This window comes from Nocardiopsis sp. iso_40, assembly GCF_056173285.1.
Window position 1 is genome coordinate 2,578,337 of the sequence record NZ_CM149666.1, and the last position, 909,607, is coordinate 3,487,943.

Consider the following 909,607-nt stretch of genomic DNA (forward strand, 5'->3'; position numbering starts at 1 on the left):
CGTCCTTGGCCGCCTGGCCCCTGACCAACGGGACCGCCGGAACACCCGCGTGCTCCAGCTCCGTCACCACCTGTTCCACGGACCGGTTGGACCGGGCCGCCACACCGATCTCCCCGGACAGCACCCCGGCCTCCGTCCACTCCCGGATGGTGCGCACCAGGTGCTCCGACTCCGCCTTCGCGGTGGTGAAGCCGGTCAGGACCGGTTCGGACCCGCGCATCTCCGAACGACAGTCCGCCACCGAGTCCAGGCCGCCGTCCATGTCGTCGACTGCCTGACCCCGCATCAAACCCAGGCCCCAGCCCAGGATCTGGGCGGTCGTGCGGTAGTTGATCCGCAGCTTGGTGGAGCGCCCCCGGATGTCCACTCCGACCTCGGCCAGACTCACCTGCGGACCGTAGATCCGTTGGTGGGTGTCCCCGGCGAGAAACAGGTCGTCGGGCCCCTGCGCGACGGCGGACCGCAGCAGCCGCCACTGACCGGGGTGCAGGTCCTGGGCCTCGTCCACCACCACGTGGTCGAAGGGTCGGGAGCCACGCTCACCGAGCAGCCGGGCGGACTCCTCCACGATCGTTTCGTAGGTCCACAGGCCCTGCTCGACCAGCAGTTCACGGAAGCCCGAGACCGCCTGCCAGACCTGGGCGCGGTGCAGGGCGTTCAGGCCGCGGCCCCGGCCGCGTCGTTTGGCGGACAGGTAGTCGGGGGCGGTCGCGACCCGGCGTGCCAGGACCACCTGACGCCACTCCTCGGCCAGGAACGAGGGGGACAGGTTCAGCTCCAACCCTTTCAGGACCTGTTCCCACAGCTGCCGTTCACGCTGGGGCTGCAGCAGGTTCGGCTGCCCGTGCTCCTCGCGGAAGATGCGGTTGGCCAGCCGGTCCACGTGCTCCACCCGCACTCTGGAGAGCACCTCTTCGGCGTCACCCGAGGCATCGTTTTCGGCGAGCAGGCGCAGGCTCGCTTCCAGGGAGTCGGCCAGGGTGGAGGTGAACGTGGTGAGCAGGACCCGGCCCCCGGCACGGGCCAGGCGGTGGGCGCGGTGGATGGCCACGACGGTCTTGCCCGTTCCGGGACCGCCGCTGACCCTCGCCGGCCCCCGGTAGGAAGCCTCCACCACCGCCCGCTGCACGGGGTGCAGGTAGATGCGCCACAGGTCGAATGGGTGCGCCAGCGCCGCCATCAGCTCTTCGGGGCCCTCGACGAGCAGTACCCGGTCGGAACTGCGCTGTACGGCCGCGTCCAGGTCGTGGGGGTCCACGTCCTCGACGATGGCCGGGCCCAGTTCCGCCCATACCTCCTCGGGGGTCATCCCGCTGGCCAGCCCGTACAGGACGTCCCACTGCACCGGCGGCAGCAGGCCGCGGGCGGCTTCCAACTGGAACGGCGCGGTGAGCACACGTGCCAGCGGTAGCGTGTGCTCGTCGATCCCCAGGCGTCGCAGCTCGGCGTCCTTGACGTTGTCGAAGAGCCGCTCGGGCGTGCTCTTGGCCATGCGTTCCATGTGCGGCAGGCTGGCGTCCAGTGCCGCCACGTCCCGGATCTCGACTCCGCCGGTGGCCATGTTCACCGAGGCCTTGCGGCGTTTGGCCCAGTCGTAGGCGTCGTCGTGCGCCATGACCCTGAGCAGGGTGTAGGTGTCGCCGCTCTCCGGAGCCAGCACCACGCCGCGCCAGAACTGGTCGATGCGGATGGTGCGGAAACGATCATCGCGGGCTCCGGTGATCTTCTCCAGGTGCAGTCCCGCGTGTGTGGCCTCCTCGAACTTGGCGAACACCTCGCCCACCCGTTCACGCACGGGCTTCTCGAGGTCGGGGAACTCCTTGAGCAGGTCCAGGTGGAGGGCGAGTCGAGCCACGAGATCGTCCTAGCGGATCAGGGTGTGCGGAACTGTGCGTACGACGGCGACCGGAGGCGGGCGGAGACCGGTGAGTGCGTGCGGGGGCGGGCCACCGGACGGTCGGTACGCCCGGGGCCGTCGGGCGCGGGTGGCTCGTCCTTGTCGGGGGATGGATGTCCGGGGCGGGAAGAGTGGTGGGGTGGCCGGGAACAGGTCCAACCTAACGCGTCGGTGCTCCGGTGGCCGAGAACACACTGCCCGGGTTGCCCACTCGTTACAGGCTTTGTCCGGCCTGGAGGCGCCGTCGGCTATGTCGAGAACACCCGCGACAGGGCCGCCCCGTACATGCGTTGGGGGCTGGGCAGCGACGGCGGGTGCAGGATCCCGGGGATCGGTTCCAGGTCCTCGGCGAACCCGATCAACCGCCCGTACACCTCCACCGCGTTGGCGGGACGGTTCTCGGGGCGCTTCTCCAGCAGCGCTCCCACCACCTCGGCCAGCGCGGCGGGGACGTCCGGGCGCCGGGCGCGTACCCCGGAGGGCGCCTCGCCCACCTGCTTGGAGGCGACGGCGAAGGAGGTCGAGGCGGTGAACACCCGCTCTCCGGTGAGCATTTCGTACAGGGTGCAGCCCAGCGAGTACAGGTCGCTCAGGGACGTGGTGTCCCCGGACAAGAGCTGCTCCGGAGCCATGTAGGCGGGGGTGCCCGGTGTGTGGCCGTCCTGTGTGATCTGCGACATGTCGGTGCGTCCGAGGGCCACGGCCAGCCCGAAGTCCAGGACCTTGACCGTCCCGTCCGGTTCCAGCATCAGGTTGCCCGGTTTCAGGTCGCGGTGCACCAGCGACGCCCGGTGCGCGACCGCCAGCACCGCGCAGGTCTGGGCGGCCACCCCGCTGGCCCAACCCACTGACAGGCGCTCCTGCTCGGCCAACAGGTCGGCCAGGCTCACCCCGTGCACACGCTGCATCACCAGGTAGGGCTGTTCCTCGCTTCCCGAACTCATGTCGAAGACCGAGGGGACCCCCGGGTGCTGCAGCTCGGCGGTGATCCGGGCTTCGCGGGTGAACCGTCGGATCAGCTCGGTGCGTTCGTCGGGGTCGGCGTCTCCGGGGAACCGGAGGAACTTGACCGCGACCTCCCGGTCCAGCCGGATGTCGCGGCCCTCCCAGACCTCGCCCATGCCGCCGCGGGCCAACGGCGCGGGGTTGAGCCTGTAGCGTCCGTCCAACACCCGCGCGCTCCGCGTCGCCCCGGCCATGCCTCGCCCTCTCCCGCCGCTGGTCCTCGCGCCACGACGCTATCGCAGTCCGACGCGGCCTCATCCGGGAATCCTCATCACACGGCCCTGGCTGGCCGTGTGCCAGGTCCCGACCAGTGGCCCAGGACCTCGAGAGCGTCCCTGCGCCTGAGCAGATCGTGCACGGTCTGGTTGCGGTAGGTGCGCAGACACCCGTAGCAGGAGGTCTCCGGTCCGCAGTCGCACTCGTTCACCCGTGCGAAGGCGGCCTGAAGAACCGTGTCGAAGTGCTGGGAGATTCTCTCGGCTCCTCCGGCGCCGCCGGGAACGGTGTCGAAGAGCACCAGGCTCTTGCCACGGTCCTTACCGTGGTGCACGGTGCCACCGATGTCGTCGCGGCTGATCTCCAGGGCGGAGGAGGCCCCCTCCAGAAGTGCGTAGAGCAGTGACTGGCGTACTCGCTCGGATGCCTTTCCCAGGTCGAAGGGGCCGTTGAAGCGGATCGACATCAGGTCCGTCTCGTAGAGGTGGCCCAGCGAACGGCGCTTCAACGGTCCGGTGCACATTTCACCGTTGGTGGGTCTCGGGTGCTTGGTAGGCACCTTCTTGTCGTACGAGACGGGTGCGCCCCAACCACACCAGTCACACAGGTAGAACCCCGAACCGTGACGCCCTTCCGAGACCGCGACCAGTTCGCCCCGGCTCCCGCTCAGGCAGCGGGCCGAGCCGCCGTCCGCGAGGGGCCACACCTCCTCCTTCGGGTCCTCCGCCAACCGGCGCACCTCGGTGAACCCGTTCCAGAAACGCTCGGGCGGGGTCTGGCCCACCTGTTGCGCCTTGTGCGCCGAGACGAAACCGAACTCCGGCACGCTGTACACGCCGCTCCGCCCCCCGACGGCCCCGCAGGACCCGCAACTCGGAGACAGCTTCCTGGTGATCTCCGAAGCCTGTTCGTAGTACCCGCAGGAATCGCAGAGCCGGTAGTGGTATTCCCGCAGTTCACAGTCGGGGCGGCGGTACACCCCGGCCGATCGCCACAGTTTTCCGCCAGCGACGACCTCCGAGCCCGGCGCGTACTCGTGGATGGCCGAGGTCAGGTCGCGCGTGAGTTCCAGTTGGCCACCGGTGTCGTCGGCGTGGACCGTGCGCAGCTCCACCGTGTCCACCGGGAACCCGTACTTGGGCAGCACATTGCGGGTGGCCAGGAAGCCGAGAAGATTTCGGTCCCGTACCGTCTTGACGGTTTTCTCGATCTGCTTGACCACGTGGCCCTTGTGCTGTTCGAAGGCTTCCCTGCGACGTTCCTCCAGCAACTCCAGGTCTCGGCCGATCTCGTTGCGGAGCACCTCCAGCATGGCCACGAGTTCTTCGGCCCAGGCCTGGCCCGGCAGGCCCAGGCGCTCGGCCACCTCGGCGGGCAGAATCCGTTCCAGTGCCCGGGTGATCTCCTCTGGTACCGGGTCCAGGAAGTGCGCGACCAGGTCCACCGGCTGTTCCTGGGCGACCTCCGCGGGCTGGAAGAAGTCACCCACCCGGTCCCAGGTCCTGCCGCTGCTCTGGTACCAGTGCCGGAAGAACGCGGACAGGGCCACCGAGTGGGCGTGCCTGCGGTCGATCCGCTCGTTCACCAGGGGGACGTAGGGGGTGCGCATCGTTCCGCTGATCATCTGCTCCGGCTGCTGGTAGCGGAACAGGTCGTGTGACCGGCGTAGGGCGTGGGTGACCGCCAACGCCTCCGAGTGGACGCGCCGCCCGGCGCGCCCCGCCCGCTGCACGTAGTTGGCGGTGGTCGGCGGCATGTTGCGCATGAACACGGCCTGGAGGTCACCCACGTCGACGCCGAGCTCGAACGTGGTCGAACACGACAGCGTGTTGACCTTTCCCTGGATGAAGTCCTGTTGGATCGTGCTCGCCTGGGAAGTGGTCCACTGGGCGGTGTGTTCCTGCGCCCGCAACGGAACGGGGTTCATGTTCAGGTACAGGTGGCGGTGGTGGTCGGTTCCCTCTTCCCACTGGGTCAGATCGAGGGGTAGGAGCGTTCCGTTGCAGTTCAGCGTTGGGCAGACCCCCCGTACGGAGACCGGATGGGTTTTCTTGCAGGAGTCGCACTCGTAGGGAGCGTTGCCCGGAGCTACCGGGCTGAGGCGTAGGAATTCGTGGTCGAGCTGGAAGACCGTCCCGAGCCCTTTGGAGTCGAACTTGCTCAGCCACCCCTGCGGGGTCTCACACAGGAACTTCCACGTCTTCGCCAGCGCGTCCCGTGGGTCCTGCGCGCGGCCGGTGCGGTGGAGCACCCGGGCGAGGTAGTTCAGGCGGCGGTTGTCCCCAGCGGTGGGCAACCAGCTCAGCACCTTGTGTTTGCGATCCGACCCGGTCACCCGCATGCGGATCGGGCCCAGGCGGGGAGCGAAGGCGGGGTCGTTGGACCTGACCCCGTCCGGCATGGTCACCACCCCTTGCAGGCGCATCGTGCGCACCAGTTCCCCCAGCAGGTCCCAGGTCTCCCGCTCGTCCAATCCGAGGAGTGGGGGCAACGCCTCGGACATCTCCGCGCGCTCGGGCCTGAGAAGCTCCACCCTGATCAGCCCGCGCCCCTCCAGTGACTGGCGTTCACTGGTGGAGACCAGCTCGCTCATCACCCACAGGGCTGCCCGGTTCATGCGTGTCGTGTGGGTGTCCACGTGTCGGAAGCACTGGGCCCGGTCCGCTGCCTCCATGGTCCGCTCGACGGTGTCGCGCACCGAGAGGCCGCCCGCCGGGTCGCCTGCGCCTCGGATCGCCTGAATGATCAGCCGTCGCTGTTGTAGGACCTGGTACGTGTGGTCCAGGTAGGGCGCGAAGTAGGCCGCTGCCTGGCGGCTGTCACTGAAGGTGAGCAGTTTGCGGCCGCCGCCGGGTTGTTGGGACCGGCTGGTGTCGGTGTCCTCTGGCAGTGCCTGGTAGAGCGCGGTGGCGATCACCCCGGCCGAGGAGTCCCCACCGCTCAGGAACCGCCGGATTGCGCCGATGCCGCGATATCCGCAGGTCAAGCAGTGGGATGTGCCTTTCTCCGAAGACCGGAAGAGCTGGACCTGTCGGACCGACCGCTCGGGGCAGGTGAGTGGACAGGGTGCGTCCGAATCGCTCGACAGGGTCGCGCATCCTGTGCACAGGTACCGCTCGCTCACCTTCGTGGCGCCGATCCGTTCCGCCAGGGTGTCGTCGTCCTCGTCCACCGCGCTGCCCGTCTCGCCCAGGTGGAGCCAGACAACCTTGTCCCGGACGGACTGTTGGGGCAGGAAACGGTCCGTCGGCCCCTGGCCCTGCTGGACCACTCCCACCAGGTAGGCGTCACCGCACCGCCGACAGGCGGCCAGTTCGAAGGCGGGCAGCCCGCACCCCTCCCGCGGGCAGGTCTCGTGCCTGGCCAGGGACACGTGCGGTTGGGTTCCGTGCACACACGCGAAGGCACCGTCGGTGGCTCTGGTGAACAGGTGGTACCGGGCGGACAGCATCGGACTGCCGTCGGTGCCAGTGACCCGGTTGCCCAGGGCCACCAGGGAGGTCAGTGCCCGAACCCGTTCCGCGGGAGTCAGTGGTTCAGGGTCGTCCTCGAACACGGTGTCCGCGAGTTCGGTCAGGGACCGCGGACCCGAGTTCAGGGCGTTGCGCAGCCGGTGCATGCGCCGCTCGGCCGAGAGCAGATCCGCAGGGGAGACGGAGGCGGTGGTGGGGACCGGGGGCCCGCCGTGGAAGGCGGCGAGCCCGTTCAGCGCCAGCCCCGGATCCTCGTCCGCGCTCAGGCCCGCGTAGGTCCTGGCAGGAAGCGGTCCCCACTCCGGCAACGCGGTGGTGCCCTTGGGTGCGGCCCTCACCAGGTCCTGGAGTTCGGGGTCGTCGTCGATCCATGCGAAGGGTGCGTCGAAGAACAGCCGTCGGGCGAAGGTCATGACCTCTTCGGGTGTGCCGCCAACGGTGGCGCTGGTGGCGATGCACTGGAGTTCACGGTCCGGTGCGACCCGGTCGCGCAGGCGGCGCAGCAGCATCGCGATCTCGGCCGCCTTGGCGCCGTCGTAGACGTGGGCCTCGTCCAGGGCGATGAACCTCCAGTGCCCCGCGTATTCGCCCTCGAACAGGTCCATGTCCTTGGGCCTTAGCAGGAGGTACTCCAGCATCGCGTAGTTGGTCAGGAGCAGGTGCGGTGGCTGCTTCTGCATCTCCTCCCGGCTCAGCAGCTCGTTGGGGAGGATCTCCGCGTCCGGATGCAGGGCGCGGAAGCTGCTCGCGGCGTCCCGGGCGGTCTTCTTGGTGTCTCCCGTGTAGCGGCCGAAGGTGATGTGCGGGCTGCTGGAGAGCAACTCGCGCAGGCGCTTGAGCTGATCGTTGGCGAGAGCGTTCATCGGGTACAGGAGGATGGCCCGTACCCCCGGGCCGAGGTCTCCCCGTGCGTGTTCCTCCTCCAGGGTGTTGAGGATCGGAACCAGAAAGCTCTCGGTCTTGCCCGAACCGGTACCGGTGGCCACCACCAGGTTGCGTCCCGCCTCGGCCTTGCGGATCGCCTGCTCCTGGTGCGAGTAGAGCGCTCGGTCCAGGGAGATGCGCGGCCCGGTAGGGGAGAGGAACCCGGTGGAGAGCACCCCCTCCGCGATCAGCTCGCGCGGCGTCGCCCCGGTGGCGTAGGGCGGAGTGACCTCCAGAAGCGGTCCCTTGCTCAGCAGGGGGCTCCGGTCGATCTCCTCGTTCAGGGCCAGGGACAGGGCCTGGTCGCGCAGGGGCAGGAGCGAGCGCAGATAGCGCCGGTAGCTCTCGCTGATCGCCGTGCCGACGGCCATCGGGTCGAGGTTCTCCGTGGCGGCGGTGCTCATACCCTGCTCCCTTCCTGGAGGCGAGCCCTTTCAGCACCCGCGATGGTGAGTTCGGCCAGGATGATGTCTAACGCGACCAGCTCCGGGGTGTTCTGGGCCAGGTACGCCCAGAACTTGTGGTGTGACTTGACGAGCTGTGTGCAGCCCTGGGGCGGGTGCGGCCTGGCGGCCCGCCGGCCGTTGACCGCCAGGGCGAGCGACAGCAGTGGGACCTTCACGGGGAAGGCCTTGCAGTCAGCCTGCCGTACGCTCAGTGCCCGGAGGAGGCAGACACGGACCTGGGTGTCCATCTCCGCGCAGTACTGGGACACCTTGAGCGGTACGTCCTTGCCGCCCTGGGCCAGATGTTTCAGGACCTCGGTGGGCAGTCGCAGGGACCGTTCCCGGGCCAGGCACAGGACCCGGGGGCCGAGAAGCCCGTCCTCGGGGGCGGACGCGGGGTTCAGTACCAGGTGTAGGAGTTCGGGGCCGTACCGGGAACCGATCTCCGGGCTCTGGGGGAACCCGAGCGGCTTCTGTGGGGTGCCGTTCAGGATCGGTTCGACGTCGGGACCGCAGCATCGCAGGATGGCCCCGAACAGGTCCGACTCCGGGTCGGGATCGTCACCCGGAGGGGCCGTGCGGATCAGGTCACGGGAGAAGAGTGAGGCGACCAGGGGGTTGTCCCGCCACGCGCGCACGAGCTCCCGTGCACTGGGCCGGAACCGCGGCGGCGAGCTCACGGTCCCGTTGAGAATGAGTTCTCGGGTACCCGCCGCCACCGGCGGCATCGAGTCCAGGAACTCCTCGAACGACAGGGCGTCGGGCCTCGTGTGGGAGGTGGCCGGTGAGGCCACCGGGCGACGTGCCCACCTGCGCGCGAGCAGGCCGATTCGGTTCTGGAGGGCTTCAGGCGCCTCCTCCACGAAGGAGGGGGCGATCCGGCGCGCTCGGGCCACGTTGTGCGCGGTCAGCACGTCGTCCACGGCACACACCGCTCCTCCCTCGGCCAGGAAGCGACACAACAGGTCCTCGTCCAAGTCGGCACTGTTCGGGCGGCCCGGCATGGCGCATTCCAGGAGCGTGCCGTCCCGGGCGTTGGGCCACCTCGGCCATTCCTGGCAGGTGGCTGACCACGGGTCCGACTCCCGAAGCAGGATGCGGAGCGGCCCACCGATCTCCGCGTGTGCCTCGGTGGAGACCTCTCCTTGCTCTCCGCCGTCTCCGAGCCTGTTCACCGGTAGGAGAACCGGGTATCGCCAGGGCGCGTGCCACGCGTACAGCGCTGCTTCGAGTTCGTGGTCGGCCCCGACCCCGTGGAAGCGGATGCTCTCGTTCTCGTAGGTCGCCTCCTGGGCCAGTTTCGGCGGATTGACCCGCGCGACACAGGTGGCATCACCGCGGAACAGGAGCATCAGCTCGGTCTGGACGTGCTCGGAAGCCGTCTCGCTGAGCTTCTGCACGGGAAAGGCGTGGGTGTTGCCCGCACTCCTGCCCTTGGGGGAGAGCTGCTGGAGGTCCGCGCGCTGCACGGAGGTGATCAACAGGAGGGGGCGCTCCAGTGCCGTCTTTTCATCAGAGATCCGGATGAACAGGTCACCGCCGTCTCTGAGATCCTCCGGGGTGAGGAGCAGCGGGGCCGCGCTCCACCCGTCGCCCCGGCTGCCCATGCGTACCTGCAGGTGGGGGATGCTCACTCGAATTCTCAGAGCATCGCCTGCGGGCGGCGACAGTTCGCTGTGGCACACGGTCCTGTCAGGGGAGAAGACCATGCTGGCCGGACGCGCGGTCAGCCCCTCGGGTAACCGGAAACAGGCCCGTCCCGGGTGCAGTCCGTGGTCCTTGAAGACACGGAGTTCCGGTAGGGAATCGAGTTCCACCTGCTCGGCCAGTGTGAACTGCCACCGTTCTCTGATCCCGGAGGGCGCGGTGGCCCGGACGGTGAACGCTCCGACGCGGGGTTCGGACAGGGCGGCCAGGGGTGAGACAGAGGTACCGGAACCGGTTTCGAAGGACAGCAGCAGATCGGAGTGCTCCTGCCCCCGGGCGTACACGTCCACGGTCCAGGTACACGTGGGCAGCGCCGGTAGGGAGAGTTCGGGTAGCGCTGTGTGGACGGGGTAGCCGTCCGAGTCCACCACCCCGCTCAGCGGTGCGGAGGCGTTGAGGCGGACCGAGCTTCGGTCCGCGTCCCCGACCCGGTGCACGGGCCCGGCGCCCACGCGGATCCAGGCCTGGGTGTCCAGTTCAAGTAGGGAGCAGTCCCACCCGGGCCAGCCCGATAGGGGCTCGGTGAACTTGGCCTGAACACCGGTAGAGGAGAGCAGCTGGTCACTGGGGTGCAGGGCCCACACGAACCCTTCCGGCAGGTCCCGCCGCGGTCTGATCCACGTGTGCGGGGCGGACTCGGAGAACAGCAGTAACCGGTCGCCGACGGGCATAAGCTCGACCAGGTGTTGAGAGCCCCCGTTGGGGCCGATGCGTAACACAGGTGTGGGGGAGGGCAACGGGTACACGGGGTGGCCGTCCTCCGCGGCCTGTACTTCGATCAGCTCGCCGTCGGCTGTGCAGACCCGCCAGTGGCAGTCGGTGGGAAGGTGCACCACGACCTGCTCCCTGACCCGGTCCAGTTGGAGACTGTGGTGGGGCCGCACCGCCCCGGCCTTCTCGGTGAACCTTCTGGCCAGAGCTCTCCGAGCCGGCTCCTCGAACCGTTGGGGCAGTTCCCCCTCACCCCAGGGGACGTCGATCTCGCCCCGTTCGAACAGGCTGATCAGGCGGTCGCTGTGTCGGATGGTCTCCAGGACGTGGTGCGCGTTCGTATCCAGGAACCGCCGGGCGGGTACGTCGAGGTCGGCCCTGCGGCCGCTGCTCTCGTTCACCCAGGTACGGAAGGCCTCCGGGTCGGTGAAGAGGGTCCGCTCACGGTAGTCGAGGAGCAGGTCGAAGAAGTCGCCCAGGCAGTAGGTGGGGATTCCGGAGTGGTGGAGGGCGGCGGCAACGTACTTGTTTCTCTTCCTGGTTCTCGGCGGTACGGAGTCCAGACCGAGCCGCCGCAGCGCGAGCAGGAAGCCCTCTCCCCAGGCCTTCGTTGCTGCCTGGCGCTGTTTGAGGAGAGATGTCTGGATTCCGGTGAAGTTCCAGAGGTTGTCCCAGAAATTTCCCTCGGCGTAGCAGTTCACTGCCGCCCCGGTCGTGACCAGGGCTGTGCAGGCTGGCCATCGCTGTATTCTCGGTGCCTCTCCGTTTGATATCTCCCAGGTGAAATGTCTCCCGAGTGCGTGGGAGAGCTTCAGGAGGTCCTGCGCGGTGACGGCCACCTGGTAGAGCAGGTGTACGCTTTCGGCCTGGGGGCGCCAGTGCGATTCCTGGGAGGCAAGGAATCCGGGAATATCCGCGTAGGGCATGGGATCGATGCTGGCTTGTCGATAATTTTCCATGTCCGCCTCCGGCCGCATCGGAGAGCCCTGGCTCCACGTCTAGGTTAAAACTGGGGTGCATGTGCGTCAAGCAATAGTTTAATTTGCTTTTCTGTGGTCCCCTCTTTCCTTTGTTGGTTTGGTCTTTCGTTCCGGGTTCCAGGTGTGTGCGTTGGTGGTCGTGGTTGGCTTGGTTCGTCACCTGGCTGGCTGGAGGGTGGTAAATTTGGTGCAAATGATGATGACAAGGGGTTTTGCGGGGTTCATAATTCGAAGTGAGGATCTAAATTTTGGGGGTTTTCATGCCTGCTCGTGATGGCTCTGGTGGCGATTCCTATCTTTCTGGCGTGCATCAGATCGGGGTTGTTGACCTATTCATTAATGAACTCCTTGGGGTGGGGGATGAACTCGTTCTTGAGATTTCGGATGTCGGTTTTGAAGTGGGTTCCTGTCGCGCGGAAGTAGCCCCGGACGGATGGATGGCGGTGGCGGGGAAGCGTAAGTTCAACTCTCCTGACAAGGCGGCTCGGGAAGTCATGCCGGACACCCATGTCGACGGTTGGACTTCCTGGGTGCGAAAGAGGGACGGAAAGACCCTTGACGAGCTTCGTCAGGAGCTCCTCGACCGGATGGCCAGCAGGACGAACAAGACGAAAAAGACGAAGAAGAGCGACCCGGACGATGGCCACCTCAGCCTCTCGCTGGAGCGGCACAAGAGGTTGAAGCAGGCGCGGATCCACGCGGACGAGCACATTCCGGAGAGTTTCCAGCTCCAGGAACTCATCGGCTTGTGGGGCGCCAAACGCAGGAGCCAGGAACTCAAGCAGCTGGTCGAGGTCGACCTGGCCAACCACGGCCTGACCGTGCGGCCTGGCCTGATGGAGGCACGACCGGCAGACTCGGTCAAGCTCGTGCACAGCGTGGAGGGGCACGAACGCCTGAGCCCCACGGTGGGCGCCCTGCCGAGCGCCGGAGCGGGGATCGAGGGAATCAAGGAGAACGCCGGCCTCCAGGCGGCTTTCACCCTCATGCTGCTCAAGGACTACTCCCAGGTCCCGGTTTTCAGCAAGAGCAAGAACCCTGTTCTGCGCGGAGCGGTCACCTGGAAGAGTCTGGCCCGTGCCATGAACTCGGATTCGAACTGCTCACTGCGACATGCGATCGAACCCTGTGACCCGGTGGAGTCCCATCGGGAACTACTGGAGGTCATCCCGGAGATCCAGGACAAGGGCTTCGTGTTCGTCAACGGAAGCGACGGCCAGGTCAGCGGGATCGTGACCACGACCGACGTGGCTCAGCGTTACAGCGACGCGGCCATCCCCTTCCTTCTCATCGGGGTCATCGACACTCTGCTCCGGCGTGCCATCGCGGAGAACATCCCGATGAGCCTGATCAACAAGCTGTGCTCGCCGGCCGAGGACCGGAAGGAGATGGAGTCGATCAACCAGATGACGATGGGCGGCTACAAGAGGGTTCTGGAGTGTCCGGAGGGGTGGGACCGGCTGGGCTGGCCCGTCGACCGCATGGCCTTCATCAAACAGCTCGGTGTCATCGTCAAGATCCGCAACGACATCATGCACTTCAACCCCGATCCCCTGCCGGAGAACTGCGTGATCCAGCTGAAGAGCATGATCTCCCTCCTGCGCGACCACAGCAGGGTCTGAGACGGGTTTGCTCCAGGAGTGATTGCTCCTGCTTCGTAACCTGCTTGTTCCTCTCTTGCGGACAACTGTGCCCAGAGCCCCTGCGTCACCCTTGTGGCGCCTGTAGCTTCTGGGTGCGGATGGCAACAACGAGAAACGGTGCGGATGGACAGCGAACCCCGGGAGATCAGGGCCGGACTCCGTGAGAGCCTCGAGGCCTGGCGCGAGGAGCTTCTTGCCCCCAGGGCGCCGAGGACTGCACGGGGACAAGATCATCACGGAAGCGGCAGACCGGCGGGCCGGTTCGGTACGCCGGTGCTCAGGAGACTGAGCGTGTGTCGGACTGAGGGCTCAAGCGTCCTCCTCCGGGGCCAGAGCCCCCGACGTCAGGCCCTCCCTGGCCAGCTGAGCCGCCTGGCCCGCCAGGACCGCCAGCTCCCGGGCCTGCTTCTCGAACTCGGCCAGGGCACGGAAGGCCGCGCCGTAACGGCGCTGCTCCTCGGGCTCCAGTTTCGGTACCCGGGCCGAACGGGCGTCGGTGCGGTAGGTTCCGCTGGCGCTGGTGGAGCGGCGTGTGTTGGCGGCCGCGGTGAGGAAGCCGGTGAGGAAGTCGGTGTCCAGCCGACCGTCCACCGCTCGGGGCCTCTCCCCGTCCAGGCGCACCATCCCGGCGTCCACCAGGTCTGCGATCCGTACCTGGCCGGGCCACTGTGCCGATCCCTGGGACAGGGCGGGCAGCAGCCCCTCCAGGCCGCGGGCGGTGCGGGACAGCTCCGCCCGGGCCTCGGCCAACGCCCGGGGCAGGTCCTCCAGATCCGGGGCCAGGTGCCGGGCCGGTGTCAGGTCCACCTCGTCGTCGAGCAGGTCGATCAGTTCCACCTCGGCCCCGGGTTCCTCGGGCAGTCGCCACGGCCCGTCCGGGTCGGTGCCGGTCAGGTCCCACATTCGGACGGTGGCGACCGTGTCCTCGCGGTCCACGGGGCGGCGCAGCAGCCACAGGTGGACCGGTTGCGCGTGGGCGGCGGCCAACCCCGGGGGCAGGGCGATCACGTCGGTCAGCAGTCCCAGCCGCACCAGTTCCGCGCGGATCCGCCGGCCGGTTCTTCGGTAGGCGCACGAGGTGGAGACCACCACCGCGGTCTGCCCGCCGGGAGCGGTGTGCGCGTAGGCGTGCTGCAGCCAGGCCAGTTCACCCTCGGCCTTGGGCGGTAGGGCCAGTTCCCAGCGGGGGTCCATGAGCAGTTCCTCGCGGCCCCAGTCGGTACTGGCCGGGGGCGGGTCGCACACCACCAGTTCGGCCCGGTGCCCGATCCACTGGTCATCGCGCAGGGAGTCCCCGGCCCGGACCTCGGTTCCGGTCCGTCCCTCCAGCCGGGCCCGTGCGGCGGCGAACCGCACCGCGTCGGGGTCGGCGTCCTGGCCGTCGCGCCGGGCGTCGGGCGCGCCCACGGCGAAGAGCAGCGCTCCGGTACCGCAGGCCGGGTCGAACACGCTCGCGGCGCCGGTGCGGGTGAGGGCGGCGAGTGCGGCGACCAGCCGGGTGGTCGAGGCCGATGCCGTTCCCGAGCGTTCGCTGGAGTTGAGGAAGCGCTCGGTCAGTGCGCGGGCCACCTCGGCGGGGGAGGTCTCCGCGCTCAGTTGGTCGGCCAGGTCGGTGGTGGCCGAACTCAGCCCGCCGGTCCCACGGGCGTCGAGGTACTCGGCCAGGTCGGCCAGCCCGGCGAGCATGTTCGTCGGGTGGTCTGCGCGCAGTGCGTGCCACAGACGTACCTCGGGGGACTCCTGGCCGCCCTTGTTCTGGCCGTCCAGCCAGGCCCGGACCTGGTCGAGGGGGAACAGGGGGCTGGAGGAGGTTCCGCCGCTGGGGGAGGGGAAGTCGTCGTGCCGCCTGCGCCAGTTGGACACGGCAGCGCGGGTGACCCCGGCCAGCCGTGCGATGTCGGCCGCGGTGATCTGCTGCTCGTCGGTGGTGGTCTGGGCGCGCGAGTCCATGGAGGTCACAGTACACGGATCATTGATGATCTCCCAGGTGGGTTTTGTTGGCTGTGTAAACACACTGTGACCTTGGTTGTTCGACCGTCGCTGAACCACCGGTCCGGTAGTTCCGGCAGGTGAGCGGCCTGGCCCGAGGGCCAAGGTCCCTGGCGTCGTTGCCGTCGGCTCGGGGAGACTGTGCTGCGGTTGGTCTTACTGGGATGCCGGTGGCACTGGTGCTGGTGTGGCGGGTCGCGGTTCGTCGGTGCCCTGTCATCCGCCGAGGCGCCTGGTGCGTCCTCTCGTGTCCGGGGCTTGCTGTCTCTGCGGCTTCTTCCGGGCGGGGGCGGCCCAAGGCCGTCGCGTACGGAATTTTCGCCTCTGCGGGTTGTCGAGCAACTAAGCCCCGTGTATGTTTGCTTTGTTAACAGCAAGCAATCGAAGTTAATGCGGTCCCGTGCACGGATGAGCGCGCGAGGGCGTCCCTGGGAGCATGGGGCCACGCACCTCGATGCGCGGGAGCGGATGTCATGGAGCGCGAGGGCAGGGCGATGGAACGGCAGTACGTGGCGGACCGGTTCCGGCTCCTGGAGGCCATCGGTACAGGCGGTTTCGGTGAGGTCTACCGTGCCGAGGACGAGCGGGCGCCCGGAGGTTCGCTCGATCGAGAGGTCGCTGTCAAACTCATCAAGCGCTCCAGGTCGGGGGCTTATGTCGATCCCCGTGAGAAGACCACCCGGCGCTTCCTGCGCGAGGTCGACATCATGCGCAGACTGGAACACCCCGGGATTCCCCGGCTCGTGGACGGCGGAGTGGATTCCGCTGACGGTGGTTATCTGCCTTATCTGGCCATGGAATTCGTGGACGGTGTTGATCTGGGCGACATGAGCTCGGAGGAGGCCCAGCTCCCCGTTCCCTGGGCGGCCGCCATCGGCACCCAGATCGCCGACGCCCTGTTCGCGGCACACTCGAACTCCATCGTGCATCGCGACCTCAAGCCGGGCAATGTGAAGATCGCGCGTGGAGGCCGCGTCAGCGTCCTCGACTTCGGCATGGGCAGGATCATCGACGACCCCGATCTCACCCAGCTGACGACCGCTGATTCCACCATGGGGACCGCCCGCTACATGGCTCCCGAGCAGTTCCAGGGATCCAACGTCACCGCTGCCGCGGACCTCTACGCGCTCGGGTGTGTCCTGTACGAGCTTCTCGCCGGTACGACGCCCTTCCACGGCACCAGCCCCGCCGTGCTGGGACCCAAGCACATGAATGACACCGTTCCGCTCATCACGCTGATGCGCAGCGACCTGCCCACGGGGATGGTCAGGCTCGTCGAGCAGCTGCTGGAGAAGGACCCCGCACGTCGGCCGGTGAGCGCCGCCGAGGTGAGGGACGCCCTCCTGCCTCTGGCACGTACTCGCGTCTCCCTCCCCGGCTGGGACGACCACGACCCGACGCTGTGCCTTCCAGCCACCAGCCCGGTGGTCCGGCAGGGGGACAGGAGCGCATCCGCGACGTCCTTCTCGCCCCCCAACGTCATGGATGTCTTCCGCCTCCACGACACCCTCATCAGCGACTACCGCGCTTTCACCGAAGGCGGCACCGTCCTGCGCGACGAGCGGATCACCGACCTCCTCCAGCAGGACATGGACGACAAGTCCCAGTGGCCGGATCCGTGGCTGTCCCTCAACCCCTTCTTCGACTCCGGGGGCACCATCCCCGAACTGGTACGCGAAGGACTGCTGCACCCCGAGTGCGCGAGCATCTTCCAGAGCAAGAAGAAGGAGGGCAGCACGGTCTGCGACGGCCATCCGCTCTCCTTGCACCGGCACCAGCGCGAGGCCGTGGAAGCCGCCCAGGGCGGGAAGTCCTACGTCCTGACCACGGGAACCGGCTCGGGTAAGTCCCTGGGCTACATCGTCCCCATCGTCGACCGGGTACTGCGCGAGCGCGAGCGGGAGAAGGAAGCAGGGGCCAAGCCGGCCAAGCGGGTGCGCGCCATCGTCGTCTACCCGATGAACGCCCTGGCCAACAGCCAGGTCAAGGAGCTGGAGAAGTTCCTCACCTTCGGCTACGGGGCCGGACGTGAGCCCGTCACCTTCGCCCGGTACACCGGCCAGGAGGGCGAGAACAAGCGCAAGAAGATCCGGGACGACCCCCCGGACATCCTGCTCACCAACTACGTGATGCTGGAGCTGATGCTCACCCGTCCCGGCGAGCGCGGCACCCTCGTCAAGATGGCGCGAGGGCTGGAGTTCCTGGTCTTCGACGAACTGCACACCTACCGGGGCCGCCAGGGTGCGGACGTGGCTCTGCTCATCCGCCGTGTCCGCCAGGCTTGCGAGGCCCCGAACGTCCAGTGTGTTGGCACCTCAGCCACCATGTCCTCCGAGGGCACCGCCGACGACCAGAAGCGCGTGGTGGCCGACGTGGCCACCACGGTCTTCGGGGACGAGGTCACTCCGGACCACGTCATCACCGAGACACTCGTCCGTGCCACCGCGGACGCCCCCGAGCGGGTGCCGCCCGAACTCCTGGCCCGGGAGGAGGTGCCCGTCACCTACAACGAGCTGTTCCGTGACCCCCTGGCACGGTGGATCGAGAGCACGTTCGGGTTGGACACCGACACCACCGGGCGCCTGGTGCGCCGAGAACCCACCACGGTCGAGGCCGCGGCGAAGGAACTGGCCGAATCCACCGGTGTTCCGGTCGAGCTGTGCGTCACGGCGATCCGGCGCACCCTGGAAGCCGGGGCCCAGGCGGTCAACCCGCTCAACCGCCGTCCCCTGTTCGCGTTCCGCCTACACCAGTTCCTGTCCAAGGGCGACACGGTCCACGCCACCCTGGAGCACCCGGACGAACGCCATATGACCCGGGAGTACCAGCTCGAACAGCCGGACTCCGGCGGGAAGATCCTCCTGCCGCTGGCGTTCTGCCGCGAGTGCGGCCAGGAGTACATGTCGGTCTGGCGTGCCGAGAAGGACAACGGCATCACCTACCAGCCGCGGCGCGGCACTCTCGAGACCGTCGACAAGGCGCAGGAGGGGTACCTGTTCGTCTCGCCGGACCGGCCCTGGCCGACCGCGCTCGACCAGGTGCTCCGGGAGCGACTCCTTCCGGAGTCCTGGTTGGAGGCCGACGAACACGATCAGGACCGCGTCCGGACCTCCTACCAGGGCCGCGTGCCGCGTTCGGTCACCGTCGACGTGCACGGGAGGGAGGGGCGGGGTGATCTGACCGCTGCGTTCATTCCCGCACCCTTCCTGTTCTGCCTGCACTGCGGGGTCAGCTACGAGCAGACCCGTGGCAGCGACTTCGCCAAGCTCGCCACCCTCGACCAGGAGGGCCGGTCCTCGGCGACGTCGCTGATCTCGGGATCCATCGTGCGGTCGTTGACGTCGGTCCCGGCGCAGGCACTGCCCAAGTGGGCGCGCAAGCTGTTGACCTTCGTCGACAACCGGCAGGACGCCTCGCTCCAGGCCGGGCACTTCAACGACTTCGTCCAGGTCACCCAGCTGCGCAGCGCCCTTTACCAGGCGCTGGAGGAGGCTGGCGAGGGCGGGCTGACCCACGAGCACCTGGCGGCACGCGTCACCGAGGTCATGGGTCTGGTGCCCGAGGACTACGCCAAGAATCCCGACCAGGCGCCCTTCCTCCTCCAGCAGGCGGCGTCCGCCCTGCGCGACATCATCGCCTTCCGCCTGTACCTGGACCTGGAACGGGGCTGGCGGGTCACCATGCCCAACCTGGAACAGACCGGTCTGCTGAACGTGGACTACGCCGGCCTGGACTGGCTGGCTGCCCAGGAGGACAGGTGGCAGGAGACCGATCCCCTCCTGCGGACACTCGACGTCGACCAGCGGGAGGAGGCCATGCGCGTCCTTCTGGACGAGCTGCGCCGCGGCCTGGCCATCGACGTCCAGTACTTCCGGGACGACTTCGACTCCTTCCGGCGCTCCAGTGAGGAACGGCTGCGCGACCCCTGGGTCCTCTCCGACAATGACAAGCCCAAGGTCGGAACGGCCTACCCCGGCTCCTCCCGGCCCGGGCTGAGCCGCTCGTCCCTGTTCCTGTCCGGCCGGGGCAAGTTCGGTCGCTTCCTGCGCCGCCGCTACTTCAACCACCTGGACAAGGCGGAAGTGAGCACTCCTGTCCTGCATGGCGTGATCGCCGACCTGTGCAAGGTCCTGGTCCGCGGAGGCCAGCTCACCGAGGTCGTGGACGCCCCTCCGCGGCGTGGTCCCCGCTTCCAGCGGCGTGACACCGAGGCCGTCACCGGCTACCGGGTCTCCGCGGCCTGCCTGGTGTGGAGGAGGGGCGAAGGCGTGTCCGGTGTGCACGACCCGCTCACCCGCACCTACGCGGCGGGGGAGGGGCCGCGCGTCAACGAGTTCTTCCGTGACCTGTACAAGGACACCGCACGCGCCCTGACCGGTGTGGTCGCCCGGGAGCACACCGCCCAGGTGGCGCCGGCGGAACGGGAGAGGAGGGAGGAGCAGTTCAGCGACGCCGACCTCAAGCTGCTGTACTGTTCGCCCACCCTGGAGCTGGGCGTGGACATCAAGGACCTGAACGCGGTCATGATGCGCAACGTTCCGCCCACTCCAGCCAACTACGCCCAGCGCAGCGGTCGCGCGGGCCGAAGCGGCCAGCCCGCACTGGTCACCACGTACTGCGCGACCGGCAACAGCCACGACCAGTACTACTTCCGTAACTCCGACAGGATGGTCTCCGGTGTGGTGCAGGCGCCCCGCCTGGACCTGGCCAACGAGGACCTGGTCCTGGCGCACCTGCAGGCGATCTGGCTCGCGGAGACCAAGCTGAAGCTCGGCCGGGCCGTCCCCGATGTCATCGACACCGCCTACGACACCTCCCAGCGCGTCCCCGATCCGGCGCTGCGGTTGCACGACGAGGTGCGCCACCAGATCCACGACACGCACGCCCAGCGTCGTACCGTCATCGCGGCCCGCGAGGTCTTCAGGGATGTCTTCCCGGAGTTGGAACGCCTGGTCTGGTGGGACGACTCCTGGTTGGAGCGCCGTGTGCGCAGCGCACCGGCGCGTTTCGACGAGGCGTTCGGACGCTGGCGGGAGCTGTTCACGGCGGCCCTGGTCGACCGGGAGGAACAGCACCGGCGCATCCGCGACACCAGCCTGAGCGAACGCGACAAGTCCCAGGCCCAACGCCGTCGTCGCGAGGCCGAGACCCAGCTCAACCTGTTGGAGAACAACAGCCAGGACAGCAAGTCCCTGCTGAGTGACTTCAACCCCTACCGGTACCTGGCCAGCGAGGGCTTCCTCCCCGGTTACTCCTTCCCGCGTCTGCCGCTGGCCGCCTACATCCCCGTCACCGGTCGCCGGTTCGCGGATGACGGCGACTTTCTGCAGCGCCCACGCTTCGTCGCCGTCCGGGAGTTCGGCCCCGGTGCCCTGATCTACCACGAGGGCTCCCGGTACCAGGTGACGCGTATCCAGATGCCGCCTGAGTCCACCGGCGAGCTGACGACCTCCAAGGCCTACCGTTGCGACCACTGCGGCTACCACCACGCCGAGGAACAGAACAGGGACCAGTGCGATCTGTGCGGTCAGAAACTGAGCGCCTCCTACGGGCTCCTTCAGATGCACACCGTCTACACCGTCAAGCGTGAACGGATCTCCTCCGACGAGGAGGAGCGCCGTCGTGCGGGGTTCCGCCTGGTGACCTCCTACCGGTTCGCCGACCACGGAGGTCGCCAGGGACGACAGGACGCGAAGGTCTCCGATCCCCGTGGCTCGCTGGCAACCCTGCACTACGGTGACTCGGCGACCGTGCGTGTCACCAACCTGGGCAGGCTGCGCGTCAAGGACCGGAACGAACCGGACGGCTTCTGGCTGGACCCCGCCACCGGTAAGTGGCTCAACGAGCAGGCCGCCAAGAAGGCGGTGGGCGATTCCACGGAGATGCCGCTGATCGAGGACGGCGAGGAGGAGCGCGGCCGCAAGAAGCGGGTCATCCCCTACGTCCAGGACCGCCGGAACATCGTCGTGCTGCACCTGGACACGGGGTTGCCGAAGGAGCAGGCGCTGACGCTGATGTACGCCCTCGAACGCGGCATCGAGACCGCCTTCGAACTGGAGGACTCCGAGCTCACCAGTGAGCTGCTGCCGCCGGACCAGGGACCCCGCGACCGAATCCTGTACACCGAGGCCGCCGAGGGCGGGGCCGGCGTGCTCCGCCAGATCCAGTCCATGCCCGGTCACCTGGCAAAGGCGGCTCGGACAGCTCTGGCTATCTGCCACATGGACGGCGACGGGGTCGACACCGAGAAGGCGTGTGCCCGGGGTTGTTACGACTGCCTGCTCACCTACGGCAACCAGGGTCACCACCAGCTCATCGACCGTCGCCTGATCCGCGACATGCTGCTGCGGCTGGCCGATTCCGAGACCCTGCCCACGGGACAGGGGGTCTCGCGCACCGAGCAGATGGAGACGTTGAAGAGCGGGTCCGAGACCGACCTCGAACGCCGGTTCGTGGCCTTCCTCAAGGAGCACGGCTACCGCATGCCCGACTCCACTCAAGTCCTCATCGAGGAGGCCTCCGCCAAACCCGACTTCGTCTACCGCCTCCCCGGCGCCCAGGTGGCGGTGTTCGTGGACGGCCCGGTGCACGATGACGCGCGGATCGCCCTGCGCGACGCCGAGGCCGAGGAGCGTCTGGAGGACGCCGGCTGGGAGATCGTCCGCGTTCGCCACGACGCGGACTGGAAGGTGATCATGGACCGCCACGAGTCCTACTTCGGCCCCGGCTCGCGCCGCTGACCCCTGACCTCCGTGATCTTGCTACCAGAGGCGAAATCGGCGCCGAAATTGCTTCTGGTAGCAAGATCGCGGAGGTGCTGACCGAATCCACCGTCCGGTCACCGCAGAACCCGCACGAGACGATGTGAGGACCTCCTACACATGACCACCACGTACGCACCCGGATCCCTGGTCTCGGCCCGGGGCCGCGAATGGGTGGTGCTCCCCGAGAGCGCCGCCGACATGCTGGTGCTGCGCCCCCTGGGCGGCAGCGACGACGACGTGGCAGCGCTTTTCCCCGCCTTCGAGCAGGTGGCTGCGGCTACCTTCGACCCGCCGAGACCTGATGACCTGGGCAACGCGGAGGCCGCCGGGCTGCTGCGTTCGGCCCTGCGCATCGGCTTCCGCTCTGGGGCGGGCCCCTTCCGCTCCCTGGCCGGGATCGCCGTGCAGCCCCGCGCCTACCAGCTGGTCCCGCTGCTCATGGCCCTGCGTCAGCAGACCGTGCGCATGCTCATCAGCGACGACGTCGGTATCGGCAAGACCATCGAGGCCGGGCTGGTCGCCTCCGAACTCCTCGCCCAGGGCGAGGCCAAGGGCTTGGCCGTGCTGTGCTCCCCGGCCCTGGCCGAGCAGTGGCAGGAGGAGCTGCGCACCAAGTTCAACATCGACGCCGAGCTGGTGCTGGCCTCCACGGTCTCCCGCCTGGAGCGCAACACGGACTACGGCGACTCCCTGTTCAAGAAGTACAAGCACGTCATCATCTCCACCGACTTCATCAAGTCCACCCGGCACCGCGACGACTTCGTCCGCCACTGCCCGGACCTGGTGATCGTGGACGAGGCGCACACCTGCGTGTCCGCCGACGATGCCAAGGCCAACCAGAGCCAGCTGCGCTACGAGCTGCTGCAGAAGGTCGCCAAGGACGAGAACCGCCACCTGCTGCTGGTCACCGCTACCCCGCACAGCGGCAAGGAGTCGGCCTTCCGCAACCTGCTCGGCCTGGTCAACCCCGAGCTGGCCACCGCCGACTTTGGGACGAAGATTGGGCGTGAACTACTGGCCCGCCACTTCGTTCAACGCACACGTGCTGATGTGCGGAAATACTTGACCAGCAGAGACGGTTTTCCTGACGATTCCCTCAAAGAAGAGACCGCATTCCCGTCCGACCGGGAATTCATTGAGAAGGACTACAAGCTCGCCTCCGAATACCGCTCCCTGCTTGAGGACACCATCACCTACGCCCGAGAGCGCGTAGAGCAGGCCGGGGCGCCGGGCGAGCGCAACTATCGGATCGCCTGGTGGTCGGCGATCGCGATGCTGCGTTCCCTGGTCTCCTCCCCGCGCGCTGCGGCCAAGACCCTCACCACCCGCTCCGCGGCCGCGGCGGCCAGGTCCGCCAAGGAGGCCGACGAGCTCGGCGCCCCGCTGGCCCGCGACGCCGTCGACTCCGACCAGTTGGAGGGCATCGACACCGCCCCCGGCGCCAAAGCCGACGAGGGGGAAGGCCAGGCCAAGCACCCGCTGCTGTTGTTGGCCGAGCGCGCCGAGCAGTTGGAGGGCCCCGCCAAGGACGCCAAGCTCAAGGCCCTGGTCAAGCACCTCAAGGACCTGCTGGCCGACGGCTACAACCCCATCGTCTTCTGCCACTACATCGACACCGCCGAGTACGTGGCCGAGCACCTGGACGGCAAGCTCAACGGGCGTGCCAAGGACGGCAAGCCCGGTTGGAAGACCACCGTCAAGTCGGTCACCGGCACCCTCTCCCCTCAGCAGCGCGTTCAGCGCATCGAGGAACTCGCCGAGGAGGCGGCGGCCGAGGCCGCTCGTGAGGCTGAGGGCGAGGACGGGGCTGGTGCGGGGACCGCTGCCCGCCGTGTGCTGGTTGCCACCGACTGCCTGTCCGAGGGTGTGAACCTCCAGCACTACTTCGACGCCGTCGTCCACTATGACCTGGCGTGGAACCCCACCCGCCATGACCAGCGCGAAGGCCGTGTTGACCGCTACGGGCAGAAACGCGATGTAGTGCGTGTCATTACCTTGTATGGGTCGGATAACGGTATCGACGGCAAGGTATTGGAGGTACTGATTCGTAAGTACCACCAGATCCGTGAAGATCTCGGCATTGCCGTGTCTGTTCCCGATGAATCTGCCGCCGGGGTCACCGACGCCATCGTTGACTGGCTGCTGGTGCGTTCGCATACCGGAGAGCAAGAGGCATTGTTCGGCACTGAGGAAATCAGCTCCAGAGCCAGCGAGATGGAAACTCAGTGGAAGTCGGCCGCCGCCAGAGAGAAACAGTCCCGTTCAAAGAATGCTCAGCGTGCCATCCACCCCGAGGAGGTGGCCCGCGAGGTCGCCTCGGTGCGGGCGGCCCTGGGCGGCACCGGCGAGGTGCGTGCGTTCGTGGAGACCTCGCTGCGGGAGCTGGAGGCGATCCTGCGCCCCAGGCCGGACGGCTTCACCGCCGACGTCTCCGGAACCCCGGTGGGGCTGCGCGACGCCTTCGCCCCGGTACTGGGCTCGGCGGCCGTGGAGGATGGCAAACCCTTCCCGTTCCGTGATACCGCCGCCGTCGCCCGGGGCGAGGCGGCCCTGGTGCGCACCGACCCCGTGGTGGGGGCCCTGGCCTCGCACGTGCTGGACGCCGCCCTGGACCCGGACACGGCCGGTCCCCGGCCCGCGCGCAGGTGCGGTGTGGTCCGCACCGCGGCCGTCGCCAAGCGCACCACATTGTTGCTGGTGAGGTACCGCTTCCATCTGACCCTGCCATCGAGGCACGGGACGAGGCAGTTGGTCGCCGAGGACGCCCGGCTGCTGGCCTTCCGAGGAGCGCCCGAGCGGGCCGAGTGGCTGGACGCGGATGAGGCGGTCGCGCTGCTCGACGCCCGCCCCGACGCCAACACCGACCCGGCCGCGGCTGAGAGCGCCATGACCAAGATCCTTGACGGCCTGCCCACGGTCTCCGACCGGCTGGTGGCCTACGGCCGTGAGTTGGCCGAGGAGCTCACCGAGTCCCACCGCCGGGTGCGTGGGGCTTCGGGCGAGATTCGCCGGGGCCTCAAGGTTGTGCCCCAGGAACCCGCCGACGTCCTCGGCGCCTACGTCTACCTGCCCGTCGCCAAGCCCGACGCCCCCGCTGCCGGAGGTACCGCCTGATGTCCGCCATCGCCAAGAACCAGGTGTTCACCGCCGTGCACACGGTCGGCGGCCTGCTGCCCGCCGACATGCTGGTGCGTATCGCCGAGGGCAAGGACGTACCCGGCTCCAAACCCGCCGACTACGGGGTCGTGGGCTCGCGGTCGGTGAGCGACGACGCCGAACGGCACTGGGAGTTCCTCAAGGGCGTGTGGAAGGACCTGCGCAAGCAGCTTCCCGCCGAGAAGGACGGCACCCCCGCCGGGGACCCGACCGGCCTGGCGCTGAGCCAGTGGGTGCTGCCGCTTTTCGATGAACTGGGCTTCGGGCGTCTGCCGGAGGTGGGCGCTACCGGGATCGCGGCCGATGACGATCCGGAGAAGGTCTTCCCGGTCAGCCACCGCTGGCAGCACGTTCCGGTCCACGTGCCGGTGTGGGGGACCGAGCTGGACAAGCGGCCCGGGGGAGCGGGGACTGTTCCGCCGCAGTCGCTCGTGCAGGAGGCGCTGAACCGGACCTCTGCGCACCTGTGGGCGGTGGTCACCAACGGGCGGCAGCTGCGATTGCTGCGTGACTCCAGTGCGCTGGCGACAGCGTCGTATGTCGAGTTCGACCTTGAGGCGATCTTCGACGGCGAGCTGTTCAGCGAGTTCGTGCTGCTGTACCGGCTGCTGCACGCCTCCCGCTTCGAGGTCAAGGACGGCGAGCCCCCGGCCACGTGCTGGTTGGAGAAGTGGCGCACCGACGCCATCACGTCGGGCACGCGGGCGCTGGAGCAGTTGCGCAAGGGTGTGCAGGAGGCCATCACCACGCTGGGGACCGGTTTCCTCAAGCACCCGGCCAACGGCCACCTGCGCGAGAACCTGGACGCCAAGGACCTTCACGCGGCGCTTCTGCGTATGGTCTACCGGTTGCTGTTCCTGTTCGTGGCGGAGGACCGCGAGGCCCTGCACCCGCCGGAGGCTTCGGAACAGGCCAAGGAGCGTTACGCGAAGTACTTCTCCTCGGAGCGGTTGCGTCGCCACGCCCGCCGCCGTCGCGGTACCGCACACGGGGACCAGTACCGGGCGCTGCGCATCGTGCTGGAGGCGCTGGGGCATGTGAACGGTCGTCCCGAACTCGCTCTTCCGGGGCTCGGTGGTCTGTTCACCGACACCGAGGTCGACGCTCCGCTGCGGGGCCTGGAGCTGTCCAACGAGGCACTGCTCGGGGCGGTCCGCCATCTGGCCCAGGTGCGGGACCCGGCTTTCAAACGGTGGCGTTCGGTGGACTACCGGAACCTGGATGCGGAAGAGCTGGGATCGGTCTACGAGTCGCTGCTGGAGCTGGTGCCCAGGCACAGTGCCGTCGAGCGCACCTTTGAGCTGGTGGAGATCGCGGGGAACGACCGCAAGACGACGGGTTCGTACTACACGCCTTCCTCGCTGATCGAGACGTTGCTGGACTCCTCTCTCGACCCGGTCATCAACGACGCCATCAAGCGGGGGGAAGTGGAGGCCAGCGCTGCGGGACAGGCGGACTCCGCGGAGGCGATCGTCGCTGAGTTGTTGAAGTTGACCGTCTGCGACCCGGCCTGCGGCTCCGGGCATTTCCTGGTTGCGGCGGCGAGGCGTATCGCCAAGAAGGTCGCGTCGGTGCGCGAGGGCAACCCGGAGCCGACCGTGGACGCGGTGCGGCACGCCATGCACGAGGTGGTGGCGCACTGCATCTACGGGGTGGACCTCAACCCGATGGCGGTGGAGCTCGCCAAGGTGTCGCTGTGGCTGGAGGCGTTGGAGCCGGGCAAGCCGTTGAGCTTCCTGGATGCACATGTCAAGCAGGGCAATGCGCTCATCGGTGCAACGCCGAAGCTGCTGCGTGACGGTATCCCCGATGTTGCCTTCATCGCGACCGAAGGTGATGACAAGAAGCACGCGAAGGCCTTCGAGAAGATCAACGCGAAGGAGCGCGGCGGCCAGGAAAGCCTCTTCGATCTTGACGAGGATGCTGTCAAGGTCAGCAACACGGACTTCGCCCGAGGCCTGCAGCGAATCACTTCGGTAACTGCTGACTCTCTGGCTGATGTGCTTCGCCAAGAGGAGGCATACCGCGAGTGGGGGAGGTCCGAGGAATACACCAGGGCGCAGCATGTCGCTGACGCTTGGTGTGCGGCTTTCATGTGGATCAAGACCCCGGAGTATCCGACGCCGATTACCCAGAACGTCTTCAAGGAACTGGAGAATCCGGAGGGTGCGGGCGGCTCGGTTGAGATCCATGACGAGATCGTTCGTCTGCGCGAGCAGTACCGGTTCTTCCATTGGTACCTGGAGTTTCCAGACGTCTTTGCGGTCCCCGAGCTGGATTCAGGTGCCAACGAGGGCACGGGCTGGAAGGGTGGGTTCGATTGTGTAGTTGGCAATCCGCCGTGGGACAGTGTGGAGCTCAAGGAACAGGAGTTCTTCTCTCAGCGTGATCCGGAGATCGCCACCATCGCTCGGGCTTCGGAACGTAAGAAGCTCATCGCAGCTTTGAAGGATAACCCGGAGAAGTCTGGCCTATACCAGGAATATGCGGAGGCCAAGAGGAAGGTCTATGCGGAAAGTCACTTCCTGCGCCGGTCCGGTCGCGTTCCGCTGACAGGTCAGGGAAATCTGAATGTTTATGCGGTCTTTGCCGAGACGGATCGAATCCTCCTCGCGCCCGAGGGCCGTTCGGGGCTGATCGTCCCGACGGGTATTGCTACCGACGCGCGAACACAATACTTCTTCAAGGACTTGGTTAAGACCGGTTCCATCGCTGCCCTCTACGACTTTGAGAATGCGGCTCCCCTGTTCCCCGGTGTGCATCGTTCGTTTAAGTTCTGCATCCTGTCGATGTCTGGTCGAGGCCTGAGTGAGTCAGCGGCTTCGTTCGCCTTCTTCCTGCATGACCCTGTTGAGCTTGATGAAGCAAACAAGGCGTTTTCTTTGACTCCAGAGGAAATTCAGCTCCTTAATCCGAACACCGGAACTTGTCCGATCTTCCGATCCCGGAGGGATGCTGAGATAACTTTGGGCATCTATCAGCGTGTTTCAGTCCTTCATCGCGAAGGTGGCCTCAAAGAAAATCCATGGAAGGCTACTTTTTCTCAAGGTCTTTTTAATATGTCCCATGATTCTGGGCTTTTTCGAAACCGAGAAGAGCTTGAAGATGAGGGGTGGAACTTAGAGGGGAATGTATTTGTCAAGGAGGGGGTTCGTATGCTTCCTCTGTATGAGGCAAAAATGCTGCACCATTACGAACACCGGTCGGTCACCTATGTTGATGGTCGGAATGTTCGAGATTTTGACCCGGAGGAGAGGAGGGATCCAAATTCGGTAGCATTTCCCAGATACTGGGTTTCAGAGGTTAAAATTGAAACAGGGGAAGTGGATGGTAACGGTGATTCGGTTTTTGCTTATGGCGTAAATGGAAGACTGGATGCTGCCGACTGGAGGCGCGGTTGGCTTTTTGGGTGGCGAGACATATCTAGAGCGACCGACGAGCGAACCTCGATTGCTGGCTTTTTTCCAAGGTCTGCCGTTGGCCATACTTTGTTGCTAGGAATGTTTGCAGACTCTGACCCACTTTCTTGTGTGGGGATGTGTGCGACTCTTTCCTCTTTTGTGCTTGACTATGTTTCGCGAATTAAGAATGGTGGGACGCACCTTTCCTTTTTTGTGGTAAAACAGTTTCCCGTGATTTCACCTGTGATTCTTTTGAGTCATGTTGGGTTCATTGCTTCACGTGTTTTGGAGCTCGCATACACCGCGCATGACATGGAGCCACTTGCTCGAGACTTGTCGGACACGGGAGGGCCTTTCGTGTGGAATGAGGGGCGCCGCACTGTTTTGCGGGCTGAGTTGGATGCCCTTTTCTTTCATCTCTATGGAATCGACCGTGATGATGTGGACTACATCATGGAGACCTTCCCGATCGTGAAACGGAAGGATGAGGTTACGTACGGCACCTACCGTACTAAGGAGCTCATCCTGGAGATCTACGACCGGATGGCAGAGGCCGGTGTCTCGCTCGACAACCCCCTGATAGACGGCGAGAACTTCACCTCCACCCTCACCCCGCCGCCTGGCCACGGCCCCCGACACGCTCCGGCTTGATTCGCCAAGCACGAGACCCCGCCTGCTAGCTCACAGTAGGCGGGGCCGAATGCGCTCTTAGGAGGTTCTAGCTAACGCAAGTTGTTCCGAGTGGTTCCAAGGAAGGACTGCCACTCGTCGGCGGCGAAGAAGAGCGCACCGAGGCCGCGGTTCTGGGTGTCCCGAACGCCAGTGATGGGGCCCTCGGAAACCTCAACGCAGGCGGCCTCGCTCTGTGAGTAGCTCGACTTGTGAAAGTTCAAGTGGTCGAGTGACGGAACCTGCGAGGTCTGCATGATCTAGTCCTTGTCGTGACTGTGTTCGTTAGTGATGCTGCGAAGAAGCTTCAGTGTCGGCTTGCCGTCATCAAGTGCGGAAGCGCGGAGCCGGTTAAACGTTCCGGAGTAATGCTCGATGTTCTCCTCGCTCGACATGAACATGTGAGATGACGGCCCTTGCAGGTAGACGGTCACTAGGCCGTGGTGGTCTACGCGCAGGACCGAGAAGGAGGCGAGTGTCAGGGCCGCGTGTGCTCCCGCGCTGTAGGGAAGCACCTGGAGGGTGACGTTGGGAAGCGCAGCCAACTCTGTGAGGTGGGCGAGCTGCTCGGCCATGAGTTTTCCACTGCCGATACGTTGCCTCAACGCTGCTTCGGCGATAATCATCCATACCTCGGGTGGGGGCTCCCTGGTCAGGCTCTCCTGGCGAGTCAGGCGCACCTGGACTTCGCGATCGATGTCGCTGTCGGGGCGCATCGTTGCCTCGATCACTGCCCGTGCATACTCTTCGGTCTGTGCCAGACCGGGAATGAGCTGGGACTGGTACATCTCGATCGATGTCGCCTGAGCCTCGATATTTGCGTAAGAGCGGTAACTGCGCTCAAGGTCATAGGGCTGCCACCGGTCGGGCTCGCGAGCTTGCTTGCGTAGCGCCAAGAGCCGGTCGAGCTCTTCAGGGACTTCGTAGAGGTTGAGCAGGCGCTCGATGGCTGCCGCTCCCGGAACAGCGCCCCCGTCTCCGGGCGTCTCCCATCGTGCCAGGCTGCTCGCGGCGGTTCTCATGGCCTTGACGACGTCCCCGAACTTCCGGTCGCCTCGAAGTCTGCGTAGGTCCTGCGCCAGTTGCCACTGCGCAAGTGTCGGGTTGTCTGCCATCCCTTGATGATGCCCTTCTTCGTACTTCGGGACAAACTTCGCTACTTTCAAGAGCTACTTGCAAATGCTCGTGGCGTTCAGTTTACTGGTGGTGAGGTTCCGAACATCCCAGGAGGGGTTATGGCAGGTAGGAAGCAGAAGCGCGCGACTCCATGCGACGAGGAACCGGCCGCTGTCTGGGAAGGATTCGGGGCACGAGTCTGGACAGCCCGCCGGGGGCTCTCCCTCTCACTCGACTACCTGGCCGCGCAGGTCTACGTCACCAGCGAGATGCTTCAGGAGATCGAGTCAGGTTCCCTTGACCCCGGGCGTCGGGTCGCTCAGGACCTGGACCGTGAACTCCACCTGGCCGGACGGCTCTGGGACGCCTGGGCCGCCGCCCACTTGGCCGCCCTCCTCCAGGGCAGCGCCACCATCACCGACGCGCTCCCCGAAGTCCTCCAGGTCCGCGCCTACGCGCCCCTCGTCCTCCCGGACCCCTACCTCACAGACGCCTACGCCACCGCCTTGCACCGGGCCGAGCGCCCGATGGAGTCCGCGCTCCTCGACGACGACCGCCCCCACGTCGGCCGTCTCCTGCCCACCTCCGGCGCCGCCCCCTACCACTGCCTGGTCATCGACGAAGGCGCGCTCACCCGCACCCTCGCGGGCCCCGACAGCACCCGTGCCCAGCTCCTCCACTTGCACCGACTGGCCCAGTCCGACCGCATCACCGTGCACGTCATCCCCACCGGAACCCCCTACCACCCCGGTCTGCGCGGCGCCTTCTGGACGCTGAACTACTCGCCCGCCCACACGCTCGTCTACACCCCGCAGCCCTGCGGCCCCGGTCACCTCACCAGCGAGGCCACCCACGTCAAGACCTACACGGACCTCTTCGCCACCCTCCAGGGGGTCGCCCTGTCCGCCGAGGACTCCCTGCACCGCATCACCGAGATCGCCGCCCGCGTTCCCACCCCCGAACGCCGCGCGCTGCGCTCCTGAAACCCCGGCTCCTGAGCCCCCGACCCCTGAACCCCGCCGTCCCGGCAGCCCGGGACCCCTGCAACCCGGGCCTCCTGGAACCCGGACGGCCCGACCCCAGAGCCCGCCCACGAAAAAGCTCTGGCGGGTGTTGGCGCACCCCCAGAGCAGGCCGATCCAAATTCCACGATTGCGAAACCTGAAAGAGAGACCGACATGGCCATTGTGCCGCACGCCCGTGCCCCGATCCACACGCCCACCCCGGCCTTCTCCGGACGCCGCTGGCCTTCCCGCCTCTACCCCGGCGACCTCGCACAGACCGCATGGGTGCGCTCCGACCTGGCCGCCGACCTCGCCCGCCTGGCTGACCTGCCCCAGGAGACCACCGAGAACATCGTGCTCTGCGCCAGCGAGATGTTCGCCAACGCCTGCGACCACTCCCGCTCCGGCCAGGACCCCGAGGGCCGGGTCATCCGCACCCTGCACATGCCCGACGCCGCCACCCTGCACCTCGCCGTCATCGACGACGGCACCCGCGCCGGCGCCTCCGCCACCCGACCCGAGATCCCGCGCCGGCGCAGCCTGGAGGAATGGGCCGAGGCCGAGCGCGGCCGGGGCCTGCTACTCATCCACCACCTCGCCAGCGCCTGGGGCACCCGCGCGGTGCTGGACTTCCCCTTCTGCGCCGGGTTGGGCACCGTCACCTGGGCCGAGTTCACCCTCCCTGGACCCACCACCCGCAAGGCCGCCCGGTGAACGCCCCCGCCCGTGCCACCACCGCCGAGATCCGCCGTGTCCTGGACACGCCCCGGGGCAGCCGCTTCTCCCACACCCGGACCGGCACCCGACCGCCCACCCGCGAGCAGCGCCTCCTGGGCCAGATGGCCGACAACCCCCGGGTCGCCTACCGCCAAGCCCACGGCGAGCTCCCGCACTGGATGAAGGTCGCCGCCCGGCAGCGCACCGAACACGAACGCACCGTCCGACAGCCCTCGGAGGAACCCCCGAACATCCCGCGCCCCCGTCCGGCCCCCGACGACGGACCGCGCCCCAAACCTCCGCTTCCGCCTCTGCCCCGGCGGCCACGGCCACGCCCCCACCGACCGCACAGCCACCGCAAACCCCGCTCCCGCAGCGGCTGGCGCCTGGTCGCCTACGCCCTGGCCGCCGCCACCGGAGCCCTCGCCCACCACCTGGCCACGGCCCTGCTGTAGCCACCCGCCACCGCTCCCACGCCAAGGCCGCGCCGGGACGCCCGTTCCGGCGCGGCCACCAGGGCACCGACACCAGTCGTCGGAGGTCGCGATAACGTCTCCGTCATGGACGGGACTGAGGACGACCGGGGGCGCTGGGTGGTGCACGACGAGCGCACCCTGTACGACAACCCCTGGGTGAAACTGGGCAAAGCCGACATCACCACCCCTTCGGGAAGCAGGTTCGAACACCACACCGTGACCCTGCCTTCGGCGGCGGTGATCGCGATCCTGGACCAGGCCGAAGAGCACGTCCTGATGAGCTACCGGCACCGGTTCGTGCCCGACGTGTGGGGATGGGAGCTGCCCGGAGGTCTCCTGGACCCCGAGGAGACGCCTGAGCAGACCGCTGCCCGGGAGGCGTTGGAGGAGACCGGGTACCGAATCGGTTCCGTGGAGCACGTGGCCACGTTCGAGCCGATGATCGGCACGGTCCGCAGCCCCCACCACGTCTTCATCGGACGGGACGCCGTACTGGCCGCGGATCCGACCGAGTTCGACGAAGGCGTCTATGAGTGGGTGCCCCTGGCCAAGGTTCGCGGCCTGATCTCAGAGGGGCGGGTGCAGAGTTCGGGCACACTCATCGCCCTACTCCACATTCTCCCCTCCTGACGGAGTCCTAGGTTCCAGGAGCTGGGCCAGGCGGGCGCGTTGGCGGACCGAACCGGAACGCTCGGATAGCTCGGTGGCGCGTTGTGCCTGTTGGCGGGCTTGGGTGAGGTCACCGTGAACGGAGTAGGCCACGGCCAGGTCGGTGTGTAGACCAGCCTCGGCGCGTCCCAGCCCCAAGGGCATGATGTCGTCCAAAGCACGGGTGAGGTCCTCGATCGCCTCGGACGCGCCCAGGCGCGCCAGGCAGTGCCCCCGCCATCGCAGCAGGTGGGTTTGGTCCAGCATGAGGAACGGCAGCGCTGGGTCGTCCGGCTGCTGAGGGAGAAGAGCGAAAGCCTGCTCCAAGGCTCTCTGGGATTCGGACTCCTGACCGAGGCAGGCGTGCACCTCTCCTTCGGCGGCCCACATCCACGAACGCAACAGCGCGGGCAGGGAACCACGACCGTTATCGTGCGCGGCTCCAAGCACAGTGAGCGCTTCTCGTGCTCGACCGCTGTCCAGGAGCACGTAGATCTGTTCGGCGCTCACGTGGGCCAGGATCACGGGATCCTCGCTCTCACGGGCCGCTGTCTTGGCGAGCTCGTAGCAACGCCAAGACGTGGCCACACGTCCCGCGTCGAGCGCCTGCCACCCGGTTCGTGAAGCCGCCTCGGCCAAGGCGCGGGCCAGGCCGCGCCGTACGGTTCCCGGGATCGAGTGGTGCAGCAACTCATCCATCTGTTGTACATGCGCCCGGCTCTGGGAGAGGAGGTAGTGAGCCCCCAGTTTGCGGTTGATCAAGCGCAGGTTCTGCGTCTGCTCCTCGAACAGTCCGACGAGCGCCTGGTCGATGGAGGCGACTTCCAAACGCTCCCGTACCTGGGCGCCGAGAACCGATGAGCTCATCGGAGCCACTGGAGCGGTGTTCTCACCGGTAACAGACTCCTCGGCGTTCGTTGAAGGCTGCCGAGGCGCCAGACCGAACAGGATCCGGGAGGGATCGGGCAGCCCGAGACCATCGGCGATCCGCTCGATCAACTGCAGCGAACTGACTGTGCGTCTTCCGCTCAGGATCTCACTCACACGTCCCTGAGCGATGCCGGTCGCTGACGCGATCCGCGTCTGACTCGCACCATGGGCCTGGGCCAAACGAAGCAGACCAGCGATGTCGCGCTCGCGCAGGACCCGCCGTGTCTCCTGGCGTTCCCACGCCCACGCCGGAATGGCGACCCGCTCCCAGGAACGACCGGGCATGGCTTTCTTTCACCTGCTTCGACGGATGGCGCGGACACGGCCTCGATTATCTCCGAATGGGATATCCGCCAGGGATGGGAGGAGCGGTACCCGCAACGGGATCGTCACCTGTGACCCAACCTCCCGCTCCACCGCGAGCGCAGTCACAGGAGCCTTTCCATGGACCATCCTCCTCCCCTGATGTCCGAAACCCCGCCGACGTACACCGACACCACCCTGCGGGTGAAAGTCCTTGACGCCTGCGGCATGACATGCACCTTCTGCCACAACGAGGGCACTCCTGTTGTGGTCGACAACCGCAACCATGAACCCGGGCCCTTCAACACTTCCGGTACCTCCGGGCGGACGTCGATCTACGCCGCCACCAACGGCGCCACCTTTCTGCCCGCCACCATCCACCATCCCGCCCGACGAAGACTTCGTCCACGTTCTTTCTGCCCGCTGCAGCGGCTGCGCGAGAGCATGGACTTCACCGAACTCCACCTCACCGGCGGTGAGCCGACCCTTCACCCGCGCCTGCCCGACCTGGTTCGCCTCGCTACCGCTCAAGGCTTCCGGACATGCATGACCTCCAACGGAGAAAACGGGGAACGGCACATCCCCGACTGCGCCGAAGCCGGACTCGACCGCGTCAATTTCTCCGTCTTCGGAACCACCCCGAACGAACTCGCCCAGGTCCAGCACGCCCGGTTCCGAGACCCGGCCAAGGCGGCCGCCAAGATCGAAGCCCTGCACGCCTCCATCCAGACCTGCGTCGATCATGGGGTACGGGCCAGCGCCAACATCGTCGTCCTCGGCCACACCCACATCGATCGCGTCCACCGGCTCCTGGACACCTACGCCCCGGAGCTGTCCGTGCGCCTGCTCAACTCTCTTGACCACGGCCAGGCATCCATCGACGCCATCAACGACGTTCTGGCCCAGCGTGGAGCAATTACCGAGGCCCACCACCTCACCGCTGGAGCTTCCGGAGCACGCACCGCGTACCGCATTGACGGCGGACGACGCCGCATACATGTCAAGTGGATCCGCCCGGTACGCCTTCCGAGCACTTGCCGGGGGTGCAGGTTCAACAACGACACCGACTGCCAGGAAGGCTTCTACGGCCTACGCCTGTACCGGGACCGCCGCCGGCGTTACCTGGTGGGGGTGTGCCTGCAGCGCATGGATCTGTGCCAGCCGATCGAGGACTTCCTTCGCGGCCCGGTGAGCGCCGAGATCCTTCGTTTCCGCGAGGCCGACCGTGACAGGCTGGAAGCTATCCACCGCACCCCCGCTTCTTCTCCCACTACGACATTCAGCGAGGAAGGGAACCCGACGCTATGAGCGTGATCGAGTACGAGGCCAAGGTCCTGGGCATTGACGTTGCCCGGGTGGCTCGGCGCATCCTCGACAAGGGCGGCACGGACCTGGGGGAAGTGCTTCAGCGCCGCTATGTCTACGACATCGAACCCGACGATATCTCCAGGTGGGTGCGCCTTCGCGACACCGGCAGTCAGGTGACGCTGACGGTCAAGGAGATCGACTCCGACGCCATCGGAGGCACCCGCGAGACCGAGACCACTGTGGGTGACTTCGAGATCGTGAATGCGCTTCTGGGAAAGCTCGGCTATGTGCCCAAGGCCTACCAGGAGAACCGTCGTCGCAGCTTCACCCTGGACGGCGCCCAGTTGGAGATCGACACCTGGCCGCGGATCCCCGCCTACCTGGAGATCGAGGCCGACAGCCACGCTGAGGTGGTGCGCGTCGCGGCCCTGCTCGGCTATGACGAGAGCGATCTGACGGGGGAGAACACCACCAAGGTCTACGCCCGTTACGGCATCGACCTGTCCGCCATCACCGACCTGCGCTTTGAGACCTCCTGATCACGGCGCTGTGTGCCCGCCGAACAGCGGGCACACAGCCAGCCCGAAGCGCTCTCACCCTCTCGGGGCATGCCGCCAGCATGGACGCCGTATGGCGCACGGCCCGACCACTTGAGGAGTGAATCAGCACATGAACAGAACCGAGTACTTCGACGACCCGAACGCCCCTGTGCCCAACAGTCTGGTGGTGGCGGCCAGCGCGGCCGTCGTCGATGGCGAGGACCGTCTGCTGTTGCAGCGGCGGGTGGACAACGGGCTGTAGGCGATGCCGGGCGGGGCGATGGAGATGACCGAGAGCCTGCCGGAGGCGGCCGTGCGTGAGGTGCGCGAGGAGACCGGTTACGAGATGGAGGTGACGGGGTTGGTCGGCGCCTACACCGACGCCCGGCACGTGATCGCCTACAGCAACGGGGAGGTACGCCGCCAGTTCAACGTGTGCTTCCGGGCCATGGTGACCGGGGGAGAGCTCGCGGTCGGCGACGAGTCGCACGAGGCGGGCTGGTTCACCGCCGAGGAGATCGCGGGGTTGGACATGCACCACACCCAGCGCCTGCGCGTGGAGCACGCCTTCAAGGGAGGCGCTGCCCACACAGGATGAACCGAGGGATCCGGTCCGTCCTCGAACCCGAGAGTGCATCGCAGCCGACAGCTGCCGGGGTGCTTCTGGACGCCTTGTGCGACGTGAGCGAGCGGCGTTAGGCCCTCATCTTCAGCCATAGCCCTTCTGATGGGGCTCGTGAGCCGCACCGTAGGAGCTAATGTCGCCTTATGGCGGACGAGGACGCTGACTACTTGGACAAGAGCCCGAACGCGGGGCGGATGGGTGCGGCGGCAGAGTACCTGATCGCGGCGACCTGCATTCTGGCTACCGGTGGCGAGCTCAACGTTTCGACTTCTCTGGTGGATGATGAGGGAGTCGACCTGGTCTTCCACCGACGCGGAACGTCTCGCACGCTGGCAGTCCAGGTCAAGGCGCGCATGTCCGACGGCAAGTCGGTCAGCGAGCAGCAGCAGTGTGTGGCGCTCGTCCGTTCTCAGACCTTTCGCCCCCGCCCCGACCTGGACCTGCTCTTCGCGGTGGTCGACCCCCGGGTGGGAGCTCTGCGGACCGTCTGGCTGATCCCCAGCCAGGAGTTCGCAGCCAAGGGGCCGTCCCTCGATTCCCATCGAAGACTCCGGTTCAGCGCTTCTATGAAACCCGGTTCCCAGGATCAGTGGGTACCGTTCCGTCTTTCCCCCGATCAGCTCGCCAACCGTATTCTTCAGCGCCTCGACCAGCTGGAGGAGCGGGAGCGGCCGGAGTAGGCCTCGGCTCGGCCCACTCCACGATGCGCATACGCACCACTCTAGCTCTGGGCCCGCACCGGGGGTTTCGTCTCTCCTCGGGGGCGCGGGCGGTGCCGGATGCGCCCCGATCCAGCCGCCAGCAGCGCCTGCTGCGCCAGATGGCCGGCAACCCCCGGGTCGCCTACCGCCAGGCGCACGGCGAGCCCCCGCACGGGATGAAGGTCGCCGCCCGGCAGCGCAGCGACCAGGCCGAACCTATGAAGCCCTCATACCCGCAACTTTCGCGCTTGCCCGAACCCCTGGTGCCGCGCCCGCGTCCGGCCCCTGACGACGGCCCGGTCCCGCCCCTCCGCCCCAACCCCACCGCTACCGCGCCGTCCGCGCAGTCACCGTGAACCCCGACGCGGGCTCCGCTGGATCCTGCTCGGGTACACCCTCGCCGCCGCCAGCCGGAGCCTCCGTCCGCCACCTCAATGCGGCTCTGTCGTAGCCACCGAGCCAGCGCACCGCCCCATGCGGATACTGCACCTAACCGGACTTACTTGACGAACCATGGCTGGTCTTCGGTCGACCACTGTGCGAACGAAGGTCGGTCAGCGCCGTGAAGGCTGAAAGACTGGACCCATGCAGGCCAACCAATTCTTGCTCACGCGTGTCCGGCTGAAGCACTACAGAAGCATCGCCAAGGCTGATGTCGAGCTGGGGCAACTGCTTTTCCTCGTCGGCCCCAACGGGTCGGGCAAGAGCAATTTCCTCGATGCGTTGAGGGTGCTGTCCGAAGCGCTCCAGACCTCTCTGGACCAGGCCATGCGCAGCCGGGGCGGAGCCTCCGAGGTGCGTCGCCGGTCAACGGGTCATCCCACTCACTTCGCGATCGATCTGGGATTCAGGAGTTCTTCCTACTCGGGTGCATACGGTTTCGAGGTCGCTGCGGTCAAGGGAGGCGGTTTCAAGATCTCCCGGGAGGAGTGCCGCGTCTATGGCACCGGGGATGGCGATGCCTGGCAGGGATACTTCAGGATCCGTGACGGCGCGTTGGTCGAGCAGTCCGAGGCCGTCATGCCCCCGGTCAGCGATCAGCGCCTGTACCTGGTGTCGGCGGCTGGTCTCGACGTCTTCCGTCCTGTCTTCGACGGGCTCTCCGGCATCAGCGTCTTCAGCCTGAACCCGGATGCCATGCGAGAGCCTCAGACGCCCGACTCCGGTGAGTTCCTACGCAGGGACGGGTCTAACGTCGCCAGCGTGTTGCACCGGCTCGAGCGCAGCGACAGGGGGATGAAGGACAAGGAGCGCATCGAGAACTACCTCCAACAGATCACCCCGGGAATGCATGGCGTGTCCCGAGCCGACCTGGGGAACTGGGAGACGCTCGAATTCACCCAGGACGTGCCAGGGGCCAGGAACCCGTGGCGCTTTCCGGCACAGTCGGTCTCGGATGGCACATTGCGTGCTCTGGGAGTGCTCGTGTCCCTTTTCGCCGATACGGGGCACACCTTCAGCACGGTCGGTATCGAGGAACCCGAAAGTGCCCTGCACCCAGCTGCGGCCGGTGTGCTGTTGGACGCTCTGCGGGACGCGAGCGAACGCCGACAGGTCATCGTCACCAGCCACAGCCCGGACCTGTTGGACCGTGAGGACTTCGAGCCCGAGGAGTTGCGCGCGGTCCGCTCCATGAAAGGGGAGACGAGGATCGGCCCCCTCGACGAGGCTGGAACCGTCGCCATGCGGGAGCAGCTCTACACTCCTGGCGAGCTCCTGCGTACCGACCAGTTGCTTCCCGAGCTCGCTCAGGACGAACTTCCGTTGGGGGAGGACTGATGTCCCACGTGACGATCGCCCCCATCGTGGAGGGACATGGCGAGGTCAAGGCTGTGCGGGACCTCATCAACCGGATCGCCGACGAATACGAGGGGATCTGGGTGGAGGTTGCGCAGCCCTTCCGGTTGGACTCGGCCAAGATGCGCAAACCCGATGAACTGGCCAAGGCGATCAGGGTCCAGTCGGCGCGCGTTCGCGCCCGGGGCGGGGTTCTGGTTCTCAGGGACGGTGACGACAAGGACGTGACCTGTCCTGTCGAACTGGCTGCCTCTCTGCGTGAGGCGGCCACGGGTTCGCGCTGCCCTGTGGAGATCGTGATCGCCCGACACGAATACGAGGCGTGGTTCCTCGCTGCGGCCGAGTCACTTCGCGGCCATTCCGCTGTCAGGGACGACGCCACCGCGCCGGAGGACCCAGAGGGCGCACGCAACGTCAAGAAGCAGCTACTCGACATCATGAACGAGTCGTACAAGGAAACCCTCCACCAGGCGAAGTTCTCCGCCCTTATGGACCTACGCTTGGCCGAGCGGCGCAGTCGATCCTTCCGGCGTATGGTGCACGCCGTTCAGGGGCTCATCCGGTAGGTGGGCGACCCGTAGGGCCGTGCCGAGAAACATCGGTGCGCCAAAACCTCACGTCGTCTCCGCTCGCGCCGTCGCAGTTGGTGGCCTCACCCGCCACCTCACTGCGGGCTTGTTCTGATGCCCGCGCCCCCACCACGGCCGCGCCGGCCCCAGCGGGCCTGGCGCAGCCGTGGTTCTTTTCGGCTGCGGCCTCGCGGGGCGAGTTGATCATGCGAATGTCGACGTGCCTTCCGCATGGCACTCCTGGTGCTGCAGAACCGCCTCATAGGCCGTGGAAGGGACTCGACACCGACCGCCCCGGGGAGAGTCACTCTTGTCGACGATGGTCGTTCCCCGGCAGAACGACTCGGCCCGGGTGTGGATCCGGTCATCGGCCATACGCGACGGAACCTGCCGTCCGCGCTGATGTGTTGGTCATCACATCCAGGCCCCCGGGTTGGTGTCATCACGGACTGTGGTCTGCGGCGACCCCTGGCCGCGAAGGCCTGCTCGCGTCAATGATCACGCCTCCTTCATTGCTCTGCTGTTGACATACATTTCATACACGACAACACTGTTCGCGTTGGCATTTGCTGGCGTGGGGTGTTTGTTGACGCGCGTGCACAGCGGACGTTCCACAGCCGACATCAGAACCCGAACCAGGAGCCCTTCATGACAACCCCCTTGGACATCGCCGGCGCAGCCGCGACCGCCGTCGTCGGCACCATGGCCACGGCTGCATGGACGCAGATCCGCGAGAAGTGCGCTGCCCTGTTCCAGCGTTACCTGGACGGCGAATCCCGGACCGCGGCCCTCACCCGCCTGGACACCCACGAGCAGACGATGAACGTGTCGGACCAGCAGGGACGGGAAGCCCTGCGTGGTGTCTTCACCGAAGCCACCACGCAGGACCTGGCCGAGATCCTGCGTCGTTCCCCGGAGGCCGCCGACCAGTTGAGCGCCCTGGCCCAGGCGGCACGGGACGCCGTCCCTGAGTCGTCCGTCTCCGCCAACGACGTCCGGGTCAGGGACGTACGAGCCAAGGGCGACGTCATCGTCGGTGGCGGCAACGTGAACGTCGGGGGTGACCGGTGACCGAGGCGAACGACAACCCCCAGCACGACCAGGAACCCAGCCCCGACCCCGCGCACTCGCGGTACGACGACGAGGCGTTGAAGGCGTTTCTCCGGCGCCCCCTTCCAGGATCGGCACCGGCCCCGCCTCCCGACCCTGGCACCGAGTACTCCCCGCAGCAGCCTGAGGGAGAAATCCCGCCGGATACCGGCGGGGGAGAGAGGTCCGGAAACCGGGTGTCCGCCTCGGGAATCAACAGCAACGGCGGCGGTGACGTGATCGTCGCCGGCAGGGACGCCACCAAGATCGTTCGCCAGTACATCAACACCCTGGCCGAGCTGCCGTCCCGGGCCATCCACAGCACCGAGATCGTCCCGAATCACCTGTTCGCGCCCGTCGGTGAACTCCCGCGTGCCGCCAGCGGGGTCTACGTCCTGGCCGGTGCTCCCGGCACCGGACGCCGGGCGGCCGCCCTTCGGCTCCTCGCAGCCCTGCCCGGACACGTCGAGTTGCGCGAGCTCCGCCCCGACTGGGAAGAGCCGGATGTGGCGCGCATCCCGATGGAGCCCCGCACCGGCTATCTGCTCGACCTGACCGGAACCATGGAGACGGTACCCGAGCAGCTCCGCGGCGACCTGGCCGGTTACGCGGCCCGAGCCAAGGAGGACGAGAACGGCAGCATGCTCGTCATCCTCGGTGACGAGCACGCTTGGGGAACCCGGAAGGTGCCCTGGGGCCACCACCGCATCGCGGCACGGGACCACCGGCGCCCCGACGCCGTCGAGGTCGCCCGGCTCCGGCTCCAGCACTCCCAGGACCCAGAGCGGGCGGCATGGATCGACCAGGAGGACAGCTCCTTCCACGACCTGCTCGTCCCGGAGGCTCCGCCCGCGCGCGGGGTCGAGCTCGCCGAGATCGTGCTGGAGGCCGATGCGGCGAAGGACGAGGACGCCAAGGACCGCTTCCTGGGCTGGCGGAACAAGATCCGGGAGTGGTTTGCGGGTGACATGCGGGAGACCGACGGAAAGGGGGTCGAGAAGCGCACCCTACGCATCGCGGCGGCCTTCCTGGACGGAGCGCCCGCGCAGGTCGTCCTCAACTCGGCGGACCTCCTCGTTCCGGAGGAAACCCGTAAGCGTTTCGAGGAACTGGGCGGTGCTCTGGCCGGCCCTGACGACGAGACCCGCTGCGACGACGCCGGTGTGACCCTTCGCGACGGCCGCGTCTACGTCACGGACAGCCGCAAGGGGCTCGACCTCGCCCTCATCCACTACCTGTGGGCCAAACGCGGGTCCCTCGCCAAGAAGCTCACCGACTGGCTGGCCGACATCAGTGCCCCTGACGGCCACGCGGAGGGAAGCCTGGAACGACTGTCCGACATCCTCACCGAGGTCGCCGTCGCCCAGGGAAAGGACGCGGTCCTTCCGCTCGTCCACGCCTGGTTGCAGCAGGGCAGTCAGCGCAGGACCGGATTCGCCGTCAAGGTCCTCGACCACCTCGCCGTCCACCCGGTCCTGGGCTCGCCCGTACGAGCGGAGTTGAGCAACTGGGCCAAGGGGGCCACGACACCCGACCGGCAGAGGGCCGTGATCGAGGTCGGCAAGCGCAAGTTCGGGGAGACCTATCCCAAGCAGGCCCTCACCCGACTCCGGTACGTCCTGGAGAAGACCCAGAACCCCGAGCTCTGGAACGCTGCCGTCGCTGCGGCCGCGCAGCTCCTCGCCCGGGAGAGCAGCCGCTTGGTCGTACTCAAGGTCCTGGTCGACTGGGTGGAGGACGGGCGGACCGCGGACGTCGCTGGCAAGCTCTTCCTGGCCCTGTTCCACGGGCGCGGCGAGGCGGGTGAAGAGGGTGCCACCGACCCGGCTCGGGGACTGCTCCACCTGGAAGGCAAGGAGGGCGACGCCGCCCAGGACCTGCTCCGCGACGCCTGGTGGGCCGTGTGGAAGAACGAACGACTTCGGGGGGAGGCCAGTCTCGCCCTCAACCGGTGGCAGGGGGCCACCTCGGACGGAATCCTGCCCGTCGACGCCACCTACAGGGTGGTCATCGCCGTCTGCAACGCCCGCAGTCTCGACCCGGACCTGGACCGGTTGGTGCAGGGCGATGACCCGGTCAGTGCCCGGTTGCGCCAGGACTTCTGGGCAAGGTCCGACGACGACCATCGGAACGGAGAGCCCGAGGGTGTTCCCGCGTAGGAGGAAGCGCGCCCCAGAAGAACGGTCGGAGCCCAAAGGCAGGTGTCTCGTGCGTGCGCCGAGTGCCGATCCCGGTCTCTACTTCGATGTGACCCTTACCTACCGGTGGCGGATCACCGACGGTGATCGGCAGGTCCTGCACCCCGACGAGGTGGCCCGCAGCCTCCTCGTCGGGGCCCTCGGCCCCGCGACGGCCGCCCACCCGGTACTGCACCTCCAGGAGGCCGGTTGGGCCGCCAACAGGGCACTGGCCGCAGAACTCGACGACGGCGGCCGCCTCAGCGTCTCGGGAAGCGCGCATGTCGCCGTCTCTACGGAGACCGAGGCGCGGGCCCGTGCCCGCGCCTCGGCGCGCGAACGTGTCCGTATGGAACAGGCCGAACACGTCGCGCGCCTGGAGGTGCTCCGGGAGACGGTGCTCACCCCAGGGCTGGGTCTGCTCTGGTGGCTCGAACGGCACGAGTCCCCCGGGGCGGGCACGGACCCCGAGGAGTGGACACGGCGGTTGATCGACTCCTACCGGGAGCTGGCGGCGGCTGTGCGGGAGGATCGGACCACCGCCGAGCCGGACGGGCTGACGGTCCTGCGAACGCGAGTGGAGGAAGCACTCGCGGCGGTGCAGGAACCGCAGGTCGCCCAACGGTTCGCCTACCATCTGGAGGACTACCTCACACGTGTGGCCGGCCGCTAGCGCAGGTCGTCAAGGAGGGCCCCGTCGCGTTCGCGGCGCCATTGCCGCCAGCCGTTGATCTCGTGCCCGCAGAGCGACCTCGCGGCGCTCGACGGAGTCCTGAACGGCGGGGCGTCGCTGCCGTCGACGCGTACACGGCCGCCAGCGGTCACCGTCGCGGTGAAGTGCTCCCCCCGGCGAGGGCGGCCCCAGACCAGTTTCTCGCCGGGGGAGAGCGTTCCCGCCTGGACCATGTCGAACAGCGCGCCGCGGTCGTGCTCGCTGTCCCAGACCACGGGGGCGTCCGCTCTTGCGGCGCCCCCGGTGTCCTCGGCGGAAGGTTCCGCGGTGGGAGTATTCAGCTCGAGGATGCGGCGGAGCACGTCGTTGGGGGTGTCCACGAAGGGCTGCGCGCGCCTCTGGAGATCGGCGTAGACCTCGTCGTCGATCCTGATCACGCGGGACATACGTTCTTCCTGTCCGTGTCGGCGGTCAGCTCCGGTCGAGTTCGGCGCGCAGCTCGTCCAGCCGGACACCGTCCCGTTCCCGGTGCCATGTCTTCCAGCCGTTGTGCTGGCCGCCGGCACAGAAGTTCGCTGCCGCGGAGAGGGTCAACGGCTTGTTCGAACCGTCAGGTGTCACGGATCCGTCCGCGTTGACGGTGGCGGAGTGCGTTTCGCCCCTGCGCGGGCGGTGCCAGAGCAGTCGCTCTCCCACCTTGAGTTTGCCAGCGTCGAGGAGTTTGCGGACCTCGGCTTCACTGCGCCGACCCCCGGGCCGATGGTCGGTCTGAGGGGGCTGGTGACAGGTCGTGATCGCAACGGTGACGACGCGAACGGTCTTCGTGGTGTGGGTGCCGGTACAGGTACTCATCTTCTCCTCACGAGCGGGATCGCTCAGACTCTTTCTTCTTTGAAAGTTACCGCGCGAGATCTTGGAGTGTGGGCGGATCTCCAAACTCCGCTGTGCGGATCTCGGGATCGGGCCGAGGTTTCCGGAACCTTCTGTGCGACGTGTGCGTCACAGTTAACGTACACAACTGTTAGCGTTGTATACCTACTGAACACGTTCTGGTGTGATCGGAGAAAGTGGTCATGTACCTCGAATCACTGCATTGCAAGGGCTTCAGATCGCTCGCCGACGAGACTGTCACCTTCCGCCCCGGGGTAACGGTGCTGGTGGGGGAGAACAACGCGGGCAAGTCCAACGTCATGGACGCCATCCGCCATCTGACCGCGCCCCTGGACGGTAGGCGAGACATCCACCTCCGGGCGGACGACCTCCACCGTGACGGTTGCCCCGACGGCCGCCACCACGACTCGTGCCGCACCGACATCGGACTCTCCGCCCGGTACACCTCGGAGGAACCCCATGATCTGGCCCTGTACGGTTCCGCTCTGGCCGAGGACGGGAAGGGCATCGTCTACCACCTGGTCTACACCCCGCCCGCTCCGGGGGCACAGCGCGGCAAGGTGACCTGGCAGGCGGGAGACGCCGTCACGACCGACCGCGACCCCGAACCCGCGGCCCGCGAGCGTATCCGGCACCTGTACCTGCCGCCGCTGAGGGACGCCCAGCGGGAACTGGCGTCCGCCTCCAGCCGCTACCTGCACGGGTTCATCGGTGGATTCCTGCTCGACCAGAAAGAGGTTGACTCGTTCCTGGGCGATGTGGGCAAACGGTTCGGACAGATCACCGAACTCGAACCGCTGACGCAGGCCGCTGGCTCCGTCCGCGAACGCCTGGTCGAACTCACCCAGGGCGCCCACACCCAGGACACGGGCTTCGGGTTCTCCCGACCGACCCTCCCGACGGTGGCGCGTTCGCTGCGGCTGCGCCTCGAAGAGGAGGGCATGGGCCTCCAGGAGATCTCCGAGAGCGGTCACGGATACGCGAACCTGCTGTTCATGGCCACGCTCTTCGCCCAGTTGCGCAACGCGGCCGAGGCCGACCTGACCCTGCTCCTGGTGGAAGAACCCGAGGCCCACCTGCACCCCCAGCTCCAGAGCATCCTCATGGACCACCTCCAGGAGGAGGCCAGGCGAAGCCAGCAGGCTGATACCAGCGGTCAGGAGTGGTTGGGGCGCATCCAGGTGGTGGTGACCACCCACGCACCCCACATCGCCACCTCGGTGCCCCCTGAGGACCTCGTCGTCCTCCAGCGGCGCACCGCCTCGCTGGCCCCTGCCACGGGGGAGAAGGCAACGGGTGCCTCCGTCCAGGAGAAGAAACACCACACCACGAGTGTCGCGGTGCGGAACCTGAACATGGATGCGCGTGAACTCGGCAAGGTACGGCAGTACCTGAACGCCACACGTAGCACCATGCTCTTCTCTCCCAGGGTGCTGTTGGTGGAGGGCATCGCTGAGGGCATCCTGGTGCCCGGGTTCGGGAAGCTGGTTCTCGACCCGGTCGCCCAGAGGCGCCTGCGCGGTACCGCCGTCGTCCCCATCGACGGGGTCGACTTCGAGCCCTACCTCAGGGTGCTGCTCAAGCGTGATGAGACCAGCGGTCAGCGGATCGGACAGCGCGTCGCCGTCATCACCGACGGGGACTTCTACGCGACCAGCGTCCACACTGTCCCCGACCGCCGAAAGAACCTGAACGCACTGCTCGAAGAACTCGCGGCCGGTGGAGACGTCGCACAGGTCTTCGACAACGAGACCACTCTGGAGCCAGAGCTGATGCGCGCGGACCAGGGCAACGTCGAGATCCTCAGGAAGGCCTGGGCCTGTCAGCGCCCCAGGGCGGGGGAGAAGGACTGGCGCGAACTCATGGAGCTACAGGACGTACAGCGGGACAGGAGGCTCGCCAAGATGTTCGGTGAGTACAAGGTGCGCAAGGGGGACTTCGCCCAGGACGTGCTGGCGGTATCGGCACAGGAGAACGTTCCCCTCGTCGTGCCCGAGTACTTCGAGCGTGCACTGAAGTGGATCACCGAGGGGGTCACTGGTGGTTGCTGAGTACACCCCCCTCACCATGGAGGACAACACCCCGGCCGACCAGGCGCACACGGCGCAGCGCGGCATCGTGGAGCGTGACCTGGCTCCGGGAGAGGCCCTGTGGGTCCAGGCCTGCCCCGGGGCCGGTAAGACACGGGTCATCGTCGAACGCCACCTGGAACGCCCCCTACCAGCGAGGCGAGGCCGCGCCATCGTCTCCTTCACCAGGGCCGCCGGCCGTGAACTGCGAGACCGGAGCCGGGAGCGCGGCAGGCCCGAACTCAGCGGACACCCGCACTTCATCGGCACGCTGGACGGTTTCATCTGGCGCTACCTGGTCCGCTCCTACCTGGGCACCTCGGCGGTGGACGAGGATGGCTGGAGCCGACTGGACAGCTGGGAGGACCACCCGGAGGCCCGTGTCGGGGGCCACGTGAGCCTGGACGACTTCAGGTACACGCCCTCTCCTGGGGGAGAGCCGCGAGCGCGTATGAAGTACTCGAAGAGTAAGAACTACACGGACGGGCAGGTGCGGCAGCTCGAACAGTGGGCTGCCCAGCGGAAGGCGCAACTCATCAGGCGCGGCTACCTGACTGGCGACGAACTGCGGGAGCGGGCGCTGCGCAACCTGGACGATCCGAGTACCGCTGCCGTAGTGGCGCGGATGCTCTCCGGCCGTTTCCACGAGCTGATTGTCGACGAGGCGCAGGACTGCTCGGTCAAGGACGACGCCGTACTCCGTAGGGTGAACAGGCTGGGGCTCCCGCTCATGCTCGTGGGTGACACCGGCCAGAGCATCTACGGGTTCCGTGACCGCGAGCAGGGCGCTGTACCGGCGCCAAGGCTGGTGGATGACCTTCCCCGTCTGGAACTCCGCCACAACTGGCGCAGCAGCCAGGTGATCTGCGATCTCACCGCCACCCTGAGCCCGGGAAGCGGAACCGACATCGCGGTGGGGTCGCACCGGGAGGACGGCACCCCGATCCTGCTCGTGCCGCGCGACGACGGCGACCGCGGGCCGCGTGCGGTGTTCCGGAGGGAAGCGGACCGGCGTGATATTTCCGAGGGCGAGCGCCTGGTCCTTGCCCGCCAGTGGGGCACGTTGCCCAAGGACCTCATCGGTACCCCTCATGCTCCCCTGGAGCCGTTGAACCGTCTCCTCTGGGCGGTCGGGGTGCTTCGGGCGTCGGCCTCGCCGCGCAGACGCCGGGAGAAGGCGTCACGGATTTTGCGTGAACACGTTCTCGACCTGTGGTGCCCGGAGGGCCGCCTTCCCGAGGAACAGCGGATCCGCCGGTCCGGTCTGCCCAGGGTCGGGGTGGACCGAGCGGAGGCCCTGGTCCTCGCCCACCTGCCCGAGCTCGACACACCCCTGTCCTCATGGGTGCTGGAAGCGGCGAAGGTGTTCCATACCTACGGGCCGAGCGTGAGGGGCGACCATCCGCCGGGCGTCCTCCACTGGGAGTCCGAAGACGCGGTCTCCGCCTTCGGCACCGCTGCGGAAATGGCCGGGGCTCCCACCCCGGGCGTGGACGGAGTGGGAACGGCCGGCAGCGTCCACCAGGCGAAGGGCGGCGAGGCCGACGCGGTTCTCATGCTCCTCACCCCGCGACAGGGGTACAAGCCCGGGACGATCGATCACTGGATCAACGGTCGGGAGGATGAAGCGGTACGCATCCTGTACGTGGCAGTCTCCCGAGCGCGTCGGCTGTTGACCCTTGGCGTTCCCCAAGGCGATCTCGACCGTGTGGCCCGCCACCTCGAACGCAATGAAGTCGCGTGTCGGGTGCTGGACGGCTGAGCCCTTGGTGACGGTGTGGTTCCTGCCCTCGCGCCGGTCGTCCCCTTCCCTTTCGATGTCCGGGTCGAGGTGACGGTCCCGGAGCGTGGCTACACGGGGACGGTTCAGTCGGCGGGCGGTGGCGGGGCGTCCTCTGGTAGGTCCGCAGAGGCAGGGTCCCACTGGGGTGGCCACAGAACTTTCACGGTTCCGGTTCGCTCGGCTTCTACCAGGCCCTGAGGGCGTAGGCCCCGTGCGTGCTCAGGGTTTGGGAACGTGATGGCGGTAAAATCCACCGTCCCCTTCCTGAGAGTCGGTGACCGAGGAAGGTTGAAGTGCAGTGTCGGCTCGTTAAGTGAGGCATGTCGGAAGTCGATCGTGCCCGAGTCGAGTGCGACTCCGGCGAAGTGCACCCTGCCCTGATACATGAGCGTCCGCTGGAAGGACACCTCGCCGGTGAGCCCACCCTGGTTGACGATGAATCCCGTTCCTTCATCGGTGAACCAGGCTTCATGGAGGTCAATCTTTCCCTGGAAGGTGCAGCGTAGGAAGAGCACCGGGGTGCCGGTGAACCTGGCTCGCCTGAAGGTTGTGGTGCCCTTGAGCGTGGAGTCACGGATCTCGATGCTGCCTGTTTTGAGCTGGGCACCATCGAAACTGGTCGAGTCGAGTGTGGCGCCATCGAAAATCTGTACCCGAGCGCCGTCGAAGACGGTGTCCTGGAAAGAACATCCGGTGAGTGTTCCTCGGTGAAACGAGATCGTACCGGGAAGCCCTTTTGCGGCGATGCCCCCGGTGAAGTGTGCACCGGTGAAGTCCACCTGGTCCAGGTGAGCGCCATCGAAGTACACGTTGCCGTGCTGGTTCGCGCGAAAGCGCGCCTGGCGGAACGACACACCGCGGGCACGGATGCGCGTGAAGTTGGCGCCGTCGAAGGCGACCCGGCTGAAATCGTAGGACAGTTCCTGCCAGCCGGGGTTTGTGCGCAGGCGGGCCGCGATGACGTCGATGATCGTGTGGCGCACCTCGCGGTACGCCTGCACGGCCTGCAGCTGATCTTGGTAGGAGACCTGTGGCTCCTCGCCTGCACCAGTTGGCCGTGTCGGCGGTTCCTGAGGAGAGGGCATGCGCAGGAAGGCGCACAGAACGTCGATCACCATCTGCCGCTCACTGATACTGGGCGCCTGGTCCGCGACGTGTGCCAAAGCATGGACCCCGGCGAGTTTGACCGCGGCTTCCTCGTGGCCGAATTGGCTGGAGGCGGAGGCGAAACGCTCGGTGAACAGCCGGCTGGTATCGCGTTGGGAGTCCTGCTCGGTGGTCTTCTGTCGACGGTAGGCAGTCACCAGCAAGGCCACTCCGCCGAGTCCAGCGACGACCGCGAAAGCGCGAGTGACCATGGATTCCACCATCTTCGACGTCAGCTCGGCAGGCGGGTTGTAGGGCGGATGGCCCAGAGCAAACCATGTAGCGGTAAGTATTCCTAGAATCAACCAGATGCTCATAATCCAGGCGATGAAGACCAGTCGGGTCAGACGTACCTTCTGCTGAGGTGCGTCGAGCGGTCGCCCAGGTGCTGGCTCGGGGTCGGGGTATAGGAAGGTCAGTGCGGTGGCGGCTGCCAGGAACCAGAGGATTGCGAGCACTGTAAGAGCGGCGTTCGCGGGTAGACCCAGAGATGCCAGCTGGTCCACCGCCAGACGCTTCGTCGACACACCAATGAGGACGAAGATGGGTGGAAGGCTCACGGCTGACCAGAAACGAACACGGCACCGTATGCGAGTGTGCTCGTCTCTGTCCGTGCCGGAAAGCTCAGGAAGGAAGTGCATGCCATTACCGTAGAACCTCGGGGCCCTTGGTGAGTACAAGTGGATCGGGGACTGCGCTGTCCTTCACAGTGCGGTCTTGTGCCCTAGCTAAGCGCCACCATGAACGAGTTCTACAAGGAGCCTTTTCCAAGCTGTTCCTTCAGGTTGGAAAAGACTCAGTCCTCCAGGTCGAATTCCTCTCGAAGTCGGGTCAGGGTTTCCGAGTTCCTGAAGCGGCAGGCGCTGTTCTGGTTGGCGAAGAACCCCGGCGACCAGACGGCGTCCTCCCGCGACCGTGTGCGCAGCCAACGCACCGCGACGATGTATTCGAGAAGGTCCTCATCCTCCTGTTCGCCCGTATGCGTGTAGGTGCCCGCCAGGTCCAGGTCGGTGAAACGCCGCCGTTCACCGTCCACCTCGAGGACGGCCTCGGTGTAGGGCACCGCTTCGTCGGTCACCTCGCCCACCCCCGCATACCCCGTCTTGGGCAGGTGGACGAAGATGCGCGCGCCCACCGGAAGGTTGGCGAGGGTGCGTGAATGCCAGGCGCCGGCACCCGCCGAGACGAAACCGAAGTGCAGGGCGTCGTCCCAGTTCCGGGAACCGCGCTGATCCCCGAAGGAGACGTACCAGTCGCGTTTGTTCCACGGCTCGCGGGTCCCGCCCGGACGAGGGCGGGTCGGTGCGGCCGAGGAAGTGTCGTCCACGATCGCGGTGCGGGCCAGGTAGCGGTTCTCCCCGTCGGTGAAGAAGGAGAAGAGCAGGATGTTGATGGGGACACCGTGGGCGGCCAGGTACTCGACGGTGCCCTCCACGGCCGCGCTGCTGCTGTGCGCCACCAGGGTGAGCCGGTGTTCGCTGTTCAGCTCGGCCGGAGTGTCTGTGCCGAAGGTGCGGGAGAAGGCGTCGTTGAACGTCCGGCCCGGATTCTCCCTCTGGTAGAGATCCACGATGTCGTGGTGGGTCAACCGGTTCGCCCAGGCCCCATAGCCGAGAAGCTGGGCGACGGAGTCGCGGGGGGTGCGGCCCCGCTTCAGTTCGATGACGTGAACCGTGCCGTCGTCACCCACCCCCAGTAGGTCGATTCTGCCGTCCAGGTCGGTGCGGACCTGGCGGCCGATCACGAGGACGCGCTCGCCCAGAATGCTCGGGTCCTTCTCGATGAGGTCCTCGAGTTGGGATTCCAGGGGGATGCCCTGCGATTCGACGCGGGAGAGGGAGTCCCCGTCCACCCGCCAGAGGGAAATGTCAGTGCCCATGTGAGCCATTGTCCTGCCAAACCGGTGTGCTCGCAGCGAGGTCCCCCAGGCCTGCCACCTGAGAGTGTGTTGACATCGCTTTCAATGTGAGATTAACTATTGTTGTGTTGTTAGTGGGCCTGGAATGCACTCCGTTGCTCCGGCCCAGGTTCGGTGCCGCGGTACCGGGAAAGCGGTGATCTGCCATGCCCGAGTCCGATGATGCTGTGCGTGCGGAGGACGGCGGATCCGATGTGGGGGAGGAAGCCGACCACAGAAGGCCGTCCCTGCCCTTGGTGCTGTTCGTGGTCGGGGCGCTGGGTGCGGGAACCCTTCTGGGCTGGTCGCTGCGAACCCCCGAGAATGCCCCGGTGTACCTGGAACTGTCCGAACAGCACGAGTCGACCGAGGCCGAGCTGGAACAGGCCCTGGTGAGAGAAACTGACCACGAGGACACCATCAGCGCTCTCCGGGAGGAGCTGGAGCAGCTCGAAGGCCCGATCCAGGAGCTGGACGAACGCGAAGAGGGATTGGACACCCGGGAGGGAGAACTCGACGACCGCGATGAGGAGCTGACCGAGTTCTCCGAGGAGCTCGACGAGCGGGAAGGCGATCTCGACACCCGTGAGGAAGAGGTCACCGGTCTGGAGACCGAAGCCGAGGAGAACAGTTTCCCCGGCACCGGGACCTTCCTCGTCGGCGACGAGATCTCACCCGGGACCTACCGTTCCGAAGGTGGTGCCAACTGCTACTGGGCCCGGCTGTCTGGTACCGACGGCACTCTGGACTCGATCATCGCCAACAACTTCGGCAGCGGCAGCCAGGTCGTAACGATCAGCGGCTCGGATACGGCGTTCGAGACCAGCGGATGTGGTGAGTGGTCGCGAATCTGAGTTTCGATTCACCCCGGTTTCCTCTGGGACTGGTGTTACGGCGTTTCTTCTCCGGGGCGATTGAAGCGAAAGAGGGTTTTTCCCAAAGCCGCTAAACGCGACCTTCGGTTCTTCCTTTTGCGTACGTGCGGGTGTTCCTGTGGATGCGGGTGCAAATGCACCTGCGATCGCGCCCCCTGCAAAAGGACGTGTCGATGCCTCCCCCAGCACTGCCCCCGTCCCTGTCCGCGGTCCGTAGCGCCGGTGGGATCCTGCCCGCGGACATGCTCTTACGGATCTTCGACGGTCGCGACATCGAAGGCGGACGGCCGGCCGACTACGGAATCATCGGTACGCGGTCGGTCGAGGACGAGGCCGAGCGCCTGTGGCACGAACTGCGCGGTGCCTGGTGGGTGCTGCGCCGGACCCTGCCCGGTCGAGACGGGGACGGGCGGCTGCCGGGGGACCCCACCGGTTCCGCGTTGCGGGGCTGGGTCGAACCACTGTTCGTCGCGCTGGGTTTCGGGCGACTGGCCGGTCTGCGGATCTCCGGGATCCCGGCCGACGACGACCCCGGCAGAGTCTTTCCGGTGACCCACCGGTACCAGCGGCTCCTGATCACGGTGGTGCCGTGGGACACCGAACTCGATGCGCGCGGCCGTGACGGATCCGCTTCCCCGCAGTCGCAGATGCAGGAAGCGCTGAACCGGACCAGCGCGCACCTCTGGGGGCTGGTGACCAACGGACGCGAACTGCGGATACTACGCGACTCCACCTCCCTGGCCGGGTCCGCCTATCTGTCCATCGATGTGGAAGCGGTGTTCGACGGGGAGCTGGTCCACGAGTTCATCGCCCTGTGGCGGCTCTTCCACGCCTCCAGGTTCGAGGTCCTCGAAGGAGAAGCACCGTCCACCTGCCTGATGGAGCGCTGGCGGGACGAGGCGCTGCGCTCGGGCGTCCAGGCCCTGGACGCGCTACGGCACAACGTCGAGGAAGCCCTGGCCATCCTCGGCACCGGCTTCCTGAGCCACCCGGACAACCACCACCTGCGACGATCGGCGAGGGTCGGCGAACTCCACGGGGCCCTGCTGCGCCTGGTCTTCAGAACCCTCTTCCTCGCCGTTGTGGAGGAACGCGACCTACTCCACCCGCCGCATACCGATCCGCTCACCCGCGGACGCTACGCCGACTACTTCTCCTTCGCCCGACTGCGCCGGGTGGCTGACCGGGGCGGCGGTGGCGGCCACCACCGGGACCTGCACACGACGCTGCGCATCGTCCTGGACTCCCTCGGGCTCGAGGACGGCCGCCCCGAACTCGGCCTGGTGGGCCTCGGTGGGCTCTTCACCCGTACGGAAGAGGACCGCTGCCTGGACGGGGCCTCCTTGAGCAACCAGGCCCTGCTGCGCGGGGTGCGCAGACTGTCACGGGTGCGCGACCCCGGAACCCGGCGCTGGCGGCCGGTCTCCTTCCGCGCGCTCTCCTCCCGCGAGCTGGGCGCGGTCTACGAGTCGCTCCTGGAGAGCCTGCCCGAGTACCGGCCCGACGACCACTCCTTCCACCTCGTCCACCGGGCGGGCAACGCGCGCAAGATGACGGGGTCGTACTACACCCCTTCCTCCCTCATCTCCCGCCTGCTGGACACCACCCTCGAACCCGTTCTCGACGAGGCGGTCAAACGAGGAGCGGACCAGGCCGCCAAGTACCCCGAACTCGACGAGGCGGACACCATCGCGGAGACGCTCCTCTCCGTCACGGTATGTGACCCGGCGTGCGGCTCCGGGCACTTCCTGGTGGCCGCGGGCCAACGCATCGCCAAGCGGGTCGCGGCTGTCCGGGAGGGCACCCCCGAACCGGGGGAGGAGGCGTACCGCCGCGCGCTGCACGCGGTGGTCGCCCGTTGCCTGTACGGGGTCGACATCAATCCCATGGCCTTGGACGTGGCGAAGATGTCGCTGTGGCTCGAAGGCATGACCCCGGGCCGACCACTCGACCTGCTCGACCCCCACCTCAAGTGTGGAAACGCCCTCATCGGTGCGACCCCAACGCAGCTACGCGGGGGAATCCCCGACGCCGCCTTCACCCCGGTGGAGGGAGACGACCGCAAGGCCGCGGCCGCGCTGGGCAGGGTCAACACCCTCGAGCGCGCCGGTCAGGCCGTGCTTTTCGACGCCGAACCTGACGCGGTCAAGGTGGACAACACCACCTACGCGGAAGGGCTCAACGCCCTCTTCGCCATCGAGGCGGGCAGCCTGCGGGACGTACGCGAACAGGAACAGGTCTACCGGGTCTGGCGCCGATCGGCCGACTACCGCAGGGACGTGCACATCGCCGACGCCTGGTGCGCCACCTTCCTGTGGGAGAAGACCGAGGACGCACCGCAACCGGTGACCGACGAGACCTTCCACCGGCTCTTCGACCCAGAGGACGCCGCCGCGACCGAGGCCACCCACACCGAGGTCAGGCGGCTCCGGGACCGGTACCGCTTCTTCCACTGGCACCTGGAGTTCCCCGACATCTTCCGGGTCTGCGACGACCAAGGGGGTGGTGGCAGCGGCGCTCCGGGCTGGCAGGGCGGGTTCGACTGCGTGCTTTCGAACCCGCCCTGGGACAAGCTCGACTTCGAGGACAAGAAGTACTTCAGCGTGGTCCAACCCTCGCTCGCGGGCATCGCCGGGTTGGCCCGCAGGGAGGCGATCGCCCAGTGGCAGCGTGACTTCCCCGAAGAAGCGGAGCGCTACCGGTCGGCACGGCGTCAGGTGAAGTCCACCCTGCACTTCGCCGGGCGTTCGGAGGGGTTCCCCGCGTGCGCCGAGGGACTGAGTGTCAAGGGGGTGAACACCCTCCAGGTGGACCACCTCTTCGTGGAGCTGTTCACCGGCCTGATCAAGCCGCAGGGCCGGATCGGCGCGATCGTGCCCACGTCCATCGCCACCGGAGCCGGGGCCCAGGAACTCTTCTCGACCCTGACCCGGAACCGGTCGATCGCCTCGCTGTACGACTTCGAGAACCTGAAACAGCTGTTTCCCGGCGTGCACTCCAGCTACCGCTTCTCCCTGCTGACCCTGCACGGTGCCGAGGCTCCCGTGCCCGTGGCCGACTACGCCTTCTTCCTCCACGAACCGGCCCATCTCGACGACGGCCGCCGGGCCTTCGAGCTCACCGCGGACGAAATCGCCCTGCTCAGCCCCAACACGGGCTCACTCCCGCTGTTCCGCTCCAGGCGCGACGCCGACCTCACCCTCTCGATCTACCGTCGTGTTCCGGTGCTGTGGGAGGAAGGACGCCGGGACGGCAACCCCTGGGCGGTCAGGTTCAAGGCGACGTTGTTCCACATGACCGATGACTCCGAACTCTTCCGAACCAGGACGGACCTGGAGGATGAGGGGTGGCAGCTGCGGGGGAACGTCTTCGAGCGCGCGGGACGACGAATGTGGCCGCTCTACGAGGCGAAGATGGCCCACCACTTCGACCATCGATGGAGCGGCTTCACGAAGGCCGGCGCCACGCGACAACCGGAGCAGTCCGAGAAAAGGGATCCCGAGTACGCGCCGTTACCCCGCTACTGGGTTCCCGAGGACGACGGCGCCAGGGAAGGCCTCACCACCCGGCTGTCCGGGGCTGGTTGGGACCGGGGATGGCTCTACGGCTGGCGTGACGTGACGAACATGACCAACGAGCGAACCGCGATCCCCGCCCTATTGCCACGTGCGGCGGTCGGCCACACCTTCCCCCTCATGTTCGTCCGAAAGAGCCCGAGCCTGGTAGCGGCCCTATGCGCGGTGCAGAGCTCACTCGTCTTCGACTTCGTCGCCCGCCAGAAGATCAACGGCGCGCACATGTCCCTCATGACCTGGAAGCAGCTTCCCGTGCCCAGACCCGAGCAGCTGGAACCCCACCTCGGCTTCCTGGTGCCCCGCGTGCTCGAACTCGTCTACACCACCAACGACATGGCCCCGCTCGCCCGCGACCTCGGTTACACCGGCCCGCCCTTCCCCTGGGGTGAGGAGCGCAGGGCGGCGCTGAGAGCGGAACTGGACGCCTTCTGCTTCCGCCTCTACGGGCTCGACCGGCAGGACACGAACTATGTTCTGGAGACCTTCCAGACGGAGAAGGGCGGGCTGAAGAACAATGAGATCGCCCGATTCGGAACCTACCGAACCAAGGCATTGGTTCTGGAGGCCTTCGATCGCCTGACGGACGTAACCAGCTGACGGGTGGGCTTCCGCGCGTGCGGTCTTCCCCGAAGGGTTTCGACCGCGTGGACCATGTCTCCATGAGGCTCCAGGGGGTCGATTGCCCCTGGGATTGATGAACTCCCCTGGAGGTGGCTTCCCAACGCACCCTCAGCGACGGAGTGGTGTTCGTTGACGGTGCCCTTGACCATGGACCTGTGCGGCTTCGGGCGCAGCTCACGCGAACCGGTGGACGCTCGCTGCGGCCCCGGTGGTCACGCCGACGACGTGCGCGCCCTGCTGGACGGACTCCCCTGGACCGGGCGCGCCTGGGCGTGCAGGCGGCGTGGTCGACGAAGATGACGGGTGGGGCCGTGGACGTCGTGTCCGCCTCGTGGCTGTTGCGCCCGGATGTGTGAGAGGAGTTCGGGGCGCATGTGGACGTGGAGCCGGTGACTCACCCTGGTGAGCTGGAGCAGGTCCTGCGACGCTCGTGCGACTCGCGGCCCGGCCCCTGGGCGGCGAACTCTCCCGTACAGCGTTTTCTCGGTACCCGACGGGCGGACGTTGAGCCTGCGGCTCGACGTCGGTGGGTGAGCCCGAGGCGGTGCGTGCCTGCGGGCGCTGTCGGCCTTTCTACCGCCACAGCGGCGCCCTCGGCGGAGCAGCGCGGGACGTCTGTCCCGGCGCTGTCCCTCGCCGCCGTGCGGGCTCGGCGGCATTCGGTGGCGCTCGGAAAATAATTTGATGCACATCCGGAATCCCGGAGATGCATAGATCACTATGATTTTACCGCATTGTCTGTTATGTCGGTGCGATAAATTCGCTGATCCTATTGATTTGCCGCGCCCCTGTAGGCATGGTGGAAGGGTGATCCGCCGCTCAATTCTCCTGGGGAATCATGAAAGCCTCTGATGTCGTCCTGGAATTCCGGACCCCGGGTGTTGGGCCAGTGGTGTCTCCGGTGGCAGGGGTAAACGGTTTCGACGGTTTCCGTGGTTCGTTCGATCCAGGCCCATGTAGAGCCAACCCCGCTTTCCCCTGGGCCTGAGTCGCAACGGCTTCGGGGAACTGGGTGAACTCTTTGAGTCGCCGATATTGGGCACCTTTCGCAGGAGGTCAACGGCCCCCGGGGGCGGGTGCAGAGAAGGTCAAGGGTGGCAAAAGATCCGGACCCTGTCGAAAGCATTCGAGTCGGGGTGGATGTGCTGTCGGGCGGAATCAGGGCTGTCATGGGCGGCCGCCTCTCGAGAAGACCATGAGGAGAATCCATGTCTTTCAAGAACATCTTCGACAACGGTGAGAACGAGGCCGGATCCGCGGAGGAGTCGGCCCGCGCCGTGTACGACAGGATCCCGGGGGCGCGGCCCGAGCGGGAAGGGATCGACCCGGAGCTCGTCGATGGGATTCCCGAGGTCGAGCGCGACCCCAAGATCGTACGTGAGACGTCGCCTGAAGCGCTCAACGTCATGAACGGCTTCATCTCCCCCATGTTCAGGAACACCCGGACCGCCGCCGCCGAGCAACGGCAGGCCAGCGAAGACCCGGCATCGACCACCGCGATGGCGTCCTCGGCCAAGGACGAGGCATTCAAGGAGGTGGAGGTGGAGATCAGCGACGAGGACCGCCCCGAGATCAGCGATGAGGAGCGGGCGAACCTGAAGAAGGACAACCAGAAGTCAACCGAGAACGTCAGGAGGACTGAAAAAGGGTTCACCGAGGGGTGAGAGAAGTTCAACAGCCTGCTCCTCGGTACGGAAAACTGTTCACAGGAGCCGGTTTTCCGATCTGGATCCAGGCCTGAGAAAACGGGCCCGACCGCTGCACTGGCGATGCCGCTTCCGGTCGCGCCGGAACGGAAGTGTTCCAAAGAACCGGAAGATTATTGATTGCTGCTCTGCAAGGAGGTCGATGTTCATGGGCGAGGCCATCAAGAACAACGTGAGCACTGCTTATCTCGGCGAACGGTTCATGCGGCACCCGCTGACCGGGAGGAACCTGAAGGAGCTTGAAATCTCCGAAAAGGCGCCGGGGATCCTGGAGCGGAACAGGGAAAGGCTGAAAGCGAAGGCTGAGATGAAGGCGCCCGACGGGTCGGACCGATTCGTGTATCCCACCGGGTTCTCTCTGAACAGGGGGCGGTTCGAAGATTACCCCGACGGAGAGGACACGGCGCACCAGCTCGGGTGGCGGGCCTACATGACGGTGGGCGTGCCGCTCGTCGAAGAACGAAACGACATCGTGCAGCCGCCGCCCGACGTGGTCTCCAAGCAGACGTACGTCAACCGGACGGACCCCAAACCCACCACCTGGTCGCACACCGTGGAGTTCTCGGTCGCGAACACCATCAGCTGGTCGCTCCAGGGACAGGTGCAGCTCACCTTCGGGGCCAAGGCCATCACGTCGCTGCAGCAGCAACTACAGAAGAGCATGGCGCTGAACAACTCCCAGAAGACCACCCTGAAGAACAGCAAGGACAACCAGGGTGTCGACATGGAGTCCCAGTCGCAGTCGACCAGCACGACCACGGCCACGAGCAGCGCGACGGGGACCGGGGAGCTGTCGGCGCAGCTGATGCTGGGGATCACCGGCTCTGTCAGCGGTTCGCTGACCACCTCGTTCAAGACCTCGTCCACGCTGAGCGGGGAGGTCGGCAGCCGGGTCGACGTCCTGGCCACGCAGCGGCGCCAGGTGAGGAGGTTCGACTACGAATACCCGGTCTCCTTCGGCGGGGGAGTCGCTCTGTACTACCCCGAGCCGGTAGAGGTGAAGAGGACCCGACCGGACGGACCACCGCCGCAGGAACCGGAGTACTCGCAGGTGATCCCGTGGGAACTCGGCGAGTCCGGCGCTGGGGGGAAGACCTTCGACCTGAACGACGAGGGCAGGCCGTTCATGCAGAAGGGCGAAGCCGAGCTGGTCTCCACGCTCGCCGGCGTGCACGAGGTCTTCGAACTCGAGAAACTCCACTTCGAGCTGAAGGACCACCCTCTGCACGAAGACGGTGGTGAAGAGCGCAGGAGCCCGAAGGAGGCCCCCGTCGAGGTGCGCACCGGCCTGGGGACGGCGGACGGCCTGGCGTTGGACCCGGTGGCGCAGAAGGCCTACGTCACCGACCGGTACAACGGTGGAAAGCTCTACAAGGTGGACCTTGCCAGCGGCGGAACCGACTGGGTCCTGGAGAAACTCGGTGAAGTCAACGACGTGGCGCTGGACCTGGCAGGGAACAAGGCTTACGTGGCCGACTACGGCGGCCAGCGCGTGTTCACGGTGGACCTGTCCGACCACACCGCCCCTCCGGTCACGGTCGCCGAGGGCATCCGCGTGTACGGTCTCGCGCTGGAGCTGCCGGGTGGCAGGCTCTTCGCCTCCGACTACGCACGGGGCGAGCTGGTCGAGTTCGACCTGAGCAGCGGAACCGCAGAACGGCAGCGCACCTGGGACGTGCCGAATGCCGCCGGGGTGGCGTTGAACGGGGGAAGGGCGTACGTGGGCCAGTACGACCGCGGCGGGCTGTACGAGATCGACCTGGGTGCGCAGGGAGGTGCTCCGCGCGAAGTGGCCACCAACCTCGGACGAAGCGTCCGCGTGGCGCTGCACGACGGAGCCGTCGCCTATGTCTCCGACTCGACCGGCAGGCTGCATGAGGTCGTCGTGGCCGAGGGTGACGCCAAGGGTCTTCGTCGTGTCGTGGCTGACGGTCTCGGCCCGGTCTGCGGTCTCGGGCTGGACGGCGACAACGAACGGATCTACGTCAGTAACCGGCAGGGCAAACTGTCGCGGATCACCGGTGTGCTGCCCGACCGCTCGGCCGAGTCCTAGGGTCTGCCTGCCCCTGGTGTGAGGTGGGGCCGACGCGCGGCATGGTCTTCGGCCAGTTCCAGGCCCTGCCGATTCGTTCCGGGCTCTCCCTGTTCCGGGTCGTGCGCGACCCGGAACGGCCTCACTGAAGTCCTCGGCGCTCCGAATGGTCAGCCTGGACCCGGCATCGACGCAGTAGGTCAGTTCGCGGCTGTCCGGTACCGGTGGAACTCCGGGTTCGATCATCGCCGACAACTTCGGCGTCGGCCGTCGGGTTGCGACGATCGGCGGTTCGGACGTGGGTTCGAGACCAGCGGTCGCGGTGGCTGGAAGCGCGTCTGAGCTCCGAACGGCAGTGTCGGCCCACTGAGGCGGCGCACTCGTCCACACCCGTGTGTCAGGCGCCCAGAAGGGGAGGGCCGCCGCGCATCCTCCGGGTGTGACGCACCGAGCGCCTCCGAAACCTCCCCGGCCGGAGGGCGGTGGCGGAACCGGTTCGTCTGTCGGACACGGCTGAGAACATGTGGGGAGTTCAACACCCCGCTGCCGCAGTGCTCCCCCTTCCCCCCGAACGCCAGGAGGCCCGGTGCAGGCAAACACGCACAGCCCGACAGAGATCTTCAGCCACCACACCAGGTACGTGGTCCCCCTCTTCCAGCGCCCTTATGTCTGGACCCGGGACGAACAGTGGGAGCCCCTCTGGGAGGACGTGCGCGTGGTCGCCGAGCGTCTCATGGACCCCGGCAACGGAGGCCTTCCGCCCTCACCGCACTTCCTCGGGGCTGTGGTCCTGGACCAGCAGAGCACCCCTTCCGGGTACATCGCCGTGCGCAGGGTCATCGACGGTCAACAGCGCCTCACCACCCTGCAGCTGCTCCTGGACGCGGTACGCCGGGTCGTCCAGCGGCACGGGGAGCCCATGGACGAGCAGGCACTGAAGATCCTGGTGCGCAACGAGTCCCAGATCGCCCGCGACTCCTCCGAGGTGTTCAAGGTCTGGCCGACCGACCGCGACCAGGCCGGGTTCCAGGCGGTGATGGGAGAGGAGGCCGACCACGGTTACACGGCCTCCTCCCTGGCACACGCGCACAGCTTCTTCGTCGGGGCGGTCACCGAGTGGGCTCTGGACGGCACCGCGGACAACCCCCTCGATACCCCGGCCAAACGCCTGGGCGCCCTGGTACACACGGTCCGGGACCACCTGCGCCTGGTCGTCATCGACCTGGAGCCGGGTGACAACGCCCAGGTGATCTTCGAGACCCTCAACCACCGGGGCAGCCCGCTCCTCGCAGCCGACCTGATCAAGAACCTGCTGTTCCAGGTCGCCGAGGGGCAGGGGGTCGACATCGATCGCCTGTACCACGAGTGCTGGGGACCGATGGACTACGACTACTGGCGGCAGAAGGTCAGCCAGGGCAGGCGTCTGAGGCCCCGGATCGACATGTTCTTTCAGGCCTGGCTCACCGTGAGGCTCCGCCGGGAGATCGCCCAGGACCGCATCTTCCTCGAGTTCCGCGACCTGCTGCTCCGGGAGGGAACGGCGGTCGCCGACCTCATGGCGGAGATCGCCGCCGACGCGCGCATCTACCAGGGCATGGCGGAGATGCCGTCGCACACCGTCGAGGGCACCTTCCACTACCGGGTGGTCAGGGCACTGGACACCGCGGTCGTGGCGCCTTTGCAGTTGTGGCTGATGCGCTGGAACGAAGCCCGTATGCCCGAGGAGCAGAGGCACGTCGCGCTGCGTGCCCTGGAGAGCTGGATCGTGCGCCGCTCCCTGTGCCGGGCGACCGTCAAGGACATCAACCGGTTGGTGGTCGAACTGCTCAGGGCGGTCCACGAGTCAGGTCCCGAGCAGGCCGGCGAAGCGGTGCGCCGACACCTGGAGGACCAACGCGCGGACTCCCGCTTCTGGATCGACGACGAACAGCTGCGCACGCTGCTCAGCACGGCTCACCTCTACAAGAGCCTGACCCGTCCCAGGCTGCGGATGCTCCTGGAAGCCCTCGAGGACTCATTGCGGGGGCCCATGGGGGAGGGGCAGCAGTGCCCCCGTCAGCTCACCGTGGAACACGTGATGCCCCAGGGGTGGGGTGAGCATTGGGGTGAGGGAGTGGTCGGCGATCCCGAGGCCGAACAGCTCCGAGAGGACCGCATCCACGTTCTGGGCAATCTGACGTTGGTCAACGGCAAGCTCAACCCCGCGATGTCCAACCGCCCATGGACGGACGAGACCGCCGCCGCGCGAGGTCTGCCCGGGAAGGGTAAGAGGGCGCTACTGCTGGAGCACAGCACCCTCAAACTCAACGCCCACCTGGCGGTGGGGCATGAGAAGGAATGGACCGAGACCGATATCGACCAGCGCACCGAGACCCTGGTCGACCACATCGTGCGGATCTGGCCCCGATCAGGGTCGGCATCGCGCTCGGTGGTGACTACGGCACACATCGCAGCGGGGGAGACCGAAGAGGACGACGTTCAGAACGGGTTCTCGCACAGCGTCCACCAGGGCAAGTACCGGCCCCTGTGGCGTTGGCTGCGCGACCAGGCACAGCACCGGGTGCTGATGGCCTTCGCGGAGGTGGTCGAGGTTACCGGGATCCCGTTGCCCGAGTCCGCCTACAACCACCCCGCCCACTGGTACGGCTACCAGGGGAGCGCGCTGGCACGGGCCATTCGTGACGCCGGATGGCGGGCCACCGAGGTGGATCTGCTGGCCGAGACCGTCTGCTTCGTACGCGAGACCTCCGAAGCCTGACTCGCACCGTACCCGGGGCGGGCCTGCAACCCGCCCCGGAGTCCGGCCCCGACCGGGAACTGGTCGCCTAGGAACGGGATGAGCGCCCGGGCTCTCGCCCCGAGGGCTTGCGCAGGGGGAGGTGGTTTCCCAACACCTGGAAGTGGAAGCGGCCGGACCAGGCCTGGTGATCCCCGATCACGTAGAGCCTGCGCTTGGCACGGCTGGCGGCCACGTTCAGCAGGTTCGGCGTCTGACTCGCCCAGTTCAGGGCACCGTCCCGATCCGGGGCGCCGCCGAGTACGAAGACCACCACGGAGGCCTCCTTGCCCTGGGAGGTGTGGATGGTCCCGGTCCTGTCGAACCGCACTCCGTGTTCTCCGGAGATCTTGCGGACCTGGTCGGCCACGGCCCTGAAGGGGGCGAGGACGAACACATCGTCCATGGGATGCCCGTACTGCTCGCGTAGTCCGTCGAGCAGCCACTCCAGCCTGTCGCCCTCCGCTGGACGCCAATGGCCCTCGGCCGTGGAAGCGGGTACGTTCACCCATTGGCTCGGTGGCAGCGACAACTCTTTCCGGGGCGGCGTGCCGAACACCATCATGCCGCCGTAGGCGACCGAGTTGGAGATGGTGAACATGGGGTCGTCGCATCGACGGTGCACGCGTAGCGGCGACCCGACCCAGAGGGGTTCGCCTCCGTCCCGTTCGAGCAGGGTGCCCAAGGGGGTGACCGCGTCGGACAGGGCCTGGACCGAGGTCGCCGCGGGCAACCAGCGCTGCGCGACCCTGAAGTGCGCTGCCAGGTGTTCCTGGGCGGGCAGGGACAGGGTGCTCACCGGTTCCAACTGGAGCGGGTCGCCGACCACGACGGCGCGCTGGGACCGCCACAGCGCCCCCACGACCTGTTGAGGTGTGGCTTGGCCGGCTTCGTCGACCAACAACCACCCCAGGGACTCGGAATCGAAGGCCCTGAAAGTACGGGCGAAGGAAGCGAACGTCGACGACACCACGGGCACCACGAGGAAGAGGCCGCGCATCGCTTCGCGTACGTCCTCGTCCTTCGCGCCTTTGGCCCGTCCGGACAGCGCGTCGGTGGCGGCCCGTAGAACCTTGGCCATCTTCCCCGGAACGGCACGGACGAAGGACTCGTGAAGTTTGAGTGCGGCCAGGAACACCTCGGTGCGGGCGCGGGTCAATTCCGGATCGCTCCAAGGAGCGGACAACTCACGTGCGGTGTCGTCGCGGGTCGCTTCCTCGGTGGGCACGTGTCCCGGCCATCGTCGATCCGCCTGCTCCACGGACGATTCCAACGCACGCAACTCCCCGGTGACCTTGCGTCGGCGCAGTTCGGCTTCGGTCAGTTTGTGCTCGGCGCTTTCGTGCGCTCGTGCGGTTTCCGCTACGGACCGGGCGCGTTCTCGCTCGTGCTTCTTGGCGGGCCGCAGCCGCGCGAGGATCTCCTCATCGGTGTGCTGCCATTCCCGGAGCCGACGGCCCAGGGAGAGCAGAACGTCCCAGAAGCCCGGTTTGAACTCCCAGTGTCGGGATCGCTCGGATTCCACCTCACGCAGGGCCCGGTCCGATTCGGAGTGCAGCTTCTCGGCCGTTGCGTGCTCGGATCGGGCCCGTGCCGCTGACTCCTCGCATACACGGTGGTGGTCTTCGGCCTCGCGTACCCGCTTTTCGACGGAGGGGAGTGCCTCCAACAGCCGCGCGACTTCGGCGCGTTCGGTAACCAGTCGGTCCCGTTCGCGTAGAGCTCGACGGAAGTCCGCGATCGCTTCTCGCCACTGCTTCTGACCGGCTTGGGAATCGGCCCGGTCGGCAAGGTCGAGCTTTTTGAGCAGATCCCGCATACCGTGCGGGCTCTGGGTCCGGTCGGCCCGGTTGCCCCACCAGAACCGGTTGACGAACTTGTGGCGGTTGCCCGCGTTGCCGAGCTGCGCGGCCAGTGTCCCCCATGCCTCCTGGCCGTCGTCGAGCAGGTTCGTGGCGGTGGCGGCGAAGTGGTCGGCGTGCTTCCACCGGTCGTCGACGGCTTCGCGTGAGGGGATGTCCTTGGTGACGTTGTCGACCGCTCCGTTGTTGGCCGAGGCCACGACGATCTCGAATCCGGCCAGGTCGGGGCGTAGCCGTGGAAAGGCAACGCGGGTGTGCCCGGCGCCCCAACCCGTCCAACCCGCGAAGGCCTCCCATGGTTTGTCGAACTTCGACAGGACGAGGGCCCGATCCACCACCACCTGGGCGACCAGATCGCGCAGCAGGGTGGTCTTGCCCGTTCCTGGAGGCCCGTTGACCGCGAAGATTCCCGTGCTCTCGGCCAGCGTCCCGGTGATGGTGTTCACCGCGATCTGCTGGCTGAGGACCAGGGGGTGGGTGTCTTTGGCGGGCCAACGGCCGGCCGGAGACAGGGCGGGATGGACCCGACGGATCGCCTCCGCCCCTTCCCCGCGCACGTCCTGCTTACGCAGGGCCGCGACCTCGGAGGCGGAGGACAGGTATGCGCGCAGGGCTCGGCCGTACTCCTGCCCGCGCACGGCTTCGGACACGGTGACCAGGTCCTGGGCGATGAAGCTGTTCAGGATCGGGGTGTCGGTGGAGTCGGAGAAGGGGTCACCCTGAATGTCGTGCTCGCCCCGCATCTGCTCGAGCAGAAACTGCTGGTGTTCCAGTTCGGCCTCGTGGTCCTTGACGTGGACGCTGTGGCTCCTGACCCGGATCCCGAGGTGAAGGTGCCGTTGGACGCCCAGGAGCGTGGAGACCACCCGGAGCAGGGCTTCGAGTTCCCGGTAACGCAGGACGCGCCCGTGCTCACCGGGGTCGGACACCGGTGGCCTGCCCGCCGTGTCGTCGAGTGAGGCCTCGGCCGAGGCCGACACCTCCAGGTCGGCCTCCGGCAGCGACAGGGAGCCGGTCAACTCGGCCGAGGCCTTCAAGGAGGTGCGGACCGCCTCCCAGAGTTCGACCAGTGGGGCACTGAGTAGACCTCCGTCCACCAGGGAGAGGACCGCCTTGGTCGGTGCGGTACCGGGGCTGGCGGTCAACCAGTCGTACAGTTCACCGAATCGTTCCTCGGTTCCCTCGAAGCCCTCCAACCACCTACGGGAACGCGGCCCCGGGGAGATGGTCCGGCCGATCGCCCAACCACAGGTGGACAGGGCCCGGCTGCCCAGCAGAGCCTGGCCGTGTTCGTCGACCTCGAAGGCGGCCAACGCCGCCTCTCCTCGGGGGCGTTCGTCGCGCGGTCGGGGGTCCGCGCCGAAAGCCCGCGCCAGGATCTCGTTGGTCTCCTTCGACTGGAACACGCCCAGGTAGACCCGATGGCGGCGGACCCTGTTGCGGGGGAGCGGGAGCCGCTGCACGGGGTGCTCGGCTTCCCAGGGGAGAGGGAGCCCCGGCTCGACCCCGTGCACGGGGGTGTCGCTTCTCGGGTCGGGCTTTTCCACCTTCTGCGGTTCGAACAGCTCCACCGCCCGCCAGAAGTCCACGATGCGTGCGCGTTCCCGGTCGCCCCTGGCCAACAGGTTCCCCTCTTCCGTTCGATGCGCACGGACACGGTTGGTCCGTGGAACGTCACCCGTCGTTGATACCAGGTGCGGGACGGCGTCCCGTCACGAAGGACTGTTCACGGGGTGGATGATGGGCCCGTTGGCCGGATTCGGCCAACGGAGAACCCGTTGGGGCGCTTCCCGGGCGGTCGGCGGTCGTGCCGGTTCGAGCCGGATCCTCCGTGCTGTGACGCACGCGACGGTTGCCGCGGGCGATTGGCGGAATGGATACACCCGGGGGTATGTTGTGGCCTGTATGCGGGCCGAAAGGGGAACCAGATGAAGCCTGAAATGGTGGGCGACGCCATCACACGACTCAAGCGCGCCCAGGGGCAGCTCTCCGGCGTCATCTCGATGATGGAGGAGGGGGAGGACTGCGCTGCGGTCCTCCAGCAGCTGGCCGCGGTCTCCCGTGCCCTGGACCGGGCCGGGTTCAAGATCGTCGCGAGCGGCATGCGGCACTGCAACACCGCGCGTGAGCAGGGCGAGCAGCCCGAACTCACCGAGGAGGAGCTGGAGAAGCTGTTCCTGGCCCTGGCCTGAGTGTTCGCGGGCCCCGGCCGTGCGATCGGGCGCCCGCACACCGGTCCTGCGCGGCTGCCCCCCGTTCCCTGCGGGGATACACCTGTGGCTTCTGGATACTCCCCCCTGTATAGGGGGTGGTGGCTCCGACTGGTCGATCCTCCCGAGCCCGAAGCCCCCGTCCGCCTTACTGATACCCCCGGGGGTATCAGTAAGGATTTGACCCCAACGAAGGAGAGACACATGAGTGACCGCGGCATCGACGTGCACGCCGTGCGTGACCTGCTCGAAACCGATCCCCACACCCTGCTCGTCGACGTGCGCACGCCCGCCGAGTACGAGAGCTCCCACATCCCCGGTGCGATCAACCTGCCGCTGGGGCGCGTGGACGCCCACCTGGAGCGCATCGTCGCCGACGCCGGGGGTCGCCTCGTCCTGGTCTGCCAGTCCGGCGGCCGGGCCGGGCAGTGCCAGGGCAAGATGGCCGCCGCGGGCCTGCACGACACGGTCGTGATGAACGGCGGCATGAACGCCTGGGAGGCCCAGCACGCCCCCGTCGAGCGCGGCCGGGAGCGGTGGGCCCTGGAACGCCAGGTCCGGCTGGTGGCCGGAGGGCTCGTCCTGACCTCCGTGCTCGCCTCCCTGGTCTGGCCCCCGGCGGTCGCGGTCGCCGGTCTCGTCGGCGCCGGTCTGGTCTTCGCAGCCGTCACCGACACCTGCGCCATGGGCATGGCCCTGTCCCGCCTGCCCTACAACCAGCCGCGCAACGACGTCGACATCGAGGACTCCCTGGCCCGGATCAGCGTCCGCGGATGACCGCAGGGGCCTGAACGACCGGGTGCGCCCCGACTCCGGAGGTGGCACGCGGCGTTCCCGACCAGGGCCGAACCCCGACCTCTGGATACTCCCCGGAGTATCTGATCAGCAAGACACACGACACACAGGGAGCAGGACATGCTGCTGGAACGCGTCTACGACCACGACCTCGCCCAGGCGGGCTACTTCATCGGCTGCCAGGCCAGGGGAGAGGCCATCGTGGTCGACGCCCGCCGGGACATCGGCGACTACCTCGACCTGGCCCGCCGAAACGGCATGCGGATCGTGGCCGTGACCGAGACCCACATCCACGCCGACTACCTCTCCGGCACCCGTGAACTCGCCGCGGCGACCGGTGCCGCGGTCTACGTCTCCGGTGAGGGCGGCCAGGACTGGCAGTACGGCTTCGACGCCGAACGGCTCATGGACGGTGACACCGTCACGATCGGCAATCTCACCGTCCGGGCCCGCCACACCCCGGGCCACACCCCCGAACACCTGTCGTTCCTGGTGACCGACGGAGCCTTCAGCCAGGACCCGGGCTACATGCTCTCCGGTGACTTCGTCTTCGCCGGAGACATCGGCCGCCCCGACCTGCTCGACGAGGCCGCCGACGGGGTCGACACCCGGTTCGAGGGAGCGCGCCAGCTGTTCACGAGCCTGCGCGAGGTCTTCCTGAACCTGCCCGACCACGTCCAGGTCCTGCCCGGGCACGGCGCGGGCAGCGCCTGCGGCAAAGCGCTCGGCGCGCTCCCGGGCACCACGGTCGGATACGAGCGGCTCAACGCCTGGTGGTCCCCCTACCTGCGCGAGGACGACATGGCGGGTTTCGTCGCGGAACTGCTCGACGGGCAACCCGACGCCCACGCCTACTTCGCGCGGATGAAGCGCCAGAACAAGGAGGGGCCACGGGTCCTGGGCCCGCTGGCCGAACTGCCCGAACTCCCCGCCGAGGAGATCGGCCGTTCCCTGGACGAGGACTCGGTCGTCCTCGTCGACACCCGGTCGCACGACGAGGTGCACCGGGGCACCGTGGCCCGGGCGCTCAACATCCCCGGGCCGGACAAGGCCGCGACCTTCGGCGCCTGGGCCCACGACCCCGAGACCGAGACCCGGCCCCTGGTCCTGCTCACCCCCGACGGGGAGACCGCGCAGCAGGTACGCGACCACCTGCTGCGGGTCGGCATCGACCGCGTGGTCGGCTACACCACCGCGCTGGAGGGCCTGCCGACGGTGGTGCCGCCGCTCGTCAGCCCGGAGGAACTCGACGGTTTCGGCGCCGCGCTCGTCCTGGACGTGCGCAACAGGGGCGAGCACGCGCAGGGCCACATCCCCGGCTCCCGCCAGCTCAGCGCGGGCCGGGTGCTGTGGCACCTCGACGAGCTCCCGACCGGCGGCACCATCGTGAGCTACTGCCAGAGCGGCGTCCGCAACTCCGTGGCCGCCGCCGCCCTGCGCCGCGCGGGATACGACGTCGTCGAACTCGACCGCGGTTACCCGGACTGGGCGGCCTGGGATCAGGGCCGGAGCACCGCGGCCGGGGCCGCCACCGGTTGAACGGCGGGACGGGGGTGGAGCCCGCCCGTGCGCGTCCGTCGCGTTCGGGGCACGGGCTCCGCCCCCCCCGGTCCGAGGGCGGGACCGAAGGCCCCGCCGCGATCCACAGTCCCTGCCGACCGCGTTCGCGGTCCCCGGTCACGGAAGAAGAGTCAACATGGAGTTCCAGATCGTCCTCGCCCTGTGTCTCGCCGTGGTGGTGGGGCTCGCGCTCGGCCTGCTCGGGGGCGGCGGTTCCATCCTGATGGTCCCGCTGCTCACCTACGTCGCCGGCATGGACCCCAGGGAGGCCATAGCCGCGTCCCTGTTCGTCGTGGGCGCCACCTCGCTGGTCAGCGTCTTCGCGCACGCACGCGCCGGAAACGTCCGGTGGCGCACCGGACTGGTCTTCGGTGCGGCCGGCATGGCGGGGGCCTTCCTCGGCGGACTGGCGGGCGGCCGGATCCCCGGCACCCTGCTGATGATCGCCTTCGCGCTGATGATGGTGGCCACCTCAGTGACCATGATCCGCGGTAGGAGGAAGGTGCCCGCCGAGGGGGCGGAAGGCGGGGTGCTCCCCCTGCGCCGCATCGTCCTCGACGGTCTGGCGGTCGGCGCGGTCACCGGACTGGTCGGGGCCGGCGGCGGTTTCCTCGTGGTGCTGGCCCTGATGCTGCTCGGCGGACTGGCCATGCCGGCCGCCGTGGGCACCTCTCTGCTGGTGATCGCGATGAAGTCCTTCGCCGGACTCACCGGGTACCTGACGACCGTGAGCCTGGACTGGGCGCTGGTCGGCGCGGTCACCGCTCTCGCGGTCGCGGGGTCGCTCGTCGGTGCTCTTCTGACCTCCCGCCTGCCCGAAGCCGCCCTGCGCAAGGGTTTCGGGGTCTTCGTCCTGGTCATGGGCGTTCTGGTGCTGGCCCAGGAGCTTCCCGCGCCCTACGGTCTGGTTCCGGCGGTCGTGGCGGCGGTGGTGGCGGCCCTGGTCCTGGTGTGCCGCCTGATCGGCGACCACTGTCCGCTGGTGCCGTTTCTGCGGCCGCAGACGTGAAACTCCGCTGGCTCGGGGAAGAGAAGGAAATCTATCTTCCAGGATAGATTGTGCTGTTGGCTGAGAGGGTCGGAAGTGAGAATGAGGAGGGTTTTTCGGATAGACCGCGGAAGGATTTGATAAGAGTCTTTCCAGTTCGGAGGATCGATCGGACGAACCTCCGGGTAGTACCAGTGGAGGGGGCGCTTCGGCGCCCCCTCGGTGTGGCTTTTCCGGTACGTGGTGCCAGGTGGGGGAGAGGTCTTGACCGGTTAATCGGATGCTGCCTAGCCTGCCTGTCAACAGGTCGCGGAAAGCACGGAAAAATTCTGGATTTCCGCAGACGACGCCCCTCGCGAACATTGGGAAATGTTCGAACCCCATGGACGCGAAACAGACCGTCCTGGGTCGGAGAACGGCTCGGGTCCCCCCGCTACGACCCCGGTGTTCCTCCGGGAGTTCGTGACCCAAAGAAGGGCGAAAACCCATGAAGAAGTACAGGTTCCGCTCCGCCGCCGCGGTGGCCGCCGCCACCGCGCTGGTCCTCTCCCTCATGCCTGCCGGAACGGCGAGCGCGCACGGTTACATCTCCAACCCCGCCAGCCGGCAGGCCCAGTGCGCCGCCGGTGTCGTCCAGTGCGGCCAGATCCAGTGGGAGCCGCAGAGTGTCGAGGGCCCCAAGGGGCTGATGAGCTGTTCGGGCGGCAACGCGCGCTTCTCCGAGCTGGACGATGACAACTACGGCTGGCAGGTCGCCGACATCGGCACCAACGCCACCTTCAACTGGATCATCACCGCCAACCACTCCACCGCCACGTGGGAGTACTTCATCAACGGCCGACTCGTCGACAGCTTCAACGACCACGGTGCCCAGCCACCGTCCAGCTTCAGCCACAACGTCGACCTCTCCGGCTACAGCGGCAGGCAGACCGTCCTGGCCCGGTGGAACGTGGCCGACACGGGCAACGCCTTCTACGCCTGCGTGGACGTCAACATCAGGTGACGACGGTTCACCGGACCCGAGAGCGCCCCGGTTCGCATCCCCCGAGCCGGGGCGCGGCCGGGGACAGGCGAGAACCCCGGGCGTCGGCCGCTACCCCCGGGACACCTCGGGCAGCCTGTGGCCGGCCACCACGCCGACCAGGCCCAGGGCGGCGAGGAAGACCAGGGCCCACACCACGCCGAGCAGCGCCAGCAGCGAGCTGAGGCCGCCGACCACGAGCAGGATGAGCCCCATCGCCGAATTCGACACCGCCACGTAGGTGGTGCGCCGGTCCCCTTCCGCCATGTCGACGACGTAGGTCTTACGTCCCACCCGGATGCCGGTGTGCGTCAGTGCCAGCAGGAAGTAGCAGCCGATGAACAGCGCTGACCCCCATGCCGTCGTGCCGCTGAAACCGGGCAGGGAGACGACCAGCACCAGGGCGAGGACGACCGCCGAGGCGATCGCGGCCCCGAACGTCATCAGTTTCCGGCTCGACCTGTCGGCGAGCCGGCCGGCCAGGCGCCCGCCCAACAACGCGGCGACCCCCGAGGCGATGACGTACCCGCCCAGGCCGGACAGGCCGCTGGTCCCCGACCGGGTGGCCAGGGTGACCACGAACGGCGGACTCAACGCCGACACCAGCAGGAAACCGCGCACGGCGACGAAATGCCGGAAGGACCGGTCCTCGCGCAGCAACCGGTAGGTCCGGACGAGCCAGTCGTGCCACCGCACGGGCGGACCGTCATCGGAGCCGCGGCTCTGCCCGACCGAGACCTCGTCGTCGGCCGGTTCCCGAACCCGGGCGTAGACCCAGGCCACGCCCACCCACAGGGCCGCACCGCCGGCCAGCAACCAGACGAGCGGCCCGGCGTCCAGTTCCTCACCACCGAACACACGGATGCCCAGCCCCAGGGTGACGGCCACCAGCCCCGCCGCGGCGGTGGCCAACCCGTTGATCTGGCCGCGCTCTCCGCTGGGCACGGTGCGGCCCTGGACGTCCTTCGCGGAGACCGAGCACAGGCACCGGCCCAGGGAGAACGCCGCCAGGGCGACCAGGATGACCGCACCGGCCGGGAGCCCCCGGCCCAACGCCGCGGTCGCGGCCATCACCGCCACCGACGAGGCCTGGACGAGGGAACCGGTGACGAACACCCACTTGCGGTGCCGGGCCCGCAGGATCAGCGGAGTCAGGAACGCCTGCGGCAGCATCGAACCGGACTCGCGGATGGGAACCAGCGCACCGACCAGCGCCGCGGGCACCCCCAAGGCGTGGAAGAGCCACGGCAGAACGGTCGAGGCGTTGACCACCTGGTCCCCGGAGGACTGCAGGGCGTTGGCCCAGACCAGGCGTAGACCGTTGCCCGGGACGTCACCGCGCACCCGCTCGGGCAGCTCCTCTTCCGACTCCCGGTCGCGCCTGAGCAGAGCGGAGTAGATTCTCTCGGTCGGTTTCATGCCTTCACGCTAGAGGGGCGGCGGCCCCGTGCGCCGGATACGCCACCCCCGCTGTACGGTCCGCGCTCCACCGGCGTCCCCACCGAGTGGCCGGTCAGGTGCTTCATCCCCCGTTCCCCGGCCCCGTGCCGGATACTGGTGCCATGGCGATCATCTACCGGGCCACTCTCACCCCGAGCAAACCGACTCTGATCAGTACCTGGCTGGACGGCCAGCCGTGGGCGGGCCGGGGGCCCGACGAGGTGCTCGGCACGTACAGGTTCGACGACCCGGAGGGGGAGGTCGGAGTGGAGGCGTTCCTGCTCCGGCGCGGGGACAGGCTCCTCCACCTGCCGCTCACCTACCGGGCCGAGCCCCTGCCCGAGCACGGGGACCACCTCGTCGGAACCATGGAGCACTCCGTCCTCGGCACCCGCTGGGTCTACGACGGGACCGGGGACGAGGTGGCGCTCGCCTGCTTCCGGCGGGCCCTGCGCGGTGAGCAGGAACAGGCGGAACTGGAGGTCTGGGAGGAGGGTCGCGTCCTGGCGTACCGGCCGCAGCAGGTCCTGGTCTCCCGGGAGACCCGCGGCGACGGCACCGGGTCATCGGATGAGGCGCGGCTGCTGCTCCCGCGGGTGCTGGACGAGGAACCCGAGGGGGAGCGGCTACTGGTCGCCCGGTGGGGCGACCAGCACAGGGCGGTCGCGGCGCTGGCCCCTCCCGGCGCCTGAGGGGTGCGGTAGGGGTCGGCCGGTCAGTCGAAGTCCCAGCCGCCGTCCTCGTCGGTCCCGGCGTCTGCCCCGTCACCGGTTCCCGTGCCCTCGCGCAGACCACCCACGATCATCACGGTCCACAGGCAGAGCAGGGTGGGGGCGCCGACCACCAGGAGCCCCGTGACCATGGTCTCGCCCCGGCCCTCGGTGCCGAGGGGGTAGGAGACCAGGGCCCCGGCGAGGAGGACGGACAGGCCGAGCAGTGTCGCCAGGACGGGGCGCCTGTACCTGAAGGCGACCAGGGCCCACACCAGGGAGGCGGCGGCCACGATCCCCGCCAGGAGCACGCTCAGGGACGCCGTGTTCACATCTGCCTCCTGGTCGGCTCCGCCGGTGTGGGTACCTTCCGAGGAGAGCATTCGCCCCTGTCCGCCCGGCGAACCCGGGGTGGCCGGCGGATGGACGAGCGGAGTCCCCGCGCCCGGGGGCGGTCGGCGGCGCGGCGCCCCGTCGGTGGTGTGTGGTTACCTTCGTCCCATGGGTGTTGAGATCGAGCGGTTCCTGCGGTTGGCGGATGCGCTGCCGGAGTGCGAGCAGCAGGACTCGGAGCGGTACACGACGTTCCGGGTGCGGGGCAGGCCCTTCGGGTACCTGTGGCCGAGGACCGCCACCGTGGGCCTGAAGCAGACCCTGTTGGAGCAGACGGCGCTCGTGGCGGAGCGGCCCGAGGTGTTCGAGGTGCAGTTCACGGCGGGCGGGTTCGGGTGGGTGGTCGTCCACCTGGACGGGATCGACCTGGACGAACTCAGCGAGCTCACCCTGGAGGCCTGGTACCTGACCGCACCCGGGGAACTGCTCGCCGCACCGCCCACCCCGGGATCCCTGGTCCGGGCCTGAACCGGTCTCCGGGCAGGGCCGCAGCACTGCCGTGACGACTTCGCGGAGGGCGGGTGGCGGGTGCGGCGCGGGCGTTCTCCGCCCCGCACCCGCCGAACGCCCCGTCCGCGTCGCGGTCAGGCGGCGGCGCACCGCACGTCGGGCACGCCGTTGTCGCCGTCATGGGTTCCGGTGAGGCCGAACCCGGTGCTTTCACCTGCGCCGAGGGAGCCGTTCCAGCCCAGGTCGGTCGCGCTCACCTGTGCCCCGCTGCTGCTGATGTCGGCGTTCCAGCCCTGGCTGACCCGTTGGCCGTCGGCGTAGGTCCACGTCACGGTCCATCCGGTGAGGTCGGAGCCGGCGGTGACCGTCACCTCCGCCTGGAAGCCGCTCTCCCAGTCGCCGACCAGCCGGTACTCGGCCGTGCAGTCCCCACCCGGGTCGGTGGGGTCCCCACCGGGGTCGGTGGGCTCCTCGCCCGGATCGGTGGGCTCGTCCGGGGGCTGGGGCGCGTCCACCGCCATGTCGTAGGCGGCCTGCGGCACGAACTGTCCGGCGGGTGCGATGCAGCCGTCGGCCTCGCCCGGGAGTTTGGTCCAGATGAAGGCGTCGATCAGCGGGTTGCCGGTGTCCGTGGTGCTGGGCCGGCCGATCATCCGCCCGGGCGGGTCGCACCACTCGTCGTCGGGGGCGGGTCCGTTGCCGTTGCGGCTGGTGTCGACCACGGCCCCGAGCCCGGCCACCCCGGTGGCGGAGATGACGGCCTCCGCGAAGGCCACCTCGTCCCCGGTCCAGTTGTAGTTGGAGGTGTTGGTGGCCACCCCGTGGGCGCTGTTCGCGATGTCGGCGCCGTTGAGCAGGTCGGCGGCCTCCTGGGGCGCCAGCCAGGCGGAGTTCCCGATGTCGAAGTAGACCCGGGCCGCGGAGGAGCCCGCGATCAGCGCCTTGCCCGCGTGGGCCATCGACTCCAGGAGCTCGGAGGGGTCACTGCAGCCGCTCACCAGGGGGAGGGCGTCGGGTTCCAGGACGATGGTGGCGGGACGGTCCTCCAGACCCGCGGCGACCTCGTCCACCCAGGCGCGGTAGGCGTCGTGGTCGGGTGCCCCGCCGCCGCTGTGGTTGCCGCAGTCGCGCCCGGGGATGTTGTAGACCACCAGGATGGGGACCTGCCCCTGGGCTTCGGCGGCGCTGACCACCGCGTCCACGTCACCGCGGACCTCGTCGGGGTTGTACTGGGTGAACCAGGTGGCCTGCGCGACCGAGGCGATACGGTCGCCGATGACCTCGGCGCGCGGGTCGTCCGGGTTCTCCTGGACCCAGACGGCCGCTGACGTGTCGGGGCTGACATAGAACTCGGACTCCTGGGCGGAGGCCGGCGACAGGCTGAGCAGCGCCGTGCCGGCGGCCAGGGCCGTGACGGAGCCGAGGGCGGCTCCGATGGCTGTGCGTGTGCGGGACATAGCCTTCCTTCGGTGGATTGCCTCCGTTGTGAACCCCCGTGTCCCGGTGCCTTGCGGCGACGGGCATCCCCCGAACTGGCTGGGAGCGCTCCCAGTCAGGGTCAGGCTACCGGGAGCAGCCCTTCTGTTCCAGGGGGTGACGGCTGTTTTTCGTACTGATTTCCTTGAGCGGGAGGGAACAGGGACCGTCCCGGCGCACTGCCCCGGGTGGCGGACCCGCCTGCCCGTCCCGTTCTCCGCCTCGTGCGGAGAACGGGACGGGGAAGCGCCGGGAGGGACGCCGGTGTCAGGGCTCAGGTGCTCGCGGCCGCACCGGTGGCTGCCGGAGTGCGGAAGTACTGGTGGGGCTGGAAGACGCAGATGTTGGTCTCGCTCTGCACGTTGGCGTCGGTGACCTCGACGAAGTAGGCGTAGCGGGTGTCGGCCGCCAGGTCGGCCCGCACCCGCACCGAGGAGCGGTTCAGCCCCGCGTCGGACCGGCCCCGCGTCCTCTGCGCGAAGATGTTGTCCCACCAGGTCAGGTTCTGGGTGTCGAACTCCCGTGCGGAGCCGCCGGTGGACAGCCGGTGGATGTAGTACGCGTCCGGGCCGCCCAGCTGGTCCAGGGTCGTCCAGGAGCACTCCAACTCGCCGTCCGCGGGCACGGTCTCCAGCTCCCGGTGGCCGGAGGGGGCGAAGGAGGCCAGGAGCTCCTCCCGTCGTGCGGTGTAGTGCTCGACCAGGCGGCGGGAGGCCGCGATGTCCTGGTGCCGGGAACGGTCCTGGACCGAGCCGTCGGTCCCCACCACCTCGATGCTGTACACACCGCCGGGCAGGAACCCCTCCGGCAGGTTGACCATGTACCAGTAGTAGTCGAGGGTGCGGTCGTAGATGTGGCCGTTGGTGTTCGCCGGTGTGAACGGCTGGTCGGCGAACTCCACCCGGTACCCGTCCGGGCCGCGGGCGGTGATGGAGCGCACCAGCTCGGGTGTGGGGACCCCCGGGGTGGGGTGGAAGGAGACCAGGAACTTGTGCTGTTCCCTGGGCAGCGGCGTCCCGTCGAAGTCCCAGTAGACGTCGCAGGCCATGATGTCGTGGATGCGTAGCGGGCTGTCTTCCAACGCGGTTCTCCCTCTCCGGGGGCGTTCTGGGGGCCGGGCGCCGCCCAGTCTGCGCCGGGGAGGACCCCGCGCGCATCGGTGGAACAACCGCGATCCCGCCGGTTCCCCGCGAGGGCATCAGTGATGCCACCCGTTGGCGCCGCACCCCCGTTGACACTCGTGTCGGCGGAGCGGATATTCGCCTTCCGGCGTGCCGGAGGACACCGGTGCGCACCTCCACCCGCAGGAGAACGCAATGGGAACAGCGAAGCTTGCCCGAAGATGCCTGGCCGTGCTCGCAGGTTCGCTCATGGCCGGAGCCCTGCTCTGGGCACCCTCGGGTGCGGCGGTGGCCGCCGCACCCGAGACCGCCGGCGGCACCGGCCCCTACGAGGCCGGATACGTCACCGAATGGCGGCTGCGCGAGCACACCGTCTACCGTCCCCTGCAGCTGCCCGACGACGAACCGCTGCCGGTGGTGGCCTGGGGCAACGGCGCCTGCCGTGCCGACGGGACGTGGTTCGAGAACATCCTCACCGAGTTCGCCTCGCACGGCTTCCTGGTCATCGCCAACGGTAGGCCCGGCGGCTCCGGCAGCACCGACGCCGAGATGCTCACCGAGGCCGTCGACTGGGCGGAATCCGCGAACACCCGCCTGTTCAGCGAGTACCGCGGCAGGATCGACACCGACCGGATCGCCGTCATGGGCCAGTCGTGCGGCGGCCTGGAGACCTATGAGGTCGCCGACGACCCCCGGATCACCACCACGGTGATCTGGAACAGCGGCATGTTCAGCGACCGCGACCCCGACCGGCTCTCCCACCTGCACGCCCCGGTCGCCTACTTCACCGGCGGCCCCGACGACATCGCCTACGGCAACGCGCTCAACGACTGGCGGGACCTGCCGGACGGGCTGCCCGCCTTCATGGGCCACCTCGACGTCGGCCACTACGGAACCTTCGCCGAGCCCGACGGCGGCGAGTACGGGCGGGTCGGGACCGCCTGGCTCAAGTGGCACCTCAAGGACGACGCGGAGGCCGCGGAGCGGTTCGTCGGGCAGGACTGCGGGCTGTGCGCCGACCCCGAGTGGGACGTCGACCAGAAGAACCTGTGACCGCGTCCCCTCCCGGCGCTGACTGACACGGCGGTGCCCGGGGCGGTGTCTGCGGGCCCGTCGCGGTGGACCCGGCCGCCGGAGGCGACCGGGTCCACGTTCGGCGGTTCCCCGGCTCATGGGCGGTGCGGTGAGGCCGGTCCCGGGAGCGCCGGTGCGCTCCGCGCCCTGCTCAGGCGTAGGGGTCCGCCGCCGGGAACCGTGCCTCGTCACACCCGACCCTGAGTTTGCTGACCGTGTAACCGCCGTTGATCGCGTGGAACAGGTGGAACCGGCAGTTCGAGTAGCCGGGCACGTTGGGGGCTCCGCAGCACCGTTCGGGGCCCGCGGTCCCGTAGGTCAGACAGGCATCGCACTCCTCGGGCCCGAGCTCCTCCCTGGGGACCCTCCGGCACTCCGAACGGTCCGGTTCCGGGCCCTGGGCGAACTCCTCGATTTCCTGGGGGGACATTCCGCTCCTTCGGGGGTGGGACCGCGACAGGGGATCCGGTGGACCGCCTGTGCGGGAAAGGGGTTTTCTGCCGTTTCCACCCTAGGAAAACACCATCGCGGAAGTGGCCTGTTCTCCTGGCCCCGAGATGTTTTTCGCGGTGTGGGCGCCGTTGGTTTCTGCGGGATGTCGGACTATTCGGGTTTGCGGAGTTCGGTGATGCAGTCGCGGTACTTGTCGACGGTGTACTGGTCCTCGGGGCCCCAGGAGGTGCGCTGGCCGACCACTGTCAGGCCCGCGTCCCGGGCCCAGGCGGCGAAGGCCCCGGGGGAGACGTCGGAGCGGTTGCCGTCGTCGCGCCAACGGCGCTGGCTCAGCCAGCGCTGCGCGATCCTGCCGGGGCGCCCGGCCCTGCGGGTCAGCGGGGACATCCTCAGGGTCCAGTCGGGCTTGCCGGCGTGGTGGACGACCGCGCTCGCGCCGGGTGCCATGACCCGGGAGACCTCGCCGAGGTAACCCGTGATGACGTCGGGGTCCAGGTGCACGAAGACGTCGAAGGACCAGACGAAGTCGACCGAGGAGCCCGGTACCGGGTCCATCGAGAAGCCGGGGGTGTGGTGGACGTTGAGTTCCGGGCGGTCGGCGAAGCGCTCGCGGCAGCGGTCCAGGCAGCTCTCGTTGACGTCGACGATCCACACCTTGGGGGAGTGCGCCAGCAGGTGCTCGGTCCAGCGCCCGTGCCCGGGTCCGATCTCCAGGGCCGTGCCCCGGCCGGCCCCCGGAGCCAGCAGGGTGTCGACGAGGCTGCCCTTCCACGCCTCGTAGGGTTGGCGGCAGTAGGCGGCCATGAAGGCCCACTCGTCTCCGCTCCGTTCCCAGGAGTGGGTTTTGCCCCAGGTTTTTCGGTTCCATTCGACGGTGGGCATTTTCTCTTCTTCTTCCTTTTCCTGGGCGCGGTGAATTATTCGCGTCGTTCCGGATGATCGCCTCGGATCATATCCCGGCTCCGTCCGGGTGTTCTTCGTTGTTCGGGCCTGCGGGTGCTTTATGGTTTTCCGTGGCTTTTGTCGGCGGTCGACCCCCGCTCCGCGGCCGTGCGGGACCGGTGCCGGGGCGGGGCCGGGGACGGGTGCGTCCCCGCTTTTGTGGCCCCGAGCCCGGCGGAGGGCTTGCGCGGCCGGTGCGCGGGGCATGACGTCCGGGTGGGAGAACTGGTACTCGTCAGGCACGGGCAGACCGAATGGAGCAGGGAGCGCCGGCACACCGGGCGCACCGACCTGCCGCTGACCGAAGAGGGGGAACGCCAGGCGCGGGCGCTGCGCCCGCTGCTGGCGCAGCGGGGGTTCGAACTGGTGCTCACCAGCCCGCTGGGCAGGGCGGCGCGCACCGCGGAGCTCGCCGGGCTCACCGACACCGTGGTCCATCCCGATCTCGCCGAGTGGGACTACGGGGCCTACGAGGGGGTCACCACCGCCGAGATCCACCGGGACCGGCCGGGTTGGAACCTGTGGACCGACGGGGTGCCCCCGGGGCCGCCGGAGCATCCGGGAGAGAACCCCGAGCAGGTGGGGGCGCGGGCCGACCGGGTCCTCGCCGACGCGGCGTCGGCACTCGAACGCGGCGACGTGGCGCTGGTGGCCCACAGCCACGTCCTGCGCGCGCTCACGGCCCGGCGGTTGGGTCTGCCTCCTTCGGGCGGGGCCCTGTTCCGCCTCGACACCGGCTCCGTCAGCACCCTGGGTACGGAGCACGGCCGTTCCGTCATCACCTCGTGGAACCGTCCCGGAGCCTAGCCCCGCAGGCGTGCCCGCCGCGGCGGTGGGACGGACGGAAACGGAAGGAAAGCCGAAAAGCCGGTGATCGCGGGTTTCGGATCCGTTGGGGGACTGGGTACTAACCCTGTGGATGGACATCGCAATCCGGCACGGAAACGCCCTCCCGATCCCTCGTCCACGTCCCGCACCCGATGACGGGCCACCGCCCCGGTGGTTCCCGCCGCCCGAACCACGACGTCCGATCCGCTAGGGGTGTCGTGGTCGCAGGGCCGAGCCCGATCCCCTCGTCGGACACGGCCCTGTGCGGGCAGCGGGCCGCAGGGGGCGGGCCGAAGGGGTGGCGAACAGCCGCCAGAATGGGGGCATGTCCAAGCGCAGCTTCCGCCCTCGGCCGTCCCACTCCGCTGACCTGCCCTGCCCCTGCGGTAGGCCCACGGTGTACGGGCGGTGCTGCGGCCGGTTGCACGAGGGCTCGGCGAAGGCTGCCACCGCGGAGGACCTGATGCGTTCGCGCTACAGCGCCTTCGCGGTCGGCGACGAGGGGTACCTGCTGCGGTCCTGGCATCCCGACACCCGGCCGTCCGGTGTGGACCTGGATCCCCGAACCGAGTGGGTGCGGCTGGAGATTCTCGACACCGGTGCGGGAACCCCCTTCCACAACGAGGGCACGGTCGAGTTCCGGGCGGTCTTCCGGGAGGGAGGCCGGGAGGGTGAACTCCGCGAACACAGCCGTTTCCTGCGCCACGGGGGCGCCTGGACCTACCTCGACGCGCTGGACGGCTAGCGCTCTGACCGGGAAGGTTCGCCGGTTCGGATGCCTTACAGGTTGTTCGCATAGAAGCTGGCGAGTCGTTCGACGGCAGCGTCGACGTATTCGGGTTCGTCGTACATCTCGTAGTGGCCCGCGCCGTCGATCACCATGAGGTCGACGGGGTTGGGGGCCAGCTTCCACAGCTGCGTGCCGGTGTCGTAGGAGCCGGTGTTGCCGATGCGTCCGGCGAGGATGACCTGGAGTGGCTGGGTCATGAGCCGATCGGCCAGGTGGAACGCGTCGTAGCCCAGCAGGAGGGAGTCGCTGCGCAAGAGGCGCCGGTTCGTGGAGTGTTCGTTACCACCGCGCTCGGTGCGGTAGTAGGTGACGGCTTGAGTGGTGTCGATGTCGGTCAGGCCCGCTGTCGTGGCGTCCTCCAGGGTGGCGGGCAGCCAGTTCACGCGGGTCGTCTCGCCGGAGCGGGCCTCTTCGGTCCGTGCGTCCGCGAGGGCGTCGAGTGCTGCGGCCGGACCGTCGGGGGAGAAGCTGCGGAACGCGGCGCCGATGTTGACGGGGACGACCGTGCCGACCGCCTTGATGCGGTGGTCCGTGCGAGCGGTGTGCACGGTGTAGCCGCCACCGGCGCAGATGCCGAGGGCGCCGATGCGCTGCGGGTCGATGCCGGGGGTCGTGGTGAGCACGTCGATGGCGTAGGAGATGTCCTCACCTCGGCGGTAGGGGTCTTCGAGGTCGCGGGGCTCGCCCTCGCTCTGACCCTGATGGGCGGGGTCGAGGACGAGCGCCGCGATGCCGCGGGCGGCGAGACGGGAGGCGTAATTGGCGCCGATCTGCTCCTTCACGCTGCTGCCCGGGGTGGAGAGCACCACGGCGCGCAGTGCTGGGCTGCTGCCGGCGTTGTCGGGCAGGTGGAGGTCCGCGGCGAGGTTGATGGGACCGCGCGGGATCGTGAGGTGCTTAAGCATGCCTGGCTTCCTTCGTGACATTGTTGTTCCATAGGAGTCCAGTACAAGTCAATTTATTGTACGATATGAAACTAATACGAAAATGTACCATATGGACGGAGGAGTGGTATGTCAGTTGACGGGGCGCAGCTGTGGACGCTGAACCAGCGGCTGCTGGGCGTTGTGATGGATGCCTGCACGGGGGAGCTGGCCGAGCTCGGGTTGGAGACGAAGGAGTTTTTCGTCCTGGCCGAGGTGGAGGCATCGCCGTACCCGGCCGAGATCGCGACGGCACTGCTGCTCCCCAAGGCGAGTGTGACGGTCTACGTTCGCAACCTCGTCGCCAAGGGTTTCATCCGGCGCGAGATCGACGACGCGGACCTGCGGCGTCACCGGCTCGTACTAACCGCTGAGGGCACAGCGGCACGGGATCGTGCACTTGCAGCCCTCGCGGCGGAGTACGACCGCAGACTGGCGAGGATCACTCCGCGGGACCGCACCGAGCTGCAGCGCATCCTTCAGGAGATGCTCTCGCCCGCATGAGTCCATGGTCACGAGCGGTTCGCCTGCCCGGTGGCCCCCTGCTCCCCAGTGCTGTGACCGGGTAGATTCGTTGGATCGTTCAGCCTGCGGTGGCGGGGGGCGTCTGCCCCAGCGGATCCCTTTCTCGCTGCGGATGCGGGCGCGCTCCTTGCGTTCGGCGGCCAGGACATCGCGGTGGCGGGCGTTGGCGTTGCGCCAGCGGAGGTAGGCGTGCAGGGCCCGTGTCTGCACAGTGTGGTTGGGGTAGTGCGAGTTCGCGATGGTGAACTGGCGAAGCGGTCCGAAGTGCGCCTCGATGGGGTTGGCCCACGAGGCGCAGGTCGGGGTGAAGCACAACTCGACCCTGTTCTTCTTCGCCCAGCGGCGGATGTCGCTGCGCTTGTGGGCGGACAGGTTGTCCAGGATCACGTAGCTCGGGGCGCAGTCCGGGCGGGCGTTCCCGGCGGGCACCAGGGCCTTTGCTTCGGGACCCCGGCCGGGCCTGTGAATCTACGTCGTAAAGACGCTGGTTCCGGGAAATCGAGGGAGCAGCCGACCGGAGCGACCGTCGGAACGTCACCGGCCCCTGCCCGGAGTCCCGCCCGGCAGGGCCGGACACCGGGCGCGGCCCCGGGTCCCGGCTCGGGCCGCCGCGCGGATCAGTGGTCCTCGCGTATCCGTTCGGCCAGCGCACGGGCCTTGCCGGAAGTGTCGGGGTCGGGGTGGTGCCGTCCCAGGGCCTCCAGCACGGGCAGCGCGTCGGGGTGGGCGCGCAGACGGAGCAGGTCGGGGGAGTCGAGGACGATCTGCTCGACGTCGGGGGTGCCCTCGGAGGAGAGGAAGTCGGGCAGGCCCGCGTTGTCGGGGGTCATCGCCGCGGCGATCATGTCGAGGACCACCCAGGGGCCGTACTCGCCCAGCATCCGGTCGAGGCCGCGCTGGGTGAGCATCCCGGAGGAGAGGAGGACGACCGCCGCCATGCTGGCGACGGCGGGGTGCGGTGAGCGCAGCAGGGAGCGGAGTTCGGGTTCGAGTTCGGAGCTGGTCGTGTTGAGGACCTGGGTGCCCACCCAGCGGCGCAGGGCCAGGCCCGGGCCGGAGACGACCGCGGCGATCTGACGCAGTGCCCGGTGGGGGCCGCGCCGGTCCAGCCAGGGGCCGGCCTCGGCGAGCCGGTCCTCGAAGGGCAGGACGGACAGTGCGTCCAGGAACCGGGCGGCCCCGGCCTCGGCGAGGGTGTCCACGAGGGGTGCGTGGATGCCCACCTCCAACAGGAGGCGGCGGACCCCGTAGCGGCCCAGGGCGGTGAGTTCGACGGTGCAGTGGCCGCCCTGTCCGGGGGCGTCGGCTGGGCTGTGGTCCAGGGCGACGGCGCCGGTGTCGGAGAGCTGCCACAGCACGTGCAGCAGGGGGGAGGTCGTCCGGGGAGCGGACGGTGCGGGGGAGTCCAGCGCCTCCCTGGCCAGTGTGTCCAGGTCGGGTCGGGAGCCGTCGGGGGCCTCGTAGAGGTGGCGCAGGACCCCGGGGAGCAGTTCGGGGCCGGTGGTCCCTGGGGCGGGCCGGTCGGGGCGGACCAGGTCGCCCCGGGCGTTCTCGATGGTGTGCTCGAACTCCCGGAACCACCAGGACAGCACCCGGTCGGGATCGCGTGTCTGCTGTTCCAGGTCGTGGGCGGGCCGGGCGTGCGAGGCGTTGATCTCGACCAGGCCCAGGCGCAGGGCCGCGGACCAGGGTACGACGAAGTGGGCGACGTCGGCCGCGGAGTGGAGTCCGCCGAGCCAGGTGGTGCGTTCGGCGGTCCGCCCGGGCAGGTCGTGCGGCCAGAGCGAGAATCTGGTGATCGCGGTGCGGGCGTCGTCGATGCCGGGCACCCCGTGGTGGGTGACCGGGATGGCCGGGGCACTCCACCGGGCCAGGCTGAGGGCGTCGCACAGCAGCGGGGAGTCCAGGGCCATGCGGGCGAGGACGTCGGTGGGCAGCAGGGACACGGGCCTGGCGGCGAGCGGCGGGTGCTCCGGGTCCGACGGGTTGTGAGAGGGCACGTCCGCTCCCGGTTTCTCTTCTGGGGGTATGCGTTCTCTTCGGAGGATGTTGGTCCACACCTCTTCTACCGCTCCGGGGCGGGGCCGCGGGGCGGTTTCGCACAGATCGGTACGAACCCGGGAGCCCGGGTACCCGGTCCGCGTACACGGCCGCGGCCCGCCGCCGTCCTCGCGCCGGGCGGCCCGGGACCGGGGCCGGGGGTGTTCGGGGCGACGGGCATGATCATCCTCACCGTGGTTCCCGGGGCCGGGGACGTGTGGATTCCGGCGGGGGCGGGTAGCCGCTGCCGGCGTCGCGCGGGCCCGGAACGCTTCAACCGTCGTACTTTCCGGTTCCGTCGGGACCTGTGCTGGTGGGAGGGGTGCGTCGGAGCTGTGGGTGCCGGAGGCCGACCGGTGCTTCGCGGAGGTCGGGGCCGGGGTCGGACGGGTCGTCACCGTGTGTAGGATTCCCCAGGCGTTCGCGTAAGTTGAGCCGCTTGCCCGTGCGCGATCTACCTCCCAGCCACAGCCCCTGCCCGGTCGGGCGCCCCGCCGCGGGCCCCGTGTGCCCGCAGGGGCACACCCATGCCCCTGCACGCCTGCGGGACCGTATTGAGAGGTGGATATATGTCCCCTGACACCGTTGGCCTCGCGCTCCTCCTGCTGGGGGTGCTGTTGCTGATCTCGAAGTTCGTCCGGGTCAGATGGAAGCTGACGCAGCGGCTGTACCTGCCGAGCTCGATCATCGGCGGCGGTATCGCGCTGCTGCTCGGCCCGGACGTCCTCGGTTGGGCCACGGGCCTGCTGGCCGACCGGGGCGTCGCGGTCGGCTTCGCGGAACGGGCGGCCGAGGGCGGGCTCTTTGGGGCCGACGTCATGTCGGTGTGGTCGGCTCTGCCGGGACTGCTCATCTCGGTGGTCTTCGCCAGCCTCTTCCTGGGCAAACGGATGCCCAGGCTGCGTGAGGCGGTCGACCTGGCCGGGCCCAACCTGTCCTTCGGGATCACCGTCGCCAGCGGTCAGTACGTCATCGGTCTGCTGTTGGCCCTGTTGGTCCTGGCGCCGTTCTTCGACGTCCCGGTCATCTCGGGTGCGCTCATCGAGATCGGTTTCCTCGGCGGCCACGGCACCGCCGCGGGGCTGGGCAGCACCTTCGACCAGGTCGGTTGGGCCCAGGGCCAGGACGTGGCCCTGGGGATGGCCACCGTCGGGCTGCTCTCCGGCGTGATCATCGGCATCATCCTGATCAACTGGGGTGTGCGCCGGGGCAGGACCAACGTGATCAGCGCTGACAGCAGGGGTACCGAAGGGGAGCAGGCCGGTCTGGTCGAGCGGGAGAACCGCACCGCCGGGTCGATGCTGACGATCCACCCCTCGTCGATGGACCCGCTGACCCTGCACTTCGGCCTGGTCGCCCTCGCGGTGCTCATCGGCCAGCTGCTCCTGTCGGCCCTGCAGTGGGTCGAGCAGCTGGTGTGGGCCGACTCCATCGAGGTCATGGCCTTCGTGCCGCTGTTCCCGCTGGCGATGATCGGCGGCATCATCGTGCAGCTGTTCATCGACCGGTTCGACCGCAACGACATCGTCGACGCGCGGTCGGTGGAGCGCATCCAGGGGATGTCCCTGGACGTGCTCGTCATCGCCGCCATGGCGACGCTGTCCCTGCGGGCCATCGCCGACAACATCGTCGCGTTCGCGGTCCTGTCCGTGGCGGGTGTGCTGTGGTGTCTGTGCGCCTTCCTCTTCCTGGCTCCGCGGATCATGCCTGACTACTGGTTCGAGCGGGGTATCGGCGAGTTCGGCCAGTCCCTGGGGGTCACCGCCACCGGCATGGTTCTGATGCGGGTGGCCGACCCCGAGGCCAGGACGCCGGCCTACCCGGCGTTCGGGTACAAGCAGCTCGTCTTCGAGCCGTTCTTCGGCGGTGGTCTGGTCACCGCTGCGGCGATCCCGCTGATCGTCAGCCCGATGGTCGGACCGTGGGGTTTCCTGGCGATCATGGTCGCGACGATGGCGGCCGCGCTGTTCTTCGGTCTCGTCGTGCTCCGGCGCAGGCGTCGTAGGCACGGGGCGGGTCGGGAGCGGGACCTGGTGTCCTGACCCCGGTGGTGTCCGCTGTGCGGTCCGGGGCCGGGGAGGTCGCCCGTGGGGGGCGGTCTCCCCGGCCCCGCTGACGTCGGTGGGGCTGCGGTTCCGGGGTGTTCCGTCCGGTGTGCTGGGCGGGGCTCAGGCGGGGGGCGGTGCGTGGGTTTCGGCCGCGCGGGCCCTGGCCGCGATCGACGGGTCGGGGTGGTGGCGTCCCAGGAGGCGCAGGACCTCGCGGGTTTCGGGGTGTTCGGGGTTCCACAGGCGTGGGACGTCGTTGAGCAGGAACCGGTCGATGCCCTCGGCCGCCTCCGAGCCCAGGAAGGACTTCAGTCCGGTCTCGCCCAGGCAGGTGGCCGCTGCGAACATGTCGATGGCGGTCCAGTGGCCGTAGGCGGAGGTCAGTCCGTCCTGTTCGGGGGCCGTGAGCATCCTTGAGGCCAGGAGGACCACGGAGGCCAGGCTGACCACGGTGGGGTCCCTGTTGCGGAGCAGGGCGCGGAGTTCCGGTTCGATCCGGGAGCTGATGGAGCCCAGCGCCATGGTGGCGTTCCAACGGCGCAGGGACAGCCCGGGCCCGGACGAGGCCGAGACGATTTCCCGCAGGGCGCGGTCCGGCGGGCGCGCGTCCAGCCAGGCGGTGAGTGCGACGAGTTGGCCGTCGGGGGAGAGGTCGGCCAGGGCGTCGAGGAACCCGTCGGCGCCGAGCCGGATGAACTCCTCGGTCAGGGGTGCGGGTTGCTCCTCGGCGAGGAGCAGTTGGCGGATGCCGAAGCGGCCGAGGTCGGTGAGCTGTACCCAGGCCGGTTCCGGGCGGGGGCCGTGTGTTCCGGTGGTGGCGGTTCCGCGGGTGTGCCAGCCCAGGGTGATTGCTCCGGCGTCGTTGAGCTGCCACAGGGCGCGGGTCAGCAGGGCGGTGCTCCAGGGCGGGTGGCGGGTGGGCAGGTAGTGGGTTTGCCGGGCGGGCAGGATTTCCTGGGTGAGCAGTCGTAGGGGGACGCGGGCTCCGTCTGGGGATTCGTAGAGGCGGCCCAGGGCGGTGCGGGGGTCGAGTCCGGCGGTGCCGCGCAGGGCGCGTTCGGCGCACTGGTGGAAGGCGAGGGTCCACCAGTGCAGGACGCGTCCGGTGGAGCCGAGCCACCGTTCCAGTTCGGGGGCGGGGCGGGCCTGCCCGGCCTCGAATTCGATCATGCCCAGGTGCCGGGCGGTGTGCCAGGGGATGAGGAAGTCCTCGGCCTGGGCGGGTGAGGTGATCTTCGCTGTCCAGGCGGAGCGGTGTTCGGGGTCGCGGCACAGGGTTCGGGGCCACAGGCCGAACTCGCTGATCGCGGTGAGGGTGTCGTGCAGGTCCGGCAGGCCGTCCGCGTCCACGGGGGTGACGGGGCCGCACCAGCGGGAGAGGCCGACGGTGGCGCGCATCAGCGGGGAGTCCAGTGCCCTGCGGGCGAGTTCCTCGGTGGGCAGCAGGGAGACCGGGCGGGCCGAGAACCGGCGGGGTGAGGGCGCTTGCGGGTGGTGGGATGACATGGGTGCCCCCGGGTTGTCCTCGCGCTGCGTTTCCTCCTCTCCTTCTACAGCGAGTGTGCGGGGTTGTGGTGCGATTTCGGGGACATCGTGGGAAGAAGGCCGCTGAAAGGGGTTTTCAGGTCTTGGGCAAAAGCGGCATCCAGCAGGAAAAACCGTATTCTGGTTCCGTTAACGGTCTGTCCGTGCCTCCGAATCCTGGAATCCCGATAGTGGGCAGGGGAGCCCGCTGCCCGGACTCCGTTCCGGCGCGGCCGGGCCCGGGTCAGCGAAGGTGGGAGGCGCCGTTCAGGTCCAGGACGGCGCCCGAGGTCCAGGTGGCCTCGGGTGAGGCGAGGTAGCGCACCGCGGAGGCGACCTCCTCCGGTGCCGCGACCCGGCCGAAGGGGCTCTGGGCGCGGACCCGGTCGGTCAGTCGGGCGGACACGCGCTCGGTCTCCACGAAGCCCGGGGCCACCGAGGCCACCGCGATGCCGTGCGGGGCCAGGGCCACCGCCAGGGACTGGCCGAGCGAGTGCAGGGCGGCCTTGCTGGCCCCGTAGGCGGGGTGGTCGGGCTCGCCCTTGAAGGCGCCGCGCGAACCGACGTTGACGATGCGGCCCCCGTGGCCACGGTCGATCATGTGCCGGGCCACCAGGTAGGAGACGTTCGCCGCCCCGAACACGTTGACCTCCACCGTCTCCCGCCAGGCCGACTGCCACTCCTCGTAGGAGGTGTCGGCGACCGGGTGCGGGAGGTTGACGGCGGCGTTGTTCACCAGCACGTCCACGCTGCCCAGGCCCTCGACCGCCCGCTCGACCAGTGCGGCCGCTGCCTCGGGGTCGCGCAGGTCGGCCCCGGCCAGGACGTGGCCCTGCCCGGGCAGGGCCGCCAGGGTGGCCTCCGCCTGCGCACGGCGGGTTCCGTAGTGCACGGCGACGCGGTCCCCCGCCTCGGCGAAGGCGGTCGCCACGGCCCGGCCGACCCCTCGGGCGGCACCGGTGACCAGGACGTTGCGACTCATGGGGGACCTCTCGACGGGTGCGGTGGCGCCTGCGAGGCTACCGGTCCGCGGCGGGCGGCAGAAACCCGTGGAGACGCCGCCCCGCGGCCTGGTTGAATGCGTCCATGTTGATTCGGACAGCGCTGCCCTCCGAGCGGCGGGCCATCGGTGAGCTCCGGGTCCTGGCCTACGGGGCCCAGGGCCTGCTGGACGCGAGCCCCTCCTACGCCGACACCCTCCGGGAGCTGGGCTGGCAGGGGCGGGACGAGGTGCTGGTGGCCCTGGTGGACGGGCGCGTGGCCGGTACGGTCGCGTTCGTGCCCTGGGGGCCGCACAGCGAGACCGCCCGGGGCCCGGAGGAGGCGGAGGTGCGCGCTTTCGCGGTCGATCCGTCGGTGCAGCGGCGCGGGGTCGGCGCGGCCCTGGTGGGTGCGGTGGTGGACCGCGCCGGGCAGGAGGGGTTGTCCCGTCTGGTGCTGAGCACCCAGACGGTGATGCGGGGCGCGCAGCGCCTGTACGAGGCGCACGGGTTCGTCCGTCTGCCCGAACGTGACTGGTGTCCTGTTCCGGGGGTCGACCTGCTGGCCTACGAGCTCGTTCTGAAGGACTGACCTTGGACGCCCATGAGTACGCGAACCTGGACGCGACCGCTCTGGCGGCGGCGCTGCGCTCGGGTGAGGTGACCCCCGACGAGGTCGAGGCGGTGGCCAGGAAGTGTCTGGCCGCTGCCGACGCCGACCTCAACGCGCTCACCCGCCCGCTCTTCGAGCCCGGGCTTCCCCATGACCCGGGCGGCCCGCTCGCCGGTGTGCCCTTCGTGGTCAAGGACAGCGGTCCCGTGGCCAGGGGTGTGCCCTTCACCCTGGGCAGCCGAGCGCTGCACGGGGCGGTGGGTGCGGTCGACCAGGAGGTGATGGCCCGGTTCCGGTCGGCCGGTCTGGTGGCCCTGGGGCAGAGCACCGCGCCCGAGCTGGGGCTGAGTTTCGCGACGGAGTCCTCGGCGTACGGCGTCACCCGTAACCCGTGGGACCCGGGGCGGGGGGTCGGCGGTTCCAGCGGTGGTTCGGCCGCGCTGGTGGCGGCGGGGGCGGTGCCCTTCGCGCACGGCAACGACGGCGGGGGTTCGCTCCGGGTGCCCGCCTCGGCCTGCGGTGTGGTCGGGCTCAAACCCAGCCGGGGGCGGGTGCCGTGCGGGCCGTTGGTGGGGGAGGCGGCCTTCGGGCTGGTCTGCGAGTTCGGTCTGACCCGGACCGTGCGTGACGCCGCGCTGCTGCTCGACCTGGTGGGTGCTCCGCCCGTGGGGGAGAAGCACGCGGCCCCGCCGCCGCTCCGGGGTTCCCACCTCGAAGCCCTGCGCACCGGTCCCGGTCGGTTGCGGGTCGCGGTGAGTACCCGCCCCTGGGCGGAGACCGGGGTGGATCCGCAGGTCGCCGAGGCCGCCCGTGACGTGGGCCGGGTGTTGGAGTGGATCGGGCACGCGGTGGCCGAGGGGGCGCCGGAGTTCGAGGCCGAGGACGTGGTGGAGGCGTCACTGCTCGCCGCGATCTCGACCACGGCCGCCCTGTTCAGCGGCCCCAGGCCCCCCGATCCCGCCCTGATGGAGGCGGTTCCGGCGCGGATCCTCACCGAGACGCGGGGGTACGGCGCCCTGGACGTGGTGGCCTGCCTCCAGGCCCAGCACCGGGTCACCGGGCCGGTGGGGCGCTTCTTCCAGGGGTACGACCTGTTGGTGACCCCCACCCTGGCGGGGCTGCCGCTGCCGCACGGCACCCTCGACCACGGGGCCGGGCACACGGTGCGTTCCTGGTTGCGCGACATCTACGCGCACGGCCCCTTCACCGCGCCGTTCAACGTCTCCGGCAATCCGGCTGTCAGTCTGCCGTTGGCCCAGAGCCGGGAGGGCCTGCCGGTCGGGGTGCAGCTCGTGGCCGCCCACGGCCGGGAGGACCTGCTGTTGGCGGTCGCCGCCCAGCTGGAGGAGGCCGTCCCCTGGCGGGACCGTCGTCCCGTGCCGACTCCGGGCTGAGCGGTTTCCCCCCGGGGGGCCGTCCGGGGGGCGGGAGCGGGGGTCTATCGGGCGAGTTCGGCGGTGCCCTTCAGCGGGCACTCCGCGGTCAGGGCCAGGACCACGTCGGCCCAGGGGCGCTCGGCCACGGTGCGGACGAAGGTTCCGGCGTCCGCACCGACCGGTGGCAGACCGGCGTTGACCAGGGTTCGGGCGGCGGTCTCCGGTGAGGGCTGTCCGGTGATCCAGCGGTCCAGGAGGGTCCCCACGTCCACGGGTCGGACCTCCTCCAGCACGCCCAGGAAGGCTTCGGCGTCCAGGGCCGTCACCGACGGGGCCGTCGGCACCTCGATGCCGGAGGCGCGTAGGCGGCGGGCGGCGCAGTGGTCGCCCAGGGCTGAGATGCGGTACCGCCCGTTGGCGACCTGCTGTACCGCGTCGAGGCCGGCCAGTGCCGTCAGTATCCGGTGTACGTGCTGTTCGGCGGATTCCGGGCCCGGGGCCGTGCCGGGCCCGCAGGCGTGCACCAGTTCGGCGGGTGTGTGCGCACGGCCGGACAGGAAGAGTTCGGTGAGTACCAGGAACGGGGCGGGGCCGGGGATCGCCGCCATGGTGGTCAGGGCGTCCGCCCAGGCGTCGGCGGCGGCTCCGGGCCGTTCGTGCGCCCAGGCGTGCGCGGCCGGTCCGGGCAGTACGTGCAGGTAGGTGGTGCGGAGCAGGCCGGCCGAACGGGCCACGGTGAACAGGGAACGCACGTCCTGGGGTGTGGTTCCGAGGGCCTCGGCGGCCTGGGCGGTGTCGGTCGCGCAGAGGTCGTCGTGGTCGGTGCCCGGGCGCAGGAGCCGGTCCGGGTCCACCCAGGCGGCCAGCCTGGCGGCCTGGTGCAGGGTGTTGACGGCCCCGGCCCGGGCGTCCAGTTCGCTGAGGGGGGCGGGCACGAACGGCAGCAGCAGCGGGGGTTCCCCGGTCTCCCCGTGTCCCAGCCGTTCCAGGAGCGGTGCGGCGGCCTCGGCCAGGGGCTCGGCTCGGGGGCCGGTGGGGGTGCCGGGGGTCAGGTCGACCTGTTCGATGGCGGTGCGCAGCCTGCGCGGGCTCTCGGCGGACAGTAGTGCGCCGCAGGAGACGAGGTGGTCGCACCAGGACAGCCAGGTGTCCCGGAGGTGTTCGGGCAGTTCCTCCCGTTCGGTGAGCAGGGCGGCGACCTCGTGCACGTCGTCGACCGTCCAGTCGCCGGGTTCGTGTGCACCGGCGTCCTCGTGGGCGTGTAGGAGGAGGACCAGCGCGTCCACCTGCAGCAGGGGCGGCGGGTCGGCTTCGTTCGCCCAGTCGAGGCAGCGGGAGATAGCGGTCATGAGTCGCTCAGTCATGGAAGTGTCACCGAACGTGATGAGGGTGGCCGAAACGGGATCAGGGTAACCCGTGCGGGGCCCCGTGCAGGGCGGAACGGCCAAAACCGGTCTGCGGGAGCACGCGCCGGCCGGCCGGCGCGGGCGTCGGCGCGAGGCCTGCGGGGTCCTGGTCGTGTGGTTCGGGGCCCGGCGGTGCGGGTTCACTCGACCGCGACGAAGCCCGGGTCCGCGCTCACCCCGAGGCCGTCGACGTACCCCATGATGCGGTCGTGGGCGGTTTGGTAGACCTCGTGGTCGTTCTCGGGCAGGGTTTCGTCGGCCAGCGCTCCGGCCAGGTCGACCAGGTGGGTGTCCGGCTCCAGGGAGATCCAGGTGGGGGCGGCCTCCAGGCTGCCGCTCTCCCACTCGCCCGGGGCCGTCTCGGTGAACTCCACCCTGACCATGAGCCCTTCGCGGCGGGAGTCGATGGGCGGGGTCGACTGCCCGGAGAGCTGGTTGCCCATCCCGTAGACGACCCACTCGCCCCCGATCCGCTCCACCGGTTGCACCACGTGGGCGTGGGTGCCCAGGATCAGGTCGATGTCGTCGGAGGTGACCAGGTCGGAGAGTTCCCGCTGTTCCTCGTCGGCCTCGTGGGAGTACTCGGTGCCCCAGTGCATCGACAACACGACGATCTCGGCCCCGGCCTCGCGTGCGCGTGCGGCCTCGTCCAGGATCGCCTCCTCGTCGGTGAGGTTGCCCATCCACTCCTTGCCCTCGGGCGGAAGGAAGCCGTTGAAGCCGTAGGTGTAGGACAGGTGGGCGACCGGTACCGGATCCCCTCCGTCGGCGGGTGAGACCTCGTAGATCTGCGGTGTGCGGGCCTCCTCCTCGGTGCGGGCGCTGCCCGCGGCCCCGAGTCCGGCCTCCTGCAGGGCGTCCAGGGTGCGCACGACACCGTCCTCGCCCATGTCCAGGGTGTGGTTCGAGGCGGTGGAGCAGCCGTCGTACCCGGTCGCGGCGATCCCCTCCGCGACGTGCGGCGGGGAGCTGAAGACCGGGTATCCGGTGAAGGGGCCCTCCTCCGGGGCGAGGGGTGTCTCCAGGTGGCACAGGGCCAGATCGGCGCCGTCCAGGGCCGGGGAGATCCCCTCGAACATCGGCGCGAAGTCGAACTCCCCGCCTCCGTCGCGTTTGGCCTGTTCCCAGATGGGGCTGTGTACGAGAATGTCGCCGGTGCCCAGGACGCTCAGGGTTCGGGGGGCGTGTTCCTCGTCGCCGGGGGAGGGTTCGGAGCCTGCGGCGGTGTGCTCGGTCTCGGGGTTGGTGCAGGCGGTGGCTGCCAGGGTCAGTGCGGCGATCGCGGCCAGGGCTGGTCCGGGAGGGCGTCCGGGGAGGGGCGTGGCGACACGGGCGGGGCGGGATCGGGGTCGCTCTTCCCCGGGCTCCCCGGTGGTGCGGTGGCGCTGGGCCGGGCCGCGGAAAAGAAGCGACGAAACGATGATTTCTGTGTGTCGCGACAAGGTTCTTCTGCCTCTCTCGGGTAATGGCCAATCCTTTTTCTCTGGCCGCAAGCGGTCATTTTCTTGGGGATCATGACGTTTGGCGGCGGCAGCCCGGGAAGAATCGCCGAGGGCAGCTGAACCGGCTCTTCCCCGCGGAACGGGCCCTCGGGTCAGCTCGCCTGCACCACGGCGCGGGGGTGGACTACCCATGGGTGAGGTTTGCGGATGCCCAAGGGGAGGACATAGATCGACAAAAGCGATAACCAGTCGTATTTCTCGTTTTCCGTCATCCCAGGAGGTCGTCAGCATGGTCGGCAACAGCGATCCGGAAAGACGCCCCGAATGGCCCGAGGACATGGATGTCGACCAACTCCTCGGACAGGGGTGGCGGCCCACACCCTTTCGTGAGTTCATCCTCAAGGTCCACAGCCGCTGCAACCTGGCCTGCGACTACTGTTACATGTACGAGATGGCCGACCAGGGCTGGCGCCGCCAACCCCGGCGCATGGCCCGACCCACGGTCGACCGGGTCGCCGAACGCATCGCCGAACACTCCCGGACCCACGGGCGCGAACGGGTGGACGTCGTCCTCCACGGCGGCGAGCCCCTCCTGGTCGGCCTCGACCACCTGCGGTACACGGTCCAGGCCCTGCGCAAGGCCTGCGAACCCGACGTCCGCGTCGCGCTGAGGATGCAGACCAACGGGGTCCTGATCGACTCCCACTTCCTCGACCTGTTCGAGGAGCTCGGCATCCGTGTCGGGGTGAGCATCGACGGGGCCGAGGCCGACCACGACCGCCACCGCACCCGGGCCGACGGGCGCGGCACCCACGCCGAGGTGCGCGCGGGGATCGAACGGCTCAACACCCGCGGCAGCCACCTGATGTCGGGCCTGCTCACCACCGTCGACCTGGAGTCGGACCCGGTCACCACCTACGAGCACCTCCTGGAGTACGGCCCGCCCGGTGTCGACTTCCTCCTTCCCCACGGCAACTGGGACGAGCCGCCTCCGGGGTGGTCGCCGACCGAACCCCGCTACGGGGCCTGGCTGGCGTCCGTGTTCGACCGGTGGTACGGAGCGGCCGAGCGCGAGACCAACATCCGCATGTTCAACGAGATCATCCGCCTCGTCCTGGGTAGCCCCTCCCGCACCGAGAGCGTCGGCCTGTCCCCGGCCGCCCTCGTGGTGGTGGAGACCGACGGCAGCATCGAACAGGTCGACAGCCTCAAGTCGGCTTTCGAGGGGGCGGCGGGCACACCCCTGCACACCTTCACGCACAGCTTCGACGACGCCCTCTATCTGCCTTCGGTCGCCGCCCGGCAGATCGGGGCCAGGGCCCTGAGCCCCACCTGCGCCGCCTGTCCGCTGTCCCGTGTCTGCGGCGGCGGGCTCTACCCGCACCGCTACCGGAGCGGGAACGGTTTCCGCAACCCCTCCGTGTACTGCGCGGACCTGTTCCACCTGATCACGCACATCCACCAGACCGTGGCCGCGGACGTGGCCCGGATCAGGGAGGGGCTCTGATGCCAGACCCGGTTCCGGCTCCGGTGTTCGACGCCCTGGCACGCGGCGGCGGTGGAAGCGGGGCCACCTCCTTCCTGCGCCTGGCCCAGTTCGGCAAACACCTCATGCTGCTGCGCCGGGTCGTCGACGCGGCACGCGAGGCACAGCACCCCGAGGCCGACCGGGTCGGCGACGCCTACGAGCTGTTGGTCCGCGCCCAGGAGAACGCGCCCGACCGGGTGGCCGCGGTGCTGCGCCAACCCACCGTGGGGGTGTGGGCGCGGCGGACCGCCCTGGCCCTGGCCGGACACCGTTCGGAGGAGCCCCGGACCGACGGGATGGCGGCGGTCGCGGCCGCCGCGGCGCTGCGCGGCGGTGTCGACGCGCGGATCGAGGTACCGCTGGACGGCCCCACCGTGCCGCTGCCGTCCCTGGGGCGCGCCCTGGTCGGGGCGCGGGCCGGCCGGGCGCTGTTCGAGACCGGTGGCGGCCCGGCCACGGTACGGGCGGAGCGCGGCCCGCGGGTGGTGGTCCCCGAGGACCCGCACGAGGACGCACCCGGCTGGCAGGCCCTGCGCCGGCTGTCCGCCGAGCACCGGGGCAGGCGGATCGAGCTGCTCCTGGACGACCAGGACCCCGACCGCATGCCCGGTGCCGTCCCGGTGGCCCGTCGGCTCGGGGCGCGGGAGCTCGACCACTGGCGCCGGACCCTGTGCGGGGCGTGGCGGTTGCTGGTGGACCACCACTGGACGGTGGCGGCCGAGACCGAGGACACCGTGGTCACCCTGACGCCCGTCACCGCCCCGGGCGGGCGCCTGCACACCAGCGCCACCGCCCGGCACGCCTTCGGCAACCTGGGGTTGTCCACACCGCCCGACCCGGTGCTGCTGGCCCTCACCTTCGCCCACGAGGTGCAGCACGCCAAGCTCACCGCCCTGCTCGACCTGGTGGACCTCACCCTGCCCGAGGACGGGAGCCGCTACTACGCGCCCTGGCGCCCCGACCCCCGGCCCGCCTCGGGGCTGCTCCAGGGGGTGTACGCCCACCTGGGGGTGGCCGGGTTCTGGCGCAGGCACCGGCACACCCTCGCGGGGGAGGCGGCCCGCAGGGCCCATGCCGAGTTCGCGCACTGGCGCCGCTCCACCGCGGACGCCTCCCTGGCCCTGGCCGGGTCCGGCAGGCTCACCGCCGAGGGCGGGAGGTTCCTCGGCGCCGCCGACCGGACCCTGCGCCGCTGGCTGGCCGAGCCGGTCCCGGCCGAGGCCGAGGAGGCGGCCGGGGCCGCCGCCCGCGCCCACCTGGCCCGGTGGCGCGAGCGCAACGGCTGAGCCGGTTCAGAGCAGGGGCGGGTCGAAGTCGGCGACGAGCCTGCGCCCCTCGGCCAGGGCGCCGGTGAAGGGGTGCTCGCGGCCCAGGGTGCGCACGTAGCCGGTGAGGGTGCGTTCGGCCAGCTCCTCGGCCTCCTCCGTCTCCTGTTCGCCGCGCAGGTCCAGCACCAGGTTGGAGGCGCAGGCCAGGGTGCTCGGGTGTTCCTCGCCCAGCAGGGCGCGGTAGCGGCGCAGGGTGCCGCGGCCCAGCCGGGCGGCGTTCTTGGCCTCGCCGAGGGCGGCCAGGTCGCTGGCCAGGTTGGTGGCGGCCGCCAGCGTGTAGTGGTGGTTGCGGCCGAGCCTGGCCTCCAGGGCGGTCAGCGCCGACTCGTTCATCGACCGGGACCGGGCCGGGTCGCCGGTCAGCCGGTACAGCAGGGCCACGTTGCTGGTGCACCCGTGTTTGTAGGGGTGGTCGGCGCCGTAGGCCTGGGCGTAGCGCATGTCGGTGTCCTCGGCCAGTTCCAGGGCGCCGGCCAGTTCGCCGGTCATCCGCAACAGGTTGGCCAGGCACATCGCCGCGGCGAGGGTGCTGGGGTGGTTGATGCCGTGCAGCCGCAGGTAGCGCGAGTGGGCGTCCTGGCCGAGTTCGAGCGCCTCGTCCAGCTCCCCGGACAGCCGTCGGGCGATCGCCAGGTCGACCTGGGTGCGCAGGGTGCGCGGGTCCTCCACGCCCAGCTGGTCCCGGCCGTAGGCGAGCGCGTCCTCGCCCAGGTCGCACGCCTCGGTGAAGTCGCCGGACAGGCGTACCGCCTGGGCCAGTCCGAACCAGAACGTCAGCAGCGTGGGCGAGCCGCCCGCCGGCCCGCTGCGCTTGAGCAGCATGTACGCGCGTTCGTGCTTGCGCTGTGATTCCGCGAAGTCGCTGGTCAGCGCGTAGTCCAGGGCCAGGTTGTACAGGGCGCGCAGGGTGGCGGTGTCGCCCGGCCCGAAGGCCTCCTGGTGCTGGCGCAGCACCTCCTCGTCGTGTTCGCGCGCCTGCCAGAAGTCACCGTGGGCCCGGTAGTCCGCACCGAGGCCGGAGAGCACCGACAGGGTCTCCGGGTGGGCGGGGCCCAGGGTGCGGCGCATCCTGGGCAGGATGGCCCGGTTGAGGTCGTGCGACTCGACGTAGCGTCCCAGGTCGCGGAGCCGGTTGGCGTACTTGGCCTGTGCCTCCAGGACGAAGGGGTCCTCGTCGCCGGAGTCGGCCGTCCACTTCTCGATGAAGTCGCGGGCGTAGCGGCTGGCGGTCTCGTAGTTGCCGGACACGTACAGGAAGTTCAGCATGTTCAGCGCGAAGCGCCGTACCTGGGGCAGGTCGGATTCGGCGATCCCGGCCGGGCGCATGTGGGAGAGCAGTTCGAGGTAGCGCGCCTGGGCGGGTGCGTCGGTGAAGGTGTCCGGTGCCGCCGCGCTGAGCAGCGACCACACCTCGACCCGGATCGACTCCTGGGTCCGCTCGTCCAGCTCCTCGCGCAGCAGGGCCTGGATGAGCCGGTGCACCTGGATGGTGCGGTTGGCCTGGTCGAGCCGGACCAGGGCGTAGCGGCCGAGGCGGCCGATGGCCTTGCTCAACCGGATCGGGTCGGCCAGCAGTTCCGCCATCTCCGGGCGCACGGGGCCGTTCTCCACCGGGAAGAACAGGTCGCGGGGGATGGGTTCGGGGCCGAAGAAGGCGCAGCAGCGCAACAGCTCCATCGCCTCGGGCAGGTTCTCCTGGAGTTTGGCCACCGAGAGCTGCCAGGCCGCGGTCATCGGTTTGGGGTACTCGGGGGGTTTGCCCTCGCGCAGGAGCGGGCCGGTGCGCTCGGCGAGCAGGTGCAGGTACTCCCGGGTGGACATGCCCGTCTCGGACTGCAGGGCGCCGGCCTGTTCCAGGGCCAGGGGCAGGTGGCCCAGGGCCTCGGACAGTTCGGCGGCCTCCTCGGCGGTGATGCCCCGCGGGATGCGCCTGGTGAGGAACTCCACGCTCTCGTGTTCGGCGAACACGTTGACCGGGACGGTTTCGGCGACCCCCTCCCACCGGTGGTTGCGGGTGGTGATCAGGACGTGTCCCGGCCCCTGCGGGATGACGTCGGAGAGCTCCTCGGGTTCGTCGGCGTTGTCGAAGACCAGGAGCCAGCGCGCGTACGGTTCGCCCTTGCGCAGGGCCTCCAGGACCCCGTTGGTGGCCTCCTCCACCCCGGTCACCGCCGGTCCGGGCAGGTTCAGGTGCGGTGCCAGGTGGGCCAGCGCCGAGCGCACCAGGCCCGGCTGGTCGGCCATGATCCACCAGACCAGGTCGTACTCGCTGCGGTAGCGGTGGGCGTACTCCACGGCCATCAGGGTCTTGCCGACACCGCCGTAGCCCTGGAGCGCGCGGGGGACGGCCGGGTCCGCCGGGCCGTGCGGGACCACCGCCGTGACCTGGTTGAGCAGACCGGCGCGGAGTTCGTTGATCTGTTCGCTGCGACCGGTGAAGTTCTTGTGGCGCGGCGGGACCCTGCCCCACACCTCCGGGAATCGGTTCTTGCCCCGGCTGGGGAGGTCCCCTTGGGAAGCGGTCACGCGGTGTCCTCCGGTTTCACATAGGCCCCACCAGGCTTTGTTTTCCCGTCGGTGAAAAAGCCCGGTGTTGTGTTGTGCGGGTGGATGTTGCCTGAGGGAGGTGTATGCACAATCAGCGTAGGCGAAGAGGTTAGGGAGCGACAGGTGCGTGGTAGGAACTTCGTACGACGAAAACAAAAACGGTTCTTGGGAAAGGGCGGTACTCACCGTCCTTTCACGGTTGGCTGTCAAAAGGTGGACGCATGGAGGGAAGCTGATGGGAGAGCACGGTTTCGCCGGGGGGTCCGCGCTGGTGGACGTGGGCGGCCTGTCGCTGCGTGACCTCGACGGGATCGGCGCTTCGGCGATCGCTGAGGCGTTGCGTACGGTGCTCGACCCCCGTGAGGCGGGCGCCGAGACGGTGGCCGGTTTCGTGAACGACCCGGAGTAGGAAAGCGGTTTCGGCGCTCCGGGAACCGGGTCGGTTCGGGCTGTTGGTGTGGTGTGTCCCGTGCCTTCCGCCGTCGCGGTGGGGGTCCCGGGGCGGTGCGGCGAAAAGGACACAGGAATGTCGCCGGGGCTCGAAAGGGGGCCCTGATTCGTGGCACCATGGACAGCGCTGTTTCGCCCCAGAACAGTCCCCATTTCCGCTGGCCGGGAGCTGCTTCATGACACGAGCCGCCATTGGGCGCGAGTACGGCCCGTTCGTCGGGGCCCGGCCTTTCCTTGCCCGGGACCGCCGTTTCTTCCTGGGGCGCGAGGAGGAGACGGGGGAACTGGTGCGTTCCTGGAGCCGCCACCGGCTCACCGTGCTCCACGGGGCCAACGGAGTCGGTAAGACCTCTCTGGTGTGCGCCGGGGCCGTCCCCGCCCTCACCGACCGCGGGGACACGGTCCTGGGTTCGGGGGAGCTCCGTTTCGACCCGGCTTTCCCCAGCGCGGTCCTGCCCGGGCACAACCCCTACACCCGGGCCCTGTTGGCCCTCTGGGGTCCGGCGGAGTTCCCCACCCACACCCCCGGCACCTCGATCGGTGATTTTCTGCGCACCCATGAGACCACCGGCCGGGACGGGCTCGCTCGCCCCCTGTTCGCGGTCCTGGACCAGACCGAACTCCTGCTGCGCCGTTCGGCCGCGCCCGAACAGTGGCGCAGGGACTTCCTGGACGAACTGTTCGCCGCGGTGGAGGACCGGGCGGATCTGCACCTGCTGCTGACCGTGCGCACGGGCCACCTCGACGAGTTACGGCGTCTGGTGGACAAACGCGAGGTCGACCACGCGGAGATCGGGTTGGAGCCGTTCGGTCCCGACACCGCCGTCGACGCGGTCGAGCGCTCCTTGGCCCTGGTCGGCTCCCGCGCCGGTCCGGAGGAGCCCGGCCGCCTGGTCCGGGAGGCCCGCACCGTCCGTGACCCGCGCGGCCGGTCCCGCCTGTGCTCCGACACCGTCGACCCCGCCCTTCTGCAACTCCTGGGGGCGGCCCTGTGGGAGGAGGCGGGCCGGGAGGGCGCCGGCCTGGTCCCGGCCTCCGACACCGAGGTCAACCGGGCCCTGGCCGGGCGCCTGGCCGGGGCCCTGGCGGAGGTCGCCGCCGAGCACCTGGTGCCGCCCGACGTCCCGCACGCCTGGCTGCGCCGGGTGATGGCCACGGGCGACCGGGGCGTGGGCCGCTCGGCCTGTGACGATCCGGACGGGGCGCTCACCCCCGGGGTCGTACACGCTCTGGAGGACCGTCACCTGGTCACCACGAACCGGGACGGCTCCGCCTACCTCCTGCGGCACCCGAGGCTGGCCCGCCCCCTGACGGCGCTGGCTCCGTCGTCCCACGCGCCCGGCCCGCCCCAGTGGAGCGGGTGGGACCGCCTGGGGGCTGCCCGGGCCGCGCACACCAGGGGCGAGGCGGAGCTGGCGGCCGAGCACGCACGGCAGGCCCTGCGCGCCGACCCCGGACCGCAGCCGCGGGCCCTGCTCACCGCACTCCTGGGTGATCTGGCCTTCGAACGCGGCGAGTACCGGGCCGCCGCCGAACACTACGCGGACGCGGCGCGGGAACGGGAGGCGGCCGGTGACGGGGCGGCGGTCTCCCGGCTGTTGGTGGCGGAGGCGCGCAACCGGTTGCTGGCCGGTGAGCGTTCGGCGGGGTTGTCGGGGTTGTCCGCCGCTCAGGGGCGGGTGCACGCCGACCCCAGCCTGCGGGCGGGGATCGGTCAGGTGCTCTGGCTCGCCGGGCAGGCGCAGTCGGCCCTGGACGTGTTGGAGGAGGCCCTCGTGGGCGGGGGCGGGGTCACCGAGGCCCGGCGGACCTGTGGACAGATCCGGTCGGAACGGGACGGGCGAGTCGACGGAAGGAGGGCCTGAACGTGGACAGTACTGTCCTGGTGGCCCTGATCACCGGCATCGTGACGGCGGTCAGCACCCTGGGGGCCACGGCCCTGTCGGCGTACCGGGCCGAGGCGGTCGAGCGCTGGCGGGCCGAGCACGCGCTGAAACGGGAGCGGGAGTGGCGTGAGCGCGAGCGGGTGCGCGCCCGGGCGGAGAAGGTGCGTACCCGGCTGGAGGAGGTACGGCGCGCCGTCCTCCAACTCGACATCAGCATGCGGCACATCGCCCAGTTGCGTGCGCACGGACCGCCCAAGCAGGGCGACGACGACCTGCCCGAGCAGGTCCGTCAGGCGCGCACGCACCTGTATGAGGCGGTGGTGGCGGTCGAGCGGATGCGGGACGTCCTGCCCGCGGACCGCCAGGGCCCGGTCGACGAGTTGCGTGAGGCGGTGGACCGGGTGTTCAACCACGTCCAGGCGCGGGCGGGCCGTGGCGGGGCCGACCAGGTGCACCGGAACCTGACGGCGGGGTTGAGGGTGCTGTCCGAGGCGGTCGTGGCGGAGGCGGTCCCGGGGGCGGCTCTGGGGGCGGCCCCTGGCGGGGGCGCCCTGACCGGGGACGCCGCCGGGGCGGGGCAGCTGGGAGAAGGCTCGAGGTAAAGCCGAGGGCGAGGACCCCGGTGGCCCCGGCCACCAGCAGCACCGTGCTGTGGACCCCCAGGGATTCGAGCGCGTAGCCCCCGCACAGCGCTCCCACGGGCAGGGCGGCGCCGCCGAGGAAGCGGACGGTGCCGGTGAGGCGGCCCAGGAGCTCCGGGGGGACGCGGCTGGTGTGGTAGGTCGTCACGGTGACGTTCATGTGCGCCCCGACGAAGCCGATCCCGCACCAGACGAGGGGGAGCACCGTCAGCAGCCAGGAGGCCCCGGCCCGCTCTGCGACGGCGAGCAGCACGGTCAGGGCCAGCCAGGACCACAGGCACAGCGCCACCATCAGGGTGGGGGACAGCCTGCGTACCAGGAGTGGGGCCAGGACCGCGCCGAGCAGTCCTCCCGCGCCGGTGGCGGCCAGCACCAGCCCCAGCAGGAAGGCGGACAGGCCCTCGTCGGTGGCCGTCAGCATGATGACGAGCCAGACCACCTGGAACAGGGCGTTGGTGGCCGTGCACACGAGCAGTGAGCCCAGGAGGAAGCGGTCCCCGCGCAGGAGGTGGAAGCCGCCGGCGAGCTCCCGGAGGAGAGGGCGCCGGGAGGCCCGGCGGGGCGGCGGGGCGGGGCGCAGCCGGGGCAGGAGCAGCGCGGCCCACAGCGCCAGGGCGCAGACGAGGGTGTCGAAGAGGGCTGGCAGCCCGTGTGCGAGGCCGTACAGGGCCCCGCCGAGCGGGCGTCCGAGCATCTGGGTGGCGTCGTTGCGGGCCTCGTTCTTGGCGGCGGCCCCGGCCAGTTCCACGCGCGGGACCAGGAGGGGGACGGCGGCCGTTCCGGCGGTGGTGTGCAGGGTGCCGCACACCCCGTGCAGGGCCGAGGCCGCCGCGAGCAGGGCCACGGGGGCGTCGAACAGCAGCACCGGGGTGACCAGCAGGGCCACGCAGGCGATGCGGGCGGTCAGGCCGAGGGCCATGACTGTGCGGGGGTCGTGGCGGTCCACCACGAGGCCGGCCGGGATGTACAGGAGGGTGCGGGGCACCATGCCCGCGGCCGCGATCCATCCGGCCAGGACGGGGGATCCGGTGTGGGCCAGGGCGAGGAGGGGGATCGCCAGGCCGAAGGTCATGCTTCCGAGCCCGGCCAGCGCCACGCTGCTCCACAGCAGTGCGAAGTGGGTGCGCCAGCGGTTGGCGTACCGGGCCGGACAGGTCCCCCCGACAAGTGCATCCGTTTTGGACATCGTTCTCAATGCAGGTGGAAATCGGTAGGTGCTGAAAGCCCCGGAAGGGGTGTCGGGGTGACAGGTCCGAATTCTGCGGTCCCTGTGGTGCAGGGGTCGCGCTGTTCCGTCCGGTGCGGCCGACCTGGTTGGGAAGGGCCCGGATCATGCTAACCGGAAAACCGTTCCCGCTGTCTGTCGGCGTTCGGGGCGGGTGCCGGGTCAAAAATCGTGAACCGTGGCAAAGAGGGCCGGTTCCTTTTTCCGTGCCCTTCCGGTTGATCTCAACCACGGTTGAGGGTGCATACTCCCCGGGTGCACACACCGACGCACACCACGAATCGAGGAGAACGGTGAACGGTACACAGGACTTCCTGTCCGTCCCCGAGACGGTACGCCCGCGCCTGGCCCTGGACCGCAACGTGTGGCTGTGCACGCTGCGCGCCGACGGCTCGCCCCACATGGTCCCGGTGTGGTTCGTCCACCTGCGCGAACGCTGGTGGATCGGGGCGTCCACCGCCTCCGTCAAGGTCCGCAACGCGCTCCGCGACCCCCGGGTGAGCCTGGCCCTGGAGGACGGCGACGCCCCCGTTGTCGCCCAGGGGCTGGCGACCGTCCACGACGGTTTCCCCGACGACGTGCTCGCCGCCTTCGGTGACCGCTACGCCTGGGACCCGCGCACCCCCTACGGTCCCGACCCGCGGCGCTCCCTCCTGGAGGTCGGCGTCACCCGCTGGCTGATGGCCGGGAGCGCCCCCGAGACCACCCCGAACCGGGGCTGAGCCCGCCGGTGTCCTCCCGGTGCAGCAGGTGGGCCTCGGTCGGGTCCGGGCACTCCCAGCGCCGAAGGAGCCGTTCCACCGCCGCGGGCGGTACCGGTGCGAGCCTGCGGCCCATCCGCTCACGCAGCACCCGGGGCGGGGCCTCCAACGCCGCGATCTCCACCCGGGCCCCGTAGCCGGCGGCCAGGGACACCGACCGGGTGCGCAGGTCGCGTGAGACGTTGGTGGCGTTCCACACGAACGATCTCCCCGCGCGCAGGTGCTCACGGGCGCGTTCGGTGGCGGCCACGGCCACCGGGCGCTGGTCGTCGGTGGGCTTCACCCCCAGTTCCGTACGCAGCGCGTCCAGGCTCACCACCGGCAGGTCCGGCCGGTGGGTCCGGATCCAGTGGTCCTTGCCCGCGCCGGGCAGCCCCGACATCACCGTCACGGTCAGCCGGGTGTCGTCGTGGGCCGCGTAGTCCGGGTCGCGCCCGGGTCTGCGGAAGAACCAGAACCGTGCGTGGTCGGAGGGGAACTCGCGGGGACGGTCCAGGCAGCGCTGTTCGGCGCAGTACTCGGCGTACAGCCCGACGTTGTCCAGGACCTCGGAGGTGTCCCCGCAGCGGCGGCCGAGGATGTCGGCGGTGGCCAGCAGCACCAGGTCGTCGTTGCGGGCCAGCAGGCTCGCGCGGAAGGCGATCCGGCGCAGGTCGGGGCGCTCCAGCGCCCAGAAGGGGACCTGGTGGTGGCGGACCAGCGCCGCCACGTGCTCGCGCCACCCGATCGGGGCCCCGGCCTCCCAGAGGATGCGGCGGGCGAGCAGGTCGCCCCGCCGGGAGTGCCCGTGCGCGGTCACCCGGCCGTCCCCGTCCCGCCGGGTGCACAAAGGTTTGGCGACGTCGTGCAGGAGCACCGCGGCGAAGAGCCGGACCCGTTCCCCGGCGGGCCGGGACCGCCACTGCGGCAGCCCCGCCAGGGCCTCGCACGCCATCCGGGTGTGGACCTGCACGTCGCCCTCGGCGTGGTGCACCGGGTCCTGCTCCACCCCGGCCAGGTCCCGCACCCAGGCGAAGGCCTCCCGTACCCGGTCCCAGTCCAGGTCCCAGCGGGGCGGGGCCGGGCACAGCTCATCGAACACCCGCATACAGCACCTCCGGGTCGGCCAGGGCGTTGGCGATCAGGGGCCGGTCCAGCCAGTGGGTGCCCGAGTCCAGGACCGCTGTGGTGAACCCCGACCGCACCCACTTGTACCGGTCGACCGTGTGGTCGCCCTCCTCGACCTTGACGTACAGGCCCTCCATGAGGTCGGTGCCGTCGGTCTGGGCCAGGGCCCGTTCGGGGTCGGCTCCGGCCGCCCGGGCGGCACCGGTCAGGGCCGTCCGCCACCCGGGGGTGCGGCAGGCCGAGGCCCCGACCAGGTCGGTCAGTTGGGTGAGCGAGGACAGCGGGCCCTGGTGCAGGACGGGGACCGGGACCACGGGGGTTCCGGCCAGGAGTCGGCGTCTGCGCCGCGTCGACAGGAACACGCCCTGGTGGGTGTCCAGGACGTCGAACTCGCAGAAGTAGTGCGGCAGCGCGTCGTAGAAGACGGTGTGCCTGGCGTACAGCCATTCGCCGTAGAGCACGTACCTCTCGCCCAGGCGGGGCCAAAGGGCCGGTGCGACCGCCGCCGCCCAGGCCTTCAGCGGTGCGAACTGTCGTTCCCTGGGGCCGCCGGCCAGGTAGTGGCCCCGGCTCTGGAGCCGTAGTTCACCGCCGGGGCCGAAGCTGATCCCCGCGTTGGCCCCGTCGAGCTTCTCCTCCACGACCAGGTGCCGTCCGGCCAGGCGCCCGAACGGCGCGGCCGACAGGTCGTGGTCACCGGGTTGGAGCCGTGAGCCCCGGATGTGCCGGGTCCGCGGGTACTTGTGCAGCATGTGTCGGTTCTACACAGTCGGGTGCCCCGGGGACCACCCGTTTTCCCCGCCCGGGGAGGGGCCGGAGCGGGGCGGCCTCATCGGGCCAGCCGGTCGCGGGTGCCCAGGGAGGCGGCGTCGGCGGCGGCGCGGCCCTCGTACCAGCCCTCGGCGTCGGCGGGTCCGCGCACCCGGGACGTGGTCAGGACGCCGAACGCCTCGTCCACCGCGGCCTGCACCGCCTTCTCCCGGGCTGCGAACACCGGGACCAGGTCGGTGCCGGTCTCGGCGGTGACCGCCTCCTCTGCGGCGCGGGCCGACTCGGTCAGCCGCTCGCCGACCCGGACCGCGAACGCGGACATGAACGAGGCCCGGAAGTCCTTCTTCGCTCCGCGCCCGGAGCGGTCCCGGGCCGATCCGCTCACCCGCATCGCCGCTTCGGCCTGCACCAGCAGCGAGGTGTACAGCAGGTCCACGGCCTCCACGTCGCCGGGGAAGCCCATCACGGTGCTCAGCCCCAGTTCCCGGTGCCACACGGCCCGGCAGTGGTTGGCCTCGGCGACCTCGTTCAGCAGTACCGCCCGGTGCTCCTCGTAGGGGGAGTCCACCGGGAGCCTGCGGGCCGCGGCGGCCTCGGGTTCGGCGGGGTCCTCCGTCACCAGGGCGAGGTCGATGCTGTGCCGGGCCATCATCTCCTGGGCGCGGGCGGTCAGCGCCTCGGCCTCCAGCGGGAAGTCGGTGGACTCGGCCTTGGCCAGGAGCGCGCGCACCCGCTGCAGGCGGCCCCGGTCCACCGGCGCGGCGGTGCGGCCCCCGGGGCGGAAGGCGCCGGGCGGGGGGCCCAGGCGGCGCATCGGGGGCAGGACGCGCAGCAGCGCCAGGAGCCGGAGCACAACCTCGACCGCCTCGAAACGCAGCAGTCCGTGTTCGGAGCCCAGCCGGGCCAGGTGCTGGTCCCCCGAGGCAGGGGCGGTGGCGCCCAGGGCGCGCACCTGTTCGGCCCAGCGTGGGTCCACCGTGGCCGCGGAGTGGCGTTGCAGGTCGGCGGTGACGGCGTCGGCGCACACGGCGGCGGCCAGGGGGCCGGACTCGCGGGTGACGTGCCGGACCGTCTCCGCGGGCTGCCAGCCGCGTGCCCAGGCGTCGGCCACCGCGAACAGGAGGGTGTCCAGGAGTGCGCGGCCCGCCGCGCCCGCCCATGCGGGGTCCTCCGCGTCGGCCAGCCGGGCGGCGGCCAGGTCCACGCCGCCGCCCTCCTGTCCGCGTACGAGGGCGTCGACGGCGCCGGTGACCACCTTCACGGGTGTGTCCGAGGGGTCGGGCCCGGCCCAGGCGGCCTCCGCCCGTACGTCGCCGCGTCTGCGGTCTTTCCTGCCCACGGTGGTTCTCCCTGGTCGAAGGGGACTGTCGGCCCTCGTGGGGCCGACAGGCCACCCTACCGGCCCCGGTACGGCCGGTCGGGGCGGCGGTCCGGGCGACGGTCGTGTCCGGAAGGGGCGGTTCCCGTGTTGTCCCGACTCGCCCCGCGGTGGGTTCCGGTGCCCGGCACCGAAAGGTGGCCCTTTCCTCGCGGAAGCACCCCGGAAACATCGGGGACATAGCCTCGCCCCCAACCGCAGCCACCGAGGGAGTCTCCATGAGCCAGGGAACCGGGTCCACGGGCGGCGACGCCGCCCACGGCGGTGAGGGGGGAGTCGCGCGCTGTCCCCTCACCGGGGAGGGCGCCCTGCCCCTGCACCGGGCGGACGGGCCCGCCTGGGACCGGTTGCGCTCCCGGTATGGAGGCCTGGCTCCGGTCGAGATCAGTCCCGGCGTACCCGGGTGGCTCCTGCTCGGTTACAAGGAGAACCTGCAGGTGCTGCGGGACCAGACCCATTTCTCCGCGGATGCGCGCCGGTGGGCTCCCGGCGGTGTTCCGCCCGCCCGCAGCGGGGCGCTGGCCCGGGACGGCGAGGCACACCAGCGCCTGCGCCTTCCGCTGGTGGACGCGCTGGCCTCGGTGGGCACCCCGCAGCTGGTCCCGGTCGTGGAGCGCGCCGCCGTGCACCTGATCGGCAGGGTCGAGGCGCGGGGCAGCGCCGACCTCATCGGCGGGTACGCCGCCCCGCTGACGGCGTTCGTCCTCAACGAGCTCTTCGGCCTGTCCGACCCCTACGGTCATCTTCTGGCCGACCTCACAGCCCGGCTGTGGAGCGGCGACCCGGAGAGGGCCGAAGCTGCGGCCCCGGCCCTGCGCTCCTACTTCCGGGGGCTGGTGGCCCGCAAACGCGCCGAACCCGGCCAGGACGTCGCCAGCCTGGTCCTGGGGCACCCGCACGGGCTCACCGACGAGGAGGCTGTCGAGGCGCTGTCCCTGCTGTGGGAGTCCGGGCACGAGCCCACCACCCACCTCATCGGTAACTCCCTGCTCACGCTCCTGGAGGATCCGAACGTGTGGACCGCCTACCTCGGCGGGACGCTCACCCCGGAGGACTTCGTGGACTACGTCATGTGGACGGCCCCGCCGATCCGGATGCTCGCGGGGCGCTACCCGACCATGGACCTCAGGTTCGCGGGGGCGCGGATCGGCCGGGGCGAGCCCCTGCTCTTCGGGTTCGCCTCCGCGCACACCGACCCCTCGGTGTCCAGGGGTGCCGACGACGCCATGGCGCTGGCCGGGAACCGCTCCCACCTGTCCTGGGGCGCGGGCGCCCACCGGTGTCCGGCCACCGCCTTCGCCCGGGAGCTGGTGCGCACCGCCATCGACACCGCGGTGGACCGTATGCGGGGCATGGTCCTGGCGGTCGAGCCCGAGGAGCTGCGCTGGCGCACCTCGCTGACCGTGCACGGTCTGGTGGAGCTGCCGGTGTGGTTCACCCCGACGGGGGAGCGCGGCCAGCGCGGGGAGGAACCCGAGTCCGAGCCCGAGTCCGGGCGTTCGCCCGTGCGTTGGGTGCGCCGCAGGAAGCGCAGGCCGACCGCCCAGGGGGCCCGCTACCAGGCGCCCCTGGGCAAGGAGGACGAGCGGGGGGAGCAGCCCGCACGGGCCGCTCCCGTGCGGGCCGCGGGCGCCGGGACCCGCAGGGCGACGCCCCGGGGCGCCGGTGCGCGTTACCAGGCGCCGTTCGCGCAGGAGGAGCACACCCCCGATCCCCTGGAGCGGCTTCTGCAGACCTGGCGCGCAGGGACCGGGAGTCTCTGAGGCTGAGCGGTTCCGGGGTTGTGCGGTTCCGGGACCGGGCGGTCCGGTCCCGGAACCGCAACCTCAACCGGTCTCGGGGTCCACCACGACCAGCTCGGGGTGTACGCCGGCCGGGTCCTCCAGGACCGGCTGCCCACCGCCGCGCAGGTGGTGGTCGAAGTAGGCGGCGGCGTAGGTCCGGACCAGGTGCACACCGTGTTCGACCGGAAGGTCGCCGAACTGGGCCCGCCACTGCTGCGGCGTCAGGGTGTCCCGCAGCCCGAGCTGTTCCATGAGCACACCCCGGTCCAGGCCGGTGGAGTGGCCGGAGCCGGTGATCCGGATCCACTGGCGCCAGCCGGTCAGGCCCGCCCAGCGCTCGTCCCAGCCCTCCCAGGGCCGGGCCTGGTCGTTGGCGAGCAGGGCCAGCGGCCTGTCGATCTCACCTTGGAGCTGCGCGGGGTAGTAGGGGCCGTCCAGGTTCAGTCCGGCGCGCACCCGGTCCTCGGTGAGCAGGGTCTGGGCGGTGGCGGCCCCGCCCCAGGAGTGGCCGACCATCCCGGTGCGGTCGGTGTCGACCAGGTGGGACCACCGCCAGGATCGGCCCCGTTCCAGCTCGTCCAGGAGGAAGGCCACGTCCTCGGCCCGGTTGACGGCGCCGTCCTCCCACCGTCCGGTCGCGCAGGCCCCGCACTCCGTCACGAGTCCGTCGGGGAACTCCACCGGGGCGGCCTCGTGGCGGTGGTCGACCCCGGCCACCGCGAAGCCGTGGCTGGCCAGCTCCTCGCCGAGCGAGGACATCATGGTCCGGGACACGCCCGCGCCGGGGGAGAGCACCACCAGCGGCAGACCCCCGCCGGTGCGGGCGGGCGGGACGTCCGCGCGGGCGTTGGTGCCCACCCGGGTCAGGGTGTCGGCGGGCAGGTGGTCGTATCCCGGTTGGGCCAGGACCGCCTCGGACTCGGCCCCGGTCATGTAGGGGGAGGGGCGTCCGACCTCGCCGCGGGCCGGGTACCACAGGGTCACCATCAGCTCCCGGTCGCCGCCGAACCAGAGGTCCTCGCGGGCGGTGTCGACCAGGTGCAGGTCGGTGGTGCCGACCGGGGAGGGGCCGGTGGGTTCGGGCAGCGCCGCCGTCGGAGGGGGGCTTCCGGCGGTTCCGGCGGAGGCCGGGCCACCGGCCAGAGCGGTGCCCAGGGTCAGGGCACAGGTCAGGGCCAGGGCGGTGGTGCGTCCTGGCCCGGAGGGGGCGGGTGGTCTCTGGTGGGCGGGGTGGTGCATCGGGGGCCTTCCCGTCGTGGTCGTCCTGCCTTCCCCCGAACGCTAGGGATCCGGGCCCGGCCGGGGCGAGGGTGTACACCGTCAGCCCCGCTGCGGGCAGCCCCGACCCGGACGGTGGGGCAGGCCCCACCCGGGCCCGCCCCACCTGTGCATCCACCCCTCCGTGCGGCCCCGGCCCCCCTCAGGCGGACGGTTCCACGATCAGTACCTCCAGGGTGCGGGGGCCGTGTACGCCCTCCACCCGGTTGAGTTCGATGTCGCTGGTGGCCGAGGGGCCGCTGATCCAGGTGAGCGGGCGCACGGGGTCCAGCAGCCGCACGGCCCGGGGCACCCCGTCCACCACCTGGTCGGCGCGTACCACGCACAGGTGGTAGTCGGGTACCAGGGTGACCGCCCGGCGGCCCTGGTCGGGTCCGGCGTCCAGGACGATGGTGCCGGTCTCGGCGATCGCGACCGCGCACCCCGTCACCACCCCGTCACAGGCGTCGAGTTCGGCCACCGACAGCGGGGCCCCGGGGGAGTCGGCGATCCGCCGCGCGGTGGCGTCGGCGAACCACTCCCCGGGCGCGCCCGAGGGCACCGCCACCCGTGCGGCGCCGCGCCGCTCCAGCGCCGCGGCGATCCGGCCGGGCAGGTCGGCGGCGCTCACCCGCTCCACCAGCGCCTTGTAGTCCAGCAGCCGGTCCACCAGCACGTCCAGGGTCTGCCCCGTGAAGTGGTACTCGTCGTGTCCGTGCTCCGCGGGCCGCTCCACCGGCTCGTTGTCGGGTACGTCGGCCAGAGCCGCCCGTACCCGGGCCAGGACCCGTTCGCGTGATCCGCTCAACGCTCCTCCTCGCGCTCGTTCCACCACCGGCGGAAGGACTCCCCGGGGACGTCGGGCACGTCCCGGGTGTCGGTCCACTTCCCGGCCGTGCCGGGCAGGTGCCGGGGCACGTTCCCGCCCGCCAGCCCGGCGGCGCGCTGCACGGCGTCGAGGGCCTTCGGCGAGCCGAACACCGCGTCGGCCCCGGCCATCACGGCCTTCTCGCCCAGGTGCCCGGGGGAGGAGGCGACCTGCTCGCGCAGGTGGACCAGGACCTCGGGGATGTCGATGGCGACCGGGCAGACGTCGTAGCAGGCTCCGCACAGTGAGGACGCGTACGGCAGCGCCCGGTCCGCCTCCGAGGACATGCCCTGGAGCTGGGGTGTGAGGATCGCGCCGATCGGTCCCGGGTAGACCGAGCCGTAGGCGTGGCCGCCGGTGCGCTCGTAGACGGGGCAGATGTTCAGGCAGGCCGAGCAGCGGATGCAGCGCAGCGCCTGGCGGCCCACGGTGTCGGCGAGCACGTCGGTGCGGCCGTTGTCGAGCAGGACGAGGTGGAAGTTCTGCGGCCCGTCCCCCGGGGTCACCCCGGTCCAGGTGGACGTGTACGGGTTCATCCGCTCACCGGTCGAGGACCGCGGCAGCAGCTGCATGAACACTTCGAGGTCGGACCACGTGGGCACGATCTTCTCGATGCCCACCACCGAGATGAGCGTTTCGGGCAGGGTCAGGCACATGCGTCCGTTGCCCTCGGACTCCAGGACCACGAGCGTTCCGGAGTCGGCCACCGCGAAGTTGGCCCCCGAGACCGCCACCTTGGCGCGCAGGAACAGTTCGCGCAGGTGGACGCGGGCCGCCTCGGCCAGCGCCTTGGGGTCGTCGGTGAGTCCCGGCGGGGCCGGTACCCCCCACTCCGACATCTGGTCCAGGAAGATCTCGCGGATCTGGGAGCGGGCCAGGTGGATGGCGGGTACCAGGATGTGGGAGGGCAGGTCCTCGCCCAGTTGGACGATCAGCTCGGCCAGGTCGGTCTCGTAGGCGGTGATCCCGGCGGCTTCGAGCGCGTTGTTCAGCTCGATCTCCTGGGTGGCCATCGACTTGACCTTGACCACCTCCTGCTCGCCGGTCTCGCGCACCAGGCGGGTGACGATCTCGTTGGCCTCGGCCGCGTCGGCGGCCCAGTGGACCGTGCCGCCCGCCCGCCGGACCGACTCCTCCAGTTGTTCCAGGTAGTGGTCCAGGTGGCGCAGGGTGTGGGTTTTGACCTGCTCGCCCGCTGAGCGCAGGCGCTGCCAGTCGTCGCCCAGTTCACCGACGACGGCGTCCCGTTTGCCCCGGATGGTGTGGGTGGCCTTGTGCAGGTTGTGCCGGGTCTGCGAGTCGCCGACCGCTTCACGGGCGGCTTCGGGAAAGGGCGGAAGGCCCAGGAACGTGGCGCTCATGTGTGCGCGTACTCCTTCTCGGTGCTGGCCAGGATCTCGGCGATGTGCGCGATCCGGATGCCGGAGCGCTGGCGGGACAGGGTGCCGCCGATGTGCATCAGGCAGGAGTTGTCCACCGCGCACAGGACCTCGGCTCCGGTCCCGGTCACGTGGCGGGCCTTGTCGAAGCCCATCGCCGCGGAGACGTCGCCGTTCTTGACCGAGAACGTGCCGCCGAACCCGCAGCACTCGGTGGCGCCGGGCAGCTCGAGCAGTTCCAGGCCGCGGACGGCGCGCAGCAGCTGGTAGGGGCGGTCCCCCAGGCCGAGGAAGCGCAGCCCGTGGCAGGTGGGGTGGTAGACGACTTTGTGCGGGAAGTAGGCGCCCACGTCGGTCACCTTCAGCACGTCCACGAGGAACTCGGTGAGGTCGTACACCCGTGGGCCCAGGTCGGCCATCTTGCGGGAGAGCCGGCTGCCCGTCGCGCCCAGCCTCGGGTAGTTGTCGCGCACCATCGCGGCGCACGAGGCGGAGGGGACCACGACGGCGTCGGCGTTGTCGAAGGTTTTGACGAAGCGCACCGCGAGCTTGGCCGCGGGGCGCCGGTAGCCCGTGTTGTAGTGCATCTGGCCGCAGCAGGTCTGCTCGGCGGGGAAGACCACCTCGTGGCCCAGCCGCTCCAGGAGCCGCACCACCGCACGCCCGGTGTCGGGGAAGAGTGTGTCGTTGACGCAGGTGATGAACAGCGCGATCCGCATGTGCCTCCTTCGTGCCCCCGGCTCAACACAGGCCAAGTGGTCGGACCACTTTTGCACGGTCGCTGGGGTGGAGGCAAGCGGGACCCGGCAGGGGCGAGCGGGTAGAATCCCTGCATGAACGGTGAAAATACAGGAAACAAAGGTGGTTGACGGCGTGCGAACCCCGGTTGCCCAGCGGACCGTCGAGCAGATCAAGGCCATGATCTCCGACGGAGAGGTAGGACCAGGGCAGCGGCTTCCCACCGAACGTGAACTCTCCACCCGGTTGGGGGTCTCCCGGGGGTCCGTGCGCGAGGCGATCCGCTCCCTGACCACCCTCGGGGTGCTGGAGGCCCGCCACGGGGCGGGCGTCTACGTCACCGCGCTGCGCCCGGCCGACCTGCTGGAGGCCTTCTCGGTCCTGGCCGAGGTCTCCCGGGACGAGACCCTGCTGGAGGTCCTCCAGGTCCGGCGGATGATCGAACCGGCGGCCACCGCCATCGCCGCCGCCCGGGCCGACCCCGAGGACCTGGAACGCATCGGCGCCCTGCTCGACCGGATGGAGGACGGGGCGGATCCCGGCGAGCCCGCCGAACACGGGGCAGCCGACCTCGGGTTCCACCAGGCCATCGTGGCCTGCGCCGGCAACGCCACGCTCTCCGCGGTCCACGCCGGACTGTCCTCGCGCACCTTCAACGAGCGGGTCTGGGCCGGACACGGCGAGGCCGGTTTCACAGCCGCCCTGCACGAGGACCACCGGCGCATCCACGAGGCCCTCCTGGCCCGCGACCCCGAGGCGGCCAGGGCGGCCGCGGCCGCCCACGTGCTGCGGGTGGAGCGCTGGCTCGGCGCCCAGACCCGGCCCGGGCCAGAGCCCGCGGAGCGGGACCGCTCCCGGTGAGCGGGGTCCGGGCGCCCGGCGCACGAGGGCTCAGGTACCGCGCCGACGGTCCACCCGTTCGGCGAACTCCTCGGCCCTCAGCAACCGGGACAGTTCGCCCCGTCCCGGAGCGGGTGCCCGGGCCTCCTCCGGCCCGGGCGCCTGTTCCGGAACCTCCTGGCCGAGTTCGGCGTCGATACCGAGCGCCTCGTGGTCCTCGATCTCCTCGATCCGGTAGTCGTCCGGGTGCTCCTCCAGGTACTCCGCCACGGCGGTGTCCTGGTCCGGGTCACCCACGTCCATCTCGGCGTCCACGTCGTCGATGTCCGCCGCGTCGCGGTCGAAGTCTGCGGATTCCGTCACCGGCGGCCCCCTCGCCTCGGTTCCCCTGCTTCCGATCATGCCTGGTCGGGGCGTCAGGCGCCAGTAGGGCGGGCGCGGGGTGCGAGGGGGTGCCAGCCCGGCGGCATCTTCGCCTCCCGGCGCTCTGACGTGCGCGGAGGGGCCCGTGGTTGGCGGCTTTCGTGGGAGGGTAAGGCGTACAGCTGCACACGGCGCACACGTCGCGCGGACCGAGCACCCGCGCGCCGCGGGCGCCACTGAGACCATGATGACGAGGAGCGACCGGATGTCTGCGAGTACACCCCTCCCTCGGGCCGAGGACACCGGGAACCGGTCCGGCGTGACCACCCCCCTGGACCGGCGAGAGGAGTGGTCCGGGCTCGCCGAACACCGCGACCGCTTCGGCTCGACCCACCTGCGCGACCTGTTCGCCGACGACCCCGCGCGAGCCGACCGCTACACGCTCGACGTCGGCGGCCTGTACGTCGACTACTCCAAGAACCTCGTCACCGACGAGACGCTGGGCCTGCTCAACGACCTGGCCGCGGCCACGGGGGTGGCCTCGCTGCGCGACGCCATGCTGCGCGGGGACCGCATCAACCTCACCGAGGACCGGGCCGTCCTGCACACCGCCCTGCGCGCCCCGCACGGCGAGGTGGTCAGGGCGGACGGACACGACGTGGTTCCCGAGGTGCACCGGGTCCTGGACCGGATGGGCTCCTTCGCCGAGCGCGTCCGCTCCCGCGCCTGGCTGGGCCACACCGGCAAACCCGTGACCAGGGTGGTCAACATCGGTATCGGCGGTTCGGACCTGGGCCCGGCCATGGCCTACGAGGCGCTGCGCCCCTACACCGACCGGGGGTTGGAGTTCCGCTTCGTCTCCAACGTCGACGGCACCGACCTGAACGAGGCCCTGGTCGACGCCGACCCCGAGCGCACCCTGTTCGTGGTCGCCTCCAAGACCTTCACCACCGTCGAGACCATCACCAACGCCTCGGCCGCCCGGGACTGGCTCCTGGCCGGGCTGGGCGCGGGTGCCGACGCGGTCGCCGAGCACTTCGTCGCGGTCTCCACCAACGCCGAGAAGGTCGTCGAGTTCGGCATCGACACCGCCAACATGTTCGAGTTCTGGGACTGGGTGGGCGGCCGCTACTCCTACGACTCGGCCATCGGCCTGTCCCTCATGGTGGCCCTGGGCCCGGAACGGTTCCGGGAGATGCTGGCGGGATTCCACCTCATGGACACCCACTTCGCCACGGCCCCGCCCGAACGCAACCTGCCGTTCCTGCTCGGCCTGCTCGGCGTCTGGTACGGCGGCTTCTTCGACGCGCAGTCGCACGCCGTGCTGCCCTACAGCCACCACATGTCGAAGTTTCCCGCCTACCTCCAGCAGCTCGACATGGAGTCCAACGGCAAGTCGGTCCAGCGCGACGGCCGTCCCGTCAACTGGCAGACCGGGCCGGTGGTGTGGGGCACCCCCGGGACCAACGGCCAGCACGCCTACTTCCAGCTGCTGCACCAGGGCACCAGGTTCGTCCCCGCCGACCTGATCGGCTTCGCGAACCCCGCCCCGGACCTGGACCCGGGCCTGGCCCCCCAGCACGACCTGTTGATGGCCAACCTGTTCGCCCAGGGCCAGGCGCTGGCCTTCGGCCGCACCTCCGCCGAGGTCGCCGCGGAGGGGGTGCCCGCCGACCTGGTCCCGCACCGGACCTTCCCGGGGAACCGGCCCACCACCACGGTCCTGGCCGAGCGGCTCGACCCCTCGGTGCTCGGCCAGCTCGTCGCCCTCTACGAGCACAAGGTCTTCGTCCAGGGCGCGGTGTGGAACATCAACTCCTTCGACCAGTGGGGCGTACAGCTCGGCAAGGTCCTGGCCAAGCGGCTGGAGCCCGCCCTGACCGAGGGCGCCGAGGTCCCCGGGCTGGACCCCTCCACCGACGGCCTGGTGCGCCGCTACCGTACGCTGCGCGGCCGCTGACGGGGCCGGGGCCCGCAGCGGTTTTCCCGTCCCGCCCGGGGCACCTGTTCCGGGCGGGACGGGGGACCGAACGGAAAACCGCCCCCCCCTTTCGGAGAAGGGGCCGGGGGTTGACCGCATGTGGCCTCTGCGGTGTTTCCGATGGCTTTTCCGGTTATCGTCACAGTGGGTTTCAGAGGAATGGCCATTCACGGCCGACCGATGTCGTCCCCCTCGGCCGAGGTGCTTCCCTCAACTCCAACTGGAGGATGTTCCCTTGCGAAACAGGAAAGCCGGTCCCGTTTCCCGTTCCCTGGCCCTGGCCGCCGCGGCCGTGTTCGGCGGTGCGCTGTTGGCGGCCGCGCCCGCCCAGGCCGTGACCGCCCCCGCGGCCCCCCAGGCCGGGACCGCGGCCGTCGCTCCCGCCGAGGACGTCTCCGCCCAGCAGGTGTGGTGCCGTTACAAGGTGACCGCCAACGGCGGCCTGAACGTGCGGAGCGGCCCCGGGACCAACTACGGCATCGTGGGTTGGCTGTCCCAGGGGTCCTACACCCTCGCGACCCAGAGCACCACCAACGGTTTCCGGCAATTGGGCTCGGGCCGCTGGGCCTCGGCCACGTACCTGCGCTGGGACGGCAACAACTGCATGACCTGACGGCAGCGGCCGGGGTCGTTCCCGGGCCGCCCTCCGGACGCGGTGCGCAGCCCACGGGCGGCGCACCGGCCTTTTCCGAACGGTAATTCAACCCTTCACCACTGGCGGAATTCCTGATGGTTCGTGTGGGTCTGGGGTTCCTCGGGAACCGGGACCCGTTCGGATCCGAACACAGAATTCTTCTCCGGTGTGTTGTGGACCGTTCTACGTGTTCCCCGCCCTGGTCCGGGGCGGGGGACCCGGCCGGCGGGCCGCGACACACGGGTCCCCCGCCGGTTCCGTTACCGGGTCTCGGCCGTCAGCCGGTCGGCGCGGACGCTGGAAACCCCCTCCCCCCTCGTGCAAACTCTGCGTAGTGATGTAGTCACAAACAGAGAGGGCGGGGTGCAGGGGCACATGACCACGCCGATGGACGTCCCCGAGTCGTCCCAGCACGCCGAGCCGGAAGCGGTCGCCGCTGGGGCCAGGGGCGCCGCCAACAGGTCCCTCCGCCAGATCGCCTGGCAGCGCTTCCGCAGGGACAAGGTCGGGATGACCGGCGGGATCGTGGTCCTCCTGCTCATCCTGGTCGCGTTCCTGGCACCCCTGCTCACGTCCTGGTTCGGTTACCCGCCCAACCAGTTCAACCAGGCACTGATCGACCCGCTCACCGGAGGGGTCCTGCGCGACCCCGACGACCCGGCCCAGGGCCTGGACCCCTGGGGCGGCATCAGCGCACAGCACCTCCTGGGCGTCGAACCGGTCAACGGCCGCGACCTGTTCAGCCGAATCGTCCACGGCGCCCAGACCTCGCTGCTCGTCGCCACCGTCGCCACAGTGGTGTGCGTGGTCATCGGTACCGTCCTGGGCATCCTCGCCGGTTACTTCGGCGGCTGGGTCGACGTGGTCATCAGCCGGGCCATGGACATCTTCCTGGCCTTCCCGCTGCTGCTCTTCGCCATCGCCCTGGTCGGCGTCATCCCCGACGGGGCCTTCGGCCTGTCCGGGAACAACCTGCGCATCGGCGTCCTGGTGTTCATCATCGGCTTCTTCAACTGGCCCTACATCGGACGCATCGTGCGGGGCCAGACCCTCACCCTCAAGGAACGCGAGTTCGTCGAGGCCGCACGCAGCCTCGGCGCGGGCAGCGCCCACATCGTCTTCCGCGAGATCCTGCCCAACCTGATCACCCCGATCCTCGTCTACTCCACCCTGCTCATCCCCACGAACATCCTCTTCGAGGCGGCACTGAGCTTCCTCGGCGTGGGCATCAACCCGCCCATGGCGACCTGGGGCGGCATGTTGGAGAGCGCGCTGCGCTTCTACACCACCTCGCCGCACTTCGTGATCATCCCCGGCCTGGCCATCTTCGTCACCGTCCTCGCTTTCAACCTCTTCGGTGACGGACTCCGTGACGCCTTCGACCCGCGCTCCTCCGACTGAGGGCACGGCCCGTCCGGCCCGTTCGGCGCCCCCTGCCCAGCCGCCCCGATCAGCCACCCGCCGGGCCGTGCACCGCACGTCCCCACCAGCGAAACCGACCAGGAGGCCAAGGTGACCACCCATCACTCCACGCGTCAGGAGCCGCCGGAGCGGCGCGGCACACTCCACCGCCGCGCAGCTCCGGCAGCCGCCGCAACCGCCATGGTGCTGCTGCTGGCCGCCTGCGGCGGCGGTGGCGGCGGTGGCGGCGCAGGGGAGTCCGACGCCGAGTTCAACGAGGGGGAGACGACGGTCGTCAACCCCTCCGACGAGACCGGCGGCACCCTGCGCTACGCCATCTCGGCCGACTTCGACTCACCCGACCCGGGCAACACCTACTACGCGTTCAGCTGGAACTTCTCCCGCTACTACGCGCGCACCCTGCTCACCTACAGGCAGGCCCCCGGCGAACAGGGCATCGAACTCCAACCCGACCTCGCCGAGGAGATGCCCGAGGCCAACGAGGACTCCACCGAGTGGACCGTCCGCATCAAGCAGGGGCTGCGTTACGAGGACGGCTCGGAGATCACCGCGCAGGACATCAAGTACGCCATCGCGCGCAGCAACTTCGGCGACCAGGCACTGCCCAACGGCCCCAAGTACTTCCAGAACCTGCTGGCCGACAGCGAGGACTACGAAGGGCCCTACGGGGAGGCGGAGGACCCGCTGGACGGGTTCGACGGTATCGAGACACCCGACGACCACACACTGGTCTTCCACCTGAACAAGAGCTTCTCGGAGTTCCCCTACGTGCTCATCCAGCCGCAGACCGCGCCGGTGCCCGCCGAGGCCGACCGGGGCGAGCAGTACCAGAGCCAGGTGGTCTCCTCGGGGCCCTACAAGTTCGACGGCGAGTACCGCCCCGGGGTCTCGCTGAACCTGGAGCGCAACGAGGAGTGGGACGCCTCCACCGACCCCACCCGCAGGGCCCTGCCGGACCGCATCGAGGTGCAGTTGGGCGTCGACCAGAACGAGATCGACCAGCGGCTCGTCAACGGCGAACTCGACGTCGACCTCGGCGGTACCGGCGTCGGACCGGCGATGAAGGGCACCCTGATCACCGACGAGGGCCAGCGCCACAACGTCGACAACCCGCAGACCAGCACCCTGCGCTACCTCAACGTCAACACCGTCGTCGAGCCGCTCGACGACCTGGCCTGCCGCCAGGCCGTCATGTACGCGGCCGACCGGGACGCGCTCCAACGCGCCTGGGGCGGCGACACCGGCGGTGACATCGCCACCCAGATCATGCCCGGATCGCTGCCCGGCGCGGACCCGAGCATCGACCCCTACCCCTCCGAGGACGACAAGGGCGACCTGGACATGGCCCGGGAGAAGCTGGAGGAGTGCGGCGAGCCGGACGGCTTCTCCACCTCCATCGGCGCACGCGCCGACCGTCCCGCTGACGTGAGCACCGCCGAGGCGATCCAGCAGGCCCTGGCCCGGGTGGGCATCGAGACGGAGATCAAGCAGTACCCCTCGGACACCTACACCAACACCCAGGCCGGCTCGCCCGCCTTCGTGCACGAGAACGACCTGGGCCTGACCGTGTACGGCTGGGCGCCGGACTGGGCCAGCGGTTACGGGTTCATGAGCAAGATCCTGGACGGCGACGCCATCCAGGACGCCGGGAACACCAACATCGCCGAGCTGGACGACGAGCAGATCAACGAGTGGTTCGACGAGGTCGTCTCCGTGGAGGACGCCGACGAGCGCGCCTCGATCTACACCCGGATCGACCAGCGGGCGATGGAGCAGGCCGCGATCCTGCCGGCCGTGTTCGAACGGACGGTCCTCTACCGGCCCGCGAACCTGACCAACGTCTATTACCACGCGGGTTACTCGATGTACGACTACATGGCCCTGGGGACCACGGAGAACTAGCGGACAGCGGGCAGAGCGGCGTCTGCCGCGGGGCAGTGACCGGCTTCCGCCCCTCTCGGGGCGGGGTCCTCCGGTCACTGCCCCCGGGTACCTGACCCGGGGCACGGGGCGTCCCACGGGGCCCGTGGGACGGCGCCTACACCCCCGGGTTGTGCGCCAGGACCAGGTCGGTCAGCTCCTGGCTGGGGAAGTCCATGACCACGACTCCCGTGCGGGGCGCCCGGGAGTCGCGCAGGTGGCCGGTGGCGCGGTCGTTGACACCGCTGATGCCCAGCGCGCCCCAGGCGACCTCGCGCGGGTTGGCCCACGGCGCCCCGCTGCCGCTCAGGTGGTTGACGTACAGGACGCCGTCCGGGCCCGCGGCGGCCGCGTCCAGGTGCTCGCGGGCCTTCTCCCACTTGGCGGGGATGTCGAAGAGCGTGGGCACCCGGTAGTCGTCCTGGAGGTCGACCGAGGGGCCGTTCCAGCGGATCCCGTAGTCGCGTGCGGCGGAGAAGTCCTGGACGATGACGATGCGGCCCCGGACCTCGCCCAGGTCGGGCACGTAGGAGCCGCCCTGCCGCGGCGGCACCCACAGGTGCTCGGCCAGGAGGCCCCGGGTGTCGGGGTTCTCCTCGATGTAGTGGTTCAGGGTCTGTTCGTAACTGCGGGTGTTCTCCTCCTCGGTGTGCTCCTTCTTCATCCGCACCAGCACCGTCTCGGTCGGGTTCTGCGCCAGGAAGGCGCTGACGTCGCGGACCACGTCGGTGAAGTTCAGGTGCAGGTACTCCGAACCGTGGTGGATGGGGAAGGAGTCGCGGTAGTGGCGCGTGCGCACGTCGAGGAAGCGCACCCCGGAGTCGAGTTGCCCGGAGATCGTCAGGTCCTGGGTGCGTGACCACACCGTGCCGCGCCAGGCGCCGCTGTCGTGCGTGCCGGGGACGGACAGGGCCGACAGGCCGGTGCCGTCGGGCACCCCGGCCATCCACGCGGCGTGCGAGGGCACGGGCGCGGCGGGGGCCGTACCGGCGGCCGCCGGTACGGGGAACAGGAGAAGGGCGGACAGGGCCGCGCCCAGCAGGGGCACACGGACAAAGGAGGGGAGCAAGGGGGGTCCTTCGTTCGGGACGGTCGTGCCTGGACTGCCGATCACCATGCCACGGGCCGAGGGCACTGTCATCCCCCGTGTCGGCTGCCGGCTCCGGTCGGGGAACGACTCCCTGGGTACGGGATCCCGGTGGTGCGCGGTTCGACGCGCATGCCCCCATGTGCGTGATCGCGACAGTACTCTGCGTTACTGTGTGCGTTCTGGGCGGGTGTTCGCCGTTGCGGTACCCGTCGGCTCACCCATCCCGCCGCCGGGCGTGGCGTACCGGCGCCACGCGAGGTGCGACCGAAGACAGGAAGCACGCGCCTTGCTGACCTACATCCTGCGCCGCCTGGGCGCCGGTCTGCTGCTCCTGGCCGTGGTCACCATGGTCACCTTCGCCATCTTCTACGTGGTGCCCAGGTGGGCGGGCCGGACCACCGAGCAGCTCGCCACGATGTACGTGGGGCGGGCCCCCACCCCGGAGGCGATCCAGGCCACCATCACACGGCTGGGCCTGGACCAGCCGATCGCCGTGCAGTTCTGGGAGTTCGTCCGGGGCATCTTCTTCGGCGCCCAGTACCAGTTCGGCCGGGACACGATCGAGTGCTCCGCACCCTGCTTCGGCTACTCCTTCCAGACCTACCAGGAGGTCTTCCCCGAGATCGTCGCCCGGCTGCCGGTGACGGCCTCGCTGGCCCTGGGGGCGGGGATCATCTGGCTGGTCGGCGGTATCGCGGTGGGGGTGGTCTCCGCGGTGTGGAAGGGCAGCGTCTTCGACCGCCTGGCGATGGCGGTGGCCCTGGCGGGGGTCTCCCTGCCGATCTTCTTCACCGGGCTGCTGACCCTGGCCTTCCTGGTCCACGCCTGGGGGCTGTTCACCACCCCGCGCTACGTGCCCTTCACCGAGGATCCGTTCGGTTGGGCGCAGGGGCTGATCCTGCCGTGGCTGACCCTGGCCTTCCTGCACGCTGCCATGTACGCGCGGCAGACCCGGGCGGGGATGCTGGAGACCCTGAACGAGGACTACATCCGCACCGCGCGGGCCAAGGGCCTGGGCGAGCACAAGGTCGTGCTCAAACACGCGCTGCGCCCCACCCTGACCCCCATCGTCACGATCTTCGGTCTGGACCTGGGCCTGGTGCTGGGCGGCGCCGTCCTGACGGAACAGGTGTTCTCCCTCAACGGGATCGGCCGGTACGCGGTCCAGGCCATCACCCAGAGCGACCTGCCGGTGATTCTGGGCGTGACCCTGTTCGGCGCGTTCTTCATCGTCATCTGCAACCTGATCGTGGACCTGGTGTACCCGCTCATCGACCCGCGTGTGCGCATCCACAACTGAGAGAGGCGTCCCCGATGACCGAATCCCCTTCGCCCCAGGCCGCCTCCGGTGCGGTCGTGCGCGTGGAGAACCTGCGGGTGACCTTCCCGACGATGGACGGTGACGTCCACGCGGTGAAGGGCCTCTCCTTCGAGGTGCCCGCGGGCGGTGCCCTGGGCATCGTGGGTGAGTCGGGTTCGGGCAAGAGTGTGACCTCGTTGGCCCTGATGGGGCTGCACCGGGGGAGCCGCGCCCGGATCACCGGCGCCATCGAGGTCGTGGACACCGACGTGGTGGCGGTCAGCGACAAGAAGCTGCGTTCGATGCGCGGCAACGACATCGCGATGGTCTTCCAGGACCCCATGCAGTCGCTGCACCCGCAGTACACGGTCGGCAACCAGCTGGTCGAGGCGCTGCGGGTGCATCGCCCGCAGGTGTCCCGGGCCCGCGCCCGGCAGCGGGCGGTGGAGGCCCTGGAGCGGGTGGGCATCCCCGAGCCCGCCGCCCGGATCAACTCCTACCCGCACGAGTTCTCGGGCGGTATGCGCCAGCGCGTGCTGATCGCGATGGGTCTGATGTGCGATCCCAAGGTGCTGCTGGCGGACGAGCCGACCACGGCCCTGGACGTCACCGTCCAGGCCCAGATCCTGGATCTGTTGGACGAGTTGCGCCGTGAGCTGGACATGGCGTTGATCCTGGTCTCGCACGACCTGGCGGTGGTGGCCGGTTCGGTGGACGAGGTCATCGTGATGAAGCAGGGCCAGGCCGTGGAGCGGGGCGGGGTGCGCAAGGTGCTCTCCGAGCCCGAGCACCCCTACACCCAGGCCCTGTTGGCGGCGGTGCCGCGGGTGGAGATGTCCCGGGCCGAGCGCCGCGCCCAGGACCGCGCCGACCGGGCCGAACGGGACCGGCGGGCCTCCGGCGGGGACCCGGGCGGCTCGACGGAGCCCGCGGGGGCGACCGAGGCCGCCCGGGCCGACCGGGAGCGGGACCGCGCGGACGGGGCGAGGACCTCCTCCGTTTCCGCCTCGGACCTGGGGGAGGAGCCCGGTGAGCCGTTGTTGCGTGTTCGGGATGTGGCGCAGCGGTTCCGGGTGCGTGGTGGTATGTGGGGTCGGGCGTCTGATTTCTGGGCGGTGCGCGGGGTCAGTTTTGATCTGCACAAGGGGGAGACCCTGGGTGTGGTGGGTGAGTCGGGGTCGGGTAAGAGCACCCTGTCGCGGATGATCATGCGGTTGTTGGAGCCCACCGAGGGGTCGGTGGAGTTCGAGGGCCGCGATATCACGCACATGGGTGAGCGGGAGTTGCGTCCGTTGCGTCAGCACGTGCAGATGGTGTTCCAGAACCCGTATTCGTCGTTGAATCCGCGGTTGACGATCGGGGAGAGCATCGGTACGGCGTTGAAGGTGCAGGGGGAGCGGGACGGTAGGAAGGTGCGGTCCCGGGTGCAGGAGTTGTTGGAGCGGGTGGGGTTGGAGCCGCACCACTACAACCGGTTCCCGCATGCGTTCTCGGGGGGTCAGCGTCAGCGGATCGCTATTGCGCGGGCGTTGATCCTCAAGCCGAAGCTGATTATCTGTGATGAGCCGGTGTCGGCGTTGGATGTGTCCACGCAGGATCAGGTGTTGCGGTTGTTGTCGGAGTTGCAGGACGACTTCGGGTTGACGTATATCTTCGTGGCTCATGATCTGGCGGTGGTGCGTCAGGTGAGTGATCGGGTGGCGGTTATGCGTAAGGGTGAGGTGGTGGAGATGGGGGACAGTGACTCGGTGTATGAGAGTCCGCGTAGTGAGTACACGCGGCAGTTGTTGACCGCGGCTCCGGTGCTGGACCCGGACGAGGCCCGAGAACTACGCGCCGAACGGGTCCGGATGCGGGCCGGGGGGCTCGCCTGACCGGACGGAGGACGGACCGGCCGCCGGGCCCCGGCCCGGCGGCGTCCCCGTGGCACCTCCGGCCCGGTCAGCCGGAGAGCCCGCCGAGGAGTGCGCGCAGACCGAAACGGAACCGGGCCAGGGCTTCGGCCTCGTCGGGCGAGTCCTCCTGCCCCCGGTGCCGGACCTGGTGGGCCACCGACCCCAGGCAGTAGGAGTGCAGGGCGTCGCAGGCCCGGGGCACGTCCGTCTCGGCCATGCCTGCCTCGGTGAAGGCCGCGTGCAGGAGGGCCCGCGTGTCCTCCTCGCCCAGGGTGTGCGGTGCGCGGTGCATCAGCAGGGACAGCGCTCCGGAGTAGGTGAGCAGGCGGGTGCGGTAGGCCTCGGCCCAGGTGGTCAGGCGCTCGTCCCAGGGGCGGTCGTCGGCTTCGGCCGCCTCCGCCGGGGCCTCCTCCGAACCCGGTTCCTCCTCCTCGGGCGGGCCCTGCCCCTCGGTCAGCCCGCTGACCACGCGCGCCGTGGTGACGTAGGCGGCGATCGCGTTGAACAGCTGCTCCTTGCCCCTGGGGAAGTGGTGGTAGATCGCCATGGCCTCCACGTCCAGGGCGTCGCCCAGGCGGCGCATGGACAGACCGCCCAGCCCTCGCCCGGCGATGATGTGGAGGGCCTCGACGATGATGCGTTCACGGCTGAGACCGGCGTAGTTCCTGCTCACTCTGCTGCCTTCCGGGGGACATGGGGGCCGACGGTGTAAAGCTGGCAGTTGCGTCGGCGCGGCGCCAGCACCGACTCACGGCCCGGCTCGCCAGATGATCTACGTCACCCATAGGGTTGCCTCGACACGGCTGACGGTACTCCCCACGGAGAGCGCACATGCGACTTGCCAAGCAGGACAGGACTAAGGCGCGGACACACCTCGCCCGGGACCGGGAGCTGGCCGAGCGCCTGCCCCTGTTCCTGAGGTCGGTGGCCGAGGCCGAGCGGGCCTTGGACGAGGCGCGGGACAGGGGCGCCCCGGTCGAGGAGATCCACGACCGCGGCGTGGAGCTGGACGAGGCGCTGACCGAGGCGATGCGCGCCGCCTACGCGCAGGAGCGCGTCCTGGTCGGGGCCAAGGGCTACGGTGACCGTATCCAGCGCCGTAAGCGCCTGGCCCGGCCCGAGGTCAAGCAGGCCACCCAGGTCGCCGAGCGGCTGCTCACCGCCCGGGAGACCCACCGGTTGCACGGTATTCCGGGGGTGCCCCGCCCGGTCGGGTGACCACCGGCCCCTCCTGAGCCCCACGGGTCCGCCCCGTGGGGCTTCTCCGCGTGTCCGGTCGTGTCGCTGCTTCTCGAACACGCCCATCCCCGATGATCCTGCTACCAGGGGCGAAATCGGCGCCGATTTCGCCCCTGGTAGCAGGATCGCGCAGAAGAGGGGCTGTCGGTTGGAGGTTGGTGGTGGCAACCTTTCGTTGATTCGGTGTGCACAAGTGTGCAGGACATGATTTTTAGTTGCGCTATGGTCACGGTGTGAATCTGACGGAGTAGGCGGCCAAGACCGGTCACCGAGTGGTCCGTGTAGAGGCGGAGGCCGCCGAGCATGGTCGAGAAGCGTAAGACCCTGCGGGAGATCGCCCGCCCCTTCGTCGCCGAGGGCCCCTCGGGGGTGTCGATACGCGACCGTCTCAAGGGCCTCACATCCGAGGACGAGAAGATCCTGCGTCTGGTTGGCGAGCACATGGGAGGCCTCGCCTGTGCTGATATGGCCCGCAGGTGCCGTGACGGTCTGGACCACTCCGCCCACACCTGGGCCGAGCGCAAGCGGGAGCTGACGGCCGCCTCGTCCTCGCGGTGGGCCGGATCGGTCACCAAGGCCACCCACGACCAGTGGGGGCTGTCCCGCCGCGCCCAGCACGCACACCTGCAGTCGCTGGAGGCCGGTATCCGCACCCTGCGGTACCGCCTGTCGCTCCCGATCGGTCAGAAGGGCAGTCGGGGCAAGGCAGGCGGCTACCGCTCCGAGCCCGAGTGGTTCCACAAAACCCGACGCCTAGCGATCCTCGAAGACCGTCATGAGCGCGTGCGCGCTGAGCGCGAATCCGGGAAGGTCTCTGTCGTGCGTGGCGGACGGCGGCTGCTCACAGCCCGGCACAACCTCGAAGCCGCGCAGCTCAGCGAGGACGCCTGGCGCCAGCGGTGGGAGGCATCCCGTTGGTTCCTGGCCGCTGACGGCGAGTCCGGAAAGCGTCACGGCAACGAGACGATCCGCATCACCGTCGACGGTGAGATCAGCATCAAGCTACCCGCTCCGCTCGCTGACCTGGCCAATACCCGCTATGGCCGGTACGTGCTGGCCGCGACGGCCTCCTTCCCGCACCGGGGCCAGGAGTGGCGCGACCGCGTCGAAGCGAACCGGGCCGTGGCCTACCGCATCCACCTGGATGTGGACCGCGGGCGCTGGTATCTCGATGCCTCGTGGACCCGCAAGGACCTGCCCATCGTTCCGCTGGACGCTTTGCGGGCCCAGGGTGTGATCGGTGTGGACACCAACGTCGATCACCTGGCCGCCTACCGGCTGGACACCCATGGCAACCCGATGGGCGGCCCGCGTCGCTTCGACTACGACCTGTCCGGCAACGCCTCTCACCGTGACGCCCAGCTCCGGCACGCTCTCACCCGTCTCCTGCACTGGGTAGGGGACTGCGGTGTGCGGGCCATCGCGATCGAGGACCTTGACTTCAGCGATACCAGGAGTCGGGAGAAGCACGGCCGCAGGAAGCGGTTCCGGCAGCTCGTCTCCGGCATCCCTACCGGCAAGCTCAAGGCCCGTCTGTTGAGTATGTGCGCGGAGTCCGGTATAGGTGTGATCGCCGTTGATCCGGCCTACACCTCGATGTGGGGCGCCCAGCACTGGCAGAAATCCACCACCAGCACCAAACGCAAGACTTCCCGACACGCCGCCGCTGCGGTGGCGATCGGTAGGCGCGCCCTGGGGCACGCGATCCGGCGACGGACGGCACCGCCCCGCACCCACCAGAGCGATGGGTGCGGGCCTCGGACCGTCCAGGCCGGACCACGTGGCCGGGGGCGTGAGGGAGACCGCCCCCGCGTACCCGGACCACGGACACGATCCGATGGGGCCGGACGCGGACCGAACGCGGTGGACCAGGACGCCCAAGACCGTTCGGGGCGTTCCGCTGAGCACGTGCAACTCGTGTTCGGCTTTGAGGAACGGTTGGTGGTGGGCGACGGGTGGGCGTAGGTTTGGTACCCGCCCGGACTCCGGGCGGAGAACCGGCAAGTCACGTGGGGAGCGAAGAAGGACATGGCGGATTTCATCCGCATTGATCCAACGTCGAAGGTACCGCCCTACGAACAGATCAGGGCCGTCGTCGCGATCGCGGCGGCCAACGGGGACCTGCCGGTCGGGTACCGGCTCCCCACGGTTCGTGCGCTGGCGGGCCAGCTCTCGGTCGCGGTGAACACCGTCGCCCGCGCGTACCGGGAACTCGAACAGGCCGGGGTGGTGGAGACGCGGGGTCGCTCCGGGACCTTCGTGGCCGCTGCCGGGGACGACCAGCGGGCCGAGGCCCTTGCCGCGGCCAGGGCCTACGCCGAGGTCATCACCCGGGTGGGGCTGGACCACGAGGAGGCCGTGGAGATCCTGCGCGCCGCGCTGGAGGGCTGATCCGGGCGGGGGCGGACCCCGTGGTTCCGTCCGCGGGGGCGGCCGTTCGGCGGTGCTCCCGGAGCCCTGGCGGTGTCCCGTCAGCCCCGTCCCGGCCGCTCCCGGCTCAACGGCGCAGGCCGCTCACGGAGATCAGGTAGAAGGCGATCAGCCCCGCCCAGACGATGAACATCCCGCCCGCGCCCGCCATCGCGGCGCCGATCGCGGTCGAGGGGATGCTGATGCCGAGGCAGACCAGGGACAGCACCATCCGCACGTTGTTTGCGGGCAGCCCCCGGCGGCCCTCGGCCTCGTTGGCGCCCGTCTGGCGCGCCACGTGGTGTTTGACGCGTTCCTCGATGGTGTCGTCGACGCGTTCGACGAGGGAGGCGGCCACCGCCTCGTCGTACTCCGGGCCCAGTTCACGGCTGGCCCGCAGGGCTGCGGCGATCTCTTCCCGCTGCCGCGGGGGGTTGTTCGTCATCTGTCCATGGTCGCACCGGTGGCGGGGAGGGGACAGTGACGGCGGGTGATACCAGGGGAAAACCGGGGTTCCCCCTGACCCCGCGCCCGGCCCCGCACAGCGGTGGAGCCGCTCCCCGCGGGGAACGGCTCCCTACCGTGGCGTCGCGTCCGCCGGTCCCTAGCTGGCGAAGTCCAACAGCTGCTGGGCGCGGCTGGGGTGGCGAAGCTTGGACAGCGACTGCTTCTCCAGCTGCCGGATCCGCTCCCGGGTGAGCCCCAGGTGCTTGCCGATCTCGTCGAGGGTCCGCGGCCGTCCGTCCATCAGCCCGAACCGGAGGGACATGATGGTCGCCTCACGCGGCTCCAGGTCCGACAGCGCGTTGCGCAGCTGGTCGGCCATGAGCTGGCGGTCGACCACCTCGGAGGCCTCCGAGGCGTCCACGTCCTCGATCAGGTCGCCGATGCGGGTCTCGCCGTCCTCACCGATGGTCGAGTCGAGGCTGATCGGCTGGCGGGTGACCCGCAGCAGCTCCTCGATCTGGGTCGGGGTCTTGTCCAGCTCCAGCGCCAGCTCCTCGGGCGTGGGCTCACGCCCCAGGGCCTGGTGCATGTCGCGCTCCAGGCGGCTCACCTTGCTGAGCAGCTCCAGCACGTGCACGGGCAGGCGGATGGTGCGCGCGGAGTCGGCGAACCCGCGCTGGATGGCCTGGCGGATCCACCACATGGCGTAGGTGGAGAACTTGAAGCCCTTGGTGTAGTCGAACTTCTCCACGGCGCGGATCAGGCCGAGGTTGCCCTCCTGGACCACGTCCAGCAGTGACATGCCGCGGTCGCTGTACTTCTTGGCCACGGACACGACCAGGCGGAGGTTGGCTTCGAGCATGTGCGACTTGGCCTTGCGGCCGTCCTCGGCCACCCATTCGAGCTCCTCGCGCTCGACGTCGGCCATCTCGACGGTCTCGTCGACCTCGCCGTGCAGCCCGAGCCGGTACTCGGCGTAGAGCCCGGCCTCGACCCGCTTGGCCAGGTCGACCTCCTGCTCGGCGGTGAGCAGCTGACGCCGCCCGATGGCCTTGAGGTAGGTGTGGACCGAGTCGCCCATGGCGGGTGACTGGTCGTCGAGGTCGGCCTCACCGGTTTCCGGATCGGTGGCGGCCTGGGTGGTCTCGGCCTTCTTGGTGCGCCGCGTCGAGCGGGCCTTCCTCCGGGTGGAGGGGCCCTTGTGCGGTGCGACCTTGCCGGATGTGGCCTGGGGTACCTCGTCGGTGTCGGGCACCGTCGCGATGAGAGTGTTTTCCAGCACGTCGTCCTCGGCGTCAGAGTCGGCCACCATCGCGGAGTCCTCGCCCCCGTTGGCGAGTCGGACCCCGTTCTCGGTGAGTTCACGCAGGATGGAGCGGCCGTCACTGGAGGTGACCCCGGCCGCGGAGAAAGCGGTACGTAGTTCGGAGAGGGACAGGTGTCCCTGAGCGCGCCCCTGGGCGATCAGGTCGGCCAGGGCCACGTTGGCGGTGCGGTCCTCGTCCGGAGCGCCGCCGACGGGGGCGTCGGCCTCGTGGCTCGAAGCGGCCAGGGCAGTGCTCGTCATGTGGGCACCTCCCTCCCTTCCAGGACATGTGGCACGTGGCGGAGGGTTACCGCCGACTGGACGCGCCAATATGTCCAACGTGTCGGAGAGTCAAATGTTCCCCGTCTCGATTGGATATCGGCGAGGGTGGTATAGATCACTGTGCCATGAGTGGCGGAATGCTGATCCGTGCGGGTAAAGGAACGCGCTCGGCTTCGGCGCCCGGACCGCTGTGCGGCAGGCGTTCCGGACACTGGGGAGGGCGCAGGGGAGCGGACGCGTGGACCGATGGCTGCCGCCAACCGCGGACCTCCTTGGAAGAGGGGCCGAAGAAACCGGATACTCAGGTAGACGCCAGGGAGGTTCGGTAAGTTCCCCGCTTTCCGGACAGGCCCACCCGGGGCCGTGCCCGCGGGGCCGCCGGAGAACAGGGGGTGCCCCCGGGCCTCGCCGGTACCGGCAGGTGCCGACGGCTCTGGGAACGGCACCCGCTGCGGTCAGGGTCCCACGTGTGCGGACCGCACCGGTAAACGCCGCTTTGCTCCAGGGGCGGTGCGGGGGCGGGACCGGGCCGCGGGCCCTCAAACGGCCGGTCGGCGCAGCGCCACCAGGTCCGGCTTGCCGGAGGCCAGCATCGGCAGGGCGGGACGCAGGTCCAGCTCCCTGGGGGCGGCGTAGGACGGCAGCCGTTCGCGCACCCGCTCGCGCAACCCCTCCAGCGTCGGCGGATCCTGCGGGTCGGCGGGGACCACGACCGCGGTCACCCGCTCGCCCCACTCGGGGTCCGGGCGGCCCACCACCACGGACTCCGCGACGGCGGGGTGTTCGGAGACGATGGCGTTCACCTGGCCGGGGACCACCTTGTGGCCGCCGGTGTTGACCACCTCGTCCATCCTGCCGAGGACGTGCAGGCGGCCGTCGGCGTCCACCCGGCCCAGGTCGTTGGTGTGCAGCCAGCGCCGTCCGGCGCCGTCCAGGGCCAGCCCCGCCTCGTCGTCGTTCGCGGCCCAGGCGTCCTCCACCGCCGCGCCCGGGGGCAGCCGGTAGCCGGTGAGCAGTGTCGGGCCGCTGAGCAGGACACGCCCGGACCCGCCGCTTGCGGAGCCGGCGATCCGGACCAGGGTCCCGTCCAGGGGGGATCCGTCGTAGACGCACCCGCCGCAGGTCTCGCTCATCCCGTAGGTGGTCACGACACGGCCGCCCGCGGCCCGGGCCGCCGCCAGCAGCGCGGGCTCGGCCGCCGCGCCCCCGAGCAGGATCGTGCCGAAAACCGACAGGTCGGCGCCCGCGGCCAGCAGGCGGCGCAACTGGGTGGGCACCAGGGACACGTGCGGGCGCAGTCGGCGCGCCGACTCCATGAGGGTGTCGGTGTCGAAGGCCGCGTGCACGGCCTCGGTCCCGGTGACCAGCGCCCGCATCATCACCTGGATGCCGGAGATGTGCCCGGCGGGCAGGACGCACAGCCAGGCGTCACCGGGGCGGGCGCCGATCCGGGCCACGGAGGCGAGGGCGGAGGCCCGCAGCGCGTCCGCGGACAGCTCCACGCCCTTGGGCCGGCCGGTGGAGCCGGAGGTGGTGACGACCAGCGCCGTGCCGGGGTCCGCCGGGACACCGCCGTCGAGGGCGGTGATTCCCTCGGGTGTGCGCAACGAGGAGGGGCGCATGGCGGCGAGGAGTTCGGCGGTCCGGGAGTCGGGGGTGCCGTCCGGGACGGGCAGCAGGGCGGGGCCGGTGCCGTCCAACGCGGCCGCGAGCAGCCGGTTCAGGTGTTCGGGGGCCAGGCCGCGTACTGCCTGGAGGGCGCGCCCGTCCTCGGGGGAGGGGGCCTGGGACCGGTGTTCGCTCGCTTGTGCCACGGTGCCCCAGCGTACGCCGGGCGGGAAGCGGCCCGTTCCACGGGGTCGGGGCCGGGGGTGTGCCCGTCCGTACCGGCCCGCCTGGCAGAATGCGTAGGGTTGACGCTTGGACGCGGCGGTCACGACGCCCGCGGGCGTCCGCACCGTCCCCATCCCCGTGAGGAGAAGTAGAAGCCGTGAGCAGCGTGATCGACTGGCAGCGGTCGGGCGAGTATTCCGACATCATCTACGAGACCGCGGAGGGCATCGCCAAGATCACGATCAACCGCCCAGAGCGGCACAACGCCTTCCGTCCCCAGACGCTGTTCGAGCTCCAGACGGCGTTCAACATCGCCCGGGACGACTCGGGTGTCGGTGTGATCATCTTCACCGGAGCCGGCGACCAGGCCTTCTGCTCCGGCGGTGACCAGAAGATCCGTGGCGACGACGGCTACATCGGTGACGACGCCGTCGCCCAGCAGGGCATCGGCCGCCTCAACGTACTCGACCTCCAGGTGCAGATCCGCCGCCTGCCCAAGCCGGTGATCTGCATGGTCGCGGGCTGGTCCATCGGCGGCGGCAACGTGCTCCAGGTCTGCTGCGACCTGACCATCGCGGCCGACAACGCCAAGTTCGGGCAGACCGGCCCCAAGGTCGGTTCCTTCGACGGCGGCTACGGTTCCTGGCTGCTGGCCGAGACCGTGGGTCTGAAGAAGGCCCGCGAGATCTGGTACCTGTGCCGCCAGTACAGCGCCCAGGAGGCGCTGGACATGGGCATGGTCAACACCGTCGTGCCGCTGGCGGACCTGGAGAAGGAGACCGTGCAGTGGGCCCGGGAGATGCTGGAGAAGTCCCCGCTGGCACTGCGCATGGTCAAGGGCGCGATCAACGCGGTGAGCGACGGGGCCGCCGGGATGCAGCAGTTCGCCGGTGACGCCACGATGCTCTACTACATGAGCGAGGAGGCGCAGGAGGGCCGGGACGCCTTCAAGGAGAAGCGCAGCCCCGAGTTCGACAAGTTCCCGCGCCGCCCGTGACCGGGACCTCGGAGCCCGACCCGGCGGGGGCGCCCGCCGGGGGGCGGGCCTTCGCGATCGGCCTGCGCAACCGTTTCCGGGGCGTCACGGTCCGTGAGGGCCTGCTGGTGCGCGGCCCCGCCGGGTGGGGCGAGTTCTCGCCCTTCGCCGAGTACGGGCCGCGCGAGGCCTCCCGCTGGTGGGCGGCCTGCCATGAGGCGGCCCACCTGGGGTGGCCCGAGCCGTTGCGCGACCGTGTCCCGGTCAACGTGACCGTGCCCGCGGTGGACCCCGGGCGCGCCGCGCGGATCGTGGCGGCCGGCGGTTGCGCCACGGCCAAGGTCAAGGTGGCCGAGCGGGGGCAGGACTGGCGTGCGGACGTCGCCCGCCTCGAGGCGGTCCGCGCCGCGATCGGCCCCTCGGGCCGGGTGCGGGTGGACGCCAACGGTGCCTGGGACGTGGACACCGCCGTGCGGATGACCCGCGAGCTGGACCGGTTCGGGCTGGAGTACGTGGAGCAGCCCTGCGCGACCCTGGACGAGCTGGCCGCGGTCCGCCGCCGAGTGGACGTTCCGGTCGCCGCTGACGAGTCCGTCCGGCGGGCGGAGGACCCCCTGCGGGTACGCGCCTCCGGTGCCGCGGACATCGTGGTGCTCAAGGTCCAGCCGCTGGGCGGCGTGCGCGCCGCGCTGCGGGTCGCCGAGGCCTGCGGTCTGCCGGTGGTGGTCTCCAGCGCCGTGGAGACGTCGGTGGGGCTGTCCGCGGGTGTGGCCCTGGCGGCCGCCCTGCCCGAGCTCCCCTACGCCTGCGGCCTGGCGACCATGCAGATGCTGACCGCCGATGTCACGGCCGAGCCGCTGCTGCCCGAGGGCGGCTTCCTGCCGGTACGCCCGGCGGTCGTGGACGAGGGGGCGCTGCGGTCGGTCGAGGTCGACCCGGGAGCCTGGCGTGCGCGGGCCGAGCGGGCCCGGGCCGAGGGAGCGGAGCCGCCCGGGCCGCGGTGACGTGCGACCGGGCGGATGGGCAGGAGATCACAGCCGGATTCATTCGCTGTTCAGCGCCGAACGGGGTTCACTGGAAGGTCCCGGGGCCGTGCGGTCGGGTCGCATCGCATGGTGATACTGGTACATACCCTGACGAACGAAAGACTTTGATGAATCCGTCTACCGCCCTGGCGCGGGTCCTCGTCGACGAACTGGCCCGCTGCGGGCTGGCCGAGGCCGTCGTCGCGCCCGGGTCGCGCTCGACCCCACTGGCGCTGGCCCTGGTCGCCCACCCCGGGATCCGGGTCCACGTGCGGGTGGACGAGCGTTCCGCCTCCTTCCTCGCCCTGGGGCTGGCCCGGGCCTCGCGTCGGCCGGTGGCGGTGGTGTGCACCTCCGGGACGGCGGCCGCCAACTTCCACCCGGCGGTGATGGAGGCCGACGAGAGCGCGGTCCCGCTGCTGGTGCTCACCGCGGACCGGCCGCCGGAGCTGCGGGGCACCGGGGCCAACCAGACCGCGGACCAGATCGGCCTGTACGGCGCCGCGGTGCGCATGTTCACCGAGGTCGGCACCCCCGACCCCGCCCCGGGGATGGTGGCGTACTGGCGTTCCCTGAGCTGCCGCGCCTGGGCGGCGGCCGTCGGCGGCCGTCCCGGCCCGGTCCACCTCAACGTCGCCTTCCGTGAGCCGCTCACCCCGGACGAGACCGCTCACGCCCCGACCTGGACGGCCCCCCTGGACGGTCGGCCGGACGGTCGGCCGTGGATCTCCCGGCCCGGGCACACCGCCGAGCCCGCTCCGCTCACCCTGCCCGACGTGGAGCGGGGCGTCATCGTGTGCGGTGACGGCGACTACGATCCGGTGCCCTTCCTGGCCCTGGCCGAGCTGACCGGCTGGCCCCTGCTCGCCGAACCCACCTCCAACGCCCGCCGGGCCGGAGCGGTCTCCACCTACCGCCAGCTGCTGGCCTCGCCCGGCTTCACCGCCGCGCACGCCCCCGAGCTGGTCGTGAGCGTGGGCCGCCCCAACCTCTCCCGACAGATCCTGGCCTTCCTGCGCAGCGCCGAACGGCACGTGGTGGTGACCGCGGGCGCGGTGGGGGACCCCGCGGCGAGCCTGGCCAACGACTTCTCCGACCCCGCCCGGACCGCCACCGACGTGGTGGCCTCGGTCGCACCGCCGGCCGGGGCGGCCCCGGAAGGCCCGCGGCGTACCGGGTGGTCCCGGGAGTGGGCGCGCGCGGAGGCCGCCGCCCGGGCCGCGGTCGACGGGGTGCTGGACGCCGACGAGGCGCTCTCCGAACCGCGTCTGGCCCGTGACCTGGTTTCCCAGCTGGGTGCCGGTTCGCTGCTGTTCGCCGGGTCCAGCATGCCCATCCGCGACCTCGACGCCACGATGGCGGCCCGCTGCGGGGTGCGCCTGTTGGGCAACCGGGGTGTGAGCGGGATCGACGGGACGGTGTCGACGGCGGTCGGGGCGGCCCTGGCCCACCAGGCCGAGGGCGGGGGGCGCTCCTACGCCCTGCTCGGCGACCTGGCGGTGCTGCACGACCAGAACGGCCTGATCATCGGTCCCGGTGAGCCGCGCCCGGACCTGGCGGTGGTCGTGGTCAACAACGACGGGGGCGGGATCTTCTCGGGGCTGGAGCAGGCGGGCCACCCCGACTTCGAGCGGGTCTTCGGGACCCCGCACGGGGTGTCGATGGAGCGGGTGGCCGCCGTGGCGGACCTGCCCTACACCCGCGTGGAGTGGGCCACCGACCTGCCCAAGGCGCTCCTGGGCGAGGGTCTGCGCGTCGTGGAGGTGTGTACGACGCGGGCCGACAGCGCGATCCTGCGCCGTCGTGTCCAGGGGGCGGTGGACGCGGCGGTCGCGTGAGGCGGCCGTTCCCGCCGGGACGGTCCCCGGCGGGAACGGGCGGGTCCCTCAGCCCCGTTCGAAGTGGCGGCGGCGCTCGAAGTCGGTGACCGTGGCCGAGAACGCCGCCAGCTCGGCGCGCCCCGCGGCGGCGTAGTGCCGCACCACGTCCGGCCCGAAGCAGGCGCGGGCGATCTCACTGCCCTCCCACGCCAGCACCGCCTCCTCCAGGGAGGCCGACAGCCGGGGCGTCTCCTGGTCGAAGGCGTTGCCCGCCGTCGGTTCGGGCAGCGCAAGCTCCTGCTCGACGCCGTACAGCCCCGAGGCGACGATCGCCGCCACCGCCAGGTAGGGGTTGGCGTCGCCGCCAGGCACCCGGAACTCGATCCGCGCCGACTCCCCCGAGCCCACCACCCGCACCGGGCAGGTCCGGTTGTCCAGACCCCAGGCGATGCCGCTGGGCGCGTAGGCCTGCGGGGACAGCCGTTTGAACGAGTTCACGTTCGGGGCGTACATCAGCGCGAAGTCCCGCATGCAGGCGAGCTGGCCCGCCACGAAGTGCTCCATGTACCTCGACATCCCGTACCGGCCCGTCCCGTCGTCGGCGAAGACCGGGTCGCCGGCCTCGTCGCGCAGGGACAGGTGCACGTGGCAGGAGTTGCCCTCGCCCTCGTCGTACTTGGCCATGAAGGTCAGCGCCACCCCGGCCTGGGTGGCCAGCGCCCGGGCACCCGCCTTGTACACGACGTGGTTGTCGCAGGCGCGCAGGGCGTCGTCGTAGCGGAACACGATCTCGTACTGGCCCGGATGGCACTCCCCGCGCGCCGACTCCACCGTCATGCCGGTGCGCTCCATCGCGGTGCGGATGCGCCGCATGAGCGGGTCGATCTCGGTGACCTCGGGCACCGCGTAGTCGGAGTTGAACCGCGTGGCCGGGGTCAGGCCGCGGTAATGCGACTCGAACGCGCTCTGGTAGTCGTCCCGGAACACCAGGAACTCCAGTTCGGTTCCGGCCAGGGCCCGCCATCCGCGTTCGGCGAGCCGGTCCAGCTGGGTCCGGAGCACCTGGCGGGGCGCGACGGCCACGGGCGCCCCGTCGGCGCCGTGCGCGTCGCCCAGGACGAGTGCCGTCCCCGGGTCCCAGGGCAGGTACCGGAGGGTGGACAGGTCGGGCACGATGTCGAAGTCGCCCAGACCGCCGCCCCACGGGTCGGTGGCGTACCCCGGCCGCGCCTCCATCTCCACGTCGGTGGCCAGCAGGTACAGGCAGGCCCCGAAGCCGTCCCGGACGATCCGGTCGGTGAAGTCGCCCGGGCGCACCCTGCTGCCCTGGACCCGTCCCTGTACGTCGGGCAGGGCGACGATCACGTCGGTGATCGCGCCCGAGGCGGCGTCGGCGTCCAGCCGGTCCAGGGGGACCGGGAAGGGCGGCGGGGGAGGGGAGGGCGGCAGGGTCTCGGTCAGGGGCGGCAGGCCGTCGCCGATCAGGTCACTCACGCGGCGGCCTCCCGGGCGGGTCGGTACAGCGGGTTGGGGATCGCCGGCGCGTCCAGGTGGAACTCGGCGTCGCGTTCGGCGCGGTCGTGGTAGCCGCCGCCCAGCAGCCGCTCCCGGTTCAGGCAGACCCGCTCGAACTCGGGGGCGAGCAGGTCGAACAGCGTGAAGCGCTCGGCCAGCTCCGGGAACTCCTCCTGGTAGCGCAGCACCTCGGCGCGGACCAGTTCCCAGAAGCGCTCCTCGGCCACCCCCAGGTGGTCCTGGAGCAGCGGCGCCAGGTACCGGAAGTGCCCGACCAGCAGGGACTTGGCGACCGAGGAGGTCAGCTCGGCGGCGTCGAAGCGCATGAGCACACCCAGCGCCTCGCGGGGCAGGGAGGCGTACTCGGGCAGGTCGGTGTCCAGCAGCTTCATGTCGTCGACGAAGTCCTTGACCGCCAGCCGCGCGGGCCGGTCGCGGCCGTCGAAGACCACGATGGCGTTCTCGCCGTGCGGGTTGAACGCCAGCCCGTAGCGGTAGAGCAGGTGCAGTACGGGTGGCAGGACCGCCGCGAAGAGGGCGCGCAGCCACTCCTCGGCCGCCAACCCGGAGCGCTGGACGAGTTCGGCGGTGAAGGCCCGCCCCTGGCCGTCCACGTGCAGCAGCACCGCCAGGGTGCGGGCCCGCTCCCCTTCGTCCAGCTGGGCGGTGACGGGTTCGCGCCACAGCGCGCCCAGCAGCTGCCGGTGCCGGTAGGGGGCGTCGGGGATGTCCTCCAGGACCGGGTGGCGCACGGCCACGGCGGCGACCTCGCCCGGCAGGATGACCCGGCAGCGCTCGGACAGGAAGGCGTCCCCCGAGTGCAGGGCGCGTACCCACCGGGTGCTGGCGGGCGCGGCCCGGCACAGCTCGGTGGGGATGCCCCGGTAGACCATCGTGTTGAGGATGGCCAGCGACACCTTGACGTTGTGCCGGTCGGGTCGGGAGAGGTTGGTGAAGGTGCGGATGGACTGCTGGGGCAGGTAGTCGTCGTCGGCCTCGCCCAGGGGCACGATGAGCCCGGCGGCGAGTTCGGCGGCGAACAGCGGCACGACCACCTCGTCCCACTGCCAGGGGTGGACCGGCAGCCACACGTACTCCGCGGCGGGTGTGCCCTGGGGGCGGCCCCGGTCGAGGCTCCCGGTGAACCGCCGTACCTCGGCGGGGTCCAGTTCCCGTGCGATCAGGGCGTCCTGGTCCAGGCCGGGGACGCCGTGGTGCTCGGCGAGGGAGCGGTGCACGGCGATCCACGGCAGGCGCAGGGGACGGCGGGCCTCGGGCGGGAACTGTGCCCGGTCGCGGCCGGAGAAACCGACCCGGCCCTTGTTGGCGAAGATCCACGGGTGTCCGCTCTGGTGGCCCTCCAGCTCGGCGTGGGGGAGTTCGGCCAGCTCGGCGGCGCCGGTGCGGCTCTGGGCCAGTCGGCAGTCGGCGCTGAGGGTGGCGGTCAGCTCCCCCACGGTGAAGGCCTCCACCGCCGGGTCGATGAGCCCGGCCGAACCCAGGTCGCGCAGGAGTGTGAAGGGCGAGGCGGGGGTGACGGATCCGTCGGCGGCCTCGCGCCGGGCCGTGCCGGGGTGCACGAGCCAGCCGTCCATGGTGGTGCGTCGGCCCTCGAAGAGGTAGACGGCACCGGGGGCGACGGGGGCGCGCCACCGGTGCGCCCCGCCCTCGACGGGCGCCTGCGGCGCGGCCCCTCCCGGGCCGTCGGGGACGGGGCGCAGCGCGTACTCGAAGCACAGTTCGGCCAGCATCTTGGCGACCAGGCGGTCGCTGGCGCGGCCGAAGTGCTCGGCGGTGAGCTCGGCGGGGACTGTGGTGGGCATGGGTGGTGTCTCCGGGGAAAGGGGTGTGGTGGTCATCGCGGGGCCAGCGGGTTGTCGACCTGGCCGTGCATGACGTCGAACTCGGCGTCGCGTTCGGCGCGCTCGTGGAAGCCGCCGCCCATGAGCTGCTCCCTGTTCAACGCGACCCGGCCCACGCGCGGCGCCAGCAGGTTGAACCAGGCGAAGCGCTCGGCCAGTTCGGGGAAGCGCTCCTGGTAGGCCAGCACCTGTTCGCGGGCCAGTGCCCACAGCTGGTCGGGGTCCACACCGAGCTGGCGCCGGACGATGTCGGCGAGGAAGCGCAGGTGGCCGGCGCAGATAGCCGAGAGCACCGAGTGGGCCAGCTCGCCCGGCTCCCAGCGGTGCAGCTGGGCGCGTACGCGGTCGGGGATCTCGGCGTACTCGGGCAGGTCGAAGGGCAGGAGTTCCACATCGGACCCGAAGTCCTTCAGCGCGATGCGGGCGGGCCGCTCGTGCTCGTCGAAGACCAGGACGACGTTCTCCCCGTGCGGGGTGAAGGAGGCGCCGTAGCGGTAGAGGTAGTGCAGCACCGGCGGGAACAGCGCGCCCAGGAAGCGGCGCAGCCACTCCACGGGCTCCAGCCCCGACCGCTGGACCAGCTCGGCGACCAGGGCGCGCCCGTCGGAGCCCTCCAGCAGCAGGCAGGCCATGGTGCGGGCCCGCTCGCCGGGGGCCAGGTGGCGGTGGATCGGCTCGCGCCAGATGGTGCCCAGCAGCTCGTGGAAGCGGTAGGGGGCCTGGGGCAGCCGGTCCAGGACCGGGTGGGGCACGGTCGCCGAGGCCTGCTCGGCGAGCATGATCACCCCGGTCTCGGCGAAGTAGGGGTCGCGCTCGGCCAGGGCCCGCAGCCAGGTGCTGGTGTGCGGGGCGCAGCCGGTCTGGGTGCCCGAGAGGCCGCGCCAGACCAGGGTGTTGCGGATCATCAGCGGCACCTTGACGTTGAGCCGGTCGGGCCGGTCCAGGTTCATCAGGGTGCGGATGGACTGGAAGGGGCGGTACCGGTCGCGGCTGGTTCCGAGCCGTACCAGGCGGCCCAGGGCGAGTTCGGCGGCGAAGAGCGGGGCGATGACCTCGTCCCACTGGAAGGGGTGGACGGGCAGCCACTGGTAGGTCTCGGGGTCCCCGCCCGCCTCGCGCACGCGCCGGGCGAACTCGGCGCGCTGGTCGTCGTCGAGTTCCTCCCGGAGTAGTCCGGGGCGGTCGGTGCCGGCCATGGACTGGAAGCGGGCCAGGTCGGGGTGGACGGCGATCCACACCAGTTGGAAGGCGCCGCGCGCCTCGGGGGTGTAGCGCTCGGCGTCAGCGGCCGAGAAGCCCAGACGGCCCTTGTTGACGAAGATGCAGGGGTGGCCGGTCTGGTAGCCCTCCAGGTCCTCGTAGGGCAGGTCGGCCAGGGCCCCCGCGTCGGGGACGGCCTGGAGCAGGCGGGCGTCGGCGGTGTGCGTTGCCAGCAGGTCGCGGACCACCTCGGCCAGGGAGTCACCGGGCAGCCCGACGGTCTTCTGGGCGTCGGTGACGAACAGGGTGGGGTCCCAGGCGTCCTCCTCCCCCCGGTCGGTGGTGCGGGTGAAGGAGTCGGGGTCCACGTGCCAGGACCCGAACCCGCCCCGGCGCGCGGTGAAGGCGTAGGCGGTCCCGTCGTCCACGGCCAGGGTCCAGCGGTCGGAGCCCTCGCCCCGGGGCGTGATCATCTCCTCGTAGGCCATCTCGCCGACCATGTGGGCGAGCAGGCGGCGGCCCGCCCGGCGCCAGGTGTCGGCGGTGGGGGGCGTTGCGGTCTCAGACATGCTGGTCCCTCTCCTCACGGGCCCGCGCGCTCGGCGCGGGAGGTGTCGGGTGTGACGGGTCGTGGTGCGATGACGGGTCGGCCGGGGCCGGGACGGGGGCGTTCGTGCGGGGCGTGCCCGGCGCCGCGGGCAGCGCGGTGAGCAGCAGCGAGAGTACGGCGAACAGCGCCGCGCCGGCCGCCAGGGGTAGTCCGAGTCCGGCGGAGGCCAGCCCGGTGGCCAGGACCGGGCTGAGCAGTGTGGCGCTGACGCGGACGGTTTCCACGGCCGCGAAGGCCGGGCCGCGTGCCCGTGTCACCGCGAACACCCGCAGGTCCAGGGCGACGTGCCCCAGGCCCAGGCCCGCGCCGAAGACCACCCGGCCCAGGGCGAGCAGGCCCAGCCCCGGCGCCAGGAACTGCACCAGCAGGCCCGCCGCCGCCAGCGCGCACGCTGCCGGGAGCAGGGCCCGCCCCAGCACGGCGTGGGCCCGCCCCGCCAGGGGGAGCACCGCCAGGACGGTCAGCTGCGGGAGCAGGAACAGCCCGGCGGACAGGGCGGGGTCGACCCCCGCCTCCTCGGCGTACACGGTGAAGAAGGGGCGTACGACCAGGCGGGCGGTCTCGGCGGCCAGCACGGCGGCGCACACCGCCGCGAGCGCGGCCAGAGTCCGTCGTCCGGGGCGGGTGGAGGGCGCGGGGCCGGCGTCGGCTCCGGTGCCGGGGGCAGCCGGGGTTACTGCATCGGCCGAGGGGGCGGCGCGCCGGGGCAGGTGGCGGTGGCACAGCACGGCCAGGGCCAGGTAGAGCAGCGCGCACGAGGCGATGCCCCACCGGGGGTCGGGCAGCGCCATGATCGCCGCGCCCAGGACCGTGGCCCCCACGATCCCGACGTTGATCACGTAGGCGTGGACCGTCACGTCGCGCAGCCGGTCGCCGCCGCTGCCCACGAAGGCCGGGTAGGCCAGGGCGAAGGACATGGTGACCGCCACCTGGACGGCCGAGAGCACGGTGAAGGCGGTGAAGGTCGGCAAGAGCGCGATCGCCACCTCCAGCACGGCGGCGGCCACCAGCCCCCAGGTGACCAGCGAGGCCATGGTCAGGCGGCGGGCCACCAGACCCCACAACGGCATCGCGGCCAGGGCGGTGGCCCGGCACACCCAGATGTAGGTACCGGTCGCGGCCACGTCCGTGACGCCGAACAGGCGCTCGAACAGCTGGGGGTAGAACGGGCTCAGCGCCACGTCCGAGACCACGTGCATGACGACGACGAGCAGGTACAGGCGGCGGAAGGAGGGGTTGTTCACCGTCCGGCCCCGGGCGCGGGCGCGCCGAAGGAGGTGAAGGCGGTGCGTTCGGGCAGCCGGTGGACGGTGCGTCCGGCGATGCTGTTGAGGATGGTGGCCGCGCGCCAGGCGCCCAGCCCCAGGTCCGGTGCGCCGACGCCGTGCGTGTGCAGTTCGGCGTTCTGCACGTGGATGGGGGCCTCCAGCGCAGGGTCGGCCGACAGGCGCAGGTCGGCGCCGATGACCGGCCGGCCGCGGTCGTCGGTGTGCAGGAACTTGGCCACAGGCGCCAGGAAGTCGGGGTCGCGCTGGGCGTAGCCGGAGGCGGCCACGACGGCGTCGGTGCGCACGGTGAACTCGCGGTCCTGCTCGCGGTGGACGAAGGTGAGTTCGTAGCCGTCCGCCGCGCGCCGGGCCGCCCGCAGTTCGCAGTGCGCGCGCAGGCTGGCTCCGGTGGGGGCGCCGGCGATGCCGCGTTCGTAGAGCACGTCGTGGATCTCGGAGATGGTGTCGGCGCTGATGCCCTTGTACAGCTGCCACTGCTCGGGCACGGTCCGGTCCTTGACCGGCTGGGGCAGGGCGTGGAAGTAGCGGGTGTAGTCCGGGGTGAAGTGCTCCAGGCCCAGCTTGGAGTACTCCATCGGGGCGAAGGCGGGCGAGCGGGTCAGCCAGTGCACGGCGGTGTCGCGGTGCGCGGACGAGCGCAGCAGGTCGAGGAAGACCTCGGCGCCGGACTGGCCGGATCCGATCACCGTGACGTCGTCGGCCCCGGCCAGCGCGGGGGCGCGGTCCAGGTAGTGGGCGGCGTGGAAGACCCGGTCGCCCTCCAGGGCGCGCAGGGGCTCGGGCAGGACCGGCTCGGTGCCGATGCCCAGGACCAGGGCGCGGGTGCGCACGCTGGAGCGCCGGCCGTGCGCGTCGAGGTAGTCCACGGTGAGTACGCCGGAGTCGTGGCGCACGGCGCTGACGCGGGCGTCGAAGGTGCACGAGTCCAGGCTGTGGGCGACCCAGCGGCAGTAGTCGTCGTACTCGCGGCGGGGCACGTGGAAGTTCTCGGAGAAGTAGAACGGGAAGAGCCGGTCGTGTGCGCGCAGGTAGGACAGGAACGACCAGCGGCTGGTGGGGTCGACCAGGCTCACCAGGTCGGCGAGGAAGGGGACCTGGAGCCGGGCGCCCTCCAGGAGCAGGCCCGGGTGCCAGGAGAAGGAGGGCCGGGCTTCCAGGAAGTGCGCGGACAGGTCGGGGACGGCGTCGGCGAGGGCGGCCAGGGCCAGGTTGAACGGGCCCAGGCCCACGCCCACGAGGTCGTGCACGTGGCCGTCGCCGGGGGAGGGTGCGCTGGTCAACGGGACTCCTGGAGGTGGGCCTGCTCGGCGTCGCCGGCGTCGGCGACCAGGGCGAGCAGCGCGGCGGTGTCGTCGGGGGTGGTGTCGGGGTTGAGCAGGGTGAGTTTGAGCCACACCCGGCTGTCGATGCGGGTGCGGCCCACGACGGCGCGGCCCTGCTCCAGCAGGCGGCGGCGGAGCCGGGCGTTGACCCGGTCGCCGTGTTCGGCCTCGCCCCCGGCCCGGTAGCGGAAGACCACCGTGGTCAGAGAGGGTTCCTGGGCCAGGTCGAGCCGGGGGTCGGCGGTGACCTGGGCCGCGGCGGAGCGGGCCAGGTCGTGGCAGGCCTCGACCATGGCGCCCAGCCCGTCCGCGCCCAGGGTCCGCAGGGTCACGGCGATCTTGAACACGTCGGCGCGGCGGGTGGTGCGCAGGGAGTAGCCGAGCAGGCTCGGGTAGCCGGACTCCTCGTCGTCGGTGGGGTTGAGGTAGTCCACCGAGCGGGACAGCGGGGCGAACAGGGCGCGCTCACGGGTGAGCAGCACACCTGCGGCGACCGGTTGCCAGCCGAGTTTGTGCAGGTCCATACCGATCGAGTGGGCGCCCTCGATGCCGGTGAGCAGGTGGCGCAGGCGCCGGGAGAAGAGCAGGCCGCCCCCGTAGGCGGCGTCCACGTGCAGCCACACGTCGAACTCGCGGGCCAGGCGGGCGATCTCGGGCAGGGGGTCGATACCGCCCAGGTCGGTGGTCCCGGCGGTGGCCACGACCGCGACGGGCAGGTCGCCGTCGGCGCGCACGCGCTCCAGGGCCGAGCGCAGGTCCTCGACCCGCATCCGGTGCCGGTCGTCGACCTGGACGGGGACCACCGCGTCCTCGCCCAGGCCGAGCAGGGCGGCCGAACGCTGGACGGAGAAGTGGGCGGCGGCGCCGCACAGGATCCGGGGGCGCGCGGTGCCCGCCGCGCGCGCGACCCCGTGGCGGCCGGGGTCGGTGCCGGCGGCGCCCAGCGCGTGGTCGCGGGCCAGCAGCAGGGCGGTGAGGTTGGATTCGGTGCCGCCGGAGGTGATCACACCGCCGGCCCCCGCGCCGTGGTAGCCGACGAGGTCGGCGAGCTCGGCGACGAGTTGGGTCTCCATCGCTGTCGCGGCGGGGGACTGGTCCCAGGAGTCCAGGGACTGGTTGAGGACCGAGGCGACGGTGTCGGCGGCCACGGCCACGGCCAGGGGTGGGCAGTGCAGGTGGGCGGCGCAGTGCGGGTGGGCGGGGTCGGCGGCCCCGGCGGTCAGGGCCCCGGTCAGGCGGGGCAGCGCGGCGGCGCCGGTGGCGGTCAGGGCGCCGCGGACCGCCTCGTCGACCTCGCGCGGTGTGCTGGCGGGCAGGGGGCCGCCGCGTTCGGCGGTGGCCAGGGCCAGGGTCCGCATGGCGTCGTCGACCAGCGCCGCGACGGCGGCGGGACCCCGGGGTGCTCCGGCGAGGCGCGGGGGAGGGGGCGGTCCCTGGGGAGCGAGCGGGGTGTCTCCGGGGGTGGCCAGTTCGGCACTGTGGGTGATCGGCATGGGCGCGTGGTACCTGGTTTCCGTGGGTCGGTTTCTCAGACGTTCAGCGGCAGGACCAGGCAGTGGTGGCGGCGCCAACCGGCGTGCGGGGCGAGGTCGCCCACCTGCCGCCAGCCGTTGCGCAGGAAGATCTCCAGCGCGTGGGTGTTGGTCTCGGCCACCAGGCCGGCCGCGCGTTCCTCGTCGCGTCCGCTCAGCAGGAAGGGGGCCATGCGCTCGGCCAGTCCGCTGCGCCGGTAGGGGGTGCGGATGAGGGCCTCGCACACGCCGAAGGTGCGCCCGGGCCACTCGCGTGCGAGGTCGTCCCCGACGCCCGGCGCCGGGGTGAAGCCGTCCCACCAGCCCGTGGTCGTGGGCAGCGTGTAGCCGTAGACGAACGCGGCGGGCTCCCCGTCGGCGTGGCAGGAGGTGAGGCGGAAGCCCGGGCGGGCCGCGCTGAAGGCCAGGCGTTCGCGGAAGGGCGGGTCGCTGTGGTCGGGCAGGTGCAGGGCGTGCGCGTAGACCTCCTCGTAGATCTCGACCCAGGGGTCGAGGTCGTTCAGGACGTCGGTGCCGGTGAGGTTGTCGATGCGCCAGGCCGTGGTGTCCTGGGGGCGGGTCGCTGCGCTCGTCGGTGCGGTGGGCACGATGGTGCGGCCTCCTCGGTCGTCGGCGCGCTGGGCGCCCGGGGGTGGGGGCGGGGTGGGGTGAGGGGAACATCAGGGACAAAATAATTAGGCCAGGCTAACCTAACCATGTCAAGGTAGATGTGTCGCCTGAGATTCGGATCACACCGCCTCGGAGGAATCGACGCTCACCCTCGGCGCCGCCGGGTGGGCCAGGAACGCGGGCATCGCGAACTCGTGCCCGTAGGCGCCCGCGTTGGGAAAGACCAGCGTGTCGCCCGCGCGCAGCGCCTCCACGCGTACGTCCCGGGCCAGGACGTCCTCGGGCGTGCACAGCTCGCCCGAGATCGTCACCGACGCTCCGTCCACCCGGGGCCGGGGCATCCCCTCGGGCCACGACGGCTCCGCCACCACCGCGAAGTTGTGTCGGATCTCCCACGAGGTCGGTAGCTGGAAGTGGTTGATCCCGCCCCGTACGACCGCGAAGTCGAGGCCGTAGGCGGACTTGATGTCGGTCACGCGCGCCGCGTACCACCCGGCGGGGGCGGCGATCCACCTCCCGGGCTCGAAGACGACCTCCACACCCGGGTCGGGCAGCTCCGCCAGCTCCGCACCGAAGCCCTTGACGTCGAAGGCCTCCTCGTCCTCCTCGAAGGGGACGCCGAGCCCGCCGCCCACGTCCACCACCCGCAGGTCCACCCCGTGCGCGTCCGCCGTCCGCCGGGCCCACTCCAGGCACCAGCGCACGTACGCGGCATGGGCGACGGCGTCGGTGTTGCCGCTCACCGCGTGCACGTGGAAGCCCGTCAGGTCCAGGCCGGGCAGGGAGAGGGCGGTACGCACCGCCCCGTCCACGAGGGGCTCGGGCAGCCCGAAGGGGGAGGGTGTGCCGCCCATGGCCAGCGCACCGCGCACCGGGACCCGCTCGGGGTTGACGCGCAGCGTCACCGGCAGCACCGTGCCCGCGGCCACGGCGGCCGCCGAGGCCCGGTACAGCTCCAGCTCGCTCTCGGCGTTGACGACCACCTCGGCGCCGCTCTCGGCCCGCAGGCGGGCCAGGCCGGCGAGCATCTCGGGGGACTTGCCCGGGCCGCTCACGGCGATCGGACGGCCGCGGTGGCCGCCGGCGCTGCCCCGCAGGTGGGTCAGGGCGGAGCGGGCCTCGTGCAGGGACGCGGTCTCGAAGCCGTCGACCGCCTCGGCCAGGTGCGCCAGGACCTCCCCGAAGCCGTTGGACTTGACCGCGAAGTACACCCGCGCCCAGTCGGGCAGCGCACCGCGCAGCTCACGGGCCCGGGACGTCGCCAGGGCGGGGTCGTAGACGTAGCCCGACCCGGGGTCGGCGGCCAGGCGCCGGGCCGCCTCGCGGACGGCCCGGGGGATCCGCTCGGGGGCCAGGGCCGGGGTGTGGTCGAAGGAGCGGGGCGGTTCCATGTGTTCCCTCCGGGTTGGTGGTCCCGCCGTGCCGCCTGCGCGGCGCACGGCAGGGCGAGGGCCCGCGCGGCGGCTGCCGCACGGGCCCGGGGCGGCCCGCTCGGGGCCGGTCGCTGTCACGGTCCGACGCGGGCGGTCGGGACCGGCCTCAGCGCTGGGCGTCGACGCCGAAGATCTCGGCGATGTCGTCCAGGGTCTTGTGGGCGGCGATCAGGCCCACGCCGGAGATCCAGTAACCGTCGTCGACCTCGGTGATCTCGCCCTCCAGCTCGCTCCACAGCGGGCTGGACTGGTACTCCTCCTTGGACTCCTGGACGCCGTCGGCGCCGCCGTCGTCGTAGGTGGCCACGAACACGTGGTCGGCGTCCAGGTCGAGCAGGCGCTCCTGGCTGTGGTAGGTGATGATCTCGTCGGTCCCGGTGTCCACGCCGGGGCCGGGCTCCAGGCCCACGTCCTCCAGGATCACGCCCACGTAGGAGGTGGGGGTGTACAGGCGCACACCCTCCTCGTCGCCGGCGAAGCGGGCCACCGACACGGTCGGGGCCTCGCCGCCGTTGGACTCGACGATCTCCTCGCCGATCGCGGCGGCGCGCTCCTCGTACTCGGTGAGCAGTTCCTCGGCCCGGTCCTCGGCGTTCAGGGCCTGGGCGGTCAGACGCAGGTTGTCCTTCCAGATCGCACCGGTGGTCTCGGACATGACCGTGGGCGCGATCTCGGTGAACTGGCCGTAGCCGTCGCCGTGGCGGACCTCGGCGGACAGGATCAGGTCGGGTTCGGTGGCGGCCACCAGCTCCGGGTCCAGGTCCCACAGCAGCCCCACGGGCTGGGCGTCGTCGGCGGTGCCGGTGTTCCACTCGCTGTCGCGGAGGTAGTCCGGCAGCTCGGTGACGTCCTCGGAGAACGTGGTGAAGCCCACGACGTTGCCGCCCAGGGCCAGGGTGGAGTCCACGAAGGCGGCGTCCAGCGGAAGCACGCGCTCCGGCGGCGCCGGGATCTCGGTCTCGCCCATCTGGTGCTCGACCGTCATCGGGTAGCCCTCGGCGGACTCACCCCCGGTCCCGTCGGAGGTGTCCTCGGCCGGGCCGCTCGCCCCGCAGGCGGTGAGCAGGGCGACGGCCGCGGCCGTCGCGACGGTGGGCAGGCCCGCACGGCGCAGCGGGGTCCAGGCGTTCATTCTCAGGTACTCCATCGGTTAGGGGACGATCTGGGGCATGCGAGCAGCGGGGGACATACCCCGGATGTGTAGTTCCTGGTTGGGACGTGGCAAACTTAGATCATCAAAGTGTGGCTAGGCAAACCTAACTAAGGTTGACCTGGCCTTCGTCATGATGGGAGACCTCGGTGCACGACACCAGCGGGCCGCCCCCGAGCCCCCTGGCGGCCCCCGCCCCGGACGCCCCCGAACTGCGCGGAGGCGTACTCGGAGCCAGACGCGCACGCCGTATCGCCGGGCTGGCGGCCCTGGCGCTCGCCCTGGGAGCGGTCGTGGCCGCGAGCGTCCTGGTGGGCGCCCGCGCCCTGGACCCCGTAACCGTGTGGCAGGCGCTCGCCGGGACCGCCGACCGCGAGGCCGACATCATCGTCCACCAGATCCGGCTGCCCCGTACCGCCCTGGGCGTGCTCGCCGGGATCAGCCTGGGACTGGGCGGCGCGCTCATGCAGGGCCACACCCGCAACCCCCTCGGCGACCCCAGCATCCTCGGCGTCACCTTCGGGGCCGCCCTGGCGGTCGTCCTGGGCATCGCGCTGGCCGGCATCACCGCGGTCCAGGCCCAGTCGGCGCTCGCCTTCGGCGGCGCCGCACTCGCCGCCGTCGTCGTCTACGCCATCGGCTCCGTCCCCGGACGCGGACCCACACCCATCACCCTGGCCCTGGCCGGGACCGCCGTCAGCTGGCTGTGCTACTCCGTGGTCTCGGGGGTGGTCCTGCTGGACCAGGCCACCATGGACAACTTCCGGTTCTGGCGGGTGGGCTCCCTCGTGGGCCGCGACCCCGACATCATCCTCCAGCTGCTGCCCTTCGTGGTCGTGGGCGTCCTCCTGGCCCTGTCCAACGCCGGCGCACTCAACGCCCTGGCCCTGGGCGAGGACACCGCACGCGCCCTGGGACACCGGGTGGGCCGGGCCCGCCTGACGGGGCTGGTCGCCATCACCCTGCTCACCGGCGCCACCGTGGCCGCCTGCGGGCCGATCGCCTTCGTCGGCCTCATCGTGCCGCACGTGGCCCGGGCCGTCGCCGGCTCCGACCACCGGTGGCTGCTGCCCTACTCGGCCCTGATGGGCGCGGTCCTGCTGCTGACCGCCGACGTGCTCGGCCGCTTCCTCGCCCCGCCGGGCGAACTCCAGGTCGGTGTGGTCCTCGCCCTGATCGGTGCCCCCTTCTTCATCTACGTCGTCCGCCGCCGGAGGCTGCTCTCCCTATGACCTCCACCCTCACCCCCACCGACGGCCGCGAGCGCGCCCTGGCCCGCCTGGCACTGCGGCACCGGTTCCTGCGCCTGGGACCCGTGGCACTCCCGTGGCGGCCGCGCCCGGTCCTGGCCGGAGCCGTGACGACACTGGTCATGGCCGTGCTGGTGTGGCTCAACCTCATGGTCGGGGAGACCGTACTGACCCCCGGCCAGGTGTGGGCGCACATCATCGGCACCGACTACGAGCACTACTTCACGCTCTGGCGGGTGCGGATGCCCCGCGTGGTGGTCGGCCTGCTGGCCGGAGCCGCCCTGGCCGCGGCCGGGGCCGTCACCCAGACCATCATGCGCAACCCCCTGGCCAGCCCCGACCTGCTCGGTGTCACCCACGGAGCCAGCGCCGGCGTGGTCGCGGTCCTGGCGTTCGGCGGCAGCTACGGCATCGTCAGCGGCACCACGGCCTCCTTCGGCATCCCCGCCGTCGCCCTCGTGAGCGGACTGGCCTCCGGCCTGCTCTGCTACGCCCTGGCCCGGCGCGGCGGCATCGACGGCTACCGGCTGCTGCTGGTGGGCGTGGGCATGTCGGCGGTCCTGATGAACATCACCCTGTGGATGCTCACCCTCGGCGAGGTCACCGACACCGGCCGCGCCATGGTGTGGATCGCGGGCAGCCTGACCATGCGGACCTGGACCAACGCCCTGCCCACAGCGCTGGCCCTGGCCGTGCTGCTGCCGTTGGCCCTGGTGGCCGCGCGCACCCTGGACACCCTCTCCTACAGCGACGACGTGGCCCGGGGCCTGGGCCTGCCCCTGGAACGGGCCCGCACCTCGATGCTGGTGCTGGCCGTGCTGCTGGCCGCCTTCGGAACCTCGGCCGCCGGGCCGATCCTGTTCGTCTCCCTGGCCTGCCCGCAGATCGCCCTGCGCCTGGCCCGCGCACCCAGGCCGCCGGTCCTGCTGTCCGCCCTGGTGGGGGCCGCACTGACCTGCGGTGCCGACCTCATCGCCCGCAACCTGCTGACCAACATCCAGCTCCCGGTCGGTGTGGTCACCGGCTGCCTGGGCGCCCTCTACCTCATCTACCTGCTCGTCCGCGGCAACCGAAAGGCCCAAGCGTGACCACTTCACCCAGTACAGCCGCTCAGGCCGAGGCCTCCGCCACCGACCGCGCCCCCTCCCGGCTCAGCGCCCGCGGCCTCACCCTGGCCTACGACGACCACACCGTCGTCGACGGCCTGGACGCCGACATCGTCGAGGGCACCATCACCTGCGTTATCGGGCCCAACGGTTGCGGAAAGTCCACCATGCTGCGCGCCCTGGGCCGCCTCATGCGTCCGAAGTCGGGTGTGGTCGAGCTCGACGGCCGCGACATCCACCGGGTGCCCACCCGCGAGGTGGCGCAGGTGCTGGGGGTCCTTCCGCAGCAGCCGGTCGCCCCGGACGGCCTCACCGTCGCCGACCTGGTCGCCCGGGGCCGCCACCCGTCCCAGCGGTGGTACCGGCAGTGGTCGGGCGACGACCACCAGGCGGTCTCCCGGGCCCTCGAACAGACCGGCCTGCTGGAGCTGGCCGACACCCCGATCCAGGAACTGTCCGGCGGCCAGCGCCAGCGCGCGTGGATCTCGATGGTCCTGGCCCAGGGCACGGACCTGCTGCTGCTTGACGAACCCACCACGTTCCTGGACTTGGTGCACCAGGTCGACGTCCTGGACCTGGTCCAGGAACTGCACCGGCAGGGCGGGCGGACGATCGTGATGGTGCTGCACGACCTGAACCTGGCCGCGCGCTACGCCGACACCGTCATCACCATGCGCGAGGGCCGGGTGGTGGCCAGCGGGAGCCCCGCCGAGGTGCTCACCCCCGAACTCCTGCGGAAGGCCTTCGACCTGGAGGCCGTGGTCACCGAGGACCCGGTCACCGGCGGTCCGCTCATCGTCCCCGTCGGCCGCAGCACGGGGGCCGTGTGACCGTCCGGGCGGTCCGCGACAAGGCGCTCTGCTACGTCGTCCGTGCGGGACGGCTGCTGGTGTTCCGCCACGCCGACCACCCGCCGGAGGAAGTCGGGTTGCAGGTCCCGGGCGGCGGTGTGCGCCCGGGCGAGCTCCCGGAGGCGGCGGCCCTGCGGGAGGCCCGGGAGGAGACCGGACTGGCGGGTCTGCGTGTGGTGCGCGCGCTGGGGACCGCCGAGTACGACCTCGCCCCGTACCGGTTCGAGCTCCAGCGCCGACACTTCTTCCTGCTGGCGGTGGAGGGACCGGTGCCGCAGCGATGGTTCTCCGCCGAGGACAACGACGGGGTCGGGGAGCCGGTCCGGTTCGAGTGCTTCTGGATCCCGCTGGAGTCCGCACACGTGCTGCAGTCCGGTCAGGGAGCCCTGCTGGGGAGAATGTACGACTGAGGCCCGGGCGCGGGGCCGCTCGGAATGCGACCCGCCGGGGCGAGGCTGGTGGACGGGAGCCCGGGGGGTGGTCGAGGATCAGCGTAGGGTCACACGGTGAGTGTTCGTACGGCTGTGCGCAGTGAGCACCCCCGACATGTTGGGGGAGTTGTAGGTGCGTTCACCCGGGTTTCACCGGAGCGTGTGAAACCTCAGCCAAGGTCGTGAGCGACCAGGCAGGAGACCTCCTGCACGATCGCCTCCGCACCCCGGGCGGAGCCCCGCAGCTCCTCCCGGGGCGTGTGAGCGGTCACGATCCCCAAGGAGTAACGCGTGCCCGAATCCGCGACCCCCCGCCGTCGGCTTCCCCTCCTCGACCTCGTGGGCGGCGGCAGATCCCGCGCGACGTGCCACTACCGCTGCGGCGACGCCTGTTTCCACCCCGCGCCCAACACCAGCTCCAACTCCTACTTCGGTGACATCTTCCAGGGCATCATCTCCCGCCGCTCCGCGCTGCGCGCCGGCGCGGTGACCGCCGGGGCCAGCGCCTTCGGCCTGGCCTCCCTCACCCCGGCGGCGGCCGACCGCGGCCCGAACCGCCCCCACCCCGCGCCCCGTCTCACCTTCAAGAGCGTGCTGCCCAACAACGACGACGCGCTCACCGTGCCCAAGCACTACGAGCAGCACGTCATCATCCGCTGGGGCGACCCCGTCCTGCCCGGCGCCCCCGAGTTCGACGTCAACGCCCAGACCGCCCAGGCCCAGGCCCAGCAGTTCGGCTACAACTGCGACTACGTCGGCTTCCACCAGCTCGACGACGACCACGGCCTGCTCTGGGTGAACCACGAGTACACCAACGAGAGCATCATGTTCGCGGGCTGGAACGGCGGAGCCAACGCAGACCCCGAGCAGCTCCGCGTCGTCATGGCCGCGCACGGCGGCTCCCTGGTCGAGCTGGAGCGCGTCGGCGGGACCGGCCAGTGGAAGCTGTCGCAGGGCGAGCGCTCCTTCAACCGCCGCATCCACACCTCCACCCCCATGACCCTCTCGGGCCCCGCCGCCGGCAGCGACCTGCTCAGGACCGAGGCCGACCCCACGGGTACCGAGGTCCTGGGCATGCTCAACAACTGCGCGGGCGGGACGACCCCCTGGGGGACCTTCCTCAGCTGCGAGGAGAACTTCCACCAGTACTTCGGCAACGCGCCCGGCACCGCCGAGACCAACCGCTACGGCCTGAGCACCCGTGCCTCCGGTCGCCGGTGGGACCGGGTCGACGAGCGCTTCGACCTGTCCAAGCACCCCAACGAGGCCAACCGGTTCGGCTACGTCGTCGAGATCGACCCCCTCGACCCCCAGGCCAAGCCGGTCAAGCGCACCATGCTGGGCCGCTTCAAGCACGAGGGCGCCAACACCATCCTGGCCGCCGACGGGCGGGTCGTGGTGTACCTGGGCGACGACGAGCGCTTCGACTACATGTACAAGTTCGTCAGTGACGGCCGGTACGTCGAGGGGTCGCGCCGCCAGAACCTGACGCTGCTGGACTCGGGAACGCTCTACGTCGCCAGGCTCACCGGCAACAGCCCGGCCGAGGAGATCGACGGCTCCGGCGCCCTGCCCGCCGACGGGGAGTTCGACGGCACCGGCGAGTGGATCGCCCTGTGCAACTCCACCGAGAGCTTCGTCGAAGGCTTCAGCGTCGAGGAGGTGCTGGTCCACACCCGGCTGGCGGCCGACGCCGCGGGCGCCACCAAGATGGACCGTCCCGAGGACTTCGAGCCCAGCCCGGTCACCGGCAAGGTCTACTGCGCCCTGACCAACAACTCCGCCCGCGAGCCGGGCCAGGCCGACGAGCCCAACCCGCGCGGCCCCAACCGCTACGGCCACATCCTGGAGATCGTCGAGGACGGCGAGGACAACGCCGCCACGTCCTTCGGCTGGAACGTGCCGCTGGTGTGCGGCGACCCCGAGGACGACGACACCTACTACGCGGGTTTCGACAAGTCCAAGGTGATGCCGATCTCGTCGCCGGACAACCTGGCCTTCGACAAGCACGGCAACCTGTGGATCTCCACCGACGGCCAGCCCGGCTCGCTGGGCACGGCCGACGCCCTGCACGTCATGCCGGTCGAGGGACGCTTCCGCGGTGAGCTCAAGACCTTCGCCACGGTGCCGGTGCGCGCGGAGGCCTGCGGCCCCTTCATCAGCGAGGACAACAAGACCGTCTTCCTCGCGCCGCAGCACCCGGGCGACAACGGCACCTTCGAGTCGCCGACCAGCACCTGGCCCGACGGCGACTTCCCCCGCCCGTCCGTGGCGTGCATCTGGCACCAGGCCGGCCGCGACGTCGGCCAGTGAACCGGCCGCGACAGCGGTGACCTGACCCGGTCGGGCCCCACGGGCCCGGCGCAGGCCCCGGCCCCGGTCCTCTCCGTCGTGGGGGAGGGACCGGGGCCGGTCCTCTTCCCGGCCCCCGGGACGGGGACCCGGTGCCGCTACAGCGTCCGTTCGAAGCACAGGGAACCGGGGGAGTCCGCGTAGGCGCCGAAGGCGGGCACGGGCGTGTAGCCGGAACGGGTGTAGAAGCGCACCGCATCGGGCTGGCGGTCACCGGTCTCCAGCCGCAGGCACTTCCACCCCCGATCGCGCGCCCACCCTTCGAGGGCGCCCAACAACACCGCCGCCGCACCCGAACCGCGGTGCTCGGGCAGCACGTACATGCGTTTGACCTCACCGGCTCCCTCACCGAGGTCGCGCAGGCCGCCGCAGCCCACGGCCCGGCCGGCGCCGTCGCGCACCACCGCGAACACGGCGATGTCGGCGGCGGAGGGCGGGGTTCCGGGCTCGGAGTCGGGAGTGCCGTACCTTTCGGCGATCTCCCGCCGCTGTCCGGAGCGCAGCGCGGCGGCCTCGGGGTCGTCCCAGGGGACCAGTTCGACGTTCACGGCACGAAGGTGCCGCAGCGGTGTTTCCAGGATGTCAAGAACCCGTTTCGGGCGCGGAACCCGTGTCCGCCCCACCTCGGCCCCGGCCCCGGGGGCCGGGGCACTCAGCCCTGCGGGTCGGCGAGGGCCTCGCGCATCACCCGGAACTTCGACTCGGTCTCGGCGGCCTCCTCGGCGGGGTCCGAACCGGCCACGATCCCCCCGCCGGCGTACAGGCGCGCGCTTGAGCCGTCCACGCGGGCGCAGCGCAGCGCGATCCCCCATTCGGAGTTGCCCGCGCCGTCCAGCCAGCCGACCGGCCCGGTGTAACCGCCCCGGTCCATCCCCTCGACCTCACCGATCAGCCGCATCGCCGTTTCGGTGGGGGTCCCGCCCACGGCCGCGGTGGGGTGCAGGGCCGCCACCGCGTCCAGTGCCGAGACCCCGGGGGCGAGCCGGGCGTGGACGCGGGTGGCCAGGTGCTGGACGTTGGCGAGTCCGAGCAGGTGCGGCCAGGCGGGGACGGCCAGCTCCGCGGCGAGCGGTTCCAGCGCGGTGCGCAGTGAGTCCACCGCCAGCCCGTGCTCCTCGACGTCCTTGGCCGAGGCCATCATCTCCTGGCCCAGGCGCCGGTCGGACTCGGCGTCCTCACCGCGGGGGCGGGTACCGGCCAGCACCAGCGAGGTGAGCTGGTCGCCCTCACGGCGCAGCAGCAACTCGGGGGTGGCGCCGACCATGCCGGCGACGGAGAAGGTGAAGCAGGACGGGAACCGGTTGCGCAGCCGCTCCAGCAGGACGCGCACGTCCACGGGGGACTGCGCCCGGGCGATGGCGTCCCGGGCGAGTACGGCCTTCTCCAGTTCCCCCGCCCGGATGCGCCCGACGGTCCCGGCGACCGCGTCCATCCACTCCTGGCGGGTCAGTGATCCGGGCCGCCACTCCAGGGGCCCGACCGGGCGCGGCTCGGTGGCGGGGCGCAGCAGCTCCTCGGGATGTTCGACGGGCTCGTCGGTGACTGTGGTCAGCCAGGCGCGGTCGCCCCGGCGGCCCACGAGTACCCGGGGCACGACGAGCGCCGATCCCGGGGAGGTGGGAGCGAAGGTGAACGTGCCGAAGGTGACCAGGCCGGTGCCGGGCAGGCCCACCTCGTCCTCTACCTCGGCGTGCTCCAGCAGTCCGGCGAACCAGCGGGCCGCCTGGGCGATACGGGAGTTGTCGGTGGGCGGAGTTCCGGCGGGGGCCGCCTCGGGCTCCAACCGTGCCGCCTCGCCCCAGCCCACGATCCCGTCGTCCCCGGACAACCAGGCCAGGGCCGCTCCCTCGGGCAGCCGACGGACGAGGCTGTCGGCGCGGTCGCGCAGGGGGACGGTGCGGACGAACAGTTTCGGTGGGCTCAGCACGGCGTTCACCATGTTTTTTGGGCGTGCAGGCCCGGTTCCTCAGAACCGGGAGGAAACGCCCTCCTCCTTCTTCCAGGTGTAGGCATAGCCGTCCGCCCGCTGGAGCAGACGCACGTGCTTGTGGTTGATCCCGGCCTGACGTCCATGACCGGTGGTGATGTCAAAGCTCCCCCTGGCCCGCACGAGGACACGCCCGGTGTGGGTGCCCGCACGTTTCCCAGAAGGCACGACGGCGCGGACCAGGTCTCCGGTGGTGAAGGAGAAGTACTGCTTCTGGCGGGCGGCACGCAGCCGGGGGAACCCGTACCGGTCCGGTGTGGTGCGCGCATACCGGCCCCGCCCGGTGCACCCGGCGACCAGCACCCGCTCCACGGTCTGGGTGACGGTGTCGACCTTGCCGACGGCCAGGGCGTCCAGGGTGTGGGTCTTGGGCAGGTGGTTGCGGGTGCGGTTGAACTTGGTGCGCCCACCCGAGGCCACATGGGTGGGCAGCCGTTCCTCCAAGGCGCGCCAGAGCGCCCACCGGGTGGACTGCGCAGCGGCGGCATCACGCAGCGGTGCCTTCGCCTGGGCCAGGATGCGCGCGGCGGCCTTGGGAGCGAACTCCTCCACGGGCCGGTTCGTTTTGGTCTGGTTGCAGGGCACGCACGCCAACACCAGGTTCGACACCCGATCCGACCCGCCCCGCGAGCAGGGGTGGACATGGTCGACGTTCAACGGCACGTTCACAGCCCCGCAGTACACGCAGGCCCGGTCGAACTTGGCCAGCAGGTACTCGCGCACCTCGAACCCGACCAGAGTGCCCTGCTGGTACTCCACCCCCTCCAACGGCCTCCCGGCGGACAGGGCGTGGGTGTCGAACGCGACCCGTTCCACGTATACCGCCTTGACCGGTGCCCACCGACACAGCCGCTCCACCCAACCGAGGGTCGTGTCCACCCGGTGGCGCAGAGAGGGAGCCAACCACCCTCGGGGGCGGGTGCGGTTGGAGAACCGGGACGTGCGGTGGCGCAGGTTCGCGCTCCGGCGCCGCCGCCGGTACCCCGCACGCTGTTGCATCTTCTTGCGGATCCGGGAGCCCCGGTGGTCGAGCTGGATGCTGTACCTGCCCCGACGCTCCCCCGCCTGCTGGGTGAACACGGCGATACCGGTGTGCTTGCTTCCGGGGTCGATCCCGACCTGAACACCGTCCACCTCGGACTCTGCGGCGGTGCGGTCGGTGAGGCGGATCGTGAAGGGGGTGTGCCGGGCCACCACGGCACGCCCCTTGGTCAGGAGCTTGCGGGCTCGGGCGGGCGGGCACGGCTGTAGCGGGACACCGTTCTTGTCCAGGACGAACACATACGGTGCGGTGTTCTTGGTGCGGGCCTCACGGCCCTGCTCCCCAACAGGGTTGGGGGTGACGCCAGAACCGCCAGGTGAGGCTGCTCTGGTCTCCCCTCGCACAGGGTCCGCGCCGGGTACCGCATTGCGGTGTCGGAGTCCCGTTTCGTGCCCGATCCGGGGCGTGTCTGCTGACTCCGATTCCAGAGCCTGGCGCTGAGGAAGCACGCCAGGGTGGGTCTGCTGTCCTGCGCGGAACGTAGCCATCGAGGTCACCTCCTTGATGATGGCTGGTGCTGGTAAAGGCGGCCCCCAACCACAGGGGTTGAAAGCCCGGGCCTTCAGGCCCGAGATCCCTTTACAGCAGGAAAGTCTAGGTCCCGGTCCGGCACGCCGTGCCCCTGGTCCGGCGCGTACGGCGGGCACGGAAGATCCGTGTCCCCGTCCCCTCCGGGGGTGGCGCCGGGGGCCGGAGACGGGCGGCAGGGCCGGGGAACCCGGCCGTTTCCGGTGCCCGCCCCGCGGTGTTCCGTTGACCTGGGAGAAGATTCCCGGCGATCACACTGTGCGATGTTATCCACACATTGGTCGTATCGTGTCCAAAAATTGACATCTTGCTTTAATCTGGGTCGCGGCGCGACGCCAGGGGGACGGCGGTGCGCGGACAGGCCGGAGGGAATTGTTGATGCGTTCGATGGCACGGGCCGTGACCACGCCGCGCGCCGGAACACGGTGGGCGGCGGCCGCCGCCGCGGCCACGGTGCTGTTGGCCGGGTGTTCCGCGAACGGGAACGGCTCCGGGGCCGGGGACCCCGTGGCCGGAGGCGAGGGGCTGGCGGCCCCCGCCGCCTGCGCCGCCGACGGCGACAAGCGCCAGATGCGCGGCACCTGGCTCACCACGGTCCGCAACATCGACTGGCCCTCCGAGCCCGGCCTGTCCGCCGAGGAGCAGAAGGCCGAGCTCGACGCGTGGCTCGACGAGTCGGTCGAAATGGGGTTGAACGCCGTCTTCCTGCACGCCCGGCCCACCGCCGACGCCGTGTACGAGTCCGATCTCGAACCCTGGGCCCGCTACCTCACCGGGGAACAGGGCGGCGATCCGGGCTACGACCCGCTGGAGTACGCGGTCGAGGAGGCGCACGAGCGCGGCCTGGAGATGCACGCCTGGTTCAACCCCTACCGGGTGGGACTCCAGGACCCCGACGTGGAGAACCTCACCGACGACCACCCCGTCAGGCAGAACCCGGAATGGCTGGTCGACTTCGGCACCGAGGCCTACGTCGACCCCGGCAACCCCGAGGTCCGGGAGTGGGTCACCTCGGTCATCATGGACGTGGTCGAGCGCTACGACATCGACGGCATGCACTTCGACGACTTCTTCTACCCGTACCCGAAGGACGGCGCGAGCTTCGACGACGACGCCAGTTGGGAGGCGCACGGCGGCGACTTCGACGACCGCGGCGACTGGCGGCGCGAGAACGTCAACCAGCTCATGCGGGACGTGCACGGCCGGATCCAGGAGACCAAGCCCTGGGTGAGCTTCGGTGTCTCCCCGTTCGGCATCTGGCGCAACGACAGCACCGATCCCACCGGTTCGCCCAGTTCGGGCCTGCAGTCCTACGACGCCCAGTACGCGGACACCCGCACCTGGATCGAGGAGGGCACCGTCGACTACGTCGCTCCGCAGCTGTACTGGGAGCGGGGGTTCGCCACGGCCGACTACGAGGCTCTGACCGAGTGGTGGGCCGACGAGGTCGAGGGGACCGGCGTCGACCTGTACGTGGGCCAGGCCGCCTACCGTCTCGGCGATGACGGCTGGACCGACGACGACGCGCTGAGCAGACAACTCGACTTCTCGAGTGAGCTCGACCAGGTCTCCGGAGACATCTACTTCTCGGTCAGGAGCCTGCGCGAGAACGGCGGCGCGGTCGAGCACCTGCTCGACACCCACTACGCCGGGCCCGCGCTGCCCCCGGTGATCGACTCGCCCGGGGACGAGGGGCCCCTGGCCGGCGCGCCCGTCGGCGTCTCCGCCCGGGAGGGCGACGGCACGGTCGAGGTCGAGTGGCAGCAGGTCGAGGACGCCCGCTTCTACGCGGTCTACCGTCTTGCGGCCGACGCGGCCCAGGCCCTGGAGGACGGGGACGACCAGGCCTACTGCGCCGCGCTCGCACCGGAGAACCTGGTCGGGATGACCGGCGGTTCCAACCTGGCCGACACCGAGCCCCTGGAGGACGGCGGCGGTTACGTGGTCACCGCCCTGGACGACTACCGGGCGGAGGGGCCGGTCAGCGAGATCGCGGACCCGCGCGGCTGACCCGGACCGCACCGGAGCGGTGGTGCCCGACCGGGGTCGCGGCTCCAGCGGGACCTGCGGGCCCGCCCCCACGCCGGGGCGGGCCCGTTCGCATGTCCCCGGGATGGCAAAAACCACAGCAACTTGGTGATGAAGTTATGATCTGCTAGCAGAACATCCATAAAAATCTCGCAGGTGAGGCTAGTAGGTTATTCCCATGCCGACCTTTCAGATCAGCGAGGCCGCCGAGCTGCTCGGTGTCAGCGCCGACACCGTGCGCCGCTGGGTGGACGCCGGCCGACTGCCCGCCGAGCGCGCCCCCTCCGGGCGCCGTCGGCTCGACGGCGCCGAACTCGCCGCCTTCATGCGCGCCGGAGCGGACGAGGACCCCGGCCGCAGCGTCTCCTCCGCCCGCAATCGCTTCCGGGGGCTGGTCACCAACGTCGTCCGCGACCGGGTGATGGCCGGGGTCGAGATCCAGGCCGGGCCGCACCGGGTGGTCTCCCTGATGAGCCGGGAGGCCGCCGACGAGCTCGGACTCCGGGTCGGGACGGTGGCGACCGCGGTCGTCAAGTCCACCAACGTCGTCGTCGAGACCGCCGGAGGCCGACATGCGTGAACACGCCTGGCGCCGCCCGCGCCCGGGCGGCCCCTCCCGTGGGCGGGCCGCCGCTCTGACGGCCCTGGTCCTGGGGGCGACCGCCTGCGCCTCCGGCCCGGGCGCCGGGGCAGGGAGCGGGGGCCCCGGGTCCGGCGGGGAACTCACCGTTTTCGCCGCGGCCTCCCTGATCGACGTCTTCGAGGAGATCGCGGGCTCCTTCGAGCAGGAGCGGCCGGGGGTCACGGTCACCCTCAACTTCGCGGGCAGCAGCGAACTCGCCCAGCAGATCAACTCCGGCGCTCCCGCCGATGTCTTCGCCGCCGCCGACACCGCCACCATGGGGCAGGTCGTCGACGGTGAGGGCCTGGACGCCGACTGGGCCGCCGAACACGGTGGGCAGGCGCTGGTCTTCGCCACCAACACCCTGCGGATCGCCGTGCCGCCGGACAACCCGGCCGGGGTCGGCGGGCTCGCCGACCTGGCCGACGACGACGTCTCGGTCGCCTTCTGCGCGCAGGAGGTGCCCTGCGGCTCCGCCACCGCGACCGCTCTGGAAGCGGCGGGTCTGGAGGTCGTCCCGGTCACCCTGGAGGAGGACGTGCGGGCGGTGCTCACCAAGGTCGAACTCGACGAGGTCGACGCGGGCCTGGTCTACGCCACCGACGTCGCCTCCGCCGGGGGCCGTGTCGAGGGCCTGGAGTTCCCCGGGGCCGAGGAGGCCGCCAACGACTACCCGATCGGGGTCCTCGCCGGGGCCGCCGACCCGGACCTGGCCGCCGACTGGGTCGGGTTCGTCGCCGCCGAGGGCGCCCCGGTCCTGCGGGAGGCGGGGTTCGGTACACCGTGACCGCCGTCGTGACGCGCGCGAGCCGACGCGCCCCGCGCCCCCGTTCGGGGCGGGTGCCCTGGATCCTCCTCGTCCCCGCCGTGGTCGGCGTCCTCTTCCTGGTCCTTCCCTTCGCGGGGATGCTCCTCCGGGCCCCCTGGCCCACCATGGGCGCCCGCGTCACCGACCCCGACGTGGTGGCGGCCCTGTGGCTGTCGCTGTCCACCGCCACCGCGGCCACCGCCGTCTCCCTGCTGTTCGGCGTCCCCCTGGCCTGGCTGCTGGCACGCACCGAGTTCCCCGGCCGCCGACTCGTGCGGGCGCTGGTCACCGTCCCCCTGGTGATCCCGCCGGTCGTGGGCGGGGTGGCCCTGCTGATGGTCCTGGGCCGCAACGGACTGGTCGGCCGGTACCTGGACGCCTGGTTCGGCCTGACCCTGCCCTTCACCTCCGCCGCCGTGGTCATCGCCCAGGTGTTCGTGGCCATGCCCTTCCTGGTGATCAGTGTGGAGGGGGCCCTGCGCGGGGCCGACCGGCGCTACGAGGAGGCCGCCGCCACCCTCGGCGCCAGCCGCGTCACGATCTTCGCCCGGGTCACCCTGCCCATGGTCCTTCCCGGTATCGCCGCCGGGGCGGTGCTGTGCTGGGCGCGGGCCCTCGGTGAGTTCGGCGCGACCATCACCTTCGCCGGGAACTTCCCCGGCACCACCCAGACCATGCCGCTGGCGGTGTACATGGCCATGCAGCGCGACCCCGAGGCCGCAGTCGTGCTCAGCCTCGTCCTGCTCCTGGTGTCCCTGGCCGTCCTGGCCACCCTGCGCGAGAGGTGGGTGAGGGCCGCATGAGGCCGACAGAGCGTGCCGCCGGGCCCCGGTCCGGGGCCTCCCGCGTTCCCGTGTCCACGGCCGGACCCGCGCTCGACGCCGAGCTGCGCCTGCGACGGGGCGACTTCGCCCTCGACGTGGCGCTGACCGCCGAACCGGGGGAGGTCCTCGCGCTGCTGGGCCCCAACGGCGCGGGCAAGTCCTCGGCACTGCGCGCCCTGGCCGGGCTGGCCCCCCTCAGCGGGGGACACGTGTTCGTGGACGGTGCGGACGAGACCACCACGGCCGTCGAACAACGCCCCATCGGCATGGTCTTCCAGGACTATCTGCTCTTCGAGCACCTGAGCGCCCTGGACAACGTCGCCTTCGGGCCGCGCTGCCATGGCGCGACCAGGGCCGAGGCGCGCTCCCGCGCGGCCGACCTGCTCGACCGCATGGACCTGGCCGACCACGCCCATGCGCGCCCGCGGCAGCTCTCCGGCGGCCAGGCCCAGCGGGTCGCCCTGGCCCGGGCCCTGGCGGTACGCCCCCGGCTGCTGCTGTTGGACGAACCGATGGCGGCGCTGGACGCCAGCACCCGTATCGACGTCCGGGCCCGCCTGCGCCACCTGTTGGAGGACTTCGACGGGGTGACGGTGCTGGTCACCCACGACCCGCTGGACGCGATGGTGCTGGCCGACCGCATCGCGGTGGTCGAGTCGGGCCGGGTGGTGCAGCGGGGCGGACCCGCCGAGGTGGCGCGGCGGCCGCGCACCTCCTACGTGGCGCGCCTGGTGGGTCTGAACCTGTTCCGGGGGGAGGCGTCCGGGGAGGTGGTGGAGCTCGCCGACCCGGCCCCCGGCGGCCGGGTCCGGGTGTCGGTGCGCGAGCCCGGCCGGGGCCCGGCCCTGGTGGCCTTCCCGCCGCGTGCGGTGGCCCTGTACCCGGAACACCCCCACGGCAGCACGCGCAACGTGTGGCGGCTGACCGTGGACGGGATCGAACGCTTCGGCGACCAGGTCCGTGTGCATCTGCTCGGTCCGCCCTCCCTGGCCGCGGACATCACCCCCGCGGCCCTGGCCGAACTCGGCCTGTCCCGTGGGGACACGGTCTGGGCCGGGGTCAAGGCCTCCGAGGTCGAGTGTTATCCGGGCTGAGCCGGGACCGCGCGGGGCGGATCAGGGTGTGGGCCGTACGCCCCGCTGTGGGGCCGGGGACCCGGAGCGTGGTGACACACGGCTCTCACATGCCGGAACGAGATGTGCCTTTTTGGTGCTGTTCGCGAAAAACGGGTGGAAATCCTCTGCGGGCTTGGATATCCGGGCCTCACCTGGGGGAGACTGTAGAACACCCGGTGACGACAGTCCTTGCCCCCGCGGCTGAGGAGGGTTCCATGTCCCTGAGAGAGCATGAGCGCAGAGTCCTCGCGGAGATCGAGCGGCAGCTCAGCGAGGACGCTCCGGACCTTGCCGGCCGCCTTGAGGCCTTCGGGAGCGATGATCCCGACGCCCCGGTTGATCCGGGGCTGCGGAGCTGGAAGCCGTGGGTCGCCTGCGGCCTGATCGCCGCGGTGACCGCGGGGCTGTTGGTGATGCTGTTCGTCCTCACCCCGAGCGCCCCGCAGCCCGAGGCGCCCGCCCCGGCCGAGACCTCCCAGGAGAGCGTCCCCGGACCGGAAGCGGAGGGCGGTCCGGCGGACGGGCAGCCCGAACCAGCCGAACCGGTCGGATAGCCGGAGCGCTTCCCTACGACGAGGGCCCCGCCCGGGAGACCACCTCTCCCGGGCGGGGCCCGACGGCCGTTCCGGCCGCTACCGCTCCGGGTACCGCTAGAGCGCGTTCGTGAAGTCGGCTGCCAGCGGGCCGGCCACGGACCCGCCGCCGCCACCGCCGTCGACCACCACGGCGAAGGCGACGTCGCCCTTGTAACCGACCATCCAGGCGTGGGTGGGGAGTTCCTCGCCCTCCTCGGGGGTGCCGAACTCGGCGCTGCCGGTCTTGCCGTACACCTCGCCCTGGAAGTCGACGGCCTTGGCCGTGCCCTCGGTGACCACCGCGCGCATCATCGGACGCAGCGCCTCGGCGTTGCCGACCGGGTTGGGCCCGGGCAGGCCCTCCTGAGCGGGTTCGGTGACCAGTACCGGGTGCCGCCAGGAACCGTCGGCGATCGCGGCGGGCACCGTCGCCATGTGCAGCGGTGAGGTGAGGACCTGGCCCTGGCCGATGCCCTGGGCGCCCATCATGGTGGAGCTGTCCACGGGCGGGAAGCTCGGCTCGTGGGTGGGCACACCGATGTCCAGCGGGGCGTTCATACCGAACTGTTCGGCGCTGGCCTGCAGGGTCTCCGGGTTCAGGTACTGGTCGACCTCCTGCACCAGGGAGGTGTTGCAGGAGGTTGCGAACGCCTCGGTCACCGTCTGCGTGCCGTACTCGGCGCCGCCCGCGTTGCGGAACGGCCAACCGCCCAGGTCGTACTCCTCGGGGCACTCCATGGTGGCGTCCGCCGAGAGGCCGTTGTCCAACAGCGAGCTGTAGGTGATGATCTTGAAGGCGGACCCGGGCGGGTACTGGCCCTCGAAGGCCCGGTTGAACCCGCCGGGGACGTTCACCGCCGCCAGGATCTCCCCGGTGGAGGGGCGCACCGCCACCAGACCGGCGGGGTCGTCGGCCTTGATGATGGCGTTGGCGGCCGCGTTCTGGACGCCCATGTCGATGCTGGTGGTGATGTCCGTACCGTCGGAGCCGTCCAGGGAGGCGACCGTGTTCTCCTCGGTGACCTCCACGGACGCCAGGTCCTCGGCCTCGGCGGCGTCCACCATCAGAATGGTGGTCGCGGCCTCACCGGCCAGGTGTTCCTCGTAGGTGCGCTGGAGCCCGCTCACACCGACGGTGTCGCCGACGTCGTAGGCCGGGCCCAGCCGCTCGGCGTCCTCCTCGTCGGCCTCGCTCAGGGAGCCCACGATCATCTGCAGGGAGCCGGCCACGTCCGGGGTGTCCAACCGGGTGCCGTCGGCGGCCAGAATCCGGCCGCGCTCGCCCCACACCGCGGTACGGGCCAGGACCTGGCCCTCGCCCAGCCCGGGGAAGGCGACCTCGGGGGAGAACTCGACCCGCCACTCCCCGTCCTCGCGCAGCAGCGGGAGCTCGCCCTCCCAGCCCCAGTCGTCGGCGTTGGTCAGGGACACGGTCACCTCGTAGGGGGCGCTGCCGGTGCCGCCCTCCGTGGCGGGCGCTCCGACCTCCACGTCGACGGCCTCGACGCCCAGACCGGTGTCGATCCCGTCCATGACCGTCTCGGCGTCCTCACCGGTGGTGACGGCGGCCAGACGTGCGTAGTCCTGCTCCTCCCAGGCGGCCTCGTACTCGGCCGTGGCCTCCTCGGGCTGGGGCAGCGTGTAGACGTACCAGCCCGCCCCGGCGCCGATCAGCGCCAGCACGACCACGCTCGCGACCAGGCCGATGACCAGCCCGCGGCGGGATCTGCGCCGGGGCGGCGGGGGGCCGGGGTCGTAGGCGTCGTCCTCGTGTCCGTAGGGCTCGTCCGGTCCGCCCGGGCCCTGCGGACCCGGGGGAGCGCCCCGGTCGCCACCGCCGTAGAGGAACCCGTAGCTGTCGCTCTGGTTCTCGCCGGAATGCGGCCCGGGTTCTCCCCGGCCGGGTTCGTACGGGCCGGAGCCGGTGCCGTCGTAAGGCGCGGGTGCGGTGCCGGGGTAGGGCGTGTCGCCCGCGTAGGCGGGCTGTCCGGCGTACGGGGTGCCCCAAGCCTCGGGGGAGGCCCCGGGGTTCCCCTGGTTCTGGGCGGTCTGCCCCCAGCCGGGCTGCGGGCCGGTTCCCGGACCGCTCCAGCTCTCCTGCGGGGGCTGTGCGCCGGCGGGGTCGTTCCAGCCCGGCGGCGGGCCCTGCGGCTCGGCCGGTGCGCTCCAGTCGTGCTGGGCGTGGGTGGGGCCGCCCCAGGCGTCCTGCGGGGGCTGCGGTTCGGCGGGAGCGCTCCAGCCCTCGGGCTGCGGGGGTCGGAGCTCGGCCGGTGCGCTCCAGCTCTCCTGCGGGGGCTGGGGCTCCGCCTGGGCGCTCCGGTCGTGCTGGGCGTGGGTGGGGCCGCCCCAGGCGTCCTGCGGGGGCTGCGGTTCGGCGGGAGCGCTCCAGCCCTCGGGCTGCGGGGGTCGGAGCTCCGCGGGGGCGCCCCACGGTTCCTCACCGGGGGCGGGTGCGGCGGTGGGGTCGACTGGACGGCCCCAGGACGGCTGGTCGCCCCGGTCAGGAGCGTTCCAGCCGCCCGACGGCTCGGGCATGCCTGCGGCCCGGGCGTCATCCGGGGCGTCCCATCCGGGGGCGGCGTCCTGCGCGGGCTGCCCCCACCGCTGCCCGGGGCCCTGGGGGGCCTCGTTCGGGCCTGCGGGCGGGGCTTCGGGCACGGGAGCAGGGGGCACCACGGGGTCCGCTGGGCGCGGGTGATCGAACCTGAAGTCTCCGGTGTCCACGGGACGTGCCCCGGGAGGCCGTTGGGGGATGCGGTAGGGGTTCTCCGGGCGCGGCCGATGCGCCTCTGTGCCGTCCGAATCCTCGGGCGGCACAGAGGAATCCGGCTGCCGGGGGGACCGTTCGTCCACGCCTGACCGTCCTTCGTTACGTTTTCAGGAGATACCACGATGCCCCGCTCCCACCTCGGTGGGAGCGGGGCACGAGGATGATGGTCGGCATGGCGGTCGCCTCTCGGCGCGGGGCACAACGGGGCTCCTGGCCGTCCGATCAGCCCGCCCCGGAGGGCGGGTGCCGGACGCGGTATTCCGCGAAGGCAATAGTTGAGGCCCGGGGGACACTTGCTACCACACCGACCAACAGTGACTCTAACCCATCAGTCCGGGAAGTTGTTCCACGAACTCTGAGACAGCCGCATGCGCAATCTCACGGTGACAGACGGCACAGATCGGGTAAAGAAAAGGGGCCGGTCCCGCAAAGGGGTACGGGACCGGCCGGGAAGCTCACACGAAGGCCCTAGGCCTGGCGTGCGACGCTGGTCTGTTCCTCGCGGGAGAGCAGCTTGAGGCGCTTGCGTCCGCGCTCGGCGCCCAGCTCCTCCTCCTTGGCCTCGATCCGCTTCCAGCCCTCCCAGGTGGTGTACTGGACACCGCGCTCGGAGAGCAGGGCCCGGAAGGAGACCGGGTCGGGCTCGGCAGCCGGGGTGAAGGACTCACGGTCGGCGACCAGGTTGGTCACGGTCTCCAGCGCGTCGCCCTTGGTGTGGCCGATGAGGCCGACCGGGCCGCGCTTGATCCACCCGGTGGCGTAGACCCCGTCGACGTGCTCCTCGTCCAGGTCCAGGACCCGGCCCTCGGAGTTGGGCACCACCCCCCGCTCCTCGTCGAAGGGCAGGTCGGCCAGGGGGGAACCCAGGTAGCCGATGGCGCGGTAGACGGCCTGCACCTCGGTGTCGACGTACTCGCCGGTGCCCCTGACGTTGCCGTCGCCGGTCAGCTCCATGCGCTCGGTCCGCAGGCCGGTGACCCTGTCCTCGCCCAGGATCTCCACCGGTGAGTGCAGGAAGTGCAGGTGCAGGCGGCGTTCGGCGCCGCGCTCGTCCCGGATCGCCCAGTTCTGCAGGACCTTGACGTTGGTCTTGACCTGGTTGGACTCCTCGCAGGCCCGGAGGCTGCCCTCGTCCATCTCGAAGTCCTCGGCGTAGACCAGGACCTCGACGCCGGGCTGCTTGTCCAGCTCGCGCAGCTCCATCGGGGTGGCCTTGCACTGGGCGATGCCGCGCCGGGCGAACACGTGCACGTCGGTGATCTGCTTGGCGCGCAGCCCCTCGTAGACGTTGTCGGTGATGTCGGTGGCCAGCAGGTCGTCGGCGTCCTTGGCCAGGATGCGCGCGACGTCCACGGCCACGTTGCCCGCACCGATGACGGCGACGCTGGTGCCGTCGACGTGCCAGGAGGGGTTGACGTCGGGGTGGGAGTCGTACCAGAAGACGAAGTCGGCGGCGCCGTGGCTGCCGGGCAGGTCGACGCCGGGGATGTCCAGCGGGCGGTCGCGGTCGCTGCCGGTGGCGAAGACGACCGCGTCGTAGTGGCGGCGCAGGTCCTCCAGTTTGAGGTCCACGCCGTACTCGACGTTGCCGTAGAAGGTGATCTCCGGCTTGTCGAGGATCTTGTGCAGGGCCCCCTGGATCTGCTTGATCCGGGGGTGGTCCGGGGCCACGCCGTAGCGGACCAGGCCGTAGGGGGAGGGCAGCTTGTCGAGGATGTCGATGCTGACGGACGTGCCGCACGCGGACAGGGTCTCGTCCTTGGTGAGCAGGTCCGCGGCGTAGATTCCCGCCGGGCCCGCACCCACGATTCCCACTCGCAGTGGTCGCGTCATCGCACAGCTCCAAGTCTTCGCGCCAGGGTCGGACGCCATAGGTAAGGCTTGCCTAATCTACCCGATGTCGCCACCGGAAAAACCCACTATAAGGGTAGGGAATTCTGCTCTCCCCGCCGGGTAGGGGAAAACGGCCCGAAGTCCGCCCGGTGCCGACGGTCCAGGTGGGAGGCCGGATCCGGGCCTACTGGAGGGGCCTTCAGTGTGGGGTCAACGCCCCGCCAAGGAAGAATCAGCCCCAAGGCGGATGTGGGGAAAGTCACTGCTGTTCGAGTTCGGCCTTGGCGGAGGCGGCGTACCGGGACACCTGCTCCTGGCCGGACAGCTTGGCGATCGCGCTCATGATGGCGTCGGTCGCCTCCCGGCGCGGTTTGGCCCGTCCCGCCTGTCCCGCCCAGGGGGAGAGGTCGACCGGCTCGCCGAAGCGCACGCCCACGCGGTTGAGCGAGGGGATCCTGCGGCCGGGCGGCAGGATGCGCCCGGTGCCGGCGAGCGCCACCGGGACCACGGGCGCCCCCGTCGTCAGGGCCAGCCAGGCCAGGCCGGTCTGTCCCTTGTACAGGCGGCCGTCGGGGGACCGGGTGCCCTCGGGGAAGATCCCGAAGACCTCTCCGCCGTTGATGACCTCCAGGCTGTTGTTCATCGCCTCCTGGGAGCTCTGGCCCGGGCGGCGGTCCACCGACAGCGGGCCCAGTGCCCGCAGCACTCGGGACAGCGCCTTCCGCGGCAGTGTGCTCTCGTCGAAGAGCTCCTGTTTGGCGATGAAGCGCACCGGTCTGGGGCAGGCCACCCCGATGAAGAGGGGGTCGATGAGCGCCAGGTGGTTGGCGGCCAGGATCACCGGGCCCCGCGCGGGGACGTGCTGCGCGCCCTCCACCTTCTGGGGCCACGCCACGCGGCTGGCGGGCGCGACGACGGCCTTGGCTGCTCCGTACAGTGACACTATGAAGTCGCCCCTTCTCGGTGGGTCGCTGATGCTCGCGGGGTTCGCACGCACCGGACGGGGCCTCGACCCGCGGGTGTGCCCTCCGAGCTTAGCGGGGTCCGGCGGGTGGCTGTCTGGTCGAGGCGGTCGAAGAGAACTCCCCGACCCCTGCCGTGACATGCACCACACGCGCTAGGGTTATGGTCTAGACCTCTGGCCCGGGTCAGAGGCTTCTCCGGACGCGAGCGAGGAAGACAGCCATGCCGAAACTGGTCGATGTCAGCCACCAGATCACCGACGGAATGACCACCTGGCCGGGCCTGCCGGAACCGGTGATCGAGGAGAGCACCACCGTCGCGGGCGGTGTTCCCGGGCACGGGAACAGCAGCGGGCGGGTCACCATGGTCGGGGCGACCGGAACCCACGTCGAAATGCCCGCCCACCGTTACCGGGACGGGGCGGACCCGGCCGATCTGGACCTGGAGAGGGTCGCCGACCTGCCCGGAGTCGTGGTTTCCGCGACCGAGGAACGTCAGATCGGCCCCGAAGCCCTCTCCGGTCTGGACCTGCGCGGACGCGCCGTCCTGGTACGCACGGGCTGGGACCGGCACTGGCGCACCGAGGCCTACGGGCGCTCCGACCACCCCCACCTGACCGAGACGGCGGCCAAGGCCCTGGTCGAGGCCGGAGCCACCCTGGTCGGCATCGACTCGGTCAGCGTCGACGACACCTCTCCCGCGGCAGAGGGCGCCCGCCCGGCGCAGGCCGCCCTGCTCGCCGCGGGCATCCCGATCGTCACGCACCTGTGCCTGCTCGACCAGCTTCCCGCCGAGGGCTTCTCGTTCTACGCGGTCCCCGCCAAGGTCCGCGGCATGGCGGCCTTCCCCGTCCGGGCCTTCGCCGTGCTCGTCTAGTACCACCGGCCCAACCGCGGAAAGGGCCCGGGCAGGCGGTCCTACAGGTCGGCGTCCACGTCCTTCTGGGCCCGGCGCCGTTCGCGCTGGGCCCGGCGCTCGGCCTCCTGCTGGGCGGAGCGCTCGTCCTGGGCCACCGCGCTGGTCATCGAGTTGGCCAGCGCACGCAGCTCCATGTTGATCCGCGGATAGGCGGGCAACCGGGGCAGGGCGCCCAGTCTGGGGGTGCGCCGCTCCTCCATCGCCAGGATGAGCTCGTGGAAGGCCAGGTCCACCCGTTGGAGCGTGATCGTTCCCGCCGGATCGGGGCTGCGGTCCCGGGACAGCGCCGCCAGGGCGAGGTACCCGATGCGCTGGGTGGCCACCACCACCGGCCACAGCGGGCGGGTGGAAGCGGCCCGCGGCACGTCCCCGATCGCGCTCTCGTACACACCGCGCAGGCTCACCAGAGCCGCTCGCATGTCCCGGCGCAGCCGGTAACGGCGCTCCTCGGTGAGCTCCACGTCCTGGTCCAGCACCGCCATCATGCACTGGCGGGTCCTCTCCAGCACGCCCGCGATGGCCTGCGGAAGCCGGGTCGCCGACGCCTTGCGCCAGAGCAGCAGCGACCCCGCCATGCCGAAGGCCGCGCCGACCAGGGTGTCGATGATCCTCGACCCCGCCAACTCGGCGACGGGGTAGGGGTTGGCGGTGTAGGACAGCAGCAACGCCATCGGTGTCAGCAGTACTGAGGCGTAGAAGAAGTTGCGGCCCACGACCAGCTGCGTGCCGCCCTGGAACAGCCCGGCCAGGACGATGACCGCGGCCAGCGGCAGGTCGGTCGTGAGCAGCGCGACCCCGCCCAGTACACCCAGCAGGGTGCCCAGCGACCGCTGCACCGAACGGTTCAGGGTCAGCACCACGTTCCCGCCCTGCAGGACGGCGGTCGTGGTCAGCGCCACCCAGTAGTAGTGCTCCAGACCCAGCCACAGCCCGAACGCGCCCGCGAGGGTCACGGTCAACCACATGCGCAGCGCTGTGGGGCGGATCAGGGAGTCGGAGCTCAGACTGGAACGCAGCGAGTTCCACAGCGCGGGGTAGCGGTCGTCGTGCAGGTCGGCGCTGCGTTCGTCGTCCTCCTGCCCTTCGCCCCGGGCGCTCCGGTGCGCGGCCTGGGAGGCACGCGAGAGCAGGTTGTACAGGCGTGCCTCCAGCGACCGCGGGCGCATGCCCCGGCGCAGCTCGTCCAGGGAGTCCGGATCGGGCGCCCGGTCCGGCTCGGCGACGGCCAGTGCCATCCGGTCGGCGAACTCCGCAGCCTCTTCGGGCAGCGCCGTGGGCCGGGCCATGCATACCTGGGTCGCGGCCAGGTGGATGTCGGAGACCCAGCGCAGCAGGGCGCGCAGCCGGGCCGCCTCGGCGGTGGTGCGGTAACCGCGGGTCTGTCCCAGCAGCACGATCCGCCACGCCTCGGCGACGGCCACCGACGCCCTGTGCTGTGCGTGGTCCAGTTCGGGGCTGCCCACGGCCCGGAGCAGTGCGGCCAGCGCACGGTAGGCCCCGGCCACCGCCCGGTACTCGGGATGCCGGGCGCGCACCGGGGCGCCCGACATCGACACCGCCCACCCCACCGCCGCGCCCGTGGCGGCGACCAGCGCGTGCAGGGGCACGTCGGCCAGGCCTCCGGGGGCGATCGTGGAGATGCTGGCGACCAGGACGAAGAACATCGTCCCGGGCTTGTCCACCCGCCAGGCCGCACAGACCCAGGTGGCCAGCCCGGCGGTCAGACCGATGGAGACCACCGCCGCCCACGGGGAGAACGACGCGGCCAGGGAGTTGACGGCCACCGCGGCGACGAAGCCCGACCCCACCAGGGCCAGGGCCGCCGCACGGTAGGAGTAGGGGGTCTTCTTCTCGTACAGGACGGTCATGGACCCCAACGCGGCGAGAGTGCCGACCTGGGGGCCGAAGGCCAGCGCCGCCAGGGCGAAGGACGCCGTCATCGCGACGGTCGCCTGCACGGCGGTCGTCCAGGCCCAGGCGCCCGCCTCCAGGCCGAACACGGCCCTGAGGTCGACGCGCGGCCGTGGCCGCTCACCCACGGTGACGCGTTCCGGGCCCTTGGCGGAGTCGTCCTCGCCCAGGTTCATCGGGCCGGTCTCACCAGTGGTTCCCAGATCTCGCACGGGCTCCATCCTAAGCCGAACGGGACGAACAGGACGTCGGCACCCGTGCGGGTGCGGCCGTCTCCGGTCAGGACTCCCCGGTGGTCGCCCGTGCGGACGTCTCCTCCGGCGCCGCCTCCGCCCGCGCGGCCCGCTCCAGGGCACGGTCCCGTGCCTCCTCGGCCACCGACAGGCGCGCGGCCGCGGCCTCGCGGGCCTCCGCCAGGGTGAGTTCCGCGTTGCGGCGCTGGGCGTCGAGTTCGGCGGTCAGGCGTTCGCGGTCCGCCGTCAGACGGTCCAGTTCCGCGGTGAGGCGGGCACGTTCGGACTCGGCGGCCGCCCGGTCGGACTCCAGGCGCTGGTGGGCGCGCTCCAGTTCGGTACCCAGACGGGAGCGCTCGGACTCCAGGGCCGCGGCGTCACGGCGGCTCTGCTCCTCGGCGCGCTCGGCTCGGGCCAGGGCGCCGCGTTCGGCCAGCTCGGCCTCGTCCCGTCGGCGTGACTGCTCGGCCAGTTCGGTGCGCAGGCGCTCGGTCTGCGCCCGGGCCAGCTCCAGGCGCCGCTCGGCCTCGGCCCGCTCGCGTTCCAGCTCCGCGCGGGCGCGGTCAGCGGTCTCGGTGATCCTGCGTTCGGCCGCGGCCAGTCCGGCGTTGGCCTCGGCGGTGGCCGCGTCGCGCTCCTCGGCCGCGATCCGGGCCAGTTCCGCCTGCCGGTCGCGTTCGGCCTCGGCCGCCTCGCGGCGGTGCAGGGCCTCCTCGGCCATGCGCTCGGCGTCCTGGGTCGCGGTCACTGCGGCGGCGGTGGTCTCCTCCGCCGCACGGCGGGCCGCCTCGGCCTCCCGGCGGCGGTTCTCCGCCTCCAACCGGGCGGAGTCGGCCTCCGAGACCTGGCGGGAGGCGGCGAGGCGGGCCGCCTCGACCTGGGACTCGGCGGCTGCCGGGTCGGTCATGGTGGTGAAGGCCTCGGTGGCCGAGTCCAGGGTCGCGCTGAGTTGTTCCGCCTGGACGGCGAACCGGGTGAGCAGGTCGTCCGCGCGCAGCCGGGCCGTGGTGACGGGTTCGGCCTCCCGGCCGGCCGTCGCGGGGGGCGTGTTCTCGTTCCTGTCGGCGCGGGCCGCCTCCTCGGCGTGCTCCGCCTCCTGGGCCAGCCGCTGGCGTTCCTTCCACGCCCGCCACCGTGTGTGCTCGGGCAGGTCGCAGTACTGGGGAGGCCGCCCGGGGGAGGAGCCGCGGGGCACGGGTCGGGTACAGCCGGGGAAGATGCAGGTGCTGGAGTCGGAGGAGGCCACGGGCCGAGCGTAGCGTCTCGGGGCCCGTCGCCGCCGGGGTGTGTCGCCCGGTGCCGGGCAGCGGGAAGCCCCCGTGCGGGACGTGGGTATGACCGCACGGGGGCTGGTTCCTGGTCGATCCTCCAGCCGTTTCCCGGCCGGGTGTCAGCCGTCAGTCGTGGGCGCCGAAGCCGTCGACGCGGCAGACCATGGTGGTGACGAAGGGGCGGAAGCCCTCCTGCTCCAGGAACCTGATGTCCTCGGAGGCGGTGGCCAGCGCGGAGAACTCGATGTCCCGGATGCCCATGGCGGCGAGCTGGCGGCGCACCTCCTCCAGGAGCTTGGAGCCGACACCGGAGCCGGTGTACTCCGGGTCGATGGCGAAGGTCTGCACGACGGCGACCCGTTCGCCGCGGTCCCAGCTGCCCTGGGCGTTCCTGCGGATGGTGACCATCGCGTACCCGGCCAGGTCGCCCTCGTGCTCGGCGAGGATGGCCATGGTGTCGGGGTCGGCGAGCCACTCCAGGTACTGGGCGCGGCGTCGCCGCCAGGACTCGTCCAGGCTCACCGCGCTGATGATCTCCTCAAGGTGCGGGGCGGTCACCGTGTGCTGCTGGTGCAGCGCACCCCACAGGTCAGCGAGCTCCTCCACCTCGTGTGCTCCGAGGTAGCGGAAGCCAAGGACGCCGACGTTCGTTGAACGAGGTTTGGTCATCAGCGAAGTTTGCATTTTCTTCTCACCCGTTCCACCAGCATTGGGTGCTGATCCCCTGCGGTCCGCGCTCTGCGGGCCCGTGGTTGAGCTGTGGGTCTGACTGTACGTGCCGGTATCGGCGGGAACAGGTCCGACACGAGGAAAAACCACACACGACATCTCTTGATGGAAAAAACTTCGAATGTTTCTTCCGTGGGTTCTCCCGAGAGGGTGGTAGGGGGCTGGGCGGTGTGCACGGAATCACGCACAAAGAGTGGGTGATCCGACCGAAACCATCTAGAAACCTGGGCGTTCTGCCATAAATTGGGATCCATGATCGACGTTCGGCGGTTGCAGCTCCTTCAGGCCCTTGACCACCACCGCACGGTGGCAGCCACCGCGGAGGCGCTCAACGTCACCCCGTCGGCGGTCTCCCAGCAACTCGCCGCCCTGGCCAGGGAAGCCGGGGTCCCCCTCGTCGAACGCCAGGGCCGCCGATTCCTGCTGACCGGTGCCGCCCGGGTCCTGCTCAAGCGCGCGCACGTCATCTTCGCGGAGATGGAACGCGCCACCGCGGACCTGGCCGAGTACGTGGACGGCGACCGGGGGGTGGTCCGGGTCGGTTCCTTCTCCACCGGCATCAGCGACCTCCTCGCCCCGGCCCTGGCCCGCCTGCGCACCAGCCACCCCGGCTGGACCTTCGAGGTCGTGCAGGCCGAGCCCGAGGAGAGCGCCGAGATGGTGCGCTCGGGCCACCTGGACGTGGCCCTGACCATGTCCACCGCGCACATGCCCGCCACCGGGGACCCCGACTTCCGCACGGACCCGGTCATGGTCGAGCTGTTCGACGCGATCCTGCCCTACCAGCACCCCCTGGCCACCCGTACGAGCCTGCACCTGGCCGACGACCTGGCCGCGCAGGACTGGATCATGTCCGCACCGGGCACGGCCTGGCACTCCTGTGTGACCGCCGCCGCCAGCCAGGCGGGGTTCCAGCCCCGGGTGGCGCACACCGTCGACGACTTCAGCGCCGTCTTCGCCATGGTGCAGGCGGGTCTGGGGGTCGCCCTGATGCCGAGGCTGGCCTGGACCGGACTGAACAAGCCCCAGATCGTGGTCCGCGGGGTACGGGAGACCGCCCGGCGCCACATCATCACCCTGTCCCGGGCGGGTTCGACCCCCGAGCCCCTGCTCACCGCCGTTCGCGAGGCCGCCAGCAAGGTCCCGGTCCCCTCCGTCGGCCCCTTCGCCGTCGCGGGCTGACCCCGGCACCGGGCCCGCTCGGGGGCGACCCCTCCCGCACCGTCGCGGTCGTCGTTCAGAACGGGGACGGCGGGACGTCGTCGAGTACCTCCGAAGCGGCCTGGTGCAGGTAGGCGGCGGTCAGCCGGATCGGCCGCCAGGCCCAGCCACCGGTGCGTCCGGCCAGGTAGACCCGGCGGACCCCGCCCAGTTCGCCGAGCGGGGCGTGGGCGACCCCGCGCCGTGTGGTCGTCGACAGGCGGGGCACCACGCCCACGCCGACCCCGGTGGCCACCAGTTCCTCGAACAGGTCCAGCGTGTCGATGCGGTGCGTGATCCGGGGGGTGAATCCGGCATCGGCGCACATCCGTTGCAGCAGGGCCTCCTCGTCGCCCCGGTAGGGGCTGGCGATCCAGGAGGCTTCCGACAGTTCGCGCAGACGGCGCCGGGTCAGCGTCCTGCTGTCCGCGCCCTCGGAGGGTTGGGAGAGCAGCAGCGCCTCGCTCCCCACCGGGTGGACCGTGAGCGTCCCCGGGAATTTCCGGGGGAGAAGGCTGTACTGGTAGACCACCCCCAGATCCGCGCCCCCGTCCTGGAGGAGGTCCAGCGCCTGGTCCGACTCGTACTCGGTCAGGCGGATGTCCATCCCGGGGTGGTCGCGCCTCAGGCGGCGCACCGCGGGGAGCACGATCGGCGCCGCTGACGTGTACATCACCAGGTCGACGCGGCCCACGGGGGCCGTCTCGCCGTCGAACTCCGCCTGGGCCGCCTCCACCCGGGCGAGGATGTCCACGGCGTGTTCGGCGAGCCGCCGTCCTGCCGGGGTGAGCCGTACCCGCCGCCCGTCCGGGACGATCAGCGCAACACCCGCCTCCTTCTCCAGGACGGCGAAGTGTTTGGACACCGCGGAGGTACTCATGCCTGTGACCTCGGACACGGCGGACATCGTGCCGAGTCGCTCCAGTTCCACGAGTAGGCGGAGCCGAGTAAAATCCATCCACCAAAACTACATGGTCCATCAACCATGAGTCCGTGGACAGAAACGAACCATGTAGATCCAATGGTCGGGTGATCCGCTCCTTCCTTCCCTCGCTCCGCCGTGCCCAGACCCCGGTTCCGGCTCCGTTGATGCTGCTCGTCGGCATGTTCACGCTGCACACGGGCAGCGCTCTGGCCGTGACCGCCTTCGAACAGGCCAGCCCGGCCACGGTCACCTGGCTCCGGCTGAGCTGGGCCGCGCTGCTCCTCCTGGCACTCGGTGGTCGCTCTCTGTGGCGGGCCGTGCGTGCGGCGAAACCGCGTGAGCTGGGAGCCGTGGTGATCCTGGGCACAGCGAGCGCGGGGATGATGCTGTTCTACTCCGAGGCGACGGCCCGAATCGAACTCGGTACCGCCACCTCCATCGAGTTCCTCGGCACCCTGGTGGTCGCCGTCGCCGCCATGCGCCGCCGCCGCGAACTGGTGTGGATCGTCGCGGCCGTGGTCGGCGTGGTCTGCCTGACCCGCCCCTGGCAGGGCGAGCTCGACCTGGCGGGGATCGGCTTCGCCCTGGCCGGGGCGGTCTGTGTGGTCGGCTACATCGTGCTGACCCAGCGGGTCGGCGCCGGGTTCAACGCCGTGCACGGCCTCGCCCTGGCGATGACCGTCGCGGCCCTGGTCACCGCGCCGTTGGGCGCCCCGGCCGCGATCGCCGACCCCGACCCCGGGCTCATCCTTTTCACGCTGCTCATCGCGTTGCTCTTCCCGATGGCGCCGTTCCTGCTGGAGATGATCGCCCTGCAGCGGATGAGCCGGACCGCCTACAGCACCTTCTCCAGCCTGGAGCCGGCCGTCGCCCTGGTGATGGGACTGGTCGTCATCGGCCAGGCGCCGGCCGCCGTGCAGCTGGTCGGAATGGGGCTGGTGGTGGTCGCCGGGATCGGCGCCGCCCGAGGGGACCGGGGCGCCGGGCCCGCGGTCCCCAGGACCGTGCGCAGGCAGCGCGGCCGTCTCGCGCCGGCGCAGGCCGCCTGAACCGGCCCTTCGGTGCGGCCCCCGGGGGGCGGACGCACGCGCCGAAGGGTTCTCGGGCCCGTCCCGTCGCCCCTCGGGGCGGCGGGACGGGACCCAGGCCGCGTACGCGAGTGCGCGGCCGTACTCGTGCCGTTCCCGTGGTGCCACCGGTGGTGCGTCGGCCGGTGACCGCGGGAGGGTCAGTCGGGGTCTGACGGGTGCGGACCGATGCCGGAGGCGATGTCGCGCAGGGCCCGCACGTGCTGCTCGAAGGCCCTGCGTCCCTCTGGGCTGAGCAGGAGCGAGGTGCGGGTGCGCCGCCCCACGCGGAACTTGTTCACGACCACGTATCCGGCCTCCTCCAGGGTCGCGATCTGCTTGGACAGCGCGGAGTCGCTGACCTCAACGGTGTCCCGCAGGACCCGGAACTCGATCTGGTCGGCCGAGGCCAGCGCCGCGACGATGGAGAACCGGACCGGGGAGTGGATGACCTCGTCCAGGCGGCTGCGGGGGTGGCTCACTGCTCACCCCGGCTGCGGCGCAGGACGACGATGCCCGCCACGGACGTGGGGACCGCGCTCAGCACCGCCATCGGTACCCACCAGGCCGGCTCACCCTGGAAGAAGACGCTTCCGGCCCCGACGGCCGTGACGTAGACGGCGGTCCACACACCCATGCCCCGGTGGTGCAGTCTGGCGTAGCCGAGGGGTTGCACCGGCTGGCGGCGGCTGTAGACGATGAGCGCGGTGAGCATGACCAGGTAGAACGTCAGACCCACGAGCACGCCCGTGACGGTGCCGGTGATCCCGATGGTCAGCAGGAGCACCATGCTGACCAGGCCGAACCCGAAACCGTAGACCGCGTACCAGCGCCCCCTCGGGCCTACCTTCGCCTGCATCGCCCGGGCCCGCTCCAGGGCGTCCCGGGCCTCTTCCTTGTGCATTTGAGACTTCCTCTCTGTCAATGTTTTTCCATGATTGCACTCACTTTCCATGTTGGCAAGTAATTGTGATCCGAGGTTCCGGGACCGGGCGGCGACCGGCATGACAGGGCCCACTCCGACCGCGGCCCCTTCCAGGCACGGCACCGTCCCCGCATGCACTAACTTGGTCCGAATCATGGCGGCCAAATCTGACCTCGAACTCCTGCGCGCCCACGAACCGGTGCTCATGTGCACCAAGGGGGAACTCTTCTTCCCCGCCGACGTGGACGCCTACGTACGCAACTGCAGCCTCTGGATCGAGGAGCCCGGCGGACGCGAGAGCGTCATCGTCCCCGTCGGCGAGCTCACCCTCGACAGGCTCGCCCGGGCCGAGGAGGAGTGGCCAGGGCGGCACAAGCACCTGCGCTTCGTACAGGAGGAGACGCTGCGCGAGGAGGCCCGCCGGTTCAAGGGCATCGCCCGCTCGGTGATCCCCAAGAGCGGCCGCCTGGCCGCCGTGGGCGTGCTCGGCCGCGTCCTCGACATCCTGATGAAGCTCTCACTGCTCATCCGCGGAGCGGTCCCCGGAGGCGTCACCTTCGCCGCGGTGACCCGCTACCGGGAGCGCGTCGACAACGGCGGCGCCACCTACTACGGGCGCGTCACCCGCGAGGGCGGCTACATCATCCTCCAGTACTGGTTCTTCTACGCGATGAACGACTGGCGCACCATCTACGGCGGGGTCAACGACCACGAGGCCGACTGGGAGCGCGTCACCGTCTACGCGGTGGAGAACCCCGACGGCAGCACCCGACCGGTATGGGTCGGCGCCTCCTCGCACGAGTACCAGGGAGACGACCTGCGCCGCTCCTGGGCCGACCCCGAGCTGCGCCGGGACGGACCCCACCCGGTGGTCTACGTCGGTGCGGGATCGCACTCGCACCAGATGCTCGCCGGCGACTACCTCATCCAGGTCGACCCCGCGGTACTGCGCGGACTCGTCCGCTTCTGGCGACGGATCACCCAGCGCCTCTTCCGGGCCGACAGCGCCATCAACCGGCACGGCATCGGCGTCCCCTTCGTCGACTACGCGCGCGGCGACGGCGAACGGCTCGGCCCCGGCGGCGACCGGGAGTGGAACGCCGTCCTCATCGACGACGACACCCCCTGGGTGCACGGCTTCCGCGGACTGTGGGGGCGCGACACCCGCGACTTCTTCGACGGCGAGCGTGCTCCCAGCGGTCCCCGCTACGAACGCGACGGCACCATCCGCCGCTCCTGGGCGGATCCGCTGACCTGGGCCGGACTGCAGAAGGTGGCGCCCAGTGAGCGCGCGGCCCGCGCCGAACTCCGCTCCCACCTGCGCGGCCTGGACGCGCGGGTGCGCGACATGGACGCGGAGATCGTCAGACGCCGCGACCGGCTCCGCCAACTCGACTCGGCCCGTATCGTCCTCGAACGCGAGGCCCAGTCACGGCCCCGCGCCCGCGAGTACTCCCAGCAGGTCGAGGAACTGGAGAAGGAACTCGCCGAGGTGTACGAGAAGCGGGTCCTGATCGCCGACGAGCGCGAGACGCTCCGACGCTCCCTGGACGGCGACACCCCGCTGGTGCCCTCGCCCACGGGCCACCTCAAGGCACCGCACCTGCCCTACGCCTCCGGCGAGCAGCGCACCAACCGCTTCCTGCACCTGTGGGTCGCGTTGAGCACGCCCCTGCTGCTCATCTCCCTGGCGCTGCCCCTGTTCCTGCTGGACGGGCACATGACCCTGTGGGCCATGCTCGGGGTCGTCCTGGGCTTCGCGGCGATCGACGCCGTCGCCCGCCGCAAGTTCGTCCAGTACCTCACCGGACTGGCGATCGCCGCCGTCGCCACAGGCCTGATCGTGGGGGTGGTTGCGGCCTTCATCGCCGACTGGCGGATCGCCGTCACCGTACCCATCGTGCTCATCGTGGTCGTGCTCCTGGTGGTCAACGTCCGCGACCTCATGCGCCGCTGATCCGGGCCCCCGCCCGAGCCCCGCGCGGTTCCGTCACCCGCGCGGGGCACCATGGGGGCATGGACGAAGCACTGTTCGGTTCACCACCGGTCACCGTCGCCCCGGGCGCCGTCCACCTGCCCGGCTGGCTGTCCCCGCAGACCCGGGCCGACCTGGTCCGGCGCTGCCGGGAGTGGGCGCGCGGTCCCGCGGGGATGCGTCGGCACCCGATGCCGGGCGGCGGGCGGATGAGCGTCTCGATGGTCTCGCTCGGCTGGCACTGGCAGCCCTACTCCTACGCCCGCGAGCTGCCCGACGGCACCCCGGTCCAGCCCTTCCCCGGCCTGCTGGGCGACCTGGCGGCCCGCGCCGTCGAGGCCGCCTACGGGGCCCCGCACCGGGGGGACCCCTACGACGTGGCCCTGGTCAACTTCTACGACGCCGACGCCCGGATGGGCATGCACCAGGACCGGGACGAGCGCTCCCGCGCCCCGGTCGTCTCGTTCAGCCTCGGCGACACCTGCGTCTTCCGGTTCGGCAACACCGAGACCCGGAACCGGCCCTACACCGACGTCGAACTGCGCGGCGGCGACCTGTTCGTCTTCGGCGGCCCCTCCCGGATGGCCTACCACGGGGTACCGCGCACCCGCCCGGGCAGTGCGGACCCCGGCCTGGGCCTGACCGGCAGGCTCAACATCACGGTCCGCGCCTCCGGCCTGCAGGACTGAACCGCCCGCAGACCGCGCCCCGCCCCGGCGGGCCGGAGGAGGTCGCCGCCGCGTCCCGGTCCCTGTGGCGTGTCGGCGCGCGCCCGTGCCCGCACCGGGTCAGGATCGGGCAGGGCAGGCCGCACACGGGAGGGCAGACCATGACCGAATCCGCGCCCGAGCGCACCATGGCCCTGGGCGGTGGGGGAGGCGTCCCGTCCGCCGACGCCCCACCCGGCGAGGTCCGGATCGGCCTCTACCGGGACGGGCGCCGCCAGCGCGAAACCCGCTCCCTCGCGGAGGCGGGCGAGGCCGTCCACACCGGTTCGGGGCTGATGGCGTGGGTCAGCATGAGCGCCCCCAACCGGGAGCAACTGCTGGAGGCCGCCCACCACTTCGACCTGCCCCGGCTGGCCCTGGAGGACGCGATCGTCGCCCACCAGCGGCCCAAGGTCGAGACCTACGGCGACGTGCTGTTCGTCGTGCTGCGACCGGCCCGCTACGACCGGGCGAGGGAGCTCGTGGAGGTCGGGGAGGTCCACGTCTTCGGCGCCCACGACTTCGTGATCACCATCCGCCACACCGAGCAGGTCGACTTCGAGACGGTCCGCTACCGGATGGAGGCCGAACCGGGGATGCTCGCCCACGGCACACCGGCCGTGGTCTACGGGGTCCTGGACCAGGTCGTGGACGCCTACGCCCCGGCCATCGCCGGGCTTCAGGACGACATCGACGAGGTGGAGAACCAGGTCTTCGCCGGTGACCGGAACGCCTCCCGGCGCACCTACCGCCTGGCGCGCCAGGCGATCCGCCTCCAACGCGCCATCGATCCCCTGGACGAACTCCTCGACCACCTCATGGCCCCGTTGGAGCGTCCCGAGCGGGCCGGGCCCCATCCGCTGCTCCGCCCGGGCCCGGAACACCGCACCGAGCTGTACCACTACCTGCGCGACGTCGCCGACCACGTCCGCGCGACCCGTGAACACGCCGACGGTTTCCGCCAGCTGCTGGAGAACATCACCGAGGTCCACAGCGCCCTCATCAGCCAGGAACAGAACGAGGCGATGAAGAAGATCTCCTCCTGGGGCGGCATTCTGGTCGTCCCGACACTGATCTCCTCGGTCTTCGGGATGAACCTCTCCCCCCAGCCCGGATTCCACTGGGTCTTCAGCTGGCCGCTCGTGCTCCCCCTCATGTTGCTGTCCGCGCTGCTGCTCTACGTGCTCTTCAGACGCAACGGCTGGTTGTAGCGGCGGGGGCCGGCGAGGGTGCGCGGGGCGGCCTCCACGCCGGACCCCGCCGTGCGGCTCACGGGGCGAGCAGGCTCCGGAGGCGCTCCAGGTCGCTCCCGGCCGCGGACGCGAGCTCCTCGCTCTCCGTCCTGGCGCGGCGCAGCTTCTCCACGGCCCGGGCGACCTGCTGGTCCAACCCCCGCGTCTGCGAGCTGAGGACGGCGTCGCCGTCCTGCCCGGCCCGCTCGGATGAGGTGTAGGCGATCCCGGTGGCGACCGCGGCCCCCAGGGTCAGGATCCACAGGAAGGCGTTCGCCGTCAGCAGGGACAGGACGAGCAGGACCACCGCCGCGGCCAGGCCCGCCCAGAGGAAACCGTGGTGGCCGCGGTCGGCGCCGTGGCGTTCCCGCAGCCCGCGGCGGGCGCGCTCGACCTGTCGCTGGTCGGCGCCGGACTCGGTGACGGTGATGGGCAGGCCCTGGAAGGTCGTGCTCGAGGTCTCGGGGACCAGGGTGGTGGCCCGTGCCGCCAGCTCCTCCGCCGTGTCCAGGACAGCGGCGCGCTGGAGGACGAGTGCGAAGGTGCGGCGGTGCGGTGGTACGTCCTCGCGGGTCAGGTCCTGTCGGAGGAGGGACTCGACACTGTCGACGGTGTCGCCCCAGGCGGGCAGGGCGCCCTCCCGGCCGCCGTTCTCGACCACCGCTCGGAGCCGGTTGGACTCGGCCAGCAGGGGCGCCTCCTCGGGGCTGCCCTCCTCCACGAGCAGGCGCAGCGTCTCCCGGAGGAAGCCGGAGCTGGCCCCGTCGGGCGCCATGGCCCCCGAGGAGGTGTCCTCCACACCCAGCGCGGTGACCTCGGCGACCCGTTCGCGCAGGCGGGCCAGGGCCCGGGCGGCCTGATGCTGGGAGGCGGCGGAGGCTGCGGCACCCCGTCCCCGGCCGGACACCGCCGGAACGGCGACCCAGTCGTGGACCCGGGAGAGCCGGACGTCCTCGGCGGTCCACCGGCGCAGCGTGGACAGCAACAGGTGTTCCCGGGCGTCGTCGCCGAAGGAGCCGTCGGCGGTCAGCAGCCACAGGGCGCGCTGGCCGCGGGTCAGCTGGACGCGCGGTCCGGGCAGATGGGGCAGGAGGTCGGCGGACACGCCCTCGCCCAGGGTGCGCGCGTACTCCGCGCGGGTGAGGGCCGACGCCAACGCGGCGAAGCAGCGGGCCCTCTCCGGGTCGATGGCGGCGGCCTCGTCGAAGCACGGACGGGCCCGGGCGAGGTCGTCGTCGAGCAGCGCGTGCAGCCCCCGGGCGGCGGGGACCAGCCAGTACCCGGGTACGTCCTCGAGCCCGGGGTCGGCAGGGGCGGTGCCGGCCAGCATCTGGAGGGTGCGGTGGCGCGCGATCGCGGCGTCGTCGAACATCGCCAGGGTGGCGCGGACGTCGCTGAGTTCGATGAAGGCGTCCAGGGTCGCGGAGACCCGGTCGAGTCTCTGTTCCAGGGTTCCCCGGATCCGGCCCAGTTCGGAGCGCATGCGCCTGCGTTCCCGCGCCATCTGCGAGTACGTGTCGCTCAGGTCCTCCTGGAGTTCCCTGATCCGCGCGTTCTGCGAGTAGTCGATCCAGCTCAAGTTCGTCTTCCCTTCCCCGCGCCTGCGGGACGGTGGCGCGCCGGAGGTTGTGACGGCGGTGGAGCCGCTCCGGTTCGTGGGGTTGCGCACTCGGTGCTCTCTGAACCAGACTGGGAGCGCTCCCAAAGAAAGGGTCCCCATGAACGAACCGAAGCTCCCGCCGGGCCTGCTGTTCGGTACCGCCACCGCCGCCTACCAGGTGGAGGGCGCTGCCGGTGAGGACGGACGGGGCCCCTCGATCTGGGACACCTACTGCCGCACCCCCGGGCGCGTGGCCCGCGGCGAGAGCGGGGACGTGGCCTGCGACCACTACCACCGCTACGCCGAGGACGTCGCCCTGCTCGCCGAGCTCGGGGTGGACCTGTACCGCTTCTCCGTGTCCTGGCCCCGGATCCAGCCCACCGGCCGGGGCCTGCCCAACCCCGCCGGGCTGGCCTTCTACGACCGCTTGGTCGACACGGTCCTCGCGGCCGGAGTCGAGCCGGTCCTCACCCTCTACCACTGGGACCTGCCCCAGGCCCTGGAGGACGAGGGCGGCTGGCGGGTCCGCGACACCGCCCGCCGTTTCGGCGATTACGCACGGATCGTGGCCGAGCACCTCGGCGACCGGGTGAACCACTGGATCACCCTCAACGAACCCTTCTGCTCCGCCTTCGTCGGACACGCCGTCGGCCGCCACGCCCCCGGGACCCGGGAGGGGACCCCCGCCCTGGCCGCGGCGCACCACCTGCTCCTCGCCCACGGCGCCGCGGTCGGCGAGCTGCGCGCCTGTGACGCGGGACGGGTCGGTATCACGCTCAACCCCGACCACCTGCTGCCCGCCACCGGGTCCGAGGCGGACCGGGCCGCCGTGGAGCGCGCCCGCACCCTGCACAACCGCACCTGGTTCGACCCCCTCTTCACCGGCGCCTATCCCGACAACGAGCAGGAGGTCTGGGGCGAGCTGGCCGACGGCTCCTACCGGCGGGAGGGCGACCTGGAAACCATCGGCCAACCGCTGGACTTCCTCGGGGTCAACTTCTACCGGCCCATCATGCTCCGCGCCGTCCCGCACGAGCAGGCGGATCCGCGGCTGCGCACGGCCGTCGACATCGGGGCCGAACAGGCCCCCTACCCGGGGGTCCGGCACACCACCATGGACTGGCCCGTGGTCCCCGAGAGCTTCGCGGACCTTCTCGTGGACCTGGACCGCCGGTACCCCGGCCTGCCGCCGATCCTCATCACGGAGAACGGCTCCGCCGAGGCGGACGAACCCGACGAGGACGGCCGGGTCCACGACGAGGACCGCATCGCCTACCTGCGCGGCCACCTGTCCGCGCTGGCGCGCGCGATCGACGCCGGGGTGGACGTGCGCGGGTACTTCGTGTGGTCGCTGCTGGACAACTTCGAGTGGGCCTACGGCTACGACCGCAGGTTCGGCCTGGTGCGGGTGGACTACGAGACACTGGAGCGCCACCCCAAGGACAGCTACCACTGGTACCGGGACTACCTGACCTCGCACAGGCTCCGCCGGGCGCCGGGCGCGCCCTCCTGACCCACAGGGGGCCCTGGACACCCGACGCCGTGTTGGCATCCGCTCCGACCCGGGGCCGTCTGGCGGGCGCCTGGACGGGGCTGCGGCTGGAGTCGGACGGGCTGCTCGCAGCGGCCTCGGGGCTGGGGACGGAGCCGGGTCCGCAACGCGACTGGTGGCGCGAGCGCACCGAACCGTGGACCGAGGCGGTCCGCGAGGCGATCGAGGTGGCCCGCTTCGTGGAGGAGCTGCCCGGGGACGGGCGTCCCGCACTGCCGCTGGCGCAGATGACGGTGGCGCCGTGCCAGTCGGCCTTCAACAACGAGTTGACGGTCGGGCACAGCGAGGAGCACCGCACGATGATCCGTGACCTGCTGCTCGACGCGATCCTGCGCACGATGGGCCGCAGGTAGCCGACCGGCTCCCGAACGCCGGGGCCGCGGGTCAGACCCTCTGCCGGGCCACGCTGCCGAAGGCTCCGACGACCGCCCCGAGAGCGAACATGGCGGCCTCGTCCTCGTCCATGTGGACGATCCCGGCGGGGACGCGCACACGGTAGGGCTTGTTCTCGGCTGGCAGGATCTCCAGGCCGTCAATGATCCGTTGGCCCTCCAGCATCAGGAGGGCCTCCCCGACCCTTCCGGTGCGGTCGCCCCGCGCCCATATCGACATGCGTTCACCCTAACTACGGCCCGGGGCCGTCAGCGGAGCCGATCCGCAACCGGGGGAGCGGCCCGGCGGGAACCCGAGAGGCCCCGTGGCGGGCGCACCCGGCCCGGAACCTCCGCCTCGCCAGTTCCCCTGTTCCCCGGACGGGGTGAGGGACTGTGTACCCAGTGATATCACCGACGGTTCACCTGCACGTGCACTCACCTCGGTGCCTGGCCGGATCCGGCCAGGGGAGCGCCGCGGCCTCAGTGCCCGAGGACGGTCATCTCCTCGCCCCGCACGTCGACGGCGGTCAGGGCGACCTCCCCCGGGGGACGGTCCCGCGAACGCGGACCGGCCACCGCCAGAACACCCTCGCCGTCCTCGTCGGCCCCCTCGACCACGCCCTCCACGGTGATCGAGGCGACCTCGCGGGAGGCGGCCGCCAGATAGTGCCAGCGGTTCCCGGAATCCTGCCACCAGGTGCCCGCGGCCACCTGACGGTTGAGGTTGCTGCAGTCCCAACCGCCCTCGCTCTCCCCGGCCAGGACGGTCTCGGTGCCGTCGTCGGTCTCCGCGACCAGCACGGCTCGGGCCAGCCCGCCGCCGTCGTGCCCGCCGAACCGCACGCACGTCCACCGGCCGTCTCCGCCACCGGGCAGTTCCTGGACGGCGAACTCCCAGGCCGTGGCGGTGCGCACGGGACCTTCGGGCAGGTCCCCGGCGCAGGCCAGCTCGCCCCACAGGTCGAAGCCCTGTTCGGGGCCGAGCACCTCGTGCGGCCCCAGCCTGCGGATCTCGGCGGGAGGCGGAGGCATGTACCCCAGGTGGGCGGTGTCCGGGCCGCCCAGGTCGATCGCCGTGTACGGCTGACCGTGCGCCACCTCGGGGGCGCGCAGCCGCAGGACGGGTCCCGCACCGCAGTGGTCCCCGGCGGGTACCGCTTCGGTCACCCCGTCCCGGTGTTCGACGTCGGACCAGTCGGCGCCGCCTCGGCCGAGCGGAGCGCCGGCGGCCTCGGTCACCCAGGGCGGCAGCAGGTAGTGGGTGCCGTCCTCGGTGTCGGCTAGGCGGAGGGCGGGCCAGTTGGCCACACCGTTGCCGGGTTCGGCGAACACCTCGACCAGCTCCTCGGAGCCCGCACGCGTGTAGCGGGCGATCCGGGGTTCGTCGTGCAGGAGCACGACCTCGCGGTCGGCCACCTCGCCGGCGAACAGGAGGGAGGGCGAGACGGGGGAGCCGTCACCGTTCTCCTGTTCGGCCCAGACGGCCACGGCCCGTCGGGTGAGCGCCCGGTCGTCGACCGCGTCGCCCCTGGGGTGCCAGGCCGTCAGGTCCAGCCGAAAGCTCGTCCGCCAGGCGTCCGGTGCGGTCGCCCCGGCCAGTGCAGGCGGAGCCGCGGCGGGCGCGGTGGCGCCCGCCCCGGTGTCGGGCCCGGCCGCGGTCAGTCCCAGCACCGTCACCGCCAGGGCGAGCAGGCCCGCGGAGGCGACCAGGCCGCGCCGGTGCACCAGGGGGCCCTTGCCGCTGACCCGGACGAGTGTGGGGTCGGGCAGGGGCAGCGCGGCCGGTACCCCGGTGGCGCGTTCCACCGCGGCCGCGGCGTCGCGGACCCCGACCGAGGAGAGGAGTCCGGTCGCGGCGCGGGCGTCCAGGCCCTCCCTCCGGAGGAGGACGTAGGCCGCGCGGGCCGGCGCGTCCAAGCCGTCCAGCGCTTCCAGACCGCGGGTCTCGCCGCCGAGGCCGTCGACGGGCGAGACCCGCAGACCGGACTGGCCGAGCGGGTGCCACCGTCGGGGGAAGAGCGACCTGCGCAGGACCTTGTGACGTATTCGCGCGTACTCGTGGGGTCGGGGGTGGCGCCGCCCGCGCGGAAGGGCTCCGGTCACCAGCCGGTGGGCGTGTTCGAGCAGGCCGTGCGGCTCCCGGTGCCCGGAGAGGGTGACCAGGCAGAGCAGGGCCAGGTTCCGGTAGGGGGAGCGGGGAAGGGGCTGCTCCGGGGTTTTGGGCATCGAAGGCTCCTCGGAGATCTCTTCGAGTGACCCTAGGGAAGGCGTGCCGCCCGCACCCGGTGAACGCCGAAAGCCGCGGCCTATGCCGGAAATGTCCTGTCGGGGTTCCGTCGGACCACAGACCGGGGGAGCCCCACCGGGCCACCCGTCCGGCCCCGGGGCGGCATCCTGTCGGCCGTCTTCGCGGTCACCTCGGTGGCGGCCGATATCGCTGGTGCGGTTGACCAGGGCTCCGCGGTCCCCTGAGGAACCTCCCGGGCCGGGGCGTCCGGCGCCGGGAGGTTCCGGGTCCTAGCGGGTCTTGATGACGGCCGCGAGGAGACCGGAGATGAGCATCATCGACAGGCTGATGATCATGAGCACGAACGCGATGGTTCCGACCATGGTGTTTCCTTCACTGTGTCGTCCCCCGGGCGCCGCGGACCGTGCCCCCGGCACCCGGCACACCGGGGCACCCGGAGTTTCGGGCGCGGCATGTACCTCTTCGATGGATCACCCTATCTCGCCGTCGCGGCGGTGCCGCGCCGGGTTCCCGCTCTGACCAGCGCGGTTCAGCGCTCGTTCCAGACCCGTTGGTAGACCTCGCACAGCCAGCGGTCGGCCCAGGCGGCGTCGGCCGTCGCGGGCAGGTCGCTGCTCCCGCACAACCCGGCGAGCCGGGCCTCCAGTTCCGCGGCGCGCTCCAGGGCCTCCTCGCGGCTGTGCTCCCCGCGGCGCAGGGCGAGCAGCCAGGCGCGGTCGGGTTCGGGCACCGGCAGGGTGAGGCCGCCGGTTTCCAGCAGTTCCACGCCCTGGAGACCCAGCCGGACCATGTGGTAGGCGTATTTGGTGTCGAAGCCGTACCGTTCCACCAGTTCGGGACGGTTGGTGTGTCGGCCGCCGCGGGTGCCCGCCAGCCGTTCGCGCTGGGCGCGCAGGTAGCCCAGGAAGCGTTCTCCGGCCCGTCGGGACGGGAAGCGGTGGGCGTTGGCGCGCAGTTCCCGGCCGACCGGGGTGAGGGTGCGGACATCCTCGTCGGGCACGAAGAGGGGCAGCAGGACGGTGGGGTTGCCGTCCAGGGCCAGCCGGGTCCACTTTCGCAGCGAGTACACGGTCAGGTCCAGGTCGCCGGGGCCGGACCGGGCGTGTGCGGGCCGGGTGCGGTGGATGTACTGCTCGAAGACGCGCAGACCGATGACGTACTCGGGCGGCTCGACGCAGATCCCCATCTCGTCGCGGTCGTTCTGGCCGTCGAGGCCGAGGCCGTGGACGCCGGAGCCCACCTGGCAGCGCAGCACGGTGCCCTGTTCGGCGATGCGGGCGAACTCCTCGGTCGAGTGCTTCACCGTTTCTCCAACGCGGTCGGGGGCGGTCGCCGAAAGCTACCGCGATCCCCTCCCGGACCACGAGTCGTTTTCGCCTGGCCGCCAGTGTCCCGGGCGGCCGACCGAGGCCCGCCCCCCGGCCGCCGACACGGTCAGATCGCTCCAAAGCGCCTAACGGTAAGGGAACCATCCCTTCCGGTACTTGCCGGTACGTTCCCGGGGCCGTTTTACTGGTCGGACCGTCCGGCGCCCGGCCGGACCCCGCAGTGGAAAGCAGGACCGTGCCCTCCGAGATCCCCGACGCCAAGATCGACACCTCCGTTCCGCACAACGCCCGTATCTGGAACTACTGGTTGGGCGGCAAGGACAACTACCCGGTCGACAGGGAGATGGGCGACCAGATCCGCTCGTTCTTCCCCGAGATCGTCGACAACGCGGTGGCCGACCGCGGGTTCCTGGTCCGTACCGTCACCTACCTGGCTGAGGAACAGGGGATCCGGCAGTTCCTGGACATCGGCACCGGCCTTCCCAGCCACAACAACACCCACGAGGTGGCCCAGACCGCGGCCCCGGAGGCCCGGGTGGTGTACGTGGACAACGACCCGCTGGTGCTCACGCACGCCCGTGCCCTGCTGACCGGTACCGACCAGGGGGCCACCGACTACGTCGACGCCGACCTGCGCGACCCGGAGAGCATCCTGGCCGCCGCGGGGAAGACCCTGGACTTCTCCAAGCCGGTGGCCCTGATGCTGCTGGGCGTGGTGAACTTCGTGGCCGACGACGCCGAGGTGCGTTCGATCCTGGACCGGTTGCTGGACGCGCTCGCCCCCGGGAGCTATCTGGTGGTCTCCCACCCGACCGACGACATCGACCACGAACGCGCCCACCAGGTGGCCGCGGCGTGGAACGAGCGGGGCACCCCCAAGCTCACGATCCGCAGTGCCGCGGGGATCCGGGCGCTCTTCGACGGCCTCGAACTCCTGGAGCCGGGCGTGGTCTCCTGCTCGCTGTGGCGCTCGGCGCCGACCGAGGTCGGCGAGATCCGCCCGGTCGCCGAGTACGGCGGCGTCGCCCGGAAGCCGTAGTCATCCCCCGGACGAGCCCCCGCCCCCGGTAGCAGCGCACGTGGGCCGCGCTCACCTTCTACACGCTGGTGAAGGGGGGGAGTACGCGCATTTCGGCGGACGGGCACTGCCGCTGGTGGGCGGCCCCGGTTCCGGCACGCCGTGACCGGTGCGCACCGGAACCGGGACCGCCGGGTCCTCAGTCCCGGGGACGCTGGTCGATGACGCGGCGGAACTTGCCGACCGAGCGTTCGATCTGTTCGGGGTCGACGACGTCGACGGCCACGCTCACCCCGACCCTGTCCTTGACCGTCGCGGTGATCTTCCTGCTCAGGGCCGTGCGACGGTCGGCGGTGCAGTCCGGGGCCGCCTCGACGCGCACGGTCATGCCGTCCATGCGCCCCTCCTTGGTGAGCACCAGTTGGAAGTGCGGGGCGAGTCCGTCCAGGCCGAGCACGATCTCCTCGATCTGGGTGGGGAAGACGTTGACCCCGCGCAGGATGATCATGTCGTCGCTGCGGCCGGTGACCTTGTCCATGCGACGCATCGGGCGGGCCGTGCCCGGGCGCAGGGTGGTCAGGTCGCGGGTGCGGTACCGGATGACCGGCATGGCCTGCTTGGTCAGCGAGGTGAAGACCAGCTCGCCGTTCTCGCCGTCGGGCAGGACGTCCTGGGTGAGCGGATCGAGCACCTCGGGGTAGAAGTGGTCCTCCCAGACGTGCAGTCCGTCCTTGGTCTCCACGCACTCGTTGGCCACGCCCGGGCCCATGACCTCGGAGAGGCCGTAGATGTCGACGGCGTTGATGTCGAAGCGCTCCTCGATCTCCAGGCGCATCTTCTCGGTCCAGGGCTCGGCGCCGAAGATCCCGACCTCGAGGGAGGTGGTGCGGGGGTCGATGCCCTGGCGTTCGAACTCGTCCATCAGGGTCAGCATGTAGCTGGGGGTGACCATGATGATCTCGGGCCGGAAGTCCTGGATGAGCTGGACCTGTTTGGCGGTCTGGCCGCCGGAGGCGGGGATGACCGTGCAGCCGAGCTTCTCGGCGCCGTAGTGGGCGCCGAGGCCGCCGGTGAACAGGCCGTAACCGTAGGAGACGTGGACCTTGTGGCCGGGGCGGCCGCCCGCGGCGCGGATCGAACGGGCCACGACGGTGGCCCAGGTGTCGACGTCCTCGCGGGTGTAGCCGACCACGGTGGGTTTGCCGGTGGTCCCGCTGGAGGCGTGGATGCGGCTGACCCGCTCCTGGGGGACGGCGAACATCCCGAAGGGGTAGTTCTCGCGCAGGTCGGCCTTGGTGGTGTGCGGGAAGAGGGCGAGGTCCTCCAGGCTTCCCAGGTCCTCGGGGCGTACTCCGGCCTCGTCGAACTTGCGCCGGTACAGGGGCACGTTCGTGTAGGCGTGCTCCAGGGTCCAACGCAGCCGTTCGAACTGGAGGGCGCGCAGTTCGTCGGTGCTCATGCGCTCGGCCGGGTCCAGGGTCCCGGGGGCGGGGGCCCGGCCGAGGCGCTGCCGCGTGGCGGTGCCGGCCGACTGCTTGGTGCTGTCCTGGATTGCCATGGGTCTCTCCGGGTACTGTGCGCGGTGTCCCGCCGGGGAGTGCGCCGCGGATGCTCTCGGTGCTTCGGCACCGGGTGGGACCGTGCGGCGGCCCCGGGCCGAAGCGGTCCGGTGGGCACGGCCCGGGGCGGGCGCCCGGGCGGGTCGGCGGGGTCCGTCGTGCTGAGGTGGGTCCGTTGCCGGTCCGGGTGAGGGGGCCGACTTGCTTACTGACCGAACGTTCGGTTACTAATGCATTTACTCAGTCTCTGACCTGCCGTGTCAAGGAGACGTGTCGATGGGTTCACACAGGACGGTGGCACAGGCCACCGCAGTCAACATGGGAGGCCGTTCGTGAGCGACGTCTACGTGGTCGACGGGGTGCGCACCCCTCAGGGCCGTTACGGGGGCGCCCTCGCGGCCGTCCGCCCGGACGACCTGGCGGCCCTGGCCGTGTCCGAGGTGGTCCGCCGCGCCGGCCTCCCCGACGGGGTCGTGGACGAGGTCATCCTCGGCGCCGCCAACCAGGCGGGCGAGGACAACCGCAACGTGGCCCGGATGGCCGCCCTGCTGGCGGGTCTGGGCTCCGGGGTCCCCGGTTACACCGTCAACCGGCTGTGTGCCAGCGGCCTGACCGCCGTCGCCTCGGCCGCCCAGGCCGTCCGCGCCGGGGAGGCCGACGTGGTCGTCGCGGGCGGGGTGGAGTCGATGACCCGCGCCCCCTGGGTGATGGCCAAGCCCGGGACCCCCTGGGCCAAACCGGGGGAGGTCGCCGATACCTCCCTGGGATGGCGGTTCACCAACCCGCGCTTCGCCGCGGCCGACGCCCAGGCCCCCGCCGACGCCGCACCCGACGAGCTGCGTTACACCCTGTCGATGGGCGAGACCGCCGAGGAGGTCGCGACCCTGGAGGGCCTCACCCGTCAGGAGTGCGACGCCTTCGCGCTGCGCAGCCACGAACGCGCCGTCGCCGCCGCGGAGGCGGGCCGATTCGCGCGCGAGATCGTCCCCGTCACCGTCCACGGACGCAAGGGTCGGACCCACAAGGTCACCGAGGACGAGGGCCCGCGCCCCGATTCCACCGCGGAGAGTCTGGGCAGGCTGCGCCCGGTCTTCCGGGAGGGCGGCATCGTCACCGCGGGCAACTCCTCCTCCCTCTCCGACGGTGCCTCCGCTCTGGTCCTGGCCAGCGCCGAGGCCGTACGCAGGTACGGGCTCACCCCGCGCGCCCGGGTGGTCGCCTCCGCCTCGGCCGGGGTCGACCCGCAGGTCATGGGCCTGGGTCCGGTCCCGGCCACCCGCAAGGTCCTGGACCGCGCGGGATGGAAACTCGACGAGGTCGGCGCGGTCGAGCTCAACGAGGCCTTCGCCGCCCAGTCCCTGGGCGTGATGCGCCAGCTCGGCCTGGACGAGTCCCGGGTCAACGCCGACGGCGGCGCGATCGCCCTGGGCCACCCGCTCGGTTCCTCCGGCTCCCGTCTGGTGGTCACGCTGGTGAACCGGATGGAGCGCGAGGACGCCCAGCGCGGCCTGGCCACCCTGTGCGTGGGCGTCGGCCAGGGCACCGCCCTGCTGGTGGAGCGCGTATGAGCCACGACCAGTACGGCAGGGACCAGCACGGCGGGGACCACGGCCCCCGGGCCGCGGAGTTCGAGACCCTCGCCGTCGAGTGGCGCGAGGACCGTGTGGTGGTCGAGCTGCACCGCCCCGAGGCCCGCAACGCCATCAACGGCCGGATGATCTCCGAGCTGCACCGGGTGTGCGCCGAGCTCGAGGCCGAGCCCAGACCCCTGCTGCTGACCGGGCACGGCACCGTGTTCGCGGGCGGAGCCGACATCGCCGAACTGCGCGAACGCGGCCGTGAGGAGGCCCTGGCCGGGATCAACAGCCGTCTGTTCGAGCGGCTGCACAGGCTCCGGGCGCCCACCGTGGCGGCGGTCGACGGATTCGCGTTGGGCGGCGGCGCCGAACTGTCCTACGCCTGTGACATCCGGATCGCCACCCCCACCGCCGTGTTCGCCCAGCCCGAGCCGGGCCTGGGCATCATCGCAGGTGCCGGTGCCTGCTGGCGCCTGAAGGAACTGGTCGGCGCCTCGGTGGCCAAACAGGTGCTGCTCGGCGGGTTCAGGCTGGACGCGGAGGCCGCGCTGCGCCACGGCCTGGTGGCCGAGGTCGTCCCCTCCGAGGAGCTGCGCGAGCGCGCGCACGGTCTGCTGGACCGGATGGCCGCCTCCTCGGCGGCGGCCCTGCGGTTGACCAAGATGGTGCTGGACTCCGACGGTGTGCACCCGCTGGCCGACGACCTCGCGCAGGCGGTGCTGTTCGAGAGCGCTGACAAGCACGACCGCATGACCCGTTTCCTGGAGAGGAAGAAGCGTTGACCTCCGACAACCCCGTACAGGGTGTGCCCGCCTCCGTCGCCGTCATCGGCGGCGGCACCATGGGTGCCGGTATCGTCCAGCAGTTCCTGACCGCAGGGGCGCGCGTGGTGCTGGTGGAGGCCACCGCGGAGGCCGCCGAGGCCGGCCGCGACCGGGTCGCGGCCGGACTGGACAAGGCGCGCGGGCGCGGCAGAATCGACGCCGAACCCGCCTCCTACCTGGTCCGGTTCGACACCGTCACCGACGCCGCGCAGATCCCGTCCGGGACGGGTCTGGTCGTGGAGGCCGTCCCGGAGCGGCCGGACCTGAAGATCGCGGTGCTGACCGCGGCCGAGGCCGCGGTCGGCGAGGACACCGTCCTGGCCTCCAACACCAGTTCGCTGTCGGTCACCGAGCTGGCCGCCGCGCTCCGGCGCCCCGGGCGCTTCCTGGGGACCCACTTCTTCAACCCGGTCCCGGCCTCCAGGCTCGTGGAGCTCGTGACCGCTCCCGAGACCGAGCCGGCCGTCCTGGAGTCGGTGCGCGGCTGGGTCGGGGCCCTGGGCAAGACCGAGATCGTGGTCCGGGACGCGCCGGGATTCGCCACCAGCCGGCTCGGCGTCATGCTGGGCCTGGAGGCCATCCGCATGGTCGAGGAGGGGGTGGCCTCGCCCGCCGACATCGACACCGCCATGGAGCTCGGCTACCGCCACCCGATGGGTCCGCTCAGGCTCACCGACCTGGTCGGCCTGGACGTGCGCCTGGCCATCGCCGAGCACCTGGCCGCCGAACTGGGGGACCGGTTCACCCCGCCGGAGCTCCTGCGCCGTAAGGTCGCCGAAGGCAGGCTCGGCCGCAAGAGCGGCGAGGGCTTTCACATCTGGGGCAAGGGAGACAAGGCGTGAGTGAAGACAGGGCTGCGGAGTTCGGTGAGACCGACGGCCTCGCCGTCGTCCGGCTGAACCGGCCGGCGCTGACCCGGCAGGTCAAGGAGGAGCTGCTGGCGGCGGTCCGCCAGGCCAGTGAGTCCACCACCGCCCGCGCGGTGCTGTTCCTGGGGACGGACAAGGCCTTCTGCGTGGGTCAGGACCTGGCCGAACACGCCCGGATCCAGCAGGAGGAGCCCGATCAGGCGTTGAGCACGGTGCGTGAGCACTACAACCGGATCGTGCTGGCACTGGAGGGGATCCAGGTCCCCCTCGTGGTCGGGATCGGCGGTGCCTGCGTGGGGGCCGGGCTGGGTTTCGCCCTCGCCGGCGACGTGCGCGTGGCCGCCCGCAGGGCGAAGTTCGGCACGGCTTTCACCGGGATCGGGCTGGCGTCGGACTCGGCTCTGGCCTACCGGCTGGTGCGTTCGCTGGGTCAGGCACGCGCGATGGAGCTGATGCTTATGGCCACGGTGTTCGGTGCCGACCGTGCGCAGGAGCTGGGTCTGGTCACCGAGGTCGTGGACGACGGGGACTGGGAGGCACGCGCTCGGGAGGTCGCCGTCCAGCTGGCCTCGGGGCCCACGTCCGCGTTCGTGGCGGCCAAGCGCGAGGTGCGCTCCGCCGCGTCGGGTGAGGCGGACCTGCCGGAGCTGCTGGAGGAGGAGGCCGAGCTGCAGAACCAGCTGGGCGCCACCGCCGACCACGTCGGTGCGGTCAAGGCCTTCCTCAACAAGGAGAGGCCCGCCTTCACCGGCCGCTAGCAAGCGCCGAAGCGGAGTACGGGCCCCGCGGAGCGGGGTGACCTGCTCGGATTCGGGTGTCCGAGGACTTGCGTTGGACACCCGGCTCCGGGGATACTAATTACTGACCGAACGTTCGGTTATGAATGGGGAAAGATCAATGCCGACCACGGCCCAGGAAGCGCCCCCCGGCGCCGACGAGGCGCTCCGGGCGGAGTTCGACGCCCGGATCGCCGACAACCAGCGCATCGAACCGCGCGACTGGATGCCCGAGGCCTACCGCCGGACCCTCATCCGCCAGGTCTCCCAGCACGCGCACTCGGAGATCATCGGCATGCAGCCCGAGGGCGACTGGATCGCGACCGCGCCCAGCCTGCGCCGCAAGGCCATCCTCCTGGCCAAGGTCCAGGACGAGGCCGGACACGGCCTGTACCTGTACGCGGCCGCCGAAACCCTCGGCGTGGACCGCGCCGATCTCACCGAGCGCCTGATCGAGGGCCGTCAGAAGTACTCCTCGATCTTCAACTACCCCTCCCTGAACTACGCCGACGTCGGCGTCATCGGCTGGCTGGTCGACGGCGCCGCGATCTGCAACCAGGTCCCGCTGTGCCGTACCTCCTTCGGCCCCTACGCCCGGGCGATGGTGCGCATCTGCAAGGAGGAGTCCTTCCACCAGCGCCAGGGTTACGAACTGCTCATGCGCATGATGGAGGGGACCGAGGGCCAGCGCGCGATGGTCCAGGACGCCGTTGACCGCTGGTGGTGGCCGTCCCTGATGATGTTCGGCCCGCCCGACGCGGACTCGCCCAACACCCAGCAGTCCATGACCTGGGGCATCAAGATCGACACCAACGACGACCTGCGCCAGAAGTTCGTCGACATGACCGTCCCGCAGGCGGAGAAGCTGGGCGTCACCCTGCCCGACCCCGAACTGGCCTGGAACGCCGAGCGCGAGCACTACGACTTCGGTGAGCCCGACTGGAACGAGTTCAAACAGGTCATCTCCGGAAGCGGTCCCAAGAACGCCGAGCGCGTCGCCCGCCGGCGCACCGCCCACGAGAAGGGCGCGTGGGTCCGCGAGGCCGCCACCGCCTACGCCAGGAAGCAGCAGAGCGCCCGGGAGGCCGCGGCATGAGCAGGAACGACAACGCGACACCGGCCCGCCCCGAATGGCCCCTCTACGAGGTCTTCGTCCGCGGCAAGCGCGGCCTGAACCACGTGCACGTGGGTTCGCTGCACGCCCCCGACGAGACCATGGCGCTGCACAACGCCCGCAACCTCTACACCCGCCGAAACGAGGGTGTGAGCATCTGGGTCGTGCTCGCCGAGGACATCACCGCATCCAGCCCGGACGAGAAGGACCCCTACTTCGAGCCCAGCGGTGACAAGGTCTACCGCCACCCGACCTTCTACCCCATCCCCGAGGACGTCCCCCACATCTAGGTCCGGGGGACACCGGGACCGGGCCAGTACGAGTCTTCAAGGAACGACATGAGCGGCGAGAACATTTTCACCGGACTGACCGAGGAGCACGACGGCGACGCCCGTTGGGCCTTCGGCACCGGCTTCACCGAGGCGCTCGCGGGCGTGGACACCGCCCTGCCCGAGGGGGTGGACGGCGCGGACCTGGCGGCGTACTGCCAGATGCTCGGCGACGACGCCCTCATCCAGTCCCAGCGCCTCATCCACTGGGTGACCGACGCCCCGGAACTGGAGGAGGAGGTGGCCCTGGCCAACATCGCACTGGACCTGCTCGGCCAGGCCCGCCTGTTGCTGGCCCGCGCCGGACAGGCCGACGGCACCGGACGCGACGAGGACGCCTTCGCCTACCGGCGGCCGGCCGCGGAGTTCCGCAACGTGTGTCTGACCGAGATCCCGCGCGGTGACTTCGCCCGCTGCGTCACCACGCTGCTCGTGCTCTCCACCTGGCGCCTGGCCCTGTTCACCCGCCTGGCCGACAGCAGGGACCCGGTGCTGGCCGCCATCGCGGCCAAGGGCGTCAACGAACTGGCCTACCACCGTGAGTACGCCGTGTCCTGGGCCCTGCGCCTGGGCGACGGCACCCCCTACTCCAACGAGCGCATGCGCGAGGCCGTCGCCGACGTGTGGCCCCGCACCGGCGAACTCTTCGCCACCCACTCCGTGGAGGCCGCCCTGGCGGACCGGGGTGCGGGTGTGGACCCGGCCTCGGTGCGCGAGGAGGTCCACGGGGTCCTCACCCAGGTGCTGACCACGGCCACCCTGCCCGCCCCCGGGGACTTCCCCGAGGCCGGTGTCGCCGGGCGCGACGGCAGGCACAGCAGTGAACTCGCCCCGTTGCTGGAGGAGCTCCAGCGCGTGGCCCGGGAGCACCCGGAGGCGACATGGTAACCACGACCGGTACCGGGCGCGACGCCGACACCCGTCGGCGCCTCTGGGCGGCGGCCGCCGCGGTCACCGACCCCGAACTGCCCATGCTCACCCTGGCCGACCTGGGCATCCTGCGCGAGGTCGAGGTCGAACAGGACGGCACCGCGGCGGTGTGGATCACCCCCACCTACTCCGGTTGCCCGGCCCTGGCGGAGATGCGCGTGGACGTGGACCGCGCCGTGCGCGCCGCCGGCTTCGGGAGGGTGGAGGTGCGCACCGCCCTCTCGCCCGCCTGGACCACCGACTGGATCACCGACGAGGGCAGGCGCAAGCTCGCCGAGCACGGCATATCCCCGCCCGGAGGGGCGCCCCGGCGCCAGGCGGGCCCCGTCCCGCTCACCCTGATGCCCACCCGTACCGCCCCGCGCTGCCCCCTGTGCGGGGCGGCCGACACCGAGGAACTGTCCCGGTTCGGCGCGACCTCCTGTAAGTCGCTGCACCGCTGCCGGACCTGCCTCGAACCGTTCGAGCACGTCAAGGAGATCTGACCGTGACCACACCCGTCACCGAGACCGCCCCCGCCGCCCCGCGCGGCCGGGCCGCGTTCCACCGGCTGCGCGTGGCCGCCGTCGAGCGCCTGTGCGACGACGCCGTCGCCGTCACCTTCGACGTCCCCGACCACCTGGCCGAGGTGTTCGCCTTCGCCCCGGGGCAGTCGCTGACCCTGCGCCGGGTGGTCGACGGCGTGGAGGAACGGCGCAGCTACTCCGTCTGCGCGGCCGTGGGCGAGGCCCCCCGGGTGGGGGTGCGCCTGGTCCCCGGCGGACTGTTCTCGCACTGGCTGGTCCGCGAGGTCGAACCGGGCGACGAGATCGAGGTGGGTCCGCCCACCGGCCGGTTCAGTCCCGACCTGGACGAGGCCGCCCGCCACGTGCTCGTCGCCGCCGGCTCGGGCATCACCCCGGTGCTGTCGATGGCGTCCTCACTGCTGCGCCGGACCGACTCCCGTGTCACGCTGCTCTACGGCAACCGGCGCAGCGACACCGTGATGTTCGCCGACGAGCTGGCCGACCTCAAGGACTCCTTCGGCCCCCGGCTCGAACTCGTCCACGTGCTCTCCCGCGAGCCCCGCGAGTCCGAGCTGTTCACCGGACGCCTGGACGGCGCGAAGCTGGACGCGCTGCTGTCCACCTTGGTCGCCGCCGACGCGGTCGACCACTGGTGGCTGTGCGGCCCCTACGGGATGGTCACCGACGCCCGGGAGGTCCTCGCCGAGCACGGTGTGCGGGGCGACCGGATCCACCAGGAGCTGTTCTTCGTCGAGGGCGCCGAGCCGCCGCCCCAGACCCGGCACGAGGACCCCGGGGTCGAGGGCCCGGCCAGTGAGGTCACCGTCGTCCTGGACGGCCGTACCACCACACTGACCCTGCCGCAGGGGGTGCCGGTCCTGGACTCCGCCCAGCGCTACCGCCCCGACCTGCCCTTCGCCTGCAAGGGCGGTGTCTGCGGCACCTGCCGGGTCAAGGTGTGCGACGGCGAGGTCGCGATGCGCCGCAACTACGCGCTCACCCCCGCCGAGGTCGAGGCCGGGTACGCCCTGGCCTGCCAGTCGCTGCCCCGGACCGACACCGTGACCGTGGACTTCGACTCATGAGCGGCCCCGCGCCGGAGGGGCGCAACGAGACCGCCTGGCGCATGTTCGAGGCCGACCGTGCCTCAAAGAACCTGGGTATGCGCCTGGTCGAGGCCCGGGACGGTTTCGCGGTGGTGGAGATGACGGTGGGGCCGCTGATGGTCAACGGCCACAACATCGCCCACGGCGGGTTCGTGTTCACGCTCGCCGACACCGCCTTCGCCTGCGCCTGCAACCGGGACGGCGGCGGGGTCACGGTGGCCTCGGGCGCCGACGTCACGTTCGTGGCCCCGGCGAAGGAGGGCGAGGTGCTGGTGGCGACCGCCGTCGAGCGCGTGGTCCACGGCCGCAGCGGTGTCTACGACGTCACGGTCCGCCGTGACGGGGACGTCGTCGCCGAGTTCCGGGGGCGCAGCCGCACCCTGCCCCACCGGACCTGACCCGGGGGCGGAGGCGACCGCCCCCGGGGGGTCCGTCCCGGTCAGCCGCTGACGGGCTCGCGTACGGTCTCCGGGGCGGGCTCCGAGGCCGCGGAGCCGGCCGCGGGCCCCCTACGGTCGAGCACACCCGCCGACACGGCGATGCCGAGCCCGACCAGGGCCAGGACCGAGCCGATCACCGCGGGGGAGACGTAGCCCAGGCCCATCCCGATCCCGAGGCCGCCGAGCCAGGCGCCGCCGGCGTTGGCCAGGTTGAACGCCGAGTGGTTGGAGGCCGAGGCGATGGTGGGGGCCGCGCCCGCCTTGTTCATCACCAGGACCTGGAGCGGGGCGGTCACCCCGAAACCGACCGCGCCCAGGACCACCACCGTGACCGCGGCCGTCCAGGGGTTGTGCACGGTGACGGTGAACAGCGCCAGGACCAGGGCCAGGGAGGCCAGGGAGCCGTAGATGGTGGGGCGCAGCCACCGGTCGGCCAGCGGCCCGACCACCAGGGAGCCCAGCGTCATACCGACGCCGAACAGCGCCAGCACGATCGGGACCCCGGTGCTGGGCATCCCCGCCAGCTCGGTCATCATCGGCGAGATGTAGCTGTAGACGGCGAACACCCCGGCGAAGCCGAAGACCGCGGTGGTCAGCCCCAGGACGACCTGCGGGTGGCGCAGCGCCGAGAGCTCCCCGCGCAGACCGCCGGCCCGGGACGCGGGCGTGTGCGGCACGAACAGGGCCACACCCGCGATGGTCAGGGCGGTGAGGGCCACGACCACCAGGAAGGCGGCCCGCCAGCCGACCAGCTGTCCGAGCAGGGTTCCGGCGGGTACCCCGACGATGTTGGCCACGGTCAGGCCGAGCATCACCCGGGCCACGGCGGTCGCCCGGCGGGCCGGACCCGCCATGTGCGCGGCGACCAGCGCGGCCATGCCCAGGTAGGCGCCGTGCGGGAGCCCCGCCAGCACCCGGGAGGCGAAGACCGCACCGTAGGAGCCGGTCACCACGGTGGCCAGGTTGCCGACCAGGAAGACACCCATGAACACCATCAGCAGGGTCTTGCGCGGCAGGCGGTTGCCCAGGGCGGTGAGCAGGGGAGCGCCGACCACCACCCCCAGGGCGTAGGCGGAGATGAGGTAACCGGCGGTGGAGATGGGCACGCCGAGGTCGGTGGCGACCTCGGGCAGCAGGCCCATGATCACGAACTCGGTGGTGCCGATGGCGAAGGCCCCGAGGGCCAGGGCGAGCAGGGCCAGAGGCATGGCTGTGCCCCCTTCCGGGCGGTGGGTCGTGTGTGCGGGGCTCCGTGCCGCGGGCCTCGCGGGTGGGAGGCGCTCGCGCGGAGGCGTCGGGGTTCCTGGAACCGGTGGCGTGGGTGAGGGGCCGTTGGCCGAGGCGCGCCCGGCCCGCGGAACGGGGCCCGTGGACGGGCTCCGGGGGTCCGCGCAAAGTGATTTAGCACGTGCTAAATCAAGGATGTCACCGATGTCCGCCGATCGCCAACGGTGCGGCACGTGATCTGTCTCGCCCCGGGCAGGCCGAGCGCTGCCCTCCTAGGTGCGCGGGCCCGGCCCGTAAGGCCCGGGAACGGAACTCAGGAGCGGGGGGGAGCGGTGCTGCCCCGTACCGTGAGGGTGGTCGGCAGGACCACGTGGGTGCTCTCGGTGCGGCCCTCCTCCAACCGTTCGACCGCCGCACCGACCGTGAGCTCGGCGATCCGCGCCACGTCCTGGCGGACCGAGGTCAGGTTCAGGAACGACAGCCGCGCGGCCCGGCTGTCGTCGTAACCCACCACGGACACGTCCCCCGGCACGGAGCGCCCCGCGTGCAGCAGGGTCTCCATCAGGCCGCGAGCGGACTGGTCGTTGCAGCAGACCACGGCCGTGGGCAGCGTGTCCCGGGCCAGGAGCGCCGCCGCGGCGCGCGCCCCCGACTCCTCGGTGTAGGCGCCCGGGACCAGGTCGGCGTACGTACCCAGGCCGTGCTCCCGCATGCCCTCCAGGTAACCGGTCCGGCGTTCGGGGGCGCTGGGCAGATCACCGCCGTACACGTGCGCGATGTGCCGGTGGCCCAGGCCGACCAGGTGTGCGACCGCCTGGCGCACCCCGGAGACGGCGTCGGTGCGGACGCTGTCGGTCCCCCTCGCGTTGGTACGCTGCCCGATCTCCACCACGGGAACCCGCTCGGCGACCCCGGCCAGGTCCTCCGGGGCCTGCGCGGACATCCCGATGAGCACCAGCGCCTCACACCGCAACCCCACGAGCTCGTCGATCGCCTGGCGTTCGGTGCGGTTGGCCAGCATGGCGCTCAGGGCCACGCTGTAGCCGAACCGGGCCGCCACCGGGTACAGGGCCTCGACCAGGTCGGCGTCCATCGGGTGCTCCATGGTGAAGAGCACGCCGAGCTGACGGCTGCGCGCCCGGCGCAGCAGCTGGGCGGCGGTGTCGGCACGGTAACCGAGTTCCTCGGCGGCGCGCAGCACCCGCTCCCGGGTGGCCGCGCTGGGACCCGGCCGGTCGCCCAGCACGAGCGAGACCAACTGCCGGGAGACACCCAGGTGCGCCGCGACGTCGGCCATCGTCGGCCGCCCGCCTGGCGTCCCGCCGCCCCTGACGCCGTTCGCCACTTCGACCCCCTCCCACGCAGGCGCATCGTACCGCCGCACGGCCCGCCCCGTGATCGACCGGGCAGCGCCCACTCGAACCACCGATGAGTCACCGAATCCCCGTAACCCGCACGAACCTTCGAAGACGCAGCGGCGTCAGACTGCCCGGGCGGAGTCCCCCGCCCCGTTCGACCCACCTCCTCCTGAAAGGCAACGATGTCCACTTCCCCTGACACTTCCCCGCCTCCCGGGCTCGCACCACTGGAGACGGGCGACCCGGCCGGGATCGGGCCCTACCGGGTGGTGGGGCGGATCGGCTCGGGCGGCATGGGAGCCGTCTACGGAGCCCTGGACGGGCAGGGGGTGTGCGTGGCGGTCAAGACCGTCCACGCCGGCTTCGCTCGCAAGCCCCGCTTCCGGGACGCCTTCGCCCGCGAGGTCGAGATGCTGGGGCGAGCCGACGGGATCAGTACCGCCCGCCTGCACGCCGCCGACACCGGGGCGGCGGTGCCGTGGCTGGCCTTCGACTACGTTCCCGGCCGCGATCTGCGCACCCACGTGCGCGCGTTCGGTCCGCTGGAGGGCGAGATGCTCCGCACCTTCGCCCTGGGCACCGCCGAGGGCCTGGCCGCCCTGCACGCGGCGGGCATCGCCCACCGCGACATCAAACCGGGCAACGTCATCCTGTCCCCGGACGGCCCGAAGATCGTGGACTTCGGCATCGCGGTCGAGATCGGCACCGAGCGCTCCGAGGACGGTTCGGCCTCCTACGGGACCCCCGGCTGGTCGGCTCCCGAACGCTACTCCGGAGCGGCCGCGGACCCGGCCGCCGACGTGTTCGCCTGGGGCGGGCTGGTGGCGCTGGCCGCCACCGGTCGCCAGCCCTTCGGCACCGGTGACGCGGGGGAGAAGGCGCGCCGGGTGCGCGAGGGCGAGTACGACGTCGACGGTGTGCCCGAGGACCTGCTGGGCCTGGTGCGGGCCGCGCTTTCGGTGGATCCGGCCCGGCGTCCGAGCTCCGAGGTGTTGGTGCGTTCCCTGCTGCCCGAGCCTCAGGAGGGGGAGGGGGGACAGCGGGGCCCGGTCACCACGGCGAACGTTCTGCGCCGGATGCTCCGCGACTACTGGCGCGGCGTGGACGACGCCGGCCACGACCCCGCCCGCTGGGCGGCCGCGCTGGGTATCGCCTCCGCGGCCGGCCTGGGTGCGAGCGCCGTGGGCTCGGGCGCGCTGGGTTCGGGTGCCCTGGGCTCCGGAGGCGCCACAGGAGCCGGAACCGCCGGCGCAGGCACGGCGGGTGGAACCGGAGCGGCGGGTACCATCGCGGCCGGTTCGGGAACGGCGACCGCCGGAGGGGCCGGTGGCGCCGCGAGCGGCGGTGCCGCCGGGACGGGCACGACCACCGGCGGCGTGCTGAGCGGGGTCGCCACGTCCAAGATCGGCCTGGCGGGCGCGGGCCTGCTCGCGGTGGCCGGACTGGCGGCGGGCGGCTTCGTGGTCTACGAGCAGGTGAGCGAGAACCCGTCGGAGACGGTCGCCGCCGCCGCGGGCTTGCTGGAGGAGGGGCCGGGGTTCACCGCCCGGGTCGAGCGGGCCTTCTCCCGGGAGCACGCCGAACAGGTCTCCGAACGCACCGGGACCCCCGTGGACCAGGTGGTGGCGGACAGCCGGAGCGAGGAGGAGTACCTGTACTCGGCCGACGGCGAGAGCTTCCTCATCCGGGGGCCGGTGATGGGACCGGGGACCACGGCCGTGGCCAACCACCAGGGCGAACTGTACGTGTACGCATCGCGCGAGGAGGCCCCCGGGCTGTGGGAGGAGTCGCCCCAGGAGCTGACAGTCGATTTTTCGCTGATTGATCTCGACTTCGGTGAGGAAGGGGACCACGGCCTATGGCAGGACTCGCCCGCGCCTTTGGAGAGTGTCTCCGGCGTGGACGTCGACTCCGTCGCCGCAACCCTGGTCACTGAGCCGATACGGACCCTGGCCGAGACCGAAGGAGTTGAGGCGGTGGAAGGCCAGGAACGGGTCTACGTGGGGTCCACCGTGCTCGAACTCCTGGACGGAGGGATCTTGGTAGAGGGAGAGGCGGTCGGCCGGGTCGAACTCGACGGGGAGGGCGCGCTGGTACGGGCCGAGTACACCACTGATCGCTGGGAGGTGCGGGTCGACTTCGAGGATGTGGACGGCGAGACGGCACTGGAGGACCCCCAGGTGTGGGCGGCCGAGAACGAGGACTTCGGTTGGACCGTCGTGCATGCCCCGATCTGTGGAACCGTGCGCCTGCCGGGCTGGGCCGGGGGCCAGGACGCGGAGAAGGTGTGGGATGTCCAGGCCAGTGGCTGGGACGTGGACTGCGATTACGCGATGGACGTGGCGGAGCTGCGGCAGGACAGGAACACGGGCCCGGACCGGGTCGAGTCCCTGCATGCAGCCAGAGGTGTTTTCGGTAGCGTCGTGCAGATCGACGACATGATGGCTTGTGGCCGCTTCTGGCGCGAGGTGATCGACGACAACGGTTTCGCTGTGCCCTCCTACGCTTACGGACCCTGCCAGGAGTCCACGGTCCTTACTTTGGGCGACTCGGAGGGTCCTTACAGGAAGTCGGAGGTCGAGTTCGGCTCCGTGACCCTGATCGACTTCCACGAACAGCCCTGATCCGGACGGGTCCGGACACGAAAACGGGGGGCGCGCCGTCTGGCGCGCCCCCCGGAGTCCGGCCGGATTCCACGTCCCCCAACGTGGAACCGGCCACGCGGCCCGTGCACTGAGTGCGGGGGCCGCTGGGAGGCGAATACGGTGATGGTTTCGTGTCGGAAACCCCCATTTACGACACGAGCACTCGTATTCGCTAGGTCTGGCCGGGTCCCACGTCCCCCAACGTGGGACCCGACCGCGCGGCCTACGCACTAGGTGCGGTCTGGCCGCTGGGAAGGCGGTTGTAGCGATGGTTTCGTGTCGGAAACCCCCATTGCCGACACGAACGCGTACAACCGCGCATGGTCTTGAGGTGATGTCGAAGCTACGCACAGACGTTGGTGGGATTGTTGGGGTCGGGGTCGCTCTGGGGCGCTTCACCTGTGAGAACGCTTCGTCTGTGTCTGGTGTTCCCGCCCTGGCAGCCGATTTTCATCCGGTCCGGTAAAAAGCGGGTGCGGACTCGGGCACGGAATCCCTAAGCTCCCCTCCGGCCCTGGCGCACAGGGAGGCGCGAATGTCCGAACTGATGCCCCCCTGGCGGCCGACCGGGCCTGCGGAACCCGCCCTGCTCCGCGATTCCGGTTGGCGGGAGTGGCCGCCCCGCCTGCCCGAACAGCCCATTTTCTACCCGGTCCCGAACGAGGACCACGCGAACCGGATCGCCCGGGAGTGGAACCCGCCACGCGACGGCGAGGGCCACGTCACCCGCTTCCGGGTGGAGGCGGAGTTCGCGTCCCGCTGTCTAGCATCCACCCTCCAGGTGTGAGCTAGAGCTGCAAGCTCGGCCCTTCAGGACCGAGAAGCTGACCGCGCACATCCGCGGGGGGATCGAACCGGTGCGTTCCTTCCTGTCCGGGTCCTCCGAGGGGGTCGACCACCCCGTGGGGGACGTTCCCGGCTGAGGTCCCGGTTCCATCCGGGTGTCGGACGTGGCAGCCCGGGCGTCCGCGCCCGGGATCCCTTTATCGGCCCGCCTCGTGCACGGTGACCAGGTCGGGGTCCAGTTCGGTGAGGGCGGCCATGACGTCGCCCAGGGCGTCGGCGAGCACGACCGGTTCACCGGTGCCCTGTTCACTCTCGCGCTGGCGGGGGAGGGGGTGTGGGGTCCGTCGGGGGTCGAGGGTGGTGGCCATGGGGGTGTCGGGCGCGGCCCGCGGGGCGCCCTCCTCCTTACTCGTTCCTCGCGTACTCCGCCGGGGTCGACCCCCGGTGACGGTCGGGGTGCCTGCCCTCTCAGGAATAGCACGCGGCGGTGACATTCGGTGGGTACGGAGTGTGCCTGTGGATGAACAACGGGGTGCGGAACCGCTCGTGTGGAGCGCCCTCCGGGACGTCACCGACTGTCATCGGGGCGCCGTCGGTATCCGCCGCGACCGCCCCGGCGGTGCCGGTCGGCCTTCTCCCCGGCTTCGCGGCGCTCGCGGACCCGGAGTGCCGTGATCCCCCGGCGTTCTGTCTGACCAGCGATTTTCCGACCGCCCGGGCCCTCGGCCCGGGTGGTCGGCGCGTGTGGAGGGAATACCTGTTTGGGGCCGACTGTTCGGGCATGATAGCTTCACAGGAAATTACTTCTTAGGAAACAAACTCGGGGAGCGTGCCATGCAGTTCGGAATCTTCTCGGTCAGCGACGTGACGCCGGACCCCACCACCGGGCGCACGCCGACCGAGGGCGAGCGGATCAGGGCGATGGTGCGGATCGCCCTCAAGGCCGAGGAGGTGGGCCTGGACGTCTTCGCCACCGGCGAGCACCACAACCCGCCGTTCGTGGCCTCCTCGCCCACGACCATGCTCGGCTACGTGGCGGCTCGGACCGAGAAGCTGATCCTGTCCACCTCCACCACGCTCATCACCACGAACGACCCGGTCAAGATCGCCGAGGACTTCGCGATGCTGCAGCACCTGGCCGAGGGCCGGGTGGACCTGATGATGGGGCGCGGCAACACCGGACCGGTCTACCCCTGGTTCGGGCAGGACATCCGCCAGGGCATCCCGCTGGCGCTGGAGAACTACAACCTCCTGCACCGCCTGTGGCGCGAGGACGTCGTCGACTGGGAGGGCAAGTTCCGCACCCCGCTGCAGGGCTTCACCTCCACCCCGCGTCCGCTGGACGGCGTTCCGCCGTTCGTCTGGCACGGCTCCATCCGCAGCCCGGAGATCGCCGAGCAGGCCGCCTACTACGGTGACGGCTTCTTCCACAACAACATCTTCTGGCCCGCGACCCACACCAAGAAGCTCATCTCGCTGTACCGTCGCCGCTTCGAGCACTACGGACACGGCAAGGCCGACCAGGCGATCGTCGGACTCGGCGGCCAGGTGTTCATGCGTAGGAACTCCCAGGACGCGGTCAGGGAGTTCCGGCCCTACTTCGACAACGCCCCGGTCTACGGCGGCGGTCCCTCCCTGGAGGAGTTCACCCGGGAGACCCCGCTGACGGTCGGCAGTCCGCAGGAGGTCATCGACCGCACCCTGGGCTTCCGCGAGTCCTTCGGCGACTACCAGCGCCAGCTCTTCCTGATGGACCACGCGGGCCTGCCGCTCAAGACCGTCCTGGAGCAGCTGGACCTCCTCGGCGAGGAGGTCGTCCCGGTGCTGCGCAGGGAGTTCGCCGCCAGGAAGCCCGCGCACGTACCCGACGCGCCCACGCACCCCTCGCTCCTGGCCGAGAGGGAGCGCGCGACCACGAACACGGAGGCCCAGTGATGACCCGCAAGCTCGTCACCGTCACGGCGGGGCTCAGCAACCCCTCCTCGACCCGCCTGCTCGCCGACCGGCTGACCGCCGCCGCGGAGGAGGCGCTGGCCGACCGCGGGGAGAAGGTCGAGGTCCGGGTCGTGGAGTTGCGCGAGCTGGCCCACGACATCATGAACGCCATGACCACCCGGGTGCCCACCGGTGAACTGCCCGGGGTCCTGGAGGACGTGGCCGGGGCGGACGGGATCATCGCGGTGACCCCGGTCTTCAACGCCTCCTACAGCGGCCTGTTCAAGTCGTTCTTCGACGTGGTCGAGTCGGGTGTCCTGGACGGCAAGCCGGTCCTGGTGGCCGCCACCGGGGGCAGCCCGCGCCACTCGCTGGTGCTGGAGCACGCCCTGCGCCCGATGTTCTCCTACACCCGCTCGGTCGTGGTGCCCACGGGCGTCTACGCCGCCTCCGAGGACTGGGGCTCGGGCGAGGGCGGCGGGCGCGAGCTGTCCGAGCGCATCGCGCGGGCGGCCCGGCAGCTGGCCCTGCTCGCCACCGAGAGCACGCCGGCCGCGGCCGACCCCTACGAGGAGCCGACGCCCTTCGCGGACCTGATGTCCGGCCTGGGGGCCTGACCGTCCGCTCCCGCCGGTCACCACCGGCGGGAGCGGGTATCGGGCGGGGCCGGTGGGCAGCGCCTTCCCGCGCCCTGGTAGGGGTTTCGCAGAGGTTTCTTCTCATCACCCATTGCAGTCGGTTTTCAATGGTGTTAACTTTCCGGAAAGCGTTGCATGGGAGCGCTCCCGAAACGGGGTTCCCGGCCACGCAGTCTGGACCGCACCACGACCGACAGGTGTAGGACCCGGCTCGGGAGAACGCGTCACCCGGCCGAGTGGCCACACCCCCGTCGCCTTCCCGACCTCTCCGGGACCCGTGCGACGTTCCCCGCAGGCTCACGATCCTGGCACTCCCCCTACGCGAGGAAACACAGATGAGCAGACCCCCCTCCGACAACCCCCGAACCCTGTCGCGCCGCGTGTTCGCCACGGCCTCCACGCTGCTTCTGGGCGCCACCGCCGCACTCACCGCCTCCGCCCCGGCCGCAGCGGCCACCGGCTGTTCGGTCGACTACCAACTCAATGACTGGGGCTCCGGCTTCACCGCCGACGTCGAGATCACCAACCTCGGAGACACGGTCGACGGCTGGACCCTGGACTGGACCTTCGACGGCGACCAGCAGATCAGCAACGCCTGGGGAGGAAGCCACAGCCAGTCCGGCCAGAGCGTCTCGGTCACCGACGCCGGACACAACGGCACGATCCCCCAGGACGGGACCGCCTCCTTCGGCTTCCAGGCCTCCTACTCCGGGGACAACGCCGTCCCGACGGACTTCAGCCTCAACGGCGTGCTCTGCGAGGGCAGCGTGGACCCGGGGCCCGACCCGGACCCGGACCCGGATCCCGACCCGGACCCCACCCCCGGTGAGCGCGTCGACAACCCCTACGTGGGGGCCGACGTCTACGTGAACCCGATCTGGTCCGCCAACGCCGCCGCCGAGCCGGGCGGCGAGGCCGTGGCCGACGAGCCCACCGGTGTGTGGATGGACCGGATCAGTGCCATCGAGGGCAACGACAGCCCCACCACCGGGTCCATGGGACTGCGTGACCACCTCGACGAGGCGGTGGAGCAGGCCGCGGGTGAACCGCTGGTCTTCCAGCTGGTCATCTACAACCTGCCCGGCCGCGACTGCGCGGCCCTTGCCTCCAACGGTGAACTCGGCCCCGAGGAGATCGACCGCTACGAGGCGGAGTACATCGACCCGATCGCCGACATCCTCGCCGACTACGAGGACACCTCCCTGCGGGTGGTCACCACGGTCGAGATCGACTCGCTGCCCAACCTGGTCACCAACGTCTCCCCGCGCGAGACCGCCACGCCCGAGTGCGACGAGATGCTCGCCAACGGCAACTACGTCAAGGGCGTCGGCTACGCCCTGGGCCAGCTCGGCGCGATCGACAACGTCTACAACTACGTGGACGCCGGCCACCACGGCTGGATCGGCTGGGAGGACAACTTCGCACCCTCCGCGGCCCTGTTCCACGAGGCCGCCAACGCCAACGGGGCCACCCCCGACGACGTGCACGGCTTCATCGCCAACACCGCCAACTACTCCGCCCTGAAGGAGGAGCACTTCGCGATCGGTGAGACCGTCAACGGCACGCCGGTGCGCCAGTCCGACTGGGTGGACTGGAACAACTACCTCGACGAGCTCTCCTTCGCCCAGGGACTGCGCGAGGAGCTGGTCTCCCAGGGCTTCGACTCCGGCATCGGGATGCTGATCGACACCTCCCGCAACGGCTGGGGCGGCCCCGACCGGCCCACCAGCGCGGGCCCGACCACCGACGTCAACGCCTACGTGGACGGCGGCCGCATCGACCGCCGCATCCAGTCCGGGAACTGGTGCAACCAGTCCGGCGCCGGACTGGGCGAGCGTCCCACCACCGCTCCCGAGCCCGGGATCGACGCCTACGTGTGGATGAAGCCCCCGGGTGAGTCGGACGGCTCCAGCGAGGAGATCCCCAACGACGAGGGCAAGGGCTTCGACCGGATGTGCGACCCGACCTATGAGGGCAACCCGCGCAACGGCAACAACATGAGCGGTGCCCTGCCCGACGCGCCGGTCGCCGGCCACTGGTTCTCCGACCAGTTCCAGGAGCTGCTGGCCAACGCCTACCCGCCCGTCCAGTAACCGTTCCGCAGTAGCGAACCCGACAACCGGGCGCCCGCCCCTCCCCATTCCGGGGCGGGCGCCCACCCCGGGGACACCACGCACGTTCCCCGGCACAGCGTCTGGCCCGGTACGGCGGCACCGCCGCCCCGAGCCCCTCCACAGACCCCCGCCCCGTCTCGTGCGCCCGCCCGGTGGCACCACCAAGCGCACCCCGCGCCCCGGGCACCGGCAGCGCCGAGGAGGGTCCCCCCGCAGGAGGACAACGTGATCACCCCCCGCTCCGAACGGCGCACGGGCCGACGCCCGCGCCCCGGCCCCCTCTTCTTCACCGTCGCCCTGGCCGCGGCGCTGCTCCCGGCCGGCCCCGCCCAGGCCCAGAGCCCCTGTTCGGTCGACTACCGCGTCACCAACGACTGGGGTTCGGGTTTCACCGCCGAGGTCACGCTCACCAACGAGGCGGCCGACCTGCCCCAGTGGACCCTGGGCTGGGAGTTCGCCTCCGGCCAGCAGGTCACCAACGCCTGGAACGCCGAGGTCGTCCAGGACGCCGGCTCCGTCACCGCGAGCGGTCCCGACTGGTCGCCGGGACTGGCCGGGGGCGCGAGCGCCACCTTCGGTTTCCAGGCCGGCCACGACGGTGACAACCCCGTCCCCGACAGCTTCACCCTCAACGGTGTGAACTGCGACGACGAGGAGGACCCGCCCCCTCCGGAGCACGCACTGCTCGTCGAACCCGCCACGCTCACCCTGGACCCGGCGGGGGAGGCGAGCTTCGAGGTCGCCCTGTCCGCCGAACCGGACAGCGGGGTGCAGGTCGCCGTCGAACGCACCCAGGGCAGCGACAGCCTGTCCGTGGACTCCCCACAGCCCCTCTCCTTCGACGAGACCGACTGGGACACGGCCCAGGAGGTCACCATCGCCTCCTCGGGCGCCTCCTCCGACGAACCCGCCCGGGCCGAGTTCACCGTCTCGGCGCAGGGCTACGAGCCCGTGGTCGTCACCGCCAGGGAACGCACCGAGGCGACCAGCGACTACGAGCAGCGCTTCCTCGACCAGTACGACAGGATCAAGGACCCCGACAGCGGCTACTTCCGTGACTTCAACGGCCTCCTGGTGCCCTACCACGCCGTGGAGACCCTGATCGTCGAGGCCCCCGACCACGGCCACGCCACCACCTCCGAGGCCTACAGCTACTACCTGTGGCTGGAAGCCACCTACGGCCGGATCACCCAGGACTGGGCCCCCTTCAACGCGGCCTGGGAGTCCATGGAGGCCTTCGCCGTCCCGGGGACAGCCGACCAGCCCACGAACGCCTCCTACGACCCCGCCGCACCGGCCACCTACATCGCCGAGTCGCTGGAGCCCAGCGACTACCCGATGCCGCTGCGACCCGAGGTCCAGGCCGGCGAGGACCCCCTCGCCGACGAGCTCAGCGGTACCTACGGCACCGACGAGGTCTACGGAATGCACTGGCTGCTGGACGTGGACAACACCTACGGCTTCGGCTTCTGCGGTGACGGCACCGACGACGCCCCGTCCTACTTCAACACCTTCCAGCGCGGCTCCAACGAGTCGGTCTGGGAGACCGTCCCGCACCCCTCCTGCGAGACCTTCGAGCACGGCGGGGACAACGGCTACCTCGACCTGTTCACCGACGACGAGACCTACTCCGAGCAGTGGCGCTACACCAACGCGCCCGACGCCGACGCCCGGGCGGTCCAGGTCGCCTACCTCGCCCACGAGTGGGCCTCGGAGCAGGGCAACGAGGCCGACGTCGCCGACAGCGTCGCCAAGGCGTCCATGATGGGCGACTACCTGCGCTACGCCATGTTCGACAAGTACTTCAAGGAGGTCGGCGACTGCGTCGGGGCCCAGGCCTGCCCGCCCGGAACGGGCAAGGACTCCGCCCACTACCTGCTGTCCTGGTACTACTCCTGGGGCGGCGCCCTGGAGAGCGCCGAGTACCCATGGGCCTGGCGCATCGGCGGCTCCTCCGCGCACCAGGGCTACCAGAACGTGATGGCCGCCTACGCCCTCTCGGAGACCGAGGCGCTGCGGCCGCGGTCGGCCACCGGAGCCGACGACTGGGGCGTGAGCCTGGACCGCCAGCTGGAGTTCCTCCAGTGGCTGCAGTCCGCCGACGGCGGCATCGCCGGAGGCGCGACCAACAGCTGGGAGGGCGTCTACGGCGAGCCGCCCGCGGACACCCCGACCTTCTACGGCATGTACTACGACGAGAAGCCGGTCTGGCACGACCCGCCGTCCAACCAGTGGTTCGGCTTCCAGGTCTGGGACATCGAGAGGGTCGCCGAGTACCACCGCCTCACCGGCGACGAACGGGCCGGGGACATCCTCGACTCCTGGGTTCCCTGGGCGATCGCCAACACCACGGTCGGCACCGGTGGGGACTTCGCCGTCCCCGCCGACATGGAGTGGACCGGCGCGCCCGACACCTGGACCGGTACGTCCACGGGCAACCCGGGCCTGGGCGTCGAGGTGGTCTCGCACAACCAGGACGTCGGTATCGCGGCGGGCCTGGCCAAGACCCTGATGCACTACTCCGCGGCCACCGGGGACGAGGACGCCCTGGAGACCGCCGAGGCCCTGCTGGACGCGCTCCTGGAGCACGAGGGAGAACTCGGCGTGGCCGTCCCGGAGGTCAGGGCGGACTACGAGCGGTTCGACGACCCCTACGACCCGGCCACCGGAGAGGGCACCTACGTGCCCCAGGACTGGACCGGCACGATGCCCAACGGCGACGTCATCGACTCCGACTCCACCTTCGCCTCCGTCCGCTCCTTCTACCGGGACGACCCGAACTGGGGACAGGTGGAGGACTACCTGAACGGGGGCCCGGCCCCCGAGTTCACCTACCACCGCTTCTGGGCCCAGGTCGACGTGGCCACGGCCCTGGCCACGCACGGTGAGCTCTTCGGGCCCTAGCGGGCAGCCGCCGTGCACGGGGCCGGGCGCACGCCACCGCCCGGCCCCGCACCACCAGCCCATCCGAGGAGGAGACCATGCCGAGAACCCCCCGACGGGTGCGGGCCGCACTCGCCTCACTGACCGCCGCCGTCCTCCTGACGGCCGGAACCGCCACCGCCGCGCAGGCACAGCAGGCCCCGCTCCGCGACCTGGCCGACCAACAGGGACTGCGGATGGGCGCCGCGGTCGCCGCCCACCGCCTGGACGAGGCCGACTACCGCCGGACCGCGGCAGCGGAGTTCAACTCCGTGACCCACGAGAACTCCCTCAAGTGGGAGAGCGTCCAGCCCCAACAGGGCCAGTACTCCTGGTCCGGCGCCGACCGGCTCGTGGAGTTCGCCCAACAGAACGACCAGCGGATCCACGGCCACACCCTGGTGTGGCACAGCCAGCTTCCCTCCTGGGTGGAGAACGGCGACTTCACCCCGGCCGAGCTGACCCGGGTCATGGAGGACCACATCGGCACCACCATGGGCCGCTACCGGGGGCAGATCGGGACCTGGGACGTGGTCAACGAGCCCATCGGCGACGACGCGCAGTTCAGGGACTCGGTGTTCCACCGCACCCTGGGCGAGGACTTCGTCGCCGAGTCCCTGCGCATGGCCCGGGCGGCGGACCCCGACGCCACGCTGTTCATCAACGACTACAACATCGACGGGATCAACGCCAAGAGCGACGCCTACTACGAACTGGCCCAGGACCTGCTGGCACAGGGAGCACCGCTCGACGGCATCGGCTTCCAGGGCCACCTGGTCTCCGGACAGGTCCCCTCGGACATCCAGAGCAACATCCAGCGCTTCGCCGACCTCGGCCTGGAGGTGATGATCACCGAACTCGACATCCGCGTGCAGCTGCCCGTCACCCAGCAGAAACTGGAACAGCAGGCCAGGGACTACACCCGGGTCGTGAACGCCTGCCTCGCCGTCTCCGGCTGCTCCGGTGTGACGGTGTGGGGCGTCACCGACGCCTACTCCTGGGTTCCGGACCACTTCGACGGACAGGGCGCGGCACTGCCCATCGACGAGGACTACGCCCCCAAACCCGCCTACTGGTCGATCCACGAGGCCCTGGGCGGCGACGGCCAGGACCCGGGCGACCCCGGCGGGCCGGGGACCGGCACCTGTGAGGTCTCCTACGACATCAGTTCCCAGTGGGACCGGGGAGCGGTGGTGCAGGTGAGCGTGTACAACGGCTCGGACTCCGCGATCCGGGACTGGTCCCTGGCCTGGGAACAGCCCGCCGGTGAGCAGATCACCTCCTCCTGGAACGCCCTGGTCGAACAGACCGGCACCGCCGTCACGGCCGGTCCGGCCGGGTGGAACCGCACCCTCGACCCCGGGGGCCGGGTCTCCTTCGGTTTCCAGACCACCCACACGGGAGGGCCGGCGGTCCCCGACGGTTTCTCCCTGGGCGGGCACAGCTGCACCACACGATGATCCGTCACGGCCCCGTGCCCTCGGGCACGGGGCGCCCCTCCAGAACGGAGCCCCCATGAGACAACGCCTGACGATCGCCTCGGCGGCCGTCCTCGCCCTGATCGCAGCTCTGCTCGTCCACGTCCTGCCCGCCCACGCCGACACCGGGTTCCGCGTCAGCGAGGGACGCCTCGTCGACGCCGCGGGCAACGACTTCGTGGTGCGCGGGGTCAGCCACCCCCACTCCTGGTACACCCAGGAGACCGGTTCCTTCGCCGACATCAAGTCGCTGGGCGCCAACACGGTCCGCGTCGTCCTCAGCAGCGGTGACCGCTGGGAGGAGAACGGGCCCTCGGACGTGGCCAACGTGGTCTCGCTGTGCAAGGCCAACCGGCTGATCTGCATGCTGGAGGTCCACGACACCACCGGCTACGGCGAGGAGCCCGAGGCCGCCACCCTGGACCAGGCCGTCGACTACTGGCTGCGGGTCCAGAGCGCGCTCGAGGGCGAGGAGGACCACGTCCTCGTCAACATCGGAAACGAGCCCTACGGCAACGACGCCGCCGCCAACCAGAACTGGGCCGACGACACCTCCGAGGCCGTCCAGCGCCTCCGGTCGGCCGGATTCGACCACACCCTGGTCGTGGACGCCCCCAACTGGGGGCAGGACTGGGCGCACACCATGCGTGAGGGCGCCCAGGGCGTCTTCGACTCCGACCCGCACGCCAACACCGTGTTCTCCATCCACATGTACGGCGTCTACGAGCAGGAGTCGGTGGTCGTCGACTACCTGGAGCACTTCACCGACAGCGGACTGCCCCTGCTGGTCGGGGAGTTCGGCTTCGACCACAGCGACGGCAACCCCGACGAGGACGCCATCATGCACCACACCGAACGTCTCGGCCTGGGCTACATAGGCTGGTCCTGGAGCGGTAACAGTGAGGGCGTCGACTACCTGGACATGGTCGAGGACTTCGACGTGGACTCCCTGACCCCCTGGGGCGAGCGGATCTTCCACGGGCCGGACGGGATCGCCGAGACCTCGGTCGAGGCGCCCGTCTACGGCGGCGGGGAGCCCACCGACCCGCCCACCCCGGACCCCACGGACGAGCCCACCGAGCCGCCCGCCGACTCCGACTGCGAGGCGGTCTACAGCTTCGTCGGCCAGTGGGACGGCGGCTTCCAGGCCGAGGTCACCGTCACCGCGCTGACCGACCTCACCGGCTGGAACACCACCTGGACCCACACCGGCGGCGCGAGCGTGAGCAGTGCCTGGAACGCCTCGGTCACCGAGGACGGTCCCCTGGTCCAGGCCGCCAACGTCGCCTACAACGGCACCCTCGCCGAGGGGGAGTCCACCTCCTTCGGTTTCACCGCTAACCGCACCGGAACCGTCACGGTGCCCGACGTACAGTGCGCCGCGGCGTCCTGACCGCGCGTACGCGACAGCCCCCGGCCGCACATCCAGTGCGGCCGGGTCCCCCCGACAAGCAACGAAGGAGTGACCTATGCGGTCACGTCACACCATCGCCGTGCCCCTGGCGCTCGGCAGCCTGGCCATCGGCTACGCCGTCGTCGCCGCCCCCCAACCCGCCGAGGCCCACGGGGCCTTCACCTACCCCGCCTCACGCACCTACGCCTGCTTCCAGGACGCCACCGGGGGCAGCTCCGGCGGTGCCCTCCAGCCGGTCAACGACGCCTGCGCGGACGCTCTCGAGGAGGGCGGTAACTACGCCTTCTGGAACTGGTTCGGCAACCTGATCAGCGACTCCGCGGGCCAGCACCGGGAGTTCGTCGCCGACGGTGAGCTGTGCGGGCCGACCGAGCAGTTCAGTGCCTTCAACGCGGTCCGTACCGACTGGCCGTCCACCCAGCTGCAGCCGAACACGACGGTGGAGTTCCACCACAACGCCTGGGCGCCCCACCCGGGGACCTTCTTCACCTACGTCACGGCCGACGGCTGGGACCCCAACTCACCGTTGACCTGGGACGACCTGGAACTGATCGACGAGGCCGTCGACCCCCCGCTGCGCAGCGGGGGAGAGGCGGGCGCCGAGTACTACTGGGACGTGGACCTGCCCGACCGGGAGGGGCGCCACATCGTCTACTCGGTCTGGGAGCGCTCTGACAGCCCGGAGGCCTTCTACAACTGCTCCGACGTCGTCTTCGGCGACGACCCGGGGCCCGGGCCGGACCCGGACCCCACCGACCCGCCCGACCCCGACCCGACGGACCCGCCGGACCCGGACCCGACGGACCCGCCCGCGGGGGAGTACTGCACTGCCGAGTACGCGGTCACCAACGAGTGGGCCAACGGCTTCCAGGCCGAGGTCGAGGTCACCGCGGGCGAGGACGGGGTGTCCGGGTGGATGGTGGACTGGGTGTTCGCCAACAACCAGGAGATCACCAACATCTGGAACGCCTCGGCTGTGAACCACGGAGCGCATTTCGAGGTGTCCAACGCGGCCCACAACGGCACCCTCGCAGCCGGTGACTCCGCGTCCTTCGGTTTCACCGCCACCTTCGAGGGAGCCAACATCCCGCCCGAGGTGGAGTGCCAGGAGTCCTGATCCCGCTCCGGCCCCTTAGCGTCCGGTCCGGTCCCGGGCCCCTCCTCCCGGGGCCGGACCGGCCCTTTCCTAACAGTGTTAGTTACGATGGTCCGATGGACTCCGCGCGTATCTACGAGAACTGCCAGCGCCGCCTCCTGGACCTGGCCGCCACCCTGGACGGGAGCCAACTCGGCACCGTCGTCCCCGCCTGCCCGGACTGGACCGTCCAGCAGGTCTACGCCCACCTCGCCGGGCTCAGCGCCGACGTGGTCTCCGGAGAGATCACACCCCCGGCCGGCGACGAGGTCACCGGGCGCCAGGTCGCCGACCGCGCCCACCTGGGCATCGGGGAGATCTCCGCCCAATGGCGCGAGAGCGCCCCGGCCCTGCTGGAGATCCTGGCCACCGAGAGCCGGCGGCGTTACTCCCTGCCCGCGCTGGACGTCTGGCACCACGAGAACGACATCCGCGGCGCCCTGGGCCTGGGCGCCCAGACCGAGGACGCGGACCAGCTCGCGGACTTCCCGCTGGGCGGCCTGGCCAAGGGCTGGCCCGCCGAACTGCCCTCCGTGCGCGTGGTGGCCACCGACACCGGCCAGGAGTGGAACCTCGGGGAGGGCGCCGCGCTCACCCTGAGCGGCACCGCCCACGAGTTGGCCAGAGCGGTGACGGGCCGGCGCAGTCTCGCCCAGATCCTGGCCCTGGACTGGACCGGCGGCGACCCCGCCCCGGTGGCCCCGTTCCTGCCCACCCTGCCCGCGGCCGGGTCCGACCTGCGGGTGTGACCCCCGGTGGGCGCCCCGCAGGGGTCGGTCAGGGCGTGTAGGGCAGGCGGTCGATCGCCCGCACCTCGCCCAGGGTCGACCACTCGTTACGGCCCAGCCGGGCCAACGGGCGCAGCAGGGTGACCTCCGGGTGGCCGTCCACCAGCACGCTCTCGTCCACGGCCACGTTCAGCACCCGCCCGAAGACCACGGTGGAGTCGCCCAGGCGCAGCGTCGAGTGCAGGGCGCACTCCACCGCCACCGGGGAGGCTGCCACCCGGGGCGGGCGCACGGCCGTGCTCGCCTCCCGCTCGATCCCGAGCGCGTCGAACTCGCTCACGTGCTCGGGGTAGGGGGTCCCACTGGCGTTGACCTGGTCCTGGAGCGACTCGGGCGCCAGGTTGACCACGAACTCGCCGGTCGCCTCGGCGTTGCGCAGGGAGTCCTTGCGTCCCACCGAGGTGAACTGCACGATCGGCGGTTCGGTGCAGGAGACCGTGAAGAAGGAGTGCGGCGCCAGGTTGTCCACGCCGGTTTCGGAGGTGGTGGAGACCCACGCGATCGGGCGCGGGACCACCACCGACGTCATCAGCTTGTAGAAGGCTCGTCCGGGCAGGTCGGCGGGGCTCTGTTCGTTGCGCATCGGCACGATTATCCCGTGTGCCGGGGGCGGGCGCGGGCATACTCGACGGATGGAACTGGTCACAGCCGACGACCTCCGGGCCGCTGCCGCCCGGATCCGGGGCCACGTGCTGCGCACACCCCTGACGGCCGGTCCGGAGGGGGCGGGTTTCCTCCTCAAGCCGGAGAGCCTCCAGCCCACCGGGGCCTTCAAACTGCGCGGCGCCACCAACGCCGTGGCCCTGCTCGACCCGGTCCGAAGCGGGTACGGGGTGGTCACCCACTCCTCGGGCAACCACGGACTCGCGCTGGCCTGCGCCGCGGCCCGGCAGGGGGTGGCCTGCACGGTCGTGGTGCCGGAGGGGGCTCCCCGGGTCAAGGTCGAGCGGATCCGTGGGTACGGCGCGCGGGTGGTGACCGTGCCTCCCGCCGAACGCCTCGCCGCCGTGGAGGAGTTCGTGGACCGTGAGCACCTGGCCCCGGTCCCGCCGTTCGACGATCCACGGGTGATCGCCGGCCAGGGCACCGTGGGGTCGGAGATCCTGGAACAGTCGCCCGAGGTCACCACCATCGTGGTCCCGGTCGGTGGGGGAGGGCTCGCCTCGGGGGTGGCCACCGCCGCCCGGGCGGCGCGCCCCCGGCGGGTCCGGGTGGTGGGGGTGGAACCGGAACTGGCGGCCGACGCCGCCGAGAGCCTCCGGGCGGGGCGGCTGGTCGCCTGGGAGCCCGAGCGCACCTACCGGACCATAGCTGACGGGGTGCGCACCTGCCTGTCCGAACGCACCTTCGCGCACCTGGCGGAGCGCCTGGACGGGATCGTCACCGTCACCGAGGACGAGATCGCCCGGGCGGTGGCCGCGCTCGCGCACGGTGCCCGGCTGGTCGCCGAACCCAGCGGGGCGGTGGCCGCGGCGGCGGTGCTGTCCGGCCGGGTGGACGCCGACCCGGAGCGCCCCGGGGCGACGGTCGCGGTGCTCTCCGGCGGCAACGTCGATCCGGACCTGTTCGCCCGGCTGGTCGCCGCCGCCTGAACCCGGCCAGTGGCCGCCGAACCCGCGGTTCGTTCCTGATCCCTTGTGGGCGGACGACTTTCGCCATAGGTTAGTGAGTACATACTCACTAAAGGAGGTTGTCATGTCCCTGGCGGACCGTCACCCCCGGGCCTTCGACGCCCTGGTCGCCACCGTGGTCCTGCTCGTCGAACTCTTCGCGACCTACGGCGCCCTGACCGGACCACCCCTCGACCCCGTCGACGGATGGGCCGCCACCAGACAGATCGACCCGCTGTCCTTCGCCCTGGTGATCGTGGGCTGCGGGGCCCTGTACTGGCGGCGCCGGCTGCCGGCCACCACCCTGGCGGTGGCGACCCTCGCCTACGCCGCCTTCCTGCTGCGCGACCACGAACTCGGCATGTTCCTGGCACCCATGACCGCCCTGTACACCGCCTCCGCCCTCGCCCTGCCCAGAATGATCCCCGCCCTGGCCACCGCGGTCGGCCTGGGCGCCTCCCTGTGGTGGGTGCACACCCGCACCGCGAGCCTCCCCGACCCCGGCGTCGCTATGCTGGCCTGGATCGCCTTCGGTGCCGTCATCGCGCTCTTCCTCGTGGGTTCCTACACCGCGGGAGAACTGGTGCGGTGCCACCGAGAGCTCAACGAACACGAGGAGCGCCATGGCAACCGAGCCCGGGAGACGACGCCGCTCCACACCTGAGCGAACCCGCGAACACCTCCTGGACAGCGCCGCCGAGGTCCTGCGCGAACTCGGGATGGCCAGGGCCACCACCAAGGAGATCGCCCGCGCCGCCGGTTACTCCGAGGCGACCCTCTACAAGCACTTCACCGACAAGTCCGACCTGCTCCTGGCGGTGATGCGGCACCGTTTCCCCCTGTTCGTCGAGGTACTCGCGGAACTCCCCGGCCGGGTCGGCCGGGAGGACGTGCGCGGCACCCTGCTCGACCTGGTGCCCCGGGCCGTGGCCTTCTACCGCCACGGGGCGCCCATGCTCGGTTCGCTGTTCGCCGATCCCGGGCTGCTCGCACGCCACCGCGAGGGAATGGCCGGACACGGAGCCGGTCCCCTCAACGTCAACCGCGCTCTCACCGCCTACCTGGACGGCGAACGCGCCCTGGGGCGCCTCCCCGCGGGCGTGGACCCCGGGGCCGCCGCCTCCCTGCTGGTCGGCGCCTGCTTCCAGCGCGGCTTCCTCGAGGCCTTTCTCGGTCACGACGACGACTTCCCGCCCGTCGAGCTGCACGCCGCTGAGCTGGTCGACACCCTTCTCGGGGCCTGACCGGTCCCGGCGCCCGACCGGCCGGGCGCCGGGGACGCCGGGGCCCACGGGCCGCGGAAACCGGGTGAAGGTCAGCTCCGGTCCTGATCGTCCGCGCCCTGCTCGACTTCGGTGATGTCCGCTTCGGGCGGCGCCCCGACGATGAGGCCGAAGACCGCGTGGTCCACCAGCAGGGCCAGCCTCTCCTGCGGCCTTACCCTGTGCGCGTGGGCCAGGTCGAGGGCCGGGGCCAGGGCCAGTTCGAACAGGCCCCAGGCGAGCACCCCGTACACGGGACCGGTCAGCCTCGACCCCCGCACGCGCGCCGGTACCAGACCGAACGCCGCGCCCGCGGCGCCACCGTAACCCCAGTGCGCCAGTTCGATGAAGGCGGTGCGGCGGTGGGCGGGCACCTCGCGGAGCAGGGACGGAACCCCCTCCCGCAGGATGGCCTCGGGCGGTGTGCCCTCGATCATCCCCAGGCCCACGGCGACCTGTCGCATCCCGCTCATGGCCATCGCGCCCACGGCACCCCTGGCCGCCCCCTTCAACCAGGGGCGGCGTCGCATCCGCTCCGCTGTGCCCCGCATCGTCCCCCCTGGTCGGTGGCCGTCCCGTGTCACCCGCACCCCTAGCCGACGCGGCCGCCGTTTACACGTGCCCGGCCCGACCGGTATCCGGCCCGGGGATGTTTGCACGGATGCCCGTCCGGTCAGGGCGGACCACGACGGCCCACCGATGTGGGAGCCACCCGACGGGAGGGTTTCGAGGATGAACGAGGAAACACCGGACGCCAAGAACCGTCAGCTGGAGAACGACCGCACCGACTCCGAGGGGCCCCTGACCACCGAGACCGGTGTCAGGGTCGAGGACACCGACAACTCCCTCAGCGCGGGTGAGCGCGGGCCGACCCTGCTGGAGGACTTCCACGTCCGGGAGAAGATCACCCACTTCGACCACGAGCGCATCCCCGAGCGGGTCGTGCACGCCCGGGGGGCGGGCGCCTACGGTCACTTCACGCCCTACGAGGGCCTGTCCGACCTGACCGCCGCGCACTTCCTCAGCAGCCCCGACGTCACCACCCCGGTCTTCGTCCGGTTCTCCACCGTGGCCGGATCGCGCGGGTCGGCGGACACGGTGCGCGACGTGCGGGGTTTCGCGGTCAAGTTCTACACCGAACAGGGCAACTACGACCTCGTCGGCAACAACATGCCGGTCTTCTTCATCCAGGACGGCGTCAAGTTCCCGGACTTCGTGCACGCGGTCAAACCCGAACCGCACAACGAGATCCCGCAGGCCCAGTCGGCCCACGACACCCTCTGGGACTTCGTGGGCCTGCAGCCGGAGACCACCCACATGATGATGTGGCTGATGTCGGACCGGGCGATCCCGCGCAGCTACCGCACCATGCAGGGCTTCGGCGTGCACACCTTCCGGTTCGTCAACGGCCGGGGACACGGCACCTTCGTCAAGTTCCACTGGAGGCCGCTGCTGGGCACGCACTCGCTGGTGTGGGACGAGGCCCAACGCATCCAGGGCAAGGACCCCGACTACAACCGGCGGGACCTGTGGGAGGCCATCGAACGCGGCCAGTACCCCGAGTGGGAACTGGGCGTGCAGCTGGTTCCGGAGGAGAACGAGCACGACTTCGACTTCGACCTGCTGGACCCCACCAAGATCATCCCCGAGGAGCAGGTCCCGGTCCGCCCCGTCGGCAGGATGGTCCTGGACCGCAACCCGGACAACTTCTTCGCCGAGACCGAGCAGGTCGCCTTCCACACGGCCAACGTGGTCCCGGGGATCGACTTCACCAACGACCCCCTGCTCCAGGCCCGCAACTTCTCCTACCTGGACACGCAGCTGTTGCGTCTGGGCGGTTCCAACTTCCAGCAGATCCCGGTCAACCGGCCGGTGGCCGAGGTGAGCAACAACCAGCGTGACGGTTTCTCCCAGCACCGTGTGCACCGGGGACGGACCTCCTACTACCCCAACTCCCTGGGGGGAGGCTGCCCGGCCCTGGCAGACGAGGGGGTGTACCGGCACTACACGGAGAAGGTCGAGGGCGCCAAGGTCCGCAAACGGGCGGAGAGCTTCAGGGACCACTACTCCCAGGCCAGACTGTTCTACAACAGCCTCGCTGACTGGGAGCGGGACCACCTGGTGGCCGCGTTCCGATTCGAGCTGGGCAAGTGCGAGGAACTCGCGGTGCGCCAGCGCGAGGTGGCCAACCTGGTCAACGTCGACCACGGCCTCGCCGTCGCCGTCGCCGAGGGGGTGGGGGTGGAGCCCCCGGAGGACCCCGGCACGACCGGCCACAGTGATTCCTCACCCGCTCTCAGCCAGGCCAACACGGCCTTCGGTGACCTGACCGGCCGCCAGGTCGCCGTGCTCGTCGACCACGGGGTGGACGGCACCGCCGCCGAGGCACTGCGCGACGCCCTCGTGGGTCGGGGCGCCGTGGTGGAGACGCTCGCTCCGCTGGATGGTTCGGTGCGCACCCGTGAGGGCGGGGACCTGCCCGTGGACCGCTCCTACACCACGGTCTCCTCGGTGCTCTACGACGCGGTCGCGGTTCCCGGCGGCCCCGATTCGGTCGCCTCGCTCGCCGGGGACGGGGAGGCGCGCCACTTCGTCCTGGAGGCCTACAAGCACCACAAGCCGATCGCCGCGGTCGGCCAGGGGGCGTCCCTGCTCTCGGGCGGGGGGCTGCCCGAGAGGCTGTCCGAGTCACCGCTGGAGACGGAGAGTATCGAAGGGGTGGTGCGGTCCCCGAGCGCGGACTCGGACCTGACCGAGGAGTTCGCGCGGCTCATCGGACTGCACCGGCACTGGGAACGGCCCACCGACGCCGTCTCCGCCTGACCCGTCGCCGAGGTCGGCGCGGAGCCGGGGCCGGGCGCGGTCGCGGGTGGAGGGCGTCCCTCTACCCGCGGCCCTCACCCGGTCCCGTCCGGTGCGGGCGTTCCCCGGCACCGGACTCAGGTGTCGGACGGCCCGGAGTCGGGTTTCAGCGGGTCGTGGCCGACGCGCATCAGCTTCCTGCGCCAGTCGTCGTCCTGGCGGCGGGGCTGCGCCAACTCGTCCTGCACGAACCGGGTGACCCGCTCCATCAGCTCGACGTCGGAGGACGTCACGTCCGTTCGGCGCTTGTCCAGGAGCTGGACGATGTGCTCCCCCTCGGCACTGACGTCACCGCCGGCGGGAAACGCCTCCTCCCCCGAAGCGTCGGTGAGAAGCCAGCGACGCAGCTCCTCACCGGTCATGTTGACCGAGGCGTGGAACTCCTCCCAGAGGCGGTCGGCCTCCGGATCACTCACCGCCATCGCGGCGCCCCCTCTCAGGTCGTGGACGCCGGGACGGGCCCGAGGACGGGCGGCCCCGGCGCCGCGGAACCGACGGTGACGGTGCGCCCTCGCACACCCGTGCACCGCCCTGTCGGGGGAACGGCTACCCCGAGTACCGCGCGTTCATACGTCCGGCCCCGGGGCGAGGGTGGGACGGATGAGGTTTTACCGCGACGGGGGCGGGTTAGGGCGGCTCACAGGGGCGCCGAACACGGAGGGGGCGGTGACCATGGTGGACGGCATCGCCGAGGTGATGAACCCGGGTGTGCGCACCGTCACTCCGGACGCGGTCCCGCGGCAGGCCCCCGAGATCATGCGCGAGGAGGACGTCCTGGGCGTGGAGGGCTTGGCCACCGACCACCTGTCCCTTGAGGACGCGCCCGACGCCTACCGGCGCTTCCAGCACAAGGAGGACGGGATCTTCAAGGTGGTCTTCACACCCTGAACCGACCGGTGTGCGAGGCGGAGCGTACGGTCGCGGAAAGGAGCGGACATGGTGCAGAACGTCGCAGACCACCTGTTGCGTCGACTGTCGCAGTGGGGGGTCACCGAGATCTTCGGTTATCCGGGGGACAGCGTCAACGGACTGGTCGCGCAGATGGCCGAGGTCGATGACGGTCCGCGGTTCGTGCAGAGCCGCCACGAGGAGATGTCCGCGTTCGAGGCGGTGGGATACGCCAAGTTCGGCGGCGGCCTGGGGGTGTGCATGGCCACCGGCGGGCCGGGGGCGGTCCACCTGCTCAACGGCCTGTACGACGCCAAACTCGACCACGTGCCGGTCCTGGCGCTGGTCGGCCAGGCCAGCCGCAGCGCGATGGGCGGCGCCTACCAGCAGGAGATCGACCTGCACAGCCTGTTCAAGGACGTGTCCTCGGCCTTCCTGGAGACGGTCAACGTCCCCGAACAACTGCCCAACGTCCTGGACCGGGCCGTGCGCACCGCCCTGTCCGAACGGGCCCCGACCACTGTGATCATCCCCGCCGACGTCCAGGAACTCGACTACTCACCGCCTCAGCACGCCTTCAAGCACGTTCCCTCCAGCGCACCCGACCGCGTGGTCGGCGGCGGCACGGTGCTGCCGCCCGAGTCCGAACTGGACCGCGCCGCCGAGGTGATCGACGCGGGCGAACGGGTGGCGGTCCTGGTCGGCCAGGGCGCCCGGGGCGCGGCCGAGGAGGTACTGGAGCTGGCCGACGCGACCGGCGCCGGAATCGCCAAGGCGCTCCTGGGCAAGGACGTGCTGCCCGACGCCCTGCCCCAGGTCACCGGTTCCATCGGTCTGCTGGGGACCAAGCCCTCCTGGGAGCTGATGCGCGACTGCGACACCCTGCTCATCGTGGGCTCCAACCTGCCCTACTCCCAGTTCCTGCCGCCCTTCGGCAGACGGGCCGTGGAGATCGACATCGACCCCCGGTACATCGGCATGCGCTACCCCACCGAGGTCAACCTGGTGGGTGACGCCGCGAGTACGCTGCGCGCGCTCGGCGAACGGCTGAACCCGTCGGCCGAGCGGAGCAGGGGACGCCGGGAGTGGCGGGCCACGGTCGAGGAGAACGTACGGCGCTGGTGGTCGGTCCTGGACGCCCAGGCCGAGGTGGGCGCCGACCCGGTCAACCCGATGCTGGTGGTCCGCGAGCTCTCCCCGCGTCTGCCCGATGACGCCGTGGTCACCGCCGACTCCGGTTCGGTCACCAACTGGTACGCGCGCTTCCTGCGCCTGGGGGAGGGGAACAGGGCCTCCCTCTCGGGCACCCTCGCCACCATGGGGTGCGCGGTCCCCTACGCGGTCGGGGCCAAGTTCGCGGTCCCGGACCGGCCGGCGGTCGCTCTCGTCGGGGACGGGGCGATGCAGATGAACGGGCTGATGGAGATGCTCACGGCGCGCCGTTACCAGGACCTGTGGCAGGACCCGCGCCTGGTGGTGTGCGTCCTGCACAACAACGACCTCAACCAGGTCACCTGGGAGCTGCGCGCCATGACGGGATCGCCCAAGACGCCTTACTCCCAGGACCTGCCGGACATGTCCTACGCCGACTTCGCCGAGGCGATCGGGCTCACCGGCATCCGGGTGGACCGTCCGCAGGACGTGGGACCGGCCTGGGACCGGGCCCTGGCGTCGCAGGGCCCCGTGGTACTGGACGTGCGCTGTGACGGTGACGTTCCGCCGATCCCGCCGCAGGCCGAACGGGAGCAGGTCACCGACACACTCAGAGCGCTGCTGTCGGACGACCCCGACCGGGCGGGGGTGGCGGCTCGCGGGCTGGCCACCAAGATCCAGGAGTTCCTGCCGCACCGCAGGTAGCCGCGGTCAGCCGTCACTCCGGTGCGGGCGGTGTGGTCCCGGGTTCCACCGGGCATGCCTGGGACGTGTCCGAGCCCGAGACCACGCCCGACGGCCGTTACCTCCTGATCCGGGGGCGGCGGTGGCGCGCCAGTGATCCCCTGCTGCCGGACCGGGTGCGTGAGCGCCTGGTCCGGCACCTGATGTCCGCCCGCCGTGCCGTCGCGGCAGCACGGCGGGCGGGGGACCCCGAGTCCGAGCGCGGGGCGAGGCAGCGGGTCGGGTGGGCCAAACAGGGCCTGGGTGAAAGAGGTGTGCCCTGGTGGGAGATGTCCGGCGACGATCGGCGCCGCCGTTGGGAGCAGGCCCTGCACCGGCTCGACAACCGGTGACGGCTGCCCGGGCGGGGCCGTCGGGGCGATGTTGTCGGGCACCGACGGTCGGCGCGGCCCGGGAGTCCCCCTCCCCGGGCCGCGCGAGGGCCGGACGGGTTCAGGACAGTTCGGCCTTGCCGAACATCAAGGCGTAGCCGGACGGCAGGTGGCTCAGGAGCTGGTTCAGCTCGCCCCCGGAGACCGTCTCGGCCACGGTCGTCAGGACCGCCCCCGTGTCCTGTTCGGCCGTCAGTGCGCGCCCGCCGAGCAGCTCCGCCACGCGGCTGTGGAACTCCTCGACCCCGAAGGACTCGGCCTCCGGCTGTTTCGCCTCCCGGAATCGTTCCCGCAGCGGTTCCGGCAGTTGTGCGGCCAGCTTCTCCGCGGTCGGGCCCGGCAGCCGGGTCGCCAGGACGGAGAGGACCGCCGTCGTCACCTGTTCGGCCTCCTGCTGGTTCCGGTACTCCCCGAGCTCGCGCACCTCGGCCAGGAACTCGTCGTAGCGCATCGCACACCTCGCCTCTCGTCGAAGTTTCGAGCTCCTCGTTCGGTACCGGTCACCCTGCCCGGCGACGGAAGGTCCGAATCACCGGACCGGGCGGGGCCGACCGGGGCGGGAGCGGCGGGCCGGCGGTCGTGCCCGGGCGTGGTCGGGCCCCCTCGTTCGGTGTGCGGACCCCGGACCCCCGGGATGCGGAAAATGGTGACGTGTGAATATTCTGGTGTTTTTTGTGGAAAATAGACTGTCACATAAGAACGGGGCGGGTCTGTTTCGAATAAGGTGCCCGCCGAGGCCGATGCGCTTCCCGGTAGAAGGCTTTCGGGCTTGCTAGGTTGGCTGACCGGGTGGGAGGATCTGCCACGGTTCCCCGTCGAGTGCGCGTGCCCTGTCGTTCCGGGGCCGGCATCGAATCCAAAATCATCGCAACGGTCGTTTTCGCGCGGGTCGCCCGGGTGGCGGAGGGGCGAGGGGTCTCCTTCTCTCGTCGGTGTTTCGCTTCACCCGAAAGATTTCGTTCCGGGTTTTCCTGTGCATGATCCTGATAAGGAACTGTATGTCGGTTGAGACGAGTGTGCGGACCTCGGAACCGGAGGAGGTGAGGGGCAAGGGTTCGATCATTGTGAGTTGGTTGTCCTCGACCGACCACAAGGTCATCGGGTACATGTACCTGATCACCTCCTTCGCCTTCTTCCTCCTGGGCGGCGTGCTGGCGCTCATGATGCGTCTGGAGCTGTTCTCGCCGGGCACGCAGATCATGGACAACGAACAGTTCAACCAGATGTTCACGATGCACGGCACGATCATGCTGCTGCTGTTCGCGACCCCGCTGTTCGTCGGGTTCTCGAACGTGATCATGCCGCTGCAGATCGGCGCCCCGGACGTGGCCTTCCCCCGGATGAACCTGTTCAGCTACTACCTGTTCCTGTTCGGCGGCCTCATCGCCGTCGGCGGGTTCCTGACCCCGGGCGGCGCGGCCAGCTTCGGCTGGTTCGCCTACAACCCGCTGTCGGACGCGGTCCGCTCGCCGGGCCTGGGCGGCGACCTGTGGATCCTGGGCCTGCTCGTGTCCGGTCTGGGCACCATCCTGGGCGCGGTCAACTTCATCACCACCGGCCTGTGCATGCGCGCGCCCGGCATGACGATGTTCCGGATGCCGATCTTCGTCTGGAACACCCTGCTCACCAGCGTCCTGGTGCTCATCGCGTTCCCGGTGCTGACCGCGGCCCTGATCGCCCTGGGCGCCGATCGCATGGTGGGTACCCAGGTCTTCAACGCCGAACACGGCGGCGCCATCCTCTGGCAGCACCTGTTCTGGTTCTTCGGGCACCCGGAGGTCTACATCATCGCGCTGCCGTTCTTCGGCATCGTCACCGAGATCCTCCCGGTGTTCAGCCGCAAGCCCATCTTCGGCTACAAGAGCCTGGTGGCGGCCACCATCGCCATCACCGGCCTGTCCGTGACCGTGTGGGCCCACCACATGTTCCCGACCGGCGCCGTGCTGCTGCCGTTCTTCTCGTTCATGTCCTTTCTCATCGCGGTTCCCACCGGGGTGAAGTTCTTCAACTGGGTCGGGACGATGTGGCGCGGCCAGCTCACCTTCGAGACGCCGATGCTCTTCAGTATCGGATTTCTGGCGACGTTCCTCTTCGGTGGTCTGACCGGTGTGCTGTTGGCCTCTCCGCCCATCGACTTCCACGTCACCGACTCCTACTTCGTGGTGGCGCACTTCCACTACGTGGTCTTCGGCACCGTGGTGTTCGCGATGTTCGCGGGTTTCTACTTCTGGTGGCCCAAGTTCACCGGCAGGATGCTCAACGAGAAGCTGGGCAAGTTCCAGTTCTGGCTGCTGTTCCTGGGCTTCCACGGCACCTTCCTGGTGCAGCACTGGCTGGGCGCGATGGGCTTCCCGCGCCGTTACGCGGACTACCTGCCCGGTGACGGGTTCACCGAGCTGAACCAGATCTCCTCGGTGTCCTCGTTCGTGCTCGCGGCCTCGACGCTCATCTTCTTCTGGAACGTGTACATCACCGCGAAGAGGGCGCCGCTGGTGACCGTGGACGACCCGTGGGGGCACGGCTGCTCCCTGGAGTGGGCGACCTCCTGCCCGCCGCCGCGGCACAACTTCACGTCGCTGCCGCGGATCCGGTCCGAGCGTCCGGCCTTCGACCTCAACCACCCGTATGCGGGGACCCCGACCCGAACCGATCCGGAACGCAACTGAGCAGGCCACGGACGAGACGTTGCACGGCCGAGGAAGAGGAGGCCCCGCTGTGAGTGTGAGTGACCACCGGACGGGTCCGGTCTGCCGGAACGGACGGACCGCCGGGGTCTTCTCCCTCCTGCTGTCCGCGGCCGGTCTGATGATGATGTGGACCTGGACCGGAGGGACCGTGTTCGCCATCGTCGCCGGGGCGCTGGCCGCGGCCGTCGTACCGCTCTGCCTGGACGGCCGCCACCAGGACGCGTTCGAGGTGGTCGGCGGGCCCATGGACGGCGCCCGCCTGCCTCCGGACACCGTGGGCAGGGACACGGAGATCCTGGTCCTGCCCACCCCCGACGGCGGCGGCGCCCGTTACGCGGTCACGGGTTTGCGCAGCCTCGTCTACAGGGGGCAGACCGGAACCGCGGACTGAGGCCGCAGGTCCGGTCGGGTGGGACCGGTACGGGAACGGTGAGCGCGGCACGTGCGTGGAGGGACCGTAGATGGCGGAGCGGGGCCTGGGGCCGCTGGAGCCTCACCGCGGACGAACACCCCGTCGGCCCCACCCCGACGGAGCGCTTCGTCACCGCGCGCCGGGGGCCGCACACCCGCCACGCGGGCGCCGCCCACCGGCTGCGGGTCCGCCACGGACCGTGGGTCCTGCACCGTGCCGAGTCCTTCTCCTACCAGGGCGACCTCCTGCACAGGGCAGGGATCCGGACCCCGGACACGCCCCGGGTCCCGGCCCCGTGGTCTCCCGGCGTGTCGGCCGAACCCACCCCGTCCACCGTGCCGAGCACCGGGAAAATACCGGTCAAGGCTCGTGCGAAGCGCGTATCCGGGGGAGTGCCGTCCGCCGACCGTGGGTAGCCGGGGCCGTATGAGACTCGGTGAACGAATCCGCGAGATCGAACGCGACGACCGCCTCGACCCGGCGGTCTCCGGTATGAGCAGGCTCGCCGAACGCCTGCCCGCCGGCGCGGTGCGCGACGTACTGCACGGCGTCCAGCTCGGGCACCCGCTCCACCCGATCATGATCCATCTGCCCCTGGGGGCGTGGACCGCCGCGGTCCTGTTGGACCTGCTGCCCGGGGACCACCGCCGCGGTGCCCGCGCGCTGGTCAACGTAGGCCTGATCACCGTCCCGCCCGCCGTGCTCAGCGGGTTGGCGGACTGGTCGCGACAGCACGAGCGCCAGCAGCGCGTGGGCGTGGTGCACGCCGCCGCCAACGGATTGGGGACGCTGCTGTTCGGCGCCTCCTCCCTGACGCGTGCGCGCGGACGGCAGGGGTGGGGCGGGGCCCTGGCCCTGGCCGGCCTCGGCGCCGTCGGCCTCGGCGGAGCGCTGGGCGGGCACCTCGCCTACTACCGGGCGGCCGGTGCCAACAGCGCCGACCACCTCCTGGACCTGCTACCCGAGGGCTGGCACGACCTGGGGCCGCTGGAGCGGTACCCCGAGGAAGGCCCGGTCGGGGACGAGGTGCAGGGCGTCCCGGTCGTGGTGGCCCGTACGCAGGGCTCGGTGTACGCGCTCTTGGGCACGTGCCCCCACATGGGAGCGCCGCTGGCGGAGGGCGAGCTGACCGACGGCTGTCTGCGCTGCCCCTGGCACGGGAGCGAGTTCCGGCTCGACGGGGGCACGGTCGTGCACGGTCCCGCGACCGCTGCGCCGCAGGCCCTGGAGACGTCGGTCGTGCGCGGTCGGCTGTGGGTCCGGCTCCCCGTGGCCGCGGGGTAGTCCGAGGGGACTGTCGGTGGAGCGGGCGGGTGCACGGTCGTCCGCCCGCTCCGCCTCAGGCCGGGCTGGTCCTGGGCCGGGGCACCGGTGTCGGCCGACGGTCCACCCCGTGGGGGGAGCCTGGAGGCTCGTCGTCGGTCAGTTCCCTGTGCAGCTGTTCCAGTGAGGCCGCGAGCAGTCGGGAGACGTGCATCTGGGAGCAGCCCACCTCCTCGGCGATCCGCTCCTGTTTCCACTCGTCGAAGAAGCGCCGCTTCAGGATGAGCCTCTCCCGGGCGGGGAGGCTCCTCAGGACCGACCGCGCGGTCTCCCGTTCGACGACCAGGTCCAGATTGGGGTCCTCCGCCCCCAGGAACCGTTCCCAGGGGGAGGACGAGCCCTCCCCGCGGGGTTCGGGCGCGTCCAGGGACAGGGTGTCGTAGGCCTCGGACACCAGCAGGATCTCCTCCACCTCCTTGACGCTGACCCCCATCTCCCGGGCGATCTCGGCGTGGGAGGGGGTGCGGGCCAGGCGCTGTTCCAGTTCCCGCCTGGCCTGCCTCATCTGGGGGCGGCGCGACTGGGGGGTGCGTGGTGTGTGGACCGCCCACGTGTGGTCCCGGAAGTGGCGTTTGATCTCTCCCGTGACGGTGGGCAGGAGGTAGGAGATGAAGGCCTTGCCCCGGTCGGGTTCGTAGCCGCGGATCGCCTTGGCCAGGCCCAGGTGGGCCGTCTGCCGCAGGTCCTCGCTGTCCTCGCCGCGGCCGCCGTAGCGACGGGCGATGCGGTTCAGCAGCGGCTGGTAGTGCGACATGATCCGTTCGCGTAGGCGCACGGCCAGGGGATCGTCCCAGTTCAGGCCCCGCAAGGCCGAGAGCAGCTCCTCGGCGGAGGCCTCCTGGTCCGGTTCTCCCCCGGGATCGGGAGCCACGGGCGCCTGTGCGGGGCCCGTCGCAGCGGCGGTCGTCGTGGATGCGTGCATGTGTTCCTCCTCGTCCTCGGTGTACGGGACTCCGTACGGAAGCGGAGTGGTGTCCGCTTCCGGGCGGCTCTCCGCGTGGACCCTGGTGTGGGGGACGCGGCCCACGGAGAACACATCAGAGGCAGAGGTGCCCTTGACTGCAGGGAGGGAAAACACCGATGTGCGGTCTTGGCCGACTCTTGCTGCCGCGTTGGGCCCAAGGGCCGTTCCGAGACCGTTTCGTGGTCTTTTCCACCAGGGCGGCGGAGGCCGGGCGCCCGAGGGCTGCTGCGTCCGGGCCGCGGAGTCCGGTCAGGACCTCCTCGGCGTAGGAGCCGAAGAATCCGTTCTGGTCGTCCCCGACCTGGACGGGCTCGCCCTCCCCGCCTCCGGCGCGAAAGTCCGCGCTCGCGCACTGCGCGCCTGCCGGGTGCGCGACACCTGGTCGAGGCGGTCGGAGGCCCGCTCGTTCAGGGCCGCGACGACGCCGACCGCGCGCCGGGGGCGGCCCCCGCCGCGCCCCAGGCGAGGAGCCCGGCGCCCCTCCGGCCGGCGGACGCCGCCCCGGGCCGGGTGGAACCGCGACGGTGCCGTTTCCACGCCCAGCGGACCCCGGCCAGGGCCGGGAACGTCTTCGGGCCGAGCATCGGAGCCCCCGTTCGGCCGGATGCGCGGGACGGGGGATGTGCGAGTACGGCTACCCGGTGTTCCCGGCGGGAAAACCGAGGTCGGAGCTGTTCGCCGCCCTCGGCCGAAGCCGCGCGGACGGTACGTATGAGACAGGAGTGCGCCGGGTAGGCGCGTGAGTAGATCCCCCGTCCCTGTCTCCACACTCCTGTGCGAAGGGCGGTGTAGGACATGAGAAACGTTTTCGTCATGGCCCTGGACGAGCGCAACCTCGAACTGCTGGAGCGGACCCCGACCGGCCGGGACTGCAGGTTCCACCGGCTGCTGACCATCGAGGAACTCCAGAGCGGCGAGATCGACGCCGAGGACACCCTCGCCTCGGCCAGAGCCCTGCTCGACGGTTTCGAGGGCACGGTGGACGCCGTCATCGGCTTCCGTGACTTCCCCGTCACCCTGCTCGTGCCGATCCTGTGCGCCGAACGCGGGCTGCCCGCTCCGAACCTGGAAGCGGTGGTCAGGTGCGAGCACAAGTACTGGAGCCGGCTCCTCCAGCAACAGGTCACCGACGCCCACCCGCCCTTCTCCCTGGTCGACCTGGACTCGTCCGACCCCCGGCGGGGCCTCGAACCGGGCCTCGGCTACCCCCTGTGGCTCAAACCCATCAAGTCGGCCTCCTCCGAACTGGCCTACCGGGTGGGCGACGACCGGGACTTCGACGACGCGGTCGAGCGCCTGCGCCGCGGCATCGACCGGATCGGACGGCCCTTCGAGAGCATCCTGGAACGGGTGGACCTGCCGGAGCGGGTCGCCGCGGCGGGTCGGCACCACTGCCTGGCCGAGGGTGCCCTGCACGGGTTGCAGACCGCCTCCGAGGGATACGTGTACCGGGGCGACGTCAACGTGTACGCCATCCTGGACTCGGTCGACTTCCCGGGGAACCCGTCCTTCCTGCGCCACCAGTACCCCTCCGGCCTGCCCGAGGGGATCCAACGGCGGATCACCGACATCTCCGAACGCGTCATCCGACAGCACGGGCTGGACAACTCGACGTTCAGCGTCGAGTTCTTCTACGACCCGCTCGAGGACGAGCTCGCCATCGTGGAGATCAACCCCCGGCACTCGCAGAGCCACACACCCCTCTTCGAACTGGTGAACGGGGTGGCCAACCACGAGCGCGTACTCCGTATGGCGCTGGGGCGGGACCCGGCCCTGCCCGCCTTCGAGGGGGAGTTCGCGGTGGCGGCGGAGTGGTTCCAGCGCCGGTTCCGGGACGGTGTGGTCACCCGGGTCCCCACCCCGGAGGAGGTGGCCGACCTGGAACGCTCCCTGCCCGGGGTGCGCATCCACATCGTTCCCCGGGAGGGGCAGCGGCTCTCCGAGATGCTCGCCCAGGACAGCTACAGCTACGAACTGGCCAAGATCGTCATCGGCGGCGCGGACGAACTCGAGATGCAGGCCAAGTACGAACGCTGCGTGAAGGGCCTCCGGTTCGAGGTCGAGGACGACCGGAGACGGTCCGGGGGCGAGGCCGCGCGGAGCTGAGGAGGACCCGCATGCACCTGGTGGACGACCTACCGTACGAGATCCGGTCCGAGGAGCACTTCTGGGTGCCGATGCCGGACGGTGTGCGCCTGGCGGGCAGGCTGTGGCGGCCCGGCTCCTCGGACCGTTCCCCCGTACCCGCGGTCCTGGAGTACATCCCGTACCGCAGACGGGACCTGACCGCGGTGCGCGACTCCATGCACCACCCCTACATCGCGGGGCACGGCTACGCCTGCGTGCGCGTCGACCTGCGTGGTACGGGTGACTCCGAGGGCGTGCTCACCGACGAGTACCTGGAACGCGAGCAGCGGGACGCCGAGGAGGTCCTGGCCTGGCTGGCGGAACAACCCTGGTGTGACGGCAGCACGGCGATGATGGGCCTGTCCTGGGGCGGGTTCTCCGCCCTGCAGGTGGCCGCACGCCGACCCGCGAGCCTGCGCACCATCGCCATCACCTCCTTCACCGACGACCGGTACGCCGACGACTTCCACTACATGGGCGGCTGCCTGCTCTCGGACAACCTGGCCGAGGCCGGAACGACGTTCGCCTACAGCACCTGCCCGCCCGACCCCGAGATCGTCGGCCCGGACTGGCGGAGCATGTGGCTGGACCGGCTGGAGGCCAACCGCCCCTGGACCATCGAGTGGCTCCGGCACCAGCGCCGGGACGACTACTGGCGGCACGCCTCCGTCAGCGAGGACTACGCCCGGATCGGGTGCCCTGTCCTGGCCTCCAGCGGCTGGGCGGACGGTTACTCCAACGCCGTGCTCAGGCTGATGGAGCACCTCGACACCCCGGTCAAGGGCCTGGTGGGGCCCTGGTCCCACCGGTACCCGCACATGGGCGATCCCGGCCCGGCGATCGGTTACCTCCAGGAAGTGGTCCGCTGGCTCGACCGCTGGACCAAGGGGGAGGACAACGGGGTCGAGGAGGAGACCGGGCTCTGGGTCTGGATGCAGGAGAGCGTCCCGCCCTCCACCTCCTACCGGCAGCGCCCCGGACGCTGGGTGCACGAGACCCGGTGGCCCTCCGACCGCGTCGAGGACCTCGCCCTGCCGCTGTCCGAGAACCAACTCCTCTCCCCGGGGGAGCAGGGGACCACCGCGGCTCAGACCATCCGCTCGCCCCTGTCCGTGGGGCAGTTCGCGGGCAAGTGGGCCTCCTACAGCGCACCGCCGGACCTGCCCTACGACCAGCGGGAGGAGGACGGGGGCTCCCTGGTCTTCGACACTGCCCCCCTGCGGGAACGACTGGAGATCCTGGGGACCACGCGGGTGGTCCTCGAACTCTCCGTCACCGAACCCGTCGCGATGGTCGCCGCGCGGCTGTGCGACGTGGCTCCCGAGGGCAGCGCCACCCGGGTGACCTACGGCCTGCTCAACCTGACCCACCGGGACGGCCACGAGGCCCCCCGCATGCTGGTCCCGGGCGAGCTCTACCGGGTGGAGGTCACCATGAACGCTGTCGCGCAGGTCTTCCCGCCCGGGCACCGGGTACGGCTGTCGCTGTCCACCTCCTACTGGCCGCTCGCCTGGCCCCCGCCGCGGCCGGTGCTGATGTCGGTCCACCCCACGCAGAGCGCCCTCGTCCTCCCGGTGCGTCCGGCGCCCGAGGAGAGCTCCGAGTGGGAGGGGTGCGAGCGGGAGGGCTTCGACCCGCCGGAGGCGGCCCCCTCCATCGCGACCACCCGCAAACGCACGGGCGAACACAGCTGGTCGGTCCACCGGAACCTGGCGGACAACCGCTTCTCCCTGGAGATCGTCAAGGACGGGGGCATCCTGCACCTCGACGACATCGACCTCGACGTGACCCGTAAGGCCCACGAGGTCTACGACGCTGTGGGGGACGACTTCACCTCGGCGCGCGGCCGCTCGGCGTGGACGATGTGCTTCTCCAGGGGGGAGTGGCACACCAGGACCGAGACGCACACGACGCTCGAGTGCACGGAGGACGAGTTCCGGGTCCACGCCACGCTCGACGCCTACGAGTCCGGGGAGCGGATCTTCTCCCGGCAGTGGACGGAGACCGTGCCCCGCGACCACGTGTGAACCCCGTGAGCCAGCCACGACCACGAGCCCGCACCGCGCGGGCGGACCACCGAAGGCCGGGTGCCCGTGCACACCGGTCAGCGGCAGAGGACGACACGAGACAGGAGGTAGCGGCCATGAGCGTGATCGGACAGATGCTGTACGCCCACCCCGACGACCCGGAGGGGGTGGGGGAGAAGGTGCGCGCCGCAGTGGAGGCGTGCGGGCTCTGCGCGCAGGTCTGCGCGGTGTGCGCGGACGCCTGCATGCGGGAGGATGCGGTGGCCGAACTGGTCTCCTGCGCCCGCTCCGACCTGGACTGCGCCGAGCTCTGCGCGGCCACCCAGCAGGTCCTCGTACGCCGGACCGCCGAGGAGGACGGTTTCGTCACCTCGGTCCTGGAGGCGTGCGTCCAGGCCTGCGAGAGGTGTGCCGAGGAGTGCGAGGAGCACGCGGAACACCACGAGCACTGCCGGGTCTGCGCCCAGGCGTGCCGTGACTGCGCGCGGGCGTGCCGGGACCTGGTGCTCGCCCTCGTGTGAGGAGGACGGCCGCGCCCGGGCACCCGGGCGCGGCCTCTGTCAGCCCGAGGAGGAGCCGTTGGCCGCCGGGTCGCCGGTCGGCGCGCTGGCCACCAGCTCGCGGGTTCGGCCGGGCTGTTCGGTGCGGGCCTCCCCGCCGTCCGCCGAGCCCCGGGGTGCGGTGTCCGGGTCGGCAGCCGCGGCGCGGTCCTCGCGGCGGCGCATGGCCATGTCGGACAGGGCGGCCAGGCCGAAGGCGATGACCATCGTGGCGACGACCGCCAGCGCGGTCAGTGCGGTGCCGAACGAGGTCGGGTCGATCATGGGGGCTCCGAGGGTCGTGGGACGCTCCGACACCCACAACCGTAATAGGCGTTAACTTTCAAACCCAGTGTTAGCGCGAGTGAACTGCGTCATACCCGGGAGCGGTCCAGCAACGGTGTTCACGGGGCGGGACCGCACACGACGAAGGGCCCCGGCCCCCGCCGAACCGCTCTCGGCGGCGTCGGGGGCCGGGGCCCTGTCACGGGCGATGGCCTACAGGATCGAGCCCGGAGTGTAGGCGGCGGCCTCGGGGCGGGCGGCGGTGATCCCCTCGATCCGGGACACCACGGCCGCCACCTGGTCGGCAGCGGCGCCGGTGAAGGTGATCCGGTCGGCCAGCAGGGCGTCCAGGGCCGCACGGTCCAGCGGGAAGCGCTCATCGGCGGCGAGCCAGTCGAGCAGCTGGTTGTCCGCGCCCTCCTGGCGCATGGCCAGGGCGGAGGCCACCGCGTGCTCCTTGATGAGCTCGTGCGCGGTCTCCCGGCCCACGCCGGCGCGCACCGCGGCCATCAGCATCTTGGTGGTGGCCAGGAACGGCAGGTAGCGGTCCAGCTCCGCGGAGACCACCGCGGGGAAGGCACCGAACTCGTCCAGCACCGTCAGCATGGTCTCCACCAGGCCGTCGAAGGCGAAGAACGCGTCCGGCAGCGCCACCCGGCGCACCACCGAGCACGAGACGTCGCCCTCGTTCCACTGGTCGCCCGCCAGCTCACCGGTCATCGACGCGTAACCGCGCAGGATCACGGTCAGACCGTTGACCCGCTCGCACGAACGCGTGTTCATCTTGTGCGGCATCGCCGACGAACCCACCTGGCCCTCGGCGAAGCCCTCGGTGACCAGCTCGTGCCCGGCCATCAGGCGGATCGTCCTGGCCAGCGAGGACGGGCCCGCGGCCAACTGCACCAGCGCCGTCAGCACCTCGAAGTCCAGCGAACGCGGGTACACCTGGCCCACACTGGTGAACCGCTGCTCGAAGCCCAGATGGGCGGCGACCTCGTTCTCCAGGGCGTCCAGCGCCGCGCGGTCGCCGCCGAGCAGGTCCAGCATGTCCTGGGCGGTGCCGACCGGGCCCTTGATCCCGCGCAGCGGGTACCGGGCGATCAGCTCCTCCAGGCGGCCGTGGGCCACCAGCACCTCGTCGGCGATCGACGCGAACCGCTTGCCCAGGGTCGTGGCCTGCGCGGCCACGTTGTGCGAGCGGCCGGCCATGACGGTCTCACCGTACTCGGCGGACAGGCGCCCGAGCCGGGCCAGCAGCGCCACCACCCGGTCGCGCACCAGCAGCAGGCTGTCCCGCACCTGGAGCTGCTCGACGTTCTCGGTCAGGTCACGCGAGGTCATGCCCTTGTGGACGTGCTCGTGCCCGGCGAGGGCGTTGAACTCCTCGATCCGTGCCTTCACGTCGTGCCGGGTGACGCGCTCGCGTTCGGCGATGGAGGCCAGGTCGACCTGTTCGAGGACCTTCTCGTAGTCCTCCACCACACCGGCCGGAACGTCCACGCCCAGACGCGCCTGGGCACGCAGCACGGCCAGCCACAGCCGCCGTTCGGCGACCACCTTGTACTCGGGGGACCACAGCCGGGTCAGCTCCGCGGACGCGTAGCGGGCAGCCAGGACATCGGGGATCAGAGGTTTCGCGCTCACGTCGTCCGACCCTATCGCCCTGAACTGGGGCGGGCGTGCGTCGGCCCACCCCCAGCGCTCGCGTCGGACCACCCGTGGCGCCAGGTCGGCACGCCCCCGGTGCCCCGGGTAGGGCCGTCCCTACCGTGAAGTGGCGGGCCCAACGGATGTCCCGGCCCGGGTACGGCGTTCTAGCGTTGGCGCATGACCACGCTGAACAGCCGGAGAGGCGGACCGGGGACCCTGCTCCAGGCACTGGCGAGCCCGAGGTACCTGCTCACCGCCTGGCCGTGGCGGTCCCTGGCCTACACCCTGACCACCCTGTTCGTCGGCGGTCTCCTGCTCCTGGTCGCCCTGCCCGTCTACACGCCCTGGGCGGTGTTCGTCGCGACGATGGGGGAACAGGACGCCACCGGCCCGCTGGCGTTCTGGTTCACGTTCGGCGCGCTCATGACGTTCTGCTTCGCCCCGCTGATCGCCATCCCCCTGGGTGCCCTGGAGCGCCGCCGCCTGCATCTGGTCCTGCCCGGGGAGAACGGAAGCGGGCACCGCCTCCCCCCACCCGGCCTGTGGGGGTGGGGCCGCACCCGCTACACCGAAGCCGCCACCTGGCGCGAGGTCGCCTACGCGACGGTGCTGTTCCCCGTCTTCGGCCTCGCCTTCCTCGTGACGGCGACCTTGACGAGCGCCACGGTCCTCCTGGCGATCAGTCCCCTCCTGCTGGCCGACGAGAACGAGTCCCCGGTGGTCGTGGGCTGGGTCGCCCTCACCACCCCCGCCGAGGCCCTGCCCTACACCCTGCTCTCCCCGCTCCTGGCGGCACTGCTCCTCTACGCCTGCGGACTGATGTCCTACGGGCACGCGGTCATCGCCCGGGCCCTCCTGGTCGGCCCGCCCAAGGAGGAACTGCGGGCCGAACTCGACCAGGTCACCGAGTCCCGTGCCCGGCTGGTCAACGCCTTCGAGTACGAGCGCAGAAGGATCGAACGCGACCTGCACGACGGCGCCCAGCAGCGGCTCGTGGCGCTCAGCATGGACCTGGGCATGGCCCGCGTCGACCTGGAGGAGGACTCTCCGGCCGACCGCCGGGTGGCCGCCGCCCAGGCCAAGGCGGACGAGCTCATCGACGAGATCCGCGAGCTGGTGCGCGGCATCCACCCGCGTGTGCTCACCGACCGCGGACTCCACGACGCCCTGCAGGAACTGGCCGACCACTGTCCGGTCCCCGTCACCGTGGAGACCGCGATCCCGCACCGCCTGCCCGCGCACGTGGAGGGCACCGCCTACTTCGTGGTCGCCGAGGCGCTGACCAACGTCTACAAGCACGCCGACGCCGACTCCGTCACCGTGCGCGCCCATCTCGCCCCCGCCGACCCCAGGGCCGAGGGCGCCAGCGCGATCCTGTCGGTCGAGGTCACCGACGACGGCAGGGGCGGAGCGGACGCCGTGCACGGCAGCGGGCTGACCGGGCTCGGGGACCGGGTCGCCGTCATGGGCGGCACAATGGGGCTGACGAGCCCCGAGGGCGGGCCGACCCGAATCCGAGTGGAGCTGCCGTGCGGACCGATTCCCCGGAACCCGATGCCGTGACCCCCGTACCGACCGTTCTCGCCGAGGACGGGGTGCTGCTGCGCGAGGGGCTGGTGGGCGTACTGGAACGGTTCGGGTTCCCCGTGGTCGCCGCGGTCGAGGACAGCGACGCCCTGGTGGAGGCGGTCACCGAACACCGTCCCCGACTGGTCGTCACCGACATCCGGATGCCCCCGGACTTCACCGACGAGGGACTGCGCGCGGCCGTGCGGCTACGCAAGGAGGACCCCGGGCTGGCGGTGGTGGCGCTCAGCCAGTACGTGGAACTGAGCTACGCCACCGACCTGCTCGACTCCGGCGACGGCAAGGGCGTGGGCTACCTGCTCAAGCAGCGGGTGGGCGACGTCCGCGAGTTCGCCTCGGTGCTGCGCCGGGTCGTGGAGGGCGCCACCTTCGTCGACCCCGAGGTCGTCCGGCAGCTGCTGCGCCGCAGTTCCGACCCGCTCGAACGGCTGACCGCTCGGGAACGCCAGGTGCTCGAACTGATGGCCGAGGGGCACTCCAACGGGGCCATCGCCCGCAGGCTGGTGGTCAGCGACGCGGCGGTGGGCAAGCACGTGGGCAACATCCTGGCCAAACTCGACCTCGCCCCCGACGACGACGTGCACCGCCGGGTCCAGGCGGTCCTCGCCTACCTGCGCACCCAGAGCGGCTGACCGCCCGCCGGTTCCGCCTCCGCGGCCGCACGCACGGCGCGGAACCGGCGGGCGATCGGGTCAGTCGCACATGTGGGTCACTCGCACATGCGCCAGTCGATGAAGACGGCGGTCTCCTCGCCCACGACCCACCCGTCGTGCCCGGGCGGAAGGTCGATGACCTCGCCCGCGCCGAACTCCGCCTCCGTGCCGTCGGCCATGCGACAGCCCATGGTCCCGGAGACCAGGTAGCCGCTGTGGTGCATCATGCAAAGGTCCGTGCCCTGGGTGGGCTTGACGTGCTCGCTCCACCGCCATCCGGGCTGGAGCACCATGCGCACGACGTCGCGGCCACCGATGTGCGCGAACTCGATGCGGCCCATCGGGGACTCGTCGACCCGCGCGGGTTCGGAGAAGTCCTCCGAGACCGGCGCGGCCGAGGGCTCCTCGTCCCACGCCTGGACGGTGGACTGGTGGACGATATGGCCGTCCGCGAGGTCCAGCATGGCCATGCTCAGGACCTTGTTGCCGTCCGGGTAGACGCACCGTTCGGTGTAGGCCGCGTGGTCGCCCTCGATGACGCACTGGAGGACCTCGTGTGTCATCTCCCTGGAGTGGATCTGGCGCATGAGGTCGCCGATGGCGCTCCTGCCGCGCACGACGGTGGGCTGGCTGGGCGGGGTGCGCCGGTCGATCATCTCGAACTCGGCGTCCTCGGCGAACAGCTGGACCAGGGAGCCGGTGTCACCCTCCTCTACGGCCACCCTGAACATGTCGGGATCGAAGTGTGTGCTGCTGGGGGAGGACATGGGCGTTCTCCTTCCGAACGGTCGCCCCTGCCAGTCCCAGGGGCCCACTACCCAGCGTCCTCCTCCGCCGGGGTTCGGTTCGCTCAAGTTCCGGTCAGGAATCGGTTGGCCCGGGGCGCCGGGACCCGGCGCCGGGCCGGACGTATCTTGGACAGTGCCCCCGCCAGACGGTGCGAGCCCCCCGCGCAACCCCTGAGGAGAGCAGGATGCAGCCGACGGTCGCCGCCCCCGAGAGCGTTACTTGGAGAGTGCACCTGGACCGGTCGATGTGGGTCGCGGGGGTGCGCGCGCTGATGCTCCAGGCGCTCCACCCCGTGGCCATGCAGGGCGTGTGGCAGTTGTCGGACTTCCGTTCCGACCCCACCGGCCGACTGATGCGCACCGCCCACTTCGTGGCGGTCACCACTTATGGCAGCCTGACCGAGGCCGCGACTCTCGGCGAGCACATCCGCCGGGTCCACCGCTCCCTGGGTTTCACCGACCCAGCCACCGGACGGCTGCACCGGGTCGACCAGCACGACCTGCTCGTGTGGGTGCACTGCGCCGAGGTCACGTCCTACCTGGAGACCACCTACCGGGCCGGGCTCGAACTCGGTGCCGCGGACCTGGACCGCTACCTCGACGAACAGTCGCGTACCGCCGCCTACGTCGGCCTGGCCCCCGACGACGTGCCCCGCAACGTCGCCGACATGCGTCGCTACCTGGCCAAGGTCCGGCCGAACCTGCGCGTCACCCCCGAGGCCCGCCGGGCGGTGCGCTTCCTGCTGTGGCCCAAGGTCCCCGAACGGCTCTCCTGGCTGGCCCCGCTCAAACCGCTCTGGTTCCCGGTGGGCGCCCTGTCCTACGCGACCCTGCCCGCCTGGGCGCGCCGGGCCTACGGGACGCTCCCGGAGCTGCCCGGTGCGGACGCTGCGGCCACCGCGGGCCTGCGGGCGCTGCGTTCGGGGCTGAACCGGGTGCCCGAGCGCTACTACAACCTCATCTTCGACGAGGCCACGGTACGCAGCGCCGAAGAGGCCAAACAGCGGTTGCTGGCGGCCGGGTACGAGATGGAGAACGGCTTCCGGGCCCTGCGCTCCCGCACCCGTTTCCGGGCGCCCGCGTCCGCGGGCACCGCTGCTCCCGAGTCCGTCCCGGGATTCTCCCCCTCACCTGTGGACGAAGGGTGTCGTCCCAGCCCGGCTGGGTAGCGTGAAGAGAGAAATATCCGATATGTCCATTTCGGCAAAGGGGAGAGCGATGACCACCGCGATGGAGATCATGCATTCGGAAGCCACGTGCGTCAGTGAGACGGACACCCTCCTGGACGTGGCCAGGGTCATGCAGGACCTCGGTATCGGAGCCGTGCCGATCTGCGGAAGCGACGACAGGCTCAAGGGCATCATCACCGACCGCGACATCGTGCTGAAGTGCGTCGCCCGGGAGAAGGACCCGGCCACCTGTACCGCCGCCGAGCTCGCGCAGGGCAAACCCTTCTACGCGGAGGCGGACGACGAGGTCGGCCGGGTCCTGGAGATGATGGCCAGCCACCACATCCAGCGTGTGCCCGTGGTCCGCGACCACCGTCTGGTCGGGATGATCAGCGAGGCGGACATCGCGCAGAACCTGCCCGACTCGATGGTGGGCCACTTCCTGGAGTCGATCAAGCAGGGCCAGACCGACCGGGTCACCTGAGCCCGGTCGCACCCGACCCGGGCGGGCCGGACCCCGCGGCGGCCGCGGTCCCGTGCCCGGATCCCGTGCTTCGGCGCCCTCGCCGGCCCCGCCCGTACACGGCGGCGGGGTCCGGGTCAGCGGCCCAGGACGCGGCGCAGCGCGCTCAGGACCAGCTCCGCCCGGTCCAGGCGGGCGTTGTGGCCCATCAGGCCGATCCGCCAGACCGAGGCCGCGTAGGGGCCGACCCCGGCGCCGATCTCCAGGCCGTAGTCGCGCAGCAGCCGCTCACGCACCTTGCCCGAGTCCACGCCCTCCGGTACGCGCACCGACGTCAGCTGCGACAGGCGGTGCCCCTCCTCGGCGAACAGCTCCAGCCCCATCTCCTGGAGCCCCTCGCGCAGCCGGGCCCCGGCCGCCTCGTGCCGTGCCGCGACGGCCTCCGCGCCCTCCTCCTCGATGCGGGCCAGCGCCGCGTCCAGGGAGGCGACCATCGAGGTCGGGGCGGTGTGGTGGTAGGCACGTCCGCCCGGGCCGCCGCGCACGTAGGCGCCCAGCAGGCCGAGGTCGACGTACCACACGGGCGGGGCCTGCACCCGGCGCTCCCAGGCGCGTTCGGAGAAGGTGAAGGGAGCCAGCCCCGGAGCCACCCCCAGGCACTTCTGGGTACCGGAGTAGGCGATGTCCACCCGCCACTCGTCCAGGGCCATGGGCATGCCGCCCAGGGAGGTGACGCAGTCGGCGATCAGCAGGGTGTCCTCGGAGCGCTCACGCAGGGCACGGCCCAGGGCGCCGATGTCGCTGACCGCACCGGTGGAGGTCTCCGCGTGCACGGCCGCCACCAGACTGGGTGCGGGGTGGGCGTCCAGGACGCGCTGGACGTCCACGGGCCGGCCCCACTCGTGGTCCACCCGGACCACCTCGGCGCCGTAGCGCCCCGCCACCTCGCACATCCGCTCGCCGAACAGCCCGTTGACCGCGACGACCACCGTGTCGCCGCGCCGCACGGTGTTGGCGAAGGCGGTCTCCATGCCCAGGGACCCGGTCCCGGACAGCGGCAGGGTGAGCGGGTTCTCGGTGCCCCACAGGGAACGGAGGCGCCCGCAGGTGCGTTCCAGCAGGGTGATGAACTCGGGGTCCAGGTGACCCAGCAGGGGAGCGGCCAGGCCCAGGGTCGCCTCCGGGTACGGATTGCTCGGGCCCGGTCCCAGCAGGATGCGTTCGGTGACTGACATGGTCGAACACTAGCCGGGGCCGGGCGCCGAAGGCGAAACCGGGGTGTCGTGTGCGCGGGGGACCGGGGGCGGAACCGGTCCGGCCGCGTCCGTGGTGGGCCGTGCCGGGCCGTAGTATTCCGGCGGACGCGAGACACCCCGGGCGCCCCGGGCAGAGGGACCGGGGCGGGGTGCGTACGAGGGGAGGGGCGCCGATGACCGAGACGAACACCGAAGCGGCCGCCGGGGCGGACACCGGCGGCGTGCGGATCCTGCGGGTGGAGCACGACGACCCCAGGGTGGACGGGCTGCTCGCCGGTCTCCTGGAGGAGTACACCGAGCGCTACGGTGCCGAGGGCGCCGCGAACGAGCTCAGCCGCTACCCGGTCACCGAGTTCGTCGCCCCGCACGGCTGCCTGGTCCTGGCCGAACTCGACGGCGGGATCGTCGCCGGCGGAGCCCTGCGCCCCTACCGCAGGGACCGGGCGAGCGAGGCGGACACCGTCGAGTTCAAGCGGATCTGGACCTGCTCCCGGCACCGGCGCCGGGGCCTGGGGCGCCTGATCATGGCCGCTCTGGAGGACGCCGCGCGAGATCTCGGCTACACCCGCGTCATGCTCTTCACCGGCCCCTCGCAGCCCGAGGCCGTGGCCCTGTACGAGCGGTTGGGCTACCGGTGGGTGGACCCGGCCACCGTCGACGACCTGCCCTACCCGAAGGCGATCCCCTTCGCGCACGAGCTGCTGCCCTGACCGCGCCGGAACCGGACCGGACCCGCCCGCGTTATGGGCAGCGCTATGTCCCGCGGGCGGACAGGGGTGCGAACGCCCCCGTACGATGAGGAGACACCGGCCGCCACCAGCGGTCACCGGTTCTTCACACCCTTCCGACGAACTCTGGAGAGTCACGACGTGAGCGAGCAGCAGCGCCCCGAGGCCGAGACGAACGCCCCCGTGTTCAGTCCACGTAAGAACGGCCAGGCGCAGTCGGTCTCCGACGAGCTCGCCGCGTGGATGACCACCGGCTGGGCCGACACCGAGCTGCGCGACCTGGAGCCCGTCGAGCAGGCCGGGCACACCGCCCGCCGCCGCGCCGCGCTCAGCGCGGCCTTCCCCGGCGACCGCCTCGTGATCCCCTCCGGCCAGCTCCTGACCCGGTCCAACGACACCGAGTACCCCTTCCGGGCCGCCACCGACTACGCCTACCTCACCGGGGACACCACCGACGGCAACTGCCTGGTGCTCACCCCCCGGGCCGACGGCGGCCACGACGCGGTCCTCTACCTCAAGCCGCGCTCGGACCGCGACAACGGCGAGTTCTGGCTCGGCGGCTACGGCGAACTGTGGACCGGCCGCCGCAACAGCCTCGGTGAGGCCGCCGACCTGCTGGGCCTGCCCACCGCCGACGTGCGCACCCTGCCCGGGGCCCTGCGCGGCGACGCCTCGGTCACCACCCGCATCGTGCGCGGCCACGACGCCGAACTCGACGCCCTGGTCGACGGGCTGCGCGCCGACACCGACGAGGGCGCCCGCGCCAAGTCCGCCCAGCTGGACGAGGACCTGGGGGTGACCCTGGCCGACCACCGCCTGGTCAAGGACGAGTGGGAGATCGCGCAGCTCCAGTTGGCCGTCGACGCCACCGTGCGCGGCTTCGGCGACGTGGCCAGGGCGCTGCCGCAGGCCAAGGACACCTCCGAGCGCTACGTGGAGGGCACCTTCTTCCTGCGCGCCCGGGTGGAGGGAAACGACGTCGGCTACGGCACCATCGCCGCCTCCGGCCCCAACGCCACCACCCTGCACTGGACCCGCAACGACGGCCCGGTCCGCGAGGGCGACCTGCTCCTGCTGGACGCCGGGGTGGAGACCACCACCCTCTACACCGCCGACGTCACCCGCACCATGCCGGTCTCGGGCACCTTCACCGACCTGCAGCGCAAGGTCTACGACCTGGTGTACGAGGCCCAGGAGGCCGGCATCGCCGCCGTGGCGCCGGGGCAGCCCTTCACCGCCTTCCACCAGGCCTCCCAGCGAGTCCTCGCCGAGGGCCTGGTCGAGTGGGGCCTGCTGGAGGGGCCGGTCGACCGCGTCCTGGAGCTGGGCCTGCAGCGCCGCTACACCCTGCACGGCACCGGCCACATGCTCGGCCTGGACGTGCACGACTGCGCGGTCTCCCGCCAGGAGGTCCACCTGTACGGCGACCTGAAGCCGGGCATGGTGCTCACCGTCGAACCGGGCCTGTACTTCCAGCCGGACGACCTCACCGTCCCCGAGGAGCTGCGCGGCATCGGTGTGCGCATCGAGGACGACGTCCTGGTCACCGAGGAGGGCCGCACCGTCATGTCGGCCGGCCTGCCGCGTTCCTCGGCCGAGGTCGAGGCCTGGCTCGCCGAGCGGCTCCCGCGCTGACCGGGCCCGGGATCAGTCGAACCTGACGAAGGAGCGCAGCGGCGGCGTGTGGTCGTGGACCTCGGTGAACCCCAGGTCCTCGTAGAACGCCCGCTGCCGCTCCTCGTCGTCGGTGATCAGCACCCGCTGCCGGACCCCGGGGTAGCCCGCGAGGAGCTCCGCCACGAGGAGCCGTCCCACGCCCCGGCGCTGTTCGTCGGGGTGCACCAGCACGTCCTGGAGGCAGACGACGGTGGCGCCGTCGGAGACCGATCGGGCCAGACCCACCAGCCGCCCGCCCCGGCGGGCGGCCACCACCCGGTGGGAACCGGCGAGGGCGCGGACGAGCACCTCGGGTGAGTCCGTGTACGCCGTCCACCCCACCGCCGCGTAGAGGGCCGGTGCCTCCGCACGGTCCGGTTCCTCCGCCGCGCACACCTCGACCCGGAGCTCCGACACGTTCCGCCTCCGATTCGGTCGTCCGCTGGTCCGCCGTCCGTGGGAGTGTGTCATGCCCGTCCCGTGCGGATATCGGGCGGGACGGCCGTGTCAGTATCGGTGCTGTTCGCCGGGCGTCCTTCCGGATACGGGGGCGGCCCGTTCCGGTACCCGCTACGGTTTTTCGTGTCGGGCACTACGCAGGGAAGAACCGGGGGAGGTCCGCACGTGCGCGCGGAACGACTGTGGCGCAGGGGGTTGAGGTTCCCGCGTCTGTTCCTGGCGGACCGGACGGTCCTCGTGCACGGGGACGTCGACCCGAGCCCGGACCCCAGGAAGTCGCGGTACGAGGCCCGTGCCTTCGACACCCGCTCGCTGCGCCCGCTGGGCACGGCCTTCGAGGTGCAGGGACCGGTCAACCTGGCCAGGGCACCCGAGGGCGAGGCGTGGCCGGACACCGTGCTGGTCCAGGCCTCACGCCGCTCGGTGAGCGTGCGCGATCCGCGTACCGGCAGCCCCCTGTTGGAGACCGACCTGGCCGAACCGGGGGAGCGCTGGCCCGACGACGTGGCACTGTGCGTTCTGAACGAGGCGAAGGAGGCGGTCGTCCTCCTGTTCGGTGAGTCCGGCGACCCCGAAGGGGACGGCGGCGGGGTCACCCGCTGGTGGGCGGTGGACCCGCGCACCGGCGCGACGGTGCCCGACCTCACCGATTCCAGACCGGGCCACGAGGCCCGGGGCGAACGCATGTCCTTCGCCGGTGACTTCCTGGTGGCGCCCGGCCAGGACCCCGGCTTCGACCCGGTGATCCTCGCCGACTACGAACACCCCCGCGAGCGGGTGTACCGGCTGGAGGACGGCGAGTACCTCGGCGAGGTGGAGAGCCACGCCGACTCCGAGACCGTCGCCGCCCTGGTCGGCGGCCGGCCCCTGCTCGCCGTGGCCGGACGCGTGCACTCGCTGCCGGACCTGGAGCTGGTCGCCGAACTCGGCGGGCCCCGCACCCTGGTGTCCCTGGTCGAGTGGGACGGCGAGGCCGTCGCCGTCTACCAGGAGGAGGACGCCCGCCCTGAGGGACTGGGCTCCTGGTACCTGGAGCGGTTGCGGATCCGCTACCTGGACCGGCCGGGGCAGCCGGTCGTGGAGCTCCCCGGTACCTGGCCGGGCGAGCTGGAGGACCTGGTCGCGGCCCCGGACCGGGTGGTGGTCCTGGCCACCACGGAGGGCGTGTACGCGCTGCACGTGACCGTCTAGGCAGTGTCACCCGAGGGGACCGCCGCCCGCCGGTGGCGCACCGTCGTAGTGCCCCACCCCGGCGGGTGACGTTTTCGGGTGTCCCCCGCTTCGGAGGACCCGGGCTCAGGAACGGAGGCGGGACCTCCGCCCGGGCCCGGGCGGAGGTCCCGCTCAGGTCTGGACGCGCGGGCCGGGACGGAAGCCGTGCGCCCTGGCCCGACCGACCACCAGAAGCGCCGCCAGGGCCAGGGCCAGGAGCAGCCACGCGAGGGAACCCGAGCCGCTGGACTCCAACAGCAGGCCGCCGACCACGCCGCCGCCCGCGACGGCGAGGTTGAAGATCGTGACCAGCATGGACTGGGCGACATCCGCGTCATCGCCCGCCGTGTCCGCGATCGCCGTCTGCAACAGGGTGGGTGCGCCGCCGAAGGTAAGCCCCCAGGCGACGACCCCGACCGTCACCGCGAACGGAGAGTCGATGCCCACGCCCAGGACCAGGGCGGCAGCGGCGAAACCGCCGAGGCTCACCAGAGTGAGCAGGCGCAGGTTACGGTCGATGAACGTCCCGGTCAGCCAGATCCCGGCGATCGCGGAGGCACCGAAGACCAGGAGCATGACGTCCACCCGCTCGCCCAGGCCGGAACGGACCAGGTACACCGCGACGTAGGTGTAGAGGACGTTGTGGGCGAGGATCCACAGGAAGATCACCGACAGCACCGGACGGATGCCGGGCATCACGAAGATCTCCCGGATGGGGCGGCGCCGCTCCGCCGTCTGCCCCGGGAAGTCCGGGACCAGAGCGCGCACCCACACCATGAGGACGAGCGCCACGGCGGACATGATCAGGAAGACGCCGCGCCAGTCGAGCATCGAACCCAGCCACGTGCCCAGGGGGACGCCCAGGGCCAGCGCGATCGGCTGGCCGACGCCGACGACCGCGAGCGCGCGCCCCTGGAGGTGTTCGGGCACCAGGCGCCGCGCGTACCCGGCGAGCAGGCCCCAGACCACACCGGCGGCCATACCCGCGACGAACCTCGCGAACAGGGTCAGGACGTAACTGTCCGACACCGCCGTGACGGTGTTGAACACGAACAGGGCGCCCACCGCCATCAGCAGCAGGGGCCGCCTGCGCATGCCGCGGGTCGCGGCGATCACGGGGATGGCCGCGGCCACTGAGCCGATCGCGTACAGGGTGACGAGCTGCCCGGCGAAGCCTTCCGAGACCCCGAGTCCCTGCGAGATCTGCGGGAGCAGTCCCGCGGGCATCGTCTCGGTCATGATCGCCAGGAAACCGGCTGCGGTGAAGGCCAGTAGTTTGAGGATGGGGAGCCGTTCCCCGCCTCCGCTCCGCGGTGGTGGAGGTGGTGTGGCCTTCGCCTTGTCGACACTGCTCATGGGTGTGCTCCGCTCTCGGGGTCTGCGGGTTGCTGGGTCTGGTCGGATCTGGTGACTAGTGGTCGGACAGCAGCGAGCCGAAGCCGTGGACGGGGTCGTGGATTCCGTTCTGGCGTAGGGCGTGCCAGTACAGGACCGTGTTGTTGCCGATGACCGGCTTGCCGAGCCAGGTCTCTGCGAGCGCCGCCGTACGCGCCATGGCGACGTTCGTCCCGACCTGGACGATCGCCTCCACGTCGTCCCCGTCGATCTCCCGGATCACCTCGCGCAGGCGTTCCTCCCAGACGTGCGAGATCTTCGCGGGGCTGGGCATGCCGAGCCCGCGGATCCGCACGACCTCGTGCCCGGAGTCCTTGAAGAATCGGCTCACCGAGTCGTCGCCGACGGGCAGGTAGGGGGTGATGACCGCGACTCGGCTCGCGCCGTGGACGCGCAGGGCCTCGTTGATCGCGTCGGGGCTCATGGTGACCGGGCGGCCGCCCGCGGCCTCCCGCATGGAGTCGAGCACCTGCTCGTGGGAGCCCGTTCCGTCCCAGTAGCTCTCGGGCGAGACGCCGACGATCACGCAGTCGGGGTCGCAGCTCACCACACTCCCGATCGCCGGGTGCGTGGAACGCCGGATGCTCGCCATCACGTGGTCGAACCCGGGCTCGTCCACCATGGAGTCGTCGCCGATCACCATGCGTCCGGTGTGGTTGGTGACCTGCCGGGGGCGCAGCGCCTCCATCTCGGGTTGGGCGGAGGTGTTGGTCGAGGGAACGACCACGCCGACCTTCAGGCGCGGGCCGAGTGAGTCAGTCACAGGGAATCTCCTTGTCCTTGGGCCGGGCCCCGCCTGGTGCGGGGCCCGTGGTCGGGTTCGTGGGGCGGTCAAGGGACCGGGTAGTCCGGGGGCTTGAGGAGCTCGTGCCGGCGGCCAGCGAGCTCGGTGGCGACCACCTGCTCGTTCCAGTCGCGCTCGGGTACCTGCCGAAGAGCGATGGAGACGGCGCCGTCGGGTACCTCGAAGTAGCGGGTGATGACCGAGGTGAGCTCCTCGCTCAGCAGTTCCTTCTGCGTGTTGGTGAGGTCCTTGGGGAAGTGCCTGATGTCGAGGTGGGGCACGGTTTTCTCCCTGATCCGTGGTGTGGGCCCGTGTGGGGGCGCGGTTTGCGTGGGTACGGGGGTCCGGGCTGGTTCAGAGGCCCATCCGGTCGCGGACCGCCGCGACCAGCTCGGCGACGCCTCCGGGGCGCAGCACGCCGTAGTGGTCCGCGGAGAGGTCGACCACGGTGGGCGGGACGGCGGAGTAGCCGGAGGCGCCCTCGATGAACGAGTAGTCGTCCCCCGACGCCCGGAAGAGGGTCACGGGAGCCGCCAGGCGGCGTTCCTCCAGTTCGCGGAAGTTGTAGTCGAACGTGTAGGTCAGCCCGACGATTCGGGTGATCCGCCTGATCAGCCCTTGGTCCAGGTCGGGGAGCAGCCCGTGGACGAAGGCGACGAAGCCGTCCTCGTCCGAGACGGATTCCAGACAGGCATCGGTGTCGGGGCCGTCGACGGAGCCGGTGAAGACCGACAGCAGGATGGCCACGTAGGCGGGGTTGTCGTAGGAGGACCCCCGGCCGAAGCGCTCCGCCTGAGCCGCGCGCACCTTCGGGTTCCCGGGGCAGATCAGCATGAGATGGTCCACCTTCTCCCCGAGCTGTTCGAGCCGCCACGCGGACTCGAAGGCGACACGTGCCCCGAACGAGTAGCCCCACAGCGTGTAGGGGCCCTCGGGCTGGACCCGGCGTATCTCCGCCACGTCGGCGGCGGCCATCTCCTGGACCGTCGGGTAGGGCTCCTCTCCGGGGTTGATCCCGAGGGCCTGGACCCCGTGTAAGGGGCGGCCCAGCCCGGCCTCACCGCCGAGCGTGCGCAGGTTCATCGGGTATCCGCCCAGCCCGGGCCAGCAGAACACCGGAGCCCCCTCGCCCCCGCGGTTCAGCGGGATGAGGCGTGAGGCGGGCCCGCCCCCGTCGGCCCCGATCCTGTTCGCGAGGTCGGCGAGCCTGGGACTCTCGAAGACGACCTGGAGCGGCAGGTCCGTGCCGAACCGCTGGTTGATCCGGTTGACGAGAGCGACGGCGACCAGTGAGTTGCCGCCCGCCGCGAAGAAGTCGTCCTCCACGGAGACGCGGTCGTACCGCAGTGCCCGCCCCCAGGCCTCGGCCAGCCACAGCTCGTGCTCGGTCGAGGGTGCCACGTAGGGGGTGCCGTCGGCCCCGGAGGCCACCTGTTCCGAGGCGGCCAGGGCCTTGGTGTCGACCTTGCCGTTCACGGTCAGGGGCAGTTCGTCCACCACAAGGACCCGGTTCGGGATCATGTGGTCGGGCAGCAGGCGGGCCAGCCCCTCCCTGACCAGCTCCGCCGGTCCCTTCATGTGGACGGTGTCCTCGCGCATGCCCTCGCTGCGGACCTGCTCGCCGCTCACCCTGCCGCCGAGGAAGAAGTAGGAGGGGCCGGTTTCGACGCCGAGGGAGTCCAGGACGGCGTTCGAACCTCCTCGCCGAGGGAAGCGGGTGGCCCGTCCTGGAGCTGTAGCCGGACGACATGAGGCCCAGGGACAGCCCGTTGCGTTGGAGCCGGTGCAGCTCGGCGCCCAGGGAGACGTACTCCAGCCAGGGCTCGTCCGCCCGGCTCACCGCCGTGATCCCGAACGAGGCCCTCTCGTACACGTGCTGGTTGATGGCGATCACGTCGCGGGGCCGCACCATCTGGTCCGACACGTGTTCCAGGGCGCCGCCCGTGTACCGGTACAGGCCCGCGGGCAGGTCCCTCACCCTGTCGGGGTGGGCCTGCACGTAGAGCTCCGTGGCGTCCGGGCGCCGGGTGCCGTCGTCCCGGCGGACCTCGAACGTGCCCAGGTACTGGTCTCCGGGGGGCAGGTCGAGGCCTTCCGCGGCCGAAGGGTCGAACCCGTCCGGTGAGAGGGTGAGCCCGTACTCGGGCAGGACCTCCTCGAACACGCCCACCATGTGTCCGGTCTCGAACTCCAGGACCTCGAGCACGTTGTTCACGTACACCGGCTCGATCGCGCTGCGTCGGCCGACGAAGTGGACGCGGAGGGAGGGCCCGGACGTGTTCCGTGCGCCCGCGACCCGGATCAGGGCGTGGTCGGCGGGGTGGAAGTAGTAGGTGCCCGCTTCGAGTCCGTCCAGCCCCGCGGCCTCCAGGTACATCTGGGTCGCGTACAGGGCTCCGGGGGAGGCGTAGGAGTACTTCGGCAGGAGGCGTTCGTCGCTGCGGAACGGGCCGAACCAGCGCATGAGCTCCCCGAGCCGGGCCAGGGTCAGGCCTCCGGGACCGGGGGCGGAACCGAGGCCGCGGGCAGGGGTGCCGTCAGACCCGGCCCCCCGGTCGGAGAGGAGGCCGAGGATGTCCTCCCGGGTGACCTCGCCCCCTTCGAAGAACCGGTAGGTCTTGCGGGCGAAGGCCAGGGCGCGCTGGTGCTGGCTCTCCCTCCGCCCCGGTAGTTCCACCCGCGGCCTGCCCCGCAGCTCCTCGGCGGTCCGGATCCCCGGTTCGGACAGCTGGGCCCGTACCTGAAGCCTGCTCTCCTTGGACTGGTGGTGGCCGCCGTGGGCACCCTGGTCCATCAGTGCGGCCTCCCTGGGGTCCAGCTCGACGCAGGCGACGAGGTTCTGGAAGCCGGTCCGGGCGTCGTCGGTGACCACGGCGGCGGCCCGCCGGACCCAGGCGTGTTCCTCGATGGCGACGGCGATCTCGTCCAGCTCGACCCGGTGTCCGCGCAGTTTGACCTGGTTGTCGGCGCGGCCCACGTAGGTGAGCGTGCCGTCCGGGTTCCAGCGGGTGAGGTCGCCGCTGCGGTACAGCCGTTCGGTGGGGACGAACGGCGAGGGGATGAACCTCTCCTCGGTGAGCTCGGGCCGGTGCAGGTAGCCGCGAGCCAGCTGGGCGCCGCCGATGTGGAGTTCGCCGACCGTACCGATGTCCACGGGGGCCAGGTTCTCGTTGAGGACGAAGCACTGGGTGTTGTCGACGGGGAACCCGATCGGTACCGTTCCCGCGCCGTGGCCGAGCTCGTTCCGGTCGACGAGCAGGGCCGTGGCGTTGATGGTGCACTCGGTCGGACCGTACAGGTTGACCAGTGAGGCGTTCGGGAGCGTGTCCGCCAGGGAGTGCGCGAGCCGCAGGGTCAGGGCCTCGCCGCCGGAGAAGATCCTGCGCAGGGACGCGCAGGTGTGGAACTCCTCGGTGTCGAGCAGTGCCTGGAGGAGGGTGGGCACGCCCTGGAGCGCGGTCACCCCGTGCTCGGTGACGGCGGCGATCAGGCCGGCCGGGTCCCGGTGGAGGCCGGGTGCGCCCATGACCACGCGGGCGCCGGTGGCGGGGGCGAGGAGTTCCCACTGTGCGGCGTCGAAGCTGGCCGGGGTCTTCTGCAGGACCGTCGTGTGCGGGCCCAGGTGGCCGAAGTCCCGCATCCACCGCATCTGGGACATGACGCTGCGGTGCTCGATCATGACGCCCTTGGGGCGGCCGGTGCTGCCTGAGGTGTAGATGACGTAGGCGAGCGACTCCGGGCGCGGTCCGGCCGGTCGCCGCGCGCTGTGCGGGGCGTCGCCCGGGGTTAGGACGCGGACGCCTCGGGGGGCGAGGTCGGCGACGCGTGCCCTGAGGTGTTCCTGGGTGACGATCACCCGGGTGCGGCTGTCCTCGATCATGTAGCGGAGGCGGTCCCGCGGGTACTCCGGGGACAGCGGAAGGTAGGCGGCCCCGGAGCCCAGGACGCCCCAGACGCCCACCAGCAGGTCGAGCGAGGGCTCGACGTGCAGGCCGACGCACTCGTCCTCGCCCACCCCGGTGTCCGCCAGGTGCGCGGCCAGCCGTCCCGCCGCTTCGGACAGTTCCCGGTAGGTGAGCCCGTCTTCGCCGCTGACTGCCGCGACGTGGTCGGGTCTGTCGTTCGTCTGTTGGTCGAGCAGGTCCGTCAGTCGTAACCCGCGCTCCCCGCGGGCCGTGTGCACGGAAGAGACGGCCGGTGCGGACTGTACTGCGGTCAAGGTGTACTCCCGTTGGGTTCTTCTGGCGCTGTATGGGCGCATTGCGGCATAAAGGCGAAGATTCCTGGAGCAAGGGGGATTTCGGGTGTATCGGTGTCGCGCCGCCCACGGGAGAGGCAAGCACGGCCCGGGGTGCCTGCGGAAGTTCCACGAAGCATTGTTTAACGTTCGTTCCATAACTGCTACTCTCGCAGACATGTCTCGACCCAAGAGCTATGACCCTGATCACGTCATCGATGCGGCCATGTCCGCCTTCTGGGCCAAGGGGTACTCCGGGACCTCGGCCCAGGACCTCGTTGACCGCACCGGTTTGGGTCGTGGGAGCCTCTACAACGCCTTCGGCAGCAAGCGCGGCCTGTTCGAGGTGGCGCTGCGCCGCTACGACGAGCGGCAGACCACCCGTCTGGTCGCGCTGCTGGAGGAGGGTGAGGGCAGGGCCTCCGACCGGATCCGGGCCGTCCTCGACAGCGTGGCCGAGGAGGAGGCCGCGGGAGTCCGGGACCACCGGGGCTGTTTGATCGTGAACACCGCCATGGAGCTTGCCGGCAGGGACGCCGCGGCCACCGAGTTCGTCCGCCGCACCTTCACCCGTATGGAGGAGGCCTTCGGCGTGTGTGTCCGGCAGGGGCAGTACGCGGGCGACGTCGTCGCGGACCAGGACCCCCGGGGCCTGGCCGCCTACCTGCTCAACGCCATGTACGGCCTGCGGGTCATGGGCAAGACCGCGGATCGTCCGACCCTGGACGGTGTCATCGACCGGACCCTGTCCGCCCTCGCCCCGCGCTGAGCGCTGGGGAGAGGGTTCAAGATCAGTTCACCGGAGGGCCACGTCCGAAGGCTTCCCGGCCGGAGGGTGCCTCGCTAGTGTTTTTGAACGAGCGTTCCCAAATTTTCGTCCACTGGAAGGGACCCATCATGACCGAGGAACGACCGACCGTCGCCGTCCTGGGCACCGGGATCATCGGCGCGCCCGTCGCGCGCAACCTGGCCAGGGACGGTTTCACCGTGCGGGCCTGGAACCGGACCCGGAGCAGGAGCGAGGCCCTCACCGCCGACGGTGTCACCCCCGCGCGAACCCCGGCCGAGGCGGTGCGCGGAGCCGACGTCGTGCTGACCGTCCTCAACGACGGCCCCCGCGTCCTTGAAGCCATGCGGGCGGCCGCTCCCGAGCTCACCAAGGGAACCGTCTGGGTCCAGGTCAGCACAGTGGGCGAGGACCTGGAGGAGCTGGCGGCCTTCGCGGAGGAGGTCGGACTGGTCCTGGTGGACGCCCCGGTGCAGGGCACCCGCCAACCCGCGGAACTGGGCAAACTCGTCGTCTTGGCCGCGGGGCCCGAAGACGTGCGCTCCACCGTGCAGCCGCTCTTCGACACCATCGGTTCGCGCACCGTGTGGGTCGGTGACGACGGTGCCTCAGGGGAGGCGAGCCGACTCAAACTGGTGCTCAATACTTGGGTGATCGCGCTGACCACCGGCGTGGGAGAGGTGCTCTCCCTGGCCGAGAAACTGGGCGTGGACCCGAAGCACTTCGCCGACGTCGTCTCCGGCGGACCGATGGACGCGGGTTTCCTCCAAGGCAAGTCCGCCGCGATACTCGCCGGTGACCTGACCCCGAGCTTCTCGGTGGACAACGCGGAGAAGGACGCGCGGCTCGTCCTGGCGGCCGCGGAGCGCGTGGGGATCCGGCTGGACGGCGTCGAGGCGGGCCGGAACCGGTTCCGTCGTGCTTCGGAGCAGGGTCACGGGGGCCAGGACATGGCCGCTGCCTACCACGCGAGCTTCGACGCCTAGAGGGCGGTTCCGGGGGCGACCGGGAAGGGGCAGCCCCCGTTCCGGCCGTGCTTCGTTCCGGTCCACAGCTGTGGTCTGGGTCCTTACACGGCCCAACGGGCCCGGGACACCGGGGCCGCGGCAACGAACGCTCCTGGAAAGAGCCGGGACCCGCCACCCAGAACGGGAACTTCCGGCGTACCCGCAGTGGTGAGGCGGTTCGGACGAACCCCAGTGTGATACTTGCCCCGACAGCCGAACCCAAGGGGGACACCACCATGGCAGTTCCGACCGCCTCGACCACGGCCCGGGCGATCCTGCTCGGCCTCGCCGCCGGATCCCGGAGCACCCTCGGCGCGGCCGCGCCCCTGTGGGCCCGGGCCCGGGCCCGGGGGAGCGTGTCCGGCCGGGGCTCCGTGGCCCTGGCGGTCATCGGTGAGCTGGCGGTCGACAAACTCCCCTGTGCGCCGAGCCGCCTGGAGGGACCGGGCACGGCGGTCCGGGTACTGGCGGGCGGTCTCGGCGGCGCGCTCCTGGCCCGCGGGCTGGGCCAGCCGGTCCTGGCCACCGCCGGGATCGCCGCGGCCGCAGCGCCCCTGGGCGCCGCCGCCGGGCTCCGCTGGCGCTCCTGGTGGGGCACCGGCCGCGGGGCCTGGGCGGGCGCGGCCCTGGAGGACGCCGCGGCGGTCGGCCTCGCCCGTGCCGCCTGTTCGGGGTGGCCCCGGGCCCGGGGCTGAGAACGCGGCCCCGGGTCAGTCCTCGAACGTGCGCAGTACCTCGAACTCCACCCCGGCCCGGGGCAGGCGGCGGATGAGCGACTCACCCATGGCCGTGGCAGGGGTCACCTGACCGGAGGTCGGCGGCAGTTCGTCCTGCCACAGGCACAGCGCCGACTCCGCGAGCATCCCCGAGGTCGCCGCGTACCCCGGTTCGCCGCCGGAGACCAGGGTGTGCACCCGTCGCCCGCCGCCCGAACCCGCGAAGTGCACGGTGAACCAACCGTTGGCGAGCTCCTCCTCGGTGGCGCCCGCACCTGACGGGCGCAGGGCCCCGAGCCGTTCGCGCAACGGCGGTACCTGGGCCGCGGCCATCACCCCGGCGGCACCGCCGACCGCGCCCGCCGCGCTGGCCAGCCGTCGGAAGGCCGCGTAGTGACCGTAGGAGAAGTCCGGGCCGTACCGCTCCGACGCGGCCGCGGACCTGACCACCACCTGCGGGTCCAGGGTGGGCAGCGGGACCGTCCAGCCCCGGGCCAGGCGGGTGCGCGGTCGGCCGCGCTGGTCGATCCGGACCCGGCGCCCCTCGGGCCGCCCCTCCAGCGCGCGCCGTTCCCGGGCCGCCGCCAGCATGCCCCCGGGGTCGGCGAAGGCGCCCAGCGCCGAGTGCAGGGTGCCGCCGGAGACCGTCCCCCGGGCCCGGACGAAACCCTCCACGTGCAGGGGCACGCCCTCGGGCAGCTGCCCGACGGTGAACAGCACACCCAGGTCGTGGGGGACCGAGTCGAAGCCGCAGGCGTGCACGAGCCGGGCCCCGGTGCGCTCGGCGGTGGCGTGGTGGCGGACGTACATCCGGTCCACGAACGCGGGCTCCCCGCACAGGTCCACGTAGTCGGTCCCCTCCGCCGCGCACGCGGCGACCAGCGGTTCGCCGTACTCGCTGTAGGGTCCCACCGTGGTGACGACCACCCGGGCCGAGGCGGCCAGGTTCCGGATCGAGGCGGTATCGCCCGCGTCGGCGAGCAGCAGGTCGGGCAGGGGCCGGTCCGGGTCGATCTCGGCCAGTTCCGCGCGCAGCGCCTCCAGCTTGTCCCGGTCACGCCCCGCCACGGCCCACCGCAGCTCACGCGGGGCGTTGGTGGCCAGGTACTCGGCGGTCAGCGCTCCGGTGTACCCGGTCGCGCCGAACAGGACGATGTCATGACCGCGTTCCAAGGTGGTCCAGCCTCCCAAGGTCGTTCCGTAAGCCGCTGCTCAGTCTCGCACGGACCGCCGAACCTGTTTGACCCCCCGGGGAGACCGGGTAGACAGGCCCGGAACCGACGTCCGCTTCCTGGGGAGAACATGACTGAGCTGGTCGATCTGCACGGTACCGCGATGGCGGAGTTCGACCGCCGGGTGGCAGCGGTGGCCCTGACCGACTGGGCGCTCGACACCCCCTGCGCCGACTGGGACGTGCACGATCTGGTCAACCACCTGACCGCCGAGCAGCTGTGGGTGCCGAACCTGCTCGCCGGGGCACGTGTCGAGGAGATCGGGGACCGCTTCGACGGCGACAACCTGGGAGAGGAACCGGCCGCCGCCTGGGCGGTCGCCGCCCGCGAGTCCCGCGCGTCCTGGCTGGCCCCCTCCGCCCTGGACCGGACGGTCCACCTGTCCTTCGGGGACGTCCCCGGCCGCGAGTACCTGTGGCAGATGACCTTCGACCTGGGGGTGCATGCCTGGGACCTGGCCAGGGCGATCGGCGCGGACGAGGAACTCGACGCGACCCTGGTCGGGGAGCTGTACACCTGGGCCGGGCAACACGAACGGGAGCTGTCGGGCAGCGGCCTGTTCGCCGACCCGGTTCCGGTGGGCGAGGACGCCGACACCCAGACCAGGCTGCTCGCGCTCACCGGCCGGAAGACCTGAGGCCGGCCCGGCTCAGCCCCCGCAGGCGTGCTCCAGGGCCCGGCCGATCACCCGTGCCCCTTCCGGGAATGCACCCGGGCCCGGGCCCGAGTAGTTGAGCCGCAGGTAGGGGCCGGTGGGTTCGGCGGGGAACCACTCGTCGCCGGGGGCGACGAGGACCCCCGCGGCCTCGCAGTCCCGGACCAGCCGGGGCAGGTCGGTGGTGTCCGGCAGCCTCACCCACAGGTTCAGCCCTCCCCGGGGCACCGACTCCAGGTACGCGGTGGGGGCGTGCTCCCGGACCGCTCCGGCGAGCAGGTCCCGGCGGGCGGCCAACTGGTGGCGCAGCCCCCGCAGATGGGTGCGCCAGGCGGGCTGGGTGACCACGTCGAGCGCCACGGTCTGCAGCATTGCGCTGACGTACATGGACTCGGCCTGGGTGTCGGCGAGGATGCGCTCGCGGGCGGGGCCGCGGGCGACGATCCCGGCGACGCGCACGGCAGGGGAGACGCTCTTGGTCAGCGAGCGCAGGTACACGACGTGCCCTCCGTCGTCCCGTGCGGCCAGGGGCGCCGGATCCGCGGTGATCCCGAAGTCGTGTGCCCAGTCGTCCTCGACCAGGAACGCCCCGTGCCCGCGTACGGTCTCCAACACCTGGTCGGCCAGCTCGGCGGACCACCGGGCCCCCGTGGGATTGGCGAAGTTCGGCTGGGCGTACAGGGCCCGCGCCCCGGTGCGCTCGAAGGCGCGGTCCAGTTCCGCCGGGTCCGGCCCGTCGGCTCCGCTGGGTACCGGCACGACCGCCACGCCGGCCTGGGCCGCGGCGCGGATCGCGCCCCAGTAGGTGGGCGACTCCACCAGGAGGGGGCGGCCCGCCCCGACCAGGGCGCGGAAGGCGCCGCTGAGCCCGCTCTGGCTTCCCGGCAGGATGATCGTGTCGCTCGGCGCGGGCGGCGCCACCCCGACGGGGGCCGCCGCGCCGAGTTCGGTCGCGAACCAGGCCTGGAGCTCCGGCAGGCCCGCTGCCGGGGGCCTGCTGACGGTGGCGACGCCGCGGGCGGCCCGGGTGAACGCGGCGCGCACCAGCCGTTCGGGGAGCAGTTCCCGGTCCGGGTAGCCCGAGTGCAGGGCGATCATGTCGTTGGGCGGGCTGCGCAGCGCCGTGGACAGGCCCCGGACGCGGTTCCGGGGTGTGCCGAGCGCGGCGGTCTGCCACCCGTAGTCGTTGGGACGGGCGACGCGGACCGCGCGCACGAAGGTGCCCACGCCGGGGCGGCTCTCCACCGCCCCCTGCGCGGCCAGTGTCCGCAGCGCCTTCTGCACCGTGACCGGGCTGGCCCCGTACCTGGCCACCAGTTCCCGTGTCGACGGCAGCCGCGCCCCCGGCGGAGCCGTGGCGATCCACGCGCGGAGTCCCTCGACGATCCGCGTACTGCTATCGTTGGACATGAAGAATGATAGTAGCGCTACTCTCCGGAAAGCTCCAGTGCTATCTCAGCGGGCCGGGCTCTGGTGGGGTCTGCTCGGGGTCTCGGCGTTCTCCTTCACCGTCCCCCTCACCCGCGTCGCCGTTGCGAGCGGTGCCATGTCTCCGCTGTTCATCGGCTCTGCCCGGGCGGTCGTGGCCGCCACGCTCGCCGCCGCCGCGCTGGCCCTGACCCGGCAGCGACTTCCCCGGGGCGTCCAGTGGGCCCGTCTGGCCCTGGTCGCCGGCGGGGTGGTGATCGGCTTCCCGCTACTGACCTCGTTCGCGCTCACCACCGCCTCGGCCAGCCACGGCGCCGTCGTGATCGCGATCCTGCCCGCGGCCACCGCGGTGACGGTGGTGCTCCGCGGACACGAACGGCCCCCGTCGTCGTTCTGGGCCATGGCCGCGGTGGGCGCTGTCGCCGCGGTCGTCTTCGCGGCGCTGCAGGGCGGCGGGTTCGGCGGGTTGCACTGGTCCGACCTGCTGTTGTTCGGCGCCGTCGTCGCGGCCGCGATCGGCTACGCGGAGGGCGGCCTGCTCGCCCGGGAGCTCGGCGCCTGGCAGACCGTGTCCTGGGCGCTGGTGCTCTCCGCGCCGCTGACGGCCGCACTCACCGGGCTCGCGGTGGCCCAGCAGCCGCCGAGCGGCACACCGGTCGAGTGGGCGGCGTTCGCCTACCTGGCGGCGGTCAGCATGTTCCTCGGCTTCTTCGCCTGGTACCGGGGGCTGGCGATCGGTCCGATGGCCCAGGTCAGCCAGGTCCAGCTCACCCAACCGGTGATGAGCCTGAGCTGGGCCGCACTGCTTCTCGGCGAACAGCTCACCTGGCCCACGGTCCTGGGCGGTCTCGCGGTGGTCCTGTGTGCCGCGGCCGCCGTCCGCGCCAGGCTCGTGCGGACGGCGACCGCACGCGGGGGGCGGCGGGAACCACGGGAGCAGTCCCCGGACCCCCTCCGGGCCGACCGGGGTTAGGCGGTTCCTGCTCCGTCCCCGGAGTGGCGGTCCAGCCACGCCCTCGTCCGCTCCGGGGTGGCGAGGGCGTCCCAGGCGTGCTCGGGGTAGTTGAAGGCGTCCGTGAACTCGTCGGTCAGCGACCCGCCCCGGCCCAGGGCGCCCAGGAACTCCTGGAACTCCGGGGTGGGCGCGGTCAGGCTCTCCATCATGAAGTTGCTCCACCGGCCGGCCGAGAGCACCCGGTCGCCGCGCCGCCGGTCGACGTGTTCGACGAACCTCGTGTCGTACACCTCCCGTGCCACGATCTCCTCGCCCAGGACCCACGCGGCGTAGGACGCCATGTTGGCGCCCTGGCCCACGATCGGGTCCACCGTGGAGTGGGCGTCGCCGAGCGCGATCGCCACGGTGCCGTCGTCGAGGACGGTGTGGGACCGGCGCACCACCGGGGTCACCCCGCCCTGGATGATGTCCTTCGGGCCGTTGACCACGTCGAACTCGCGTTCGTCGATGCGCTCGAAGCATCCCGGGTAGTGCTCTCGGTACAGGTCGAGCATGAGCCGGACGTAGGCCCCGGGGTCGTCCGTGTAGGGGGTGGCGGCCAGCGCCTCCAACGGCGAACCGAAGTGGTTCTCGATCACCATCGCGGTGGCCAGGCCGCCCTCGGTCCAGGTGGGGATCTCGATCATCTCGCCCGCTCCGGGGGAGATGTGGAAGGTCACCGCGCGGGTGGGCTGCTGGGCGACCCCCTTGAAGATCCCGGCGCACAGGGCCCGGCGCGGGGAGGTGAACGGTGACAGCTCCGGGTCCCGCCCGAACATCTCGGCGAAGGGGCCCCGGCCCGTGCACACGACCAGCAGGTCGAAGCGGGCGGCCAGGGCGGGCAGGTCGTCGGGGGACAGGCGCCCGAACTCGAACTCCCCGCCGCGCTCGGCGAAGTCCTCCATCAGCCGGGGCAGGTAGATCCGGTAGTCCACCGAGCGGCTGGGGGCGTGCAGGTCGCCCTCGAACCGCAGGGGCTCGGGACCGACCCGGTACTGGTGCTGGGTGTAGCCGTACTCCTCGGCCGGCCAGTGGTCCACGTCCAGCGCGCGTTCGCGCTCGACGGTGACGGCGTGGTGGGACACGGTGTTCAGGATGCGCGACCCGCGCTGCTCCTGTGGTGTCCGGTCGGTGAAGACCGTGGCTCCGACCCCGTGGCGGCGCAGGTACAGACCCAGGTGAAGGCCCGCGGTCCCGGCTCCGATGATGCCGATCCTCTTGCTCACGCTGCTCCTGTGGCTCGTGTGTTTGCGGGGGGTGGGCAAACAGGCCGTGCGGGCGCCGCCCTCCCCGGGACGGGAGGAGGTCCGCACGCCCGTACACGCACAGGACAGATCCTAGGGCGCGGCGGCCCCGGTCACGGGGCGCGGTTCCGGGGCGGTGGCGATCCCCTGCTCCACTGCCATCTCCCTGACCAGGCGCGGGGCGCTCCAGAGCGTGGGAAGCAGGATCAGCCCCACCGGCACGGCGGTCACGACGATGAAGGACTGCAGGGCCCGGACCCCGTTGTCGCCCACGGTCAGCAGGACCACGGCCGCGGCGGCCATGCCCACACACCAGAGCGCCCGAACCGTCCCGGACGGTTCACCCGAGCGCATGCTGGACGAGGAGATGGCGTAGGACATCGTGTCGAGCGTGGACGCGAAGAAGATCAGCGTCACGATGACCACGAGCAGCGCCAACAGGCCGCTCGCCGGTAGGGCCTGGACGATCGCCAGGGCCGCCGCGGGAAGCCCGTCCTCGGCGTAGGGGCCGGAGACCGAGCCGGGGTCACGCTGTTCGAGCCACAGGCCGCTGCCGCCCAGCGCGGTGAACCACAGGCAGGTGACGACCGCGGGCAGCACGGTGGCGCCCAGGAAGATCTGCCGGACCGTGCGCCCCTTGGAGATCCGCGCGATGAAGATCGCCATCAGCGGTCCGTAGCCGATGAACCAGCCGAAGAAGAAGACCGTCCAGTAGCCGAGCCACTGCTCGTCACCGCGGAACAGCGCCATGGGCACGAACTCGCGTACGTGCACCGCGCCGGCCTGGAGGAACAGGTCGACGACGTAGGGAAGCGAGGACAGTCCGACCACGGCCGCGATGAGAGCCAGCGCGGCCCAGACGTTGATCCGGCTGAGCAGTTGGATGCCCCGGTCGAGGCCGCTGAGCACCGAGACGGTCGCCACGGCGGTGAGCCCGGCGATGATCACGGCCTGGGTGCCGAGGCCGCCCCCGAGGCCGAACACCTCGCCGCCGATGTAGGACATCTGCAGGCCGAGGAATCCCACCGGGCCGACGGTTCCGGCGACCACCGCGACCACACAGCAGATGTCTGCGACCGTGCCGACCCAGTGCGTGCGGATCCGCTCTCCCATGACCGGCCACAGCAGCGTACGGGGCCGCAGGGGCATGCCCTTCTCCACACCGCGCATCATCACCAGGGTCGCCAGGGAGCCGCCGATCGCCCAGGCGGGGAACCCCCAGTGCAGGAAACTCTGCGCCAGGGCCACGGAGGCGCCCGACATGCCGCCCTCCAGGTGCGCGTACTGCGGCGGCGGGTCGACGTAGTGCGCGACGGGCTCGGCCGCGGCCCAGAAGACACCGCCTGCGGCGAGCAGCGTGGTCAGGACCATGGCGACCCACCGGAACCAGCCGAACCCGGGAGTGTCGGTTCCGCCCATGCGGACCCGCCCGTACCGGGAGAAGGCCAGAACCGTGGCGACGGCGAGGGTCGCCAGGAGCAGGACCTGCCAGTAGGCGCCGAACCACCGGCTCGACCAGGCGAACGCGGTGTCCACGGCTCCGCTGACCCGGGCGGGCACCGCCAGCGCCGTCAGCACGAACACGGCCAGGAGGCCGCCGGACACGCCGGCCACCCAGGGGTCGGGACGACGGCCGGCTTCGGGCACGGGTGTGTTCGGGGCTGAGGGCATGAAGAAGAGGACTCTCCTCGGTCGGGGAGCGCCGGCCGGGACGAAGTGTCCGGTCGGTGCGCTGCACGGCACGCCGAAAGGCGGTTCGGAGACGGAGACGGTCGCCGCTGCGGCGCCGAAGCGGTGGGCAACACGTCGAAAACACCCCGGAGCACGGGGGGCGACCCGGGCGAGTCTATGTGTGTTTCCCCAGTAGGGAGACGGTGTGGAGAGTGGGAACGAACACCTGTGGGTGTGTCCGTGAACGCTTTCGCGGTTCCGGATCCCTCCGTCGCGGGACCGGGGGCGCCCCCGGTCCCGCGACGGACACCGGGCCCCACCGGCCTGCCGGGTCGCCCCGCGACCGGTGGACTATCCTCGTCCCGGACGGCCACGCGCCTCGTCCCCAGGTGTCCCGCGCACGCCCCGAGCCGGTAGGGAACGGAAGAACCATGACCGAGCCGAACTCCGTCTCCCGGGACGGGCTCCACCGCGTCGACACCCCCGTCGGCCCCGTCCTCGGAAGGGTCCGGGAGGGGGTCGTCCGCGCTCTGGGAATCCCCTACGCACGGGCCGAACGGTTCGCGCCGCCCCGGCCGGAGCCGGAGTTCACCGAACCGTTCCACGCCATCCGGCCCGCGCCCGCCGCGCCCCAACTGTCCTCCCCGGTGGTGGCGGGCGCCATCGAGGGCATCTCGGTCGGTCGCCACGACGAACACTGCCAGCGGCTCTCGGTCACCTTCCCCGCCGACCGGGCTCCGGACGAACACCTCCCCGTCATGGTGTGGATCCATGGCGGCTCCTACGTCACGGGCGCGGGCGACCTGGAGATCTTCGACCCCACGAGACTCGTCACCGAGCAGCGCGTCATCGTCGTCGCCCTCACCTACCGTCTCGGGGTGCTCGGTTACCTCCGGATCGGGGACACCGCGCCCGCCAACCTCGGCCTGCTCGACCAGATCGAGGCGCTGCGCTGGGTGCGCGCCAACATCGCGGCGTTCGGCGGGGACCCCGACCGGGTCACCCTCTTCGGCCAGTCCGCGGGCGGTGACGCCGTCGCCCACCTGATGATCAGCAGGGGAGCCGAGGGGCTCTTCCGGCGTGCTGTCGTCCAGAGCGCCCCGCTGGGCCTCCTCTCCGGCCGCGCCCGTATGTCCGAGGCGATGTCCGAGGCGGTGGGCACCCCCGCGCCCGGGACCCCGGCCGCTGCCCTGGTCGCCCTGGAGGCGAAGGCGGGCAGCGCTGCCAAACGCTTCGGTCTGCGCAGCGCCATGCCGTTCGGCACCCAGTACGGGCACGCACCGCTGCCCGCGGAAACCCTCCGGGACCGGGCCTGGCGCGCGGCGGCGCCCGGGATCGACGTACTCATCGGGGCGACCAGCGAGGAGACGGGGCTCTTCGCCGAGTTCATCGCGCCGGTCCGGAGGCTGAGCGGCCTGCCCGTCGTGGGCGCGTCACTGCGCCGCCTCCTGGTCCGGGCCACCACGGACCTCATCTACACGGCGCCCGCCAAGCGGTTCGCCCGCCGGCACCGCCGCGCCGGGGGCAGGGTCACCCGCTACACCCTCACCTGGCGTCCGCGGGGCAGCCCCTTCGGCGCCGCACACATCGTCGACGTCCCCCTGCTGCTCGGTACCCGGCGGTCCTGGGAGAACGCCAGGCTGGTCGGCCGGACCGGTTGGGCGGAGCTGGACCGGCGCGGCCGGGCGGTACGTCGGCTGTGGGCCGACTTCGCCCGCACCGGCACGGTGTCCCCGGAGGCGGCCGCGGCCGCCTCCGGGAGCCTGACCGTGCACCGTTCCTGAACGGTCTGCGGCGTTCGTCGACAGTGCCCGGGAGTGAGTCCTGGGCTCCGCGCCCCGGAACTGCGCGCACCTCGAACGGTGCTGGATGTGCTGGTCTCCCGCGTACCGGCCTCCCTCTGACCGGCCACGTGCGTCGTGTGCGCGCTCCGTGACGTGTCCGCGGGTCCCCTCACGCTGCGCGGGGCACCCCACAGCCTGTCCTTCTGTCCGCCCCGGGCGGGTGCGGGTCCCCTTGCCGGCCGGTTTCGGAAGCAGCGGACACCCTGCCGAACCGCGGGACCCGTCAGGAACGTGTTCCGGTGATGTTTCGGTCCGCTCTGGTCCGGTCAGGGCCCTGAACAGGACCCGTAAGCGTGAAGGGAGGCAACCATGGTGGACAGTGCTGCCGAAGTGATGAGCCCGATCGTGCGTAGCGTCACCCCCGACACGCATCTGCGTGAGGTCGCCCAGAACATGCGGGACGAGAACGTGGGCGACGTCGTGGTCACCGAGTCAGCGCACCTGCACGGCATCGTCACCGACCGCGACATCGTGGTGCGCTGTCTGGCCGACGGCGGCGACCCGGACAGGGTCCGCGCCCAGGACGTGTGCAGCACCGAGCTCGTGACGGTACCGCGCCAGAGCAGTGTCGGGGACGCCGTCCACGCCATGCGCTCGGCCGCCGTGCGCCGTCTGCCCGTCGTCGAGGGGGACGAGGTCGTGGGTGTGGTCACCATGGGCGACCTGGCCCAGACGGTGGACTCCGACTCGGCTCTCGCCGACGTGAGCGCGGCCGAGCCCAACACCTGACCGGAGCCCCGGGCCGGGGCGCCCGTCCGGTACGGGGGCCGGGCGGGGCCTCGGCCCGTAGCGGGCCCCTCACCCGAGGGGTCCGTGGACCAACTCGTCGAGGGCCGCGCTCCGCGGCCCGTGGTTTGGAGGTGAGGGCGGTGCCCGGAACGGACGAACTCCCGGACACCCTGCGCCGGTCGCCCGAGAAGGCGCAGCGCACCTGGATCGAGGCGCACGACAGCGCCGTCGAGGAGTACGGGGAGGGCGAGCGCGCCCACCGGGTCGCCTTCGCGGCGGTCAAGCGCAAGTTCGAGAAGGTCGGCGACCGCTGGGAGCCCAAGGAGTCCAAGGGCCCCTCGGACGAACAGGCCGAGAACCCGAAGGCCGGCCGTCGGCCAGGTCGCGACAGGCCCACGGCCGGTGGCGTCGACGCCAAGGCCACCAAGGAACACCTCTACCAGCGCGCCCGCGAGCTGGACATCGCCGGTCGTTCCCGGATGCGCAAGGACGAGTTGGTGGAAGCGCTGCGCAAGGAGAGCAACCGCAGGACCTCCGGGTCCGGTCGCTCCGGCTGATCCTCGCCGAATCCGGCTGAACAAAGCGCTCCGGGGCCGGGAGGCCCCGCACTCCGGGCCCCGCCGCAGCGGCGGCCCGACCGGGAGGACGGCTCGTGCCGCCCTCCCGTCGCGGGCTCAGCTGCCCTGGATCTCGCCCCCGGTCGGGGCTAGGGTCTCGCCCGTGTAGTAGGACGAGAGCCGGTCACTGGCGAAGAACACGTAGGAGGGCGCGATCTCGTCCGGGTCGGCGGCCCGGCCCATGGGGGCCTGCTCGCCGAAGCCCTCGCTGCCGCCTTCCCCGAGCGTGGCCGGGATGAGCGGTGTCCACACCGGCCCCGGGGCCACGCAGTTGACCCTGATGCCCTGGTCCCTCAGCACCTGGGACAGGGACAGGGACAGGTTCATCACCGCCGACTTGCTGGCGGCGTAGTCGATCAGCGAGTCGTTTCCGCGCAGGCCGTTGATCGATCCGGTGATGATGATCGAACCCCCTTCGGACATGTGCGGGAGCGCCTCGCGCACCGTCCAGAACACCCCCATGACGTTGACGTCGAAGGTACGGCGCAGCTGCTCGGTGGTCAGGTCCGTGAAGTCGTCCACCGGGTGCTGGGTGGCGGCGTGCTCCACCAGGACGTCGATCCCGCCGAGCTCCTCCACGGCCCGTCGCACCAGGTGCGAGCAGTGGGACTCGTCGGCCAGGTCGCCGCGGACCCCCACGGCCCGGCGGCCCTGTTCCTGGACCAGGCCGACGGTGCGCTGGGCCTCGGCGTCCTCGCTGAGGTAGCCGAAGACGACGTCGGCGCCCTCCTTGGCGAAGGCCACCGCGACGGCTCGGCCGATCCCGGAGTCGCCCCCGGTGATCAGGGCGCGTTTACCCCTGAGCAGTCCCCGGCCCTCGTAGTCGCGCATCTCGTCGCGGGGCTGGGGGTCCATGGGTTCGGTGCGGCCCGGGTGCGGTTGGCTCTGGGCCGGCGGTCGCGTGCTGTCCATGCTCGTCCTCCCTTGCCGTTGGCCGCCCTGCCCGACCGGCCCGGTCGGCACACGCGGCTCACGGTCCGATGCCGGGGCTTTGCCCGACTGCCGATTCGGCCGCCGGTCCGGTCAACGGGGCCCGTCCGGGCCCTCGCGGCCCGGCTCCGTGCTGGTCGGATGCCAGCCGGTGAAGTGCCACACCTGGGGTTCCTCCAGGCTGAGGGGGCGGTACTGGGCCACGGGCGGCGAGGGTCTGAGGTCTCCCGGCTCGGGCAGGTCGGCGCCCAGTTCGTGGAAGGGCACCCGGAGGATCTCCCAGCGCGTGTACACGTCCTCCATGACCAGGCCCGCGTAGGCGCGCGGGCCTCCCACCAGGCTCACCGGCATGTACGCGTCGTCGTCCTGGACCGCGTCGTCGGCGATCCGGTCCGTGCTTTCAGTGATGCTCATGTGCCCATCCTGCGGTGGATCGTGCCGAGCCGGGGAGGCGGCCCGCCGGGAAAGGGCCGATCCGTCCGACAGTTCGGGGCTCCCCGCACGGTTCGGAGGGCTCCCGGGGACGGATCCGCGGCTTCCGGGCCCGGGCGGGGCCTCAGCCCCGCAGGTGTTCGGGTGCGGCCCGGCGGGTGCGGAAGTCGCGGGCGCCGGGTGCCAGGGCGGCCAGGGCCGGGGCCAGGACGCACAGGGCGGCGCAGGCCAGCAGTACGTTCTGGGCGCCGAAGGTCTGGGCGGCCGGGGCGATCAGGGCCAGTCCCACCGGGGCGAAACCGTAGGCGAACAGGAAGTCCAGGGAGGACACCCGGGCCAGCTTGTCCGGGGCGACCTCGCGCTGGGCGGCGGTGAACCACGGGACGTTGAACAGCTCCACGCCCAGGCCCACGACCGCGTAGGCGGCGAACACCCAGACGGCGCCCACGGGGAAAACCAGGCTCAGCGGGGCGAGGGCGTACAGCCCCAGGCCGAACAGGGCCCACCAGCCCTGGGCCCGTGGTTTCCACCGGGCGACCAGCAGGGCGCCGGCCAGCGCGCCGGCGGTGTAGGCGGTCAGGGCCCCGGCCAGCACGGCCTCGGTGCCGTAGTGGTCGCGGCTGGTGAGGGGGAGCAGGACGTTGGTGGCGGAGTAGCCCAGGGCGATGACCACGGTCAGGGCGCCCAGTCCGGCGAGGAACCAGGCGTGGCGTCGGGCCTCGGTGAGGCCCTCCGTGAACTCGACGTGGAAGGGCGAGCGGGCGGGGCGTTCGGCGGGGGCGGCCCCGCCGCCCCGGGGCAGGAGCGCCGCGGCCAGCCACAGGGCGGCCGTGACCAGGAGCAGGGCCCCGGGGCCGGTGACCGTGGCCAGCAGTGCGGTCAGCCCGGGGGCGAGGAAGGTGACCCCGCGCACGGAGAAGGTCAGGGCGGCGTTGGCCTGCTGCCGGTCCTCGGGGGCGACGACCTCGGCGGTCAGCGCCTGAAAGGCGGGCCGGCAGGCCCCCTGACCCACGCCCACCACGGCGGCGGCCACCGCCATCAGCGCGGTGGAGGTGCCCAGACCCGCGGCGAGGACGGGACTGGCGGCGGCTGCGGCGAGGCCGGACCACAGGACGACCGAGCGGCGCGAGTGGCGGTCGGCGAGCAGTCCGCCGAGGGGGACCGCGACCAGGAAACCGGCGGTGCGGGTGGCCAGGACCAGGCCGAGTCCCACCGCGCTCAGCGAACCGTGCAGGACCGCGAGGCCCAGGATGAACGGCATCGCCCAGGTGGCCAGGCCCGAGGCGGTGGTTGCGCACCACAGGCGGACGAAGTCCGGTCGTAGGAGCGGGTTGCGGCGGCGCTTGAGCGGATCGGTCATGTTCGGCGTCGTCGTTGACACGGAGAGTACTCATCTCGGTTCGTTGTGTGTGCGTGCACCACTATAGTGAAAACGGTTATCAATTGCGTCTTGGTTGGGCGACTCGCCCTCCCGGTTGCGAGGTTCGCCCGACGGGGCGATGGATGTCCCGTCCGCGGGGGTTGGCGCCCCCGGGGAGGGGGCAACGAGATTCCGTGGGGCGCGCGGATTCCGGCGGACGGAGCGTGACAACGATTATCGTTTTCGCTATGGTCGGCGCAAGTGCCGCTCCCCGGAGAACCCCCGTCACCGGACTCCGACCCCCCCTGCACACAGCCCCCTCCCCCCGAAAGGACCCGAGTGGACCCCTCCCAGATCGCCCAGCTGCCCCCTCCGCTGCCGCCCGAGCAGATCATCGGCCTCAACCAGCCCAGGGCCGACCTCCACACCCTCCGCGGCTACACCTGGAACGGGTGGGAGTTCGACGTTCCCCCAGGGGTCTTCCTACCCGGCGCGACCAGCCGCATGATCCACCAGCGCATCCTCGACGACGACATCGACGTGCGCGGACGCGTCTACGCCGCGATGGGGGCCGGGCTCGGTGTCGAGGCCGTCGTCGCCGGGCTGCGCGGCGCCGGACGCGTCCTCGCCGTGGACGTCCACCCAGCCAGCGTCGCGGCGGCCGAGCACAACTACCACCGGCTCGTCGGGCCCGGCGGCGGGAGCGAGTTCGTCCCGCTGGTCTCCGACCTCTTCGCGGACCTGCCCGAGGGCACGAGGCTCGACACCGTCACGTTCAACCCCCCGGCGGTGAGCCAGCCCGTCAGCGACGACCCCGACATCGTCCGCAACGTCTGCGCGGGCCGCCCCGTCACCGACGCCTTCTTCACCCAGCTCGCCGAGCGCGACCTCCTCGCCCCCGGCGGAGAGGTCTACTTCATCGCCTCCAACACCGCCGACCTGCGCCAGATCATCGGACACGCCGCCGACCGCGGTTTCACCGCGCACGTCCACCACCTGCACGACTGGGACGACGGAGTCCTGACCTACCTGTTCCGCCTCACCAGGGAGACCGGCCAGTGAGAGACCTCGAAGAGCTGCACCGGTCCGTGCTCGCCACCCCCGACCTCCCCGTCGCCACCAGCGTGTTCTGGGTCCACCACGGCACCCGCCTCGCCGGGGGCGAGGTCACCTACCTCAACCAGTACGTCCTGGTGCGGATCGGCCGGGCCTTCGGCGCCTGCGCGTTCGAGGCGGGCGAGGTGGACCCCGGCGTGTGCGCCGAACTGTCCGGCAGCCCCCTGGCCGACCTCCTGCGGGGCCCCGCCCCGGTCCGGCTGGCCGCACTGGACGCCTACCTGGGCCAGGCCGAACCGCACTCCGAGGACGTCCGCGCCGAACGCCTCACCCTGCCGTACGGCACCCCCGAGGAACGGGCCGTCGCCCGCGACCGGGCCATCGCCGGACTCCTCCCCGACCCCGACGGCCGGCGAATCGCACTGATCGGCGTGGTCAACCCGCTCGTCGCGGCCATCCGCGAACGGGGCGGCGAATGCCTGCCCTGTGACCTGAACCTGCGCCGCACCCAGTGGGGCGACCCCGTCAGCACCGACATGGACGAGGTCCTGGCCGAGGCCGACGCCGTCGTCGCCACCGGGATGACCCTGGGCAACGGCACCTTCGACCGCATCCTGGAGCGCTGCCGGGAGCGCGCGGTGCCGCTGGTCGTCTACGCCCAGAGCGGCAGCGCGGTGGCCCGGGCCTTCCTGGGCTCCGGCGTCACCGCCCTGTCCGCCGAACCCTTCCCGTTCTCGCAGTTCAGCGCGGAACCGACACATCTCTACCGTTACCGATAAGGAACCCACGAGTGACCCTTGGAACTGGACAGGCGACCTGCCACCACGGCGAGATCCTCCAGGGCGTGTTCCTGGACGGGCGGGGACGCCCCACCCGTGGCCTGGTCACCCTGCCGATGGCCGACCCCCGCACCCGTGCGGTGTTCACCCCGTTCTCGGCCCGGGCGCCCCGCCGCGTCGTCGTCGACCCGCCGGACCGGGCCAAGGCGGCCCGAGCCGCCGAGCTCGCCGTCGCCGAGTGCGCGCGCACGGGCGGGGTGCGGCCGGTCGGCGGCTACCTCCGGGTCCGCGGCGGTGCCGTGCCGGGGCTCGGTATGGGGTCCTCCACGAGTGACGTCACGGCGGCCGTGCGCGCGGTCTCGGCGGGACTCGGTGTGGAGCTCCCGCCCGCTGCCGTCGCCCGGGTGGCGGTCGCCGCGGAGGGTGCCAGCGATCCGGTCATGTTCGGTGACCGGCCGCTGCTCTTCGCCCAGCGCGAGGGCCGGGTCCTGGAGGAGCTGGGGCCGGATCTGCCGGAGATGGCAGTCGTGGGCTGCCTGACCGGAAGCGGCCAACCGGTCGACACCCTCTCCCTGGCGGGTACCGCACGGCGGGGGGACATCGCCGTCTACGAGAGGTTGCGTGCCATGCTGCGTACCGCCATCACCGAACGCGACGTGGCCGGGGTCGGGCACGTGTGCACCGAGAGCGCCGTCCTCAACCAGCGTGTACTGCCCAAGGAGGAACTCGGTGCGCTCCGGGAGGTCGCCCGGGGCTGCGGGGCGGCGGGCATCCAGGTGGCGCACAGCGGCAACGTGGCCGGGGTCCTCTTCGACGCGGCCGACCCCGAACTCGGGGCCCGCCTCGAATCGGCGGTCGACCGGCTCGGTCGGCGGGGGCTCGCCCCGCACCGCGTCTTCTCCACCCCCACCCGGGTCACCGTCGCCCCGGGGCCGTCGAACCCGAGCAACTCCAAGCCGAACACCGCCGCGCCCAACACCCCCGCCCGCGGCGGGCACCCGCAGGTCCCATCCACCCAGAGCACCGGGGAGCGATCTTGGACGAACACGTCTCCGAAGCCATCGCCAGACCTGATCTGATCGACCTCGGCGCGGGCCTGCTGTGCCTGCGCTTCGAGTCCATGAAGGTGGCCTCGGCCCTGGCGGCCGTACGGCACCTGCTCGACACCGGGGCGGTCCGCCCCGGCGACACCCTGATGGACAGCTCCAGCGGCATCTACGCCTACGGACTGGCGCTGGCCGCCCACCGGTACGGGTTGCGCTGCCACATCATCGGCTCCACGACCATCGATCACACCCTGCGCCTGCAGCTCGCGGTCCTGGGCGCCACCCTGGAGCAGATGCCGCCCTCGGACGACCTGGGGCTGGACCAGAACCGCCGGGTCCGCCGGGTCAAGCAGGTCCTACGGGAGCACCCGGACTACCACTGGATGCGCCAGTACCACGACACCGTGCACGGTCTCGGCTACCGCGCCGTGGCCGACCGGATCCGCGAGGAGGTCGGCGCCGGGCCGTTGACACTGGTGGGCGGGGTGGGCTCGGGTGCCTCCACCGGAGCGCTCGCCCGCTACCTGCGCCAGAGCGCCCCGGACACCCCATTGGTGGGCGTCCAGCCGTTCGGCAGCGTCACCTTCGGCAGCGACCACGTCACCGACCCGCAGATCCTCATCGCGGGCATCGGCAGCTCCATCCCGTTCGGCAACGTCGACCACACCCTCTACGACACCGTCCACTGGACCGGCTTCGACGCCGCCCTCGCCGGAAGCGTGGACCTGCTCCGCCGCCACGCGGTCTTCGCCGGGCTCTCCACCGGTGCCGCCTACCTGGTGGCCCGCTGGGAGGCGGCGGCCGACCCCGGCAGGCGGGTGGTGTTCGTGGCCGCCGACACCGGCCACCGCTACGTCGATTCGGTCTTCGCCCGCCACGGGCAGGCCCCCGAGGTCGCCGACCTCTCCCCCCGGGAGGTCGGCGACCTCAAGGAGCTGGCCCCGCCCTGGTGCCGGATGGAGTGGGGTCGGCAGCCGGCCCCCGACCAGGCGGTCCACCTGGACGACTGAGCCGCCCGCGCGCCCGGGGGCCCGGCAGGGGCGCGCCGCCCCTGCCGGGCCCGTGCCCTAGCGGTCCAGTTCCCGCAGGTACTCGGCGAACTTCTCCAGGCCGTCGATGTTGCGCGGCCCGGAGATGCCCTCGTTGTAGTCCAGGACGAAGAAGTTCTCCTCCACCACCGCGGGCACCTCCGCCATGACGGGGGAGGAGGTGAGGAAGTCGATCTTCTCCTGTGCGGGCTGGTCGCCGTAGTCCAGGATGATGATGACCTCGGGCTCGGCCTCGACCACGGGCTCCCAGCCCACCTGGGTCCAGCGCTCCTCCAGCTCACCGAAGACGTTCTCGCCCCCGGCGTACCTGATGATGTCGTTCGGCGGTACCTGGTTGCCCGCGGTGAAGGGCTGGTCGGTACCGGAGTCGTACAGGAAGACCGGGACGGGGCCGCCTTCGGGCGCCTGCTCCTCCACCGCCGCCACCCGCTCCTCGAAACCGGACACCAGCTCCTCGGCGCGCTCCTGCACACCGAAGATCCGCCCGAGCCGGTCCAGGTCGGCGTACAGGCCCTCGAACGGTGTCACCCGCTCGGGGTGGCCCGGGTAGTTGTAGCAGGACTCGGTGTGCATGAAGCTCTGGATGCCGATTCCGTCCAGGATCTGCGGGGTGATGCCCCGCTGGTCGCTGAACCCCGAGTTCCAGCCCGCGACGACCAGGTCGGCCTCGGCGTCCACCACCAGTTCCCGGTTGAGCAGGTCGTCGCTGAGGAACTCCACCGCCTCGTAGTCCCGGGCCCACGGCGACTCCGAGACCGGCGGGTTGGCCGGGGGCATCACGTAGCCGTGCACGTGGTCGACCAGTCCCAGGGAGAACAGCTTGTCGGCGCTGCCGCCCTCGTAGGCGACCACCCGCCGGGGGGTCGTGTACTCGACCTCCTCACCGCACCGCTGGACGGTGACCGGGCCCGCGCCCGCCTCGGCGACCTCCTCCACCTCGGCACCGCACCCGGCGAGCAGGACCGAGGCGGCGGCCAGGGGGAGCAGGGCCCGGGGGCGCACGAGGGGGACGGAGCGGCGGTTCGGCGGGAGGGAACCCGCCGGTGTTCGGACGGTCATCGCAGGCCCTTCTTCGGGGGTGGGAGTTCGTACAGCAGTTGGGGGTCGCCGGTGAGGGGGTGGGGCACCACGGAGGCCTCCACCCCGAAGACGTCCTGCAGCAGGGCGGGGGTGAGGACCTCCTTCGGCGTTCCGGCGGTCGCCAGGGAGCCCTCGGAGAGCACCCCGATCAGGTCGCAGGCCGAGGCGGCCAGATTGAGGTCGTGCAGGACCACGAGCACGGTCACGCCCGCGGCGCGCAGCAGGGAGAGCAGTTCGAGCTGGTGGCGCACGTCCAGGTGGTTGGTCGGCTCGTCCAGCACCAGGACCTCGGGTTCCTGGACCAGGGCCCGGGCCACCAGGACCCGCTGGCGTTCACCGCCGGACAGTTCGAGCACACCGCGCCCGGCCAGGTGGGACACGTCCAGCAGCTCCATCGAACGGCGGCACAGGTCGCGTTCGCGTGCGCTCAGCGGCTGGTTCCCGCGCAGGTGGGGTGCGCGGCCCAACGCGACCAGCTCCTCGACGGTGAAGTCGAGGTCGCTTCCGCCCTCCTGCGTGAGCGCGGCGATCCGCTGGGCGCTGTGCCGCAGCCCCAGCGCCGACAGGTCCCGCCCGCCGAGCAGCACCCGGCCCGCGCTGGGGCCCAGCGCCCGGTAGACGCAGCGCAGCGCGGTGGACTTGCCGGACCCGTTGGGGCCGACCAGCCCGACCACCTGCCCCTCGGGGACGTCCAGGGTCAGTTCACGCACGATCCGCGCTCCGCCCAGGTCCACGGAGAGGTCGTCGAATAGCAGTTCCATCAGCGGCTCCCGAACAGGTAGCCGCGGCGTCGCATCAGGATGATGAACACCGGTACGCCGACCAGCGCGGTGATGACGCCGAGGGGGAGTTCGCGGGGGGCCACGGCCACCCGGGAGACCAGGTCGACCCAGACCATGAGCACGGCTCCCGCCAGTGGCGCGACGGTGAGGACCCTGCGGTGGTCCGCACCCACCAGGATGCGCACGATGTGCGGGACCACGAGGCCGACGAAACCGATCGCCCCGCTGACCGCCACCATCGCCCCGGTCATCACGGCGGTGAGGACGAACATCCCACGGCGCAGGCGGTCGGCGTCCACGCCCAGGCTGGCGGCGGTCTCGTCGCCCAGTGCCAGCACGTCCAGGGAGCGGGCCAGGGACCGGAGCAGGAGGACCCCCAGGAGTACGGCGGCCGCGACCACCGGGAGGGAGCCCCAGACGGCGGCGCCGAAACTGCCCATGGTCCAGAACAGGACGGTGCTGGTGGCCTCGTTGCTGGGGGCCAGGTAGACGATCACGCTCATGATCGCCTGGAACCCGAAGGACAGCGCCACCCCGGTCAGGACCAGTCGCAGGGGGGTGGTGCCCGTGCGCGAGTAGGAGATCGCGTAGACGAGCAGGGTGGCGGCCATGGCCCCGGCGAAGGCGCCGGCGGAGACCGCGTAGATGCCCAGGGCCGAGGACGCCCCGAGGACGCTGACCAGGACCGCGCCCACGGAGGCTCCGGAGGAGACGCCGAGGATGTAGGGGTCCGCGAGCGCGTTGCGCACCATCGCCTGGATGGCCACACCCACCACCCCCAGACCGGCGCCGACGACCGCGGCGAGCAGCACCCGGGGGGTCCGGATCTGCCAGACGACCTGGTAGCGCATGAGTTCGTCGGCCTGGATCAGGCCACCGGTCAGCGCGGCCCACAGGTAACGGACGGTCTCACGCGGGGGGACGACCGCCGAGCCCAGGCCGATCGCCAGGACCACGGACACGGCCAGTGCGAGGACGAGGACCGCGGCTGTGGTGGCTGTTCCGGTGGGGGTGGTCAGCCAGCGGGGCTTCGGAGCGGGGGCGGCGTCGGGGGTGTCGCTCCGGTCGGGGGACGCCGGGCCGCGCGGGGTGTCGGCGGCCCCACCGGGGGGAGCGGGGGCTTTCCGCATCGGACCTCCCTTCCTGTCTGGATATGAAAACGGTTTTCATTCTAAACGCAGAGTTGGCTGCTTGTGTCCACAACCGGAAGACCACGACCGGAAGACAGGGGGAGAAGGTGCGGCTGGGGCGGGGGAGTGGCGGGAACGCCGAAGCGCCCGTCGGCGGTCCGCCGACCGGTTCGGGTGAACCGGTGCGCGGACCACCGGCGGGCGCCTGGTTCCCGGTGGGTCGGATGCGTGCTGGTCGGATGCGTGCTGGTCGGGTGCGGGTCTGCCGGGTGCCTGCCTCAGGCGCGGCCGGCGGAGAACAGGCCCCGCCCGCCGAAGGCGAGCTCCGCGAAGCGTTCGCCGATGCGGCGGTGCGCGGCGGTGTCCGGGTGCAGTTCGTCGGGCAGCGGAAGCTCGGCGAAGTCCGCTTCTCCGTAGAGTTCGCGGCCGTCCAGGTAGCCCAGGTTCGGGTCCTCGGCAGCCCGCTCGCGCACGATGCGGGCGAGCTCCTCCCGGATGGCCGTCAGTGTCAGCTTCCCCGCGGAGCGCTCCTCCGGGTCGCCGGTGGCCCGGAACCGCTTCTCCCCGGCGCGCAGGGCGTCCGTGTCGAAGGCGCACGGCCCCGGGGTGTCCTCGTGGATGGGGCACAGGATCGGCGAGACCACCAGGAGCGGCGTGGTGGGGTGGCCCTCCCGGAGGGTGTCGAGGAAGCCGTGCACCGCGGGCGTGAGGGCCCGCATCCGCATCAGGTCCGCGTTGACCAGGTTGATGCCGATCTTGACGCTGATCAGGTCGGCCTCGGTGTCCCGCATGGCACGGGCGGTGAACGGGTCCAGCAGGGCGCTGCCGCCCAGACCGAGGTTGACCAGCTCCGCGCAGGCGCGGGCGGCGGCGACCGCGGGCCAGGTCCCGGTCGGACCGGAGGCGTCGGAGCCGTGGCTGATCGAACTCCCGTGGTGCAGCCATACCGGGCGGCCCCGGTCCGGCACCGGCTCCACGGGGGCGTCGGTGCGCAGGGCGACGAGCTCGGTGGTCTCGTCGTGCGGGAGCCAGATCTCGACGTCCTTGACCCGGTCGGGCAGGTCGGTGAACCGGGCGGTGCCGACCGGGCCCGGCCGGTGCTCGAAGCCTCCGGTGGCCGCGTCGATCGTCAGGGTGTCCCCGCCGGCCACGGTGGCCCGTCCGGTGGGGCGGCCGTCGACGAGCAGCTCGTACACGCCGTCCGGGCGGGGCGGCAGGCCCGGGTAGACCCTCTTGGTGGGCACCGTGTCGAGTTCGATGACGGTGGCTCCGGTGCGCAGGCACAGCCGGACGCCGGACGGCTGGGCCTCGGCCATGGCCAGTTGCGGGTCGGTGTTCTGGGCGCGGGCCCGGGCGGGCAGCCGGTGCGGCAGTACGCCGCGCCCGGTGTCCTCCAGGTCGAGGGCTCCGCGCAGGAGCTCCGCGGTGACGGCTGTCGTGGTCAGGTGCGGGGTGTGCATGGTGTCGGCCTTGCTGTTCGGGGTGTTCGGGTGTGCCCGTCGCGGGGCGTGGAACCGGACTCGCCCGCTGCGGGACGCGGATCCGCGGTCAGCGCGCAGGCCAGTTCCTCAGCAGCGCGTCGAGGGCGTCCAGGGTTCGTGACCAGGTCTCCTGGGTGTCCGGTGCGCTGTGACTGAACCCGCCGCCCATCTCCAGGGAGACGTAGCCGTGGAAGACGCTGCCCAGCAGGCGGACCGCGTGGGTCTGGTCCGGTTCGGACAGGTCGTAGCCGCGCAGGAGCGCCCTGGTCATCTGGGCGTGCCGGACCCCTGCGCTGGCCGCCGCCGTCTGGGGGTCGAGCCTGAGCTGGGCGGCGGCGTAGCGGCCGGGGTGCTCGTGCGCGTAGTCCCGGTAGACGTCGGCGAGGGCGGTCAGGGCCTCCTTGCCGGAGCGGCCGGCCAGGGCCTCGGCGGCCCGGTCGGCGAGTTCCTCCAGGGCGAGCAGGGCGATCCTGGTCCGCAGGTCCCGGGAGTTGCGTACGTGCGAGTACAGGCTCGCGACCCTGACGTCGAACCGTCTGGCCAGGGCCGAGACGGTCACCTGGTCGAAGCCGACCTCGTCGGCGAGCTCGGCGCCCGCCCGGGTGAGTCGTTGCGCCGTGAGTCCTGCACGTGCCATGGATGCCCCCTACTTTCCTAAGGCCCTATTGTATTTGCCTAACACTTTTAGGCAAATATCCGTTCCTCAGAGGAAGCGGGCGCGGACACGAAGGCACCCGTGACGCGGGGCGTCACGGGTGCCGGAAGAGTGTTCCTGCGGAGGCGGTCAGCCCTCCAGGGTCTCCTGGATGAGCGGCACGATCCCGTCCAGGGCATGGTTCACGCCCAGGGTGGAACCGCTGGAGAAGGCGTTGACCAGCTCCGGGTCGTCCAGGACGAGCAGGCGTCCGTCCTGTGCGGCGGGGATCCCCTGCAGGACCGGGTCCTCGTTCAGGAACTCCACGGCCTCGGGGCCGCCGATCGGGAAGACGACGGTCAGGTCGGCGTCCAGCTCCTCCACGAGCTCGGAGCTCAGGTCGGAGTAGAAGGCGCCGTCGGCCATCTCCACGAGTTCGGGCTTGTACTCGAAACCGAGCTCGGCGAGCACGTCCACCCGGGTGTCGCCGGGGACGTAGGCCCCGTACTGCCCGTCGAAGTAGGCGCCCACCGCGATGGTGAGGTCCGCGAACCCGGGGTTGTCCGCCCGCAGCTGCGCGAAGCGGTCCTCGAGTTCGGTGACCAGTTCCTCGCCGCGCTCCTGCTCACCGAGGACTTCGGCGACCTGGCGGGTCTGCTGCTGCCAGGTGGTGCCGTAGGTGACCTCGACCCCGGGCGGCGGGCCGACCACAGGGGCGACGGGGGAGAGGAGGTCGTACCGTTCCTGGGAGTTGTCGGAGCGCGTGTCGAGGATGACGTCGGGCTCCAGGGAGGCGATCGCCTCCAGGTTGGGTTCCATGGTGCCGAGCTGCCCGGGCTCTGAGTCGAACAGGTCGGATGCCCAGGGGCCCACGCCGGTGCCCCCGTACCCCTGCCAGTCGGCGACGCCCACCGGCTGCACGCCCAGGGCGAGGGCGGTCTCGGCGTCGGACCAGCCGAGCGCGACCACGTTCTCGGGGCGGTCGTCGATCTCCACGTCGCCGAAGAGGGTCTCGACGGTGACGGGGTAGCCCTCGGCCGTCTCGTCCGTGGGCTCCGCCGGGGCGTCGGATCCGCCGCAGGCGGTGAGCAGGACGGTGGCCAGGACGCCGGCGGTGACCAGGCCGGGACGGGTGGGCGGACCGGGGTTCATGGGACCTCGCTGTCGAAGATGAGCTTAGCCTTGCCTAAGCCGAGTTTGACCAGGTTAGCGCTTCCTGCGCACGGTGTGGTCACGGGGTCCGGGGTCAGTCGACCCCGGCCACGCCCGCGCGCCAGTAGCCCACGAACGTGATGTCGTCCTTGGCGACCTCGTGCTCGCGCACCAGGGCGCGGCGCAGCCCCGTGGGCAGCCCGTTCTCTCCGGCCACCCAGCAGTACGGGCGCCCCTTCGGCAGGGGTCCGGACCGGACCGTCTCCAGGGCCAGTCGCCCCGGGACGGCGTGCTCGTCCTCGCGGGGCAGCCAGTGCACCTGCACGCCGGGCGGCGCCTCCACCGGGCGGACGTCACGGGGCGAGGGGACCTCCAGGTAGACCTGGGCGCGCAGGTCCCGGGGGGCCTGCTCGACGATGGACAGCAGGGCGGGCACGGCGCTCTCGTCACCGACCAGCAGGTGCCAGTCCGCCTCGGGCGGGGGCAGGTAGTAGATCCCCTCGGGGAACAGGCCCACCTCGTCGCCGACCGCGGCCGAGGCGGCCCAGGTCGAGGCCGGGCCCCCGTCGGCGTGCGCCACGAACTCCACGTCCAGTTCCAGTGCCTCGGGGTCGAACCGGCGCATCGTGTAGTTGCGCACGTAGGGGCGCACCTCGTCGGGCATCTCGCGGTACTCGGGGTACCAGCCGTCCGCGTCGGAGTCCGGCAGGGTCAGCCGCTCCTGGCCGGGGCGCCGGAGGAAGACGCGCACGCACTGGTCCAGGCCCAGGAACTCGAACCGGGCCAGGTCCGGGCCGCCGAAGGTCACGGTGACGAAGTGGTCGGTGGTCCGTTCGGTCCGCACGACCCGGGCGCGGATCATCTGACGGTGACTCGGGTGCTGGATGCGCAACGAGGGGTCCTTCGGCGGCGAGTGCGTGGGTGGGGCGTGAGGTTAGCCTAACCAATATCATGACTCGTGGGAAAACGCCCTTCACGGGACGGAACGGTCATCCTGTGGTCGGAGGGTGCGCCCGTAATGGCTAGGATTGCCCGGTTGGACGGCTGACACGAGGGGACGGGAAACGGATGACCATGCCTGAGGGGCCGCCCCCGCGCCCCCGCGGACGGGGCGGACGGGCCCCGAACGGAGACGCACCGTGACCCGAGCCCCCATCGCCCCCGACCCCGTCCCCGCCACCGCCGGGGAACTGCGCTCGCGCACCCTGCGCCGCCACCGCGGCCGCATCACCCTCGGCGTCCTCCTCCTCTCCCTCCACCAGGTCTGCGAGACGCTCGTCCCGGTCGCCATCGGCCTCACCATCGACCTCGCCGTCTCCACCGGGGACGTCACCGCCCTGGCGTGGTGCGTGGGCGGGCTCGCCCTGCTCTTCGCCGTCCTGGCCAGTGCCTACCGCTTCGGCGCCCGCTTCACCCTCGGCGCCCTGGAACGAGAGGCCCACCTGCTGCGCCTGGAGTCCGCCCGCCGGGTCCTGCACCCCCGGGGTGAACGCAGCGGCCTGCGCTCCGGAGAGGTCCTGGCCGTGGCCACCTCCGACGCCGAACAGGCCGCCACCTACGTGCGCGCCTGGGCCGTGGGCATCGCCCAGGCCACCGGGATCGTGGTCACCACCGTCGTCCTGCTCACCATCAACGTCCCCCTCGGCCTCGGCGTGCTCCTCGGCGTCCCGCTCATGCTCCTGCTGCTGCGCGTCCCCGCCGCCCGCATCACCCGCCGCACCGAGGCCAAACAGGCCACCGCAGCCCGGGCCACCGCCATGGCCACCGACCTCGTCGGCGGCCTGCGCGTACTCATGGGCATCGGAGCCCGGCACAACGCGGCCCTGCGCTACCGCGAGGTCAGCGACCGCGCACTGACCGCCTCCGTCGGCGCCGCCGCCACCAACGGCCTCTACAAGGGCCTGGTCACCGCCACCGGTGCCCTCTTCCTGGCCTGTGTCGCCGGAACCGCCGGGTGGATGGCCCTCCGGGGGCACCTCACCATCGGCGAACTCGTCATCGTGGTCGGCCTCGCCCAGTTCCTCGCCGAACCCGTCCAGGTGCTCGGCATGGTCGGGCAGATGTTCGCGATCGCGCGCGCCTCGGCCCAGCGCCTGGTCCGCCTCCTCAACGCACCCGACGCCGTCACCCCCGGCGACCGGACCCTCTCCGAGGCGCCGCACGCCGTGGAGCTCCGGGGGGTCAGCCACCGCACGCTCGACGGCGTCGACCTGACGGTCGGCCCGGGGGAGCTCGTCGGGGTGCTCACCACCGACCCACGGGACGCCGAGTCCCTGGTCGAGGTCCTTGCCGGACGGGCCGAGGGGGCCGGGGGCACCACCCGGATCGGCGGGGTGCCCGTGAGCGAACTCGACCTCGCCTCGCTGCGCGCGGCGGTGCTGGTCGAGGAACACGACAGCGTCCTGTTCGAAGGCACCCTGCGCTCCAACCTGGTCACCACCGACGGACGCCGCCGCGACGACACCGCCCTGCTGGCAGCCCTGGCCGCGGCCGCCGCGCAGGACCTGGTCACGGGTCACCCCCGAGGGCTCGACCGGCCCGTCACCGACCACGCCGCCAACCTCTCCGGCGGCCAGCGCCAGCGCGTCGCCCTGGCCCGCGCCCTGGTCGCCGACCCACCGGTACTGGTCCTGCACGACCCCACCACCGCGGTCGACGCCGTCACCGAGGAGGCCATCGCCCGGGGCACGGCCCAACTGCGCGCCGGACGCACCCCCCTCGGCGCCACCCTCGTCATCGCGGGCAGCCCCGCGCTGCTCGCCCGTGCCGACCGCGTGGTGGTCCTGCGGGAGGGCAGGGTGCACGCCCTGGGCACCCACGCACAGCTGGCCGAGGACGACCCCCACTACCGCGAGGCGGTGCTGCGTTGAGCACGGAACCCACCACCGAGGCCGGGCCCCGGGAAACGGAACCCGCCGCCGGGACCGGGCCCCGGGAACACGAGGGGGCCGACAGCGGGCCGGAACTGCTGCCCACCGCAACCGCCAAACGCACCGGGACCGTGCTCCTCGACGGGGTCCGCGCCGCACCCCGGGCCACCGCACTGGCCGTCGTGACCGTCCTCGCGGGCAGCGCGGCCGGGCTCGTGGCGCCCTGGGTCCTCGGCTCGATGGTCGACGACATCTCCGCCGGGGCCGGACCGGACGCGATCCTGCGGTCGGCCGCACTCATCGCCGCGTCCGCCCTGGTCGGCGGAATCCTGGTGGGGATCGGCGCCTGGCAGGTCAGCCGGGTCGGCGAGACCATCCTCGCCCGGTTGCGCGAACGCGTGATGGAGCGTGTCCTGCACATGCCCGCCGCACGGTTGGAGAGGGTGCGGATCGGCGACCTGCTCTCCCGGGTCGGCGACGACGTCGCCGTGGTCACCACCGCCATCGCCCGCAACGGGCCCGAGGTCGTCACCGCCCTGGCCGTGGTCGTGCTCACCGCCGGGGGGATGACCGCCCTCGACTGGCGTCTGGGCCTGGCCGGCCTGGCCGCCGTGCCCTTCTACGTCTGGGCGGTGCGCTGGTACATGCCCAGGTCGGGCCCCTACTACGCCCGGGAGCGCATCGCCATGGGCGAGCGCTCGCACGCCCTCATGGGCGCCCTGCGCGGCCGCGGCACCGTGCGCGCCTACCGGCTGGAGGAGGAGCACGAACAGCGCATCGCCGACCGCTCCCGCACCGCTATGCAGCTGACCCTGGACGTGTTCCGGCTGTTCACCCGGCTCGGCGCGCGGATGAACGGCTCCGAGTTCGTGGGGCTGGGCGCCGTGCTGGTGGTGGGTTTCTGGCTGGTTCGAGGAGACCTCGCCACCGTCGGCATGGTCACCGCCGCCGCCCTGTACTTCCACCGCCTCTTCGGGCCGCTGGGCTTCCTCGTGATGAACTTCAACGACGTCCAGCAGGCCGGTGCGAGCCTGGCCCGCCTGGCCGGGGTCGTGGACCTGCCCGTCGCCCGGGATCCGGGCGCCGAGGAGGGGCCCGCCGGGTCCTCCCTGCACGTGGAGGGGGTCAGCCACACCTACGCCCCCGGTGCCCCCGAGGCCCTGGACCGGGTGGACCTCAGGGTCGCCCCCGGCGAACGGGTCGCCCTCGTCGGCGCCAGCGGAGCGGGCAAGACCACCCTGGCCGCCGTCGTCAGCGGCCTGCGCACCCCCACCTCGGGAACGGTGTACCTCGGCGGGATCCCCCTGGACGAACTCGGCGAACAGCGCGTACGCGAACACGTCTTCCTGGTCAGCCAGGAGACCCACGTGTTCGCCGGGACGCTCCTGGACGACCTGCGCCTGGCCCGAGCCGGGGCCACCGCCGCGGAGGCGGAGGAGGCACTGGACGCCGTCGACGCCCTGGACTGGGTGCGCGCCCTCCCCGAGGGCACGGCCACCGTCGTGGGCGAGGGCGGCCACGCGCTCACCGCCGAACAGGCCCAGCACCTGGCCCTGGCCCGACTCGTCCTCGCCGACCCGGACCTGGCGGTGCTCGACGAGGCCACCGCCGAGGCCGGGAGCTCCGGAGCACGCCGGCTGGAGAGGGCCGCGGTCGCCGCCACCAAGGGCCGCACCACCCTGGTGGTCGCGCACCGCCTCACCCAGGCGCAGACCGCCGACCGCGTGGTCGTCATGGACCGGGGGCGGATCGTCGAGGAGGGCACCCACGAGCGCCTCGTCGCCGACGGGGGGCGCTACGCCCGCCTCTGGCGCAGCTGGCAGGGCTGACCCTCCGGCCGACTGAGGAGAGGAGCCCGGGCCCCGGCAGGAGACGCAGTTCGGGCCCGGTCCCCCGGCCTCAGCCGCCGTACTCGGCGCGGATGCGGTCGGCGAACCGCGCGAAGCCGGCCCCGTGCAGGAACGCCGACCTCATGGTCCCCGGGTCCGCGACCCCCTGGCCCGCGATGTCGAAGGCGGTCCCGTGGTCCACCGAGGTGCGCAGGATCGGCAGCCCCACGGTCACCGAGACCGTCCCGTCGAAGTCGACGGTCTTGGCCGCGATGTGCCCCTGGTCGTGGTATTGGGACAGCACCCCGTCGAACCGCCCCGACAGAAGCTGGTGGAAGACCGAGTCGGCCGGAACCGGGCCGTGGACGTCCGCGCCCCGCTCGCGCACCGCCCGCACGGCGGGGGCGATGTGCTCGATCTCCTCGTCGCCGAAGGCTCCGTTCTCCCCGCCGTGCGGGTTGACGGCGGCCACGGCCAGCCGGGGCTCGTCGTCGCCGAACACCCGGAGCGCGGTCAACGCCTCGTCGATGCAGCGGACCTGCTGCTCCCGGTTGATCCGGTCCAGGGCCCGGCGCAGGGACACGTGCCGGGTGGCGAAGAAGATCTTCTTCCCGCGCACCACGAACATGGTGTTCTGCCGGGTGGAGCCGGTCAGCGCGCCGAGCATCTCGGTGTGTCCGAGGTGCTCGCTGCCCGCCGCCCAGACGGCCTCCTTGTTGATGGGGCCGGTGACGATCCCGGCGACCTCCTTGGCCATCGCGGAGGCGGTGGCGACCTCGACGGCGCGTACCGCCGTGGCGCCCGCCCGGGCGTTCACCTCGCCCCAGGGCAGCTTCGTGCCGCCGAGGAACTCGATGTCGAGGCAGTCGATCACACCCTCCCGCTCGGGCGGCAGGGTGTCCCAGGTCGAGAAGGAACGGATCTCCGCGTCGATCCCGCACAGGCGTACCGCCCTGACCAGCACGGACGGGTCGGCCACCACCACGCCGCGCGCGGCGGCCCCCGTCCCCACCTCCGCGAGCGCGCGCACGGTGATCTCCGGGCCGATGCCGACCGGGTCGCCGACGGTCACGGCCAGGATCGGTCGTTCTGTCATCTTCGGGTTCCTTCCTGTCCGGGACGGGGAGGCAGTACGGTGGCACGCTCCCCGGGTACGAGTATCCCCACGGGCGGGGCCGACGGCACTGACCGTTCAGGCGTGGCCCGGCTCGAACGAGTCCTCGTTGAGGACGACGACCGCGCCGTCCGGTACACACTCTTCGGGCAGGTCGGCCCCCCACTCCGGTTCGGCGTCCCGGTGGCCGCCTCCGGCGGTGAAGCGGTCTCCGTCCACGATCGGTCCCGTCGCGGGATCCTCGACCCCGCCCCGTCCGTCGTCCAGGGGGATGACGTTGTCCGGCCAGAGCGGGGCCGCTGATCCCACGACCTCCCCGGAGGCATCGTCCCGGAAGAGGACGACGAGGCAGCGCTCCTCGGGCAGGTAGGCGAGTTCCCCGTGTACCTGGGCCTCCATCGAGCTCGAGAAGTCGTGCACGAGGATGCGCGGGTCGTCCCCGAGGGTGGCCACCTCGTCCCGTCCCGGCCCGGGGGACGCCTGTTCCGGACCCGGGGAAGCCTGTTCCGGCTCCGGGGACGCGCACGAGGTCAGCAGTACGACGGCCAGGAGGAGCGGGAGGGAGCGCACTGTCGGCACGGCGGGTGCACCTTCCAGGAGGCGGAGAGGTCGAGGATCGGACGCCCCCGGGGCGCGTACGGTTCCCCGTGCTGCTTTCCCGGACGGGGCCTGGGCGCCCGCCAGGGCCGAGCGGTCGCCCAGGATGTGGGGCCCGCCCGCCCAGCCCCGCCGGGTGGCGGAGCCGCCTCTACCAGCCCCCGCCCGACCACGGCTGACCCTCGGAGGCCGGGGCCGCCCGGGACCCGTGTCACCGGGCCAGGGCAGCTTCCAGTTCGGCCCGGTGATCCAGTGTCCAGCAGTGCGCGGCGAGGACCTCCTCCGCCACGCCCCGGTCACGGAAGTCGCGCAGGCGTGCGCCCCCTGCCGAGGACGCCCCCGTCTTCGGGGCCTGTGTTGAGGTGGCATGCGCCATCAACCCGGAAAAGTAGTGGTCCTCCCCTGGGAGACGTGCGCCTGCACCCAGTCCAACAGGGGCAGCAGGAGCGCGGTGACCTCCGCGCCGTCTCCGGTCAGGCTGTACTCGACGTAGGGCGGCACCACCGGTTTGGCGTCACGCGCCACGAGGCCGTCCGCCTCCAGGGTGCGCAGGGTCTGGGCGAGCATCTTCTCGCTGATGCCGTCGATTCCGTGCCGCAGGTCGCTCCAGCGCCGCGGCCCCTCCGACAGGCCGACCAGCACCAGCACCCCCCACTTGCTGGTGATGTCGCCGAGCAGGGCCCGCGACGGGCAGCCCGCGGGCAGGACGCGCCCGCCGATGCGGGGAAGCTCAGTCCGGGGCTCCTTCTTGCGAGTGTCCTGAGTGGTGTCCATCCTCATAACTTACCAAAAGGTGCGTACCTCACTGATGGAATGTGTGAAAGAGGTGGCTCGTTGGCACCTACGAACTGTCGGGAGGGCTTCCCGACAGGTGATCGAAGGGAGACCCCATGTCCGTCGTCGTCACCGGTGCCACCGGCCAACTGGGCCGCCTCGTCGTCGAGTCCCTGTTGGATAGGGGGCACCCCGCCGAGCACATCACCGCCACCGGCCGTGACACCGCCAGGATCACCGACCTGGCCGAACGGGGCGTCACCGTCCGTCGAGCCGACTTCGAGGACCCGGAGTCGCTTCGGGAGGCCTTCCGGGGAGCCGACACCGTCCTCCTGGTCTCCGGTAACGAACTCGGCCGACGGGTGGAACAGCACGGCAACGCCATCGAGGCGGCCAGGGAGGTCGGGGTCGGGCACCTCGTCTACACCAGCGCGCCCAGGGCCGACGACACCACGCTGGTCCTGGCACCCGAGCACAGGGCCACCGAGGAACTCCTCGCCGCCTCCGGGCTGACCCACACGGTCCTGCGCAACGGCTGGTACAACGAACTCTCCCAGCAGGCACTGGAGCAGGCCCGGGAACACGGGGCCTTCGCGGGCAGCGCGGGTCGGGGGCGCACCGCCAGCGCGGCCCGCCGGGACCTGGCCGAGGCCGCTGCCGTGGTGTTGGCCGACCCCGCACCGCACGCCGGGGCCGTCCACGAGCTCAGCGGCGACACCGCCTGGACCAACGACGAGCTCGCCCGGGACATCGGTGAGCTGCTGGGGCGCGAGGTCCGCTACCGGGACCTGAACCCCGAGGAGCACCGCGCCGTGCTGGCCGGGGCGGGCCTGGACGAGGGCACCGTCGAGTTCGTGGTCACGCTGGACCGCAACGTCCGCGACGGAGAACTGGCGGACACCCCGGGAACCCTGTCCAAGCTGATCGGACGCCCCACCACCCCGGTGGCCGAGACCCTGCGCGGCCTCCTCTGAGGGTTTCGCCCGGGGTGCCGCGCAGGTCTGCGCCACGCCCCGGGCGGCGGGAACCGTCGACCCACGTCCAGGGACGGATCAGCACTCGGGCGGAAACTCGTCGGTACCCACCAGGGTGCCGTCTCCGGGGTCCTCCGTACCCACGTACACGCCGTCGTCGGCGGCCAGGAGCTCGGTGTTGAAACTCAACGTGGCGATGTCGTGCTCGGCGTCGTCCTCGACTGCGTCGGCTGAGGTCACGCCCAGCGTGTACTCGGTGGCCGCCGACTCCGGCACGACCCGGTAGGCGGGCGCCCCCTCGCTGTCGGTGATCTCCCAGTCCTCCCCGGGGGCGGACAGGTCCACCTCGACCTCGTCGCCGGGGAAGTCCCGGGTGGCGTGCAGCTGCCATCCGTGCTCCTGCGAGTCCAGGTCGATTCGCGCGGGAGGGCTGTCCCCGCACCAGGAGATCATGACGACGGGGAACTGGTGCCGGGCGGAGAAGTGCCCGGTGGCGACGGCGCCCACGGCGCCCCCGTCGGACATGCACGAGGTCAGGAGCAGACACGCCGGGGGCAGGGCTACCAACTGTCTGAGGGTGGCTCTGTCGAGGACTGGCATGCCGTGATTGTGCCAACCGAATTCACGCGTCGTGCGCCCGCCGGGGCGGCTCCGGAGGGCGATGGGAACGAAGAACACAGGTCACACCGGGCCTGGTGGAAATCCGCCGCGGAGTGTCGCTTCGGCGTGTCCCCGCGGGCGGTCCGGGCCGCCGGGCACCCGGTGCCCGCCCCGGCCCGCCCGTTGGAGGAGATCCGGCTGCATCCCCTGTGCCGAGGGGGATCCGGTGTTACCCGATGACCGTAGGATCGGGGCACTGATACGGCTATACGCGGTGATGAGGTAACAGACGATGAGCGATCAGGCACCTGCGATCGACACGACGATTCCGCACTCGGCACGGGTGTGGAACTACTGGCTGGGCGGTAAGGACAACTACCCGGTGGACCGGGAGGCGGGGGAGCAGTTCCTGAAGGTCTTCCCCGGGATCGCGCAGCTGGCGCGTTCCTCGCGGGCCTTCCAGGAGCGCGCCGTCAGACACCTGGCGGGCGAGGCGGGCGTGCGGCAGTTCCTCGACGTGGGCACCGGACTGCCCACGCACAACAACACCCACGAGATCGCGCAGTCGGTGGCCCCCGAGGCGCGGATCGTCTACGTGGACAACGACCCCCTCGTGCTGACCCACGCGCGTGCCCTGCTGACCAGTTCGCCGGAGGGACGCACCCAGTACGTCCACGCGGACCTGTACGAGCCCGAGCTGATCCTGGAGAAGGCCGCCGACCTGCTGGACCTGGACCAGCCGGTCGGTCTGATGCTGATGGGTGTCCTGGGGCACGTGCAGGAGTACGAGGAGGCCGTCTCGATCGTGCGGCGTCTGCTCGCGGGCCTGCCCTCCGGCAGCTACCTGACCGTCAGCGAGGGCAGCAACGTGCATAGCGAGGAGAACGCCGAGGCCCAGGGCGAGTACAACGAGAGCGGCGCGGTTCCCTACATCCCGCGTACCCCCGAGCAGATCGGCGGCTACCTGGAGGGGTTGGAGCTGGTGGAGCCGGGGCTGGTCTCGGTCACCCAGTGGCGTCCCGTGCTGAGGGGTGACGGCCCTCCCGCCGAGGTGGACCAGTACGGCGGGGTCGGCCGCAAGCCCTGACGGGCGGACCCGCCCCCGGATGCGGGCCCCGGGACGGCGCCACCGCCGTCGTCCCGGCGGGGCCGGTCAGCCCCGGGCGGCCGAGTACACGCTCAGGTGCGTGTGGGCGAGGGAGAACAGCGGGGTGGGGACCCCGAGCGCGCGGCCTCTGGCTACCAGGTCGCCGACGATGTGGTCGCCCTCCACCGGGTTGTCGTGGGTGAGGTCCCAGTACATGGACGTGGAGGTGTCGCGTTCGGTGTCGGAGATGACGTCGTTCGCGAACTCCAGGATCCGGTCGCCGGGCGGGTGGCCGGCTGCGGTGGCCACGGCGACGGCCTCGGCGAGCATCCCGGCGCTGAACTCGGCTCCGCCCGGGGCCCGGTTGACCCGGCCGACGGGGGCGCGCATCAGACAGGTGACGGCGCCCAGGCTGGCCAGGAAGATCCACTTGTCCCACATCTCCTGACGGATCTCCTTGGTGGGGCGGGCGGTGAACCCGGCCCCCTCCAGGGCGGTGTGCACCCGGTCCAGGCCGATCACGGGGGAGTCGGAGAGCGGCCCGTAGACGAGTTCGCCCATCCTGCCGACCTCGACGATGCCGCCCCGCTCGTCCAGGCGGGTCATCACCATGCACACCCCGCCGTAGACGCGGTCCGGGCCGAAGCGCCCGGTGAGCACGTCCAGGTGGCGCATGCCGTTGAGGAGGGGCAGCACGACGGTGTCCGGGCCGACCGCCGCGGCGAGGTCGTCGACGGCGCCGTCCAGGCCGTAGGACTTGACCGAGACGATGACCAGGTCGTAGTCGGGGGTGAGCCGCCCGGCGGTGACCGCGCGGACGGGGACGTTCTCGGTTCGCCCGTCCAGGGTGTGGATGTCCAGGCCGTGCCCGTTCAGGAGTTCGGCGCGTGCCGGGCGGACCAGGAAGTCGACCTCGCGTCCGGCACGGACGAGTTTCGCTCCGAAGTAGCCGCCGACCGCACCCGCACCCACGACAAGGATCCTCATGTCACTCCCGGTTCGACGGCCCCTGTGGAACAGGCAAAACGTATGACGAGGGGATGCCCTGCCGCAAGGGCGGTCCGTCGGCCTGTGGACGACGGCGGCCCCCGTCCGGAGAGGTCCGAAGCGGGCCGGGGCGACCACCTCCCTCCGAACGCACTTCCGACATGAGGCGAAATTTGTTTTTATGACCATTTTTGGGTGCCGTGCTGTTCGGGTTTTGTCTCGGGTGTTCGGTTGTCCGAAAAAGGGATGATCAGCCAGGGGGTTGCGGTGTGCCACGGCTTCGGAGACCATCTTCCTGATGCTCCTCCGTGTTGTTTGTTTCGGAGGGGTTGTTCCTGTGGAATGTGCACAAGAAAAAGGGAGGATGTGGAATGAGGACTCTTTCCGCTGCTGTCGTCCTGGCCCTGGGGAGTCTGCTCGCGGGGGCGGCGCCCGCTCACGCGGCGACCGGTGAGGTCGTGGTCTTCACGACCGAGTTCGAAGACCTCGTTCACTACCCGGACCCCGAGTCGGGCAGCTGTGTGCGGCTCCCCGGCACCGCACACGTGCTGGTCAACCTGACCGACTCGGACGTTCGCCTGCACCCCGGCCCCGGGTGCCTGGCGCCGGGCGTGCTCGTGGAGCCGGACCGGGGATGGCACGCTCCGCCCAGCGGCCTGTTCAGCTTCTCGGTGGCCTGACCGGGGCCGACGAAGGGGGCAAAGGGCATCTTTTTCGGATTGCCTGTTTTTCCCGCCCTTTCGTGCGGTTGGGGAATGCCCGATGGTGTGGTTTGGGGTATCCGGTCTGGCTGTGTTTTTGACACGGTTTTCGTGTGTGGTTCAGGATGTGTTCCTGCTTCGATGGCCCCGTGCCCCTGGAAAACGGCCCCGTGCCCCTGGAAAGGGCGCGGGGCGGGGACAGCGAACCGGAAAGGTGCACGCCCCTCATGCTGCACACCCTCATCGTCGGCCTGGGCAGATCGGGACTGGGACTGCATGCGCCGTCGCTCGCCAAGGCTCGGGCGGCGGCCCCCGCCCACTTCGCTCCGGGGCCGATCCTGGGGTACGACCCCCACCGCGGCCGGGCCGAGGGGGTCCTCACGGTCCCCTCCCTGGAGGAGGCCGCCCGGCGCCGTCCGCCGTCCGAGACGGTCGTCCACCTGTGTACGCCGCCCCACCTACGGGCGCGGATACTGCAGGACCTGGCCCTCCTGGGCTACCGCATGGTCATCGTGGAGAAGCCCCTGGCCCTGGACCTGGCGGAACTGGCCGAGATCGCCCGGCTGCGCCGCCGCTGGGGGATGGACCTGACCGTCTCCACCCCGTGGTCGGCCAGCTCGCTGAGCCGACGGCTGCTCGCGGTACGCCGCGGCGGAGCCTTCGGACGCCTGCGTGCCCTCACGGTGCTCCAGCACAAACCCCGCTTCACCCGCACCCTGGAGTTTCCGGGGCACCCCAGCGCCTTCGACGTCGAGGTCCCCCACGCCCTGGCCCTGGCGGTCGCACTCGCGGGCGGTGCCGACGTCGCCTCGGCCGAACTGTCCGACATGGCCGTCGCCGGAGCCCGGCTGCCCGGCCTGGGCGGGGCACGCCTGGACCTGGTCCACCACATCGGGGTGCTCACCCGGATCGAGTCCGACCTGACCGCGCCGCTGCGTGAGAGGCGCATCGTGCTGGAGTTCGACGAGGCGGTCCTGACCGGCCACTTCCCCTGCAGCGAGGCCGACCACACCGCACAGCTCTCCGTGGCCGTCCCAGGACACGAACCGGCCCGGTCGGTCTTTCCCGACGACGCGCTCACCGAGCTCCTGGGCTCGTGCTACGCGCGCTACTCCAGTTCCCCCCGCCCCCCGGGCGACCTTTCGGTGCACGTGGAAGCGGTCCGCCTGCTGGCCGAGGCCAAGAACCTGTGCTCACCGCACACCGCCGACCAGGAGGTGAACAGTGCTGTTGGAGCCTGAGCCGTTCCGCCTGGCAGGAATCGGGGACGAGGCCGCACCGGGGCTGCCGGAGCAGCTCACGGCCGTGACGGAGCTCGGTTGGAACCTGCTGGAGCTGCGCACCCTGGAAGGTGTGCCCGTCGCCGCCCTGACTGAGGCCGAGTTCGCGCGGGCGGCGGAGCAGATCCGCGCGCACGGTGTGGAGGTGGTCGCCGTCGCGGCCAAGATCGGGGACTGGTCGCGCCCCGCGACCGGGGACTTCGCGGTGGACCTTGCCGAACTCGACGTGCTGGCCCGGCGCTGCGCCGTACTGGGGACGCGCATGGTGCGGATCATGTCCTACCCCTCCGGAGGGCTGGCCGAGCCCGAGTGGGGGCGGCTGGTCCGCTCCCGGATGCGTGAACTGGTCCGGCGCGCCGAGGACTCGGGCCTGGTCCTGGTGCACGAGAACTGCGCCGGGTGGGCCGGAGAGGACGCCGACCGGGTCCTGGACCTGATCGCGCGGATCGACAGCCCCGCGCTGCGGGTGCTGTTCGACACCGGCAACGGGGTCGCCCACGGCTACGACGCCGTGGCCATGCTCCGCCCGCTCGCGGAGTACGTGGCCCACGTCCACGTCAAGGACGCGGTCGGCCTCCCCGGCGGCGACACCGCCTACGTGCGCCCCGGCGAGGGCGGGGCCGGGGTGGAGGAGTGCCTGCGGGTCCTGGCCGAGCACGGGTACCGGGGAGCCCTGTCCATCGAACCCCACCTGGCTCTGCGCCCCCACCTGAGGGCGGACGGCGCCGACCCCGGACGCGGCGACCGGGCCGCGTTCGTGGAGTACGGGCGGGTGCTGGAGGAGATGGTGCTCCGGATCCACGACATGGAAGAGACCCGATGACGTTGACCGAGCCGGACCGCGCCCTGCTGCTGCGGTTGCTGGAAACGCCCACCGCGGGCCCCCTGGAGGTCGGTGACACCGGCCCCGCCCCCCGCCTGTGGGAGGCCCAGCACGACTACGCCCGCGCCGCCGAACGGATCGGGTTCACAGTGGTGCACCACGGCCCGGCCGAACCGGCTGACCTGGCCGGGGACGGGGTGCCCGCAACGGTGCGCGCGGCCGCCGCGGACCCCGCCTTTCTGGCCGACCAGCCCAGCCTGGTCCTGCGCCTGGGGCCCGAGGAGGTGCCGCGCGAACGCACCGTGATGTTCAACGTCCACCTCGACACGGTCGCGGGGGGACCACCGGCCGCCTTCGACGGGGAGGTCTTCCACGGCCGGGGGGCCATCGACGCCAAGGGGCCCGCGGTGGCGCTGCTGGCCGGGGTGCGCGCCGCACGGGAGAGTTCGGCGGCCCTGGGGCGCGACAGCGCGGTGATCGTCCAGGCGGTGGCCGGGGAGGAGGGCGGCGCCATGGGTGTGCTGGGCACCCGCCCCCTGGTCGAACGCGGCCACGTGGGCCGGCTCAACGTGTTCTGCGAACCCACGTCCGGGAGGTTCCTCACCCGGTCCACGGCCTCGATGACCGCCCGGGTGTCGGTGCACGGCGACGACGCCGTCGACGACCGGCCGCACACCGGGCACAACGCCTCGGTCCTGCTGGGGTTCCTCGCCCAGCGGATGGGCCGTTCCCTGGACGGGCGAGCCCGCGAGGGGGCGGTGTGCGTGGCCGGACTGCACACCGGAACCCTGCACAACCGGGTGTACGGCACCGGAGGACTGCTGCTCAACCTCTCCTACGGCGACGCCGGGGCGGGCAGGGACCTGGAGGAGGCCGTGACCACGGCCTTCGACACCGCCGTGGCGGAGTTCTCCCACTCCTTCGCTGACACCGCCCTGTTCGCCCGGACCGCCAGGGACGCACGGCGGCTCACCCGGCTGGACTGGCCCAAACGCGGGCTGCCGGTACTGGACGACCGCGACGGATGGGGACACGGCCTGCTGCGCGGGGCCGGGATTCCGCCCTGGCCCGAGGACGAGCCCGCCTTCACCTGTGACGCCATCTGGATGGCGGACGTCCCCGGCGCCTGCACGGTCGTGTTGGGACCCGGGGACCTGGCCGCCAACGGAGCCCACGGCGACGCGGAGTTCGCCCGCCTGCCGGACCTGGACGGGTTCGCCGCCACGGTGGCCCGCCTCCTGACCTCCTTCACCGACGAGACGATTGGACGACTGTGACGACCCTCTCCCCGGAGTCCCCGGGAGCCTCCCCGCCAGGAGCGACCGTCCTGACCGACCACGGCGCCCTGCTGTCCTTCCTCACGGAGGTGTTCACGGGCCGGGGCGTGCCCCCGGGCCGTGCGGCCGAGGCGGCACGGGCCCTGTGCCACGGCGATCTGACCGGGATGGACTCCCACGGCGTCGCCAACCTGGCCCGGCTCTACCTGCCCCTGCTCGACGAGGGGCGGGCCGACCCCCGGGCCGAGCCCCGGATCCTGGCCGACCTGGGCGCGGCCGTGCTGCTAGACGCCGAACGGTCCCTCGGACTGTGGTCGGCCCCGGAGGCGATGGACCTGGCCGTGCGGCGGGCCGAGAGCCACGGCGTCGGGCTGGTGTCGGTGCGCGGCGCCACCCACCTGGGATGCGCCGGACACCCGGCGCTGCGCGCGGCCGAACGCGGGCTGGTCGGCGTGGTGGCGAGCAACTGCGGGGGCCAGCGCATCGCCCGGCCCCCGGGCGGTGCGGTGACCATGCTGGGCACCAACCCGCTGGCCGTGGCCGCCCCGGCGGGCGCGCACCCCCCGTTCCTGTTGGACATGAGTACCACGGCCGCGCCCACCGGCCGGGTGCGCCAGGCGGCACGGGAGGGCCGGTCGCTTCCCGAGGGACTGCTGTGCGACGACTCCGGCGCCCCGGTCACCGATCCGGCGGAGTTCGACGCCGGCAGGGCCCACCTGAGCTGGTTGGGCGGCGAGGTGGGCCGGTTCAAGGGTTTCGGCCTCGGGCTGATGGTGGAGGTGCTGTCCGCCGTGGTGTCCGGTTCGGGGCGCGGCCCCCACGCCGACGCCCTGGCCGGTGACGGAGGGCCCGGCGGTCGGGACGACGACATCGGGTTCCTGCTGTTGGCCATCGCCCCCGACGCGCTGCGCGAAGGGGCCCGAGCCGACGCCGAGGACCTGTTCGGGGCGGTCACGGCGTGCCCTCCCCTCGACCGGGGCCGACCGGTGCGCTATCCGGGCTGGCACGAACACCACAGGATGCGGGAGCGGACCGCCCACGGGGTGCCGCTGGCCGCGGACCTGTACGCGGAACTGGTGGAGGTGGCCGCGCGGGAGGGCGTCCCCGCGCCGCCGGTCTCGGGGGAGGTGCGATGAGCGGGCCCCTGCGAGTGGGAGTGGTCGGGCTGGGGGTGATCGCCCGCTTCCACCTGGCGGCGCTGGCCGCCTCCCCGGACTGGGACCTGGTGGCGGTGTGCGACCTGGACCCGGCCAGGGCCCTCGAACCGCGGCCGGGTGTGACCGGGTACACCGACCACACCCGGATGCTGGCCGAGGCCGGCCTGGACGCGGTCGTGGTCACCGCACCCAACGACACGCACGCCCGGATCTGCGCCGACGCCCTCACCGCCGGGGTGGCGGTGTGCGTGGAGAAGCCCCTGGCACTGGACCTGGCGGAGGGGGAGGCGCTGGCCGCCCTGGCCCGGGACCGGGGTGTGCCGTTGACCACGGCCTTCCACCGCCGCCACAACTCCGAGTTCGCCGCCCTGCGGGAGCGGATCGGCGGGCGGACGGTGACGGAGGCGACCGTGCGCTATCTGGAGCGGATCGAGGAGCACGCGGGGCCCGACACCTGGTACCTGGACCCGGCGCGCTGTGGAGGCGGGTGTGTGGCCGACAACGGTCCCAACGCCTTCAACCTCGTGGAAGCGCTGCTGGGCCGGGCCGAGGTGACCGGTGCCCGGGTCGGCTACGACGGGGCCGGGGTGGACCGGTGGGCCGACGTGACGATGGTTTCCGGGCCGGCCCGGGCCCGGGTGCTCCTGGACTGGTCCCATCCCGGTGAGCGCAAGGACGTCGAGGTGCGCACGGCTGACGGCCGGGTGTGGACGGCTGACCTGCTGTCCGGGCGCCCCGCCTTCAAGGAGTCGCTGTGGCACGAGTACGAGGGCATCGCCGCCGAGTTCGCCCGGCGGGTGCGCCGGGTCGGTGCGGTGGGCGAGGACGGTGTGTCGGAGCTGCGCCTGGTCGGTGAGGTCTACCGGACGGCGCTACAGCAGGAGGGGGCGGGGCGGTGAACCCGTACGAGGACGGGCCCAAACGAGAGGTGTCCGCTGACCTGGTCAAGGTGCTGGTGCACCGCAGGGATGAGCGGGGGATGCGGTTGGAGCCGTTCGCGAGCCGGTGCGTGCGCGCGGGTGAGGTCCATGAGCTGGTGGCGACCGACCACACCGGGACCGCCGCCGGTTCCAGGATCGACCGGGTGGGGTTCCTGGGTTTCGCCGAGGTCACCCGTGCGGGGGTCGTGGACCGGGGCGACGAGGTGTGGATCGGCTCCCGCCGGGTGGGTGTGGTCCTGGGGTTCGACGCGTGCCACACGCCCAACCACTACAACGTGTTGGTACACGCCGATCCGGTGCCGACCGGGAGCGATCTGGAGCTGTCGCCGGGTGAGCCGGTCGTGTTCCGCCAGGGGGCACCGCTGGACACGGCGGGCCACCCTTTCACGCAATCCCCCGTGAATTCCCACAAATGTCCGATATAAAAATTCAGTAGGCGTGGAATTCTCTTTGCTCTGGCTTTTGCAGGGTTGTCCAATGGGGTAATCTATTGGCGAAGCCGAGGTGATCACCCGGCTCTCTGGGGCTTCTTTCCCTGGTGTTTTATTTCCGTTTTTCGCGATTTTTTGTGGAGGATATCCTATGACGACTGCCACCAAGTCCAACGAGCGCCTCGAAGAGCGTTTCCGTCTGTGGGACAACGACGGCAACGGCGTGATCGAACGCTCGGACTTCGAGGCCGAGGCCGACGACATCATCAACCGGTTCGGTGTCCAGGACAGCCCCAAGGGCGCGGCGCTCCGGACGGCCTACCTGGGCATGTTCGACCTTCTGGCGAACGCGGCCAACACCGACCGCATGAGCAAGGAGCAGTTCACCGAGGTCGCCATGCAGGAGATCGTCAGCAAGGGTGACGCCGGCTTCGCCCGGGTCGTCCAGCCGACGATCCAGGCCATCGTCGACGTCCTGGACGTCGACGGTGACGGGGAGATCAGCCGGACTGAGATGGAGAAGTGGTTCGCTTCCATCGGTCTGAGCGGCGCCCAGGCCGACAGCGCCTTCACCGACATCGACACCGACGGCAGCGGCAACCTGTCCACCGCCGAACTGGTGGCCGCCGTGCGCGACTACCACCTCGGCAAGAACGACATCCCCCTGCTCGGCGTCTGACCTCCCCCGGAGCCAGAGTCCCGGTTCGGCCACGAACCCTCGTGGCCGAACCCCCGCCCCCCGAACCCCCAACCATTCTCCGCGAAGCGGGAAAAGTGAATTCAGTTCTTTCCTCCCAGGATTTTGAAGAGTACAGTACACGCGGGCCGGGAGTCCCTTTCTTCGACCAGTCGAAAACCTTCCGAAGACTGTGGGAGGGGATCAGGGAGAACTGCGTCCGGGTCATGGACGACGGTAAGTTCTCCCACGGCGCCACGGTCGCCGAACTCGAACGCGCGCTGGAACACCGGACCGGGGCCCGACACGTCGTCGGCGTCAACTCCGGGACCGACGCCCTCGTTCTGCTGCTGCGCGCCGCAGGGCTGCGCCCCGGGGACGAGGTGATCGTCCCCGCCTACACCTTCGTCGCCACCGCCACCGCCGTCGTGCACGCCGGCGGCGTCCCCGTCTTCGCCGACATCGAGGAGCACGGGTACGGCATCGACCCGGCCTCGGCGGCGCGGGTCCTCACCGAGCGCACCCGCATGATCATGCCGGTCCACCTCTTCGACCGGCTCGCCGACATGGAGGGCGTGAACCAGCTCGCCCGCGCGCACGGGCTGACCGTGCTGGAGGACAGCGCGGAGGCCATCGGCATGCGTTCGGGCGGAACACACGCCGGGCTGCTCAGCACCGGAGGCGTGCTCTCCTTCTTCCCGGCCAAGACGCTGGGGGCCGTCGGTGACGCCGGGGCGATCCTCACCGACGACGACACCATCGCGGAGACCGCGCGGATGCTGCGCCACCACGGCCGCTCCGGGCGCACCCTGGCCGCCTTCCCCGGCATCTCCAACCCCACGGCCGTCACCGGGTGCAACAGCAAGATGGACGACATCCAGGCCGCGGTGCTGCTGGCCAAGCTCACCCGGCTGGACGCCGACATCGAACGCCGAGCCGCCCTGTCGCGCCGCTACGACGAACGGCTGAGCGGCCTGCCCGGGGTACGCGCGGTGCCGGGCGGTACCGCCCCCCGCCCCGGAGAGGACCGGGTGGTCTACGTCCACCTCGTCGAGGTGGACGACCGCGACGGCCTGGTGGCCCACCTGACCGCGGCGGGCATCGGCACCGAGGTCTACTACCCGCGCCCGCTGCACCTGCAGCCGTGCTTCGCCCACCTGGGCCACCGGCCGGGCGACCTGCCCCGGGCCGAGGCGGTGTGCCGCTCGGCCGTGGCACTGCCGCTCTACCCCGACCTGGAACCGGAACAGGTCGACCGGGTCTGCGACGAGATCGAACGCTTCCTCACCGGGGGGACCAGGTGACCGTGACCAAGGAACGGGCCATCCCGTTCTTCCCGCCCGACCTGTTCGACGGCGACCGCGAGACCCTGCTGGACGCCCTGTACGAGGTCGGTACCGACCCCGAACAGAAGTTCATCCTGGGACGTCGCACCGCCCGGTTCGAGGAGGCGATACGCACCCGCCTGGGCGCGGGCGAGGCGGTGGCCTGCTCCAGCGGGACCTCCGCGCTCACCCTGGTTCTGGCGGCCCTGGACCTGGGTCCCGGCCAGGAGGTGATCGTCCCCGCCTTCGGGTGCGCGCCCCTGGCGAGCACCGTCCTGTCCCTGGGCGCCACCCCGGTGTTCGCCGACATCGCCCCGCAGACGATGACCATGGACCCCGAGCACGCCCGGACACTGGTCAGCGACCGGACCCGGGTGCTGATGCCCGCCCACATGTTCTCCGTCATGGCCGACATGCCGCGCCTGCGCGCCCTGGCCGAACAGGCGGGCGTGCGGCTCGTCGAGGACGCGGCGCTGGCCCAGGGAGGCGTACTCCGGGGCCGCCCCGCCGGGCTTTGGGGCGACGCAGGGGTGTACTCCTTCGTCCAGGTCAAGACCTTCGGTATGCCCGGCGAGGGCGGCGTGGTCCTGTCCGGCGACACCGGGCTCGCCGACCGGGTGCGGATGCTGCGCAACCACGGCCAGGACGGGCGCAACAGGTTCCTCCACCACCGCGTCGGCCACAACAGCCGCTTCGACGAGGTGATGGCCGCCTTCCAACTGCACCGCCTGGCCGGACTGGAGGAGCGCCTCGCCCGCCGCACCGCGATCTGCTCCTACTACTCCGAACAGTTCCGCGACCTGGCCGACGCGGGGATCGTCGCGCCGCCCGCGGGCGGGGACGGCCGATTCCCCTACGTGTACACGCTCCTGTGCGAGGACCGCGACGGGCTGCGCGACCACCTGGCGGCGGAGGGGATCGACACCCACGTCTACTACCCCAGGATCCTGCCCGAACAGCCCGCCTTCGTCCCGCACGCCCGGTCCGACGGCCACTGGCCCCGGGCCCGGGACGCGGCGCGCCGCAACATCTCCCTGCCCCTGTACCCGCACCTGACCGACGCCCATGTCGAGCACGTGGCCGCCGCGGTCCGCGCGTTCGCCCTCGGGAGGCAACGATGACCGACCACATGACCGCACCCCCGGCCGCACCGAGCCCGCCGGCGGCCGCACCGCGCCCCACCCTCGGCGCCTACGCCCGGCTGGCCAAGCTCGACATCGTCGACTACTACATCGGTCTGCCGCTGGTCTTCGCCATGACCCTGCCCCTGCTGGGGCTGCGCGTCCAGAACCTCGGCTTCCTCCTGCTGGTCCTGGTCGCCGAGATCGCCGTGGTGGCCGCGATGGTCGCCTTCGACGACGTCACCGGGTACCGGGACGGCTCCGACGCCGCGAACTACGGCTCCGACGCGGCCCGGCGCAGGCTCGCCCGCAAACCCCTGGTCGCGGGTACCCTCACCGAGCCCCAGGCGCTGAACTTCGGGCGTGCGGCGACCGCCGCGAGTGTGCTGCTGTGGGCCCTGGTGGTGGCGCTGGCCCCGCACCGGCCGCTGTGGGCCGTGGCCGGCGCGGCGCTGTGCCTGGTCGCGTCCGTCCAGTACTCCTGGGGGCTGAAGATCAGCTACCGGGGGTTCCAGGAACTCTTCCTCATCGGGCTTGGGGTCGGCTGGGTCCTGGTCCCCTACGGGCTGCTCGTCGGGCAGGTCGACGGGTTCGTCGTCGTCCAGGCGCTGATCTTCGGGGGCGGTCCGATGATCTTCGGCCTGTACTCCAACACCAACGACGCCGACGGGGACCGGGCCGCCGGACGGATCACCGTCGCCGCGCAGGTCTCGTCCCGCACCAACACGGCCTTCATCATCGCGCTCACCGCGGCGGAGACCCTGCTGGTCACCGGTTCGCACCTGGCCGGTGTCGCCCCGTGGTGGTTCCCGGTCGTCCTGCTGCCCGTCATCGCCCTGCGCGCGGCCCAACTGTTCATCGGGTTCGTCCGCGGCGACATCCTGCGCGCCCGCCGCATGGCCATCCACACCCACCGGGTCACGGTGGTGCTGCTCATCGGCGCCAACCTGCTCGTCCCGTTCCTGCCCGGGACGTCGGTGTGAGCGCCCCCGTCGACGCGGCGGTGGTCGGCGCCGGACCCGCCGGGCTCGCCACCGCGCACCTGCTGGCCGCCGCCGGGCACACCGTGCGGGTCCTGGAGGCCGCCGAGGCCGTGGGCGGGCGGATGCGCACACTGCGCACGGACGGCTACCTCGTCGACACCGGAGCGGAGATGCTCCCGTCCGCGGACGCCTACCCGGCCACCTGGCGGCTCATCCGCGCCGTGGGCATGGACGCCGACCCGCGGGCGGTCCCCCTGGTACGCGGGGCCCTGTCGGTGTGGTGGCAGGGGCGGTCCCGCCCGCACGCCGGCCGCCCCCTGGGCCTGCTCACCGGCATGGGCCTGCCCCTGGGCGCCCGCCTGGACCTGGCACGCCTGCAACTGCGGCTGGGCAGGGCCGGACTGGACCCGGACCGGCCCGAGCGGGCCGCGCTCCCCGAACGGACCGTCGCCGACCTCCTGCGGCACCACCACCCGCACCTGCGCGAGCGCCTGCTGGGCCCGCTGGCCTCGGGGTTCTTCGGGTGGCCGGTGGAACGCGCCGCCGCCGCGCCCTTCGCCGCCCACCTCGTCGCCTCCGGCAGCACCGCGACCTGGCGCACCTACCGGGACGGGATGGACACCCTCACCCGGGCGCTGGCGGCCCGGCTCGACGTGCGCACCGACCACCCGGTCACCGGGGTGGACCCCGGCCCCGGCGGGGTGCGCCTGGACTCGCCCAGGGGGGCGCTCACCGCCCGGGCGGCCGTCCTGGCCGTACCCGCCCCCGTCGCCGCCCGCCTCCACCCCGGGGCGCCCCCGGCCGAACGCGAGTACCTGACCTCCTGCGGGTACGCGCCGATGCTCCGGCTGTCCCTGATGCTGGACGCGCCGCTGTCCCCGCGCGGAGCACGCCGGGGCTTCGCCCACCTGGTGCCCGGGGACCCGCTGCTCGCGGTGGTCACCGTCGACCACGCCAAACACCCCGGCCGGGCGCCCCGGGGGCGGGGCCTGGTCTCCCTGATCGCCACCCCGGCGGGAGCGGAGGAACTGCTCGACGCCCCCGACGACGTGGTGGTCCGGCGCCTGGTGCGAAGGGCCGAACGCGTCCTGCCCGGGGTGGGTGCGCGCGTGCGCGGGGCGCTCATCCACCGGTTCCGGCACGGTCTGCCCCTGCCCGAACCCCGGACGCTGGCCGCCCGCCCCGCGTTCGCCGCCCGCCCCCCGGCGGCCGTCGACTACGCCGGGGACTGGACCTCACTGCGCCCGTGCAGCGAGGGGGCGGTCACCTCGGCGTTCACGGCCGCCGAACGCGTCTCGGCCCTCCTCGCCGCGAACCGCGAACCGACTCCGATCGAGGTCTGATGACACTGCTGAGCAAACCCATTCACCTGGGCACCCTCTTCGACGACCTGACCGCGCGCGGGTCCACCACCGCCGTGCGGTTGAGCCGCCCCCTGGACATCGCCCCGGAGGCGGGTGTCGAACTCGACGTGCCCGGAGCCGCGGCCCTGGTGCGCCGGGCCGCCGGATGGTTCGCCGAGGCCGGTGTGCGTTCGGGGGACCGGGTCGCCATCGCCAAACGCAACCACTGGGACTACGTGCTGCTCTCGTGCGCCGCCGCGCGTCTGGGAGCCGTCCCCGCCTCGCTGTCGGCGCACCTGGCACCGGGCACCCTGGAGGTCCTGCTGCGCCGGTTGGACCCGGCGCTGCTGGTCACCGACACCGACCTGCTCCGCGACGCACGGGACGCGGGCCACGACCCCTCGGCGCACGCCCGGCGCACCCTGGTCGTGGACGGGACCGCCGAGGGCGCGCTCTGCCTCGGCGACGTGCGCGGCGCCGCCGCGCCACCGCCGCGCCGCCCGCACCTGGACGCCCCGCTGGCGGTCATGCACACCTCCGGGACCACCGGGGTGCCGAAGCTGGCCGTGCACTCCACCCGCACCATCATGCGCCGGCTGGCGGGGTTCGAATCGCACCGGTGGCCGGTGCTGGGCAGCCGCCGCGACGACACCGTCACCTCCTCGTTCTCCTACGCGCACGGCCGTGCCCTGGCCTGGACCGCGGGGGTGCTGTGGCTGTTCCCCGAAGCGATCTCGGTGATCACCTCGGCGGACTGGGCGGAGGCCGGGCCCGCCCTGCGCCGGCACCGCCCCACCACCCTGGAGGCCCAACCCGCCACCCTGGTGCGCTGGCAGCGGCGCCTCGACGAGGCGGGGGAGGGCCTGCGGCGGGTGCGGTTGTTCGTCAGCACCTTCGACGCGATGCACCCCTCCACCGTCCGTGCCTTCCTCGACGCCAGCGAACGCCGCGCCCCGGTGTGGATGCAGGGGTGGGGACAGAGCGAGACGGGGCCGCTGACCTTCCGTTTCTTCACCCGCCGCTCGCTGGCCCAACGGCAGGGGGTCGAACCCACCACCCGCGACCTGGGGCGCCCGATCCCGGGCCGGGCCCGGCTGCGCGCCGTCGACCCCGGGACCCTGCGCCCCGTCCCGGCGGGCACGCCCGGCCTGCTGTTCTGCCGCACCGAGGCCCTGTGCCTGGGCTACGTCGGCGAGGAGGGCCGCTGGCGTGACAAGCTCGTCGGCCAGTGGTGGAGCACCGGCGACATCGGCTCCGTCGACCGCACCGGCAGGGTCCGGCTGGTGGACCGGGAGGTGGACGCCCTGGCCGAGGGCGGCTGCCTGGAGATCGAGGACGTCGTCGACGAACGGCTCCCGCAGGTGCTGGAGTGCGTCGTGCTGGGGGTCGAGGACGGCCCGCCGGTCCCGGTGGTGGCCGTCGAGGACGGGGCCCTGGAACCCGGTGTGTGGAAGGAGGCCGTGTCCGACCTGCCGACGATGGCCGACCCGGTGGTCCTCACCTGGGACGAGCTGCCGCGCACCGGAACCGGGAAGGTCCGGCGCAACGCGCTGCGCGAGCACCTGGGGCTGCCCGCCGACACCCGTGGGAGGGGGCGGTGGACATGACCGCGACGGCGGTCGCCGCCGCCCCGTTGGCGGGGACCGCGGTGCGGGCCGTGGGCGACACGGTGCCGGTACGGGTCGCGGCGTCCCGGTTGCGGGCGCTGGGCTGCGCGGTCGAGCGGGTGGGCGGCAGACCGCCCGCGGCCGCGTCCGCCGGGCGGATCGACCTGGTCACCGGACCCGCGGGAACGGCCTCTCCGGCCGGGTGCGACCTCGCCTGGTCGCTGCCCTCCGTGCCCCTGGCCGACGAACGCGACGTCCAGGCGGCGTGCGGCCTCGCGTACCTGCACGGGCGGGCCCGGGGCGGCCCCCGGTTCCTGCCGGTCGACTACGCGTCGCTGTGCGCGGGGGCGCTGGCGGCCCAGGCGGTGGCGGTCGCGGCGCTCACCCTGCTGCGCGGAGGACCGGCGCTGCGGGCGTCGGTGTCGGTGGCCGGAGCCGCGCTGCTCGCGGTGGCCCCCTACACCGCCGAGGCCACCGCGACCCGGGGGACGCCGTCGTCCCCGGGTCCGGGGGAGCCGCCGCCGTTCCGGTCCGCCGACGGTGTCCGCTTCGAGATCGAGACCCTCGACCCCGAGGCGTGGCTGCGGTTCTGGGAGGCGCTGGGCGCGCCCACGGCCGCGATCGCCGCCGGGTGGGCGCCGTTCCAACGCCGGTTCGCCACCGCGGTGTGCCCGCTGCCCGCGGCACTGTTCGCGGCCCTGGCGTCCGTGCCGTTCACGGCCGTGCGCGACCTCGCCCGGGAACACGGCGTCGGCGCGGTTCCCCTGCGCCCGCTGGCCGAGGTCACCGACGAGGCCGCGGAGCCGCCGCGGCGCCTCCGCGGCCTCGACGCGCCGCCGGGACCGGACCTGCCGCCGTGGTCGGCCACGGGCCCGGGCCCCCTGGCCGGACTGCGGGTGGTGGAGGCCACCAACCGGGTCCAGGGGCCCCTGGCCGGACTGCTGCTGACCCTGCTGGGAGCCGACACGGTGCGCGTCGAACCGCCGGGCGGCGACCCCATGCGCGGCGTCCCGCCCCTGGTCGGCGGTCTCTCGGCCCGCTTCGCCGCGTTCAACCGGGGCAAGGAGGCGGTCGAGTACGACCTCAGGACCGCCAGGGGCCGCCGTGCGGCGGCCGACCTGGCGTCCGACGGCCACGTCCTGCTCTACAACTGGCCGCCGGGCCGGGCCGAACGGTTCGGCCTGGGCGTGGACGACCTCACCGACCGCGCCCCGGGCCTGGTGCACGTCCACGCCGACGGCTGGGCCGGTGCGGAGCCCTCTCCCGGGGTTCCCGCCACCGACTTCCTGGTCCAGGCCCACGGCGGGGTCGCCGACCTGCTGTTCGACGGTGTCACGGATCCGGCGCCCTCCCTGGTCACCCTCACCGACGTCCTCGGCGGGCTCCTCGCCGCCGAGGCAGCCCTGGCCGGTCTGCTGCTGCGCTCCCGTACGGGTGCCGGCGCGAGCGGCCGGACCGCGCTGGCCGACGCAGCCCGCCTGCTGCGCCGGGTCGGGCGCGGTACCGCCCACCGGCCCCGGACCGGCACGGCGCCGGTCGCGGACCCGGCGTCGGCGGCCCGGACCTTCCCGGAGGCCTTCACCAGGGTCCACGGGGCGGCCCTGCCCCGGGCACCGTGGACGTTCGTCCCCCTGACCGAGGAGGGCCGCTGATGACCTGGACCTCCTCCGCGGGGCTGTCCCTGACCGACCTGGTCCCCGCCGACCTGCGCGCCCGGTGGGTCCGGGAGGGGTTGTGCCCGGGCCTGGACCTGCACTCCCTCTTCCTGGAACGGGTGCGCGAGGACCCCGGGCACGAAGCGGTCGTGGACGGACGCGGCAGCCTGGACCGCGCCGCTCTGGCCGCTCGGGTCCGACGGGCCGCCGCCGCACTGGCCGCCCACGGGTGCGGTGAACGCGACGTCATCGGGGTGCTGCTGCCCGACGGCCGGGACGCGGTCGCCGTCGAACTCGCCGTCGCCGCCCTGGGCGCGGTCGCCCTGCCCGTCCCGCACGGGCGCCCCCGCGCCGACGTGCGCTCCCTGCTGGGGCGCTCACGCGCCGCGCTGGTGGTCACCGACCCCTCCCGCGCGGACGACGTCGAGGGCACCCCGGCGCTGTTCGTGGACACCGCGTCCCTGGACCCCGACGGTTCGTTCGCGCACACGTGCGTCCCCGAACCCGTGCGCCCCGACCCGGAGTCGCCCGCCCGCTTCCTCGTCTCCTCCGGTTCGGAGGGGCAGCCGACGATGGTCGCCTACTCCCACAACGCGATGGCCGGGGGACGGGGCAACTACGCGGGGGCGCTGCTCGCGGGCCCCGGTCCCGCACGCGCCCTCGTGCTGGTCCCCCTCGCCTCGTCCTTCGGCTCGCTGGGCATCGTGGCGCTGGTCCGGCACGGGGCGGCCCTGATCGTCCCGGGGCGGTTCGACCCCGTGGTCGCGCTGCGCGCCGTCGAACGCCACCGCCCCACCCACCTGGTCGGCGTGCCCACCATGCTGCGCCGCGTCGCCCTGACGCGGGAGGAGGCCGACGTCTCGTCGCTGCGGATGGTCGTGGCCAGCGGGGCGCCCCTGCACCGGGAGGTCCGCGAACTGTGCGCGCGGCGTTTCGACCGGCCGGTGGTCAACGTCTACGGCTCCACCGACGGGGTCAACTGCCACACCGGGCACGACCCCGGCGCCTGGGAGCCGGGCATGGCCGGTCGTCCGGACCCGGCCGTCACCGAGATCCGGGTGTGCGATCCGCTGGGGCGGCCCCTGCCGGACGGGGAGGCCGGGGAGATCCGGGCGCGGGGCCCGATGACGCCCCTGTGCCATGTGGCCGACCCCGGCCTGGACGCGGAGCGGCGCGACCCCGGCGGGTGGGTGCGTACCGGCGACGCCGGCCGCCTGGACGCCGCCGGCGTGCTGTGGGTCGTGGACCGGATGAGGCGCACGGTGGTCCGGGGCGGGGTCAACCTCTTCCCGGCCGAGGTGGAACGCGCCCTGAACGCCCACCCGGCGCTGGGCGAGGCCCAGTGCGTCCCCGTGCCCGATCCGGACCTGGGGGAGCGCATGTGCGCCTGCGTGTGCCCGCTGCCGGGGGTGGACCCGCCCTCGCCCCGGGAGCTGATCTCGCATCTGCGTGAGGGGCACGGCGTGGACACGCGCGCTCTGCCCGAACACGTGGTGTTCCTGCCCGCGCTGCCGCTCGGCCCCACCGGGAAGGTGTGCACCGCCACCCTGTCCCGGATGGCGGCCGAGGCGGTCGGCGACCGACCGAACGCACTCCCAGGAGGCTCCTGATGACGGACACCGCCACCGCGGATCCCGGCTACGTCTTCGACAACCACAACGAGAACGCCCGCGACCAGCACCGGTTCCTGGCCGCCGCATACGACCCGCTGACCACCCGCAGGCTGGACGGGGCCGGGGTCGGGCCGGGGTGGCGCTGCCTGGAGGTGGGCGCGGGCGGCGGAGGTGTCGCCCACTGGCTGGCCCGCCGGGTCGTCCCCGGCGGCTCCGTGGTCGCCACCGACGTCAAGCCCGACCACATCGCCCCTGCCGAGGGGTTGCAGGTGTGGCGGCACGACGTCACCAGCGACCCCCTACCGGAGGCGGAGTTCGACCTGGTGCACTCCCGTCTGGTGCTGCTGCACCTGCCCGAGCGGATCGAGGTCCTGAACCGGTTGGTGCGCTCCCTGAAACCGGGCGGGGTGCTGCAGCTGGACGAGTTCGACATCACCTACGGCCCGTCGCTGCTCATGCCGGACCCGGGGGCCCAGGAGCTGTACGAGGAGTTCCTGGCGGCCAAGATCCGGGTGATGTCCCGTGCGGGGGCCGACCCTGCGTGGGGGCGCCACGCGGCCGGGGCGATGCGCCGCGCGGGCCTGGTGGACGTCGACCCGCAGCCGCACGTGGAGCTCTGGGACGCCGGTTCTCCGGGGGTCCACCTCATCGCGCACCACACCCGCCACCTGCGGGACGCGTTCGTACGGGAGGGGATGACCGACGAGCGGCTGGCCCGGGTACGTGATCTGCTGGCCGACCCCTCGTTCCGGGCCTGCTCCTGTGTGGTCTACTCGGTGCAGGGACGCCGCCCCGAGTGAACCCCGCCCCCGGCGAAGCCTGCGGGGAGGCCTCCGGTGGGGCCCGCCGGGGCGGCGCCGGCGCGGTCAGCGCACCGGCGGAGCCATGCCGGTGCCGACCCCCAGCCGGTTGTAGAGGTTGATGAGGGAGACGGCGGTGATGAGCGCGGCCGTCTCCCGCTCGGACAGGTGTGCGGCGGCCGCGGAGTAGACGTCGTCGGGCAGCCCGGCCTGACCGATCCGGGTCAGGGCGTCCACGAGCGCCAGTGCGGCGCGTTCGGCCTCGGTGAAGTGCGACCCGGCCTCGCGCCAGGCTGACACGAGGGCGATGCGCTGCGGTGACATCCCGTCCGTGAGGGCCTGGTGGGTGTGCAGGTCGACGCAGAAGGCGCAGCCGTTGAGGACGGAGGCGCGGATCTTGACCAGGGTGTGCAGGTCCTCGTCGAGGGCGGTGTCCACCACGGCGCTGAGCCGGGCCAGTTCGGTGTACGCCTCGGGCAGATGCTGTGCGATCTGTACGCGGGCCGTGCCCATGGTTCGTCCTCGGTGTCGTACGCGTCCGGACACGGGGTGCCCGCTGAACACCGGAAAAATACCAAGGGTCACCGGGTCGGTGCTGTGGGTTTCCGAATGGTCGCCCTGGTGGTGATGGGTTCCGATTTGGCCCGGGAGTGAGCCCCTTCCGCCCGTGGGAACGCCTGCGGACCGGCAAAGGGGGCGGCGGCCTCTTGCCGGTGTGGCGGCGGCCCCAGCAGGATGGGGGTGTCCGCGCCCCGGGGCGGGGCGTACCGGAGAGCAGGGAGCGACACCTTGGGTCCCATCACGTCCAGTACCGTCGACGACGTCCTCCGGCGCAGCGCCGCCAGGACCCCCGGTAACACCGCGCTGGTCTTCGCGGACCGGGAGTGGACCTACGCCGGACTGGACGACGCCGTCACCCGGGCCGCCGCACGGCTGCTCGGGCTGGGCGCGGTCAAGGGCGACCGGGTCGCCGCCTACGGGCGCAACTCCGACGCCTACCTCATCGGCTACCTGGCCTGCGCCCGGGCCGGTCTGGTGCACGTGCCGGTCAACTTCGCCCTCCAGGGCGGGGAACTGGCCTACCTCCTGGAGCAGTCCGGCAGCACCGTGGTGCTGGCCGATCCCGCACTGCGCTCGGCGGTGGACGCCCTGCGCGCCGAGACCGGGGTGGAGCAGGTCCTGGAGTTGCGTGACGGCCCGGGGTCGCTGTTGGCCGAGGCCTCGGAGGGGCCGGTGCCGGAGCTGGCCGTGGAGGTGGCCGAGACCGACCTGGTCCAGTTGCTCTACACCTCGGGCACGACCTCCCGGCCCAAGGGCGCGATGATGACCCACCGGGCCCTGGTACACGAGTACCTGTCCTGCCTGGTGGGGCTGGACCTGGACCCCGGCGACAACCCGCTGCACGCGATGCCGCTCTACCACAGCGCCCAGATGCACGTCTTCCTCATGCCGTGGCTGGCGGTGGGCGCCCGCAACACCCTGGTGGAGGCACCGGACCCCGCCGACCTGCTGCGCCGGATCGAGGCCGAGGGGCACGGGGCGTTCTTCGCCGCGCCGACCCTGTGGGTCGCCCTGGCCAACCACCCCGGGTTCGCCGACCGCGACCTGTCCAGCCTGCGCAAGGCCTACTACGGGGCCTCGATCATGCCCGGACCGGTCCTGACCAAGCTCCGGGAAACCCTCCCCGGACTGGGGCTCTACAACTGCTTCGGGCAGAGCGAGATCGGTCCGCTGGCCACCGTGCTGCGCCCCGAGGAGCACGCGGACCGGCCCGCCTCGGCGGGGCGTTCGGCGCTCTTCGTGGAACTGCGGGTGGTGGACGACAAGGGTGCGGACGTCCCGCCTGGTGAACTCGGAGAGGTGGTGTACCGGTCGCCGCAACTGTGCCTGGGCTACTGGGACAAGCCCGAGGCGACCGAGGAGGCCTTCCGCGGCGGCTGGTTCCACTCCGGCGACCTGGTCCGCGCGGACTCCGAGGGCTACATCGAGGTGGTGGACCGGATCAAGGACGTCATCAACACCGGTGGTGTGCTGGTGGCCTCCCGGGAGATCGAGGACGTGCTCTTCGCCCACCCCGGGGTGGCCGAGGCGGCGGTGGTCGGTACCCCCGACGAGAAGTGGATCGAGTCGGTGACGGCCTACGTGGTGCCCGCCCCCGGCACCGACACCGACGCGCTCCCGGAGCTGCTGGTCGAGTACGTGCGCGAGCGCCTGGCCCCGTTCAAGGTGCCCAAGGCGGTGCGGGTGGTCGCCGAACTGCCCCGCAACGCCTCCGGCAAGATCCTCAAACGCGAACTCCGGGACCGCACCGCCTGAGCGGCCGCGGCTCTGGAGCGTGTCTCAGCCCTGGTCCGTCGTCCCGTCCGTGTCGCCCCGGACCTCGCCGCCGCAGTTCCGTCGACCGGAGTGACCGGCCGTGACACGCCCAGGCGTTGAGGGACTGGCCTGGGATGGGGCGACATGGTCGGCGGTACGTCAGCGACTCAGGACCAGGGGTGGTCCGGTGTGTTCGTGGCGCGGACACCGGCCTTCAGGTCGACACCGGCCTTCAGGTCGAGGTCAACCCGTCAGCATCCGGGGGACGACGTAGACGAGTGAGTAGGCTTCGTAGACCGCTCCGATGACCAACAGCGCCAGTGCGGGCAGGCTCAGCCAACCGAACTGCCGCAACCCGCGCGCGTATCCCTGTCGGCGGTTGGGGGCGCCGACCGCCGCGGGGCGCAGCCAGGCCCTTCCGAGGACGTAGGAGCCGAGCGAGAGCAGGGTGTAGGCCTGGAACTCGACCACCATCGTCAGGGAGTGCGGGACGAGGACCGTCGCCATGGTCTCGTCGACCGGAGCGAGGATCACGCCGCTCTCGAACGTCTTGTAGACGAGCAGGGCGATCCCTGCGAAGGGCACGACCAGCGAGGGCAGCAGGATCTTCAGCACGCCGACCGTCAGCACGTTGACCGCGAGGATGGTCAGGGCGAAGAGCCAGACGTTCCCGAGCAGCGACACCACCAGGTCCGCCGTTCCGTCGTCCTCCTGACCGGTGACCAGCGCCGCGGTCAGTTCGGGGAAGAGCAGCCCCAACGCCAAACCGGCCACGAGCACGCCGTACACGATCGCGTTCAGCGCGAGGTAGGCGCCGAGGTCGGCGCGGATGATCCGGAAGGGTTCGCGAAGGATGCGCATGGGTCCTGCTCCGTGGTCGAGAGAGGTGGCGGGCCGCTCCGGCCCTTTCACTCGACATTGCGCACCATGGCCTCGGGGCAGGGTCAAGCCCGGGTCGGACACTTGACCCTGCCCCCGGGGCAGGGTGTGGACTGTGCGTGGAGTGCGGGACCCCGCACCGGCGGTGCAGGAGGAGGCAGCACATGGCGTGGAGTACCCAGCAGGTCGCCGAACTCGCCGGGACCACGGTCAAGGCCGTCCGGTACTACCACCGGATCGGGTTGCTGGACGTGCCGAGGCGGGCTGCCAACGGATACAAGCAGTACGAGGTACCGCACCTGGTCCGGTTGCTCCAGATCAGGCGTCTGAGTGATCTGGGGGTCCCGCTGTCGGAGGTGGCGTCCATGGAGCGGGCGGACGAGCGGCCGGACGAGGCGATCCGCGTGCTGGACCGGGAACTGGAGGCGACGGTCAACCGGCTCAACCGGGTCCGGGAGGAACTGGCCCTCATCCTGCGCCACCGCGCGCCCGCGTACGTTCCGCCGGAGTTCGCGCAGATCTCCGGCGACCTCTCCGAGCGGCAGCGGTCCCTGCTGATGGTCTTCTCGACCGTGCTCAGCGAGGACTCCGTCGAGAGGTTCCGCGATCTGATCAGTGAACCCGACGAGACGGACGAGGAGTTCGAGGCCCTGCCGCCGGACGCGGACGACGCCGTGATCGAAAGTCTCGCCGAACGCATACTGCCGGTCGTTCTCCGGGGACAGGAGGAGAATCCGTGGTCGCGGGCCCCGACGGTGGACGCGCCGCGTGGTGCGGAGCACGCCGCGCAGACGATGGCCGAGGCGGTCGTGCAGTTGTACAACACCGCGCAGCTACGCGTGCTGAAGCGGTTGAACGAACTCCTCACGGAAGAGGCCTCGGCCGCGGCCGGCGACGCGCCCTGACGGGTGCCGGGGCGCGTCGCCACCGTGGCGGTCAGGCCCCCAGGTGCTCGCCCAGGGCGGTGAGCAGCCGGTCCACGTCCTCCTCCGACACGTACGGTGCCATACCCACGCGTAGTCCGGCGTCGTCGTCCAGACCCAGCCGGGCGAAGGCCTCGTGGGCGTAGAAGCTCCCGGCCGGAGCCAGGACGTCCCGTTCCGCCAGGGCCCGGGAGACGTCCGTGCTGCGCCGACCGGGGAAGGCCATGAACAGGGTCGGAGTGCGCTCGGCAGCCCTCGAAAGCAGGACGACGTCCTCACCGAGGGCGGCCAGCCCCGACTCCACCCGCTTGCGCAGGGCGTGTTCGTGTTCGGCGATCGCCCCGTACGCGGCGACCAGGCGCGCCCGCCTCGACGAACCGCCCGGGCTCAGATCCGCGAGCACCTCCACCGCCTCGGTCGCCCCGGCCATGGTCTCGTAGGGCAGGGTGCCGAACTCGAACCGCTCCGGAACGTCGTTCGTGGAGGGCAGCAGCTTGTCCGGGGTGATCGACTCCAACAGCGCGGGGGAGGCGGCCAGCACCGCGCAGTGCGGGCCGAGGAACTTGTACGGGGAACACACGAGGAGGTCGGCGCCCAGTTCCCCCGCGTCCACGGTCTCGTGTGCCGCGAAGTGCACGGCGTCCACGTACACGAGCGCCCCCACCGCGTGGGCGCGGTCGGCGATGACACGCACCGCAGGCTTGGTGCCCAGCAGGTTGGAGGCGGCGGTCACCGCCACCAGCCGGGTGCGCTCGTTGACCACCTCGTCCAGGTCGGACAGGTCCGGTTCGGCCGTGTCCGGGTCCAGGTCGAGCCACCGCACCGCCGCGCCCGCCCGCTCGGCCGCCTGGATCCAGGGCCGCACGTTCGCGTCGTGGTCCAGCCGGGTCACGACGACCTCGTCGCCGGGGCCCCACCCCCCGGCCAGGTGCCGGGAGAAGTCGTAGGTCAACTGGGTGGCGCTGCGCCCGTAGACGATCCCCGAGGGGTCGGCGCCCAGCAGGTCGGCGTAGGCGCTCCGGAAGGAACGGACAGCCTCCTCCGCGTTGGTCTGCGAGACCAGACCGGCGCCCCGGATGGACAGCGGGCCGGTGAGGGTACGGACGATCGCCTCTCCCACCCGCGCGGGGGTCTGGGTGCCCCCGGGGCCGTCGAAGTGCGCGATACCGGACTTCAACGAGGGGAAGCCGGACCGGAACGAGTCGAGGTCGAACTGGGGCATGGGGCTCCTTCGCTGCCGAGGGCGTTCGCCGACCACGATCGCACACGCCCCGTCCCGCTCGGCAGGCCCGGGAGGATGGGCGGTGGAGGGGAGCTGGCCCGTGAACGCTTCGGGCACGGTCAGCCGTGCGCCGAGGCGGCGTTCCCGGCCCGCCGGCCCCGCGCGAAGGTCACCGCGGCGGTGGTCACGGTGGTGACCAGGCCCAGGACGGGCAAGCCGAGCCAGGTGAGCGCCCACAGGATCTGCCGCGTCTGAGCGGTCTCGACCACGTGCATGGAGGCGATCCCGAAGTCGGTATCCGTGTTTTCGCAGGTGATCCGGTGCGTGCCGGTCTCGGTGATCTTCAGGACCTGGACCAGGTGCCACTCCTCGGCGCCGTAGTCGAAACTGGACGCCCCCCGCCTCTGGGCCTCGCCCGGGGCTCCGGAGGGGGTGGTGAGACTGCACCAACCACTGAACGAGCGGCCGTAGACCCCGAGCTCACCGAGGTGCTCCTCGCCGAGCTCCAGTTCGACGTCGAGGTCGCGGCCCACCTCGCCCATGAAGTCCGGTGCGGGATGACGGACATAGGGGCCCAGGGCGAGCAGGACCCCGAAGACCACCAGGGTGGTGACCAGGGAGACCAGGCTCGCTACGTAGCCCTTGCGCAGGCGGTGTCCGCGTGGGACACGGGGGGAGCCAGGGGCGGACGGGGCGCCGGAGGAGCCCGGAGCGTCGGGAGGGGGTGGGGTCTGGGGGCGGGGAGGGAAAGACATGGCCGACAGTATGTCAGCGGCCTGTATGTCAGCGGCCTGTGAACAAAGGCGGCATAGCGGTCTCCGGCTCCCCGCACCGCGCCCGACCAGGCCCGGGCGGGGACCCCGGACACTCACCCCTGGAGGGAGCCCACCAACCCGGCGGCCAGGTGCGCCCGTTCCACCATGGCGTCGACCACCAGGTACTCGTGGTCGGCGTGCGCGCCGCCGCCGACCGCGCCCAGGCCGTCCAGGGTCGGCACCCCGAGCGCCGCCGTGAAGTTGCCGTCGCTGCCACCGCCGACCGCCACGCCGCCGACCCCGGGCAACAACCGCTGGGCCTGTGCCAGCAGTCCCTCCGCCACGGCCGCGGGCATCGGCGGACGGTTGACCGAACCCGTCACCGCGACCCGGGCCCCCTCCAGGTGCGGGGCCAGGGCCGCGAACGCCGCCTCGACCCGTCGGCGCTCCTCGTCCGTCTCGACCCGCACGTCCACGGTGACGACCGCCTCCGCCGGGACCACGTTGTCCGTGGTCCCGGCCGCGGCCACCGTCGGCGTCACGGTCGTCCCGGCCTCCGGGCGGTTCAGCGCCGCGATGTCCAACACCTGGTGGGCCGCCTCCACCAGCGCGTTCACCCCGGCCTCGGGTTCCAGTCCGGCGTGCGAGGCGCGGCCCCGTACGGAGACCCCGAAGGTGCCGCACCCCTTCCGGGCGACCTTGAGGTGTCCGCCCTCGGCCGCGCCCTCGAACACCAGCACCGCGCCGCACGCGCGGGCCCGCTCCTCGATCAGCGCCCGCGAGTGGTGCGAGCCGACCTCCTCGTCGGCCGTCACCAGGACCTCCACCCCCGCCAGGTCGTCCAGCGTCGCCAGACCGTGTACGGCCTGCACCAGCCCGCCGAGCATGTCGTACACCCCGGGACCGGTGGCGCGTCCCCCCGCCACCCGGAACGGGCGCCGCTCCAACGTGCCCAACGGGAACACCGTGTCGTGGTGGCCCAGCACCAGTACCCGGGGCCCACCCCCGCCCGACCAGTGCACGTGCGGCCCGGCCGGGCTCTCCACCAGGGCGGCACGCCCGCCCAGCCGCCTCTCGACCATCGCCGCCACCGCCCCTGCCGACCCCTTCAGGGACTCCACGTCACGGGAGGGGGACTCGGTCTCCACGAGCGTCCGCAGGTCTTCCAACATCGCGTCGACGCTCGCGCCGCCGTTTTCGTGCTTCACCATGCCGCAAGGCTAAGGGTGTCCGCCCTCAGTCGATCGGCAGCGGGGAACTGGGTTTGGTGACGCTGATGGCGAAGGTCGTCTCGATCGAGGAGACCGCCGGGATCGCACGCAGCTTGGTGCGCATCAGCTCCTCGTAGGCGGCGAACGAGCGGGAGCCGACCTTCAGCAGGTAGTCGTGGTCACCCGCCAGCAGATAGGCCTCGGTGACCTCCGGGATCGCCCGGATGGCCTCCTCCACCCGCTCCACCACACCGGTGCCGTGCGAGTCCAGGCGCAGCCGCACGAACGCGGTGATGTCGAGCCCGACCGAGGACGGGTCGACCACCGCCGTGTACCGGTCCAGCACACCGGACTGCTCCAACCTCCGCACCCGGCGCAGACACGGGGAGGGGGACAGGCCCACCCGGTCGGCCAGGTCCTGGTTGCTGATCCGCCCGTCACTCTGAAGCTCGTGCAGAATCCGCAGATCAATCTCGTCTAGTCCTTGCATGTGGCAGATCCTGCCAAACCAACCTCCTGTAGAGCAATAATTAGCAATCGTCAGCCCCTTCTGTCCCCGTACCTTCGCTTCTATGAGCAGACCTACCGGGGCGACCCCCGCGCTCGCCCTCGGGCTGGCGGCGATGGCGGCGACCGTGGTGCTGTGGGCCGGGTTCGCCCTGAGCATCCGCGGGATCGGCGCCTCCGACCTCACAGCCCTGGACACCGCCTTCCTCCGTTTCCTGACCCCGCTGGTCGTACTCGCCCCCTGGATCCCCCGCGCCCTGCGGCGGGTACGCCACGAACGCGGGGGAGTCCTGGCGGCGCTCTGCGTCGGCGCCGGACTCCCGTACTTCCTCATCGCCGCCTGGGGCGGTTCACTGACCAGCGCCGCCCTCGTGGGGATCGTGATCCCCGGCACGGTGCCGCTGTTCGTCACCGTGCTCGCGTTCGGACTCTGGCGCACCCGGGCCCGACCCGCCCAACTGGGCGCGCTCGTGCTGATCGTCCTGGGCGTGGCGGTGACCGTGGTGGCCGCCGTCTCCCCGGACCAGGTCACCGGGGTCGCGGTCCTGCTCTGCGCTGGACTGGTGTGGTCGGTGTACACCCTGGCTCTGCGGGAGACCACACTCGACCCCGTCAGCGCCGCGATCGTGCTCTGCGCCCCCTCCGCCCTGCTGTCCGGGGTGCCGATCCTGCTGCGCCTGGTGCCCTCGTCCCTGACCGGCGGCGCCACCCGTGACGTCCTGATCTTCGTCGCGGTCCAGGGCATCGGCGTCGGTGTGCTCGCCGCCCTGTGCTACGCCACCGCCATCCGCGTGCTCGGCGGTCCGGTAGCCGCCACCCTGGGCGCGTTGAGCCCGGTCCTCACCCTCGTCGTCGCCGCACCGCTGTTCGGCGAGCCCGTCACCGTCGCGACCACGGTCACCCTGCTGCTGGTGCTCACCGGGGTGGTCGCCTTCAACCTCCTCGCCGCCCGGCCCGCCCGGCCCGTCGCCGAAGCCGCCGACCGACGCCCCGAACTGGAGCCCTCATGCTGATGCCGTCCCTGCGGGAACCGCGCACCGACCCCCTCTGGCAGCTCACCGCCGCCTGTGACGCCGACCGGCGTCCGCACCGGCTCGACCTCATCGTCGGCGTCTACCGGGACGACACCGGCACCTCGCCCGTCTTCGGCGCCGTCGCCGAGGCCGAACGCCGCCTCGCCGAACGCTCCCCCTCCAAGGAGTACCTGGGGCCCGCCGGAAACCGCGCCTTCACCGGTGCGCTCACCGAGCTGCTCCTGCCCTCCGACCTGGTCCGTGAGCGCACGCTCGCGATCCAGTCGGTCGCCGGCACCGGCGCCCTGCGCCTCCTGGCGGAACTGCTGGCCGAGACCGGCCCCGACCGGACCGTCTACCTGGGCACGCCCGCCTACCTCAACCACCGGACCATCCTCACCACGGCCGGACTGCGTGTCCGCGAGTACCCGATGCTGCTGGCCGACGGCCGCCCCGATCCCGACGCGGCGCTGGAGGCGATCGCCACCGCCGCCCCCGGGGACGTGCTCATGGTCCAGGGGTGCTGTCACAACCCCACCGGCACCGCGATGCCGACGGAGCGCTGGGAGGAGCTCGCCCGGGCCATGCTCGCCCGCGGCGTGGTCCCGTTCGTCGACCAGGCCTACTTCGGCCTGGGGGACGGGCTCGAAGCCGACCTCGAGGGCATGCGGCGGATGCTCGACCTGCTGCCCGAGGCGGTCGTCGCGGTCAGCGCCTCCAAGGCGTGGGGCCTGTACAACGAACGCACCGGCTGCGCCGTCGTCGTCTCCGACGACCCCGCCCGCAGGGCGCACGCCTACGGCATCCTGGAGACGGTCGCCCGGGCCGGTTACTCCCAGCCCCCGGACCACGGAGCGCGGATCGTCCACGAGATCCTCCGGGACCCCGGACTGCACACGGACTGGCTGACCGAACTGGAGGGTATGCGCGAGCGCCTGGGCGCCCTGCGCGGCGGTCTGGCCGACGCACTCGCCCACCGGACCGGAACGACGGTGTTCGAACCGCTCCGCGAACAGCGGGGGATGTTCCTGCGGCTGCCCCTGACCGAACCGGACATGGGCCGGCTGCGCGAGGAACACGCGATCCACGGCCTGCCCTCAGGGCGGATCAACCTGGCCGGGGTCCCCGCCCACCGCCTGGACCACCTCGCCGACGCGATCGCCCGCGTCCACCGGGTTTCCGGGCAGGCCGCCCGACCCCTGCCGACGGGATGGGCGACCGCGCGGTGACGCCCACCCGGGCTCCGGGCGGGGCCGTGGTTCAGGACCGGTCGGCGGTCGCGCCGGAGGGCGGTTCGTCCGCGCCCGGCCCGGTCCCGGCCCGTTCCGGTCCCTCCTCGCCTCCCGCTCCCCGGGGGGTGTTCTCCCGGTGCGGACCCGGGCGGTTGCGCAGGAGCGCGGCGAGTACCGCAGCGACCGGGGTGGCCAGGAACAGGCCCGTGACCCCGCCCAGGATCCCGCCGACCGTGAGAACGACCAGCACCACGGCCGAGGGCAGCTCCAGCGCCTGGCCGTAGATCCGCGGCGCGAACACGTTGCTCTCCAACTGCTGCACGACGATCACCGCGGCCAGCACCACCAGGGCCACGATCCAGTTCTCGGTCACCAGAGCCACCAGCACGGCCAGGAGACCGCTCAGGAAGGCGCCGATGATCGGCAGGAACGCGCCCACGAAGGTGAGCACGATCAGCGGAACCGCCAGAGCGGGGTCGATGAGCAGGAGCAGCACGATACCGATGCCCACCGCGTCGAAGACACCCACCAGGGCCACCCCGCGCACGTAGCTGCCCATCACCCGGTAGGAGACCTGTGCGCCGTGGCGCAGACCCGGGCGGGAGCGGGGCGGCAGGAGGCTGGTGATCCAGTCCATGAGCCTGTCGCCCGAGTGCACGAAGTAGATGGTCAGGACGAGGATCAGCACGATGCCGAGTACGACCCGGGTCACGGCGGTGGTCGCGGTCCACGCGCCGGTGAGGATCTGGTTGGTGTTCTCGGTGATCAGGGACTGGGTCTGGGCCCAGGCGCTGTCGATCGCCTCGGTGAGCAGCGCCGGGTTCAGGCCGAAGGGCAGGTCCATGGCCTGGAGTTGGTCGACGGCGCTGTTGACGCTGTCCACCAGGTCCTCGAAACCCGCGACGGCGGGGGTCACGATCAGGGTGATGGCCGCGCTGTAGACCACCAGCGCGATCAGCAGGGTGATGGCGGTGGAGGACCCCCGGCCCAGCCCCGAGCGTCTGATCGGGTTGGGGCGGCGCAGCCAGTTGGCCAGCGGCATGAGCAGCGCGGTGAGGAAGACCGCGATGATCAGCGGCAGGGTGACCACCGACAGGTAGGCGAGTGCGTAGACCACCAGGCCGGCCAGTACGCCGATGACCAGGATGCGCCAGGCGGTGTCGCTGACCGTGCGCAGCAGGTCGCCGGCTCGCGCGTCGTCCTCGGTTTCCGGGACCTGGGCCTCCGTGCCCCGGGGCTCCGGGGCCTCGTCTACGGGTTCGGTCTCCTTCCTTCGTGCACGGGCGCTCCGCGCGGCGTTCCACTTGTTCACAAGGGCGCCGACCCCTGGCCACTGGGCTTGCACATGGACTCCGATAACTGGGTGACACTGAGCTGGGCGCTACAGAGTCTGTCCGGATCGCCCGGCCCGGGCCAGGAGGTTCGCGGGCGAGTCCGAGATGGGCGTGTCGCAGGGTGATCAGGTGATGAGGTCTGACAGGGCATGTTTCGTGGTGCCCCCAGGAGGATCCGACTCCGGCGCGTTGCGGTCCTCGACCACCCGGTCGTGCACGACCCGGGGCAGGTGGCTCGGGCCGCTCCCGTCAGGCCGCACACACTCCGCCGGGGCGCGCGCTCTGAGGCGGGCTACTCGGAGGGTTCGGGGACGGGCGGGCACTCGACGGTCGGGTTGACGCCGAGATAGTTCAGCGGGCCGACGAAGACGGTCACCACGGTGCTGCCCAGCGTCGAACATGAGGCCTCCGACGTACTGAAGTAGCCGCGCTGGACGGCGGCGGCCAGACCGATCGCCAACCAGAGCAGGACGAGTACCGAAAGGACGATGCTGGTGCGCACTGCTACCTCCTGGGGGTGGGGCGGTAGGTGGTTGTCGGGGTTCTCGGTGCTGCGGGTTCTCCAGGGATCTTTACCCGCCGATCCCCTTCCTCACCCGGTTTCCGGGCCCCGGAACGGTCCGGGGCCCGGCGCAGGGGCGTAGCGGCTACCTCACGTCCCCGAATCCCGCGCCCCCGGCGGCCCGAACCGCCACCGGGTGGCGCCGTGGCCGACGTCGCCGGTGGGGAAGGCGTAGCCGGTTCCGGGGACGATCCCGTACACCGCGTAGGGCGGAGGGCCGGCGGTCGGGGCGCCGTCGGGGCCGGTCAACAGGTCGCCCTCGGCGACGGGCGGCCACCCGTACACGACGGGGTAGGCCCCGGCCACTTCCTTCACCCGGTCCTCGTCCCGTATCCGCTCGACCCGCCCTTCGACCACCACGTCCAGGAGGCCGGTGGACACCGCCAGGCTCACCCGGGGCGAGGCCGCGAGCAGCCGGGCCTTCTTCGTGCCGTCCCCGCAGGCGAAGTACGGCCGCCCGGCCACCCACACCGCCAGCAGCGGCCGGGTGTGCGGGGCCCCGTCCTCCCGGGGCAGGGTCAGCCAGTACGTCCCGCTCACCTCGGCCAGGTGGCCGAGCACCTCCTCCCAGGAACCGGGGGCGTCTTCGGTCAGGGCTTCGGCGCGGGGGTCGTGTGTGACCATGGCTCGGCCTTTCGGGGTCGTCTCCTGGGGTGCCGGTCACCCTAGTTTCCGGTGCCGACAGTCCGGAGGGCCGGAAAACGGATGGTGCGGCGGACGGAACCGGCCGTAGGGTCCCCCGTATGACAGAACCCGCCGCTCCGCGTCTGGTGGAGATCACCCCCGACAACGTCGACGCCGCACTCGGGGTGCGCGTCCGCGAAGACCAGCACAGGTTCGTCGCCTCGGTCGAACGCTCCCTCGCCCAGGCCTACGCCGCCCGCGACACCGCATGGCCCCGCCTGCTCATGGACGGCGACGAGGCCGTGGGCTTCGTCATGGTCAGCTTCGACCCCGAGGAGGAGGACCCCGACTTCCGGGCCGAGATCTGGCGGCTCAACATCGGGGAGAAACACCAGGGAAAGGGCTACGGCCGCTTCGCGGTGCAGGGGGTCCTCACCGAGGCCCGGGACCGGGGGATCTCGCGGGTCACGGTCTCCTGGGTACCGGGGGAGGGCAGCCCGGAGGGCTTCTACCTGGCGCTCGGCTTCCGCAGGACCGGGCGGGTAGACGACGGGGAGGTCATCGGCGAGCTCTTCCTCGACTGAACGCACCGCCCCGCGGCGGACGGCGGGGTCCCGGAACGGCGCGGATTTCCGGGGCCGGGCGAGAACCGGAAAGCGGGTCGGGTGCATCCCAGAGTGGGTGAACCGGACCGTTCCCGGGTGCGTTGACGCCGCATCGACTGTCTGGTTTCGTACAGATGCCCGTCCCTCGCGGGCCCCGAACACAAGCGAAACCGATCCCACCTCCCCTGCCTTCGGAGGCCGGACGCGCCCGCGGTAGGCGAAGGAGAACGTGGATGGCGAGCCGCCAGACGGCACCGAGCGGTACCGACCCGGCCGAACGGAGCCGTTCACGCCGCCTGCTCGGAACCCTCGCCCGGCGCACCCGCGCCGGATCCTCGGGCCTGGTCCTCAGCCTCATGGCGACCGCGTTGGTCAGCACCGCCTTCGGGGTCGGGGCCCTGGGCCGCTCGGACGAGGTGTCCGACGGCGCCGCCTGGCTGTGGAGCGCCCCGGCCGGCGAGGCGGTCCGCGTCAACGGCAACAACGCGGAGATCGACCTGGTGGCTTCCCTCCCCGAGGCCGGGGGCGGCCGTGTCGAGGTGGAACAGAACGACGACTACCTGCTCCTCACCGACCCCGAGACGGGCAAGGTCACCTCGGTCGACCTCAACGAGCTCGGCTTCTCCGGCAAGCTCGAACTGGGGTCCGGTGACTTCGGGGTGGTGCTCGGCCGGGACTCCGCCGTGGTGATCGACCGCGAGGGCGGCGAGATCAGGGCCGTGGACCCCGCCACCCTCCAGGCCACCGGCGCCTCCCTGACCCTGGAGGGACCGCTGGTCGGCGGAGCCTTCGACGACTCCGACACCCTGTGGGTGGGCGCGCCCGCGCAGGGGCACGCCGTCGGGATCAGGGTCACCGACGGGGAGGCCGCCGTCACCCAGACGGTCGCCGTGGCCTCCCCGGGGGCCGATATCGGCGTCACGGTCTTCGATGACGGCGCGCTGGCCGTCGACCGGGGCAGCGAACAGGTCGTGGCCATGCGCGACGGGGACGACCCCGTGATGGTCACCATGCCCGCGCCGATGGACGACTCGGCCATGCCGACCCGTACCCGCGGGGACATGGCCGCCGTCACCAAGACCGAGGACGACGGGATCGTCACCCTCCTGCACCCCTACGGTGCCGCCGAGACCAGTTACTTCCCGGTGGGCCAACCGGGCGGCGGGATCGCGGTGCCGTTCTCCGGACGCGTCTACGTCCCCTTCGACGAGGAGGGTCTGGTCCGCTCCTACGCGCCCGACGGCCGCGAGCTCGACACCGTCACCCTGCCGGGCGCGGAGGGCGCGCTGGAGCTGGACGCCCGCGAGGGCAGCCTGTTCGTCAACGCCCCCGAAACCGGCACGGCCGCGGTCGTGGACGAGACGGGCCGGGCCACCCTGGTGGACACCGACGAGGCCCCGCCGGGGCCGGGCGAGGTTCGTGCCGACACCCCCGAAGCCGCACCCGAACCGGGGCCCCCGGAAACGGAACCCCAGCCCGGCGGGGACCCCGAGGGCGGGGACGCCCCCGAAGGCCAGGGCACGGGACCGGGTGAGGGAACCGGAGAAGGTGAGGGCTCCGGCGAGGAGTCCACCGGGCCCCCCGGGGCTCCCACACCCGTCACCGCCGAGGCGGGCGACGGCGAAGTCGAGCTGAGCTGGCCCGAGGCCTACTCCCCGGACGCTCCCGTCGAGTCCTACGAGATCACCTGGGAGGACGGCGAGACCACCGTGGACGGCTCCGAGCTGCACACCCGGATCACCGGTCTGGACAACGGCACCGCCTACCGGTTCCGGGTCCGCGCCACCAACGAGCACGGAACCGGTCCAGCGGCACAGTCACCCCAGGTCACCCCCAGCCAGGAGGCACCCGGACCACCCGGCACGGTCACGGCGGAGGCGAACGGAAGCGAGAGCGCGACCGTGTCCTGGGAGGGAGCCGACAACGCCGTCGACTACCTGGTCACCACCTCCGCCGAGGGCGGCGCGAGCGCGCCCAGCGACCGCACCACCGGGCAGACCTCGCTGGAGGTCACCGGGTTGCAGGCGGGCGCGACCTACACGTTCACGGTCACCTCGCGCGGACCCGGAGGTGTGACCGGTGAGTCCGCCACCAGCGCTTCGGTGACCATGCCCGAGGAGCAGGTGGGGGACCCGAGCGGTGTCGCCCACAGTGTCTCGGGCAGCACGGTGACCGTCACCTGGACGGCCGCCGACAACGCCGAGGGGTACCGGATCACCCCGCACGGCGACGGCGCGGTGTTCCTGAACGAGGCCAGTGCCGGAGGGGAGGCCACCTCCCACTCCTTCACCCGGGGCGACGAGCGGTGCTTCTCGTTCACGGTCACCGCCCTGGGGCCCGGCGGAACCGAGAGCGCGGGTGTGCGCAGCGCCCCCGCCTGTGTGAGGTGGTAGCGGTGCCGGAACGGACAGCGGACAGGGAGAGGACGGACGAGGTGCCCAGAACACGGAAGGGCCGCGGGACCTGGGCGGCGATGGCGGCTGCCACGGCGCTGGTCGCCTCGGGGCTGGTGCTGACCTCCTCCACCGCCGCGCAGAGCCAGACCCCGGCAGAGGCGTGCACGGCTGCCCATCCCAACGCGGGGGAGGATGGGGTTCCCAGTTACTCGCAGAACGCGAGCGGTTGGCCCAAGCCCGTCCCCGGAGTCCCAGGGGGGCAGGTGTACCTCTTCTATGAGTCCGTGCGCGGTTACAACTGCGCGATCGTGGTCTCCAACGGCGGCCCCACCTACATCGACATCGGCCTGCGCCGCAGCGACGGCTCCGGTGAACTCGGCTGGGACGACGACACCGCCGCTACGGTCGCCGGGCCGGTCCTCATCCCCGCCCAGGGCTTCTGCGTCGATGTGACCGCGGCCGTGGGCGAGCGCTCCTTCACCAGCAGGGGGACCAACTGCAACGCCTGAGCCGCGCGAGGACTCGCAGCTGACAGTCGGCCCCAGCCGTCAACCCTCCGCCGCCGTGCCCAGGGGCCGGGACCGTGCCGCGTCCTTCCACACAGGGCCGCACGGTCCGACTCGAAGGCTCCGTCGATCCAGGCCCTCGCGCCGGAGCCCCGTGGTTCGGTCACCGGGGCCCGGGGCGGGCGCCCCGCCTCTCTCCGGGGAGCGCCCCCCGGAGCCTCTTACCCCTCCGGTTCGGTCCAGGCCACCTGGACCTGCTCCGGCGGGCGGCCCCGGCGGGCCAGCAGGGCACGGCCCTGGGGCAGGCGCCGGGAGGCGACCCCGTTGGCGAGCCGCCCCTCCATCCGGTCCCCGGAGAACAGCAGACCCGGCGTGGCCATGTCCACGATCGTCTGCGTCACCGGGTCGAACATCGACCGCGACGCGCCACCGGTCCGTCTGGCGGTGACCATGTGCAGCCCCAGGTCGGCCCCCTGGCTGAGGAACTCCGCCAGCGGCTCCAACAGGTTGCTGCGCCCGGCCACCAGGTCCAGGTCGTCGACGAAGACGAACACCTCCAACCCGTCCCACCAGCTCCGCTCGCGCAGTTGGCGGGGGGTGACCTCCGGTCCGGGCAGCCGCTGACGGATCATCCCGGCCAGCTCCCCGGCCAGCCCCCTGGTGTGCTGGGGGCTGGTGCTGTAGGCCAGCAGGTGGTCCTCGGGCACCAGCCCCAGGTGCGCCCGCCGGTAGTCGACCATGACGACGCCCACCTCGCGTGCGGGCCGTTGCGCCACCTGCCGCACCAGGGTGCGGATCAGGTTGCTCTTGCCGGTCTGCGGGTCGCCGTAGACCACCAGGTGCGGGTCCTCGTCCGGCCGGTACAGGCAGGGGCCCAGGTCGCTCTCGCCGAGTCCCATGACCAGGCCGGGGCCCTGGTGGCGGGGGAGCAGCTCGTCCAGGGACACCTGGGCGGGCAGCACCCGCACCCGGTGCACCGGGTCGTGCGGCCAGCGCTCGGAGAGCACCCGCACCGCCTCGCGGACCCCGTCGCCCAGGTCGGCGTCCTCGGCCACCCCGTCCAACCGGGGCAGGGCCACCTGCACGAACGACTCGTCCGAGCGCAGCCCGCGGCCCGGTACGTCCTTGGGCATCCGCTCGGCGACCTTGCGGCCCAGTTGGGAGTCGTAGGGGTCGGTCAGGCGCAGCTCGAACCTGCCGCCGAACAGCGACTGCGTCTTGGAGCGGACCTGGTTCCCGGCAGAGGCGGTCAGCACCGTGTGCACGCCCAGGGCCGGGCCGCGCGAGACGATGTCGTTGAGGACGTCGTCCACGTCGGGGAGCGCCTCCCGCACTCCGGCCCAGCCGTCGATGAGCAGGTACACGTCGCCGTGGATCCCCGAGGGCACCCTGCCCTCGGCCCGGGCCTGGCGCAGGTCGGCGGGCGAGTCCAGCCGGGAGCGCTGGAAGACGCGTTCGCGCTGGTCGAGCAGGCTCCGTACGTCGGCCAGGACCCGCTGCGCCCGCTCCAGGTCCGAGCGCCCGGCCACACCCGCCACGTGCGGCACCTCCTCGAACGGAGCCAGCGACCCGCCGCCGAAGTCGATCGCGTACACCGCGATCCGTCCGGGCGGGTAGCGCCAGGCCAGGCTGGCGATGAGGGTGCGCAGCAGGGTGGACTTGCCGGACTGCGGGCCGCCCAGCACCACGATGTTGCTCTCCCCGCCGGTGAAGTCCAGGTCGGCGGCGGTCTGCGCCTGGTCCCGGGGCAGGTCGGCCAACCCGATGATCGCCCGGGCCTCGGCCGGGTCGGGTTCCACCGGGGCCCCGTCGGCCCCGGTCAGGTCCTCGCCCAGCCGTTCCAGCAACCCGTCCAGGGTCATCAGCGCGGGCAGCGGTGCCAGCCAGACCGGCCGCACCGGTGCCGCACCCGAGGCCACGAGCCGGTCCACCGTCACCCGCAGGGTCGTGGGGGCCTCCTCCTCGTCCCCGTCACCGTCCCGGGTGTCCTCCTCCGTCACGGATTCGGGCGGCCGGGACAGGGACGCCAGCCCGTTGAAGGAGATGAGCGGCAGCACCTGCGGAACCTCCTCCTCCCGGTCCTGGCTGGGCGGCACGTAGGGCTGGGAGACCATGGCGGCCTTGAAGCGCTCGAAGACGGTGGTGTCCACCTTCAGGTAGCCGGACCCCGGTTCCGGGGGCAGGTGGTAGGCGTCGCCGACGCCGATGGCCTCCCGGCTCTCGGCCTCGGAGAAGGTGCGCAGGCCGATCCGGTAGGACAGGTGCGACTCCAGGCCCTTGATCTTGCCCGAGTCCAGCCGCTGGGTGGCCAGCAACAGGTGCACCCCGATGGACCGGCCGATCCGGCCGATGGCCACGAACAGCTCCGCGAAGTCCGGGTGCGCGGTGAGCAGCTCGGAGAACTCGTCGATGATCACCAGCAGGTGGGGTAGGGGTTCCAGCTCCGGGCGGCGGCCTCGCGCGCTCTCGTAGGCGTGCAGGTTGGGCAGGTTCCCCGCGTCCTTGAGCGCCTGCTGGCGGCGGGTCAGCTCACCGAACATCGCCTCGCGGAACCGTTCCACCAGGGAGTCGTCGTCGGCGAGGTTGGTGATCAGCCCGGCGCTGTGCGGCAGCAGGTCGGTGTCGGCGAAGGTCGCCCCGCCCTTGAAGTCCACCAGGAGCAGCGCGAGCTGCTCGGGACCGTGGTTGATCACCAGCGAGGCGACCAGGGTCCGCAGCATCTCGGACTTGCCCGAACCGGTGGCGCCCACCACCAGCCCGTGCGGTCCCATCCCGCCGAAGGCCGACTCCTTGAGGTCGAGCAGGACCGGGTTCCCCTCCGGACCCACCCCGATCGGGACCCGCAGGAAGTCACCGGTCCCGCGCGGGCTCCAGGTCCGCGCCGTGTCCAGCCGGGCGACGTCGGGCACCCCGAGGATCTCCGGCAGCCCCACGGTGGCGTGCATGGCGTCGGCGCTGTCGGCCGCGGCCAACCGCACCGGCGCCAGGGTCCGGGCCAGGGTGGTGAGCTGGTCGCGGTCGGCCCGGTCCGCCCGCCCCCGCAACGGCGGGTCGGCCTCCTCCTGGCCGGGTTGGCCGGGCGGCTGCCGGACGGTCTCCCGGTCCTCCCGGAGGGTGCCGTCCGCATCCACGTACAGGCGGGTGTCCACGTGCCCGGGCTCCTCTCGGCGTTCGCCCACCAGGAAGACCAGGTGGATGCCGATGTCGGCCAGGGAGTGCACCGGCGGTTCGGCGGCCAGCCCGGAGAGCGTGGCCTGGAACTCGCCGTCCACGACCACGACCAGCCGTGCGGTGCCCGGCCCGGGGGGAGCGCCGCGTCTGCGCTGCAGGTCGATGGTGCGCTGCTCGATCTCCGCGGACAGCAGCTCGGTCATCTCCACCGTGTTGGCCGCGACCAGGCGTGCGGGCAGCGGGCCGTCCTGGACACCGTCGAGGGAGTTGTGCGGCAGCCACTTGAGCCAGTCCCACTCCGGGACCAGCCGCTGGTGGCGCACCACGCCCAGGCGCACGTCCCCGGGGGCGGAGAAGGTCGCCAGCTGGGCCGCCACGGCCCGGGCCACGCCTCGGGCCGCCGCCCGGTCGCCCACGACCGAGACCACCCCGCAGTCGCGCAGCGGCAGGACCAGGGGCTGCTCGGCCACCTCCGCGTACAGGTCGACGAGCTGTTCGGCGATGCCCTGGCAGACGGGGTCGTACACGACCAGCGGGTTGGCCCTGTCGATGTTCAGGCTCAGCCGCCGGGCCAGGGGCCGGGTGCCCTCCCCGACCCGCACGTGCAGGAAGTCGGGGTCGCCCACGCGCCGTTCCCACCGCCGGGCGGGCAGCCGCGCAGCCTCGGCGAGCAGGTGCGGGGCCGGGTGCCGGAACAGGGCCGCCGCCCGTTGGAGCCCCGCGACCTCGCGGACCGTCTCACGCAGGTGGTCGAGGTAGTCCAGGTACCGCTCGCGCTGCTCGCGGATACGCCGCCGGGGGCCGTTGCGCTGGGCTACGAACATCACGATGCCCACGGCCACGCTCGCCATCATGACCATCGCCCCGATCACCGCGAACAGCGGCCGGTTGCCGAGCGTGATGGTCATCAGCAGGGAGCCCGACCCGGTGATGATCGGCATCATGATCATCGCCGAGGAACCCGCCGCCGGGGGGTTCTCCGGCAGTTGCGGGGGCGTGGCGATCACCAACGGCGACCGACCGGGGTCCGGGACCGTGTGGCGGGCGGGCCGGTGAACCAGCGTTGTGGACACGAAGCGCCTCTCCAGTCGCGTGTGCCCCGAAGGCCCGGGACGCACCGATTGCTACTTTGATGATCCCGCGCCGCCCCGGCGCCGGACAACTCAGCTTCCGCGGCCCTGTGGAAAACCGGCCGCGGTTTCGTGGGATCCCATCCCCGAGCCCCCGGTTCCCGGCCGGGGCGCCCGATTCCAGAACTCGAGAACGGAGCACGTTTCGTGAGCGGATACTGCCGGGTCACGGTCACGGGGCCCGACAAGTGGGCCGACCTCGCCCTGCCGGGCACCGTCTCCGTGGCCACCCTCATGCCCCAGGTGGTGCGGGTGTGCTCACCCGGACCGGACGGCCTCCAGGCCGCCGAGTGGAGCCTGGCCCGGGTCGACGGGACCCCGCTGCCCGCCGGGGGGTCCCTGCGGGAGGCCGGTGTCCTGGACGGCGACGTCCTCGTCCTGCGCAGGGAGACCGCCCCCGAACGCCCGGGCTTCGTCGACGACGTTCGCGGCTCCGTGGAGGACCGCGTGGACGAGACCGCGTGGCTGTGGCGGCCCTCCACCACTCTGGGTCTCGGCCTGGCCCTGGCGGCACTGGGCCCCCTGCTGCTGGCCCTGGTGATGGCTGTGGTCCGCACCGCGCCCGCGGACCTGGTCGTGGCGCCCCTGGGACTCCTGGTGTCCCTGGGGCTCCTGTGGCTGGCCGGACGCCGGTCCCCGACCGGGGGCGCCCACGCCGTCCAGGTCGCCGCCTGCGGTTGGGGAGCCCTGACCGCAGTGCTGGCGGTGCTCGCGGTGGGCGGGGCCCCGCCCGCACCCGTGGCGCTGGTCCTGTTCGCCTGTGCGGGCGCGCTGGCCGCGGCCGCGGCGGGGTGGGCGCTGGACCACGCGCTGCTGCCCTACCTCGCCGGGCTGAGCGTGGTCACCGGCTCCTCGGTCCTGCTCGTGGCCGTCGGCCTGTTCGTGGACGGCCCGATGGCCCTGCGGCTCCTGTCCGTGCTGCTGGTCCTGGGGATCGGTGCGCTGCCGCGGATGGCCCTGGCCCTGGGCGGGCTTTCCGGACTGGACTACGAGGTGCGCCAGGTCGGCCGGACCGACACCGGGAGGTTCGAGGCGGGCCTGGCCACCAGCGACCGGCTGCTGCTCGGGTCGCTCCTGGGCGTGGTGGCGGCGGCCGTGGCGGCGACCGCGCTTCTGGCGCTCACCGGGCAGGGGGCCCGTGACCTGGTGTTGGCCGCCTTCGTGTCGCTGGTCCTGCTCATGCGCTCCCGGCTCTTCGACCGGGTCGCCCACGTGCTGCCGGTCCGGTTGGGCGGCGTGTGCGGGCTGGCCGTGGCCGGCGCCGTCGCGGCCTCCGGTTCCGGGTGGTCCCTGGCCCTGGCGCCCGCCGCGGCCCTGCTGGTCGGCACGGCGGTCGCCGCGCTGAGCGCGGTGCGCCTGACCGACGTTCCCCGCGCTTCCCTGCGGCGGACCCTCAACGGTGTGGAGGTCGCGGCCGTCATCGGCATGTGCGTCGCGGCGGTGTGGGCCCTGGGCGTGTACGAGGCCGTGACCTCGATCGAACTGCCCTTCTGACGCAGTGAGCCGCCCGTGCTTTCGGAGAAGGGTGCACGGGCGGCTCTCCCCGGTCCGCGGGGCAGGGGAGAGCCGGTGAACGGTTACTTCTCGTCCTTGATCACGTAGGGCGAAACATCGTAGTTCCTCTCGACCGCCTCCAGATCTTTTCGACCCAGTCCTCGTGACCGCCGTTCACCTCCGCGGATCTGCCCGCTTCCTCGAGGATGCTCTCCAGAGCGGGGAAGTATCCGATGGGATCCTTCGAGAGGGTGTCGAAGACCGCGGGGTAGACCGGGTCCTTGGCCGGGTCGTGGTTCTGGGGGAGCAGGCCTTGGTCCTTCAACGCCCGGGTGTCGACCGCCTCATGTTCGAGGTAGACCTGGAGGAGCTGGAGCTGGGCGTGCCGGTGTGCCTTCGGGCCCGTGTCGACGATGTCCACGATCGACTTCTCGTCACCCGCGTTGTCCGCCGCCCAACGCTCCAGGTACGCCTCCTTCTGAGGGTGCTCCAGGAGGCGGAGGATGCTTTCGCCACCGAAGGCCAGGGCACTGCCCGGCCCCGGGACCGAACCGAGGACGCCGTTGTTGAGCGCGACCCCGATGTTGAACGCGGTCTGCCAGTTGTCGGCCGCCTGCTGCTTGGCTCTCTTGTTGTCGTCGTACCGGGACTCGTACTCGTTGATCATGGCGTCGTGCAGCAGGGTGCGGATATGTCCCACCCGTCCCCCAGCCACACCGGCCGAACCTTCTGCGGAGTTGTCGATCGCCCCGTCGATGAGGCGTCTCTCCAGGGCTTCGACCGACGTGGTGACGATCGGCGCGTTGTCGTCGTCCGCGATCAGGAGTTGGAAGAATCCCTGCTTCGTCCCGTCGCTGAGGTGGAGGGCGAGGTCTCCGGGTTCGTGTAGCAGTAGGCTCCCGTCCGACCCCGACACGGCACCGTACCCGTCCGTGTCGCTGGCCACGACGAAGTCGTCCTCGTAGTTCAGGTAGACCTTCATCAAGCTCTCGGTGAGCTTCGGGTTGATCTCGGTGACCGCGCGTTGGTAGTTCGTCTCGCTCTGGTTGTCGGTGTCGTGGAAGGGCCCGCCGCCCTCGCTTCCCGCCAGTGTTCCCATCAGCCCGGCGGCCGCGTTGCCGGCCATCCGGGCCTGCGACGGCGTTCCCTCGCTGAACTCGGGAATCCAGTCGGTGAGGCCCGCGACGGCCTCGCCGCCGTCCTTCCAGTCGAAGGCGTACAGCCCGAGCAGGGCGTCGGCGTTGCTGTCGAAGCCGGGCATCCGCGCGGCGTCGTAGCGCGAGTCGTCGGTGTAGCCGCCCGGGTGCTCGTTGGTGGTGGTCAGGACGCGGTGGTTGGCCTCCTCGTTGCGTGTGGACACGTCCAGGAGCGCACCGAGCGCCTTCTCGCGCTCCTGGGTGATCGCGAGGTGGTCGTTGCCCAGGTGGTGTCCCGTGCTCAGGGTGAGGTTGCTGGAGAATTCCGTGCCGCCGCGCAGGCCGGGGTCGGCGTGCCGGAGCAGTCGGCTGAAGTCGTCGGCGTCGGCGAGCCAGTTGTGCGAATGCACCCCCTCGGCCCGGCTGCCCGACAACCCGTTCTCCCGCCAGGCGGTGAAGGGGATCCCGTTGGCGAGGTCCTGGACGCTCTCGGGCAGACGCTCCTGGCCGCCGCCGAGGTCCTCGTCGGACAGGACGAGCAGCCCGTTGGAAACCCCGGTCGCGAAGGCCTTCCGCTCCGCGGCACTCCAGTCCGGGCCGGAGTCACCCTCCAACCAGGGCATCACGTGCACGACGCCGGTCGGGGTCATCTCCTCCAGCTCGCCGTAGAACGTCTCGAGGAACTCGATCTCCTCCTCGTCCAGCCCCGGAGGGGAGCTGGCGGCGGACATCGGGTGCTGCGGACCCATGCCGGGCTTGTTGGCCTTCTGCAGGGCTTCGGCCTTGGCCGCGACCGCGCCGACCGCCGCGAGGATCTCATGGAACCGGGCGTCCGGCTCCTTGTCCCCGTTCAGGTAGGCCTCCAGCTCCTTGGCCATCTTCTCGGCCTGGCCCGTGGAGACCGGCAGCGGGACGTCCCTGTCCGCGCCCAGGATGTTGTAGGCGCCCCAGCCGAGGGCCCCGGCCTCGACGAGGAGCTTCAGGTTGCTCGGGTCGGGGCCCTCGTCGAGCAGGGTCGCCCGTTCCTCGGCGGTCTCCTCCAACTCGTCCTTGAGCTTCTGTCCCTTGCGCATGAACTCCCGGTGCACCTCGTCGTAGGCGATCTGGCGCGGGCTGGGCGCGTGGGGCCCGTAGACCGGCGGACTCTCCAACCCGGGCTGCAGGAAGGGGTTCGACCCCGGATGGGAGGGTGAGAAGTCGCTCTTCACGAGCCCCGCGAGAAGGGCGGCGTTCTGGTACCGGCCGATCAGGTCCTGGCGCTTGTCCCTGAACTCCTTGACGTCCTTGCGCCACATGTCGGCGACCGAGGCGGCGTAGGTGAGGACCAGACAGGCCTTCTGCCACTCCTTCTCGTTGAAGGCCCCCGCGGAGCTGATGTCGGAGTCGATCAGCTCACTGAACTCCCTGGCGGACCGGGTGATGGCCTCGCGCCCCGTTCCGGCGTCGCCCAGGACCCGTCCGGCCAGTTTCCAGGCACTGTCGCACTCCTCCTGGAGGCCGGTCAGGTCCACCTCGGTGTCCGGTGGATCGAACTCGGGGATCCTCGCCGCGTGGGGGTTGAAGAACGGGTTGCGCGGCTCGGGGGCGAAGGGGGAGGGAGGGAACGGGGGCTCGGGCGTCGAGGTCATTCTCGGGTGCCTTCCGTGACACGGGGATGTGGACGCGGTGGGGGCGGGACGGGGCGCCGGGGTCAGCGGTTCACGTCGCGCTGGAGGTGGGTGGGGCCGCCGGACTCGTAGTACTCGGGGGCCAGGACGCCCACGGGCAGTGTCTGCGCCTGGTCGGTGAACACCGGGTTCAGGACGTAGGGGACGGCCGACCGGTGCCCCTCCTCGGCCTCCCCGTCGGCCTGGTTCACCCGTTCCGCCGCCGACACGACGTTTCGGGAGATGGTGACGCCGTTCTGCTCCACCTTCTCCACCGGACCCCTGTGATCGGCGTAGTAGGCCGCGAAGGCGCTGTTGATCCTCTTCTCCACGGATTCCCTGTCGAGACCGTCCATCGCGGTCTCGAAGGCCTTCGAGATCCCCGCCAGGAGCTCGTGCGCCCGTTCACTGCTCCGTCCGCCTGCGGCGCCGTCCGCCGTGTTGCCCGCGACTGTCGATGCCTCGCCCATGACCGACTCTCCTCACCTGTGTTTCGCTGGATGTACCGGTGCGGCCGGGGCCCGGGGTCACGAGGGGCCGGCTGGCGCCGTGGGGACGCGAACCCCTATGAGGGTAGGCAGTCCCCCTTCCGGTGTCCCAGCGGGTTCCGTACCGTCATCCGTGGCGGTGGTCACACACCGCGACCTCGCCCGCGGGCACCTTCGTCCGCCTGAGATGCCGCGAACACCGCATTGGTTGACGCGATTTCTACCGCGTTGACAGGAGATGTGAGGATTCACTACCTTCCCGTTCCGAGTGGTTTCAGAACCGAACGGACCGGCCTCCCGGAACTCCGCGGAGTGACAACGCCCCTGAACCGGCGGTGAACGCAGGTCAGGGCGGTCGGCAGGGGAAAGGACCGGTACATGAGTCAGCGGGTCGGAACAGAGGAGACCACCTCCCTGTCCCAGGGCGGGAGCCGTCTCGACGAGCAGAGCCAGGGGCTCACGGAACGCCTGCGGTCGCTCCTCGACGTCCTCGACCAGGACGGACAGGCGCTCCAGGGCGGCGCGCTCCGGGCCTACCGGGAAGGTCAGGCCGAGTTGGTCACCGGCTTCAACGCACTGCTCAGGTGGTGCGAGAAGTACGGCGTCAACCTCAACCTCGGCCAGGCGAAGATCAACGAGACCGACGGTGACAGTGAGCAGGCCTTCGCGCAGGCCCAGCAGGAGCTCACCTACATGAAGCCGATCAACTGAGCCCGGCCCCCGTGCCCGGCCCCTCGGGGCCAGGCCTCCCGGAGCAGGCCCCCTAGAGAGCGAGACCACCACATGAGCGTGAACAGGTACGAGGTCGGCGCCGACATCGACCAGCTCAACGACCTGAACATCGACCAGCGGACCTACCTCGGCTACTTCCGGACGATCATGCAGGACATCGACACCCAGGCCAGGGGCCTCGTCGAGAAGTGGGAGGGCGGCGACGAGAAGTTCCAGGCCCGCGCGACCGAGTTCAACAACGCCTTCGACATGACCAACCGCGGCTTCACCAAGATGATCGACGCCGTGGACGGCACCGTGGACGGCTACCAGAGCACCAAGAAGTACCTCGACGGCCTGTTCGACTGATCCGGCGCACGGTTCCCTGACACGCATGTCCCACCCGACCCGGACACCGGGGGCGGCGCCGGAGGAACCGGTCCCGCCGCCCCCCACGCAGCTGCCCCAGGCCTTCCAGGCCACCCCCGACACCGAGCGCTACGTCCTGCAGGCCGACGCCCTGCGCCGCAGACAGCTGCGCGCCGCCCTGCTGTACGGCTCCAGCCGCTACTGGCGCGCCCGACAGCGCGTGTGGCCCTCGGTGGTCGTCGGCCTGATCATCGCCTCCGTCCTCGCCGCGGCCATCGTCGTGGTCGGGGCCTTCCAGGCCCAACGCGACCTCGACGAGGAACGCGGCCAGACCCAGACGCAGAACCAGAACCCGCTGACGCCCGTGACCCCGCAGGAGAGGGACCCGCAGGGGCCGGACCCGACGCCCTGACCGCCCTCGTACAGCCGAAAGACATCAGTGAACACCAACGACCACGCAGGACCCCCCTCCCACCAGCCCGGCCCGAACGTGCCGGTCTCGGCTGACGAGGCGGCGGTCCACGCGGACGAGTTCGACGGCATGGCCGCCTCCGTCGGGTCCGCGCTCCTGGGCAAGGCCGAGGTGGTGCGGCTCGCCCTGGTCGCCCTGCTCGCCCAGGGGCACCTCCTGCTGGAGGACGTTCCCGGCACCGGCAAGACCACCCTGGCCCGCGCCGTCGCCTCCTCCGTGGACGGTGTCTGGAGGCGCGTGCAGTTCACCCCCGACCTGCTGCCCTCCGACGTGACCGGCGTGACCGTGTTCAACCAGGCCACCCGGGAGTTCGAGTTCCACCCGGGCCCGGTCTTCGCCAACGTCGTCATCGCCGACGAGGTCAACCGGGCCTCCCCCAAGACCCAGTCGGCGCTCCTGGAGGTCATGGAGGAGGGGGCGGTCACGGTGGACGGCGTCCGTCACCCGGTCCCCGCACCCTTCCTGGTGGTGGCCACCCAGAACCCCGTGGAGATGTCGGGCACCTACCGCCTCCCCGAGGCACAGCTCGACCGGTTCCTGATGCGGCTGACCGTCGGCTACGCGGACCCGGTCGCCGAACTGGCCATCATCCGCGGCGACCGCCTCACCTCACCGGACTCCCTGCCCGCCTGCACCGACGCCGAACGGATGGACCGCGTCCGCCGGGCCGCCCGCCGCGTGCACGTCGACGACTCCGTCTACGAGTACTTGCTGCGCGTGGCCCGGGCCACCCGCGAACACCCCGCGCTCAGCGTCGGCCTGTCCACCCGGGCTACCGTGGCCATGGCCCACGCGGCCCGCACGCTCGCCCTGACCTCCGGCCGCCCCTACGCCACGCCCGAGGACGTCAAGACCCTGGCCCAGCCGGTGTGGGCGCACCGCCTGGTGCTGTCCCCGGAGTCCTCCGTGGGCGGCCGCACCGGCACCGACGTGCTCGCCGAGATCCTCGAGGCGACCCCGGCCCCACGGCCGGGCCGACCGGGGGCGACGGCGGTCAGCTGATGCCGACCACACGGGGGTGGCTGGTGGCGGGCGCGGGGGCGCTGCTGCTGGCCGTCGGAGTCCTCTCCCAGTACCAGGAACTCGCCCTGCTCGGCGCGCTCGCAGTCCTGGCCGTGGCCGTGGCCGCCCTGGCCGTGGGCCGCACCGCCGACGTCGCGGTGCTGCGTTCCCTGCCCTCGGGCACCCGCACCACCCCCGGCCGGTCCGTGCGGGTGCACCTGCGTGCCCGTAACACCGGACGCCGCCACCTGCGCATCACCGAACGGGTCCTCGGCCCCGACGGCCGGCACGACGTCCCCCTGGCGCCGCTGCCCGGCGGCGGCACCGGCGGTTCGGACTACTGGCTCCAGCCCTTCCGGCGCGGGGTCGTCGAACTCGGCCCCCTGCGCGCGGGCCGCTCCGACCCCCTCGGGCTGGCCGAGAGCGGCCGCTCCTACGGCGGCACCGACCGGGTGTGGGTGCACCCGCGCTGGCAGTACCTGCGCGCCATCCCCGTCGGCAACGTCGCCGACCCCGACGGCGAGGTCGACGGTGCCCGGGCCGGAACCCTCACCTTCCACACGCTGCGCGACTACGCGCCCGGCGACGACCTGCGCCACGTTCACTGGCGCAGCTCGGCCCGCCTGGACCGGCTCGTGGTCCGCGAGTACGTCGACACCTCCCAGACCCGCGTGTGCGTCCTCGTCGACGACCGGCCCTGCCCGGGAGGCACCCCCCGGCTGGACGAGGTCACCGGAGCGGCGGCCTCCCTCCTGGCCACCGGGGTGCGCGCCGCGCTCCACTGCGAGCTGCGGCTGGTCAGCGGACGCGGCAGGGACAGCACCGGGGGCCTGCCGCCCCTGCTCGACCTGCTCGCCGAAGCCGAACCCGACCCCGGAGGAAACCTCGCCGACGCCCTCCACCTGGCCCGCACCCGCAGCGAGGGGGACACCGCCATCCTGGTCAGCGGTGCCCTGGACCCCGCCGACCTGCGGATCTTCGGGCAGCTCGGAGACCGCTACTCCGGGCTGTTCGCGGCGCTCCTGGGCCAACCGGAGCGCCCGCCCGCGCCGCCCTCCGTCACACTCATCACCGCCGGCGACGCCGCGTCGTTCGCCGACCGCTGGAACGAGGCACCATGGCCACGGTGACGGCCCCCGCCCCCGAACGGACAGCGCCGAACCCCGCGCCCGCCGCTCCCACACGGCGGCCGCGCGTGTTCCCGCCCCCGCCCGGAACCCTCCTGGCCGCCGCCGGGCTGGTCCTGACCACCTACGCGGGCGGCGCGGCCCTGGCGCCCTCCTACGCCCCGTCCGCCCCGGTCCACGCGCTCCTGGCCGCGGGCGCGGTCGTCTCCGTCACGCTCGCCCTGCTCCTGCGCACCCGGTACAGCGCGCTCCGGACGGTACTCACCGGTGTTCCGCTGCCCCTGGCCGCCGTGCTGCTCGGCGCGGCCCGGCTCCCGGGGGAGGAGAGCGGGGTCCTGCGCGGCGCGGGCGATGCGCTCCTGCACTCGGGGGCGCGCATCCTCACCACGACCGCGCCGGTCCCGCCCAGCGTCGACACCCTCACCCTGCCGCTGCTGGCCACCTGGCTGGCCGGTACCGCCGCGGCCCTGGCCTGGCGGGACGAACGCCGGGTGCTCGCCCTGCTGCCCGGGCTCCTGCTGCTCGTGGGCGCCGTGGTCCTCAACGGGCCCGTCACCCCGCCCGGTTTCACCTCCATCGGCCTGCTCGGCGCGGCCGCGGTCCTGGTCATGTCCGTCCGGCCGGGCCCCGGCACGGACGGCGTGGGCTCGCCCGCGCTGGGCATCCAGGTGGACGAGCGCCCCGTCGCACCGTCCCGGGTCCGCGACGCCGCGGTCACCGGGGCCGTCTGCGTGCTCACCGCCGCCACCGCGGTGTTCGGCGGCCCGCTGCTGCTCGCCGGATGGTCCGCCGAACCCGCCGACCCGCGTGCCGCCCTCGCCCCGCCCATGGACTCACAGCAGGCCCTCAACCCGCTCAGCTACCTGCCCGGGTGGGCCGCCCAGCCCGACGGGCACCTGCTCACCGTCGAGTCCGAGGCCCCCGTGGAGCTGCGCTGGGTCGCCCTCGCCGACTTCACCGGGACCACCTGGCTGCCCGAGAGCGGTTACCGGAACGCGGGCCAGACCCTCCCCGCACCGGTACCGCCGCCGCCGGGGGCCGAGACCGTCACCGCACGGATCACCGTCGGGGACGACCTCCCGGGCAGCTGGGCGCCGGTGGTCGGGGTTCCCCGCCGGGTGGGGATAGACGCACCCGGATACGACGCGCTCACCGGCACCGTCGTCAACCTGGACGGCGGTGTGGCGGGCCACAGCTACGAGGTGTCCGGCGAGGTCGCCGACTGGAGCGGCGTCGACGCCTCCCGGGCGGCCCCGCCCGTGGGGGACGTCTACGAGCTCTACCGGGACCTGCCCCCGGGGGCGCCGCCCATCCTCGACGAGGTCGTCTCCGAGATCGCCTCCGAGGGCGGGTACCACCACCGGGCGAGAGCCATCGCCGACTACCTGCGCGACTCCCACTCCTTCGACCCCACGACCCCCGGCGGGCACGGCTACGCGCACATCGACGCCCTCCTCGCGGCGCCCGGCGGCCGGGGCGGCGCAGGCACCTCCGAGCAGTTCGCGAGCGCCTTCGCCATGCTGGCCCGCGCCGCCGGGCTGCCCAGCCGGGTGGCCGTCGGTTTCGCCCCCGGCACGGAACGGGGCGGCGGGGAGTACGAGGTGCGCACCGGTGACGCCTACGCCTGGGGCGAGGTGTACTTCGACGGTCTGGGCTGGGTGCCCTTCCACGTCACCCCCGGCGGGGAGGACGAACAGAGCGCGGGGCCCAGCCCAGAGGGCGGCGAGAGCTCCAGTGACCCCGAAGCAAAGGAGTTCGAGGGTTCCTCCGGCGGGCAGGACCCGGGGGAGGCGGCACCCGGGCGCGAGGGCGGGGACCGCCTCGGAGCGGTGCGGGCGGCGGCCGTCGCCGGAACCCTGTTCGCCGTACTCCTGCTCGTCCCAGCGTCGCGGCTCACCCGCCGTGCACTGCGACTGGGCACCGGACCGCCCGCGGACCGCGTCCTGGGGGCCTGGCGCGAACTGCGGGACGGGATCCGGATGAGCGCGGCGGACCTGCCCGCCGGGCACACCGTCACCGACACCGTCGCGCTCGCCCGCGACCTGGTGCCCTCCCCGGCGCTAGCCCCGGGACTCGACCGGTTGGCGGGCGCTGTCAACAGCGCGGGCTTCGGCGGCGGGATCGGGGTCGACGCGGGGGCCGCGGCGGGTGCCGCGCGGACCGTGCGGGACCACCAGCGTGCACTGAGAAAGGGCGGGCCCCGGCTCAGGCGATTGGCCTGGTGGTTCGACCCCCGCCCGCTGTTGTGGCGGGACGGCCCGGCTACGGGCCGCGGACGGAGGGGACTCCGATGAGCGGAGCGGAACAGCACAGCAGACTGGCCCCGGGGTTCCACTCCCCGGAGGTGCTCTACCGGGGGTCGGCCTCGACCGTCTACCGGGCGCGGCGCGACGGGGACGACGCCCCGGTCGCGCTCAAGGTCATGCGGGACGCCGCCGGGACCGCCGAGGCCGACCGGCTGGGTGAACTCACCGGGATCCCGGGCCTGGTCGCGGCGGTGGGCGGCGGACGGACCTCCTCCGGCAGGGCCTTCGTCGCCATGGACCTGTACCCCCGGGGGGACTACGCGGCCGCGCTGGAGGACCGCGGACCGCTGCCGTTGCAGGAGGTCCTCGCCGTGGGCCGCTCGGTGGCCCGGGCACTGGCCGCGCTGCACGACCGGGGCCTGCTGCACAACCGGGTGGAGCCGGGCAACGTCCTGTGCGCCCCGGCGGGGGCCGTCCTCGCCGACGTCGGCGGTGTGCTGCCCGTGGAGCAGTGGCCCGAACCGGTCGGGCCCGACCCGGCGGCGGTCGCACACGCCTCCCCGGAGGCGTTGCGCTCGGACCGCCGCACCCCCGCGTCCGACGTCTACGGGCTCGCCACGGTGCTCTGGACGCTGCTCGCCGGACACCCGCCCTTCGCCCGGGGGGACGGCGGACCGGAGGACCCGTTCGCCTACCGGGAGCGGGTCCTGGCCGAGGACCCGCCCCGGCTGCCGCGCGCCGACCTGCCCGCACACCTGCGCGAGGTCCTCGACCGCGCACTGTCCCGGGACCCCGGACGACGCCAGGACGCCGCCGCCCTCGCCGAGGAACTCGGCGGTGCTCCGGACACGGGCGCGGCGGTGGCGGGCCCCGGGGGAGCAGGGGGCGAGGAGGAACCGGGGAACCCGGAAGACCCGGGGAGTTCGGAAGGCCCGGGGGACAGTGGAGAGGCGGAGGACCTCGCCGTCCCCGCCGCTCCGCCCGCCGATGGGGGTGACGGGGCGGCCGACACCGTTTCCGAGGACGGCCGCTCCGCCCCCGAAGAGCCCCCCGCAACCGAGGACGTCCGCAGCACCCCCGGCCTTCCCGAGCGCTTCCCGGCCGGGTCGCCGGAGCTCGCCTGGGCGGCTCTGCCCGGGTGGGCCGGAACCTCGGCCGAGCCCCCGCCCGCCGCACCCGAACCGGGCCCGCCCAGGAGGACCGAGTCACCGGCCGACCGCCCGGTACCGCCGCAGCCTCCGTCGCCGTTCCCGGAACCCCCCGAACCCCCGGGGCCGCCCGAGACCAGTACCCGACCGCACGGCCCGGCCCCCCGGCGCCCCCTGTTCATCGGGGTCACCGTCGCAGCCATCGCCTTCGTCGCCGTCACCCTCGGCGCGGTCGCCGTCCTCCGGCCCGGTGCCGGAGGGGACCTCGTCGAACAGGTCCGTCAGGACGGTTCCTCGCCGGAGGCCGCCGCCTCGCCCCGGGAACAGCAGAGCGGTTCCGACAGCCCCGGGGATGGGGAGAGCGGAGCCCCCGCGCCGCCCGCAGACCGGGTCGAGGGGGCCGCACCCACCGACCTCGCGCTGGAGGACACCGGGCACACCGTGCTGGTGACCTGGACCGACAACACCGATCCCGCCGCGGCCCACCAGGTGGTCGGCGGCCCCGCCGGGGAGACCCCGGGCAACCTCGCCGACGCCGAGCCCGGTGCGGGCCGGGCCAGGGTCAGCGCCCTCGACCCGGGCCGGGAGTACTGCTTCGTGGTCGTCGCCGTGCTCAGCGTGGACGAGATCGCCCCCTCGGAGCAGGTGTGTACCGACCGGTCGGACCCGGCCTGACCCGCCCGGTCCTACCCCCGCCGTCTCCGCCCGGCAGGTTTGCGCCCTGCCCGGCCACGGTCGGACGGGGCACCGCCACGGGAACACCGAAAAGGTTGTCGTGTCCTGGTTCCTGTTTCAGTGGATTTGCTGTCGCATTGTTCTATCCGAAAGCAGAGATGCCCTTTGCTTTCCCTGTTTTCCCGTGGAGGTGCGTGACCCTGGAAGGGGGATGTTTTGCCCCCCGCTGAGATTGTGCAGGGAGTTGTGCGCCATGAGCAGCATGCAGGGCGGACCGTCGCAGAACGATCCGCAGCAGCACGGGCCACAGCAGCAGGGGCCGCCGCAGGGCGGAGGCCCGCCGCAGTACGGGCCGCCACAGTACGGTCCCCAGCAGTACGGGCCGCCGCTGCAGGGTGGCCCACAGCAGTACGGCCCGCCGCCGCAGTACTGGCCCCCGCAGGCGGCACCGCCGAAGAAGAGGAGGAAGTGGCCGTGGATCCTGCTGGCCGCCGCCGTGATCGTCCTGGGAATGTTCGCGTGTACCGCTGCAGTCGAGCAGGACGCTGAGACCACTGCGGGTGGCGGGGAGGGCACGTCCGGAGCGGAAGAGGAGGGTGCAGAAGAAGGCGCTGAGGAAGCCGCCGAAGACGAGGAGACCGTCGGTGTCGGTGACACCGGAGAGGTGGGCGACTGGATGGTCACGGTGAACAGCACGGAGACCACCGGTACGTTCGGCGGCGAGTTCACCGAGAAGCAGGCCCAGGGCGAGTTCTTCATCGTCGACCTGACGGTGGAGAACAGCGGCAGCGAGGCCACCGTCTTCGACAGCAGCGCGCTCTCCCTGGTCGACGCCGACGGGAACAGCTACTCCGCGAGCAACAGCCTGGAAGCCGACTCGTTCTTCCTGGAACAGATCAACCCGGGGAACCAGGCCACGGGCAGGGCCGCCTTCGACGTCCCCGAGGGGACCGAGATGGTCGCGTTGGAGGTGAATGACATCTGGAGCATGAACGCGCCGCTCGAGATCCGGCTCGACTGACCGCCGAGGGGCCGGACACCGGGGGACGGACCACGGACGGGCGGTGCGGTAGGCACCCGCCCCGCCCGTCCGTTCCGGTGGACCCGGTACCCCGGCCTCCGGCCCCGGTCTGACTACTCCTGGATGTTCGGGGCCTCCGCACCGATGGTCGTGGAGTCGCCGTGCCCGGTGTTGACCACCGTGTCCGCGGGCAGCGTCAGCAGCTTCCGGCGGATCGAGTCCACGATGGTCGGGAAGTCCGAGTACGACCTGCCCGTCGCGCCCGGACCGCCCTGGAACAGGGTGTCACCGCTGAACAGCACACCCAGTTCGGGCGCGTACACGCACACCGCCCCCGGCGCGTGGCCCGGGGTGTGCAGCACCGTCAGCTCCGTGCCCCCGACCCGCACGCTCTGCCCGTCGGCCAGGTCGCCGTCCGGAGCCCGGTCCGGGTGGGTCATGTCCCACAGCACCCGGTCCTCGGGGTGCAGCAGGATCGGCGCCCCCGTCGCGTCGGCCACCGCGGGGGCGGCGTTGACGTGGTCGTTGTGGCCGTGTGTGCACAGCACCGCCACGACCCGGCGCCCGTCCACCGCGGCGGTGATCGCCCCGGCGTCGTGCGGGGCGTCGATCACGACGACCTCCTCGTCGTCCCCCACCAGCCAGACGTTGTTGTCCACGTCCCAGGAACCGCCGTCCAGGGTGAAGACCCCGGACGTGGTCAGGTGTTCCACTCGCGCGTCACTCACAGCCGCACCACCGATCGCAGTACATCGCCCCGCTCCATGCGGGCGAAGGCCTCCTCGATGTCACCGATACCGATCTCCTCGGTGACGAATCCGTCCAGGTCCAGCCTGCCCTGGGTGTAGAGGTCGATGAGCATGGGGAAGTCGCGGGAGGGCAGGCAGTCGCCGTACCAGGAGGACTTCAGCGCACCGCCCCGGCCGAACACGTCCAGCAGTGGCAGTTCCAGCCGCATGTCGGGGGTGGGCACGCCCACCAGCACCACGGTTCCCGCCAGGTCGCGGGCGTAGAACGCCTGCTCGTAGGTCTTGGGGACGCCGACGGCGTCGATCACCACGTCCGCCCCGAACCCGCCGGTGAGTTCGCGGATCGCCTCGACCGGGTCGCCCTGGCCGGCGTTGACGGTGTGGGTGGCGCCGAACCCGCGCGCCCACTCCAGCTTGCGGTCCTCCAGGTCCACGGCGATGATCCGGTCGGCCCCGGCCAGGCGGGCCCCGGCCACGGCCGCGCTCCCCACCCCGCCGCAGCCGATGACCGCCACCGAGTCGCCGCGACCCACCCCGCCGGTGTTGACGGCGGCCCCGATCCCGGCCATGATCCCGCAGCCCAGCAGGCCCGCCGCGGCGGGGGAGGCGGCCGGGTCGACCTTGGTGCACTGGCCGGCGGCGACCAGCGTCTTCTCCGCGAACGCGCCGATCCCCAGGGCGGGGGAGAGCTCGGTGCCGTCCTCCAGGGTCATCTTCTGCTCGGCGTTGTGCGTGTCGAAGCAGTACTGCGGCCGTCCCCGGCTGCAGGCGCGGCACTGCCCGCACACGGCACGCCAGTTGAGGATGACGTAGTCGCCGGGCTCGACGCCGGTGACACCGGCACCGACGGTCTCCACCACGCCAGCGGCCTCGTGGCCGAGCAGGAAGGGGTACTCGTCGTTGATCCCGCCCTCGCGGTAGTGCAGGTCGGTGTGGCAGACCCCGCACGCCTGGATCCGGACGACCGCCTCGCCCGGACCGGGGTCGGGAATGACGATGGTGGTCAGTTCGACCGGTGCGCCCTTCGCGCGTGAGATCACACCCTGGACCTGTTGGGACATGCGAGTTCTCCCTGAACCTCGTGGCCGGTGGGCGGTGCCGGGGGGCACCGCCTCAGGTCACCCTGCCGCACCGCCGGTACGCGTGTCCAACATGTGGAAAGTGTGGGACTCACAAATGGGAGTCATCAATCGGATGCTTCTCGCCGAGCAGTTGCAGGAAGGCGCGGGTGGCCGCGGAGGGTCGCGCGGAGCCGGGCAGCGCCAGAGCCACCCGCCACCGCGTCCGTCCCGGGAGGGCGGTGCTCCTGAGCCCCTCGGCCTGGGGTTTGCGGGTCACCGGGCGGGGTACCACCGCCACCCCCATCCGCCGGTGCACCAGGTCCAGCAGCGTGTACACGTCGTTGACCTGCAGGGCCACCCGCCGGGCGATCCCGAGGTCGGCGAACGCCCGGTCGGCGCAGTCCCGGGCGCCCCACCCCGGGTGCAGGTCCACGTACTCCTCCTCGCCCAACGCCTCGGGGAGGGCTTCCCCGTCCACCGGGTGGCCGGCGGCGGTCAGCAGCATCAGCGGCTCTTCGGTGATCCGTAGCAGCCGCACACCCCCGACCGCGTCGAGCGGCCCGGCCACCAGGGCGGCGTCGAGCCTGCCCGTACCCACCAGGTCGAGCAGCTGCCCGGTGGCGGCCTGTTGGAGGTTGATCGCGACGTTGGGGTGGCGCTCCCGGTACCAGTGCAGGAGGGGCGCGGCCTCCACCACGCCCATGCACTGTTCGGTGCCCAGGGACAGGGCGCCGCGCACCCCGTGGTCGTCGGTGACCAGCTCCCGCAGGCCGTCGGTCGCGGCCAGGATGCGCTGGGCCTCGGTGAGGAGAAGCCGCCCGGTCGGGGTGGGGGTGACCCGGCGGGTGGTGCGCAGCAGCAGTTGCGCGTCGAGGTCCCGTTCCAGGGCGCGGATCGACGCGGACAGGCCGGACTGGGTGATGCCGAGGTACTCGGCGGCCCGGGTGAAGTGCTCCTCCTCGCAGACCGCGACGAAGTGTCTCAGATGTCGTAGCTCCACATCGCGGAGCCTAAGGGGTCGGGCGCGGTCCCGGACGGGCGAACGGACCCGTTCGGGAGGGGCCCGACGCCGTGATCACACCAGCCGCCGCACAATCATTCCACCGCTGCGTGTTCTTCCCGTTCGAACGCGACACGGCAGCGTTCCACCTGGTCGGCCACCTGCCCCATGAACCAGCACATGATCTCGTAGGGAATCACGTGCTCCTCCGGGCTGTGGACGCTGACGCTCGGCTCCAGGTCCGGATCCTCGTCGGGGATCACCGCAACCAGAAAGGCGGGACCGGTCAGGTACGTGGTCCCCTCAGAGCCCGCCTGGCTGGCTGGCGACTCCGGGACGGCCTCGCTCAGCTCCACACGCCAGGTCTCGTCCGGGAACGAGTAGGGGAACAGGAGGGCGTAGCGACGGCCCGCGTGAACTCGAAACTCTGCCATGCCCGCAGGCTGGCACGGCTGCCGTGCCAGTGGACAGTGAATATCCGCGAAGCGCCGGGTGTGACACGGAGCCGCTTGCGCGCAGCACAGCCTCACGGCCCGGTGGAACTGACGGGAGCGTGTTCAGGCGACCTTTTCGGGCTCTTCGGCGGCCTTGCGGGTGTGCTCGTTCGCAGGGGTCAGGCGCCCGGTCCGGTGCAGCCACCAGTCGGCGGGCAGGGTGCCCAGGGGAGGGATGGACGCGGCCAGCGCGACCAGGGTCGGCCACACGCCCCAGCGGAACTGGTAGGCGGCGACCAGGCTCACCAGTACGTACACCATGAACGCTCCGCCGTGCAGCGGGCCGAAGACCTGCACGCCGAGCTCGCTGCCGCTGCCGAGGTACTTGAAGTACATGCCGACGAGCAGCCCGGCCCAGGTGAAGGCCTCGAAGACGGCCACCACGCGGAAGGTCCGGGCGGTCAGGGATGTGATGCTCAACGCGGTTCCTCGGGCTTGTCGTCGCTGTTCGGGGGAGGTCCCGGGAGACCTCCGGGCCGTGTCCAGGTTAGGCCACCCTTTCCGGGGCCCGCCTCCGGGGCCGTGTCCGCCGCGGGGAGGGGCGACCGACCAGGTGTCCTGGAGCCCGCGCGGTACCACCTGCACCACGGGAGAGCTCGACCATCGAAAGGACGGGGCGGGTAGTAGCGTCTCCGTATGCCTGAGGAGCCACCAGGAGCCGAGGAGATCCGTGTCCGGTGCCCCGTCGACGACGAGGAGCTGTCCCGCCTGCACTCCGAGGCGTTCGACCACGAGTTCGAGCTGACCCCCTGGTCCGAGAGGCTCGCCAGGCACAGCCGGTCCTGGGCCGGGGCCTTCGTCGGCGGGAGGCTCGTGGGCTTCGTCCACGCCGTGTGGGACGGCGGCAAGCACGCGTTCCTGCTGGACACGGCGGTGGCTCCGGACATGGGGCGTCGCGGTGTCGGCGGGCGCGTCGTCGCGGCCCTGACCGAGGACCTGCGCGGGTCGGGCGTGGAGTGGCTGCACGTCGACTACGAACCACACCTCGAAGGTTTCTACCGGCGGGCCTGCGGGTTCGGTCCCACCCGGGCGGGCCTGCTCCGGCTGCGGTGAGGCCGTCCCGCGTCCGGACTCCGGTCACACGGCCTCGTTCTGCTGACCGCGGAGTACTAGGCAGCGGTCAGGGACGTGTCCGGGCCGGGTCGTGGTTGCCTTGTGTCGGCACTGTCACCGAAGACCGGGAGTTCTCCGTGCGCTGGACCGTTCACTCCGAAACCTCCCTCTACGCGGACCGGTGGTTGGACATCCGGGTCGCTGACGTGGAGATCAGCGGTGGACGCCGCCTGGAACACCGGCTGATCCGCTCGGCGCCCGGGGCCGGGGCGGTGGTCGTGAACCGTCACGACGAGGTCCTGCTGGAGTGGCGGCACCGGTTCATCACCGACACCTGGGGCTACGAGATCCCCATGGGGGCGGTCGAGGAGGGTGAGACGCCCGAGGCCGCTGCGGCACGCGAGGTGGAGGAGGAGACGGGGTGGCGCCCCGGCCCGTTGCGACCGCTGGTGTGCGTGCAGCCGAGCGCGGGGATCAGCGACTCCGAGCACCACGTCTTCCTCGCGGAGTCCGCCGAACACGTCGGCGACCCGGCCGATGACTGGGAGGCCGAACACGTCGAGTGGGTGCCCCTCACGGAGGTGCCGAAGCTGGTGGGGGAGCGCAGGCTGGTCAACGGCACGTCGATGACGGCCCTGCTGTACCTGTACGGGACGGGCCGCCCGGGATGAGCGCCCGCCACAGCGTCCGGAACCGGGGCGAGGGCCCGCATACCCTGCTGTCGAACAACCGAACCAAGGAGCCAGCGTGACCCGCATCGGTATCACCGGTCACTCGAACCTCACCCCGGACAGCGTGCCGCTGGTACGCGCGGCCCTGGCCGGGGCACTCGAAGCCCATGCGGGTGACGGTCTCGTCGGCGTCTCCTGCCTGGCGCGCGGGGCCGACCAGCTCTTCGCCGAGGCCGTGCTCCGGGCGGGCGGCGGGCTCGAAGTGGTCCTGCCGTCCGTCGACTACCGGGAGGCCAAGGTCAAGCCCGACAACCTCGAACGGTTCGACACCCTGCTCATGCGTTCGACCCTGGTGCGGTACATGCCGCACCGGACCGCGGGCAGGGCCGCCTACGCCGACGCCAACGAGGCGGTCCTGGGCGGGATCGACCGCCTGTTCGCCGTGTGGGACGGCAGGCCCGCGGGCGGCCGGGGCGGGACCGGTGACGCCGTCGGGGCCGCCCGGGAGCGCGGGGTGCACGTCGACGTCATCTGGCCCGCAGGGGCCCGCCGGGGGTAGCCGGGGGCGGGGAGTCCGGCGGCCCTCGCTCCTGCGGGCCTGTTTCGGTCGTCCCGGTCGTGACATGAAACGCCCCTGTTCCGGCGGATACGGATAAGGTCCTCCTGCCCCCGGCGTACGGGGATCACCGGATACGGAACGGATACGGGCTGTCGTGCTTGGATACCTGTCCTTCCTGAGAGCCGACCGGCGCTGGCTGCTGGGGTGTTTCGCGCTCTTCCTGTTCTGCTCCTTCGGGCACACCTTCTTCGTCTCCCTCTTCTCCGCCGACATCCGGGAGTCCCTGGGCCTGTCGCACGGGCAGTTCGGGTCCCTGTTCACGGTCGCGACCCTGGCGGGTGCCCTGGCACTGGCCCAACTCGGCAAGGTCGTGGACCGCCACCCCGCCGGACGGGTCGTGCCCGCGCTCATGCTGATGCTGGCCGCTGGAGCAGTGGCCCTGGCGCTCGCCACCAACGTGTGGGTCCTCCTGCTGGCCCTGTTCCTCCTGCGCCTGTTCGGTCAGGGGATGCTCTCGCACACCTCGTTCACCCTGGCCGGGCGGTGGTTCGACCGGGAACGCGGCCGTGCCACCTCGGTGGCCACCCTGGGGCTGAACACGGCGGAGGCCCTGTTCCCGCTCGCCGTCGTGGCGGTGCTGGCCGTCGTCGGCTGGCGGGAGGCCTGGTGGCTCGTGGCCGGTGCGCTCGTACTGCTCGCCTGGCCGATGTCCGTTCTCGTGCGCAGGGAACGCACACCGCCCCGGGTGGCCGGTGAGCGGCCGACGGTCCCGGCCCGCAGCTGGACCAGGAACCAGACCCTGCGGGACCCCTACTTTTTCCTGCTGCTCACCGCGATGGCGGCTCCGGCACTCATCGGCAACACGGTGTTCTTCCATCAGGCGCACCTGGCCGAGCTGCGGGGCTGGTCGCCCGCCCTGTCCGCCTCGGCCTTCTCCGTGTACGCGGCGGTGACCGTCGCGGCCAACCTGGCGGGCGGCGTCCTCGTCGACCGGGTCACCGGGCTCCGGCTCGTGCCCTGCTTCCTGCTCCCCCTGGGCGCGGGGCTGCTGGTCCTGGCGGTCGTCGAGGGCCCGTGGAGCATCCTGGTGTTCATGGCCCTCTACGGGGTCACGAACGGCCTGTCCCTCAGCCTGATCGGCACCGTGTGGCCGGAGGTGTACGGGGTCGCCCACCTCGGAGCGATCCGGTCGAACATAGTGGTGGTGCTGGTCCTGGCCTCGGCCGCGGGCCCCGGGGCCGTCGGCCTCCTCATCGACGCGGGGCTGGGGTACCCGTCCCAGGTCGCCGCCCTCGGTGCGTACTGCCTGCTGGCGTCGGCGGCCGCGCTGTGGTTCGTGCCGCGGATCCGGGCCCGGCTCCGCCTGGAGCGGAGACCCACGGTGTGAGACATCCGACCTGACCGGGACCTCCTCGGACCCGGGTTCTGGGAGGCGGAGCCGGATTCAGGCGCCGGGTTCGGGGAAGGGTTCGGGGGACACCGAGCGACGATGAGAGGGGGAGCGATGGCCGAGCTCGAACAGGCCCGGTATCCGGCCGGGGTTCCCTGCTGGGTGGAGCTCTCCGAACCCGGGGACGAACTCGCGACCGCTTTCTTCGGGGACGTGCTCGGATGGCGGTTCGAGGAACGCACACCCGAGGGGTCCCCGAAACCCTACTTCGTGGCACACCTCCCCGACCGGGAGGGGGACGTCGCCGGGCTGGGCTCGTTGCTCGCCGAACCCGTGGACGCATCCGTGTGGACCACCTATGTGCGGGTGGACAGCGCGGACGAGACCGCCGAACGGGTGGTCGCGGCGGGCGGCAGCGTCCTGCGCGGCCCCGACGACGTCGAGGGTGTCGCCCGTGTGGCGGTCTGCGCCGACTCGGCGGGGGCCCGGTTCGGGCTCTGGGAGGCCCGGGGGAGCGGCGGCGCCCACCTGGTGAACATGCCGGGGACCTGGAACTTCAGCAACCTGGTCACCTCCGACCCGGAGGCCGCGGAGGCCTTCTACGGTGAGGTCTTCGGCTGGAAGATCCAGCGGGTGACCATGGGAGGGGCCGAGGAGGCCACGATGCTGTACCTTCCGGGGTACGGCGACTTCCGGGAGAAGCAGGACCCGGGGCTCCGGGACCGGCACGCCGCGACCGGTGCGCCCGAGGGGTTCATGGACGCCGTCGGCTGGTTGTCGGTGGTCCCCTACGAGGCCCTCGCCGACACCGTGCCGCAGTGGTCCGTGGAGTTCACCGTCTCGGACGCCGAATCGGTCCTGAGCCGGGTCGCGCAGCTCGGCGGAACCGTCGTCACCCCCCTCGCCGACCTGGGCGGCCTGCGTTACGGCGCCTTCCAGGACCCGAGGGGCGCGGCCATCGCGGTCAACGAGTTCCACCGCCCTGCGGAGTGAGGCCGGGCCGAACCCGAGGGGTCCGCACCGGCACGCACGGTTGTCCCCCTGCCGGAGGATGAGGGGGACCGGCCGTGCCCTTCGGCACGACAGCGCCGCCCTGCCCTTCGCACCCCCGTGCGGGAGGCGTCCCGGGGGCGGGACGGCGTGTGGTCCACAGCCGGAGATCTCCCTCTTGCCACTGGTGGCACCGTTGCGCAGACTGGAAGTCGGGAGGCAGCCCCCGTTTCTCCCAGTCCTCGCGCAACGACCCCCTCGGAGCAGTAGGGACGGCCATGCAGGAATCGACCTTCGACGTGCACGCCTGCCTCGACGCCATCGTCATCCACACCAGCCGGGCCGAGGAGTGCCGGGGCAGGTTCCGCTCAGACCCGGGTGAGCTTCATCGACACGTAGGCGTGGAAACCGCTCCACCGTGTTGTTGGGCAGGGGGCCTGGCCCTTCAGAGCCGGGGTGAATGCCCTTTCCCGGTAGCGGGCCCTGGAGGTGCTCACCAGCGGAAGAAGGAGGCCCCGGGCCAACGCCCGGCCCTCGGCGTGTCACCCTGAGCACGGACCGGCCCCACGAAATCTGGAAAACCACCCCTGGGCGTGTTTGGTGAGGCTAGGTTGCTGTTCGTGTCCAGGTTCCGGTTGTACCCCACCAGCGCGCAGCAGCAGATGCTCGATCACTGCGCGCACGCCAGGTATGTGTGGAACCTGGCGTTGGAGGTCACCAACACCTACCGCAAGGGCGGAGCCCGCGTTGGGAAGCCGCCTCGGTTCGCGGCGATGTGCCGGATGCTCACCCAGGTGCGCCGGACCGACACCGCCGATCTGGATCCTGAAATGGCCGCGGAGTTCGTGTGGGTGGCCTCGGGCAACACCGATATCCAGCAGCAGGCCTTGAAGGACTTCGACCAGGCGATCACCAATTTCTTGGGCGGCAGTCACGGGTATCCGACCTGGCGTAAGAAGCACCGCAACGAGGGGTTTCGGGTGATCGGCACCGGCCGGGTCCCGGCCTTCACACCCGGTGGTGAGCCGTTGCTGAATGCCAAGGGCAAGCAGGTCATGCACCGCAAGGCCACGGTATGCAGGCTCAACAGGAAGTGGGGGCAGGTCAAGGTGCCCGGCTGCGGGTGGGTGAAGTTTCGGCTGACCCGCCGTGAGCTGCCCGATACCAAGTCCTTCCGGGTCACTTTTCGGAACGGGCAGTGGCATGTGGCCTTCGCTGCCATCCCGCACCCGGTTGCGGGTCCGGGTGATGGTTCGGTGGTGGGCATCGATCGGGGTGTGGCCATCACCGCCGTTCTGTCCGATGGGCGGATGTTGAACTGCCCTCAACCCTCCAAGCGGGAGCGGGCGCTGCGCCGCAAGCACGAGCGCCGCGCGGCCCGTGCACCCAAGGGCAGCCCGGCCAAAGCCGCTGAGTATGCCAAGGTGGCCCGGTTCAAGGCGCGGGAGGCGGCGCGGCGTAAGGACTGGGTGGAGAAGACCTCCACCCAGTTGGCTCGTACCTTCGACACCGTCCGGTTCGAGGATCTCAAGATCAAGAACATGACCGCCTCGGCCAAGGGCACGGTGGAGGAGCCGGGGCTGCGGGTGCGGCAGAAGTCGGGGTTGAACCGGGCCATCCTGGCCCAGGGGTGGGGCATGCTCCGCCAACGCACCGGCCACAAAGCCCCGGGCCGGGTTCAGGACGTGCCCGCCCGCAACACCAGTCTGCGCTGTAGCGACTGCCTGTGGATCGACAAGAACTCGCGTCAGAACCAAGCCGAGTTCGTCTGTACCCACTGCGGTTTTTCCTGCAACGCCGACTTGAATGCTTCGAACAATGTCGCGGCAGGACAGGACGCCAGTCCCGCACCTTTTGGGGTGTGTGCCGGAGGGGTGATACCGCGTCCGCGGTCAAGCGCCCGTGAACCCCAGCAACTCCCACTCGCACTGGGTTGGTAGCTGGAATCCCCTGCTCTTTCAAACAGGGGAGGATGTCAACTGGTGTGGTTGGCCCGGCGGCGCCTGTACTCCCGGAACCCGAGGCGCTCGTAGAGCCCGAGGGCGGCTTCGTTGTCGTCCTTGATGTCCTCCAGCGTGTACTCGTCGTACCCGGGGAGGGCGAGGATGTGGTTCAGCACGGCCTTCGCCGCACCCCGGCCGCGGAACTGCCGGGCGCTGGCGACGAAGCCGATCTCGGCCCGTCCCGCCCGCGGCGGGGCGCCCTGCCCCTGGAAGTGCTTGCGGAACACCCGGTCCGCAATGGTCCCCCTGACCAGACCTAGATGCTCGCGCAGAGTCCGGGCGTCGTGGTCGATGGCCTCCTGGCTGCCTTCGGTGAGGCTGGCCAGTGCCGCCGGCCGCCCGTCGATCAGTGCCACGTGGAACCGTTCCAGCACCAGCATGTGCTCGACGGCCGTGACTAGTCGCTCCGGGTCCTTCGCGAAGTAGGCCAGGTCCTCGCCGAACCCGTCGACGAACACCTCCGCGATCCCGTGCCGGTATTCCTCGCCCAGTCCGTCGCCGCGCCGGACCTCGATCATCACCGTCTCCTCAGACATCGCTGCCCTCCTTGAGCAGAAGCCCCATCACGGTGGACACGGTCGGCACGGTGCCTTCCTCGCCCAGCGCGGAGCGCATCGTCACCAAACCGTCGAACACCGCGAAGAAGCAGGTCGCCAGTTCCTCGGGCGGTCCGGGGCGCAGGGTCCCCTGCTCCTGGCCGAGCCCGATCAGCCGCACGGTCGCCCTGAGCAGTTCCGTGTTCCGTTCGACCAGTTCGCGGACGGCGGGCGGGGCCTCCGGTCCCGCGCTGACCCCCTGGGTGAACGCCTGGTGCATGAGCAGGAAGAAGTCGACGAAGTCCCCCTCGCCCCGCAGGTCTGCCAGGAACTCCCCGGTGAACTCCCGCAGTGACTCCACGGGGGTGCCCGAGTCACGGAACCGTTCGGCTGTCGCCCGCAGACCGGCAGCCGCCGCCGTGACCAGGTCGCCGAAGAGTTCCTCCTTGGTGGCGAAGTGGCGGTAGATCGATCCGGTGCTGATGCCGGCCTCCGTCGCGATCCGGCGCATGTTCACCGCCGCGTACCCGTGGCGTGCGAACAGCCGTACCGCCGCCGAGCGCACCCGCTCCCGGGTGGCGGTACGCATCGCCTCGTGCTGTTCCGAAGTCCGTGGCATCGGGCGTCAGCCTCTCACTTTTTGAATGAACATGTGTTCATTCTATCTGGGGTTGCGTGGATGGCAAGCGAGTGGAGTTCGCCCCAGGTTGCGGATGCGGTGGTTCTGGGCTTCTCGGAACTCGTCCGGGTCGTGTCATGATGGCTGGGCACGAGCCAGCTCGTATCTTTGTTGCGGGGAGATAACGGCTTGTGTTGTCGCAGGTCATTAACTGTGAGCCCCGCGCACGTGGGGATGGACCGGTCCTCACCTACACCGTCACCGACCTACCCGCCGTGAGCCCCGCGCACGCGGGATGGACCGCAGCGGGGCGTGTCCATCGGGTGGCACTCCTGGTGAGCCCCGCGCACGCGGGAGGAACCGGGGGCCTGTGAGTTCGCTCGGGATCGAACAGACAAGGTCTCGCCCAGCAACCTGAAACGTCACCGGTCCCTCGCCAACAGCTCTGGCAAGGGGCCGGTTTCGCGTGGCGCTACTTCGTCGCGACCGTACCCACGAGAGCGGACCACTCAACGGCCGTGAAACCGAGATGGCCGAGGTCACGGTTCTGAGTGTCGCGCACGGCGGCTCCGTGAACGTCGGCTCGCGCCTCCACGCAGTTCCCACCCGTGCCGTTGCTGTACGACGACTTGTGCCAGTCTTCGGTCATCATGAGAGGTCGCCTCGAATCTCTTCCAGTTTGGTGCGGGACTCGGGAACCGGCAGCGCAGCGCTCCTCAGTTCTGCGAAAGTCCGGTCGTAGCTTGTCACAACCTCGGGCTGCCTCAGCACGAACCCGGTCTCCTGGCTCTCCACGTATACGAAGGTGCCCGAATCAGGTACTTCGATCAGGGTAAACGCCCCACCCAGTCCGGCATGGCCCTCAGCCTGCAGCGGAACGATCTGGATCCTCAACCGTGGCTTCCAGGACTGGGTGATGAGGTGGTTGATCTGTGCAGTCATCACCTCCGGGTCCTGAAAACGGCGCATGAGGGCTGATTCGTCCAACAGCACCGTTAGTGCTGGCGGGTGCTTCCGAGAAAGGAGTTCCTGCCGCATCCGGCGGGCAGCAACGGTCTTCTCGATGTGCTCGGGGGCGGCTTGGGGGCGAGCCAGCAGGCTGATCGCACGAACATACCCCTCGACCTGGAGCAGGCCCGGGACCAGTCCCAGCGCGAATTCCCTGATCTCCACAGCGGTCTGCTCGGCTTCGGCGACCTCTCGGAAGTAGGCGCTCGTACCTGCCTCGGAGAATGCCGCGTCCCATGCACTGATCAGCACACCGTGCGCGGTAAGAGCGGAGTCCAACCGGACCACATAGTCCCGCTGCGTCCGTTTCTTCCCCCGTTCGACATCGCTGATCGTGCTCTGACCGACGGTGGAGGCAGCGGCGAGTTCTTGCTGGGTCATGGTGGCCTGTAGCCGAAGTTTCTTCACGAGCTTGCCGAACCGGGTCAGCGATACCTGGCCATCGTTGCTCTTCACCACGGAACTCCGGTCGAATATCTGAAGTTATCGCTGCTTATGGAACCTCTACCGAGCTTGCCGATAAACATAGACCAGGGGACGGGACCCAGGGCAGTGTTTCCGGGGAAAGGGCTGCTCCTCGCAGCTAAAAGCCCCGGGGTCGGAGTCGAAGACCGCCGAACCGGGGCTGTGGCCCACCCCGAAACCCCGAGGCGAGAAGAATGCAGGATATCCCCGCACGACAGGCGCTACCAGAGCGCTCCTACCCCCGACGGCTCCGGCTCGAAAGCCCCCACCAGCACGGCATCCTCCTGGGCCACACCCGCGAGTACGCACCCCTGATCGGCTGGTGCCGCAGTGTCCTGCCCGGGAACGCCCGCCCGCTGATCCAGGTCGCCCGCGCCCTGGTCGACAACGCCCACCGGCACAGCCGTTCCGGGAGTCCCGGCGGCACCGTCCGTGTCGTGCTGGACCGGGCCCGGCCTTTCCTGCCGCATCTCTACGTCACCGACAACGGCCCTCTGCACGGGTCAGGTATCGACTACCCCAGGTTGGAGAGGCAGGCAGACGGGTGCGGCCTGGCCCTCGTTGAACGGCTTTCCGTGTACTGGGACTTCTCCTGGTCCTGGGACGGGCACCGTATTCGCGAACTGACCGTTCAGGTCGTTCTGGATCTCACCGACCGGTGAGACCATTTCCCGAGAACCAGAACTGGCCCGGAAAGCGCTGCAACGCTTTCCGAGCCCCGATCCCGAAATCCAACATCCCAGAATATGAAGAAAGCAGGATCAATGACGAACCCTATCCCCGAACCCCGGGGCGCCGCACGGTTTTCGCTTCGCGGACCCGCCCAGTCCGGTCCGGCCTGCGACACCTGCGCCCACCGGACCTGTCGCCTCCTGCGCGCCCGCCACCTGCCCCTCCTGGGCGGCCACCGCCGCGAGTTCGTCCGCGAACACCTGCGTGCCGCCGCCCTACAGGCCCGCAACCCGCACCGGCTGATCTGGTTCGGTGAGAGCACCCAGTCCTACTGGGTCGCCGACGCCCGGGGCCTGACCGAGGCCGCCGACTCCGGGAGCCTGCTCGTACTGCTGGATCCCTGCCCGGAGTGGTAGCCCCGCCGCTCCCCGCCGCTCCCCGCCGGACGAACCCGAACGGCTCCACACCTTTCTGCTCCGACGGGCCCGCCCGTGAACATCTACGCGCCACCGAGGCGGGCACACTGAGGCCGCGCCGAGGGGGCACTGCCCCGGCGCGGCCGAACAGACGACCTCCCCGGCTCCAGGCCAGCGCGGTCCTCAGATCACCCCGAACCCTCCGCCCGCCCCGGACTCTCAGGACCCCGGTCCCTCAGTACAGACGCGGGGTCCGGGGCGGTTCCTGACGGCGCTGCCCGGTCGCCTCGAAGGCGGCCGCGATCCTCAGCAGCCGTGCGTCGTCGTAGGCGCGTCCGGCGAAGGTCAACCCCACCGGCATACCGGTGTCGGGCATCGTGCCCATCGGAACCGTCACCGTGGGGATGCCCAGGTGCCGCCAGACGAGGTTCCCGTTGGCGACCCACACCCCGTTGCGCCAGGCGACGTCGGCGGACTCGGGGTTCACGTCGGCGTCGGCCGGGGCGACGTCGGCCACCGCCGGGAAGGCGATCGCGTCCAGCCCCAGCTCGTCCAACCAGTCCTCGAAGTCGACCCGGCGCGTGCGCTCCAGACCCCGGACCCCCTCCTCCAGGTGCGGGATCTCGGTGAGGGAGGAAGGAACCCCCGCGCGGCGCACGAACTCCGGGTAGGCGGCGATGTCGTCGTCGAACCCGTCGTAGCGGTCCGGCAGGGTGCCAGGCTCGTGCGGGAAGATGCGGGCGCCGTCGACCTGCCCCAGGTCGTTCAGCTTCGGGTCGCCGTTGGCGCGCAGGAAGTCCTGCCAGGACCAGGCGGACAGGTCCAGCAGCTCACGGTCCAGGTACTCCCGGCTGACCAGCCCCCGCGTCCTGATGGTGGGGGCGCCCGGCCGGTCGCCCTCGTAGTTGGTCACCACCGGCAGATCCGTCTCCCGGACGCAGACACCGGAGGCCTCCAGGTCGGCCCGGGCCTCCTCCCACAGCCGCAGCACGCTCGGCCGGGTGGCCACCGGCTGCCCGGTGGGACCGCCGATACCGGGGTTCTCCGAGGTCCCCGCCTCGGGGTCCCCGCCGGTGTAGAGCCTCGGGGCGCCGATCCTGAGCCCGTCCAGGGCCCGCCGCCCCGCGTCCGCGTCGGCCGCGCCCAGGTCGGTGAAGCAGTCGGGCCGCACCCGTGAGGCCGCCGGAACCTCGACCCACGGCTGGCAGCGCCAGAAGTCCCCGCGCGTCTCGGTGTCGTCGGTGACGAGCACCTCCAGCAGCTCCAGCATGTCGGTCATGGTGCGGGTGTGCGGCACCACCACGTCCATGGTGGGCACCAGCGGCCAGTTCCCCCGGATGGAGACGACCCCCCAGGACGGGGTGTAGGCGCAGAGCGCGTTGTTGGAGGCGGGCGCGCGCCCGGACGACCAGGTCTCCTCGGCCAGCCCGAAGGCGGCGAAGCTGGCGGCGGTGGCCGTGCCCGAGCCGTTGGAGGAACCCGAGGCGAAGGCCGAGGTCAGGTAGTCCCCGTTGTAGGGGCTCTCGGCGCGCCCGTACACACCGCGCTGCATGCCGCCGTTGGCCATCGGCGGCATGTTGGTCAGCCCGATCAGCACGGCTCCGTTCTCACGCAGCCGCTGCACCGTGAACGAGTCGCGCTGGGCCACCAGGTGCTCGAAGGCCGGGGACCCGCCCGCGACCGTCAGCCCGCGCGCCTGGTAGCTGTCCTTGGCGGTGTAGGGGATCCCGTCCAGCGGCCCCAGGACCCGCCCGCGCGCCCGGCGCTCGTCGGAGGCCCGGGCCTCGGCGAGGGCGTCGGGGTTCGCCACCACCACGGCGTTGAGCGCGATCCCGCTCCGGTCGTAGGCCTCGATCCGCGCCAGGTAGTTGCGCACCAGCGTCTCACTGCTCACGCGGCCCCGCTCCAGGTCCTCGCGCAGCTGCGGGATCGTGGCCTCGACGACGTCGTAGAGCTCCATCAGTGTGTCCTCTCCTGCTCACACGGGGTCGGCTGCTGCTGGGTGATGCAGTGGACGCCGCCGCCGAAACGGAAGATGTCGCGGGCGTCGACCTGCTCGATCCGGCGGCCCGGGTAGGCCTCGGCCAGGATGCGCGCGGCCTCCTCGTCCCGCGGGTCGTCGAAGGCGCACAGCACCACGACCCCGTTGGCGACGTAGTGGTTGATGTAGGACCAGTCGACGAACTCCCCGTCCTCGTCGGTGAGGGCTTCGGGGGCGGGCACGTCGACGATGCGCAGCGGGTTGCCGTCGGCGTCCGCGGCGCTCTCCAGGACCCGGCGAAGGGATCGGGTGATCTCGTGGTCCGGGTGGCGGGGGTCGTCTTGGCGGTGCAGCAGCACGGTGCCGGACTCGGTGAAGCTCGCCACGATGTCGACGTGCCCGCGGGTGCCGAACTCGTCGTAGTCGCGCCAGAGCCCGCGGGGCAGCCAGACGGCGTGGCTGGTGCCCAGCCTCGCGTGGATTCGCGCCTCCACGTCCGCCCTGGCCAGCCCCGGGTTGCGGCCCGGGTCCAACTGCACGGTCTCGGTCAGCAGGACCGTGCCGCAGGCGTCGACGTGGAACCCGCCGCCCTCGTTGACCAGGCTGCTCGGGATCCGGGGGACCCCGGCCAGCTCTGCCATTCGGCCGCCCACGAGCCGGTCCGACTCCCAGGCCGCCCACCCCTGGGCGCCCCAGCCGTTGAAGACCCAGTCCACGCCCCGGACGCTCCCGTCGCGACCGTGCACGAAGGTGAGCCCGATGTCGCGCATCCAGGCGTCGTCCAGGGGCATCACCACCGTTTCGATCCCGGGGCCGAGCAGCGCCGCGGCCGTCTCGGCGTCCTCGGGGGAGACCGCCACCGTCACGGGTTCGTGGCGTGCGATGGTGCGGGCCACCGCCGTCCACGCCGCACGGGCGCGCTCCAGGGTCGGGCTCCCGTGCGGTCCGAAGGTGTCGTTGGCGGGCGGGAAGGCCATCCAGGTGCGTTCGTGCGGTGCCCATTCCGGTGGCATCACCGTGGCGGGCGGCCCGTCGGCGGAACTGTGAGCGAACATGTCAATCCTTGTCGGGGAACAGTGGTCCGGGGCCGCAGGACCCCGGGCGGGGCCGCAGGACCCCGGGCGGGGCCGGGCCCGCTGCGGGTCCGGCCCCGGGGCGTCAGCCCTGCGTGGGGTACTCCGTGGTCACGAACCGGCGCCGGAAGAACTCGGGGCTGCGCAGGTACTGCACGACCATGGCCGCGCCCCCGAGGACGAAGATGGCGACCCCCAGGACGAACACCAGCCCGATCCCGCCGATCTGCGACCCGGAGCCGTAGGCGGGGTCCATGGAGTCCCAGGCGGTCTGGAAGAAGAAGACGAGCAGCAGGAGCCCGCCGATCAGCGGTGCCACCAGCTTGGTGAACAGGCCGCCCAACGACGCGGCGGCCTCGCGCCGGAAGTACCAGGCGCAGGCGAGGGCGGTCACGCCGTAGTAGAAGCAGACCATCATGCCCAGCGTGGTGATGGTGTCCCACAGGACGTTCTCGGAGAGCACCCGCATGACCGCGTAGAAGACCGAGGCGATGAGCACCGACACGACGGTCGCGTAGCCGGGGGTCCTGTGCACCGGGCTGACCCGGGCGTACTTCGGCGAGAGCGCCCCGTAGTGGCCCATCGCGAGCATGGTGCGCGCCGGCGAGATCATCGTGGACTGCAGCGAGGAGGCCGAGGAGGACAGCACCGCCAGGGACATCAGGACGGCGAAGGGGCCCATCACCGGACCGGCCAGCGCCGCGAAGACGTTCTCCTGGATGCCGGGGTTGCCCAGGCCGAACTCACCGGTGGAGACACCCGCGAAGGAGAGGGTGGCCACCGACACCGCGGTGTAGAGCGCGACGACCACCAGGATGGTGGCGATGGCGGCCTTGCCCGGGGTCGTCGTCGCGCCGCGGCTCTCCTCGTTCATCGTCACGACCACGTCCCAGCCCCAGTAGATGAAGACCGACAGGGCCACGCCGGCGGCGAAGGCGGAGAAGGAGTCGACGCCGAAGGGGTTGAACCACTCCAGCCGCACGGGGGTGGCGTCGAAGGCCGAACCGGCGTTGACCTGGACGAACGCGGCGATCGAGAACCACACCAGCACCACGAGCTGGAACGTGACCAGGATGTACTGGAAGGTCTTGGTGGCCTCCAGCCCCCGGTAGGAGATCCAGGCCGCGGCGGCCATGAAGGCCAGGCAGGTCAGGATGTTGACCGGCACGTTGCGGGTCAGTTCGGCGATCTGCCCCTGGCCGGTCAGCTGCGCGATCGCCAGGTAGAAGAAGTCGACGGCGATACCCGCGAGGTTGGACAGCACCAGGATGGTCGCGGCCAGCAGGCACCAGCTGGCCATCCAGCCGACCCAGGGACCGAAGGCCCGGGAGGCCCAGGTGAAGGTGGTGCCGGAGTCGGGCATCGCCTTGTTGAGCTGGCGGTAGCCGATCGCCACCAGCAGCATCGGGACGAAGCCGACCAGCAGGATCGCTGGCAGGTGCTCACCGACGGCGGAGGCCGTCGGGCCCAGGGCGCCGGAGAGGGTGTAGGCCGGGGCGATGGTGGAGACGCCGATGACCAGGCCTCCCAGGAGTCCGATCGCTCCCTTGCTGAGGCCCTTCCAGTTGTTCGGGGTGTCGGTGCCGGCCTCTGCCGGCTGTCCGGTGGTGTGGGTCATGGGTTCTTCCTGTGGTCGCCGGGTGGGTGTCGGCGCCGAGGGGACGGCGCCGCGGGAACCGGTGGGCCTGCGGGCCCACCAGGGGATGGGGTTCGTGCGCCGCGGCGCCGATCCCTCGGGACCGGGTCACCCGAGGGGTGCCCGCGAGCCGGGGGAGGCGCCGAGGATCTCCTCGGCCGCACGCCGGCCCTGGCGCAGCGCGCCGTCGACGTGCTGGTAACCCTCGGCCGCCAGGTCCGAGCAGGCCCAGTGGACGGGGCCCACGGGACTGCGCTGGTCGGCCCCGTAGCGGTGCAGGCCGCCGAGGTCGTAGCTGGCCGCGTACGCGCCGCGGGTCCACTCCTCGGAGGCGAAGTCCGACTCGAAGTAGACGAGCGGGTCGAGTGCCTCGTCGCCGAGGTAGTTCGCCAGGGAGCGCAGGATCGCGTCGCGGCGCTCCTGGGCGGGCCCGCGCAGGAGGCCGTCGGCGAGCTCGTCGGAGACGAAGGCGACCAGGGTTCCGCGGGTGTCCCCGTGGTTGGTGTTGTCGTAGACCTCCTGGCACAGCTCCTTGGCGCCGAAGCCGGTGCCGGACAGGCCCCTGTCCCGCCAGAACGGGGTTTCGTAGACCGCGTGGACCTTGATGACCAGGCCCATCGAGGTGTGCTGGTGCATCTGCTGCTGCAACCAGGGGAGCGGGGGCTCGAAGGAGATGCGCGAGTAGAGGTTGGGCGGCACCGCCACGACCACGTGGCGGGCCCGCACGGTCACGCGGTCGGACCGGACGATGGCGGGTCCGGTGTGCTCCGCACCGTGGGAGGAGGCCTCGTCCTCGCTCCAGCGGATGGTCCTGACCGGGCTCCGGAGGAAGACCGTGCCCTCCTGAAGGGCGTCGGCCATCGTCTCCGAGACCGACTGCATGCCTCCGACGACGCGGCGGTCGAGGATGAAGTCCTCGTCCACGAGGTTGGAGAAGGACCCGGCCGAGGCGGCCATCAGGACGGCCTGCAGCACCGAGAAGGCGTGGGCGGGCTTGGTCAGCATGCCCCCGGCCATGAAGATGCCGATGTTCTCCCGGGCGGCCTCGTCGTCGGTCTGGCGGCGCAGCCACTCGGTGAACGAGAGGGTGTCCAGTTCACGTGCGCGCGGGTGGTCCCAGGGGCGTTCGGCGCCGATCTCGGCGACGAGCTTGTCCAGGGCGGCGATGACGCGCTCCATCTCCGCCTCGGTCCTCTCCCCGGCGGGGAACATGTCCCCGGTGTACTCGTGCCGGGAGCCGTCCGCGGCGAGGTAGACGTTGGCCCCCTCGCGGTGCCGCGGGAAGGTGCTCATGCCCAGTTCGTCGAGGAGTCCGAGCAGCTCGGTCTGGTCGGGGGAGACCCACTGGCCGCCGATCTCCAGGAAGGCGCCGTCGATCTCACGGGACCAGGTGCGGCCGCCCACGCGGTCGCGGGCCTCCAGGACCGCGACGGAGCGGCCGGCGGCCTGCAGGGTGCGTGCGGCCATCAGCCCGGCCGGGCCGGCGCCCACGATCACGACATCGCGGTCGAGGACCTCGTCGCTGCCGATGACGTGTGTGCCACTCATGGGTGTGCTCCTTCGAACATCAAAATGAACTTCATTCATTAACGGGTAAGGCGTCCCCGATGTCAAGTAGCTCACTCTCCACCCGGGGACGACATACGGGCCGGTCAGCGGGCTGAAGGCCCGCCACCGCACCGATTCGGCGCTTTCGCGCCGCTTCTACACTTGAGGGGAAAATGCATCGAGGCCCCGCCGCGCGGCCGACAGGAAGAAGGCATCAGTGACCCAGCAAGCCCGCAACGGACGGGGCCGGGGCAGGCCCTCCTCACCGGTCCTGTCCCGCGAACGCCTCACCCAGGCCGCGATCCGGATCGTGACCGAGCAGGGCTACCGTCACCTGACCATGGCCTCCCTGGCGCGCGAGCTCGGAGTCGCGGCCTCGGCGCTGTACAACCACGTCTCCGCCAAGCGCGACGTGCTGGTACTGATCCAGGACCGCATCAACGAACAGATCGACTGCTCCGCGTTCGCCACCGAGCCCTGGGACCATGCGCTGCGGCAGTGGGCGCGCTCCTACCGGCGGTGCTTCACGGAGCACACCGCGCTCATCCCGGTCATGGCGGTGCTGCCCGTCGCCGACTCCCCCCAGACGCTGCGGATGTACGAACGCGTCACCCGCGCCCTGCAGGACGCCGGGATCGTCGGCGCGGACGCCGTGGACATCATCGTCGGGGTCGAGGCGCTCGTCTTCGGCGCCGCCTACGACGCCTCCGCCCCGAACGACATCTTCGACCCGGGCGGTCTGGAGGAACTGGCCCCGACCTTCACCCGGTTCGCCGCCCAGCGCTCGGCGGACCCCCGCGCGGCCGCCGACCGGGCCTTCGAACTCGCGCTCGACGCACTGATCGTCGGCCTGCGTCACAGGTACGCCGTCACCGACGGCTGAGGCGGGGCGGGGCCCGCGCGGGCAGCGTCTGCTCACACCTGGAGCGCGTGCATGACGTGCTTGACGCGGGTGTACTCCTCCACCGAGTACAGCGACAGGTCCTTGCCGTACCCGGACGACTTGAAGCCTCCGTGGGGCATCTCCGCGGTGAGCAGCACGTGCGTGTTCACCCAGACGCAGCCGAAGTCGAGGGCGCGCGTCAGGCGCATCGCCACGCCGTGGTCGCGGGTCCAGACGCTGGAGGCCAGCGCGTAGTCCACGTCGTTGGCCAGCGCCACGGCCTCCTGCTCCGAAGTGAAGCTCTGCACGGTCAGGACCGGCCCGAAGGTCTCCTCCTGGACCAGCTCGTCGTCCTGGCGGACGCCGGTGACCACCGTCGGTTCGAGGAAGTAGCCCCGGGTGCCCTCGACCTGCCTGCCCCCGGCCACCACGGTGGCGTGCTCGGGCAGCCTGGCGAGCTTGTCGGTGACCGACGCGAAGTGCCGCGCGTTGTTCAGCGGGCCGTAGTCGTTCTCGGACTCCTCGGCCCGGCCGGTGCGCGTCTGGCGGGCCGCCTCGGCGAGCAGCTCCACGAACCGCTCGTGCGCGCTCTCCTCGACCAGCACCCGGGTGACGGCGGTGCAGTCCTGTCCGGCGTTGAAGGTGCCGAACTCCACGAGCGCCTTCGCCGCAGCGGGCAGGTCGGCGTCGGCGAAGACCACGGCGGGCGCCTTGCCGCCGAGTTCCAGGTGGCCGCGCTTGAGCCCCTTGGCGGCCGAGGCGGCCACCTGTCGGCCAGCCCGCACCGAACCGGTGAGCGAGACCATGGCCGGTTCGGGGTGCTCCACCATGAGCTCCCCGGTGCTCGCGTCGCCCAGGAGCACGTTGAACACGCCCGCGGGGAAGACCTCCCCGATGAGCCGCGCCAGGACCAGCGTCGACTCGGGGGTCGTGTCCGAGGGCTTGAGCACGATGCAGTTCCCGGCGGCCAGGGCCGGACCGATCTTCCACACCGCCATGAGCAGCGGGTAGTTCCAGGGGGTCACCTGTGCCACGACACCGACCGGCTCCCGGCGGACGTAGGAGGTGTGGCCCTCCATGTACTCCGCGGCCGCGCGCCCCTCCAGCGTGCGGGCGGCGCCCGCGAAGAAGCGCAGGTGGTCCACGCCCATGCCGATCTCCTCCTGGGAGATCATCCAGCGCGGCTGACCGGTGTTGCGGTGCTGGGCCTCGACGATCTCGTCGGCGTGGGACTCCACCGCGTCGGCGAGCCTGAGCAGCAGGAGCTGCCGTTCGGCGGGGGTGACGTCCTTCCAGGACTCGAAGGCGGCGCGCGCCGCGGCGAAGGCGCCGTCGACGTCCACGCGGTCCGAGACCGGCGACACCGCGACGGTGCGCCCCTGTGCGGGGTCGACGACGTCGATGCTTTTCTGCCCGTGCGCGTCGACGAACTCACCGTCGACGAAGTTCTGGAGGCGGCTGCCCATGGGGTCTCCTCGGCCGTGTAGAAAAATGATGCTCGTTCATTTTAGGGGCGCGTGTGGTGAGGGGCAACACACGACCCTGCAGCGGGGGTCACCAACCCGGCGGTCAGGGCGCTGTTGGCGACACCCGCCGCTGCCACCATCAGCACCGGAAACGCCCTCGGCCACCAGCCGCGGCCGGGGTACTAAGCTTCTCTCCATGGATGCGAGCCCCCCGCAGAACCCGCGACCCGGCCCGAACCGACAGAAACCCTTCTCCTTCGGTGACACTGTTTTCACGGGATTGGTCATGTGCATTCCCGTGGGGATTTTCACCGTGCCGATCGGCCTGGAGATGGAGAACTGGTGGCTGATCATCCTCACGCCCCCGGCGCTGATCGCCCTGGTAGCACTGATCACGCTGGTGAACAGGGCGATCGGGGGTAACCGGACCATTCTCCGCGGCCTGCGGGCCCTCACCGTGGCCCTGGGCATCGCGGTCGGGGCCTTCCTCGTCTGGTTCGGTGTGTCCTTTTTCCTGAACGTGGACGTCTGCGATCCTCAGACCTCCCGCTGCGTGCTGATCATCGACGGGGTGATGAGCGGCGAGAGCACGGAGTCGGTCGGCAGCCAACTCTTCGGCGCCTTCGTGCTCTCCCTCGGGGCTATCATCCCGGGGCTCCTTCTCATCGGTTTCTGCGTCCGGGCGGTCGTGCAGACCCTGAGGCACAAACCCGCGAAGGACTGAACCCCCTCCTCGTGCCTCCACGCCCGGGGCAAGCCCTTGACGGGACCGCTGGGACGATCCGGAGCCGTGGGCCGGTGCAGCACGCCGACGTGCGGGCGGCGCACCGGGCCGACGCGTGATCGTCCGGCCCGCGGCGGGGCGGCCGGGAACGGACCTCGGAAAAAGCTTCGCGAAACGGCATCCGGCCGTGGAACAATCGCACCCGTCCACGACGGGTACGGGTGACGAGAGAAGCTCCCATGACAACCTCGGACCCCGGTCCGCAGCCTGAGGAGAAGAGGACGGGAGGACTACGCCTCCTCCTGACGAACGCGCCCTTCCGCGCCCTGTTCACCTCCCGGACCGTGTCGTACACGGGTGAGGCGGTCAGCCTGGTCGCGCTCATGCTGTTCGTCGCCGACTCGACCGGCCAGGCGATCGCGGTGTCCCTCCTGCTCCTGGTCGGGGACTTCGTCCCGGCCCTGCTCGGGCCGATCACCGGCGCGGTCAGCGATCGCTTCGACCTCAAGCGGGTGATGATCGCCTGCGAGGCGGTCCAGGGGGCCGCGCTGCTGCTGATCGCCCTGTCGATGCCGCCGCTCCCGCTGCTGCTGGTACTGGTGGCCGCACGGGCGGCGGCCGGTCAGGTGTTCATGCCGGCCTCCCGTGCGGCGGTGCCCGCACTGGTGCGCGGACGCGACCTGGAGGCGGCCAACTCCAGCATCGGGTTCGGCACCAACGGGGCCGAGGCCGTCGGTCCGCTGCTGGCCGCCGCGCTGTTCCCGTTCCTGGGGATCCAGGGCGTGCTGTTCGGCGCGGCGGCGGCCTACGGGTTCTCCGCGCTCCTCCTGCTCAGGGTGCGGCCGCTGCCCCCGGTCCGGGAGGAGCACGGGTCCACCTCGCTGCTGACCGATGCCAGGGAGGGGCTGGGCTACATCTGGTCGGTCTCGCCGGTCCGGGTGATCGCACTGGGATTCTGCGTCGTGGTCGCCTTCAACGGGATCGACGACGTGGCGCTGGTGCTGCTGGCCAAGGACACCTTCGGTGCGGGGGACTCGGCCGTGGGCCTGCTGCTGGGCGCGGTCGGCATCGGCCTGGTGGCCGGCTACGCGCTGCTCGCGCGCCACGGCATGCGCGGATCGATGCTCGCCCTGCTGCTCCTCGGGTTCGCCGTGAGCAGCCTGGGCAACCTGCTGACGGGTCTGGCCTGGGCGGTCGCCGCGGCCTTCACCCTGCAGGCCGTGCGGGGCATCGGTATCGCGGCGATGGACGTGGCGACCAACACGCTGCTCCAGCGCATGGTTCCGGCCGGGATGCTCGGCCGGGTCTTCGGCAACCTGTACGGCGCTGTCGGGGTGGCCGCCGGACTGTCCTACGTGGCCGGTGGTCTGCTGCTCGACGCCACCTCCGCCCCCGTCGCCCTCGTGGCCGCGGGTGCGGGCGGGCTCCTCGCCACTGTCGCGGTGGCTCTGACCCTGCCCCGCGCACTGCGCCGCGGCGGCGTGTCCGCCGACGGGGACCGCCCCACCGACGGGGACCGCCCCACCGACGGGGACCACCCCGACGACGGGGACGGTCCCGGCGGCGGGGAGGACCGTGGCACCGGCCCGGCCGCCCCCGGACCCCGCCCGCGCGGAACGGGGAAGGAACCGCCCCTCCGGCCCGGCGACGGTGAGTAGGGGCCTGACCGGTGTCGCCGGGCGGGATTCAGACCCGGACGAGGACCTTCAGCGCCTCACGTTCGTTCATCGCCCGGTAGCCCTCGGGGACCCCCTCCAGGCCGACGGTGCGGTCGAAGACCCGGCCCGGCTGCACCCGGCCCGACAGCACGTCGGGCAGCAGCTCATCGATGTAGGCCCGAACCGGTGCCGGTCCACCGGTCAGGGTGACGTTCTTGCCGAACATCGGCACGAACCCGATCGGTCCCTGCTCGTACTGCGGCACGCCCACCCGGCTGACCACGCCTCCGGCGCGGACCACACCCATGGCGGTCTCGTAGGCGTCCAGGTGGCCCACCGCCTCCAGCACCGTGCGGGTCCCCTCGCCCCGGGTCAGCTCGCGAACCCGCTCGACACCCTCCCGGCCGCGCTCGGGCACCACGTCGGTGGCGCCGAAGTCGCGCCCCAGGTCGGTGCGGTCGGTGTGGCGGCCCATCAGGATGATCCGCTCGGCGCCCAGGCGCCTGGCCGAGAGCACGGCCAGGAGGCCCACCGCGCCGTCGCCGATCACCGTGGTGGTCGTTCCGGGCCTGATCCCGGCGCTGACGGCGGCGTGGTGGCCGGTGCAGTAGACGTCGGCCAGGGTCAGCAGGGAGGGAAGCAGCTCGGAGTCCTCGCCCACGGGCAGCCGCACCAGGGTGCCCTGGGCCTGGGGCACCCTCAGGGCCTCGGCCTGGGCCGCACCGAAGATCCCGCCGCGCGGGCAGGAGGTGTGCAGACCCTCCCGGCAGAGGTCGCAGGTGTTGTCCGCGAAGGCGAACGGGGCCACCACCAGATCGCCTGCCCTCAGCCCGGTTACCTCGGAGCCGGTTTCCTCGACCACGCCGATGAACTCGTGCCCCATCTGCTGCCCCTGTCCACAGGCGGGCATGGCGCGGTAGGCGTGTAGGTCGCTACCGCACACACAGGAGCGCACCACACGTACCAAAGCGTCGGTGGGCTCCTCCAGTTTCGGGTCCGGCACGTCCTCCAAGCGGACGTCGCCAGCCCCGTACATCAACGCAGCGCGCATTGTTCCTTCCCCGTGGGTCGTCGGTGGTTCCGTCCCCGGCCGTCGCCGCCGCACGCAGGAGACCTCGGTGCTCACTGTCAGGGAAGACAGGGCATCAGGGAGGACAGGGCGCCAACGCAGCCGGGGAATGGGGGGTCGGGTACCGGGCGATGCCGGTGCCCCCAGGTGATCGTGGCAGCTCACAGCCCTGAAGGGGTGGAACTTCGCCGCCGGATCCGCGAGTCTCTGTACTCCCGGTGGAGCTGGGCCGCTCCGTGACGGGTGTGCCCTCCCGTTTCGGTGGAAAGGTCGGCTTCAGGGCTGAGGGTGGGATCAACGTGTCAGCCGTAGACTCAGCCGGGGAAGCACTCCTGGAAGAGTGTCTGATTTGTCTGTTTTTCGAGAAGTTGCAAAAACGGCCCCTTGCCGCCGGTAAGTTGCCAGGTAAAAGAGTCTGCTCCCCGCGCACGCGGGGATGGTCCCCGGAACATCACTGGACCGGAGATGACCAAGGTCTGCTCCCCGCGCACGCGGGGATGGTCCCGAGCGCCCTCTCGGGGGGTGGGGTTCCATCCCCTGCTCCCCGCGCACGCGGGGATGGTCCCGGTTCTGACGCTAACCCGTGGAATTCCTGGTGGCTGCTCCCCGCGCACGCGGGGATGGTCCCAACGTCACCGCGTCCAGCGGCTACTCGGGTGGCTGCTCCCCGCGCACGCGGGGATGGTCCCGTCGGGGTGGGGGACCCCGTCATCATCACCGGCTGCTCCCCGCGCACGCGGGGATGGTCCCCTGGTCGCTGCCCCGCTGTCGCTGCCCGCCCCCTGCTCCCCGCGCACGCGGGGATGGTCCCACCGGGATGTTGTTGACGAACGCGGTGCCGGTCTGCTCCCCGCGCACGCGGGGATGGTCCCCCTTCGACCCGGCCCGCGTCCTCGCCGCGAGGCTGCTCCCCGCGCACGCGGGGATGGTCCCCACGGCCAGGTGTTCCAGGCCGACACCGTCCACTGCTCCCCGCGCACGCGGGGATGGTCCGTGGATGGCCTACGGATACTGGCGTCCCGCTCCCTGCTCCCCGCGCACGCGGGGATGCCCTACACCGCTGCCTTCCTGTCGTCGGGTTGTGCCAGACTCTCCCGCGTATTGGGGTGAAAAGACCCCCAACCATCACGGGAAGAGGGTTCGGTGACCGCGCGGATCGAACGGCACAGGGTGAGCGAGAAGGCTCTGGGGAAAGCCACCGAGGGCTTCTTCGACGAGCTCAGTCTCCAGGTTCGGGGCCAGCAGGAAACGGGACGCGACGGGTTCGGCTGGGAGATGATCTCCCGGGACCTGTGCGACTACGCCGGTGCGCGTTCGGTGGCCGTTCCGGAGACCGACGCCGACATCCGCGCCGCCCTGTACTCCGCCGCCGAGGCACGGATCGGCGGGCTCAAGCTGGACGGGGCGCCCAGCTCCGCGGAGTTCTCCGTCCACCTCACCTACACGGGGACCGGAGTCTCCTACCGGGACCACGACGAGGAACTGGGGGACGAGCCCCGGAGTCAGCACCGAGTCCCCCTCGGGGACTGGGCCGAGGCCCTCTACCTGTGTGTCGTCGCCGATCTCCACGACAGCAACGAGGGCGCCCTCGTCCAGTTCGCCTCCGCCTTCGGCGAGAACGACGTACTGCACCGCGCGCTCGCCTTCTACGTCTTCCCCGAGCTGGGCGCCGAACGGGATCAGCTCGTGCGCTACGTGGAGTCCGCGCTCGAACCCTTCTTCGCCTCCCTCGGCAAGGCGCCCGGGGACAAGCACCCTGGTCTCGGCTCGGTCGACTCCGACCTTCTGCTCCTGCACGCCCTGCTCACCCGCAACGAGGAGGCGTTCTGGATGACCATGGCCGCCCGCCTGTCATGGTTCCGGGACACCCTGGGCGATTCCTCCCCCAGATCCCTGCTGCCGGTGGCCGAACTCGCCTTCGCGGCCCTGGCGGTGCGGGTCGAGGGCTGGGAGATGCCGTTCGAGTCCGACTACCTGCCCGGGCGGCTGGTCGAGGGGGAGAGCCGTCGCAGCGGCCCACGGGTCGGCCCGTACGGAACCGACAAGGACCCCGAGGCGCTCCGGGCACTGCCCGAGGGGCCCTTGGCCGTCGAGCGCCCCACGGAGAACTTCTCCGGGGGACGTGAGACCGATGCTCTGTTCGAGTACGCGGATCGGAAGCTCGACACGATCTGGCGGCCCGAGATCATCCCGACGGAACTGCCCTCAGCGTTGCAGCGCGCTGCCTGGAGTGAACTCCTCTGTTTCCGGCTCTGCTCGGTAATCGACCCGCACGCCCGGCACCCGCGCCAGCTCGCCGCCCTCACCCACGCCTCGCAGTACACCGCGGCGGTCTTCGCCAGTGTCACCGGGGAGCCGGGGGAGACGGTCGACGTGACCATCGGCCGGACCACGGCGCCCCTGCGCTGTGTCGCACCGACGAGGAGCGTGTCCGAGGGTGCGCGCAGGATCGCGATCGAGTACGCCCTGCTCTCGGGTTCGCTGGAGCGCCTGGACACCCTGGTCGCCTACCCCCAGGACGCCTTCCTCCGTAAGGACGAGGGACAGGGCTTCGCGGTCTTTCCCCGCTACAACACCGCGTTCCTGGCCTACCTGAAGGCGGAGCGGGCACGCGGCTGGCGGCGTTGGTCGCAGGACGAGACCCGCCCGTCGAACGGGGCGGTGCGCGCCGCGATGGACGACGCCGTCGCCGCGCTCGCCGGGTACCACATGCCCGGCTTCCCGCCCCCGCCGGTGCTGCTGCTCTCCCAACTGGTGGCGGGGGACCGGGAGGGGTTCAGCCTGGCGCTGGCCGACGCACTGGACCAGCACCGGGAGGCGTACAGCATCGGTGACCGTGCCGAGGACTCCGACTCCCTGGCCAACCCGCACCTCCTGGCCCTGGCCTGCCTCGCCCGCGCCCAGGGCTGGCAGGTCGGGGTGGAGAGCGGTTACCTGCCCGAGGGCGTGCTCGACCGGGCAGCCGAGATGTTCGGCTGAGGCCCCTCCTGCGTCAGATGAGGCCCCTTCTGTGCCCGCCCCTAGAAGGACACGAGGAGGGGGCGGCGGCCGGTCTCCCGGCCACCGCCCCTCCTGCTCGCCGGGTGCTCAGTGCACGGCGGGAGCGCTCTGTTCCTGGGAGTCCTCCCCGGGTGCGGACCTGCGGACGAGGAAGGACGCGAAGAAGGCCAGCGTCGTGATGGCGGCGCCCAGCATGAAGGCGACGTGGATCCCGCCCGCCTCGGCGGCGACGGCGTCCGCGCCCTCGCCCAGCTGTCCGGCGGCGACCGCGGACATGACCGCGATGAACGTGGCGGTGCCCGCGGCGCCCGCCACCTGCTGGACGGTGCCGACCACGGCGCTGCCGTAGGAGTACAGCTCAGGGCGCAGGGATCCAAGCGCGCCGGTGAGCAGCGGCGTGAACATGAAGCCCAGGCCGACGCTCAGCACCATGTGCGCGGCGACCACGTAACCGATCGGGGTGTCGACGCCGAAGGACGTCATGCCCCACATCACCAGGGTGACCACGGCCGCTCCCGGGGTGACCAGGGGGCGGGGGCCGAACCGGTCGTACAGGCGGCCGACGAACGGTGCCAGCAGACCCATCACCAGGCCGCCGGGAAGCAGGGTGAGCCCGGTGACGAGCGTGTCGTAACCGAGGACGTTCTGCATGTAGAGCGGCAGCAGGATGATCGTGCCGAACAGCGCCATGAAGCTGGCCATGACGAGGGCGATCGAGACCGAGAACTGGCGGGACAGGAACACGCGGAGGTCGAGCAGGGCCCGGTCCTCGCGCTGCAGCCTGAGCTGGCGCCACACGAACAGCCCCAGCGCGACCGCGCCCACGACGATCGCCGTCCACGGCGGGACGGCGGCGTCCGGGTCGGCCGCCTCGCCCAGGCTGGAGAAGCCGTAGACCAGGCCGCCGAAGGCGAAGGCCGACACGATGACGGAGAGTACGTCGATCCGGGCGGCCCGCGGTTCGGTGACGTTGCGGATGAAGGCCGCGCCCAGACCCAGGCCCAGGAGGGCGATCGGCAGCACCAGGCCGAACATCCAGCGCCAGTCCAGCACGCTCAGGATGAACCCGGACAGGGTCGGGCCGACGGCCGGAGCCACCGCCATGACGATGGAGATGTTGCCCATCACGCGGCCCCGGCGGTCGGCCGGGACCAGGTTCAGCACGGTCGTCATGAGCAGCGGCATCATGATCGCGGTGCCGCCTGCCTGAACGATGCGGCCCAGGAGCAGGAAGGTGAAGCTCGGTGCCAGGAAACAGATGAGGGTGCCGAGGCTGAACAGGCTCATCGCGGTGATGAACACCTGGCGCAGGTGGAACCGCTGGAGCAGGAAACCGGTCACCGGGATGACCACGGCCATCACGAGCATGAAGGCCGAGGTCAGCCACTGTCCGGTGGAGACCGGGATGCCCAGGTCGCGGCTGAGCGCGGGCAGGGCCACGCCCATGATCGTCTCGTTCAGGATGACGACGAAGGCCGAGACCAGTAGAAGCGGGATGACCAGGCGGGTGGCTTTCTGGTCCGCGCCACCGCTTTCCGCGGCCTCTTCGTCGTGTGTTGCGTCGGGTTGCCTGGTCACGTACTTCCTTGCGCGCTAGAGACGGGTTGGGACAGGGGCGGGCCGGGAGCGGGGGCTGCCGGAAGGGTCCGGTTCCGGTCCCGACGGGGGGTCAACCCCGCCGCCCACGGCAGTATTCCGGTCCGATCGGGGAGAGGAACAGGGATTTTTCGCTCAGGACGGCCCCGGAGTTCAGCCTAAGTGACGGGACGTCCCGTCTCGCCCCCCTTTCCGGTGCTTCGGAGCCCTGCCTGTGCCCTTCGACACACCGGGAGCGGGGGTCGCGCGATCCGTCACCAACTCCTCCGCCGGGTCTCCGGGAACTGCGGGCCGCCGCCCCCGGTCCTCCGGTGAGTCCCCGGCCGATGGGCCCGGGCCGCTCACCGGCCGCGAACGAGAGGTCCTGCGCGCCGCGGCCGCCGGGCCTGGTCCGCGGTGGGGCGACACGGCAGGATGGCCCCATGGACTTCTCCGACCCCCTGCCGAGCAGCACCAGCGAGGACGAGGGCGCCCCCGTGGCCCGGGTGGCCCTGCTGCCGGTGGGCAGCCTGGAACAGCACGGCCCGCACCTGCCGCTGACCACGGACACCGTCATCGCCTCCACCCTGGCCCGGGCCCTGGCCGACGCCCACCCCGGGCTGCGGGTCCTGCCCCCGATCGCCTTCGGCTGCTCCCACGAGCACGAGGCCTGGCCCGGCACGGTCAGCGTCTCGGCGCCCACCCTGTACGCGATGGCCTCCGACATCGCCGGGTCCCTGCGCAGGGCGGGCACCCCGAAGCTGGTCCTGGTCAACGGGCACGGCGGCAACCACGTTCTGGCCAACCTGGTGCAGGCCTCCGGCGGGGACATGGCCCTCTTCCCCGGCCCGCACGACTGGGAGGCGGCCCGGAAGGCGGCACGGATGAGCACCTGGAACGACCGCGACATGCACGCCGGTGAACTGGAGACCTCCGTGCTGCTGCACGTACGGCCCGACCTGGTCCGCCCCGGCTACGAGGAGGCCGACCACCTCGCGGACCGGCGCGACCACATGCTCACCGCCGGTCTGGCCCGCTACACCCGTTCCGGTGTCGTCGGCCAGCCCTCACGCGCCACCGCGGCCGAAGGCCGTGATCTGCTGGCCCACCTGGTCGAGGCCTTCGCTGGGTACCTGCGCGTGCTCGACCCGAAACAGCCGCCACACCAGGACCAGCGCACCGGGCAGGGCGGCGACCAGGGTCAGGACCCCGTAGACCACCGACGCGGTCAGACCCGCCGCTGAACCCAGCCCGGCCACCCCGAAGGCCAGCGCCGTCACCGCCTCACGCGGCCCCCACCCGCCAACGTTCATGGGAACGCTCATCGCGACCAGAGCCAACACCAGCAGCGGGACCAGTGCGAACACGGGCGCGGTGATGCCCGCCGTCCGGGCCGCCACCAGGAACAGGGTCACGTGCCCGGCCAGGGCGGCCACCGACAGCACCAGCACCCCCGGGCCGGTCGCGCCCGTGCACAGACCGGCCCGGGTGTCCGCCACCGTCGCAGCCAGCGCCCGCCACCAGCGCGAACGGCGCCGTCGCCCCACCACCCAGCCGACTCCCACCGCCCCGGCCACCACGGTCAGCACCCCCACGGAGGCGGCGACCGCGAGCAGCCCCGGTCCCAGCAGGGCGGCGGGCAGGGCGAACAACAGCACCGTGCACGTCGCGGCGAGCACCACCTGCCCGGCCACCCGCTCCAGCACCACGGCGCGCACACCCCGGGCCAGGTCACCCGCGTAACGTCCGTGGCTCACCGCCCGGTGCACGTCGCCGAGTACCCCGGCGGGCAGGACGGCGTTCAGCAGGACCGCACGGTAGTAGTCACCCACGGCCCGCCCCCAGGGCAGGCGCAGCCCCAGCCCGCGCGCCACCAGTACCCAGCGGGAGGCGCACAGCACGGTGGTGGCCAGACCGATCACCAGGGCCGCCGCCAGGGCCCCGGCGTCGACCGCGCCGAAGGCGTCGGTGAAGGCCCCCAGCGGGTACCACCACAGCACCCCGGCCAGGATCGCCGTCCCGGCCAGCGACCGCAGCCACGCCGAGCGACGCGATGCCGTGCGACTCATGGCCGTCCCGCGTCCCCGTCGGGCAGCGCCAGGAGGTCGGTGTGGTGTACGAGGGCGCCCAGTTCACCGCGCTCGCACTCGCCGAACCGGCGTTCCGGGTAACCGCCGGGGACCGCGGCCGGGTCCTGTTCACGGGCGGCCCCGACCCACCCCCGCAACCACGCCAGGGCCAGCGGCACGCTCTCCGGGCACAGCCGCCACGGGCTCGGAAAGGTCAGCACCCGGTAGCCCAGTTCTTCGAACAACGCGACGGCGGTCTCCGCCGCGTCCGGTCCCAGTCGGCCCCCGCGGCGCTGGTGCCCGTTGAACGCCCCGCTGACCGCGGCGTCGGCCGGATCGCCCGGGAACAGTTCCACCCGCCCCGACACGGACAGGGTGAACAGGGCCGCGCAACCCGCCCCGGCCACCGCCCGGGCCACCGACACGAGTTCCTCGCGGGTGAGCAGGTCCAACAGGGCGGAGCCGGTCACCAGGTCGGTCCCGGCCAGATCCGGCGCGGTGACCGAACCCAGGTCCCGCAGGCACATCCGTGCGGTCACCGGCGCCCCGTCCGCCGAACGCGCGGGCAGGTGCGCCCCGGCCAGCGACAGCAGGGCGGAGTCGATGTCGTACAGGACCCACCGCTGGGCGCCCGACAGTTTCGGGGCCAGCCAGCGCCCCTGGGATCCGGTGCCGCACCCCAGGTCGGCGATCCGGACCGGCACCGCGCCCGGGCCCGTGCCCCGGTCCGCCAGGTGGACCCGGAGCGGGTCCAGCGCAGCGGTGGCCCGGGCGTCGTCGTCGGCGGCCTCCCGCAGGGACAGCCAGGCCGGATCGAACGCCGGGGGCGGGTTCTCGGAAACTGGACTCAACGGGACTCCTCCCGGTGGCGTGCGGCCGCCGAGGGGTGGCCGCCTCCTTCCAGAGTGCCAGCTCGACCGGGCCCGGGCGGGCCGAACGCGCAAGCTTTTGCCCGGTTCTGTCACCGCTCGGCCGGTCCGCTGCCGTACGCCCTTCCGGTGCCGGTCCGCCGGGGCCCTCCCGGGGGCAGGCTCCGGTCAGACCGGAGCCCCGCGCTCCTGGGGCTCCTCGGGCCCGTCCGTGCCGGTCGGCTCCGGCCGGTCCTGCTGTTCCCCGCCGTCCTTCGCCCGGACCAGGTCGAGGGTGTCGCGCAGTTGGACCCGGGGCAAAAAGCACACCACCACCAGGCCGACCACGGCGATCCCGGTGGCGACCAGGAAGATGTCGCCGGTCGCCGAACCGTAGGCGCCCTCCACGATGTGGCGCAGGAACGGGGGCATGCCCGCCAGGTCCAGGGTGCTGCTGTCGCCCCCTCCCGCGGGGACGTCGGCCCCCGAGGCCGCCAGGCCGTCGGAGATGTTGGTGCTGACCCGGTTGGCCAGAATCGCGCCGAGCACGGACACCCCGACGGTGCCGCCCAGGGAGCGGAAGAACGCGACCGCTCCACTGGCCGCGCCGAGTTCGCGCAGCGGCACCGAGTTCTGCACGACCAGCACCAGGTTCTGCATCGACATGCCCACTCCCACGCCGACGCCGAGCATGCCCAGGGACACCACGAGCAGCGAGGTCGTCTCGTCGATGGTGGACAGCAGCAGGAAACCGAGGGTCAGTGAGACCAGGCCGGTGATGACGTAGGGCTTGACCCGGCCCGAGCGGGAGACCAACAGGCCGGAGACGGTCGAGGAGGCCATCATGCCGAGCATCAGCGGGGTGGTCAGCAGCCCGGCCTCGGTCGGCGAGTAGCCCCGGGCCAGTTGGAAGTACTGGCCCAGGAAGACGGCGCCGCCGAACATCGCCATGCCGACCGCCGCGCTGGCCACGATCGCGATCGCGGTCTCCCGGCGGACGACCAGGCGCAGCGGGATGACCGGCTCGGAGACCCGGTTCTCCACCCACACGGCCAGGGCCAGCAGGAGGAGGCCGCCGGCGACCATGGCTGCGGACCGCCAGGAGATCCAGTCGAAGCTGCCGCCGACGAAGGTCACCCACAGCAGCAGCGTGCTGACGCCGGCGGCGATGAGTGTGGCGCCGAGGTAGTCGATGCGCACGTCCCTGCGGCGCTCCTCCACCAGGTTCAGGGTGCGGGTGAGGACGACCAGCGCGACCAGCATGAACGGTACGCCGATGAAGAAGCACCAGCGCCAGCCCAGCCAGGAGATGTCGGTGAGCGCGCCGCCGACGAGTGGGCCGCCGACGGTGGCCACGGCCATGATGGCGCCGATGAGCCCGTTGAAGCGGCCGCGTTCCCTGGGGCTGACCAGGGCCGCGATGGTCGCCTGGACCAGGACCTGGGAGGCGCCCATGCCCAGTCCCTGTACCGCGCGGGCGGCGATGAGCTGTCCGGTGGTCTGCGCGAAACCGCACAGCAGGGAGGCGGCGATGAACAGGACGATCGAGACCTGGAGCAGTCGCTTCTTGGGGAACAGGTCGGCGAGTTTGCCCCAGATCGGGGTGGAGGCCGTGGACGCCAGCAGGGTCGCGGTCACCACCCAGGTGTACTGGGACTGGGTCCCCTGCAGGGAACCGACGATCTGGGGCAGGGCGACCGAGACGATCGTGCCGCTGAGCATCGTCACGCCCAGGACGATCAGCAACCCGCTCAGGCTGCGCATGATCTGTGGGCGTCCGGTGCCCGGAGACTGAGGAGTACTCAAGGGCTGACCTCTGGAGAAGAGAACTTGCAGACGGAGAAAGAGTGCTGGGGGAGCAAAAATACAGAGTAAGCATTTTTGCACTCAATGCACGTTATCACCGCGGGTGAGACAGGAGCGAGACATGCGGGGGAGAAGACCGCCACATTCGCGGGACCGGGGCCGGGCCCGTGATCACAGGCCGAGCGCCCGGGCCATCGCCCGGGCCGCGTCCGGCCAGCCCGCCAGCTCCTGGCGGCGCAACCGGGTCGCCTCCCGCAGCTCCTTTCGCAGCCCCGGATCGGTCACCCACCGCCGCAGCGCCCGGCCCAACGCGTCCGCGTCCCCGGGCGGCACCAGCAGCCCCGGCACCCGCCCGTCCGAAGCGCGCCCCAGAGCCTCGGGCACACCTCCCACCCCGGCGGCCACCACCGGCACGCCGCGGGCCAGAGCCTCGGTGACGACCATCCCGTAGGTCTCCGCACGCGAGGCCAACACCAACAGGTCCGCCGAGTCGTACACACCGGCCAGCTCCGCGCCGACCACCGAGCCGGTGAACCGCACCCGATCCTCGATCCCCGGACGCGGAGGAGGGGTGCCCGGCCCCGCGCACACGCACTCCCAGGGCAGGCCGCGCAGCCCGGCCAGGGCTTCGAACAGCAGGTCGTGACCCTTGCGCGGGGTCAACGAGGCCACACAGACCAGACGGCCGCCCGCCGCGTCCCCGCTCCCGCGCGCCAACGGCGCCGGATCCACCCCCGGCACCACCACCCCCACCCCGGCCAGGCCGTGGTGCGCGGCCAACCGCCGTGCCGCCCACCCGCTGGTGGCCACCACCCGCACACCGCACCGCAGCACCTCCCGCTCCCGGGCGTCCAGCTCCCGGGCGGTCTCCGGCGCCAGACCGGTCTCGTCGGCCAACGGCAGGTGCACCAGCACCGCCAGGCGCAGCCGCGCCGCGTGCGGGACCACGGCCTCGGGCGCCCCGCACGCCACCAGACCGTCCACCAGCACCCGCGCCCCGTCGGGCTGCCCGGCCAGCACCGAGGCGAGCCCGTCGAGCTCCTCCCGGGCGGGGCGCGGCCACCCGCCCGCCACCGCCGCCGTCCGCACCGGCCACCCCAGCGCGGTCATCGCCCGCGCGATCCGCCGGTCGTAGGTGTGGCCGCCGCTGGGCGCGCTCGCCTCGGGGACGACGAAAAGTACCGTCACCGTTCCTCCTGGAGGATGCCCCGGTCTTCAGGCCCGGGAGGAATCCGGGACAGCCCGCCTGCGCTCTGCTGTTTTGCCTTACACATGCCCCTCCTTGGTGCATGCTTTGTTGTATGCGGACGGCGTACAAGTGCCGGGCCTACCCGGACCCCGAACAAGCGGCCCAGTTGGGCCGCACGTTCGGATGCGTGCGCCTGGTGTGGAACAAGACCCTCGCTGAGCGCCACACGGCATACCACCAGCGCGGCGAGAAAACCTCGTACAAGCAGACCGACCAGGCGCTGACCGGGTGGAAGCGCGGCCAAGACCTGGCGTTCCTGGCCGATGTGTCCTCGGTCCCGCTCCAGCAGGCCCTGCGGCACCAGCACACCGCGTTCGCGAACTTCTTCGCCAAACGCGCCAAGTACCCCCGGTTCAAGAGCAGGACCGGTCGCCAGTCGGCGCACTACACCCGCAGCGCGTTCCGCATCCGCAACGGGCAGGTGTTCCTGGCCAAGCAGCCCCGGCCCTTGGCGGTGGCGTGGTCCTGGCCGCAGGTGGATCTCACAGCGCTGAACCCGACCATGGTGGTCCTCTCCCGTGAGCCGGACGACCGCTACTACGCGACCTTCGCTGTACAGGCGGCTGATCCCGAGCGCGCACCCGAGTGCAACTCCGAGGTCGGTATCGACCTGGGGGTCAAGGACTTCGCCACCTTGTCCACCGGGGAGAAGATTCCCAACCCCCGGCACCTGGAGCGTAAGGCGAAGAATCTGGCCCGGTACCAGCGGCGGATGGCCCGCACACAGCGCGGTTCCAACAACCGCCGCAAGGCCAAGCGCAAGGTCGCGGCCGCGCACCGCAAGGTCCGCCACGCCCGGCAAGATTTCCTGCACAAGGTCTCCACACGCCTCGTGCGCGAGTGTGAGGTGATCGCGATCGAGGACCTCAACGTGCGGGGTATGACCGCTTCCGCACGCGGCACCGTGGATGAGCCCGGCAGGCAGGTCCGGCAGAAGGCTGGGCTCAACCGTTCGGTGCTCGATGCCGCCCTTGGGGAGTTCCGCCGTCAGGTGGAGTACAAGGCCGCACGGTACGGCCGCACCCTGGTCGTGGTCGATCGGTGGTTTCCCAGCAGCAAGACGTGCTCGCACTGCGGGCACCTGCTCGCCAAACTTTCCCTGGGCACGAGGCACTGGACGTGTCCTGCCTGCCGCACCCGACACGATCGGGACATCAACGCGGCCAAGAACATCCTTGCGGCTGGTCGAGTCGCAGCCCGAGAAGCAGTCTCGGGTGATGCCTGGGGAGCTGGTGTGAGTCGGCAAGGGTCCTCCCTTCCGCAGTCGGCGACGAAGCAGGAAACCGGGCCCGTGAGGGCCGGGCCTTAGGGCCCATGCGCGCGCGAGCGCGTATCGGAATCCCCGTCCCTTCAGGGAGGGGAGGAAGTCAAAGCTCCCGTTCGTAGGAGGCCCAGGCCACGTGCGACTCGTGCAGCGTCACCGTGACCGAGGCCAACCCGTCGGCGTGCGGCCCCAGCGCCCCCGCCGAGATCCGCTCCGCCAGCCGGTCGGCGACCACCTTGGCCAGGAACTCGGTTGAGGTGTTCACCCCCGCGAACTCGGGTACCTCGTCCAGGTTGCGGTAGTTGAGCGCGGCCACGACCCCGCCCAGCTCCCGGGTGGCGGCACCGATGTCCACCACGATGTTGTCGGGGTCCAGCTCCGGGCGGCGCAGCGTCGCGTCCACCACGAACGTCGCCCCGTGCAGGGCCTGGGCGGGGCCGAAGACCTCGCCCCGGAAACTGTGCGCGACCATCAGGTGGTCCCGGACGGTGACACTGAACAAGAGGGCTCCCAGCAGGGTGTCGCGGTCAGGTGTCGTAGGTGATCCGGTGGCAGAGCGCGGACAGCGTGCCCTCGGACAGTCGCGGTAGTACCCGCGGCAGCTCCTCGAAACCGCTCTCCCCGGTGACCAGGGCGTCGAAGGCTGGGTCGCCGAGCAACCGCAGCGCCAGCCGTAGCCGCTCGGCGTGGTCGTAGCGGGAACGGCGGGCCGGTGAGATCATGCCGACCTGGCTGGCCCGCACCGCCAGCCGGTGCGAGTGGAAGTCCTCGCCCAACGGCAGGATCACCTGCCGGTCCCCGTACCAGCTCAGCTCCACGACCTCGCCCTCGGCGTGCAGCAGCCCCAGCGAACGGACCAGCCCCGCCTCGGTCGCGCTGGTGTGGAAGACCAGGTCGCGGTCGTCCTCGGCCTTCTCGGGGAGGGCGAAGTCCACCCCCAGCCGTGCGGCGACCTCCGCCCGGTCCGGGTCGACGTCCACCAACTGGACCCGAGCACCCGGTACCCGGGACACCAGACGGGCCACACAGCACCCCACCATCCCCGCGCCGACCACCGTCACCCGGTCACCCACCAGCGGAGCCGCGTCCCACAGCGCGTTGACCGCGGTCTCCACCGTGCCCGCCAGCACCGCCCGGCCCGCCGGCACGTCCTCGGGCACCACCGACACCGCCGAGGCGGGGACCACGAAGCGGGTCTGGTGCGGGTACAGTGTGAACACCGTCCGCCCCACCAGCTCCTGCGGCCCCTCCTCGACCACACCGACGTTCAGGTAGCCGTACTTGAGCGGACCGGGGAAGTCGCCCTCCTGGAAGGGCGCCCGCATCACCCCGTACTGGTTCGGCGGCACCCCGCCGCCGAACACCAGCGTCTCCGTGCCCCGGCTGATCCCCGAGTACAGGCTCCGCACCACCACCTCGCCGGGTCCGGGGTCGGGCAGGGCGGCCTCCCGCACCTCGCCCACACCGGGGGAACTCACCCAGAACGCTCGTGCCGTCCGCTGCATACTCACCTCTCCCGGCGGGCGCCCGTTCGAGGGGAACGCGCCCGCCACAGTCCCGATACGTCACGTCCGAACGACCACACCAGGGCGGCCAGCGCACCCGCCACCCCCGCCACGGCGACCGGCGCGGGCAGCAGCCCCGAGGCGGCCGCCGTCAACACGATCCCCTGCGCGGCCGCCACCGCCTTCCTGGCCCGGCTCGGCGGCAACGGCCCCCGCAACCACGGCGCCGCCCACGCGGCGGCCCCGAACAGGTACCGCAGCACCCCGATCACCAGCACCCAGGGCCCCAGGGACCAGGAAACGTACACGCTCAGCACCAGGATGAGGAACGCGTCGGCCTCCATGTCGAAGCGCGCCCCGAAGTCCGACTCCGTGCGCGTCCCCCGGGCCACCAGCCCGTCCACCCCGTCCAGGACCAGGGCCAGCACCGCCACCGGCACCAGGACCCCCACCGGGCCGCCGTCGGCCGCCAACACCGTCACCGCGCCGATCAGCCCGACCCGGACCAGGGTCACCAGGTCCCCCGGGCCGGGCGGCCAGTGCCGGTACCGGCGGACGGCCGTCACCAGCAGCACGGTCACCACCAGGGCGTACAACGCCCCCGCGACCCACCCCCGGGCGCTCAGCCAGGAGGTCGGATCAGCCACCCGCGGCCCCCGGCCCGCCGTCCAGGTGCGGCAGGTCGTGGCCGAGCCGGTCCCGTTTGGCGGTCAGGTACCGGATGTTGTCCACGTGCGCGGCCACCAGCAACGGCACCCGTTCGGCCACCTTCAGCCCGTACTCCTCCAGCGCCCGCGCCTTCTCCGGGTTGTTGGACAGCAACCGCACCGAACGCACCCCCCGGTACCGCAGCACCCGCGCGGCCGGCCCGTAGTCGCGCACGTCCACCGGCAGCCCCAGTTCCTTCGCCGAGTCCACGGTGTCCAGCCCCCGCTCGTCCTGGAGCGTCTGCGTGCGCACCTTGTCCACGAGCCCGATCCCGCGCCCCTCGTGGCCGCGCAGGTACACCAGCACCCCGCGGCCCTCGGCCAGGATCACGTCCAGGGCGGCCTCCAGCTGGTCGCCGCACTCGCAGCGCAGCGCGCCGAAGACGTCACCGGTCACACACTCGGAGTGCACCCGGACCAGGACCCGCTCGCCGTCCCCGACCTCACCCAGGACCAGGGCCAGATGCTCCCGGCCGTCGACCGGGTCCCGGAAGGCCACACAGCGGAACGTCCCCCGGCGCACCACCAGGTCGGACTCGGCGACCGCGCCGTCGTCCAGTGCGTGTTCTGACATCTGTCTCCTCCCACCGCCGACGGCGGTATGTCCGGGTGTCTCCCCAAACGGCCGCTGCCCTACTCGGGCAGGTCGACCCGGATCTCCCCGCCCAGCGCGAACCCGCCCTCCAGCTCCAGCGAGTCCCCGCTCCAGAACCGCCCCGGGTCGTAGTAGCCGGGGCGCCTCCCCGGAGGCAGCAGCCCCATCTCCTCGTAGGTCAGCGCGATGACCTCCGCGCAGTAGGCGGTCTCCAGCCGGTCCGCGCGGGCCCGCCGCCGGGACGGCATCCGGCCCAGAGCCCACCGGCCGGCGAGCTGCGCGGTGGACGGGAACGGGGTGCCGTTCAACCGGGCCACCATCCGCAGCGCGGCGTCCTCCATCCCACGGTCGGCCAGCGGATCGAGCTGGCGCAGCCAGCCCTTCTGCCCGTACCGGCGACCCCACACCAGGACGGCGTCCCGGAGGTCGTGCAACTGCACCCCGCGCTGGTGGGTTCCGGTCCACATGTCCACCAGGGACCGGCCCAGTTCCGCGTGCCACATCAGCGGAGGGAGGTCGTCGACCACGATGGACATACCGACGTGGTTGACCGGGCTGTTGGTGGTGAGCTGGATGGCCCGGTCCGGCACGCTCGTGCCGCGGAACACCCACACGTCACCCGTTCTGGTCAGGTCGACCGCCTCGTCAAGGGCCATACTCATGTCTGCCACAGGCCCTAGCCTAGGAGCATGAAGTGGTGGAAAGCCTTGGGAGCGGCCGCCTTCGTGGGCGTGGCGGCCAGCGGAGTGGCGATCGCGCGGGCCGAACGGCAGCGCCGTGCCTACACCCCGGAGCAGGTCAGGGAGCGTCTCCACGCCCGGGCCGCCGAGGTCGGCCGGGCGGAGGAGGGGCAGGTCGGCACCGGGACCGCCGGGGACACGGTTGCCGGAGCCGCCGCCGGCCGCGGGTCGCGCGGCCCGGGGGACAGGGTCCGCTCAGGGCTGGCGGCGGTGCGGGCCAGTCCGCCGGTGGCCACAATCGGCCGCCTGCTGCGGCGGGTCCGCGGCAGCGGGGGCGGAAACCGCTGACCGGGCGCCCCCGGCTCAGCCCTGGACGTAGGACAGCAGGGTGCGTTCGACCTCGGGGGCGGGGCCCACGTCCAGCGGCGGCTCGCCCCTGTCACGGTCCCAGGCCAGCACGTCGGCGGCGGTGGTGAGCAGCGGGGTCGAGGGCAGGCCGGCCTCGCGCGCCCTGCCGAAGTCGCGCTGGAAGGACTGTTCCGACACCCGGTCGGGACGCACCAGCGGAAACGCGGCCATCATCGTCTCCGGCGGGACGAGGACGAGCTCGACCTCGCTGCCGGCCGCCTGCGCGCAGACACGGACCATCTCGGACAGGGTGAGGGGCTCGGCGGGCCCCATGGCGTTGAACGCTCCGCCGCGGTCGTCGGCCAGCAGCCGGGACACCAACCGGGCCAGGTCGCGCACGTCCAGGACCTGCACCGGCTGGCCGGGGTCGCCGGGTAGGACGACCTTGCCGCCCCGCGCGGTCCGCCGCACCCAGTAGGTGAACTGGTTGACGTTGTCGTGCGGGCCGGCGAGCATCCCGGGCCGCACGATCGTGGTGCGCTCCCCGTAACGGGAGGTCACCTCCTGTTCGCAGGCCGCCTTCAACGGGCCGTAGGTGTCCCGACCGACCTCCTCGGTGGTCCACTCGGCCGCCCTGAGCGGGGCCGTCTCGTCCGCCCCCGGGCCGACCCCGGCCGCGTAGACGGCGTTGCTGGAGACGAACAGGTACCGGCCGACGCGGTCACCGAGCGCGTCGGCTGCCTGCCGTACGTGCCGGGGCACGAACCCGCTGACGTCCACGACCGCGTCCCACGAACCCTCGGAGAGGGCGGTGTAGTCGCCCTCGTCCCGGTCCCCCAGGAGCCGTTCCGCCTGTGCGAAGAGTTCCGGTCCGGTCCTGCCCCGGTTGAAGAGGGTGACCTCGTGTCCCTCCCGCAGCGCGTCGTCAACGATGGCCCGACCGACGAAAGAGGTACCGCCCAACACCAGAATCCGCATGGGGACAGACCCTAGCGTGCTGTCCCGGGATCGCTGGTCAGCGCCCTCACCTCGGTGCGTTAGCCCGAGGTGGGGGCGGCCAGCGGGGGTCCCGGATCGGGAGGTTCCCGCGGATCGCGGTCGGGGGACGCTCAGAGGGGCTTGGTGAGGAAGCCGACCTGCTCCAGCAGACGGATGTGGTCGGTGCCCAGGGTCTCCAGGAAGGCGAGCACGTCACGGTGCGGGACCCGGTGCAGCGGGGCGCTGGTGCGCAGCAGGCCGACCCGGGACACGCCCTCGCCGCCGCCCAGCCGCGATGACGGGGTGGCGGGCGGATCGACCCGGTACAGGCGCCAGGCGCTGCCCCTCGGGGCTGAGGCCAGCAGCATCATCGGCCGCTTCCACACGATGAGCGCCCACCCCTTGGGGCCCTCGGCGTGGACGTAGACGGTGTCGACGTGCTTCTCCAGCAGTTCGGCGACCTGGGCGACGACCGGGATCGGGTTGGTGAAGCCGCCGTACACGCGGTGCATGCCGGCGTCGTACTCCAGGCTCCAGCCGGACGCCTCCAGGTCGGCGGCCACCTGGGACAGGTAGTCGTCCTCCTCGGCGGACGGGACGGGGTTCTCGGGCTCGGGTGAAACGGTGGTCGGGAGGATCAGGCCCAGCTCCAGGTTCGTTCTCTCGTTGGCGGTACGGGTGAGTGCGTTCGGATTGGCACCGCAGGTGAGTGCGGAGCGCCGGTCGTGCACGGTCCATTCGATGAGACCGCCGTGTTCGGGAAAGCCCTCGGCGACGGGGCGGACGGTGGCCTCGATCCCCGCCGCGGCCAGGGAGTCGGCGGCCGCGTCCCGGTCCTGCACCGGCCACGAACCGGGGACGCCCAGAACCACGCGGTCAGGGGAGAGCCGGTCCGTCAGGGCGTGCAGCGCCCGCGCGTGGTCGCCGCGCAGCGGCGCGTGCAGGGTGAGTTCGGCCACGGGACCCTCGGGAAGGTGGCTGACCAGCGGGGCGTCCAGGTTGTGCACCACGCGCGCCTCGGTCTCCACCGGGGCGGTCAGCAGCAGGTCCTCCAGACGGTCGGCGACCTCGGCCAACCGCTGGGCCGTGGCGGCGGGCAGCGCGACCGCGCCCGGGCAGCCCCGAAGCCACACCCCCAGTTCGGCCAGCGCCCACGGAACCCCCTCGGGGCCGCCGCGCAGCACCGTCCAGGCGCGGTCCCGGGTGCCGGGCGCCCCGCTGCCGAAGGCGGCCGCGACGTACTCGTCCCCCACCAGCAGGGCCAGTTCGGGGAGGAGGTCGTGGCAGGTCCGGGCGATCAGGGCGTAGACGCGGTCCGGCCGCCGGACCCCGGCGGGGTCCTCGCCCTCGGCCGCCGTGCCCAGGACCGTGACCGCCGCGCCGAGCCCCAGGGCGGCCGGGACGATGCCCTCCTCCAGGGCGGGGAGATCGATCTCCGTACCGACCAGGAGGAACTCGCGGAGCGGAGCCCCGTCGGTACGGGAGGTCCACTCGTGCAACAGGGCAAGCGGGGAGATGGACACAGACGACCTCTGTTCTCACACTGGGGACGTCCACGAGCATAGTCGAGACCGCCGCGTCAAGCCCCGGCGGGACCGATCCGTGCGTGACCCAACCCCCGTGGCGGACCCCCGGAGACAGGTGCGACGATGTGAGGGCGATGACCGAGAGCGAACAGTGCCGACCGCTGCGCGCCGGGGTGTTCACCCTGGTGTGCGCGAGCCTGTCCGCGATCGGGCACGCCGTCAGCTCGGGGCACGACGTGCCCCTCGTCGGCCTCCTGCTGGGAACGGCCGCCGTCTTCGCCATGGCGTGGGCGGCGTCGAGCCGTCGGCAGAGCCCCTGGATGCTCACCGCGTGGATGCTCTGGGGGCAGCTCGCCCTGCACGTGACCTTCGCCTACACCCAGGAGGCGGGTTCGGGGCACGACGGCCACGGCGGGACGGTCCTGGCACAGGAGGCCATGCCCGCGTGGGCGATGATCGTGATGCACCTCGTGATGGCCCTGGTCAGCGCGTGGTGGCTGCACGTGGGTGAGAACGCCCTCTTCGCTTTCCTGCGCTTCATGGCGCTCTCCCTGATCCCGCTGCTGCTGGTGGTCGGCGCGGTTCCGGCCGCCCGCGAAACGGCGCGCCCCAGGTTCGCCGCCACCGACGAACACTCCCGGTCGCGTCCGCCCTACCTGCGCCACTCCCGGGTCCTGCGCGGGCCGCCGCCGGTTCTGGCCGCCTGACCCACACCAGCCAGAACACCCCGTGGTACCCGGTTGCCCGGACGGGCGCGCGCCGCGCGGACCCGTCCCGCGCCGCCCCGTTCCCGAGCGGCCCGGCCCCGCGCCGAAGCGGTCCCGATCCGGTTCCTCCCGAACTGGCCCCCGGGCCGCTCCGCCCTGAGCGCGAGCGCCGTACCCTGCCGGGCCACCACGCGGTCGGTGACAGAAAGCACATACGTTATGACCTGTGGCAACGGGCGCGTGGTCGCCCGCACCTCCTACCCCGCCCCCCGCCCCGACCCGCAACACCCCGACCTGGCCCGGCTGGCACTGCGCGCCGGTGCGGGCTCACCCGGGGCGATGGACACCCTGTTCACGCTCACCCGAGGTGACGTGGCCCGCTACATCGCACGCCGCGTCGACCCCTCCTGGGTCGAGGACCTCACCCAGGAGACCTTCTCCCGCGCCATGCGGGGGCTGCCCCGCTACGCCGGACGGGCGCCCGTCCGGGCATGGCTGCTGTCCGTGGCCCGCCACACCGTCGCCGACCGCTACCGCACCCGGGAGCGCGCCCCCCGCACGGAACCGGTCGACGACTGGGAACGCGTACTCGGCCCCGGTTCCGCGTCACCGGGGAGGTTCGACGAGTACCTCGCCCTGGTCTCCCTGCTGGAGAACCTGCCCGAGGACCGGCGCACGGCCTTCGTCCTCACCCAGGTCCACCGCGTGCCCTACGCCGAGGCCGCTGAGCTCACCGGCGTCCCCGTCGGCACCGTCCGCTCACGCGTGGCCCGCGGCCGCCGCGACCTGGCACGCCTGCTCCGGGAGGCAGCGTGAACGCCCGCCGGACACACCGATCCACGAGGAAGCATCCGATGACAGACCCACGCACCGGCCCCGCCCGGTGGAGCGCCCTGGCCGCCTCGCTCCTGTTCGGCGCCACCGCCTGCGGAGGCGTCGACCCGGCCGGGGCCGAGCACTACCTCGACCTCTCCGACCAGCCCATGGCCGCCTCGGGGATCGAACTCGCCACGGTGGACGGCGAGCCCTGGGGTTTCACCGACGTCGCCGAGGACCGCCTCACCCTGCTCTTCTTCGGTTACACGAGCTGTCCGGACGTGTGCCCCATGACCATGGCCGAGATCGACCTGGCCCTGGACCAGGCCGGGGACGACGCGGACGGGTTCGACGTGGTGATGGTGAGCAGCGACCCCGTCCGCGACACCGGCCAGCAGCTGCGCTCCTGGCTGGACCGGTTCGACCCGGACTTCCAGGGGGTGCGCGGGGACGTCGACGCGACGGTCGAGGCGGCCCGGGACTACGGCGTCCCCATCGAGGCGCCCCAGGAGACCGAGGGGGAGTACCTGGTCTCCCACGGAGGACGGATCCTCGTCCTGACCCCGGGCGGCGAGGCCGCGGGCATGTTCGACGAGGGTGTCACCGCCGACCAGATCGCGCCCCTGCTGCCCGCCCTCCGGGAGGAGCTGCTGTGAGCCGGTCCGGCCCCGAGCGGGGGCGCGCCCCCGGGGGCGTCTCCCGCCGGGGCCTGCTCGCCGGGCTGGGCGCCGCCGGGGCGACGGGACTTGCGGGCGGAGGGCTTCTCGGCGCGGGTGCGGCTCGGAGCGCTTCCGAGGCGGGCGACCCCGCCCGGGACCTGTCCCTGTCCCGGGGAGGGCCGAGTCAGGGGCTGCCGCCCGCGGTCCTGACCCCGACCCCGGCCCACGTGCACGTGGTCGCGGTGGACCTGAACGCCGAGGAGCCCGCGCAGGTGTCCGAACAGGCCCGCCTGGTCCTGGAACGGTGGAGTGCGCAGGCCCGCGAACTGCACGGGCACGGTCTGCCGGAACTCGCCCCCGGCACACCCGCCCAGGGGCTGCACCCGGCCTCCCTGGGGGTCACCCTCGGCCTGGGCGCGGGCCTGCTGGAGCGGGCCGGACTGGCGGACCGCCGCCCCGACCCGTTGGCGGACCTGCCCGGGTTCGAGGCGGACCGGCTCGAACCCGGATTGTGCGGCGGCGACCTGATGCTGCACGTGGGCGCCGAGGACCCCCTCGTGGTGAGCGCGTCGGTGGAACACCTGCTCGGCGGGGTCCGCGAGCACGCCACCGTGCGGTGGTCGCTCCCCGGGTTCCAGCGGGCGGCGGCCACCGCGGTCGACCCCTCGGCCACCCCGCGCAACCTCATGGGGCAGATCGACGGGACGGTCAACCCCGACCCCGGCGAGGCGCAGTTCGCCCCGCAGGTCCTGGCCGCGCACCCCGGGGGAGGCTCGTCCTGGATGGACGGCGGCACCTACGTGGTCGTGCGCCGGATCCGCATGCTCCTGGACGACTGGTCCGCCCTGGAACCCCGGGCCCGGGAACGGGTGGTCGGCCGCCGCCTGTCGGACGGGGCGCCCCTGGGCGGATCCCGGGAGGACGACCTCCCCGACCTGGCCGCGCGGGACGCCGACGGGGAGCCGGTCATCCCGGCCGACGCCCACATCCGCCTGGCCAGCCCCGAACGCACCCTCGGCGCCCGCATGCTGCGGCGGGGGTTCAACTACGACCTGGGCTGGGGTTCCAACGGCCGGGAGGCCGGGCTGCTGTTCACCGCCTGGCAGGCCGACCCGCGTACCGGCTTCACCGCCGTGCAGCGCGAACTCGACGAGGGAGGGGACGCGCTCAACGCCTACGTCCGGCACGAGGGCAGCGCCGTGTTCGCCGTGCCCCCGGTCCGCGAGGACGAACCCCACGTGGCGCACGGCCTCTGGTGACTCCCACGGCAGCAGGCGGGGATCCCCGCGCAACCATCCGAACGAGGACAGGAACGAGAACATGAGGACCAACCGGACGGTCACCGCGGCGGCACTGGCGGCCCTGGCCCTGGCCACGGCGGCCTGCAACGCGGGCCCGGACGCCCAGCCGCAGGAGCACGCCGCCACCGGGGCGGCCGATGCCGCGGGGAGGGGCAGCGCCCGGGCCGGCGACCTCCTCGTCGAGGACGCCTGGATGCCCGAGCCCGCCAACCCCGAGGTGGGCGTGGTCTACCTGGCCGTCACCAACACCGCCACCGAGGACGACACCGTCACCGGGGTGCACACCAGCGCCTCCGACGACGCCGACCTGTGCGAGACCGGGACCACCGGGTCCGGCGCCTCGGTCATGCGGACCGTGTCGCGGATCCCGGTCCCGGCCGGGGGGACCACCACCTTCGTGGACGGCGGCTACCACGTCATGGTCAACGACATCCCCGAACCCCTCACCGTCGGTGACGGGGTCACCGTCAGACTCACCTTCGCCAGCGGGGCCGAGATCGAGGTCGACGCCCCGGTCCAGGAGATGACCGCCGTCCGCTCCGACAGCGGTGACCCCGGAGCCCACCACTAACCGCCTCGCGGGCCTCGCCGCCCCCACCGCCCCGCGACGGTGTCGACCAGCAGGAACAGGGCCAGTGAGGCCCCCAGCACCGGCATCGCCCAACCGGCCGCCGCGAGAAACACCACCACCGCGGCCCTCAGGGGCCGGGACAGGGAGAGGAAGGACCCGCGCGGGTACGGCCGGCCCGGACCGGCCGTACCCGCGCGTACCGGCCCCCGCTGCCACCACATCCGGTAGCCGAGGACGATCACCCAGACCAGCCCCCCGGCCACGGCGGTGAGCAGGATCTGGTTGGGCACCCCGAACAGCACACCCATGTGCGCGTCCACACCCCAGCGGCTCAGCTTGGCCATCAGGGGGTGGTCGGCGAACCGGACCACGTCGGTGACCTCGGCGGTGTCCTGGGCCACCGCGGCCGAGTCCGCCCTGGTCGGCCAGGAGCGTTCGATCTGGGTGACGACGTAGGGCGAGGTGTGGTCGTCGGGGACCTCCACGGAGACCCGCCCGTCCAGACCGGCCTCGCGGGCGCTGGCCAGGACCGCGTCCAGCCCCGCGTCCACCCCGGGGCTCGCGGACGGGGCGTCGGCGGCCACGGCCGGGGTGGTCCAGGACATCTCCCGGCGCAGGTCGGTGATGTTGGCGCCCGCGTGCTTGGACCAGGTCAGACCGGTGGCGGACAGCATCAGCAGCCCCAGCAGCAGCCACACCCCGGTGGCGGCGTGCAGCGAGACCGTGCGGCCCCGCCCGGGCGCGGTCCCGGCCCCGGGGACCAGCAGGCGGTGCGCCCGTCGGCGCCGGGCGCGGGCCGCCCAGAGCGCGAACCCGCCCAGGGCGACCACCCACAGCCAACTGGCCGCGAGTTCGCTGTACAGGCGGCCCGCCTCGCCCAGGTGCAGTTCGCGGTGGAGCAGGTCGATCCAGGTCCGCACGGGCAGGGCGCCACTGGTGCCGTAGGTCTCGGCCGTCCCCAGCACCTCGCCTCCGTGGGGGTTCACGAACACCGTCGGCTGCGGGCCCGAAGCCCCGTCGGGCAGGGCCAGCAGGACCCGGGTGGAGTCCTCGGGGGTGGTGGCCGGGCGTACGGAGTCCACCCGGGAGCCGGGGACCTCGGCCTCGGCGATCCGCGCCTGTTCGCTCAGGGGGAGCGACCCCTCCGCGGCGGGGACCCGCAGCTGGTCGGCGTACAGGGCGTTCTCGATCTGCGGCGTCCACACGTACAGCAGCCCGGAGACCGCGGCCACCAGGACGAAGGGGGCGACCAGTACGCCCGCGTAGAAGTGCAGCCGCAGCACCAGCGGCCTGAGCTGGGCCCAGACCCCCGGGCGGGGCGGGGGGTGTTCGGGATCCCTTCCGGTTGCGGGTTCGCTTGTGCTGGGCGCCGGTTCCATGGGTCTCCTCGCCGTCGGTGTCCCGGTCGCCACTGACGTCGTCCGGCGGGCCCGGGGAGTTCCCGGCGGCGGGATTTTCCGTTGGCCGGGGTTCTCCGGAAAGGGCTCGGACCCGGCCTGGGTTAAGGAGGGCCGGGGGTCAGGAGGTCCGGCTCGCCGGGGCGTCCGCGGTGCCGGGGCTCGGGTCGGCGGGAGGGGGCCGGTCCGCCAACCGGCTCACCCCGGGCACCAGGAGCGGGAGCAGGCTGGTGGCCGCACCCACCGCGGCCGCACCGAACAGCACCGGTCGGGCGCCCGCGGTCTCCGCCAGGGCGCCGGCCACCGCGTACCCGACGGGTTCCAGTCCGAAGCTGCCCACCTGGTCGATGCTGATCACCACGCTCAGCCGGTCCTGCGGGACGGCCCGCTGCAACGCGGTGTACCAGTACACGCCGAAGACCATGAACCCCACCCCGGTGGCGGCGTAGCCCGTCAGCAGCACCGGTACCGGCGCGGTCAGCGCCAGGCCCAGCAGCACCAGCGGGTAGCAGAGCACCCCCGCCAGCGACACCAGCCCGGGCCGGGCCGGTCTCCACCGGGCCGCGAGCACTCCGCCCGCCAGCTGTCCCGCCGCCGTGCAGGACAGGGCCAGCCCGTAGACGGGTTCGGCGTAGGAGTCCGCGACCACGATCGGCAACAGGGTGAACCCGGGGGCCAGGGTGGCGGGGGCCTGCACGGTGGCTACCGCGATGACCGCCAGCACCCACGGTCTGCGCACCACCTCGCGCCAGCCCGCCCGCAGACTCGTCCCCGTGCTCTCCGCGGACCGCTCAGGTGCGGGCGGTGCCTCCCGGATCCACACCAGGGTCCCCGCGCAGACCGCGAACAGCGCAGCGATCAGTACGAACACGGCTCGCACGTCCAGGACGGCGAGGAGCACCCCCGCGGTGGCGGGCCCGGTGATCCCGGCGGCGCGTCCCACGATGTTGCGCAGGGCGTTGGCCTGCTGGAGCCGCTCCCGCGCGACGATCAGCGGCATCAGGGAGCCGCTGGCCGGTTCCACCACGGAACCGGCCACCCCGCTGAGCACGGCCAGGACGAGCAGCCACGCTCCGCTCCCGGGGCCGAGGGCGAACCCCAGCATCACCAGCAGTTGCACGGAGTCGTTGGCCACCAGCGCCGCCGACTTGCGTATCCGGGTCAGCAGCGCCCCGCTCAACAGGGCGAACAGCGATCCGGCCGCTCCGCGCACGCCCAGGACCAGCCCGAGCGTCAGGGGCCCGTGTTCGACGAGAACCAGGCCGACCATCGCGACCGGCAGCATCTCCGAGCCCAGGTCGCCCGCGCCCCTGCCCGTGAGCAGCAGGCGCAGGTTCCGGTGCCGCAGTGCCCGGGGGACCGGCAGGGCACGGTGTGGCAAGCGCGGTCTCCGCTTCGGCGTCGCTCGGTTGGTCAGGGGCGGGGTGTGGCGGGTGTCGGGGCCCGGGACAAGCTAGGGCGCGGCGCGCGGCGGGGCAAGGGATTTTCGGCCCCTCCCGTGGCGGAAGGGGCCGGAACCGTCCGTCAGCGCGCCGCGGACAGCGTCTTGACCAGCAGGTCCACGTCGTCCTCGGTGTTGTACAGGTGGAAGGAGACCCGCAGCCGCCCGTCGCGGGTGGCCGCGGCGATCCCCGCCTCGGCGAGGCGTTCGGCGGCCCCCTCGGTGACGGGCAGTGACACGATCGCCGAACCCGCCTCCGCCAGCCCCATCGCGGTCCGGAACCGGTCGCCGAGGGCGGTGTCGTGCGCGTGCACGGCCCCGATCCCGACCTCGTTCAGCAGGTCCAGGGCGGGGGCCAGGCCGATCCACGCCGACCACACCGGGGCCAGGTCCAGGCGGCGAGCCCCCTCGGCCAGGCGCAGCGGGCCGCCGTAGAGCGCGTTCCACGGTTCGGCGCCCGCGTACCAGCCGGGGGCGAGGGGTTCGAGGGTGCCGAGGGCCTCCGCGGTCCCGGTGAGGAAGGCCGCGCCCCGGGTGCCCAGCAGCCACTTGTAGGTGCTGCACACCAGGAAGTCCACACCGGCGGGCACCGGCAGCCAGCCCGCTGACTGGCTGGTGTCGAGCATGAGCCGGGCACCGTGGTCGGCGCAGGCGGTGACCAGGTCCTCGACGGGGGCGAGCGCCCCGGTGGCGGACTGGGCGGCGGCCACGGCGACCAGGGTGGTGGCCGGTCCGACCTCCTCGGGAAGCTGTTCGAGGGGGACCTCCCGGACCCGGACCCCGTGTGCCTGCCTGGCCAGGAAGGGGAAGGCCACCGAGGTGAACTCGTCCCGGGCGAGCAGGACCTCCGAGCCCGGCGGCAGGCTCGCGGCGATCGTTCCGGCGAACTGCGAGGTGTGGGTGCCCACCGCGACGCGGTCGGCACTGGTCCCGGCCAGGCGCGCGTAGGAGGCCCGGGCGTCGTCGACCACGCTGTCGACGGCGCCGGGGGAGAAGCGTCCGGTGGCCACCTCGTGGGTGTGGCGCTCCAGCGCCAGCCGGGACCGGTGGGGCGTCAGCCCGTGGGTGGCGGTGTTGAGGTAGGTGTTCTCGAAGGAGAACTGCTGCTGTGCTTCGCGCAGGCGGGCGCGGTCGGTGTGGTCCATGCGGTGATGCTCACAGGGCGGGGCCGTTCGCTCAAGGGCCAATTCGGGCCCGGGAGCAGGCCACTTGCCCCGGAGACGGGCCGCGGTCCGGCCCGCGGGTGTGCCGGGGCCGACCGTGCCCTGGCGGCCCTAGTTGCGGAACTTGGCCTCGGCGTCGGTGGAACCGGCCATGAGCTTGTTGAGCAGCCGCACCAGTTCGCGGCGTTCCTCGGGTTCGAGGGCCTGCGCCCAGGCGCTCTCCCGGCGGTTGTGGGCGCGGAAGACGCCCAGGATGGCCCCGTACCCGGCCTCGCTGAGGCCGAGCTGGAGGGCGCGGCGGTCGTGCGTGGCGCGTTCGCGGGTGATCAGGCCGTCGCGTTCGAGCGTGTTGAGCAGGGCGGACAGTGCGGCGCGGCTCATGCCGGAGAGCTCCGCGGTGGTCTTGGCCTCCATGGGCCCGGCCAACCAGAGCGCGAAGAGCACGCGAAAGCCCGGCCAGGTCCATCCCCGGGGGCGGTGGACGGAGGACTCCAGGTCGTAGACGACCATGCTCGTCGCCCGGTTGAGGGTCAGGACCATGCGCATGGCCTCGGCGTTGACCGAGGGGAGCTCCCGTTCGGCCTTCTGCACCGCGTAGTCCACGAATGACCAGAAGGTGAGCTCGTCGGGGGGTGCGGTGTTGTGAGTCACGCGGGCCAGCCTAGTACGCGGAGGTATCCGTGGTTCGCCCTGTCTTCACCGAGCGTTCTTCCCCGGTCCGACTCGGCCGTGGGGCTCCGGTGCGGGTCCGGGTGGTGCACGGGGGGCGATGGGTAGCCTTGTTGAGTGATCTGCATCACGCATCAGGTGGTCGCGGACCTCTTGGTCCTGTGGCGCGGAACACGTTATGGTCAGATCATCAAACGTTTGATCATATGGGCGGTGGCAGCCGCCCGCGACGAGTGAAGGGTCCTTCGACCATGGCAGCCAAGCCGTTCGCCTCATCCGCCGACACCGAGGCCAAGGAGCAGACCCTGGAGGTCCTGGCCGACGGCGTCTACGCGCTCACCGCAGAGGGCGACCCCAACGTGGGCGCCATCGAGGGCGAGGACTTCGTCGTGGCCTTCGAGGCCCTGGCCACCCCCACCGCGGCCAGGGAGTGGCTCACCAAGCTCCGCGAACACACCGACAAGCCCATCCGCTACCTGGTGCTCTCGCACTACCACGCGGTGCGCGTCCTGGGCGCCAGCGCCTTCGACGCCACGGTCATCCTCACCCACGAGAAGACCCACGAACTCATCCGCGAACGCGGCAAGGAGGACTGGGCCAGCGAGTTCGGCCGCATGCCCCGCCTGGCCAAGGACGCCGACTCCGTCCCCGGCCTGACCTGGCCCACCCAGACCTTCGCCGACCGCACCACCATCGACCTCGGCGGCGACCGCGGCGAACTCGTCCTGGAGTACTTCGGCCGCGGCCACACCGAGGGCGACATCGTCGCCTGGCTGCCCAAGCAGAAGATCCTCTTCGCCGGCGACCTCGTCGAGGCCCAGGCCGCCCTCTACACCGGCGACGCCTTCCACAGGGACTGGGCCGGGGCCACCCTCGACAGCGTCAAGGCACTGGAGGCCGAGATGCTCGTCGGCGGACGCGGCGCCGTCAGCCGGGGCCGCGCCGAGGTCGACGCCGCCATCGAGCAGACCCGCAACTTCCTCGACGTGATGATCCGCGAGGTCGGCGCCGTCCACGAGCGCGGCGGCACCCTCAAGGAGGCCTTCACCGCCACCCACGCGGCCCTGGCCGACGACTACGGCCACTGGCCGATCTTCGAGCACTGCCTGCCCTTCGACGTCTCGCGCCTGTGGGACGAGTTCTCCGGTATCGAGCGCCCGGTCATCTGGACCGCCGAGCGCGACCGCGAGGTCTGGGACCAGCTGCAGGACTGACCCGGGTCTGCCCCGGGACCCCGCCGGCGCCTCGGCCACGGGTCCGGTCGGCCGCAGAGCTGACCGCCCGTGGCCCCGGCCCTCCCCACGTCCACCGCGCCCGTACGGGGCGCCCCACGAACGGAGCTCACCATGCGCCCCCCAGCGCCTCGTACCCCGGCCGAGACCACCGCCGACCCCGTGCTGGTGCTCGGCGCGGGCCCGGTCGGACAGACCGCGGCCCTGCTGCTGGCCCGCCGTGGGGTCCCCGTACTGGTCGTCGACGGCCGCCCCGAACGCGACGCCGTCGGCTCCAAGGCCATCTGCCAGCAGCGCGACGTCCTCGACGTCTGGGACTGGCTCGGCGGACACGCCATCGCGGCGGAAGGGCTGACCTGGGACACCGCCCGCACCTTCTACCGGGGCCGCGAACTCTTCAGCGTGCGCCTGCCCGACCCGGGCGCCTCCTCCCTGCCCTCCTTCGTCAACATCTCCCAGTCCCGCACCGAGGAGGTCCTCGACGAGCTCCTCGACCGGGCGGGCGTGGCCGTCCGCTGGGGCCACGAGGTCACCGGCATCGACCAGGACGCGGACGGCGTCACCGTCGAGTGCGACACCCCCCGGGGCCCGGTGCGTCTGCGCGGCTCCCACGCCCTGTCCTGCATGGGCGCACACGGCGGTGTCGTCCGCAGGGCCCTGGGCCTGGACTTCTCCGGCACCAGCTTCGACGACCGCTTCCTCATCTGCGACATCCGCGCTGACCTCGGCGACTGGGCGCGTGAACGCCGCTTCTACTTCGACCCCGAGTGGAACCCCGGCCGCCAGGTCCTCATCCACCCCTGCCCCGACTCGGTCTTCCGCATCGACTGGCAGGTCCCCTCCGACTTCGACCTGGAGACCGAGGAGTCCAGCGGCCGCCTGGACGCCCGCATCCGCCAGATCATCGGCGACACCCCGTACGAGATCGTCTGGCACTCGGTGTACCGCTTCCACACCCGTGTCACCGACCGCATGCGCTCGGGACGGATCCTGCTCGCCGGGGACAACGCCCACCTGGTCGCGCCCTTCGGGGCCCGCGGCCTCAACTCCGGGGTCCAGGACGCCGAGAACGCCGCCTGGAAACTCGCCTACGTGCGCAACGGCTGGGCCGGTGAGGAGCTCCTGGAGAGCTACCACACCGAACGCCACGCCGCGGCCCTGGAGAACGCCGACGTCACCAGCGCCACCATGCGCTTCCTCGTCCCCCAGGACGACGCCGCCCGCGAGCGGCGCGTCAGCGTCCTGGAACGGGCCCTCACCGACGCCGCGGCCCACCCGCAGGTGGACTCCGGGCGCCTGGCCGAACCGTTCTGGTACACCGGCTCCGCGCTGACCACCGCCTGCCCCGAACGCCCCTTCGGCGGCCGTCCCCCGCGCGGCCGGGCACCCGCCCCCTGCCCCGGCGTGATCCTGCCCGACGCGCCCGTCACGGTGGCCGACCGCCCCGGTACCACCCGGCTGCGCCCGCTGCTGCGCGAGGGACTCACCCTGCTGCTCGCAGCCGGACCGGACACCGGCACCGACCGCGAAGCCCTGCGCCGCGCCGTGCACACCGCGGCCACGGAGGCCACCCCGGCCCCCGTCACCACGCTCCGCCTCGACGAGATCGACACCACCGGCGCCCTGCGCCGCGCCCTGGCCCCCGAACCCGGCCAGGTCTGGCTGGTGCGCCCCGACGCCCACGTCGCCGCTGTCGTCCCGGGCACCGACGCCGACACCGTCCGCAGGGCGGTCCGTACCGCCCTGGGACACCCGGCCGCCGACACCGTCTCCGCCTGACGCGGCCCGGACGAGGACAACCGGGACGGGGCCGGACCGGGCCCGCACAGACCACCGGACACATCCAAGGAGGAGGACCACATGGCGTACTACCGCCAGGTCGGCGAGGTGCCCCGCACCCGCCACACCCAGCACCACAACCCCGAGGGCGGCCTGTACTACGAGGAGCTGATGGGGGAGGAGGGCTTCTCCTCCGACTCCTCGCTCCTGTACCACCGGGCCATCCCCTCGGCCATCGTCGACGCCGCCGAGTGGCGGGTCCCCGACCAGTCACTCCAGCGCAACGCGCCGATGGTGCCCCGCCACCTCAGGCTGCACGACCTCTTCGGCGACCAGGACTGGAAGGCCGCCGACGTCGTAGAGTCCCGCCGCCTCGTCCTGGGCAACGGCGACGTGCGCATCTCCTACGTGGTCGCCGGAGCGCCCTCGCAGCTGTACCGCAACGGCATCGGCGACGAGTGCGTGTACGTCGAGTCCGGCGCCGCCCGCGTGGAGACGGTCTTCGGCGCGCTGGAGGTGGGCCGCGGCGACTACGTCATCCTGCCGCGCGCCACCACCCACCGCTGGGTGCCCGCCGGCGACGAACCGCTGCGTGCCTACGTGGTCGAGGCCAACAGCCACATCGCCCCGCCCAGGCGCTACCTGTCCCGCTACGGCCAGCTCCTGGAGCACGCCCCCTACTGCGAGCGCGACCTGCGCGGCCCCGCCGAGCCCCTGCTCGTCGATGGTGAGAACGTGGACGTGCTCATCAAGCACCGCGGCGACGGCCCCGGCGGCATCTCCGGCACCCGCTACACCTACCCCACCCACCCCTTCGACGTCGTGGGCTGGGACGGCTGCCTGTACCCGTACGTGTTCAACGTCGACGACTTCCAACCCATCACCGGCCGCATCCACCAGCCGCCGCCCGTGCACCAGGTGTTCGAGGGCCACAACTTCGTCATCTGCAACTTCGTGCCCCGAAAGGTGGACTACCACCCCGCCTCCATCCCGGTGCCGTACTACCACTCCAACGTGGACTCCGACGAGGTCATGTTCTACTGCGGCGGCGACTACGAGGCCCGCAAGGGTTCGGGGATCGGCCAGGGCTCCGTCTCCCTGCACCCCGGCGGCCACTCGCACGGCCCGCAGCCCGGAGCCTACGAGCGCAGCGTCGGCGTGCAGGCCTTCGACGAACTCGCGGTCATGGTCGACACCTTCCGCCCCCTCGACCTGGGCGAGGGCGGCAGAGCCGTCGACGACGGCGGCTACGCCTGGACCTGGGCCGGGGGACGGCGTGACGAGGGGCGGGGGAAGCCGTGAGCGACCTCCTCGGCCGCACCCTCTACGGGGCCCTGTTCGACGACGCCGCGCTGTTCCCGCCCGGCAACGCGCCCATGGGCGAGGCGATCCCCGCCCACCGGGGCCACCGGACCTCGCGCCGGGCGCCCTACGTGGGGCCGTTCCTGGTCTCCGACGCCCGCACCGCCGAACTGCGCGCGGTCCTCGCCCGGGAGGACGGCGGCCACGGGCCGCTCGCGGTCGCGGTCACCGTTCCCGGCGGCGCCGACGGAGCGGCCGCGGCGGTGGCGGCGGTCCGCGCCGACCCGGCGCTGAGCCTGGTCGGAGCGGAGGTGGCGGCGGCACCCGGGCAGGCCGCCCGGACCGCCGACGCGCTCACCGGAGCCCTGCCCGCGGGGGCCGAGGGCTACGTCGAGGTGGCCCGCGGGGACGGGGCGGCGGCCGACACCGCCTCCCTCGCCGGGACCGGCGCCAGCGCCAAGTTCCGCACCGGCGGGGTCACCGCGGCGGCCCACCCCGGCGAGCACGAGCTCGCTTCGCTGCTGGCCGCCGCGGTGGGAGCCGGGGTGCCCTTCAAGTGCACGGCCGGGCTGCACCACGCGGTCCGCCACACCAGCCCGGAGGGGTTCGAGCAGCACGGTTTCCTCAACGTGCTGCTGGCCACCCACGCCCTGCGCACCGGGGGGACGCCCGCCGACGCCGAGGCGGTCCTGGCCGACCGGGACGGCCCCGCCCTGGCCGCCCGCGCCGCCGCGCTCACCCCCGCCGAGGCGGAGGGCGTGCGTTCGAGTTTCCGCTCCTTCGGCACCTGCAGCATCACCGAACCCCTGGAGGACCTTGTCGTCCTCGGGGCGCTCACCCTCTGAAGACCCAGAAAGCGAGACCCATGCCTGACAGCTGGCTCGACATCGCCCCCGACGCTCGGTTCGGCCTGGCGACCCTGCCCTACGGCGTCTACACCACCGGTGCGGACGCGCCCCGGGTCGGCGTGGCCGTCGGCGACCACGTGCTGGACCTGGGCGCGGCGGCCCGCGCCCAGGGCGCCCCGTTCGCGGACGCCGTCAGCGGACCGAACCTGGACGCCCTGCTGGCCGCCGGGCGGCCCGTGTGGGACCAGGTGCGCGAGAGCCTGCTCACCTGGCTCACCGACCCGGTGCACGAGCACCTCGTGCGCCCGCACCTGGTGGACCGCGCCTCGGTGACGCTGCACCTGCCGTTCACCGTCGCCGACTACGTGGACTTCTACGCCTCCGAGCACCACGCCACCAACGTGGGCCGCATCTTCCGCCCCGAGCAGGAGCCGCTCACCCCCAACTGGAAGCACCTGCCGATCGGCTACCACGGCCGTTCGGGCACCGTCGTGGCCTCGGGCACCGACATCGTGCGCCCCACCGGCCAGCGCAAACCCCCGGCCGAACCCGTTCCGGTCTTCGGTCCCTCCGCGCGTCTGGACATCGAGGCCGAGGTGGGGTTCGTGGTGGGCACCCCCAGCCCGATGGGGGAGCGGGTGGCCGTGGACGACTTCGCCGACCACGTGTTCGGGGTGTTCCTGCTCAACGACTGGTCCTCCCGCGACCTCCAGGCCTGGGAGTACGTCCCGCTCGGCCCGTTCCTCGGCAAGTCGTTCGCCACCTCGGTCTCGCCGTGGGTGGTGCCGGTCGCCGCGCTGGAGTCGGCCCGGGTGGAGCAGCCCGTCCAGGATCCCGAGCCGTTGCCCTACCTGCGGGGTTCGCAGCCCTGGGGCCTGGACCTGCGCCTGGAGGTCCGCCTCAACGGGCACGTGGTGTCCCACCCGCCCTTCGCCCAGATGTACTGGACGGCGGCGCAGCAGCTGGCGCACATGACCGTCAACGGTGCGTCCCTGCGCACCGGTGACGTGTACGCCTCCGGTACCGTCAGCGGCCCCGAACCGTCCCAGCGCGGCTGCTTCCTGGAACTGACCTGGTCCGGCAAGGAGCCCCTGCGGCTTCCCGACGGTACCGAGCGCACCTTCCTGGAGGACGGAGACGAGGTGACCATCACCGCCACCGCCCCCGGCCCCGACGGCACCCGGGTGGACTTCGGCGAGGTCACCGGGCGGATCCTGCCCGCGAAGTAGCCGCACCGGAACCGGAACACGGGCACGGGCGGCGGTGCTCTGAGCACCGCCGCCCGTGCGGCGTGCGTGGCTGCTCCCGCCCGCTACCCGTGTCAGTCCGGGGCCGCCGGCGCAGGGGCGCCCGTCACGGCTTGCGCGCCACCCCGCCGTACTGGTCCAGGCCGCGGCGGGCGCCGACCTCCAGGGGGTAGGGGCGCCACAGCGGACAGGGGACCACCCCGGGCTCCAGCAGTTCCAGGCCCTCGAAACGGGCGGCGATGGCCTCCGGGCTGCGCAGCAGGTAGGGGACGTCGCCCTGCTTGTTCCCGACCTCGATGGCCTCGTTGTAGGCCTCGCTGGTGTTGGCGCCGTCGTAGCTGGCCAGGTAGCTCCCGGAGGGCAGCGCGTCCACCAGCCGGCGCACGATCGGCAGGACCTCCCCGTCGGGGACGTGGCCCAGGACCCCCATCAGCATCAGCGCGACGGGCTGGTCGAAGTCCAGGGTTTCGGCGGCCCTGTCGAGGATGGTGTCGGGGTCGCGCAGGTCGGCGTCGAGGTAGTCGGTGGCCCCCTCCGGGGTGCCGACCAGCAGGGCGCGCGCGTGCGCGAGCACGAGCGGGTCGTTGTCCACGTAGACCACACGGCATTCCGGGGCGGCGGCCTGGGCGACCTCGTGGGTGTTGTTGGCGGTGGGCATGCCGGTACCGATGTCGAGGAACTGCCGGATCCCCGCCTCGCCCGCCAGGTGGGTCACGACACGGATCAGGAACTCCCGGCTGGTGCGGGCCAGGTCCACGATCTCCGGGAAGGACGCGGCCACCTGGTCGCCCGCCGTGCGGTCGATCGGGTAGTGGTCCTTGCCGCCCATCCAGTAGTTCCAGATCCGGGCCGAGTGGGTCCGGGTGGTGTCGATCTGCGGGGGGCGGTCGGAGCCCGCGGGGGTGGTGGAGGACGGGCCTTCGGTCATGATGCATCTACCTCGATACGCAAGGGGGTTCGCACCGGGAGGCGCAGACCCGCACGCGAGCGCCCGGGAACCCGCCCCCCGACTGGATTCTCGTCGCACCAAACATAGGGGAACGCGGCGCAGAACCCCCACCGGATTGCGGATGCGGGGAAACCGGCGTCCCGGGCGCGACCGCCCGTCGGCACCTCCGCTACCGCTGGCTCTTCGCCAGGCGTTCGCTTGACCAGCGCTCGACGTCCCGGCCCCGGCTGTCCCGGAAGTCGTGCAGGGTCTGCTCGGGGTCGACGAGGATGATCCGGTACCCGTTGTCGACGAGTTTCGTGGCGGTCTCCGCCGAGGTCCTGCGCGCCACGGGCAGGACCTCGTCCACCCGGCTCATGTCGAAGACCACGACGTCCGTGGCGGGAGGGCGCTCGATGATCTCGCGCACGAGCGACTCGACGCTGCTGAGCACCAGGTCGCCCTGGAGCACGTAGACCGTCGCCGTGCGCCCCTCCACCCTCGTCGTGTGGGTCTCCCGCAGCGACGACCGTGCTGGCCGGCCCGCCTCCATCAGGTGCAGGCCCAGGTCCTCGGACAGGCGCCGCATCATCTCCACTCCCCGCGCGCTGTTGCCGTGGGGGTCCAGCCGGGGGGAGAAGACCGCGAGGCCGACCTGCCCGGGCAGCACCCCGATGATGCCTCCGGCGACGCCGCTCTTGGCGGGGATGCCGATGCCGGTGAGCCAGTCCCCGGCCGCGTCGTACATGCCGCACGAGGTCATCACGCTGAGGAGGTGCCTGGTGGTGCGCCTGCTGAACAGCCGGGCGCCGGTGTTGGGCTGGACCCCGCCGTTGGCGAGGGTCGCCGCCATGAGGGCGAGGTCGTGCACGGTGACGGAGGCCGAACACTGGCGGACGTAGCCCCGGACGGCGGTCCCGGGGTCCTGTTCCAGGCGGTCCGAGGCGTGTAGCAGGTAGGCGAGTCCGAGGTTGCGGTCCCCGGTCGCCAGCTCGGAGGCGGCCAGGGACTCGTCGATCCCGACCGGTCGCTGGGCGAGCTCGGAGAACAGCGCCAGCACACGGTCGACGGCCTCTGAACCCCCGCCCCTGACGAGCGCGTGCGCGGCGATCGCCCCGGCGTTGATCATCGGGTTGCGGGGACGGCCGGTCTCGGGGTCCAGCGACAGTTCGTTGAAGGCCTCGCCGCTGGGCTCGACGCCGATGCGTTCGAGGACGTCCCCGAGCCCGCGGTCCTCGATCGCGAGGGCGTAGGCGAACGGTTTGGACATCGACTGGATGCTGAACAGGTGCTCGCTGTCCCCGCTCGCGTACACGGTCCCGTTGACCGTGCACAGCGCGACCGCCACCCGGTCGGGGTCGGCGGCGGCGAGCTCCGGTATGTAGTCGGCCAGCGCCCCGGAGTCGACGTGGGCGGTCCCGGCGATGATGCCGTCGAGGTAGTCGAGGATCGGTGAGCGCATCGGGGTCCCCCGTCTCGGGATCGGTACCGCCGACCGGTCGCCGGGGCCTTCGCCCCTGGGCCCGCCCCTCGGGATGTACCCACCCTCCGGTCCGGCGGCGAGCCTCAGACTAACCGCGCGCCCCCGCACCGGCCTGGGCCGACATGCCTGGTCGTCGTTTCGGTGGAAGGGGCAGGAACCCCGCGCACGGCGCCGCCCGCCCGGTGGGGGCCGGGCGGGCGGCGTGGCGCGGAGCCGTGGACCGGCCTACTTGACCAGCTCCTCGGCGGGGCCCTCCGGCCTGTCGGCCGAGGTCTCGGGCTCGCTCTCACCGCGCAGGTGGGTGAGCAGGCGGGCCAGCTCCTTCTTGACGACCGGGGCCAGCAGGTACAGGCCGATGATGTTGAACAGCGCCGCCGCGAACACCAGGGCGTCGGCCAGGTTCAGGACCGCGCCCAGGGTCAGGACGGAGCCGATGACCAGGAACGCGCAGTAGATGACCAGGTAGACGCGCTCGCTGCGCCTGCCCCCGCCGAAGAGGTGCGTCCAACCCTTGAGCCCGTAGTAGCTCCAGGTGATGACGGTGCTCAGGGCGAACAGCACGACCGCCACGGTCAGCACGTAGGGGAACCACGGCAGGGCGGTGCCGAAGGCGTCCGAGGTCAGGCTCACGCCGCCGGGCAGGGCCTCGCCCGCGGCGGCCGCCTCACGCGCCGCGATCCAGGACTGCGGGGAGGCGATGACGATGGTCAGCGCGGTCATGGTGCAGATGACCACGGTGTCCAGGAACGGGCCGAGCATGGCGACCAGGCCGGCGCTGGCCGGGTAGTTGGTCTTGACGGTGGCCAGCGCGATCGGGGAGGAGCCGATCCCGGCCTCGTTGGAGAAGGCGGCGCGCTGGAAACCGATGATCATTGCGCCCAGGGCCCCGCCCGCGACGCCGCTCGGGGCGAACGCGCCGCTGACGATCTGGCCGATCGCGTCGGGCAGCACGGGGATGTTCATGCCGATGACGACCACGCAGGCGAGCACGTAGACGACGGTCATGCTCGGGACGAGCTTGCTGGTGACCTTGGTGATGCTGGTGATGCCGCCGATGACCACGGCACCCACGAGCAGGGCCAGGAACACTCCGAAGACGAACGATCCGGTGCTGCCGCCGAGCAGGCCCTCCTCGCCGCCGGTGACCGCCCGCAGCTGCTCCAGGGTCTGGTTGGCCTGGAACATGTTGCCGCCCGCCACGGCGAAGATGAGGATGAACGCGGCGGTCAGCCCGGCGAGGAACCTGCCGACGCCCGCCATGCCGCGCTCGGCCAGACCCTTGGCCAGGTACTTCATCGGGCCGCCGCTGACGGTTCCGTCCGGGCCGATCTCCCGGTACTTCACGCCCAGGGTGCACTCGGCGAACTTGACGGCCATCATCAGCAGACCCGCCAGGACCATCCAGAAGGTCGCTCCGGGGCCGCCGATGGTGACCGCGATGGCCACACCGGCGATATTGCCCAGGCCCACGGTGCCGGAGACGGCCGCGGTGAGTGCCTGGAAGTGGGAGACCTCGCCCGGAGCGTCGTCGCCCAGGCCCCTGCGGGCGATCCGGACGGCGGTGAGGGGCCTGCGGAACTGCACGAACCCGAAGTACAGGCTGAGGGCGACGCCCGCGGCGATCAGCCAGGCGACGATCCAGGGAAACTCGATCCCGAAGACGTTGACGTTGGCGAACACCACGTTGCTGAGGGTCGTGGCGATCGGGTTGAAGACGACGTCGACCGCGTTCTCGATGGTCGCGCCGATTCCTCCCTCGGGGGAGGCGGCGTCAGCGCTGATCATGTAGCGCACCTTTCGGCCGGAGTGACGGTCAGCACGGCTCCGCGGTCCGGTGGTCGGACGCACGGCACCCGGCCGGTCGCTTCGTGGGCGACCGGTTCTGGCCCGTCGGACGGGAAGTGGTGGGCGAAGTTCCCCTGACTCCGCGGTTGGCGGAGGGTTTAGACGCCCTACGTGCGGGCTTTAGTGGAACTTCACTTTTGGGATCCTAGGCGCATAAATGGACCTGAGTCACAAAGGTCACGAAGTTTTACTTTTGCCCCGCGTTCCCCGGCTGGATGGGGGATTCGGGTAAACACTGCTGATCAGAGCGCCCTCGGGGAGCCCCGATGCCCGGCGGTTGGGGGGTTGGCGGCGGCCTTCGTGCGACTGGCGGCCGATCCGTCTCGGGGGTCGGGTCGGCAGGGCCGATTGATCAATTCGTTATGTCGCCGTGATCAACTGTCCGGTGCTTGAATTAAACCGATTATGGAATCATGGGATGTTTTTTGGGGCTCCCCGTCACCCCCGGAAGCAGGCAGCCCGAAGGAGCTCACCCGGGCCGGGTGCCCGACGCCCTCCCGCCCCGGCCAGGAGGGGGACCAGCACCGTTCGTGCCGGGCGTCGAGACCGAGCCGAGCAGGGCGAGTGCCTCGGCGCTGCGGTCGGCGGCCCAGCGCTGACGGTCCGGCCGGGCCCTCGGCGTCTTTCGAGACCGGCCGCACGTCCAGGTGCTCGCCCCGGTCGCGGGGCGCCGGTCAACCGCTCCAGTGTCCTCGGCCTGAAGAGGGCGCGGGAGCGGGGGCCGGATCCGCGGGGCCGGGTGGGTGGCTTCGGTGGATCCGTGGCATCAGCCGTGGGCGGTTTGGTGGCTCAGCACGTTGACCACCCTGCCGTTGGGGTCGCGGACGAAGAACCGGCGCACCCCCCACTCCTCGTCCCGCAACGGGTGCACGATCTCCGCGCCGTGTTCGAGCATCATCGTGTGCACGGCGTCCACGTCGTCCACCTCCACGCTCATGTCGGGCACGACCGGAGCGGATTCGTCGTGGCTCATGAACGTGACCTGTGCCGTGGGGTTGGCGGGGGAGGCGAGCGTCATGACCCAGCCCAGGTTCATGACGGTCTCGAACCCCATGAGGCCGTAGAAGTCCCGGCTCTCCTCCATGGCCTCGGAACGGATGTCGGGCATGACGCGGCGGATGGACATGGCGAACCCTCCTGGTGGGTGGTGGCCGTCGTGCTCCCGGGTCTGTCCTGGAGTGGTGGGAGTGTAACCGGGGCCGCCCACATTTCCGCGACGGGCGCGAGGACGAAGAACGCCGTTCAGTACAGGTGCCCGGCCAGGACCTCTCCTGCGGTTGGTCCGGCGCGGAGCCGCCCGGCCACGTGCTCCGGGCCGCGGGTCAGCCGGGCCCGCCGGTACGCCGGTACCGCTCGTACACCACGTGCGAGGCGAACGTCCGGCTCTCCACGAGTTCGAGTGCGATCGCATCGGTGACCGGCGGCAGCAACGGCGTGCCCCCGCCGACGATGACCGGGTGGCGGAAGAGCCGGAACTCGTCGACGAGCCCGAGTTCGATCGCCTGCCCGGCCAGGTCGGCGCCGCCGATCTCCACGTCCCTGTCGGTCGAAGCGAGCATCGCGGCGACCTCCTCGGCCACCGACCCCTCGGCTAGCCGCAATGCTGTTCAGTTAAGGCGTTCAAGGGTCTGTCAACACCGCGATGTCCACGGTGGCCTTGTACGTGGTCCGATCCACCCCGTTGGAGCGGGCGTGGTACTTGGAGATCGCGCGTTTGACCACCCGAGGCACTGTGCGTAGACGCCGCTCGGGCAGCAGGTTCGCCAACACCTGCCGCCCGAGCAACCCCCGCACGTCGATGCGCTCGCCAGCGATGACGTTCTCGGCCCGCACCAGCAGGTCGCGGGCGCTTTCCACCGCCACCGCGAAACTCGCCCGCAGCGGGCTGTGCCCGGTAGCGGTCAGCGCGTCAGCGATCGCGCACCGCACCACCTGGTAGGTGGCCAACAGCGCCCACACCTCCTGTTCCAGCCCCTCGGGGTCCTTGGCCCGCAGCACCCGGCGCCCGAGCAGGGCCGACTTCAGCTCGCAGTAGGCGGTCTCGATCTCCCACCGCTGGTGGTAGAGCGCCACCAGACCCGTGGCCGGATACAGGTCGGGATCGGTCAGAGTGGTGGCCAGCCGGTAGGAGCCGGTGCGCTCGCCCTGGTCTGTGGCGATGGTGATCTGGGCTTGGATGAGCCGCATCCGTACCTTGCCGCGCTGCACCAGCCAGGTGCCATCGCCCAAACGACGAAGGCGGCGGGGTTTGCTCTGCGAGCCCATCCGAACCAGGAGCTGGGCCCCGCTGGTATGAAGATCTTTGAGCAGGTCGGCGGCGTCGAACCCGCGATCGGCCAGGATGAGCTGGCCCGGACCCATGGCTGGGAGCAGACGGGCGGCCATGGTGGTCTCGCCCTGGGTGACGGGTCCAAAGACCGCGCCCAGCAGTGCCCGGGATCCGGTGGCGACCAGGGCGAGCAACCGTACTTGGGGGTAGCCGGCCCCGGCCCAGCGGGTGGCTCCGCTGGAGCGGTGCACGGCCCGGTTGGCTTGTGTGGCGGGTACGTCCAGCAGGGTGCCGTCGATGGCGCACACCAGCAGCCCGTGGAAGCGGTGGGCGCTGTGGGTGGGGCCAGAGAGCAGCTCGAACAGAGCTTTGAGGGGTGCTGGGCCCAGGCGTTTGCGGGCGTAGAACAGTGCGGAGGCGGCCGGTTGGGTGCACAGGCTCACCCCGGCGGTGAGTTTGCGCCACAGGGCGGGCCAGCCGCAGTGGGTGAAGAGTCCGGCTGTGAGCAGGAGGTAGACGACCACGCGGGAGGGAAGCAGGCGTGAGCGTCGTTGGTGGCTGTTGGATTCCTCCAGGACGGAATTGACCATCTCAAAAGGCACGATCTGGGTGAGTTCTCCCAGGTGGCCGGGGGCCAGGGCGCCGGGTGCGTGGTGGGTCTGTCGGGTCGTGACACAATGGTCGGGCAAGGGGCTCCTTGGGAACAGCTGGGGTGAGATACAGCTGTCCTACCAGGGAGCCCCTTCTTCGTCTGGGTCAGGGTTGACGGACCACCACAACCCTTAACTGAACAGCATTGCGGCTAGCCGGGCGTTGCCCTCGACACGATCGAGCGTGCGGCTGAACACGACCTTCGGCAGCGCCGACCACGCGTCGGCGAACGCGGCGCCGAGCTCGCCGTCACGCATCGACGGTTCGGTCTCCCACGGAAGCATCGTCTCGTACAGCCGTCGGCCGCACAGACAGCCGCCGAGTTCCCCCACCCGGGCGAGGTGGAAGCGGAACAGCTCCTCCTCGGGAACCGTCCAGTCGAACCTCCCGGTGCGGTCGGCTATGAAGCCGTCCACCGAGACACCCATCGATACGAGCAGCATGGTCGAGCCCCTTCCCGTGCCGCCGGGTTCCTCGGGCACCTCGCGGCGAACCGCGGCACGAGGATCGCTGTTGACGAAAGCCGGTCGGCCGTCTCACAGCTCCCGTTCCCCGCGCGGATCGCCTCCAAGCAACGCTGATCCGTCGCGTCGGATCACTGGCCTCACGGAGCCGCCTGTGTCCGCCCCGATACGGCCGGGGTTCAGGAAGGGAACGAAGCCCATGGTGAGTCGGTGCTGCCCCGGGCAAGGGAACTCGTTCGTGATGCGCTCGCGCTGGCATTGCCCCCGAAGACCAGTGCCGAGAACCTGCGGGGGGCATGCGCCTGGACGAGTGGAACAAATCGACCTACAGCGCCAACGGGGGTAACTGCGTCGAGGTTCGTGAGTTCGAGGCCGGGGCGGATGTGCGCGACACCCAGAACCGCGGGGCCGGGCACCTGACCTTCGCCCGCCGCGAGTGGTTGGCCCTGCTCAGCGGAGCGCGCTCCCGGTAGTACTGGCCCCCGAACACCTCAGGGGCCCTTCGCCTCGGCGGGTTCTGGCGGTCCTGGCAACACCCTGCATTTCAGGGAGGTACGGGGATCGTGGATCTTGAGGGGTTGTGGGCGGGGTTCTTCGACGCGGGAGTCTCCCTCCTCGACGGTCCCGTGGTGGAGCGGAGACCAGTCTCACAAGCTTTGACCAGCGTGGAGATGCGCAAGTACGTTCTACGTCGATCATCGCTCATATCCCTCCGACAAAGTGGAGCATCTTCCATGACACCCGCCGAGCTCGCCCTGGTGAACAGCGAAGCTGTTGATCAGGCCACCGCCGCCCTGCCCGCGTGGCTGCAGGACAACCTCGATCTGCTGGTCGGTGTCCCCCTGCGGATCCTTCTGATCGTCGTCGGCGCGCTGATCGTCCGGGCCCTGGCCAGGCGCGCCATCTCCCGCCTCATGGAGCGCGTCCTGCGGTCCGGCGAGGGCCGGAACGGGCAGCCCCGCCCCGCACGGGGACCTGCGGTCCTCCAACGGGACCCGTCGCGGGCCGACGAGCGGCGCCAGCAGCGCGCCAAGACCCTCGGCTCGGTGCTCGGCAGCTTCGCGTCCATCGTCATCGTGGCGACGGCCCTGGCGATGGTGCTCGGCGAGGTCGGCATCGCCCTCGGCCCGCTGCTGGCCAGCGCGGGCGTGGTCGGCCTGGCGATCGGTTTCGGCGCCCAGAGCCTGGTCGCCGACTACCTGTCCGGCCTGCTCATCATGGCCGAGGACCAGTACGGCGTCGGTGACGTCGTCGACCTCGGCGAGGCGGTCGGCGAGGTCGAGAACGTCGGTCTGCGCCTGACGCAGGTGCGCGACATCAACGGTGGCCTGTGGCACATCCGCAACGGTGAGATCCAGCGGGTGCGCAACGACAGCCAGGGCTGGGCCCGCGCCGTCCTCGACGTCTCCGTGGCCTACGAGTCCGACCTGGAGAAGGTCTACGCCGTCCTGGAGCAGACCGGTCGGGACATGCGCGAGGACCCGGAGTTCGGGAAGTTCCTCCTGGAGGACCCGTCGGTCTGGGGCGTGCAGTCCCTGGACGCGGACGGCGTCGTCGTGCGCATGGCCGCCAAGACCGTTCCCCTGGAGCAGTGGGGCGTGACCCGCGAGCTGCGCCGCCGTGTCAAGGCCGACCTCGACTCCTCGGGTATCGAGATCCCGTTCCCCCAGCGCACCGTCTGGATGCGGTCCGGCGACGGCAGCGCCGTCTGACGGATCCGCTTTCGCCCGGTGCGGAGCGCCACCGGACGGTGGTTCGCGAGCGGGGTCGTCCACACGGGTGCCTGGTCACTCGTGAGGGCGGCCCCGTAGTGTGTGCGGGAACGCTGTTCGGGTACAGCACACGAAGTCCCGCTGACCCAGAAGGCGGAGGGCTGTTTTGTGCGAAAAGAGAGCTCTCGCAAAACGGGTCAAAGGGTTTCTATTGCTGCATTTTGGGTTTGCGGGTGGTTCTTCGTCTCTCTCGCCTGTGCGGATTTGAGAGAAAGCCCCGCGAACTCCTGTTCGGCTCGCTAGGTTGGATGGCGACAAGAAAAACCCGACCGGGTGCTGATAACACCCGGCCGGGTTGTGGCCGACGCCTGCACAAACAGGTTTGTCGACTGAGCCACTCCCTCGTATACCCATGAAGGTGACTCGTCATGGAGTCTAGCGCCCCAGCTCCCTCCCGCGCAGCCGAATCTCCGAACCCGACGTTTTCTGCGCCCCGCAAGCGCCCCAGGGGCGCGTTCAAGGGCATCGGGTTCATCCTCGCGATCTGGGTGCAGCAGGTCTACCGCCGGGGCGTGCTGCCCACGCTGCGCTCGCTCTCGGCCCTGCTGGCAATCGCCGATGTGGTCGACGCCGACGGCCGGTGGTGTTACTTCCTCCTGGAGAACCTGGCCGAGCGCTCCGGCGGAACCCTCAGCGTCAGCAGCCTCAAGCGCGCCATCGACGACCTCGTCGAGGCCGGTGTGGTCCGCAAGCTGACCCGTTCGGAGACCATCGAGTTCTTCGCCAGTGACATCGAGCGCGGGCGATCCTCCTATCAACTGCCGTGTGTGCTGGAGCTCCTCGTCCCGGCTGAGGACTATCCCGAGGTGGTGCTCGAAGAAATCAACGCCTGCCGTGCGCAGCTGGGGGAGGAGCCTCTCAATTCCTGTAATCGGCCGTCGTTGAAGCGCCGTAGTACCCCGGTTCAGATTGAACCCGCCCCCAGCTCAGATCGACCCACAGACTGTTTCCCTGGGGACTGTTCTGATGCCGAGGTGGACGGTTCCGTCCGTGGCACCTCAAGTACAGGAGAACGAAATCGACAAAAGCCACGGAGCGGACTCTTCGGGATCATTGATCGAATTCCCAACAAACTTCTGGCCGACCCGGTGGCGGACCGGGAGCGGTTGGCGCTGGCCGTGGACAAGCTCCTGCGCCAGGGGCTGAGCGAAGCCGACGCGCGGGTGCTGCTCTCGGGGTCGGAGCTGCTGCGTCGGCCCTTCCCGGCGCTGATGTGGCGGCTGCGCCACGTGAAGGCCGCATGCGACTACCTGAACGGCTCGCTTGGGCGGGGCGTCCACGGGTCGGCACTGCCCGTGCCGCCGCAGCCAGAACCGGAGGAGGATCCGTTCGCCCGGCCGGAGCAGTTCCCGGTGGATTCCCGGGGCCGGGCCAACCGCACCTGCCCCGAGCACGAGAGCACGCGCAACGTCCCCGGTGGCACCTGCGCGATCTGCGGTCGGCTCTGCCGCTCGGTGCCCGGCGAGCTCATGCACGAGCCCGCTCCGACGCCCGCCCCATCGCCCGAGGACGGCCCCGGGCCCGACCGGCGGCCCGCGGAGCCCTCTCCCGCTCTGGAGGAGGGCCTGGATCCGGAGCTGCTGGCACGGATGAGCACCTCCCTCTCTGGTAGGTCTACTCCCGGTCCCGTCAGGGCCCCGCGCGTCAAGCGGGGACTCGGTCAGGGCTCGGGTATCTCGGCGGGGGCCGGACCACCCTCGATGGTCTGCGTCACGCCCTGAAGGGTTCGCCCCCATCGAAGGGGGGAGTGCCCGCGCCCCGGGAGCGGTCCTGCGAAAACGTCCGAGTCCCGGCGTAGGTTGGGTGGCACGAGCAGGGGAAGGGCGGCCGAGGTGGCTGATACGACGGTCGATGAAGTGATGGCTGCGCTCGAGGACCCGAAGATCCGTGCGGTCAACGAGAAGCACGGTGACGACCACGGCGTCAATCTCACCAAGCTGCGAGCCGTGACCAAGCGGCCCGAGGCCCCGGACCTTCCGGGACTGCTCGAGACCATCGAGGAGCGGATGCGGGACGCTCCGGAGCGCCTGCAGTGGGCGATGAACACCTGCCTGGCGCAGATCGGCATCGAGCACGCCGAGCACCGCGCCTGGGCCGTCGGCATCGGGGAGCGCTTGGAGGTGCTCAAGGACTACCCGACCCCGCCCGGATGCACGTCCCCGTTCGCCCCCGTCTGGATCAACGAGATGGTGAGCCGGCGGCAGGAGTCCGTGGGAGGTGCGTGAACCGCCCCGTCCCGGGGCTGTCACCCAAAGCCCGGCTTTTCGCCGACCAGGCGCGTGAGCGGATCAAGAGCATCCCAACGCCCGCGGACCTCGACACTCCCGCACTGGAGCGCGCTGAGGCCTGCTGACCCCCGTCCACGCGAGTGGGAAACCGAAGAGGCCCGACGTCGGATGCTGGCGGAGTTCCTCGGACGAGGTGGTTTCGCCGAACTGTTCCTCAAACTGAGCATGCGTTGTACAGGCTCAGTCGAACACCTTCCGGGCGACCCCGTAGAGGGTGCCATTCCGGACTCCTCGGCCCAGCGGGTGAAGGTCCAGGGCTGGTTGAATCCGCCCTGAACCCCGTGATCGGAGGGGCGTCGTTCCCAGCCCCGGTCGGTGGTCATCGATAGCCGTCCCGAGCGTGTTCGCGGCCGGAGCAGCGGTGGGCGAGCGGCCCTGCGGGCCACCGTCCGCAGTTCAAAGAAGGCACGGAAACCACTAGACTACCCAGGGTGATTATTCAGATCCCCTCAGTTTTGGTCAAGGTGTGGGCACAGGCGTGTTCCCCCACGGGAAACGGTTCACGGGTGCGAGGGCGCACTCCCGCGGCCACCGCGCAGGACCAGCGATGAGCGGGCACATGAGGACGGATTCCCTGCTGATCGCGGAGCGGGGTGCCGACACTGGTCTGGCGCGCGCCTTCGAGGTCTGTCGCAGGATCCACACGGGTGCGGACCGCCTCTCTCCGCAGATCGTCGATTTGCTGCCCGCCCACAAGCGCCCCTACGTGCACGCACTGGTCGCCTTCGCGCTATGGGCCGATCGGTTGGCCGACGAAGGGGAGGTCTCCGAGCGCGGGTCGGCCCTGGCCCGGTTCCGCACCGACACCCTGGCCGCGCTGGCCGGCGAACCCGGCGCCCCCGTCCGCCTGCTGCCGGTCCAGCGCGCCATGGTCCACACGGTGCGGGCGTGGGACATGTCCGTACCGGTGCTGGAGGAGCTTCTCACCACGCTCGCGCAGGACAGTCGCCGGCCGCCCGACTTTCCCGGCTTCGCCGACCTGCGCGGCTACATGCGTGGTACGAGCGGTACCGTCGGGGAGTTGCTCGGCACCGTGCTGGAGCCGGTCCGGGAGGACGCCCCGGAACTCATGTCGCTGTTGGGCGAAGCCCTCCAGTACATCGACATCCTCCACGACCTGCCCGAAGACCTCGAACAGGGCCGCTGCTACCTGCCCCGCCAGGACCTGGAGCGGTTCGGCCTGGACGCGGACAGCCTGATCGGTGCGCGCGGCACGAACGCCTATCGGGAACTGATCGCACTACAGGTGCAGCGGGCATGCGGACTACTGGACCAGGGGCAGGAGGTGGTCGATGCCGCGCACCCTTCCAGTCGTCCCTTCCTCGCATCCATGGTGGCCGGGCTGCGAACGGGCCTGGACGAGTGCGCGTACCTTCCAGCGGACCGGCCGGGTGCTCCACCGGGAACAGCCGTTCCCGCCCGGTTGTCACAAACCCGAGAGACACCTGTCGGAGTCCTGCCACTCGTGCCCGGGCTGCGGCAACGGCGGTTCCCCGTCCCGCCCCCGGACCCCTGGGGCCCTCCCGCCGCGGTCCCCGAGCACGTGGCCGTGATCATGGACGGTAACCGGCGGTGGGCCCGGGCGCTCGGTCTGGCCGCCGTGGAAGGGCACTCGGCGGGAGAGGAGGCGATGTACCGTCTGGTGGACGCCGCCGGGGAGTTGGGCATCAAGTACGTGACCACCTTCGCCTTCTCCACGGAAAACTGGTCGCGCCCTCCCGAAGAGGTGTCCTCTATGTTCAGGATGATGACGCGGGGCGTTCCGGGGCTGGTCGGGCGCCTGCACGCCCGGGGCGTTCGGATGCGCTGGTGCGGCCGCCGCAGCAGGGTCGAGACGGCACTCCGCGAACGGCTGGAGTGGGCCGAGGAGCTGACGTCGGGCAACAGCGGGGTCACGTTCACGTTCTGCCTGGACTACGGAGGCCGCCAGGAGATGGTGGACGCGCTCAAACGCACGGCGGCCGAGGCGCTCTCGGGGCGGCTGGACCCGACGCGCATGACGGAGTCCGACCTCACCGAGTACCTCTACGATCCCGAACTGCCCGACGTGGACCTCCTGATCAGAACCGCCGGCGAGCAGCGCACCAGCAACTTCCTGCCCTGGCACACCGCCTACGCCGAGATCTTCTTCGAGGACGCTCTCTGGCCCGACTTCGACCGCTCCCACCTGGTACGCGCCGTCAACGCCTACGCGGGACGGCGCAGGAGCTTCGGCGGCACCTTGAGCGAGGAGAGCGTCTGATGCTGCGTGTGGCGGACGTGCACAAGGCCTTCGGGCCGAGGCGTGTCCTGCGCGGGGTGAGCCTGCGGGCCGCGCCCGGGGAGCTGGTGGGGATCGTTGGCGAGAACGGAGCGGGCAAGACCACCCTGCTGCGGATCCTGTCCGGTGAACTCGCGCCCGATTCCGGCCGGGTGCAGGTCGAGGGCCGGATCGGCTACTGCCCCCAGTACCCGGTGACCAACCCGGAACTGACCGTGGACCAGCATCTGCGCTACTTCGCCGTCGCCTACCGGTTGCGCCGCCTGGACTGGGCTCGCGCCCTCATCGACCGACTCGGGTTCGAGCAGTACGGTGCCACCCGGGTCCGGCACCTGAGCGGCGGAACACGGCAGAAGCTGAACCTGGTCCTGTCCCTCATGCACGACCCGGCCGTCCTCTTGCTGGATGAGCCCTACCAGGGCTTCGACTGGGAGACCTACCTGCGGTTCTGGGAGATTTCCGCGGAACTGCAGGCCCAAGGACGCGCCATCGTGGTCATCTCCCATCTGGCCCACGACGTCGACCGTCTGGACACCCTGTACCAGTTGCGTGCGGGCACGTTCGAGCAGAGCGACCTCGGGAGCGGCCGGTGAACGCCTATCTGGTGGCGACCCGGTACTCGCTGCTGGAGCTGGCCCGTAACCGTCTCGCGGTGGTGGTGCTGGTCTGCCTCGTACCCCTGTTGATCTGGTTGATCGACTCGGTGGTGACCGGGGAACCCGTCGAGTTCGTGCACCGGTCCACGGACACGCGGATCCAGGCGCTGGGGCACCAGGTCACGACCCTGGGCTGTGTACTCAATCTGGTGTCATTGCTGGTGGGGTTCGCCATGTTCACCGCGGCGCACCGCTCGGCCGACTTCGACCGGCGCCTGGCCCGGGTGGGTTACCCCCGTACGGCGCTCATCCTGGCCAAGCTCACCATGCTGGTGGTGGCTTCGGCGACGGTCAGCGGTTACACCACCGCCTGGACCTCCCTGCACTGGGCCGCGGAGCAACCACTGGCGCTGTGGGCGGGCCTCTTCCTGGGCGGGGCGGCCTACGGTGCCATCGGGCTCTTCCTGGCCCTGTTCCTACCGGAGGAGCTGGAGGGCACGTTCGTGATCATCGTGGCGACGGTGGTCGACAACGCCCTCCAGAACCCGATCATCAACCCGACCGCGGACGCCGACGCCGTTCTCCTCCTACCCGGGTACGGAGCGATGCAGGTCTGTACGGCAGGGGCGTTCACCGATACCGTCCCGCTCACGTCGGTGCTCCTCAGCCTGGGGTGGACGGCGGTGTTCGGAGTGGTCGCCCTGGGGGCATTCGCCGCACGCACGCGTGACCGCACACCCCAGGGGGTGTGCGGGCCACCCGGCATCTGAGCGGTCCTGTCCGGGGCGGAGCCCGCCCCGGACAGGAAGGTGGGCGGGAGGCCCAAGACTCGCGGCGCAGTTCCGGGTCAGGGCGAGCAGGCGGCGCAGGGCATCCGGCAAGGGCCCGGCCGCGGCACTGTCACTGACAGCAAGCGACGCGGATCCCTGCCCGGGTTCGACCTGATTCGCAGGTTCCCGGTGATCGAGGGCTCATGGACTCGGTTCCGTGACCACACCCACTCGCCGTCGGCGGGAATCCGTGGGAGGTGCGTGAACCGCCCCGTCCCGGAACGCGGGGCGGGGTCCTCGGCCGCCCCCATGGCGACCGGCAGAGAATCTACGACGTAAAGGTGGCTGTATTGGTCGAAAGCCTCACCGCTGGGCTCGACCCCGATCCGCTCCAGCACCGCGTCGAGCCCCCGGTCCTCGATCGCGAGCGCGTAGGCGAAGGGTTCGGACATCGACTGGATGCTGAACCGGTCCTCGGTGTCGCCGTTGGCGTACACGGTTCCGTTGACCGTGCCCAGGGCGACCGCCGCACGGCCGGGGTCGGCGGCGGCGAGGTCCGGTATGCCCTCGGGCAGGGATCCGGAGTCGACATGGCCCGTCTGGGCGATGATGTCGTCGAGATAGTTGAGGATTGGTGCGTGCATCAGCCTCCCCCCGTCGGGTTCGGTACGGCCGCCTGCCTGGGCGGACCACCCCCGAACCTGCCCACCGGGGGCGGCTGCCTTCTGTCCGGGCAGCGGGTCCCAGGCTAACGGCGCACCCCCGTACCGACCTGGGCTGGCATGGCTCGACCGCTGTTTCGGCGGAGCGGGGCGGGGGAGTGGACGGGGCGGCGACACCACCGAAAAACGGGTGTCGCGCGCATCCCTCCTGGTATCCCCGTCCGAACACCCCCGATTCCGCGGCGTCAGCGGTACTCGGGCGCTCCAGGACTCCCCAGAGTAACTAAAATCCTCCCATGGCCACCCTTACCCCCGATTCCCCCGCAAACGAGACGCTCGGGCGACGTTTCCGTGTGCGCGGCGAGCGTCGGATCTCCACCCGCACCACCCTGCTCGAAGCGGACGACACCGAGGCCCGGAGCCCGGTCCGAGTGGAGCTCTTCGACGTCTCGGGCCCGGACGGGGCGGCTCTGACCAGGGCCTTCCGCGAGCGTCTGCGCGCCTTCGAGGAGCTCGAACACCCCGCCCTGACCCCCGTACTGTCCGGCGGGATGCGCGGGGACGCGGCGTACACGGTCACCGAACCCCACCACGGTGCCTGGGTGGGCGACCTGACCGGCGAGCGCTTCCAGGAAAGGGTCTCCCGCCGGGAGGCGCTCGACATCGCCGACGTCCTCCTGGGAGCGCTCCAAGACCTGCACGAGCGGGACCTGGTACACGGGCACATCGGCCCGCACAGCGTCTCACTGGCCGACGACGGCGGTGTCAGCCTCCTGCTCCTGGCCTCCCCGCCGCCCCCCGCGGCGGACGGGGCCGCCTTCGGCCCGCAGGACGACGTCGCCGCCCTCGCCGGGCTGTTGGAGGCCATGGTCGCGGGAGGCCACCGGGACGAGGGAGACCCGCCCGCCGGACACGACTCGGTGGGAAAGGCGATCAGCGCCCTGGTGGCCAGGGGGGCCGACCCCGACCCGCGGCGCCGCCCCGCCGACGCCTTCGAGTACCGCGCCCTGTTGCGCCGCACCGCCCACTCCCTGCCCCCCGCCTCGGGTAAACACGTGGCACGGGAGGAACCCGCCGAGGAGGAACGGTTCCGGGCCGCGCCGCCCCGCCGCCGCGCGGCGCTGTGGGCCGCCCTGGTGCTCGTGGTCGTACTGGCCGGGGGAGTGGCGCTGTGGGCAGTGACGCAACAGGGGTCGGGCCAGAGCACGGGTCCGAGCGGGGCGTTCATGCCCGACCTGGTCGGTCTCTCCCCCGCAGAGGCCGCCGAGGAACTGGCGCGGCTGCCGGTCTCCCCGGAGGTCTCCTACCAGGACGTGCGCAGCGACGACGTCGAGGCCGGGCTGGTCGCCTCCTCCACCCCCGAGAGCGGCAGCGAACTGGCGGAGGGCGCGGACGTACTGTTGTCCGTGGCCTCGGGCCCCCTGACCGTCACCATGCCCGAGGTGGTCGGCTCCCCGGAGGAGGAGGCGCGCCTGGCCCTGGTTGCGGAGGGGTTCACCGACGTCGAGATCGTCCAGGAACCCTCCGAGGGCCTGCCCGCCGGAACCGTCACCGGGAGTGACCCGGAACACGGGGAGAGCGTGCCCTACGACTCCGCGGTGGTACTCACCGTCGTGGAGGGGGTGACCGTACCCGACCTGGTCGGCAGCACCGAGCAGGAGGCCGTCGGCGCCCTGGCCGAGCTGGGTCTGGAGTCCCGGGTCGAGGAGGCCGCCGACTCCGAACGCCCCGAGGGCGAGGTCGAACGGCACACCCCCGGGTCCGGGGCCGTGGTCGAGGACGGGGCGACCGTCGTGCTCGGGGTGTCCCCGGGCCCCGGCGAGGACGAGGAGGACGACGAGGAGCCCGCCCCGGAGGAGGAGTCACGGGCCGAGGACGGGAACGGGGACGGACAGGCCGCCGCCGAGCCGCCGGCACAGACCGATCCCGAGGATGCGCCGTCCGAGGAGGACGAGCCCGCCCCCTGCACGTCCGGCGGATGGTCGGAGGGCGAGGTGTACCCGGAGGGGGCGCGCGTCGTGCACGAGGGCGAGGAGTACGAGGCCGTGTGGTGGAACACCGACAGTTCACCGGCGGAGTCGAACGAGTGGGGCCCGTGGCGCCCGGTCGCCTCCTGCTGACGGCTCCGGCCGGGCCCACCCCGCCGGAGCCGGACCGCTGGCCTGTTCCCGCGCACATCCTCGGCCGGAGGGCCGGACGGGGGCCGCGCTCAGAAGTCCATCGAGGCCTCCGGCGGCATCCCGGAGGGGCGGCTGCGGGACCGAACCCGGGAGAGGTGGACCTGGCGGCCGAGCCGGATGAGCGGCCGGACCAGCAACTCCACACTGCCCGCCAGGAAGCACCACGTCCCCGCGACCGTCCACTCCGGGAAGAAGAACATGATGCTGCCCGCGATGAACCACAGGGCGATCAGGATGTCGTTGAGGACGCTCAACGCCTCGTAGCGCTGACGGACGACCAGTTCCTCGTGGCCGATGCGCACGGTCAGGGGACGATTGGACTCGGGGTCGGACATGCGCGGCCTCCTGCGGCTCCTGCGGTCTCCTCCTGCCTGGCCATCATCCGCCCCCGAGCCTGTCACCGCTGTTCAGGGTGTGTGCCTCGGCGCGTTGCCGGCGGCTCGTGCGGTGTCGCGGCCCGGCGCCCCGTCGGTCACCGGCCACCGGGCCCGGCGAGGTCGAGGGACAGCTGGGCCTCGGTCCCACCGGCGGCGGCCCCCGTTGCCGCGTCGGGTTCGGCGTCGTGCTGCGGCTTTCGGGCCGAACCAGGCCGGTTCAACCCGTACCGCTCCGCGATCTCCCGGACGGCCGTGGTGACGATCCGCTGGTAGGACTCGGGTGCGTAGGAGCCCCGGCCGTACAGCTCCCGGTACAGCGGAAGGAGTCGGGGGTGCTCCCGGTGCAGCCAGGACCGGTACCACTCACGGGCGCCGGGCCGCAGGTGCAGTACCACCGGGGTGAGGCGGGTGGCCCCGGCCTCGGCGACGGCCGCCACGGTCTCCTCGATCTGCTCGACCGAGTCGGTCAGCCCGGGCAGGATCGGGGCCATCAGCACCGAACACTCCAGGCCGCGCTCGGTCAGTCGGCGCACCGCGTCCAGACGGGCCCGGGGGCCGGGCGTGCCCGGCTCCACCGTGCGCCAGACGGACTCGTCCACCGAGCCCACGGAGAAGGCCATGCCGACGTCGGTGACCCGGGCGGCCTGTTCGAGGAGGTCCAGGTCGCGCAGCACCAGCGTCCCCTTGGTCAGGATGGAGAACGGGTTGGCGGCATCGCGCAGCGCCCGGATGATCTGCGGCATCAGCCGGTAGCGGCCCTCGGCCCGCTGGTAGGGGTCGGTGTTGGTGCCCATCGCGATGTGCTCCCCGCGCCAGGAGGGGCGGGCCAGCTCCGCGCGCAGCCGTTCCCCGGCGTTGACCTTGACCAGGATGCGGGTGTCGAAGTCGCGCCCGCTGTCCAGGTCCAGGTACTCGTGGGTGCGCCGGGCGAAGCAGTACACGCAGGCGTGCGAGCAGCCGCGGTACGGGTTGACGGTCCACCGGAACATGGGGTCGGCGCCGGGGACCCGGTTGATGACCGAGCGGGCCCGGACCTCGATGGAGACCGGTTCGCCGTCCTGGCCCGCCCGTACCGGCCCGGGCGGGGGCGTGCCCAGTCCAGCCCGGCCCGAGCCGCGGGCCACGGCGGCCGCGGGTGCTTCGAACAGGGCGGTCTGGCCGGTGGCGGTGTCGTCCCGCAGGTTCTCCCAGCGCATGCCCTGATTCGAACACGTTTTCGATTGGCTGTCCAGTCCCGTTGCGGGACGGGGCCTGAGCTGCCCAGCACGTCCTAGTAGTCACGCCAGGCGGGTGCCGCGTCCGCGGCGTAGTCCCTGAAGTCCTTCGGCTCGCGGCCCGTCACCCGCAGCACGTCCCCGCCGGGTTCGGCGTCCCCCATGTCCCGCAGTGCCTCGAAGCCCGCCACGGCTCCCCTCGCCTCCTCCTCGGACAAACCCTCGGCGACCTGCGCCCGGACGAAGTCCTCGGGCTCACCGATGTACCGCACCGGGTACCCGGCGGCTTCGGTGATCGTCTCGGCGGCCTCAGTGAAGGACAGCGCACGCGGCCCCGTCACCTCGTACGTCCGTCCCGCGTGCCCGTCTCCGGTCAGCGCCCGGGCCGCCACCGCGGCGATGTCGCCCGCGTCCACGAAGGCCTGCCGTATCCCGCCCACCGGGAGCGTGATCAGCCCCGAGCGCACCGAGCCGTGAAGGAACCCCTCGTCGAAGTTCTGGTCGAACCAGTCGCAGCGCAGCACGGTCCAGTCCGTGCCGCTGGCACGCACCGTACGCTCGGCCGCCAACAGCCGCTGGTCGTCCATCTCCTCGATCGCCCGGCTCGACAGCAGCACCAGGCGCCGAACGCCCCGCTCCACCGCGAGACGGACGAACTCCGGATCAACGGGCACTCCGTCCGGTGCCATCAGATACACCGCCCCCGCACCGTCGAGAGCACCCTCCCAGGTGGAGGGGGCGGACCAGTCGAAGGGCACCCGGCTGCTTCGTGAAGCCGCCCGTACGGGGTGCCCCTGCGCGCTCAGGAGTTCCACCAAACGGCGGCCGACGGTTCCGGTGGCGCCCAGGACGAGAATCGGTCGTTCACTCATGTCTCCACCAGAACACCGGGCGGCGCCGTCTGTGAAGACTCCGTCGGCGTGTGGGTGTGTGGCGCCAACTCATCCCCTCTCACCTGGCCCGACTCCCTCCGGGCAGCGTCTGACTGCCGCGAACGGTAGGGATGTCACCGCTCACCGGGAACAGAACCCCCTACCGGTCCGGTGAAGGTCCCGCGAAACGGGTGAACCCTGCCAGGCGGGGATGGACGGTGACTGGAAGGTCGCGGCCCAAGGCCTCCAACGCGCTCCTGGCCCGGGCGTCGGGCTGCCCGTAGACATCGAGTCGCTCAACGGAGCAGTGGTCCGTCACGTCGTTGATGACGGACCCCGACATCCGCCAGTGCGCGCGGATCGAGGCGGAGTCCGCGTAGAGCTGGAAGCTGTGGGCCAGCATGTTCGCCTCGTCGGTGAAGAACTCCACCATGATCTGGGGCGCCTGCTTCTCGGTGAAGTCCACGGCACGTCGTGCGGCCAGACGGCAACCCTTCCAGCGGCCCTCCGTCACGCGCATGGTGTTGTGCAACAGGATCGGTGCTTCGGGTGCGGTCGGCACGGGCCAATGCTGCCGCCCCGCGGCGCCCCGCGGTCAACCCCGATCCGCTGGGCGGATCAGAAACCGCTGCCCCCCCCGGCAGGGAGCCCGGATCACGGGCACCCCCTGCGGCCGTCCACCGGCCTGCTCGAACGTGTTGCGGCGGGGTGCACGGGGCCAGAACACCGGGCGCCCACGACCGACAGCAGCCGTAGCGCCTCCTCTGCCGATGATCCAGGGATCACACGGCGGCCCTGTGGTCGCGACGCGGTCGCAGGAGGAGACGAACCGGTCTTCCGCGGGAGTCGGTCTACTTGACCAGGTGGAACTCCGGGCGGCTGAGCCAGGACCGCAGGAACTCCGCATCGCCGACGTGCCGGAACCACCGCCCGCCACCCCCGGTGTCGTACGAAACCTCTGCCACATTTCCCGGTAGGGAAGCAACCAATGCTCTCGACCGGCCCAGGAACGCGTCACCGTCGACGCCATCACGCGGAGTGGGATGGCCGAGAACACCATCGAAGTCGATCAGCGCGTCGAGGCGTTCGGCGAGCATGAGCGCAAGGTGACCGAGCGGTAGGTCGTGCACTGAGCCCGAGCGGCCCGCACCGAGCACCAGCCCCTGTACCGGTGGCCGAGAGAACGCCGAGTAGTCCTCGTCCCGTGCCGGGATCTCCTCGGCCTCCGCCAGGAAGAACACACCAGTGCTGCCGGGATCGAGTCCAGGCAGTCCCACGGCCGATCCGTCCCGCACACGGAAGTCCAGTTCATCGCCGGTCCTGTTCTCGACCTGCTCGCAGAAGCTCCCCAGCCACGGGGTCACCTGGGCGAGCACGTCCTCGAACCCACGACGCTCGAAGAGCCACAACCCCACCGCCGGTCCCACGCCCACCACGCCACCCCAGACCTGCACGCTCCATCGCCTCGTGGGATCGTAACCTGCTCAGGACGGGCACCGGACGGCACTCTGGAGAACCTGGTTGCTGGCCTGCTCGCCCGTAGGGCGGAGATCCGGTGACAGGCGATCGGAGATCACCGGTCCGTCCCTTCGCCCTCGGGTGGACGGTACGAGGAGGAAGAGGCCCGGACCCGCTTCGCCGCACCGGGGGAGGGGTGATCGCGGCAGGGCCGGCCCCGGCGACCGAGGAGCAGATCGGAGCAAGCCCGGGGGGGCAGCGGTGCCGTAACGCACTCCTCCGAGAGGTGAGGGCACAGCATGCGCCCAGCCGGTCCTGGAGCCAGGACAGGGGCTGCGCTGCTGAGCGCCGGTGAAGAATCTACGTCGTAAAGGTGGGTTGGTTTTTCACGCCCCAGAAGGAGCTCGCCATCCAGAATGGGCGTCAGTCGAAAAGAGCCTGGTATCGGATGGCGTCATCCGCACGCAGAGTCTGCTTGACATGACGTCACTTGTGGCGCCATGATGACATCATGGATTTGATGCCGTATGTCGAAGAGCTCCGCCGCCAACTCCTGGTAGCCGCCGAGGCCGGGGGAGAGGACACCCGGGTCACCGCCGAACGCCTGGCCGCAGCACTGGAGCCCTCCGCCCGGTTGGCCCTGATGGACGCCCTGTCCGCAGCCGCGGACGAGATCACCAGGGACCTCGCCCCGGGGTCGGTCGAGGTCCGCCTCCGTGGTGGGCGGACCGACTTCATCGTGACGCCGCCTCCGACCGACGAACCGTTCGGCGACGAGGAGGACGAACCCCTCGCATCACCGGGACGTCATGGTGACGTCAGTCTGCTTCGGGGTGACGGCGAGGAGGGTGGAACCTCACGGATCACCCTGCGCCTCCCGGACCGCCTCAAGCCGCTCGTGGAGGAGGCCGCCAAGACAGAAGGGCTCTCGGTCAACGCCTGGCTGGTGCGGGCCGTCGCCACCTCCCTCGAACCCGGGGGCGGCCGGGGCACCCGACGAGCCGGCCGCCAGATGGGCCGCGGCTACACCGGCTGGGCCCGCTGAGCGGACCGGACCGCATGACCCACACCGACACGTCTCCCACCGGGGGAGACGCCCACCCCACCCATCTCAGGGAGACAGCCGTGCCAACTTTCGCCACCCCCGAACCGATCACCGCCAGCATCACCATGGTCGCCGGGACCCTCCAGATCTTCGCCGGAGAGCGCACCGAGACCACCGTCGAGATCCGACCGCGCGTCGAGGACAAGGACGGTGACGTGCGCGCCGCGGAACTGGTCGAGGTCGACTACGCCGACGGCCGCCTCGAGGTCCGCGACCCCCAGCCCTCGGGCCTGGGCCGGATGATCGGGCGCAAGGGCATGGTCGACATCACCGTCGAACTGCCCGCGGGCTCGCGCGTCCACGCCTCGGGCGGGTTCGGCAACCTCCGTTGCGAGGGCAGCCTGGGAACGTCCGAGCTCTCCCTGACCAACGGCAACGTCACGGTGGACCACATCGCGGGCAACACCGAGCTCACCACGGGCCACGGCTCCATCCGGGTGGCGGAGATCGAAGGTTCCGCCGTGGTCAGGTCCACCAGCGGCACCATCACCCTCGGCGAGGTGACCGGGGAGCTGCGGGCGAACTCCGCGCACAGCGACGTGATCGTCGACCGCGCCCTGGGCTCGGTCACCGCGCGGACCACCCACGGCAGTGTCCGGCTCGGCCAGGTGGTGGAGGGCAGCGTCAACGTGGAGACCTCCTACGGCGAACTGGAGATCGGTGTCCGCACGGGCACCGCGGCCTGGTTGGACGCGGTCTCCACGAAGGGCGTCGTGCGCAGCTCCCTGGATGCGGCCGACGGCCCCGCCCCCACCGAACAGACCGTCGAGGTCCGGGCCCGCAGCGTCTGGGGCGACATCCTGCTCCACCGGTCCTGACGGCAGAGCACACAGACGAGGCAGAGACGACCCAGCACACCTCCGGTCAGCCGTGACCGTTTCCGGCGGCGCGCCACCGAGCTGCTGGAACGCTTCGACCTGGTGGAGGCCGACCAGCTCGCCGATCGGATCGCGCTCCTGGACCACGGCACCGGGTCCGGGGCAGCGCCCGGGCCGGGGGTCCTCCTCCCGGCCCGGGCACCCGTGTCGGGCGCGGGCGTTGTGCTCAGAGTTCCCGTGCGCCCAGGGCCCTGAGCAGGTAGGGCAGCAGGCGTTCGGCGATGTCGGTGCCGGGGGTGGCGGCGTCGCCGCCCTCCTGCGGCGGGACCAGGAAGGTGTGGCTGACCATCGGCCCGATGACCATCTCCGCGACCACCAGGGGGTCGGCCACCGGGGGGATCTCCCCGCGTTCCACCGCCCGTTCCAGCAGGGCGAAGACCCGTTCCTGCAGGGGGATCACGAAGGCGCCGAAGAGCACGTCGGCCAGGGCCCGGTTGTGCGCGGCCTCGCCGAGCACGGCGCGCAGGAGGCGGCCGGAGGGGCCCTCCAACGCGGTGGCCTTGTCGCGTAGCAGTGCGCCCAGGTCCGAGCCCAGGTCGCCGTTGTCGTGGTCGGGGCCCAGGTTCTCGGCCCAGGCCTGGGCGGCGCCGACCACCAGGTCCTCCTTCGAACGCCAGCGGCGGTACAGGGTGGCCGTGGACACCCCGGCCCGGCGGGCGACGGCGGCGGTGGTCAGGCCGCTGTAGCCGTGCAGCTGGAGTTCGGTGAGGGTGGCGTCCATCAGCGCGCGGTCCCGGTTGGCGTCCCGTGGCCGGCCCCGGTGGGCGGTCACGGCGGACGTCTCCGGCAGATGGTCCGTCGTCATGGGGAGATCTTATGCCAGGCCCCTATTGGAAACGAAACGTTTTCGTTTAGTCTTGTGGCATGTCCAACACCGAGACCCCCCAGCCTCTGACGCTGACCACCGACATCCCTCCGGTCGTCGCCAGGTTGCGCGCCGCCTTCGACAGCGGCCGCACCAAACCGATCTCCTGGCGCCGCGCCCAGCTGCGGGCCCTGCGCCGCATGCTCACCGAGGAGCGACCCGCCCTGGAGAAGGCCCTCAAGGACGACCTGGGCAAGCCCCCGGTGGAGGCGCACACCACCGAGATCGGTTTCGTGGTCAACGAGATCGACCACACGCTCAGACACCTGGCCTCCTGGCTGCGGCCCCAGCGCGTGTCCGTGCCGATGGCCCTGGCCCCGGCCAGGGCGCGCCGCGTGCGCGAGCCCCTGGGCACCGTGCTGATCGTCAGCCCGTGGAACTACCCCGTCAACCTGGCCCTGTCCCCGCTGGTCGGTGCGATCGCCGCGGGAAACAGCGCCGTGGTCAAGCCCAGCGAGCTCTCCCCGGCCACCTCCGGGGTGCTGGCCGACCTGATCCCGCGCTACCTGGACAGCGAGGCGGTCGCCGTGGTCGAGGGGGGCGTCGCGGAGAGCACCGCACTGCTGGAGGAGCGCTTCGACCACATCTTCTACACCGGGAACTCGGCGGTGGCCCGCATCGTCATGGCGGCCGCGGTCAAGCACCTGACCCCCCTGACCCTGGAACTGGGCGGCAAGAGCCCGGCCATCGTCGAACCCGGCGTCGATCTGGCCACCACGGCCCGCCGTCTGGCCTGGGGCAAGTACACCAACGCGGGCCAGACCTGTGTGGCCCCCGACTACGTGCTCGCCATCGGTGACACCGCCGAGGAGCTCCAGCGGGAACTGGGCGCCGCCATCACCGAGATGTTCGGGTCCGACCCGGCCCAGAGCCCCGACTACGGGCGCATCATCAACGAGCGCCACTTCGAGCGGCTCAGCGCGCTGCTGGAGAGCGGTGAGGTGGTCGCGGGCGGCCGCACCGACCGGGAGGACCTCTACATCGCGCCCACGGTGCTCGGCGACGTCGAGCCGGATACCCCGGTGATGGCGGAGGAGATCTTCGGACCGATCCTGCCGGTCGTGCGGGTCCCCGACCTGGACGCGGCGATCCGGTTCGTCAACGAGCGCGACAAGCCCCTGGCGCTGTACGCGTTCACCGGCTCGGAGGCCACCAAGCGCCGTCTGACCACCGAGACCTCCTCGGGCGGTCTGGGGTTCGGCCTGCCGATCGCCCACCTGGCCGTGCCCGACCTGCCCTTCGGCGGGGTGGGGGAGAGCGGCATGGGTGCCTACCACTCCTCGGCGTCCGTCGACACGTTCTCGCACACCAAGTCGGTGCTCGACAAGTCCCTGCTGATGGACACGATGCGGGTGGCCTACGCACCGATCACCCAGGTCAAGGAGAAGCTCCTGCGCAGGATGCTCTAGTGCCGCGAGGGCTCGTCGCGGTACCGGGGCGGGCCGACCGCGCGGGCCAGCCCGTCCGGGCCGCTCCCGCCTACTCGGGTCGGGCGTTGGAGTAGGCGGTGCCCGCTTCGAGTCCGTGATCGAACAGGTAGCTGACGGTCACGAAGTGGTAGTCGTTCGCGCTCATCTGCTCCAGGACGTCGGGGATGGCGTCGACGCTGGTCTTGTGGATGTCGTGGAACAGGACCACGCTGCCCGCGCGGGTCTCCTCCCCGGTGATGTCGAGGATCCTGTCGCCGTCGCGGTGCTCCCAGTCCAGGGTGTCCACGTCCCACAGCATCATGGGGTGGTCGATGGCCCCGCGCGCGGTGTCGTCCAGCGACCCGTACGGCGGGCGCATGGTCGCGGGGACCCTGCCGGTGATCTCGTTGATGGCCTCGTCGGTCCGGTCGAGGTCGTCCCGGATCTGCTCGGCGGAGAGCGTGGCCAGGTCGTCGTGCTTCCAGGTGTGGTTGCCGACCTCGTGGCCCTGCTCGGCCATGCGCTCGACCTCGTCCTCGTAGCTGCCCACCCTGGAGCCCAGGAGGTAGAAGGTCGCCCTGGCGTTGTGCTCCTCGAGGGTGTCCAGGAGTTCGTCGGTGTACTGCCCTGGGCCGTCGTCGAAGGTCAGCGCCACGCACTTGACCTCTGTGCAGTCCGGGGACTTGTCAGCGGGGGAGGCGGCCGCGGGTACCGCCGTACCCAGGAGGAGTCCCGAGGTGAGCAGCAGCCCTCCGGCCGTCCCGACGGAAGCTTTGTGCATCAGAGAGGTAACGTTCACGCGTCGAAATGTATGTGACGTGAACCGATGAGGCAAAGATAAAGCCAGCTCAGAGTCTTGAAGTGAGAAAGGACTCTTTGGTTTCACACGGGAACGAAACCCGGTTCGCCCTGTGGCTCCGGGAGATCCGAGGGGCCCGGCCGGACACCGGCGCCATGGCGTCGTGTTGGGGCGGCCGGGCCCCTGGGCGTGGTCCCTCTGCGCGGCCGGGGAGCGTTCAGCTCACCCGGGCGTCGGTGTGCAGCGCGCCGGGCTCCATGCCGCCCAGTCCGAAGATCTCGCTGACGGTCACGAAGTGGTACCCGTCGCCGTGCAGCCCCTCCAGGACGTCGGGGATGGCGTCGACGCTGGTTTTGTGGATGTCGTGGAACAGGACCACGCTGCCCGGTTGGGTCTCCTCGAGCGCGTGCTCGGCCACGGCGGCGGTGTCGCGGCTCTTCCAGTCCATGGTGTCGACGTCCCACAGGATGATCGGGTGCCGGGTGGCGCTGCGCACGGTGCCGTTCAGCGCGCCGTAGGGCGGGCGCAGGGTGGGCGGGAGTTCACCGGTCACCTCCTGGATCGCCTTGTCGGTGCGGTCCAGGTCCTTGGTCACCCCTTCGGCGGACAGGGTCGTGAGGTCGTCGTGCTTCCAGGTGTGGTTCCCCAGTTCGTGCCCTTCGGCGTGGGTGCGCTCCACGATCTCGGGGAACTCCTCGACCAGTGAGCCCAGGACGTAGAAGGTCGCCTTGGCGTCGTACTCGTCCAGGGTGTCCAGGAGTTCCTCGGTGTGCCCGCCGGGGCCGTCGTCGAAGGTCAGCGCCACGCACTTGAGGCGTTCGCAGTCCAGGGTGGAGCCCTCGGCGGTCAGGGTGCCGTCGAAGGGGAAGTCCTCGGGGTCGGAGTTGCCGGCCATGGCCGCGCTCCGGGCGTGGTAGCCCAGTTCGGAGAGGAGTTCCTCGGCCTCCTCCGGCTCCACCGGGAGCAGGACCTCCTCCACCCGGCCCGCGCTGGGTACCACCGCGGGGTCCATCCGTACGGCCAGCCCGCCGGCGGTGCTGAAGGCCAGGTCGGACAGGGGTGAGGCGGACCAGCGCTCGGCGGCCTCCCACGCCTGTTCGGGGTCGGACAGATCGTTCCCGCCGTCCTGCGGGGGCTGTTCGGCCGGTTCTTCCGCGGGATCCCCCCGGTCGGGGTCCCCGGCGGCCTCCTCGGGCGCGGAGGCCGCAGCCGAGGCCGGGTCCGAACCCGCCTCGGCGCGTGCGGCGACCTCGCCGAGGAGCCCGGGCAGTTGTTCGAGGGACAGCTCGTAGCCGTCCCGGAGGACGTCGGCGACCGCCAGATGCGCGCTCTCCAGGGCCTGTTCGTCACGGAAGAGCGAGGTCCAGGGCAGTACCTCCCCGCTGGCGGAGTCGTACCACAGGGTCGCGGACTCGGCGCCGTCGCCGGGCACACCCGAGGTGACGGCGGTGGTTCGGACCCCGATGACGTCTTCGGAGGCCGCCAACAGCTCCACGTCCTGGCTCAGTTCGGGGCTGCCGCGGTCGGGCAGCTCCTCCAGGAACGCGGTCTGGCGTTCGGCCATCCGGGTGCGGACCTCGATGGTCAGCGGATGGGACTCGCCCAGGACCGGGTAACGGTAGCTCACCGTGCTGTGTTCGGCCTGCACCGCCACCGTGTGGGTCCGTAGGTGCTCCAGGGAGTCGGGGGAGAACTGGATCGCCTCGGCGTAGGGCAGCGCGTCCTCCGCCGCGTGACAGCCGGGAACCAGCAGCAGCCCCAGGGCAGCGCTGACAGTGAGTTTTCGTCGCAGAGAGGTGGCATCCACGTGGGGACCATATCGGAGCCGCGGGCCCGAAAGGTAACCCCAGCGTGATGTCGTGTAATCAAAGAGTAATGAATTGCCCTCTGGTGGCCGGAACACGAAATTTGTCATCGAGTCCCGGGCTCGGGCGTGTCACCACGCACCCGGTCCTGTCTCAGGGGCTCTCCCCGGCCACGGCCGCCACGACCGCGCGCACCTGTGCCAGGGTGGCGGTGTGCTCCTCGGGGCGTGCGGTTCCGGGCAGGTGCACGTGCCCGGCGGGGATCTGCGACCCGGCGCGGTCACGCAGGAGCGTGTTCCGGTAGGCGACCTCGTTGGACAGGTAGTCACCGCCGCCCCCGCGCCGCGCCGCCGAACCCGGGCTGGGGCCCTCGGGGCGCAGTACAGGCCCGCCGCCCGCGGCGGGGACCTCACTCACCTCGGTGTTGGCCACCACCTCGTGCCGACCGGTCGCCGCGCCGAGGATCCGCTCCAGGGGCAGGGAGGAGCGCGTCCACTCAGTGGCCCCGGTTCCGGGCACCGGGGCGCGCCCGGTCCGCGAGACCCCCAGGTTGTCCCGGCCGCCGCCCCGCCACACCCCGTTCCAGACCTCCAGGTCGAAGCGTCCGGGGCGGCCCCGGCTCAGTGTGACGACCGCGTCGGCCACCCCGTACTGTCCGGCCAGGGCTTCCTCCACCACTCCGGTGTCGAAGTCGGCCCAGCGCACGGGGAAGACCGCGGTGCGCACCACCGCGGTGCGCTCACCCACCGGGAAGGTCCACCCGTTCAGGTCCAGGGCGGCGGCTCCGGAGGGGTTGGAGCACTCCACGTCCGCGTCCAGGTGGAAGGGGTCGAACCCGGTGACCACCAGGCGGATCCACCTCTCCCCCGGAGGGAAGTGCAGGTCGGCGATACCCCGCGAGGTGCTCTCGAACAGGTGGAGGAGTTCGGCGTGCTCCTGCTCGGACAGGGCGAAGGAGGGCCTCCAGGTGCGCAGTCGGGCGCGGAGCACCAGGCGGGCCCAGTACAGCGGGCGGTCGTCGACGGGACCGGCGCCGGTGCGGGTGGCCTCCGTCCACAGCCGGGAGGCGTGTGAGGCGACCACCTGCCGGGCCTGTTCGGGGTCGGCGCTCGTGCGCAGGTCGGCGGCGAACAGGGGCTCGGCGGCGCCGAACCCGGAGCGCGCCAGGATCCGACGGGGCTCGGGACGGTCGGCGCGGTCCTCTTCGGGGGTGGTGTCGTGGTGCACGGGCCAGCTGTCTGGTTCGGGGACGGTCTGAGCGGGCCTGGCGAGTCTAACGCCGCCGTGCGGCGCCGACAGCAGCGGGCTGCTCCGGTCGCGGGGCCCGGTCGCGGGAGCCGGCGGCGTTCCCGCCTGTCCTTGACACCGGGGCTGGACCGTGGGGCCCGGAGTTGGCAAGGTGTGTGGTGACAGCCTCCCACTCTCAACGGAGAGAGAACACACATGCACACTGGTGCCCTCCCCGACACCGAGGTCCTCGCCGAACGGGCGCGGGCCGCTCTGGAGCGGTGCGGAGCGACCCGGCTGCCCGAACCCGTCGGGGCGCCCGGAGCGGCGCGTACGCCGATCACCGGACGGACCCTGTTCCCCCTGGAGTTCGACACCCCGGACACCGCCGAGCGCGCCGTGACCGCGGCGCACGCATCCTTCACCTCCGTCTGGCGGGACACCCCCGCCCCGGTCCGGGGCCAGCTCGTCCACCGGTTGGGTGAGTTGCTGCGCGAGCACAAGGCCGACCTGGCCGAGCTGGTCACCCTCGAAGCGGGCAAGATCCGATCGGAGGCCCTGGGCGAGGTCCAGGAGATGATCGACATCTGCGACTTCGCCGTCGGCCTGTCCCGGCAGCTCTACGGCCGCACCATGCCCTCCGAACGACCCGGCCACCGGCTGATGGAGACCTGGCACCCGCTGGGCGTGGTCGGTGTCGTCACCGCCTTCAACTTCCCCGTGGCCGTGTGGTCGTGGAACACCTGTGTGGCACTGGTGTGCGGCGACACCGTGGTGTGGAAGCCCTCCGAGCTCACCTCCCTGACCGCGCTGGGCTGCCACGGCCTGCTCATGCGCGCCGCCGCCGAGGTCGGGGCGCCCTCGGACGTGCACCGGGTCGTCCTGGGCGGTGCCGAGGTCGGCGACGTGCTGGTGGGCGACGAGCGGGTGGCGCTGCTGTCGGCCACCGGTTCCACCGCGATGGGGCGGACCGTGGCTCCCAGGGTGGCAGCCCGGATGGGCCGCTACCTCCTGGAGCTGGGCGGAAACAACGCCGCGGTGGTGGCCCCCTCGGCCGACCTGGACCTGGTGGTGCGCGGCAGTGTGTTCTCCGCGGCCGGGACGGCCGGGCAGCGCTGCACGACGCTGCGCCGACTGATCGTGCACGAGGACGTGGCCGACCAGGTGGTCGAGCGCGTGGTGGACGGCTACCAGCAGTTGAGCGAGCGCATCGGCGACCCCTATGAGGAGTCGACGCTGGTCGGTCCGCTGGTGGGGGAGCGCGGACACACGGCCATGCGCGCTGCCCTGGCACAGGCCCGCGCCGACGGGGGTGAGGTCCTGGTGGGCGGCGAACGGCGCCTGGAGAAGGACGCCGAGGACGCCTACTACGTCGAGCCCGCGGTGGTGCGTATGCCCGCACAGACCGAGGTCGTGCGCCAGGAGACCTTCGCGCCGATCCTGTACGTGCTGACCTACCGCACCCTGGAGGAGGCCGTGGAGCTGCACAACGCGGTTCCGCAGGGGCTGTCCTCGGCGATCTTCACCCAGGACCAGGCCGAGGCCGAGCGCTTCCTGTCCGCCGCCGGATCCGACTGCGGCATCGTCAACGTCAACATCGGGACCTCCGGGGCCGAGATCGGCGGCGCCTTCGGCGGTGAGAAGGACACCGGCGGCGGCCGGGAGTCGGGCTCGGACTCCTGGAAGGCGTACATGCGCCGGGCCACCAACACGGTGAACTACGGCGGGGAGCTCCCCCTGGCCCAGGGCGTGCGCTTCCTCTGAACGGCGCCGGGCCCGGACACGGGGCCCGGGCGGGCGGGGCGCACCCCGGGGTGCGCCCCGCCCGCCTCCGGCACACCGCACCCCAAAACAGTTGTGTCCAATACTGTTGTGCACAACCATTTTCTGTTACGGTGATGACGGCAGCGAGCGAAGACGGAGGAGGAACCATGGCGGGCACCGACGAGGGGGACCCCCTTGCCCTGGACCGGCAGCTGTGCTTCTCCCTCTACACCGCCTCCCGTGCCCTGACCGGGCTCTACCGGGAGATTCTGGCCGACCTGGGGCTGACCTACCCGCAGTACCTGGTGATGCTCGTGCTGTGGGAACAGGGGACCCTGCCGGTCAAGGAGCTCGGCCTGGCCCTGAACCTGGACACGGGAACGCTCTCACCTCTGCTGCGCCGGATGGAGGGCGCCGGACTCCTCACCCGCAGACGCGGGCCCGAGGACGAACGGATCGTCCACGTCAGCGTGACCGAGGAGGGGTCCCGGCTGCGTGACAGGGCCGGACCCGTCCCCGCCCAGATCCTGTGCGCCACCGGCCTGCCCCCGGAACGGCTGGGGGAGCTGCGCACGCTGCTCGACCAGGTCACACGTTCGGTGACGGCCGCCACGGAGGCAACCGCCACGCGCACCGACCGCGGCACCGACACCTGAACCCACACGACACCGGGTCCGGCGCGTTCGGACCCAGAAGAGGGAATCCATGGCTTACAACGTCCTGTACACCGCCGAGGCCACCGTCACCGGCGAGGGCCGCAAGGGCTTCGGCAAGACCGACGACGACCGCCTCGCGGTCGACCTGTCCGTGCCCAAGGGCCTGGGCGGCGACGACGGCCCCGGCACCAACCCCGAGCAGCTCTTCGCCGTCGGCTACGGCGCCTGCTTCCACGGCGCCCTGCGCAACGTCGCCCGCCAGGCCAAGGCCGACGTGGACAACGCCACCATCAACCCCAAGGTCAGCCTGGGCAAGTCCGACGACGGCCTGGACATCGCGGTCGTGCTGACCGTCACCATCCCGGGCCTGGAGCAGGCCGAGGCCGAGAAGCTCGTCGAGGCCGCCCACCAGATGTGCCCCTACTCCCGTGCCACCCGCGGCAACATCGAGGTCGAGCTGATCACCAAGACCGCCTAGCGTGTCTCCTCCCGTCCGACGGGAACCGGGGCCGGCCGCACCCAGTGTGCGGTCGGTCCCGCCCGTGTCCGGGGCCCGCGTGCCTCAGAGGCCGCGACAGGCGGCCAGGCGGCGCTGGAACCGGGGATCCACCGGGCGGACACTGGGCCTGCTGCGGTCGGCGACCATCACCAGCCTGCACGTCTCCGGGAACAGCAGGGCGGTCACCGCGTGGCTGAAGGTCTGGGGTGACAGAACGGGCTCCGCCCCAGGAGCAGCGCATGACGGACAGCCCCGAGGCGGGAAACGCGGTCATCCCGCAGTCGTTTCGGGAGTACGCCGGGCGGTGAGCTGGGTGACCACGGCCAGGGTGCCCATGATCGCGACGGTGGCCAGCCCGATGGCCAGTGACGGCAGGACGTGACCGACGGCCAGACCTGCGGCGCCGACCACGACCAGTGCCGCCGCAGCGAGGTAGCGGGCACGGGCCACCGAGCCGGTCCGAGAGCGCAGGAACAGAATGTTGCCCGCCAGGTAGATCAACGGCCCTCCCACACTGGTCAGCACCAGCGCCGGGGTGGTCTCGGCGTGACTGATGCGCAGCTCGATCGACACGGCCACGACGATCGCGCCGGCGACCATGAGCGCGTGCGCGTAGGCGAACGCCGAGCGCAAAGCCCCAGTGCCGGCCTTGCCCCGACTGGCTCGCGTGTCGGGCCCGGCCAGGGCGAAGTAGGCCCACCACAGCACGAACAGGCCGGTGAACCCGAGCAGTGCCGCGGCGACCGCGCGTGCCGGGATCGGGTCGAGTTCGGACAGCGTGAATCCCATGATGAGGATGGACTCGCCGAGCGCGATGACGAACACCCCACGGTTGCGTTCGGCGAGGTGTTCGGGGTCGGTGGGCCAGGTGTGCATCGGTGCCGAACCGAGACCGGGGAAGCGGAACTGCAACCGTGGAGCTGCCATGTCCACGAGCAGGGCGACCAGCCAGACTGCCAGCCGTGGCCCGGGGTCGAGAAACGCCCCGACGATGAACAGCACCCCCGCCGTGGCGCTCCAGGCCAGCAGATTCGTGTAGTTCTTCGCGAGCACGTGCCCGCGCAACGCGAGAGCGGTGAACGCCGGGCGACCGACCTGGGCTGCCACGTAACAGGCCGCGAAGAGCAGGCCGTCCTCGGCGAAGGCGTGCGGCAGTCCGAGCGACATCCCCAACGCGGCCAGCATCAGCAGCGCGTTGAGGACTCGGACGAGTCCGCTGTGCGGGTCCAGCCAGTTCATCGCCCAGGCCGAGTAGTTCCAGGCCCACCACACGGCCCCGAACAACACCGCGACCTGCAGCGCACCCAACCAGGTGAGACTGGCCAGCAGCGTATGCGAGACCTGGATGATCGCGAAGACGTACACCAGGTCGAAGAACAGCTCGATCGGCGCGACCTCCGAGCGCCGTGGCCCCTCCGGCCGCATCAGGCGGGGCCGTGCTTCCCGGGCGCGGTGCGGATCGCGATTCTGGGTCATGGTTTCCTTCCCCGATGACGTGTTCCGGCCGTGCCGCGGACCATGGTCCCCTGACGTGAAGGCAGCAGCGGCCTGCGGGACCGCAACCGCGGACGCCAGATCCAACAACGGCTTCAGCAGTGTCCCGGAGCGGGTTTCCCGGATACCGCCTGCGCATCACAACTGCGGTGTCCCCGAGCCCTCCGTGACCGGGCCCTGAGCAACACCACGCCTCACCACCGGCTGTCTCCGTGCCCTGGTGGTTCGTCCGCGCAAGGCATGGACGTGCGGGGTGAGCAGGTCGGCCACTCCCAGGAGCTGCGGGAGAACGGCCTCCATCGCATCAGCGATGTCGTTGACCTCTGATGCTCCCCCGCGCAGGAAATCGACCATCGGACGGGCCCGTGGCCGATGGCCGGGAGACAGGGCCACGATGCGGGCGATCTCGTCGGCGACCGCGGATGCGCTTCGGGCGGCGTCATGGCTCCTAGCGACCGGGTGACCGCCTCCTGCGGCCCGTCGCGACCTCCGTACGCGGCCTCGACGGTGGTGTCTGTCGGATGGGCGGCCTTGTGCACGACCACGTCCACCCGGCCGTGGGTGGTGATGAGCGTGTTCATGGCCGAGTCCGCCGACCCTTGCCGGTGACGTCCAGGTCCGCTGTTCGCAAGTCCACCTCGTTATCCTGTGCATGCCGACGCGCTGCGGCCGCATTCTCGGCATTGTGGCCGGCCGCGTCAGGCATGCTTGCGTGAACCGTGTGGCCCGCACCCGCCGATGTCTGGGCGGTGAGGCGTCTGATACCCGTAGAGGCGCCGGTGACCAAGACGTTCAATACTGACATGGCGGCTTCTGCGCAGAGATCCCCGCGCTCGGCGTGTCCTATCCGGACCACCTGCTCGGAGGGCACCGACACCTGGCGCTGAGCCGGACACGGTCCACCCACGGGCCGACGACCGGTTTGGGACCGGCGGGGACGTTCACGCTTGGCTGGTCTCGAAACGGCTGATGCGACCGTTGGTGACGGTGAAGGTCCGGTTCTCCGTGAACTAGGGCTTATCCCATTCCAACGCCTGGGGCGGAACCGCTACGAGGTCGAGAGCTCCATTGCCTGGCTGGGCTCCTATCGGAGGCTGAACGTGCGCTGGGAGCGCAGGGCCTCCGCCTTCCTGGCAGTGCTCGGCATCGCCTGTATCCTCAACCGCTCCAAGCACCTGCCAAGCATGCCGACGGCTTTTGAGACGAGCTCTGAGCGGTAGCTCCGCGGGAAGGGTCGGGGTACACGAAAGGGGGAGGGCGCGAACGCCCTCCCCCGGGACACGGCCCCGCGCTATCTCCTACGCGGCGGTGTCCAACAGCAGCAGCCGGTCCAGGATGTCCTGGAGCGTAACCAGGCCCAGCAGCTCCCCGTCCGTCTCGACGAGGGCGAGGTGGCTGCGGCTCTCCCGCATGATGCTCATCGCCGCGTACATCGGCGTATCCGCCGACAACGTCAGCACCGGGCGCATGAGGTCGGCGGCGGTGGTCCCGGCCGGGCTCGTCAGGGCCTCACGCACGTGCAGCACCCCGACGGGCTCGCCGTGCTCCAACACCACCAGACGCAGGTGTGTGGACTCGCGCGAGACCCGCTTGATCTCCTCCAGCCCCGCCTCGGGGGCCACCCACGCGATGTCCTCCCGCGCGGTGATGTGTCCCTCCAGCGGCTGGGAGTTGACCTCCAGGGCCGTGGCCAGCTGGTCCCGGCGCTCGGAGTCCAGCGCACCGGCCTTGGCCGAGTGCTCGACCAGCTCGCGGACGTCGTCCGGGTTGTGTCCCGCCGACATCTCGTCCACCGCGTTCACCCCGACCCTGTGCAGGAACCAGTTGGCCAGACCGTTCAGGAAGAACAGGAGCGGCCGGGTCGCCCACATGAACGCCCGCATCGGCGGGGCCAGCATGATGGCGGACCGCTCCGGGTGGGAGATCGCCCAGGACTTGGGCGCCATCTCGCCCACGACCAGGTGCAGGAAGGTCACCACGACCAGGGACAGCACGAACGAGACCACGTACCCCACCGAGCCGGGGAGGCCGCCGAACAGCGGCTCCAGCAGGTGGTGGACGGCGGGCTTGGAGATGGCGCCCAGCGCCAGTGTGCACAGTGTGATGCCCAGCTGCGAACCGGCCAGGAGCAGGGACAGGTCACGGGCGCTCTTGACGGCAGCCCGGGCCGCCGCGCTCGTCTCGGCGGCCTCCTCCAACCGGTAGCGGCGGGCCGCCACCAGGGCGAACTCGATGGCCACGAAGAACGCGCTCAGCGCGATGATGCCCACGGTCAGCGCCAGGGCCAACCAGACGTTCATGTCGCTCATGCGCGCACCTCCTGTGCTTCCTCACCGGCGAGCTCCCGCAGCCGCAGTTCCACCGTGTGCGGCACGCGCCTCTGGACCGCGCTGACCGTCATGGTCAGAGCCATGTCCGGGTCGCCCTCGTGGGCGCTGGGCGGCCGGGGGAGCTCCATCTCCACCCGGTCACCGACCTCGGGCAGCCGGTGCAGCTCGCGGATGACCAGGCCCCCGACCGTCTCGTAGTCGCCCTCGGGCAGGTCGTGGCCGATCAGCCGCTCGACCTCGTCGATGTGCAGCGCCCCCGGTACGAGGTAGCCGTCCTCCCCCTCGAGGTGGGCGGGAGACTCCTCCTCCGGGGTGTGCTCGTCGGCGATCTCACCGACCAGCTCCTCGGCCAGGTCCTCGGTGGTGATGACCCCGGCCAGGCCGCCGTACTCGTCCACCACGCACGCGAACTCCTCGCCCGCCTCGCGCAGCTGGTCGAGCACTCCGGGCAGCGGGAGCGAGGCCGGGACCATGACGGACTGCCGCGCCACCTCGCTGACCCTGACGGCCGACAGGTCGCGGTCGCCCAGGGCGAGCACGTCGCGCAGGCAGATCACGCCCACGATGTCGTCCACGCCCTCGCCCAGCACCGGGAAACGGGAGTGGTCGGAGGCCATCAGCTCCACGACCCGGCTGACCGGGTCGCCCTCCTCGACTGTGGTGATGTCCGGGCGCGGGATCATCGCGTGCCCGGCCGTCTGGTCGTGGAAGTCCAGGGTGCGGTCCAACAGGGTGGACAGCTCGGGCGGCAGGTCACCGCTCTCCCGCGACTCGGCGATGATGCTCTCCAGGTCGCGCGGGGTCGCCGCGTGCTGGACGTCCTCCACGGGCTCGATCCGTACCGCCTTGAGCAGGACGATCGCCGCCTGGTCGAACAGCCAGATGACCGGGCCGAAGACCTTCAGGTAGATCCCCGTGGACAGCGCCAGCCAGCGGGCCACCGGCTCGGGCCTGGCGATGGCCAGGTTCTTGGGGAAGAGCTCGCCGAAGATCATCTGGACGACGGTCGAGAAGATCAGGGCGAACAGGGTGCCGGCCGCGACACCGGTGCCGAGCGGGACGCCGACACCGCCGAGGAGCACGCCGATGCCCGTACCGATCATCGGCTCGGCGACGTAACCGACGAGCAGACCGGTGACGGTGATGCCGAGCTGGGCGCCCGAGAGCATGAACGAAGTGCGTTTGGTGACCGCCAGGGCGCGTTTGGCCCCCGTGTCACCGGCCGCGGCCCGCGCCTTCAGACGCGAGCGGTCCACGGCCATGTAGCCGAACTCCTGGGCGACGAAGTAGCCGTTCGCGGCGATCAGCAGCAGGACGACCAGGAAGCCCAGGGCGATACTGAGGACGGTGGTCATCGGGCGCACACCGCCCGGGTCCGTCTGTCAGCAGAGTGCCTGGGAAGGTGTGCGCCCTCCGAAGAAGGAGGGTCGTCGGAGTCTGGGTCACAGCATCCCTGAGGGATGCTGCCGGTACTTCGGGACGGATCCACTGTTCCTCTCTCTGCGCCGTGGCGCGTCGGGTGTGTCAGATGCGTGGGTCTGGTCAATGAGGGGACGTCCGGCGGAGGGGAAAGATTCCCCGGCCCGGGTCTCCCCGGCTCAGGTTCCGGCGGGGGCGTCGGCCTCGCCGCCGAGGCCGGCCCACTCCCGGCGGCGGGCCTCGGCGAGGGCGATCGCGGTGGCCACGGCCACGTTCAGCGATCCGACCCGGCCGATCTGGGGAATGTAGGTGACGGCGTCCGCGCCCGCCAGCAGGGCGGGGGAGCAGCCGTGGTCCTCGGCTCCCACGGCAAGGCACACGTCGGGCTCCACCGGAGCGGCGTGCAGCGGCACTGCGCCCTTGGCCAGTTCGACCGCGACCACCTTGTAGCCGTCGGCGCGGGCGGCCTCCAGGGCCTGCCCGGTGGTGGCCATGCGCGTGTGGGGGACCTTGGCGGCGGTGCCCAGGGCGGTCTTGCCGACCTTGGGGTCGTCGGGGTCCGCGCTGTTGCCGGTGAGCCAGAGCTGGTCGACGCCGAAGGTCGCACAGGTGCGCAGGATCGATCCCAGGTTGTAGGGCTGGGTGACGGACTCGACGAGAAGGGCCAGACGCCCCTCGGTGCGCCTGCGCCACTGGCGGTTCAGGCGTTTGACGTCCGTGGGACGCAACTGCGTGCTCAACTGCGGTGTGTTCCTCGTGGGTGCGGGCCGGGGCGGTTCCCGGCGGTCGTCGGTACAGATTACCGGTCGGGGGCCGGGTACGCACGCGTGACCCGGGCCACCCTCCGGCGGGTCCGGTCAGGGGGTCGGGGCGGGGTCGTCGGCCCTGCGTACGGCCAGGACGCGGAAGCCGGCCCGGGAGGCCACCCGCTCGGCGGGCAGCCCCTGGGAGTCCAGCCACTTCTGCAGCGAGTCCGAACCCAGGTGGCGCTGGACGACGAGGTGGGCGACGCCCTCGGGGGTGAGCCGGTTCAGCCAGGTGCGCAGCATCGAGTGCAGTACGCCCTTGCCCACCCGGATCGGCGGGTTGGACCAGATCGCGTCGAAGGGGCCGAGCAGGTCCTCGGCGGTGGGGGCGTCCCCGGGGTCCTGCTCCACGGCCAGACCCCCCTCGGGGCCGACCACGGCGAACCGGGCGTGCTCCAGGCCGTGCTCGGCGGCGTTGCGTCGGGCCAGGCCCACGGCCCGGGCGTTGACGTCGACCCCCAGCACCCGGGCCCGGGGCGCGCGGGCGGCCATCGTCAGGGACACGGGGCCGTACCCGCACCCCAGGTCGAGCAGGCGCCCCTCCGCGGGCGGGGCCGGAACGCTCTCCAGCAGGACCCGTGTGCCGAGGTCGACCTTGTCGGGTGAGAACACCCCGCGGTCGGTGTGCAGGCGCAGGTGCAGGTCGGGCAGGACCAGGTCGGCGGTGGAGGGCCGACTGGCGGCGCCGGGATCGGAGTCGAAGTAGTGCTGGGCCACGCCGTGACGCTACCAGGGACGGTCGGGGGATCTGACCGGCAAAAACCTCGCATATCACCGGAAACGAAAGAGCCAACCCCCTGTCGAAGGGCGAATCAGAACGGAAGATGGGGATAAGCGAGGTTTGTGGGGGGATCCATGCGAGCAGATGTAGGAGACCGGCTGGTCGTCGAGAGCCCGAACGCCGACACCCACCGTCGCACGGGGGTGGTCACCGAGGTCCGGGGCAGGCAGGGGGAACCGCCCTACCAGGTGCACTGGCTCGGCACGGACGAGGGCCGCGACGCCCTGGTCTACCCGGGGCCCGACGCGCACATCGAACACCCGTCCGCGACGGGCGCGGGCGGAGAGGGAGCGGATGCCATGCAGACGATGAAGCGCTGGAACGTCGACGTGGTCCTCGCCGAGGAGAGCGAGGGGGACGCCGCGCGTACCTGGGCGGAAGTGGGCCTGGTCGCTGACGACGGTACGGCGCTGCGCGGCCACGGTATGGCCCGCAAGCACCCGTCTGACCTGGACGTGCCCGAGATAGGCGAGGAGCTCGCCGTCTCGCGCGCCCTGTCCGACCTCTCACGCCAGCTGCGCCAGGTGGCGGCCGAGGACATCAACGACAACACCGGATCACCCTGGCGTCCCACCTGACCGGTCCCCGCCCGCTGGCGCGGACGGCGGCACAGGTGTGAGCGGCCCCCGGCTTCGGCCGGGGGCCCGTTCGTGCCCGGAGCACCCGGCCCGGCACGGTCGGCGCCGAGCAGTCGGCCCGGGGCCCCGCGGGTCCGGAACCGGCCACCCCCTGTACGGGGGGTTCGCACCCGGTGGTCACCGGCATCGGGCACACTCGGAAGTCGGACACGACCTTTGGCCCGTTCCGAACGGTATCCCGGCCCCGGTGGTCCGCGGCCTCGGGAACGGGGGACAAGCGCGTCCGCCGGCCACAGGCCGGAGGCACTCACCCAAGGAGACCTCGTTGGCCACCTCTTCCGGACCGCAGGCCAGACCCGCCCGGACGCTGGGAACCGTCGACGCGGCCGCCATCGGCGCCGCGGCGATGCTCGGCGCCGGTGTGTTCTCGGTCTTCGCCCCGGCGGCCCTGGGCGCCGGAGCCTGGCTTCCCGTCGCCATCCTCATCGCCGGACTGGTCGCCTACTGCAACGCGATCTCCTCCGCGCGCCTGGCGGCCCGCCACCCCGAGAACGGCGGTACCTACGTCTACGGGCGGGAGCGCCTGGGCGACCTGTGGGGTTACCTGGCCGGATGGTCCTTCGTGGTCGGCAAGACCGCCTCCTGCGCGGCGATGGCCCTGACCTTCGCCACCTACGCGCTCCCGGGCTGGGAGAAACCCGTCGCGGTGGCCGCCGTGGTGCTCCTGGCCGCGATGAACTACCGGGGGGTGCACAGATCCGTCCTGGTGGTCAAGGTACTGCTCCTGACCGTCCTGGCGATCCTGGTCGCGGTGGTCGTCACGATGCTCATGAGCGGGCGCCTGGCGGCCGTGGCCGAGGTCGAGGGCCTGGGGCCCTGGCCCGGCTCCTTCGGCGTCCTGGGGGCCGCGGGGATGATCTTCTTCGCCTTCGCCGGGTACGCGCGCATCGCCACGCTGGGAGGCGAGGTCCGCGACCCCCGGACCACCATCCCCCGGGCGATCACGCTCTCCCTGGGCGTGGTCCTGGTCCTCTACCTGGTGCTCGGCACCGGTCTGCTCATCGTGCTGGGCCGGGAGAGCCTCACCACCAGTGACGCGCCCATGGTCAACGCGGTTCTGGTCGCCGGGTTCCCCGTGATGGTGCCGTTCGTGGTGGCCGGCGCGGCCCTGGCCAGTCTGGGCGCCCTGCTGCCGCTGCTGATGGGGATATCGCGCACCACCGCGGCGATGGCCGCCGACGGGCACCTGCCGCGCCCGCTGGCCGCCGTGCACGAGCGCCACGGCGTTCCGCACCGGGCCGAGGCCGCGGTGGCCGCCGTGGTGATCGCCCTGGTCCTGGTCGCCGACCTGCGCGGCGCGATCGCCTTCTCCGCCTTCGGGGTCCTGGTCTACTACGCCATCACCAACGCCTCGGCGCTGCGCCTGGGCCCGGACGAGGACCGCCCGCCACTGATCGCCCCGGTGTGCGGTCTGGTCGGGTGTGTGGTCCTGGCCACCAGCCTGCCCCTGCCGGTGGTGGTCACCGGTGTCCTGGTGCTGGGCGCGGGCGCGGGCCTGTGGTGGCTGCGCCACCGCCTCACCCCCTGAGGGCCCGGCCAGTTCCCGCTCCCAGCGCCTGTTCCGCGTGTTCGGAAGGGGCGCCGGGAGCGGCACCGCCGGGGGTCAGCCGCGGTGGTGCCGGACCAGGAAGTCCATGCCCCGCCTGGCGGTGGTGGACAGTTGCAGCTCCGCCAGTTCGACGGGGGTGAACCAGCCGCAGTCCGCGGTGGAGCCCTGTTCCTCGGTCACCCGGAGCTCGCACGGGTCGGATACGTGTACGTGGGAGAAGACCCACACCGCGTAGATGTCGGTCCCCGCGGGCTGGGTGCGGCAGTGGCTGGACACGGTGATGAGCTCTCCGACCACCCCGGACTGGCCGGTCTCCTCCAGCACCTCGCGCCGCAGCGCCGCGCGCACGTCCTCACCGGTGTCCACACCGCCGCCGGGCAGGTGCCAGGTGCCGGCGCCGGGGAAGCCCTCGGCGATCCGGCTCAGCAGGACCCGTCCGTCGGGGTCGGTGACGATCCCGTAGGAGGCGAACCTGCGCAGCCGGGGACGCGCGTCGGCCGGGGCGGGCTCCTCCTCGTCCGCCAGCGCCGGAGCGGCGGGCGTCAGCCCCTCGGCGGGCACGACCGCGGGCCAGGCCGACACCAGACCTGGCTCGGCGAACACGATGCGGTCCACGTGCAGGCCGCGCCCGCTGGCGCGGGACAGGATCATGGTCTCGGTGAGCACGTCCAGGGCCACCAGCGGCGCCTCCGGGGGCAGGCCGCCCAGTGCGCGTGCCACCTCCCCGGGGTCCTGGCCGAACAGCACACGTGTGCCGAGCAGGACCGGACCCCGGGTGCCGGAGGTGATCAGGTGCACGGTGACCCGTCGGGCCATCCAGTCGTCGATCGAGGTCACAGCACGCCTGTCGCGGCCGTGCTGGGCAGGCCGACCTGCTGCATGAGCCCGTCCAGGCTGCCCAGGGTGGTGACACCCTCCAGCGGCTGGCGGCCCTGGCGGTCGATGATGACCGGTCGCATGCCGGAGGCCACGGCGCCGACCCCGTCGGCCTGGACCTGGTCGCCCACGTGCCAGCAGGAGCCGGGTTCCACACCCAGGCGCTGGGCGGTGACCTGGAAGATCCTCGGGTCGGGCTTGCCCAGGCGCCCGCGGTGTCCGCGCAGACCACCGTGTGGAAGTAGGGGGTCAGTTCCAGGGCCTGGAGCTTGGCGTGCTGGATGGCCTCCACACCGTTGGTGAGGATCGCCAGCCGGTATCCGGCCGAGGCCAGGGCGCCCAGCACCGGGAAGGTGTCGGGGAAGACCTGCCAACCGGTGCGGTGACCGTCCAGATAGGTTCGGTAGAGCTCGTCGCAGTGGTGGTCGGCGATCTCGTTGTGGCCTGCCTGGACGGCCAGGGCCCGGATGCGTTCGCGGCGCTGTTCCTCAAGACTCAGGTGACCGCGCAGGTATGCGCCGAAGGAGATCTCGGTCTGGGCGTCCCACAGCGCGCGGGCCGCGCCGAAGTCTGGGTGGCCGAGCCGCTCCATGACCGCGCGCAGACCCGCGGACGAGGCGGCGACGTCATCGATGAGGGTGTCGTCCAGGTCGAAGCAGATCGCAGCCGGGGGTGCGGGTGTATTCGGCATCGTTCCTCGAAGTGGATGGGCATGACAAAACATGCCAACGCTAACCTGTGCCGGTACAGGAAAAGGTGTAAACCCCACCTAAAGGGATGTGACCAACATCACCAATAGCGAGGATTGGGTCTCACCCCCTCAGGGAAGGCGCTGGAACCACAGCAGTGAGGTCAATGCCGTCGCCAACGCCAGCACGATCGCCACCAGCACGAACCGGGTGACGATCTCCTCATGTACCAGCTCCGAACCGAGCGAGGAACCGATGTCCTCGTAGACCTGGTTCAGCTCCGTCTCACTCTCGGCCTCGTAGAAGTGACCCTCCGTCTCCTGGGCCAGCCCCTGCAACGCCTCCTTGTCGATGTCGGCGGGCACCTGGTAACCGTCGATCTCGATCATCGCCGCCCCGGTACCGAAGGCGATCGTGGACACCGGCACCCCCTCCTCGGCGGCCTCGGCCGAGGCCTGGCGGATCTCGCGCCCGCTGGTGTTCTCACCGTCGGAGAGCAGCACGATCGCTGACGGGGGCGGATCCTCGGCCGCGTCCTCGTCGAAGCTGCGAATCGCCTCCATGGAGGCGAACACCCCCTCGCCGATCGCGGTCCCCGGGCCCAGCCGCAGGTTCTCGATCGAACTGATCACCGACTCGTGGTCCTGGGTGGGCGGCGCAACCACCGTCGCGGTCGAGGAGAACGACACCAGCCCGACGTTGAACCGCTCCGGAAGCGTGGACACGAACCCGCGCGCCGACTCCTTGGCCGCGTGCAACCGGTCCGGCTCGATGTCGTTGGCGGCCATCGACAGCGACACGTCCACCGCGACCATGATCGTGGCCCGCTCCCGGGGCGCCTCCACCGGCATGGCGGGCACCGCCATCGCGGCGATCAACACCCCCATGGCCAGGGTGAACAGCGTGGCCGGCACGTGCCGTCGGATGTCCGGACGGTGCGGCGCCACCTGGTTCAACAACTCCAGGTTGGTGAAACGCACCGTGTACTCGCGCCGCTGACGCTGCGCGAACACGTACGCGCCCACCAACAGCAGCACGATCAGCAGCCACCACAGCCGCTGGGGCTCCAGGAAGGTCATGGCCGCCTCACGTCCCCCGTACTCGTCGCGGCGCGGGAACCTCCCGCGCCCTCCTTCTCGCCGTCGCGCCCCCCGCGCCGCTCACCGCGGCACCCCCGGGGTGTGCCTGGCCATGTGGTGCGCGGTTCTGCGCTGGTCGATCACGAACCGGGCGGTGTCCAGCACCCAGTCCCGGTCCGTGCGCAACACCAGATGGTGTACTCCGCAGCGGCGCAGGGCCCCCCGGACCGCCGCCCGCTGGGCCTCGGCGGCCCGACGGTAGCGTTCCCGCACCGTGCGGGTCAGGCGCACGTCACGCACCCGTCCGGTGGTCGGATCACGCAACGCCACGTCCCCCACCTCGGGCACGTCCAGTTCCCGTGGGTCCAGGACCTCCACCACCAGCACCTGGTGCCGGGAGGCGAGCTGGCGCAGCGGACGCTCCCAGGACACCTCCCCGCCGAACGCGGGTGTGTCGAGGAAGTCGGAGATGACCACCCGCAGCCCTCGTCGGCGCCGGGTCCGCACCAGGTCGGTGAGGGCGTCGGCCAGACCGGCCTGACCGGCCTCCGGGGCGCGCCGGTCGCCCGGCGGGGCCGCGGCCACCGTCGCCAGCAGCGACAGCAGGGCCTCCTTGCCGGAACGGGCGGGCCAGCGCCGGATCCGTCCCTGGTGCAGGAAGTGCGCGCCGAAGCGGTCGCCGACCCGCTGGGTGAGCAGGTTGGCCGCGACCAGGGACCCCACCGCGACGTCGCGCTTGGAACGCAGACCGGTACCGAAGTCCATGCTCGGTGACAGGTCCAACAGCGTCCAGCTCTCCAACTCCCGGTCGGCGACCAGGTCGCGCACGTGGGGCGTGTCGGTACGGGCGGTCACCGCCCAGTCCATGTGCCGGACGTCGTCCTCCCCGGGCTGGTACAGGCGGGCCTCGGCCGCCTCCGAACCCGGCCCCAGCCGCAGCCCGAGGTGTTCGCCGTGCAGCAGCCCGTCCAGCCGGTGCACGATGCGCAGGTCCAGTCGGCGCAGCGCCGCCCGCAGACGGGGATCGCTACCGACGGAGGGTGTGTTCACCTGGTGTTCGGGGCGAATGCCCCCGCCTTCGGGCGGAGGAGGAAGCCCCTGCCTCCCCACTGTGTGGTCTGGGTGCGACCGCCCGGCCGCCGGATCGGACGGATGCGCCCGTTTCGGATGTACCGGCCTTCTTCCCCTGCCGAGGCGTGATGTGAACCGGATCGCCGGACAAAACCGGACACCCTCCTCACCTCTGCGAGGCGAAGGAGGCGGTTTCGCCCGTGGGTGGTTCGTCCCAGATCACCCGGGGAGCCGGGACGGTGGACAGGATGCGGTCGACCACCTGCTCGGAGGTGATCCCGTCGGCCAGTGCGTCGAAGGTCAGGACCAGGCGGTGCGCGATCACGTCGTGGGCGAGCACGCGCACGTCGTCGGGGAGCACGTAGTCCCGGCCGCGCAGCAGCGCCAGCGCTCGGGCCGACGCGACCAGCCCGAGGGTGGCGCGCGGACTGGCGCCCACCTCCAGTGCCTGGCGCAGGTCGGGCATCTGGTGCTTCTCCGGCTCGCGGGTGGCCATGACCAGGCGCACCACGTAGTCGGCGATGAGCTGGTGCACGTGTACGCGCTCGGCGTCGGACTGGAGCTCACCGAGAGTGACCGGGTCCAGGACCTGGTGCGCGGTCGGTGGCGTCGAGCTCATCCGGCGCAGGATCTCCATCTCCTCGTGCGCCTGGGGGTGGCCCACGTTGACCTTCATCAGGAACCGGTCGCGCTGTGCCTCGGGGAGGGGGTACACGCCCTCGGACTCCACCGGGTTCTGCGTGGCGATGACGATGAAGGGGGAGGGGAGCGTGTAGGTGGTCCCGCCGAGGGACACCTGCCCCTCGGCCATGACCTCCAGCAGGGCGGACTGGACCTTGGCGGGGGCGCGGTTGATCTCGTCGGCGAGCACGAAGTTGGCGAAGACGGGACCGAGCTCCACGTCGAACCGCTCGGTGGAGGGGTGGTAGATGCGGGTGCCGATGATGTCGGAGGGCACCAGGTCCGGGGTGAACTGCACCCGGGAGAACGAGCCCCCGGTGACCCTGGCCAGCGTGGACACCGCGAGGGTCTTGGCGATGCCGGGAACACCCTCGATGAGGCAGTGCCCCTTGGCCACCAGGGCGATGAGGGTGCGCTCCACCATGCGCTCCTGGCCGACGATGACCGTGGACACCTCGTGCAGCGCCGCGCGCAGCAGCCGGGTCGGCTCCCCCGGGGTGCTCTCCGGAACCGGTGCGGAAGCGGAGCCGTTCCCGGGTGAGGTTTCTGCCATGTCCCGCCTTCCCAGACTGGGCGCCCCGTGCGAGGACGCCGGTAGGAGTAGGTTGTGGATCACCTGTGGCGACACTACCTGCTCAGGTGCTCGCGATCCGTCAGACAACGCGAGAATGGAATCGGACGAGCTGGGAGGGGACAGCACATGACGGCTCCCGCACAGGGGTTGAAGGAGGCCGACCCGCGTCAGCTCGGCGGGTACCGGCTGCTGGGACGGCTGAGGGAGTCCCGGCTGGGCGTGGTCTACCTGGGCCGGGACGCCGCCGGGGAGCGGATGAGCGTGGCGATGCTCAACGACGCCGCCGGGATCGACGAGCCGACCCGGGAGCGGTTCGCGCAGGCGGTGCGCGACGGTTCGGGCGTGGCGGCCGCGCGCACGAGCGGGCGTTCGGCGCTGTGGGTCGCGGTTCCCTACGAGCAGGACGGCGCGGAGGCACAGCGTTTCCTCGAGGAGGCGGCACGGGGAGGGCCCCTGGTCCGTCAGGGCCCGGTGGTGATGCCGCACTGGGCGGGGGAGCGCGGCGGCTCCGCGGTGCGCTGGGCCCCCTGGGCTGGGCGCAGGGACAGCGCGGTGGCCGCGGGTGAGGCCAACTGGTGGCTGATCGGCGGCCTCGGCGCGTTGCTGGCTCTCCTGTTGTTGCTGGTGTTCTTCCTGTACGTGTGGATGATGCAGTTCCCCTCCCCGGAGATGCCGACCACGGGACCGCCCGACTTCGAGCAGTCCGAGCCGGCCGAGGAGAGCGAGCCGAGCCCGGCCCCCGGGGACGAGGGGGAGGGCGACCCGGCCAGCCCGGTGCCCACGCTTCCGGGCGGGGAGGGCGGGGACGGCTGGAGTGACCAGCCCGAGGACAACCTCTAGGGCCTCTCCGGGGGCCTGGGCGTCCTCTCGGGGGCTCCGGCGGCGTTTGGGCCGGGCTCTCAGGTGTGCGCGTTCGCCCTGGCGGCCGAAGAGGCTGAGCATCTCCACCGCCTCGTCGTCGGCGGCCCCGAACCAGTGGGGGAGCCGTGTGTCGATCTCGGCGGCCTCCCCGGGGGCGAGTACCAGGTCGTGCTCGCCCAGGACGCACCTCAGCCGTCCGTTGAGGACGTAGAGCCACTCTTAGCCCTCGTGGGCCTGCGGGTCGGCTCCCGCCCGGAGCTGTCCGCCGGGATCACGAGTTTGTACGCCTGGATGCCCCCGGCCCGGCGGGTGAGGGGGACCATGGTCATGCCGTGGCGGGTGACCGGCCGCAGGTGGAGCCGGGGGTCCCCGGTGGGAGGGGCGTCCACGAGTTCGTCGAGGGTGACGCCGTGCGCCCGGGCGCGGGGGAGCAGCAGTTCGAGGTTGGGGCGGCGGTCCCCGGACTACAGCCGGGACAGTGTGCTCACCGAGATACCGGTCTCCTCGGACAGGTCGGCGAGCGCGGTCTCGCTCCTGCGGCGCAGTTCACGCAGTCGCGGACCGACCGTCGGGAGGGTTTGGTCGAGCTCCTCTGCCATGCCTCCAGTTTGCCGGGTCGGCAACGGGTATCGCCTCCCGAGCCCAGAGGTCCGGCGTATCGCTGCCGGGGTGCGTGCCCGGAGCCTCCGGTGGGGGAGCGGGCCCGTCCGGGGCGCGTCCCCTGACAGGGGAGCGGCGGCCCGGTGAGGCACCGGTTTGCCGAGGGGTGGGGCACCCGCCCTCAGGGCTCTGTGTGGTTCGGGGCGGCGGGGGCTGTGGAGGGGGAAACTGCGGCTGTCCTCCACGTGTTCCACGTATATAAATCTACGTCGTAAAGGTGGGGCAGTTGTTCTGTAAAACAACAGAACCAAAAGAAGATCTGTAAAACAACAGAACCAAAAGAAGATTCGCGCGGCTACGCCGCCCACTTCCCAACCTTCCGTTTCGAGGATGTTCGGCGTGTCGGAACGGTCAGGGCTCGCGCCTAGAACGTGTTCAGCCTTGTTTAGCCGACCCCGGGAAGGCGGCCGACGGTCTTCCGGTGGGTTCGAGGGGCCGTGCCGTCTGTGTTCGGTACAGAGCATTCGGGGAACTCGTCGATCACGGACGCCGTGCGGGGTTGCCTATGCTGGCCAGCGTGCTGAAAAAGGTGATCGCGACGCGGTACGTGCTGCCGTTGCGCGAAGGAGGTTCGCTCCCGGGTCTGGTCGAGGCCGACGACCTGGGAATGTACGTGGTCAAGTTCATCGGTGCCGGGCAGGGGCGCAAGACCCTGGTGGCCGAGGTCATCACCGGTGAGTTGGGCCGGGCCCTGGGACTGCCGGTCCCGGAACTGGCCCTGGTGGAGTTCGACGCGGTGATCGGCCGCGGCGAGCCGGACCAGGAGGTCCAGGAGCTGCTCAAGGCGAGCGGTGGCCTGAACCTGGGGATGGACTTCCTGCCGGGCTCCCTGGGGTTCGACCCGCTGACCTTCGAGGTGGACCCGGCCTTCGCCGGGCGGGTGCTGTGGTTCGACGCCCTGACCGGGAACGTGGACCGTTCCTGGCGCAATCCGAACATGCTGCTGTGGCACGGTCGGCCCTACCTGATAGACCACGGTGCGACGCTGATCTTCCACCACAGCTGGGCCAACGCCGACAGGTTCGTGGCCCGGGCCTATGACTCCTCCGACCACGTGCTGTCCGCGGCCGCCCCCGACTTGGCGGCCGCGGACAGCGCACTGGCCCCGCTCGTGGACGAGGACCTGTTGCGCGCAGTGGTGGGGCTGGTGCCCGACGAGTGGCTGGTGGACGAGCCGGGGTTCGCTTCGGCGGAGGAAGTACGTGAGGCGTACGTGAAGCACCTGAGGGCCCGTGTGGCGAACCGTGTCTGGCTGCCGGAGGTGGCGTCGTGAACGAGCGGTACACCACGGTGACCACCGGACAGGTGGGTGTGGAGCGGGAGCGTGCGGTGTTCGAGTACGCCTTGTTGCGGGTGGTCCCGCGGTTGGAGCGCGGTGAGTGCGTGAACGCCGGGGTGATCCTCTACTGCCAGGAGCGGGCGTTCCTGGCCTCGCGCTCGGCCCTGGACGAGGACAGGCTGCGGGCGGTGGACCCCGGGGTGGACGTGCCCGGGGTGCGACGGGCCCTGGCGGCGGTCGAGATGATGTGTGCGGGCGGTGCCCGTGCGGGGTCGGCCGGCCGGGAACGGCCGGGGCCGCGGTTTCGGTGGCTGACCGCACCGAGGAGCACGATCGTGCAGCCGGGGCCGATCCACGGGGGGCTGACGGAGGATCCGGAGGCCGAGGTGGAGAGGCTGCTGGACTGTCTGGTGAGGTGAGCCGGATGTCAATGTAAGGGACGTCACGGACTTTGGGGCGGTCGGGTGGGGAGCGAATCCCCCCGTTCCGGTGTTGGTATGTAGTGGTCCATGCCTGTGGGCACGCTCCCGACCTTCCTTTCCCTCGTCCTCGTGAACTGGAGTGCCTGTGCAGTCCCCGACGTCCCCCGCCCCCGCCTCTGAGCAGGAGGTCGACCCGAAACCGAACCTGATGCGGTCGCGCAAGTCGATCGCGTTGTTGGTACTGGTCCTGGGTGTGCTGACGGCCACCGGGCCGTTGGCGACCGACATGTACCTTCCGGCCTTCCCGCAGATCACCCGGGAACTGGGAGCCACCGAGGGGCAGATCGGGCTGACCCTGACAGCGATCATGCTGGGGCTGTCCGTCGGCCAGTTGATCATCGGCCCGATGAGTGACGCCTGGGGGCGTCGCGGCCCGCTGCTGGTGGGTGTGGCCCTGTTCACGGTGACTTCGGTGCTGTGTGTGTTCGTGCCGAACGTGACGGTGTTCATCGCGCTGCGTTTCGTGCAGGGAGTGGCCGGCGCCGCGGGTGCGGTGGTGGCCCGGGCCGTGGTGCGTGACATGTTCCAGGGCGATGACGCGGTGCGGTTCTTCTCCCGGCTCGCACTGGTGATGATGCTGGCTCCGCTGCTGGCTCCGTTGGTGGGTGCGCAGCTGTTGCTGGTGGGGCCGTGGCAGTTGAGTTTCTGGGTGTTGGCGGGGATGTCGGCGCTGAGCTTCGTTCTGGTGCTGTTGTGGCTTCCGGAGAGCCTGCCGCCGGAGTCCCGCCAGAGTCAGGGGCCGCGTCAGCTGGCCTCGACGGTGTGGTCCCTGGTGCGCGACCCGAGGTTCGTGGGTCCGGTGCTGACGCTGGGGTTGAGCTTCGGGATGCTGTTCACGTACGTGTCGGCGTTCTCGTTCGTCTCCCAGAACGAGTTTGACGTCTCGCCGCAGACCTACGCGTGGCTGTTCGCGGTGAACTCGTTGGCGTTGATGACCGGTACCCAGAGCAACGGTCTGTTGGTGGGCCGGGTGGACACGCGGCGGCGGTTGTTGATGGGGCTGGTTCTGGCCCTGGTCGCGGTGGTGTCGCTGTTGGTGTCGGCCCTGGTCGGGGTTTCGCAGTTGTGGGTGGTGGTCGCCCTGTTGGCGCTGATGATGCTCAGCGTCGGTTTCATCATGCCGAACGCGACGGTGTCGGCTCTGGACGGTCAGCCGGCGTCGGTGGCGGGTACGGCTTCGGCTCTGATGGGGTCGTTGCAGTTCGCGTTGGGTGGTTCGGTGGCCTCGTTGGCGGGGTTGACGCCCTCGGGTGAGGCTTCGCTGCTGAGTATGTCCGTGGTGATGGCCTCGGTGGCGGTGTTGTCGCTGTCGGCGTTTGTGTGGTCAGCCCGTTCAAAGGTCCGATGAGCCCAGGTTTTTGTGTTTTTCTCCAAACTCTGAGGTTGCCGTTCTGTGGGGAAGTGGGCACAGTAGGGCAGAATTCCCCGATTGAGGCGGGTGGGGATCGTGTTGGGCCCGCCTTTCGACGCGACAGAGGATGAGTGGGTATGGGCGAGACCCCCGGTTCGTTGGCTCGAGGGCATTCCGGGTTGAGTGACCTGGTCTATGAGATGGCGAGCTCTGACGCGCACGCGCACATGTTTTCGGTCCTGGGGGCCGGGGGCTGGGAGCGCCGGACGGCGGGGGAGTTCGCCACTGAGGTGACGGCACTGGCCAAGGGTTTGGTGGCTGCCGGTGTCGCGGAGGGCGACCGGGTGCTGTTGGTGGCCGGTGCGCGCCATGACTGGGTGCGGTTCGCCTACGCGGTGTGGTCGGTTCGGGCGGTGCTGGTGCCGTTGCCGGAGGTGGCGACGGCGGAGCGGGTGGCCCAGGTGGTGCGTCAGGTGCGTCCTGCGGCCGCTGTGGTGCAGGGAGAGCGCCAGTACCGGACCGCGGTGGGGTTGCAGCGTGAGATGCCGGATCTGGGGCGGGTGTGGCGCCTGGAGGAGGGCTTGCCGGATGTGGTGAGTCTGGGGACGTACATGGACGCCTCGGCGGTGCGGTTCCGACGGGACGAAGTGGTTTCCGAGGACGCTGCTGTGGTGTTGTTCCCGATGAGCACGGTCTCGCGGCGGATGCGGGGTGTGGTGCTCTCGCACGGTGCGTTGTTGACGGCGGCGGCCGATCTGGTTGATCGGATGTGGCCGCGGTTGTCGGGGTTGGCGCCTGGTAAGGCGAGCGCGGTGTTGGACCTGCCGTTGTCGGAGCTTCCGGGGCTGGCCTCGTTGGTGGCGTGTGTGGTGGGCCGGGTCCGGGTCGGGTTGGTGGCTCCGGGGCGGTTGCGGGGTGAGTTGGAGCGGTTCCGGCCGACGGTGCTGGTGTGCAGGCCCGGTCTGTTCGAGCGGATCCACGGTTCGGAGCGGGAGAGCGCCCATTCCACGGACTGGGATTCGGTGGGGACGTTCAACGCGGCGATGGACGCCGCGGTGCAGTTCGACCAGTCACCGAAGAAGGGGGCCTGGCAGCGGTTGTCCCGGTCGATGTACGACTGGTCGTTCTCGAAGGTCCGGGACCTGGTGGGCGGCCGGGTTCACCTGGCTGTGTGCTGGGGCGGCGGGCTCTCGGAGCGGTTGGACAGTTACTTCTCCGGTGTGGGTGTGCCGGTGATGCAGGTCTTCGGTGTGGCTGAGACCGCCGGTGTGTTCACGGCCAACGCTCCGGGGGAGCGGCGTCCGGGCACGGTGGGTCAGGCGATGCCCGGCCGTGAGGTGTGGGTTTCGCGTGAGGGCGAGCTCTACGTGCGCGGTGGCGCGGTGTTCTCTGGTTACTGGGCCGACGGTGAGGGTTCGCGGGCGGCGTTCCGGGAGGGCTGGCTGGCCACGGGGGTGCTGGCCGAGGTGGACGAGGCGGGGTTCGTGCAGGTGCGTGGCCGGGTGCGGCCGCAGGCCTCGGTGGCGGAGGTTGCGGGCCGGTTCGTGCCCCGGGGGCCGGTGCCGGCCCTGGAGGGTGTGGTGGAGTCCGGGCCGGAGGCGGTGCGGGCTGCCGATGTGGTTCCGGCGGTGGAGGCGCCTGCTGTCGTTGCCGAGTTGGCTCCGGCTCCGATGGGGTCGGAGCGGCCCCGGGCGGGTACGGGGGAGTTCGCGGCGGTGCAGGACGGGGACCGGTCGCGCGATGCCGAGTTGGTGGCGGAGTTCGAGGCCCGGTTGCGGGCGCATCCGCTGATCAGTCAGGTTTTGGTGATCGTGGAGGGGCGCCCGTTCGCGAGTGCGCTGGTGACGCTGGTGCGTGATCAGTTGGAGTACTGGCGCCTGGTGAACGGGCGTCCGTTGTCGATGGCGCCGGAGGAGATCGCGGGGGACCGTGATCTTCTGCGTGAGGTGCAGGGTTTGGTGTATGAGGCCAACCGGAGTGTGCCGCGGCATCTGGCGGTGCGGTCGTTCCATGTGTTGGCGGAGGAGTTCACGGTGCAGTCGGGGTTGGTGCGTCCGACGGGGGAGTTGCGGCGTGAGGCGGTGTTGCGTGCGTTCTCGGAGGAGATCGACGGGTTGTATCGGGTGCGTCGTGAGTAGGAGCGGTTCTCCCGGAGTTGCGTTGAGCCGCAGAGTAGCGGTCGGCATGCGTGTCGGCCGCGTGCTCGAACCCGGTGGATGCGAGGTCTGCCGATTCGGTCGGGCCACGGGCCGGGAGGGTCGGGGCGGGTGGTGGCCGCCCCGACGCGGTGTCGGCCGTTGACGGCGCCCGGCTCATCGGGCAGGGTCGCCGGTCGGTCGACGACGGGTCAGCCCAGAGGTCCGGATCCCCGCGAACCCGGTACTTTGACACCGGTGTGCCTCGCGGACAGGATGATTCGATGGATGCTACCCCTCCTTCCTACCCGCCCCCGCCGCCCGGACCGCCCTCCCAGGGGCCCGGGGGTCCCGGTCGCGGGGCGAAACCGTCTGGGCGCATGAGGGCCCTGGTGGTCGCGGGTGCGAGCGCGGGAACCGCCCTCGCCGTTGTGAGCGGCTATCTCGTCTACGACACCTACCTGAGAGCGGACGCCCCCCGTGAGGAGCTCCTGGCGGCTGCGGCCCTGGTCGAGGAGGCGCCGGGGCTGAGTGTCGAGGCGACACGCTCCTACACCATCGACCACGACGAGGCGGTCGCCCGCACCGAGGACGGTGTTGCCGCGCAGCTGTGGCCCGAGGGTGAGACCAGTTTCGAGATGCACTACGCGGGCGGCGCCGAGCAGGTGTTCAGCATCGAACCGGTCGATCTGGACCTGGGCTACGCGCTGGTCGCCAATGCCGACGGTGCCTTTGTCTATACAGAGCCGGCCGTTTCCATCGCCTTTCGGGAGGAGGGCGGTGCTGACACTGACGGCGAATTCGTCTATGAGGGGGGATCGAACAACCCCGTTACCATCCGGGGGCTGGGTGACAGCACCACCGGTGAGGAGAAGGCCGCGCAGTTCTCGCCCGAGGACTACGGCCCGGAGCTCTTCGCCGGCCTGTTGTCCTCGCTGGCCGAAGACGAGGGGCTGGCTCTGCTCGGCTCCGACGATCCCGATGCGGCTTCCTACGAGGGCCTGTTGGTCGAGGGAGACCTGGCTGCCTGGGACCTGGATCTGGGGCGCGTGCGTCATCAGGACGGTGCCGGGCGTGTATGGCTGTCGGAGGACGGGGTTCCGGAGCGGGTGGAGTTCACCGTCGACGAGGCCCGGTTCATGCTTGAGTTGTCCTTTCCGGACGAACCGGCGGTGCCGCCCGTGCCCGAGGACCACCACGAGAGCGAGTGGGATCTCGACGACTTCTGGTGGCCGGTCAACACCTATCAGCTGAGTCATCCCTACTGTGGCCGGATCGAGGCGGAGGGGCAGGAGTGGTTGGTGGTCACCCGTGCCTGGACCCTTGCCTGTGAGGAGGGCGTGTCAGTGGCTGAACGGATGCTGTCGGGGGAGCACGATCCCACCTCGGTCTTTCAGAGCGGCCCCTCCGATCCGATCGAGATCGGCGGCCTGGAGTGTGTGTGGACGCGGCGCGGCGCCGATGACGGTGGTTGGCGGCCAGATCTGTGCCGTGGTCCCAGTGGCGCTGATGTCCTCAACGTGTATCCGCGTTGACTGCTGGGGTGAGTCGGCGGTGAGGGTGCGGTACCGGCGCTGATCGGCCTGGGGGGGTTTGTCCTGGTCGGTCCTGCCCGGGTGTTTCTGTTCGGCTGGCCGGATCGGTTGGTGGCCGCGGTCCCTGTGGGGGGCCGCGGCCTTTGTTGGTTACTGGCCGTTGAGGTAGGCGAGGACGGCCAGGACGCGGCGGCTGTCGTCGGAGGAGGGGGGTAGGTCGAGTTTGGTGAAGATGTTGTTGATGTGTTTGCTGACGGCTTTTTCGGTGATGTAGAGGCGTCCGGCGATGGCGGAGTTGGAGCGGCCTTCGGCCATTTCGGAGAGGACTTCGCGTTCGCGGGGGGTGAGTTGGGCGAGGGGGCCGCTCTGGTCCTGGCGGGCGAGGAGTTGGGAGATGACGGCGGGGTCCATGGCGGTGCCGCCGTCGGCGACGCGGCGGATGGCTTCGATGAACTGGCCGATGTCGAAGACGCGGTCCTTGAGGAGGTAGCCGACGCCTCCGCCGTCGTCGGAGAGGAGTTCTCGGGCGTAGAGCTGTTCGACGTGTTGGGAGAGCACGAGGATGGGCAGGCCGGGGACCTGGGTGCGGGCTCCTATGGCGGCTTGGAGGCCCTCGTCGGTGAAGGTGGGGGGTAGGCGGACGTCGACGACGGCGACGTCGGGTTTGTGTTCGGTGAGGGCGGTGTGTAGGTCGGGTCCGTTGTCGACTGCGGCCACGACGGTGAATTCGTGGGCTTCGAGGAGTCGGATCAGCCCGTCGCGGAGGAGGGCAAGGTCTTCGGCGATGACAACTCGCACGGGATCTCCAGGGTGACGATGGTGGGTCCGCCCGGTGGGCTGGTGATGTTTATCGTGCCATCGAAGGCGTCCAGGCGGCGTGCGATGCCGGAGAGCCCGCTTTCGGGGGTGGGTTGGGCTCCGCCTTGGCCGTTGTCGGTGATGGTGATGACGAGGCGTTGGCGTCCGTGGTTGATGTGGACCCAGGCGTGGGTGGCTTTGGCGTGTTTTGCGGTGTTGGTGAGGAGTTCGGCGATGGCGAAGTAGGCGGCTGATTCGACGGGGTCGCCGGGGCGTCCGTGGAGTTGGGTGGTGACGGTGATGGGGAGGTTGTGGGTGAGGGCGAGGGCGTGGACGGCTCCGTCGAGTCCGCGTTCGACGAGGACGGGTGGGTGGATGCCGCGGACGAGGTCGCGGAGTTCGGTGAGGGCGTGGCGGGTGGTTTCGCGGGCTTCGGCGAGCATGTGTTTGGCGGTGTCGGGTTTGGTGTCGATCATTTGTTCGGCCATGCCGAGGTTCATGCCGAGGGCGATGAGGCGGGCTTGGGCTCCGTCGTGGAGGTCGCGTTCGATGCGGCGGATTTCGGCGGCCTGGGTGTCGATGGTGTCGGCGCGGCTGGTGGCGAGGTGGGCGACGCGTGCGGTTAGTCGGGCTTTTTCGGAGGGGGCGAGGATGAGGCGGGAGAGGCGGGTGTAGGCGTTGGTGGTGAGGGGTTTGAGGGTGTGGGCGAGGAGGAGGGTGAGGGTGGCGGGGATGAGGACGAGGAGGGCTTGGGTGGGGGTGTGGGGGGTGATGAAGCCGTAGAGGTCGGGGTGGAAGCGCCACAGGAGGAGGGCGTAGAGGGTTTGGTAGAGGGCGTGGGCGTAGAGGGTGTAGCTGAGGAGGGCGAGGAGGGTGAGGAGGGGGGCTGAGGTGAGCCAGAGGAGGTCGCGCCAGGTGGCGGGGTCGGTGAGGATGACGCGGACGCGGGAGTGGACGCCGGTGGGGGGCATGGGGCGGTAGGCGGTGGGGACGGGGTGGTGGGGGTTGAGGCGGGTGAGGGTGGTGCGTTGGGCGTTGGCGATGGTGCGGAGTGTGGCGGCGGTGAGGATGGTGAAGGGGAGGCCGACCCAGATGAGGGTGAGGAGGGCGGAGGCGAGGACGAGGGGGAGGAGGAGGAAGGCGGCGATGTTGTGGGAGACGAGGAGGAGGATGTAGGCCAGGGTGGTGAGGGGGCCGGCTTTGTGGGGGCTGGCGGTGGCCATGGGGTTCTCTTCCGTCGTGGTGGGGCGCCTTTCTTTTATTTTGGGGGGTGGGGGTGGGTGGTTTCGGGGGTGGTGGCTTCCTGTTTTTGTGTGCTTTGGGTGTTGGTTTGTGTTCGCTGGGTGATGTTGATGGTCGTTTTGTTGCTCTGTAGGTGTTTTGGGTGGGTGCGGACCGGTGCGGCGGTCGCCTCACGGCGTGGTGCACAACGCGGCTCCGTGGCCGCCCGCCCGATGGCGGGCGCGGTATTCCGCGAAGGCGTTGGGTGAGCCCGGGGGACACTTGCTACCGCACCGGTCCGCAGTGGGGTCAACGGGGTGTGGCCTGTGGGTATTCCGGGGTGTGGATGGTGTTTTGGGTCGGTCCGGGGTGGGGGGTTGGTGGATTTTCGGCGCAACTCGCCGTCCTCGATTTCCCGTGTCTTGCCACGACCTGTGATGATCGGGGGTGTGTGGCGTGAACTGATCCTGGAGATGTATCCCGAAGCCGATCTGAGTGATCCGGCTGACGAGGTGACCCTGGCCGAGGTCGAGAAGCACCTGATGCTGCCCCTGCCGTTCGAGTTGGCTTCCCTGTTGCGGGAGACGGACGGTGTGACCAACGAGTACGGGGACGCGGTGGTGTGGAGCGCGCGTCGGCTGGTGGAGGACAACCTGGCGATGCGGGGGGAGCCGGACTATCTGGAGTTGTACGCGCCTTTTGACGAGATGATCTTCTTCGGTGACTCGGACATGGGGCCGCAGTTCGCCTACGTGCACACGGACTACGGTCCGGGGATCGTGGTGTGGGATCATGAGAGTGATCGGCGGCGGCTGGTGGTGGTGTCGTTGCGGGACTATCTGGCGCGGTGTTTCATCCAGGGCAACGCGTGGTTCCGTTAGCGCCGGGGCGGGGTGGTGGGTCGTGCTATTTTTCATGGTCGGTGGTGTTGTGGCCGCCGGATCCCCTTGAGTTGGCCGTGAGAGAAGGACCATGTCGGAGCAGCCCGTACCCGTGCCCGTTGTCGTTGCCCAGGGGCGGGAGGTGTCGGACTTTCCCGAGTTCGCGCCTGAGGCCGCCCGGGGCCGTGTCCTGCGGGTCACGGTGACCGGTGAGGAGGTCCTGCACCGGGTCAACGCCGATGTTCCCGAGTCGATGCTGGGCGGCGCGGAGTTGTCGCGGTTGATCGACGACATGTTCGTGACGATGTATGCGGCCGAGGGTGTGGGGCTGGCCGGCAACCAGGTGGGCGTGGACCTTCGGGTGTTCGTCTACGACTGCCCTGACGATGACGGGGTGCGGCACGTGGGGCATGTGGTGAACCCGGTGCTGGACGAGCGCGACCTGGACGATCCGGTTGTGGTGGAGAGCGAGGGGTGCCTGTCGGTGCCCGGGCCGCACGCGGACCTGGGGCGGGCCGAGCACGCCACGGTGCGCGGGGTGGACAGGGACGGCAACGAGGTGGTGCTGACCGGCAGCGGTTACTTCGCGCGGTGCCTGCAGCACGAGACCGACCACACCTTCGGCAAGTTGTACGTGGACCGGCTCTCGACGCGTGAGCGCAAGCGGGTCCTGAAGAAGATGAACGAGATGGCTGACAGCGTTTTCGCCCGTCGTGAGGAGCGCACCCAGGAGTTGGAGCGTGAGTTGGCGGGCTAGCGTGGTCCCGTGCGGGGGCGTTCCGGTTTTTCCGGGGCGCCCCCGTCGTCGTGTCCGGGGGCGGCGCCCGAAGGGGCGACGTCCCGAGGAGGTTCGATCCTCGGTTTGAGGGTTTCTGCTCGTTCTCCTGGTTTTTTCACGGTCAGGTTTCAACCGAATGTTCAACGATAGCGTTGAAGGTATGGTTACTGGCATTGAGGACACCGTCCATACGGTCGATGCGGGCGCCCTCCTGGGGTTGCTCCCGGGCCGGCCCCGGCTGCTCGCGCTGGGCGAGCCCGCCCACGGCGAGGAGAGCCTGCTGGAGCTGCGCAACGCGCTCTTGGAACAGCTCGTCGGGCAGGAGGGCTACCGGACGGTCGCGATGGAGAGCGACTGCATGAGGGGGCTGGTCGTGGACGACTACCTCACCTCGGGCGCGGGCACTCTCGACGAGGTCATGGAGCGCGGGTTCAGTCACGGGTTCGGCGCCTGTGCGGCCAACCGCGAGCTGGTGCGCTGGATGCGCGCCCACAACGAGGGACGGGCCGCCGAGGAGCAGCTGCGCTTCGCCGGTGTTGACGGCCCGCTGGAGATCACCGGCGCGGACAGCCCGCGACAGGCCCTGAGCGCGCTGCACGACTACCTCGCGGCCCGCGTGGAGGCCGACCTGCTGCCCTGCACCGGGCAGAGGCTGGAGCGGCTTCTCGGCGATGACGAGGAGTGGAGCGATCCCGCCGCGATGAGGGACCCGGCCCGCTCCGTGGGGCGCTCGGACCGGGCCGCTGTGCTGCGGGCGTTCGCCGACGACCTGGTGTCGCTGCTCGACGAGCAGGGTCCGTACCTGATCGCGGCGACCTCGCGCGAGGCGTGGGAGCGGGCGCGCCTGTACGGGCGTACCGCCCTCGGTCTGCTGCGGTACCACTTCTGGATGGCCGATGCCTCGCCGGGCCGGATGGGGCGGCTGTTGGGTGTGCGGGACGCGATGATGGCCGACAACCTCCTGGCCGTGGCCGAGCGGGGGCCGACGGTGGTGCACGCCCACAACTCCCACCTTCAGCGGTCCGAGAGCACGATGCGGATGTGGCAGGGGCCGGTGCGGTGGTGGAGCGCGGGTGCGCTGGTCAGTGCTCGTCTGGGCAGGGACTACGCCTTTGTGGCCACGGCCGTGGGCACGATCGGGCACCGGGGGGTGGGGGTGCCGCCCGTGGAGAGTGTTGAGGGGCTCCTGTACGGGTTGTCGCAGGAGAGCTGTCTCGTGGACGCCCCGCGGTTGGCCGCTGTGCTGGGCGAGCGGCCCGTGCCTAGGGAGTCCCCCTGGTTCGGTTACGCCCCGTTGGATCCGGCCCGGTTGGCGGACAGTGAGGGCCTGGTGTTCGTCAGGGACGCCCTGGAGGGTTAGCCGCAGGGGTCCGAGGGTGTCGGTGCTGGCCTCGGCGCCGGGGACATTTGCGGGCGTTCCGACGTTCCGCCGGAGGGGCGGCCGTGGGCGTGCTACGGATGGACCCGTTCCCCGACGGTCTCTCCTCCTGGAATCCACATGCTGACGTTGTTCCTCGTTCTCATCGTCCTGATCACCATGGTCGGCGGCGCCCTGCTGGCCGTGGGAAGGTTCCGCGTGGACGACGAGTCCTCGGGGGGAGCCGTCAGCGTCGTGGTCGCCCCCTGTGTGCTGGCGCTCTATCTCGCCTCGGCGGCGATGGGGGTGGTGATCGGCTGGGAGAACTTCACCGGAGCCGGGGACGGGGTGATCGCCGAGGTGGGTGCGGCCGAGTCCTTGTACTGGAGTACCGCTGCCTTCCCCGAGGGCGAGGCGGGGGCGGTGCGTGAGCAGTTGCGTACGTACATGGGTGCCGTTGCGGAGAAGGACTGGCCGCTGATGCGTGACAGTGGTGAGTTGAGCTCTGAGAGCGAGGAGGCACTCGCTGCCCTGGCGGCGTCGGTGCGGGAGCTGTCGGTTTCCGACAGCGGGGACGGCCTGGACCGTCTGACCGCGCGCCAGGAGCTCGCCGAGCTCAGTGACGCGCGGATCAAGCGTGCCGATGCGGCCGGTGAGGGGATACCGCCCGTTCTGAACGCCATCGCGGCCCTGTCGGCCGTCGCCGTGGCGGTGCTGCCGTTCGCCATGATCCGGCGGGGTTCGTCGGTGGCCTACTTCTGGGCCGCGGCCAACCTGGTGTTCGTCTTCTCCACCATCTTGCTGCTGTTCTACCTGGGCAATCCGTACAACGGCGCCCTGGCCCACGACGCGGGCGCGATCCAGGACTCACTGGCCGGGTTCGACCGGACCGACGCCGTGCTCAACCCCCAGTAGTTGGGGGCTTGGCCTGGGTGGGCGTTCGGTGCCGTGTGCGGTCAGTTCACCGAGCGTGCGGCGGCGCGGCCCGCGCCTGTGGCGGTCACGGCGATGACGACCATGAGTACCACCATGGTGCGCATGGGGGTGAAGGCGCCGGCGCTCTGGGGCGCCGAGGGCGTCGAGATGTCTGCCAGCAGTTGTCCTCCGGCGGCCTGCTGTGCTGCGGGTGGAGCTGTGGGGGAGGCGGAGGGGGAAGGGGAGGGTTGTGCGGGGTCGGCGGTGCGCTCCTGGTCGGGGTCCGGCGGTGTGGTGGGGGGGCTTTGGGGCGGGTCGGCCGGTTCGGGCGGCGCCTGGCTGGGTTCGTCCGGGGTCCCCGGGTCGTTCGGTGCCTGGGGGGCGGGGCTCTCGGGGGCGGGTTCGGGTGCCTGGGGAGGTTGTTCCCCGTGTGGGGGAGGGGTGGGCTGCTCCGGTGTCTGGGGGCGGGGTTCGCACGGCGGTGCCTGGTCCCTGCGGATCACCACCCGCACACCGTTGGCGCACACCAGGACGTAGGAGTCCGAGGACACCTCGACCAGTGTGCCGGGTGCCTGGATCCGGACTCCCGTGTGGTCCACCTGCACACTGGAGGTTTCGGTGTCCGCGCTCACGCCCGGTCCTGTTTCGTCCGCGCTCACGTGCGGGGCCGGGTCCTCGGTGTCCGCGCTCGGCGGTGGGGGCGGCGGATAGTTCTCCAGGGCGGGTGCGGAGGGGAAGCCGCAGGTGAGCAGGAGCGCGCTCAGGGCCAGCAGGACGGGTGGGATACGGCGCAAGGGGAGCATGTTGCCCATCGTATCCATGCGGGGACGTGGAGTGATGGGTTGTGTTTGTGGGGCGGGCGGGGTGGATGTGCCGCCATTTGGGGCCCGGTGGTTCTGGCGGAAAATCCAATGGGAAGGGTTCGGTCGGTCCTCTGGCCGCACGGGACTTGCCGCGAGCAGTTGTAACAACTATGGTTACGACCAACAAGGGGATCAGGGAGGTGGAGCCCGACGTGAGCGCCAACAGCAGACTGACCATCGCGGCGCACGCCCTGACCTGGATCGGGCTGTATCAGCGGCGCGGCCACGAGGTCGCCACCTCCGAGCAGATCGCCACCAGTGTCAACACCAACCCGGTGGTGATCCGCCGCCTGCTGGCCGAGCTGCGCAAGGCTGGCCTGGCCGATTCGCGGCGGGGGGCGGGGGCGGGCTGGATGCTCGTTCGGGACCTGGCGGCGATCACCCTGTTCGACGTCTACCAGGCGATCGAACCGGGGCCGGTCTTCGCCCTGCACCCCGCGGCACCGGACCCCGAGTGCGTCGTGGGCCACGGCATCGGGCCGGCGATGACCGCCGTGTACGACGGTGTGGAGGCCGCCCTGCGCAGGGAGTTGGCCAAGACCACGCTGGAGGACGTGCTGCGGGACGTCCTGAAAGCCGCCTGACCTGGGGTCGTCGACTTCCCCTGGTCGGAGGGGATCGCATCCCGCGCTCAATGATGTAACAAAAACGGTTACATCAAGAGGTCGGAGAGTCCCGCAGGACAGCTGGACGACAAGACGGAACTCGGGTTCGCGCCGGTCGACCCTGGGGCGCTGTGCGAAGGCGGGGCGCGGACCGGCAAGCACTTCCCGTTCCAGGGCTGAGGCCCGACCGGCACACCTCATACGAACGAAAAGACGAGGACGATGGCAACAGATACCCAGATCTCGCGGACCGTGGCCGAGAAGTTCGTGGAGCACCTCGGCAGGCAGGACCCCGACGGGATCCAGGAGCTCTTCGCCGAGGAGATCGACTGGCACGTCCCCGGCAGTGACACGCTGCCCTGGACCGGGCGTCGTACCCGCAGGGAGGAGGTCGCGCCGTACTTCACCACGATGTGGCCGCACTTCGCGCACGGCAGGAGCAAGGTCGTGCTGGAGCGGGTCATCGTCGACGGCGGTGACGTCGTACTGCTGGCGGTCTGGACGCACACCGCCGTGTCCACTGGGAAGGAGTTCACCACACCGGCGGCCATGCACCTGGTGGTCGAGGACGAGCGGATCGTCCGCATGCACCTGTACGAGGACACGCTGACCGTCGAGAGGGCGTTCGAGACGCCGACTGAATCGGCACAGCGGTAACACGCGTTCGCGGAGCGGCCCAGGAGTCCTCGGTGGCGGCGTGGGTGCCGCACTCCTGACGGATCTGGTGCCGGTACCGTCCCGCGAACCCGGGCGTTCCACGGGTGTTTGCCGAACAGGGCCACATCCACACCGGTCTGTCCTGGTCACCCTTTTCGAGAGAACCGCATCTACAAGGTGTTCCGCGAGGTCGGCCGGTCGGTGCGCACCGTGGCGCTGCTGCGCTTTTTGAACGATCCGGCGCTGCGCTCGCGGATCACCGCGGCCACCAACAAGGTCGAGTCCTACAAAGCCTTCTCGGTCTGGCTGCGGTTCGGCAACAACGGGGTACTGGCCGACACCGCCCTCGGGGATCTGGCCCGGGAGGTCCTGGCCGACCCCTCCTGGCCGCGCGGACGGGGGAGCCTGGACACCTACCGCGACCACATGCGCGCCCACGGGGTGATCCCGCGCGCCATCGAGGTCCTGGAGCGGGCGTGGGAGCAGTACAGTGCCCAGAACCAACCGTCCTCCCGGTGAGGTCGGCCGCGCCGGCCTCCGGCGCCGGGGCGAATCCCCTGAGTCCGGGGCGCACGGCGGCGCCCGGTGCCAGACTGGGCGCGTGTCAGGATTCACGCGCGATACCAAGCATTACGGTGACCGGCTCGTTTACGGGGCCCTGGACACCAAATGGCGCTGCAACCACGCCCGCTGCCGGTGCGGCGGCCACTGGAGCGACCACGTCGAGCAGGCCGGGCTGACCGTGATCCGCAACGGCGGCAACTTTGTGGCGCTCACCGGCCCGGCTTGACCGAGCACGTCGACGAGACCCGGCTCACCGCCGACGTGCAAGGACCTGCGCGCACGCAGCGAGGCCAAGAAGAAGGCGGCCAAGCGCGAAGTGGCCACGGTCGCCCAGCGGCGGTACCTGTCCTTCCTGGTGGCCAAGGTCGACGCCGAGCTGGCCAAGGCCCTCAAGGACACCGCACGCAAGCTCATCTCCGCCCTGCCAGTCCGGCCTCGGCCAGGGCCTCCATAGCGGCGTCGGTGCGCGGTGCCTGTTCCAGGAGGCGGCGCTGCACGTGGTCCTCCGCGCACAGGCGACGGCCGCGAAGCCGGGGAGGACGGCGTCTACGAGTGGGTGAGGTGAACATGCCAGGCGTCCGGTGTGGGGCCGTTGCTCTCCCCGCCCGGGCGTCGGGCGCGTACGGGTGGGGAGAGGTCCCGGCCTGTCGGGTTCTGATGGGCCTCCGGGTCGGGTCTACCGTTCGCGCGGGTGGGAGTGGAGGCGGAAGAGGTAGGCGGTGGCCGGGTGGGTGTAGGCGGTGCCTCTGCCCGTGGCGTGGAGTTGTTCGCGGGTGGGGTGGGGCGGGTGCTTGGGCTGGAGGTAGCGGTCGAGGTCGTCGGTGGTGAGGCGGTAGCGGCCGGAGCGCTGGTGGAGGACGGCGGTGAGCCGGTAGCGGGGGTCGAGGTGGGCGAGGCCGGCGTCGGCGTGGCTGTTGTTGGCCAGGAGCCAGCCCCCTGGGCGCAGGCAGCGGGTGGCGTGTTCGGAGACGGGGCCCGCGTACAGGGAGATCACCAGGTCCCACTCGGCCGCGGGCAGTTCCGCGAGGGTGTGGGTGTAGTCGCCGGGTACGAACGCGATGCGGGGGTGTTCGGGGTACTGCTTGTGCCGGGTGGCCAGGCTGGTGGCCTCGGGGCCCTGGAAGGCCTTACGGGCGCGGGCGTCGGCGTCGAGGTAGGTGACGTCGGGCCAGACATAGGAGGGGGCGAGGTCGAGGTAGCTGCCGGGGTACAGGGCGCGGCGGGCTCCGGTGTGAGCGGCGGCGGCCTGGTAGAGAGCGGTGCGGGCACCGAAGTGGCTGCCGACGCGGTCGATGTAGTCGGTGAAGTCCTGCTCGGTCACGGAGGGCTCCGGTGGGGTGTCGGGGCCGTCAGGCCAGGTGGGCGAAGTGGATGGCGTCGGCCGCGGCGGCACCGGCGGCGACGGCGGGAACGGCGCCCTGTTCCCAGGTCTGGCCGGTCAGGTCGCCGGCGGCGTAGAGGCCGGGGATGCTGGTCTGGCGGCCGTCGTCCACGGTGACGTAGCCGTCGCTCAGGGCCAGGCCGTGCTCCGCGGCCAGGCGCTCGACGAGCGGGACCTGCCGCTGCGGCTGGGGCCAGAGCAGGGTCTGGCGTTCCACGAGGGTGCCGTCGGCCAACTCCACGGCGTGCAGGTCGCCGTCGGTGTGGTGCAGGCGGGTGATCTCGCCCTGGATCAGGTCGCTGCCCTGTTCGCGCAGGCTGCGGCGCAGTTCGTCGGTGCCGGGCAGCCAGGGCGGTGCGATGGCGATGGCGTCGCCGGTCCAGGCGCGGAAGGCGGTGGCGGCCATGGCCAGGTAGGTGGGCTCGTCGGCGACCAGAGCCCAGGTGCGGTCGGCGTTCTCCTCACCGATACAGAACGGGCAGTGGATCACCGTGCGGCCCCAGCACGCGGCGAAACCGTCCACGCCGTCGGGGTTCTGGTCGATGACGCCGGTGGCCAGGATGACGTTGCGGGCCCAGGCCGTGGTCCCGTCGTCGGTGCGCACGGTGAAGCCGTCGCCTCTCAGCGGGGTGATCTTGTCGACGGCGGCGTCGAGCCGCTGGGCCAGCCCGTAGCGGTCCAGCTCCTCCCAGGCGCGAGATCGCAGCTCCTCGGGTGTGGCGCCTTCCAGCCCGATCAGGCCGTGCACACCGCGCGAGACGGCGTTGCGGGGCGGGGCGGGGGACTCGATCACCAGGGAGCGGCAGCGGTAGCGGGTCAGGGTCAGCGCGGCGGTCAGGCCGGCGGGCCCGCCGCCGATGATCACGGTGTCGTACTGGGCGGTGGTGTCCATGAGATGCCTCCGAAGGAACTTGACAGGATCGAGTGACCAGTGGTCATACTACTGACCAACGGTCATTCGATCGATCCCATTCCCACTGGAGGAACCGTGACCCCCACCACCGGCCACGCTTGCCACGCGCACGAGAGCTCCCACACCCACGGACCCGAGACCGCATTCCACCCGGACTTCGAGTGGAATGACCTCTACACCGGCGACGGCAGCGACACCGCCGACCCCGACCTGGCGCTCCTCGCCCCCTCCGACGACCTCCCCCCGGGCAGGGCCCTGGACCTGGGCTGCGGCGCCGGCGGCAACGCCCTCGCACTCGCCGCACGCGGCTGGCGCGTCACTGCGGTGGACCTCGCACCCCGTGCCGTGGCCTCCACCCGCGCCAGCGCGTGCGCCCGCGGCCTGTACGACCGGGTCGAACTCGCCGTCGCCGACAGCGCCACCTGGCAGCCCGAGACCGCCTACGACTTCGCCCTCAGCTCCTACGCGCTGCCGCCCCGCGGACCCGCCCGCACCGCGACCCTGGCCGCCCTGGCCGCCGCCCTTGTCCCGAGCGGGCTCCTGGCCCTCGGTGAATGGAACGAGGAGGACTGCGACTGGGGAAAGCCCGGCGATCTCGCCACCCTCGCCGAACTGACCGAAGCCCTCACCGGCCTCGGCCTGGACATCGTGCGCGCCGAACGGCAGGTCGTCCCGCGCATCCAACACCCCAGCCAGGACCACGCGGTCATCGTCATCGCCCGCAAACCGCATGACATCCTGGAGACCTCAGGCTGACCGACCACCGGTCAGTCGGTCACCTGACGACGAAGGAGGGACCGTGCCCGCGGACCAGTCCGCCCCCGCCAAGCCCACCGGCCGCTTCCAGCCCCCTGGCGTCCGTCGCCGCCAGATCCTCGACGCCACCGCCGCGCTGCTCCTGGCCGACGGCTACGAGGCCCTGACCATCAGCAAGGTCGCCGCCCGCGCCGGGGTCGCCAAGGGCACGGTCTACCTCTACTTCGACTCCAAACAGGAACTCCTGGCCGCACTCCAGGCCCAGATGTGGGACCGCATGCTCCAGCAGCCCACCGCTCTCCTGGAGCAGTCCGGCCTGACCTGGACCGAACGCCTCGACGGCCTCGTCGCCGCCTGGATCACCGCCGAACAGGACCACCACGAGCTCTACCACCAGCTCTTCCACGAACCCGGCGGCGCCACCGGCGAGGAGCCCATGACCGCCGCCCGCCACCTGCTCGTCACCTTCCTCACGCAGGGCGACGCGGCAGGCGAATTCGACGTCCCCGACCCCGAACTCACCGCGGACTTCCTCACCCACGCCTACACCGGCCCCTGCCACCACGCCCGGACCGGCACCGACGTCACAGGAGCCGTCCAAGCCCTCTTCCGCCGCGTCGTCGCCGCTCATCCACCGAGCGACCCAGCCCCCTGATCACCTCTAGTGAACATCGTCACGCTCCGCGCTCTCAGAAATGAGTAGTTCTGAGAGACCAGAGACCCCCACCGGACCATGTCCGGTCTGCGACATGCCAGGCCTCGTCGAACCGGCCGCCGCCGTCGAAAGGGGTCTACGACCCCTCCGGGCACGGCGCCGCCCCTCGATCGCCACCGTTTACCGCATCCGCGCCGAGGATGAACCGGAGAGCTGAGCAGACGGAGAGACTGGATCCGCCCGGCGGCGCCCCTGTCCATCTCGGTGTGCTTGCCCATGTCCTCTACCTACCCACTGACCAGCCCATTGCCGCTTTCCGGCGTATTTGGTCCGCTCCCCACCTACGGGTGCGGTCCTCCTCGGCATGTCCTCGGGTGCGTTCGGCGGTCGCGGATGCGGTGGTTGGCAGGGCGGGGTGTGGGGGCGCCTTTGGTCAGCCTGAAAGTCCTTAATGGCTGTTTTGTGGGTGCCACTGATGTCGATTGGCGCTGAAAGTGGCCCTCCCCCTGGGGCTTGTGGCCTTTTTGTGACCCGGGAGGGCGGTAGATTGCGCGGCATGCACAACGGGGACGAGGTCGACCAGGGGTCGACGGAACGCGTGGTCATCTACACCGACGGGGCATGCAGCGGCAACCCCGGCCCGGGAGGGTGGGGTGTGTGGCTGCGCTACGGAGAGCACGAACGCGAGATGTTCGGCAGCGAGGCCCAGACCACCAACAACCGGATGGAGCTGATGGCGGCCATCCAGGCGCTGGAGAGCCTGAAGCGGGACGTACCGGTGCTGCTGCACACCGACTCCTCCTACGTCAGCAACGGCATCACCTCCTGGGTGCACGGGTGGAAGAAACGCGGATGGAAGACCGCGGACAAGAAACCCGTGAAGAACGTGGACCTGTGGCAGCGCCTGGACGAGGTGGCCGCGCGCTACGACGTGGAGTGGAAGTGGGTGCGCGGGCACAACGGCGACGAGGGCAACGAACGCGCCGACGAGCTGGCCCGGCGCGGACGTGACGAGGCCGCCGGACTGTAGCGGTCCGGTGTGCGGGGTGTGAGCGGCGGTGCCCGGCGGGGCGCCGCCGCTTCGTGGTTCAGCGCTGGTGGCAGAGAGGGCAGGTGGGCCGGGCCAGGCCCCAGGTGAGGTAGGAGCCGATGCTGACCCACCAGAACCAGTCGGGGTAGCCGGGCCCGTAGGCGGTGGTGGTGGCCGCGGCCGCGATGAGGGCGCGGGGCCACTCGCGGGGGGCGGGCCAGGGTCCAGTGCAGGCGTAGGGCGGTGTGCGGGGCGGCCCAGGCCAGGGTGGTGCGGATCAGTGCGGTGGGCATGGTTCCAGGGTGGGCGCGCCCCGGTGCGTGGGGCCTCCCGCTGGGGCGGGAGGCTGCTCCCCCGGGCGGGGGGTGGGGTCAGTCCTGGTCCTTGAAGGGGCCCACGAGTAGGCGGCGGGGTCCGGAGCCGGTGGCGGCGAGTTCGTCCTCGGGGTTGGACAGCACACAGGTGTCCAGGGACAGGCAGCCGCAGCCGATGCATCCGGTGAGGTCGTCGCGCAGGCGGATGAGCTGGGTGATGCGTGCGTCGAGTTCGGTGCGCCACTGGGCGGAGACGGCGGCCCAGTCGGCGCGGGTGGGGGTGCGGTTCTCGGGGAGTTCGTCGAGGGCTTCGCGGATGCGGGCCAGGGGGATGCCCACGCGTTGGGAGATGCGGATGAAGGAGACGCGGCGCAGGGTGTCGCGGCGGTAGCGGCGTTGGTTGCCGGTGGTGCGGCGGCTGTGGATGAGGCCTTGGCGTTCGTAGAAGTGCAGGGCGGAGACTGCGACTCCGGCGCGTTCGGCGACCTGTCCGACGGTGAGTTCCTTGGCGATGGGTGGCACGGGTCCAGTTTAGGGCGTGGTGGGGGTGGGGGGCCGGGTGCTTTGGCGTGCGTACAGGCGTGCGTAGGCGCCGCCGCGGAGGAGGAGTTGGCGGTGGGTGCCGGTTTCGGTGGTCTGGCCGTGGTGGAGCAGCAGGATGCGGTCGGCGGTGCGGGCCAGGGTGGGGTGGTTGGTGAGGGTGAGGTGGGCGGTGTCGGCTGTGGGGGGTGGGGTCGGGGTGTGGGGGTGGTTGATGAGCAGGAGGCGGGCTCCGGTGCGGTGTGCGTAGAGGGTGCGGGCGCGGTGGATGCGGGGGGTCAGGGCGGGGTCGAGGTCGGTGAGGGGGGTGTTGAGGTGGTGGGGGTTCAGGTGGGTGGTGGTCAGGGTGTGGGTCAGGTGGTGGTCGTTGGGGTTGGGGTGGGGGTGTCCGGTGATGGTTTGGGCGAGGGTGGGGTTGGGGTGGGTGGTGTGGATGGGTGTGTGGGTGGTGATGTGTCCGTGGGTGGGGTGGGCGGTGTGGTTGAGCAGGTGGGTGAGTGCGGTGGCGGCGGTGGTGGTGAGGCCGACCAGGGCGATGTGTTGGCCGGGTCGGATGGTGAGGTCGAGGTGGTGCAGGAGGGGGTGGTGGGCGTGGGTGAGGGACACGTCGTGAAGCTCGAGCAGAGGCGCGGCGGGTGGTGTGGTGTGGGTGCTGTGCCGTAGGTGGTGGCGGGTGGAGAGCCTCACGGGTGTCCGTTCGTGTGGGTGGTTGTCTCCTGCCTGGGATCGTCCCGGGCGCGCGAGAGTTCTCGTTATCTTTTCGTGTCCTCAAGGGTAGGCGTGGTCGGGTGAGGGGGCCGTGAGGCCGCGGGGTGTTGTGTGCCGGGCGCTGGTGGGAGGGGTGGTGGCCGGATGGTTGGGGCACGCGACCTTGTGGTCGTTTCCCGGGCGCTGGTGGGGTGGGGGTATGGAGCACGGCACACACCACGAGGTGGTCATTGTTGTTTTCGAGGGCGTGCAGAGTCTGGACGCGACGGGGCCGTTGGAGGTCTTCGCCGGGGCGGCGCGGGCGCCCGGTTCGCGTTACCGGGTGCGTACGGCCTCCTTGGGCGGGGCGGTGGTGACCTCTTCCAACGGGGTGGGGTTGGTGCCCTCGGTGGCGTTGGAGCGGGTGGGTCGGGTGGACACCCTGGTGGTGGCGGGGGGGGTGAGGGAGCTCATGAGCCGGATGCGGAGCTGGTGGCGGCGGTGCGGGAGTTGGCCGCTCGTGCGGGGAGGGTGGCGTCGGTGTGTTCGGGGGCGTTCGTGCTCGCTCACGCCGGTCTGCTGGAGGGGGTCCGGGCGACCACGCACTGGCGGCACTGTGAGCGCCTGGCGCGGGAGTTCCCCCGGGTGCGGGTGGAGCGGGATCCGGTGTTCGTGCGCTCGGGGCGGGTGCGGACCTCGGCGGGGGTGACGTCGGGGATCGATCTGGCGTTGGCGGTGGTGGAGGAGGATCTGGGGCGGCAGGTGGCGTTGGGGTTGGCGCGCACCCTGGTGGTGTTCCTGGTGCGGCCCGGAGGGCAGGCGCAGTTCTCCACCCAGTTGGCCACCCAGAGGGCGGAGCGGGCCGAGGTGCGTCAGGTGCAGCAACTGGTGGATGCCGACCCGGGGCGGGTGTGGTCGTTGGCGGTGTTGGCCGCTCGTGCTGGGTTGTCGGTGCGTCAGTTCTCGCGGGTCTTCGCTGAGCAGGTGGGGTGTACGCCGGGGCGGTACGTGGAGCGGGTGCGGGTGGAGTGGGCGCGTAGGCGTCTTGAGGAGGGGTCGGCTCCGGTGGCGGCGATCGCGCGGGGGTGTGGGTTCGGTACCGATGAGGCGATGCGGCGGGCGTTCGTGCGGGTGCTGGGGTGTGCGCCGGCTCAGTACCGGGAGCGGTTCCGGGTGGGGGCGGGGGGTGGGGGCGGCTGTGCCGGAGAGTAGGTTTTGCGCGCACGTGCTGTCTTGAGGAGGGGGTGTGTGCCCGTGGACGCGAGTGTGGAGCGGGAGCGGTTGGCTGAGGGGTACCGGCGGTTCGCGGCCAGCTGTGCCCGTGGTGGTTCGGCGGACTATGAGCGGATCGCTTTGGGGGTGGCCGGGGACGAGCGGGTGCTGGAGCTGGTGTCGTCGTTGCCTGCGGGCAACAAGCGCCAACCCAACCTGTTGTTGGGGGCGGTGCGGTACCTGGGTGGGCCCACCGGGTCCTGGGAGGGGTTTCGGGACTGGTTGGTGGCGCGCTGGGGGTCGGTGCGCCAGGTGGTGCTGGAGCGCAGGACCCAGACCAACGAGGTGCGTCGGTGTGCGGCGCTGCTGCCCGTTCTGGCCGGGTTCGAGGGGCCGTTGGCGTTGGTCGAGGTGGGGGCTTCGGCGGGGTTGTGCCTGTACCCGGACCGGTACCGGTACTCCTTCGACGGGGCGGAGCCGATCGGCCCCGAGGGCAGCCCGGTGCTGTTGGAGTGCAGCACGCGCGGTGAGGTGCCCGTCCCCCAGGCGCCGCCGCGGGTGGTGTGGCGGGCGGGGGTGGACCTGAACCCGTTGGATGCGGGGGAGGGGTCGGACGTGCGGTGGTTGGAGTCGTTGGTCTGGCCCGGGGAGGTCGGGCGGGCGCGGGTGGAGCGGTTGCGGGCGGCGGCGTCGGTGGCCGCGGCCGATCCGGCGCTGTTGGTGTCGGGGGACTTGTTGGAGGTGTTGCCGCAGGTGGTGGCTCGGGCGCCGGCGGGGGCCACGTTGGTGGTTTTCCACAGCGCGGTGTTGGCTTACCTGTCGGCGGCCGAGCGGGCGCGGTTCGAGCGTTTGGTGGGCGAGTTGCCCGGGCGCTGGGTGTCCAACGAGGGGTGGCGGGCCTTTCCCGGGTGGGAGCACGCCCGGCCGCCGGTGGAGGGTGACTTCACGTTGGCGGTGGATGGGCGGGTGGTGGCCTACACCGGTGAGCACGGCCAGTCGCTGACCTGGCGGTGACCGGGGGGAGGACCCCGGAGGGGTCCTCGCACCCATGCGAGGGCCCCTTCGGGGTGTGGGGGTCAGAAGGTGTAGGCGTCGACTTCGGCGATGAGGGCCTCACGGCGCTGGGCGGGCAGGAAGGAGGCGGTGAAGGAGTTGCGGGCCAGGGTGCGCAGTTGTTCGTGGTCCAGGCCCAGGTGTTGCTGTAGTGCCAGGTAGTTGTCGTGGACGTAGCCGCCGAAGTAGGAGGGGTCGTCGGAGTTGACGGTGACCAGCAGGCCGGCCTCCATCAGGGCGGGCAGGGGGTGCTCGGCCAGGGTGCGCACGGCGCGCAGGCGCACGTTGGAGAAGGGGCACACCGTCAGGGGGGTCCGGGTGGCGGCCAGGTGGGTGACCAGGGCGGGGTCGTCCAGGCAGCGGATGCCGTGGTCGATGCGTTCGGCGCCCAGGAGGTTGAGGGCCTGCCAGATGTAGGAGGCGGGGCCTTCCTCGCCGGCGTGGGCCACGCGGTGCAGGCCGAGTTCGGCTGCGGCGGCGAAGACCTCGGTGAACTTCTCGGGCGGGTTGCCGACCTCGGCTGAGTCCAGGCCGACGGCGCTGATGCGGTCCAGGTGGGGGCGGGCGGCGTTGAGGGTGTCCATGGCTTCGGTGGCGGGGCGGTCGCGCAGGAAGCACAGGATGAGGGTGGTGGAGATGTTGTGGCGCTGCAGGCTGGTGTCCAGGGCGGCGGTGAGGCCGTTGATGACGGTGTCCAGGGCGATGCCGCGGCTGGTGTGGGCCTGGGGGTCGAAGAAGATCTCGGCGTGGCGGACCCCCTGGGCGGCGGCGCGGGTCAGGTAGGCCTCGGCCAGGTCGTGGAAGTCGGCTTCGGTGCGCAGTACGTCCATGAGGGCGTAGTAGAGGTCGAGGAAGGACTGCAGGTCGGTGAAGGAGTAGGCGGAGTGTAGGGCGTCGATGTCGGCGTGGGGCAGGGTGATGTTGTTGCGCTCGGCCAGGTGGAAGGCGAGTTCGGGCTCCAGGGTGCCTTCGATGTGCAGGTGGAGTTCGGCTTTGGGGATGGCCATGGCAGCCGGGTGCCCTTTCGTGGGGTGGGTGGTGGTTGTTGGCCATTGTGGCTGATGGTGGGGGGTGCGCGGGCCGGTGGCGGGGTTGGGGTGGGACACACGGCCGTGCGTGGGGGCGGGCGTCCCCTGTGGTGTGGGGCGGGGGTGTGGCAGGGTGCGGGCAGATGTGGTCCCCGGTTGTTGAGGAGCGGGTTCGTGGTGGATGTGGTCGGGCTGCGGGAGGAGACCCCGGGGTGTGCGGGGTTGGTGTTCTTGGACAACGCGGGGGCGTCGTTGGTGCCGCGGCAGGTGCATGGGGCGGTGGTGTCCCACCTGGAGTTGGAGTCGCGGGTGGGGGGTTATGAGGCCGAGGGTTTGGCTGCGGGGCTGGTGGAGGAGAGTACGGCGCAGGTGGCGGGGTTGATCGGGGCGTCGCCGCGGGAGGTGGTGTTCTTCGAGGGGGCTTCGCAGGCGTGGTCGCAGGCTCTGGGTGCGGTGGTGTTGGAGCCGGGGCAGCGGGTGCTGACCACGACCAGTGAGTACGCCAGCAACGGGGTGGGGTTGTTGCGGATGGCGGCTTTGCGGGGTGTGCGGGTGCAGGTGGTGCCTGATGATGCCGACGGGGTGCTGGATGTGGGTGTGTTGGAGGAGGAGTTGGGGCGGGGGGATGTGGGGTTGGTGGCGATCAACCACATGCCCACGTACAACGGGTTGGTGAATCCGGCGGAGGCGGTGGGGAAGCTGTGTGCCCGGTTCGGGGCGGTGTACCTGCTGGATGCGTGCCAGTCGGTGGGCCAGTGGGAGGTGGATGTGGAGCGGATCGGGTGTGATCTGCTCTCGGGGACCGGGCGTAAGTACCTGCGGGGGCCGCGGGGGACGGGGTTTTTGTACGTGCGGGACGGGGTGCGGTTGGGGGAGCCGTTGTTGGTCAACCACATCGGGGGTGAGTGGAGTGGGCCGGACTCCTACCGGGTGTTGGCGGGTGCGGCGGGGTTCGCGTCTTTTGAGCACTCGGTGGCGGCCCGGATCGGGTTGGGGGTGGCTGCGCGTTATGCGCGTGGTGTGGGGATGGGGTGGGCTCGTGAGCGCATCGGTGGGTTGGCCGGGTTGTTGCGTGAGGGGTTGGCGGGGGTGCCGGGTGTGGCGGTGTGTGATCGGGGTCGGGAGCGGTCGGGGATCGTGACGTTCACGGTGGCTGGGCGGGAGGCGCCCTGGGTGGTGGGGGAGTTGCGTGAGCGCGGGGTGCGGGCGGGGGTGTCCCGGCCCGGGGAGCAGCGGTGGTCGGGTGCGGTTGAGGGTGCGGTGGTGCGGGCTTCGGTGCACTACTACAACACCGAGGAGGAGTTGGGGCGGGTGGTGGACGAGGTGGGTCGGCTGGTCTGAGCGGGCCGGTGGGTGGTTGTGTCGAAGGCCCCCGGGGGGGGACGCCCTTTCCGGGGGTCTTCGTGCTGGCGGGGTCAGGTCAGGTGGCGCAGGTGGTCGGTGGCTTCCAGGACGGCTTGGCCGATGCCGGGGTTGTTGGCGGTGTGGGCGGCTCCGCCCACGATGCGCAGTTCGGCAGCGGGCCAGCGTCGGGCCAGGTGGTGGGCGGTGTCGCTGGGGCCGCTGATGTCCAGGCGGCCGTTGATCAGGTACGCGGGGATGCGGGCGGTGCGTTCGACGTTGTCCAGGAGTTGGTTCGGGGCGAGGAAGCAGTCGTTGGACCAGTAGTGGGTGACCAGGCGGGCGAAGGTGAGGCGGAAGCCGGGGTCCTGGAATCGGGGGTTGGGGGCAGGGGTTGACCGTGCCCCTGGGGCACGGTCCAGACTCGGGGCCATGAACGGGTCGGTGGTCTCGGGAGAGTTGTCGCGGGGGGAGTTCTCGCGGCGTAGCGGTCTGTCCGCCAAGGCGTTGCGCCTGTACGAGCGGTCGGGGTTGTTGGTGCCGCACCGGGTGGAGGGGACCAACGGGTACCGGTACTACCTGCCTGAGCAGGTGGGGACGGCCGTGCGGGTGCGGGAGCTGCGCCGGATGGACATGCCGTTGGCGATGGTGGCGCAGGTGGTGGCGGCCCCGCCGCAGGAGGCGGTGGGGTTGGTGCGGTCCTGGTGGCGGGCGCGCCAGGAGGCGGAGCGTTCGCGGCAGGCCATGGTCGAGCGGCTGTGTGCGTTGGTGGGCGGGCAGGGGCCAGGCCCGGACGGGGACGGCCCGGTGTGGCAGACCTCGTTGGAGTCGGTGCCCGGGGTGCGGGTGGCCTGCGCGCGGGCGCGGGTGGGTGTGCAGGACCTGGTGGAGACCTATGTGGGGTTGGCTGCCGGGGTGCGGCGGGTGTTGGCGGGGCAGGGGGCGCGGGCCGGGGAGCAGACGTGGGTGCTGTACCACGGCACGCCTTCGCCTGACGGTGCGGCGCCGATCGAGGTGGCCGTTCCCTATGAGGGGGTGGCTGGGCCGGAGGAGGGGGTGTCGTTGCGGTGGGAGCCGCCGGGGGTGTGGTTGGTGGCTGAGGTGGCGCGTGGGGACTGTTTCTATCCGCGGATCATGGGGGCCTACGCGGGGGTGGAGCAGGCGGTCCGGGAGCGGGGTGTGCGGCCTGCGGGGGGTTTTCGGGAGGTGTATCTGCGTCCGTGGGAGCGGGTGGGAGAGCGGGAGACGTTCGCGTGGGTGGCGCGGCCGGTGCGGGCTGGTGGGTGAGTCGTGGTTGGTGGAACGAACAGTGGTGTGGAGGGTGGTGCTCTGATGGGTGCGAAGCGTGTGCTGGGTGTGGGATCGGAGGCAGTGGGCGTGGAGCGTTGGCGTGAGCACACCGCCTTCACCGATCCGGGCGCCTACCGGGAGGTGTTGGCGGGGCTGCCGGGGGATGTGGCGGGCGTCGGTCGGCTGTTGCGCGGGGTGTTGACGCACTACGTGTACGGGGGCCGGGTGGATGTGGGTCAGCGGTGGGAGGAGATCGACCACCGTTGGGTGGAGGCGATGTTGGCCACCGATGCGGTGCGTGACGGGCGGGAGTGGTCGGCGGGGCGGTCGGAGCCGTTGGTGGGGTGCTGTCGGGATTTTGCGTTGTTGACGGTGGCGGCGTTGCGTGAGCACGGTGTGGCGGCGCGCACGCGGGTGGGGTTCGCGTCGTATCTGAGTGCGGGTTTCGGTACGGATCACGTGGTGGTGGAGTACTGGGACGGGCGGCGTTGGGTGTGGGCGGACACCCAGTTGGATCCCGGGGGCGGGTGGGAGGTGGACCCGTTGGATCTGACGCATGCGGGGCCGGTGGGTGAGGTGGCGTTCTCGGGGGCTTCGCAGGTGTGGTTGGCGATCCGGGCGGGTCGGGTGCGGGGGTCCGACTTCGGGGTGGCTCCGGATCTGCCGATGATGCGGGGCGGGTGGTTGGTGCGGGACTACGTGTGGTTGGAGGTGGCGCACCGGTTGGGGGTGGAGACGTTGTTGTGGGATTCGTGGGGTGCGATGGGCCGGGACGGGGACAGTGTGTTGGCTGATGAGGTGGCGGGGTTGGTGGTGGCCGCGGACGCGGGGGATGCGGGGGCCGAGGAGGAGTTGGCGGCGTGGTTCTGGCGTGATGAGCGGTTGAACCCGGGCGGGCGGGTTTTTTGTGCGTCGCCGTCGGGGTATCGGGGGTGGGTGGATCTGGGTTCGCGGGTGGCGCAGCCGCGGCTGTGAGGGGGTTGCCGGGGTCCTGGCCGGTACGGGGGTGGTCGTCGGTCCGGTGGGGCCGCCCGGGCGGGGGTGTGCTCGTGCCGGGGTCTTTTCCTGACCTGGGTCGGAGTGTGGTTCGGGGGCTGGGATGCTGGTGTCCTGGCAGTTCAGCCGACGATGGGAGTCACCGTGCCTGACAGGAAAGTGTCCGAGGATCCCGGTTCCGTGCCCGAGGAGCCCCGTGAGCAGGATCCCTTCCTGGTGTTTTGGGGTGAGCGCCGTCTGTGCACGTTGGCTTCCCCGCGCCCGGACGGCAGTATCCACCAGGTGCCGGTGGGGGTGACCTATGACCCCGAGCGGCACCTGGCGCGGGTGATCGCTTCCGGGAACAGTTACAAGGCACGCAACCTGGGAGCTCGTCCGGGGGCGCGGGTGTCGGTGTGCCAGGTGGAGGGGGCCCGGTGGTCGACGTTGGAGGGCACCGCCACGGTGCGCGTGGATGAGGGGGCGGTGGCCGAGGCGGAGCGGCGTTACGCCCAGCGGTACCGGCGGCCGCGCCCCAACCCCGAGCGGGTGGTGATCGAGATCGCGGTGAAGCGGGTGTTGGGCAACGTGCGTCCGGAGCGGGAGGGGATCGTTCCCTAGCGGCGGTTGCGGGTGGTCGGCTGGGGTGGGGGCGGGAGCGGCGCCTTGGTGGGGGCGCTCACGCGTCCCGGACGGTGATGCCCGTGTTGGCGGCGAGGGCGGGGGCGATCGCGAGGAGTTGCGCCTGGCCGATGACCGCGCCGCTCAGTGACTCGAAACCCGAGGCCAGGTCGAGTTCGCTGGCCCCGCGCAGGTCCACCTCGTGCAGTGCGGCCTTGGCCAGGTGCAGGCCGCGCAGGCTGGATCCGGGGAAGGTGACCCGGGTCAGGGACGCCTGCCCGAAGTCCACGTCGGTGAGGACGCAGTCCTGGAAGACCACGTCGACCATGCGTGTGGCCCGGAAGTTGACCCCGCTGAGTTTGCAGGAGGAGAAGACCACGCGTTGGACCTCGGAGTTGAAGGACGCGGTTCCGGCGAACATGCTGGCCACGATGTGGCTGTCGAGCCAGGTGCATTCTGCGGTGTCGGTGCCGGCCATGCGTACCTTGTGCATCCACACCTCGGTGAACCTGCACCTGCGCAGTACTCCGCCGTCCCAGTGGGTGTCGGTGAAGGCGCTCTCGATGAACCGGGCGCCGGTGAGGTTGATGGCCTCGAACCTCTCACCGTCGAAGTGGGTGACCTCGTGGGGGTCCATGTGGAGCTGGTCCCTGTCGAAGGGGCGCAGTTCCTCGGCGTAGGGCAGGTCGGAGAGCGTGGTGGGGACGGGGCGGATGGTCACGGGGTCCTCTCCGGGTGCGGCCCTTCAGGGGCCGCGGGGTGGACGCGGGTGCGGGCGGGTTCGTACCTGAGGGCACCACGGTCTCCTGGCGAGTGGAACCTACCACCGGGCCGGTGCAGGTTGTGGTTGGTGCGACGGTTGTGGCGCACCGCCCGGACCGCCCCCGCGTTCCGCTGACTTCTGGGCGCGGTTCAGCCGGTGAGGACCTTGGCTGCCAGGTCGGCGTCGGCTTCGGTGTTGTACAGGTGGAAGGCCAGGCGGGTCTGTCCGCCGCGCTCGGTGGCCACGATGCCGGCCCGGCGCAGGGTGCGTAGGGCGCCGGGGATGTTCACGGTGGTGATGGCCGAGTGGGCCGGGGGCTGGTCCAGGTGGGCGCGCAGCCGGTCGGCCAGGCGGGTGTTGTGGGTGTGGATGTGTTCCACCCCCCTTTGGAGGAGGGTTTGCAGGGCGGGGGCGGCGGCCTGGGCGGCGAACCAGTTGGGGGACAGGTCGAAGGCGCGGGCGGTGGGGGCGGGGTCGAAGTGGTCCCGGTAGAAGGCGGTGGCGGGGTCGGTGTCGGCCATGGGTCCGGCGTTGGTGGGGCGCAGGCGGGTGCGCAGGGCGGGGGAGAGGTAGGCCAGGGCCAGGCCGCGGGGGGCCATGAGCCATTTGTAGGCGGAGCAGACCAGGGCGTCGAAGCGGGTGGCGTCCAGGGGGAGCCAGCCTGCGGCCTGGGTGGCGTCGGCCAGGACGAGGGTGTGGTGGGTTCGGGCGGCGGCCAGGATCTGGTCGGTGGGGGCCAGGGTGCCGTCGGCTGACTGCACGGGGCTGAAGGCGACCATGTGGGTGGTGGGGGTGATGTGTTCGGCCAGGGAGTGCAGGGGTGCGGTGTGCACGGTGATGCCGCGGTCGGTGTGGGTGTGGAAGGGGAAGGTGGTGGAGGTGAATTCGCCTTCGGGCACCAGGATGTGGGCGCCGTGGGGCAGGGAGGCGGCGATGGTGCCCACGAGTTGGGAGGTGGAGGCGCCCAGAGTGATGTCGTCGGTGGGTGCGTGGAGCAGGTGGGCGAAGCGGGCGCGGGTGGTTTCGACGGTCTGGGACCAGTGGTGGGGGTCGCCGGTGCCGGTGTGCCAGGCGTTGATGGCGTGGGTGAGTGCGGTGTGGGCGGTGGTGGGCGGGATGCCGTACTGGGCGGTGTTGAGCCAGACGGTGTCGGTGTTCCACAGGCTGTCCATGGCAGGGGAGCCTAACGGCCGGGGTGGGGGCGGGGCCGCCGGTGGTGTTGGTGCGCACCCTTGATCTGGGGTTTTGCTGCTTTGGCAACGATTGTTGTCAGATGGTGGGGCGGTGCGCAGGATGGGTGTACGAGCAAAGGAGACATCCATGAACGAACCCACACGCAGCTTCGAGGTCGTGGTCGTCGGTGGCGGCGCCGCCGGGCTGAGCGGGGCGCTGATGCTGGCCCGGGCCCGCCGTTCGGTGCTGGTCATCGACGCCGCACAGCCGCGCAACGCCCCTGCCCGGGCGGTACACGGCTACCTGGGGTCGGAGGGGTCCTCCCCCGCCGAACTCCTGGCGCGCGGGCGCACCGAGGTCGAGTCCTACGGCGGCGTGGTCGAACAGGGCCGGGTGGTGGCCTTGGAACGCACCGGGGACGGTTTCACCGTGGAGTGTGCGGACGGATCGGTGGTGGCGGCCCAGCGGCTGCTGGTCACCACCGGGCTGGTCGACGAGCTCCCCGACATTCCCGGTCTGGCCGAGCACTGGGGTACCGGGGTGCTGCACTGCCCCTACTGTCACGGGTGGGAGGTGCGCGACGAGCCCGTGGGGGTGGTGGCCAGCGGGCCCGTGGCGGTGCACGCGTCCCTGCTGTGGCGGCAGTGGACCGACCGGGTGACCCTGTTCGCCCACCCCGGTCGGGGTCTGGCCGGCCCGGACCGGGAGAAACTGGCCGCGCGCGGCATCACCGTGGTCGACACCGCGGTGGAAGCTGTGGAGGCCGACGGTAGTGGGGTCAGCGGGGTGCGTACCGCTGACGGGGCGGTGGTGCCCGTGCACGCGGTGGTGGTGCCCACGTTCATGCGTTCGCGTTCGCAGCTGCTGGTGGACCTGGGGCTTGAGGTGGTCGAGCAGAAGATGGGCGAACACGTGATGGGTACCTGTGTGGAGGCCGGGCCCATGGGTGCCACCGCGGCGCCGGGGGTGTGGGTGGCGGGCAACGTCACCTCGGTGACCGAGCAGGTGATCGGTTCGGCCGCCGCCGGTGGCAGGGCCGGGGCTGCGATCAACGCCGACCTGGTGATGGCCGAGGCCGAACGGGCCCTGGAGCGGGGTCGCGATGCGCCGAGGGCCCCGGTGGCCTAGGAGGTAGCGGCGTGGTCAGGGGCTTCTTCCGAGTGGCCTTGGTCCTGCCGGAAACGCGGGGGTGTGGTCACAGGGGTATCTGTGACCGCATCCCTGTTCGTTCGGCGGTGCTGGGGCGGGGCACCCGGGCCACCCGCACGTGGCCTCGGGCGCCCCAGGGGAGAGGGCCTGAGGGGGTCCGTGACGGAGCGCGCGGAAGGGGGCGGTTTTCCGTGCGCGCAGCCGGACGGTGTCGAGGCTAACCGGGTGTGGGCAACGGGGTGTGAACAGCAGGGAACCGCGCTGTTCCCGTGGGGCCACGCCCGGATGGCACCGGTGCCGGATCGCCGTTCGGAGCTGCGGAACTGGGCGGCGCAGGGGCGTGTGGGCCAAGACCGTGCCCTCTGGGGGCAGGCCGCTCCGGTAGGGGCGGGAGATGTTCCGCGAACGCGGGGAATACCTGCCTGCCCTTACCTGTTCCAGCTGGTCCGGGCCGGTGCGGTAGCAAGTGTCCCCCGGGCTCAACCGAAGCCTTCAGGGAATACCGCACCCGTGAGGTGGCAGGAACCCTGTTGTGCCATCCGCCGTGAGGCGACCGCCGCACCGGCCCTCCAACGACCGTGTTCTCCTGACCCCTTGGCGGAGCGTGCCACCAGGGCCGTGAGCATGTGGCTCACCGGCCGTGTCCTCCTTCCCGTCAGGTGCCACGCAGCAGACGAAGAGCGCGAGTGCCGGCAACAGGTGAGCGCGAAGGACTTCGATGCGGGGCTTGAACCTGGGGGCGAAAACCCGCGCTAAGCCTCGTGCGAAGGGTTCTACCTTCCGGGGCATGCCGGTTGAGTTCCTCAGCCCCCGGATCATCGACCCGACCGTGGACCTCGTCGGTTACCTGCGCACCCGATGGTGGGGTGACGGGTGGGCCCTCGCGTCCCTGCCGGAGGGTGTCGCAGGGCCCCTTCTCCAAGCCACAGGCCATCGTCGAACCGGTGCAGGCTCCGGGGGCGTTAACACGGGTATGAACCGCACCGCAACGTCCCCGGCTGTGACGGCATCCCCGCTCCCAGCCTTGGGGATCGCCCTCTCGGGCGCCCTCCTCATCGGTTTTTTGACCTCCTTCGCTCAAGGATGGTTGCCCGCCCCCATCAGCTCGCTGGCCAATGCCAGCGGGTCCTGGAGCCTGGTGGCGTTCCTGCTGGCCCTGCTCGGCCGCCGCATGTGGGTCAGCGTGGGGATCGGCGTCCTGGCGCTGGTGGCCATGGTGCTCGGCTATGACCTGGCCTCCATACTGCGCGGTTTTGGGGTCTCACCCTTCTACACCCTGTTCTGGGGTGCGGCCGCGGTCACGGTCGGCCCCCTGCTGGGGTGGAGCGCCCATATGCTGCGCCACCGGAACCGGTGGGCGCCGGTCGGCGTCGGCTTCATGGCAGGGATCCTGGTGGGGGACGGCGCCAACGGCCTGCTGACCGTGCTGGAGACCACCTCGCCCGTGTACTGGACCCTGTCGATCCTGGCTGGGTTGGCACTGCTGGTCTGGGCGTGCGCGCGCCGCTTCCCCCGGGCACGGCCGGTCCTGACGGCGATCGCGACAACGGCCCTGGTTGCGGGCCTGATCTGCGGGGTCTACGCGACGGCCCACCATCTCCTGAGCGGGGGTGAGCCACCGGCCCCGACCGAGAGCAGTACCGGACCGGTCACCGTCCCCGGCTTCCAGCACCACACCTCCGCCTGAGATCACGACAGCCCCCGCGCAACGTCGCGTTGTGTGGGGCCCGGGATCGGCGCACGACGGTGATCGACCGGCTCACCAAGAAGGCGGCCCCCTGTTGAAGGAGCGGGGCGCCGCTCCGGCCGACGGCGCACCGTGACTGCGCGGCGAACGACGCCCCAGTGACCCGTCACGTCCACCTTCGCGACGTTCCCCAGGTCAGGAGGCAGACCAATCCGGGTATTCGGAGTGGTCCATCCAAACCGCGTAGTTCGTGCCTTTTTCGGACGTTTCTTGCCGCCGATAAGCCCGGGATAGGGGGTCGAGGAGGATCGCCGAAGAAATTCCCGTTAGGCGAACAAGGGTCCCGTCTACCGCCGGGAGCCGATGGACGTGTCCGGGCAGAGCCTTGGACATGAAGAGCGACCCCCGCAGTTCGGATAACGGCAGATCACCCTGACCCAAGTCGGCTATGCCCCCGTGAGAGCGTGTCTTACCTGATCAGAAGGACCCTGGCCGCACATCATGACAGCATGACCACACTTCGTTCCGCCCGACTGGAAGCCCTCTTCGGCACTACCATCGCCGAGGCCACCTATCAGGACGTCCTCTCTCTGGTCGACAACAGCGTCCCCGAGAACTTCGACCTCGACTACAAGCGTGACCTGTACGGACGCAGCGAAGCGGGTAAACGCGAGCTGCGCTGGCCAACGCAGCCGGCGGAGTGATCATCCTCGGGATCGAGGAGGACGACACCTGCGCATCAGCAGCTCACTGGCGCGGCGGTGGATCGCCAGTTCAGCTTCCAGCTCGGCGATGCGTTTGTTGGCTGCGGCCAGCTCGGTCTTCTCGGTGCTGGTCAGGCCAGGGGCCAGACCTCGGTCGATGCGGTCCTGGCGCCGCCAGGCGTAGATCGTCTCGGTGCTGATGCCCAGATCGCGTGCCACGTCCGCGACGCTGCGTCCGGATTGAACCAGGTCCAAAACCTTGCGTCGGAACTGGTCGGGGTATCCACGACGTCCCACGATGCCCTCCTTCAAGGGTCATGTGGTCCTAGGATCCAAAAATCCGACTCCGAAGAACGCGGGACACACCACCGCCATGCCGTCCTGCAGGGCTTTACCGCGTAAAAACTCGGCTCCCGCTGACCATCGGCCGTTTCAGACTTAGTTGGTTCGCGCCCCGTGATGCCCACTCAGGGTGGTCGTGGACTTGCTCTTCATTCCTGGGTGGAGTCACCTGCGCCGGACCATTAGGGCCGACGCAGGTCATGAACACCCAGGCGATCCGGGTGCGTCAACTGTAAGCCGCAGGAGGTTTGCTTACAGGTGCTTGCACTTCCTGCGCTCGGTAGTGTCACTTCCTGCCCACAGGTGGCATGGACAACTCCTGCGTGGACACATCGAACACCGCGTCGCACGCATTGCGCACCGCGTCATTGTGGGTGGCGATCACTACGGCGCACCCTTCGCGGGCCATCTCACGCAGGGCTTCGATGACCATTGCCCCGTTGTCCTCATCCAGCGCTCCAGTGGGCTCATCGGCGAGTACCAGGGTGGGCTTCTTGACCATCAGACGTGCCAGAGCCACGCGCTGCTGCTCCCCACCGGACAGATAGTGGACCTTCTCCCTCTCCCGTCCGGCCAAGCCGACGCGCTCCAGAGCCGCGGCTTGACGTGTGCGGTCTTTGGAGGCCACGTCGAGGTTCGCTCTGACCGTGGCGTTCTCTATCAGCGCGTAGTTCTGGAACAGGTAGCCCAGATAGTCGCGGCGAAAGCGGCGCCGCTTACCGGGGCCCAGACGGGTGATCTTCGTGGTGTTGTGGACGATGTCGCCTCTACTGGGCTCTTCAAGAAGGCCCAGACAGTTGAGCAGGGTAGTTTTCCCTGACCCGGAGGGGCCGACCAGTGCGAGCATCTCCCGGAGGCGTATGTCGAGGTCGACGTCCGACCACAGGGTGCGATCACCGAACGACTTGGCCAGGTGACGGGTGCTGATCACGAGGAACCTTTCATGCCTGGGAGGCGCCTTCACGGACGATGCGGCGGTGGAAGTAGGCGAGTACAGCCGTGACTGTGGCGGCCATGGTGACGGCTATGGCGCATGAGGACAACAAGGTGCGCTGGGCGCTGACGAGGTCTGCGACGAAGACCCCGTTGGCAATGTCGTTGAACGCGCGCACCGTCACGATCATCTCGGTGGCCGCCCAACCGATGAGTACGAGCACCAGTACCGCCTCGATCGCCAGCATCAGTCGGTGCGTAGCGCCGAACATCCACCCGTTGATGTGACGGGCGAAGATGTGCTGGGCACGTGCGCGTGCGTAGACCAGGCAGGAGGCCACACTCGCCATGACCAGCACAGCGATCGCGACCACCAGGTTGACCGCGCTGATCCGAAGCTCGGTGGTCGCGGAGTGGGTTGCCTTCGCGATGGTCGTGGCGATGGGTTCAACCCCGGTCACGTAGAAGGACAGGTCACGCTCGGCGATGTCCTCTTCCAGGGTCCTTTGGTCGAGGAAGAGCAGATTCCCGCTTCTGGCCTCCATCGCGTACCACTCTGGGTCGAGGTAGCCATTGGGTAGGGCAACCACGATCGGATCTTCGATGAGCGGGCGCTGGTTTATGGTCACCGGGTCAAAGGTGCCGTAGGTGAAGAAAGTCCGCCCCTCGGGGTAAGGGATGACCTGCACATCGTTTTCCACAGGGTCGCTGGTACGGAACTCAGCCCACCTGACAGCCCCTGAGGTGAGCTCGTCGGCCAAGGACATGTCGGATCGGGGGGAGAAGACCCGCAGGGTGTCGCTATGCGCGTTGACGTCGTCCAACACATCTTCGCGCTCCAGGTAGGTGTCGTTGACGAACAAGACCACAGTGTCGGCGCTGCGCTGGTCGAGTGGCAGGACCTCGTCTGGGGACTCCTGGATCGCGAGAACCGTTTCCCCCTGTACGTCGGCTTCTTTCAGCCAGGGTCCGAAAAGAGCACGATCCGCTTCGATGACTTCCTCATGGTCAGTGATTCCACCGATGTGCACACGTGCAGCGCCTTCCGCACGTGCTACTTCTTCGGCACCAGCGGTGTGGTTGTTGACCCGTTGCAGATCGGCGATAGTGCCCGTGATCATCACGATGGCCAAAAGAACTGCTGTCAAGCGCACCGTGTACACCGCTGCGGCGACGCTACGGGTTGGCAGGCGGCCCTTGAGCGCCTCGATCACCCCCGTCCGGTACAGGAGCCAAAGAGCCGTCGCATGCGCGGCGAGGGCCAGTACGACCAGGGCCAGAAGAATCTGAGCGGTGACACCGGCCAGTCTGCCCGCCTGGGCGAGGCCGTTGTAGAAGAACAGGAGCACGGCACCAAAGGCGGTGACTGCGGGGAGGAGTACTGTCCACCATCGGGCGATCGCTATCAGGTCCGCGCCGAGGATGCGCCCGTAGGAGTGGCCTGCCAGCCGCCTGACCCCGTAGGCACGGGCGTTGAGTAGCACGCCGGCTCCGGTGGCGGCGATGACGAACACCACCGTGACCGCGACCATCAGACCGGTGTTGCGGTGAAGTAGGTAGTCCGTCAATGAACGGGGTTCGCCGACCCGTCCGATGGTTGTCTGTAGACCCAGTGACTCAAGTGTCTCCGAGACAAGCTCGGCTTCCTGACGTGTTCGTGGCCCGGTGAAGGCGGTGCGCAGATCGTCGGTGTCCCACTCCTGCCAAGGGCGTGCCTCTATGTGCGGCCGTTCGCTGAAGTTGGGGTAGCCGCTCTCCAGCCACGTGTGTAGGCGGGTGGAGGAGTTGAAGGAGGTGATGTAGTAGTAGCGGCCCCCATCGATGTCGTTCCTGTCCAACTCAGGGATGGCGATCGACATTTCCTCACGGCGGGCGAGTTCCTCCACCACCGCAGACACATCTTGCGAGCTCACTACGTCACTGTCCTGTTCGATTCGGACGTGGTAATCGCCGTAGTGCGGGGTGTCGAACGCCTGTTGCATGGAGAACAGCACGAGGAAACCCAGCACCAGCGCCATCGTGATGGCAGCCGCATGAACGAAGACAATGATCCTGTGCATTTTTCCCGAATACATAACGGAGGGCCCTGCGTGCAAGGCCCTCCTGAAGTTGCTCTACCCGGACACTAAGCCTGGCGACTTGCTTAGCAGTCGCTGGCCGCGCTGTTCCAGTACGAGTGCTCGGTGGTCTGCCAGCTGTTGTACAGCAGGGCTCTGGCCCACTGCCTCTGCGGCCGCACCTGACGGCTGGTGTTCGTCACGTCCCCCGTCTCCTTGTCCACGCTCTGTACGGTCGCGGAGTGGCAGTTGGTGGGGTGGTAGTACTGCGAGTGGTGGTAGCCGTCCTGCAGTCCGAACCTCCAGGTGCCGCCGTTCTTGTGGGTCTCGCTGAGGGCTGCTGAGGCAGCGGTCGCAGTGCCACCGAGGACCGTGACGCTGAGGAGCGCGGTCGCGATAGCTCGTTTAATCGTCGTTGACACAGGTGCTCCGTTCGTGATCGGGGGTCAATCACTCGTAGCTTATAAATGCCGCAGCGAAGTTTCACATGCTCGCCCGACAGCAAGGAAGCTACCGGTAATCAACCGGTTACTGCAATGGGGATGAATTTTCGGAGCGGAACAAAGTGTCGCACTAGCTGCAAATATGGCGCCTGTGTCTGCTTTCGGACGTATTTATTGAGCGGAAGTTGTTGACTAAGCGCTCCGGATGAACTAAACGATCGGTCTAGTGCTTTGCCTGTACTGTAAGACTGCATCCTCTAGGTAAATGCTCTTTGAAGGTTCGATGACTAGAGGAGCTGTCCGTTCGCAGTCGACCTGCGCACCACTCGTGGCCAGGGTCAGAGAGTCGGGGGTCAGGCGGAAGCGCTGTTCCAGATCGGCCACAGATAGCTCATCGGGGAAGCGGCCGTAGCGGGCGATCTGGTCGTCGGAGAGGTATTCATGCGGCATGGCCACGAACGTAGGGGCTGCGAACTGGGCAAATCGGCCCCGTCACCGAACCGTCGCCTAGGTCACGGCTCTACCGCTAAAACCTGTAGTAATCCTCCTCGACCCCCGGATAGCAGCGGTGAGGGCGCACGGACCCGCGCCCGGGGCGACCACGGTCGGTCACGGGGAGCTCGGCCGGTTCAGGCCGCCAGGTCCAGGACGGTGAAGTCGACTTCGTCCAGGGCGGGGTTGAACGCCTCGGGCTCGATGCCCAGCACGTCGGTGGCGTAGGCGCCGAACCGGGCGATGTGGGCGCGGATGTAGGGCGAGCCCGGCAGAGGATCTGGGCATCTCGTCCCGCCTGGCCCTGCAACGGACGAAGCTGCTGCTCTCTGCCCCGGACCGGTAGCACGATTCCAGCTCCAGAAGCTACTCACCGGTTACTTTGCCCCTCGCCGTAGCTTCGGGAGAACTGGGTCATCACGTGAGCGGCATCGAGGCCGACGTGGTCTGCGTACGCGTCGAGCAGTCGCCCCACCATGTTCGGAGCGGCGTCGATCGCTGTGACCCGGCAACGGCGGGCCAGAGCCTGCGCGGTGAAGGCGCCACGTCCCGATCCGAGATCGAGCACCCGGCTTCCCGAAGCGATCGGGAGTGTTGACGCGGTCTCCTTCGCGAACGCGGTGAAGAACCGTACGACCTCGTCGTACCGTTCAGCGACCCGGTTGAAGACATCGATGTCCCTGGACGTCACGATCAGCGAGTCTGCCAAACCACGAGACTTCCCGGCACCTGGTTTATCCCTCCCACAAAGGACACGGTGAGGGCTCCGCCATGGTCAGGGCGGCGGGCTTTGAACACACACCCCTTCTTGGCGCGGGTATTCGTTCGGATGTTCCACGCCCCCGGGTTCTGGGGCGGCCAGGCCGCCCGACAACTCGGACACGTGCCCGTCCGCACCAACAGCGAGCGGTCGTGGTGGCCAGTGGCCTCGTGTGCAAAACCCACGAGCCCTGTGGGCCCGTCCGTGTAAGGATCTGTGCCCATGGAGTACCCCGCACCCAACGCCGCGTACACGATCGCCGCCCGCCACCGCATCCCGCCCGCGCAGGTCCACCCCCTGCCCCAGGGAGCGGCCAACCACGTCCTGACCCTGGGCCGCAACCTGGTCCTGCGCCTGCCCCGCGCCCCCGGTTACGCCGCCGACCTGCGCAAGGAGGCACTCCTGATCCCCATCGTCCACCGCGCGGGGGTACGCACCCCGGCGCTGGTCGAGTTCACTGACCCAAAAGACGAACTTCCCCACATGCTCCTGGAGCGCGCCCCCGGTACCGACATGGCCCACCACGAACCCTCACCCGGCTTCCTGGAGCAGGTCGGCCGCCAACTGGCCCGCATTCACCGCATCCCCACCGCCGACCTGCCCGAACTCCCCCGAAACACCCACGTCACCGACCCCGCGCCTTTGGTGGAACGCCTGCACCGGCAAGGACACGTCGACGCCGGGACCGCCCGCTGGTTGGAGTCATGGTGCGACCACCTGGCCATCCGCCTACCCACAGATCCCGTCCCCTGCCTCGTGCACGGCGATCTGGCCCCCCAGAACCTGATGGCCACTCCGGCTGGTGAGTTTTCCGCCGTCGTGGACTGGGGCGATGCCGCCCTGGCCGATCCCGCCACGGACTTCGCCAAGCTCCCGCCCCACTGGCTGCCCCGGGTTCTGCACGGCTACCGCCGCACGGTGGGCGGGGACCCCGACCACCCTTGGGAGGCCCGCGTCCTGTGGCACCATCTGACCTGGGCCCTGGCCCGCATGGGCGAGCCCATCCCCCGGCCCGGGCAGCGCCACTGGACCGCCCCGCCCACCAGTCGCCTGTTGGGGCTGTTGCGCCTGTTCACCGTGAACCCGCCCGCGCCCTGGCCCGAGCTGGCACCCTCAAAGGTCGGCTTGCCGGGCGGTGCGACCGTGCGGGAACCGGCTCAGACGAGCACGACCCGGCGCCCGCGCGTGTGAGGCCGGGCTGTCGATGTGTGCGGCTGCGGCCTCGGCGTAGAGAAGCACCCCCTACCTTGTCCGCTTCCACTAAGCAGCTATGGGTCATACCCATGCCCCTTCTCAGGGCGAGTGCGCGTCGTATGACCATAGGACCGCTACGTCCGGCTTCATGCGTAGCCATAGCGTCGCCGCTGGAGCACCGTCCGGAAAGTCAACGCGGAGAAGCTCGCGGCTACCCGCTCGTTCCACCCCGACGGTTCGCGCACCAACGATGTTCAGGTCGAGCAGCCTGGTGCCGTCGCTCTCGGCACGTAGCCGTAGCCGGACAACCTCGTATCCCGGCTCGATGTCCATCGCGATTTCATAGCCAGACCGAGTGGTCCTGAAGGTCAGCGACGTGTACGGCCACAGTTCCCGCCAGCCGTACTCGTACCCGGTCGCCTTCTCGTCCTCGGCATACCGATAGATCGGCTCGTCCTCGAAGAGCCAGATCAAGTCGTCGTAGTCGGGCATCGGCTCCATCACCATGCGCAGATGATGGCATCCGGCTCCCTTGGTCGGTCCCCTGCGGGACCTTTCATCCGCCAGCAGCGGCCCCGCGCGGCCGCTGCGTCCTGCCCGGCGACGCCGACAAGGTCGCCGCTCTGGACCTCGCGCCCACGACGACCGGCACCGCGAGGCTGGAGATCGCCATGCCAGCGCTCTGCGCAACCTTTTCAACCGATTCTTGGGGCTGCCTCCAGCACGGCGTTCCTTGGACGGGCGGCCGCCGCGGTCACAGGGCGTGCCCGCCGGCGACCTGGAGAACCTGACCGGTGACCCAGCGGGCCTGGTGGGAGGCCAGGTAGACCACCGCGTCAGCGATGTCGTCCGGCTCACCCACACGGCCCATCGGTACGATCTGCCTCGCCTGCGCGAGGAGCTCCTCGTCCATCCAGCCGGTCTGGACAGGGCCCGGGGCGACGGCGTTCACTCGTACACCGCGCGGTGCCAGGTCCAGCGCGGTCGAGCGGGTCAGCGCCTCCAACGCCGCCTTGGACGTGCCGTAGCCGATCTGACCGGAGAAGGCCTGCGCGGCGTCGGTGGTGATGTTGATGACGCACAACGGGTCGTCCCCGCGGTGCAGTCGTGCCACCTCGGCGGTGAGGAGCGCGGGGGCGATGGCGTTGACCCGGTAGTGGCGCTCCAACGAGGCGTGGTTCAACGTGTCGACGGTGTCCGGGGTTTCGCAGTGGGCGGCGTTGTTGACCAGGACGTTGATCGCACCGGCCCGGGCCGCGACCTCACTGATCAGCCGGGCTGGCCCGTCCGGGTCGGACAGGTCGGCGCTGAGGGCGAAGGAGCCGTTGCCGAGTTCCTTCGCGAGTGTGGCCGCCTCCTGCGCGGCGGGGGTGATGTGCGCCCATTCGGTGCCTGGGGGAGCCGGAGGGTCCTGGGTGAGGTGGTGGATCGCCACCCGTGCCCCCTGGGCGGCGAACGCACGGCTGATAGCCGCACCGATGTTGCCGGACCCGGCGGTGACCAGGACGGTCCGGCCCGCCAGACGGGTGTCGATCATCGTTTCTCCTCGGTGGTTCTCGGCTCGGTCGGGGTCAGGGGAGACGGGCGCGGGCACCCGGTCTGCGGGTGGATATCCGCGGGCGGGAACTGAAGGCGCACACCGAGGGCAAGGGGGAGGTCGGGCGTGGGCAGGGGCGTCCTGAGCGGAGGCGGGTTTCGTCCCACGGGGCCCTACGCCGTGCACGTGGGGACCGGGACTCTCAGGAACGCATGCGGGCATGGTACACAGACCGGCCCGGCTGGAGGATTCGTTGTGCACAGGGCGGCGGCGCCGACCGGAGCCGCCGGTGGGGGAACGGGTCGAACACCGCCGGTAGTCGGGTCGTGTCACTCTGGCACGCCCCGAACAGTACAGCCTGTGCTGTACCCGTCTCGTTTCCGCGGGGCCTGACCTGGGCTGAATAACGTTGCGGGGCCGTGCTGGAGGCCCGGAGGGGGCCCGGGCGCCCCTGGGGGTCTGACTTCCTAGAAGGTTGACTTATCGGAAGTCAGGATTTTCGACCCCACGGGGAGGGTTTCGTTTCCCAATGCAGCTTAACGTTATTTAATAACGTTACAAACCAAACGTTATTAAGGAGGCGCCCCGTGTGTGTCGGCACCGTTGTGGTCGGTCCCTGGACACGTGGTGCGACCGCCCTGCGCCCCGAGAGCGGCGACGCCCGTTTCGGTGTTTCCCGCAGGTGGCGCTACGGCTCGACGACGGCCGCCCCGGCCTGCGTGTGGGGTCGATTCGTGCGGCCCGGTGTCAGGGGGCGTGGGGGATGAGCCAGCGCAGGACGCCTCGCACACCTCGAGGAGCGCGGGCACCGTGGACAGGTGCCGAGCCTCCTGGAGCTATCGCAGATCATCCACCGTTGTCTGCGATACGCGAGGGCAGGCCGACGAGGCCGTTGGGGGCCTGCAGCTCGATGTCAGCGGCAGGCGCCCGGGGAGTCGGCACCGGGCGCGAGGTGGACACCGCCGCCCACGTCCTCGGCGTCGGCCGCCCCCAGCAGAGCCTCGACCAGCCCGGGGAAGCGCTCGTCCAGGTCCTGGCGGCGCAGCGTGACGAAGCAACGGGTGCCCTCCTGGCGGGTGCGGGTCACCCCGGCATCGCGCAGGACCCGCAGGTGGTGGCTGAGCGTCGACTTGGCCACCGGTGCCCGCAACTCTCCCCACCCGTGCTCGGCGCCGTCTGCGAGTACCCGCACGAGCCCGATGCGCAACGGGTCGCTGAGCGCCGCCATCATCTCGGGCAACGACAGTTCCTCGGTCGCCGGGTGGTGTGCGCGTCTCATGCCCCCATGCTAGCTTGTTCGATATTCGACGAACAACGAACAAAGGGGTCGGGTTGACCGAGCCGAAGTACCACCAGCACACTGACCTCGACGGCCGGGTCGCCATCGTCACCGGCGCCGGATCGGGCATCGGCCGCGCCACCGCGATCGCCATGGCCCGTGCCGGAGCCCGCGTCCTGGGGGTGGGCCGACGCCACGAGGCGCTCCAGGCCACCGCCGCCCACCATCCCGGTATCGCCGTCCACACCGCCGACCTGCGCACCCCCGACGCGCCCGCCAAGGTGGCCCAGGCCGCGACGCAACGGTGGGGCCGCATCGACGTGCTCGTCAACAACGCCGGCGCCACCGCGATGATGCCGCTGGCCGAAACCGATGCGGACCGCATCGCCGCGCTGTTCGCACTCAACGTCACCGCCCCCAGCCTCCTGGCCACCGCGGCCCTGCCGCACCTGCGCGAACAGCGGGGGACGATCGTCAACATCTCCAGCACCTACGGCCACCGGCCACTGCCCGGCGCCGCCCACTACGCGGCCTCCAAGGCCGCCATCGAGCAGTTGACCCGCTGCTGGGCACTGGAACTGGCCCCCGAAGGGGTGCGGGTCAACGCCCTGGCGCCGGGCCCCACCGAAAGCGAGGCGCTGTCGGCAGCCGGGCTCACCGAGGCCGGCGTGGCCCGGGTCAAGGAGAGCGAGGCCGCGCAGATCCCGCTGGGCCGCCGCGGTGAACCCGACGAGGTCGCCCAGTGGGTGCTGCGGCTCGCCGACCCGGGCACGACCTGGCTCACCGGGCAGGTCCTCACCGTCGACGGCGGCCTCGAACTCACCTGACCCCGGGCTCGCACCCTCGGGGTGCGGCCCCGGGGGCCGGGGGCGGGGAAAGGAGCCTGTCCCGCTGACATCGAACCGCGGACCCTCACCGGCCACCCTTTTCGTGAGGATGTCAGGCACCGGCATGTCTGCGGTACCCCGAGCCCCGCCCCCTCGCGGCAGCGCGGGGACAGCTACCGGAGACCTGGGCATGCTCATGAGGCGGGCAGCGTTGCCCCTCGCCTCCTGCCCCTCCCCGTCCTCGGTTGACTCATCAGCGTCGCGCACCTCCTGGCGGCCGCCCGGCACGTCCGGAAGCAGGAACGAGCAGCGCCCATTGACGTTCACGTGCTTGCGCACGAACGGGGACAGGTGGCCGGGCTCCTCCTCGCGCACCGGGTGGCCCTCGCCGCGCAGTTGGACCAGGGCGGCCTCCAGCAGACGGCCGGGGGGCGGCGATCCCGAACTGTTTGGCGGGGTGGACCACGTCGTTCTCGTGTACCTCGCCCAGGTCAGTGAAGAACACACCCGATGAGCGAGCTGCACACGAGGCGGTTGGCATCGCGCCGCTTGGACGCGGTCAACCCCCAGCGGGCGTCGTCGAGTGCGCCCGGCACCGGATCCTCCGAGGAGAAGAGGCCCCCGCACCGCCACTGGAAAACCTTTTGGGTCTTCCTTTCGCGTTCCTGTAGGTTGCCTGCGGCCCCGTTGCCGTGAGGACAGAGGACAGACCGCGTGACCCCGTCTGCTCTTCAAACCTGACACCTTCTTTCGCCCGCCTCCAAGCCGAACCTCAGGTCGGCTCTGCCGGGCTGCCCGTGCGCGCCCGGTTATACAGCGTTTGAGGCCGCGCGCAATCGGCCTCGTGTCAGGTCTAGAGAGAACATGTCTTCACAACCTCATACTGTGCTGCCCTTGGTGAGGATCTCAGAGTGCTCCGCGGTCATCATCCGGGCCGAGGCCGTCGGCCAGGGGGCGTTCGTTCCCGCGTCGGGTGTGCCTGAGGGGTGTACACGGGGCGGGGTTCGTGCCATGCTAAAAATTGGACGACCGCCCAGTGCACTTGTTCAGTGCGTGTGCCCAAAAATGGTGACGGAAGGACGGACATGACGACCGATCGGAGCCGACAGGTGCGCGAGCGCCTGCTCGGAGCGGCTGCCGAACTCATCGGGGAGCGGGGATGGTCCGCGGTGAGCACCCGGGTACTGGCCGAAAGGGCCGGGGTGGGGCCCGGACTGGTCCACTACCACTACCCCTCGTTGAACGCCCTGCTCAACGAGGCCGCCCTGGGGGTGCTGGCCGAGGTCGCCGACCAGACAGCGGCCCACCTGCAGGGCACCACACCCCAGGAGGGGCTGGACCTGGCCCTGGGCGCCCTGGACGACTACCCCGGCGACGACCCCACCTCGGCCCTGTTCATCGAGGCCTACCTGGCGGCCGGACGAGACGGGGAACTGCGTCGGGGCATCACCGACATCCTGGAACGCTTGCGCGCCGCACTGGCCGACTGGCTCAGGGCGGGCGGGGTCCCCGACCCCGAGGCCACCGCCCGGGTCCTGGCCTCGGCCGTGGACGGCGTCATGCTGCACCGGGCCCTGGACCCCGACCTGACCGCAGACGCGGTCGCCCCCGTCCTACGGCGGATCCTGCAACCCGTACCCGTCGCCACCGAGGGGGAGCGGTGAACGCCGCGCCCCCGACGGGGCGGGAAACGGGACGAGCGCTCATCGTGGGCGCCGGTATCGCCGGGCTGGCCCTGGCCCACCGGCTGGACCACCACGGCTGGCGGGTGAGCGTCCTGGAACGCGCCCCGGGCCCGCGCCCGCAGGGGTACATGATCGACTTCTTCGGGCCCGGTTACGACGCGGCGGAGGCGATGGGGCTCCTTCCCCGGTTGCACGAACTGGGCCACCACTTCACCGAGGCCGTTCTGGTCGACGAGCGGGGCCGCCGACGGGCCTCGGTCGGGTTCGAGCGCTTCGCCGAGTCCCTGGGCGGTGCCCTGGTCTCGATCATGCGTCCCGACCTGGAACTGGCGCTGCGCGAGTCGCTGCCCTCCCGGGTGGAGTTGCGCTATGACAGCGAGGTCGTGCAGGTCAGCGAAGACTCCGAGGGGGTGGGCGTGCGTCTGGCCGACGGCACGGTGTTGGAGGCCGACCTGCTGGCGGGGGCCGACGGCATCCACTCCACCGTGCGCCGTCTGGTCTTCGGACCGGAGGAGAAGTACCTGCGCCACCTGGGGTTCCACACCGCCGCCTACACCTTCGACGACGCCCGCGTACACGCCGCCACCGAGGGCCGCTTCCAGCTCACCGACAGCCTGGGAGCCCAGATGGGGCTGTATGCGCTGGCCGGGGACCGGGTGGCGGCCTTTACCGTGCACCGCACCCGCGACACCCGCCTTCCCGAGGACCCCCGGGCCGCGGTCCGCGAGGCCTACGCCGGGCTGGGCTGGGTGGTGCCCCGGGCCCTGGAGCTGTGCCCGCCTCCGGAGCGGATCTACTACGACCACGTCGCCCAGATCGAGATGGGGCGCTGGAGCCGCGGACGCACGGTGTTGCTGGGCGACGCCTGCCAGGCGGTGTCACTGCTGGCGGGACAGGGTGCCTCGCTGGGGCTGGGCGGGGCCTACGTCCTGGCGGAGGAGCTGGCCCGTGCCGGCGGTCTCGCCGAGGGGCTGGCCCGCTACGAACAGCGGTGGCGCCCGGTGGTGGAGGAGCGCCAGCGCACGGCCCGCACCGGCACCTCCTGGTTCCTGCCGGACACCCCCACGCGGTTGCGGCTGCGGCGGATGTTCCTGCGTCTGTCCGCCCTGCCGGGGGTGGACCGGCTGGTGGCGACGTCCCTGTCGGGCAAACCGACCCGGGTGGTGAAGGACCTGGCCTCCACCACCGCCGGGCAGGACTGAGCGGCGCCGGGGCCCGGGCGATGGCGTCCAGTTCCCGGGCCGGTTGCCGCCGGAGCGGAGGGTGTGTGACGATGCGGGATCGCTCGACCAGTTGGAGCCGACTCCGGCGGCCCTGTTCAACCGGCTCGGTGAGACGTTGGCGCATACCGCGGGCTATGAGCGCCCGGTGGGTCCGCTGGGGTTGTTGGGCGCGGAGGGGGACCAGCCCTGGGACCGGGTGTGGTTCGTGCTCGCCGCCGACCGGGCCCGGTCGGCCTATTGGGTCGGCTCAATCGGTCCGCGTTGCGCGCGGTGGGCGGTTAGGGCTTCTTCGGGTCGGGTTCTCGTGGGCCCCGGGCCCGGCCCGCTCCGCCCGGGGCGGCCCGGGGCTGTTCGGTTCGGGCCCCTAGGCTCGGGGCACCCGTTGGTGTGAGCAGAGGGGAGGGCCGCGGTGGCCCCCGTGGTGGAGTCGGTCAGTAGTAGTCCCGAGCACACGTTCAGCAAACCGGTCCGTCCCCGCATCCGGCTTCTGGCCGGGTTGGGGGTGGAGGGCGACGCTCATCTGGGGCGCACGGTCAAGCACCGGTCCAGGGCGGCGGTCGACCCCGCCCGGCCCAACCTGCGCCAGGTGCACCTGATCCACGCCGAACTCCTCGAGGAGGTGGCCCTGGCCGGGTTCGGGGTCCGGCCGGGGCAGATGGGCGAGAACATCACCACCAGGGGGCTGGACCTGCTGGCACTGTCCCGGGGCACCGTGCTCGGCTTCGGGTCCGCGCGGGTGGAGGTCACCGGGTTGCGTAACCCGTGCGCGCAGATCGAGGGGTTCTCCCCGGGGCTGCTCAGGCAGATGGTGTACCGGGACGAACAGGGTGGTCTGGTGCGTCGGGCCGGTGTGATGGGGGTGGTGTTGGAGGGCGGTGTCGTCGAGCCAGGAATGGCGATCGGGGTGCGTGAGCCCGCCGGTGCGCACGTGCCGCTGGAGCGGGTCTGACCCGTACCTGTTCCGGGGAGATCCTGCTGTTCAGGGGCCGGGCGTCTTGCGGCCGTGGGCGGCGGTGTACTCGGCGGCCAGCCAGGGGGCCAGGTCCTCGACGAGTCCGTGCAGGTGGTCGGGGTCGGCGCGGGGGCGGTGCGCGGTAACGGCGGCGGTGCGCATCTGGTCGCGGCGACCGGGGTAGTAGTGGCCGAAGACGTCCGCGGCCAGGTCCAGGTCGCTGGTCCAGCCGCCCCAGGCCGGCATGACCAGGGTGAGACCGGTGCGGACCAGTCGGCGGGAGATCCTCCGGCTCAGGCTGAGGTGCTCGGCCCGGCTGGCAGCCCGGGCGATGCCGGCGCGCCAGCGCGGCAGGACCTGGTGCAGGTCGCCGTTGGTCTGGCGGGCCAGCAGCGGGGTGGGCCGGTACCGGGGTAGGTGTTCGGCCAGGTCGGGGCCGAGCACCGGGGTGCACAGGCAGGCGAGGAAGAACCCGGAGTCGTGGCGTTCGTGTGCGCTGGTGAGGAAGCCGGCCCCCTCGAGAAGGATGCCGACCCCGTTGACCTGGTCGAACGTTGAGTCGAGTTCGTTCTCCAGGGCTCGGGTCCGTGCGTGTTCGGTCTGGTCGGGGCCGGTGTGCAGCGCCACCAGGGCGTCCAGGTCCGAACTGCCGGGGAGGGCGGTGCCGCGGGGGATGCTGCCGTAGAGGTAGGCGCTGTGCAGGCGGGGGCCGAAGACCTCGGGGATACGGGCGAGCAGTGCGGTGACCGCTGGTGCGAAGGCCGCGGGGATCTGGTCCACCGAGCCCTCGCGGGCGATGGTGCCGTCGGGGCGCAGTCCCCGGGGCGGGGGCGGGTGCGGGGGCGTCATGGAGGTGATACTCCCAGCGGCGGTCGTGGCGGGCAATCGGGTTTGCGCCGTTCAGGGCACTGGCCGGGGCTTCCGGTAGTGCTGGCACCACTGTTCTTGGTGGGTAGGGCTGGACCTGGAAGAGGGTGTCTGCGTCATCGTGCCGGTCATCTCCGTAGATCTAGCGTGGAACAGGTCAGAGAGCCTGTTGTACGGATCTTCGGGGAGAGTCATGATCGCGGCCCCAACCGCTGTTCCGGTTACCGGTCCCTTGCGTTACGAGCGCAGGGTGGGGTACGGCGTTCGTCTGCTGGCCTGTGACGAGACCGAGGACGGTCGGATCGTGGAGGAGTTGGGGGACGCGGCCACCGCGGACCACATCGCGGTGCTGGTTCCGGGCAACGACAACTACCTGGGCAACTACTTCAACCAGAAGAGGCTCACACGGCCGCGGGTCAACGCGCAGACGCTGTTGGACACGATGCGCCTGGTGGCTCCGGGGGAGCGCGTGGCGGTGGTGGTGTGGGTGGGTTACCGGACCCCGCGCGGCTTCCGGGAGGCGTTCTCACGCCGCCCGGCCCTGGAGGGGTACCGGGACCTGGTGCGGCTGACCGAGTTCCTGCCCAGTACGGCGCGGGTGACGTTGGTGGGGCACAGCTATGGGACGGTGGTGTGCGGTCTGGCCCTGGAACAGGGGCGGGTCAGTGACTGCGTGGCGCTGGGCAGCCCCGGGATGGGTGTGCGCGAGCGTGCCGGGTTGGGGTTCGAGGGGAACCTGTGGGCGGCGCTGGGGCCCAATGACTGGATCCGGTTCTTTCCCCGTGGGTACGTGGGCGAGATCGGGCACGGCCCCTCGCCGGCGCGGCGGGGATACGGGGCGCGGCTCTTCGAGACCGGTGACATCCCGGGGCACTGTTCGTACTACCAGCAGGGCAGTGAGTCGGTGCGCAACATCGCGCGGATCGCGGTGGGGCGCCACGCCGAGGTGAGCCCGGTGCGGGTGCCCGCTCCGCGGCGGTCGTGGGACGTGCGGGCGGGGGAGACGGTGGTCTCGTGAACGGCGAACCGGTGATCCTGGCCGAGGGGGTGCGCAAGCTCTATCCGGGCGGCAGGGTCGCGCTGGACGGTGTGGATCTGGCCGTGGCCCCTGGGACGGTGCACGGTCTGCTGGGGCCCAACGGTGCGGGCAAGACCACCTCGGTCCGGGTACTCGCGACCCTGTTGGGGTTCGATGGGGGGCGGGCCCGGGTGGCCGGCGCCGACGTGGCCGCGCAGGCCGGGTTGGTGCGTTCCCGGATCGGGTTCGTGGGCCAGTACGCGGCGGTGGACGAGATCCTCAGCGGGCGGCGCAACCTGGAGATGTTCGGTCGGCTCTACCACCTGGGCAGGCGGCGGTCCAGGGAGCGGTCCGTGGAGTTGTTGGAGCGTTTCGACCTGGTGGAGGCCGCCGACCGGTCGGTGCGCACCTATTCGGGTGGGATGCGGCGCCGGTTGGACCTGGCCGCGGGGTTGGTGCTGGATCCCCGGGTGCTGTTCCTGGACGAGCCCACGACGGGTTTGGATCCGCGTAGTCGCGCCGAGGTGTGGCGGGCCGTGCGTGAGTTGGTGGAGGCGGGCACGACGGTGCTGTTGACCACCCAGTACCTGGAGGAGGCCGACCGGTTGGCCGACCGGGTTTCGGTGGTCGACGCGGGGCGGGTGATCGCCGAGGGGAGCCCGCAGGAGTTGAAGTCGCGGGTGGGCGGCGGCCGGGTCGAGGTCGTGGTCTCGCAGGCGGACGAGCTGCCGGTGGCCGCGGAGGTGATGGGCCGGATGGCGGGGTCGCCGCCCGTGGTCGACCGGGACGCGTTGAGTGTGTGCGCCTCCGTCGGGGGCCGGGGCGGAGCGCTGGTCAAGGTGGTGCGGGCCCTGGACGAGGCGGGTCTGGACGTGGAGGACATCGCGTTGCGCCGCCCGACACTGGACGACGTTTTCCTGAGTCTGACCGGGCATCAGAGTACGCGGGAACCTGTGGCCGGGGACCAGGGCGCGGAGGGGGATCGGTCATGACGCGGGTGCTGGGTGGCCCGGACTGGGATCAGGGCGAGGACGCCCCCGGGGGTGGGCCCCGGGGCCCGCGTGTGTGGTCGGCCCGGGCGGGGTGGGCGGTGGCCGACTCCGCGGTGGTGGCGCGCCGGTACCTGGCGCACCTGGTGTACAAGCCTGACGAGGTGGTCGGCACCCTGATGATCCCGGTGCTGGCGGTGCTGTTGTTCGGGTTCGTCTTCGGTGAGGCGATGGGCGCGGCCATGGGGGTGGGCGGTGAGGACTACCGCGACTTCCTGATGCCGGGGCTGTTCGCGTTGACGATGGCGTTCGGGATCGGCAACACGACGATCGCGGTGGTCACGGACGTGGGCCGTGGTGTGGTGGATCGTTTCCGCACCTTGCCCATGGCGCCGTCGGCGTTGCTGGTGGGGCGCAGTATGGCCGATGTGGTTTCGGCGGTGGTGGATCTGCTGGTCCTGGTGGGGATGGGGTTGCTGATCGGGTGGCAGTGGCACCACGGCCCCTGGGCGGCGTTGGCGGGGCTGGGTTTGCTGCTGCTGTTGCGGTTGGCCTTCACCTGGATCGGGATCTACCTGGGGCTGTTGGTGCGCAGTCCCGAGGCGGCGATGAAGTTCTTCTCGCTGGTGTTCCCGTTGGCGATGGTGGCGGAGACGTTCGTGCCCACCGAGGTGATCCCGGGGTGGTTGGCGCCGGTGGCCGAGTGGAATCCGTTGTCGGCCACGGTGCTGGCCTGCCGTGAGCTGTTCGGTAACACCACTGTGGTGGGTGATTCGTGGGTGGCCCAGAACGCGCTGCTGATGGCGGTGGTGTGGCCGCTGGTGCTGATGGCGGTGTTCGTGCCGTTGGCGGTGCGGCGTTACCGGCGGTTGAGTCGTTGAGTGCGCTGCGGGTTCAGTCCCGGGCGAGGAACTGGGCGAAGGTGGTGCGGCCCACGGCCCGGTCGGGGGCCAGGTGGGCGCCGGAGAGGTAGCCGGCGAAGACCCGGCCGGGCAGGCGTAGCGGCCACAGGCGGCGTTGGGTGTGGGTGGCGTCCAGGTAGGCGCGGGCCAGGTCGTGGAAGGACTCCACGTGGGGTCCGCCCAGGTCGGGGACGCGTCCGGCGGGTTCCTCCTGGGCCAGGCGGACCAGGCGCAGGGCGACCTCGGCTGCGTCGACGGGTTGGACGTCGATGTCGGGGTAGGGCATGGCGGGCAGGCGGGCCGCGCGGGCGCAGATGCTCCGGACCAGTTGGTGGAACTGGGTGGCGCGTAGGACGGTGACGCCCAGGCCGGAGGCCAGGAGGGCCTCCTCGACGGTGTGTTTGGTGCGGTAGTAGCCCAGGGGGATCTGGTCGCATCCGACGATGGAGACGTGGACGAGGTGGCTGACTCCGGCGGCGCGGGCGGAGCGGATGAGGTGGGTGGCGGCGCGGAGGTCGCCGCCGGTGGGGCTGGTGGCGCAGTGCACGACGGTGTCGACGCCGTTCAGGGCCTGGTCGAGTCCGTGTCCGGTGCGCAGGTCCACGGCGTGGGCGGTGGTTTCCAGGGAGCCGGGGTGGCGGCTCAGGGTGTGGATCTCGTGGTCGGTCTGGCGTAGTTGTTCCACCACGGGTGTGCCCAGGGTGCCGGTGGCGCCGGTGACCAGGATCGTGCTCAAGTCCCCACCTCCGAGTCCGTTGCTCAGGGATTCACGCTAACACCGCAAGGGGGAGGTTTCCGGGTATTCGGCGTGTTTTCGGTGCTGGTCGTCGTGGGGGTGCGTTCGGGCCACCGGGCTTTCGCCTCGGGTTTCCTGCCTGACCGGGGGCGGGTCCGGCCCGTGCTTCCTGCTGTGTCCCTTGTGGGGTGGGCCGTCCCGGTTAGAGTGCTGGACAGCGTTGGCGCAGTGAGCGCTGAGTCACAGTGATGAGGGGTGTTCCCATGCCGGGGATCGTTGAGGAACTGCTGTCCGCGATCGGGGCGGAACAGGTGGTCACCGATCCCGCGGTGATGGAGGGTTACTCCCATGACGAGGCCGAGTGGGCGCCCTACGGCGGACCCGCCGCGGTGGTGCGCCCCCGTGACACCGCCGACGTGGCCCGGGTGGTGCGGGTCTGTGCCGACCTCGGTGTCGCCCTGGTGGGGCGCGGTGCCGGGACCGGCCTGTCGGGTGCGGCCAACGCGGGCCGGGGCTGGGTGGTGGTCTCCTTCGAGCGGATGAACCGGGTGCTGGAGGTCGACACCGTCCAGCAGACCGTCACCGTGCAGCCGGGTGTGGTCAACGGCGACCTGCGTGAGCGGGTGGCCCGGGACGGGCTGTGGTATCCGCCGGACCCGGCGTCGGCGCCGTGGTCGACCATCGGCGGCAACGTGGCCACCAACGCGGGCGGACTGTGCTGTGTCAAGTACGGGGTGACCCGGGACTACGTGTTGGGCATGGAGGCGGTGGTGGGCTCCGGTGAGGTGGTGCGGTTGGGCCGGACCACCGCCAAGGGGGTGACCGGGTACGACCTGGCCGGGCTCATGGTCGGTTCCGAGGGCACGCTGGGGTTGGTCACCGAGGTGACGTTGCGGCTGGTGCCGTTGCGCACCGGGGTGGAGCACACCGTGGTGGGTTACTTCGACTCCCTGACCGATGCCGGCCGTGCGGTGGCCGCGGTGGCGGCGGCGGGCATCGTGCCCTCGGCCATGGAGCTCATCGACCGGTTCTGCCTGCGGGCCGTGGACGAGTGGAAGAACATGGGGCTGTCCGCGGAGGGCGAGGTGCTGTTGCTGGCCCGCAGTGACCTGCCCGGGGAGTCGGGTCAGGCGGAGGCCGACCGGATCCTGGAGTGCTTCGAGCGGGAGAAGGCGGTCTACGCTGTGCGCTCCACCGACGAGGAGGAGGCTGAGGCGCTCTTCCAGGCGCGTCGTCTGGCCTACCCGGCGCTGGAGCGGTTGGGGCCGTTGCTGACCGAGGACGTGTGTGTGCCCAAGGCGAAGGTGCCGCACATGTTGGAGGCGATCGAGGCGGTCGGGGAGCGGTTCCGGACCCGGATCGGAAACATCGCGCACGCCGGGGACGGGAACCTGCATCCGCTGTTCATCGTTCCGGCCGGTGACGATGCTGCTCGGGAGCGGGCCAAGCAGGCCTTCGAGGTGATCGTGGACGAGGCACTGGCCCTGGGCGGGACGGTCACCGGCGAGCACGGGGTGGGTCTGTTGAAGATGCGCGGTGCCGCTGACGAGCTGGGCCCGTCCGTGCTGGCGATGCACCGGGCGGTCAAGGGAGCGTTGGACCCCCGGGGCATCTTCAACCCGGGCAAGGTCTTCGCCTAGCCGGGCGGGGAACCACGGCGCCCGCTCGCCTCCTGCCTGTGCTCGTGCCCGCCCCGCCGCTGGATCGGAAAGGCTGCTTGTGGTCCTCCTACATCTGCTGCTGGCCGCCATGATCGGGTGGATGGCCCTGATCGTGGCCAAACCCCAGGTGGCGTGGTATGTGCGTGCGTGGCGGTACCGCGATCCGGAGGCCAACTACCCCAGCGCCACACGGTTCACACTGCACCGGGTCGGCGCAGCCGTGGCGATCGTGCTGTGCCTGTTCACGTGGTCCTTGACGTGGGAGAGCGCCCCGGAGGGGGCGGCGTCGGAGTCCGTCACCGCGCAGGAGTCCGCAGCAGTACCTGAGGACGACATACCCGTACAGGAGACCATCTCCCTGACGGACACCGTCACCGAAACGGGCTGGATCAGCTTCTACAGGGTGCTGGAGGAGGAAGAGGCGGTCATGATCTCCACCTCAGTCAGGGTGTGTGCGTGACCCTCTGGCACCTCTGGACGTGCGGGCTGTCGCGGGGGAGGAGAGCGTCCGTTTCGCTGTGGAGGTCACCCGTGGCTCGATCTTCTGTGGAAACGACGACGAGGAACAGGTCTGGGAAGAGCCCGAAACGTACAGAGTGCTCGTGGAGCTGGACGCACCGCTGGGGGACCGGGCGGTCGTGGACGCCAATGGCGACGAGATCACGCTCGACTCCTGAGCGGACGTGGACCAGTGGGGGCAGGCCAAGGACGGCCCCGTCCCGCCCGACAGCGTTCCGCGTTTCGAGGTTCGCTGGAAAACGTTGCGGTGGGGTGTCGAGAATCCGGGTGCGGCTCCGTCTCCCCAGTGAACACGGCCACAATGGGTCGTGCCGCACCAAGGAGGACATGATGGCCAAGTACCTGCTGCTCAAGCACTACCGGGGCGCGCCGAAGGCGGTCAACGACGTACCGATGGACCAGTGGACACCGGAGGAGGTCTCGGCCCACGTGCAGTACATGCAGGACTTCGCCGACCGGCTCGAGGGCACCGGCGAGTTCGTCGACAGCCAGGCGCTCTCCCCGGAGGGCACGTTCGTGCGCTACGACGGCGAGGGGCGGCCGCCGGTCACCGACGGCCCGTTCGCGGAGACCAAGGACCTGATCGCGGGCTGGATGGTGATCGACGTCGAGACCCATGAGCGGGCGCTGGAGCTGGCCGGGGAGCTGTCCGCGGCCCCGGGGTCGGGTGGCAGTCCGATTCACGAGTGGCTCGAGGTGCGCCCGTTCCTTGCCGCACCGCCGACCATCACGGAGTGAGACACGGTGGACGAAGCTCTGCTGCGGGCCCTGGTCCCCAGCGTGATCGGCGTTCTCGTCCGTCGCGGAGCCGACTTCGCGGCGGCCGAGGACGCCGTCCAGGACGCCCTGGTCGAGGCCGTGCGCGTGTGGCCTCGGGACCCGCCGCGCCACCCCGAGGGCTGGCTGGTCACCGTGGCCTGGCGTCGGTTCCTCGACACCACTCGTGCCGAGAGCTCCCGACGTCGGCGCGAGGTCCGGGTCGAGGTCGAACCCGTGCCCGGGCCGGGTCGGGCGGTGGACGACACCCTCCAGTTGTACTTCCTGTGCGCGCACCCGTCCCTGACACCGGCCTCGGCCGTCGCGCTCACGCTGCGCGCGGTCGGCGGTCTGAACACACGTCAGATCGCACGGGCCTACCTCGTGCCGGAGGCGACCATGGCCCAGCGCATCAGCCGGGCCAAACGGACCGTCTCCGGTGTCCGGTTCGACCGGCCCGGCGACATCGCCACCGTGTTGCGGGTGCTCTACCTGGTCTTCAACGAGGGCTACTCCGGTGACGTCGACCTTGCCGGCGAGGCGATCCGGCTCACCCGCCGGCTGGCGTCCGGTATCGACCACGAGGAGGTCGCGGGCCTGCTCGCGCTCATGCTGCTGCACCACGCGCGACGTTCGGCGCGTACCGGGCCCGACGGCAGGCTGGTGCCCCTGGCCGAGCAGGACCGCGGCCTGTGGGACACCCGCCTGATCGCCGAGGGGGTCGACGTGCTCCAGACGGCCCTGGCCCGGGACCGTCTGGGTGAGTTCCAGGCCCAGGCCGCCGTCGCCTCCCTGCACGCCGACGCCCGCACGGCCGAGGAGACCGACTGGGTGCAGATCGTCGAGTGGTACGACGAACTGGTGCGGCTCACCGACAGCCCGGTGGTGCGTCTGAACCGGGCTGTCGCGGTCGGGGAGGCCGACGGCCCGAGGGCCGGGCTGGCCGCTCTGGCCGAACTGGACCCCGGTGTGCCCCGGCACACCGCGGCGGCGGCGTACCTGTACGAGCGTGACGGTGACCCGGTCACCGCGGCGCGGCTCTACGCCCGGGCCGCCCGGGCGGCGCCCAACCTCCCCGAACGCGACCACCTCACGCGGCAGGCCGCCCGGCTCAACGCGCGGTTGCGTGGTTGAGCCTCCGCCCGAAGGGCCCCCGATCGGCACGTTTGACCACATTCGGGTCACCGGGCAGGTGAGCGGCCACACCTGGGCGGGTAGGGCGGCCAACGCGGTACGGGGCTTGTCTCGGAGGGCCCGGTACCCGAGAACAACGCCGCAGTACGTGAGGGGGAACGTCATGGCTGACACACTCACCGGACGCCGCGTGGCGGTTCTGGCCGCCGACGGTGTCGAACAGGTGGAGCTGGTCCAACCGAGGCAGGCACTGGTCGATCAGGGCGCCGACGTGGAACTGGTCTCCTTGCACGACGGCCGGATCCAGGCGATGAACGGGGACATCGAACCGGCCGACCAGTTCACGGTGGACCGGGAGGTGTCCAAGGTCGGTGTCGACGACTACGACGCGCTCGTGGTCCCGGGCGGCACCGTCAACCCGGACAACCTGCGTTCCGACGGCGACGCGGTGCGGTTCGTGCGCGACTTCGTGGCCCGGGGCAAGCCGGTCGCGGCGATCTGCCACGGCCCGTGGATCCTGGTCGAGGCCGACGTGGTGCGCGGACGCACCCTGACCTCCTACCCCAGCATCCGCACCGACATCCGCAACGCCGGGGGCGTGGTGGTGGAGGAGGAGGTCGTCACCGACCACGGGCTCACCACCAGCCGCAACCCGAACGATCTTCCGGCGTTCTGCGAGCGGATCGTGCGGGAGTTCGCTGGCTGATTCCTCCTGCTGACGGACCGGCCCGGGCCTGGCCTGGGATCGTGAAAGGGGGTCGCGGACACGTGTCCGCGACCCCCTCGGTGTGGTCGGTTCTCCCCGACCGGTTACTGCGGCTCGGGTTCGTCGGGGTGGTTGCGCAGGTGGAGGATGGCGGCCACCAGGCCGCCCCACAGCACGACCATGGAGATGACCATCATGGTGATGGCGCTGGCGGACATCAGCGGTCCCCTTCCTTGTCTGTGTCCTCGGCGGGACGGCCCAGGGGCGCGATCCTGTCGGGCTCGTCCAGTTCGACCGGGGTCCGGCCGTCCCCCTGAGCGGCGCGTTCGGCGTCCATTCGGGCGATGGCGTCGGCTCGCCGCCAGGGAAGGCAGGAGATGACGATGCCGAAGACGATCGCGCCGATGGCCACGCCCCAGCCCGCGACCAGCAGGAAGCTCTCCGGGTAGCCCTCGTAGTTGGTCGTCAGCTCGGTGCGCAGGCTGTCCCACATCATGAAGCCCAGCAGGACCGGGGTGATCCCGCCCAGGGCGATCTTCCACCACCAGCCCAGGCGGATCGAGGAGACGGCGTTGGCGTGCTTCTCGAACAGCGGCAGCCTGCGCAGGATCCAGCCGAACACCAGGACCATCACCAGACCGGCCAGAGCGATGCCGTACTGGTTGATGAAGCGGTCCGCGGCGTCGAGGATGTACAGACCCTCGGGCGTGGGGAAGAGCAGGATCGAGGCGAGCGCGGTGGCGCCGCCCACCAGCAGCACGGTCTGGACGCGGCCCAGCCCGGTGCGGTCCTGCACCGCCGAGATGATCACCTGGACGATGCTGATCAGTGAGGTGAGACCGGCGATGACCAGGCAGACGAAGAACACCACCCCGAAGAGCGTCCCGCCCAGCGGCAGTGTGGAGATGATCTGCGGGAAGGCGACGAAGGCCAGCCCGATCCCGGAGGTGGCGACCTCGTCGACACTCGTTCCCGCGGCGGTGGCCATGAAGCCCAGCGCGGCGAAGACACCGATGCCGGCCAGGAGCTCGAAGGAGCTGTTGGCCAGGCCCGCGACCATCGCCGATCCGGTCAGGTTGGCCTTGCGGCGCAGGTAGGAGGCGTAGGTGACCATGATGGCGAACCCGATGGACAGCGAGAAGAAGATCTGTCCGTAGGCGGCGATCCACACCCCGCCGTCGAGCATCTTGCTCCAGTCCGGCGTGAACAGGGTGTTCAGGCCCGCGGCGGCACCGTCCAGGGTGAGCGCCTGGACGACCAGCAGCACGAAGAGCACGACCAGCAGGGGGATGAAGATCCTGGTGGTCTTCTCGATGCCCTTGCGCACGCCCAGGGCCAGCACGACCAGGACGATCGCCCACACGGCCACCAGGGGCCAGGCCACGCCGGCGACGAAGCCGGAGATCATCCCGGGTTCGTCGCCGACCTGGAGGAAGTCGTTGAAGAAGAACGCGTCCGGGTCATCGCCCCACTGCTGGCCGACGGAGAACCAGGCGTAGCGCACGGCCCAGGCGACGATGACGGCGTAGTAGCTCGCGATGACGAAACAGATCGCCACCTGCCACCAGCCGATCGCCTCCGCCGGTCGGGAGATGCGCCGGTAGGAGAGCGGAGCCGAGGAGCGGTACCGGTGGCCGATGCTGTACTCGAGGATGAGTAGCGGGATACCCGCGGTCAGCAGGGCGATGAGGTAGGGCAGGAGAAAGGCCCCGCCCCCGTTTTCGTAGGCGATGTAGGGGAATCGCCAGATGTTGCCCAGTCCGATGGCCGATCCGATCGCGGCCATGAGGAATCCCGCGCGCGTCCCCCACTGCTCGCGAGGCTGTTGCCCCATGTTCAGGTCTCCTAAATCATCCCGTAGTTCGCGATCCGCACGTTAGCAGGATTTGGCCTTCTGGGCATGGTGGAGCCTGGCCTGTGGGCTGGATGTCTTTGTGATGAGCGCCTTTGGTTCTGTTTTGTCTAGCTCCCAGGAGAGTGGAAGGCGGCTTCAAAAGCTGTCAAGGCGGGCTTACCGGACGCTTTCAGTACGGCTGGGGCGACGCGCGTGGCGAACTCGGCGAGGCCGGTCCCGCCACGCCGCGCCGGGACCGACGGGATACGGCCCTCCCGGAGGCTGTCAGGCTTCGCGGTGTCGCGGTCTGGGGCGCAGCCGGGCGTTGGGCAGTTCCGGCGCGGGCAGTGCTTCGCCCCCGTCCGCCGTCACGGGGGCGAAGCGCGTCCCCCCGGCCCGGCCGTCGCGCTGCTCCTCCCACTGGGTGCGGGCGCGCACGATCTCCTCGTGGTCGCGGCCCACGAAGTTCCACCACATCACCAGGTCCTCGCTGAAGGGCTCCCCGCCCAGGAGAAGCAGGTGGGTGCGTTCGTCGGCGTGCACCCGTACGCCCTCCCGCCCGGTGCCCAGGTAGAGCAGGGAGCCGGGCACGACCCGGTGTCCGTGCGCTCGGACGGGACCGTCCAGGGGCAGCAGGCCGTGCTCGAAGGCGGGATCGACCGGAAGGTGCACGCTCTGGCCCGCCTCCACGATGATCTCCGCCCCCAACAGGGGCGTGTGGGTGCGCGCGGGTGAGCGGTGCCCGTCCATTTCTCCCATGATCACCGTGACCCGCGCTCCCGGCACGCTGAACTCCGGCAGGTCGGCGTGGTGCTCGAAGCGGGCGGCGCCCTCACGCGTGTCCGCGGGCAGGGCCACCCACAGTTGTGCGCCGTGGAGCAGACCGGGAGCACCGGAAGGGGTGCGTTCGGAATGGGCGATACCGTGCCCGGCGGTCATCAGGTTGAGCTGGCCGGGGCGGACCATCTGGTCCGAACCCAGGCCGTCCAGGTGGTGGACGGCGCCCTGGACCAGCCAGCTCACGGTCTGCAGTCCGATGTGGGGGTGGGGCGGCACCTGCATGCCCGCACCGACGGTGATGTCGGTGGGCCCGTAGACGTCGGCGAAGCACCAGGCGCCGACCATGCGGCGGTTCTTGCCGGGCAGGACGCGGTGGACCAGCATCGCGCGCGGTCCGCCCAGGGGGACTTCACGGGCTTCGAGGAGTTCGGTGTCGGGTTCGGGGCCGGTCCGGTCGACCTCGCCTCCGCAGACCCGCTGTTCGGTGGGATGGGGTTCTACGTTGCTCACGTGGTTGACGCTAACCCAGTCGGCCGCGGTGGCCGCGGACCGGCGTGCCCTGCCGGGCGGTCTCCGGCCACCGGCGCATGTGCCTTGTCCGGTGAGACCGGGCAGACCCCGGACCCGCAGGGGGTGTGCCCGCCCTCGGCGCGGACGGCGCCCTCGCTTGGAGGCAGGGACCGGTGTTTCCCGTGGGTCGGGAGGGGCCGAGGGGACATTCGTGGGTAGAAGTGGGTTGAGGATCCATGTCGGATGCTCACACACGGTTCGCCGGGAGGCAGCCATGAGCCATGTCCCCTCCGAGGTCGCCCCGGGTGTACACCGGCTCGGCGACCACCTCGTGAACTTCTACCTGGTGGAGACCGCCGAAGGGCTGGTCATGGTCGACGCGGGGCTGCCCGCCCACAGCGGCCGGTTCCTGGACACGGTCGCCTGGGTGGGCGGCAGACTGCGTGCCGTGGTGCTCACCCACGCCCATCCCGACCACACCGGGTTGGCCGAGCGCGCCCGGGACAAGGCCGGGGCCCGGGTGTGGGTGCACGAGGCCGACGCACCGATCCTGGACGACGGTCCCACCAGTTCGGTGATCCACGCCCGCCCTGAACGCCCGATGTTCTCCTACCTGGTGCGCCGCCCCAGTGCCGTCCAGACGCTGATGCGGTTGGGGTACGCGGGGGCCTTCAGCTCGGCACGGGTGCGTGAGTACACCACCTTCGGCCACGACCAGGTACTGGACGAGGTGCCGGGAGCGCCCCGGGTGCTGTCGGTTCCGGGGCACACCCCGGGCAGTTCCCTGGTGCTCTTCGAGGACCGCGGTGTGGTGTTCAGCGGTGACGCCCTGGTCACCGACGACCCCACCACCGGTTGTGTGGGGCCCCGGGTGGTGAGCCGGATGTCCACGCACGACTCCGTGCTGGCCCTGGAGTCGCTGGACAGGCTGGCCGCGCTGCCCGAGCACACGCTGGTACTGCCCGGGCACGGCGACCCTTTCACTGACGGGCCGCGCCTGGCGGCCGTGCGGGCCCGCTCCACGGGGGTGCGCTGAGCGGACCGCCGAGGCCGGCCGGGTCTGCGGGGACCGGCCGGAGGCCCCGGTCGGGGACGGCCCTCCGCCGTGGGCCCCAGGGGTGCGCTGTGGTGGGACAATGCACCCCATGTCCGTACGCGAACTCGTCGTCCTGGGAACCTCCAGCGCGGTGCCCACCCGTCAGCGCAACCACAACGGGTACTTCCTGCGCTGGGGCGACCAGGGGGTGCTGTTCGATCCCGGGGAGGGCACGCAGCGGCAGATGCGCTTCGCCGGGTTGGCCGCCAGCGACATCACCAGGATCTGTGTGACGCACTTCCACGGTGACCACAGCCTCGGTCTGCCCGGCACGATCCAGCGCATCTCCCGTGACCGGGTGCCGCACACGGTGCGGGTGGCCTACCCCGGCGCCGGAGAGGAGTACTGGCGCCGGTTGCGCCACGCCACGTCCTTCCACGACACCGACGTGATCCTCCCCCAGCCGGTGGGCGGATCGGGTAGCTGTCCGGTGGGGGAGGGGGAGCCCTTCACCGTGACGGCGCTGCCGCTGCGCCATTCGCTGCCCGCCTACGGGTACCGGCTGGCCGAACCGGACGGGTGGCGGATGCTGCCCGAGCGGCTTGAGCACTTCGGGGTGCGCGGTCCCGACGTCTCCCGTCTGCTGCGCGAGGGGTCGCTGGCGCTGGGGGACGGGCGGGTGGTGGACCTGTCCGACTGCGCGGAGCCCAGGCCCGGGCAGGTGTTCGCGTTCGTCATGGACACCGGGGTGTGCGCCCAGGCGGTGGAGCTGGCCCGGGGAGCGGACATGCTGGTCATCGAGTCCACCTACCTGGACTCCGAGGAGGAGTTGGCCGAGCGGTACGGGCACCTGACCGCACGGCAGGCCGGCAGGATCGCCGCACGGGCGGGTGTGCGCCTGCTGGTGCTGACCCACCTTTCGGAGCGCTACGAGGAGGACGAGGAGGAGCGTTTCGTGGCCCAGGCGGGTGAGGAGTTCGAGGGGACGGTGGTGTTGGCCGCCGACCTGGACCGGATTCCGCTGCCCGCGCGGCGCTGACCTGGGCTGTACTGCTCGACACGGATCAGGCGGGCACCTCAGGGTGGGTCGCGGAGACGGCGGCCTGCGAGGCGGGTACGGCGGTCTGGGCGATGAAGGCCCCGGTCACGATGACCGCTGCGCCGAGGAGCTGCACCGGGGTGAGCGCCTCGCCGAGCAGCACCCAGGCCAGCACGATCGCGGTGACCACCTCCAGGTAGGCCACACCTCCGGCGACCTGTGGAGACAGTCGCCTGATCGCCGAGACCCCGACGAAGTAGGCCAGAGAGGTGCACACCAGCCCCAGCCACAGCGCGACGCCCCAGCCCGGCAGGGGGACGCCGCCCAGCGGAAGCGGTTCGGCGAGCAGGCCCCACGGCAGGGCCCAGGGGCGGGCGAGCACGCCCAGCAGGACCGTGGCGACCAGGGCGCCGAAGGCGATCACCGCAAGGGGGTCGGTGTCCTCTCCCATGGCGTCGCCGAGCAGGAAGAACGTGGCCTGGGCGGCTGCGGCCCCCAGGGCCAGGCCGACGCCGATCGCGTCCAGGCGCATCCCCGCCCAGACCTCCAGCAGGAGTCCGAGCCCGGCCACGGCCAAAACCACGCCCGCCACCGCGGCGGGGGAGACCCGGTGGCGGCGCACCACCCGTACCCACAGCAGGACCAGCACCGGGCCGAGGAACTCCAGGAGCAGTGCGATCCCCACCGGGATGCGGGCGACGGCGGCGAAGTACAGGGCCTGGACACCGGCCATGGGGAAGACCCCGTAGGCCAGCAGCAGCAGGGGTCTGCGCCGGACGATGCGGCGGTGCCGGATCGCGACCGGGAACAGGATCAGTGCGGCGACGGCCAACCGCAGCCAGGTCACGTGCAGGGGGTCCATGCCCGCGTCCAGCAGGGGGCGGGCGAAGACCCCGGCCCCGCCGAAGGCCAGGGCGGAGGCGAGCGCGAAGGCCAGACCCGAGGGGCGGTGGCGGGCGGTGTGCGCGGACACGGGACGCTCCAGGGAGGGTATTGGGAGAGGGAAGGGATCGCGTCGAGCCCAGGGTGTGGCCGATCCGCGCGGAGGAGGTGAGGGGCGGACCCGACCACCGGGGGCCGGTCCGGAGTTCAGCCGGTGGGGCCGAGCTCCAACTGGGCCCAGGCCACGTCGTGCCAGGTGCCGTGTTTGTGGCCCACCCGCCGCATGACGCCCACGTCCTCGAACCCCATGGCCCGGTGCAGGCCCTGGCTGGCGTCGTTGGGCAGGGTCATGCAGGCGATGGCGGTGCGCATGCCCCGTTCGGCCAGGCGGGGCAGGAGTTCTGCGTACAGGGCCCGGCCCGCGCCGCGGCGGTGCCGCCCCCGTTGCAGGTAGACGCTGACCTCGCAGGTCCACCGGTAGGCGGAGCGGGCGCGGAAGGTGCCGCCGTAGGCGTAACCGGCCACCCCCTCCTCGTCCTCCAGGACGATCCACGCGTGCTCGCGCTGGGCCGCGGTGATGCGTTCGGCCATCTGCTCGGGCGAGGGCGGGGTGAGTTCGAAGGTGATGGCGGTGTCGGTGACGTAGGGCGCGTAGAGGGCCGTGCACGCCGCCGCGTCGGCGACGGTGGCGTCGCGGATACCGGGGCGTGTCAGCAGGGAATCCATAGTTGAACATGGTAAGCGATTGTGTCCACTATGGTGAACATATGAGCGACGAACTGGGCCCCGCCCTCGCCGTGACCCTGCAGACCCTGCGCCGGGACCGCGGCCTGAGCGGCGCCGCCCTGGCCGAACTCTCCGGGGTCTCCCGCGCCATGATCAGCCGGATCGAGAACGGGGACGCCCAGCCCACCGCCTCCCTGCTGGGCCGCCTGTCCGGAGCCCTGGGCATCACCCTGTCCGAACTGATCGCCCGGGCCGAACAGGGCGACCGCCGTCTGGCCCGGATGGACGAACAACCCACCTGGACCGACCCCGAGACCGGTTACCGCCGCCGCGCGGTCTCACCCACTTCCGGCGGACCGCTCGAACTGGTCGAGGTCGAACTTCCCCCCGGGGCACGGGTGGCCTACCCGGCCGAGTCCTACAGCTTCACCCACCACCAGATCTGGGTGCTGGAGGGCACACTCGCCTTCGGTGAGGGTGCGGAGGAGCACGTCCTGGACCGGGGGGACTGCCTCCAGCTCGGCCCCCCGGCGCCCTGTGAGTACCGCAACCCGACCGGGAGTCCCTGTCGCTACCTGGTGGCCGTCACCCGACGGGGTTAGGGCGGCCCCGGGCTACCCGGTCAGGGCCGCCAGGAAGGCCTGCAGTGCGGGGGCCTGGGGCGGGGCCGTGCGCAGGACCCGGTCACCGCGGCGGATGACGGTGTTCATCATGCCGCCGCCCAGCGGCCGGTCCCGGTCCCCGTCCTGGGAGTTGGTGGTCATGTTCGGTGTCGACTCCCTCGAAAGTCTCTGAAGCCGCGCGAAGACCCGCGGGTGCGATGCACCCTCCCATCGGCGGCGAAGGAACTCCGCGCCTGCTCCGCGAAGGTGCTCTCGCACCTGTCCAGCCTGCTGCTCAACCACCCGGTCGTGAGCGCACCCGGGGCCGACGCTTCGGGTGCGCTCACACCGGTTCGTGCCGTTGGCCGTCCCCCGACGGCTCCTGAAGCAGGTGCGGACAGGCGCCCCCGCCCTGGGGACTCGTGCCTCGTTCCTCAGTCGTTGGCGGCGCCCAGGTGGAGTTGGACGGCGGGCGCGGTACGCGCGACGAGCGTTTCGAAGTCGAGCTCGGCCAGTTGCGGGATGTGGGCAAGGTACCGGGCGAAGGCCACACCGACGAGCTGGGTCATCGCGAGGGCGAACCCGCCCTGCCGATCCGTGATGAGGGGGGTGACGCCCGGCCCGGTGATCGCGCCGGTGATCAGGGTGCGCATGCGTTCGGTGGCGGCCTCGTTTCCCAGCACCGACCGGGCCAGGACCTGCATCTGCGGTCCGGTGGCGGGGTTCTCCCACAGGCCCAGGTAGCCGCGGGTGAGGCGCTCGCCCTGGGTCTCCAAGGGTCCGGACAGGGCCTCGGTGAGTATGCCCTGCGCTTCCTCGGGCAGTTCCATGGTGGCGGCGAACAGGCCTTCCTTGTTGCCGAAGTAGTGCGAGAGCAGAGCGACGTCGAGGCCGACCCTGGTCGCGATCGAGCGCATCGTCGTGCCGCGGAAGCCCTTGGCGGCGAACTCCGCGCGCGCGGACTCCAGGATCCGCTCCTTGTTTCCGCCTTTGCTGCCAGCAGGCCTGCCCGTGCGCTCACCGTTCCTCATGGCCGCAGTCTACCCGGACATCATCAACTGTTGACATCATCAGTTGTTGAGTTGATGATGAAGGAGAAAGGAGGCTGCGCGGCACCAACAGCGGGGAAGACTTCGGACAGTGAGGTCCACGCGCCACAGGTGCCCTGCAGCCGCCCCTCACTCCGAACCGAGAGGAAACCGTCATGGCCGACACATCCGAGGGCTCCTCCGCCTCCGTCGGAACGTCCAGGACAACCTGTGCCGTGGTGGGCGGCGGACCGGCCGGGCTCGTCCTGGGACTCCTGCTCGCCCGTGCCGGAGTCCGGGTCACGGTGCTCGAAAAGCACGCGGACTTCCTGCGGGACTTTCGCGGCGACACCGTCCACCCCACGACCCTGGCCATGCTGGACGACCTCGGCCTCTTCGACCGCTTCGACGCCCTACCGCAGTCCCACCTGAAGCAGGCCGCCTTCACCTTCCCCGACGGACGGCAGGTCCCGGTCGCCGACTTCGGACGGCTGCCGCTGCGCCACCCCTACATCGCCATGGTGCCGCAGTGGGACCTGCTGAACCTGCTGGCCGAGGCAGCCGGCACGGAACCGACGTTCACGCTGCGCACCGAGCACGAGGTGACCGGCGTGGTCCGCGAGGGCGGCCGGGTGAGCGGCGTCGACTACGAAACCCCGGAGGGCCCGGGCCGACTCCACGCCGACCTGGTCGTGGCCTGCGACGGACGGTGGTCGGCGGTGCGGCGCGCCGTCGACCTGCCCAGCAGGGAGTTCCCCGTCGACTTCGACGTCTGGTGGTACCGCGTACCCACCCCCCGCCGGTTGGCCGAATCACTGCTGCCGCGCATGGCGAAGGGACGGGTCATCGTGACCATCCCGCGCGAAGGCTACGCACAGGTCGCGTACATAGGCCGGAAGGGGACCGATGCGGCACTGCGCGCGCGGGGTGTGCAGGCCCTCCGCGCCGAAACCGCCTCGATGATGCCCGAACTGGCCGAGGACGTCTCGGGAATCGCGTCGATGGACGACGTCAAACACCTCGACGTGCGCATGGACCGCCTGCGGCGCTGGCACGCACCCGGGGTGCTGTGCATCGGCGACGCCGCCCACGCCATGTCACCGGTCGGCGGTGTGGGCATCAACCTCGCCGTGCAGGACGCCGTCGCCGCCGCCCGCCTGCTCGCCCGCCCCCTGGCCCGCGGAGCCCTGACGAGTTCGGGGAGCAGGCGCTTCCTCGCTCGGGTGCAGCGGCGCCGCACCTTTCCCACGGTCGCCATCCAGGCCGTGCAACGCTTCGCGCACGCCCGCGTCATCGCTCCCGCGCTCAACGGCGAAGTGGCCGAACCGCCCCGCGGGCTCCTCGCCCTGGTCCGCCGCGTCCCCGCCCTGACCGCGCTGCCAGCGGCCTTCATCGGCATCGGCCCGCGGCCGGAAAGGGTGCCCGTGTGGGCCCGACGCACGGCACAGCAGGAGAACCCCACCCGCCCCTGAGGGGGCCGTCGACGGGATCGGGCCCAACGGGCGTGTTTACACCGGGGCAATACACTGGCAACACGAGCGGCGGCCGCCACCTGTAAGGGCCCTCGGGCGGCGCCCCGCCTGCTTCCAGACGATCGAGGTTCCCGACACAACGGCGTGCGGGCTGCCCGTTCCAGCGGTGAGAAGGGAACACACACGCATGCCGTTTTCCAATGGCGACCGGGAGGACCACCACCCGGGAGTCCGCAGCGCCTACGAGCACGTAGCGCGCCGCAACCCCGACGAGCCGGAGTTCCAGCAGGCTGTCCTGGAGGTACTCGACAGCCTCTCGCCCGCCCTGTCCCGACACCCCGAGTACGCCACCGAGCGCGTCCTGGAACGCCTCTGTGAGCCCGAGCGCCAGGTCATCTTCCGGGTGCCGTGGCGTGACGACCAGGGCAGGGTCCACGTCAACCGGGGCTTCCGGGTGGAGTTCAACAGCGCGCTCGGCCCCTACAAGGGCGGGTTGCGCTTCCACCCCAGCGTCAACCTCGGGGTGGTCAAGTTCCTGGGGTTCGAACAGATCTTCAAGAACGCGCTCACCGGAATGGGCATCGGCGGCGGCAAGGGCGGCAGCGACTTCGACCCCAAGGGGCGCTCGGCCACGGAGATCGAACGCTTCTGCCAGTCCTTCATGACCGAGTTGCACCGCCACCTGGGCGAGTACACTGACATCCCCGCCGGCGACATCGGGGTGGGCACCCGCGAGATCGGCTACCTGTTCGGGCAGTACCGGCGGCTGAGCAACCGCTGGGAGGCCGGGGTCATCACCGGCAAGGGCCTGGACTGGGGTGGTTCGGCGGTCCGTACCGAGGCCACGGGGTACGGGGCGGTGCTGTTCACCCAGCGGATGCTGGAGCGCAACGGCCGTGATCTGGACGGCATGCGCGTGGTGGTGTCGGGGTCGGGCAACGTGGCGATCTACGCGGTGGAGAAGGCCCAGCAGCTGGGCGCCACCGTGGTCGCCTGTTCCGACTCCACCGGCTACGTGGTGGATGACAAGGGCATCGACCTCGACCTGCTCAAGCAGGTCAAGGAGGTCGAGCGCGGACGGATCAGCGACTACGCGCAGCGGCGCGGCGCGGCGAAGTTCGTCGAGGGCGGCAGCGTGTGGGACGTTCCGTGCGAGGTCGCGCTGCCTTCGGCCACCCAGAACGAGCTGGGGGCCGAGGCGGCCCGGACCCTGGTGGACAACGGTGTGCTGGCGGTGGCCGAGGGCGCGAACATGCCCACCACCCCCGAGGCGGTCAAGGTCCTCCGGGAGGCCGGGGTGCTGTTCGCGCCCGGCAAGGCGGCCAACGCCGGCGGTGTGGCCACCAGCGTGCTGGAGATGCGGCAGAACGCGCGCCGCACCTCGTGGTCCTTCGAGCACGCGGAGTCGGAGCTGGCCGAGACGATGGCCGGGATCCACGACCGCTGCGAGGAGGCCGCGGAGCGGCACGGCGCCAGGGGCGACTACGTGCTGGGCGCCAACGTGGCCGGTTTCGAGATGGTCGCCGACGCGATGCTGGCCCAGGGGCTCATCTAGCCCGTGTTCTCGGGTGCCCCGAGGGCCCGTGAGCTTGGCCCGGGCCGGGGCCGACGCGTTCTGTCGGCCCCGGCCCGAGCATGGGGACCCGCGCCCCGGGCGAAGCAGGGGTCAGCTCACCACAGGTGGTGGACCTGGGGGCGGATGAGTTTGTCGTAGACCTCGCGCACCTGCGCGTGGGTCTTGGCGTCCAACGGGGGCAACTGCGCGGCGGCGGCGTTGCCGCGGGCCTGCTCGGCGTTGCGGGCGCCCGGGATGACCACGCTCACCCCGTCCTGGTCCAGGATCCAGCGCAGCGCGAACTGGGCCATGGTGGCGCCCTCGGGTACCAGCGGGCGCAGGCGCTCCACAGCCTCCAGTCCGGTCTCGTAGTCGATGCCCGAGAAGGTCTCGCCGCGGTCGAAGGCCTCACCGTGGCGGTTGAAGTTGCGGTGGTCGTCCTGGCCGAACCGGCTCTCGGCGGTGAACTTGCCCGACAGCAGACCGCTGGCCAGGGGGACTCGGGCGATGACACCGACCCCGGTCGCCCTGGCGGCGGGCAGAACGCGCTCCAGGGGCTTGTGGCGGAAGGCGTTGAGGATGATCTGGACGCTTGCCAGGTTCGGCCGGGCGATGGCGGCCAGGGCCTGGTCGCAGGTCTCGACCGACACCCCGTAGGCGCCTATGCGGCCCTCGTCGACCATGGCGTCCAGGTCGTCGAAGACCGCGTCGCTGTCGATGACGGTCGAGGGCGGGCAGTGCAACTGGACGAGGTCGATGGTGTCCACATCCAGGTTGCGGCGTGAGTCGTCGTTCCAGGCCCGGAAGTTGCCCGAGTTGTAGTGGGCGGGCTCCTGGGCCATGCGACGACCCATCTTGGTGGCCACGGTCAGATGGGGGTGCTCCTTGAGGAGCTGCCCGACGAGCCGTTCGCTGCGCCCGTCGCCGTAGACGTCAGCGGTGTCGATGAAGGTGACGCCCTCCTCCACCGCCGTGTGCAGGGCGCTCATGGCGTCTGGTTCGCTGACCTCGCCCCAGGCGGAGCCGATCTGCCAGGCACCGAAGCCCACGGCGCCGACGTCGGCGATGGTACCGAGTACACGTGTGTCCATGCACGTGATCCTAGGCCCTCTGGAATCGCTCCCAGGCGGGCCTTTGGCCCCGGACCGGATTCGGGGAGGGGCCAGGAGCCGCCAACCGGCCCGTGCGGCTGGCCGGCCGGACGCGAGGTCAGTCCGTCAGGCCGCGCTCGGCCCGGTACTGATCGAGCAGTTCCTCGTGGTCGGCCTCCACGAGGCGGGCGGGACGCCCCAGCAGTGCGCCGATGCTCTCGGCCGCCCGTTCGGCCCTTTCCGGGGTGGCGCAGATGGCCGCGACCACGCTCTCCCCCGTGCCCGCGGGGTGCTCCTCCTCGGGCTCGGTGCGCGCGGCCAGACTCCAGGGGACCTCGCAGGGGCCGGAGTGGTCGGGTTCGGGGCACAGCAGCAGTGCCACACGGCTGTTGGCCGCCATCACCTCCCCGAAGTCGGCGTAACCGGACACGATGACCTCGAAGGTGCGGATCCGGTCGCTCATGTGTGCGCTCCTCCCTCGAAACCGTGGGCCGTGTTCCACTCCCCGGTCAGGATCCGGTCTTCCCGCACGCTGTCAGGCCAGGCGCGCCGAAGACCGTTGCCGCGGCCACCGCCGTACCCGGGGGAGCTCGTGGTCGGCCCCGTCGCCCGGGGCCCTGCCGCCGTCTGGGGCGAAGGTACACCTCGGAGCCGGTTCGGTGCGCTCACCGACGACCTATCGCCGGTGACGGGGGAGCGGGCGACCCGTTGCCGGGAAACCCGTTGCCCGGAGCGGAACGGAGCCCTGGGGTCACGGCTCATGAACGACCTCCGCACCGACCCGCCCTTCATCGCCGACGAGCGCACGATGCTGAACAGCTGGCTGGACTGGCACCGCCAGACCCTTGCGGTCAAGTGCCAGGGTCTGTCTGCTCCGCAGCTACGCGTGGGCCGTGTTCCACTCCCCGGTCAGGATCCGGTCTTCCCGCACGCTGTCAGGCCAGGCGCGCCGAAGACCGTTGCCGCGGCCACCGCCGTACCCGGGGGAGCTCGTGGTCGGCCCCGTCGCCCGGGGCCCTGCCGCCGTCTGGGGCGAAGGTACACCTCGGAGCCGGTTCGGTGCGCTCACCGACGACCTATCGCCGGTGACGGGGGAGCGGGCGACCCGTTGCCGGGAAACCCGTTGCCCGGAGCGGAACGGAGCCCTGGGGTCACGGCTCATGAACGACCTCCGCACCGACCCGCCCTTCATCGCCGACGAGCGCACGATGCTGAACAGCTGGCTGGACTGGCACCGCCAGACCCTTGCGGTCAAGTGCCAGGGTCTGTCTGCTCCGCAGCTACGCGTGGGCCGTGTTCCACTCCCCGGTCAGGATCCGGTCTTCCCGCACGCTGTCAGGCCAGGCGCGCCGAAGACCGTTGCCGCGGCCACCGCCGTACCCGGGGGAGCTCGTGGTCGGCCCCGTCGCCCGGGGCCCTGCCGCCGTCTGGGGCGAAGGTACACCTCGGAGCCGGTTCGGTGCGCTCACCGACGACCTATCGCCGGTGACGGGGGAGCGGGCGACCCGTTGCCGGGAAACCCGTTGCCCGGAGCGGAACGGAGCCCTGGGGTCACGGCTCATGAACGACCTCCGCACCGACCCGCCCTTCATCGCCGACGAGCGCACGATGCTGAACAGCTGGCTGGACTGGCACCGCCAGACCCTTGCGGTCAAGTGCCAGGGTCTGTCTGCTCCGCAGCTACGCGAACGCTCCGCCCCGCCCTCGCCGATGTCCCTGCTGGGCCTGGTCCGGCACATGGCCTACGTGGAGCACATGTGGTTCCGCGTCGTCCTCAACGGGGAGGAGTACCACTGCCCGGTCAAGACCCCCGACAACCCCGACGGTGACTTCCTGGAGGTGGACGCCGCCCCGCCCGAGGAGGCCTTCGCGCTGTGGCGGGCCGAGATCGAGCACGCCCGCGAGGTGTCCGAGGGATTGCCGCTGGAGGCGGTGGGCAAGGCCCGGCGGCATGGTGAGGACTGCTCGTACCGCTGGATCCTGGTGCATATGATCGAGGAGTACGCCCGCCACAACGGTCACGCCGACCTCATTCGCGAGCGGATCGACGGGGCCACGGGGGAGTAGTCAGCCCTCGGGCCCGCACGGGCCCGAGGGGTTCCGGTGCAGGCCCTGCCGCACTCCGCGTCAGGAAGAGGCCTCCCGTTCGAAAGCCGGCCCGGGCGGGCGCCCGGTTCCGGGTGGTGCGCTCTCAGTCGGGCGGGTCGGCGGCGCGCAGTTCCTCGTTCATGCGCTTGGCCTCCTCCAGCTGGTCCTCCAGGATGATGATCCTGCACGCGGCCTCGATCTGGGTGCCCTCGTCCACGAGTTCACGCGCCCGGGCGGCGATCCTGAGCTGGTAGCGGGAGTAACGGCGGTGTCCGCCCTCCGAGCGCAGCGGCTCGATCAGCCGGGCCTGGCCCAGGGCGCGCAGGAACGCCGGCGTGGTGCCGAGCATCTCCGCGGCGTTGCCCACCGTGTAGGCGGGGTAGTCGTCATCGTCGAACCGGTCACCGGTTGCGGGACGGGACAAGCGCTTCTCTTTCTCTCCTGATCGCACGTCGAGGGCCCCAGCGCCAAACGGCGCTGGGGCCCGAGAGTTCATTACCACCTACCGGCTGATGCCGGTCTTCCGCTTCCCGAGGTCAAGCTGGGACGGGATAGCGGGGATCGCGGTTGTGTGACCGTGGACCACCTTCTTCCGAACCGGGGCCTGCGGTACCCGGGCTGTGTTCTCGCGCGCCCAGGCGATCCTGATGGCAACTACTCCTCTCGATCTCAATCCGTGCACTTCTCACTACTACGGTGCTACCGGCCCCCGACGCCTACAACCATGCGCCGGTCAAGCCTTACTGCGCCTTTCGTCCTGCTCGGCGTCCCCCGTGCGGGCGGGACTCCGTCCTGCGGTGACGCGTACTGCTGTCCTACCGGCTCCCGGCGTCTTGAAGCACGTGCACGCTGGCCGAGCCGTCCTGCTCTCTTCCTTGTTGCGCGGCCTTCCCCGTGCGGGCGGAAAGCCGCTTCCCGCGGTACTGCGGTCCTGCTCTCCACCGGCGTATCCGGTGGTCATGCTGGTGGATCTCTGTTCCTACGACAGGAAATCTAACAGCACCCCAAGGGGATGTCTACAGTGGCCGCTATAGATTTTTTCGTGTCCCGCGAGGAGGTATCCGAGCTGGCCGCCAGAGGGCGACGGTTGGGGACATTTCACCGTGGAGAGAAACCCGAGCATGCCCTTCGAAGCCCCCGACGACCCTGGCGCACACGGACAGCCCTCGTTGACCGAAGGGCCGGACACCGACCCCGCCTGGGCGAGCGCCCCTGACTCCCTCGGCAAAGGCGGAGCCGAGAACACGACCGTCACGGTGCGGGACACGAGTGCGCGCATCATCGCCCTGGACACCCGTTTCGGCGCCCGTGACGTGGTGGCCACGGCGGTCGGGGCAGCCGCACTGGCGCGCCGCTTCGCAGCAGGGTTCGCCGACCACAGGGACGTCCTGGCAGCCGCCTCGGAGGCACACCAGGTCGCCGGGTGGATCGCCTTCGACTCCGAACACCAGGACCTGTCCAGACGGATGAGCGCGACAGCCCTGCGGCTCGCCCGGGCGGCCGGGGACCGGTCCATGGAGTACTTCGTACTCAGCCAACTGGCCATGCAGGACGTCCACCTCCGCCGACCGGCCGAGGCCGCACGGATCTGCGACACCGCAATGTCCGGCGGTGTCCGGGGGAGCGCGGCCACCCTGTTCACCCTCCGCGCCGCGCGGGCCGCCGCCCAGTCAGGCGAACACGCCCGCGCCCGACTCCTGATCCGCCACACACGCGCTCGCCACCTGGACGGAACCCGACCGGAGGATCCGGCATGGGCGTGGTGGCTGACCGAGGCGGAGATCAGCTGGCACCACGCCATGACCCTGGCCGACGCCGGGGACTGGGGGCAGGCCGCCGAATTCTTCCACGCCGCCTGCCGGGGAGCCCCGCACCACGGACGATCGATCGCCGTCTACCGGGCGAGCCTGCTGTGTGCACTTGCCAGAGCCCGTTCCTGGGACGAGGCCGAGACCGTGCTGGTGCGCGACGTCCTGCCCCACCGGGGAGAGGTGGCCTCGGTGCGCACCCGACGCATACTCGACCATGCCGCCCGCCTGCTGGACGGCGCCCGCCGCAGGCCCTCCCTGCGCGAGGCGGCCCGCCAGCTCTGACCAGCGCCTCTGACCCGCTGTCACCAGCGTGTCCGGGGAACCTCTCAGAGCCTGGTCTTGGACAGGTCCTTGACCACGGTGCGCTCGGGTCGGAAACGGACCAGGCGCGCGTCGTCGGCGTAGTGCCGGAAGTCCGGATGCCAGGCCGTTTGGTCCTCGCCCAGGTAACGGCTCAGCTTGCGTCGGGCGAGCGCCGGGTCGAAGGGCACCACCTCGGCTCTGCCCCGCATGATCACCTGGAGGAACTCCATCCGCTCCAGGTCACAGGTGTCCACCGCCACGGCGGTACGCGGGTGGCGTTCCAGGTGCTTGGCCATGACCGCGTACTCCCCGGTGATCCACCACAGGCATCCCTGCTCCCACAGGAACCAGACCGGTCTGACCGTGGGTTCGCCGGAGGTGTTGGTGGTGGCCACCCGGGCGACCAGGGGACGGGCAAGAAAATCGTCGACGTCGAAGGGCGGGTCCTGCCGAGGGCTGCCGGGGATGTCGGTCACCCCTTCAGGCTAGGTCGCGCTCCAGCACGGGAGAAGAGGCCCCCGAAGGCTGTGGAAAACCCGTTGGCCGCAGGGGACCGGAGCGCCACAATGTGCGGATGGTCGATCGATGCTTCTCCCACCCGGACCTGGCCGAGCTCTACGACTACTTCGACCACTGGCAGGTCTCACCACAGGACGACTTCTACCTCGACCTGGTGATGGGAGCCCGCTCGGTCCTGGACGTGGGCTGCGGAACCGGCAAGATCCATCGGGTGGCGCGCGAGCGCGGGCACACCGGTCGCCTGGTGGGGCTGGATCCGGCCGACGCGATGCTGGAGGTGGGCCGCCGCGAGCGGGACGACGTCGAGTGGACCCTGGGCGATCTGGTCGCGGGTCCCTACGACGGGGAGGCCGAACCGCTGGAGGAGGGCGGGTTCGACCTGGTCATCATGTCCGGGCACGCCTTCCAGGTGTTCCTCACCGACGAGGAGGTGTACGCCAACCTGGCCGCGGTGCGCAGGATGCTGGCCGACGACGGCCGGTTCGTGTTCGAGACCCGCAACCCCGCCGTGCGGGGCTGGGAGGCCTGGACCCCCGAACGGGCACGCACCGTGGCGGGCCCGGACGGGCACAGGGCCACCTGTGTGCACCGCCTGCGAGGGGTCGAGGGCGACCTGGTCACCTTCACCTCCGACTTCAGCGTCGAGGGCTGGGCGCGATCCCAGTCCAGCCGCAGCACCCTGCGGTTCCTGGACGCGGAGACCCTCAACGCCTTTCTTGCCGGTGCCGGGCTGGCGGTGAGCGCCCAGTACGGGTACTGGGACCGCAGCCCGCTCACCGGCACGAGCCCGGAGATCATCACCTTCGCCCGCCCGGCCTGAGAACCGGCGCCGGGGCGGGGTAGGTACGGGGCACCGGAAAGCTCACGGAGCTGAGGGAGGTGCCCGTGTTCGTCTTCTACAACAGCCGGTGGGGCTGCATGACGTCCCTGCTGGTATCGATCGCGCTGACCGCGCTGCTGTTGTTCCTGCTGAGCTCCTGCTGATCCGCGGTGCGCCTGAGGGGTGCCGGATTCACCGGGGCGGGGGGAGCCCGGGCAGGCCGTCGATACTGGTGGCGTTGCGTTCGAGCCAGTAGTTGTCGAAGTACTCCGGACCGTTGCGTTCGTGGTACCGGTCCAACAGGTCGCGGTCCTCACGCAGGTCCATCAGGGGCACGGAGAACCCGCAGGAGTCCGCGATGCGCTGGACCTCGACCACGACGATCGAACGCTGGCCGAGGGTGCGCTCCTTGGGGAAGCGGGAGCGCAGTTCGTCGAACTCGGGGGTGCCGGGCAGGACGGCGCGGCCCTGCCCGTGTAGGCGGACGATGTTCGGCGGCCCCTCGAAGGCGCAGAACATCAGCACGATGCGACCGTTCTCCCGCAGGTGGGCGATGGTCTCGGTGCCCGACCCGGTGTAGTCGAGGTAGGCCACCCGGTGTTCGCCGAGTACGGCGAAGGTGCCGCCCATGCCCTTGGGGGAGACGTTGACGTGGCCCCGGGAGTCCAGCGGTGCCGTGCCGACGAAGAAGACCGGTTGGTCGAGGAGGAACCGTTCCAGCCGGGGCCCGATGGTCTCGTGGATCTTTCCCATGGCCGAAAGTGTGGCACGCGGACGTTCCCCGGCCGCGGGGAGGTCGCACGGCCGGGGGCCGCGCGGCTCAGGGGGCGGCGGACGGGGATTCGTCGATCTGGCTCTGGATACCGTCCAGCAGCGCGTTGAGACCGAAGCGGAAGGTCTCCCAGGCTTCCTGCTCCAGGTAGGGCTCCTCGGGATCCGCGTTGTCGAAGGCGCCGCCCTGGCTCATCAGGGTCAGGGTGGGGAAGCGTTCGGAGAAGTCCACCGCCACCTCCTCCAGTTGGGCGGAGCGGGCGTACCACCACTCGTCCTCGGCGATCCCCGTCACGGTCTGGGCCTGGCGGGCCTCCGCGGCGGTACGGACCATGCCTCGGACCAGGTTGAACAGGCTGCCGTAGGCGCTGCTGATGGCCTTGGGGCCGAGCCCCGCGCGGTGGAGGACCGCGGCCAACGCCTCGAAGAGCCGGTAGTCGTTGGGTCCCAGGACCGGACGTGCCTGGGAGATCTCCAGGCTCCAGGGGTGGCGCAGGTAGAAGCGCCACAGGTTCCCGGCCCAGTCCAGGACGGCCTCGCGCCAACCCGTTCTGTCGTCGGTGTCCTGCAGGGTGGGTGCCTTTTCCCACTCGCGTACCAGTTCACCGAAGGCGTGGTCGTACATGAGGTCGATGAGTTCGTTCTTGCTGGCCACGTAGGTGTACAGGGACATCGCGGTGCGGCCGAGCCGTTCACCCACGGCGCGCATGGACAGGGCCTGCATTCCCTCGGTGTCGGCGACCTCGATGGCGGTCTCCACCACCAGGTCCACGCTCAGCTGTGCCTTGGGGCCGGGGCCGGTGCGTTCGGTCGGCTCCTGGCCGCGCCACAGCAGCGCCATGGAGCGGCGCGGGTCGCCCTGTCCGGCGTAGACCACCACTTGCATCTCCTTACTTAATAAACTAATGTTCGCTGGCTGTTAGTTTACTGCATAAGGATTTCCCAGGACCCTGAGGAGCAGCTTGCCTTCCGAACCCACCACCATGGCGGACACCCACGACACCATCGAGGTCCGCGGGGCCAGGGAGAACAACCTCGACAACGTCTCCCTGGACATCCCCAAGCGGAGGCTGAGCGTCTTCACCGGCCTGTCCGGCTCGGGCAAGTCATCGCTCGTCTTCGGCACCATCGCCGCCGAGTCCCAGCGGCTGATCAACGAGACCTACACAGCTTTCCTGCAGTCCTTCATGCCCAGTGTGGGCCGGCCGGACGTGGACGCACTGCGCAACCTCAGCGCGGCGATCATCGTGGACCAGGAGCGGATGGGCGCCAACTCGCGCTCGACCGTGGGCACCGCCACCGACGCCCACGCGATGCTGCGGATCGTCTTCAGCCGGGCGGGCACCCCGCACCTGGAGCCCTCCAGTGTCTTCAGCTTCAACAACTCCGAAGGCATGTGCCCCGAGTGCGAGGGGCTGGGCCGCACCAACCAGATCGACGTGGCGGAGCTCTACGACCGGGACCTGTCCCTGAACGAGGGCGCCATCACGGTCCCCGGGTACGCGGTCGGCAACTGGTACTGGCAGGTCTTCGCCCACTCCGGACTGCTGGACCCGGACCGGAAGCTGCGCGACTACACCGACGAGGAGTGGCAGTCCTTCCTGCACCATCCCGCCACCAAGGTGAAGGTCGGCACCAGCAACCTGTCCTACGAGGGCCTGGTCCCCAAGATCAAACGGACCTACCTGGCCAAGGACCGGGAGAAGATGCAGTCCTCCGTCCGCGCCTTCGTGGACCGGGCCGTGGTCTTCTCGGTCTGCCCCGAGTGCGCGGGTACCCGGCTCAACCCCGCGGCACGGCAGGTCAGGGTCAACGGGCGCACCATCACCGAGTGTGCCTCCATGCAGATCAGCGACCTGGCCGAGTTCGTCCGGGGCATCGACGAGCCCTCCGTCAAACCGCTCGTGGACAACCTCGCCCACACCCTGGGCTCCCTGGTGGAGGTGGGGTTGGGCTACCTGAGCCTGGACCGGGAGTCGGGCACGCTGTCCGGCGGCGAGGCCCAGCGGGTCAAGATGGTCCGCCACCTGGGCTCCAGCCTCAGCGACGTCACCTACGTCTTCGACGAGCCCACCGTGGGCCTGCACCCGCACGACATCGAGCGGATGAACAACCTCCTGCTCAGCCTGCGCGACAACGGCAACACCGTGCTGGTGGTCGAGCACAAGCCCGAGACCATCGCCATCGCGGACCACGTCGTGGATCTGGGCCCGGGCGCCGGACCCGACGGCGGCACGGTCACCTACACCGGAGACGTGGCCGGGCTGCGCGAGTCGGGCACGCTGACCGGGCGCCACCTGGACCACCGGGCCCGACTCCGGGAGAGCGTGCGCACCCCCACCGGGGCCATCCCCGTCCGCGGGGCCAGCTCGCACAACCTGCGGGACGTGTCGGTGGACATTCCGCTGGGTGTGCTCACCGTGGTCACCGGAGTGGCGGGTTCGGGCAAGAGCTCACTCATCCACGGGGCGCTGCCCGGCCGCGAGGACGTGGTGGTGGTCGACCAGTCGGCGATCCGGGGGTCGCGCCGCTCCAACCCGGCCACCTACACCGGGCTGCTGGACCCGATCCGCACCGCCTTCGCCCGCGCCAACAAGGTCAAGTCCTCCCTGTTCAGTGCGAACTCCGAGGGGGCGTGCGGTGAGTGCAAGGGGGCCGGCCTCATCTACACCGACCTGGCGATGATGGCCGGGGTCGCCTCCACCTGCGAGAAGTGTGAGGGGCGCCGGTTCAGGGCCGAGGTACTCGAACACAAGCTCCGCGGCAGGGACATCAGCCAGGTGCTGGCCATGTCCGTGGTGGAGGCGCGCGACTTCTTCACCTCGGGCAACGCCCGCACCATCCTGGACCGGATGTACGACGTGGGCCTGGGGTACCTGGGGTTGGGCCAGCCGCTGACCACCCTGTCCGGTGGTGAGCGCCAGCGCCTGAAGCTGGCCGTCTCCATGTCCAGGAAGGGCGCGGTGTACGTGCTCGACGAGCCCACCACCGGCCTGCACCTGGCCGACGTGGACCGGCTGTTGGCGCTGTTGGACCGTCTGGTGGACGACGGCAACACGGTGGTGGTGATCGAGCACCACCAGGCCGTCATGGCCCATGCCGACCACATCATCGACCTCGGTCCCGGAGCGGGCCACGACGGTGGCCGGGTCGTGTTCGAGGGCACCCCCGCCGAGTTGGTGGACGGGGCGGAGACCCTGACCGCCCGCCACCTGCGCGCCTACCTGGGGCGCCAGGCACAGGACGGTTAGGACGAGGACGATGCCGCCCGGTGCGGGGCCCGTCCCGGGGGACGGGCCCCGCACCGCGCCTCTACGAACCCGGGCACCGGTCCCGAAGACGCACTGTGGCTTCATTTCCGGTTCCGGTGTGATGAGGAGCTGTCATGATCTGCGAATGCAGATAAGAGAAGCCACCACGGCCGACTGGCCTGCCATTTGGCCGTTCTTCCACAGGATCGTCGCCGCGGGAGAGACGTTCACCTTCCCCACGGACCTCGGTGAGGGGGAGGGGCGCGGCTGGTGGTTGCTGCCCGAACCCGACCGGACGGTGGTCGCCGTGGACGGGTCCGGCACGGTCCTGGGCACGGCAAAGATGAACCGCAACCACATGGGCAACGCCGCCCATATCGCCTCCGCCAGCTACATGGTCGACCCCGCCCGCACCGGCCAGGGGGTGGGGCGCGCGCTGTGCGAGTACTCCCTGGACTGGGCGCGTGACGCGGGCTACCGGGCCATGCAGTTCAACGCGGTCGTGGCAACCAACACCAATGCGGTGCGACTGTACGAGTCGCTCGGCTTCGAGGTGGCGGGCACGCTGTCGGAGGGCTTCCGCCACCCCGTGCACGGCTACGTCGGTCTGCACGTCATGTACCGACTGCTCTGAGCACCATCCCGCCACGGCCGCGGGCGGCCTGTTCAGCTCTGCTCGTCGAACCGCTCGCGTGCGCGCTCGACCTCGGGCATGTTGACCGTGGTCCAGCGCAGCAACGCGTCGATGAGGTCCTGGAGCGTCTTTCCGAGCGATGAGATGCGGTACTCGACGGCGAGCGGGCGCGTGCTCACCACGATCCGATCGACCATCCCGTTGCGCTCCAGGCGCCGCAGGGTCGCGGTGAGGGACTTCTGGGTGACGGCGGGGATCGCCCGGCGCAGTTCGCTGAAGCGCGAGGGCTGCTCGCACAGCCGGTCGAGCACGTGGAGCGACCACTTGTCGAGTATCTGGTCGAGCAGTTCTCGGTGCTCCGCGCTGATCTGGGGCGGGGTGGCCGGGGAGTGGGCGGTTTCCTGCATGACACCTGGTCTCGTTGAGGTTCCCTTTGGCTACCTAGTAGACATTGGATACCGGAAAACGCCAAACGGAGGAACCTTCCATGAGTGTGCAGCTGCTGACCCCCGAGGGCATGTTCCAGCCCGTCCCCTACCACCACGTCGCGATCGGCACGGGCACCCGTCAGGTGCACGTGGCCGGTCAGATCGCGCGCGACGCGGACGCCGACCTCATCGCGACCGGCGACCTCACCGGTCAGGTCGAGCAGGTCCTGCGCAACGCCGCGCGCGGCCTGGCCGGCGCGGGGGCGACCTTCTCCGACGTCGTACGTCTGCGCTTCTTCCTCACCGGCTGGGGCCCTGACAAGGGAGAGAAGGTGGGTGCGTTCATGGCGGGCATCGAGAACGTCACCGACGAACTCGGGCTTCCGCGGCCGCTGCCTCCGGTGTCGGCCATCGGCGTCGACTACCTGTTCGAGCCCGACGTGCTCGTCGAGGTCGAGGCCTACGCCGTCCTGGACTGACCGTCGTCGGCAGCCTCCGAGTCCGTTCGGACCGGAGGCTGCCCCGCGATACTGGCCCGCATGACGAATCCATTCGCCCACGCACCCTTCTCCCGCATCAAGATCCGAGTCGGCGCCCTGGTGTTCTGCGAGGAGGAGGTCGCGCTCATCCGCCGCGACCGCCCCGGCTCCGTCCACTACACGCCACCCGGTGAGAATGTCGAACCCGGCGAGGAGCTGCAGGCCGCGCTCCGGCGCGAACTGCACGAGGAGTTGGAGCTGCCCCCGGGCCGGGTCGGCACGCCGGAACTGCTGTGGGTGGTGGACCAGCGCGTCACCCGGCCGGGACCCACCCCGCCGCGCAAGCTCCACCTGCTCTACCGCCTGCACGTCACCCCTGAGATGCGCGACGTACTTGCGACCGAGGAGTACGACGAGCTACCCGGCGGGGGCCACGAGGTGGGCGTCGTCGAGTGGGTGGACTACCGGCGAACCGCAGACCTACCGCTCTTTCCGCCGATCGGACCGGCTCTGGCCGCTCTGCCCGATCCTCACGCGGTCGTCGCCGACGCCGCCCTGGCAGCGGTCACCGACGACAACTACGTGTGGGTCTAGGCTGCCCACAGCGGGGAACCGGCCCCACGCGTTGCGACGACTCCCCGCTGCAGGGTCCTGTCGGGGTCTGCCGCGGCTGTCCGCTGTTGCGCGACCTCTCCTCCGGGCGGGAGATGCCCCTTCCCGGGAGGCGGTCCCGGGGCCGACGGCTTCAGCGCGGCCCGGGCGGAACGGGACGCGCACGCCTTCGAGCCCGCCGGGTCTTCATCGAGCCGAGGCCCTCGGGCCGGGCGGACCCTCACCACGGTCCGGGCCCGGGTGCGCCCCCCTCCCGTGAAACGCAGGGCACCGACTGCGGGCGAGTCGTCCGGCTGCGCGGAGGAGCGAGCACTCACGACCTTCGCAGCAGGCCCAGGCCCAGGCCGGTGACGCTGTGCAGCACGTATCGGCCCTCCTGACGGCTCTGCACGAGGCGGGCCTCGCGGAGCACGTTCAGGTGCTTGCTCGCCGTGGCGGGGGAAACGGTGAGCCTGCGGGCCAGGCCCGTCGTGGTGCACACCCCGCCCTCGGCCACCAGCTCCAGGAGCCGGGAGCGCGTGGGTCCCAGGAGCGGGGCGAGGCCGACTGGGTGCGGGGCCGGTCGTGCCCAGCCGAGGCTGTGCTCGATCGGGTGGACCAGTACCGGGGGGAGACCGGGGTCGGCGAGCGCCACGGGCCTGCCCCAGCAGAAGAAGGAGGGCACCAGGAGCAGGCCGCGGCCTTGCAGGTGGAGTTCGCGGTCGAAGGGGTAGTCGGTCTCCAGAACGGGTGACCTCCAGAGCGCGGTGGGGCCCAGAGAGGCCAGGAGCGCTTCGGAACCACCGCCCCGCAGGGCACGTGCACGGTGCACCAGGTCCGCGTGTACCTGGGCGCGAACCCGGGTCCAGAACGGCGCGAGCGCGGCGCGGTGGTAGGTGCGAAGGGCACCGCCGAGCAGGCGCATGGACCCGGCCTCGCCCGAGGCCAGCCAGCCGAGCGGCGAGGGCGAGCGGACGTGGTCGGCCAGGGTACCCAGCTCCTGACGGATTCGGGGGACCGGTGTGGTCAGCACGGACTCGATACCGAGGTCGGGGTCGGGGTCCGCGTCGGTCGGGGTGAGGAAGTCGGGGCAGTAGTTCCCGTAGGGGACCAGCGCCAACAGCAACCGCAGCGCCCGTTCCCGGGGGCCGCCGTCCAGCAGCGTCCGGTGCGCGGCTTCCCGCCATTCGTCGAAGAAGAGGGCGCCCTGCCTGTGCTGCAGCATGTGGAGGCTGTTGACGGTCTCCCACAGGGGGTTGGCGGAGTCGGCCAGGCGTAGGCGCATGAGATCGTCACTACTGAAATAAATGCGCAGCTTTGTGCTGGTTTTTGACATTTCTGACTTTCCCGCTTGCGGCCATGTTGTCGCCAGGAGGAAAACGTACACACGAACCCGAAAACGAGTTTAATAATAACCGGGAAAGCAGTGAAGGGTGAGCGGTTCGGACAGGGAGGGAGTTCCGTGGGAGAGGAAGCGGAGGCCGGGCGCGGCAGGCGCCGGGAAGTCCGTGCGGGAGGTGCCCGCAAGCCTCTCGCCGCCTTGGCCCTGGCCAGTCTTCTCGCCACTTCCTGTGCCGCTGGCCACGAGGACCGGGGCGCGTACGCGCGGGACGTCACGCCGGAAGAGGAGAGCCTGCTGGAGACGGCCGGGCAACTCCTGCTCCGAGAATGCATGGAAAGCCTCGGATTTGAATACCAGGTCGTTTCGGACGACACTGTCGCCGATTTCGAGGAATTCCGTTACGTCATCGACGATCCGGAATGGGCCTCTGAGCACGGCTACGGAACCGATCTTCGGCGCGAGGCCGCGGAACTGCGCGAGAACGACCCCAACGAGCGCTACTTCGAGAGCCTGCCCCCTGAACGCCGGGCCCAGGCGCTGGTGGCCGCCAACGGACCCAGTCCCGTCGGGCTGACGGCGACCACACCCGACGGGATGGAACTCGGCCGCAGCGACCAGGGGTGCCAGTCGCAGGCTGACAGAGAACTCTACGGCGACCTGGCCTCCTGGTTCCAGGCCCGAACCACCGTCGAGGCCCTTCCCGCGCTCCGCCACCAGGGCGTGGTCAACGATCCGCGCTACCTGGAGGCCGTCCGGCCCTGGGCGGACTGCATGCGCGCCGCCGGACACGACTACGCCACACCGGCCGACATCCGCGCCGCCCTGCCTCCCCCGCAGGACCCCCTGCCCCGGCAGGAGGAGATCGGGCTCGCACTGGCGGAAGCCCGCTGCGCCACGGACTCCGGACTGGCCGGGACCGTGGCGGACCTGGACGAACAGCACGAACAGGAACTGCGCGAGCGCCACCGCTCCGCGCTGGAGACGCAGCGGCGTCTGCAACTTGACGCCCTGCCCCGGGCCCGCACCGTCGTCGGTGAGGCGGAGCGGACCGGGGGCCCCGAACTCCGGGGGTGACCCCACCCCCGGAGGAGTAAGAGACACGGCGAGAAAGGCAAGAAACCATGAGGACCAAGCGCATGACAGCCCTGGTCGCCGCGGTGATCACCGCCGCGACCCTGTTCAACGCCCCCGTCGCGCAGGCCCAGGAGGTCGGATCCCCCACCGCGGCCTCGGCCGCCGACGGCAGGCTGCACGCCTACTACGGCTTCGACTACAAGAACCACTGCGGGTCCTGGTCGGGCAACTCCTCCAACTGGCGGTCGTGCCGCAACACCACGTCCTCACTGTGGAACAACGGCTACCCGGGCAACCTCGACGACGTGTGGGTCTACTGGGGGCTCAACCACTCCGGCGCCCGCCGGGGAGTGCACAACGGCGTGGCCCTCGCCAACCTGAGCCGCTGGTCCTTCGACGCCAACACCGGCGCCGGTTCCGGCCAGGCGCTGAACAACAACATCTCCTCCCACAAGTGGACCAACCTGTGACCGATGCGCCGACCACGGCGGGGCCGCACGGCCCGTAACCGGCCCGGGAAGGCGGGGAGGGCCTTCGGGGCGGCGGGGACGACCGTCCTCTCCGTCCCGAAGGCCCTCCTTCGGCACTCGGGGGCGAGACTGGCGGACTCGCGCGTATCCCCGTAGCGCGTACTTCGCCGTTCTAGCTTTCCAGGAGCTTCTTGAGGTCGGTCAGCCAGGTGCGCCAGTCGCTCTTCCACCCGGCGGCACGCTCGGCGGTGGTGATGCGGGTGTGCTCGATGCCGACCAGGGCCTTGGCCTCGCCCTTGGCCTGGAAGGTCACGGCGATACGGGTGGCCTCGGGCAGGTCCGCGGTGAAGCGCCTGCCCGGCTTGGCCGTGCGCTCGGCCGCCTCGACGGGCAGCCAGCGGGCACGCAGTTCGGGGTCGGCGAAGGCCGCGAACAACCGCTCCACCGGAACGTGCACGGTCCTGCTGACGCTGGCGGCGAAACCGTCCTTCTTCTGACCCGGAACGCGCAGACCGCGTTCCTGCTCGTAGGCGACGGTGACGGTCTGGGCCCACCAGCCGTTCACACCGTGCTCCTCCACCAACCAGGCGGCGATCTCGGTGTGGGTACGAGCGGTGGCCTCCCAGGCGTCCAGCAGCGCGAACCAGACCTCGTAGTCGCGGCCGGTGGCCTCGGCGAGCTTGGTGCCGGAGACGCGCTCGCGGATGGTAGCGGCGCCGGTGCCCGCACGCGGGGCGGGTTCGCTGACGGGATCGGAGCCTGGCACGGACTCGGGGTCCGTGATCAGGTGCGCGCGGGCGGCGGTGTAGCTCTCGCCGGTCCTGTCCATCCGGGAACGCACGCGCTGCTTGAAGGACTTCTGGCTGGTCATGACGGCTCCTCGGCGGTCCGCGACGAGCCCCACGCTCCCGCCGCCCCGCCGGAAGGGCCACACGTCAGACCGGCGTCCCGAGAACTCCAGGGTCCCCTTTGCCTCCGCGAGGCCGACGGCGTGGGCGCCGGGGCCGGAGGTTGGGCGCGGGACCGCGCCACGTTCCACTTTACTCCGGTCGCCGGCGGGCCACCACTCCCGAACAAACGGAGCCCGTGCGGGAGCGGTCCGGGTCACCGGGTGCGTCGGGCGCGCAGGACGGTGTCGTGGGTGTGGTGCGAACCCGGCGGCGCGGGGACGACCCGCGGGCGGGTCTCGTTGACGGAGATGTCCCAGTCGGGGCCCAGGAGATCGGCGACCTCGGCGGGCTGGTAGTAGTCCGCGGGAACGTGGCCGTCGTCCAAACGCTCGGGCAGGCCGGTGATGTCGTGGCCGACGAAGAGGAGTGTGCCGCCCGTAGCGACGGCGGACAGCAGCCCGCGCAGTGCGCCGTGGTCGGCCCGGCGCGGGAGTGGGAAGTAGTGGACCGCGACCAGGTCGAAGGCCTCAGCAGGAGGAGGGGTGGTGGTCAGGTCGCCGTGTTTCCACGACACCCGTCCCTGGACGTCGGCTCCGGCGGTGGCCGCGCGTTCCAGGGCGACCTGGGAGATGTCGACTGCGGTGACCAGCCAGCCCCGTCGGGCCAGCCACAGCGCGTCGCCGCCCTCGCCGCAGCCCGCGTCGAGGGCCTGCCCGGGCGGCAGGTCGGTCAGCTCCGTGACGAGGACGCCGTTGGGGTCGCCGCTGAAGAGCTGGGTGCGGCTGCCGTACCTGTCGTCCCAGAACTGTGCGTCCATGATTGGTCTCCTCGGTGACGGGGTTCGGAGAGGTCTGCTGGCCTCCTCCGCCACCACGGTGCCCCGACCACCGGTATTGCGGCAAAGCCTGTTGCCAGAACGGCAATAATTGGGGTCGGGGTCAGGCCGGGTGGTCGTAGACCAGGGTGTGCCGCCAGAACAGGCGTCTGCGTACGCGCGCCCCGGGCAGCTCCCTGGCGGCCACGGCACGGATGCGGGCGAGGGTCTCCCGCGGTTCCGTGGTGGGTGCGCGCATGTGCGGAGGCGGACCGGTAGCCGGGGCCGGGTGTCGACACAGGCCCACGAGCGGGTTGAGCAGGAGTGAGACCAATCCTGTGAACTGGTCGGCCGGACCCTCGTCACGGTGGCAGCCGACGACGACCAGGCGCCCGCCGGGGGCCAGGGCGGCGCGGAGTTCGCGCAGGGTCGGTTCCAGGGGCAGGTGGTGCAGGACCGCGACCAGGGTGATGGCGTCCCAGCGGCGGGTGGTGTCGCGCTGGTCGAACCGGGCCCCGGTGATGGTGACTCCGGGGGTGTCCACGAAGCGGGCCGCGGCGAGCCGCGCGGTTTCCGGGTCTGGTTCCAGACCTGTGACCGAATCCGCTCGGCGGCCCAGGCGGGCGGCCAGGTTTCCGGTGCCGCACCCCACGTCCAGGACCTCGCGTGCCCCGCTGGCCGCGACCCTGCGCACCACCCAGGGGGAGAGGCGGTCGTTGTGGCTCCAGGGGTGGCGCCGGTTGAACCGGTCCAGACGGGAGAGCAGAGGTGTCAGCAGGGGCATGCGGCCACAGTAGTGAGATCGGGATGGGGCCGGCGGTCAGCCCGGGCCGAGCAGGAGGGCCGTCGCGGTCAGGCCCAGCCACGCCGAGCCCAGCCCCAGACACAGGCTCGCCAGCACGTACGACAGGGCCCGGCCCCGAGCTTTGGCCCTGGTGAGCTGGACGCTCTCGTAGGCGAACGTGGAGTAGGTGGTCAGAGCCCCGCACAGCCCCGTGCCCAGGAACGCCGTCGCCTCGAAGGACAGCGGCAGCGCCGCCAACGCGCCCAGGATCAGGCTGCCCACCGCGTTCACCAGCAGGGTCCCCCAGGGGAAGTCCTCCCCGAACCGGCGTTTGAGCGCAAGGTCCACGAGGAATCGGGCGGGGGCTCCCAGGGCGGCACCCAGGGCGACCATCAGCGCGCTCACGGTTGCCCCCTTCCGTTGCGGGACAGGATGCGGTGGGCCAGGGACGAGGCGGCCCAGGCGGCGGTGAGCGCCCCGGCCAGGGTGAGGGCGAGGTAGGCGAGTGCGACCTGTGGTGCTCCCCGTTCCAGGGCGCTCACCACGTCCATGGCGTAGGCGGAGAAGGTGGTGTAGCCGCCGAGGAGGCCCACGCCCCAGAAGGGCCGGACGAAGCGGTTCCCGGGTCGGCGGTGGGCGATCAGCTCCATGAGCAGGCCGATCAGCAGGCTGCCGCTGACGTTGACCGCCAGGACCGTCCAGGAGACCCCGGAGGCCGACTGCGGTCCGAGCACGTCCAGGCCGTGGCGGACCAGTGCGCCCAGGGCCCCGCCCGCGGACACGGCGGCGACCAGGGGCCAAGGAGCGCCCCGTGCGGGTGAGGACATGGGTTCATTCTGCACCTGGGCGACTCCCTCCCCGTACGCGGCCCCGCCCCGAAGGCACCCCTGCCGTGCGGGGAAAAGCCCTGGCCCGCCCGGCGCGGTCCGGGCGATCCCGGGAGTCAGGCGCATCCTCCGACCGGACTGGCGTGTCGGCTGTTCGGGCCACCGGTCCGAGCCCGGCCGCTGTGCCCTGCCGTCCCGTTCAACGCGGGGGCGGCCCGGGGCGGCGGGCGAGCAGTCTCATCCGCCGGGGCGCAGGTGGATCTCGGTGACCTGGGCGTCGCGCGGCAGCTCCAGCACACCGACGACGGCGCGGGCCAGGGTGGCGGGCTGGATGCACGCAGCCGGGTCGTAGTCACGCCCGAACGCGCTCCGCACCTCGCGCAGCAGTTCCGTGGCGGTCCCGCCAGGGTGGACACCGCTCACCCGCACCCCGTGCGCGGCCTCCTCCTGGCGCAGGGAGCCCGCCAGCTCGCTCAGCCCCGCCTTGCTCGCGGCGAAGGCCGCCCACCCCGGCACCTCGCGCAGACCGGGTGCGGCGTTGACCAGCACCACGTGCCCGCGGCTGGCGCGCAGGGCGGGCAGCAGGGCGCGGGTGAGTTCGGCGGCCGAGACCAGGTTGACCGCCAGCACCTCCTGCCACAGACTCACCGGTGAATCCGCGACCGGGGCGACCGGGGACACCCCGGCGCAGTGCACGAACGCGTCCAGTTCCCCGAGGTCGGCCACCGCCTCGGCGAGGGCTTCGGGGCGGCGCAGGTCGGCTCGCACCGTGCGTACCCGCGGACGTCCGCGGGAGAGTGCGGCGAGGCGCTCGCGGTCACGGCCCAGAGCCGTGACCGACCATTCCCGCGCCACCAGTGCGTCCACCAGGGCCGAGCCGATCCCACCGGTCGCCCCGCTGACCAGGACCCTGCCGCTGGCCGGATCCGTACCGTCGGCCGGGGGCGCTTCGTGTGCCTCGTTCGCTGTCATGGCGGAGAGCCTGGCACGGGCGCCGCGCCAGGGGCCACGGATTTACGGGTGCCGCCCCGCCCTCGTCCGCCGACCAGTGCGCGGTCCCGCTCGGCTTCGTCCCCGTTCACCCCGCCGGAACTCCCTAGGCTGAAGCCATGAACCTGGACCTGGTCACCATCGTCGTCGACGACTACGATCCCGCGATCGAATTCTTCGTCAGCGCCCTGGGCTTCGAACTCGTGGAGGACTCGCCCTCGCTGACCGACGACGGGCGCCCCAAACGCTGGGTCGTGGTACGTCCGCCCGGGGCGGGGACGGGCGTGCTCCTCGCCCGGGCCGACGGTGACGGACAGGCCGGGGTGGTCGGAGACCAGGTCGCCGGACGCGTCGGTTTCTTCCTGCGTGTGGACGATTTCCAGGCGGCCCACACACGTATGGCGGCTGCCGGGGTCCGGTTCGTCACCGAGCCGCGCACGGAGCCCTACGGTCGTGTCGCGGTCTTTCTCGACATCGCCGGAAACCGTTGGGACCTGCTCGGCTGAGCGGACCCGCTCCGTCATCCCCGTGACCGGGAGCGGCCGTCCCCCGGTGTGGCGCCACCGGGGGACGGGGTTCCTGGCCGGGTTCCGGCTCCGGAGGGGCCCGGCCCTCCGGTGTTCCTGGGAGGTGCCTAGCTGACCGTGGCCGGTTCGGGGTTCCCCTCGGCGAACTGGGTCCGGTGGAGTTCGGCGTAGCGTCCGCCCCGGGCCAGGAGTTCGGTGTGGGTGCCGCGCTCCACGACCCGTCCGGCCTCGACCACGAGGATGGCGTCGGCGGCGCGCACGGTGGAGAGCCGGTGGGCGATGACCAGGGCGGTGCGGCCCTCCAGTGCCTCGGCCAGGGCCGCCTGGACCGCGGCTTCGGAGGTGGAGTCCAGGGCGGAGGTGGCCTCGTCCAGGATGACCACCTCGGGTCCGGCCAGGAGGAGGCGGGCGATGGTCAGCCGCTGGCGTTCACCGCCGGAGAACCGGTAGCCGCGTTCACCGACCACCGTGTCCAGGCCCTCGGGCAGGGAGGCGACCAGGGTGTCCAGGCGGGCCCGGCGCAGCGCGTCCCAGATCTGGTCGTCGGTGGCTTCGGGGGAGCCCAGACGCAGGTTGGCGCGGATGGACTCGTGGAAGAGGTGGCCGTCCTGGGTGACCATGCCCAGGGTGGCGCGGATGGAGTCGAAGGTGAGGTCGCGGACGTCGGTCCCGGCCAGGCGTACGGTGCCCTCGTCCACGTCGTACAGGCGGGGGGTGAGTTGGGCGATGGTGGACTTGCCCGCGCCGGAGGAGCCGACCAGGGCCACGGTCTGCCCGGGTTCGACGCGGAAGGACACCTCGTGCAGGACGGGCCCGTTGTCGGTGGTGTCGAGGGTGGCGACCTCCTCCAGGGAGGCCAGGGAGACCCTGTCGGCGGTGGGGTATCCGAAGGTGACGCCGTCGAACTCCAGGGACACCGGTCCCTCGGGGACCGGACGCGCGTCCGGCTTCTCGTCCACCAGGGGCTTGAGGTCGAGGATCTCGAAGACCCGGCTGAAGCTGACCAGGGCGCTCATGACCTCCACGCGGGCGCTGGCCAGGGCGGTCAGCGGCGCGTACAGGCGGGTGAGGAGCATGCCCATGGACACGACGGTTCCGGCGTCGATCTGGCCGCGCAGGGCGTAGAAGCCGCCGAGCCCGTAGACCAGGGCCAGGGCGAGCGCGGAGACCAGGGTCAGGGCGGTGAAGAACACCTCCTGGACCATGGCGGTGCGGACGCCGATGTCGCGGACGCGGGAGGCGCGGCGGGCGAATTCGGCGGACTCCTCGCCGGGCCGGCCGAAGAGCTTGACCAGGGTGGCGCCGGGCGCGGAGAAGCGCTCGGTCATCTGGGTGCCCATGGCGGCGTTGTGGAGGGTGCGTTCGCGTTCGATCTTCGCGAGGCGGGCGCCCATGCGGCGGGCGGGCAGGACGAAGACGGGCAGCAGCAGGAGCGCGATCAGGGTGATCTGCCAGGACAGGGTGGCCATGACGGCCAGGGCGAGGACGAGGGTGACGAGGTTGCTGATCACCCCGGACAGCACGTCGCTGAAGGCGCGTTGGGCGCCGATGACGTCGTTGTTGAGCCGACTGACCAGGGCTCCGGTGCGGGTGCGGGTGAAGAAGGCGACCGGCATGCGTTGGACGTGGTCGTAGACGTTGGTGCGCAGGTCCAGGATGAGTCCCTCGCCGATCCTGGCGGACAGCCACCGCACGATCAGGGACAGGGCCGCCTCGGCGACCGCGACGAGGGCGATGAGCCCGGCGAGGCGGAGGACGGGTTCGATCGCGGAGCCGCTGACGATGGCGTTGACGACCTCCCCGGCCAGGAGCGGGGAGGCCACGGCCAGGACTGCCGTGAGCACGCTCAGGGCGAGGAACCAGCCCAGGTGCCGGGAGTGGGGGCGGGCGAAGGAGGCGATCCTGCGCAGGATCGGCAGGGAGAAGGGGCGCTGGTCCTCTTGGGCGTGCATCGCGTGGTAGATCGAGTTCCACGCGGCCATTTCCATACTCATGGTCGTCCACCGGTCCGTTGGGTTGGGTTCCCTTGAACCGTAGAACCTCAACATTAGTTGAGGTCAAGTTTCCGACCAAACTTCTTTTTTTGTCCTTATAGTCACCTATCCAAGGGAATTTTAGGGTAGCTTAAGGAACTAAAAGGAGGTTCCATGTCATGAGCATGATCTACCGGACCGAAGCCGGAGGGCTGAGGCTGCAGGAGCGGTACCGCCAGGCCCTGGCGGAGGGGCCGGTCCCTGCCGAGCACCTGTACCTGCCCACCCGCGAGGGAGAGACCTTCGTGCTCGCCTGCGGGCCCGAGCAGGCCCCGCCGCTGGTACTGCTGCACGGCTCGGGGGCCAACACCACCGCCTGGTTCGCGGACCTGCCCGCCTGGTCGGAGCACTTCCGGGTGTACGCGGTGGACCTGCCCGGTGAACCCGGGCTGAGCGCGCCCGCACGCCCCGACCTGGCCACCGAGGCCAGCGCGCTGTGGCTGGACGACGTGTGCGCCGGTCTGGGTCTGGAACAGACCGCCCTGGCGGGGATGTCCCTGGGCGGCTGGACCGCGCTGGACTACACGATCCGCCGCCCCGACCGGGTCACCCGGCTGTCACTGCTGTGCCCCGGCGGCGCGGGTGCCCAGAGGCGGTGGCGGATCCTGGGCGCGGCCCTGCTGATGCTGTTCGGGCGCAGGGGCAAACGCCTGGCCGCCCGGTTGATGACCGGCTTGGACCGACCCGGGGACCAGGCGGTGCTGGACTCGGTGGTCGAGAACTTCGCCCAGTTCCGTCCGCGTACCGAGACCCTGCCGGTCTTCTCGGACGAGGCCTTGCACACCCTGGCCGTACCGGTCCAGGTGACCGTGGGCGAGCGCGACCTGATGTTCGACTCGGCCCAGACCGCCCGGCGGGTACGCGAGTGCGTTCCGCACGCCCAGGTCAGGGTCCTGCCCGGCGTCGGTCATGCCGTCCTCGGCCAGACCGAACCGGTGCTGGACTTCCTACGGGGTTGAGCACCGTGCGTCAGGGACGCCCGGCCAGGGCGGCGGCGCTGACCGCGTTGGCCGCCACGATCGCCAGGATCGCTGCACCCTCCACCCAGTCCAGGACCTGCCCCAGGACCAGCCAGCCCGCCAGCGCCGCCATCACCGGATGCACGCTCATGAACAACCCGAAGAAGCTGGCCGGGACCCGTCGCAACGCGTACAGGTCGCCCAGGAAGGGCACCATGGAGGACAGCACCCCGGCCGCGGCCGCGCAGGCGACAGCCACCGGGGTGGGCGGGTTCAGGTACAGCACGGCGCCCCCGACCGGCACGAACACCAGAGCGGAGGCACCCGCTGCCGCCGCCGAACCCTCGATACCCGGCAACCGTCGTCCCACCGTCCGGTTGAGCAGGATGTACCCCGCCCAGCACGCCGCCGCCATCAGGGCCAGGGTGAGCCCGGCATAGTCGGTGGAGGGTTGCGGACGCATCAGTGCCGTGACCGCGCCGCCCGCAGCCAGCGCGCACACCAGGTCGGTCCAACGGCGTGAACCGGCCAAGGCCACCGCCAAGGGGCCGAGGAACTCCAGGGTGACGGCCAGCCCCAGGCCGATGCGGTCGATCGCCAGGTACAGGGTCAGGTTCATCGCGCCGAACACGACCGCCATCGACAACACCGGCCACCACTGCGACCACGTAAACGAACGCAGCTGGGGCCGCCCCACCACCACCAGAACCGCACCGGCGACCCACTGCCGGATGGCGACCACCCCGGCCGGTCCGATCACCGGGAAGGCCAGGGCCCCGGTGGCCGCTCCGACCTGGTTGGAGGTGCCCCCGGCCAGCATCACGGCCACACCTCGCCAGCGCCCCGAACCCGTTCCCGGGTCGGTGTTCGCGACTGCGTGCCCGCTCTGTTCGGCACCGGTGGAAGTCGTCATACCGCGAGCGTCCTCCGAGAACTCAGATACGCAAAATGCATACGAGTGATCATCTATACGCTGGGGTTATGGATCTCGAACTTCGCCACCTGCGGTGCCTGGTCGCGATTGTCGACACTGGCAGCTTCAGTGACGCCGCCCTCGAACTGGAGGTCTCCCAGGCAGCGGTCTCCCGAACACTCGCCGCCCTGGAAGGCGTCCTGGGTGTGCGGCTGCTTCACCGCACCAGCCGCAATGTCACCCCCACCACGGCGGGGGTCCAGGTGCTGGCCCGCGCCCGCCATCTGCTGGCCGAGGCCGACAACCTGGTCAGCGAGGCCACCACCGGCCACACCCGCCTGCGGGTGGGCCACGCCTGGTCAGCGGTGGGTCGGCACACCTCCGAGTTCCAACGCCGCTGGTCCGACCTGTACCCGGACGTGGCTCTGCACCTGGTTCGCACCAACACCCCCACCGGAGGGTTGGCCGAGGGCCTGTGCGACCTGTCGGTGGTCCGGGCGGCCTTCGACGGCAGGCGCTTCGACAGCGCTGTGGTGGGGTACGAACAGCGCCATTGCGCGATGGCCTCCGACGACCCCTGGGCACGGCGCCGTTCCTTACGTCTTGCCGAACTCTCCGACCGGCTCCTGCTCTTCGACCGCCGCACCGGGACCACCACCGCCGACCTGTGGCCGGAGGGCGCACGCCCGACGATGGAGCACACCAACGACATCGACGACTGGCTGGCGGAGATCGCCACCGGGCGGGCCGTCGGCATCACCCCGGAGAGCACCGCCACCCAGTACCGGCGCGACGGGATCGTCTTCCGTCCCCTGCGCGATGCCCCGCTCATCCCCGTCCGGCTGGTCTGGCGCCGCCACGACCCGCATCCGGCTACGCACGCCGCAGTCGCGCTGCTCTCGGAGTTGTACACGAAAAGACGCTGAACGCGCCGACCCGGCAGGGCTTCCAACTCCTCCCCGCAGGCGGAACAGTCGCTGTCGGCACCGGTTCCCGGCGGTCCCTCCCTCTCCGAGGAGCCGCCCCGGCGCTCAACGAGTGGACACGATCCTGTGCCGCCGCAGCCGCTGACCGGGTCCCGCGTCGGGGGCGGACAGGACCCGCACACCCGTGCCCTCGGGGGCGAGCAGCAACGCGCGGGCGAGGGTGGACTCGGCCTGGGCCAGCACACGCAGGACCGTCGGCAGCGTCAGGGCGAACAGTGCTCCGCCGACCATGTGGACCGCGAGGGTGGCCAGCACCGGGTACTCGGGGAGGACGACGCTGCCCACGTCGGTGTAACCGGGGACGAAGTACAGCGACCAGCCCCAGAGCGGGTAGAGCAGCCCGCCCAGAGCGAGCGCCCACCAGGTCACGGCGACGGTGAAGGTGACCAGGGAGACCGGGAGGCGCAGCAGGGGATGCAGTCCGTCCAGCCAGGTGCGCGAACAGGTCAGCGGGTTGAGCAGGCGCCGCAGGGGACCGGCCCCCTGCGGCGCCCCGCGGTAGGGCAGGCGCATCACCGGGTGCCCGTAGAGGTCCGAGAGGCGGATGCGGTCCGCGTGTGCCACCCCCCGGGCCGCGACCAGGGTGGCGGACAGCAGCACCAGGCCCACGAACAGCACGGAGGTACCGGCTCCGACGGCCAGGCCGGTCAGGACGAGGACGAAGGAGGGGAGCGCCAGAGGGAAGCCCAGCAGAACGTAGCGGGTGTCCCGACCCATACGGGTGAAGAGGGAGGAGCTCATGTTCCCGACGCTACGCCGGGAGGCTCGCCCGAGTCATGGCTGCGGACGGGCGAGTCCGTGGTGGTGCCAGCCCTACCGTCCGTCGGCGCGGTCGGGCCCGCCGGAACGGTTGCAGCCCGTACGGTGCCGATGATCCGGCCCGGGTGGAGCAGGGCGGTGCGGCCGCTCTACGGCGAAAGGCCCCGGGCCGGGCGCGAGCACTTCCCGAACTTGTACATACTGGTTGGCGTAGTCGGACGGAACCGAGGGGAGCGGGGCGTGGGCACCATGCGGAGCGGCCGGGGCGCGCCGGACGAACAGGCCAAGATCGACTTCCGGGGCGCGGTGGCCGCCGACGTCCCCGCCCTGGTGGATCTGGTCAACTCCTGTTACCGGGGCGACAGCTCCCGGCAGGGCTGGACCACCGAGGCCGACTTCCTCGATGGCCAGCGGGTGGGCGCCGAGGGCATGGCCGAACTGCTCTCCCGCCCCAACACCCTGGTGCTGGTCGGTGAGTCCGAAGGGGAGATCGTCACCTGCTGTGAGCTGCAGCGCAGTGTCAACGGAGCGTACTTCGGGATGTTCTCGGTGCGCCCCGAACTCCAGGGCGCGGGTCTGGGCAGGATCGTCCTGGCCGAGGCCGAGCGCATGGCCGCCCGGGAGTGGGGGTGCCGACTGATGCGGATGAAGGTCCTCAAGCAGCGTCCCGAACTGATCGCCTGGTACGAGCGGCGGGGTTACACCAACACCGGCAGGACCGAGCCCTTCCCCTACGGCGACGAGGCGTTCGGGCTGCCCAAGCGGGACGACCTGGCCTTCGTCGAGCTCACCCGGGAACTGCCCGCCGACTAGCGGCGGGGAGCCCGGGTCAGGTCAGGTCTGCTCCAGGTTGGCCGACATCCGCTCCAGGACGTCGACGGTGTCCTGGTACTCCTGGTCGCTGACCCCCTCGCACAGCCGGCTCCGGGTCCGCTGGACCTGTTCCAGGAGTTCTCCGTGCGCCCGGTGGCCCTGCGTGGTCAGTTCCAACGACTCCGAGCCGCTCACCCAGCCGCGTCGGCGCAGAGTCTCCACAACCGGGGCGACGGTGGTTTCGTCCTCCTCCAGAAACGGGGTCAGGCGCTGGTCCAGGTCGTGTACCGTGCCGGATGCGCCGTGCAGGGAGTTGAGCACCTGCCACTGGCGTCGCCCGAGCGACTCCGAGGCCAGGGCGCGGTTGAAGTCGTTCTCGATGAGTCGGTCCAGGTGTTTGAGCCAGAATCCGATCGGTAGGTCGGACATGGTTCCTCCGGGTGGCCAATGACTACGTGCCGATAGATCAACGATATATCGCCGACCGGGGCGCGGCCAGCGTTGCCGGAGAGTGTCCGATGTGTTCGCCGACCGGCCCGTTCACGGTGGTTCAGCCGGGGACCCGGCACAGGACCGCGCCGCGGGGGATGACGAACACGGCGTCGGGGTGTTCGCTCCAGCGACGCCAGCCCGCGGAGATCTCCGCCAGCTCCTCCTCGGTGGCGTACCCCTTCCGAACCGCGTCGCGGCCCATCGCCGACTCCAGGATCCGGCGCGCCCACATGCCTCCCCACCAGGCGCGGCGGTCGGGCTCGGAGTGGTTCCAGACCTCGGCGACATAGCTCACCTCCCCGAACCCGGCCGCGTGCGCCCAGGCGAGCAGGTGGCGCCCGGCGTCGGGTTCGCCTCCGTTGAGGCGGGCCATTCTCTGGTACAGGTCCATCCAGGAGTCCAGTTCGGGCAGGCGCGGGTACCAGTGCATGGCCGAGTAGTCGCTGTCGCAGGCCGCCACCACACCGCCCGGCCTGGCGACGCGGCCCATCTCGGCCAGGGCGCGTACCGGGTCGCCCACGTGCTGGAGGACCTGGTGGGCGTGGACGACGTCGAAGGCGTCGTCGGGCAGGTCCAGATCGTGGACGTCGCCGACCAGGAAGTCGATGTTGGCGACGCCCGCCTCCTCGGCACCCGCGCGGGCCTGCTCGACCGCCTCGGCGGAGTTGTCCACCGCGGTGACCCGGCCGGGGGCGACCCTGCGGGCGAGGTCGGCGGTGATACTGCCCGGGCCGCACCCCACGTCCAGCAGGGAGCGGCCGGGGCGTATCTCGTCCAGGGCGTAGGCGGCGGAGTTCTCCGCGTCGCGCCACAGGTAGGAGGTGGTGACCGTCGGGTGCTGTCCGTGGGTGTACCTGGCCATCGCGTGCCGTCCTTCGTTCCGGGGTCCTGATCGGACACCCTACCCTCTTGTCTCTATAAATGAGATTCAGTTCTCATTATTAGAGACGATCCTTGCTGGGGCTGATCGACGGGAAAACATTCGGCGCCGCCCGGTCCCGACGGGCCGGCGGAGGCCCTCACCGGCCTGGGGCAGGACCCCGAGGAGGTCAAGGAGCGCGACCCGAGCACCCCCGGCCGGCTGCCCGGTATACGCGGCTCAGGCGGCGGTCAGTCGCCGCCCCAGCGCGTCCAGGTCGGGGACGAACCAGCACTGTGTGCCGCGGTCGCACTCGCGGACGAGGGCGCGGAAGGTGTCACTGGCCGCCACCTGCCGCGAGACGTCCCCGACGAGGGCCAGGCGGAGCCGGTAATTGGCGAACTTCTGGAGGAAATCGCCCGCCACGCCCGTACGCAGCCGAAAGAAGTCGGGGTCGAGGCGTTCGACGGGCACCGCTATCCAGGTGACGCCGTGGTGGAAGGCGTCCCCGATCACGTCCGCTGCCTCGCGCAGGGGTGGGCCGCCCGACGGGCAGAGCATGACCGGGTGCCCGCCCACCTGGCGGGTTTCGGGGAGGGCCTCGGACACGGGTTCTGCTCCCCTTCCGTCCGGACGCGGGGCGGGCGTGTTCGGGAGGTTCACGTCCGGTCGCCCGTGAGGGAGTCGATGTACCCCAGCAGGACGGCGGTGGAGGCCAGGTCACCCACGATGACGACCTTCAGCCGGGAGCGCTCCGGATCGTGGACGACCTGGACGTGCGAGCGTCCTCGTTCCTCGGGCCGCCCGGTGACGGTGAGCAGGGTGGTCAGACGGTCGGCTGTGGCCCGGTCGACCCCGTCGACCTGCACGACGGTGGACGCCTCCGCGCGGAGGGCCTCCCCGGTAGCGGGGGATCCTTCCTCGGCCAGGGGGCCGCCGGTGAACTCCTCCAGGTCACGGCGCCGGATCCGGTACTGCTTACCGATCCGGGTGGCCGCCAGGCGCCCTTCCCGGACGTAGGCGCGCACGGTCTTGACGTGCAGACCCAGAAGGTCCGCGACCTGGTCCACCGAGTAGTACTGCTGGGCCACGTCTCTCCTCACCAACGTCTTACTCAACCTCAAATTTCCCTAAGCGTACTTGAAAGTAGGGAAGGAAAGAGAATTTTGAGGATTTTGGCGCTGGAATGAGGGGCCGGGTACGGATGAGAGGAGCAGACCCCCCGGGGAGAGGAGAGGGTCATGGCGCTCCTGCACGGGATCAGGCCGAGTCCGACCACTACTGGGACCGGCTCACCGACGGCGGCCAGGAGAGCTAGTGCGGCTGGCTCCGGAACAGGTTCGGACCGTCCTGGCAGGTCCACTCGGAGAAGCTGAACACCCTGTTGAAGGATCCAGACCCCGAGCGAGCGCACCGGGCCGCCCCGGCCATGCTCATGATGCGCCGGGCCGCCGACGGCACCTGCCCCTCACCCCGGCCCGCTCAGGAACGCAGCGCGCAGTCCCCGCACAGACCGCCCCCGGGCAACCGGTAGTACAGGCAGCAGGTGGTGCGCCCGAACACAGCCGACCCCGACCGGTCCACCCCCGTGTAGGCGCCGGTCCCCTTCAGGGAGGGGCGTTCCAGCATCATCTGGACCACCTCCTGCGCCCCCGGCCGGTGCTCGGGCCGGGCCTCGCCCAGGGCCCGGGCCGCCCCGGCCAGCGCCGACGCTGTGTTGCCGCGCAGCAGGCCGGGGGAGATCCGTCCGATGCCGGCCAACCCCGCCTCGACCTCCGCCAGAGCCCCTCCCACCACGGTCTGGTCCAGCCACTCCGCGATCTCCCCGGGACGGTCGGACATCGGTTCGGCCCGACTCTGTGCCGTGCGCAGCACCAGTGTCCCCGCACGCTCGGGTTCGAGAAGGAAGTGAGCGGCCCGCAGACGCACCCCGTGGCACAGTGCGGCAGCCAGGACGGGAGACAGCATCCGGGAGGCCAACCCCTGGTGGAACAACGACGCGCCCACCCGCCACTCCACATCCTCGGCCCGCCCGCCCGACAACGCCCCCAGCCGGGCCCGCACCAGCTCCACCTCCTCGGCGACCCGCTCCCGGGCGAGCCCGTCACCGGTGGCCGGTACCCACCCCGGCGCCGGCGGCCCGGGCTGCACCCGGAAGAACATGTTGACCCGACCGACGTCCAGGAGTACCGGGGTGAGTGGCGATTCCCAGCCCGGAAGCCAGGTCGACCGGTGGTACCCGTGGCCACACATCGGAACCTCCCCGCGAACACCCGCCGTGCGCGCACCATCGGACCACGTCCGGGACCGCGGCGCCAACCGGGCAGCCTGCCCGGGCCCTACCAGCGCGAACGCTCCAGTGCGGCACCACCGGAACGGTAGTGTCAGCACCACCCGCGTTTCTCGTGCTGATGGCCTCGTACCGGTGTGCCCGCGAAACCTAGATTGGTGCTGTGATCGGGAGACAGGGAAGACGGGCGCGGAGCACGGGGCGCAAGGCGGAACGGCGGGCGGGGCCCCGGCCGGCCGCCCGCGTGGACGTACCCTTCCTCGCCGACACCCAGGGCAGGTCCTGGCGGGTCCTCCTGGTCGAGGTCCTGCACCTGATGACCTCCCTGGCTCTGGCCCTGTTCTACCTGCTCCCGGCGGTGGTCCTGGTCGCGGCGGCCTCCTGGCTCGGACTCCTGCTGTTCCTGCCCTGGATGCTCCCGGAGAGCCGCGGCGCGGGTCAGCTCGCCGTCGAGGTGCTGTTCCTCGCCGCCCTGCCGCCGGTGGCCACGACCCTGCTGGCCCGCCTGGCCTGCCAGGTGCAGCGCAACCGCCTGGCGAACGTGTTCGGGGTCGTGGAGACCAACCCGCCCGACCCCCTCGCCGAGGACAACGCCTGGCTGCGTGCGCTGCGCTACGTGTTCGGCCGCGAGGCCTGGTCGATGGTGGTCTACAGCACCGTGGCCGGTATCCACGGTCTGCTCGCCGCGGGCCTGATCGTCGTACTCGTGGTGTGCGGCGGGGCCGCCGCCCTCGGAGCGTTCTTCGGTATCATCTACGTCCTGGCCCAGGGCTCCGCCAAGGACCTCCTCGGGCCTCTGGTCCTGGTCGCCCTCGGGCCCCTGGCCGTCCTGGTCGGACTGCGCCTGACCCCGTACATGATCTCCTCCGAGGTCCTCCTGCACCGGATCCTGCTCTTCGACGCCCCCGAGGTGCGGATGCGGCGCCGCCTGCTGCACGTCCAGGACAGCCGCCTGCGCATGGTGGACGCGGCCGAGGCCGAACGCCGCCGCATCGAACGCGACCTGCACGACGGCGCCCAGCAGCGCCTGCTCGCGCTGACCATGACCCTGACCCGGGCGCGCGCCCGGCTGGCCCACGACCCCGACGGCGCCCGGGAACTGATCACCGAGGCCCAGGAGGAGTCCAAAGAGGTCATGACCGAACTGCGCCAGGTAGCGCGCGGCCTGCACCCCCGGGTCCTGACCGACCACGGGCTCGGATCGGCGCTGCCGGTCGCGGCCGGGCGCTCCCCGGTCCCCGCGCGGGTGGAGGTGGACCTGGAGGAGCGCCCCTCCGCGCGGGCCGAGGGAGTGGCCTACTACGTGGTCTGCGAGGCCCTGAACAACATCGCCAAGCACGCCGGCGCCGGGCAGGTCACCGTGGCGGCGGAACGGGTCCCGGGTACCGGGCGCAAGGGCGACCTGCTGCGGATCTCCGTCACCGACGACGGTGTCGGGGGCGCCGACCCCGAAGCGGGCACCGGCCTCTACGGGCTGTGGGACCGGGTGGACGCCGTCGACGGTGTGCTGACCGTCCACAGCCCGAACGGCGGGGGCACCGTCCTGACCGCGAACATCCCATGGGAGGCATGACCGTGAGTGCGGCCGACACACAGCAGGAGCGGCCCGGGCCGCGCGTGATCATCGCCGAGGACTCGGTGCTGTTGCGCAGCGGCATGGTCCGGCTGCTGGAGGACGCGGGGGTGGAGGTCCTCGCGTCGGTGGGGGACGCCGACGCGCTGACCCGTGCGGTGGCCGAGTACCCCGACGTGGACCTGTGCCTGGTCGACATCCGGATGCCGCCCACCTACTCCGAGGAGGGCATCCAGGCGGCCGTGCGGATCCGGCGGGCCCATCCAGAGGTGGCGGTTCTGCTGCTGTCCCAGCACGTGGTCAGCCGCTACGCCGCGGACCTGCTCGGCGGCGGGGCGTCCAAGGTGGGCTACCTGCTCAAGGACCGGGTGGCCGACATCGAGGAGTTCCTGTCGGTACTGCGCCGGGTGGCCGACGGGGGCGCGGCGATCGACCCGGAGGTGGTCTCACAACTGCTGAGCAGGCACCGCGACCGCTCCCTGGAGCGGCTCACCCCGCGCGAGACCGAGGTTCTGGAGGTGATGGCGCAGGGCCTGAACAACGCGGGGATCGCCGGTCGGCTCTCCATCACCGAACGGGCCGTGGAGAAGCACATCAGGTCGATCTTCACCAAACTCGACCTGGGTCAGGACGACCACGACCACCGCAGGGTCCAGGCGGTGCTGCGCTACCTGCGCGGCACGGACCGCGACTGACGCGAACCGACCGAAGAAGGAGGGCCAGGCCTTCCGGGAAAGGGAGAACATGACTTTCAGAGCACGGGGTCTGTACGCCTCGTCGAGCAAGGAACGGGGGCGCTTCCGCTGGGGCCCGTGGATGGTCCTGGGCGGTGCGCTCGTGCTGATCCTCGTGGTGGTGACGGCGGTGTCCGTGCTGGGCAACGTGGTCGTCCACCAGACGGACCGCGACGACTCCTTCGACGGGGTGTCCGCGCTCGAACTGACCAACGAGACCGGCGGGCAGGTGACGCTGCGCGGCGGCGACGGGGACGAGGTCCTCCTGGAGCGCAGCCTGCGCGGCAGCCCCCTGTCGGAACCGGACGAGGACGTCGACACGGGCGGCGGCACACTGGCGGTCGACACCGACTGCGACGGCTTCCCGTTCTTCACCACCTGCGCGGTGGACTACGAGGTCACCGTCCCGGCGGGGACCCGGGTGACGGTGGAGAGCGTCAGCGGCAGGGTCGACGCCCGTGGCCTGGAGGGCGAGCTGAGCGTGGAGGGCGTCAGCGGCGGGGTGCAGGTGGCCGGGCAGAACGGCGACACCCGGGTCGAGACGGTCTCGGGCCGGATCACGCTCGACGGTATGGAAGGCGCGGTCACGGCCCACTCCACCAGCGGCGGTATCACGGCCTCAGGCGAGGGCCCCCTCCTGGACGTTTCCACGACCTCGGGGACGGTCAGCGCCGCGGACTTCACGGCCGAGGAGGTCCGGGCCGAGTCGGTGAGCGGCTCCCTGGAACTCGGCGGCGGGTTCACCACCCTGGAGGCGTCCTCCACCTCCGGCAGTGTGGACATCGCGACCGGCACCCCCTTCGACCTGATGTCGGTGGAGACCGTCAGCGGCAGGGTCGAGGCGTCCGTCCCCGAAGGGGTCTACGAGATCACCGGGGAGTCGGTGTCCGGCTCACGCGAGTTCGACGTGGACACCTCCTCCGGCGCTGACAGCCGCATCGACGTCAGCACCACGAGCGGATCGGTGCGGGTGCTCCACTAGGCAACAGCCGGTTGGTCAGCGGCGTTCGAAGCGCAGCGCCGCCCAGTCCGAGTCGATCGGCACCTGGGCGGTGTTGCGCCACCCGGCGTCGGTGAGGGTGTCCCAGCCCTTGTCCGCGGTCAGGTCGGTGATGATGGTCCCTCCCCGTTGGGGGAAACACACCCACAGCCGCCCCGTGGATCCCGCCAGTTCCAGGGCGCGCGGCCCCTCCCGATCGACGGTGCCCCGGTCCAGGGCGAACATGTGCACGTCGTCGTACTCGGCGCCCTCGATCGGTCCGAGGTCGATGTGGATGTCGGGCGGGGGGTCCAACAGCCTCAGGTAGCGTTCCGGGGCGTTGAGGACGAGCAGCCGGTCCCCGGGCTCGACCCCGAGCCTCCGGGCGAGTGTCTCCGACATTCCTCCTCCGTTTCACCTTCGTGGTCTCTCGGCCACCGTACGGTTCCGCCGCGTCGAATCCGAGGACCTTCCCCGCCTCGACCCGGACATGACCGGGTTTTTAGGATGCCTGTATGACACAACACAACGGTGGGCCGCGCTGGGGCGTGGTGGGAACCGGCGGTATCGCGCACGCCTTCGTCGAAGGGCTCCGGGCCGTCCCCTCGGCCAGGGTAACGGCGGTGAGCTCCCGCACCCGAACCCGCGCGGAGGAGTTCGGGGAGGCGTGGGGGATCCCGAACCGCCACGGCAGCTACGAGGAGCTCGCCGCCGACCCCGAGGTGGACGTGGTGTACGTGGCCACACCGCACCCCTGGCACCATCCGAACACCCTGCTGATGCTCAACGCCGGCAAGCACGTGCTGGTCGAGAAGCCCATGGCGATGAACGCCCTCCAGGTGTCGGAGATGGTGGCGGCGGCCCGGGCCAACGACCGCTTCCTGATGGAGGCGATGTGGACGCGCTGTCTGCCCGCTTCCAGGCTGGCCCGCGAACTGGTCGCCGAGGGCGCCCTCGGTGAACTGCGCGCGGTCTCGGCCGACTTCGGGATCAACGTCCCCTACGACCCCGACCACCGGCTGTTCAACGTCGACCTGGGCGGTGGCGCCCAGTTGGACCTGGGTGTGTACCCGTTGGCCCTGGCCTCCCAGTACCTGGGGGAGCTCACCGTGGTGGGCGCGACCCGGCAACTGTCCCCGGACCGGATGGTGGACACCCACACCGTGGTCCTGGCCCGCGGAGAGAACGGTGCCTCGGCCACCCTGGGCTGCGCCTCGCGCACCGCTCTGCCCAACCGCGCGGTGCTGGCGGGGACGGCGGGTTGGTTGGAGATCCCGCGTTTCTGGGCCGCCACCGATGTGGTTCTGCACCGGGACGGGCACGATCCGGAACGGTTCCACCGCCCCTTCCGGGCCAACGGCTACGAGTACGAGGCCGAGGAGGTGGGCCGCTGTCTGGCCGCGGGGGAGCGGGAGAGCCCGGACATGCCCTGGGCGGAGAGTCTGCGGCTGGCCGGGGTCATGGACCAGGTGCGGGACGTGGGCGGGCTGGTATACAGCCCGAACACCGTCAAAGCCGTCCCCCTGGGATGAGGCCGCTCGCGCCCGCCCCGGTGGGGGCGGCCCGGCCGGTGAGGTTCGTGGGAACCGAGCCCCGGACGGGTCGGCCTCCGCCGGCGGGCGCGCGGTGTGTGCCGCGGAGCGCGCGGGCGTGCAGGACCCGGCCCAGGTTGGCGCGGGCCAGGGGGAGCGCGCCCATGCGCGCGACCACCAGAACGGCGTCCTTGGGGCCGACGTCGCGGGCGAAGCGCGCGTCCAGGGCGGCGTCGCCGCTGCGCGGTGCGACCCCGTAGATCTCACCGTCGAACATGCGGTAGGCGTCGCGGACGAGCAGGCTGTCCGGGTCCAGGCGGGGTCCGTCGCCGAGCCAGTCAGCGGCGTCTGCGGCGATCCGGCGGACCAGGTTCGGGACGGGACGGCCCTGACGGGGGAAGACCCGCGCACGCCCCACCCCCTTGCGCCAGCCGGCGTAGACGGCCGGGTGCCGGGTGCGCAGGACGACGTAGGTGTTGGACAGGGGGTGTGCCATCACCTCGCGGCCCAGGAAGTGGGTCATGAGGGCGGCCGAGAGCCCGGAGCGCCGGTGGGCGGGGACCACGCCGGCGGCGTCCAGGTACAGGGCGCGGCGGGAGGCGAAGCGGCGCCGGTGGTAGCCGCCCCAGCCGACGGGGACGCCGTCTGGCCCCAGGACCAGGGCGAGCGAGGAGACCTGGTCGAAGAAGCCGGCGGACATGCGGGCGCGCCAGTAGCCGGAGTGGTCGGCTCCGAAGGCCCGGGCCGCCAGGTCGCGCAGGGTGGTGTGGAGCAGTTCCCGGCACTCGGGTGCCAGGTCGGCCGGGGTGTCCCAGCGGGCGATGCGGTAGCCGGGCCGTAGCGGGCGAACCGTCGGGGGGACACTGAGTTCGCGCAGTTCCGGGCAGGTGAGTCGGGTCTGGTCGGGCACGCGGAAGCCCCACTTTCATTACTCTACGAAAGTAAACGACTCCTTAACGTAGCGCCTTTGAGGTGTTCCCGGGCCGGGTTGGCTCATTCGGAGGTTCCCGGGGCTACCCGGACAGGGCCCCCTCGGCCCTCGCGGCCCGCCTCCGGTGCAGGCCCAGGGCGGCCCCCGCGTAGGAGAGCGCAACAAGGCCCGCGATGACGTAACGCGAGGTCATCAGGTGTTCTGCCGGGTAGAGGACCCCGGTTATGTGGTGGTCGATGAACCCGGATCCCATCACCTCGCGGCCGGTGTTCAGCCGTGACCAGTTCTCGACCTCGGTGAGCGGGCACGGCCAGCCGACGATGACGATCCCCAGCGCGTAGGCGGCGACGAACAGGTGCGGCCAGAACATCCGCGGCCACCTCCAGGAGAGGAACCCGCCGAGGACCACGTAGGCGAAGAACAGGTAGTGGAGGACCATGGCCGTGTGGCCGATGAGGAGGTGCGGCATGGCACGAACCTAGGCGGGGAGGGACCCGCGCCCATCGGTTCCCGTACCCACCGCCGGTGGGTACCCGTACTCATGCGGCTGGCTCGTGCCCGTGCCGGACCCGTCTCGGCCGTCGTTCGTTGGAGTCAAGCGCGCAGGAGCACCCGCGGCCATCCTCGGGACGAGGAACCCGATCAGTGGAGGCAAGATGTGCGCTCAGCCCGTGCCTGACTGGCTCATCCCACCGACGGAGGGTTTCAGAGCGGAGGACCTGGACCATCTGCCGGACCTGCCTCCGCACACCGAACTGATCGACGGGAGCCTCGTCCTCGCGAGCCCTCAGAAGGGATTCCACTCCGCTGTCCTGGATCTGCTCACGATCAGGATGCGCCCCGCACCGGACCAGTACCGGGTTCGACGAGAGATGACGGTGACGCTCGGGCCGAGACAGCGGCCGGAGCCCGACATGATCGTGGTGGAGGCGGCCGCTGTCGACAACCAGCAGTCCAGCTTTTCTCCGGAGTCCGTCAAGCTCGTGGTCGAAGTGGTCTCACCGGAGTCGACCGAGCGGGACCGCAAACGCAAACCGGTGTTGTACGCCCAAGCGGGGATCCCGCACTTCTGGCGAATCGAGGACAACGGCGAAGGCCCGGTGGTCTACCACCGGAGGTCAGCGAGAGCACCCCGGCTTCAGGCCAGGGGTGAATCGCGTTGCTCTTTGAGGGGGTGTCTGCGGCGCCATTCCTCCAGCGGATCGCCCTGCCACATGAGGGTGCGACCGAAGCGGTCCGGCTCGGGGAAGTCGTCGTAGTCCCGGGCGTAGTAGTAAACCGTCCGCTCAGATACTCCGAGCAGTTCAGCGGCTTCCTTGGTCGTCAAGTACTCCATACCCAACAGCGTAGGGTAATATCTGCCCAAGAGAGTTGGGTAAGGGGGTGGGTGTGGAGATCCAGCGCGGTATCAAGCACCGCCTGTACCCGACCCCTGAACAGGTCCAGGTGCTGGATAGGCAGGCCCACGCCGCCCGCGCCCTGTGGAACCTGTTGCATGAGTGGTGGACCATGGCCTCGGAGAACCGGCGGGTGTCCTTGAAGGACGCCGACGCGGTGATCAAACAGGCCCGCAAGGACATCGACTTCCTTGCCGTCCTCCCCGCCCAGGCCGCCCAGCAGGTGTTGAAGCAGTACCACCGGTCCTGGGTGAACTGCTGGGAGGGTCGTGCCGAAACCCCCCGGTTCAAGTCCCGCATCCGAGCGAAGATGACTGTGGACACCCCTCAGGGGCGGGACCTGAACATCACCGCTCTGTCCCGCCGCTGGTCCACCATCAAGATCCCCAAAGTCGGAACGGTCCGATTCCGCGCCCACCGGACCATCCCCGGGACCGTGACCGGCGCCCGTCTGGTGCGGGAGGCCAACGGGTGGCACATCGTGCTGCGCACCCACTGGGAACAGCCCGACCCCGTACCCCACCCCGGCCCCACGATCGGTATCGACCGAGGCATCGCCGTGGCCCTCGCCCTGTCGGACGGCACCCACCACACCCACACCCCGTGGGAGCGGCCCAAGGAAACCGAACGGCTCCGCCGCCTGGAGCGTAAGACCGCACGCCAGCGCCGGGACCGAAAGCCGGGTGAGAAGACCAGCAACCGGCTCACGGCCACCTATGACAAGATCGCCTCCCTGCGAGCCCGCTTTGCGCGGCGCCGCTCCCACTGGCAACACCAGACCACCCGCACCATCGCCGACACCTACAGCCTCATCGGGTTAGAAGACCTCAACATCGCCGGGATGACCCGCTCCGCGCGCGGTACCATCGACAACCCCGGACGCAACGTCGCCCAAAAGGCCGGATTGAACCGGTCCATTCAGGGCGAGGCATGGCACCAGCTCCACGCCCAACTGGTCTACAAGACCACCGAACGCGGCGGCCGTGTGGTTGTCGTCCCCGCCCCGCACACCTCCCGAAGGTGCCACCGGTGCGGGTTCTCGGATGCGAAGAACCGCAAGAGCCAAGCGTCCTTCGTCTGCCAGAACCCCACCTGCGGATGGGGCGGGAACGCCGACACCAACGCCGCCCACAACATCCACCACGCCGCCCGGCAGGCGGCAGTTCGAGAACCCGCGCAAGGAAGAGGCGTGGCAGGACGTGGAGGCCGACAACGGCCCGCGAAGCGTCAACCGAAGCGAAAGGGCAACCCGCATGGGAAACCCTGAGCTGGAAGCCCCCGCGTTCACGCGGGGGAGACTTCACGTGTACGAACTGGACATCGCGGGCCCCTGTTATGTGGCCACCGGTATCCACCACGACCGTCTCAAGGTCGAACTGCCCTATCCCATGGACATCGACCTGACCGAGTACCGCAGGATCTGAGCCGGGCAGTGCTCGGGCGCCCGTGCCGTGGCAGGGGCCGGTTCCACCCTCAACTCGGGGTCCGGCCCGTGCGGGTGAGGCGCTCGCCCAGGCGGGCCATCTCCGTGCGCAGTTCCGCGGGCTCCTCGACCTCCATCTCCACGTCCAGCATGGCCAGGTAGCAGGCCATGCCCACCAGTTCCTGACCCGCGCACAACAGCACACAGGAGTGCTCGTCCACGGCCTCGATGGGTCCGTAGCGGGCGGCCGGGCCCTCCAGCGCCTCCTCGGCGGGCACCCCCAGGCGGACGCGCGCCTTGATCGGCCACATGTGCAGGTTCATCCGCTCGGCCAGGTAGGCCGCCACCCCCTGTTCGGGCGGGTCGCGCGGCGGCACGCGCGGGCCGGTGGGGGTGAGCGGGCGCATCCGGTCCACCCGGAAGGTCCGCCAGTCCTCGCGGCCGGTGTCCCAGGCCACCAGGTACCAGCGGCGCCCGTGGGACACCAGCCGGTGCGGCTCCACGATCCGGCGGCTGGCCGCACCCCCGTGGCTCTCGTAGTCGAACCGGAGCCGTTCGCTGTCGCGGCAGGTCGCCGCGATCAGGGCCAGGGTGTCGGCGTCCACCGTGGGCCCCTCGGAGGGCATCGGCACGGTGAAGGCCCCCAGCGCGTCCACCCGGCGGCGCAACCGGGAGGGCAGCACCTGCAGGAGCTTGGCCAGAGCCCGCACAGAGGTCTCCTCGATCCCGGAGACCCCGCCCTGGGCGGCCGTGCGCAGCCCCACCGCCACCGCGACCGCCTCGTCGTCGTCCAGCAGCAACGGGGGCAGCGCGGCGCCCGCCCCCAGCTGGTAGCCGCCGCCGGTGCCCATGGTCGCCTGAATGGGGTAGCCCAGGTCCCGGAGCCGGTCCACGTCGCGCCGTACGGTGCGCGGACTCACCGCCAGGCGGTCGGCGAGGTCCGATCCGGGCCAGTCCTTGCGGGTCTGGAGGAGGGACAGGAGCTGGAGCAGTCGGGCCGATGTCGACTTCATGCCCTGAGTCTGCCAGGAGTCCAGGTCAGTCGCTGTCCTTCAGTCACCCGCGGAGCGGACACCGTCCCCTCAGGGGCTCGGGGCGTACCGCGACATGGGCGAGGGCGGCACCGGCCTGGAACGCGGCGGCCACCCCCAGGCACAGGTCCGGGGACCGGTCGGCGAGGGGACCGGCCAGGGCGGCCCCGGCCGCGAAGGCGCTGACCTTCAGGCTCGCCGCGGTGGTGAAGACCTGGGTGCGCACGCGCTCGGGCGCCTCCCGGTGGCGGACCGCGAAGAGGCCGGTCAACTGGGGTCCTTCGGCGGCGCCCACCGCGGTGGCGGCCAGGACCAGCCACGGGGCGGAGGGCGCCGCGAGCACGCACCCCACCCCCACCGCCTGTACCAGGACACACACCAGCACCACGGTGTCCGGGCGCACCGGCAGGGGACGGCGGGCCAGGAACAGGTTGGTCAGTACGGAGGCCACGGCCATCACCGACAACAGGACCGCCCCGTGTCCGGCCCCGCCCAGCAGGCGCTGGCCCAGGATCGGCGCGCTCACCACGAGCATGCCGGTCCCGGTGACGGACACCGTGGAGACCAGGGTGACCCGCAGCAGCGCCCGGTTGCCCAGCACGGCACGGGTCCCGGCGACGAGCTCGCCCAGCACGGGCGAGGGTTCGGGGCGGGCGGGGCGGGCGGGCAGCGCCCAGGCCACCGGAACCGCGAGGGCGATCAGGACCACCGCGGTCACCACCGCCGCCGTGGCACCGGACCAGACCGCGACCGCTCCGGCCAGTGCCGGCCCGAGCAGGCCGGCCGCGCTGAAGGTCATCGCGTCCCAGGCGTTCGCCCCGGCCATGCGCTCCGGTGACAGGAGCCGGGGCAGCTGCGCGGTCCAGCCGCCGGACAACGCGGGCCCCAGCAGGCCGATGCCCAGGGCCAGCACCACCACCGGGGCGAGCGGGATCCGCTCCAACAGCAGTGCCACGGAGGCCAGCCCGGCCGCGTAGACAGCCAGAGCGCCTGCCAGGACACGGCCGGGGCGCAGTGCGCGGTCCAGCAGGACACCCACCGCGGGCCCGCCGACCGCGGCGGTCGCGGTGATCCCCGCGAGCAGGGCCGAACCCGTGGCGGCGGTGCCGGTCGCCGCCACCCCCAGGAGCAGCAGGGCGGGGCCCGACGTCTCGTCGCCGGTGCGGGCCGTGGCCGCACCGAACAGGTACCGGGGCAGTGCGTGGCGTCGGATCATCCACAGGACGCTACAAAGTAACGCCAGAAGGCACCATGGGCGTTACATTGGAGTCATGGAGACACCCGGCGTGATCGCGGTGGGGGCGGTCCAGTCCGTGGTTGACCGCACCGTCGACCTGCTCGACACCCTGGCATCCGAGGAGGCCACCCCCGCCGAGGTGGCCGTGGTCCTGCGCGAGCACGGCGAGACCGGCCCCGACCCCACCCCGGAGGACGTGGCGGCCCTGTGCGAGGCCGCCACCGAACTCCGCTCCGTGCTGGCCGCCCCCACCCTGGACCTGGCCGCCGAACGGGTCAACGCCCTGCTGGCCCGCGCCGCGCACCCGCCCCGGCTGAGCAACCACGGCGGCGCCTTCAGCTGGCACGTGCACGTGGACAGCGACGACGAGGACGCGCCCCTGGCCGAGTGGTTCCTGTCCTCCGCCGCTCTGGTGCTGGCCCTGCTGATCAGTGACCGCCAACGCCTCCCGGGCGGGGTGTGCGCGGCGGGCGGCTGCGAGCGGGTGTTCGTCGACACCGCGCACGGCAGCCGCCGCCGCTACTGCTCCCGCCGCTGCGCCACCCGGCAGCGGGTCGCCGCCCACCGCTCACGCACGTGACCGGGTTCGGGTCCGACGGCGCTCCCGGCCCATCGCCGGTCGGGCAGAGCGAGGCTCAGGCCTCCCGCCGGACCCCTCCGGGCGGCCTCAGGAGGTGACGGCCACCGCCTCCACCTCGACCAGCTGGTCGTCATAGCCCAGCACGGACACACCCAGCAGAGTGCCGGGCGCGTCGTGTTCTCCCATGTGGGAGCGCACCACCCTCCAGACCTCGACCAGGTCCTCCTGCCTGTCGGAGACCACGTACATCCTCATCTGCACGATGTCGGTGAGTTCGGCACCGGCCCCGCGCAGGGCGGTGGCCAGGTTGCGCATCACCTGGTGGGCCTGGCCCGCGTGGTCGCCCACGGCCACCGTGGCGCCGTGCTCGTCCAGCGGACAGGCCCCCGCCGTCCACACCACGCGTGCCGGGGACTGCGCCGAGGCCGCGTAGGCGTACTCCACCACCGAGGTCAGTTCCTCGTTGCGGATCAGCTTGACCGCACCGCTCATGGATTCCCTTCCCGCCGTTGGAGGTTTCGGGGGGACAACGGCCGCGCACGGCCCCCGGTTCCGCCCCGAGGCGCAAATCCGTCAGGTGCGGCGCGTCCCGTCCGGGATCAGGACGCTCAGGCAGGTCACGCAGGCCTCCAACCTCTCGAACTCGGAGATGTCCACGGGCAGCACCCGCCAGTGGTCCGCGGTCAGCCCGCGGATGGTCTCGTGGGCGGCTGCGCTGACCAGGACGTCCCGGCCGCCCAGAGGCAGCACGTGCGCACCCGCTTCCTCGGGGGCGCACCGGATCGGCGGCAGGGAGGGGGCGTCGACCAGTTCGGGCAGGCCGACGAGTGAGCCGTCGGGCAGAGCGGTCACCGCGGACTTCAGGTGGAGTGCCCGGCCCAGGGCGACCCGGTGAACCTTGCGGCCCAGCGGCGCCAGGAGCTGTTCGAGCTGCTCGACGCCTTCTTCGTTGGTCCTGGCGCCCACACCCGTGTAGACGGTCTCCCCGACCTGGAGGACGTCGCCGCCGTCCAGGGTTCCGGGCGCCTCGATCCGGGCCACCCGCAGCCCCAGGGCGCGGACGGCCTCCTCCACCCCCTCGACCTCACCGCGCCGGGTCTCGGCCCCGGGCCGGGTCAGGACCGCGAGGTCCTCGCACACCACCAGCGGGTCCTCGACGAACACCGAGTCCGGGTGCTCCGGTGCGGGGTCCACCTCGCGCACCCGCCAGCCCGCCGAGGCGACCGTCTCCTGGTAGATGGTGTACTGGCGCGCCGCCAGCACCGGGTCCACCGGGGTCCGGGGGATGTGCGTGACGATGCCCTCCGCCAGCCGGGGGCTGGGACGACGCATCAGGGCGACCCCGTGGTAGGTGTAACCGTCCATACGACCTCCTGGGATTGGTCAGGGAAAAAGGGGGCCGGGCTCCGTCGGGAAGCCGCAGCGTATCGCGCCTCCATACCCCGTTTCCCGGACCGGCACGCGGGCCCGCCGGCTTGTTCGGGGGAGCCGGTCGGGGCAGGGTGGGACCCATGGACGTCATCGTTGTCGGCGGCGGGATCGTGGGAGCCAGCGCGGCCTTCCACCTGGCCAGGAAGGGCGTGTCCACGGCGCTGGTGGACTCCTCGCACCCGGGGCAGGCCACGGCGGCCGGAGCGGGGGTGGTCTTCCCCTGGCCGTTCCCCTGGGACCCGCCCCCGGTGCGGGACTTCAAGGTTCGTGCGGCCGAGCACTACCCGCGGCTGATGGCGGAGCTGGCCGAGGACGGGCAGGTCACCGGCTATGAGGTGGTCGGCGGGATGTCGGTGGACCGCGAGGGCGAGGACGCGGGGTACGAGCTGCTCAGCACCCTGGCGGAGCTGCCCGAGTACGCGTCGATGGGGCGCGTGGAACGGTTGGCGGAGGGCGAGCCGCGCGAGCGCTTCCCGCTGGTTCCCGAACCCTACGGCGGGGTGTACGTGGGGGGCATGGCCCGGCTGAACGCCGTGAGGGCGCGCACGGCGCTGTTCAACGCCGCCGAGGAACGTGGGCTGCGCTACTTCAAGGGCGACGCCCGGCTGTTGTGGAACGGGCGCCGGGTCACCGGGGTCCGGGTGGGTGCCGAGGACCTGGAGGCGCCGGTGGTGGTCGTGGCGGCCGGCGCGTGGTCGGCCGGCCTCCTCGCGGTGGCCGGTGTCGAGCTGGGGGTGCGCCCGGTCCGCGGCCAGATCACCCACTTCTCGCTACCCGGGAGGGACACGCGTGCCTGGCCGGTGGTGCGTTTCGGCGAGCGGGACTACTTCGCTCTGGCGTTCGGCCCCGACCGGGTGGTGACCGGAGGCACCCTGGAGCCCGAGGCGGGCTTCGACCGGAGGGTGACGGCCACGGGCCTGCTGCACAACCTGTCCACCGCCCTGGAGGTCCTCCCCGGGCTGGCCGACGCGACCGTGGTCGAGACCAGGGTCGGCTTCCGGCCCGGTACCCATGACGGACACCAGCTGCTCGGCCCGGTCGAACGCCTCCCCGGGGTGCTGGTGGCCACCGGCCTGGGCTCGGAAGGGCTGACCTTCGGTCCCTTCCAGGGGTTGGTCGCCGCCCGTCTGGCGATGGGGGAGGACCCCGGCGTGGACCTGTCCGCCTTCGTTCCCGACCGCAGCCAGACACCGCTGTGACTCCGCTCCGACCGGACCGGGTATCGGGGGGCACGGGCCCGGTCGTCGCGGTCTTCGGTCCCCGGTCGACGGCGGGGCGGGCGGTTGAGTAGGGATACTCAGGCGCTGACCGGAGGACTCGGCCACCATGGACCCATGAACGCACCGATCCCTCAGCCCCGGTCCACCCCCCAGTTCTACCTCCAGTCGATGCTGGCCTTCGCGGTCTCCGCCGCCGGTTCCGGCGTCGGGATCGTCTTCCTCCCCGTCGACCTGTGGATGCGTGCCTTCCTCGGCATGAGTCTGCTGTTCGTCATCACCTCCACCTTCACGCTCGCCAAGTGCGTCCGTGACCGGCAGGAGGACACGGCCATGGCCGAGCAGGCGCAGTACTACCAGCAGCTGCCGATATGGCAGGGGGAGCAGCAGGTCCAGCCCAGGTCCTGAGACCGGGCACCGCGCAGGGGGAGCGCGGTGCCCGCCGGAGCGGCGCCGGCGGGGGCGGCGCCGCTCCGGCGGGCACGTCAGCGGTCAGGCGTTGGGCGGAAGGGCGGTCCCGGCGCCCCGCTGGCGTGTCCTGAGCAGGTCGTGGCGTTCACCGGGGAGCGTGGGCTCGCCCGCGCCCTGCACCACGAAACCGGCGTCGGCGATCATCTCCAGGTCGTCCCTGCCCTCCTGGCCCTCACTGGTGAGGTAGTCGCCGAGGAAGATCGAGTTGGCGATGTGCAGCGCCAGGGGCTGGAGGGAGCGCAGGTGGATCTCGCGTCCGCCCGCCAGGCGTACCTCCACGTCGGGGAAGACGAACCGGGCGGCGGCCAGGAGGCGCAGGCAGCGCTGCGGGGTCAGGTCCCAGGTGCCCTCAAGCGGTGTGCCCTCGAAGGGCATGAGGAAGTTGACCGGGACCGAGTCCGGACTGAGCTCGCGCAGGGCGTACAGGGCGTCGACGAGGTCGTCGTCGCTCTCCTTCATGCCCGCGATCAGCCCCGAGCAGGGGGAGAGCCCCGCGTGCTTGGCCTGTTCGACGGTCTCCACCCGGTCGGCGAACTCGTGCGTGGTGCAGATGTCGGCGTAGCGCTCTTCGGAGGTGTTGAGGTTGTGGTTGTAGGCGTCGACCCCGGCCTCGCGCAGTTTCTCGGCCTGGCCGTCGGAGAGCAGTCCGAGGCAGGCGCACACCTCGACCCCGGGGTACTCGTCCTTGATCCCCTCCACCGCCGGGGCGAGACGGGCCACGTCGCGGTCGGTGGGGCCTCGTCCGCTGGCGACCAGGCACACGCGGCTGGCCCCGGCCCTGACCCCGTGGGAGACGGCCTCACGGGTCTGGTCGGGTTTGAGCCAGGTGTACTTGACGATCTCGGCCTGCGAACCCAGGCGCTGGGAGCAGTAGAAGCAGTCCTCCGGGCACAGGCCGCTCTTCATGTTCACGAGGTAGTTGAGTTTGACGCGGCGCTCGAAGTAGCGTCGGCGGACCCGTGACGCGGCGGCGACCAGGTCCATCAGGTCGTCGTCGGTGCTGGTCAGCACCTCCAGGAGTTCGTCGCGGGTGGGCGTCTCACGGCGAAGGGCCTTCTCGGCCAGGGTGTGGAATGTCGTCACGGGGTCGATCCTGGAGGCTGGGAGCGCGCCCACACAGTTGCCGAACCCGCCAAGAATCCGGCCGAAGTCTTGTGTGCTGCGCAAGTGTGCCTGGTCAGGCACCTTCTTGGGAGGTGTGGCCGTATCCGGCCACGGCTCTTCGGGGGGACGTTGCCGGTGGCCGGGGCGGGGCGGGCTGCAGTCCGCCCCGGTCGGCCGGGACGGGCATCGGCGTGTGTTCGGCCTTCTCAGCGTTGCGTTCACACATTCGCGGGCGCGTGCTGCATCGTGGTGCCAGCCCGGGCAGTCGGGCACGCCCAGGGGAGGGAGTCCGGAGTGAGTGGAGTCGGAAGCAGCCAGGTGGGGGAGTCCGGCGGGGACGTCAGCCTGGTCCACGTGACGATGATCGCGGCGGCGGCCGCGATGGGCGGATTCCTGTTCGGTTACGACAGCGCGGTGATCAACGGTGCGGTCGACGCCATCCAGCAGAGGTTCGAGGTGGGCCCCGGGGTGCTCGGGTTCACCATCGCTGCGGCCCTGCTCGGTTGTGTGGTGGGTGCTGCGACGGCGGGCAACCTCGCCGACAGGCTGGGCCGGATCCGGGTCATGCAGATCGCTGGTGTGCTCTTCGCCGTCAGCGCCATCGGCTCGGCCCTGCCGTTCTCGGTGGTGGACCTGACCCTGTGGCGGATCGTCGGCGGTGCGGCCATCGGTATGGCCTCGGTGATCGCGCCGACCTACATCGCCGAGGTCTCACCCGCCGCCTACCGCGGGCGGCTGGCCTCCCTGCAGCAGCTCGCCATCGTTTTGGGCATCGCGTGTTCGCAACTGGTCAACTACGCGATCGCCCAGGCGGCCGACGGCAGCGCGCAGAACGCGCTGGGACCCGTACAGGCCTGGCAGTGGATGCTGGGCATCGAGGTGCTGCCCGCCCTGGTCTACCTGAGCCTGAGCCTGGTCATCCCCGAATCCCCCCGGTACCTGGTCCGGGTGGGGCGGGTGGACCAGGCCCGCGAGATCCTGAGCGGCGTCGAGGGCGGCGGGACCGCGCGGATCGAGCAGCGTGTCGGTGAGATCCGGGAGGCCCTGGGGGCGGAGGTCCGTCCCCGGCTGCGCGACCTCACCGGGCGCTACGGGCTGTTGCCGATCGTGTGGATCGGTATGGCCGTCTCGGCCTTCCAACAGCTGGTGGGCATCAACGTCATCTTCTACTACTCCAGCTCCCTGTGGCAGTCGGTGGGCGTCGCCGAGTCCGACTCGCTCCTGCTGAGCCTGTTCACCTCGGTGGTGAACATCGTGGGTACCGTGATCGCGATCCTGCTGGTGGACCGGGTCGGCCGCAAACCCCTGCTGCTGGTGGGTTCGGCCGGGATGACCGTGGCACTGGCGGCGACCGCCTACGCGTTCAGCAACGCCGTGGTCCGGGGCGAGGAGGTCGTCCTCCCGTTCGACTGGGGCGTGGTGGCGCTGGTCTCGGCCAGTTCCTTCGTGCTGTTCTTCGCCCTGTCCTGGGGCGTGGTCGTGTGGGTGCTGCTGGGTGAGATGTTCCCGCTGCGTATCCGTGCCGCCGCCATGGGTGTGGCCACCGCGACCCAGTGGCTGACCAACTGGCTCATCACCGTGAGTTTCCCGAGCCTGCGTGACTCGAGCCTGCCGGGCACGTACGTGATGTACGCCGGGTTCGCGATGCTGTCGTTCCTGTTCGTGTGGAAGTTCGTCAAGGAGACCAAGGGCAAGACCCTGGAGGAGATGCAGGGCTAGGAGCTCGGCGGCCCTTTCCCGCCGTCCGGGAGCCAGCAACCCAGGCTTCCGGGGGCAGGAAGGGCGAACGGGCCGGTGCGGTTCCCGTGCACGGGAACCGCACCGGCCCGTTCGTGGCGGGGCTCGGAAGCCGTCCGCTCAGACCTGACCGGGCGCCCGGCCCTCGAACAGGTCGCGCACCTCCTCGGCCGTGCTCTCCCGCAACTCGTCATCGAGCAGCAACCACCGGGTGATCCCGACCGACTCCAGGAACCGCAGGTCGTGACTGGCGACCAGAAGCGCTCCCCGGTAGGCCTCCAGAGCGTTGGTCAGCTGCCGCACGCTGGACAGGTCCAGGTTGTTGGTCGGCTCGTCCAGCATCAGCAACTGCGGGGCCGGGGAGGCCAGCATCGTCGCCGCCAGGGCGGCCCGGAAGCGCTCACCACCGGACAGCGTCCCGGCGCTCTGCGCGGCCCGCGCCCCCTTGAACAGGAATCGGGCCAACTGGGCGCGGATGTGCTGGGCGCTCACGCCCGGCGCCATCCGGGACACGTTCTCGAAGACGCTCAGTTCCTCGTCCAGCACGTCCAGCCGCTGCGGCAGGAACCGGGCCGGAACGGACACCCTGACCCGGCCCTCCACCGGTTCGTCCGCTCCGGTGAGGGTGCGCAACAGCGTGGTCTTGCCGGAGCCGTTGCGGCCGACCAGGGCGATCCGCTCGGGGCCGCGCACCATGAGGTCTCCCCCGACCAGTCTGCCGAACCGGAGACGCAGCCCGCTCAGTTCCAGCACGTCACGGCCGTTGGGCACCTCGGTGTGCGCAAGCTCCACCCGGATCTCGGCGTCCCTGCGGACCGCGTCGGCCGCCTCCTCCCGCCGCTCGCGGGCCTCCTCAAGCCGGTCCTCGTGCACACCGCGGAGCTTGCCCGCGGACTGCTGGGCGGCCTTCTTCAGCTCGTTGGCGACGATCTTCGGGACACCGCCCTGGGCGTCCAGCCTCCTGCTCCTGCTCTGCCGCTTGGCCAGTTTGACCTGGGTCTCCTCCAGTTCGCGCCTCTGTCGGCGCACGTCCGCGTCGGCGGAGCGCAGCATACGTTCGGCCGCCTCCTGCTGGACGGCCAACGCCTCCTGGTAGTCGGACCAGCCGCCCCCGTAGACCGTCACGGAGCCGGTGCGCAGTTCGGCGATGCGGTCCACCCGTTCCAGGAGTTCGAGGTCGTGGCTGACCACGATCAGGGAACCGGAGCGCCAGGTCTCCACGGTTTCGTGGAGTCTGCGGCGCGCGTACAGGTCGAGGTTGTTGGTCGGCTCGTCCAGCAGGAGCACGTCGGGGCGCTCCAGCAGTACCGCGGCCAGGCGCAGCAGGACGGTTTCGCCACCGGAGAGCTGGCCCACGGTGCGGTCCAGTCCGATGCCGTCCAGGCCGAGTGAGCCCAGGGTCGCCAGGGTGCGCTCCTCGATGTCCCAGTCGTCGCCGACCGTCTCGAAGTGCCGTTCCGAGGCGTCGCCCGCCTCGATGGCGTGCAGCGCGGCGCGCTTGTCGGCGATGCCCAGGGCCCGGTTGACCCGCAGGTCGGTGTCGAGGGTGACGTTCTGCGGCAGGTAGGCCAGGCTGCCGCCGACGGTCACCGAGCCCCGGGCGGGGCGCAGCCGCCCGGCCAGCAGCCGGAGCAGGGTGGACTTGCCTGCGCCGTTGGTGCCGACCAGCCCGGTGCGGCCCCTGCCCAGGGTGAGGGAGAGCCCGTCGAAGACGGCGGTGCCGTCCTTCCAGCGGAAGGACAGGTCGGAGCAGGCCGCGGCGGCACTCGCGGTGGTGCTTGTTTTTGGCATGGGTGTTCTCGCAGTCAGAAGCGGTGTGGAAAGGGCTTCGTGTGCGAGCACCACGCGGCCGAGGGCCGAGAGGACGGGCGAGAGGGTCCTGGACTGGTTAGGGACGGCTCATACACCGAGGTTCCATACACGCGACGGGCAGGCCGGTTACCGGCGCCGTACCGCGTGATGATCGCGAACCTCAGATGCGCAACGTCCACCTCTATCGGAGACGACAGGACGTGAGTACCCTACCCACCCGGTCCGTGCTGTCAACCGTTTTCCGGGGGATCCGGTGAGCGAGGCGCGGGTAGGCCGCGGGGGAGGAGGTCAGTACTCCTCGAGGTCGATCTTGCGCTGGAGGTACTCCTCCCGGCTGATCTCACCTCGGGCGTAGCGCATCCGCAGCTCCTGTGCGGCGGCGTCCGGCTCCGGGGAGGCGGGCCGCCGGGGAGCCTCGGGGAGCGGTTTCCCGTGGCGCTGCCTGAGGGTTCGGCTGACCTCGGTGACGGTGAGCACGAAGAAGAAGGCCAGCGCCAACATGACCAGGATCATGACCGCGGCGACGAAGATGTTCAAGGAACCGCTCCCTTGGCTGTGCGAGGGCCGGTGTACCTCACCTCCTCCCTGTCTACTCCCTTCCGGGGGCGTCCCGCCAGAGCGGGGACCGGCACGGTGAGGCCCCGGACGGGACCGGGCAGGGGGACGACCGGGGACCCGAGGCCGGACAAACCGCCGTAACCTGGGATATCGCGATCCGAAAGCCGTTGCAGAAAGGGCGGGATGCGCGTTCTCCTCGTGGACAACCACGACTCCTACACCTACAACCTGTTCCAGCTCCTCGCCCGCGTACTCGGCGAGGAGCCCCGGGTGCTGACCAACGACGGCCCGGGCTGGGCGGACCTGGACCCCGCCTCCGTGGACGCCGTGGTCGTCTCCCCGGGACCGGGCCGCCCGCAGACCGCCCGCGACCTGGGACGGGTCCCCGACCTGCTGGCGCACACCCGCCTGCCGGTCCTGGGGGTGTGCCTGGGCCACCAGGCCATCGCCCACCTGGCCGGGGCCGAGGTGTCCCCGGCACCCGAACCCCGCCACGGTCACCTCACCCGGGTGCGACACGACGGCGCGGGACTCTTCGCGGAGGTACCGCAGGACTTCACCGCCGTGCGCTACCACTCCCTGGCCGTTCCCGAGCCCCTCCCCGGCTCCCTGGCGGCCACCGCCTGGGCCGAGGACGGTGTGGTCATGGGCCTGGAGCACCGCGAGCTCCCGCGCTGGGGCGTGCAGTTCCACCCCGAGTCGACCGCCAGCGACCACGGCTCCGACCTGGTCGCCAACTTCCTGGCCCTGGCCCGCCCGCATGCCCGTGTACGCACCTGCCCGGACCCGGCCCCCCGCGGGGCCTCCGCCCGGCGCCCGGACGCCGCGACGGCCCCCGAACCCGTGGTGGTGCAGATCGCGCGGGCCGTGGACACCGAACGCGCCTTCGCCCGGCTGCACGCGGGCGCCGAGTACGCGTTCTGGTTGGACAGCTCCCGCCCCGAGGGGCCCGCCCGGTTCTCGTTCCTGGGCGAGGCCTCGGGGCCCACCGCCGAGGTGCTCACCTATGACGCGGGCGACGCGGGGGTGCGGGTACGCACCGCCGCCGGTACCCGGGTCGAGCCCGGGAACGTGTTCGAGGCGCTGGAGCGCCGCACCGGCCACACGCCCCGTGGTGCCGGCCTGCCCTTCGGTTTCACCGGCGGTTACGTGGGCTACCTGGGTTACGAGCTCAAGGCCGAGACCGGAGGCGAACGCGCCCACGACGCATCCACCCCGGACGCGGTGTGGATGCGCTGCGACCGCTTCGTCGCCGTCGACCACCACGAGGACCGCACCTACGTGGTCTGCGCCGACGGGGCGGCCGACGCCCGCGCCTGGGCCGAGGAAACCCGTGCCGCCCTGCTGGACCTGCCCCCGCTCCCCGGACCCGTCCCCTCCGCCGCCCCCGTCGACCTGCCCGGCCTGCTGGAGCGGCCGCGCGAGGGGTACGTCGACGACGTCAAGGCGTGCCTGGGCCACCTCACCGAGGGGGAGAGCTACGAGATCTGCCTGACCAACCGGGTCCGGCTGCCCGACCCGGGCGGGGACGACCTGGACTTCTACCGTCGGCTCCGGGCCGCCAACCCCGCCCCCTACGCCGCCTTCCTGCGGCTGGGCGAAGTGACCGTGCTCAGCGCCTCCCCGGAGCGCTTCCTGCGCGTGGACGCCGACCGGATCGCCGAGAGCCGACCCATCAAGGGCACCGCGCCCCGGCACGGGGACCCGGCCACCGACGCCCGCATCGCCGAGGAGCTGCGCACCGGAGCCAAGACCCGCGCGGAGAACCTGATGATCGTGGACCTGCTCCGCAACGACCTGGGCCGGGTGTGCGAGGTGGGTTCGGTGGAGGTTCCCGCGTTCATGTACACCGAGTCCTACGCCACCGTGCACCAGTTGGTCTCCACGGTCCGGGGGCGGTTGCGTGCGGGGGTGTCGGCGGTGGAGGCGGCACGGGCGAGTTTCCCGGGCGGTTCGATGACCGGCGCCCCCAAGTTGCGGACCATGGAGATCATCGACCGCCTGGAGTCCTCGGCCCGCGGGGTCTACTCGGGTGCGCTGGGCTACGTCTCGCACTCGGGTGAGGCGGATCTGAGTATCGTCATCCGTACCGCCGTGCGCGCGAACGGCGAGGTCACCGTGGGTGCGGGTGGCGCGATCGTGCTGGACTCCGACCCGGAGGAGGAGTACGGGGAGATGCTGCTCAAGGCAGAGGTCCCCCTTCGCGGCCGCTGAGGCGTCCACCCCCTCGGTGCCCCGAGGGGGCACTCCCGGGGCTGGCTTCCAACTCGTCGGCAACAACACCCGGCGGCGAACTAGAACGTGTTGCAGTCCGGTGTTAGGTTCCGGCCATGCGAGTAGACGAGTACCTCGAACACGACGCCGTCGGCCTGGCCGCACTGGTCCGGGCCGGGGAGGTCACCCCGGCCGAAGTCCTGGAGGCCGCCATCGAGCGCGCCGCGCAGGTCGACCCCGCGCTCAACGCGATCATCCTCCCGATGTACGAGGAGGGCCGACGCCTCGCCTCGGCCTTCCCCGAGGGCCCGCTCGGCGGAGTCCCCTTCCTCCTCAAGGACCTCTTCCAGGACTACGCCGGATATCCCACCTCCGCCGGCAACCGAGCCCTGCGCCACCGGCCCGCGGTCCGGAACTCCGAGGTGGTGAACCGCTGGCTCTCGGCCGGTCTGGTGCCCTTCGGCAAGACCAACACCCCCGAGTTCGGCGCCAAGGGGGTCACCGAGTCCGACGAGTTCGGACCGGCCCGCAACCCATGGAACCCGGCGCACACCCCCGGCGGCTCCTCCGGTGGTTCGGCGGCCGCCGTGGCGGCGGGCATCGCACCGGCCGCGGGGGCCAACGACGGCGGCGGTTCCATCCGTATCCCCGCCGCCTGTTGCGGGCTGTTCGGGCTCAAGCCCGGGCGCGGCCGGGTGCCGTTCGGGCCCAACGGTGGCGAGCCCATGCACGGTGCCTCGGTCAACGGGGCCCTCACCCGCACCGTGCGTGACAGCGCCGCTCTGCTCCAGGCGATGGCGGGCTCCGAGGCCACCTCGCCCTACCCGATCGCCCCGCCCGACCGCCCCTACACCGAGGAGGTCGGCCGCGACCCGGGGCGGCTGCGGATCGGTTTCACCGACCGCTCACCGCTGGGCACCCGGGTGCACCCCGAGGCGGTCCGGGCGGTCCGTGGGGCGGCCGCACTGCTCGAGGGGCTGGGCCACGAGGTGGTCGAAGCCGAACCCGACATCGACGGCCGGGCACTCACCGAGGACTTCCTGACGCTCTGGTACGGCTCGATGGCCGCCCTGGTGGACGGGGTCAAGGCCGACACCGGCTGCTCGGACGGGCACTTCGAACCCGACACCCTCATGCTCGCAGCCATGGGCCGGACCCGCACCGCCGCCGACTACGTGCGCGGCAACAACCGCTGGAACGAGCACGTCCTCGCGCTCGCCGACTTCCACTCCCGCCACGACCTCCTCCTCACCCCCACCATCGCGGGACCGCCGGTGACCGTGGGACGTCTGGCCCCGCCGCCGTGGCTGCGCACCGTCGAACGCCTGCTGGTGCGCACCCGCACCGAACGCGTCGTCACCGCGACCGACCTGGTGACCACCGAGGTCATGAACAACCTGACCGCGACCCCGTTCACGCTGACGGCCAACCTGACCGGCACCCCGGCCATGTCGGTGCCGCTGCACTGGACGGCCTCCGGCCTGCCGTTGGGCGTGCAGTTCGTCGCGGCTCCGGCGGGCGAGGGGCTCCTGCTGCGCCTGGCCGCCCAACTGGAGGAGGCCAGCCCCTGGGCGCACCGACGCCCGACGGGGGTGCCGTTCCCCGCCCCGGCGTGAACCGGCCCTGACAGCCCCCGCCGCGGCGGGGGCTGTTCCGGCGCAGCCGCTCCGGGCACAGGAGCCCGGCAGCCGCCGCTGCGCCGGCGCCCCTGCTCGTGCCCCTACACGGTCAGGACGATCTTGCCGGTGGTGCGGTCGGTCTCACCCAGGGCGTGCGCCTTGGCCGCCTCGGCCAGCGGGAGGACGGTCTCCACGTGGGCCCGCAGTTCTCCCCTGTCAACCAACCCGGCGATCGCGTTCATACCCTGGTGGTCGGCCTCCACCAGCAGTGTCTCGACCCGGACCCCCAGGCTCCGCGCCCGCTCCTGCTCCTGCGGGTCCTGGCCGGGCAGGAGCGAGACCAGGGTCCCGCCCGGGCGCAGTACCTCCAGGGAGCGGGTCCGGGTTTCTCCCGACACCGGGTCCAGGACCACGTCGATGTCCCCGGTGGCCTCGGTGAAGTCGGTCGTGCGGTAGTCGATGACCTCGTCCGCGCCCAGCTCGCGCAGGAGGGCGTGCTTGGGCTCGCTCGCGGTGCCGATGACGTACGCGCCCAGGGACTTGGCGATCTGCACCGCCACGTGTCCGACCCCTCCGGCGGCGGCGTGTACCAGCACGCGCTGTCCGGCCCGGAGCCGGGCGGTGTCGACCAGTGCCTGGTAGGCGGTGAGGGAGACCAGCGGCAGCGCTCCGGCCTGGACGTGGTCGACCGAGGCGGGTTTGCGGGTGAAGGCGCGCGCGGGGCCCAGGGCGTACTCGGCGTGCGAGCCCACCCCGTGCGGGTAGGGCAGCATCCCGAAGACCTCGTCACCGGGCTTGAACAGGGTGACGCCGTAACCCACGGACTCCACGACCCCGGAGACGTCCCAGCCCAGGACGAGGGGGAGACGGTTCAGGAAGAGGCCGCTCGCACGGTGTTTCCAGTCGGTGGGGTTGACCCCGGCGGCGCGGACGGAGACCAGGATCTGGCTGGGTCCCGGGGCGGGGCGGGGGAGCCGGACCTCGTGCAGGACCTCCGGTCCGCCGTGGGTGTCCTGGCTGATGGCGCGCATGGTGGCGTTGCTGTCGTTGCTCATGGTTCCCAGGTTGACGGATCGGGCGCCGTCGACACCATGGCATGATTGCCATCTTTGGATAGGATCTTGCCATGAGTACTCCGCACCGTGTCGTGGTCCTGGCCCTGCCGGGCGTCTACCCCTTCGAGCTGGGCATCCCGAACCGGGTCCTCGGGTCCGCCGAGGGCCGGTACGAGGTTCTGACCTGCGGGATCGAGGGATCCTCGGTGCGCACCAACACCGACTTCGCGATCACCGTCGAACACGGACCCGAAGTCCTGTCCACCGCCGACACCGTGGTGATCCCGCCCTTCGACCACCGCCTGCTCTCCGAAGGACTGCCCTCCGCCGCCGGCGCGGCCCTGGACGCGGTACGACCGGGGACCCGAGTGGTCTCCATCTGCACCGGAGCGTTCCTCCTGGCCGCCGCGGGGTGGCTCGACGGGCGTCCGGCCACCACCCACTGGAAGCTCGTACCGCTCTTCCGGCAGTGGTTCCCGCGGGTCGACCTGGACCCCGACGTCCTGTTCGTCGACGACGGCGACCTGCTGACCTCCGCGGGGGCCGCCTCGGGGGTGGACGTGTGCCTGCACCTGGTGCGCGCCGACCACGGGAGCGAGGTCGCCAACCGGGTGGCGCGGACCTGCGTGGTGCCCCCCTGGCGGGACGGCGGCCAGGCCCAGTACATCGAACAGCCGGTGCCCGAGGAGGGCCGGGACGGGACAGCCGCCACCCGTGGCTGGGCGCTGGGGCACCTCGGTGAACCGCTCGCCCTCACCGACATGGCCGCGCACGCCAACATGAGCCTGCGCACCTTCATCCGGCGCTTCAACGAGGAGGTCGGGGTGAGTCCGGGCCGGTGGCTGACCCAGCAGCGGATACTGCGGGCCCGGCACCTGCTGGAGTCCACCGACCTGCCGGTGGAGGACATCGCCGGGCAGGTGGGCTTCGCCACCGGTACCTCGTTGCGACAACACCTGCGGGCCGCCATCGGGGTGTCCCCGCTCACCTACCGGCGCACGTTCCGAGGCGCCATGGCCGACGTTTCCTGAGGTCAGAGGCGCTCATCAGGAACTCATTGAGATACTGATGACAGACATAGGGTGCCTCATTGGAAAATAATTGCTCGGACAACTAGCGTCGGTCACGTCGCGGCCCTGACTCTGTCGTGTGCGGTACGTCAGGGCCGGCGACAGGCAACACATCATCCAGGCCCACCGCCCGAGCACCTTCGGAGTGACACAGCATGTCCAAGATCCTCTTTGTGATGACCGGCGCCGACCACTGGACACTGGCCGACGGAACCCCGCACCCGACCGGTTTCTGGGCCGAGGAGGCCGTGGCACCCTACGAGGCCTTCAAGGACGCCGGACACGAAATCGTGGTCGCCACCCCCGGCGGGGTCGTTCCCCCCGTCGACCAGGGCAGTCTGGCCGCGGGAGCCAACGGCGGCCAGGAGAACGCCGACCGGGTCGCCGCCGCCCTGGACTCCTTCACCGAACTCCGCTCGCCCGTCAAGCTGGAGGAGGTCGACCTCGACGAGTACGCCGCGGTCTACTACCCCGGCGGGCACGGCCCCATGGAGGACCTGGCCGTGAACACCACCTCCGGCCGACTGCTCACCGACGCCCTGGACTCGGGCAGGCCGCTCGGCGTGGTCTGCCACGGCCCGGCCGCCCTGCTGGCAGCCGAGCGCCCCGACGGCACCAACGCGTTCGCCGGTTACCGGGTCAGCGGCTTCACCAACGACGAGGAGACCCAGGCGGGGCTGGCCGACAAGGCCCGGTGGCTGCTCCAGGACCGCCTGGTCGAGGCCGGGGTGGACTTCCAGGAAGGGGAGCCCTGGGCGCCCAAGGTCGTGGTGGACCGGAACCTGGTCACCGGCCAGAACCCGGCCTCCTCCGCCCCGCTGGCCCAGGAGCTGCTCAAGCAGCTGGGCTGAGCGGAGCCGGAGCGGGCGGGGCCCGTCCCGGGACCTGCGCTGGCCAGCGGAAAACCGGTTGCCCCGGCCGCTGGCCAGCGGCACCCTGGTGTCCCGTGAGCATCCCCCCGTTCCAGATCCGCGCCCGGTACACCGACACCACGGTCACCGTCTACCAGGCCTACGCCCCCGCCATCGGCGTCCCCGCGGCGCGCGACGGCCGATTTCCGCCCTCGTGGAAGCGCGAGCGGATGACCTGGGTCAAACCGTCGTACCTGTGGATGATGTACCGCTGCGGCTGGGGACTCAAGGAGAACCAGGAGACCGTCCTGGCGGTGGAGATCGACCGCGCGGGGTTCGAGTGGGCACTGCGCAACTCGGCACTGTCGCACTACGAACGGGACGTGCACGCCGACCGGAAGGCCTGGAAGCGCGAACTGCGCGAGGCCCCCGCACGGGTGCAGTGGGATCCCGAACGCGACCTGCGCCTGAACCCGCTGGGCCACCGTTCGCTCCAGCTCGGCCTCTCGGGTGAGGCCTCGCGCCGGTACGCCGACGAGTGGATGGTGGCGATCACCGACGTGACCCCCTTGGCCCACGAGGTGCACAGCCTGGTGCGCAAGGGCGACCTGGACGCGGCGTCCGAGCTGTTGCCGCGGGAGCGCCCCTACCCGGTCGCGGAGCGGACGATCGCCCACCTGTACCCGGCCGCTGCTTCGGCCCGCACGGACTGACCCGGCAGGCCCCTCCTCCCACCCCGGGACCTTTCGTGCGGAGCGCTAGCCGGCCGGTTCCGCACGGACGCGGATGCCGTCACGGGTGTACGCCCAGGCGGTTCCGCAGGTGAAGGGGAGTTCCCGGCACCCCTTCGACAGGCACGGCTCCCAGGCTCCGCAACGCCCCCTCCCCGTGTGGGCGGCACCGTCCGGATCCGGCTCGTCGGGACCCAGGGTGGCCAGGAGCGCGTGGGCCTCCTCGGTGCCGAAGGCCGAGACGGCCAGGCCGCGCAGCTCCCGTTCCCGGATCGGGTCCAGCCCGTCACGGAACACCAGTACGTCGGACAGCGTCCGTCGGGCCAGGTCCACGACCTCGCGCTGGGCGGCCGAGAGGTGGGGGTGGGCCCGCTCGTAGCGGCGTAGGTGCTCCAGCCACAGGTCACGGCGGGCCAGGGGCGGGAGTTCGGCGAAGACGAGGCGGCGGCGGACCAGCGGGTGGGACACGAACGCGTCGTAGTCCCTCGGCAACCGGTCCCGGTTGGTCTCCACCCACTCCCGGGCCAGGGCGTGGTCGGAGCGGGCCAGCCCGGGGGTGCGTCCGGCCAGCGCCAGGGTCACGAGCGCGGCGCCGCCCGCGGCCCAGCGCAGCAGGCGCGGCCGCACCGGGACACGGGCGGCGGAGACCCGCGCCCGTTCCCAGGGGGCGCGGCAGCGTTGGCGGCTCAGTTCCCCCAGCGCCTCCAGGACCCGCAGCGCCACCCGCGCGCCCAGGCCGCGCACGAACGGGCGGACCATCGCCGCCCCGCTCCAGCAGCGGACATCGTCGCCGCGGTGGCGGACCAGGGTCGGTACCCAGGGGGCGTTCGGCCCCCACTGGCGGACCCGCCACTCCCGCACGTCCGGGTGGGTGAGCGGCAGCGTCTCCAGCCTGCCGCCGGACACGGCCTCCACCGCGTGGGAGATGTCGGCGCACCTGTCGCACGAGGAGTCGAAGGCCAGTACGTACCGAGTCCGAATGTTCCTCATGTTCTCCTTCCCCAACCGCCACATCCCAGTGTTGGGGCACGGACTCCGGCGTGGGACGGGTTTTCGGAACTTGGTATGCCCAATCAGTGGGAACCGGAGGCAGAAACGGTGCGAACACGGATGAATCCGCGCTCGCACCGCCCGTTCTCGCTCGTTTCGGTACTACTCGAACCCGGGTTCGCCCTTGCACACCAACCACTCCGGGCCGTGGGGCCGACCCGCCTGCCGATCACCTCGGCCCGGCCGGGGGACGGCCACGACAAAGGTGCCGGGACGCGGCCCGCGGGGACGGCGGCGGAGGTCGTGCACAGGTCGAGTGGCGAAAATCGTTGTCCCAGGGCCGTCCGCGATACGGTTACGGGCATGGGGAACACACCGGCGCGGCCGTCCACTTCGGCCGAGGACTACGTGAAGGTCATCTATGACCTCCAGGAACGCGGCACCGGGCCGGTGACGATCTCCGGAATGGCCGAGCGGCTCTCGGTGTCCAACTCCTCGGTGTCGGGGATGCTCCGCAAACTCAACGAACTCGGCTTCGTGGAGCACCAGCGGTACGGCAACGTCAGCCTCACCGAGACCGGGACCAAGGCCGCACTGGCGGTCCTGCGCCGCCACCGGCTGCTGGAGACCTACCTGGTGGCCGAGCTGGGCTACTCCTGGGACGAGGTACACGACGAGGCCGAAATCCTCGAACACGTGGTTTCGGACAAGTTCGTCGACCGTATCGCCGCCCATCTGGGGGAACCGGTGGTGGATCCGCACGGCGACCCCATCCCCACCCGCGAGGGCGCCATCGTCGAACGCGAGTCCGTGCTGCTCTCCGAGGCCGAGGCCGGGACGTCCGGGGTGATCGTCCGGGTCAACGACACCGACCCCGAACTCCTGCGCTACCTGGCCGACATCGACATCGGCATCGGCATGCGCGTGGAGGTCGTGGAACGGCTTCCGTTCGCCGGTTCCATCCAGATCTCGGTACATCCGGAGAAGGGCGGCGAGGAGAGGGGCCAGGCCCTCGGCCTGGTCGCCGCCGAAGCCCTCTGGCTCAGCCCCGAGGACAGGTGAACCAGGACGCCTCCGGGTTCCCGGGGAGGAAGTTCCCCGAAAGCCCGGCTGCCGGCAGGTGCGGCCGCCCTGGTCGAGGAGGACGACCCGACCGCCGGCGGTCGCGAGGGACATCGGTCTCGGCCGGTTCCGGCCCCGCGGGGGCCGAACGCCGGTCAGGGCGATCTGGCAGCGAAGACGCGCCCCCGGAGACGATCGGCGCCCGGACGGCACGGACGGCCCGCCGCCGAGGCGGCGGGCCGCTGACCAGGCCCGTGCCCTACTGCTGCGGGCGCACGCCGGGGTTGCCCGAGTCGATGACGAACCTGGCCCGGTCACGGATGGGCGCCCCCGGTTCGCTCACGTAGTCGACCACCCGGTAGTCGGCGGTCCACTCCGTAGGGGTGACCGTGTTGCGCACGTAACCCCGGTTGCGGTTGATGAACCTGATGTGCGGGTTCTCGGCGAGCTGGACCGCGTCGCCCGGGTTCTGCTCCACCCCGTCCCGGCCGCTGGTGAAGGACGTGCCCACCAGTTCGGTGGCCACGGTCGCCGAGTGCTCGTCGTCGAAGTCGGCCTTGACGTCCACCACGTAGTTGGCGTGGACGTCGCCGGTGAGGACCACCGGGTTGGACACCCCGGCGAGCTCGTCACGGACGCTGTCCCGCTCGACCCGGTAGTTGTCCCAGGCGTCGTTGCTGAAGTTGGTGGCCCCGCCTGCGGCGAAGTCACGCTGGGAGAAGAACACCTGCTGGGCCAGGACGTTCCAGGTGGCGGTGGAGTCGGCCAGCCCCCGGGACAGCCACCGGCGCTGGTCGGCGCCCAGCAGGGTGCGCCCGGGGTCGTCGCGCTCGGAGTCCTCCACCTGCACGTCCCGGTACTGCCGGGTGTCCAGCAGGTGCATGTCGACCAGGTTGCCGAAGGTCAGTCTGCGGTACAGGTGCAGGTCGGGGCCGGCCGGGCGCTGGGCGGCGCGCAGCGGCATGTGCTCGTAGTAGGACTTGAGCGCGTGTTCCCGGCGCAGTAGGAACTCCTCCGGCGGCACGTCCTCCCCGTAGGAGGTGTCGTCAGCCCAGTTGTTCTCCAGTTCGTGGTCGTCGAAGACCACCGCCCAGGGGAAGGCCGCGTGCGCCGCCTGGAGGTTGTGGTCGGTCTTGTACTGGGCGTGCCGGATCCGGTACTCGGCCAGGGATCGGACCTCCCTCTCCGGGAGGTGCCCGCGGCCGATCTCGCCCTGGTCACCGGTCTCGTAGATGTAGTCGCCGAGGAAGGCAACCAGGTCCAGGTCCTCGTCAGCGAGGTGGGCCTGGGCGGTGTAGTGGCCGTTGGTGTAGCTCTGGCAGCTGGCGAACGCGAAGGCGAACCGGTCCAGCCGGGTGCCGGGCACCGGAGCGGTCCGGGTCCGGCCGACCGGGCTGATCTCGTTGCCGACCCGGAAACGGTAGAAGTAGTCGGCCCGGGGGCGCAGGTGCTCCAGTTCCACGTGTACCGAGTGCGCCTGCTCGGGACCGGTCTCGACAGTGCCCGAGGCGGCGAGCGTGGAGAAGTCCTCCCGGTGGGAGACCTGCCACTCGACCTCGACCGTGCGGGCGGGCATCCCGCCCAGACCGTCCTCCGCGAGGGGGTCGGGGGCCAGCCGGGTCCAGAGCACGACACCGTCGTGGCGCGGGTCGCCGGACGCGACGCCCAGGGAGAAGGGTTCGGTGATCCCGGGGCCCCGGGGAGCGGCCGCGAACGCGGAGGGCGCGCCCAGGGCACCGCCCAGGGCACCGCCCAGGGCCGCGGCGCCCAGAGTGACGGCTCCACCGACCAGGGCCTGGCGGCGGGTTGTGGCGGACCCCGCCACGGGGGGACCGGACGGTACGGAAGCTGCGGGGGATGCGGGCGATACGGGTGTACCCGGCATGCACGGTCTCCTGGAGTTCACGTGGGGGCCGCCCCGGCGAGCGCTCAGGACGGGAGAAGCCGTGCTCCATCCCGCCACGGAAAGCAGTACGTCCCAACCACTGCACGGTGAACATTGTCCTCCCCAGAGTGACTGAAAAGTAACTGAGGGTTGTGAGCTGGGCGTTTCTGTAATTTCCAGGCGTTGGTGTCGCCGCCGCCTTCCGCCCCGTGCCCGCGCCCCGCGTCATCCCCGGCCCGGCGCCGACCCCCGGTCACCTCGAGCACGGCTCAGAGCAGGCTGATGACGTGCTTGCCCCGCACGCCCCCGGCCTCCAGCGCGCGGTGGGCCTTGGCGATGTCGGTGAGCTCGTACACCGTGTCCACGACCGGGCGGACCTCACCGCGTTCCACGTACCCGGTCAGGTCGGCGAAGAGCGCGGTCTTGGGATTCCCGCTGAAGAAGATGGTCCGACGCCGCCCCAGCACCTGCGAACCCAGGATGTGCAGTACCGAGGCGAACGACCCGAAACTCACGGCCACCATGCGTCCGCCCGGGGCGAGCAGCCGGCGGTAGGCGGGCAGGTCGGTGGCGACGACGTCGATGACCGAGTCGAACCGTTCCAGCCGGGCCAGTTCCCCGGGGCCGGTGGTCGCGTAGTCGAAGGTCTCGTCGGCGCCGAGGCCGCGGACGAAGTCGAGGTTGCGTGCCCCGGCCAGTGCGGTCACGTGTGTTCCCATGGCCTTGGCCAGTTGGACCACCACGCTGCCGACCCCGCCGCCGGCCCCGCGTACGAGTACCCGGTCCCCCGGCCTGACCTTCGCCTTGTCCCGCAGCGCGGTGATCCCGGTGGTGCCCCCTGCGGGCAACGAGACCGCTTCGAACGGGTCGAGCCCGGCGGGGCTGAGGGACACCTGCTCCGGGCGCACGGCCACGTACTCGGCGGTGGCGCTGCCTCCGGCCCGTCCCACGGTGCCCCACACCCGGTCGCCCACGGCGAGCCCGCTCACCTGGGCGTCCACTTCCGCGACCTCACCAGCGAAGTCGATGCCGATACCCTTGGGAAAGCGCCGACCGGTCAGCGGAGCGAGCCGCCCAGCGCGCATCAGCAGCTCACCGCCGTTCACACTGCTGGCGTGCACCCGCACCAGAACCTGGCCCCGGCCGGGTTCTGGGCGGGGGGCCCTGCCCTCGTACAGCACCTCGGGTGCCCCGTAGCCGTCGAAGCGGGCTGCGCGCATCTCCGCCAAGGTCTTCTCCGTCCGTTCCGGTCCAGGGGAGGAGCTGGTCGTCCCCGCCCTCGTCGTCGAAGCTAACAAGCTAAACGGAGGGGTCGATCCGCTTGGCGTTAAAGTGAGAGGCATGCCGACGGAATCCTCTCGGAAGCCGCGCTCCGACGCCCTGCACAACCACCACCGCATCCTCGGCACCGCCCGTACCTCCTTCGCCGCAGGCGGCCTCGACGTGTCCATGACCGAGATCGCCCGCAGGGCCGGGGTCGGGATCGCCACTCTCTACCGCCATTTCCCCGCCAAGAGCGACCTGGTCATCGAGGTGTTCACCGATCAGATCACCGAGTGCGTGGCGGCCATCGACCGCGCCCTCGCCGACCCCGATCCCTGGCACGGCTTCCGCACCGTGATCGAGCAACTGTGTGAGCTGCAGGCCGTCGACCGGGGGCTCACCAGCGTGCTCCTGGCCTCCGTCCCCGACATCACGGTCTTCGAGCGGGAACGGGTCCGGGCCGAGAACGCCCTCGCAGAACTCGCCCGCCGCGCCAAGGCCGCCGGGCGGTTGCGCCCCGACTTCGTCCGCGACGACCTCACTCTGGTGATGATGGCCAACAGCGGCATCACCGCCGACTCCGAGGAGGACGCCCTGGCCGCCTCCCGAAGGTTGGCCGCCTACCTGGTCCAGGCATTCCAGGCCGGCCCCGAACGCCACACCCTTCCGCCCGCCCCCAGGCTCGGTCCGCATCCGGCCCTGCGGGGGCCGCACTGGCGGTGAACGCCTGGCCATGCGAGCGTCCGGCCCCGGGACGGCGCCCGACGAAGGAGTCCGCAACCCCTCGCGCCGCTCCGCCCCCGGCGCCTATCCTGGACGCATGGACCAGCGACATTAACTCCTAGGCCGCGGCCGAGGCCGGTCCGAGGCGAACGCCCGAGCACCACCGGGTGACCACCACCCCAGGTGCCCCAGTTCGCCCGACCGAAAGTCCTCCATGACCACCCTGCCTTCGCGCGTGCCCGACACGCGCCCGTCCAGGCTGACCCGGCCGCTCTACGCCTACGCCCTCCTCGAGGAGTTCGTCCTCCTCTATCCGCTGTACGCCCTCCTCTTCGCCGAGACCGGGCTGTCCGTCGCCCAGACCAGCTCGCTCTTCGTGCTGTGGTCCCTGACCGGCGCACTCCTGGAGATCCCGGCCGGCGCCTGGGCCGACGTCGTGCCCCGCCGCCACCTGATCGCCGCCGCACCGCTCCTGGCCGGCGCCGGGTTCGCACTGTGGCTGCTCCTCCCGTCCTACTGGGCGTTCGCCCTCGGGTTCGTCCTGTGGGGCGCGGGCGGCGCCCTGTCCTCGGGCGCTCTCGAAGCACTCGTCTACACCGAGCTCGCGCATCGCGGCGCCGCCGACCGGTACGCCCGGGTCATGGGGGTGGCCCGGGCCCTGGGCGTGGCCTCGGTGGGCGCGGCGACCCTGCTCGCCGTGCCGGTGATGGCCCACGGCGGCTACGCGGCGATCGGTGCGGCCAGCGTGGTCGCCTGCGTGCTGTGCGCGCTCGCCGGTACGGCCCTGCCGGAACACCGTCCCCCGTGCTCCGCCGGCACCGCGACCGACCGGAGGGAAGGCGCTGATCCCGCTCCGGGCTACCTGCGGATCCTGCGGGCCGGCCTGGCCGAGGCGCGCGGCAGCCGGGCCGTGCGCCACGCGATCGTGCTGGTCGTGGTCGTCACGGTGTTCTGGGAGATGCTCGAGGAGTACGTCCCTCTGCTGGCCGCCTCCGCCGGGGTGGCCGACCAGGACGTGCCGCTGGTGGTGTTGACGGTGTGGGTCTGCGTCACCGCGGGCGGGCTGCTCGCCGGTCCCGCCTCCCGCCTGTCCCCGCGGACCCTCGGAGCGTTCCTGGCCCTGGCCGCCGTGGCGATCGGCGCGGGGGCCCTGTTGGGGAACCCGGTCGGCTGGCTTCTGCTCGGCGGCGGTTTCGGCACGTGTCAGATGATGAACGTGGTCGTCGACGCCAGGCTCCAGGACAGCATCACCGGGCCCGGCCGGGCCACCGTCACCTCCCTGGCCGGTCTGGGCACGGAGGCGGCGAACGTCCTGTCCTTTCCGCTGTACGCCGGGGTGTTCCTGGCGCTCGGGCACGGGCCGGCCTTCGCGCTGTTCGCCGCCCCCTACCTCCTCACGGCCGTACTGACGGCCCGGGGCGGCGACCGCCGGACCTGCACGATGAGCTGATACGGTGCGCGGGCCGTGGGCGGGAGGGGCCGCCTGCGGCCCGCCCGCTTTCCCGGCGCCCCCTGTTCATTCCCTTGCATCCGTGAATAGCATCGTTTGTTGTGACACACCAGACGACGAACACCGCGAACAGTGACGGCCCGGGCCTTGCGTCCGTGCGCGGGATCAGCGTCAGTTACACCGACCGTGGAGCGGGGTGCCCCGTCCTGTTCATCCACGGCCACCCCTTCGACAAGAGCATGTGGGAACCCCAGGTCCGGGCACTGGCCGGACGCGGGTACCGGGCGATCGTCCCGGACCTGCGCGGCTACGGGCGCAGCACCGTCGTGCCCGGAGTGACCTCGATGGACACCCTGGCCCGGGACCTGGCCGCACTCCTGGACCACCTGGAGCTGGACGTGGTCAACGTGGTGGGCCTGTCCATGGGCGGACAGGTCGCGTTGGAGATGTACCGGCTCTTCCCCGACCGGGTGGACTCACTGACCCTGGCGGCGACCAACCCGATGCCCGAGACGGACCAGGGCAGGCTCTCCCGCAAGAGGATGGCCGCGCGTCTGCGCGAGGAGGGCATGCGCGGCTACGCCGACGAGATGCTGGTCGGCATGATGACCGCCGAGAACGTACGGGACCTGCCCGCTGTCGCCGACCACGTGCGCGCCATGATGTACGCGGCCCCGCCCGAAGGGGCTGCCGCAGCACAGCTTGGCAGGGCCGAACGCCCCGACCACACCCCGCTGCTCAAACGCATCTCCGCGCCCACCCTGCTGCTGGTGGGACAGCACGACGGTTTCACCCCGCCCGGGGGAGCCGAGCTGATGCACGTCCAGGTCCCGGACTCGGTCGTGGAGATCATCGAGGGCGCCGGGCACCTGCCCAACCTGGAGCGCCCGGACCGGTTCAACGAGGTCCTGCGCCGCTTCCTGGAACAGGCCCGCACCCGCTCCCGCGCGCTCTGAGCCGGGGAGCCCCCGGCTTCCCCGGACCGGTCGGGCCGGGGAAGCCGGGGGCGGGGGAGAGCCGGACGGTGTCCGGGTCAGACCGCGGTTCTCTCCACCGGCATCCACACCTCGCCCGTGGCGAGGTCGCCGTCCGTCCCCTCGTACTCCACCCTCACCATCTGCGGTCCCTGAGCGGACCGGTAGGCGGGATTGGCCGGGAACCACTCCGAGTGGGCGTACACCCAGATCCGCTGGATGGACTCGGGAAAGGTCACCCGTTCGAACTGGAAGGCCACCCAGGTGCCCGCGGGCACCTCCAGGACCTCCATCCCCTCAGGGGCCCCGGTGGCGGAACTGGCGGCCGCCACGTAGAAGTCGACGTCACTGCCCTCCCGCTGGTCGGGGTCGTGGGCGACGGTGACAGACAGGCCGCCGTGCGGCTCCTGGTCGGACAGTTCCCCGATCCGCTCGTGGACGTCCCTGCCCAGCCCCCGGACGAAGTCGACCACGGGCTGGTTGACACCCTCGTGGACCAGCGGGACCCGGGCCCTGGGTCCGACGAGGCGGAACGCCTCCTTCTCGACGATCCGGTAACGCATGGTGGTGCTCCCTTCGACGGTGAGGTGGAAGGTCAGGCGTGACTGGGAACTGAGCGCGGCACCCGAGCGCCGGGCCTGGCCCGGGCCGACCCCGTGCACGGCCCGGAACGCCCGCCCGAAGGCCTCCGCCGACCCGTAGCCGTAGCGGACCGCGATGTCGAGCAGGGTGTCCCTGCCCTCGATCACCTCGGCCCCGGCCAGGGTGAGGCGGCGCCGACGCACGTACTCGGAGATCGGCATCCCCGCCAGCACCGAGAACATCCTCCGGAAATGGTGTTCGGAGGTGAGCGCGGCCCGCGCCATCGCGGCCACGTCCACCGGTTCCCCCGGGTTCTCCTCGACCCGTCCGAGTGCCTCGTTCAACCGGTCCAGCACCTGTTCCTCCCTCGTTCACCAGCCAAGTTACGGACGTCTTCCCCGCCCCGACCCGACAGTTCGGGTTCGTCTCCGGTCGGGTCGGCGCCCCTGCCCGACCTGTGCCCCGGACGGGCTTGCGCCGAGGGAGAACCGTCTGTCATCCCGCCCGCCTACGCTCTACGTGTCAATCCCGGACCGCTCCACCCCCCGGAAGGCCCCATGGCCCAGAACACGCCCCCGCCCGCCGCCGAACGCCCCCGCCGCGCACCCCTGGGCGCGGAGTTCCGCAAGCTCCTGGGGGCGGTGGGCCTGGGCAACCTGGGCGACGGAATCGCGGTGGTGGCGCTGCCCTGGTACGCCACCACCCTCACCGACGACCCCTTCCTGGTCGCGTCGGTGGGCGCGGCCACCCGCCTGCCCTGGTTGTTCGCCCTGGTCGCCGGGGTGGTGGGCGACCGGGTCGACCGGCGCCGCCTGATGGTGGCCGCCGGGTGCGCCAAGGCGCTGCTGCTGGTGTCCCTGACCGCGATGGTCGCCCTGGGAGCCGGGTCGATTCCGTTGCTGATCGCGGTGGCACTGGCGGTGGGGGCGTGCGAGGTGTTCTTCGACAACACCGCGCAGTCGGTGGTGCCCACCGTGGTACCGCGCTCGCGGCTGGAGCGGGCCAACGGTTACCTCCAGGGGGTGGAGCGGGTACTCAACAAGTTCCTGGGCGCCCCGCTGGCCGGTGCGCTGCTGGCCGCCTCCGCCGCGTGGGCCTTCGGCGCCCAGGCCGCACTCGTCCTGCTGGCCGTGGTCTGCCTGCTCAGTCTGCGCGGAAACTTCCATCCGGCACCGGCCGGAGGACCCCGGCCCTCCGTCCGGTCCATGTTGCGTGAGGGAATGGTTTGGTTGTGGCGTCACCCGGTACTGCGCCCGCTGGCGCTGGTCACGGGGGCGTCCAACCTGGCCTCGGCGCTGATGGGGTCGGTACTGGTGCTCTTCGCCCAGGACGTGCTGGACGTGGGGCCGCAGGGATACGGTCTGCTGATGACCGTCACCGCCACGGGGGCGGTCCTGGGAGCGCTGGTGGTGCCCTCCTTCTCCGCGCGGATCCACCCCTCCACCGCCCTGACCGTGATCCTGGCGGCCCTGGGCGCGAGCGCGCTCACCGTGGGCCTGCTGCACGAGGTCTCGGTGTTCGTGGTCTGCTACCTCCTCACCGGGTTCGCCTCGACATGGTGGAACATCACCGTGCTCTCGCTGTTCCAGCGGTTGACCCCCGACCGGTTGCGCTCCCGGGCCTTCAGCGCCCACCGGACCCTGTCCTGGGGGATGCTGTCGGTGGGGTTGGCCCTGGGCGGGGCCCTGGCCGCCGCCCTGGAGGGACCGCTGGGACGCGAATGGGCGCTCTCGGCCCCCTTCGTGGGGGCGGGGCTGATCGGTCTGGCGCTGACCGGGGCCCCCGCCCTGGTACTCACCGTCGGGGCGATCGACCGGGCCCTGGCCGAGGCCCCTGATCCGACCTGACCGCCCCCGGGCCCACCCGGGAGATACGGACGGGAAAAATCTGGAAATCATCGGGCAAGGACCGTGTCTCGTTCGACGTGGCGCGCTGCCGGCAACCACCATGGCCCCCAGGATGACTCGCAGGCCGACCCCGAGAAGGAGGTGGGCGGGGCGGGGGTACACACGCCCCGCAGACTATGGACCTTGGTTTTCTGCGACCTCTGTACGAAAGCGACGGCCCAGTGGCCTCGGTGCACCTGGACACCAGCCGCGACACCACGGACGCCGAGAAGAAGATCGAACTGCGCTGGCGGCACCTGCGCGAGCACCTGGCCGACCTCGGAACCGACAAGGCCACACTCGACGTCCTGGAGGAGGCCATCGGGCAGGGCGACTCCCGCGCCTACGGCGACCACGGACAGGCGCTCTACGCCTCCGAGGGGCGCCTGCTGGGGGCTCACACCCTCGCCGAAACACCCAGGCAGGACCGGGCCTCGCTGCTTCCCATCCCCGACGTCCTCCCCCTGGCGGTCGACCGGGGCCGTAGCGTCCCCTACGTCCTGGTGGCCCTGGACCGGATCCACGCCAAGGTGTTCGCCTACACCGCACAGCCCGCTGCCAAACCCACGGTGGAAATGGAGAACGAGGGCTACGACCTGCAGGACATGGAATCGCAGGGACGAGTCCACCCCGGTCAGCGCGGTGATGCCGGAGGCCGCCGTGCCGACACCAACGTCTCCCAGGAACTGTGGAAGGAGAACACCGCCCAGGTCGCCGAGATGGTGCGTCAGGCGGTGCGCAAGGTCGACGCCGCGGCGATCATCGTCGGCGGTGACGACGAGGCCATCGCCTACCTGCGTGACAACCTCGGCCCCCGCCAGCTCACGATCCCGATCAAGGTGGTCGCGGGCGGGCGCGGCGGCGCCGACGCAGAGGAGCGCCTGCACGAGGCCGCTGAGGAGTGCCTGCGCGAGCTGATCCGTCAGGAGCGCGAACGGGCCTTCTCCGACTACCAGCGCAAGCTCGCCCACGACCAGGCCGTCAGGGGCACCGAGTCCGTCCTGCCGATGCTGTCGGAGGCCCGGGTGGAGACGCTGCTGCTGGGCTCCGACCGGATCAACGAGCCCGAGCTGTGGGGTTCGTACCACTCACCGGTCCTGGTGGACACCTCTCCCAGGAATCTCGACGATCCGGACGCGGGCTTCAAGGCCCCGGCCAGCGCGCTGATGCTGCGTGCGGCGGTGATGTCGGACGCCGGTTTCACCGAACTGCCCCAGACCGAGCAGAGCGCCCCTCCGGAGGAGGACGTGCACCCCGTGGAGGCGTGTGCCACGCTTCGGTTCCCGAAGTAGCGGGACCCCGACAGGTCCGGGAAAAGCCGGCGCCCCGCTCCCGTCCGTGGGGGAGCGGGGCGCCTCCGTGTTCCGGGCCCCGTGTGCCGGGATCGCCCGTGGGCCGCGAGGCCTAGGACCGGGCCCAGACACCCAGTTCGTTCCCGCTCGGGTCGGCGAAGTGGAAACGCCGACCGCCGGGGAAGGCGTAGGGGGCCTCCAGGATCCGGCCGCCGGCGCGTTCCACGTCCTTCACCGTCCGGTCCAGGTCCTCGGAGAAGAGCAGGACGAAGGGCCCTCCTCCGCGTACCTCGCCGTTCGGGTTGAACCCGCCCACCTCGGACTCCCCGTCGGGCGACCGGATCCCCGTGTACGCGGGCCCGTACTCGTTGAACCGCCACCCGAACGCCTCGGCGTAGAACCGTTTGGCCTCCTCCATGTCGGTGACCGAGATCTCGACGTAGTCCAGGGCGTGGTGCCGGTGCTGTGCTGATTCGCTCATGCCGGGCATTGTCCCCGACGGCTCCGACAGAACGGGGGCGAACACCCCGGTGCGACCGCACCGGCCCCGCCGAGTACAGCCGCCGCGCCCTGGCGGTCAGGGGCGGATGGCAGCCAGGTCCCGCTCGGCCAGCTCGGGGGCCTCCACCAGAACCCGGTGGACCGTCTCCAGCACCGGCAGCTCCGCCTTCGCCGTGGCCAGGGCGACGTCCTTGGCCGCCAGGCGCACCGGGTACAGGGCCTCGGTGGCGAAGGCCCGACCGGCCACCCCGCCCGCGGGTCCGGCCAGCAGCCCCTCGCGTGCCTGCGCCTCGGGCACCCCCAGTTCGCGGGCGAGTCTGAGGGTGTCGGCGACCACCGCCACCCCGCCGATCACCGCGTTGATCAGCACCAGTTTGAGCGCCGCTCCCGACCCCGGCCCACCGCAGTGCCGGACGGTCCCCAGACGGGTGAGCACCTTCTCCACCGCATCGTTCTCCGTCGGCGCGGCCTTGCCCCCGGCCAGGACGAGCAGCTCACCGGAGGCCGCACGGTCCACGCTGCCCATCACCGGGGCGTCCACCAGCGACACCCCCTCGGGCAGGCGGGCCCGCAGGTCGGCGACGGCGTCCGGGCCCACCGAGGACATCTCCACCCAGACCGTTCCCGGCCGCAGGGCGGGGAGCATCTGTCCGGCGACCGAACTCACGGCGGCCGGGTCGGCCAGCATCGTGATCACCACCGAGGCCCCGGCCACACAGGAGGCGGGGGAGTCGGCGACCGCGGCCCCCTCGGCGCCCAGGCTCCGTGCCTTGCCGGTGGTGCGGTTCCAGACGGTGAGGTCGTGTCCGGCGGTCAGGAGGCGGCGGGCCATGGGCGTACCCATGCGGCCCAGCCCCAGAAAGGCGATCGTGTCCATGCCCTCGACGCTAGGGCCGCGCGCACCCATGCCACAAGCGAATGTCTAGCATGGGAGGCATGCCGGAACGACATGACGTGTACGAGACCTTCCTCCGGGTGGCCGAAACCGGTTCCCTGACCGCCGCCGCCCGGAGCCTGGGGTACACGCAGTCCGCGGTCTCCCGACAGATCCACACCCTCGAACACGACCTCGGCACACCCCTGTTCGACCGGCTGCCCCGGGGCGTGGCGCTCACCGGGGCCGGACACGTCCTCGTGCCCCATGCCGAGGCGCTCGTGTCGCGGCTGGCGGCGGCCCGCACCGACCTGGAGGCCCTGCGCCGCCTGGACGGCGGGCGACTTCGGGTGGGTTCCTTCGCCACCGCCGACGCCGCCCTGGTGCCCCGTGCCATCGCCGCCTTCCGCACACGCCATCCCCGTGTCCACCTGTCCCGGGACGAGGGATTCACCGTGGACCTGCTGGACCGGGTGCAGCAGGGCGGGCTGGACCTGGCCGTGGTCAGCTCACCGCCCGACGGCGTCGGGGTCCGCCTGTCGCACCTGGCGGACGAACCGGTTCTGGTGGCGCTCCCGGCCGGACACCCGCTGGCAGGGCGGCGGGGGGTGCGGTTCGCGCAGCTGGAGGGGGAGGAGTGGATCGCCGGGGGAGAGCGCCCCGAGAACACCCTGCTGGCCGCGGCGGTACGCCCGGGGTTCCGGCCCAGGGTGGCGCACGTGGTGCGCGAGTGGATCGCCAAACAGGGCTTCGTCGCCGCCGGACTGGGCGTGACACTGCTGCCCGCGCTGGCGGCCGCCTCGGTCCGCCCCGACATCGCCCTGGCCGCGATGGACCCGGGGGAGCTGCCGCACCGTGGCGTGTACGTGGCCCTGCCCGCGGACCGGCGCACCGCCCCGGCCGCCGAGGCCTTCCTGGAGGAGCTGCGGGCCGCGGCCCGGACCGTCCTGGACGGAGCGGCGACGTGAGGAGGACCCCGCCCCGCGTCCTGCTCAGGTGGCGGCGCTGGTGAAGGCTTCGGTGACCACACTCTGTTCCAGCAGGCTGCGGGTCTCGCGCAGGGCGGCCAGGCTCTCCCGTTCGAGCTCCTCGCTGTGGCGGGCCGCGGGGATAGAGCAGCTCAGGGCGTCGGTGGCGGGGCGGTCGTAGCGCAGCGGGACCGCCAGGCAGCGGACGTCCTCGACGCTCTCCCCGTCCTCGGTTGCGTACCCCCGGTCCCGGATGGCGGCCAGTTCGGTGAACAGGACCCGGCGGTCGGTGACGGTGCTTGCGGTGAGCGGGGCCAGGGTGTCGGGGAGCAGGGCGTCGACCTCGGTATCGGTGCGCTCGGCCAGCAGCGCCTTGCCCAGGGCGGTGGCGTGCGCGGGCAGCCGCCTGCCCACCCGGCTGTAGGGCCGCAGGTAGTGGCGGGAGTCACGGGTGGCCAGGTAGACGACGTCGGCGCCGTCCAGGCGGGCGAAGTGCAGGGTCTCCCCGGTGCGCTCGGAGAGCGCGTCCAGGTGGGGGCGGACCTGGGCGGTGCGGGTGTCGGCGTCGATGTAGCCGGTGCCGGTGAGCAGGGCGCGGATACCGAGCGTGTAGAGGGTGCCGGTGGCGTCGGTGCGCACCCAGCCGCGTTGGACCAGGGTCCGCAGGAGCGCGTACAGGCTGCTGCGCGGCACCCCCATGCGCTGCGACAGGACACGGAGCGAGGCGGCCTGGCCCAACCCGCTCAGCAGTTCGAGCAGTTCCACGGTGCGGGCCGCCGACTTGACCTCGCGCACGCCCTCCTTCTCGCCGTCCACACCTGTCCCCACTTCTGTGCCTTCCGTTCGCCGTCGAGCGGAGTCTAGCCGCGGCCCGCCGCGGATGTTCTCGGCCGGGTGTTGACGTCCTCCGATCACAAACATAGCCTCTGTTTGTATATGAGAATACTATCTACATACGGAGACAAAATTGGTTCCCCCCGTTGACCGCCCCGAACACGTCGCCGAGGCGACCCGACGCCTGTCCCAGGGCATGGACCGCTCGGTGCTCGCCTTCCCCCTGACCCCCTTCGACCAGGACGGGGCCGTGGACCTCAAGGCCTTCGAAGCCCACCTGGAACACCAACTGGCCGCCGACCCCGGAGCGCTCTTCGTCGCCTGCGGCACCGGTGAGTACTTCTCCCTCGACCTGGACGAACACGAGGCCCTGGTCTCCGCCGCCGTGCGGGTCGCCGGCGGCCGGATCCCGGTCGTGGCCGGAGCGGGCCACGGAACCCCGCTGGCCAGCGCCTTCGCCCGCTCCTCCGAACGGGCCGGGGCGGACGCGGTCCTGCTGCTGCCCCCCTACCTGGTCAACGGACCCCAGTCGGGCCTGGTCGAGCACACCCGCCGGGTGTGCGCCGCCACCCGCCTGCCGGTCATCGCCTACCAACGCTCCCAGGTCTCCTTCACCCCCGAGAGCCTGACCGAGCTCTCCGCCATCCCCAACCTGGTCGGCGTCAAGGACGGCCACGGCGACCTGGACCAGATGCAGCGCCTGGTCCTCGCCGCCCCCGAAGGCTTCCTGTTCTTCAACGGCGTCCCCACCGCCGAACTCCAGGCCCGCTCCTACGCGGCGATCGGCGTCAGCGCCTACTCGTCCGCCATCCACGCGGTGGCCCCGGAGATCTCCCACGCCTTCCACGCCGCCCTCGGACGGGGTGACGACACGTTGGTCGACCGCCTGCTCAACGAGTTCTTCGTGCCCTGGGTCCGGCTGCGCGACCGGGGCACCGGCTACGCGGTCTCCCTGGTCAAGGCCGCAGCACAGGACCGTGCCGACGAACTCGGCTACCACGTGGGCCCGGTGCGACCGCCGCTGGCCCAGCCCGCCCCCGAACACCTCGCCGAGGCCCGGACCCTGATCCGCGCCGGTCTGGAGACCGTCCGATGAGCAACCCCGAAACCACCCCCGTCACCAGCATCGACCCCCGCACCGGCAAGGACGTGGAGACGGTCACCCGGGAGAGCACCACCGAGGAGGTGCGGCAGGCCTGCCGGGCCGCGGCCGACGCAGCGCCCGCCCTCGCCCGCCTCGGCCGCCTGTGGCGGGCCGACCTCCTCCAGGCGTGCGCGGACGCCCTGGAGAAGGACCGGGAGGAGCTGGTCCGCCTGGCCGACCGCGAGACCGCCCTGGGTCCGCAGCGGCTCAACGGCGAACTCACCCGCACCACCTACCAGTTCCAGACCTTCGCCGAGGAGATCCGCGAGGGCGCCTACCTGGAGGCGGTCGTCGACCGTCCCGGCCAGACCCCCGCGGGCCCCCGGCCGGACCTGCGCCGCATGCTGGTGCCCCTGGGCCCGGTCGCGGTGTTCGGGGCGAGCAACTTCCCCTTCGCCTTCTCCGTACCCGGCGGGGACACCGCCTCGGCCCTGGCCGCGGGCTGCCCGGTCGTGGTCAAGGCGCACCCCGCCCACCCCGCGACCTCACAGCGCACCTTCGAGGCACTGACCGGAGCCGCCCGGGCCGCAGGCGCCCCCGAGGGGCTGCTGGGACTCGTGCACGGCCTCGAATCCGGTCGCGACCTGGTCCTGGCCCCCGAGATCCGCGCCGCGGCCTTCACCGGCTCCACCCGCGCGGGCCGCGCCCTGTGGGACCTGGCCTCCTCCCGGCCCGACCCCATCCCCTTCTACGGCGAACTCGGCAGCCTCGACCCCCTGGTCGTCACCCCCGCGGCCGCCGCCGCCCGAGGCGAGCAGATCGCGGAGGGCCTGTTCGGCTCCTTCACCCTGGGCGCGGGGCAGTTCTGCACCAAGCCCGGACTGGTCCTGCTCCCCGGCGACCAGACCGGCTCGGCCCTGGTCGACCGGCTGGCACAGGCCGTGCGCACCCACCCGGCCCAGACCCTGCTGACCGAGGGCATCAAGGCCGCCTACACCTCCGCGGAGCTCCCCGGCCGCCTGGTCGCCCAGGGCCCGGCGGACGAGGAGGGCTGGTCCGTTCCCGCACGGCTGCTGCAGGCCCGGCTCTCCGAGCTCACCCCCGACGGCCTCGACGAGTGCTTCGGCCCCCTCACCCTGGTCGCCACCTACGACGACGAGGAGGAACTGCTCCGCTTCATCGGGGAACTGCCGGCCTCCCTGACCGCCTCGCTCTTCTCCGAGTCCGACGAGAGCGCGTTGCGGGGCAGGCTGGCGGAACGCCTCCTGACCCGGACCGGCCGCCTGGTGCACGACGGATTCCCCACGGGGGTGGCGGTCAGCGCCGCCATGCAGCACGGCGGTCCCTGGCCCGCGACCACCAACGCCCTGCACACCTCGGTGGGCGCGACCTCCCTGCGGCGTTTCCTGCGCCCGGTGAGCTGGCAGAACGCCCCCGCGGACCTGCTGCCGGACGAACTGCGTGACGAGCCCGAACACCCGGTCGCCCGACGCGAGTCCTGACACACCGGACACACGAGAGCTGCCCCGGGATCACCTCCCGGGGCAGCTCTCGTCAGTTACCGCACCACGGATCAGGAGCTGCCGGTGGCCTCACTGACGTCGTTGATGAACTGCTCCGCGGCCTCCTCGGGAGTCAGGTCGCCGAAGCCGAGGTCGTCGGAGGTCCGCTTGGTGATCTCCACGACCTCGCCCGCGCCGATCGGCGGCGGCGGGTTGCCGTCGACGATGTCCCCGGTGATCTCCTCCAGGAACGCGGCGCTGCGCTCGTCCGCGGGCGGAAGGTCGCCCAGGATGTGCTCGCGCATGTCCACGTTGGCCGGGAGCCCCAGGTCCGACAGGGTCAGCTCGGCGGCCTCCTCGCTGTTGAGCAGGAAGTCCACGAACTTGGCGGCCTCCTCCGGGTGCTCGGAGTTCGCGGAGACCGCGTAGAACATCGCGGGCTTGAGGTACATCCCGGTGCGCTCGTGCTCGGTCTCACCCGGGTAGCGCAGCAGCTCGATGTCACGCCCGGAGGACTCGCTGATCCCGCCGAGCTGGTTGGTCCAGAAGTGGGCCATCGCCCCCTGGTTGGTGGACAGCACCGACTGGTCGGGACCGCCGGCCTCGATCTCGACGCTCTGCGAGGCGCTGGGCTGACCGCCTCCCTCCAGCAGCCGTTCGGTGATCTCGAACCAGGAGGTCAGGGTCTCCTTGGAGAAGGCCAGGGTGCCGTCCTCGGCGTAGAGGTTCTCCCCGCGCTGGCGGGCGAAGATCTGGAACCCGGACTCGTTGTAGGCCATGCTCTGCACACCGGCGAGCTCGCCGTCGGTGGCCTCGGAGATCTCGTTCGCGATCTCGACGTAGTCGTCCCAGGTCCAACTGGTGTCGTCGGGCATCTCCACCCCCGCCTCCTCGAAGGCCTGGGGGTCGGCCATGATCGCGTAGGCGTTCACCCCGGTGGGGATACCGAAGGTCTGCCCGTCGAGCACGCCGGTCTCGGCCACCAGCGGGTCGAGGGCGGACAGGTCGAGCTGGTCACCGTATTGGCTCAGGTCGGCGAGGGCGCCGCGCTGGCCGTACTCGCGCAGGTACCGCTCCTCCTGCATGAGGATGTCGGGGGCGTCGTTGGCCGCGGTGCTGGTGGCCAGGCGGTCCCAGTAGGAGCCCCAGTCGGTGTAGTCCGGCGAGATCTTGATGCCGGGGTTCTGCTCCTCGAAGACCTCGATGAGCTCCTGCCTCGTGGAGTGGCGGTCGTCCGCGCCCCACCAGGAGTAGCGCAGCTCCACGACGTCGCCCTCGGAGTCCGAGGAGCCGCAGGCGGTGGCGGCCATGACCAGGGCGGCGACCGCCGCGGTCGTGGCGAGCAGGGGACGGCGTCGGCGCCGCGCGGGCGCACTGCCGGAGAATGGGTTCATGGGGGGATTGACCTCTCTGTGCGTGACAAACGTGAGTACGGAGTTCTGGCTGGGTGTTGCAGCCGGAACCGGGTTCAGGGGCCGTCGCCGATGGCCGTTTCCAGCTCCTCGATGAACTGTTCGGCCGCCTGCTCGGCGGTGAGGTTGCCGAAGACCAGCTCCTGGTAGATCCGCTCGTTGATGTCGGCGATCTCGCCCGAGCCGACCGGCGGTGGCGGGTTGCCGTCGACGATCTCGTCCTCGACCTCGGCGAGGAAGGCCGCTCCGCGTTCTCCGGCCGGAGGCAGGTCGTCCGCGACGGCTTCGCGCACGTCCAGGTTGGCGGGCAGTCCCAGGTCGGACAGCACCAACTCGGCCGCGTCCGTGCTGTTGAGCAGGAAGTCGACGAAGCGCGCGGCCTCCTCGGGGTGGTCGCTTCCGGCCGCGATCGAGTAGTACATCGCGGGTTTGAAGTACATCCCGGTGCGTTCGAGCTCGGTCTCGCCCGGGAAGCGCAGCAGCTCGATGTCACGGCCGGAGGCTTCGGTGATGGCACCGAGCTGGTTGGTCCAGAAGTACGCGGTGGCACCGGTGTTGGTGGAGAGCACGGACAGGTCGGGACCGCCGGCCGCGATCTCCACGCCCTCGGTCGCGGAGGGCTGCCCGCCGTCCTCCAGCAGCCGTTCGGTGATCTCGTACCAACTGGTCAGGGTCTCCTTGGAGAAGGCCAGGTTCCCGTCCTCGTCGTAGAGGTTCTCGCCGTGCTGGCGGGCGAAGACGTGGAAGGCGTTCTCGTTGGTCATCCCCTGGGTCCCGACGATCTCACCGTCGGTGGCCCGGCTGATCTCCACCGACATCTCGATGTAGTCGTCCCAGGTCCAGGCGGTGTCGTCGGGCATGTCGACACCGGCCTGCTCGAACGCCTCCGGGTCCGCGAGGATCGCGGAGACGTTCACCCCGGTGGCGGCGCCGAAGGTCTGCCCGTCCATCTGGCCGCTCTGGGCGACGTTCGGGTCGAGGCCGGACAGGTCGAGGGAGTCACCGAGCTCGGCGAGGTCGGCCAGGGCGCCGCGTTCGCCGTACTCGCGCAGGTAGCTCTCGTCCTGCATGATGACGTCCGGGGCGTCGTTGGCCGCGGTGCTGGTGGCCAGGCGGTCCCAGTAGGAGGCCCAGTCGGTGTAGTCCGGGGAGATCCTGATGTCGGGGTTCTGCTCCTCGAAGACCTCGACGGCCTCCTGGAGACGGGTGTGCCGGTCGTCCGACCCCCACCAGGAGAACCGCAGCTCGACGACGTCGCCGTCGGAGCCCGATCCTCCCCCGCAGGCGGTCGCGGCCATGGCGAGCACACCGGCCATCGCGGCCGTGCGGAGCGGGTGGCGGTGTCGGTGCGGCGGGCGCGCACCACCGGCGGGGAGGCTCATGGGCGGCTTCCTTTCCTCTACTTGATTCCGGTGGTCGCGATGCCCTTGACCAGGTAGCGCTGTCCGGCCAGGAAGAAACCGAAGACAGGCCCCAGGGCCACGACGGACATGGCGAAGAGCGGACCCCAGGAGGTCTGGGAGGTGGAGTCGACGAAGGTGCGCAGGGCCACGGGGACCGTGTACATGTCCGGACTGGTCAGGAAGATCAGCTGGCTGAAGAAGTCGTTCCAGGTCCAGATGAAGGTGAAGATCGCCGTGGTGGCCAGGGCCGGCAGGGACAGGGGCAGGATGATCTGGCAGAAGATCCGCACGTGTCCGCAGCCGTCGATACGGGCCGCCTCGTCCAGGTCCTTGGGCAGTCCCCGGATGAACTGCACCATCAGGAAGATGAAGAAGCCGTCCGTGGCCAGGAGCTTGGGCACGATCAACGGGTAGAAGGTGTTGATCCAGCCCAGCTCCGCGAACAGGATGTACTGCGGCACGATCACCACGTGGATCGGCAGCATGATCGTGCCGAGCATGATCGCGAAGAACAGGCGCTTGCCGCGGAACTCCAGCCTCGCGAAGGCGTAGGCGGCCATCGAGCAGCCGATGAGGTTGCCGATGATCGCTCCGCCCACCACGATCGCCGAGTTCAGCAGGTAGCGGTGGAACGGGTACTGGAGTGCGGTCCACCCCTCGGTGTAGTTGCTGGGGGTGAAGTTCCAGGGGATCAGCCCGGGTTCCCGGAAGATCTCGGCTGTGGGTTTGAAGGAACTGGAGAGCATCCACAGCAGCGGGTAGAGCATGATCAGGCCGAAGCCGATCAGTCCCAGGTGGATGAGCAGTCGCCGTGTGCGTTCGGCCTTGGTCCGCCGGGTGGGGGCGGAGGCCGCGGTCTCAGTCGCCATAGAAGACCCAGAACTTGGAGGCGAGGAAGTTCACCGCGGTGAACCCCCCGATGATCATCAGGAGCAGCCAGGCCATCGCGGACGCGTAGCCCATGTCGAAGGCGCCGAAGCCGCGTTGGTACAGGTAGAGGGTGTAGAAGAGGGTGGAGTCCGAGGGGCCGCCGGTACCGCCGCTGACGATGAACGCCTGGGTGAAGGTCTGGAAGGCGTTGATGATCTGCAGTACCAGGTTGAAGAAGATGATCGGCGTGAGCATGGGGACCGTGATGTGCCAGAACCGCCGCAGGGGACTGGCTCCGTCAACGGAGGAGGCCTCGTAGTACATCCTCGGGATCTGCCGCAGCCCGGCCAGGAAGATGACCATCGGCGCACCGAAGGTCCACACGTTGAGCACGATGAGGGTGCCCAGGGCGTAGTCGGGGTGGGAGACCCAGCCCTCGCCCTGGATGCCGAAGAACCCCAGGACCTGGTTGATGAGGCCTTCGGCGCCGAAGACCTGGCGCCACAGGATGGCCACCGCGACACTGCCGCCCAGCAGCGAGGGCAGGTAGTACACCGACCGGTAGAGGGGCAGGCCCCGCAGCCCCCGGTCCAGGACCATCGCCAGGGCCAGGGCCATCGCGAGCTGGAGGGGCACGGAGACGAACACGTAGACGAAGGTGACCTTCAGCGCGCTGTGCAGGCGCGTGTCGGTCAGCATCCGCTCGTAGTTCTCCCCGCCCACCCACTGGTGCTCACCGATGAGGTTGTAGTCGGTGAAGGAGAAGTACAGGGAGGCCAGCAGGGGCCCCGCGGTGATGAGCGCCAGGCCCAGGAACCACGGGCCGAGGAACCCCAGGGCGGCGAGGTTCTCGTACCTGCGCTCCCCCTTGCGGGGAGCCGCGGCCCTGCGGCGGGTCCGGGGCGGGCGCGCCCCGGCGTCGGGGCCGTCGGACGCCCCCGCCTTGCTGTGGAGAAGAGCGGTCAAGACGACACACCTCCTTCCCGAGCCGTTGTCGTGCGTGCCGTCGGCACGCCTGGACCGGGGTTCATGTGGTGACCGCCAATCTGGTCGGAAAACGCACTGATGAGGGAGACGCTCACACTATGTGGCTGAGAACACTGGTGAATTTCGCAGGCCATGGCTTGGTAAGCGCTATCCAGATATTAGGATGTTCAGTTTCTAGCACCGGGTTACAGGGCTGTCAACGCCCTGTTTCACCCCCGGCCCCGAGCGCGCACCAGATCGTTATCTTCACCCCGGGGCCCCCACCCCGGTAAATAGTCACCCTTTGCATTTGACTGAATACTCTGAGCCCCGATTCCTCGGGTGGCACGGAAAAACCCTCATGCCCCCCAGTCGTGCACCCCCTCTTGTCGCGCGCTTCGGAAAGCGTTTACCATTCCTGTGTGAACGACACCACTCAACGCAGGTACGCGATCGTCGGCACCGGCTCCAGGGCCCGCATGTACACCCGAGCCCTGGTGGACACCCATCGGGACCGGGGGCGCCTGGTCGCCCTGTGCGACACCAACCGCACGCGAATGGCCGTGCACAACCGGATCATCACCGACGCAGGCGCGGAGGCCGTGCCCGAGTACGGGGCCGAGGACTTCACCCGCATGCTCCGCGAACAGGCCGTGGACGAGGTGATCGTGTGCACCGTCGACCACACCCACGCCGACTACGTCGTGGCCGCCCTGGAAGCCGGCGCGGACGCCATCACCGAGAAGCCCATGACCGCGGACCTCGAAGGTCTGCGCCGGATCAACGACGCCCAGGCCCGCACCGGGCGCCGGGTGACGGTCGGATTCAACTACCGTTACAACCCCGTCCACGGTCAGGTCCGCGAGCTGATCTCCTCCGGAGCCATCGGCGAGGTGGGCTCCGTCCACTTCGAGTGGCTCCTCGACCTCCGCCACGGAGCCGACTACTTCCGCCGCTGGCACCGGGACAAGACCAAGTCCGGCGGACTGCTGGTGCACAAGGCCAGCCACCACTTCGACCTGGTCAACTGGTGGGTGAACGCGCACCCCCGCGAGGTCTTCGCCTGGGGCGGCCTGTTCTTCTACGGCCAGGACAACGGCCGCCGCCACGGGCTCCTCAACGACTACGAGCGCGGGCACGACGCCGAGGCGGCCGAGAACGACCCCTTCGCCCTGCACATGCGGGACAGCCCCGACCTGACCGCCCTGTACCTGGACGCCGAACACAAGGACGGCTACCGGCGTGACCTGAACGTCTTCGGACCCGACATCACCATCGAGGACGACATGTCCGTCATGGTCAGGTACGACACCGGAGTGCGCCTCAGCTACCACCTCGTGGCCTACGCCCCCTGGGAGGGCTACCGCATCTCCTTCACCGGCAGCCGCGGCAGACTCGAACTGGACATGACCGAGTTCGCCAGCACCACACCGGGCCAGGACGAGGCGCACCCCGTGCGCGGAATGCCCGCCCCCAAGGAGAACACCGAGGCCAGGCTCCTGCTGCGCCGCCACTGGCAGCCCCCGGAGGAGATCCCCGCGCGCGTGGGCGGCGGCGGCCACGGCGGCGGGGACAACGCCATGCTCGACTCCCTGCTCGGCGGAGCCGACGACGGCATCCGCCCCGACCACGCCGACGGCGGCAACGCCCTCCTGACCGGGCTGGCCGCCAACGCCTCCATGGCCTCGGGCGCACCCGTGCGCGTGGCCGACCTGCTCTCGGGCGAGCACTGATGCCCCGCGCCGACGACACCGCACCGCTGCCCCTGCTCCTGGTGGGCATCCACGGGCACGGCCGCTCCCACCTGCGCGCGCTGCTGCCCCTGGCCAGGGCCGGGACCGTCCGCCTCGTCGGGGTCTGCGACCACAGGCCCCCCGCCCCCGACGACGACCTGGAAGGGCACGGGAACGTCCCCTTCTTCGACGACCTGGCCACCGCCCTCGACCGGACGCAGGCACGCCTGACCGTCCTGGTCACCCCCATCCACACCCACCTGCCCCTGGCGAGGGTGGCCCTGGAGCACGGCTCGCACCTGCTGCTGGAAAAACCCACCACCCCCTCCCTGGCCCAGCTCACCAGCCTGGAAGAGGCGGTGCGCGCCTCCGGTCTGGCCTGCCAGGTCGGTTTCCAGAGCCTGGGCTCGCAGGCGATCGACGAGGTCGGCCGACTCGTGGGCGAGGGCCTCCTGGGCGAGCTGCGCGGGATCGGAGCGGCCGGCGCCTGGAAACGCACCTCCGCCTACTACGACCGCGCCCCCTGGGCCGGTCGGCGCGAGCTGGACGGGCACGAGGTGGTGGACGGGGCCCTCACCAACCCCTTCGCACACGCCGTGGCCACCTCCCTGGCCCTGGCCGGTGCCGAGCAGGACGCACCCCGCTCCCTGGAACTGGAGATGCACCACGCACACCCCATCGAGAGCGACGACACCTCCGCCCTGCGCCTGCGCACCCGGGACGGCACCGTCCTCACCGTCGCCGTCACCCTGTGCGCACCCGAGAGCCAGCCCCCCGCCATCACGCTCCACGGCGACCGGGCCAGCCTGACCCTGGAGTACACCCTGGACCGGATCACCCTCCACCGGCCCGGCCACGCACCGCGAACCACCACCCACGGGCGGGTCAACCTCCTGGAGAACCTGGTCGCACACGTCCGGGGGCAGTCCCCCCTCCTGGTGCCGCCCGAACGCACCCGGGGCTTCACCCACGTCCTGGACGCGGTGCGCACCGCCCCCGACCCCCGACCTATCCCGGCCCGGTACCAACAGGTCCACCAGGAGGAGGGGGTCACCCACCGGAGCATCCCCGGGATCACCGACCTGGTGCACCAGAGCGCAAACTCCCTGGCGCTGTTCTCCGAACTCGACGCCCCCTGGACCAGCCCCGCCCCCACGGAGGCCACCACGTGAACCTGTCCCTCGGCCGCACCATCGTGGCCACCCGCCACAGCGGCACCTCAGTGCCCGCCGAACTCTCACCACGCCCCTACCTGCACCCGGTGCGCACCCTCGCGGGAACGGAGGTGACCGAGACCGGCCCCGCCGACCACCGCCACCACCTGGGGGTCAGCGTGACCCTGGCCGACGTCTCCGGGACCAGCTTCTGGGGCGGTCGGACCTTCACCCGCGAGCACGGATCGGTCATGCTCGACAACCACGGCCGCCAGGAACACCTGTCCTGGGACGAGCACTCCGCGGACCGGACCGTCGAGGTGCTCTCCTGGACCGACCCCGGGGGCACCGAGCTCCTCCGGGAGCACAGGACGGTCCGCGCCCTCGCCCTGGACACCAAGACCTGGGTCCTGGACCTGCACTCGTCACTGCGCAACACCTCGGGCCGGGAGCTGGGGATCGGCAGCCCCGCCACCAACGGCCGCCCCGGAGCCGGGTACGGCGGGGTGTTCTGGCGGGCGCCGATCGGTGACCTTCCGCCCTCGGTCACCGGCCCCGACGGGACGGCGGGGGAGGAGGCCCTGCACGGCTCGCACGCCCGCTGGCTCGCCCTCTCCTCGACCGCCTCCCGCCAGGCCCCGTGGACGCTGCTCTTCCTCCAACCCGGCCCGCGCACGGACCCCTGGTTCCTGCGGGCCAAGGAGTACCCGGGTGTGTGCCCGGCCCCCGCCTGGGACACCCGGCTGCGCCTGGGCGCCGACCGGACCCTGGAACTGGGACTGCGCACCGCCGTCACCGACGGCCCGGTAACCGACCACGAAGCACTGGCCACAGCCGTCGCGGCGCTGGCCTGACCACCACGACACCCCGCACCGGGGTCTGGAAAGGAACCGCACACATGCGCGTGCTCGTCACCGGAGGCTCCGGACGACTGGGGCGAAGCGTCGTGACCGTGCTCGCCTCACGCGGACACGAGGTGACCTCGGTGGACACCGCCGAACACCCGTGGCCGGAGGGGATCACCCCGGCCGTCTGCGACCTGCTGGACAGCGGGGCCCGCGCGGAGCTGTTCGCCCGCGCCGCCCCGGAGGCGGTGGTGCACCTGGCGGGTATCGCCGTACCCTTCGCCCGCCCCGACGCCGAGACCCTGCGGGTGAACGCCACCCTGGCCTGGGAGGTACTCACCGCCGCCGTCGAGGCGGGCGCCCACAGCGCCGTCGCGGCCTCCAGCCCCACCGTCTACGGGTACAACACCCCCTCCTGGAAACCGCGGTACCTGCCCCTGGACGAGGAACACCCCGTCGCGCCCTGGCACGCCTACGGTCTGAGCAAGGTGATGGTGGAGGAGACCGTCCGAGCCCTGGCCCGGACCTCCGACAAGTGCGTGCTGTCCGCCGTCCGGCCCGGCTACGTGGTCTCCCCCGAGGAGTGGCGGGGAGCGGTCACCCAGCAGGGCCACACCCTCAGCGAGCGCCTGGAGGACCCCGCCCTGGCCGCCGGCTCCCTGTTCAACTACGTGGACGCCCACGACGCCGCCGAACTGTTCGCGCTGATCGTGGAGAACCCCGAGCGCGTCCCCGGCGGCACCGTCTACAACGCCATCGCCCCCGACCCCCTCGCCCGGGGCCCGGTCGAGGCCGACCTGGCCCGACTGCACCCCACCACGGCCGAACACGCCCCGGCACTGGCCGACGGGCGGGCGGTGTTCTCCTCCGAGCGGGCCCGCCGCGATCTGGGGTGGAGGCCCGAACGCACCTGGCGCGACCTTCTGCACCAGACGGAAGAGGCCTAGTGGCAACGAGGGAAGGACCCCGCCCCTCCGCTACTCTGGGAAAGAGTTTTCCCAACGGTGGTAGGAGGGGCAGGGTCGTGGATCCCGGTTACGTGACTCTGGAACAGGTCGCCGAGCACGCCGGGGTATCCCTGGCGACCGCCTCACGTGTGATCAACGGGAGCACACGGCAGGTGAGCCAGCGGCTCCGGGAGAAGGTGGAGGCCAGCGCCCACGAGCTCGGATACCTGGCCAACGCCTCTGCCCAGACCCTGGCGCGCAACAGCAGCTCCCTGATGGGCCTGGTGGTGCACGACATCGCCGACCCGTACTTCTCCCAGATCGCGGCCGGAGTCACCCGGTACGCCGAGGAGCTGGGGCTGGTACTGGTGCTGGGCACCACCAACCGCTCCACGCAGGCGGAGACGCGCATCATCTCCGCGCTGCGCTCCCACCGGGCCAAGGCGATCGTGATCGCCGGTTCGCGTACCACCAGCGAGGAGAGCGACGCCCGTCTGGCCAAGGAGATCGAGGCCTTCGGGCGCCAGGGCGGCAGGGTCGCCCTGGTCTCCCAGGCCACCCTGCCCGCCGACACCGTCACCCCGAACAACCACTCCGGAGCCGCGGCCCTGGCCCAGCACCTGGTCGCTCAGGGACACCGGCGCTTCGCGATCCTGGCCGGTCCCCCCAACCTGCGGACCGCACGCGAACGCCTGGACGGCTTCCACTGCGCGCTCTCGGCCGCCGGACTCGAACTCGCCCACCACAACGTCGTGCACGGGGACTTCACCCGTGACGGCGGCTACGAGTCCACCCGGCGCCTGATGGCCCTGGGAACCGACGCCACCTGCCTGTTCGCCGTCAACGACGTCATGGCCACCGGAGCCATCGCCGCACTGCGCGCCATGGGCAAGACCGTCCCCGAGGACCTGTCCGTGGCCGGTTTCGACGACATCCCCACGCTGCGTGACCTCACCCCCTCGCTGACCACGGTGCGCCTGCCCCTGGAGGAGATGGGCGAACGCGCCGCCGCACTGGCCCTGGACTCCGACCACCACGGGGAACCGAGGGTGGTCAGCGTCGAGGGCACGGTCATGGCCAGGGAGAGCACCGCACCACCCAGGAACTGAGCGCCTTCGCGTGCGCCCGCCCGCGGCGGCGGTCCCCGGTCGGGACCGCCGCCGTTCCTCGCCCAATGCCGCCGAGCGCTAGGGGAGCGGGGCGAGGTCCTCCGCGAACACCAGCCCGTGGCCGGGGCCGGTCCGCGCGGTCAGGCGGCCGTCGGCCAACTCCACCCCGCTCGGGGCGGCCAAAGCCCCCAGCGCGGCGAAGGAGGCGTGGTCGATGTCCTCGACCATGGCCACCTCGGGCAGGCACAGGGCCAGCTGGCCCGACAGCTCCGGCAGCAGGTGGGGAGCGACCGGCACCCCCCGACGGGCCACCGACTCGGCGATGCGCAGGAACGGGGTGATGCCCCCGACCCGTACGACGTTGGGCTGGGCGACGTCACACACACCCGCGTCCACGAACCGCTCGAACTCCGCCACCGACCGCAGGTTCTCACCAAGCGCGAACGGCAGCGCGGTACGAGCCCGGAGCCGGACGTGGGCCGCCAGGTCCGGGGCGGGCAGCGGCTCCTCCACGAAGTGCGGCGCGAAGGGCTCCAGCCGCGCCAGCGCCCGGGCCGCTCCCGGGACGTCCCACCGCTGGTTGGCGTCGACCATCAGCAACCGCTCCGGGCCCAGGAGGTCGCGTACCGCGCCCACCCGTTCCACGTCGCGGTCGGCCGAGGCCGAACCCACCTTGATCTTCACCGCGTGGTGCCCCCGGTCCACCCACCCCCGGACCTGTGCCAGCAGGTCCGAAAGCGAGTAGTCCAGGTTCACACCGCTGCCGTAGACGGCGACGCTCTCCCGGCGCCGCCCCAACAGCTCCACCAGGGGCGCGCCCGCAGAGCGCGCGTGCAGATCCCACAGGGCGATGTCGACACCGGCCAGGGCCATCAGGGTCAACCCCGTCGTGCCCGCCTCGCGCAGGTGCCACAGCGCCTCGTCCCACAGGGCCGGGTGCGCGCGCCGTCCCAGCAGGGCGGGGGCGAGGTCGTCGTTGACCAGCGCCTCCACGGCCCGCGCCCCGATCAGCGGTGTCCAGGAGAACCCGGTTCCCACCAGGCCCTCGTCGGTGTGCACCCGCACCACGACGACGTCGTTGCGGTCGACCCCGCCGTCCCAGGCCCGGCGCAGCGGCAACCGGTGGGCGCGGGCCGTCACCCGGCTCACCCTCACAGCACACACTCCGCGTGGCGGCGGGCCATCGTGGCGATGACCTCGTCACCGTCGGCGGACCACACGTCCTCGTTGAAGACCTCCCATTCCACGTCGCCCTCGTAACCGGCGGCCAGGACCGCCCGGTGCAGTGTGCGCGCGTCGATGTGTCCGTCGCCGACCATGCCCCGGCCCAGCAGGGAGTCCACCGGCAGGGGCGTGATCCAGTCGCAGACCTGGAAGGAGGTGATGCGGCCCGAGGCGCCGGCCCGGGCGATCTGGTCGAAGACCGCCGGGTCCCACCACACGTGGTAGGTGTCCACGACCACGCCCACGACCTCCGGGGAGAACTGCTCTGCCAGGTCCAGGGCCTGCCCCAGGGTGGACAGGACCGCGCGGTCGGCGCAGAACAGCGGGTGGAGGGGTTCGAGCCCGAGCCGCACGCCGCGTTCGGCCGCGTACGGAGCCAGGGCGTGGATCCCCTCCGCCACCCGCTCCCTGGCCCCGACCAGGTCCCGGTCGCCCTCGGGGAGCCCGCCCGCGACCATGACCAGCACCGGCGCACCCAGTTCGGCGGCCTCGTCGATGGCCCGCCGGTTGTCCTCCAGGGCGTCGGTGCGGGAGGGGTCGCTCAGAAAACCGGCGCGGCAGTAGGAGGACACCCGCAGTCCCGCGTCGCGGACCAGGCGGGCGGAGCGTTCCAGGCCGGTCTCCTGGACGTGTTCACGCCACAGCCCGATGGCGGGCAGCCCGGCGCGCAGGCACCCGTCCACGGCCTGGGTGAGACTCCAGCGCTTCACGGTGGCCTGGTTGAGCGAGAGCCGGGCCAGGCGGGGGTCGCCGGGAGCCGGGGTCTCGGTGTGCACGGGCCTACCGGAGGGGACGTCCACCGGGGCCGGAACCACGGGCCGGTGTCGGGGGGTGGTCGTCACTGGTCCACCCCCGAGACCCGGAGCAGGGAGCGCATACGCTCCTCGGCCAGGGCCGGGTCGCTGAGCGCCCCCGCCGCGTCGGCCAGGCGCAGGGTCTGCGCCAGGTGCGGGAGGTCGCGGGCGCTGTGCAGGCCGCCCACCATGTGGAACCCCTTCTGGTGCCCGTTGAGCCAGGCCAGGAAGGCGATACCGGTCTTGTAGTAGTAGGTGGGCGCGGAGAACAGGTGGCGGGCCAGGGGCACGGTCGGTTCCATCAGGGCCCGGTAGCCGTCGGTGTCACCCCGGTCCAGGGCGGCCAGCGCCCGGGCGGCGGCCGGGGCGATGGCGGCGAACACGCCGAGCAGGGCGTGGGAGTGGCCGTGCTCGTCCCCGAGCACGAGTTCGGGGTAGTGGAAGTCGTCCCCGGTGTACAGGCGCACCCCCGGCGGGAGGAGCCGCCGCAGGCGGACCTCCAGCGCGGTTTCGAGCAGGGAGACCTTGATGCCCTCGACGTGGTCGGCGTGCGCGGCGATCAGTTCGGCGACCGGCTCGATCGCCTCCTCGGGGGAGTCGTAGCCCCAATAGCCCGCGAGAGCCGGGTCGAAGGCGGTGCCCAGCCAGTGCAGGATCACCGGCCGCTCGGCCCGCTTGAGGACGGCGGAGTAGACGCGGGCGTAGTCCTCGGGGCTCTCGGCCACCGCGGCCAGGACCCGGGAGGCCATCACGATGGGGGTGGCCCCGGCTTCCTGAACCACCTCCAACTGCTCACCGTAGGCGGTGATAACGCTTTCCAGATCGACGCGCGAAGACTCCAGGTGGTCGGTGTTGACCCCGCAGGCCAGCAGGGCCCCGCGGTCGCGGGCCTGGGCCCCGGTGCGGCGGATCAGCTCGGCGGTGGCGGGCCAGTCCAGCCCCATGCCCCGCTGGGCGGTGTCCATGGCCTCGGCCACGCCCAGCCCCTGGTCCCACAGGTGGTGGCGGAAGGCCAGGGTGGCCTCCCAGTCCAGGGCGGCCGGGGCTCCGGGGGCGTTGGCGCCGCAGGGGTCGGCGACCACGTGCGCGGCCGCGTAGGCGGTGCGCAGGCGGGCCGGGGGGAGGGGCGAGGCGTCGGCCGCGGCCCCGCTGAGGGTGTAGGGGACGATGGTGCCCTCGCCGGAGGGCAGGTTCAGTGCGTTCACGTGGTGGAGACCTCACCGAGTTCGACGGTACGGCCGGTGCGGGCGGAGAGCAGCCCGGCCTCGGCCATCTGGATGCCGCGCGCACCGGAGAGGAGGTCGTGGTGGAAGGGGGTGCCCAGGACCACGTGCCGCAGGTAGTCCTCCCACTGGGCGCGGAACCCGTTGGGGAACTCCCCGTTGTCGGGGACGTCCGTCCAGTCCTCGCGGTAGCGGACGGGGTCGACGGCGTCGGGGTCCCAGACCGCCTTGGGAGTGGTGGTGCGGTGCTGGATCCGGCAGGAGCGCAGCCCGGCCACGGCGCTGCCGTGGGTGCCGTCCACCTGGAACTCCACCAGTTCGTCGCGGTTGACGCGCACGCTCCAGGAGGAGTTGATCTGGGCGATGATGCCCTCGCCCACCTCGAAGATGCCGTAGGCGGCGTCGTCCGCGGTGGCCTCGTAGGACTCGTTCTGCTCGTCCCAGCGCCGGGGGACGTGGGTGGCGGTCTTGGCGGTGACCGTGCGCACCGGTCCGAAGAGGTGCTCCAGGACGTAGTGCCAGTGGGGGAACATGTCCAGGACGATGCCGCCCCCGTCCTCGGCCCGGTAGTTCCAGCTCGGGCGCTGGGCGGGCTGCCAGTCCCCCTCGAAGACCCAGTAGCCGAACTCACCGCGGATGGAAAGGACTTTTCCAAAGAAGCCGCTGTCCAGGAGGCGGCGGAGCTTGAGCAGGCCCGGCAGGAAGAGCTTGTCCTGGACCACGCCGTTGCGCACCCCGGCCTGCTCGGCGAGCTTGGCCAGCTCGAGCGCGGCGTCCAGCGTTCCGGCGGTGGGTTTCTCGACGTAGATGTGCTTGCCCGCGGCGATCGCCGAGCGGACGGCGTCCTCCCTGGCGTGCGTGATCTGGGCGTCGAAGTACAGCGGGACGTTGTCGTCGGACAGGACCGAGTCCAGGTCAGTGGTCCAGCGCTCGATGCCGTGCCTTTCGGCGATGGCGCGCAGTTTGCGCTCCGACCGGCCCACCAGCACGGGTTCGGGTATGACGCGGGAGCCGTCGGGTAGTTCGACACCGCCGGAGTCCCGGATGGCCAGCACCGACCTGGTCAGATGCTGCCTGTACCCCATGCGGCCGGTGACGCCGTTCATGGCGACGCCCAGCACGTGATCACTCATGGCTTGTTACCACCTCTCAGATGAAAGCGCTTTCCAGACTAGGGCAAAGCTACCCCGCCCCGCCAGAGGTGTCGAGACCGGGGACGGGAATTCCCCCTGCGGAGGACTCGGCTCCGCAGGGGGACCGAACGCCTGGAGGGCGCCTCAGCCCAGCGAGATCCCCTCCGTTGGCGGCAGGTCGGCCAGGGTCGCCACCTCGTGCAGGTGGTGGACCCCGGGGGAGAGATCCCGTGCCAGCGAGGCGGCCCATGCGGTCACCGCCGCCGTCCCCCGGGACTGTCCCTGTCCGCGCGCCCAGCGCCGGTGCCCTCCCGAGACCGCCACCAGGGTCCACTCCCGGGAGCCGGGCAGATGCGGGACGCCCCGCAGCGCCCCGGCCCCGGGCAGGCGGGCGAGCAGGGCCAGGGCCGTGGTGGCCGCCGCGGAGTCGAGGCCCAGGTAGGTGCGAACCGGGCGCGCGAGGTCGCGGGTGAGCGTGTGCTGGTCGGAGAAGTCGGCCCGGTACAGGCGCCGCCGCCGACCGGGCAGGTCGAAGGTCCGCCCCCGGGTGAGGTTGCGGACGCTCTCCCCGGTGGCCGGGTCGGCGAAGGACCGGCCGAGCAGGTTCAGGGACCATTCCGTGGCCGCCGCACCGTGCCGTTCCCCCGACCCCAGGACCACCCCCAGGTCGACGGGGCCCTTTCCGGGCAGGTCGGCGGCGAGCAGGTTGGTCAGCCCGGGGGCCAGTCCGACGCTGAGCAGGACCGGTGCGCGCGGCCGGAGCCGCTCGACCTCGGTGACGTAGCCGGCGGTGGCGGTGGCGTCGACGAAGGCCGCGCCCCGGTCGGTCGCGGACCGGACCAGGGCCGGGTCCTCGGCCCCGGAGGCGTTGACCACGGCGTCCGCGCCCCGCAGGGCGCTCAGGTAACCCGCCAGGCCGGGTTCGGCCAGATCCACCGCCCGATCCGCGCGCCGGGGGTCGCGCCCGGCGACCACACAGGTGTGTCCGGCTCCGCGCAGCGCCTCCACGACCGGCGCCCCCACGGCCCCGTAGCCGCCCAGGACGAGTACTCGCATCTCCGCCCAACTTTCTGTAGTAGGACTACAATAAGATATTTGTAGTGACACTACAGTCAAGTCGTAGGATGGTGACCATGGACGCACGACAACCCGCCGACGGCCGCGCCGCCCGCTCGGCCGCCACCCGCGTCCGGGTCGCCCGTGCCGCGACCCGGCTGTTCACCACCGGCGGCTACACCGCCACCAGCATGGCGAGCATCGCCGAGGAGGCGGGGGTGGCGACCCAGACGGTCTACTACGCCTTCGGCACCAAGGCGGCGGTGCTCAAGGAGGCCCTGGACCAGGCCGTGGCCGGGGACGCCGAACCCGTGGCCACCCTGGAGCGCCCCTGGGTCCGCGCGGCGCTGGCCGCCGGGGACCCGCACGAACTGGTCCGGCTCCAGGTGCAGGGGACCGCCCGGGTCATGGTCCGCGTCGCCGCCCTGGTGGAGGTGCTCCGCGGCGCGGCCCCCTCCCAGCCCGAACTGGCCGAGCTGTGGCGGACCAACACCGAGCAGCGCCGCACCGTCCACACCGTGTTCGCCCGGGCCCTGGCCGACCGGGGCGCCCTGCGCGGGGGCCTGGACGCGCAGGAGGCCGCCGACACCCTGCTGGGCCTGCTCAGTCCCGAGCTGTACACCCTCTACACCGGCCAACTCGGCTGGAGCACCGAACGTTGGGCGGCCTGGGCCGCCGACGCGGTCAGCCACCAGCTCATCGGCCCCCCGGACTCGGGGAGTTGAACGGGGAGGCCGGGGATCAGGCGGAGGCCATGCCCAGGCGACGCATCAGTTCGGACTCGGTGATGATGTCGATGCGCTGGCCCTTGGCCATGTAGGCCTCGGCCTGCCTGTGCTTGGAGGTCTTGCCGCCGTGGTCGCTGTCGCCCACCACCAGCACCTCGGTCTTCTTGGTGACGTTCTTGGCCGGTACCCCTCCGGCCTCGGCGACACGCTTCCACGCCTCGGGCTTGTCCATCGCCCGCAGGTCGCCGGAGACGCACACCGTGCGGCCGTAGAGCGGACCGGCCGGGTCGGCCTCCGGCGAGGGTTCGGGGAGAGGGCTCTGCGCGGCCCGCTGCCAGCGGCCGTAACGGTCCTCCACGACGGGCGCCGCCGACGCGGCGGGAGCGGCGTCCGGGAGGCGGACCGCGGCCCGGACCGCTTCCAGACGGCCCAGGCGCATACCCGCGGCGCGGGAGAGCTCGGGCAGGGAGCTGGTTCCGTAACGGAGCATCGCCGCGATCATGATGTGCGCGGCCGCCTCGGCGTCGGCGTCGGCCCGGTGGTGCCGGGTGATCTGGTGGCCCACGTGCGCGCACACCGTGGGCAGGCGGTGGTCGGGCAGGTCCCAGGTACGCCGGGACAGGGCCAGGGTGCAGGCGTAGTCCAGGGCGGGCAGCGCCTGGCCCGTGTGGGCGCACGCCTGGCGCAGCGCCCCCATGTCGAAGGCGGCGTTGTGCGCCACCAGCGCCCCGCCCTGCGCGAACTCCAGCACCTGCTCGCGCACCGTCTCCCAGCCGGGCGCCCCGGTGACGTCGGCCGCGGTGATCCCGTGCACGGCGGTGTTGTGCCGGGAGAAGAAGGACACCGGCTCCGGCGGGCGGATGAGGGTGCTGAACCGGTCCACCACCCGCCCCTCGCTCACCCGGACCAGACCCACGGCGCAGACGCTGCCGCGGTCCTGGTTGGCGGTCTCGAAGTCGATCGCGGTCCAGGTGTGGGACACCCCCGCTACCTCCCTTGTGCTTGCGTCGGAACGGGTCGAGCGTACCGGGGCGTTCACACCGCCGAGGTCGGAACGGACCAAGGAGTCGACCTCGTGGTCGCGCCGCTGCTCGTCCCGGGCCCACACGCTCTGGGAGGAGCTCCAGCACGTGCGCGTACTCGTCGTCGTTGGGTGCGGGGTGCGGTCGAGCTGCAGACAGGCGTTGCTGGTGGGGGAGTCGTGGAAGACGCTCGCGCCCTCGGTGCGGCGGGGCCAGCCGTCGGGGACCAGGAGGGCGAATTCTCGGAAGTCTTCGTCCCCCCGTGCACGTCCGCGATGCTCAGGCGCAGGGATCGGCCGGGAAGTCGCGGACCAGGTGCTCGGCGGCGGCACGGAAGTACGCCTGCCCCAGCCGGAGGAGCCCCTCGGGACCAGCCCCCGATGCGCAGTTTGGCCTGGTTGTGATAAAAAGTTAGGCGTGCCGAACTTTAGAGATTGGTTCTCTTCAAAGACCGTGTCGACGGTGATCCCCGCGGTCGCACTCTCCCTCGCCCTGGGCGCCTGCTCCACCTCCCCCGAGCAGAGCGGCCAGGAGGGCGAGCGCCCCCTCGTCCTGACCACGTTCACCGTCATCGCCGACATGGCCCGGAACGTCGCCGCCGACCGGGTGGACGTGGCCTCGCTGACCAGGCCCGGAGCCGAGATCCACGGCTACGAGCCCACCCCCGACGACCTGGTGCGCGGCCAGGGCGCCGACCTCATCCTGGAGAACGGCCTGGGCCTGGAGGCCTGGTTCCAGCAGTTCACCGAACGCGTGGACGCCCCCACCGCCGTCCTGAGCCGGGGCATCGACACCATCCCCGTGACCTCGGGCGGCTACGAGGGCGAACCCAACCCGCACGCCTGGATGTCCCCCGACAACGCCCTGGTCTACGTCGACAACATCCGCGACGCCCTCATCGAACTCGACCCCCGGGGCGAGGCGGAGTTCACCGAGGCCGCCGAGGCCTACAAGGAGGAGATCACCGAGGTCGGCACCTACCTGGAGGACGAGCTCGCCGAGGTCCCCGAACCCGCTCGCGCCCTGGTCACCTGTGAGGGCGCCTTCTCCTACCTGGCCCGCGACGCCGGCCTGACCGAGCAGTACCTGTGGCCGGTCAACGCCGAACGCGAGGGCACACCCCGAAAGATCGCCGCCGTGGCCGAGTTCGTCCGCGACAACGACGTACCCGCCGTGTTCTGCGAGAGCACCGTCAACGACAGCGCCCAGCAGTCGGTGATCCGCGAGACCGACGCCGTCATGGGCCAGACCCTCTACGTCGACTCCCTCTCCGAACCCGGCGGCCCCGTACCCACCTACCTCGACCTGCTCCGCCACGACGCGGAGGCCATCGTCGCCGGACTGACCGGCGTGTGAGGGAGGAAACCGACGTGACAGCGGCCATCGAGGTCACCGGAGCCACCGTCCGCTACGGCGACGTCCTCGCCCTGGAAGACGTGCACCTGTCCGTGCGACCCGGCCGGGTGTGCGGGCTCCTGGGCATGAACGGCTCGGGCAAGTCCACCCTGTTCAAGACCGTGCTCGGCCTCGTCCCCCTCGACCGCGGCCGGGTCCGCCTCCTGGGCACCGACAACACCGCCGCCCGCCGCAGCGGACTGGTCGGCTACGTGCCCCAGTCCGAGCAGGTGGACTGGGCCTTCCCCGTACGGGTGCGCGACGTGGTCATGATGGGCCGCTACGGGCACATGGGGCGCAGGCGCAGACCCCGCCCCGCCGACCGCGAGGCCGTCGACCACGCCCTGGCCCGCACCGACCTCACCCCACTGGCCGACCGACAGATCGGCGCGCTCTCCGGCGGCCAGCGCAAACGCGCCTTCGTGGCGCGCGCCATCGCCCAGGGCGCCGACGTGCTGCTCCTGGACGAGCCCTTCGCCGGCGTGGACAAACGCTCGGAGGCCACCATCACCGACCTGCTCCTGCAACTGCGCCGGGCCGGACACACCCTGCTGGTGTCCACCCACGACCTGGCCCAGGTGCCCGTGCTGTGCGACGAGGCGGTGCTGTTGCAGCGCCGGGTGATCGCGCAGGGCACCCCCGAGGAGGTACTGGAACCGGACGTACTCCTGGAGGCGTTCGGTATCCACCCCAGTGAGGAGGGACGCCAGTGGATCCGCTGACCGCGCTCGTGGAATGGTTCACGGTGCCGATGCAGTTCGAGTTCGTCCAACGCGCACTGCTGGTGAGCGTGGTCGCGGGCGTGGTGTGCGCGGTGCTCTCGTGCTGGATGACCCTGGTGGGCTGGTCGCTGATGGGCGACGCGGTCTCGCACGCGGTCCTGCCGGGAGTGGTGCTCTCCTACATGTTCGGGATGCCCTTCGCGCTGGGCGCCCTGGTCTTCGGGGGCGGCTCGGTGGCGCTGATCGGGGTGGTCAACCGCACCTCCCGGGTCAAGGAGGACGCGGTGATCGGGGTGGTCTTCACCGCCATGTTCGCCCTGGGTCTGGTGATGATCTCGCGGGTCCCCAGCCAGACCGACCTGGGCCACATCCTGTTCGGCAACGTCCTGGGGGTGTCCGACGGCGACATCCTCCAGGTGCTGCTGCTGGCCGCCGTGGTGCTGGCCGTGATCTGGTACAAACACCGCGACCTGACCATGTACGCCTTCGACCCGGTCCACGCCCACGCCATCGGCGTCAACCCGCGCCTGCTGGAGACCCTGCTGCTGGGGCTGCTGTCGGTGACGGTCGTGGTGGCGCTGCAGGCCGTGGGCATCATCCTGGTCGTGGCCATGGTGATCACCCCCGGCGCCACCGCCTACCTGCTCACCGACCGCTTCGAGCGCATGCTGGTCATCTCCGCCGCGGTGGCCTTCGTCGCGGCCGTGGCCGGGGTGTTCACCAGCTTCCACCTGAACGTGTCCACCGGCGGCTGCATCGTGCTGGCCCAGGCGGTCGCGTTCGCCCTGGCCTACCTGTTCTCGCCCAGGCAGGGCGTGCTGTGGAAGGGCCGCACCGCCCGGGCCAGGCGGGCGGCGCGCGCCGGGCGCTGAGGGTTCGGGCCCGGTCAGCCCTCCGGCTCCACCGGTTCCAGGCCGATCCGACGCCGGACGGTGTCCACCGCCAGGAGCCGCACAGTCAACGGGTCGCCCGCCACCGGACCGGACTCGGGGAAACCGGGGAGCAGGTCGCGGTGGACCAGCCCCTCGAAGCCGTCCGGGCGGTCCTCCACCCGCACGAACACCCCGAAGGGGACGACCTTGGTGACGGTGCCGGCGACGACCCGGCCGATCCGGCGGACCAGGGCGCGCATCGGGTCCGGCTCCAGGGCCTTGAGGGAGAGCGACACACGCTCCCGGACCAGGTCGACGTCGAGAATCTCGGCGCGCACGCGCTGCCCCTCACGGACGACGTCGGCGGGCAGGTCGAAGGGCCGCCAGGACAGCTCGGGAACGTTGACCATCGCGGTGAAGCCGCTGATGTCCACGAAGGTCACGTGGAAGGGGGCGATCCTGACCACGGTGCCGGTGACCACCTGGCCCCGGCGCAGGGTGCGCAGGAACTCCCAGTGGACGTCGCCCGGGCAGGGATCGGTGCGCCAGCGGGCGCGCAGCACCCCGTCGGCGTCGGGGATGACACCGGTGAACAGGGGCGGGTCCTCCTCCGCGTAGGCGGAGCGGGCCGTGGCGGCGCGGGCGCCGTCGAGCAGCGCGGGAAGGCGGTGGTGGTCCTCCCCGTCCACGATGAGTTCGTGGACCAGGCCCTCGCGGTCCTCCCAGACCAGGCTGATCAGCTCTTCCCCGGGGAGTCCGGACAGGACCGCTCCGACGTCGGGGGACAGCTCGGGCCAGACCAGCAGCCGGGCCCGGGGGGCCAGCACCGCGCGCACCCGGTCCAGGGTCCGGCGGGTCTCGGCCGCGCCGGGGCCGAATCCCTCGGGGGCGGCGGGCGCCAGGCGGTGCCAGCGAGAGGCCCCCGTGGCGTACTGCTCCTCCAGCAGCCCGGCCCAGCGCGAGGAGACGTACAGGCCCAGCCGCCGCCAGAAGACCTCGTCCGCGGGCCGGGCGCCGCCGGGTTCCTCGTCCAGGCGGGCGTCGTAGGGGGAGGCCTCCAGCCGTTCCGGGAAGAGCCCGAGTCCACGGACCCTGGCGAGCGCGCCGGGGCAGGGCCGGGCGGTACTGACGTAGAGGTACTGGTCCCAGCCCACGTGCACGGCGAAGCGGTCCCCGGCCTCCAGGCGACACCACAGGCCGTGGTCGCGCAGCATGGCGCGGACCAGTTCCAGGGCGGTCTCCAGGCAGACCCGGGCGCCGTCGTGGAAGGCTGCGGGGTCGAGGATTGCGTCCAAGCCGCTCCCCTCGACGGCGGGTTCGAGGCCGAAATGGACGGGGCCGGTCAGTCCGGGTTCGCGGATCTCCAGGTGGTCGACGCCGCTGGCCTCGGCGAGCGCGCGGACGGCCTCCAGGTAGGCGGCCTCGACCGGGCCGTGGTCGCTGGCGGTGTCCTCGGGGCCGGCGTAGTGCCCTCGCCCGTCCCGGTCTGCGGGGTCGTACTTGGTGATCTGGTGGACGTGGGGGAGCAGGGGGACCTCCTTCGGGGCTGTTTCCAGCATGGCGCACCCCATCCCATTTGAACAACTTGTTTAAATCACTATGTTGACAACGAATAGTTGACGACACACAGTGGAGGCATGACCGAGCCGCAGGACCCCTTCACCCAGCCCGACCCCGAACAGGCCCGGCGCCGCCGCGCCCACGAGGCCCTCTTCCGCATCACCGAACGCCATGCCACCGGCGAGGACCGCGCCCGGTGGGAGGAACACCGGATGCCGATGTCCCCGCACGAGGCGATCCGCCGTATCAGCGACCTTGCCGCGGGCAGCGCCGTCCCCGGCAAGGACAGCCCTTCCGTCGACCAGGGCGACCTGACCGCCGCGCTGACACTGGTGCCGTGGGCGCGCGCCGAGTTCGACCAGATGGAGGCCGGCCTGCTCACCATGGCCAGGGGTCGCGGCATGACTTGGCAGGAACTGGCCTTCGGCCTGGGACTGGGTACCGCCCAGGCCGCCCGCCAACGCCACGAACGCCTGTCCAGGCGAACCGAGGACGAGGAGGGATAAGGCGAGCAGGCGCGGATCGACTGGGAGCGGCGACCCGGCACCCGGGAGGTCGACGAACCGTCGTGGCCGAAGCGCGGGCAGGGGTGCCGCTTTTCCACAGAAACAGACAAGTGCGACTTCTTGGTCCTGTGGGTTTTTCCCGCAGGGGAATTTGAGAGAAATCCCGGCGAACTCTTGTTCGGGTCGCTAGTTTGGATCGCGACAAGAAAAACCCGACCCGGTGCTGACAACACCTGGCCGGGTTGTGGCCGACGCCTGCATGAACAGGTTTGTCGACTGAGCCACTCCCTCGTATACCCATGAAGGTGACTCGTCATGGAGTCTAGCGCCCCAGCCCCCTCTCGCGCAGCCGAAACCGCGAATCCACCTGGTTTCCGTCCGCCCCGCAAGCGACCCCGGCGCGCGTTCCAGGGCATCGGGTTCATCCTGGCCATCTGGGTTCAGCAGGTCTTCCGCAGGGGCGCGCTTCCCACGCTGCGTTCACTGTCGGCCCTGTTGGCCATCGCCGACGTGGTCGACGCCGACGGGCGCTGGTGTTACTTCCTGTTGGAGAACCTGGCCCAGCGCTCCGGCGGGACCCTCAGCGTCAGCAGCCTCAAGCGCGCCATCGACGATCTGGTCGAAGCGGGCGTGGTCCGCAAGCTCACCCGCTCAGAGTCCCTGGAGTTCTTCGCCCGGGACATCGAGCGCGGGCGCTGCGTCTACCGGCTGCCGTGCGTGCTGGAGCTTCTGGTCCCGGCTGAGGACTACCCGGATGTGGTGCTGGAGGAGATCAACGCCTGCCGCGCGCAACTGGGGGAGGAACCCCTCACCGTGCACAACCGGCCTCCTCTGAAGCGCCGCCGGACCCCAGCTCAGGTTGACCCCGCCCCCAGCTCAGATCGACCCACAGACTGTTCCCCTGGGGACGGCTCTGATGCCGAGGTGGACAGTTCCGTCCGTGGCACCTCAAGCACAGGAGACCAAACCCGACAAAGGCCACGGATCGGAATTTTCGGCCTTATCAATCGCATACCCAACTCATTCCTGGCCTCTCCGGAGACAGACCGGGACATGTTGGCACTGGCCGTGGAGAAACTCCTGCGCCAGGGGCTGGGCGAACCCGACGTACGGGCCCTGTTCTCGGGGATGGAACGGCTGCGCCGACCGTTCCCGGCGCTGATGCGGCGTCTGCGCCACATGCGCTCCGCGCGTGCGTTCCTGGACGGCTCGCTGGGCCGCGGCGTCCACGGGCCGGGCCTGCCCGCGCCGTCGTGGCCGGTGCCGGAGCAGGACCCGTTCGCCCGGTCGGAGCGGTTCGTGCTGGATTCCCAGGGGAAGGCCACCGGCACCTGCCCCGTGCACGAGAACACGCGCAACCTCCCCGGTGGCAACTGCACGATCTGCGGTCAGCCGTGCCGGTCGGAGCCCGGCCAGATCATTCCCGAACCCGGGCGGGGAGCCATCCCGCCGCCCCAGCACGCGCCCCGGAGCGCGCCTGGGCCGGAGCCTTCGGAGCCTCCCCCGGGCTCGGCGGAATCCGCCCTGGTCCCGGAGCTGCGGGCACGGATGCTCCTGTCCCTGAACGGTGGTGAGCGCGCGCCCGCCGCCGGGCCGGCCGCGAAGAGCACGGTCCGATCCGTCCGCGACTCGGGACTCTCACCCCGGACCCTGGCTCTCCTGGGCCAGTTGCGCGAGCGGTTCGAGCGTCCCCGGCGACCTGAGGGCACCGGCACCCCCGAAGCCGCACCCGCGCGGACCGCAGCCGGCTGATCCGCCCACCAGACTGCCCCGATCGCCCGGGTGGGTGTGCCAGACGGCGGCAGGACTCCTCTTCCGCGCGGGCCAGCAGAGCCCTCCGTCGTGCGGGTGAGCAGGCGGCTTCGCGTGGAGCGCCCGGGACAAAGCGGAAAACCACAACGGGCCGCGGCTCGGCGGGGAGCGGCGGCCCGGCAGGGTTCGGGGAGGATCAGATGAGCATGGCCAACTGGCGGGCCTGGGCGACGAGCTTTCCCTCGCTGTCCCAGATCTCCATGTCCTCCTCGTGGAGGCTGTGGGAGACGTGCTTGGTCCAGACCCGGCAGGCCAGCCACCCGGGTGCGGGCCTGGCGCGGATGTGGGTGGTCAGCTCCACCGTGATGGTGCTGAACTCACCGATCTCCAGCACGGCCGGGACGGCGAAGTCGACCATGGCGGGCAGGGAGTGCACGTCGGCGTCGCGCCCGTCGGCGAAACGCATCCAGAAGTCGACCCGGGGGTCGCCGTCCTTGCGGCCGTCCAGCCACTGGGGGCGCTGGGGATAGCGGTACTCGACCCGGTGCGCGATGGTCACGCCCTCCGGTTTGCCCGCGAACTCGGCGGGGACCTCGCACTCATCGGGGGCGGGCAGCTCCGGCGGGCCCTGCAGGTGCAGTTCGCGGCCCTCGGCGCTGAGGTCGCCGTAGGTGGCGGTGGCGCGCACGATCTCCTTGCCGCCCTGCTCCAGGACGACGGCACCGGTAGCTGTGCGGCGCCCCTCCCGGATGGTCTCGGTGCGCAGTGCGGCCTCGCCGGGGGCGGCGGGGCGCAGGTAGAAGGCGGACACCACCAGGGGGTCGGGCTGGGCGAGGGTCTGTCCCAGTGCGTTGAGTGCCGTCCCCAGGACGTAACCGCCGTTGGGGTGCGAGGTGAACGTGGTCCAGCCGTCGGTGAGGGTGGCTGTGAACTCGCCGTCGGCTCGTTTCTCGACCCGGGTGTCCTGGTCGAACTCGTAGCCCTCGGCGGGGTGGTCAAGGCTCATGCGGTTATGTTACCGACGAGTAGAACCACTGGCCACACCAAAACCGAACTCCATTCGGTTGTGTGGGCACCCCCACACCGGCGCCCGCGGCCACGAGCGGCATCCGCGCGCCGCTTGACCCTGACGCGACGTCGGGCCCTAGCTTCGTCACCACGGCACCGAAGACGGAGCCGAAACCACCGGCAAGAGCGGAAGGCGGACCGTGGGCCACACCGTCGGCGAGGTCGCCAGGATCACCGGACAGACCGTACGCACCCTGCACCACTACGACCGGATCGGACTCCTCGTCCCGGCCGAGCGCACACCCGCCGGCTACCGCCTCTACTCCGAGACGGACCTGGACCGGCTGCACCAAATCCTCACCTACCGCGAACTGGGCTTCCCCCTGGACCGCATCGGTCGGCTCCTCGACGACCCCGACCCGCGGGGCCACCTGGTCCGCCAACACCGACTGGTGACCGAACGCATCGACCACCTGCGCGAAGTGGCGCACACCCTGCAGAAAATGATGGAGGCACAACACATGGGCACCAACCTGACCCCCGAGGAACAGTTCGAGGTCTTCGGAGCCTTCGACGTCAACGCACACGCCGAGGAGGCCCGCCAGCGCTGGGGCGACCACCCCGACGGAGCGTTCGCCCAGTCCCGGCGCCGCACCAGCTCCTACACCACACAGGACTGGCAGCGCATCAACGCCGAAGCCGACGGAATCTACCGCGCCCTGGCCCAGGCCATGAACGACGGTCTCCCCGCAGACAGCGACACCACCACCGACCTGGCCGAACAGCACCGGGCGCACATCAGCCGCCACTACTACCAGTGCACCACCGAGATCCACCGGGGACTGGGCCGCCTGTACGTGGACGACGCGCGCTTCACCGCCACCGTCGACGCCTACGGCGCAGGGCTCAGCCCCTACCTGCGCGACGCCTTCGCGGCCAACGCAACCCGCCGCCGGAGCTGACCCGGCCGAGCCCGCGCCCGGCGCGAGGTTACGGACCGGCCAGGACAATCGGACACCACCGCCCCGGCTTCCGGCCCAGCGCTCCGCCGCGGGGACGGGCATCCGGGCCCCCGGCCCTGACAGAATGGGCGCCGCCCCCACCGCTTCGCCCCTCGCCCCTCCCTTCGCCCGGGCCCGACCCTCTCTCTGGCTGCCACCATGCACGACCTCCGCCATGCCTACGACACCCACCTGCGCGGTCACCTCCCCACACCGCCCAGGGCCGGGGCAGTACACCTGCCGGACCCGCACCTGAGCGGCGCCCGCCTGGTCCGCTCCCACTACGGCACCCACGGCAGCGTCGACCACGGCCCACTGCCGCCGGGCACGGACCTGCCCGCCCTGGTCGCCCGCCAGCGGGACCGGTTCGAGGCGCGCACCGAACCCGCGCACTGGCCGGTGCACGCACACGACCCGCCCGCCCTGGAAGGCGCCCTGAACGCGGCCGGTTTCACCCCCGGCCCCGAACGCTGCGTCCTGGTCGCCGAGCTCTCCGCCCTGCCCTTCGTGCCGCCCGCACAGGACGAACAGCTACGGGGGAACGACCGGATGTCCGCCCAGGCCGTGCGGGAGCTGGCCGCGACCTCCGGACCGCACCGGCGCCCCCTGGCCGAGCACGAGGCCGACGGGATCTCCTTCGAGCACCGAACCCTCGCCCTGGTGCGCGGGACACGGGTACGAGCAGCCAGCTGGGCCGCCCTCCGTAAGGAGACCCCGTTCCTCGTCCTGGAGGGGATGACCGCCCCCCGCCCGGAGTTCCTGGGGGAGTGGGCCCGCAACGCGGGGCCCGGCCGGGGCCTGTGGTGGGGCTGGGGACAGGCCCAGCCCCGCCTCATGGCCGCCGAGGTCGACCCCGGAGCCCAACCGGAGCTGTACGGCATGCTCCTGGACTCGGGTTTCCACGAGATCACCACCGTGCGCACCCACACCTGGCAACCGCTCGGGATCCCCGCCGTGGCCCGGCCGGTCACCGAACTCTTCGACGACCGCGAACACGACGACCTGTGGGACCGGTTCACCGAACGGTTCTTCTTCACCCCCAGCACCACGGTCTTCCCCGGCATCGTCGACCCCACCCCCTCGGTGACCTGGCCGCTCCACGAAACCGACGAGCGCCCCGAGCACGTGGCCGAACTGGACCGGACGGTGCGGCGCGGACTCACCGCCGCCATCCCGGCGGGGGAGTCCCTGTACTCCCTGGACTGGCAGCACATCGGACGCCGCTACGACCCGCGCCGGGTCGGCGGACCCGAGCAGCCGCCCCACCCCGCGTTCGCCTTCCCCGACGGCGACTACTACATCAACCTCACCGGGGACCTGCGCCTGGGCACGTTCGGCCATCCCTGGGAGAGCGGCCCGTACGGCCGGGGGACCCTGTGCGTGTTTGGCGCGGAGCTGCTGGCCGAGGTGGAGGAGGACCTCCACCGGCTGCTCGGCGCCCCGATCCGCAGGGACGGGCGCGCCACCGGGTGAACAACCGGACAGAGCAGCGCATTCGGAGACGGGTCACGGCCCCGAAACGGGGTGGGTTGTTGCTGTGCTCGCTCCGGCCGGAGGGGCCTGTGACCGTCCGCCCGTGCCCGACACCCTCACCCGTGAACCGCACCGTGCGCGTTGGTGCGGTTCACGGGCCTGCCGGGGCTTTGCGTTGCTCACCCGGGCGGTTCCTCTAGCTCTTCCGGGGACGGTCACCGTGGTTGTGCTGGGTGCCGATCACGTCGCCCTCGGCCTCGACGCCGCGCATGTCGATGTGGTCGCCCCCATAGCGGGTCTCGTGATGCTCGACCCCGCCGACGGTGCCCGCCTGGATCAGTGTTCCGTGCACGTCACGGGCGGTGTTGGTGATGATCTGTGTCCCGCCGCGTTCGGGAGCCGCCTCGTCCAGGATCGCGCGCAGCTCGGCGGCGGCCTCGGGGTCCTCCCGCAGCAGGCGGCGCAGCTGGGTCTTCCAGTTCTGCTCCATCTCCTCGGCCGACACGGCCTCCCCGCCGTCCTCCTCCAGTTCCCTGCGGGACTCCTCCAGCTCGGCCAGGGCCTTCTGCCTCTTGGCCTCATCACCCTGGAACATCTGGGTGATCCACCCCTGGACCATGGTCCAGCTGCCCTTGACCATCTCCTGGGTCAGGACCCTGGCGCCTTCCTCGAACAGCTCCACCGCGTCACCCTCCATGCCGTCCCACCACTGTGTCCACGGGGCTTTGCGAGCGCTCGCAAAGCCCCGTGGATAAGACACCCTAGCCAGCCGAACGGTTCCGCACAGGGGCACCGAAAACACCGTGCCGCCCCGGGGTGCCTGCGCTGCTCCCGCTGAGGGAAACACCCAGCCCCCTGCTAGCGTCGGCCTTCGCGGAGCCGAGAGTCGGCCGCGCGCACCGAGGTGAGTCGATGACTGTCGTGACCAGCGCCGCCGTGAGCAGCGCCCCCAGCCTCCCCAACCTCCGGGTCCCGGCCTGACCGAACGGCGGAACCCCAGAACACGAAGGTCCTTGAGTTGTCACACTCCGCTCGCGCCTGGTCCGCCCGACCCGAGACCAGCGCCGACACCACCGCTGTTCACGCGATCAACAGCGCCGCCTTCCAGACCCCGGCCGAGGCCGACCTGGTCGACGCCCTGCGCACCGATGCCGGGGCGTGGATCGAGGGCCTGTCCGTCGTCGCCGAGTCCGGCGAGGGCACCCTCGCCGGGTACGCCCTGTTCACCCGCTGCCACGTCGACGGCCAACCGGCCCTGGCACTGGCCCCGTGTGCGGTCCTGCCCGAGTTCCAGCGCACCGGCGCCGGTTCAGCCGCCATCCGCACCGGCTTGGAGATCGCCCGTGCGATGGGGGAGAACCTCGTCCTGGTCCTGGGCCACCCCGACTACTACCCGCGGTTCGGGTTCACCCCCGCCTCCGGGTTCGGCGTGTGCGCCCCGATGCAGGTCCCGGACGAGGCCATGATGGCCCTGGCCCTGGACCCGTCGCGCCCCACCCCGCGCGGCACCATCCAGTACCCGGCGGCCTTCGGTATCTGATCCGGCCCTTCCGGGTGAAACAGCGTGCCCGCCGCGGCATCCCCACGGCGGGCACGCCCCTTCCTGGGGGCTCCACCAACCCGGCTCCTCCCCAGAGTTGCCACGGAACCCGAAGAACCGACGAAACGTCTGATAATGGACAGAATTACTCAGGGGGAGAGAACGCATGAGCAAGAAGTACAGCCAAAGCACCGGAATCGCTCTCGGACTGGCCTTCGGCGTCGCCTTCGGGATGCTGTTCGACAACCTGGGTCTGGGGATCGCTCTCGGACTGGTCTTCGGTCTGGCCTTCGGCGCCTCCCAGTCCAAGAAACGCGAGGAATAGCCCAAGCCACCGCCCCGGGCGACCCGCCCCCGGCGCCGCAAAGCGGAAAACACCCCGAAACCGTCCCGTTCAGCAACCGGGAAACCGCCTACCGTGGTGGCCTCCTCGGCCGCGATCTGAGATCGTGAACCTGCCCGACCCCCGCAACACCCCGAACACGAGAGTGTTCCCTGACACACTCCCCATTCCGACATGCCCCGAACGACCAGGGAAAACACCGGTCTCACCGCACCTTCGGCGCCCGGGTGAGGCAGGTGTTTCCCGCGTGTTACGGCCCGACACCTCCAGGCAATGCCCCCTACCTACCTTCGGTTACGTCAGCAGCCGTCAAGCAGGAAGGCCTGGTCGTGACCCCCAAGACCGGAACACGCGCGCCACGCACCGGACCGAGCTGGATCTTTGACTGGGATCCGGAGAACGAGGCGTTCTGGCAGGAGAAGGGACGCCCCGTCGCCAAGCGCAACCTGTGGGCCTCGATCTTCTCCGAGCACATCGGCTTCTCCATCTGGAGTATCTGGTCGGTCCTGGTCCTGTTCATGACCCCCGCCACCGGGTTCGACTGGGCGCCTGAACAGAAGTTCCTGCTGGTGTCCGTGGTCGCCTTCGTCGGCGCGGTCCTGCGTGTGCCCTACACCCTGGCGGTGCCCTTCTTCGGCGGCCGCAACTGGACGATCATCTCCTCCACGATGCTGCTGGTCCCCACCGGCCTGGCCGTCTTCCTCATCCAGGCACCCCAGACGCCCTACTGGCTCTTCCTCGTCCTGGCGGCCGTGGCCGGCATCGGCGGCGGCAACTTCTCCTCCTCCATGGCCAACATCAACTTCTACTTCCCCGAGAAGGAGAAGGGCTGGGCCCTGGGCATGAACGCCGGCGGCGGCAACATCGGGGTGGCCACCGTCCAGCTCGTGGGCCTCGGCGTCATCGCGCTCTTCACCGCACAGGCCGGACACTTCGTCCCGCTGTTCTACGTGCCGTTCATCCTGCTGGCGATCTGGGTCGCGGTCCGCCACATGAACAACCTCGCCAGCGCCCGCAGCGACGCCTCCGCACAGCTGGCCGCCACCAAGGACCGCCACTTCTGGATCATGTCGTGCCTGTACGTGGGCACCTTCGGCTCCTTCATCGGCTTCGGGTTCGCCTTCGGCCTGCTGCTGCAGAACCAGTTCGGCCTCGAACCCCTCCAGGCCGCCTCCGTCACCTTCCTGGGCCCGGCGATCGGCTCGCTCATCCGCCCCGTCGGCGGCAGGATGGCCGACCGCTTCGGCGGCGCCCGCGTCACCCTGTGGAACTTCGTCGCGATGGTCGCCGGCACCGGTGTGGTCGTCGCTGCCATCAACGCCGACTCCCTGGCCCTGTTCATCGGAGCCTTCTGCGTCGTGTTCGTCCTGACCGGCATCGGCAACGGCTCCACCTACAAGATGATCCCCTCCATCTACGCCGCCAAGGCCCAGAACGCCATCGCCCAGGGCGCCCCCCGCGAGGAGACCCTCTCCTACAACAAGCGCATCGCCAGCTCCATGCTCGGCCTGATCGGCGCCATGGGCGCCATGGGCGGCGTCGCCATCAACCTGGTCTTCCGCGAATCCTTCCGCGCCACCGAGTCGGCCGCCCCCGGCTTTATCGCCTTCGGGGTCTTCTACCTGGCCTGCGCGGCCATCACCTACCTGGTGTACATGCGCCGACCGGCCGCCCCCGCCGCGGCACCCGCCCCGGCCTCCACCGAGACGGTCACCCGATGAACCCGGCAGAGCCCGCACCGCAGAGCACCCGGACCCACTGCCCCTACTGCGCGCTGCAGTGCGCCATGCACCTGGACACCGGACCGCAGGGGCGCCTGTCCGCCCGCCCCGCCGACTTCCCCACCAACCGGGGCGGGCTGTGCCGCAAGGGCTGGACCTCCACCGAGGTCCTCACCGTCCCCGACCGCCTCACCCGCCCCCTGCTGCGCAAGGACCGCACCTCGGAGTTCACCGAGGTCGACTGGGACACCGCCCTGGACCACGTCGCCGACCGCATCCTGGCGCTGCGCGCCGAATCCGGCCCCGACACCGTCTCGGTCTTCGGCAGCGGCGGCCTGACCAACGAGAAGTCCTACGCCCTGGGCAAGTTCGCCCGGCTGGCCCTGGGCACCTCACAGATCGACTACAACGGCCGCTTCTGCATGTCCTCCGCGGCGGCCGGAGGCATGCGCGCCTTCGGCCTGGACCGGGGCATGCCCTTCCCCCTCACCGACGTCGGCTCGGCCCAGGCGGTCCTGCTCGCCGGGGCCAACCCCGCCGAGACCATGCCACCGATGATGGGACACCTGTCCGCGCCCGCCCTCATCGTCATCGACCCCCGCCGGACCGCCACCGCCCAGGTCGCCCTGGACAACGGCGGCCTGCACCTGGCACCGCGCCCCGGCACCGACCTCGCCCTGGCCCTGAGCCTGCTGCACGCCGTCCGCGCCCGGGGCTGGGTGGACACCGGCTACGTGGCCGAGCGCACGAGCGGGTTCGAGCAGGCATGGGAGCACGCCGCCGCCTGGTGGCCCGAGCACGCCGAACTCACCACCGGGGTGCCCGCCAGCCAGATCCGCGCCGCCGCCGACCTGTTGGGACGGGCCGCGCGCGCCCGGTCCGCCTACGTGCTGACCGGGCGCGGCACCGAACAGCACGCCAAGGGCACCGACACCGTCTCGGCCTGGATCAACCTCGCCCTGGCCCTGGGCCTGCCCGGCCGCCAGGGTTCGGGCTACGGGTGCATCACGGGCCAGGGCAACGGCCAGGGCGGGCGCGAACACGGCCAAAAGGCCGACCAGCTGCCCGGGTACCGCAGGATCGACGACCCCCAGGCACGACGCCACGTGGCCGGGGTGTGGGGCGTGCACCCCGACACACTGCCCGGACCGGGCCGCAGCGCCTTCGAACTCCTGGACGCCCTGGGCACCCCCGGCGGCCCGCGGGCGATGCTGCTGTTCGGCTCCAACCCGGTGGTCTCGGCCCCCGACAGCGAGCGTGTCCGCTCCCGGCTGTGCGACCTGGACCTGCTGGTGGCCGCCGACTTCGTACTCTCCGAAACCGCCGCCCTGGCCGACGTGGTCCTGCCGGTGGCCCAGTGGGCCGAGGAGTCGGGCACCATGACCAACCTGGAGGGGCGCGTGCTGCGCCGCAGGCGGGCCGTGCCGCCGCCCGAGGGGGTGCGCACCGACCTGGAGGTGCTCTCCGCCCTGGCCGTGCGGCTGGGCCAGCCCGCCGAGCGCTTCCCCACCGACCCCGACACCGTCCTGGCCGAACTGGGCGCCGCCTCGGCCGGGGGAGCGGCCGACTACTCCGGCGTCACCCCCGAACGGTTGGCCTCGGGGGAGGCCCTGCACTGGCCGGTGCGCGCGGGCCAGGAGCCCACGCCCCGCCTGTTCCTGGACTCCTTCGCCCACCCCGACGGGCGCGCCCGGTTCGTTCCCGTCGCACACCGGCCCCCGGCCGAGGAACCCGACGACGACCACCCGCTCATCGCCACCACGGGACGGCTCATGGGCCACTACCAGTCCGGGGCCCAGACCCGCCGGGTGCCCGAACTCCACGGAGCCGAACCCGAGGTGTACGTGCAGGTGCACCCGGACACCGCCGCCCGCGCCGGCCTGGACGCCGGTGACCTGGCCCGGATCACCTCACGCAGGGGCCACACCACCGCCCGGGTGCGCCTGGACCCCACGGCCCGCCTGGACACGGTGTTCCTGCCCTTCCACTACGCGGGCGCCCAGTCCGCCAACAACCTCACCCACCCGGCGCTGGACCCCACCAGCCGCATGCCGGAGTTCAAGGTCAGCGCCGTACGCCTGGAACCCGCACCCGCCACCCCGGGCACCCCCTGACCACCGCACCCGTCCCTCGAACCCGTGCGGGAACCGACCCGCCGCCGCAGTTCCCGGCCGAGGCCGCCCGGGCAGGCACCACCCCACCAGGAGGCAGCAGTTGAGCACCGTGCAGAGCGCGTCACCGCGTCGGATCGTCGTCGTGGGCAACGGCATGGTCGGCGCCCGCTTCGCCGAGGAGGTCGCCCGCCTGGACCCCGACGGCGAGCGCGTCCACGTCACCGTGGTGGGTGCCGAGCACCACCGGGCCTACAACCGGGTGCTGCTCTCGGGCGTGGTCGCCGGAGAGTACACCCCCGACCAGATCAGTCTGCCGATGCCCGACACCCCCGGCGTCAACGTGCGCCTGGGCGTGGCCGCCACCGGCCTGGACACCGCCGAGCGCCGCGTGGACCTGGACGACGGCACCCACCTGACCTACGACGAACTGGTCCTGGCCACCGGCGCCCGCGCCGCCTTCCCGCCCATCACCGGGGTCACGGCCCCCGACGGCCGGCCCGGCGAGGGCGTCACCGCGCTGCGCGACCTCGCCGACTGCGAACGGCTGCTCGCCCTGGCCCGCCCCGGCGCGCCGGTGGTGGTCCTGGGCGGCGGGGTCCTGGGGTTGGAGGCCGCCCGGGGCCTGGTCGGGCGCGGAGCCCGGGTGTGCGTCGTGGAGTCCTCGCCCTGGATCATGCGCCGCCAGATCGACCAGGACGCCGCCCGGACCCTGGCCCGCTGCTACGAGGACCTGGGGGTGAGCGTGCACTCGTGGCGGGTGGCCTCCCGATGGATCCCCGGGACCGGCCTGGAGCTGGACGACGGCCGGGTCCTGCCCGGCGACGCCCTGGTGGTCACCGCAGGGGTCCGCGGCAACACCGAACTGGCCACCGGCGCCGGAATCGAGGTCGAGCACGGCGTTGTGGTGGACGACTGCCTGGCCACCTCCGACTCCCGGGTGCACGCCATCGGTGACTGCGCCCAGCACCCCGGCGGCGGCGCCGGCCTGGTCCAACCCGGGTGGGAGCAGGCCTCGGTACTGGCCCGGCGGCTCACCGGGCAGGCGCCCCAGGCGCGTTACACGGGGGCGCGCCCGCTGACCCGCCTCAAGGCCGAGGGCATCGAACTCACCGCGTTCGGCCTGGTCCAGCAGGAGGACCTGGGCCCGGAGACGGAGACGGTCACGGTCAGCGACCCGCACGGGCGCCGCTACGCCAAGCTCGCGGTCCACCGGGAACGGGTGGTCGGCGCGGTCCTGCTCGGTTTCCCGCAGGCCGCGGCGAACCTGTCCCAGCTCTACGACACCGGCGCCCCGGTGCCCGCCGACCGGCTCGCCCTGATCCAGGGGCTGCCCGTGGCCCCGCAGGAGGACCCCCAGGCCGCCCCGGCGCTGGTGTGCCGGTGCAACGCGGTCAGCCGCGAGGACATCGAGCAGGCCTGGCTGGACGGGGCCCGCACCCGCGAGACCATCGCCGAGCGCACCCGCGCCACCACCGGGTGCGGCGGTTGCGTGCGCGACGTCAACGCCCTCCTGGCGGGCATGGAGGGCGGCCGCAGCGCCGAACCGGTGGGCTGAGCGCTCCCGGCCCGGCCCCCGGGACCCTGGCGGTCCCCGGGGACCGGGCCGGGGAAGTTGCGTGGTTCGGCCCTGCCTTCGTTGACGGCCGGGCGGGTCAGTCCCGGTTCTGCCAGGTGGTCACGCAGACCTCGTTGCCCTCGGCGTCGGCCAGCACCCAAAACGCCGGGGCGCGCTCGTCGGCGACCAGGACGCCTCCCGCCCCCAGAGCGACCCGCAACCGGGACCGCGCCTCGTCGTGGGGCACGCACACGTCGAAGTGGATGCGGTTGCGCTGGGGACGGGGGTGCTCCATCTGCTGGAACCACACCGCCGGGCCCTGGCCGAGCGGATCCACCAGCGGGTCCCGGGGGCCGTCGTGGCCGGGCTCACCGACGTATCCCAGGACCGCCCTCCAGAACGGGCGGATCCGCTCGGGGCACAGGGCGTCGACAGCGATTTCCAACATCTGGACCGCTCTGGGCGCCCCGCCGGCCCCGTCGCCGGTGTCGGCCCCCGTGCGGGCCCCGGCCCGCTCCAGCGCGGCGCTGACGCGCCTGGCCAGGTCCAGGTCGGTCCTGGTCAGGTCGGCCACCTCGGCCGTCTGCAGGGTCAACACAACCCGGCGGGGCCGCAGGTCGACGCTCAGGTGTGCGTCCGCGCGCGGCCCGCAGGCATCCACCGCGATCGCACCCACCTCGGCGGCACGGGCCATCGAGGAGACCGGAACACAGGTGCGCAGGTTCCCCAACAGGTAACGCCAGCCCAGGTCGGCGACGGCCGCGGAGGCTTCCTGCCTGCTCAGATACATCAGTCGGACTCTTTCCGGGTGGGGGGTTTCGGTCGGCTCCGTGTCCCTCGGTCAGCACCCCGGCCAGCACCGCTACGACCGCGAACACCACCTCCGTGAGGCGAACGCGCCCGCCCTTGCCCGACCGTGCCGCCCCCCGGGGACACGCCATGCCCACATCGAATCAGCCCCTCGCACCGGGCGCCACAGTTCACGGTCTCCACCACCTGCCGCTCCGGAAACCCATCGGCGACGAAGCCGATACGTAACAGCCCTCCCCCTACCGCACAGCCCGCTGTCGCTATACCGTGACCGCGTGTGCTCCCCCCCACTCGTCGGGCGCGAGGCCGAACGACGGCAGCTGCGCGAGGCAGCGGTTCCCGCAACCATCGTCCTGCTGGCAGGGACGGCAGGAACAGGCAAGACCCGCCTGGTCCAGGAACTGCACGAGGCCACCAGCGGCACCGTACTGACCGGCCACTGCCCGCCCCGCGCCGCCCCCTTCCCCTACGCCCCCGTCATCGAGGCCCTGCGCGAAGCCCCGATCCCCACCGGCCTCAGCCCGCTGTGCGGCGCCCTGGCGCCGCTGCTGCCCGAACACGGCACCGCCCTGCCGCCACCGCTGCCCCCGGTCGGCCCCGCAGCGGAACACCACCGCACCTACCGCGCCCTCACCGAACTCCTGGGCGCCCTGGGCCCCGCCGTCCTCGTCCTCGAGGACATGCAGTGGATCGACCCGCCCACCCGCGACCTGCTCGCCTACCTGGCGCCCCGCCTGCCCCCGAACCTCACCCTGGTCCTGACCTACCGGCCCGAGGAACTCCCGCACACCTTCCCCGTCGCCGCCCTGGCCGCCCGCACCCCGCCCGGCACCAGCCACCACGAGATCACCCTGGGCCCGCTGTCCGTCGAACACGTCCACACCCTGGCCCAGCACCTGCTCACCACCGACCCCACCGCCACCGACGCCCGACGCCTGCACACCTGGACCGGCGGGCTCCCCCTGGCCGTGGTCGAGACCCTGCACCACCTGTCCCACCTGCCCACCGCCCCGGGCGAACCCGCCGTCCCCACCGCCCCGCCCGTGCCCGCACCCCTGCGCGACTGGCTCCTGGACCAACTGCGCTCAGTGGACCGCGACACCCGCCGCCTGGTACGCGCGGCCTGCGTCCTGGACCGGCCCGCCACCGACGCCCAACTGGCCCGCGTGGCCGACCTCCCCGAAACCCGCGCCGACAGGGCCCTGGCCCGCGCCCACCAACGCGGCCTGCTACACCCCGCCGACCCGACCACCCTGGCCCTGCGCACCCCGCTACTGCGCCAGGCCTGCTACACCGCCCTGCCCCGCGACAGACGCCGCCACCTGCACCGGGCCAGCCTGCACGTCCTGGGCGAACAGGACGAGCCGCCCCACGACCGGATGGCCCACCACGCCCGCGAAGCCGGACTCCTGGACACCTGGACCGACCACGCCGAACACGCCGCCGACCAGGCCCTGACCCGCGGCGAGGACGCCACCGCCGTCGCCCTGCTGCGCGACGCCCTCAGCCGCGACTCCCTACCGCCGCAGCGCCGCTGCGCCCTCGCCCTCAAACTCGGCCGGGCCGCCCTGACCGGCCTGTCCGCCGAACACACCATCGACCTGCTGCGCGACGTCCTGGACACCCCCGGCCTGTCGGCGCCCGAACGCGGAGAACTCCGGATGGAACTGGGCCTGCTCCTGCTCAACCAGGCCTCCCAGAACCGCTGCGCCCGCGGCGAACTCGTCCGCGCCGCCGCCGAACTCTCCTCACGCCCCGCCCTGGCCGCCCGGGTCATGTGCGCCCTGGCCGTACCCCGCTCCACCCCCGACCCGGTCTCCACCCACCGCCGCTGGATGGAACAGGCCGTGACGGCCGCCCAACGCAGCCAGGACCCGGCGGTGGACCAGACCGTGCGCGTCAACCAGGCCACCCTGCTCGCCCAGATCGGCGACCCCGCCGCCTGGGAGGTGGCCCTGCCCGACCCCGGCACCACCTCACCCCGCACCGACCCCCGGGCCCTGGCCCGGCGCCGCGAATTCGCCCGCGCCTCCCTCAACCTCGCCGACGCCGCCGTCATCCTGGGCCACTACGACCGCGCCGACCGGCACCTGAGCGACGCCACCGGATCCTGCGACCCCTACATCCACGAGAGCGCCCGCGTCCTGCACCTGATCCTGGACTGGAACCGCGGACACTGGTCCGACCTGGCCGAACGCACCGAACACGACCTGCGTTCCCGCCGCCTGGCCCACCTGCACTCGGTCACCGCCGAACTCACCGTGGTCCGCGCGGGCCTGGCCCTGGCCCAGGGCGACCCGGCCACCGCCCGCACCCACCTGGAACGGATCCTGCCCGGCCCCCACCCCCAGGGCCCCGACTACACCGTGCCCGTACGCGCCTTCGCCGCCGGACTCCTGGCCCGCCTGGCCCTGGCCCAGGAAGACCCGAACACCGCCTGGAAACAGGTGGAGGGCCTGGTCACCCTGATCGCCAGCAAAGGCATCTGGGTGTGGGCCGCCGACCTGGTCCCGGGCATGGAGGCCCTGCTGCTGTGCCGACGCCACGCCGTGGCCCAGGACCTGTGCACCCGGCTGCGCGCTGGCCTGCGCGGTACCAGCGCCCCCGCCGCCCAGGCCGCCCTGGTCCGGTTCGAGGCCGCCCTGGCCCACCACCGCGGCCACCACGACCGGGCCCTGCACCTGTACACCGAGGCCGAAGCCGCCTACCGGGAGATGCCCCGCCCCTACGACGCCGCACTGGCCCGCGAGGCCAGCGCCCGCACCCACCTGGCCTCGGCCCGGGGACAGGACCCGGCGCTGGGGGTGACCGCGCTCCAGGCGGCCCTGGCCGAGTACACCGAACTCGGCGCCACCTGGGACGCCGCACGGGTCCGCCGCCGACTGCGCGAGCACGGCGTGGCCGTACCCCCCGCCAGAAGCGGGGGCACGGGGGACAACCGCCTCTCACCCCGGGAGAACGAGATCACCGTGCTGGCCGCCCAGGGCCACACCAACCGCGAGATCGCCGCACTGCTGCACCTTTCACCACGCACCGTGGAAACCCACGTGGCCAACGCCCTGGCCAAACTCGGCCTGCGCTCACGCCGCGACCTGACCGCCCCCACGAGCCCCGAACCCACTACGTGGTCCCCGACAACGGACCGAACTACGTAGTAACTACGTATTGTCTGGCCGCACCGCGCAACAGATCATGACTCTCGGGTGGCCACCCTTCCCCAATCCCCCCACAGAAGGGTCCCCGCACACATGCGCAAGTTCGGTGCAGTGATCGCGGCTGCTGCCCTACTGCCGATCCTGGCAGTGGCACCCGCCGCAGCAGAACCCGATCTGCCCTCCTTCCTCAACACGAACGACCCCACTGAACGCACCTACATCGTCGTCCTGGACGAGGACGCCGACCCCAACGACGTCGCCGACCGCAACGGCGACGCCCCCTTGGGCGTCTACGAACACGCCCTCACCGGCTACGCCGCGGAAATGACCGCCGCCGACGCCGCCGACCTGCTCCAGGACACCGACGTGGCCTACGTGCAGGAGGACCAGGTCGTCGAGACCTTCGACCAGCAGACCCCCGACGGCATCGCCCGGACCTTCGCCCCCGACAACCCCAACCTCCAGGTCAACGGCTCAGAAGACTACGTTCCCGACGTGGCCGTCGCCGTCCTGGACACCGGAGTGGACGGCTCCCACCCCGACCTCAACGTCGTGGAGTCGGTCGACTGCACCAGCGGCACCTGCGTGTCCAACACCGCCTCCGACGGCAACGGCCACGGCACCCACGTCGCGGGCAGCGCAGCCGCCATCGACAACGGCCTGGGCGTGGTCGGTGTCGCCCCCGGCGCCGACGTATGGAACGTGCAGGTCCTGTCCTCGGGCGGCAGCGGCACCCTCGCCGGGATCGCCGCGGGCGTGGACTACGTCACCGCCAACGCCGACCAGATCGGCGTGGCCAACATGAGCCTCGGCTGTGAGGGCTGCACCGACCAGGCGCTGAGCCAGGCCATCACCAACTCCGTGGCCGAGGGCGTCGCCTACGCCGTGGCCGCGGGCAACAGCTCAAGCGACTCGGCGAACTTCTTCCCCGCCAACCACCCCGACGTACTCACCGTCTCCTCCCTCGCCGACTCCGACGGCGCCCCCGGCGGCAACGGCGGAACCCTGTCCTGCCGCAGCGACTCCGACGACACCCTGTCCAGCTTCTCCAACTTCGGCACCACCGTCGACATCGCCGCCCCCGGCTCCTGCATCACCTCCACCTGGCCCGGCGGCGGCTACAACACCATCAGCGGCACCTCCATGGCCTCACCGCACGCCGCGGGCGGCCTGGCCCTGCTCGCCACCGGCTCCGCCAAACCCACCGACCGCGCCGGCGTCCTGGCCCTCTACCAGACCCTGACCGAGGCCGGAAACCACGACTGGACCGACACCTCCGGCGACGGCGACCACGAGCCCCTGCTCGACGTGGGCGACCCCGACACCTTCCCCGGCGACGGCGCCACCACCCCGCCCGACGGCCCCGTGGCCGACATCTCCGAGTCCTGTGACGACGCCACCCTGACCTGCTCCTTCGACGGATCCGGCTCCGCCGGGCAGATCACCGACTACGCATGGGACTTCGGCGACGGCACCACCGGCACCGGCACCACCACCTCCCACACCTACACCGGTGAGGGCACCTACACCGTCACCCTGACCGTCACCGACGAGACCGGAGCGACCAACTCCGACACCGTCGAGGTGACCGTGGGCACCCCCGACCACACCGCGCCCACCGCCGACTTCACCGGGTCCTGCTACACCTGGTGGTACTACTGCAGCCTGGACGCGTCCGACTCCAGCGCCGGCGACGCCCCGATCGTCTCCTACAGCTGGGACTTCGGCGACGGCACCACCGGCACCGGAGCCACCACCTGGCACTTCTACGACGGCCCGGGCACCTACACCGTCACCCTGACCGTCACCGACGAGACCGGCGCCACCGGCTCGCTCACCAAGACCATCACCCTGTAGGAGGCGACAGCCCCCCGACCGCGGCCCCTTCCCGATCTCCCGGGGGAGGGGCTGCACCCGCGTCGGCCCTTCCGGAGGCACCGATCGGTACACTCCCCGAACCATCCCGCTCCGCCACGCGTCTGAGCGGCTGAGGAACCATCCCGGCGCCCCCGCCGGACCACAGCACCACCGCGAGGGAGTCCCCCGACCATGCCCACACGAGCCCTTGGCGCGACCAGCCTGGTCATCGCGCTGAGCCTGGCCCTCAGCTCCTGCGGCCTGATCCGCGACCTGAACCCGGAGCAGGCCCAGGAGGAGCCCGCCGCCGAGGAAACCACCCAGGAGGTCGCGGCCGAGGACGTCGAACTCCCCTTCGTCCGCCAGGGACGCATGTTCGTCGAGGGGGGCAACGACGTCGCCGTGGAGATCTCCGTGAAGGCCCTGGAGAACAACGGCGAATACCTCATGCTCGACATCAGCCGCAACATCCTGGAGCACATCACCGGCGAGGACATCTCCTACGCCGGCGCGCCCCTGCGGCTGGTCGACCCCGTCTCCGGCGAGGTCCTGCTGCCCATCACCAGTGAAGAGCACGGCCAACCCTACGGCAGCTACTTCATCGAGGGCAGCGAACTCACCCCCGTCCACGAGGAGATCCCCTCACCCATCCGCCGCTACTTCCCCGCGCCCAGCGAGGACGTGGAGTTCCTGACCCTGACCGGCGCCACCGCCGGGCACGTGCCCGGCATCCCCGTCAGCTACGTCGACGAGTTCACCGACCTGCCCGAACCCGACGTCCACGACTACATCGACCCCGAGACCTGGTTGATGGACAACGAACTGCCCGAAGAGCTCGTCTACCCCGAAACACCCCCCGAACCGGACCTGGACACCACCGGGTTCGTCCAGTCGATGGAGAGCTTCGTGGACACCACCACCGCCTCCACCACCCGCGCGGGCGACCGGGAGGTCATCGCCCTGCACGCGGACAACATGTTCGCGTTCGACGAGGCCGACCCCACCGACGAGGCCGCAGGCACCATCCGGGAGGCCGCCCAGTCCCTGCGCGAGAACCTCGTCGAGGGCGCCGAGATCACCATCATCGGCCACACCGACGGCAAGGGCTCCGACGACTACAACCAGACCCTGTCCCAGGACCGCGCCGAGGCCGTGCGCGAACTGCTGGAGGAGGAACTGGGGGCGGGCTTCACCCTGACCACCGAGGGACGGGGCAGCGACGAACTGCTCGCCCAGGAGGGCGGGGACGACGACGAACAGGCCCGCGCCCGCAACCGCCGGGTGGAGTTCTCCTACGAGGTCCCCATGGGCGGAACCGACTCCGAGGAGGGCGGCCCGGGACTGGACGCCGCCAAACGCCACGTCGGCGCACCGGCCCCCTACTACGAGGAACTGGACCCCGTCACCACAGTCACCCACAACGACCTGGACCTGAACGTCTACCCCATGGTGCGCGACGGCGCCTACCTGTTCCAGGTGGTGGGGTTCCAGAACTCCACCCTGACAGACCTGGAGGCGGACCTGGACGGCGACGAGGCCTCCCTGCCCGGCAGCCCCCAGCAGTACACCGAGGGCACCATGGGCGGTTTCCGCCTGGAGGAGCCCGACAGCGGCATCATCCGCTACGTGATCCGGATCCGCACCGCCGAGGGCGAGTACGAGGACTTCGCCGACGAGATCCTCACCCTCTCCCCGGGTGAGGAGTACCTGGCCCTGTCGGTCTTCCCCGCCCCCGGCCCCGAGGTCGAGGAGATGACCCTGTACGCGGGCGCCTTCGGTGAGATCCCCGCGGTCCCCGTCCAGTAGGACCCGGGCACACACCGCCACGGGGCGGCGCCCCTTCCCCGACCGGGGGAGCGGGGCGCCGCCCCGTCCTCGGACCACCGGGGCGCCGAGCCCCGAACCACCGCGGGCAGCCCCCGCAAACAGGGGTCAGTCCCCCCGGGACAGAACCCTCGGAGCCGGCACCGGCCAGGCCTCCGGCAGCCCCCGACCGCACACCCCGCACCCGGCGCGCCGCCGCACCGCGTAGGCGGCGGTGGCCACCGCCAGGGCCACGGCCCACAGGGACATCGCCCCGAAGACCACCGTGTGCACCCCCGTCCCGGGCTCGATCCCGCCCAGCCGCCAGGTCTGCACCACGGCACTGCGGCCCATCCCCACCAGGGCCACCGCCACCAGGGACGCGGGCACCACCGCCAAGGCCACCGGCACCCGGCGCCCGGCCAGCCCCACCATCCAGCGGGGAAAACGCACACCCCAACCCTGGACCAGACCCAGCATGAGCACGGCACCCGCCACACCCGCCGACCCCAGCCCCAGACCGATCGCCAGCATGACCGGGTCCGCCCTGACCGCGGTGAAGGCTTCCTCCTCCAACCCCGGCGAGTACCCGAACAGCCACGGCACTCGCAGCGCCGGATAGAGCAGGGCCAGGACGAAGGCGCAGGCCACCGCGACCCTGCCCGTGCGCAGTGCCCGCCCCCGCAACGCGCGTTCGACGCCGGGGGACCACGCCGCGGTGCGGCCGCACCGCGCGCACCCCTGAAGCCGCCGCCTGCGGTGGGTCAGCGCCGCCCACGCCCAGATCCCCGCGCCCGCGGTGAAGAACAGCGTCCGGAGCAGGGGAGGGGACAGGGTCAGGATGACGTAGTCCGCTCCCAGGGACGGTTCCACCCACACCAGCACCGGCATGGCCAGGCCGTAGCCCAACCACACCAGCAGGGCGGACTCGACGTGGACCAGCAGCAGCACGGCGAACAGCACCCAGGCCAGCGTCTGTGTCAGGCACGCCACGAGGCCGCGGGGTAGGGCGCCACGGGTCATCAGCAGGGCCAGAGCCACCCCGAGGGCGCCGACCGCGGAGGTCGTCACGACGGCCGCGCCCAGGTCGTCGGTGGTGAACAGGGCACCGAAGGCGCCGGCCTCGGGCAGACCGGGGGGCACCACACCGGTCAGCCACCCCAGCCCCAACCCCAGTGCCGCGGCCGACCAGGCCAACGCGGCCCAGGAGGCGGCCCGGGGGACGGAGGTGTGGTGGGTGCCGGGAGAGCGGCCACTGGGCGGGGCGCACATGAGCGACTCCTTCAGGGGTGGGTGTCCTTCACCTCCACCCTGTTGCGCCGCCCCCGTACGCGCCTCCCCAACAGAGGTGACGCGGCCTCCCCCGTACGGGGGATCCTGCCCGCGGGACTCCTAGGCCTGCTGGGCGTGGGCCTTCTCCAGCGCCGCGGTGAACACCTCCAGCGGCTGGGCGCCCGAGACACCGAAGGCGCGGTCCAGCACGAAGAACGGCACCCCGGTGGCGCCCAGCTGCCGGGCGGTGCGGATGTCGTCCTCGACCCCGGCGGTGTAGGCGTCACCGGTCAGGACGGTGCGGGCCTGCCCGGGGTCCAGACCGATCTCCTCGGCCAGCTCCACCAGGGTGTCCACGTCGTCCAGGACGCGGGCCTCCACCAGCTGGGCACGCATCAAACGCTCGTGGGCCTCACCGCCCAGACCCCGCTCCCGGGCCAGGTGGGTGAGCCGGTGGGCGTCGAAGGTGTTGACCATGACGGCGTTCTCGAACTCGTAGTCGAGCCCTTCCTGCGCCGCCACCTCCTTGACCTGCCCGGTCATCTCCCGGACCTGGTCGCGTGTGGCGTTCATCTTCTTGGCCAGGGAGTCGTAGACCGGTTCCCGGACCCCCTTGGGGAAGGCGGGGTCGAGCTGGAAGCTGCGCCAGACCAGTTCGACCCCCTCGGCGTGCTCGAAGCCCGCCAGGGCCTTCTCCAGGCGCCGCTTACCGATGTAGCACCACGGGCACACGATGTCGGACCACACTTCGACCTGCACGGATCTTCCCCTCACCAGCAGTTTCCGTCCGAGCACGCGGGCGCGTCCTCAGATCCCAGCGTCACCAGGCCCCTGAGCGCGGACAGGGGCGCCTCGTCCCCGCCCGGCGCGGGCGCGGGCGCGGGTTCCGGTGTCCTGTCCGGGGCCGAGTCGCTCGCCCTCATCACCGCTCCTCACGCAAACACATAGACACACATATCGGGCGTAACCCTATTACCAGTGAGTATGCAGGTGGGTAAGTCCGTTCACCGGGAGGAACGTTCACACGAGAGCGCTGCGGCCCTCACCCCGGTCGACAACCCCAGCAAGCGTGTGGCGAAGGGCCCCTACGGGGGCGGATTCCAGGGGCCCGCGCTCGACCCCCGCCCGCCACCGGGCCGGGACCCCCGGTTCAGACCTGAGGACGGTACCGGGCCACGGCCCGCTCCCGGGCCCGCACCAACAGCTCACGCACCCGACCCGCGGTCCGCTCACCCGGGTTGAGCACCGTCACCCACCCCTGGGCGGCGTAGGCCGGGTGCGGCAGGACCCGGTCCAGCTCCGTGAAGTCGAACCCCCCGCGGTGCTCGGCGTGCGCGGCGGGGGAGTGGCCCACGACCTCCTCGAACAGCTCCCGCCCCACCGCGACGTTGACCCGGAACACCCCGGGCCGATCAAGGCGGGAGTCGCCGTCAAAGCCCGGGTAGTCCTTGGTCACCAGGGTCGCGAACGGCGTGAAACCGCTGCGCTCACGCGCCTCCCCGTCCGGGTCGTACAGGAAGAAGGAGTCACCCCAGGCGATCTCGGGCGCCCCGCCCTCCCGGCTCGCGGTCATCACGTCCACCTCACCCAGCCCGGCCACGAACCGGATGATCTCGTCCTCGGTCATCAGATCCCCCTCCAGAGTTCAGGCAGCCCTTCCGACCACCCCACCCCTCAAGTGTGTCATTGAACAACCCAGTGAACCCTGGGACGAAAAATCCCACTCCAGAAAGGAGACAAGAGGACAAACCCTCAAACGATCTACAACACCGCACCGTTTCGGCCCGCCCCGCCGCCCCGCACCCCCACCAAACCCGGGCACAGGTTCGACAACACCCACCCAAACCTGCCCCGGAAAACACACCCCCGCAGGTCACCCATGCGACACTCACCGCATGGCCGCACCGCACCCGGCCCCCTACGGGCCACCGCCCCACGTGGACCCCCGGGAACTACGCCCCTCCCGCACCTGGTACTGGGTGGGCGGCGCCCTCATCCCGCTCTCCCTGGCCCTGGGCGCCGTACTGTTCGTCGCACTCATCCTGCAGGCCACAACCCCACCCGACTTCACAGCGCAAACCCGGGGCACCCAGAGCACCACCTTCACCCTCGACCCCGCCGTGCACACCCAACCGCAGTGGCTGCTGTACGGCTCACCCACCCCGGTCGACCACACCGCCTGCTCCCTGACCGGCCCCGACGGCCAACGACCCGCCTTCGCCTACCCCACCTTCAACCACGAGGTCCAAGGCCCCGAAGGATCCTGGGCGATGATCGGCACGACCGAGCTGACCCGGGCCGGCGAATACACCCTGACCTGCCAGGCCCCCGACGACGTCCGCTTCGCCCTGGCCTACGGCGACGACCTCGCCGCCCACACCATGACCGGACTCCTCGGCTCCCTGGCCTCCCAGCTGGCCCTCCCGTTCCTGGGCGCGGCCGGCGGCCTCCTACTCATCATCGTCACCGCGGTACGCCGCAGCTGCCACCGCCAACACCTCATCGACCAACGCACCCCACAGCCCCGGGACCCCGGACACCAGCGCCCCTGACACACCCCGATGTGCCGCACACCACCCCGCCCCGCACCACAGCACCCCACCGCCGACCCGCACCCGCCCCGCCAGGCAAGACCCGCCCCCACCACACCAATCACTCACCCCCCACCTGCAGTGACAGCACAACGAAACACCCCCGACACACCCGCCCAACCACCGGGTAACACCCTGCAGGTTGCCTGAAACCGTCCGACCCCGCAGCCCGCAGGAGCCGCCCCATGGAAGAACTCGTCGTCATCGGCAACGGTATGGTCGGCCACCGGCTCGTCGAGGCCCTCCGCGACCGCGACACCGCCGGCCACTGGCACATCACCGTCATAGGCGAGGAACCCCGCACCGCCTACGACCGCGTCGCCCTGTCCACCTACTTCGACGGCGCCACAGCCCAGGACCTGTCCCTGGGCGAACTACGCGGCCCCCGCGTGGACGTCCACGTCGCCGAACAGGCCACCGCCATCGACCGCGCCGCCCGCACCGTCACCACCACCTCCGGCCGCGTCCTGCCCTACGACCGCCTGGTCCTGGCCACCGGATCCACCCCCTTCGTGCCCCCCGTCCCCGGCCACGACCTGCCCGGCTGCCACGTCTACCGCACCATCGAGGACCTGGACGCCATCACCGACTCCGCCTCCGGCGCACGCACCGGCGTGGTCATCGGCGGCGGACTCCTGGGCCTGGAAGCCGCCAACGCCCTACGCCTGCTGGGCCTGCAGGCCCACGTCGTCGAACTCGCCCCCCACCTGATGCCCGCCCAGATCGACGAAGGCGCCGGAGCACTCCTGCGCAACCTCGTCACCGACCTGGGCGTGCACGTCCACACCCGCACCGCCTCCACCGCCGTCGAACCCGGCCCCCACGGCCGCGCCGCCCGCCTGCTCCTGGACAACGGCGAGCACCTGGACACCGACCTGGTCGTGTTCTCCGTGGGCATCCGACCCCGCGACGACCTGGCCCGCACCAGCGGCCTCACCACCGGCGAACGCGGCGGCATCGTCATCGACGACACCTGCACCACCAGCGACGCCCACATCCACGCCATCGGCGAGGCCGCCCACCACCGCGGCACCGTCTACGGGCTCATCGCCCCCGGCAACGCCATGGCCGAGGTCGTCGCCGACCGCCTGGTCGGCGGCAACGCCACCTTCACCGGCGCAGACACCTCCACCAAACTCAAACTCCTGGGCGTGGACGTGGCCAGCTTCGGCGACGCCCACGGCCGCACCCCCGGCGCCCTGGACGTGGTCGTCAACGACGCCGCCAGCGGCCGCTACGCCAAACTCGTCCTGTCCGACGACGCCACCACCCTGCTCGGCGGCGTCCTGGTCGGCGACGCCTCCGCCTACGCCACCCTGCGCCCCCTGGTCGGCTCACCCCTGCCCGGCGACCCCCTGGCCCTGATCACCCCCGACGGCGAGTCCCTGGGCGCCGACGCCCTACCCGACACCGCCCAGATCTGCTCCTGCAACGCCGTCACCAAGGGCGACATCACCCACGCCATCGAGTGCGGCTCCCACGACGTGGCCGAACTCAAGTCCTGCACCAAGGCGGGCACCAGCTGCGGCTCCTGCGTGCCCATGCTCAAACAGATCCTCACCCAGGCCGGCATCACCCAGTCCAAGGCCCTGTGCGAACACTTCACCCAGTCACGCGCCGAACTCCTGGAGATCGTGCGCGCCACCGGCACCACCACCTTCTCCGCCCTCATCGACGCCCACGGCACCGGCCACGGCTGCGACATCTGCAAACCCGCCGTCGCCTCCATCCTGGCCTCCCTGGGCGGCGGCCACATCCTGGACGGCGAAACCGCCACCCTGCAGGACACCAACGACCGCTACCTGGCCAACCTGCAACGCAACGGCACCTACTCGGTCGTGCCCCGCATCCCCGGCGGCGAGATCACCCCCGACAAACTCATCATCATCGGCGAGGTCGCCCGCGACTTCGACCTCTACACCAAGATCACCGGCGGCCAACGCATCGACCTGTTCGGCGCCCGCCTCGAACAACTCCCCGCCATCTGGCAACGCCTGGTCGAGGCCGGCTTCGAATCCGGGCACGCCTACGGCAAGTCCCTGCGCACCGTCAAATCCTGCGTGGGCACCACCTGGTGCCGCTACGGCGTCCAGGACTCGGTGGGCCTGGCCATCCGCCTGGAAGAGCGCTACCGGGGCCTGCGCTCACCCCACAAACTCAAGTCCGCCGTCTCCGGGTGCGCCCGCGAATGCGCCGAGGCCCGCGGCAAGGACTTCGGCATCATCGCCACCGACACCGGCTGGAACCTGTACGTGGGCGGCAACGGCGGCTTCACCCCCCGCCACGCCCAACTCCTGGCCGCGGACCTGGACGAGGACACCCTCATCCGCTACATCGACCGGTTCCTGATGTTCTACATCCGCACCGCAGACCGCCTCCAGCGCACCGCCCCCTGGATCGAGTCCCTCGACGGCGGCCTGGACCACCTGCGCGAGGTCGTGGTCAACGACAGCCTGGGCATCGCCCACGAACTCGAAACCGCCATGGCCCGCCACGTGGACACCTACACCGACGAATGGGCCGCCGTCCTGAACGACCCCGACAAACTCGCCCGCTTCGTCTCCTTCGCCAACGCCCCCACCACCCCCGACCCCACCATCAGCTTCACCACCACCCGCGACCAACCCGTCCCGGGCCCCCTCAACCTCGGCATGCCCACCCCCCGCACCCACCAGCAGGAGAGCACCCGATGAGCGTCCTCACCCACGCCCCCGCCACCACCGACTGGGTCACCATCTGCCCGCAGGAACGCCTCGAACCCGAGATCGGCCTGGCAGCCCTGCTCCCCGACGGACACCAGGTCGCCCTCTTCCTCACCCGCGACCACCACCTGTACGCCCTGGACAACCTCGACCCCCACACCGGCGCCGCCGTCCTGGCCCGCGGTATCGTCGGCGACCGCGACGGCGAACCCACCGTGGCCTCACCCATGCTCAAACACCTCTTCTCCCTGCGCACCGGACAAAGCCTGGACGACCCCCACACCCGCCTGGCCACCTGGCCGGTCCGCGTCCACGACCACACCGTCCAGATCGGCACCACCCCCAGCACCCGCGCAGAACAGGGGACACCATGAACAACGCCCCACCCGCCACAGCCTCCCCGCCCACGGCCGAGGCCACCACCGCACCCCTGGCCGGGTTCACCGTCGCCGTCACCGCCGCCCGCCGCGCCGAGGAACTCAGCGCCCTGCTGCACCGCAAGGGCGCCCAGGTCATCGCCGCCCCCGCCCTGCGCATCGTCCCCCTGAGCGACGACCAACGCCTGGCCACCGTCTCCGAACAACTCACCCGCACCCCCGCCGACGTCGTCGTGGCCACCACCGGCATCGGCTTCCGCGGCTGGGTCGAGGCCTGCGAAACCTGGGGCATGGCCGAACCCCTCCTGAGCAGCATGGCCTCCTCCCGCCTCCTCGCCCGCGGCCCCAAAGCCAAGGGCGCCATCCGCGCAGCCGGCCTCACCGAGGAATGGTCCCCGCCCTCCGAATCCTCCGCAGAGGTCCTGGACTACCTCCTCCAACGCGGCGTCCACGGCCTACGCGTGGCCATCCAACTCCACGGCGAACCCCTGCCCGACTTCACCGCCGCCCTGCGCCTGGCCGGAGCAGAAGTCATCGAAGTCCCCGTCTACCGGTGGACCCAACCCGAACAGACCGCACCCCTGGACCGCCTCATCGAAGCCGTCACCACCGGGGGAGTGGACGCCGTCACCTTCACCAGCGCCCCCGCCGCCGCCGGACTCCTGACCCGCGCCCACACCACCGGCCAACAACACGCCCTCGTCCAGGCCCTGCACGGCCACGTCCTGGCCATGTGCGTGGGACCGGTCACCGCACGCCCCCTGATGGCCCACGACATCCCCACCGTGTGGCCCGACCGCGCCCGCATCGGCGCCCAGGTCCGCAAACTCACCGAAGAACTCCCCGCCCGCTTTCCCACCCTGCACGTGGCCGGCCACCGCATGCGCCTGCGCGGACACGCCGTCCTGGTCGACGGCACCGTCCACACCCTCTCGCCCACCCTCATGCGCCTGATGCGCGCCCTGGCCCACCGCCCCGGCCAGGTCCGCGACCGCGCCCACCTGCTCACCTGCCTGGGCGAGGACGCCGACGCCCACGCGGTCGAAACAGCCGTGGCCCGCCTACGCACCGCCCTGGGCGATGCCAAGATCATCCAAACGGTCGTCAAACGCGGCTACCGCCTGGCCCTGGACACCCACCCATGCTGAACCACACCCCCACCCTGCTGCTGGCCGTACACGGCACCCGCTCGCCCCGCGGCACCGCCGTGGCCCACTCCCTGGCCCTGCGCGTGGCCGAGATCACCCACCGCCCCACCCGCCTGGCCTTCGCCGACGTCCTGGACCCCACCGTCGAACAGGTCGCCGCCACCACACCCGGACCCCTGGTGGTCGTACCCGCCTTCCTGACCTCGGGCTACCACGTACGCACCGACATCCCCCACCAACTCGCCCTGGCCGGACGAGCCGACGCCGTCATCACCCCCGCCCTGGGCGACCACCCCGCCCTGACCGCCACCGCCCGCAAACGCCTGGAAGCCGCCGGCCACCGCCCCGGCGACACCCTCGTCCTGGGCTGCGCGGGCACCTCCGACCCCCACGCCCAGACCGAACTCGACCAGGCCGCCCAGCGCCTGTCCCAACAGATGAACACCCCCGTCCACCTGGCCTACGCCGCCACCAACACCCCCACCATCACCGACAAGGTCACCGAACTGCGCACGGCGGGCCACACCCGGATCAGCGTCGCCGCCTGGCTGCTGGCCCCCGGCCTGTTCCACGACCGCCTGAGCGACTCGGGCGCCGACACGGTGGCCGCACCCCTGTGCCCCGACGCCGCCATCGCCCACGCCGTGGCCGAGCGCTACCTGAGCGCCTGCCTGCCCCAACCCGCCCGGACCTGATCCCGAGCACCGAACCACCACCGCCCCCTACACGCCGCGGCCCGCCCACCACACCCGGATGGCCACAACCGGCAACCCGCGCACGCACACCCCCTCCACCGGGAAGACCACCCCCGGACCCCGCCCGGATCCGGACCCCACCCCTTCTCACCCCGTGGAGAACCACCGTGCCACCCACACCCCCGCACCCGCCCGAGGACCCCGCCCACGACCGGGCCGCCGGAGCCCTGCTCGGCGCCGCGGCCGCCGCCACCCTGGTCGGCGCACCACCCGCCCGGATCCGACAACTCACCACCGCGGCCACCACCCCCCAGCAGCCCGGCCCCCGCGCACCCACCGGCCCCGCGCTGCTGGCCCACCTGATCCGCACCGCCCTGGCCCGGGCCGCCACCACACCCCCAACGCACAACCCCGCCCCGCCCACACCCCGCGACCCCGCCCCACACGCCTGGGCACGGGCCCTGAGCGCCCTGGTGCGCACCGCCGCAACCCCGCACTCACCCGAGTTGGAACACACCACCGACCACGACCCCCTGGGCGCCTCCTGGCGGGCCCTGACCCGTACCCCCCACCCCGCACACGAGCCCGCCCACGGCACCTTCGCCTGCACCCACCTGGTGGACTCGATCCGGGCTGCCCACCACACCGGCGGCGACCCGGCCGCCATGTACACCGGAGCCCTGGCCGGAGCCCGCTGGGGCGCCTCCGCCCTGCCCCTGCACACACTGCGCCAGCTGAGCGGGCACACCGACCCCCACACCCTGATCACCGCCGCCCTGCTCCAGATGCGCGGCACCCAACCCCGCCAGTGGCCCCAGCACCCCATCCGGGAACGGCCCGAACAGCGCCTGCCGCCCTTCGCCGTGCCCCACCCCCTGGACCCCGGGGTCCTGCTCGGCAACCTCGACCACCTGCGCACCCGCCCCCAAGACGTGGACGCGGTGGTCTCGCTGTGCCGCACCCACCCCGACGACGCCCCCCACCTGAACGGCCCCGACTGGGTGCGCGTGTGGCTGCACGACACCCCCGGCAAGAACACCAACCTGCACTTCACCCTGAACGAGGCCGCCGCTGCCGTGGCAGCCCTGCGCAACGAGGGCAAACGCGTCCTGCTGCACTGCTGGGCGGGCGCCTCACGCACCCCAGCCGTGGCCGCCCGCTACGCCACCGCCGCCCTGGACGCACCGCCCCTGCCCACCCTGGGCACCCTCATCCGCGCCGTGGGCGGACACCTGGACAACCCCACCCTGTCCCAGGCCGTGGCCGAACTCAGCGGCCTGGACCTGCCCGACCCGACCCAGGCCCTCTTCCCCCGGGGCCTGCCCCCGCGCCGACCCGAACTGCGCTCCGTGCGGGCCACCGGGTGAGAAGTTCCACAAACCATCACTTTCCGGTACCGTTACTGTCGCGTTACCCCTAAGCTCTGCGCCCAGACCCCGTGCAATGCCACCGGCGGTCCCGCCCGGCCCGTGCCCGGCCCCACACATCCCCCCGGGGCCCGCACCACCCGGACACACCAGGCCCTCCACGGCACCACCGCACCACGCCCGGAGGCGACCGCCACACCCCTGTTCCCGTTCGAAGGACTGCGTTGTGGGCAAACACGAGCCCCAGATCCCACCGGCCGACGGCCACGATGCGACCACCCAGGACGCACCCCCGCCCGTCGGGCCCCGCCTGGCAGCCGCACGCTCACGCAAGAAGCGCGCCCTGGTCGTGGCCTCGGCCGCCGGTCTGACCCTGCTCGTGGGCGGCACCGCCGCGGCAGCCGTCATCACCTCCGGCGCCGAACCCGACAACGCCACCAGCGCCACCGGGATCCCCCAGGCCAAGATCGGAACCCTCACCGCCCCCGAACCCGAACAACCCCAGGACGAGGCCGAACGCGCCCAGGCCGCGGCACCCCAGGCCCTGAGCGCCTCGGGCCCAGCCATCCTCGAACCCGAAGAGGAAACACCGGAGCCCGAACCCCAGACACCCTCCGGCAACTCGGACGCCTCCCAGGGCACCGGCGAAGGCGGCACCTGTGAGGCCTCCTTCTACGGCGACGGCTTCCACGGCGCCACCACCGCCAACGGCGAGACCTTCGACACCTACGGCATGACGGCCGCGCACAAGACGCTGCCCTTCGACACCATGGTCAAGGTGACCAACCCCGACAACGGCAAGTCGGTGACGGTGCGCGTCAACGACCGCGGCCCCTTCATCCCCGGCCGCTGCCTGGACCTGTCCACCGCCGCCTTCGACCAGATCATCGGCACCGGCGCCGGCGTGGGCACCGTCAACTGGGAGGTCGTGGGCTAACCCCCCCGCCCCCGCGAACACACCCCGCGCGCCCCGCACCCCCACCGGTGCGGGGCGCCGCCGTACCCGCACCCGGCACCCACCCGCGCACAACAAACCCCACACACCCCCGCGACGTGGCACAATCCCCACCACCGACACAGACCAACACCACAACACCAGGGGGAGTCGGGCGTTGTTCCGCACCACCACCGGCTGGGTCGTCTCACCCACCGACCTCGTCGACACACTGGAATGCGACCACCGCACCGCCCTCAAGAGCGCCCTGGCCGCCCACCTGCCCGGCGCACCCCGCCCCGAGGACATCGACCCCCTCGTCGCCCGCCACGGCGAACTCCACGAACAGGCCGAACTCCAACGCCTGAGCGCCCTGTTCGGCGACGACCTGGTAAGCATCGAGGCACCCACCGCCGACGACCACTCCCTGGCCCAGGCCGCCCACGCCACCGCCCAGGCCATGGCCGCCACCGCCCCGGTCATCTACCAGGCCTCCTTCCACCACCCCCTCAACCCCCACGTGGCCTTCCACGGACGCGCCGACTTCCTCATCCGCTCCGACCTGGACCCCACCACCGGCCAACCGCGCCCCGACACCCCCACCCCCTTCACCTACGAACCCTGGGACACCAAACTCGCCCGCCGCCCCGGCCCCTCAGCCGTGGTCCAACTCACCGCCTACGCCCAGGCCGTGGCAGTCCTGCACGGACACACCCCCCAGCACATGCACCTGCTCACCGGCGACAGCCGCACCCACACCCTGCCCACCGCCGAGTTCACCCCCATCCTGACCACCCTCACCCAACGCCTGCTCGACCACCTGGCCCACGAACCCGCCCTGCCCACCCCCACCTGGGGCCAACCCCGCCCCCTGTGCGAGAACTGCGGCTACAGCACCTGGTGCTCCCAGGGACGCACCGCCGCCCGCCACCTGTCCCTGGTCGCCGGACTACGCACCGACCAGGCCGCCAAACTCACCGACGCCGGCCTGGACACCATCGACGCCCTGGCCCGGGCCACCGACCAGGACCGCCCCGCAACCCTGCCCAGCCGCTCCTTCGACCAACTCCGCGCCCAAGCCGCCCTGCAGGTACGCCAGGACACCACCCGCACCCCCGCCAACCCCCAGGGGCAGGTCACCGCCGAAGTCTTCGCCCCCGACGGCCTGGCCAGCCTGCCCGCCCCCAGCCCCGGCGACCTCTTCTTCGACATGGAGGGCTACCCCTACCACTCCCGCCAGGGCGAACGCGGCCTGGAATACCTCTTCGGCGCCACCACCGAGGACACCGACGGCACCGAAACCTTCCACGCCTTCTGGGCCCACGACCGCACCCAGGAGAAGAAGGCCCTGGAGGACTTCGTCGACCTGGCCACAGCCCGCATCGACACCGACGAGGGCGCCCACGTCTACCACTACGCCTCCTACGAGGTCGACCGCCTCAAACTCCTCAGCTCCGAATTCAACACCCGCGAGGAGGAGGTCGACCGCCTCCTGCGCGAGAACCGCCTCGTCGACCTGTACACCGTGGTCCGCAAGAGCCTGCGCGTGTCCCAACGCTCCTACTCCATCAAGTACCTCGAACCCCTCTACCTGGACACCGCCCGCGGCGGGGGCGTCACCACCGCCGCCTCCAGCATCGACGCCTACGCCGCCTACCTGAGCGCCCGGGAGGAGGGCGACACCCCCGCCGCCGCCCGGGTCCTGGACGACATCGCCGCCTACAACCGCGACGACTGCCACTCCACCGCCCGCCTACGCGACTGGCTAGAGGACCAGCGCACCCGACAGGGCATCACCGACCGCCCCCTCCGCCAACTCGAACTCACCGAGGACGAGGCCGAACGCGCCCGCAAACGCGCCGAGAAGAGCGCCCGCCACACCGCCCTGACCCAACCCCTGCTCGAACAGGTCCCCGAACAACCCGAGCAACGCACCGAACAGGACCGCCCCCGCGCAGCCCTGGCCTCACTGGTCGGCTACTACCAGCGCGAGAACACCCCGCCCTGGCGCGAACACTTCCAACGCCAGAACGCACCCCTGCAGGACCTGGAGACCGACAGCAACTGCGCCGTGCCCTGGCAGGTACAGGCGGGGGAGTGGACCGAACCCACCGGCAGGCAGAAGAAGGCCCGCCGTGAAATCACCATGCGCCTGGACCGCGCCCACCCCAACCCCTTCACCACCGGCGAGAGCGTCCACCTGCTCCACCCCGGCGCCCCCGGCCAGGGGGCCGCCACCCGCCCCGCCAAGGTCCTCAAAGCCGAACCCGACACCCTGACCCTGCTGGAGACCGCCGACCCCGACGACCTGCCCTCCCGCACCCCCCTGGCGGTCCTGCCCGGCTCACCGGTGGACCCCAAACCCAAGGACGGCGCCCTGGAAACGGTCGCCCGCACCGCCGTGGACCACCTGCCCGACTGGCCCCGCCACCCCGGCCTGGACACCCTGCGCCGCACCCCGCCCCGCCTGAACCCGCCGGGCCCCCTGCCCGCCCCGTCCGACGGCGACCTCATCGGCGCCGCCATCACCGCCGTGGACCGCCTGGACCACTCCTACCTGGCCGTACAGGGCCCGCCCGGAGCCGGAAAAACCTACCTGGCCGCCCAACTCATCACCCACCTGATCAAGGAGGGCCGCAGCGTCGGCGTGTGCTCCACCGGCCACAAGGCCGTGGAGAACGTCATGGCCGCCGCACTGCGCGCCGCCGACCACCAGGGCCTGCACATCGAAGCCGCCAAACGCCCCCGCGGCGGGAAGAAGGACCCCGACGCCCCCTGGCAGCAACCCTCCACCCAACAGGCACTGGCCAACTGGCGCACCAAACGCACCGCCCAGGGCCAACCCGTCCTGATCGGCGGCACCGCCTGGGGCATGTCCGGCGCCGACACCCTCGCCGACCCCCTGGACGTGCTGATCATCGACGAAGCCGGACAGTTCGCCCTGGCCGACACCCTGGCCGTGTCCGCCGGCGCCCACAACCTCGTCCTGCTCGGCGACCCCCAACAACTACCCCAGGTCGTCCAGGGCGTGCACTCCGAGGGCGCCGACGCCTCGGCCCTGCAACACCTCATGGGCACCGAAGCCATCATCGACCCCGCCCTGGGCTACTTCCTGGACCAGACCCGCCGCATGCACCCGGCCGTGTGCGCCCCGGTCTCGGACCTGTCCTACCAGGGCCGCCTGCAGGCCCACCCCAGCACCGCCCAACGCCACCTGAGCCCCCTGGACCCGGGCGTGTACGCCCACCCCGTCACCCACACCGGCCGCACCACCCACAGCCCCGAAGAGGTCCAGGCCGTCGTCGAGGCCGCCCGCACCCTGCTCACCCAACACCTCACCCTCGACCCCGACCAGGGCCCGCGCCCCCTCACCGGCACCGACATCCTGGTGGTGGCCCCCTACAACCTGCAGGTGCGCACCCTGCGCCAGGCCCTGGCCCACGCCCAGCAGCACACCCCCGCCCTGGCCGGGGTGCGGGTGGGCACCGTCGACAAGTTCCAGGGCCAGGAAGCCGCCGCGGTCATCTGCTCCATGACCACCTCCGACGCCGCCGAGACCAGCCGCGGCCCCTCCTTCGTCCTGGACCGCAACCGCCTCAACGTCGCCCTCTCGCGCGCCCAACTCCTGGCCCTGGTCGTGCACTCACCCGACCTGCTCACCACCGCCCCGCGCACCATCGACGAACTCCGCCTACTGGCCTCCTTCACCGGTCTGGTCACCCGGGCCCGCCCCTGGCCCGACCACTGAAGGACCCACCGCCCCAGGTTTCGGACACCCCCCGGGTGGAGTACGTTCTAGTTAGCACACCACGCCTGCCCGCGGGCACCCACACGCCCGCGCGGGCAGGCCACGGCGTGCCCGCAGGACCCACCCCCCACACCCCCCGCGGTGGGGTCCTGCCGCCCTGGCCCGCCACCAGTTCCGAAAGGCACCACGGCCCCCGTGTCTGAACGTCCCTCCGCACCCGGCGGTGGCCGCAACACACGCCACCCCACCGGCATCCGCGTCGTCATCTGCGTCCTGGCCCTGTTCGCCCTGGTCCTGGGCCCCCTGGGCTACCTGATGGGCATCGACGCCGACTCCCACGCCGGATCGGCAGCCGAATGGTTCACCCTGACCTTCGGCGCGGCCGTGGGCATCCCCTTCCTGGCCGCGGCCGTGGCCACCGTCGCCGGCGACCGCAAGGCGGCCCTGTGGTCCCTGGCCCTGCTGGCCTGGCCGGTGGTGTTCGTGGTGGTCATCCACCTGCTGCGCTCGGCCGGGTAGGCTCCCGGGCGTGTCACCCAAGAAGCGCAACCGCCGCAAGAGCCAACAGGGGCCCGCCGACCGCACCGCCGCGACCGAACAGGGCCGCACCGAACCCGGCCGCCTCACACCCGGCCAGGTCCCCGAAAAGCGACCCCTGAAGCGCACCCCCCTCACGGTCGCCGAACCACCCGACCGGCGCATCACCGTGCTGTGGGTCATCCTGTGGTGCCTGTGGGCCCTGGGCACCCCCCTGGCCCTGGCCGCGCTGCTCTTCGCCGGACTCGACTCGATGAACACACCCGCCGACCCCACCATGACCGACCCGGACCTGCTCGCCGAACAGCAGGAACGCAACCTCGATGCCATCGGCAACGCCCTGGTCTGGTTCCTGGTCACGGCCTGGGTCGTACCGGCCGCAGGCGCCACCACCGCCCTGCTGCTGCGCCGAACCATGGCCGCCGTCGCCTTCACCACGGCCCTGGCCCTGACCGTGGCCCTGACACTGTGGGTGATGCCCCCAACCGAACTGTGGGCGGCACTGAGCACCCACCTGTTCGGCTGAGACCCGCTCCGACCCGCCCCGCCTGCCGCACCCGGGCCCCGACCCCGGACACAATGGAACCCGTGCACACCACCGACCCCGCCGACACACCCGCGCCCCGGGACCAGATCGCTCTGCCCCCGCCCGTACGCGCCCGCCTGGAGCACCCCGACCACAGCGTGCTCGTGGACACCCGCGCCCTGGAACGGGTCCGCGAACGCTTCGACACCGAACAGGCCCAGGCCCTGGGCCGGTACCTGACCAACGCCCAGTCACCGGCCACCCTGCGCGCCTACCGCGCCGACTGGACCGCCTTCGGCGCCTGGTGCCTGACCGAGCAGCGCACCTCCCTGCCGGCCGACCCGGTGGACGTGGCCGTCTACCTGGCTGCCTGCGCCGAGCAGCGCACCCCCGACGGCACCGGCTGGGCGCTGGCCCCCGCCACCCTGGAACGCCGCTCCGCGGCCATCGCCGCCGTCCACGGCGCCCACGGCCTGGACTCACCCACCCGCGCCGAAGTGGTGCGCATGACCCTGCGCGGCATCCGCCGCACCCGCAAGGCCCGCCCCCGCCGCAAGGCCCCCGTGGTCCTGTCCACCCTGGAGGCGCTGCTGGCGGTACGACCCGCCGAGGGCCACCCCGGGGGAGTGGCGCGCAGACGCGACGCCGTGCTGTTGCTGACCGGGTTCGCCGGGGCACTGCGCCGCTCCGAACTGGCCGGGCTGACCTTCGACGACCTGGCCCTGCGCACCGACCCGGCCTCGGGCACCCCCACCCTGGTGGTCTCCCTGTGGGCCACCAAGACCGACCAGGAGGGCCGGGCCCACCAGCGGGTGGCCCTGCCCCGCGGACGCCACCGCGCCACCTGCCCGGTGTGCGCCCTGGCCGACTGGTCGGCCCTGGTGGCAGTGCACCGCGACGGGGGAGCGCCGGCGGTGCGCGCCCACCTGGAATCGCTGGGCGCCCCCGACCCCGCACCCGCGCACACCTGCCAGCAACTGCGCGGCATCGACCTGGCCGACGGCTCCAACCGGCCCCTGCTGCCCGGGGTGGACCGGCACGGCCGCCTGGCCCAACGCCCGATGACCACCAAGGCCGTGGGCAACCTGGTCAAACGCTACGCCGCCCGGGCCGGGCTCAACCCCGACGACTTCGGCGGGCACTCCCTGCGCGCCGGGTTCGCCACCCAGGCCGCCCTGGGCGGGGCCACCGACCGCGAGATCATGCGCCAGGGGCGGTGGACCAACGCCCAGACCGTGCACGACTACATCCGCACCGCGAACCCCCTGGAGGACAACGCGGTCACCCGGCTGGGGCTGTGAGGCCCCAGACCAACAGTGACCTGCGCCTCATCGGCCACCACCTCATCTCGAATCACCAACAAACCCACCAGAAACACCTGATACAGCCCGTTAAAGTGCGATCCTTCCCTGATGAGACATTAGGTTGGTTGCGTGAGAAAGGGGACGGACCCATGGTCGACGAGTTTCGCGCGGCATTCCAAGAACTGATCGACGCCTCCGTCTCCACGGACCCCCAACAGTTCCCGCCAGCAGTCCACAGGGTCTACCTGTTGGCCTCCCACATCCCCCCCGCCGAACGGGAACTGGCCCTGGAAGCCCTCACCCCCCTGCTCTCCGGAGACCACGCCGCCCCCGGCATCATCGCCGACCTGTCCGTGGTCGCCGGAGCCCTGGTCGAGATGGGCACCGACCCCGGCCCCGCCGGCATCGAGATCCTGCACCGCCTGCGCACCATGGGCAAGGGCGCCATCGTCTTCGTCCGCGCCTGGGAACGCACCGGCGGCGGAACCCCGCCCGACCCCGACACCGTCACCGCCGACGCCGAAGCCCGCGTAGCCGCCGACCTGGGCCCCGACGCCCCCGCCGCCACCATGTGCTGGTGGACCATCCGCCGCCACGGCCTGGCCGCCAAAACCATGCTCAGCGAACCCGGCGTACGCTCCCACACCCGCCGCGACCCCGCCCTGCACGCCGAACTCGTGGCCATCGCCAACCAACTCAGCGACCTGCTCACCGAGTTCGACCAGCTCCGCGCCCTCCTGCGGATGGCCGAGGCCACCTCCGCCCTGGTCATGGACCGCCACTCCAGGCGCGCCTTCCGCGTACTCTTCGACGGCATCGGAGACAACTTCCAACTCCACACCCTGCTCGCCGACGCCCTCATCGGCCCCCGCGGCCAGGGACTGCCGGGCGATCCCCCCGACCCGCGCTGGACCGCCTCCTTCCGCGACGGCCCCGTCGACCCCGAGGCCCAGACCGTGTGGGGCTGGTGGAACATGGTCGCCCACGACGGCTCCTGGATCTGGAACGAAGGGGTCCCCGCCGAGATCCCCACCATCGACGGCGAACACGTCCTGGTCCTGGACGAACAGCCCTACCCCCGTTCCTGGAACGCCGGACGCCGCCACAGCCAGGTACACGGCTGGCTGGAGGTGGAATCCGAACTCAGCCCCCAGGAGGCCGACCTGTGGTGGAAACGGGTGGCCCCGGCCGAACCCGCCCTCCCCGACCCCCACGCCGAGGAACACACCCCCCTGCCCGAACCGGTGCTCCTGCACAACCCGAACCCCGAGGCCGAGGCCCAACGCGTACGCGGCTTCATACCCCGGGCCGAAACACCCCCCGACGAGCCCGAACCTGCCCCTCGGGCCGACCAGCGGCCCGACGGCCCCCGACCCGAGGAGCCCGAACCCGAAACGGCCCCGGCCCCGGACGAGAACAACGAGGACCAGGACACCACGGGCCAGGACACCACAAACGAGCCCGCCGAACAGCCCAGCGCACCCGCCGACCGCGAGCCCGGCACCACCCCGCCCGCACCGGCCAACTCCAACCCCACCGGACTGCCCCGCCTACCCCGCGGAGTCTCCAACAGCTCCGCCTGGGGACCCACCTGGCGCTAGGGCGCGTTCGCCCCGCACACACCGGGGCCCGGGAGCAGAACCGCTCCCGGGCCCCGGCACGCGAAGGGGGAGTCAGTCCTCCAACCGGTGCCGTGGCTCATGGTGCGCCGCCACCGGCTCGGACCGCGTCGCGGTGGAACGGGGGAGACCGTCCTCGTCCTCCCCCTCCTGCGCGTACAGGCCCTCGAAGTACTCCTCCTCGCCCACCCCCTCCTCGTCATCGCGGACCCAGCGGGCGCCCACGAACAGGGGAGCGGCCAACAGCAACGCCAGGGGCAGGAACACACCCAGCGGCAACAGCGTCAGAGCGCCCTCCGTCCCGGGCAGGGCCGGCAGACGCTCCAACAGGTGCATACGCACCAACGCCAGAGCACTCACCCCGCCCAGGACCAGAGAGGCGGCGAAGGGAAGCATCGGGGTCAACCGCGGCGGAACCGCGACCAGAGCCACCAACAGGCCCACACCCACCAACCCGGCCACCGCCACCGGACCGGTGCCCTGCAGGGCGCTCAGACCGACCGCGTGCAGGCCCCGCAGATGCGCGAAGGCCCAGCCGCTCACCAGTAACAGAACCGGGCCCAGGATCAGGCCCGACAGGAAGCCGACGAAATGTCGCACGAGGGTGCTCCTCTCAGGGGTTGCGCAGCACCTTAGCGACAAAAACCGAGTTCAGCACCACATCACCCCAAAACGACCACCCCCGGGCCCCCACCACACCACCCCCGAACCCCACTAGGCTGCCCACCGTGAGCCACCCAGAACACGACCCCCAGGTCATCGAACTCGCCACCCGCCTGTTCGGCCACGCCCGCGCCGGCCGCACCCAGGACCTGGCCCCCTACCTCCAGGCGGGCCTGCCGCCCAACCTGACCAACGACAACGGCGACACCCTGCTCATGCTGGCCGCCTACCACGGCCGCACAGACACCGTCGCCCTGCTGCTGGAACACGGCGCCGACCCCGACCGCCTCAACAACCGCGGCCAGTCACCCCTGGCCGGAGCGGTCTTCAAGGGCGAGGACCCGATCGTGGAACTGCTGGTCGAGGCCGGAGCCGACCCCGACGCGGGCACCCCCACCGCACGCGCCACCGCGCAGATGTTCGACCAGCGGCCCCACCTGGCCCTGTTCGGGAACTAACCGGCCCACAACGACAGCGGCGCCGCCCCCGACGGAGGACGGCGCCACAGCAACACACGGGCCCCGATCACACCCCGGGGCCCACGGGGCGAGGCCTACCGGGGGGACAGATCCTCTCCCCGCTCCTCGGCGTCCCGGACCCGCCCGGCCCCGGTCCCGGCGACACGGTCCAACTCCTCGGGCGTGGCCCGGCCCCGCACCCCCAGCACCCTGCGGCTGGGCTCGGTGGAACCGAACAGACGGCGCACCTCATAGGCCAGCACCGCCACCACCACCACGGCGACCGTGGCCCACAGGGCCTGCCGGTGCTCGGGCAGGGTGGCCATCGCCAGGAAGATCGCCACCAACCCCACCAGGGTGGCCCAGGTCAGATACGGAAAAAACCACATGCGCAGCGTCAGCCGCTCAGGGGCGTTGCGGCGCACCCGGGCACCCACCACCAGCTGCGAAGCACAGATGGTCAGGAACAGCACCAGCAGGATCGCGCCGATGGAGGCCACCAGGAACGGGAAGACCCTGCCCGGCGCCAGGTAGTCGGCGACCACCGCCGCGTAACCGACCACGGTGCCCAACAGGATGGCGCGCACCGGCACACCGCGCCGGTTGGCGCCCCTGAGCAGCCGGGGGGCATCACCCTGGCGGGTGAGCATGAACAGCATCCGCGAGGAGGTGTACATCGCGGCGTTGAGCACGCTCAGCACCGCGATCAGGACCACGATCTCCATGATCAGCGCCGCCCCGGGAACCCCCACGGTCTCCATGACCACCACGAAGGGGCTGCGGTCCAGGTCGGTGGAGTTCCACGGCACGACCATGACCACCACCACGATGGAGGCCACGTAGAACAGGCCGATACGCCACAGGACGTTGGTGATGGCCGAGGCCACCCCGCGCTCGGGTTCGGCGCTCTCCCCGGCGGCGATGGTGATGATCTCCACGCCCCCGAAAGCGAACAGCACCACCACGGTGGCGCCCAGGACCGCGACCCAACCGTTGGGGGCGAACCCGCCCAGCTCCCACAGGTTGGTGACCGTGGCCCCTTGCGAACCGCTCCACAACCCGAAGGCGTACAGGCCGCCCACCAGCAGGAACGCCACGATGGTGGCGACCTTGACCAGGGAGAACAGGGACTCGGTCTCAGCGAAGACACGCACCGAGATGAGGTTGGCGGCCGTCATGGCCAGCAGCACGACCAGGGCCAGCGCCCACCCGGGCACCTGCACCCACTGGCTCAGGATGGCGGCCCCCGCCACGGACTCGGCGGCCACCAGGACCGCGTACATCCACCAGTAGACCCAGCCGATGGTGAACCCGGCCCGGGGCCCGAAGGCCAGGCGGGCGTAGTCGGAGAAGGACCCTCCGGCCGGGACCGACACGACCATCTCGCCCAGGGCCCGCAGGGTCAAAAAGACCAGGGCCCCGGCCAACGTGTAGGAGAGAACCGCCGCGGGTCCCGCGGTCTGGATCACCGCGCCCGAGCCGATGAACAGCCCGGCGCCCACCGATCCGCCGATCGCGATCAGTGCCATGTGCCGGCGGCGCAGCGAGTGTGCCAGCCCCGGCCCGTTGTCTGTTTGTGCCGTCTCTTCGGACGGCGTCTCACTTCGTGTCACGGGCCCCACCATAGGACGAAAGGTTCATCACATTTTTCACCGACCCCAGCAAACAACCCATGAACCAACCAATACTCACCCGACCCCCCATCTCCCCACCAAGGATCAAAACACCACAAAACCCCCATGCCATGGCCCCTACAACACCCCACCACCCCCGCACCATCCCCACCGTGACCAAAACCATCACCCTCCCCAGAGGGAGACACCCACCCACCCATGCCACCATCCACCCATGCGCCACCTCACCACCCTCCTGACCAGAGCACTCCACCCCCTGGTCAACCCCCGCACCCACCAACACTGGGCCTACCTCGTCATCGGCGGCGCACTCCTGATGCCCTACCTCATGGCCGCCCTGGTCCTGAGCACCCTGACCACCAACACCGACCCCACCACCGCAACCACCCCCACACCCACCACCGCCGCACTAACCCTGCTCATCACCACCACCCTCATCACCGCCACCGCCCTGCTCCCCACCACCCGCACCGGCCAACTCCACCTGGCCCGCGCCCTACTCACCCCCCTGCAAACCACCCCCACCACCAGCCGCTGGCGCACCACCCTCTGGCTCCACCTGCACCTGACCACCGGCATGGCCGCCTGCCTGGCCACCATGACCGTCCTCACCGAAGCCGCACTCCTGGCCATCGCACCCCTGAACAACCACCCCCGACCCATCACCCAGGGCCCCCTCACCCTCTTCGGCAACGCACCCCCGCACCACCCCGCCTGGGGCCCCCTCCTCGCCCTGACCTGGGTCCTGGCCCTGATCTACACCATCGCCCTCACCGGCCACCTCCTCGCCAAAACCGCACCCCGCCTCCTCGGACCCACCCCCACCGACCGCCTGGCCGCAGCCCACGCCCACGCCCACACCCTGGCCGAACGCAACCGCCTGGCCCGAGAACTCCACGACTCCCTCGGCCACGCCCTGTCCGTGGTCACCCTCCAAGCCGCCACCGCAGCCCGCATCATCGACACCAACCCCGACTTCGCCCGCCAAGCCCTCACCCACATCGCCGAAACCGCACGCACCGCCACCGCCGACCTCAACCACGCCCTGGGACTGCTCCGCGAGGACACCCCCACCGCCCGCACACCCCCACCCGACCTGGGCGACCTCACCCACCTGACCCAAGCCACCCAACACACCGGCACCGACCTGACCTGCCACATCCACGGCAGAACCACCCACATCCCCGCCCTGCTCTCCCGCGAGACCTACCGCATCGCCCAGGAAGCCCTCACCAACGCCCTACGCCACGCACCCCACCAACCCCTCACCCTCACCCTGAACACCACCCCCACCACCCTGAACCTGACCATCACCAACCCCCTACCGCCCCGCACCCCACACATCCCCAAAGCCCGCACCGGCGGACGCGGTATCAAGGGCATGCAAGAACGCGCCCACCTGATCGGCGGCACCCTCACCGCCCGACCCACCACCACCCACTTCCACCTCACCCTCCACCTGACCTGGAAAGAGAACCCATGATCGGGATCAACCTCGTCGACGACGAAACCCTCATCCGCGCCGGACTGGCCGCACTCATCGACGCCGAACCCGACATGGAAGTCACCGGACAGGCCGCAGACGGCGCCGACGTCCCCGACCTGGTCCGCCGCACCCGCCCCGACCTGATCCTCATGGACGTGCGCATGCCCGGCCTGGACGGCATCCAAGCCACCCACACCCTCCAACGCACCCCCCACCCGCCCCGCGTCATCGTCGTCACCACCTTCGACAACGACGACTACGTCTGGGGAGCCCTACGCGCCGGAGCCCACGGCTTCCTCCTCAAACGCACCCCGCCCGAGGACATCCTGGCCGCCATCCGCCTGGTCCACCACGGCGACACCCTGCTCTTCCCCACAGCCCTACGCGCCCTGGCCGCCACCCAACCCGCCCACCCCACACCCGCGGCCCGAGCCGTGGCCACCCTCACCGACCGCGAAGCCCAAACCCTCACCCTCATCGCCCAAGGCCTCACCAACGCCGAAATCGCCGCCCACCTCCACCTGGGCCTACAAACCGTCAAAACCCACGTGTCCAACACCCTCACCAAACTCGCCGTACGCGACCGCACCCAAGCCGTCATCGCCGCCTACGACTCCGGCCTCATACGCCCCACCACCCACCCCTGAAAACCACGACACACCCACCAAACCCCAAACACAGAGCAACAACACTGTTACCTTCAGCTCCAAAAGTGGCCCACACACCCCGAAGGAAACCCACCATGCCCACCACACCACCCATCGACCTCGACCTCATCTCCACCCTCTACCGCACCCACCGCGACGACCTGGCCCGAGTACGCGACCAACAACGCGACCACCACACCAACGCCGACCCCACCATGACCCCCCAACTCGACGACCTCGAAGCAGAAATCACCTACCTGCTCCTACGCCACCACCAACCCGCCAACGTCGTCGAAATCGGCACCTACTACGGCTGGTCCACCTCCTGGATCCTCTCCGCCCTGCGCGACAACGGCACCGGCCACCTCCACTCCTTCGACATCGTCGACCACGCCACCGCCCACGTCCCCCCGGACCTGGCCACCGACCGCTGGACCTTCACCAAAGGCGACGTACGCGCAAAAATCACCCGCATCCCCGCCAACACCGACTACCTGTTCATCGACGCCGCCCACAACGGCTGGTTCGCCCGCTGGTACATCCACCACCTCCTGCCCACCCTTCCCGCCCACATCCCCGTCAGCGTCCACGACGTCTTCCACCAGCGCTACGCCCTGCCCTTCACCGAAGGCGCCGTCGTCCTCAAATGGCTCGCCAACAACACCACCAACTACTTCACCGCCTCCGCCGCCCGCGCACCCCACCACCACCAAGCCCTCCACGAACTCAAAACCGAACTCGGCCTGGACACCCCCGTACGCCAATCCCCCCACAACCCCATGATCTTCTTCCGCCTGCCCGAACGCCCCCGACCCGGCCAAGCCATCCCCACCACACCCCGCCCCCGCACCCACACCGACAACCCCACCCACCACAACTGACCCCCCACAAAAACGGGGGCGGCAGGCCACACGGCCCACCGCCCCCTTTTGCTCTCGCGCTCAAACGCCTACCGGATCAAGACCCCTCAGGATCCACCCCAGCCACCCAATCCACCCCGGCAGCCACCTCCTCCTCCACATCAGAAGGAGGAGAATCCACCACATCAGGCACCCCAGCACCAGGCTCCAACCCCGCCCGAGCCTCACGCACCCCCACCACATCAGCCGCATCCGACACGATCCGCGAAAAATTCACCGGCTGATCCAAACTCACCATGTGCCCAGCCCGAGGCACATTCACCAACCGCCCCTCCACACACGCATCAAAAAACTGCTTCTCATGAATCCGGAAATGGTCCCGCGCCCCGTTGATCAACCACACCGGCCCCGGATAGGACCCCAACGCCGACAACGCGTCGATCCCCGCCAACTCATCGATCACCGCCGTGGCCGCCTCCACCGCCAACCCGCCGTCAACCACCGCATCAGCCGCACTGTCCGGCAACATCAACCGGTGAAAACGCTCATTGACCGCCGCACCCTTGTCCGGCAACCGCTCCATCAACACCGACGGAATCCGATACACCTGCGCCAACGACTGCGCCGGCTGCGCCGTACAACTGGCCGCCACCAACCCGGCGATCCGCCCCGGAGCCACCCCCGCCGCCGCGATCGACAACAACCCACCCATACTCAAACCCACCAACAGGGCACGACCACCCACCGAATCGATCGCATCCAACAGGGTGTCCACCGCACGCCCCACCGAAAAGTCCTCACCCCGACGCGACCCGTGAGCAGGAAGATCAGGCGCCACCACCACACGCCCCTGCGCCTCCAAGAACTCCACCTGCGGCCGCCACATACTCGACGACGAACGCAACCCGTGCGCCAACACAACCGGTACACCCATGACCGCCCCTACTCTCCGAGCCCAAAGGCCACCGTCACCGGAGCATGGTCCGACCAACGCTCCTCACGACTGGGATAACGCTCCACCCGACCCGACCGTGCCCGCACCGCCAACCCCGGCGTGGCCACCAGATAATCGATCCGCCACCCCGTGTCGTTGTCAAAGGCCCTACCCCGGTAGGACCACCACGAGTACGGGCCCTCCTGATCCGGATACAGCGAACGCACCACGTCCACATACCCCGCCTCATCGAAGACCCGCGACAACCACGCACGCTCCTCAGGCAAGAACCCCGAGTTCTTCCTGTTACCGCGCCAGTTCTTCAGATCCGCCTCGGTGTGCGCGATGTTCCAGTCACCGCACACCACCAGAGACCGCCCCTGAGACTCCACCTCGGCGCGCCGCTTGACCAGGTAGGGCAAAAACGCCTCCATGAAACGCTCCTTCTCCTCCTGACGCGCAGTACCCACCTCACCCGAGGGCAGGTACAGGCTGGCCACCGTCACCTCACCGAAGTCCGCCTCCACATACCGGCCCGAATCCTCGAACTCGACCTCCCCGAACCCGACCCGCACCTCATCGGGCTCCACACGCGAATAGATCGCCACCCCCGCACGACCCTTCGCCCGAGCCGGACACAACACCACGTGCCACCCCCGGGGCGAGCGCACCCCGGCGGGAAGCTGCTCGAGCTCAGCACGCGTCTCCTGCAAACACACCACGTCCGCCTCAGCGGCCGCCAACCAGGACACGAACCCCGGATCCTTCCCCGCGGCCGCCCGCAACCCGTTCACGTTGACGCTGGACACAACAAAACTCGACTGATTCACGCCCCTCAGCGTAACCACCCCAGCCCCCGCACCAACCCCAAGCCACCACTCACCCCGACTCACCCACCCCCTGACCCGCCTGCTCCTCCCGCCCCACACCATCAGCAGCCAGACGCCGCAACACCCCATACGTGCGGTTCGACCCCGCCGCCTCCCGCTGCGCCCGGGCCGTCACCTCGATATAGGCCTGCGACGACGTCACCGACGAATGCCCCAACAAATGCATGATCTCGGTGACCGACGCACCATCCTCCGCCAACCGCGTCGCGAACGTGTGCCGCAACGCATGCACCAACGTCCCCCGCGCCACCCGATCATTGACCCCCGCATGCCGATAACACTGCTTCACCAGATACTGCAACCCACCCCGACGCAACCCCTGCCCCCGGTTGTCCACCAACAACGGATCCGCACCCCGCACCGCCACCCCGAACCGCACCCGCCGCGACGCCAGATACGCCTCCAACAAAGCCTCCAACGGCACCTCGATCGGCAACACCCGCTCACCACCCCCCTTACCCAACACCCGAATCCGCCGCTCACCAGGCCGACCACCCAACGACTCCACCCGAAGCGACAACATCTCCGCCGACCGCATCCCCGTCAACAACGCCAACGCCAACACCGCCAGATCCCGCTCCGGCCACGGATCCCGCGCCCGCCGCGCCCCACGCGCCAACGCCTCCAACAACCGCTCCGGAGTGTCCTCACCCATCAACGGCTTGGGCCCCGAAGGCCTCACCCGCGGCCGCGGCACCGCCGACATCGGATTACCCGCCACCACCCGCTCCGCCACCCAGAACGCGAAGAACCCGTTCCACGTCGACCACGCCCGCAACACACTCGAAGCCGCCCGCTCCTCCGCGAACTCCGCGAACGCCTCCCGCAACACCCCCGACTCCAACTCACCCAACCCCACACCCGCAGGATCACGCCCCAACGCACGCCCCACACACCCCAACACCGCCACCAGGTCACGCCGATAAGCCGCCACCGTGTGCGGCGAGGGCTTGGCAGCCCGCCTGGCCACCAGATACCGCTCAATCGCCCGCTCCACCGACACCGCATCACCACTCATGCCCCCAGCATCACCGATCCCCACCCCCCGCACACGCACACCCCACCCCCAACCACGAAGACACCCGAACACCGGGGGACAGGCCCCCGGAAACCACCCCACAAAAAAAGGGGGCGCCACCCCCTCGGACGACACCCCCACACCGCAACCTCACCCCAACACCGACCGCACCCCCCGCGCGACCTCCACATCCTCCCGAGCCGCCACCACCAAGGTGCGCACCCGCGCCCCGGACGCGGTGACCTCACCCTCACCCGCCAAGGACCCGTTCAACCCCTCATCCACACCCACCCCCAAAAACCCCAAACCCGCAGCCGCCCGCGCCCGCACCGGCGCCGAGTGCTCACCCACACCACCGGTGAACACCAACACCTCCACCCCGCCCAACGCCGCCGCCATCGACGCCACCGACGCCCGCAACCGGTGCACGTACACCCCCACCGCCACCGACGCCCGCTCGTCCCCGGCGGCCTCACGCTCCAACACCGTGCGCATGTCCGCCGAACCCGCCAGCGCCACCAACCCGGACTCGTGCTCCAACGCCCACCCGATCTCCTCCAACGGAACACCGGCATGCTCGTTCAACCACAACACCAACCCCGGATCCACACTCCCCGAACGGGTCGCCATCACCAACCCCTCCAACGGCGTGAACCCCATCGTGGTGTCCACCGACCGCCCGCCCAGGACCGCGGACAACGACGCCCCCGCACCCAGATGCGCCACCACCACCCGCTCCGCACCCGTCCACTCCCGCGCCCGCCGCGACGCATAGGCGTGCGAGAGCCCGTGGAACCCGTACCGGCGCACCCCGAACTCCGCACGCCAGCGCTCGGGCACCGCATAGGTGTACGCCTCCGCCGGAAGCCGGGCGTGGAAAGCCGTGTCGAAACACGCCACCGCCGGCACCCGCGGCCACACCCGGCCCACCGCCTCGATCCCCGCCAACGACTTGGGCTGGTGCAGCGGCGCCAACGAACCCAACTCCCGCAACCGCCCCACCACCGAGGCGTCCAACCGCACCGGCTCCAGGAACTCCCGCCCCCCGTGCACGACCCGGTGCCCCACCGCCTCCACCCCAAGGAAACGACCCAGCGCCCGCTCCAGCACGGACCGGTCCCACTCACCCCGCTCCACCGGGATCTGCTCCTGGTCCACCACCTCGTCCACCACCTCGTCCCGCGGCCCGAGCACACTCAGCTTCAGACTGCTCGACCCCGCGTTCACCACCAGCACCCGCATCAGTACGGCCACACCCAATCACGCACCGACGCCGGATCCTGCCCGAACTCACGCGTGTACTCCCGGTGCCGCAACCGCTCATCCACCATCCGCTGGCGCACGTGGGCCGCGTTCTGCGCCAACCCCGGCACCCGGTCGATCACGTCGATCACCAGATGGAACCGGTCCAGATCGTTCAACATCACCATGTCGAACGGCGTGGTCGTGGTCCCCTCCTCCTTGAACCCCCGCACGTGCAGGTTCTCGTGGCCCCGGCGCCGGTACGTCAACCGGTGCACCAACCACGGATACCCGTGGAAGGCGAAGACCACTGGGCGGTCCGTGGTGAACAGGGCCTCGTACTCGGCATCGGACAACCCGTGCGGATGCTCACTGGCGGGCTGCAACCGCATCAGATCCACCACGTTCACCACCCGCACACCCAGCTCGGGAAAGTACTGACGCAACAGGTCCGCCGCAGCCAGGGTCTCCAACGTGGGCACATCACCCGCGCACCCCAACACCACGTCCGGATCCGCCCCGCCCCCGGTACTGGCCCACTCCCACACCCCGATCCCGCGGGTACAGTGCGCCACCGCCTCCCGCATCGGCAGGTAGTCCAACCCGGGCTGCTTACCGGCCACCACCACGTTCACATAATCACGCGAACGCAGGCAGTGATCGCTCACCGACAGCAACGTGTTCGCGTCCGGCGGCAGATACACCCGCACCAACTCCGCCGGTTTGTTCATCACCACGTCCAGGAACCCCGGATCCTGGTGGGTGAACCCGTTGTGGTCCTGACGCCACACATGCGAGGACAACAGGTAGTTCAACGAGGCGATCGGCCGACGCCACGCCAGGTGCCGGGTCACCTTCAACCACTTGGCGTGCTGGTTGAACATCGCGTCCACGATGTGCACGAACGCCTCATAGCAGTTGAACAGCCCGTGCCGCCCAGTGAGCAGGTACCCCTCCAACCACCCCTGGCACATGTGCTCACTGAGCACCTCCATCACCTGACCGTGCCGCGCCAGGTCCTCGTCGGTGGCCAGCACCGACTCCTCCCACACCTTGCCCGTGGCCTCGTAGACCGCCGACAACCGGTTCGAGGCCGTCTCGTCGGGCCCCATGATCCGGAAGCTGTCCGGATTGGCGCGCACCACATCCCGCAGGAAACACCCCAACACCTGGGTGGCCCCGCTGCTGGACGTCCCGTGCCCGGTGAACTCCACCGCATACCGACGAAAATCAGGCAACACCAGATCACGCAACAACGCACCACCGTTGGCATGCGGGTTCGCACTCATCCGCCGCTCACCCCGCGGCGCCAACGCCACCAACTCGTCCGCCGGCGCACCCGAGGAGTCGAACAACCGCTCAGGCCCGTAGGAGCGCATCCACTCCTCCAGCTGGCGCAGATGCCCGGGGTCCTCCCGCACCCGCGCCAACGGCACCTGGTGCGAACGCCACGTCCCCTCCACCGGCACCCCGTCCACCTCCCGCGGACCGGTCCACCCCTTGGGGGAGCGCAACACCACCACCGGCCACGCCGGGCGGTGCGAAAGACCGCTGGTGCGCGCCACCTGCTGGATCTCGGCGATCTCGCCCAGGGCCTCGTCGAGCACCTGCGCCATCCGCCGGTGCATGTACTCGGGGTCGTCACCGCTGACGAACAACGGCCGGTACCCCATCCCCTCGAACAGCTTGACCAGCTCGTCCTCGGGGATACGCGCCAACACCGTCGGATTGGCGATCTTGTACCCGTTCAGGTGCAGGATCGGCAGCACCGCACCATCACGCACCGGATCCAGGAACTTGTTGGAGTGCCAACTGCCCGCCAACGGCCCCGTCTCGGCCTCGCCGTCGCCCACCACACAGCTGACCACCAGATCGGGGTTGTCGAAGGCCGCACCGTAGGCGTGCGCCAACGCGTACCCCAGCTCACCGCCCTCATGGATCGACCCCGGCGTCTCGGGCGCCACATGGCTGGGGATCCCGCCGGGGAAGGAGAACTGCCGAAACAGCCGCCGCATCCCCTCCTCGTCCCGGGACACGTGCCGGTAGACCTCGCTGTAACTACCCTCCAACCAGGAGTTGGCCACCGCGGCCGGACCACCGTGCCCGGGGCCCATCACGTAGATCATGTCCAGGTCCCGGGCCCGGATCACCCGGTTCAGGTGCGCGTAGACGAAGTTCAGCCCCGGGGTCGTACCCCAGTGCCCCAGCAGACGGGGCTTGATGTGCTCGGGCCTGAGCGGCTCACGCAACAGCGGATTGTCCAACAGGTAGATCTGACCGACCGAGAGGTAGTTGGCCGCCCGCCAGTAAGCGTCCAACAACCGCAGTTCCGTCTGGTCCACAACCATGAACCCTCACTCCTCGACCAGAGACGTTCCCGGACACGGCAGGGGAGTGACCGCTCACCAACAACATGAGCGAGCTGAGAGGGGCCACGCCCGCTCGCAGCAACCGTAACCGCCGCCCGGCAGACAGACCACACCCAACGCCCACGTGTCGCCCGCCCCGAAGAACGCCCCCGCACAACCCCGGTTTTGCTCCCCGTTACCCATAGAGCGGCTCCACCCGGGGCAGGAGCCCTGACACCGCATCCGACTCAAGACCATGGGGCATCATGATCGCGAAACTGTCCGAACTCGGCGTCACCTCGGAGATGGCCTACGCCGCCGGCACCACGAGCATCGGCCTGAGTTTGCTGGCCTGGTCCCTGTCCAAGAAGAAGGAGAACGCGGGCACCGACCGGGCCGACCGGTGGGGGATCTTCGTCGGCCAGTGGGCACCGACCTTCTTCGCACTGGGCATCGCCCTGCGCCTGGAGGAGAACAGCAGATAGCACGCCCGGGGCTCGGGGGGAGCGGCCCCTCCGGGCCCCGGCCGCCCCCGGATCCGCCGGCGGGGGAGCAGCCGCCGCTGCGCCACCTCAGTCCAGGCAGAACTCGTTGCCCTCGGGGTCGGTCATCACGATGAAACCCTCCTCCACGGGCGGGTCCGGCTCGTGACGACGCACCCGCGCGGCCCCCAACGCCACCAACCGCTCGCATTCGGCCTCCAGAGCCCCCATCCGCTCCTGCCCCCGCAGCCCAGGGGCCGCCCGCACGTCCAGGTGCACACGGTTCTTGGCGACCTTGTCCTCCGGTACCTGCTGGAAGAACAACCGCGGCCCCCGGCCCTGCGGGTCCTCCAGTGCCGAACGCGAGTTGCGCTCCGACTCGGGCACCCCGACCTGCTCCAGGAAGCCGTCCCAGGCAGCCAGGGGGTCGGCGCCCTCTGGCAGGTCGGCACCGGGCGGGCCGGGGATGACATAACCCAGCGCCTCACGCCAGAACAACGACAACGCCCTGGGATCGCGGGCGTCGAAGGTGATCTGGATCTGACGAATCATCGTGGTGCTCCGTTCCTGTGCCAGATGACGCGGACCGCCATCGGCCCCACCCTGGCATCACTGGCGGACAGATTCTGTCCGCGACCGGGCACCTGGCCGGAGGTTTTCTGGGGGCAGGGGAGTGGCGGGCCACACCCCCGACGCGAACACACCAGATGATCACTGAGGGTGACCATGGGGATGTGTGGGGCGGGCAATGGAGTGCGGGCAGGGGAGTGGGCGCCACAGGCAAGCCCTCGCACAGAGATTCGAAAAGCATCTGCGACCACAGGAAAACGAACACGTGTTCGATACGGGCGCACCGGAGGGAGCACACCCCCGGCAACAGCAAGCACGCCAGCACCTGGAGCCGCCGGGCCGCCCCGGACGGAGGCCGCTGGGAAAAACAGTCATGTGTCGTCAAACAACCACAAAAGGATGCATAACACCGTTTATGCATGAAACATGGAGAGATCGCCACCCAGAAGGGGCCCGCCCCAGAGGCCACGCCCAGGAAACACCCCTGACCCGCACACACCCCACAGCCACCCACGCCGCGCACCCGCCCCGGACACGCACAACACCCCAGGGAACGACACACCAGCCCGAGGGCACACACCCGAGCAGGGACACCCAGGGGTTATCCACAGGCTCCCAGCCAGGGACTTGTCCCGCCCAAGGCCCGCAGGACAGAATCCACCCAGGACGACAACCCCGACGCCGCACACACAGACGCCTCGGCGCCGGACCCGCCCACCGCGCCAGTTGAACACCGAAGCTCCACACGCAGGGACACCGGGCACCCAGCAGCTCACGCCCAGGGAGCCCACCGACGCCGACCACCCGACACACTCACGAGCGCGCACAGCACCGCACAGAACCCACCCGAACCCGAGAACCCCTTCCCCACAGGTCCTCACACAAAGCCGATAATGCAAATTATGTCAAGTTGAGTGTTGTGGAGCCTCCCCGCAACCACCAACACACCCCACACCAGGATCACCAAACCCCAGTGGTCACCGAAGCTCCTCGACCATCCGCTGAACCTCTACCCCCTCCAACGGACTGATCTGCTCAGCCAACTCCACCATGTCCACATCAGGCATCCCCATCAACGGCCTTCCCTCGAAGTCACCGGGCACATCGGTCCACAAAGACGCGACCACACCCCCCACCAGCTCCACCCGTGCATTCATGTAGGGCGTGTACCTCCCGGTCTGGTCGACCAACACCACCGCACCATGCCCCTCGCACGGCAGCGAACCGCCATCCTCCGAACAGTTCTCCCACCCGGGACGCCACCGAGCGTCCTCGGGGTCCACCGGCTCGGTGCGCAGTTTCAGCGTGAACCCCTCCCCCTTCAACTGCTGATCCAGGGGCGAGTAGGTGACCAGCACTCCGGAACGGGAACCGACCTCCAAAACCGCGACCGGATAGTCCACCGCCGCCAGCCGCTCCGACAACTCCCGACTGCCCCGCACCGGCCCCGAGTTCGCACACCTGCCCACACACCGAACGAACCCACGACAGCACCCACACCGACCATCTGACCCAAACCAAACAAACCCACAAAAAAGGGAGCCCGGCCCCGGACCCCCACACACCCCACCTCAGGGCAACCTCAACCACCCCGTACACACCCGCAGCCCCCGACCCGACTCCAACCGCTCCAACGCGGCACGCTCCAACCGCGTCCGCCGCGGCGCCCGCTCCGCATCCACCACCGGCATCCCGAACACGAACCGAAACACGTCCCCCTCACCCGGCACACCATCCCCCACCAACGTGAACCTGCGCTGGAACCGCACGATATTGGAGCCCTCCCCCAACGCCCGCTCCCACCACGGATCCAACAACCACGACGTACACGTGGCCACCACCGGATCCACACCCAACTGCTCCCGGGCAAAAGGCCGCGCACGCTCCAACGCGTCCTGCACCGAATCCGGAGCCAACCCACCCGAAGGGATGTGCAACCTCAACACCGGATCACCCACACCGAACCCCGGGCCCAACGCCGCAGCCTCCTCGGCCCCGTACCACCCCACCGGACCCTGATCCCCCAACACCGCAGGCTCCAACTGCAAACCCCCAACCCAGAACAACCGCCCCCGAAACTGCGCCGCCACCCACGACGCCGTCTCCACACTCAAACGACCGAACAACCACCGCGACCGCGCCACCTGCACACCCACATCAGCCAACGTCGCCACCGTCACCGCACGATCAATCCCCCGCCGCGCCTGCCTCGCCAAGTGCTCGGGCACCATCGCCGCGAACGCCCACAACGAAGCCGCCCGCACCCGCGCGTCCTCCGCCCCAACCAACGTCGGCCAGTACCGCCACACCCCCACGGGCAGGTCGGCATCAGCCCACAACCGCCGGTACATGCACCCCACCAGATGCCACAACTCCCGAGGCCACTCCCCCTCAGGACGCCCCGACCCCGGCCACAACGCCTCCACCTCCGCACGGTCATCATCGGCCAGGGCGAACACGTCCAACACCTCGCCCGCAGCCGCCCCGACCGGCACCTCCAACCCCACTTCGGGCTCGGGCAACGCCGCACAGGCCTCCAACCACTCCCGCACACCCTCGTCCAACCCGAACCGCTCCACCACACGCGCACTGTCCATGCGCACATCCTGGCCCCCACACCACCCCCGAGGGAAGACACCCCCCACACACCATCCACCCCGCCCCGCCCACCAGTGAGACCAGCCCCACAGGTGGGCATAGTGTTGTGGTAACCCACCAACAGACACCACACCCACCGAAAACGAGGAACACCACCGATGTCCGACCCGGCGCCCCTCCTGCGCGACTGGATCGCCACCTACGACACCCCCACCACCACCGTCGCCCACCTCCTCTGCGACCGCCACGACCCCCACACCGTCGCCACCACCGAAATCGGCCCCACCCTCGAACCCACCACCCTCACCTTCGGCGAACTCCGCGAACGCTCCCAAACCCTCGCCGCAGGACTCGCCGCCCAAGGCATCACCCCCGGCGACCGCATCGCCACCCTCATCCCCAAGGGCATCGACCTCACCATCACCGCCCTGGCCACCTGGCGCCTGGGAGCCGTCCTCGTCCCCCTCCTGTCCTCCTTCGCCCCCTCCGCCATCGCCGAACGCCTCACCGACTCCGGCGCCCGCATCGTCATCTGCGCCGACGAACACCGCACCAAACTCGACCCCAGCCCCCACCTGCCCACCCACCCCACCTGGCAAATCGCCACCACCGGCACCCGCCCCCTCCGCGAAGGCGACCACACCCTCCACACCCTCAGCCAACACCCCCCACACACCACCAACCACACCACCACCGGCAACGGCGACATCGCCACCGTCTACGTCTCCAACCTCATCGGCCCACCCCGCGGCGTCCGCGTCCCCGCCCGCGCCCTCACCGCCATGCACGCCTACCACCACCTCGGCCTCGGCGTCCAAGACGACGACGTCTACTGGAACACCGCCGACCCCGGCTCCGCCTACGGCCTCTACCACGGCCTCATCTCCCCACTCCTGGCCGGACACAACTCCCTCGCCCTACGCGCCGGATTCTTCGACCCCGAACTCACCCTCGACGTCCTGGGCCTCTACCAGGTCACCAACTTCGCCTCCGACCCCACCACCTACCGCACCCTGCGCGCAGCCACCAAGACCCTGCCCCCCGAAATCATCGTCCAACGCCTGGCCAGCGCCGGCGAACCCCTCGCACCCGACGTCATCGACTGGGCCACCGACCTCTTCGGCGTCCCCATCCGCGACCACTACGGCCAAACCGAACTCGGCTGGTGCGCCGGCATCCCCAACAACCCCGACCTCCCCGAACACGACACCCCCCTACCCCCCGCCGCCATCGGCCCCGCCCTACCCGGCTGGAACATCCAGGTCCTCGAAGCCATCACCGACGAACCCGCACCCCGAGGCGCCTACGGCCGCATCGCCATCGACCGCGCCCACAGCCCCCTGGACTGGTTCGACGGCTACCACGGCTACGAAAACACCATCGACATCCGCTTCACCCCCGAACGCACCTACCACCTCACCGGCGACACCGGCATCATGGACCGCCAAGGAAACCTGCACTTCTCCACCCGCGACGACGGCGCCATCATCACCCGCAGCTACCGCATCGGCCCCACCGAGGTCGAAGCCGTCCTCAACACCCACCCCGCCGTCGAAGAATGCGGCGTCTACGCCATCCCCGACGACATCGCCGGACACCTCGTCGGCGCCCGCATCGTCCTGGCCGACGACCAGACCGGCACCCCCGAACTCGCCGAGGAACTCCGCGACTGGGTCAGCACCCGCTTCGCCCCCCACGCCGCACCCCACACCGTCGACTTCGTCGAGGAACTCCCCCGCACCGCCTCCGGCAAGATGCGCAGAGCCCGCCTGCGGTGACCTGGTACACCGTCAACCCCGCACACCGCCCCCGCCGCCCCGGCGCGACACCCTGCTCAGCTTCCTCACGCCCATGACCCCGGCCCCGAACCAGCCCCGCCACCTCTGGCGCGACTTCGAACGCCAGGCCACCCACATCCCGCACGCCCGCATCGGCCCCTGGACCCGGCACTGGCCCGGACACCGCCCCGGCCGCCTCCCCCTGGACGAAACCCCCACCAGGCCGCCGAACACATCGCCGACGGCGTCCTGAACGCCCGCACCTGGTTCGAACACCTCGCCGACCTGTTCACCGAACTCACACCACCACCCGACGCCGACCGCCCCGTCCGACTACGAACCACGGAACAGGCCGTACACCGGATGGTCGACACCGCAGTGGACCGGATCGACGCCCAGGACGACTGGTACGAGTACGCCGCAACCCTGCTGCAGTGGTACCTGGAGTCCGCCGACACCCCTCCCACGGCCCGGCGAACCACCGACACGCTCCTGGCCCCCACTTCACCGCCTGGACGGCCCCGCGCCCCGCGAGGTCGCCCACACCGCCCGTAGGACAGCTCCCCGCCTCCTCGCCGTGATCCCCGCCCCGCTGAAGAAGACACCCACGGGACGGGGTTGCCCCACATCCCCCCGGCATCCGCCTGCTCGGGCCGAGCACACGTCAGGGTGAGGTCTGAGCCGTCGCGGCGACCAGTTCGTCGATCCGGGCCGCCAGTGCCATGTCCCGGTCGGTGACCGCGCCCTCCGAATGGGTGCTCAGGGCCAACCGGACCGTGTCGTACCGGATGTCGATGTCCGGGTGGTGGCCGGCCTGCTCGGCCGCCTGGGCGACCTCGTTCACCAGCGCCACCGCGGCCAGGAACCCGGGCAACCGCACCGTCCGGTGGATGAGCACCTCATCGGCGTCCCACTCCCAGTCGGTCAACCGCTCCAGCCCCTCCAGGACCTGCTCCTCGCTGAGCTGACCCATCGTCTCCCCCTTCTGTCGGTACCGGGATCAGTGCTGGGCCGGTACCTACCCGTTCACACCCCCACGACAACAGGTGTGCCGTGAGCGACACGAGGAGAGGCCACTCCCCCGTCGCCGTGAAACGACCCCGGCGTACGGGGGCATCGGCCCAGTTCGATCACCACCGGATCGGTGCCGGGTGCGTCGACTTCGCCGAGGGCTAAGGTGGCCGTCCCGCTCACCTTCGGAGCACCGCCTCCGGAGGTTGCCGCGACCAACTCCACCTTTTCGGTTGCACCCTCGCGTTCGCAGAAGTCGGCACGGGGAGGGTGAGGACATCGCGCGCTCCGGAAACGCCCCAGAGGTATGACGCGAACCGGACAGGTCCCGGACCAGTACCTCTCCCCCGACGGTGCCGGTTTCGGTGCCAATCCGTGATTGGCCGGTTCCACTCTGCGGTCGGGTACTCCGAACAGGCGTCTGTGGAGCGACGAAACCACCAGAGACACCCCATACGGACAAAGCCCTGTGTAGTCGGTGCTGCGTGAGCCGCTCCTTATGGTTTTGTGTTTTTGGCTAGAAGACAGGCCACCTTTACGACGTAGATTTATATCTCCACGCATCCCACGGTCACCAGCGCAACCCCCGCCCCCAACCGGATCCGGCCACCCGCAAAGCCTTGCAAATCCCCCCGTAGGGCGATTAGCTCTGTGGAACTCCACCCCCTGTCCCCCACCGGCGGCCCTCACCCACCTCCCCGCCACTCCCCCAAGCGAACCCATGCCCCACGACAAGCGTTCCTCGCTTCGCGCCCGCATGATCACCCTGGCCCTCATCCCCAGCACCGCCCTGCTGGCCCTGTGGGCGGTCCTGACCACCGTCCTGGCCACCGACATCCGTGACCTGCGAGCCACGGCCACCCTCACCGAGGAGATCGGCGCACCCGTCGTCGACGTCATCAGCCACCTCCAACGCGAACGGCGCGCCACCATCGCCGCCCCCGGATCCACCACCAGCGGCACACCCCTCCCCCGGGCCCGGGAGGAGACCGACCAGGCCGTGACCGCCCTGAACCGCGCCGTGGACAGCCTCGACCACCACGACCTGCCCACCCAGGTCCTGGACTTCCGAACCGCCCTGGAGCGGCTCGACCACCACCGCGCCACGGCCGCCGACCCGCCAGCCGACACCAGCCACCTCCAGTCAGTGGCCGCCCCCTACTCGCACATGATCGAGGCCGGGCTGCGCGTGTGGGACGCCCAGATCGAGCGTGCCGACCCCGCCGTCACCCCCCACCTGCGCTCCCTGACCTCCCTGATGCGCGCACGCGAACTCCTCAACCAGCAGGACACGATCCTGGCGCACGCGGTGGCCACCGACAGCTTCACCCCCCAGGCGCACGCACAGTTCGCGGCCGCAGTAGGCGCCCAACAGCACACCTGGTCACGGGTGGACGCCGAACTCGGCGAGGACCGCGGCGACGACTACCGGGCGCTGGAGGGCTCCTCCCAGATGGAGACCGTCCAGCTGCTCCAGGACGGTGTCATCGGCAGCCCCGTGCACGGCCCCGCCGCCCGGGTCCCGATCAACGCCACGAGTTGGCGGGGGGCCGCCGAGGCCCTGGACGCACGGATGCTCGAAGTCGAACAGGGGCGGCGCGAACGCGTGGTCGACCTGGGCCACGGCCAGGCCCGCGATCTGCTCGGCGGTGTACTGCTCGTGAGCGTCCCCGCGCTGGTGGTGGCCCTGGCCTCGACTCTGGTGGCGGTGGCCGGGTCCCAGCGCCTGGGCCGGCGGCTCCAGCAGTTGCGCACCGACAGCCTGCACCACGCCCGGTTCCGTCTCCCGCAGGTCACCGCGCGGCTGCGCGCCGGGGACAGCGTCGACGTGAACGCCGAGGCCCCGCGGCTCCCGGTGGTCCGAGGCGACGAACTCGGCCAGGTGGCCGAGGCGTTCAACGACGCCCAGCGGGCCGCGGTGGTGGCCGCGGTGGAGGAGGCCCAGGTGCGTGCGGGGGTGCGCAACATGTTCCGCAACATCGCCCGGCGCACCCAGTCACTGGTGCACCGCCAGTTGGCGCTGCTGGACCGGTTGGAGCGCTCCGAGGCCGACCCCGGGGTGCTGGAGTCGCTGTTTCGCATCGACCACTTCAGCACCCAGATGCGTCGCAACGCCGAGAACCTGATGCTGCTCAGCGGTGACCGGCCCACCAGCAGCGGGGCGGCCCCGGTCGGGCTGCACGAGGCGGTGCGGGCAGCAGCCAGCGAGATCGAGGACTACGCCAGGGTGCGGGTGCTGGCCCTGCCCCGGGTGAGATTGTCCGGGCAGGCGGGGGCCGACCTGGTGCGGCTGATCGCCGAACTGTTGGAGAACGCCGCGTCCTTCTCGCCCCCGGGGACCGAGGTGACGGTGGGCGGGCGGCCCCTGGAGGGAGGCGATCACCTGGTGGAGGTCGAGGACCGGGGGCTGGGTATGACCGCGGACCGGCTGGAGTCAGCCAACGCGCTGCTGGCCCACCCGCCCCGGTTCGATCTGGCCCGAATCCGCGAGGACTCCCAGCTGGGGTTGTTCGTGGTCGCCACGGTCGCCGCCCGGCACGGGTTCGAGGTGGAGCTGCGGGCCCTGCCCTACCAGGGCACCCGGGCACAGGTGCGGATCCCGGCGTCGGCGGTGGCCGAGCACTCCCCCGGCACCGGACCGGTGCGCCCCCTCGGATCGGAGCCCTCCCGCGAGGAGGCGGTCCGCGCGTCTGCACCGGTCGGCGCGGCCCCGCCCGGGCGGGGTCCGGACGGTCCCGCCCCCTCCCCCGGCGTGTCGGGCCGGACCTACAAGGGGCTGCCCCGGCGTCGGCACCGTAGGACGGACCCCGCGGCTCCCGGGGCGGCCCGCCCCCGGGGTGCGCACGAGGGCCCCGGTACCGAGAGCGCCGGAGGGCAGCGGCCGCTGTCGCAGATCCGGTCGATGATGAGCGCCTTCCAGGCCGGCACGGAGCGCGGACGCGCGGAACCGGCCGAGAGGGAGGACGAGGAGGGCGTCTTCGGACAGGAGGCGCCCCGTGACGAGAGTTGGGAAGGGTGATGTCGATGTCGTCTGGTGCCACCACGGGCGGCCGGGTCGTCGGGAACGGCGCGGAGGATCCGTCTGCGGGACAGCGGCTGGACTGGTTGATGGGTGATCTGGTGGAGCGGGTGGCGGGGGCGCGCAGCGCGCTGCTGCTGTCGGCGGACGGGTTGCTGCTCTCGGCCTCTCCCGGTTTGGAGCGGGAGGAGGGTGAGCGGCTGGCGGCGGTCGCTTCGGGGGTGGCGAGCCTGGCCCGGGGTGCGCGTGCGCAGCTGGGGGCCGGTGAGGTGCGCCAGAGCGTGGTGGAGATGGACAGTGTGTTCTTCTTCGTCCTGCCCGCGGGGCAGGGTGCACAGTTGGCACTGGTGGCTGATGCTTCCTGTGACATGGGGCAGGCGGCGTTCGAGGTGCACCGGTTGGTGCGGCAGGTGGGGCCGTACCTGTCGGCGCTACCGCGCGGGAGGGGAGGTGTGGGGTGAGCGTGGGGTTCTCGGAGGAAGAGGGGTGGTCGGCGGAGTCGAGCCTGATCCGCCCGTACTCGTTGACGGGAGGCCGCACGCGGCCCTCGCGGTCGGACTTCTCGATGACCTCGCAGGTGGTGGCGGCTCCGTCGATGGACGCGCAGGAGGTGGACCCGGAGCTGGAGCTGATCCTGTCGGTGTGTGCGCGTCCGGTGTCGGTGGCGGAGCTGGCCTCGCGGTCGGGTTTTCCGTTGGGGGTGTTACGGGTTCTGCTGTCTGACCTGTTGGACCGTGGGCAGGTGATGGTGCACACCTCGGGTTGGGAGCGGCAGCGTCCGGACGCGCAGACGTTGCGGATGGTCCTGGAACGCATTCGGGAGTTGTGAGGTGGCGGTGTTGGGAGGGTCGGTGGACCCGGCCGGGCAGGGCCCGGTTCCGGACACGTTGAAGATCGTGGTCGCTGGTGGTTTCGGTGCGGGCAAGACGACGCTGGTCTCGGCGTTGAGCGAGGTGGAGTCGTTGCACACCGAGGAGGTGATGACCTCCGAGAGTGTGGGGGTGGACGACCTGGGCGGGGTGGAGGGCAAGTCCACGACGACGGTGGCGTTGGACTTCGGCCGGGTGACGTTGGACGCCTCCACGGTGGTGTACCTGTTCGGGACGCCGGGGCAGCGGCGGTTCGCGTTCATGTGGGAGGAGTTGGCGCAGGGGGCGCTGGGTGCGGTGGTGTTGGCCGACACGCGCCGGTTGGCGGACTCCTTCGACGTGATCGACTTCTTCGAGACGCGCGGGGTGCCGTTCGTGGTGGCGGTGAACTGTTTCGACGGTCAGCGCACGCACCGGGCGGAGGACGTGCGGGTGGCGTTGGACGTGGCCGAGGGGGTGCCGGTGCTGTTGTGCGACGCGCGTGAGCGTGAGTCGGTCAAGGAGGTCGTGGTGGAGCTGGTGTCGCTGGTACTGCGCCTGGAGTTGTCGGGCGCCTGACGGAGGATGCGGGTGCGGTGGGTGGCGGGCTTGACCCCGCACCGTGGTGCGGGGTCGACCATGGCGGACATGAACCTTGCGACAGCTTTGCGTGTGATCCGTTTCTCCGCGGTGTACGACCTGGTGGTCACCGGTGCCTTCGCGTTGCCCTGGACCGTCGGTCTCGCCTTCCAGACGGTGGGGTGGGCCCACGGGGCCCTGGGGCTGTCCGGTGCACTGCCCTCGACCGACACGGTGTTCACGGCCCTGTTCGCCAACCTCATGGGCAGCGTGGTCGTGGTCTGGTCCGTGGTCCGGCTGCTGCGTCCGAGCCTGGCGCTGGGGGTGGCCGACACCTGCGCCCGGTTCCTGTTCTCGTTGGGTATGGGTGCTGCCCTGGTCTCCGGGGGCTCCACGGTTTTGGCGGGGCTCCTGGCGGCCGAGGTCGCCTGGGGGGTGGTGCAGGGCGCCGTGGTGTTCTCGGCGCTGCGGTCCGGGGCCGGGGACGGGGCCGTGGCGGGCGTCCTAGGATCGCGGCATGAGGATCGCTGAGCTCGCGCGCCGCTCGGGCGCCAAGGTGTCCACGGTGCGGTTCTACGAACGCCGCGGGCTGCTGCCAGTGCCGGTGCGCTCGCCCAACGGCTACCGGTCCTATGACGCGCAGGACGTGCGCCGGGTGCGGTTCCTGCGCCGGGGGCAGGAGTTGGGGTTCACCCTGGCCGAGCTCGCCGAGTTCGTGGTGCTCTCGGACCGCTCCCGTGACGGGACGGTCCTGCCCGGGCGGGTCAGGGAGCGCGGTCGGGCCAAGGTGGCCGAGATCGACGGGCGGATCGAGGACCTACGCCGGATGCGCGCGGCGCTACTCGGGGTCCTGGAGGCGCCGTGTGTGGATCCGGCCGAGCCGTGCCCGGTGGTGGCCGCCCTCGCCGGCGAGTAGCTCGCGGACCGGGTCCTCGGCGGGCGCGGGCGGACAACCCGCGCCCGCCGGGGACCCGGTGTCCTGAATGTCTCTCTTTTCTCTCTCGATCTTGGGTGAGACTTTTTCTGTCTGGGCCCGGGGGATTTTCCATAAACCCTCAAACCCTGCCCCTAGGAGTGGAGGGCGCGGTCGAGGTCCCGTAGGTGGTCGGCGACCGGTCCGAGGGTGAGCATGCCGGTCTGTGCTCCGGCGAGCTCCCCGGCTGCGGGGGTGAGCGCCGCCAGGGCACGGTGCATCGCGGGCCGGTCGGCCAGGGCAAGGGCGGCGCGTGCGGTCAGTGCCCAACGGGCTTCCAGAAGCAGGTCGCGGGGCGCTTCGGGGGTGGCGGCCAGGGCGTCCGCGGCCTCGGTGCGGCGCCCCTGGGCGAGCAGCACGTGGGGGCGGGCCCAGGGTTCGTGGGGGCCGTAGTCGGTACCCGGGTCGGTGGGCGCGGGGCGGTCGTGGTGCAGGTGCAGGCACAGCAGGGCCAGGGGGTGCAGCCCGTGTTCGAGCCCGGGCATGCCCGCGCCGTGCAGGCGGTCGGCGGCCCCGCGGTAGGCGGCCTCGGCCGTGGCGAAGGGGGTACGGGGGTCGGTGGCGGTGCGCAGCGCCCGGTACCAGGTGGTGAACACCTCGGCCAGGGGGCGTTCGTGGTGGCGGGCCAGCGCCTGGGCGGCCTGGGCGTGGTGGTCGGCTCCGGGCCAGTCGGCCGACGCGGCCCGGGACTGCAACCGGACGAGGTGCCCCAGGATCTGGAAGGTGACCAGGTCGTGGCGGTCCGCCAGGGTGAGGAGTTCGGCGCCCAGTGCGTCGCGTTCGGGTGCCAGCCCGGTGCGGTGGAAGGTCTGCATGTACCGGGCGTTGAGGGCGAAGGCCAACAGGGTGGGGTCGCCCAGGTCCCGGGCGAGCTGTTCGGCTGCGGCCGCCGCCAGGGGTCCGCGGTCCCGGCGGGAGCCCCGTGACTCCAGGGCCACGGTGGCCAGCAGGCGGGCGCGGGCGGCCTCGTGGCCCGGTCCGGGCAGCGCGGCCAGGGTGCGTTCGGCGGCGGCGACCACCTGGGCGGACTGGTCGGGGTCGTCCACGCGGGTCCAGTTGGCGGGGACGTCGTAGGCACCGATGACGCGGGCGGTGAGGCGGGGGTCGCCGAGTTCCTCGGCCGCGGTGACGGCGGCCAGTCGCTGGGAGCGTGCCGTCCGGAGGCCTTCGGGGCCGGTGACGGCCATCTCGCGCAGGAGGCCGACGGTGGATTCGAGCCGCACACGGGCGCCGGGGGTGACGGTGCGCTGGTAGGCGGCGGCCGCCCGGGTCCAGAGCTGGTCCCCGGTGTGCTCCGGTACGGGTTCGGGGATGAGGTGTTCGGCCTGGTGGAGGATGTCCTGTTCCAGGCGGCTCAGGGCGGGGCCGGGGTCCACGCCCAGTTGTTCGACGAGCAGGGCGCGGGAGCGGCGCAGGACGGCCAGGGCCTCCCCCTGTCGGCCGGTGCGGTACAGGGCCAGGGCCAGCAGGCGCCAGGCGTCCTCGCGCCAGGGGTGTTCGGCCACGTGCGCTTCCAGGTCGGGGACGGCCTGCGCGGCCTGGCCCAGGTCCAGGCGGGCCCGGGCCAGGCGTTCTAGGGCGTGCAGGCGCAGTTCCGCCAGGCGGGCGCGTTCGGTGCGGGCCCAGGGGGCGTCGGGGAAGTCGGCGTAGGCGGGGCCGCGCCAGGGTTCCAGGGCCTGCTGGAGTCGGGGCAGGGCCTGGGCGGGCGGCAGGGCGGCGGCCTGCCGGAAGCGTTGTTCGAAGAGCCAGGCGTCGACGGTGTCGGGGTCGGCCCTCAGGGCGTAGCCGGGCCCCTGGGTGGTGAGCAGGGCGGCTGGGGCCCGGGGCGGGCGGTCCGGTTCCAGGGCGCGGCGCAGGGCGGCGACGAAGGTGCGGACGGCGCTGGTGGCTCCGGGGGGCGCGGCGCCCTGCCACAGGTCCTCGATGAGGAGTTCGACGGGGACGACGCGGCGGCGGGCCACGATCAGCCGGGCCAGGACGGCGCGGTGGCGCGGTCCGCGCAGCGCGAGGGGCCGTTCGGCTCCGTCCCAGGCCGTGACGGGTCCGAGCACCCCGAAACCCACCCGCACCGGCGTCACCTCCCCCTGGTCGGTGTGGTCCGTGGTCAACGTACAGCGTCTCGGCCCGGACCTGCGCACCCCGCGGGGTGCGCAACGCTCGCTCATCGGTTGCTCATCGGGCGGCGACAGGCTGGAACCACCCCGGGCGAGGGCCCGGCGGAAAGGGATCCACCGAGAAAAGGCAGGGCGTGATCATGGCTCCGGTCATCGAGGGTTTCGACTACGGGAGGGTGCGGGTGGCCCCGGACGTGTCGCTGAACGCGGCGGTCGGGGGTTCGGGGCCGCCCCTGGTGCTGTTGCACGGGTTCCCGCAGACCCACCTGATGTGGCGGCACGTGGCCGCGGACCTGGCGGCGGACCACACGGTGATCTGCCCTGACCTGCGCGGGTACGGGGACAGCGACAAACCGGAGGAGTCCGGGCCCGGGGTGTACTCCAAACGGACCATGGGCGCGGACGTGGTGGAGCTGGCCCGGGCCCTGGGGCACGAGCGGTTCGCGTTGGCCGGGCACGACCGCGGGGCGCTGGTGGCGGTGCGCGCCGGGCTGGACCACCCGGCGGCGATCACGCACCTGGCCAGCCTGGACGTGCTGCCGACCCTGGACATGTGGGAGGCACTGCGCGGGGTGGGCGGGGCGGTGGGCTTCCACCTGTACCTGATGGCCCAGCCGCCGGGGCTGCCCGAGCGGATGATCGCCGCCAGCGCGGAGGCGTTCTTCGGGTACTTCCTGGACGCGTGGTCCACCGGGCCGGGGGCCTTCCCCGCCGAGGTGCGCCGGGCCTACCTGGACGCCAGTGCCGGGGCGGTGCCCTCGATCGTGGCCGACTACCGGGCCTCGGCCGGGATCGACATCGAGCACGACGCGGCCGACCGGGCCGGGGGAAGGCGGTTGGAGATGCCGGTGACGGTGCTCCAGCAGGACTGGGGCGCGGCCCTGGGCTACGACGCCGTCGCGCTGTGGCGGGCCTGGGCCCGGGACCTGCGGCACGCCACGGTGGGTTCGGGGCACTTCATGGCCGAGCAGGACCCGGTCGGGGTCGTGCGGGAGCTCAGGGAACTGCTCGGGCGCTGACCCGTCCCGACCGGGGCAGGGGCCGCACCGGAGTGCGGGCGAGGGGCCCGTGCGAGGATGCGGCCCCGGGTCAACCGTGCTCGCGCCGGGCTCCCCTGCGGTCCACCGGAACGATCATCGGGGTGTGCGTCTCGGGGTCGGGGATGATCCGCACCGGGAGCCCGAACACCTTCTCCACCAGGTCCGCGGTCACGATGGTGGCGGGTTCGCCCTCCGCCACGATGGCGCCGTCCTGCATCACGATCAGGTGGGTGGCGTAGCGGCAGGCGTGGTTGAGGTCGTGCAGGACCGCGACCAGGGTGTGGCCGCGCTCGGCGTGCAGGTCGGCGCACAGGTCGAGCATGTCCATCTGGTGGGCGATGTCCAGGTAGGTGGTCGGCTCGTCCAACAGCAGCAGCGGGGTCTGCTGGGCCAGGACCATGGCCAGCCACACGCGCTGGCGCTGGCCGCCGGAGAGCTCGTCCACGGAACGGTCGGCCAGCGCGGAGACGCCGGTGGAGGCCATGGCCTCGGCGACCACGGCCTCGTCCTGCTGGGACCACTGGCGCAGGAAGCTCTGGTGCGGGAAGCGGCCGCGGGCGACCAGGTCGGCCACACCGATGCCGTCGGGGGCGATGGAGGACTGCGGGAGCAGGCCCAGGCGCCGGGCGACCTCCTTGGCCGGGTAGGAGCTGATCACCTCGCCGTCCAGGAGCACGTTGCCGCGGGCGGGTTTGAGGGTGCGCGACAGGGCGCGCAGCAGTGTCGACTTTCCGCAGGCGTTGGGGCCGACGATGACGGTGAAGGAGTTGTCGGGGATGCGCACGGCCAGGTCGCGGGAGATGACGCGCTGGTCGTAGGACAGGGTCAGGTCCCGGCCGTTGAGGCGGGTGCTGGCGTCTTCGGTCATCGTTCTCTTTCGGGTGTGGCTCGGCGGTGGCTGCGGGCGGGCAGGCGGGTCAGGCGCGGCCGCCCCGCCACTCGGTGTAGAGCAGCCAGATGAGGTAGCTGCCGCCGATGACGGCGGTGACGACGCCCACGGGCAGTTGGGTGGGGGCCATCAGGCGCATGGCGACCAGGTCGGCCAGCACGAGCAGGGCGGCGCCCATGAGCGCGGCGCCGGCCAGGGTGGTGCCGCCGGCGCGGGTCAGGCGCCGGGCGAGCTGGGGCGCGGCCAGGGCCACGAAGCCGATGGGGCCGGCCACGGCGATGGCGGCGCCGGTCAGGGCGCTGGCCGCGGCCAGCGCGACGATCTGGGTGCTCTGGGCGGACACGCCCAGGCCGCGGGCGGTGTCCTCGCCCAGTTCCAGGAAGCGCAGGCGCTGTCCCACCGCGAAGATGACGGGGGCCAGCGCGGCCAGGCCGATCCAGACGGCGGCCGCCTCCGCCCAGCCGCGGCTGTTGAGGCTGCCGATCATCCAGATCTGGGCGCCCAGGGCGTCGGTGAGGTCGGCGCGGGTCATCAGGTAGTCGCGGACCGAGGCGAGCATGGCGCTGACACCGATACCGACCAGGACCAGCCGGTAGCCCTGCACACCGTTCTTCATGGCCAGCAGGTAGACCACCGCCGCGGTGACCAGGCCCCCGGCGATGGCGCCCAGGGAGACCACGAGGCGTCCGGCGCCCAGGAGGAGGATGGCGGCGACGGCGCCGGTGGCGGCTCCGGAGGTGAAACCGATGATGTCGGGGCTGCCCAGCGCGTTGCGGGACAGGCTCTGGAAGACCGCTCCGGCGATGCCCAGGGCCGCGCCCACGCCGATGGCGGTCAGGGCGCGGGGCAGGCGCACCCCCTGGACGAAGAAGACGTCGAGGCGTTCACCGAAGCCCATCAGGGCGGCGGGGACGGCGGAGAGCGGAACCCCGTAGTCCCCGACGGAGACCGACACGACCAGGGTCAGGGCGCTGACCAGGGCCAGGGTCAGGCAGACCACGAGGGTGCGCGGGCGCATGAGGAAGGAGATCCGACCGCCCGGTGAGCGCCAGGCGCGCGCACCCCGCGGTGTGGGGCGTGCGGATTCGGTGGCGCTGGACACGGGTGTGAGGGTGTCGCTCACAGCTGGGCCATCTTTCTGCTGCGGACCAGGGCGATGAACAGGGGAGCCCCGACGAGTGCGGTGATGATGCCCACCTCCAGTTCGGAGTCGGGCAGGATGACGCGTCCGACGGTGTCGGCGGCGGTGAGCAGGACGGCGCCCAGGACCGCGGCGTAGGGCAGGAGCCAGCGCTGGTCGGGGCCGGTGATCACACGTGCGGCGTGCGGGATGATCAGGCCGACGAACCAGATGGGGCCCGCGGCGGCGGTGGCGGCCCCGCACAGCAGGATGACTCCGAGAGCGGTTCCGGCGCGGATGAGGGGGATCCGGGCGCCCAGGGTGGCGGCCAGGTCGTCGCCCAGGGCCATGGCGTTCAGGGAGGGGCCCAGGGCCAGGGTGACGACGATCCCGGCCACCAGGAAGGGGGCGACCTGGAGGAAGATGTCGAGGTCGCGTCCGGTGAGGGAGCCGACCTGCCAGAAGCGGATGCGGTCGAAGACGAAGTCGTTGAGGACGATGACGCCGTAGATGAGGCCCTGCAGGACGGCGGCCAACGCGGTTCCGGCCAGGGCCAGGCGTACGGGGGTGGCGCTGGAGCGCCCGCGTGAGCCCAGGGCGTAGAAGGCGACGGCGGCCAGGGCCGCGCCGAGGAAGGCGGGCCAGACCAGGGCGGATCCGCTGGCGCCGAGGACGAAGACGGCGACGACCACGGCCGCGGCGGCTCCGGAGTTGATGCCCAGGATGCCGGGTTCGGCGAGGGGGTTGCGGGTCAGGGCCTGCATGAGGGCCCCGGCCAGGCCGAGGGCGGCGCCCACGAAGACGCCGATGACGGTGCGGGGGACGCGCAGGCTGCGGATGACGTCGTGGTCGTAGGAGCCGTTGTAGTCGGTGAGTGCGGCCCACACGTCGGCTGCGGGGATGGGTTTGGCTCCGACGGTGACGCTGAGGAGCGCGCAGACGGCCAGGGCGCCCAGGGCGATGACGAGGCCGATGGGGCGTATGACTCGTCTGGTGAGGGTGGGGCGCGTTGGTGTGGGCGCGCGCAGGAGCACGGCTTCCCCGTTCGTCTTGCTGGGTGATCAATGGTGCGGGTGGTGGGTGAGGCTGACCTGCACCTGAACCGACGAGGCATCGTATGTCATCGTCCGGGATCGCCCCAATCCCACCCGAACAGGTTAGCCTTACCTACATCATGCTCGCACGGAAGGGTCCCCGTAGATGTCGCACAGCACAGCCCTCCTGCGCTCGCTGAGCGTGTTCGCCCTGGCCGGGGCGCTTTCCCTGACCGGTTGCGGTACCGGTGGCGACGGCTCCGCCCCCGAGGGCACCGCCCAGACCCGCACGGTGGAGGCGGCCAACGGGACGGTTGAGGTGCCCGCCTCCCCCGAGCGGATCGCCGTACTGTGGCGCCCCGCCCTGGCCGCCGTCACCCAGCTGGGCCACGGCGTGGTCGGCACCATGGGCACACCCGGCGCGGACGGGTACGGGCTGGCGCCCTTCCTGCCCGAGGAGGTGGACGGCGCCGACCTGACCCTGGTCACCAACTCCCCCGCCGAGGACGACGTCAACATCGAGGAACTGGCCACCGCCGAACCCGACCTGATCATCGGGGTGAGCACCCCTGCGGGCGCCCAGGCCGAGATGGTGGACCGCCTGGAGGCGATCGCGCCCACCGTCCTGCTGGAGTGGGAGGGCACTGGCTCCTGGCGCGGCCACCTGCGGGAGGTCGCCGGGGTCCTGGGCGCCCAGGCTCGGGCCGAGCAGGCCGTGTCCGCCTACGAGGAGGCGGTCGAAGGGGCCCGCGGGGAGCTGGAGGCGGCCGGTGTGGACCCCGCCGGGACCGAACTGTCCCTGGTGCGGTTGCAGAGCGAGACCGAGATCCGCCTGGAGACCCCCGGCTCCTTCCCCGGCCAGATCGTCGCCGACCTGGGCTTCGCCCGCCCCGGCACCCAGTTGGAGGGCGAGGGGGAGACCGACTTCGTCCCGCGCAGCTACGAGCACCTGGACCAGGCCGACGGCGACGTGGTCTTCGTCCTGGCCGGTTCGGGCTACCCGGACGCCCCCGAGACCTTCTCCGACGGGCTGTGGGCCAACCTGGACGCGGTCGGGAACGAGCAGGTCTACCGGGTGGACTACGACTTCTGGGGTTCGGCCAACCACCACGGTGCGCACCGGATCATCGACGACGTCACGGCGGCGCTGACGGGTGGGACGGACCCCGCGGTGTAGGGCTCAGGCGAAGACGTCCCAGCCCATCCGGACGAGCAGGGCCAGCACGACCACCAGCAGCACCGCGCGCACGAACCCCGATCCCCGCTGCAGGGCCATCCGGGCGCCGACCTGGGCGCCCAGGATGGTGCACAGCGCCAGGCCCAGGCCGAGCAGCCAGTCCACGTGGCCGCCCAGGGCGAAGACCACCAGGGCGCCGATGTTGGTGCACACGTTGACGATCTTGGCCGAGGCCGAGGCGTGCAGGAAGTCCATGCCGAGCACGGCGGTGAAGGCGATGATGAGGAAGACGCCGGTGCCGGGGCCGATGATGCCGTCGTAGAAGCTCACCCCGAGTCCGGCCAGCGCCACGGCGGCCAGGATCCGGTTGCGGGTGCGCAGGGCCGGGTTCGGCCGGGTGCCCATGGCGGGCCGGAAGACCACCAGCAGGGCCACGCCGGCCAGGACCACCATGATGATCGGTTTGAGCACGTCGGCGGTCAGGGCGACGGCCAGGCCCGCGCCCAGACCCGAACCGAGCAGGGCGAGCCCCGCGGTGGGGATCACGACGCTGCGGTCGATCGTGACCTTGCGGGCGTAGGCGATGGCGGCGGAGGTGGTGCCGAAGACCGCGCCGAGCTTGTTGGTGCCCAGCAGGGTGGCCAGGGGCAGATGGGGGGCGGCGACCATCAGGGCGGGGAGCAGCAGCAGGCCCCCTCCCCCGACGACGGCGTCGATCCAGCCCGCGGCGACGGCGGCCAGCAACAGCAGGCCGAGGATTTCGGGGTCCATCACCGGGACTGCTCACTGCGGGAGGGGATCATCGGTTCTCTTCCGTGGCGGGGATCGGGGCGCGAGCCAATCTAGCCAGCGGTACGGACTGCTTTGTCAGGGGACCGGGGCATTGGTCCCCTTACATGCGGGTGATGACCCCTGTTCCTTGTTGCTGAAATCCTTCACCTTTACGACGTAGATTCGTCATTGCGGTGAGAGAAGCGGTGACGCCCGGGTGCACGGGGCGCCACCGCCGCTGGTGGGGGCTCCTCTGCGGAGCCCGGATCGGGGTCGCGCTCAGAACCCGGCGCGGTCGAACCAGTCCCTGGCCCGGCCCAGCACGTCCGGGGGTAGCTGGTGTCCCCCGGGGTGCTCGTGGGCCTCGACCTCCGCTCCCCGCTCCCCCAACTGGTCGGCGAGCAGACGGGCCTGGTCGACGGTGGTGATCGGGTCGGCGACACCGTTGCCCAGGAACACCCGGGTGCCCGAGAGCTCGACCGGGCCGGGTTCGCGCCCCTGGAGCGGGGCCCCGCCCGCGAAGAGTGCCGCGCCCGCGACCAGCCCCGGGTGGAGCAGCAGCAGGCCCGCGCCGGTGTTGGCGCCGTTGGAGAACCCGCTGACCACGATTCGCTCGGGGTCCAGGTCGTAAGCCGCGGTGGCGGCTCTGACGAACCCGGCCAGTTCGGCGGTGCGCCCGATGAGGTCCTCGACGTCGAAGACGCCCTCCCGCAGGCGGCGGAACCAGCGGTTCATGCCGTTCTCGTCGACCCTGCCGCGCGGGGACAGCAGGGCGGCCCCAGGTGCCAGGGCCCGGCCCAGCGGCAGCAGGTCGTGTTCGTCGGCGCCGGTGCCGTGGAGCAGCAGCAGGGTCGGGGTGCCCGGGCGGGTCGCCGGTTCGAAGACGTGCGTGAACTCCTCCAGGGCGGTCACTGGCGGACCTCCACGCGGGGCAGGTTCGCGGCGATCTGTGCCTGGTCGGGCTGCAGCCACGGCGGGAGCTTCAGCGAGCGGCCCAGCTCCAGCAGCGGTTCGTCGTAGTCGAACCCGGGGCCGTCGGTGGCGATCTCCAGCAGCACGCCGCCGGGCTCACGGAAGTAGATGGAGGTGAAGTAGGTGCGGTCGCGGATCTCGGTGACGCCCACACCGTCCTGCTCCAGACGCCGGCGCCAGGAGTCCTGGACGGGGGTGTCGGGGGCGCGGTAGGCGACGTGGTGGACGGTTCCGGCAGCGACCAGGCCGCGTTCGGCCCCGGGGTCGGCCAGGACGTCGACGATGGTGCCCACCCCGTCGCCGGTGTCGTTGGTGCGGAACCGCATCCGGTTGCCGTCCTCGCTGTGCAGGCGGAACCCCAGCTGGTCGCCGAGCATCCGCGCGGTGCCCTCGGCGTCCTGCTCGGTGAGGGTGACGGCGCGGATGCCGCGGATGGCGTGCTCTGTGGGGACCACTCCCCCGTCCCAGGGGTCGGTGTCGTGGAAGTCTGCGCTGGCGGCCAGTTCGATGGCCAGGCCGTCGGGGTCGCGCAGGCTGAGCACGTCCTCCTCGCCGCGTTCGCTCGGCCGGGTGATCGGCACGTTCAGGGCGGAGAGGTGGTCGGCCCACCAGCCGAGAGAGCCCTCGGGGACGGAGAAGGTCGTGGTGGTGGCCTGACCGGCGCCGAGCCTGCCCTTGGGGGCGTCGGGCCAGGGGAAGAAGGTCATGATCGTGCCGGGGTTGCCCGCGCGGTCGCCGTAGTAGAAGTGGTAGGTCTCCGGGGCGTCGAAGTTGACGGTCCGCTTGACCATGCGCATGCCCAGCGCGTTCAGGTAGAAGTCGGCGTTGGCCTGGGGGTCGCTCGCGATCGCGGTCACGTGGTGGATCCCCGAGGGGCGCACGTCCATGTCCTTCACCCTTCCTGTGGCTGCCGGTCACCCGCTCCAACAAGTTGAATCTTAAACTAATTCCGCGCGGAAGCCCCCCTCCCTCTCTCCTTCCCCCTCTGCGCGGGGCTCGGACAGGGGGTCAGAGGGATTTGGCCACCACCGCGCGGGCCACCAGACTCACGCCTGCCCTTACTCCGTGCCCGACCCGCGCCGCAGCCCCGGAGTCAGCACGGAGGCGCCCCAGAAGCGTCACCAGAAACCACAGAGCCGCCCACAGAACGAACATGTGGGCCGTGTCCGGTTCGGAAGAAGCAAGCACGTCCGGGGCTCACTCACACGCGGTGGCCTCAGCCGGAACGGAGAACATCTGCGGGGTCGCGTCCGGTGCGGTCGCTTCCAGTCACCGGGCCCCGGCCCTGTCCGGAACGAGAAGGGCGTCCTGTACCTGGTCCCACCTCACCCGGAAGAGCCCGCCCTCCTCCAAGTCCTCGACGACGGCGGCGATGCTGCGCAGGTCGAAGTCGTCGTCCACCGGAACACCTCCGTCGCGGTGGTGGGTGACCAGCCCGGTCACGTAGCGGCGCAGCGCTTCGGCCCCGGCCCGAGCTGCCTGACGGGCCTGTGCGTTCCAGCGGGCGTCATGTGGGATCCACGCGGCGATGACCTCGGTGGGGGTGGGGGCGTTGCGCAGCTCGGTAGGCATATGACCACGGTAACGAGCCGAGCGGGGAAGGTGGTGGAGGTGGAGAAGCAGGTCAGGCTTTCAGGGATTGTCCGGTCCATCCCCGCGTGGGCGGGGCTCACAGTTAATAACCTGCAACAACACAGGACGTTATCTTCGCGTGCTCTTGCTCGGACGGCCCGTACAGCCCAAGCGTACGAATCTCCCAAGGCCCGGAAGGCTACAACTCCTTCATCGGTACGAGCCACCCCGCCGGGCCTCCCGCAATCACTCAGGCTCTGGCCGGGGCGGGCAGGCGGCGCAGACGCAGCGCGATGAGTCCGGCAAGGGCGGTCAGGGTCAGAGCCAGGGCCACGGTGCCGTTCCAACCAACCGCGTCGTAGACCACCCCGCCGAGCCACCCGAACAGGCTGGCGCCCAGGTAGTAGGCGAGCGTGTAGAGGGCCGTGGCCTGGGCGCGGCCGGTCACCGCCCGGGCCCCCACCCACGCCGAGGCGGTGGCGTGGGCGCAGAAGAACGCGAAGGTCAGCAGGAGCAGGGTCGCCAACAGGAGGACCACCGAGGTGGTGAACAGGCCGCCCAGCCCGAGAAACAGCATCAGGGTGGCGGTGGTGAGCACCCCGTATCGGCCCCGGCGCAGAGTGGCCGAACCGGCCATGCCCGAGCCCAGCATCCCGGCGGTGTAGGACAGGAACAACAGCGAGGCGACCGCCTGGGACAGGCCGAAGGGCGCGTCGGTCAGCCGGAACCCCAGCACGTTGTACACGGCCATGAAGGCGCCCATGAGCAGCAGCGCCTGGGCGTAGAGGGCGGGCAGGCCACGGGTGGTGAGGGCGGCGTACAGGCGCTGGCCCATCCCCGGTTCCGCCGGGCCGCCGCCGCTGCGGGTGGCGGGTGCCGTTTCGCGTCGGCGGGGCAGGACCAGCACGAACACGGCCAGGCTGGCCAGGCCGAGGAGGGTGTTGGCGGCCACCCCCCACTGCCAGCCGCCGAGGTCGGCGGCGAACCCGGCCAGGAGCCGCCCGGCCATGCCGCCCAGGGGGTTTCCGGCGATGTACAGGCCGGTGGCCCTGGGCGCGCCGGCGGGGTGGATCTCCTCGGCCAGGTAGGCCACGGCCGCGGCGGAGACCCCGCCCAGGGCCGCGCCCTGCAGGGTGCGCAGCAACAGCAGGACCCACAGTTCGGTGGCCAGGGGCGCCGCGGCGCCCAGGAGGATGGCCAGGAGCAGGGAGAGCGTGATGACGCGCGCCCTACCGACGCGGTCGGCGATCCCGCTCCAGAGCAGGGTGCATCCGGCCAGGCCGCCGGTGGCCAGGGAGACGGTGAGTGCGGCCTGTCCGGCGGAGGCACCGAACCCCTCGGCGATGGCGGGCAGGATCGGCTGGACCGACCACAGTTGCGCGAAGGTGGCCACGGCGGCGGCCACGAGGGCGATGACCGTGCGCCGGTAGGCGGCCGTGCCGGCGCGGGGGCGCGGGTCACGGCTGGTGGATGTGCTGGTCACGGTCATGCCTCAACGCTAGAAAACGCCCTTTCATACGTCCAATGCATGATTTCACGTTGTTGCATACTGTTTCGTATGGATGTTCCTGATGTGGACACACTGGCCGGGGTGCTGGCCCCCCGTTTGCGGATGATCTCCGCGGTCGCCGGGACCGAGCACGTCACCCACGCGGCGGAGTCGCTGGACATGCCCCAACCCACACTGAGCAGGGCTCTGGCCCGGTTGCAGGAGGAGTTGGGGATGGCGCTGGTGGAGCGCACCGGCCGGGGGATCCGGTTGACCCGGGCCGGTCGTGTGCTGTTGCCGCACGTGGAGCGCGCGCTGGACGACCTGCGCCAGGGGGTGGCCGAACTCACCGGGGCCGAGGAGGGCCGGGTGGCGCTGACGTTCCTGCCCACCCTGGGCGTGGAGGTGGTACCGGTGCTGCTGCGGGGTTTCCGGGCCGAGCACCCGGGGGTGCGGTTCACCCTGACCCAGGAGGCGTGGGCGCAGTCACTCCAGCGCCTGTCCGCGGGCGGCGCGGACCTGGCGCTGACCTCGCCGCTGCCCTCGGGCCAGGGACTGGTGTCGGCGGTCCTGCACACCCAGCACCTGCGCCTGGTGGTGCCCGAACACCACCCCCTCGCCGCGCAAGGACCCGTGTCGCTGGCCTCGGTGCGCGACGAGTTCATCCTGCTCAAGCCGGGGCGCGGGGTACGTCACCTGACCGACCGGCTCAGCGACCGGGCGGGGTTCACCCCCCGGGTGGCCTTCGAGGCCGACGACATCGCCACGGCGCGCGGCCTGGTGGCGGCGGGGCTGGGGGTGTCGGTGCTGCCCGCCCGCCCCCGGGGGCCGCTGGGCGGGACGGTGGAGCTGCCGGTGCGCGACGGGGACGCGGAGCGGCCGGTGGGGGTGGTCTGGCCCGAGCAGGGGTCGGGCGGCGGCTACGAGCCCCCGGCGGTGGCCCTGTTCCGGGACTACGTGCGCCGGGTGGGCCCGAAGGTCATCCCCGACCTCACCGGCTGAGTTCGTGGCCCGGCCCTCGCACCACCTCGGCGGTCTCCGCCAACGGCCGCGGCCGGTACACGAAGGTCACCAGGACCACGGAGATGATCATCAGCAGGAACCAGGAGACGAGCTTGGACAGCGACACGAGTTCCCACCCGTCCGCCTGGTTGGGGTAGATCCAGGCGCCCGCGGCGGTGGCGATGTTCTCGGCGACCCAGATGAAGAAGGCCACCCCGGTGAACGCCGCCAGGATGGGCATCCTCCGCCAGGGCCGGGCCCGGTGGATGCGGAACTGCATGGTGCAGCGGGCGTAGAGCACCACGATCACGGCCAGCAGGACCCAGCGGGCGTCGAAGACGTAGTGGTGGCCGAAGAAGTTGGCGTAGACGGCCGCGCCGAGCAGGGCGGTCGCCCAGCGGGCCGGGTAGCGGTCGAAGTGCAGGTCGAACAGGCGGAAGACCCGGACCATGTAGGAGCCGACCGCGGCGTACATGAACCCGGTGTACAGCGGCACCCCTGCGATCCACAGCAGGCCGTCGCCGCCGTAGTGCCAGGAGCCCACGGAGGTCTTGAAGATCTCCATGACCGTGCCGACCAGGTGGAACAGCACGATCACCCACAGCTCGCGGCCGCTCTCCAGGCGCAGCAGGAGCATGAGCGCCTGGATGGCCACCGCTCCGATCACCAGTGCGTCGCTGCGGGAGAGCGCGGCGGCCTCGGGGTACCACAGGTGGGTGGTGACCAGCAGTACCAGCATCGCGGCGCCGAAGACGCAGGCCCAGGCCTGTTTGACCGTGAACACCGCGAACTCCAGCAGGAACCCGCGTACCCTCCCCCGGCCGTGCAGGGCCTCCAGGCGCCGGCGCGCCCAGGAGTCGAGGCGCTGTTCGACGGGGGTGAGGGACCACAGGCGTTCACTCGGCATGCGCTCGATGGTACAAATCCTCCGGCTCAGTTTCGTCCCGGCCCCCGACCCGCGACGCCCCGGACCCGGGGGTGGAAAACCCTTTGTGGGCGAGCGCCGCCGCGGCCAGGATGAGTTCCCATGAACGCTCATCCGAACCCCGCCGCGGCCTCCGCTCCCGAGGTGTCCGCCCGTCCCGTCGCCCTGGTCACCGGGGTGGGGCGCACCGTGGGCATCGGCGCCGCGATCGCACGCCAACTGGCCGACTCCGGTTGGGACGTGGCCCGCGGCCAGTGGAAGCCCTACGACGAGCGCTTGCCCTGGGGTGTGCAGGCCGAGGCCGTCGACGCCCTCGACGCCGACCTGGCCGAACGCGGCGCGGCCACCGTCGCCGTCGAGGCCGACCTGGCCGACCCGACCTCACCCGCGCGCGTCTTCGACGAGGTCGAGCAGCAACTGGGGCCGGTGCGCGCCCTGGTGGTGTGCCACTGCGAGTCGGTGGACTCCGGGCTGCTCGACACCACGGTGGAAAGCTTCGACCGGCACTTCGCGGTGAACGCACGCGCCCCGTGGTTGCTGGTGCGCGAGTTCGGGCTGCGCTTCGCCGGGGAGCACGGCAGCGGCCGAATCATCGCCCTGACCAGCGATCACGTGGTGGACAACCTGCCCTACGGGGCCAGCAAGGGCGCCCTGGACCGGATCGTGCTGGCCGCGGCGCGCGAGCTGTCCCACCTGGGGGTGAGCGCCAACGTGATCAACCCGGGCCCGGTGGACACCGGCTGGATGCCCGACCGGGTACGCGAGCACTGCACCGAACACACCCCATTGGGGCGCCTGGGCACCCCGCGCGACACCGCGCACCTGGTCGACTTCCTGTGCTCGCCCCAGGGCGGCTGGATCAACGGGCAGCTGCTCAACAGCGACGGCGGCATCTCCGCCTGACCCGGCGGGGCGGGGAGGCCCACCAAGAGCGGAACAGGGCGGAACGGGGGTTGTGCCGGTGCGACTCGAACGCGGGGCGACCGGATTCCGGGACCGTGGCGAAGCGGCGCTCCCGCGGACGGACCCGGCCGCCTTCCGCGGCGCGTGCTGGGAGGCCGCTCGCCGAGCCGGCGGGACGGTTGGCGAATCGGGCGGCGCGGGGGTGGTCGACTTCCTCTCGGCGACGATCAGGTGCGGCGCACGCGAGCACGTGGTTCTGGGCCACCCGCACCTGAGGGTGGTCGCCTTCGCCGACGCACCGGTGGTGCCCGGCGGACCGGCGCCGGTCTTCACCGACCCGCCGGGGTGGTCGGAGGCTTTCGAGGTCCTGGGCTTCGGCTGCCTGACGGCCGACGAGCTGGACACGCCCGTCTCCGAAGTGGACCTGGGCGCGCTCTCGCGGGCCGAGCACGCACAGATCCGTCACTGGCGTCCGGACACGGTGGGCGAGCTGCTGTTCAACTCCTGGGACTGAGGAAGCCGGGGCGGGGGCGGGCTCGCGGAGCACGGTGGGAACCGACACGAAAACGGGACCCCGGCCACGCCACTGAACCCCGGGGCAGGATAGGGTAGCCTAACCAACCTGCCACGCGGAGGGGATCCCCCGGCGGGATCCCCGCGTGCGCACAGCACAGCAGTGAGCACCATCCGATTGGACGTGGTCCCGTGCGGCTTCCCACCGCCCCCGACGGTCGCCGGGGTTGTTCCGCCCTGGCGCGCTACACCGACGAGCAGATCGCGGGCACCGCGGGGCGCACCGGCGGCTGGCTCCTGGTCGAGCACAACGGCCCCTGGCGCCACCCGGCCTTCACCAGCCCCGGCCTGGACAAGACCGTGGTCTCCCGGCTGGCCGAGCGCATCACCGGGCACGACGTCAAACCCCAGCTGATCAAACGCCCCGGAGCCAGCGAACGCATCCGCGGCGACGGCCCGCTGCGCGCCTACTTCGTCCACACCAGCCGCACTCACCCCTGGGCACGGCGGGTGGACTTCCACGACCTGGCCGAACTCCTGGCCTTCGACGTCACCGCCGTCGAACGCCCCGAACCGCCCTCCTTCGGCACCCCGGTGGACCACACCCTCTACCTGGTGTGCACCCACGCCAAGAAGGACCCCTGCTGCGCGATGCTGGGCCGCCCGGTCGCCTCGGCCCTGGGCGCGGCGGGCCGCGCCGAGGTGTGGGAGACCACCCACGTGGGCGGCGACCGCTTCGCCGCCAACCTGGTGGCCCTGCCCCAGGGTGTGTACTTCGGCCGCCTGGACCCGGAGTCGGCGGCCCGCACCGTGGACGCCTTCGAGCGGGGCCTGGTCCTGCCCGAGAACTACCGGGGCCGCTGCACCGACTCCTCCCCCGCCCAGGCCGCCGAGGCCGCGCTCCGCGCCTGGCTCGGCGTCCCGGTGGGCGTCAACGCGCTGACCCACCTGTCCGAGGAGGAGACCGCGGACGGGGTCCGGCTCACCCTGGGGCACGGCGGCGGCCTGTACTCGGTGACCGTGGAGACGGTCGAGGGCCAGGAGTGCCCCACCACCTGCTCGGCCCTGTCCCCCACCCGGCCGGTCCACCACCGGGTGCGGGAGATCAGTCAGGAGCTGCCCAGCGGGGCCCGCGGCTGACTCCGGGGCCGGTCGGGGCGCGTCGTGCGGTCGGGCCCACCGAAGAAGACGGGCTCCGCCTCAGCCGCGCGGTACCACCCGGTGCGGGGTGAGGGGCTCGGCCGCGGCTTCGGAGGGGCGCGGCAGCTCCCGTCCGTCCGGGACGCTGTCCAGGAGCAGCCGGGTGTAGGGGTGGGCGGGGGCTTGGCCCAGGACCTCGTGCACCTCTCCCCGTTCCACCACGCGCCCCAGGTAGAGCACGGCGACGTCGTCACTGACCAGGCGCACCACGCTCAGGTCGTGCGAGATGAACAGCATCGTCAGGTCGAGCTCCGCGCGCAGGTCAGCCAGCACGTTGAGGACCTCGGCCTGGACCGAGCAGTCCAGGGCGGAGGTGATCTCGTCGGCGATCACCACCCGGGGGCGGGCGGCCAGGGCGCGGGCCACGGCGATCCGCTGGCGCTGGCCCCCGGAGAACGCGTGCGGATGGCGGTTCGCCGCGTCGGGGTCCAGCGCCACGAGCCCCAGCCAGCGCTCGACCTCGGACCGGTGCATGCGCAGCGACGCACGGCGCGGATCGACGGCCTCGGCGATGGCCGCCCCCACGGTCATCCGGGGGTTCAGCGACGCGTAGGGGTCCTGGGGGATGAGCTGGACCGAGCGCCTGAGCGCGGCCACCTCCCTCCTGTCCGCCGAGGCGAGGTCGCGGCCCTCGTGCAGTACCCGTCCGGCGGAGGGCCGCAGCAGGCCCACCAGGGTGCGGGCCAGGGTCGACTTGCCCGACCCCGACTCGCCGACCAGCCCGAGGGTGCGCCCGTGCCGCAGTTCGAGGTCGACCGACTGCAGGACCGGGGCCGCCCCCGAGCGGGAGCCGTAGCCCACGGTGACGCCCTCGGCTCGGAGCAGGGCGGGGCGGGCGGTCCGGTCGGACTCCGTGGCGGTCATCGCGCATCCTCCGGGACGTCGTCGTGCGGGGTGGTGACCGGTGCGAAGCACGCGGCCGTGCCCGTCCCGGTCCCGACCGGTTCGGGCACCGAGTCGTGGCACAGGTCCAGGGCGTGTGAGCACCGGGGCGCGAACGCGCACCCCGCTGGGCGCAGCCCGGGGCGGGGAGGGCGCCCCGGGATGGTGGCCAGGCGGTCGGACGGCGCCTCACCAGCGGCCGGGGCCAGGGCCAGGGCGGCGGCGGGGGTAGCGCTGAGCAGGGCACGGGTGTAGGGGTGAGCCGCCTCCCCTCCGCGCAGCGCGGACGTGTCGAGGGACTCCACCACGCGGCCCGAGTACATCACCAGGGCCCGGTCGCACACCGAGGAGACGACCGCGATGTCGTGCGAGATCAGCAGGACGGCCGTCTCCCCGCCGCGGCCGGCCTCCCTTAGCAGGCGCAGGACGTCGGCCTGGACCGTCACGTCCAGGGCCGTGGTGGGCTCGTCGGCGATGATCAGCTTCGGTGCGGCGGCCAGCGCCGCGGCGATCATGGCGCGCTGGCGCATCCCGCCGGACAGCTGGTGGGGATAGCTCCGCATGAACTCGTCGGGGTCGGCGACGCGCATACGGGCCAGACTGCGCCGCACCCGCTCGTGTGCCTCCTGCGGTGTCGCCCGCGCATGGGTGCGCAGGACCTCGGTGAGCTGGGTGCCCATCCGCAGCGCGGGGTTGAGCGAGGACAGGGGGTCCTGGAAGACCACGCCCAGGTCCAGGGCCAGCCTTCGCGCCTCGGGGCGTCCGCGCAGGTCGAGGTCGCCCAGGCGCATCACCTCGGCGCTGGGCCGCAGCCCCGTCGGGAGCAGCCGCGCCACCGCCATCGCGGTGAGCGTCTTGCCGGATCCGGACTCCCCGACCACCCCGACGATCTCCCCGGGTCCCACGTCGAAGGAGACACCGTCGACGAGCCGGGTCCCGGAGGCGTCGGAGACCGTCAGCGAACGCACGCCGAGCACACCCGCTCCGCGGTCCGCCCCGGTGCCGGCGGCCGGAGCGGAGGTCTCGGCAGTGGAGCGTGCGAGGGCGCGGACGCCTGAAGAGCGCGCGTCGGCGCCGGCCGCCACGGCGTCGCCCACCAGCCCGGCGCAGGTCCCGGTGAGGACGATGGCCAGGGCCGGCCCCAGGGCCTGGCTGGGGTTGGTGTGCAGTTCCCGGAGCCCCTCGGAGAGCAGCGACCCCCAGTCGAAGTGGGGCGGCTGGGCGCCCAGGCCGAGGAAGGACAGGCCGGACAGGGTCACGAGGATGGTGCCGAAGGCCACCGAGACCAGGACCAGCAGCGGTTCGGCCATGTTGGGCAGCATGTGCCTCAGGAACAGGCGGTGCTTGGGGACGCCGAGCATGCGGGCGCTGGTGACGTAGTCCCGTGCGGCGACCGAACCGGCGAGGTTGGCGGTGAGCCGGGCGAAGGCCGGACTGCCCGCCACGCCGACCGCGAGGACCGACGCCGTGGGACCGGGGCCGACCACCGCGGCCACCAGGAGCGAGAGGATCAGGGCGGGGTAGGCGACCAGGACGTCGATGATCCGCAGCCCGGCGGTCCGCACGCGCGGTCCGCTCAGCCAGATCGTCCCGCCCAGCAATAGGCCGACGCTCGCGGCCAGGGCGGTGGCCAGGGCGGTCGTCTGCAGGGTGAGCCGGGTGGCGGTGAGCGTGCGGGCCAGCACGTCGCGTCCCAGCGCGTCGGTGCCCAGCCAGTGGTCGGCCCCGGGCGCGGCCCGGGTACTGTCGCTGAGCTGCGCGGCCTGGTCGCCCCAGACCCAGGGCCCCAGGACGGCCAGGACCAGGACGGTCAACAAGCCGGCCGTGCCGACGACGAGGCCGGGCCTTCGGGGAAGGGTGGGGGTGCGCGGGGGAGAGGTCACGACGAACTCGCCTCCTCGGTCTTTCCGGTGAGTGTGCGGGGGTCGAGTACGCCGAGGCAGACGTCGACCAGGAGGTTGATGACGGCGGCCATGAGTCCGATCACCAGGACGATGCCCTGGATGACGGGGAAGTCGCGGACGAGGATCGCCTGCACCACCCGGCTCCCGAGACCTGGCCAGGCGAAGACCGACTCCACGATCACGGTGCCGCCCATCAGCCCGGCCAGGAGCAGCCCTCCCATGGTCAGGGTCGAGGTCAGCAGGTTCGGCAGCGTGTGCCGCGCGTACAGCGCCCAGCCGCCCAGGCGCTTGGCGCGGGCCGTGCGCAGGTAGTCCTCCTCCAGCACGACGGCGGTCTCCCGCCGCACGATGCGGGCCAGCGCCGCCGCGGGCGAGAGCGCGATCGCCGCCACGGGCAGCAGGAGCGAGGCCGGGGTGGCGGCGCCCGCCGCCGGCAGCCAGCCCAGGGTGACGGCGAACAGCAGGACCAGGAGCGTGCCCGCGATGTACTCGGGGGTGCAGCCGACGACGGAGGCCGTGGTGGTGAAGGCCGTGTCGAGGGGGCGCCGGCGCCCGCCACGGCACGCCACGGCCACCACGACACCCGCAGGGACCGCGACCAGCAGTGCGACCAGCACCGAGAACACGGCCAGTTGCGCGGTGAAGGGCAGGCGCGTGGCGATGACCTGCGACACCGCCTCACCGGTCTGGAAGGAGGTGCCGAGGTCACCGGTGAGCAGGCCGCCGACGTAGGAGGCGAACTGCTCGGCCAGGGGCCGGTCCAGCCCCAGGGAGTGGCGCATCGCCTCGACCTCCTCCGGGGAGGCGTCGACGCTGATCGCCGCGCGGGCGGGGTCCCCGGGCACCAGTTGCAGGATCAGGAAGGTGGCGGTGACCAGGACGACGAGGACGGCGCCCAGGCCGAGGAGGCGGCGCAGGAGGAAGCGGGCCCAGATCCGGCCGGGTCTGGCGCGTGTGGTGGACAGGGGGGACATCGGCGGCCTCAGTCCGTGATCCGCAGGGTGGAGATCTCGACACCGGTGGGGAAGACCGTCGCGCTCACGTGCTCGGCCATCACCCAGCTGACGTCCACCGAGGACAGCGGGACCGCGTGGTGTCCCTCCAACATCGCCCGCTGCGCGTCCTGCCACGCGGCACACTGCTCCTCGGTGTCCACGGACGACATCGCGTTCTGGAAGCCTTCGGTCAGACCGGGGCTGTCGACCGCGCCGAAGTTGCGGCCGTCCGGTGGCGGCGGCCCGGTGAGCAGGGACATCGTGGGAGTGAGGGTGCCGCTGGGGTTCAGTGCGGCCATCACCGTGACGTCCCAGTCGCCCTCGGCGCCCAGGACCTCGGTCCCCCAGGTGGCGTTGTCCACGTTGCGCAGGTCGATCTGTGCGCCGGCTTCGGCGAGCGCGGCGCGGACGTACTCGTTGCCGGATCCGCCGGCGATCGCGTTCGTGCCGACCAGGTTCATCTCCACGTCGCCGAGGATCCCGGCCGCGGCGTCGGGGTCGGTCTCCGTCAGCAGTGACGCGTCGTCCAGGGCGCACCGGAAGTCCGCGGGGACCACGGTGTTGAGCAGGGTTCCGGCCTCGCTGGTGACCGCGTTGCGGAAGGCATCCGGTTCCACGCTCCGGGCGACCGCCTCCCGTACCCGCGGGTCGGCCCCGGGCCTGCCCTCGCGTTCGTTGAACACCAGGAACATGAACACCGTCGGCCGGGAGACGACGGTGTACTCCTCGGGGTCGAAACGGGCGCTGTCGGCGCCGGTGAAGGCGGCGTAGTCGATCTGGCCGGTCTCCATCTGGTTGGCGACGGTGCTCTCGTTCTCGATCACCTGGAAGGTGATGGTCTCGGGGAACGAGCCCCGGGTGCCGAAGTCCGGTGCCCAGTCGTAGTCCTCGCGCAGGGAGAAGGTGTACTCCGATCCCCGCTGGGATTCGGTGAGGGTGTAGGCCCCGGTTCCCGGGGCTCCGCCCGAGGCCAGTTCCTCGGGGTCGGTGGTACACGGGATCCCGGCCTGTGCGGAGGACAGCCCCGGCAGGAGGCCCGACCAGGGGCTCTCCAGGGTGACGGTGACGGTTCCCGCGTCGGTGTCGGAGGAGATCTCGGGCTCGCCGGGCCCGAACACGTTGCCGGTGATCGATGAGCCGGTGTCGGGGGAGGCGAGGTACTCCAGGGCCGCCGCCACCGTGTCGGCGTCCAGTGCCGTTCCGTCGGAGCAGGTGACCCCCTCCCTGAGGGTGAACTCCACCTCGGTGGGGCTCTCCTCCCACGACACGGCCAGTCCGGGGACCGTCTCCCCCTCGGGGTTCGACCGGACCAGGGTGTCGTGGGTCAGGCGTGCGAACTGGTAGTCGGCGGCGACGTTTCCCCGCGCCGGATCGAACGATGTGGCGTCCGCCGTGACGGCGACGCGTACCCGGGACGTGTCGGCGGCGCCCTCCGAGCCGGTGGTGCAGGACGTGAGGGCCGCGGTGGCCAGCACCACGCCGAGCGCCGTCCATCTGCGCGTTGGTCGAGTCACGATGCCTCCTGTGTGGAAATGCCCCCGCCTTGTACTGCGCGTCCGTCCCCAGGCGGGGCGGACGACCCCAGCATGACCACGGTCACTGGGTAGAGTGCATTTATTCACGAAAAGGTCATATCGGGTTCGACACTGCACGGATGGGCCGAATGGACGAACTGGACCTCATGATGGTCAACGCCATGCAACTCTCCCCGCGGGCGTCGTGGACCGAGCTGGCCGAGCCCCTCGGAGTCGACGCCTCCACGCTCTCGCGCCGGTGGGCGCAGCTCACGGCCGAGGGACTCGCGTGGATCACCTGCTACGTGGGCCCCTCGCAGCTGTCGTGGGGCGGGATGGCGCTGGTGGAGGTCGGCTGCGCCGCCGGCCAGGCCGAGGAGGCCGCGGGCAGGATCGCCCGGTATCCGCACGCGGTGAGCGTGGAGGTCGTCAGTGGAGGCCGGGACCTGCTGGTGACCGTCGCCGCGGTCACCCAGCCCTCGGTGGCCTCCTTCGTCCTCGACGTGCTGCCCCGCGTGTTCGGCGTGCAGTGGGTACGGACCACGATGATCGTGCGCATGGCGCGCGACGCCGGCTCCTGGCGTCTGGACAGCCTCGACCCGGGCCAGCGCAGGAGGATCGGCGAGGAGCAGCCGGAGACGAACGGACAACCCCCGTCCCTGATGCCGCACCGGGAGCTCATCCTCGCCCTGGGAGAGGACGGACGGATGCCCTACTCCGAGCTCTCCCGCAGGACGGGGATCCCCTCCAGCACGCTCAGGCGCAGGGTCCCGGAACTGGTGCGGTCGGGGCGGTTGACCATCCGGTGCGACACCGCCGCCCGCGAGGCCGGCTGGCCCGTGCACGTGTCACTGTGGCTGGACGTACCGGTGGAGCGGATCGGCGACGTGTGCGCCGGCCTGGCCGCGATGCCCGAGACGCGAATGTCGGCCCACGTGGCCGGCGGGGCGTCGGCGGTCGCGATCGTCTGGCTGCACCGTCTGGAGGGCCTCGCCGACTGGGAGCACCGGGTCGCGGCCGCCCACCCCGGGGTCAACGTCGTGGACCGGGCGGTGAGCCTGCGCTCGGTCAAACGGACGGGGAGGCTTCTGGACAGGGCGGGCCGCGCCGTCGGCCACGTGCCCATGGACCTGTGGGCGGACCCGGTGTCGGGCCTCTAGGGGCGCTCCGCGGACGCCGCCCGCGGCCGGAGCGGAGCCCGGACCACGGGCGGCGGACCGTACGGGACGCTAGTCGGCCGGTGCCAGGCAGGACAGGGCCGCGACCGCCATCGCGGCCACTCCGGTGTCGAGCGTGGGCCGACGCACAGGCGCGAACCGGGGAGAGTGGTTGGTGGGAATGTCTCGGTCGGCGGTGCCGGCCCGGTAGGCGCGCAGGAACTCCTCGGGCTCCCATCCCCCCAGCCACCAGTAGTAGAGGGGCGCCCCGGCGGCGTCGGCGATGTACTGCACGTCCTCGCTGCCGGTGACGGGACCGATCTCGTGCACCCGGTCCTCCCCCAGCCGGGCCCGCAGCGCGGCGTTGACCTTCTCCATCAGTACGCCGTCGTTGCGGGTGAGGGGAAAACCGCCCGTGTGGCGGACGTCCGGATGCCGGGGGGCTCCGGCCGCGTCGGACTCCGCCCGGGCGATGCGCTCGACCGATGCCAGGATCCGTTCGCGCACGGCCGGGTCGAAGCTCCGCACGTTCAGTGCCACCTCGGCGGTTTCGGGGATGACGTTGGCCGCCTCGCCCGCGGTGATGGAGCCGACGGTCAGGACCGCCCGCTCCCGGGCGGGGATCTCCCGGGAGACGACCATCTGCACGCGCAGCACGAAGGCCGCGGCCGTCAGTACCGGATCGTTGGCGGCCTCCGGGCGGGAACCGTGCCCGCCGACCCCGTGGAAGGTGATGCGTACCTCGTCGGAAGCGGCCATGGACTCGCCCGGACAGTACGCGGCGTGTCCGGCGGCGAGCGGGGAGACGTGCTGGGCCAGGACGGCGTCCGGGCGCGGTACCCGTTCGTAGAGGCCGTCCTCCACCATGGCGCGTGCGCCGGTTCCGAGTTCCTCCGCCGGCTGGAACAGCGCCACCACCGTCCCCGACCAGTGCTCCCGCGACCGGGCGAGCAACCGCGCGGCCCCGACCAGGCACGCCACGTGGACGTCGTGGCCGCACGCGTGCATGACCGGGACCCGACGGCCCTCGCGGACACCGGTGGCGTCCGTTGCCGCGTAGTCCAGACCGGTCTCCTCGGCCACGGGAAGGCCGTCCATGTCGGCGCGCAGGAGCACCACCGGGCCCTCGCCGTTGCGCAGCAGCCCGACCACACCCGTGCCCCCCACCCCCTCGTGGACCCCGTAGCCGCACGCGCGCAGGCTCCTCGCGGCGACACCCGCGGTCCGGACCTCCTGGAAACCCAGCTCGGGGTGGCGGTGCAGATCCTCGTACATCTCCTCCACGTCGGGGGACAGTTCGGGCAGCGGGGCCAGGACCTTCTCCGCTGCGGTCAGTGCGCTCTCCATGTTCGGCTCTCCTCGTGGTGAGGCGGGTGGGGAGCGCTCATTGTGTCCCCGGCCCCGCGGACGCCACCGCCGACCGCACTGATCCGCCCCCGACCGCGCCCCGGGCGCACGTGTGCGCCACCGCGGCGCCGGAAGCGGGCCCGGCCGGGCCCGCCCCTGTTCCCCGCCGGGGCCCGGTCAGCCCCAGAAACCGAAGCTGTACAGCAAACCGTTGGTGGCGGCGACGGCCCCCAGCGCCAGCACCGCACCGGTCACGAACGAGGTCCGCAGCGAGCGCACCAGGAACTCCACCGACACCAGGTTGTTCAGGATGAAGTACCCCAGCATCGTGGCGTGCCAGAACGAGTCCATGCTCCACGGCTCGAAGTAGTAGGCCGCCCCGGTCCACACGTCGGCCTCGGTGGTGAACCACGACCACGCCAGCGCCGCGCCGTAGCCGAGCGGGATCTGGATCAGCGGAATGATCAGCAGCGGCAGTAGCTTGACGAAACTCCACAGGCCCGGCTGACCGGCGCGGCGCGCCTCCGCCTGGGCCCGCCGCGCCGCCTCCTGCTCGGCGCGCACCCGCTCGCGGTGGGCCCGCTCCGCCTCCTGGCGGCGCCGCTGCTCCTGCTGCTGTTCCTGGGCGCGGCGCTGCTGCTCCTGCTGGTGGCGCTGCTGCTCCATTTGCCGCTGGCGCTGTTCCTCGGCCCGCCGGTACTGCTCCTGCTGCTGATACTGCTGTTGACGCGGATCGGCCCGCTGACCGCGGGGCCCGCCGTACAGGTCGGCGTAGGGGTCGTCCCCGACCGGACGCCCCTGACCGTACTGCCGGGGTTGCTGGTACTGGCCGGGCTGGTGCTGCGCCGACTGGTACCGGGCCGTGGGCGGAACCTGGCCCGGCTGTCCGGGGGCCTGCGTTCCGGCCTGTGCTTCCGGAAACTGAGCGGTGGGCCGGTAGGGGGCGCCCTGCTGCTGGCCGCCCAGCACAGAGGTCGCGCCGTCCGCCGGGTCCTGGGTGCCGTGGCCGGTCGGCGGCACCACCCGGGTGGCCTGGTCGTCGCCGAGGGCGCCCGCCGCCGCGGCGCCGGCGGCGGCCCCGCCCAGAACCGCCGCACCGCCGGAGCCGAGCACCTCGGTGCGCTGGTGGCCGCCGGTCGCACCGGGCTCCCCCGCGGAGGTGGCCAGCGCCTTGTTGACCTTGGCCACCTGCTCGTGCACACCCGTCATCACCGCCGGGGGCAGCCAGGACGGGCCGACGTGCACGTCGCCCAGGTAGTCCAGGATCTCCCCCGGCCCCGGACGCCCCCGGGCCTCCTTGGCCAGACAGGCCGCGACCAGGTGACGCAACGACTCCGGGACACCGGACAGGTCCGGCTCCCGGCTGATGATGCGCATGACCATCGTGGGCATGTTGCCCTCACCGAAGGGCCCGGTGCCGGCCGCGGCGAAGGCGAGCACCGCACCGTAGGCGAACAGGTCGCTGGCGGGCGCGAGTTCCGCGCCCTGCACCTGTTCGGGGCTCATGAACCCCGGCGTGCCGATCACCGACTGCGTCGCCGCGGTGCCGTCGGTGGCCCGCGCGATACCGAAGTCGATCACCCGCGGCCCGTCCTCGGCCAACAGCACGTTGCCCGGTTTGAGGTCGCGGTGGATCAGTCCGACCCGGTGGATCTCGGCCAACGCCTCGGCCAGACCGGCCGCCAGCACCCGCAGGCTCGCCTCCGGCAGCGGCCCGTGCGCCTGGACCGCCTCGTCCAGCGGCAGCGAGGGCACGTAGGAGGTGACCAGCCAGGGGACCTCGTCGTCGGGCCCGGCGTCGATGACCGGTGCGGTGAAGGCCCCGCTGACCTGACGGGCGGCGGTGACCTCGCGGGCAAACCGCTGACGGAAGGAGGGATCCGTGGCAAGGTGTGGGTGAATGCGCTTGATCGCGACCGCTCGGCCGCCGGCCGATCGGCCGAAGAACACCTGACCCATGCCCCCGGCGCCCAGGCGCCCGATCAGCCGGTACCGACCGACCCGCTCCGGATCAGTGCTCTCTAGCGGCCCCAACGTCCTCAACCTCCGGCTCTGCGGCGTCTTCTACCGAACGGGGCCCCAGTCTAGGGCTTGGCACCCCCGCCCGGACCACCGTCACCACCCGCGGCCCCCGCCGGTGTCGCGGGGTTCGCGCGGCCCCCGCCGGAGCCGCGGAGCGGGGACGCGGCGCCCGGGTACGGCACCGGAGTTCCCACCTGGCCACAGACGGCCAACTCCGAGGTACGCCGGTATCGGCGGCGGGGCCGCGCCTAGGGTCGAAGACGTCACCGAGAGGACTCCACAGCCATGCAGATTCTCGACACCCTCCGTACCGACACCCGACTGCGGGTGGCCAACAGCGTGTCGTGGCTCACCGCCCAGGGCGGTGACCACCCCAGCCGCCTGCTGCACTGGCCCTGGCGGGAGAACCCCTATCCCACCTACCGGAGGCTGCGCGGACAGGGCCCCCTGGTCTCCAGTCGGCTGCCCTTCCGGGCCGCCACCACCCGCGCCGCCGTCGACCAGGTGCTGCGCTCCCGCGACTTCGGCGTGCTCCCGCCCGGGCACACCGAACCCCCCGCACAGTTCAACACCGTCGACCTCTCCTTCCTGCAGATGGACCCGCCCGACCACACCCGGCTGCGCAGGCTCGCCCGGCCCGCGTTCAGCCCCCGCAACATGGCCCGGTACCGGGCGCAGATCACGGAGATCACCGCCGAGCTCCTGGACACGGCCCTGGCCCGCGGCGGGTTCGACCTCATGCGCGACTTCGCCCAGCCCCTGCCCATCACGGTCATCAGCAGGCTCCTGGGCGTCCCCGAACGCGACAACGCCGACTTCGTCCGTATCGGCTACGTGCTCGGCCAGGCACTGGACGGCGCCCGCTCGGCGCGCCAACTGCACCAGATCCGGGAGGCGACGGCAGAATTGGAGCTGTTGTTCGGACGCGTGATGGCCGAACGCCGCGCCAACCCGCGCGAGGACGTGGTCTCCACCCTGGTCGGCCAGGCCGACGAGGGGGAGCTGACCCCGGCCGAGCTGGGTTCGATGTGCCGTCTGCTGCTGCTCGCCGGATTCGAGACCACGGTGAACCTGATCGGGAACGGGGTGATGGCGCTGCTGCGCCACCGGGAACAGTGGGACCGGCTGGTCGCCGACCCCGACCTGGCCACCGGGGCGGTGGAGGAGGCCCTGCGCTACGACGCGCCGGTCCAGCTCACCGGGCGCTGGGCGCACCGGGACACCGACGTGCAGGGCGAGCGGGTCAGGGCCGGTGAACAGGTCATGTGCCTGATCGGGTCGGCCAACCGCGACCCGCGGCACTTCGAGGACCCCGACCGGTTCGACATCACCCGGGCCGACTCCGGTGAGCACCTGGCCTTCTCCAGCGGGATCCACTACTGCCTGGGGGCGCCGCTGGCCCGGTTGGAGGGAGAGATCGCGCTACGGGCCCTGGCCCAGCGGGCCCCGGGGCTGGGTCCGGCCGCGGCACCCGACCGGCGCGCGACCATCACGGTGCGGTCCCTGTCCGCCTTCCCGGTCACCACCGGGTACAGGTAGAGGGCGGGGCGCGGGGGTGCGGGAAGCTGTCCGGAACGGCTGGCGTTCGGCCACGCGCGGACGGGGTGTCCTACTGTCGGCGGGGGCGGTGTGCGTGGTCATCTTCCTGGTGGTGGCGATCGTGTTCCTGGTCCTGCCCGGACCGGACGAGGAACCCGGGAGCGAGCTTCCGGCCCTGGCCGAGGCGCACGGGATCGAACTGGGCGTGGCGGTGGCGGTCAACCCGCTCACGCACGACCCCGGATACCAGGACCTGGTCACCGACCACTACACGTCGGTCACCGCCGAGAACACCATGAAGTGGCAGTACGTCCAACCCGAACGGTACGAGTTCGACTGGAGCGGCCCCGACGCCGTGGTGGGCTTCGCCGAGGACCACGGGCTCTCCGTCCGCGGGCACACGCTGCTCTGGCACAACCAGCAGCCCGACTGGCTGGCCCGGGGGTCCTTCGAGCCCGGTGAGCTGCGCACGGTCATGCGCGAGCACACGGAGGCGCTGCTGGGCCGCTACGAGGGCCGGATCGGCACCTGGGACGTGATCAACGAGCCCTTCGAGGACGACACCCCCGAACTGCGGGAGAACCTGTGGCTGCAGACGCTGGGCGAGGACTACATCGCCGAGGCCCTGCGGACGGCCCACGAGGTGGACCCCGAAGCGAAGCTGTACATCAACGAGTTCGGCGTCGAGGGCGGAGGGGAGAAGGCCGACGCCCTGTACGCACTCGCCTCCGGCCTGTTGGAGCAGGGTGCGCCGCTGCACGGCATCGGCTTCCAGGGGCACTTCGTCCACGGCAACGTCCCCCCGGACCTGGCCGAGAACATGCAGCGCTTCGCCGACCTGGGCCTGGACGTGGAGATCAGCGAGCTGGACGTGCGCATCCCCGAGCCGGTCGGCGAGGAGCAGCTCGCCGAGCAGGCGCAGGAGTACCGGTACGTCGTCGAGTCCTGCCTGGCGGTGTCCCGCTGCGTGGGGGTGTCGGTGTGGGGCGTGGCCGACTCGCACTCCTGGATCCCCGAGTGGTTCCCCGGATACACCGCCGCGCTGCCCTTCGACGAGGGCTACGCCCCCAAGCCCGCCCTGGGCGGGATGACCGAGGCGCTCAGCCGGAACGACCGCCGGGCCCCGAGCCGGGGCAGGTGACAGGGCCACCTCCCGCAAGGCCCCCTCCCGTACCGCCTCGGCGTCAGGAACGAAGGAGACCAGCAGGTTGACCGGACCCACTCCCCCGCTCCCAGTTCCACCAGGCCTCGCCGAGAGCGTCACCGGCTTCTTCGGCCCGGACTGGGCCGAGGCGCTGCCGGGGCTGGCCGCCCGCCAGTGCGACCGGTGGGGCCTGCGGCCGACCGGCTACCCCATGCACGGCGCCGTGGCCCTGGTCGTCCCGGTGGAACGCGCCGACGGACGCGCGGCCGTGCTCAAGCTCCAGCCGTGGGACGAGGAGACCGGGGGTGAGCCCGCCGCGCTGCGCGCCTGGGACGGCGACGGCGCGGTCCGGCTGCTCGACCACGACCCGCGGACCGGGGCGATGCTGTTGGAGGCGCTGGAGCCCGAACAGCGGTTGGAGCGGACGGGGATCGACGAGGCCCTGGAGGTGATCGGCGCCCTGCTGGCCCGGCTGGGCGCGTATCGGGGGCCCGAGGGGGTTCGCGAGCTGGGCGGCGTCACCCGGCGCCTGGCCGAACGCGCCGCAGGACCGGCCGTTCGGGAGCGGGCCGGGGCCGCCTGCCGTGCCCGCCTGGACCGGTGGGCGGGGCTGGCCCGGGAGCTGGCGGCCGAACCGGGTGACCGGTTGCTGCACTGGGACCTGCACTACGGGAACGTGCTGGCGCCGCTTCCCGGATCGGGGCGGGGCCGGTGGCTGGCGATCGACCCCAAACCGCTGGTGGGAGATCCGTGCTTCGAGCTGTTGCCCGCGCTGCGCAACCGGTGGGAGGAGGCCGAGGCCACCGGGGACGCGGTCCGGGAGACGCGGCGGCGGTTCGACCTGTTGACCGAGGCGGCGGGGTTGGACCGGGAGCGTGCGCGCGCGTGGACCCTGGTCCGGGTCCTGCAGGACTCGCTGTGGCGGATGGAGGGCGGGGCCGCCCGGATCCCCCGGGTCCAGGCGGCGGTGGCGCAGGCGCTGGAGGGCTGACGTCCCCCTGGCGGGGGCGCCGCTGCACCGGCGGACCGAGGCGGTGCGGCCGGAGCGGGGCGCCCATCCGGCGGCCCCGGTGTTCGCAGAGGTGGCGGCGCAGGTGTTCGCGGGTGCCTCCGACCGGGGCCGGTTGCCGGAGGAGGGCGGTGGGCGGCCCTGGTCCCTGATGTTCGACCGTGCTCCGATCGTTCAGCCCGGAGAGGCGGGCCCGGAGCGTCCCGAGATCGGGTGAGCCCCCTTCGTCGGGTGCCGCAAGGGCCGTTCTGAGGTCATCGGGCCGTGCGGGACGGGCTCATCATCGCCCCCAGGACCATGGTGGTCCGCCGACGGCTCACCAAACGTGTGAGCAGCAGGGAGAGCCGGTTGAACCGTCCGGCGACCACGCTGGGCGGGGGATTGCTGCGGTCGAGCGCGGACAGGGCGGTCTCGACGACCTCCCCCGCCGCCATCCACCGCGCGCCCCCGTCCGCGCCCTCACCGGCGACCTCGAAGAACTCGGTCCGGGTGGCTCCGGGGGACAGGGCGAGCACGCGCAGGCCGGTTCCGCGCGCCTCGTACCACAGCGCCTCGGTGAAGTTCAGGACGAACGCCTTGGCCGCGCCGTAGACGGCCAGGGCGGGGGTGGCCTGATAGGCCGCCATGCTCGCGACGTTGACCAGGAATCCGTCGCCGCGCTCGCGCAGGCGTTCGATGAAGGTGCGGCTGATGTCGACGACGCTCGTGACGTCCACGGCGATCTCCGCGTCCAGGCGTTCCCGGTCCCCCTCGTGGAAGGGCCCGTGCGTGCCGAAACCCGCGTTGTTGATGACGCTCGTGACCTGGACTCCCCGGGCGGCCAGCTCCCGTTCGAGTGCCGCTCCGGGCCGGGGCTCGGACAGGTCCAGGGAGATCGGGACGGCCTCGGTCCCGTACCTCTCGGCGAGTTCGCCCGCGAGTTTTTCCAACCGGTCCAGTCGGCGCGCGACGAGTACCACGTCGGCGCCGCGCGCGGCGAGTCGGCGGGCGAAGTCCGCGCCCAGACCCGAACTCGCCCCCGTGATGAGGACCGTCTGCCTGCGGTAGTCGAGCGTGTCCATGCGGTTCCCTTTCCGTCGAATGATTGGCATCGTAGGACTGTCTGGCACTGGGTGTCAATCGGGCACTGGGAGGCGCATGGTTACGATCGAGACGTGAAACCAGCAGAGACGAACACTGAGCGTCTGTGGACGCGCTCCCGCCGCGCGGCCTACGCGGAGATCACCGACATCGCGATGGGCCTGTTCCTGAGCAGGGGCTTCGAGGCCACGACGATCGACGACATCGCGCGTGCCTCCGGCATCTCACGGCGGTCGTTCTTCCGGTACTTCGGCACCAAGGAGGACATCGTGCTCGACGACCTCGTACGGGAGGGCGAGGAGGCCAGGTACGCGTTGGAGGAGCGCCCCGACTCCGAACCCCCCTGGACCGCCCTGCGCAACGTCGTGCTGAGCGTCTCCGGCCCGCCCGGAGGCGGCGATCGCATGCTGAAGGTCTCGAAGATGATGTACGAGACGCCCTCGCTCAGGTCCCGGTGCATCGAGAAGCACCTGCAGTGGCAGGACCAGCTCGTCCCCGAGGTCCGGCGCCGCCTGGCCGACGGGCGCACCGGGGACCAGTGGCTGGACGTGCGGGCCCGGTCCCTGGTCGCGTGCGCCATCGCCTGCCTGGACGCCGCCGGTGAGGCATGGGTCCGGGCGGACGGGGGCGTCCCCTTGGCCGAGCTGCTGGAATCGGCCTTCGCCGCGGTGGGCGACACACGCGAGCCCTGAGCGCCCCGGCCCGGGTCGGCCGCACGCCAGTGCGACCGGTGGGGCTGCACCCCGTCGGCGCCGCTCTGCACGGGATGGTGGCACTGGTGGTGCCGGTGGAGCGCGCCGACGGCTCGGCCGCCGTGCTCAAGATGCAGCCGGTGGACGAGGAGCCCCTGGACGAGGCGCTAGAGGTGATCGGCGGTCTACTCGCGCGGCTGAACGCCCGCCCCGCACCAGAAGGGGTACGCGGCCTGGGGCCCATCACCCGCGACATCGCCGAGCACGGCCAGGCCAAAATCGACCGGGTCGAGAGCGTCTGGCGCCCGGTGCACGAACACTGGGCGGCTACCGCCGAGGAGATGGCCGCCCAGCCCGGTGAACGCCTGTTGCACTGGGATCTGCACTACGAGAACATCCTGGCCCCGCTGGAGGGCTCGCCCGCCGCCGGGCGCGGCCCCTGGCTGGCTATCGACCCCAAACCGCTGGCGGGAGATCCGGGTTTCGAACTGTTGCCCGCGCTGCGCAACCGGTGGGAGGAGGCCGAGGCCACCGGTGACCCGGTCCGGGAGACGCGGCGGCGGTTCGACCTGTTGACCGAGGCGGCGGGGTTGGACCGGGAGCGGGCGCGCGCGTGGACCCTGGTTCGGGTCCTGCAGGACTCGCTTTGGCGGATGGAGGGCGGCGGGGCCGCCCGGATCCCCCGGGTCCAGGCGGCGGTAGCGCAGGCGCTGGAGGGCTGACGTCCCCCTGGAAGGCTGACAGGCACTGGAGGGAGAGGCGGGCGCTGGAGCATGATGGGAGCGCAACGCCCCCCACCCCCGGAGGCCCCCGTGTCCGTTCCCCCTCAGCCGCGTCCCCCCTTCGACCCCGAACTCGCCGCCGCGCTGGCCGTGCTCGGCGAACAGGTCCCCTCCTCGATCACCCCCGAGATGATCCCGGTCCTGAGGGCGGAGGGCGCCAAGCGGGCGCCCGCGCCCGACGAGGACCTGACCGGCGGGGCGTTCGTCGAGGAGGAGCACACCGCCCGGGGTGCGGACGGCACCGAGGTCCCGTTGCTGGTGTGGCGGCCGAAGCAGGCCACTGGGGCCACCGGGGCCCTGTACTGGATCCACGGCGGCGGGATGGTCGCCGGGACCCACCGCGGCGGGGAGATCCCAGGGCTGCTGGAGTACGCCCGCGAACTGGACCTGGTCCTGGTCTCGGTGGACTACCGGCTCGCCCCCGAACACCCCCACCCCGCGCCGGTCGAGGACTGCTACACCGGCCTGGTGTGGTGGACCGCCAACGCCGCCGGGTTCGGGGCGGACCCGGACCGGCTGGTGATCGGCGGGAGCAGCGCCGGTGGCGGGTTGGCGGCCGCCACCTGCCTGCTCGCCCGGGACCGCGGCGGCCCCTCCGCGCTCGGGCAGCTCCTGCTCTGCCCGATGCTGGACGACCGCAACGACTCGGTCTCCGGCCGCCAGATGGCCGGGCTGGGTGTGTGGGACCGGGTCTCCAACACCACCGGCTGGGGCGCCCTGCTGGGTGAGCGCGCAGGGGGCCCGGAGGTGTCCCCCTACGCCGCCCCGGCACGAGCGCGGGACCTGTCCGGGCTGCCTCCGGCGTTCCTGGACGTGGGTTCGGCCGAGACCTTCCGCGACGAGGTCGTGGAGTACGCCTCCCGGATCTGGCGGGCGGGCGGCTGCGCGGAACTGCACGTGTGGCCGGGCGGCTTCCACTCTTTCGACGGCTTCGCGCCGGAGGCGGTGCTCAGCCGGTCCGCACGGGAACAGCGTCTTCCGTGGCTGCGCCGGGTACTGGCGGGTTGAGCTCGGTCGGGGCCGTCGCGCGCCGGTGTTCGGTGGGTGTGGTGCCGCGCAGGCCTTGAAGGCGGTGCCGAGCGCGAACGCGTTGGCGTGGTCGCCCCCGCGGGCAATGGCCTCGACGGTGGTGTCGTAGAGCTTGATGAACCGAAGCCACGCCTTTACGGCGTAGATTTTTAATGACGGGCAGATGACGGGCCATCGGGCCGGGGGCACCGCATGGGAGCGCCCCCGGCCCGGTGTCCGCGCACGGCCTCCCGGCCCGGGGCAACCCCTGCGCCTACTCCGCGACGGTGATGCCCAGGGAGCCCAGGATCATCCCGGCCTGGGCGGGGCTGATGGTGGCCCCGCGCAGGAACCCGGCCTGCTGCAGTTCGAACTCCCCCAGGTCGGCGCCGCGCAGGTCGGCTCCGGCGAACTTCGCGTGCACCAGGTTGGCGCCGCGCAGCCGCGACTCCACCCACACGGTCTCGCGCAGGTCGGCCGAGGCCAGGTCCGCCTCGTCCATCCGCAGCCCCTCCAGGACCTGACCGCGCAGGACCAGCCCCTTGCAGCGGGCCAGCATCAGGTTGCACTGGGAGAAGGTGTAACCGATCCCCCGCAGCGAGGTCAGCCCGGCGCCGGTCAGCCGGCACCCGGTGAAGGCGGTGTCGGTCAGCAGGGCGCCCTGCCAGCGGGTGTTGGCCAGGTCCGTGCGCTCGAAACGGGTGTCGGTGCAGTCGGTGTGCGAGAGGTTCGCCCCCGAGGCCCCTCCCCCGGTGAACACCGCGCCCTCCAGGACCGCACGCTCCAGGCGTGCCCCGTCCAGACGGCAGTTGACCAACCGCGCGTCCACCAGATGGGCGTCGCGCAGATCGGACCCGCTCAGGTCGCAGCGGGTCAGGACACGCGGGGCACCCGGGTCCCGGGCCAGCGCCTCACGCAGGTCGAGTTCGGACAGGTCGGCGTCGGTGGTCTCGGCTGCGGCGAGAAGGTCGGTACTCACGGGCCGGACCCTAACGGCAGACGGTGACAGAACGGGTTCTGCCACCACTGCGCCACCACTGCGCCACCGCTGCGGCACCCGGTGCCCGGTGCTCAGTCGCGCAGTTTCAGGGCCAGGAACAGGTTGACGCGGTGTTCGAGGCTGCTCAGGTCGCGGCCGGTGAGCTCCTCGACGCGGCCGATCCGGTAGCGCAGGGTGTTGACGTGCACGTGCATGGCGGCGGCGCAGCGCTGCCAGGAACCCGAGTAGGACAGGAACTGCTCCAGCGTGTCCACGAGCTCCGAGCGGTGGTCGCGGTCGTAGTCGACCAGGGGCCCCAGCAGCCGTTCGCGGTAGGAGGTCTGCACCTCCTCCGGCACCGAGGCCAACAGGAGTTCGTGCGAGTCGATCTCGGCACCCGCGATCACCCGGGAACGGCCGCCGCGCAGCTCGGCCAGGCGGCGGGCGTGGCGGGCCTCCACCGCGGCCCCGCGCAGCTCGGGCACGCCCGTGGCCGCCGAGCTCAACCCGACGGCGAGCCGGTAGTCGAGCAGGCCGCCGTCCAGCACCCGGGCGCGTTGGACCAGCTCGGCGCGGATGGTCTCGGCGCGGGCCCGGGCCTGGTGGTCGGACCCCTCGACCGGGATCACGGCGAGGGTGTCGTTCTCACCGGTGACGAAGGCGCCCGGGTGGTCGGCGACGAGTTCGGCGACCACCCGGCGCGCCAGGTCGGGTACGCGCGGCTCGGGGAGCATCATGGCACTGACCACGACGTGCGCGCGGTCCTCGGGCTCCTCGCCGTCACCGGTGCCGCGCATGAGGGCGGTCACCTCGTCGAAGCGCTGGGCCGCCAGCAGGCGGGGCAGGCCCTCCAGGTGGCGGGCGGTGGTCAGGGAGCGCTCCTCGTCACGGCTGCGCGCCAGAACCCCGACGGAGACGAGTTCGGCGACGGACTCGTGCTCCTCCTCGGTCCAGGCGGCGTGGTCACCGGTACAGACCAGCAGCCAACTGGCGAGCGGGTGCGACTCCTTGGTACTGATCGGCAGGACGGTCAGGGTGCGCCCCTCCCCGCCGGAGGAGACACGGGTGGTGTGTGGAAAAGCCGACCAGGTCAGAGCCTTGGCCGCGATGTTCTCCCGGTCCCCGGCGGGCAGCGGGGCGCCGGAGGAGGCCACCTGTCTGCCGCTGGAGGAGATCACCCAGGCGGTAAGACCGGCCTGCTCGGCGGCGGAGGCGAAGGCCTCGGGGAAGTCCGCCCCGGAGGCGACCTCGGCCATGACCCGGCGGTGCCGGTCCCGGGTCTCGGCGATGGTGGTGAAGCGGCGCTGGGTGAGGGAGCGCAGCACCTCCTCGGTGACCACGCCGAAGGAGGTCTCCGGGGGGATCTCGACGAGGGGGACGTCGTGGGCCTCGCAGGCCGCGACCAGGTCCTGGGGGACCTCGCCCAGGGCGGTTCCGGCCCCCACTGCCAGGGCCCCGGCGCTGACCACCGAGGCCACGAAGGTCTCGGAGTCCTCGGGGCGGGTACGCCACATCATGCCGGTGAGGACGAGCTCTCCGCCGCGCAGGTAGCGGGCGGGCTCCAGCAGGTCAGTGGTGTAGGCCCACCGGATGTCGCGGTGGGCGTGCTCAGCGCCCGCCAGGAACCGCAGGTGCAGTCGCTTGACGGCGAGCAGCTCACTGATCTGCATGGACTTCCCTCTGTAGGTCGGGTGGGCCGAACCCCACCGCTGGTGTCTTCGTATCAGGACAGTGTGCACGGGGACGGGGACGCGCGGCACCAGGTCCGTTGGTCCTCGCTGCCAGCAACGATGACACTTGTAGGAAACGCCCAACAGCGACCGTTCGTTCCATGATCACTTCATGTCATCACTGGCTGGTCGGGGGCGGTCGGCGAGTGCTGTACTTCACATGATCGCCCCGACCAACGAGGGATCACGACACACCCAGGCGACCAGACCGCACTGCGCAGGACGAGGACGAGCATGGAATTCGTGAGGCCATCCACGCTGGTGGAGGCCCTAGAGGCCAGGAGCGCCCACCCCGACGGCGTGCCCATCATGGGCGGTACCGACGTGATGGTGGAAATGAACTTCGACAAGCGCCGCCCCTCGGCGCTGATCGACCTGACACGGGTCCCGGAGCTGACCGAGTGGGGGGTGGACGGCGACCACACCCGTCTGGGCGCCGGGGTTCCCTACACCCGGATCATCGAGCACCTGTCCGGGAGTGCGCCCGCGCTGGCCAAGGCCTCGCGTTCGGTGGCCTCCCCGCAGATCCGCAACCGGGGCACGGTCGGCGGCAACCTCGGCGGGGCCTCCCCCGCTGGCGAGTCCCACCCGCCGCTGCTGGCCACGGACGCCGTGATCGAACTCGCCTCCGTCCGCGGCACGCGCCGGGTCCGGGCCCGCGACTTCTACCTGTCCTTCCGCACCACCGCGCTGCGTGAGGACGAGCTGATCACCGCTGTGCTGCTGCCCCGGGCCCCTGGCCCGCAGCAGTTCGCCAAGATCGGCACCCGCAACGCGATGGTGATCGCGGTGACCTCCTTCAGCCTGGCGCTGGACACCGAGAGGCGTGCGGTGGGCACCGGAATCGGTTCGGCCGGGCCGACGCCGCTGCGTTCGGAGGCGGCCGAGGAGTTCCTGGAGGCCGAGTTCGACTGGGAGGACGGCCGTCCGCTCGCGGAGCCCGTGGTCCGCCGGTTCGGCGAGCTCGTGGCCGCCGCCGCCCGTCCCATCGACGACCAGCGCGGAACCGCCGAGTACCGCAGGCACGCCCTGTCGGTCATGGCCCGCCGCGCACTGAGCTGGTCCGTCACCGACTACCGGAAGGGAGCCACGCGATGCGCGTGAGTTTCAACGTCAACGGCGAGGACGTCACGGCCGACAACGTGTGGCCGGGCGAGAGCCTGCTGTACGTACTGCGTGAGCGCCTGGGGCTGCCGGGCAGCAAGAACGCCTGCGAGCAGGGCGAGTGCGGTTCGTGCACGGTCTACTTCGACGGTGTGACCGCGTGTTCTTGCATGATCGCCGCCGGGCAGGCCGAGGGGCGCGAGGTGCGCACCGTCGAGAGCCTGGCCGAGGGGGCCGGCAAGGGCGGCGACCGCGCGTTGGGCACCGTCCAGGAGGCGTTCGTCGAGGCGGGCGCCGTGCAGTGCGGTTTCTGCACCCCGGGCCTGCTGGTGCAGACCGACGACCTGCTGGAGCGCACGGTGGGCGCGGGCGGGCAGGCTCCCGGCGACGCCGAGATCAGGGAGGCCCTGGCGGGCAACCTGTGCCGCTGCACCGGGTACGAGAAGATCATCGACGCCGTGCACCTGGCAGCGGCACGGCGCGCCGAGGCCGCCGGGAGCAGCTCATGAGCCGGACCGTGGTCATCGAGGGCGCACACGTCGTGACCGTGGACGGCCCGGAGTACGCCGACGGCCACGTGGTGGTGCGCGACGGGCGGATCGCCGCGGTGGGCCCCGGCCCCGCCCCGCGGGTCGAGGAGGGGGCCGAACGGGTCGACGGGCGCGGCTGCGTGGCCACGCCTGGCCTGGTCAACACGCACAACCACCTGTACCAGTGGGCCACCCAGGGGCTGTTCGCCGACGGGACCCTCTTCGAGTGGCTGGTGGGATCCTACGAGATCTGGCACCGCCTCGACGCCGGAGTGGTGTCGGGGACGACCTCGGCGGGTCTGGCCCACCTGGCGCTGTCGGGGTGCACGACCGCCTCCGACCACCACTACATCTTCCCCTCCGGCCGCGGTGACATCGCCGTCGCCGAGGTCGAGGCCGCCCGGGAGGTCGGTATCCGCCTGGACCTGGCCCGCGGGTCGATGGACCGGGGCAAGAGCCAGGGCGGGCTGCCGCCGGACAGCGTGGTCGAGACCCTGGAGGGCGCGCTCGCCGGCACCGCCGCGGCGATCGACGCCCACCACGACGCCTCCTTCGACTCCATGACCCGGGTCGCGGTGGCGCCGTGCTCGCCGTTCTCGGTCTCCCGGGAGCTCATGGTCGAGGGCGCCGCCCTGGCCAGGGAGAAGGGCGTCCGCCTGCACACCCACCTCGCCGAGACCGTCGACGAGGAGGAGCAGTGCCTGGCCGAGTTCGGGTGCACCCCCGTGGAGTACGCCGAGAAGCTCGGCTGGCTCGGCGAGGACGTGTGGTTCGCGCACGCCGTGCACCTGTCGGACGCGGCGATCGGCCGGATCGCGGCGACCGGCACCGGTATCGCCCACTGCCCGACCTCGAACGCCCGTCTGGGTGCGGGGATCTGCCGGGTGACCGAGCTCCTCGAGGCCGGCGCCCGGGTGGGGCTGGGCGTGGACGGCCCGGCCTCCAGCGAACTGACGCTGATGGCCGGCGAGATGCACCAGGCTCTGATGATGGCGCGGGCCCGCAAGGGGCCGCAGGCGCTGAGCGCACGCCAGTCCCTGGAGTTGGCCACCCTGGGCGGGGCCCGGGTGCTGGGCCGGGACGCGGAGCTGGGTTCGCTGTCGGCGGGCAAGGTCGGCGACGTGGCCCTGTGGCGTGTGGACGGCTTCGGCTACGACGTGATCGCCGACCCGGTGGTGGCGCTGACCTTCGGTCCCGTCCCGCCGCTGGAGCGGCTCCTGGTCGGCGGGAACACCGTCGTCGACCGCGGTGAGCTGCGCACCCTTTCCGCCGAGACCGCTGCCGCCCGGGGCCGTGCGGCGCACCGATCCCTCATCCAGGAGGTGAGTCGCTGATGAAGGCGACGACCCGGACCGTGACCACGGACCTGTCCAGCACCACCAGGGACGGGCTGGGCGCCAGCCCGCGCCGTCCCGACGGAACACTGAAGGTCACCGGCGAGTTCGCCTACTCCTCGGACCTGTGGATGGAGGGCATGCTGTGGGGCGCGACCCTGCGCAGCCCCCATCCGCACGCCAGGATCCTGGGCATCGACATCACCGAGGCCCTGAAGCTGCCCGGTGTGGAGGCGGTGCTCACCCACGAGGACGTGCCCGGCGAGAAGCGCTACGGCCTGGAGTTCCAGGACCAGCCGGTGCTCGCCTTCGACAAGGTGCGGTACAAGGGCGAGGCGGTGGCCGTGGTGGCCGCCGACCACCCCGAGACGGCGCGCCGGGCGATGGAGCGCATCAGGGTCGACTACGAGGTCCTGCCCCCGGTGAGCGACTCGCTGCGGGCCGCCCACGACCCCGAGTACCCGCTGGTCCACGAGGAGGGCACCCTGCCCGTCCACGAGGAGTACCACCAGCGCGGCAACCGGGTGCGACACCAGCCGATCCGTACCGGCGACTTCGTCGGCGTGGCCGAGTCGGGCGAGGGTCAGCAGGAGGTGCTGGAGCGCCTGCGCGCCCGGGCCGACGCCGTCGTGGAGACCGAGTACGAGGTCGGCATGCAGGACCAGGCCTTCCTCGGCCCGGAGTCGGGGATGGCCGTGCCCGCCGAGGACGGCGGTGTGGACCTGTACGTGGCCACGCAGTGGCTGCACGTGGACCAGAAGCAGATCGGCCCGGCCCTGGGGCTGCCCCAGGACAAGGTGCGGCTGACCCTGGCCGGGGTGGGCGGCGCCTTCGGCGCCCGCGAGGACCTGTCGATGCAGATCCACGCGTGCATGCTGGCGCTGCGCACCGGCAAGCCGGTGAAGTTCGTGTACAACCGCGAGGAGTCCTTCTACGGCCACGTGCACCGGCACCCGGCCAAGATGCGCTTCGAGCACGGTGCCAGGGCCGACGGGACGCTGCTGTACGCCACGCTGGAGATCGTCGTGGACGGCGGGGCCTACGCCTCGGCGACGCCGGCGGTGGTGGGTGTGGCCTCCTCGCTGGGCATCGGCCCCTACGAGGTCCCGAACGTGCTGGTGGACGCCTACGGCGTGTACACCACCAACCCGCCGTGCGGCGCCATGCGCGGTTTCGGCGCGGTGCAGGCCTGCTTCGGCTACGAGTCCCAGATGGACAAGCTCGCCGAGAAGCTGGGGATGCACCCGGTGGACCTGCGGGTGCGCAACGCCATGTCGCAGGGCTCGCGGATCATCACCGGCCAGGAGATCGACATGCCGCTGCCCATGACGGAGATGCTGGAGCGGTGCCGTGACCTGCCGATGCCGGTGGAGCGGACCGCGTTGGAGGACCCCGCCGACCAGCGCACCCTGCCGGGCGGCGTGGCCGGGACCACCCGCGGCGAGGGCGTGGTGCGCGGCGTGGGTTACGGGGTCGGCCTCAAGAACCTGTGCTTCTCGGAGGGCTTCGACGACTACTCCACCGCCCGGGTCCGGTTGGAGATCGCGGCCGGCGAGCCGGTGGTGCTGGTACACACGGCCGCGGCGGAGGTCGGCCAGGGGCTGGTGACGGTCAAGGGCCAGATCGCGCGGACCGAACTGGGTGTGGAGAAGGTGGCCATCGCCCCCTCCGACACCCAGGTGGGTTCGGCCGGTTCGTCCTCGGCCTCCCGGCAGTCGTACATGACCGGCGGCGCCGTCAAGATGGCCTGTGAGGCGGTGCGCGAGTCGGTGTTCGCGCTGGCGCGCGAACGCGGGATCATCCCGGAGTCGGTTCCTGACGCCGAGCTGTCCCTGACCGGCGGCAAGGTCGTGTCCCAGAGCGCCGGGGCGCTGGTGTCCCTGGCTGATCTGCTGGGCGACTCCGCCAGCGGCGGCACCGTCGTCGAGGAGACCCGCGAGCACCACCACCGTCCCACCGAGATGCTCGACCCCACCCTCGGCCAGGGCGCCTCGCACACCCAGTTCGGGATGTGCGTGCACCGCGCCGTGGTGGACGTGGACGTGGATCTGGGCCTGGTGAAGGTGGTGGCCCTGGACGCGGTCCAGGACGTGGGCAAGGTCCTGCACCCGCAGCAGCTGGCCGGGCAGATCCAGGGCGGTTCCGCCCAGGGGCTGGGGCTGGCCCTGATGGAGGAGATCCAGGTCAGGGACAGCGAGATCCGCAACCCGTCCTTCACCGACTACCTGATCCCGACCATCCTGGACATGCCGCCGATGCGCATCGACGTGCTCGAACACCCCGACCCGCACGCCCCGTACGGGCTGCGGGGCGCGGGCGAGCCGCCGACGCTGTCCTCGACCCCGGCGATCGTGGCCGCGGTGCGCGACGCGACCAAGCGTCCGCTGACGCACGCCCCGGTGCGACCGGAGGACATCGTGGGCATCGACCTGTGAACCCCGGCCGCAGCGCCGGCTGACACCCGGACCGGAGGGGCGGCACCAGCGCCCGTCGCCCCTCCCCCGGCGTGCTCGCACGGACACCGCTCGCCGAACGGCGGCGCGTGTGCCCGCCGGACACGCCCGAAGACGCCCGCCCCGGACCCCCGACGCCCTCGGCCCCGGGGCGGGTCGCCAGGACAGTGCCGTCCCGGCGCCAACCAAGTTTGACTACTTTCCGTAGCAAACCCCCCACACACGGCTGTTAACGCTGTGCTCATATCCCTCCAGGAGGGGACGTGACCAAACTCAACGACACCGGTTCGCGGCCGCAACCGCGGGCCGGTACGGATCGATCCTGGCTCGACCGCTTCTTCTTCGTCACCGAGCGGGGCTCCACCTTCGGGCAGGAGGTCCGCGGCGGCCTGACCACGTTCATGGCGATGGCCTACATCATCGTCCTGAACCCGATCATCCTCAGCGGCGTGACCGACGTGAACGGTGACCAGCTCTCGGCCGGGCAGCTGACCACCATGACCGCCCTGGCCGCCGGGCTGGTCACCATCATGATGGGCGTGGTCGGCCGGGCGCCGATCGCCTGCGCGGCCGCCCTCGGCGTGATGGCCGTGGTGGCCTACCAGGCGGCGCCGGTGATGGCCTGGCCCGAGGTGATGGGCCTGGTCGTCTGGCAGGGCGTCGCCATCATCCTGATGGTGGTCACCGGGGTGCGCACCGCGGTGATGAACGCGCTCCCGCACAACCTCAAGCTGGCCATCGGGGTCGGCATCGGCCTGTTCGTGTCGCTGATCGGCCTGACCAACGCCGGCTTCGTCAGCGCGGGCGAGGGCGGCAGCCTGCTGCAGCTGGGCTCCGCGGGCGGCGGCGGACACCTGAACGGCTGGCCGATCCTGGTGTTCGTGGCCGGGCTCGTCCTGGCCAGTGTGCTGCTGGCGCGCAACGTGCCCGGCGCGATCTTCTACGGCATCGTCGGGGCGACCGTGTTCGCGGTGCTCGTGCACTTCGTGATGCGGCTGGACGCCGACGCCTGGGGCGGCGGCGTCCCCGAACTGCCCTCCAGCCCCGTGTCCACACCCGACTTCGGCCTGCTGTTCCAGGTGGACATGTTCGGCGCCTGGACCTCCGCCGGGCCCACCACCGCCGGGGTCATCCTGTTCACCCTGGTGCTGGCCGGGTTCTTCGACGCGCTGGGCACCATCCTGGCGATCGGCACCAAGGCGAACATCGCCGACGCGGACGGGCAGATGCCCCGGGTCAACCAGATCCTGGTCACCGACGGCGCCGGGGCGGTGACCGGCGGCCTGACCAGCTCCTCAGCGACGCTGGTGTTCGTGGAGTCCACCGCGGGGGTGAGCGAGGGGGCGCGGACCGGTCTGGCCAGCGTGGTCACCGGCCTGCTCTTCCTCAGCGCGGTCTTCTTCGCCCCGGTCTTCGGCATGGTGCCCGCCGAGGCGGCGTCCGTGGCGATGGTGCTGGTCGGCGCCATGATGATGATGCACGTGGGCCAGATCGCGTGGTCGGACGTCTCGGTGTCCATCCCCGCCTTCCTGACCATCGCGATGATGCCGTTCGCCTACGACATCGCCAGCGGCATCGGGATCGGGATCATCTCGCACACCCTGATCAAGTCCGCGCAGGGCAGGTTGCGCGAGGTCGGCTGGCTGATGTGGGTCCTGAGCGCGGTGTTCGCCTTCCACTTCGCGATGCACGCGCTCGGTTTGTAGCCGCAACCGCGGCCGGGGAGCCCGGACCACCGGAGAACGTGGTCCGGGCTCCCCGGCCCCGTCAGCGGCCACGGCAGCGCAGGACCCCGGAGGAACCAGGGGCGACCGCCGTCGCATCCCCCTCCACCCGGACCTCGACCGCGGGCCCCTCCCGGGGAGGAACGGTGACCCTCACCTGGTCACGGTGCACGTCCACGCACACCTCCCAGTTGTTTCGGTAACGCAGACGGCACGAGAGGCGGTCCAGTTCCGCGGGGAGGCGGGGACTCAGGTGCAGGGCTCCTCCACTCGTGGCCAGACCGGTGTAGCAGCGTGTGAGCAGGTCGACGGTGCCCGCCATGGCTCCGAGGTGGATGCCTTCGGAGGTCGTTCCGTCCTGGGCGTCATCCACGTCCGACCTCAGCGCCTCACGGAAGAACTCCCAGGACGCCTCCCGGCTGGTGCGGGCGAGCACCCAGGAGTGCACCACGGAGCTGAGGGTGGAACCGTGGGAGGTACGGGCGAGGTAGTAGTCCACCGTGCGCGGCAGGAGCTGGGGATCATGGGAGTAACCGAGGCGGTCCAGGATCGCGGTGACCTCGTCGGCCGGCAGGAGGAAGAGCAGCATGAGTACGTCCGCCTGTTTGGAGGCGCGGTAGCGGTTGCAGCTGTCACCCCTGGCCTCCAGGAAACGGTCCAGACGCCTGACACCGCGGTGCGCCTCCCAGTCGAGCTCAGCCAGTTCCTCGTAGCCGGCGAACTGGCTGATGACCCCGTCGTGGAAGGGGACGCGCATCCTACGGGTGAGGACCTCGAACCTCTCGACCTCGTCGGCCCCCAGGCCGAGGGTCTCCTGCAGCTCCCTGCGCCGTGGCCCCGGCAGCACGCTCAGGGTGTCCAGGGCGCGCAGCAGTACCCACACGGCCATGACGTTGGTGTAGGCGTTGTCGTCCAGACCCGGCCCCTGCCTGCCCGGATAGCCGTCGTGGTACTCGTCGGGGCCCATGACCCCGCGGATCACATACCGGGCGAGGTCCTTGTCGTAGACGGCCGTGTCCGCGAAGGCGCGGGCGATCTCCAGCAGCAGCTCCGCACCGAAACCGGACAGGAAATCCGTGTCGCCGGTGGCCTGGTAGTGCTGCCAGACGTTGTAGGCGATCGCGAGGCCGACGTGGCGCTGCAGGTAGGAGTGATCGGGCAGCCACCGCCCCGACCGGGGGTTGAGGTGGGTTCGCTGGCTCTCCTCGCGGCCGTCGCTGGCGCTCTGCCACGGGAACAGAGCGCCCCTGACCCCGGCGGCACGTGCCGTGGCACGTGCCCGCGGCAGCCTCCGCCACCGGTAGCGCAACAGCGACCGCGCGATCTCGGGGAAACGGAGGTTGAGGAACGGGAACACGAACACCTCGTCCCAGAAGACGTGGCCGCGGTAGGCCTCTCCGTGCAGCCCGCGCGCCGGCACGCCCACGTCGAGCTCGGCCGTGTGGGGTGAGAGCGTCTGCATCAGGTGAAAGATGTGAAGGTTGAGGACGCGCTGGTCTTCCTCGTCGCCGATGTCCAGCGAGCAGGACCGCCACAGGTGGCGCCAGGTTGTGGTGTGGCGGCGCAGCAGCGCGTCGAAGTCCCCCGTCTGTTCGAGGGCTTGGCGGGCCGCGTCGAGGCAGTCGCCGACAGCACGGTCACGGGAGGTGTACAGGGCCACCGTCTTCTCCACCGTGGTCTGTTCCCCAGCGGTCAGGTCCAGGGTCAGGTCGTCCGCGACCCAGCCTTCGCGCGAGGTCGTTTCGGAGCACGAGGGCCGGGCGCCCCGGACGACCCTTGTCCGGGAGGCGAGCACGATCTCGACCCCCGAGGCGAGGGTGCGGCAGCGCAGCCAGGCCGAGCCGACACCGTTCGACCCGGTGCCCAGGGGGCGTAGGTGCCGCCCTTCGAGAGCGCGGTAGCGCTCCACACCGGTGTTGGAGACCTCGCCGTCGAGGGCGGAGCGCAGGACGACCGTACCGCTCCAGCCCTCAGGCACCAGTGTCGTCTCCAGCGTCGCCAGGTGGGGCTCGGCCATCGAGACCAGCCTCCGCTGAACCACCCGTGTGGTCCTGTCTCCGTCCACGGTGTGGAAGGTCCGTGTCAGCACTCCGCGGCGCATGTCCAGCTCCGTGCGCTGGGGGAGGTGCGCAGCGGGACGGTCGAACCAGTCCCCGTCACCGGCGCGCCAGGTCAGCGGGAGCCAGTTGGGCGCGTTGACCAGGTCCTCGTTCTCCACCTGCTGCCCGTCCACGGTGGAGACGGCGCGATCGTACAGGCCCGCGACATAGGTCCCCGGGTAGTGGGTGCCGTCGGCCCGGGCCTCGGGAGGAGCGCCGCGCGTGGCGAAGTATCCGTTGCCCAGGGTGCACAGGGCCTCCCGCACGCCGGCCCCGGACGTGTCCGGCCCGTCGTAGGCCAGGATCCAGCGGCCCGTGCTGCCCGTTCCGACCATGGGAAGCCCCCTCCGATTTATCCGTGGACCCCCTTCCCCCGAACCTGCCCGGGTTCGCGTGCTCCGACACGGGAACGGACGGCTCCCGTGAAGGTGACGTCGGCGCCGACGGACCGTCCGGCCCCCGTTCCTGCCCGTGAGGGGCCCGGCCCCTGTTCTCCAGCGGTTCGATGTGCTGAACTACTCCTATGGCACCGAGGATGGACGCCTGGGCGGTAGCCCGGCCCGGGCCCGTCTCCACCGGACCCCTGCGCCGGGTGCGCCGACGGGTCCCCGAGCCGCGCGGGCGCGAACTGCTGATCGAGGTGACGGCTTGCGCCGTGTGCCGGACCGACCTGCACCTCGCCGAGGGCGACCTCGCCCCGCGTCGGCCGGGCACGGTGCCCGGGCACGAGGTGGTCGGCCGCGTCGACTCCAGCGGCCCGAACGCACGCCTGTACGGGCCGGGGGCCCGGGTGGGGGTGGCATGGCTCGCTTCGGTCTGCGGGGAGTGCCGTTACTGCCGACGGGGTGACGAGAACCTCTGCCCGGACTCGACGTACACCGGCTGGGACCGTGACGGCGGGTTCGCCCGGTACCTGACAGCCGACGAGCGTTTCGTGTACGCGCTCCCCGAGGGCATGCCGGACACGACCACCGCGCCCCTGTTGTGCGCGGGCATCATCGGATACCGCGCCCTCCGGCGGGCCCGGCTGCCCGACAGGGGGGTGCTCGGCCTCTACGGGTTCGGCGCCTCAGCTCATCTGACCGCCCAGACCGCCCTGGCCCTGGGCGCCACCGTGCACGTGATGACACGGTCACCGCAGGCGCGCGCGCTGGCCTTGAGACTGGGGTGCCACTCGGCCTCGGGGGCCTACGACCCTGCGCCGGAGCCGCTGGACTCCGCCATCCTGTTCGCGCCCGTGGGGACCCTGGTACCCACGGCCCTCACGGCCCTGGACCGAGGAGGAACGCTCGCGGTGGCGGGCATCCACCTGTCCGACATCCCCGTGCTCCACTACGGTCGCGACCTGTTCCAGGAGCGAACGCTGTGCAGCGTGACCGCCAACACCCGTGCGGACGGACGCGAGTTCTTGGACCTGGCGTCCCGGATCCCGCTCAGAGTGACCACGACCCCCTACCCCTTCGACGCCGCGGATCGGGCCCTGTCCGACCTGGAAGCCGACCGGGTGGACGGAGCTGCCGTCCTGCTTCCCTGACCCGGGTCCGGTGCCGGGCACACCGCGGCCCGCCACTGAGCCGCGCGGACCGGCCCCCGAACCCGAAACAGGGGGACGGCAGCAGCGATCCGACGGTCACGGCCGGGTCCGCAAGGGGTACGCGGCCCAGCCGCAGGAGGGAGCCGGGCCCATGGGCTCCGACAGGAGAGCGGACGTACCGCTCGACCGTGTGCGCGGCGCGGTCCTGGACACGGACGGTGTCATCACCGACACGGCCTCCGTCCACGCCCGGGCGTGGCGGCGGACCTTCGACGCCTTCCTCCTCGACCGTGCCGGGGGCGGCGACCACCGCCCCTTCGACCCGCACGACGACTACCTGCGCTACGTGGACGGCCGCTCGCGTGAGGACGGGGTGCGCGCCTTCCTCGCCTCCCGCGGCATCCGTCTGCCCGAGGCACCGGGCCCTGGCCGCTCCGCGGCTGTGACGGTGGCGGGGCTGGCAGACCTCAAGGACCACCACTTCCTGGACTTGATCGACAGCGGCGGTGTGCGGGCGTTCCCCGGAACCGTGGATTTCGTGCACGTGCTGAGGTCGGCCGGGGTGCCCGTGGCGGCGGCCTCCGCGAGCCGCAACTGTGCCAGGGTCCTGCGGGCCGCCGGGGTGGAGGACCTCTTCGAGACCCGCGTGGACGGCATCGACGCGGCCCGCCTCGGGCTCGCCGGCAAACCTGATCCGGCGCTGTTCCTGGAGGCGATCCGCCGATTGGGTACCGCCCCGGAGCGGGCCCTGGTCGCTGAGGACGCACTGGCCGGTGTCGAAGCCGGACGGCGCGGTGGCTTCGGCCTGGTGGTCGGGGTGGACCGCACCGGCGTCCGCGAGGAGATGCTGAGGCGGGGAGCGGATGTCGTGGTGCCTGACCTGGCTGCCCTCCTCACCGGGTAGGGGCTGCGCGAACACCGCCGTGGCCGGCCGCGATGACGTCCGCTCCCCCGCACGGACCGCCACCAGAGCTGCGCAGCAGGGCTCTGTGGGTACCTGCGGACCACCGGCTGCGGCCTACCCTCCCTTCACAGCGCGGACCGGAGCCGCCATCCTGGAAGGACGCCGAGGCCACGGAGGTGAGCCATGAAGGTGTTGGTCGGTTATGCGAGCGAGCACGGCTCCACGCGGGAGATCGCGGAGAGGATCGCCGCCCGGCTGCGCGAGCGGGGCCATACGGCGGACCCGAGGCCCCTGTCCAACGCTCCGGAGGCGACCGGGTACGGCGCCGCGGTGCTCGGAAGCGCCGTGCACAACGGCGGCTGGCTCCCGGGAGCAGCCGACTACGTCCGCGACCACTCCGAGCAGCTCGGCGGGGTTCCGGTCTGGCTGTTCAGCGTGGGCATGGCGCGGGCGGTCGGAGGCTGGTTCGAAAAGCACGCCCGGGAACCCCAGGAGCTCGCCGAACTGCGTGAGGCCGTCCGGCCCCGGGACCACCGCCTTCTGGCCGGGGTCCTGCTGCCGGAGCATCTGCCGTTGGTCGGCCGCACCGCCTACCGGCTCATGGCCGGGGACTACGGCGACTTCCGGGACTGGACGGAGATCGACGACTGGGCGGAGGCGATCGCCGCGGACCTGTCGTCCGGCGCCGCTCCGGAGTGACCTCTCACCCGAGCGGTGAAGACCACGGCACGGACGGGGAGACCGGCGACGCCCCCGCGCGAGAGCACCGCGGAGGAGGTGTGAGCGGGCGGTGGAGCAGCCCTGCGGCGGCCCGTCGCGAAAACCTTTGACAGCGGGCTTTCCCAGGCTCTAAGTTGACACTGACAACTTAACTCTCCGCCAAGGGAAGCCGCCCATGGGCATCCGCGTCAACGGCGCACCCTCATCCGCACCCGACGACCCCGGCCCCAGCGCCGCCGAACACCTCCGCGACCGGCTCGGTCTGACCGGCACCAAGATCGCCTGCGGCTCCGGCGTGTGCGGGGCCTGCACCATCCTGGTGGACGGCACACCCGCCGCCTCCTGCCTGTTGCCCGCCGGCCACCTGGCGGGGCGCGACGTCACCACGGTGGAGGGGCTGGACGGCCGCCACCCCGTCCAGCGCGCCTTCGCCGCCCACGACGGACTCCAGTGCGGCTACTGCACCCCGGGCTTCGTCCTGGAGGCCTCCGTGTTCGTGGACGCCTGGCGCGCCGAGCACGGCGACACCCGCCCCGACCGCGCAGCCGTCGCCGACGCCCTGGCCGGGCACCTGTGCCGCTGCGGCGCCTACGAGGGGATCTTCGCGGCCGTGGCCGCCGCCTGCGCCGGCGAGTTCGACACCGAACCCGACCAGGCCCCGCCGCGGGCCGACGCCCCGGCCAAGGTGACCGGACGCGCCCGGTTCACCGCCGACCTCGCCCCGCCCGGAACCTGGGAGGGGGTGATCGTGCGCTCCACCGTCCCGCACGCCCGCGTACTGAAGGTGAGCGCCGGTCCCGGACCCGACGGCACCCCGCCGCCCCTGGCCGACCTGCTCGGCGGGGACCGCCTCGTGCGCTACGTCGGCCAGCCGATCGCGGCGGTGGCCGCGCCCACCCGGGCGGCCGCGAAGGCGCTCGCGAAGGCGGTGCGGGTGGACCACGAACCCCTGCCCGCCGTGACCGGCCCCGACGCCGCACGGGACCCGGACGCGCCCGTGCTCTACCGCACGAAGCAGGAGCGCGCCGCAGCGCCCACCTACGGCGAGGCACCCACACCCTCGGCCCCCTGGAACGGCAACGTGCGCGGGCCCGGCGTCCTGAGCTGGCGCGGACCCACCGCCGTGGCCCGGCTGCGCGACGCCTCCCGCCGGGGGGACCCGCTCCTGGTCGCCGAGGAGTACACCACCGCCACCCAGGTGCACAGCCCGCTGGAACCGCACGTGAGCGTGGCCTCCTGGGCCGACGGCGACCTGTACCTGCACGTGTCCACCCAGTCGGTCAGCAAGATCGCGGACAGGGCCGCCAAGCGCTGGAACCTGCCCCGGGAGCGGGTGCACCTGGTGACCGAGTACGTCGGCGGCGGGTTCGGAGCCAAGAACTCGCTGTCCCCGGACGTGGTGGCCGCCGTGGAGCTGTCCAGGCTGAACGGTGTCCCGGTGCGGGTGTCCCTGGACCGCTCCGAGGAGCTGACCGACGCCGGCCACCGGCCCGGGACCCGCACCCGGGTGGCGCTGCTGGCCGGAGAGGACGGCGCCCTCCGCGCCATGAGCGTGGACTCCCACGGCGACGGCGGGGTGTCGGTGGGCTCCAACACCGCTGTCCTGGCCGCGCTGATGTACGGCCGCTCGCCCCGACGGGTCCGCGACTTCGACGTGGTGACCAACCGGCCGCCGGGCGAACCCATGCGCGGCCCCGGCGGGCCGCCGATGGCCTGGGCGCTGGAGCAGGCCGTGGACACCATGGCGCGGCGGCTGGGCGAGGACCCTTTGGCACTGCGCCGCCGCTGGGACGGCAACCCCAAACGGCGGGCCCTGTACGGGCGGGTCGCCGAACTGCCGCTGTGGCGGGACCGCCCGCGCGGGAAGCGCACCGGCAGGTTCCGGCGCGGGGTGGGGCTGGCGGCCGCGGGCTGGCCGTACCTGCTGGCGCCCCGGGCCCGGGTGGAACTGGTGGTGGAGGGAGGCGCCCTCGTGGTGCGCTCGGCCACCCAGGACATCGGCACCGGTATCCGGAGCGTGCTCGGCGACGTGGTCGCCGAGCGGCTCGGGACGGACGCGGCGAACCTGCGGGTGGAGATCGGACAGAGCTCCTCGGTGCACGGCACCGGTTCCTTCGGCAGCCGCACCACCACCTCCATGGGACCGGCCGCCGCCGACGCCGCCGACCGGCTGCGCGAGGCCCTGCGCGAACTCTCCCCCGACGTGCCCGCGAGCGGACCCGTCCCCGAACACGCCCTCAAGGAGGCGCTCGCCGCCGCCGAAGGGGTGAGCGTGGTCGGTGAGCGCGGCCTGGACCGCTGGGGACAGCTCACCCCGGACATGGAGGACCTGGCCGTGGGGCGCGGTATGAGCGGCGCCGTACACGTGATGGAGGTGGAGGTGGACACCCTGCTCGGGCGGGTACGGCCCACCCGCTGCTGGGCGGGGATCGCCGCCGGGCGCATCTACTCCGAGCGGCTGGCCCGCAACCAGTGCGAGGGCGCGGTGGTCCAGGGCGTGGGGTACGCGCTCTTCGAGGAGCGGCGCGACGACCCCGCCTCGGGTGTGGTGCTCTCCGACAACCTGGAGGACTACCGCATCCCGGGGATGGGCGACGTGCCCGAGACCGAGGTGTACTTCCACCAGGAGGGGTTCGAGCACGTGGTCGGCGGCGGGATCGGCCTGGGCGAGGTCTCGGTGGTGGGTGTGGCGGCGGCCCTGGGCAACGCCGTGTACGACGCCACCGGGCACCGGCAACACGACCTTCCCCTGCGTCCGGACCGACTGATCGGAGACCAGCGTTGACCACCGCACGACAGCCCGAGTCGACCACCAGCCGCCCCACGAGCGTGGCCGAGGCCTCCCGGGAACTGGCCGGGGGCGGTGCGCGCCCGCGTGCCGGGGGCACCGACCTGGCCGCCTGCCTGGAGGTCGGCGCCATCGCTCCCGCCCCCCTGGTGGACCTGTTGGACGTGCCCGGTCTGCGCGGTTGCCACTGGGCCGGGGACGGAGCGGTACGGATCGGCGCGATGACCACCGTCGCCGAGCTGGGCACCGACCCCCGCCTGGCCGGGCTCCACCCGGGGCTGGCCGCCGCGGCCCGGGCCCTGGCCACCCCGCAGATCCGGGGAACGGCCACCGTGGGCGGCAACCTGCTCCAGCGCAACCGCTGTTCCTACCTGCGCAACCCGGCCTTCGACTGCTTCCAGACCGGGGGCGGGACGTGCCCGGCGCGTTCGGGCGACCACCTGCGCGGTGTGGTGGTGGACCAGGGGCCGTGCGTGGCCCCGCACCCCTCGTCGCTGGCGGTGGCGCTGCTGGCCTACGACGCGACCGTGCACGTGGCACGGGGGCGCGGGTCCGGCGCGGACGCGGACGCCCGGGCCCCGGAAACGGCGGAACTGGGTGTGGCGGAACTGTACGACGGCACCGACCCCACCGGTGACCACGTCCTGGCCCCCGGCGACCTGCTGACCGCGGTGGCGCTGCCAGCCCCGGTACCGGGTGAGCGCGCCGCCCACCTGCGGGCCGCGGGGCGGTCCCGGGCCGAATGGCCCCTGGTGGAGGCGGTGGTCCGGATGGAGTGCGCCGACGGCGGCACCGGTCCGGCGGTCCGCGCGGCGGTGGCGGTGGGCGGGGTGGCCCGTACCCCGCTGCGCCTTCCCGGGGTGGAGGCGGCACTGGTCGGCGCGGTCCCGGGCCAGGAAGCCGGTGCGGCGGTCGTCGGGGCCCTGGAGGGGCTCGCCGAACTCTGTTCCCCGCTGCCCGCCACCGGGTACAAGGTCCCCTTGCTCCAGTCGACCGTCCGGGGTGTAATCGAACAGGCCCTGGCGGCTCCGAACCGGTGACACGGGCTCGGAGCGCGGCCCCGGGGCTCCGGGCCGGGTGGGCCGCCGTGGCGTGGCGGCCCGCCCGGCCGGTGACCGGCCCCGGGGGCCGGCCGGGTCACTCGTGCGCGAGCACCGAGACGGGGATCCCGTTCAGGACGGCGTTGCCGGAGAGCGGGTCCACCACCGAGGGGTCGGTCACGGCGTTGACGTTCACGCCCGGGTTCTGCGCGGCGACCGAGAGCCGGGTGCCCCGCACGCCGTGCCCCCAACCGTGCGGCAGGCTCACCACCCCCGGAGCGACGGTGTCGGTGCACTCCACCGGGGCCTGCACCGCGCCCGCGCCACTGCGTACCGTGGCCGTTCCACCGTCCGACAGGCCCAGGCGGGCGGCGTCCTCGGGGTGCACGTGCAGGGTGCAGGTGTTGCTGCCACCGTTCAACCGGGGCACGTTGTGTCCCCAGCTGTTGTTGGAGCGCAGGTGCCGTCGGCCCACCAGCACCAGGGACTCGCGGCGCTCGGCCAGTCCGTCCCGCAACCGGGCGACGTCCTCGGCGATCGGCGGCGGGCAGGCCTCGATGCGGCCGGAGGCGGTGGCCAGGATCCCGGGCACCCGGGGGCGCAGCTCCCCGAGGTCGATGCCGTGCGGCGCGTCCAGCACCGAACGCAGGGTGAGGCCCTCCGGGCGGGCGCCGAAGGCGTCGCCGTAGGCGCCCAGGCGCAGGAACAGGTCGACACGGCGCTCGGCCCAGCTCCCCCGGGGCAGGCGGGCGGCCAGATCGGCCGGGTCTCGTCCGTGCACGGGGGACTCCGGGTCGGCCACGGCACGGGCCAGCAGCCGCGCGATCTCGGCCTCGTCCACGGTGTCGGGGTCGGCGTCGGGGCCCTGACCGGCGGCGATCTGCACGAGTCGGCGCAGGATCTCGCCCTCGTCGGCTTCTCCTTCGCCCAGCGGCAGGGCCGGGGGCGAGTAGCGGACGTTGTTGCGCACCGAGAGTTCGTTGAAGGCGAGGTCGAAGTGGCTGGAACGGCTGGGCGGGGCGGGCGGGAGGATGACGTGCGCGTGCCGGGTGGTCTCGTTGAGGTAGGGGTCCACGCTCACCATGAACTCCAGGTCCGGCAGCGCGGTGCCGAGGCGCTCCCCGCCAGGGGTGGACAGTACCGGGTTCCCGGCGACGGTGACCAGGGCCCGGACCTGCCCGGGGCCTGGGGTGGCGATCTCGTCCACCAGGGTCACGGCGGGGAACTCGCCCTTGGCCTCGGGCAGGCCCCGGACGCGGCTGCGCCAGCGTCCGACCCGGAAGGGCCGGGTGCGGCCGGAAACGGGGCCGCGGTGCGCCGGCTGGGGGAACATCGCACCGCCGGGCCGGTCCAGGTTCCCGGTGAGCAGGTTGAGCACGTCCACCAGCCAACTGGTCAGCGTGCCGTACTGGGCGGCGGTCGTACCCAGGCGCCCGTAGACCGCGGCGCTCGGCGCGGCCGCCAGGTCGCGTGCCAGGCCGCGGATCTGCTCGGCTCCGATCCCGCACACGGGGGCGACCGCCTCGGGGGTGAACGCCTCGGCCAGGGCGCGGAGCTCGTCCAGGCCGTCGGTGTGTTCGGCGAGGCCGGCGGGGTCGGCGAGGTTCTCGGCCACCAGGGTGTGCACCATGGCGAAGAGCAGGTAGGCGTCGCTGCCCGGGCGGACGGGGACGTGCTCGTCGGCGAGGCCGGCGGTGCGGGTGCGGCGTGGGTCGACCACGACCAGACGGCCTCCCCTGGCGCGCAGCGCCTTGAGCCTGCCGGGGAAGTCGGGGGCGGTGCACAGGCTGCCGTTGGACTCCAGCGGGTTGGCGCCGAGCATCAGCAGGTGGTCGGTGCGGTCCAGGTCCGGGACGGGGATGGCGTACGGGTCGCCGAACATCAGCCCGCAGGAGACGTGCTTGGGCATCTGGTCGACCGTGCTGGCGCTGTAGACGTTGGTGCTGGCGATGGTGCGCGCGAGCAGGCTCGAGTAGAGCTGTCCGGCCAGCGTGTGCACGTTCGGGTTGCCCAGGTAGCTGGCCACGGCCTGGCGGCCGTGCCGTTCGATCACGCCGGTGAGTCCGGCGTCGACGGCGGCGAAGGCCTCGGGCCAGTCGACCTCGCGCCAGTGCTCCCCGTCGCGGATCATGGGCCGCCGCAACCGGTCGGGGTCGTTGTCCAGGGCGGGGAGGGTGGCGCCCTTGGGACAGACGAACCCGGCACTGAACACGTCCTGGCGGTCGCCGCGTGCGCCGGTGAGCCGCCCCGCGTCGATGGTCAGGGTCAGGCCGCAGGTGGCCTCGCACAGCGGACAGATCCGCAGGGCCGTTTCCATGGGGGACTCCCTTTCGCATACCGAACAGTCGGTTTGTAGGGGACCCTACTCGTCGCGTTCTTGTCCGTACAGGCCGGGGCCCCGTGCAACCCGGGCCGGGTCGGCTCAGCCGTCCGCACGTGCGCGCAGGATCTCCACCCCGTCGCCGGTGAGCTCGTCCAGGTGTGCGGAGCGACCGGTCATCGCCATGACCAGAGCGAGCGTGCCCCCGCGGACGAGCGGCCCGGTGCCGGAGGCGAACGGGCCGTCGGTGGCCCGCAGCGCCAGTCCCCGGATCCGGCTCCTGGCGACGACGACCTGGTCCGAGCCCTGGTAGTAGTCGGCCACCCGGGTCAGCACGGCGATCGGAGCGGCGCCCGCGATGCCCAGGGGCCGCCTGATGTCCTCTCCGTGCACGATCGCCTCCCCCAGGATGGCGGGCTTGGGCAGGGGCGGTGACGTCGTGCTCCCCGTGACCCCCCGGAAGCGTGCGAGGGTCTCGGCGCCGGAGTCCCCCATCTGCTCGGCCAGGCGCATCGCGACCTGGGCGTCGAAGTCGAACCGGCAGCGGACGACCCCCGCCAGCCACCGAAGACCGTTGAGGGTCGCCGCCGAGGTCAGGTGCGCGAGTACCTCGCGCACGGTCAGCCCCTCACACAACGAGGGCGTCGCCCACTGTTCCTCGGTCAGGCCGGACAGGTCCTCGGCCAACGCCTCGCGCTCCCGGTGGATCAGCGGCCACAGGTCCGCGCACCTGCTCATCGGCGGGCTCTCCGGCACGGGCGGGGGGCTGGTGACGTCATGAGCGCTCCTCGGGACAGGCTTCCACCCCGCCCCCGGTCGGGGCGGACACCGGGATCATCCCCCGGGCCTACGACATTCCCGCGTCCACGGCCCGCGGCCGGCCCCGACCGGCGTGTCCGTGGACGGCGGGGCGGGACGGCCGCGCCTCGCTCCGCGTCCGGGAACGGTACCTAACCGCGCAGGTAGGCCTGGTGGGCGAGTTCGCGGCACACGAGGGCGAAGTCCAGCCCCGCGGCGGCGGCCGCCATCGGGAACGTGGAGGTCTCGGTCAGGCCGGGGGCGACGTTGGTCTCCAGGAAGATCGGCTCGCCTCCGGCGTCCACGATGAGGTCGGTCCGGGAGAAGTCGCGCAGCCCCAGGGTGCGGTGGGCGGTCAGGGCCACCTCGGTGGCGGCGGCCAGGACCGGCTCCTCCAGCCGGGCCGGGCAGAAGAACTCGGTGCGGCCCGCGGTGTAGCGGGCGGCGTAGTCGTAGACGCCGCCGTCCGGGACGATCTCCACCGGAGGCAGCGCCACGGGGCCCTCCCCGGTGTCGAGGACGCCGACGGCCAGTTCGGTGCCCTGGACCTGCTCCTCCACGAGGGCGGAGTCGCTGTAGGCGAAACAGGAGACCAGCGCCGCCGACAGGTCGCTGACCGAGGCCACCGGGGTGGCGCCGAAGGCGGAGCCGCCGCGGTCGGGCTTGACGAACAGCGGCAGACCGATCCGGTCGGCGATGCGGCCCAGCAGAGCAGGAGCGCCCAGGTCGTGGAAGGCCGACTTGGGCAGGGTGGCGCCGCGCGGCACGCGCACGCCCTTCTCGGCGAGCAGGGCCTTGGCCGCGGGCTTGGTGTAGGCCAGGCGGCAGGAGTCGGGGCGGGCGCCCACGTAGGGCGCACCGACCAGTTCCAGAACCTCGCGGATCGCACCGTCCTCCCCGGCGGCCCCGTGCAGGACGGGGAAGACCACCTGGGGCGGGTCGGCGGCGAGCCGGTCCAACAGACCGGAGCCGACGTCGGCGACCTGCACCTCGACGTCGAGTCGGCGCAGGGCCTCGGCGACGCTGCGGCCGGAGTGGACACTCACCTCGTGTTCGGGGGACAGGCCTCCGGCGAGGACGAGAACCCGGTCAAGGTCAGCCACGGCGCGGACCTCCTTCTGTGCTGCTGTCATGGTGCTCTTGCCCTTACGCGGGAATGTCAGGGCAGGTCAGGGGTGGGTGCCTGGCTGCCTTCGGTGGTCGGGGTGATCGCGGGGCCGAACGTGTCGCGCAGGTCGATCTCGCCCTCGATCGCGGTGACGAGGCGGCGCACGCCCTCACGGATCTGCTCGGGGGTGGGGTAGCAGAAGCTCAGGCGCATACTGTCACGGCCGCGGTCGTCGGCGTAGAAGCCGGTGCCGGGCACGTAGGCCACGCGCTCGTTGACGGCGCGCGGCAGCATCGCCTTGGTGTCGATGCCCTCGGGCAGGGTGGCCCAGACGAAGAACCCGCCCTCGGGTTTGGTCCAGGTACACCCGGAGGGCATCATCGCCTCCAGGGAGCCGAGCATCGCGTCGCGGCGCTCACTGTACATGGAGTTGAAGGCCTTGATCTGTTCCTTCCAGGGGAAGGTTTTCAGGTAGCGGCGGACCACGAGCTGGTTGAACGTGGAGTGGCTGAGCATCGCGGACTCCGCGGCCAGGACCAGTTTGGCGCGCACGGCCGAGGGGGCCAGGGCCCAGCCGATGCGCAGGCCCGGGGAGAGGGTCTTGGAGAACGAGCCGAGGTAGATGACGTTCCCGTTGCCCTGGGAGTACAGGGTGGGCTCGGGTTCGCCGTCGTAGCGGAGCAGACCGTAGGGGTTGTCCTCGATGACGAGCACGTCGTGGCGCTCGCAGGCCTCCATGACCCGGGCGCGGCGCTCGGCGCTCATCGTGATGCCCGCGGGGTTCTGGAAGTTGGGGACCGTGTAGAAGAACTTGGCCGGCCTCCCGTCCAGTTCGGCGCGGACGAGCGCCTCCTCCAGCTCCTCGGGGATGACGCCCTGCTCGTCCAGGCCCACGTGGCGGATGTCGGCCTGGAAGGCGGCGAAGGTGTTGATGGCTGTGACGTAGGTGGGGGCCTCGGTGAGGACGACGTCGCCGGGGTCGACGAAGACCCGGGTGAGCAGGTCCAGTGCCTGCTGGGAGCCGACCGTGACGATGACGTCGTCGGGGCTGGCCCGGACGCCTTCGAGCGTCATGTAGTCGCAGATCTGCTCGCGCAGGACGGGGTCCCCCTGGGCCGACCCGTACTGCAGGGCCGTCGCGCCCTCCTCGGAGACGACGTCCTTGACCAGGTCGCCGAGCTGTTCGAGGGGCAGTGCCGCGACGTTGGGCATACCGCCCGCGAGGGAGACGATCTCCGGTCGGGACGCGACGGCGAAGAGTGCCCTGACCTCCGATGCGACCATGCCCTGTGCTCGGAGTGCGTAACGGCTGACGTGCGGGTCGATACGCGAACCCTGCTGGCTGGGCTGCTGCTCTCGGTGGTCAGCGGACACGATCCACCTCCGAAGGAAGGACGGTCTGTGGGGCCGTCGGTACGGGACGACCCGGGGATCGTCGTTGGTCCCTGGTTCGACGCCTCGTCGGGCCCCCTGGTTCACCGGATGCTCCCGTTGACGGCTGGGCCCCGGGTGCTCTCCGGTGGGGTGTTCGACTTGTGCGAACCGTGTTCGAACACGGTTCGGTAAATGTCCCGAGTGTAGCCCAGCGGCGGTGCGGGCGCGTTCGGCCGGGGCTTAGCGCCCGCTGGTCGAACGCCCCGTGACCGCGGGGCCACCGGGTGTTCCACCGGGCAAGGTACCCGGATGAGTGGTGCGACTCACAGGAGGATGACCAGAACATTGAGCACTTTTCACACTTTCACACCGAGTCGGACATAGGCCGATTGGAGCCCATCAGCGACATTGGTTCGGTGGACCGCGTTCCCGGACAGGGAACGCAACCGACCCGGGGGGAAGCCATGGGAGTCCGCTCGACCGCCGCCACCGCCTCGATGGCACTGCTGCTGTGCGCGACGCTCACCTCGTGCTCGGCCGAGGAGGAACCGGAGCAGGAGGCCGACACCGCACTGCTGGAGCTGGAGCAGGCCGCCGACGCCCTGTCCGTGACGGTCCTGCGCCCCGGGGCCGAGCGCGCCTTCGCCCGCAAGGGCCACCCCGTGGACGGCTCGCTCAGCTGCACCACCGCGCCCGCTGACGCCCCCTCCCCGGATCCGTCCGAGGGCGGCGGCGGGGGGTCGGTCACCGCGGACGGGGCACAGGGCACCGCACCGGACCAGGGCACGGACGAGGGCACGCCCCGGGTGCGGGGCGGTCGCCTGGAGGTGTTCTGCACCGGGCAGAGCCGCGACGGTGAACAGGTCAGCTTCGAGGGCCGCCTGCGGCGCGGGGCCCTGGCCGAACGCGAGGAGGGCGACGACAGCCTGCGTGGTGACTTCACCGGCCGCGTCGACGGAGAGGAGGTCTTCGCCATGGACTGCTTCCAGTGCTCACCTGCGCCCTCGCAGGCCTCGGAGGGCGACGGGGGCTGAGCCCCGACCGGAGCAACGGTACGGCCCGGAGGCGCCGGTGCCCCCTGGCCGTACCGTCGTGTGCGCGGGGCCCCGGAGGTTCCCCCGACCCTTCCGGGGCTCCAGCCCGTCGCGCGTCCGCGTTACGCCCCCGTTGCCCCCCTCAAGGCACGAAGGACGCGGAGCACCCCGCACCGGTGAACAGCCGCCGTGCCCTCTCTTGCCCGGAGGCCGCCCACCGATGGGCGGGCCGCGCACCACCAGTTGATCCCATCCGGACCAGAGCGGCAACGGTTGCAACAGGTTGCGGAGTCATCGCCCAGAGCAATCAAACAGGTCCTCGGGACGGGTGCGGTCCCGCAGCGCCCGCACCCCCGGCGCCAGCGAACCGGGCAGCAGGTCCAGTGGCGAATCCGGGCCCAGGACGCGAACGCGCACCTCGTCGGAGAACCGGTAGGGACGGCTCTCGATCACCCCGCCCAGGTTGCGCCGGACCCGGGAGAGCTCGGCCCGTACCGTCACCACGTGTTTGTCGGAGCCGAACACGTCCCGGGACAGCTGGACCGCGGAGCGCCCCTCCCGGTGCACCGCCAGCAGCAGGAGCAACTCGGTGTGGCGCGGGGACAGTCGCTGGGCCCACTCACCGCTGTCCCCGGCCACCGACACCGAGGGGGCGCCGGGCCTGGTCAGGTCCAGGGTGACGGTGGAGGGGGCGGCTCCCTCCTCCGGCCGGGGACGGACCAGCCATCCGCCCGGCAGTGGTTCCAGGGCGCACTCCCCCAGACCGGGGAGCCAGGCGGTGCCGCTCTCACAGTGTTTGGGCAGGAGCACCCGCCGGACCGGTTCCATGTGGACCGCGGCCGCGGTCCACCCCGTGTCGTCCACGACCAGGGCGGGACAGCTGAGGCCCGCCAGCAGCGGTGCGGCCACCGAGCGCAGCCGCTCCAGGTGGGTGTGGTGGATGCCCTGCAGGTGCGCCTCCGCCAGTTGGGCGACCGCGTTGACCAGGGCCAGGGTGGCGGGATGGATGGTGGAGACCGGCCCGGTGACGTCGATGGCTCCGAGCAGGCGCCCGTCACGGGGATCGTGCACGGGGGCGCAGGCGCAGGTGAGGGGGTGCAGGCTACGGACGTAGTGTTCTGCCGAGTAGACCTGGACCGGCCGTCCCACCACGAGCGCGGTCCCGATGGCGTTGGTACCGGTACTGCCCTCGTTCCAGTAGGCGCCCTCGACCAGGCCGACCCGGTCCCCGACCGCACGCATCCGGTGGGAGCCCTCCCGCCACAGCACCCGGCCAGCGGCGTCCGTGACCAGCATGATGTGTTCGGCCTCGTCGGCCACCGAGACCAGGGAGCGGCGGATCAGCGGGAGGACCTCCGCGATCGGCGAGGCGTCCCGGTGGCGCTGGAGCTCGTCCAACCGGGCCATCCTCGGCGGTGGCGCACTGTCCGGGTCGATGCCGAAGCGGCGCATCCTCCCCCAGGAGTCCTCGATCACCGGGCGCAGCGGAGCGGGTGTCGGCCGTCCCGTGAGCAGCGCGTCATGGACACGGCGGAGCAGGACGGCGTGTTCGCGTGCGTCCGCCCCGGAGGGCAGGGCCGTATCCAACAGGGGAAACGTCATCTGGTGTTCGGGGCGGACGCCCCCGTCGTCGAACGGGGGAAACCCCTACCTCCTTCTGTGTGGTGTAGGTGTCACCGTCGGCTCTCGGGAACGGGCGGAAGCACCCGCAGCCGGGTGCCCCGGACGGGCCCGCGGGCACCGGTGGTGCTGGGACCGGAACCGCCCCCTCGGGACCGGGACCCCCTCATACGGCCCCGGCTCCCGGTTCCGCCCGGCATCCACAAGTTTCCTGCTTCGGCTTCGGCAGGGCCAACAGAACCGGGATACTCGCTCGTTTCGGAAGGCGTTTCGGACAAACTCTTCTGTTTTCTGTGGGGGTTAACGCCCGGGGAGTCCTTTTGGTCGGCCCCCACCGCCGCGCACGGGTCCGAGCGCTCACCCCGTTCCGGGGGCGCCCGGACCCTCCTGTACGTACCGGGTGAGGGCGAACCAGAGCCTCATGCGCTGCTCGGCGTCGGCCAGGTCCGCCCCCAGTTCCCGTTCGATCCGGCCGATCCGGTAGCGGACGCTGTTGCGGTGGACGCCGAGGTCGGCGGCGGCGCGGTCCCAGTTGCCGTGGCGGGCGAGCCAGGCGTGCAGGGTCGCGCGCAGGGTGCGGGCCGTCCTGGTCTCCCCGGCCAGCGGGCCCAGGAGGTCGCGGCTGAGACCGTGCGCCTCGACGGGGTCCACCAGCGCCTCGAACGGGTCGGTGTCCCGTGCCCAGAGCATCGGTGCCCCCACCGCACGGGCGCGGGCCAGCAGGGAGGCCGCCTTCCGGTCGGCCCCGGGCAGCTCCTGCGGCGCGACCGCCGGACCGAGTACGGCGACCCATCCGTGTGCCCGGAGCAGGTCCAGGTGTTCGCGGTGGGCCGTCTCCCCCCGGTCGGTGAGCACGGCCCGCACGAGGGGTCCGTCCCCGGGTCCCGCACCGTTCCCGGGGCGGTCGACCAGCCGTGTGCCCAGGGGGAGGTCGCCCGGGGCGGTGCCCTGCCCCCGGGCCAGGGGCAGGGCCCGCAGCACCCGGTAGGCGCCGGGTTCGCCGCCCCGGCCGTGTACGTGCGCGTCCCCCCGGTACGCGGCCCCGGTTCCACCCGGGTCCTTCCCACGCGCCTGGGCGGCGCGTGTGTCCGCGAGCGGGGCGAGCAGGGGCGCGGTCTCCCCGTCCGGGCCGCCGTCCAGCAGGAGCCGGGTCAGCAGCCGGCCGGGCACGGGCGGTTCCTCGTCGACCGTGCGGGAGAGCAGGTCGAGGAGGGCGGTGGCGGTGCGCAGGACGGCACGGTCGGCGATGCCCAGCGGTTCGGGACGGCCCACCAGGACCACGCCCCGTTCCTCCGGCGGCACACCGACCGTGTGCAGGAAGACCTCGTCGCCGCCGCTGGGGGCCTTCGCGCTGCGCGGGCCCGAGGGTGCGGCGAGTTTGGCGACCAGGGGGCGCAGGCCGGGGTCGGTCTCGGGGGGCGCGCCGGGGGTCCGGTGCGCGGGTACCGAGGGGTCCGAGGGTTCGAGGGCGGCCCAGCCGCCGAGGGACTGGGCCAGCACCGTCAGCACCCGTTCCACGGGGTCGGCCGCGGTGACCGCGCGGGCCAGCGCCTGGTGGGACTCGCCCAGTCGGCGCACGTCCCGCAGGTGGCGTTCCTCCAGTTCCTCGCCGACCGCGCGGCTGACCGCGGCGAAGGGCGTGGACTGGGGCACCTCCAACAGGGACAGGCCCTGGGCGCGGCACTGTCCGACGAGCCGTTCCGGAACGACCGCGTGTACCGGGGCGAGGCCGAAACCGACGGCGCCGACCCCGGCCCTGACCAGGGACCGCACGTAGTCGCGGACCCCCTCGGAGGTGACGGGCAGGTTGACGCCGGCGGTGAGCAGGAGCTCCCCGCCGCGCAGGTAGGCGGCCGGTTCCACCAGCTCGCTGGCCACGGCCCAGGTGATCGCGGGGTCCGACGCCTCGACCACGACGGTCAGGGCGAGGTCGCGGCGCCCCACGATCTCGCTCAGGGGCACGTCGTGGCTGTCCGTCCCGCCCGTGCCCTCACCCATGCGTCTCCCGTGCCCTCTCCGCGGCGGCCCGCTCACCGCCTTCCTTGGATAGTTCGTCCAAGTTCCGGTAAACAATGGTGCGTTTCGACCACTGGAGCAGAGCCTACCGGCTGCCTACGCTGACGGGAGCACTGTGACCTGCGCCAACGTTGCCGCAGGTCGGGCCAGCCGTTCCCCTCCGGGGGAACACCGCGGCCCACGAGCACCTCCCACGAGAGCTGACACCGGCGTCAGACCGCACCGACGAACAGGACCGGACCGTATGAACAGCCCGATCGGCCCCACCGACTCCAGCCTCGTCCCGCGTTTCGCGGGTCCGGCGACCTTCGCCCGGCTGCCCCGCATCGACCAGGTCGAGCGTGCCGACGTCGCCGTGATCGGCGTGCCCTTCGACACCGGGGTGTCCTACCGACCCGGTGCCCGCTTCGGTCCCTCCGCGATCCGCGAGGCCAGCCGCCTGCTGCGGCCCTACCACCCGGGTCTGGACGTGGCCCCGTTCGAGCAGTTCCAGGTGGTCGACGGCGGCGACATCGCCGTGAACCCGTTCTCCGTCGGCGACGCCGTGGAGACCCTGGACCAGGGCGCCTCGAAGTTCGTCGAGGCCGGAACCCGACTGGTCACCCTGGGCGGCGACCACACGATCGCGCTGCCGCTGCTGCGTTCGCTGTACCGGCAGCACGGCCCGATCGCCCTGCTGCACTTCGACGCCCACCTGGACACCTGGGACACCTACTTCGGTGAGCCCTACACGCACGGCACCCCGTTCCGCCGGGCCGTGGAGGAGGGCATCCTCGACACCGAGGCGATCGCGCACGTGGGCACCCGCGGGCCGCTGTACGGCAAGCGCGACCTGGAGGACGACCGCCGGTTCGGCTTCGGCATCGTGACCGCCGCCGACGTGCTGCGCAAGGGGGTGGACGAGATCGCCGACGCGTTGCGCCAGCGGATCGGGAACCGGCCGCTGTACGTCTCCGTGGACATCGACGTCCTCGACCCGGCGCACGCCCCCGGAACCGGCACCCCGGAGGCGGGCGGCATCACCAGCCGCGAACTGCTGGAGATCCTGCGCGGACTGGCCGACCTGAACCTGGTGGGCGCCGACGTGGTGGAGGTCGCCCCGGCCTACGACCACGCCCAGATCACCTCCACCGCCGCCTCGCACGTGGCCTACGACCTGGTCAGCCTGTTGGCCCTCAACCACCGCGGACAGACGGGAAGCTGAGCCGGGCGGTCCCGCACGCCCCCGGCACCGCCCGGGAAGGGCTCAGACCCCGGCGGGCCTGCGGAACCGCAGGTGGGACCAGGTGAGTTGGGAGAAGGGTTCGCCTTTGCACAGGTGGACCAGTAAGAGCAGGCCCTGCTGTGCCGGGCCCACCGCCACCGGGACCCGGTCCTGGCCCGGTGGCGGTGGGCCCGGGTGCGCCGCTCTGCCCACGGTCACCGTTTCCCGGGCCCGGCCCCTGGATGCCAGGGGCAGCAACGAGCTCGCCGCCGACCGATTCCTCGGAAGAGCGCCCACGGGAGCGCCCACGGCAGCACCCCAGGCCCTGCGTCGGCGGGGTCGGGGCCCGCCCCCGCCGACGGCCTGGTCAGCGCACGGGCACCCCGGAGCGCTGACCGGCCTGCTGGCGCGGCACGGCCGACCGGGTGCCCAGCACGTCGGCCAGGAAGTCCGTCGCCAGCAGCAGCGCGGCCTTGTTCGCATGGGTGTCGCGCATGCTGTCGACCATCATGAAGTCGTGGATCATCCCCTGGAAACGGACCGCCGTCACCGGCACCCCCGCCTCCCGCAAGCGGTTCGCGTACGCTTCGCCCTCGTCGCGCAGCACGTCCGCCTCACCGTTGAGCACCATCGCCGGGGGCAGGCCCCTCAGCTCGTCCAGCGACGCCCGCAGCGGCGAGGCGTAGATCTGCGCCCGCTGCTCGGGGTCGGTCGTGTACTGGTCCCAGAACCAGATCATGCCGTCCCGGTTGAGGAAGTACCCGGTGGCGAACTCGTGGTAGGACTCGGTGTCGAAGTCGGCGTTGGTCACCGGGTACAGCAGCGCCTGCCCCTTGAGCTCCACATCCCCGCGGTCCTTGCACATCAGCGCGAGCACAGCGGACATGTTGCCGCCCACCGAGTCCCCGCACACCGCCATGCGCGAACCGTCCAGGTCCTTCTCCGCACCGTGCTCGACCACCCACCGGGCCACCGCGTAGTTCTGCTCGATCGCCGTGGGGTACTTGGCCTCCGGTGCCCGGTCGTACTCGGGGAAGACCACCGCGGCCCCGGTACGCACCGCCAGCTCCCGCACCAGCCGGTCATGGGTGTTGGCGCTGCCGAACACCCAGCCCGCCCCGTGGATGTAGTGGATCACCGGCAGGATCCCGGTCGCCCCGGCCGGGCGCACGATCCGCACGGGCACCTGCCCGGTGGGCCCGCCCTCCACGGTGATCCACTCGTCACCGATCTCGGGCTTGGGCACGCCCTCACCGCTCTGGACGTCCTCCAGAATCTCCCGACCCCGCTCGGGCGGGAGCTGGTAGATGAAGGGCTCGTTCGCGTTGGCGTCGGCGAACTCCTGGGCTGCCTGCTCCAGGACCACCTTGTTCTCGGACATGTCTGCTTCCCCGTTTCAGTCGTCGTCGCGCGGGAGCGGGTCCCAATCGCCTGGGGAGGCACCCGCCGACCGTGTCCGGAACATGCGGAAGGGCCCAGGGATGTCACACCCTAGGAGTCGGCACGGGGTACCACCTGCCCCAGGGACTTTCCGACGGCACCGGGGTGGAAACCGGCTTTCCCGAAAGCTGACCCGTTCCAGGCCCTGAAACGACCTGCACTGCCTGGGTGCGCATCGCGGCCAGCCGGGCAGAGAAACACGGCGACCCTGAGTTCCGCCAGGCTGCTGGAACGGTCCCGGTCTCCGGTCATAACCGTGCGCCGCGACCAGGAGAGACCAGGGCGCACCGATCTGGGCCCGTTGGGAACCCCACTGACCATAGCCTGGGGCAACCGGCTCCCTCGGGAGCCGACTCGGGCCCCCGGCACCGCCCGGGAAGGGCTCAGACCCCGGCGGGCCTGCGGGACCGCAGATGGGACCAGGTGAGTTCGGTGACGTGCCCGGCCATGGCGTCGGGGGTCTCGTCGGGATGGTCCAACAACCAGTCCGCGAAGGCGTCGGCGGTGCTCACCGCGACACGGGCCAGCAGTTGGGCGTCCCGGGGCGCGAGGGCCTCGTATTCACCCCGGGTACAGGCCGTGATCAGCTCGGCGACCTCGGCGGTGACACGGTCGCGCGCCCGGATGGTCTCACCCTCGAAGGGTGCGCCCTGCACGGCCGCCCGCCGGTAGAGAACGGTCCAGCTCTCCCGGTGGGCCACCACGAAGGTGAAGAAGGCCTGCATCCCCCGGCGCAGCGGGTCATCCCCCGGAAGCGCCGAAGGATCGTGCACGGCGTCCCGGACCGCGTCGATGAGCCGTTCCATCTCCCGGCGCACACAGGCGGCGAAAATCCCTTCCTTGGAACCGAGGTAGTGGTAGACGGTCGGCTTGGACGTTCCGGCCGCCTGCGCGATCTCCTCCACGCTGACCGTGTGGTAATCACCGCGGGAGAACGCGAGGACGGCGGCGTCGATCAGCTGCTGTTCCCTGACACGACGCGGGAGTCTGCGCTGTTTGGTCTTCACGGAAACGACCCTATGGGGCTCGGGGACTTTCACCAGGGACCGAGGACACGAGTTCTCCCGGCCGCCGTGCGTGTTTGTCCGCGGTAGCGCTCGTGACCTGTGGCTACCATTCCCGCCCCGGAACGGGTACGTGTCCTTTCCCACACCGGGGGAGGTTTGCGCGGGCGGATACCGCACGGGGGTGCGTGGAATCCGCCCGCGTACCTTCACACGGGTGAGCCCCTCAGTTCGAGGGTGCAGCACTTGGCCCCGCCGCCCGCCTTGCGCAGTTCGTCGAGCTCCACCGGGTGCACCACCAGGCCCCGCGCGCGCAGCCGGTCGGCGAGTCCGGACGCCTCGGCTGCGAGGACGACGTTGCGGCCGTCGCAGACCGCGTTGAGGCCGAGCACCGCAGCGTCCTCCTCGGTGGCCAGGAGCGCGTCGGGGTAGAGGGAGCGCAGCACCCGGCGACTGCCCTCGGAGAAGGCCCCGGGGTAGTAGGCGACCTGGTCCCCGGAGAGCGCGAACAGTGCGGTGTCCAGGTGGTAGAAGCGCGGGTCGACCAGTTGCAGGGTGACGACCGGACGCCCCAGGAGGCGTTCGGCCTCCTGGTGGGCCGCGGCCTCCGTGCGAAAGCCCGTGGCGGCGAGGATCACGTCGTCGAGGGTGATGAAGTCGCCCTCGCCCTCGTTGACGTGTTTGGGGTCCAGGACCTCGGTGTAACCGGCCTTGCGGAACCAGTCCAGGTAGGCCGGCCCCTCCGGGGTGCGTTCGGCGCTGGCGAACCGGGCACCGTAGACGCGCCCGTCCACGACCAGCGCCCCGTTGGCCGCGAAGACCATGTCGGGCAGTCCTTCGATCGGCGCGATCTCGCTGACCCGGTGGCCCAGGGACAGGTAGAGGTCCCGGAGCCCCGCCCACTGGCGGATCGCGCGTTCGCGGTCCACGCCCGCGGCCGGATCCATCCAGGGGTTGATCGCGTATTCCACCGCGAAGTAGGTGGGACGGCACATCAGATAGTGCCGCGGCGTCGCCGCGGGCGCCGAACTGACGGGTCGAACCATGGAACCTCCCCGTTGAGGTGCGCCGGAAGCCGAACGGCCCGTGGTGGTACAGGCATTTACCACCGCGGTTTCCAGGCGGATAAAAGTGGGATACCCGCGCCGGAGGCCCGCCAATATAGGCTTTTCCATAAAGTGGGCCCGCCCCGGGCGGAGGGAGGCAGGCGGAAAGGGGCGCGCGGGAACGGTTCACCGGTGCGCTCCGTGGGAGCCCTCGCCGACAGGTCGGCCGGCCGGGCGCGTCGGGGCCCGGCGGAGGCCGGAGCGGTTCGGGCGTTCGCCCCGGCGGGTCGTCGCTGGTCCGGAGCCCGGGGACCGCTCTGCGCCGGAACCCGCGGCGCGGGCCCGGATCCACCTCCCCGGACCGGTGGTCCGGCAACCCCGCACTACCAACCGACCGGACGGTATTGCTAGGGTCGCGGCAGTTCCGCGATTGGAGACCTCCTCATGAGTACGACCGTCAAGGCAGCCGTCTTCCACGAGACCGACGCACCCCCCGAGATCCGCGAGGTCGTCCTGCCCGACCCCGGTCCGGGCGAGGTGAGGGTGCGGATGGTCGCGGCGGGCGTGTGCCACTCCGACCTCTCCCTGGCCAACGGAACCCTCGCCCAGCCCTGGCCCGCGGTCCTGGGCCACGAGGGAACGGGCACCGTCGAGGCGATCGGCCCCGGCGTCACCGAGTTCTCGCCCGGCCAACAGGTCATCCTGAACTGGGCGCCGCCCTGCCGTGCGTGCTGGTTCTGCGATCAGGGCGAACCCTACCTGTGCGAGCACGCCCTGGACCGGATGCTCTCCCCCTACGCCGAACTCACCGACGGCACCCCGGTCCACCCGGGGCTGAACACCGGCGCCTTCGCCGAGGCCACGATCGTTCCGGTCGGCGCGCTCGTCCCGCTGCCGGACGGGATCGACCTGGCGGTCGCGGCGATGCTGGGCTGCGCGGCGATCACCGGATGGGGCGCCGTCAACAACGCCGCCAAGCTGCGGGCGGGCCAGTCCGCTCTGGTGCTGGGGCTGGGCGGGGTGGGCCTGTCCCTCCTCCAGGCCGCCCGGATGGCGGGGGCCGACCCGCTGATCGCGGTCGACGTCTCCGCGGAGAAGGAGGAGCTGGCCCGTTCCCTGGGCGCCACCGAGTTCCTGGTCACCGACCCGAAGGTGCACAGGTCGGTGCGCAAGCTGACCGGCGGGCGGGGGGTCGACCACGCCTTCGAGGTGGTCGGCAAGGCCCAGGTGGTGCGTACCGCGTGGAACTCGTCCCGCCGGGGCGGCACCGTGACGGTGGTGGGGTTGGGCTCGAAGAAGGACGAGGTCTCCTTCAACTCCCTGGAGCTGTTCCACCAGGCACGCACGCTCCAGGGGTGCGTGTACGGCTCCAGCGACCCGGCCCGGGACATCCCGGTGCTCGCCGAGGCGGTCCGTGCGGGAGAGCTGAAGCTCGCCGCGATGATCACCGACGAGATCTCGCTGGAGGGCGTCCCCGAGGCCTTCGAGCGCATGCGCCAGGGCAAGGGCGGCAGGTCACTGGTGCGCTTCGGCGCCTGACCCGGCACCCCGGGCAACGACGCACACGTCGAGGCCCCCGGAACCTTGGGTTCAAGGGGCCTCGACGTGTGCCCCCGTGCCGGGGAGCGGGCTCAGCGGCCGGGGCGCTCGACCGGGTTGCCGTCGGCGTCGAGCACGGTCACCTCGAGCGGCGGCAGCGGCCGGGAGACCCGTGGGACCGGCATACCCGTCATGGCACGCTCCGCCCCCAGCATGACCGCTCCGTAGGAGCCCCAGACCAGGAGCGGGACCAGCAGCGAACCGGGGAGCACCGTCGCGTAGAGGAACAGCCCCAGGGCTGTCAGGCAGGACATCACCAGGATCTGGCCCCCGCCGTGCCCCACGGACTGCCAACCGCCGAGCAGGCCGAGGACGACGACGGCCAGCATCGGCTCGGTGAGCGTCGCCAGCAGCGGGAAGAGGACCACGTACACCACGAGGACCTGGGAGAACACGTTCAGGGCGAAGACCAGGGCCCGTACCCGGTGTTCGCGCAGGTCCCTGGGGAGCAGCAGGAACTGGTCGCGGTCGGTTCCGGCCGGCACCACGCCCGAGCGCAGGTACCGCAGCACCCGCAGGTTCGCCCTGACCAGCACGGCGAGGAAGTACACGAAGCCCGCGGCGAGGCCCGCCGCCAGGAGCACCAGCCCGGGAGAGCCCCTGTCGGCGAAGGTGAGCGGAGCCAGACCGATGTCGGCCGGTGTCACCGCGGCGGCCGTCCCGACGAAGGCCATCACCAGCAGGACCTCAGCGAGGACGCACCAGCCGCCCAGGTGCAACGCCATACGGTGCGCCTTCGCGCGTTCGTCCGCGAGGAGCAGCTCCTGGAAGCGGGAGTTCCACGACCGCAGCAGCGGAGGCGCGAACACCTGGCAGAGGAGGAGGGCCAGGCCGATCCAGGCGGCCGCCGGACCGAGGTCGAGGGTCGGGGGATGGAAGTACACGGGGGACTCTTTCTCGGAGGAACACACTGTGACCTGCGATGACCGTGGTGAGCGGGGCCACGGGGTCGCAGCAGCGCGATTCTGTCCGATCCGCACTCTTTTGTCACACTCTGACAAATGATGTGGCGCGCAACACACACCGCTCTTGCCGTCGGCGGCACGCGGGTGCACAGTCGTCACCATCGCGCACACCGTGCCCGCGCCGGGCGCGGACGACCCCCGAGGAGAACCGCATGGGTACCGGAGTCGACCAGGCCGACGCCATCGTCGTCGGCGCAGGGCTGGCCGGACTGGCAGCGGCGGCGGAACTGGCCGACGCGGGCAGACGGGTGATCCTGCTGGACCAGGAACCCGAGCAGTCCCTGGGCGGACAGGCGTTCTGGTCCTTCGGCGGGCTGTTCTTCGTCGACTCACCCGAACAGCGCCGTATGGGCATCAGGGACTCCAGGGAACTGGCCCTCCAGGACTGGATGGGCACCGCCGCCTTCGACCGCCCCGAGGACGAGTGGCCGCGCAGGTGGGCCGAGGCCTACGTGGACTTCGCCGCCGGGGAGAAGTACTCCTGGCTGCGCCAGCAGGGCCTCAAGCTCTTCCCCATCGTGGGCTGGGCCGAGCGCGGCGGCTACCTCGCCGACGGGCACGGCAACTCCGTGCCCCGCTTCCACATCACCTGGGGGACCGGCCCCGGCGTGGTCGAGCCCTTCGAGCGCCGGGTCCGCGCCGCGGCCGAGCGCGGCCTGGTCTCCCTGCGCTTCCGGCACCGGGTGGACGAGCTCGTCGTGACCGACGGCACGGTCACCGGCGTGCGCGGCACGGTGCTGGCGCCGAGCGACATCGAACGGGGACAGGCCAGCAACCGGGACGCCGCGGGCGAGTTCGAGGTCGGCGCGCAGACCGTCATCGTGACCTCCGGCGGCATCGGCGCCAACCACGACCTGGTGCGCCGGAACTGGCCCGAACGGCTGGGCACCGCGCCCGAGCACATGCTCTCGGGTGTGCCCGCCCACGTGGACGGCCGGATGCTCGGCATCACCGAGAGGGCCGGCGGCGAGATCATCAACCGCGACCGGATGTGGCACTACACCGAGGGCATCCAGAACTGGGACCCGATCTGGGCCGGGCACGGCATCCGGATCCTGCCCGGCCCCTCGTCCCTGTGGCTGGACGCGACCGGCAAACGGCTGCCCGCCCCGTACTTCCCGGGCTTCGACACCCTGGGGACCCTGGACCACATCATGAGGAGCGGGCACGAGTACACGTGGTTCGTGCTCTCGCAGAAGATCATCGAGAAGGAGTTCGGCCTCTCCGGCTCCGAGCAGAACCCCGACCTGACCGGCAAGGACCTCAAGCTGGTCCTCCAGCGGGTGCTGCCCGGCGCCCCCGGGCCGGTGGAGGCCTTCAAGCAGCACGGGGCCGACTTCGTGGTCGCGGACAGGCTGCCCGAACTGATCCGCAGGATGAAGGAGATCTCCGGAGACGACGCGCTCGACGCCGACACCGTGACCCGCGAGGTGGTGGCCCGCGACCGGGAGATGGCCAACACCTTCACCAAGGACCTCCAGGTCATGGCGATCCACGGGGCCCGCAACTACAGGGGCGACCGGATCGCCCGGGTGGCGGCCCCGCACCAGATCCTCGACCCGAAGTCGGGGCCGCTGATCGCGGTGCGCCTGCACATCCTGACCCGCAAGACGCTGGGCGGCCTGCACACCGACCTGGACGCGCGGGTACTGCGCGCCGACGGCACCCCGCTGCCCGGGTTGTACGCGGCCGGCGAGGTCGCCGGGTTCGGCGGCGGCGGCGTGCACGGCTACCGCTCCCTGGAGGGCACCTTCCTGGGCGGCTGCATCTTCTCCGGCCGGACCGCGGGCCGGGCCGCCGCGGCCGCTCTGGGTTAGGGCTGGCGGAGGCGGGGGCGGGTGCCACCGCCAGTTACGGGCATCCCCGGAAGGCGAACGATGTGGGCACTTACTCGCGAATCCAGCGATTCCCACCCCGCACGCCCCGGAGCCCCGACACGCTGGTCTCCATGCGATCAAGGAGGCATTATGACTGTCATGGCTACCAGCAAGGCGGATCTGGAACCGGCACCGCTCACCGTGGACGACCTGCGACGCACGCCGGACGACGGACGGCGCTACGAGCTGGTCGACGGGAGGCTTGACGTGTCTCCCGCTCCCGTCAGCTTCCACACTCTCGTCACCGGGCGTCTCACCACTCATCTCAGCAACTGTGCTCCCACAGGAGTCCTGGTCATGGACGGCCCTGGTATCACTCTCAACCCGGAGCGAACGCGTCACCGCATCCCCGACGTCGCCGTGATCAGGAACCAGGACTTCCAGATGCCGTACACGACCAAACCTCCGCTACTGGCTGTGGAGGTGGTCTCCCCCGAGAGTGTTCTGCGGGACCACCACACCAAACGCCGCGAGTACGCGGAGTTCGGGATCCCCTCGTACTGGCTGATCACCCCGGACCGAGACGAACCGAGCATCATCGAGCTGCGGTTGAAGAACGGCGAGTACACCGAGGTGGCCGCAGCCTTCGGGGCGGCGGTACTGGACACCGAGCTGCCCTTCCCGGTGCGCGTCGCACCTCAGTGGCTACTGCGACTGGACGGCGACTGGCGTCAGCACATCGGCGGCCCGGAGGACGCGAGGACGGCAGAGGAAGCGGAGCAGCCGGAGAGCGACGCGTAGGCCCCCGACACGACGGCGCGGAGCCGGGTGCCCCCTTCGGGTACCCGGCTCCCGCACGTTCTCGGGGTCATTCCCGCGCGCTTCCCGTCTCCCCGGAATCCTCCCCGGGGTCGGGCCCGGTTCTGCGGGGTCTGCCCCTGCGGGGGATGTCCCCCGCCTCCTCGGGCATCCGTCCCGCCTCGTCCAGGGCACGGCGCAGGAGGAACTCGATCTGGGCGTTGGTACTGCGCAACTCGTGCCCGGCCCAGCGCGCGATCGCGTCATGGACGGCGGGGTCGAGCCGCAGCAGTACCTTCTTGCGCTCGGGCACGGCACCTCACCCGGATCTACTGGTAGAGGGTCCCGGTGTTGACGACGGGACTGGCGGGGCGGTCCGAGCACAGCACCACGAGCAGGTTGCTGACCATGGCTGCCTTGCGCTCTTCGTCGAGGTCCACCACGTTCTCGTCCGCCAGACGCTCCAGGGCTCGGTCGACCAGGCTGACGGCACCCTCGACGATCTCGGCGCGGGCCGCGATCATGGCGCTGGCCTGCTGGCGCTGCAGCATGGCCTGGGCGATCTCGGGGGCGTAGGCCAGGTGGGTGAACCGGGACTCCACGATCTTCACACCCGCCGCGTCGACCCGCTCGGCGACCTCCTTGGACAGCTGTTCGGTGATGGCGTCGGCGCTGTCGCGCAGTGACGGAGCGGCCTCGTCGCCGTAGGAGTCGTAGGGGTACTTGCCCGCGATGTGCCGGACCGCGGCCTCGGTCTGGGTGGAGACGAACTGGATGAAGTCGTCCACCTCGAAGGAGGCCCGGGCGGTGTCCTCAACCTGCCAGACGACGACGGCCGCGATCTCGATCGGGCTGCCGGAGGCGTCGTTGACCTTCATGACGGAGGTCTCGTGGTTGCGGATCCTGGTGGAGATCGCGTTGCGCACGGTCAGCGGGTTGACCCAGCGCAGACCGTCGGTGCGGATGGTTCCGACGTAGCGGCCGAAGAACTGGACGACCTGGGCCTCGTTGGGCGCGACCATGGTCAGCCCGATCGAGAGCACGAGGCCGACGGCGGCGATCACGACACCCACGGCGATCAGCGCTCCGGGAAACCCGATCAGCGGCAGGAGGGCGATCCCGCCGCCGCCGAGGAACAGTACGACGGCCACCGCGAACACGGGGATCCCGCCGTAGCCGAAGGCCGCGCGCTCCCGGTACTGCGGTGCGGGTCTGGTGACACTGGGGGTGTCGCTCATCGGTTTTCCGCCCTCCTGGGCTGCCGCTCTTTCAGGTGATGACTTGAGCATAGCATTGTGATATCACTTTTAATAGGCACCCCGCCCCCCCGGGGCCACCGACCGAGAGGAGACGTCGACCCGATGAACACCGACGCCCCACGCCTGCGCCCGCCCAACCACCGTGTGGACCGACGCGCCGTCTGGTGGTGGACGACCCGGTCCCTCGCGGTGACGGTCGTCCTCACCGTCGTACCCGTGGTGCCCGCGCTGATCTGGGAGCCGGTGCGTCCGTGGTTCCTGCTCGCCGCCGGGATCCTGGGCGGGGTCGGGCTCCTGATCACCGTGGCGATGCCGCAGTGGCGTTTCCGCGTCCACCGCTGGGAGATCACCGACACCGCCGTCTACACCGCCAGCGGGTGGCTCTGGCAGGAGTGGCGGGTCGCCCCGATGTCGCGCATCCAGACCGTCGACACCGCGCGCGGCCCCCTGCAGAGAGTGTTCGGGCTGTCGAGCGTGACCGTGACGACCGCGTCCGCCGCCGGCCCCATCGAGATCAGCGGCCTGGACCACACGTTGGCGACCGAGGTCGCCGACCAGCTCACCGACAGCACCGAGGCGATCCCGGGGGACGCGACATGACCTCCCACGACGACCGCCGCCCGGACGGGGAACAGCACGGGGAGCTCCCGCACGGACAGGACCGGCAGCCCGGCCAGAACGAGGAGGTCCGGTGGGAGGGCCTGAGCACGCTCAGCGTGTGGGCCAGCACCGTGGTCGTGGCACTGTTCATGGTGCCCGCCGCGATCGTCGGGACCGTCGTCCTGTTCGTCGTGGACGTCTCGAGCCTGTGGGCGCTGCTGCCCCTGCCCGCGACCCTGGCCTTCATCGCCCTGATGACCTACCTCGACCTGCTCCGGCTCCGCGCCACCCGGTACCGGGTCACCCCCGAACGCATGGAGATGCGCTCGGGGATCATCGCCAAGGCCTACCGTTCCATCCCCCGGGAACGCGTGCGCAGCGTGGACGTGGCCGCACCGGTCTACGTGCGGATCTTCGGCCTGTGCTCGGTGACCGTGGGGACCGGCGAGTCGGCCGGTGCGGGCGGCACCGACCAGCTCCAGCTGCTCTACGTCACGGCGGGACAGGGTGAGCGACTGCGCCGCGAGCTCCTGCGCAGGACCGCACCGGCCGCGGGCCCCCCGGACGGCGGGGAGGGCGGCGACGAGGAGGCCGAGGACGAGGGGACCGAACTGGTCCGGCTGAACCCGCGCTGGTTCGCCTACGCGCCCGCCACCACCGCGACCCTCGGTGTCGGGCTCGGTGTGATCGCCGCCCTGATCGGCCTCAACGCGCAGACCGGCGGCCACGGCTGGCAGTGGATCTCCGAACAGGCCGACCTGCCCAGCGCCCAGGAGATGTCCAGCTTCGTGATGGGCCGACTGCTGGTGGTCCTGCCCGTCGCCCTGCTCGGTCTGCTGCTGTCCGGGGTGGTCGTCCTGGTCGCCACCGCGGTGGAGACCTGGTGGGACTACCGGCTCGTCCGCGAGCAGGACGGCACGGTGCGGCTGCGCCGGGGACTGCTGACCAGTGTGTCCCTGTCGGTGGAGGGCCGCCGTCTCAACGGTGTGGTCCTGCGCGAACCGTTCGTGCTGCGCTCGGTGGGCGGGGCGTCCATCAGGGCGGTGGCGACGGGCCTGTCCGCGGGTGACGCGCAGAAGACCGAGGCCAAGAGCCGCCTGTCCCCCGCGATGCCGGTCAGGCGCGCCCGCGAGCTGGGGGCGGCCCTGATGCGCGAGCCCGACTCCGCGCTGGACGTGCCGTTGGCCCGGCACCCGAAGGCGGCACTACGCCGCAGGTTCACCCGTGCCGCACTCGCCTCCGTGGTCCTCCTTGCTCTGGCCGGGGTGCTCGCGTGGGCGCAACAGCTCGCCACGGAGGCCTGGTGGGACGTCCTCCAGGAGGCCGAGGCGGAGTTCATGCCGGTGCCGTTGATCTCCCCCAGCGCCGAGGCCACCCCGGGCTGGGGATGGATCGCGGTGGCGCTGCTGGGCGTCGTGGCGGCGTTCTGGTACGCGGTCGGTTCCTACCGGGGCCTGGCCCACGGCCTGCACCGCGGGTACCTGGTGGTGCGCAAGGGCATGGCGGTCCGGGACACGGTCACCCTGGAGCGTTCGTCGGTGATCGGCTGGCGGGTCACGCGCTCACCGTTCCAGCGCAGGCTCGGCCTGGCCGACGTGTCGGCGACCACGGCGTCCGGAGAGGGGCTGTACACCGCCCAGGACGTGGGCCTGGGCCAGGGGCTGGCCTGGGCGGACGAGGCCGTCCCCGAACTCCTCGCGCCGTTCCTGGTCCGTGATCAGGGGTCCTCGGAGCCCGAGCGCCCCTCCGCCCTCCCCTAGGGGGCCGCCGACCCGCGGTCGGCGCCCCTCTTCCCCGGGGCGTCGGCCGGGCCGGTACCGGCCGGTCCGGCGCCCGCCCGGGACGCGGACCGGGCGGGAGGGCCGGTCAGGGAACCGGCTTGTCGAAGATGGGTTCGCCGTCCACGCGCAGGCCGCTGGTGTGGGTGAGCGCCATCTCCACCATCGGGTAGACCTCGAACAGGCGCCGCATCCCGAGGGCGTCCAGGACCCGTTCGGCGATGGGCGCCGGCTCGGCGAGGACCACGTGGCGGCCCTGCCGGGTCAGGACCTGGTAGACCGAGACCAGGGCGCGCACTCCGCTCGCGTCGAAGAAGCCGAGACCGGACATGTCCACGACCAGGCAGTCGCACCGGGACGCCTCCGCGGCCTGGAGCAACCGGTCACGCAGGTGGTCGGCGGTGGCCAGGTCCACTTCACCGTGGACGCGCACCACCGTCGCTCCCGTACAGGGAAAACGTTCCTGGGCCGAGAACAGGGCATCCTTCGCCACTCGGGCCACCTCTCACCGGACGTAACCTTTCCACTACGCAACCGCGTACGAGATCGTAACCTCTCCAGGTAGGTTCCGGGAGGCCCTCCATGAGAAAAACCCTCGAATCCTCGCGGGTGTGGCCTCAAGGACACCTCGGCGTCACCCTCCTCGGCCTTCGACCGTGATCTCGCGCGGGCCCCGCCCGGGGCCCGCCCTCTTCTCTCGGACACTCCCGGAAAGGCACCCGCACCGTGCTTTCCGCGCGCCGGTGCGGTAGAAGCGGTACTTGGACACCCGTGTGACGGTCGGTGTGCCACCGCCCCCCACGGGGTACGGGGTCGCCGCCCCCATGGACACGCAGAGAGCGAAGGGAGGGAGCGGCACGCCCGCTGCCCCGCGCAACCGGACGGCCGCGAACCCGATGACCGAAACCGCCGACACCCAGCCCGGCTGGTTCTCCTCCGCGGAGCTGGAGAGCGTCCGCGCCCGCATACCCGTGCTCTACGTCCAGGCGGTACCCGTCCGAGTGGACGAGGCCGGTTCGGTCACCCACGTGGGGCTGCTGATGCGAGCCGACCCCGACGGCACCTTCAACCGTTCGGTGGTCTCCGGGCGGGTGCTGTACCACGAGCGGGTCCGGGACGCGCTCCTGCGCCATCTGGAGAAGGACCTGGGACCGGTCGCCCTGCCCCGCATCCCCAGTTCCCCCCAGCCCTTCACCGTCGCCGAGTACTTCCCCACCCCGGGCGTGACCCCGTTCCACGACCCCCGCCAGCACGCTGTGGCCATGGCCTATGTCGTCCCGGTGAGCGGTGACTGCCAGCCCCGCCAGGACGCCCTGGACCTGGTGTGGTTCACCCCGGAGGAGGCCACCAGCCCGCAGGTGCGCGCGGAGATGCCCGGCGGTCAGGGCGTGCTGGTCCGCCAGGCGCTCGCCTACGTCGGCCACGCCCCCTGACCGGACGCGTTCCCCGGCGGGGCTCTCCCCGCCGGGGTCTCCCCCGCCGCGTGTCCGGGCTCCGGGGCGCGTTGCGCGGACGCGTGCCGCGCTCGCGACGGGCAGCGTCCACCGAACACGCCCTAGGCTGGGGACCATGCTCGAATCCCTCGTCGCCGACGCCCTCGCCCTGGTGCCGTCGGAGCGTCCCTGCGACGGTCCCGGGCGCGTGGTACTCGGGCTGGCCGGCGCTCCCGCGGCCGGAAAGTCCACCCTGGCCCGTTACCTGGTGCACGCGGTCGACGAACGTTCGGAGCCGGGGACGGCCGGATACCTGCCCATGGACGGGTTCCACCTGTCCAACGCCCAACTGGACCGGTTGGGCCGCCGGGACCGCAAGGGCGCCCCCGACACCTTCGACGCGCACGGCTACCTGGCGATGGTGCGGCGCCTGCTGACCGAGACCGACCATCCGGTCTACGTGCCCGACTACGACCGCAGGCTGCACGAGCCGATCGCCGCCCAGCACGTGGTCGAGCCGCACACCCGGCTGATCGTGACCGAGGGCAACTACCTGGCCAGCGACGAGGAGCCGTGGTCCCGGGTCCGCGGCCTCCTGGGGGAGCTGTGGTACGTCGAGGCCGAGGACCGGGTGCGCGAGCGGCGCCTGCGCCGACGCCAGATGGCGGGCGGCGCGAGCGTGAGCGCCGCCAGGGAGTGGGTCGAGCGCAGCGACCGGCCCAACGGGGAGTTCGTGAAGGGGTCCAGGAACAACTGCACCCGGATCGTCCGGGTCAGCGGGGTCCCCCGGCTCGGGTCCGGGGACCGCTACTCCGCGCGCTGAACTCCGCGCGCTGCCCCTGCTCGGTATCGGACGCGGGACGGGCCGGGGGTCCGCCGATCCCCGGGAACGGAGAACCGTTCCCCCGCGGCACGCGTCTACCCACGTGATGCGGTCGTCGCCCACCGCCGACACCGCGTTCACCCCTGTACCCCGACCGTACTGCCGACCCCCGCGAGGAGTCCCCATGTCCCGCCCCCGCCCGTCCGGTCACCCATGCCTTCCGTCGGCCGGAAGGCTGCCCCTGGTGCTGGGCGCCGCCGCCGTGTCACTGAGCCTGGTCGGCTGCTCCTACCTGCCCGAGAGCCTCGGCGGCTCCGCGGCGGGGGACGGCGCGGAGGAGGACACCGAGGCCGCCGAGCAGACGGAGCAGGCCGCGCACGACCCGGCCGACGCCGAGAGCAGCATCCGCACGGCGGTGGAACACGTCGAGACCGCCGACGACTACGAGACCTTCGTCAGGCTGGAGCACGAGAGCGGCGACCCCTTCAAGACCCGCGGGGGGAGGCAGCGGTACACGAACACCCCCGAGGAGGTCGTGTACTCCCAGTTGGGCGGCGAGGGGATGTTGAACGCCGTGTACTACAGCAACTCCGAGCACACCCTGTGGGCGATCGGCGACGGCCTCCTCGCGGAGGTCGCCGAGCCCGCCCCCGCCGACCGGTTCATGGCCGACCCCGCGGTGGGCGCCGCGGGCCTGTCCCAGATCCTGGCGACCTCCACGGACCTGGTCCACGGCGGCGAGGGCGAGGTCGACCTGGACTACCCGGCGAGGAACGAGGACGGTAGCCACGACTCGGTCCAGGAGACCCTGTCGGCCCACAGCTACAGCGGCACCTTCACCTCCACCGTCCCGGAGTTCGTCGCCTCGGGCGACGCCTACGCCCTCGAACTGGCGGAGTACCCCGGCTCCCCGTTCACCCTGTGGCTGGACGAGGAGGGGGTCCCGGTGCTGTTGGAGCACACCAGCGGCGAGTACACCCACTCGCTCACCTTCGTCAGCATCAACGGGGGTCTGGAGATGACGATGCCCGCTCCCGGCGACCCCGCCAACCCGTGACGGCGGCCGTGCGCCGTGCGCCGTGACGCCTGGCGAAGCGCCGGGCGGACCAGCGGGCCAGCGCCAGGTACTGGTCGGGCCGCCCCTGCCCGCCGTTCAACCCGCCGTAGGCGGAGGCGACGACGAACTCCTTGTACCGGGCGGCCGACCGCCCGGTGAGGACGAGACGGGCCGGGGAGTCGTCGGCGCGTACGAACTGGACGAGTCCGTCGCGACGGCCCAGGCTCACGCACTGGAAGAGGTAACCGTACGGCGGGAGTTCGGGGGTGCGACCGGCCACGCGCGCGGTGACCGCGTCCGCGGCGGTCCACCCCATGGGCAGCCCCATGGCGCAGGACATCCGCTGGGGTCGGCCGCCCACTCCGGGTGCGTGCGCGGCGTCTCCCACCACGTACACGTCGGGGTGGGAGACCGAGCGTTGGAAGCCGTCGACCACGGCGCGGCCCTGCCCGTCCACCGTGAGTCCGGCCGCGGCGGCCAGGCCCGCGACCCCGAAGCCCGCGTTCCAGACCACGAGCTGCGCCCCGAGCCGGGATCCGTCGGCCAGCCGGAGGCCGTCAGCGTCCACCTCGGCCACACGGGCGTGTTCACGGACACCGACCCCCATCCTGCGCAGGACCCGGAGGACGTGGGCGCGGCCGCGCGGACCGGCCCCGTCTGCGGCCCGGCCGCCGGTGACCAGTTCGACGCGCAGGCCGGGGCGGCTCTCGGCGAGTTCGGTGGCCACCTCGAGGCCGGTGAACCCGCCGCCCACAACGGCGACGGTTCGGGGCTCCTCCTCGCGTACCCGCCGTTCCAGGGCGCGGGCGGCCTCCAGCGAGGCCGTGTCGTGGGCGTGTTCGGCGACACCCGGCACCCCGGCCCGCGCGGCGTCGCTGCCGAGGGCGTAGACGAGTGTGTCGTAGCCCAGGTCGCGCTCCCCGCGCCCGGTACGCACCCGGACCGTGCGCCGTCCGGTGTCGAGCTCCTCGACCGCGCCGACGACCAGCTCGATCCCGGTGCCGTCGAGGGAGGCGGCCAGGGGGTGCACGCCGACGTCCTGGCCGACGGCGATCTGGTGGAGCCGGACGCGTTCGACGAAGTGGGGGGCCGCGTTGACCAGGGTGATACGGGCGTCGAGCCGGTCGCGGCGGATGTTACGGGCGGCCCGTCCGGCCGCGGCCAGGCCCGCGTAGCCCGCCCCGAGCACCAGGATCTCGTGTGTCATGGGTTCTTACCTTTCCTTTGGGCGTTCGGTCCACCTGACGGATCGGACGCCCGCAAACGTGACACCGTCGCCGCGAGGGGCCCGGGCACCGTCGCGGCCCTCGGTGCGGTCCGCCGCGCGGAAGCAGGGCACGGAGCGCCCGGCCCGGATCCGGAACACCGCGGCGAGGGGGCCGGGGAGGACCGGAACCCTGGCCCGGTAAACAACCCGGGACGCCGGGGCGTCCTCACCGTGAACGATCCCCCGCTCCGAACCGACCCGGGAGCTCCCATCCGCCGACGAACTGCACTGACCGCAGCCACCCTGCTCCTCGTCACCGCCTGCGGTGCCCCGACCGCCGACCTGGACGAGGCCGGGACCACCAGCGCCGACACCCCCGACACCGCCCCGGCCGCTGACGACCTCAACGGTGACGGCCACCCCGACCTGGCACTCACCGGGCGCTCCGGCGATCCGACGGCCGACGAACGCCACGTGGGGGCGCTGTTCGGCGGCGAGGACGGACTGAACCCCGACCGGAGCCTCACCCTGACCCGTGCCGACCTGGGGCTGCCGGGGGGAGAGGAGCTCGCCCTCCTGGGAACCGGTGATCTGGACGGAGACGGGTACACCGACCTGCTCGTGCGGGCCGGGAGCGGCTTCGTGGTGTGGGGAGGCCCCGACGGGCCCGCCGGGGAGGCGGTGGCACTGCCCTGGCTGCGGACGGACGACCCCGCCGGCATGTACGCGGTGTCCCTGGCCGTCGGTGACCTCGACGGGGACGGCCACACCGACGCCGCCGTCCTCGACCGTCTCCGGGGCGCCGCGATGGACGAGTACGAGGCCGTCTACCACCGGGGCCCCTTCGAACGGGACGGCTCCCCCGCCCGGAGCCGCGACCTGTCGCTGCCCGAGGAAGCCCGGGACGCCGAACTCGCGGTGTTCGACGCCGACGGCGACGCGGCACAGGACCTGCTGCTGGTCCGCAACTACGACGAGTCCCCGGCGCCCCACCTGGTCCTGCGTTCGGGTCCGGACGGCCCGGCCGAGGAGATCCTCGGCGACACCGCGCCCGGCCACGCCCACACGAGCGGTGACTTCGACGCCGACGGCACCGCCGACCTGCTCGTCGGGGTCAGCGGAATCCCCAACAACGAGCCCGGCCACGACGACGAACTGCACCCGGGGCGCGTGGAGGTCTACCCGGGCGCCGACGGGTTCCTGGACGCGGAACCGGTCCGGATCACCCGGGACAGCGAGGGCGTCCCCGGCGAGGCCGCCGACGGGGACGGTTTCGGCAACGGGCTGCTGGTCGGTGACGTCAACGGCGACGGTTACGACGACGCGGCGGTCATGACCGGGCCGTCCCACTCCTACGGGACCGCGACGGTCCTGTTCGGCGGACCCGACGGGCTGACCGGTACGGACGCGGCGGCTTTGCCCGTACCGGACGGGGGAGACCTGGGCCCCTACGGGCACCGGTCGCTGACCGACTACGACGATGACGGGTACGCCGACCTGCTGCTGGACACCGACGGCTGGCTTCCGAACGGCGTCACCACCGGCTACGCGCTGTACCGGGGCGGCCCCGAGGGGCTCGACCCGGAACCGGTGCGGTTCACCACCGGGGAGCCGTAGGCGGGCCGGGGCGCGGGAGCCGGCGCGACCCGACCGGCGGACGGCTCCGGGGGTCGAAGGGCCCTGGTGGGCGGGCCCTTCGGCTCTTACCGACGGCGAAACGGCAGCTGGGAGAAATACCTGTTCAGACCAGGTGAGCTGAGGCACGACCGAGACCCGGAGGCGGCTGGGAGGCCGGGAGAGCCGGCCCTAGACTCGGTTGCAGCCCCGAGACGACAGCCGGAAAGAGTCCCCCATGCGTGAGACAGACGGCGCCCCCGACAACCTCCCCGGCCAGGACCGGCTGTCGCTGCCCCAGGTGCGCCTGGACGACCTCCTCGACGAGGTCCGGTCGCGGATGAGCGAGATCTCCCAGACCCAGGAACGCATCCGTACGCTTCTGGAGGCCGTCGTCTCCATCGGCGAGGGACTCGAACTGGAACCCCTGCTGCTGCGGATCACCGAGACCGCCACCCGGCTGGTGAAGGCGCGCTACGGGGCGCTGGGGGTGATCGGCCCCGACGGGAACATGAGCCGGTTCGTCCCCGTGGGCCTGGAACAGCACGAGATCGCCCGTATCGACCACTGGCCCAAGGGCGAGGGCATCCTCGGGCTGCTCATCAAGGAGCCCGAGCCCCTGCGCCTGAAGGACGTGCGCGACCACCCCGAGTCGCGCGGTTTCCCCGAGGGCCATCCGCCGATGCACACCTTCCTCGGGGTGCCCATCCGTATCCGCGACCAGGTCTTCGGCAACCTGTACATGACCGACAAGACCGACGGCGCGGAGTTCACCGGCGACGACGAACTGCTGCTGCGGGCACTGGCCACGGCCGCGGGCACCGCCATCGAGAACGCGCAGCTCTTCGCGCAGACCCAGAGCCGGGAGACCTGGCTGGACGCCTCCGGGCAGATCACCACGCGACTGCTGTCGGGCGCCGCGCCCGAGGAGGTCCTGCGACTGGTCGCACGGCGGGCCCGGGTGATGGCACAGGCCGACATCGCCGTGATCGCCATGCCCGGCGAAGAGCCCGAGACGCTCACCGTGCGGGTGTGGGACGGCCCCGAGGACCAGTGCCGGTCCCTGGCCGCGGGGGCGCGGGGCGCCACCCTGAACCGGGCGGCCGAGACCCTGCTCGGCCGCGTCTACCTGAGCGGGACCCCGGTGCGGACCGACGTGGCCTCGTTCGAGCACCTCGGGGTCGGTTTCCTGACCCGTATGGGGGTGGGCCCGGTCCTGGTGCTTCCCTTCGGCCCGCCCGACGGGGCCCGCGGTGTGCTGGTGCTCGGCCGGGACAGGGGACGGGAGCCCTTCCAGAACGTCTGGCTGAACATGCTGTCCTCGTTCGCGGACCAGGCCGCGGTCGCCCTGGAACTGGCCGAGGCCCGGCTGGACTCCGAACGGCTGAGCGTCCTGGAGGACCGCGACCGGATCGCCCGGGACCTGCACGACACGGTCATCCAGCGTCTGTACGCCACGGCCATCACGCTGATGGGCACCGTGCGGCGGATCGACGACTCCACCTCGGCCAAACGTGTGCAGGGCGCCGTCGACGACCTGGACGACACCATCAGACAGATCCGGTCCACGATCTTCGCCCTGCAGAGCTCCGCCGAGGACGGCTCCTCGTGGCTGCGCTCCCAGGTGTCGGAGGTGGTCAGCACCGCCGCCCAGACCCTGGGGTTCGCACCGCGCCTGCTCACCCAGGGGCCCGTCGACAACGCGGTGGACGAGCGGGCGGGCGAACACCTGGTCGCCGTGCTGCGCGAGCTGCTGTCCAACGCCGCCCGTCACTCCGGGGCCACCTCGGTGGACGTGGAGGTGTCGGTCGGTGACGGCTCCGTGGTCCTGCGGGTGTCCGACAACGGTCGCGGCGTCCCGGAGGGTGTGGCCCGCAGCGGGCTGCGCAACACCGCCTCCCGCGCCGAGGAGCTGGGCGGGACCATGGCGGTGGCCACCGGCCCGGACCAGGGCACCGCGGTCGAGTGGTCGGTGCCGGTACGGTACTCCGCCGGGAACGAACCCGCGTAGTCCCCCGGAGCGCTCGGGCGCCGGGGCGAGGACTCAGGAGGTCTGGTCCATGGACAGGCGCACGGCGTAGGCGGCCGCCTGGGTGCGGCGGGCCATCCCGAGCTTGGCCAGGACGCGGGACACGTAGTTCTTCACGGTTTTCTCGGCCAGGTACATCCTGGCGCCGATCTCGCGGTTGGTCAGCCCCTCGCCGATCAGTTCCAGGACGCGTCGTTCCTGTTCGGTGAGCTCGCTCAACGGGTCCTTGCGCCCGGCCTCCTCCCGCAGCCGTCTGAGCATGCGCGAGGTGGACTCGGGGTCGAGGAGGGAACGGCCCTGGGCGACCGTGCGGACGGCGCCGACCAGGTCGGTGCCGTGGATCTGCTTCAGGATGTAACCGGAGGCCCCCGCCATGACCGCGCCGTAGAGCGCCTCGTCGTCGGAGTAGGACGTGAGCATGAGCATGCGGGTGTCGGGAAGCACCGAGCGGATGTCCCGGCAGACCGTGACGCCGTCCCCGTCGGGGAGGCGGACGTCGAGCACGACCACGTCGGGTTCGAGCGCGGGCACCCTGGCCAGGGCCTGCGCGGCGGTCCCGGCCTCTCCGACCACCTCGATGCCGTCCTCGTCGTCGAGGAGTGATCCGACCCCTCGTCGGACGATCTCGTGGTCGTCCACCAGGAACACCCTGATCGTCGTGTTGCCGCCCATGAGGCGCGCACCTCCTCAGCACTGGATGTGGTGACCTGAGGCGGCCCGACCGCCCCGGGTCGTGGGTCAGCCCGTCGCCCCGTCCCCGTTGTGGGACACCTTCGGACGGGCCGCGGTTCGGCTGCGGGCCGGGTACGGGCCGCAGGGCCGCCGCTGTGCGCCTTCACGGTGCCCCTCCACCCTAGCCAGCGGTGATCGCTCCCAGAGGAGGCGAACGTCCCTTTCCGTTTGAGGCGAGTGTCCCGGCGGGTAGTGCGCATAAAGGACCTTCGCCGTCGACCGGAGGACTCGCGGTCCCTGTCTTCGGGGCTGTGACCGGCGATGATGGCGGGGTCAGCAACAGTGGGCACCAATCTTCGGGGGGCTTGTGATGGTTGGGACGAGCGGTGCCGGTGCGTCGGAGCAGGGACGGAGTTGGGTCGCGGGGGCGAGTTCGCCCCCGGAACCGCGGGAGGCCTCCGACCAGTTCGAGGGCACCGAACACCTCACGGAGGGCGACCGGCTGCTGGCCGGTGCCGACCTGGCCGACGACGACCGGTCGCGCTTCACCGTCCTGGAGCGCCAGACCTGCTTCAACCTGATGGCCACACGCAGTATCGGCCGGGTGGCCTTCACCATCGACGGGGACGCCGCGCCGACCGTGCTTCCCGTCAACTACGTCCTGCTCAACGACACCGTCGTGTTCCGCTCCACGCTGGCCGGGACGATCATGCGGTACGGGCGGGGGTACGCGGCCTTCCAGGTCGACCACTTCGACGAGGAGCACCACGAGGGCTGGAGCGTTTTGGCCTCCGGGAGGTGCCGCTGGGTCCGTGACACCGGTGAACTGGAGCGCATCCCCCAGGGCCGTATGCCCCAGCCCTGGGCCGAGGGCCCGCGCGACCAGGTCCTGAAGATCACCCCCGGGAGGGTGACCGGGCGGGAGGTCAGCCGCCCCTGAGGTGTTCCGGGGGTTCAGGTGGCCCCGTCCCCGATATGGGTATCGGTGGCGGCATGGGAGTGCAAAGCCCGCCCCACGGCCGGTGTGCCTTCGGTCCCCGCCCGTGTCACGCGGCGACCATCGCCCAGTGCGAGCGCGGTCAGAACTGCCAGCCGGGCCCCCGGTCCGCCCCGGGAGCGGGCACGCCTGCGCGCGCCGGTGGGATCCGGTCTTCCGGGGGCGCCCGGTGAGGCCGGTGTCGGGCCGTGCGGCCCTGGGTGCGGGCTCAGCGGTCGTCGCCGCCCTCCTCACCGTCTCGGGCCCGCCTCTGGCCCACCACGCCACGGCGTTGACGCTGCCGCCGTCGGCGGCCCCCGCCCAGCCGCCGGGCGGGGGTGACCCCGACGAGCTGCGGATAAGCGTGCTGTCCACACGTGCGGACACCGTTACCGGCGGTGCCGCGCTGGTGCGGGTGGAGCTGCCCGAACCGGTCGAACCCCACCGGGTCCGGCTGTGGGCGGGCGGCACCGACGTCACCGACGCCCTCCGCCCCGTGCACCTGCCCGGGGGCGGGCAGGTGCTGGAGGGGGTGGTGCCGGGGCTGCCCGAGGGGAGAACCGTCCTGGTCGCCTCCGCCGCGGGCGGGGACTCCCCCGACCCGGCCAGCACCGTCGTCACCGCTCATCCGGCGGCGGGCCCGGTGTTCTCCGGTCCGCACCAGGACCCGTTCGTCTGCCGGACCGGGGACTTCACGCTCGCCTGGGGCGGCGACCTGGGCGTACCGCTCGACGAGGACTGCTCGGTGGAGACCGTGGTGGGGTACGTGTACCGCACCACGGGCGGAGAGTTCGCCCCGCTGCCCGAGGGCGGCGGTCTGCCCTCCGACGTCGCCCGCACCACCACGTCCAGCGGTGCGCAGGTGCCGTACACGGTGCGGGTGGAGACCGGGACCGCCAACCGTGCCGTGTACGAGACCGCCGTCCTGCACGACCCGCGTACCCCCGGCCCTGATCCGTGGACCGCCCCCGAGGGCTGGAACCGGCGCCTGGTGTACAAGTTCGGCGGGGGGTGCCCGGGCGGTTGGTTCGTCCAGGGCGACCGCACCGCCGGGGTGGTGGACCACGGCATGCTCTCCCGGGGGTACGCGGTGGCGTCCGCCTCGCTGAACGTGTTCGGCAACAACTGCGACGACCTGCTGGCCGCCGAGACCATGAGCGCGGTCAAGGAGCGGTTCGTCCTCGCCTACGGGGCCCCCGACCACACCCTGGGCTGGGGCAACTCCGGCGGCGCTTACCAGTCGCACCAGATCGGTGACAACTACCCGGGGCTGCTCGACGGGATCGTGGTCTCGCAGAGCTACCCCGACGTCGGTTTCTCGACCGTGCCCGCGGTCACCGACGCGCTCCTGCTGCACTCCTACGCCGAGAGGCACCCCGGCGCGCTCACCCGGGAGCAGCAGCGCGCGGTGTCCGGCTTCGGGACCTGGGATGGCATCGGCGCGATGGCTGACGCGGCGGCCCGGATCGACCCCCGGGGCGTGTGCCCCGAGGCGCTGCCAGCCGAGGAGCGCTACCACCCCGGTGACAACCCCGACGGAGCGCGTTGCGACGTGTTCTCACACGCCCGCAACGTCTACGGCACCCGGCCGGACACCGGTCTGCCGCGCCGTCCGCTGGACAACGTGGGGATCCAGTACGGTCTGGCCGCGCTGCTCGACGGCGGTATCGGTGTCGACGAGTTCCTGCACCTGAACGAGCACGTGGGCGGGTTCGACGGGGACGGTGCCGTGGTCCCCGAGCGCACGGTGGGCGATCCGGTCGCGGTCCGGGCCGCCTACGAGAGCGGGCGGCTGCTCCACGGGGGCGGCGGGCTGGCCGACATCCCGATCGTCGACCACCGCCCCTACCAGGACGACGCGGCGGGCGGCGACATCCACATGCGCTACCACTCCTTCAGCACCCGCGAACGGCTGCTGGCCGCCAACGGCACGGCCGACAACCACGTGATGCTGGTGGAGGACCACTACCGCGGGGTGTTCTCCGCGGACCAGCCGGTGGCCGGACGCGCCCTGACCGAACTCGACGCGTGGGTGGGCGCGGCCGCCGAACACGCCCGCGCCCACCCGGGCGGGTCCGCGGCGGAGCACCTGGACGCCACCCGTCCGGAATGGCTGTCGGACTCCTGCTGGATCGGCGGCGAACGGGTGGTGGCCCCGCAGCTGCCGCTGCCGGAGGGGCGGGGCGACCGCTGCGCGGACGCCTTCCCCACCCACTCCTCCCCGAGGATCGCCGCGGGCGGCCCCCTGGCCTCCGACGTCGTCAGGTGCCGCCTGGTCCCGTTCGACGAGGAGGCGCATCCGGCCGAGTTCGACGAGGAGCAGGCCGAGCGTGCCCGGGAGGTCTTCGCCGAGGGGGTGTGCGACTGGTCGCGGCCGGGCGAGGGCCAGCGGCCACCGAGGGGGACGTGGCAGTTCTTCTAGCTCTCCGGGTCCCTCCCGGGCTCCTCGTCCGAGGGGCGGTGCAGGACGAACGCCCCGCCGTAGACGGGTCGGTCCAGACGCTGGTCCTCGGTGGCCACGTACTCGTCGAGGACGGCGAGGATGCGCCGGTCGAGCTCGGCGAGGTCCTCGTCGGACAGGTGGAGGGCGAAGCGGGAGAAGCTGCGCACCGCGGCCGGGCCCGCCTCGTCGAGCTCCTGGGTGAAGGCGGTGACCGGTGAGGTCCTCTGCTCCTCCGGCAGGCCCTCGAGGGGACCGTCCAGCCACCAGCTCTCCCCGGTGGCCCGGTAGGGCTTCTCCAGCGCCCCGGCGGCGCCCGTACGCACCGGGGCCGCGACGAGCAGACCGGCGTCGACCAGGGTGCGCACGTGGTGCAGAACCGTGCCCGGGTTGGTGTCGAGCCGGTCGGCGAGCTGTCGGTTGGTGAGCTCACGCGTCAGGCACAGGCGCAGGATGCGCAGGCGCAACGGGTGGCCCAGGGCCTTGGCCTCGCATGCGGTGGCCGGTCGCCGCCTGCGGCGGAGATCCGGTGGTTCGGGATGCTCGGCGGACGGTTCTGCCATGGGGGTCAGCGTAGCCGATCGATTGGCAACCACAAATTGATTGAATTATCCCAATCGATCTGTCAATCTCAATTGATGGTCGACGACAACGGGCGCCCACCCGAAACCCTCCCCGCCGACACCCTCCCGACCACCGCCCCCGGCCCCCTGGGCGGCTCCTTCCGACAGCTGTGGACCTCCTCCGGGCTGTCCAACCTGGCCGACGGCGTCCTGAAGGTCGTCCTGCCCCTGGCGGCCCTGCGCTTCACCGACTCCCCCCTGCTCGTCGCGGGGGTCACCGCGGCCCTGGGCCTGCCGTGGCTCCTGTGCGCCCTGCCCGCCGGGGCCCTGGCCGACCGGACCGACCGCCGACGGGCGATGCTCGGCGCCAACCTGGTACGCGGCGGCCTGGTCCTCGCCCTGGCGGCGGCACTGGTACTCGACCTCGGTTCGATCTGGCTGCTCTACGCGGCAGCGTTCCTGATCGGTACCACCGAGACCGTGTACGACACCTCGGCACAGTCGATCCTGCCCCAGATGGTCCACCGGGACCGGCTCTCCCGGGCCAACGGGCGGCTGTACGCGGTGGAGCTGACCACCAACCAGTTCGTCGGCCCGCCCCTGGGCGGCGCGCTGGTGGCGTTGAGCGCGGCCCTGGCCCTGCTCACCCCCGCGGCCCTGTGGATCACGGCCGCGGGCGTGCTCCTCCTGGTGCGCGGACGGTTCAGGGTCGAGCGCACCGGGCCGTCCGCCGGCATGCGCGCGGACATCGCCGAAGGACTGCGGTTCCTCTGGTCGCACGGGCTCCTGCGCTCCTTCGCCGCCATGGTCGGCGCCTCCAACTTCGCCACCAGCGCCGCGTTCGCGGTCCTCGTGCTGTACGCGGTGGGCCCTGGCTCCCCCATGGGGCTCTCCGAGCCCGCCTTCGGTGTCCTGTTGACCGCCACCGCGGTGGGCAGCCTGCTGGGCTCCTTCGCTGCCGAGTGGTGCGAGCGCGCGGTGGGCCGGGCCCGGTCGCTGTGGCTGTGCGTCCCCCTGTTCGCCCTGCTGGTGGGGGTTCCCGGGATGACCGCCGACGCATGGCTGGTGGGTCTGGGCTTCTTCCTCGGAGGACTGGGAATCACCGTGTGGAACGTGATCACGGTGTCCCTGCGCCAACGCGTGACCCCCGACGCGCTGCTGGGCCGGGTCAACAGCGTGTACCGGCTGCTGGCCTGGGGCACCATGCCGTTGGGCGCTGCGGCGGGCGGCCTGATCGCCGAGTTCCTCGGACTGCGGGCGGTCTTCCTCGGCATGGGGCTGCTCGTGCTCGTCCTGCTGGTCCCCCTGCTGCGGATCAGCGACGCGACCCTGGAGGCCGCCGAGCGGGAGCTCCGGCCCTGAGGGGAAACCGGTGGACGTCACGGGCCCGCCCGGCGAGGATGGGGCCCGTGACACACTCCGAGAACGACGTCGAGGTCCTGGAAGGCGGGAACGTCTCCGACGGTGTCCTGCGCATCGGCGGAACCGTGCGCAAACCCTGGCTTGCCTCCTCCCCCGCGGTGACCTCGCTGCTGCGCCACCTGAGCGGGTTCCCGGGCGCACCGGAGACCTACGGCGAACAGCCCGAGGGCTACCAGCGGCTGGCCTACGTCCCCGGCACCCTGGCCGACCGGATGCCGCCGATGACCGCCGACCAGCTCCGCGAACTGGGTTCGATGATCCGTCGGCTGCACGACCTCACCGCCGACCACCGGCCCCGCGAGGACGCACGGTGGCTCAGCGTCTTCCCGCCGGAGGAGCCCGAGGTGATCTGCCACAACGACCTCGCCCCGTGGAACCTGGTGCGCAGCCCCGACGAGGACGGCCGGACCGAGTCCTGGTGCTTCATCGACTGGGACGGCGCCGGACCGGGAAGCCGGATGGGCGACCTCGGTTACGCCGCGCACGGGTTCGTCCCCCTGCACGAGGGCGGCGACCCCGGGGCCGACGGCCGGCGGCTGCGGGCCCTGGCCGACGGCTACGGCTGCGGTGGAGCCCAGCGCCACGAACTGCCCGGCGCCGCACTGCGCCGGGTACGCGGCATGTTCGACGTCCTGGAGGAGGGGGCCCGCACCGGAACGCAGCCCTGGGCGCGACTGCACGCCGAGGGGCACGCCGAGCACTGGGGGGCGGCCGCCGCCTACGTCGAACGCCACCGGGAGCTGTGGACCGGGATGCTGACCTCGCCCTAACCCGTCGCGGGCCCGGCAGCCCACACGAACGCGGCCGAGATCGGGTAGCCGCGGAAGCGTTCCCACTTGGGCTTGGCCGCCACCCAGCCGTCGTCCACGACCGCCTCGTTCAGCTCCTCCAGACGCCACCCGCTGGCCAGGGCCGCGCGTACGTGGTCGCCGAGCAGGTGCACGTGGGTGGTGATGGCGACCTCCTCTCCCGCGTCGTCGGTGAAGTGGGTGGGCATACCCGAGGCCATGATGAACTGCGGGTGGTAGGCGACCAGCACACAGCGCCCGCCCGGCCTGGCCAGCCGCTGGGCTTCGGCGTAGAACGGCGCGAGGTCGGGCAGGTGTTCGTCGATGAGCGAGGCGATGACCAGGTCGTAGGCGCTGTCCGGCAGGTCGGTCGCCCGGACGTCGCCCTGGGTGAGGGTGTCGTGGGCGCCCCGCCTCCGGGCCAGGGCGAGCATCCCGGCGCTGAGGTCGACGCCGTCCACGTGTTCCACGCCCCGGCCCCGGAGCCAGGCTCCGGTGCGTCCGGTACCACAGCCCAGGTCCGCGGCGCTGCGGACCTGGGACCAGACCGGGGCGGTGAGCCCGTCGAGGAGGGCGATGTCCATGGCGTCGAGCACCGAGTCCTCGTAGGTGCTGGACCACCCGTCATAACCGGTGGTCACGTCGACGGTGCGGTAGTGGCGGGTGTCGAAGTCGGCGAAGTCAGGCATGGGGCCGAGTATCGCGCGGCCGGGTGCGCGCACGCGACCGGGTTTCCCGGTCGCCCGGAAAACCTGTTGCCTCCACGGACGCCGCTTCCCTAGCGTGGTCCCCATGGCAGCTTTCCAGGCGATCACCGAGGGCCCGAACACCTGGCCCGTGATCGCTCACGTCCACACCCGGCTCCGGTCCGTCCCCCTGGACCGGTAACAGGCCCCCTCCGAGCGCACCGCCGTTTCCGCACCGTTTTCCCGGGTGCGACGTCGGCGGTGCCAGGGGTTGCACGGACGCGTATCGGTCCAGGTTCCGCCGACGTCCCCTTCCCTTGGGACGGGCGGGCACGGACCTTCGTGCCGCCCGTCCGCGTCAGCCGAACAGACCACGCGTGGCACGCAACCCTCATCGAACCCGCCCTGGCGACACCTCCGCCCGGCGGCGCCTGTACCAGAACTTCCTCGCCGACCCCGGCCGGTCGGATCAGCCGGGACCGTTTCCGCCCGGTACCCCGGGTGGACGCCGGTGTACTGGTACTGCGCAGGCGCACCGACCCCTTGGTGCCCCGGGAACGCGAAGACGAGTACCGGCGCATGGTCGAACTCGGCTTCGGCGGGGCGGGCGGGTCGCTCGCCGCGTCGCTGCGCCGGGCGTATCCGGCACGGCGGGTGGGGGCCGCCCTCCGCACGTCCGGGATCGCCCCGGGCGCGCCGGTCGGGGCGGTCTCCCCGGACCAGTGGGTGGGGGTGTTCCGGATGCTGGCCGGTCGGGGCCCCTTCGCCTAGCGTGTGTTCATGCGACGAATCCTCCCCTGCGTCATGACTCTGCCGCTCCTCCTCGCCGCCGGGTGCGGTCCTGCGGACCAGGAGGTGTCCGTGTCCCCGTCTGCCGCCGACGAGACCTCCACCGACGCGGGGACCGCGCAGCAGAGCCCGCCGGAGGCAGCGGACGAAGGGGCCAGGGAAAGCCCGCCGGAGGGCACCGAGGCGCCGGCCACGGCCGAGTACCCCTTCGGTGAGGGCGCCGCCTTCCCCCACCCGGTGGGCGCCTACGAGTGGGAGTTCGAGGGCGAGGATGACGTCGTCTACACGGTGGACGACGTCCTCCTCGGCGCTCCCGGACGGGTGGAGTTCACCCTGACCGTGGAGGTGCCACAACTGGGCCGGGTCTTCGGTACCGGCAACCTGGAGGTGCGGTGCTCCCACAACGGGCAGACGGTTTCCGCGACCACCGGGGCGCGGCTCGGCGAGCTGGAGGCCGGGACCCACAGCACGGACATGGTCTGCGAGTTCCCGGAGTCACCGGACAGCGTGCTGGTCTCCGTGGTCAACGGCGAGGACGAGGTGGACTTCCGGGGCCCGGTGCGGTAACCCGGCTCACACCCTCAGGACCGCGAAGAACTCGCCCGGCACGTCGACGGTGGCCCCGCGGACCCCGGGGTGGCCGTTGGCGAGTAGCAACTCCCGGGGGGCGGCGTCCAACTCCACCCGGGCCGGGGCCGCGCCGAGGTTGCAGACCAGGCGCAGGGAGCCGCGGTGCAACACGAGCCTGCGGCCGTCCTCGCTGGCCGTGACGGCGAACCGGTCCAACCTCGGATCGCAGAGTTCGGGTTCGGACCTGCGCAGGGCGATCAGGGCACGGTAGGTGTCCAGGACCAACCGCCGGGGTTCGTGTTCGGGTTCGGACCAGTCCAGGACCGCGCTGTCCCTGGTGGCCGGGTCCATGGGGTCGGGGATGTCCTCCGGTGCCCAGCCCAGCGCGGCGAACTCCCGGCGGCGGCCCCTGCGCACACCCTCGACCAAACCGGGATCGGTGAACGAGGCGAAGAACGGCCAGGGCGTGGTGGCCCCCCACTCCTCCCCCATGAAGATCATCGGGGTGTAGGGCGAGCAGAGCACGAGGGCCGCACCGCAGGTGAGCAGTCCTGGTGAGAGGTGCTCGCCCATCCGGTCGCCGCGGGCGCGGTTGCCGACCTGGTCGTGGGTGCTGAGGTAGCCGAGGAAACGGCTGGCGGGCACCCGGGAGGTGTCGACCCTGGCGCCGTGCCTCCTGCCCCGGAAGGCAGAGGGGGTTTCGTCGTGCCAGAAGACACGGCGGAGCGTCTCGGCGAGGACCTGGGGCCCGTCGAAGTCGGCGTAGTAGCCGTGTCGTTCTCCGGTGAGGGCGACGTGCAGCGCGTGGTGGAGGTCGTCCGACCACTGGGCGGTCATGCCCAGTCCGCCCGCTTCCAGCGGTAGTACCGTGCGCGGATCGTTGCGGTCGGACTCGGCGACGAGCGAGAGGGGGCGGCCGAGCCCGGTGGCCAGGGCGTCGACCTCCGCGGAGAGCTCGGCGAGGATCGGGACGGCCCGGTCGTCGCGCAGGGCGTGCACCGCGTCCAGTCGCAGCCCGTCCAGATGGTAGTGACGCAGCCAGTCCAGGGCACCGCCGATGACCAGTTGCCGCACGGAGTCGGACCCGGGGCCGTCCAGGTTGAGCGAGGGGCCCCAGTCGTTCTCCCCGGAGAAGTAGGGCCCGAAGCGGGGAAGGTAGGCGCCGGACGGGCCGAGGTGGTTGTAGACCACGTCCAGCAGAACAGCCAGCCCGTTGCGGTGGCAGGCCTCGACGAACCCCTTCAGTGCGTCCGGCCCCCCGTAGGGCTGGTGCACGGCCGACCACAGGACCCCGTCGTAACCCCAGCCGTGCGTACCGTCGAAGGCGTTGAGCGGCATGAGTTCGACGTGCGTGACCCCGAGGTCGACCAGGTGGCCGAGCCGGCCGACAGCAGCGGTGAGCGTGCCCTGCGGGGTGAAGGTGCCGACGTGGAGTTCGTAGATCACGGCTCCGGCGAGCGGACGCCCGGTCCAGTCGTCGTCAACCCACACATGGCTGCCGTGGTCGTAGACCCGGCTGGGGGCGTGCACCCCGTCCGGCTGCCACAGGGAGCGCGGGTCCGGGAGGGGCTGCGGATCCTCGTCCAGAAGATAGGCGTAGTCCGACCCCGGGCCGGCCCCTCCACCCGGGCGTGCCACCACCCTCGGTCGTCACCTCTCATGGAGTGATCGGTACCGTCAACACGCACACGCACACGCTGGGCTCCGGGGGCCCAGACGGAGAAGTCCCCGTGGACGCCGAGACCGGGGGTGACAGGCAGGGTGGGCTCCGTGGCCAGTTCGTTCACGGCTGTGTGCCTACCCCGTGCGGGCCCGGACCCAACCCCGAAAGCAGCCGTGATCAGCTCGTTCGGCGGTACCCGGGGCAGCGTCCCCTGCTGGCCCGACTGACCACATGTGGCCAGTGATGACGCACCTTCAGCGATCACGGAGGGCTTGTTGAACTGCGGTTATCGCTGCCGAGGCGGGCCCGTGGGGCTCCCGCGGGGCCCGGAGGAGTGGTGACAGGCCCAAGCGTGTTCCCTAGGATCCGTTGTGCCCATCTGGTCTATACCGGTCGAGGCATGTTGCGGCACTCGTGAAACCGGTACTAGGAGCACACCATCCTCCCGCTACCCCCACTTCTCCAGACCTCCCCCTACCTGAGCACCCTGGAACCGGGCTCCCCAGCACCGGTGCGCTATTTGACCGACACCTTCGGACCCACCCACCCGGCCCAGGAACCGCCGCCGGCCGACACCGCCTTCGGGATCGTGGGGCTCGACCGGGACGTAACCTGGCACCCGAAAGCCCTGATGAGGGACCTGCTCCTTCACTGTGCCCCCGCGGCGGTCCCGTCATCGACGGTGTCGGCCCGCTTCGGGGCCGAGCTGGTGGAGGAGGCGGTCCGCCGGGACTGGCTCCAGGCTCCTGACGCCCTCTGCCGCGACTACCACCTGCGCAGCGGCGAAATCGAGGTCACCGCGCACTGCAACTGGGGCTGCGACTTCTGCCCGGTCTCCACCGACCCCAAACCGCGGCAGACCATGCCCATGGACCTCTTCGAGGAGATCACCCGGAAGTTGGCCGGCCTGGGCACAGTCGAGTACGTCACCTTCCACTTCTTCAACGAGCCCACCCTGGACAAACACTTCAACGAACGCCTGGAGGTCCTGGCCGGGCACGGGCTACCGCTTGCCCTCTACACCAACGCGAGCGGGCTCAACGAGAACAAGATCGAGGCGCTGCGGCACCACGGCGTGCTCCGGCACCTGATCGTCAACCTGCCCACAGCCGACGAGACCCGGTTCGCGGAGCTGACCCGTTCACGGACCCACTCCCGCACCATGGCCAACCTGGAGAGGGCCCTCGACGCGGGTTTCCCCGTCCAGATCGTGGTGAACGGTGTCGGTGAGGCGCGCGACCGGGACCTCCTCGACCTCCGGGAGCGCTACCAGCCCCTCGGTGCCGAGGTGGTGCCCGCCATGACCTGCGACCGGGCCGGAGACGTCGGAGGCGAGTACCGGCAGGACGTCCGGGTCCGGGGCCGGCTCACCGGCTGCGGTTGGCCCCTGGCGCACGGCAACTTCAGTGTTCGGGGCGATCTCTTCCTCTGCTGCAACGACTACTACCAGCGCGAGGTGTTCGGAAACGTCCGGCACGGTTCCCTGGACGAGATCATGCGCGGCGACAGGGCGGTCGCGCTGCGCCGGAAGGTGTTCGGGGTGGCCGAGGCCGCCGACGACTTCATCTGTCGCAGGTGCCACAACCAGACCCTGGACTTCACCGGTCGCGAGTTTCGGCCCATCGCGACCTTCGGCTAGGGCCGGACCCCGGCGACCGCCCCCGCGGCGTTCCGCGCGTCTCGCCCCCCCACTCCGCCGCCCCGCCGTCGGACGGGGCCCGGACACCCCCCAACACTCCCAGGAGGACGTGTGCCCGAAACCCCAGAGCCACCGCTCCGCGTCTGGTACGTCGCGGGTCAGCGCCTGTGCAACTTCGACTGCCCCTACTGCGTCTCCGTCGGGGACTGGTCCAAGAGCCGCCGGACCAACTGGAAGACACCCAAGGACCTCCAGGACTTCCGGACCATCGTGCGCTGGATCGGCACCAGGCCCCACGAGGTCTCCGTCCGGCTCGGCAGCCTGGGCGAACCCTTCGCCTCCCCGGACTTCCTGGACGAGGCGGGGTGGCTCACCCTCAGGCCCGAGGTCAGATTCGTGGAACTGCTGTCCAACGCATCCCTGTTGGCCCGGCGGCTGCCCCGGATGGCGGACAGCGCCAACCTGGGCAAGCTCTCCCTCTGGCTCACCTACCACGACGGTGAGATCGACCTGGACCGCTTCTTCCACAACGCGCGGGTCGCGCAGGACGACTTCGGCTGCTTCACCGTCGTCAACGTCCTGCTCTTTCCCGACAACGGGGCCCTGGTGGAGCGTTTCGTCGAGCGGGCCCGCGACTACGGGATGCGCTACAACGTCGATCTGGGCTACGATCCCGCGCTCCCCTCCGAGTCCCCTGAGAACCTCCGCCCCGATCAGGCGGTACCGGTCCTGGGTACGACCGACGTCCTGCACCGGGTCGGATGCCTGGGCGGAGACACCGATCTGACCAAGGTCGCGCTCAGGGCCCTGCGCGCGCCCCGGGGGCTCCCGTGCAGTGCCGGACACGACCACATCTTCATCGGAATCGACGGCGAGGTCTACCCCTGCTCCCGCTATCACGTCCTGGAACACCAGCGCATGGGCAACGTCCTGGAGCCGGGCTTCCGCCTGGAACGGCGCGCGAAGCGCTGGGCCCCGTGCGCGGCGGAGCACAGCTGCTGCAACAAGGAGGACTTCCTGAACCTCGAACCGGCGAAACGCCTGCGCCCCGAGAACGTGCCGAGCCTGGGGTGGACGGACGCGTGAACACCAGTAGCCAGCCCCTCCACCTGCAGGCCATGACCTGGACGGACCTGCGGGACCGGGCGAGCACCTCCCTCGCCGTCCTGCCCGTCGGCGCCGTGGAACCCCACGGACCGCACCTGCCCCTGACCTCGGACACCCTCATCAGCGAGTACTTCGCCCGGGAACTCGCCGAGCGGGTCCGGGCCTACGTCCTGCCCTCCCTCGGGTACGGGGTGTCCACGCCGCCCTTCCGCCTCGGCGGTCACTTCCCCGGGGTCCTCGCCCTGTCGGGGGCCACCTTCACCGCTCTGGTCGAGGACCTGCTCGGAGGGGTCCGCGGACACGGCACCCGGGACGTCGTCGTGGTCAACTCCGCGATCGACAACACCTCCTTCCTGTACGAGGCGGCGCGGCGGCACCACGAACGCCACCCGGACACCCGGATCATGATCGTGAGCTGGTGGGACGTGGTCGGTGAGGAGTTCCGCGACTCCCTCGCCGAGGAGACGGGAGTGGGCCGTCACGACGACCACCACGCGGCGATGGTCGAATCCAGCCTGGTCGCGCACGCGGCCCCGGACCTGGTCCGTCTCGAACTGGCCGAGGGGTCCCCCGATCACGGGACCCGGCGGATCGCCTACCACATGCTGCCCCTGCCACAGGGGTGCGCCACGGAGAGCGGCGTCGTCTACCGGGCGGACCTGGCCAGCGCGAAGATCGGTGCCCGTGTGGCCGACCAGGTCACCCGGAACCTCGTCCTGGCCGTGCGCGAGGAGTTCGGTGCGCAGGGCGGCGAACGGTGAACCGGCACCTTCTCTTCTCCCCCTCGGCCACCTACCCGACGCCCGTCGCCTACCTGGTGGACCACACGGGGCGCGTGGTCCACACCTGGAGCAGCGGCGAGGGCCAACCCGACGCGGCCGACGACCCGCCCAGCTACCTGCGCGGGTGGAACCACGTCGAGATGGGACCCGACGGCAGCCTGTACGCGCTGGTGCCCCTGCACGCCCTCCTGCGTCTGGGCCCCGACGGCGACCCGGTCTGGTGTCGGGAGCTCCCCGTCCACCACGACCTCGACGTCGACGCCCGGGGGCGGGTGCACGTCCTCACCGAGCGGCCCCGCAGGACCGGGGACGACGTCGGTGAGGGGCCCCGCGTCGTTCTAGACAACACCGTCGCCGTCCTGGACCCGCAGGGGCGGGTCATCGAGGAACACTCCCTCTACGACCTGCTCACCTCGGACCCGGAGCTGCGCCCGTTCGTCCAGAACCTGCACGAACGAAGGTGGCGGGCCTTCGAGGACAGCGGGTGGACCCCCGCCTGCGGGCGGGAGTCCGCCCTGGTCGGACGGGCCGAGTTCCGGGGACCGACGAGGGACGCGCTGCGCTTCCTGCGGGACCTGCCGGGATCGCCCGCCGACGTCCTGCACGCCAACACCGTCGAACTGCTGGAGGAGCACCCCTCGGGCCTGTGGAGCGAGGGTGACGTCCTGCTCTCCTTCCGGGATCTCGACCTGGTCGTGGTCGCGGACCTGGCCGCCCGGCGCATCCGCTGGTGGTGGGGCCCGGGGACCCTGTCCGGGCAGCACCAGCCCACCGCCCTCGGCCGCGGAACCGTACTCCTGCTCGACAACGGCAGGTCAAGGGGGTACTCACGGGTGCTGGAGTGCGACCCGGCCACCGGAGGGATCGTGTGGCAGTACACCGCGGACCCGCCCGAGGAGTTCTTCACCGAGGTCGCCGGCGGGTGCGAGGCCTCGGGGGCCGACCGGGTGCTGGTCACCGACTCCCAGGCCGGACGCGCCTTCGAGGTCGACCGCGCCGGACACGTGCTCTGGGAGATGCACGTGTCCTCGCCGAGCACCACCGCCCGGCGCTCACGCGCATCTGTCTACCGGATCTCCCTCCCCCCGGAGGAAGGGGTCCGGGCCCTGTCGGAAGGGGCCGGGGCCCGGGCTCGCACCGCTCATCGGCCGAGGGTCGCCCACGTCGGCGCGCCTTGGGGCGCGGCAGAGGCAGAAGCAGAGAGGACGCAACCGTGATCAGCGTCATCATCCCCACGCGGGACCGCCCGGGGCCGCTGCAACGCTGCCTGCGCAGCCTGCGGCGCCAGGAACTGCCCGGGGACGGGATCGAGGTGGTCGTCGTCAACGACGGGGGCGTCTCACCTCGCCCGGTCGTGGACGGGTGGAAGGGCGAGCTCACCGTCAACCTGATCGAGCTGAGGGAGCGGCGGGGGGTGTCGGCCGCGCGCAACACCGCGATCGACGCCGCCCAGGGCGAGTACGTCGCCTTCCTGGACGACGACGACGTCTTCCTGCCCCGCCACCTGCGCCTCGCCTCGGGCGCCCTGTCCGAGGCGGACGGGCCCGCCTTGGCCTACGGGAACGCCCTGGTCAGCGACGTCTGGTTGGAGGCGGTGCCCCGGAACACCCGTGGGATGCCCCGTAAGGGAGGGGCCTTCGACCCCGGTTTCCTGATGGTCGCCAACCACCTGCACACCGGTTCCGTCGTCGCCGCCAACTTCTCCGACCTGCCCGTCCGGTTCGACGAGGAGCTGGACCACTGCGAGGACTGGGACCTGTGGCTCTCCCTGAGCGAAGCCTTCCACGGCAGGTTCCTGAACCTGGGAGAGGTCACCTCGATCTACCACCAGGTGACCGCGTTCGAAGGCGCGGTGGCCAACGCCTACCAGAGCACACCCACCGCGTTCACCCTGGCCCGGAGGCACGTCTACCGGAAACGGCCGACCCCTGACCCGCGCGTCCTGGCCTACCGGGAGTGGCTCACCCGCTTCGACCAGCGCCTGGACGCCCTCATCGGTGCCGGGGTGAAGCCGCCCCGGCACATCTTCGACGGGGCCCTCGGGCTGATGGCACCGGCCTTCGCGCGGGGCCTTCCCCCCGGCGAGGACTGGCTCGACGACCTCTTCGACACCGGCCGACCCGCCCCGTTCCCCTTCCCGTGAGGCACAAGAGCTTGAATGCTGCACCATACGACGGGTACGCAGAGGCGTTCGCCTCAGCTGCCGAGGACAACGCCTACAACGCCTACTACGACCGCCCCGCGGTCCTGTCGCTCATGGGCGAGGTACGGGGACTGCGCATCCTCGACGCGGGCTGCGGCCCCGGTCTCTACGCCCGGGAGTTGGTCGCGCGCGGAGCCAGGGTGACGGGCCTGGACCACAGCGGCGACATGGTCCGGGTGGCCCGCACACGGCTGGGCAGGGACGCGCGGGTCCGGCAGATGGACCTCGCCGAGCCGCTGGACCTGCCCGACTCCTCCTTCGACGCCGCACTGATCGCCCTGGTCATCCACTATCTTCCCGACCGGGTGGCGGCCCTGAGGGAGCTGCGCCGAGTTCTGCGGCCCGGCGGTTTCCTGGTGCTGTCGACCAGCCACCCCACCGCGGACTGGATACGTGACGGAGGGAGCTACTTCGAGGAGCGCCACGTCGACGACCGGTGGGAGTGCGGTCTGCTCAGCCGGTTCTGGCGTCAGCCGCTGGAACGGTGGTTCGACGAGTTCCGTGCCGCCGGGTTCCAGGTGGATCAGCTGATGGAGACCCGACCCCAGGAGTCCATGCGCGAACGCCACCCCGAGGAATACGACCTGCTCAACCGGGAACCGGGCTTCATCGCCTTCCGACTGCTCAGGGGGTAGCTCGTGGCACCGGCCTCCCAGGGCTCCCGACGGGACCGCTTTCAGCCGTTTCCCCCCGACGACGGGGCCCGCCCCGGAGCCCTGCCCCCGGCCCGGCTCCTGCTGTGGTTCTACGCCCGCCAGTGGCGCCCCCTCCTCCTGGGCGCTCTGGCGGGCACGGCCTGGATGGGGCTCTTCGCACTGCTCCCGCGCATCGTGGGGCGCGGCGTCGACGAGGGCCTGGCGGCCGGCTCCGGACCGGCCCCGCTGTGGGGCTGGGTCACGGCACTGGCGTGTGCGGCCCTGCTGACCTGGCCGCTCACCTACCTGTCGACCACTCTGGTCACCACGAACGAGCTGGGTCTGGCCTTCCGCGTGGTGCGCGTCGTCACCGACCACGTGACCAGGGAGGGGGCACTGATCACCCGCAGCCTGGACACGGGCGAGGTCGTCGCCAACACCAGTACCGACGCCCGGGTCATCGGCGATTCCAACGAGATCTTCACCCGTGCCGCCGGCGGCCTGCTCGTGCTCGCCGTCGTGGCGGTACTGATGTACGGGCTCTCCCCCCTGCTCGGAGGCCTGGTGCTGGCCGGGTTACTGGCCCAGTTCCTGCTGCTGGGGCCACTGGTGGCCTCCCTCCAAGCGCGAGTCCACGCCTATCGGATCCAGGAGGGGGCCCTGCGCACCTCGGCCGCGGACATCGTGTCCGGCCTGCGGGTGATGAAGGCGGTCGGCGGTGAGGACGCCTTCGCGGACCGCTACCGCACCCGGTCGCGACGACTGCGGGCCCTCGGCTTCCGCGCAGCCCTCCCGATGAGCTTGATCAGCGGTTTGGAGACCCTCGTGCCCGGGCTGCTGCTGGTGGCGGTGGTGGGGGTGGCGGGCGACGCCGTGGTCCAGGGGGCCCTGACCGTCGGGGAGTTCACCACGGCCTTCGGCTACGGGGCCTTCCTGTGGCTGCCGATGAGCGCCTTCGGTATGGTCGCGGGCAAGGTCGCCGGCGCCTACGCGGCCGCCCGTCGCGTCCACGTCCTGCTCTCCGTACGGGCTGACAGCGCCGAACGGATTCTGCCCGCGCCCGACCCCCGGACGGAAATCCTCGATCCCGAGACCGGGCTGAGGATCCCCGCCGGGTCCCTGACCGCGGTCGCCTGCGCCGATGCCGCGACCGGGTCCGCGCTGGTCGACAGGCTCGGCGGCGACGTGGCCTCACGCATGGCGTGGGGCGGTGCCGAACTCCACCGGATACCCGGCCCCGAACTGCGCCGTCGCCTGCTGGTGGCCACACCGCAGGACGAACTGTTCGAGGGGACCCTGGCCGAGGTCGTGGACCCCCGGGGCACGGGCGGCGCGCACACGGTCACCGCCGCGCTGGAGGCGGCCTGCGCACGTGACGCGGTGGCTGCGGTCGGAGGGCTCCACGGCCTGGTCGAGGCCCGGGGCGACAACCTCTCGGGGGGACAGCGCCAGCGGCTGCGCCTGGCGCGCGCGCTGGCGCACGACCCGCCCGTACTGGTCCTGAGCGAGCCCACCTCGGCCCTCGACGCCACGACCGAACACTACGTGGCCGAGCGGCTTCGCGACCACCGGCACGGAAGGACCACGGTCGTCCTGTCCCTGGCCCCGCCGCTGCTCGACCGGGCCGACCGCGTCGTGTTCCTCGTGGACGGCCGGGTCCGGGCGAGCGGCACGCACCGCGCGCTCCTGGCCGAGGAACCCGGGTACCGGGCCCTGGTCGACCGGTCCCGCGCTCTCGGCGGCTCCGCGGCCGCGACTGACAGCCCGGCACGGGAGAGGGGTGGACTTGTCGAGGACGACGCTGCCCGTAGCTGACACACGGGCCACCTGGAGGGCGGCGCTCGAACTGGTCCGCGTGGAGCGGCGGGCCGTGGGCGCCTCGGTGCTGCTCTACGCACTGGCCACTGCCGCGTCCCTGGCCCCCGCGTGGATGGTGGGCAGGCTCGTCGACTCCTTGCCCGGGGCGGGTGGGGGGACCGTCGTGGCGGCGGTGGGCGTCCTGATCGTGCTGCTGCTCGTCCAGACGGGACTGATCGTGCTGTGCCGGGCGCTCGTGATCCGCCTCAGCGAGCGTGCCATGTGCCGGCTGAGGGAGGGGTTCGTACACGACGCCCTGCGGCTTCCGCCCGCGCGGCTCTCAGGCGGCGACACCGGGGAGCTGATGACGCGCAGCACCGATGACGTGGCGGTGCTCAACAACGCACTGCGCAACGCGGCCCCGGAGATCCTCCTCGCCTCGGTCACGGTGGTCGTTGTCGGTACCGGTCTGGTGCTGACCAGTCCGTTGACGTCCCTGGCGTGCCTGGTAGCCGTGCCGTTGATCGGTCTGCCCGCGCGGTGGGCCCTGCGCCGGGTCCGCTCACGCCAGCTCGCCGAACGGGCCGCCTACGGGACGATCGCGGAGAGCCTGGCCTCGACCGTGCGCGGTGCGCGCACGGTCGAGGCGTACGGGCTGGAGCGGGTCCGGGTAGACCGGACGGAGGAGGCGCTCGCCGACACCTGTGCCGCGGCCATGCGGTCGCTGCGCCTGCGGCAGGTGCTGTTCCCAGCCATCGACGGCGGCATGGCTGCGGTGCTGGCCTGCGTGCTGGCCCTGGGTGGCGCGCTGCACGCGGCCGGGTTGGTGAGCCTGGGCGAGGCGGCCACCTGCCTGCTGCTCAGCCGCCAGCTCTCCGAACCCGTCGCGACCCTGGTGATCTGGTTGCAGCGGTTCATGGTGGGCGGGGCTTCGCTGTCCCGGGTGGTCGGCGTCGGAGGAGCCGTCGAGCCCGACGCCGGGGTCGGGTCCGACGCCGGGCCCGCACCGGCATCCCCTCCGGAGGCCCCCGCCGTGGAACTGCGCGCGGTCGGGCACTCCTACGGCGGAGCCCCGGTACTGCGCGGGGTGGACCTCGCGCTGGCCCGGGGAGAGTTCCTGGCCGTGGTGGGGCCCTCCGGTTCGGGTAAGACGACGCTGGGTCGCCTGCTCTGCGGAAGCGAACGGGCCCGGACGGGCGAGGTCCTCGTGCACGGCGCACCCGTCACGGACCTGCCCCTGGTCGAGCGCCGCCGTCGAGTGCTCATGGTCTCCCAGGAGCAGCACGTCTTCCACGCCACCGTCGCCGACAACCTCCGGATGGCCCGTCCCGACGCCGCCGAGGAGCACCTGTCGGACGCCCTGGACCGGGCCGGGGCCCTGGACTGGGCGCTCTCCCTGGAACGGGGGGTCGACACCGTGGTCGGGGGCCGCGACCACCCGGTCGCCCCGGCGGTGGCGCAGCGGCTGGCGCTGGCCCGTGCCCTGCTGGCCGCGCCGGAGGTACTCGTTCTGGACGAAGCGACCTCGTTCCTGGATTCGACGGCAGCGCGGCGGCTGGAGGACGCGGTCCTGCGCGCTCTGCCCGGACGGACCGTCGTCGCCGTCGCCCACCAGCTGCACACCGCCCGCCGCGCGGACCGGGTGGTGGTGCTCCGCGACGGCCTGGTCACCGAGACGGGGCACCACCGCGACCTGGTCAGGGGCGGAGGGGTGTACCAACGCCTGTGGGAGGACCACTCGGTGTGACCGCCGCCCCGGCCCCGAAAGCCAGACCGGCGACGGCCAGGGAGGCCAGCGCCTCCGACAGGAAGGGGTCCTGGGCCACGGCCGGGGCGACGGTGCGCAGACCGCCGGGGCCCAGGGTGGCCAGGGCCCGGCGCACTACCGGGGGCGGTGCCCCCTCCCGGACGGGGAGAGGCGAGAACACGGCCAGGGCCGCCGCCACGGTCCACAGCTCATGGACCAGGCCGTAGCCCAGGCACCCCTCCAGGGCGCGGCCCCGCTCACCTTCCAACCAGCGGTCCAGCGCTCCGACCAGCTCGGAGTGGGTCGCACCGACCCGCTCCAGCTCGGCGCGGACCAGGGACACGTGGCCTTCGTGGCGGCGGGCCCCGGTGTCCCAGCGGACCATCGCCGCGCGGGCGCGGCGCCAGCTGACACACGGCACCAGGGGCGGGGCCGCCAGGACCTCCCCGCCGACCGACTCCCCCGGGCGGGCGAGCAGGGCGGAGCGCCGGGCTCCCATGGCGTGGTCGTTTCCCACGAGGCTGCCGTCCCCGTCGTGTTGTACCAGGTTGGGCACCGTGACGAAGGCGCTCCGCCCCTCCTCCTCCAGGAACCGGGCGATCACCTCGTCGTCGGGTTCCCCGGGTTCGCGCCGGTCGATGGCCCCGACCAAAGAGAGGGCCGTCGCCGAGGGCAGTGCCAGGCCGACGGTCGGGACGTAGGAGTCAACGCACTCGGCCAGACCGAACCCGCCCAGCGAGGCCCACCGTGCCATGGAGGCGGTGGCGGAGCCCCATTCACAGAAAAGCGACACCGGGAGTTCGGGGTGGGCGGTCAGGACTTCCGTCAGAGCGGCGGCCATCCCCGGCACCGGCGTCGCGTCGTCCTGGAGCACCAGGTGGTGAGTGCTGCCGGGGGGCACGGCGGACCACGCCGCGCGCGCGGTGCGCAGGGTCGCGGGCGGGCCGTCCGGCTCGGGGTCGAAGACGACCTGTGGCGCCAGTTCCGGGAGGGAGGCGGCCAGTGCGTGCGCTGCCTTCGCGCGGCTCGGGTGGGCCATGATCGCGCAGGACAGGCGGACGACGGACATCAGAGCTCTCCCTCGGGAACGCTCAGCCCCGCCCCCAGTTCGAGCGCGGCAAGGGTCAGGTCGACCATCTCCTCCTCCAGGGGCTCCATGGAGGGGGCGTGTACGAATGCGCGCAGCGCCCCGGGGACGTGGGTGTACAGGGCGCGCCGCACCAGGGGCACGCCAGCGCGTTCCCGCAGGGAGCCCACGCTGCCCGGGTGGGCGTGCTCCTGCACCGCGCCCAGGGCCACCGCGGTGTTCCACACCCCCAGGAGCAGTTCGGGGCGGACGGAGTCGGCGAGGGCGACGGCCCCCGGGGTGGCCTCCAGGGCCCGGCGCGCGGAGTCTTCACCGAGGCCCCAGGACTCCAGGACCCGCTCGGTGGGGCGGTGGGAGGAGGGGACGTCGTCGGCGGTGTCGATGACGACCGCCTTGCCCGTGTTCCAGGCGTAGAAGGGGAGGATCCGGGGCAGGTCGAGCACGGAGGTGTCGAAGGGGACCCCGGCCTCGGCGGTGAAGCAGACCGACCGCCGCACCCCCTGACCGGTGTTGCCGGTCAGGCTGGGGAGGTCGCCGTGCTCCACCAGGTTGGGGACCATCGTCAGCGCACGCACGCCGCGTTCGCGCAGCAGACGCAGAATGGCCTGGTCATCGGCCTCTCCCCGGTCCGCGTCCCGGCTCATCCGTTCGGCGAGTTCGGCGACCAGGGCGCTGGGCGCCGCCAGGGCGAGCGAGGGCATGTAGGGGTTGATCACCGGCACCGCGCTGATTCCGGCGAACGCCGCCATTCTCGCGAGAACGGCGGTGCGGGAGCCCCATTCGACGAAGAACGACAGGGCCGCGTCGGGATGGAGGCGGCAGCACTCCAGGACGGACGCGGAGAAGTCCTTGGCCAGGAGCGTGTCGTCTTGGAGGAGGAGGTGGTGGGTGCTGCTCTCGGGGGTCGCGCGGGACAGTGCGGCGGCCGCGGTCCTGAGTGAACTCGGGGGCGCGTCGGGGTGAGGGTCGAATACCGTCTCGGCACCGGGGAGGGAGAGGTCGGCCAGTACGTGTTCGGCCTCGGAGCTCCTGGACGGATGCGCCATGACCGTCGCGGTGAGGGAAAGCGGGGATTCGTTCGCGTCGGGAGCCGGGGGGATCTGCTCATAGTCCATCACATGACTTTATTGGGCGGGCGGCCCGGACCACGAACCACGGCGGGCCGGTGGGACCCCGCTCCTGTGCAACGGGTTCCCCGAGTACTTGGCGAAGGCCTCGGCGCCCCCGGCGCGCAGCGTTCAGCGATCGGCCGCCGGGCCGATCGAGGTTCTCCCCTGCCACCGGCGGTTCCTCGGTGCCGGCTCGCGGGCCTGGACCTCCGCCCCCGGGCGAGGTCGCTGGTCCACCCGGGGGCGGTGCCGCACTCGACCTCGCCCGAGAATGCCTCGGTCAGACCCCAGCGTTGGAACCGCCGAACCTCGTCCTCGCCCGACGGGCGGCCCCATCGTGACGGCCGGGTCTCGGTTCCGTCGCCGGAGGAGGCGTCGAACGCCGAGAGCGCGACCAGCACTGCCAGGGTGAGCAGGGCCACGCCGAGCGGGGGGAGCCACACGGAGCCAGCGCCGACGGCCAGCAGCGCGACGATCCCGGACAGCCGACTGGTCGCGGTGCGGCGCCACAGGGCGCGCTGGAAGATCAGATTGCCGAGCAGGTAGACGACCGGGCCGGAGACGATCGAGAAGGCGATCCACGGCGAGGTCTCCCCGCCCGGATGGTGGACGACCTCCTCGATGCCCACCGCGACCAGGATCGCCCCGCCCACCATGAGCGCGTGGGCGTAGGCGTAGGCGCCCCGGGCCGCCGTGGTCACGTCCTCGGAGCCGCCGTACTCATGTTCGGCGTTGCCTTGGCGGAAGTCGAAGTACAGCCACCACAGCAGGAACATCGTGGCGAACCCCACCACCGCGGCGGCCACCACCCCGGTGGTGAACTCCTCGGCCAGCAGCGCGCCCCCGAGTACCAGGATCGACTCGCCCAGCGCGATGATGAACACCAGCCGGTTGCGCTCGGCCAGGTGCGACTCCGTGGTCGGCCAGGAGGACATGGGCGTGGTTCCCAGGCCCGGCAGCCAGAAGTCGAGCCTGGGCGCCGCGTAGTCGACGAGCACGGCCAGCGCCCAGACCGCGATCCGGGCTTCCCCCTCGACACCGATCCCGACCAGCCACAGCAGGCCCGCACCGGCGCTCCACGCCAACAGGTGGGCGTAGTTGCGGCCCATCACCTGGCCGCGGAACGCCCACACCATGAACGCGCCGCGCACCAGCTGGAGCACCAGGTACCCGGTGACGAACAGCCAGGCGCGTTCGCTGAACGCCTCCGGAATGGCGACCGCCATCGTCAGCGCGGCGAGCATCAGCACCGCGAGCAGCAGCTGTGTGTCCCGCGCGAAGGGGTTGAGCCAGTTCATGGCCCACGCCGGTGTAGTTCCACCCCCACCACACCGCGAGGAACAGCACCGCTGCCTCGGCGACGCCGAGGACGTCCAGGTGGGCCGCCACGTAGTGGGACAGTTGGATGATGGTGAAGACGTAGACCAGGTCGAAGAGCAGCTCGATGGGACCGACGTGCTCCCTGGTGTCCTCGGTGCGCAGCAGACCCCGGGTCTTTATCGCGCTCACGTGGATTCCTCTCTGGTGCGGGGCGAGACGTACCGCCCGCTGATCGCCGTCACCACCGTCTTCCTGTGCGCGGGCACCTGGTTCTCCCTCGCCCAGGACAGCACGCCTGCGGCCGTTGTGATGCTGACCATCGTGGCGCTGTCGATGGCGACCCTGCTGTTCTCGCTCATGCGGTTCGTCTTGCGGCGCAGCCGCGTGCCGGGCATCGACCTCGTGCTCGCGGCGATCACCGCCTACCTCATCCTGGGCGGGCTGGCCGCGGCGAGCCTCACCCTGCTCGAGATCGCCGCGCCGGGCAGTTTTGAGGCCCCCCGGGCCGACGGGTCGTTGACGTGGCAGCGGATGCTCTACTACTCCTACGTCACCCTGGCCACGCTCGGGTACGGCGACGTGCTGACGGTGACCCCCTGGGCGCGTTCGCTCGGCTCCCTGCTCTCCGTCGTCGGGACGCTGTACCTCACCGTCATCGTCGCGGGGCTCGTGGGCATCTGGTCGTCCAGCCGCGATGACGTTGCGCCGGGGTGAGCGCCTGTCGGCCGTGTTCCAACCTGTCCGGCACCGGGATCGCCTCCCGTCACTCGCCCACCGGCCCTCACCTGAGGATCGAGAAGTGGCGGCTCGTCTGCGTGGTGCGCCTCTAGACTCGGGTTCATGCCGAGAACCCTGTACCTGGTGTTGTCCGGAGCCCCCGCCCCGGAAGGGGTGACCGAGCTTGTCCGGGCCCTGCACAGCCACGGCTGGCAGGTGACGGTGTTGTCCACCCCGACGGGCGCGGACTTCCACGACCACAACCAGTTGGCGGAGCTGACGGGCGAGCCGGTCCGTGTGGTGTTCCGGATGCCCGGCCAGAGCAAACCCCTTCCACCTGCCGACGTCGTGTTGGCCTGTCCGCTGACCTTCAACTCGACAAACAAGTTCGCCCAGGGGCTGGCGGACAACTTCGCGATCGCTCTTTTGTGCGAGATGGTCGGATACGGGGTACCCACCGTGGTGGTGCCGCACTGCAAACCCCAACTCGCCACCCACCCGGCCTTCGTCCGCTCCCTGGAAACGCTGAGCGCGATAGAGCCGGTCACCGTCCTGCACGACCCCGATGCCCCCTATGAGAACCGTCTGCCCTCCTGGCAGCAGGTCATCGACACCGTCAACCGCCTCTGACCGAAAGGCACAGCGTGGACCCCGCCACTCGAGGCCAGACGATCAAACGCGCCTGACGACGGCACGGCTACTCCCAGAGCGTGCTCGCCGGACTCGTGGGACGCTCCGAGTCCTGGCTCTCCCAGGTCGAACGCGGCATCTTGTCGGTGGACTCCCACGAGATCCTCACCCGCCTGGCCCGCGTCCTGCGCCTGGACCTGACCGAGCTGACCGGAACCGAAAGCGAGACGGTCACCGACATGCGCTACGACGCCGCCCGCGCGATCGAGCGGGCCATGATGCGCTACTCCACCCTGGAAACCATCGTCGCCGAGACCGGCACCGAACCCCGCGTCGACCCCGCTGCGCTCTCGGTCCAGGCACACCAGACCTACGCCGCCTACCAAGCGGCCCGCTACGACGAGGTCGGACGCCGCCTGCCCCGGCTCATCCGCGAGGCCGAAGCCGCCGCACACACCCCCGGCTCCGACCGGCCCGCCGTGTGCTCGGCCCGAGCCATGGTCTACAACACCACCGCCGCCCTACTGCGCCGAGTCGGGGAGAAGGACCTGGCCTGGCAGGCCGCCGACCGCGCCATGTCAGCCGCCGAGTGGGCCGACCAAACGTTGCTGACCGCAGTGGGCGCCTACCGGCTCGCCTACGTGTTCATCTCGCGCGGGCGGCCCGCTGAAGCGGCGGAGCTTGCGATGGGCGCGGCCTCGGCGCTGGAGCGCCGCATGCGCCCCGGAACCCCCGAGGAGCTGAGTGTCTATGGCGGTCTCCACCTCGCCGCCGCCACGGCCGCCGCCGCGGAGTTCGACCGTGCGGCGGTACCGCGCTTCCTACGCCAGGCCCGCCGTGCTGCGACCCGTTTGGGCGGTGACTACAACCTGCATGGGACCGCGTTCGGTCCCACGAACGTGGCCATCCACACCATCAGCACCGCTGTGGCGATCGGTGACGCCCGCACCGCAGTGGAAGAGGGGGAGGACCTGGACGTGGGCACGCTGCCTGCGGGTCTGGTCGGCCGGCGGGACCAGGTCTGTTTGGACTTGGCCCGCGCCTACACCCAGCGCCGCCAGGACGCCGCAGCGGTCCACACCCTGCTGGACGCCGAACGGCTCGCCCCCGAACTCATCCGCTACCACCCCGGAACCGCCGGGGTGCTGACCGAACTGCTGCGCAGGGAGCACCGGCGCTCCACACCGGAACTGCGCCCCCTGGCCAGCAGGGCCGGGGTGGCCTGAGCCAACCCGCAAAATCCTGCGGGTCTTTTGCTTGGGGTCATTGCATCCTCAATAATAGAAAGAGATATGCAGAAGGGGGGAGGGTTGACGGAAGTGTGTGCAGAGGGCCAAAGCCGGAAAGTATGGATGATTTTTGATGATTTGAGGGTTTCTATGGATTATGTAGAGAAGATAACTGAACTGGTGGGTGAGAGTACGGTTGAAGATAAGGAGCCGATTGCATGGAGTCAAGTAGAGAGGTCGATGGGTCTGACGCTTCCCGAAGACTACAAGATTCTTGCCTCTAAGTATTTTACTGTGAACCTGGGTTCTGTCTCTCTAATAACACCTCGCGCTGGAACTCCGGGTGATTCAGATCTTATGATCGCAACCAGGGAGAGCAAGGAAGAATTTGAGGAATTCCTTGCGGAGGATCCTTTTGTGGGCGATGTGCCACAAAGAATGGATGGATCACTGCTGGATGGGCACTCGGAATTTCCTGATTTTTATCCGATGGTTCCTGGGTTGTTGAAGTGGGGCAAGGACTTCATTGGAGATGAGTTCTATTGGTATGTAGATGGACCTCCGGGAGGGTGGAAAATACTAGCCAAGGAGCGCAACGGTTGGTGGTGTGAGCATGAAATGTCCGTGAGTGAATATATTTACAAGGCTGCGACCAGGGTATTAGATTGTGAAATCGTTGCAGATTCTTTTGATGATTCAAATATATTTATTGAATGGCCTTGGCCAGATAATTGAGAATCGAGAATTTCTCGGGTCTATTTCGGCTTCGGAGGCTGGATGAAGTTTGATTATTGGGTTCGGGGATGTGGCAGGGCCCCGGAAAAGTCAGGTCTGTAGGAGCCTGAGGGGACGGGTCTCGTCGCCGATCATGTGACGGTCCTTCGGACCTCATTGATGGTTTCCCGGATCAGCTCCGGAAGGATGCCCAACGCTGCGCGTAGGAGCTCTTCGATCGGCACGGCAGACTCACTGGTGTTCACATCGATGTGTCGCGCCCACTCGACCGGTTGGTAGCGGGCCAGCATCGACAAGGCGTACAGCACCGCCCACCACGCCATGAGCGGGTGCAAGCCGCGGTCCGCGCCAGGCGTGCCAGGGCCAGGGAAGAAGTACCGGTCGCCCAGGTAGGCTCGCGTCTTGGCGTTGAGTAGCTCGACGCAGGCGGTGTAGTGCTCCCCCAGGTCTGCTGTCCACTTCAGCGTGACCTCGTCGGCCTCATCGCCCAGCGGCTGGTAGGCGGGGGCGGCGTCCACGCCTGGCCCGGTGCGGTCGAAGTCGTACCCCAACACGTCGGGGAAGCCGCCCAGGTACTCGGAGAGTGGCTGGAGGTGGGGAGAGGAGACCACCCGGTGCGGCAGCGGCCGCACTACCGCGCGGACTATTGGCTGCTCGATCGCAGGAATCCGGTAGTCGGCCTGGAGCGGGATGCGTCGTTGCTGGGTGAGTGAGTGGCATAGCGGCCACTTCTCGGCTTCGGGCAGGCAGTCCCACAGCAGCTTTAGAGGCACTGATGTCTTGCCCCAGACAGGTGAGCCCAGGAACTGGGACAACCGAGCGAAGCTTCCTTTTGTACCTGGTGCCTCGGTCGAGATCTGCACGTCAGGGAGTTGATCGGACAAGTTCTTGGCGCGGATGCCGTGTCCCGTGAGTTTCCAGTCGTCGTCGGTAGCCGTAGATGTGGCTGCTGCGATCGCTCTTCCGGCTTAGCTGAGGCCGTAGAAGAGGCGTAGGGGGCGGGTCGCGGGTGAAGCCGTGGCCGCTTGTCGGAACAGTTGCTCGGCCTGTTCCAGCCCGAACTGGTAGGTCACACTTCGCTGTTCACACCCACGGGCAGGGGCTGGTGGATTGGCGCGGGTGGCTCGGAGGTGCGCCCACGCATCGGCGTTGAAGTCCACACCATCACCTTAGAAGCTCGTCGTGTCTTCGGAGGCTGAGTGTGTGAAGGCTCTGGTGTGTTGCCGGGATCGCCTCCTGTCACCCGGGAAGTGGGTGAGCGAACCTGAAGGTCGCTCACCCACCGACAGGGGGACATCGCCTCTATCCCGTTCTGGGGCGGACACTGGTTGTGGGGGTGTTCGTCGTGTCTGGATCGGGTTGGGTGTGCAAGCGGTGCGGGTGCCGCGGGGGGAATGGTGTGAAGGCTCGGGAGGGTCGGTGCCCCGGGTTGGCGCGTAGGGGGCATGGGAGTTGGTACTTCGCGTTGGAGCTAGATGTACTGACCACGGAGGTTGAGTACAGTCCGGCAGTGATTTGACAGCAAGAGAGGGCCTCCGACATAGGTGTGGATTGTCTAGATCAACACCTGAAGTAGGTCAGGAGGCCCTCCGTGGCCCACATTACCCATGCCAACGCCCGTCTCACACCCACCGGACGCCTGGCGTTGGCCCGCTGCGTAGTCGAAGACGGATGGACTCTGCGCCGGGCCGCCGAACGCTTCCAGACCAGCGTGAGCACCACCAGGCGCTGGGCGAGCCGCTACCGCACCCACGGCCAGGCCGGGATGGGTGACCGCTCCAGCCGGCCGGCCCACTCGCCCCGGCGCACCCCCACCCGCCGCGAACGCCGCGTCATCAAACTCCGTGTGACCAAACGCTGGGGGCCCGCCCGTATCGGCGGCCACCTGGGCATGCACACCTCGACCGTCCACCGCGTCCTGACCCGCTACAAGTGCGCCCGCCTGGCCCACACCGACCGGGCCACCGGCCGTGTGGTGCGCCGCTTTGAGCACTCCCGGCCCGGCGAGCTGGTGCACGTGGACATCAAGAAGCTCGGCAACATCCCCGACGGAGGCGGCCACCGAGCGCTGGGACGACCCCAGGGCCGCAAAAACCGCGCCAAGGCCGGGTACGCCTACCTGCACAACGCCGTGGACGACCACTCCCGGCTGGCCTACAGCGAGCTCCTGACCGACGAGAAGAAGGAGACCGCCACCGGCTTCTGGAAGCGTGCCCACGCCTACTTCAGCTCGGCCGGGATCACGGTGGAGCGGGTACTGACCGACAACGGGGCCTGCTACAAGTCCCACGCCTGGCGGGACCTGCTCGCCGACCAGGGCGTCAAACACAAGCGCACCCGCCCCTACCGGCCCCAGACCAACGGCAAGGTCGAGCGGTTCAACCGGACCCTGGTCGATGAATGGGCCTACGCCCGCCCCTACACCAGCGAGAGCCAGAGGCGGGAGGCGTTCACCGGATGGTTGCACCACTACAATCACCACCGGTTCCACACCGCGATCAGCGGCCCTCCCACCACCCGCGTACCTAACCTCTCAGGGCAGTACAGTTAGGGCGCTCCTTCATGTACTTCACACTGCACACCTGCCAGAGCGTGTTCCCGCATGCGGCGACGACGGAGGCCGGGGCGACCGCCGCGCTGCGGTGCCTCCGGCTGAGGTGAGCGACTTGGCCCCGGTGCGGCGGTAGCCGGTTCCGGGGAGCACACCAGGAGCACCTCAGGGCCGCTGACCTCAGGTGGGAATGTGGGTTCACCCGTCCTGGCCTGGGGTTTCCTCACGCCCTGGGGTGGTCGACCATCGGATCAAAGGTCCGATGGCTGTGTGCCGCAGGATCCGCTGTACAAGTTGGCACCGGCGTGGATCTCCGGCAGTTTCTTGTCGGCCAGACGAACACACACCTGGGCCTGCCTGTCGGTCGCCGGATACTCCACGGCCATGGTGCACACGCGGACTACCTCGCCATCCGCATGGAGCTCCACCTCTTGAGAGAGCTCTGGAAGGGGTCCGGTCACGGTGCCGAACACCAGGGTGTCGGGGCCTTCGACACAGGCCTCCTCGATATCCACCCGCCAGTGCTCCCGTGCGGTGGCGAGCAGAGAACGGCTTCGGTCACCGAGCCCGGCCAGGGCAGGACCTCGGGTGTGGATGTGAGCGGCGATCGCGCAGCACAGACGAACAGCCCTCTGTGTGCGAGCCGACCCCGGCCAGGGACGGAACCACAACGCATACTCGAGAAGCTCCAGCGCAGCCGCCCGGGCCGCGTCACAGCCCTCGTCCGCGATCCCGAGCAGGATCGGTGCCGCCTGGACCGCGGCGGGCAGGACCGTGCCGCTGTGGTCATGGACGATTCCTCCTCCCGCCAGGAGGGAGGCCGCCGACGCGGCGTCTATCCGGCCACGGGCGTGGGCGAGACCGAGCAGGCCCTCGCGCGCCGCGGCCGAGCGGTAGTAGTCCGCGGGGCCCGGAATGGCCTCCCAGTCGGTGGTAACGATCGCATCGATCATGCCGGTATTCTCCTGCGGCGTCCTCCCGGTATGACTGCATGACAGTGCGGCGGGGGTGTCCGGAGCAGGGGTGACGGGTTCAGGAGCGGTCGAACCAGTGGTCGGTGGGGCGGTCGGGGCAGGACCGGCACTCGAAGACGTACACGCCACCGGCGTCTCCCAGCATCAGGTCGGCGGGGTTCTGCGCCGCGCGGGCCCGTTCGTGGCCCCATGGCTCCTGGCCGTTGTTCGGCCGGTCCTCCACAGGGAGCCAGGTGTGCCAGGATTCCCCGTCGTACTCCCAGCTGGAGACGGTGAGGAGGTGGTCCATGGTCTGCTCGCACGAGCCGCATTCCGGCCACACTGGGTCCTGGGTCCAGCCCGGGTAGCCGCCGATCTTGATGCCGGGGGCGTCAGAAAGGTGGTACTGGTAGCTCCAGCCGGTGTCCCGCTCCAGTTGGTCGAAGCGCTCACACAGGAGGTCGTCCAGGTCCTCCGGGAGGTCCCAGCTGGGGTACTCGCTCACCGTTTCGGGGTGGAGCGTGCAGGGGTCGGGGATGTACTTCTTTGATGCTTCGGCGTGCGGGGAGGGTGTGGGCCTGACCTGGTGCACGGAGTGTGAGCTGCGCCAGTACACCTGGGGTAGGGGGCAGAGCAGTTCACCGTGGTCGTAGGGGCACCACAGCACCTGGAGGAGGTCGCGTCCCGGAGGGAAAGGGACGTCGGGGGTGTGGTCCCGGTGGAGCTGGACGATGGGGACGAGGTCGACCTCTCCTTCGTAGGGTTCGCTGGTGTTGCGGTCGTAGTGTTCGCCGTCGCATACGGGCCAGGGCTGGTCCTGGGGCCACAGGAGCGGGCCGCCGACGGAGCTGTCGTGGATGGAGGGGCTGCCCGAACGCGGGTGCAGGCGGACCGCTCCCCTGCGCCAGGGGCGCAGTTCGGGGAAGAGGTCCTCGATGTCGACCGGGCGGGGCGGGGTGCGGCGGCTCATATGGGTCTTCCGGTGTGCGGGCTGTGCAGGGCAGGGGTGACTCTAGGCGCTGGATCCGACAAGCCGACGCTCGGCCTTCAACTGGGCGAGTGGGGGCGCCTCCGACGGTTCGGTCCCCGTCGCCGTCGGCCGTGGGCCGGGATCCAGCGGATCCGTGACATGGGCGTGCCGTGTAGTGGGCCTGTGACGCCGTTGCCGGGTATGTGGGCGGCTGTTGTACCGGTTAGGGACAGAGTCGGGGTCGCCCGTGGCGGGGCGGCTGTGGGGCGCTGGAGGGTGGACATGCGGCGCACCCGCAGGGTCACGGGATGGCAAAATGCTCCGGGAGGTGGGTGCCCACCTGTACGGGACCTTGCACTCGGGAGCACACACGGAGCATTTCAGGCCCAGATCTGGGCCTCGCGCCTCGCCTGTTCGACTCGCACACCCCTTTTGAACTGGGGTTTTGTGGCGCACCCGGCAGGATTCGAACCTGCGGCCATCGGATTAGAAGTCCGGTGCTCCGTACTTCCTGGTGGGAGCCGGCTTCAACGCCCCGCCTGTGTTACCTGGCCCGGTAGGCCCGGAGTCGGACGGAGGCGGTGACCGCCATGGGGGCGGGGAGCTTCCCGACCCGCTCGGCCAGATCCTCCGGGGTGGTGTGCCGGGCGCTGGGGCCCATGCCCACAACAGTCAGAACGTCCTCGTGGGACAGCTCCATGGTGAAGCACACCTGCCTGCTGGCCTCCGGTGAGAAGTGGTCCCCGAGGCTTTCGGCAAGGCGCTCGCCCTTGCGGGGGTCGACGTCCAGCAGGCCTAGGGCGGCCCGGGGCTCGGTGAGGTGGTCGGCCTCGGGGGTGACCACCACGAGCACGCCACCGGGTTTGAGTACGCGGTGGAACTCGGGGGCGTTGCGGGGAGCGAAGACGTTGAGTACGGCGTCGGCGGTGCCGTCGGCGAGCGGCAGGGCGCGCCAGGAGTCAGCGGTGACCGCTCCGCTGCGGGGGTGTGCCCTGGCCGCCTTCCGTGCGGCGAACTTGGAGACGTCGGTGGTCAGGCCGACCGCGTCGGGGAGTTCGTCCAGGACCTGGGTGAGGTAGTGGCCGGTGCCGCCGCCGACGTCGACGATGACGCTCCCAGCACCGATCCGGGCCGTCGTCAACTCTTCGGCCAAGGCCAGGCCGATGGGGTCGTAGTGCCCGCGGCCCTGGAAGCGGAGGCGGGCGGCGACCATCTCCTTGCTGTCGCCGGTCCCGGGCGGGGTGGCTCCGGTGAGCAGGCCCGCGTAGCCCTCCCGGGCGATATTGAAACTGTGCCCGTCCGCACAGGTCAGGCCCCGGGGTCCCCGTTCCAGGTACCGTCCGCAGACGGGGCAGGTCAGGGAGGCCGCGACGGAGGCGGGCATGCGCAGCTCGGGGCCGGTGTGGGTGTTCGTCATGATCGCGGTCAGCCTACCGGTGCAGCCCGCCTCAGCCCTCCACACCAACACCCCAGCTCCATCACTCCCGCACCAGCACCGCCACCGGGTAGGTGTCGAGTACCTCGGCCAGGTGGGCCGTGGTCAGGCCGTCCATCCGGGTCGGGGCGATGGTCCGGCCGGTGAGGCGGTCGGTCCACTCCCCCGGGCCCGAGGGCAGGGGGAGAACCGTGTCGCCCCAGCCGCCCGCGTCGGCCAGGGTCAGCGGCAGCCTGGTCGCCACCACCGCCAGGGCCGGTCGGCGGGAGCCCCGGGTGGTGCGGGCGAAGGCCAGGGCGTGCGCGGCGGAGGACCCCTGCGCGGTCAGCGGAAGGTATCCGGCGGGGCCCAGTTCCCGGCGGGCGCTCAGGCAGGTGCGGAGCAGGTGGAGTTTGGCCGCGCCGCTCTCGTCGACGGGCGGACGCCACCCCTGTTCGATCCGGGCCAGGAGCGCGGCCCGGGCCCGGTGGTCGACGGGCCTGCGGTTGTCCGGATCGACCAGGGACAGGTCCCACAGTTCGGTGCCCTGGTAGACGTCGGGCACGCCCGGGCCCAGGAGCTGGACGGCCTTCTGTCCCAGGGAGTTGCTCCATCCCGGTTGCCGGAGGGACTCGGCCATGGCCCTGATCTCGGCGTACAGGTCGGTGTCCGCGCGCAGCCGGGCGGGCCAGTCCCGGATCCGGTCCTCGAAGTCGGGGGCCTGCGCGGTCCAGGACGTACCCAGGCGGGCTTCCCGTGCCGCCTTGAGCAGGTACTCGACCAGGCGTTCATCGGACAGGGGCCAGGCCCCCAGGAGGGTCTGCCAGCCGAGGAGGTCGAGCGACGGTTCGGGCAGGGGCGCCCGTGCGCTCCAGCGGCGCACGGCGTCGGCGAAGTCCTCCGGGATCTCCGAGAGGACGGCCAGACGGGCGCGCACGTCCTCGGAGCGTTTGGTGTCGTGGGTGGACAGCGCGGTCATGGTGTGCGGTTCGGCGGCCTCGCGTCGGAGGTTGGCCTCGTGGAAGGAGTCCGGGTCCACACCGAACCCGGCCGGGTCGCCGCCGACCTCGTTCAGGGCGACGAAGCGGGTGCCCCGGTAGAAGGCGGTGTTCTCGGTGCCCATGGCCACGACCATGCCGCTGGTCTGCTGGACACGGCGGGCGAGTTCACCGCGGGGGTCCTCCCGGACGGTGCGGTCGACGGTTTTCAGGACGGGTTCGAGGTCGGGTCGGCGTTCGGCGGCGGTGCGTACGGCCCGGGCCCAGGCCGACTCGGCTTCGGGCAGGTAGGAACGGTAGACGTCGAAGGAGGTGAGGAGCTCGGCCACGGCCTCCCTCCTGTTCTCGGTCTCCCGGCCGTTCTCCCCCTCCCCGCGCTCCTTTCCGTCGCGCCTGTCCTCATCCCTGCCGCCACCTTCCCCGCACTCCCCTTCAGCCAGCAGCGCGGCGATCCGGCGCACCTCGGCGCGCAGCAGTTCCGCCGCGGCTTGGGAGCGGGCCTGGTGGTCGATGGCACCGGTGTCTGTGGGGACGCCCCGTTCCCGGGCCAGAGCGGTCAGGACGGGTTCGGCGTCGGGGTCGACGAACACCCCGCAGATCTCCCGCAGGGCGTCGTAACCGGTGGTTCCGGCGACCGGCCAGGAGTCGGGCAGGGACTCGCCGGGGGCGAGGATCTTCTCCACCACGATCCATCCGTCGAAGCGCTCGGCGAGGCGGCGCAGGTAGCCGCCGGGGTCGCTGAGGCCGTCGACGTGGTCCACCCGGAGGCCGTCGGCCCCGTCCTGCGCAGCCCAGCGGAGGATCTCGGCGTGGGTGGCGTCGAAGACGCCCGGCTCCTCGACTCGGACGGCGGCGAGGTGGTCGACGTCGAAGAATCGGCGGTAGTTGAGTTCGCTGTCGCCGCGCCGCCAGGAGACCAGCCGGTAGTGCTGGCGTTCGTGCACGTCGGCGGCGCTGTCGCCGGGGGTGTACGTGCCCGGCGCCAGGGGGAAGCGTTTGTCGAAGTAGACGAGGTGGCCGTCGGTGAGGGTGAGTTCGGCCAGGGCCGCCCGGCCGTCGTCCCCGTCGTCACCCAGGACGGGTACCAGGATCGGCCCGGAGTCGAAGTCCACGTCGAAACAGCGTGCGTAGACCGAGTCCCGGCCGTGCGCGAGGACGTCCCACCACCACGGGTTGGCGTCGGGGCGGGCCACGGACATGTGGTTGGGCACGATGTCGATGACCACACCCATGCCGAGTGCGTGCGCCCGTGCGGCGAGTTCCGCGTGGGCTCGTTCACCGCCGAGGGCCTCGGAGACCCGTGTGGGATCCACCACGTCGTAGCCGTGGTCGGATCCGGGGGCCGCGGTGAGGATGGGTGACAGGTACACGGCGCCGACGCCGAGCCGGTGCAGGTGCTCGAGCAGATCGGCCGCCTCGGCCAGGCCGAACCCGGGCCGGAGCTGGAGCCGGTAGGTCGACGTAGGCGTCGCGGACCTGTTCATGGAACCGTTCGTGGACCCGTCCCGGGGGTCGCTGTGCGCACTCATCACGGGGGATCACTGCCCGTCGGATCGGCGTGTCATGCGTGTGCGGGCCCGCCCCGTTCCTGCCCGTCCCCGTCCCGTCCCTGCTTCCGTTCGCCCTTCCGCCGCGGCCGCTCCCGGGACCGCGAGCGCGAACCTTCACCAGCGAAAAACCCTTAGTTCACCTTTTGTCCACCTGGAGTCCCCCGAAGCGCCACGGATACGTCCTGTTCCGCACACACCCGCGTTGGGAAAGGTGGTCCGGCAATGGTTAAATTCTTCGGCGGTGTTCCATTACCAGCGACAACGCGCCGGGAACCGGTGGCGAGCGGTGAAGACAATCAGGACCACCGACACCGACGAAGGGGATAGAAGCAGCGTGCTCCCGTCCAACAAGCGCACCCGCACCCAGTCCCGCTCCCAGCGCCACCCCCGGCACCGTTCGGGCGCCTACCGGGGCGCGGCCTCGGCCGCGCTGGCCGGACTACTGCTGGCGACGACGGCCTGCGGCAGCGACGAGGCCGTCCAGGGCGCGGCCCCGGCGGTCCCCGACGATCTGGAGTGCTTCTCCGGCAGCCTGGACGGCGCCGGGTCCAGCGCCCAGGAGAACGCGATGACGACGTGGATCGCGGGTTACCAGTCGGCCTGCGAGAACGCGCGCATCTACTACGACTCGATCGGTTCGGGCGGTGGCCGCAACCAGTTCATCGACGGTGCGGTGACCTTCGCCGGGACGGACGCGGCGATGGATCCCAAGGAGAACGAGGACGCCCTGGAGCGTTGCGGCGGCTCCGACACCATCAACCTGCCCGCCTACGTGGTGGCGATCGCGGTGGTGTTCAACCTGGAGGGGATCGACTCGCTGAACCTCCGCCCGGACACCCTGGCGCGGATCTTCAACCAGGACATCACGCACTGGAACGACCCGGAGATCGCGCAGGACAACCCGGAGGCCGACCTGCCCGACCTGCCGATCACCCCGGTCAACCGGGCTGACGACTCCGGCACCACGGAGAACTTCACCAACTACCTCTCGGCGGCCGCGGACGACTCCTGGCCGCACGAGCCCGGCGGGCAGTGGCCGATCACCCCCCGCGAGTCCGCCCAGGGCAACAGCGGTATCGCCGACACCGTCTCACGGGCGAAGGGCGCCATCGGGTACGTGGAGATGTCCCACCTGCACGGCCTGTCCGCGGTGAGCATCGGCGTGGGCGGGGAGTTCGTCGAGATCGCTCCCGAGGCGGCCGCCCAGGTCGTGGCCGACTCCCCCCGCCGTGAGGAGAACACCAGCGAGTACGACCTCGCGCTGGACCTGGACTACGGCACCACCGAGCCGGGCAGTTACCCGATGGTCCTGGTCAGCTACGAGACGGTGTGCCTGGACTACCCGGACCCGAAGGAGGCCGAGCGGGTCAAGGCGTTCCTGAGGTACGTGGTGAGCCCCGAGGGGCAGCAGGAGGTCTCCGCGGAGACCGACTCGACCCCGGTCAACGACTCCCTGCGCGCCGACCTCCTGGCCTCCATCGAGGCGATCGGCTCCTGATCCGGCCCCGGCGGGTCCGGCCGTTCGGACGGGTGTCCTCAGCCGCCTATCCGGCAGCGGTCGGGCCCCCGGGCCCGGTCTCCTCGTCCCACTCGTCGGGCATCTCCCGCCCGGAGGCGCGGCAGGCGCGGTGCCACAGGGAGCGCAACACGGCGCCCGGCCCCCGTCTGCGCGGTCGGTCCGGGCCCTCGTTCCGCACCCTGCCGCCCCGGGCCCTTCCCCTGCCGGACCGGGGGCCCTTCGCACCCTTCCCGGCCCCGCCCGCTCCACTGGCCGCCCTGTCGCCCCCCGCCCCGCCGACTCCGCCGATCCTGTTGACTCCGTCGGCCCGGTCGGCCGCCGGGGGTCCCGGAACCGGCCAGGCACCGCCGCCGGACCGGGGCGCGGGCGGGACCGAACGGTGCAGGGTCAGGTCGGTGAGAGTGCCCTCACCCCCGTGGATCCGGTAACGGCCGTGCAGTTCGGCGACCACGTCGGCCAGGTCCTCCTCCTCTCCGCACACCCGCATGGCGCGGGCCAGGGCCCGGGTGCGCCACAGCCGCACTCCGGCGTCGCGGGTGGGCGCGGCGGCGAGGAAGAGTTCGGTGAGCCCGGCGCGGGCGCGTTCGGCGCTGGCGAGGAGGCGGGACAGGGCCAGCTCCCCGAGCCCCCAGGCGACGGGCACCTGGAGGAGGAAGGGTGAGGGGAACCCGGTCCTCGGTGCGGCGGAGGCGAAGGAGACGCGCGGTTCGCGCAGGTAGTTGGCCTGGACGAGGCGCAGGTCCAGGTGGGGCCCCTCGCGTCCCCCCGGGGCCGCCCGGGCGCCCTCCCAGTCGGCGACCAGGGTCACGACCAGGTCGGTCTCGGTGCCGTTGAGGAGCCGGTCCACGCAGCCGCGGACCAGGTCGTAGGGGGCTCCGGCCACGTCCACCACGGCGTGCACCAGCGGAGTGCGTCGGCGCTGCACGGGGACCCGCTCCCGGTAGGCGTGCGGGTGCGGCATGAGTTCGGCCAGGACCTCGGTGCGGAAGCGTTCCGAGGGCAGGCGGGTGCGGGCCGTGGAGGCCGGGCCCACGTGCCAGGCGGTGGCGTCGCGTTCGGGGACCATGACCGCCCCGGCCTGCCACAGCCGGTAGCCGAACTCGGTGTCCTGCCCCAGGTCGAGGTCGGGGTCCACGCCTCCGGCCGCCTCGTAGAGGCTGCGCCGCACGGCGGCTGCGGCGCCCAGGTAGGCGTGGAAGCCGAGGTGGTCGGCGTCGCGCAGGCGGTCGCTCTGCTCCAGGAGGTGCTCGATCCAGTCGTGGCGCCCCCCGGTGTCCAGTTCACGGTGCAGCTCGCCCGCCCGGGCCGCAGCGAGGACGCCCTCGGGGCCGCGGGGTTCGGCGTCGGTGAAGCGGACCCGGCCGAGGGTGACGCACTCGGCGTGGGTGTGGTGCCAGCGGGCCTGGGCCTCGACGAACTCGGGGCAGGCGACCATGTCGGCGTCCATCCACATCAGGATGTCGCCGGTGCTGGCGTGCGCCCCGTAGGCACGGGCGTATCCGGCCCCCCAGCCGCCGTCGGGCGCGGCCACCACACGGCAGCTCTCGGGGCGCAGGTCGGGCAGGCTCAGGGGCGGCGCGGAGTGGTCGTCGACGACCACGACCTCGAACAGGTGCGCCGGGTAGGTCTGGGCGCACAGGGCTGCCAGGGCGAGGTTGAGGCCGACCTGGCCGCCCCTGGCGGGGATGATGACGCTGACACTGAGTTCCGGTGTCCAGCGGCCGATGGCGGGGGGTGTCAGCGCACTCCAGTCGTTGCGGAAGACACGGGCCGATACCCGCTCCACCCGGCCGCGGTGCGACACCCCGTCAACATGAGACCCTACGTGCTTATTCAGTGACACAGAGTCACTATAGCGATGTCTGGGGAACCGGAGTGAGACTCGGCGCACCGAATGTCCCCTCCGATTTGGTCTTTCAGTGCGGCATGTACAGCCCTCGGCCCACCCGGGCCGGACCGGGCCGACCGCCCGGACCGGAGTCCCCGAAGCAGCCTCTCGGCCCCTCCGTCCGGTTCGGCTCCCGGAGTTCCTCCGGTTCAGCTCCCCGAGCGGGCGTCCGCCTTCAGCATCCTGACGCCGAGGAAGACGACCCCGACGACCAGAGCGATCATGACGAGCCAGACCAGCAGGCCGACGATCACCGACAGCAGCCAGAAGAGGGCGATCACGGCCGCGACACCGGCGGCGACCCTGAGCAGTAGACGTCCCATGCGCGGAAGAATACGCGACCGCACTCCCGCCAGGGTCCCCGGCCCGCACCCCGGGCGCCGGGGGCGGGCCGGGGACCGGTCAGGCCGGACGGACGGCACCGGTGAAGACGCCGTCCCAGTAGGCGGCCAGTGAGACCTCCTCCAGCGGCTTGGACGGGTTGGAGCCGTGGATCATCATGCCGTTGCCGGAGTAGATGCCCACGTGGCTCGGGGCCGAGGCGCTGTAGAAGAACATCAGGTCACCGGGCTGGAGCTGGTCGCGCGAGACCGGAGTCCCGGCGTTGACCTGGTCGTAGGTGGTGCGCGGCAGGTTCACGCCCGCCTGGGCCCAGGCGGCCTGGGTGAGGCCGGAGCAGTCGTAGCCGTCGGGACCGGTACCGCCCCACACGTAGGGCTTGCCGATCTGGGCCCGGGCGAAGTCCAGGACGGCCTGGACGTCACCGGACACGGCGGCGGTGCCCCCCGAGGAGCCGCTGGCTCCGCCGCCGTCCACGGCCTCGGCGGCGATCGGATCGACGCCGCCCAGGCTCTCCAGCACCTCGGCCTGCTCGTCCAGGGCGGTCTCGCCCTCGGACACGGCGGTCTCGGCGGCTTCCAGGGACTCGGCCGCGGCCTCCTCGGTCGCCTCCGCCGCGTTGTACAGCTCCTCGGCGTGCTCGACGCCGCTCACGTAGTCGGCGAGCACCGTCTGCTGCCCCGCGGAGAGGTAGTCGAGGTCAGCGATGTTCTGCAGGGCGGTGTCGGCCTCACCGCCGAAGAGGACGCCCATGGAGCTGTGGGTGGCGCCGGTGTAGGCGCCCTGCACGATCACGGAGACCTGACCGGAAGCGGCTTCCAGCTCCTCCTGGGCCTGCTCCAACTGCGTCTGGAGGTCCTCCAGCTCGGCCTGGGCCGAGGAGTGGTCCTCCTGCGCCTCGTTGTAGGCGGCGTTCAGCTCGGAGAGCTCCTCCTGAAGCTCCTCGTAGCGCTCACGGGCCTCCGGCTCCGAGGGGTCGGCCAGCGCCACCCCGGAGGAGAGCACCACGGCACCGAGGGCGACGAAGCCGACCGTGGTCAGACGACGGGTGGGTTCGGGATTGCGGGTCAAAGCACCGACTGCCTTTCTCCCATACCCGTTTACCGGCACTTGAACATCCCGAAGGCACGCCGAGGGTCGGCGCGGGGATGCGCGGCGAGGGGGATCCGGCGGCGGCGAGAGGTGCCGTGAGAGATCGCCGGGTGTCGTGACGGCCCCTGCTCATGGGAAAAGGACAGCTGTTGAGCAGGGTGCAACGGCGGGTCGGACGCTGCCACCCTGGTGGTGACGAACTAGGACAATCCGACCTGGGGGAACACTAATTCATTCCCGGGACCGGACGCGACCCTTTCGTTACCTCCCACTGGGCAACCCGCTTGACCTGCGAGGACCACACCCTCCCCGGAAAGTCCGCCACGAGCGCGACTGGGGGCGCCTCATCCCACGCAGAGCACACCAAAACCAGACCAAGCCCCGATTTTACCGTGACGCGTCTCACATTGAATCGGGGAAGGGGGCGGGCGCCGCGAGTGCCCGCCCCCGCGCAGGTCACAGGTAGCGATCCCACCAGTCCAGGACCGCCTCGAACCGGGCCACCCGGTGGCTGGGCAGGCCCGAACGCGACAGCTCGTGCCCCTCCCCCGGGAACAGCAGCATCTCGGTCTCGACCCCGCGCCGCCTGAGCGAGACGAACAGGCGCTGGGCCTGTTCGACGGGGCAGCGCCAGTCCTGTTCGGAGTGGATGATCAGGAACGGTCCCTCGATCCGGTCCGCATAGGTGAGCGGGCTCTCCTCGTACCAGCTCTCCGGCGGTCCGTACAGCGGCTCCGGGAAGAGGGAGCCGATGTCGGAGGACCCGTGGAAGCTGTCGATCGCGTTGACCGCCCGCTCGCTGATCGCGGCGCGGAAGCGCTCGCCGTGGTGGGCGGCGATCCACGTGGTCATGAAACCGCCGTGCGAACCGCCCATCACCCCCACCCTGGAGGCGTCCAGCCGGTCGTCCTCAAGCGCCTTGTCCAGGAAGGCCAGGACGTCGATCGAGGTGACGGCGCCCACCGAGCCGATGATCGACCGGGCGTGCTCCTGACCGTAACCCGCCGACCCGCGCGGGTTGCAGTAGACCACCGCGTACCCGGCCGCCGCGTAGACCTGGGTCTCGTCGAAGAGCTGCCAGCCGTACTGGGCGAACGGGCCGCCGTGGATCATCAGCACCACCGGATGGGGCCCCTCGCCCTCGGGGACCGCCACCCAGCCGTGGACCTCGTTGCCGTCCCCGGTGCGGGCGGTCAGCTCGACCACCGGCAGCGGATCCAGCGCCTGGTCAGTGAAGGAGGTCAGGGCCCGGACGCCCTCGCCCTCCCCCGCGAGCGCGTACAGCTCTCCGCTGTCGCGCTCGCCGGCGGCCACCGCGACGGTGACCCCGCCCGCGTGGTCGAAGCCCCTCACCTCGACGTGCCCGCCCAGCAGGGTGGTGCGCACGCCGCCCGGGGTGATCCGGTACAGCTCGACCGCCCCGCGGTTCTCACCGGCCACAAGGACACCGTGGTCCGTCATCCGGGCGCGCGTGCCGGGCGAGAGCACGGTCCGCGGGTCCTCGGTGCCGGTCAGCCGCCGGGGAGCGCCGGAGCCGTCGAAGGGGACCGACCACAGGCCGGACACCCGGCCCACGAAGTCGTCGCCCTCCGGGCCCAGCTCGTCACCGAGGAAGTACACGGTGGCACCGTCCCCGGACAGGCTCGGGGCCCCCGCGTCCAGGTCGCCCCGGGTGATCCTGCGCAGCTCCGCGCCGGGCTCGGGGGCGCAGGTCCACAGGTCCGTGTACAGGTCGGTGTCGCGGCTCGGGTGCAGGGCCGCGTCGAACACCAGGCCGCTGCCGTCCGGGGTCCAGACCGGCTGGCCGTGGTCGGCGTCCCCCTCGGTGATCCGGGCCGGCTCGCCCGCCTCGCCCGATGGGTCGACCGGAGCGCTGACGAAGATGTGCTGGCGCCGGTCGTTGGTGAACCCGAGGCCGTCGGCCCGGTACTTCAGTGCGGTGATCCGGCGCGGCGGCTCGTTGTCCGGGGTGCCGTCCACATAGCGCTTCTCCTCCGGCACCCGCGCGTTGTAGGCCAGTCGGGCGGAGTCGGGGCTCCAACTGAACGGGCCCGTCCCGAGGGGGTGGTCGGTGACCTTCCACGGCTCGCCGCCGTCGGCGGGCAGCACGTGGATCTGCGCGTGCCTGTCCTCGTCGGGGCGGAGGAAGGCGATCCAACGGCCGTCGGGCGAGAAGAGCGGGGAGCTGTCGCGCGTGCCCCGGGTGAGCTTGCGGGGCGGCTCGGAACCGTCGGTGGGCACGCTCCACAGGGAGCCGGGGTAGGCGTCCTCCTCCAGGTCGGGCCGGGTTACGGCGAAGACCGCGCGGCTGCCGTCAGGGGACAGCGAGGGGGCGCCGATGCTGTGCAGGCGGGCGATGTCAGCGGGTTTCATACACGAGTGGCGGCCGAGCCCGCAGGCCCGTCCACCGTCTCCTTCCCTTGGGTACTGGGATCCCGGTGGCCCGGTCAGGCCTCCGATCAGGGGGCCATCCCACCCGGACCCTATCGATGCGCAACCGGGCAGAGCCAGGCCTTCCCGTCTTTTCGGTCACCGCTGGGGCGCTCCGGACCTCAGTGCCCCCGGTCGGTCTCCAAACGCGTGCAGACCCAGCGCCCGCCCTCCCTGCGCAGCCGGAACGCGAACACCCGCGAGCGCCGGTCGCAGTCGATCACGGCGCTGGCCTCCACCCCAGACGCACCCAGCGGCTGGTGGAACACCCTGGCCAGACGGGGCGCCATGGCGCACCCGACCGTGCCGCGCAGACGACGCAGCTCCTCCCGGACCGGCACCGTCACCTGGTTGCGCAGCACCTCGGGGGCGCGCCTGCCGACAAGGACCTCGGCCATCTGCTGGGCCAGCCGGTGCACGTCCCCGGGGGTCCGGTGGCCCGCCAGCAGGGGTGCCCCGCACCGGCCCACCGACATGCCCCGGACCGGGGTGCGCGCGGGGGTGCGCGTCGGCCGCCAGGGGTTGGCGGACGCGCGGGCGCAGAGCGGGCGCCGACAGGGGTGGCCGTGGGAGGAGTGCGACATGAACAGATCCCTTCCGAGGAGGAACGAAGCCCTTACCCCCTACAAGGAGCCGCCGACCGGACGCCCGTGCCACCTGGAATTCCAGCTTTCCCCGGCGGTCGACACGACGCACCCGGCCCGAGCGCCCCCTACCCGGGAACCGTCATACTTCAAGACGTGACACACGCGTACCTTTCCTCCCCCGTGCCCGTCGCCCTCGCCCACCGCGGCGGATGGCTCACCGACGACCAGGGCGAGCGCCGCACCGAGCTGGAGAACACGGCCGCGGCCTTCCAACACGCCGTGGACCTGGGCTACACGTACCTGGAGACGGACGTGCACGCCACCAGTGACGGCGTGCTGATGGCCTTCCACGACGACACCCTGGACCGCACCACCGACCGGCCGGGCGCCATCTCCGAACTGCCGCACAGCGAGGTCGCCCGCGCCCGTGTCGCGGGCAAGGAGCCGGTGCCCCTGCTGGAGGACCTGCTCGGCGCCTGGCCCCAGGCGCGTTTCAACATCGACCTGAAGTCGGACGGCGCCGTCCTGCCCCTGCTGGAGGTGCTCCGCCGCACCGACGCCTGGGACCGGGTGTGCGTGGGCTCCTTCGACCAGGACCGCCTGGACCGGGCACGCCGCCTCTACGGCCCCCGGGTCGCCACGTCCTGCGGCCCGGTGGACGTGGCCCGGCTCCGGCTGGCCTCCCTGTCCCCGTTTCTGCGCCCGGTCGCCAGCCGTGTCCCGGTCTGCGCCCAGATCCCCCTGAGCCACAACGGGTTCCCCCTGCTCAGCCGGGACGTCATCCGCACCGCGCACCGGCTCGGCATGCAGGTCCACGTGTGGACCATCAACGACCCCGAGGTGATGGAACGCCTGCTCGACGCGGGGGTGGACGGAATCGTCACCGACAACACCCTCGGGCTGCGCGAGCTGCTCCTGCGACGCGGCCGCTGGAACCGGAGCCTCCCCAGAACCCCGAAGAACGGATAGTCCCGCGATGCCCACTCCCCCCGAAACGGCCGAAGGCCAGAGCCCTTCGGCCGACCCCGACCAGCGCAGGCGCGAACAACGCGGCTGGTACCTCTACGACTGGGCGAACTCGGTGTTCATCACCTCGGTGGTCACCGTCCTCATCGGCCCCTACCTGAGCGGTCTGGCCTGCGCCTCGGTCGGAGCAGCCGACACCGAGGCCTGCCGTGACGCCTCCCTGGCCATCACACCGCTGGGCGCCGACTTCCTGACGCTGCACCCCAACGCGCTCTACCCGGCTCTGACCACGGTCGCGATCCTGCTGCAGATCCTGCTGCTGCCGCTGGTCGGCGCGCTGGCCGACCACACCAAGCGCAAGAAGACCTGGCTGCTCCTGCTCGCCACGGGCGGATCGGTGTGCACCAGCGCCCTGTACTTCACCACCGAGGGCTACCTGCTCGCCTCGGTCCTGTTCCTGGCGGCCAACCTGCTGTTCGGGTTGTCGATCGTCGTCTACAACGCCTTCCTCCCGGAGATCGCCACACCCGACGAACGGGACCGGGTGTCGGCCGCCGGATGGGGGATCGGCTACCTGGGCGGGGCCCTCCTCCTCGCCTTCCACCTGGTCCTGGTACTCACCGCCGCCGACGCCGCCTGGGCCGCACGGGTGGCCTTCGCCTCGGTCGGTATCTGGTGGGCCGGGTTCACGGTCATCTCGATCAGGCCGCTGCGCAACCGCTACGGCGCGCTCGCCGCGCGCAGCCACGGGCGGCCCCGGGTCGGCGAGTCCCTGCGCGACTTCGGGCACACCCTGCGCGACATGCGCAGGTACCCCGACACCATGCTGTTCCTGCTGGCCTTCATCTTCTTCAACGACGGTGTGCAGGCGACCATCCGCTACGCGGCCCCCTTCGCCACCCAGGACCTGAACCTGGGCCAGGACTCCCTGATCATGACCATCCTCATCATCCAGTTCGTTGCCTTCGCGGGGGCGTTCGCCACCGGAGCGATCGCCGCCCGCCTGGGACCGAAGCGGACCGTGCTCGGCAGCCTGGTGGTCTGGTGCCTGCTGGTGGGGGTGGGCTACTTCCTGCCCGCGGGCAACGTCGCCCTGTTCGTCGCGATGGGTGTCGGCATCGGCCTCGTACTGGGCTGCACCCAGTCCCTGGCCCGGTCGATGTTCTCCCAGCTCATCCCGCGCGGCCGGGAGGCGGAGTACTTCAGCCTCTTCCAGATCTCCGACAAGGGCTCCACGTTCCTGGGCTCCCTGGTCGTGACCGTCGCGGTGAGCCTCACCGGGGGCTACCGGGTGGCGATCCTCTCCCTGATCGCGTTCTTCGTGCTCGGCGGGGTCCTGCTGTGGCGGGTCCGCATGCGCGAGGGCATCCTCGCCGTGGGCAACGAGGTGCCCGCCAAGCTCTGACCCGTGCCCGGCCGGTACGGAACGTCGTCGCCCCCGGTGATACTGGGGGCGACGACGTTTGCCGGTCTCCACGGGGGGTGTGGTGCGGTTTCTGCACGGGGTGTGGTCGAGGGACGCACTGGTGCTCTGGGGCGAGGGGGACCCGGTGTCGGCGCCGACCGCCGCGAAGCCGGGCGCGCACCCCTTCGCGGCGGGTACGGCGGAGCTGCGGGACCTGGTGGCCAGGGCCGGGGCCGACGCCGACGGGCCCCGTTCCGCCGAACTGGTCCTCCAGCTGCCCGGAACCGACGGGGCGCCCGCACCCTCCGACTCCACCGACACGGCGCCCGCCGAATTCCGCCCCTGGCGGGTCCCGGCCCTGGAACTGTCCCCGGCCCGGGCCGACTCCCTGCTGGCCGCGCTCGACGAACCGCCCTGCCCGCTCGGCCCCGCCCTGACCCACCTGCGCGCGGTCCACACCTTCGCCGAACGGCTGGTCCTGGCGGGCTGTGTCCTGCCCGACCTGGTCGGCGCCCCGCCACGCGCCCGTTGGCGACCGGCCCCGATGGACACCGCCGAGGCACACCTGGCCGCGCTCACCGAGGCCCTGCCCGCCGCGGCCACCGCCCACCTGGGCGGGGAGGAGGGCGCGGAGACCGCCCGCGCCTGTGTGCTGGCACCCCTGGAACTACTCACCGACGCCGCGGCCCGCCGTCTGTCCCCGCCCAGGAGCGCACCGGAGCCCGGCCCCGCGGACGCACCCGCGGCGCTTCTGGCCTCCGCGCTCGCCGGGGAGCGCACCCGGATCGGCGAGGACGCCGCCCGGGCGCTGCGCGGCCCCCTGCGCGAGTGGCGGGACCGGGTGCGCGGCGGCGGCCGGGCCCAGCTGCTGTTCGTGCTGCGCGAGCCCGAACCCGAGAGCGCCCGGGGCGGCCCCCGGCCCTGGACACTGGAGTTCTGGGTGCGCTCCACCACCGACCCCGGCCTGCGCCTGCCCCTGGAGCAGGTGTGGCTGGGCGAGGGCGCGGCCTGGCTGCCCGAGGACGTGGCCGCCACCGCCCTGGCCGATCTGCGGCGCGCCGCCCGCCACCTGCCCGCGCTCCACCGTGCCCTGCGCGAGCTGGCCCCGGAACGGCTCCACCTGGACACCGCGGGCGCGCAGGCGTTCGTCGGCGGCGCCGCGGCCCGGCTGTCCTCGGCTGGGTTCGGCGTGGTGCTGCCCGAGTGGAGCGGACGCGACGCACTCGGGCTGCGGATGACCGTGAGCGAGGGGCCCAGGCGGCGCGGCCGCGGCGGGGTGGGCCCCGACGACCTGGTCGACGTCTCCTTCGAGGCGCTGCTGCGCGGTCCGGGGTCCGGGAACCCCCTGTCCGAGGAGGAGCTGGAGGAGCTCGCCGAGCTGGCCCGGCTCAAACGCTCCCTGGTCCGGGTCCGCGGCCGGTGGATGGAGATCGAACCAGAACGGGTCGGGGCCGCCCTGGACCTGATGCGCCGGAGCGGGCGCGGGCGGATGCGCCGTGAGGAGGCGCTGCGGGCGGCGATAGGCGTGCAGGAGCCCCCGCTGCCGGTGGCGGACGTGGTGGCCGACGGCCCGCTGGGAGCCCTGCTGGACGGCGGGGCCAAGGCCGGACCCCGGCCGATGGGGACCCCGCCCGGGTTCGAGGGCGTGCTCCGGCCCTACCAGGACCGGGGAGCGGCCTGGCTGCGGTTCCTGGGTGAGCTGGGCCTGGGAGCGGTACTCGCCGACGACATGGGGCTGGGCAAGACCGTGCAGCTGCTGGCGCTGCTCACCGACGAGCGCGCCGGGGGCCCCGCGCCCGGACCCACCCTGCTGGTGTGCCCGGTGTCCCTGTTGGGCAACTGGCGCCGGGAGGCCGGGAAGTTCGCCCCGGGACTGCGGGTGCACGTCCAGCACGGCCCGGACCGGCCGGTCGGCAACGCGTTGGCCCGGCTCGTGGGCGCGTGCGACCTGGTGGTCACCACCTACGGGGTGGTGGCGCGCGACTCCGGGGAACTGTCCGGGATGCCCTGGCACCGGGTGGTCTGCGACGAGGCCCAGGCGCTGAAGAACCACACCACCCGACAGGCTCGGGCGGTGCGTTCGCTGCCCGCCGCGACCCGGATCGCGCTCACCGGTACCCCGGTGGAGAACAACCTGGGCGAACTGTGGTCGGTGATGGAGTTCGCCAACCCGGGGCTGCTGGGTTCGGCCGCCGACTTCCAGCGCGCGGTCGCCGACCGGGCCGAGGCGGAGGAGGGCGCGGGGGACGGCACCGACCTGGTACGCCGCCTGACCGGGCCGTTCGTGCTGCGCAGGCTCAAGACCGACCGGTCGATCATCGCGGACCTGCCGGAGAAGCACCAGATGCGCACCTGGTGCACGCTCACCCCCGAGCAGGCCTCGCTGTACCGGGCCGTGGTGGACGACATGGCCGAGCGGATGGCCGAGGCCGACGAGCGGGAACGCAAGGGGCTGGTGCTGTCCGCCATGTCCCGGCTCAAACAGATCTGCAACCACCCGGCGCAGTTCCTCGGGGACGGTTCGGCGCTGGCTGGGCGCTCCGGCAAACTCGACCGGCTGGAGGCGATCCTGGGCGAGGCGGTGTCCGAGGGGGACAAGGCGCTGTGCTTCACGCAGTACGCGCGCTGGGGTGAGCGCCTGGCGCCCTACCTGCGCTCCAGGCTCGGGGTTCCGGTGCTGTGGCTGCACGGCGGCACCTCCCGGGCCGACCGCGAGCGGATGACCGAGCACTTCCAGACGGCGGCGGGGCCGGTGGTGTTCCTGCTGTCCCTGAAGGCGGCGGGGACCGGGTTGAACCTGACCGCCGCCAACCACGTGGTGCACGTGGACCGGTGGTGGAACCCGGCGGTGGAGAACCAGGCCACCGACCGGGCCTTCCGGATCGGGCAGCGCAGGGACGTCCAGGTGCGCAAGATGGTCTGTGTGGGCACCGTGGAGGAACGGGTGGACGAGATGATCGAGCGCAAGAGCGCACTGGCCGACGGCGCGGTGGCCACCGGTGAGCAGTGGCTGGGCGGGCTCTCGGTGGAGGACCTGCGCGAGGTGGTGCGGCTGGCGCCCGAGGCGGTGGCCGGATGAGCTGGTCGGAGCTGGTGGAGGCGGCCCTGGGCGGTTCCGGGGGCGGCGCGGTGGAACGGATCTCGGTCCGGCCCGGCGAGGTCCTGGGCCGGGTCCGGGGCAACGATGTGAGCCTGATCCGCGCCGTGTGGCCCGATCAGGAGTGGGACCGGGCCGGTGCCGCACTGGCCTCGCAGCCGCTGTTCCGGGCGCGACTGCTCTCCGGTGAGCTTCCGGAGGCCGCGGAGCGGGTGTTCGCCCTGCTCGGCCTGGCCCTGGTGCCGCGGGGGTGGGGCGAGGTGGTGGCCACGTGCTCCTGCGACCACTGGGCGGGGCGCTGCGCGCACCTGTCGGCGACCGCCGCCGCGCTGGGGGCGGAGGCCGACCGCGATCCCTTCGCCCTGACCCGGTGGGCGGGCCGGGAACGGCGTGCGTTGGTGGAACTGGTCAGGGGCGTGTCCACCGGAACAAAGGAGGCCTCGGAGCAGGGCGCGGATTCGGGAGAGGATCACCGCCGCGCACTTTCGGAGGAACACGCCGACGCTGGTGGCGACGTTTTCGCCGCTCGGGCGCAAACGGGTTCCGCCCTTTCCCCGGCGGCCTTCTGGCGAACCCCGCCCCCTCCCCCGGTTCCGTCCCTTCCGGCAGGGGCCGGCGATCGCGTCAGAGCCGCCGCCCCAGGGCATATCGCCGACGAGCTGCCCGGTTTCGACCGCTTCCGCCGTCCCTTTTCCACCGACGAAGAGGGCCCCTGAAGCATCCGCTCGACTTTCTTGCGGAAAAGCCGGTACGACCCACGAAACACGGTTACGATTCGCCTGAAGATGCCTCGCACAAACTAGTCCTGATTGGTACCTCTCTCCTATGGCCGATCGCTTCCCCCCCCACATCAACATGGACACGCCGAGCATCGCGCGTATGTACGACTATCTGCTGGGCGGGAAAGACAACTTCGAGGCGGACCGGGAAGCCTGCGAGGAGCTCGCCAAGGGCATCCCCGAACTCGTCTCCTTCGCCAACGACAACCGGGCCTTCCTCGGGCGCGCCGTCGAGTACGTGAGCAGGCAGGGTGTGGAACAGTTCCTCGACCTCGGTGCCGGCCTGCCCACCACCGAGAACACCCACCACGTCGCCCAGCGGGCCAACCCGAGGGCGCGCGTGGTCTATGTGGACCACGACCCCATCGTGCTGGCCCACGGCAGGGCGCTGGTCACCGACAGCGCCGGCACCGCGTTCCTGATGGCCGACATCCGCGACACCGACCAGATCCTCAGCGCGCCGGAGACCCACCGGCTCATCGACACCGACCAGCCGGTGTGCGTCATGCTCGTCTCACTGCTGCACTGCCTGCCCGACGAGAGCGACCCCTTCGGCATGGTCCGCTCCCTGCTCGACCGGCTCGCCCCCGGCTCCTGCGTGATCTTCTCCCACATCGTCTCCGACGACCCCGAGGCGGCTGCCTGGATGACCGAGAAGATCCTCTCCTTCGGCACCCCCTGGGGCCGCGTGCGCAGTCCCGAGGAGGCCTCCGCCGTGTTCTCCGGCCTCGAACTCGTGAGCCCCTGGATCGACGGCCGCGACCAGGGCCCCCGGGCCGTGGACTGCGCCACCTGGCGCCACCCCGACCGGGAGCCGCTCCAGCGCCCCGACGACCCCGAGATCAAGAGGTGGGAGATGTCCGGGGTCGCCTTCAAACGCTGACCCCGCCGTGCGGCGAGGGGCCCGGCCCGGGAGAGCCCGCCCCGCTCCGGCGGGGCTGGCGGGTCAGGCCCCCGCGTCCTCGTCGAAGACCTCCCGGGCGATGGCGAAGGCCTTGTCGGCGGCCGGGCCCCCGCGGTAGACGGCGGCCTGGAGGAACACCTCCCCGATCCCGTCCGGGGGCAGGCCGTTGCGCAGGGCCGCCCGTACGTGCATGGCCGACTCGCCCCGGTGGCCCTTGGCGGCCAGGGCGGCCAACACCGTGCAACTACGGGTCCGCCGGTCCAGGCCCGGGCGGGTCCAGGCCTCACCCCAGGCGTACCGGGTTATCAGGTCCTGGAAGGGTTGGGTGAAGGCGCTCCTCGGCCCGGACCGCGTGCGCGTCACCGAGCACGCTCCGGCGCACCCGCGTCCCGGCGCCTTACCGGTCCGCGGCGGTCAGGTGCCGGGTGATGAGCGTGTTCACCTGGGCCGCGTTCGACCAGGACAGCATGTGGGCCGCGTCCGGGAGCACCACGAGCCGCGCTCCGGGGACCCGTTCCGCGATCAGCGCGCCGTTGCCCTCGGGCGGGGTGGCGGTGTCGTCGGCCCCGGCGACGACCAGGGTGGGCGCGGTGATCCGGTGCAGGTCCGCACGTACGTCGTGGTTCTCGATGGCGCCGCAGCAGCCCGCGTACCCCTCGTCGGGGGTGTCGACGATCTGGTCGCGCAGGAGGGTGACGTCGTGGGGGTGCTCCTTGGCGTAGCCGGGGGTGAACCAGCGCTGCACGACGTTGTCGGCCAGGGCGGCGGTGCCCTCGGACCGGACCAGGGCGGCCCGGTCCCGCCAGTTCTGCGCGGGGCCCATGTACGGGGAGGTGGCCATCAGGACGAGGCGGTCGATGCGTTCGGGAGCGTTGACGCCCAACCACTGGCCGAGCATGCCGCCGATGGACAGGCCCGCGTAGTGGGCGCGTTCGATCCCCAGCCGGTCGAGGAGGGCGAGGACGTCGCCGCCCAGGTCGGCCATACTGTAGGGACCCTGGGGAGCGGGCGAGCGGCCGTGCCCGCGCAGGTCGACGCGGATCACCCGGAAGACGGTGGAGAGCGCCTCGACCTGCGGTTCCCACATCTGGCCGGTGGTGCCCAGGGATCCGGCGAGCACCAGCGGCGGTGCGTCCGCGGGGCCGCTCACGGTGTGGTGGAGGTCAACGCTCATCGGTTTCCTTCTTCGCTGTCGGTACGGTCCGTCCGGCCGGTCCTACCCCTCACCCGGTCGGTGAACACCGCGGCGGCGCCGAGGTAGGCCATGGGGTCGAGCGGGGCGGGCCGGTTGCCGCCGGTGTGGCGGTAGCACCCGCGCGTCGGCCTGCCAGGTATGCACGAGGGTGTGCGGGCCGACTCGGCCGTAGCTGTCGCGGACCTGCCCGGCCACGATGATGCGCTGACCCCGCGGTTCGCCCCGACGGATGTGGTGGACATGTGGCTGTTCCTTGCGGAGCGGGCCCCGGGGTGGGCGGGGCCCGCCGGGGACGTCAGGCGTGCAGCACGACGGCCAGGCCCTGGCCGACTCCGATGCACAGCGCGGCCAGGCCCCAGCCGCCGCCGCGCCTGCGCAGTTCGTGGGCGAGCGAGCCGAGGACGCGCGCTCCGGAGGCGCCGAGCGGGTGGCCGATGGCGATGGCTCCGCCGTTGCGGTTGACGATGTCGGGGTCCAGCCCCTTCCAGCTGCGGACACAGGCCAGGGACTGGGCCGCGAAGGCCTCGTTGAGTTCGACCGCGGACAGGTCGTCCCAGCCGATCCCGGCGCGTTCGAGGGCGATCTCGGCGGCGCGGACCGGGCCGATGCCGAACACGTCGGGGTCGACCCCCGCGGCACCCCGGCTGACCAGGCGGGCGAGGGGTTCGCGGCCGGTGGTGGCGGCGGCTCCGGCGTCGCCGATCAAAAGGGCCGCGGCGCCGTCGTTGAGGGGGGAGGCGTTGCCCGCGGTGATGGTGCCCTCCTCGCGGAAGGCGGGTTTGAGCCCGGCGAGTTTGTCGGCGGAGGTCTCGCGGATGCTCTCGTCGCGTTCCAGGCGGGCGCCCTCGACCTGGACGATCTCGTCGTCGAAGACACCGTCGGCCCAGGCGCGGGCGGCCTTGGTGTGGCTGGCCAGGGCGAAGGCGTCCTGGTCCGCGCGGCTGACGCCGTACTGGCCCGCCAGACCCTCGGTGCTCTCCCCCAGGGAGACGGTCCACCTGCGGGGCATGCGCGGGTTGACCATGCGCCAGCCGAGGGTGGTGGAGTGCAGGGCGGCGTCGGCGGCGGGGAAGCCCTTGGCCGGTTTGGGCAGCACCCAGGGGGCGCGGCTCATGGACTCGACTCCCCCGGCCAGGACCAGGGAGGCGTCACCCGTCTGGATGGCCCGGCTGGCCTGGACGGCCGCCTCCATCCCGGAGCCGCAGAGGCGGTTGACGGTGGCTCCGGGAACGGAGGTGGGCAGCCCGGCCAGGAGTGTGGCCATCCGGGCGACGTTGCGGTTCTCCTCGCCCGCTCCGTTGGCGTTGCCGAACAGGACCTCGTCGACGGCGGCCGGGTCGAGGTCGGGGCTCCGGTCGACCAGGGCTCTGATCACGTGCGCGGCGAGGTCGTCGGGGCGGGTTCCGGAGAGTGCGCCGCCGTACTTGCCGAAGGGGGTGCGGACGGCGTCGAGGACGTAGACGTCGGTCACCGTGTGCCTCCTGGGTTGAGGGGGTGTGTCCGTCGGTGGGTTCGGTCCGGCGGACCGGAACCCATTACCTAACAGTGTTAGGTAGCGTACCCGCCCGTGTTTGGACGACCCCGGCCGGGCTCAGGCGGCCCCGGTCAGGCGGCCCCGGTCAGGGAACGGACCACCGAGAGTTCGGTCGCGGTGGGGGCCGGGGTCCGGGCGAGGTCCTCGGAGACCCGCAGGTCCCAGCCGGTCGCCTCGCGCACCGCCGCCGCCTCCACGCCAGGGTGCACGCCCACGAGGGTGAGTTCGCGGGTGAGCGGGTCGGGTTCGAGCACCCCGAGGTCGGTGATGACCCGGACGGGACCGGCGCCGGTCAGCCCGAGCCGCTCTCGGTCCCCGGGGCCGGTGCCGTGGCCCACCGAGGTCACGAAGTCCACCCTCTCAACGAACGCGCGCCGGCTGTGCCGCATGATCACGATGACCTCGCGGCAGGAGGCGGCGATCTCGGGGGCGCCGCCGGCACCGGGAAGGCGCACCGCCGGGTCGTCGTAGGCCCCGATGACGGTGGTGTTGATGTTGGCGTACCGGTCGATCTGGGCGGCGCCGAGGAAGCCGGCGTCGATACGCCCGGCCTGGAGCCAGTAGTTGAAGACCTCGGGCACCGAGACCACGGTGTCGGCGGTGTCGGCGAGGACCCCGTCGCCGATGGACAGCGGCAGGCGGTCGGGGGACGCGCCCAGGGTGCCGGACTCGTAGATCATCCACAGGTCGGGGGCGTGGGTGCGGCTGGCCACGTTGGCAGCGGCGCTGGGGAGCCCGATGCCGACGAAGCAGGCCGTCCCGTCGCGCAGCGAGCGCGCCGCGGTGACGGTCATCATCTCGTCGGCGGTCCATGTCACGGTGGTCACGCGCCCCTCCCCGCGGACTCGGGGCCGTCCGCGGACCGGTCGGCCGCGGCGGGCTCGGCGGCCACCCGGGCCGCGGCCGGACGGGTGGCCGAGGTGAGTTCGGCGAGCCAGGCGGTGAAGGCCTCTCGGTCGCGACCGATCGCGTCCCAGGCCCGGTAGGCGGCGTTGTCGCGCTCGTAGTAGCCGTGCGCGTAGGAGGGGGCGGCGCCACCGGGGACGACGCTGACCGCGTCGACGACCCGGCCCGGCAGGATCACCTGCCCGGGGACGGGTTCGAGCTCGTGCACGACCTCCTCCACGGTGACCAGGACCCGGTCGGCGGCCAGGGCGGCCTCCTTCTGGATGCCGGTGATGCCCCACAGCTGCACGTTGCCCGCGGCGTCCGCGCGCTGGGCGTGGATCACGGTGACGTCGGGGTTGAGCGCGGGGACGGCGGCCAGCTCCTGTCCGGTGAAGGGGCAGGTGATGGTCCTGATGTCGGGGGTGTTCCCGGCCAGGTCGGTACCGCTGTAGCCGCGCAGGACGGCGAAGGGCAGGCCGGAGGCGCCCGCGACGTAGCGGTTGGCCATCCCGGCGTGGCTGTGCTCCTCTATCTCCAGCGGGACCGGCCAGGAGCGGGTGACGGCGTCCCGGAAGCGGTGCAGCGATCCCACCCCGGGGTTGCCGCCCCAGGAGAAGACGAGTTTGCGCGCGCACCCGGCACCGATGAGTTGGTCGTAGACGATGTCGGGCGTCATCCGAACCAGCGTGAGGTCGCGCAGGCCCTGGCGGATGACCTCGTGCCCGGCGGCCACGGGAATGAGGTGGGTGAACCCCTCCAGCGCGACGGTGTCGCCGTCGTGGATGAGCTGCCGGACCGCCTCGTCCAGGGGCACGGCCATGGCGACCCTCCTGTTCGCATAGCGCACATTTGTTCACATTGAGAACTTACTGGGTACGAACGTAGCGGCGATCACAGTGAGGGTCAAGGCGTGCCCCACCTGTTCGGTATGAGAACATCGCGATGACCGCGGCCCGCCGCACCGCGGCCGCACCCCCGACCCCGATCCCGGAAGGCCTCATGACCACCGAAGAAGCCCCCGACCGCGGAGCCCACTTCGTGCAGTCCCTGGAACGGGGGCTCATGGTCGTCCGCGCCTTCTCGGCCGAGCGCCCGGCCATGACCCTCAGCGAGGTCGCACGCGCCACCGACCTCACCCGGGCCGCCGCCCGGCGCTTCCTGCTGACCCTGGTGGACCTGGGGTACGTGCGCACCGACGGCCGGATGTTCTCCCTCACCCCGCGGGTACTGGAGCTCGGCTACGCCTACGTGGCCTCCGCGGGTCTCCCCGACGTGACCCAACCGCACCTGGAGGACCTGTCCGCCCGCGTGCACGAGTCGGCTTCGGTGTCGGTGCTGGAGGGCGACGACATCCTCTACGTCGCCCGCGTGGCCACCTCGCGGATCATGGCCGTGTCCATCTCCGTGGGCACCCGCTTCCCCGCCTCCACCACCTCCATGGGCCGGGTCCTGCTGGCCGGGTACGACGACGCCGGGCTGGACGCCTACCTGGACCGGGTCGAACTACGGCCGCTGACCCGGTTCACCGTCACCGACACCGCCGAACTGCGCGCGGAGATCCTGCGCGTGCGCGCACAGGGGTACGCGATCGTCGACCAGGAACTGGAGGAGGGCCTGCGCTCGCTGGCCGCCCCGATCCGCGACGACGCCGGCCGGGTGATCGCCGCCGCCAACGTGTCCGCGCACGCCAACCGCTCATCGATCGAGGACGTACGCCGCGACCTGCTCCCCGCCCTGCTGGAGACCACCGCCCGGATCGAGGCCGACCTCGCCTCGGTCGCCCGGCGCGACACCGCCGGCTGACCCCTTGGGTCCGGGCGGGCGGTGTGCGCGCCCGGGCGGGAGCGCGGCCCCGGCCTACCGTGCGCACCCCTCCGTGTCCTCGAGGGCGCGGGCCCGGTGCCGGCGGACGGCGTCGCGGTTGCCGCAGGCGGGTGAGCAGTACCGCTGGCGGCCGTTGCGGGAGAAGTCCGCGTAGACGTGCGCGCACCCCCGGGCGGCGCACCGGCCCAGGCGGCTCATGCCCCGGCCGGTCAGGTGCAGGGCGGTGCCGACGGCGACCAGCGAGGCGATCTGCCGGTGGGCGGGCAGGTCGTCCGGACGGTAGTGCAGGTGCCAGCCGGTACCCGCGTGGTCGGTCAGCCGCGGCGGGCCGGAGAACTCCGCGAGAAGGGTGTTGAGCCGCCCGGCACGGGTGGGCTCGTCCGGGCTGTCGACGACGGTGGCCCACCCGGCCAGGAAGTCGCGGACCGCGATGAGGTCGCCCTCCGCCACCGGCCTCTCCAGGAGGAACCCCGCCTCGGCGCAGCGCCGTTCCAGGTCGGCGGTGTCGGCGAGCGGTTGGTTGACCAGGTCCACCGCGAGCGTCAGGGGCCCCTGGCCGTAAGGGTTGAGATGCATGATGCCATTACACCAGGGTGGGCACATGACCGGACACGAACACCGTTGGACCACCGACTCCGCCCATGCGACCAGCGAGGGCCTCGTCAGCTACCAGCGCTGCCGTTGCGGCGGGCACCGCGTCACGCTCTCGGTGCCGGCCACCCGGGCCCGCCCCGGCCGCCCCTGAGCACGCCACGACCCCGCCTTGCGTCCCTCCCGCGACGCCTGGGATCCTGCCGGGCCCGACCGAAAGGGCGACACGGAGCGGCGGACACCGGCCGTGCCCCGGCGAACTGGCACCATGGCACGGACCCGGCCGCCGTGCCGCAGTGGAAGGAAGACCGTGACCGACGCACACGCCGCACCGCACATCGCAGAACAGGCCGGAACCCTCCTCCTCGGAGGCGACCTACCGGTCCATCGCCTGGGTTTCGGGGCGATGCGGATCATCGGCGAGGGGGTGTGGGGCCCGCCCCGCGACCGGGACGAGGCACTGGCCGTGTTGCGGCGGGCCGTCGAACTCGGGATCGACTTCATCGACACCGCCGACTCCTACGGCCCGCAGATCAGCGAACAGCTCATCCGCGAGGCGCTCTACCCCTACCCGGAGGGCCTGGTCATCGGGACCAAGGCCGGGTTCGTCCGGACCGGGCCCTCCCAGTGGCACAAACTGGGCCGTCCCGAATACCTCAAGCAGCAGGCGGAGCTGAGCCTGCGCAACCTGGGGGTCGAGCGGATCGACCTGATGCAGCTGCACCGCATCGACCCCGAGGTCCCGCTGGCCGACCAGCTCGGCGCCCTGGTGGAGCTCCAGCAGGAGGGCAAGGTCCGCCACATCGGCCTGAGCGAGGTGAGCGTGGACGAGCTGTCCGCGGCCCGGGCGGTCACCCCGATCGCCTCGGTGCAGAACCAGTACGCGCCCTCCTTCCGCCAGTCCGAGGACGTCCTGGAGCAGTGCGAGAAGGACGGTACCGCTTTCCTGCCCTGGGCGCCGGTGGGCCGGGGCGAGATGGCCTCGGCGGAGTCCCCGCTGGCCGCGATCGCCGCCGAGCACGGGGCGAGCCCGGTGCAGCTCGCCCTGTCCTGGCTGCTGCACCGCTCCCCCGTGATGCTGCCGATCCCGGGCACCTCACGGGTGGCGCACCTGGAGGAGAACACGGCGGCCGCGGCCGTGCGCCTGTCCGAGGCGGAGGTCGACCGGATCAGCCAGCTCCTGTCCTGAGACGTTCCCGGCGCTCGGGCCGGGGCTCCCGGCCCGAACCGCCCCCGAACCGGCGCGGGGCGGTCAGCGCACGTAGACGCCCGCGCGGGCGGCCGCGACGGCCGCCCGCGCACTGCGTTCGGCGGCCTCCTCGTCCAGGGCGCCACCGCTGGCGAGCAGCCGGTAGTACAGCGGAGCGGAGACCGCGCGGACGACCTCGTGGGCGTCGGTGCCCTCGGGGATTTCGTCCCGTTCCACCGCCCGCTCCACGCAGGGCGCCCACTCGCGCACGCGCACCTCGTAGAAGCGGTGCAGCGCCCGCGCGGTGCGTTCGTCGCAGGTGGCGGCGGCGATGATCGCCTTGAACAGGGGCCCCTGGCGGGGGTGGGCGAGGGTTTCGCGGACCAGGCGGGCGTTGGCGGTGAGGTCCCCGACCAGCGAACCGGTCTCCGCCCTGGGCTGTGACTGCTCGGCCATGTCCTGGAGCAGGTCGGCCACCAGAGCGGGCACCGAACCCCAGCGGCGGTACACGGTGGTCCGCCCGACCCCGGCCCGGCGGGCGACGTCCGCCAGGTCCAGCCCGTCCATGCCGCGTTCGGCGAGCGCGTCGCCCGCCGCCTCCAACACGCACGCGCGCACCCTGGCGGTCCGGCCCCCCGGCCGGGTGCCCCCGTTCCCGGGTTCCTCGGACAGCACCATGCAGGGACTCCTCTTCCGTCAACGGTCCTTCTCCTGCTAGCGTACGCAGACCACTAACGGGATTTTAGTCCCATTAAGAGAGGAGCTCCATGCGATACCGCACTCTGGGCGCCAGCGGCCTGCGCGTACCCGAACTGAGCCTGGGCACCGGTACCTTCGCGGGCAGCGGTCCCCTCTTCGGGGAATGGGGCACCGCCGGGCCCGAACAGGCGCGGCGCCTGGTGGACCTGAGCCTGGACGCCGGGGTGACCCTGTTCGACAGCGCCGACGTCTACTCCGACGGTGCGGCCGAGGAGGTCCTCGGGCAGGCGGTGCAGGGCCGCCGCGACCGGGTCCTGCTGTCCACGAAGGTCGGGCTGCCCACGGGCGCGGGGCCCCAGGACGCGGGGACCTCTCGTTCACGGCTGATCCGCACCACCGAGGACGCGCTGCGCCGACTGCGGACCGACCGCATCGACCTGCTGCAGCTGCACGCCTTCGACGCCTCGACCCCGGTGGAGGAGACCCTGTCCGCGCTGGACGCGTTGGTCCGCGACGGCAAGGTGCGGTACCTGGGCGCCTCCAACTTCTCCGGTTGGCAGCTGATGAAGTCCCTGGCCGCCGCTGACCGCCTGCACACGCCCAGGCACGTGGCGCACCAGGTGTACTACTCTCTGGTGGGGCGCGACTACGAGTGGGAACTGATGCCGCTGGGACTGGACCAGGGGGTGGGCGCCCTGGTGTGGAGCCCGCTCGGCTGGGGGCGGCTCACCGGCCGGATCCGCCGGGGCCAGCCGCTGCCCGAGCGCAGCCGCCTGCACCGCACCTCCGACTTCGGCCCGCCGGTGGCGGACGAACTGCTCTTCGACGTGGTGGACGTGCTGTTCGAGGTGGCCGCGGAGACCGGACGGACCGTCCCGCAGGTGGCGATCAACTGGCTGCTGCGGCGCCCCACCGTGGCCTCGGTGATCATCGGGGCCCGGACCGAGGAGCAGCTGCTCGACAACCTCGGGGCGGTGGGCTGGGAACTGGACGCGGAGCAGGTGGAACGGCTGGACGCGGTGAGCCGCCGCGAGGCGCCCTACCCCTACTACCCGTACCGCCGCCAGGAGGGCTTCGCCCGGCTGGACCCGCCGCTGTTCGCCTGAGCGGCCGGAACGGTGCGGGTCGCACATCGGCGGACCGGGGCCCGCCGACGCGGCCCCGCACAGGCCCGCACCTGTGCGGCTTTCACGGTACGCGGGCTAGACGCAATGCTGTTCAGTTAAGGGTTGTGGTGGTCCGTCAACCCTGACCCAGACGAAGAAGGGGCTCCCTGGTAGGACAGCTGTATCTCACCCCAGCTGTTCCCAAGGAGCCCCTTGCCCGACCATTGTGTCACGACCCGACAGACCCACCACGCACCCGGCGCCCTGGCCCCCGGCCACCTGGGAGAACTCACCCAGATCGTGCCTTTTGAGATGGTCGATTCCGTCCTGGAGGAATCCAACAGCCACCAACGACGCTCACGCCTGCTTCCCTCCCGCGTGGTCGTCTACCTCCTGCTCACAGCCGGACTCTTCACCCACTGCGGCTGGCCCGCCCTGTGGCGCAAACTCACCGCCGGGGTGAGCCTGTGCACCCAACCGGCCGCCTCCGCACTGTTCTACGCCCGCAAACGCCTGGGCCCAGCACCCCTCAAAGCTCTGTTCGAGCTGCTCTCTGGCCCCACCCACAGCGCCCACCGCTTCCACGGGCTGCTGGTGTGCGCCATCGACGGCACCCTGCTGGACGTACCCGCCACACAAGCCAACCGGGCCGTGCACCGCTCCAGCGGAGCCACCCGCTGGGCCGGGGCCGGCTACCCCCAAGTACGGTTGCTCGCCCTGGTCGCCACCGGATCCCGGGCACTGCTGGGCGCGGTCTTTGGACCCGTCACCCAGGGCGAGACCACCATGGCCGCCCGTCTGCTCCCAGCCATGGGTCCGGGCCAGCTCATCCTGGCCGATCGCGGGTTCGACGCCGCCGACCTGCTCAAAGATCTTCATGCCAGCGGGGCCCAGCTCCTGGTTCGGATGGGCTCGCAGAGCAAACCCCGCCGCCTTCGTCGTTTGGGCGATGGCACCTGGCTGGTGCAGCGCGGCAAGGTACGGATGCGGCTCATCCAAGCCCAGATCACCATCGCCACAGACCAGGGCGAGCGCACCGGCTCCTACCGGCTGGCCACCACTCTGACCGATCCCGACCTGTATCCGGCCACGGGTCTGGTGGCGCTCTACCACCAGCGGTGGGAGATCGAGACCGCCTACTGCGAGCTGAAGTCGGCCCTGCTCGGGCGCCGGGTGCTGCGGGCCAAGGACCCCGAGGGGCTGGAACAGGAGGTGTGGGCGCTGTTGGCCACCTACCAGGTGGTGCGGTGCGCGATCGCTGACGCGCTGACCGCTACCGGGCACAGCCCGCTGCGGGCGAGTTTCGCGGTGGCGGTGGAAAGCGCCCGCGACCTGCTGGTGCGGGCCGAGAACGTCATCGCTGGCGAGCGCATCGACGTGCGGGGGTTGCTCGGGCGGCAGGTGTTGGCGAACCTGCTGCCCGAGCGGCGTCTACGCACAGTGCCTCGGGTGGTCAAACGCGCGATCTCCAAGTACCACGCCCGCTCCAACGGGGTGGATCGGACCACGTACAAGGCCACCGTGGACATCGCGGTGTTGACAGACCCTTGAACGCCTTAACTGAACAGCATTGGGGCTAGACGGGGCGCAGGCGGAAGACCTGCAGACGCATGTTGTAGTACTTCTCCGTCTCGCCGACCCATTCCATCCCGAGCCTGCGCGCGACGGCGATCGCCCGCTCGTTGCGGGGGCGCGCGACCGCGAACACCTCCTCGATCCCCTGCTTGAAGGCCCAACCGATGATGGCCTGGCTCGCCTCGGTGGCGTATCCCTGCCCCCACACGTCCGGGCGCAGGGCCCAGGTCAGCTCGAAGTCCTCCTCGAAGGGGGGGAGCAGCTTCAACGACAGCCCTCCCACCAGCAGCCCGTCCTCCTTGCGAACGATCGCCCAGCGCCCGGCGGGCGGGATCAGGTTCGGTCCCGCCTCGATCCAGGCGTGCAGCACCGAGCGCATCGCGCTGATATCGGTCACCGGTTGCCACTCCGGCGTCAGCCAGTGCGCGACCTCCTCGGCCCCGTAGATCTGAAGGGCCGCCTCGGCATCGCCCAGCTCCCACTCCCTGATCAGGAGTCGTTCGGTTGGCAGCTCAAGGCTCATATCACAACGTTAACCGTTCCGGTGGAGATGGGCCAGGGGTGGCCACACCACCACAAACCGGCCCGGCGGCCCGAAGACCGCCCGCGGCGGTCCGGTGGCCGGGGCGCAGCGCACCGCCCTCTGCAAGAGGAGAGCGAAAATACTTTCGCAAGCATGACTTTTTCTTGCCATTATGTGAGGGATCCTTTCATCGGTATGTACGGAGCGTCCCCGCATGCGGTTCAGCCACGACCCCCACCACGACGGGTCACCCGACTACGTGACGATCCACGACGACCGCGCCCGGCTCCGCGTCCGGGTCCCCGGCGGTGCCGACGCGGTGTACGCGTACGTGGTGGAGGACGGCGAGGCACGTCTGGTGGAGGGTGCACCGGAGTCCGCCGCTGGCGGGGTCAGCTGGTTCGCGGTGGAGATCCCCCTCCTGCCGGTGGTGACCCCCTACCGGTTCGCGATCGTGCGCGGGCGCCGGTACACCTGGCTCAACCAGGCGGGCGCCCACGACCACGAGGTCACCGACGACGGCGACTTCCGCCTGCTCACCGGGCCCAACCCGCCGTCCTGGGTACCCGGGACCACCGTCTACCAGATCTTCCCGGACCGGTTCGCCCGCGACGACGACTCCGTCGGCCCCCTCACCGAGCACCCCGACTGGGCACACCCCCGCGCCTGGGACGCCGAGCCCGCGGGCTCCGGCCCGGCCGCCGCCGGGGAGTACTACGGCGGAACCCTGGAAGGGGTGCGCCGCCGCCTGGACCACCTGGCCGACCTCGGCGCCGAGGTGGTGTACCTGACCCCGTTCTTCCCCGCCCGGTCCACACACCGCTACGACGCCTCCAGCTTCACCGAGGTGGACCCGCTGCTGGGCGGGGACGCCGCCCTGCGCGCCCTGACCCGGGAGGCACACGCGCGCGGCATGCGGGTGATGGGCGACCTCACCACGAACCACACCGGCGACGAGCACGAGTGGTTCCGCGCGGCCCGGTCCGACCCGGACTCGGAGGAGGCGGGTTACTACTACTTCACCGACCACCCGGACGGTTACGTGAGCTGGCTGGGGGTGGGCTCGCTGCCCAAGCTCGACTACTCCTCGGCCGCGCTGCGCGAGCGCGTGTACGGGGCCGACGACTCGGTGCTGGTGGACCGCCTGGGCGGCGAGGAGGGACTGGACGGCTGGCGGATCGACGTGGCCAACATGACCGGCCGCCTGGGCGCCCAGGACGTCAACCACAAGGTCTCCGGTGAGATCGCCGCCCGGATGCGCGAGGCCGCACCCGAGGCGTGGTTGCTGGCCGAGCACTTCTACGACGCGGGCCCCGACACCCGGCACGACGGCTGGCACGGGGTGATGAACTACGCGGGGTTCACCCGGCCGGTGTGGGCCTGGCTGAACACCGGCCCGGAAGGGGTCCGGTACGCGGCCACGCACACCTCGGCGCCGCTGCCGAGCAGCGGTGCCGCGGAGGCGGTCCGGGCGATACGGGCCACCAACGCGGGGCTGCCCTGGCGGGTGCGCGCGCACAGCGTGAACGCGCTCAGCACCCACGACTCCGCACGGTTCCGGACCGTGGTGGGTGACCCGGTGCTCCAGGCCGTCGGTGTGGCCGCGCAGGCCACGCTGCCGGGGGTGCCGTTCGTCTTCGCCGGGGACGAGATCGGCCTGGAGGGGCGCGACGGGGAGAACTCGCGGCGCACCATGCCCTGGCACCGCCCCCAGGACTGGGACCGGCGGGTCCTGGACTCCCACCGGCGGCTGCTCGACCTGCACCGGAGCCTACCCGCGCTGCAGACCGGGGGGCTGCGCTGGCTGGACGCGGGAGAGCACCACATGACGTTCCTGCGCTCGCTGGGAGAGCAGGTGGTCCTGGTGCACCTGACCGACGGCCCGCACGGTGAGCGGGTGGCCGCGCCGGGCGACCTGGACGCCGCCGGCCTGGAGGTCGTGGAGTGCGACGGCGGGGTGCGGGGCCGGTTCGGGGACGGGGCGGAGCTCTCCGCCCGGGGCCCGGGATACCTGGTGGCCGCGGGGGTCCGCCAGGCGGGCTAGCAGCGGTGGCCCGCCGGGACGGGTGCGCGGGGGCGGGGGCGTGCGGCGCTCCCGCCCCCGCGGGCGGTCACAGGAGTGCCTCGACGTCCTTGGTGATCCGGGCGACCACCTCGGCCGTGCGGCCGGTGAAGTAGAAGTGGTCGCCGGGCAGGGTGTGGTGCGCGAAGTCGCCCTCGACGTGGTCGGCCCAGCCCGCGAGGCGTTCGGGGGTCATCCCCCGGTCGTCGGCACCGCCGAAGACCGACAGCGGGACCTCCAGCGGCGCGGCGTCCGGGTCGGAGCTCCAGGTGTCGACCAGTTCCAGGTCGGCGCGCATGAGGGGTTCGACGTAGGCCCACAGGTCCGGGTCCTCCAGCGCGCTCCGCGGGGTCCCGCCCATGCGGACGATGGCCTCGCGCAGGCGGTCGTCGGAGGCCAGGTGGCGGGGCTCGGCGCGCTCGGGGCCGGGTTTCGGGCTCCAGGCGGAGGCGCCGAACCACAACGGCGGGGTGCCGGCGCCGGTGAGGCGGCGGGTGAGCTCGTAGGCCACCAGCGCGCCCATGCTGTGCCCGAAGAGCCCGAAGGGCCGGTCGAGTTCGGGGCGGATCACCTCGTGCATCCGCTCGGCCAGGGCTCCGGCCTCGCGGACGGGTTCGGCACCGGAGCTGCGGGCCCGCCCCGGGGCGTCGAGGAGGCAGATCTCCCAGTCCGCGGGAAAGTGCCGGACCCAGCCCCGGTACCCCAGGTGGGAGCCTCCCGCGTGGTGCAGGACGAAGAGCCGGAAGCGGCTGTGGGGAACGGATCTGAGCCGGGTCAGGGCGCCCTCGTGCACGGATCTCCTCGCCTTTCTACCAATGGGTAACAACGTGAACCTACCAGCCAGTAATAAACCGGAGGCAACTCGGAGGACCTGCCCGGCTCCCCGCGCGGACACACCCGCACACCCTCCCCGGGGCGGCCCGGACGGAAACCGCCCCGCACGGCGCCAGAGGACCGCGGAGAGCACGAAGCACCCGAAACGCTGCACCGCGGAGGCCGGGACCGCGTTCCCGTACGGCCCCGGGGCCCGGGCAGCCCTGGGAGCACGTCCCCGGAGCCGACCGTACTGGCCTGGTGCGAACGGCACCCCGGTGCGCGCCGGACCGGGGTCCGGCCGCGCCCGGTCGGCGACGGCCTGCGGCGGGGAGAGGCTCAGGCACCGCCCCCGGGGCCGTCGGCGGCGGGGCCGACCGCACGGCCCAGCCGAGCCGAGAGTTCGGCCGTGTACCGCCTGAGTTCCCCGGGCCCCTCCACGGTGAAGTCCAGGCCGGTCAGGGCCAGCACGAGGGAGATCCACTCGTAGGAGTCCACCCGGGCGGTGTAGCGGGAGCTGTCCGGACCGACCGCCTCCAGGGAGCCGTCCACCCGGGTGACACGGGCGGCGACCTCGGCCGCCGGGGCGTGGAACAGCACCGTGACGGAGTGCCGCTCCTCCCCCGCCCCGAACCCGCGCTCCAGGTGTGCGGCCAGGTCCTCGGCCGGGAGCTCCCTGGGGGTGAACGCGGCCCGGGTCGGGGTGAGGCCGGTGATCCGGTCGAGCCGGAAGGACCGCCAGTCCTCGCGGTCCCGGTCCCAGGCGAACAGGTACCAGCGCCGCCCCAGCATGACCAGCCGGTAGGGGTCCGCCCTCCGGCGCCGCTCCAGGCCGTCGCGGCCCCGGTGGGTCAGCCGTACCCAGTACCCGGCGGCGACCGCCTCCCCCAGGCCGGTGAGTACGTCCGCCGGAGCGCCGGGCCAGACCCGCCGTCCCGGGTCCACCGCCGTGGCCAGGGATCCGGCGCGACGGGACAGCCGGGAGGGGAGCACCCGTTCGATCTTTCCCAGGGCCCGTTCGGCCCCGTCCTCCGCGCCCTGGACCCCGCTGTGCCCGCCCGCGACCATCCGCAGCCCCAGGGCCACGGTGACCACCTCGTCGTCCTCGAACATCAGCGGCGGCACGGCGTTGCCCGCCACCAGCCGGTAGTGGCCGCCGGGACCGCGCAGACTCTCCACCGGGTAGCCGAGCTCGCGCAGGCGGTCGATGTCGCGGCGCACCGACCGGGTGCTGGTGCCCAGCGCCTCGGTCAGGTCCGCGCCGGACCAGGCCCGCCCGTTCTGGAGGAGTGAGAGCAGGCGGAGCATCCGCTGACTGGTGTCGGCCATCCCCGGATTCTTCCCGAACTCCGGGTGATTGTGGCCGGATTCTGACCACAATTTTCCTTAGCGTGGCCACCATGACCCTCACGACGCCGCAGGACAGCACAGCCGCACCCGGGATCACCGTGGTCGGCGCCCGGGAGAACAACCTGCGCGGGGTGGACCTGACCCTGCCCCGGGAACGGCTCACCGTGTTCACCGGGGTGTCGGGGTCGGGCAAGTCCTCCCTGGTCTACGGCACCATCGCCGCCGAGTCCCAGCGCCAGCTCAACGAGGCGCACGACAGTTTCACCCGCACCCGGATGGCCCGCCTCGGCGTACCCGACGCCGACCGGCTGGAGAACCTCACCGTGACCGTCGCCGTGGACCAGCGCAGGTTCACCGGCAACGCGCGATCGACCGTGGGCACCGCCACCGACCTCGCCCCGCTGCTGCGGCTGCTGTTCTCCCGGATCGGTGCACCCTGGGCGGGCTACTCCCCGGCCTTCTCGTTCAACGACCCCTCCGGGATGTGCCCGGAGTGCGAGGGGTTGGGCACCGTGCGGCGCATCGACGCCGACGCGCTGCTGGACCCCGCCCTGTCACTGGACGAGGGTGCGATCAGGTTGCGTACCTTCGCCCCGGGCTCGTGGCGGTGGAAGCGTTACGTGCATGCCGGGTTGTTCGACCGCACCCGGCCGCTGGGCCGCTTCACCGCGGGGGAGCGCGACCTGCTGCTGTACGCCGAGGGGGTGCGCCCGCCCGACCCGGACCCGGAGTTCCCGGTCACCGGGGTGTTCGAGGGGGTGGTCCCCCGGATCACCCGCAGCCTGCTGGACTCGGCCGCGCTCAACCAGCGCGACCGCGACGAGCTGGAGCGGGTGGTGTGGCGGGGGCCCTGCCCGGAGTGCGGCGGCGCGCGGCTGAACCAGACGGTGCTGGCCTGCCGGATCGACGGGCGCAACATCGCCGACCTGTGCGCGCTGCCCGTCTCCGGGTTGGGCGCCGTGGTCGCGGCGATCGACGACCCGCGGGTGGCGCCGGTGACCAGGTCGCTGCTGGAGCGGATCCGCGGTCTGGAGGAGGTGGGTCTGGGCTACCTCAGCCTGGACCGGGCCTCGGGCACGCTGTCCGGCGGCGAGGCGCAGCGGGTGCGGCTGGTGCGGCACCTGGGCGGGTCACTGACCGGGCTGACCTACGTGCTGGACGAGCCCAGCGCCGGGTTGCACCCCGCCGACGTGCACCGGCTGACGGGGCTGCTGCGGCGTTTGCGCGACAAGGGCAACACGGTGCTGGTGGTCGAGCACGACCCGGACGTGATCGCCGTGGCCGACCACGTGGTGGACCTGGGCCCGGGGGCGGGCGGCGAGGGCGGCCGCGTGGTCCACGAGGGTTCGGTCGAGAGTCTGCGGGCGGCCGACACCCCCACCGGCCGGTACCTGCGCCGCCCCCGGACGGTGCGGGCCCGCGCGCGTACCCCCCTCGGGAGCGTGCGGATCCGCGACGCCCGCCTGCACAACCTGCGCGGGGTGGACGTGTCGTTCCCCACCGGGGTGCTGACGGCGGTCACCGGGGTGGCGGGGTCGGGCAAGAGCTCGCTCGCGCACGGGGAGCTGCCCCGGGCCCGGCCGGACGCGGTGGTGCTCACCCAGGGGGCGCTGCACGGCGGCCCCCGGTCCACGCCGGTGACCTACCTCGGGGTGCAGGACGCCCTGCGCGGACTGTTCGCCCGCGAGCACGGGGTGGCGCCCGGGTGGTTCAGCGCCAACTCGAAGGGGGCCTGTCCGACCTGTCGCGGTCGCGGTGTGATCGTCACCGACCTGGCCTTCCTCGACGACGTCGAGACGGTGTGCGAGGACTGCGCGGGGCTGCGCTTCAACGCCAGGGCGCTGTCGTACACGCTGAACGGCCGCAACATCGCGCAGGTGCTGGCGATGACGGCGTCCGAGGCGGGGGAGCCGGCGGACCGGGGCGGGTTCCTGGCGGGGCCCGCCGCCCGGGAACCGGGGGCCGGGAAGGGGTCGGCGCCCGGGGAGACGGTGATCGCCGGGGCCCTGGAGCGGTTGGAGCGGGTCGGCCTGGGCTACCTCGGGTTGGGCAGGTCCCTGGACACGTTGTCGGGCGGCGAACGCCAGCGGCTCCGGTTGGCCCGGGAGCTGGCCGGGTCCGCGCGGCTGTACGTGCTGGACGAGCCCACGACCGGGCTGCACGGCGGCGACGTGGCCGGGCTGGTCGCCCTGTTCGACCGGATGGTGGACGAGGGGGCGACGGTGGTGGTCGTCGAGCACCGGATGGACGTGGTCGCGGCGGCCGACCACGTGGTGGACCTGGGCCCGGGGGCGGGCGGCGAGGGCGGCCGCGTGGTGTTCGAGGGGACGCCCGCCCGGATGGCGGCCTCGGGTACGGGTGCGACCGCTGACGCCCTGCGCGCCCACCTGGCCGGGTGAGCGGCCGGGCCCGGGAGCGCAGGGGAAAGCGCAGGGGAACAGGCGGGACGGCGGGGGACAACGGGGCAGCCGGGACGGGGCCCGGACTGCCCCGGAGACGAGGCCCCGCACCCGTAGGCGAGCCGGCGCCGGTCAGTCGGCCCGTTCGGCGACGAACACGGGGATGACCCGCTCGGTCTTCTCCTGGTAGTCGGCGTAGGGCGGGTAGGCCGCCACCGCGCGGTCCCACCACGCCCGCCGCTCCTCGCCCCCGACCTCCCGCACACGGACGGCGAAGGGCTCGGGGCCGTCCTGGAGGGCGACCTCGTCGGGGGCCGCGCGCAGGTTGTGCACCCACGCGGGGTTCTCGGGCGTCCCGCCCTGGGAGCCCACCAGCGCGTACGCGCCGTCGTGCTCGACCCGCATGAGGGCGACCTTGCGGACCTTGCCGCTGCTGCGGCCGCGCATGGTCACGATGACCACGGGCATACCGGTGTCCATGAGGGTGTTGCCCTCGCGTCCGCCGGTGCGCTCGTACAGCTCCACCTGTTCGCGGACGAACCTGGACGCGCTCGGCTCGTACTCGCCCTGTAGGACGTCACTCACGGACATCGCTCCCTCTGGAGTTCGGTTACGGAAGACACCCCGATCGTGCCACGGTCGGCCGTTGGCGGGGAGCGCGCGACATACCCGGTTCCGTGCCCCTGGGGAGCGCCCCGGGCCGGTGTGTCCGCCGCTTCCGACACCCGCGGGGGCCGAGCCCGGCCTAGAAGTCCTGGTCGCAGAAGGGAGCGTCGGGACGGGACAGGGCGGTGTCGAGGAGGTTCACCGCACCGGTGGTGTGTTCGGTGAGCAGGCCGGTGCGCAGGTACCCGGTGAGGGCGTTGCCTCCCAGGTGGGCGGCGCCCAGGCGGGACACGTCCAGGGACAGGTCGGGGGCGGCGGCGGTGGCCTCGCAGGTGGCGCCCGAGCGGTCCGCGCGCAGGTGCCAGCGGCCCGCGTTCCAGGGCGCGTGCCGGTCCGCCACCTCCAGGACCACGTCCACCGGGGCCGCGTAGGAGCGCTCCGCGAGCGCGGCGGGCACGTCCACCAGGCGCAGCCACAGGGCGTCGTCGAAGGTGGTGGCCAGCCGGGTGGGGTCGGCGAGCAGGTACTGGAGCGGATCGTCCTGGGCGACGCTCGCGAAGTCCACCCGGGCGACGAGGTCGCGGGTGAAGAGGTGTTCGTACAGGGCGGTCCAGGCGGCCGGGGAGTCGGCGGTGATCTCCTCGACGTGCAGTTCGGAGGCCCGGTTGCCGTCCTGCCACTTGCGCAGGGTCCGGTACAGCGCGTATCCCCGCGGACCGTCCGCCCCGGAGACCACGACCGCCTTGAGGAAGCTCCTGCCCTCGCGGGTGTCGGGGGTGTCCCGCAGGGCGGCGTCCCAGAAGGCCGGGGACCGCTGGAGGCGTCCGGTCTGGACGGCGGCCACGGTGGCGTGTACCCGCTCCAGGTCGGCGCGGGCACCGCAGGCGCGGACGAGTTCGGTGTTCAGGCCGGGGTCGCGGGGCGCGTCCGGGCGCAGTCGGGCGTGTTCGACCCGGATGCTCGACCGGTACTCGCTGTTGGCGGGCGCGTAGCCGAAACGGCCGTAGATGGCGCCCTCGGAGGCCCACAGGACGGCGAGGTTCTCGCCCCGGTCCCGGATGTCGGCGAGCTGGCGGCGCATGAGCGAGCTCAGCACCCCCTGTCGGCGGTGGGTGGGCCACACCCCCACACCGGTCACCCCGGCCACCGGCCGGATCCCGCCCGGAACCGCCATCCGGAAGGAGAAGGCGTTCACCGAACCGATGACCCTGCCGTCCCCGACGGCCCGCTGGTCCCCGGAGGGTTCCCCCTTCCCGGCCCGGTCCGCCTCGACGGCCAGGAGCAGGCGCCCGTAACCGTCCTCGGCCAGGAGCGGGGCGAGGCGTTCACGCGAGACCTCGCGCTCGTCCGAGACCAGGAGGGCCTCCCCCACGACCTCGACGACGGCGGGGAAGTCCTCCCTGCCGCCGGCGCGGACCGTCCACCCGCGCTCGGCGGGGCGTTCCCGCTCCGCCTGTTCCACTCGCTCCGACTTCCTGGCCTGAGTCATACCGTTCCGTTCTGTTCGGCCGTGTGCCGTGGCGGGGCCGGGAGCCCCCGGCCTCTCCGCGGGTGCGGGGACTAGAAGACGACCCCGCAGAAGGGTGCGTCGAACCGGTGCAGGGCGGTGTCGAGGGCGCCGACCGTCCCGGGGGTGTGTTCGGTGATCAGCCCCGCGCGCAGGTATCCGGTGAGCGACGCCTGGCCGAGGTGGGCGGCGCCGAGGTGGTGGACGTCCAGGGAGAGGTCGGGGGCCCCGTCGGCGGGCTCCACCCGGGCGCCCTCGGCTCCGGCCTTGACCCGCCAGCGTCCGGCGTTCCAGGGCGCGTACCGGTCGGTGACCGCCAGGACGGCATCGAAGGGGGCCGCGTAGGGCCGCTCCGACAGGGCGCCGACCATGTCGACCAGGCGTACCCACAGGGAGGGGTGGTGCTGGGCGACGGCCCGGCCCCGGTCGGTGAGCAGGTGGTGCAGCGGGCAGTCCGCCGGGAGGGAGTCGAAGACGACCTTGGCGACCAGGTCCCGGCTGAACAGGTGCTCGAACAGGGCGGTCCAGGCGGCCGGGGAGTCGGCGGTGATCTCCTGGACGTGCACCTCGCCCTGGGCGCCGTCGTCGGCCCACCTGTTCCTGGTGCGGTAGAGGGCGTAGCCCGCGGGTCCGTCCTGGCCGCCCACGACCGCGGCCACCAGCGGGCCCCTGCCTCCGCGCTGGGCGGCGTCGTCGCGCAGGCTCCGGTCCCACCAGGGCCCGGTGCGGCGGAACTGGCCCACCTGGGTCGCGGCGACGGCGGCGTGCACCCGTTCCAGGTCGGCGCGCACCCGCTCCGGTTCGCGCAGGACGACTCGCAGGGCGGGGTCGCGGGGGGCATCGGCGCGCAGGGTCCCGTGGGGGCGGCTGACGCCCGTCGACAGTTCCGTGCAGGCGCTGCCGTAGCCGAAGCGCTCGTAGATGGACCCCTCGGAGGCCCACAGGGCGGCGTAGCGCACACCGTCGGCGTGGATGTCGGCGAGTTGGCGGCGCATGAGCGAGCTCAGCACTCCGCGGCGGCGGTGGGTGGGCCACACACCCACACCGGTCACCCCGGCCACCGGGACGGGGCCGCCCGGCATGGTCATCTCGAAGGGGAAGTGGTTGGCGGTACCGATGACCTCCTCCTCGCCCTCGCTGTCGTCCACCGCCACCAGGAGGCGCTCGTAGCCCAGCGCGTCGTGGAGCGGGCGCATCAGGCCCAGCATGGTGTTGAAGTCCTCGCTGGACAGGAGGGCCTGGCCGAAGACCCTGGCCGCCCTGGGGAACTCGTCCGTGTCGCTGTGGCGCACGGGCCACCCCGGGGTCGGTGCCGCGGGGTCCGCCTTCTGGTTCTCGCTCATAGGGCAAGCAATACCAGCGCTCCCGGAGCGGCGGCCACTGGTTTTAGCCGTGGTGCCGGTCTCCTCGGCGGCTCGGGGCACGGGGCCGCCCCGGTCGGGTCAAGGGCGAGTAAGCCGGTCCCGCCCGGGGCAGGTTCCGGGTGTGACGACACAAGAGACCCCTACGCCTCCCGACGCCCCCGGACTGGTCGTGGGGGTGGACGCCGGAGGCACCACCACCCGTGCCCTGGTCACCACCCTTCGCGGCGAACGCCTGGGCGAGGCCTGGGCGGGGGGAGCGAACCCCAACACCCGCGGCCCCGAGCAGGCGGGCGAGCAGCTGACCGAGGCGATCGGCACCGCCCTGGACCGGGCCGGGCCCGGCGCGCGCGAGGCCGTGGCGGCGAGCGTGGTCGGGCTGGCCGGGTACTCCGCGCTGCGCGACGGGAGCGTCCGGACCAGGTTGGAGCGCGCCCTGGGCAAGGCCGGACTGGCGCCGACCGGGCGGGAGTTCACCGGTGACGACGTCGTCGCCTTCGCCGCCGGGACCCCCGAGCGCCACGGCACCGTCCTCGTCGCGGGGACCGGGGCGATCGCCGCCCGGATCGAGGACCGGCGCCGCGGCAGGTCGGCCGACGGCATGGGCTGGCTGATCGGTGACGAGGGGTCGGCTTTCTGGATCGGCCACCAGGCGGCCCGGGAGACCGCCCGCCAGCTCAGCCGCGGCGGTGAGCTCAGTCCGCTGGCCCGCACGGTGGCCAAACAGGTCATCCCCGGGCAGCGCCCGAGCGGCACCGACCAGTGGCCCGAGGAGCACGCGCGCGACTTCGCCCGTGCCCTGAACGCGGTTCCCCCGGTCGGTCTGGCCGAACTCGCTCCGCTGGTCACCGACGCCTACGAGGCCGGCGACGAGGCGGCGGTGGTGATCGTGAACGCCGCCGCGGGCCACCTCGCGCAGTCGGTGCACCAGGTGCGCGTCCCCGGGGAGCCCCTGCCCGTGGTCCTGTCCGGCGGTGTGCTCACCCGTTCGGCGCCGGTCCGCGGAGCGCTGACCCACAAGCTCACCATGGGAACCGGTGCCCCGGTGATCCTGGCCGGGTGCACCTGTGGGGGTGCGGCCTGGCTGGCGGCGCTGGGCGCGGGGGCCGAGGAGCGCGACCCCGGCCTGCACGAGGCCTTCACCCGGCCCGAGCGCGTGGCCGCCCCGACCTGACCGCTCGGTGCCCCGGCCGGGCCGGGTGGCCGCCCCGCTCCTCCGGTTTGCCCGGCTCCGACACGGTGTCCTACTGTATGCATGGTTAGGCTTACCTAACTTTGACGAGAGGGGACGCCGTGACGGAGCGGCAGGCGCGTCCGAAGAGGACCGTGCACACCGGCCGGGTCGAAAGCGTGGAGCAGCTGACCCCGCACATGATCAGGATCGTCCTGGGCGGTGAGGGTCTGTCGGAGTTCGCCACCGGCGGCGCCACCGACAGCTACGTCAAGCTGCTGTTCCCACCGCCCGGTCCGAACGATCCCGACTCCTTCGACCTCGACGCCGCCCGGGCCGAACTCCCCCGCTCGGAGTGGCCCCTCACCCGCACCTACACCGTGCGCGCCTGGGACCCCGGCACCCGTGAACTGACCATCGACTTCGTCCACCACGGCGAGGTCGGCCTGGCCGGGGTGTGGGCCGCCGGTGCCGAGCCCGGCGACCGGCTGCGCCTGCTCGGCCCCGGTGGCGGTTACGCGCCCGGCCCCGAGGCCGACTGGCACCTGTTGGCCGGGGACGAGAGCGCCCTGCCCGCCATCGCCGCAGCCCTCGAACAGCTGCCCGAGGGGCGCCCGGCGCACGTGTTCGTCGAGGTCGAGGACGCCCGCGAGGAACAGCCCCTGGCCGCGGCCGAGGGTGTGCGCGTGCACTGGCTGCACCGTGACGACGGCATCCCGGGGTCACGACTGGTCCCGGCCGTGCGTGCCCTGGAGTTCCCACCCGGGGACGTCCAGGCGTTCGTGCACGGCGAGGCCGGTTTCGTCCGCGACCTGCGCCGCCTGCTACGCGTCGAACTCGCCCTGCCCAAGGAACGCCTGTCGGTGTCCGGCTACTGGCGTCTGGGCCGGAACGAGGACGGCTGGCAGGCATCCAAGGCCGAGTGGAACCGGAGCGTGGAGGCAGAGGAGGCCGCCGCCCTCCGCGGCTGAGCGGCGGCCCCGCCGTTCCGGCGGGCGGCCCCTCCCCCACAGCTCAGATATCGAGGGATTCCAGGGCGACCAGGTAGCCCTCGTTGAATGTCGGGAACTGCGGGATCGTGTCCCGCAGGGCCGCGATCGGCAGGCCCATGCGGATCGCGAGCGCGGCCGTGTGGATCCACTCCGAGGCCAGCGCGCCGAACGCCCAGGCCCCCACCAGGACGCCGTGCTCGCGGTCGGCGACCAGCCCCAGGGATCCCCGCGGGTCGGTGTCCATGGTCCAGGGCCGGGCCAGGGCGGCGGTCAGGTCCGTCTCGGCGGTGACGGCGTCGATCCCCCGCTCCCTCGCCTGGGCCTCGGTCAGCCCGACCGCCGCGACCTCAGGGTAGGAGAACACAACCCGGGGCACGGCCGTGTAGTCGGCCGCCCGGTCCGCGCCGAGGATGTTGTCGGCGACCACCCGCCCCTGGTACTTGGCCACGTGGGTGAACATGGCCCGGGCGGTGACGTCCCCGACGGCCCACAGCCCGGGGGCGGCCCGGCAGCGGTCGTCCACCGGCAGCGCCGCCCCGTCCAGTTCCACACCGAGCTCGGCCAGACCCAGCTCACCGGCCCGGGACCTGCGCCCGGTGGCCAGGACCACCACGTCGGTCCGGACCCGCTCACCGTCGGAGAGGACCGCGGCGACGCCGTCGCCCTCCCGGGCCACCGACTCGACCTGGCTGTCCAGGCGGACGGTGATCCCGTCCCGGTCGAACTGGTCGCTGACGAGCTCGCACAGCCGGGGGTCCTCGCGGTCCAGGAGCCGGGGCCCGCGCTGGACGATCGTGACCCGGGTGCCCATCCGGGCCAGGAACTGGCCCAGCTCGACACCGACCGCGCTCCCGCCGACCACCAGGGCGCTCCCGGGGATCTCGGTCAGGGTGGTCGCCTCGCGGTTGGTCCACAGCACGTCGGGGCCGAGGCCGTCCAGCCCGTCGATCGGCGGGACCTGCACGCTCGCCCCGGTGGCCACGACCACGTGGCCGGCGGTGTGCTCGGTGTCGCCGACCGCCACCCGCCAGGGGTCGCGGCCCACGATCCGCGCGGCGCCCCGCAGGACCAGGGCACCGCGCTCCCGGTAGCCCTCGACCTGCGCGGAGTCGTCGAGGTGGCGGATCATCTGGTCCCGGTAGGAGCGCAGGGCGGGCCAGTCCAGTGCGGGGTCCCCGACCCCGGCGGCGCCGACCGCCTCCTCGCGCACCTCCGGGGGGCGCAGCAGCACCTTCGTGGGGATGCAGGCCCAGTAACCGCACTCGCCGCCGACGAGGTCGCGTTCGACCACCGCCACCCGTCGCCCCGCGGTGATCAGACGGTCGGCGACCGTCTCGCCGCCCGGGCCCATCCCGATGACGATCGCGTCCAGGTGCTCCATGAGGTCCTCCCGAGAGGCCACCGGCTCGGACCCGGCGGCCAACCACGATGGTGTCCCCGGGGAGGGGTCCAAGGGAAGAGCCGACACGCGTACCCGGGGCCCCGGGTGCCGGGCCCGGGAGGGGGATGCTGGGGCCGGGCCCGGCCCGGGCCCGTCGGCTCGCTCGTGGAGCCTGCCGGGGTCGGCCGGTGGGGCGCCTCGCAGCTGTCAGCCTCTCGGCCCTGAAGGACCGAACTTGCGGTTGAACACCTGACTGGCTGCCAGGAACGTCCACCGCGTCTTACCCCGATCCTAGAATCCGGGTGGGACGTGTGACTTCCGCCCCGCGTTCCATACAACCCCACCACGGTAGGCGATGTTGCGGGAAGCGTTCCGGTCGGCGTGCGCAACGACGCCGCACGACCGGCAGACAAAGGAGTCCTGACTGATGCGGTTGCCCTTCTCGCGGTACTCGCACCAGCTACACGTCTGGGACGTGTACGCCGGATCCACGAACACCACGGGCACACCCGCCCGCCTGGCCTTGTAGACGATAAAGCTCCCGAGCTGGGCGAACGCCCAGGAGTGCAACGTGACCCGTTGGGGCTTGCGAAGCCGTACCCTCTGCCGGATGCCCGAAAGATCTTCCAGGGCGATCCCGCGCGAGGTGCGTTCAGCCTCGGCCACGATGCGTTTGGAGATGCAGTGGTTGGCGTCCTTGGCAACGCGTGATTCCCTGCATCGCTGCCGCTTCAACACACGTTTGGCGGACGTGGTGCCCTTGGCCTGCAACTTCTGGCGTAGACGCTGCTGCCGCCTGCGGTACCGGTTGAGCTTGCGCCCGGCCATGACACGGCCATCACTGGTGGTGGCGATGTTGACGATCCCCAGATCCACACCCAGGAATCCCTCCGGGTCATACTCCTCGTCGTCGGGCACGGTGAGCGTGACGGACAGGAACCACACGCCGTCCCGATACAGCAAATCGGACTCTCCACGCTTGTGCTCGCCCAAGGCCTTGGCCGCATCAGGTGAGCAAGCGAAGGGCACGTCCTTCAACCGTCCCCGGACAGTCCACAACGAGATCGTGCGGGCGTCCACACAGAAGGAAAGGTTCCTCTGGTCGTAGGGCTGTGCGGCGTCCGACCGGAAGACGATCGGTTTTTCCTCGACGCGCTTGCGCCGCTTCGACCCGGGTTTTCCATAGTTCCCGGCCTTCAGGTTGGCCTTGAACGTCGTGTAGGCGTCGGCGACCTTCTTGACGACGTGCTGCGCTGCTTGGGATCCGACACCGGCCGCGCGCACGTCGGCGTAGACGAGCTTGCGCAGCGCGTAGTTGCGGTGGGCACCTTCGCTGTGGGCGATCCGGGAAACACGGTTGGCCTGCTCGTTGACCGTGTGCAGGGTTGCCTCAAGCGCCGCCGCCTGTCCGGGCGAAGACGTGAGCTTGAGCTGCACCACGATCGTGGACACCACCGCATCGCAGCATTGATCTATGTCACCGCGATGGGAACAAGAACCCGATGTACGCAGGGGAAGAAGCGTCGTCTACAACCTCCACGCGCACTTGGTCTTCACACCGAAGGACCGCCGGGGTGTGTTCGACGACGCCCTGCTCACCCGATGCGAGGAGATCATGCGCGAGGTGTGTGCCGACTTCGGGGCGCAACTGCGCGAGTTCAACGGCGAGATTGACCACGTCCACCTGCTGGTGCACTACCCGCCCAAGGTCGCGTTGTCTCGCCTGGTCGGCTCGCTCAAGGGTGTGTCTGCTCGCAGGCTTCGTCAGGAGTTCACCGGACGGGTCAACCGTGCCAGCACGCACGGACACTTCTGGTCGCCGTCCTATTTCGTCGGCTCGTGTGGTGGGGCGCCGATGTCGATCGTGCGGGAGTACATCGAGAACCAGAAACGTCCCGGTCCCGGTGCTCCAGGGATCGAGCGGCGCTCTACCTAGTCTTGGGGGCGATTCCTCCCGGGGCTGAAGCCCCGGGATTCCTCGCTAAGACACGCTGACATGCGGCGATCGGGTGGCTTCCGTGCTGTACTTCTTGGTTGGCACCCGGCCCGAACCGAAAGGAACCGCCGCCCCGGCGCACACGCATGTCCACCCAGAACATTATTCTCCTCCTCGACCTCATGGGGATCTTCGCGTTCGCCCTCGACGGGGCGCTGACCGCGATCCGCACCGCGAGGGTCGACATCGTCGGGGTGATGGCGCTCGGGGTGGTGACCGCCATCGGCGGCGGCATCATCCGCGACGTCCTGCTCGGTGAGACCCCGGCGACCTTCCAGGACTGGCGGTACCTGGTGACCGCGCTGGCCGGGGGGACGCTGGCGTTCTTCCTCAGCAGCCAGCTCACCCACCTGTCCAAACCGATCCTGCTGTTCGACGCCGCCGGGCTGAGCCTGTTCGCGGTGATCGGGGCGGCCAAGGCCCTGGAGTTCGGTTTCGGCCCGCTCCAGGCGGTCCTGCTGGGTGTCATCACCGGGGTGGGCGGGGGCACCATCCGCGACGTCCTGCTCAACCGGATACCGACGGTGCTCAGCGCCAACTCGCACCTGTACGCGATCCCGGCGATGCTCGCGGCGGGGATCGTGGTCGCCGCGGACCTGGTCGGGTTCTCCGCCGGGTGGATCGCGATCGTGGGCGCGCTGGTGTGCTTCGGCACGCGGGTGCTGTCCCTGCGCTACCGCTGGAACGCCCCGAGCCCGCCCGGGGCGCCGCCGCTGTAGCACCCCGGGCGGGGACCCGGTCAGGGCTGGACCACGACCTGCCAGACGTGCCCGTCCGGGTCGGCGCACAGGGCCGTGTAGCCCCAGGGCTTGCGCTCGGGTTCGGCGAGCACCTCTCCCCCGGCGCCCCGGACACGTTCGACCAGGTCGTCGACCTCCCGTTCGTCGGCAACGGCCATCCCCATGAGGCACTCGCTGGTGCCTGTCCGCGCGAGCTCGCGGCCGTCGCCGAGGACCCAGCCGAAACCGCCCCTGGGGATGAGCAGCAGCACGGTGCGCTGGTCGATCAGGAACATGAGCGGCTCGGGCACGCCGTCCTCGGCGGGTTCACCGACGGGCTCGAAACCGAAGGCCTCGCGGTAGAAGGCCATCGCCCTCCCCCGGTCGTCGATCGGCAGGGCCACGGAAGGGCTGCGGGTGGTCGTGGACACGGGCTGCTCCGTTCGTCGGGATACAGGGCATCATCTCCCCCTACGGACTCCCGGCCGCGGTGAAACTCATCGCGGGTCGGGCCCGGGGCCGTCCCCGTGCGGTTCCGGCGCCCGGCCCGTCCGGAGGGCGCGGGCGGCGGTGCGGCGCAGGGTGGCGACCATGGCGGGCACCGGCTCGGGCGGGCGGCTCCGGTGCACCGTGTAGATCTCCCGGGCCAGGCGGGTGCCGCGCAGCGGCCGGCTGACCCACCCGCCGCCGCGCGCCGCGCCGAGGATGCTCCGCGGGATCAGGGCGACACCTACCCCCGCCTCGATGAGGGCGAGGGCGACCTCGTAGTCGCGGGTCTCGTAGGCGACGGTCAGGCGCACACCGGCAGCCGCTGCGGCGGTGTCCAGGCTGATCCGGTTGTGGATGCCGGGCGCCCCGCAGATCCACTCCTCCCCCGCCAGGTCGGCCAGGGAGAGTTCGTTGTCGGCGATCGGGTGGCCGGTGGGCGCCACCGCCACGAGCGGGTCCACCAGGAGGCGTTCGCGGTGCAGACCGCCGCTGCGGGGCAGGGGAACCCCCGGGTAGCGGTGCGTGACGAGCAGGTCGAGGTCGCCGGAGGAGACCAGGCCGTGGCCGCCTGGCGGTTCGATGTCGGACAGGGACAGGCGCACGTGGGGGTGTTCGTGGCCGAAGGCGGCGAGCGCCTCGGGGAGCAGGACCTTGCCCGCGCTGGCGAAGGCGCCCAGGGACAGGCGACCGGGGCGGTCTCCGGCCACGGCGCGGACCGCGGCCTCGGCGTCACGGAGCTCGCCCAGCACGCGCTCGCCGTGTTCGAGCAGGACCCGTCCGGCCTCGGTGAGGGTGGCGCCGGTGCGACCGCGTTCGACCAGGACGCACCCGACCTCGCGTTCCAGTTTCGTGAGCTGTTGGGACAGGGCCGGAGGGGTGAAGGAGAGCCGGTCCGCGGCGGCGGCGATCGATCCGGCGTGCGCGATCTCCACCAGGACCCGCACCCTGTTGGCGTCCAGCACGGAACGTCCCTCCTCCTCGATCCAATACAAATACTGATACAAAGATCTGCTTAACCTTCTTTAGCAGACCCAACTTTAAGTTAATGCTCGGTAGCGGCAGAGTGGGAACATGAGCACCACGACCGCGCCCGCCGTGCCCACGGCCACCGACGTCCGCGCCGCCGCCGAGCGCATCGCCCCGCACGCCCGCAGGACCCCGGTGCTGCGGACCGAACTCGACGGCCGCCCCCTCACCCTGAAGCTGGAGCAGCTCCAGCTCACGGGGGCGTTCAAGCTGCGGGGCGCCCTCAACGCCCTGATGGGCGGGGAGCCCACCGAGCGGGTGATCACCGCATCCGGCGGCAACCACGGCCTGGGGGTGGCCACGGCCGCGCGGATCCTGGGTGTGCGCGCCACGGTGTACGTGCCCGAGACGGTGCCCGCGGCCAAGGCCGAGCCGCTGACGGCCACCGGTGCGGAGATCGTCCGGGTCGGCGAGCACTACGCGGTGGCCGCCGAGGCCGCCCTGGAGCGGGCCGCCGCCGAGGGTGTGCGCTACCTGCACGCCTTCGACGACGCGCTCGTGGTCGCGGGCCAGGGGACCGTCGGTCTGGAGGTCGCCGCCGACGCGCCCGAGTGCGACTCGATCGTGGTCGCCGTGGGCGGCGGCGGTCTGGCCGCCGGTGTGCGCCTGGGCGCCGAGGGCCGCCGTGTGGTGGCGGTCGAGCCCGAGGGCTGCCAGAGCATGCACGCCGCGCTGGCCGCCGACCACCCGGTCCGGACGCCGGTGGACTCGGTCGCCTCCTCCGCCCTGGGCGCCGCCACCCTGGGCCGGGTGCCCTTCGAGGTGCTGCGCGCCAATCCGGTGACGCCCGCGCTGGTCAGCGACGCCGAGATCATCAGCGCGCAGACCCGCCTGTGGCAGGAGTTCCGTATCGCCACCGAGCCCGCCGCGGCCGTCCCCTTCGCCGCCTGGCTGGCCGGGCGCGTTCCGGGTGAGAACCCGTGCCTGGTCGTGTGCGGTGCCAACGCCGACTGGCGGCTCTCCGGCTGAGGCCGGCGGGCGCGCGTTCGGCCGCGGACGGAGCCGGGCGCGCGGGTGTCGGGCAGGTGTACGGGGCTGGCTCCCGGGGGCCGGTGTCCCTCCTTCCGGGCCCCTCCGGTTAGCCTCGTGACGCAGCGCACTCCGTGTGCGGCAAGTCATTGTTACTGCCCGGTCACCGTTACATTGAGGTCGGCTCCGTCCGACGATAAAAGGGAGAACACGTGCTCTACGGTGCGTTGCGGCAGACCGCGGCGGTCCTCGCCCGGACCCTGTGCCGGCCGACCATCGAGGGCCGTGACAACGTCCCCGCCACCGGGCCGGTGCTCCTGGCCAGCAACCACCTGTCCTTCGTGGACAGCGTCGTCATCCCCCTCTCGGTCACCCAGCGCCGGGTACGTTTCCTCGCCAAGTCCGACTACTTCGAGACCCCCGGCGTCAAGGGAAGGCTCAGCAAGACCGTGTTCAGCTCCCTGGGGGCCATGCCGGTCCGGCGCGGCAACGCGCGCGACGCCATGGTGTCGCTGGAGATGATGCTGGACCGGCTCAACGCCGGCGAGGCCTGCGTGGTCTACCCCGAGGGCACCCGTTCCCGCGACGGCCGCCTCTACCGTGGCCGCACCGGCGTCGCCCACCTCGCCCTGGAGTCCAAGGCCGTGGTCGTGCCGGTGGGGCTCAGCGGCACCCAGGAGGTCCAGCCGATCGGGGCGAACATGCCGCGCCCCCGCCCCTTCACCGTGCGTTTCGGCGAACCGATGGACTTCTCCACCGGGTTCGACCACCTGGCTCCGGCCAGGGCCCGCCGGGTCATCACCGACCGGATCATGGACGCCATCGGCGGCCTCACCGGCCAGGAACGCGTCGGCGCCTACAACGACCACGGCGCCGGGGAGTAGCCCCGGGGCTCTACCGGGGCTCCGTCGCCCTCCCCGCGGGCGGTGCGTACCGGCGGCGGGGAGCAGTGCCCGTGCGCGGCCCGCGTCGCCCGCCTCCCTCCGCGGAACGCTCCTCCGGTCCCTCCGCCCGGGCGCGCCTGGCCGCTCCGCGGGACCGAAGGGTTCGCACCAGGAATGCGGAAAACTCCGAAGGCCTGGTGGGAGCGCTCCCTAAGTCATTTACCGAATATATCCGATTGACCCCGGGACGGAAGCGGAGATAGGTTCGCACGTCGCTGATCCGTCAAGGGGCGGCCGCCTTTCGCTGCCCTCCTTTCCCGCGCCTGGCAGGCGCACCAGACGGCCTGTCCGCAAATCGAGAACCGACATGGGAAAGGACGGTGCACAGGGTGACCCTCCCTGCCTCCGAAGAAGTGGGGCGCCCCGAGAAGAGCAGCCCGAAGACCCTGTTCAGGGCACGGAGGGAATGGGTTTTCTTCGCCACCCTGTGGAAGTCCCACCCGGCGCTGACCGCGGCGTGGTGGGCACTGATCCTGTTCCAGGGGGTCCTTCCCGCCGTCTTCGTCGTGGCGGTCGGCGTGCTCGTCGGCGCCGTCGCCGACGGCGCCCCGCTCCGGACACCGCTGCTCCTGATCGGTGTCGTCTTCGTCCTGATGCAGGTCACGACGCCCCTGCACACCCAGGTCGGCTCGCTGCTGGGCGAACACGTCTCCGACCGCCTGCACGACCGTCTGCTCGTGGCCGCGAATACCCCGGACGGTGTCGCGCACCTGGAGGACCGCGAGCACATGGACGAACTGACCGCCGCCCGCGACTTCGACCTCGGGATGGTCGGCCCGCCCCTGCACCTGTCCATGGGCATCATCGCGGGCGGCCTGGTCGAGGCCGTCGCGGGCCTGGCCCAGGCGGTGGTCCTGGCCGCCTACGCCTGGTGGGCGCCGCTGCTGGTCGGCGGCGCCTGGCTCTCCACCCACTGGCTGCTGCGCGAGAGCACCCGGTGGGACCGCAGCACCGGCGAGGTCCTCGACGCCCAGCGCCGCGCCGAGTACACCTACCGGCTGGCGGTGGACTCACCCGCCGCCAAGGAGATCCGGCTCTTCGGCCTGGCCAGCTGGCTGACCGACCGCTTCGCCGCGGACCGGCGCTCCCTGGTCGAACTGCGCTGGCAGGCCACCCGGCTGCGGCGCAAGCCGATGCGCTGGACCGTGGTGGTCCTGGCCGTCTCGGGAGGGCTGTTCTTCTGGTCCCTGGGAGGCGACGCCGCCTCGGGCGCCGTCGGCCTGGGCCAGGTGAGCACCTTCGCCTACGCGGCCGTCGGCGCGAGCGCCCTGGCCTTCGGCGGCCTGAACTGGGCCCTGTCCCTGGCCGCCGACGGCGTGGCGTCGGTGCTGCGGGTGGAGCAGGCGATGTCCGCCAGCACCGCGGCCCGCGGTGTGGTCTCCGGGCGGGCCCCGGCGGAGGGCATGCCCGCGGCGCAGATCAGGTTCCGCGACGTGACCTTCTCCTACCCGGGCATGTCCGCGCCGGTCCTGGACGGTCTCGACCTCACCGTTCCGGCCGGGGGTTCGCTGGCCGTGGTCGGCGTCAACGGCGCGGGCAAGTCCACCCTCGTCAAGCTGCTGTGCCGCCTCTACGACCCGGTCTCGGGAACGGTCGAGGTCGACGGCACCGACCTGAGGGACCTGGACGTGGAGTCCTGGCGCCGCCGCCTCAGCGCCGTCTTCCAGGACTTCGTCCGCTACGAGCTGCCGCTCAGGGACAACGTCGCCCCCCTGGGTGCCGCCCCCGAACAGGTCCTCGACGCCCTGGCGGTCGCCGGGGCCACGGACCTGCGCGATCTGGACACGGTGCTCTCCCCCGGGTACGCCAACGGCACCGACCTGTCCGGCGGGCAGTGGCAGCGGGTCGCCCTGGCCCGGGTGCTGTGCGCCGTACGCCAAGGGGCGGGCGTGGTGGTCCTGGACGAGCCCACGGCCCAACTGGACGTGCGCGGGGAGGCCGAGGTCTTCGACCGGGTGCTGGAAGCCACCCGCGGGTGCACGACCATCCTGATCTCGCACCGCTTCTCCACGGTCCGCCGCGCCGACCGGATCTGCGTCGTGGACCGGGGCAAGGTCATCGAAACCGGCAGCCACGACGAACTCATGGCCCTCCAGGGCACCTACGCACGACTCTTCCGCCTCCAGGCCGCGCGGTTCAACGAGGAACAGGACGGAGCCGGCCGTGCCGACCGATGACCACCCCCTGCCCTCCTCCTGGCGGGCGCTGGCCCGCACGCTGCGGTTGGGCTGGACGGCCTCACCGGGGCTCATCGCCGTCGCGTTCGCCACCACGGTCGGCACCGCCCTGCCCGACGTGCTGATCGCCGCCGTTCTGGCGATGCTCACCGAGGCGGTGGTCTCCGGCGGCCCCGTCGACATGGTCACCGCCGCCGTGCTCCTGGGCGCGCTGGCCGCCCTGAGCTGGCTGTTGCGCGTGGTGAGTGAGCGGGCCAACCGCCGTTTCGCCGACCGCGCCGCGGTGTTCACCGAAGCGCACGTGGTGCGGCTGCAGAGCGGCGTCCCCTCCCTGGAGCACCACGAGCGCCCCGCCTACGTCAACCGCTCCCAGCTGCTGCGCGACCACGCGGACACGCTCAGCGAGGTCTACCAGTACCTGTTCCAGGCGATCGGCGCCCTGCTGCGCCTGGGCCTGACCATGGCCCTGCTGATGACCGTCCACCCCCTGCTCGGGCTGCTGTGCCTGTTCGCGGTGCCCACCGCCCTGGTCTCCCACTGGCGGGGCGGGGTGGAGCACGCGCTGGAGGAGAGGACCGGACACCACGAGCGGTTGGCGCGGCACTTCTTCCTGCTCGGAACCAGGGCCTCCCCCGGACGTGAGCTGCGGGTCGGCCGGGCCCGGGAACGGGTGCGCGCGGGGCGCCACCAGGCCTGGGCCGCACGCCACCGGGCCGTGTCCCGGGCCCGCTGGACCACCACGGCGTGGCGGGCGGCGGCGCTGGCGGTCTTCGGCGGCGCGTTCATGGGCTCCCTCGCCTGGACGGCACTGGGCGGCGGTTCTGCGGCCGAGGTCGTCCTGCTGCTCAGTGCCGGCAGCCGCCTGGCCCAGTACATCGGCCAGACGCTCAACCAGGTCCACTTCCTGCGCACGATCTGGTTGGAGGGAGGGCGCCGCCTGCTGTGGCTGGAGGAGCTGGCCGCCGCCTCCGCCGAGCGGACCGTGGAGCCGGTACCCGAGCGGATGAGCTCCGGCATCACCCTGGAGAACGTCTCCTTCGGCTACCCCGGGACGGACCGGCCGGTTCTGGACGAGGTCACGCTCGACCTGCCCGCGGGAGCGGTGGTAGCCGTCGTCGGCGAGAACGGGGCGGGCAAGTCCACCCTGGTCAAGCTGCTCGCGAAGATGTACGAACCCGACTCCGGGCGGATCCTCGTTGACGGGCACGACCTGGCCGGCATGGCGGCCGACGCCTGGCGCAGGCGGCTCTCCGGCGCCTTCCAGGACTTCGCGCGCTTGGAGTACCCGCTGCGGCTGTCCGTCGGCCTGGGCGACCTGCCCCGGTCCGGGGACGAGAGCGCCGTCGACCGGGCGGTCGGGCGCGCCGACGCCCGCACCCTGGTCGAGGGGCTCGACCGGGGGCTGGACACCCAGCTCGGCAACACCTGGGCCCAGGGGGCCGAACTGTCCGAGGGGCAGTGGCAGAAGGTCGCGCTCGCCCGCGGCTACATGCGCGACCACCCGCTGCTGCTGCTCCTGGACGAGCCCGCCTCCGCCCTGGACGCCGAGACCGAGCACCTGTTGTTCGAGCGGTACGCCGAGCGCGCCCGTGCCCTCAGGGACCGGGACCGCATCACCCTCCTGGTCTCGCACCGCTACTCCACCGTGCGCATGGCCGACCACATCGTCGTCATGGACGGAGCCCGGATCTGCGAGCAGGGCACCCACGCCGAACTGATGGAGCTCGGCGGGCGCTACGCCGAGCTGTACGGAATCCAGGCCCGCGCCTACCGCGTCGAACGGTGATCGCGGAACCCCGCCGGTGCCGACCGGGGCGGGTCTGAGGGGCCGACGGGTCAGCGGCGGACCGCGGACGGTTCAGCGGCAGCGCGGACAGACACCCGTCAGTTCGAAGGAGTAGTCGAGCTCACCGAACCCGCTCGTGCCCCGGACCCTCTCCGCGACCTCGGCGACCTCGGCGAGGTGGGCGATCTCCTCCACCCTCCCGCAGAGTCGGCAGAACAGGTGGTGATGCCGGGACGGGGTCCGGCACCGGCGGTACAGGCGCTCCCCGTCCGGGGAGTGGACGGTGTCGAGCAGCTCCTCCTGCGCCATCCGGTGGACCGTGCGGTAGACGGTGGACAGGCTCGGGCTGCCCGGGGCGGAGGGCAGTGCCCGTTCCATCTCCCGGTGGATCTCACGGCAGCTGAGGAACCGCGCCCCGTGCCCGAGAACCTTGAGTACGGCTTCCTCGTACCTGGGGGTCTTGACCATGTCAGCACACTGCCCAAAACGGCGCTGCTGCGAGCAGGGGGCCGAACCGGCACCGGCATCGCCCTTCGAACACGGGGAGAACTCCTGGGGTGATCACGACTCGGTCTTTCGAAAATGATTATCAGTACCATAGCACGCACAAGCCGACCCCACCCGGGGGACCGGGCGCTTCGGATCGGTGTACAGTGTGAAAACGATTTTCATTTTCGAACAAAGGCGCTGACTCGGGGACACCCCGTGGGCGGGCCCGGGCACAGGACCGGGCCGACCGTTCGCGATCCGGCCGCCCCGGGGGTTCGGCGGAGCCACCCCCGTCCCGGGCCGGGTCAGTGCTCCGAGTGCTCGTCCCAGTGCCCGTCGTGCTCACGGTGGAGGTGGCCGTCGTGAACGTAGTCCACGTGGTCCTCATGCGGCACGGCCACGTGCCCGCAGCCCTGCCCGTGCTCGTGCGCGTGGTCCTCGTGCACGGCACACCCCTCGGCACGGCACTCGTCCCAGTGCCCGTCGTGCTCGTGGTGGAGGTGTCCGTCGTGGGCGTAGTCCACATGGCCCTGGTGCGGCACGGCCACGTGCCCGCAGCCCTGCCCGTGCTCGTGCGCGTGGTCCTCGTGCACGGAATGCGTGACGGCCATGTCTCCCCCAGTTTTTCTGCGCCCGTCGTTTTCCCGGAAACAAGAACAACGTATCCATCAAAAACAGGCCACTTCAAGAAGGAGCGGAAGCCATGTCGAGGTTTTAACCCCCATTTGAACCAACACCGGATCCGTCCCACCAACCAGAGCACCCGAAACCACAGCTCACACCGCATTCTGCGAATACGGAAACCATTATCACCACGCACGGAAGAAGCACCGGAATCCGAGACGGCGTCCGAGGGGCGCCGGATTTCCAAAAATTCGACAGCATCCGGCACACACTCGCCCACCAACTGAAGTGATCCCGCCCAGGAGGTTCACCTTGTCCGAACACGACGACCCCTACGACCGCTCCGGCCAGTTCCTCGACCTCATGATCGCTACCTGGTGGGAGCACAACGGCGCGACCGTCGCCGAAGCCCTGAAGGACCTGCCGACCGACGCGGGCCCTGTGGTCGACGCGGGCGCCGGCGGCGGGCAGGGCACCAGGCTCATCGCCCGTACCCTTCCCCACACGCACGTCCTGGCGGTCGAACCCTCGCTCCTGCTGAGGTCGGTCCTGCTCTCCCGCGTGTTCGAGGACCCGGACCTGCGCGACCGGGTGACCGTGGACGGCGACGACCTGCTCGCGGCCCGCCTGCCGGACCGGATCGGCGGCCTGGTGGCGGCCAACCTCATCGGCCACTTCAGCCCGCACGAGCGCGACCGGCTCTGGGAGGACCTGTCGACCCGTCTCGCACCGGGGGCGTTCGCGCTGCTCAACCTGCCCGCGCCGGTCGAGCCCGAACGCGTGGAACGCGCCCGGATGAGCGAGCTCCACGTCGGCACCCGCTCCTACGTGGGCTGGGCGGGCGCCGAACCGGCCGGACCGGAACGGATCTCCTGGCACATGACCTACGAGGTCCACGAGAGCGACCGGCTCGTCAGCCGCGACGAGGTCCACTACGACTGGTGGACGGTCTCCGAGAAAGCGCTGCGGGCCGAGGCCGCCCCGCACGGCCTGCGGGTACTGCCCCACGGTCCGCCCGAGGCCGGCCTGTACAAGGTTCTCCGGGAGGAGGGGTAGGACCATGGGTTCCGAGAACACTCCGGCCGCGCTTCCGGTGACCGTACTCTCCGGTTTCCTGGGCGCTGGCAAGACCACCCTGCTCAACCACCTGCTGGCGAACCTGGACGGTGTGCGGGTGGCGGTGATCGTCAACGACATGAGCGAGGTCAACATCGACGCCGACCTCGTCCGGGGCGAGGGACACCTGTCCCGGACCGACGAGCGCCTGGTGGAGATGACCAACGGGTGCATCTGCTGCACCCTGCGCGACGACCTGCTGGAGGAGGTCGCCGAACTCGCCCGCCGGGGGCGCTTCGACCACCTGCTCATCGAGTCCAGCGGCATCTCCGAGCCGATGCCCGTGGCGGCCACCTTCGCCGTGCCCGGTCCCGACGGCGCCCCCCTGTTGGAGGGCGCGCGGTTGGACACCATGGCCTCGCTGGTCGACGCCGCTGGTTTCCTGCGCGAACTCGACGCCGGAGACGACCTGGTCGCCAGGGGGTTGGACGCCTACGAGGACGACGAGCGCACGGTCAGCGACCTGCTGGTCGACCAGGTGGAGTTCGCCGACCTCGTGCTGGTCAACAAGGTCGACCTGGTCACGGCGGAACAGGCCGACCGGGTGGAGGCCGCGGTGCGGCGGCTCAACCCCCTGGCGCGGGTACTGCGCGTCGAACACGGCCGGGTGGATCCGGCCGAGCTGGTGGGGGCCGACCGGTTCGACCCCGAGCGTGCCGCACGGGCCCCGGGATGGGTGTCCGAGCTCAACGGGGACCACGTGCCCGAGACCGAGGAGTACGGGATCTCCAGCCTGGTGTTCCGGGCTGAGCGGCCCTTCCATCCGGAGCGGCTGTGGACGCTGGTCTCTTCCGGGTTCGAGGAGCACGGGTTCGGCACGGTCCTGCGCACCAAGGGGTTCTTCTGGCTGGCGAGTCGGCCCCGGATGACGGGGTTGTGGTCCCAGGCCGGTCCGGTGGCCCGGTTCGAGCCCGCGGGGGTGTGGGACCCGGCCGACGGCCCGGCCCTGGGGTACTCGCCCCAGGACCTGATGACCGAGGACGCGGTGGAACCCCGCCAGGAGCTGGTGTTCATCGGCACGGGACTACGCCGTGACGCTCTGCGGAGCGCGCTGGAGTCGTGCCTGCTGACCGATGACGAACTCCACTCCCCCTGGGAAGGGCTCGCCGATCCCTTCCCCGAGTGGGACGTGCTCGGCATGCACGCCCACAGCCACGCCTGAGACCGCGCCCGACCCACCCGCCCCACCCATGTCGGTGGGGCGGGTCCCCGGCGGGCCCGCCACCGACACGGGCGCCGGTGGCGGTCTCACCGCGCCGAGGGAACGCCCCCGGCCGACGGCGCGGTGGCTTCCGGGGACCCCGAGTCGACCACCCGGCCCTGGTCCAGGACCAGACGGTGGTCGGCCTCGGCCGCCTCGTCGGAGAAGTGCGTGGCGTGCACGACGGTGACCTGCCCCCTGAGCGTGGCCAGCACCCGCGCGATCTGCTCCCTGGCCTCCCGGTCCAGCCCGGCGGAGGGCTCGTCCAACAGCAACAGGTCGGCTTCCTGGGCCAGACCCTGGGCGATCAGCGCCCGTTGCCGCTGACCGCCGGAGAGCTCCCCCAGCTGGCGCCCGGCCAGGTCGGTGATGCCCACCCGCTCCATCGAGCGCTCCACCACCGTGCGGTCGCGCCGGGCCAGCGCCCGCCACGGACCGCGGTGTGCCCAACGCCCCATCGAGACGGCGCCGCGCACGGTCAGGGGCAGGGTGTCGGGGACTGCGCTGCGCTGCAGGACGAAGGCCGGTCGGGGGCGGGAGGGGCCGGACACCTCCCCGGCCCGGGGTCGGAGCGTGCCCGCCAGAACCGCGAGGAGGGTGGACTTGCCCGCGCCGTTGGAGCCAACCAGCGCGGTGACCCCTCCCCGCGGGAGGCGGGCGTCGATCCCCCTCAGCACGTCCTCACCGCCGTACCCCGCGTACACGCCCCGCAACTCGGTGTGGATCATCCGTTCCCTCCGCACTCGTCCGCCTCCGACCCAATGTGCAAATGATAATGGTTATCATTGTAGAGTGTCGCACCATGGAAGCACTGATCGACCCGTTCGGGGTCACCTTCGTCCAGCGCGCGCTGTGGGGAGGCATCCTCGTCTCCCTGATCTGCGCGATCGCGGGGACCTGGGTGGTCCTGCGCGGGATGGCGTTCCTCGGGGACGCGATGTCACACGGCATGCTCCCCGGGGTGGCTCTGGCCGCCCTGCTCGGCCAGAGCCTCTTCCTCGGCGCCGCCCTGGCGGCCGGGGCCATGGCCGTCGGCGTGACACTGCTGAGCCGCTCGCCCCGCCTGTCCCGGGACACGAGCATCGGGCTGCTGTTCGTGGGGATGCTCTCGGTCGGCGTGATCGTCGTCTCCCACTCCGCCACGTTCGCCGTGGACCTGACCGCGTTCCTCTTCGGCGACGTCCTCGCCGTGCGCGAACGCGACCTGCTCCACCTGGGTCTCTGCCTCGCGGTGGCGCTGGTGGTGGCGGTCCTGGGCCACCGCGCCTTCATGGCCCTGGCCTTCGACCCGCGCAAGGCCCACACCCTGGGCCTGGCACCGCGCGCCGCGCACGCCGCCCTGCTGGGCCTGGTCACCCTCGCGGTGGTCGCCTCCTTCCACGTCGTCGGCACCCTGCTGGTCTTCGGGCTGCTGATCGCACCCCCGGCGGCCGCCGTCCTGTGGGCGCGGAGCGTACCGATGATCATGTGCCTGGCGGCGCTGCTGGGATCGGTCGCCACCTTCGTGGGGCTGCTGGCCTCCTGGCACTGGGAGACGGCGGCCGGAGCCAGCATCGCCGCGACGGCCGTGGCCCTGTTCTTCGTCTCGGTGGCGGCCTCCGCCCTGCACACGCGGACAGCGCACCGAAAACGTCAGCACACCCCCTCCCACCACCATCACCAAGAGAGGCCGGTGTCCCCTTGAGACCCGAGAAGACCACCATGACCGCAGGGGCCGTGGGGCTGTGCGCCCTGCTCCTGGCCGGTTGTTCCAACGCCGCACCACAGGAGGGCGGGCCCGAGGCCGAGGAGACGCCGCACGGCTACGTCGAGGGGGCCGAGGAGACCGCAGAACCCCAGTCCCGCCTGGTCCTGGCCGACACCGCCAGCGGGGAGGTACGCCTGCTGGACCTGCTCACCGAGGAGGTCACCGAGCTGGGACAGGTCCCGGGTGCGGACGGCATCACCGGAGACGGCCGTTTCGCTTACCTTCATTCATCCGGTGATGGGACAACTGAGGTGTTCGACAGCGGCGTGTGGACCGTGGACCACGGCGACCACGACCACTACTACCGGACCGGCGCCGGACACGTCGGCGCCCTGGACGGCGCCACCGCCTCCGACGTGGTCACCGACACCGCCCTGACCTCGGTCACCGGCACCGGGGGCACCTCCCTGGTCCTGGACCGCGCGGAGCTGCAGGAGGGAACGGTCACCATCGCCGACCAGCTCCCCGAGGACGCGGTCACCGCCCTGCCCTACGCGGGACGCCTGCTCCTCATCGACGCCTCCGACGGCACGGTCGGATCCGTGGACCGGGACGGAGAGCAGAACGAGACCCTCGACGAGACCTGCACCGCCCCGCGCGGGGCCGCCGTCACCCGTCGCGGCCTGGTCGTGGGATGCGAGGAGGGCACCCTGCACGTCACCGAGGAGGACAGCTCCCTGGACGCCGGGATCCTCCCCCACCCGGAGTCCGGCCGGACCGAGTCCTTCCAGCACCGGCCCGGGTCGGCCGTCCTGGCCTCGCTGTCCACCGAAGGCGACCTGTGGGTCCTGGACCTGGCGGCGGCCGAGTGGCGCGAACTCGACCACACCGGCGCCGTGTCGGTGACCGCTGTCGGCGAAGGAGCACCCGTGCTCGCCCTGGACGGCGACGGCACCCTGCACTCCCTCGACCCCGGGACCGGGCAGGAGAGGGCCGCCACCCCGCTGCTGGACTCCGTCGACCCCGACCGGCCGCCCGCGCTCCGGGCGGACACCTCCCGCGTCTACGTCAACGACGCCGGGGCCGGGCTGGTCCACGAGCTCGACTACAACGACGACCTCCGGGTGGCCCGCACCTTCGAGGTGGGCATCGCGCCGCACCTGATGGTCGAGACGGGACGGTGACCGGCGTGCAGCAGCGACACACCCCGGCCGCGCGCATCCGCGCCGCGGCCACGGCCGCCGTCCTCCTCGCCGCCCTGACCGCCTGTGCCCCCGGCACCGGCGGCGGCGGCGGGGAGATCGTGGTGACCACCAACATCCTCGGCGACATCACCCGGGAGGTCGTCGGCGGAGAGGCCGAGGTCACCGTCCTGATGAAACCCGACGCGGACCCGCACTCGTTCGGGATCTCCGCGCAGGAGGCCGCGACCCTGGAGAACGCCGACCTGGTCGTGTACAACGGCCTGGGCCTGGAGGAGGGGATAGCGCGCAACGTCGCCGCCGCAGAGGAGGCGGGGGCGCCCGCCCTGGAGGTCGGCGCGAACGTCGACCCGCTCCCGTACGCCTCCGACGAGAGCGAGGGCGAGCCGGACCCGCACTTCTGGACCGACCCCGAACGCGTACTCACCGCCGTCGACCTGATCACCGAACACGTGGTCGAGGAGGTCGAGGGGGTGGACGCCGAGGCGGTACGCGCCAACGCCGAGGCCTACGCGGTCCAGGTGGCCGAACTCGACGCCTGGATGGCCGAGGAGTTCGCGGCCCTGCCCGAGGAGAACCGCAGGCTGGTGACCAACCACCACGTCTTCGGCTACCTCGCCGACCGCTACGGCTTCGAGGTGGTCGGGGCCGTCATCCCCAGCGGGACCACCCTGGCCTCCCCCAGCACCTCCGACCTCAAGGACCTGTCCGACGCCGTCGCGGAGGCCGGGGTCTCCGCGGTCTTCGCCGACTCCTCCCAACCCGACCGGCTGGCCACCGTCATGGCCGAGGAGGCGGGCGTGGAGATCGAGGTCGTCCCGCTCTTCTCCGAGTCCCTGAGCCGGGAGGGCGGGGGCGCAGCCACCTACCTGGAGATGATGCGCGCCAACACCGAAGCCATCGCCGCCGGACTCGGCGGCGACTGATCCGGGGCTCCGGCCCCGGACCCCGGGCCGCGGACACCCCACCGCCGCGGCAGACCACCCCGCACCAGAACCGAGAGAGAACCATGCGAACACGACTCCACCCCCGCCAGGCGGCACTGCCCGTCCTGCTGTCCGCGGGACTCCTGCTGACCGCCTGCGGCAGCGGGGACGACGCGGCCACCGAAGCCGGGTCCGAGCAGCCCGGGGAGAGCGCCGGCCGGGTGAACGAGCCGATCGTCACCACCTACGACGGCGGCCTCTACGTCCTGGACGGCCAGACCCTGGAGGTGGTCGAGGACATCGAGCTGGAGGGCTTCAACCGCATCAACCCGGCCGGGGACGACCGGCACGTACTCGTCTCCACCTCCGAGGGCTTCCAGGTCCTGGACGCGGCGGGCGCGGAGCTGACCGACACCGTCTTCGCCGCCGAGGCCCCCGGCCACGTCGTCCGGCACGCGGACCGCACCGTGCTGTTCGCCGACGGCACCGGCGAGGTGACCGCCTTCGACACCGGCACGCTCGGCGACGGCGTCCCCGAGGACCTCGACGTGTACACCGCAGATGAGGCCCACCACGGTGTGGCCGTCGAACTGTCCGGCGGGGAACTCCTGGTCACCCTCGGCGACGAGGAGGAGCGCGTGGGCGCCCTCGTCCTGGACGGGGACCGGGAGGAGATCGCCCGCAACGAACAGTGCCCCGGCGTGCACGGGGAGACCACCGCCGAGGGTGAGGCCGTCGTCATCGGCTGCGAGGACGGTGTCCTGATCTACCAGGACGGCGAGTTCACCAAGGTGGACAGCGAGGACGACTACGGCCGGATCGGCAACCAGGCCGGTTCGGAGGGCTCCCCGATCGTCCTGGGCGACTACAAGACCGACCCCGATGCCGAACTGGAGCGCCCCGAGCGGATCGCCCTCGTCGACACCGCCGACGCCTCCCTGTCCCTGGTCGACCTGCCCTCCAGCTACACGTTCCGCTCCCTGGGCCGGGGGCCGGACGGCGAGGCCCTGGTGCTGGGCACCGACGGCGCCCTGCACGTGATCGACCCCGAGGCGGGCGAGATCACCGAGAGCATCGAGCTGATGGAGTCCTGGGAGGAGCCCCTGGAGTGGCAGCAGCCCCGCCCGGCCCTGTTCGTGCGCGGCGGCACCGCCTACGTGACCGACACGGCCACCGACCAGGTGCACGCCGTGGACCTGGCCTCCGGTGAGGTCACCGGCTCGGTGACCCTGGAGGAGACCCCCAACGAGCTCAGCGGGGTCGCCCACTAGCCTGTCGCTTGCCCGCGGGCCCGTGACCGGACACCCTCCCGGTCACGGGCCCCGTCGTCACGCAGAGGAGAACCATGACGGAGCTCGCCGACAACACCGACTCGTTCGTCTTCGCCGCCCTCCTTCTCCTGGCATGCGTCATCACCTCCGCGTTGGCGAGTGTTCTCCTCCGCCCACGGGGCGGCCTGAGACCCCGTGCCGCAGTGGTCCTGGTCGGGATCCTTCTTTCCTGCTACGCGATCGCTGCGATCCGCCCCTGGCTTGGTCGGGGCGACATCCTCGCCTACCCGCCACGCCTGGTAATCGACCTCGAAAAGGCACTTTCGTTCAGTGACGCCGCAGAGCAGTCCGTGCTCTACGGCGTTTTGTTCGTCCCCCTGGGAACAGCCGTGGCCGCCGCCTCCAGGGACTACAGGATCCTCGTGGCGACAGCACTCGGGTTCCCGTTGGCCATCGAAGCCGCCCAGGTCCTTCTGGGCACGGGACGGGTGGCCAGCACCCTCGACTACCTGTCCGCCGGCACGGGCATTCTGCTGGGGATGGGTTCCTTTCTCGCCGTGGACGCGGTCGTGCAGAAGCTGACCGGCGCCCCGCACGCCCGCCAGCGCGTCGAAACCGTACGGCGCTCGGAGCCCACCCCGAACGCCCCCTCCTAAGCCGCAACCGGGGCCCGGTGTCCCAGAAACCGGAAAACTCCTGTGCCCGGATGGGGTGCGGACCAGTCGGGCCCTGTCCCAGCGGCCTTTGCGGACAGAGAACGGTTCGAGGTCTTCACTCGTGCGCGTTCGCATGCGCTCATGTGACCTCGCACACGAACAGACGAGACCTCCGTGAGGAAGGCCGCGGCCGACCCGGATCCGCGCCGTCCGCGGCCCGGCGACGGGGCCTTCCGGGAAGCCCGGACCCCGGGGCGTTCGGGCTCCCCGGGGCCGCCGGGTTCAGGGGACGCGGTGGCCCGCGGCGCGGGTCAGCTCGTACCACTCGGGGCGGGTCAGGGCAAGCTCCGACCCCTGGGCCGCACCGGTCACCCGTTCCGGGGTGGTGGTGCCGAGCACGACCTGCATCCGGGCGGGGTGCCGGGTGATCCACGCGGTGGCGACGGCGATCGGCGGCACCCCGTACCGCTCGGCGAGGCGGTCGATGACCGCGTTGAGCTCCGCGTACTCGGGCGAGTCCAGGAACACGCCGCTGAAGAAGCCCGCCTGGAACGGCGACCAGGCCTGCACGGTGATGTCGTGCAGGCGGGCGTGGTCGAGCACACCGCCGCCGTCCAGGGTGGCCGACTGCGGTTCGCCGACCATGTTCGCGGCCAGCCCCTGCGTGATGATCGGAGCGTGGGTGAGCGAGAGCTGGAGCTGGTTCACCGCGATCGGTTGGCGCACGTAGCGGCGCAGCAGGTCGACCTGGCGGGGCGTGTGGTTGGAGACCCCGAAGGCGCGCACCTTCCCGGCCGACTCCAGGTCGTCGAAGGCGCGGGCGACCTCCTCGGGTTCGACGAGCGCGTCGGGCCGGTGCAGCAGCAGAATGTCGACGTAGTCGGTGCCCAGGGCGCGCAGCGAGCCCTCGACCGAGGCGACGATGTGTGCGTGGGAGTGGTCGAAGTAGGGTCCCTCCGGGACGATGCCCGCCTTGGTCTGGATGGTGAGGGCGTCGCGTTCGGCCGGGGTCAGTCGCATCGCCTCGGCGAAGCGGCGTTCGCAGGCGTGCGTCGTCGGGCCGTAGATGTCGGCGTGGTCGACGAAGTCGACGCCCGCCTCGCGGGCGGCGCGCACCAGGGCGCGGATCTGGTCGTCGGACTTGTCGGCGATGCGCATCAGGCCGAGCACGACGTTGGGGGCGGTGATGTCCGTCCCGGGCAGGGTGAAGGTCTTCACGGTCTTCCTTCCGGTCGGGCGCTCACGTTAGAGGCCGGTCGGACTCAAGTCCAACAGGCGGACGCTGGCCCGGGGGCCGGTGGTGGCCGCCGCTGGCCCGGCGGCCACCACCGGGCTCCGTTCCCGACCCGCCGCCCGGTCCCGGAGGCCGAGCGGCGGCGGGCCGCGCCTACTTCACGGCGCCCATGGAGAGCCCGCGCACCAGCTGGCGCTGGGCCGTCCAGCCGATCACCACGATGGGCAGCGAGGCCATGACCACGGCCGCTGACAGCTGCGCCACGAACAGCCCCTCACTGGTGATGAACCCGGTCAGGAACACCGGGACCGTGGCGGCCCGGGCCGCGGTCAGGTTCACCGCGAAGAAGAACTCGTTCCACGCGAAGATCATGCAGATCAGGGCGGTGGCCGCAATGCCCGGCGCCATGATCGGCACCATCACCGACCACAGCACCCGGGGCAGCCCCGCGCCCTCCATCCGGGCGGCCTCCACCAGCGCCTTGGGCACCTCCAGGAAGAACGAGCGCAGCATCCACACCGCGATGGGCAGGTTCATCGCCGTGTACAGCACGACCAGGGTCCACACGTTGTCCAGCATCGACAGGTGTGCGGCGGCGACGTAGATCGGTACCACGACCGCCACGACCGGCAGCATCTTGGTCGAGATGAAGAAGAACAGCACGTCCTGGGTGCGTTTGACCGGGGCCACCGACAGCGCGTAGGCGGCGGGCAGGCCCAGCAGCAGCACCAGCAGCGTGGACGCCAGGGTGGCGACCGCCGAGTTGCCCAGGTACGGCAGGAAGTCCGCCCCCAGCACCGCGGAGAACCGGTCCAGGGTGGGTTGGAAGAAGAGCGTCGGCGGGTCGGTCGCGGCCTGGTTCTCCTCCTTGAACGCCGTCAGCACCAGCCACAGCACCGGGGAGACGAACAGCAGGCCGATGATCCAGGTGAGGGCGGTCAGGACGGGACCGCCCGCACCGGCTCGGGGGCGCTGGCGCTGCGGCGCCCGGACGGGGGGCGGGGCCGTGTCCGCCGTGTGTTCGGGGGCTGGGGCGGTCACGAGTGCGCCTCCTGTGCGTTCATGAACGTGCGGAAGATCAGCCGCAGGGCCAGCATCGCCACGATGATGGTGCCGACCACCACCACGACGCCCATCGCCGCCGACTGGCCGATGTCGAACCCGAGGAAGGTCCGCTGGTAGACGTAGAAGGGCAGGTTGGCGCTGGCGGTGCCGGGGCCGCCCTGGGTCATCATGTAGATGGTGTCGAAGGTGTTGACCACGTACACCGACCCCAGCAGCACGCCCAGTTCGATGTAGCGGCGCAGGTGCGGCAGGGTGATCCAGACGAAGATCTGCCACTTGGAGGCGCCGTCGACCTGGGCTGCCTCCAGTGCGTCGGTGTTCTGGCTCTGGAGTCCCGCCAGCACCAGCAGCATCATGAACGGCGTCCACTGCCACACCAGTGCGACCACCACCGACGCCACCGGCATCTGCGAGACCCAGTCGAAGGTGTCCACGCCCAGCGGCGAGAGCACGAAGTTGACCAGGCCGAAGACCGGCTCGAACATGATGTGCTTCCACAGCAGCGCCGTGGCCACCGGCAGCACCAGGAACGGGGTGATGACGAGCGTGCGCACCACGCCCTGCCCCCAGAACTTCCGGTCCAGCAGCAGGGCCAGCCCGAGGCCGAGCAGCATCGCCGCCACCACGCAGGACGCGGTGATGAGCACGGTGTTGGCCGCGGCGCCGAGGAACTGCCGGTCGGTGAAGACCGCCGCGTAGTTGGCCAGGCCGACCCACGCCTGGGAGTCGGGGCGCAGCAGGTTCCACGACCGGAGCGAGTACACGACGGTCGCCAGGAACGGCAGCTGGGTGACGACCAGCATGAACACCAGTGCGGGCAGCAGTGGTGCCCGGCGCGCCCATCCGGCGGCGCGTCCGCCGCGCCTGGCCGGAGCGGGCCGCACCGGTTTCGCCGGCGCCTCGGGCGGCGGCGCTGTCGCCGTACTCATCGGCCCTCCTCCTTGTAGGTGTCGCCGACGACCTCGGCGTACTCCTGGCTCTGCGCGAGCGCCTCCTCGACGGTGATCCGTCCGGCCACGGCCGCGCTGAGCTGCTGGCTGACCCTGGTGCCCAGGTCCTGGAACTCGGGGATGGCGAGGAAGCCGATGCCCTCGTAGGGCACCGGGCGCGTGCCCGGGTTCTGCGGGTCGGCCCCCTCGATGCCCTGGAGCATGGGTTCGGCGTAGGCCTGCGCGGCCTCCTGGTATTCGGGGACCTCGAAGGTGGAGAGCCGGTTGCCCGGCGGGACCCGCTGCCAGCCGTACTCCTCGGCGACGGTGCGCACGTAGTCCCGGTCGGTCATCCACTCCAGGAAGGCCCAGGCCTCGTCCTTGTGCTCGGAGGTGGCGGGGATCCCCAGGGTCCAGGCGTAGAGCCAGCCGCCGTAGTCGCTCTCGGCCACCGGGGCCGGCGCGTAGCCGTTGAGCCCGGCCACGGTGGCGGTGCTGTCGTCCTCGATGGTGCTGACCATGGAGGTGGAGTCGTAGAACATGGCGGCCCGCCCCTGGGCGTAGTGGTTCAGGCAGTCCCCGAAGCCGCTGTTGGCGGCACCCGGCTGACCGTGCTCGCGGACCAGGTCCACGTAGAAGTCGGCCGTGCGCCGGAACTCGGGTGAGTCGAGTTCGGCGTTCCACTCCTGGTCGTACCAGCGCCCGCCGAAGGTGTTGAGGATGCTGTTGAACGGGCTGAGGACCTCGCCCCAGCCCGCGAGGCCGCGCAGGCAGATCCCGGAGACGCCGGGTTCGACCCCGTCGAGTTCGGCGGCGAGCTCGGCGACCTCGTCCCAGGTGGGTTCGGCGGGCATCTCGACACCGGCCTGTTCGAACAGGTCCGTGCGGTAGGCGAGGAAGGAGGACTCCCCGTAGAAGGGCACCGAGTACATGTCGCCCTCCAGGGACAGGTCCTCGCGCAGGGAGGGGATGAAGTCCTCGTGGTCGTAGTCCGCGGAGGCGTCGATGAAGGGTTGCAGGTTCTCCAGCCAGCCGTACTCGGCCCACTGGCGGGTCTCGTAGTTACTGATCATGACCGCGTCGAACTCTCCCCCGCCGGTCGCCACGGAGGTGGTGATCTTGGCGCGGGCCTCGTTCTCGGGCAGGGACACGAAGTCGACCTCGATGCCGGGGTGCTCCGCGCGGAACTGCGACTGCAGGGAGACGGCGTCCTGCATCTGCGGGTTGGAGACGATGGCGACGGTCAGCCGGACCGTTTCCTCGTCGGAGCCGCCGGCGCCCGCTCCGGCGCAGCCGGTGAGCAGCAGCCCGGCGAGGGCCAGTGCGGTGGCGGCTGTGGTTCGGGGGACGGTGTTTCGGGGGACGGTGGTGCGCACAGTGCTGCACTCCCTGTTCAGGCGGAGGTGTCGGGGACGACCTGGATCTTCACCCCGGCGCCCGAGCGCATCATGGCCAGCGCCTCGGGGAACTTCTCCAGCGGCAGGGCGTCGGTGAGCAGCGGGGCCGTCTGCAGCTCACCGGAGGCGAGGAGGTCGACCGCCGCACCGTAGCTGTTCAGCACGGCCATGGAGCCCACGACGGTGATCTCGTCGTTGTAGATGCGGAACGGCGACAGCGAGACCCGGGCGGCATCGTCGGCGACGCCGAAGACCAGCAGGCGCCCGCCCCTGCGCAGGGAGGTGAACGCGGCCTCGATGGCCTGCGGGGAGCCGGTGACGTCCACTGCGGCGTCGAAGCCCTCGCCGCCCGCTTCGGCGGCGTCGGTCGCGGTGGCCTCGGCGCCCAGGTCAGCGGCCAGGGCCAGGCGGCGGGTGTTGCGGTCGACCACGGTGACGCGCGCCCCGGAGCGCTGGAGCAACTGCTGCAGCAGCAGGCCCATGGTCCCCGCGCCCACCACCAGGAAGCGTTCGCCGACCTCGACGCCGATGCGTCGGACGCCGTGGACCGCGCAGGAGAGCGGCTCCACGAGTGCGCCCTCGCGCATGCTCATCGAGTCGGGGATGCGGTAGCAGTTGGCGGCGGGGACCGCCACGTACTCGGCGAACGCCCCGTCGACGGTGTCGCCGATAGCCCCCCAGTTGGCGCACAGGTTGCCGCGCCCGGCTCGGCAGTATCCGCAGTGCCCGCAGAACAGCGAGGGGTCCACGGCCACCCGGTCGCCCGGGCGCAGCTGGCCGGGGGCCCTGGCGCCGACGGCGGTCACCGTTCCGGCGAACTCGTGGCCGGGCACCAGCGGGTAGGGGCTGGGCGGGAACTCCCCGTCGGCGATGTGCAGGTCGGTTCCGCAGATCCCGCAGGCGCCGACCCGGACCACGACGCCGTCCGGGGCGGGTTCGGGCTCTGGTCGGTCGCCCACGGTGAGGGAGCCCGGTTCGGTGATGATGGCGGCGCGCACGGTTGGAACCCTTCCGAAAGATTCAGGTGCTCGTTTGAGCGACCTGTGTCACATATGTCGGTTCATTGAAGACCCAATCGAAACACCGTGTCAATGGGCTGAGAACAATCGAGTACACTCCTGCCCATATGAGCGATCGGCGTAGTGAGACAGCGACCCCGAACGGCCCTGCGGAGATGGTGCGGCTCGCCGCGATCGCCCGCAGGTTCTACCTGGAGGGGCGGTCGAAGGTGGAGATCGCCGAGGAGTTCGGGCTGAGCAGGTTCAAGATCGCCCGGGACCTGGAGGCGGCCCGGGCCAGCGGGATCGTGCGCATCGACATCCGATTGCCGGCGCGGTTGGCCGGGGAGCTGTCCGAGCGCCTGCGCGAGGCCTTCGGGCTGCGCAGGGCGATCGTCGTGGACACGTTGGAGGACCCCCTGGAGACGCGCCGGGCGCTGGGGTCGGTGACGGCCCGGCTGCTGGCGGAGATCGTACGCCCGGACGAGGTGCTGGGGCTCGCCTGGAGCCGGAGCCTGCAGGAGATGGGCACCGAGGTGGTCGAGCTGCCGCGGTGCACGGTGGTCCAGTTGAACGGGGTGCTGTCGGAGCACACCGAGGCGGGCGGGTCGGTGGAGACGGTGCGCCGGGTGGCGGACCTGTCGGGCGGCCCGGCGTACCCGATCTACGCGCCGCTCATCCTGCCGGACGGCGCGACCGCGGCGACGCTGCGGGCCGATCCGGGCATCGCGGCGGCGTTCGCGCTCTTCGACCGGCTGACGACCGCGGTGGTGGCCATCGGCGGCTGGGACGAGCGCAACTCGACCGTCTACCAGGCCCTGTCCCCCCGGGACCGGGAGAGGTACAGCCGGATGGGTGTGCGCGCGGAGCTGTCCGCCCAGCTCTTCGACGCGCAGGGACGGCAGGTGCACAGCGATCTGGACGAACGGGTGATCAGCATCAGCGCGGACCGGCTGCGCGAGGTACCGGAGGTGGTGGCGGTCGCCGGCGCCGGGGACGAGGCCAAGGCCGTGGCGATCGGTGCGGCGCTCCGGAGCGGCCTGGTGTCGACACTGGTGACCGACAGCGCGGTGGCCGAGGTCCTGCTGGACCGCCGGGCGGATAGTGGTCAGGGAACGCCGGATCTGCGCTGAGCACGAAGAAGACCACGCTCCACCCCTTGTCCGACCGCTTAACTAAACGTAAGGTAACTTTCCAATACCAGGGGTCACCGACTCGGAACACACCGCTGAGGCGACCCGCAGGGAATCCGACTCCGCCCGCAACTCCCCCCGGAGCACGCCATGCGCACCCTGACCTCCGCGACCGCGGTCCTGCTCACCACGGCCGCCCTCCTCTCCCCCGGCACCGCCTCCGCCGAGGCGACGGCACCGGACGCATCCGCCGCCGCGGCGGCGCTCGTCTGGTCGGACGAGTTCGACGGACCGCCCGGGGCCGCCCCCGACCCCGCCAACTGGAACCACGAGACGGGGAACCACGGCTGGGGCAACAACGAGCTCCAGAACTACACCGACAGCCGGGCCAACTCCGCCCTGGACGGCAACGGCAACCTGGTGATCACCGCCCGCCAGGAAGCGGACGGTTCCTACACCTCCGCCCGGATGACCACCCAGAACAAGGTCCAACCCCAGTACGGCAGGATCGAGGCACGCATCCAGATCCCGCGCGGCCAGGGCATCTGGCCCGCCTTCTGGATGCTGGGCGCGGACTTCCCGCAGACCCCCTGGCCGCACTCCGGCGAGATCGACATCATGGAGAACATCGGGCGTGAGCCCCACCTGGTGCACGGCAGCCTCCACGGGCCCGGGTACTCCGGCGGCAACCCCCTGACCGGCTCGTACATGCACCCGCAGGCGTGGTCCTTCGCCGACACCTTCCACGTCTTCTCCGTGGACTGGCGGCCGGGCTCGGTGACCTGGTCGGTGGACGGCAACGCCTACCAGACCTACACCTGGCAGGACACCGGGGGGAACCCGTGGGTGTACGACCAGCCGTTCTTCATGATCCTCAACGTCGCCGTGGGCGGTAACTGGCCCGGCTACCCGGACGGGAGCACCCAGTTCCCGCAGGAGATGCGGGTCGACTACGTCCGCGTGTACTCGCTGGACTGAGCGCGGGCGGGGGTGTTCGGCCGAACACCCCCGCCGCCACCGGCACCCGCGTCCTGCGGTCCGCCGCCCCGGGTCGTCACCGCCTGCGGGGCGCCCCGCGCGCGTGGTTGCGGCCTCAGCCGTTCCACCGGGACCGGAGCCGGTGGACCAACGGTCCCGCCCCCGTTCGGTCCACACCCCACAGAATGTCCGCCCCTCCGTCGGCCGTCCCCGGCGGCCCGCCGCCCCCGCTGTCCCGGGCGGTGTCGGCTCCCGCTGTGCCCGGCCGGGCACGTCGGGGCACGTCGGGGCCCGGGTTCAGCTCTCGCGGCGAGCAGCCCAGACAGAACGCTCGGTCCGCATGACCAGGTCCGCACGGCCCAGGAGGCTGTGCGGACCCTCGGTGTCGAGCAGCCGGTCCAGCGCGGCGAGGTCCTCGGCGGACAGCTCGTGGGCGACGCCGTGCCGGATACGCCGCAGGCCGTTGAGGGCGTACGCGCCGACCGACTCGTTCCCGGCACCCTCCACGCGCACGGTGACCGTGCGCTCGCCCTGGAGGGCGAACCCGGCGGTGACCAGCTTCGGTCCCCAGTCGGCACCGCGGTGGGACACCTGCGCGGCATGCGTCCGGTCACTCGCGGCGTGGCAGCGCTCCTCCAGACCGGGCCGCTCCTGCGGGGCGCCCTCGGGCAGGAAACGCGGGAAACCGGCCAGTTCCACCACCGCGAAGAGGCCGCCGGGCACGAGCAGGCCGTGCACCTTGCGCAGGGCGCGGTCGGGCTCGGCCATGTGGTGCATCGAGGCCGAGGCCCATACCAGGTCCGGTGTGCCGAGATCGGGCCATTCCTCCTGGTCGAGGTCGGCCCGCACGGTGCGCACGCGCTCCTGCAGCCCCTCGGCACGGGCCCTCTCCCGCAGGCGCTGAAGGTGCTCGTCCGAGGAGTCGACGGCGGTGACGTGTGCCTGCGGGAAGCGCGCCAGGAGCGCGAAGGTCCCGGCTCCGGTTCCGCAGCCCAGATCGACGATCCCGCGCGGAGCGGCCCGCAGGGGCAGCCAGGCGGTGATGGCGTCGGTGTACTCGGTGACGACCTCCGCGTCCAGGTCGAGGATCTCAGTCTGGGAGCCGACCGCCCCGTGGTGACGGTGTCCGTGCCGTGTGTCGGAACGGGGCTTGTCCCGGTGTGTGTGGTTCATACGGCCACGCTAGACGCGTTATGCGTATCTGGCACAGGATCTTTCGCCAAACGCAAGACAGTGGCCGTGCGCACTGCCGCACACGCAAGAGCGACGGGCGCGGGAGGTCACGAAGGGGTGCCTGCGGCCTCTTCCCCGCCCCGCCGGTGCCCACGGCGCGCGTCCCGATCGAAGATCCCCAGGATCTCGCAGGGACCGCCCTCGACCCCGATGGCGTGCGGCAGCATCGTCGGGAACTCGGCGGCCTGGTTGGTCCCGACCCGGAAACGCCGGTGGCCCAGCATGAGGACCGCGGTGCCGGAGAGGACCACCAGCCACTCCCTTCCCGGGTGCGCCCGCATGCGCGCGGGGTTGTCCGGCGGCGGTTCGGTCAGCCGTTGGCGCATGACGGTCATCCCGGGGTCTGCCCTGATGGGCCAGCGCATCAGGCCGTGGGCGCCGTCGACCATCGGGCTGATGACGACGTCGTCGGAGGCGGTCTCGACAAGCTGGTCCAGGGTGGTGTCCAACGCGCGGGCGAGGGTCACGAGGCTGTCCAGGGCCAGGCGCCGCTGACCGTTCTCGATGCGGCTGAGCGTGGACTGGCTCAGGTGGGCGCGTTCGGCCAACTCCTCCAGGGACCAGCCCTGGGCCACCCTCAGGGCTCGGATGCGTTTGCGCACCAGGCTGTCCACGTCGCCGTCTTCTCGCGTCATGGGCAGGATGTTATTCCCTTCCCGCGAGGCGGGGGCGGCCTCGCGCCCCACTCTCCCGGACCGGCCGGGCTCCACGCGCAGCAGTTACCCGGTCGGGGCCGAGAACCCGGTGCAGACGACCCTGTCCGATTCCGGGCGTCCGGCCGGTCGGTCCCGGGGCCTTTGGCCCTGGCGGTGTTCTCACCGGCGCGGATAGCCTGATCGGGCCGACATGAAAGCGGACCCCGCCAACTCCTCTGGCGGGGTCCGGTTCACTCCGCGGCGACAACGCTAGGCGCGCCCCGCGGTGGCGAGGAACGCCGTCCATTCTTCGTTGGGCATCTCCAGGTGGCCCAGGGCACGGTTCTGCGTGTCACGCACGAGGACACGGACATCAGCGATATCGCCGCGCGCCTCCACACAGTTGCCGCCCTCACCGTTGCTGTAGCTGGACTTCTTCCAACCGTCGGTGATCATGTGATGCTGCCTCGTATCTCTTCCATCCGGGATCGGGACGCGGGCACCGGCAGAGCTGAGCTTCGCAGGTCCGCGAATGTCCGCTCGTAGCTTGCCACGATCTCGGGTTCCTTGAGGGTCATGCCCGTCTTCTGGCCCTCGACGTAGACGAAGGGGCTGCTGTCAGGGGCGGTACTCAGCCTAAATGAACCGCTCAGGCCCACATGGTCCTCGGTGTCCTCGGGGATGACCTGGACGGTGACGCGGGGGCGGTAACTCAATTCCAGCAGATGGCTGATCTGCTCGGGCATGACCGCGGGGTCGGAGAACCTGCGCAGCAGGACCGATTCGTCCAGGAGAACGGTCATTTTCGGCGGATGGTCGCTTTCCAGGATCTGCTTCCGGTAGAGCCTCGCCCGGACAATCTTCTCAATCTGCCCCGGAGGCGTATAAGGCGATGCGATCTGGCTGATAACCCGGGCATACCGCTCGACCTGCACGAGACCGGGCACAAGTCCGAGAGCGTACTCGCGGATCTCGATGGCGACCTGCTCGTCTTCGGCGACCTCTCGGAAGTAGCCGATCATCCCCGCGGGCGAGAAGGCCGCCTCCCAGGCGTTGAGCAGAACGCCGTTGGCGATAAGGGCATTGTCGATTCGTTCTACTTGTTCGCGCCGCGTCCCCTTTTTCCCTGATTCCAGGTCACTGACGGTGCTCTGGGCGATGACGGCGGCCTTGGCGAGTTCCTGCTGGGTGAGACCCGACTGACCTCGGTACTTCTTGAGCAGCTTACCGAAACGCTCCCGTGCAGCATCGCTTGATCCCACGCCTCACCGCCAATATCGCCGGCCTATCAGTTTGAATAGCTCAGCATACGAATACGAACGTTCTGGGCGATGAATATAGACCAGGCGCGGACCCGGTGGAAGAGTCCGTACCGGCACCTGAGGGTGTCGGTACCGCCACGGGGAGCATCCTCCCGGTGCGAGGCAGCGGTCGGCGGGGGTCGAACCGGTCGGCCGCCGTACCGGGGGCACGAGGGGACGGCCGCGGCAGAGCGCCCCGCCCGCGCCCGGGCGTCCGACCGCCGGACAGGAAAAGCCCCGGTGACCGAAGTGGAGAGCGGTCGCCCGGGGCTGTGACCCCACCCCGAACCACGCGAGGTGAAGACGCATGCAGGATATCGAGGCACGCCCCCGAACACCAGGGACCGGACTCCCGCGCCGCCTCCGGCTGGACCACCCCCACCAACACGGCCTCCTCCTCGGCCACCACCGCGAGTACACGGTCCTGGCCGGCTGGTTCCACACCGTTGCACCCGGCCACGCCACCCGACTGGTCCGGGTCGCCCGCATCCTGGTCGGGAACGCCCACCACCACAGCCGCTCCGGGCTGCCCGGCGGCACCGTCCGGATCGTGCTGGACCGGACCCGGCCCCTGCTCCCCCACCTGTACGTCACCGACGACGGCCCCCTCCAGGAGGACAGCATCGCCTATCCCCGCCTGGAGAAGCGGGCCCCCGGCAGCGGACTGGCCCTCGTCGAGAGACTGTCGGTGTACTGGGACTTCTCCTGGGACTGGGACGGCACCCGTATCCGCGCCACCACCGTGCAGGTCGTGTTCGACCTGACCGCCCTCGGCATGGCCCCAGGATGAGCTGCCGGGACCGCCTCCGCGCCGGTCCGGTGGTCAGGGCATTTCAGGGAGTTTTCTGAGCGCGCCGGCGAACTGTGCGGGGCGTTCGACCGGGCCGAGATGTCCTCCGGGGAGTTCGGTCAGGGGAAGGCGGAGCCGGGCGGCCAGTGCGGCTGCGGTCCGGTAGGGCAGCTGGCCGCGGGAGTCGGTGCCCGCCACGGGGACGAGTCGGCCGGTTCGCGCCTCGAGTGCGGCCAGGTCGGGTTCGTGGGTGGTGAACGGGACCAGGATGTGTTCCAGCATCACCGACTGGAGGTCACCGAGGCTGGCGAAGAGCTCTGCCGACGCGGGGGCGGGCGGTTCGGGTTCGGTGTCGGCGTAACCGTCGAACCAGGCACCGGTGTGGCGGAGCTCGGGCGGCTCCGCTCCGGTGACGGGAGTGGTCATGGCCGCGAACATGAGCGCCTGGGCTTCGGCCAGGCCCCGGGTGCGGGCGGTGGCGCGGACCGATTCGAACGCGGCCCGGTGGCGCGCGGCGTCCGGCAGCAGACTGACCAGCGGCGGCTCGTGGACGACGGCGAGGCGGACGTGGTCGGGGTGGCGGGCCAGCAGCTCGAGGGCGGTGACGGAGCCGGAGCTGAAGCCGAACACGATCGGCGGTTCGTCGAAGAGTTCCCCGATCAGGCCGAGCGCGTCCCCGGCGTGGGTTTCGGGTCGCTGGTCGCCGAGCACGGTGTCCGGCTGTCGTTTCGAGGCCACGCGGCTGGACATGGCGACGACGTCGTGGTGGCCGGCCAGATGCGAGGCGAGCTGGTCGAACACGCCGCCGTGCCCCACGCCGCCGGGGATGAGCAGCAGCGGCGGACCGCTGCCACGGCGGTCGTAGTCCACGGTGGCGTCGTTCAGGGTGAGGGTGCTGGGAGGGATACGTTGCTCCTGTTCAGGGTTCAGCTCTGCGACCAGTTGGTCAGGGTGTGGTGGAGTGCGTTGACCGCGCGTTGCCAGGAGGCGTCCAGGTCACGATCAGCGGTGAAGCCGCCCACGGCCTCCAGGTCGCTGAAGCCGTGGAAGGCGCTGCGCAGCAGTCGGACCGCGTCGGTGGCGTCCGGTTCGGCCAGGTCGTAGCCGCGCAGCAGCGCGTAGCAGGCTTCGATGATGCGCGGCACGCCGGTGGACGCGGCCATCCTCTCGGGCGGCACCGGGTACCGGGTGGCGGCGTACCGGCCCGGATTTCCGGTGGCGAACGCCCGGTAGGCGTCGGCGAAGGCTTTCAGGGCTTCGTGGCCGGACCGTCCGGCCACCGCCCGCCCCAGGGTGTCCGCCCATTCGTCGTGGGCCAGCAGGGCCACGCTCTCCAGGAGGTCGGCCAGGCCTCGGACGTGTGTGTACAGGCTGGCGTCGCGGACGCCGAACCGCTCCGCGAGTACGGCGAGCGTCAGGTGGTCGAACCCGATCTCGTCAGCGACATCGGCGGCGGTGGACACCACTGTGTCCCGGGTGAGTCCCACGCGCGGCATAAGGTTCCTAGCCTTCCTAGGTTTTTTCCTAATATGCCTAGGTTATGGCGTGAGAGCAAGCCCTTCGTCGCCCATGACAGGCTGCCGAGCCGATCGAAGAACCTGCGTGAGGATCACCCGGCAACGAGAGGTGGCCGGATTCCGCCACCGCGCCCCGGGACAACCGGACGTGCCGCAGCGGCACTGCCAGCGGTGTGCTGCTGGGGAGGCAGGCTCACAGGTGTTTCGGCCCGGCCCGCTGCGCCTGCTGTCTCAGTCGAGTTGGTCGGTGGCGGGGCCGTCCGCGCCGTAGAAGCGGCCCTGTTCACACAGGGCGTCGATCTCGGCGTTCTCTTCCTCGCTCAGTTGCCCGTCCAGCGCGACACTGAGCACGTGTCGGGCCCGGGACAGGCGCCGGGCGACATCCCGGTCGGCGACGAACTCGCCGACGGTGTGCTCGTCGGCGGTTCCCAATGCCATACGGGAGCCGAGGCGGTCGAGGGAAACCACGAACTCGTCCAGGTCCTGCAGGACTGCGACGACCTCGTTGAGAGGCAGGCGGATCTCTCGGGAGGACATGTCCATCGTCCGACTCCATTCCAGGGCTGGGCACGGGCACCAGTGATCACGGGGGCGCGGAGACGGACGATCAGGCAGTGGTAGCAGGGCACAGTATAGATCCCGCCCGCTGGCAGACCGTGTCCGAGGTGTTGGCGAGCCGCGTCGCGGGGTGGTCCGCCCGGCGGCGTTGACCGGTCCATCCCCGCGTGCGCGGGGCTCACGAATGAGAAGTCTTCGATCGACATTGTTACCTCGGCCCATCCCCGCGTGCGCGGGGCTCACGGGCTCCCCGGAGGTTCGTTCTGAGCCCTGAGGGGTGCATCCCCGCGGCCGGGCCGTGGGGAGGGCATCCGTCTTCCCGCCCCGCGGGACCGGGGCGGGCCGGCGTCATCCCGAGGCTGGCAGCCGGTAGACGGACACGTGCGAACGGGAGTCGCCGGTGAACTCGGCCCCCTGCCAGTCGGCGTGCCGGGACTCCAGCTCGAAGCCGGCGATGCGGGCCATGAGGTCGAGCTCGCTCGGCCAGGCGTACCGCTGTTTCACCCGGAACACCCGCGCCTGGCGCCCCTCGCCGAACAGGAAGTGGTGCGAGACCAGGTGCTGGTTGACCACGTCGTAGGTGTCCGCGCCGATGTAGCCGGGGTCCGCGGTGAACAGCAGCCCCTCCTGGCCGGGCGGCAGGCGCCGCAGTTCGGGCACCCCCAGTTCCACGACGAAGCGCCCTCCAGGGGCCAGGTGCCCGGCCGCGTTGCGGAAGCACTCGACCTGTTCCTGTTGGGTGAGCAGGTTGGTGATGGTGTTGTAAACGAGGTAGACCAGGGTGAACTCGCCCGGCGCCGTGGCGGTGGCCATGTCGCCGACGACCACGGGCAGCGCGGCCTCGTCCGCCTTGGTGCGCAACTGGGCGACCATCGCCCCGGACAGCTCGATTCCGGTGACGGGCACGCCCCGCGCGGCCAGCGGCACCGCGACGCGTCCGGTGCCGACGGCGAATTCGAGGGCGGCTCCGTCACCGGCGAGCCCGGCCAGTCGGTCCACGCAGGGGTCGAGCGCCTCCGGGGCGAACACCCCCTCGCCGGGGGTGTCGTAGCGGGCCGCCGTCTCGGTGTCCCAGACCCGGGTCGAATCGGTGTCGCTCATCCGGGCAACGTAGCCCGGGGCCCGCGCACGCCGCCACGGGTTTTCCGGGCGGCGGGAGGAGACCCGCCGCACGGGCAGGATCGTGCGGCGGGGCGGTCAGGGAGAGGTCAGGGACGTTCCGTGCGGCCGTAACGGTCCAGGAGCACCCGTGAACGTGCCACCACGTCCCCGCTCTCCTGCGGCGGGTCCGGCACACCGCGGGCCAGGAACTCCTCCTCCCGTTCGAGCAGGGCGCGGTCCAGCCGCGCCGCGGCTCCGACAGGGTCGCTCGCGGCCGATTCCAGCTCCCGGGCCCACAGCTGCCAGCGGGAACGGTAGTAGTCGCCGACCAGCCCCGCCCACATGCGGCTGGCGTAGTCGTCGAGCTGGCCGTCGCCGGGCACGGTCCACACGGTGAGGATCCGGCGGGCGTTGTCGAGCAGCACCCGGCGGTCCTCCTCCCCGGCGGCCCAGGAGGCGGCCCGGTCCTCCCAGTTCCGGTAGGTGTACTCGGGGCGGGTGGCCAGGAGCGCGTCGAGGTGGTCGAACACGGCCAGGAAGTCGGCCAGTTCCTCCTGCGGGACGGTCCCCTCCCTGGCGACGTCCTCGACCAGCTCCAGGTAACGGTGGTCGGCGACCCGTAGCAGGACCGCCATGGCCACGTCCGCCAGGTCCCGTCCCAGGGGACCGTCGGCGAGTCCGGGGGTGTTCTCGGCCGCACCGACCAGGCGCTCCCAGGCGCGGAGGAGGTCCGGCCACGCGTACCAGACCCGGGCGGCGACCCGGGCTCGCAGTTCTCCGGGGTCGGCCAGGTCCCGGTAGTGGGGCCGCTGCCCCAGGACCCCGTACTGGTCGGCCGGGTGGCGGAAGGTGTCGGGGGCAGCGTGGACGGTGGCGAGCAGCCCCCGCCAGGCCTCCAGGAGCGAGGGGTCGTGTCCCCGGCCGTAGCGGCGTTCGACGAAACCGGGCAGCCAGTCGCGCTCCACCCGTTCGGTGCGGGTCCAGGCCTGGTCGACGACCAGGTCGAAGAAGGCGGGGTTGTTGCGGGTGGCCTCCATGGCCAGGCCGATCCCGGCGGGGCGGTTACGGGCCGCCTTGGCGGCGTTGACCCGGTCCAGGGTGCCCTGGAGGTCGGCCATGGGGTCGGTGCGGCCGCCGAAGTTGAGCAGGGCGCACCATATCCAGGTCTTGTCGCCGAAGGAGTCGAAGCGGGTCCACTGGGGTTCGCGCTCGGCGAACAGGTCGAGCAGGAGGAGCCGTTCGTCGGGGATGGCGTCGAGGAAGGCGGTGACCCGTTCGTCGCTCCAGAAGGAGCGCTGGTAGGAGAAGGGCCAACTCTGCATGGTCCACACGGCCTCGGGGTCGGCCCGGGTGAGCCCTTCCAGGGTGGCCGCGGCGATCGCCGCGGGGAAGGAGGGGTCGGCGTCGACCGGGACCATCTCGATGAAGGGGTCGATCGCGTACAGGTGGTCGGTGCCCAGGAGTTCGCGCTGACTGCGGGTGATCCGGGCTCCGACCTCCGCGTACAGGGGGTCCGCGGGGTCGAGTACGTGCGTGACCAGTCCCTGCCAGGTCTGGGTCCTGGTCCGGTCGCCGGGACCGGCCGGGGCCAGTGCGGGGGGAACGTGCCCGGTGAAGCCCGGCAGAACCGGGGTCATGCCGAGGGAGCGTTGGCGTTCCAGGATGCGTCTGCCCAGTTGCAGGTGGGTGTCGGCCCACGAGGCCGGGAGCGGTCCGGCGAAGTGGTCGAGGTTGCCCATGTGGTGCCAGGGCAGGTAGCCGGGTCCGCCGATGAACGCGCGCGCCTGGTCGTCGCTCAGTCCCAGCCGGGTGTAGGCGTCGCGTAGGACGGCCTCGTGGCCCACCGCGGTCAGGGGCGTGGTGACACCGTGTAGCGCCATCCAGTCGGTCTCGCGCTCCCACTCGTCCCACCCCCAGTAGGGGGAGGTGTAACCGGTTGTGCAGAAGTTGAGGTAGTAGACCTGGTCGACCTCGGCGGTGCGGTGTGTGGGCGGGGCGTCGGGGAAGGCGGGGACCGGCAGTGGGAGCCGGGCGTCCCAGTCCACGGTGACGGCGCAGACCTGCCTCAGGTAGGTGTGCAGCCCCACGGCCGCCGCGACGGCGTCGGTCGCGCGGACCGTGAGAGTTCCGGATTCGGCGCGGTACTCGAAGGACCGTTCGGGGACCGGGTACTCGTGCAGGGCGATCGGCGGGTGCGTCGGCCCGAGGATCCTCCCGGCCAGTCCGAGGACCGCCGCCGCCCAGTGCGGGTGCCGGGCGCTGTCGGACGCGCTGTCGGTGTGGGTCATCCGCTCTCCTGGGGCCGGGGATCTCCTCCCCCCCGGCGTACCCGGCGCTCCGGGGACGCACTCCCGGCGAGGCGCGGCGCGGGCGCTGACCGGGCGCTGACCGCCCGGTCGGGACGGACGGAATCCCGATCCTCCCGGGGGTTGACTTCTCCCAATGTTAGCGCCAACAATGTTGGCTAGGTCACACCCCCCTGCGACCCTCACGAAGGGGTTGTTTCGTTCTGACATCCCAGCCCAAGAACCGCGCCCCCGTCATGGCCGACGTCGCCCGGCTCGCCGACGTCTCCCACCAGACGGTCTCCAGGGTCCTCAACGGTCACCCCAACGTGCGCGCGGCGACGGTCGAGCGCGTACGCCGGGCGATCGAGGAGACCGGCTACCGCCGCAACTCCACCGCGCGCGCCCTCGCCACCAGCAGGACCAACGTGCTGGGGGTCATCGCCTCCGAAACCGCGCTGTACGGGCCCGCCCAGACCCTGGTCGGCATCGAGCGGGCCGCCCGCGAGGCGGGCTACTTCCTCACCGTGGTCAGCCTCGACCACACCTCGCGGAACGGTGCCGCCGAGGCCGTGGACCACCTGATCCAGCAGTCGGTGGAGGGCTGCGTGGCCATCACCCCCCAGCGCCGGTTGGCGGAACGGCTGACCGCGCCGGACGCCCCCCGGCCGCTGGTGATGGTGGAGGGCGGCGAGGACTGGGGGCTGCCCGTGGTCTGCGTGGACCAGGCCCAGGGGGCGGCCGAGGCCGTGGAACACCTGCTCGGGCTCGGCCACAGGACCGTCCACCACATAGAGGGCAACCCGCTGTGGCCGCAGTCGCGGGCACGCCTGGCCGGGTGGCGGCGGGCGCTCGCCGGTGCGGGCGCCCCGGCCCCCGCGACCCTGCGCGGGGACTGGACCCCCCGCTCCGGCTACGAGCAGGGCAGGGCCCTGCTCGCCCGCCGGGCCGTCGGCGAGCCGGTCACCGCGGTCTTCGTGGGCAACGACCAGATGGCCGTCGGCCTCCTGCGCGCCCTGGGCGAAGCACGTCTGGACGTGCCCGGCGACGTCAGCGTGGTCGGCTTCGACGACGTACCCGAGGCCGAGTTCCTCTCCCCCGCACTGACCACCGTCCGGCAGGACTTCGCCAGGGTGGGGCAGGAGAGCCTGTCCCTGTTGCTCCAGCAGGTCGGCGGCGCCGACACCGCCCCGCGGGCGGATCTGCGCCGGATGGTCCCGGCCCGCCTGCTGCCCCGGGGCAGCAGCGGCCCCGCGCCCGCCCCCGACGTCCGGGACAACCCCCGAAAGGAAACCTCTTGACAGACGATGTTAGCGCCAACACAGGTTCGGCAGAGGACGCTGTGGTCATCGGGATCGACTTCGGCACCCTCTCCGGCCGCGCCGTCGTGGTCCGGGCGGCCGACGGCACGGAACTCGGCTCGGCCGAGTACGCCTACCGGCACGGGGTCATCACCGACCGGCTCCCCGGCCGGGACGAACCGCTGGCGCCGGAGACCGCGCTCCAGCACCCCGAGGACTACCGGGAGGTACTGCGCAGCGCCGTGCCCGAGGCGCTGCGCAGGGCAGCGGTCGGACCGGAACGGGTCATCGGGATCGGTACCGACTTCACCTCCTGCACCGTCCTGCCGGTCACGGCCGACGGCACACCGCTGTGCCAGCTCGACGACCTCCGGAACCGCCCGCACGCCTGGCCCAAACTGTGGCGCCACCACGCGGCCCAGCCCGAGGCCGACGAGATCAACGCGCTGGCCGCCGAGCGCGGCGAGGAGTGGCTGCCCCGCTACGGCGGGCGGATCTCCTCCGAGTGGCAGTTCGCCAAGGCCCTCCAGGTCCTGCGCGAGGACCCCGAGGTCTACGAACGCACCGAGCGCTGGATCGAGGCCGCGGACTGGATCGTCTGGCAGCTGTGCGGGCACGAGACCCGCAACGTCGCGACGGCCGGGTACAAGGGCCTGTACCAGGACGGACGGTGGCCGTCGAAGGACTTCCAGGCCGCCCTCGACCCCCGCTTCGCCACCTTCGCCCAGGACAAAATCGACCACCCCCTCTCCCAGCTGGGCGAGCGTGCGGGCACCCTCACCGGCCGGGCCGCGGAGTGGACCGGGCTGCCCGCGGGCGTCCCCGTCGCCGTCGGCAACATCGACGCCCACGTCACCGCCGCCACCGCCCGGACCACGGAGCCCGGCCGCATGCTCGCGATCATGGGCACCAGCACCTGCCACGTCATGAACTCCGACGTCCTGGCGGAGGTACCCGGCATGTGCGGGCTGGCCCTGGGCGGCATCACTCCGGGGATGTGGGGCTACGAGGCCGGGCAGAGCGGGGTCGGCGACATCTTCGGCTGGTTCGCGAACACCCACGTTCCCCCCGCCTACCACGAGGAGGCCGCCGAACGGGGCCTGTCCGTGCACGAGGTGCTCTCGGACCGGGCGGCCGGGGCGGCGGTGGGCGAGCACGGCCTGGTCGCCCTGGACTGGCACAGCGGCAACCGCTCGGTGCTGGTGGACCACGCGCTGTCGGGGGTGCTGGTCGGGATGACCCTGGCCACCCGGCCCGAGGAGGTCTACCGGGCTCTGGTCGAGGCCACCGCCTTCGGCACCCGCACGATCATCGAGGCCTTCACCGGCGCGGGCGTGCCCGTGCACGACCTCACCATCGGGGGCGGGATGGTCCGCAACCCGTTCGTCCTGCAGGTCTACGCGGACGTGCTGAACCGGCCCCTGCGCGTGGTCGACACCGAACACAGCTGCGCCGTCGGCTCCGCCATCCACGCGGCGGTCGCCGCCGGGTTCCACCCCGACGTGCACACCGCCTCCGCCGCCATGGGCCGGGTCCGCGAGGCGACCGTGGACCCCGATCCGGGCAGGTCCGCCGCCTACGACGACCTCTTCGCCGTCTACACCGAACTCCACGACCACTTCGGCCGCGGTGGCAGCGACAGCCTCCACCGCCTGCGCGCCCTGCGCCACGAGGCGCTGACCAGGACCGACCGAACCGCCCGGGGGACACGATGAGCACACGCACACCCGAGGAACAGCTGGCCGAGCACCGCACGGAGGTGGAGGGCCTGCGTGAACAGGTGTGCGACCTGCACGCCGAACTGCCCCGGTGGAACCTGGTCACCTGGACCAGCGGCAACGTCTCGGCCCGGGTACCCGGCACCGACCTGATGGTGATCAAGCCCAGCGGCGTGTCCTACGACGACCTGCGCCCCGAGGACATCGTGGTGTGCGACCTGCACGGGCGAAGGGTGCGGGGGCGGCACAACCCCTCCAGCGACACCGAGGCCCACGCCTACGTCTACCGGGAGCGCCCGGACGTGGGGGGCGTCGTCCACACCCACAGCCCCTACGCGACCGCCTGGGCGGCCCGGGGGGAGGCGATCCCCTGCGCGATCACCGCGATGGCCGACGAGTTCGGCGGGGACGTGCCGGTGGGACCGTTCGCCCTCATCGGCGGCGACGACATCGGCCGGGGGGTCGTGGCGACCCTGCGCGACCACCGCTCCCCGGCCGTGCTCATGCGCGGCCACGGCGTGTTCACCATCGGCGGGGACGCCAGAGCCGCGGTCAAGGCCGCGGTGATGTGCGAGGACGTGGCGCGCACCGTCCACTTCGCCCGCCAGGGCGGTTCAGTGCAGCGCCTGCCGCAGGAGCACATCGACGCCCTCCACGACCGCTACCAGAACGTCTACGGACAGTAAGGAACTTCCCAATGCTGGTGTCAAGCCGCCAAGCTCACCGGGGGTGAACCTTGGTAAGGCGTTCCATCACGGAGCATCGCCCACAGCACGTTGACCCGGCGGCGCGAGAGCGCCAGCAGCGCCTGCTTGTGCCCCTTGCCCTCGGCCCGCTTGCGGTCGTAGTAGGCCTTCGAGGCCGGACACGACCGCAGGCCGAACATCGAGGACAGGTAGAAGGACCGCAGCAGGCCCCGGTGGTAGCGACGAGGTCTTCGCAGGTTGCCACTGACACGTCCGGAGTCCCGGGCCACCGGCGCCAGCCCCGCGTAGCCGGCCAACCGGTCCGCAGTGCCGAACAGGGCCATGTCACCGCCGGTCGCGGCCAGGAACTCCGCTCCCAGCATCGTGCCCATGCCGGGCAGGGAGGTGATCACCCCGGCATGCGGATGGTCGTGAAACCGGGCCTGGACGAGGGTTTCGACCTCGGCGATCTCCTCGTTCAGGCGGATCACCTCCCCGGCCAGCCGGGCCGCCATCGCCGCGGCGGTCTTCTGCCCGGGAAGGTGTGTGCGCTGGGTCTGGGCGGCCTCGATGGCGGTGGCCGCCAGAGCGGCGGCGCCTCTGACGCCGCGGGCCCGCAGCCAGGTCTCCAGGCGTTTGGCGCCCAGACGGCGCAGGGCGGCCGGGGTCTGGTAGCCGGTCAGCAGCACGACGGGGCCCTTGTTGGTCACGTCCAAGGCGCGTTCCAGGGCGGGGGAGATCTCCAGCAGCTGGGCGCGCAACCGGTTGATGGCCCGGGTGCGGTCGGCGACCAGGTCGGTGCGGCGGGTGGTGAGGATGCGCAGGTCCACGGCGATCTCGTCCCCGGGGCGCAGCACGCCCAGGTCGCGGCGCATGCGGGCCTGGTCGGCGATGACGAACGCGTCGCGGGCGTCGGTCTTGCCCTCGCCCCGGTAGGTGGCCGAGGCGCGGTGCACGGCCAGGCCGGTGAGGTAGACGACCGGCTGGCCGTGGTCCAACAACAGGCCGATGAGCAGGGCGGCACCGCCATGGTTGAGGTCCACCGCCCACAGGGCGTCGGAGTCCAGGGCCAGGACGTCAGCGGGCAGGTCCAGCAGCTCGGTCTCGTCGTTGGCGACCCGGCGCGAGAGCAGTTGTTGGCCGTCGGTGTTGATGACCACGCAGTGGTGGTGGGTCTTGCCGATGTCGATACCGGCCCAGATGTGGGGCACGGGCACCTCCGCCGATGTGTGGTGAGGGGTGGGGTTCCCAGCGGACGACCGCGCCGTCGTTGTCCTACGCAGCGATCGGGGTCGCATCTCCCAATTGGCGGTCGGGTCGTCGCGGGACTCCGGGCGGCCAAGTTCCTTAAGCCGTCGAGCGGGCTTCACCGTGACAGCCATACCCGGAGCCCTTGGGCTCACCGATCTTACGAATGACCAGCTTCACCCATGAAAGAAGGTAGGACCCACCGTGCCAGTACCCACCCCTCCGGTGAGCGAGAACCCCGCCGTGCGAACGCGCCTTCCGCGCATCGGCCTGCTCGGCGTCATGCAGCCGCTCTACGACGCCATGATCCCCGGTATCACCGAACACCAGGCCGCCTACGCCGAGCGGGTGGCCGCGGAGCTGTCCGGGGTCGCCGAGTGGACCGTCAGCCAGCCGGTGCGCGGCAGGCAGGACGCCGAGCGGGCGATGCGCGACTTCGAGACCGAGGGCCTCGACGGGGTCCTCGTCGTCATGCTCACCTACGGACCCTCGCTGCGCGTCACCCGGGCGCTCACCGAGTCGCGCCTGCCCGTGGCACTCGCCAACATCCAGCCCGACCCGGCGGTGACCGCCGAGTGGGACATGGACGACATGACCTACAACCAGGGCATCCACGGTGCGCAGGACACCGCCAACGCCCTGGTGCGCGCGGGTACGCGCTTCGAGGTCATCACCGGCGAGTGGCAGGACCCGCACTTCGCGGAACAGGTGGACCGCTGGGCCCGGGCCGCGCGCACGGTCAGCTCGCTGCGCCGCCTGCGGGTCGGGGTCTTCGGCTACCCGATGAACGGGATGGGCGACGCCCGGGTGGACGAGACCGCCCTGCTGCGCAAACTCGGCCCCGAGGTCCACGTCATCGCGCCCGGGGCCCTGCACCGCACGATGGCCGACCTGCCCGAACAGGCGGTGCGCGACCTCATCTCCTGGGAGGACGGGGCGTTCGACGTGGACGAGAAGCTGTCCGAGGAGGAGCGCGAGGACCACGCGCGTATGCAGCTGGGCATCGAACGGCTGCTGGAGGACTCGGGCTGCGGTGCCTACTCCACCCACTTCGACGCGATCGCGGAGGACGGCCGTTTCGCCCGGCTGCCGATGGCCGCCGCCTCCACCCTCATGGCCCAGGGGTACGGGTTCGCCGGGGAGGGGGACGTCCTGGCCGCCTCGGTCGTCTACGCGGGGCACCAACTGGCCGGGGACGGCCACTTCACCGAGATGTACGCGATGGACTTCCCCTCGGACTCGATCCTGATGAGCCACATGGGCGAGGGCAACTGGCGCCTCGCCCGCGAGGACGAACCGGTCCGCCTCATCAAGAGGCCCCTGGGCATCGGCGGGCTGGACGACCCGCCCACGATCCTGTTCCGCTACCGCACGGGCGCGGCGACCCTGGCCTCCCTGGTGGCCCTGGGCGGGGAACGGTTCCGCCTGGTCGTGGCCGAGGGCGAGGTCCTGGACGCCCCCGAGCTGCCCGCCCTGGAGATGCCCTACGGACAGTTCCGGCCGTCCTCGGGCGTCCGGGGCTGCATGGACGCCTGGCTGCGGGCGGGCGGCACCCACCACATGGTCATGAACACCGGCCACCGGGCACGGGACTGGCGGGTCCTGTGCGAGCTGGCCGGTATCGAGTACGTCCCGGTCTGAGCGGCCGGCCCTGAGGCGCCCCGCGCCCGACCCCCCGCCCGGTGCTCCGGGCCCCAAGAAAGGAACAGCGCATGCCACAGCACACGCGCACCGCAACGACCGCCGCACTACTCACCGCATCGCTCGCGCTCACCGCCTGCGGCGGGGTGGGCGACGCGGCACAGCCCGAGGGCGAGAACGGTGTCATCGGCATCTCCATGCCCACCCAGTCCTCCGAACGGTGGATCGCCGACGGCGAGAACATGGTGGCGGAGTTCGAGGAGCAGGGGTACGGCACCGACCTGCAGTACGCCGAGGACGTCGTCCAGGACCAGCTCTCCCAGATCGAGAACATGATCACCCGGGGAGTGGACGCCCTGGTCATCGCCTCCGTGGACGGCGAGGCCCTCGGTGACGTGCTCGACATGGCCGCCGACGGCGACATCCCGGTGATCGCCTACGACCGGCTCATCATGGGCAGCGAGAACGTCGACTACTACGCCACCTTCGACAACTTCGAGGTCGGTGTGATCCAGGGCCAGTACATCGTGGACACGCTCGACCTGGAGAACGAGGAGGGGCCGTTCAACATCGAGCTCTTCGGCGGCTCCCCCGACGACAACAACGCCTACTTCTTCAACGACGGCGCCATGTCCGTCCTGCAGCCCCACATCGACGACGGCACGCTCGAGGTGCGCAGCGGGCAGACGTCGATGGAGCAGATCGCCACCCAGAGGTGGGACGGCGCCATCGCGCAGTCCCGGATGGACAACCTGCTCAGCGCGAACTACTCCGACGAGGAGGTGGACGCGGTCCTGTCGCCCTTCGACGGCATCAGCCTCGGCGTGATCGAGTCCCTGCGCGCGGCCGGCTACGGCACCGACGCCCGCCCGCTGCCCGTCGTCACCGGCCAGGACGCCGACCTGTCCTCGGTCAGGTCCATCATCGCCGGGGAACAGACCCAGACCGTCTTCAAGGACACCCGGGTCCTGGCCGCGCAGGCCGTCGAGATGACCGACGCCGTCCTGACCGGCGGGGAGGTGCCGGTCAACGACACCGAGAGCTACGACAACGGCGTCAAGGTCGTCCCGTCCTACCTGCTCGAACCGGTTTCGGTGGACGTCGACAACTACCACGAGGTCCTCGTGGAGGGCGGCTACTACGAGGAGTCCGAGCTCGGATGAACGATGTGAGCCAAACACCCGCGGCCCCGGGACCCCTGCTGCGGATGCGCGACATCCGCAAGGAGTTCCCCGGGGTCCGGGCCCTGGACGGGGTCTCGCTGAGCGTGGGGCACGGGACCGTCCACGCCCTGATGGGCGAGAACGGCGCCGGGAAGTCCACCCTGATGAAGGTGCTCAGCGGGGTCCACCCCGCCGGTTCCTACACCGGGGAGGTGCTCGTCGACGGCGAGCCCGTACGGTTCGCCGACGTCACCGAGAGCGAACGGGCCGGCATCGCCATCATCCACCAGGAGCTGGCCCTGGTCCCGCAGCTGTCCGTCAGCGAGAACGTCCTGCTGGGCCACGAGGTGAGCCGCTTCGGCGTGATCGACTGGGGCGCCACCCACGCCAGGGCCCGGGAGCTGCTGCTCCGCGTCGGCCTGGACGAGAACCCGGCGACTCCGGTCTCGGCGCTGAGCATCGGCGCGCAGCAGATGGTGGAGATCGCCAAGGCACTGGCCAAACGGGTCCGGCTGCTCATCCTGGACGAGCCGACCTCGGCGTTGAACGAGGCCGAGAGCGAGCGCCTGCTCGACCTGCTGCTGGAGCTGCGCGCCCAGGGGGTGGCCTGCATCCTCATCTCGCACAAGATCGGGGAGGTGGTGAGCGTCAGCGACGAGGTCACCATCCTGCGGGACGGCCGGACCATCGAGACCCTTGCCGTGGAGCGCGACGCCCGGGGCGTGCCCTCGATCGACGAGGACCGCATCATCCGGGGGATGGTCGGCCGCGACCTCGACCAGCGCTACCCCGAACGGACCGGTCGGATCGGCCCGGAGCTCTTCGAGGTGCGGGACTGGACGGTGGACCACCCCACCCAGACCGGACGGCGCGTGGTGGACGGGGTCGGCCTCACGCTGCGCGCGGGGGAGATCGTGGGGATGGCGGGCCTGATGGGGGCCGGTCGCACCGAGTTCGCGATGAGCCTCTTCGGCCGCAGCTACGGCCGGTACGTGCGCGGCGACCTCCACCGGGACGGCCGGGCCCTGCCCGTGGGCAGCGTCTCGGACGCCATCACCTCGGGGGTCGCCTACGTGCCCGAGGACCGCAAGTCGCTGGGGCTGGTACTCGACGACGACATCCGCGGCAACACCACCCTGGCGGGGCTGCGCCGCGTCTCCACGCGCGGGGTCATCGACCCCGGGCTCGAAACGGTGGAGGCGCGGCGCATGAGCGAGCACATGCGGGTGCGCAGCCACGGCACCTCCCAGACCGTGCGCACGCTCAGCGGCGGCAACCAGCAGAAGGTCGTCCTGGGCAAGTGGATGTTCACCCGTCCCGAACTCCTCATCCTCGACGAACCCACGCGCGGCATCGACGTGGGCGCCAAGTACGAGATCTACCTGATCGTGCGGCGGCTCGCCGCCGAGGGCGCCTGCGTCCTGCTCATCTCCTCCGAGCTGCCGGAGCTGCTCGGCATGTGCGACCGCATCTACGCCATGTGCGAGGGCCGGATCACCGGACAGGTGGCGGGCGAGGAGGCCGACCAGGAGACCCTGATGAAACTCATGACCCGGACCGGGGACCAACCGTGAACCAGACAGCCCAGACCTCACCGCGCGCCAGGATCGGCGCGCTGCTCCAGGGGAACGCACGCCAGTACGGCATGGCCATCGCCCTGGTGGCCATCATCGTCCTCTTCCAGGTCCTCACCGGGGGCCTGCTGCTGACCCCGCTCAACCTCACCAACCTGATCATGCAGAACTCCTACATCCTGATCCTGGCGATCGGGATGATGCTGGTGATCGTCACCGGGCACATCGACCTGTCGGTCGGTTCGGTGGTGGCCTTCACCGGGGCGGTGTCGGCGATCATGCTCACCTCGTGGGGGCTTCCGACGGTCGTCGTGATCCCCGCGGCGCTGCTCCTGGGCGCCGCCATCGGAGCCTGGCAGGGGTTCTGGATCGCCTACGTGGGGGTGCCGGCGTTCATCGTCACCCTGGCCGGGATGCTCGTCTTCCGCGGCGCAACCCTGGCCGTGCTGGGCGGCGAGTCCATCGCTCCCCTGCCCCAGTCCCTACGGGTGATCGCCAGCGGTTTCCTCCCCGGCGGCGACGGGGGCCCGCACCTGCTCACCCTGGGCCTGGGCCTGGCGGGCTCGGCCGTGATCGTGTGGATCCAGTGGCGCTCACGGGCCCGTTCCGGCGCACACGGCCTCCCGGTCCAGTCGGCGGCGGTCACCGCGGCGGGCTCGGTCCTCGTCGTCGGCGTGATCCTGGCGTTCACCTACGCGCTGGCCGACTACAACGGGCTCCCCCTGGTGGGCCTGCTCCTGGTCGCGCTCATCGCCGGGTACTCGTTCGTCATGCGCTCCACCACCATGGGCCGACGCGTCTACGCGGTGGGCGGCAGTGAGCGGGCGGCGGCGCTGTCCGGGATCAGGACCAGGCGCACCACGTTCTGGGTCTTCGTCAACATGGGGGTGCTCTCGGCGCTGGCGGGGCTGGTCTTCACCGCCCGGCTCAACGCCGCCACCCCGGGCGCGGGGACCATGTTCGAGCTGGACGCCATCGCGGCCGCCTTCATCGGCGGCGCCTCGGCCACCGGCGGCGTGGGCAGCGTCGTCGGGGCTGTCATCGGCGCCCTGGTCATGGGCGTGCTGAACAACGGTATGTCGCTGATCGGGCTGGGTGTGGACTGGCAGCAGCTCATCAAGGGGCTCGTGCTGCTGCTCGCGGTGGCCTTCGACATCTACAACAAGCGCCGGGTCGGCTCCGGCTCCGCCCTTCCCGTCCTGTGGCCGAGGAGCGGTCGGGGGTCCGGAGGGCCGGCGAAGGGGGGCGGTAGCGCCCGGGGCCGGGACGGTCTCGAGCGGACACCGGTCTGAGGCCGGGCTCCGCGCGGTCAGCCCGGGAGCGCGGCCACGCTGTCGCGCTCCACGAGCGTGGGGGTGATCGTCCGCCGGAGGGAACCGGCCCCCGGGTCGGAGATACAGGACATCAGCACGTTCAGGGTCTCGCTGGCCACCGTGTCGAAGTCGGGCCGGACGGTCGTCAGGGGCGGGGTGAAGTACGCGGCCTCCGGAACGTCGTCGAACCCGACCACGCTCACGTCGCCGGGGACGGACCGTCCGCGCTCCGACATCGCCCGCAGGATCCCCAGGGCGAGGTGGTCGTTGGCCGCGAACACCGCCGTCACCTCGGGCATGCGGGCGAGCAGCAGGCCCGCACGGTACCCCGAGGCGGCGCTCCAGTCTGCGGGGTTGACCGGCGGGACCTCGGCCCCGGCCTCCTCCAGGGCGGCCTGCCAGCCCCGGACCCGCCCCGCGGCGTCGAACCACTCCGCGGGCCCGGACACGTGCCACACCGTCCGGTGTCCCGCCTCCAGGAGGTGGCGGGTCGCCAGTCGGGCTCCGGCCTCCTGGTCCACGGTCACCAGGGTCGCGCCGCGGTCGGGGTCGCCGTCCACGGCGACCAGGGGGACGTCGGTCGGTACCTCGGCCAGGGCCTCGCCGGCCGCCGCGGTGGGCGCTATCACCACGATCCCGGCGACCCGCTGCTCCCGGTGGTGTTCCACCGCCTCGGTGATCGAGCTCCGGTCCAGGACCCGGACCCTGCGCACGCTGACGACGAACCCCTGTACCGCCGCGGCCAGTTCGAAGGCGGCCAGCAGGGAGGCGGGGCCGTACAGTGTCGAGTTCTGCGCCACCACGCCGATGTGCTGGGACCGCCCGGTCGCCAGGGCGCGGGCGGCCCGGTTGGGCCGGTACCCCAGTTCCTCGATGGCCGCGCGCACCCGCAGCCGGGTCTGTTCCCGAACGTTCGGGTGCCCGTTGAGGACTCGGGAGACCGTCTGGTGGGAGACGCCCGCGAGCCGGGCGACGTCGGTCATCGCGGGCTCTCGCGCCCCCCGGACGGCTGAAGAGGTGTGGTCCACCCATGGCTCCTTGTGTGCCGGCGTTCGTGTACCGGCCTCGTCGTGCCTTCCACTGCGAGCGGGTGGCCAGGCTACGCGACCGGCCGGTCCCCGCCCGTTCGCGCGCACCCGGCGCCCCCGTGTCGGGGCGCGGGGCCGTGCCCCGGCACGCTTCGACAGTTCCACCACTCTAAGTGCGCGCTAACACTACAGATTCATCCTACCCATCAACGATATAAAAACGTTTCCGTAGAGGGATTGACCGAAAAATTGTTAGCGCTCACTCTTAGGTTTCCAGTGACCCCGGTCACCATCACGGCTATCGACGATCCGGGGCACCACGAACACGGAGGACACTCGCGATGAAGAAGTACACCGCGGCCGCGGCCGCGATCGTGCTGGCGGCGGTGACCGCCTGCGGAGCGGACGGGTCGGACAGCGCGGGGGACGACGGCACCCTCACCCTGGGTTTCGCCCAGGTCGGCGCGGAGAGCGGCTGGCGTACCGCCAACACCGAGTCCATCCAGCAGGCCGCCGAGGACGCCGGGATCGACCTGCAGTTCTCCGACGCGCAGCAGAAGCAGGAGAACCAGATCCGGTCCATCCGCTCCTACATCCAGCAGGACGTCGACGTGATCGCCTTCAGCCCGGTCGTGGAGACCGGATGGGACGCGGTCCTGCTGGAGGCCCAGCGCGCCGACATCCCGGTCATCCTCACCGACCGGGCCATCGACTCCGAGGACGACTCCCTCTACGAGACCTTCCTGGGCTCCGACTTCGTCGAGGAGGGCCGCAAGGCCGGACAGTGGCTGGTCGACAACAGCGACGGCCCGACCAACGTCGTGGAACTGCAGGGCACCACCGGGGCCGCTCCGGCCATCGACCGCAAGGAGGGCTTCGAGGAGGTCGTCTCCGGCAGCTCCGACATCGAGGTCATCGCGACCCAGGACGGCGACTTCACCAGGTCGGGCGGCAAGGAGGTGATGGAGGCCTTCCTGAACTCCCACGACGACATCGACGTGGTCTACGCGCACAACGACGACATGGGGCTGGGCGCCATCGAGGCGATCAGGGCCGCCGGGCTGGAGCCGGGCGAGGACATCCGCATCATCACGGTGGACGCCGTCCGGGCCGGGATGGAGGCCCTGGCGGAGGGCGAGATCAACTTCATCGTCGAGTGCAACCCCCTGCTCGGCGAACAGCTGATGGAGCTCGTCGAGCAGGTCGCCGCGGGAGAGGAGGTCCCCAAGCGCATCGAGGTCGAGGAGACCACCTTCACCCAGGAGGAGGCCGAGGCCGCGCTCCCGGACCGGCAGTACTGAACCGCCCCGCACCGGCGGCCCCGTTCCCGCCCCCGTCCCGGAGCCCGGGAACGGGGCCCCAGAAACGAAAGCTCTGGTCATGACCGATTCATCAGCGCGCGCGGCCCCCGCGGTCGACATGCGCGGCATCACCGTGGAGTTCCCGGGTGTCAGGGCGCTCTCGGAGGTCGACTTCCGGCTGCTTCCCGGTGAGGTCCACGCCCTGATGGGCGAGAACGGCGCCGGGAAGTCCACCCTGATCAAGGCCCTCACCGGCGTGCACCGACCGACCGCGGGGGTGATCCGCCTCCAAGGGGAACAGGTGGGGTTCGGCACGCCCGTGCAGGCCCAGGACGCCGGGATCAGCACCGTCTACCAGGAGGTCAACCTCTGCCCGAACCTGTCGGTGGCCGAGAACATCCTCCTGGGCCGCGAACCGCGGCGCCTGGGCGCCATCGACTCCCGCGCCTGCCGGGCCCGGGCCGCCGGACTGCTGCGGCGCATCGGCCTGTCGATCGACCCCGCCTCGGCCCTGGACAGCCACCCCATCGCCGTACAGCAGCTCGTCGCCATCGCGCGGGCCCTGGCCGTCGACGCCCGGGTCCTGGTCCTGGACGAACCGACCTCCAGCCTCGACGCGGACGAGGTCGCCGAACTGTTCCGGATCATGCGGGTCCTGCGCGACGACGGCGTCGCGATCCTGTTCGTCTCCCACTTCCTGGACCAGGTGTACGAGATCGCCGACCGGATGACGGTCCTGCGCAACGGCAGCCTGGTCGGGGAGTACCTGCCGGCCGAGACGGGCCGCCTGGAGCTGGTCTCGGCCATGCTCGGCCGGGAGAACACCGTCCTGGAGGAGGTCGGGCGCCGGTCCCGGGAGCGCGCCCCGGCCTCGGCCCCGGTCCTGACCGCCCGGAACCTGGGGCGCGGCGGCGCGATCGCGCCGTTCGACCTGGAGATCCACGCCGGGGAGGTGGTGGGCCTGGCCGGGCTGCTCGGTTCGGGGCGCACGGAACTGGCCCGGCTGCTCTTCGGCGCCGACCGCGCGGACACCGGCGGCCTCTCCACCGGCGGCCGTCCCTTCCGCCCCCGGAGCGCGCGTTCGATGATCGCCCGAGGGGTCGCCTTCTGTTCGGAGGACCGCAAGGCGGAAGGGCTGGTCGCGGACCTCAGCGTGCGCGACAACCTGCTCCTGGCCCTGCAGGCCGCCCGGGGGTGGGCTCGTCCCGTCCCACGGCGCACCGCCGACGCCCTCGTGGCCGAGTACATCGACAAACTCGACATCCGGCCGACCGATCCGGGAGCGCTCACCAAGAACCTGTCCGGAGGCAACCAGCAGAAGGTCCTGCTGGCCAGGTGGCTGATCACCCGGCCGAAACTGCTCATCCTCGACGAACCCACCCGCGGCATCGACGTCGGGGCCAAGGCCCAGATCCAGCAGGTGGTGGCCGACCTGGCCGCGGACGGCACGGCCGTACTGTTCGTCTCCGCCGAACTGGAGGAGGTGGTCCGGGTGTCCGACCGGGTGGTGGTCCTGCGCGACCGGCACAAGGTGGCCGAACTCGACGGCGCCGAGGCCACGGTGGACCGGGTGATGGCCAGCATCGCCGCCGCGCACGGCGAGCACGGCAGGGCGGTGGCCTCGTGAGACCGGGACAGCTCCTGCGCCACCACCTCTTCTGGCCGATCGCCGCCCTGGTCCTGCTGCTGGTGCTCAACACCGCGTCCAACCCGTCGTTCCTGGAGATCAGGCTGCAGAACGGCCAGTTGTACGGCAGCCTCGTCGACATCCTCCGCAACGGGGCCCCGACCCTGCTCATCGCCGTCGGCATGACCCTGGTGATCGCCACCCGGGGGATCGACCTGTCGGTGGGCGCGGTCGCGGCGATCGCCGGCGCGGTCGCCTGCACCTGGATCGCCTCGGGCGGAAGCGCGGCCACCGCCGTGCTGCTGGCCCTGTGCGCCTGCGTCCTGCTCGGGCTGTGGAACGGTTTCCTGGTGTCGGTACTGGGGATCCAGCCCATCATCGCGACCCTGGTGCTGATGACCGCCGGGCGCGGAGCGGCGATGCTGGTCACCGAAGGGCAGATCATCACCGTCGACGACCCGCTCTACCACCAGATCGGCGCGGGCTTCCTCGTGCTCCCGATCGCGGTCCTGGTCAGCCTGGGGGTCCTGGTGGGTGTCGCCCTGCTGACCCGCGGAACCGCCCTGGGGATGCTCGTCGAATCGGTCGGTGTCAACCCCCGGGCCAGTCTGCTGGCCGGGGTCCGGTCCCGCACCATCATCTGGACGGTGTACGTGTTCGCCGGGCTCTGCGCCGGGGTGGCGGGCCTGATGATCAGTTCCAACGTCAACGCCGCGGACGCCAACAACGCCGGGCTGTGGATCGAGATGGACGCCATCCTCGCGGTGGTCATCGGCGGCACCTCGCTGGCGGGCGGCCGGTACTCGCTGGCCGGGACCCTCGTCGGCGCCCTGGTGATCCAGACCCTGACCACCACCGTCTACTCGATCGGTGTGGCGCCCAACGCCGCACTGGTGTTCAAGGCGGTCGTTGTCATCGCCGTGTGCCTGCTCCAGTCCCCGCGGACCTCGCAGGTGTTCGGCGTCCGCCGGAAGGCCGGTCCGCGGCCGTCCCGTCCCGAGGAGGTGACCGCCGCATGAGCGTCATGGACGTCAGACGGAGACAGGTCCGCATACCCCGGCGTTTCCTGCCCGTGGCCGCCACGTTCGCGGTGTTCGTGCTCACCTTCGGGGCGGGGTCGCTGCGCTACGAGGGTTTCGCCTCGCCGCAGGTCCTGACGAACCTGTTCGTGGACAACGCGTTCCTGATCGTGCTGGCGGTCGGGATGACCTTCGTGATCCTGACCGGCGGAATCGACCTGTCGGTGGGCGCCGTGGCGGCCCTGTCCACCATGATCGCCGCGGCGACCCTGGAGGCGGGCTGGCCGCCGCTGGTGTCGGTGGCCGCGGTACTGCTCACGGGCACCTGCCTGGGGTCGCTGATGGGGCTGGTCATCCACCACTTCGAGGTCCAGCCCTTCATCGTGACGCTCGCCGGCATGTTCCTGGCCCGGGGGCTGTGCTTCCTCATCAGCGTCGAGTCGGTCTCCATCACCGACCCGGCCTTCCGGGCCGCGGCGACGGGGACCATCACCCCCGTCGAGGGCGTGACCCTGACCTACAGCGTCCTGATCGCCCTGGCGGTGGTGCTGGTCGCGACGCACGTGCTGCACCGGACCCGCTTCGGCCGCACGGTCTACGCGGTCGGCGGCAGTGAGGCCTCGGCCCGGCTGATGGGGCTGCCCACCGGCCGGGTCAAGGTGGGGGTCTACGCGGTGAGCGGGTTCTGCTCGGCCCTGGGCGGACTGCTGTTCAGCCTCTACATGCTGTCCGGGTACGGCCTGCACGCGGTCGGCATGGAGCTGGACGTCATCGCGGCCGTGGTGGTCGGCGGGACGCTGCTCTCCGGCGGGGTCGGCTATGTGGCCGGTTCGGTGGCGGGTGTGCTGGTGCTGGGGACGGTGCAGACGCTGATCTCGTTCGAGGGCACCCTGAGCTCCTGGTGGACCAGGATCGTGGTCGGCGTGCTGCTCCTGGTCTTCGTGGTGTTCCAGCGGGCGGTGGTGCGCCGGGCCCGCTGAGGCGCGCGCGCCGCCCGGCCCGCCCGCACGGTGCGGGCGGGCCGGGCGGCGCGGACCGGCCGCGGCCCGGGGCGGCTCAGGGCAGGTGGAAGATCTCGGTCAGCGGCACCATGCCCTCGTCGGGGCGGCCGTCCAGGTCCTCGAAGAACGGGGCCATCTCCGCCTGCCAGCGCGCGTTCACGTCGGTCCGTGCCATCGCGGCGCGGGCGGCCTCGAAGTCCTCGGTCTCCAGGTAGCCGACGACCGTGCCACGGTCGTCGCAGAAGAGGGAGTAGTTGTGCCAGCCGGATGCGGACAGGGCCGCCCGCATCTGCGGCCAGACCTCGGCGTGGCGCTCCCGGTACTCCTCAAGGCGGTCCTCGCGCACCTTGAGCACGAAACAGACACGTTCCACGGGGCCTCCCTGCGTGGGGGCGCCGGAGGCGGCGCGGGGCCGCCTCCGGCGCTGGTCGGATCGGGTCAGAAGTCGAAGTCGTCGACGTTGTCGGCGTCGAAGACCATCGGCGGGCCGAGCACGACCTCGCCGTCGGTCTCGAAGGTGAACTCCCCCAGCTCCCCGGCGGTGAAGGTCTCACCGGCGGCACCGGTGATCTGTCCGGCCTGCAGGGCGGCCCCGGTGTACCCGGCCAGGTAGCCCAACTCGTTCGGGTTCCACAGGGCGAACTGGCCGACGGTGCCGTCGTGCACGAACTCGCGCATCTGGTTGGGGGTGCCCAGGCCGGTGACGGCGAGTTCCCCCTGGTACTCGGAGTCGCTGACGTAGCGGGCCGCCGCGGCCAGGCCCACCGTGGTCGGCGACACGACGCCGTCCAGGTCCGGGTGGGCCTGCACCAGGCCCTGCATCTCCTGGAAGGACTCCAGGTCGTCGTCGTTTCCGTAGACGGTGTCCACCAGTTCGAGGTCGGCGTAGTCCTCCTCCTGGAGGATCTCCTCCAGTTCGGCGATCCACGCGTTCTGATTGGTGGCGTTGGGCGTGGCCGACAGGACGGCGAAGGTGCCCTCGCCACCGAGCTCGTCGCTGATCATGTCCGCGAGGGCGCGGCCGATGAGTTCGTTGGTGGACTGGTTGACGAACACGTCGGTGCAGTTGGCGTCGGAGTCGTAGCCGACGATGGCGGCACCGTTGTCCCGGGCCTCGTTGAGCGCGGGGCAGACCGCGTCCGGGTCGTTGGCGGCGATCACGATGACGTCGCTGCCGGCCTGGCTGGCGGCGTTGACGTACTCCACCTGGGAGTCGGCGGTGGCCTCGGTGCCGCCGCGTTCGGTGGCCTCGCCGCCCAGCTCCTCGACGGCCGCGAATCCGCCCTCGTTGACCAGGTCGAAGAACGGGTTGTTGAGCTGCTTGGGCAGGAAGTCGATCGCCAGGCCCTCGGGGATCTCGGCGTTCGGGTCGGCGGTACCGGTGGGGCCGCTCCCGCCGTCCTCCTGGGCGTCGTCGATGGTGGTGCCGCCGCAGGCGGTGGCGAGCAGGACCGCGGACGCCGCGGACGCGAACAGCAGCGAACGGTAGCGGAGGGGATGGGTCATGAGTCTTCTCCTGACGGGACGGCGACCGGGTGTTCCCGGTCGTCTGGATCGGGTGCGGGGTTTGGACCGCTCGTCCTTCGGCGGGCCCGGAGTCGGGCCGCCAGGTTCGGTGCGACCACGGAGGCGATGAGGATCAGGCCGGTGACCACCTGGAGGACCTCGCTGGAGATCCCGAGGAGTTGGAGGGCGTTGCGCAGGGAACCGAGCAGCAGCACCCCGGCCATGACGCCCACGACGGTGCCGACACCGCCGAAGATGGAGACCCCGCCCAGCAGGACGGCGGCCACGACCTGGAGTTCCAGCCCGAAGGCGGTGTCGGCCCTGGAGGTGCCGTACTGCAGGGTCCAGAACACACCGGCCCCGGCCGAGACGGCCCCGCTGGCGGTGAACAGCCAGAACTTGGTCCACCTGACCCGGATGCCGGTGAAACGCGCGGCCTCGTCGTTGTTGCCGATGTCGTACAGGGAGCGCCCCAGCGCGGAGGCGTGCAGCAACACGGCGAACAGCGCGGCGAGCAGGGCGACGGCCACGGCGATCCACGGCAGGCCGGGGACGCCGGGGAAGGCGTCCCGGGCACCGCTGACCCAGGTCTGCGGGTAACTGGCCACGGCGCGGTCGCCGAGCAGGACGTAGGCCAGGCCCCGGTAGAGGGCCATGGTGCCGATGGTCACGGCCAGGGAGGGCAGCCCGCACAGGGTGACCAGCACGCCGTTGAGCGCGCCCACGGCCAGGCCCACCGCGAGGCAGATCCACAGGGCGGTCTCGATGGGTACGCCCGCCTCCCACAGGACGCCCATGGTGGCACTGCTCAGGGCCAGTGTGCTGGCCACGGACAGGTCGATCTCACCGGTGATGACGATGAGGGTCATGGGCAGTGCCATCAGGGCGATGGCGGTCACGCTCAACAGCAGGAAGCCCGTGTTGCGCTCGGTGGCGAAGTTGTCGACGAACACGCTGGCGCACACCAGGGTGACCAGCAGGGCCCCCAGGACGGGCGCCTCGCGCAGTGACAGTGCGGAACGCAGCCGGGGCGCGATCCCCGACGGGGTCCGGGTGTGCTCAGGCACCACGGGTTCCCCCTCCTCCGAGTTTGCGGGCGGTACGCAGGGCCAGCAGGCGGTCCAGGCCGATGGCGGCCAGGATCAGGGCGCCCACCACGGCCTGGTGCCAGAACTGGTTGATCTGCCAGATGGGCAGGGTGGCAGTGATGGTGGTCATCAGCACCGCGCCGACGGCGGCCCCGTAGACGGTGCCGACACCGCCCGCGATGGCCACGCCGCCGACCACGGCGGCCGCGACCACCTGGAGTTCCATACCGGTGCCGACAGTGGAATCGACCGTGCCGTAACGGGCGGCGAACAGCACGCCCGCCAGCCCGGCCAGGGCTCCGTTGACGACGAAGGCGGTCAGGACCCTGCGCCCGGCGGGGACACCGGACAGACGTGCGGCTTCGGCGTTGGAGCCGATGGCGTACAGCTCGCGGCCCGAACGGTAGTGGGCCAGGTACAGGCCGGCCACCACCACGGTGGCGATGGCCACTGCCGCGGGGAGCGGGACCCCCAGGACGCTGACCCGGCCCAGTTCGAGGAAGGCGGCGGGCATGTCGTGCGCGTTGACCTGGCCGCCGTCCGCCCACCAGTGGTTGATCCCGCGGAAGGCGTAGAGCGTACCGAGGGTGACCACCAGGGCGGGTACCTGGACGGTGGTGACCAGGGCGCCGTTGAGCAGGCCGCAGACCGCTCCGATGGCGACACCGCAGAGCATCGCCACCGGGACGGGGAGACCGGGGAAGGTCACGAAGAGGATGCCGACCCCGAAGGCCGACAGGCCCATCACGGAGCCGACGGAGAGGTCGACGTTCCTGGTGATCAGCACCATGGCCTGGCCGACCGCGAGGACCGAGAGCACGGTGGCACCGAGGAACAGGTCGCGGATCCCCTGCGTGGACAGGAAACCCGGGTTGTGCAGCCAGGTGGCGAGGATCAGGGCCACGACCGCGAGCAGGACGCCGAGTTCGCGTACCTGTCGGGGGCGGCGTGCCGGGCGGCCACCGGGGGGCGAGGACGCCGGGGCCGATACGTCCTCGGGGGGACGGGCGGGCGCCTCTGGTGAGGTGCCGGTGTCGGGCGGGGTCACTGGGCCTCCTTCACGGGGCGGGTTTCGGTTGCGTTGCGCACGGGCTCAGGCCGCCCCGGCCCGGTGCTGACCGGTGGCCGCGTACATCACCGACTCCTCGTCCGCGGACTCGCGGTCGAGTTCTGCGGTGATCCGCCCCTCGTGCATGACCAGGACCCGGTCAGCCATGCCCAGGACCTCGGGGAGTTCGCTGGAGACCATGACGATGGCCAGCCCCTCACCGGCCAGCCGGGACAGCAGCCGGTGCACCTCGGCCTTGGTACCGACGTCGATGCCTCGGGTGGGTTCGTCGATGAAGAGCACCTTCGGCTGCGTGGAGAGCCACTTGGCCAGGACGACCTTCTGCTGGTTGCCGCCGGAGAGCGTGGCGACCGGGTCGGTGATGGCACCGCACTTGAGCTGCAGGCGCTCGCCCCATTCCCGGGCGGCACCGCGCTCGGCGCCCGGACCCAGCAGGCCCATGCGGCTCAGGGCTCCGCGCCGGGTGGCGGTGGCGTTCCGCTCGATGGAGGACTCCATGACCAGCCCCTGGAGGCGGCGGTCCTCGGGGACGAGTGCCACACCGGCCGCCATCGCGGCCTTGGGGCGGCCGGCGGGCAGGTCCCGGCCCAGGACCCGGACCGTTCCGGCGTCGGGGCGGTCCACCCCGAAGGCGGCCCGGATGACCTCGCTGCGTCCCGCCCCCACCAGCCCGGCCAGGGCGACGATCTCACCGGCCCGCACCGAGAAGGACACGTCGGTGAAGACGCCCTGGCGGGTCAGGCCCTCGACCTCCAGGACGGTTTCACCGACCTGTGCCTCCTCCTTCGGGTACAGGCTGGAGACCTCCCTGCCGACCATGCGTCGGACCACGGTGTCCACGTCCAGTTCGGGCGTGGGGTCGCAGGAGACGAACGCGCCGTCGCGCACGACCGTGATGCGATCGCAGAGCGCGAACACCTCGTCGAAGCGGTGGGAGATGAACAGCAGGGCGGCGCCGGAGTCGCGCAGGGAGCGAGCGACCCGGAAGAGGCGTTCGGCCTCGACGCCGGACAGGGCGGCGGTGGGTTCGTCCATGACCAGGACCCGGGCCTGCCGGGTGAGGGCCTTGGCGATCTCGACGAGCTGCTGGTCGGCGATGGACAGGCCGCGTGCCGGGCGGTCGGGGTCGATGTCCACGCCGAGGCGGTCGAACGCCTCGGCGGTCCGTCGGCGCATCAGGGCGCGGTCGATGGTGCGCAGACGGGTCCGCGGTTGGCGTCCGACGAAGATGTTCTCGGCCACCGACAGGTCGGGGAAGAGCGTGGGCTCCTGGTAGATGACGGCGATGCCCGCGCGCTGGGCGTCCACGGGGGCCTGGAAGACCGCGGGTCCTCCGTCGACCAGGATCTGCCCGGAGTCGGGTCTGTGGACCCCGGCGATGGTCTTGACCAGGGTGGACTTGCCCGCCCCGTTCTCTCCGACCAGGGCGTGGACCTCACCCGCCCGCAGTTCGAGGGAGAGGCCCGCAAGGGCGCGGACGCTGCCGAACGACTTGCTCACGTCGGCGAGGGCCAGGGGCGGGGGCGCCGGGGGCTGCTGTTCTGGCACGTACGCCCTCCTTGTTTCAGGTCGGTTCGGGTTCCGTTGCTTCTCAAAACGTTTTAATATGATGGGGATGTTAGGTGGGGCACACCCCTTCGTCAAGGGGCACTCTGCCAATTTGCGGAGGTAAGGGCTTACCGGACTACCTGCACAGAACCGGAAACACAGGACCACAGGGCGATCCCACGGCCTTCCCGACACTCCGTTGACACGTTTCAAAGACGATGTGACGATCAACCGTGGGAGCGGCCCGGTCGGTACGGTGTCCGGGCGGACCCGCACCGACGCCGACCCCCGACCGACAGAGCACCGGAGACCCCGTTGTCGACAGCCCAACCCCACCCGTCCGCGAAACGCCCCGCGGGGATCACCGAGGTCGCCAGGCACGCCGGGGTCTCCCCCGGGACCGTCTCCAACGTGCTCAACCGGCCGGAGCGGGTCGCCGCCTCGACCCGGGCCCGGGTCGAGGCGGCCATCGCCGAGCTCGACTACGTGCGCAACTCCTCCGGCAGCAGCCTGCGCTCCGGACGCAGCGACGCCGTGGGCCTGCTGGTCCTCGACGTGACCAACCCCTTCTTCACCGAGGTGGCGCGCGGAATGGAGGACGAGGCGGCCGAATCCGGGCTCGCGGTCCTGCTGCTCAACTCGGCGGAGTCGGGAACCCGGCAGCGCCGCAACCTCAGACTGCTCGCCGAACAGCGCGCGGCGGGCGCGGTGGTCATGCCGGTCGACGACGACCTCTCCGACCTGCTGTGGCTGCACCGGCAGGGGGTGCCGTGGGTCGCCCTGGACCGGGGTGACGTACCCGAGGACGTGGGGTGCAGCGTCAGTGTGGACAACCACGCCGGCGGCCTGGCCGCCGGGCGCCACCTCGTCGGGCTGGGCCACGAGCGGGTCACCTTCCTGACCGGGCCGCCCGCCATCGAACAGGTGCGCCGGCGCCACGAGGGCCTGCGCGACGCCTTCGTCGAGGCCGACCTCGACCCCGACGGTTCGATCAGCGTGATCGAACTCCCCCAGCTCAACCCCGAGCAGGGCGAGCGGGCGGTGGACGCCGCCCTCGCGGGCGGCCCCAGGCAGCGGTCGACGGCGGTCATGTGCGCCAACGACCAGCTCGCCCTGGGGTTCATGAAGGGGCTGGGCAGGCGCGGACTCCGGGTGCCGGACGACATCTCGGTGATCGGCTACGACAACGTCGACGTCGCCAGCCTGGTCCACCCCGGCCTGACCACCGTCGCCCAGCCCAAGTACGAGCTGGGCCGTACGGCCATGCGTCTGCTCCGGGCACAGCTGGACGACCCGGACCACCGGCACCAGCGCCTGCTCTTCAGCCCCGAACTGGTGCTGCGCGGTTCCACTGCCGCCCACCGCCCGTGAAGGCGGGCGGCGAGGGCCCGCCCGTTCGGCTTGACCGAATCTTCCCGAGGGAAACGGACACCGGCGCCGACCGACAATGGAACAGCCGTGGCCCCGCCCCCGCCCCGCGTTTCAACGGAGACGAAAAGCCCGGGCCATTACGGGCGAGACCTTCACACCGGGGAGAACTCTCCGGGAACAAACCCCGGGACAGCGTCTTTCACCATTGCGGCCGACATTCGCGGACTTTCGGATCAGTTCCGCCATATCCGCGCAGAGGACTTCCGGGGCGCGTTCTCCCGCTCGCCCGCCATCGAAGTCCCAGGACGCGAAGAGGCCGGATCCCCCGGCGCGGACCGCCCCCGCGGCCGGGGTGTTCAGCCGCGGGGACGTCGGGCTCCCGCCGTCACCTGACCTCCTTGCACGGCAGGCCGACAGAGGTGTAGTGGCCCCCGCCGACGGCCTTCCAGCCCTCGGCGCAGGTCTTCCCCCTGCCGTGCCCGGATCCCGTGGCGGCCGGGTTGTTGGCGTCGGGCCCCCACTGGTCCATGCCGGGGCCCCACACATGGATCTTGCCGTAGAAGCCGCTCCCCCGGCCCGTGGTGTTGTAGCCGTTGGTCGCGTCGCCGGTGACGGTGATGCAGACCTGGTGGTTGCACCCGTGGGCGTCCATGATCGCGGGAGCCGCACCGGCCTGGACGATCCTGAGGCAGGCGTCGCCGTCACACGTCCAGGCCTGTGCCGCGGAGGCGGAGGTGGCGGCGGCACCGGCGGTCGGCGTGAGGACGAGCAGACCGGCAGCGGCCAGGACCGCCGCGCCGACCGAGAACTTCTTCTTTGCACCGTACACGAAGCAGCCTCTTTCACTCGAGTGCGCGAAGGGTGGTTTCCGACGGGAAGCAGAATACGTTTCCCCAACGAGATGTTCGCACCGGGAATGATCCGAAGCAAGGGTTCGCCACCACCAGAAACACCACCCCGCCCACGAAGAGAAAACCCCCGCCCGCAATGAGGACATTAGTTTATTAACACACAAAACAAATGAGGTTCACTCGCGTTTCGGTCATGGATTTTCGCACTTAAAAGAAGAGCCGCATAATACTTCGCCCCGCTCCCGCCCCGGATCCGAACGGGTACTCCGACGCTGTTCCGGCGACAGCACACGAGCCTCGCCACGACCGCGGCGCCAGACTCGGCCCGCGGTTCCTGTGCCCGAACCCCGAAGGATCGGGGTCGTCACCGCGTGGAGCCACGGCAGCCCTGCTGTCCCCCGCCTGGTGAGGCGGGGGACAGTCACGGGACAGGTTGGCGGTGGGGGGTCAGTTCTGAGCGGTGGGGAAGAACCCGGCGTAGACGGAGGAGACCGAGTGGGCTTCGAGGACGCCCTGGTAGGCGTGGACGTCGTCGATGTCGCCCGGCCAGTGGCCGGCGTTGGATCCGCCGTGCTGGGCGCTGCCGATCCGGAGCGGGCCGTCGGCGTGCCAGGCGTGGTCCACCGCTGCCCGGGAAGCCTCGGAGCCGTTGACATAGAGCACCAGCTCACCGCGGGTGTGGTCGTAGACCCCCGTCAGATGGGTCCACTCCCCGGGCTGAGCGGTCCAGGAAGAGGAGGCGTGGGCCCATCCGCCCGCGTCCGGAGCGGCCGTGTCGTCGTGAGGGGCCATCTTGAACGCCCACGCACCCGCGGACCCCTCGTAGCCCAGGTAGAAGCCGCTCTGGTACGTGCCGGCCTGGCTGACGGCGGTGGTGTCGGTGCCCTCGCCCGTCTCGTCCAGACGTACCCAGGCCGCGACGCTGAAGCTGCGGTCCGTGCGCAGGGCGGGACCGGGGGCCTCGATGTACTCGTTCTCCCCGTTCAGCCGCACTGCGGGGGAGAAGGTGACGTCGTTGTCGGCGAGGTTCCAAGCCGTGAGGGGATCACCGTGCAGGGTGGCGTCGAGTCCGTGGTCGGTGGCGTCGGCCACGGTCGTGCCCTCCCACTCGTCGAGCATCCACCGGCCCTCGGCGGCGATCGGCCGGTTGGCCAGCCGCCACACCTCGGAGTCGGTCTCGGAGTCGGACACGGTCTCGTCCACGACGAGGCGGTCCCACACCCGAACGTCGTCGATGGCGCCGGGCCAGTGGTGCTCGCCCGTGCCCTGGGACAGGGCGCGTCCGATGGCGAGCGGCCCCTGGGCGTTCCACGGTTCGGGGTGGGTGGCGGTGTCCTGTTCGATGCCGTCGACATAGAGGGTGATCTCGCCGGTCCGCTCGTCGTGGGTACCCAGCAGGTGGGTCCACACCCCGACGTCGGCGGAGGTGGAAGCTGCCGCGGTCCACTCCCGGGGCCCGCCCCGGTGCTCGTCCCCAGGGGACATCCTGAACACCCACTGGCCGGTGTCGCCCTGGTAGCCGAGGTGGAAGGCGCTCTGCGCGGCGCCCTCCTGGGCGACGGCGACGTGGTCGGCGTGTGCGCGGTCCAGCTTCACCCACGCGGAGACGGAGAAGGAACCGGAGGTGTCCACGGCGGAGTGGTCGGCGACGATCTCGCCGTCGGTACGGCCGTCGGTACGGACGGCCGTACCCTCCAGGCGTGGGGCGGGGTCGGTGTTGGGGTTCTCGACGGTCCCGACCCGGCCGCGGACCCACTCCACACTCTCGGACAGGTCAAGGCCCCGGTCGGGGTCGATGGCGTCGGCGGCGCGGTCCCCCCGCCCCTCGTCGAAGGCGAAGTAGGCCACCGGGTCGCTCGGCGGAGCGACGAGGAAGGAGTAGACGAGCACGCAGGGGGAGGAACCGCCGGAGGCGTCCACGGTGCGCGCGTAGATGCGGTTGGGGCCCGCCAGGCGCGGGGTGAGGGTCACCGTGACCGAGCCGCCTGGCTCGTCGGGCACGGCCTCGTGGACACAGGAGCTGTCGTTGAGGGCGTAGAGGTAGCTCTGAACGTCCTCGGACCCGTCGCTGGAGAACGTGAAGTCGCCGGGCTGGCCGGGGGAACCGTGGAACTCGTCCCCGGCCGGGTAGTCGGCGGAGGTGACCTCGGCTCCCTCGTCGGCGAGGGCGGGTGCGGGCAGGGCGGGCAGCAGGAGCAGCGGCGCCAGGAGTGCGGCTACGCGTGCCCGGGCACGGCGGAACATGGCAGGGCTCTCTGACCCAGGGTGACGGATCACCTGGTGGAGGCCGTGCCGTCGGGACACGGCCGGTGGTTGCCCTGGGACGGGAGGCGAAGTTAGCAGGCCCAGGAGAACAAACGACCGGTGATCCACCTCACCTCGACATGCACACATCGGTTGCGAAATGGGCAAAAACCTTCATACAGGAATTTCGTTTCAATAATGACCACATGCGGACATATCTCTTACGTTTGACCGCCCACCACGCACCACCAGCACGAACTCGCGGAACGCTACCGGGGACACGCTGATCCCTCCTGGCCGTGCGCGCCCGGACCTCCTCACCCGGGGCAGGCGGGTTCCTCCGGTGCTGCGGTGTTCTCCGTATCGGCGGCCCACCACGTGGACCCGTCCGGTGGCGTGCGTGCTGACCGCTGTCCCGCACCCCGCCGGACCGGCCTACGGGACTCCGCGGCCGTCGGCTACTACCCTGCTCCGACGGACGCAACGGACCCGAGGCAGCGGAGGCGGCCCCGCATGAACTCCCTCCATCTGGCCTACGCGGCCATCGGCACGCTCAGCGTGCTCCTGGCGTTGTTCAGCAACCGGACCCGGACCCTGCCGCTGAGCGAACCCCTCCTGGCCCTCCTGCTCGGCGTCGCTCTGGGGCCGGTCTTCCTCGACCTGGTCTCCCCGTCCACCGCCACACGCGAGTCCCTCCTGCTGGAGGGCACCCGCGTCCTGCTGGCCGCCTCGGTGATGACCGCGGCGCTGCGCTTCCCCGTCTCCTCGCTGCGCCCGCTGATACCCCAGTTCCTGCTACTGCTGTGCGTGGTCATGCCGCTCGCGGCCGCGGTGACCGGCGCCTCGGCCCTGCTGCTCGGCCTGCCCCTGGCGCTGGCCGCGGTGGCGGGCGTCTGCCTGTGCCCCACCGACCCGGTGCTCGCCGCCTCGGTGGTGACCGGCGGGCCCGCCGAACGCGACCTGCCCGGGCGCGTACGCAGGCTCCTCACCGGGGAGAGCGGAGCCAACGACGGACTCGCCCTGCCCCTGGTCGGGGTCGCGGTGGCCGTCGCCCTGCCCCTCACCGGGCCCGGCGACGCGGTCGGCCGCCTGGTGTGGGAGGTGCTGGGCGGTGTGGCCCTGGGCGTGCTCGCGGGGGCGGCTGCGGGCAGTGCGATGGAGGCGGCCACCCGTAAACGGGAGCTGGAGGAGGGACCCTCCCTGATCTTCACGCTCCTGCTCGCCGTCGCCGTCCTCGGAGCGGCGCGGCTGGTCGGCGCGGGCGGGGTGCTCGCCGTCTTCAGTGCGGGACTGGCCTACAACTGGGCGGTGCGCAGGGGGGAGCGCGGCCCGCAGCAGAACATCGACGAGGCGGTCAACCGCTACCTCGCCCTGCCCGTGTTCGTGCTGCTGGGTGCGGTGCTGCCCTGGCGGGAGTGGATCGGGTTCGGTCCGGCCGCGCTCGCCTTCGTTCTCGCCGTCCTGTTGTTGCGCCGTCCTGCCCTGCTCGCACCCGCATGGCGGCTCCTGGGGCTGCGCCCGCGCGGGTCCGCCTTCCTGGGGTGGTTCGGCCCGATGGGCGTCAGCGCGCTCTTCTACGCGGCGCACGCGGCCCACGAGGGCGTGCACGACCCGCGGCTGTTCGCCGCCGTCAGTCTGGCCGTGACCGCCAGTGTGGTCGCGCACGGCGTCACCTCGTCACCCTTCCGTGCCCTGTACGCGCGCGCCGAGGCGGCCGACTCCTGACCGGTGGTCGAAGGTTCGCCCGGCCGCACGGGGCGACCGGGCGAGCCTTCGACCGGGGTTGCTCACTCCGGCCAGAGGAAACGCTGGGCCCTCTCCCAGGGGGCGCTCGCCGCCTCCGGACGGTAGGTGCGGGTCTCGAAGGAGTCGGCCACGATCCGTCGCAGGTCCGACAGCTCCCCCTGCACCGCGCCGACCGCGCGGGCCTGCACCAGCAGGTTGCCCACGGCGGTGCCCTCGGCCGGACCGGCCACGACCGGCAGACCGGTGGCTTCGGCGGTCAGCCGGCACAGCAGCGTGTTGCGCGACCCGCCGCCGACCACGTGCACCGCCTCGACGTCCTTACCGGACAGCTCGGCGGCCTGGCGCACCGCCCTGCGGTAGGCCAGGGCCAGGGAGTCGATGACGCACCGGGCCAGCTCGGCCTCCCCCTCGGGCGGGCGCTGCCCGGTCTCGGCGGCGTAGGCGGCGATCCGGGCGGGCATGTCACCCGGCGGAAGGAACCGGGGGTCGTCCACGTCGACCACGCAGGCGAGCGCGGGCACCCGGGCGGCCCGCTCCAGCAGGTCGGCCAGGTCCACGTCGCGGCCCCGTTCGCGCCAGGTGCGCAGGGACTCCTGCAGCACCCACAGCCCCATGACGTTGCGCAGGTAGCGGACGGTGCCGTCCACACCGAGCTCGTTGGTGAAGTTGGCGGCCCGGCTCTCCTCGGTGCGCACCGGGGCGTCCAGCTCCACCCCCACCAGCGACCACGTTCCGCTCGAGACGTAGGCGAAGTTCGGTGCGGCGGCCGGAACGGCGACCACCGCCGAGGCGGTGTCGTGCGAGCCGACCGCGACCAGCGGCGCCCCCGCGGCGGCCCCCACCGACTCGCGTGCCTCCAACCGTCCCACGACCGCGCCCGGCTCGACCAGGCGGGACAGCAGACCGCGCACCGGCACCCCGAAGGGCCCTTCCAGCACCTCCAGGCACTCCTGGGCCCAGTCACGGGTGCGCGCGTCCACCAGCCCGGTGGTGGAGGCGTTGGTGAGCTCCCACACCCGCTCCCCGGTCAGCCAGTACCCCAGCAGGTCCGGGACGAGCAGCGCGCCGCGGGCGAGCGGTGCCAGTCGGGGGTCGTCGGCTGCGGCGGCCAGCTGGAACACCGTGTTGAACCGTTGGACCTGGAGCCCGTTGACCGCGTACATGCGGTCGGCGGGCAGGTGCTCGAACACCTTCTCCGGGACACCCGTGGTGCGGGCGTCCCGGTAGTGCACCGGGTTGCCGAGCAACGCCCCGTCGGCGTCGAGCAGTCCGTAGTCCACCGCCCAGGAGTCGATGCCCACCGAGGCCAGCCCCCCGTGGGGCGCGGCCGCCGCGCGCAGCCCCTCCAGGGCTCCCCGGTACAGGGACAGGACGTCCCAGTACAGGG

The 909,607-nt window shown here is 71.3% G+C and carries 791 protein-coding genes and 20 pseudogenes (2 of these 811 cut by a window edge); 440 read left to right on the forward strand and 371 right to left on the reverse strand.

Annotated features, from left to right (window positions below; translation table 11 throughout):
* From AC0VYD_RS11255 to AC0VYD_RS11270, 4 genes are all read right to left on the reverse strand, one after another.
* A protein-coding gene (locus AC0VYD_RS11255; protein WP_475479811.1) for a UvrD-helicase domain-containing protein crosses the window boundary here: on the reverse strand, positions 1–1,855 show its 5' portion. 254 nt of this gene lie to the left of the window's left edge; 1,855 of the gene's 2,109 nt are visible here — the first part of the coding sequence; it begins with the start codon at positions 1,853–1,855; its stop codon lies beyond the left edge, outside the window.
* 290 nt (positions 1,856–2,145) lie between these two features.
* Complete coding sequence (locus tag AC0VYD_RS11260) at positions 2,146–3,096, reverse strand: serine/threonine-protein kinase (RefSeq protein ID WP_475479812.1); 951 nt, start codon at positions 3,094–3,096, stop codon at positions 2,146–2,148.
* 77 nt (positions 3,097–3,173) lie between these two features.
* Positions 3,174–7,919: a DEAD/DEAH box helicase gene (locus AC0VYD_RS11265; RefSeq protein ID WP_475479813.1), complete on the reverse strand. Its 4,746-nt coding sequence runs from the start codon at positions 7,917–7,919 to the stop codon at positions 3,174–3,176.
* A complete protein-coding gene (locus tag AC0VYD_RS11270) occupies positions 7,916–11,305 on the reverse strand; it encodes a hypothetical protein (RefSeq protein WP_475479814.1) in 3,390 nt (1,129 codons plus the stop codon). Before AC0VYD_RS11270 ends, AC0VYD_RS11265 begins: the two co-directional genes overlap by 4 nt.
* A gap of 314 nt (positions 11,306–11,619) precedes the next feature.
* Here AC0VYD_RS11270 and AC0VYD_RS11275 point away from each other — a divergent pair, with 314 nt between their 5' ends.
* Positions 11,620–12,981 carry a restriction system modified-DNA reader domain-containing protein gene (locus tag AC0VYD_RS11275; protein WP_475479815.1) on the forward strand — a complete coding sequence of 454 codons (1,362 nt, stop codon included), beginning with the start codon at positions 11,620–11,622 and terminating at the stop codon, positions 12,979–12,981.
* Positions 12,982–13,311: 330 nt separating this feature from the next.
* On the opposite strand, the gene AC0VYD_RS11280 is transcribed toward AC0VYD_RS11275, so the two are convergent.
* Positions 13,312–14,952, reverse strand: coding sequence for an HsdM family class I SAM-dependent methyltransferase (locus tag AC0VYD_RS11280; protein ID WP_475480244.1), 1,641 nt, complete (start codon positions 14,950–14,952; stop codon positions 13,312–13,314).
* A gap of 512 nt (positions 14,953–15,464) precedes the next feature.
* On the opposite strand from AC0VYD_RS11280, the gene AC0VYD_RS11285 reads away from it, so the two are divergent.
* The 3 genes from AC0VYD_RS11285 (at position 15,465) to AC0VYD_RS11295 (ending at position 28,963) form a co-directional block, all read left to right on the forward strand.
* Positions 15,465–21,731, forward strand: coding sequence for a protein kinase domain-containing protein (locus tag AC0VYD_RS11285; protein WP_475479816.1), 6,267 nt, complete (start codon positions 15,465–15,467; stop codon positions 21,729–21,731).
* Between the two features lie 141 nt (positions 21,732–21,872).
* Positions 21,873–24,869 (forward strand): helicase-related protein, encoded by a 2,997-nt coding sequence (locus AC0VYD_RS11290; protein ID WP_475479817.1) that lies wholly within the window; start codon positions 21,873–21,875, stop codon positions 24,867–24,869.
* Positions 24,869–28,963, forward strand: a complete 4,095-nt coding sequence (locus AC0VYD_RS11295) for an Eco57I restriction-modification methylase domain-containing protein (protein ID WP_475479818.1) — start codon at positions 24,869–24,871, stop codon at positions 28,961–28,963. The genes AC0VYD_RS11290 and AC0VYD_RS11295 overlap by 1 nt, the downstream gene beginning before the upstream one ends.
* A 71-nt stretch (positions 28,964–29,034) precedes the next feature.
* Here the strand turns inward: AC0VYD_RS11295 and AC0VYD_RS11300 are convergent, their stop codons facing one another.
* Positions 29,035–29,238 carry a DUF397 domain-containing protein gene (locus AC0VYD_RS11300; protein WP_475479819.1) on the reverse strand — a complete coding sequence of 68 codons (204 nt, stop codon included), beginning with the start codon at positions 29,236–29,238 and terminating at the stop codon, positions 29,035–29,037.
* Positions 29,239–29,241: 3 nt separating this feature from the next.
* Positions 29,242–30,096, reverse strand: a complete 855-nt coding sequence (locus AC0VYD_RS11305; RefSeq protein ID WP_475479820.1) for a DUF5753 domain-containing protein — start codon at positions 30,094–30,096, stop codon at positions 29,242–29,244.
* A 120-nt stretch (positions 30,097–30,216) separates the two neighbouring features.
* Between AC0VYD_RS11305 and AC0VYD_RS11310 the strand changes: the two genes are divergently transcribed.
* From AC0VYD_RS11310 to AC0VYD_RS11325, 4 genes are all read left to right on the forward strand, one after another.
* Positions 30,217–31,080 (forward strand): helix-turn-helix domain-containing protein, encoded by an 864-nt coding sequence (locus tag AC0VYD_RS11310; RefSeq protein ID WP_475479821.1) that lies wholly within the window; start codon positions 30,217–30,219, stop codon positions 31,078–31,080.
* Between the two features lie 195 nt (positions 31,081–31,275).
* Complete coding sequence (locus AC0VYD_RS11315) at positions 31,276–31,815, forward strand: ATP-binding protein (protein WP_475479822.1); 540 nt, start codon at positions 31,276–31,278, stop codon at positions 31,813–31,815.
* Positions 31,812–32,273 carry a hypothetical protein gene (locus AC0VYD_RS11320; protein ID WP_475479823.1) on the forward strand — a complete coding sequence of 154 codons (462 nt, stop codon included), beginning with the start codon at positions 31,812–31,814 and terminating at the stop codon, positions 32,271–32,273. Before AC0VYD_RS11315 ends, AC0VYD_RS11320 begins: the two co-directional genes overlap by 4 nt.
* 105 nt (positions 32,274–32,378) lie before the next feature.
* The gene (locus AC0VYD_RS11325; RefSeq protein WP_475479824.1) at positions 32,379–32,924 is read left to right on the forward strand and encodes an NUDIX hydrolase; all 546 of its coding nucleotides are present in this window, start codon (positions 32,379–32,381) and stop codon (positions 32,922–32,924) included.
* Here the strand turns inward: AC0VYD_RS11325 and AC0VYD_RS11330 are convergent.
* Complete coding sequence (locus tag AC0VYD_RS11330; protein ID WP_475479825.1) at positions 32,901–34,157, reverse strand: helix-turn-helix domain-containing protein; 1,257 nt, start codon at positions 34,155–34,157, stop codon at positions 32,901–32,903. The genes AC0VYD_RS11325 and AC0VYD_RS11330 overlap by 24 nt on opposite strands.
* Before the next feature lie 159 nt (positions 34,158–34,316).
* On the opposite strand from AC0VYD_RS11330, the gene AC0VYD_RS11335 reads away from it, so the two are divergent.
* The 10 genes and pseudogenes from AC0VYD_RS11335 to AC0VYD_RS11380 all read left to right on the forward strand — a co-directional run bounded on the left by AC0VYD_RS11335 (position 34,317) and on the right by AC0VYD_RS11380 (position 43,653).
* Entirely contained in the window at positions 34,317–35,483 is a 1,167-nt protein-coding gene (locus tag AC0VYD_RS11335; protein WP_475479826.1) for a radical SAM protein, read from the forward strand.
* On the forward strand, positions 35,480–36,022 hold the full coding sequence (locus AC0VYD_RS11340; RefSeq protein ID WP_475479827.1) for a class IV adenylate cyclase: 543 nt from the start codon (positions 35,480–35,482) through the stop codon (positions 36,020–36,022). Before AC0VYD_RS11335 ends, AC0VYD_RS11340 begins: the two co-directional genes overlap by 4 nt.
* Before the next feature lie 130 nt (positions 36,023–36,152).
* Positions 36,153–36,620: pseudogene (locus tag AC0VYD_RS11345) on the forward strand (NUDIX hydrolase).
* Positions 36,621–36,790: 170 nt separating this feature from the next.
* Entirely contained in the window at positions 36,791–37,327 is a 537-nt protein-coding gene (locus AC0VYD_RS11350) for a hypothetical protein (protein ID WP_475479828.1), read from the forward strand.
* Between the two features lie 92 nt (positions 37,328–37,419).
* Entirely contained in the window at positions 37,420–37,704 is a 285-nt protein-coding gene (locus AC0VYD_RS11355) for a hypothetical protein (RefSeq protein ID WP_475479829.1), read from the forward strand.
* 229 nt (positions 37,705–37,933) lie between these two features.
* Positions 37,934–39,127 (forward strand): AAA family ATPase, encoded by a 1,194-nt coding sequence (locus AC0VYD_RS11360; RefSeq protein ID WP_475479830.1) that lies wholly within the window; start codon positions 37,934–37,936, stop codon positions 39,125–39,127.
* On the forward strand, positions 39,127–39,711 hold the full coding sequence (locus tag AC0VYD_RS11365; protein WP_475479831.1) for a DUF4276 family protein: 585 nt from the start codon (positions 39,127–39,129) through the stop codon (positions 39,709–39,711). Before AC0VYD_RS11360 ends, AC0VYD_RS11365 begins: the two co-directional genes overlap by 1 nt.
* 651 nt (positions 39,712–40,362) lie before the next feature.
* Positions 40,363–40,785, forward strand: a complete 423-nt coding sequence (locus AC0VYD_RS11370; protein WP_475479832.1) for a hypothetical protein — start codon at positions 40,363–40,365, stop codon at positions 40,783–40,785.
* A 215-nt stretch (positions 40,786–41,000) separates the two neighbouring features.
* Positions 41,001–42,962: a hypothetical protein gene (locus AC0VYD_RS11375; protein WP_475479833.1), complete on the forward strand. Its 1,962-nt coding sequence runs from the start codon at positions 41,001–41,003 to the stop codon at positions 42,960–42,962.
* A 49-nt stretch (positions 42,963–43,011) separates the two neighbouring features.
* A complete protein-coding gene (locus tag AC0VYD_RS11380) occupies positions 43,012–43,653 on the forward strand; it encodes a hypothetical protein (protein ID WP_475479834.1) in 642 nt (213 codons plus the stop codon).
* On the opposite strand, the gene AC0VYD_RS11385 is transcribed toward AC0VYD_RS11380, so the two are convergent.
* On the reverse strand, positions 43,650–44,099 hold the full coding sequence (locus AC0VYD_RS11385; RefSeq protein ID WP_475479835.1) for a restriction system modified-DNA reader domain-containing protein: 450 nt from the start codon (positions 44,097–44,099) through the stop codon (positions 43,650–43,652). The genes AC0VYD_RS11380 and AC0VYD_RS11385 overlap by 4 nt on opposite strands.
* Positions 44,100–44,124: 25 nt before the next feature.
* Positions 44,125–44,505, reverse strand: a complete 381-nt coding sequence (locus AC0VYD_RS11390; protein ID WP_475479836.1) for a restriction system modified-DNA reader domain-containing protein — start codon at positions 44,503–44,505, stop codon at positions 44,125–44,127.
* A 221-nt stretch (positions 44,506–44,726) separates the two neighbouring features.
* Between AC0VYD_RS11390 and AC0VYD_RS11395 the strand changes: the two genes are divergently transcribed.
* Together AC0VYD_RS11395 and AC0VYD_RS11400 are read left to right on the forward strand one after the other, a co-directional pair.
* A complete protein-coding gene (locus AC0VYD_RS11395; protein WP_475479837.1) occupies positions 44,727–46,595 on the forward strand; it encodes an ATP-dependent nuclease in 1,869 nt (622 codons plus the stop codon).
* On the forward strand, positions 46,585–48,375 hold the full coding sequence (locus tag AC0VYD_RS11400) for a UvrD-helicase domain-containing protein (RefSeq protein WP_475479838.1): 1,791 nt from the start codon (positions 46,585–46,587) through the stop codon (positions 48,373–48,375). The genes AC0VYD_RS11395 and AC0VYD_RS11400 overlap by 11 nt, the downstream gene beginning before the upstream one ends.
* Before the next feature lie 104 nt (positions 48,376–48,479).
* Here AC0VYD_RS11400 and AC0VYD_RS11405 read toward each other — a convergent pair whose 3' ends face one another.
* Both AC0VYD_RS11405 and AC0VYD_RS11410 read right to left on the reverse strand, forming a co-directional pair.
* On the reverse strand, positions 48,480–50,183 hold the full coding sequence (locus AC0VYD_RS11405) for a pentapeptide repeat-containing protein (RefSeq protein WP_475479839.1): 1,704 nt from the start codon (positions 50,181–50,183) through the stop codon (positions 48,480–48,482).
* Between the two features lie 155 nt (positions 50,184–50,338).
* Positions 50,339–51,421: an endonuclease NucS domain-containing protein gene (locus tag AC0VYD_RS11410; protein ID WP_475479840.1), complete on the reverse strand. Its 1,083-nt coding sequence runs from the start codon at positions 51,419–51,421 to the stop codon at positions 50,339–50,341.
* A 185-nt stretch (positions 51,422–51,606) separates the two neighbouring features.
* On the opposite strand from AC0VYD_RS11410, the gene AC0VYD_RS11415 reads away from it, so the two are divergent.
* The 5 genes from AC0VYD_RS11415 (at position 51,607) to AC0VYD_RS11435 (ending at position 63,006) form a co-directional block, all read left to right on the forward strand.
* On the forward strand, positions 51,607–52,293 hold the full coding sequence (locus tag AC0VYD_RS11415; RefSeq protein WP_475479841.1) for a hypothetical protein: 687 nt from the start codon (positions 51,607–51,609) through the stop codon (positions 52,291–52,293).
* Between the two features lie 263 nt (positions 52,294–52,556).
* Positions 52,557–56,486 (forward strand): Eco57I restriction-modification methylase domain-containing protein, encoded by a 3,930-nt coding sequence (locus tag AC0VYD_RS11420; protein ID WP_475479842.1) that lies wholly within the window; start codon positions 52,557–52,559, stop codon positions 56,484–56,486.
* Between the two features lie 1,232 nt (positions 56,487–57,718).
* Complete coding sequence (locus tag AC0VYD_RS11425; protein WP_475479843.1) at positions 57,719–58,174, forward strand: hypothetical protein; 456 nt, start codon at positions 57,719–57,721, stop codon at positions 58,172–58,174.
* A 190-nt stretch (positions 58,175–58,364) separates the two neighbouring features.
* Complete coding sequence (locus AC0VYD_RS11430) at positions 58,365–60,269, forward strand: YncE family protein (protein WP_475479844.1); 1,905 nt, start codon at positions 58,365–58,367, stop codon at positions 60,267–60,269.
* A gap of 565 nt (positions 60,270–60,834) precedes the next feature.
* Complete coding sequence (locus AC0VYD_RS11435; RefSeq protein ID WP_475479845.1) at positions 60,835–63,006, forward strand: DUF262 domain-containing protein; 2,172 nt, start codon at positions 60,835–60,837, stop codon at positions 63,004–63,006.
* Positions 63,007–63,073: 67 nt separating this feature from the next.
* On the opposite strand, the gene AC0VYD_RS11440 is transcribed toward AC0VYD_RS11435, so the two are convergent.
* Positions 63,074–66,508, reverse strand: coding sequence for a DEAD/DEAH box helicase (locus AC0VYD_RS11440; protein WP_475479846.1), 3,435 nt, complete (start codon positions 66,506–66,508; stop codon positions 63,074–63,076).
* A gap of 318 nt (positions 66,509–66,826) precedes the next feature.
* Between AC0VYD_RS11440 and AC0VYD_RS11445 the strand changes: the two genes are divergently transcribed.
* The 5 genes from AC0VYD_RS11445 to AC0VYD_RS11465 all read left to right on the forward strand — a co-directional run bounded on the left by AC0VYD_RS11445 (position 66,827) and on the right by AC0VYD_RS11465 (position 71,442).
* The gene (locus tag AC0VYD_RS11445; RefSeq protein WP_475480245.1) at positions 66,827–67,078 is read left to right on the forward strand and encodes a metal-sensitive transcriptional regulator; all 252 of its coding nucleotides are present in this window, start codon (positions 66,827–66,829) and stop codon (positions 67,076–67,078) included.
* 222 nt (positions 67,079–67,300) lie between these two features.
* On the forward strand, positions 67,301–67,873 hold the full coding sequence (locus AC0VYD_RS11450; protein WP_475479847.1) for a rhodanese-like domain-containing protein: 573 nt from the start codon (positions 67,301–67,303) through the stop codon (positions 67,871–67,873).
* A gap of 138 nt (positions 67,874–68,011) precedes the next feature.
* The gene (locus AC0VYD_RS11455) at positions 68,012–69,430 is read left to right on the forward strand and encodes an MBL fold metallo-hydrolase (protein WP_475479848.1); all 1,419 of its coding nucleotides are present in this window, start codon (positions 68,012–68,014) and stop codon (positions 69,428–69,430) included.
* Positions 69,431–69,587: 157 nt separating this feature from the next.
* On the forward strand, positions 69,588–70,460 hold the full coding sequence (locus AC0VYD_RS11460) for a sulfite exporter TauE/SafE family protein (protein ID WP_475479849.1): 873 nt from the start codon (positions 69,588–69,590) through the stop codon (positions 70,458–70,460).
* Positions 70,461–70,926: 466 nt separating this feature from the next.
* The gene (locus AC0VYD_RS11465; protein ID WP_475479850.1) at positions 70,927–71,442 is read left to right on the forward strand and encodes a lytic polysaccharide monooxygenase auxiliary activity family 9 protein; all 516 of its coding nucleotides are present in this window, start codon (positions 70,927–70,929) and stop codon (positions 71,440–71,442) included.
* A gap of 90 nt (positions 71,443–71,532) precedes the next feature.
* Here AC0VYD_RS11465 and AC0VYD_RS11470 read toward each other — a convergent pair whose 3' ends face one another.
* The gene (locus AC0VYD_RS11470) at positions 71,533–72,879 is read right to left on the reverse strand and encodes an MFS transporter (RefSeq protein ID WP_475479851.1); all 1,347 of its coding nucleotides are present in this window, start codon (positions 72,877–72,879) and stop codon (positions 71,533–71,535) included.
* A gap of 143 nt (positions 72,880–73,022) precedes the next feature.
* Between AC0VYD_RS11470 and AC0VYD_RS11475 the strand changes: the two genes are divergently transcribed.
* Positions 73,023–73,592, forward strand: coding sequence for a maltokinase N-terminal cap-like domain-containing protein (locus tag AC0VYD_RS11475; RefSeq protein WP_475479852.1), 570 nt, complete (start codon positions 73,023–73,025; stop codon positions 73,590–73,592).
* 23 nt (positions 73,593–73,615) lie between these two features.
* Here the strand turns inward: AC0VYD_RS11475 and AC0VYD_RS11480 are convergent, their stop codons facing one another.
* Positions 73,616–73,942: a hypothetical protein gene (locus tag AC0VYD_RS11480; protein WP_475479853.1), complete on the reverse strand. Its 327-nt coding sequence runs from the start codon at positions 73,940–73,942 to the stop codon at positions 73,616–73,618.
* A 169-nt stretch (positions 73,943–74,111) separates the two neighbouring features.
* Between AC0VYD_RS11480 and AC0VYD_RS11485 the strand changes: the two genes are divergently transcribed.
* Entirely contained in the window at positions 74,112–74,471 is a 360-nt protein-coding gene (locus tag AC0VYD_RS11485) for an MmcQ/YjbR family DNA-binding protein (RefSeq protein ID WP_475479854.1), read from the forward strand.
* Between the two features lie 116 nt (positions 74,472–74,587).
* On the opposite strand, the gene AC0VYD_RS11490 is transcribed toward AC0VYD_RS11485, so the two are convergent.
* Entirely contained in the window at positions 74,588–75,910 is a 1,323-nt protein-coding gene (locus tag AC0VYD_RS11490; RefSeq protein WP_475479855.1) for a glycoside hydrolase family 6 protein, read from the reverse strand.
* Positions 75,911–76,203: 293 nt separating this feature from the next.
* Complete coding sequence (locus AC0VYD_RS11495) at positions 76,204–77,010, reverse strand: hypothetical protein (RefSeq protein WP_475479856.1); 807 nt, start codon at positions 77,008–77,010, stop codon at positions 76,204–76,206.
* Positions 77,011–77,245: 235 nt separating this feature from the next.
* Here AC0VYD_RS11495 and AC0VYD_RS11500 point away from each other — a divergent pair, with 235 nt between their 5' ends.
* Positions 77,246–78,103: a poly(ethylene terephthalate) hydrolase family protein gene (locus AC0VYD_RS11500; protein WP_475479857.1), complete on the forward strand. Its 858-nt coding sequence runs from the start codon at positions 77,246–77,248 to the stop codon at positions 78,101–78,103.
* A gap of 172 nt (positions 78,104–78,275) precedes the next feature.
* On the opposite strand, the gene AC0VYD_RS11505 is transcribed toward AC0VYD_RS11500, so the two are convergent.
* Together AC0VYD_RS11505 and AC0VYD_RS11510 are read right to left on the reverse strand one after the other, a co-directional pair.
* The gene (locus AC0VYD_RS11505; protein ID WP_475479858.1) at positions 78,276–78,554 is read right to left on the reverse strand and encodes a hypothetical protein; all 279 of its coding nucleotides are present in this window, start codon (positions 78,552–78,554) and stop codon (positions 78,276–78,278) included.
* A gap of 173 nt (positions 78,555–78,727) precedes the next feature.
* Positions 78,728–79,459 (reverse strand): class I SAM-dependent methyltransferase, encoded by a 732-nt coding sequence (locus AC0VYD_RS11510; protein WP_475479859.1) that lies wholly within the window; start codon positions 79,457–79,459, stop codon positions 78,728–78,730.
* 276 nt (positions 79,460–79,735) lie between these two features.
* Between AC0VYD_RS11510 and AC0VYD_RS11515 the strand changes: the two genes are divergently transcribed.
* A complete protein-coding gene (locus AC0VYD_RS11515; protein ID WP_475479860.1) occupies positions 79,736–80,326 on the forward strand; it encodes a histidine phosphatase family protein in 591 nt (196 codons plus the stop codon).
* A 346-nt stretch (positions 80,327–80,672) separates the two neighbouring features.
* Positions 80,673–81,092, forward strand: coding sequence for a YchJ family protein (locus AC0VYD_RS11520; protein ID WP_475479861.1), 420 nt, complete (start codon positions 80,673–80,675; stop codon positions 81,090–81,092).
* A 35-nt stretch (positions 81,093–81,127) separates the two neighbouring features.
* Here the strand turns inward: AC0VYD_RS11520 and AC0VYD_RS11525 are convergent, their stop codons facing one another.
* Positions 81,128–82,042, reverse strand: a complete 915-nt coding sequence (locus tag AC0VYD_RS11525; RefSeq protein WP_475479862.1) for an alpha/beta hydrolase — start codon at positions 82,040–82,042, stop codon at positions 81,128–81,130.
* Positions 82,043–82,150: 108 nt separating this feature from the next.
* Between AC0VYD_RS11525 and AC0VYD_RS11530 the strand changes: the two genes are divergently transcribed.
* Positions 82,151–82,564 (forward strand): MarR family winged helix-turn-helix transcriptional regulator, encoded by a 414-nt coding sequence (locus tag AC0VYD_RS11530; protein WP_475479863.1) that lies wholly within the window; start codon positions 82,151–82,153, stop codon positions 82,562–82,564.
* Positions 82,565–82,660: 96 nt separating this feature from the next.
* On the opposite strand, the pseudogene AC0VYD_RS11535 reads toward AC0VYD_RS11530, so the two are convergent.
* Together AC0VYD_RS11535 and AC0VYD_RS11540 are read right to left on the reverse strand one after the other, a co-directional pair.
* Positions 82,661–83,002 (reverse strand): annotated as a pseudogene (locus AC0VYD_RS11535) (transposase); the annotation flags it as partial.
* Positions 83,003–83,202: 200 nt separating this feature from the next.
* Complete coding sequence (locus AC0VYD_RS11540; protein ID WP_475479864.1) at positions 83,203–84,585, reverse strand: hypothetical protein; 1,383 nt, start codon at positions 84,583–84,585, stop codon at positions 83,203–83,205.
* Between the two features lie 609 nt (positions 84,586–85,194).
* On the opposite strand from AC0VYD_RS11540, the gene AC0VYD_RS11545 reads away from it, so the two are divergent.
* Entirely contained in the window at positions 85,195–86,667 is a 1,473-nt protein-coding gene (locus AC0VYD_RS11545) for a sodium/glutamate symporter (RefSeq protein WP_475479865.1), read from the forward strand.
* A gap of 126 nt (positions 86,668–86,793) precedes the next feature.
* Here AC0VYD_RS11545 and AC0VYD_RS11550 read toward each other — a convergent pair whose 3' ends face one another.
* Positions 86,794–88,179, reverse strand: a complete 1,386-nt coding sequence (locus AC0VYD_RS11550) for a hypothetical protein (protein WP_475479866.1) — start codon at positions 88,177–88,179, stop codon at positions 86,794–86,796.
* Positions 88,180–88,441: 262 nt separating this feature from the next.
* Positions 88,442–89,179 (reverse strand): SDR family NAD(P)-dependent oxidoreductase, encoded by a 738-nt coding sequence (locus tag AC0VYD_RS11555; RefSeq protein ID WP_475479867.1) that lies wholly within the window; start codon positions 89,177–89,179, stop codon positions 88,442–88,444.
* A 104-nt stretch (positions 89,180–89,283) separates the two neighbouring features.
* On the opposite strand from AC0VYD_RS11555, the gene AC0VYD_RS11560 reads away from it, so the two are divergent.
* The gene (locus tag AC0VYD_RS11560) at positions 89,284–89,769 is read left to right on the forward strand and encodes a GNAT family N-acetyltransferase (protein ID WP_475479868.1); all 486 of its coding nucleotides are present in this window, start codon (positions 89,284–89,286) and stop codon (positions 89,767–89,769) included.
* A gap of 2 nt (positions 89,770–89,771) precedes the next feature.
* Complete coding sequence (locus AC0VYD_RS11565; protein WP_475479869.1) at positions 89,772–91,184, forward strand: amidase; 1,413 nt, start codon at positions 89,772–89,774, stop codon at positions 91,182–91,184.
* A gap of 44 nt (positions 91,185–91,228) precedes the next feature.
* Here AC0VYD_RS11565 and AC0VYD_RS11570 read toward each other — a convergent pair whose 3' ends face one another.
* The gene (locus AC0VYD_RS11570) at positions 91,229–92,530 is read right to left on the reverse strand and encodes a hypothetical protein (RefSeq protein WP_475479870.1); all 1,302 of its coding nucleotides are present in this window, start codon (positions 92,528–92,530) and stop codon (positions 91,229–91,231) included.
* Positions 92,531–92,712: 182 nt separating this feature from the next.
* Positions 92,713–94,014: a CapA family protein gene (locus tag AC0VYD_RS11575; protein WP_475479871.1), complete on the reverse strand. Its 1,302-nt coding sequence runs from the start codon at positions 94,012–94,014 to the stop codon at positions 92,713–92,715.
* Positions 94,015–94,303: 289 nt separating this feature from the next.
* Between AC0VYD_RS11575 and AC0VYD_RS11580 the strand changes: the two genes are divergently transcribed.
* Together AC0VYD_RS11580 and AC0VYD_RS11585 are read left to right on the forward strand one after the other, a co-directional pair.
* Positions 94,304–95,521, forward strand: a complete 1,218-nt coding sequence (locus AC0VYD_RS11580) for an FxsB family cyclophane-forming radical SAM/SPASM peptide maturase (RefSeq protein WP_475479872.1) — start codon at positions 94,304–94,306, stop codon at positions 95,519–95,521.
* Entirely contained in the window at positions 95,521–96,828 is a 1,308-nt protein-coding gene (locus AC0VYD_RS11585) for an HEXXH motif domain-containing protein (protein WP_475479873.1), read from the forward strand. Before AC0VYD_RS11580 ends, AC0VYD_RS11585 begins: the two co-directional genes overlap by 1 nt.
* A gap of 6 nt (positions 96,829–96,834) precedes the next feature.
* Here the strand turns inward: AC0VYD_RS11585 and fxsT are convergent, their stop codons facing one another.
* Positions 96,835–99,396: an FxSxx-COOH system tetratricopeptide repeat protein gene (gene fxsT / locus AC0VYD_RS11590; RefSeq protein WP_475479874.1), complete on the reverse strand. Its 2,562-nt coding sequence runs from the start codon at positions 99,394–99,396 to the stop codon at positions 96,835–96,837.
* A 256-nt stretch (positions 99,397–99,652) separates the two neighbouring features.
* Here fxsT and fxsA point away from each other — a divergent pair, with 256 nt between their 5' ends.
* Together fxsA and AC0VYD_RS11600 are read left to right on the forward strand one after the other, a co-directional pair.
* Positions 99,653–99,826, forward strand: coding sequence for an FxSxx-COOH cyclophane-containing RiPP peptide (fxsA, locus tag AC0VYD_RS11595; protein ID WP_475479875.1), 174 nt, complete (start codon positions 99,653–99,655; stop codon positions 99,824–99,826).
* Positions 99,827–100,043: 217 nt separating this feature from the next.
* Entirely contained in the window at positions 100,044–101,732 is a 1,689-nt protein-coding gene (locus tag AC0VYD_RS11600) for an nSTAND1 domain-containing NTPase (RefSeq protein ID WP_475479876.1), read from the forward strand.
* 426 nt (positions 101,733–102,158) lie between these two features.
* On the opposite strand, the gene AC0VYD_RS11605 is transcribed toward AC0VYD_RS11600, so the two are convergent.
* Entirely contained in the window at positions 102,159–103,580 is a 1,422-nt protein-coding gene (locus AC0VYD_RS11605; RefSeq protein ID WP_475479877.1) for an MFS transporter, read from the reverse strand.
* Between the two features lie 332 nt (positions 103,581–103,912).
* Between AC0VYD_RS11605 and AC0VYD_RS11610 the strand changes: the two genes are divergently transcribed.
* Positions 103,913–104,341, forward strand: a complete 429-nt coding sequence (locus AC0VYD_RS11610; protein ID WP_475479878.1) for a pyridoxamine 5'-phosphate oxidase family protein — start codon at positions 103,913–103,915, stop codon at positions 104,339–104,341.
* Here the strand turns inward: AC0VYD_RS11610 and AC0VYD_RS11615 are convergent.
* From AC0VYD_RS11615 to AC0VYD_RS11625, 3 genes are all read right to left on the reverse strand, one after another.
* Positions 104,286–105,467, reverse strand: coding sequence for an AAA family ATPase (locus AC0VYD_RS11615; protein ID WP_475479879.1), 1,182 nt, complete (start codon positions 105,465–105,467; stop codon positions 104,286–104,288). The genes AC0VYD_RS11610 and AC0VYD_RS11615 overlap by 56 nt on opposite strands.
* Positions 105,451–106,239 (reverse strand): RNA ligase family protein, encoded by a 789-nt coding sequence (locus AC0VYD_RS11620; RefSeq protein WP_475479880.1) that lies wholly within the window; start codon positions 106,237–106,239, stop codon positions 105,451–105,453. Before AC0VYD_RS11620 ends, AC0VYD_RS11615 begins: the two co-directional genes overlap by 17 nt.
* A 77-nt stretch (positions 106,240–106,316) precedes the next feature.
* The gene (locus AC0VYD_RS11625) at positions 106,317–107,597 is read right to left on the reverse strand and encodes a DUF2786 domain-containing protein (RefSeq protein ID WP_475479881.1); all 1,281 of its coding nucleotides are present in this window, start codon (positions 107,595–107,597) and stop codon (positions 106,317–106,319) included.
* A gap of 257 nt (positions 107,598–107,854) precedes the next feature.
* On the opposite strand from AC0VYD_RS11625, the gene AC0VYD_RS11630 reads away from it, so the two are divergent.
* Entirely contained in the window at positions 107,855–109,399 is a 1,545-nt protein-coding gene (locus AC0VYD_RS11630) for a cytochrome P450 family protein (RefSeq protein WP_475479882.1), read from the forward strand.
* A 63-nt stretch (positions 109,400–109,462) separates the two neighbouring features.
* On the opposite strand, the gene AC0VYD_RS11635 is transcribed toward AC0VYD_RS11630, so the two are convergent.
* From AC0VYD_RS11635 to AC0VYD_RS11650, 4 genes are all read right to left on the reverse strand, one after another.
* Entirely contained in the window at positions 109,463–110,659 is a 1,197-nt protein-coding gene (locus AC0VYD_RS11635) for an alpha/beta hydrolase family protein (RefSeq protein ID WP_475479883.1), read from the reverse strand.
* Between the two features lie 181 nt (positions 110,660–110,840).
* On the reverse strand, positions 110,841–111,485 hold the full coding sequence (locus AC0VYD_RS11640) for a LutC/YkgG family protein (protein WP_475479884.1): 645 nt from the start codon (positions 111,483–111,485) through the stop codon (positions 110,841–110,843).
* A complete protein-coding gene (locus tag AC0VYD_RS11645) occupies positions 111,482–112,906 on the reverse strand; it encodes a lactate utilization protein B (RefSeq protein ID WP_475479885.1) in 1,425 nt (474 codons plus the stop codon). The genes AC0VYD_RS11640 and AC0VYD_RS11645 overlap by 4 nt, the downstream gene beginning before the upstream one ends.
* Complete coding sequence (locus AC0VYD_RS11650; RefSeq protein ID WP_452544175.1) at positions 112,903–113,643, reverse strand: (Fe-S)-binding protein; 741 nt, start codon at positions 113,641–113,643, stop codon at positions 112,903–112,905. Before AC0VYD_RS11650 ends, AC0VYD_RS11645 begins: the two co-directional genes overlap by 4 nt.
* A 154-nt stretch (positions 113,644–113,797) precedes the next feature.
* On the opposite strand from AC0VYD_RS11650, the gene AC0VYD_RS11655 reads away from it, so the two are divergent.
* Positions 113,798–114,523: a FadR/GntR family transcriptional regulator gene (locus AC0VYD_RS11655; protein ID WP_475479886.1), complete on the forward strand. Its 726-nt coding sequence runs from the start codon at positions 113,798–113,800 to the stop codon at positions 114,521–114,523.
* A 30-nt stretch (positions 114,524–114,553) separates the two neighbouring features.
* On the opposite strand, the gene AC0VYD_RS11660 is transcribed toward AC0VYD_RS11655, so the two are convergent.
* Positions 114,554–114,865, reverse strand: coding sequence for a hypothetical protein (locus AC0VYD_RS11660; RefSeq protein ID WP_475479887.1), 312 nt, complete (start codon positions 114,863–114,865; stop codon positions 114,554–114,556).
* 265 nt (positions 114,866–115,130) lie between these two features.
* Here AC0VYD_RS11660 and pgi point away from each other — a divergent pair, with 265 nt between their 5' ends.
* From pgi to AC0VYD_RS11680, 4 genes are all read left to right on the forward strand, one after another.
* Positions 115,131–116,825, forward strand: coding sequence for a glucose-6-phosphate isomerase (pgi, locus tag AC0VYD_RS11665; RefSeq protein WP_475479888.1), 1,695 nt, complete (start codon positions 115,131–115,133; stop codon positions 116,823–116,825).
* 256 nt (positions 116,826–117,081) lie between these two features.
* The gene (locus AC0VYD_RS11670; protein WP_475479889.1) at positions 117,082–117,459 is read left to right on the forward strand and encodes a hypothetical protein; all 378 of its coding nucleotides are present in this window, start codon (positions 117,082–117,084) and stop codon (positions 117,457–117,459) included.
* A 396-nt stretch (positions 117,460–117,855) separates the two neighbouring features.
* Entirely contained in the window at positions 117,856–118,881 is a 1,026-nt protein-coding gene (locus tag AC0VYD_RS11675; protein ID WP_475479890.1) for an ABC transporter permease, read from the forward strand.
* A 111-nt stretch (positions 118,882–118,992) separates the two neighbouring features.
* Positions 118,993–120,804 (forward strand): ABC transporter substrate-binding protein, encoded by a 1,812-nt coding sequence (locus AC0VYD_RS11680; RefSeq protein WP_475479891.1) that lies wholly within the window; start codon positions 118,993–118,995, stop codon positions 120,802–120,804.
* 136 nt (positions 120,805–120,940) lie between these two features.
* On the opposite strand, the gene AC0VYD_RS11685 is transcribed toward AC0VYD_RS11680, so the two are convergent.
* Positions 120,941–121,891 carry a phosphatidylinositol-specific phospholipase C gene (locus AC0VYD_RS11685; protein ID WP_475479892.1) on the reverse strand — a complete coding sequence of 317 codons (951 nt, stop codon included), beginning with the start codon at positions 121,889–121,891 and terminating at the stop codon, positions 120,941–120,943.
* Positions 121,892–122,198: 307 nt separating this feature from the next.
* On the opposite strand from AC0VYD_RS11685, the gene AC0VYD_RS11690 reads away from it, so the two are divergent.
* Positions 122,199–123,212, forward strand: a complete 1,014-nt coding sequence (locus tag AC0VYD_RS11690; protein ID WP_475479893.1) for an ABC transporter permease — start codon at positions 122,199–122,201, stop codon at positions 123,210–123,212.
* Between the two features lie 14 nt (positions 123,213–123,226).
* Positions 123,227–125,086: an ABC transporter ATP-binding protein gene (locus AC0VYD_RS11695; RefSeq protein WP_475479894.1), complete on the forward strand. Its 1,860-nt coding sequence runs from the start codon at positions 123,227–123,229 to the stop codon at positions 125,084–125,086.
* A 67-nt stretch (positions 125,087–125,153) separates the two neighbouring features.
* Here AC0VYD_RS11695 and AC0VYD_RS11700 read toward each other — a convergent pair whose 3' ends face one another.
* On the reverse strand, positions 125,154–125,780 hold the full coding sequence (locus AC0VYD_RS11700; protein ID WP_475479895.1) for a TetR/AcrR family transcriptional regulator: 627 nt from the start codon (positions 125,778–125,780) through the stop codon (positions 125,154–125,156).
* A 158-nt stretch (positions 125,781–125,938) separates the two neighbouring features.
* Between AC0VYD_RS11700 and AC0VYD_RS11705 the strand changes: the two genes are divergently transcribed.
* From AC0VYD_RS11705 to AC0VYD_RS11715, 3 genes are all read left to right on the forward strand, one after another.
* Positions 125,939–126,325 (forward strand): hypothetical protein, encoded by a 387-nt coding sequence (locus AC0VYD_RS11705; RefSeq protein ID WP_475479896.1) that lies wholly within the window; start codon positions 125,939–125,941, stop codon positions 126,323–126,325.
* Positions 126,326–126,649: 324 nt separating this feature from the next.
* Complete coding sequence (locus AC0VYD_RS11710) at positions 126,650–128,311, forward strand: nuclease/transposase family protein (protein ID WP_475479897.1); 1,662 nt, start codon at positions 126,650–126,652, stop codon at positions 128,309–128,311.
* Between the two features lie 63 nt (positions 128,312–128,374).
* Positions 128,375–128,737: a GntR family transcriptional regulator gene (locus AC0VYD_RS11715; RefSeq protein WP_191270737.1), complete on the forward strand. Its 363-nt coding sequence runs from the start codon at positions 128,375–128,377 to the stop codon at positions 128,735–128,737.
* Between the two features lie 106 nt (positions 128,738–128,843).
* Here AC0VYD_RS11715 and AC0VYD_RS11720 read toward each other — a convergent pair whose 3' ends face one another.
* The 3 genes from AC0VYD_RS11720 to AC0VYD_RS11730 form a co-directional block, all read right to left on the reverse strand.
* Positions 128,844–129,200 (reverse strand): hypothetical protein, encoded by a 357-nt coding sequence (locus AC0VYD_RS11720; RefSeq protein WP_475479898.1) that lies wholly within the window; start codon positions 129,198–129,200, stop codon positions 128,844–128,846.
* Positions 129,201–129,359: 159 nt separating this feature from the next.
* A complete protein-coding gene (locus AC0VYD_RS11725) occupies positions 129,360–130,769 on the reverse strand; it encodes an RNA polymerase sigma factor (protein WP_475479899.1) in 1,410 nt (469 codons plus the stop codon).
* A gap of 560 nt (positions 130,770–131,329) precedes the next feature.
* Positions 131,330–132,604, reverse strand: coding sequence for an AMP-binding protein (locus AC0VYD_RS11730; protein WP_475479900.1), 1,275 nt, complete (start codon positions 132,602–132,604; stop codon positions 131,330–131,332).
* Between the two features lie 176 nt (positions 132,605–132,780).
* Between AC0VYD_RS11730 and menB the strand changes: the two genes are divergently transcribed.
* The 3 genes from menB (at position 132,781) to menD (ending at position 136,462) form a co-directional block, all read left to right on the forward strand.
* Positions 132,781–133,620 (forward strand): 1,4-dihydroxy-2-naphthoyl-CoA synthase, encoded by an 840-nt coding sequence (gene menB, locus AC0VYD_RS11735; protein ID WP_191270728.1) that lies wholly within the window; start codon positions 132,781–132,783, stop codon positions 133,618–133,620.
* Entirely contained in the window at positions 133,617–134,603 is a 987-nt protein-coding gene (locus AC0VYD_RS11740; protein WP_475479901.1) for an o-succinylbenzoate synthase, read from the forward strand. Before menB ends, AC0VYD_RS11740 begins: the two co-directional genes overlap by 4 nt.
* A 149-nt stretch (positions 134,604–134,752) precedes the next feature.
* Positions 134,753–136,462 (forward strand): 2-succinyl-5-enolpyruvyl-6-hydroxy-3-cyclohexene-1-carboxylic-acid synthase, encoded by a 1,710-nt coding sequence (menD, locus tag AC0VYD_RS11745; protein ID WP_475479902.1) that lies wholly within the window; start codon positions 134,753–134,755, stop codon positions 136,460–136,462.
* A 48-nt stretch (positions 136,463–136,510) separates the two neighbouring features.
* Here menD and AC0VYD_RS11750 read toward each other — a convergent pair whose 3' ends face one another.
* The 9 genes from AC0VYD_RS11750 to AC0VYD_RS11790 form a co-directional block, all read right to left on the reverse strand.
* Positions 136,511–137,938: a glutamine synthetase family protein gene (locus AC0VYD_RS11750; RefSeq protein WP_475479903.1), complete on the reverse strand. Its 1,428-nt coding sequence runs from the start codon at positions 137,936–137,938 to the stop codon at positions 136,511–136,513.
* Positions 137,935–139,782 (reverse strand): IucA/IucC family protein, encoded by a 1,848-nt coding sequence (locus AC0VYD_RS11755; protein WP_475479904.1) that lies wholly within the window; start codon positions 139,780–139,782, stop codon positions 137,935–137,937. Before AC0VYD_RS11755 ends, AC0VYD_RS11750 begins: the two co-directional genes overlap by 4 nt.
* Before the next feature lie 32 nt (positions 139,783–139,814).
* Positions 139,815–141,590 (reverse strand): IucA/IucC family protein, encoded by a 1,776-nt coding sequence (locus AC0VYD_RS11760; protein ID WP_475479905.1) that lies wholly within the window; start codon positions 141,588–141,590, stop codon positions 139,815–139,817.
* Positions 141,583–142,875: a hypothetical protein gene (locus tag AC0VYD_RS11765; RefSeq protein WP_475479906.1), complete on the reverse strand. Its 1,293-nt coding sequence runs from the start codon at positions 142,873–142,875 to the stop codon at positions 141,583–141,585. The genes AC0VYD_RS11760 and AC0VYD_RS11765 overlap by 8 nt, the downstream gene beginning before the upstream one ends.
* Positions 142,872–144,200, reverse strand: coding sequence for a lysine N(6)-hydroxylase/L-ornithine N(5)-oxygenase family protein (locus tag AC0VYD_RS11770; RefSeq protein WP_475479907.1), 1,329 nt, complete (start codon positions 144,198–144,200; stop codon positions 142,872–142,874). The genes AC0VYD_RS11765 and AC0VYD_RS11770 overlap by 4 nt, the downstream gene beginning before the upstream one ends.
* On the reverse strand, positions 144,197–145,735 hold the full coding sequence (locus AC0VYD_RS11775) for a pyridoxal phosphate-dependent decarboxylase family protein (protein ID WP_475479908.1): 1,539 nt from the start codon (positions 145,733–145,735) through the stop codon (positions 144,197–144,199). Before AC0VYD_RS11775 ends, AC0VYD_RS11770 begins: the two co-directional genes overlap by 4 nt.
* A gap of 35 nt (positions 145,736–145,770) precedes the next feature.
* Positions 145,771–146,361, reverse strand: coding sequence for a GNAT family N-acetyltransferase (locus tag AC0VYD_RS11780; RefSeq protein ID WP_475479909.1), 591 nt, complete (start codon positions 146,359–146,361; stop codon positions 145,771–145,773).
* A 141-nt stretch (positions 146,362–146,502) separates the two neighbouring features.
* Positions 146,503–147,774, reverse strand: a complete 1,272-nt coding sequence (locus AC0VYD_RS11785) for a type III PLP-dependent enzyme domain-containing protein (RefSeq protein WP_475479910.1) — start codon at positions 147,772–147,774, stop codon at positions 146,503–146,505.
* A 148-nt stretch (positions 147,775–147,922) separates the two neighbouring features.
* On the reverse strand, positions 147,923–148,948 hold the full coding sequence (locus AC0VYD_RS11790) for an ABC transporter substrate-binding protein (RefSeq protein ID WP_475479911.1): 1,026 nt from the start codon (positions 148,946–148,948) through the stop codon (positions 147,923–147,925).
* A 167-nt stretch (positions 148,949–149,115) separates the two neighbouring features.
* Here AC0VYD_RS11790 and AC0VYD_RS11795 point away from each other — a divergent pair, with 167 nt between their 5' ends.
* From AC0VYD_RS11795 to AC0VYD_RS11815, 5 genes are all read left to right on the forward strand, one after another.
* Positions 149,116–150,198 carry a FecCD family ABC transporter permease gene (locus AC0VYD_RS11795; RefSeq protein WP_475479912.1) on the forward strand — a complete coding sequence of 361 codons (1,083 nt, stop codon included), beginning with the start codon at positions 149,116–149,118 and terminating at the stop codon, positions 150,196–150,198.
* Positions 150,195–151,304, forward strand: a complete 1,110-nt coding sequence (locus tag AC0VYD_RS11800; protein WP_475479913.1) for a FecCD family ABC transporter permease — start codon at positions 150,195–150,197, stop codon at positions 151,302–151,304. Before AC0VYD_RS11795 ends, AC0VYD_RS11800 begins: the two co-directional genes overlap by 4 nt.
* The gene (locus AC0VYD_RS11805) at positions 151,301–152,152 is read left to right on the forward strand and encodes an ABC transporter ATP-binding protein (protein ID WP_475479914.1); all 852 of its coding nucleotides are present in this window, start codon (positions 151,301–151,303) and stop codon (positions 152,150–152,152) included. The genes AC0VYD_RS11800 and AC0VYD_RS11805 overlap by 4 nt, the downstream gene beginning before the upstream one ends.
* A complete protein-coding gene (locus AC0VYD_RS11810; RefSeq protein ID WP_475479915.1) occupies positions 152,149–152,583 on the forward strand; it encodes an NUDIX hydrolase in 435 nt (144 codons plus the stop codon). The genes AC0VYD_RS11805 and AC0VYD_RS11810 overlap by 4 nt, the downstream gene beginning before the upstream one ends.
* A 312-nt stretch (positions 152,584–152,895) precedes the next feature.
* Complete coding sequence (locus AC0VYD_RS11815; protein ID WP_475479916.1) at positions 152,896–154,917, forward strand: PhoX family protein; 2,022 nt, start codon at positions 152,896–152,898, stop codon at positions 154,915–154,917.
* A 137-nt stretch (positions 154,918–155,054) separates the two neighbouring features.
* Here AC0VYD_RS11815 and AC0VYD_RS11820 read toward each other — a convergent pair whose 3' ends face one another.
* From AC0VYD_RS11820 to iscB, 3 genes are all read right to left on the reverse strand, one after another.
* Positions 155,055–155,504, reverse strand: a complete 450-nt coding sequence (locus AC0VYD_RS11820) for a GNAT family N-acetyltransferase (RefSeq protein WP_475479917.1) — start codon at positions 155,502–155,504, stop codon at positions 155,055–155,057.
* A gap of 104 nt (positions 155,505–155,608) precedes the next feature.
* Complete coding sequence (locus AC0VYD_RS11825; protein ID WP_475480246.1) at positions 155,609–156,892, reverse strand: isochorismate synthase; 1,284 nt, start codon at positions 156,890–156,892, stop codon at positions 155,609–155,611.
* Between the two features lie 30 nt (positions 156,893–156,922).
* Positions 156,923–158,224, reverse strand: a complete 1,302-nt coding sequence (gene iscB, locus AC0VYD_RS11830; protein WP_475479918.1) for an RNA-guided endonuclease IscB — start codon at positions 158,222–158,224, stop codon at positions 156,923–156,925.
* 667 nt (positions 158,225–158,891) lie between these two features.
* On the opposite strand from iscB, the gene AC0VYD_RS11835 reads away from it, so the two are divergent.
* The 6 genes from AC0VYD_RS11835 (at position 158,892) to AC0VYD_RS11860 (ending at position 164,464) form a co-directional block, all read left to right on the forward strand.
* Positions 158,892–160,523: a glycoside hydrolase family 10-like protein gene (locus AC0VYD_RS11835; RefSeq protein WP_475479919.1), complete on the forward strand. Its 1,632-nt coding sequence runs from the start codon at positions 158,892–158,894 to the stop codon at positions 160,521–160,523.
* Between the two features lie 196 nt (positions 160,524–160,719).
* Positions 160,720–161,121, forward strand: coding sequence for a TOBE domain-containing protein (locus tag AC0VYD_RS11840; RefSeq protein ID WP_475479920.1), 402 nt, complete (start codon positions 160,720–160,722; stop codon positions 161,119–161,121).
* On the forward strand, positions 161,114–161,950 hold the full coding sequence (modA, locus tag AC0VYD_RS11845) for a molybdate ABC transporter substrate-binding protein (RefSeq protein ID WP_475479921.1): 837 nt from the start codon (positions 161,114–161,116) through the stop codon (positions 161,948–161,950). Before AC0VYD_RS11840 ends, modA begins: the two co-directional genes overlap by 8 nt.
* Complete coding sequence (locus AC0VYD_RS11850) at positions 161,947–162,774, forward strand: ABC transporter permease (RefSeq protein ID WP_475479922.1); 828 nt, start codon at positions 161,947–161,949, stop codon at positions 162,772–162,774. Before modA ends, AC0VYD_RS11850 begins: the two co-directional genes overlap by 4 nt.
* Positions 162,771–163,889, forward strand: coding sequence for an ABC transporter ATP-binding protein (locus AC0VYD_RS11855; protein WP_475479923.1), 1,119 nt, complete (start codon positions 162,771–162,773; stop codon positions 163,887–163,889). Before AC0VYD_RS11850 ends, AC0VYD_RS11855 begins: the two co-directional genes overlap by 4 nt.
* A gap of 236 nt (positions 163,890–164,125) precedes the next feature.
* Positions 164,126–164,464 carry a DUF3040 domain-containing protein gene (locus tag AC0VYD_RS11860; protein WP_475479924.1) on the forward strand — a complete coding sequence of 113 codons (339 nt, stop codon included), beginning with the start codon at positions 164,126–164,128 and terminating at the stop codon, positions 164,462–164,464.
* A gap of 96 nt (positions 164,465–164,560) precedes the next feature.
* Here AC0VYD_RS11860 and AC0VYD_RS11865 read toward each other — a convergent pair whose 3' ends face one another.
* From AC0VYD_RS11865 to AC0VYD_RS11875, 3 genes are all read right to left on the reverse strand, one after another.
* A complete protein-coding gene (locus tag AC0VYD_RS11865; protein WP_475479925.1) occupies positions 164,561–167,158 on the reverse strand; it encodes a penicillin-binding transpeptidase domain-containing protein in 2,598 nt (865 codons plus the stop codon).
* 565 nt (positions 167,159–167,723) lie between these two features.
* Positions 167,724–169,070: an FAD-dependent oxidoreductase gene (locus tag AC0VYD_RS11870; RefSeq protein ID WP_475480247.1), complete on the reverse strand. Its 1,347-nt coding sequence runs from the start codon at positions 169,068–169,070 to the stop codon at positions 167,724–167,726.
* Between the two features lie 277 nt (positions 169,071–169,347).
* Positions 169,348–170,031: a lysophospholipid acyltransferase family protein gene (locus AC0VYD_RS11875; RefSeq protein ID WP_475479926.1), complete on the reverse strand. Its 684-nt coding sequence runs from the start codon at positions 170,029–170,031 to the stop codon at positions 169,348–169,350.
* Between the two features lie 242 nt (positions 170,032–170,273).
* Here AC0VYD_RS11875 and AC0VYD_RS11880 point away from each other — a divergent pair, with 242 nt between their 5' ends.
* A complete protein-coding gene (locus AC0VYD_RS11880; protein ID WP_475479927.1) occupies positions 170,274–170,927 on the forward strand; it encodes a cyclase family protein in 654 nt (217 codons plus the stop codon).
* Between the two features lie 41 nt (positions 170,928–170,968).
* On the opposite strand, the gene AC0VYD_RS11885 is transcribed toward AC0VYD_RS11880, so the two are convergent.
* From AC0VYD_RS11885 to AC0VYD_RS11895, 3 genes are all read right to left on the reverse strand, one after another.
* Positions 170,969–173,056, reverse strand: a complete 2,088-nt coding sequence (locus tag AC0VYD_RS11885; protein ID WP_475480248.1) for an FUSC family protein — start codon at positions 173,054–173,056, stop codon at positions 170,969–170,971.
* Positions 173,057–173,159: 103 nt separating this feature from the next.
* Entirely contained in the window at positions 173,160–174,359 is a 1,200-nt protein-coding gene (locus tag AC0VYD_RS11890; protein WP_475479928.1) for a hypothetical protein, read from the reverse strand.
* Positions 174,360–174,510: 151 nt separating this feature from the next.
* Entirely contained in the window at positions 174,511–175,053 is a 543-nt protein-coding gene (locus AC0VYD_RS11895; RefSeq protein ID WP_475479929.1) for an N-acetyltransferase family protein, read from the reverse strand.
* A gap of 312 nt (positions 175,054–175,365) precedes the next feature.
* Between AC0VYD_RS11895 and AC0VYD_RS11900 the strand changes: the two genes are divergently transcribed.
* Positions 175,366–176,295, forward strand: a complete 930-nt coding sequence (locus AC0VYD_RS11900) for a LysR family transcriptional regulator (RefSeq protein WP_475479930.1) — start codon at positions 175,366–175,368, stop codon at positions 176,293–176,295.
* A gap of 55 nt (positions 176,296–176,350) precedes the next feature.
* Here the strand turns inward: AC0VYD_RS11900 and AC0VYD_RS11905 are convergent, their stop codons facing one another.
* Positions 176,351–177,271 carry a LysR family transcriptional regulator gene (locus AC0VYD_RS11905; protein WP_475479931.1) on the reverse strand — a complete coding sequence of 307 codons (921 nt, stop codon included), beginning with the start codon at positions 177,269–177,271 and terminating at the stop codon, positions 176,351–176,353.
* A 71-nt stretch (positions 177,272–177,342) separates the two neighbouring features.
* On the opposite strand from AC0VYD_RS11905, the gene AC0VYD_RS11910 reads away from it, so the two are divergent.
* Positions 177,343–178,287, forward strand: a complete 945-nt coding sequence (locus AC0VYD_RS11910) for an EamA family transporter (protein ID WP_475479932.1) — start codon at positions 177,343–177,345, stop codon at positions 178,285–178,287.
* Positions 178,288–178,466: 179 nt separating this feature from the next.
* Here the strand turns inward: AC0VYD_RS11910 and AC0VYD_RS11915 are convergent, their stop codons facing one another.
* The gene (locus AC0VYD_RS11915; protein WP_475479933.1) at positions 178,467–178,787 is read right to left on the reverse strand and encodes a winged helix-turn-helix domain-containing protein; all 321 of its coding nucleotides are present in this window, start codon (positions 178,785–178,787) and stop codon (positions 178,467–178,469) included.
* On the reverse strand, positions 178,784–179,209 hold the full coding sequence (locus AC0VYD_RS11920; protein ID WP_475479934.1) for a hypothetical protein: 426 nt from the start codon (positions 179,207–179,209) through the stop codon (positions 178,784–178,786). The genes AC0VYD_RS11915 and AC0VYD_RS11920 overlap by 4 nt, the downstream gene beginning before the upstream one ends.
* A gap of 175 nt (positions 179,210–179,384) precedes the next feature.
* Here AC0VYD_RS11920 and AC0VYD_RS11925 point away from each other — a divergent pair, with 175 nt between their 5' ends.
* The 3 genes from AC0VYD_RS11925 (at position 179,385) to AC0VYD_RS11935 (ending at position 183,123) form a co-directional block, all read left to right on the forward strand.
* Complete coding sequence (locus AC0VYD_RS11925) at positions 179,385–181,187, forward strand: hypothetical protein (RefSeq protein ID WP_475479935.1); 1,803 nt, start codon at positions 179,385–179,387, stop codon at positions 181,185–181,187.
* Between the two features lie 59 nt (positions 181,188–181,246).
* A complete protein-coding gene (locus AC0VYD_RS11930; RefSeq protein WP_475479936.1) occupies positions 181,247–181,894 on the forward strand; it encodes an alpha-ketoglutarate-dependent dioxygenase AlkB family protein in 648 nt (215 codons plus the stop codon).
* Between the two features lie 140 nt (positions 181,895–182,034).
* On the forward strand, positions 182,035–183,123 hold the full coding sequence (locus AC0VYD_RS11935; protein WP_475479937.1) for a magnesium and cobalt transport protein CorA: 1,089 nt from the start codon (positions 182,035–182,037) through the stop codon (positions 183,121–183,123).
* Between the two features lie 58 nt (positions 183,124–183,181).
* Here the strand turns inward: AC0VYD_RS11935 and AC0VYD_RS11940 are convergent, their stop codons facing one another.
* Complete coding sequence (locus AC0VYD_RS11940) at positions 183,182–184,723, reverse strand: hypothetical protein (RefSeq protein WP_475479938.1); 1,542 nt, start codon at positions 184,721–184,723, stop codon at positions 183,182–183,184.
* A 139-nt stretch (positions 184,724–184,862) separates the two neighbouring features.
* Between AC0VYD_RS11940 and AC0VYD_RS11945 the strand changes: the two genes are divergently transcribed.
* Positions 184,863–186,257 (forward strand): GH1 family beta-glucosidase, encoded by a 1,395-nt coding sequence (locus AC0VYD_RS11945; RefSeq protein WP_475479939.1) that lies wholly within the window; start codon positions 184,863–184,865, stop codon positions 186,255–186,257.
* A gap of 53 nt (positions 186,258–186,310) precedes the next feature.
* A pseudogene (locus AC0VYD_RS11950) lies at positions 186,311–186,649 on the forward strand (TetR/AcrR family transcriptional regulator); the annotation flags it as partial.
* A gap of 31 nt (positions 186,650–186,680) precedes the next feature.
* Here AC0VYD_RS11950 and AC0VYD_RS11955 read toward each other — a convergent pair.
* The 3 genes from AC0VYD_RS11955 to AC0VYD_RS11965 form a co-directional block, all read right to left on the reverse strand.
* Positions 186,681–186,908 (reverse strand): hypothetical protein, encoded by a 228-nt coding sequence (locus tag AC0VYD_RS11955; protein ID WP_475479940.1) that lies wholly within the window; start codon positions 186,906–186,908, stop codon positions 186,681–186,683.
* Positions 186,909–187,150: 242 nt separating this feature from the next.
* Positions 187,151–188,896 (reverse strand): hypothetical protein, encoded by a 1,746-nt coding sequence (locus tag AC0VYD_RS11960; RefSeq protein WP_475479941.1) that lies wholly within the window; start codon positions 188,894–188,896, stop codon positions 187,151–187,153.
* 551 nt (positions 188,897–189,447) lie between these two features.
* Complete coding sequence (locus AC0VYD_RS11965) at positions 189,448–190,221, reverse strand: nucleotidyltransferase domain-containing protein (RefSeq protein ID WP_475479942.1); 774 nt, start codon at positions 190,219–190,221, stop codon at positions 189,448–189,450.
* Between the two features lie 260 nt (positions 190,222–190,481).
* On the opposite strand from AC0VYD_RS11965, the gene AC0VYD_RS11970 reads away from it, so the two are divergent.
* Positions 190,482–191,285, forward strand: a complete 804-nt coding sequence (locus AC0VYD_RS11970) for an SAM-dependent methyltransferase (protein ID WP_191270629.1) — start codon at positions 190,482–190,484, stop codon at positions 191,283–191,285.
* 178 nt (positions 191,286–191,463) lie between these two features.
* On the opposite strand, the gene paaK is transcribed toward AC0VYD_RS11970, so the two are convergent.
* Entirely contained in the window at positions 191,464–192,822 is a 1,359-nt protein-coding gene (paaK, locus tag AC0VYD_RS11975) for a phenylacetate--CoA ligase PaaK (protein ID WP_475479943.1), read from the reverse strand.
* Between the two features lie 333 nt (positions 192,823–193,155).
* Between paaK and AC0VYD_RS11980 the strand changes: the two genes are divergently transcribed.
* The 10 genes from AC0VYD_RS11980 (at position 193,156) to paaI (ending at position 201,252) form a co-directional block, all read left to right on the forward strand.
* Complete coding sequence (locus AC0VYD_RS11980; RefSeq protein ID WP_475479944.1) at positions 193,156–194,391, forward strand: thiolase family protein; 1,236 nt, start codon at positions 193,156–193,158, stop codon at positions 194,389–194,391.
* The gene (locus AC0VYD_RS11985) at positions 194,388–195,182 is read left to right on the forward strand and encodes an enoyl-CoA hydratase/isomerase family protein (RefSeq protein ID WP_475479945.1); all 795 of its coding nucleotides are present in this window, start codon (positions 194,388–194,390) and stop codon (positions 195,180–195,182) included. Before AC0VYD_RS11980 ends, AC0VYD_RS11985 begins: the two co-directional genes overlap by 4 nt.
* Complete coding sequence (locus AC0VYD_RS11990; protein ID WP_475479946.1) at positions 195,179–196,066, forward strand: 3-hydroxyacyl-CoA dehydrogenase family protein; 888 nt, start codon at positions 195,179–195,181, stop codon at positions 196,064–196,066. The genes AC0VYD_RS11985 and AC0VYD_RS11990 overlap by 4 nt, the downstream gene beginning before the upstream one ends.
* On the forward strand, positions 196,063–196,851 hold the full coding sequence (locus AC0VYD_RS11995; RefSeq protein ID WP_475479947.1) for an enoyl-CoA hydratase/isomerase family protein: 789 nt from the start codon (positions 196,063–196,065) through the stop codon (positions 196,849–196,851). The genes AC0VYD_RS11990 and AC0VYD_RS11995 overlap by 4 nt, the downstream gene beginning before the upstream one ends.
* A gap of 139 nt (positions 196,852–196,990) precedes the next feature.
* Entirely contained in the window at positions 196,991–197,965 is a 975-nt protein-coding gene (gene paaA / locus AC0VYD_RS12000) for a 1,2-phenylacetyl-CoA epoxidase subunit PaaA (protein ID WP_475479948.1), read from the forward strand.
* The gene (gene paaB / locus AC0VYD_RS12005) at positions 197,962–198,273 is read left to right on the forward strand and encodes a 1,2-phenylacetyl-CoA epoxidase subunit PaaB (RefSeq protein ID WP_452548022.1); all 312 of its coding nucleotides are present in this window, start codon (positions 197,962–197,964) and stop codon (positions 198,271–198,273) included. The genes paaA and paaB overlap by 4 nt, the downstream gene beginning before the upstream one ends.
* A gap of 48 nt (positions 198,274–198,321) precedes the next feature.
* On the forward strand, positions 198,322–199,200 hold the full coding sequence (gene paaC / locus AC0VYD_RS12010; RefSeq protein WP_475479949.1) for a 1,2-phenylacetyl-CoA epoxidase subunit PaaC: 879 nt from the start codon (positions 198,322–198,324) through the stop codon (positions 199,198–199,200).
* A complete protein-coding gene (gene paaD, locus AC0VYD_RS12015; protein WP_475479950.1) occupies positions 199,194–199,727 on the forward strand; it encodes a 1,2-phenylacetyl-CoA epoxidase subunit PaaD in 534 nt (177 codons plus the stop codon). Before paaC ends, paaD begins: the two co-directional genes overlap by 7 nt.
* 2 nt (positions 199,728–199,729) lie before the next feature.
* Complete coding sequence (gene paaE, locus AC0VYD_RS12020; protein WP_475479951.1) at positions 199,730–200,833, forward strand: 1,2-phenylacetyl-CoA epoxidase subunit PaaE; 1,104 nt, start codon at positions 199,730–199,732, stop codon at positions 200,831–200,833.
* Positions 200,830–201,252, forward strand: a complete 423-nt coding sequence (paaI, locus tag AC0VYD_RS12025) for a hydroxyphenylacetyl-CoA thioesterase PaaI (protein ID WP_475479952.1) — start codon at positions 200,830–200,832, stop codon at positions 201,250–201,252. Before paaE ends, paaI begins: the two co-directional genes overlap by 4 nt.
* Before the next feature lie 41 nt (positions 201,253–201,293).
* Here paaI and AC0VYD_RS12030 read toward each other — a convergent pair whose 3' ends face one another.
* Positions 201,294–202,502, reverse strand: coding sequence for an MFS transporter (locus AC0VYD_RS12030; RefSeq protein ID WP_475479953.1), 1,209 nt, complete (start codon positions 202,500–202,502; stop codon positions 201,294–201,296).
* Between the two features lie 332 nt (positions 202,503–202,834).
* Positions 202,835–203,818, reverse strand: a complete 984-nt coding sequence (locus AC0VYD_RS12035; protein ID WP_475479954.1) for a LacI family DNA-binding transcriptional regulator — start codon at positions 203,816–203,818, stop codon at positions 202,835–202,837.
* 243 nt (positions 203,819–204,061) lie between these two features.
* Here AC0VYD_RS12035 and AC0VYD_RS12040 point away from each other — a divergent pair, with 243 nt between their 5' ends.
* Together AC0VYD_RS12040 and AC0VYD_RS12045 are read left to right on the forward strand one after the other, a co-directional pair.
* Positions 204,062–206,503, forward strand: coding sequence for a serine/threonine-protein kinase (locus tag AC0VYD_RS12040; protein WP_475479955.1), 2,442 nt, complete (start codon positions 204,062–204,064; stop codon positions 206,501–206,503).
* 556 nt (positions 206,504–207,059) lie between these two features.
* Positions 207,060–207,447, forward strand: a pseudogene (locus AC0VYD_RS12045) (ADP-ribosylation/crystallin J1).
* Between the two features lie 60 nt (positions 207,448–207,507).
* Here AC0VYD_RS12045 and AC0VYD_RS12050 read toward each other — a convergent pair.
* Positions 207,508–207,678, reverse strand: a complete 171-nt coding sequence (locus AC0VYD_RS12050) for a hypothetical protein (protein WP_473040067.1) — start codon at positions 207,676–207,678, stop codon at positions 207,508–207,510.
* A gap of 466 nt (positions 207,679–208,144) precedes the next feature.
* Between AC0VYD_RS12050 and AC0VYD_RS12055 the strand changes: the two genes are divergently transcribed.
* From AC0VYD_RS12055 to AC0VYD_RS12090, 8 genes are all read left to right on the forward strand, one after another.
* Positions 208,145–209,245: an LLM class flavin-dependent oxidoreductase gene (locus AC0VYD_RS12055; protein WP_475479956.1), complete on the forward strand. Its 1,101-nt coding sequence runs from the start codon at positions 208,145–208,147 to the stop codon at positions 209,243–209,245.
* Positions 209,245–209,862, forward strand: a complete 618-nt coding sequence (locus AC0VYD_RS12060; protein ID WP_475479957.1) for an FMN reductase — start codon at positions 209,245–209,247, stop codon at positions 209,860–209,862. Before AC0VYD_RS12055 ends, AC0VYD_RS12060 begins: the two co-directional genes overlap by 1 nt.
* Positions 209,863–210,218: 356 nt before the next feature.
* A complete protein-coding gene (locus AC0VYD_RS12065; RefSeq protein WP_475479958.1) occupies positions 210,219–211,976 on the forward strand; it encodes a glycoside hydrolase family 6 protein in 1,758 nt (585 codons plus the stop codon).
* A 246-nt stretch (positions 211,977–212,222) separates the two neighbouring features.
* Positions 212,223–214,901, forward strand: a complete 2,679-nt coding sequence (locus AC0VYD_RS12070) for a glycoside hydrolase family 48 protein (RefSeq protein WP_475479959.1) — start codon at positions 212,223–212,225, stop codon at positions 214,899–214,901.
* Positions 214,902–214,978: 77 nt separating this feature from the next.
* Positions 214,979–216,379, forward strand: coding sequence for an endo-1,4-beta-xylanase (locus AC0VYD_RS12075; RefSeq protein ID WP_475479960.1), 1,401 nt, complete (start codon positions 214,979–214,981; stop codon positions 216,377–216,379).
* 55 nt (positions 216,380–216,434) lie between these two features.
* Positions 216,435–217,790 carry a cellulase family glycosylhydrolase gene (locus tag AC0VYD_RS12080; protein WP_475479961.1) on the forward strand — a complete coding sequence of 452 codons (1,356 nt, stop codon included), beginning with the start codon at positions 216,435–216,437 and terminating at the stop codon, positions 217,788–217,790.
* A 76-nt stretch (positions 217,791–217,866) separates the two neighbouring features.
* A complete protein-coding gene (locus tag AC0VYD_RS12085; protein ID WP_475479962.1) occupies positions 217,867–218,928 on the forward strand; it encodes a lytic polysaccharide monooxygenase in 1,062 nt (353 codons plus the stop codon).
* Positions 218,929–219,023: 95 nt separating this feature from the next.
* Complete coding sequence (locus tag AC0VYD_RS12090; protein ID WP_475479963.1) at positions 219,024–219,695, forward strand: maleylpyruvate isomerase family mycothiol-dependent enzyme; 672 nt, start codon at positions 219,024–219,026, stop codon at positions 219,693–219,695.
* 28 nt (positions 219,696–219,723) lie between these two features.
* Here AC0VYD_RS12090 and AC0VYD_RS12095 read toward each other — a convergent pair whose 3' ends face one another.
* Positions 219,724–220,317, reverse strand: a complete 594-nt coding sequence (locus AC0VYD_RS12095) for a flavin reductase family protein (protein WP_475479964.1) — start codon at positions 220,315–220,317, stop codon at positions 219,724–219,726.
* A 49-nt stretch (positions 220,318–220,366) separates the two neighbouring features.
* Between AC0VYD_RS12095 and AC0VYD_RS12100 the strand changes: the two genes are divergently transcribed.
* The 3 genes from AC0VYD_RS12100 (at position 220,367) to AC0VYD_RS12110 (ending at position 222,588) form a co-directional block, all read left to right on the forward strand.
* A complete protein-coding gene (locus AC0VYD_RS12100; protein WP_475479965.1) occupies positions 220,367–221,326 on the forward strand; it encodes a threonine ammonia-lyase in 960 nt (319 codons plus the stop codon).
* 103 nt (positions 221,327–221,429) lie between these two features.
* Complete coding sequence (locus AC0VYD_RS12105) at positions 221,430–222,008, forward strand: DUF7134 domain-containing protein (RefSeq protein WP_475479966.1); 579 nt, start codon at positions 221,430–221,432, stop codon at positions 222,006–222,008.
* On the forward strand, positions 221,968–222,588 hold the full coding sequence (locus AC0VYD_RS12110) for a TetR/AcrR family transcriptional regulator (protein ID WP_475479967.1): 621 nt from the start codon (positions 221,968–221,970) through the stop codon (positions 222,586–222,588). Before AC0VYD_RS12105 ends, AC0VYD_RS12110 begins: the two co-directional genes overlap by 41 nt.
* Positions 222,589–222,659: 71 nt before the next feature.
* On the opposite strand, the gene AC0VYD_RS12115 is transcribed toward AC0VYD_RS12110, so the two are convergent.
* Positions 222,660–223,085: a hypothetical protein gene (locus AC0VYD_RS12115; RefSeq protein WP_475480249.1), complete on the reverse strand. Its 426-nt coding sequence runs from the start codon at positions 223,083–223,085 to the stop codon at positions 222,660–222,662.
* A 253-nt stretch (positions 223,086–223,338) separates the two neighbouring features.
* Here AC0VYD_RS12115 and AC0VYD_RS12120 point away from each other — a divergent pair, with 253 nt between their 5' ends.
* A complete protein-coding gene (locus AC0VYD_RS12120) occupies positions 223,339–225,429 on the forward strand; it encodes a catalase (RefSeq protein ID WP_475479968.1) in 2,091 nt (696 codons plus the stop codon).
* A 116-nt stretch (positions 225,430–225,545) separates the two neighbouring features.
* On the opposite strand, the gene AC0VYD_RS12125 is transcribed toward AC0VYD_RS12120, so the two are convergent.
* Positions 225,546–225,890: a DUF3140 domain-containing protein gene (locus AC0VYD_RS12125; RefSeq protein ID WP_475479969.1), complete on the reverse strand. Its 345-nt coding sequence runs from the start codon at positions 225,888–225,890 to the stop codon at positions 225,546–225,548.
* Positions 225,891–226,134: 244 nt separating this feature from the next.
* On the opposite strand from AC0VYD_RS12125, the gene AC0VYD_RS12130 reads away from it, so the two are divergent.
* From AC0VYD_RS12130 to AC0VYD_RS12140, 3 genes are all read left to right on the forward strand, one after another.
* Positions 226,135–226,356 (forward strand): hypothetical protein, encoded by a 222-nt coding sequence (locus AC0VYD_RS12130; RefSeq protein ID WP_475479970.1) that lies wholly within the window; start codon positions 226,135–226,137, stop codon positions 226,354–226,356.
* A gap of 48 nt (positions 226,357–226,404) precedes the next feature.
* Entirely contained in the window at positions 226,405–228,213 is a 1,809-nt protein-coding gene (locus AC0VYD_RS12135; RefSeq protein WP_475479971.1) for a thiamine pyrophosphate-requiring protein, read from the forward strand.
* Positions 228,214–228,278: 65 nt separating this feature from the next.
* A complete protein-coding gene (locus AC0VYD_RS12140) occupies positions 228,279–228,584 on the forward strand; it encodes a hypothetical protein (protein WP_475479972.1) in 306 nt (101 codons plus the stop codon).
* A gap of 100 nt (positions 228,585–228,684) precedes the next feature.
* Here the strand turns inward: AC0VYD_RS12140 and AC0VYD_RS12145 are convergent, their stop codons facing one another.
* Positions 228,685–229,074: a DUF2267 domain-containing protein gene (locus AC0VYD_RS12145; protein WP_475479973.1), complete on the reverse strand. Its 390-nt coding sequence runs from the start codon at positions 229,072–229,074 to the stop codon at positions 228,685–228,687.
* A gap of 547 nt (positions 229,075–229,621) precedes the next feature.
* Between AC0VYD_RS12145 and ctaD the strand changes: the two genes are divergently transcribed.
* Genes ctaD through AC0VYD_RS12165 form a run of 4 tightly spaced genes read left to right on the forward strand, consistent with a single transcriptional unit; the run spans position 229,622 to position 233,006 of the window.
* Positions 229,622–231,289, forward strand: a complete 1,668-nt coding sequence (gene ctaD, locus AC0VYD_RS12150; RefSeq protein WP_475479974.1) for an aa3-type cytochrome oxidase subunit I — start codon at positions 229,622–229,624, stop codon at positions 231,287–231,289.
* A 49-nt stretch (positions 231,290–231,338) separates the two neighbouring features.
* Complete coding sequence (locus tag AC0VYD_RS12155; RefSeq protein ID WP_475479975.1) at positions 231,339–231,701, forward strand: hypothetical protein; 363 nt, start codon at positions 231,339–231,341, stop codon at positions 231,699–231,701.
* A 38-nt stretch (positions 231,702–231,739) separates the two neighbouring features.
* Positions 231,740–232,138 (forward strand): DUF2071 domain-containing protein, encoded by a 399-nt coding sequence (locus AC0VYD_RS12160; RefSeq protein ID WP_475479976.1) that lies wholly within the window; start codon positions 231,740–231,742, stop codon positions 232,136–232,138.
* A gap of 10 nt (positions 232,139–232,148) precedes the next feature.
* On the forward strand, positions 232,149–233,006 hold the full coding sequence (locus tag AC0VYD_RS12165) for a Rieske (2Fe-2S) protein (RefSeq protein ID WP_475479977.1): 858 nt from the start codon (positions 232,149–232,151) through the stop codon (positions 233,004–233,006).
* Between the two features lie 55 nt (positions 233,007–233,061).
* Here AC0VYD_RS12165 and AC0VYD_RS12170 read toward each other — a convergent pair whose 3' ends face one another.
* Positions 233,062–233,967, reverse strand: a complete 906-nt coding sequence (locus AC0VYD_RS12170; RefSeq protein ID WP_475479978.1) for a sigma-70 family RNA polymerase sigma factor — start codon at positions 233,965–233,967, stop codon at positions 233,062–233,064.
* 837 nt (positions 233,968–234,804) lie between these two features.
* Here AC0VYD_RS12170 and AC0VYD_RS12175 point away from each other — a divergent pair.
* From AC0VYD_RS12175 to AC0VYD_RS12185, 3 genes are all read left to right on the forward strand, one after another.
* A complete protein-coding gene (locus tag AC0VYD_RS12175) occupies positions 234,805–236,115 on the forward strand; it encodes an ATP-grasp domain-containing protein (RefSeq protein WP_475479979.1) in 1,311 nt (436 codons plus the stop codon).
* 11 nt (positions 236,116–236,126) lie between these two features.
* The gene (locus AC0VYD_RS12180) at positions 236,127–238,163 is read left to right on the forward strand and encodes a CocE/NonD family hydrolase (protein WP_475479980.1); all 2,037 of its coding nucleotides are present in this window, start codon (positions 236,127–236,129) and stop codon (positions 238,161–238,163) included.
* A gap of 116 nt (positions 238,164–238,279) precedes the next feature.
* The gene (locus AC0VYD_RS12185; RefSeq protein WP_475479981.1) at positions 238,280–238,684 is read left to right on the forward strand and encodes a four-helix bundle copper-binding protein; all 405 of its coding nucleotides are present in this window, start codon (positions 238,280–238,282) and stop codon (positions 238,682–238,684) included.
* 39 nt (positions 238,685–238,723) lie between these two features.
* Here AC0VYD_RS12185 and AC0VYD_RS12190 read toward each other — a convergent pair whose 3' ends face one another.
* Both AC0VYD_RS12190 and purB read right to left on the reverse strand, forming a co-directional pair.
* Positions 238,724–238,987, reverse strand: a complete 264-nt coding sequence (locus AC0VYD_RS12190) for a hypothetical protein (RefSeq protein WP_475479982.1) — start codon at positions 238,985–238,987, stop codon at positions 238,724–238,726.
* Positions 238,988–239,200: 213 nt separating this feature from the next.
* On the reverse strand, positions 239,201–240,631 hold the full coding sequence (purB, locus tag AC0VYD_RS12195; protein ID WP_475479983.1) for an adenylosuccinate lyase: 1,431 nt from the start codon (positions 240,629–240,631) through the stop codon (positions 239,201–239,203).
* Positions 240,632–240,814: 183 nt separating this feature from the next.
* Here purB and AC0VYD_RS12200 point away from each other — a divergent pair, with 183 nt between their 5' ends.
* A complete protein-coding gene (locus AC0VYD_RS12200) occupies positions 240,815–242,200 on the forward strand; it encodes a sensor histidine kinase (RefSeq protein ID WP_475479984.1) in 1,386 nt (461 codons plus the stop codon).
* A complete protein-coding gene (locus AC0VYD_RS12205) occupies positions 242,167–242,856 on the forward strand; it encodes a response regulator (RefSeq protein WP_475479985.1) in 690 nt (229 codons plus the stop codon). Before AC0VYD_RS12200 ends, AC0VYD_RS12205 begins: the two co-directional genes overlap by 34 nt.
* A gap of 77 nt (positions 242,857–242,933) precedes the next feature.
* On the opposite strand, the gene AC0VYD_RS12210 is transcribed toward AC0VYD_RS12205, so the two are convergent.
* Positions 242,934–243,644 carry a nuclear transport factor 2 family protein gene (locus AC0VYD_RS12210; protein ID WP_475479986.1) on the reverse strand — a complete coding sequence of 237 codons (711 nt, stop codon included), beginning with the start codon at positions 243,642–243,644 and terminating at the stop codon, positions 242,934–242,936.
* 206 nt (positions 243,645–243,850) lie between these two features.
* Here AC0VYD_RS12210 and AC0VYD_RS12215 point away from each other — a divergent pair, with 206 nt between their 5' ends.
* A complete protein-coding gene (locus AC0VYD_RS12215) occupies positions 243,851–244,834 on the forward strand; it encodes an oxygenase MpaB family protein (RefSeq protein ID WP_475479987.1) in 984 nt (327 codons plus the stop codon).
* Positions 244,835–244,883: 49 nt separating this feature from the next.
* Positions 244,884–245,318 carry a CBS domain-containing protein gene (locus AC0VYD_RS12220; RefSeq protein ID WP_475479988.1) on the forward strand — a complete coding sequence of 145 codons (435 nt, stop codon included), beginning with the start codon at positions 244,884–244,886 and terminating at the stop codon, positions 245,316–245,318.
* Between the two features lie 116 nt (positions 245,319–245,434).
* On the opposite strand, the gene AC0VYD_RS12225 is transcribed toward AC0VYD_RS12220, so the two are convergent.
* Positions 245,435–246,532: a pyridoxal-phosphate-dependent aminotransferase family protein gene (locus AC0VYD_RS12225; protein ID WP_452544689.1), complete on the reverse strand. Its 1,098-nt coding sequence runs from the start codon at positions 246,530–246,532 to the stop codon at positions 245,435–245,437.
* A gap of 194 nt (positions 246,533–246,726) precedes the next feature.
* On the opposite strand from AC0VYD_RS12225, the gene AC0VYD_RS12230 reads away from it, so the two are divergent.
* Both AC0VYD_RS12230 and AC0VYD_RS12235 read left to right on the forward strand, forming a co-directional pair.
* Positions 246,727–247,263: a GNAT family N-acetyltransferase gene (locus AC0VYD_RS12230; RefSeq protein WP_475479989.1), complete on the forward strand. Its 537-nt coding sequence runs from the start codon at positions 246,727–246,729 to the stop codon at positions 247,261–247,263.
* A 159-nt stretch (positions 247,264–247,422) separates the two neighbouring features.
* On the forward strand, positions 247,423–248,916 hold the full coding sequence (locus AC0VYD_RS12235) for an aminopeptidase P N-terminal domain-containing protein (protein ID WP_473040027.1): 1,494 nt from the start codon (positions 247,423–247,425) through the stop codon (positions 248,914–248,916).
* Positions 248,917–248,928: 12 nt separating this feature from the next.
* Here the strand turns inward: AC0VYD_RS12235 and AC0VYD_RS12240 are convergent, their stop codons facing one another.
* Positions 248,929–249,354: a GNAT family N-acetyltransferase gene (locus tag AC0VYD_RS12240; protein WP_475479990.1), complete on the reverse strand. Its 426-nt coding sequence runs from the start codon at positions 249,352–249,354 to the stop codon at positions 248,929–248,931.
* Positions 249,355–249,561: 207 nt separating this feature from the next.
* On the opposite strand from AC0VYD_RS12240, the gene AC0VYD_RS12245 reads away from it, so the two are divergent.
* Positions 249,562–250,587 carry a hypothetical protein gene (locus AC0VYD_RS12245; RefSeq protein ID WP_475479991.1) on the forward strand — a complete coding sequence of 342 codons (1,026 nt, stop codon included), beginning with the start codon at positions 249,562–249,564 and terminating at the stop codon, positions 250,585–250,587.
* 153 nt (positions 250,588–250,740) lie between these two features.
* Here AC0VYD_RS12245 and AC0VYD_RS12250 read toward each other — a convergent pair whose 3' ends face one another.
* From AC0VYD_RS12250 to AC0VYD_RS12275, 6 genes and pseudogenes are all read right to left on the reverse strand, one after another.
* Entirely contained in the window at positions 250,741–251,964 is a 1,224-nt protein-coding gene (locus tag AC0VYD_RS12250; protein ID WP_475479992.1) for an MFS transporter, read from the reverse strand.
* A gap of 55 nt (positions 251,965–252,019) precedes the next feature.
* Complete coding sequence (locus AC0VYD_RS12255; protein WP_475479993.1) at positions 252,020–252,766, reverse strand: maleate cis-trans isomerase family protein; 747 nt, start codon at positions 252,764–252,766, stop codon at positions 252,020–252,022.
* A gap of 68 nt (positions 252,767–252,834) precedes the next feature.
* Entirely contained in the window at positions 252,835–253,068 is a 234-nt protein-coding gene (locus AC0VYD_RS12260; protein ID WP_475479994.1) for a tautomerase family protein, read from the reverse strand.
* 73 nt (positions 253,069–253,141) lie between these two features.
* Positions 253,142–253,870 (reverse strand): thioesterase domain-containing protein, encoded by a 729-nt coding sequence (locus AC0VYD_RS12265; protein WP_475480250.1) that lies wholly within the window; start codon positions 253,868–253,870, stop codon positions 253,142–253,144.
* A gap of 159 nt (positions 253,871–254,029) precedes the next feature.
* Positions 254,030–254,386 (reverse strand): annotated as a pseudogene (locus tag AC0VYD_RS12270) (phosphopantetheine-binding protein); the annotation flags it as partial.
* Between the two features lie 1,288 nt (positions 254,387–255,674).
* Positions 255,675–257,204 (reverse strand): annotated as a pseudogene (locus tag AC0VYD_RS12275) (amino acid adenylation domain-containing protein); the annotation flags it as partial.
* 46 nt (positions 257,205–257,250) lie between these two features.
* On the opposite strand from AC0VYD_RS12275, the gene AC0VYD_RS12280 reads away from it, so the two are divergent.
* The 3 genes from AC0VYD_RS12280 to AC0VYD_RS12290 all read left to right on the forward strand — a co-directional run bounded on the left by AC0VYD_RS12280 (position 257,251) and on the right by AC0VYD_RS12290 (position 259,513).
* Complete coding sequence (locus AC0VYD_RS12280; protein WP_475479995.1) at positions 257,251–257,793, forward strand: TetR/AcrR family transcriptional regulator; 543 nt, start codon at positions 257,251–257,253, stop codon at positions 257,791–257,793.
* A 128-nt stretch (positions 257,794–257,921) separates the two neighbouring features.
* Positions 257,922–258,797 (forward strand): NAD(P)-dependent oxidoreductase, encoded by an 876-nt coding sequence (locus tag AC0VYD_RS12285; protein WP_475479996.1) that lies wholly within the window; start codon positions 257,922–257,924, stop codon positions 258,795–258,797.
* Positions 258,798–259,054: 257 nt separating this feature from the next.
* Positions 259,055–259,513: a hypothetical protein gene (locus AC0VYD_RS12290; RefSeq protein WP_475479997.1), complete on the forward strand. Its 459-nt coding sequence runs from the start codon at positions 259,055–259,057 to the stop codon at positions 259,511–259,513.
* 15 nt (positions 259,514–259,528) lie between these two features.
* Here AC0VYD_RS12290 and AC0VYD_RS12295 read toward each other — a convergent pair whose 3' ends face one another.
* The gene (locus AC0VYD_RS12295; RefSeq protein WP_475479998.1) at positions 259,529–260,707 is read right to left on the reverse strand and encodes a saccharopine dehydrogenase family protein; all 1,179 of its coding nucleotides are present in this window, start codon (positions 260,705–260,707) and stop codon (positions 259,529–259,531) included.
* A gap of 129 nt (positions 260,708–260,836) precedes the next feature.
* On the opposite strand from AC0VYD_RS12295, the gene AC0VYD_RS12300 reads away from it, so the two are divergent.
* Positions 260,837–261,403 carry a TIGR03086 family metal-binding protein gene (locus AC0VYD_RS12300; RefSeq protein WP_475479999.1) on the forward strand — a complete coding sequence of 189 codons (567 nt, stop codon included), beginning with the start codon at positions 260,837–260,839 and terminating at the stop codon, positions 261,401–261,403.
* A gap of 12 nt (positions 261,404–261,415) precedes the next feature.
* Here the strand turns inward: AC0VYD_RS12300 and AC0VYD_RS12305 are convergent, their stop codons facing one another.
* A complete protein-coding gene (locus AC0VYD_RS12305; protein ID WP_475480000.1) occupies positions 261,416–262,831 on the reverse strand; it encodes an aminotransferase-like domain-containing protein in 1,416 nt (471 codons plus the stop codon).
* A gap of 37 nt (positions 262,832–262,868) precedes the next feature.
* Between AC0VYD_RS12305 and AC0VYD_RS12310 the strand changes: the two genes are divergently transcribed.
* Complete coding sequence (locus AC0VYD_RS12310; protein WP_475480001.1) at positions 262,869–263,822, forward strand: DMT family transporter; 954 nt, start codon at positions 262,869–262,871, stop codon at positions 263,820–263,822.
* Here the strand turns inward: AC0VYD_RS12310 and styA are convergent.
* Together styA and AC0VYD_RS12320 are read right to left on the reverse strand one after the other, a co-directional pair.
* Entirely contained in the window at positions 263,819–265,069 is a 1,251-nt protein-coding gene (gene styA / locus AC0VYD_RS12315) for a styrene monooxygenase subunit StyA (RefSeq protein ID WP_475480002.1), read from the reverse strand. The two genes, AC0VYD_RS12310 and styA, sit on opposite strands and share 4 nt — an antisense overlap.
* Positions 265,070–265,180: 111 nt before the next feature.
* On the reverse strand, positions 265,181–266,758 hold the full coding sequence (locus AC0VYD_RS12320) for a BCCT family transporter (protein ID WP_475480003.1): 1,578 nt from the start codon (positions 266,756–266,758) through the stop codon (positions 265,181–265,183).
* A 431-nt stretch (positions 266,759–267,189) separates the two neighbouring features.
* On the opposite strand from AC0VYD_RS12320, the gene AC0VYD_RS12325 reads away from it, so the two are divergent.
* The 3 genes from AC0VYD_RS12325 to AC0VYD_RS12335 all read left to right on the forward strand — a co-directional run bounded on the left by AC0VYD_RS12325 (position 267,190) and on the right by AC0VYD_RS12335 (position 269,888).
* Positions 267,190–268,542: a carboxylesterase family protein gene (locus AC0VYD_RS12325; RefSeq protein ID WP_475480004.1), complete on the forward strand. Its 1,353-nt coding sequence runs from the start codon at positions 267,190–267,192 to the stop codon at positions 268,540–268,542.
* Between the two features lie 369 nt (positions 268,543–268,911).
* Positions 268,912–269,331 carry a CBS domain-containing protein gene (locus AC0VYD_RS12330; RefSeq protein ID WP_475480005.1) on the forward strand — a complete coding sequence of 140 codons (420 nt, stop codon included), beginning with the start codon at positions 268,912–268,914 and terminating at the stop codon, positions 269,329–269,331.
* Between the two features lie 140 nt (positions 269,332–269,471).
* Entirely contained in the window at positions 269,472–269,888 is a 417-nt protein-coding gene (locus tag AC0VYD_RS12335; RefSeq protein ID WP_475480006.1) for a ChaB family protein, read from the forward strand.
* A 117-nt stretch (positions 269,889–270,005) separates the two neighbouring features.
* On the opposite strand, the gene AC0VYD_RS12340 is transcribed toward AC0VYD_RS12335, so the two are convergent.
* The 3 genes from AC0VYD_RS12340 to AC0VYD_RS12350 all read right to left on the reverse strand — a co-directional run bounded on the left by AC0VYD_RS12340 (position 270,006) and on the right by AC0VYD_RS12350 (position 272,670).
* The gene (locus AC0VYD_RS12340) at positions 270,006–270,860 is read right to left on the reverse strand and encodes an SDR family oxidoreductase (protein WP_475480007.1); all 855 of its coding nucleotides are present in this window, start codon (positions 270,858–270,860) and stop codon (positions 270,006–270,008) included.
* 111 nt (positions 270,861–270,971) lie between these two features.
* Positions 270,972–271,292 carry a hypothetical protein gene (locus AC0VYD_RS12345; protein WP_475480008.1) on the reverse strand — a complete coding sequence of 107 codons (321 nt, stop codon included), beginning with the start codon at positions 271,290–271,292 and terminating at the stop codon, positions 270,972–270,974.
* Positions 271,293–271,434: 142 nt separating this feature from the next.
* Positions 271,435–272,670 (reverse strand): MFS transporter, encoded by a 1,236-nt coding sequence (locus tag AC0VYD_RS12350; protein WP_475480251.1) that lies wholly within the window; start codon positions 272,668–272,670, stop codon positions 271,435–271,437.
* A gap of 339 nt (positions 272,671–273,009) precedes the next feature.
* Here AC0VYD_RS12350 and AC0VYD_RS12355 point away from each other — a divergent pair, with 339 nt between their 5' ends.
* The 4 genes from AC0VYD_RS12355 to AC0VYD_RS12370 are packed head-to-tail and all read left to right on the forward strand — an operon-like array spanning position 273,010 to position 276,561.
* Positions 273,010–273,732 (forward strand): class I SAM-dependent methyltransferase, encoded by a 723-nt coding sequence (locus tag AC0VYD_RS12355; RefSeq protein WP_475480009.1) that lies wholly within the window; start codon positions 273,010–273,012, stop codon positions 273,730–273,732.
* Positions 273,729–274,505, forward strand: a complete 777-nt coding sequence (locus AC0VYD_RS12360; protein ID WP_475480010.1) for a Rossmann-like domain-containing protein — start codon at positions 273,729–273,731, stop codon at positions 274,503–274,505. Before AC0VYD_RS12355 ends, AC0VYD_RS12360 begins: the two co-directional genes overlap by 4 nt.
* Positions 274,506–274,516: 11 nt before the next feature.
* Positions 274,517–275,584, forward strand: a complete 1,068-nt coding sequence (locus AC0VYD_RS12365) for a GHMP family kinase ATP-binding protein (protein ID WP_475480011.1) — start codon at positions 274,517–274,519, stop codon at positions 275,582–275,584.
* Positions 275,542–276,561, forward strand: coding sequence for a pyridoxal-phosphate dependent enzyme (locus AC0VYD_RS12370; protein WP_475480012.1), 1,020 nt, complete (start codon positions 275,542–275,544; stop codon positions 276,559–276,561). Before AC0VYD_RS12365 ends, AC0VYD_RS12370 begins: the two co-directional genes overlap by 43 nt.
* Before the next feature lie 57 nt (positions 276,562–276,618).
* Here AC0VYD_RS12370 and AC0VYD_RS12375 read toward each other — a convergent pair whose 3' ends face one another.
* The 7 genes from AC0VYD_RS12375 to AC0VYD_RS12405 form a co-directional block, all read right to left on the reverse strand.
* Positions 276,619–277,659, reverse strand: coding sequence for an ABC transporter substrate-binding protein (locus AC0VYD_RS12375; protein WP_475480013.1), 1,041 nt, complete (start codon positions 277,657–277,659; stop codon positions 276,619–276,621).
* Positions 277,656–278,441, reverse strand: coding sequence for an ABC transporter ATP-binding protein (locus AC0VYD_RS12380; protein ID WP_475480014.1), 786 nt, complete (start codon positions 278,439–278,441; stop codon positions 277,656–277,658). Before AC0VYD_RS12380 ends, AC0VYD_RS12375 begins: the two co-directional genes overlap by 4 nt.
* Positions 278,441–279,592 (reverse strand): FecCD family ABC transporter permease, encoded by a 1,152-nt coding sequence (locus tag AC0VYD_RS12385; protein WP_475480015.1) that lies wholly within the window; start codon positions 279,590–279,592, stop codon positions 278,441–278,443. Before AC0VYD_RS12385 ends, AC0VYD_RS12380 begins: the two co-directional genes overlap by 1 nt.
* A 278-nt stretch (positions 279,593–279,870) precedes the next feature.
* Positions 279,871–281,052 carry a GDSL-type esterase/lipase family protein gene (locus AC0VYD_RS12390; protein WP_475480016.1) on the reverse strand — a complete coding sequence of 394 codons (1,182 nt, stop codon included), beginning with the start codon at positions 281,050–281,052 and terminating at the stop codon, positions 279,871–279,873.
* An 88-nt stretch (positions 281,053–281,140) separates the two neighbouring features.
* On the reverse strand, positions 281,141–281,710 hold the full coding sequence (locus tag AC0VYD_RS12395; protein WP_475480017.1) for a TetR/AcrR family transcriptional regulator: 570 nt from the start codon (positions 281,708–281,710) through the stop codon (positions 281,141–281,143).
* Positions 281,711–281,857: 147 nt separating this feature from the next.
* A complete protein-coding gene (locus tag AC0VYD_RS12400; protein ID WP_475480018.1) occupies positions 281,858–282,859 on the reverse strand; it encodes an ABC transporter substrate-binding protein in 1,002 nt (333 codons plus the stop codon).
* Positions 282,860–282,953: 94 nt separating this feature from the next.
* Complete coding sequence (locus AC0VYD_RS12405; RefSeq protein ID WP_475480252.1) at positions 282,954–283,721, reverse strand: siderophore-interacting protein; 768 nt, start codon at positions 283,719–283,721, stop codon at positions 282,954–282,956.
* Positions 283,722–283,998: 277 nt separating this feature from the next.
* On the opposite strand from AC0VYD_RS12405, the gene AC0VYD_RS12410 reads away from it, so the two are divergent.
* Both AC0VYD_RS12410 and AC0VYD_RS12415 read left to right on the forward strand, forming a co-directional pair.
* The gene (locus tag AC0VYD_RS12410) at positions 283,999–285,729 is read left to right on the forward strand and encodes an ABC transporter ATP-binding protein (RefSeq protein ID WP_475480019.1); all 1,731 of its coding nucleotides are present in this window, start codon (positions 283,999–284,001) and stop codon (positions 285,727–285,729) included.
* Positions 285,726–287,558, forward strand: coding sequence for an ABC transporter ATP-binding protein (locus tag AC0VYD_RS12415; RefSeq protein ID WP_475480020.1), 1,833 nt, complete (start codon positions 285,726–285,728; stop codon positions 287,556–287,558). The genes AC0VYD_RS12410 and AC0VYD_RS12415 overlap by 4 nt, the downstream gene beginning before the upstream one ends.
* Before the next feature lie 70 nt (positions 287,559–287,628).
* Here AC0VYD_RS12415 and pdxA read toward each other — a convergent pair whose 3' ends face one another.
* From pdxA to AC0VYD_RS12435, 4 genes are all read right to left on the reverse strand, one after another.
* Entirely contained in the window at positions 287,629–288,654 is a 1,026-nt protein-coding gene (gene pdxA / locus AC0VYD_RS12420; RefSeq protein ID WP_475480021.1) for a 4-hydroxythreonine-4-phosphate dehydrogenase PdxA, read from the reverse strand.
* 96 nt (positions 288,655–288,750) lie between these two features.
* Positions 288,751–289,251 carry a hypothetical protein gene (locus AC0VYD_RS12425; protein WP_475480022.1) on the reverse strand — a complete coding sequence of 167 codons (501 nt, stop codon included), beginning with the start codon at positions 289,249–289,251 and terminating at the stop codon, positions 288,751–288,753.
* Between the two features lie 229 nt (positions 289,252–289,480).
* Entirely contained in the window at positions 289,481–289,645 is a 165-nt protein-coding gene (locus AC0VYD_RS12430; protein ID WP_475480023.1) for a hypothetical protein, read from the reverse strand.
* Entirely contained in the window at positions 289,645–290,043 is a 399-nt protein-coding gene (locus AC0VYD_RS12435) for a winged helix-turn-helix transcriptional regulator (RefSeq protein WP_475480024.1), read from the reverse strand. The genes AC0VYD_RS12430 and AC0VYD_RS12435 overlap by 1 nt, the downstream gene beginning before the upstream one ends.
* Positions 290,044–290,159: 116 nt before the next feature.
* Between AC0VYD_RS12435 and AC0VYD_RS12440 the strand changes: the two genes are divergently transcribed.
* On the forward strand, positions 290,160–291,017 hold the full coding sequence (locus tag AC0VYD_RS12440) for an SDR family oxidoreductase (protein ID WP_475480025.1): 858 nt from the start codon (positions 290,160–290,162) through the stop codon (positions 291,015–291,017).
* A 78-nt stretch (positions 291,018–291,095) separates the two neighbouring features.
* Here AC0VYD_RS12440 and AC0VYD_RS12445 read toward each other — a convergent pair whose 3' ends face one another.
* On the reverse strand, positions 291,096–291,617 hold the full coding sequence (locus tag AC0VYD_RS12445) for a hypothetical protein (protein ID WP_475480026.1): 522 nt from the start codon (positions 291,615–291,617) through the stop codon (positions 291,096–291,098).
* A gap of 292 nt (positions 291,618–291,909) precedes the next feature.
* Here AC0VYD_RS12445 and AC0VYD_RS12450 point away from each other — a divergent pair, with 292 nt between their 5' ends.
* Complete coding sequence (locus AC0VYD_RS12450) at positions 291,910–292,704, forward strand: SAM-dependent methyltransferase (protein WP_475480027.1); 795 nt, start codon at positions 291,910–291,912, stop codon at positions 292,702–292,704.
* 66 nt (positions 292,705–292,770) lie between these two features.
* On the opposite strand, the gene AC0VYD_RS12455 is transcribed toward AC0VYD_RS12450, so the two are convergent.
* A complete protein-coding gene (locus AC0VYD_RS12455) occupies positions 292,771–293,691 on the reverse strand; it encodes a ketopantoate reductase family protein (RefSeq protein WP_475480028.1) in 921 nt (306 codons plus the stop codon).
* Positions 293,692–294,062: 371 nt separating this feature from the next.
* Between AC0VYD_RS12455 and AC0VYD_RS12460 the strand changes: the two genes are divergently transcribed.
* The 16 genes from AC0VYD_RS12460 to AC0VYD_RS12535 all read left to right on the forward strand — a co-directional run bounded on the left by AC0VYD_RS12460 (position 294,063) and on the right by AC0VYD_RS12535 (position 311,424).
* Positions 294,063–294,371, forward strand: a complete 309-nt coding sequence (locus AC0VYD_RS12460) for a hypothetical protein (protein ID WP_475480029.1) — start codon at positions 294,063–294,065, stop codon at positions 294,369–294,371.
* A 248-nt stretch (positions 294,372–294,619) separates the two neighbouring features.
* Positions 294,620–295,633, forward strand: a complete 1,014-nt coding sequence (locus tag AC0VYD_RS12465) for a Gfo/Idh/MocA family oxidoreductase (protein ID WP_475480030.1) — start codon at positions 294,620–294,622, stop codon at positions 295,631–295,633.
* Positions 295,617–296,495, forward strand: coding sequence for a sugar phosphate isomerase/epimerase family protein (locus AC0VYD_RS12470; RefSeq protein WP_475480031.1), 879 nt, complete (start codon positions 295,617–295,619; stop codon positions 296,493–296,495). Before AC0VYD_RS12465 ends, AC0VYD_RS12470 begins: the two co-directional genes overlap by 17 nt.
* Entirely contained in the window at positions 296,492–297,772 is a 1,281-nt protein-coding gene (locus tag AC0VYD_RS12475) for a M20/M25/M40 family metallo-hydrolase (RefSeq protein ID WP_475480032.1), read from the forward strand. The genes AC0VYD_RS12470 and AC0VYD_RS12475 overlap by 4 nt, the downstream gene beginning before the upstream one ends.
* Positions 297,769–298,908, forward strand: a complete 1,140-nt coding sequence (locus AC0VYD_RS12480) for an Ldh family oxidoreductase (RefSeq protein ID WP_475480033.1) — start codon at positions 297,769–297,771, stop codon at positions 298,906–298,908. Before AC0VYD_RS12475 ends, AC0VYD_RS12480 begins: the two co-directional genes overlap by 4 nt.
* Complete coding sequence (locus tag AC0VYD_RS12485; RefSeq protein ID WP_475480034.1) at positions 298,905–299,828, forward strand: Gfo/Idh/MocA family protein; 924 nt, start codon at positions 298,905–298,907, stop codon at positions 299,826–299,828. Before AC0VYD_RS12480 ends, AC0VYD_RS12485 begins: the two co-directional genes overlap by 4 nt.
* On the forward strand, positions 299,825–300,295 hold the full coding sequence (locus tag AC0VYD_RS12490; protein ID WP_475480035.1) for a DUF6917 domain-containing protein: 471 nt from the start codon (positions 299,825–299,827) through the stop codon (positions 300,293–300,295). The genes AC0VYD_RS12485 and AC0VYD_RS12490 overlap by 4 nt, the downstream gene beginning before the upstream one ends.
* 157 nt (positions 300,296–300,452) lie before the next feature.
* Positions 300,453–300,980 carry an EF-hand domain-containing protein gene (locus tag AC0VYD_RS12495; RefSeq protein ID WP_475480036.1) on the forward strand — a complete coding sequence of 176 codons (528 nt, stop codon included), beginning with the start codon at positions 300,453–300,455 and terminating at the stop codon, positions 300,978–300,980.
* A gap of 95 nt (positions 300,981–301,075) precedes the next feature.
* Positions 301,076–302,281, forward strand: coding sequence for a DegT/DnrJ/EryC1/StrS family aminotransferase (locus AC0VYD_RS12500; protein WP_475480037.1), 1,206 nt, complete (start codon positions 301,076–301,078; stop codon positions 302,279–302,281).
* Entirely contained in the window at positions 302,278–303,423 is a 1,146-nt protein-coding gene (locus AC0VYD_RS12505; protein WP_475480038.1) for a DegT/DnrJ/EryC1/StrS family aminotransferase, read from the forward strand. The genes AC0VYD_RS12500 and AC0VYD_RS12505 overlap by 4 nt, the downstream gene beginning before the upstream one ends.
* Positions 303,420–304,406 (forward strand): UbiA family prenyltransferase, encoded by a 987-nt coding sequence (locus AC0VYD_RS12510; protein ID WP_475480039.1) that lies wholly within the window; start codon positions 303,420–303,422, stop codon positions 304,404–304,406. Before AC0VYD_RS12505 ends, AC0VYD_RS12510 begins: the two co-directional genes overlap by 4 nt.
* Entirely contained in the window at positions 304,403–305,749 is a 1,347-nt protein-coding gene (locus AC0VYD_RS12515) for a protoporphyrinogen/coproporphyrinogen oxidase (protein WP_475480040.1), read from the forward strand. Before AC0VYD_RS12510 ends, AC0VYD_RS12515 begins: the two co-directional genes overlap by 4 nt.
* Positions 305,749–307,356: a class I adenylate-forming enzyme family protein gene (locus AC0VYD_RS12520; RefSeq protein ID WP_475480041.1), complete on the forward strand. Its 1,608-nt coding sequence runs from the start codon at positions 305,749–305,751 to the stop codon at positions 307,354–307,356. Before AC0VYD_RS12515 ends, AC0VYD_RS12520 begins: the two co-directional genes overlap by 1 nt.
* On the forward strand, positions 307,353–309,008 hold the full coding sequence (locus AC0VYD_RS12525; RefSeq protein WP_475480042.1) for a CoA transferase: 1,656 nt from the start codon (positions 307,353–307,355) through the stop codon (positions 309,006–309,008). The genes AC0VYD_RS12520 and AC0VYD_RS12525 overlap by 4 nt, the downstream gene beginning before the upstream one ends.
* Positions 309,008–310,621, forward strand: a complete 1,614-nt coding sequence (locus AC0VYD_RS12530) for a class I adenylate-forming enzyme family protein (RefSeq protein ID WP_475480043.1) — start codon at positions 309,008–309,010, stop codon at positions 310,619–310,621. Before AC0VYD_RS12525 ends, AC0VYD_RS12530 begins: the two co-directional genes overlap by 1 nt.
* On the forward strand, positions 310,621–311,424 hold the full coding sequence (locus AC0VYD_RS12535; protein ID WP_475480044.1) for a class I SAM-dependent methyltransferase: 804 nt from the start codon (positions 310,621–310,623) through the stop codon (positions 311,422–311,424). The genes AC0VYD_RS12530 and AC0VYD_RS12535 overlap by 1 nt, the downstream gene beginning before the upstream one ends.
* Before the next feature lie 66 nt (positions 311,425–311,490).
* Here AC0VYD_RS12535 and AC0VYD_RS12540 read toward each other — a convergent pair whose 3' ends face one another.
* The gene (locus AC0VYD_RS12540) at positions 311,491–311,937 is read right to left on the reverse strand and encodes a carboxymuconolactone decarboxylase family protein (RefSeq protein WP_475480045.1); all 447 of its coding nucleotides are present in this window, start codon (positions 311,935–311,937) and stop codon (positions 311,491–311,493) included.
* 276 nt (positions 311,938–312,213) lie between these two features.
* Here AC0VYD_RS12540 and AC0VYD_RS12545 point away from each other — a divergent pair, with 276 nt between their 5' ends.
* Positions 312,214–313,740, forward strand: coding sequence for an acyl-CoA synthetase (locus AC0VYD_RS12545; RefSeq protein WP_475480046.1), 1,527 nt, complete (start codon positions 312,214–312,216; stop codon positions 313,738–313,740).
* A gap of 243 nt (positions 313,741–313,983) precedes the next feature.
* Here the strand turns inward: AC0VYD_RS12545 and AC0VYD_RS12550 are convergent, their stop codons facing one another.
* The gene (locus AC0VYD_RS12550) at positions 313,984–314,601 is read right to left on the reverse strand and encodes a stage II sporulation protein M (protein WP_475480047.1); all 618 of its coding nucleotides are present in this window, start codon (positions 314,599–314,601) and stop codon (positions 313,984–313,986) included.
* A 182-nt stretch (positions 314,602–314,783) separates the two neighbouring features.
* Between AC0VYD_RS12550 and AC0VYD_RS12555 the strand changes: the two genes are divergently transcribed.
* The gene (locus AC0VYD_RS12555) at positions 314,784–315,524 is read left to right on the forward strand and encodes a MerR family transcriptional regulator (RefSeq protein WP_475480048.1); all 741 of its coding nucleotides are present in this window, start codon (positions 314,784–314,786) and stop codon (positions 315,522–315,524) included.
* A 31-nt stretch (positions 315,525–315,555) separates the two neighbouring features.
* On the opposite strand, the gene AC0VYD_RS12560 is transcribed toward AC0VYD_RS12555, so the two are convergent.
* From AC0VYD_RS12560 to AC0VYD_RS12575, 4 genes are all read right to left on the reverse strand, one after another.
* Entirely contained in the window at positions 315,556–316,764 is a 1,209-nt protein-coding gene (locus tag AC0VYD_RS12560; RefSeq protein ID WP_475480049.1) for a cysteine desulfurase-like protein, read from the reverse strand.
* Between the two features lie 119 nt (positions 316,765–316,883).
* On the reverse strand, positions 316,884–317,519 hold the full coding sequence (locus AC0VYD_RS12565; RefSeq protein WP_475480050.1) for a hypothetical protein: 636 nt from the start codon (positions 317,517–317,519) through the stop codon (positions 316,884–316,886).
* A 113-nt stretch (positions 317,520–317,632) separates the two neighbouring features.
* A complete protein-coding gene (locus AC0VYD_RS12570) occupies positions 317,633–318,730 on the reverse strand; it encodes a M20 family metallopeptidase (RefSeq protein ID WP_475480051.1) in 1,098 nt (365 codons plus the stop codon).
* Positions 318,731–318,755: 25 nt separating this feature from the next.
* A complete protein-coding gene (locus tag AC0VYD_RS12575; protein ID WP_475480052.1) occupies positions 318,756–319,220 on the reverse strand; it encodes an Lrp/AsnC family transcriptional regulator in 465 nt (154 codons plus the stop codon).
* An 82-nt stretch (positions 319,221–319,302) separates the two neighbouring features.
* On the opposite strand from AC0VYD_RS12575, the gene AC0VYD_RS12580 reads away from it, so the two are divergent.
* Positions 319,303–320,250, forward strand: a complete 948-nt coding sequence (locus AC0VYD_RS12580; protein ID WP_475480053.1) for a DMT family transporter — start codon at positions 319,303–319,305, stop codon at positions 320,248–320,250.
* The gene (locus AC0VYD_RS12585) at positions 320,244–321,479 is read left to right on the forward strand and encodes an aromatic amino acid transaminase (protein WP_475480054.1); all 1,236 of its coding nucleotides are present in this window, start codon (positions 320,244–320,246) and stop codon (positions 321,477–321,479) included. The genes AC0VYD_RS12580 and AC0VYD_RS12585 overlap by 7 nt, the downstream gene beginning before the upstream one ends.
* Positions 321,480–321,510: 31 nt before the next feature.
* Here the strand turns inward: AC0VYD_RS12585 and AC0VYD_RS12590 are convergent, their stop codons facing one another.
* The 3 genes from AC0VYD_RS12590 to AC0VYD_RS12600 form a co-directional block, all read right to left on the reverse strand.
* The gene (locus AC0VYD_RS12590) at positions 321,511–322,794 is read right to left on the reverse strand and encodes an AI-2E family transporter (RefSeq protein WP_475480055.1); all 1,284 of its coding nucleotides are present in this window, start codon (positions 322,792–322,794) and stop codon (positions 321,511–321,513) included.
* A 314-nt stretch (positions 322,795–323,108) separates the two neighbouring features.
* A complete protein-coding gene (locus tag AC0VYD_RS12595) occupies positions 323,109–323,318 on the reverse strand; it encodes a hypothetical protein (RefSeq protein WP_191270229.1) in 210 nt (69 codons plus the stop codon).
* A 150-nt stretch (positions 323,319–323,468) separates the two neighbouring features.
* Positions 323,469–324,002 (reverse strand): pyridoxamine 5'-phosphate oxidase family protein, encoded by a 534-nt coding sequence (locus AC0VYD_RS12600; RefSeq protein ID WP_475480056.1) that lies wholly within the window; start codon positions 324,000–324,002, stop codon positions 323,469–323,471.
* A gap of 119 nt (positions 324,003–324,121) precedes the next feature.
* Between AC0VYD_RS12600 and AC0VYD_RS12605 the strand changes: the two genes are divergently transcribed.
* The 3 genes from AC0VYD_RS12605 to AC0VYD_RS12615 all read left to right on the forward strand — a co-directional run bounded on the left by AC0VYD_RS12605 (position 324,122) and on the right by AC0VYD_RS12615 (position 327,512).
* Positions 324,122–324,586 carry a GNAT family N-acetyltransferase gene (locus tag AC0VYD_RS12605; RefSeq protein ID WP_475480057.1) on the forward strand — a complete coding sequence of 155 codons (465 nt, stop codon included), beginning with the start codon at positions 324,122–324,124 and terminating at the stop codon, positions 324,584–324,586.
* Positions 324,587–324,840: 254 nt separating this feature from the next.
* On the forward strand, positions 324,841–327,000 hold the full coding sequence (locus tag AC0VYD_RS12610) for a fibronectin type III domain-containing protein (RefSeq protein ID WP_475480058.1): 2,160 nt from the start codon (positions 324,841–324,843) through the stop codon (positions 326,998–327,000).
* A gap of 41 nt (positions 327,001–327,041) precedes the next feature.
* On the forward strand, positions 327,042–327,512 hold the full coding sequence (locus AC0VYD_RS12615) for a hypothetical protein (protein WP_475480059.1): 471 nt from the start codon (positions 327,042–327,044) through the stop codon (positions 327,510–327,512).
* A 218-nt stretch (positions 327,513–327,730) separates the two neighbouring features.
* Here AC0VYD_RS12615 and eccCa read toward each other — a convergent pair whose 3' ends face one another.
* On the reverse strand, positions 327,731–331,630 hold the full coding sequence (eccCa, locus tag AC0VYD_RS12620) for a type VII secretion protein EccCa (protein WP_475480253.1): 3,900 nt from the start codon (positions 331,628–331,630) through the stop codon (positions 327,731–327,733).
* A gap of 327 nt (positions 331,631–331,957) precedes the next feature.
* Between eccCa and eccD the strand changes: the two genes are divergently transcribed.
* Positions 331,958–333,304: a type VII secretion integral membrane protein EccD gene (eccD, locus tag AC0VYD_RS12625; protein WP_475480060.1), complete on the forward strand. Its 1,347-nt coding sequence runs from the start codon at positions 331,958–331,960 to the stop codon at positions 333,302–333,304.
* A 100-nt stretch (positions 333,305–333,404) separates the two neighbouring features.
* Here the strand turns inward: eccD and AC0VYD_RS12630 are convergent, their stop codons facing one another.
* Together AC0VYD_RS12630 and AC0VYD_RS12635 are read right to left on the reverse strand one after the other, a co-directional pair.
* Positions 333,405–336,068 carry a TPR repeat domain-containing protein gene (locus AC0VYD_RS12630; RefSeq protein WP_475480061.1) on the reverse strand — a complete coding sequence of 888 codons (2,664 nt, stop codon included), beginning with the start codon at positions 336,066–336,068 and terminating at the stop codon, positions 333,405–333,407.
* A 62-nt stretch (positions 336,069–336,130) separates the two neighbouring features.
* Positions 336,131–336,556 carry a hypothetical protein gene (locus tag AC0VYD_RS12635; protein ID WP_475480062.1) on the reverse strand — a complete coding sequence of 142 codons (426 nt, stop codon included), beginning with the start codon at positions 336,554–336,556 and terminating at the stop codon, positions 336,131–336,133.
* Positions 336,557–336,952: 396 nt separating this feature from the next.
* On the opposite strand from AC0VYD_RS12635, the gene AC0VYD_RS12640 reads away from it, so the two are divergent.
* The 8 genes from AC0VYD_RS12640 to AC0VYD_RS12675 all read left to right on the forward strand — a co-directional run bounded on the left by AC0VYD_RS12640 (position 336,953) and on the right by AC0VYD_RS12675 (position 345,345).
* Positions 336,953–337,285 carry a hypothetical protein gene (locus tag AC0VYD_RS12640; protein ID WP_475480063.1) on the forward strand — a complete coding sequence of 111 codons (333 nt, stop codon included), beginning with the start codon at positions 336,953–336,955 and terminating at the stop codon, positions 337,283–337,285.
* A gap of 72 nt (positions 337,286–337,357) precedes the next feature.
* Positions 337,358–337,654: a WXG100 family type VII secretion target gene (locus AC0VYD_RS12645; protein WP_191270210.1), complete on the forward strand. Its 297-nt coding sequence runs from the start codon at positions 337,358–337,360 to the stop codon at positions 337,652–337,654.
* Between the two features lie 25 nt (positions 337,655–337,679).
* Positions 337,680–338,066: an ABC transporter permease gene (locus tag AC0VYD_RS12650; protein WP_475480064.1), complete on the forward strand. Its 387-nt coding sequence runs from the start codon at positions 337,680–337,682 to the stop codon at positions 338,064–338,066.
* A gap of 27 nt (positions 338,067–338,093) precedes the next feature.
* Positions 338,094–339,128 (forward strand): AAA family ATPase, encoded by a 1,035-nt coding sequence (locus tag AC0VYD_RS12655; RefSeq protein ID WP_475480065.1) that lies wholly within the window; start codon positions 338,094–338,096, stop codon positions 339,126–339,128.
* The gene (locus tag AC0VYD_RS12660) at positions 339,128–340,258 is read left to right on the forward strand and encodes a DUF58 domain-containing protein (protein ID WP_475480066.1); all 1,131 of its coding nucleotides are present in this window, start codon (positions 339,128–339,130) and stop codon (positions 340,256–340,258) included. The genes AC0VYD_RS12655 and AC0VYD_RS12660 overlap by 1 nt, the downstream gene beginning before the upstream one ends.
* Positions 340,246–342,549 (forward strand): transglutaminase-like domain-containing protein, encoded by a 2,304-nt coding sequence (locus AC0VYD_RS12665; protein WP_475480067.1) that lies wholly within the window; start codon positions 340,246–340,248, stop codon positions 342,547–342,549. Before AC0VYD_RS12660 ends, AC0VYD_RS12665 begins: the two co-directional genes overlap by 13 nt.
* Positions 342,546–344,324 carry a protein kinase domain-containing protein gene (locus AC0VYD_RS12670; RefSeq protein WP_475480068.1) on the forward strand — a complete coding sequence of 593 codons (1,779 nt, stop codon included), beginning with the start codon at positions 342,546–342,548 and terminating at the stop codon, positions 344,322–344,324. Before AC0VYD_RS12665 ends, AC0VYD_RS12670 begins: the two co-directional genes overlap by 4 nt.
* 253 nt (positions 344,325–344,577) lie before the next feature.
* Positions 344,578–345,345, forward strand: a complete 768-nt coding sequence (locus tag AC0VYD_RS12675; RefSeq protein ID WP_475480069.1) for a DUF4352 domain-containing protein — start codon at positions 344,578–344,580, stop codon at positions 345,343–345,345.
* A gap of 113 nt (positions 345,346–345,458) precedes the next feature.
* Here the strand turns inward: AC0VYD_RS12675 and AC0VYD_RS12680 are convergent, their stop codons facing one another.
* The 5 genes from AC0VYD_RS12680 to AC0VYD_RS12700 form a co-directional block, all read right to left on the reverse strand.
* On the reverse strand, positions 345,459–346,073 hold the full coding sequence (locus AC0VYD_RS12680; protein WP_473039809.1) for an MBL fold metallo-hydrolase: 615 nt from the start codon (positions 346,071–346,073) through the stop codon (positions 345,459–345,461).
* On the reverse strand, positions 346,070–347,155 hold the full coding sequence (locus AC0VYD_RS12685) for an S-(hydroxymethyl)mycothiol dehydrogenase (protein WP_475480070.1): 1,086 nt from the start codon (positions 347,153–347,155) through the stop codon (positions 346,070–346,072). Before AC0VYD_RS12685 ends, AC0VYD_RS12680 begins: the two co-directional genes overlap by 4 nt.
* A gap of 109 nt (positions 347,156–347,264) precedes the next feature.
* Positions 347,265–348,155 (reverse strand): LysR substrate-binding domain-containing protein, encoded by an 891-nt coding sequence (locus AC0VYD_RS12690; RefSeq protein WP_475480071.1) that lies wholly within the window; start codon positions 348,153–348,155, stop codon positions 347,265–347,267.
* Between the two features lie 95 nt (positions 348,156–348,250).
* A complete protein-coding gene (locus AC0VYD_RS12695) occupies positions 348,251–348,589 on the reverse strand; it encodes a hypothetical protein (RefSeq protein ID WP_475480072.1) in 339 nt (112 codons plus the stop codon).
* 123 nt (positions 348,590–348,712) lie between these two features.
* Complete coding sequence (locus tag AC0VYD_RS12700) at positions 348,713–349,069, reverse strand: DUF3817 domain-containing protein (RefSeq protein ID WP_475480073.1); 357 nt, start codon at positions 349,067–349,069, stop codon at positions 348,713–348,715.
* 216 nt (positions 349,070–349,285) lie between these two features.
* Between AC0VYD_RS12700 and AC0VYD_RS12705 the strand changes: the two genes are divergently transcribed.
* From AC0VYD_RS12705 to AC0VYD_RS12730, 6 genes are all read left to right on the forward strand, one after another.
* Complete coding sequence (locus tag AC0VYD_RS12705) at positions 349,286–349,702, forward strand: GNAT family N-acetyltransferase (protein ID WP_475480074.1); 417 nt, start codon at positions 349,286–349,288, stop codon at positions 349,700–349,702.
* 137 nt (positions 349,703–349,839) lie between these two features.
* A complete protein-coding gene (locus tag AC0VYD_RS12710) occupies positions 349,840–350,373 on the forward strand; it encodes an NUDIX hydrolase (RefSeq protein WP_475480075.1) in 534 nt (177 codons plus the stop codon).
* Between the two features lie 76 nt (positions 350,374–350,449).
* Positions 350,450–350,932, forward strand: a complete 483-nt coding sequence (locus tag AC0VYD_RS12715; protein ID WP_475480076.1) for a hypothetical protein — start codon at positions 350,450–350,452, stop codon at positions 350,930–350,932.
* Between the two features lie 154 nt (positions 350,933–351,086).
* On the forward strand, positions 351,087–352,319 hold the full coding sequence (locus tag AC0VYD_RS12720; RefSeq protein WP_475480077.1) for an MFS transporter: 1,233 nt from the start codon (positions 351,087–351,089) through the stop codon (positions 352,317–352,319).
* 117 nt (positions 352,320–352,436) lie between these two features.
* The gene (locus AC0VYD_RS12725) at positions 352,437–353,315 is read left to right on the forward strand and encodes a VOC family protein (protein WP_475480078.1); all 879 of its coding nucleotides are present in this window, start codon (positions 352,437–352,439) and stop codon (positions 353,313–353,315) included.
* Positions 353,316–353,947: 632 nt separating this feature from the next.
* Positions 353,948–355,252, forward strand: coding sequence for an RNA-guided endonuclease InsQ/TnpB family protein (locus AC0VYD_RS12730; protein ID WP_475480079.1), 1,305 nt, complete (start codon positions 353,948–353,950; stop codon positions 355,250–355,252).
* 35 nt (positions 355,253–355,287) lie between these two features.
* Here the strand turns inward: AC0VYD_RS12730 and AC0VYD_RS12735 are convergent, their stop codons facing one another.
* The 4 genes from AC0VYD_RS12735 to AC0VYD_RS12750 all read right to left on the reverse strand — a co-directional run bounded on the left by AC0VYD_RS12735 (position 355,288) and on the right by AC0VYD_RS12750 (position 357,937).
* Entirely contained in the window at positions 355,288–355,851 is a 564-nt protein-coding gene (locus AC0VYD_RS12735; protein ID WP_475480080.1) for a GNAT family N-acetyltransferase, read from the reverse strand.
* The gene (locus AC0VYD_RS12740) at positions 355,844–356,470 is read right to left on the reverse strand and encodes a TetR/AcrR family transcriptional regulator (protein WP_475480081.1); all 627 of its coding nucleotides are present in this window, start codon (positions 356,468–356,470) and stop codon (positions 355,844–355,846) included. The genes AC0VYD_RS12735 and AC0VYD_RS12740 overlap by 8 nt, the downstream gene beginning before the upstream one ends.
* Positions 356,471–356,942: 472 nt before the next feature.
* A complete protein-coding gene (locus tag AC0VYD_RS12745) occupies positions 356,943–357,122 on the reverse strand; it encodes a DUF397 domain-containing protein (protein ID WP_473039798.1) in 180 nt (59 codons plus the stop codon).
* On the reverse strand, positions 357,119–357,937 hold the full coding sequence (locus AC0VYD_RS12750) for a helix-turn-helix domain-containing protein (RefSeq protein WP_475480082.1): 819 nt from the start codon (positions 357,935–357,937) through the stop codon (positions 357,119–357,121). Before AC0VYD_RS12750 ends, AC0VYD_RS12745 begins: the two co-directional genes overlap by 4 nt.
* Positions 357,938–358,137: 200 nt before the next feature.
* On the opposite strand from AC0VYD_RS12750, the gene AC0VYD_RS12755 reads away from it, so the two are divergent.
* Complete coding sequence (locus AC0VYD_RS12755; RefSeq protein WP_475480083.1) at positions 358,138–358,605, forward strand: ATP-binding protein; 468 nt, start codon at positions 358,138–358,140, stop codon at positions 358,603–358,605.
* Between the two features lie 102 nt (positions 358,606–358,707).
* Complete coding sequence (locus AC0VYD_RS12760; protein ID WP_475480084.1) at positions 358,708–359,031, forward strand: hypothetical protein; 324 nt, start codon at positions 358,708–358,710, stop codon at positions 359,029–359,031.
* A gap of 235 nt (positions 359,032–359,266) precedes the next feature.
* Here the strand turns inward: AC0VYD_RS12760 and AC0VYD_RS12765 are convergent, their stop codons facing one another.
* The 4 genes from AC0VYD_RS12765 to AC0VYD_RS12780 all read right to left on the reverse strand — a co-directional run bounded on the left by AC0VYD_RS12765 (position 359,267) and on the right by AC0VYD_RS12780 (position 365,269).
* On the reverse strand, positions 359,267–360,991 hold the full coding sequence (locus tag AC0VYD_RS12765) for an amidase (protein WP_475480085.1): 1,725 nt from the start codon (positions 360,989–360,991) through the stop codon (positions 359,267–359,269).
* On the reverse strand, positions 360,991–362,067 hold the full coding sequence (locus tag AC0VYD_RS12770) for an agmatine deiminase family protein (RefSeq protein ID WP_475480086.1): 1,077 nt from the start codon (positions 362,065–362,067) through the stop codon (positions 360,991–360,993). The genes AC0VYD_RS12765 and AC0VYD_RS12770 overlap by 1 nt, the downstream gene beginning before the upstream one ends.
* 103 nt (positions 362,068–362,170) lie before the next feature.
* Positions 362,171–363,703 carry an APC family permease gene (locus tag AC0VYD_RS12775; RefSeq protein WP_475480087.1) on the reverse strand — a complete coding sequence of 511 codons (1,533 nt, stop codon included), beginning with the start codon at positions 363,701–363,703 and terminating at the stop codon, positions 362,171–362,173.
* A gap of 126 nt (positions 363,704–363,829) precedes the next feature.
* Positions 363,830–365,269, reverse strand: coding sequence for a flavin monoamine oxidase family protein (locus tag AC0VYD_RS12780; protein WP_475480088.1), 1,440 nt, complete (start codon positions 365,267–365,269; stop codon positions 363,830–363,832).
* 217 nt (positions 365,270–365,486) lie between these two features.
* Between AC0VYD_RS12780 and AC0VYD_RS12785 the strand changes: the two genes are divergently transcribed.
* Positions 365,487–366,152 (forward strand): TetR/AcrR family transcriptional regulator, encoded by a 666-nt coding sequence (locus tag AC0VYD_RS12785; protein ID WP_475480089.1) that lies wholly within the window; start codon positions 365,487–365,489, stop codon positions 366,150–366,152.
* 32 nt (positions 366,153–366,184) lie between these two features.
* Here AC0VYD_RS12785 and AC0VYD_RS12790 read toward each other — a convergent pair whose 3' ends face one another.
* Positions 366,185–367,618, reverse strand: a complete 1,434-nt coding sequence (locus AC0VYD_RS12790; RefSeq protein WP_475480090.1) for a gamma-aminobutyraldehyde dehydrogenase — start codon at positions 367,616–367,618, stop codon at positions 366,185–366,187.
* 286 nt (positions 367,619–367,904) lie between these two features.
* Here AC0VYD_RS12790 and AC0VYD_RS12795 point away from each other — a divergent pair, with 286 nt between their 5' ends.
* The gene (locus tag AC0VYD_RS12795; protein ID WP_475480091.1) at positions 367,905–368,342 is read left to right on the forward strand and encodes a hypothetical protein; all 438 of its coding nucleotides are present in this window, start codon (positions 367,905–367,907) and stop codon (positions 368,340–368,342) included.
* A gap of 239 nt (positions 368,343–368,581) precedes the next feature.
* Positions 368,582–370,000 carry an MFS transporter gene (locus AC0VYD_RS12800; RefSeq protein WP_475480092.1) on the forward strand — a complete coding sequence of 473 codons (1,419 nt, stop codon included), beginning with the start codon at positions 368,582–368,584 and terminating at the stop codon, positions 369,998–370,000.
* Positions 370,001–370,028: 28 nt separating this feature from the next.
* On the opposite strand, the gene AC0VYD_RS12805 is transcribed toward AC0VYD_RS12800, so the two are convergent.
* Positions 370,029–371,051, reverse strand: a complete 1,023-nt coding sequence (locus AC0VYD_RS12805; RefSeq protein ID WP_475480093.1) for an alcohol dehydrogenase catalytic domain-containing protein — start codon at positions 371,049–371,051, stop codon at positions 370,029–370,031.
* A gap of 1,161 nt (positions 371,052–372,212) precedes the next feature.
* Here AC0VYD_RS12805 and AC0VYD_RS12810 point away from each other — a divergent pair.
* On the forward strand, positions 372,213–374,048 hold the full coding sequence (locus tag AC0VYD_RS12810; RefSeq protein ID WP_475480094.1) for an immunity 49 family protein: 1,836 nt from the start codon (positions 372,213–372,215) through the stop codon (positions 374,046–374,048).
* Between the two features lie 108 nt (positions 374,049–374,156).
* On the opposite strand, the gene AC0VYD_RS12815 is transcribed toward AC0VYD_RS12810, so the two are convergent.
* A complete protein-coding gene (locus AC0VYD_RS12815; protein WP_475480095.1) occupies positions 374,157–375,647 on the reverse strand; it encodes an MDR family MFS transporter in 1,491 nt (496 codons plus the stop codon).
* 440 nt (positions 375,648–376,087) lie between these two features.
* On the opposite strand from AC0VYD_RS12815, the gene AC0VYD_RS12820 reads away from it, so the two are divergent.
* The gene (locus AC0VYD_RS12820; protein ID WP_475480096.1) at positions 376,088–376,888 is read left to right on the forward strand and encodes a creatininase family protein; all 801 of its coding nucleotides are present in this window, start codon (positions 376,088–376,090) and stop codon (positions 376,886–376,888) included.
* Here AC0VYD_RS12820 and AC0VYD_RS12825 read toward each other — a convergent pair.
* The 4 genes and pseudogenes from AC0VYD_RS12825 to AC0VYD_RS12840 form a co-directional block, all read right to left on the reverse strand.
* A pseudogene (locus tag AC0VYD_RS12825) lies at positions 376,886–377,713 on the reverse strand (lysylphosphatidylglycerol synthase transmembrane domain-containing protein); the annotation flags it as partial. The gene AC0VYD_RS12820 and the pseudogene AC0VYD_RS12825 sit on opposite strands and share 3 nt — an antisense overlap.
* A complete protein-coding gene (locus AC0VYD_RS12830; protein ID WP_475480097.1) occupies positions 377,710–378,564 on the reverse strand; it encodes a class I SAM-dependent methyltransferase in 855 nt (284 codons plus the stop codon). The gene AC0VYD_RS12830 and the pseudogene AC0VYD_RS12825, both read right to left, overlap by 4 nt.
* Positions 378,565–378,750: 186 nt before the next feature.
* The gene (locus AC0VYD_RS12835) at positions 378,751–380,325 is read right to left on the reverse strand and encodes an MDR family MFS transporter (protein WP_475480254.1); all 1,575 of its coding nucleotides are present in this window, start codon (positions 380,323–380,325) and stop codon (positions 378,751–378,753) included.
* Between the two features lie 213 nt (positions 380,326–380,538).
* Complete coding sequence (locus tag AC0VYD_RS12840; RefSeq protein ID WP_475480098.1) at positions 380,539–381,555, reverse strand: glycosyltransferase family 4 protein; 1,017 nt, start codon at positions 381,553–381,555, stop codon at positions 380,539–380,541.
* A 113-nt stretch (positions 381,556–381,668) separates the two neighbouring features.
* Between AC0VYD_RS12840 and AC0VYD_RS12845 the strand changes: the two genes are divergently transcribed.
* Positions 381,669–382,925: an RNA-guided endonuclease InsQ/TnpB family protein gene (locus AC0VYD_RS12845; RefSeq protein WP_475480099.1), complete on the forward strand. Its 1,257-nt coding sequence runs from the start codon at positions 381,669–381,671 to the stop codon at positions 382,923–382,925.
* A gap of 58 nt (positions 382,926–382,983) precedes the next feature.
* Here AC0VYD_RS12845 and AC0VYD_RS12850 read toward each other — a convergent pair whose 3' ends face one another.
* The 5 genes from AC0VYD_RS12850 to AC0VYD_RS12870 are packed head-to-tail and all read right to left on the reverse strand — an operon-like array spanning position 382,984 to position 386,343.
* A complete protein-coding gene (locus AC0VYD_RS12850) occupies positions 382,984–383,382 on the reverse strand; it encodes a 6-pyruvoyl trahydropterin synthase family protein (RefSeq protein WP_191270155.1) in 399 nt (132 codons plus the stop codon).
* Between the two features lie 25 nt (positions 383,383–383,407).
* Positions 383,408–384,385: a zinc-dependent alcohol dehydrogenase gene (locus AC0VYD_RS12855; protein ID WP_475480100.1), complete on the reverse strand. Its 978-nt coding sequence runs from the start codon at positions 384,383–384,385 to the stop codon at positions 383,408–383,410.
* Positions 384,386–384,387: 2 nt separating this feature from the next.
* Positions 384,388–385,032 (reverse strand): CDP-alcohol phosphatidyltransferase family protein, encoded by a 645-nt coding sequence (locus AC0VYD_RS12860; RefSeq protein ID WP_475480101.1) that lies wholly within the window; start codon positions 385,030–385,032, stop codon positions 384,388–384,390.
* Positions 385,025–385,666 carry a GTP cyclohydrolase II gene (ribA, locus tag AC0VYD_RS12865; RefSeq protein WP_475480102.1) on the reverse strand — a complete coding sequence of 214 codons (642 nt, stop codon included), beginning with the start codon at positions 385,664–385,666 and terminating at the stop codon, positions 385,025–385,027. Before ribA ends, AC0VYD_RS12860 begins: the two co-directional genes overlap by 8 nt.
* A 59-nt stretch (positions 385,667–385,725) precedes the next feature.
* Positions 385,726–386,343, reverse strand: a complete 618-nt coding sequence (locus AC0VYD_RS12870) for a hypothetical protein (protein WP_475480255.1) — start codon at positions 386,341–386,343, stop codon at positions 385,726–385,728.
* 33 nt (positions 386,344–386,376) lie between these two features.
* Here AC0VYD_RS12870 and AC0VYD_RS12875 point away from each other — a divergent pair, with 33 nt between their 5' ends.
* Positions 386,377–386,715 (forward strand): hypothetical protein, encoded by a 339-nt coding sequence (locus AC0VYD_RS12875; RefSeq protein WP_475480103.1) that lies wholly within the window; start codon positions 386,377–386,379, stop codon positions 386,713–386,715.
* A gap of 15 nt (positions 386,716–386,730) precedes the next feature.
* On the opposite strand, the gene AC0VYD_RS12880 is transcribed toward AC0VYD_RS12875, so the two are convergent.
* Positions 386,731–387,693 carry an NAD-dependent epimerase/dehydratase family protein gene (locus AC0VYD_RS12880; protein WP_475480104.1) on the reverse strand — a complete coding sequence of 321 codons (963 nt, stop codon included), beginning with the start codon at positions 387,691–387,693 and terminating at the stop codon, positions 386,731–386,733.
* Positions 387,694–387,824: 131 nt separating this feature from the next.
* Positions 387,825–389,216 (reverse strand): hypothetical protein, encoded by a 1,392-nt coding sequence (locus AC0VYD_RS12885; protein WP_475480105.1) that lies wholly within the window; start codon positions 389,214–389,216, stop codon positions 387,825–387,827.
* A gap of 137 nt (positions 389,217–389,353) precedes the next feature.
* Here AC0VYD_RS12885 and AC0VYD_RS12890 point away from each other — a divergent pair, with 137 nt between their 5' ends.
* The 5 genes from AC0VYD_RS12890 (at position 389,354) to AC0VYD_RS12910 (ending at position 393,273) form a co-directional block, all read left to right on the forward strand.
* Complete coding sequence (locus AC0VYD_RS12890; protein WP_475480106.1) at positions 389,354–389,926, forward strand: hypothetical protein; 573 nt, start codon at positions 389,354–389,356, stop codon at positions 389,924–389,926.
* 219 nt (positions 389,927–390,145) lie between these two features.
* Complete coding sequence (locus AC0VYD_RS12895) at positions 390,146–390,742, forward strand: RNA polymerase sigma factor (protein ID WP_475480107.1); 597 nt, start codon at positions 390,146–390,148, stop codon at positions 390,740–390,742.
* A gap of 38 nt (positions 390,743–390,780) precedes the next feature.
* A complete protein-coding gene (locus AC0VYD_RS12900; RefSeq protein ID WP_475480108.1) occupies positions 390,781–391,398 on the forward strand; it encodes an SCO family protein in 618 nt (205 codons plus the stop codon).
* A complete protein-coding gene (locus AC0VYD_RS12905; RefSeq protein ID WP_475480109.1) occupies positions 391,395–392,660 on the forward strand; it encodes a Dyp-type peroxidase in 1,266 nt (421 codons plus the stop codon). The genes AC0VYD_RS12900 and AC0VYD_RS12905 overlap by 4 nt, the downstream gene beginning before the upstream one ends.
* 61 nt (positions 392,661–392,721) lie before the next feature.
* Positions 392,722–393,273 carry a copper chaperone PCu(A)C gene (locus AC0VYD_RS12910; protein WP_475480110.1) on the forward strand — a complete coding sequence of 184 codons (552 nt, stop codon included), beginning with the start codon at positions 392,722–392,724 and terminating at the stop codon, positions 393,271–393,273.
* On the opposite strand, the gene AC0VYD_RS12915 is transcribed toward AC0VYD_RS12910, so the two are convergent.
* The 4 genes from AC0VYD_RS12915 to AC0VYD_RS12930 all read right to left on the reverse strand — a co-directional run bounded on the left by AC0VYD_RS12915 (position 393,270) and on the right by AC0VYD_RS12930 (position 397,925).
* Positions 393,270–394,652, reverse strand: a complete 1,383-nt coding sequence (locus AC0VYD_RS12915) for a PepSY-associated TM helix domain-containing protein (protein ID WP_475480111.1) — start codon at positions 394,650–394,652, stop codon at positions 393,270–393,272. The two genes, AC0VYD_RS12910 and AC0VYD_RS12915, sit on opposite strands and share 4 nt — an antisense overlap.
* 139 nt (positions 394,653–394,791) lie before the next feature.
* A complete protein-coding gene (locus tag AC0VYD_RS12920) occupies positions 394,792–396,051 on the reverse strand; it encodes an MFS transporter (RefSeq protein WP_475480112.1) in 1,260 nt (419 codons plus the stop codon).
* Between the two features lie 143 nt (positions 396,052–396,194).
* Complete coding sequence (locus AC0VYD_RS12925) at positions 396,195–397,256, reverse strand: aminotransferase class V-fold PLP-dependent enzyme (protein ID WP_475480113.1); 1,062 nt, start codon at positions 397,254–397,256, stop codon at positions 396,195–396,197.
* A 129-nt stretch (positions 397,257–397,385) separates the two neighbouring features.
* Positions 397,386–397,925, reverse strand: a complete 540-nt coding sequence (locus AC0VYD_RS12930) for a MarR family winged helix-turn-helix transcriptional regulator (protein ID WP_475480114.1) — start codon at positions 397,923–397,925, stop codon at positions 397,386–397,388.
* 269 nt (positions 397,926–398,194) lie between these two features.
* On the opposite strand from AC0VYD_RS12930, the gene AC0VYD_RS12935 reads away from it, so the two are divergent.
* The 5 genes from AC0VYD_RS12935 (at position 398,195) to fahA (ending at position 404,333) form a co-directional block, all read left to right on the forward strand.
* A complete protein-coding gene (locus tag AC0VYD_RS12935; RefSeq protein WP_475480115.1) occupies positions 398,195–399,157 on the forward strand; it encodes an MBL fold metallo-hydrolase in 963 nt (320 codons plus the stop codon).
* Between the two features lie 132 nt (positions 399,158–399,289).
* Entirely contained in the window at positions 399,290–400,954 is a 1,665-nt protein-coding gene (locus AC0VYD_RS12940; RefSeq protein WP_475480116.1) for an FAD-dependent monooxygenase, read from the forward strand.
* Positions 400,955–401,035: 81 nt separating this feature from the next.
* Positions 401,036–402,256 carry a cupin domain-containing protein gene (locus tag AC0VYD_RS12945; protein WP_475480117.1) on the forward strand — a complete coding sequence of 407 codons (1,221 nt, stop codon included), beginning with the start codon at positions 401,036–401,038 and terminating at the stop codon, positions 402,254–402,256.
* The gene (locus AC0VYD_RS12950; RefSeq protein WP_475480118.1) at positions 402,253–403,101 is read left to right on the forward strand and encodes a hypothetical protein; all 849 of its coding nucleotides are present in this window, start codon (positions 402,253–402,255) and stop codon (positions 403,099–403,101) included. Before AC0VYD_RS12945 ends, AC0VYD_RS12950 begins: the two co-directional genes overlap by 4 nt.
* 20 nt (positions 403,102–403,121) lie before the next feature.
* Positions 403,122–404,333, forward strand: coding sequence for a fumarylacetoacetase (gene fahA / locus AC0VYD_RS12955; protein ID WP_475480119.1), 1,212 nt, complete (start codon positions 403,122–403,124; stop codon positions 404,331–404,333).
* 124 nt (positions 404,334–404,457) lie between these two features.
* Here fahA and AC0VYD_RS12960 read toward each other — a convergent pair whose 3' ends face one another.
* The 7 genes from AC0VYD_RS12960 to AC0VYD_RS12990 all read right to left on the reverse strand — a co-directional run bounded on the left by AC0VYD_RS12960 (position 404,458) and on the right by AC0VYD_RS12990 (position 411,970).
* Positions 404,458–405,279: an SAM-dependent methyltransferase gene (locus AC0VYD_RS12960; RefSeq protein WP_475480120.1), complete on the reverse strand. Its 822-nt coding sequence runs from the start codon at positions 405,277–405,279 to the stop codon at positions 404,458–404,460.
* A gap of 190 nt (positions 405,280–405,469) precedes the next feature.
* Complete coding sequence (locus tag AC0VYD_RS12965; RefSeq protein WP_475480121.1) at positions 405,470–406,741, reverse strand: glutaminase; 1,272 nt, start codon at positions 406,739–406,741, stop codon at positions 405,470–405,472.
* A 246-nt stretch (positions 406,742–406,987) separates the two neighbouring features.
* Entirely contained in the window at positions 406,988–408,547 is a 1,560-nt protein-coding gene (locus tag AC0VYD_RS12970; protein WP_475480122.1) for an alanine/glycine:cation symporter family protein, read from the reverse strand.
* A gap of 826 nt (positions 408,548–409,373) precedes the next feature.
* On the reverse strand, positions 409,374–409,733 hold the full coding sequence (locus tag AC0VYD_RS12975) for a VOC family protein (protein ID WP_475480123.1): 360 nt from the start codon (positions 409,731–409,733) through the stop codon (positions 409,374–409,376).
* 196 nt (positions 409,734–409,929) lie between these two features.
* Entirely contained in the window at positions 409,930–410,166 is a 237-nt protein-coding gene (locus AC0VYD_RS12980; RefSeq protein ID WP_475480124.1) for a dihydrofolate reductase family protein, read from the reverse strand.
* A gap of 61 nt (positions 410,167–410,227) precedes the next feature.
* The gene (locus AC0VYD_RS12985) at positions 410,228–411,565 is read right to left on the reverse strand and encodes an IS4 family transposase (RefSeq protein ID WP_475480125.1); all 1,338 of its coding nucleotides are present in this window, start codon (positions 411,563–411,565) and stop codon (positions 410,228–410,230) included.
* 93 nt (positions 411,566–411,658) lie between these two features.
* Entirely contained in the window at positions 411,659–411,970 is a 312-nt protein-coding gene (locus AC0VYD_RS12990) for a dihydrofolate reductase family protein (RefSeq protein WP_475480126.1), read from the reverse strand.
* 317 nt (positions 411,971–412,287) lie between these two features.
* Here AC0VYD_RS12990 and AC0VYD_RS12995 point away from each other — a divergent pair, with 317 nt between their 5' ends.
* The 7 genes from AC0VYD_RS12995 to AC0VYD_RS13025 all read left to right on the forward strand — a co-directional run bounded on the left by AC0VYD_RS12995 (position 412,288) and on the right by AC0VYD_RS13025 (position 419,677).
* Positions 412,288–412,464, forward strand: a complete 177-nt coding sequence (locus tag AC0VYD_RS12995) for a DUF397 domain-containing protein (RefSeq protein ID WP_475480127.1) — start codon at positions 412,288–412,290, stop codon at positions 412,462–412,464.
* A gap of 261 nt (positions 412,465–412,725) precedes the next feature.
* Positions 412,726–413,703 (forward strand): mechanosensitive ion channel family protein, encoded by a 978-nt coding sequence (locus AC0VYD_RS13000; RefSeq protein ID WP_475480128.1) that lies wholly within the window; start codon positions 412,726–412,728, stop codon positions 413,701–413,703.
* 428 nt (positions 413,704–414,131) lie between these two features.
* A complete protein-coding gene (locus AC0VYD_RS13005) occupies positions 414,132–415,484 on the forward strand; it encodes a hypothetical protein (protein ID WP_475480129.1) in 1,353 nt (450 codons plus the stop codon).
* A gap of 138 nt (positions 415,485–415,622) precedes the next feature.
* Positions 415,623–415,988, forward strand: a complete 366-nt coding sequence (locus tag AC0VYD_RS13010; RefSeq protein WP_475480130.1) for a hypothetical protein — start codon at positions 415,623–415,625, stop codon at positions 415,986–415,988.
* A gap of 622 nt (positions 415,989–416,610) precedes the next feature.
* Entirely contained in the window at positions 416,611–418,293 is a 1,683-nt protein-coding gene (uppS, locus tag AC0VYD_RS13015) for a polyprenyl diphosphate synthase (protein ID WP_475480131.1), read from the forward strand.
* Positions 418,293–418,904: an ABC transporter ATP-binding protein gene (locus AC0VYD_RS13020; protein ID WP_475480132.1), complete on the forward strand. Its 612-nt coding sequence runs from the start codon at positions 418,293–418,295 to the stop codon at positions 418,902–418,904. Before uppS ends, AC0VYD_RS13020 begins: the two co-directional genes overlap by 1 nt.
* Complete coding sequence (locus tag AC0VYD_RS13025; protein WP_191270086.1) at positions 418,901–419,677, forward strand: hypothetical protein; 777 nt, start codon at positions 418,901–418,903, stop codon at positions 419,675–419,677. The genes AC0VYD_RS13020 and AC0VYD_RS13025 overlap by 4 nt, the downstream gene beginning before the upstream one ends.
* 77 nt (positions 419,678–419,754) lie before the next feature.
* Here AC0VYD_RS13025 and AC0VYD_RS13030 read toward each other — a convergent pair whose 3' ends face one another.
* A complete protein-coding gene (locus AC0VYD_RS13030; protein WP_475480133.1) occupies positions 419,755–420,321 on the reverse strand; it encodes a glutaminase in 567 nt (188 codons plus the stop codon).
* A 314-nt stretch (positions 420,322–420,635) separates the two neighbouring features.
* Here AC0VYD_RS13030 and AC0VYD_RS13035 point away from each other — a divergent pair, with 314 nt between their 5' ends.
* Positions 420,636–422,459: a PASTA domain-containing protein gene (locus AC0VYD_RS13035; protein ID WP_475480134.1), complete on the forward strand. Its 1,824-nt coding sequence runs from the start codon at positions 420,636–420,638 to the stop codon at positions 422,457–422,459.
* Positions 422,460–422,548: 89 nt separating this feature from the next.
* Here AC0VYD_RS13035 and AC0VYD_RS13040 read toward each other — a convergent pair whose 3' ends face one another.
* The 5 genes from AC0VYD_RS13040 to AC0VYD_RS13060 all read right to left on the reverse strand — a co-directional run bounded on the left by AC0VYD_RS13040 (position 422,549) and on the right by AC0VYD_RS13060 (position 426,436).
* A complete protein-coding gene (locus AC0VYD_RS13040; RefSeq protein ID WP_475480135.1) occupies positions 422,549–422,854 on the reverse strand; it encodes a YrhK family protein in 306 nt (101 codons plus the stop codon).
* Positions 422,855–422,991: 137 nt separating this feature from the next.
* The gene (locus AC0VYD_RS13045) at positions 422,992–424,092 is read right to left on the reverse strand and encodes an Rv2578c family radical SAM protein (protein ID WP_475480136.1); all 1,101 of its coding nucleotides are present in this window, start codon (positions 424,090–424,092) and stop codon (positions 422,992–422,994) included.
* Between the two features lie 74 nt (positions 424,093–424,166).
* On the reverse strand, positions 424,167–424,982 hold the full coding sequence (locus AC0VYD_RS13050; protein ID WP_475480137.1) for an NAD(P)H-binding protein: 816 nt from the start codon (positions 424,980–424,982) through the stop codon (positions 424,167–424,169).
* A gap of 160 nt (positions 424,983–425,142) precedes the next feature.
* Positions 425,143–425,544 carry a hypothetical protein gene (locus AC0VYD_RS13055; protein ID WP_475480138.1) on the reverse strand — a complete coding sequence of 134 codons (402 nt, stop codon included), beginning with the start codon at positions 425,542–425,544 and terminating at the stop codon, positions 425,143–425,145.
* A 289-nt stretch (positions 425,545–425,833) separates the two neighbouring features.
* Positions 425,834–426,436, reverse strand: coding sequence for a DUF6368 family protein (locus AC0VYD_RS13060; protein WP_475475809.1), 603 nt, complete (start codon positions 426,434–426,436; stop codon positions 425,834–425,836).
* A 524-nt stretch (positions 426,437–426,960) separates the two neighbouring features.
* On the opposite strand from AC0VYD_RS13060, the gene AC0VYD_RS13065 reads away from it, so the two are divergent.
* A complete protein-coding gene (locus tag AC0VYD_RS13065) occupies positions 426,961–427,485 on the forward strand; it encodes a histidine kinase (protein WP_475475810.1) in 525 nt (174 codons plus the stop codon).
* Between the two features lie 80 nt (positions 427,486–427,565).
* Entirely contained in the window at positions 427,566–428,363 is a 798-nt protein-coding gene (locus tag AC0VYD_RS13070) for a DUF4097 family beta strand repeat-containing protein (protein ID WP_475475811.1), read from the forward strand.
* A gap of 226 nt (positions 428,364–428,589) precedes the next feature.
* Here the strand turns inward: AC0VYD_RS13070 and AC0VYD_RS13075 are convergent, their stop codons facing one another.
* The gene (locus AC0VYD_RS13075; protein ID WP_475475812.1) at positions 428,590–429,228 is read right to left on the reverse strand and encodes a TetR/AcrR family transcriptional regulator; all 639 of its coding nucleotides are present in this window, start codon (positions 429,226–429,228) and stop codon (positions 428,590–428,592) included.
* A 59-nt stretch (positions 429,229–429,287) separates the two neighbouring features.
* On the opposite strand from AC0VYD_RS13075, the gene AC0VYD_RS13080 reads away from it, so the two are divergent.
* Positions 429,288–430,697 carry an aldehyde dehydrogenase family protein gene (locus tag AC0VYD_RS13080; RefSeq protein WP_475475813.1) on the forward strand — a complete coding sequence of 470 codons (1,410 nt, stop codon included), beginning with the start codon at positions 429,288–429,290 and terminating at the stop codon, positions 430,695–430,697.
* Between the two features lie 70 nt (positions 430,698–430,767).
* Here AC0VYD_RS13080 and AC0VYD_RS13085 read toward each other — a convergent pair whose 3' ends face one another.
* The 3 genes from AC0VYD_RS13085 to AC0VYD_RS13095 all read right to left on the reverse strand — a co-directional run bounded on the left by AC0VYD_RS13085 (position 430,768) and on the right by AC0VYD_RS13095 (position 434,528).
* The gene (locus tag AC0VYD_RS13085) at positions 430,768–431,478 is read right to left on the reverse strand and encodes a polysaccharide deacetylase family protein (RefSeq protein WP_475475814.1); all 711 of its coding nucleotides are present in this window, start codon (positions 431,476–431,478) and stop codon (positions 430,768–430,770) included.
* 235 nt (positions 431,479–431,713) lie between these two features.
* Positions 431,714–433,303, reverse strand: coding sequence for a polysaccharide deacetylase family protein (locus AC0VYD_RS13090; protein WP_475475815.1), 1,590 nt, complete (start codon positions 433,301–433,303; stop codon positions 431,714–431,716).
* Positions 433,304–433,454: 151 nt separating this feature from the next.
* Positions 433,455–434,528 (reverse strand): pyroglutamyl peptidase, encoded by a 1,074-nt coding sequence (locus AC0VYD_RS13095; RefSeq protein ID WP_475475816.1) that lies wholly within the window; start codon positions 434,526–434,528, stop codon positions 433,455–433,457.
* A 216-nt stretch (positions 434,529–434,744) separates the two neighbouring features.
* Between AC0VYD_RS13095 and amaB the strand changes: the two genes are divergently transcribed.
* From amaB to AC0VYD_RS13110, 3 genes are all read left to right on the forward strand, one after another.
* Positions 434,745–436,292 (forward strand): L-piperidine-6-carboxylate dehydrogenase, encoded by a 1,548-nt coding sequence (gene amaB / locus AC0VYD_RS13100; protein WP_475475817.1) that lies wholly within the window; start codon positions 434,745–434,747, stop codon positions 436,290–436,292.
* Between the two features lie 167 nt (positions 436,293–436,459).
* On the forward strand, positions 436,460–436,948 hold the full coding sequence (locus AC0VYD_RS13105; protein ID WP_475475818.1) for a MarR family winged helix-turn-helix transcriptional regulator: 489 nt from the start codon (positions 436,460–436,462) through the stop codon (positions 436,946–436,948).
* A gap of 49 nt (positions 436,949–436,997) precedes the next feature.
* Positions 436,998–437,426, forward strand: a complete 429-nt coding sequence (locus AC0VYD_RS13110; RefSeq protein ID WP_191270052.1) for an organic hydroperoxide resistance protein — start codon at positions 436,998–437,000, stop codon at positions 437,424–437,426.
* A 291-nt stretch (positions 437,427–437,717) separates the two neighbouring features.
* On the opposite strand, the gene AC0VYD_RS13115 is transcribed toward AC0VYD_RS13110, so the two are convergent.
* Positions 437,718–438,923, reverse strand: a complete 1,206-nt coding sequence (locus tag AC0VYD_RS13115) for a low temperature requirement protein A (RefSeq protein WP_475475819.1) — start codon at positions 438,921–438,923, stop codon at positions 437,718–437,720.
* A 965-nt stretch (positions 438,924–439,888) separates the two neighbouring features.
* Between AC0VYD_RS13115 and AC0VYD_RS13120 the strand changes: the two genes are divergently transcribed.
* A complete protein-coding gene (locus AC0VYD_RS13120) occupies positions 439,889–440,161 on the forward strand; it encodes a transposase (protein ID WP_475475820.1) in 273 nt (90 codons plus the stop codon).
* 78 nt (positions 440,162–440,239) lie between these two features.
* On the opposite strand, the gene AC0VYD_RS13125 is transcribed toward AC0VYD_RS13120, so the two are convergent.
* The 4 genes from AC0VYD_RS13125 to AC0VYD_RS13140 all read right to left on the reverse strand — a co-directional run bounded on the left by AC0VYD_RS13125 (position 440,240) and on the right by AC0VYD_RS13140 (position 444,213).
* Positions 440,240–441,250, reverse strand: coding sequence for a CNNM domain-containing protein (locus AC0VYD_RS13125; protein WP_475475821.1), 1,011 nt, complete (start codon positions 441,248–441,250; stop codon positions 440,240–440,242).
* Entirely contained in the window at positions 441,247–442,626 is a 1,380-nt protein-coding gene (locus AC0VYD_RS13130) for a hemolysin family protein (protein ID WP_475475822.1), read from the reverse strand. Before AC0VYD_RS13130 ends, AC0VYD_RS13125 begins: the two co-directional genes overlap by 4 nt.
* Positions 442,627–442,869: 243 nt before the next feature.
* Positions 442,870–443,430: a TrmH family RNA methyltransferase gene (locus AC0VYD_RS13135; protein ID WP_475475823.1), complete on the reverse strand. Its 561-nt coding sequence runs from the start codon at positions 443,428–443,430 to the stop codon at positions 442,870–442,872.
* 117 nt (positions 443,431–443,547) lie between these two features.
* Positions 443,548–444,213: a class I SAM-dependent methyltransferase gene (locus tag AC0VYD_RS13140; RefSeq protein WP_475475824.1), complete on the reverse strand. Its 666-nt coding sequence runs from the start codon at positions 444,211–444,213 to the stop codon at positions 443,548–443,550.
* Positions 444,214–444,351: 138 nt separating this feature from the next.
* Here AC0VYD_RS13140 and AC0VYD_RS13145 point away from each other — a divergent pair, with 138 nt between their 5' ends.
* Positions 444,352–444,855: a dsRBD fold-containing protein gene (locus AC0VYD_RS13145; RefSeq protein ID WP_191270043.1), complete on the forward strand. Its 504-nt coding sequence runs from the start codon at positions 444,352–444,354 to the stop codon at positions 444,853–444,855.
* 325 nt (positions 444,856–445,180) lie between these two features.
* Positions 445,181–446,443 (forward strand): APC family permease, encoded by a 1,263-nt coding sequence (locus tag AC0VYD_RS13150; protein ID WP_475475825.1) that lies wholly within the window; start codon positions 445,181–445,183, stop codon positions 446,441–446,443.
* A gap of 75 nt (positions 446,444–446,518) precedes the next feature.
* On the opposite strand, the gene AC0VYD_RS13155 is transcribed toward AC0VYD_RS13150, so the two are convergent.
* From AC0VYD_RS13155 to AC0VYD_RS13175, 5 genes and pseudogenes are all read right to left on the reverse strand, one after another.
* Positions 446,519–447,301: an NUDIX hydrolase gene (locus tag AC0VYD_RS13155; protein ID WP_475475826.1), complete on the reverse strand. Its 783-nt coding sequence runs from the start codon at positions 447,299–447,301 to the stop codon at positions 446,519–446,521.
* A pseudogene (locus AC0VYD_RS13160) lies at positions 447,298–448,031 on the reverse strand (HAD family hydrolase). The gene AC0VYD_RS13155 and the pseudogene AC0VYD_RS13160 overlap by 4 nt, the downstream one beginning before the upstream one ends.
* 129 nt (positions 448,032–448,160) lie before the next feature.
* A complete protein-coding gene (locus AC0VYD_RS13165) occupies positions 448,161–449,108 on the reverse strand; it encodes a VWA domain-containing protein (RefSeq protein WP_473039711.1) in 948 nt (315 codons plus the stop codon).
* Between the two features lie 81 nt (positions 449,109–449,189).
* Complete coding sequence (locus AC0VYD_RS13170; protein ID WP_475475827.1) at positions 449,190–450,158, reverse strand: DUF58 domain-containing protein; 969 nt, start codon at positions 450,156–450,158, stop codon at positions 449,190–449,192.
* Between the two features lie 187 nt (positions 450,159–450,345).
* Entirely contained in the window at positions 450,346–451,413 is a 1,068-nt protein-coding gene (locus AC0VYD_RS13175) for an AAA family ATPase (protein ID WP_475480256.1), read from the reverse strand.
* 147 nt (positions 451,414–451,560) lie between these two features.
* On the opposite strand from AC0VYD_RS13175, the gene AC0VYD_RS13180 reads away from it, so the two are divergent.
* Positions 451,561–452,274, forward strand: coding sequence for a hypothetical protein (locus tag AC0VYD_RS13180; RefSeq protein WP_475480257.1), 714 nt, complete (start codon positions 451,561–451,563; stop codon positions 452,272–452,274).
* Positions 452,275–452,313: 39 nt separating this feature from the next.
* Here AC0VYD_RS13180 and AC0VYD_RS13185 read toward each other — a convergent pair.
* A pseudogene (locus tag AC0VYD_RS13185) lies at positions 452,314–452,894 on the reverse strand (helix-turn-helix domain-containing protein); the annotation flags it as partial.
* Positions 452,895–453,460: 566 nt separating this feature from the next.
* Between AC0VYD_RS13185 and AC0VYD_RS13190 the strand changes: the two are divergent.
* From AC0VYD_RS13190 to AC0VYD_RS13210, 5 genes are all read left to right on the forward strand, one after another.
* Positions 453,461–454,228, forward strand: coding sequence for a HipA family kinase (locus AC0VYD_RS13190; protein ID WP_475475828.1), 768 nt, complete (start codon positions 453,461–453,463; stop codon positions 454,226–454,228).
* Positions 454,225–454,653: a DUF3037 domain-containing protein gene (locus tag AC0VYD_RS13195; protein WP_473039706.1), complete on the forward strand. Its 429-nt coding sequence runs from the start codon at positions 454,225–454,227 to the stop codon at positions 454,651–454,653. Before AC0VYD_RS13190 ends, AC0VYD_RS13195 begins: the two co-directional genes overlap by 4 nt.
* Positions 454,654–454,864: 211 nt before the next feature.
* Entirely contained in the window at positions 454,865–456,064 is a 1,200-nt protein-coding gene (locus AC0VYD_RS13200) for a multidrug effflux MFS transporter (RefSeq protein ID WP_475480258.1), read from the forward strand.
* 140 nt (positions 456,065–456,204) lie between these two features.
* The gene (locus AC0VYD_RS13205) at positions 456,205–458,205 is read left to right on the forward strand and encodes an AMP-binding protein (RefSeq protein WP_475475829.1); all 2,001 of its coding nucleotides are present in this window, start codon (positions 456,205–456,207) and stop codon (positions 458,203–458,205) included.
* Positions 458,206–458,594: 389 nt separating this feature from the next.
* Positions 458,595–459,737 carry a hypothetical protein gene (locus AC0VYD_RS13210; protein WP_475475830.1) on the forward strand — a complete coding sequence of 381 codons (1,143 nt, stop codon included), beginning with the start codon at positions 458,595–458,597 and terminating at the stop codon, positions 459,735–459,737.
* A gap of 150 nt (positions 459,738–459,887) precedes the next feature.
* On the opposite strand, the gene AC0VYD_RS13215 is transcribed toward AC0VYD_RS13210, so the two are convergent.
* Complete coding sequence (locus AC0VYD_RS13215) at positions 459,888–460,535, reverse strand: LuxR C-terminal-related transcriptional regulator (RefSeq protein WP_475475831.1); 648 nt, start codon at positions 460,533–460,535, stop codon at positions 459,888–459,890.
* The gene (locus AC0VYD_RS13220; protein WP_475475832.1) at positions 460,487–461,758 is read right to left on the reverse strand and encodes a sensor histidine kinase; all 1,272 of its coding nucleotides are present in this window, start codon (positions 461,756–461,758) and stop codon (positions 460,487–460,489) included. The genes AC0VYD_RS13215 and AC0VYD_RS13220 overlap by 49 nt, the downstream gene beginning before the upstream one ends.
* Positions 461,759–462,193: 435 nt before the next feature.
* On the opposite strand from AC0VYD_RS13220, the gene AC0VYD_RS13225 reads away from it, so the two are divergent.
* From AC0VYD_RS13225 to AC0VYD_RS13240, 4 genes are all read left to right on the forward strand, one after another.
* Positions 462,194–462,637 (forward strand): SMI1/KNR4 family protein, encoded by a 444-nt coding sequence (locus AC0VYD_RS13225; protein ID WP_475475833.1) that lies wholly within the window; start codon positions 462,194–462,196, stop codon positions 462,635–462,637.
* Between the two features lie 91 nt (positions 462,638–462,728).
* A complete protein-coding gene (gene def / locus AC0VYD_RS13230; protein WP_475475834.1) occupies positions 462,729–463,394 on the forward strand; it encodes a peptide deformylase in 666 nt (221 codons plus the stop codon).
* Between the two features lie 181 nt (positions 463,395–463,575).
* Positions 463,576–464,775, forward strand: a complete 1,200-nt coding sequence (locus AC0VYD_RS13235) for an erythromycin esterase family protein (protein ID WP_475475835.1) — start codon at positions 463,576–463,578, stop codon at positions 464,773–464,775.
* A gap of 138 nt (positions 464,776–464,913) precedes the next feature.
* Entirely contained in the window at positions 464,914–465,687 is a 774-nt protein-coding gene (locus AC0VYD_RS13240) for a bestrophin-like domain (RefSeq protein WP_475475836.1), read from the forward strand.
* Between the two features lie 41 nt (positions 465,688–465,728).
* On the opposite strand, the gene AC0VYD_RS13245 is transcribed toward AC0VYD_RS13240, so the two are convergent.
* The gene (locus AC0VYD_RS13245; RefSeq protein WP_475475837.1) at positions 465,729–466,481 is read right to left on the reverse strand and encodes a hypothetical protein; all 753 of its coding nucleotides are present in this window, start codon (positions 466,479–466,481) and stop codon (positions 465,729–465,731) included.
* 179 nt (positions 466,482–466,660) lie between these two features.
* Between AC0VYD_RS13245 and AC0VYD_RS13250 the strand changes: the two genes are divergently transcribed.
* From AC0VYD_RS13250 to AC0VYD_RS13275, 6 genes and pseudogenes are all read left to right on the forward strand, one after another.
* Complete coding sequence (locus AC0VYD_RS13250; RefSeq protein ID WP_475475838.1) at positions 466,661–467,134, forward strand: Rrf2 family transcriptional regulator; 474 nt, start codon at positions 466,661–466,663, stop codon at positions 467,132–467,134.
* A gap of 243 nt (positions 467,135–467,377) precedes the next feature.
* Positions 467,378–467,812 (forward strand): nuclear transport factor 2 family protein, encoded by a 435-nt coding sequence (locus AC0VYD_RS13255; RefSeq protein WP_475475839.1) that lies wholly within the window; start codon positions 467,378–467,380, stop codon positions 467,810–467,812.
* A 156-nt stretch (positions 467,813–467,968) separates the two neighbouring features.
* Positions 467,969–468,151: pseudogene (locus AC0VYD_RS13260) on the forward strand (Tn3 family transposase); the annotation flags it as partial.
* Positions 468,143–468,331: a YozE family protein gene (locus AC0VYD_RS13265; protein ID WP_475480259.1), complete on the forward strand. Its 189-nt coding sequence runs from the start codon at positions 468,143–468,145 to the stop codon at positions 468,329–468,331. The pseudogene AC0VYD_RS13260 and the gene AC0VYD_RS13265, both read left to right, overlap by 9 nt.
* An 82-nt stretch (positions 468,332–468,413) precedes the next feature.
* Entirely contained in the window at positions 468,414–468,602 is a 189-nt protein-coding gene (locus tag AC0VYD_RS13270; RefSeq protein ID WP_475475840.1) for a hypothetical protein, read from the forward strand.
* A 90-nt stretch (positions 468,603–468,692) separates the two neighbouring features.
* Positions 468,693–468,830: a hypothetical protein gene (locus AC0VYD_RS13275; protein WP_475475841.1), complete on the forward strand. Its 138-nt coding sequence runs from the start codon at positions 468,693–468,695 to the stop codon at positions 468,828–468,830.
* A gap of 222 nt (positions 468,831–469,052) precedes the next feature.
* On the opposite strand, the gene AC0VYD_RS13280 is transcribed toward AC0VYD_RS13275, so the two are convergent.
* Positions 469,053–469,697 (reverse strand): hypothetical protein, encoded by a 645-nt coding sequence (locus AC0VYD_RS13280; protein WP_475475842.1) that lies wholly within the window; start codon positions 469,695–469,697, stop codon positions 469,053–469,055.
* 28 nt (positions 469,698–469,725) lie between these two features.
* Positions 469,726–470,649 carry an NAD(P)/FAD-dependent oxidoreductase gene (locus AC0VYD_RS13285; RefSeq protein ID WP_475475843.1) on the reverse strand — a complete coding sequence of 308 codons (924 nt, stop codon included), beginning with the start codon at positions 470,647–470,649 and terminating at the stop codon, positions 469,726–469,728.
* A gap of 96 nt (positions 470,650–470,745) precedes the next feature.
* Between AC0VYD_RS13285 and AC0VYD_RS13290 the strand changes: the two genes are divergently transcribed.
* The 3 genes from AC0VYD_RS13290 to rnhA all read left to right on the forward strand — a co-directional run bounded on the left by AC0VYD_RS13290 (position 470,746) and on the right by rnhA (position 473,111).
* Complete coding sequence (locus AC0VYD_RS13290) at positions 470,746–471,426, forward strand: class I SAM-dependent methyltransferase (protein WP_475475844.1); 681 nt, start codon at positions 470,746–470,748, stop codon at positions 471,424–471,426.
* A gap of 43 nt (positions 471,427–471,469) precedes the next feature.
* The gene (locus tag AC0VYD_RS13295) at positions 471,470–472,081 is read left to right on the forward strand and encodes a TetR/AcrR family transcriptional regulator (protein ID WP_475475845.1); all 612 of its coding nucleotides are present in this window, start codon (positions 471,470–471,472) and stop codon (positions 472,079–472,081) included.
* A 556-nt stretch (positions 472,082–472,637) separates the two neighbouring features.
* Positions 472,638–473,111 (forward strand): ribonuclease HI, encoded by a 474-nt coding sequence (gene rnhA / locus AC0VYD_RS13300; RefSeq protein ID WP_191270010.1) that lies wholly within the window; start codon positions 472,638–472,640, stop codon positions 473,109–473,111.
* A 371-nt stretch (positions 473,112–473,482) separates the two neighbouring features.
* On the opposite strand, the gene soxR is transcribed toward rnhA, so the two are convergent.
* Positions 473,483–473,947, reverse strand: coding sequence for a redox-sensitive transcriptional activator SoxR (soxR, locus tag AC0VYD_RS13305; protein WP_191270008.1), 465 nt, complete (start codon positions 473,945–473,947; stop codon positions 473,483–473,485).
* A 9-nt stretch (positions 473,948–473,956) separates the two neighbouring features.
* A complete protein-coding gene (locus AC0VYD_RS13310) occupies positions 473,957–474,652 on the reverse strand; it encodes an ABC transporter ATP-binding protein (protein WP_475475846.1) in 696 nt (231 codons plus the stop codon).
* A gap of 220 nt (positions 474,653–474,872) precedes the next feature.
* Here AC0VYD_RS13310 and AC0VYD_RS13315 point away from each other — a divergent pair.
* Positions 474,873–475,864: pseudogene (locus AC0VYD_RS13315) on the forward strand (GlxA family transcriptional regulator).
* A 36-nt stretch (positions 475,865–475,900) separates the two neighbouring features.
* Positions 475,901–476,878, forward strand: a complete 978-nt coding sequence (locus AC0VYD_RS13320) for a DUF2332 domain-containing protein (protein WP_475475847.1) — start codon at positions 475,901–475,903, stop codon at positions 476,876–476,878.
* 62 nt (positions 476,879–476,940) lie between these two features.
* Here the strand turns inward: AC0VYD_RS13320 and AC0VYD_RS13325 are convergent, their stop codons facing one another.
* Positions 476,941–477,924, reverse strand: a complete 984-nt coding sequence (locus tag AC0VYD_RS13325) for an adenosine deaminase (protein ID WP_475475848.1) — start codon at positions 477,922–477,924, stop codon at positions 476,941–476,943.
* 198 nt (positions 477,925–478,122) lie between these two features.
* Here AC0VYD_RS13325 and AC0VYD_RS13330 point away from each other — a divergent pair, with 198 nt between their 5' ends.
* Entirely contained in the window at positions 478,123–479,286 is a 1,164-nt protein-coding gene (locus tag AC0VYD_RS13330) for an aminotransferase class V-fold PLP-dependent enzyme (protein ID WP_475480260.1), read from the forward strand.
* A 74-nt stretch (positions 479,287–479,360) separates the two neighbouring features.
* On the opposite strand, the gene AC0VYD_RS13335 is transcribed toward AC0VYD_RS13330, so the two are convergent.
* Positions 479,361–479,720, reverse strand: coding sequence for an alpha/beta fold hydrolase (locus AC0VYD_RS13335; protein ID WP_475475849.1), 360 nt, complete (start codon positions 479,718–479,720; stop codon positions 479,361–479,363).
* Between AC0VYD_RS13335 and AC0VYD_RS13340 the strand changes: the two genes are divergently transcribed.
* From AC0VYD_RS13340 to AC0VYD_RS13350, 3 genes are all read left to right on the forward strand, one after another.
* Positions 479,719–480,573 carry a MerR family transcriptional regulator gene (locus tag AC0VYD_RS13340; RefSeq protein WP_475475850.1) on the forward strand — a complete coding sequence of 285 codons (855 nt, stop codon included), beginning with the start codon at positions 479,719–479,721 and terminating at the stop codon, positions 480,571–480,573. The genes AC0VYD_RS13335 and AC0VYD_RS13340 overlap by 2 nt on opposite strands.
* A 45-nt stretch (positions 480,574–480,618) precedes the next feature.
* Positions 480,619–481,551: a transglutaminase-like domain-containing protein gene (locus AC0VYD_RS13345; RefSeq protein ID WP_475475851.1), complete on the forward strand. Its 933-nt coding sequence runs from the start codon at positions 480,619–480,621 to the stop codon at positions 481,549–481,551.
* Positions 481,552–481,704: 153 nt separating this feature from the next.
* A complete protein-coding gene (locus AC0VYD_RS13350) occupies positions 481,705–482,172 on the forward strand; it encodes a TIGR03618 family F420-dependent PPOX class oxidoreductase (protein ID WP_475475852.1) in 468 nt (155 codons plus the stop codon).
* 58 nt (positions 482,173–482,230) lie between these two features.
* Here AC0VYD_RS13350 and AC0VYD_RS13355 read toward each other — a convergent pair whose 3' ends face one another.
* Positions 482,231–482,893, reverse strand: a complete 663-nt coding sequence (locus tag AC0VYD_RS13355) for a pentapeptide repeat-containing protein (RefSeq protein ID WP_475475853.1) — start codon at positions 482,891–482,893, stop codon at positions 482,231–482,233.
* A gap of 191 nt (positions 482,894–483,084) precedes the next feature.
* The gene (locus tag AC0VYD_RS13360) at positions 483,085–484,107 is read right to left on the reverse strand and encodes an aminotransferase class V-fold PLP-dependent enzyme (RefSeq protein WP_475475854.1); all 1,023 of its coding nucleotides are present in this window, start codon (positions 484,105–484,107) and stop codon (positions 483,085–483,087) included.
* 148 nt (positions 484,108–484,255) lie between these two features.
* Here AC0VYD_RS13360 and AC0VYD_RS13365 point away from each other — a divergent pair, with 148 nt between their 5' ends.
* From AC0VYD_RS13365 to AC0VYD_RS13375, 3 genes are all read left to right on the forward strand, one after another.
* Complete coding sequence (locus AC0VYD_RS13365) at positions 484,256–485,236, forward strand: NAD(P)/FAD-dependent oxidoreductase (RefSeq protein WP_475475855.1); 981 nt, start codon at positions 484,256–484,258, stop codon at positions 485,234–485,236.
* A gap of 994 nt (positions 485,237–486,230) precedes the next feature.
* A complete protein-coding gene (locus tag AC0VYD_RS13370; RefSeq protein ID WP_475475856.1) occupies positions 486,231–486,944 on the forward strand; it encodes a DUF6518 family protein in 714 nt (237 codons plus the stop codon).
* A 509-nt stretch (positions 486,945–487,453) separates the two neighbouring features.
* Positions 487,454–487,648 carry a hypothetical protein gene (locus AC0VYD_RS13375; RefSeq protein ID WP_475475857.1) on the forward strand — a complete coding sequence of 65 codons (195 nt, stop codon included), beginning with the start codon at positions 487,454–487,456 and terminating at the stop codon, positions 487,646–487,648.
* On the opposite strand, the gene AC0VYD_RS13380 is transcribed toward AC0VYD_RS13375, so the two are convergent.
* From AC0VYD_RS13380 to AC0VYD_RS13405, 6 genes are all read right to left on the reverse strand, one after another.
* Positions 487,649–487,945 carry a transposase gene (locus AC0VYD_RS13380; RefSeq protein WP_475475858.1) on the reverse strand — a complete coding sequence of 99 codons (297 nt, stop codon included), beginning with the start codon at positions 487,943–487,945 and terminating at the stop codon, positions 487,649–487,651.
* 331 nt (positions 487,946–488,276) lie between these two features.
* The gene (locus AC0VYD_RS13385; protein ID WP_475475859.1) at positions 488,277–488,921 is read right to left on the reverse strand and encodes an ATP-binding cassette domain-containing protein; all 645 of its coding nucleotides are present in this window, start codon (positions 488,919–488,921) and stop codon (positions 488,277–488,279) included.
* A gap of 10 nt (positions 488,922–488,931) precedes the next feature.
* Complete coding sequence (locus AC0VYD_RS13390) at positions 488,932–490,983, reverse strand: hypothetical protein (protein ID WP_475475860.1); 2,052 nt, start codon at positions 490,981–490,983, stop codon at positions 488,932–488,934.
* An 83-nt stretch (positions 490,984–491,066) separates the two neighbouring features.
* Positions 491,067–491,402 (reverse strand): lactococcin 972 family bacteriocin, encoded by a 336-nt coding sequence (locus AC0VYD_RS13395; protein ID WP_475475861.1) that lies wholly within the window; start codon positions 491,400–491,402, stop codon positions 491,067–491,069.
* 650 nt (positions 491,403–492,052) lie between these two features.
* Entirely contained in the window at positions 492,053–492,289 is a 237-nt protein-coding gene (locus tag AC0VYD_RS13400; RefSeq protein WP_475480383.1) for a hypothetical protein, read from the reverse strand.
* On the reverse strand, positions 492,286–492,624 hold the full coding sequence (locus AC0VYD_RS13405) for a class I SAM-dependent methyltransferase (protein ID WP_475475862.1): 339 nt from the start codon (positions 492,622–492,624) through the stop codon (positions 492,286–492,288). The genes AC0VYD_RS13400 and AC0VYD_RS13405 overlap by 4 nt, the downstream gene beginning before the upstream one ends.
* Positions 492,625–492,897: 273 nt before the next feature.
* On the opposite strand from AC0VYD_RS13405, the gene AC0VYD_RS13410 reads away from it, so the two are divergent.
* Positions 492,898–493,866, forward strand: coding sequence for a phosphotransferase family protein (locus AC0VYD_RS13410; protein ID WP_475475863.1), 969 nt, complete (start codon positions 492,898–492,900; stop codon positions 493,864–493,866).
* 102 nt (positions 493,867–493,968) lie between these two features.
* On the opposite strand, the gene AC0VYD_RS13415 is transcribed toward AC0VYD_RS13410, so the two are convergent.
* From AC0VYD_RS13415 to AC0VYD_RS13425, 3 genes are all read right to left on the reverse strand, one after another.
* Entirely contained in the window at positions 493,969–494,361 is a 393-nt protein-coding gene (locus AC0VYD_RS13415) for a hypothetical protein (RefSeq protein ID WP_475475864.1), read from the reverse strand.
* Between the two features lie 262 nt (positions 494,362–494,623).
* Positions 494,624–495,406 (reverse strand): SDR family NAD(P)-dependent oxidoreductase, encoded by a 783-nt coding sequence (locus AC0VYD_RS13420; protein WP_475475865.1) that lies wholly within the window; start codon positions 495,404–495,406, stop codon positions 494,624–494,626.
* 913 nt (positions 495,407–496,319) lie between these two features.
* Positions 496,320–496,685 carry an ArsR/SmtB family transcription factor gene (locus AC0VYD_RS13425; RefSeq protein WP_475475866.1) on the reverse strand — a complete coding sequence of 122 codons (366 nt, stop codon included), beginning with the start codon at positions 496,683–496,685 and terminating at the stop codon, positions 496,320–496,322.
* A gap of 53 nt (positions 496,686–496,738) precedes the next feature.
* Here AC0VYD_RS13425 and AC0VYD_RS13430 point away from each other — a divergent pair, with 53 nt between their 5' ends.
* The 4 genes from AC0VYD_RS13430 (at position 496,739) to AC0VYD_RS13445 (ending at position 501,369) form a co-directional block, all read left to right on the forward strand.
* On the forward strand, positions 496,739–497,512 hold the full coding sequence (locus AC0VYD_RS13430; RefSeq protein ID WP_475475867.1) for an SDR family NAD(P)-dependent oxidoreductase: 774 nt from the start codon (positions 496,739–496,741) through the stop codon (positions 497,510–497,512).
* 1,085 nt (positions 497,513–498,597) lie between these two features.
* Positions 498,598–499,176: a TetR/AcrR family transcriptional regulator gene (locus AC0VYD_RS13435; protein WP_475475868.1), complete on the forward strand. Its 579-nt coding sequence runs from the start codon at positions 498,598–498,600 to the stop codon at positions 499,174–499,176.
* The gene (locus AC0VYD_RS13440; RefSeq protein ID WP_475475869.1) at positions 499,173–500,399 is read left to right on the forward strand and encodes an FAD-dependent monooxygenase; all 1,227 of its coding nucleotides are present in this window, start codon (positions 499,173–499,175) and stop codon (positions 500,397–500,399) included. Before AC0VYD_RS13435 ends, AC0VYD_RS13440 begins: the two co-directional genes overlap by 4 nt.
* Before the next feature lie 430 nt (positions 500,400–500,829).
* A complete protein-coding gene (locus AC0VYD_RS13445) occupies positions 500,830–501,369 on the forward strand; it encodes an MOSC domain-containing protein (protein ID WP_475475870.1) in 540 nt (179 codons plus the stop codon).
* Positions 501,370–501,399: 30 nt separating this feature from the next.
* On the opposite strand, the gene AC0VYD_RS13450 is transcribed toward AC0VYD_RS13445, so the two are convergent.
* Complete coding sequence (locus AC0VYD_RS13450) at positions 501,400–502,221, reverse strand: nucleotidyltransferase domain-containing protein (protein ID WP_475475871.1); 822 nt, start codon at positions 502,219–502,221, stop codon at positions 501,400–501,402.
* Between the two features lie 211 nt (positions 502,222–502,432).
* Between AC0VYD_RS13450 and AC0VYD_RS13455 the strand changes: the two genes are divergently transcribed.
* The 3 genes from AC0VYD_RS13455 to AC0VYD_RS13465 are packed head-to-tail and all read left to right on the forward strand — an operon-like array spanning position 502,433 to position 505,127.
* Complete coding sequence (locus AC0VYD_RS13455; RefSeq protein ID WP_475475872.1) at positions 502,433–503,257, forward strand: alpha/beta hydrolase; 825 nt, start codon at positions 502,433–502,435, stop codon at positions 503,255–503,257.
* Complete coding sequence (locus AC0VYD_RS13460; RefSeq protein ID WP_475475873.1) at positions 503,254–504,249, forward strand: ATP-binding cassette domain-containing protein; 996 nt, start codon at positions 503,254–503,256, stop codon at positions 504,247–504,249. The genes AC0VYD_RS13455 and AC0VYD_RS13460 overlap by 4 nt, the downstream gene beginning before the upstream one ends.
* Positions 504,246–505,127: an ABC transporter permease gene (locus AC0VYD_RS13465; protein ID WP_475475874.1), complete on the forward strand. Its 882-nt coding sequence runs from the start codon at positions 504,246–504,248 to the stop codon at positions 505,125–505,127. Before AC0VYD_RS13460 ends, AC0VYD_RS13465 begins: the two co-directional genes overlap by 4 nt.
* Before the next feature lie 13 nt (positions 505,128–505,140).
* Here the strand turns inward: AC0VYD_RS13465 and AC0VYD_RS13470 are convergent, their stop codons facing one another.
* Positions 505,141–505,884: an SDR family oxidoreductase gene (locus AC0VYD_RS13470; protein ID WP_475475875.1), complete on the reverse strand. Its 744-nt coding sequence runs from the start codon at positions 505,882–505,884 to the stop codon at positions 505,141–505,143.
* Positions 505,885–506,147: 263 nt separating this feature from the next.
* Between AC0VYD_RS13470 and AC0VYD_RS13475 the strand changes: the two genes are divergently transcribed.
* The 6 genes from AC0VYD_RS13475 (at position 506,148) to AC0VYD_RS13500 (ending at position 510,660) form a co-directional block, all read left to right on the forward strand.
* On the forward strand, positions 506,148–507,524 hold the full coding sequence (locus AC0VYD_RS13475; RefSeq protein WP_475475876.1) for an FAD-binding oxidoreductase: 1,377 nt from the start codon (positions 506,148–506,150) through the stop codon (positions 507,522–507,524).
* Positions 507,525–507,603: 79 nt separating this feature from the next.
* Positions 507,604–508,005, forward strand: a complete 402-nt coding sequence (locus AC0VYD_RS13480; protein WP_475475877.1) for a DUF6199 family natural product biosynthesis protein — start codon at positions 507,604–507,606, stop codon at positions 508,003–508,005.
* Positions 507,998–508,222, forward strand: a complete 225-nt coding sequence (locus AC0VYD_RS13485; RefSeq protein WP_475475878.1) for a hypothetical protein — start codon at positions 507,998–508,000, stop codon at positions 508,220–508,222. The genes AC0VYD_RS13480 and AC0VYD_RS13485 overlap by 8 nt, the downstream gene beginning before the upstream one ends.
* 172 nt (positions 508,223–508,394) lie before the next feature.
* Positions 508,395–508,802, forward strand: coding sequence for a YciI family protein (locus AC0VYD_RS13490; RefSeq protein WP_475475879.1), 408 nt, complete (start codon positions 508,395–508,397; stop codon positions 508,800–508,802).
* A 6-nt stretch (positions 508,803–508,808) separates the two neighbouring features.
* Positions 508,809–509,954 carry an RNA polymerase sigma factor gene (locus AC0VYD_RS13495; RefSeq protein ID WP_475475880.1) on the forward strand — a complete coding sequence of 382 codons (1,146 nt, stop codon included), beginning with the start codon at positions 508,809–508,811 and terminating at the stop codon, positions 509,952–509,954.
* Between the two features lie 163 nt (positions 509,955–510,117).
* Complete coding sequence (locus tag AC0VYD_RS13500; protein WP_473039656.1) at positions 510,118–510,660, forward strand: DJ-1/PfpI/YhbO family deglycase/protease; 543 nt, start codon at positions 510,118–510,120, stop codon at positions 510,658–510,660.
* 104 nt (positions 510,661–510,764) lie between these two features.
* Here AC0VYD_RS13500 and AC0VYD_RS13505 read toward each other — a convergent pair whose 3' ends face one another.
* The 3 genes from AC0VYD_RS13505 to AC0VYD_RS13515 all read right to left on the reverse strand — a co-directional run bounded on the left by AC0VYD_RS13505 (position 510,765) and on the right by AC0VYD_RS13515 (position 513,784).
* Positions 510,765–510,878, reverse strand: coding sequence for a methionine/alanine import family NSS transporter small subunit (locus AC0VYD_RS13505; protein ID WP_475475881.1), 114 nt, complete (start codon positions 510,876–510,878; stop codon positions 510,765–510,767).
* Positions 510,878–512,494, reverse strand: a complete 1,617-nt coding sequence (locus AC0VYD_RS13510; protein ID WP_475475882.1) for a sodium-dependent transporter — start codon at positions 512,492–512,494, stop codon at positions 510,878–510,880. Before AC0VYD_RS13510 ends, AC0VYD_RS13505 begins: the two co-directional genes overlap by 1 nt.
* Before the next feature lie 285 nt (positions 512,495–512,779).
* Positions 512,780–513,784: a pirin family protein gene (locus AC0VYD_RS13515; RefSeq protein WP_475475883.1), complete on the reverse strand. Its 1,005-nt coding sequence runs from the start codon at positions 513,782–513,784 to the stop codon at positions 512,780–512,782.
* Positions 513,785–514,058: 274 nt separating this feature from the next.
* On the opposite strand from AC0VYD_RS13515, the gene AC0VYD_RS13520 reads away from it, so the two are divergent.
* Positions 514,059–514,820, forward strand: a complete 762-nt coding sequence (locus AC0VYD_RS13520; RefSeq protein ID WP_475475884.1) for an MBL fold metallo-hydrolase — start codon at positions 514,059–514,061, stop codon at positions 514,818–514,820.
* Between the two features lie 109 nt (positions 514,821–514,929).
* Positions 514,930–515,859, forward strand: coding sequence for a ribonuclease Z (locus AC0VYD_RS13525; protein WP_475480261.1), 930 nt, complete (start codon positions 514,930–514,932; stop codon positions 515,857–515,859).
* 25 nt (positions 515,860–515,884) lie between these two features.
* On the opposite strand, the gene AC0VYD_RS13530 is transcribed toward AC0VYD_RS13525, so the two are convergent.
* Both AC0VYD_RS13530 and AC0VYD_RS13535 read right to left on the reverse strand, forming a co-directional pair.
* Positions 515,885–516,832: an EamA family transporter gene (locus AC0VYD_RS13530; RefSeq protein ID WP_475475885.1), complete on the reverse strand. Its 948-nt coding sequence runs from the start codon at positions 516,830–516,832 to the stop codon at positions 515,885–515,887.
* A gap of 116 nt (positions 516,833–516,948) precedes the next feature.
* Positions 516,949–517,467, reverse strand: coding sequence for an N-acetyltransferase family protein (locus AC0VYD_RS13535; protein WP_475475886.1), 519 nt, complete (start codon positions 517,465–517,467; stop codon positions 516,949–516,951).
* A 41-nt stretch (positions 517,468–517,508) separates the two neighbouring features.
* Between AC0VYD_RS13535 and AC0VYD_RS13540 the strand changes: the two genes are divergently transcribed.
* A complete protein-coding gene (locus tag AC0VYD_RS13540; protein ID WP_475475887.1) occupies positions 517,509–518,069 on the forward strand; it encodes a helix-turn-helix domain-containing protein in 561 nt (186 codons plus the stop codon).
* A 12-nt stretch (positions 518,070–518,081) separates the two neighbouring features.
* Here the strand turns inward: AC0VYD_RS13540 and AC0VYD_RS13545 are convergent, their stop codons facing one another.
* Positions 518,082–518,231 (reverse strand): hypothetical protein, encoded by a 150-nt coding sequence (locus AC0VYD_RS13545; RefSeq protein ID WP_475475888.1) that lies wholly within the window; start codon positions 518,229–518,231, stop codon positions 518,082–518,084.
* A 272-nt stretch (positions 518,232–518,503) separates the two neighbouring features.
* Positions 518,504–519,100, reverse strand: coding sequence for a TetR/AcrR family transcriptional regulator (locus tag AC0VYD_RS13550; protein WP_475475889.1), 597 nt, complete (start codon positions 519,098–519,100; stop codon positions 518,504–518,506).
* A gap of 173 nt (positions 519,101–519,273) precedes the next feature.
* Between AC0VYD_RS13550 and AC0VYD_RS13555 the strand changes: the two genes are divergently transcribed.
* Positions 519,274–520,569, forward strand: a complete 1,296-nt coding sequence (locus AC0VYD_RS13555) for an FAD-dependent oxidoreductase (RefSeq protein ID WP_475475890.1) — start codon at positions 519,274–519,276, stop codon at positions 520,567–520,569.
* A 187-nt stretch (positions 520,570–520,756) separates the two neighbouring features.
* Complete coding sequence (gdhA, locus tag AC0VYD_RS13560; protein WP_475475891.1) at positions 520,757–522,124, forward strand: NADP-specific glutamate dehydrogenase; 1,368 nt, start codon at positions 520,757–520,759, stop codon at positions 522,122–522,124.
* A gap of 116 nt (positions 522,125–522,240) precedes the next feature.
* Here gdhA and AC0VYD_RS13565 read toward each other — a convergent pair whose 3' ends face one another.
* Both AC0VYD_RS13565 and AC0VYD_RS13570 read right to left on the reverse strand, forming a co-directional pair.
* Positions 522,241–523,215 (reverse strand): aldo/keto reductase, encoded by a 975-nt coding sequence (locus AC0VYD_RS13565; RefSeq protein ID WP_475475892.1) that lies wholly within the window; start codon positions 523,213–523,215, stop codon positions 522,241–522,243.
* A gap of 118 nt (positions 523,216–523,333) precedes the next feature.
* Positions 523,334–523,678 carry a hypothetical protein gene (locus AC0VYD_RS13570; RefSeq protein ID WP_475475893.1) on the reverse strand — a complete coding sequence of 115 codons (345 nt, stop codon included), beginning with the start codon at positions 523,676–523,678 and terminating at the stop codon, positions 523,334–523,336.
* Positions 523,679–523,975: 297 nt separating this feature from the next.
* Between AC0VYD_RS13570 and AC0VYD_RS13575 the strand changes: the two are divergent.
* The 3 genes and pseudogenes from AC0VYD_RS13575 to AC0VYD_RS13585 all read left to right on the forward strand — a co-directional run.
* Positions 523,976–524,116: pseudogene (locus AC0VYD_RS13575) on the forward strand (Mini-circle protein); the annotation flags it as partial.
* Between the two features lie 259 nt (positions 524,117–524,375).
* Positions 524,376–524,516: pseudogene (locus AC0VYD_RS13580) on the forward strand (Mini-circle protein); the annotation flags it as partial.
* 259 nt (positions 524,517–524,775) lie between these two features.
* On the forward strand, positions 524,776–525,282 hold the full coding sequence (locus AC0VYD_RS13585; protein ID WP_475475894.1) for a DinB family protein: 507 nt from the start codon (positions 524,776–524,778) through the stop codon (positions 525,280–525,282).
* A 124-nt stretch (positions 525,283–525,406) separates the two neighbouring features.
* On the opposite strand, the gene AC0VYD_RS13590 is transcribed toward AC0VYD_RS13585, so the two are convergent.
* Entirely contained in the window at positions 525,407–525,727 is a 321-nt protein-coding gene (locus AC0VYD_RS13590) for a MerR family transcriptional regulator (protein ID WP_475475895.1), read from the reverse strand.
* A 697-nt stretch (positions 525,728–526,424) separates the two neighbouring features.
* On the opposite strand from AC0VYD_RS13590, the gene AC0VYD_RS13595 reads away from it, so the two are divergent.
* Positions 526,425–527,396, forward strand: a complete 972-nt coding sequence (locus tag AC0VYD_RS13595; RefSeq protein ID WP_475475896.1) for a DNA-binding protein — start codon at positions 526,425–526,427, stop codon at positions 527,394–527,396.
* 44 nt (positions 527,397–527,440) lie between these two features.
* On the opposite strand, the gene AC0VYD_RS13600 is transcribed toward AC0VYD_RS13595, so the two are convergent.
* Positions 527,441–527,893, reverse strand: a complete 453-nt coding sequence (locus tag AC0VYD_RS13600; RefSeq protein WP_475475897.1) for a pyridoxamine 5'-phosphate oxidase family protein — start codon at positions 527,891–527,893, stop codon at positions 527,441–527,443.
* A 98-nt stretch (positions 527,894–527,991) separates the two neighbouring features.
* Here AC0VYD_RS13600 and AC0VYD_RS13605 point away from each other — a divergent pair, with 98 nt between their 5' ends.
* The gene (locus AC0VYD_RS13605) at positions 527,992–528,756 is read left to right on the forward strand and encodes a class I SAM-dependent methyltransferase (RefSeq protein ID WP_475475898.1); all 765 of its coding nucleotides are present in this window, start codon (positions 527,992–527,994) and stop codon (positions 528,754–528,756) included.
* A gap of 192 nt (positions 528,757–528,948) precedes the next feature.
* Here AC0VYD_RS13605 and AC0VYD_RS13610 read toward each other — a convergent pair whose 3' ends face one another.
* The gene (locus AC0VYD_RS13610; RefSeq protein WP_475475899.1) at positions 528,949–529,509 is read right to left on the reverse strand and encodes a pyridoxamine 5'-phosphate oxidase family protein; all 561 of its coding nucleotides are present in this window, start codon (positions 529,507–529,509) and stop codon (positions 528,949–528,951) included.
* A gap of 67 nt (positions 529,510–529,576) precedes the next feature.
* Positions 529,577–530,407 (reverse strand): TetR/AcrR family transcriptional regulator, encoded by an 831-nt coding sequence (locus AC0VYD_RS13615; protein ID WP_475475900.1) that lies wholly within the window; start codon positions 530,405–530,407, stop codon positions 529,577–529,579.
* Between the two features lie 82 nt (positions 530,408–530,489).
* Between AC0VYD_RS13615 and AC0VYD_RS13620 the strand changes: the two genes are divergently transcribed.
* On the forward strand, positions 530,490–532,778 hold the full coding sequence (locus tag AC0VYD_RS13620) for an ATP-binding cassette domain-containing protein (protein WP_475475901.1): 2,289 nt from the start codon (positions 530,490–530,492) through the stop codon (positions 532,776–532,778).
* A 145-nt stretch (positions 532,779–532,923) separates the two neighbouring features.
* Positions 532,924–533,412, forward strand: a complete 489-nt coding sequence (locus AC0VYD_RS13625) for an N-acetyltransferase family protein (protein ID WP_475475902.1) — start codon at positions 532,924–532,926, stop codon at positions 533,410–533,412.
* Between the two features lie 32 nt (positions 533,413–533,444).
* Here AC0VYD_RS13625 and AC0VYD_RS13630 read toward each other — a convergent pair whose 3' ends face one another.
* A complete protein-coding gene (locus AC0VYD_RS13630; protein ID WP_475475903.1) occupies positions 533,445–533,819 on the reverse strand; it encodes a winged helix-turn-helix transcriptional regulator in 375 nt (124 codons plus the stop codon).
* Positions 533,820–533,899: 80 nt separating this feature from the next.
* On the opposite strand from AC0VYD_RS13630, the gene AC0VYD_RS13635 reads away from it, so the two are divergent.
* Both AC0VYD_RS13635 and AC0VYD_RS13640 read left to right on the forward strand, forming a co-directional pair.
* The gene (locus tag AC0VYD_RS13635) at positions 533,900–534,319 is read left to right on the forward strand and encodes a RidA family protein (protein ID WP_475475904.1); all 420 of its coding nucleotides are present in this window, start codon (positions 533,900–533,902) and stop codon (positions 534,317–534,319) included.
* 60 nt (positions 534,320–534,379) lie between these two features.
* Positions 534,380–534,913, forward strand: a complete 534-nt coding sequence (locus AC0VYD_RS13640) for an NUDIX domain-containing protein (protein ID WP_475475905.1) — start codon at positions 534,380–534,382, stop codon at positions 534,911–534,913.
* 331 nt (positions 534,914–535,244) lie between these two features.
* Here the strand turns inward: AC0VYD_RS13640 and AC0VYD_RS13645 are convergent, their stop codons facing one another.
* Entirely contained in the window at positions 535,245–536,246 is a 1,002-nt protein-coding gene (locus tag AC0VYD_RS13645) for an ArsR/SmtB family transcription factor (RefSeq protein ID WP_475475906.1), read from the reverse strand.
* A gap of 126 nt (positions 536,247–536,372) precedes the next feature.
* Between AC0VYD_RS13645 and AC0VYD_RS13650 the strand changes: the two genes are divergently transcribed.
* Together AC0VYD_RS13650 and AC0VYD_RS13655 are read left to right on the forward strand one after the other, a co-directional pair.
* Positions 536,373–537,326 (forward strand): hypothetical protein, encoded by a 954-nt coding sequence (locus AC0VYD_RS13650; RefSeq protein WP_475475907.1) that lies wholly within the window; start codon positions 536,373–536,375, stop codon positions 537,324–537,326.
* Between the two features lie 47 nt (positions 537,327–537,373).
* Positions 537,374–537,796, forward strand: a complete 423-nt coding sequence (locus tag AC0VYD_RS13655) for a hypothetical protein (protein WP_475475908.1) — start codon at positions 537,374–537,376, stop codon at positions 537,794–537,796.
* A 172-nt stretch (positions 537,797–537,968) separates the two neighbouring features.
* Here the strand turns inward: AC0VYD_RS13655 and AC0VYD_RS13660 are convergent, their stop codons facing one another.
* From AC0VYD_RS13660 to AC0VYD_RS13685, 6 genes are all read right to left on the reverse strand, one after another.
* The gene (locus AC0VYD_RS13660; RefSeq protein WP_475475909.1) at positions 537,969–538,667 is read right to left on the reverse strand and encodes an SRPBCC domain-containing protein; all 699 of its coding nucleotides are present in this window, start codon (positions 538,665–538,667) and stop codon (positions 537,969–537,971) included.
* A gap of 233 nt (positions 538,668–538,900) precedes the next feature.
* Positions 538,901–539,503 (reverse strand): class I SAM-dependent methyltransferase, encoded by a 603-nt coding sequence (locus AC0VYD_RS13665; protein WP_475475910.1) that lies wholly within the window; start codon positions 539,501–539,503, stop codon positions 538,901–538,903.
* Positions 539,504–539,624: 121 nt separating this feature from the next.
* Positions 539,625–540,284, reverse strand: a complete 660-nt coding sequence (locus AC0VYD_RS13670; RefSeq protein ID WP_475475911.1) for a class I SAM-dependent methyltransferase — start codon at positions 540,282–540,284, stop codon at positions 539,625–539,627.
* A gap of 36 nt (positions 540,285–540,320) precedes the next feature.
* Positions 540,321–540,689, reverse strand: coding sequence for a fluoride efflux transporter CrcB (gene crcB / locus AC0VYD_RS13675; RefSeq protein ID WP_475475912.1), 369 nt, complete (start codon positions 540,687–540,689; stop codon positions 540,321–540,323).
* Positions 540,686–541,111 carry a fluoride efflux transporter FluC gene (locus AC0VYD_RS13680; RefSeq protein ID WP_475475913.1) on the reverse strand — a complete coding sequence of 142 codons (426 nt, stop codon included), beginning with the start codon at positions 541,109–541,111 and terminating at the stop codon, positions 540,686–540,688. The genes crcB and AC0VYD_RS13680 overlap by 4 nt, the downstream gene beginning before the upstream one ends.
* A gap of 237 nt (positions 541,112–541,348) precedes the next feature.
* Positions 541,349–542,083 carry an SDR family oxidoreductase gene (locus AC0VYD_RS13685; RefSeq protein ID WP_475475914.1) on the reverse strand — a complete coding sequence of 245 codons (735 nt, stop codon included), beginning with the start codon at positions 542,081–542,083 and terminating at the stop codon, positions 541,349–541,351.
* A gap of 137 nt (positions 542,084–542,220) precedes the next feature.
* On the opposite strand from AC0VYD_RS13685, the gene AC0VYD_RS13690 reads away from it, so the two are divergent.
* Positions 542,221–542,607: a VOC family protein gene (locus AC0VYD_RS13690; RefSeq protein ID WP_475475915.1), complete on the forward strand. Its 387-nt coding sequence runs from the start codon at positions 542,221–542,223 to the stop codon at positions 542,605–542,607.
* A gap of 128 nt (positions 542,608–542,735) precedes the next feature.
* Here the strand turns inward: AC0VYD_RS13690 and AC0VYD_RS13695 are convergent, their stop codons facing one another.
* Positions 542,736–544,622 carry an ABC transporter ATP-binding protein gene (locus AC0VYD_RS13695; RefSeq protein ID WP_475475916.1) on the reverse strand — a complete coding sequence of 629 codons (1,887 nt, stop codon included), beginning with the start codon at positions 544,620–544,622 and terminating at the stop codon, positions 542,736–542,738.
* A 158-nt stretch (positions 544,623–544,780) separates the two neighbouring features.
* Here AC0VYD_RS13695 and AC0VYD_RS13700 point away from each other — a divergent pair, with 158 nt between their 5' ends.
* Positions 544,781–545,620 carry an alpha/beta fold hydrolase gene (locus tag AC0VYD_RS13700; protein ID WP_475475917.1) on the forward strand — a complete coding sequence of 280 codons (840 nt, stop codon included), beginning with the start codon at positions 544,781–544,783 and terminating at the stop codon, positions 545,618–545,620.
* Between the two features lie 10 nt (positions 545,621–545,630).
* Here AC0VYD_RS13700 and AC0VYD_RS13705 read toward each other — a convergent pair whose 3' ends face one another.
* Entirely contained in the window at positions 545,631–546,533 is a 903-nt protein-coding gene (locus tag AC0VYD_RS13705; RefSeq protein ID WP_475475918.1) for an EamA family transporter, read from the reverse strand.
* A 68-nt stretch (positions 546,534–546,601) separates the two neighbouring features.
* Here AC0VYD_RS13705 and AC0VYD_RS13710 point away from each other — a divergent pair, with 68 nt between their 5' ends.
* Positions 546,602–547,459 carry a LysR family transcriptional regulator gene (locus tag AC0VYD_RS13710; RefSeq protein WP_475475919.1) on the forward strand — a complete coding sequence of 286 codons (858 nt, stop codon included), beginning with the start codon at positions 546,602–546,604 and terminating at the stop codon, positions 547,457–547,459.
* Positions 547,460–547,564: 105 nt separating this feature from the next.
* On the opposite strand, the gene AC0VYD_RS13715 is transcribed toward AC0VYD_RS13710, so the two are convergent.
* Positions 547,565–548,260, reverse strand: coding sequence for a sensor domain-containing protein (locus tag AC0VYD_RS13715; RefSeq protein ID WP_475475920.1), 696 nt, complete (start codon positions 548,258–548,260; stop codon positions 547,565–547,567).
* Positions 548,261–548,527: 267 nt separating this feature from the next.
* On the opposite strand from AC0VYD_RS13715, the gene AC0VYD_RS13720 reads away from it, so the two are divergent.
* Positions 548,528–549,091: a GNAT family N-acetyltransferase gene (locus AC0VYD_RS13720; protein ID WP_475480262.1), complete on the forward strand. Its 564-nt coding sequence runs from the start codon at positions 548,528–548,530 to the stop codon at positions 549,089–549,091.
* 21 nt (positions 549,092–549,112) lie between these two features.
* On the opposite strand, the gene AC0VYD_RS13725 is transcribed toward AC0VYD_RS13720, so the two are convergent.
* The 5 genes from AC0VYD_RS13725 to AC0VYD_RS13745 all read right to left on the reverse strand — a co-directional run bounded on the left by AC0VYD_RS13725 (position 549,113) and on the right by AC0VYD_RS13745 (position 552,695).
* The gene (locus AC0VYD_RS13725; protein WP_475475921.1) at positions 549,113–549,520 is read right to left on the reverse strand and encodes a MarR family winged helix-turn-helix transcriptional regulator; all 408 of its coding nucleotides are present in this window, start codon (positions 549,518–549,520) and stop codon (positions 549,113–549,115) included.
* A 121-nt stretch (positions 549,521–549,641) separates the two neighbouring features.
* Positions 549,642–550,445, reverse strand: a complete 804-nt coding sequence (locus AC0VYD_RS13730) for a class I SAM-dependent methyltransferase (RefSeq protein WP_475475922.1) — start codon at positions 550,443–550,445, stop codon at positions 549,642–549,644.
* Between the two features lie 237 nt (positions 550,446–550,682).
* Positions 550,683–551,051 (reverse strand): DUF4180 domain-containing protein, encoded by a 369-nt coding sequence (locus AC0VYD_RS13735; RefSeq protein WP_475475923.1) that lies wholly within the window; start codon positions 551,049–551,051, stop codon positions 550,683–550,685.
* A 50-nt stretch (positions 551,052–551,101) separates the two neighbouring features.
* Complete coding sequence (locus AC0VYD_RS13740) at positions 551,102–551,533, reverse strand: helix-turn-helix domain-containing protein (RefSeq protein WP_475475924.1); 432 nt, start codon at positions 551,531–551,533, stop codon at positions 551,102–551,104.
* A 391-nt stretch (positions 551,534–551,924) separates the two neighbouring features.
* Positions 551,925–552,695 (reverse strand): (2Fe-2S)-binding protein, encoded by a 771-nt coding sequence (locus AC0VYD_RS13745; protein ID WP_475475925.1) that lies wholly within the window; start codon positions 552,693–552,695, stop codon positions 551,925–551,927.
* A 353-nt stretch (positions 552,696–553,048) separates the two neighbouring features.
* On the opposite strand from AC0VYD_RS13745, the gene AC0VYD_RS13750 reads away from it, so the two are divergent.
* From AC0VYD_RS13750 to AC0VYD_RS13760, 3 genes are read left to right on the forward strand one after another with little or no spacing between them, the layout of a single operon-like run.
* A complete protein-coding gene (locus tag AC0VYD_RS13750; protein ID WP_475480263.1) occupies positions 553,049–554,305 on the forward strand; it encodes a sensor histidine kinase in 1,257 nt (418 codons plus the stop codon).
* On the forward strand, positions 554,302–555,000 hold the full coding sequence (locus AC0VYD_RS13755; protein ID WP_475475926.1) for a response regulator: 699 nt from the start codon (positions 554,302–554,304) through the stop codon (positions 554,998–555,000). Before AC0VYD_RS13750 ends, AC0VYD_RS13755 begins: the two co-directional genes overlap by 4 nt.
* Positions 555,001–555,049: 49 nt before the next feature.
* Positions 555,050–556,021, forward strand: a complete 972-nt coding sequence (locus tag AC0VYD_RS13760) for a DUF4097 family beta strand repeat-containing protein (protein ID WP_475475927.1) — start codon at positions 555,050–555,052, stop codon at positions 556,019–556,021.
* 15 nt (positions 556,022–556,036) lie between these two features.
* Here the strand turns inward: AC0VYD_RS13760 and AC0VYD_RS13765 are convergent, their stop codons facing one another.
* Positions 556,037–556,420 carry a hypothetical protein gene (locus AC0VYD_RS13765; protein ID WP_473039607.1) on the reverse strand — a complete coding sequence of 128 codons (384 nt, stop codon included), beginning with the start codon at positions 556,418–556,420 and terminating at the stop codon, positions 556,037–556,039.
* Between the two features lie 113 nt (positions 556,421–556,533).
* On the opposite strand from AC0VYD_RS13765, the gene AC0VYD_RS13770 reads away from it, so the two are divergent.
* Positions 556,534–557,550 (forward strand): Gfo/Idh/MocA family protein, encoded by a 1,017-nt coding sequence (locus AC0VYD_RS13770; RefSeq protein WP_475475928.1) that lies wholly within the window; start codon positions 556,534–556,536, stop codon positions 557,548–557,550.
* Here the strand turns inward: AC0VYD_RS13770 and AC0VYD_RS13775 are convergent.
* Entirely contained in the window at positions 557,528–558,460 is a 933-nt protein-coding gene (locus tag AC0VYD_RS13775) for a GNAT family N-acetyltransferase (RefSeq protein ID WP_475475929.1), read from the reverse strand. The two genes, AC0VYD_RS13770 and AC0VYD_RS13775, sit on opposite strands and share 23 nt — an antisense overlap.
* 103 nt (positions 558,461–558,563) lie before the next feature.
* Positions 558,564–558,950 carry a DUF2784 domain-containing protein gene (locus tag AC0VYD_RS13780; RefSeq protein WP_475475930.1) on the reverse strand — a complete coding sequence of 129 codons (387 nt, stop codon included), beginning with the start codon at positions 558,948–558,950 and terminating at the stop codon, positions 558,564–558,566.
* A 187-nt stretch (positions 558,951–559,137) separates the two neighbouring features.
* Here AC0VYD_RS13780 and AC0VYD_RS13785 point away from each other — a divergent pair.
* Positions 559,138–559,590, forward strand: a pseudogene (locus tag AC0VYD_RS13785) (Uma2 family endonuclease); the annotation flags it as partial.
* A gap of 29 nt (positions 559,591–559,619) precedes the next feature.
* On the opposite strand, the gene AC0VYD_RS13790 reads toward AC0VYD_RS13785, so the two are convergent.
* Complete coding sequence (locus tag AC0VYD_RS13790; protein WP_475475931.1) at positions 559,620–559,817, reverse strand: helix-turn-helix transcriptional regulator; 198 nt, start codon at positions 559,815–559,817, stop codon at positions 559,620–559,622.
* A gap of 53 nt (positions 559,818–559,870) precedes the next feature.
* Here AC0VYD_RS13790 and AC0VYD_RS13795 point away from each other — a divergent pair, with 53 nt between their 5' ends.
* On the forward strand, positions 559,871–561,145 hold the full coding sequence (locus tag AC0VYD_RS13795; RefSeq protein ID WP_475475932.1) for an RNA-guided endonuclease InsQ/TnpB family protein: 1,275 nt from the start codon (positions 559,871–559,873) through the stop codon (positions 561,143–561,145).
* A gap of 206 nt (positions 561,146–561,351) precedes the next feature.
* Here AC0VYD_RS13795 and AC0VYD_RS13800 read toward each other — a convergent pair whose 3' ends face one another.
* Both AC0VYD_RS13800 and AC0VYD_RS13805 read right to left on the reverse strand, forming a co-directional pair.
* On the reverse strand, positions 561,352–562,314 hold the full coding sequence (locus tag AC0VYD_RS13800) for a helix-turn-helix transcriptional regulator (RefSeq protein WP_475475933.1): 963 nt from the start codon (positions 562,312–562,314) through the stop codon (positions 561,352–561,354).
* Between the two features lie 43 nt (positions 562,315–562,357).
* Entirely contained in the window at positions 562,358–563,548 is a 1,191-nt protein-coding gene (locus tag AC0VYD_RS13805; protein ID WP_475475934.1) for an MFS transporter, read from the reverse strand.
* 55 nt (positions 563,549–563,603) lie between these two features.
* Between AC0VYD_RS13805 and AC0VYD_RS13810 the strand changes: the two genes are divergently transcribed.
* The gene (locus tag AC0VYD_RS13810) at positions 563,604–564,149 is read left to right on the forward strand and encodes a CGNR zinc finger domain-containing protein (protein ID WP_475475935.1); all 546 of its coding nucleotides are present in this window, start codon (positions 563,604–563,606) and stop codon (positions 564,147–564,149) included.
* An 87-nt stretch (positions 564,150–564,236) separates the two neighbouring features.
* Here AC0VYD_RS13810 and AC0VYD_RS13815 read toward each other — a convergent pair whose 3' ends face one another.
* On the reverse strand, positions 564,237–564,641 hold the full coding sequence (locus AC0VYD_RS13815; RefSeq protein WP_475475936.1) for a RidA family protein: 405 nt from the start codon (positions 564,639–564,641) through the stop codon (positions 564,237–564,239).
* Positions 564,642–564,722: 81 nt separating this feature from the next.
* On the reverse strand, positions 564,723–565,514 hold the full coding sequence (gene ddaH / locus AC0VYD_RS13820; protein ID WP_475475937.1) for a dimethylargininase: 792 nt from the start codon (positions 565,512–565,514) through the stop codon (positions 564,723–564,725).
* 146 nt (positions 565,515–565,660) lie between these two features.
* Between ddaH (AC0VYD_RS13820) and AC0VYD_RS13825 the strand changes: the two genes are divergently transcribed.
* A complete protein-coding gene (locus tag AC0VYD_RS13825) occupies positions 565,661–566,779 on the forward strand; it encodes an NAD(P)/FAD-dependent oxidoreductase (protein ID WP_475475938.1) in 1,119 nt (372 codons plus the stop codon).
* Between the two features lie 135 nt (positions 566,780–566,914).
* Entirely contained in the window at positions 566,915–567,205 is a 291-nt protein-coding gene (locus AC0VYD_RS13830; protein WP_475475939.1) for a YiaA/YiaB family inner membrane protein, read from the forward strand.
* Between the two features lie 84 nt (positions 567,206–567,289).
* Here the strand turns inward: AC0VYD_RS13830 and bioB are convergent, their stop codons facing one another.
* Positions 567,290–568,351, reverse strand: coding sequence for a biotin synthase BioB (gene bioB / locus AC0VYD_RS13835; RefSeq protein ID WP_475475940.1), 1,062 nt, complete (start codon positions 568,349–568,351; stop codon positions 567,290–567,292).
* A 315-nt stretch (positions 568,352–568,666) separates the two neighbouring features.
* Between bioB and AC0VYD_RS13840 the strand changes: the two genes are divergently transcribed.
* On the forward strand, positions 568,667–570,091 hold the full coding sequence (locus AC0VYD_RS13840; protein ID WP_475475941.1) for a sugar porter family MFS transporter: 1,425 nt from the start codon (positions 568,667–568,669) through the stop codon (positions 570,089–570,091).
* Positions 570,092–570,229: 138 nt separating this feature from the next.
* Here the strand turns inward: AC0VYD_RS13840 and AC0VYD_RS13845 are convergent, their stop codons facing one another.
* Complete coding sequence (locus AC0VYD_RS13845; RefSeq protein WP_475475942.1) at positions 570,230–571,900, reverse strand: ABC-F family ATP-binding cassette domain-containing protein; 1,671 nt, start codon at positions 571,898–571,900, stop codon at positions 570,230–570,232.
* A gap of 309 nt (positions 571,901–572,209) precedes the next feature.
* Positions 572,210–572,458 carry an SHOCT domain-containing protein gene (locus AC0VYD_RS13850; RefSeq protein ID WP_475475943.1) on the reverse strand — a complete coding sequence of 83 codons (249 nt, stop codon included), beginning with the start codon at positions 572,456–572,458 and terminating at the stop codon, positions 572,210–572,212.
* 204 nt (positions 572,459–572,662) lie between these two features.
* Here AC0VYD_RS13850 and pabB point away from each other — a divergent pair, with 204 nt between their 5' ends.
* Complete coding sequence (gene pabB / locus AC0VYD_RS13855) at positions 572,663–574,693, forward strand: aminodeoxychorismate synthase component I (protein WP_475475944.1); 2,031 nt, start codon at positions 572,663–572,665, stop codon at positions 574,691–574,693.
* 116 nt (positions 574,694–574,809) lie between these two features.
* Complete coding sequence (locus AC0VYD_RS13860) at positions 574,810–576,309, forward strand: amidase (protein WP_475475945.1); 1,500 nt, start codon at positions 574,810–574,812, stop codon at positions 576,307–576,309.
* 104 nt (positions 576,310–576,413) lie between these two features.
* On the opposite strand, the gene AC0VYD_RS13865 is transcribed toward AC0VYD_RS13860, so the two are convergent.
* On the reverse strand, positions 576,414–577,367 hold the full coding sequence (locus tag AC0VYD_RS13865) for an NADP-dependent oxidoreductase (protein WP_475475946.1): 954 nt from the start codon (positions 577,365–577,367) through the stop codon (positions 576,414–576,416).
* 71 nt (positions 577,368–577,438) lie between these two features.
* On the opposite strand from AC0VYD_RS13865, the gene AC0VYD_RS13870 reads away from it, so the two are divergent.
* The 3 genes from AC0VYD_RS13870 to AC0VYD_RS13880 all read left to right on the forward strand — a co-directional run bounded on the left by AC0VYD_RS13870 (position 577,439) and on the right by AC0VYD_RS13880 (position 580,001).
* Positions 577,439–578,398 (forward strand): GlxA family transcriptional regulator, encoded by a 960-nt coding sequence (locus tag AC0VYD_RS13870; protein ID WP_475475947.1) that lies wholly within the window; start codon positions 577,439–577,441, stop codon positions 578,396–578,398.
* Positions 578,399–578,592: 194 nt separating this feature from the next.
* Positions 578,593–579,288 carry a type 1 glutamine amidotransferase domain-containing protein gene (locus AC0VYD_RS13875; protein WP_475475948.1) on the forward strand — a complete coding sequence of 232 codons (696 nt, stop codon included), beginning with the start codon at positions 578,593–578,595 and terminating at the stop codon, positions 579,286–579,288.
* Positions 579,289–579,383: 95 nt separating this feature from the next.
* Positions 579,384–580,001, forward strand: coding sequence for a DUF4291 domain-containing protein (locus tag AC0VYD_RS13880; RefSeq protein ID WP_475475949.1), 618 nt, complete (start codon positions 579,384–579,386; stop codon positions 579,999–580,001).
* 45 nt (positions 580,002–580,046) lie between these two features.
* Here the strand turns inward: AC0VYD_RS13880 and AC0VYD_RS13885 are convergent, their stop codons facing one another.
* On the reverse strand, positions 580,047–581,009 hold the full coding sequence (locus AC0VYD_RS13885; protein WP_475475950.1) for a bacteriocin fulvocin C-related protein: 963 nt from the start codon (positions 581,007–581,009) through the stop codon (positions 580,047–580,049).
* A gap of 363 nt (positions 581,010–581,372) precedes the next feature.
* On the opposite strand from AC0VYD_RS13885, the gene AC0VYD_RS13890 reads away from it, so the two are divergent.
* Positions 581,373–582,071, forward strand: a complete 699-nt coding sequence (locus AC0VYD_RS13890; protein ID WP_475475951.1) for a metal-dependent transcriptional regulator — start codon at positions 581,373–581,375, stop codon at positions 582,069–582,071.
* Positions 582,072–582,330: 259 nt separating this feature from the next.
* On the opposite strand, the gene AC0VYD_RS13895 is transcribed toward AC0VYD_RS13890, so the two are convergent.
* Together AC0VYD_RS13895 and AC0VYD_RS13900 are read right to left on the reverse strand one after the other, a co-directional pair.
* Complete coding sequence (locus tag AC0VYD_RS13895) at positions 582,331–583,956, reverse strand: alkaline phosphatase D family protein (protein ID WP_475475952.1); 1,626 nt, start codon at positions 583,954–583,956, stop codon at positions 582,331–582,333.
* A 269-nt stretch (positions 583,957–584,225) separates the two neighbouring features.
* The gene (locus AC0VYD_RS13900) at positions 584,226–585,176 is read right to left on the reverse strand and encodes an NAD(P)-dependent alcohol dehydrogenase (protein WP_475480264.1); all 951 of its coding nucleotides are present in this window, start codon (positions 585,174–585,176) and stop codon (positions 584,226–584,228) included.
* 121 nt (positions 585,177–585,297) lie between these two features.
* On the opposite strand from AC0VYD_RS13900, the gene AC0VYD_RS13905 reads away from it, so the two are divergent.
* The 3 genes from AC0VYD_RS13905 to AC0VYD_RS13915 all read left to right on the forward strand — a co-directional run bounded on the left by AC0VYD_RS13905 (position 585,298) and on the right by AC0VYD_RS13915 (position 588,348).
* Positions 585,298–585,942 (forward strand): TetR/AcrR family transcriptional regulator, encoded by a 645-nt coding sequence (locus AC0VYD_RS13905; RefSeq protein ID WP_475475953.1) that lies wholly within the window; start codon positions 585,298–585,300, stop codon positions 585,940–585,942.
* Between the two features lie 214 nt (positions 585,943–586,156).
* Complete coding sequence (locus AC0VYD_RS13910; RefSeq protein ID WP_475475954.1) at positions 586,157–587,392, forward strand: MFS transporter; 1,236 nt, start codon at positions 586,157–586,159, stop codon at positions 587,390–587,392.
* Positions 587,393–587,493: 101 nt separating this feature from the next.
* Entirely contained in the window at positions 587,494–588,348 is an 855-nt protein-coding gene (locus AC0VYD_RS13915) for an alpha/beta fold hydrolase (RefSeq protein ID WP_229826145.1), read from the forward strand.
* Positions 588,349–588,425: 77 nt separating this feature from the next.
* Here the strand turns inward: AC0VYD_RS13915 and AC0VYD_RS13920 are convergent, their stop codons facing one another.
* Positions 588,426–589,304, reverse strand: coding sequence for an AraC family transcriptional regulator (locus AC0VYD_RS13920; protein WP_475475955.1), 879 nt, complete (start codon positions 589,302–589,304; stop codon positions 588,426–588,428).
* A 201-nt stretch (positions 589,305–589,505) separates the two neighbouring features.
* On the opposite strand from AC0VYD_RS13920, the gene AC0VYD_RS13925 reads away from it, so the two are divergent.
* Positions 589,506–590,795 carry an MFS transporter gene (locus AC0VYD_RS13925; RefSeq protein ID WP_475475956.1) on the forward strand — a complete coding sequence of 430 codons (1,290 nt, stop codon included), beginning with the start codon at positions 589,506–589,508 and terminating at the stop codon, positions 590,793–590,795.
* Positions 590,796–590,971: 176 nt separating this feature from the next.
* On the forward strand, positions 590,972–592,126 hold the full coding sequence (locus AC0VYD_RS13930) for a baeRF2 domain-containing protein (protein WP_475475957.1): 1,155 nt from the start codon (positions 590,972–590,974) through the stop codon (positions 592,124–592,126).
* Between the two features lie 112 nt (positions 592,127–592,238).
* Here the strand turns inward: AC0VYD_RS13930 and AC0VYD_RS13935 are convergent, their stop codons facing one another.
* On the reverse strand, positions 592,239–592,607 hold the full coding sequence (locus AC0VYD_RS13935) for a VOC family protein (protein ID WP_475475958.1): 369 nt from the start codon (positions 592,605–592,607) through the stop codon (positions 592,239–592,241).
* Positions 592,608–592,703: 96 nt separating this feature from the next.
* A complete protein-coding gene (locus AC0VYD_RS13940; RefSeq protein ID WP_475475959.1) occupies positions 592,704–593,504 on the reverse strand; it encodes an NAD(P)-dependent oxidoreductase in 801 nt (266 codons plus the stop codon).
* A 59-nt stretch (positions 593,505–593,563) separates the two neighbouring features.
* On the opposite strand from AC0VYD_RS13940, the gene AC0VYD_RS13945 reads away from it, so the two are divergent.
* Positions 593,564–594,469: a LysR family transcriptional regulator gene (locus tag AC0VYD_RS13945; RefSeq protein WP_475475960.1), complete on the forward strand. Its 906-nt coding sequence runs from the start codon at positions 593,564–593,566 to the stop codon at positions 594,467–594,469.
* Between the two features lie 24 nt (positions 594,470–594,493).
* Here the strand turns inward: AC0VYD_RS13945 and AC0VYD_RS13950 are convergent, their stop codons facing one another.
* Positions 594,494–595,285, reverse strand: a complete 792-nt coding sequence (locus AC0VYD_RS13950; RefSeq protein ID WP_475475961.1) for an IclR family transcriptional regulator — start codon at positions 595,283–595,285, stop codon at positions 594,494–594,496.
* Between the two features lie 151 nt (positions 595,286–595,436).
* Between AC0VYD_RS13950 and AC0VYD_RS13955 the strand changes: the two genes are divergently transcribed.
* Together AC0VYD_RS13955 and AC0VYD_RS13960 are read left to right on the forward strand one after the other, a co-directional pair.
* Positions 595,437–596,399 carry a 5-dehydro-4-deoxyglucarate dehydratase gene (locus AC0VYD_RS13955; RefSeq protein ID WP_475475962.1) on the forward strand — a complete coding sequence of 321 codons (963 nt, stop codon included), beginning with the start codon at positions 595,437–595,439 and terminating at the stop codon, positions 596,397–596,399.
* A complete protein-coding gene (locus tag AC0VYD_RS13960; protein ID WP_475475963.1) occupies positions 596,396–597,889 on the forward strand; it encodes an aldehyde dehydrogenase (NADP(+)) in 1,494 nt (497 codons plus the stop codon). Before AC0VYD_RS13955 ends, AC0VYD_RS13960 begins: the two co-directional genes overlap by 4 nt.
* A 71-nt stretch (positions 597,890–597,960) precedes the next feature.
* On the opposite strand, the gene AC0VYD_RS13965 is transcribed toward AC0VYD_RS13960, so the two are convergent.
* From AC0VYD_RS13965 to AC0VYD_RS13980, 4 genes are all read right to left on the reverse strand, one after another.
* Complete coding sequence (locus tag AC0VYD_RS13965) at positions 597,961–599,283, reverse strand: extracellular solute-binding protein (protein ID WP_473039573.1); 1,323 nt, start codon at positions 599,281–599,283, stop codon at positions 597,961–597,963.
* Between the two features lie 74 nt (positions 599,284–599,357).
* The gene (locus AC0VYD_RS13970) at positions 599,358–600,683 is read right to left on the reverse strand and encodes an ABC transporter substrate-binding protein (protein WP_475475964.1); all 1,326 of its coding nucleotides are present in this window, start codon (positions 600,681–600,683) and stop codon (positions 599,358–599,360) included.
* 17 nt (positions 600,684–600,700) lie between these two features.
* A complete protein-coding gene (locus AC0VYD_RS13975) occupies positions 600,701–601,573 on the reverse strand; it encodes a carbohydrate ABC transporter permease (RefSeq protein WP_475475965.1) in 873 nt (290 codons plus the stop codon).
* Positions 601,563–602,540 carry a carbohydrate ABC transporter permease gene (locus tag AC0VYD_RS13980; protein ID WP_475475966.1) on the reverse strand — a complete coding sequence of 326 codons (978 nt, stop codon included), beginning with the start codon at positions 602,538–602,540 and terminating at the stop codon, positions 601,563–601,565. Before AC0VYD_RS13980 ends, AC0VYD_RS13975 begins: the two co-directional genes overlap by 11 nt.
* A 422-nt stretch (positions 602,541–602,962) precedes the next feature.
* Between AC0VYD_RS13980 and AC0VYD_RS13985 the strand changes: the two genes are divergently transcribed.
* From AC0VYD_RS13985 to AC0VYD_RS14005, 5 genes are all read left to right on the forward strand, one after another.
* The gene (locus AC0VYD_RS13985; protein ID WP_475475967.1) at positions 602,963–604,273 is read left to right on the forward strand and encodes a Gfo/Idh/MocA family oxidoreductase; all 1,311 of its coding nucleotides are present in this window, start codon (positions 602,963–602,965) and stop codon (positions 604,271–604,273) included.
* Positions 604,273–605,445, forward strand: coding sequence for a Gfo/Idh/MocA family protein (locus AC0VYD_RS13990; RefSeq protein WP_475475968.1), 1,173 nt, complete (start codon positions 604,273–604,275; stop codon positions 605,443–605,445). The genes AC0VYD_RS13985 and AC0VYD_RS13990 overlap by 1 nt, the downstream gene beginning before the upstream one ends.
* Positions 605,442–606,281 carry a DUF6807 domain-containing protein gene (locus tag AC0VYD_RS13995; RefSeq protein ID WP_475475969.1) on the forward strand — a complete coding sequence of 280 codons (840 nt, stop codon included), beginning with the start codon at positions 605,442–605,444 and terminating at the stop codon, positions 606,279–606,281. The genes AC0VYD_RS13990 and AC0VYD_RS13995 overlap by 4 nt, the downstream gene beginning before the upstream one ends.
* A 44-nt stretch (positions 606,282–606,325) precedes the next feature.
* Complete coding sequence (locus tag AC0VYD_RS14000) at positions 606,326–607,219, forward strand: NAD-dependent epimerase/dehydratase family protein (protein ID WP_475475970.1); 894 nt, start codon at positions 606,326–606,328, stop codon at positions 607,217–607,219.
* A 77-nt stretch (positions 607,220–607,296) separates the two neighbouring features.
* Positions 607,297–608,328, forward strand: a complete 1,032-nt coding sequence (locus AC0VYD_RS14005) for a LacI family DNA-binding transcriptional regulator (protein ID WP_191269753.1) — start codon at positions 607,297–607,299, stop codon at positions 608,326–608,328.
* A gap of 78 nt (positions 608,329–608,406) precedes the next feature.
* On the opposite strand, the gene AC0VYD_RS14010 is transcribed toward AC0VYD_RS14005, so the two are convergent.
* The 5 genes from AC0VYD_RS14010 to AC0VYD_RS14030 form a co-directional block, all read right to left on the reverse strand.
* Positions 608,407–609,483, reverse strand: coding sequence for a mandelate racemase/muconate lactonizing enzyme family protein (locus AC0VYD_RS14010; RefSeq protein ID WP_475475971.1), 1,077 nt, complete (start codon positions 609,481–609,483; stop codon positions 608,407–608,409).
* A complete protein-coding gene (locus tag AC0VYD_RS14015; RefSeq protein ID WP_475475972.1) occupies positions 609,480–610,394 on the reverse strand; it encodes a sugar phosphate isomerase/epimerase family protein in 915 nt (304 codons plus the stop codon). The genes AC0VYD_RS14010 and AC0VYD_RS14015 overlap by 4 nt, the downstream gene beginning before the upstream one ends.
* Positions 610,391–611,551 carry a dihydrodipicolinate synthase family protein gene (locus tag AC0VYD_RS14020; RefSeq protein WP_475475973.1) on the reverse strand — a complete coding sequence of 387 codons (1,161 nt, stop codon included), beginning with the start codon at positions 611,549–611,551 and terminating at the stop codon, positions 610,391–610,393. The genes AC0VYD_RS14015 and AC0VYD_RS14020 overlap by 4 nt, the downstream gene beginning before the upstream one ends.
* Positions 611,548–612,702 (reverse strand): Gfo/Idh/MocA family protein, encoded by a 1,155-nt coding sequence (locus AC0VYD_RS14025; protein WP_473039561.1) that lies wholly within the window; start codon positions 612,700–612,702, stop codon positions 611,548–611,550. The genes AC0VYD_RS14020 and AC0VYD_RS14025 overlap by 4 nt, the downstream gene beginning before the upstream one ends.
* A 144-nt stretch (positions 612,703–612,846) precedes the next feature.
* Positions 612,847–613,758 carry a saccharopine dehydrogenase gene (locus AC0VYD_RS14030; protein ID WP_475475974.1) on the reverse strand — a complete coding sequence of 304 codons (912 nt, stop codon included), beginning with the start codon at positions 613,756–613,758 and terminating at the stop codon, positions 612,847–612,849.
* 77 nt (positions 613,759–613,835) lie between these two features.
* On the opposite strand from AC0VYD_RS14030, the gene AC0VYD_RS14035 reads away from it, so the two are divergent.
* Positions 613,836–614,483 (forward strand): TetR/AcrR family transcriptional regulator, encoded by a 648-nt coding sequence (locus AC0VYD_RS14035; protein WP_475475975.1) that lies wholly within the window; start codon positions 613,836–613,838, stop codon positions 614,481–614,483.
* A 16-nt stretch (positions 614,484–614,499) separates the two neighbouring features.
* On the opposite strand, the gene AC0VYD_RS14040 is transcribed toward AC0VYD_RS14035, so the two are convergent.
* On the reverse strand, positions 614,500–615,468 hold the full coding sequence (locus tag AC0VYD_RS14040) for an exonuclease domain-containing protein (protein ID WP_475475976.1): 969 nt from the start codon (positions 615,466–615,468) through the stop codon (positions 614,500–614,502).
* Positions 615,469–615,925: 457 nt separating this feature from the next.
* On the opposite strand from AC0VYD_RS14040, the gene AC0VYD_RS14045 reads away from it, so the two are divergent.
* Genes AC0VYD_RS14045 through AC0VYD_RS14055 form a run of 3 tightly spaced genes read left to right on the forward strand, consistent with a single transcriptional unit; the run spans position 615,926 to position 618,497 of the window.
* Positions 615,926–616,864, forward strand: coding sequence for a metal ABC transporter substrate-binding protein (locus AC0VYD_RS14045; RefSeq protein ID WP_475475977.1), 939 nt, complete (start codon positions 615,926–615,928; stop codon positions 616,862–616,864).
* Between the two features lie 14 nt (positions 616,865–616,878).
* On the forward strand, positions 616,879–617,625 hold the full coding sequence (locus AC0VYD_RS14050) for a metal ABC transporter ATP-binding protein (protein ID WP_475475978.1): 747 nt from the start codon (positions 616,879–616,881) through the stop codon (positions 617,623–617,625).
* Positions 617,613–618,497, forward strand: a complete 885-nt coding sequence (locus AC0VYD_RS14055; protein ID WP_475475979.1) for a metal ABC transporter permease — start codon at positions 617,613–617,615, stop codon at positions 618,495–618,497. Before AC0VYD_RS14050 ends, AC0VYD_RS14055 begins: the two co-directional genes overlap by 13 nt.
* A 14-nt stretch (positions 618,498–618,511) precedes the next feature.
* On the opposite strand, the gene AC0VYD_RS14060 is transcribed toward AC0VYD_RS14055, so the two are convergent.
* Positions 618,512–620,056, reverse strand: a complete 1,545-nt coding sequence (locus tag AC0VYD_RS14060; RefSeq protein ID WP_475475980.1) for a S1 RNA-binding domain-containing protein — start codon at positions 620,054–620,056, stop codon at positions 618,512–618,514.
* Positions 620,057–620,134: 78 nt separating this feature from the next.
* Between AC0VYD_RS14060 and AC0VYD_RS14065 the strand changes: the two genes are divergently transcribed.
* Together AC0VYD_RS14065 and AC0VYD_RS14070 are read left to right on the forward strand one after the other, a co-directional pair.
* Positions 620,135–620,563: a DNA-binding protein gene (locus tag AC0VYD_RS14065; RefSeq protein WP_475475981.1), complete on the forward strand. Its 429-nt coding sequence runs from the start codon at positions 620,135–620,137 to the stop codon at positions 620,561–620,563.
* A 315-nt stretch (positions 620,564–620,878) separates the two neighbouring features.
* Positions 620,879–622,315 (forward strand): hypothetical protein, encoded by a 1,437-nt coding sequence (locus AC0VYD_RS14070; RefSeq protein ID WP_475475982.1) that lies wholly within the window; start codon positions 620,879–620,881, stop codon positions 622,313–622,315.
* 196 nt (positions 622,316–622,511) lie between these two features.
* Here the strand turns inward: AC0VYD_RS14070 and AC0VYD_RS14075 are convergent, their stop codons facing one another.
* Positions 622,512–623,321 carry a thioesterase family protein gene (locus tag AC0VYD_RS14075; protein ID WP_475475983.1) on the reverse strand — a complete coding sequence of 270 codons (810 nt, stop codon included), beginning with the start codon at positions 623,319–623,321 and terminating at the stop codon, positions 622,512–622,514.
* A gap of 202 nt (positions 623,322–623,523) precedes the next feature.
* On the opposite strand from AC0VYD_RS14075, the gene AC0VYD_RS14080 reads away from it, so the two are divergent.
* Both AC0VYD_RS14080 and AC0VYD_RS14085 read left to right on the forward strand, forming a co-directional pair.
* The gene (locus AC0VYD_RS14080; RefSeq protein ID WP_475475984.1) at positions 623,524–624,285 is read left to right on the forward strand and encodes a MerR family transcriptional regulator; all 762 of its coding nucleotides are present in this window, start codon (positions 623,524–623,526) and stop codon (positions 624,283–624,285) included.
* A gap of 198 nt (positions 624,286–624,483) precedes the next feature.
* Positions 624,484–625,797: a DUF2716 domain-containing protein gene (locus AC0VYD_RS14085; protein ID WP_475475985.1), complete on the forward strand. Its 1,314-nt coding sequence runs from the start codon at positions 624,484–624,486 to the stop codon at positions 625,795–625,797.
* Between the two features lie 196 nt (positions 625,798–625,993).
* Here AC0VYD_RS14085 and AC0VYD_RS14090 read toward each other — a convergent pair whose 3' ends face one another.
* Positions 625,994–626,494, reverse strand: a complete 501-nt coding sequence (locus tag AC0VYD_RS14090; protein WP_475475986.1) for a hypothetical protein — start codon at positions 626,492–626,494, stop codon at positions 625,994–625,996.
* 321 nt (positions 626,495–626,815) lie between these two features.
* Between AC0VYD_RS14090 and AC0VYD_RS14095 the strand changes: the two genes are divergently transcribed.
* The 5 genes from AC0VYD_RS14095 to AC0VYD_RS14115 all read left to right on the forward strand — a co-directional run bounded on the left by AC0VYD_RS14095 (position 626,816) and on the right by AC0VYD_RS14115 (position 633,070).
* Positions 626,816–627,337 (forward strand): GNAT family N-acetyltransferase, encoded by a 522-nt coding sequence (locus AC0VYD_RS14095; RefSeq protein WP_475475987.1) that lies wholly within the window; start codon positions 626,816–626,818, stop codon positions 627,335–627,337.
* Between the two features lie 166 nt (positions 627,338–627,503).
* Entirely contained in the window at positions 627,504–627,662 is a 159-nt protein-coding gene (locus AC0VYD_RS14100; protein WP_475475988.1) for a glycine zipper domain-containing protein, read from the forward strand.
* Between the two features lie 347 nt (positions 627,663–628,009).
* Positions 628,010–629,401, forward strand: a complete 1,392-nt coding sequence (locus tag AC0VYD_RS14105; protein WP_475475989.1) for an MFS transporter — start codon at positions 628,010–628,012, stop codon at positions 629,399–629,401.
* Positions 629,398–631,515: a molybdopterin oxidoreductase family protein gene (locus tag AC0VYD_RS14110; protein WP_475475990.1), complete on the forward strand. Its 2,118-nt coding sequence runs from the start codon at positions 629,398–629,400 to the stop codon at positions 631,513–631,515. Before AC0VYD_RS14105 ends, AC0VYD_RS14110 begins: the two co-directional genes overlap by 4 nt.
* Positions 631,516–631,615: 100 nt before the next feature.
* Positions 631,616–633,070: an FAD-dependent oxidoreductase gene (locus AC0VYD_RS14115; protein ID WP_475475991.1), complete on the forward strand. Its 1,455-nt coding sequence runs from the start codon at positions 631,616–631,618 to the stop codon at positions 633,068–633,070.
* Between the two features lie 97 nt (positions 633,071–633,167).
* Here the strand turns inward: AC0VYD_RS14115 and AC0VYD_RS14120 are convergent, their stop codons facing one another.
* On the reverse strand, positions 633,168–633,860 hold the full coding sequence (locus tag AC0VYD_RS14120; RefSeq protein ID WP_475475992.1) for a VOC family protein: 693 nt from the start codon (positions 633,858–633,860) through the stop codon (positions 633,168–633,170).
* Positions 633,861–634,155: 295 nt separating this feature from the next.
* Here AC0VYD_RS14120 and AC0VYD_RS14125 point away from each other — a divergent pair, with 295 nt between their 5' ends.
* The 3 genes from AC0VYD_RS14125 to AC0VYD_RS14135 all read left to right on the forward strand — a co-directional run bounded on the left by AC0VYD_RS14125 (position 634,156) and on the right by AC0VYD_RS14135 (position 640,698).
* A complete protein-coding gene (locus AC0VYD_RS14125; protein WP_475475993.1) occupies positions 634,156–637,035 on the forward strand; it encodes a helix-turn-helix transcriptional regulator in 2,880 nt (959 codons plus the stop codon).
* A 93-nt stretch (positions 637,036–637,128) separates the two neighbouring features.
* Complete coding sequence (locus AC0VYD_RS14130; RefSeq protein WP_475475994.1) at positions 637,129–638,892, forward strand: S8 family serine peptidase; 1,764 nt, start codon at positions 637,129–637,131, stop codon at positions 638,890–638,892.
* Between the two features lie 192 nt (positions 638,893–639,084).
* Positions 639,085–640,698, forward strand: a complete 1,614-nt coding sequence (locus AC0VYD_RS14135; RefSeq protein WP_475475995.1) for an OmpA family protein — start codon at positions 639,085–639,087, stop codon at positions 640,696–640,698.
* A 126-nt stretch (positions 640,699–640,824) separates the two neighbouring features.
* Here AC0VYD_RS14135 and AC0VYD_RS14140 read toward each other — a convergent pair whose 3' ends face one another.
* The 3 genes from AC0VYD_RS14140 to AC0VYD_RS14150 all read right to left on the reverse strand — a co-directional run bounded on the left by AC0VYD_RS14140 (position 640,825) and on the right by AC0VYD_RS14150 (position 643,594).
* Complete coding sequence (locus AC0VYD_RS14140) at positions 640,825–641,967, reverse strand: hypothetical protein (protein ID WP_475475996.1); 1,143 nt, start codon at positions 641,965–641,967, stop codon at positions 640,825–640,827.
* A 120-nt stretch (positions 641,968–642,087) separates the two neighbouring features.
* Positions 642,088–642,726, reverse strand: coding sequence for a DsbA family oxidoreductase (locus tag AC0VYD_RS14145; protein ID WP_475475997.1), 639 nt, complete (start codon positions 642,724–642,726; stop codon positions 642,088–642,090).
* A 391-nt stretch (positions 642,727–643,117) separates the two neighbouring features.
* Positions 643,118–643,594: a DUF6194 family protein gene (locus AC0VYD_RS14150; RefSeq protein ID WP_475475998.1), complete on the reverse strand. Its 477-nt coding sequence runs from the start codon at positions 643,592–643,594 to the stop codon at positions 643,118–643,120.
* A gap of 268 nt (positions 643,595–643,862) precedes the next feature.
* Between AC0VYD_RS14150 and AC0VYD_RS14155 the strand changes: the two genes are divergently transcribed.
* From AC0VYD_RS14155 to AC0VYD_RS14210, 12 genes are all read left to right on the forward strand, one after another.
* A complete protein-coding gene (locus AC0VYD_RS14155) occupies positions 643,863–644,519 on the forward strand; it encodes a hypothetical protein (protein WP_475475999.1) in 657 nt (218 codons plus the stop codon).
* A 224-nt stretch (positions 644,520–644,743) separates the two neighbouring features.
* The gene (nirB, locus tag AC0VYD_RS14160; protein ID WP_475476000.1) at positions 644,744–647,251 is read left to right on the forward strand and encodes a nitrite reductase large subunit NirB; all 2,508 of its coding nucleotides are present in this window, start codon (positions 644,744–644,746) and stop codon (positions 647,249–647,251) included.
* Positions 647,248–647,634 carry a nitrite reductase small subunit NirD gene (gene nirD / locus AC0VYD_RS14165; protein WP_475476001.1) on the forward strand — a complete coding sequence of 129 codons (387 nt, stop codon included), beginning with the start codon at positions 647,248–647,250 and terminating at the stop codon, positions 647,632–647,634. The genes nirB and nirD overlap by 4 nt, the downstream gene beginning before the upstream one ends.
* A complete protein-coding gene (locus AC0VYD_RS14170) occupies positions 647,631–648,785 on the forward strand; it encodes a uroporphyrinogen-III synthase (protein ID WP_475476002.1) in 1,155 nt (384 codons plus the stop codon). Before nirD ends, AC0VYD_RS14170 begins: the two co-directional genes overlap by 4 nt.
* Positions 648,779–649,480, forward strand: a complete 702-nt coding sequence (locus AC0VYD_RS14175) for a sirohydrochlorin chelatase (protein WP_475476003.1) — start codon at positions 648,779–648,781, stop codon at positions 649,478–649,480. Before AC0VYD_RS14170 ends, AC0VYD_RS14175 begins: the two co-directional genes overlap by 7 nt.
* Before the next feature lie 167 nt (positions 649,481–649,647).
* Positions 649,648–650,847 carry a dual specificity protein phosphatase family protein gene (locus AC0VYD_RS14180; RefSeq protein WP_475476004.1) on the forward strand — a complete coding sequence of 400 codons (1,200 nt, stop codon included), beginning with the start codon at positions 649,648–649,650 and terminating at the stop codon, positions 650,845–650,847.
* A 226-nt stretch (positions 650,848–651,073) separates the two neighbouring features.
* Positions 651,074–651,784, forward strand: coding sequence for a septal ring lytic transglycosylase RlpA family protein (locus AC0VYD_RS14185; RefSeq protein WP_475476005.1), 711 nt, complete (start codon positions 651,074–651,076; stop codon positions 651,782–651,784).
* Positions 651,785–651,959: 175 nt separating this feature from the next.
* On the forward strand, positions 651,960–655,529 hold the full coding sequence (locus tag AC0VYD_RS14190; RefSeq protein WP_475476006.1) for a TM0106 family RecB-like putative nuclease: 3,570 nt from the start codon (positions 651,960–651,962) through the stop codon (positions 655,527–655,529).
* Between the two features lie 195 nt (positions 655,530–655,724).
* Entirely contained in the window at positions 655,725–656,048 is a 324-nt protein-coding gene (locus tag AC0VYD_RS14195) for a hypothetical protein (protein ID WP_475476007.1), read from the forward strand.
* A gap of 10 nt (positions 656,049–656,058) precedes the next feature.
* Entirely contained in the window at positions 656,059–656,592 is a 534-nt protein-coding gene (locus AC0VYD_RS14200; RefSeq protein ID WP_475476008.1) for a hypothetical protein, read from the forward strand.
* A gap of 53 nt (positions 656,593–656,645) precedes the next feature.
* A complete protein-coding gene (locus tag AC0VYD_RS14205) occupies positions 656,646–657,893 on the forward strand; it encodes a tyrosine-type recombinase/integrase (RefSeq protein WP_475476009.1) in 1,248 nt (415 codons plus the stop codon).
* A 152-nt stretch (positions 657,894–658,045) separates the two neighbouring features.
* Positions 658,046–659,497, forward strand: a complete 1,452-nt coding sequence (locus tag AC0VYD_RS14210) for a hypothetical protein (protein WP_475476010.1) — start codon at positions 658,046–658,048, stop codon at positions 659,495–659,497.
* A gap of 72 nt (positions 659,498–659,569) precedes the next feature.
* Here AC0VYD_RS14210 and AC0VYD_RS14215 read toward each other — a convergent pair whose 3' ends face one another.
* Positions 659,570–660,115 (reverse strand): hypothetical protein, encoded by a 546-nt coding sequence (locus AC0VYD_RS14215; protein ID WP_475476011.1) that lies wholly within the window; start codon positions 660,113–660,115, stop codon positions 659,570–659,572.
* Between the two features lie 128 nt (positions 660,116–660,243).
* On the opposite strand from AC0VYD_RS14215, the gene AC0VYD_RS14220 reads away from it, so the two are divergent.
* Complete coding sequence (locus AC0VYD_RS14220) at positions 660,244–660,636, forward strand: ankyrin repeat domain-containing protein (RefSeq protein ID WP_475476012.1); 393 nt, start codon at positions 660,244–660,246, stop codon at positions 660,634–660,636.
* Between the two features lie 95 nt (positions 660,637–660,731).
* Here AC0VYD_RS14220 and AC0VYD_RS14225 read toward each other — a convergent pair whose 3' ends face one another.
* Complete coding sequence (locus tag AC0VYD_RS14225) at positions 660,732–662,165, reverse strand: amino acid permease (RefSeq protein ID WP_475480265.1); 1,434 nt, start codon at positions 662,163–662,165, stop codon at positions 660,732–660,734.
* Positions 662,166–662,484: 319 nt separating this feature from the next.
* Here AC0VYD_RS14225 and AC0VYD_RS14230 point away from each other — a divergent pair, with 319 nt between their 5' ends.
* The 3 genes from AC0VYD_RS14230 (at position 662,485) to AC0VYD_RS14240 (ending at position 665,284) form a co-directional block, all read left to right on the forward strand.
* Complete coding sequence (locus tag AC0VYD_RS14230) at positions 662,485–663,753, forward strand: sensor histidine kinase (protein WP_475476013.1); 1,269 nt, start codon at positions 662,485–662,487, stop codon at positions 663,751–663,753.
* A complete protein-coding gene (locus AC0VYD_RS14235; protein ID WP_475476014.1) occupies positions 663,750–664,403 on the forward strand; it encodes a response regulator in 654 nt (217 codons plus the stop codon). The genes AC0VYD_RS14230 and AC0VYD_RS14235 overlap by 4 nt, the downstream gene beginning before the upstream one ends.
* A gap of 95 nt (positions 664,404–664,498) precedes the next feature.
* A complete protein-coding gene (locus AC0VYD_RS14240; protein WP_475476015.1) occupies positions 664,499–665,284 on the forward strand; it encodes a class I SAM-dependent methyltransferase in 786 nt (261 codons plus the stop codon).
* Positions 665,285–665,360: 76 nt separating this feature from the next.
* On the opposite strand, the gene AC0VYD_RS14245 is transcribed toward AC0VYD_RS14240, so the two are convergent.
* The 5 genes from AC0VYD_RS14245 to AC0VYD_RS14265 all read right to left on the reverse strand — a co-directional run bounded on the left by AC0VYD_RS14245 (position 665,361) and on the right by AC0VYD_RS14265 (position 671,695).
* Positions 665,361–666,197: an alpha/beta fold hydrolase gene (locus tag AC0VYD_RS14245; RefSeq protein ID WP_475476016.1), complete on the reverse strand. Its 837-nt coding sequence runs from the start codon at positions 666,195–666,197 to the stop codon at positions 665,361–665,363.
* Positions 666,198–666,205: 8 nt separating this feature from the next.
* The gene (locus AC0VYD_RS14250) at positions 666,206–667,027 is read right to left on the reverse strand and encodes an exodeoxyribonuclease III (RefSeq protein WP_475476017.1); all 822 of its coding nucleotides are present in this window, start codon (positions 667,025–667,027) and stop codon (positions 666,206–666,208) included.
* 49 nt (positions 667,028–667,076) lie between these two features.
* A complete protein-coding gene (locus tag AC0VYD_RS14255; RefSeq protein WP_475476018.1) occupies positions 667,077–668,105 on the reverse strand; it encodes a tyrosine-type recombinase/integrase in 1,029 nt (342 codons plus the stop codon).
* A gap of 150 nt (positions 668,106–668,255) precedes the next feature.
* Positions 668,256–669,347: an acetate/propionate family kinase gene (locus AC0VYD_RS14260; protein ID WP_475480266.1), complete on the reverse strand. Its 1,092-nt coding sequence runs from the start codon at positions 669,345–669,347 to the stop codon at positions 668,256–668,258.
* Positions 669,347–671,695: a phosphoketolase family protein gene (locus AC0VYD_RS14265; protein WP_475476019.1), complete on the reverse strand. Its 2,349-nt coding sequence runs from the start codon at positions 671,693–671,695 to the stop codon at positions 669,347–669,349. The genes AC0VYD_RS14260 and AC0VYD_RS14265 overlap by 1 nt, the downstream gene beginning before the upstream one ends.
* A gap of 266 nt (positions 671,696–671,961) precedes the next feature.
* On the opposite strand from AC0VYD_RS14265, the gene AC0VYD_RS14270 reads away from it, so the two are divergent.
* Positions 671,962–672,180: a hypothetical protein gene (locus tag AC0VYD_RS14270; RefSeq protein ID WP_475476020.1), complete on the forward strand. Its 219-nt coding sequence runs from the start codon at positions 671,962–671,964 to the stop codon at positions 672,178–672,180.
* 87 nt (positions 672,181–672,267) lie between these two features.
* Here AC0VYD_RS14270 and AC0VYD_RS14275 read toward each other — a convergent pair whose 3' ends face one another.
* The 3 genes from AC0VYD_RS14275 to AC0VYD_RS14285 all read right to left on the reverse strand — a co-directional run bounded on the left by AC0VYD_RS14275 (position 672,268) and on the right by AC0VYD_RS14285 (position 675,344).
* A complete protein-coding gene (locus AC0VYD_RS14275; RefSeq protein ID WP_475476021.1) occupies positions 672,268–672,729 on the reverse strand; it encodes a VOC family protein in 462 nt (153 codons plus the stop codon).
* 995 nt (positions 672,730–673,724) lie between these two features.
* The gene (locus tag AC0VYD_RS14280) at positions 673,725–674,171 is read right to left on the reverse strand and encodes a hypothetical protein (protein WP_475476022.1); all 447 of its coding nucleotides are present in this window, start codon (positions 674,169–674,171) and stop codon (positions 673,725–673,727) included.
* Between the two features lie 147 nt (positions 674,172–674,318).
* Positions 674,319–675,344, reverse strand: coding sequence for an acyltransferase domain-containing protein (locus AC0VYD_RS14285; protein WP_475476023.1), 1,026 nt, complete (start codon positions 675,342–675,344; stop codon positions 674,319–674,321).
* Between the two features lie 159 nt (positions 675,345–675,503).
* On the opposite strand from AC0VYD_RS14285, the gene AC0VYD_RS14290 reads away from it, so the two are divergent.
* From AC0VYD_RS14290 to AC0VYD_RS14300, 3 genes are all read left to right on the forward strand, one after another.
* Positions 675,504–677,123 carry an AMP-binding protein gene (locus AC0VYD_RS14290; protein WP_475476024.1) on the forward strand — a complete coding sequence of 540 codons (1,620 nt, stop codon included), beginning with the start codon at positions 675,504–675,506 and terminating at the stop codon, positions 677,121–677,123.
* Positions 677,124–677,196: 73 nt separating this feature from the next.
* Complete coding sequence (locus AC0VYD_RS14295) at positions 677,197–677,376, forward strand: hypothetical protein (RefSeq protein WP_475476025.1); 180 nt, start codon at positions 677,197–677,199, stop codon at positions 677,374–677,376.
* Between the two features lie 110 nt (positions 677,377–677,486).
* Positions 677,487–677,678 carry a hypothetical protein gene (locus tag AC0VYD_RS14300; RefSeq protein ID WP_475476026.1) on the forward strand — a complete coding sequence of 64 codons (192 nt, stop codon included), beginning with the start codon at positions 677,487–677,489 and terminating at the stop codon, positions 677,676–677,678.
* 109 nt (positions 677,679–677,787) lie between these two features.
* Here AC0VYD_RS14300 and AC0VYD_RS14305 read toward each other — a convergent pair whose 3' ends face one another.
* Positions 677,788–678,096: a 4a-hydroxytetrahydrobiopterin dehydratase gene (locus tag AC0VYD_RS14305; protein WP_475476027.1), complete on the reverse strand. Its 309-nt coding sequence runs from the start codon at positions 678,094–678,096 to the stop codon at positions 677,788–677,790.
* Positions 678,097–678,855: 759 nt separating this feature from the next.
* Here AC0VYD_RS14305 and AC0VYD_RS14310 point away from each other — a divergent pair.
* Genes AC0VYD_RS14310 through AC0VYD_RS14335 form a run of 6 tightly spaced genes read left to right on the forward strand, consistent with a single transcriptional unit; the run spans position 678,856 to position 683,496 of the window.
* Entirely contained in the window at positions 678,856–681,153 is a 2,298-nt protein-coding gene (locus tag AC0VYD_RS14310; RefSeq protein ID WP_475476028.1) for a sensor histidine kinase, read from the forward strand.
* Positions 681,153–681,614 (forward strand): roadblock/LC7 domain-containing protein, encoded by a 462-nt coding sequence (locus AC0VYD_RS14315; protein ID WP_475476029.1) that lies wholly within the window; start codon positions 681,153–681,155, stop codon positions 681,612–681,614. The genes AC0VYD_RS14310 and AC0VYD_RS14315 overlap by 1 nt, the downstream gene beginning before the upstream one ends.
* On the forward strand, positions 681,611–681,982 hold the full coding sequence (locus AC0VYD_RS14320) for a DUF742 domain-containing protein (protein WP_475476030.1): 372 nt from the start codon (positions 681,611–681,613) through the stop codon (positions 681,980–681,982). The genes AC0VYD_RS14315 and AC0VYD_RS14320 overlap by 4 nt, the downstream gene beginning before the upstream one ends.
* Before the next feature lies 1 nt (position 681,983).
* Positions 681,984–682,580 (forward strand): GTP-binding protein, encoded by a 597-nt coding sequence (locus AC0VYD_RS14325; RefSeq protein WP_475476031.1) that lies wholly within the window; start codon positions 681,984–681,986, stop codon positions 682,578–682,580.
* Between the two features lie 30 nt (positions 682,581–682,610).
* On the forward strand, positions 682,611–683,111 hold the full coding sequence (locus AC0VYD_RS14330; protein WP_475476032.1) for a hypothetical protein: 501 nt from the start codon (positions 682,611–682,613) through the stop codon (positions 683,109–683,111).
* Positions 683,098–683,496: a heavy metal-responsive transcriptional regulator gene (locus tag AC0VYD_RS14335; RefSeq protein WP_475476033.1), complete on the forward strand. Its 399-nt coding sequence runs from the start codon at positions 683,098–683,100 to the stop codon at positions 683,494–683,496. Before AC0VYD_RS14330 ends, AC0VYD_RS14335 begins: the two co-directional genes overlap by 14 nt.
* Positions 683,497–683,648: 152 nt before the next feature.
* On the opposite strand, the gene AC0VYD_RS14340 is transcribed toward AC0VYD_RS14335, so the two are convergent.
* Complete coding sequence (locus AC0VYD_RS14340) at positions 683,649–685,622, reverse strand: AfsR/SARP family transcriptional regulator (RefSeq protein WP_475480267.1); 1,974 nt, start codon at positions 685,620–685,622, stop codon at positions 683,649–683,651.
* A gap of 185 nt (positions 685,623–685,807) precedes the next feature.
* Here AC0VYD_RS14340 and AC0VYD_RS14345 point away from each other — a divergent pair, with 185 nt between their 5' ends.
* Positions 685,808–686,686 carry an alpha/beta fold hydrolase gene (locus AC0VYD_RS14345; RefSeq protein WP_475480268.1) on the forward strand — a complete coding sequence of 293 codons (879 nt, stop codon included), beginning with the start codon at positions 685,808–685,810 and terminating at the stop codon, positions 686,684–686,686.
* Positions 686,687–686,756: 70 nt separating this feature from the next.
* Here the strand turns inward: AC0VYD_RS14345 and AC0VYD_RS14350 are convergent, their stop codons facing one another.
* The 3 genes from AC0VYD_RS14350 to AC0VYD_RS14360 are packed head-to-tail and all read right to left on the reverse strand — an operon-like array spanning position 686,757 to position 689,750.
* Positions 686,757–687,575: an ABC transporter ATP-binding protein gene (locus AC0VYD_RS14350; RefSeq protein WP_475476034.1), complete on the reverse strand. Its 819-nt coding sequence runs from the start codon at positions 687,573–687,575 to the stop codon at positions 686,757–686,759.
* Between the two features lie 49 nt (positions 687,576–687,624).
* Positions 687,625–688,719 (reverse strand): FecCD family ABC transporter permease, encoded by a 1,095-nt coding sequence (locus tag AC0VYD_RS14355; protein ID WP_475476035.1) that lies wholly within the window; start codon positions 688,717–688,719, stop codon positions 687,625–687,627.
* Positions 688,716–689,750, reverse strand: a complete 1,035-nt coding sequence (locus AC0VYD_RS14360) for a FecCD family ABC transporter permease (protein ID WP_475476036.1) — start codon at positions 689,748–689,750, stop codon at positions 688,716–688,718. Before AC0VYD_RS14360 ends, AC0VYD_RS14355 begins: the two co-directional genes overlap by 4 nt.
* Positions 689,751–689,916: 166 nt before the next feature.
* On the opposite strand from AC0VYD_RS14360, the gene AC0VYD_RS14365 reads away from it, so the two are divergent.
* The gene (locus AC0VYD_RS14365) at positions 689,917–690,927 is read left to right on the forward strand and encodes an iron-siderophore ABC transporter substrate-binding protein (RefSeq protein WP_475476037.1); all 1,011 of its coding nucleotides are present in this window, start codon (positions 689,917–689,919) and stop codon (positions 690,925–690,927) included.
* Between the two features lie 3 nt (positions 690,928–690,930).
* Here the strand turns inward: AC0VYD_RS14365 and AC0VYD_RS14370 are convergent, their stop codons facing one another.
* The 5 genes from AC0VYD_RS14370 to AC0VYD_RS14390 all read right to left on the reverse strand — a co-directional run bounded on the left by AC0VYD_RS14370 (position 690,931) and on the right by AC0VYD_RS14390 (position 695,731).
* Positions 690,931–691,698 (reverse strand): sulfite exporter TauE/SafE family protein, encoded by a 768-nt coding sequence (locus AC0VYD_RS14370; RefSeq protein WP_475476038.1) that lies wholly within the window; start codon positions 691,696–691,698, stop codon positions 690,931–690,933.
* A 279-nt stretch (positions 691,699–691,977) separates the two neighbouring features.
* Positions 691,978–692,610: an alpha/beta hydrolase gene (locus AC0VYD_RS14375; protein WP_475476039.1), complete on the reverse strand. Its 633-nt coding sequence runs from the start codon at positions 692,608–692,610 to the stop codon at positions 691,978–691,980.
* Positions 692,607–693,557: a ring-cleaving dioxygenase gene (locus AC0VYD_RS14380; protein ID WP_475476040.1), complete on the reverse strand. Its 951-nt coding sequence runs from the start codon at positions 693,555–693,557 to the stop codon at positions 692,607–692,609. The genes AC0VYD_RS14375 and AC0VYD_RS14380 overlap by 4 nt, the downstream gene beginning before the upstream one ends.
* 382 nt (positions 693,558–693,939) lie before the next feature.
* Positions 693,940–694,242: a hypothetical protein gene (locus AC0VYD_RS14385; RefSeq protein ID WP_475476041.1), complete on the reverse strand. Its 303-nt coding sequence runs from the start codon at positions 694,240–694,242 to the stop codon at positions 693,940–693,942.
* Between the two features lie 250 nt (positions 694,243–694,492).
* Positions 694,493–695,731, reverse strand: coding sequence for an MFS transporter (locus AC0VYD_RS14390; protein WP_475476042.1), 1,239 nt, complete (start codon positions 695,729–695,731; stop codon positions 694,493–694,495).
* Positions 695,732–695,800: 69 nt separating this feature from the next.
* On the opposite strand from AC0VYD_RS14390, the gene AC0VYD_RS14395 reads away from it, so the two are divergent.
* Positions 695,801–696,733, forward strand: coding sequence for a LysR family transcriptional regulator (locus AC0VYD_RS14395; protein ID WP_475476043.1), 933 nt, complete (start codon positions 695,801–695,803; stop codon positions 696,731–696,733).
* Here the strand turns inward: AC0VYD_RS14395 and AC0VYD_RS14400 are convergent.
* Positions 696,723–697,640 carry a DUF817 domain-containing protein gene (locus AC0VYD_RS14400; RefSeq protein ID WP_475476044.1) on the reverse strand — a complete coding sequence of 306 codons (918 nt, stop codon included), beginning with the start codon at positions 697,638–697,640 and terminating at the stop codon, positions 696,723–696,725. The genes AC0VYD_RS14395 and AC0VYD_RS14400 overlap by 11 nt on opposite strands.
* 120 nt (positions 697,641–697,760) lie before the next feature.
* Between AC0VYD_RS14400 and AC0VYD_RS14405 the strand changes: the two genes are divergently transcribed.
* The 3 genes from AC0VYD_RS14405 (at position 697,761) to AC0VYD_RS14415 (ending at position 700,214) form a co-directional block, all read left to right on the forward strand.
* On the forward strand, positions 697,761–698,561 hold the full coding sequence (locus tag AC0VYD_RS14405) for an SDR family oxidoreductase (protein ID WP_475476045.1): 801 nt from the start codon (positions 697,761–697,763) through the stop codon (positions 698,559–698,561).
* A 202-nt stretch (positions 698,562–698,763) separates the two neighbouring features.
* Positions 698,764–699,075 carry a hypothetical protein gene (locus tag AC0VYD_RS14410; RefSeq protein WP_475476046.1) on the forward strand — a complete coding sequence of 104 codons (312 nt, stop codon included), beginning with the start codon at positions 698,764–698,766 and terminating at the stop codon, positions 699,073–699,075.
* Positions 699,076–699,266: 191 nt separating this feature from the next.
* A complete protein-coding gene (locus tag AC0VYD_RS14415; protein WP_475476047.1) occupies positions 699,267–700,214 on the forward strand; it encodes a sucrase ferredoxin in 948 nt (315 codons plus the stop codon).
* Positions 700,215–700,274: 60 nt separating this feature from the next.
* On the opposite strand, the gene AC0VYD_RS14420 is transcribed toward AC0VYD_RS14415, so the two are convergent.
* Genes AC0VYD_RS14420 through AC0VYD_RS14435 form a run of 4 tightly spaced genes read right to left on the reverse strand, consistent with a single transcriptional unit; the run spans position 700,275 to position 705,569 of the window.
* A complete protein-coding gene (locus AC0VYD_RS14420) occupies positions 700,275–701,138 on the reverse strand; it encodes an ATP-binding cassette domain-containing protein (protein WP_475476048.1) in 864 nt (287 codons plus the stop codon).
* Positions 701,135–703,039 carry a dipeptide/oligopeptide/nickel ABC transporter permease/ATP-binding protein gene (locus AC0VYD_RS14425; RefSeq protein ID WP_475476049.1) on the reverse strand — a complete coding sequence of 635 codons (1,905 nt, stop codon included), beginning with the start codon at positions 703,037–703,039 and terminating at the stop codon, positions 701,135–701,137. Before AC0VYD_RS14425 ends, AC0VYD_RS14420 begins: the two co-directional genes overlap by 4 nt.
* Positions 703,036–704,034, reverse strand: coding sequence for an ABC transporter permease (locus tag AC0VYD_RS14430; RefSeq protein WP_475476050.1), 999 nt, complete (start codon positions 704,032–704,034; stop codon positions 703,036–703,038). Before AC0VYD_RS14430 ends, AC0VYD_RS14425 begins: the two co-directional genes overlap by 4 nt.
* Before the next feature lie 8 nt (positions 704,035–704,042).
* The gene (locus AC0VYD_RS14435) at positions 704,043–705,569 is read right to left on the reverse strand and encodes an ABC transporter substrate-binding protein (RefSeq protein ID WP_475476051.1); all 1,527 of its coding nucleotides are present in this window, start codon (positions 705,567–705,569) and stop codon (positions 704,043–704,045) included.
* 149 nt (positions 705,570–705,718) lie between these two features.
* Between AC0VYD_RS14435 and AC0VYD_RS14440 the strand changes: the two genes are divergently transcribed.
* A complete protein-coding gene (locus AC0VYD_RS14440) occupies positions 705,719–706,729 on the forward strand; it encodes an Lrp/AsnC family transcriptional regulator (RefSeq protein ID WP_475476052.1) in 1,011 nt (336 codons plus the stop codon).
* A gap of 69 nt (positions 706,730–706,798) precedes the next feature.
* Here AC0VYD_RS14440 and AC0VYD_RS14445 read toward each other — a convergent pair whose 3' ends face one another.
* Both AC0VYD_RS14445 and AC0VYD_RS14450 read right to left on the reverse strand, forming a co-directional pair.
* The gene (locus AC0VYD_RS14445; protein WP_475476053.1) at positions 706,799–708,073 is read right to left on the reverse strand and encodes an amidohydrolase; all 1,275 of its coding nucleotides are present in this window, start codon (positions 708,071–708,073) and stop codon (positions 706,799–706,801) included.
* Between the two features lie 177 nt (positions 708,074–708,250).
* Positions 708,251–710,107 carry a serine/threonine protein kinase gene (locus tag AC0VYD_RS14450; RefSeq protein ID WP_475476054.1) on the reverse strand — a complete coding sequence of 619 codons (1,857 nt, stop codon included), beginning with the start codon at positions 710,105–710,107 and terminating at the stop codon, positions 708,251–708,253.
* A gap of 273 nt (positions 710,108–710,380) precedes the next feature.
* On the opposite strand from AC0VYD_RS14450, the gene AC0VYD_RS14455 reads away from it, so the two are divergent.
* The 3 genes from AC0VYD_RS14455 to AC0VYD_RS14465 all read left to right on the forward strand — a co-directional run bounded on the left by AC0VYD_RS14455 (position 710,381) and on the right by AC0VYD_RS14465 (position 713,769).
* Positions 710,381–711,634, forward strand: coding sequence for a cytochrome P450 (locus AC0VYD_RS14455; RefSeq protein WP_475476055.1), 1,254 nt, complete (start codon positions 710,381–710,383; stop codon positions 711,632–711,634).
* Between the two features lie 16 nt (positions 711,635–711,650).
* Positions 711,651–712,775 (forward strand): endo-1,4-beta-xylanase, encoded by a 1,125-nt coding sequence (locus AC0VYD_RS14460; RefSeq protein ID WP_475476056.1) that lies wholly within the window; start codon positions 711,651–711,653, stop codon positions 712,773–712,775.
* Between the two features lie 67 nt (positions 712,776–712,842).
* Complete coding sequence (locus tag AC0VYD_RS14465; protein ID WP_475476057.1) at positions 712,843–713,769, forward strand: aminoglycoside phosphotransferase family protein; 927 nt, start codon at positions 712,843–712,845, stop codon at positions 713,767–713,769.
* Between the two features lie 272 nt (positions 713,770–714,041).
* On the opposite strand, the gene AC0VYD_RS14470 is transcribed toward AC0VYD_RS14465, so the two are convergent.
* On the reverse strand, positions 714,042–714,848 hold the full coding sequence (locus tag AC0VYD_RS14470) for an SDR family NAD(P)-dependent oxidoreductase (protein ID WP_475476058.1): 807 nt from the start codon (positions 714,846–714,848) through the stop codon (positions 714,042–714,044).
* A 93-nt stretch (positions 714,849–714,941) separates the two neighbouring features.
* Here AC0VYD_RS14470 and AC0VYD_RS14475 point away from each other — a divergent pair, with 93 nt between their 5' ends.
* The 3 genes from AC0VYD_RS14475 (at position 714,942) to AC0VYD_RS14485 (ending at position 717,349) form a co-directional block, all read left to right on the forward strand.
* Positions 714,942–715,559 carry a TetR family transcriptional regulator gene (locus AC0VYD_RS14475; protein WP_475476059.1) on the forward strand — a complete coding sequence of 206 codons (618 nt, stop codon included), beginning with the start codon at positions 714,942–714,944 and terminating at the stop codon, positions 715,557–715,559.
* Entirely contained in the window at positions 715,475–716,281 is an 807-nt protein-coding gene (locus AC0VYD_RS14480; protein ID WP_475476060.1) for an aminoglycoside phosphotransferase family protein, read from the forward strand. The genes AC0VYD_RS14475 and AC0VYD_RS14480 overlap by 85 nt, the downstream gene beginning before the upstream one ends.
* 90 nt (positions 716,282–716,371) lie before the next feature.
* Complete coding sequence (locus tag AC0VYD_RS14485) at positions 716,372–717,349, forward strand: alpha/beta hydrolase (protein WP_475476061.1); 978 nt, start codon at positions 716,372–716,374, stop codon at positions 717,347–717,349.
* 274 nt (positions 717,350–717,623) lie between these two features.
* On the opposite strand, the gene AC0VYD_RS14490 is transcribed toward AC0VYD_RS14485, so the two are convergent.
* Entirely contained in the window at positions 717,624–718,328 is a 705-nt protein-coding gene (locus tag AC0VYD_RS14490) for a pentapeptide repeat-containing protein (RefSeq protein ID WP_475476062.1), read from the reverse strand.
* Between the two features lie 92 nt (positions 718,329–718,420).
* The gene (locus tag AC0VYD_RS14495; protein WP_475476063.1) at positions 718,421–719,998 is read right to left on the reverse strand and encodes a PucR family transcriptional regulator; all 1,578 of its coding nucleotides are present in this window, start codon (positions 719,996–719,998) and stop codon (positions 718,421–718,423) included.
* A 294-nt stretch (positions 719,999–720,292) separates the two neighbouring features.
* Between AC0VYD_RS14495 and AC0VYD_RS14500 the strand changes: the two genes are divergently transcribed.
* The 5 genes from AC0VYD_RS14500 to AC0VYD_RS14520 all read left to right on the forward strand — a co-directional run bounded on the left by AC0VYD_RS14500 (position 720,293) and on the right by AC0VYD_RS14520 (position 727,185).
* Positions 720,293–721,162, forward strand: a complete 870-nt coding sequence (locus AC0VYD_RS14500) for an FAD binding domain-containing protein (protein WP_475476064.1) — start codon at positions 720,293–720,295, stop codon at positions 721,160–721,162.
* On the forward strand, positions 721,153–721,671 hold the full coding sequence (locus tag AC0VYD_RS14505) for a (2Fe-2S)-binding protein (protein WP_475476065.1): 519 nt from the start codon (positions 721,153–721,155) through the stop codon (positions 721,669–721,671). The genes AC0VYD_RS14500 and AC0VYD_RS14505 overlap by 10 nt, the downstream gene beginning before the upstream one ends.
* Complete coding sequence (locus tag AC0VYD_RS14510; protein WP_475476066.1) at positions 721,668–723,026, forward strand: 8-oxoguanine deaminase; 1,359 nt, start codon at positions 721,668–721,670, stop codon at positions 723,024–723,026. Before AC0VYD_RS14505 ends, AC0VYD_RS14510 begins: the two co-directional genes overlap by 4 nt.
* Entirely contained in the window at positions 723,026–725,461 is a 2,436-nt protein-coding gene (pucD, locus tag AC0VYD_RS14515; RefSeq protein WP_475476067.1) for a xanthine dehydrogenase subunit D, read from the forward strand. Before AC0VYD_RS14510 ends, pucD begins: the two co-directional genes overlap by 1 nt.
* Positions 725,462–725,742: 281 nt before the next feature.
* A complete protein-coding gene (locus AC0VYD_RS14520; protein ID WP_475476068.1) occupies positions 725,743–727,185 on the forward strand; it encodes an NCS2 family permease in 1,443 nt (480 codons plus the stop codon).
* 61 nt (positions 727,186–727,246) lie between these two features.
* Here AC0VYD_RS14520 and AC0VYD_RS14525 read toward each other — a convergent pair whose 3' ends face one another.
* Positions 727,247–729,637 carry a glycoside hydrolase family 65 protein gene (locus AC0VYD_RS14525; protein ID WP_475476069.1) on the reverse strand — a complete coding sequence of 797 codons (2,391 nt, stop codon included), beginning with the start codon at positions 729,635–729,637 and terminating at the stop codon, positions 727,247–727,249.
* Between the two features lie 188 nt (positions 729,638–729,825).
* On the opposite strand from AC0VYD_RS14525, the gene AC0VYD_RS14530 reads away from it, so the two are divergent.
* The 5 genes from AC0VYD_RS14530 to AC0VYD_RS14550 all read left to right on the forward strand — a co-directional run bounded on the left by AC0VYD_RS14530 (position 729,826) and on the right by AC0VYD_RS14550 (position 736,288).
* On the forward strand, positions 729,826–730,836 hold the full coding sequence (locus AC0VYD_RS14530; protein WP_475476070.1) for a zinc-dependent alcohol dehydrogenase family protein: 1,011 nt from the start codon (positions 729,826–729,828) through the stop codon (positions 730,834–730,836).
* Between the two features lie 151 nt (positions 730,837–730,987).
* A complete protein-coding gene (locus AC0VYD_RS14535) occupies positions 730,988–731,740 on the forward strand; it encodes an HAD family hydrolase (RefSeq protein WP_475476071.1) in 753 nt (250 codons plus the stop codon).
* A gap of 183 nt (positions 731,741–731,923) precedes the next feature.
* Positions 731,924–732,439: a flavodoxin domain-containing protein gene (locus AC0VYD_RS14540; RefSeq protein WP_475476072.1), complete on the forward strand. Its 516-nt coding sequence runs from the start codon at positions 731,924–731,926 to the stop codon at positions 732,437–732,439.
* Between the two features lie 196 nt (positions 732,440–732,635).
* On the forward strand, positions 732,636–735,245 hold the full coding sequence (locus AC0VYD_RS14545) for a molybdopterin-dependent oxidoreductase (RefSeq protein ID WP_475476073.1): 2,610 nt from the start codon (positions 732,636–732,638) through the stop codon (positions 735,243–735,245).
* The gene (locus AC0VYD_RS14550; RefSeq protein WP_475476074.1) at positions 735,242–736,288 is read left to right on the forward strand and encodes an FAD binding domain-containing protein; all 1,047 of its coding nucleotides are present in this window, start codon (positions 735,242–735,244) and stop codon (positions 736,286–736,288) included. Before AC0VYD_RS14545 ends, AC0VYD_RS14550 begins: the two co-directional genes overlap by 4 nt.
* Positions 736,289–736,385: 97 nt before the next feature.
* Here the strand turns inward: AC0VYD_RS14550 and AC0VYD_RS14555 are convergent, their stop codons facing one another.
* From AC0VYD_RS14555 to AC0VYD_RS14570, 4 genes are all read right to left on the reverse strand, one after another.
* A complete protein-coding gene (locus AC0VYD_RS14555; protein ID WP_475476075.1) occupies positions 736,386–738,605 on the reverse strand; it encodes a molybdopterin-dependent oxidoreductase in 2,220 nt (739 codons plus the stop codon).
* A 105-nt stretch (positions 738,606–738,710) separates the two neighbouring features.
* Positions 738,711–739,346 (reverse strand): maleylpyruvate isomerase family mycothiol-dependent enzyme, encoded by a 636-nt coding sequence (locus tag AC0VYD_RS14560; protein ID WP_475476076.1) that lies wholly within the window; start codon positions 739,344–739,346, stop codon positions 738,711–738,713.
* A 212-nt stretch (positions 739,347–739,558) separates the two neighbouring features.
* Positions 739,559–740,509: a D-alanine--D-alanine ligase family protein gene (locus AC0VYD_RS14565; protein WP_475476077.1), complete on the reverse strand. Its 951-nt coding sequence runs from the start codon at positions 740,507–740,509 to the stop codon at positions 739,559–739,561.
* 56 nt (positions 740,510–740,565) lie between these two features.
* Entirely contained in the window at positions 740,566–741,798 is a 1,233-nt protein-coding gene (locus AC0VYD_RS14570) for an aminotransferase-like domain-containing protein (RefSeq protein ID WP_475480269.1), read from the reverse strand.
* Between the two features lie 554 nt (positions 741,799–742,352).
* On the opposite strand from AC0VYD_RS14570, the gene AC0VYD_RS14575 reads away from it, so the two are divergent.
* Positions 742,353–742,922 carry a hypothetical protein gene (locus AC0VYD_RS14575; RefSeq protein WP_475476078.1) on the forward strand — a complete coding sequence of 190 codons (570 nt, stop codon included), beginning with the start codon at positions 742,353–742,355 and terminating at the stop codon, positions 742,920–742,922.
* Positions 742,923–743,213: 291 nt separating this feature from the next.
* Here the strand turns inward: AC0VYD_RS14575 and AC0VYD_RS14580 are convergent, their stop codons facing one another.
* The gene (locus AC0VYD_RS14580; RefSeq protein WP_475476079.1) at positions 743,214–744,524 is read right to left on the reverse strand and encodes a GAF domain-containing protein; all 1,311 of its coding nucleotides are present in this window, start codon (positions 744,522–744,524) and stop codon (positions 743,214–743,216) included.
* Positions 744,525–744,899: 375 nt separating this feature from the next.
* Positions 744,900–746,540, reverse strand: coding sequence for a PucR family transcriptional regulator (locus tag AC0VYD_RS14585; RefSeq protein ID WP_475476080.1), 1,641 nt, complete (start codon positions 746,538–746,540; stop codon positions 744,900–744,902).
* Positions 746,541–746,802: 262 nt separating this feature from the next.
* On the opposite strand from AC0VYD_RS14585, the gene speB reads away from it, so the two are divergent.
* Positions 746,803–747,762: an agmatinase gene (speB, locus tag AC0VYD_RS14590; protein WP_473039443.1), complete on the forward strand. Its 960-nt coding sequence runs from the start codon at positions 746,803–746,805 to the stop codon at positions 747,760–747,762.
* 367 nt (positions 747,763–748,129) lie between these two features.
* On the opposite strand, the gene AC0VYD_RS14595 is transcribed toward speB, so the two are convergent.
* The 3 genes from AC0VYD_RS14595 to ddaH (AC0VYD_RS14605) all read right to left on the reverse strand — a co-directional run bounded on the left by AC0VYD_RS14595 (position 748,130) and on the right by ddaH (AC0VYD_RS14605) (position 751,252).
* The gene (locus AC0VYD_RS14595) at positions 748,130–749,143 is read right to left on the reverse strand and encodes an alpha/beta hydrolase (RefSeq protein ID WP_475476081.1); all 1,014 of its coding nucleotides are present in this window, start codon (positions 749,141–749,143) and stop codon (positions 748,130–748,132) included.
* 442 nt (positions 749,144–749,585) lie between these two features.
* A complete protein-coding gene (locus AC0VYD_RS14600; protein ID WP_475476082.1) occupies positions 749,586–750,209 on the reverse strand; it encodes a TetR/AcrR family transcriptional regulator in 624 nt (207 codons plus the stop codon).
* A gap of 206 nt (positions 750,210–750,415) precedes the next feature.
* Entirely contained in the window at positions 750,416–751,252 is an 837-nt protein-coding gene (gene ddaH / locus AC0VYD_RS14605) for a dimethylargininase (RefSeq protein WP_475476083.1), read from the reverse strand.
* Positions 751,253–751,696: 444 nt separating this feature from the next.
* Between ddaH (AC0VYD_RS14605) and AC0VYD_RS14610 the strand changes: the two genes are divergently transcribed.
* On the forward strand, positions 751,697–752,791 hold the full coding sequence (locus AC0VYD_RS14610) for a Zn-dependent alcohol dehydrogenase (RefSeq protein ID WP_475476084.1): 1,095 nt from the start codon (positions 751,697–751,699) through the stop codon (positions 752,789–752,791).
* Positions 752,792–752,883: 92 nt separating this feature from the next.
* Here AC0VYD_RS14610 and AC0VYD_RS14615 read toward each other — a convergent pair whose 3' ends face one another.
* On the reverse strand, positions 752,884–753,735 hold the full coding sequence (locus tag AC0VYD_RS14615; protein WP_475476085.1) for a hypothetical protein: 852 nt from the start codon (positions 753,733–753,735) through the stop codon (positions 752,884–752,886).
* 233 nt (positions 753,736–753,968) lie between these two features.
* Here AC0VYD_RS14615 and AC0VYD_RS14620 point away from each other — a divergent pair, with 233 nt between their 5' ends.
* Positions 753,969–755,633, forward strand: a complete 1,665-nt coding sequence (locus tag AC0VYD_RS14620) for an FAD-binding dehydrogenase (protein WP_475476086.1) — start codon at positions 753,969–753,971, stop codon at positions 755,631–755,633.
* Between the two features lie 150 nt (positions 755,634–755,783).
* The gene (locus AC0VYD_RS14625; RefSeq protein WP_475476087.1) at positions 755,784–756,434 is read left to right on the forward strand and encodes a Uma2 family endonuclease; all 651 of its coding nucleotides are present in this window, start codon (positions 755,784–755,786) and stop codon (positions 756,432–756,434) included.
* A 67-nt stretch (positions 756,435–756,501) separates the two neighbouring features.
* On the opposite strand, the gene AC0VYD_RS14630 is transcribed toward AC0VYD_RS14625, so the two are convergent.
* Both AC0VYD_RS14630 and AC0VYD_RS14635 read right to left on the reverse strand, forming a co-directional pair.
* Positions 756,502–756,744 (reverse strand): type II toxin-antitoxin system antitoxin, encoded by a 243-nt coding sequence (locus AC0VYD_RS14630; RefSeq protein ID WP_475476088.1) that lies wholly within the window; start codon positions 756,742–756,744, stop codon positions 756,502–756,504.
* Positions 756,745–756,760: 16 nt separating this feature from the next.
* Positions 756,761–757,669, reverse strand: a complete 909-nt coding sequence (locus tag AC0VYD_RS14635) for an SPFH domain-containing protein (RefSeq protein WP_475476089.1) — start codon at positions 757,667–757,669, stop codon at positions 756,761–756,763.
* Between the two features lie 123 nt (positions 757,670–757,792).
* On the opposite strand from AC0VYD_RS14635, the gene AC0VYD_RS14640 reads away from it, so the two are divergent.
* Both AC0VYD_RS14640 and AC0VYD_RS14645 read left to right on the forward strand, forming a co-directional pair.
* Positions 757,793–758,290 (forward strand): PH domain-containing protein, encoded by a 498-nt coding sequence (locus AC0VYD_RS14640; protein ID WP_475476090.1) that lies wholly within the window; start codon positions 757,793–757,795, stop codon positions 758,288–758,290.
* Positions 758,287–760,050, forward strand: a complete 1,764-nt coding sequence (locus AC0VYD_RS14645; protein WP_475476091.1) for a PH domain-containing protein — start codon at positions 758,287–758,289, stop codon at positions 760,048–760,050. Before AC0VYD_RS14640 ends, AC0VYD_RS14645 begins: the two co-directional genes overlap by 4 nt.
* A 106-nt stretch (positions 760,051–760,156) precedes the next feature.
* Here the strand turns inward: AC0VYD_RS14645 and AC0VYD_RS14650 are convergent, their stop codons facing one another.
* Positions 760,157–760,561, reverse strand: coding sequence for an STAS domain-containing protein (locus AC0VYD_RS14650; RefSeq protein ID WP_475476092.1), 405 nt, complete (start codon positions 760,559–760,561; stop codon positions 760,157–760,159).
* Positions 760,562–760,964: 403 nt separating this feature from the next.
* Between AC0VYD_RS14650 and AC0VYD_RS14655 the strand changes: the two genes are divergently transcribed.
* The 3 genes from AC0VYD_RS14655 to AC0VYD_RS14665 all read left to right on the forward strand — a co-directional run bounded on the left by AC0VYD_RS14655 (position 760,965) and on the right by AC0VYD_RS14665 (position 763,381).
* Complete coding sequence (locus AC0VYD_RS14655; RefSeq protein ID WP_191269500.1) at positions 760,965–761,501, forward strand: NUDIX hydrolase family protein; 537 nt, start codon at positions 760,965–760,967, stop codon at positions 761,499–761,501.
* A gap of 136 nt (positions 761,502–761,637) precedes the next feature.
* A complete protein-coding gene (locus tag AC0VYD_RS14660; protein ID WP_475476093.1) occupies positions 761,638–762,324 on the forward strand; it encodes a nucleoside/nucleotide kinase family protein in 687 nt (228 codons plus the stop codon).
* 184 nt (positions 762,325–762,508) lie between these two features.
* Positions 762,509–763,381 carry a hypothetical protein gene (locus tag AC0VYD_RS14665; RefSeq protein WP_475476094.1) on the forward strand — a complete coding sequence of 291 codons (873 nt, stop codon included), beginning with the start codon at positions 762,509–762,511 and terminating at the stop codon, positions 763,379–763,381.
* Here AC0VYD_RS14665 and AC0VYD_RS14670 read toward each other — a convergent pair.
* Positions 763,326–764,588 carry an NAD(P)/FAD-dependent oxidoreductase gene (locus AC0VYD_RS14670; protein ID WP_475476095.1) on the reverse strand — a complete coding sequence of 421 codons (1,263 nt, stop codon included), beginning with the start codon at positions 764,586–764,588 and terminating at the stop codon, positions 763,326–763,328. The genes AC0VYD_RS14665 and AC0VYD_RS14670 overlap by 56 nt on opposite strands.
* A 231-nt stretch (positions 764,589–764,819) precedes the next feature.
* Between AC0VYD_RS14670 and AC0VYD_RS14675 the strand changes: the two genes are divergently transcribed.
* Positions 764,820–766,205 carry an FG-GAP repeat domain-containing protein gene (locus AC0VYD_RS14675; protein ID WP_475476096.1) on the forward strand — a complete coding sequence of 462 codons (1,386 nt, stop codon included), beginning with the start codon at positions 764,820–764,822 and terminating at the stop codon, positions 766,203–766,205.
* 235 nt (positions 766,206–766,440) lie between these two features.
* Positions 766,441–768,213, forward strand: coding sequence for a sensor histidine kinase (locus AC0VYD_RS14680; protein ID WP_475476097.1), 1,773 nt, complete (start codon positions 766,441–766,443; stop codon positions 768,211–768,213).
* Between the two features lie 33 nt (positions 768,214–768,246).
* On the opposite strand, the gene AC0VYD_RS14685 is transcribed toward AC0VYD_RS14680, so the two are convergent.
* The gene (locus tag AC0VYD_RS14685) at positions 768,247–768,903 is read right to left on the reverse strand and encodes a response regulator (RefSeq protein ID WP_475476098.1); all 657 of its coding nucleotides are present in this window, start codon (positions 768,901–768,903) and stop codon (positions 768,247–768,249) included.
* Between the two features lie 370 nt (positions 768,904–769,273).
* On the opposite strand from AC0VYD_RS14685, the gene AC0VYD_RS14690 reads away from it, so the two are divergent.
* A complete protein-coding gene (locus AC0VYD_RS14690; protein WP_475476099.1) occupies positions 769,274–769,843 on the forward strand; it encodes a pyridoxamine 5'-phosphate oxidase family protein in 570 nt (189 codons plus the stop codon).
* Positions 769,844–770,078: 235 nt separating this feature from the next.
* The gene (locus AC0VYD_RS14695) at positions 770,079–772,301 is read left to right on the forward strand and encodes a DUF6351 family protein (protein WP_475476100.1); all 2,223 of its coding nucleotides are present in this window, start codon (positions 770,079–770,081) and stop codon (positions 772,299–772,301) included.
* Here the strand turns inward: AC0VYD_RS14695 and AC0VYD_RS14700 are convergent.
* Positions 772,298–772,882: a helix-turn-helix domain-containing protein gene (locus tag AC0VYD_RS14700; protein ID WP_475476101.1), complete on the reverse strand. Its 585-nt coding sequence runs from the start codon at positions 772,880–772,882 to the stop codon at positions 772,298–772,300. The two genes, AC0VYD_RS14695 and AC0VYD_RS14700, sit on opposite strands and share 4 nt — an antisense overlap.
* 75 nt (positions 772,883–772,957) lie before the next feature.
* Here AC0VYD_RS14700 and AC0VYD_RS14705 point away from each other — a divergent pair, with 75 nt between their 5' ends.
* The gene (locus tag AC0VYD_RS14705) at positions 772,958–774,244 is read left to right on the forward strand and encodes an MFS transporter (protein ID WP_475476102.1); all 1,287 of its coding nucleotides are present in this window, start codon (positions 772,958–772,960) and stop codon (positions 774,242–774,244) included.
* A 47-nt stretch (positions 774,245–774,291) separates the two neighbouring features.
* Positions 774,292–775,074: a phosphotransferase gene (locus tag AC0VYD_RS14710; protein ID WP_475476103.1), complete on the forward strand. Its 783-nt coding sequence runs from the start codon at positions 774,292–774,294 to the stop codon at positions 775,072–775,074.
* Here the strand turns inward: AC0VYD_RS14710 and AC0VYD_RS14715 are convergent.
* Positions 775,071–775,781 (reverse strand): class I SAM-dependent DNA methyltransferase, encoded by a 711-nt coding sequence (locus tag AC0VYD_RS14715; protein ID WP_475476104.1) that lies wholly within the window; start codon positions 775,779–775,781, stop codon positions 775,071–775,073. The genes AC0VYD_RS14710 and AC0VYD_RS14715 overlap by 4 nt on opposite strands.
* Before the next feature lie 456 nt (positions 775,782–776,237).
* Here AC0VYD_RS14715 and AC0VYD_RS14720 point away from each other — a divergent pair.
* Both AC0VYD_RS14720 and AC0VYD_RS14725 read left to right on the forward strand, forming a co-directional pair.
* Positions 776,238–776,549: pseudogene (locus tag AC0VYD_RS14720) on the forward strand (rRNA adenine N-6-methyltransferase family protein); the annotation flags it as partial.
* 90 nt (positions 776,550–776,639) lie between these two features.
* Positions 776,640–777,134, forward strand: coding sequence for a hypothetical protein (locus AC0VYD_RS14725; RefSeq protein WP_475476105.1), 495 nt, complete (start codon positions 776,640–776,642; stop codon positions 777,132–777,134).
* 6 nt (positions 777,135–777,140) lie between these two features.
* Here AC0VYD_RS14725 and treZ read toward each other — a convergent pair.
* Positions 777,141–778,924 (reverse strand): annotated as a pseudogene (gene treZ / locus AC0VYD_RS14730) (malto-oligosyltrehalose trehalohydrolase).
* A gap of 396 nt (positions 778,925–779,320) precedes the next feature.
* Between treZ and AC0VYD_RS14735 the strand changes: the two are divergent.
* The 8 genes from AC0VYD_RS14735 to AC0VYD_RS14770 all read left to right on the forward strand — a co-directional run bounded on the left by AC0VYD_RS14735 (position 779,321) and on the right by AC0VYD_RS14770 (position 788,710).
* Positions 779,321–780,439, forward strand: coding sequence for a radical SAM/SPASM domain-containing protein (locus AC0VYD_RS14735; protein WP_475476106.1), 1,119 nt, complete (start codon positions 779,321–779,323; stop codon positions 780,437–780,439).
* Between the two features lie 111 nt (positions 780,440–780,550).
* Positions 780,551–781,525 (forward strand): SPASM domain-containing protein, encoded by a 975-nt coding sequence (locus AC0VYD_RS14740; RefSeq protein ID WP_475476107.1) that lies wholly within the window; start codon positions 780,551–780,553, stop codon positions 781,523–781,525.
* Positions 781,522–782,307 (forward strand): creatininase family protein, encoded by a 786-nt coding sequence (locus AC0VYD_RS14745; protein ID WP_475476108.1) that lies wholly within the window; start codon positions 781,522–781,524, stop codon positions 782,305–782,307. Before AC0VYD_RS14740 ends, AC0VYD_RS14745 begins: the two co-directional genes overlap by 4 nt.
* The gene (locus tag AC0VYD_RS14750; RefSeq protein WP_475476109.1) at positions 782,304–783,545 is read left to right on the forward strand and encodes an arylsulfotransferase family protein; all 1,242 of its coding nucleotides are present in this window, start codon (positions 782,304–782,306) and stop codon (positions 783,543–783,545) included. The genes AC0VYD_RS14745 and AC0VYD_RS14750 overlap by 4 nt, the downstream gene beginning before the upstream one ends.
* Positions 783,542–784,471: a glycosyltransferase gene (locus AC0VYD_RS14755; RefSeq protein WP_475476110.1), complete on the forward strand. Its 930-nt coding sequence runs from the start codon at positions 783,542–783,544 to the stop codon at positions 784,469–784,471. Before AC0VYD_RS14750 ends, AC0VYD_RS14755 begins: the two co-directional genes overlap by 4 nt.
* An 11-nt stretch (positions 784,472–784,482) precedes the next feature.
* The gene (locus tag AC0VYD_RS14760) at positions 784,483–785,166 is read left to right on the forward strand and encodes a class I SAM-dependent methyltransferase (protein ID WP_475476111.1); all 684 of its coding nucleotides are present in this window, start codon (positions 784,483–784,485) and stop codon (positions 785,164–785,166) included.
* A 3-nt stretch (positions 785,167–785,169) separates the two neighbouring features.
* Positions 785,170–786,981, forward strand: a complete 1,812-nt coding sequence (locus AC0VYD_RS14765; RefSeq protein ID WP_475476112.1) for an ABC transporter transmembrane domain-containing protein — start codon at positions 785,170–785,172, stop codon at positions 786,979–786,981.
* Positions 786,953–788,710, forward strand: coding sequence for an ABC transporter ATP-binding protein (locus AC0VYD_RS14770; RefSeq protein WP_475476113.1), 1,758 nt, complete (start codon positions 786,953–786,955; stop codon positions 788,708–788,710). The genes AC0VYD_RS14765 and AC0VYD_RS14770 overlap by 29 nt, the downstream gene beginning before the upstream one ends.
* Here the strand turns inward: AC0VYD_RS14770 and AC0VYD_RS14775 are convergent.
* From AC0VYD_RS14775 to AC0VYD_RS14790, 4 genes and pseudogenes are all read right to left on the reverse strand, one after another.
* Entirely contained in the window at positions 788,661–789,779 is a 1,119-nt protein-coding gene (locus tag AC0VYD_RS14775) for a hypothetical protein (protein WP_475476114.1), read from the reverse strand. The two genes, AC0VYD_RS14770 and AC0VYD_RS14775, sit on opposite strands and share 50 nt — an antisense overlap.
* Positions 789,779–790,912: a hypothetical protein gene (locus AC0VYD_RS14780; protein WP_475476115.1), complete on the reverse strand. Its 1,134-nt coding sequence runs from the start codon at positions 790,910–790,912 to the stop codon at positions 789,779–789,781. The genes AC0VYD_RS14775 and AC0VYD_RS14780 overlap by 1 nt, the downstream gene beginning before the upstream one ends.
* Positions 790,912–792,204: a low temperature requirement protein A gene (locus AC0VYD_RS14785; RefSeq protein ID WP_475476116.1), complete on the reverse strand. Its 1,293-nt coding sequence runs from the start codon at positions 792,202–792,204 to the stop codon at positions 790,912–790,914. The genes AC0VYD_RS14780 and AC0VYD_RS14785 overlap by 1 nt, the downstream gene beginning before the upstream one ends.
* A 70-nt stretch (positions 792,205–792,274) precedes the next feature.
* A pseudogene (locus AC0VYD_RS14790) lies at positions 792,275–792,415 on the reverse strand (hypothetical protein); the annotation flags it as partial.
* A 15-nt stretch (positions 792,416–792,430) separates the two neighbouring features.
* On the opposite strand from AC0VYD_RS14790, the gene AC0VYD_RS14795 reads away from it, so the two are divergent.
* The 4 genes and pseudogenes from AC0VYD_RS14795 to AC0VYD_RS14810 all read left to right on the forward strand — a co-directional run bounded on the left by AC0VYD_RS14795 (position 792,431) and on the right by AC0VYD_RS14810 (position 795,537).
* Positions 792,431–792,940: an ion channel gene (locus AC0VYD_RS14795; protein WP_475476117.1), complete on the forward strand. Its 510-nt coding sequence runs from the start codon at positions 792,431–792,433 to the stop codon at positions 792,938–792,940.
* A 126-nt stretch (positions 792,941–793,066) separates the two neighbouring features.
* On the forward strand, positions 793,067–793,573 hold the full coding sequence (locus AC0VYD_RS14800) for a flavoprotein (RefSeq protein ID WP_475476118.1): 507 nt from the start codon (positions 793,067–793,069) through the stop codon (positions 793,571–793,573).
* Positions 793,574–793,644: 71 nt separating this feature from the next.
* Positions 793,645–794,799 (forward strand): annotated as a pseudogene (locus tag AC0VYD_RS14805) (helix-turn-helix domain-containing protein); the annotation flags it as partial.
* A 126-nt stretch (positions 794,800–794,925) separates the two neighbouring features.
* Positions 794,926–795,537, forward strand: coding sequence for a hypothetical protein (locus AC0VYD_RS14810; RefSeq protein WP_475476119.1), 612 nt, complete (start codon positions 794,926–794,928; stop codon positions 795,535–795,537).
* A 131-nt stretch (positions 795,538–795,668) separates the two neighbouring features.
* On the opposite strand, the pseudogene AC0VYD_RS14815 reads toward AC0VYD_RS14810, so the two are convergent.
* Positions 795,669–796,697 (reverse strand): annotated as a pseudogene (locus AC0VYD_RS14815) (YaaC family protein).
* 440 nt (positions 796,698–797,137) lie between these two features.
* Between AC0VYD_RS14815 and AC0VYD_RS14820 the strand changes: the two are divergent.
* Positions 797,138–798,088, forward strand: a complete 951-nt coding sequence (locus AC0VYD_RS14820; RefSeq protein ID WP_475480270.1) for an IS481 family transposase — start codon at positions 797,138–797,140, stop codon at positions 798,086–798,088.
* A 251-nt stretch (positions 798,089–798,339) separates the two neighbouring features.
* Here AC0VYD_RS14820 and AC0VYD_RS14825 read toward each other — a convergent pair whose 3' ends face one another.
* The 4 genes from AC0VYD_RS14825 to treY form a co-directional block, all read right to left on the reverse strand.
* Positions 798,340–799,041: a hypothetical protein gene (locus AC0VYD_RS14825; RefSeq protein ID WP_475476120.1), complete on the reverse strand. Its 702-nt coding sequence runs from the start codon at positions 799,039–799,041 to the stop codon at positions 798,340–798,342.
* A 79-nt stretch (positions 799,042–799,120) separates the two neighbouring features.
* Positions 799,121–800,011 carry a YwqG family protein gene (locus AC0VYD_RS14830; RefSeq protein ID WP_475476121.1) on the reverse strand — a complete coding sequence of 297 codons (891 nt, stop codon included), beginning with the start codon at positions 800,009–800,011 and terminating at the stop codon, positions 799,121–799,123.
* 544 nt (positions 800,012–800,555) lie between these two features.
* Entirely contained in the window at positions 800,556–801,428 is an 873-nt protein-coding gene (locus AC0VYD_RS14835; RefSeq protein WP_475476122.1) for a putative RNA methyltransferase, read from the reverse strand.
* A gap of 61 nt (positions 801,429–801,489) precedes the next feature.
* Positions 801,490–803,907, reverse strand: a complete 2,418-nt coding sequence (treY, locus tag AC0VYD_RS14840) for a malto-oligosyltrehalose synthase (protein WP_475476123.1) — start codon at positions 803,905–803,907, stop codon at positions 801,490–801,492.
* 400 nt (positions 803,908–804,307) lie between these two features.
* On the opposite strand from treY, the gene pstS reads away from it, so the two are divergent.
* Positions 804,308–805,471 (forward strand): phosphate ABC transporter substrate-binding protein PstS, encoded by a 1,164-nt coding sequence (gene pstS / locus AC0VYD_RS14845; RefSeq protein ID WP_475480271.1) that lies wholly within the window; start codon positions 804,308–804,310, stop codon positions 805,469–805,471.
* 46 nt (positions 805,472–805,517) lie between these two features.
* On the opposite strand, the gene AC0VYD_RS14850 is transcribed toward pstS, so the two are convergent.
* From AC0VYD_RS14850 to AC0VYD_RS14870, 5 genes are all read right to left on the reverse strand, one after another.
* Positions 805,518–807,296, reverse strand: a complete 1,779-nt coding sequence (locus AC0VYD_RS14850; protein ID WP_475476124.1) for a glycosyltransferase family 2 protein — start codon at positions 807,294–807,296, stop codon at positions 805,518–805,520.
* Between the two features lie 233 nt (positions 807,297–807,529).
* Entirely contained in the window at positions 807,530–807,703 is a 174-nt protein-coding gene (locus AC0VYD_RS14855) for a hypothetical protein (RefSeq protein ID WP_475476125.1), read from the reverse strand.
* Between the two features lie 79 nt (positions 807,704–807,782).
* Positions 807,783–808,790 carry a C40 family peptidase gene (locus tag AC0VYD_RS14860; protein WP_475476126.1) on the reverse strand — a complete coding sequence of 336 codons (1,008 nt, stop codon included), beginning with the start codon at positions 808,788–808,790 and terminating at the stop codon, positions 807,783–807,785.
* Between the two features lie 477 nt (positions 808,791–809,267).
* Positions 809,268–811,184 (reverse strand): S9 family peptidase, encoded by a 1,917-nt coding sequence (locus AC0VYD_RS14865; RefSeq protein WP_475476127.1) that lies wholly within the window; start codon positions 811,182–811,184, stop codon positions 809,268–809,270.
* Positions 811,185–811,363: 179 nt separating this feature from the next.
* Entirely contained in the window at positions 811,364–811,825 is a 462-nt protein-coding gene (locus tag AC0VYD_RS14870; protein ID WP_475476128.1) for an Rv3235 family protein, read from the reverse strand.
* A 156-nt stretch (positions 811,826–811,981) separates the two neighbouring features.
* Here AC0VYD_RS14870 and AC0VYD_RS14875 point away from each other — a divergent pair, with 156 nt between their 5' ends.
* The 5 genes from AC0VYD_RS14875 to AC0VYD_RS14895 all read left to right on the forward strand — a co-directional run bounded on the left by AC0VYD_RS14875 (position 811,982) and on the right by AC0VYD_RS14895 (position 818,958).
* Complete coding sequence (locus AC0VYD_RS14875) at positions 811,982–812,797, forward strand: glycerophosphodiester phosphodiesterase family protein (protein WP_475476129.1); 816 nt, start codon at positions 811,982–811,984, stop codon at positions 812,795–812,797.
* A 7-nt stretch (positions 812,798–812,804) separates the two neighbouring features.
* On the forward strand, positions 812,805–814,199 hold the full coding sequence (locus AC0VYD_RS14880; protein WP_475476130.1) for an MFS transporter: 1,395 nt from the start codon (positions 812,805–812,807) through the stop codon (positions 814,197–814,199).
* A gap of 82 nt (positions 814,200–814,281) precedes the next feature.
* The gene (locus AC0VYD_RS14885; RefSeq protein ID WP_475476131.1) at positions 814,282–817,278 is read left to right on the forward strand and encodes a DEAD/DEAH box helicase; all 2,997 of its coding nucleotides are present in this window, start codon (positions 814,282–814,284) and stop codon (positions 817,276–817,278) included.
* Positions 817,275–818,012 (forward strand): hypothetical protein, encoded by a 738-nt coding sequence (locus AC0VYD_RS14890; protein WP_475476132.1) that lies wholly within the window; start codon positions 817,275–817,277, stop codon positions 818,010–818,012. The genes AC0VYD_RS14885 and AC0VYD_RS14890 overlap by 4 nt, the downstream gene beginning before the upstream one ends.
* A 109-nt stretch (positions 818,013–818,121) precedes the next feature.
* Positions 818,122–818,958, forward strand: coding sequence for an SAM-dependent methyltransferase (locus AC0VYD_RS14895; RefSeq protein ID WP_475476133.1), 837 nt, complete (start codon positions 818,122–818,124; stop codon positions 818,956–818,958).
* A 63-nt stretch (positions 818,959–819,021) separates the two neighbouring features.
* Here the strand turns inward: AC0VYD_RS14895 and AC0VYD_RS14900 are convergent, their stop codons facing one another.
* From AC0VYD_RS14900 to AC0VYD_RS14920, 5 genes are all read right to left on the reverse strand, one after another.
* Positions 819,022–819,342 carry a carboxymuconolactone decarboxylase family protein gene (locus AC0VYD_RS14900; RefSeq protein WP_475476134.1) on the reverse strand — a complete coding sequence of 107 codons (321 nt, stop codon included), beginning with the start codon at positions 819,340–819,342 and terminating at the stop codon, positions 819,022–819,024.
* A gap of 34 nt (positions 819,343–819,376) precedes the next feature.
* Complete coding sequence (gene pcaD / locus AC0VYD_RS14905) at positions 819,377–820,153, reverse strand: 3-oxoadipate enol-lactonase (RefSeq protein ID WP_475476135.1); 777 nt, start codon at positions 820,151–820,153, stop codon at positions 819,377–819,379.
* A 316-nt stretch (positions 820,154–820,469) separates the two neighbouring features.
* Positions 820,470–821,645, reverse strand: coding sequence for a thiolase family protein (locus tag AC0VYD_RS14910; RefSeq protein WP_475476136.1), 1,176 nt, complete (start codon positions 821,643–821,645; stop codon positions 820,470–820,472).
* 134 nt (positions 821,646–821,779) lie between these two features.
* The gene (locus AC0VYD_RS14915; protein ID WP_475476137.1) at positions 821,780–822,535 is read right to left on the reverse strand and encodes a CoA-transferase subunit beta; all 756 of its coding nucleotides are present in this window, start codon (positions 822,533–822,535) and stop codon (positions 821,780–821,782) included.
* Complete coding sequence (locus AC0VYD_RS14920) at positions 822,532–823,416, reverse strand: CoA transferase subunit A (RefSeq protein WP_475476138.1); 885 nt, start codon at positions 823,414–823,416, stop codon at positions 822,532–822,534. Before AC0VYD_RS14920 ends, AC0VYD_RS14915 begins: the two co-directional genes overlap by 4 nt.
* A 179-nt stretch (positions 823,417–823,595) precedes the next feature.
* Here AC0VYD_RS14920 and AC0VYD_RS14925 point away from each other — a divergent pair, with 179 nt between their 5' ends.
* Positions 823,596–824,399 carry an IclR family transcriptional regulator domain-containing protein gene (locus AC0VYD_RS14925; RefSeq protein WP_475476139.1) on the forward strand — a complete coding sequence of 268 codons (804 nt, stop codon included), beginning with the start codon at positions 823,596–823,598 and terminating at the stop codon, positions 824,397–824,399.
* Positions 824,400–824,453: 54 nt separating this feature from the next.
* Here AC0VYD_RS14925 and AC0VYD_RS14930 read toward each other — a convergent pair whose 3' ends face one another.
* On the reverse strand, positions 824,454–824,996 hold the full coding sequence (locus AC0VYD_RS14930; RefSeq protein ID WP_475476140.1) for a CGNR zinc finger domain-containing protein: 543 nt from the start codon (positions 824,994–824,996) through the stop codon (positions 824,454–824,456).
* Positions 824,997–825,021: 25 nt separating this feature from the next.
* Between AC0VYD_RS14930 and AC0VYD_RS14935 the strand changes: the two genes are divergently transcribed.
* A complete protein-coding gene (locus AC0VYD_RS14935) occupies positions 825,022–825,165 on the forward strand; it encodes a hypothetical protein (protein ID WP_475476141.1) in 144 nt (47 codons plus the stop codon).
* Positions 825,166–825,321: 156 nt separating this feature from the next.
* Complete coding sequence (locus AC0VYD_RS14940; RefSeq protein WP_475476142.1) at positions 825,322–826,200, forward strand: aldo/keto reductase; 879 nt, start codon at positions 825,322–825,324, stop codon at positions 826,198–826,200.
* A 63-nt stretch (positions 826,201–826,263) separates the two neighbouring features.
* On the opposite strand, the gene AC0VYD_RS14945 is transcribed toward AC0VYD_RS14940, so the two are convergent.
* The gene (locus tag AC0VYD_RS14945; RefSeq protein WP_475476143.1) at positions 826,264–826,878 is read right to left on the reverse strand and encodes a TetR/AcrR family transcriptional regulator; all 615 of its coding nucleotides are present in this window, start codon (positions 826,876–826,878) and stop codon (positions 826,264–826,266) included.
* Positions 826,879–826,967: 89 nt separating this feature from the next.
* Here AC0VYD_RS14945 and AC0VYD_RS14950 point away from each other — a divergent pair, with 89 nt between their 5' ends.
* Together AC0VYD_RS14950 and AC0VYD_RS14955 are read left to right on the forward strand one after the other, a co-directional pair.
* A complete protein-coding gene (locus AC0VYD_RS14950; protein WP_475476144.1) occupies positions 826,968–828,005 on the forward strand; it encodes an aldo/keto reductase in 1,038 nt (345 codons plus the stop codon).
* 213 nt (positions 828,006–828,218) lie between these two features.
* Positions 828,219–829,556, forward strand: a complete 1,338-nt coding sequence (locus AC0VYD_RS14955; protein WP_475476145.1) for an IS4 family transposase — start codon at positions 828,219–828,221, stop codon at positions 829,554–829,556.
* A gap of 25 nt (positions 829,557–829,581) precedes the next feature.
* Here the strand turns inward: AC0VYD_RS14955 and AC0VYD_RS14960 are convergent, their stop codons facing one another.
* Complete coding sequence (locus AC0VYD_RS14960) at positions 829,582–830,103, reverse strand: GNAT family N-acetyltransferase (RefSeq protein ID WP_475476146.1); 522 nt, start codon at positions 830,101–830,103, stop codon at positions 829,582–829,584.
* A 214-nt stretch (positions 830,104–830,317) separates the two neighbouring features.
* Between AC0VYD_RS14960 and AC0VYD_RS14965 the strand changes: the two genes are divergently transcribed.
* Positions 830,318–832,147 (forward strand): glycoside hydrolase family 13 protein, encoded by a 1,830-nt coding sequence (locus AC0VYD_RS14965; RefSeq protein WP_475476147.1) that lies wholly within the window; start codon positions 830,318–830,320, stop codon positions 832,145–832,147.
* A gap of 67 nt (positions 832,148–832,214) precedes the next feature.
* Here the strand turns inward: AC0VYD_RS14965 and AC0VYD_RS14970 are convergent, their stop codons facing one another.
* Both AC0VYD_RS14970 and AC0VYD_RS14975 read right to left on the reverse strand, forming a co-directional pair.
* The gene (locus AC0VYD_RS14970) at positions 832,215–832,958 is read right to left on the reverse strand and encodes a thioesterase II family protein (protein WP_475476148.1); all 744 of its coding nucleotides are present in this window, start codon (positions 832,956–832,958) and stop codon (positions 832,215–832,217) included.
* A gap of 359 nt (positions 832,959–833,317) precedes the next feature.
* Positions 833,318–834,307, reverse strand: coding sequence for a helix-turn-helix transcriptional regulator (locus AC0VYD_RS14975; protein WP_475476149.1), 990 nt, complete (start codon positions 834,305–834,307; stop codon positions 833,318–833,320).
* A gap of 71 nt (positions 834,308–834,378) precedes the next feature.
* Between AC0VYD_RS14975 and AC0VYD_RS14980 the strand changes: the two genes are divergently transcribed.
* Positions 834,379–836,727, forward strand: coding sequence for an ATP-binding cassette domain-containing protein (locus AC0VYD_RS14980; RefSeq protein ID WP_475476150.1), 2,349 nt, complete (start codon positions 834,379–834,381; stop codon positions 836,725–836,727).
* A gap of 132 nt (positions 836,728–836,859) precedes the next feature.
* On the opposite strand, the gene AC0VYD_RS14985 is transcribed toward AC0VYD_RS14980, so the two are convergent.
* From AC0VYD_RS14985 to AC0VYD_RS14995, 3 genes are all read right to left on the reverse strand, one after another.
* Entirely contained in the window at positions 836,860–837,318 is a 459-nt protein-coding gene (locus AC0VYD_RS14985; protein ID WP_475476151.1) for a nitroreductase family deazaflavin-dependent oxidoreductase, read from the reverse strand.
* Between the two features lie 154 nt (positions 837,319–837,472).
* The gene (locus AC0VYD_RS14990; protein ID WP_475476152.1) at positions 837,473–838,822 is read right to left on the reverse strand and encodes a GNAT family N-acetyltransferase; all 1,350 of its coding nucleotides are present in this window, start codon (positions 838,820–838,822) and stop codon (positions 837,473–837,475) included.
* Between the two features lie 71 nt (positions 838,823–838,893).
* Positions 838,894–840,183 (reverse strand): GNAT family N-acetyltransferase, encoded by a 1,290-nt coding sequence (locus tag AC0VYD_RS14995; protein WP_475476153.1) that lies wholly within the window; start codon positions 840,181–840,183, stop codon positions 838,894–838,896.
* Positions 840,184–840,379: 196 nt separating this feature from the next.
* Between AC0VYD_RS14995 and AC0VYD_RS15000 the strand changes: the two genes are divergently transcribed.
* Both AC0VYD_RS15000 and AC0VYD_RS15005 read left to right on the forward strand, forming a co-directional pair.
* Positions 840,380–841,375 carry an N-acetylglucosamine kinase gene (locus tag AC0VYD_RS15000; RefSeq protein ID WP_475480272.1) on the forward strand — a complete coding sequence of 332 codons (996 nt, stop codon included), beginning with the start codon at positions 840,380–840,382 and terminating at the stop codon, positions 841,373–841,375.
* A gap of 119 nt (positions 841,376–841,494) precedes the next feature.
* Complete coding sequence (locus AC0VYD_RS15005; RefSeq protein ID WP_475476154.1) at positions 841,495–842,343, forward strand: siderophore-interacting protein; 849 nt, start codon at positions 841,495–841,497, stop codon at positions 842,341–842,343.
* A 43-nt stretch (positions 842,344–842,386) separates the two neighbouring features.
* Here AC0VYD_RS15005 and AC0VYD_RS15010 read toward each other — a convergent pair whose 3' ends face one another.
* Positions 842,387–843,745 carry a dihydrolipoyl dehydrogenase family protein gene (locus AC0VYD_RS15010; protein WP_475476155.1) on the reverse strand — a complete coding sequence of 453 codons (1,359 nt, stop codon included), beginning with the start codon at positions 843,743–843,745 and terminating at the stop codon, positions 842,387–842,389.
* Between the two features lie 291 nt (positions 843,746–844,036).
* Entirely contained in the window at positions 844,037–845,200 is a 1,164-nt protein-coding gene (locus AC0VYD_RS15015; RefSeq protein WP_475476156.1) for an RNA-guided endonuclease InsQ/TnpB family protein, read from the reverse strand.
* A 19-nt stretch (positions 845,201–845,219) separates the two neighbouring features.
* Here AC0VYD_RS15015 and tnpA point away from each other — a divergent pair, with 19 nt between their 5' ends.
* Positions 845,220–845,681 (forward strand): IS200/IS605 family transposase, encoded by a 462-nt coding sequence (gene tnpA, locus AC0VYD_RS15020; RefSeq protein ID WP_475476157.1) that lies wholly within the window; start codon positions 845,220–845,222, stop codon positions 845,679–845,681.
* Between the two features lie 146 nt (positions 845,682–845,827).
* Positions 845,828–846,460 (forward strand): trimeric intracellular cation channel family protein, encoded by a 633-nt coding sequence (locus AC0VYD_RS15025; protein ID WP_475476158.1) that lies wholly within the window; start codon positions 845,828–845,830, stop codon positions 846,458–846,460.
* A 20-nt stretch (positions 846,461–846,480) separates the two neighbouring features.
* On the opposite strand, the gene AC0VYD_RS15030 is transcribed toward AC0VYD_RS15025, so the two are convergent.
* Both AC0VYD_RS15030 and AC0VYD_RS15035 read right to left on the reverse strand, forming a co-directional pair.
* Entirely contained in the window at positions 846,481–846,891 is a 411-nt protein-coding gene (locus AC0VYD_RS15030; RefSeq protein ID WP_475476159.1) for a VOC family protein, read from the reverse strand.
* Between the two features lie 66 nt (positions 846,892–846,957).
* Complete coding sequence (locus AC0VYD_RS15035; RefSeq protein WP_475476160.1) at positions 846,958–847,911, reverse strand: LysR family transcriptional regulator; 954 nt, start codon at positions 847,909–847,911, stop codon at positions 846,958–846,960.
* A 109-nt stretch (positions 847,912–848,020) separates the two neighbouring features.
* On the opposite strand from AC0VYD_RS15035, the gene AC0VYD_RS15040 reads away from it, so the two are divergent.
* From AC0VYD_RS15040 to AC0VYD_RS15055, 4 genes are all read left to right on the forward strand, one after another.
* Positions 848,021–848,944, forward strand: a complete 924-nt coding sequence (locus AC0VYD_RS15040; RefSeq protein ID WP_475476161.1) for a serine/threonine dehydratase — start codon at positions 848,021–848,023, stop codon at positions 848,942–848,944.
* Positions 848,945–849,156: 212 nt separating this feature from the next.
* Positions 849,157–849,828: a lysophospholipid acyltransferase family protein gene (locus tag AC0VYD_RS15045; RefSeq protein WP_452545387.1), complete on the forward strand. Its 672-nt coding sequence runs from the start codon at positions 849,157–849,159 to the stop codon at positions 849,826–849,828.
* Between the two features lie 389 nt (positions 849,829–850,217).
* Positions 850,218–852,065: an ABC transporter ATP-binding protein gene (locus AC0VYD_RS15050; RefSeq protein WP_475476162.1), complete on the forward strand. Its 1,848-nt coding sequence runs from the start codon at positions 850,218–850,220 to the stop codon at positions 852,063–852,065.
* Positions 852,052–853,851: an ABC transporter ATP-binding protein gene (locus AC0VYD_RS15055; protein WP_475476163.1), complete on the forward strand. Its 1,800-nt coding sequence runs from the start codon at positions 852,052–852,054 to the stop codon at positions 853,849–853,851. The genes AC0VYD_RS15050 and AC0VYD_RS15055 overlap by 14 nt, the downstream gene beginning before the upstream one ends.
* Before the next feature lie 72 nt (positions 853,852–853,923).
* Here the strand turns inward: AC0VYD_RS15055 and AC0VYD_RS15060 are convergent, their stop codons facing one another.
* Positions 853,924–854,319, reverse strand: a complete 396-nt coding sequence (locus tag AC0VYD_RS15060) for a Fur family transcriptional regulator (protein WP_475476164.1) — start codon at positions 854,317–854,319, stop codon at positions 853,924–853,926.
* Between the two features lie 326 nt (positions 854,320–854,645).
* The gene (locus AC0VYD_RS15065) at positions 854,646–854,951 is read right to left on the reverse strand and encodes a threonine dehydratase (protein WP_475476165.1); all 306 of its coding nucleotides are present in this window, start codon (positions 854,949–854,951) and stop codon (positions 854,646–854,648) included.
* A 325-nt stretch (positions 854,952–855,276) separates the two neighbouring features.
* Here AC0VYD_RS15065 and AC0VYD_RS15070 point away from each other — a divergent pair, with 325 nt between their 5' ends.
* Positions 855,277–856,020, forward strand: coding sequence for a class I SAM-dependent methyltransferase (locus tag AC0VYD_RS15070; RefSeq protein ID WP_475476166.1), 744 nt, complete (start codon positions 855,277–855,279; stop codon positions 856,018–856,020).
* A 4-nt stretch (positions 856,021–856,024) separates the two neighbouring features.
* Positions 856,025–857,242, forward strand: a complete 1,218-nt coding sequence (locus AC0VYD_RS15075) for a GTP-binding protein (RefSeq protein ID WP_475476167.1) — start codon at positions 856,025–856,027, stop codon at positions 857,240–857,242.
* 86 nt (positions 857,243–857,328) lie between these two features.
* On the opposite strand, the pseudogene aztA reads toward AC0VYD_RS15075, so the two are convergent.
* Positions 857,329–857,928, reverse strand: a pseudogene (gene aztA / locus AC0VYD_RS15080) (zinc ABC transporter ATP-binding protein AztA); the annotation flags it as partial.
* Positions 857,929–858,083: 155 nt separating this feature from the next.
* On the opposite strand from aztA, the gene aztB reads away from it, so the two are divergent.
* The 5 genes from aztB to AC0VYD_RS15105 all read left to right on the forward strand — a co-directional run bounded on the left by aztB (position 858,084) and on the right by AC0VYD_RS15105 (position 863,023).
* Positions 858,084–858,965: a zinc ABC transporter permease AztB gene (aztB, locus tag AC0VYD_RS15085; RefSeq protein WP_475476168.1), complete on the forward strand. Its 882-nt coding sequence runs from the start codon at positions 858,084–858,086 to the stop codon at positions 858,963–858,965.
* Positions 858,962–860,152: a PQQ-binding-like beta-propeller repeat protein gene (locus AC0VYD_RS15090; protein WP_475476169.1), complete on the forward strand. Its 1,191-nt coding sequence runs from the start codon at positions 858,962–858,964 to the stop codon at positions 860,150–860,152. Before aztB ends, AC0VYD_RS15090 begins: the two co-directional genes overlap by 4 nt.
* Positions 860,149–861,096: a zinc ABC transporter substrate-binding protein AztC gene (gene aztC, locus AC0VYD_RS15095; protein WP_475476170.1), complete on the forward strand. Its 948-nt coding sequence runs from the start codon at positions 860,149–860,151 to the stop codon at positions 861,094–861,096. Before AC0VYD_RS15090 ends, aztC begins: the two co-directional genes overlap by 4 nt.
* An 83-nt stretch (positions 861,097–861,179) precedes the next feature.
* Positions 861,180–862,367, forward strand: a complete 1,188-nt coding sequence (gene aztD / locus AC0VYD_RS15100; protein ID WP_475476171.1) for a zinc metallochaperone AztD — start codon at positions 861,180–861,182, stop codon at positions 862,365–862,367.
* 74 nt (positions 862,368–862,441) lie between these two features.
* On the forward strand, positions 862,442–863,023 hold the full coding sequence (locus AC0VYD_RS15105; RefSeq protein WP_475476172.1) for a hypothetical protein: 582 nt from the start codon (positions 862,442–862,444) through the stop codon (positions 863,021–863,023).
* Positions 863,024–863,305: 282 nt separating this feature from the next.
* Here AC0VYD_RS15105 and AC0VYD_RS15110 read toward each other — a convergent pair whose 3' ends face one another.
* The 5 genes from AC0VYD_RS15110 to AC0VYD_RS15130 form a co-directional block, all read right to left on the reverse strand.
* Positions 863,306–864,241 (reverse strand): aldo/keto reductase, encoded by a 936-nt coding sequence (locus AC0VYD_RS15110; protein WP_475476173.1) that lies wholly within the window; start codon positions 864,239–864,241, stop codon positions 863,306–863,308.
* A gap of 169 nt (positions 864,242–864,410) precedes the next feature.
* Positions 864,411–865,298: a carbohydrate ABC transporter permease gene (locus AC0VYD_RS15115; protein WP_475476174.1), complete on the reverse strand. Its 888-nt coding sequence runs from the start codon at positions 865,296–865,298 to the stop codon at positions 864,411–864,413.
* Positions 865,295–866,251, reverse strand: coding sequence for a carbohydrate ABC transporter permease (locus tag AC0VYD_RS15120; RefSeq protein ID WP_475476175.1), 957 nt, complete (start codon positions 866,249–866,251; stop codon positions 865,295–865,297). Before AC0VYD_RS15120 ends, AC0VYD_RS15115 begins: the two co-directional genes overlap by 4 nt.
* Positions 866,248–867,627 (reverse strand): ABC transporter substrate-binding protein, encoded by a 1,380-nt coding sequence (locus tag AC0VYD_RS15125; RefSeq protein WP_475476176.1) that lies wholly within the window; start codon positions 867,625–867,627, stop codon positions 866,248–866,250. The genes AC0VYD_RS15120 and AC0VYD_RS15125 overlap by 4 nt, the downstream gene beginning before the upstream one ends.
* A gap of 17 nt (positions 867,628–867,644) precedes the next feature.
* On the reverse strand, positions 867,645–868,646 hold the full coding sequence (locus AC0VYD_RS15130) for a zinc-dependent alcohol dehydrogenase family protein (protein WP_475476177.1): 1,002 nt from the start codon (positions 868,644–868,646) through the stop codon (positions 867,645–867,647).
* Between the two features lie 176 nt (positions 868,647–868,822).
* On the opposite strand from AC0VYD_RS15130, the gene AC0VYD_RS15135 reads away from it, so the two are divergent.
* A complete protein-coding gene (locus AC0VYD_RS15135; RefSeq protein ID WP_475476178.1) occupies positions 868,823–869,779 on the forward strand; it encodes a sugar-binding transcriptional regulator in 957 nt (318 codons plus the stop codon).
* 150 nt (positions 869,780–869,929) lie between these two features.
* Positions 869,930–870,757 carry a glycoside hydrolase family 16 protein gene (locus AC0VYD_RS15140; protein WP_475476179.1) on the forward strand — a complete coding sequence of 276 codons (828 nt, stop codon included), beginning with the start codon at positions 869,930–869,932 and terminating at the stop codon, positions 870,755–870,757.
* A gap of 297 nt (positions 870,758–871,054) precedes the next feature.
* Here the strand turns inward: AC0VYD_RS15140 and AC0VYD_RS15145 are convergent, their stop codons facing one another.
* From AC0VYD_RS15145 to AC0VYD_RS15160, 4 genes are all read right to left on the reverse strand, one after another.
* On the reverse strand, positions 871,055–871,930 hold the full coding sequence (locus AC0VYD_RS15145) for a class I SAM-dependent methyltransferase (protein ID WP_475476180.1): 876 nt from the start codon (positions 871,928–871,930) through the stop codon (positions 871,055–871,057).
* A gap of 107 nt (positions 871,931–872,037) precedes the next feature.
* Positions 872,038–872,625 carry a helix-turn-helix domain-containing protein gene (locus AC0VYD_RS15150; protein WP_475476181.1) on the reverse strand — a complete coding sequence of 196 codons (588 nt, stop codon included), beginning with the start codon at positions 872,623–872,625 and terminating at the stop codon, positions 872,038–872,040.
* A 270-nt stretch (positions 872,626–872,895) separates the two neighbouring features.
* The gene (locus AC0VYD_RS15155; protein WP_452545343.1) at positions 872,896–873,081 is read right to left on the reverse strand and encodes a DUF397 domain-containing protein; all 186 of its coding nucleotides are present in this window, start codon (positions 873,079–873,081) and stop codon (positions 872,896–872,898) included.
* Entirely contained in the window at positions 873,078–873,887 is an 810-nt protein-coding gene (locus AC0VYD_RS15160; RefSeq protein ID WP_475476182.1) for a helix-turn-helix domain-containing protein, read from the reverse strand. Before AC0VYD_RS15160 ends, AC0VYD_RS15155 begins: the two co-directional genes overlap by 4 nt.
* A gap of 346 nt (positions 873,888–874,233) precedes the next feature.
* Between AC0VYD_RS15160 and AC0VYD_RS15165 the strand changes: the two genes are divergently transcribed.
* Positions 874,234–874,716, forward strand: a complete 483-nt coding sequence (locus tag AC0VYD_RS15165) for an ATP-binding protein (RefSeq protein WP_475476183.1) — start codon at positions 874,234–874,236, stop codon at positions 874,714–874,716.
* 33 nt (positions 874,717–874,749) lie between these two features.
* Here AC0VYD_RS15165 and AC0VYD_RS15170 read toward each other — a convergent pair whose 3' ends face one another.
* From AC0VYD_RS15170 to AC0VYD_RS15190, 5 genes are all read right to left on the reverse strand, one after another.
* On the reverse strand, positions 874,750–875,586 hold the full coding sequence (locus tag AC0VYD_RS15170) for an alpha/beta fold hydrolase (protein ID WP_475476184.1): 837 nt from the start codon (positions 875,584–875,586) through the stop codon (positions 874,750–874,752).
* A gap of 56 nt (positions 875,587–875,642) precedes the next feature.
* A complete protein-coding gene (locus AC0VYD_RS15175) occupies positions 875,643–876,212 on the reverse strand; it encodes a TetR/AcrR family transcriptional regulator (RefSeq protein WP_475476185.1) in 570 nt (189 codons plus the stop codon).
* A gap of 252 nt (positions 876,213–876,464) precedes the next feature.
* Positions 876,465–876,776, reverse strand: coding sequence for a hypothetical protein (locus AC0VYD_RS15180; protein WP_475476186.1), 312 nt, complete (start codon positions 876,774–876,776; stop codon positions 876,465–876,467).
* Between the two features lie 363 nt (positions 876,777–877,139).
* Positions 877,140–877,892 (reverse strand): class I SAM-dependent DNA methyltransferase, encoded by a 753-nt coding sequence (locus AC0VYD_RS15185; protein ID WP_475476187.1) that lies wholly within the window; start codon positions 877,890–877,892, stop codon positions 877,140–877,142.
* A gap of 107 nt (positions 877,893–877,999) precedes the next feature.
* Entirely contained in the window at positions 878,000–880,180 is a 2,181-nt protein-coding gene (locus AC0VYD_RS15190) for an alpha-N-acetylglucosaminidase (RefSeq protein WP_475476188.1), read from the reverse strand.
* 254 nt (positions 880,181–880,434) lie between these two features.
* On the opposite strand from AC0VYD_RS15190, the gene AC0VYD_RS15195 reads away from it, so the two are divergent.
* The 3 genes from AC0VYD_RS15195 to AC0VYD_RS15205 are packed head-to-tail and all read left to right on the forward strand — an operon-like array spanning position 880,435 to position 883,882.
* Complete coding sequence (locus tag AC0VYD_RS15195; protein ID WP_475476189.1) at positions 880,435–881,478, forward strand: LacI family DNA-binding transcriptional regulator; 1,044 nt, start codon at positions 880,435–880,437, stop codon at positions 881,476–881,478.
* Positions 881,479–881,519: 41 nt separating this feature from the next.
* Positions 881,520–883,193 carry a ribulokinase gene (gene araB / locus AC0VYD_RS15200; protein WP_475480273.1) on the forward strand — a complete coding sequence of 558 codons (1,674 nt, stop codon included), beginning with the start codon at positions 881,520–881,522 and terminating at the stop codon, positions 883,191–883,193.
* The gene (locus tag AC0VYD_RS15205; RefSeq protein WP_475476190.1) at positions 883,190–883,882 is read left to right on the forward strand and encodes an L-ribulose-5-phosphate 4-epimerase; all 693 of its coding nucleotides are present in this window, start codon (positions 883,190–883,192) and stop codon (positions 883,880–883,882) included. Before araB ends, AC0VYD_RS15205 begins: the two co-directional genes overlap by 4 nt.
* A gap of 20 nt (positions 883,883–883,902) precedes the next feature.
* Here the strand turns inward: AC0VYD_RS15205 and AC0VYD_RS15210 are convergent, their stop codons facing one another.
* The gene (locus tag AC0VYD_RS15210; protein WP_475476191.1) at positions 883,903–885,099 is read right to left on the reverse strand and encodes an IS110 family RNA-guided transposase; all 1,197 of its coding nucleotides are present in this window, start codon (positions 885,097–885,099) and stop codon (positions 883,903–883,905) included.
* Positions 885,100–885,334: 235 nt separating this feature from the next.
* Between AC0VYD_RS15210 and AC0VYD_RS15215 the strand changes: the two genes are divergently transcribed.
* From AC0VYD_RS15215 to mmsB, 4 genes are all read left to right on the forward strand, one after another.
* Positions 885,335–886,771 (forward strand): L-fucose/L-arabinose isomerase family protein, encoded by a 1,437-nt coding sequence (locus AC0VYD_RS15215; protein WP_475476192.1) that lies wholly within the window; start codon positions 885,335–885,337, stop codon positions 886,769–886,771.
* A gap of 71 nt (positions 886,772–886,842) precedes the next feature.
* Positions 886,843–887,934, forward strand: coding sequence for a multiple monosaccharide ABC transporter substrate-binding protein (chvE, locus tag AC0VYD_RS15220; RefSeq protein ID WP_475476193.1), 1,092 nt, complete (start codon positions 886,843–886,845; stop codon positions 887,932–887,934).
* Entirely contained in the window at positions 887,931–889,508 is a 1,578-nt protein-coding gene (locus tag AC0VYD_RS15225) for an ATP-binding cassette domain-containing protein (RefSeq protein ID WP_475476194.1), read from the forward strand. Before chvE ends, AC0VYD_RS15225 begins: the two co-directional genes overlap by 4 nt.
* Entirely contained in the window at positions 889,505–890,800 is a 1,296-nt protein-coding gene (gene mmsB, locus AC0VYD_RS15230; protein ID WP_475476195.1) for a multiple monosaccharide ABC transporter permease, read from the forward strand. Before AC0VYD_RS15225 ends, mmsB begins: the two co-directional genes overlap by 4 nt.
* A 17-nt stretch (positions 890,801–890,817) precedes the next feature.
* On the opposite strand, the gene AC0VYD_RS15235 is transcribed toward mmsB, so the two are convergent.
* Positions 890,818–891,849 (reverse strand): LacI family DNA-binding transcriptional regulator, encoded by a 1,032-nt coding sequence (locus AC0VYD_RS15235; RefSeq protein WP_475476196.1) that lies wholly within the window; start codon positions 891,847–891,849, stop codon positions 890,818–890,820.
* A 341-nt stretch (positions 891,850–892,190) separates the two neighbouring features.
* Here AC0VYD_RS15235 and AC0VYD_RS15240 point away from each other — a divergent pair, with 341 nt between their 5' ends.
* The 4 genes from AC0VYD_RS15240 (at position 892,191) to yjfF (ending at position 896,776) form a co-directional block, all read left to right on the forward strand.
* Positions 892,191–893,150: an ABC transporter substrate-binding protein gene (locus tag AC0VYD_RS15240; RefSeq protein ID WP_475476197.1), complete on the forward strand. Its 960-nt coding sequence runs from the start codon at positions 892,191–892,193 to the stop codon at positions 893,148–893,150.
* 79 nt (positions 893,151–893,229) lie between these two features.
* Positions 893,230–894,777 (forward strand): sugar ABC transporter ATP-binding protein, encoded by a 1,548-nt coding sequence (locus tag AC0VYD_RS15245; RefSeq protein ID WP_475476198.1) that lies wholly within the window; start codon positions 893,230–893,232, stop codon positions 894,775–894,777.
* Positions 894,774–895,796 carry an ABC transporter permease gene (locus AC0VYD_RS15250; protein WP_475476199.1) on the forward strand — a complete coding sequence of 341 codons (1,023 nt, stop codon included), beginning with the start codon at positions 894,774–894,776 and terminating at the stop codon, positions 895,794–895,796. Before AC0VYD_RS15245 ends, AC0VYD_RS15250 begins: the two co-directional genes overlap by 4 nt.
* A complete protein-coding gene (yjfF, locus tag AC0VYD_RS15255; protein ID WP_475476200.1) occupies positions 895,793–896,776 on the forward strand; it encodes a galactofuranose ABC transporter, permease protein YjfF in 984 nt (327 codons plus the stop codon). The genes AC0VYD_RS15250 and yjfF overlap by 4 nt, the downstream gene beginning before the upstream one ends.
* A 76-nt stretch (positions 896,777–896,852) precedes the next feature.
* Here yjfF and AC0VYD_RS15260 read toward each other — a convergent pair whose 3' ends face one another.
* From AC0VYD_RS15260 to AC0VYD_RS15280, 5 genes are all read right to left on the reverse strand, one after another.
* On the reverse strand, positions 896,853–897,170 hold the full coding sequence (locus AC0VYD_RS15260) for an L-rhamnose mutarotase (protein WP_452547765.1): 318 nt from the start codon (positions 897,168–897,170) through the stop codon (positions 896,853–896,855).
* 65 nt (positions 897,171–897,235) lie between these two features.
* Positions 897,236–898,303 carry a rhamnose ABC transporter substrate-binding protein gene (locus tag AC0VYD_RS15265; RefSeq protein ID WP_475476201.1) on the reverse strand — a complete coding sequence of 356 codons (1,068 nt, stop codon included), beginning with the start codon at positions 898,301–898,303 and terminating at the stop codon, positions 897,236–897,238.
* Complete coding sequence (locus AC0VYD_RS15270; protein WP_475476202.1) at positions 898,300–899,373, reverse strand: ABC transporter permease; 1,074 nt, start codon at positions 899,371–899,373, stop codon at positions 898,300–898,302. The genes AC0VYD_RS15265 and AC0VYD_RS15270 overlap by 4 nt, the downstream gene beginning before the upstream one ends.
* Complete coding sequence (locus AC0VYD_RS15275; RefSeq protein ID WP_475480274.1) at positions 899,363–900,307, reverse strand: ABC transporter permease; 945 nt, start codon at positions 900,305–900,307, stop codon at positions 899,363–899,365. The genes AC0VYD_RS15270 and AC0VYD_RS15275 overlap by 11 nt, the downstream gene beginning before the upstream one ends.
* A gap of 177 nt (positions 900,308–900,484) precedes the next feature.
* A complete protein-coding gene (locus AC0VYD_RS15280; RefSeq protein WP_475480275.1) occupies positions 900,485–901,960 on the reverse strand; it encodes a sugar ABC transporter ATP-binding protein in 1,476 nt (491 codons plus the stop codon).
* Between the two features lie 363 nt (positions 901,961–902,323).
* On the opposite strand from AC0VYD_RS15280, the gene AC0VYD_RS15285 reads away from it, so the two are divergent.
* A complete protein-coding gene (locus tag AC0VYD_RS15285) occupies positions 902,324–903,379 on the forward strand; it encodes a LacI family DNA-binding transcriptional regulator (protein WP_475476203.1) in 1,056 nt (351 codons plus the stop codon).
* Positions 903,380–903,764: 385 nt separating this feature from the next.
* Here AC0VYD_RS15285 and AC0VYD_RS15290 read toward each other — a convergent pair whose 3' ends face one another.
* Both AC0VYD_RS15290 and AC0VYD_RS15295 read right to left on the reverse strand, forming a co-directional pair.
* Positions 903,765–904,208, reverse strand: coding sequence for a hypothetical protein (locus tag AC0VYD_RS15290; protein ID WP_475476204.1), 444 nt, complete (start codon positions 904,206–904,208; stop codon positions 903,765–903,767).
* Positions 904,209–904,677: 469 nt separating this feature from the next.
* Positions 904,678–906,474, reverse strand: a complete 1,797-nt coding sequence (locus tag AC0VYD_RS15295; RefSeq protein ID WP_475476205.1) for a LamG domain-containing protein — start codon at positions 906,472–906,474, stop codon at positions 904,678–904,680.
* 513 nt (positions 906,475–906,987) lie between these two features.
* On the opposite strand from AC0VYD_RS15295, the gene AC0VYD_RS15300 reads away from it, so the two are divergent.
* Positions 906,988–908,199, forward strand: a complete 1,212-nt coding sequence (locus AC0VYD_RS15300) for a cation:proton antiporter domain-containing protein (protein ID WP_475476206.1) — start codon at positions 906,988–906,990, stop codon at positions 908,197–908,199.
* 62 nt (positions 908,200–908,261) lie between these two features.
* On the opposite strand, the gene AC0VYD_RS15305 is transcribed toward AC0VYD_RS15300, so the two are convergent.
* Positions 908,262–909,607: the 3' portion of a rhamnulokinase gene (locus tag AC0VYD_RS15305; protein WP_475476207.1), read on the reverse strand. Its footprint extends 169 nt past the window's final position; the window shows 1,346 of its 1,515 coding nt (coding positions 170–1,515); its start codon lies off the right edge, out of view — the gene reads right to left on this strand; the stop codon is at positions 908,262–908,264.

Excerpts from the sequence above, each read along its gene's own strand:
- AC0VYD_RS13780 (WP_475475930.1), bottom strand. The coding sequence starts at position 558,950 with ATGCCGCACCTCCTCATCGGCCACACGGCCATGGTCCTCCACTACCTG.
- AC0VYD_RS14570 (WP_475480269.1), bottom strand. The coding sequence starts at position 741,798 with ATGGTCGCATCGGAGGTCAGGGCACTCTTCGCCGTCGCGTCCCGACCG.
- AC0VYD_RS13490 (WP_475475879.1), top strand. The coding sequence starts at position 508,395 with ATGGCCAAGTACCTGCTGCTCAAGCACTACCGGGGCGCGCCGAAGGCG.
- AC0VYD_RS12835 (WP_475480254.1), bottom strand. The coding sequence starts at position 380,325 with ATGCGCAGCCTGAGCGGGTTGCTGATCGTCCTGGGCGTGACGATGCTC.
- AC0VYD_RS12530 (WP_475480043.1), top strand. The coding sequence starts at position 309,008 with ATGACCTGGACCTCCTCCGCGGGGCTGTCCCTGACCGACCTGGTCCCC.
- AC0VYD_RS12265 (WP_475480250.1), bottom strand. The coding sequence starts at position 253,870 with ATGAACCTGCGCACGCTCGGCGGTGAGGCCGGGCTGGGCCGCCCCTTA.
- AC0VYD_RS13540 (WP_475475887.1), top strand. The coding sequence starts at position 517,509 with ATGAGCGACGAACTGGGCCCCGCCCTCGCCGTGACCCTGCAGACCCTG.
- AC0VYD_RS11630 (WP_475479882.1), top strand. The coding sequence starts at position 107,855 with ATGAGCCAGGGAACCGGGTCCACGGGCGGCGACGCCGCCCACGGCGGT.
- AC0VYD_RS12320 (WP_475480003.1), bottom strand. The coding sequence starts at position 266,758 with ATGCCCTCAGCCCCGAACACACCCGTGCCCGAAGCCGGCCGTCGTCCC.
- AC0VYD_RS13765 (WP_473039607.1), bottom strand. The coding sequence starts at position 556,420 with ATGTCGGAGACACTCGCCCGGAGGCTCGGGGTCGAGCCCGGGGACCGG.
- AC0VYD_RS12350 (WP_475480251.1), bottom strand. The coding sequence starts at position 272,670 with ATGACCGATCCGCTCAAGCGCCGCCGCAACCCGCTCCTACGACCGGAC.
- AC0VYD_RS11490 (WP_475479855.1), bottom strand. The coding sequence starts at position 75,910 with ATGTCCCGCACACGCACAGCCATCGGAGCCGCCCTCGGCTCCGTCACG.
- AC0VYD_RS12035 (WP_475479954.1), bottom strand. The coding sequence starts at position 203,818 with ATGGCCGACGTCGCGGCGCACCTGGGTGTCTCCCGGCAGTTGGTCTCG.
- AC0VYD_RS13930 (WP_475475957.1), top strand. The coding sequence starts at position 590,972 with ATGGACCTTGGTTTTCTGCGACCTCTGTACGAAAGCGACGGCCCAGTG.
- AC0VYD_RS15225 (WP_475476194.1), top strand. The coding sequence starts at position 887,931 with ATGAACGATGTGAGCCAAACACCCGCGGCCCCGGGACCCCTGCTGCGG.
- AC0VYD_RS13725 (WP_475475921.1), bottom strand. The coding sequence starts at position 549,520 with ATGTCCGACCTACCGATCGGATTCTGGCTCAAACACCTGGACCGACTC.
- AC0VYD_RS14260 (WP_475480266.1), bottom strand. The coding sequence starts at position 669,347 with ATGCGGGTGCTGGTGGTGAACGCGGGGTCGAGCAGTCTGAAGCTGAGT.
- AC0VYD_RS11790 (WP_475479911.1), bottom strand. The coding sequence starts at position 148,948 with ATGAACGCCTGGACCCCGCTGCGCCGTGCGGGCCTGCCCACCGTCGCG.
- AC0VYD_RS11835 (WP_475479919.1), top strand. The coding sequence starts at position 158,892 with ATGCGTTCGATGGCACGGGCCGTGACCACGCCGCGCGCCGGAACACGG.
- AC0VYD_RS12880 (WP_475480104.1), bottom strand. The coding sequence starts at position 387,693 with ATGCGGATTCTGGTGTTGGGCGGTACCTCTTTCGTCGGTCGGGCCATC.
- AC0VYD_RS14285 (WP_475476023.1), bottom strand. The coding sequence starts at position 675,344 with ATGGACAGTGCGCGTGTGGTGGAGCGGTTCGGGTTGGACGAGGGTGTG.
- AC0VYD_RS14925 (WP_475476139.1), top strand. The coding sequence starts at position 823,596 with ATGACCACCGAAGAAGCCCCCGACCGCGGAGCCCACTTCGTGCAGTCC.
- AC0VYD_RS14530 (WP_475476070.1), top strand. The coding sequence starts at position 729,826 with ATGGCACCGAGGATGGACGCCTGGGCGGTAGCCCGGCCCGGGCCCGTC.
- AC0VYD_RS13960 (WP_475475963.1), top strand. The coding sequence starts at position 596,396 with ATGAGCAACCCCGAAACCACCCCCGTCACCAGCATCGACCCCCGCACC.
- AC0VYD_RS13450 (WP_475475871.1), bottom strand. The coding sequence starts at position 502,221 with ATGACGCCCCCGCACCCGCCCCCGCCCCGGGGACTGCGCCCCGACGGC.
- uppS (WP_475480131.1), top strand. The coding sequence starts at position 416,611 with ATGAGGACGGATTCCCTGCTGATCGCGGAGCGGGGTGCCGACACTGGT.
- AC0VYD_RS13555 (WP_475475890.1), top strand. The coding sequence starts at position 519,274 with ATGGCCGACACATCCGAGGGCTCCTCCGCCTCCGTCGGAACGTCCAGG.
- AC0VYD_RS15135 (WP_475476178.1), top strand. The coding sequence starts at position 868,823 with ATGGTGCGGCTCGCCGCGATCGCCCGCAGGTTCTACCTGGAGGGGCGG.
- AC0VYD_RS11450 (WP_475479847.1), top strand. The coding sequence starts at position 67,301 with ATGAGTGACCGCGGCATCGACGTGCACGCCGTGCGTGACCTGCTCGAA.
- AC0VYD_RS12960 (WP_475480120.1), bottom strand. The coding sequence starts at position 405,279 with ATGACCGAAGGCCCGTCCTCCACCACCCCCGCGGGCTCCGACCGCCCC.
- paaD (WP_475479950.1), top strand. The coding sequence starts at position 199,194 with ATGGTAACCACGACCGGTACCGGGCGCGACGCCGACACCCGTCGGCGC.
- AC0VYD_RS11455 (WP_475479848.1), top strand. The coding sequence starts at position 68,012 with ATGCTGCTGGAACGCGTCTACGACCACGACCTCGCCCAGGCGGGCTAC.
- AC0VYD_RS11570 (WP_475479870.1), bottom strand. The coding sequence starts at position 92,530 with ATGACTGAGCGACTCATGACCGCTATCTCCCGCTGCCTCGACTGGGCG.
- AC0VYD_RS14540 (WP_475476072.1), top strand. The coding sequence starts at position 731,924 with ATGAAGGTGTTGGTCGGTTATGCGAGCGAGCACGGCTCCACGCGGGAG.
- AC0VYD_RS12175 (WP_475479979.1), top strand. The coding sequence starts at position 234,805 with ATGAGAAACGTTTTCGTCATGGCCCTGGACGAGCGCAACCTCGAACTG.
- AC0VYD_RS12660 (WP_475480066.1), top strand. The coding sequence starts at position 339,128 with ATGCCGACCACACGGGGGTGGCTGGTGGCGGGCGCGGGGGCGCTGCTG.
- rnhA (WP_191270010.1), top strand. The coding sequence starts at position 472,638 with ATGCACAACGGGGACGAGGTCGACCAGGGGTCGACGGAACGCGTGGTC.
- AC0VYD_RS11620 (WP_475479880.1), bottom strand. The coding sequence starts at position 106,239 with ATGCTGCACAAGTACCCGCGGACCCGGCACATCCGGGGCTCACGGCTC.
- AC0VYD_RS15300 (WP_475476206.1), top strand. The coding sequence starts at position 906,988 with ATGAACTCCCTCCATCTGGCCTACGCGGCCATCGGCACGCTCAGCGTG.
- AC0VYD_RS12445 (WP_475480026.1), bottom strand. The coding sequence starts at position 291,617 with ATGCCAGTCCTCGACAGAGCCACCCTCAGACAGTTGGTAGCCCTGCCC.
- paaB (WP_452548022.1), top strand. The coding sequence starts at position 197,962 with ATGAGCAGGAACGACAACGCGACACCGGCCCGCCCCGAATGGCCCCTC.
- AC0VYD_RS13375 (WP_475475857.1), top strand. The coding sequence starts at position 487,454 with ATGACCACACTTCGTTCCGCCCGACTGGAAGCCCTCTTCGGCACTACC.
- AC0VYD_RS12790 (WP_475480090.1), bottom strand. The coding sequence starts at position 367,618 with ATGGGCAGCCGCCTCCAGAACTTCGTCGACGGTGAGTTCGTCGACGCG.
- AC0VYD_RS13435 (WP_475475868.1), top strand. The coding sequence starts at position 498,598 with ATGACGACCGATCGGAGCCGACAGGTGCGCGAGCGCCTGCTCGGAGCG.
- AC0VYD_RS13045 (WP_475480136.1), bottom strand. The coding sequence starts at position 424,092 with ATGCGCTGGGAGAACCTGCGGGACGACACCGCCACCGGCCAGACCGCC.
- AC0VYD_RS12475 (WP_475480032.1), top strand. The coding sequence starts at position 296,492 with ATGACGTTGACCGAGCCGGACCGCGCCCTGCTGCTGCGGTTGCTGGAA.
- AC0VYD_RS12390 (WP_475480016.1), bottom strand. The coding sequence starts at position 281,052 with ATGCACACCCCGCACCTGACCACGACAGCCGTCACCGCGGAGCTCCTG.
- AC0VYD_RS13750 (WP_475480263.1), top strand. The coding sequence starts at position 553,049 with ATGACCTCCCTGGCTCTGGCCCTGTTCTACCTGCTCCCGGCGGTGGTC.
- AC0VYD_RS13235 (WP_475475835.1), top strand. The coding sequence starts at position 463,576 with ATGGTTACTGGCATTGAGGACACCGTCCATACGGTCGATGCGGGCGCC.
- AC0VYD_RS12535 (WP_475480044.1), top strand. The coding sequence starts at position 310,621 with ATGACGGACACCGCCACCGCGGATCCCGGCTACGTCTTCGACAACCAC.
- AC0VYD_RS12215 (WP_475479987.1), top strand. The coding sequence starts at position 243,851 with ATGCAGCCGACGGTCGCCGCCCCCGAGAGCGTTACTTGGAGAGTGCAC.
- AC0VYD_RS11265 (WP_475479813.1), bottom strand. The coding sequence starts at position 7,919 with ATGAGCACCGCCGCCACGGAGAACCTCGACCCGATGGCCGTCGGCACG.
- AC0VYD_RS12230 (WP_475479989.1), top strand. The coding sequence starts at position 246,727 with ATGACCGAGACGAACACCGAAGCGGCCGCCGGGGCGGACACCGGCGGC.
- AC0VYD_RS12990 (WP_475480126.1), bottom strand. The coding sequence starts at position 411,970 with ATGCTGCTCGTATCGATGGGTGTCTCGGTGGACGGCTTCATAGCCGAC.
- AC0VYD_RS14110 (WP_475475990.1), top strand. The coding sequence starts at position 629,398 with ATGAACCCGGCAGAGCCCGCACCGCAGAGCACCCGGACCCACTGCCCC.
- AC0VYD_RS12285 (WP_475479996.1), top strand. The coding sequence starts at position 257,922 with ATGACCGAGGAACGACCGACCGTCGCCGTCCTGGGCACCGGGATCATC.
- AC0VYD_RS13700 (WP_475475917.1), top strand. The coding sequence starts at position 544,781 with ATGAGCATGATCTACCGGACCGAAGCCGGAGGGCTGAGGCTGCAGGAG.
- AC0VYD_RS14070 (WP_475475982.1), top strand. The coding sequence starts at position 620,879 with ATGGAGTCTAGCGCCCCAGCCCCCTCTCGCGCAGCCGAAACCGCGAAT.
- AC0VYD_RS14225 (WP_475480265.1), bottom strand. The coding sequence starts at position 662,165 with ATGGCACTGATCGCGATCGGCGGATCGGTGGGCGCCGGGCTGTTCATC.
- AC0VYD_RS11310 (WP_475479821.1), top strand. The coding sequence starts at position 30,217 with ATGGCAGGTAGGAAGCAGAAGCGCGCGACTCCATGCGACGAGGAACCG.
- AC0VYD_RS12665 (WP_475480067.1), top strand. The coding sequence starts at position 340,246 with ATGGCCACGGTGACGGCCCCCGCCCCCGAACGGACAGCGCCGAACCCC.
- AC0VYD_RS13035 (WP_475480134.1), top strand. The coding sequence starts at position 420,636 with ATGGCCACCCTTACCCCCGATTCCCCCGCAAACGAGACGCTCGGGCGA.
- AC0VYD_RS14835 (WP_475476122.1), bottom strand. The coding sequence starts at position 801,428 with ATGACGAACACCCACACCGGCCCCGAGCTGCGCATGCCCGCCTCCGTC.
- AC0VYD_RS13200 (WP_475480258.1), top strand. The coding sequence starts at position 454,865 with ATGCGGTCGCGCAAGTCGATCGCGTTGTTGGTACTGGTCCTGGGTGTG.
- AC0VYD_RS14775 (WP_475476114.1), bottom strand. The coding sequence starts at position 789,779 with ATGTCCGTCGTCCGCCTGTCCTGCGCGATCATGGCCCACCCGAGCCGC.
- AC0VYD_RS11930 (WP_475479936.1), top strand. The coding sequence starts at position 181,247 with ATGGACGAAGCACTGTTCGGTTCACCACCGGTCACCGTCGCCCCGGGC.
- AC0VYD_RS14310 (WP_475476028.1), top strand. The coding sequence starts at position 678,856 with ATGCCCCACGACAAGCGTTCCTCGCTTCGCGCCCGCATGATCACCCTG.
- AC0VYD_RS12965 (WP_475480121.1), bottom strand. The coding sequence starts at position 406,741 with ATGCGCTCACCGATCCTCGACTACCTCGACGGCATCATCGCCGGGACC.
- AC0VYD_RS12845 (WP_475480099.1), top strand. The coding sequence starts at position 381,669 with ATGCGGACGGCGTACAAGTGCCGGGCCTACCCGGACCCCGAACAAGCG.
- AC0VYD_RS14670 (WP_475476095.1), bottom strand. The coding sequence starts at position 764,588 with ATGACACACGAGATCCTGGTGCTCGGGGCGGGCTACGCGGGCCTGGCC.
- AC0VYD_RS12300 (WP_475479999.1), top strand. The coding sequence starts at position 260,837 with ATGACTGAGCTGGTCGATCTGCACGGTACCGCGATGGCGGAGTTCGAC.
- nirD (WP_475476001.1), top strand. The coding sequence starts at position 647,248 with ATGAGCGTCCTCACCCACGCCCCCGCCACCACCGACTGGGTCACCATC.
- speB (WP_473039443.1), top strand. The coding sequence starts at position 746,803 with ATGAACAGCCCGATCGGCCCCACCGACTCCAGCCTCGTCCCGCGTTTC.
- AC0VYD_RS12030 (WP_475479953.1), bottom strand. The coding sequence starts at position 202,502 with ATGCCTCTGGCCCTGCTCGCCCTGGCCCTCGGGGCCTTCGCCATCGGC.
- AC0VYD_RS13510 (WP_475475882.1), bottom strand. The coding sequence starts at position 512,494 with ATGGGGCAACAGCCTCGCGAGCAGTGGGGGACGCGCGCGGGATTCCTC.
- AC0VYD_RS14535 (WP_475476071.1), top strand. The coding sequence starts at position 730,988 with ATGGGCTCCGACAGGAGAGCGGACGTACCGCTCGACCGTGTGCGCGGC.
- AC0VYD_RS14635 (WP_475476089.1), bottom strand. The coding sequence starts at position 757,669 with ATGAGCGACACCCCCAGTGTCACCAGACCCGCACCGCAGTACCGGGAG.
- AC0VYD_RS15190 (WP_475476188.1), bottom strand. The coding sequence starts at position 880,180 with ATGACCCACACCGACAGCGCGTCCGACAGCGCCCGGCACCCGCACTGG.
- AC0VYD_RS13115 (WP_475475819.1), bottom strand. The coding sequence starts at position 438,923 with ATGACCCAGAATCGCGATCCGCACCGCGCCCGGGAAGCACGGCCCCGC.
- yjfF (WP_475476200.1), top strand. The coding sequence starts at position 895,793 with ATGAGCGTCATGGACGTCAGACGGAGACAGGTCCGCATACCCCGGCGT.
- AC0VYD_RS11710 (WP_475479897.1), top strand. The coding sequence starts at position 126,650 with ATGGTCGAGAAGCGTAAGACCCTGCGGGAGATCGCCCGCCCCTTCGTC.
- AC0VYD_RS15155 (WP_452545343.1), bottom strand. The coding sequence starts at position 873,081 with ATGATCACCGACGGTTGGAAGAAGTCCAGCTACAGCAACGGTGAGGGC.
- AC0VYD_RS12575 (WP_475480052.1), bottom strand. The coding sequence starts at position 319,220 with ATGCAAGGACTAGACGAGATTGATCTGCGGATTCTGCACGAGCTTCAG.
- AC0VYD_RS12060 (WP_475479957.1), top strand. The coding sequence starts at position 209,245 with ATGACCCGCAAGCTCGTCACCGTCACGGCGGGGCTCAGCAACCCCTCC.
- AC0VYD_RS13220 (WP_475475832.1), bottom strand. The coding sequence starts at position 461,758 with ATGGCCACCGCCAGCCCCCACAAAGCCGGCCCCCTCACCACCCTGGCC.
- AC0VYD_RS14210 (WP_475476010.1), top strand. The coding sequence starts at position 658,046 with ATGGTCGACGAGTTTCGCGCGGCATTCCAAGAACTGATCGACGCCTCC.
- AC0VYD_RS12435 (WP_475480024.1), bottom strand. The coding sequence starts at position 290,043 with ATGGACACCACTCAGGACACTCGCAAGAAGGAGCCCCGGACTGAGCTT.
- AC0VYD_RS11525 (WP_475479862.1), bottom strand. The coding sequence starts at position 82,042 with ATGCTTAAGCACCTCACGATCCCGCGCGGTCCCATCAACCTCGCCGCG.
- AC0VYD_RS13720 (WP_475480262.1), top strand. The coding sequence starts at position 548,528 with ATGCGGAGCGGCCGGGGCGCGCCGGACGAACAGGCCAAGATCGACTTC.
- AC0VYD_RS11840 (WP_475479920.1), top strand. The coding sequence starts at position 160,720 with ATGCCGACCTTTCAGATCAGCGAGGCCGCCGAGCTGCTCGGTGTCAGC.
- AC0VYD_RS15175 (WP_475476185.1), bottom strand. The coding sequence starts at position 876,212 with ATGCCGCGCGTGGGACTCACCCGGGACACAGTGGTGTCCACCGCCGCC.
- AC0VYD_RS14580 (WP_475476079.1), bottom strand. The coding sequence starts at position 744,524 with ATGACGTTTCCCCTGTTGGATACGGCCCTGCCCTCCGGGGCGGACGCA.
- AC0VYD_RS13225 (WP_475475833.1), top strand. The coding sequence starts at position 462,194 with ATGATCGGGGGTGTGTGGCGTGAACTGATCCTGGAGATGTATCCCGAA.
- AC0VYD_RS11385 (WP_475479835.1), bottom strand. The coding sequence starts at position 44,099 with ATGTCCCGCGTGATCAGGATCGACGACGAGGTCTACGCCGATCTCCAG.
- AC0VYD_RS11500 (WP_475479857.1), top strand. The coding sequence starts at position 77,246 with ATGGGAACAGCGAAGCTTGCCCGAAGATGCCTGGCCGTGCTCGCAGGT.
- AC0VYD_RS11280 (WP_475480244.1), bottom strand. The coding sequence starts at position 14,952 with ATGGACTCGCGCGCCCAGACCACCACCGACGAGCAGCAGATCACCGCG.
- AC0VYD_RS14665 (WP_475476094.1), top strand. The coding sequence starts at position 762,509 with ATGTCCCGCCCCCGCCCGTCCGGTCACCCATGCCTTCCGTCGGCCGGA.
- AC0VYD_RS12325 (WP_475480004.1), top strand. The coding sequence starts at position 267,190 with ATGACCGAGCCGAACTCCGTCTCCCGGGACGGGCTCCACCGCGTCGAC.
- AC0VYD_RS13475 (WP_475475876.1), top strand. The coding sequence starts at position 506,148 with ATGCCGGGGATCGTTGAGGAACTGCTGTCCGCGATCGGGGCGGAACAG.
- AC0VYD_RS13335 (WP_475475849.1), bottom strand. The coding sequence starts at position 479,720 with ATGGCCCCGAGTCTGGACCGTGCCCCAGGGGCACGGTCAACCCCTGCC.
- AC0VYD_RS15195 (WP_475476189.1), top strand. The coding sequence starts at position 880,435 with ATGGCCGACGTCGCCCGGCTCGCCGACGTCTCCCACCAGACGGTCTCC.
- AC0VYD_RS14895 (WP_475476133.1), top strand. The coding sequence starts at position 818,122 with ATGGCCGATCGCTTCCCCCCCCACATCAACATGGACACGCCGAGCATC.
- AC0VYD_RS12795 (WP_475480091.1), top strand. The coding sequence starts at position 367,905 with ATGTGCATTCCCGTGGGGATTTTCACCGTGCCGATCGGCCTGGAGATG.
- AC0VYD_RS13770 (WP_475475928.1), top strand. The coding sequence starts at position 556,534 with ATGACACAACACAACGGTGGGCCGCGCTGGGGCGTGGTGGGAACCGGC.
- AC0VYD_RS12740 (WP_475480081.1), bottom strand. The coding sequence starts at position 356,470 with ATGCCACGGACTTCGGAACAGCACGAGGCGATGCGTACCGCCACCCGG.
- AC0VYD_RS13695 (WP_475475916.1), bottom strand. The coding sequence starts at position 544,622 with ATGAGTATGGAAATGGCCGCGTGGAACTCGATCTACCACGCGATGCAC.
- AC0VYD_RS14980 (WP_475476150.1), top strand. The coding sequence starts at position 834,379 with ATGACCCTCACGACGCCGCAGGACAGCACAGCCGCACCCGGGATCACC.
- AC0VYD_RS11550 (WP_475479866.1), bottom strand. The coding sequence starts at position 88,179 with ATGTCATCCCACCACCCGCAAGCGCCCTCACCCCGCCGGTTCTCGGCC.
- pdxA (WP_475480021.1), bottom strand. The coding sequence starts at position 288,654 with ATGACAGAACGACCGATCCTGGCCGTGACCGTCGGCGACCCGGTCGGC.
- AC0VYD_RS13970 (WP_475475964.1), bottom strand. The coding sequence starts at position 600,683 with ATGAGCCTCCCCGCCGGTGGTGCGCGCCCGCCGCACCGACACCGCCAC.
- fahA (WP_475480119.1), top strand. The coding sequence starts at position 403,122 with ATGCCTGACAGCTGGCTCGACATCGCCCCCGACGCTCGGTTCGGCCTG.
- AC0VYD_RS13945 (WP_475475960.1), top strand. The coding sequence starts at position 593,564 with ATGCCGGAACGACATGACGTGTACGAGACCTTCCTCCGGGTGGCCGAA.
- AC0VYD_RS11880 (WP_475479927.1), top strand. The coding sequence starts at position 170,274 with ATGCCGAAACTGGTCGATGTCAGCCACCAGATCACCGACGGAATGACC.
- AC0VYD_RS11330 (WP_475479825.1), bottom strand. The coding sequence starts at position 34,157 with ATGCCCGGTCGTTCCTGGGAGCGGGTCGCCATTCCGGCGTGGGCGTGG.
- treY (WP_475476123.1), bottom strand. The coding sequence starts at position 803,907 with ATGAACAGGTCCGCGACGCCTACGTCGACCTACCGGCTCCAGCTCCGG.
- AC0VYD_RS14335 (WP_475476033.1), top strand. The coding sequence starts at position 683,098 with ATGAGGATCGCTGAGCTCGCGCGCCGCTCGGGCGCCAAGGTGTCCACG.
- AC0VYD_RS13815 (WP_475475936.1), bottom strand. The coding sequence starts at position 564,641 with ATGAGCGGTGCGGTCAAGCTGATCCGCAACGAGGAACTGACCTCGGTG.
- AC0VYD_RS12800 (WP_475480092.1), top strand. The coding sequence starts at position 368,582 with ATGACAACCTCGGACCCCGGTCCGCAGCCTGAGGAGAAGAGGACGGGA.
- AC0VYD_RS13665 (WP_475475910.1), bottom strand. The coding sequence starts at position 539,503 with ATGGACGCACAGTTCTGGGACGACAGGTACGGCAGCCGCACCCAGCTC.
- AC0VYD_RS14075 (WP_475475983.1), bottom strand. The coding sequence starts at position 623,321 with ATGAGCCTTGACCACCCCGCCGAGGGCTACGAGTTCGACCAGGACACC.
- AC0VYD_RS13065 (WP_475475810.1), top strand. The coding sequence starts at position 426,961 with ATGCCGTATGTCGAAGAGCTCCGCCGCCAACTCCTGGTAGCCGCCGAG.
- AC0VYD_RS11325 (WP_475479824.1), top strand. The coding sequence starts at position 32,379 with ATGGACGGGACTGAGGACGACCGGGGGCGCTGGGTGGTGCACGACGAG.
- AC0VYD_RS11645 (WP_475479885.1), bottom strand. The coding sequence starts at position 112,906 with ATGAGCGCCACGTTCCTGGGCCTTCCGCCCTTTCCCGAAGCCGCCCGT.
- pgi (WP_475479888.1), top strand. The coding sequence starts at position 115,131 with ATGTCTGCGAGTACACCCCTCCCTCGGGCCGAGGACACCGGGAACCGG.
- AC0VYD_RS14525 (WP_475476069.1), bottom strand. The coding sequence starts at position 729,637 with ATGGTCGGAACGGGCAGCACGGGCCGCTGGATCCTGGCCTACGACGGG.
- AC0VYD_RS13505 (WP_475475881.1), bottom strand. The coding sequence starts at position 510,878 with ATGTCCGCCAGCGCCATCACCATGATGGTCATCTCCATGGTCGTGCTG.
- AC0VYD_RS12485 (WP_475480034.1), top strand. The coding sequence starts at position 298,905 with ATGAGCGGGCCCCTGCGAGTGGGAGTGGTCGGGCTGGGGGTGATCGCC.
- AC0VYD_RS11895 (WP_475479929.1), bottom strand. The coding sequence starts at position 175,053 with ATGACCAAACCTCGTTCAACGAACGTCGGCGTCCTTGGCTTCCGCTAC.
- AC0VYD_RS13455 (WP_475475872.1), top strand. The coding sequence starts at position 502,433 with ATGATCGCGGCCCCAACCGCTGTTCCGGTTACCGGTCCCTTGCGTTAC.
- AC0VYD_RS12090 (WP_475479963.1), top strand. The coding sequence starts at position 219,024 with ATGGACTCCGCGCGTATCTACGAGAACTGCCAGCGCCGCCTCCTGGAC.
- AC0VYD_RS13020 (WP_475480132.1), top strand. The coding sequence starts at position 418,293 with ATGCTGCGTGTGGCGGACGTGCACAAGGCCTTCGGGCCGAGGCGTGTC.
- AC0VYD_RS12630 (WP_475480061.1), bottom strand. The coding sequence starts at position 336,068 with ATGACCTCGACGCCCGAGCCCCCGTTCCCTCCCTCCCCCTTCGCCCCC.
- AC0VYD_RS14140 (WP_475475996.1), bottom strand. The coding sequence starts at position 641,967 with ATGTGCGCCCCGCCCAGTGGCCGCTCTCCCGGCACCCACCACACCTCC.
- AC0VYD_RS12040 (WP_475479955.1), top strand. The coding sequence starts at position 204,062 with ATGTCCACTTCCCCTGACACTTCCCCGCCTCCCGGGCTCGCACCACTG.
- AC0VYD_RS12570 (WP_475480051.1), bottom strand. The coding sequence starts at position 318,730 with ATGGTGAAGCACGAAAACGGCGGCGCGAGCGTCGACGCGATGTTGGAA.
- AC0VYD_RS15065 (WP_475476165.1), bottom strand. The coding sequence starts at position 854,951 with ATGGCCGTCACGCATTCCGTGCACGAGGACCACGCGCACGAGCACGGG.
- AC0VYD_RS13130 (WP_475475822.1), bottom strand. The coding sequence starts at position 442,626 with ATGACCACCGTCCTCAGTATCGCCCTGGGCTTCCTGGTCGTCCTGCTG.
- AC0VYD_RS14825 (WP_475476120.1), bottom strand. The coding sequence starts at position 799,041 with ATGATCGATGCGATCGTTACCACCGACTGGGAGGCCATTCCGGGCCCC.
- AC0VYD_RS12210 (WP_475479986.1), bottom strand. The coding sequence starts at position 243,644 with ATGTCCTCCCCCAGCAGCACACACTTCGATCCCGACATGTTCAGGGTG.
- AC0VYD_RS12550 (WP_475480047.1), bottom strand. The coding sequence starts at position 314,601 with ATGCGCATCCTTCGCGAACCCTTCCGGATCATCCGCGCCGACCTCGGC.
- AC0VYD_RS14470 (WP_475476058.1), bottom strand. The coding sequence starts at position 714,848 with ATGGACACGCTCGACTACCGCAGGCAGACGGTCCTCATCACGGGGGCG.
- AC0VYD_RS14035 (WP_475475975.1), top strand. The coding sequence starts at position 613,836 with ATGGACGCACGACAACCCGCCGACGGCCGCGCCGCCCGCTCGGCCGCC.
- AC0VYD_RS11715 (WP_191270737.1), top strand. The coding sequence starts at position 128,375 with ATGGCGGATTTCATCCGCATTGATCCAACGTCGAAGGTACCGCCCTAC.
- AC0VYD_RS14345 (WP_475480268.1), top strand. The coding sequence starts at position 685,808 with ATGGCTCCGGTCATCGAGGGTTTCGACTACGGGAGGGTGCGGGTGGCC.
- AC0VYD_RS12775 (WP_475480087.1), bottom strand. The coding sequence starts at position 363,703 with ATGACCCACACCACCGGACAGCCGGCAGAGGCCGGCACCGACACCCCG.
- AC0VYD_RS12115 (WP_475480249.1), bottom strand. The coding sequence starts at position 223,085 with ATGGCCATGAGCGGGATGCGACAGGTCGCCGTGGGCCTGGGGATGATC.
- AC0VYD_RS13900 (WP_475480264.1), bottom strand. The coding sequence starts at position 585,176 with ATGCGCGCAGCCCGCTTCGACGGCTACGGGGCACCCGAGGTGCTGTAC.
- AC0VYD_RS14620 (WP_475476086.1), top strand. The coding sequence starts at position 753,969 with ATGGGTACCGGAGTCGACCAGGCCGACGCCATCGTCGTCGGCGCAGGG.
- AC0VYD_RS15140 (WP_475476179.1), top strand. The coding sequence starts at position 869,930 with ATGCGCACCCTGACCTCCGCGACCGCGGTCCTGCTCACCACGGCCGCC.
- AC0VYD_RS13710 (WP_475475919.1), top strand. The coding sequence starts at position 546,602 with ATGGATCTCGAACTTCGCCACCTGCGGTGCCTGGTCGCGATTGTCGAC.
- AC0VYD_RS14685 (WP_475476098.1), bottom strand. The coding sequence starts at position 768,903 with ATGGGCGGCAACACGACGATCAGGGTGTTCCTGGTGGACGACCACGAG.
- AC0VYD_RS12145 (WP_475479973.1), bottom strand. The coding sequence starts at position 229,074 with ATGCGCTACGACGAGTTCCTGGCCGAGGTGCGCGAGCTCGGGGAGTAC.
- AC0VYD_RS12925 (WP_475480113.1), bottom strand. The coding sequence starts at position 397,256 with ATGGACCACACCGACCGCGCCCGCCTGCGCGAAGCACAGCAGCAGTTC.
- amaB (WP_475475817.1), top strand. The coding sequence starts at position 434,745 with ATGCACACTGGTGCCCTCCCCGACACCGAGGTCCTCGCCGAACGGGCG.
- AC0VYD_RS13005 (WP_475480129.1), top strand. The coding sequence starts at position 414,132 with ATGGAGTCTAGCGCCCCAGCTCCCTCCCGCGCAGCCGAATCTCCGAAC.
- AC0VYD_RS14150 (WP_475475998.1), bottom strand. The coding sequence starts at position 643,594 with ATGACCGAGGACGAGATCATCCGGTTCGTGGCCGGGCTGGGTGAGGTG.
- AC0VYD_RS15040 (WP_475476161.1), top strand. The coding sequence starts at position 848,021 with ATGAGCACCACGACCGCGCCCGCCGTGCCCACGGCCACCGACGTCCGC.
- AC0VYD_RS13645 (WP_475475906.1), bottom strand. The coding sequence starts at position 536,246 with ATGTCAAAAACCAGCACAAAGCTGCGCATTTATTTCAGTAGTGACGAT.
- AC0VYD_RS11285 (WP_475479816.1), top strand. The coding sequence starts at position 15,465 with ATGGAGCGCGAGGGCAGGGCGATGGAACGGCAGTACGTGGCGGACCGG.
- AC0VYD_RS11460 (WP_475479849.1), top strand. The coding sequence starts at position 69,588 with ATGGAGTTCCAGATCGTCCTCGCCCTGTGTCTCGCCGTGGTGGTGGGG.
- AC0VYD_RS14370 (WP_475476038.1), bottom strand. The coding sequence starts at position 691,698 with ATGGACCCCGAAATCCTCGGCCTGCTGTTGCTGGCCGCCGTCGCCGCG.
- AC0VYD_RS12650 (WP_475480064.1), top strand. The coding sequence starts at position 337,680 with ATGTCCCACCCGACCCGGACACCGGGGGCGGCGCCGGAGGAACCGGTC.
- AC0VYD_RS12895 (WP_475480107.1), top strand. The coding sequence starts at position 390,146 with ATGACCTGTGGCAACGGGCGCGTGGTCGCCCGCACCTCCTACCCCGCC.
- AC0VYD_RS15010 (WP_475476155.1), bottom strand. The coding sequence starts at position 843,745 with ATGGAGCACCTGGACGCGATCGTCATCGGGATGGGCCCGGGCGGCGAG.
- pucD (WP_475476067.1), top strand. The coding sequence starts at position 723,026 with ATGAAGGCGACGACCCGGACCGTGACCACGGACCTGTCCAGCACCACC.
- AC0VYD_RS14640 (WP_475476090.1), top strand. The coding sequence starts at position 757,793 with ATGAACACCGACGCCCCACGCCTGCGCCCGCCCAACCACCGTGTGGAC.
- AC0VYD_RS11600 (WP_475479876.1), top strand. The coding sequence starts at position 100,044 with ATGACACGAGCCGCCATTGGGCGCGAGTACGGCCCGTTCGTCGGGGCC.
- AC0VYD_RS14625 (WP_475476087.1), top strand. The coding sequence starts at position 755,784 with ATGACTGTCATGGCTACCAGCAAGGCGGATCTGGAACCGGCACCGCTC.
- AC0VYD_RS13625 (WP_475475902.1), top strand. The coding sequence starts at position 532,924 with ATGCAGATAAGAGAAGCCACCACGGCCGACTGGCCTGCCATTTGGCCG.
- AC0VYD_RS13895 (WP_475475952.1), bottom strand. The coding sequence starts at position 583,956 with ATGCCGGGTACACCCGTATCGCCCGCATCCCCCGCAGCTTCCGTACCG.
- AC0VYD_RS12980 (WP_475480124.1), bottom strand. The coding sequence starts at position 410,166 with ATGCTCGCTTCGACCGACAGGGACGTGGAGATCGGCGGCGCCGACCTG.
- AC0VYD_RS13905 (WP_475475953.1), top strand. The coding sequence starts at position 585,298 with ATGCCGACGGAATCCTCTCGGAAGCCGCGCTCCGACGCCCTGCACAAC.
- AC0VYD_RS11560 (WP_475479868.1), top strand. The coding sequence starts at position 89,284 with ATGTTGATTCGGACAGCGCTGCCCTCCGAGCGGCGGGCCATCGGTGAG.
- ddaH (WP_475475937.1), bottom strand. The coding sequence starts at position 565,514 with ATGGACGGTTACACCTACCACGGGGTCGCCCTGATGCGTCGTCCCAGC.
- AC0VYD_RS12755 (WP_475480083.1), top strand. The coding sequence starts at position 358,138 with ATGCAGGATATCCCCGCACGACAGGCGCTACCAGAGCGCTCCTACCCC.
- menD (WP_475479902.1), top strand. The coding sequence starts at position 134,753 with ATGAATCCGTCTACCGCCCTGGCGCGGGTCCTCGTCGACGAACTGGCC.
- AC0VYD_RS12560 (WP_475480049.1), bottom strand. The coding sequence starts at position 316,764 with ATGCCCCAGTTCGACCTCGACTCGTTCCGGTCCGGCTTCCCCTCGTTG.
- AC0VYD_RS12695 (WP_475480072.1), bottom strand. The coding sequence starts at position 348,589 with ATGGCAGAGTTTCGAGTTCACGCGGGCCGTCGCTACGCCCTCCTGTTC.
- AC0VYD_RS13810 (WP_475475935.1), top strand. The coding sequence starts at position 563,604 with ATGGAGACACCCGGCGTGATCGCGGTGGGGGCGGTCCAGTCCGTGGTT.
- AC0VYD_RS12085 (WP_475479962.1), top strand. The coding sequence starts at position 217,867 with ATGCGGTCACGTCACACCATCGCCGTGCCCCTGGCGCTCGGCAGCCTG.
- AC0VYD_RS13870 (WP_475475947.1), top strand. The coding sequence starts at position 577,439 with ATGAGTACTCCGCACCGTGTCGTGGTCCTGGCCCTGCCGGGCGTCTAC.
- AC0VYD_RS14655 (WP_191269500.1), top strand. The coding sequence starts at position 760,965 with ATGACCGAAACCGCCGACACCCAGCCCGGCTGGTTCTCCTCCGCGGAG.
- AC0VYD_RS13825 (WP_475475938.1), top strand. The coding sequence starts at position 565,661 with ATGGACGTCATCGTTGTCGGCGGCGGGATCGTGGGAGCCAGCGCGGCC.
- AC0VYD_RS13965 (WP_473039573.1), bottom strand. The coding sequence starts at position 599,283 with ATGAACCCATTCTCCGGCAGTGCGCCCGCGCGGCGCCGACGCCGTCCC.
- AC0VYD_RS11370 (WP_475479832.1), top strand. The coding sequence starts at position 40,363 with ATGACAACCCCCTTGGACATCGCCGGCGCAGCCGCGACCGCCGTCGTC.
- AC0VYD_RS13630 (WP_475475903.1), bottom strand. The coding sequence starts at position 533,819 with ATGCAGGAAACCGCCCACTCCCCGGCCACCCCGCCCCAGATCAGCGCG.
- AC0VYD_RS13745 (WP_475475925.1), bottom strand. The coding sequence starts at position 552,695 with ATGTGTGGCCACGGGTACCACCGGTCGACCTGGCTTCCGGGCTGGGAA.
- AC0VYD_RS15205 (WP_475476190.1), top strand. The coding sequence starts at position 883,190 with ATGAGCACACGCACACCCGAGGAACAGCTGGCCGAGCACCGCACGGAG.
- AC0VYD_RS11945 (WP_475479939.1), top strand. The coding sequence starts at position 184,863 with ATGAACGAACCGAAGCTCCCGCCGGGCCTGCTGTTCGGTACCGCCACC.
- AC0VYD_RS12975 (WP_475480123.1), bottom strand. The coding sequence starts at position 409,733 with ATGTCCATCCGCCGCGTCATGCCCGACATCCGTTCCGAGGCCATGGAG.
- AC0VYD_RS13345 (WP_475475851.1), top strand. The coding sequence starts at position 480,619 with ATGGGTGCGAAGCGTGTGCTGGGTGTGGGATCGGAGGCAGTGGGCGTG.
- AC0VYD_RS12080 (WP_475479961.1), top strand. The coding sequence starts at position 216,435 with ATGAGACAACGCCTGACGATCGCCTCGGCGGCCGTCCTCGCCCTGATC.
- AC0VYD_RS12555 (WP_475480048.1), top strand. The coding sequence starts at position 314,784 with ATGGCGTGGAGTACCCAGCAGGTCGCCGAACTCGCCGGGACCACGGTC.
- AC0VYD_RS14935 (WP_475476141.1), top strand. The coding sequence starts at position 825,022 with ATGACCGGACACGAACACCGTTGGACCACCGACTCCGCCCATGCGACC.
- AC0VYD_RS12065 (WP_475479958.1), top strand. The coding sequence starts at position 210,219 with ATGAGCAGACCCCCCTCCGACAACCCCCGAACCCTGTCGCGCCGCGTG.
- AC0VYD_RS13680 (WP_475475913.1), bottom strand. The coding sequence starts at position 541,111 with ATGTCCTCACCCGCACGGGGCGCTCCTTGGCCCCTGGTCGCCGCCGTG.
- AC0VYD_RS12670 (WP_475480068.1), top strand. The coding sequence starts at position 342,546 with ATGAGCGGAGCGGAACAGCACAGCAGACTGGCCCCGGGGTTCCACTCC.
- AC0VYD_RS14000 (WP_475475970.1), top strand. The coding sequence starts at position 606,326 with ATGCGCGTGCTCGTCACCGGAGGCTCCGGACGACTGGGGCGAAGCGTC.
- AC0VYD_RS14480 (WP_475476060.1), top strand. The coding sequence starts at position 715,475 with ATGGGTCCGGGCGGACGGGGGCGTCCCCTTGGCCGAGCTGCTGGAATC.
- AC0VYD_RS14700 (WP_475476101.1), bottom strand. The coding sequence starts at position 772,882 with ATGGCAGAACCGTCCGCCGAGCATCCCGAACCACCGGATCTCCGCCGC.
- AC0VYD_RS13425 (WP_475475866.1), bottom strand. The coding sequence starts at position 496,685 with ATGAGACGCGCACACCACCCGGCGACCGAGGAACTGTCGTTGCCCGAG.
- AC0VYD_RS13325 (WP_475475848.1), bottom strand. The coding sequence starts at position 477,924 with ATGGCCATCCCCAAAGCCGAACTCCACCTGCACATCGAAGGCACCCTG.
- AC0VYD_RS11415 (WP_475479841.1), top strand. The coding sequence starts at position 51,607 with ATGCCCGAGTCCGATGATGCTGTGCGTGCGGAGGACGGCGGATCCGAT.
- AC0VYD_RS13255 (WP_475475839.1), top strand. The coding sequence starts at position 467,378 with ATGGCAACAGATACCCAGATCTCGCGGACCGTGGCCGAGAAGTTCGTG.
- AC0VYD_RS11395 (WP_475479837.1), top strand. The coding sequence starts at position 44,727 with ATGTACCTCGAATCACTGCATTGCAAGGGCTTCAGATCGCTCGCCGAC.
- AC0VYD_RS14965 (WP_475476147.1), top strand. The coding sequence starts at position 830,318 with ATGCGGTTCAGCCACGACCCCCACCACGACGGGTCACCCGACTACGTG.
- AC0VYD_RS14690 (WP_475476099.1), top strand. The coding sequence starts at position 769,274 with ATGGTTGGGACGAGCGGTGCCGGTGCGTCGGAGCAGGGACGGAGTTGG.
- AC0VYD_RS14120 (WP_475475992.1), bottom strand. The coding sequence starts at position 633,860 with ATGTATCTGAGCAGGCAGGAAGCCTCCGCGGCCGTCGCCGACCTGGGC.
- AC0VYD_RS14575 (WP_475476078.1), top strand. The coding sequence starts at position 742,353 with ATGGGAGTCCGCTCGACCGCCGCCACCGCCTCGATGGCACTGCTGCTG.
- AC0VYD_RS13010 (WP_475480130.1), top strand. The coding sequence starts at position 415,623 with ATGGCTGCGCTCGAGGACCCGAAGATCCGTGCGGTCAACGAGAAGCAC.
- AC0VYD_RS14865 (WP_475476127.1), bottom strand. The coding sequence starts at position 811,184 with ATGAAACCCGCTGACATCGCCCGCCTGCACAGCATCGGCGCCCCCTCG.
- AC0VYD_RS12055 (WP_475479956.1), top strand. The coding sequence starts at position 208,145 with ATGCAGTTCGGAATCTTCTCGGTCAGCGACGTGACGCCGGACCCCACC.
- nirB (WP_475476000.1), top strand. The coding sequence starts at position 644,744 with ATGGAAGAACTCGTCGTCATCGGCAACGGTATGGTCGGCCACCGGCTC.
- AC0VYD_RS12075 (WP_475479960.1), top strand. The coding sequence starts at position 214,979 with ATGCCGAGAACCCCCCGACGGGTGCGGGCCGCACTCGCCTCACTGACC.
- AC0VYD_RS13975 (WP_475475965.1), bottom strand. The coding sequence starts at position 601,573 with ATGGCGACTGAGACCGCGGCCTCCGCCCCCACCCGGCGGACCAAGGCC.
- AC0VYD_RS15060 (WP_475476164.1), bottom strand. The coding sequence starts at position 854,319 with ATGGTCAAGACCCCCAGGTACGAGGAAGCCGTACTCAAGGTTCTCGGG.
- AC0VYD_RS14175 (WP_475476003.1), top strand. The coding sequence starts at position 648,779 with ATGCTGAACCACACCCCCACCCTGCTGCTGGCCGTACACGGCACCCGC.
- AC0VYD_RS14030 (WP_475475974.1), bottom strand. The coding sequence starts at position 613,758 with ATGCGAGTACTCGTCCTGGGCGGCTACGGGGCCGTGGGGGCGCCGGTC.
- AC0VYD_RS14365 (WP_475476037.1), top strand. The coding sequence starts at position 689,917 with ATGTCGCACAGCACAGCCCTCCTGCGCTCGCTGAGCGTGTTCGCCCTG.
- AC0VYD_RS14305 (WP_475476027.1), bottom strand. The coding sequence starts at position 678,096 with ATGGGTCAGCTCAGCGAGGAGCAGGTCCTGGAGGGGCTGGAGCGGTTG.
- AC0VYD_RS14090 (WP_475475986.1), bottom strand. The coding sequence starts at position 626,494 with ATGGAGGGTGACGCGGTGGAGCTGTTCGAGGAAGGCGCCAGGGTCCTG.
- AC0VYD_RS14230 (WP_475476013.1), top strand. The coding sequence starts at position 662,485 with ATGCGCCACCTCACCACCCTCCTGACCAGAGCACTCCACCCCCTGGTC.
- AC0VYD_RS14445 (WP_475476053.1), bottom strand. The coding sequence starts at position 708,073 with ATGGAGAGCGCACTGACCGCAGCGGAGAAGGTCCTGGCCCCGCTGCCC.
- AC0VYD_RS11555 (WP_475479867.1), bottom strand. The coding sequence starts at position 89,179 with ATGAGTCGCAACGTCCTGGTCACCGGTGCCGCCCGAGGGGTCGGCCGG.
- AC0VYD_RS13990 (WP_475475968.1), top strand. The coding sequence starts at position 604,273 with ATGCCCCGCGCCGACGACACCGCACCGCTGCCCCTGCTCCTGGTGGGC.
- AC0VYD_RS13670 (WP_475475911.1), bottom strand. The coding sequence starts at position 540,284 with ATGCCCCTGCTGACACCTCTGCTCTCCCGTCTGGACCGGTTCAACCGG.
- AC0VYD_RS13685 (WP_475475914.1), bottom strand. The coding sequence starts at position 542,083 with ATGACAGCGAACGAGGCACACGAAGCGCCCCCGGCCGACGGTACGGAT.
- AC0VYD_RS13080 (WP_475475813.1), top strand. The coding sequence starts at position 429,288 with ATGTCCAACACCGAGACCCCCCAGCCTCTGACGCTGACCACCGACATC.
- AC0VYD_RS11905 (WP_475479931.1), bottom strand. The coding sequence starts at position 177,271 with ATGGATTTTACTCGGCTCCGCCTACTCGTGGAACTGGAGCGACTCGGC.
- AC0VYD_RS15165 (WP_475476183.1), top strand. The coding sequence starts at position 874,234 with ATGCAGGATATCGAGGCACGCCCCCGAACACCAGGGACCGGACTCCCG.
- AC0VYD_RS14155 (WP_475475999.1), top strand. The coding sequence starts at position 643,863 with ATGGCCGCACCGCACCCGGCCCCCTACGGGCCACCGCCCCACGTGGAC.
- AC0VYD_RS11675 (WP_475479890.1), top strand. The coding sequence starts at position 117,856 with ATGACCACGCCGATGGACGTCCCCGAGTCGTCCCAGCACGCCGAGCCG.
- AC0VYD_RS12455 (WP_475480028.1), bottom strand. The coding sequence starts at position 293,691 with ATGAGGATCCTTGTCGTGGGTGCGGGTGCGGTCGGCGGCTACTTCGGA.
- AC0VYD_RS14300 (WP_475476026.1), top strand. The coding sequence starts at position 677,487 with ATGGTCGACACCGCAGTGGACCGGATCGACGCCCAGGACGACTGGTAC.
- AC0VYD_RS11475 (WP_475479852.1), top strand. The coding sequence starts at position 73,023 with ATGGCGATCATCTACCGGGCCACTCTCACCCCGAGCAAACCGACTCTG.
- AC0VYD_RS13365 (WP_475475855.1), top strand. The coding sequence starts at position 484,256 with ATGAACGAACCCACACGCAGCTTCGAGGTCGTGGTCGTCGGTGGCGGC.
- AC0VYD_RS13610 (WP_475475899.1), bottom strand. The coding sequence starts at position 529,509 with ATGGGAAAGATCCACGAGACCATCGGGCCCCGGCTGGAACGGTTCCTC.
- AC0VYD_RS11755 (WP_475479904.1), bottom strand. The coding sequence starts at position 139,782 with ATGCCCACCACAGTCCCCGCCGAGCTCACCGCCGAGCACTTCGGCCGC.
- AC0VYD_RS14610 (WP_475476084.1), top strand. The coding sequence starts at position 751,697 with ATGAGTACGACCGTCAAGGCAGCCGTCTTCCACGAGACCGACGCACCC.
- AC0VYD_RS13845 (WP_475475942.1), bottom strand. The coding sequence starts at position 571,900 with ATGCCAAAAACAAGCACCACCGCGAGTGCCGCCGCGGCCTGCTCCGAC.
- AC0VYD_RS14990 (WP_475476152.1), bottom strand. The coding sequence starts at position 838,822 with ATGACTCAGGCCAGGAAGTCGGAGCGAGTGGAACAGGCGGAGCGGGAA.
- AC0VYD_RS11585 (WP_475479873.1), top strand. The coding sequence starts at position 95,521 with ATGCCAGACCCGGTTCCGGCTCCGGTGTTCGACGCCCTGGCACGCGGC.
- AC0VYD_RS14170 (WP_475476002.1), top strand. The coding sequence starts at position 647,631 with ATGAACAACGCCCCACCCGCCACAGCCTCCCCGCCCACGGCCGAGGCC.
- AC0VYD_RS14025 (WP_473039561.1), bottom strand. The coding sequence starts at position 612,702 with ATGAGTGATCACGTGCTGGGCGTCGCCATGAACGGCGTCACCGGCCGC.
- AC0VYD_RS11635 (WP_475479883.1), bottom strand. The coding sequence starts at position 110,659 with ATGCACCACCCCGCCCACCAGAGACCACCCGCCCCCTCCGGGCCAGGA.
- AC0VYD_RS14245 (WP_475476016.1), bottom strand. The coding sequence starts at position 666,197 with ATGGGTGTACCGGTTGTGTTGGCGCACGGGTTGCGTTCGTCGTCGAGT.
- AC0VYD_RS11605 (WP_475479877.1), bottom strand. The coding sequence starts at position 103,580 with ATGTCCAAAACGGATGCACTTGTCGGGGGGACCTGTCCGGCCCGGTAC.
- AC0VYD_RS12460 (WP_475480029.1), top strand. The coding sequence starts at position 294,063 with ATGAGGACTCTTTCCGCTGCTGTCGTCCTGGCCCTGGGGAGTCTGCTC.
- AC0VYD_RS12725 (WP_475480078.1), top strand. The coding sequence starts at position 352,437 with ATGGCCGAGCTCGAACAGGCCCGGTATCCGGCCGGGGTTCCCTGCTGG.
- AC0VYD_RS13165 (WP_473039711.1), bottom strand. The coding sequence starts at position 449,108 with ATGACCTTCCTGGAGCCCCAGCGGCTGTGGTGGCTGCTGATCGTGCTG.
- AC0VYD_RS13595 (WP_475475896.1), top strand. The coding sequence starts at position 526,425 with ATGCCCTTCGAAGCCCCCGACGACCCTGGCGCACACGGACAGCCCTCG.
- AC0VYD_RS11925 (WP_475479935.1), top strand. The coding sequence starts at position 179,385 with ATGGCGGCCAAATCTGACCTCGAACTCCTGCGCGCCCACGAACCGGTG.
- AC0VYD_RS14500 (WP_475476064.1), top strand. The coding sequence starts at position 720,293 with ATGGAATTCGTGAGGCCATCCACGCTGGTGGAGGCCCTAGAGGCCAGG.
- aztD (WP_475476171.1), top strand. The coding sequence starts at position 861,180 with ATGCGAACACGACTCCACCCCCGCCAGGCGGCACTGCCCGTCCTGCTG.
- AC0VYD_RS14930 (WP_475476140.1), bottom strand. The coding sequence starts at position 824,996 with ATGCATCTCAACCCTTACGGCCAGGGGCCCCTGACGCTCGCGGTGGAC.
- AC0VYD_RS13925 (WP_475475956.1), top strand. The coding sequence starts at position 589,506 with ATGGCCCAGAACACGCCCCCGCCCGCCGCCGAACGCCCCCGCCGCGCA.
- AC0VYD_RS11290 (WP_475479817.1), top strand. The coding sequence starts at position 21,873 with ATGACCACCACGTACGCACCCGGATCCCTGGTCTCGGCCCGGGGCCGC.
- AC0VYD_RS15180 (WP_475476186.1), bottom strand. The coding sequence starts at position 876,776 with ATGGACATGTCCTCCCGAGAGATCCGCCTGCCTCTCAACGAGGTCGTC.
- AC0VYD_RS11900 (WP_475479930.1), top strand. The coding sequence starts at position 175,366 with ATGATCGACGTTCGGCGGTTGCAGCTCCTTCAGGCCCTTGACCACCAC.
- AC0VYD_RS11775 (WP_475479908.1), bottom strand. The coding sequence starts at position 145,735 with ATGCCGATCACCCACAGTGCCGAACTGGCCACCCCCGGAGACACCCCG.
- AC0VYD_RS11760 (WP_475479905.1), bottom strand. The coding sequence starts at position 141,590 with ATGTCTGAGACCGCAACGCCCCCCACCGCCGACACCTGGCGCCGGGCG.
- AC0VYD_RS11510 (WP_475479859.1), bottom strand. The coding sequence starts at position 79,459 with ATGCCCACCGTCGAATGGAACCGAAAAACCTGGGGCAAAACCCACTCC.
- AC0VYD_RS14270 (WP_475476020.1), top strand. The coding sequence starts at position 671,962 with ATGATCGCGAAACTGTCCGAACTCGGCGTCACCTCGGAGATGGCCTAC.
- AC0VYD_RS12645 (WP_191270210.1), top strand. The coding sequence starts at position 337,358 with ATGAGCGTGAACAGGTACGAGGTCGGCGCCGACATCGACCAGCTCAAC.
- AC0VYD_RS11425 (WP_475479843.1), top strand. The coding sequence starts at position 57,719 with ATGTCTTTCAAGAACATCTTCGACAACGGTGAGAACGAGGCCGGATCC.
- AC0VYD_RS11650 (WP_452544175.1), bottom strand. The coding sequence starts at position 113,643 with ATGCGGATCGCGCTGTTCATCACCTGCGTCAACGACACACTCTTCCCC.
- AC0VYD_RS13350 (WP_475475852.1), top strand. The coding sequence starts at position 481,705 with ATGGGAGTCACCGTGCCTGACAGGAAAGTGTCCGAGGATCCCGGTTCC.
- AC0VYD_RS11365 (WP_475479831.1), top strand. The coding sequence starts at position 39,127 with ATGTCCCACGTGACGATCGCCCCCATCGTGGAGGGACATGGCGAGGTC.
- AC0VYD_RS12120 (WP_475479968.1), top strand. The coding sequence starts at position 223,339 with ATGAACGAGGAAACACCGGACGCCAAGAACCGTCAGCTGGAGAACGAC.
- tnpA (WP_475476157.1), top strand. The coding sequence starts at position 845,220 with ATGTCACCGCGATGGGAACAAGAACCCGATGTACGCAGGGGAAGAAGC.
- AC0VYD_RS13715 (WP_475475920.1), bottom strand. The coding sequence starts at position 548,260 with ATGAGCTCCTCCCTCTTCACCCGTATGGGTCGGGACACCCGCTACGTT.
- AC0VYD_RS12940 (WP_475480116.1), top strand. The coding sequence starts at position 399,290 with ATGCGCCCCCCAGCGCCTCGTACCCCGGCCGAGACCACCGCCGACCCC.
- AC0VYD_RS13085 (WP_475475814.1), bottom strand. The coding sequence starts at position 431,478 with ATGCACAAAGCTTCCGTCGGGACGGCCGGAGGGCTGCTGCTCACCTCG.
- AC0VYD_RS12675 (WP_475480069.1), top strand. The coding sequence starts at position 344,578 with ATGAGCAGCATGCAGGGCGGACCGTCGCAGAACGATCCGCAGCAGCAC.
- AC0VYD_RS12200 (WP_475479984.1), top strand. The coding sequence starts at position 240,815 with ATGACCACGCTGAACAGCCGGAGAGGCGGACCGGGGACCCTGCTCCAG.
- AC0VYD_RS12095 (WP_475479964.1), bottom strand. The coding sequence starts at position 220,317 with ATGCGCAACGAACAGAGCCCCGCCGACCTGCCCGGACGAGCCTTCTAC.
- AC0VYD_RS14505 (WP_475476065.1), top strand. The coding sequence starts at position 721,153 with ATGCGCGTGAGTTTCAACGTCAACGGCGAGGACGTCACGGCCGACAAC.
- AC0VYD_RS12185 (WP_475479981.1), top strand. The coding sequence starts at position 238,280 with ATGAGCGTGATCGGACAGATGCTGTACGCCCACCCCGACGACCCGGAG.
- AC0VYD_RS14235 (WP_475476014.1), top strand. The coding sequence starts at position 663,750 with ATGATCGGGATCAACCTCGTCGACGACGAAACCCTCATCCGCGCCGGA.
- paaA (WP_475479948.1), top strand. The coding sequence starts at position 196,991 with ATGCCGACCACGGCCCAGGAAGCGCCCCCCGGCGCCGACGAGGCGCTC.
- AC0VYD_RS13545 (WP_475475888.1), bottom strand. The coding sequence starts at position 518,231 with ATGACCACCAACTCCCAGGACGGGGACCGGGACCGGCCGCTGGGCGGC.
- AC0VYD_RS12870 (WP_475480255.1), bottom strand. The coding sequence starts at position 386,343 with ATGGCCCTTGACGAGGCGGTCGACCTGACCAGAACGGGTGACGTGTGG.
- AC0VYD_RS13180 (WP_475480257.1), top strand. The coding sequence starts at position 451,561 with ATGACGGCTCCCGCACAGGGGTTGAAGGAGGCCGACCCGCGTCAGCTC.
- AC0VYD_RS13145 (WP_191270043.1), top strand. The coding sequence starts at position 444,352 with ATGCGAGCAGATGTAGGAGACCGGCTGGTCGTCGAGAGCCCGAACGCC.
- AC0VYD_RS14975 (WP_475476149.1), bottom strand. The coding sequence starts at position 834,307 with ATGGCCGACACCAGTCAGCGGATGCTCCGCCTGCTCTCACTCCTCCAG.
- AC0VYD_RS11260 (WP_475479812.1), bottom strand. The coding sequence starts at position 3,096 with ATGGCCGGGGCGACGCGGAGCGCGCGGGTGTTGGACGGACGCTACAGG.
- AC0VYD_RS15120 (WP_475476175.1), bottom strand. The coding sequence starts at position 866,251 with ATGAGTACGGCGACAGCGCCGCCGCCCGAGGCGCCGGCGAAACCGGTG.
- AC0VYD_RS14495 (WP_475476063.1), bottom strand. The coding sequence starts at position 719,998 with ATGCAGATCAGTGAGCTGCTCGCCGTCAAGCGACTGCACCTGCGGTTC.
- AC0VYD_RS11350 (WP_475479828.1), top strand. The coding sequence starts at position 36,791 with ATGGCGGACGAGGACGCTGACTACTTGGACAAGAGCCCGAACGCGGGG.
- AC0VYD_RS13655 (WP_475475908.1), top strand. The coding sequence starts at position 537,374 with ATGAGGACCAAGCGCATGACAGCCCTGGTCGCCGCGGTGATCACCGCC.
- AC0VYD_RS14240 (WP_475476015.1), top strand. The coding sequence starts at position 664,499 with ATGCCCACCACACCACCCATCGACCTCGACCTCATCTCCACCCTCTAC.
- AC0VYD_RS14205 (WP_475476009.1), top strand. The coding sequence starts at position 656,646 with ATGGAACCCGTGCACACCACCGACCCCGCCGACACACCCGCGCCCCGG.
- AC0VYD_RS15185 (WP_475476187.1), bottom strand. The coding sequence starts at position 877,892 with ATGAGCGACACCGATTCGACCCGGGTCTGGGACACCGAGACGGCGGCC.
- AC0VYD_RS13910 (WP_475475954.1), top strand. The coding sequence starts at position 586,157 with ATGACCACCCTGCCTTCGCGCGTGCCCGACACGCGCCCGTCCAGGCTG.
- AC0VYD_RS14390 (WP_475476042.1), bottom strand. The coding sequence starts at position 695,731 with ATGACCGTGACCAGCACATCCACCAGCCGTGACCCGCGCCCCCGCGCC.
- AC0VYD_RS14785 (WP_475476116.1), bottom strand. The coding sequence starts at position 792,204 with ATGAACTGGCTCAACCCCTTCGCGCGGGACACACAGCTGCTGCTCGCG.
- AC0VYD_RS12395 (WP_475480017.1), bottom strand. The coding sequence starts at position 281,710 with ATGGCACGTGCAGGACTCACGGCGCAACGACTCACCCGGGCGGGCGCC.
- AC0VYD_RS14920 (WP_475476138.1), bottom strand. The coding sequence starts at position 823,416 with ATGGCCGTGCCCCTGGACGAGGCGGTCCGGCAGCTCATCCACGACGGC.
- AC0VYD_RS12910 (WP_475480110.1), top strand. The coding sequence starts at position 392,722 with ATGAGGACCAACCGGACGGTCACCGCGGCGGCACTGGCGGCCCTGGCC.
- AC0VYD_RS12760 (WP_475480084.1), top strand. The coding sequence starts at position 358,708 with ATGACGAACCCTATCCCCGAACCCCGGGGCGCCGCACGGTTTTCGCTT.
- AC0VYD_RS11720 (WP_475479898.1), bottom strand. The coding sequence starts at position 129,200 with ATGACGAACAACCCCCCGCGGCAGCGGGAAGAGATCGCCGCAGCCCTG.
- AC0VYD_RS12220 (WP_475479988.1), top strand. The coding sequence starts at position 244,884 with ATGACCACCGCGATGGAGATCATGCATTCGGAAGCCACGTGCGTCAGT.
- AC0VYD_RS11305 (WP_475479820.1), bottom strand. The coding sequence starts at position 30,096 with ATGGCAGACAACCCGACACTTGCGCAGTGGCAACTGGCGCAGGACCTA.
- AC0VYD_RS11885 (WP_475480248.1), bottom strand. The coding sequence starts at position 173,056 with ATGAACCTGGGCGAGGACGACTCCGCCAAGGGCCCGGAACGCGTCACC.
- AC0VYD_RS14585 (WP_475476080.1), bottom strand. The coding sequence starts at position 746,540 with ATGGGTGAGGGCACGGGCGGGACGGACAGCCACGACGTGCCCCTGAGC.
- AC0VYD_RS13415 (WP_475475864.1), bottom strand. The coding sequence starts at position 494,361 with ATGCCCGACTACGACGACTTGATCTGGCTCTTCGAGGACGAGCCGATC.
- AC0VYD_RS13030 (WP_475480133.1), bottom strand. The coding sequence starts at position 420,321 with ATGCACGCACCAATCCTCAACTATCTCGACGACATCATCGCCCAGACG.
- AC0VYD_RS12970 (WP_475480122.1), bottom strand. The coding sequence starts at position 408,547 with ATGATCAGCGCTGACGCCGCCTCCCCCGAGGGAGGAATCGGCGCGACC.
- AC0VYD_RS11520 (WP_475479861.1), top strand. The coding sequence starts at position 80,673 with ATGTCCAAGCGCAGCTTCCGCCCTCGGCCGTCCCACTCCGCTGACCTG.
- AC0VYD_RS11855 (WP_475479923.1), top strand. The coding sequence starts at position 162,771 with ATGAGGCCGACAGAGCGTGCCGCCGGGCCCCGGTCCGGGGCCTCCCGC.
- AC0VYD_RS12875 (WP_475480103.1), top strand. The coding sequence starts at position 386,377 with ATGAAGTGGTGGAAAGCCTTGGGAGCGGCCGCCTTCGTGGGCGTGGCG.
- AC0VYD_RS13605 (WP_475475898.1), top strand. The coding sequence starts at position 527,992 with ATGGTCGATCGATGCTTCTCCCACCCGGACCTGGCCGAGCTCTACGAC.
- AC0VYD_RS14405 (WP_475476045.1), top strand. The coding sequence starts at position 697,761 with ATGAACGCTCATCCGAACCCCGCCGCGGCCTCCGCTCCCGAGGTGTCC.
- fxsA (WP_475479875.1), top strand. The coding sequence starts at position 99,653 with ATGGGAGAGCACGGTTTCGCCGGGGGGTCCGCGCTGGTGGACGTGGGC.
- AC0VYD_RS15105 (WP_475476172.1), top strand. The coding sequence starts at position 862,442 with ATGACGGAGCTCGCCGACAACACCGACTCGTTCGTCTTCGCCGCCCTC.
- AC0VYD_RS13105 (WP_475475818.1), top strand. The coding sequence starts at position 436,460 with ATGGCGGGCACCGACGAGGGGGACCCCCTTGCCCTGGACCGGCAGCTG.
- AC0VYD_RS13640 (WP_475475905.1), top strand. The coding sequence starts at position 534,380 with ATGACGAATCCATTCGCCCACGCACCCTTCTCCCGCATCAAGATCCGA.
- AC0VYD_RS12330 (WP_475480005.1), top strand. The coding sequence starts at position 268,912 with ATGGTGGACAGTGCTGCCGAAGTGATGAGCCCGATCGTGCGTAGCGTC.
- AC0VYD_RS11615 (WP_475479879.1), bottom strand. The coding sequence starts at position 105,467 with ATGCGGGTGTTCGATGAGCTGTGCCCGGCCCCGCCCCGCTGGGACCTG.
- AC0VYD_RS13535 (WP_475475886.1), bottom strand. The coding sequence starts at position 517,467 with ATGGATTCCCTGCTGACACGCCCCGGTATCCGCGACGCCACCGTCGCC.
- AC0VYD_RS12685 (WP_475480070.1), bottom strand. The coding sequence starts at position 347,155 with ATGTCCCAACAGGTCCAGGGTGTGATCTCACGCGCGAAGGGCGCACCG.
- AC0VYD_RS11410 (WP_475479840.1), bottom strand. The coding sequence starts at position 51,421 with ATGGGCACTGACATTTCCCTCTGGCGGGTGGACGGGGACTCCCTCTCC.
- AC0VYD_RS13860 (WP_475475945.1), top strand. The coding sequence starts at position 574,810 with ATGCGAGTAGACGAGTACCTCGAACACGACGCCGTCGGCCTGGCCGCA.
- AC0VYD_RS13340 (WP_475475850.1), top strand. The coding sequence starts at position 479,719 with ATGAACGGGTCGGTGGTCTCGGGAGAGTTGTCGCGGGGGGAGTTCTCG.
- AC0VYD_RS11695 (WP_475479894.1), top strand. The coding sequence starts at position 123,227 with ATGACCGAATCCCCTTCGCCCCAGGCCGCCTCCGGTGCGGTCGTGCGC.
- AC0VYD_RS11390 (WP_475479836.1), bottom strand. The coding sequence starts at position 44,505 with ATGAGTACCTGTACCGGCACCCACACCACGAAGACCGTTCGCGTCGTC.
- AC0VYD_RS11445 (WP_475480245.1), top strand. The coding sequence starts at position 66,827 with ATGGTGGGCGACGCCATCACACGACTCAAGCGCGCCCAGGGGCAGCTC.
- AC0VYD_RS14555 (WP_475476075.1), bottom strand. The coding sequence starts at position 738,605 with ATGGAAACGGCCCTGCGGATCTGTCCGCTGTGCGAGGCCACCTGCGGC.
- AC0VYD_RS12745 (WP_473039798.1), bottom strand. The coding sequence starts at position 357,122 with ATGATGACCGAAGACTGGCACAAGTCGTCGTACAGCAACGGCACGGGT.
- AC0VYD_RS14400 (WP_475476044.1), bottom strand. The coding sequence starts at position 697,640 with ATGCCGAGTGAACGCCTGTGGTCCCTCACCCCCGTCGAACAGCGCCTC.
- AC0VYD_RS13565 (WP_475475892.1), bottom strand. The coding sequence starts at position 523,215 with ATGGACACACGTGTACTCGGTACCATCGCCGACGTCGGCGCCGTGGGC.
- AC0VYD_RS13760 (WP_475475927.1), top strand. The coding sequence starts at position 555,050 with ATGACTTTCAGAGCACGGGGTCTGTACGCCTCGTCGAGCAAGGAACGG.
- AC0VYD_RS12375 (WP_475480013.1), bottom strand. The coding sequence starts at position 277,659 with ATGACCGTCCGAACACCGGCGGGTTCCCTCCCGCCGAACCGCCGCTCC.
- AC0VYD_RS12440 (WP_475480025.1), top strand. The coding sequence starts at position 290,160 with ATGTCCGTCGTCGTCACCGGTGCCACCGGCCAACTGGGCCGCCTCGTC.
- AC0VYD_RS12305 (WP_475480000.1), bottom strand. The coding sequence starts at position 262,831 with ATGTCCAACGATAGCAGTACGCGGATCGTCGAGGGACTCCGCGCGTGG.
- AC0VYD_RS12105 (WP_475479966.1), top strand. The coding sequence starts at position 221,430 with ATGTCCCTGGCGGACCGTCACCCCCGGGCCTTCGACGCCCTGGTCGCC.
- AC0VYD_RS13585 (WP_475475894.1), top strand. The coding sequence starts at position 524,776 with ATGAACGACCTCCGCACCGACCCGCCCTTCATCGCCGACGAGCGCACG.
- AC0VYD_RS13935 (WP_475475958.1), bottom strand. The coding sequence starts at position 592,607 with ATGAGCGAATCAGCACAGCACCGGCACCACGCCCTGGACTACGTCGAG.
- AC0VYD_RS14100 (WP_475475988.1), top strand. The coding sequence starts at position 627,504 with ATGAGCAAGAAGTACAGCCAAAGCACCGGAATCGCTCTCGGACTGGCC.
- AC0VYD_RS12250 (WP_475479992.1), bottom strand. The coding sequence starts at position 251,964 with ATGAGCAGTGTCGACAAGGCGAAGGCCACACCACCTCCACCACCGCGG.
- pabB (WP_475475944.1), top strand. The coding sequence starts at position 572,663 with ATGCGCGTTCTCCTCGTGGACAACCACGACTCCTACACCTACAACCTG.
- AC0VYD_RS13410 (WP_475475863.1), top strand. The coding sequence starts at position 492,898 with ATGGAGTACCCCGCACCCAACGCCGCGTACACGATCGCCGCCCGCCAC.
- AC0VYD_RS12345 (WP_475480008.1), bottom strand. The coding sequence starts at position 271,292 with ATGAGCATCACTGAAAGCACGGACCGGATCGCCGACGACGCGGTCCAG.
- AC0VYD_RS12180 (WP_475479980.1), top strand. The coding sequence starts at position 236,127 with ATGCACCTGGTGGACGACCTACCGTACGAGATCCGGTCCGAGGAGCAC.
- AC0VYD_RS13705 (WP_475475918.1), bottom strand. The coding sequence starts at position 546,533 with ATGACGACTTCCACCGGTGCCGAACAGAGCGGGCACGCAGTCGCGAAC.
- AC0VYD_RS13790 (WP_475475931.1), bottom strand. The coding sequence starts at position 559,817 with ATGGAGTACTTGACGACCAAGGAAGCCGCTGAACTGCTCGGAGTATCT.
- AC0VYD_RS14275 (WP_475476021.1), bottom strand. The coding sequence starts at position 672,729 with ATGATTCGTCAGATCCAGATCACCTTCGACGCCCGCGATCCCAGGGCG.
- AC0VYD_RS14680 (WP_475476097.1), top strand. The coding sequence starts at position 766,441 with ATGCGTGAGACAGACGGCGCCCCCGACAACCTCCCCGGCCAGGACCGG.
- AC0VYD_RS11295 (WP_475479818.1), top strand. The coding sequence starts at position 24,869 with ATGTCCGCCATCGCCAAGAACCAGGTGTTCACCGCCGTGCACACGGTC.
- AC0VYD_RS12900 (WP_475480108.1), top strand. The coding sequence starts at position 390,781 with ATGACAGACCCACGCACCGGCCCCGCCCGGTGGAGCGCCCTGGCCGCC.
- AC0VYD_RS12640 (WP_475480063.1), top strand. The coding sequence starts at position 336,953 with ATGAGTCAGCGGGTCGGAACAGAGGAGACCACCTCCCTGTCCCAGGGC.
- AC0VYD_RS12735 (WP_475480080.1), bottom strand. The coding sequence starts at position 355,851 with ATGTCTGAGGAGACGGTGATGATCGAGGTCCGGCGCGGCGACGGACTG.
- pcaD (WP_475476135.1), bottom strand. The coding sequence starts at position 820,153 with ATGAGCGTTGACCTCCACCACACCGTGAGCGGCCCCGCGGACGCACCG.
- AC0VYD_RS12635 (WP_475480062.1), bottom strand. The coding sequence starts at position 336,556 with ATGGGCGAGGCATCGACAGTCGCGGGCAACACGGCGGACGGCGCCGCA.
- AC0VYD_RS15295 (WP_475476205.1), bottom strand. The coding sequence starts at position 906,474 with ATGTTCCGCCGTGCCCGGGCACGCGTAGCCGCACTCCTGGCGCCGCTG.
- AC0VYD_RS12890 (WP_475480106.1), top strand. The coding sequence starts at position 389,354 with ATGACCGAGAGCGAACAGTGCCGACCGCTGCGCGCCGGGGTGTTCACC.
- AC0VYD_RS14890 (WP_475476132.1), top strand. The coding sequence starts at position 817,275 with ATGAGCTGGTCGGAGCTGGTGGAGGCGGCCCTGGGCGGTTCCGGGGGC.
- AC0VYD_RS12450 (WP_475480027.1), top strand. The coding sequence starts at position 291,910 with ATGAGCGATCAGGCACCTGCGATCGACACGACGATTCCGCACTCGGCA.
- AC0VYD_RS14265 (WP_475476019.1), bottom strand. The coding sequence starts at position 671,695 with ATGGTTGTGGACCAGACGGAACTGCGGTTGTTGGACGCTTACTGGCGG.
- gdhA (WP_475475891.1), top strand. The coding sequence starts at position 520,757 with ATGCCGTTTTCCAATGGCGACCGGGAGGACCACCACCCGGGAGTCCGC.
- AC0VYD_RS14960 (WP_475476146.1), bottom strand. The coding sequence starts at position 830,103 with ATGAGCCTTGAGCTGCCAACCGAACGACTCCTGATCAGGGAGTGGGAG.
- ddaH (WP_475476083.1), bottom strand. The coding sequence starts at position 751,252 with ATGGTTCGACCCGTCAGTTCGGCGCCCGCGGCGACGCCGCGGCACTAT.
- AC0VYD_RS12765 (WP_475480085.1), bottom strand. The coding sequence starts at position 360,991 with ATGGAGCTCTACGACGTCGTCGAGGCCACGATCCCGCAGCTGCGCGAG.
- AC0VYD_RS11530 (WP_475479863.1), top strand. The coding sequence starts at position 82,151 with ATGTCAGTTGACGGGGCGCAGCTGTGGACGCTGAACCAGCGGCTGCTG.
- AC0VYD_RS12190 (WP_475479982.1), bottom strand. The coding sequence starts at position 238,987 with ATGATCGACCCGACCTCGTTCGGCACCGCACTGACCGCGCTGGCGGTC.
- AC0VYD_RS12050 (WP_473040067.1), bottom strand. The coding sequence starts at position 207,678 with ATGGCCACCACCCTCGACCCCCGACGGACCCCACACCCCCTCCCCCGC.
- AC0VYD_RS14135 (WP_475475995.1), top strand. The coding sequence starts at position 639,085 with ATGCCCACACGAGCCCTTGGCGCGACCAGCCTGGTCATCGCGCTGAGC.
- AC0VYD_RS14380 (WP_475476040.1), bottom strand. The coding sequence starts at position 693,557 with ATGGACGTGCGCCCCTCGGGGATCCACCACGTGACCGCGATCGCGAGC.
- AC0VYD_RS12770 (WP_475480086.1), bottom strand. The coding sequence starts at position 362,067 with ATGTTCGCTCACAGTTCCGCCGACGGGCCGCCCGCCACGGTGATGCCA.
- AC0VYD_RS11580 (WP_475479872.1), top strand. The coding sequence starts at position 94,304 with ATGGTCGGCAACAGCGATCCGGAAAGACGCCCCGAATGGCCCGAGGAC.
- AC0VYD_RS11315 (WP_475479822.1), top strand. The coding sequence starts at position 31,276 with ATGGCCATTGTGCCGCACGCCCGTGCCCCGATCCACACGCCCACCCCG.
- AC0VYD_RS11275 (WP_475479815.1), top strand. The coding sequence starts at position 11,620 with ATGCCTGCTCGTGATGGCTCTGGTGGCGATTCCTATCTTTCTGGCGTG.
- AC0VYD_RS12385 (WP_475480015.1), bottom strand. The coding sequence starts at position 279,592 with ATGCGGAAAGCCCCCGCTCCCCCCGGTGGGGCCGCCGACACCCCGCGC.
- AC0VYD_RS14950 (WP_475476144.1), top strand. The coding sequence starts at position 826,968 with ATGCGATACCGCACTCTGGGCGCCAGCGGCCTGCGCGTACCCGAACTG.
- AC0VYD_RS14705 (WP_475476102.1), top strand. The coding sequence starts at position 772,958 with ATGGTCGACGACAACGGGCGCCCACCCGAAACCCTCCCCGCCGACACC.
- AC0VYD_RS14810 (WP_475476119.1), top strand. The coding sequence starts at position 794,926 with ATGATTTTTGATGATTTGAGGGTTTCTATGGATTATGTAGAGAAGATA.
- AC0VYD_RS14560 (WP_475476076.1), bottom strand. The coding sequence starts at position 739,346 with ATGAGCAGGTGCGCGGACCTGTGGCCGCTGATCCACCGGGAGCGCGAG.
- AC0VYD_RS12400 (WP_475480018.1), bottom strand. The coding sequence starts at position 282,859 with ATGAACCCCGGTCCGCCCACCCGTCCCGGCCTGGTCACCGCCGGCGTC.
- AC0VYD_RS11270 (WP_475479814.1), bottom strand. The coding sequence starts at position 11,305 with ATGCCCTACGCGGATATTCCCGGATTCCTTGCCTCCCAGGAATCGCAC.
- AC0VYD_RS12780 (WP_475480088.1), bottom strand. The coding sequence starts at position 365,269 with ATGAGTGGCACACACGTCATCGGCAGCGACGAGGTCCTCGACCGCGAT.
- AC0VYD_RS15025 (WP_475476158.1), top strand. The coding sequence starts at position 845,828 with ATGTCCACCCAGAACATTATTCTCCTCCTCGACCTCATGGGGATCTTC.
- AC0VYD_RS14510 (WP_475476066.1), top strand. The coding sequence starts at position 721,668 with ATGAGCCGGACCGTGGTCATCGAGGGCGCACACGTCGTGACCGTGGAC.
- AC0VYD_RS14715 (WP_475476104.1), bottom strand. The coding sequence starts at position 775,781 with ATGCCTGACTTCGCCGACTTCGACACCCGCCACTACCGCACCGTCGAC.
- AC0VYD_RS13175 (WP_475480256.1), bottom strand. The coding sequence starts at position 451,413 with ATGGCAGAAACCTCACCCGGGAACGGCTCCGCTTCCGCACCGGTTCCG.
- AC0VYD_RS12110 (WP_475479967.1), top strand. The coding sequence starts at position 221,968 with ATGGCAACCGAGCCCGGGAGACGACGCCGCTCCACACCTGAGCGAACC.
- AC0VYD_RS13190 (WP_475475828.1), top strand. The coding sequence starts at position 453,461 with ATGCTGGCCAGCGTGCTGAAAAAGGTGATCGCGACGCGGTACGTGCTG.
- AC0VYD_RS11985 (WP_475479945.1), top strand. The coding sequence starts at position 194,388 with ATGAGCCACGACCAGTACGGCAGGGACCAGCACGGCGGGGACCACGGC.
- AC0VYD_RS12405 (WP_475480252.1), bottom strand. The coding sequence starts at position 283,721 with ATGATCCGCGCCCGGGTCGTGCGGACCGAACGGACCACCGACCACTTC.
- AC0VYD_RS13525 (WP_475480261.1), top strand. The coding sequence starts at position 514,930 with ATGTCCGTACGCGAACTCGTCGTCCTGGGAACCTCCAGCGCGGTGCCC.
- AC0VYD_RS11505 (WP_475479858.1), bottom strand. The coding sequence starts at position 78,554 with ATGTCCCCCCAGGAAATCGAGGAGTTCGCCCAGGGCCCGGAACCGGAC.
- AC0VYD_RS11465 (WP_475479850.1), top strand. The coding sequence starts at position 70,927 with ATGAAGAAGTACAGGTTCCGCTCCGCCGCCGCGGTGGCCGCCGCCACC.
- aztB (WP_475476168.1), top strand. The coding sequence starts at position 858,084 with ATGGAAGCACTGATCGACCCGTTCGGGGTCACCTTCGTCCAGCGCGCG.
- ribA (WP_475480102.1), bottom strand. The coding sequence starts at position 385,666 with ATGTCAGAACACGCACTGGACGACGGCGCGGTCGCCGAGTCCGACCTG.
- AC0VYD_RS13075 (WP_475475812.1), bottom strand. The coding sequence starts at position 429,228 with ATGACGACGGACCATCTGCCGGAGACGTCCGCCGTGACCGCCCACCGG.
- AC0VYD_RS13050 (WP_475480137.1), bottom strand. The coding sequence starts at position 424,982 with ATGAGTGAACGACCGATTCTCGTCCTGGGCGCCACCGGAACCGTCGGC.
- AC0VYD_RS11300 (WP_475479819.1), bottom strand. The coding sequence starts at position 29,238 with ATGCAGACCTCGCAGGTTCCGTCACTCGACCACTTGAACTTTCACAAG.
- AC0VYD_RS12165 (WP_475479977.1), top strand. The coding sequence starts at position 232,149 with ATGAGACTCGGTGAACGAATCCGCGAGATCGAACGCGACGACCGCCTC.
- AC0VYD_RS14985 (WP_475476151.1), bottom strand. The coding sequence starts at position 837,318 with ATGTCCGTGAGTGACGTCCTACAGGGCGAGTACGAGCCGAGCGCGTCC.
- AC0VYD_RS13800 (WP_475475933.1), bottom strand. The coding sequence starts at position 562,314 with ATGAAGTCGACATCGGCCCGACTGCTCCAGCTCCTGTCCCTCCTCCAG.
- AC0VYD_RS12340 (WP_475480007.1), bottom strand. The coding sequence starts at position 270,860 with ATGGACAGCACGCGACCGCCGGCCCAGAGCCAACCGCACCCGGGCCGC.
- AC0VYD_RS15145 (WP_475476180.1), bottom strand. The coding sequence starts at position 871,930 with ATGAACCACACACACCGGGACAAGCCCCGTTCCGACACACGGCACGGA.
- AC0VYD_RS12935 (WP_475480115.1), top strand. The coding sequence starts at position 398,195 with ATGGCAGCCAAGCCGTTCGCCTCATCCGCCGACACCGAGGCCAAGGAG.
- AC0VYD_RS14545 (WP_475476073.1), top strand. The coding sequence starts at position 732,636 with ATGGGCATCCGCGTCAACGGCGCACCCTCATCCGCACCCGACGACCCC.
- AC0VYD_RS11800 (WP_475479913.1), top strand. The coding sequence starts at position 150,195 with ATGACCTCCACCCTCACCCCCACCGACGGCCGCGAGCGCGCCCTGGCC.
- AC0VYD_RS11960 (WP_475479941.1), bottom strand. The coding sequence starts at position 188,896 with ATGCCCAAAACCCCGGAGCAGCCCCTTCCCCGCTCCCCCTACCGGAAC.
- AC0VYD_RS12170 (WP_475479978.1), bottom strand. The coding sequence starts at position 233,967 with ATGCACGCATCCACGACGACCGCCGCTGCGACGGGCCCCGCACAGGCG.
- AC0VYD_RS13875 (WP_475475948.1), top strand. The coding sequence starts at position 578,593 with ATGTCCAAGATCCTCTTTGTGATGACCGGCGCCGACCACTGGACACTG.
- AC0VYD_RS11470 (WP_475479851.1), bottom strand. The coding sequence starts at position 72,879 with ATGAAACCGACCGAGAGAATCTACTCCGCTCTGCTCAGGCGCGACCGG.
- AC0VYD_RS13570 (WP_475475893.1), bottom strand. The coding sequence starts at position 523,678 with ATGAGCGACCGGATCCGCACCTTCGAGGTCATCGTGTCCGGTTACGCC.
- AC0VYD_RS12995 (WP_475480127.1), top strand. The coding sequence starts at position 412,288 with ATGCGCCTGGACGAGTGGAACAAATCGACCTACAGCGCCAACGGGGGT.
- AC0VYD_RS13465 (WP_475475874.1), top strand. The coding sequence starts at position 504,246 with ATGACGCGGGTGCTGGGTGGCCCGGACTGGGATCAGGGCGAGGACGCC.
- AC0VYD_RS12465 (WP_475480030.1), top strand. The coding sequence starts at position 294,620 with ATGCTGCACACCCTCATCGTCGGCCTGGGCAGATCGGGACTGGGACTG.
- AC0VYD_RS14645 (WP_475476091.1), top strand. The coding sequence starts at position 758,287 with ATGACCTCCCACGACGACCGCCGCCCGGACGGGGAACAGCACGGGGAG.
- AC0VYD_RS13885 (WP_475475950.1), bottom strand. The coding sequence starts at position 581,009 with ATGAGGAACATTCGGACTCGGTACGTACTGGCCTTCGACTCCTCGTGC.
- AC0VYD_RS12585 (WP_475480054.1), top strand. The coding sequence starts at position 320,244 with ATGCTGATGCCGTCCCTGCGGGAACCGCGCACCGACCCCCTCTGGCAG.
- AC0VYD_RS13805 (WP_475475934.1), bottom strand. The coding sequence starts at position 563,548 with ATGATCCGACGCCACGCACTGCCCCGGTACCTGTTCGGTGCGGCCACG.
- AC0VYD_RS13390 (WP_475475860.1), bottom strand. The coding sequence starts at position 490,983 with ATGCACAGGATCATTGTCTTCGTTCATGCGGCTGCCATCACGATGGCG.
- AC0VYD_RS14315 (WP_475476029.1), top strand. The coding sequence starts at position 681,153 with ATGTCGATGTCGTCTGGTGCCACCACGGGCGGCCGGGTCGTCGGGAAC.
- AC0VYD_RS14065 (WP_475475981.1), top strand. The coding sequence starts at position 620,135 with ATGACCGAGCCGCAGGACCCCTTCACCCAGCCCGACCCCGAACAGGCC.
- AC0VYD_RS11340 (WP_475479827.1), top strand. The coding sequence starts at position 35,480 with ATGAGCGTGATCGAGTACGAGGCCAAGGTCCTGGGCATTGACGTTGCC.
- AC0VYD_RS14420 (WP_475476048.1), bottom strand. The coding sequence starts at position 701,138 with ATGACCGCCACGGAGTCCGACCGGACCGCCCGCCCCGCCCTGCTCCGA.
- AC0VYD_RS14430 (WP_475476050.1), bottom strand. The coding sequence starts at position 704,034 with ATGTCCCCCCTGTCCACCACACGCGCCAGACCCGGCCGGATCTGGGCC.
- AC0VYD_RS11335 (WP_475479826.1), top strand. The coding sequence starts at position 34,317 with ATGGACCATCCTCCTCCCCTGATGTCCGAAACCCCGCCGACGTACACC.
- AC0VYD_RS12915 (WP_475480111.1), bottom strand. The coding sequence starts at position 394,652 with ATGGAACCGGCGCCCAGCACAAGCGAACCCGCAACCGGAAGGGATCCC.
- AC0VYD_RS11705 (WP_475479896.1), top strand. The coding sequence starts at position 125,939 with ATGCGACTTGCCAAGCAGGACAGGACTAAGGCGCGGACACACCTCGCC.
- AC0VYD_RS12495 (WP_475480036.1), top strand. The coding sequence starts at position 300,453 with ATGACGACTGCCACCAAGTCCAACGAGCGCCTCGAAGAGCGTTTCCGT.
- modA (WP_475479921.1), top strand. The coding sequence starts at position 161,114 with ATGCGTGAACACGCCTGGCGCCGCCCGCGCCCGGGCGGCCCCTCCCGT.
- AC0VYD_RS13125 (WP_475475821.1), bottom strand. The coding sequence starts at position 441,250 with ATGAGCGACATGAACGTCTGGTTGGCCCTGGCGCTGACCGTGGGCATC.
- AC0VYD_RS14440 (WP_475476052.1), top strand. The coding sequence starts at position 705,719 with ATGGACGAACTGGACCTCATGATGGTCAACGCCATGCAACTCTCCCCG.
- AC0VYD_RS14880 (WP_475476130.1), top strand. The coding sequence starts at position 812,805 with ATGCCCACTCCCCCCGAAACGGCCGAAGGCCAGAGCCCTTCGGCCGAC.
- AC0VYD_RS12225 (WP_452544689.1), bottom strand. The coding sequence starts at position 246,532 with ATGTCAGTCACCGAACGCATCCTGCTGGGACCGGGCCCGAGCAATCCG.
- AC0VYD_RS13830 (WP_475475939.1), top strand. The coding sequence starts at position 566,915 with ATGAACGCACCGATCCCTCAGCCCCGGTCCACCCCCCAGTTCTACCTC.
- AC0VYD_RS11920 (WP_475479934.1), bottom strand. The coding sequence starts at position 179,209 with ATGCACAAGGAAGAGGCCCGGGACGCCCTGGAGCGGGCCCGGGCGATG.
- AC0VYD_RS13940 (WP_475475959.1), bottom strand. The coding sequence starts at position 593,504 with ATGGACACGATCGCCTTTCTGGGGCTGGGCCGCATGGGTACGCCCATG.
- AC0VYD_RS14350 (WP_475476034.1), bottom strand. The coding sequence starts at position 687,575 with ATGACCGAAGACGCCAGCACCCGCCTCAACGGCCGGGACCTGACCCTG.
- AC0VYD_RS14060 (WP_475475980.1), bottom strand. The coding sequence starts at position 620,056 with ATGCTGGAAACAGCCCCGAAGGAGGTCCCCCTGCTCCCCCACGTCCAC.
- AC0VYD_RS13205 (WP_475475829.1), top strand. The coding sequence starts at position 456,205 with ATGGGCGAGACCCCCGGTTCGTTGGCTCGAGGGCATTCCGGGTTGAGT.
- AC0VYD_RS12125 (WP_475479969.1), bottom strand. The coding sequence starts at position 225,890 with ATGGCGGTGAGTGATCCGGAGGCCGACCGCCTCTGGGAGGAGTTCCAC.
- AC0VYD_RS15240 (WP_475476197.1), top strand. The coding sequence starts at position 892,191 with ATGAAGAAGTACACCGCGGCCGCGGCCGCGATCGTGCTGGCGGCGGTG.
- AC0VYD_RS14385 (WP_475476041.1), bottom strand. The coding sequence starts at position 694,242 with ATGCCTACCGAGCTGCGCAACGCCCCCACCCCCACCGAGGTCATCGCC.
- AC0VYD_RS13890 (WP_475475951.1), top strand. The coding sequence starts at position 581,373 with ATGGGGAACACACCGGCGCGGCCGTCCACTTCGGCCGAGGACTACGTG.
- AC0VYD_RS11725 (WP_475479899.1), bottom strand. The coding sequence starts at position 130,769 with ATGACGAGCACTGCCCTGGCCGCTTCGAGCCACGAGGCCGACGCCCCC.
- AC0VYD_RS12945 (WP_475480117.1), top strand. The coding sequence starts at position 401,036 with ATGGCGTACTACCGCCAGGTCGGCGAGGTGCCCCGCACCCGCCACACC.
- AC0VYD_RS13000 (WP_475480128.1), top strand. The coding sequence starts at position 412,726 with ATGACACCCGCCGAGCTCGCCCTGGTGAACAGCGAAGCTGTTGATCAG.
- AC0VYD_RS12510 (WP_475480039.1), top strand. The coding sequence starts at position 303,420 with ATGACCGACCACATGACCGCACCCCCGGCCGCACCGAGCCCGCCGGCG.
- AC0VYD_RS11955 (WP_475479940.1), bottom strand. The coding sequence starts at position 186,908 with ATGTCGATATGGGCGCGGGGCGACCGCACCGGAAGGGTCGGGGAGGCC.
- AC0VYD_RS12520 (WP_475480041.1), top strand. The coding sequence starts at position 305,749 with ATGACACTGCTGAGCAAACCCATTCACCTGGGCACCCTCTTCGACGAC.
- AC0VYD_RS12565 (WP_475480050.1), bottom strand. The coding sequence starts at position 317,519 with ATGTCTTTCCCTCCCCGCCCCCAGACCCCACCCCCTCCCGACGCTCCG.
- AC0VYD_RS14395 (WP_475476043.1), top strand. The coding sequence starts at position 695,801 with ATGGATGTTCCTGATGTGGACACACTGGCCGGGGTGCTGGCCCCCCGT.
- AC0VYD_RS14855 (WP_475476125.1), bottom strand. The coding sequence starts at position 807,703 with ATGGGACGTCTACTGCTCAGGGTCGCCGCCGGTGTCGCGGCCGTGATC.
- AC0VYD_RS11935 (WP_475479937.1), top strand. The coding sequence starts at position 182,035 with ATGACCGAATCCGCGCCCGAGCGCACCATGGCCCTGGGCGGTGGGGGA.
- paaK (WP_475479943.1), bottom strand. The coding sequence starts at position 192,822 with ATGGCAATCCAGGACAGCACCAAGCAGTCGGCCGGCACCGCCACGCGG.
- AC0VYD_RS15150 (WP_475476181.1), bottom strand. The coding sequence starts at position 872,625 with ATGACGCGAGAAGACGGCGACGTGGACAGCCTGGTGCGCAAACGCATC.
- AC0VYD_RS11785 (WP_475479910.1), bottom strand. The coding sequence starts at position 147,774 with ATGGAACCGCCCCGCTCCTTCGACCACACCCCGGCCCTGGCCCCCGAG.
- AC0VYD_RS14870 (WP_475476128.1), bottom strand. The coding sequence starts at position 811,825 with ATGTCGCACTCCTCCCACGGCCACCCCTGTCGGCGCCCGCTCTGCGCC.
- AC0VYD_RS14595 (WP_475476081.1), bottom strand. The coding sequence starts at position 749,143 with ATGTCCGAGAACAAGGTGGTCCTGGAGCAGGCAGCCCAGGAGTTCGCC.
- AC0VYD_RS12525 (WP_475480042.1), top strand. The coding sequence starts at position 307,353 with ATGACCGCGACGGCGGTCGCCGCCGCCCCGTTGGCGGGGACCGCGGTG.
- AC0VYD_RS15075 (WP_475476167.1), top strand. The coding sequence starts at position 856,025 with ATGGGTTCCGAGAACACTCCGGCCGCGCTTCCGGTGACCGTACTCTCC.
- AC0VYD_RS13865 (WP_475475946.1), bottom strand. The coding sequence starts at position 577,367 with ATGAGCAACGACAGCAACGCCACCATGCGCGCCATCAGCCAGGACACC.
- AC0VYD_RS12280 (WP_475479995.1), top strand. The coding sequence starts at position 257,251 with ATGTCCGCCTTCTGGGCCAAGGGGTACTCCGGGACCTCGGCCCAGGAC.
- AC0VYD_RS12610 (WP_475480058.1), top strand. The coding sequence starts at position 324,841 with ATGGCGAGCCGCCAGACGGCACCGAGCGGTACCGACCCGGCCGAACGG.
- paaI (WP_475479952.1), top strand. The coding sequence starts at position 200,830 with ATGAGCGGCCCCGCGCCGGAGGGGCGCAACGAGACCGCCTGGCGCATG.
- AC0VYD_RS12855 (WP_475480100.1), bottom strand. The coding sequence starts at position 384,385 with ATGCAGCGGACGGCACGAGCGTTCTGGGTGAGTTCCCCCGGTGTGGGC.
- AC0VYD_RS11420 (WP_475479842.1), top strand. The coding sequence starts at position 52,557 with ATGCTCTTACGGATCTTCGACGGTCGCGACATCGAAGGCGGACGGCCG.
- AC0VYD_RS11485 (WP_475479854.1), top strand. The coding sequence starts at position 74,112 with ATGGGTGTTGAGATCGAGCGGTTCCTGCGGTTGGCGGATGCGCTGCCG.
- AC0VYD_RS12380 (WP_475480014.1), bottom strand. The coding sequence starts at position 278,441 with ATGGAACTGCTATTCGACGACCTCTCCGTGGACCTGGGCGGAGCGCGG.
- AC0VYD_RS11405 (WP_475479839.1), bottom strand. The coding sequence starts at position 50,183 with ATGCACTTCCTTCCTGAGCTTTCCGGCACGGACAGAGACGAGCACACT.
- AC0VYD_RS12605 (WP_475480057.1), top strand. The coding sequence starts at position 324,122 with ATGACAGAACCCGCCGCTCCGCGTCTGGTGGAGATCACCCCCGACAAC.
- AC0VYD_RS13370 (WP_475475856.1), top strand. The coding sequence starts at position 486,231 with ATGAACCGCACCGCAACGTCCCCGGCTGTGACGGCATCCCCGCTCCCA.
- AC0VYD_RS11860 (WP_475479924.1), top strand. The coding sequence starts at position 164,126 with ATGTCCCTGAGAGAGCATGAGCGCAGAGTCCTCGCGGAGATCGAGCGG.
- AC0VYD_RS14830 (WP_475476121.1), bottom strand. The coding sequence starts at position 800,011 with ATGAGCCGCCGCACCCCGCCCCGCCCGGTCGACATCGAGGACCTCTTC.
- AC0VYD_RS14660 (WP_475476093.1), top strand. The coding sequence starts at position 761,638 with ATGCTCGAATCCCTCGTCGCCGACGCCCTCGCCCTGGTGCCGTCGGAG.
- AC0VYD_RS13285 (WP_475475843.1), bottom strand. The coding sequence starts at position 470,649 with ATGGACACCACCGCCCAGTACGACACCGTGATCATCGGCGGCGGGCCC.
- paaC (WP_475479949.1), top strand. The coding sequence starts at position 198,322 with ATGAGCGGCGAGAACATTTTCACCGGACTGACCGAGGAGCACGACGGC.
- AC0VYD_RS14780 (WP_475476115.1), bottom strand. The coding sequence starts at position 790,912 with ATGGACTATGAGCAGATCCCCCCGGCTCCCGACGCGAACGAATCCCCG.
- AC0VYD_RS11360 (WP_475479830.1), top strand. The coding sequence starts at position 37,934 with ATGCAGGCCAACCAATTCTTGCTCACGCGTGTCCGGCTGAAGCACTAC.
- AC0VYD_RS13240 (WP_475475836.1), top strand. The coding sequence starts at position 464,914 with ATGCTGACGTTGTTCCTCGTTCTCATCGTCCTGATCACCATGGTCGGC.
- AC0VYD_RS13550 (WP_475475889.1), bottom strand. The coding sequence starts at position 519,100 with ATGAGGAACGGTGAGCGCACGGGCAGGCCTGCTGGCAGCAAAGGCGGA.
- AC0VYD_RS12820 (WP_475480096.1), top strand. The coding sequence starts at position 376,088 with ATGGACTTCTCCGACCCCCTGCCGAGCAGCACCAGCGAGGACGAGGGC.
- AC0VYD_RS12705 (WP_475480074.1), top strand. The coding sequence starts at position 349,286 with ATGCCTGAGGAGCCACCAGGAGCCGAGGAGATCCGTGTCCGGTGCCCC.
- AC0VYD_RS11545 (WP_475479865.1), top strand. The coding sequence starts at position 85,195 with ATGTCCCCTGACACCGTTGGCCTCGCGCTCCTCCTGCTGGGGGTGCTG.
- AC0VYD_RS13250 (WP_475475838.1), top strand. The coding sequence starts at position 466,661 with ATGGTTACGACCAACAAGGGGATCAGGGAGGTGGAGCCCGACGTGAGC.
- AC0VYD_RS13660 (WP_475475909.1), bottom strand. The coding sequence starts at position 538,667 with ATGACCAGCCAGAAGTCCTTCAAGCAGCGCGTGCGTTCCCGGATGGAC.
- AC0VYD_RS14800 (WP_475476118.1), top strand. The coding sequence starts at position 793,067 with ATGCCGAGAACCCTGTACCTGGTGTTGTCCGGAGCCCCCGCCCCGGAA.
- AC0VYD_RS13520 (WP_475475884.1), top strand. The coding sequence starts at position 514,059 with ATGAGCCATGTCCCCTCCGAGGTCGCCCCGGGTGTACACCGGCTCGGC.
- ctaD (WP_475479974.1), top strand. The coding sequence starts at position 229,622 with ATGTCGGTTGAGACGAGTGTGCGGACCTCGGAACCGGAGGAGGTGAGG.
- AC0VYD_RS12100 (WP_475479965.1), top strand. The coding sequence starts at position 220,367 with ATGGAACTGGTCACAGCCGACGACCTCCGGGCCGCTGCCGCCCGGATC.
- def (WP_475475834.1), top strand. The coding sequence starts at position 462,729 with ATGTCGGAGCAGCCCGTACCCGTGCCCGTTGTCGTTGCCCAGGGGCGG.
- AC0VYD_RS14995 (WP_475476153.1), bottom strand. The coding sequence starts at position 840,183 with ATGAGCGAGAACCAGAAGGCGGACCCCGCGGCACCGACCCCGGGGTGG.
- AC0VYD_RS12430 (WP_475480023.1), bottom strand. The coding sequence starts at position 289,645 with ATGGCGCATGCCACCTCAACACAGGCCCCGAAGACGGGGGCGTCCTCG.
- AC0VYD_RS13730 (WP_475475922.1), bottom strand. The coding sequence starts at position 550,445 with ATGGCCAGGTACACCCACGGACAGCACCCGACGGTCACCACCTCCTAC.
- AC0VYD_RS13635 (WP_475475904.1), top strand. The coding sequence starts at position 533,900 with ATGAGTGTGCAGCTGCTGACCCCCGAGGGCATGTTCCAGCCCGTCCCC.
- AC0VYD_RS13500 (WP_473039656.1), top strand. The coding sequence starts at position 510,118 with ATGGCTGACACACTCACCGGACGCCGCGTGGCGGTTCTGGCCGCCGAC.
- AC0VYD_RS14290 (WP_475476024.1), top strand. The coding sequence starts at position 675,504 with ATGTCCGACCCGGCGCCCCTCCTGCGCGACTGGATCGCCACCTACGAC.
- chvE (WP_475476193.1), top strand. The coding sequence starts at position 886,843 with ATGCCACAGCACACGCGCACCGCAACGACCGCCGCACTACTCACCGCA.
- AC0VYD_RS13360 (WP_475475854.1), bottom strand. The coding sequence starts at position 484,107 with ATGGACAGCCTGTGGAACACCGACACCGTCTGGCTCAACACCGCCCAG.
- AC0VYD_RS13110 (WP_191270052.1), top strand. The coding sequence starts at position 436,998 with ATGGCTTACAACGTCCTGTACACCGCCGAGGCCACCGTCACCGGCGAG.
- AC0VYD_RS13040 (WP_475480135.1), bottom strand. The coding sequence starts at position 422,854 with ATGTCCGACCCCGAGTCCAATCGTCCCCTGACCGTGCGCATCGGCCAC.
- AC0VYD_RS14130 (WP_475475994.1), top strand. The coding sequence starts at position 637,129 with ATGCGCAAGTTCGGTGCAGTGATCGCGGCTGCTGCCCTACTGCCGATC.
- AC0VYD_RS11430 (WP_475479844.1), top strand. The coding sequence starts at position 58,365 with ATGGGCGAGGCCATCAAGAACAACGTGAGCACTGCTTATCTCGGCGAA.
- AC0VYD_RS12600 (WP_475480056.1), bottom strand. The coding sequence starts at position 324,002 with ATGGTCACACACGACCCCCGCGCCGAAGCCCTGACCGAAGACGCCCCC.
- AC0VYD_RS13420 (WP_475475865.1), bottom strand. The coding sequence starts at position 495,406 with ATGATCGACACCCGTCTGGCGGGCCGGACCGTCCTGGTCACCGCCGGG.
- AC0VYD_RS12805 (WP_475480093.1), bottom strand. The coding sequence starts at position 371,051 with ATGCGCGCTGCGTTGATGTACGGGGCTGGCGACGTCCGCTTGGAGGAC.
- AC0VYD_RS15265 (WP_475476201.1), bottom strand. The coding sequence starts at position 898,303 with ATGACCCATCCCCTCCGCTACCGTTCGCTGCTGTTCGCGTCCGCGGCG.
- AC0VYD_RS12135 (WP_475479971.1), top strand. The coding sequence starts at position 226,405 with ATGGTGCAGAACGTCGCAGACCACCTGTTGCGTCGACTGTCGCAGTGG.
- AC0VYD_RS14085 (WP_475475985.1), top strand. The coding sequence starts at position 624,484 with ATGCACGACCTCCGCCATGCCTACGACACCCACCTGCGCGGTCACCTC.
- AC0VYD_RS13755 (WP_475475926.1), top strand. The coding sequence starts at position 554,302 with ATGACCGTGAGTGCGGCCGACACACAGCAGGAGCGGCCCGGGCCGCGC.
- AC0VYD_RS12290 (WP_475479997.1), top strand. The coding sequence starts at position 259,055 with ATGGCAGTTCCGACCGCCTCGACCACGGCCCGGGCGATCCTGCTCGGC.
- AC0VYD_RS15245 (WP_475476198.1), top strand. The coding sequence starts at position 893,230 with ATGACCGATTCATCAGCGCGCGCGGCCCCCGCGGTCGACATGCGCGGC.
- AC0VYD_RS14455 (WP_475476055.1), top strand. The coding sequence starts at position 710,381 with ATGCAGATTCTCGACACCCTCCGTACCGACACCCGACTGCGGGTGGCC.
- eccCa (WP_475480253.1), bottom strand. The coding sequence starts at position 331,630 with ATGATCATGATGCCGATCATCACCGGGTCGGGCTCCCTGCTGATGACC.
- AC0VYD_RS14295 (WP_475476025.1), top strand. The coding sequence starts at position 677,197 with ATGACCCCGGCCCCGAACCAGCCCCGCCACCTCTGGCGCGACTTCGAA.
- AC0VYD_RS13690 (WP_475475915.1), top strand. The coding sequence starts at position 542,221 with ATGAACCTGGACCTGGTCACCATCGTCGTCGACGACTACGATCCCGCG.
- AC0VYD_RS12540 (WP_475480045.1), bottom strand. The coding sequence starts at position 311,937 with ATGGGCACGGCCCGCGTACAGATCGCACAGCATCTGCCCGAGGCGTAC.
- AC0VYD_RS12580 (WP_475480053.1), top strand. The coding sequence starts at position 319,303 with ATGAGCAGACCTACCGGGGCGACCCCCGCGCTCGCCCTCGGGCTGGCG.
- AC0VYD_RS14945 (WP_475476143.1), bottom strand. The coding sequence starts at position 826,878 with ATGGTGCTGTCCGAGGAACCCGGGAACGGGGGCACCCGGCCGGGGGGC.
- AC0VYD_RS14255 (WP_475476018.1), bottom strand. The coding sequence starts at position 668,105 with ATGAGTGGTGATGCGGTGTCGGTGGAGCGGGCGATTGAGCGGTATCTG.